This is a genomic window from Mangrovibacterium lignilyticum (genome assembly GCF_010882175.1).
Taxonomy (GTDB): Bacteria; Bacteroidota; Bacteroidia; order Bacteroidales; family Prolixibacteraceae; genus Mangrovibacterium; species Mangrovibacterium lignilyticum.
Genome location: NZ_WKLH01000002.1, coordinates 807,401 through 1,563,785 on the forward strand (window position 1 = coordinate 807,401; position 756,385 = coordinate 1,563,785).

Below are 756,385 nucleotides of genomic sequence, written 5' to 3' on the forward strand. Positions count from 1 at the left end.
ATACCACCACCTGCCCAGGGTTCGTACCAGTGAAAGCCGACTCCCCAAACATATTTGGCTGCTTCCGGGTCATTCAACATGGTCGATGCCCGTTGGTAAACCAAATCGCGATTGTGATCCCATACAATCAATTTCTTATCGCCCATCCCTGCTTTTTCCAAGGCAGGCCCCAAGTAGTTTTTCACAAAATCACGCTCCTCTGTATCCGAGTAAACGCATGATTCCCAAATTTGAACAGCCATCGGCTCGTTTTGAACCGACAAGCCCCAAACAGGAATTCCTTCGGCCACATAAGCGTCTATGAACTTCACGTAGTGATTAGCCCAAGCCTGTTTATACTCGTCGAGTAAATGACCGCCATGCAAACGGTCGTTGTTATCTTTCATCCATGCCGGAGGACTCCAGGGGCTTGCAAACATTTTCAACTCACCTCCTGCAGCATCAATAGCTCTTTTTATAAACGGAATCCGGAATTGTCGGTCATGCTCAATACTAAATGTTTCGAGACTTCCATCATCCTCAGCCACGTAATCATAACTGGCAACCGAGAAATCACAACTGGCAATGTTGGTCCGGGCAAAATTGTAGCCAATTCCCTTTTCCTTGTCGTAATAAGCGGTTAAAAATTCCGCTTGTTTTTCTTCGGGTAACTTTGCAAACACTTCAGCCGAAGCGTCTGTCAGGGCACCACCAATACCAACAAAAGTTTGAAATTTGTGCTTCGGATCAACAAACACGCATGGCTGACGCTCGGTTGGCTGACCAAAATCTGCCATTTGTAGTTCCTGCACCTTCGTAATCTGATCGTCTGTATTTTCAGCCGTTTGAAAGACTTCCACCTTCGTCGGAACTCTTGTTATCGCGATCTCCTCCTTCACTTGCGGCTCCTGTTGTTTCGCCTGGCAAGCCATTAAAGCAAAGGTGATTCCCCAAAAAACATATTTGGTATTACTCATACGTTTTCCTATTAAAAATACAGCCCTGACATCAGTCAGGGCTGTATCAGTTATCAACTATCAATTGCTATACCTAAAACTAATATCCAGGATTTTGATCATCCGCACTCATCGCATTATTGGCAATAATCTCATTCTGAGGAATCGGAAACAATTCATTTTTATTGGCCTGATATCCGAGGTCACCCAGCTCCTGTGAAGCTAAATTCCAGCGAACCAGGTCCCAATAGCGACTACCTTCGAACGCTAACTCCAGTTCACGTTCCTTAACAATTGCCAGAAAAACATCGTCTGATGATGTAATATCATCCAATTGAGCACGTTCACGAACTTTATTCAATTCAGTAAGCGCCATGCCATCCTGACTATTGAAATGATAGGCTTCAGCAGCCATCAACAAAACATCGGCGTAACGAAGAATTCTCCAGTTGGTTGTGTAGTTCAATTCGCCAATTCCCTGATCGCTTGTTTCACCCGAACGAGTGACATATTTCATACGCATGTATCCTTCGTAATCGTGAGCATTGGGATCTCTAATCACGCCGCCGGTGGCCTCAAAATCAGCTGCGGAAATCAAAGTAGCAGCACCACGTACAACATCATTTTCAGCCTCAAATGCGTGACCTATTTTTGCAGAAGGCATATTGAATCCCCAACCATTGATAATTGGCAAAGTTGAATTACTCAAGTCGAATAAATCGCTCCGGGGCCCTTGTAACTGCACTTCGATATTACTTTCATTACCTCCACCCCAGGGGAAATTTCCCCAGTCATAAACTTCTTGTGCGGTGTACGAAATTTCGAAAAGAGACTCGTCGCCGAACTCTGTTTCTTTTGACCAAACATCTGCAAAATCAGGCACCAAATCATACTCGCCACTACTGATTACAGAAGCCAGCTGAGTTGCAGCATCGCTGTATTTTTGTTGATACAGGTATGCTTTTCCAAGGAAAGCCTGTGCTGTGCCTTTAGAGAACCGGAAAATATCAGCCGGATCATACTCGCTTTTCAACGGCAGATCAGGAATTGCTTCGGTAAAATCGGTTTCAATCTGGGCATAAATTTCGGCAGCAGTTGCCCGGGGTTGGTGATAAGCACCCTCATCTGTTGGATTTGTCGTCATTAACGGAACACCACCAAACAAAGTCACTAACTCCAGGTAAGTATAGGCACGAATCGCTTTGGCTTCGGCTATCATGGCCTTTTTCGCATCTGTATCTCCTTCAACCTTGTTTATGAGGGTGTTGGCCGAGTTGATTGTTTTATAAAAATTAGTCCAAATCAGTTCGAGCTTCACATTGTCGGTTTGGATCTTAAAGTCGTCAATGTTCTGATAACCGGTTTGGTCACCTTCACTTGAACCGGCCATACAATCGTCACCGGGAAGGTTTTTAATAAAGAAGACACTTGCCCAACTACCATTTGAAAAGTTGTGCTGCATCGAATTATAGACTCCAATCATGGCCGTTTTAACTTCATCATCTGTTTTCAGATATGATTCGCTGGTTAAGCGCCCCGTCGGTTCAACTTCAAGAAAGCTTTCGCTGCATGAGCTGAAAAGCAGAATTGAAAGACCTGCAATTAATTTATATCGATTTAAAAATTTCATTGTTCAGTAATTTTTGATTAAAAATTGAGCGAGAATCCAAATAAAATCTTGCCTGCAATCGGGTAAATACCACGGTCTACACCCTGACGGTTATCCGTTGAACTTCCGGCTTCAGGATCCAATCCTTGATAATCGGTAAACGTGAAATAGTCATCCAATGAAACAAACAAACGGGCCTTGTCAATTTTCATCGATTCAGTTAATGAAGCTGGCAATGTGTACCCCACTTGTATTTGCTTAATTCGCAAGTAAGAACCATCAGAAATCATCAGGTCGCTCCGATAAACGTAGTCACTGGTATTGTTGGCTGCCGGACGACTGGCATTGGTATGGTTAGCTGTCCAGCGATCTTCAAACATAAAAGCAGGCTTATTCGAGAATGGACGATCTGAACGGAACCAACCCATAAATACATCATTCCCCTGAGTTCCCTGAATAAATACATTCAGATCAATACCTTTATAAGCACAATTCAATGTTGCACCATAAAGCAAATCCGGATGAGGATCTCCAATATAAGTTTGATCTGCTGCCGTGATTTCGCCGTCTTCGTCTGTATCGACAACAATCGGATCACCTGTAGCGGCATCAATTCCTGCTGTTTTATATCCTTTGAAATACCAGATTGGATAGCCTTCTTCGAACCAGGTCAGGTTGTACCCGCGAAGGTTGTCACCTGCAACCGGAGAGTCGACATTCAAACTTGAAACCTCATTATCCAGCGTTGACAGATTGAAGTTAACACTGTACTTGAAATCTCCGATATCGCCGCGATAGCCCAGTTCAAAATCGAACCCTTTATTGACAACGTCACCACCATTCACAAAAGGGTAAGGTTTACCAACTGATAATGGTCCGGTTCCGGTTACAATCAAGTCAGTCGTTTTCTTGTTGTAATAGTCAACCGCGAAATTCAATTTGCTTCCAAAAGCGCGCAAATCAACACCAATATCCACCTGCTTGGTTCTTTCCCAGCGTAAGTCGGTATTGATTAATTTCTCAATTTCAGCACCCGATTGGTAAACATCATCTGCTCCGGGGTACTTAATACCGGAGAACACCCAGAATTCCTGATCTTCGTTACCCGGTAAGTTTGATTTACTACCGTTTTCACCCCAGCTACCTCTCAGCTTCAAATAATCAATGGTTTCCGACGCAAAGAAATCCTCTTGTGAAATTACCCAACCGGCAGAAACAGCAGGAAAATACGCGGCTCTGTTGTTGCTTGGAAAAACACTGGCAGCATCGCGACGAATGGACCCTTCCAATAAATATTTTGACAGGTAGCTATAGGATAAACGTCCGAAGTACGAATTCATCGTCTGGTTCACATACAATCCTCCAACCTGGTCAAACTCGGTTGATGTACGATATCCCTGATAAGCATATTGGTCACCTGGGGCAATCATTGGGCCTGAGTGCATTGTCCAGTCTGGCGCCTGGTATTCCTGTGCCGAATAACCGGCTAATAATGTAATATCGTGGTCAGCCACAGAGACATTGTAAGAGGCGAAGTTTTCCCACAACCAGGTATACCACTTGTTTATCGTATCATCGATCGTAGTCATCGTGTTTTGATTCTCACTGGAGAAGTAGTATTCCGGAGTCCAGCTATGCTGAACCTGGTAAGTTAAATCCAATCCAATGCGTGATGTAATTGAAAGACCTTTCAAGGGTTTGATTGTCGCATAAGCCGATCCAAGGATCTTATCTTGTTCAATGGTGTTGTGGTAAGTTTGAAGCAAAGCCAACGGGTTTGTTGTTTCACCGGTTACATATTTTGCCAAACCATAATATTGACCTTCTTCATTTTGCAAAACACTGTACCCTTGATCCAACAACGATTGCACATTATCAGGCGTTCCGTCGTAAGTAACCGGAGTCAGCGGGTCAATCAACAAAGAGTTGTTCACGACACTGCGATACTCATCATCTTCGCCAATGTAGCGCTGTTTCGAATGAGAGAAGCTCATATTGTTACCAACTTCCAACCACTTATTCATGTTACTTTTTGAATTTACACGAGCTGTGTAGCGTTGATATCTTGCTTTATCGCCACCAACAATACCATCCTGAGAGAAGTATGATCCAGACAACATATAACTGGATTTTTCAGTACCCGAAGAATAGCTCACATGATGCTTTTGCATCGGTGCATCGCCAAATACTTCATCCATCCAGTCGGTATCTGTACCATCAAGTGTTACTTCACCGGCTCCCGATTCAGCCATCCACTGTTTATATTGCGCTGCATTCATCAGTTCCATGTCGCTACGCGCGCTTTGTACTCCATATTGAAAATCGTAAGTAATCTTGGCCCGATTACCTTTTGTACCTGATTTAGTGGTGATAATAATAACCCCATTGGCACCTTCTGTACCGTAGATCGCAGCTGAAGCAGCATCTTTCAATACTTCCATCGATTCAATATCAGCCGGATCGATGTTGTTGATATCACCGGTTTTCATCCCGTCAACAATGAATAAGGGGTTTGAATTTCCGTTGGAGTTTACCCCGCGAATACGAATTTTTGTACTGGCACCGGGAGAACCAGAAGTTGAAAGAACTGAGACCCCAGCGGTACGTCCCTGAATGGCTTGGTCGGCACGGGCAACCGGAACACTTTGTAAATCTTCCGCTTTCACACTGGAAATGGCACCGGTAACCAAACTTTTCTTTTGTACGCCATAACCAACCGCGACCACTTCTTCCAGCCCAATTGTTTCTTCCTGCAAAACAACGTCAATAGCGGTCAATCCATTTACATCAATTTCCTGTAACCGCATTCCAACGAATGAAACTTGAAGCACTGCATCGGCCGGGACATTGGATAGTTGGTAAAATCCATCAAAGTCGGTAATTGTTCCGTTTGATGTTCCTTTTACAACCACTGTCGCGCCAGGAATTGGTTCACCATCGGGTGCTGTGACTTTTCCTTTGACATCACCTTTTTGCTGAACATTTCTGAAATCTTCACCTAAATTCGTCAGGATAATCTGGCGATCTTTAATCACATATTTCACCGTTGTATTTTCAAAAAGGTCATCAAGAATATTGTTTATTTCTTGATTATCAGCAACAATACTTACTCTTCGATTCACATCAATTAAATCTTGATTGTACAAAAAGTAGTATTCCGATAAATTTTCAATTTCATTTAACACATCAGCCAAACGTGTGTTTGTCAAGCTGATTGTCATGCGGGACTGCTGTGAGTATCCCGAAAGAGCGGACACCTGAAAGAATCCGATTAGCAGAAAAAGTGCGGTTAGTCGCATAATCAATAAAGTTTTTTTCAGAGCATACCAGTCCCTGATTTTCTTAGATTTTTTCATAAATTTACGTTTGTAGAGTTGTTAAAATACACTGTAACGATTCTTCAAGCCTGATCAGGGAAGTGATACCAGCACTTTCCTGATTTTTTGCTTCTTGTCATTTCTTTTCAATAATAATTTTCCGTTTTACATATATGCCGTTTTGGTTTGGTTTGCGTTCTTCTATTTGGTATTTCATCGGTGTAGTTAGGGCAATCATCCGCAATATTTCATCCAACTGCTCATCTTTAAAAGTTGCCCTGAAATTGTATTTCTTTAATTGACTGTCATGAATTTCGATATCGACATTGTACCAGCGAGATAATTTTGCCATCACGTCTTCCAACGATTCACCTTTGAACTGCAACAACCCTTCAGTCCACAAAACAAATTCTGTCGCATCCACCTTGCTAATTACAGCTTGGTTTTGTTGTGTATTGTAGTCGAAGCGTTCATCCGGTTTCATCAGGTAAGCTGCCTGATCATTTTTGTCGAATATTTGCACACTTCCTTCCTTCAACACAACGCTTATCTTTTCATTGGCCGAATAGGCAGAAACATCAAACTGGGTTCCTAAAACCTGCACTGTCAATCCGTTTGTCCGGACATGAAATTTGTCGCCATCTTGGTGTTTTACATGGAAAAATGCTTCACCAACCAATTTCACTTCTCGTTCGTGATGGAAATTTATGGGGTAAGTCAATTCCGAGCCGCTATTTAACCAACCGGTAGAACCGTCAGGCAACACAAAGCTGGTGCGGGCACCGAGAGGCGAAACAATCGTAGCCATGGCTTCAGCACGTTGAGGTTCTTTAACAGTAAACCAATGAATTGCAAACAGCAATATGGGTATCATAAGAATAGCGGCAACGCGTTGGTAGTAATTCAACAGGATCTTCACTGTTGAAGGTTTCGCCGGGAATATTCCGTCATGAATTTGATCAATAAATCGTTTGAGTTTTGGCGACTTTGTCTCCCCTTCCGGAATGCTTTGCCAATTATCGTGTAAGAATTCACTCAACTCCTCTTCCGAATCAGCCTCAAACAACTCGTTCACCTGCTTGAAATCTGAACGGGTATACTTCCCCTCTTCAAACCTTTTGAATGCTCCTTTATATTTATCTCGTTTCTCCATTTCGTATCCTCAAGATCATTTCATTTTTCACAGGTTATATCCTGAAAAATTGAAACCCCCTATCCGAAATGAAAAAAATTACACAAAAAGTTTTTAAACGATACTAAATGGCTATCAGTGGTCATAATCCAGAAAAAGCACCAAAAGATTAAGACCTTCGGGCAACTCAGTCCCAAAACGATTTTTGAGGTATTTCATCGCTTCTGTTATTTGATTCTCAATTGTTTTAACGGAGATATCCATTTCCTCAGCGATTTGCTTAACCGGTTTGCCTTCTTTCTTCCGGGCGATGAAGATCTGTCGCCTCCTTTCCGGCATTTCCTCAATAAATAGCTCAAGTTTAGCGATGACCAACTGATATTGGTTTTCAAAATCCTGTACATCGGTTTCCGAATCCAGCTCGTCAACCAGGCTGTGTTTAAAGGCTTGTTCCTTCGATCTTCTTAGGAAAGTTTTTTTTACAGCATTGAACGTTATCGTGAATAAATAGGCCTGAAGTGAGGTATTAACCTTTAAGTTTTGCCTGTTTTTCCAGACTTTCAGAAATACCTCCTGAACGATTTCCTGAGCATCTGTTTCATTTTTCAGATACGAAAAAGCAAAGGCAAAAACCTTCTCACCGTAGTACTGAAAGAATTGTTTGAAGGCTCGTGAATCACCTCGCCGAAGTTGCTCTACGTTAAACGGTTGGTCCAAATCGTTCTCGGTTAATTGTGGTTTTTAGGCTCGCACAAAGTAATAAAATATTGCTAATCAGCTTCAATCTTAGGTTTCAAAACATATTCTGTATTTGTAAATTCCTTTCCCAATTCAACCAGCGACTCAAAAATAGAAGACACATAGGTCTGACTTGCTGAAGTTTAGACGACAAATCCAATTCACATTTTGTAAAATAAATACATTCAGCCTGTTTTTTGCAACAATTGGTGCACAAACAAAAGCACTTAAGAAACGTTTATTTGATAAATTTTTTGACAACTTTGCACGCGAATTAAGCAAGAGTTGAAGAAAGTATTAATCAAAAGTGTATTCATGTACCTTGAGAAATCAGAACTATTGGAATCGACTGAAAATAAAGCACTAGACCAAATCCTTAACGATTATTATCTGGCTTATCTTAGCCGACAACTAAGTGTTTTAGGAAGAAGAGAAGTTCATAACGGCCGCGCTCATTTTGGGATTTTCGGTGATGGTAAAGAGCTAGCGCAAATTGCTTATGCTAAAAACTTTCAAAAGGGAGACTGGCGTTCGGGTTACTACCGCGACCAAACTTTCATGTTGTATTTAGGATTACTTCAACCCGAAGAATTCTTTGCCATGATATACGGCGACACCGACTTCAATTTTAATCCATCGACCGGTGGTCGTAATTTCAACAACCACTTCAGCACGAGAAACATCAACGAAAAAGGCGAGATCAAAGATTTGATGAAGCAATACAATTCAGCTTCTGATGTGTCTTCAACTGCCGGACAGATGCCTCGTTTGCTGGGATTGGCTCAAGCCTCGAAACTGGTTCGGGAAAACCCGGAAATGAAAGAACATTTGAACAACAATGTTCACGGCAATGAGGTTGCTTTTGGTACAATTGGTGATGCCAGTACCTCCGAAGGCATGTTCTTCGAAACAATAAACGCTGCCGGTGTTTTGCAGGTACCAGTGGCAATAGCTGTCTACGACGATGGATTCGGGATTAGTGTTCCTAAAGAATTGCAAACCACTAAAGCTAGTATTTCCGAAGCTTTAAAAGGATTTCAAAAAACAAAAGGAACCAATGGAATTGATATTCTGACCTGTAAAGGTTGGGACTATTCGGACCTGGTATCGACTTTTGAAAAGGGGATTAAAACCTGTCGGGAAAAGCAATCTCCTGTCCTTTTTCATGTACAGGAAGTTACCCAACCACAAGGACATTCAACGTCAGGCTCGCATGAACGATATAAGAGCAAGGAGCGCCTGAAATTTGAAACAGAATATGACTGTCTAAATCAGTTTAAAAAGTGGTTGCTGGAGACAGGCAAGGCTGATGAAGATGCACTGAAGACGATTGAAAAAAGAGCTTCGAAACGGGCACGGGAGGCACGTGATTTAGCATGGAAACATTACACCGGAAGTTATGCCGCTGAAACTGATAGTCTGGAAGAAATTATTGTCCGGATCAAAGAAAACAAGGGCAAGCCAATCGATCATACGGAAGAATTAGAGACAATAAAAAATAAGGTATTCCCTACCCGCCGAGCGCTATTTAGTTTTGCCAAACGACTGAAATTTGAGCTTCACGGAGTTGAGGAATTACAAAACGAACACAAGCAACTTGCCGACTGGCTGGAGAAATTCGATGGTCGAACACGCAACTTTTACAATGGTCAACTTCACCGTGAAGGAGCTGATTCAACTTTAAATGTTGAAGCTGTTCCGGTACAAGTTGCTGAAGATGCTAAAATGGTTAACGGGTGTGAAGTAATCAGCCAAAATTTCGATAAGCTTTTTGAAAAATATCCCAACTTAGTCACTTTTGGTGAAGACACCGGCTTTATGGGCGATGTGAACCAAGGGATGAAAGGGATGCAAGAAAAATATGGTGCACACCGTGTTTCCGATACTGGCATTCGTGAATCAACAATTATCGGACAAGGAATTGGATTGGCATTAAGGGGCTTCCGTCCCATTGCTGAAATTCAATACCTGGATTACCTGATGTACGGACTGGCCAACTTGAGCGACGACTTAGCCTGTATGCAATTCCGTACCATGGGCAAACAAGCGGCTCCATTAATTGTGCGTACCCGCGGTCACCAATTGCAGGGAATATGGCACGCAGGTTCACCCATGCAGCTCATTTTGGGTTCTATGCGTGGAGTTTTCCTTTGTGTTCCGCGAAACATGACCCAAGCTGCCGGTTTTTACAACACCCTGCTCGAAGGGAATGATCCGGCTTTGGTGATCGAGCCACTGAAAGGCTACAATGTAAAAGAACAGCTTCCATCTAATATCGGCGAATACAAAATTCCGCTGGGAGTTCCCGAAATACTGAATGAAGGAACTGATGTGACCTTGGTTACTTATGCCTGGAATGCACATCATGCTGTAAAAGCGGCTCAATTACTGAAAGAACTGAAAAATATTTCGGTAGAAGTAATTGACGTGCAAACACTAATGCCTTTTGATGTCAACCACATGATCGCAGAGTCGGTCAAGAAAACCAACAAAGTAATTTTTGTTGATGAGGATGTGCCGGGTGGCGCCTCAGCTTACATGCTGCAAAAAGTCATGGAAGAGCAAAAAGCATTCAACTACCTTGATACAGCTCCGGTTACTTTACCGGCTGCCGAACACCGTCCGGCATACGGCATTGATGGAGAGTATTTCACCAAACCAACGGTAGAACGGATCTATGAAGCTGTTTATAATATGATGCGCGAAACGGATGTGAAAAAATATCCGCCTCTTTATTAGGCAAATACACTAAAAATCATAAAAAAAAGGTTGAACGGATTAATGTCTGCTCAACCTTTCATTTTTTGCAAAAAACAGGGCGGATGAAGATTATTCGTAAAAATTAAATATTGTCCTCTGAAAATATCTAATAAAAAAACCGCCCCGTTTTATTGTGAATATTTTGGGAATCGTTTAAGATGTGACCAACTGATAATTCGCCATTATTTCGCCAGAGAATAAGACTAAGTAGTCCGCTATGTAAGCCTAGACGTATAAACACGCACTTTTGTTCCACATTCCCCGCTTGATTTCAGAAAAAAAGAAGCCCGAAAGCTTCTTGTAATTCCCAATCAATTCTCAAATTAAATACGTTCAACCCGATACAATTTCCAATTTATAGGACAAAGTCCGTCTGATATTCCGGCATGGCACCATGTCGGGTACATACAAAAGCTGAAAGCTTCACTGCCATTTGATGAGTTTCCTTTAACGATTTACCAGTCAGTAATCCAACCACCATGGCAGCTGTGAACGAATCTCCGGCTCCAACAGTGTCTGCAACTTCAACGGTGGGCGTTTCCAAAAAACTACTTTCTTTCTGAGTAATCAAATAGCTTCCAGCTGTACCACAAGTCAAAGCGACCAGTTTTAAATTGAACTGCTCAATCAATGTCTGGCAGACGGTCTCGTCGGTTCCTGTTAAGCCAAATAAATCAGCTACGATCTTAATCTCATCATCGTTTATTTTCAACACATTGCTCAGCTTAAGCGAGTCTTCAATCAACGCTTTCGAGTAAAATTGCTGACGTAAGTTGATGTCGAATATCTTTAAGGCTGTATCAGGCACCTGGCTGACAAAGCTGCGAATCGTATTATGAGATACTTCTCCCCTTTGAGCCAGTGATCCAAAACAAACTGCTTGGGTTTGTTTGGCAATGGCTTCATATTCCGGTTTCATCCCGATAAAGTCCCATGCCACAGGATAGCAGATCTCGTATTCGGGAATCCCGTTACCACTCAAGGTAACTTTTACAGTCCCTGTTGGATAGTCCACTTGCTGCATATCATATTTCAATTCTACTTCATCCAGTTTTTCAATAATTTCAGCTCCCAACTCATCCTTGCCAATAGCACTGATGGCCAAACTATCCATTCCCAGTTTTGACGCGTGGAATGCAAAATTACATGGCGCACCACCCATTTGTTTGTGATCAGGAAATACATCCCACAACAATTCTCCAAGTCCGATTACTAAAGATTTTTGATTCATGTTTTGATATCTAAATAAGTCCTAATTCTTTTTCAATTTGTTCCAGCGATTTTCCTTTGGTTTCGGGAATCCATATTTTAACAAATACGAAGGCGATTACGGAGAAGATTCCGAAAATACCAAACAGGTAACTTAATCCCAACGTTCCCTGAATGACCGGAGCAAAGTAAACCGTTAGAAAGGTACACAGCCAGCTTACGGCTGTTGAAAACGACATGGCCACACCTTTAATGCGATTGGGGTATATCTCGGAAATAATTACCCACATAACAGGAGCAAACGAAGCGGCAAAGAAGGAAATATAAACCAGCATAGCGGCCAACACTCCCGGGCCGTATTGCACAGGTTTTGCAAACTCCCAGGTCAGATAAGCCAGCGAAACAATCATGCCAACTGCTCCCCACAGCAACAAGGTTTTGCGCCCTTTTTTATCGACCAGCCAAAGAGCGACAATGGTCATTAAAAAGTTTACCAACCCGACGATCATTGACATCATCACCGAATCGGCCTTTGCAGCCCCTGCTGCTTTAAACATTTCGGGCGCAAACATGATCACAGCATTGATCCCCGTGATTTGTTGTAAGGCTGCAATCAGGGTTCCAATCAATACGATCTTCCCGGTCTTTCCCTGAAATAGTTCGGAAATCGCCAGTTGCTTTTTCTTTTTTTCTTCGGCTATCGTTCTTTCGATCTCTGCAAGCTCACTTTTAATCAGTTGCTCACCACCGATTTTACGCATGACTGAAGCAGCATCATTTTTCCTTCCCTGTGCAACCAGCCACCTTGGGCTTTCCGGAAATGAAATCAAGATAAGGATCAGGTATAGCACTCCGAAAAGAGCCGGTACTACGAGCATGTAACGCCAGCTGTTATCTCCAAGTCCGATCAGCAAATAATCGAAGATATAGGCTAAAACAATCCCGATGGTAATGGCAAACTGGTTCATCGACACCAATCGCCCACGGTTATGAGCCGGGGAAATCTCCGAAATATACATCGGACAAACAACAGATGTTGCCCCAACCGCCAAACCGGAAAGAACCCTGAAGATGATTAAAACAGCCGACGATTCGGCCAGGGCACAACCAAGGGCGGAAATAATATACAGCACAGCCGTGGCCAGCATGACTTTTTTACGTCCGTAGTTTTTAGTGAAATTACCTGTAAATAACGCACCGATCAGACAGCCAAAAGTTAACAGGGCTGCGACCGTTCCCAATCCGCTGTCGGTTAGCAAAAATTCACCTTTCAGCATATCCACTGCACCGGAAATACCAGCCATATTCAAGCCGAAAAGCAAACCGCCGTTAATGGCTACGAAGGTGGTCCAATATAAATAGCCCGTGTGAATTTGATTATTTGTTTTCATAAGTTTAGCGTATTAGCTAGTTTTAATCGTTCTTGTTTAGTTTATCTCTTTCAGCAAAAAAACCGCACTATCGTATTGATTCGATATTTTCAATTCAAGGCCAACATTCATCAGGTAGTCACCCGGTAAAGTTTGCCCGTCACCCCAAAACCGGCTGCGGCCGTTTGTATTAATTTCTGTTATTTGATATCTCTTCGCCGGATCTAAACCATTTAGTTTTACCGTTGGAAAAATACCTCTGGTATGAGGCTCTATGCTAAATGCAAATAATACAGCATCTGTTTCGTCCTTGCTGACATACATTTGTGCAGCCCATCCTCCTTCATCATAAGGCGATATCAAACGGAATAAATCACCGTTGGTGATTAATGGCCGAACGGCTTGCTTGTAATTTTGAATGGCCTCCATGGCAAATGTCCGATCTGGCCCTTGAATATTCCTGGGTTGAAGCTCCATTCCCAATCGACCGGTCATGGCCACATCAAAGCGAAATTTCAATGGTGCCATCCGCTGCGTTTGATGATTGGGACTGGTAGAAACATGCGAAGCCGTTCCAACGGGCGGATAAATCAGGTTTGTTCCATACTGAATGAAAATTCTTGAAAGTGGATCAGTGTTATCCGACGTCCAAAATTCGTTGTGGTATTTCAAGGCTCCGTAATCCAACCGCCCACCACCAGAGGCACAATCCTGAATAACAAAATCAGGATATTTTGCACGAATCCGTCCATAAACGGAATACAAACCCTTCGTGTAGTCAACCCAGAAATGGGTTTGTTCCGACGTTGGCAACCAAGTCGATCCGGCCTGTTCAACATGCCGATTCGCATCCCATTTGATGTATTCAATTCCCGGATGAGTTGTCAACAGGCTATCAAATACATTGTAAACAAAATCCTGCACTTTCGGATTGGATAAATCCAGCAACCATTGGTTCCGCCAGGTTATCTTCTCCCGTCCGGGACTTTGGACAACCCACTCCGGATGATTAGCGGCTAATTCACTCTCAGGGTTCACCATTTCTGGCTCAATCCACAAACCGAATTTCAAACCTTTTGAATGTGCGTAATCGATCAGATAATCCAATCCATCAGGCAGCTTTTGCGTATTGGTTTGCCAATCACCCAAACCGGCATCATCGTTATTACGCGGATATTTGTTACCGAACCAGCCATCATCCAACACAAAGGTTTCAATCCCCATTTCTGCCGCATCATCCATCATGCCAGTCAGTGTTGCTTCATTAAAGGTAAAATACGCCCCTTCCCAACTGTTCAATACGATATCGTGCAATTTGGTACCACCCACCATTCCATATTTTCGTCCCCAATCGTGAAAGTTGCGCGAAACCTGCCCTTTCCCCTGACTACTGAACGTATAAATCATTTCAGGCGTTGTTAAGCTCTCGCCGGATTTCAAATGCCAATCCGATAAAAATGGGTTGACACCCGAAACAATGTTCAGTTTTTTCAATTCGTCAACCTGAAAAGTCAATCGGTAATTACCCGACCATGCCAGGGTTCCTCCATAGCAATCACCTTCATTTTCCTGTGCCTGGTGATTCAAGCTTACAATGAAAGATGCGTTTTCAGTCTGGGTAGTACGAACACCTTTTTTACATTCAATAACTTTAATACCATTTTCCAGCTTTTCCTCGACCACACTCATCTCGCCTGCCCATGCGCCATAAAAGTGCGTCAAATAATACTCCGAAGATTTTAACAGAAGAAAAGAGGAGGCAAAATTGGTCATCCGAACAGCTTCAGGTTCGTTATTCCGAATAACCACATGCTGGGTAATCACATCTTCTTCAACAAAAGCTTTTAGGTGTAATTCAACCTCCAATGCATAAATCCGATCTTTCAAGCGAATGATGGTTTCTGAAACACCTTGAAATGTTTCGCCTTTTTCAACCCCATCAAACGCCAGTTCTGTGTTCATGCTTCCATCAGCATGGACGACTGAAAGCGCTGGCTCGTTCACATTTCCCAGTCCAAATGTAGGATAAGCTTCATATGAAAAATCGCGGTTTGTATCCGGCTTAGGATAGGATTTTTGTAGCAAAAAAGCCGCTGGCGACTCGACTGCTTTCCCATAATATTGAAAAACAAGCCGGCCATTGGAATCCACAGCGTATACCAGCGAGGTAGATTTTGTCTGGATCTCGATTACTTTTGCGTTTTGAGCGAAAGACAACAGACAGGAGCTCAAAATCAGGATAAAGGCTCCTATAGTTCTTTTGTATATAGTTTGCATCGTTTTATTGGTTTAGTCGAAGCCCATACTCCAACTTTTTGTTGGTGCCACTTCATGCATAATACAATTACCAAATAGAATTTACGTCAACAAATTCCGACTTTGTCAGTGTTAACGGGCTTCCGTTGGAGAATACGGTCAATTTTGTAAATGGCTTGGTACTGAAAAATATCTCAGTCATCACTAACTCACCATCATCAACAAATATTTCCATCGAAGCTGCATCAACAAAAATCTCCAGTTTAATTTGTGAATATGCTTCATAAGATGCCTTATCAATTCCGGCGAACTTATCTGAAAAACCCATATCACCGGAATGGTTCCGATCAAAGTAAAACTGTTTATCAACCGATGAATAACTGAACTTAACATTCTCACCAAGCTCATTTTCAAAGACTAATCCGAATGACTCCGGTGCATTCTCACTCGTTTCAAATTCCAGCGAGAGGCGACTTTGATTCAGATTAATTCCGTGCAAATCCAGTTCTCGCTCACCCGAAATCTCTAAGGCTTCATTTTGAACGGGCAACTTCCGATCTGTAATCAAGTCCATTTCTTTAACAGGAGTTGATTTCACCACATAATTATCATTCACCTTTGCTAACGAAAGTACTCGAGGCAAAGTCATTGCGCTGCGCCACTTTTCTGTCGGAACAACCTGCGCATAGTCCCAATTGCTCATCCACCCGAGGAAAATCCGGCGTCCGTCTTCTTTCGGAACATCCGACCAGGTGACGCCAGCGTAATTATCCCGTCCGTAGTCAATCCAGCTTGTTTCTTTGGAATCAGCCGTAAATTGGTGCCCGTCAAAGTCACCTATAAAATATTGCGTTCCGGATCCGCCATTTGGTCCTCCCGGATTGATGTTGACTATCAATACCCATTTTGTGTCATCAGTTCCTTCAACTTGTAGAGGAAACAAATCGGGACATTCCCAAACGCCGCCGTGAGCACCGGCATCGGCTCCAAAACTACTTTCATAACTCCACTGTTTCAAATTGTCCGACGAATAAATCTGTACATGATCGTGAGCTGAAAGCACCAGGTTCCATTTCTGAATTTCTTCATTCCAAATCACATTCGGATCACGGAAATCGCGATTCCCATCGTTCGGGATGACCGGATTTGTGTCATACTTAGTCCAGCTTCGGCCTTTGTCCAGGCTGTAAGCAATGCCCTGCGATTCAACATCAACGCCGCCGGCTTCTGCTATTTCCGGATTGTGATAGGTGAAAATGGCAATAAGCGGTGGATTCTCAGCGGTTCCGAAACCACTGGTATTCTTCCAGTCAACCACTGCACTGCCTGAAAAGATATAGCCCAGACTGTCCGGATATAATGCAATTGGCATGTGCTCCCAATGCACCAGGTCGGTACTGATCGCATGTCCCCAATGCATGGGGCCCCAAACTGTTGAGTCAGGATAATATTGATAGAATAAATGGTATTCCCCTTCATAATAAACCATCCCGTTCGGATCGTTCATCCACGCCGAGTCGGGCGTAAAATGATATTGCGGGCGATATTGCTCGATAGAAGCTTTGTCCTGCTCAGCTATCACTTGTTTTTTCGAATTGGAAGAACAAGCCCAGCTAATCAGCAAGAAAAATACTGCGAAGTAGTTCAAATGTTTTAGGTTCATGTATAATCGTTTTACAGGTTTTTCAAATGAATATTACCAAATGTTTTCAAGTTCAATCAGGGTTCCTGATTCCAGCTTGATACTTCCGCTTTCGGCATACAATGAAATCTGATCCAAATTGCCTGAAAAGGGAATTTTTCGTGTGAGTGACACCAATCCATTCATTGCAAACAGCTCAACCGAACTGTGATCAATGATCAATTTCATATCCAAAGTTGGTTCACTCGTTATGTAGGGTGCATAATTAAAACCATCCCAAGTATTAGGAAAATCCCGCTGTATTGACGGATCTGCAATGAAAAAATATCTTCGTTCAGCCTGGTATCCCACCATTAATTGGTCACCTTCTTTATTTTTCAGTTTCAAGCCAAACGATTCAGCCAAGCCGAGGTATAACCTGTCATTTACATCGAAAGTCAGATTAATCTCAACGGGTAGTTGAAAACTCTTTTTGATATCCAAATCACCGGTAATCTTTGTTTCCTGAATTGAATTTTTCTTCTTTTCTATTGTTTCAATGGCCTCTGCAGGTTTCGAAATGAGATAGTAATCGTTGTATCTTTCGCTTAGCGTGAATTGGCGAACCAGCGTAAAAGTGCCCGAAGGTTCAGGGTGAATATTGAATTTTGAATAGATTGAATTATAAATGTCCGCCATAAAGACGGCTGGTTTATCGTTTGTAAAATAATCAGACAGAACAATCCCTGTGCAGACATCACTGCCATGATCGATCCATTTCGGTTTGTTGTGGGTTGACTTATATACAAAACCGTCAAAATCGCCAATGAAATACTGAATGCCACTGCCTTCATTCGGCGAGCCGGCATTAGAACTAATGCACAAAACCCACTTCATTTCGCTTGTCTCATTCACTTCCATCGGAAAAAAATCAAGGCCCGTCCACTCACCGGTTTTCAGGTAGACATCATCACCAAATCGACTTTGATATTCCCAATCGATCAAATTATCTGAGGCGTAAAAACGAACTTCGTAACCGGATAGCGCCAGCATCAGCCACTTTTGCAGATCATCATTCCAAATTATTTTGATGTCTCTGATCGGCTCGTAATAGTTGTCCAACACGATCGAGCTACCAGTATAATCGGTCCAACTGGCTCCGTTATCGTTGCTGTAAGAAAGCTTCAATTCCCCATAAAGATGTTGACCGGAAACTTCGTGCGAAGAGGTTTGATACAGAGCAACCAAGCTCTGAGTTTCCTCATTCAACCCGCTGGTATTATTCCAATCCAGCACAACTGCTCCCATTTCCATAGAAATCGCCGAATCCTGTCCGAGTGACAACGGACCATTTTCCCAATGAATTAAATCCTGACTTTCAACCTGCCCCCACTTTTCTATTTCCCCAGGGGTTATATAGCTGTAGAATAGGTGGTAACTACCATCGTAAAACAATAATTCGACCGGGCTTTGCAGAATGGAATCGTTTAAGCTGAAATGAATTCCGGGATGAAGTTTCGCATCCGTTTGTGATTCCGTGCAAGCTCCAAGAATAATCGCCAACAAAAGTGAAAATAGAATAGCTTTTTTCATTGTTTAAGTTTAAGTCTCAGTCAGGTTGGTATAAGTTAAAGAAGATTCATGGAGGGCATTTATTCTCCACTCCATGAATCACACATCCTTTTAATAACCCACGTTTTGAGTATATAAGCCTTTGGTGAAATCAATTTCACGCTGAGGAATCGGATAATATTCATCCCTCGCGGCTGTGAACATGGCGTTGTTCAAAAAATCTTTCCGTGTTTTTTCTTTGGCCAGGTAAGCATTTAAAGTCTCTTCTGCAATTCCCCAGCGAACCAGGTCAAAAAAGCGTGGACTTTCCAATGCAAACTCCAATCTACGTTCCCAACGCAAAGCCATCCGGGCATTTTCCTGCGTCCAGCTCAAATTTGAACCGTCATATTCGGCAATCATATAATTTGAAGGAGCAGTTCCATCTGCGAAGCGTGTTCTTCCGGTACTTTCTGATGCCCGGTTCCGAACTTCATTGATCAAAGGCATCGCTTTATCCTGTTGTCCCATTTCGATGTAAGCCTCAGCTTGCATCAGCAACACATCGGCATAACGAATGATATCGATGTTTTTGGAAACGCCCATGAACGGACCTTGTTTTTTATAGCAAGAGCAATCGGCCGCCTGCTGTTCTTTCATACTTTGGAAATAACCGTAAACACCGGGGTCGCGAACCCAACTGTTGCTGAAGATATAAGTATCCTCGTTCCGGTACTTGTAAGGGTGACCGTCAATTCCAACAGAGTGATCAATACGCGGATCAACAGTCACACCGGTAGGCGTAATGTCTGCCGCACTCAATTCAACATCATTAAATGTCTGGAATTTAGGCAAACCACTGGCATCTGTTGCAAATGCGTTGACCAGGTTTTGACTAGGCTGGTGGAAACCACAGCATCCGTATTGCGGAGCTCCGTGTGGATAGTTCAACCCATTTTCAAAGTTTAACCGGCCCGAAGTTGTTCCATCGCTAATGGAAAATTGAATTGCAAAAATCGATTCCGGGCCATTGTCGTAGCCGTTCAGGAAGTTCTCAGCAAAATCAGGTTGCAAGCTGTAGTCTCCTGATTCGATAACCATTTGACAAAGATCAACAACCTCTTGCAAACGAGTTTGATTGATATTGGTAACCTGGTTATTCTCATCCTGCTCGTAAGCTTGATACAATCTCAGTTTTGCCAGGTAAGCTGCCGCAGCATATTTGTTGGCACGACCAACTTCAGCCTGGGTTTCCGGAAGATTATCAACTGCAAACTGAAAATCCTCGGCAATCTTGTTCCAAAGTTCGTCATTGGTGTACTCCCTGTTTGACGTTTGTAGAATCTCTTCGTTTGTCAAACTTTCGTCGATATAGGGAACATACTTGAACAAAACTTTCAACATAAAATGAGAGTGTCCTCTTAGGAAACGGGTTTCAGCAATACGGGTTTGGCGCATACTGAAATCTTCATCCGTGAGTTCATTCAGCGTACGTAAAGCCGAATTGGCCCGTGAAATAGCGCGATAGTAGTTTTCCCAGGTGTAAGGTAAGCCAGCCAACCAACTTTGATAAGGCTGGGTTAAATTGTACTGCTCGTAAAAGTTGAAGGGCTCCACATCGGAAACACCACCACCACCTTTGTAAGCATCATCCGAACGGACACTTCCGTACACCCACATACTGGCAATCGGGCCAATCATATCGTCATTTCCAATACCGGCATAGGCTGCAGTAACCAAACCTTCCGCACCTTCAACACTCGGGCTTCCTGCCGTAATAAACCCTTGCGGATCGGTTTCAAGATAACCCTGGCATGAAACAGCTAAAAGGCTAACCAGCACGATTATATATTTTTTGATGTTTTTTATATTCATGATTTCTTAAGTTTAGATTGATTAGAATGAAACATTTACACCAACTGAAAAAGTCCTCGGAATCGGAATGACATTCACATCTGTTCTTTCAGGATCCGGTCCCTGGAATTCTTTACTCTTAATCCAGAATAAGTTTTCAGCCATAACATACAAGCGTAATTTTTCCATACCTAGTTTATCCATTGTCGAAGCAGGCAGGCTGTATCCCATCTGAACATTCCGCAATTTGAAGTACGAAGCATTTACGTTGAGATAGTCTGATGGGCGGGTTTCATTGTTGCTGTCTGATAAGGTCAAAGCAGGAACGTCCGAGTTTGGATTTTGAGCTGTCCATGCTCTGAAAACACCAGGTCCTACGTTGTCGCGGCCACGAATAAAGTCGTTGTAGAATGTGTAAGGATCGTATCCTGTTTTTCCGGCCACACCTGATCCGAAAATTGACAAGTCGAAATTCTTATAATTCAGATCAACCCGAAGGCTATATTCCAGTTTTGGAAGTAATGTTCCCAAAAACTTCTGATCGAGGGAGTTAATTTCTCCGTCATTATTCAAGTCTGCCCAACGGATACGTCCCGGTGCAGCGCCAACCTGGCTGGCATGATCATCAACCTCACCCTGATTTTTAAAGATGCCATCGGCTACGTAACCAAAAATAGAAAGCTCTGAATGTCCGACAACTGTTTGTTCCGAGTTACCTGGGTAAGCTGTTCTAACTTCTTCCGGCAAGTCGGTGATTTTATCGGCAAAGTGACTGGCACTACCTGCAATTTCGTAGTTAAAGTCGCTATTCACTTCTTTTCGATAACTCAATGCAAATTCCCAACCGCTATTTTTCTTGGTTGCACCATTCAAAAACTGCAACTGACCTTCACCTAAGGCCGAAGCAACTGGTGGTTGAATTAAGATATCGGTTGTTTTACGGGTGTACCAGTCGAACGAACCCGCTAATTTGCCATCGAAAAATCCGAAGTCAATACCAAGGTTCAACTCATCGGTTGTTTCCCATCTCAATGCCGGGTTAGCCGCTTGAACCGAAACGAAGCCAGACGGCAAGTTTCCGGTATCCTGACCGCCCAAAGCATAAGCCGAGCCAACATTCCAATAATCATCAAAGAAGTCATTATGGAAAACGCCATCGACCTGACTGGCGACTGCTCCGTAACGAGGCTCAAATAAACCTAAGCTGGCAAAGTCACCAACATCCTGGTTACCTACACGCCCAACACCTGCACGGAATTTCAAATTGGTGAGCTTATCCATGCCTTGAAGAAATGATTCTTCGCTGAGACGCCATCCGAAGGTCGCTGCAGGGAAGAAACCATAACGGTTGTCCTTGCCGAATCGGGATGAACCGTCGCGACGTAAAGTAAACGAAGCCAAGAATCGCTCGTCGTAGTTGTAATCGATCTTACCAAATTGAGAGAAAAGACGGCTACCTGTAGCGGTACCAAAACTGTTCCCGTTGCTGGTACCTGCACTCAATACAAAGAACTCTTCGGTTTGCGAAGAAAAGCCTTCCTTGTATCCGGTGAAATCTTTAAAATCATCGCTTACTGCTTCAATACCCAACAGAAATCCGAATCTGCTCTTTCCTGTTTCCAAACTATAGTGAGCCGTGTTTGACCATGTTATACTGGTAAAGTCACTATTGTAAATCTGAAGGCTATTGACCGATCGGGCGATGAACCCATTCGTAAATGCCGGCTCAATATCTTTGTCCTCAACCATGGAGTAGTCTATACCTAAAGTGGTTCGTAAAACAAGGTTCTTAACCGGTTGCGCTTCGGCATAAACACTTCCAAATAAATAACGGCGATTGGTATTGTCCCAACGATTTATGTATTGCATCATCACCGGGTTATTACGGTCTGAATAACCGGAACCGAGAGGGCCGCCATATTCGCCTGTTTTGGTATACAAAGGAATTGTCGGCGCCAGCGTAATTGCTAATCCCGGAGTAGGAGCGCTACCCAAGTCGGGTGTTTCCAGTGTCTCATTTGAAGAAACGATCTGTGCGTTAATACCAAACTTAACTTTATCATCCAGCATGCTGGTTTGTCCGTTAATACGGGCAGTTACCCGATCGTAGTTGGTATATTTCAGCATACCGGTGTTTTTGATGTACCCCACGTTCATTAACACGGATGACTTTTCGGTGCCTCCGGAAACGGTCAAATCGTTACTGATAACAAAACCGGTTTCATAAGTTGCATCCTGCCAATCAGTATCGCCTGCCGGCACATTCGAATCACCACCAACAAAGGGTTGTGTTGTAACACTGTTCAATACAGGGTTGTTGTAATCGCCATTCCAGTCGAAGTTGTAAATTTCGCCGTATCCACTTGTAGGATCAACACCATCGTTTACTGATGCTTGCCATAAAGCGCGACCACGATCGACTGCGTTTAGCATTTTGAAACGTTGCGGTTTTTCGCTTTGTACCGAAAAGTTTGAGTTGAATTCAACCTTAACTTTTCCCTTCTTTTCTGAACCGTTTCTGGTTGTAACAATCACAACACCGTTCGATGCACGCGCACCATAAATAGAAGAGGCGGAGGCATCCTTCAATACCTGAACCGAAACAATTGATCCGGCGCTTAGCCCCTGAAATACCTCGGGACGTTTGGTTGGAACACCATCTATGATATAAAGCGGATTGTTATCGCCCAGCGTATTTACACCACGAATTAAAATCCGACTGTTTGCTGCGTTTGGCGAACCATTCTTTTCAATATAAAGACCAGGCACGCGTCCTTGTAAAGCCTGCATTGGATTACCAGAGCTCAAACTCACATTCTCAATAGATTGCAACTCAATTACCTCAATTGCACCGGTCAAGTCTGCCTTACGCTGAATTTGGTAACCAACGGCTACAACCTCGGCCAGGCCAATTGTCTCTTCCTGTAAAACGGCATTGATCACCGATTGGCCGGCAACCGCAATTTCCTGCGACTGCATCCCCACAAAAGAGAAAACCAATACATCGTTTTGTCCAATATTTCCTAGAGTATAATTCCCGTCAAAATCGGTGATTGTTCCGTTTGTGGTTCCCTTAACCACCACCGTTACACCGGGAAGCGGCGCCCCCGTATCGTCCGTGACATTACCACTAACCTGACTTTGCTGCATTCCAATTTTCTCGTCAACACCAGCATCAGTTACTGCAATGTAACGGTCAATAATTTTATAGGTATAGCCTGTGTCTTGAAACAAGTCTTGTAAAACTTTCTCAATATCGTCTTCATTGAAGTCGACACTAACGACCTTATCCAAAATTTGTTTATCTGATTTCAGTACAAAGTGGTAGTCAGAGATCTCTTCAATTTGCTCAATAACGTCTTTCAAGCTCGAATTCATTTTTAAAGAAATAGTTCCGGCTTGACCGTAAGAAGCTGCATATAACTGCATACTAAAGATGAATACAAGAAATGTAGTTAGCTTCATAATTCGCAAAATTTGTTTATGCCCCACTTTAGGTGGAACAGATTCCGTTTTTTTCATAAATTTGAAATGTTAAAGTGAATACTGGCCTTTTTCAGAAGGCTTTTATTACTTACTGTATGTGGATGCTTCCAACATCTTCCATACAGTTCAGGCCGGTAATACTAACCCTGTTTCCGGCCTGTTTCTTTGATTAGTCTGTCATGTTAGATCGTTCTTTAATGATTAATAGATAGGTTTGTACGAATTAAATATTGATGTTATTCCCAATAAATCAGGGTCGGTTCTCCGGGGCGGGGTAAAATGCGATATTGAAGAGAAGAAGTCATCCTGAAAACTTCCAGAATCTGGTCTATCGGTTTATTTTTCATGATCGTACCGAAATAAAGCTCATCTGCCAGTTCTTGGTCTTCAATTTTAATTTCGACATTGTACCAACGTTCCATCTTTTTAGCAATGTCTTGTAGCTTTTCGTTTCGAAAGGTAATTAGTCCTTTCTGCCAGGAGGTATATAAATCTGTGTTAACATTTTTCACAACGAGCTCTTTCGAATCGTCATTATATTTAACGTTTTCGCCGGGAACAAGGCGGGTAAATTCTTTCCCGGTTTTACTTAGAACGCCTAAACTCCCCTCAACAAGCGTTGTGTTAACTTCTTTTTCATCTTCGTACGCTTGAATGTTGAATGAAGTTCCGTAAACCTTAAAATCAAGCGATTTTGTCTTTACGGTGAAAGGGTGATTTGCATCCTTGGCAACCTCAAAAAAAGCCTCTCCTTGCAGTTCGACCGTTCGATCACCTGCTGCAAAATTACCAGTGTAGGCAAAATGACTTCCTGAATTCAATTGAACGGTTGTACCGTCGGGTAAAGTCAGATCTGACATTTGCCCCAAAGGCACATCAATGCTCATATTAGAAGCGTAAACCGTCTCGGCACTTTTTCCAAATCTGAGCTGATTTTGAAAAACCATTCCCAACGCGAAAAATAAAACGATAATTGCGGCATACCGCGTGTAAGTGTAGAGACGACGGAGGTTTTCCTTACGATGAATCCGGCGAATCATCACATCATTCCAAACATGTTGCGCATTGTCTGCCGATTTTGAAGTGAGGGCGTAAGCTTTTTTAAGTTTGACAAACTCTTCTTTGTTGTCTGACGAAGACTCGATCCACTGAAAGATCGCTCTTACTTCCTCTTCAGAAGCTTCGCCGGCAATGTATTTTATGATTTGTGCGTATTCCATTTTTGTCGCTTTGTACTTTTAGTACACGCACATTGGGGGACACCCTATATCGAAAAGAAAAAAAATGAAATCTTTTTTACGACATGTAATGCATAATCATTTGAACCAAAACTGCGGGTAGGTATTCGCCTAGCTTAACGCTTAATGTTTTCAAGGCACGCGTGATATTTGCTTCAACCGATTTTACTGAGATTTGAAGCTCATCCGCGATCTCCTTATTCTTTTTGCCTTCGAAGCGACTTGCCATGAAAACCTGTCGACATTTCTCAGGGAGTTCGCTAATTGACCGATAAATTAATTCCTCCATCTCTGAAAATTCGAGCGCATCAAAGTCGAACGAGTCCAATACTTCGCTATTAAGTTTTCCTTCCATCGCCTGCAAATGCCGGTCTTCATATTTACTGACTACCTTTTGATGGCGAATAAAATTCAGACAACTTGATTTGGCAAAGGTGTACAGAAACGACTTGATTCCATTCGGCGACTGAATCTTCGACCGATTCATCCAAAGGTTGATAAAAGCTTCCTGAGCCAAACTAGCCGACTTATCGTGATCGGAAATAAACTGGTTACAAAAGCCAACTATTGGATTATAATGGGCTTTAAACAGCTGTTCAAAAGCAGATTCGTTTCCACTTTTAAATTGAAGAAATAGAAATTCGTCTAAGGCAGAAGGTTCAGTTAACATTTATTGCAAATGCATCAGTTTGTGATACAAATATGTATTTTTTTTTTGATTTGCCTATAATTTCAGCGGCAAGGCTTTTATGGTTCGACGAAGTTTCTGGTTTTCCATTCCAGTTTTTGTTTAAATAAAAAGCCAGGATCATTCATAAAAATAAAATCGATCCTGACTTCTTAATTTGACACGTTCATTATTCAAGTTCAGTGATAATCGCCTGGTAAGGTCGGAGTTTAAACGATCCGTCGGCAATTGCCAAATCATTATAATTATTGATCAATACGCCTCCCAAATTTTCCCCCTTGGGTAAATCCCAAACCTGATTTTCATCCGTAAAATTGAGAACAACCAAAAGTGTCGCACCATTTAGCTCCCGGGTGTAAGCATAAATGTTCGGATTGTCTTTGTCCAGCAAATGATATTTCCCGTAAATCAGAACCGGGTTATCCTTTCGGGTTTTCACCATCTTCCGGAAATAATTCAAACAGGAGTTGGGATCAATCTCTTCTGTTTCAACATTCACCGTCGCGTAATTCGAATTTACTTTAATCCAAGGTGTTCCATCAGTAAACCCGGCATTTTTTGTGTTGTCCCATTGAAACGGGGTGCGACCATTATCGCGTGCTGAGATCTTTTGTGATTCAATAAACTCCGCAATATCGCCGCCCGTATTCTGCAGAAACTTGTAATGAGTCAACGTTTCAATATCCTTGTAATCGCCAATGCTGTCAAACTTGATATTGCTCATCCCCAGCTCATCGCCAAAATAATAGTAAGGCGTTGCCCGCATCGACAATAGGAACGTAGTGAGCATTTTAGATGAAGGTGCCCGGTATTCAGGAGCATCATTTCCCCAACGGCTGACCATTCTCGGTTGATCGTGATTTCCCAGGTAGACGGTTCCCCACCCTTTTTCGGCAAACACGCTGTCCCATTTCGAATACACGTCCTTGAATTCGGTCAACTTGTAGCCGTCCGGGTCCATTACTTTAAATTTCCCTGGCAAATAACCAATGCTCACCCCTTCAAAATGGTAGAACATATTCAGCTCGTGACGATCGGGATCGGTGTATAACAAGGCGTCGTCGAGCACAGTACCTGCCCCCTCGCCAACCGTCATGATATCGTATTTGCTCAATACCTCACGGTTCATTTCCTGCATATAATCGTGAATGTGCGGACCATGACCATAGAAAAAAGCCCAGTCACCATGGTATTTTTCATTTAGTTCTTCCGGAGTGATTTCAGGGAATGTCGTGTCCTTTGAAATAAACGGAATCACATCCATCCGGAAACCGTCAATTCCCTTGTCGAACCAAAAGCGCATCATACTGTATATCTCCTCACGAAGCTTTGGGTTTTCCCAATTCAGATCAGGTTGTTTGCGCGAAAAATAGTGCAAATAATAAGCGTTGGTCGTCGAATCGTAAAGCCACGCATCGTTATTTACATCGAAAAAGCTTACGCGCTTGGCCGGTTTGCCTTTTTCGGCTGGCCACCAATGATAATAATCGCGGTACGCATTATCGCGGGAAGTGCGTGATTCCTGAAACCACCGGTGCTCGTCGCTACTGTGGTTAACCACCAGGTCCATCACCAGCTTAATACCTCGGTCGTGCATTCCCTGCAGCATGACATCAAAATCGGCCATGTTACCAAATTCGGCCATGATATCCTGATAATCGCTGATATCGTAACCATTATCATCATTAGGTGAGCCATAAATCGGGTTTAACCAAACCACATCAATTCCAAGGCTTTTAATGTAATCCAGCTTTTCAATTATTCCCTTCAGGTCACCAACGCCGTCGCCGTCGGTATCTTTGAAGCTTCGCGGGTAAATTTGGTACACGACTGCTTCTTTCCACCATTGACGGCCCGGAATTTCAGAATCTGCACTCTTTTTAGAGCTTGTTGAACACTGACAGAAAACTGCCAACACAAAACTTACGAAAAATAGCTTGCTCATATTCTCGGTTATATGTTAGTTGATTTTAGGTTTTTCAATCTTAAAACAAATTTTTTAGTCCAGCCTGTAGACCGACGCCTGGTATGGTTTTAATGTGATTTGTCCATTGATAAACTCGCCACCAGTCTCCAGGTTACACGAAATCTCTTCTTCAGCCTTCATTCCTTCAGGAAGTTGAAAATCGACAGTATCTTGTGAAAAGTTTAGGACAACCAAAAGCTTTTCGTCGTTTAGTGTTCGGGAATAAGCGTAAACCTGCTTATTTTCAGGATCAATAATTTCATACCGGCCATAAACCAACACCGGACTCTCTTTGCGCAACTTGACCATTTTCCGAAAATAGCTCAGGCAGGAATTCGGATCTCCTTCTTCAACAGCCACATTTACTGTTTTATAATTCGGATTAACCTGAATCCACGGCGTGCCTGTTGTAAATCCGGCATTAGCTGTAGTATCCCACTGGAAGGGAGTACGGCAATTATCGCGCGAAATGAACTTAAGCCGTTCGACCAGGCTATCCAAATTTCCTCCTTGGCGCTGTAGCCTTTGGTATTCATTTAAGGCCGCCACATCCCGGTAATCACCAATACTGTCAAACCCGATGTTGGTCATACCAATTTCATCGCCATTGTAATAGTAGGATGTTCCACGCATGGTCAGGATGAACGTCGTCAGCATTTTCGACGAAACCGCCCTAAACTCAGGACTGTCGTTCCCGAATTTGCTAACCATGCGGGGCACATCGTGATTCGCCAAAAAAATCGACAACCACCCCTTATCAGCAAATGCACTGTCCCAGCGGGTATAAACCTTTTTAAACTCCAGCAAATCTTTATTTTCCGGGTTATTCCAGATATCCATCCCCTCGAAATGATAAGCCATGCTCAACTCTTTTCGGTCAGCATCCACCAGGTTGTGAGCATCCTCGAATGTACTCCCAGCTCCTTCCGAAACAGTTAGCACGTCGTACTTACTCAAAACTGAATCATGCATTTCTTTCAGATAATCGTGAATATGCGGTCCCATGCCGTAATATTTGATCACCTGTTTCTCAAAGCCTTCCGGAAATGCCGGAAATGTTGTGTCTTTCGCGATGAACTGAAAAGCATCCATGCGGAAACCATCAATTCCTTTATCCAACCAGAATTTCATGATGGCATATACTTCCTGCCGCACTTGGGGATTCTCCCAATTCAGGTCGGGTTGCTTCCGCGAAAAATAATGCAGATAATAGGCATTGGTCGTGGAGTCGTACCGCCAGGCGTCGCTATTTTCATCAAAAAAACTCCAGCGGTAGTTGGGTTTGCCTTTTTCGGCCGACCACCAATGGTAATAATCACGGTATGGATTGTCGCGTGAGGAACGAGATTGCCTGAACCACTCATGCTCATCGCTGCTATGGTTGACCACCAAATCCATTACCAATTTGATTCCACGATCGTGCATGCCGGCAAGTAAGCTGTCGAAATCTTCCATAGTACCAAACTCCGCCATAATGTTCCGGTAATCGCTGATATCATAGCCATTGTCATCATTGGGCGAACTGTAAATCGGGTTCAGCCAGATCACGTCAATCCCCAGGCTTTTTATATAATCCAGCTTCTCGATGATTCCTTTCAAATCGCCAACCCCATCGCCATCAGTATCTTTAAAACTGCGCGGATAAATCTGATAAACCACCGCCTCTTTCCACCATTTACGATCAACGGAACGTTCAACATCTGATTTCGGACATTGACAACAGACCGCTGACAGAACTAGTAACAGAATAATGAGCCAGCTTATATTCTTTTTCATCTTATCGTTTGGTTTTAGTTTGATTAATCTGTTTTAAGGAACCAAAGGCAATTCAATCTCACCATCATTGTCCCATTCAGAATATTGAATTCCTGATTCAGTTACCAAGCCAACGCGGTAATAGCGTACTTCTTCCGCCATATCGCCGTCAACTTTTGAACAACTAACAACGAGCTTATTTCCGCCGGTAACATTGGCCTTAAACTGATCAATGCTGTATTGGCCATTTTGGTATTCAAAACCATTCCCGGCGTCGCTGTAAAGTTCTCCTGCAGCCTTTTTGCTCTCATCCAGACAAACTAAAAGTGTCAACGAGTCCGTACTGTAATCTTCGGTAGATTGAATAATTTTACCCAGCGGAATAATGGAGCCTCCACGCAGTTTCAGATCCGGTTGAACCGGATCGTTGGCTGAATCTTCCCCAACAAGAGAAACACTTGTCCAGATTCCTTTTGGCAATGCCGGATTCTCCGCCCATTTAGGCACAATCAGGAGGTCACTTCCCCATAAGAAAGCTTCCTGTTCTTCACGCAACTTCGGGTCAGTCACATCAGCAAAGAATACGGGCCGCAACACCGGAAGTCCGGTCTCTGATGATTCGTGAAACAAAGTGTACAAATAAGGCATCAACCGGTATCGGCGTTCCAATGCAACGCGGGAAATATCCTCAACTTCATCGCCATAGGCATAGGGTTCCTGATCAACTCCATTCACCTCGGTATGATTACGGCTAAAGGGATAAAAAGCGCCAACGGCCATCCAGTTAGCAAGTAAGGTCGTGTCCGGGTCGCCTTTATAACCACCAATATCGGGGCCACTAAACGGTTGTCCGGAAAGCCCGAGATTAAGCACCATTGGAGTTGCCATTTTGAAATGTTCCCAGGTCGAAGCGTTGTCACCGGTCCAGGTTGCAGCGTAGCGTTGCCCTCCCAAATAATTGGAGCGTGACAGGACAAACGGGCGTTTATCCGGATTGGTTTTCAAAATTCCCTCGCGACTGGCTTTCACCATCAACATGCCGTAAACATTGTGGTAGCGTGCATGCACATCGGCAGGAAGCTCCCCTCCTCCCCGGTGCAAATTACTCGCTGGCATCGTATTATCAGGGCCATCAAACACAGCTGGCTCATTCATATCATTCCAAACGCCATCAATTCCGGTTGCCATAAAATCTTTGTACAATCCGCCCCACCAGGCGCTTGTTTCAGGCATAGTGAAATCGGGGAATGAACATGGCCCGGGCCAAACTGAGCCAACAAAAGCGTTGCCGGTACTGTCCTGGACCCAATAATTACCAGCCGTTCCCTGGTCGTACACAAAATAACCTGCTTCTTTTTTGGCACCGGGATCAATCATCCAAACCGACTTAAAATCGATACTATGCAGGTAATCGTTTAGTTCTGCCGGTTTTGGAAAGGTGACCGAGTCGAATGTAAAAATCTTATAGTTCTGCATGTAGTGAATATCCATCCAGATAACATCGCAGGGAATAGCTCGCTTACGAAATTCGCTGGCCACTTCTTTTACGCGGCTATCCGGGAAATAAGAATAACGGCATTGTTGGTAACCCAACGCCCAAAGCGGTGGCATTTCCATTTTTCCGGTCAATTGTCCCAGGGCTTCCAACACGGCTTGCGGTGTTTCTTTCTCAATAATGATGATTCGGGTAGCCGGCCCTTCTGAGGCAATTTCAATCGGGTTTGTGAGCTTGATCTCCTGTTTCCAGGTATTATCGATCAATATACCAAAGGAAGTGCCATCCGTGCGAACGCCTAAAATCCAGGGGTGAGACTGGTATAGACGTTTACCTTCGTCCTTGGCATAAGTATAGTTGTCGGTATTCCACAAAGTCACTTCTTTACCATTGCGGTTCAGATCTCCAACCACCTCGCCGGTTCCATATAGATCTGTACCTTCCTCAACAGCAATCCGGGCACAATTTTTACCCTCCTTTTGGTAAAATTCAGGGGTGACTTTCATTGCCGAAGAAACATTCCCCTCTTCAACAGGCTCTTTCAGCAGAGCCATCGATGGCAACATCCGTTCAGGCACAAAGTTTTCCGGGTAATAAATTGCTATTCCTTCCCCGATTTGCGCCTGTTGCTTTGTTTTACCGCAGGAAACGAGTAAGATAAGACTTAACACAATCAGAAAAGTGAAGCTGAAAGATCGAATTCGATTTGTTCTCATGGTAGTTCTATTTTGTTATTAATTTTCATTCGTATGAAGGTCATTCCACATTCTTAGGAAAACACCGTTTGTCCAACCAAAACCATCCTGCCCCTCATATTCGCCGCCGCCGCCGGGACGATTAGGATCGACCACATCATATTTCTCCTTCATCTTACCGGTTTCAAAATAAACCTTAGCGTTTAGCCGAATCCATCGACGGGCAAGTTCTTTGGACAGTTCGGTGTTGCCATAATTTTTAAATGCGATGTAACCAACCCACTGCAGAGGAGCCCATCCGTTCGGATAATCCCACTGCTGCCCTGAGTTTTCAACCAATGTCGTCACCAGACCGCCGGCTTTAAGAAAATCAGCGTTGATTTTTGATATGACTTTTTCAGCCTGTTCCGGATTGGCAATCTCAACAAACAAAGGGAATAGACCCGCAAGAGTTGGCTGTGGCGAACATGCAGCAGTGGCCAAATTATAATCGGAAAAGAAACCCTGTTCGGCATTCCAACAATATTGAAGAATCGCTTTTTTTCGATTCCCGGCTATCCTGAAAAAGGAAGCGGCCATTTGCTCGTCACCTCTCAATTTATAAGCTTTCGACAAAATCGTTTCCACTTTATATAGCAGACAGTTTAAATCGACCGGAATCAACTGAGTCGTTTGAATCGTCTGTAAGTTTCGTCCGTCCTCGAACCAGCGGGTTGAAAAGTCCCAGCCGGATTCGGCAGCTGATCTGATATCCCTGAAAAGTGATGAATCGCGGCCTGAAGGTTCAAGCATCTCAGCATCGTGTCCATACGATTCGGGCCGTGGCGTGTTTTCTTCATCCCAATATCGGTTCAATTTAACTCCGTTCTCAAGATGCACCACCTTTTCACCTGCCATCCAATAATTGTACTCATCTTCCATCGCGTCCAAATAAACACGGTAAATATTCTCATCATTTGTTGCACTGGCCAGAAATTCAACCATTAAGGCAAAAAAAGGCGGTTGTGAGCGACTGAGATAATAACTGCGATTTCCGTTTGGAATGTGTCCGTAAGTGTCAATCAGGAACGCAAAATTATCGACCATATTCCGGATCATTTCGGTTTTACCGTCAACCTGTAAACCCAGCATGGTGAAATAGCTGTCCCAGTAATAAATTTCTTTGAAACGGCCCCCGGGAATAATATAGGAATTTGGCAGTGGCAGAAGCGTGGAATATTGCTGTTGCTCGTCGGGTTGACGCGTCAGTTCATTCCATAAAAAGTGAAGATGTTGTAGCATCGCCGTCGTGTCACTCTGAAGCGTGTCGAAATAAGTACCAACAAAATCTTTCAAGCTGAAACCAGCTTGTAGTTTTAGCTTCTTGTACAACGACTCCAAACTGTCAGGGGCTATTTTCGGGTTACAATCCACAAAAGTCTTCTGATCTTTGAAAATGTGCTGAAGCTGTACATCGCTAAATAACTGTGGATATTGACGCAGAGGATCAACCTGTGCAGACAAGTTTCCACAAAAGCAAATTATAAAAATCAGGAGACCAATTGTTCTAAGATTGTTAATCATCGTTCATCTGTTTTTTGTTTTCCTCAAATGCGATTCATTCGCCAGTACCGGCAGTCCACAAGGACTGTTCAAGACAAGAAATATTTTCCTGAAGTTGAATAATCTCAAGATCAGGTTGATCCTGAGATTCTCCAAACTTTATCCAAACATACAAAAGGTGGCCGCCGCAATACGACGACCACAATAGTTATAACAGGTTTAGTTACCCAGGCTAGGGTCAAGATTTTCATTCACATCAGCCGCAGAAGTCGGCACCGGGAAAATAGTCCGGGAAGCATTGGTGGCTGGTTTCTCCTGCCATGCATCGGTGAATTTTCCGAAACGGACCAAGTCCTGACGACGAAGCCCTTCCCAATACAATTCGTAGCCCCTCTCCAACAAAATATCATCCAGCGTAACCACTGACAATTGAGGGAGTGTTTTTCCGGAGGCATTTCGTTTTGAGCGGATATAATTTACATCAGCTCTTGCCCCGGGTTCGTCGCCACTGCGCATTTTGGCTTCAGCACGAATGAGGTAAATATCCGAGATACGCATAATCGGTATATCATTTGGTGAACGGAACTGATCGGCAGTATTTGGATTCGGAGCAAACTTAATCACCCGAATTCCGGCATTTTCAGCTGAACTTCCCAAATTGATTTCCGGAACGAAAATCAGCGGATCACCGTTGCGTTGTTCCAATGCTGTACCGTCCAAACCATACTGTTGCCCCACTAAAAAGCCTTGATTAAAACCGGTCACGCTCTTAATACGATCGTCGTAAAAACGTGCATCGTTTTCCATATCCCAGGTATTAAAGAAAGTGGAAGTGGTAGAAGGGCCGTTCCACAAACTGGTGAAACTACCAAAGACCTGGCTATAGTGTAAAGCAAAATTAGTCCATTGTACATCGTCACCATAATCCACATTATCATCCATTGGTACCCTCAAAATAAATTCTGAATGCTCAGCAATGTCATACTGAAACATCGACCAGTAATCGTCAGCAACAGCATAGTCAGTGTCAGCAATCAACAGATCACAATATTGAATGGCTTCTGTCCATTTTGCTTCACCGGTATACGTTTCATAGTTCAGGTACACTTTGGCCAGTAAAGCCTCAGCTGCACCGACAGTCGCACGGGTAGATCCGACTTGGGCTTTGGTTTCCAAGTTCGGCATAATCGCTTTTAACTCACTGATAATCGTATCTGAAGCAGCTTTGCGATTCAACACAACGGGAGAAACCGAGAAATTCTGGTCGCTTGCAGCCCGGTAAGGAACCTGCCCAAACAAGTCGTTAATGAGGTACATATAATAGGCGCGCAGGAAACGAGCTTCATTAATGTATAGATCATTTGTTTCGTTTGAATCAAATTGCGAGATATAATAAATAGCTGTATTCGCCCGGGAATAGCCTTGGGTTAGAAACTCCCAAACTTGTTTAAAACGGATATGGTCTGAGTCCCAGGTTTGCAGGTGCAATTGTCGCCAGGCACCATTGTCGTCCCAGTCTGTTCCGCGGGTAGGAATAATTACTTCATCAGTGGTCACCTCCTGTAGTCCCCAATATTTACTCCACTCAATTGTACGTCTTAGGCTGGCGTAGGGTGAATTGATCAATGATTGTACGTTTGATGGGTCGTTGACCAAATTGGACCCCAACTGTTCGTCCAGAATATTTTCTTCCAGATCAGTACAGGCAACTGTCCCCAGCAAGGCCAATACGGTACTGAATAATATGATTTTGTATGATTTCATTTCAATAATATTTTAAGAATTAAAACTGAAGGTTAACACCGAAAGTAAATGTGGTTGGTTTGGGATAGCTGGTATAATCAATACCCAATGAAGGCACATCATCAACATTAGCGTCCGAATTAATTTCCGGATCATAGCCTGAATAATCAGTAAAGAGTAACAGGTTATTTCCGGTTACATAAACCCTGGCTTTTCCCAACCACTCGATTGATTTGGTGTTTAAGGTATAACCAATCGTCACATTCGAGAGTCTTAGGAATGAACCGTTTTCAATGAAGCGGGATGAGAAAGAATTCGAATTTGAAGGGCTTTCATCTGATGTCAATACATCCCTGGTTACATTACCTCCGCCATTGAGAGAAGCCTTGGTAAAGATTGCATTTGCCGTATTATTATAGACTTTACTCCCCTGCGAACCATACCAAAACATACTGATATCAAAGTCTTTATATTGCCATTTCGAACTCAAACTGTAGGTAAGGTCAGGCAATGCAGTTCCGAGGTATTCTAATGCATCCACACTGTTCCCATCGCTGTCGGTGGTTTGTTTATAGGTGCTAAATCCATTCGCATCAAATCCCTGGAAAACCCGACCATAAAAAGTACCAACCGGTTGTCCGTTCGTAATAATCTGCACGCGTGTATCCGATAATCCCGGGCCAGCAGCAGCACCGGTTTGGATCAACTTCACCGGAAGATTTTTAACTTCATTTTTAATGTAGGCTACATTTATCCCCATATCCCAGGTAAAATCGTTTTTAGTCATCAACACTCCGTTCAATCCCAGCTCAATACCATGATTAACAATCTTCAGATCCGGAACATTTAGCCATTGTGTTGCTGTTGGCGCGGGTGCCTTTGCCGGGATTTCCAGCAAAACATCCTTGGTTGTTTTATTGAAATAGTCAACAGTTCCTGATAGCCGATTTTCGAAAAATCCAAAATCTAATCCAATATTTGTTTGAGTGGTTGTTTCCCATTTGATATCAGGGTTAGGCGTCCTGGTGAAAGTAATCCCCGGAAGAAACGTTCCATCAACAAACCAGTTAGCGCTTGCTTCTGTTCCTACCGACAGTTTCGAAATCTTGTCCGGTATTTCCTGGTTACCGGTTAACCCCCAACCCAATCGGAATTTAAGGTTGCTGATAATCCCTGAATTCTGCATAAAGTCTTCCTGCATAATTCGCCAGGCAAAGGCTGCCGACGGAAAGAAACCGTACTTGTTGTTTTTACCAAACTTGGAAGAACCATCAGCACGACCGGTAAAAGTAAGCAGGTATTTGTCTTTATAGGAATAGTTTATACGTCCGAAGAATGACTGCAACTCGCGCTCGTAAGCAGAAGAACTAACCTCGGCGCTACTGGAATTTCCATAACCTAAGTTATCGGTGTACTTGATGTCTGCCACTTCAAACCCGTCAACATTCATTTCCGAAGTGGTTCCTTTAAATGATTGGTAAGCATGTCCCAACAGGAAATTAAAGGAATGATCCTCACCGATATCTTTGAGGTAGGTGATATAGTTCTCCATCAGCCTGTTCGAGGCAGAAACAGAATTAATATCGGCTTCCCCCTTATTGGGCAGATAGCTCAATTCCTCAAATTGGTTTACCCGTCTTTCGGCAACGGTTCGGTCAACCCCCAGGTTCAGTTTATAATTTAAGTTTTTGGCCAATTTCACGTCAACTGATAAGTTGGCCAAAATGCGATCTGTTTGCGTAACATCATCTACCAGGTTTAGCATAGCCACCGGGTTACGTGTAGAGACGGAATGCTGGTAATAGGTACCATCATCATTCTTAATCGGGAAAGTTGGATTAAGCTTAAGAGCCGACAAAATTAGGTCGCCTTCAAATCCCGATCCTGCAGCTTCAGTAATCGGAGCCCGCGTATCCTCTATATGCGAAGCAACAAGACCAGCGTTAATCTGAACTTTATCGTCGAATGCTTTATGGGTCACTTTCACGCTTCCGTTAATTTTTGACATGTCAGTTGATTTGACAATTCCTTCCTGGTCCAAATAACCGATGGCCGCCTGGTAAGTAAACTTTTCGCTACCACCTCCCATGGAAATATTGTGACTTTGAGTTACAGCTGCCTGGTAGATCTCATCCTGCCAATCATATGAAGCATCTAAATCCAATAATTTCGATCCATCAGGTTTCGTGTACGAACGGAATTCTTTGGCCGTTAACAGATCTAGTTTTTCGCGAATAGAAGAAACTCCCACATAGCCATCATAAGATATTGTTCCTTTTCCGGCTTTACCTTTTTTCGTGGTAATTAACACAACTCCGTTTGCACCACGGGAACCATAAATGGCTGTTGAAGAAGCATCCTTCAAAATATCAATTGTTTCAATGTCATCGGGATTTATAAAACTCAGCGGGTTTTTATTGGAGCCGCCACCGTAACCGGCAGAGCCACCGCCTTCTGGTGTCAGATCCGTGTTATCCAACGGAACACCATCAACAACATACAAAGGTTCCTGACCGGAACGAATGGAGTTTGAACCACGAATACGGACAGACATGCCGCCACCCGGCTCACCACTGTTCTGCGTAATGTTAACACCGGACACACGCCCCTGCATCATTTCAACCGGTGAAGAAGCTGTCGCTTTATTCATATCTTCAGTCGTCAATCGGCTGGATGCTCCTGTCAGGTCGCTTTTCTTTTGAACGCCATATCCAATGGCCACAACCTCTTCCAGGCCAATCGTTTCTTCCATCATTTTTACATCGATAACCGATTGACCGGCAACGGCAATCTCCTGTGCTTTCATTCCGATAAAAGAAAACTGCAACACCGCATTACTGTTTACTTTCAGCGAATATTTTCCCATCCCATCGGTAATGGTACCGTTCGTTGTACCTTTTTCCAGAACTGTCACTCCCGGCAGCTCAAATCCGGTATCATCAGTAACTGTACCGGTAACTGTGACCTCTCCTTGCTGGTTTATCTTCACTTCGGAGGCATCTTTGCCTTGGTGAATGACAACCAATTTGTTACTAATGGTGTAGGTTAGTCCGGTGTCGGCGAGAAGTTCGTCCAGTACCTCATCAATCGTTTGATCTTTAAAATCAATGTTGACATACTTCGACAGGTCAACCTCCTGTGCATTATAAAAGAAAGAGAATTCAGATTGATCTTCAATCTGGCTCATGACTTTTTCGATAGTCATATTTTTACCTGTAATATTCAGCTTTGTATTTTGTGCTAAGGTTGCAGCAGAAACATGCAACATACAGGCCAACATGAACAAAGAAAATAATTTCATAATCCGAAAGATTTTGGGAAAGTTTACCTGTAGGGCATACTCCCTCCCGTTACGATTTTTTTTCATACTTTTGAGACGTTTAGACAATTAATTATTGATTGTTAAGGCGGGATGTTGTGGCGACATACCGCCTTCCTTTTTTACATACTATTTGATTTTAAGTACAGCTTAAATTCTCTGAAATTTATTTTTGTGTAGTCAATGGAAGTAGTCAATTTCAAGGCATCCAGTACTTGCCAGATTGTTTCCTGATTTTTAAAACGGCCGGTATACACCATCGAATCAAACTCCGGGCCTTCATAAACCAGTTTTACATCGTACCAACGCTCTAATCGGCGAATGAGATCGGGAAAAGGAATAGCCTTAAAATTAAATTCACCGTCAACCCAAGCTAAATCTGATTCAACATCTGCTTCGCTTAATACAGCTTTCATCGTTTGCTGGTCGAAAGTTATTTTTTGTCCGGGCTTAAGAGTGATCGTTCTCATATTTTTGGTTTGAAGTGTGATCCTTCCCTCCGCCAATGTTGCACCTATGTTTGTATCTTCGCTATACGAGTTCACATTAAACTTTGTTCCCGTTACAACAATATCAAACTTATGTGTCTGAACTTTAAACGGATTGCTCTTATCCGATTTGACTTCAAAATAAGCTTCTCCCTCTAAACTTACCTTTCGGTTTTTGGCTGAAAAATCAGGTGCCAACTCCAAGTGACTATTTGAGTTCAGGTTCACCTTGGTTCCATCGGCCAAAACAATTTGAGAATGGGAACCTTTGGGAACTTGAAAAGATTCGACCATACTTTTGTTGCCCGTTTGGAGAAATGGAATAAACTGAGCTGCGAACAAGCCAATAAGTAAAATGGCAACCGCGGCGGCAACATTTGTCCATATCGGTAAAACACGCTTAGGGGACGCTTTCCGGGCTTGTGTTTTATAAAAATAAAGTAATTGTTGATTAACATCAGCCGTTACTGGTTTTGTACTATCCCAGGTATCTTTGATGCTGTAGAAAAGTGATTTATTAGAAGGATCAGCCTGAATCCAGTTCATCAGTTCAGCTTCTTCATCACGCGACAATTCGCCGTTTAAGTAGGCGCCAATCATCTGCTCTATTTTATCGGTCATCTTCATGTATCAGGCATTTACACCTAACACAACTAACGGTAAAAAACTACGTCATGAAATTTAAGAAAAAATCAATTATTTCCCTAATTGATAGATATTCAACAAAATACGAATGACTCTTTCAGACAATTTTTTCCGGAGTTCATTGAGAGCACGAAATATTCTGGTTTCAACAGTACGAACCGGAAGTTGCAACCGATCTGCAATTTCTTTGTTTTTGAGTCCTTCAAACCGACTGAGTTCGATGATCTCGCGATTAATGTCTGAAAGGGAATTGACGGCCTCATAAATCTGATCCAGATTTTCCTTTTGAATAAGTGATTTTTCGCCGCTCTCGTAATACCGAATTTCCATTTCGGACTCCAACGACTGATGATGCTGTTGATGCTTACGGACGATTTTCTGATGTTTCAAGTAATTAAGGCTCTGGTTTCGGACGGCGCTAAACAAATAGGCTTTCAGATGCTCATCACCGAGCTGTTGTTTTTCTTTTTCCCAGACAAGCGTAAATACGTCCTGAACAATGTCCAAAGCAACCGATTCGTCAGCAACAAATTTGTGGGCATACAAAAAAAGCGAGTCATGGTATTTTCTGAAAACCTGTTCAAAATTTGGCATAATCTCAGACTTCCGATCAAGTTAGTTTAGTTTTTTATGTCCAGTTTCAAAGCTGTCTTTCCACTGTCGGAATTAAAGATAAGGAAAAGCATTTGAAATCAGAAAATGCCTTGCGGCAATAACATCGCAGATGAAAGACCTCTGGCTTATCGCAAACGTTTGCACAAGAATATCTCGCTCAACTAAAAATTCCTTATTCTGTTAATTTTAAATGCTTTTAGGCCGGAAGGCATTTTTTTGCAAAAAATCTTCATCTAAAACTTAATTCTTTTCACCTCTTACGCTCACAAAGCAACGAAAACAAAAATCCCGGCTAATGACTTAACCGGGATTAACAATATAATGTTGCTATTCTAGTCTTCTATTAATATCGTTTTTCCTTTTAGTTGGAATCGACCGGAAACAGTTCTTGTATCAGCATCGGTGCGTCCGTCACCACTTTCTTGCTCGCCCCCGACAGCAACGGTAAACCAACCCGGTTCAACCACACATACGTCTTTTTTATTAATCATTGAAAACTGACGCGGTGTCAATGAAAAACGCACTGTTTTAGTCTCTCCTTTTTTCAAATGAATGCGTTTAAAACCTTCCAATTGTCGGATAGGACGTGGTGTTGACGCTTTCTCATCGGTCAGGTACAACTGAACAACCTCATCACCATCCATTTCGCCGGTATTAGTTACATCAACCGATATCGTCACGGGTTCATTCATTCGGGTACTATTTGGCATTTGTAAATTGGAGTACGCGAAGCTTGTGTAACTCAACCCAAAACCAAACGGATAAAGCGGCTCCTGCCTGAAATAGCGATAAGTCCGTCCTTCCATGTCATAATCCTCAAACGGTGGCAACTGATCGACCGACTTGTACCAGGTAACGGGCAAACGTCCGGCGGGATTGTAGTCGCCAAACAGCACATCGGCAATCGCGTTTCCTCCTTGCTGTCCGGGATAGCCGGCTGTCAGGATTGCGGGGACATTTTCGTTTGCCCAATTGATTGAAAGCGCACTTCCGTTAATCAAGACCAATGCAACGGGTTTGCCGGTAGCAACGATCGCTTTCATCAGCGCAACTTGCGTTGCAGGTAAATCGAGGCTCGTGCGGTCACCACCTGAGAAACCGTCAATCTGAATCTTCATTTCTTCCCCTTCGAGGCGTTCATTCAAACCCAAAGCCAATACGACAACGTCCGCTTTTTTGGCGGTTTCAACGGCTTGTTGCAACATATCATCCTGCGGAACAGACCACAATAAACGAGCCGTGGCATCACCGTAATAATTTTGATATTTAACTTCAACTTTATACGACTCACCAGCAACCAAATCAATTTTGAGTTCTCTCATCCGTGGATGATGCTCATTATTTCCACCTTTTTCATCATCGCCAAACTCAATGGTCATATACGGTTTTCCCCAATCACTGAAATAGTAAGTCCCTGTTTTAGGTGCGGTTATAAACCCGGTCCAACGAATGCTGTAATTCCCGGGTTCCAATCTTGGATCCGGTGTATCGATGTCCCAAACAAAATCAATCTTGTCGTCAATTTGAGTGAAGAGCGGTTCACCATCCCACTTGGCGTTGCCAAAATATTCGGCTTTTAGTCCTTGCTCGCCATCGGCAGTTTTCAAATAAATTGACGGAATGGCTTTCATGGCCGGGATGCCGTTTGCCAAATCGCACCCTTGTGCATACAACACCTCGGTTTGAGGAACCAGTTTATTCTGAATACCCTTCAACACAGTAACCGGATTGCTGGGAACACCACTGTAATTTCCCCATAACGATTGCACATCATCAGCGTTTGGGCCGATAACCGCGATGGTATTTAAATCCTTTGTAAATGGAAGGGTTTGGTTTTCATTCTTTAGTAAAACAATACTTTCCTGTGCCGCTTTTCGGGCCAGTGTGTTGTGTGCAGCATTATTATTAACTGAATAAGGAATTTGTGCATATGCTACTTTTTCCATCGGATCGAACATTCCCAGCTTAAAACGAGCCGTGAACAGCCGTTTAACCGCAACATCCAATTCTGCTTCTGATAGTAAACTATCTTCAACCGCTTCCGTCAAAGCTTCGTAGGTACTTCCGCAGTTCAGGTCGCATCCCCGGGTGATAGCCAGTGCCGCAGCAGCAGCCGCATCCGGCACGACTTTATGATATTTCCAGATATCGGCAATTGCTCCGCAATCGGATACAAAATAACCATCAAACTTCCATTTGTCTCTCAAAATATCGAACAACTCAGTATTTGCACAGGCCGCTTCACCCCGAAAACGGTTATAAGCTCCCATGACCGAATAAACTCCTCCACCAATGACCAAGGTTCGGAAAGCCGGCAAATAAGTTTCCCGCAGATCACGCTCACTTACTTCGGCATCAAATTCGTGTCGCAGCGGTTCAGGGCCGGAGTGAACAGCATAATGTTTAGCTGTCGCGACCACTTTCAAATATTTGTCGTCGTCACCTTGCAGTCCACGGACAAATTCCATCCCCATTTGTCCGGTTAGGTAAGGATCTTCACCATAAGTCTCGTGTCCCCTTCCCCAACGCGGATCGCGGAAAATATTGATATTGGGCGACCAGAAGGTCAGCCCCTGGTATATTCCGCGTTCACCACGACGCACAAATTCATGATGCTTGGCCCGGGCTTCATCAGAAATAACCGATGCCACATCGAAAATCAAATCTTTATTCCAGGAAGCAGCTATTGAAATAGATTGTGGAAACACAGTGGCATAACCGGCACGGGCAACCCCATGCAAACATTCGTTCCACCAATTATATTTAGGGATTCCCAAACGACCAACTGCCGGAGCTTCAAATAATGTTTGATCAATTTTTTCCTGAAGGGTCAAGCGGGAAACCAAATCATCGACCCGCTTTTCAATGGGTAAATCAGGATTTTGAAAGGGATATTGGTACTGAGCCATCAAATTCAGGCTCATTCCTGCCACAAGGGCAACAAGTAAAAGTAGATTTTTCATAGATAGGTTTTATCTGTTCTGTTCTGGTCTGTGAATTTAATTCATATTGTTGAAATATCTATAATCCAGCATCAAAAATAATTGACTGACATTCAATTTTCAACTGCAGACCTATTGACCAGTACGAAAGATCGTTTTTACTGTTTTGGAATCCAAACTGTTCGAGAAGTTCCGTTTTCCTTTTCAGCGTAAAACGGTTGTAATACCAAGGTGTGATCAATGATGCCACTAAAAGTGAAGGTTGGCATTTTTCCGGGAGGAGAAACAAACTGAAGGTATTTTATCGGATCGGTATCGGCAAAGCCCGACACCAACGTACTGTCTTTGATATAAGTTAAGAACAAGGGGCCGTAAGTGAAAGCAAACTGACCCTGTTCATTTTCAACCACCTCAGGCCGTAATCCAAGGATCACCTCAACTTCATCGCCATTTTTCCATTTCTTGGCAATCTCCGTGTACTGCCCGGGATGAACCGGGTATTTTACACCTTTCACAGTTACAGCCGATATCTTCGACCATTCCGGAATCCGAACATACAAATCCATGTAACGTGTATCTTCTATTTCAACCCGAAACGTAATTCTCCCATCGTTTGGATAACTTGTATCCTGTATCAACCGTATTTTACCGCCGGTTGTATGCTCAAAATCCAGGGTCGAATTGTTGTATATATTCACATAAATGCGATCGTAACGACGCGTGTAAGAAACTGATTTAACGGCGTCTTCAGTCACAACGCCGGGCGACTGGCTGTTAAAGAAGACTTTTTCAAGTTCATCTGCAAAGCAAACCAATCCGGTATACTTCAATAGCGAATCGTTCAGCTCAGTCCATTTCTGCAAATCTGCGTCAGCTAAGTTTTCAAAATTAAGCGCCACATCGCCGCGCATCGTTTCCCATTCTCCCAATAAGCTATCCGAAATTGTGGGGTCTCTTTGTTGAACCATTTGCCCAACCTTTTCCTGCAAATTCAAAATTCCCTCAATCGCTATGGGTTGACGCGCCGAATTTGCAGAGTCAAGAGGCATAAGACCGTTTGTTTTTTCAGCCAACACGCCACCAAGTGAAATCTCCGATTGCGGAATAGTATCTGAACTTCCGGCCTGTTCCGGGGCAGTTCGATATTTGCAGGCGGCCAAAAAAGATAGCAGTAACAATGTAAGTAGGAATTGCTTCGGTTTCATAAGTTGAAGTTGAAAATTTTACACATTCAACAGTCCAGTAGACCAGAGTGTTCAACAAAAATATTATTCTCACCTTTAAACGCCAATTGACGCTAAGAAAAATGGAAAGCCCTTTTCGAAAAACTTTAAAATTGATATTTTTGCCCTTTATGAAACAAACCACTCCCATTCTACTTTGCCTGCTGATTGCTATCGCCATGCTTTACCCACAATCTGTGCGATCGCAATACCGTATTAAAGATGTTGTTCCAACATCAAAAGGTGATTTGGAAATTACCGTCATTGGGCACTGTTTCTACCATTTCAAATTCAACCGCCTCAATATTTATGTTGATCCGATTCCAAATGTTGGTGACATCAGCATGCTTCCAAAAGCGGATCTGATCTTGATCACCCACGACCATCGGGACCACTTAAACTCCAATGTCATTCAGTTTTTGTCGAAATACGACACGAAAGTAATTGCCTCCAAAGCCTGTATCAAAAAGATGGATTTTGGCGAGTTTCTGGAAAACGGACAGCAAACCACTTTCGACGAGATTTATATCAAAGCAGTTCCCGCCTATAACGTTGTGAACGTACGTCCCGATGACGTTCCATACCACCCGAAAGGAGAAGGAAACGGCTATTTTTTGGTGTTTGGCGATAAAACCGTTTACATTGCCGGCGACACTGAATATATCGATGAAATGCGCTTTTTCATGAAACCGGATATCGCGTTCATCCCGATGATGTTGCCCTTCACCATGGACGAAGACATGTTTGTGAAAGTGGTCAAGCGCCTGAAACCGCAGATTGTCTACCCGGTGCATTACAACATTAAACTCGACTCGCTGGTGGAGAAAATGAAAATTGCCCTTCCGAATACTGAAGTCCGTATTCGATAACTTCTGCTCCATTCGGTCTTCTGTGTTTTTTAAAACCGAATTTTCACCGCTCAAGAACTTAGTCCAAAAGTTCTTGTTTTAGTATCAGATTTCGCCTAATCGAAAAGGCATGATCCGGAAGAATGAACCCAATTCTATGAACCTTAAAAACAAAATTTCCATTCAGTCGCTTTGGGCGGATGTAAAAGAAGCTATTGCCGGCAGCGAGCGTGATTTCACAACTACCAGCCTTGGGAAAGCAATTTTCCTGCTGGCTGTTCCCATGATTTTGGAGATGATGATGGAATCCGTTTTTGCTGTGGTCGACATATTTTTTGTATCGCGGCTGGGTTCCGACGCCGTTGCAACGGTCGGCATTACGGAATCCGTTATGACCATTGTTTATGCTGTCGGAATTGGACTGAGCACAGCGACTACAGCCATTGTTTCGCGCAGGGTGGGCGAAAAAGAACCACGCAAAGCAGGGAATGCAGCCTTTCAGGCCATTCTTGTCGGCGCTGTATTCTCCTTTATTGTTGCTATTCCCGGCTTTGTATTTGCCAAAGAATTTTTAATGTTGATGGGTGCCAGCGAAGAAATGGCTGCAGAAGGATTTTACTACCCGATGGTCATGTTTGGCGGCAACCTGGTGATCATGCTGCTGTTCATTATCAATGCTGTTTTCCGAAGTTCGGGCGATGCAGCTATTTCGATGCGGGTGCTGTGGCTCGCTAATATCATTAACCTGATTCTCGACCCGCTGCTTATATTTGGGTGGGGCCCCATTCCGGCTCTTGGTATCAAAGGTGCAGCTATTGCCACTACCACCGGACGAGGCATCGCGGTTTTGTACCAGTTCTACCTGCTATTTAAAGGCAACGGACGCATTCACCTGGATATCCGAAACCTGAGCGTTCGCCTCAAAGTGATGGTGAAATTGCTTCGGCTTTCCATTGGTGGAATATTTCAATACCTCATCGCAACCTCCAGTTGGATTATTTTGGTTCGAATGATTTCGGTGTTTGGCGCCGATGTTCTGGCAGGTTACACCATCGCCATCCGGATTATCATTTTTGCCTTGTTGCCCTCCTGGGGACTTTCCAATGCCGCCGCCACGCTTGTCGGACAAAATTTGGGTGCTGACAAACCCGACAGGGCTGAACGATCGGTATGGATTACCGGCAGTGTTAATGTGGTGATGATGAGTGCTATTTGTGTGATTATTCTGCTCATCCCGGAAAGACTCGTTCTGCTGTTCATTCAGGATCCGGGAGTTGTGCAAAGCGGAGTAACTACGCTACAATGGATGGGAACCGGCTTTATTTTTTATGCCTTGGGGATGGTGGTTGTTCAAGGGTTCAACGGCAGCGGTGATACACTTACACCGACAAAAATCAACCTCGTCTGTTTTTGGATGATTGAAATCCCGTTGGCCTACCTGCTTTCCATTCAGTGGCACTATGATTTGGCGGGTGTTTGCATGGCTATCGTGATCTCGGAATCGTTGCTGACGATCATCGGAGTCGCAATTTTCAAACAAGGGAAATGGAAATTGCGAAAGGTGTAATAATTTTGTCCTTGACTCACGGGCAAAAAAAAGCCGTTCACCGAAAAAGGGGAACAACCGCTATAACAAATTGCCTATTTTCGCTTCAAATCAAAATCTGAAACCATGTCAACATTGGGAAACATTATCTGGGTTGTTTTCGGCGGCTTTTTTATCTTTTTGGAATACCTGATTTCCGGGCTTTTACTTTGCCTGACCATCGTCGGAATCCCTTTCGGACTGCAAGCGATCAAGCTATCATTGTTAGCGCTTTGGCCATTCGGGGCTAAAATTGAATACATGGATTATGCGCCGGGATGTCTCTCAACCATTATGAATATTATTTGGTTGCTCATTGGCGGCATCTGGATTGCCCTGACGCACCTGGTCTTCGGATTGCTGTTTGCCATCACCATCATCGGAATTCCGTTTGCCAAACAACATTTCAAGCTGGTCAGTCTGGCTCTCACTCCCTTTGGAAGACGAGTTGTATAGCTAGTGAACAGTATTCAGTCGCAGTGTCCAGAAGGGTGGATGAGTTAGACTTGGAACTCGAAACGAACAAAAATCAGAACTTCCAAGGGGTATTTTTCATAAAATCCGCGTTAACACCAATGATAATAATATAAATTAGCGCCGAATTTTTAGACAATAACCACCCCAATCTCTATGAAGAACAAGATTATTCTATTGGTAAGCACCATGCTGCTTGCCGTAACCGCTTTTTCTCAAATCGAATTCGAACCCGGCTATCTGATTGACAACAACAATCAACGAATCGAGTGTCTTATTAAAAACAAGGGCTGGAGGTACAATCCGAAAGAGATCCAATATAAGATTTCAGAAAACGACCTTTCTCAAACGGCCACCATTGATGAGATTGCTGAATTTGCTTTCGATAAAGATGCTAAATTTGTTCGGGCGGAAGTTGAAATTGATCGTTCGAGCAATATTCTTAGTAGCCTGTCAAAAGATCGCGAACCGGACTTTTCAAAAGAAACTTTATTTCTGAAAGTACAGGTTGAAGGCAACATCTCGCTTTACGCTTATGAAGACCACACCGTACGCCGCTTCTTTATCAAAGATGCAAACGGCCAAATAGAGCAGTTGATTTACAAACGCTACATGCCCAAAGACAACCAGCTTATGGTTAACAAACGTTATCAACAGCAATTATTGCTTACATTAATGAGCCAGGGTTTAACAGCCTCCCAACTCGAACGAGTAGACTACAACCAATCTGATCTTGTGCGTCTCTTTACCCGCCTTCAGCAAAGTCAAACAGGGCGCGCAACTAACTTCGTTGCGAAGGAAAAACGGGATTCATTTAATTTCCGCATCAAAATAGCTGCAAACAATTCTTCGCTAACCGTGAAAAATGACCTCGATGATGAAACCAATGTCGATTTTGGTTCTAAAATAAATGCATCATTGGGATTTGAAGCAGAGTATGTAATGCCTTTCAAAAAAGGGAAATGGTCTATTTTTTCAGAGCCTGCCTTTTCGCATTTCGATTCCCAAAAGACGATTACGATAACCTCTCCCTCAGAAAGTATCCTTAATGCGGATATTTCCTTCAAATCTATCGATATTCCAATCGGGCTTCGCTATTACTTTCTACTAGACCCCCAGTCCAAAATCTTCGTTAACATTGCTTACGTTGTGGCTTCTATTAATATGGATTCAAAAATGACTTATAGAAGCCAAGATAATGAGCTTGTGACCCGTCGCAATAACAGCCCCGCGCACAACCTTGTTAGTGGTGCGGGATACAGCTACAAACATGTGAGTGTAGAGATAAACTACAGCTCAAGAAATATATCGAACAATTATATTTACTGGCAATCCGACTTAAAAACAATCGGTCTCAAATTAGCTTATCAACTCTTCTAATCCAGAGTCTTAGCCAATCTAAAAAAAAATCGCAGCTACCCAAGAAATTATTTAAGTAGCTGCGATTTCAACTTTAAACTGGAAGAAACTTCCAACTCGAAACTCTTAGTGCTGGTGCAAACCGCACTCTTTTTTCGAGTTGCTCTCCCACCACCAACGTCCTGCGCGGAAATCTTCACCCGGTTGGATCGCACGCGTACAGGGTGCACAACCGATGCTCACAAATCCACGATCGTGTAATACGTTGTAGGGAACGTGGTTGTCGAGCACATATTTTTTACAATCTTCCAATTCCCAATGTAAAAGCGGGTTGTATTTCGTGAGCTTGAAACCACCATCCCAGTTAAAGAATTCCAGCCCTTCGCGGTTTTGTGATTGAGAAGCCCGTAAGCCGGTAATCCAACATTCCATGCCTTTCAATGCTCTTCCAAGCGGTTCAACTTTACGAATATGGCAACACATCTTCCGGTTGTCAACTGACACGTAAAAGCTGTTTGGCCCGTTTTCAGCGACAAATTGCTCCAGTGGCTCGTGCTGTGGATAAAATGGAATGATTTGCTTGTTATATTTCTCAATAGTTCGCGCGTACACTTTATACGTTTCTTCGAACAAACGCCCGGTGTCCAGCGTAACCACTTTAATATCGATGTTGTTTTTGAAAATAAGGTCCGTGATCACTTGATCCTCAATCCCAAAACTGGTCGTGAAAACTACCTTTCCGGCAAAGCGTTCAGCCAATGCCTTCAATGTATCTAGTGTTTCACTTTCTTTAAATTCCGTATTGAGTTGTTTTGCTAATTCCTCGCTCATGATGCTATCTTTTTGAATAAAATGCGGCTCAAAATTACGTATTTTCATTCGAAAATATTTCTTTTTCGCCATTCAACACTCAGTATTAAAACCGACAGACAAAGTAAAAAGTTTTTGGAATGATTGGGATACGTGTTTATACACATTTACAGAGCAGAAAAAGGAAAAATCAACTTGCTCTGAATGAAGCAATAGCGGCCATTGCGAATTCAGATCACAGCGTTCTACCCCACCTGTTTCTTTACCTCCTTTAGCCGAGTGTATTTTTTCTTAAATAATTTGGGTAGCTATTTTGCAGACATCAAAAATTTATTTCCTTTGGCGCTTGTAAAGGTCGATGTTGTAATGTAATTTGCAAGGACGTGTTAAACTCGGCTTTTAGAGAAAACAAAGTTTACACACTTTTTAAAACCTTTTATTTAAACTATTAAATGGGAAAAGTATTAATCATCGGTGCAGGTGGCGTAGGTACAGTAGTTGCTTATAAAATGGCTGCACTTCCGGAAGTTTTTTCCGAAATTATGTTGGCAAGTCGTACCAAATCAAAATGTGACGAGATTGCAAACAAAATTGGTGGTAACCGTATTCAAACTGCTCAGGTTGATGCAGAGAACGTGCCTCAACTGGTCGAGCTGATCCGCACCTTTAAACCGGATTTAGTGGTAAACGTTGCCCTTCCCTACCAGGATCTGCCGATTATGGACGCCTGTTTGGAAACGGAAACCAGTTACCTGGATACAGCAAATTACGAACCCAAGGATGAGGCCAAGTATGAATATAAATGGCAGTGGGCTTATCAAAATCGCTTCAAAGAAGCTGGCATTACAGCTATTTTGGGTTGCGGATTCGACCCGGGGGTAACAAGTGTGTATACAGCTTATGCGGCCAAACATCATTTCGACGAAATCAACTACCTCGATATTGTTGATTGTAACGCCGGCGATCATGGTAAAGCATTCGCGACCAACTTCAACCCGGAAATCAACATCCGCGAGGTCACTCAAAAAGGAAAATACTGGAAAGACGGTAAATGGATTGAAACCGAGCCGCACGAAATTCATAAACCGGTTAACTATCCGGAAATTGGCCCGAAAGAATCGTACCTGATTTACCACGAGGAACTGGAGTCGCTGGTGAAAAACTTCCCAACGATTAAACAAGCCCGTTTCTGGATGACTTTCGGCCAGGAATACCTGACTCACCTCCGTGTGATTCAAAATATTGGCATGGCCGGTATTGAGCCAATCATGTACGAAGGCAAAGAAATTGTGCCAATCCAGTTTCTGAAAGCTGTACTGCCAAACCCAGGCGACTTGGGAGAAAACTACACTGGCTGGACCTCTATTGGTTGTCGGATTAAAGGGTTGAAAGACGGCAAGGAAAAGACGTACTATGTGTACAACAACTGCAGCCACGAAGTTGCCTACAAGGAAACAGGGACACAGGGTGTAAGTTACACAACCGGAGTTCCGGCCATGATTGGTGCGATGATGTACCTGAAAGGCTTGTGGAAAAAACCGGGTGTATTCAATGTCGAAGAGTTCAATCCGGATCCGTTTATGGCCGAACTGAACGTCCACGGGTTACCCTGGAATGAAGTTGAAAATACCGATTTGGAAATGGATTATTAATCCATCCGACATACAACACGAAAGCCCGGCATAATGCCGGGCTTTTTGTTTTTTATAATGGACGTGGGTGTTGCCTATAACCGTTGCGGAGAACAAAAAAAGGCTCCCGAACGGGAGCCTTTTAAAAATCAGTTATATTACTAGAAGTTGGAACCACTACCAGTGTCCCACCATAAACGCGTACTAATTAAATCGCCACCTTTCATTGTTGCTACGGCAGCAGCAACGCCAGAAGCATTACTTGTACGTTCTGCATCAACAAACGGCATCCTTTTAATCCATTCGTCAGCTGGAATTACACCCCAGTCTGAACTACTGTCGTTCTTGTAAACATGTGCCAACTTCGGATATCCGGTTCTACGGAAGTCAGCCCAAGGTTCGTTCGGGTTTGTGAACCCAGCAATCCATTTTTGTGTAATAATCTTTTCCAGTTTCTCTTCATTCGTTGCCGCTTCATCCCATGCCACTGTCACGGTTGAACGAGATACGAAGTCATTAACAGCTCCTTCATAGGCAGCATCATTATAATCGATCGGAGTACTTGTTGCATCGGCCAAATAGCTATCAACACCGCTGGCTCCCCATTCGGAGAATGAAGCACGCACCCCGGCTTCATAGTTTGATCCTGCATCGCCAGCACCGGTCCAACCGCGCAAGGCAGCTTCAGCCAGGTCGAAGTTAACTTCAGCAGCCGACATATATGGTCTTGACTCGATCGTTTCGAAACTTTCAGCAATTTTAGAACAGGTTGTGTGATCACTTTTAGCAACCAACGACGCACCATTGCGAATACCCTTGTATGGATATTCAGGGTGATCAACGAACAACGCTTCGTCGGTTGCCGGTTGGAAATATGAAGCGATACGCGGGTCTTTTAAACCAACCAGAAATGATTCCATACCTGCTGACATTCTTGTATCGTCCCATTGGAAGCAAATGATTGACAGGTAAAGGTCAGAACCGTACAACGAAATATAGAAGTTATCATCATTCGAAGTAATCAAACCAGCTGCATCTGCAATCGCTTTTTCACCTTCGGCTTTTGCCAATTCCGGGGCAACATTGGAGATACGAATTGCTAAACGCAAACGCATCGAGTTTACCAACTTCATCCATTGTTTAACATCGCCACCGTAGCTTGCATCGAAGTTCTTCATCCCCGCGTAATCTTCGTTTGCAGCAAAAACAGTCTGAATTTCATCCAAATTGGCAAAGAATGCATTGTACAAATCTGCTTCACTGTCATAGCTGGCTTCTGCCTGTCCGTAAGTTGAATAAATCACAGGACCATGATAAGTAGTCAAGCGGGATACACCCAAAATTTCTATCAGTTTCGCCCATTCTACGAACACATCGTAACCACCTTCTTCAGCTTTTTTAATTACTTGACTGGCAGGAGACATGAGGTTGTTATAAATCCTGTTCCAGTAAGTGTTCCAACGAATGTAGTAAGTTGTATTATTCACACCGCTTACAAAGGGAGTTGGAGTAGCCATATAGTCGCAGAACGATTCTGCAACCAGGTTTTCTTCAATCTGGTGACCAAAAATATTGCTCAACAAAGTCGGATAGTACGAACCGATGTGGTTGAAATCCTGAGTCGATGACTCATAGGTAATCTCGTAAGGATTAACGTTTGCCTCCTCAAAGCCATCCGTACAAGCGTTGGCGAAGAGTGCGACTACAATTATGAATAGTATTTTTTTCATGATGCTTCAGTATTAGAATGTGATTTTAAGATTGAAACCATAAGTTCTCGTAGCCGGAACATTAAAGTTATCCAATGATTGAGAGTTTAAATCAGTACTCATACTCAACTCCGGATCAAACGGAGCTTTTTTATACAAGAAGAACAGGTTTTGACCTACAACGGAGAATGAAGCAGCTTGCAACGGTAAACCTAATTTTTGCACATCAAAATCGTACGAAAGGGCCAATTGCGTCAAACGAATATTTGTCCGGTCATACACATAAGCTTCGCCGATACCATTACGGCCACCAATTGTTGTATAATACAATTCTGGATCGATCTGTGTTACAGCAGTTGTTCCCTGTACACCATCAATCACAACATATCCCTGATCACGGGCATCTGCCGTACGTTGGCTCACGCCGTAACCATCCAGAATTGACTCAGTCTGGCTGAATGCTTTACCGCCAATTTTGGCGTTTACCAGAAAGTTCAACGAGAATTGTTTGTAGTCAAAGCTGTTGTTCCAACCTAAGCTAAAGTCTGGTTCAAGGTTACCCATATATTCAATTGTTGCTGTTTTAGTTGGCGCCCCTGACGTCTCATCCAAAATAATCTGCCCAGCATCGTTTCTTTTGAATTTATAACCGTACATATCACCAATTGAACCACCAGCGTATACGCGCGAATAGTAACCTTCGGAAGTACCTAAGTCGATATATTTTGTATCATCTCCCGGATACAACTCGACAATGTCGTTGGTGTTTTTTGAAAAGTTCACCGATGTATTCCATTTAAAGTTGGTCGTCTCTACCGGAGTTGCAGTTACCGTTAATTCAACCCCCTTATTTACGATTTCACCGGCATTGAAGTATGCTTGCGTATAACCGTTGGCTTGCTGACTAGCACTTGCTGTTTCCAACAGCGCTTGGTTTGTACTTTTAATGTTATAGTAAGTGAAGTCAAATCCTATTTTACCATTAAATAAACGCCAGTCGGTACCAAATTCCCAAGTTACCAGTTTTTCAGGTTTTGCATCGGTAAATGGAGCAATAGTGTTTTTAGTGATGGCCGGAGTTACCGGATCAATGTTATCATTAACTTCGATCAAACCAAAAGGCACCTCATTGTTAACAGTAGAGTTTGAAGCCCGTACTTTGGCAAATGTAACGAAATCAGGCATATCTACCATTTCAGTTAAAATACCGGACAAACCAACAGATGGATAGAAATAAGATTCGTTACCAGTTAAGGCCAATGTTGAAGACCAGTCATTACGTCCTGATAAATCCAGAAACACTGCATCTTTATAACCGAATTGCAGGTTTCCAAAAATACCTTCTTTGATCACCTTACCTCCATAAATTGATTGGACAGGAACATTGTACGGTAAGTTCTGGAAATAAAATTCGTTTGGATAAACCAACGCTTTAGTACCATTATCAACGCTAAGTCCATCACCGTAAACAGCTTCCTGGTAGCTGGCACCAGCTACAGCATTCAAACTGATATCACCAAAATCATCTTGATAAGTAAAGATTCCATCGGTGTAAACTTGTTTGTCGTAGTACTTTTTGTAGCTCCAACGACCGTTTTTAGAGACATTTGTTAGGTTACCACCGGCATAAAATTTCTGCTCGTATGATTTGTTTGCATAATCGTAGCTTCCGCGAGCCTGGAACTTCAACTTATCGGTAATTTGATAGTCAATTGTCAAACTCGCAATAACGCGTTTGGTCAAGTCCAACTTAGGTTGTTTGTTAAGCAACCAGTAAGGGTTCGATTGCAAGTGGTCAGAAACAAACCAGTTTTGCAGGTCCATGTTGCGCGTATCATCGAAATATTGATAGTTTTCCTTGAAATAAGAAAAAGGTTGTGCACCTAAATCTGAAGCTGCAAGTGAAGTTGCACCACTACGTGGGAAAAGATACAAACCAGTTAACGGGTTCAGGTAGTAACCTGCAGTGTTACGGTTTTTGGTACGTTCCGACGTTAACATGATATTTGATGTCAGAGTCAACTTATCGTCCAGCAATTTAGTCGATTGCTTAAATGTCAGGTTATGCTTTTGATAGCTGTTATTTGGGACTACACCACCTGCGCCTGTATTTCCATACGAAAAATAAGTCGACATTTTTTCGTTACCACTTGTAACAGAAAGCGTGTTCACCAAGTTGTATCCGGTTTCAAAGAAATCATCCACATAGTTGTCAGCATAGTTTCCTTTTGTATTAGACCAGCTTTCGGCTGCACCGCCTTCACTACCGTAAGAGTACTGCAGGTCCGGTGTAGAAATGACATTTTCAAACATGGCGCTGGTATTGAAAGTAACACTTGTTTTACCCTCCTTACCCTTTTTAGTGGTAATAATGATTACACCGTTTGCTCCCTGGCTACCATACAAAATAGCAGCAGTTGCACCTTTCAGTACACTAATGCTTTCAATATCATCGGGGTTAATCTGAGAAAGACCGTCACCGCCATCGGTACCTCCCCACATGCCTGATTGATCGCCTTTATTGTTGATCATCGGGATACCATCAATCACATACAACGGATCACTTACCGAGTTAACTGATTTGCTACCACGCAACACTGTACGCGTAGAACCACCAGCTCCGGAAGTACTCTTACGAATTTCCAAGCCAGCTGTTTTTCCACTCAAGCCGCTCATAAAGTTGATGTCTCTTGCTTTCATCATATCTTCTCCGCTTACTTCCTGAGAAGAGTAAGTCAGCGTTTTCTTGTCACGCTTGATACCCAATGCAGTAACAACAACTTCGTCAACAGCAATGTTGTTGCTTTTCAACACAACATCAATTGACGTTCTTCCGTCAACCGTTACTTCCTGGCTTTCATAGCCCATAAATGAAAACACTAAAACAGCACCATCCGGGTTTTCCAGTTTGAATGTGTAGTTCCCGTCAAAATCGGTAGCTGCACCATGGACAGTACCCTTTTCCAATACAGCCACACCGGGCAGGGGTTCATTGTCTCCCTCTGAGACAACACGTCCGGTAACGGTTTGTGCCATTGCTGACACAGTCCCCATCAGGACGAGTACAAAAAATAATAAGAATAACTTCTTCATAGTTTGTTCGTTTTAATTTGATGAATACATTTTGGATCCATAGAGAGATAATATATAATTGTTCTTGCTTTTATTATGTCGTACTGACACATAGGTGTTACCGCACACACTTTCCGGATATTTATAATTTTTCACGTTCGTCATTGATTTCTCCTTAAATTCTGGTGATTACTATTTGGTCGTCTTGTTGTTGAGCCTGAGCATTGACTATTTCAGCCACAATCGTTAAAATTTCGAAAGCTGAATTACGAAGATCAAGACTCCCTGAGAAGGTTTCATGAACTAATTCGGGATCGTCAAGCTTGATGTTGACGTTATAATAGCGGGATACTTTTTTAAGAATGTCAGGCAATGGCTGTTGACGGAAAACCAGGTAACCATTGCGCCATGAAGTATATAATTCGGTCTCAACCTCTTGTTGTTTCATCCTCTTTGCGGAAACATCATAGCTGGCCATTGTACCGGGCTGCATGAGCTCCTTTGATTTTCCAATTAACGAATGGCCCTCATAACTTAACTCAACAGAACCTTCGACTAAAACAGTACTCGTTAGAGAATCATCGCGGTAAGCGCTCACATTAAAAACAGTACCCAGAACCGTCACATCTACTTCATTTGTCAGAACATGGAAAGGATGGCGCCGATCATGCGTAACTTCGAACATGGCCTCCCCTTCGAGATAAACTTCCCGATCCTGATTTTCGAAACGTGCGGGAAAAACTAATTTTGAACCGGAATTCAGCCAAACCGAGGTTTGATCGCTGAGGGTAATCTTAGTTCTCTTTCCGTAAGGTACAACAACCGTGTTAACCACCATTTCTTTGTGATCGACAGCCTGATTGACCGTTTCGGAAGCGTCAATCTCGATGAGATTACCATTCTCCGAATAGTCAATCACCGATTCCTCCGAATTGATATCAACCGTTTGCTCACCGGAAAGGTATAAGCGGGTTGATCCGTTTGTCGGCAATTCATAATCCTGCGCATACAATTTGATTCCGGACTCGCGATCAGACAGATACAAATAAGAAACACTGATAAAAAGCAAAAACATCGCAGCGGCACTAAAGCGACGGATAAACATTTTTCTTTTATACGATTGGATTGATTGTTGAATTTGATCGCCCAATAGTTGTTTTTGTTTGGGCATCAAAAAATTCCGGCTGTTCAGCAAAGCACGATAAATCCGAACAGCAAGACTGTAATTCGTATCTTCTCCCCTTACGCTTCCCGCCACATCTTCCCGAACCTCCGTCAACCGGAGATCATCTGTAAGGATATCTTCAACTTTATTTTTAATCTTTTCGTTCTTCATTACCGAGCTTGTTCTGTTGCTGCAGAATTAAAATTTCTGCGCATTTACAAACCATAAGCACGATAAGGCAAAAACATAGACAGGAAAAATTAACTTTTTTTATTTCTTTTTTAATCCAAGTCTAAAACAAGGATTCTTAAGTCTGACTATCAGCAACTTAAAAATATAAAATTTTTAACTCTTTTTATATTCTTTTTCGGCAAAATCAGAATTGAAACTTAAGACGCAGACCGACAGAACGCGTAGATGGAACACTAAAACTATCAATTGCCTGATCTTCGATGAGGGTATTCAGTGTAATTTCAGGATCGAAAGGAGCATCGCGGTAAAGAAAAAAGAGGTTTTGCCCAAAGAGGGTGAATTGCATCTTGTTGATGAATTTATTTTCAAACTTGAAGTCGTAAGACAGCATGAACTGAGCGAGCCTGATATTTGTGCGATCGTAAGTGTAAGCTTCTTTAATACCGTCCCTTCCTCCAACATAGGTGTAGTAAAGTTGAGGATCAACCTGATCAACAGGTGTTCCATCAGATAGAACTCCGTTAATTTTCACATAACCTAAATCACGGGCTTCTCCTGTTGCCTTACTTACACCGTAACCATCCAGCATCGCTTCTGTCTGGCTGATTACCTTTCCGCCGAATTTACCATTCAGCAAAACCTCACAGGTGAAATTCTTATACGTGAAGTGATTGTTCCAGCCCAAACTCCAACCAGGACTTGAATGACCGACATATTCTTGATTCTCCGTTTTGGGAATCGTTCCCGATTCATTCACCAGAATACGTCCCTGATCGTCTCTCAGAAACTTGTGCACATAGATATCTCCAAACGAACCGCCTTTCTGAATGATTAACTGGTAACCTTCATTATCAGACAGAACAATCGGATCTTTCAAATCAGGGTGCAGACTGACAATTTTGTTTTTATTGTCCGAGTAGTTCCAAGTTGAAACCCACTCAAAAGTTGAGTTCCGGACCGGCTTGACATATAAACTCAACTCCTTGCCCGAATTCATCAGTTTTCCGGCATTAATATAATAACTCGTATAATCAACTCCCGAAGGTGCGGGCAACTCAATAAACTGGTCGCGACTAATCACCCGATAATAAGTCAAATCGAAACCAACACGATTATCGAATAATTTCCAGTCAGTTCCGATTTCAAAACTTCGAATCGATTCTGGTTTTAAATCATCAAGGGGTTTTACGGTGTTAAATTCAATACCTACTTTCGTAATTTTGTTTTGTGGATTAATCCGATTAAACGGAACTTCATTGGAAACCATAGCGTATGAACCACGAATCTTCCCAAATTCTATAAATGAAGGCATCTCTGCCAATTCACTCACCAAAGCTGTTATTCCGGCGGAGGGGTAAAAATAGGAATCATTGCCTGTGCCGTAAAGACTGGATGCCCAGTCATTTCGCCCGGATAAATCGAGAAATACTTTTTCATCATAGCCAATTTGCACATTCCCAAACACCGCTTCTTTGATCAAACGACTGGCAAGTACCGAATTAACCATAACATTACTTTCAATATTTTGAAAATAAAACTCGTTAGGATAAATCAGACCGTCCGTACCGGTATCTACGCTCTCGCCCAATCCATAGGTGCTCTTTTGATAGCTGGTACCTAAAACTGCATTAAAACGCCATTTCCCAATTTGATCATTGAAAAAGAGAATGGCGTCGCCGTAGATTAATTCATCGGTAACATTCTCATAGACCCAACGTCCGTTTTTATCAACGTTTGTTATATTCGAACCGGCCTTATGCTGCTCTTCATATACTTTTCTTGCAAAATCGTAACTGCCGCGCATTTGTAACCGAAGATTATCGCGCAAATCATAATCAATAAACAAACTACCAATTAAGCGCTTAATTTCATCCGTCCGCTTTTCGTTGTTCACAATCCAATTCGGGTTCGACTGAAAATGGTCCTGAACATACCAATTTTGGAGGTACATATTTCGCTCATCATTGAAAACCTGGTAGTTTTCAGCATAGGCCGCAAAATTTTTTTCACGGGGAAACAAATACAATCCGGTTAGTGGATTCAGATAATAACCGGCCACATACTTATTGCTGACCTTCTCATTCGTCAACAGGATATTTGAACCGATTTTTACTTTGTCATTAAAAATGGTCGACGTTTGCTTAAACGCCAGGTTGAGCTTTTCGTATTTATTGCCAGGAATAACGCCTTCCGAAGCCGTATTGGAAACTGAAAAGTAGCTCACTGTTTTTTCACCGCCGCCACTCAATGCCAACGAATTCACCCAATTGGTACCATGCTGAAAGAAATCCTTGATATAATTATTGGCATAATTTCCTTTGGTGTACGACCAGCTTTCTTTGGCATTTCCAATACTTCCGTAATCATATTGCATTTCCGGAATATTCTGAATGGATTCAACCGTGAAGTATGAATTCAAATCAATTTTCAATTTCCCAGGTTTTCCTCTTTTTGTGTTGATCAGAATGACCCCGTTTGCCCCTTCACTTCCGTAAAGCGCCGCGGCATTCGCTCCTTTCAAAACGGTAATACTCTCAATGTCGTCCGTATTAACTTGGGAAAGTCCATCTCCCTGATCTGCCCCATCGAATAAACCAAGCTGATTTCCTTTGTTATTAGTCATCGGAATACCATCGATGACAAACAAAGGTTCACTGGCAGCACTGAGCGATTTATTGCCTCTTAACAGCACCTTCGAAGAACCACCCGCGCCGGCAGCGCTGTGATTGATCTCCATGCCGGCGACCTTACCTGAAAGTGTCCCGACAAAACTGTATTCACGCCCGTTTATCTCGTTAAAATCAATTGTTTGAGTCGCATAAGTCAATGACTTCTCTTCCCGGCGAATCCCTAAAGCAGAAACAACCACTTCTTCGACTCCAAAATCGTCAGGGATCAACACGACATCGATTCTTGCTTTGCCGTCTATATTGACCTGACTCGACTTCATCCCTACAAATGAAAATGTCAGGAAATCTTCCTGAACAGGAACTTTCAACGAATAATCACCATACACATCCGTGGTGACTCCGTAACTTTTTCCTTGTACAAATACAGAAACACCCAGTAACGAATTGCCGTTTTCATCCGTAACTTTTCCTTCTATTGTTTTCCATTCGTCGGAAAGCACACCATTCTGCTTACCCGAAGAATCGCCTGACTGGTCTTTCAGAATGATAATTTGCCGGTCAAACTTCTTGTAACTCAATCCGGTATTTTTCAAAGCTTGTTGCAAAACCTGGTCAACCGTAGAATCATCAGCCAAAACGGTTACTTTGCGATTCAAATCAACCTGACTGTCATTGTAAAAAACAATGAATTCGCTTTGTTGCTGAATAAGCTCAAAAACCTGCTTCAGGCTTACCTTCTTGAGTTGAGCGGTAAACCTGTTATCCTGGGCTTTCACCAATGAAAAAGCACCAATAAGAAACAGTAGTATAAAAAATACTTTCTTATTCATATTCCTCGTTACAAAACAACCAACATCTCCTGCCGGGATGTCAATCAGCAGGGTAATTAAGTGTTCCTATTCATATGTATAAAGAGACATTTCCGGAATAATGTTTCGCGTCTGTCATCCCTGGCTTCCCTTTCCAGGCATAATCATCTGCGATTTTCCGGCTCGGTGTGAAGTATTTCGTTTAAACCACCACGTTCCTATTCAACGCAATTCTGTTCACCGATCAGATCACTTCCTTCTCAACCCAATTAACACGAAATTCATGATCGTTCTTGCTCTTTTATTCTTATTACAGTCCCATCATCCACCACTTCTGTTCCGGTTATTTCTGATATAATTTCCATCACCTCAATGGCTGAACTTCCCAAATCAAGGTAACCGGAGAATGTTTCTGCTTCCAATTGTTGTTTCTCAAACTCAATTTGCACGTTGTAATACCGTGACAATCTTTTGGCAATATCGCCCAGCGTACTGTTTTCCAATACTAAATAGCCGTCTTTCCACGATGTGAAATTTTTCGGATCGACTTTGATTTGCACAACAGACTTTCTTTCCGAGTCGAATACAGCCAGCATTCCGGGAACCATTTTCTCGCTTGCAGGCATTCCCAACAACTTGTTTTTATACCGCAATTCAACCGATCCACGAACTAATACGGTGTTTACCGTTGAATCATCGTCATAGGCACTGATATTGAAACTGGTTCCCAATACTTTCACGTCCATTTCGGATGTTAAGACATAAAAAGGGCTTTTTTCGTCATGGCTAACGTCAAACATCGCCTCACCCTGCAAATAAACTTCCCGCTTATTCTGCTCAAATTTTGCCGGGTAGGCCAGCTTAGAACCCGAGTTTAGCCAAACAACGGTATTGTCGGGCAATTTCACGCGACTTCTTTTACCATAAGGAACAACAAGCGTATTGTAGGCTGTCGCTTCCTGAGACAAAACCTGCCCTTGCTCATCCGATTCATCAATGTTAATTTCGGTACCATTGGCCGAATAGTCAATTTTTGAATCGGTCGTTTCAATTTTAATTTCCTGGTTATTGGGCAAAAGCAGTCGTGTAAAACCTAAATTGTAAGACTGGTCATTCAAGGTGGCATATTGCTTTAATCCCGACCCGCGTTGAGCATTCAGAAACACCGTTAAGCCCAATGTAAAAACAAGAACTGCCGCGGAACTGAACCAAATCAACCGCCGACTGCGCTTTTCTCGATTGATACTTTGAAGAATTCGCTCTTCCAAAACCTTCTTATCGGAAAAGTTTAACGCTGCTTTTCTGGAACGAGTGGCACTCAATATATTTCGGGCCACTAAAAAGTCGTCATCGCCCCGGTTCAGCCTCTTGGAATCATCGTGCTCCAGCATTTCCCGCAACGAATCATCGGTTAATATATCTTCAGCCTTTTTATGTAAGTCCTTATTATTCATTTCTCTTTTAACAACAATAACCCGCCGGCATTGTCTTTCTTTTCTTCCCTTTTAATGTCCAACACCTAAACACCTGTAATAGAACTCGTTTACCAGGATGCGCTGAACAGTTTAAAACGATAGTATCTTTCGATGACGATAACGGCGGATCTATTTCATTAGCAATTCAATATTATAACATTTTAGGCGAATTCCTCATGAAAATAAATAAAAATAGCAGATCCTTGGTGTCCAATTGCTCGCGAATCGATTTGATTGACCGGTAAACAGATGTCCGCACCGATTCAACTGAAATGTCCATGACCACAGCAATTTCATGATAAGGCATATCCAACTGGAATTTAAGATTCAGAATTTCCTTTTGTTTTCCGGGAAGTTGATCGATTAACCGGTTAATCCGCTTCATTTGCATTTGCTCATCATCAGCATGTTCCTGTTCTGCAACCGAGTCTGAATGAAGCGATTCATTGGACATATTTTCAGAATAAACCAATTTTAAGCTTTTCTTCCCTGATGTTTGAATCTTCCGCTTGAGCGCTTTAAACAGGTAGTTCCGAATATTATCATTATCGGCCAGGTTTTTCCGGTATTTATACAAATCAAAAATCAGGTCGTGGATGCAATCCTTCACCAACTCATGATCTTTGGTGAAAATAGTGCCAAACGAAAAAAGAATATCCGCATACAGCTTGTAGAGTTCCTGAAAAGCCTCAGCATTTCCGGATTTAATTCTTTTCCAAAGAAAATAATCGCTATCGCCCCCTTTTTGCATAAACATCAGTTCCTATTCGTTCAGAAGAAATATGACAACCAACCCATTTCTATCTTCCTAAAAAACTGCCTTTGAATGAAACCGTAAACGGGGTGCAGCTTCAGTCTTTCCCAATCACTCAACTAACAGCCTTTTAACCAACGGTAACACTCAACAATCAAGCGATTGCATTCACAGTAATGTTTCCATTGTGAAATTAGAAGATATAAATCAACTTCCAAACAAACATATAAATTTGTGTCCGCAAACAATTATTACATTGTCACAAAAACACGCATTTAATATTAATTTGTCAATCGAACACAGTGGAAACCCTCAATTTAACAATCGAAGCGGCAAAAAAGATCCGTTTCGAAAAGAAGTCGTGATTGAATAACTAGCTGTTCTCCGCAATATCTCTCAGCACATCAAGCAGGTGAAGCCAAAATTTCCCGGTGGCTTCAATATGAATACGTTCGTCCGGTGAATGCGCGTTCCGGATTGTTGGCCCAAATGAGACCATATCCAGTTCCGGATACTTCTCCAGAAAAAGCCCACACTCCAGGCCGGCATGAATACTTCGAATAACGGGATCTTGCCCAAATAAACGTTTATACGATTGGGCTGCGATTCCCACAACATAACTGTTGGGATTTGGTGTCCAGCCGGGATAACCGTCTGAATGCTTTACCTCGGCTCCAGCCAGTTCAAATACCGACCGCACCATCTGTGCTGCTGCATATTTCCGGCTTTCCAGTTCGCTTCGCTGGCTTGTTGTTACCAAAACCTTAGAATCACTAACAAACTTCACCGACGCCATATTGGTGGACGTCTCGACCATATCTTTCATGCGTGTACTCATTTCGAGCACACCATGCGGACAGGCAACCAACATATTTAGGAATATTTCCTGACTTGCCTGTGTTAATACCTTTGCGGGCAACGTGGTGCTGCTGTGATCAACCACCAAATTAGGTTCGGTCCGTTGGTACTCAAATTCAACATCGGCCGAATAAATATTCAGCTCGGCCACCAACTGCTCTTTTTGAACTGAGGGCACAATAACCGTCGCTTCAGCCTCCCGGGCAATGGCATTACGCAAATTTCCTCCATTAAAATCCGCGATACGGACACCAAAATCGCGAACTGCCTTCCAAAGAAAGCGTGCCAGAATTTTGTTGGCATTTCCCCGTCCCTTGTGAATATCGTCGCCCGAGTGGCCCCCCCAAAGTCCGCGCACCATAATTTTCAGTGCAAATGAGTTGCCCGGAGTTTTTTCCTTCACGACTTCCAGTTCACCGATCGTATCGACTCCGCCGGCACAGCCAATAAAGATTTCGCCATCATCTTCCGAGTCCAGGTTCAGCAATATTTTACCGGTTAGAAAACCGGGTTCCAACGCGAAAGCCCCGCTCAATCCGGTTTCTTCATCGACCGTAATCAAGCATTCCAACGGCCCATGCACGAGAGCGGGGTTAGCCAACACAGCCAACTGAGCAGCAATGCCAATTCCATTGTCTGCGCCCAATGTTGTGCCATCTGCTTTTACCCATCCATCATCAATTACGGGAACAATTGCATCCGTGTCAAAATTGAAATTTTTATCCGAGTTTTTCTCGCAAACCATATCCATATGGGCTTGCAATATAACAGTTGGCGCCGTTTCATGCCCCGGGCTAGCCGGCTTTAAAATAAGCACGTTCCCAATCGTATCGGTTTTACTATCCAAACCATGCTCATTCGCAAAATCGATTAAAAACTGACGAATGCGTTCCTCCTTTTTCGAAGGTCGTGGAACCTGGCAAATGGCCTCAAAATAGTTCCAAAGTGGCTGCGGATTTATGTTTTCCAATTTCTTCATAACAGGATATTCAATTAAAAGTCGGGCACAATAAAGTTCTTCCCGTTGGTAAGCATCAAAGTTAATGGTTAATTACAAAGTACAAATCTGAAAAATAGATTTTCGCAACGAGTAAAACTCAGCGTGTATCGAGCCACCTTTCGATCTTATTTTTCTTTGTTTTCGGGTCTCCTCGTTCCGCCCTATCAACCGACTTAAGGATTTATTAATAAGCATTCATGGTGAAACCCGTCAAAACTGTTACCTTTGCGCCCCTTAATTGATAATGAAAGTTTTACTGCTATGATAACCGTTTCAAATTTAGCCATCCAGTTCGGTAAGAAACCCTTATTTGCCGATGTTAACATGAAATTCACGGCGGGCAACTGCTACGGAGTAATCGGTGCCAACGGCGCTGGAAAATCAACCTTCCTTCGTTTGATATCGAATGAATTAGATCCAACCCGTGGTTCAGTCCTAATGGGACCTGGCGAGCGTTTATCGGTCTTAAAGCAGGATCACCATGCCTTCGATGAATTCCCGGTTTTAGATACCGTTCTAATGGGCCATAAAGAAATGTGGCGTGTGATGAAGGAAAAGGATGCCCTGTATGCCAAAGCTGATTTTTCGGAAGAAGATGGAATGCTGGCTGCCAAACTGGAAGATGAGTTTGCCGGAATGGACGGGTGGAATGCTGAAAGTGATGCCGCAATGTTATTAAGTGGCTTGGGCGTAAAAGAAGATTTTCATTATACCCTGATGGGTGACCTGGATGCCAAAGCTAAGGTCCGTGTGCTGTTGGCACAAGCGCTGTTCGGTAATCCGGACAACCTGTTACTGGATGAGCCAACCAACGACCTTGACCTTGAAACGGTACTTTGGTTGGAAAACTACCTGGCCAATTGCCAGAATACGGTAATTGTCGTTTCCCACGACCGTCACTTTTTGGACAACGTTTGTACCGACATCGTTGATATTGATTTCGGTAAAATCCGCGCCTTCTCCGGAAACTATACGTTCTGGTACGAATCCAGCCAATTGGCTTTACGCCAGCAAGCGAATGCTAACAAGAAAGCTGAAGAGAAACGAAAAGAATTGATGGAGTTCATCAGCCGTTTCAGCGCCAACGTTGCAAAATCGAAACAGACAACCAGCCGTAAAAAGATGCTGGACAAACTGAATATTGAAGAAATTGAACCTTCAACCCGTCGTTATCCCGGAATTATTTTTCAACCTGAACGACAAGCCGGAGACCGTATCCTCCGCGTGGAAGGTTTGACTTACGAAGTGGATGGGGAAGTTTTGTTTAAAGATGCCACATTCACTATCGAGAAAGATGAAAAGGTTGTGTTCCTGGGAAAAGACAACAGGGTCATGAGTGCCTTTTTCGATATCGTCATGGGCGAACTTCAGCCGACAGCCGGAGAATTTGAATGGGGAGTCACCATCAAGAACGCTTATCTACCGATGGACAACACCGAATTCTTCAAGAATAAGGAAACACTTTACGAATGGCTGGGTAAATATTCACACGACACCAGTGAATCCTTCCTAAGAGGCTACCTCGGAAAAATGCTATTCGGAACCGACGATCTCCAAAAGAATGTTCAGGTACTTTCAGGAGGTGAAAAAATGCGCTGTATGATTTCCCGAATGATGTTGGAGCATCCGAACGTGATTGTTCTCGACCACCCAACCAACCACTTGGATATGGAATCGATTCAGTCGTTCAACAACAACATGAAAGTATATCCGGGCCAGGTATTAATGGCTTCGCATGACCACGAATTCATTGAATCGGTCTGTAGCCGGGTGATTGACCTGACACCTGACGGCGTGATCGATAAGTACATGGATTTCGAAGATTACCTGACTGATGAAAAAATAAAAGAGAACAGAAAAGCGAAATACGCTTTATAAGCGTTTTTCAATTCTAAAATACTTGAAGGGTGTTGTCAGATGACAACATCCTTTTTTTATGCCCTGAAATTAACCGGGCTAAACATCTTTTTTCACGGCAAGAACAAATCCCGTTCCCTCCCAACAACAGCACAAAAAATTTTGATCGTTAAAGTAGGGTAAAAACTTTGCCAACTGGATTTGAATCAAGAAAACAATTAAACAGACTTGATTTATGCAAAGCTATTTATCCATTTGCCTGGAAGCCGCCATCAAAGCCGGGCACGAAATCCGTTCGATTTATAACAGCCGCCACCAAAGATTAGAGGTCGAGATAAAGCCCAACCTGAGCCCGTTAACCAATGCTGACAAAAAGAGCCACCGGGTCATTACACAAACCCTTGCAGAAACCGGCTTACCGGTCTTAAGCGAGGAAGGTGAAAGCATCGCCTATGAAATTCGAAAAGATTGGCAGAAATTCTGGCTGATCGATCCGCTGGACGGAACCAAAGAATTTCTGAAACGCAATGGTGAATTCACGGTAAATATTGCATTGATTGAAGACTGTCAAGCCAAACTAGGTGTCATTTATGTGCCCGTAACCGGGGAACTATACTGGGGCGGAGAAAACATTGGAGCCTGGAAAACCACCTGTATTGACCTTCCCACAGACTTTGACGACTTGCAAAAACAAGCAATTCGCTTGCCTTTTCAGCGTAAATCAAAACGCTTACGGGTTGTTGGTAGCCGTTCATTCAAAACCCAAGAAACCCAACAATACGTCCACCAACTCCGGTCTGCCAACCGAAAAGTGGAATATAGCAGCATGGGCAGTTCACTCAAGATATGCCTCATTGCCGAAGGAAAAGCGGACGTTTATCCCCGCCTGGCACCGTCAATGGAATGGGACACCGCAGCCGGTCACGCAATTGCCAACGCTGCCGGCAAGAATCTAACCTTAATGGACCAATTAACCCCGCTCGTCTACAACAAACAAGAATTGACGAATCCATTTTTCATCGTATCATAAACAAGCCAATATGTTTCAGGAAGACATAAAACACATTTACCCGGTATTTGAACGCCTGACAAGTCGGAAGCAGAAAGAAAATAAACTGCGACAACGCTCAAAAGTAATTTGGTTAACAGGTCTCTCCGGCTCAGGAAAAACAACGCTTTCAACCCTGCTTGAGCAGGAATTGGTCAAGCGCGGTTTTCTAACGCAAATTCTCGATGGTGACAACATCCGTTCCGGGATTAACAGCAACCTGGGTTTTCACGCTGAAGATCGAATCGAAAATATCCGGCGAATTGCTGAGATCTCCAAATTGATGCTGCAATGCGGCGTCATAACAATTTGTGCCTGCATCAGTCCAACGGAGCAAATGAGACAAATGGCCTATCAAATTATTGGTCGAGAAGATGTGTTCGAAATTTTTGTCGACACACCACTTTCTGTCTGCGAACAACGCGACACCAAGGGCTTATACACAAAAGCCAGGCTGGGATTGATTAAAAATTTCACCGGAATCCACACTCCCTTCGAAAAGCCAGCAGCACCTGACCAGACTCTTTATACTGCAAACGAAACTGAGCGTCAATCAGTCAATCGAATCTTAACTGAAATACTTCCGACAATAACGTTTTAAATTCACCAACAAGATGTTTGAACAAAGCTCGTGTTTCCCAAAGGAAGCGAACCGAATCAATAAACACCCTTTGATCGTTCTGGGTATGCACCGATCCGGCACTTCGATGCTGGCACAATGGCTCACAAAATGCGGCTTCGATATGGGCAAGGAAATGATTGGCCCTGGCAATGGCAATAGTGACGGGCATTTTGAGGACCGTCAATTTTATCAACTGCATAAAACAATTTTGAAGGCCAACAATCAAACGTACAAGGTAAGCAAACCAATATCACTCAACTATTCACAGGATGTTGCCAGCCAGGCAGCTGCTCTTTATGACGACCGGAAGGATTTAGACTGCTGGGGATGGAAAGACCCCCGAACCTGCCTGACCATGGATTTGTGGCATAAAATCATCCCTTCCTACAATTGCATCATCGTTTACCGGGACTATCATCAGGTGGTCGACTCGCTCTTTCGACGCAAGCATAAGGCCATCCAAAACTTCAAAAACCCAATTGAACAGGGTATTCAGAAAATAAAATATCAACTATTCGAACAGCAAGCGGCCAATCACTTTCTAAACGTTTGGATTGAATACAACAGGCGAATTCTTGAAAATAGAAGACGCTTAAACGCATCAAATTACATCGTGATCAAAGAATCAAGCCTGGTTGACATCGATTGTATGATCTTCAAATACCTGAACCGGCAATGGAACTACCGGAATACGACTTTCATCCCGATTGACAGTATCTACAAACCGCACCTGATGAAGCGGACAACGAAAGAGTACGCCTTTGCTCCCCGACTAATTGAAAAAGCTGAAGCCATTCGTTCAGAGTTGGCCAAATTGGAGCACAAAACCCATTTGAGAATGATCAGGCTATAACCATTAAACCAGCTCCAACAAGTCAAAACTCAATTTAAAGCATCCTAATGTGGGGTCCTCTAAATTGAGTTTTTTATTCCTTTCGGTACAAACCCCACCCTGGTTGCGACTGCTTCAAGCCCGACGTATGACCGATCTTCCGGTATGCCATATCTCAGTCAATTTATCATTGTCGACAATCCCTCAAAAAGTTCATCCTAAATCGAATTAATTCTTTAAATTTGCCGTGCTTTTAAACAAAATAATTACGAAAACAAGAGTCTTTAACTGTACAATGGATTTTTCGGAGAAACAAAACGCCTATTATTTAGCAGTCTTTTCCGGTTCTCTAAAAATTCAGGTATGGATTCAGGTTTAAAACGAAAAATGATAAACATGTTTAGATCCTTTGTGATTGCGTCGCTCCTACTGTTACTTTGCGGAGCCCAAATTACCCTTCAGGCACAAACCAATTTTTCAACCGTCAAGGTTGAAAAACTATCCGATGCACAAATCAAACAAATAGTCGATGAAATCAACGATCGGGGTTTAACACCCAACGAAGCGACTGAATTGGCTCGTGCCCGGGGAGCTTCACAACAACAGATTGATCAGTTAATGGCCCGCATCCAGCAGGTTCAGCTGTCCGGAACAACGGGAAACAGTTCAGTATCGTATCGTGAAGGAGCGACTCCGGCCCCACAGGAAGCAAACTATTCCGACAGTCAGGTCGGTGCTCAAAAAAGTGCTTCAAAATCAACAGCTAAAAATAAACGAATCTTTGGCTACCAGCTTTTCAACCAGGACAATTTGAGTTTCGAGCCTTCAGTCAATATCCCTGTTCCTTCTGACTATGTTGTGGGAATTGGCGACGAACTCTCCATCAATGTCTGGGGAGCAAGCCAACAAACTTACCTGTTACAGGTCGACGGAAACGGTTCCGTCAATATTCCGGATTTGGGCCCGATTAAAGTGGCCGGACAAAATTTCTCAAAAGTTCGTTCCAATCTCTTAAACCGACTTTCGGCGATTTACAACGGTATGACCGGAAGCAACCCGAATACCTTCGCCGAAGTAAGTATCAACAACCTGCGCTCCATTAAAGTCAATGTTGTTGGTGAAGCCATCAACCCGGGAACTTATACGCTTCCGGCAACGGCTTCAGTCTTTAATGCCCTGTACCTGTCTGGTGGTCCGAACGAAAACGGCTCGTTCCGTTCCATTCGGGTGATGCGCGACAATAAGCTGGCCGGGGAAATTGACGTTTACGATTACCTCTTAAACAACAACACAACCAACAATATCGCGCTGCGCGACCAGGATATCCTATTCATACCAACTTATCACAAACGCGTAGAAGCCATCGGGGCTTTCAAGCGGGATGCCATTTTCGAATTGAAAGAAGGCGAAAACATCAACCAACTCCTGAGCTATGCCGGAGGTTTTACCGATAAAGCGTCTCAAGCACGTCTCTTAATTACCCGCTTTACGGAAGATGGTTATAAACTGGAGGATGTGAAACAAGACCAGTTTGCTTCATTTCAGCTGCAAAACGGCGATGTGATCCGGGCCGAAGAAGTAATCAATCTATTCGAAAACCGGGTCAGTATTGATGGTGCGGTATATCGTCCCGGAACCTATGCCTTGGAAGAAAACATGCACCTTTCCGACTTATTTAAAAAGGCCGGCGGATTGGTTCCCAACTATTTTGCCAGCCGGGGATTAATTATTCGTTTGGATTCACAACTCTATCCCAATACCATTCCGTTTGATGTGAATGAAGTGCTGACAGGAACCAATGATCCAATCATCCAAAAAGAAGATCAGGTGATCATCCGCGATATTTACAGCATCGGCGAGCAAAAGACAATCCGGGTTTTAGGTGAAATTATGAAGCCCGGAGAAATCAACTTCTACCGCAACATGACCCTTAAAGACCTCATCTTTATGGCTGGTGGTATGCGGGAAGCAGCGAGTGAATCGTATATTGAAGTTGCCCGGCGCAACAGCTACGAAGAAGCGGCCGACGTCAACAGCAAAATGGTGAGCTTATACACCTTTGCAGTCAGCCGCGATCTCGACTTATCGAGCGAGGACGCCGCCTTCATCCTGCAGCCCTTCGACCAGGTTTATGTGCGCAAAGCACCTTCGTACCAGCCTCAAAAAACAGTGACCATATTGGGCGAGGTGAAGTACCCGGGGCAATACAGCATCAGCAGTAAAGACGAACGCATCTCCGACCTCATTAAACGCGCCGGAGGATTGACACCGTTCGCTTTCGAAGAAGGTGCCCGCATGCGACGCAAAGTGGATGCCCAGCTGAAAGAGCAAATTGAAATTGCCAACCAAATGCGAATGGAAGCGGATACAACTTTGGAAGCCATACAGCACCAACAGTTTAAATCGCTGGAATTACAGCTGGCACAAATCCTCAACAAACCCGGATCAGAGAATGATTATACCCTGAAAGAAGGTGATGAAATCTTCGTCCCCTTGAAATCCGAAGAGATCTGGGTGAACGGTGAAGTTATGAACCCAACCGGTTTATCCTACGAAAAAGGCAAAAAAGCGAGATACTACGTTGATGCCAGCGGTGGTTTCAGCAGCAAAGCCAAAAAAGGAAAAATTTACGTTGTTTATGCCAATGGCACATCGGCTGCAACCAAAGGCTTTATCTTCCGGAATTACCCCAAAGTAGAACCGGGTAGCCAGATCATTGTGCCTCAAAAACCAGAGAAACAAAAAACCGAAGTAACAACCTGGTTAGCGATTGCCAGCACCTTATCGTCCCTAGCCATCGCCATTGCAGCCGTACTACGATAAAACACGATAAGACGAGGACACGAAGGCACGGGGGTACGCCAGCACGAGGGTACGAATATTACGATGGCACGGGAATACGAAAACACGAGTATAGCATATAACGAGCGTTCAATATGGATAAAATAAAATCACATAAAGATTTAAACGTCTATCAGGAAGGATTTAAGGCTGCGATACGTATCCATGAGATTAGCAAATCATTCCCAGCCGAAGAAAAGTATTCTCTAACTGATCAAATCAGAAGAAGCTCTCGCTCTGTTTGTGCCAATTTAGCTGAACTATGGAGAAAAAGAAGATATCCTAAGAACTTTGTTTCGAAATTAACCGATGTTGAGGCAGAAGCCTCAGAGACACAAGTATGGCTCGACTTTGCTCATTCTTTTAATTACATCAGTTACGAGGAGCATCAATTATTATACGACCGTTATGAACACATCATTGCGATGTTAATTAATAGGTGTTCGAATCCGGAACGATGGTCGTTTAAGCAATAAGGACACAATCGTGTCGACGTGTTTGCGTGACAACGTGATTTCGGGATCGCACAAGCTACAACAAAAGACAAAAGATAATTATGACGACAAAAGATAATACAAGTACGACGACAAACACAGACGATGAAATCGATCTGATCGCTTTAGCCAAAACACTCTGGGATGGGCGGAAAACTGTCATTAAATTTACACTCATTGGTATGGCTTTAGGGCTGCTCTTTGCCTTATTGAGCCCGAAAGAATATACAGCCTCAACCACTATGGTGCCGCAAACCGGAGGTAGCATCGCCAGCAAGTTGGGTGGCCTGTCTTCGTTAGCTTCCCTGGCCGGGGTAAGCATGAGCAGCGCTGGTGATAAAGAATCCCTTCTACCGAATATTTATCCGCAAATTGTTCAGTCCATTCCCTTCCAGCTGGAACTCATGAACAGCACCTTCAACTGCCCGAAAGTCGATCATCCGGTTAGTTTATATGACTACTTCGTCAACTATAACAAACCGGGAGTACTTGGAAACGTCAAAAAATACACGCTGGGACTGCCGGGGTTGCTGATTGGTGCGCTAAAAGGAAAACCGGAGCAGGGAGAATTACTGGACACTACACTTTCGGCCAGCATACTGAATCTGACCGAAGATCAGGACAAAATCGTGAAAATACTGCAGGGACAAATCAACCTGGAGATCAATGACAAAGAAGGCTTCTTAACAATAAGCAGTCGTTTCAGTGATCCGCTGTTGGCCGCCCAGGTAACCCGGAAAACGCAAACAATGCTGTTGGACTACGTTTCACGCTACAAGCTCGACAAAGCAAACGAACAACTGAAGTTTATAGAAGCCCGGTATGCAGAAAAAAAAGCGGAATTTGAGCTGATTCAACAGGAATTGGCAGAGTTCCGCGATCGCAACAAATACATTACAACCGCCACCGCCTCGACCCAGCTTGAACAGTTGCAAACACAATACAACCTGGCTTACGCCTTGTATTCCGACTGGGCGAAACAACTGGAACAGGCGCAGGTACAAGTGAAGGAAGACACCCCGATTCTGACGATTATCGAGCCGGTACGGGTACCGTCAGAGAAATCAAAACCCAACCGCCCAATGATTTTGATCATCTGGGTCTTTCTGGGTGGAATCCTGGGAACAGGTTTGGTCTTTGGCCGGGAGTTCTACGGCTCTGTCAAAAAACAGTGGAACACTGCGGGTTAATCAACGAGACGCTACCTGAAGGCCGCACTAGTCGCTTAGCGGTTCAAACCGCTTAGCGACTAGTGCACGAAAAAAGAACAGCCCATCGAACCCAAATCAACAATTCCCGTCAAATCACAAAGGTCGCTCAATACACAAAAGCCGCGGAGCAACGCCAATCCTTCAATCCTTTAATCGTCCCTCCTCGGAATAAAAGACCAATTGATCCATTGTTAATTTTGTTTGAAGCTTTAAAATTAGTGCCTGATTTATTGTGCTCATCATAAAACAGGGTCTTAACTTACAACAGAAATAAACAGGAATAATTATCGAAACGTATATCAATTCGTATAATTCGCTTTAAATATGATACCTTCTAAAATTACCAAAATTGCTTGTATCGGCGCCGGCTATGTCGGCGGACCGACCATGTCTGTGATTGCGCAACAATGTCCGCACATCCAGGTAACAGTTGTTGACTTAAATGAAAAACGGATTGCTGCCTGGAATGATCCGGATCTGACCAAGCTTCCGGTGTACGAACCCGGACTGGATCAGGTTGTTGGTGAAGCCCGCGGGCGTAACCTCTTTTTCTCCACCGATGTGGACCAGGCAATTGCTGATGCACAAATGATTTTCATGGCGGTGAACACCCCCACCAAAACCTTTGGTGTTGGCAAAGGCATGGCTGCCGACCTGAAATACGTCGAGCTCTGTGCCCGTCAAATTGCCCGGGTAGCGAAAGATGATAAGATTGTCGTGGAAAAATCAACCCTCCCCGTTCGCACGGCCGAGTCGATCAAAACGATCTTTGAATCTGAAAGCAATGGCGTTCAGTTTAAGGTACTTTCCAACCCGGAGTTCTTAGCTGAAGGGACCGCCATCGAAGATTTGTACAAATCCGACCGGGTCTTGATTGGTGGTGACGATGATGAGGCCGGGCAAACGGCTATTAACGCCTTAGTCGACATATACGCCAACTGGATCCCGCGCGAAAAGATCATCACAACCCGCTTGTGGTCGTCCGAGTTGTCCAAATTAACCGCTAATGCCTTTTTAGCGCAACGGATCTCCAGCATCAATGCCATTTCTGCCCTCTGCGAACAAACAGGTGCCGATGTCGACGAAGTTGCCCGTGCGATGGGAATGGATAGCCGGATTGGATCGAAATTCCTGAAATCCTCTGTTGGCTTTGGCGGTTCCTGCTTCCAAAAAGATATTCTGAACCTGGTTTACCTGTGTCATCACTTCAATCTGCCGCAGGTGGCCGACTACTGGGAACAGGTCGTGATCCTGAACGATTACCAGAAACACCGCTTTGCCAAGCGCATCATCGATAAGCTGTTCAATACCGTTTCCGGCAAAAAAATCGCCTTCCTCGGATGGGCCTTTAAAAAGGATACCAACGACACCCGCGAATCTGCCGCCATTTATGTCGCAGACGAGCTCTTGCAGGATCGGGCCGAAATTCATGTTTACGATCCTCAGGTTAGTGCCGAACAAGTCTACGCCGACCTGGAATACTTGCAGAAGCACCGTCGAACAAATTCGCATAATTCGGAACAATTCGAATCCCTTCGTGAAGAAGAAATCAAACAGCTGGTGACCATCCATGCCGATCCCTACACAACCATGGAAGCAGCACACGCCATCGCCATCCTCACGGAATGGGATGAATTTAAAAGCTACGATTGGCAAAAAATTTACACCAACATGTTGAAGCCCGCCTTCGTTTTTGATGGAAGGAACATATTGAACAGAGACGAGTTAAAAGCAATTGGATTTAAATTACACTCGATTGGTAAAGGATAAGAGACCAGACAAGAAGATATTAGATATTAGACGATAGACAAAAGAGCTTGCCCCCTAAAGGCAGGCTTTTTTTTGAATGGCAAAGTTTCTTTATGATTCAACTCCCTGAAGGGAGAACCAAACAAGGACTACACCAACACATCTCCGACAAAATGAGTTTTACACTTCATTTTCCGCGCTGGCTATAAATTAGCCGATCCGAACAATGCAATTGCATACTTTAGGCCTAGCTCGAAGCGCTCGACTGCACGCAGCAATAGTGAACGAAAACACGGAAGTGCAACGCGTAGCGTTAAGCATGTCGTGTTGAAAGTGAACGGTGCGCAGCAATTGCCTTGGGCAGTCTGGTCTTTTTCGTCTATTTTGTGACAGGACAAAATGGACAGCCCATCCGGCTGGAGGACAAGAAAAAAGAATATTCCCCCAAAGACAAGACCATCACCATGCGGCGAAGGCAAACCGTCCTTGTTTTACCCACTAACTCCCTGAAGGGAGAACCAAACAAGGACTACACCAACACATCTCCGACAAAATGAGTATTACACTTCATTTTCCGCGCTGGCTATAAATTAGCCGATCCGAACAATGCAATTGCATACTTTAGGCCTTGCTCGAAGTGCTCGACTGCACGCAGCAATAGTGAACGAAAACACGGAAGTGCAACGCGTAGCGTTAAGCATGTCGTGTTGAAAGTGAGCGGTGCGCAGCAATTGCCTTGGGCAGTCTGGTCTTTTTCGTCTATTTTGTGACAGGACAAAATGGACAGCCCGTCCGGCTGGAGGACAAGAAAAAAGATTATTCCCCCAAAGACAAGACCATCACCATGCGGCGAAGGCAAACCGTCCTTGTTTTACCCACTAACTCCCTGAAGGGAGGACCAAACAAGGACTACAACAACACATCTCCGACAAAATGAGTATTACACTTCATTTTCCGCGCTGGCTAAAAATTAGCCGATCCGAACAATGCAATTGCATACTTTAGGCCTTGCTCGAAGCGCTCGACTGCACGCAGCAATAGTGAACGAAAACACGGAAGTGCAACGCGTAGCGTTAAGCATGTCGTGTTGAAAGTGAGCGGTGCGCAGCAATTGCCTTGGGCAGTCTGGTCTTTTTCGTCTATTTTGTGACAGGACAAAATGGACAGCCCGTCCGGCTGGAGGACAAGAAAAAAGAATATTCTCCCAAGAACAGTGGCATCACCATGCGGCGAAGGCAAACCGTCCTTGTTTCACCCGCTAACTCCCTGAAGGGAGAACCAAACAAGGACTACACCAACACATCTCCGACAAATTGAGTATTACACTTCATTTTCCGCGCTGACTAAAAATTAGCCGATCCGAACAATGCAATTGCATACTTTAGGCCTTGCTCGAAGCGCTCGACTGCACGCAGCAATAGTGAACGAAAACACGGAAGTGCAACGCGTAGCGTTAAGCATGTCGTGTTGAAAGTGAGCGGTGCGATGCAATTGCCTTGGGCAGTCTGGTCTTTTTCGTCTATTTTGTGACAGGACAAAATGGACAGCCCGTCCGGCTGGAGGACAAGAAAAAAGAATATTCTTCCAAAGACAGTGGCATCACCATGCACCGTAGGCAAACCGTCCTTGCTTCACCCGCTAACTCCCTTAAGGGAGAACCAAACAAGGACTACACCAACACATCTCCGACAAAATGAGTATTACACTTCATTTTCCGCGCTGGCTATAAATTAGCCGATCCGAACAATGCAATTGCATACTTTAGGCCTAGCTCGAAGCGCTCGACTGCACGCAGCAATAGTGAACGAAAACACGGAAGTGCAACGCGTAGCGTTAAGCATGTCGTGTTGAAAGTGAACGGTGCGCAGCAATTGCCTTGGGCAGTCTGGTCTTTTTCGTCTATTTTGTGACAGGACAAAATGGACAGCCCATCCGGCTGGAGGACAAGAAAAAAGATTATTCCCCCAAAGACAAGACCATCACCATGCGGCGAAGGCAAACCGTCCTTGTTTTACCCACTAACTCCCTGAAGGGAGAACCAAACAAGGACTACACCAACACATCTCCGACAAAATGAGTATTACACTTCATTTTCCGCGCTGGCTATAAATTAGCCGATCCGAACAATGCAATTGCATACTTTAGGCCTTGCTCGAAGCGCTCGACTGCACGCAGCAATAGTGAACGAAAACACGGAAGTGCAACGCGTAGCGTTAAGCATGTCGTGTTGAAAGTGAGCGGTGCGCAGCAATTGCCTTGGGCAGTCTGGTCTTTTTCGTCTGTTTTGTGACAGGACAAAATGGACAGCCCGTCCGGCTGGAGGACAAGAAAAAAGAATATTCTCCCAAAGACAGTGGCATCACCATGCGGCGCATGCAACTGAACCGACCTGAGCAACATTCCCGGTGCGCCTGAAACACCGGACACCACCCGAACCCCGGGTGTCACTTCGTTTTACCCGGGGCTACAAAGCTTTCACCCCTCCGGGGTAACAAACCACGTAGGTCTCTCTGCCCTGCGACCTCGTACTCTCTCCACATCGTGCCGCCGTTGCAACGCATCCAGGTGTCGTCATGCAATCGCCCCATCGTGCAAACGTGCTATCGTTTTTTTCCTACTTTTGCATCGCTATTAGAAAAATCACCAATGAACGAGACAAAACCGGAACAAAAACAATGGTTCGCTATCTATGTCAAAAGCCGAAGCGAGAAAAAAACCTGGCAACGATTAAACGATAAAGGCATTGCCTGCTATCTGCCCCTGCAGAAAAAACTCCGGCAGTGGAGCGACCGTAAAAAGCTGGTCGAGCTACCTTTTATCCCCGGTTACCTCTTTGTGAACATCAGCCGTCGCGAATACGATCTCACCCTGCAAACCGAAAATGTGAGTTGTTTTGTTACCAGCAACGGGAAAGCCGTTCCTATTCGGGAAAAAGAAATCACTGCCATGCAACAAGCGTTAAGCCAGCAGGAAATCAGTGTCGATCTCTGCCCCCGCCTGCTCAAGCCCGGTCAAAAAGTGGAAGTCATCAGTGGCCCACTGGTAGGGCTGCAAGCCACCTTTGTGCAACTAAAAGGCAAGAAAACAGTCGGCATTCGCATTGAGCAACTCCAGTCTACCATCACCCTCTCCGTTCCCCTGGACCAACTGGCAATCCGGGGAAATAGTTAAGAGCTAACAAATGACAACCTCCTCCACCCAAATGACAACAAATGACAATTGAATGCCCATCCGCCTCACTTACTCTCTGCTCTACTCTCCACCCCATACCACCAAACCGCAGAGAACGCAAAGTAGGCGCAAAGTAGGTTCCCTCTCAACAATTCAACCTCTTTCAACAATTCAACCTCTTTCAACGATTCAACAATTCAACGCTTTCAACCTCAGAGTCACACGGAGTCTCCCACTAGGTTCATAAACTGCGACAACGAATGACCATCATTGACAATAAATGACATCTTTCCTCACCGCATTTCTCTCTACCCCATGCACTCCACCCCATGCCACCAAACCGCAGAGAACGCAAAGAAGGCGCAAAGAAGGCGCAAAGTAAATTTCCGCTCAACAATTCAACCGCTTTCAACGATTCAACGATTCAACCGCTGTCAACCTCAGAGTCACACGGAGTCTCCCATTGAGTTCACAGACTGCGGCAACATTCCTCTCATTCCTCACGCCCCATTTTTAAAGATTAGTTTACAATAACAAATTTCCCACCAATCTCCTTTGAGTAGTTTTTTTATTCATTACATTTGCGCCATTAACCGGAATAGGACGATAGTTTAAAAAGCGCATTGTGATGTGCCCTAAAAAGCCCCCTCCAGAAACCGGAAAGCCCGCTCACCCCAATGGGACTGAGAGGGCGAAGCTGTGAAAAAAAGGTCGGAAACCAAACAAACAACTCACAGAAAACAAACAACTTAAACCAACGAATCAACCATTAAACAATTCAACCGTCCCCAACAATTCAACGATTAAACAGTTAAACAATTCAACGGCTTTCAACAATTCAACAACCCACAAGACACCAGGCAGAAATCAATCGCAGTGTTCATTCGCTGCAACCTGGAACTTGAAACTTAAAACCCGGAACTTGAAACCGTTCAGCAAACCGACCATTAAATGACAGGCCACGATGACACCAGATGGAAACAGCGATTTTCCAATTATAAAAAAGCCTTAGCCACTTTAACAAAAGGTATTGAACAATACCACGAAAAAGGGCTCTCCGACCTGGAAAAGCAGGGTTTGATTCAGGGCTTCGAATTCACCCATGAACTAAGCTGGAAAGTCATGCAAGATTTCCTGAAGGATAAAGGAGAAACCGGCATCTATGGTTCAAAAGATGCTACTCGCCTGGCATTTAATCGGGAATTAATCACCAATGGAGAACTGTGGATGAGCATGATTGCCGATCGCAACCTAAGTTCACATACCTATCAGGACGATATTTCAACACAAATCCTGAACCGAATTGTTAATTCCTATTTTGATTTATTCAAAAGCTTCGAAACCAAAATGGATCGACTATGCCGTATGGATTAAGCGATCAAACCTTAGCCAGTCTGCAACAGCTTTTTAGCCAACATCAGGAAATCGATGAAGTAATCCTTTACGGCTCCCGGGCAAAAGGCGACTTCCACGAAGGTTCCGACATCGACTTGAGCCTAAAGGGTACCAAGGTTGACTTTAGCTGTATTCAAAAATTAAGTATCGAAATCGATGATTTGTTACTCCCGTATTTGTTCGACCTTTCAATTTACAGGAACATCAGCAACAGGAAGCTAATCGATCACATTCAACGAAAAGGAATAACGATTTACAAAAAACAACAAATCAACGATTAAACCATTCAACGATTCAACCGTTCTCAACAATTCAACGATTCAACAATTCAACCGTTCTCAACGATTCAACAATTCAACAGTCCTCAACAACACAACAAAAAGTTACCAGTCGCAGTATTCAGCTGCAGAAACCTGGAACTTGGAACTTAAAACCTGAAACTCAAAACTCGCCCCCCCTCCCCATGCTCGAATCCCTAATCACCTCCCAAACCCGCTTAAAGCTCCTGCTCAAATTCTTTTTGAACAGCGACACCACGGCCTATTTACGTGGTTTGGAAGCTGAGTTCAAGGAATCGACTAACGCCATCCGGGTGGAATTGAACCGTTTTGAAGGTGCCGGGCTCCTCACCAGCAATTGGGAGCAAAACAAAAAAGTTTACGCGGCAAATAAACAACACCCCCTGTTTTCCAATATCCATGACATCCTCTTAAAACATGTTGGGATTGACCGGATTATCAAGGATGTGATTTCAAAGTTAGGGAAAGTCGAACGGGCTTGGTTGGTGGGTGAAATGGCAGCAGGAAAAAATAGCAAGGCAATTGAGATTGTTATTGTGGGAAATGAGATTGATGAAGAGTATTTGGAGAAATTGCTTAAGAAAGCTGAAGCATTAATTAATCGAAAGGTCCTTATTTCTACTTTTAAAGTGGAGGACGAGGATAGCCTACTAAAGAAAGCGAATAACAGTTTGCTTCTTTGGAAAACTAACTAAAAAAGACAATTTAAAACGATGAAGATACTAGTCACCGGTGCTGCCGGATTTATTGGGTTTCATCTCGTACAAAGATTATTAAACGAGCAAATTGATGTGGTCGGGCTTGACAACATCAACGACTATTACGATATCAATTTAAAATATGCCCGTTTGGCAGAAACAGGTATTTACGCTCCCAAAGAAAAAGATCATTCCGGAGGTAAAAACCGAACTTACCAAGAGATTGACTTTGGGAAGATGATTTCGTCCGTAACAAACGCCAAATATCGATTTATTCGCTTAAACCTCGAAGACAAACCGGCAATTAAACAACTTTTCGAACAGGTGAAGTTTGATGTTGTTGTTAACTTAGCGGCACAAGCCGGTGTTCGTTATAGCATTATAAACCCGGACACCTACATCCAAAGTAATATTGTTGGATTCATGAATATCTTGGAAGCTTGCCGTCATAATCCGATCAAACAGCTAATTTACGCCTCTTCATCTTCAGTATACGGTGCCAATGCAAAGATCCCATTCTCTGAAGAAGACCAAGTAGACCACCCCGTAAGTTTGTATGCTGCTACTAAAAAAAGTAACGAATTGATGGCACATACATACAGCCACTTATACAAAATCCCAACAACAGGACTTCGCTTTTTCACAGTTTATGGCCCGTGGGGGCGCCCGGATATGGCCCCTATGATTTTTACCAACGCCATATCGAAAGGTGAACCAATTAAAGTGTTTAACAATGGCGAAATGGAGCGGGACTTTACCTACATTAACGATATCGTAGAGGGCATTACCCGCCTAATAAATCAAGACGCTGACGAACCAAACTTATACCGACTATTTAATATCGGCAATGGAAGTCCTGTTAACTTGATGGAGTTTGTTTCGACCATAGAGATTGCATTGGGCAAAAAAGCCGAGAAGATTATGATGCCGATGCAAAATGGAGATGTAAAACACACTTGGGCTGATTTAAAGAAATTAAGGGGGGTAACAGACTACACTCCATCAAATAACATTGTAGAAGGTATTTCTGAATTTTCAAAATGGTATCTAAAATATTTTGCGCTATGAAAACACTTATCCTTGCAGGTGGTTTAGGTTCACGCCTATCCGAGGAAACCGTATTAAAGCCGAAACCAATGGTTGAAATTGGAGGACGTCCAATCCTGTGGCACATTATGAAAATCTACTCTAGTTATGGATACAATGACTTTATCATTCTCTGCGGTTACAAAGGATATATGATCAAAGAGTATTTTGCCAACTATTACCGGCACAGGTCAGATATGACCATTGATCTGGCCACTAACTCCACCACCTACCATAAGAACCATGCGGAACCCTGGAAAGTTACTTTAATTGATACCGGATTGGAAACCATGACCGGAGGACGGATTAAACGGGTACAAGACTACGTTGGTAATGAGCCTTTTATGCTGACTTATGGAGATGGCGTTAGTAATGTGAATATTGCCGAATTAGTGCAGTACCACCAAAAACACGGGAAAGCGATCACCATGACAGCTGTACAACCGGAAGGCCGATTTGGATCCTTGCAAATTGACAGCGACAACCGGGTAAACTCGTTTCAGGAAAAGCCCAAAGGTGACGGTGCCTGGATCAATGCCGGCTTCTTTGTCTGCCGACCCGAGGTGTTCAATTACATTAACGATGGTGATCCAACCATCTTCGAAAGAAAACCACTGGAAAATTTGGCCAAAGATGGACAGCTATACACCTTTAAGCATCAGGGATTTTGGAAACCAATGGATACTCTTCGGGATAAAACCCAGCTGGAGGAAATGATTGATTCCAACACCGCCCCCTGGGTCAAATGGTAAATTTGAAGCTCAACCTATGTCTTATCCTCAATCGAATAGCATGACACTCTTCAATAATATCTATAAAAATCGGAAAGTATTGGTCACCGGACATACCGGGTTTAAAGGTTCATGGCTTTGCCTCCTGTTACACCAGTTGGGTGCTGATGTTTATGGATACGCATTAGAACCACCAACTACACCATCCTTATTCCAGGAAGCACACATTGATGAATTAATGACATCATATATCGGTGATATCCGTAACCTAAAACACCTCCAGGAAGTACTGCTTGAGGTCGAACCCGAAATCGTCATTCATATGGCTGCCCAACCGCTGGTACGTGATTCATATAAAATACCGGTCGAAACATATGCGATCAACGTGATGGGTACGGTAACTTTATTGGAAACCTGCCGCCATACACCCAGCGTTAAAGCAATTGTGAACGTTACAACCGACAAATGCTATGAAAACAAGGAATGGCATTGGGGCTACCGGGAAAATGAACCTATGGGCGGTTACGATCCCTACTCCAACAGCAAGGGTTGTTCGGAATTAGTGACGTCTGCTTACCGGAACTCCTACTTTAACCCCAAAGACTACGCACTGCATGGCGTGGCCGTCGCATCGGCCCGGGCCGGTAATGTTATTGGCGGCGGCGATTGGGCAAACGATCGTTTAATTCCCGATTTCATACGAGCAATTTCTAAGGGTGAAGAGTTACAAATAAGAAGCCCTTATGCTATTCGCCCGTGGCAACACGTACTGGAGCCACTTACCGGCTATCTGACTTTGGCGGCAAAACTCTACACCGATGGAGCGCATTATGCCGAAGGATGGAACTTTGGCCCGGATGATGCTGATGCCCAAAATGTAGAATGGATTACAAAAACGATTTGCGAATTATGGGGAGAGAATGCGAACTACAATATCGATAATAACCCCCAGCCTCATGAGGCCAATTACCTGAAATTGGATTGCTCCAAGGCTAAAGCAGAACTGGACTGGTACCCAAAATGGAATATTCAACAAGCCCTGAGAAGTATCGTTACCTGGAACAAAGCCTGGTTAGCCGGAGAAAATATCCGCAAAGAAACTTACGCACAAATCGAACAATACCTAAATGTTTAGTCTATGTTCATCCCTGCAATCTGTGGTGAATCTTAAATTTTAATTAATCTGTAAAATTAAACAACTCAATATATCATGACTGATTTTAAACAACTCCGAAAAGAAATTCTGGCAAAAACGGTAGAATACTACGAAGCTCGCTTTGCTCAGAAAGAATTCATTCCCGGAAAAACCCGGGTCAACTATGCGGGACGTGTGTTCGATGAAGAAGAACTCTGCAATGCTGTTGATGCTTCTTTGGATTTCTGGCTAACGGAAGGCCGCTATTCGGAGGAATTTTCAGAAAAGATCGCGGAATTTCTGGAAGTTGAACATGTTTTATTGACCAACTCAGGATCTTCTGCAAACCTACTGGCCTTTTCAGCTTTGACATCTGAAAAATTAGGAGACAAAAGGTTAAAACCGGGCGATGAAGTGATTTCAGTAGCAGCAGGCTTCCCGGCAACTGTAACCCCTATCATCCAGTATGGCTTGATCCCGGTTTTTGTTGATGTAGATATTCCTACTTACAACATCGACATCGAGATGATGCGCCAGGCCATCACGCCTAAGACGCGTTGTATTTTCCTGGCCCATACCCTAGGAAACCCATTCAACATTGAAGCAGTCATGCAATTGGCCAACGAACATGACCTTTGGGTCATCGAAGATAACTGCGACGCCTTTGGAAGTGCTTACAAGGGTAAAAAAACAGGTAGCTATGCCCACTTGTCAACCATATCGTTTTATCCGGCCCATCATATTACAACCGGAGAAGGTGGTGCCATCTGCACCAACGATCCACAACTGGCGTTACTGGTTCGCGCCTTCCGCGACTGGGGACGCGATTGCTATTGTGCCGGGGGTGAAAACAACACTTGTGGCAAACGTTTTTCCCAGCTGTTCGGAAACCTCCCCTTCGGCTTTGATCACAAATACGTGTACTCCGAAATTGGTTATAATCTGAAGATGACAGATATTCAGGCAGCGATCGGAGCGGCACAAGTCGACAAGCTTCCGGAATTCTGCGAACGCAGAAAGGCGAACTTCAAGCACTGGACAGCTATTTTTAGTAAATATCCAGATTATTTTGTACTCCCCAAAGCAACAGAACAAGCCGATCCGGCCTGGTTTGCCTTTATTGTAACCCTCAAAGAAGGAACCCCATTTACACGGGACGAACTAACCGGTTATTTAAATAAAAAGCTGATTGAAACCCGTAACCTGTTTGCCGGGAATATGACTAAGCAGCCCGGGTTCATCGGTAAGAACTGGCGAATTGCAGATCACCTGGAGAATACCGACTACATCATGAATAACACCTTCTTCCTCGGAACCTATCCAGGCCTGATCCAGGAAATGTTCGATTATGCGGAAGGTATTCTGGATGAGTTTATAGCAGAGAAGACAAAATAATTTAAAAAGGTTGAGGTTAAGGTAAAGGCTGAGATAGCGATGTACAAAAGTTTTACAGATATGGAAGTTTGGCAGCATGCCAGTAGGCTATCGGTTGAGATTTTTCAACTGACTTCGGCTCTTCCCCGTTCTGAAGATTATGGTTTGACATCGCAAATTCGGAGATCAGCAAACAGCATTGCTGCATATATAGCTGAAGGTTTTGGTCGAAAAACGTCCAAAGACAAATCTAATTTTCATGTTTTTGCTCGCGGATCAGTATTTGAAACACAAAATCATTTGATCTATGGAGTACAAGTTGGTTATTTTGAACGCCTCCAAACTGATGCGACAATTCAAAAGTACAACTCACTCATTCATGATCTGAATAAAATCATCAAAGCCCTTTCTCAACCTCAACCTTAACCTCAATAATATGCTAGCTAAAAAATACAAATCCGAAGTCGTATCCATCGAAAACCCTTTCGAAGGCATTTACACGGTCGAGTTTGTCCCGTTGCGCGGTAAATACAAATTCTTACCCGGCCAATTTCTTCACGTTGCCCTGGATGAAGAATACGACGGTGCCGGTCAATGGCCCGAATCGCGTTGTTTTTCGATGCAGAGCAGCCCGGGAGTGGATTCCATTAAAATAACCTACGCTGTGAAAGGTGATTTTACCCGGCAAATGGAAGAACAATTGCAGGTAGGCTCCGAAGTGTGGTTAAAACTCCCTTATGGCGACCTCTTCCAGCAAGAACATGACAAAACCAACACCGTGTTTATTGCGGGAGGTACGGGAGTCACCCCTTTCCTTTCGCTTTTTACACACGAGTCCTTTGGCGAATACGAGAGCCCGAAGGCCTACTTAGGCTTTCGAACCAACGACTTTAATATCTACCAAAAAGAGTTGGAGGAGGCCAGCAGCCTCAACCTTAACCTTAACCTTAGCCTCATCTATCAGGATACATCCGGGATACTGGATATCAATCAAATATTTGCAGAGAATGGACAAACTGCCAATTACTTTATCTCCGGTCCCCCGATTATGATTAAGGATTTCAAAAATAAGTTGGTTAAAAACGGTGTGCCGCCACACCAGGTATTAACGGATGATTGGGAGTAAGTAAAGCATGAATATTCTGGTAACCGGTGCAACTGGATTCATTGGATCAAATATTGCCAAATACTTGGTGAAGAACAACCACTACGTTATCGCGACGTATCGATCATCGTCTTCATTTCGAAAATGTGAAAGAACTAAAGATAACATCCTTTGGGTTAATACGGAGAATGCGAACTGGAAAGAACTCATCATTAAGATTAGACCGGTGGTTCTAATTCATTCTGCTTGGGGAGGAATTGAAGCAGCTGACCGAAATAATTGGGAATTTCAACTCCGAAATTTCAAGCTGTCGAAAGAATATTTTGATCTGGCCGAAGAAGCTGGAATTAATAAGATAATAGCGCTCGGATCCCAAGCCGAATATGGACGACAAATCCATGTAGCCACAGAAGAATCACAGTTACAGCCAGACGATGCTTATGGAGCAGTAAAAACGCTTACTGCCAACTATTTGAGAGCAAAATTTCACAACTCACCTATTTCATGGTACTGGATTCGTGTTTTCTCATTATTTGGGGAATATGAGAATGACAGTTGGTTGATGCCATCAGTCATCAATAAGTTATTAAAAAATGAGTCGATTGCTTTGACGGCTTGTGAGCAAAAATACAATTACCTATACATCAATGACTTTGTAAAACAACTTAATCTAGTAATTGAAGATCCAGAAAACAAATCAGGGGTCTATAATATTTGTAATAACAAGGCAACTTCCATCAAAGAAATTCTCTACCAGATCGTTGAATTAATGGGCAAACCTAAGGAATTGCTACACGTTGGACAACTACCTTATCGCCAGAATCAAAACATGTTCATTCATGGAAGTAACCAAAAGTTCTGCAAAGTTTTTAATGTTGATCTTTCCTCTGGATTAGGAATAAAAGAAGGATTGAAACACTCAATAGAATTTCATAAAAATCAGCAAAAATGAAAGTAACAACTTACATAGCTAAATTTCTGAAAGAAAAAGGCATTGAATGTGTCTTCGAATTACAGGGAGGTATGATTACACGCATTATTGATGAGATTTACCGTGAAGGTGGAATTAAAATCGTAAGTATGCATCATGAACAAGCAGCGTCATTTGCAGCAGATGCTTATGCTCGTGTTACCAACAAACCTGGCGTTGCAATGGCAACCAGCGGACCAGGAGCAACCAACCTGATCACTGGAATTGGAAGTTGTTACTTTGATTCGGTTCCCGCGATATTTATTACCGGGCAGGTTAACCTGAACGAACAAAAAGGAAATAGAATAACTCGCCAATTGGGTTTTCAGGAAACTGAAATTATTCCAATTGTTAAGCCGATTACCAAAGCAGCTTACGCAATTACTTCTCCTAATGATATTCCACTTGCGTTGCATGAAGCATACAATATTGCAACCACCGGACGCCCCGGACCTGTGCTAATCGATATCCCAATGAACATTCAAAATATGGAGATGTCTGACTTAAGCGATGAATTGGATGGTAAAGCTCATTTATGCGCACTCTCTGAAGATATAGATGGTTTTATAAACTCATTTCTAAAGGAACTAAGAGTAGCAAAAAAACCGCTTATTTTAGCAGGAAGAGGAATTGCAATATCCAAAACCCAGGATTGTTTAGCAAAAACAGCAGAAATATTAGAAGTTCCCATTGTAACATCGTTGTTAGGATTCGATGTTCTCCCATACAATTCTCCTCTTAGAATCGGCTTCATAGGCTCCTATGGAAACCGATGGGCAAACTATGCCTTAGGTGAGTCAGATTTGCTCTTAGTTTTAGGAAGTAGACTAGATTTAAGACAAACAGGAGCTGATGTTGAAACCTTTAAAAAAGGGAAGAAAATATTCCATGTCGATATTGATGCGGCGGAATTAAATAATAGAATTGAAGGTTGTTATACAGTACAAGCTGACTTAAGATCATTTTTTTCTGCCTTTAGCGCCCAAACCTCTACTGGATATAATGCTAAAAATTGGTTGGCTGAAATTAAAGAAAAGTATACTGAGCGCAAGGACACAGATGAACTGCGAAATATCAGAGGAATTAACCCAAATAAATTCATTCACCAATTGTCTCGAGAGTCCAAATTGGCAAAAGCAATCACAACTGATGTAGGCAATAATCAAATGTGGACCTCACAATCATGGGAAAGTGAGCAGGAGCAGCAATTCCTCTCATCTGGAGGTATGGGAGCTATGGGATATTCTTTACCGGCTGCAATTGGAGCTTCATTCGCAAACAATAAATCTCCAGTTGTTTCTATTTCAGGGGATGGTGGTTTCCAAATAAACATTCAAGAACTACAAACGATTAAAAGGAACAAGCTCCCTATTAAAATAGTCATTTTAAACAACCAATGTCTAGGAATGATTCGTCAATTTCAGGATTCCTATTTCGATTCTTGCTACCAGTCAACAGTATGGGGGTATAGTTCACCTGATTTTGCTCAAGTAGCTACGGCTTACGGAATCGACGCTATGACTATTGATTTAGAAGAGCAAATCAATGATGCGATCCAAAAGCTTTGGGAAAATCCAGAACATCCCTTTTTGCTTAATGTAAAAATAGATATCCATACAAATGTGTATCCCAAAATGTTGTTTGGAAATCCGCTAACACAAATGGAATTTGAATCATAGAACCATAATGACACAAAACTACACATCTCAATCTTTGAGTATAATAATCCCAACATATAACCGTAGGGATCAACTTCTTAACCAACTAAATAGCATTATAAGCCAAGACATATCTGCGATTCAAGAAATACTAATTCTTGACAACAATAGCAATTATGATGTTTATGATTTAGTAACAACCTTAAAATGCTCTAAAATACGAGTAATAAAAAACTCATTAAACATAAAAGCTCCAATAAATATAGCAAATGCTTTTTATCACTGCAAGACCCAATGGTTTTGGCTCCTTTCTGATGACGATGAGTCCAAACCAGACTCCTTAACAAATATTATTGATGAAATTTCGCAATGTTCAGAAGATGTCGGGATGATTAAATTCGCCATTGATAGGCCCGAATCTAAACAAAAGGACACAACTGTCAGAACTCTTCAACAATACATTGATTTTTATTACGACAGTAGCCACTTAAGAAGAGGTGATTTAGTGTTTATATCCACTAATGTGTACAACGTATGCAGACTCAAAGATTATATACCTTTTGCATTCGAGTACTCTTATACTTATATTCCACACTTAATCCCAATTTTTAAAGGTCTAGATGAAAAGAAAATTCTTGTAAAATTTTCTTCCATCCCGATTGTAAAATATATCCCACCTAGAGGAGATGGATATTCATTTGCAACTGTTGGAAAAGGTCTTTCGACGCTTTCGCACATACCTCTTAATTTAAATAAGGCATATAGAAAGAAATTTTTAGATATATGTATGTCGATAACTTACACAACACTATTAAAAAAATATGTAAGGAATGATAAAATCGATGATATCGACGATATTCGAATTATCTACGATAACGTTTATAAATATTACCTCTCATTTCACTCAAAAATTAAAATCACTTTGTTTTTGACACTTATGTCGTCCCCATTTTTAAACAAAATCACAATGTACATGATAAAAAATAAGGTCACAAAGTATATTATAAAAGGAATTTTGAAATAGAATGAGGCATATTAATATAATACTCAAAAAACTCAATTCCGGATCAACACGTTCTGTAATAATTAAGAAGAATATTTTAGGATCCATTTTTATAAAGGGTTTGAGTATCCTAACATCCTTATTACTTGTACCTGTAACATTGAATCTTCTTGATAAGGAAAAGTACGGAATTTGGATAACACTTTATACGGTTGTTACTTGGTTCAATATGATGGATATTGGACTTGGAAATGGATTTCGAAATAAATTTGCGGAAGCACTTGCAATGGAGGATAAATCAAGTGCACAAAAATTCATTGAAACAATATATTCATCCACTATTATTATTTCAATTGGTTTTTTCTCAGTCTACTCTCTAATGCATCCTTTTCTTAATTGGAATTCCCTGCTAAATATTCCTAAGGATTTTGACGAAAACTTATCAACAATTGTTTGGGTTGTCTTTGGGCTTTTTTCGCTTCAATTGATTCTAAAAAATATAACAACAATATTGCTGTCAATACAAAAAACAGCATTAAGTAATGCGCTGATATTAATTGGAAATATTTTATCATTAATAGTAATTTGGATCTTCGGAATAACTGAGAAGGCAAATTTACAAACTATATCTTTTGCATTTATGGTTATGCCTTTAATAGTATACACCTTCGCCACAATCATTTTGTTTTCAAAGAAAATTATTCCAGTTGTCCCTAATACAATAAAATTTCATAAAGAATATTTTAGAAGTATGATGTCTTTGGGAATCAAGTTCTTTTTTATTCAGATTACAACCATTGTAATGTTTTCTTCCGGTAACTTTATAATTGCCCAACTATATGGCCCCAGCGATGTAACTCCTTACAATATTTCTTATAGACTTTTTGCTTCTACATTAAGCATATTCACAATATTAATAGCTCCTTTTTGGACAGCGTATACAGAAGCAATAACAAAAAGAGATTTCGAATGGATAAAAAGGGTTCTTAAAAATCTTAATAAAATGTGGATTCTTTTTGCTACGGGAATACTTTTTATACTTCTTCTATCTCCATGGATATTTAGAATTTGGCTTGGCGACAACCTTCAGATACCTTTAAATTTGTCTGCTTCATTTGCGATTTACGCACTTTTATTATCGTGGTCTGGGATGTTTTCCCAATTCTTGAATGGGGTGGGTAAAATCAAAATTCAATTATATATTTCTATTTTTCAATGTTTAACCAATATTCCATTAGCAATTTTACTCGCTAAAAATTTAGGTATTGGTATTTCTGGAGTTATACTAGCCACTAATTTAAATTTATTATTTGCTGCTGTAATTCTTCCAATCCAGGTATATAAAATAACTAATATAAAAGCCTCCGGTATTTGGAATAAGTAATTCAATGAAAAACATGAGAAGTTTATTAAAAACTCCCATAAGAGTGATCCAGCGAGCTATTAATAAATGGAAGCTGGCTGATGATAAAATAAAAGTTGGAAAAGACTGGCAAATTGTTGGTATTTTAAAATTATCAAATCATGGCAGATTAGTAATTGGGAACAATTTTAAAGCAAATTCAGGAAAAAATGCAAATCCAATTGGAGGCGATATAATTTTACGCATGATCGTGGGGAAGGATGCTCAATTAATAATTGGGGATAATGTAGGAATATCTAATTCAACTATAGTCTGCAGTACTTCAATTAAAATCGAAGACAAAGTTTTGATTGGTGGTGGATGCAAATTCTACGATACAGATTTTCATTCTTTGAGTTATGAAAATAGGATAGGTCAGTACACGAAAGGAATAAAAGATCAATACGTTCTTACTGCGCCAATCCATATAAAGGAAGGAGCTTGGATAGGTGGCCATTGTATTGTATTAAAAGGTGTAACTATTGGGAAGAAGTCAATTATTGGAGCTGGTAGCGTAGTTACCAAAAATATTCCCGACAACGAAATATGGGGTGGCAATCCGGCTCAATTCATTAGAAAAGTTTAGAATGAAATCAATTGCAATACTTTTAACTTGTTTTAATAGAAAAGATATAACATTAACATGTCTGGATTATTTAAATGGAGCAAAAGTTCCAGAGTATTTTCAAATTCATGTTTACCTCGTCGATGATTTATCTCCCGACAGAACAGGAGAAGTTGTAAAAAAGAAATATCCTAATGTAAATGTGGTCATTGGAAACGGGAATCTTTATTGGAACAGGGGTATGTATTTAGCATGGAGAACGGCATCCAAGAATTATAATTTTGACTATTATCTTTGGCTAAATGATGATGTAAAGTTGTTTAAAAACAGTATTACTGAGTTAATTCACATATCTGAACTTCAAAATAATCGAGCAATTATTTGTGGAGCAGTAAAATCGCCTAAAACAAATAAATTTACGTATGGAGGGAGAGACAAAAATTCGGATAAAGTTATACCAAACGGGACTTTCCAACAGATTAAATTTCTAAATGGTAATATTGTTCTAATTCCTCGATTTGTCTTTAATAAAATTGGATTTCTTGATCCAATATTTCATCACCATTTTGGAGATCGCGATTATGGGTTACGCTCAATTGCGCAGAATATATACATTGTTAGTTCATATACATTTTTAGGGTTCTGTGACCCTAATTTAATCAACAATAATCGATCTCGCAAAAAAGGAGTTTCTATTTTCAAGAGATTCAGAAATTTATATTCTCCACTGGGTGTTAATCCATATGAGCACTATATTTATTTAAATAGACACTTTGGTTTTATACCGGCAGTAAAAGCTATTACTTATACACATATCATTAATCTTTTGACGGACAAATTATATTTTAGGTTATTTTCTAAATAGTTAAAGCCAAAGAGGGACCATTATATTTGCTAAAAATCACCGAGTTTCAACAAAAACAATCTCACTCTATAGGCAAGAAATGACTTATTGTATTAATATTTAACTAGCAAATTATAAATGATAGTAAATTAAATATTAATACAAATAATCTCAATAGTTTAACACAATAAGAAAATTGAATTATTTGATTTTGTATGATTTACACATCACCCGAAAAGGCATTTGAGCCTGCAAGATTCGAATCACGAGTAAAGATTAATTATACGATTATCATTCCTCACAAAAACACTCCTGATTTATTACAGCGATGTCTTGACTCCATACCTAAAAGAGCTGACATTCAAATCATTGTAGTAGACGACAATAGTGATCCGGGAAAAATTGATTTTAATAACTTCCCAGGAAAAAATGAAAAGAATATTGAAATTATATTTTCGAAAGAAGGGAAAGGCGCTGGGCACGCGCGAAATTTAGGATTAAAACATTGCGAAGGCAAGTGGATTTTATTTGCAGATTCAGATGATTTCTTTACCACAAATTTTTTATTAATACTTGATCGATATAAAGATCTAAATTTTGATATATTATTCTTCAACGTTATAGCTATCATAAACGACACTTTTGAGCCATCAAAAAGAGTATCAAAATTAAATGAATATATAGAAAGGGCTTATGACAATACTTGCGCAGATGCTATAAACGATCTGAAATACAAAGTAAATGCTCCTTGGTATAAAATGTACTCAAGAAAATTCATTTCAGATTTTAACTTAAATTTTGCAGAAGTCATAAAAGGTAATGATATGTTTTTCACCTTCTGCGCTAGTTACTTTTGTCGAAATTATCATATAGAAAAGCTACCTGTATATACTACAGTTGAACGTGAAAATAGTATGACTTATCAAACCTACTCCTATGAAGTTATAGAAGAAATGTTAAGAAATACCATTAAAAGGAATTATTTCTTTAAATTCATCAACCACCCAGAATGGAATTACTCCATATTGAAATTTTTCTTAAAAATATTATTACGAGAGGGACCACTAAATTTCTGTAGAATTATTTGGTATTACTTTTTTAGATTAGAAAAAACAATTAAATACGAATTTGTCAATGAAATACAAAAAAGAATGTACTAGTTTGCAAGAAAAGAATCATGTCACATAGTTATTATATTTTTCAGGATTGGAATGCCAACAAAAGAAATCTAAAAGGTAGGCTAATAATGCTATTATTCCGCATAGCTCATTTAGCAACGATAAATAAATTTGTCAAAATTTTACTTATCCCTTATTTAATTTTTTATCGTATTATCATAGAATGGATTTTAGGTGTTGAACTCCAATTTCAAGTAAAAGCAGACAGGAACCTAAAAATATGGCACGGACAAGGTTTAGTGGTACACAAATCTACAATAATAGGAGCTAACTGTACACTTAGACAAGGAGTGACCATCGGCAATAAGAAAAATCCAGATGGGTCAAAATCCGCCGGAGCCGTTCTTGGAGATAACATTGACGTCGGTGCTAATGTTGTCATCATAGGTAGTATTAAAATAGCCTCTAATTGCATTATAGGCGCTGGAACAATTGTAACCAAAAGTTTCGAGAAACCAGCCATTATTGCAGGAAACCCTGCAAAAGTGTTAAAATATGTCAACTAAGATCTGGGTGAATATAATCCCAAATCCCCCGAACTAAAAAATCTGCAACTATCGAATCTCAGAATGCAAAAAGAAATAATACAATTCGAAGATAGTCATCGCATAAACGAGAAAAAGGTCTACCTCCTATTTGTTTTATTCGTCATTGGCAACCTATATCCAGGAATCGGTGCAATTGCATTAACGCTTTGGCTTGTTGGTTATATTATTAAAAAAAAAGGTAAATTAATCGACTACAAAGTGGTAAAATACACAAAATGGATGTTGATCGCAAGCCTTGCTTTATCATCTGTGACCTTCTTAAAATACCCAATACTATATTTCGAGGAATTGATTAAGCAAATATCATGGGTCGCATTGGCAGTAATCGGGTTAAGATTTAACAAAAATGAGCAAAAGCTCTTTTTCAAATTATTCTTGTTTTCAATCGTTCTATGCTCGCCATTAATCTTCGTCATACCAGTTAGATATAGAGCTTATTTTCCTCATTCAAACCACTTGGCTTATTACACTTTAATTCCATTGCTATTCTACTTACTTTTTACTGAAGGAAAAAAGAAATGGCTTTACGTATTTGCACTTTTTATTATTGTTATTATCACGATTAGTTCTGGTGGGATCGCTGCATTTTTAGGAGTATTACTACTTTATTTTTTACTAATTAGAAAATTTAGTGCAAAAACGTTTGCGTCACTGTTCATTTTAGCAATTTTAATGGGAGCCATCGGGTTAAGTACTGGTGTACTTGAATCACTTTACCACAAAGTCTCCTTAGTTGACTTTGATAATATTGCGAATAAGGCAGACAGGGGTTCAATGGGCTCAGAAAGCAGTTTAGTTTGGCGTATGACCTACTGGACGATGCTAACACGAGAGTTCTTATCGCACAACACTCTTACCTTGCTATTGGGAGAGGGGCTAAAAACAATGACTGCTGGAAACTATATTTACAGTTTTATGGTAAGAGATCCTCATAATGACTATGTGCGACTTATTATAGAGAGAGGATTTATAGGGGCTGCTGTATATTTATTTTGCTTAGTAAAAATGGCTTTATCAACCCCACATAAAATTTTATTCGCTTCTATCCTTTTTGTTCCAATGTTTTCAGGCAACATAATTGTAAGTTTCCCCTTTACATTCTCTTATATAATATTGATATCAATGCTTAGCAAAAAAACACAAACCTATGTCTAAAAAATTATTAAAAAATGTAGCGATCATAACGCCATTAAAGGATGAAAAGGACAACATACCGATTCTCGTTGAAAAAATATCTAAACAAAAGCATCCTATTAAATATTGGGTCATAGTTGAAAACGGAAGTACTGATGGATCTAAAGAGCTACTATCTAAATTCAAGAAGATAGAAAATGTTGAGAATTTTATCGTTCTACACTTTTCATTACCGACCGAAAAATATGAACTTGGTATCAAGTATGCGACGGTAGTCAATCAAGGGTTTCAATATATTAGGAAAAATAATATAATCGATGAGCTTGACTTCATCGGAATATTAGATGCAGATTGCTTTCCTGGCCCAACATATTATCAAGACCTTATCAAGTTTATGGAAAAGGATCCACAATTAGGTATCGCCAGTGGATTAGCATATTCACTTGATGGAGTTTATGATGGGAAAAGCAAAAATTGGGTTCGGGGAAACTGTCGTTTATGGAAGATAGAATGTTTTAGAGAAGCCGGTTACATTATAGGGCCTTCTGCAGATGCTTTGTCAGTTTGCAAAGCTGAATTGAAAGGATGGAAAGCAGAAACATTAAAAGAATTATCATACCAATGCCGAGAAGTTGGAAATAAGGTAAATTATGCATATTATGGCTACTCTGCCTATTTCAGGGGGATTCCCCCGATGTATGCGACAATAAAGATTATTAAGTATTTCGCTATCGGTCAATTTAAAAATGCAAAAGGTTATTGCGATGGATATTTCAGCTCATATTTTCGCAAAAAAGAAAGAATAAATGATCAAGATATTTTGAACTACTTCTCAAAATCATTGAGACGAAAACTTAATTCATAGTGAGTTTTCTTCTAAATAGGATCATATCCTTACTAATTCCTATATAAAAAGAAATGAAGAAAGTTATCGCCATATCATCGCAGGGAGGACATTGGATTCAGTTAAAAAGGATTCTCCCAGCTTTAGAAAAAGAACGACTAATACTAGTATCTACTTTTACATGCAGACCGATACTTCCAAATAATTGCTTCAAATATTACTCAGTGCAGGAAGCCTCCAGGTGGAATAAAATGAGGCTAATCAAACAATTCTGGCAGGTTGGAAAAATCGTATGGAAAGAAAAGCCCAATAAAGTCATCACCACTGGAGCTGCTGTCGGAATAGGAGCCATTATAGTCGGTAGATTAATCGGGGCAAAGACAGTCTGGATCGATAGCATCGCCAATTTTGAGCAGCTATCGCTAAGCGGTAAGATTGCAAAATATTTTGCCCATTACCATTTAACCCAGTGGCCACATTTGGAAAAAGGAAAAACAATTTACAAAGGAGCAGTTATATGATTTTTATTACCGTTGGAACCCAAGCTCCTTTTGACCGACTAATTGAACTTGTTGATCAATGGGCCTGTCATAGTAATATGAAGTGCTTTGCACAAACCAATAAAGGAAAATATATCCCTAAAAACATCGAACATAAAGAGTTCCTGACGGAGCAAGAATTTAATGCCCATTTCAATGAGGCAAAAATCATTATTAGCCATGCTGGCATGGGGACGATAATCTCAAGTCTAAAAAACGGCAAGATTTTACTGACGTTACCTCGACTAGCAGAATTTAAGGAACATCGAAATGATCACCAATACGCAACAACCAAAGCTTTTGCACAAAAAGAATATATCTACCCAATTTATAACGAAAGTGATCTTCTTAAGCATTTAAATAAACTCAGCCAGCTTAAGTGTTTGAAACAGATTGGAGACCATGCTGATGACGATTTACTCGCCTTTATAAAGAATATTTGAATTCAAATGATGACGGGAAAGTTCACCATCTCCTGTTTGCCCGAATTTTCGCCTCCAATTCAGTCAATAAATCTCCAATGGCCAGGCGGGCAACCGCGACAGAATAAAGTTTGGGCGATCAACGAACGTTGTAATAGTCGGAAACTACTCCCGGGGAAGGTCAAACTGGTCTGTGACTGTGAGAAACTGCTCATGGACGGGTCAAAACTACTGGTGAAGCGGTTCAATTCTTTCAGGGGGCGCTCATTTTTCGTTGTGGAGCACTCAAACCACTCAGCCTGCCCCTCGTTTGAGCGAAGCGGTAACGAGGGGTTTATTGTCCTGAGTTTGTAACTCGTTTCACGATGTTGAGTGAACGCGGAGAAAATCTACGCTGTTCAAATCACTCCCGAACACGACAGAATCGTTCACACTAAACAATATAAGTTGTAATTTGATTTTAGGTTCTGTAACTTCGATAGGCCAACGGAAAGCAAATAAAAAGAGGAAGCAGTTAGACCTGCTCCCTCTTCAACCGAAGTCCGTACGTGTTACAGCACGAAGGACTTGGTAACCAGATGGCCGGGGTAATCCGTTACCTCGACTTCCATCAGGTTGCCACTTGCCAGTTGAGCCGGGTCTGCCGGACTGTACAACCAGATCTGCTGGTCGGCTTCCATCACGGCAGGGCCGCTTTCCAGCACTGTACCATCGGGAGTTTGAATACGCAGTGTGACCGATTTGGCTTGCAGCAGAGCAACCACCAACACAGCGATTCGGACTTCCGATGTTGTTTCATCCACTTCCTGGTTAAAGCTTATAATTTCCGGTTCCCGAAAATAATCCGCAATAATAAGGCTGTGAACATTGATGTAGCTGCGGCGAATCATAGCATCCCGGTAGGCCGCCAGCAATTCGGGATTCGCCTTAACCCGGGCAGCATAAAAATTCGCCAGCCGGAATTTCTCCCGCTGTTCCACCTGTTTTTCACTCGGCTCTTTCGAGCTCTTCTCCGGAGCCGATGCCAAAATCGTCTCCTTTCCGAATTTGCGGTAGACCAGCGTTCCGCCAACCATTCCGCTTGCCCCTTTAACGGCGGGGTTACCACTAATCTTTGCCATATTTTCTGATTTTAATGGCTTATAAGAAAGGCCCCTTAAACTGGAAGGCCAACATACCGTGCATCAGGCACGTTTGAAGAGGAAATTTCGGCCGTTTTCACGGGCACGAGGAGCAAAAGGCCTGTTCATAACAGCCTTATTCGTTAGCAACATCCCAACCAGCCTGTGTATCAACACATCAAACACCACTGTTATTAACAATACCCTATTCATATCTTGTTTATATTTTTCTTGCTTAATTCCTTTTAATCAAAAATACAAGCATTATCTTATAATCGGAACACTTTATTTTCGAACAGTCTAAAAAGTTATCAACCGTAAATCGTTAATCACCTAAACAACAACACGATAAATACATCACAACTAAACAAAAGTTTACCAACCAACCGAATACAACAGACAGGAACACAAACCCAAAACACTATATCACAGAATCTTACTGAAAAATAAAGAAAACCAAAGCACCTGCTCCCTTCCGGATGCGAAAACGCTTCAACTATTTAACCAGGCATTACAAAATCATTTTTCAAAAAAGCGCCAAACAACCAGCAATGGCGGGCATTAACGAACGAACCACCCAACCGTCGGATGACAGCTGAAATTCGCCCGCTGTACGACGGCTGTACTGAAGCTGTACTAAGCCTGTACTGAAGCTGTACTAAGCCTGTACTGAAGCTGTACGGGAGCTGTACTGAACCTGTACGGGAGCTGTACGAAAGCTATTGGAACAACAAGGGATAAAAAGCAGCCCAATTCCAGGAATAGCAGCAAACCAAAGCTTTCAGTTGGAGATTGGCAGCAGAGGATCTTTAATTTCATAGCATAGAGCAGCCCTGCATCAAAGCCACCGGATCTTGTTCCCGCCAGCCCTCTGTTCTGCTCCCGGCTCCCGGCTCCCGGCAATGCGGCGCATACATCCAGGTTGCTTTAATCAACCTTCCCGGTGCGCCTGCTTGTCGGATATTCCCTCACCCCGGGTTTCATCCTCCTTCGTCGGATTACACCCGAGGCTATAAACAGTTCACCCCGCCGGGACGAATGCCAAACTTGCTCGAAGCATAGACTGAACGCAGCAATAGCGAGTGAAAACACGGAAGTGCGACGCGTAAGCGTCAGGCATGGAGTGTTGAAAGCGAGCGGTGCGCAGCAATTGCCTCGGGCAGTCTTGATCTTTTGGTTCGTTTTGTATCAAGACAAAATGAACAGCCTGTCCGGCTTGAGGACAAAAAGATTGATTAATTGAAGATTATCATCATGCGGCGCATACATCCAGGTTGCTTTAATCAACCTCCCCGGTGCGCCTGTTTGTCGGTTACTACCTCTCCCGCGGGTTTCATCCGCCTGCGTCGGAATACACCCGCGGCTACAAACAGTTCACCCCGCCGGGACGAATGCCAAACTTGCTCGAAGCATAGACTGAACGCAGCAATAGCGAGTGAAAACACGGAAGTGCGACGCGTAAGCGTCAGGCATGGAGTGTTGAAAGCGAGCGGTGCGCAGCAATTGCCTCGGGCAGTCTTGATCTTTTGGTTCGTTTTGTATCAAGACAAAATGAACAGCCTGTCCGGCTTGAGGACAAAAAGATTGATTAATTGAAGATTATCATCATGCGGCGCATACATCCAGCTTGCTTTAATCAACCTTCCCGGTGCGCCTGTTTGTCGGTTACTACCTCTCCCGCGGGTTTCATCCGCCTGCGTCGGAATACACCCGCGGCTACAAATAATTCACCCCGCCGGGACGAATGCCAAACTTGCTCGAAGCATAGACTGAACGCAGCAATAGCGAGTAAAAACACGGAAGTGCGACGCGTAAGCGTCAGGCATGGAGTGTTGAAAGCGAGCGGTGCGCAGCAATTGCCTCGGGCAGTCTTGATCTTTTGGTTCGATTTGTATCAAGACAAAATGAACAGCCTGTCCGGCTTGAGGACAAAAAGATTGATTAATTGAAGATTATCATCATGCGGCGCATACATCCAGCTTGCTTTAATCAACCTTCCCGGTGCGCCTTTTGTCGGTTACTACCTCTCCCGCGGGTTTCATCCGCCTGCGTCGGATTACACCCGCGGCTACAAATAATTCACCCCGCCGGGACGAATGCCAAACTTGCTCGAAGCATAGACTGAACGCAGCAATAGCGAGTAAAAACACGGAAGTGCGACGCGTAAGCGTCAGGCATGGAGTGTTGAAAGCGAGCGGTGCGCAGCAATTGCCTCGGGCAGTCTTGATCTTTTGGTTCGATTTGTATCAAGACAAAATGAACAGCCTGTCCGGCTTGAGGACAAAAAGATTGATTAATTGAAGATTATCATCATGCGGCGCATACATCCAGGTTGCTTTAATCAACCTTCCCGGTGCGCCTTTTGTCGGATACTATCTTCCCCCCGGGTTTCATCCGCCGGCGTCGGAATACACCCGCGACTACAAATATTTCACCCCGCCGGGACGAATGCCAAACTTGCTCGAAGCATAGACTGCACGCAGCAATAGCGAGTGAAAACACGGAAGTGCGACGCGTAAGCGTCAGGCATGGAGTGTTGAAAGCGAGCGGTGCGCAGCAATTGCCTCGGGCAGTCTTGATCTTTTGGTTCGTTTTGTATCAAGACAAAATGAACAGCCTGTCCGGCTTGAGGACAAAAAGATTGATTAATTGAAGATTATCATCATGCGGCGCATACATCCAGGTTGCTTTAATCAACCTTCCCGGTGCGCCTCTTTGTCGGATACTATCTTCCCCCCGGGTTTCATCCACCTGCGTCGGATTACACCTGCGGCTACAAATATTTCCCCCCGTCGGGGCATTGAGCAAGCTGGAAAAAATGAGCTCGTCATAGCGCTATCGAAATAAATGCCCTACGGGCAAAGTGGATTGCCAGTCATTGTCCAAACCAGATGCGTTCGTCATTCCCCGCTTCACTTTCTAAAACAAAATAATACATGATTCGCACCATCGTATCTTCGTGTCTTCGTGTCTTCGTGCCATCGTGCCTTCGTGTCTTCGTGTCTTCGTGTCTTCGTGCCGTCGTATCTTCCGCCTCTAAACTCCATGCCCTCTGCCTTCCATCAATCCATCATTCCTTCAATCCATCCTTCTAACTTTTCAATTCTAATCTTCTCCCCCTTTGAAAGCAACGCTAAAATCCCGTTATTTGCATTCAGAAAATAAAACAACAAGCATAAATCTCATTAACGACAAATAGATGACGAAACAAAAAGTAGCATTCATTACCGGGATTACGGGACAGGACGGTGCATACCTGACGGAATTTTTACTGAAAAAAGGATACATCGTACACGGATTGAAACGTCGTTCATCCTTGTTTAATACCGACCGCATTGATCACCTGTACCAGGATCCGCATGTCGAAAACCGGAACCTGATTCTGCATTATGGTGACCTGACTGACAGTATGAACCTGACCCGGATCATCCAGGAAGTACAACCCGATGAGATCTACAACCTGGCTGCAATGAGCCATGTGAAAGTTAGTTTTGACACTCCGGAATACACGGCGAATGCCGATGGCATTGGCACCCTGCGTATCCTGGAAGCTGTTCGCCTTTTGGGCTTAACCGAGAAAACACGCATCTACCAGGCGTCAACATCCGAGCTATACGGATTGGTTCAGGCTGTTCCGCAATCGGAAACGACCCCTTTCTATCCCCGCTCGCCCTATGCCGTTGCCAAAATGTACGCCTACTGGATCACGGTGAACTACCGCGAAGCTTATAAAATGCACGCATCAAACGGCATCCTGTTCAACCACGAGAGTCCGATTCGCGGTGAAACCTTTGTCACCCGCAAGGTAACGCGAGCCATGAGCCGGATTGTACTGGGCATGCAGGATAAAGTCTATATGGGAAACCTGTCGAGCAAACGGGACTGGGGCCACGCCAAAGACTACATCAAAGCCATGTACCTGATTTTGCAACAAGACCAGCCGGACGATTATGTGATTGCGACGGGGATTACAACCACAATTCGCGATTTCATTAAACTGGCCGGTGCTGAAGCAGGACTGGAAATCGGCTTCAAAGGCGAGGGAGCTGATGAAAAAGCCTATATCGAAGCGGTTGACGAAAAAGTTTTCAGTGAAAAGGTTGGCGAACAATACCTGGCAAACATCCAGGCTAAAATCAAGACCCAAGCGGAGATCGTAGAGGTTGATCCGCAGTATTTCCGACCGACAGAGGTTGATCTGCTCATCGGTGATCCAACCAAATCGAACACCGTTTTAGGATGGAAACCGGAATACGACCTGAAAGGTCTGGTCAAGGACATGATGCAATCAGATATCAAACTCATGCAAAAAGACGCTTACCTGAAAGCAGGTGGCTACCAGGTGATGAACTATTTCGAATAAAATCGGGATTGCATCCGAATAAAGAATTTAAAGGTCTGGCTATTTTAGCCGGACCTTTCTTTTAACCGCCTGCCTCTCGTTTGAGCGAAGCGGTAACGCTGGGCGGGTTGTCCTGAGTTTGTAACTCATACCACCACCGTCTGCGAATGCGGATCGCATCAACCTCAGTGCCTTGAGCAACGGAGCAGGGAAATAAGGGGTATCGTGATGCTATTGAAATAAATGCCCTACGGGCAAAATAGATTGTCAGGCTTCGTGCAAATTAGATGCATTCGTCTTTTCATGCTTCATTTCCAGAAAAAACAGGCAGGCTTCGTGTTATCGTACCTTCGTTCGATCGTACCATCGTGCCTCACCAAATCCGTATGAGCGAAGCGGTAACAGCCTGTCCTGATGGCTTTCGGGATGGGGCTTGTTGCCTCGAGTTTACAACTCAATTCAAGATATAGTATGAACACGCCCCCGGCCATGCTGCAATGCGGCGCATGCATCCAACTTGCTTTAATTAACCTTCCCGGTGCGCCTGTTTGTCCGTTACTACCTCACCCGCGGGTTTCATCCTCCTGCGTCGGAATACACCCACGGCTATAAACAGTTCACCCCGCCGGGGTGAATGCCAAACTTTCTCGAAGCATAGACTGCACGCAGCAATAGCGAGTGAAAACACGGAAGTGCGACGCGTAAGCGTCAGGCATGGAGTGTTGAAAGTGAGCGGTGCGCAGCAATTGCCTCGGGCAGTCTTGATCTTTTGGTTCGTTTTGTATCAAGACAAAATGAACAGCCTGTCCGGCTTGAGGACAAAAAGATTGATTAATTGAAGATTATCATCATGCGGCGCATACATCCAGGTTGCTTTAATCAACCTTCCCGGTGCGCCTGTTTGTCGGATACTACCCTACCCTCGGGCTTCATCCACCTGCGTCGGATTACACCCGTGGCTACAAATATTTCCCCCCGTCGGGGCATTGAGCAAGCTGGAAAAAATGAGCTCGTCATAGCGCTATCGAAATAAATGCCCTACGGGTAAAGTGGATTGCCAGTCATTGTCCAAACCAGATGCGTTCGTCATTCCCCGCTTCACTTTCTAAAACAAAATAATACATGATTCGCACCATCGTATCATCGTGTCTTCGTGTCTTCGTGCAATCGTGTCTTCGTGTCTTCCTGCTGTCGCGTCTTCGTGTCTTCGTGTCTTCCTGCCGTCGTACCGTCGTGCCATCGTGCTTTCGCGCCATCGTGCCGTCACGTGTTCTGCCCCCCTATCAGATCAATTAAACTTGTTAATAACGATTTACATGACCACTTGGCGGTTTCAGGCGGATTCCGTTTATTTGCAAAAGTTTAAAACAAGTGAAAAATCTGGCTTAACGGAACACAATGGGCTCACGCGAATCTGAACTGAAGATTATATTCTTATTTTTTGACCTTTTAATATTGAATCTGGCTATCAGCTTAGTAGCATGGATGCGATTCGATATTTCCATCGATGATTTGAAACAGACCGGAACCTACGTCCTGCATGCCAATCTTTCCTGGTTGATTACCTTCTCCATTTTTTCGAAGAAAAACCTCTATTTGCGCGACAGTTTTATGAACCGGCTTGAACGGATCACCAAGCGCACCATGATTTTCATCTTGATTGCCAGTGTCCTGGGATTTATATTCATGCCCCGTTATTTCTCCCGGGCATTTTTCCTCGAATATGCGGCCCTTTTCTTTGTCGGAAAAGTTATCTTTTATTATTTCCTGTATAAATACTTAAAATTCAGACGGGAAAAAGGACTCAATACCTTACGGTCACTTATCATCGGTTATAATGATACTTCGTTGCTGCTTCAACGGATGATCGCCAGTAATCCCTTACTGGGATACCAATTTTGTGGCTTCCTCACCTCAAAAACGAATGTTGATGATCATATTCTGGGAACACCGGATGATTTGATTCGTGAAATTGAAAAGCAGGACATTCAACTGGTTTTTATATCCGTGTCGTTAATTGCCGGTGAAAACAACAACAGCAAATACCTGGAAATCTGTAACCGCATGGGGGTTCGCGTTCGCTTTGTGCCGCAAAACCAGCGTTGGTTCAAATCCCGCATGAATATGGAATCAGTTGGAAACCTCGTGGTTATTAATCCGCAGGAAATCCCGCTCGACGATATTGGCGCCCGCGTTTCAAAGCGTGTCTTCGATCTTGTTTTTTCACTCATCATCATCATTGCGATCCTCTCATGGCTCGTACCGATTATCGGCGCTATCATCAAACTAACGTCCAAAGGGCCAGTCTTCTTCATTCAAAAGCGAACCGGACTAAACAACAAGGTCTTTTATTGCCTGAAGTTCCGAAGCATGGCGCCCAACAACCAGGCCGATTCTCATCAAGCGAAAGCAAACGATGGCCGGATTACACCAATTGGCCACTTTTTACGAAAAACGAACCTGGATGAATTCCCCCAGTTTTTCAATGTGCTGATCGGGCAAATGTCAGTTGTTGGTCCGCGCCCGCACATGCTAAAGCATACCGAGGAATATGCCGGTCTGATCGACCAGTACCTGACCCGTCATTACATCAAACCGGGTGTAACCGGATGGGCACAAATAAACGGCTACCGGGGCGAAACCGACGAACTTTGGAAAATGGAAAAACGGGTTAAGTATGACCGGGAATATATCGAAAACTGGACCTTTATTTGGGATTTCAACATCATATGGAAGACGATTTTCAGCTCCAAAGCCCGGGAGAATGCCCGATGAATCGTTCAATAAAAACCTGATTAAGCCGCATCGAATCCGAAAAAAAGTACCATTTTTACCTGCCGAAAACTTAAAACGATCGAATCTATGATAAACACAACTGCAGCGAAAGTGCAGGTGGAAGAACCGGAAGAAGCTTTTCCCTACAAACCACCAACACCGGAAATAAAAGCAAAATACCAGGAGCTTTTTGAACTGAATACCCCCCTGCCGGTGCCCTTTCCCAAATTACTGTTTGACAAATTGCTGGCGCTGTCCATTCTCCTGTGTTGCCTGCCAATCATCTTCTTTTTATTGGTTTTTAATGTACTGGAAGGCCTGTTTATTCCGGAGAACAGAGGCCCCTTATTTTTTTACTACAATGCGGTAAGCCGGGGGAAAGTATTCAAGAAATGGAAAATCCGGCTGATAAAAACCAAATACATTGATCAGGAATTAAAAGCCAAAGGCGACTGGCATGCCTATAAAAATGAATGGATACCGGAAGCCCGAACCAATCTGGGTAAATTCGTTAAGAAATTTTACCTGGATGAAATTCCGCAATTCTTCAACGTGCTGGCAGGCGATATGTCGATTGTTGGTCCCCGCCCCCTGGCGATCCACCACTACGAACGCGATCAGGCACAAGGCAATGTTCCCCGAACATTAATTCGGGGCGGCCTGTTGGGCTATGGCCACATCCGTAAAGGAACAGCCGAGTTTGGCTTACCGATCTACGAATATGAGTACGTATACCGCTACAAGAACTATTCTCCCTGGAAAGTCCTGAAATTAGACTTGTGGATTATTGGCAAAGGAATCCTGGTCATGCTTAAAGGTGGCGGTTATTAACGCCTTAAATGGCAAAAGAAACCGAAGGCAGCTCCTGAACTAAGGTTTTGATTGGGCACTCGATTTACTTACAGGGCCTGCCTGAAAGAAGATCGATTTTCTGCCGCACTAGCGATACCGGACCGGACAAAAGATCGATTCGGTTGAGCTTTTGCATTGTTCGATGTCCGATTCGTACAATTCGCATAATTTCCTGTATATTCGTAATCATTCGTATCAAATTCGTGTAATTCGCATCCAAATGAAAGGAATCATATTAGCCGGAGGATCCGGCACACGACTCTATCCCATCACCAAAGGTATTTCCAAACAGTTGCTGCCCATCTACGATAAACCGATGATCTATTACCCGCTTTCGGTCTTAATGTTGGCAGGTATCCAGCAGATTCTGATTATATCGACCCCGGAAGATTTACCCAACTTCGAGAAGCTCCTGGGAACCGGAGAAGAACTCGGATTGAGTTTCAGCTACCAGGTGCAGCCCAGCCCCGACGGTTTGGCACAAGCGTTTACCTTGGGAGCTGAATTCATTGGACAAGATGACGTGTGCATGGTTTTGGGAGATAACATTTTCTATGGTCAGGGATTCACCCGATTATTGCAGGATGCCCGGAAAAATGTCGAGATCGAACGGAAATCGACCGTATTCGCCTATTACGTGAATGATCCCGAACGCTATGGCGTAGCAACTTTTGACCAAAATGGCAACGTAACATCGATTGAAGAAAAACCGGAGCATCCCGCTTCGAATTACGCTGTTGTAGGTCTTTATTTTTACACGAACGATGTGGTGAAGGTAGCTTCAGAGATTCAGCCATCTGCACGCGGAGAATACGAAATTACAACCGTCAACCAGCACTACCTGGCTGAAAACCGCTTGAAGGTGGAATTAATGGGCCGCGGTTATGCCTGGCTGGACACCGGCACACACAAGTCCTTTCTGGACGCCAGCACCTTTATAGAGACCGTCGAAAGCCGCCAGGGCCTGAAGATTGCCTGTATTGAAGAAATCGCCTACACGATGGGCTATATCAATAAGGAACAACTGCTAAAACTGGCAGAGCCATTAAAAAAGAATGACTATGGCCAGTATCTGATAAAGCTGGTAAAATGATGCTCAACTGTTAATCCCGGCAGCAATCGGGAGTTGAATTGTTGAATTGTTGAATCGTTGAATTGTTTAACTGTTACTATCGATCATGCAGAATCAATATCAATACCCTTTCGAAAAATTGGATGTTTGGCAGTTGTCGATCAAATTAGCTAAAATGGTCTATCAAACTTCTATTCGTTTCCCGGAAACAGAGAAGTTTGGTCTCACGAATCAAATCAGGCGAGCATCGGTTTCCATTTCTTCAAATATTGCAGAGGGATCGGCAAGAACGAGTTCAAAGAATCAAGCCCGTTTCTATGAGATAGCATTCGGCTCTCTAATGGAGGTTACAAGCCAACTGATTTTGGCTGTTGAGCTCGAATATATCTCCAAAGAAACCAATGAGGATTTCAGACCTAAAATTGATGAGATCGCTAACAAATTAAATGCACTCAGAAACAGTTGCTTTCGTTAAACAATTCAACATTCCGAAACACATCAACATCTTCAAACAACTCAACGATTCAACAATTCAACACATCAACGATTCAACACATCAACACATCAACATTTAATCAACATGAACATCATCCCAACAAACATACCCGACGTATTAATCTTCGAGCCGAAAGTATTTGGAGACGCTCGTGGTTATTTTTTTGAATCCTTCCGTCAGGATGTCTTTGAAAAAGCCGTTGGCAAAACGCATTTTATTCAGGATAACCAATCGAAATCATCCTATGGGGTTTTGCGTGGCTTACATTTTCAACGTCCACCTTATGCCCAGTCCAAATTGGTCCGTTGTATTCAAGGAGAAGTATTGGATGTAGCCGTTGATATACGAATCGGATCACCGACTTACGGCAAACATGCTGCCGTTCGCTTGTCGGCGGAAAACCATCGCCAATTATGGGTGCCGCAGGGGTTTGCTCACGGTTTTGTCGTATTAAGCGAAACAGCTGTATTTGCGTACAAATGCGACAACTACTATGCCCCGGAATATGATGCCGGTATGCTGTGGAATGATCCGCTGTTGGAAATTGACTGGCTTATCCCAGTCAAAGACATTCAGTTGTCGGAAAAGGACCGCAAACAACCCGCTTTCGAGTCTGTTCAGGACTACAGCTATGCCGAATACAAAAGAGAATTAAGATACCCTCCGGTAGACTGAAATATGTGAAACAGGGCGGTATAAATTCAATATCTTCTTCTTGTTTTCCAAATCTGTCAGCGGAGCAGCTTACCTGCAAGACCGTCATCCATATAGAGGTTCTCTCTGCCGATTTGAGCTGCTGTTACGTTTCATTTTTCCTATCCCCTAAGCTGATATTTTGTAAAATAATAGCGATATTCGTGGCTCGTTAGACCAGAAACAGGATTCAAAAAAGCCATGAAACGTACAACTGCCTTAGTTTGTATACTTGTATCTACTATTTTTACGGTTTTCTCGCAAAACAGCACCGTAACGGTAGAATCTGTTGCACTCGCCCGAAAAGGAAACCAAATGCCTTTTTGGTTCACCCATAACCAGCTGGGGAAATTTAAACAGCAAGTGGGATATCAGCTCCTAAGCGACGTGAATTTCACCGGGACTTATTCAATTGGACAGGATTTAAACCTGGTAACCGGGACGGAGCTGACAGCAGGCTACGATGTGACCGGCCCGCGCATACAAATCATCCAGGCATACCTGGGGCTATCAAACGAGTGGATGAAATTTACAGTGGGCTCACGAGCGAATGAGCTCTTATTCGAAGGCCTATCCTCTTCCAATGGCGACATTGTCGAGTCGGTAAACTACCGTCCCGTTCCTAAAATTAGTTTGGGAACCAATCGCTTTCAGAGGTTACCGATTTTAAAGAAACTGCTGAAGGATAGACTCTCCTTCAAATTCATTTACGAAGAAGGCTACCTCTATGATGATCGATACATTGAACATGCCATGTTGCACCACGATCATATCTATTTCCGCTACCAGATAAAAACGGACTTTCGTGTAACTGCCGGGATTAACCGCTATGCTTTTTGGGGCGGAACCAACCGCGATGGAACCAAGCTCCCGTCCGATTTCGAAAGTTATCTCCGGACAATTTTATGTAAAAGCGGAGACCAAAAATTCGGCATCGGAGAGCAAATGAATATTGCCGGAAATATTTTGGGAGCATATATTATCAGCTTCGAAAAATCCTTCGCCAATTTGGAAGTGGAATTTCGCATTTCCCACCCTTTTGAAGATCGCTCCGGACTGGAAATGGAAAATTGGAGAGACAACTTAATGACCTTATTTCTTAAACGGAAAGAAACAGGCAAACTAGTAGATGCGTTGCTACTTGAATTTATGTACACCAAACACCAGAGTGGCCGGGTACACAACGTAACAGGACCAAAAGAGGAACGGATGCGCGGGAGAGATAATTACTTTAACCATTACATTTATCGTTCAGGATATACGTTTAACGGATTCAGTATGGGGACTCCCCTGTTTGCACCACTCGAAAATCCGACAGCCCACCGATACGGGTTTGCCAACAACCGGGTTTGTGCCTGGCATATGGGAGCGAAAGGCTACTTGTCTTACCCTCGGCTAAGCTGGAAAGCGCTGCTTACTTATACCCGGAACTTCGGGACCTACGACCGGCCCTATTTAAATCGTCACGATCAATGGTACTCCCTTGGGGAAATAAGCTGGAATATGAGCGAACAAAACTTTGTCATCTCGGGACAGGCCGGTGTGGATTATGGTGACTTAAGTGGAAACGTCCTCGGACTAGGGATGAGCTTGAAAAAGACGTTTTAAGGAATAATAATCCCCTTTCCCAAGCGATATGAGCCCATCAATCTACAAGGATGCCAGAGCCTCCAAAACAAACTTGCCAAGTCAATACCAATTGAATATCTTCTTTGCTATTCCCGGGAACGGACTGGCCTATTTTTATCAAAGCCGGAATCAAACTAAAATCATAGTGCAAACGGGAAGTTCCGTTACCCCGATGGCTATCGGGGGAGGAAATCACCCGTTGAACTCAGATTTTAGGAAGATGCAGGTTGAAGATAAAAATCAGCCTTGACTTTTTTGTTTACTTTTTGTGTTAAGACAAGAAGTAAAATTTGTCTGATAAGACCTTGAGTAATTGAAAATAGTTATAACTCATTCCCGAAAGGACAACATCTAAACCATCTAATTGGAGAAACTTTTAGCGAAAAAAAGACAATCGGCTGCAATTGTTCTGCAGCAGCGATTGTCTTTGTCTATCTTTTTAATCGAGATCCCGGAGGTCTATAAACTAAGACCCGGAGTCTGATTCCTATTTCGCTGTTTCCAACAAGAATTTTTGGAAATCGTCAAAGGAAGTGCTCAGTTCGACGGACAACTTCTCGCCCTTCATAAACTCAGCCAGTTTTTCCGGAAGCGGAACATTTCCTTTACCGATAATTTGCTCCACCGTTTCGGTGAATTTAGCCGGGTGAGCTGTTTCCAGGAACACACCAACTTCGCCTTCGCCTAAGTCTTTCGCCAAAGCTTTGTAAGCACAAGCGCCGTGCGGATCAAGCAGGTAGTTTTTTTCGGTATAAACCTTCAAAAGCACTTCCCGTATTTCCGCATCGGAATAACGGAAGCCTTTCATCACGGAGCAAATAGCCTCGTGTGAGTTGTCGAACAAATCCAGAATTCGGGCAAAGTTGCTTGGATCACCAACATCCATCGCATTGGCAATGGTTGCTACCGACGGGCGTGGTTTGTATTCGCCTGTTTGCAGGTACTGGTATACAATGTCGTTTTCGTTATTGGCTGCAATGAATCGCTTAATTGGCAATCCCATTTTTTGTGCAAACAAACCGGCAGTCAGGTTACCGAAGTTCCCACTGGGCACCGCAACGACCAGCTCGTCCTGCAATCCTTTTTCTTTTAAACGGGCATATGCATTGAAATAATAGAAGGCCTGTGGCAAGAAGCGAGCAACATTGATCGAGTTAGCCGAAGTCAGGGTTAACTTGCTTTTCAGCGTTTCGTCCATGAACGCACTTTTCACCAGGCGCTGACAATCGTCGAACGTACCGTCAATTTCAAGAGATGTAATATTTTGCCCCAGTGTAGTGAACTGCTTCTCCTGAATTTCGCTAACCAAGCCTTTCGGATACAGCACATAAACGTCGATACCCGGTACTCCCAGGAATCCGTTGGCAACCGCACTACCGGTATCACCGGAGGTCGCAACCAACACATTGACGTGCTCTTTGTTGCCTTTCAGAAAATAGCCCAACAAACGCGCCATGAAACGTCCGCCAACATCTTTAAAAGCCAATGTCGGTCCGTGAAACAACTCCAGTGAGTAGATGTTATCGTGAACCGGCACGATTGGACAGTCGAACTGAAGCGTATCAAAAACCAATGCCTTCAGGTCAGCTTCCGGGATATCTTCACCAAAGAAGGCTTTAGCGACTTCGAAAGAGATCTCCTGAAAGGACAACTGCTCAATTGTTTCAAAAAATGAAGCCGGTAATTGGTTGATGCGCTCCGGCATAAATAAACCTTTATCGTCGGCTAAACCCTTGGTAACCGCTAATTTTAACGACACCTCAGGGACAGATTTATTGGTACTATAGTATTGCATAACTGGGTTTCAAGTTCGGGTTAAAAGTTTCAGGTTGAAGACTCCCCCCTTTTATTTATTACGTCAATCTTTAAATTGTAAACTCTATTCTTCCTTCAATAAGGCTTCCATAAATTCGCGTCCATGAATTAAGCCATAGCTTCCTTTGGTTACAGCAAATTCATCGTACACTTCAACCTCATCGGCCACATTGCCTGGTTTGTAAATCAGGAAAGGAACCGGGTCTTTGGTATGTACGGTTGTTGCACATGGTGTTGGGTGATCGGGCAATACAGCAATGGTCACCGGCTCATCCATTTTTGCGGTCTCCTCAAGCAGGTATTTGACCACCCGTTGATCCAGGTACTCGATGGTTTTTGTTTTCAGCTCTACATCACCTTCATGGCCGGCTTCATCACTGGCTTCAATGTGCAGGTAGACCAAATCACAATCCTTTAAAGCTTCAATTGTAGCCTGCGCTTTTCCTTCATAGTTGGTATCGTACAAACCTGTAGCGCCTTCAACCTGAATCACTTTCATTCCGGCGTAAACACCGATTCCCTGAATCAGGTCAACAGCAGAAATAACAGCTGACTTCTCAACCCCGTACATTTCTTTCAAAGTTGGCATCTCCGGCTTGTAGCCCGGCGACCAGGGCCAAATGCTATTGGCCACATCTTTACCGGCAGCTTTGCGCTTTTGGTTCACCGGATGATCGTCCAGTATTTCGATTGATTTTACAATCAATTCATTCAACAGTGCAGTCGTATCCTTTGCTTCATCTGTCTTTGCTTTCGGAAGGTAATCAGCCCAGGGCTTGCCGGGTACATCGTGAGGCGGAGTGCAAGCCATTTGCTTTTTACCACCCTTGATCACCAACAAGTGACGATACGAAACACCTTTGTGAAAAATCACGCGATCGCTTCCCAGCTTCTCATTTAAAAAGTCAATCAGCTCATGGGCTTCTTCGTTTGAAATGTGTCCTGCCGAGTGGTTCTTAATGTTTTCACCAGCCAAACAAATCAGGTTACAACGCAGCGCCAGATCTCCGGGTTCCAAAACCACACCCATACTGGCTGCTTCCAGTGTTCCGCGTCCTTCAAATACTTTGGGTACATCGTAGCCCAAAACCGACATATTGGCAATTTCACTTCCCGGATGCATATCTTCGGGTACAGTTACCAATTGTCCGCTACGGCCCAATTTAGCCAACCGATCAATCTCGGGTATATTGGCCATTTGAAGCGGTGTTTTTCCTCCGTAATTTTCCAATGGCTCATCAGCCATGCCGTCTCCTAAAACGATTATATATTTCATCTTAAAAATTCCAAGTTTCAAATTCCAAATTATATCTCACATCTAAAAGTCTTGAGTCTTGAGAACAGAAATCAAAAAATGTCAACTTCAAATTACTCACTACTCACTACTCAAATCTATATATTCGACACCCGAATAATATCGGCAAAAACCCCGGCAGCTGTTACTGCAGCACCGGCGCCGTACCCCTTAATAATCATCGGGAACTCGTTGTAACGCTCACTGGTAAACATCACCAGGTTATTACTTCCCTGCAGGTCGTGGAAGGGATGCCCGTGGGCTACTTCCTGCAGACCAACTTCGGCGAGCCCGTTTTCGTATTTGGCAACAAAACGCCAGCATTTGCTATCGGCCTCCAACACCTGACGACGCTTTTCGAAATCAGCATCCACTTTTGAGATATTCGCCCAAAAGTCTTCGATGGTGCCTTCAAAATACTCATCGGGAATGAATTTGTTGATTTTCACATCCCCCTGCTCGATTTTATAACCCGACTCCCGAACCAAAATCAATAACTTACGCACCACATCGATACCGCTCAAATCGATACGGGGATCGGGTTCCGAGAATCCCTCTTCTTTCGCCATCTGAATGGTTTTGCTCAAAGGGACGTCAGCAGAAATGGTGTTAAAGATGAAGTTGAGTGTTCCTGAAAGAACAGCTTCAATCTTGATTATTTTATCTCCTGAGTTCACCAGATCATTCAGGGTATTGATGATCGGCAAGCCGGCACCAACATTGGTTTCGAACAGAAACTTCACGCCCTTTTTCTGAGCAATGCTTTTCAGATTTCGATAGTTGTCGTAATCGGAAGATGCCGCCACTTTATTGGCCGTAACAATCGATACGTTCGCATTTAATAAATCGGCATACACAGTTGGTGATTCATTCGACGCGGTACAATCCACAAAAACCGAATTGTAAATATTCATATCGATAATCGCATCCTTGTAGGCTTGCAAACCCGATGCCTGTCCTTCAGTTTCCAAACGCTCTTTAAACCCTTCAATGGTAATTCCATCGCGGTTCAGAAGCATTTTCCGCGAATTGGCGACACCGACTAATTTTATCTTAAGGTGATTTTCCTTTAGCAATTTCGCCTGTTGTTGCTGAATTTGATTCAATAAGTTTCCACCTACCAGTCCAATCCCCAAAAGGAATACATTGACTTCCACGTTTTCGGACAGGAAGAACGATTCGTGAACCACATTCAATGTTTTACGCAAATCGCTGTTTTTAACGACCCACGAAATATTCAACTCTGAAGCACCCTGAGCAATCGCGATAATATTCACCCCGTTTTTACCAATGGTATTGAACAGTTTCCCGGCGATACCGGTAGCGTGTTTCATATTTTCGCCCACGATCGCCACAATGGACAAGTCGCTTTCCACTTCAACCTTGTTAATTCGGCTATTCAGAATCTCCCGTTCAAACTCGGAACGAATCGCCTGCTCAGCAACTCCTGCTTTCGAGGTATCAACCGCAATCGAAATTGAATTTTCTGACGATGCCTGGGATATCAAAATCACGTTGATGTTCTGAAGCGCCAGTGCGCTAAATAGGCGCATGGAAATACCGGTTACCCCAACCATACCCAGTCCCTGCACTGTTATCAGGCTGATATTGGAAATGGATGAAATCCCTTTAATTGGCCGATCTTTGCCGTTTGCCAAGCTGCTAGTAATCAATGAACCGGGCTCCTGCGGGTTTGTTGTATTTTTAATGTATGTTGGAATACCTTTCTTGTAAACCGGCAAAATTGTTGGCGGATAAATAACCTTGGCACCAAAGTGCGACAATTCCATCGCTTCGGCATAGCTCAATGATTTAATCACATAGGCTTTGCTGATCACCCGAGGATCTGCCGTCATGAACCCGTCAACATCGGTCCAGATTTCCAAAACCGAAACATCAAGAGCCGCTGCAAATATTGAGGCGGTATAATCCGACCCACCACGTCCGAGGGTCGTATATTCTCCTTCGGCGTTGCTGGCAACAAATCCCGGTGCAACGCAAACTCCTTTAAGCTCGCCCAAAGCAGCCTTTATCAAGGTATTTGTCAAGCTGAAATTGACTTGTGCTTTACCAAAAGAACTATCTGTTTTAATCAGCTTTGACGAATCAATCCAACTGGCTCCTTCTATAAATTCACTGATAATATAGGATGAAAGACGTTCTCCAAAACCACCGATTTTATCGAGGGTTTTATCGGTCAGTTCACCGATCATTGAAACACCGACGATAATACGCTCCAACTCATCCAGTAAATGGCTGACCTGATCTTTAACTTCTTCTTTGCGAGCTCCTTCAAATAATTGCTCCACAACATCTTCGTGGCGCTCACGAATTTCCGTGAGTTCCGTGCTGAAATAATCGGTTCGAAGAATAGCCATTTTGGCTGCGTTTAAGATTTTGTCGGTGATACCGCCCAAAGCAGACACCACTACAATTACATCTTCGCTCTGACTCTTTACAATCTCCTTTACCTTTCGGATATTCTCGGCACTTCCAACAGAAGTACCGCCAAATTTCAACACTTTCATTTTAGGTATCAATTAAATAGATTTATTCAAAATCCGACTACTATTTTAAGCACTCCCCGCTTTTAGACGTATTTTGAATACAAATTTCATGCGTTTATAAATTTAACTTTGCCGCATGTCATTCGCATGATTGAGAAATATTCATTTCACGACCTCTTCGGGCTATCATGCTAATTTCTTCAGCTCTAAAACCTGACTTTGATCAGGTATCATAACAAGCGGCAAAAATATGCTTATTTATTATTATTTTCTAATTATTACTTACAAAAGTCGCCATTTAAACCATTGCTTAACTTCAATTTGAAAGGGAAAAATCCTGACCGGTAAATGCTCTCAATACGCTTATCGATACGGATCCGAATCTGTTTTCAACGATTGCTTTTAAGCCGGTGATACAACGGTGAAACGAATAACAAATAAAAGAACGTGGTGTTCGGGCAAAAAAAATCCGGATGGAGCAGTACTCCATCCGGATTTTACTGCATAGCAATATCGTTAACTCACGGCCGTCGTTCCCATGGTTACTGCTTCAATAATTTTGCCTTCGATTTCCTGAGCCAATTCATGATTATCCTTCATGATTGTTCGCACAGACTCGCGACCTTGTCCCAATTTGGTTTCGCCGTAGCTAAACCACGAACCGCTCTTTTTAATCACGTTGTAGGCAACTCCCAAATCGATGATTTCACCGGTTTTAGAAATACCTTCACCATACATGATATCGAATTCTGCTTTGCGGAACGGAGGCGCCACTTTGTTTTTTACCACTTTCACACGGGTGTGGTTACCCATTACCTCTTCGCCGTCTTTGATTTGTCCAATTCGACGGATGTCCAACCGAACTGACGCGTAAAATTTCAGGGCATTACCACCGGTGGTTGTTTCCGGGTTACCGAACATCACACCAATTTTCTCGCGCAACTGGTTGATGAAAATGCAACAAGTCTTTGTCTTATTGATATTGGCGGTTAGCTTTCTCAAAGCCTGAGACATCAAACGAGCTTGCAAACCCATTTTCGAATCACCCATATCGCCTTCAATTTCTGCTTTTGGTGTCAATGCGGCAACCGAGTCAATAACTACAATATCGACTGCCCCCGAACGAATCAGGTTATCGGCAATTTCCAATGCCTGCTCTCCGTTGTCCGGTTGTGAAATCAGCAATTCGTTGATATCTACACCTAATTTACCGGCATAGTATGGATCGAACGCATGTTCCGCATCAATGATGGCAGCAATACCGCCGGCCTTTTGCGCCTCAGCGATTGCATGAATAGCCAACGTTGTTTTACCCGACGATTCAGGGCCATAAATTTCAATAATACGACCTTTCGGAAAACCACCTACTCCTAAGGCAATATCTAATCCGATTGATCCGGTTGAAATAGAAGGAACTTCATCAGCGACTCTGTCGCCCATTTTCATGATCGCGCCTTTACCGTAACTTTTTTCAATTTTATCCATGGTCAGCTGAAGGGCTTTCAGCTTTTCCTTGTTCACGTTATTTTGTTCTTCTTTTGCCATAGTTTACTTTAAATCTAAAGCTTTGATTATTTGATCTGTGTGCTCTTTGGTTTGTACTTTCTCAAAAACTTCAGCAATTACTCCGTTTTCGTCAATCACATAAGTGGTCCGCAAAACGCCCATATACTTCTTGCCGTACATGTTTTTCTCACCCCATACGCCATAAGCCTTCAGTATTTCCTGCTCGGTATCGGCAATGAGATTAAACTTGAAACCGTACTTATCCGCAAATTTTTTGTGTGAAGCTACACCATCGGGACTCACGCCAATCACTTCGTAGCCTTGCCCCAGCCAGTAGTCGTAGCTGTCATTTAAATTACAGGATTCTGCGGTGCATCCCGGAGTACTGTCCTTCGGATAAAAGTATAAAATTACCTTCTTTCCATTGAAGTCTTGTAACGAAATTGTCTCACCATTTTGATTTAATCCGCTGAAATCAGGAGCCTGATCTCCTTTGTTTAATAAAGCCATAATCCTTTATTGATTAATTACACAAATATACTTTAATAAATCCGAAATGCGGGGCAACAATAAACAATAAATCAGAATTAACTGGCATTCAAAATGTTTCAATACTACCCTCAAAAACCATTACAGGATCAATAGCTCAAACAACTTTTCAGAGCTTTAGTTTCAACAAAGCGGAAATTACGTCAAGCTTAAATTAATTCCTGAATGAAAGCAATGAACATCCGGGTTTCATGGAACATTTTTTGTAATTTTAGATCGGTAAACAAACATGCTATATGCTATCAAAAATCAAACGCCCTCTGTTTCTTCATCTGTTTTTTTACCTGTTCACCTGTATCTGTTTCATTTCCAATGGGGCTGTTCAAGCTCAATCGGATCCTGAAACCAAGGCCAAGAAGCTTTTTGAGAATGGTCAATACGCCGAAGCCCTTCCTTTATTTACAGATTTTGCTCGGCTATATCCTACCGATCCGAAAATAAACTATTATTACGGAGCCTGCCTGATTGAAACCGGGCAGTTTATCCCTGCAGCACAAAAAGCCTTAATCATCTCCGATCAGGAAAAAGCGAACTGGTACCTGGCGCAGTATTATCATGCCAACAAAGAATGGGCGAATGCCATGGAGTCCTACCAGGAGTTTAAGGACAATGCAGGGGCAAAAGATCTTAAGTCCGTTTCATTGGATGAAATGATGCAATTGTGTGCGCAACAAATCAATCCCTACCAAATAGCCGAAGAAGAAAGCACAATAAGCGAACCGACAGCAAACAAGACCATTGAACCTGAGCCATCTGTTTCAGTAAGTCCGGCTATTTCGGTTTCAGAGCCCAAACCGGATACCGTATTAATGGATTACAGCGATTCGATCATCTCGTTTCCGGTAAATGCTCAGATTACTTACCTAAAGATTGATCAGTTTAAATCGGATGAAGCCCGTCAATCCTATCTGGAAGCACGCCGGCTGGAAAATAAACTCCATAAGGAGTTGGCCAAAAGTAAAGACTTGCGTGAACGCTATGAAAACGCGAATGAATTGGTAAAAATGCAATTGGCAGATTCTATTTTGTTGCTGGAACAAGAAACCTATAAATTGAATCAGGAGATCGCTGTCAACGATCAAAACGCGAATATCAAGGAATCCGCCTATTGGGATCAAGCCAGTTGGGCCGAAGTCAGCCAATTCCAGGAAAGCATCCAGCTGCTCAGGGATAGCCTTGCTGCTGAAAAGCAACAAGCTCAGTTAGAAGCGATGCAACAAGCTCAAATCATCATCGTAGAACAAAACGACTCACTGGCCATAGACACGCTTCAGGCTGAAGTTGAACCTGTTGATGAGATTACATACCGCATACAGGTTGGAGCTTATAAGAACTCGCCCCCGGAATGGGTGCAACGCTTATTCAAAAAATTATCGGTATTGAGGCGTATTGATCAATACACGGATGACCAGGGAGTTACAGTTTACACGGTTGGTGAACTAAAATCGTATGATGATGCACAACAAATGCTAAAACAGATTAAATTAGAAGGTGTAAGTAATGCCACTATAGCAGCATATAAAAACAACGAACGAATACCGGTAGCGGAAGCCAGAAAATTGCAGAGTAATGGACCCAAATAAAAACTTAAAAAACAAGCCTGCCAAGGAAGAAAATGTCAACACAAAAAAGGAGCGTTTTCTGATCCTTCACAACGATGACTATCATTCTTTTGATTATGTCATTGAAGCTTTGATGGTTATCTGTGAGCATGAACAGGAGCAGGCCGTACAATGTACATTATTGACACATTATAACGGAAAATGTGACGTAAAGAAAGGAAGTTTTAGCTACCTTAGGCCTATGAAACAAGCCTTAATCGCTAAAGATTTGAAGGCTACGATCGATTAACCGAAACCACACTATGACCATTCTAATCATCCTGTTTCTCATTTTTTTGGGCATCATTCTGTTGCTGCTCGAATTTGCCGTTGTGCCGGGAATTACAATTGCTGGAATTGGAGGCGTCTTACTGCTTGGCGCCAGTATTTACCTGGCTTTTGACACTTATGGTATTCTTGCCGGGCTCCTTACAACAGCATTCGTTTTAATTGCTTCTCCCCTTCTTGTTTTGAGATTCTTTAAAAGTCGTACCGGAAAAAAAATGGTGCTCGAATCTGAGATTACCGGAAAAGTTGATGAAATAGACACCAACATCATTCATCCGGGCGATGAAGGAATCACCGTTGGCCGATTAGCTCCTACCGGGAAAGTAAGAATCAACAACCAAACGATGGAAGCGAAAGCCATGACTGGCTTTATCGATCAACAAGTTTCAATCCGGGTAGTAGAAGTCCTGAAAACACAAGTTATTGTAGAACCTATAAATTAATCAAAATGGAATATTTTGGAACTTTTGGTCTCATTGTGGGCATCTTTGTCCTCGTCATTATCATCTTATATTTTATTCCGGTAGGCCTTTGGTTTTCTGCCTTGGTTTCCGGAGTGCGCATTTCGCTCATTCAACTCTTTCTGATGCGTTTTCGTAAAGTACCGCCATCAGTTATCGTGCGTGCCTTAATTGAAGGAACGAAAGCAGGTATCAAGTTAGACCGTGACAAACTTGAAGCACACTATTTGGCCGGAGGGAAAATAGACATGGTCGTCCATGCCTTAGTATCGGCCGAGAAAGCCAACATCGATTTGGGCTTTAACATGGCTACAGCCATCGACCTGGCCGGTCGCGATGTTTTTGAGGCAGTACAAATGTCGGTTAACCCGAAAGTAATAGACACGCCCCCGGTTGCGGCTGTGGCTAAAGACGGAATTCAGCTGATTGCCAAAGCCCGTGTTACCGTGCGTGCCAACATCAAACAATTAGTTGGGGGTGCCGGTGAAGACACCATTCTTGCCCGTGTGGGCGAAGGGATTGTTTCAACAATCGGTTCTTCACATACCCACAAGGCTGTCTTGGAAAATCCTGATTCAATTTCAAAAGTCGTATTGGGAAAAGGCTTGGATGCCGGAACTGCCTTCGAGATCTTGTCAATTGATATCGCAGACATCGACATCGGTAAGAACATTGGTGCCGGTCTGCAAATCGACCAGGCTGATGCCGATAAAAATATTGCACAAGCCAAAGCTGAAGAACGTCGCGCAATGGCTGTAGCTTCAGAACAGGAAATGCGGGCAAAAGCTCAAGAAGCCCGGGCCAAAGTGATTGAAGCTGAAGCACAAATCCCACTGGCCATCTCAGAAGCTTTCAGAAGCGGCAACCTGGGAATTATGGACTACATGAAATACAAAAACATCATGGCAGACACCCAGATGCGGGAATCCATTTCCGGAGAGGATCAAAATAAAAACAAAGAATAACTGAATAAATAACAGCCTGTTTCAGACTTAATAAACTGAAGCAAAAAGATATAAAGCCCTACTCTCTTGCAGATAGGGCTTTTTTATGAAAAAGGAAAATCAACAAATATGCTGCACAGCACGTTTTTTAATATTGAGGTAACATTTGTTTGTGTTTTTCAGCATATCTTTGTCGTAGATTTTATTTCATAAGTTTAGGTTTGATTAGTTTTATTGGTTTAGTTAGGTTTGAAAAGGGTAGATAGAGATCTACTCTTTTTTTTTGCCTTTTTTGCCAGAAACAGCGAAACGACTCCCCGGTTTCGCCTCCGCATTTTAACCGTATCCCATTTATCTATTGTTCACGACGTGCGTCGAAAGATCTTTCAGCACAATTTCAGCACAAAGCCGGCAGGCCTAGCAATAAATCTGCAGGATCGAGTTGCTCTATCGCTCCGTTTCGACGGAAGGAGGTCGCATCAAGTCGATGTGCTGCGCCTCGTAGTAACTGTGCCGGACCAAACAGTTGAAGACTTGGACCTTTCAGTAACCATGCTGGACCAAACAGTTGAAGACGCGGGCCTTTTAGTAACCATGCCGGACCAAACAGTTAAAGACCTGGGCCTTTTAGTAACCATGCCGGACCAAACAGTTAAAGATCTGGGCCTTTTAGTAACCATGCCGGACCAAACAGTTGAAGACCTGGACCTTTTAGTAACCATGCCGGACCAAACAGTTGAAGCCCCGGGCATTTTAGTAACCATGCCGGACCAAACAGTTGAAGACCTGGACCTTTCAGTAACCATGCCGGACCAAACAGTTAGGTAATGTTGGTAATGTTCATTAAACTGTGTCAATCGTTTTTGCACCGTTCTCCGAATTTAATGGTAGTGTCTAGAAAACTGTGTAAGTGATAAATTATTAAAAATGAATAACTTTATTACACACACGTTCTGCGAATTTAATAACGAAGCTGCCAACGGGCAAACGAACGGCTTCCTCTTTAATTTTCGGTGGCGCGATCTTCTAGTTGTATAATTTGGCTTCCCAGATGCCGGGCTGTCCTGCAAGGATCTTCACGCGCAAGAAACGAGCTTTGCCAATCGCTTCAACTTTGTGCGGCGAGCGAACAGCCACTTCCTTTTGCTCCTTCACAATTTCCCAGTTTTTACCGTCAATTGATTTCTCGCAGACAAAAGCATGACCAAGCGACGGATGCACAAAGAATAAGTCCAGGTGATCCAGCTTCTCAGTTTTGCCTAAATCGAGCTGCCACCATTTTTCCGTATCCCCGGGAGTCGCCCACCAGCGGGTGAAGTTCGAATGATCGATCGCATCCTGCGGATTAAACTCATGGTGGCGATAGATTGGTTCTTCGGGCAGATTATATTTCAATTGCTTGGGATCTCCCCATTTGCGGGCTTGAACTTCCATCGGCTTTTTAACAGAAGAGGCCGTTGCAACGGCGTTCGACAAATCCATCGGTTGCTCCGTTTTAAGCTTTGCCAAAGCACCAACGCCTTTCCGATTCAGCTGAATTGGTTTTATTGTGCCATCTTCGTTAAACTCCATTTGATTGCAATACACCTGACGAGAGGTACCGCCAATGCCATATTCGAGGTAGACAAAATACCAGTCATCGCTTCCTTCAGGAGAAAACGCAAAACCATGCCCCGGTCCCCAAACTTGTTGATCCAAATCCGACGAAATAATGACATCATTGTCTGGCGTCACGAAAGGTCCAAGCGGCGACTCCTTGCTCATCACGTAGCCGTTTTGGTAATCGGCGTAACCGCCCATGGTATAGAAATAGTAATAAATACCTTTTCGTTTGATCATAAACGGCCCTTCGGAATAGCCATGCCACTGCGTTGGAATGGTGATGGTCTCACCCTCCGGCTTTGTCCAGTCAGCACTGAGCTTTGCGGCCTTTTTGCGCCGCCAGAAAATATAGCCCTGTCCGTCGTCATCAATAAACGGACAACCATCAATATCATCGATCACCATCGACGGCTTTTCATCGCCAGTGTAGTTTTCAGGGCCGTTAATAAAACTGAAAGGACCTTCGGGCGAATCAGCTACTGCCAACTGGGTAACATGATCAACCGTTACGAAGAGGTAATATTTACCGTCGCGTTCCAATACACGCCCGGGCGCCCAGTATTTGTGTTCGTGCCAATCGATACCGGGGAAACAAATCCCTTCGAAGCTCCAGTTGACAAAATCCTTCGATTTCCACACTACCGGACTTCCGGAGAAGGCCAGATCCGTTTCAATATCCCCCACATCACTTGTGGCATAAAGGTAAAAAGTGTCGCCGAACTGAACGATGGTTGGATCGGCCAGGTTGTCCGGAATAAGTGGGTTGTATTCATTTTGCTGGGCCGACACAAGCCTTGTCGCCAAAGCCAACAGTAGCAGGAAGAAAATTCTTTTCATTATAATTTATCGTTTTTTTGAGTAGAACCGCTAAGATAAACAATCACCGCTAAATCACAGATGACAAGTGCTACGGCTATTCACATTACCTAAATATTTAATCGACCGCCACTAAAATCGAGTCGGAAGAATTCAAATTAATATAGAAATGATCGGCCGGTGCACCTTGCATAAAATGGTCCAAAATTCGACCGATGCCTCTTAATTGCTCCACGCGTTCCGCTGCTTCTGTGTTCGGCGTGGCTTGTTCAACAAGGGCAAAGAAGCGCTGATACTGCCCCAATCTCTCTTTTCCGATATCCGGGAAAGCCAATTTATCGGCACTCCTCAAACGGTAAAGATCATAGATCAGGTCCTGTCCCGTCCAATCGCCAGCATTAAAGTCAGTCTCAGTCTCAGTCTCAGTCTCAGCACCTCGGCTATTTTGAACAAGGTAATCCAACATTTCCCGTCCGGTCGAGCCAACAATAAACTTCCGAAGATCAGTGGGCCAGTCAGCCTTCAGAAAACGCAAACGCACCAATTCCTTTAAATGCCAGGCTGTGTAATCGTGATAGTTGGCTGTCGAAAGAATCTCGCGGTTCCATATTGAAGGACTTTTTAGACTATCCAGACAGGCATATTCGCGTTCATACAAAGGAAATAATTCTTTAAAACGAGGCACTGAATCCAACTGAATCGTTTCGATCTCAATCAGACTTGAGTTGTGAATCGTCAGTAATTTATAGGCCGGTATGTAAGCTGCTAATGAAGGAACCTGAACATTCACCAGAAATTTCCCGTCATCGTAAGTTCGAATTCCCGTATCGTTGATGTGCATGTGCCCGCCAAAGTGCAGTTTGATGCCTGCTTCGGCAAACGTTCGTGCCACCTCTTCGGCCGGTACCCGATGAAGCTCCATGCTTTGGTCGCCCAGAAGTTGCCGAATCCCGGGGCTGGCATCGTCGTAAAACTCCACCATCGGATAATGACTGAAAGCGATCAAGGTTTTCCCGCGCTTTTCAGCTTCTCTGCAAACCTTTTTCACCCAATCCAGCAAATGCATTTTGTGGGTCAACACCTGGTTGTAGCCAATGCTGGCTCCCTCGTAATTTTCCGGGTCAGCGCCATCGGCAGCTGCTTTCTCTTTGGGGAGATAAACATTGCCGTCGATAGCCAGCAACCAAAGCCCCTGAACGGGCTCTTCCAAATAACTGACATCCGGCAATAATGAATTGGTGGGCGGAATCGGGTACTGCCGTATTTTCATTTGAGCTTCCTGTTTCGCCTTCTCGAACGAATAATCGTCATAATTATAGGTTGAAAAAGGCGTCTCCCAATAGACATCACCTGGTTTGGGAAAGAAACCGAAATCACCCATTTCACTCATGATTCCGGCATAGCCCATTTTGTGGATATCATTCGTTATCACGACCGGATTCTCCTTCGGATCTTTAGGCGTATACATTCCGGATTTGCTCATCAACACCTGGTTCTTTCCGTCTGCCCCCAGGTAATCTGTTTTTCCGGCATCCGTCGCAAAAGGCCGGACAGGATCGTGATTACCGGTGATGACGACAAACTGCAGACCGTATTTCGATTCATAGTCGTGAAGGATTTCCTGCATTCCCCGAACATTCAAGGGCTGTCCGTCGTCGCTAAAATCGCCGGGTAGCACGACATATTTCACACCCCGGCGAACCACATCGTCCAAGGCCGCCAAAAAGGCAAAATAGTTCTCGTTGAACAGCCGGGTTGAATGCAACTGGGCTTCCATCGTTCGCCCCAACACGTAGCGACCATTACCGGGATTCAACACGCCCTTGAAATCATTGTCGGAAAGTTTCCCGTACAAATTTTGCAAATGCACGTCCGACAGGAATGCTATTTTGATATCCTTCGGCTGCTCAGTCTGCTTGCTTGTACAAGCGCTTATTAAAAGAAACAGCATGACAAGTGCCATGCTGTGTTGGATTGAAAATATTCTTTTCACTGTTTCACTTATTTTTTCCTTGTTTCAGGTGGAAAGGCATAGCTGCTTTTCCATCCACCCAAATCAATTAAAATTTGATCAATCATCACGCCCGGATCAACCATCCATACTTTCAGTTTGTGCTTACCGGGCTCAGCTACCATTTGCTTTGCTGACTTCACTGCTGCATTTTTCAGCACATTTTGCTTCCACTCGTTGCTGCGGCCAACGGTTTTAAAATCGATGATAACCGGTTCAGCATCGTCAACAGCCAGAGCACAGCGAACACTCGCTCCCTCGTAAAACGGATGAGTAGGTACGGCCTGTACCTGAACATCAGCTTCACCGAAGTTGAAGGTATAAAAATCGTATTCCAACATGGGGCTTTGTTCTTTTATCGCAGTAGGCTCAACAACGGGTTTTGCATTATAAGGCAGAGCAACGACCACATTTCCGCTGTATCCTATTCCTCCAAATTGTTTCCAGTCTGCTTCTTTTCCTGCCTTTTTCGATGAGGTGTTTTCGGCGTTAATTGACACGTAGCCATTCCCCTCTACAAAGCCCTCATAATTTTCCAAATCTTTGAATTTAGGGTTGAAAGTTGATACATTAACCGTAACAGTTGTATCATCCGTGCTAAACTCAATAGTTCCATACACCTTATATGCAGGAGGAATCAATTGATAATCTTGTCCCAGTGGCGCTTCTATTGTATTCTCACCCTGTGGAAGCTGATCCCAATCGATACTTACCCATAAGCGCTGTTCTTGCTCTCCCGCAGCAGTTGTCAGTTTCCCATGATCGGCTGACAAGCGAATCCAGGGAGCTTTAGGCTCAGCTTTCCAATCCACTTCCCTTCCTCCTTTCAGGAACACATCAACAAAAGCAGAATCTTTCAGGTAAGCATTCAACAGAGGAAGTACATCGGAATAAGCATTGGGGATACTTTTATTCGCCTCTATATCGTATCCTTCCAGAACTAATCCCCAATCAGCTTCACCATCCTCTGCAGGCAACGCATACGAAGGTTGCGAGAAAACAGGCAAGTTACGCGGTGCCATGCTCATCATGTTTTTCCACTTCCCGTTTACCAATTTATTGTTGAAGTTTTTAGTTTCTGTTTTTATCTGTTCGTAAGCCTCTTTTGACAACTTGGCAAATTCTTGAGCGCTGGCTCTTCCCTGGCTGGCAACCAGTTCATTTTTATAATGGTACAACCATTTCTGATTCATCAAAGAAGCACCTGTAACCGGATAGTAAACCAACTCAAAAAAGGCATCTTTCTGTCCTGCAGGAATGTCATCATCCAATACCTTCACTTCTTGCGCCAGCCTTTCCCAGGCTTGCAGATATTTTGTTAGCTCATCTCCGTAACGAATTTGCGTCAATTCAGTTTCCTGTGGTTTTATTGTTGGCTCAGTTTGACTCCAGGCCATAAACTCGGGACGACGCATAAAACACAGGTGATAATAGTCCATCATGAGCTTTGTCAATTGCGGAGCCTTTTCCTTGCCAAACAGAGAACTCAACCAGCCATTTAAATGTTTCTCAACGCCCTTTGTCCCGGTAAAAGCGTCAATATCCCAAGCCATATCCATGAACATCTCGATATTGTATTCGAGTGGTTTGATGTCGCCGCAGTTCAGAATCCACATATCGTGACAATTGAACTGGTAAGCCTTATACATTTCTTCCCACATCAGCATCGGGTTTGTTGAACTGAGCCAAAGGTAATCGTGCGGACGTCCCCAATACGAAGCATGGTAATAAATACCGCCACCACCAGGGCGCTTTTGCTCTTCTGGCGTACTTAGCTGGCGAATGTATCCGTAATTATCGTCGGTCCACATCAGGGTCACATCCTCGGGAACTTCCAATCCATTTTGATAGTAGTCCAGCACCTCTTTATAAGGAATGAAAGCTTGTGGAAGTGTTTCCGGATCTTTACCGGTTTCCTTTGCCATGATTTCACGCTGATCAGCAATTACTTTTTCCAGCAATTTCATCTGATCCTCTTTGGTCAAATCTTTCGCATTCATTGGTGAATCATGTTCACCACGCATACCAATGGTGTAAATGCTTTCAAAGTTTGAAGTTGCTTTTGTCCGTTTTTCAAACAAATCACGAATTGTTTCAGCATTGTTATCATAGCGCCACTCGCCCATGGTGTTGTGATTCCACTCGGCATTGATATTGCACAACATCGGCTCGCAGTGCGAAGTTCCCACCACAATGGCATAATCATCGGCTGTTTGAGCATTTCCATCGATGGTATAAAAAGCTTTGGTACAACCGTGCATAGCCGGCCAAATGGTATTGGCGCGAAGACGCAGCATCAACTCGAAGATCTTTGCATAGGTTTTAGGACCAATGTCGCCTGTTTCCGGCTCAAAGGTTTTTGCCGCCCAAGGTTGAAGTCCCCAATCTTCGTCATTCAAAAACAAACCACGATACTTGACCGAAGGCGAGCTGTAGGTTTTACTTTCAATATCGAGGGTAATCTCCTTACGCTTTTGTGGCAACACATCAGCCCACCATTCCCAGGTCGAAACACCCATCATGCGCGACAGCTCCAAAATACCGTAGGTCGTTGCCCGTCGGTCGCTCCCAATGATGACCAAGGCTTTCTTTACGCCGGGAAAAGGCTTCTCAATCACCTGCATCGACCAACTTTCCCATTTACCGTCAACGGCAGAAACATCAATTTTCTTTTCAGCAATCAACTGATCGATGATATCATTTTTACCCATTGTTCCGGCAATGATTAACTCGTCTGCCGACTCGGAAAGTTCATTTATTATCTTGGGGTGTTTCTCTGTAATGTTTTCCACGTCGCGGGCAAAAAGATTAGCAGCAATCGAGACCACTTTAGCGTCGTCTTCAGAAATTAAAATAGCTGAGGCCGCTTTCTTTTCTGAAATCGTAAAGGAATTAATTTCTCCGGCCTTTTGCGCATAAACCTGCATCTGAGGAAGGAGACAGATCGCACAGAAAATCGAAATAATGATCTTTTTTTTCATAGTGAATAGTTTCTTGGTTATTTGTATGTAGTAGCTAAAGTCTGAAATTACACAAAGTTTAAGACGTTCTATAATCAATAATACATGGAGTTTGGAATTCTGTCAAATTTTAATGTAAATCTTTCGCCGATGTAGCCACCATCCCAGTGCCCAACACAGCAAAACATAGGCAATGGCGGTCATTAATGAGCCAAAAGCTCCGGGAAAGATTTGTTGAAAGACCTGCTCACTTACCCACTCAAAAGCGTCCTGGCTCGAATTAACGGGGATCATCCGTAATACAACATAAAAGAGTTCGGAGAAGAGATAAATAAACAAGGGATTCTTACCGAATACATCGCAAAAATTAACGCCTACTTTTAGGTTTTTCAGTTCAATCAAATAAATCAGCACTGCCATAATCGAAAGATCCAATCCAACAGTATAAAGCACAAATGGACTTGTCCACAGTTTCTTGGAAATCGGAAAAATCAGATCCCACCAGAGTGCAGTTGAGGTCATCAAAAAACCAACCAGCAATAGCATGGCAATTCCTTCGAACGACTTTCCTTTCTTTTGAATAAAAACACCGGCAAGGTATCCCCATAATACATTGACAATAGCCGGCAAGGTACTCAGGATACCTTCTGGATCGAAAGGAATAGCATCCTTTTTATAAATATGGCCGTAGCCCAGAATTGACAAGTCGAATTTGGTTGCAGCATTGCTGGCCATTTCCAATTGCGCACCCGGCTCGCCAAAGGCATATAAAATTCCCCAGTAGGCCAATAAGATGACCACTGAAATGATGATCGCTACCCGCTCTGATAAGTAGAGAACGATTACTGACGCGAAGAAATAACACAATGCGATCCGCTGCAGAACTCCCATGATACGGGTTTCAGCAATTGGCTTGAGAAGAAAACTTCCGTCGTCACCAATTTTGAAGAAAGGAAACCAATACATCAGGTAACCGAGCAGGAAGATAATCACGGTGCGTTTAATAATTTTGGTCCAAACCTGCCCCGGAGAAGCGGTTTTCATCTTTTTCATCGAGAAACTCATGGCATTCCCAACTGCAAACAAGAAAGAAGGGAAAACCAAGTCGGCCAGTGTAAAGCCGAACCAATGCGCATGGATGAAATAGTCGTATATCCTGGCACCAGTTCCGGGGGTATTTACCACGATCATCAAAGCAATGGTTAATCCCCGGAATACATCGAGCGACAGAAAGCGTTCCGGCTTTTGTTTGATTATTTGTTCCATTATTAGTAGTTGTAATTGATGACAGGTAAAGTTTTCGTCAGCGGCGCTATCCGGTCGCGGTATTTGTGATAAAGTTCTTCGGTTACTCCCGTTGGGCTACCACTCGCTTGAATCGGAAATTCTTTCTGCGATGTCACCCAATTCCATTCCCATTGTTTCATCTGATCGTCGAAAGCCTCCTGATCAAAACTTCCCCAGTTGTTACTTACCTCCGAAAAGAAATGTTCCCAGCGCGGTCTGTAGAAATCACTCAGCAAGCCGCTCCACTGGCGATTACTGTATTCGTGCAACCGATTATCAGCTCCTCCCCAAAGGGTGATCAAATCGCGGGCATTCTGTTCATACAATGCTTTCTCATCCGGCGTTGTTCCCCAACTGCGGGCATCAGCAATCCAGGGTCCCAGAAGGAAATCCTTGCGCGTTGCCAACAGACGATCCAAGTCTGCAATCAACTCCAGAAACTCGCGGCTGTACTGCGCAAATTTATCTTTGTCGTTGCTTTTATAAGCCATGGCAATTTGTTGCTGAACAGGTAAGGCATAATTTGCCAGTATTTGCCGGGTTAGATCGACCAAATCATACTGAAAACCGTCTGATGCACCGAACTCCGGGATAACCTCAACAAATGAGTCCCAGGCCGGCAATAAATCTTCCGGAGCATAATTCAGTTTTGTGCGTGCCCAACGACGATATCCCTCGAAGGTTGGCCGGGAAACAATAATAGACTCCGCACCGTCACGAATAACCTGCCCGTTGTAAACGGTTTGGACCAAAATGTCCCAGGCCTTTTCCATATCGGAACTATTGTTACCATAGCGATTGCGAATGTATTTCTTTAACCACTCCGTCAAGTCGATCGGTGTATCGCGCCAGGTATTGTCGGTCATTAACTCGTAAAGCACCGGCGTTTGCTCAATGGCTTCCATGGTCAGGCCGATTCCTTTTAGTTGTCCCGATGTCGAATCATTCAGTGCCTCTGCCGGATGCTCAGCCACATTCTCAATGCGCCCAAATAAACTGATATTTCCCCCGAAATTATGCAGCATGCACCAGATCCATTCTTTTCCATAGAACGCCTCGGTACGTTTCCAAACTGGCTCAATCTCGGCTGCCAAATCCAGAATAATCATCCGGTCGTTGGGAACGGCGCCCAACAGACCCTGAATTTGCGGCGCCTTCCAGAAATCGCGGTGACTATAGAACAACCACCCTTGCATCACCCAAACTGCTTCGGGGTCGGCCGACTTCATGCCTTCAAAAACTTTGGCACTCAATTCAGAAAGGTATTGCGGATCGTCTGATGGCGGCTCATTCTCGTTGAAGGTATCAGCAGAATACAGATGGTCGGTTCCGTAAATTTCCCGCTGAACTTCCAGAAACTTCATACCAATCTCGGCAAACAGCGGATCATCGGCATCCAGGATGTAAGTATCCTCAAAATCGTTCCCCCAGTTGGTTTGTTTCAACCGGGCATTGGGGAAGTACTTCTTAAATGAAGCGGGAACATGTCCGGTAAAGGCCGGCAAAACAGTTTTCATACCTAGCTCGCGCTCGCGCTGCACAATCTTTTTTTGCAAATCGCGGTGGCTTTCCTTCCAGCTCTTAGGCAGAGGACCGCCCCAGCCATCGAGGTTGCCCATCCAAAACCAACCGAAATAGGCCGGCCCACTGAAAAACGGATCCAGATCTTCGTCGGTAAAACCGTACGACCGGTAAACCTCATCCCAAACAGACTCTTCGCCGGTAATGGCCAGCGGCATATTGATGCCGTGCAACGCCATCCAGTCAATTTCCTTTTCCCAACGATCCCAATCCCACCAGCTCATGGTGTAATTGAAGGTGCAATAATTCAAATAATAGCGATACTCGTACGGACTGTCCTTGCGCACTTTCTCCGGAATCACCGGTAACTCTTCCGGTAAATTCAGATTCGTTCCGTTCCAGGTAATCTGACAATGGCAATATTCTGTCAGGTAATAATACAGGGCAGAAGCGACAGAAACGCCGTTATTTCCGCGCAGAACAATTTTATCAGCCTTCGATTCCAGCTCGAACCAATCGACTGTGTCTGATAGAATAATTTCTACTACAAAATGGTCGGCCCGTTCCGGAATAATTCGCTGGATCAAGTCTACTTCGGGACTGATTATTTGAGTCTCCTGTTTCTGCGTTTTACATCCATAAAATGAAAAGGCAAATATTACGAACAGGAAAGTCAATCTTATTCTTGCACTCATTCTTCGAAATTTTTAGTGTTAAAATCAAAAGTTTACAATGCCGGTGGGCTTAACTTTCAAGATATTGTGATTTGCATCAAAGTTTAGGCTATCGACACATAACTGCCGTAACACATACGCTGAGTCTTGCGGAAAAATGCGGTGATACAAAATGTAATCCTGTCCTCCTTCGTTGAATACCGAATGGTGCCCCGGCCCATAAGTTGTACTGTCCGCAGAAGTTTCCAATATTGGACTATTAATGCCTGTTTCAAAAGGTCCGAGAGGTGAATTCCCAACCGCATAACCCATTTTGTAAGTCGCATCAATCGCCTTTCCTGACGAATACATCAGATAGTATTTTCCGAAACGCTTAATCATGTACGGCGCTTCAAAGTAGTCAGCCGGAGTGACATCAACCGGTTCTCCCTGAAAGGAAATCATATCCGGATTAAGCTTAACCGCCATACAGACGCCATTGATCCAATGAAATCCGGATCCCCAGTACAGGTATGCCTGACCATCGTCGTCGATGAAGCAATCAGCATCAATCGTATGCACATCGGGAAAGTCACTGGAAGCAACCAGTGGTGAATTGTCCTCCTTTGCATTTTGCCAGGGACCTAAGGGCAAATCGCTCACACCAGCCCATATCTCACTTCCAACCGATACATACATGTAATATTTTCCATTGGCAGCTTTCCGGACAGAAGGCGCCCAAACCATCGAATTATTGGAGCCATCACTTGTACAAGCCTTTTTAGTTGGCCAGTTTAAATGATGGCGATCAAAGGTCAAAAAATCTTTGGTTGAAAACACAGCCAGCTCTTCTCCTCCCCAAGGATCAATTGTGGCATAGATATAAAAAGTATCACCGTCCTTGACGATACAGGGATCGGCGAAATAGCCATCAATAATTGGATTAGCAATCAACTTTGCGCTTTGTATATTTTCCTTCTTTGCCAAATTTATACAAGCAGTTAGCAGAATTGGCGTCAACAGAAATAAAACACTTGTTCTTACATTTTTCATTACTAATTCTTTTTACGGGAGAATAACATTACTTTTTTTTATCGCTACAGTTCCTGATCGGATTTTGAAGGAGGAAGGAGCTCCGCTCCCCACTTTGAAGGCGCGGGCCCCATCTCCAGAATTAGTGTTCCTCCCATTACAATATTTTGATGTTCAAGCCAGGCTTTCGGGAAGTCTTTTCCGTTAAGCTCGGCCGATTGTATATACTTATTTTTTGGTGATCGATTTTTCGCCAAAATGACAAAGTCTTTTCCGTTTTCCTGATGAATAACCGTTTTTTCGAAATAAGGAGCATTGATCAGGTAATACGACTGGCCGGCATTCGGATACAATCCGATGAGGTGAAAAGCCAACCAGGATGACATTGCTCCGGAGTCGTCGTTCCCTGGAATGCCGCTGTGACTGCTGTTGTAGTTCTCATCGATTATTTGGTGAATTCGCTCACTACTCAACTCAGGGCGACCGATCCAATGATACAGGTTTGGACTCAGGAACGAAGGCTCGTTAGCCACATTGTAAAGCCCCTTATCATACAAGGTATCGAGGCGTTTTCTGAAGGCTTTTTTCCCTCCTGATTTTTCAACCAGCGTCGCCACATCGTGCGGAACGGAAAGCGAATATTCCCATGAGCTCGCTTCGTAAAAGAAACCGCACCACCAACAAACGCAAATTGGCCAATCCTGCGCAACCGGTGTGTATGGAATGTAAGTGATCCGGCCGTTACTGGCGTCACACTGAATACTGTCGACCCAATTGCCATGCGCATCTTTAGGCATAATGAAGCCGTTCGATCCATGATCGTCAATATCCCGCCACAAGTTTTGCCAGTTATCCGATTGCTTGATAAACCGCCAGTATTCGCCTTTTCGCTTAATGCCCCTGGCAACCGTTGCCAAGCAATAATCGTCGTAAGCATATTCCAGCGTGCGATTGCCTGCCCTGACAAAATCAGTCGAAACATAGCCCAACCGGTTATAATCCGTTAGTCCACCGCGACCTTCTTTTTCCTCGTTGCCACCGGGAGGAACTGTGGCATCTTTCAGCATCGCTTCAAGCGCCAGTTTATAATTAATTCCGTCCAACCCTTTCACAAAGGCATCGGCGATAACCACTTCTGCATTCGATCCGCCCTGCGTACGACCGTTACAATTTCCACTGCGGGCCTCAGGCAGATAGCCATCGCGCTTGTATATCTGAAGCATGGCATTTACAATAGCAATTTGCCGCGATGGTGTCAACAAAGTAATCAGCGGACTCGACGAACGATAAGTATCCCAAATGGCGTAAAAATCATCGTAATACGGACTATTATTTTCCCACTTTGGATTTTCCCCGGTGCGATCAACCGGCATCAGCATGGTATGGTACAAACCGGTGTAAAACATGGTTTTGAGCTCAGAAGAAGCATCTTGATCAACCTCAACCCGTTGGAGAATTCTCTCCCATTTCTCCTGAGTTTCGGTCAATGCCTGTTGAAAATTCCAATGCGGAATTTCTGCATTTATATTTTCATGCGCCTTCAAACTACTGACGAAAGAAATACCAATTTTTAGCTGAAGATCATCACTCGAAGAATCGAAATAAAGCAGGGCACCGGTTTTTCCGCCGTCATCAATTCTGACTTTCCGGCCAGCTTCTATTTGATCATTTTTCCAAGTTGAAAACTGCTTGAAGGGTCGATCAAATACCGCTGTAAAATAAACGGTGTAGGCACTTCCATTATTCCATCCACCGCGAATCCGGGTGTAACCGCGCACTTCGGTTTCTGAGATAATTTCAATTTCGGAACCAACAAACTGCTGTGCCTCACGCGCATCGGGGTTCGGAATATTCGGCTCGCCCAAAAACTTACCCAAGTCAATTTTCACAGCCTGCTTATTTCCCGGTTGATACGAGAAGTGATAAAAGGCAGCCCGATCCGAAGTGGTAATCTCGGTTTGAATCCCCCAATTTTGTAGCATTACACTGTAATAACCCAACTTAACTTGTTCTTCTCCTTTTACCGATTCCTGATCAATGGCCTCCAGATCACCGGAGAAAGGCATCACAGATACATTCCCGTATTTTGGGCCGCCTCCGGTGCCACTTACATGCACTTGACTAAAGCCGTAGATTGGCTTCGCCGGATCAGATGAATAGCCACTGTTCGACGATACATCATTATCCGGTCCAGGTTTAACCATGCCATAAGGGCAGGATGGACCAATAAACACATTGCCCAGTCCTTCGGAACCGATCAACGGATCAACAAACTGGTGCAATTGCGCCTGAGCAACGAATGCAAAACACAGTGTGAAAATTAAAAGTCCGAGCTTGATTTGATTCTGCTTCATCATTTTAGTCGTTTAGTCGTTCGACAGTGAATAAGGTTGATCATCAGGCGCTACGCCCCATGATTTATTGGACTGGTCGCCCATCTCAAAATCGATTGTTCCTCCTTTGACCAAATCGAAATGATTCAGAAAGTTTTGTGTTATTTCCTCGCCGTTCAGCTTCAGTCGCTGAATGAATTTTTTACCGGACGAGGCTCCGTCGGCATTTATAACCAACTGCTTGCCACTTTCCAACTGAATCGTGATTTTATCGAAATGCGGCCCGGAAATAACATACTCGGGCACAGACGGACTAACCGGATAAAATCCGAGCGCAGCAAACACATACCAGGCTGACATTTGGCCCGCATCATCATTACCGCTTAAACCACCGGCATCGGCACCATATTCTGTTTTCATGATCTCAGAGACCAACTGCTGTGTTTTCCACGGCTGGCCTGAATAGTTGTACAAAAACGGAATCTGGTGTCCCGGTTCATTGCCGTGCCAATACTGGCCGGAAGCATGAAAATGATCCAAATTCTTATTAAAACCCTCCTGTCCGCCCATCAAATGCATCAAGCCTTTAATATCCTGCGGAACGTACCAAGTGTACTGATAAGGTGTTCCTTCGGTAATGTAAGGCATGCGGATAAACTTGTTAAACTCAGTGGTAAAACTGCCGTCGACATAGCGTCCGCGAACACACGAGTCGGCGGCACTGTATACATTTTGATAGTTTAAAGCACGTTTTGTTAGCTGATCAGCCCTAACTGTATCACCCCTTTTTTCAGCAATCCGGCTCAAGGCAAAATCATCGAAGGCATATTCCAAGGTCCTCGAAACCTGTTCCTTTTTATGAAAGGATTCCTGTACGCTGTCCTCTAAAGGAATGTAACCGTATTCCAGATACGACTCCAGCGCCCGGCGACCTTTCCCTTCCTGATATTCAGGAAAAGTCTCCGGAGATTGAAAGGCATTTTTGACTAGCAATTCGTATTGAGCGTCACTCAAATCAATGACATCCTTTGAATAGGCATCCGCAACTGCAGCAATCACGTGGTCACCAACCATAGCCGAGGTGTAGCTGTTCCAGCAGGGAAAAATAGGTAACCAACCGCCTTGCTGAGCCTTGTCCAATAAGCTGTACATCATATCAGCATTGGTTTTCGGCACCAACAAATTGAATAACGGATGCGAAGCCCGGTAGGTATCCCACATCGAGAAATCAACAAAGTAATCCCGATCTCCGGAATTCATCTGTTCATTTCCTCCTGCAAAACTTGGATATGAACCGTCGATATCGTTAAATGTCCGGGGCTGCAAAAAGCTGTGATAAAGTGCTGTATAAAATTTGATTTTATCTTCCTCATTCGTTCCTTCAACCTGAACTTTACCAAGCAGTTGCTTCCAAGTCTCTTCCAGTTGTCCCTTTGCCTGATCGAAATCCAAATCTGCGGTTTCGGCATCCAGATTTTTGCGCGCTTCCTCAATGCTCGTAAACGAAGTTCCTATTTCAACATAAACGGGCTCATTTTCCTTCAGCGAGAACGAAGCCCAGCCGCCGAGCTTGCTTTGATTGGCCAGTTCGGTACTCATCGCATTGATGATGCTGTCCTGAAAAACACCATAGCTTTCAAAATCGTGGCTGAACCGCGCGACAAAGTAACCGCTGAAGCCAGCTGGTTCGCCCCATCCCTGATAAATCCGGTGAACCGGATTGTAACCGACTATCTCATTCGTTTCGGGAAGTATATGAATGTATCCTTGTGCCTCGTCGCTATTCGGGTTAATTACAATATGCGACTCGCCTCCTTTTTCGAAAGTGAATTTGAAAAGACCACAACGTTTAGTGGCAGTTATCTCCGCCTGAATCGCGTAGTCGTCCAAGTGAACGCCGTAATAAAAAGGGGTTGAAATTTCGTTGTCATGGGAAAACGATGAACCACGTTCCTCAGGCAGCCATTTCAGTTGCCCTGCAACCGGCATGATAGTCATGCTTCCGTAATCCTGTACACAGGAGCCGCTCAGCCAGTGACTTCCCCGGAATCCCTGGATAACCGAGTCGGTATAATAGTAAGGAGCCACACACTTGGTTTCTGTATCTTTGGTTTGAGCTGTCCAATTGGTCATACCGAAAGGAACAGTGACATAGGGAACCACCTGCGAGTTGTTTTCACTTCCCTCTCCGTGCTTTATTGCACTGATCGTTGTAGACGGCGCCGTACCGATTAGCGGATTCACATAATCGACAACATTTTTTTGTTGAACGGCCTCCTGACAACCGGACAGACACAAACTGAAAATCAGTAATTGTAATAATCTCATTCGTTCAATTTTTTTAAATACAAACCTCATCTCACTTCAACGTTATCACATGTAAAAATGGTGTTCTTCCGGTTAAAAACAGGTGCATTCCTTTTCCTTTGATCGATCCAAAATGGGTCGAATATAGTTCGCCGTCAATCCGGCCTACGTTTTGATGTTCCCTGATTCCGGGTCCAACCTGAATTTTATCGCTTCCAAATTGATAGGTCGCATAACCTTCTTTCAAAAAGAAATCCGATTCATTTTCCGATTTCTGCACAGCCGATAATTGCCCTCCGGATCTGAAACAAAGTTCCAAAGTCACGTCTACTCCTTTGGGACCATCTACGTTAATCACCAGTTCAAATTCGCCCTTATTTTCCCGTATCGTTACGTCTGTTTCCATCGCCTGGACATCACTGACGGACCTGTCCTTAAAATCCATTTTGCTCCAAAAACGACCGTCCGGCGATTCCGTTAATTTATAATCTCCCTCTGGATTTTGTTTGTCCGCAGGAAGAGGTTGGTAGTAATAAGCTTCTTTCCGTTCATGTAGCATGCAGCTGTTTTGCTCTTGCCGCAGCCCCTCACTTCTGAAATACCCGGTATTGAAAAATGAAGTAGATAAACGGGCATATTCCAGAATTGCCTCCCCTTTTCGAAAAGTGAAGAAAGTTGGATTGGTCGAACGACCAGATGAAATTTGCAATGGAAAATCATTTCCCCCAAATACTGTTGCCGTCATTCGGTCGCGCTTCATACGAACCATATTGGTAGCAGACAAGTCGACGTTGAAATCTTCAGGTAGAGCATCTGCCCGCGAAAGTTTTTTCTGCAACAATGGAACATCAAGGAAATGAAGCAAAGCACCAGACAAGACATGCTCGTCAAACGTGTCCATATCTTCAATTTTACGGGCTATTGCAGCAAAAAGAGAATCATTCAACCGAACAGCTATAAAGCGATAACACCAATAATAGTTAGTTGCCTGAATAATCATGTTCTGATCTTGTCTTCTGGAATCTAATGAAACCAAGTCACCATTGTTCTCCATCAGGAAAAAGGTGGTCTCTAGATTTTTTCGCACCGGCTTCAGTAAATCCGGCCGCCCCAGAATTGTTGCCATTGTAATTAGTGCATGGTCTACAACCTTGGAATAAATACGGCTTCGTTCCGGATACTGACCGTCCTCGTCGATATAAATACCTTCCGACAACCACTCCTCAATACGCTCCTTGTATCGGTTGTCTCCATAAATTTGATAGAGATGAGCCAACGCGGAAGAGGTCACCCAACGATGATTAGGCGTATGGATTCCACCGGTTATTAAAGCCTCGCCAGCACTTAGTAAAAAGTCATCCAACCGCTTTTTCAATAGCATCGACTCTTCTGAATTTCGGTTTGCCAACACTTTTGCTGCCGGCCCCAGATTATCAATCAAAAAAGCAGTATCAGGCGGTGATTGTTTGTTACCTCCTGCATCAACGGTTCCATTCGCGCGTTGAGCATCAAGCAGGTACCCCATGATCTTCATGAGCCGTTGAAATACGGCTTCAGAATTGAAATAATCAGCGCCGATGGTACAAAACGACGCTGTTAATATTCCAAACTGAACGCTCAGGCTTCGGGGATTGTCCTTTTGAATGCCTTTATTCAGCAGATTGCTTACCGTTTGGTCGTTTGCCTGAATCAACCGCTGATAGAGTTCGTGGTCGAATTCAGTGTGACTACCAACAAGAGTGTCTCCGACACCCTCTTTTTTAGGAGCCTCTGAATTTGAGCTTCCCCTTGCTGAAGCAAAGAAAAAACAAGAAAAAACAAGAAGCACAATGAATAAACTTCGAATACTTCGTTTCAAATAAACGCGATATAAATACATTGATATTTAGCTAGTAGGATTATTTCAGGAAGAGAATCCGCAGAGAAACTCAACAAAGTATATTTAAAAATATAGGCAGGCAATTGCTCACCTGCCTATATCAATAGCTCAATAAATTTTCAGGTATAAACCTGTATTTTGGATCTTATTAATAACCTGTATTTTGCGTAATAGTTCCGCCACTATTGTCGATCTCTGTCTGAGGAATTGGTCTTAAAAGGTGCTTTGCTTCAAGCGCATTATTTAACGCAGCATGTGGATTATGCGCTAAAGTACGTTCGATCAACTTTCCTGTTCTCTTCAGATCCAGCCAGCGATTTGCCTCTCCGGTTAACTCGCGGGCCCTTTCGTCAAGAATTAAATCAAGCGTAACATCTCCCGCAGCAACAGCTGCTGTTAATCCTGCTCTGGAGCGCAATTCAGTAAGCAACTGAGCAGCTTTGGTGCTATTGGATGATTCCAGGTAAGCTTCTGCTGCAACCAGGTAAGCCTCACCACTTCTCATCACTACCATATCTCTTTCGCCCTGAGATTCTTGATCAGGCTGAGTGAAGGTTACACCAGGGTCATCAAACTTCTTAAACATCGGATAATGAACTGTTGTCACACCATCACTTGTCAAATACTCGTCCGGGTTAATCACTTTATAAGGAACAGCTGATTTTTCGGCATCTGTCCATGCTACTTTAGGAAAATACATGGCAGTGTCTCCAACGGTCATATACCTTGTTTCTCCTCCAACTGTAGCCTCATAATCTTCTGTCGCATAAAGAACTCTGGCAAATGTAGCGTCAGCACGTTCGTCATCGTCGCTAAACAAAGAGTAGTAGAAGGGAGTAGGCATTGGTCCAAGACCTTTTACTGTTCTCGACAGCCCCGGATAATCGAAGAACCGGAATTTATACATCATGTGTTTTGAGTTACCCCAACCTCTGCTAACCGAGTTCGATCCAAACAAATAGGCAAATACAACCTCCGAGTTACGCTGGTTATCAATACTTACCAAGTCTTCGAAAGACCCAACCAAATCGTGATTTGAAATTACTGTTTCAGCCAAAGAAGCTGCTTGGGTAAAATCGGTACTTGCACCAAATGACTTGTAACCTCTGGTCAATAAAACTTTTGACAAAAGATGTCTTACGGCGTCCTTTGAAACGCGTCCGTATGCATCCGGGCTTGATGGCACTGCAGCCAAGGCATCTTCCAGATCCGCAACAATTTGGGTGTACACTTCCTGTTCTGAAGCACGCACATAGTTTGTTTCGGCAGTAGTTACCTGGTTCAAAACCAATGGTACGCCACCAAAATTCTCAACCAAATTGAAGTACGACATCGCTCTGAAGAATTTAGCTTCACCCAGACCTACTGCTTTAACGTCTTCATCCAAATTCAGAATCTCTTCAGCATTGTCTATTGCGACATTGGCCGCAGCAATAATGCCATATTCATTAGTCCAATAAACACTAACATTCCAGTTTTGAGAGTTGAAATTTACATAGTCGTTTATATCACTGGTACCGGAAACCGCGGAGCCGCGGGTAACAATGTCAGTTCCCAGATCTTCCAACGAATAGTACATGTCAGAAGTGTAATGAGTCGTTGTTTCTCTGGAAATTTCATATACATAAGCAACTAACTGGTCAAAGGTTTCAGAATTGCTTTTCGCAGTCTCAATCGTTAACGAAGTATAGTTTTCTTCCTCAAGGTAACTCTCGCAACCGGTAACTAACACACCGGCAGCTAACAGTATTCCTAATATTTTAGAATTAATATATTTCATTTTTAATTTCATTTATTGGTAGTTAAAAGTTTAAACTAATACCTGCCATATATGTGCGTGACATAAATGCAGCTCCCCAAGTATTTCTACCTGCACTCTCAGGATCCCATCCGTCATAAGAAGTAAAGATGAACGGATTCTGCACTGTGGTATAAATTCTTAAACCATCAACATGCATTCTGTTTAAGATGCTGGAAGGCAATTTGTACCCTACAGTAATGTATCCAACCTTTGTGTAAGAGATATCCTTGTATTTGACAGCATTTTGATATGAACCACCATTACCTGGCTGATACCAGCTGTTTATTTGATTTGTTGGAGTCCAGTAATTCACATCATAGGCGTTAAACATTCTTGATGGGTCGCCATCCCATGGGAACGATGCCGAACTATGGAAATTACTCAACATCTTATTTCCATAACTCATAATCAAAGAGAATGAGAAATCGAAATTCTTATATTCCATATTGCTTGAAATACCTCCGGTCCACTTGGGAGTAACCTGACCAATTACTTTCCGGTCTCCGTCAGGAGTAATTGCACCATCATTGTTTAAATCTTTAACTCTTACCTGACCGGGAGTTTGTCCGTATTTGGCAGCCTCGGTCACTTCATCGAGTTGCCAGATACCATCAAATTCGTAGTCATAAACAGAACCAATTGATTCTCCAACTTTGTGGATCAAATTTGTACCGGATACGTTGAAAATGATTTCATCCAAATCACCATATAGTTTATCAATCTTGTTTTTATTGGTTGCAAAATTGAAATTTGTTGTCCATTTGAAATCAGCTCGATCAATATTCACGGTATTTAAACCAATCTCGATCCCTTTATTGGTCGATTCCCCTACGTTATCATATGTTCCACTATAACCGGTTACAGTTGGCAGCGGTGTATAAAAGATAATGCCGGTGGTTTTTCTGTTGTAAACATCAATTGAACCGAACACCCGGTTATTTAAGAATCCATAGTCAATTCCCAGGTTGATCTCAGTCGTTTTCTCCCAAGTCAGATCTTTGTTCGCCAATCCGGTAACATAAGCAGTTGATACAGAAGCGTCACCTAAATTAGTTGCACTACTTCCCAACAATGACTGAGATGCCAGCGGGCCTAATCCTCCTCCTTGTCCATTATTACCAGTTTGTCCGTAACTTAATCTCAACTTGGCATTGGACAAAACATCCTGACTCTTCATGAAATTTTCCTCCATCATTTTCCATGCAAAAGCTACAGATGGAAAGAAAGCCCATTTATTTTCTTTTGAGAGTATTGACGAACCGTCGTAACGACCTGTAGCAGTTAACAGATACCGATCCATCAGGCTATAGCTTAAACGGCCAGTGTACGATTCCAACGTTTGTTTTGAATAATCACTTGAAACGTCATTAATACTTAAGCCGGCTCCTAAATTGTGGAAAAGATAATCGTCAGTAGTGAAGTTTCTCACTTGGGTATAATATCCTTCAGATTGCTCTGAGAATCTTGACACTACCGCTGTAACATCCAAACTATGAACATCTTTTGTAAACTTGTAGTTAAAAATGTTATCCCATGAGTAAGAGAAATAATTAAAGTTATTCACCTGGGCTCTTCTGTTAGAAACATTCCCACTTACCGCTTTCGAATACAGTCCACGGTATTCGCCGTAACGTGTATACTTAATATTTGGAGAGAATTTAGAGGTAAACGTCAAACCTTTTGCAGGGGTTAACTTAATTGCAATATCTCCAAGCCACTGCAAATATTTTGTTTGCTTAGTGATGTTATCAGCTTCAAATAACGGGTTCGTAATTTGAGTTTCTTTTGCCAAAGCATAGTAACGTAATGAACCGTCATCATTGTAAGGGCGACCAATTGGCTTTAACCGATAGGCACTACGAAATGCTTCCCAACTTCCGGTATTTTGAATGCCAATAGTTGTATAGTTACTGATACTAAAGTTGAACCAATCAGCCAGGTCTGAAGACAAACTACCTCTGATATTGTATCGTTTAAAGTCCTCCCCTTCAATTGTTCCGTTATCTTTAGTATAACCTAAACCCGCAGAGTAAAGTGTTTTTTCTGTTCCTCCATTCAAATTAACGGTATGGTTTGTCTGAAAGCCATTAACCAGAATCAGGTCAACCCAGTCGGTATTCACGCCGTTTGCAATATTTTCCAACTCTTCAGCATCAAACACGTCTGACATAACAACATCATCGATTGAGTAATCCAGGTTTCCTGCTGCATACTGGTTTCCAACAACAGCATCCTTAACAATCTGAACATAGCCATTCGCATCCATCATTGGTGGTAAATGGTAAGCCTGTTTTGTTCCTACGTAGCCGTTGTATGTTACTTTCAATGACCCTTCTTTACCCTTTTTCGTTTCTATTAAGATAACACCACTACTACCTCTCGAACCGTAAATAGCTGTCGCAGAAGCATCTTTCAACACATCCATACGTTCAATATCCGCAGGGTTTAGGAATGAAATATCATCAACGAAAATACCATCAACAATGAAAAGTGGGTTTTGTCCCGGGCTGTATCCCCCTTGGTCTGCCGTTTGGTTTGAGTTGATTGTACTCGCACCACGAATACGAATATTAAAGCCTCCCGAACCAGGTTTGTTATCAGTGCGCTGAATAAAAACCCCTGCTGTCTGTCCCTCAAGAGCTGAAATTGCATCAACTTTATTTGCTTTCTCCAATTTCGCATGATCAACAGAAGAAACAGATCCGGTCAAGTCAGCCTTTTTAACAGAACCGTAACCAATTGCTACAACTTCGTCGAGCCCAATTGTACTCGATTTCAACGTAACGTCCAATGTACCTTGTCCGGTATAAGCTACTTCAGTCGGTTCCATTCCTACAAACGAAATAACCAACATTGGATTTTCGCCGCTAACACTAATCGTGAATTTACCATCGAAATCCGTAACTGTTCCCTTCGTTGTTCCTTTCAAAACCACAGTGGCTCCGGGAACAGGGTTACCATCTTCATCTAAAACAGTACCTTTTACTTCTGTGGGTTGTTGAAAGAAATAATTCTTTGCCTCCCCGTTTTCAGTATCAGGGCTCAAAATAATCTGACGATCTTTAATGTCATACTTCACATTAACCCCGCGAAAAACTTCGTCCAATACTTCTGTGATATTACTTTCATTCAGGTTCACATCAACTCGTCTATCAACATCGATGAACTTATTACTGTACAAGAAAAAGTAATCACTGCTTTTTTCAATATGCATCAACACATCTTTCACTGTAGAGTTGCGCATATTGACCGAAATTCGGGTCGTCTGAGAATAAGAATCAATTGCCAACACCTGTCCTGCGAGGAGTAGCAAGCATACAATAGTTAGTTTCATACGTCTCATAAATTTAGCGACCATGGGATAATATAACCCAGGGCCAAACCTTTTACGAATTTTTTCCATAGTTTTGTAATGGTTTGAATTAAACAATTTAAATTCTCAAGTTGTATTTTTTTCAACCTTAAGGGAGGATGTGCCAGCATCTTCCCTTGTTGATTTTTCAACACCTTTTATCTCATTTCATAATCTTGTTTTGAAATTTCATATTTGGTTTTTATCACTGATCCATTTGACTTAATTTCTTCCTGTTTTAATTTTAACCCGGAAGCTTGTGTGATATACTGCAGCACTTGTTCAACCGTTTCTTGCTGAACAGTCATTGTAAACGTGTAATCTTTTAGCTTTTTGTCCGGGTCAGCGATCTTGATATCAGCATTGTACCAACGATTCAATCGGGTCACTATTTCTTCGAGCGGATCATTTCTGAAAATCAATTTCCCGTCTTTCCACGAAGTGAACTTCTCTGCATCAATATTCCTCTTTTCCAGTTGACCGCTTTTTTTGTGTAATACAATTTGTTCCGATGGTTTCAGGCGGATCTCACCAGACGCGCCTTTGGGTGTAAAACTCACCTTTCCTTCTTCCAATACAACCGAATAATTATCGTCTGTGTCATAATTAGAGACGTTGAATCGGGTTCCGGTTACGGTTACCGTTCCTTCAGCTGTTTTAACATGGAATGGATGTGCTTCATCCGATGTTACATGAAAATATGCTTCTCCAACCAGGATTACTTCCCGATTTCTTTCTGAAAAATCAGTTGGATATTTTAAAGTAGTCCCGGCATTCTGCCAGACTTCAGTTCCATCGGGTAAGGTCGTTTTCATCTTCGATCCCATCGGTGTTTCCAGCGTAAGATACCGTTCGCCCAAGATGCTTGAATTGGAAACAACTTGCCACACCGAGAAAATCAACAACGGAATAAATAAGATAGCTGCAGCTTTGTAAGCATATAAATACAACTGCCTAACAAAAGGCCTTTTAGTTGCTCGTTCTATGTTTATTTGGTGATGAATAGAGTCTAGCATCTGTCCCAATTCGTTTTCAGCAATTTCATTCCTAAAAGATGGCGTGTTATTCCAATAATCGGAAAGGAGCGGTTGCAATTTCTTCCGATATTCATCTGACTTAAAAATCTCCGCCACCGTTTCTAGTTCGGTCACTGAACACTGATCATTCAGATATTTTTCGATGAGTAAGCCTATGTTCTCTGATTTATCCATTTAAATACCGTATTAAGAACTTCAGCAAAACATTACTGTTTTTTATCGAAGTTCAAAGGTATTACGGAGAACTAAGACTTAGCCCCCAATGGAAAATGAAAAAAAAACACTTTTTATTGAAAAAAGGATGACAACTAAAAGAAAAGAGCTGAAAATAAAAGCGTTCCGAAATTTCCGTTACTTAATTTTTTTCGTACAGTTTTAAGGGCCAGGTTAATGTGGTTTTCAACCGTCTTGGGTGATATACCCAGTTTCTCCGCAATTTGCGCGTGAGTTAATCCCTCTTCCCGACTCATCCGGAATATTTTTCTACGTTGTTCCGGGAATTCATCAGTAATCTTCTGTAACTCCTCGGTTAAGGCATTAAAATCGGCCAGGCTTTCAACATCTCCCGCGTCTTCCGAAAAGTGAAGCTTCAGGTAATTGAAATACTTCTCATTTTTAAGCCGAAACCGAATCAGGTCAATCGAGATATTGTAAGAGATTTTAAACAGGTAGGCTTTCAGCGATTGATCGCTCTTTAACTTTTCCCTTGTATTCCACAACTTCAGAAAGGTCTCCTGCACAATTTCTTTGGAGTCTTCATGATTTTTCAGAATGGAAAATGCAAAACCATACAACCGTTGGCTATATTGCTTATACACTATATCGAAAGATTGCAGATCACCTTGCTGCAACCGTTTGATCCAAACACTGGATTGATCTCGTGTCGTTTCGCTTCCCATTCCCAATTTCATTGGGCATAAATCTATAAAAATATTCTTAAAACGATAGCTTCTGTCACCAATGTGTGCATTAAACACAAGCATCAATAACGTTTCTTCCACCAATTCTTGAGCCGTTCCAGAATCTTTAGTTCCGACGCATTGTTTTGCGGCACGTAGAAATGCTCTTTCTTAATTTGCTCAGGCAGAAAGTCTTGCTCAGCAAAATTGCCGTCGTAAGCATGCGAATATTTGTATTCCTTACCGTAACCCAATTCTTTCATCAGCTTAGTGGGTGCATTGCGGATAGGCAGGGGAACGGGAAGATCGCCGGTTCGCTGAACCATTTGCATGGCTTTATTGATTGCTTCGTAAGCCGAATTGCTTTTGGGTGAAGTCGCCAGGTAAATTACACATTCCGAAAGAATGATCCGGGCTTCGGGCATCCCGATTTTATGAACGGCATCAAAGGTATTCTGAGCCAGCAGCAAAGCATTGGGATTTGCCAAGCCAACATCTTCGGCCGATAAAATCAACAAGCGCCGGGCAATGAATTTCACATCTTCACCCCCTTCAAGCATTCGTGCCAACCAATAGACAGCCGCATCGGGATCGCTACCCCGAATACTTTTAATAAAGGCCGAAATGATGTCGTAATGCATTTCGCCCTTCTTGTCGTAAGTGGCTAAGTTGTTTTGAAGGCGTTTGGTCACCTTCTCGTTGGTAATTTCAACTTGGTTGTTTTCTTCAGCGTTGATGACCAGCTCCAATACATTTAACAGCTTACGCGCATCACCACCTGAAAACCGAAGCAGCGCTTCATATTCTTTCAAATCAACTTGTTTCTGCTTGAGCTCAACGTCTTTGACAAAGGCATTATCCAGCAAACGCAACAAATCGGCTTTCTCCAAATGTTTCAGGATATAAACCTGGCAACGCGACAGCAACGGAGAGATTACCTCAAAAGACGGATTTTCAGTTGTGGCACCAATCAGAGTTACCAAGCCCTGTTCGACTGCTCCCAGCAGCGAATCTTGCTGTGCTTTGCTAAAACGATGAATTTCGTCGATAAACAGAATTGGATTCTTGCGATTGAAAAATTGCTGCTTTTGTGCTTTTTCAATCACCTCCCGAACATCTTTCACCCCCGAACTAATAGCGCTTAAAATATGGAAAGGCCTGTCAAGAGTGTTGGCAATAATTTTAGCCAGGGTTGTTTTTCCCACCCCTGGAGGTCCCCACAAAATCAGCGATGAGATATTTCCCGACTCAATCATTTTGCGCAAAACGGCTCCCTGTCCGACAAGGTGTTCCTGACCGATATAATCGTCTAATGTTTTCGGACGCAAGCGTTCTGCCAGTGGTTGTTGACTCATTATCCCAGGTGTCTGCGTTGTACTTCGTTATAATGTTTATAAAAGCCGCGGGCAACAAGCAAAAAGGGAACAACGACAACCAGAATAAACAGGAAATGCAATTTATAAATGATGATAATTGCCATACATGCGAAAACGGACATCACGGCAAAGAAAGCTCTTGTTCTGTGTTTGGCCATCTTTTCGAGCAGTTCATGGTTATTCAACGTTTTTGGATCTTTCATGTGTTTTTTAGTTTGTATCTCAGTGGTCCGATGAACCCCGCCAAAGCAATCGTTCTAAAAGGATTATGCTTGTCCTTTGCGGTTCATTTTTCGAAAGAGAGAAATTATATGCGTTAATTACAATAGCGTTTTATAATGTTATAAGCTTCCTCGATACCCAACTCGCCGGCTTTACTCAAATCGATTGCACCACCGTTAACATCATCGAGATAGATGCGCGTCAACCCGCGGTTGAAATAGGCTTCAGCAAAATCGGGCTGCAACTCAATGGCTTTATCCAGGTTCCCCATCGCCTCGTCGTATTTTCCCAATTTACACAAAATATACGCTTTGTTGTAGTAAACGAACGGGAAGGACGATTTTAGCTTGATACAGTTTTCGTAATCGTTCAGAATATCTTTATAATCATTCAGGAACTCCTTTTTAACCGTCTGGTTGTTCGCGTCGTCATTCATCGCAATAGTCATATCCTGCGATAAATCCGGCACAGACTCCAGCAATTCAACCATCTTCACCTTACAATTTGCCCGGCTGAAATAAGCCATCAGACTTTTATTATCCTCCTTCAAACTTTGGTTGAAATCATCCATCGCTTCATTATACCGATTGGTGAGGAACTCGAAAATCCCCCGACTCAGGTAGTTTTCCGACGATGGGTTGGCTTTTATCTTTTCGTTGAAGTAAAGAATGTTATTCCGGAAACTATCGGTAAAATCACTGGTTTCGTGATTTGTAATGGTCATTTGTGGCGTGTAGTTGTTGTATTTATTCAACTCTTCCAAAGCCATATTGTAATATTGAAGTCGTTCGTAGTTCACCGCGTTTTCGCTGAACGAAGCAATGCGGAAAATACTTTGAAGCTCAATGATCACATTTTTATTCTGAATACGTCCGTCATCAACCTCCTCGTCGTAATTCGGGATGTTACGCGTATCGGCCAGTGAAAGTCTGAAACGACGACGTTCGCGTTCGGCTTCTTCATCCTTCGGCTTATTATCCGCTTGCTGACCTTGCGCATTGGCCTGTGCTTGCTGTTGGTTGTTGTTTTGTGCCTGTCCCTGTGTTTGTGTTTGGCCCTGACCTTGATTCTGACTTTGGCCCTGTTGCTGCTGCTGTTTTTGTTGTTGCAGCTGAGCGTAGTATTCTTCTTCGGTCGGACGACGTTTGATATCCAGTTTCGGATCCAGTTTCGCCGCTATGCGGTAATCTTCTTCATAGCCCGGCAAGCCAAGTGCTTCTTTGGCAATCCCCCGGTTGAAATAAGCGTTCGGCATGGTCGGGTCCAACTGCAAGGCCAGGTCGTAATCCATAATGGCTCCCTGGTAATCCTCCAAACGTTGCTTCACAATCCCCCGGTTGTTATACGCATAAGCATTTTGAGCGTCCAGCTTAATGGTCTGGTCAAAATCGCGCAAAGCCGCTGCAAAGTCATCCATTTCGAAACGAGCCAAACCCCGCAACAAATAAGCGCTGGCATAATGAGGCCGGATAACGATCGCCCGGTTTAAGTCGCGGATGGCTTCCTTTAAATCGCCTTTCACAATATTGGCGTTGCTTCGGTTAATGTAACCATTTACAAAGTTGGGATTCTCCTCCAGTGCTTTGTCGTAATCGGCAATGGCTCCGTCAACGTCTTTCATCGAAATTTTCGCAATCCCCCGGTTATTATATATTCCGGCATTGCGTGGCGAAAGCTCCAAGGCACTGTTATAATCGGCGATGGCATCGGCATACTCATGTAGCGACAAGTGAGCCAATCCCCGGTTGATGTAGGCATCGGGGTAATACGGTTTTATTTTCAGGGCTTCATTATAATCAGCAATCGCTCCCCGGAAGTCATCCAGCTGATGCTTCGCCAATCCCCTTAAAAAATAGGGCTCTGGCAATTGCGGCTTAAACTTGATCACAATGTTGAAGTTTTCAATCGCTCCCACATAATTTCCAATCGAAATACGGGTTTGCCCAACCCGGATATAGTGGTTGATGTTCAACTGTGCCGAAGCGACAGTGCTCAGAAGAATGAAAACAACGAATATTTTAAATTTCATAGGGTGGACAATTTACGAAGAGCAAAAATAATATTTTAGCCCGGTATCAGCTGTTTTAAGTATTTTTATCTTGATTTCGAATTTTTAACAATTAGCAGAACATGGAAAATCGATGTGAGTGGTGTTTGAAGGATGACTTGTACCGTGCGTATCACGATCAGGAATGGGGAGTACCGGTTTATGACGATCGGGTGTTGTTTGAATTTTTGATTTTGGAAGGAGTACAGGCCGGACTGAGTTGGCATACGGTTTTGAAGAAACGGGAGAACTACCGGAAGGCCTACGACGATTTCGATCCGGAGAAAGTGGCACGCTACGATGAAAGAAAGTTCGACGAACTAATGCAAAACGCAGGGCTTGTGCGCAATCGTTTGAAAATAGCAGCCAGTATTACCAATGCACAACGGTTTTTGGAGGTTCAAAAAGAATTCGGTTCCTTTTCCAAATACATCTGGGAATTTGTCGGGCATAAACCTGTTGTGAACCATTACACCAGTTTTAAGGAAGTTCCTGCCACAACAGCGATCTCGGATCAAATCAGCAAAAACATGAAAAAGCGAGGCTTCAAGTTCGTGGGGAGCACCATTATTTATGCCCACATGCAAGCGACCGGAATGGTGAATGATCATTTGGTGAGTTGCTTCCGGCATAAAGAAAGTATGAAATAAAGAGTAAGGGTTGAACACCCTCAGGTAACCGTTTTCTCCTCACCCTCGCTTGGGAACGGGGGTGTTTTTGGTTGCTGTTTGCTACCGCCCCGGGGAACTGTCGTGGAAGTCGAATTGCAGCCATAACTTATGCACAATGTCACTCTTAGTACTTTTTGTAATTATCTTTCTTATAGCTCTTCACCATTTTCCCGAAATCCTTGTCTTTCTTTCGTTTCTCAGCAATAGTCGATTCAAAATGTTCTTTTTCCCGTTCCATTTTTAAGTAATTTTCGTAGGACGACTTATCGATTTCACCTCTTTCTACCGCTGCGATAACGGCACAACCTGTCTCTGTTGTATGAGTGCAATCTTTAAATTTACAGCCCTTTGATTGTTCGACGATTGTTGCAAATGTCATTTCTAATCCGCCTGTAGCATCTGCAATTCCGACTTCTCTCATTCCCGGATTATCAATTAAAATCCCGCCATTTTCAAGAACCTGCAATTCCCGATGACTCGTAACATGCCTGCCTCTGTTTGAGCTTTCACTTATTGCATTTGTCCTCATCCAATGCTTGCCCAAAAGATTGTTTAGCAAAGTGGATTTCCCCACACCCGATGAGCCTAACAAACAATACGTTTTGCCCTTTTCGATCATCTCTTGCAGTTGCTCAATCCCTTTTTGAGATTCATTACTTATGGCAAATAGTGGCACCTTCATTATCCTTTCCTGAACACTGCCGATCAAGCTTGTTAATTCGGCCTCATTTACCAAATCGATTTTATTCAGAATGATAATTGGTTTTACTTTCGAAGTATTACAAATGGTCAGGTATCTTTCGATCCGGTTGATGTTAAAATCCCTGTCAACAGCTTGAACAATGAATGCAAAATCAATATTTGTCGCTATAATTTGCTTCTCGCCCTGTTTTCCGACTGCATGACGTTCGATAATTGTTTTCCGTGGAAAGACAGCATGAATTAGCACTTTATTTTCATCATATTCGGAAATGGCGACCCAATCGCCAACAGCTGCAAAATCAGACCTGCTTTGTGCGGTATAGCGTAAATTCCCAAGGATCTCAGCATCATATTCTTTTTCAGCGTTTTTTACAAGGTATCTTTCTTTATGCTCCGATATAACCCGTGCCACTCCAAATGAATCAAGATTCTGATTCTTTCGATAGTTTTCCAACTCCAAATTATATCCTAAATCTTCAAGTGTCATTTCATTTCTCCTGTATTAAACTCAAGGGGCTTGTTTATTATCGTTCTTTGGTTCGAAGTGCTCTCTCCTCGCCATATTGGGTTTAAAAAACACCTGCAAGCCACCATTGTCTATGATGTGTTCAAATTGTTTTTTGTTTTCTTCAATTTACGAAATTTCCCCAAAATATATTCAGAAGAACGATCGCTTATGAATCTGCGAAACAAAGTCATGAAACAATCCGGTGGGCACGTTGGAAGTAAAGAAGAGTGCCAGGTGGCCTTGTTAGGCTATCCGGCGTTTTGCGTTCCACCCAAATGAACAAATCGTCCTTCTTTTTTATTTAATAATACGATCTTGTATGCTCACGGAATTTCAAAATAGTTTGGAACCGACATTTTAAATAATGCCCGCGATAAAAAATTAGTGTTTCCATAAATGATTGACCTGTATTCCTATATCAAAAACAATAAATACTACAAAAAGCTGGTAATAGACGACTTGCTGTTTGTTGAGTACAGGTGTGTGGTTGAAGAAACCAAAGCAGGCATTTGGTCGGATACAAATTATTTTGTCTTTGTGACCAGCGGCAAAAAAATGTGGAAAAGCATTTATAATGAATATGTCGTACAAACGGGAGACTCATTATTTGTAAAAAAAGGCGCCAACCTGGTTCACCAGTATTTCGATGAAGATTATTGTGCCTTGATGGTCTTTATCCCGGACGAATTCATCAAAAACTTTATGACCCGATTTTCAGATGCGATTCATCGGGTCGCCGGAGAAAACGCTGAAATAGATTCCGTAATCCGGATCCAGCTTGATGAATATTTGGAGTCCTATATCAATTCCCTCGCAATTTTTCTGGGAGGCGATTTTGTTCCTGACAAGAATTTGCTGGTCCATAAATTCGAAGAACTGCTATTGAATATTTTCACCCGTCCTTTGCATAAAAATGTAGCCAAATACCTGAATTCGCTCAACATGGATCAGAGTACACAACTGAGACAGGTAATGGAAGAGAATTTTGCCTATAACCTGAAGCTGGAAGAATTTGCAAAACTGTGCAATACAAGTTTAAGCTCGTTTAAACGACTGTTTAAAGCAACTTTTAATTCATCGCCGGGTAAATGGCTAACGCAAAAAAGACTCGATTTTGCGTCACACCTTCTTTTAACTTCAGATAAACCGGTCGGCCAAATTGCATTTGAAAGCGGATTCGAAGAACCCTCAAGTTTTATTCGTGTTTTCAAGCAAAAATTTAACTGTACTCCTCTTCGGTACCGTTCAGTTAAAGCCCAGTCATTCTGAATATCCGTGTTTCTCTAAATCGAAATCCGACACAAATTTCAAGAAAAAGATCATTTGGCCTTTTTTGCATATTTTATGAGCTAAGGTGTCTATCCCCATGGCGTTGGTCGCCTGTATCTTTGCATTGTTACTTGATTTTTAACCTAAAAAATAATTAAAATGGAAACAACAGTAAAGATGATCAACGGCTTCAGTGCAGAAGGAATCATGAACACAGTAACTGCCATTCAGGGCAATCCTGAAATCGCGAAATTCGAACTACGTGCAAAAAACAACTGGATCTCAGGCGGACACAATCGCAGCTATATCCAGGGATTTTATGGCGCTTGCCAGGAAGACACATCACGCGAAACGCCTTTTGTTTACGACAACGATGAACCTCCTGTATTATTGGGTGAAAACAAAGGCGCCAATCCAGGCGAAGTACTGCTGCATGGTTTGCTGGCCTGTATGACAACGGCAATGGTTTTGCTGGCCGCCGGAAAGGGAATTGAAGTATCCGGTGTTTCTTCCAGTATCGAGGGAGATATCGATCTTCAGGGATTTCTTGGAATGGATCCCGGTGTTCAGAAAGAATTCAGCCAGATTCGTGTTAAATTCAACATCGAAGGTGCGAGCGACGAAGAAAAGGAACAATTGCTAAACTTCGCCAAACAGTCTCCGGTATTCAATACCCTGATCAATCCGGTTGACGTGCAGGTTTCGGTTCAGTAAACGGAAGGGAGATTAAACGGTCAATTTGCTTTTTTTTTGAAAGTCCGGAAATTGAAAAGCACCTCAAATGTTGTATCCACATTTGGGGTGTTTTTTAGGCCTCTGAACGCATCAAATGTAACAGGCTGCTTAGTTTCTAAAATCAAAAAGGAGCAGGAATCGTAAATTCCATTTTCGCGCCCGATTGGGGGTGAATGATCCCGATGTATTCAGCATGAAGATATAAACGATCGGCAGCTATGCCGTAAAGTTCGTCGCCCATAATTGGAGTGTTTAAGCCGTTAGGATGGGCAGCATGTACCCGAAGTTGGTGAGTACGCCCAGTAACCGGGTAAAAATGAATGCGTGTTTTCCCGTTCTCCCGACTGATTACTTCCCATTTTGTACGAGCCGATTTGCCATGCTCGTAACAAACCAGTTGTCGGGGACGGTTATCCAGATCAACGCGAATGGGTAAATCAATCACTCCCCGATCTTCTTGTACCAAACCATCCAGGATAGCCACATAACGTTTACGGGTGGTTCGTTTGATGAACTGACTTTGCAGTGCTTTGTGTGTTAGCTGATCTTTGGCAACCAGGAGTATTCCTGATGTTGACATATCGAGCCGATGAACCAGCAAAGGACCTTCAGCTTCGGGCCTCATCTGTTTTATCCGCTGCAATACCGAGTCGGTGATTTCTTTCCCGGGAACAGAAAGAAACTGCTCCGGCTTATTGACTACCATCAACCAATCGTCCTCAAAGATCATCTCCAACTCGCGGGGCTGGTAGATTTCCCCGTGCAACGGATCCGTTTCCATATCGAGGTGTTTGAGCATGTGTTGCATGATGGGCGCACATTTGCTGCGGCAGGGCGGATAAAATTGTTTGTGTTTCCGGATCTCCGACTTTGGCGATGCTCCCCACCAAAACTCAGCCATCGCTATAGGTTTTAACTTTTGCTGAAAAGCAAACTGCAACAGCTTTGGACCGGCACAATCTCCGGCACCTGCCGGCGGAGTGTCTTCTCCCAGTTCCCGAAAGATTTCCGGAACCGTTTTCACCTCCGCCTTGTCATTCAGCAGCCGGAACTGATCAAAGATTTCAAACTGCAGTTGTGCCGACTTCACTTTTCGTTGTTCCTTCAAAGCCTCCAACGGCTCCAGTAAGCTTGTCCATATTTTCTGCGCCAGCTCAACCTCCCTTTTTTGTTCTGCCATTGCTTTCTTATAAGCCATCTTCTCTAACTGGCTCGCACGGTTCAACTCTTCGAAACAATCTTCAAGGGCTTCTCCTTCCAGGCTTTCCGCTGCTTCGTGGCGCTGCCTTTTCCGTTCTTTTTTACCGGCTTTCATTCGGGCTTTCCAATCGGTTTGCAATTGTTCCAATGCTTCTGTTGCAAGGTTTAACTGATTTTTAGCCGTTTGCAAACCGTTGCTGTTCTCTAATTGCTCGATCGCTGCATTGATCTCGTTCAGCTTAATCTCGCCTTGTTTGAAAAAGCCTTTAGGATTCAGCAAATCAAAAACAGGAGGAACAAAACCCGGGTAATTATTACTGCCCGCAATAGCACCCGAAAAGCCTGCCAGGTAGCCAAGGGTGCCTTCTTGTTGTTGCACCACTAAAACACCAAACATCTTCCCGACTCCGCCTTGTTCGCCCTCCAGGCCAAAGCGTTTATTCCATTCGGGGTTTCGACAAATCTTTTCCTGCAATTCATCTGCTGCGATGCGACACAACGGATGCGGTTCGTAGGTGTACAAATAGGGAAATTGTTCCGGAACAACCAAATGGCTGACAGCTGACTTGAAGGCTATAAAAGGCTCTTGATGCACGAGTTTAAATTGTTTATCGACCGCAAATGTAAGAATTTACGAAGGATAACTTTTTCCAAATCTTCCGACAATTCTGTATCGGGTCATAAGACACGCGATGACCTACCGGAACAGATCCTTTTGTAATCCCACTAAATACCACGCGAAAGCTTGCCTGTCGCAAACGGGGATTCGCGCAGTAGCAGGGCAAATATATGCCAACTTTGACGGCTGCTTTGTATAACGATACACCACCAAAAATGAGAAGCATTATTATGCATTCATTATAACATCATTTGGGATCAGTTCAATTGACAAATTTGTCTTCGGAACTCACCTTAACTACAATTCAATTTAATCGCAGTCCAAACAATTCAATAAAACAGCAAAAAAGGGAAGTTCCCGCCTCCCTTTTTTTATTGGTTTTGTTGGTTGAAACCGTAAAAACACATCAACTGCTGTCTGTTCTCCCGAAAATAAATGAATCGTACCCGGTTTAAAGCACGTAACTGTTTACTTCGTCGCTCCAGTTGCGTTGGGAGTTACTCCCCACCGCCAGGACGCGAAAAGCATATTGGTTTCTATCTGCATGGTTGATCCTTTTCTCCGTCCAACCGGACAAATACAGCCAAGTCAGATCCGAATTTTCTTACACGCAAAAAACGCCCCGTAAGTACAGAGCGTTTTTCTCATTAGGCTTATTCAGCTCTATTATTTCAAATTCTCTTCAAAGAATGACTCCAACTTATCGAATGGGATCACATCTACTTTGTCATACAAATCAGTGTGAACAGCTCCCGGGATATTCATCAATTCTTTGGGCTCGTTCGCCGCTTCATAGGCATCTTCGCTAAAATAGCGGGAGTGGGCATTTTCGCCGGCAATAATCAGTATTGGCCGAGGTGAAATTTCATTGATGTATGTCAGTAACGGCATGTTCATGAATGACAAAGGATTGGTTGCTGTCCATGAACCATTTGAGTTGATTGAGCGAGGATGAAAACCTCTTTCGGTTTTGTAATAGTTAACGTAACCTTGCACAAATTCCGGCTCGTTACCTGTTAATTGATCCGCTTCCGGCAAGCCAGCTTGTCCGTAGGCCGGTTTTCCGTTTTCAGCATCTTTCCAGCGTTGTTGTCCCAACTGTTCCAGCATTTCTGAACGTTGTTCTGCTGTCATGCTATCGAAATAACCACGTGCTGTAACGCGCGACATGTCGTACATACTGGCAACAGCAACCGCTTTCACACGCTTATCAACTGCAGCTGCATTTAATCCCATACCGCCAAAACCACAGATCCCCATGATGCCTACTTTTTCACGATCTACAATTTCCTGTGTTCCGAGGAAATCGATAGCAGCGCTGAAATCTTCCGTATTGATATCCGGTGAAGCAACATTGCGAGGTTCTCCACCGCTCTCCCCGGTATATGAAGAGTCGAATGCCACCACGGCAAAACCGCGTTGTGCAAACTGGTTGGCATACAATCCCGATGATTGTTCTTTTACTGCTCCGTAAGGACCACTAATGGCCAGCGCCGGCAATTTTTCGTTGCTGTGGTTTTTGGGAAGATACAAATCACCAGTCAGGGTAATTCCGTAACGATTTGTAAAATGTACTTTTTCGCGAGTAACGTCATCGCTTAATTCAAATGTGTATTGATCTGCTGTTCTTTTCATGTTCTTTGTTTCTTTTGCTTGTGTTGATGCCAGCATTCCGACAGACATCAGCACAACTAATGCGATTTTTCTCATTAAAAATTGTTTTCTATTTTCTGGTTCTTATCCAATTGTTTCAACTACTGCGGAAATTGATTTATTCCCCCAGCTTATTATATTCTTCATCGGTAACAGGGCCTAACCATTCGTTAGTTGAACCTTCAACAGGTACCGAAAGTGCAACGTGCGCAAACCAGCTGTCTTTTGCAGCTCCGTGCCAGTGATTTACTCCGGCGGGAATATTGACCACATCTCCTGGTTTTAAAGCTTGTGCTGGTTTACCTTCTTCCTGGTACCATCCTGTACCGGCAGTACACAACAATATTTGTCCGCCACCATGATGAATGTGCCAGTTGTTGCGACATCCCGGCTCGAAGGTTACGTTAAATGCCGGAACACCTTCAAGTGTTAACACGGCTAAATAACTTTGGCCAATAAAGTATTGGGCATAAGCGTCATTTTTCTGACCTAACGGAAATGGTTGTTTAAACTCACTCATTATTTTATCTCCTCTATTTTTAGTTTATTATTTATTTTCCGGTATCACCTCATTAATACAGCTTAGCGCATTCAGCGTACGTGGGAAACCCATGTAAGGCAAACATTGCGTGACTGCTTCAATTAAGGTGTTCTTGTCATTTCCCACCTTCAGGTTTCCAAACACATGCGATTTAACCTGGCTTTCGCAACCGCCCAAGGCACTTAAAATACATAGGGTTAAAAGCTCACGAACTTTCAGGTCCAGGCATCCGCGGGTATAAATATCACCGAAGCAAAATGCCGAGAGGTAATTCTGAATATGTTTCTGGTTTTCCGGCGCGGTTTGATGCATTTGATCAATCACTTCACCAAAGATGCTTTTCTGCATGTTTAGCCCCTCGTCGAAACGGGATTCTTCGGTTACCGTTTTTTGGCTTTCCACCGAAAGCGAAATACCCAGCATTTTAAAAACTTCGTTGGCCTGTTGAATGGCATTCAATGTTTTTGGAAATCCGAGGTAAGGGACACACTGGTAGATCGCCTCTTTAATTTCGACGGGCGAAGCTCCTACATTAAGGGCTGCAAAAACATGCGCCTTCAGTTGTTCTAATGTTTGATTGGTAGTTAGAACAACCAACGTGATCAACTCCCTTAGTTTATCAGACAAGTTACCCTGGTAGAAAACTTCACCGAAAATAAAGCGGTTAAGCATCTCTTGCATATCCGGGTCAGTTTCGCCAAGCGGACCAGTGTGTTTCCCAAACAATTCTTCGCATTTCTTATCACCTAATTCTACCCTATTCATAACAATTTCTGTTTTAATTCTTTGTTGTTGACATCTACTGAACAGTTTGCATAACCAGTAATCGGCGTTGCCAATCGGGCGGTAAAAATCAACAATACAAAGTTCGGTATTAGGCAATTAAGGAGAATACCAGAATAACGGATTTACTTACCACTTTTACCGAAGCATGTATTTGGAGGGGATAGAAATTCGGGCAACTTTACCTTACTGTCTTTTTCGATGCTTGATACTGAAAATCGCCCGCAGGTTCGCTCACTATTTGAAGTAACCGGGTTGCTTGTTTCTTACTCCATCTTATAACCCGGCGCCTTGTAAAGAATCTCCTTCCGGCCCATAATATCAGTGGGATAAACTTTATTTTTCCATTCTCCGAAGGTAAAATCCTCAATAGTCACAGAGTAAGATTCGTCACCATATCCGATCACGCGTTGAGCTGCTTTCACAACTTCTTCAGCTAGTTTCTGCTTTTGCTCTTCGGTTTTCCCTTCGAGCAACTTTATTTGAAAATGTGGCATATTTTATACGTTAAGAACAGCCTTCCGGACTTGCGGAAGGCTGTTTCGGGATTTCAATTCCTTTTGATTTTAACGACTAGAAAGTAGCTGTATCAATCACGTAACGGTAACGTGCTTTTTTATTGACGACATTCTCCCAGGCTTCGTTAATTTGATCTCCACTGATCATCTGAATTTCCGGTTTCACACCATTATCCGCACAGTAGTGAACAACTTCCTGAGTCTCTGGAATACCACCGATCAACGAAACATTCAGGTTCACCCGGCTGAACATTAAGCTGAAGGTATTAATCGTTAACTGCCCACCAACAGGAACCCCCACTTGCGTATAGTGCCCGTCAGGTTTTACGCAGCTTGCATACGATGAAATGTCGTACGCATAAGGAATTGTTGAAATCATATAATCCAGTTTGCCTCTCATTGGCTGTAGTTTCTTGGGACTATCGACCACAATCACTTCTTTGGCTCCAAACGACTTAATGTCATCCACTTTGTCAGCTGAAGTCGTAAAGGCATACACTTCGGCCCCTTTTGATACGGCCAATTTTACGGCCATGTGTCCCAAACCACCAATTCCGGCAACACCAACTTTGTCTCCAATTTTGAAGTCAGCTTTCATCAGGGGCGAATAGGTTGTGATCCCCGCACAAAGCAATGGCGCAGCTTCCTGCATACTGATATGCTCCGGAATATGCACGGCAAAATGATCGCGAACAACAATGTTCTTTGAATAGCCTCCCTGGGTGATTCCCGTTGGTGATGTTTTATCCGGGTAACCATAGGTGAACAACGTCTGTCCATTCTCGCAGTAGTGTTCATCACCGTGATTACAATTATCGCAGGCCATACAGCTGTCGACCATACAACCAACTCCGGCACGGTCGCCCACTTTAAACTTGGTCACGTTTTTTCCAACGGCTGCTACAATACCAACAATTTCGTGCCCCGGAACTTGGGGGTATTGTTGCGGTCCCCAGTGACCTTTCATTTGGTGAATATCAGAGTGACAAATACTCGCGTACTTGACATCAATTAGAACGTCATTGTCGCCAACCGCACGACGTTCAAACTCCCAGGGTTGAAGCTTTCCGGATGTATCGAAGGCTGCATAACCTTTCGATTTGATATTTTGTTCCATATTTGATGAATTTGAATTATTTGCAAACAAAGTAGCCGGGTTGCTCAATAAAACTGAGGCACCGGCACCAGCCAAAGCCGTTTTCTGAATAAATTCTCTTCGCGAGCTTTTTCTGTTGAACTGATTTTCACTCATACGATCTGGGTTTAGGATTTATGTTTGAGAATATTTAGTCAATACGCTTGATAACCTTTGCCGGGACACCTGCAACAACTGTATTATCCGGAACATCCCGGTTAACCACTGCTCCCGCTGCCACTATCGAATTTTCGCCAACTGTTACACCTGGTAAAATGGTTGCAGCTGCCCCAATCCAGGCATTTCGTTTAATCACGACTGGTTTTACCGACAAAGCTTTACGTTCTGCCGGGTTTACCGGATGTTCTTCTGTCAGGATATTCACTTTCGGGCCAATCAACACATCGTCTTCAATGGTTATTGTTCCCATATCGAGCATCGAGCAGAGATGATTGATGTAGACATTTTTACCAATTCGCGTGAACTGGCCGATGTTCACATACACCGGTATCTGGATCGTCGAACTGGAGTCGAGTGGCTGACCCGTAATCTCGCCCCACTGTTTGCGAACTTCCTCAACATCGGGAGTTGCATTTAACCCGACCAGCAATTGCGTTGTACGTGTCGCAAATTCGCTGATATCGAGGTACTGCGGATCAGTGTATGGGACTGCTTCGCCAGCTTGTAATCGTTCAAAAATGGTTGTGCTCATTTCATTCAATCGTTTACGGTTAAATATTCCTCATCCGTAACCGGCTGCTTCCATTCCACAATGCCTTTTTCAGTATTTGGAACAATGTAGATGTGGCTCATTGCTGAATCTTTCGAAGCTCCGTGCCAATGCAGCACATTGGGTGGACACTTTACCACGTCGCCTTTATGAATGACCTCGATTGGTTCGCCGATTAATTGGTGATAACCAACACCCGAAGTTACAATCAGGATTTGGCCGCTTGGGTGCAAATGCCAGTTGCTGCGAGCGCCTGCTTCAAAATAGACTTCCCCGGCTGCTGTAGTAAAAACCGAATCATTGGAAACCAAACCAGTGACATAAGCATTTCCGGTAAAAAACTGAGCAGGTGCTAATTGCCCTTGCTGAAATACTTGCGACACCTGTTTTACGGGATCTTTCTGCGAACTACAGCCTGCCAGTGAAAAAAGCGCAACGACTGTACACGCAACAAGTAGATTATTCAATAATTTTCTCATATGTATTGTTCTCTTGTGATTAATCTTCATCGTTTATTTACGAAAAGCAGGATACAAAGGTCCGCCAAAACTTCCCCAGCGAATTACCCAAATTACGGAAAGACTTACCCCAATTACTGAACATGCATTACAGCCATAACGTATTTGAATTAAGTTCCTTACTTTTATTGCAGTTAACAAGAACAAGGCTATGAGCGAGATTTTAAAAATCAATTCAGTCGGAGAATACAACAATTTTGTGGGGCAGGAAACCTTGCATCCGCTAGTCAGTGTTATTGACTTTGCGAAGATGGATCCCTTCTGCTTTTTCAAAGCACAAATGAATGTTTACGCGATCTTTCTAAAGGATATCAAATGCGGCAATATCACATACGGGATTAACAATTACGACTATGAAGACGGAACCTTGATTTTTATTGCTCCTGGACAAGTATACGGAGTGGAAAGCAATAACGAGAAGCGACAGGCACAAGGAACTGCTTTAATTTTCCATCCGGATTTGATTCACGGAACTTCACTGGGAAAACACATTAAGGATTATACCTTCTTCTCCTACGAAGTAAACGAAGCGCTTCACCTTTCCGCCCGCGAACGAGCAATGGTAAATCAATGTATAGAAAACATTCAATATGAACTGGAACATGCCATTGACACGCATAGCAAGACGTTAATTGTATCTTACCTTGAACTGTTCCTCAACTATTGCAAACGGTTTTACGAGCGTCAGTTTATTACCCGTGGCCACGTCAACAAAGACCTGCTGATACGTTTTGAAAAAGTTATGGATGATTATTTCGCTGCCGAAATGGCGCTCGAGCACGGTGCCCCTAGTGTTCGCTATTGCGCCGACAAGCTTTTTCTCTCGGCTAATTACCTGGGAGACCTATTAAAAAAGGAAACAGGCAAATCGGCACAGGAACATATCCAGCAAAAAATGATTGACTTTGCTAAAGAACGATTATTCGACGCCAATAAATCAATCAGTGAAATCGCTTACGAGCTGGGCTTTAAACATCCCCAGCACTTCACCCGGATGTTTAAAAAACAGGTCGGCATGTCGCCGGCAGAGTACCGGTCGGTGAATTAAAGCAGCAAGGGAATTTATTTAGAGGTTGATATAAAATTAGGGAAAAACATCTACGAAAAAGTCCCCCAAAAATAAACTCTGAGGACAAATGAAAATTCTATTCAACTTCAGTAGAGTTTACCTTATTAGTAGTTACCAGCAATTTTCTGTTTCTTTTCCCCTGTGATAAAAATGAGTAAACGCCCATAAAGCCACCCATAAAACCACTGATGGCGCCGGTTATGCCGTGTGCAAACGCATGGTCAACGACGGTTTCGGGAACAGGAACAATTAGATAATTCATCAGGAAGCTCATGATAAATCCCATTACTGCGCCAATAATTCCGGCAATTAGTATCTGTTTCATTTTATTCGTTTTTGTTTGATTAATTGATTGCAATCCGCAGTGTCTGTCTGCGGATTACGAAATACAGGACAGTTAAAGAAGCCAGGGCAATTCCCAGCACATAAAAGCTCGTATTCATGCCGACCAGTTTCTGAACCGGCTGAATAATCATCGGTGAGAAAAACATGCCTAAAAAAGTTGCTGTCGTTAACATGCCGATGTATTTACCGCGAACATGAACGGGAACCAGGGAAATGACCCACAAGTTACCATTGGGAATTAAAAGGCCCACTCCCAGTCCGCAAGTCATCACTCCCAAAATAACCTGCCAGTAAAGCACGCTGAAACCAATAATACAAAAGCCGATTGCCATGGGAATAAAACCCAAGATGTAGATGCTAATAAAATCGAGCTTCATTTTTACGCGTTTGTAAAAGAATGAAGCAATGGCTTGTGCAAACGGAAGACTACCAAGTGCCAGCCCAACTTTGTTCCCATTCACCCCTTCCAGCCGTTGCAGAAAGAAAGGCAATTGCACCGGAATGACATAAAAACTCACTGTTGTGATAAACGCGCTGATAAAAGCCAGCCAAACAATCGGAGGAACCGCATCAGAATCTTCAGCGCTGGACACAGATCGCTCCATGTTCGATTTTGGCTCGTGCAAGGCAAGTGGTACCATAACCATTACAATGGCAGAAAATGCATAGATCAAGAAAGCATATCTCCAGTTTATATCGGTCAATACTCCTGCCGTTGTTATAAACAACAATCCACCTAAAGCAACAAATGCTCCCTGCAGTCCCATGAAATGTTCCCGTTTGGCCCCGGTAAAATAATCGCCCACCAAGGTTGTGGATACCGTCATGATACCGGCAACCCCCAGACCGAAAATAAAGCGGCCAACCAGGATTCCCCAAAGATCGCTCAACCAAAAGCCGGAGGTTCCAGCCAAAAGATAGATCAAAAGAGACGCGTTTAACACTTTAATCCGGCCCACTTTGTCGAGTAAGCGGCCTGCCAGCGGAGCAACAATGGCAATCGTCAATGCCGGCAGTGTCAACATCATCTTTGTCAAGATCTCCACATTTCCGATACTTTTGAACGTCTCGCTAATGAGTGGTAAAGATGGCGCGATGATCGCATTTGCTAAAATCGTTAACATGCTCGCTAATAGCAATGTTATCTCCAACAGCTTCGTATTCTTCATCGTATAACTTCGTTTTAACGAGTTTTGTATTCCATCAAAGTACAATCCCAGGAACAAGATGAAATAGATCAACTCAGGACTAGTTTAAGATCGTACTGATAAAAATTCCCCACTGGTGATTCTCAATTTTCATCGGACCATTCCCGTACCAGTCGTAGTTCAGCGCAGCTCCAAACGAAACGGTTTTATAGCTCACTCCCAGGCGACTGTATAAAAAGCTACGATCGTGTTTCCCGGTTTCTGTCAGGTGACTATACAAGCCCTGTGCACGTGTGTATAACGACCAGGCATCCTTTAATTGAGGGCGATATTCGACGATTGCCAATGATTCGAAATTATGAGTTGCTGTTAAATGGAATCCCGAACTCAATACGCCCATAAAAGTGCGACTGTGATAGCCATACTGGGCACCGGCATAAGGTCGGAATCCCCAATTTGAATTGAACAGCGCACCACCGACAACACTTACATTCTTCACCACATCGTACTTTAATACCGCCATGTTTATTGACTCTCTCAAGAAGTCCTCGTTGTCGTAATCTGCTTTCAAAAACGACAATCCGAAAAGGCCAAATTTGTTAATCCCGACAAACTTTTTATCGACAATTAACTGCGATGTAAAACCATCCTTTCCCAGAAATACCTCGAAAGGAATTGGAGCCGAAGGTGCAGCCGGTGCTTCTGCCTCCTGCGCATAAACCGGCTTCGGGGAGAACGCGGCCAAAGCCATCAGTAAAACCACTGCTATTTTAATTTTCTTTTTCATTTTTCTTTGATTTAAATTCATGATTTCAAAATTGGAGCGCAAACAAGTCCTTCTTATTCAGGCAGGAACGATCTCACCCCATCTGGCCATAGCTTCTCAAAAGGTTAATGCAACCTCTTGTGCCTTGCCGACAGCATCAGTCAAGAGTTTTTCAGTGTCTTCTGTGAAAATGTCCAGGCGATCAGCCGCAATGGTTGTATAATCGGTAATGCCCATGAATCCGAAAATGTTACGCAAATACTTATCGGCCATCTCGATCGATTCAACCGGTGCTGAAGAATAGTCGCCCCCGCGTGTAATGATATTGACGGCCTTTTTATTTTGGCATAAGCCCACCGGTCCTTTTTCGGTGTAAGTGAAAGTGATACCACCAACAGCCACATAATCGATGTAAGCTTTCAGAATAGCCGGAATACCGAGGTTCCAGATTGGCTCGGCAACAACATACTTGTCAGCATCCATAAATTCGTAGGCAAATTTCAAGACCGGATGATTTCTGTCCTGGTTTTGCACGGCCTGCCGCAATTCCATCATCTTACCTTTTGGCAGGAATTGTAAACCCGCGTCGTACAAATCAAGCTCTACCACCTCGTCGCCGGGATTGTTTGCCTTGTAGGTTTCGATAAAACTGTCGGATATCCGGAACGTTCTTGACTCCCCTTCTGCTTTTGCATTCGTCTTGATGTACAATACTTTACTCATTTTCTGTTTTTTTTTTCTGTTCTGCACTTGTTTAACTTTCAACTCAGCCCTGAGGCTTTTTACAATCTTGTCCTGCGTGTCTGTATGAATCCGGAGACGGATCCGTCAACGCATAGCAAACCCATTTAAAGCCCGATTTTTTTTTTTTTTTAGCTTTATGGTCATGACGTCATAAAGGCGCCTTTTTATGACAATCGATATAGTTTATTGAAAAAGATTGTGATACAAATGTAGATTCCTGGTTGCGGAATTCTTTTTACAAATGTTAAAAAGTTACTTTTTAGATCTGATCCGGCTGAGAGATACCTGGGAGATCCCCAGAAAAGCGGCTGTATCGCCTAAGCTGATTCGCTGTTGCAGATGTCCGTATTCCCTTAAAAACTTGGTATAGCGCCCAGTGGCATCAAGATAAAGCAGCCCTTTAAGATTGGAGATGGCCGTGTAGGCAACAATAGAGACAAATTTCCGGGCAAAGGTTTCAAACGAATGATGCCGTTGACAAAGCCCTTCGAAATCGTCATACTCCAGGTGAATAATTGTTGTATCCTCCAAGGCCAGGGTGGAATATTCAGCAGGCGAATCATTGAAGAAGCTATCGGTAGCAATGAAAAAATGATCTTCTTCGAAGAAGCGAAAAACATACTGGTTGCCATCATGATAGTAAAAATGTTTGGCCAGACCGGATTCGATGAAAAAAAGATTTTTACAAACCTTCCCTTCCTGGTGGATTAATTCCCCTTTACGGTAAGAAGTTGTGTGGAGGCAATTCACCAATTCTTCAGTTGCTTTATCTGACAAAGCTGAAATATGATTTACTTTTTCGATAAACGCTTGCATTGATTAAATCTTGAATAAATTTCCTCAGAAGACCTTACCGTACTTTGTAAGTAAGAGGACCTCCGAGCCGTTGAATATAGTTAATATCTTCCTTTTGCCGAAAATTGGAAACCATTGCGCGGTGTAAAACACATTTCGATTTCTTGTGGACAGGTTTGTCGTCTTTAATTATCTTAAGGCCTCCAAATAAAATAGTCGATCTCCACCGATGAAAAAATCGGTTTTAAAGACCGTCCATGCAATCAACTGAGTTTTCAAAAGTGAATTAAACACAAGTCCCTAAGCATACCGGAACTGTCAGCTGCAATAGGCTAATTTGATAACAAAAGGTGTTCATTTTCGACAAGACAGGCAATCATGAACTTTTTGCAAAAGGTTTAGCCGTTTTTGTCAAGGAAAAATTCACTCAAAAAACTATTCTTGTATGCGGCATCTTCCAATACCTGCAGTTTCTTATTTTTAGAATCAATAAACAACCAAACTAAACAAAGTATGAAAATATCATCTGTTGTTTTTTGCCTCGCCATATTCCTGTCAATGCAGAGCGTCCTCGCTCAAAGCAATTCGGGGGAACGGCTTATCTCGGTAAATCTGCAAAACGAAAAAGGCCCGATGAACACCATGTTCAAGGAGTGCATTGGTGCCGGCCGCGCCAACGAAGGCTTACGGGCCGATTGGCAGCAACAATTGGAAATAGTCAAACAGGATTGTGATTTCAAATACATTCGTATGCACGGTTTGCTAACCGACGATATGGCTGTTTACAAAGAAGATCGCCAGGGAAACCCCGTATATAATTTTCAATACATCGATGTGTTGTACGATTACATCCTGGAAATTGGGATGAAGCCTTTTGTAGAACTCGGTTTTATGCCGAATGCACTGGCTAGCGGCGACCAAACCATTTTCTGGTGGCGCGGCAACGTGACGCCTCCCAAAGATTACAACAAATGGGAAGCGCTGATCCGCAACCTGGTTCAACACTGGACCGACCGTTACGGCGAAGAAGAAGTTAAAACCTGGTACTTCGAAGTCTGGAACGAGCCAAACCTCTCTCCCGGCTTCTGGACCGGTACACAGGACGAATATTTTAAACTGTATCAATACGCGGCACAAGGTGTTAAGGCCGTCAATCCGGCCTATAAAGTTGGTGGACCAGCAACAGCCGGAGCTGCCTGGGTACCCGAGACCATCGCATTCTGCGAAAAGAACAACGTGCCCATTGATTTTATCAGCACGCACTCCTACGGGGTAGATGTCGGCTTTTTAGATGAATTTGGAGGTACGGGCACACGTCTAAGTGCAAACGACCGGGCAGTCAGCCAGGATGTCATTAACTCCAGAAAACAGATCACGGAATCGACTAAACCGCAACTCGAATTACACTATACAGAGTGGAGTTCTTCGTACACACCGGCCGATCCCATTCACGACAGCTATCACGAAGCGGCCTATATTCTAAACAAGATTAAGCAAATAGGCGATGCAGCTACTTCCATGTCGTACTGGGTATTCACCGATATCTTCGAGGAACCGGGCCCACGCTTTACGCCCTTCCACGGTGGCTTCGGACTAATGAATACGCAAGGCATTAAAAAGCCGGCCTATCAAGCCTACGCGCTCCTGAACAAACTAGGCGATACCGAATTGGCAAATACCGACGATAAATCGTGGGCTTGCAAAAACGAACAGGGTAATTTCCAGCTTTTGCTTTGGGATTACACTTATACCCTGCCCGACGACTCAATTAACAACCAGGATTACTACATTCGGAATTTACCAGCGAAAAGCAAAGGTTCGTGTCGTGTCTCCATTTCCGGTGTTCCGCAAGGAAACTACCAGCTTGAGGTCTACCAGGTTGGTTACATGCACAATGATCCATATAGTCTTTACGACCAATTGGGTAAGCCCAGTCAACTGAGCAAGCAACAGGTTGAATTTCTAAAAGAAAGCAGCAACGGAATGCCTGAAAAATCAGAATTAGTGAAAGTGAAGGCTGACGGCAGCTTCGAGCGGGAAATTCCACTCCATGAAAACGATGTGTATCTGCTTCGCTTTAGAAAGTTGTAATCTAAAACTCAACAATCGTATCTACTTCAAATAAAGTCAAGATCAAAAATATGAAAGCTCTTTTTACCATCCTTTTAGCTTGTTTGGGGCTAATTGCCAACGCACAAAGTACATCAGGGAAAGTCCCGACCAACACCTACTCGAACCCGATTTTCGCCGGCGATTACCCGGACCCGAGTATTCTGCGCGATGGCGATGATTTTTATATCGTCCATTCGTCGTTTGAATACTACCCGGGCTTGCTGATCTGGCATTCGACTGATTTAATCAACTGGACTCCGGTAGCCAATGCTCTAAACACCTATGTTGGTTCCGTTTGGGCTCCCGATTTGGTCAAATATGACGGTAAGTACTACATCTACTTCCCGGCCGATAACACGAACTATGTGATTACGGCCGACAACATTGAAGGTCCGTGGAGCGAACCGGCAGAGCTAAAAGTTACGATGATTGACCCAGGCCATGTGGTTGATGAAAAAGGCAACCGCTACCTGTATTTCAGCAGTGGCAGTTATGTGCCGTTGTCGAAAGACGGGCTTTCAATCGCCGGAGATATTCAACACAGCTACGATGGCTGGGAAATTCCGCGCGACTGGTCGATCGAATGTTTTTGTATGGAAGGACCCAAATTGATGAAGCGGGGGGATTATTACTATCTCACCGTTGCCGAAGGCGGAACAGCCGGACCACCAACTGGTCACATGGTTATTTCGGCCCGCTCTAAATCGCCACTCGGTCCGTGGGAGAACTCCCCTTTCAATCCCATTCTGAGGGCCGAATCGAATAAGGAGCGCTGGTGCTCCGTTGGACACGGAACGGTGTTCGACGATGGCAAAGGAAACTGGTATATGTTGTTCCATGGTTACGAAAACGGCCACTACAACATGGGACGCCAAACCATGTTGGTCCCGGTCGAATGGACAGAAGATGGCTGGTACAAAATTCCGGACGATATTGATATTGCCAAGCCAATTAAACTGTCTGACGGTGAGCAAGTCGTACAAAGTCGCTACCCTCTAAGCGACCAGTTTGACGACAATACCCTAAACCCGCAATGGAAATTCTTTGGCGGATACGATGAAGGCCGCTTCACATTGACCGATAACAGCATCACCATTGAAGGACAGGGCCATGCAATTGCCGACTGTTCCCCTATGCTCTGCATCCCAACCGACCATTCCTATACGGCCGAGGTAGAACTGGAAATTGAAGGTGATGCTATTGGCGGGTTGGCTATGTTCTACAACCGGCAAGCTTCATCGGGCGTTTTAGCCGACAGCAAAAATATCCTGACAAACATCAAAGGATGGCAATTTGTGACCGAAAAAGACGTGATCGACCACCATGTTTTCCTCCGCATTCAGAATGTCGATAACGTCGTGAACATGTATTACAGTCTAGACGGCGAAAACTGGACCCAAACTGAGAACTCTCTTGAAGTATCAGGATTCCATCACAACGTTCTTGGCGGATTCCTAAGTTTACGAATCGGGCTGTGCGCTATTGGCAATGGAAAAGTCACTTTCAAAAACTTTGTCTATAAGCCCATCCGTTAGACATTTTATAAACGAACAAGAACAAATTAAAAAAATATGCCCTATTGACAATTGCCTCGAAGCTGCGTCAATAGGGCAAAATTATCGGAATTTAAACGAACATATTAACTATAGTCCGAGCGTATTCTCGCCTGCTTTTAAGGGATAGCTTTTACCTTCCCAAACAAAGGTTCCACTTACACCATCAGGCAAGTTGATTTCGGCCTCCAGACCTTTTTTTGAGTTGCTATAGGCTACTGAAATAGAGCCGTTCGGATGAGGCATTTCTCCTTCAATTTCTAGATTACTCGCCTATCGATTTTTAATTTTTAAAAGCCCTCCCGGACCTTTCTGTTAACAATGATAAAAAGGGATTACCCTATCTACTTTTTTGATTATTCAAATTGAAACAAAAAAGGAGATGCGAACAGATAAGTTCACATCCCCAATTATTATACTAAACAAAACGTTACTTATTTGTCTCATTTAGGCTATTTCCATACATCACTCTGAGTCATATTTGGATTATTATTCAATTCGTTTTCTGGAATTGGGTAATATTCAAATTTTGAAGTATAGTTCTGATAGCCCAACTGTTGCGCATTTTTAATCGTTGATTCCAATAATCCCCAACGACGTAAATCGTAGAAATGCAATCCTTCGCGAGCAAATTCCAGGTTTCTTTGGCGACGAATCTCCTGCATCATCTCATCCTGTGAATACTGCGTCATTTCGCTTAGCTTATTACTCAAGTTAGCCCGTTCGCGAATACGATGAACCAGCGGAGCTGCTCCAGCAACATCACCGGTCATGGTGTAGGCTTCGGCCAACATTAAAAGCACATCGGCATACCGGATACCATACTCATTTAGCTCCGACTTCCATTCGCCTTCGTTGGCATCCCACCAATTTTGGTTTTTACGAAGCCAAACCTCATCTCCAAAGGTTGCGCCAAAATCCAGCTGATAGTACATACTTCCCGGATAATCCCAAGCAATAGTCGCCAAAGCTCTGGGATCAACTTCGCCGTCCGCTGTAGGCTCGACCAGAAATGAATCGCGTAAAACTTTTGAGGGTTGCATCTCAAACCAACCTCCCACTTCGCCCGGAGCACATTCCTGGGCAATAAAGGTCGTTTGCGGTTTATCAACTTCATTGCCGGCCCAAATACTTGTACCGCCAATGTTACTGTATTGAATTTCAAATACCCCTTCGACGCCATTTTCGTGTTGTCCATCAAACAATTCAGCATAGTTCTGCTGTAATCCGTAACCAAAATCATCCTCATTATCTACGATCTGCTCAAGCATGATAATGGTACTGTCGTAATCAGCCTGGTACAAATATGATCGTCCCAAGTAAGCCAAAGCAGCACCACGAGTAGCACGTCCTTTCTCTGCAGATTCTCTTGTATTCGGCAAATATTCGGCACCTGCCTTGAAATCCTTTATCGTCTGATTCCATACCTGTTCCATACTTGATTTTTCTTTAAAGTAGTCACCTGAGCTCTCTGCGACAGCTGTTGTTACAGGAACTGCGCCGAAATCGGTTACCAAAAAGAAATAATTCAATCCGCGTAGAAAATAGGCCTCTGCCAAAAGTTTATTCTGCTCGTTGGTATCAATTCCTTCAATTGCTCCACCATACTGAATAATTTGGTTTGCCCTGAAAATACCGACGTATGCACCTTTATACAAATTAGCGGCGTAGTCGTTACTAAAGGTATTCTGGAATACTGAAATCTCGTAACGAGCACGAACATCATTTCGCTCAATAAAATTTTCAGTTTTCGACTCCATTAATTGCCAATTAACCGTACCATAATGCCCATTATAGTCATCAGTAATGGCATTATATCCCGTAGCTAAAGCAGATTCAATATCACCTGCGCTCTTCCAAAACTCAGTGGTTGTAATCTGGTTTGGATCTGATTCATCCAGAAAAGAGTCTGAACACGAACTCAAAATGAGGATGAATAAAATGATAGTTGGAAAATATTTAAGTTTCATATTATCTGGTTATTTATGGTCTTAAAAATTCATCTGTAATCCAATATGATAAGATCTATTTAAAGGGTACTGTCTGAAATCGATACCTCTTGCGGAAATAGAACTGTTACCAATATCCGGGTTATACCCTTTATAGTCGGTCCAGGTAACCAGGTTATTTGCTCCAATATAGAAGCGACAATTCTCGAAAGCAATCCGTTTGGTCCAACTGTCAGGTAAGGTAAATCCAATTTGAATTGTTTTGATCCTCAAATAAGATCCATCTTCCAGGAAACGATCACTGTTATCAACTCCATTACCATTTGCATCATTCATGTCTAAACGAGGGATATCTGAAGATGTATCAAACGAGTATGAATTTAACAGATCGGTGGAGTATTCGCAGGTGTAAATCGCAGACTCGGTGTAGGTACGAATACCATTATAAATTTTATTCCCATGTGTTCCCTGCAGGTAAACACTGGCATCGATAAACTTCCAGGCTCCTTCCAGTCTCAATCCGTATTCATATTTAGGGAACGGGCTGCCAGAGTATACACGGTCATTTCCGTCTATTTGTCCATCATCATTCGCATCAACAAAACGGATATCTCCAACCTGTGCATTCGGCTGAATCAGCTCACCATCCTTACTATGCGCCTGAATTTCATCTTCTGATCTAAATAAGCCATCCGTTTTAATCAGGAAAAATGAATAGACCGGATAACCAACTTTGGTATAAGTAACTGCCGATCCGCCATGAGTAGCACCACTCCCCGTTAACACCTGTGAACCAGTCGACAATTCCATCACTTCGTTCTTGATATGAGATAAAGTACCGGTAACCGAGAATTTGAAATCTTTAATATTACCGTTATAGTTTAACATCATCTCGAACCCCTTATTTTTAATTTCTCCGGCATTGCTATACGGGTTTTGATTAGCCCCTGCCGACAATGGAATAGGAACTCTTAATAACAAGTCTGTTGTTTTCTTTTGGAATACGTCTAATGTATAATTTATTTTTCCGTTCAAAAACCCGAGATCTAACCCGGCATTCGTTGTAGTCGTGGTTTCCCATTTGAGATTGGTTGGCACATATTCTGTTTGAATATTACCCACCCAAAGCGTATTCGGATCACCCGAGGCATAGCTAACTCCTGAAGTAATCGCACCTGCATACTGATAATCTCCAATCTCCTGGTTTCCTAGTTTTCCATAACTAGCCCGAACCTTCATCTGAGAAATTGTCCGATTCATGTTTTCAAAGAAACGCTCGTTAGCAACATTCCAGGCCCCTGATATCGATGGGAAATTACCCCATCTCTTTGTGTCACTAAAGCGGGAAGATCCATCCCGGCGAAATGTTCCGGTAAAGATATAGCGGTTGTCGTATGAATAAATCACACGTCCCAAATAAGACAACATGGTATTTGTAGAAGCTGTTCCTCCTGATGTTGGCGAATCAGAGCCTGCGTTCAACGCCCAGATTCCGTCGGCCATTCCCTTTTTGGAAGCAGAGAAAGAATCGTACTTATTCTTATAAGTTGTGTAACCGACAACTGCATTTACCGAATGTTTACCAAACTCATTCGCGTAAGACAAGGTATTTTCAATTTGCCAGTATTTCGTCATTGCACTGCTTCTATAGGCATAGTTTTGTGTGTTTGAGAAAAACGTTCCGACCTGGTAAGCAGCTTCCTTGCTATCGTTTTTGTGTTCGTTCAAGGTTACACCGGTACTCAACCGATACTTAAGACCATCCATTATTTCGATTTCTCCGTAAAGGTTGATCAATGCCTTGTAATAGTCACTTTGACTACTCTTAAGATTTAATGCAGCTACCGGGTTGAAAACATCAAGCACTGCTCCGGAAGCACCTCCGTAACCACCTATGGCGTCTTCGTTTTTAACTGAAAAGCCGGGAATCATCATAACTGTTGCACCAACAACATTTCCTCCCTGTCCGCCAACACCAGGCATATCGTGCACTGTTTCCTGTGTTAAAAGGATAGATTCTCCAACTTTCACTTTCCCTTTTTGGAACTCTGATTTTAATCGCATATTCAGGCGACTATAATCTGTTTTGTCAACAATCCCGTCCTGATCCAGGTAACCGAGCGAAAAATTGTATTTCAGATTATCAGAACCACCGGATGCACCGACGCTATAATTTTGCACCATGGCATTTCGATATACTTCATCTTGCCAATCGACTCCTGTCCCCGGTTCTTCCGGATTCAAAGCAATGTCAGGAACACTGTTTCCAGCAGCTGTTGCAGCTTCTGTTATAATCTTTGTCCATTGTTCAGTAGTAGCCAGATCCAAGGTTTTGCCTACTTCCTGCATGCCGAAATCAACCGAAGCGGTAATCTTTACTGCACCTTTTTTACCGCTCTTAGTTGTAATCAAAACAACACCATTTGCTGCACGCGAACCATAAATAGCTGCAGCGGAGGCATCTTTAAGGACCTGAATCGATTCAATATCGTTCGGATTGATATTGTTCATCGAACTCACCGCAATATCGTCAACCAGAATCAATGGATTATTATTATTAAGCGATCCGGCCCCCCTAATTTGAAGGTTCATTCCGGCACCTGGGGCACCACCGGCTGATTCAACTGAAACACCTGCTATTTTCCCTTGAATTGCAGTTCCCAAATTACTATTGGTTTGCTGATCCAACTGATTGGCTTTAACGACTCCTACAGAACCGGTTAAATCGCTCTTTTTGACAGTACCGTATCCAATTGCTACAACTTCTTCCAAGCCAATTGTTTCATCCTGAAGAACGACATCAATAGTCGACTTTCCAGCAACAGCAATTTCCTGCGAACTCATTCCAACAAATGAAAAAACCAATATGGCATCACCGGGAATGTTATTAATTACATAATTTCCATCGAAATCAGTAATTGTCCCGTGGGATGTTCCTTTTAACACAACGGTTACACCAGGCAACGGATTTCCGGATGAATCGGAAACAGCTCCCTTAACGGACAAGGTTTGTTGCAATCTCGCCTCCTGATCAACCTCCGATTTCGGAAAAATCACAATGTTACGATCGACTACTTTGAATGTTAGTTCTGTTCCTTCTAATAATTCACCGACCAAATCATCAATATCTTCATCGACAACTTCAATTGCCTGATGTCTTACGTCTTTAATTTGTTCATTCTGGTAGAAAAAGCGATATTCAGTCACCTCTTCTATTTCTCCGAGAATTACACTCAAGGAATTATTCTCAAGCTTCATGGTCACTTTTGAATTTTGAGAATACACAGAAGCATTTGCATGAAGCAAACACAGTAACAAGAAACAGGTTGTTAGTTTCATAATTCTAAAAATTTTCAACCACCTTGACCTGAGCAAAGCAGTTGATAGTTCGATTTTTTCCATAATTTAGCTAGGATTTTTTGTTACTAAATCAAATTGACTTCGGGTGGTATTTCGTTGGCGCGGGTACCACCCTTTTTTTATTTTCTGGTTATTATTACTTTGTTTTTTTCGATTTTATATTTCACAGGCATCGTTAAACTCATAAATTCCAACACATTGCGAAGGCTTAAATTATCGAGCTGCCCCGTATAGTGGATATTTTTGAAATCATCCGGGTTATACTCAAAACTCACCCCGTAATATTTCTCCAGTCGCAGTACAATTTCCTGAAATGACTCATTATTAAATAGTAACACGCCATCTACCCAGAGTATATCATCTTTCACTGAGGCTTTCTCTTTTACAATATCCTTAGTCTTCGCATTGAAAGTGATCTTTTCACCAGGGATGATTTCCATATCTGCCTCATGATTCCTGGTCTGAACCGAAATTTTTCCCTCCAAAAGAGACGCTTCTTTCATTTCTGATTCCGGATAATTAGAAACATTAAATTTTGTTCCTAATACCCGGATATTCCAACCTCCCAACTTCACGACAAACGGATGATCTTTTGAATGAGCAACTTCAAAATAAGCCTCACCACTGAGCGTCACGATTCGGTTATTGCGATCCGTAGAATACTCAAGTTCAGTGTCTGAATTAATCCAAACACTCGTACCATCAGGTAACTTAACTTTGCTCTTCTGTCCCGGAAGAGTTGATATAACAAATTGATTGTTTGTCAACGGGTAGTTTCGCTGACCAAGGAAATAGGCTGTTACAGACACAACCGACAAAACAATCAAAAGAACAGCTGCAATTCTTTTGAAATTCAAATTGATTGTTCTAAGCTTATTGAGCGACTTGCCAGTGGAGGTTTCGTTTGTGCGTATTAGCAATCTGCCTTTCGCCGATTCCATTCTTTCTGCTTGTTCCGAATTCTCCGGGCTATCCCAATATTGCTTAAGCAAATTCAAAAATGATTGGTTCTCCGGGGAATTGTCCTCCCATTGTTTCAACAAGCGTCTTTCCTCTTCAGATTCAGCACGCATAAGATATCTTCCTATAATTTCAGCCAACTTTTTCTCCATATCGGGATGCTCATTTATTAATAAGACTAAGCATTGGCTGATATTCCCCAAAAGAATATCCTTTTATTTTCTAAAATTTAGTTCGCGCTAAAAAGAAGAGCCAACAGGCTAATTGATTTTGCCGGGCTACAGAGGTCTATATTCAATCGATCAGCAATTTTACGAACAGCAATAGCAATCTGATTATCAACCGTTTTGACAGAAATACCAAGAATATCTGCCACTTCATTTCGATTTAATCCATCCTCCCTGATCAACTTGAAAATTATTTTACATTTTTCAGGTAAGCTTTTAACAGCCTCATTAAAATCCTGAAACATTTCTTCTTCAATAAGCTCATTTTCTGCTGACAACTGATAGTCTGATAAAGAAACAGACGCGCTATCAAAAATTTCGAAGACAACCTTCTTCTTTGCTCTTATTGCAGTAATTGCACTATTTCGTACAGCAATATACATGTAAGCTTTAATATTTGTAATCCTCGCCAAATCCTCTCTCTTTCCCCATAGTTTCATAAAAACATCCAGGACAATTTCTTCAGCCAGCAATTCTGATTTTACGATTGTCATCGCAAACTGAAAAAGCCTGTTAAAATAATGTTCAAAAAGTTGCGCGAATGAATCCTGATCTTTTCTAACGACAAATTTTTCAAATATATTTTTCCCTATTTCGTCCAATGTCCGGAATTTTAAGTTGAGGTCTCTGTTTATAAGTCACCATTTTCAAAGCCTAAAATTATCCGGCTTTTGAACTATTCTCGTTAAGTACTTTTTCACAATAAAATTATTTCAATTTTCTTATTAACCAAAACAATTCTATAAATCATAAAACGGGCTCATTTTCGTCCAGTAAAAATATTGTTCTCCTTTCAATCAACATAAAACGTGAATATAAAAAATCACACATCCAATAGACAAGACTGCATCATAGACACTTAACCAATGCTATTTCAGAAGAAAGTCTACGAAACAACCTCTATCCTCAGATCGAATTAAAATTAAAAATCAGATCGAATTCACTATCGATCTGATTTCAAACATACATATTGAATTGGTAATGTCTAATTTGTCTCTTTAAGTATAAAAACTGCACTTTCGTATTGACCGCCTACATAAAGTTCCAATCCTGCATTCATCAAATAATCGGCTTTAAATGTTTGACCATCTCCCCAGAAACGGGATCGGCCATTCGGGTTGATTTCCTCGATCTGATAAGTCTTCGTCGTGTCCAATCCATTCAACTTAATGGTGGGGAACACACCGCGCAGATGAGGCTCAAGGCTGAAAACAAACAACACTGCAGAGGCTTTCTCTTTTGAGACATACATCTGAGATGCCCATCCTCCCTCATCGTAAGGTGATTTTAACCGGTACAAGTCACCATTGGTAATCAATGGTCTAACATACTGTTTGTAATTTCTGATAGCATCCGCTGCAAAATCCCGATCTTTCCCTTGGATATCTTTGGGTTGAAGCTCCATTCCCAATCGACCGGTCATGGCCACATCAAAGCGAAATTTCAATGGTGCCATCCGCTGCGTTTGATGATTGGGACTGGTAGAAACATGCGAAGCCGTTCCAACGGGCGGATAAATCAGGTTTGTTCCATACTGAATGAAAATTCTTGAAAGTGGATCAGTGTTATCCGACGTCCAAAATTCGTTGTGGTATTTCAAGGCTCCGTAATCCAACCGCCCACCACCAGAGGCACAATCCTGCATCACAAAATCAGGATATCTTGCACGAATCCGCTCATAAACGGAATATAAACCTTTCGTGTAGTCAACCCAGAAGTGGGTTTGTTCCGACGTTGGCAACCAAGTCGATCCGGCCTGTTCAACATGCCGATTCGCATCCCATTTGATGTATTCGATTCCCGGATGAGTTGTCAACAGGCTATCAAATACATTGTAAACAAAATCCTGCACTTTCGGATTGGATAAATCCAGTAACAATTGGTTTCGCCAGGTTATTTTTTCACGCCCCGGGCTTTGAACAATCCAATCCGGGTGCTTCCCCGCCAGTTCACTTTCAGGGTTCACCATCTCGGGTTCAATCCACAAACCGAATTTCAAACCTTTTGAATGTGCGTAATCGATCAGATAATCCAATCCATCAGGCAGCTTTTGCGTATTGGTTTGCCAATCACCCAAACCGGCATCATCGTTATTACGCGGATATTTGTTCCCAAACCAGCCATCATCCAATACAAAAGTTTCAATGCCCATTTCGGCAGCATCATCCATCATTCCTGTTAAGGTATTCTCGTTAAAGGTGAAATACGCCCCTTCCCAACTGTTCAATACGATATCGTGCAATTTGGTACCACCGACCATTCCATATTTTCGTCCCCAGTCGTGCAAATTTCTGGAAACTTGTCCTCTCCCCTGACTACTGAATGTATAAATCATTTCGGGAGTCGTGAAACGCTCACCAACCTTCAATGTCCAAGATGATAAAAAGGGATTTATCCCTGTAGTTATATTCAACCTTTTCCACTCGTCAACCTGAAAAGCCAAGCGATAATTGCCCGACCAGGCCAAAGCTCCGCCATAACAGTCTCCGGCATTCTCCAAGGCTGGGGTGTTGACACTTAAAATGAACGAAGGATTTTCTGTTTGTGTTGTACGCACTCCCTTTTTGCTTTCGATAACTTTTATGCCGTTCTCAAGCTTTTCTTCTGTCACATTCATCTCACCGGCCCATGAGCCATAAAAGTGTGTCAAATAATAGGTCTCGGCTTTGATCGGCAAAAACGACGAGGCAAACCGCCTAAGATTCACCGGTTGGTTTTCATTGTTTGTAATCACAGCCCACTGCGTAATCACATCTTCTGCCCAATAAGCTTTAAAGTGAAGTTCGACGTTAAACTTACAAATCCGGTCATTTAAGTGAATTACCGTTTCTGACACACCCGGTTGCGGGCTTTTTGTTTCTGTTCCTTCAAAAGCCAGCTCTGTATTCAAACTTCCATCGGCATTAATGACCGCCAAGGCAGGTTCATTAACATTCCCCAAGCCAAAGGTTGGATACGCTTCGTAAGAAAAATCACGATTGGTATCCGGTTTCGGATAGGCTTGCTGTCGGAGAAAACTATCGGGAGCATCGACAGCCTTTCCATAATACTGAAAGACCAGGCGTTTGTTATGATCAACTGCATAAACAAGCGAGGTTGATTTCGTTTTGACTTCGATTACTTTCGTGTTCTGACCGACTGCTGCTGTGCAGAAAAGCAAGGTAATGCCAAGACTATAAAAAATGCATTTCAGATAGGTTTTCATTCGTTCTAAGTTTAGTTGATGCCTCTTACCTAATTAGACGCGGAAACGGTACACATTCCCCAAAATGCCATGCAAAAATGTCCTTTTCCAAACTGTAACCGGGCATTGTTGCGCAAATCCAAAGGCCTGAGCTATCCGACACAAAAAAGCTATCGTATCCTTCCGGTTGGCTTGGCTAATGTGAAGCAGAACACGCTGGCCCAATCGGAACCAATAGAGCTGAACCCGAATATTTATTCTGCTATTTTTTTTGCAATAATTCCGGCCATCACTTTGACGGCCCTTTCATTGGGATGAATACTATCCGGGAAATCGGCCCCTTGATCCTGCATTTGGTGGTAAAGGTCAATCACGGGTAGCTGATTTTCTTTTGCCAGCTTTTCAACGATCGGAACTACACCATTAATCACCGTGGAATCGTTAATCCCCCATTTGGTTTTAAACACAGGAACCGGCAGACATAAATAAATTTGTGGATCCTCCGGAATCGTTCTAAAGGTGTCGATTAAAGCCTGGTAATCTTTTTCGAACCGATCGGCTTGCCAGTTTTGCGGTTTAGTATCGTTGGTTCCTAACTTGATAATGATGATATCGGGGTTGTACACAAAAACATTGGAAAACTCCTTGCAAATCCAATAAGGAAAATTGCCTTCCTTTTGTAAAGTAGTGGAACTTCTGCCGGAATTTAACACGTGGTATCCTGGACCAAGTATACTATCGAGCACCACCGGATATCCCGTCTTACTTTGAACGGCCAGTCCATAGCCTTCAGTAATGCTGTCGCCTACACAAGCCACTCGGGAAATCTTGGTTGTACACGAACTCATGATTCCCAACAGAAGAAAAAAACAGGTATATTTTCGCATCCTCTTAAAGTACAGTCTCATTGCCATGTTCATTATGAGTGTTCCTAATTATTCATTCATCATCCGACCTCGAAAGATAGCGATTAAAAAGCGACCGACACCCGATATTCCGGTACCAGGCTCACCTTATTAACCAAAGCTTTTGTTGCCGCTTCCTGAGCTAGCTCATCATCAAAATAAACACGGGAGTTGGCTGGCATCGGACTAATCTCCAACTTCAGCGGCTGAGCATCCAATGGCAAATGCAGACGATTGAGCCCAATTTCCCACAAATCGCCGTTGTAAAAGTTGTCGGCTACCAACAACTGGTTGAAATACAGTTTCCCTTTATCGCCGGTATAATCAATTTGCAGATACACATTATTCAAACCATCGGCATAATTTTCCGGCAAGCTGAACGTGTAATGCTGATTGGCCAACTGTTCTTCCCCAGCAATCTCTCGACGCCCGACCACCTCAGGTGCCGAAAAGCCGCCATAGCCAGTTAAAAAGCTCGGGTAGATATACGAATCCTTCATCAGCCACGACTGGTTGGTGGCGAACTCTATGCGATTCGAGTTGAAATGTTCTACTTGCAGTTCCGCAGCAAAAGCTTGATCCCCGGCTTCAAACGGAAAATCGATCATCAGCTTATTTTCGCCTTTTTGCGTGTAACCGGTCACATCCAGCATGGTCAGTTCGCCCGGCGTTACCGGTTGGTTTACCCAGCGGTTATTAAGCTGCACTTTGCAATCGGTATCCGCATAGATCAGCAACTGAGCACGCTTCACTTCTGACGGATTATTCAGACTGAATTCCTTCAGGAAGAAACGGTGACGCAGGATGCTCTTGCTATCCAGCACGTCCACTGCCGATGTTTTCAGGAAGGCTGCATTTTGAAGCAGTTCTACTTTTTCGACCGCAACCTGTAGCTGTTTTTCCGGTAGTTGATACGCGTATTTTTCGAAGTTTTGGTCTCCATCCGCGTTTAGTTTCAAAACAGAGATATTCGGCTTGGTATCGAACGCGAAAACGTTCCCTTGGTTAGCATACAAATCTGCATCGGAAATGAAGAATGCTTTTCCTCCATCTTCGGCATCCAGTAGCCAACTGTTCAGCGCTTCGGCTTTCGACAGTACAATAATCTTCCGTTCGCTGCCATCCGCTCCTGTCAGGCTGATTTCGCAATCAACACCTGGCTTGATATCGCTTACCAGATAATTGCCATCCTCTTCTTTCACTTTCCCCGTGCTCGCCGTTACGCTACTTAAACCTTCAGCTTTCAGGCTAAACTCGGGCGAAGCATCGGCATCTTCAATAAAAACCCATTTATTGCCGACATGGCAAAATGGTTGGGCTGTGGCATAGTTCAGACTGATATTTTCCAAGTCAAAGTTCAGCGGCCACATGAAAATGGCACCATCCGAAATTGTTATGGGTTTCGATGGAAAAGTGACCGTTCCACCGGCCAACTTCACTTCAAACTGAACCCCTTTTTGCGTCTCCAGTTGGTGATGACGAAAGTAATTCATGCCGAAAATAAAGGCTGCCTTTCCCGATGAGCGAACCACATATCGGAAGTCGGCATTATCTTCCGGGAACACCGGCACCATGGGCGCCAAACGATCGCCAAATTCGTGCAAAAAGTAATGCAGCTTTTTCACTTCGTGGTAGGGCCCGTTCAATCGTCCCGATTCGTTAATAGCCGCCTGAAAATCGTACGAAATAACCGGGTTGGTATTGTAATAACCGGTTTCCTCCCGATTTTCTTCCAAGGTAGTCAGCTGCCCCAACGGATTGGAACCACCGGCAAACATGTAATAACCAGGCAAGTTGCTACCCGAGCCAATCTTCGCCATAATCAGTCCCAAGCCATCGCGCAAGCCAATTTGCAAACGGCGGTGGTCGGTATTCATAACTCCAACGCCGATTTCGCAGGTGAAGTACGGATAAGCCCCGTAATCGATGTACGCCCCACGATCTTGCTGCACATTGTCGCCAACGGCATCGGTATCCCGGTATTTTTTAAACAAGAAGTCCTTTTTGTCTTCGTTTCGTCGCAGGTTATCCGCCCAGGGAGCGTCGGGATACGCAGCCCACAACGGAATGACCTCCATCGGTGGAACCGATCCATTTTGCCAACCGGTAACGGTGTAGAGCGGTGTGTCGAATCCGTATTTCCGGGCGGTTTCCTTCAACCACATAATATGTGCTTCTCCGCCCTTTCCTCTGCGGTATTCATTTTCCAACTGAACACCGATGATTGGGCCCCCATCTTTATACATCAAACCTTGCAACTGCAGCCCAAGCTGCTTGTACCATTCCTCAGCATACTGCTGATAAACCGGATCGTTCGAGCGGTCTTTCAGATTTGTTTTTGTCAGAATCCAGTCGGGCGTGCCGCCATTACGTACCTCAGCGTGACACCAGGGACCAATGCGCGGATAAAACCATAAACCATGTTTGGCGCAAAGCTTCGCAAACTCACGGATGTCCTTGTTGCCACTCCAATCAAACTGTCCTTCAATCTCTTCGTGATGAATCCACAACGCATACGAAGCGATGATATTTACCCCGCAAGCCTTCATTTTCTGCAATACATCTTCCCACTGTTCCTTGGGGATTCGCGAGTAGTGCACCTCTCCCATCACCGGGATGATGGGTTTTCCGTTCAGCGTCAGGTAATGGTTATTTACTTCCAGCTCTTTCCCTTCGGGGCCGGAATTCCCCATTTTTAGCTGGCCGGAAATTACTACAGGGCCGGGCTTCGACGCATCGATGCATTTTAGGTTTTGCGCCCCGCCGGTTCCAACTCCAATTAGAATCAGTATGATCGTATAGAAGATGTATTTCATGAAAGTCTGGTTGATTCGGTTCAATATTCTTGTTAAAACAACATTCAAATTCTCTTGAAATTTAATTCAATTTCTGATGATTAGTCAGCTCTTTTGCCAAATCAAATGCTCCAACGTGCATTGAATTTAGCTCCAATATGTCTTTGGTTTGTTGTGCAGTGACTTTTTCATCACCGAGGCCTACTTCGGCCAGAGCAATCAAAAACTCAGCGTCGATTGTATTTCGTTTTTGCATATTATCCTCAAATACCAGCATTAACGGCAAAGAGGTTGCGAAATAATCAATCTGCACTTTCTCCTTCAGTTTTGCCTCACCAAATGCTTTTATATTCTTCAGCAAATCTTCCGCTTCAGCAGTTTTGCCCAATTGTTTCAACGAAAGGGCTTTGTAATACGACAATTCCGAATAGACACTGACGGCCATATCAATAAAGTCGCCCTCCTCGTTGGTGCTAGCGGTAAAATGAACATTGGCTTCTTCGGTTTTGCCCAAAGCTTTCAAGGCCATTCCTTTCCAGTAGTTAATATGAGCAACGGCCTGCAATGGATGGTATTTTTCCCCTAGGTTATCCGGTGTATTCATTGATTTTTCGAAATATGCCAAAGCTGCTTCTGCATTGCCTGCCTGCAATGCCAATTGGCCCAGCTTCAAGCACGCGTAGGTAAATTGTCGCAGCACCTGTCCTTCGCCGCCTTCCCAAGGGTGGAAGTGTCTATTCTCCAACAAGTTTAAGGCTTCCTCACATTCACCGTTAAAATTATAGAGCGCAGCCAATTCAACCGAAAAATCATCGCGGGTGGTTATCTGGTTCAGAATTGGCAACAAACTTTCCAATCTTTCCTTTGGGCTATCGTTCAGTTTTTTCCTTAACTGGTCGAACTCATAACGAACACGCATATCATTCGGAACCAATTCAACAGCTTTCAGGAATGCGTGTCTGGCTTTGTCTCCATCCTCAAAAGTGTTCCAATAGGCGATGCCTAAGTTGCGGTACAAAGTTCCATAACGACTATTGGCATCAGCAGCCATTTCCCAAACGTGAATGGCATCTTGGTGTCGTTTCAGGTTGAAGAAATAGTTACCCAATCCAAAGGCTGCAACCGTATTCTTTTGGTCGACTTGCAAAGTCCAATCCAACACGAGCTGCTCGTAGATGCGAGATGGGAACACGTAATCACAAGAAGCTGTCTTCGTCATTTCCAGGATTTCTGCAGCTTTGGTTTGATCACCACTCAATGCATACAACCATGCTAAAGTAAACCCGGTCATGATTGATTTTGCCATTGGATTTGGCACGGCACAGTCCGGAATTTCATTTTGTTGATGCAACTCGATAACGGCAATTGCCTCCTTGTAAAATCCGGCTTCCGCATAATCAAAGGCAATGTCAAGGATCGTCTGAGCATCGTTCCGTGACGATTGAATAAAGTCAGCATAATTACCCGATAAATTGGCCAATTCAAATTTAGCCCATTGATCCAGCGCATCCGCTTTGAAAAGTTCTGCCAACACGCTTTGCGCTGCTTCTTTCTTGCCCTGACGTTTCAATACAACAGCCTTCAAAATCGCGGCTTTGTTATTCTGACGATTGGTATCCAACGAAGCTTCGAGATGTTCCAGTGCAGTTTCGTAGTCCGCTTTCAAACAATCCAAGGTTGCTAATTGGTAGTAGGCAGATGAACGCCATTCGAAGTTCCAGGTTGATTTATAGAATAAAGCATAAGCTTCATCTTTTCGACCTTGAAGCGAGCAGGCTAAACCACAGAAGTAATGCGCCTCGCCCGATGCCGGGTTGGGATGATAAGTGGTCATGATCTCAATAGCGGCCCGTAAGCTTTTCTCGGCTTCGGCAAACTTGCCATTTTTCAATTCCACGCGTCCCAGTGCAATATATGATTTGTAGCTCTTCGGATCTTTCTTGATCGCTTCTCTCCAGTAAGGCTCCGGATAGCGGGTCGGGTGACGGTACAACTCCAGGTGCTCGCCAATTAATTCCAGTTCGTTGGCACTTTCAACCTCTTGCGGTTGCTTCGGTTCGAAAGCCAACTTCCGGTTCCGCTCTTTGCTCACTTCGCGATGGTGATAAGCGATTAATTCATTTCCTTGTTCATCCAATACGATCAGGGAAATTGAATTTTCCTGTCCGGCTTCAATTTGAATGGAATTGTCTTTCCAAGGTTGTTCAGGTGATATGCTTTGTTTGTCGAATACTTTTTTCTCGTTCCCGATAAGCAGGATGAATTGCAGGTTCTCGAATTTCCGGCTGCCGGCAACTCCCAAATCCAGTTTATTGCCTTGCTGAATCTCCAAACGGATTGCCAAATCTTTGTTCGCATTTTGGACCGGTCCCAAATTTTTGTAACTCCACCAGAATTGCGAGAAAGTCTTGGTTTCGTACGGCAACAGGTAGGTGAAATCCGGTTGGTTATCGGTATAAACACCGGCCATCAACTCGAAATACGGTCCACCTTCGTCAGTCAATTCGCGATCCCAGGCACGACCAAAGGCTTCATTACCCCAGGTCCACTGCTTTTTACCGGGAGCGATATGACGATTGGCAACATGGATGAATCCACCATTTTCTTTAAAGTCATATCCTCCGAAGAAATCGTATTTGTTGTCGCAAACCATGTAACTGGTTGGCACCGGAATATTATTGTAGTTACGCAAATCGTTTCTGCCTTGACGCTCGTGATAAGGTATGCCGTAGTAGTCGTTCTCCGCCAAAGGGAAACTACTTTGGGCGCGCACGGCATGATCGGCTACATAATGCACATCAGGCGGGAAAAAGCTCTGGTAATCGCCATGCACCTCAACAGCTACGTTGGCCCACCAAAGGAAAGTCTGAGTGAGCGGTGTGCGGTTAAACAGGCGTCCGCGTAATTCAATTAAGGCGCTATTGGGGCGAATCCGAATTCCGTGCATCCCTTTCAATCGGTACATCGGATCGTATTCCGACATCCAGATTGTTCTGGCACCATCGGCTTCTTCTTCAATGTAAACATCGGTAGGCAGGTAAGTTCCCGGACGGTGGTGCTGCGGCCAGTTAAATTCGACTCCCCCACTGATCCATGGCCCTGCCAAACCAACCAAAGCCGGTTTGATCACCTTTTGCTGATAAAAAAAGTTGTAGTTATTGTTCGCTTTATCCTGAGCTTCGAAGATACGGCCGCCGATTTCGGGTAGCATCACCATTTTTACAAACGCATTCTCCAAAATGGCAGCCTGGTATTCTTTATCGACCTTGTGATCGTAAACCTTGTCGATAAACGGTACCGGATACACTTTACCGGATGAGCCCTGGTAAACCCTTTTTTCGAAAAAAACCGGGTTAATTTCTGATTTCCCCAACTCGTACGTTGGAATGATCAATTTTTCGAGCGATGCTTCGACTATCATAGTATTGAGATTTTAATTAATTCGGAGCAGGCTTCCCTCTATAAAATAAGGAGAAGCAGAGATGTTTTAATTGGACTCTAATCGTTCCAACTGTTCGATCGTTAAACTGTTTTTGGGCGCAAAGGCATCACTCTCCATATACTTTTCCAGACTATACAGCAATTGTTTGGCTGCCGGTCGCTTATCCAGATTTTCACTTAAATCCATTGAGCTGAACAACAGCTTACCTTCGCCAATTTTAGCTTCGAATAGAGTGGTTAGATTTCTGTTTCTAAAGAAATTATCCACAACCCGAATAATTGGTTTAATAGGAAGATCTGCAAACTCGAGTGTCTTCGATGTCTTGCACAAATCCCACCACTGCCAGTTTGTATAATAATCAGTTGGGAAGTAACTGAAAGCCGGATTCTCTGCATCAATCAATAATCCCATCGTTCCTGGCTGATCCGGGAAGTGTACCGGGCTCCAGAATACCGGAACAAATTTGCCTTCGAGACCTTTCATCGCTGCCAATTCCGGATTAAGCAATACCTTTTTGCCTGTCTCCAACGCTTTTTGCGCTTCTGCAAAAGAACGGGTAACAAGGATTTGGTCATCATTCAATTCGACTGTTGTATCCGGATAAACCCACACTGGCCAACTATTCGTGTAAGCTGTTCCGGGTAACGAAAGACGAAGCGTGTATTGAGCAGCTTCTTTGAAATCTGCCAACTTGAACTCGGCAGTTCCCAATTTCGATGTTTCCCCTTTTACAATTTCATCAGTCACCAAGTCTGACTTTTTGACGACATTCCCTTCGGTGTCCAGCAGTTTCAACTCTACCTTTTGTTTTTTCCACGTTTTGAAATGGTTGGCAACACCAAACTCAACAAATATCGATTCGGAATTTCTGTAAACCGCTTTTTCCATCCAAATTAATGGAACAAGCTCCGAGCAAAATGTTTTGAACTCAGTTGAATCAACAATCCCTTTCGAATCCCAAAAAGCATCGAGCAAACCAACCAAAGCGGTTCCCTGTCCAGGGAAGTCATGTAAATCAAGCAGTTGAAAACCAGCAATACCAACCGTTTTCAATGCTCTTTCAATCTCCTCCTTATACAACAGTTTCGCCAGGTTTCCACTAGCCTTCAGGTAATCGTCAGCAAGATGAATAAGGCCTTTCTCTTCCAAATTTTTTCGTACCGCTTTAAAATTTAAAGGCTCCAAAACGCCGGTGTATTTATCAATCTCCTTCAAATTTGGATAAACCGAATACTGGCCAATCTCATGCGTAATCAGCGGCACTGGCAAATCGGTTACAGCTCGCGTATAATCTGTTCTGAAATTGGGATATTCTGCATCAAATACGCCTTGCCCGCGTACCCAACCTTTTTCGGTATATTGCGTGATAAAGTAATCATCGACCGGTTCAGGATACAGACCATGCCCTTTTTGAAAAGTGAATGTTGTGGTGGTATATAAGTGGCGTTTATCTTGTTTCTTTAATTCCACCACAAGATCTGTCAAGCGCTGGAAATCACCTTCTAGCTCATTCCCCATCGACATAAAACAGAATGAAGGATGATTGCCGTAGGCCTGAATTATTCGTTCCGCTTCAGTGCAGATAAAATCAACAGATGCTTTATCCTCCCCGAATTTCGTGTTCCAGTTTGGAGCTTCTACCTGCAAATAAACACCAAGCTTATCAGCAGCACTAAAAGCAGCTTCCGGTGGGCACCACGAATGGAAGCGAATATGATTCAGGCCGTAAGCTTTTGCCGTTTTATAAAGTTTCATCCATTCAGCTTCGCTCACCGGAGGATGCCCGGTTAACGGAAATATGCAGCACTCCAAAGTACCGCGCAGAAACAATGGATCTCCATTTAATTCGAGGCTTTTACCCTTTGACTGCAACTCACGAAAACCAAAAGTTTCGGTTTTTGTTTGGATTGTTTTTCCATTTTCCAAAAGGGTTGCTTCCAGCGTGTAAACCATCGGTGAGAACTCATCCCATCTTTTCACTTGTTCATCCATCTTTATCGCATAATTCCCTGATGAATTGGGTTCAAACCGCCTTGAAGCAGCCGTTTCTCCATTTTCATCTTTAACTGCCAGCCTCAATTGCATGCCGGACGCAAATGATCCTCCAACTTTTACACTAACACTTTGATCGGGAAAATTAGGGAACACCTGGATATCAGTCAACGGTGCTCCTTGATAAAAATGTATTGCAAAATCACCCAAAATCCCGTTCCATTTAATCTGGGTTTCTTCGGTATAAGCATGAGCCATATCCTTGTTATTCAAATCAAATTGCCGACTGTTGTCGATGCAGATCAATAGTTCATGTTCACCGGGAGTGAGTAAATCTGTCAAATCGTATGCATGGGGAACACAAAGGCTGTTGGCCTCACCGGCCGGTTTACCGTCAACATAAACCTGCGATTTCCACATAACGCGCTCCATTTTCAGGATACTTTTGTTGGTGGACGGTTGAAGTTCTGGCACTGTGATAGTTTTCTTATACCAGGCTTTCCCAATATATTCGTGTTTGCGGTATAAGTGAAGCATCACCTCCCGTTCAAGTTCAGGTGCCAGATTGAGCGGTTTTCCAATTCCGGCATCATCCAGTGTTCCCGGAAGTTGCACAGATTGATCAAAACTCAGCTGATCAATTTGCGCCACGTTTGTCGAGTCGAGACACAATTTCCACTCACCGGACAAATCAATGCGGTTTGACTTTGGTGTACATGCAGTAACTACTAGCAGTAATGCGAAGACTATAAACGTTATTTTCATCTGCTTCAGTTTTCTTGTGTAATTCATTTGTTTTAACAAATAAGCTCGCATTCCAATCTAATATCAAAAAAAGCTGAGTAGATCATCTCTGCTGTTTCTTATGGAATAAGCGCTTGTTTTTGAAGCCTATTTCTACTTTTTATTTTTGTTAGTAGGTTTCAGTTCGTCGGGTGTTCCTTTGGTGTACAAATTCACCCCCTGGCGATCTTTCTTTTCAAATAATTCATGGATCACGGCCGGATCCAATTCATCTTTGGGATTGAAGGCTGCGGAATTCATATAGTTCACAAGGCTTTGGCGCAGCTGAGCTGATGCCGGCCCGTTTGTTGGGTTAATATTTAAGGTTGTGACTACGAGTTTCCCTTTACCCACTTTGGCCTCGAACAGCTGAGCTAGACGGCGGCTCAAAAACCAGGTATCGATGGGTTGAACGATCGGGCGGAATGCAGGCGGAAAACTGTCGAGACACATCACCTGCTGGCCGTCCACGATTTCCCACCACTGGTAGTCGCTGTGATACGAAGTTGGGAAGTCTTTCAAAGCCGGGTGATCTTCTTGCACTAAAATTCCGGTGGTGTGCGGCGGCCGCATTTTAAACCAGGAAGTATTCCAGAATACCGGCGTGAAATTGGGCACGATGTCTTTCCCATTTTCAATTTTACCAGAGGCATTCAGCAGCACTGATGCTCCGGCGTCCAGTTTTTTCAAAGCAGCTTGATCCAGCTTATCGGCATAGTAAATATCATCTTTCTCAAGAGTCGGTTGCTTGGCCGGAAATACCCAGAAATCCCAACTGTTAGAGAATCCAGCTACATCGACTTCCAATTTGCATTGAACGGCTTCCTTCAAACTATCCAATGGGAAAATGACTTTACCCAGCTCACTTAGTCCTCCTGTTAGAATATCATAAACTTCAAACTTACCCGTCTCTAAAATTTTGCCAGATTCTGTTGAAATAGTGTAACCGGCTTTGGGCCTCTCCAGATTTTCAGCTCCGTAATGTGAAACTGCCACAGGGAATTTCAGGATTTCGGCATTTGTAAATACGAACTTAGGAAACTCGGCCAAAGGTACAGTTTGATTACAGAAGTGGCTGATCTCTTCTTTGGTGATGTAGCCTTTTTCCTGCCAAAACGCGTTGAGCATACCGATAATCGCACTTCCCTGCCCCGGGAAATCATTCAGTCCCAACAATTGAAAGCCATCCAGAGTCGTTGTCCGGAACTCAGCTTCAATTTCAGCTTTGTAACAAAGTGCCTGCAACTTTCCTGAAGACATCAGGAAATCGTGTGCCTGGTCGCCCATATGATTGTCTTCCAATATCCCTTGGAACATTTCAAAGTTTCTGGCTTTGTAAACTCCTGCATACTTGTCAATCTCTGAAAAATCAGGGAACACGCAATATTGCCCCATCTCGTGAGTCACGTATGGACGCCTCTCGTCAGCAATGCGCTCATCGAAATTGAAGGATGCATTTGGTTGTTGTTTGAATGGTAATCCACGCGGCACTGAGCGCACCAAATATTCGCTTTCGGGGTTAACACTCCAACTGCGGCCAATGGCAGCAGCTGTGTAGATCCGACGCGAATCTTTGCTTTTCCATTTCTGCAAATCTTTATCGAGAAAAGGCACATAGTTGCCGTAAGGTTCGTTGCAATAAGCCCACATCACAAAGGACGGGTGGTTACCGTAAGCTTTGATGATCCGCTCCGTTTCTGCCAAAATATAATCATCGGTTGGTCGGCCATCGCCCAGCGAAGTACCATGATTAGGCCAGCTAGCCGCCTCGGGCTGAACGTAAATACCCAGTTCATCGGCAGCGATAAAAGCTGCTTCGGGTGGGCAATGCGAGTGAAAACGGATATGGTTCAAACCGCTCTCTTTGCACGTTTGCATGATCGCTTTCCACGACTCCACATCCGTTGGTGGGTAGCCGGTCAACGGGAAGGTATTGCATTCCAATGTTCCGCGCATAAACACCGGGCGACCGTTCACCAAAATTTTGCCATCAGCAATTGTAACTTTACGCATCCCGAATGTTTGCTGAAGCTCATCCGTTTCCATTCCGGCGGCCTCAACCGTCGCTGTCATTTCGTACAGATTCGGGCTAAACTCGTCCCACAATTTGACTTCTTCACCCATATCATAGTCTACTTCGACCACTTTTCCATCCCCCGAAAGCTGAACCTTTTGGCTGACCATCGGCAGTGTTTTTGCCTCTCCATTCTTCAATCGGGCCTGCAAATGCGCATCTGCATCAACAGCGGCGCCATCTTCCTTTTTCAGCAGAATGATTGCTTTAACCTTCTTCGTATCGATGTTTGGGAAAAGTTGCATATCAGCAATGTACAAGGGCGATCCGGCCTGCAAATAAAGCTCACCGACCATACCGTTCCAGTTACCCTGTGTGTGATCCGAAACACTGTGTGAATCCGGCCCAACATTAATCGAATCGGTGCGGTTATCAACACAAACGGTAATGAAATTGCTACCAGCTTTTAGTAGCTTAGTCACATCGTATTCGTGCGGGGTCGAAAGACTGTTTTCATATCCTTCTTTTTGGTCGTTCACCCAAACCGTAGTTTGCCAATGCGGTCGTTCCAGGTGCAACACGACACGTTTACCTATCCAGCTTTCGTGTACGGTAACTTCTTTTCGGTACCAAGCCGCACCTTTATAATATTTGTTCGGCGTTAGCCAAAACGGAAATTTCACATCGCCTTCCTGACGATACTTTTCCAGCGCCGGATTGAAATAAAAAGAACTATCGTAAATCGTTCCCGTCCATGGTGTGTGTAAATCGGGAATTTCGCCTTTATCATTTTCAGCCATTGAACCAGGCAACAAAACGGTTTCATATAGTTTTTGTGTATACCATTTTCCACTTTGCCCCAAATCATCCGGGTCGATTGCAAACTGCCACTCTCCTGCTAATTCGATACGATTAGTTTTTTGTGAACATGCTGAAAAAAGCAGCAATAATAGGGAAGCTACAAAAGTTATTTTCATGGTTATGGTTCAATTAGAAGTTTGATTCAATTTCTTCCAGTGATTTACCTTTGGTTTCCGGCAATTTCTTCCAGATAAACAGGAAGCCCGACAGACAAATGAAAGCGTACAGCCAGAAGGTTCCACCCGCTTTTAGCAGGTCATTCAAAATCGGGAAGGTGTAAGTGAGCACAAAACAGGCACTCCACAGCGCTGTTGTTGCGACAGCCATAGCTGCACCCCGCAGACGATTCGGAAAAATCTCTGAAAGTACCACCCAGGTAATCGGGGCCAAAGTCATTGCATAAGTTGCAATGGCCAACAAAACCAGGATCAGCACAATAAAACCTTGAAGCTCGAGTATGTAACTTCCACCTAAAATGAAATAAATTACAGCCAAACCACTTGAACCAAGAATCATCAGTTTCCGTCGCCCCCAACTGTCAACGACTGTCATCGCCAACAAAGTGAAAACCAGGTTAACAGCGCCAGTAATAATAATAATATTGAAAAGCATATCACCAACGGAATAACCAGCTGCAGTAAAAATTTCTTCGGCATAATTGAAAATAACATTGATGCCGCACCATTGCTGAAAAACAGCCAATACAATCCCCAATATCAGGACCGGCTTCATTTTGTGTGAAAATAGCTCTTTGACCTCCACTTTCGCCGGAATAGCTTTTATATTTTGCTCAATATTTTTTTCTTCCTCGGCCGCATAAGCGTCACCACCAATTAGGCTCAGGATTGATTTTGCTTTGGAAAGATTTCCTTTTTTCACCAAGTAACGCGGGCTTTCGGGAATTAAAAAGGCCAGGAAAAAGAACAGCGATGCCGGAACCAACTCTGCCCAGAACATCCAGCGCCAACCCATTTGTCCATTCCACGAGTGCAGAATATCGGCATCGGAAGCACCAGCAGGAATTGCTTCGGCAATGAAGTAGTTGACCGACTGCGCGGCTAAAATCCCGATTACGATTGTCAATTGGTTAACCGAAACCAGACGCCCACGGATAGCTGCCGGCGAAATTTCGGCAATGTACATGGGCGAAATAGCAGAAGCCAAACCAATACCCAAACCTCCAATCAAGCGATAAAATACAAAAGGGGTAAACTGGTCGGCCATTCCGGTACCAAATGCAGAAAGAGTGAATAAGGCCGCAGCAACCAGCAAAGGGATTTTGCGCCCAAAACGCTCTGCTAAATAGCCCGACGATACAGCTCCAAACAGGCAACCGACTAACGCGCTACTCATTGCCCAACCTTGCAGATGCGGCGAACTGGCAATATCGAAAAATCGTTCGTAGAAAGGTTTTGCACCGCCAATAACGACCCAATCGTAACCAAAGAGCAATCCCCCCATGGCGGAAACCAGGGTAATTCCTAAAATAAAAGGCTGATTAAATTTGTAATGGTTCACAAGTAGTTGATTTAGTTTTCCAAAAATAGCTTCCTTCCACGAGTCCGGGAATGAACTATCCTGCAAAAACATGGATTATATTATCATGACTGATTAATTGTCTTCAGATAATAATTCTCCATACAAACCAAACAAATAGCTATATTTAAAGCCATTAAAGTGAGAAACAAATAAAAACGAAACTCGAAAACATTAACAATTCAAATTCGAGACTGACATGATGAAAAAACAAGACGGCTTTCTGGGTCAGCAAAGTTATGTCATTCCGGAGCGCATTGTCGACCAGCTAAAAAAGTCACCGCTTTGCAGTGATATCTACCTGACCGACATCGGATATTACCCACAGGCACGTCATCACTTCAGAGAAAGACCAAACGGCAGTGAACAGACAATTTTAATCTACAATGTAGAAGGAACCGGGAATATCATCGTGGGAAGCCAGAAAATGCGCCTTCCCCCCGATCATTTCTTTATTATTCCGGAAGGAGTGTCACACGCCTACTCTGCCGATGCAAACGATCCCTGGTCAATCTACTGGATTCACTTTGCCGGTCCCAAGGCCAAGCACATAGGGAAGCCGGGTCTTCAGCAAATACCCGTACCTCGCAGCAGCAACTCGCGAGTTAGCGAACGAATTGAGCTTTTCAATGAGCTTTTTTACATCCTCGAGCGTGGCCACAGTTTCGAAAATCTGGAATATATCAGCCAGTCGCTGCCACGCCTGATCGCGTCGTTTACTTACCTCACGCAATTTCGTTCAGTTAACGAACAAATCAGTAAAGATCCGGTGAGTCAAAGTATCAATGTAATGCTCGAGAATATTAATCGGAGATATAAATTGGAAGAATTGGCAAAAACCGTGAAACTTTCAGCTTCCCACTATTCCCGGCTATTTTTAAACAGAACCGGGCATTCGCCCATCGACTATTTTATCCAGCTGAAAATTCAGCGAGCCTGCCGATTGCTTGATACAGACGATCGATCGATTGCCGACATAGCCCGCGAAATCGGCTTTGACGATCAATTCTACTTCTCACGTCAATTTAAAAAGGTGATGGGACTGTCTCCCCGGGAATATCGCAAACGCTAGACCATTCTTATTAGTAATTAATTGCTCGCTTATTGCCAGAATAAAAACCGAATACTGAAATCACTAGACAAAATAGAACTTGCTGACGTTAAGTACAGAATATTTCTAATTAAAGAAATGCACATTGATGATAAGTACCTAGCGATCGGTTTAGAGCAAAAAAAAAGAGTAGATCTCTATCTACCCTTTTCAAACCTAACTAAACCAATAAAACTAATCAAACCTAAACTTATGAAATAAAATCTACGACAAAGATATGCTGAAAAACACAAAGAAATGTTACCCCAATGTTAAAAAATGTGCTGCGTAGCATATTTTTGAATTTTGATGTTTAAAATCGACCTGTTCGAAGTAAAAGTCAAAAAAAGACGATCCGGTGAAATGCTTTTCCGCGGAGACAAGATTCTGAAAAGCGGGCTCGGAAAATCTGCTATCTTTGTCTTCGATCCGAAAAAAACCGTTTTTTTAACCGTTTTCCCCGGCTCCCAAATCGTTAATTGCATCAACCGGTCGCAGACCGTAAAAACTTTGTTCGCGTGGATTTAAAAATAAAAGAAGAGATCATTCGGCTGTACGAGAAATATTTTGAGGAAGAAATGACAGGATTCGAGCTTTTACCCGCTTCGGGCTCGTACCGCGAATATTGCCGCATTAAAAGTGCCAGCCATCAGGCCATTGGCGCACACAATGCCGACGTAAAAGAAAACCAGGCTTTCATTAGTTTCACCAATCATTTTTTTGCCGAAGGCATGCCGGTCCCCAAGGTTTTTGCGGTTAACAGCGAGAAGACTTGTTACATCCAGGAAGACCTTGGCGACCTCACTTTGTTTGATTACCTGAGTAAAACACGCGAACGCGAAGGCTTTTCGAATAAAATCGTGCAGGTTTACAAACGAGTATTGCGCGATTTGCCCAAGTTGCAGATCTCGGCCGGGCAGGGCATCGATTACGAGCGTTGTTATCCGCGGGCTGCCTTCGATAAGCAGTCGATGATGTGGGATTTAAACTATTTCAAGTACTATTTCCTGAAGCTGGCTAAGATCCCCTTTGACGAACAGGCACTGGAAGACGATTTTAAGACTTTCACCAAATACCTGTTGCAGGCAGAAAGCGACTACTTTTTGTATCGCGATTTCCAGTCGCGCAACATTATGCTCCGCGATAACAAGGTTGCCTTTATTGACTACCAGGGTGGACGCAAAGGCCCCCTGCAATACGACCTGGCCTCTTTGCTTTACGATGCTAAAGCCGATATTCCGCAAGCTTTGCGTAACGAGCTGCTCGAGTTTTACCTCGATGAGCTGGAAAAATACAAAACCGTTGACCGCGACCGTTTCAAAGCTTTCTTCTCGGGTTATGTCCTGATCCGAATCATGCAGGCTATGGGCGCTTACGGTTTCCGTGGCTTCTACGAGAAAAAGGAACATTTCCTGAAGAGTATCCCCTTCGCCCTGGACAACCTGGCGTACCTGATCGACAACCATACGATCCCGGTTGAGCTGAAGGAACTTTTTGCCGTTTTGAAATCGGTTGCCGAATCGGACTATTTACGTGAGATTGGAAAACAAGGCGAAGAACTAACCGTTCGTGTCTGCAGTTTTTCCTACAAGAAAGGCCTTCCCAACGATCCGTCGGGCAACGGCGGTGGCTATTTGTTCGACTGTCGCGCCATACATAACCCCGGACGATACGACGAATACAAACAATTAACCGGGAAAGATCCGGAAGTGATTGCTTTCCTGGAAGAACGATCGGAGATGGCCGAATTTCTGAAACATGTTTTTGCGTTGGTCGATCAATCGGTGACCACTTACACCCGCCGGGGATTTACAAACCTGAGCGTTGGTTTTGGATGTACCGGAGGGCAGCATCGCTCGGTGTACGCAGCCGAGCAAATGGCTAAGCATTTGAAAAACAATTTCAAGGTGAATGTTGTTCTTAGTCATCGGGAACAGGATTTCTAACCCTGTTCCGATGAATGAAGGGATTAGCTGTTCGGTGCAAACCGGACGGCGCATTTAAAGTTTTGAATTTACGAAAATGGGAAAAACAGCGTGTAAAAAAGACGACTACAAAGAACCGGAAAACCCCAAATATTATTGCAAAAAGTGTGGAGCAAAGGCAAAAAACGAAGACAAAGTCTGCAAACCAAAAAAACTAAAAGACAAGGCCAAAACAGCCTGATTGTTTGCTGTCTTTTATTGGTTTTAGCACTTACGCCTCCCCTGCTTCAGGCACAGACTACCACGACACACCTTCAAACTGATTCACTTGTTACAATGCCAGGCATCCCGATTGCCGAAATCAGGGTGCAAGCCTTTCGTTATGCCCAAAAGCTACGCGAAACACCGGGAGCGATTGCGCTGATTCCGGCACAACAACTGCGCGAGGTGCCGGCGCAGCAAATCGATTTCCCGTTAAACCAGGTTGCCGGCGTTTTCATGCAAAGTGGCAGTCTGAATACCAACCGACTGATCATTCGCGGCATTGGTGGCCGCTCGCCTTATGCCTCCAATAAAGTACGAGCTTATTTTGAAGACATTCCGCTGACCAATGGAACCGGCGAAACCACGCTCGAAGATCTGGACCTCTCGTTAATCGACCATATTGAAATCATTAAAGGACCGGCAGCAGGCTATTACGGTTCCGGACTGGGTGGGACGCTGCTTTTACAGGCCGATCAGCAGCAGCTAAGTGGATTTTCGCTTGCCGGAGACTTTGGAAGCTATAATAAACAGAACTACCGAGCCAACATTCAGCTAACCACCGACGAGTGGAGCCATGGTTTGTACCTGGACGTACTGAAAGCCGACGGCTACCGCGAGAATAACCGCACCGACCGGACGAATCTGGGCTACATCGGTCATTACCGGGCCGGAAAACACCGGTTCAACCTCATCTTGCTTCAAACCGACATGAGAGCTTATATTCCCAGTTCGCTCGATTGGGATACTTACCAAAATAACCCGCGACAGGCGGCAAGTAACTGGGCCGAAGTGCAGGGCTACGAAGACTACCAGAAGCAAATGGGTGGATTCTCGGTGCAATCCGATTGGGGAAACAACTACACCAGCCGTATCAGCCTGTTTGGCCAGCGTAAAACGTCGGACGAACTGCGGCCATTTAATTTTTTACAGGAAGATAACAGCTACAAAGGCTTCAGGCTGATTGGAGAGAAAAGCTGGTACTTCAGAACCAACCAACTAACGGCCAGCCTGGGCAATGAAAGCTTTTGGGAGAATTACAACTGGGGCACTTTCGATACAAACATCCACAGTATTCCCCTTTCGGACAACAAAGAGAAAAGAAACTATTTCAATGCTTTCGCGCAACTGAATTATACGGCCAACAAAGTGCGGGTTTCAACAGGCGTCAACCTTAATCAAACCAGCTACCATTACCGCGACTTCTATTTCCTGGACGATGACCAATCGGCCGACCACAGCTTTGATCCGATTGTTTCGCCCCGTCTGGCAATCAGCTATTCCTTAAGTCGACAAACAGCCGTCTACGGTACGATCAGCCACGGTTTTTCACCTCCCGGCCTCGAGGAAACCCTGAGGCCCGATGGACAGCGCAATACCAACATCAAACCCGAAACCGGTTGGAACTACGAGATCGGAAGCCGCGGCACACCTGGTCGCCAATTCTTTTACGACCTGTCGTTCTATTATATGGAAATTCAGAACCTGCTCGTAGCACGCCGTACCGCTGAAGATGCGTATATGGGCGTTAATGCGGGGAAAACAAAACATCCGGGAGTAGAACTGGCACTGGACTACCACTGGCTGAATCGGGCTTTAACATCGGCTGTTCGCTTCAGCGGGAATTACAGTCCTTACAGCTTCGATCGTTTTGTTGACGGGGAAAATGATTACAGCGGCAACGATTTAACCGGAAGTCCGAAAGCACGCCTGAATGTGGTGTCGGACACTAATTACCGAAACTTACAGCTGTTACTCCAATACCAATACTCCGGCCAAGTCCCCTTACGTGACGACAACTCGGTTTATACCGATGCTTACCAGTTATTCAACCTGACGCTGAATTATAAAAAACGTTGGGATCGTCTGGAACTGAATGTTACAGCATCCGCCCTCAACTTAACCGACGAGCACTACGCTTCGATGGTCTTGATTAATGCCAGCTCGTTTGGCAACCAGGCTCCGCGTTACTACTATCCCGGTCTACCGCGCAACCTTGCGGGCTCAATCAGCCTCAAATACCTTTTTTGAGTTGAGTCGAAAACGCAACTGTAACGATAGTGCGTCGTGTTGCCGCCAATTACTTAATACCTTCGAAGTTTGCCAAACATAGTAAAGGCTAACCGTAAAGAGAGGATCTCTATAAACACGGCTTCCAGCATACAGACGAGCTTGATGTAAGCCTGTTTCGTTCAACTTATAAAATAACTCGTCCCCGACCGCAGGCTGGATCCATTTTGAAGTTAAAGCGGGAAGGTCGACGAAAAATTTTTGGTAGAGGCGTTGATGATTTTTTCCTATGGAAAACCATCGTTGCTCTAAGCGTAATGTTCCGCGAAACCGAAACAGCCCTTCACCCCAAGAAAAGGAATTAATCAACTGTGGCCGATACTCGTATATATCTCTGCCGGCGACAGGCTGTTGAGCGACCCGAAAAGCCAGTCCGATCCTGTACCATTTCGTTAATCTGTGCAATCCGGCCAGATCTATATAAGTCAGCTCCCGAAATGAGTCAGACGTTCGGTAGTCCGTTCGCTCACTGAAAACGATTTGATTCGACTCAGAAAGTTTTAGATCTATCGCAACTTTGCTCCAGAGGTAAAAATCACGCCCCCTCTGAGCCCTGAGGCTTATGAACGCGAATAAAATGACCGACAAGAACAGAAATTTTCTCATCTTCTTTTAAGTAATTCCAGGGTTTGTTCCGGCTACGAACTACTGAATTTAGAATTAACGATCAGCAACCGAGGGTTGATTGGCTCAAAGTTAAAAATAAAAAAAGGGTAGATTTTAAACCTACCCTTAATATTCTGTTATCATATGCCTAATTACAGCACAGTTTTACAAGCGTCGATCAGTTTCTTAGCATTCGCATTTGTTGCATCTAAAGCAATCGCCTTTTGCAGAACGTCGTAAGCAGCCTGGAATTCTACTTTCGAATCAGCAACAGCTTTCGTATACGCTTCGTCAGTTGTTTTCATTGTTCCGGCCTGAACTTGCGCGTTAGCAGCGTTCAGAATTTTCACACCTTTTTTGTAAGATACGTTTCCCTCTGATACATATACGTTAGCCAAAGCACCGGTAATTTTATCATTACTTGGGAATTTTTCAGCACCGGCAACCAAAGTTGCTTTGTACTCATCATCCTTGTCCAGTTTGCGCAGCGCCATTGCTTTGTAATAAATCGCGTTTTCGCTGTTGTAACCGGCAGCATCAGCAGCAGCAAAGAATTCGGCAGCAGCAGCATACTTTTTCCCTTTATAGGCTACAATCCCGGCATTGTAATTCAAACTACCCGGATCTTCGGCAACTGTGATTGCATCTTTATAAGCAGCAATTGCTTCATCAGTTTTATCCAATTTCGCCAATGCGTTGGCTTTGTATTCCTTTGCAGCTGCCGTGTTTGCATCCGCAGCAATTGCTTTATCAAAATACTTCACTGCATCTTCGTACTTATCAGCCTGAAAAGCTGCAAATCCAATGTTGAAGTTAATGGCATCATCAACCTGCACGTCACCCAAATTTTTCATTGCACTGTCGTACAATTGAAAAGCTTTGGCATACTCCTTCGCCGTCAATGCATCATTTCCCTGATTAATCAATTCGGCTGCATCTTGCGCAAATCCGGTAACAGTTCCCAGCAAGAATACAACTCCCAATAAAATACGTTTCATAAACACCTCGTTTTTAAACATTTAATATTATTTTGTAATTTAATTTTTTACGATTTTTAAGCGCGATTCCCAAAAATAGCAATAATGATTTAAAAACCTACCCTAAAAAATGGACTGAAAGCCATTTTGACAAATAAAAAAAGGAAGATTTCGATCACTCAAAACCTTCCTGCAAAAACTATTTAACGTAAATCAAAAGACTACTCTCTGCTTATTTTTCCTAATCCGTCGATTCTCTGATCGATTTCAGGATCACCGGTATAGCTTATTTTTCCCATTCCCTCCATGTGAGCTTTTAGCAAATCATTCACATGTATGGTGGCTACACCAACCCCTTCAATGTTTATATCGGCAGTATCTGTTTCAAAGGCTGAAGCCTTCAGATAAGCGGCTCCCTGAAGATTCGACTCAAGCCTACGCGACACGCCTTCCAACTCATACACCACTCCTCCTTCTCCGCGCAAACTGACCTTTTGTGCTTTCATTTTTAAATCCAACCGGGCACCACCTTCAACACGAACATCAAGATCATTCAAATCCAAATAGCCGGCTGTTTCTACAGTCGCCGCCCCTTCAATTCTTAGTCTGGATAAGTCGCGGAACCGAATCACCAATTGTGGACTACTTAAGCTAAACTTATCGCGTGATAATTTCAGCCAACCTGAAAGTGTATCACTGGTCACTTCCGTGGTCTCCAGAGTTTCTTTCAAGCCTCTTATAGTCAAGGCGGGCTCGGTGCCCTGCTCTAAAAGAATGGTAAAATTTCCTTTCACATAAATTTTGTCAAACTCAGTTACGGGAATGCTTTTTTCTTCTTCATCGTCCACTCGGGAATAATGACAGGCCGTGAAAGAAACGCTAAAGCTCAACAGCAACAAAAGCATCAATATAGAAGTAGAATGTCTCATACATTTAAATTACAATTCAAAGATAAGTAGTCACACGGGCACACAATTCACCCAATCGATGAATGGCCGATTTTTAGAGGTAAAAGGACAATAGCCCCTGCTTATGGAAAGGCAGGTGAATTAAGACTTAGACAGGTAATTACGAATAAGGACTTTGAAGTACAAGAGCACATAAATCAACACGCCTAATGCTATCGCGAAGACAGTCCAGTCGACTAACCGAAAATCAATCGGAAACCCGTTAGTCAGGTATCTTAAAATCAGCAAAAAACTGAGCAGCAAAAACAATAACCAAACCATTTGATGTCTTTTCCGACGAACAGCAAGAAATGACAATGCCCCCCAAAGAACCGCAGTAAAACCATAGGCAATCGCCAAATTCGGGTAACCGTCGGCAAAACTTAATGCCGCTGTCACCAGGGGAACAAGCGCAACCAAATAAAGCACACGCTGTAAACTTTTAATAACTTTCCGGGCAATATCGGGAGATGAAAAGCCCGGAAACAGTGCAGAAGAACTCTTCGGTGCGTTGATCTCACTTCCCGATAAATCCAATCCCCGATCTTCCGCCACCTCTCGGGCCGCTTCAACAGCATTTTTCTGATAGTCGTTGGGATTTTGCAGAATCTCCATTAATTCTTGATCAGAATACTTTTGGTAACGGTCAATTAATTCTTCTTTTCCGGGAAAACTCATAGCAGTTGTTTTGGGGTAAAATTAACCCTTTAAAACTTATTAACGGAGAGTTTCTGTTTCATTTTATAACTTTGATAGCCTCAACAAGAATTAGAACGAATAATAGAATCACTATGAACAATTTTATTTTTCAGAATCCGGTAAAAATTTTATTTGGAAAAGGACAGATTAACGAGATTGCAAGTGAACTGCCCGCCAAAGGTAAAATTATGCTTACCTATGGTGGGGGAAGTATTTTCAGGAATGGTGTATACGACCAGGTAAAAGAAGCGATCAAAGGGTTGGATGTAATTGAATTTGGCGGCATCGAACCAAACCCCAAATTTGAGACCCTGATGAAAGCTGTGGCAATCTGTCAAACAGAGCAAGTTGACTTCCTGCTTTCTGTTGGCGGCGGATCGGTTTTGGATGGCAGCAAGTTCATCGCTGCTGCTGTTTGTTTTCAGGGTGAAGATCCCTGGGATATTTTAGCCAAACAAGCTGAAGTTACCAACGCATTGCCAATTGGTGCCATCCTGACGCTTCCTGCAACAGGATCGGAAATGAATGGAAACTCAGTTGTTTCGCGGATTGAAACGCAGGAGAAACTGGCTTTCGGTTCTCCGGCAGTCATGCCTAAATTTTCGGTTCTTGATCCCGAAGTGATCTTCTCTCTTCCCGATCGACAGATTTCCAACGGAGTTGTCGATGCGTTTGTCCACGTCATGGAGCAATACCTCACCTATCCCGTCAATTCGCCTCTGCAGGATCGTTTTGCAGAAGGGATTCTGCAAACGTTAGTTGAAGAAGGTCCTAAAGTATTGGCTAACCGGAAAGACTACGAAGCGGCAGCAAATTTTATGTGGAGCGCAACCATGGCCCTAAACGGTTTGATTGCCGTTGGCGTACCGCAGGACTGGGCAACACACATGATCGGGCACGAGCTAACCGCTTACCACGGTATTGATCATGCTCAAACGTTAGCGATTGTTTTACCCGGAATGATGAATCTGAAACGCAAAAACAAGAAAGCCAAACTATTACAATACGGCGAACGCATTTGGGGAATTACTGAAGGGAACAACGATCAGCGAATTGATGCTGCAATCGGGAAAACCATTGAATTCTTCGAAAAAATGGGCATCAAAACAAAACTGCCCGATTACGGTGTCCCTTCTGACACAATCACCAAAATAGCTAATCGTTTTCAACAACGTGGCTTCAAAATTGGCGAACATGCCGACATTGGTCCCGAAGAAGTAGGCGAAATTTTGAGATCCAGATTGTAACTCTGATAGAATAAAAATAAAGCTAAAGCGATGAAGACAAAAGTTTTTATCGCTTTTTAGCTTTCTGCAATCAAGCTATAAAGCTCGAAAAACAGGCAATATGGTTCTAACGTTTCATGCATATAGCCCAAAAACCTTCTTAAAAGGCTGAACACGTCTTCGCAAGGTCAAAAAAACTGGATAGTGTCCAGAAAAGTGTGCAACTAAAAAAGATCAAAAATAACAATTAAAGCTCTACCACCCGGTTATATTTCTCTGTGAGATCGACCAGGAAATCTTTGTGTGCCTTTTTCAGCATACGCCATTCCATGCGCCATTCCCAATTATTAATCACCGTTCCGGGGGTATTCATGCGGTGCTTTCCATCCAGCTCCAGCAGGTCCTGCATGGGCACAATGGCGATCTTGGCGACCGATGCCCAGGCTGCTTCAATCAGGCTGCGGTGCAAGGTTCCCCAACTCGCGCTGTAGTAGCGTTTCAAATTTTTGCGTTCTTCTTTGGTTGCTGTTTTCAGCCAGCCCAAAGTTGTATCGTTATCATGTGTGCCGGTATAAACCGCGAAATTAGTGCCGTAGTTGTGGGGCAAGTTCACATCTTTTTCATTCCCGGCATAAGCAAACTGAAGCACTTTCATACCCGGCAGCTCAAAGGCATCGCGCAAAGCTTCCACTTCCGGAGTAATAATCCCCAGATCCTCGGCAATAACCGGCAAATAGCCTAATTGCGACTTCAAAAGGCTCAGCATTTCGAACCCTTTAGCAGGCCACCATTCCCCGTTAATCGCATTTTCTTCTGTTGACGGAATGGACCAAAAAGATTCCAATCCCCTGAAGTGGTCAATGCGAACCAGGTCGAACATGCGCAGGTTAAAATGAATGCGGGCCGCCCACCAGTCGTAATTTCGCTCAGCTAGCCGGTCCCAGTTAAACACCGGGCAGCCCCAGTACTGACCCGTTTCGCTGAAGTAATCGGGAGGCACGCCACCGACATGGGTCATTGCACAATTCTCGTCCAGCAGGAAAATATCCTGATTCCCCCAAACATCCGAACTATCGAGCGAGACGTAAAGCGGTAAATCGCCGAATATGAGAATGCCTTTGGAGTTGGCATAGTTCTTCAACTGAAACCATTGACGGAAAAAGATAAACTGAACAAAACGATGGTAATTCACTTCCGCATCTTGCTTCAGCAAAGCCACATCCATTTCATGTTCATCGCGATGACGCAACGGCCGCGACCACTCTTTCCAACACAAATCCTCATCATTGCTCTTTAAGGCGCGAAACAAGGCATAGTCTGTCAGCCACCAGGAATGTTCGCCCAGAAACGTGTAATATTCTTCTTTCCAGTCGTCGAAATTAATTTTGAAAGCTCCGAAGGCTTCCCGCAAAAGCGCCGACTTTTCTTTCGAAACCACATCGTATTCAACCGTCTTTTCCGACATTTCGGGCAATTGCAACACATGCGCCTCATCAAGCAGTCCGTCATCAACCAAGCGGTCCAGACTAATGAACAACAAGTTTCCGGCAAACACCGAATACGATTGATAGGGTGAATTACCATAGCCGGTGGGGCCAATAGGCAAGATCTGCCAAAAACGTTGCTTGGTTTCCGCCAGGAAGTCGACAAATTCGTACGCATCTTTTCCGAGTGTACCAATACCATGTTGATTCGGCAGCGAGCTCAAATGCAATAAAACTCCACTACTCCGTTCTAATTCTTTCATCTGATTAATTCCGATTTTTCGTCCCGATAATCCCTTCTCCATCATCGCTGAATGTCATTAACTGTATCACACACATTCAGCTAAAAGCAAAAATAATTTTTTTCTCGTAGCTTGAAGCAAATCAGCGGAAAAACATCAACGCCGACTTCAATTCCATTTTCATATTTAAACTTCGCCGAAAAATGTTGGCCGCGACATCATTTCACTGAAAACATCAATTAGCCTTCTTATGCCAGACAGGTGAAAAAACACAACTGGCAAATTCGGTCGAAAGAACTACCTTTGCGCACAAACAAAAACAGATTTATGGCAGCAATAGGTTTAATGAACGAACTGGAAATATTGAAAACAGTCGATTTTGGTGTTTACCTCGATGGCGGACCGCATGGCGAAATTCTGATGCCGAAGCGCTATGTTCCGGAAACCTGTCAGGTTGGCGACACGATTGAAGTATTTATTTACCTTGACTCGGAAGACCGCCTTGTTGCAGTTACCGATAAGCCATACGCCATGGTAGGCGATTTTGCCATGCTGAAGGTTATTTCGACCACTCCGATTGGTGCGTTCGTTGACTGGGGCTTGCCAAAAGATTTGCTGGTGCCTTTCCGCGAACAACAATTCCCGATGGAAGAAGGGCGAAGCTACCTGTGCTTTGTTTACCTCGACGATGAAAGCCAGCGTATCGTGGGCTCTTCAAAACTGGATAAATTTATCGACAACCTGCCGGTTGATTACGAAGAAGGCGAAGAAGTCGACCTCATTATCGCCGGAAAAACCGACCTGGGATACAAAGCCATCATCGACAATAGTCACTGGGGTTTGCTGTTCAAAAATGAGGTTTTTCAACCGCTGAAAACAGGCGACCGGATGAAAGGCTACATCAAAAAAATTCGGGAAGACGAAAAGATTGACCTGGTGCTGCAAAAGCCCGGTTACGAGAAAATTGACAGCATCGCGCAAGGTGTGCTGGATAAACTGAAAGCAGCGGGAAACTTTTTACCGGCCAACGACAAAACCGACCCTACAGAGATTTCCAAAATATTTGGTATCAGTAAAAAGAACTTTAAAAAAGCGATTGGCGCCTTGTACAAACAACGGATGATAACAATCGAAGAGAACGGCATTCGCCTGGCGGAATAGCATTCAGTCGCAGGCTAAAGTCTAAGGGAGACTACGTTGAATTTTCCACCGAGAATACTGTGAACGAATCGGGTAACATTGCGACAACCCGATACCAGGAACTTGAAACCCGAAACTCAAGAAATGAAACTTTGTATTGCTGAAAAACCGAGTGTTGCCAAGGAAATAGCTCAGATTTTGGGAGCCCGAACCCGCCGTGACGGCTATTTTGAAGGGAATGGCTACCAGGTAAGCTGGACTTTTGGACACTTGTGTACGCTGAAAGAACCACACGATTATACCGACAAATGGAAATACTGGGACATGCGCTATTTGCCCATGATTCCTCCCCGCTTTGGCATTAAGGTGATTGATGACGGCGGGGTAAAAAAGCAATTCAACACATTGGAGAAACTCATTGGCGAGGCCGACGAGATCGTTAATTGCGGTGATGCCGGCCAGGAGGGAGAGCTCATTCAACGCTGGGTGCTCACCAAAGCGGTCAACAAAGCACCGGTGAAACGGCTTTGGATTTCGTCGTTGACAGAAGAGGCTATCCGCGAAGGTTTCGACAAACTGCATCAGGGCGAAGAATTTGACAAGCTCTACGAAGCCGGAAGTGCCCGAGCGATTGGTGACTGGCTGCTTGGCATGAACGCCACCCGTGCTTACACCCTCAAATACGGACAAAACAAACAGGTACTTTCCATTGGCCGGGTTCAAACACCAACGCTGGCCATGATTGTTGAACGGCAGTTGGAGATTGAAAACTTTAAGCCGGTTCCTTATTGGGAAGTCAAAACGACCTACCGGGACACGGTTTTCTCAGCAACCAGCGGCCGTTTTCAAAAACCGGAAGACGCACAGACTGTTTTAGCGGAAATTTCGGGCATCGACCTGTACATTGGAAACATTGAAACCAAAAACAGCAACGAGCACCCTCCGCGGCTGTTCGACCTCACCTCGCTGCAAATTGAATGCAACCGCAAGTTCAGCATGAGTGCCGACGATACCTTGCGAACCATTCAGTCTCTGTACGAAAAAAAGGTGACCACCTACCCCCGTGTTGACACCACGTTCCTGTCGGACGATATTTATAAGAAGGTGCCATCGATCCTGAAAAACATGAAAGGCTACGAAAGCCTTACGCAGCCCATTATCGGTGGTGGAAAGATTCGTAAATCGAAGAAGGTTTTCGACAATAAAAAAATTACCGATCACCACGCCATCATTCCAACCGGACAGAACCGAATTGATTTGAGTGATGCGGAACGCAAGGTCTTTGAATTAGTCTGCAAGCGTTTCATCGCCGTATTTTACCCCGATTGTAAAGTTGCCAACACAAACGTTGAAGCAACAATCGGTCAGCACAACTTTAAAACAACCGGAAAGCAAATTTTAGCACCGGGATGGCGGGTTGTTTTTCAGAATGAAGCAAAGGACGACAACAGCGAGGATCGGATACTCCCCGCTTTCACCACCGGGGAGCACGGACCGCACCAGCCCGATCTGCAGGAAAAGCAAACCCAGCCGCCCCAATATTTCACCGAAGCAACTCTTCTGCGTGCCATGGAAACGGCAGGCAAGAACATGGATGATGAAGAGCTTCGGGAATTGATGAAAGAAAACGGTATTGGGCGCCCGTCAACGCGGGCCAACATCATTGAAACCTTGTTCCGTCGCCGATACATTCAGAAAGAACGCAAACGACTGGTTGCAACACCAACCGGCGTCGAATTGATTGGAAGCATTGAAAATGACTTGCTAAAATCGGCCGAGCTAACCGGACAGTGGGAACGCAAACTGCGACAGATTGAATCGGGAGAACTGGAAATTGCCCTGTTTATGGAGGAGATGAAGACCATGGTTTCGGACGTGATCAACCAGGTAAAAAGCTCGCCACGCAGACAAATCACCATTTTAGAGGATGAAGAAACGCTGAAAGCCAAGGCAAAGGAAGAAGCAAAACTAAAGAAACAAGAGGCTGCTCAAAAAGTCGCCGACGATTTGACTTGCCCCAAGTGCGGAAAAGGTCAACTGCTGAAAGGGAACTCGGCATGGGGCTGTTCGGGATGGAAAGCCGGCTGCCGTTTTACAATTCCGTTTGCCGTTCACGAAAAGAAATTAACCGACAAACAGGTGGCAACATTGTCCACCAAAAGGAAAACCCCATTGATTAAAGGGTTCTCCTTCGATGATCTGAAGATAGACGGTAAACTGATCCTAAATGCAAGCAGTGAGATTGTTCTTCAAACAGAAATCAAGGCCGACAGCTCCTGCCCGAAATGCAACGTTGGTAAAATCATAAAAGGAAAAACGGCATACGGCTGCACCAACTTCAAAGGTGGCTGTAGCTTCAGAGTACCCTTTGAGATTGAATCATAAGATATTTGCAGGGCTGGCTCTTTTTAGGAAGATGCCAGCCCTGCAAACTACACGGCACACAACAGCTTCTTCATCTCTTCCGCCATAATCGCCACACCCTTCTGAATATCATCCGGTTCAGCATTGGTGAAATTCAATCGGATATGGTTGCTCCCTTGACCTTTGGTATAAAAAGAATTTCCAGGCACAAATATTACTCCTCGCTCCATTGTTCGATGAATCAGTTCGTCAGCACGCAAGCCCTCCGGCAAGGTCAACCAAATGAACATACCGCCAGTCGGTTGGGTAATGTGAACTTCATCGGGCAAATAGCGCTTCAACATTTCGACCATACATTCGGCCATCCCGGCATACTTTGTTCGAATTCGCTGTAAATGCTCATCAAGATCATTGTGTACCAGGTAGTGATGCAAGACATACTGTGTCAGGTTATTTGGATGCAGGTCTGTTGCCTGCTTCACTTTATCGAAATGGGGCACCAAAGCCGGCGGCAGAACAACCCAGCCATTGCGCAAACCGGGAGCCACCATCTTCGAAAACGAACCCGTCCATGCCACATGATCGGGTGCGAACTTCTTTACCGGTGCAGGAAATTCACCGTCAAAACAGATCTCGTTATACGGATCATCTTCCAGCAAAAACTGGTTGTACTTACGCAACAGCATCGCCAAATCCTTACGTTTTTCAGCCGAATAGCTAATCCCGGACGGGTTTTGGGCATTGGTCACCGCATACATCAGCTTAATATCTTCATCCAGAAACAGCTCTTCAATCTGAGCAAGATTGGCGCCGTCTTCCTCCAAATCAACCTCCCTGAAATCGGGTAAATAGGCCGACATTGCCTGTATTGCTCCCAAGTAGCTTGGTTTTTCTAAAATCACCCCATCTCCCGGATTAATGAACAACTTCGAAATAACATCAATTGCCTGCTGCGAACCATTCGTAATCAGCACCATTTCGGGCGTAATGCTCATGCCATATTTCGCGCTGTAGCGGTTTGCAATCCATTCGCGCAACGGATAGTAGCCCATCGACCCGGCATATTGCAAAACGGTACCACCATGGGCAGCCATCACCGCCCGGGTGCTTTCAGCCAATTCCCCGACCGGGAACAATGATGGGTTGGGCAAACCACCAGCAAACGAAATCATTTTTTGCTGGCCAATGGCATTTAAAATACTCCGAACAAACGACACCGGAATATTCCGGTATTGTGTTGAAAATTTCTCTTCGGGAAACTGATTTTCCATAAATCTGTATTTAAGTTTTAAGTTGACAAAACAAAAAGCCCTTTACAGGCGACCACACCGGAAAGGGCTTTGCATAAGCAATACAGTCCTATTCCTATGTGGAATGTTCCACAACGACGAGCGCAACGACCGCCACAATTGTATTCGTGAAAATTCGACTCATGTGAAAACAAAAAAAGCCATCCTCCGAAGAGAATGGCTTGTAATTTTAAATTCAATATCTTATCGATCCATACTCTTCCCTATCTAATCACGGAGACCGCGACTGCTACGACGAGAGTAATATGGACATTGGTTGTCATCATTGTATTCGCAAAAGAAGCATTATTTCCCGATCGACAAACATCCGGCATTATATTTTTGATTTTGGAGTGAAAAATTTAAATTGAAGGTGAACTAAGTTAACATTTCCGACACTTTCCATGCCCCGAATAGTAGGTACTCCAGCTCTCTATTTTCCGAAAAGAATCAAAAAAGCCGGAATGGCTATCGCCAATTTTAGAGCCGGGCTAAACTAATCCACACCAACAAAAAAACGCTGGCCTCCCATTTAAATATGGAGCCTGCGTCGTTTATCGAACAAATTCTATGAAAAAAACGGGAAGAAAAAAGTGCTGTTAAATTATTGGAATAACGGATTTATCCGCATATAAGTACTATCAGCAAAAGCGATATGATAGGGTGAATCGAAAAACGTACTGCGCTGGTAATAGTCAGTTGTTATGATTTGCGCACCCGAAGCAGCTGCTTTTTCAAAGCGGCGATAATCGTTCGCACGAGCCTCCACAGTATTGGCATCTGCCCGTGTACGGATCAAATAGCCTTGTTTCACAAGCTCCGGAATTTTCGGATTTTCCGGTTCATTCAAAATCAACGCAGCCGATTCCGCCGTACCGGCTTCGGCATTTACAAACAACACCCGTCCTTTCAACGAAGGGTGTCCCTCCAGGTAAAGATCGCGCTTGAAGCCGGCATCGTCAAGAATAAACAGGAAACGTCCTTCAGCCTCTTTCAACCTTGGCCAATTATCATTCACTACAGCTTCATTCAAGGTTGAAAATCGCCTCGAACCATATCGGGCGTAATGAGTTTGTCTTCCCCCAACCCGGCCAAAAGAGCGCTATCCAGCAAATCGAAAGTTCCTGTTGTCAGAGGCTCCATGCTTGTCAAGCCATCTTCATCTTTGAGTTGATCAGCCTTCCCCTTTGCTTCCAGCGTAATATAGACCGGAGAATGATGAGGATGTGCATCCGACCATTGTCTCAGTTGTTGCAAGGCTATTTTTAGTGTCGGGCACGAACTTCGAAAGTCAACATCAATCATATGAAACACCTTGAAGCCCGGTTCCGGCATCAGACTATCGGGATCATATGGCTGAACCGCCGGAACCAAATCCAAACCTTTCTGGTGAGCATAGCGCCCGCCTTCACTGTCGCCATACACATCAATTTCGAGATTGCGCAAACCAAGGCATAACTGATCGGACAACGGAATGTGCGCATATTGCAAGCCGGTAGCTCTTGGATCGCGTGCAATCATCGAGTCCATCAATGCCGGCTCAATAGCCCGTTTGTAACTATTATGCGATCCAATTACCTGGTACTGGTTAATCGGCAGATTATCAGTTGAAGGGTTGTGAGAACAGGCTGCGCACAAAACAGCGGCACAAGCCAAAAGCATTGAACATTTCATTTCTGAGATTTAGAATTATCGAGCCGCAATGTATCTTGAATAAATTTGAAATAGGTTACACTATGAATACAAATGTATTGAACTTTGCTCCCCCTCATGACAGGGCAAGTCCCATTTCAATCTGTTCAAACTGAAAAGAAAAAAACATAGATACAGGGATCAATTGCAGACCTCAAATTGTTGCCAGTCCATTTATTCCGGGAGATAAAAAGTTCCAATCGACAATTTATTTTCTCCCAACCAAGAGATCCAAACCTCGATCAGTGCATTAAAATCCGACAGGTTCTGTTTTAAAAGAAGGATCTTTTTTCACCACAAGTCTATTCCAGAAAAGCGCAGCCAAAATGGTTACCAGGAGTACGATCAGTTCGACTGGAAAAACAGGCTTTGTGATATTCACCGGTGCGTTGATCAACGCATGGGAACCAATTAAAAACAACAGGTTTTCCGTGCGAATGAAAACGATAGTCAAAATAATGCCGACAACAAATAATTTCAATAATTCAGCAACCAAATTATCGACCTGGTGAATCATCAACCGGCTCGGGATATGAATCAATGCAAAGAACAATTGAGACAACAATACGGCCGAAAAGATTGCTGTTCGGTTCTTCACTTTCACTTTTAAAATCAAATACAACTGCACAAAAAACACCCCTCTGTAAATCAATTCTTCAAACGCTGCATTCCCGAAAAATTGCCCTGTAAATTTCCCAATCGTTACACTAAAATCCTCCGTTAAGGCCAGATCTCCTTTCAGAAAGAACGAGAGTCCAATGGAAATGAGCTGCGACAAAACCCAGAGAATAGAAACAAACAGAATAGCCGGAATCACCTTCTCTTTAGAAACCAAAACCGCTTCCAAATCTAACTTTCCGAAAAGAAAAATGATTGCTGCAAAAGCAACAATGCTGATCGCGTTGGCCACCAAGGTCGGTTGAATTAAATAATTTGTTGCGATACTAAGGGGCTCAAACATGCCCGCTTTCAACAGATAATTCATCAAAACAGCATTAAAAGGAAGAACGACGGCGATTAATACGAGCAGCCAAGGATTTAGTTTTTTGATCATCCCAATTGGTTAATTAGTTCGATTACTTTGATTTACCCGATTCACTTACTAACCATCAAAACCATCCCTACAGAACTGGTGACAGCGGGTAATACAAAGTTGACATTTTATAACTACCGGCATTCATATTGTAAAACAAAAAATGAGTTCTTAACATCCTTTTAATAGTGCTCAAAATCAACAGACGGTATTGCAAAGTGTGCTACAAGCTGTTTGAAAAGGCTGCAGATAGCTCTCAAAGATTCCGTTAACAATACAACCTCCCCTGCCATGTATTTCGTTCAGCCAGCCGTTTTTCGAGTTTGGCAACAAACTCGAAGTTTTTCACCCCCCATTTCGGTGCAATCAACAAATCTTTAGGAGCCTGGCTTACAAATCGTTCAAGAATGATTTGCGGATTCAACAACTCCAGGTAATCAACCACTAATTCGATATAATCTTCAACACTAAACAACTCAAAGTCTTCCGGCTTTTCTGCGTATTCAACAGCCATCCGCGTGCCTTTATGAATTTGAAGCTGATGCAATTTCAGATTTTCAACCGGCAGCTTTGAGATTTCACGGGCTTGATTGAGAAAGTCTCCGCGATTTTCGCCGGGTAAACCTAAAATCAGGTGAGCACAGTTATGGATTCCTCTTCGAGCAGTTTCTTGAATTGCCCACTGTGCTTCTGCAAAATCATGTCCCCGATTAATCCGCTTAAGCGTGTCATCCTTGACGGATTCCACTCCAAACTCAACCATCAGGTAATGCTTACTTGCTAATTCTTCCAAATAATCCAGGACCTCATCTGTCAAACAATCCGGCCGGGTTCCGATTACCAACCCAATTACTTTCGGATTCAACAGCGCCTCATCATAACGCTCTTTCAGTACCGAAACATCGGCATATGTATTCGAATAAGCCTGGAAATAAGCGAGGAACTGCATGGATTTATGCTTCCGAGCAAAAAAGTCAATTCCATGTTTTAATTGATCTGTAATACTTTTTTCGAGTCTGCAGTAATCCGGTTTGAAGGTTTTGTTGTTACAATAGGAACAGCCGTTCAAAGCTTTATTGCCATCACGGTTCGGACAGGTAAAACCGGCATCAACCGAAACCTTCTGGACCCGCTCTTTAAATTTCGATTTAAAATAGCTTGGGAAGTCGTTATATCGCCGATCGTGATTCCAGGAAAATTGCATGTTTAATTCTTAGTGTGTTTTATCGTGCAAAAATAGCAATAAAGTTCAGGACAGAACAGGAATTGACGCATCATAAAAAAAGAACCGATGCGTAGTATTTCAATACTATTCCGAAAACGGTTTATCAACAAATGTTGAAAACTTTCAGGTGGCTCGGGTCCTGCAGCACCTGATTTGTAGCTTCTATTTGATTAACTTTATACTAACTCAAAAACAAAAAACTATGTTTACTGAGAATGACAGCGCAAAAATTCAGGAGAGAGGCAGTAATCCACTAACAGTCAAGAAACAGATTGAGAACTTCATCACGGGTTTTCCATTTCTTCAAGTTATTAAACCGGCTACCGTAGGCGACGGTATCATTCAGCTGAATGAGCATGACACTGCCGAGAGTATCCGCAATTTCGATGAAAAAACAGCAGAAGGCACCTCTTTGCTCAAGTTTGTACCTGCATCGGGAGCTGCCAGTCGAATGTTTAAATCGCTCTACGAAGCCATGGAAAAACTGACAAATGGCGCACCGGAATCTGAAGTAAAAAGCAACAAAGACATTCAATACTTTTTCGATAATCTGAAGAAGTTTGCTTTTTATGCCGATCTGGAAAAAGTAGCCGGTAAGCCTCCCGAAGAGCTCACTGCTCTGGACGTCTTAAGCTTAGTTTTAACTGAAAAAGGACTGGATTACGGTAACCTGCCAAAAGGTTTACTTAAATTTCACAATTACCCGGATGACAACCGGACTTCATTCGAAGAACATTGTGTTGAAGGAGCCTTGTATGCTAAGAAAAGCGACGGCAACATTGCTATTCATTTCACGGTATCACCGGATCATCAACCTAAATTTGAAGCACACCTGTCCGAAATACAGGCGAAATACGAGAAAGAATTTGACGCCAACTATAGTATTACGTTCAGCCAACAAAAACCATCAACCGACACGATTGCGGTGACACCTGAAAACGAGCCTTTCCGAAACGTAGACGGCAGCCTGCTGTTTCGTCCCGGTGGTCACGGTGCATTGTTGGCAAACCTGAATGATTTAGATGCCGATGTAGTATTTATTAAAAATATCGACAATGTCGTTCCCGACTATATGAAGCCGGAAACTGTAACATATAAAAAAGCATTGGGTGGTTTATTGCTGAATCTGCAAAAGAAAATATTCAGCTACCAGGAAATTTTTGACACACGTCATTATTATGCGCTGGACAGCAAGTTTCTTTCCGAGGCAGCCTACTTCCTGGAAAATGTCCTAAACGTTAAACCACCTTCTCCCCAATATTATACTGAAAAAGAAGAAATTTACCACTACCTGAAAAACAAATTTAACCGCCCGATCCGGATCTGTGGTATGGTCCGTAATGAGGGAGAACCAGGCGGAGGGCCGTTCTGGGCAAAAAACAGCGATGATTCGGTTTCGCTACAGGTGGTGGAAAGCTCACAAATAGACTTATCGGACCCGCAACAAAAGGAGCTGGTCGACGGTGCGACCCACTTCAACCCGGTTGATTTGGTGTGTGCCTTCAAAAACTACAAAGGAGAAAAATTTGATCTGTCCAATTTCGTAGACCCGGCAACCGGTTTTATATCTAAGAAATCACAAAATGGAAAAGATTTAAAAGCTCAGGAACTGCCCGGTCTGTGGAACGGAGCCATGGCTGATTGGAACACGCTTTTTGTGGAAGTTCCGATCCAAACCTTCAATCCGGTTAAGACTGTTAACGACCTTTTAAGAAAAGAGCACCAACCGGAGGGATAGGAATTCAAAAGTATTTGTAAATTTGCACCTGCAATTTTCTTTATATGGATGAGGACGCAAGGGATTATTTAGAGAACGAAGATATCGATGAAGTTGTACACCGATTCAAAAAGATGATCAAGGATAAGCGTTTCGAATACTTCGATGTATTTGAATACGAGGGAATTATTGACTACTTTTTGGATGACGGTAAGATTAAGAAAGCAACGACAGCAGTTGAAAGCGGTCTTAAAATTCACCCTTCATCGATCGCTTTAAAAACTAAAAAAGCTCAAATTTTATTAGTCGACGGAAAAGCTGAGGAAAGTCTTGAACTGACCAATTTTATAGAATCAGTGGAAAACACCAACCCTGATATCTATTTGGTGAAAGGTTCAGCTTTAATCTTGCTTGGAATGGTTGATGAAGCTATTGCCGCTTATGAATTAGCTGTGGAAACAAACTACGACGACAATGATGATCTGATGTACAACATTGGAGTAACATTGGGTCAGGCGGGCGAAGTTGACAAGGCTATTTCATTCCTGGAAAGAGCGTTCGAAAACAATCCGGACAACGAACTGGTATTGTACGAACTGGGCTATTACTATGATCGCGTTCAGGATTTTAAAAAGAGTATTGAATTCTACAACAAATACCTGGATATCGATCCGTTCAATGCATCGGTTTGGTACAACTTAGGGATTACCCACAACCGAATCGGAGAACATGACGAAGCAGTCAATGCTTACGATTTTTCGATCGCATTGCATGAAGACTTTGAGCAAGCATATTTCAATAAAGCCAATGCTCTTTCGAACGGAAACCGCTATAAAGAGGCGATTGAATGTTACGAAGAGTATATGGAACGTGACAAAGAGAATGATGATGCACACTGTTATTTAGGTGAGTGTTATTTGAATTTGGAGCAATACGGTGACGCGCTTGTCAATTACCGGAAAGCAATTCGACTAAATAAAAACAATTCGAACGCCTGGTATGGTTCCGGATTGATTATGTGGATGGAGGGAAAACTATCTGAAGCATTGGTATTTTTGAAAAAAGCGCTGAAACTGGATGATGAAAATCCGGATTTTTGGTTGATGTACGGTAAAATCAATCACGAATTGGATGAATTTGATCAAGCAGAATCTGCCTTTAAAAAAGCAACTGTTTTAGACCCTGACAATACCGATGGCTGGATCTCATTTGCCGAGTTGGAGTATGATCGCGGAAAGCTAAGCGGCTCGATTGAAATTTTGAAAAAGGCATCTAAAATTATTGCGGACGACCCGGCTATCAATTATCGGCTAACAGCTTATTTGCTGGAAAATGATGACGAACTGTCAGCGACCGGTTATTTTGAAAAAGCGCTGGAGGTCGATTTTAACAGTTACCGGGTTTTGTTTGATTATTATCCTGAAGCCCTTCAAAATGAATCCATAAAAAGATTGATTAAAAAACACGAATCAACCAAATTATAGAAAATGAATTTTAATTTGCCGTTTGTCCCTGAAAGACCTGCGCAGCCCAGACAGTCGGGTGTGACAATGATGATGGACAAAGGATTATCTCTACGCGAAGCGGAAAACTTCTGTGAGGTTTCTGCTGAATACACAGACATTGTAAAATTGGGATTTGGAACAGGATTACTGACTCCAAAGGTCAAAGAAAAAATAAAAATCTATCAGCAAGCGGGCTTACGCCCCTATTTTGGAGGAACTTTATTCGAGGCTTTTATTGCCCGCGACATGTTCGACGAATACCGTAAATTCATTGCTGATGCCGGTGTTGCACATGCTGAAGTATCCGACGGAGTTTTACCAATCGAACACGGTAAAAAATGCGAATACATTAGCGAGCTGGCCAAAGACTTTGTGGTTTTATCGGAAGTTGGAACAAAACTAAAAGGCAAAGAAATAACCAACGACCAATGGGTTAGCTGGATGCTTTCAGAACTGGACGCGGGAGCATGGAAAGTAATCGCAGAAGCTCGTGAAGCCGGCAATATGGGCATCTATAACGATGACGGGTCCGCCAACTCTGAATTGGTATTGGAGATCCGTAATCACGTCGATCCGGATAAAATTTTATGGGAAGCCCCCTTGAAAAATCAACAGGTTTGGTTTATCAAGCTTCTCGGCCCCAATGTCAACCTTGGCAATATCGCCGAAAATGAAGTAATCCCTCTGGAAACCCTGAGACGTGGGTTGAGAGGTGACACACTCCTTAGTTTTCTTCCTTAGTAATTTCAACAACAAAAATAGATCCCCGTTCACCGGGGATTTTTTTCACCTTTAATTCGGTGGGAAAAAGCATTCTGTCCAAAAAAAACCGAATTCAGGGGAACATATCTTTCTCTGTATTGTTTATTGCTCTGTCAGTTGTGAAATAGGGTCATTCAGGATTATTATCTGAACCTTAATTGACATCTATCAATATTTTACAGCTACGTCAGTACCATAACTTTAACAGGGATTATTAACTTTGCTTCAACTAAAAAGAAAGAGATGTTTTTTGTAGGACTAGCCGGATCGATGATACCTTACATCCTTTTGATGGGCGTAATGCTTGTTTTTACTTTAGGTGCAAACACCGAAGTATTAAAGAAGCTGTCAGCGTCCAAAGAGCCGGTAAAAACGATTGTCCTCGAAACAGCAACATCAACGTCTACCGACAATACATCAATCAGTTTTCATTATTCTGAATACAAGTTCCCGGATAAATTAGCCGAGGAATTAAATTCAGAGGCGTCGATTGCTGATCAAATTGAATTGCCGGATAAGATTGAAATCAGAGGCAACGAATTATATCCGCCTTTACGACCGCATTATCATTCCAATTACTGTACCAGGTACTTCGGGTTATCTCCTCCTGATTTGGCATAATGACCACCAGCTAGTAAAACAACCTGAAGTTTAATTATTATCTCCATTATGATTGGAATTATTGGATTAAGCCACAAATCGGCACCTGTACATATTCGCGAAAAGTTTGCATTCGATAAAACTGAAAGCGCCAGGTTAGCGAAGCTAATTTGCCAGAATAAGTATATCCGGGAAATCGTTATTTTGTCAACCTGTAACCGAACAGAAATTTATTTCAAAGCAGATGAATGCTGCTCTTCCGGTGCCTTCAATATTATTATCAGCTACCTGCATAGACAAGCTGAGGTTGGTGACGAGATGAACAAGCATTTCTATCGTTTGGCAGCTGATAAAGCAATAACCCACCTGTTCCGGGTAATTTCAAGCCTTGAGTCGATGGTTTTGGGCGAATATCAAATTGTTTCCCAAATCAAAGAAGCATTCAAAAATGCCGAAGAAAACGGAACTGTTGGTAAAGTATTGACACGCTTATTCCACAAAGCACTCGAAACAGGAAAACTTGTTCGCTCGAATACGCAAATGAGTACAGGCGCCTTTTCAGTTAGCTATGCCGCTGTTGAGAAATGTAACGATCAGTTCAGAAACCTGAAGGATAAAAACATCCTATTGATAGGAGCTGGAGAAACCGGTGAGCTGGTCATTAAAAACCTGTTCAAAAAAGGCTGTAAAAATATTACTGTTACCAACCGCACCGCTGCCAAAGCTGAAGAGCTGGCCAGACGATATAGCGGGCAAGCACTCCCCTATTCGCAAATGATGGCGGGTGTCCATGACGCTGAAATTATTGTGAGTTCGATTGCAACAAAAGAACCAATCTTCAATGCAACAACAATAAAACCACACCTGAACGGTCATCCGAAAGTTATGATGATTGATTTGGGAGTTCCGCGGAATATTCACCCGGATGTGACCGAATTATCGGGAATTTCGCTGATCAATGTGGATGACCTGGAGGAAGTGGTAGCAGGCAATCAGGAGAAAAAACAAGCATTAGTATCGGTAGCCGAAGATATTATTTCGGAGAAAGTTACCGAGTTCTCCGACTGGTTAAACAGTCGTAATTTATCTCCTGCCATTCAGCAGATTATTTCTTCCATCAGCACTGTTAACTCGAACGAATTGGAGGTTTTCAAAAAATTTCATTCGGAAGAAGATATCCAGCACATGGAGAAATACGGTAAACACATTACAGAGAAACTAATCAATTCAATGATTAAAAATCTGAAAACAATCAGTGACAACGGACGTCAAACCGAATTTATTAAAGTTGTCAACGATCTCTTTTCCCAAACCAATGAGCAATAATACGATCAAAATAGGCACACGGGGCAGCAAACTTGCTCTGTGGCAAGCAACACAAGTAAAAGCAGCTATTTCTGCTGCATTTCCCGATTTAATTGTAGAAACTATTATCATCAAAACCAAAGGCGACATTATACTCGATGTGTCTTTATCGAAGATTGGCGATAAGGGTTTATTTACCAAAGAAATTGAAACAGCGCTTTTAAATGGCGAAATCGATTTGGCCGTTCATAGTTTAAAAGACTTACCCACCGAGTTGCCAGAAGGATTGTGTATCGGAGGGATGCTTCCACGCGGAGAAGTTCGGGATGTATTTATCTCAAAAGATGGCCGAAAGCTGGATGAAATGACGCCAACCGATCGGATTGCAACTTCCAGCCTTCGCCGCAAAGCGCAGCTGTTGGCATACAATCCCAACCTGAATATTGTTGATATCCGCGGGAATGTGGATACCCGTCTGAATAAAATGAACGAAGATCACTGTGATGCATTGTTGATGGCTGGTGCCGGAATTATCCGCTTAGGCTATGACAAGTATATCACCGAATTTTTGGATCCCAAAATCGTTCTACCGGCAGTGAGCCAGGGAGCCGTCGCTATCGAAATCAGAGAAGATGACGAACACATCCAACGAATTATTGATGCCATTTCGGATGAAAACACCTGGAACACAACCATGGCTGAACGTTGGTTGCTTCGCACACTCGAAGGTGGGTGCCAGGTACCTGTCGCTTGTTATTCTGAAGTTGAAAAAGATCAACTCACTTTAACCGGTCTCGTCGCGTCTGTTGATGGCAAGCAAGTTATTCGCAAGGTTGTTACATGCCCGATGGACCAAGGTTCTGAAAAAGCCATTGAACTGGCGGAATCAATAATTGCAGAAGGTGGCAAAGAGATTCTCGATCAGATTCGCGCGGTTTAAAAACAATGGCAGACAGGCAAGACGCAAATAAAATTCATGGCAAAATAATCATCTGTACTTACCCCAAACCCGAACCGGACGATTTTGCAATCCTACTCGAACAATCGGGGGCTACAGTATATTCTATGCCTGCAATTGAAATTCAACCTTGCTCTTATCATCTCGATCAAAACGTTTCAAATTACCAGTGGTTAGTGTTCACCAGCAAAAACGGCGTTCGCTCCTTCGCTGCGGAATTGAAAAAACTTGATTTCAACAAGATTGCTGTTTTGGGTGAAGGAACAGCCTTCGAATTACACAAACTCAATATCGAACCGGATTATATTGGAACCGGCCGATCAGGTAGTGATTTTGCGGAGGAACTCAAACAAGTCTTTAAGCCAAATGAATCGGTTCTACTCCTACTTGGTGAGTTGGCTCCGGACACCATTCAAACTAAATTAAGTGCAACGCATTTGGTGGAACGGATCAATGTTTATCAAACAAAGCGCCCTGAGGTTTGGAGCCGCGAATGTTTAAAATTAATTGAAGAGAATCTCTACGATCTGATGATAATTAGCAGCCCTTCGGCCATAAAAAATTTATACCTTGCACTTCAGCCTAAAAATATCGATTGGCGAATAATCAGCATTGGCAAAACAACGACTGCTGCCTGTCGCGAATTACAAATCGAACCTTTAGCCACTGCTAAAGAAGCGACTTATATTGGACTGGCTGAAACAACAATTGAATTCTTACAACATTAAAAAATATAAGATTATGAGTTATCCTGTTACACGCTTACGGAGACTTCGTAAATCAGCTGTTATACGCAATATGGTTCGCGAAACAGAAGTAAATCGCGACGATCTGATTATGCCTTACTTTGTGTTGCCGGGCGAAAATATATGCAATCCCATCAAATCAATGCCAGGTAATTTCCAACTGTCTGTTGACCTGTTGGTAAAAGAAGTTCAGGATTTGGTTGAAACGACAGGCGTCGACAAAATTCTCCTTTTCGGTATACCAGAGGAAAAAGACGAAACCGGTCATGTAGCCTGTCATCACGACGCTATTGTCCCGAAGGCGATCCGCGCATTAAAAGAGGCAATCCCCAATATCTTAATCGTTGCTGATGTTTGCAATTGCGAATATACAACTCACGGACACTGCGGAACCATCGTTGACGGAGACGTTGACAACGACAGTACGGTTCACACACTGGCAGCACAGTCGGTAACACTGGCCAAAGCTGGTGCCGACATTATTGCTCCAAGCGATATGATGGACGGCCGCGTTGGTGCTATCCGCAAAGCGTTGGATGAGAACGGCTTTCACGCGACTCCAATCATGGCCTATTCTGCCAAGTATGCATCAGGCTTTTACGGGCCTTTCCGCGATGCTGCAGAGAGCGCTCCAAAATTTGGCAACCGCAGCACGTACCAAATGGATCCGGCTAATAGCGATGAAGCACTGCGTGAAGTAGAACAAGACATTATTGAGGGGGCCGATATGGTGATGGTGAAACCGGCTTTAAGTTATATGGACATTATCCACAGGGTAAAAACGACCTTTAATATGCCTGTTGTTGCCTATAATGTGAGTGGCGAATTCTCAATGGTAAAAGCTGCTGCTGCCAACGGTTGGATTGATGAGGAACGACTGATTAAGGAAATCCTTACCTCCCTGAAACGTGCAGGTGCAGAAGTGATCATTACCTATCACGCCAAAGAATTTGTTTTAAGTGAATTGAAAAAAGGAAACCGCGTGTAAGGTTTCGAAAAACTTCAATCGTATGAATTACAGTAAAAGTATATCGGCTTTTGACGAAGCCAAACAATTAATTCCCGGTGGAGTAAACTCCCCCGTTCGTGCCTTCAAAAGTGTACAGGCCGATCCCTTGTTTATTGCAAAAGCAAAAGGTGCCCGTGTTTGGGACATCGATGACAACGAATATATTGATTTTGTCTCCTCTTGGGGACCGCTGATTTTAGGACATGCCAATCCTGCAATTGTTGAAGCAGTGCAAAAAGCGGCCGAATTGGGAACCAGTTATGGTGCGCCAACATTGATTGAAACTGAAATGGCCAAGCTGATCACTGAAATGGTTCCATCGGTTGAAAAAGTTCGGATGGTCAACTCCGGAACTGAAGCGACTATGAGTGCTCTTCGGTTGGCTCGCGGCTACACTAAACGCGACCTGGTCATAAAATTCGCCGGTTGCTACCACGGTCATGCAGACAGCTTTTTGATCAAAGCAGGTTCGGGCGCAATTACTCTGGGGCTGCCGGACAGCCCGGGTGTAACAAAAGCTTCAGCCCAAAATACATTGACAGCCGAATACAACAACCTTGATTCCGTTAAGGAGCTATTTGAAGCTCGTGGTGAAGAAATCGCTGCTGTTATTGTGGAGCCGGTTGCCGGTAACATGGGTTGTGTACTTCCAAATGAAGACTTTTTGAAAGGCCTTCGTGAAATCACCAAACAATATGGGGCTTTACTGATTTTCGATGAGGTTATTACCGGGTTCCGCTTATCTGCCGGAGGTGCGCAGAAACACTTTGGCGTGATGCCAGATTTGACAACTCTTGGTAAAATTATTGGTGGTGGATTGCCGGTTGGCGCTTACGGTGGTTCAAAAGAAATCATGGATATGCTGGCTCCCAACGGACCCGTATACCAAGCCGGAACATTGTCCGGAAACCCCTTAGCAATGGCTGCCGGTTCGGTCATGTTACGAACGCTGAATGATAATCCATCCATTTATAAAGAGCTGGACCGAAAAGGAGCTAAAGTTGAAGCCGGATTGATGGCGAATCTTGAAAAGGCTGGTATTCCGGGTATCATCAACCGCATTGGATCTATGATGACATTGTTCTTCACCGAAGAAAAAGAAGTAAAATCTTTCGATCAGGCTATGAAATCCAATGCTCCCCGCTATGCCAAATTTTTCAAAAAATCTTTAGAAAGCGGCATCTATCTTGGTCCTTCTCAATATGAATGTTTCTTCGTCTCTGACGCACATACCGATGAAGACCTGGAGTATTTGCTTGAAGCCAACGAAAAAGCCTTAAAAAGCCTCTAAACCAATCAACAAACTTATCATGCAAGATTCAATCTTCTTAAAGAAATTAAAAGGGCAACAAACCGATCGTCCACCGGTATGGTTTATGCGCCAGGCGGGAAGGGTACTCCCAAACTATAATAAGCTGAAGGAAAATTATACCTTCCATGAGCTAATGGAAGATCCAAAGCTAGCGGCCGAAGTTACACTGATGCCAATTCACGACCTTGGAGTTGATGCTGCCATCTTGTTCTCCGATATTTTGGTCATCCCCAATGCGATGGGAATGGAACTGGAATTTACGGATCACGGACCGGTTTTCAACAAACCTCTGAAAGGACTGAAAAATCCGGCAGATCATTTGGTACCGGCTCCTGAAAAGCTCGAATATATCTACAACAATATTGAGGAAATCATTCGTCAACGTCCGGCCAATATTCCATTAATTGGTTTTTGCGGTGCTCCGCTAACCACCTTGTGTTATATGGTACAGGGTATTAGCTCGAATCCGAACTTCCCTGATGCCATTAAATTCCTGTTTCAACACAAAAAGGAAGCACAACGCCTGATTGACGCGATTGCAGATTTATCGGCTCATTACGCAAAAAAGCAAATTGAGCATGGTATTGAAGCCTTTCAGTTGTTTGAAACCCATGCCAACCTGATACCGATTGAAATGTATAATGAGATGTTTATGCCGGCCGTGAAGAAGATCAGTGCGGCAGTCCGCGAAACAGGGACACCGTTTATTTTCTTTCCAAAAGGAATCGGCACCGGCTTAAAATGTGTAACACCTGAGCTAGCTGATTTTGTTAGCATCGATTGGCAAATGCCAATTGACCATGCCCGTGAATTAGTTCACCCAGAAGTTGGGTTACAAGGCAACCTGGATCCACGTTACCTTTACGGAACCACCGAAGAACTAAAAGAACGATTGGAACAATACATCCCATTCTTTCAAAAACATCCGAACTGGATCTTCAACCTGGGGCACGGATTCCTACCAGACATCCCTTACGAAAATGCCAAATTTGTAGTCGACTGGATTAAATCGGTTGACTGGAAAAAATAGATCAGCAAATGTTATTGCAAAAAGAAAGAGGAAGTTAAAACTTCCTCTTTCTTTTTTGTTGAACTCTATTAGTTACTTAAATCTTCAAATTCGACATCGGTATAATTCTTTACCATCTCCTCTTCATCAACACCGATTTCTTCATCCAAATCAACGGTATCAGTAATGGCTAATTCTTCCTGGTATTCTTCCTTCTGATCGAAATTATCTTCTTCAGAATACTCCAATGGTTGATTGCCAACAATGAAATCGACAACTTCATTCAAGCCATCAGCGAACTTTTCAAAATCCTCTTTATACAGGAAAATTTTATGTTTCTCAAAATGAAACTTACCATCTTGATCGTATCGTTTCTTACTCTCGGTGATCGTTAAATAATACTCGTCTTTTCTTGTGGATTTAACATCGAAGAAATATGTCCTTTTACCGGCCCGTACAGCTTTTGAATAAATTTCCTGCCTGAATTTACTATCCATTTCTTCGTTCAATTCTTCATTCTTTTCAAAGCCTTCCATCTTATTTGTTTTTGATTAGTCAATCGTTAGTTTATCAAAAGTAAACAAATATTCTGAAAATTATAAAAAACTGCTCATAAACAGATCAGGTCCAAATAAGCCAACAAATGTTCACTTTATTGCCCTTGATAGTATTGTAAAGCTTTCGGCATTAATTTTTCTAAAGCTGCAATTCTGTTCTCATCAACCGGGTGTGTACTTAACCATTCCGGGTTTCCGCTCCCGTTCGAAGACATTCGTTTCCAAAAGGCGACTGCTGAACGCGGATCATATCCCGCAATTGCCATAAAAATCAAGCCCATTTCATCGGCCTCGTATTCGTGTTTTCTGGAAAAAGGCAGCATAAGACCAACTTGGGTACCTGCTCCGTAAGCCGCATTAAAAATCGCCCGTGTTTCTTCGGGTTTTTCCTGTGTGGCCGTTGCTAAGGCAACACCCCCCATCTGGACAAGCATGGCATGGCTCATTCGTTCATTTCCGTGACGAGCAACGGCATGGGCAATTTCGTGCCCCATAACTACTGCCAGTCCGTTTTTGTCTTGTGTGAAAGGCAAAATGCCGGTATAAATAACAACTTTTCCTCCCGGCATGCACCAAGCATTCGGAACATCACTCTCGACCAGATTAAACTCCCAGTTAAAATTCCCGAGATAACTTTCAAACCCATTATCTTTTAAATATTTTTCCACGGCAGCAGAGACACGTGCTCCCACATTTTTAATCAAATCTGTTTGCTTTTTATTCGTTGAAAGTTTGTTCTCTTTCAAAAACTCGTCGTAATTGCTCAAACTCATCGCAACCATATCTGACTCAGGATAGAGGCTCAACTGGCTACGTCCGGTCAACGGCACGGTTTTACATGAATGAAGGACTAACGAGATCGTCAGTAAAATTGCAAACCCTAAAGAGCTCAGGATCATTCGTCTTTTCATAGTATTAAATTTTGATAGTCTAAGATAAACAAATTGAAACGAAAAAAGGTGACTACAAACAGTCACCTTTCTTAATATCTATGAAGTATTTTCTAGCTGTAAATTTCCTTTTTAGCAGCTAACAATGTGTTTTTCAACAAAGACACACGAGTCATTGGTCCTACTCCTCCTGGTACAGGTGTGATGAATGCACATTTCTCAGCAACTTCATCAAATACCACATCCCCCCTCAGTTTCCAACCGGATTTAGTTTCGGTTGATTTGACACGTGTCGTACCAACATCGATCACCACAGCACCCGGTTTCACCATATCAGCGGTAATAAAGCCGGGAGAACCCAATGCTGCAATCAGGATATCGGCGCTTGCACACAATTCTTTCAGGTTTTTTGTGCGACTGTGAGCGACAGTAACAGTAGCATTCATCTCTTTTTGAGACATCAGCACACTCATTGGACGACCAACAATATTACTGCGGCCAACGACTACACAATTTTTACCCGATGTTTCAATTCCGTGACGCTTAATTAGCTCAACGATACCGTCGGGAGTCGCCGAAACAAAACATGGTAACCCGATAACCATACGTCCTACGTTGATTGGATGAAAACCATCTACGTCTTTTTTCGGATCAATGGCTTCAATAATCTTTTGTTCGGAAATATGTTTTGGAAGTGGTAATTGAACAATGAAACCGTCTACATCTTCATCGTTGTTCAATTCTTCAACTTTTGCCAACAACTCAGCTTCGGTAACATCATCTTCATAGCGAATCATACTGGACTTGTACCCAACTTCTTCGCAATCTTTAATTTTGTAAGCGACATAAGTTTCGCTACCTCCATCGTGTCCAACCAAAATAGCTGCCAAATGGGGCGCTTTACCGCCGTCTGCCATAATCTTCTTTACTTCCAGAGCAATTTCTGCTTTGATTGTCTTAGCAGTTTTATTTCCGTCAATTAATTGCATGCGTATTATTTATAATCTGATTAACGTCTTTTCATATTTCCCATCATGCCACGCATGTTTTTCCCGCTCGACACCATACGCATCATTTTACGGGTTTCGTCAAATTGCTTGATCAGGCGATTTACTTCTTGTATATCGGTTCCCGAACCATCAGCAATTCGCTTACGGCGTGTTCCATTCAGCAGAGCCGGATTATCGCGCTCTGTAGGGGTCATCGAATGAATAATGGCTTCAATGTGCTTGAAAGCGTCATCATCAATGTCAATATCCTTCAATGCTTTTCCCATTCCTGGAATCATCGCAGCTAAATCTTTCAGGTTACCCATTTTTTTGATTTGCTGAATTTGAGAAAGGAAATCGTTAAAGCTAAAGGTATTTTTAGCCAGTTTTTTCTGCAACTGACGCGCTTGATCTGCATCAAATTGTTCCTGGGCACGTTCAACCAACGATACGATATCACCCATCCCCAAAATACGGTCGGCCATACGTTCCGGGTGGAACACATCCAGCGCTTCGAGTTTTTCGCCGGTACCAACAAACTTGATTGGCTTATCAACAACCGAACGAATTGAGATCGCTGCACCACCACGGGTGTCACCATCCAATTTGGTTAGAATCACACCATCAAAGTCCAAACGATCGTTGAATTCTTTAGCAGTATTCACAGCATCCTGACCGGTCATAGAGTCAACCACAAACAAAATCTCATGAGGATTAATCGCGTCTTTTACAGCAGCGATCTCATTCATCATTTGCTCATCAATTGCTAAACGACCTGCAGTATCGACAATAACCAGGTTTTGATTATTTTCTTTTGCCGACTTGATGGCAGCCTTCGCAATTTTAACCGGATCCAAATTTCCGGGTTCGCTATATACAGGAACATTGATTTGCTCACCTAAAACTTTCAACTGGTCGATCGCTGCAGGACGGTATACGTCGCAGGCAACCAGCAATGGGTTTTTGCCTTTTTTCGACTTCAGGAACTTTGCCAGTTTCCCGGAGAAAGTGGTTTTACCCGAACCTTGCAAACCGGCCATCAGAATAACAGTAGGATTGCCTTGTAGATTCACTTCGACAGAAGTTCCACCCATTAAGGTAGCTAATTCGTCGTGAACAATCTTTACCATCATCTCACCGGGCTTAACGGCATTTAGCACATTTTGCCCCAGTGCTTCTTCTTTTACTTTTTCGGTAAACGATTTGGCAATTTTAAAGTTGACGTCAGCGTCCAACAAGGCCCTTCTGACTTCTTTTAATGTTTCAGCAACATTGATTTCGGTAATTTTCCCCTGCCCCTTCAGCAGTTTAAATGACCGTTCTAACTTCTCATTAAGATTTTCAAACATAGCAGAAGTACAATTGATTTTTAAAGCTCGTGCAAAAGTACAAAAATAATACGAAGAAGAATTTTTTAAAAATATTTTGTTTTAGGGGGTATCCTTTTTCTGTTTAACGGAATTAAAAGACGAGTGCGCAAGAAACGAAAGAGAAAAATAGAGTGGTATCTATTGACACTTTCCGATTTAAATAATTGAAATGAGTATTTTAATCGACAATATACAGTTATTGCTAATTATAATCTCAAGGAAATTATTCATCGAAACAATTCGTTTCCAAACCCTCAATGAACAAAAGGGTTAATAGCTTAAATAAAAACTATTAATTCAGATTAAAAAAGTCCCTTTTTCACGAATCGCAATTTTCTAGAATTTGGGGGTCAGCGGACCCCCTTTTCTTTTTTCATTTTTTACGATTTGCCGTCTCTCCCACTCTTGAATATTTCACACTAGAACATAAAAAAAGACAATTGTTCCCAACTGTCTTCTTCTATATCTATTTCTAAAAAACTGTGGTTTGAGCTTCCCCTCCACAGCATTATATTTTCACAACATTGATTACATCCGTTCCGGAACCGAAATTCCCATCAATCCCATACCCGACTTAACAATCTTAGCGACGTTTGCCGATAAAACTAATCTGAAGTTCACCACTTGTTCATCTGATTCATTCAAAATAGAATGATCGTGGTAGAATTGATTGTATTCTTTTACCAGGTTATAAACGTAGTTGGCGATTACCGCGGGGCTGTATGCTTCAGCAGCCTCGGCAACCGCTACAGGATACAACGATATTGTTTTGATTAATTCAGTTTCTTTTTCTGAAATCTGTAATGATGCATCAAAACTAATCGATGGATGAATTCCCTTATCCGCGGCTTTTCTTAATACCGACCGAATACGGGCATAGGTATATTGAATAAACGGACCTGTGTTACCGTTAAAATCGATAGATTCTTCCGGATTAAAAAGCATATTTTTCTTCGGATCCACCTTCAAAATGAAGTACTTCAAAGCACCCAAAGCAATTGTCTTATAAGTCTCCATGGCCTCTTCTTCGCTGTAACCCTCCAATTTACCTAATTCCTCAGATGTTTTGCGAGCCACATCAATCATCCCGGCCATCAAATCGTCAGCATCGACAACTGTACCTTCGCGCGACTTCATTTTACCATGCGGTAATTCAACCATTCCGTACGAGAAGTGGTGCAAACCTTTTCCCCAGCTATAGCCTAATTTATCCAGCAAGATCGACAGTACCTGGAAATGGTAATTCTGTTCGTTCCCCACCACATAAACCATTTTATCGATGTCGAAGTCTTTAAAGCGCAGTTTGGCTGTACCAATATCCTGTGTCATATACACAGAAGTACCATCGCTACGCAACAGAATTTTCTGATCCAATCCTTCTTCTACCAGATCGGCCCAAACAGAACTATCGTCGCGCTGTTCAAAAACACCTTCTTCCAAACCTCTCAGCACTTCAGCTTTCCCTTCAAGGTAGGTTTCCGATTCGTAATAAATTTTATCGAAGTCAACGCCCAGTTCTTTATAGGTAACATCAAATCCATCGTAAACCCACTGGTTCATCATCGACCAAAGTTCGATCGTCTCCGGATCTTTGGCTTCCCATTTTAGCAACAATTCGCGGGCAGCAACAATCGACGGAGCTTTTTGCTCAGCCTCTTCTTTTGACAAGCCCTGGCTAATCAACGCTTCAATCTCTTGCTTATAGTGCTTATCGAACAACACATAAAAATTACCGACAAGATGGTCACCCTTGATTCCTGTACTTTCAGGCGTTTGTCCTTCACCCCATTGTTGCCAGGCATACATTGACTTACAAATATGGATCCCCCGGTCGTTCACAATATTGGTCTTTACAACCTTCTTACCATTCGCTTTTAACATTTCGCCTAGGGAAAAACCAAGCAAATTGTTGCGAATATGGCCCAGGTGTAGCGGCTTGTTTGTGTTTGGCGAAGAATACTCAACCATTACCAACGGTGAATCATCCATAGCTTTGGTGAAACCAAATTCACTATCATTAAAAGCTTCAGCCAGCTGATTAATCCAATATGAAGTTGAAATTGTAAAATTCAAAAATCCTTTCACCACCGAAAAAGAAGCCACCTCTTCTACCTGCTCCTGCAGGTATTGTCCCAACTCGCTTGCGGTTAATTCGGGCGACTTTTTAGAGATTCTCAGAAAAGGGAAAACCACAACAGTCAAATCACCTTCAACATCCTTGCGGGTATTCTGAACCTGCACTTTTTGTGAATCAAACTCCTGTCCGTAAAGCTGCTGAACAGCTTCCGCTATTTTCTCTTTAATTATTTGTTCAATAAGCATGTTTGTCATTTTTTAAGGGATGGGCAAAGATAATAGATTCTCCCTTAATCGGTGGTTGACAGGCATAAAAAAAGCCCCACTGACAGTGGAGCTTAAACTATGATTTTGTGTGAATTATTCGGCGACAAAGATCTCGAACTCAACCCGACGGTTTAAGCGCCGGTTTTGTTCCGAAACATTCGGTGCGGCGGGGTTTGCCTCGCCCAGACCATTAGTCGACACGATACGCGACCGGTCGAAGCCCATACTAGTCATAAAGCGCATCACCGACTCAGCCCGCTTTTCCGACAGTTTTTGGTTGTAATCGTCACTGGCCAAATCATCTGTGTAACCCCACAAACGAACCAGGTAAGCCGGATTTTTCAGCAGCATTTCAACCATATTAGCAATTTTATTCTTTGAATAGTCAGTCAGGTTGCTTTGATCGACCACAAAATACACCGGCCGGATTTTAATATCCAACACGCGTGTGTTCCCGCTTTCGATAGCTTCAGCAGCGGTCATTTCCGACGGTTTAATGTCGTCATCTTCTTTCTCAGCCTCCGGATCCGGACAACCGTTAAATTCTTTTTTCCCTTTTACATCCGGACAAGCGTCATCCTTGTCGGCAATTCCATCTCCATCTTCATCCGGACAGCCTTTGGTTGATGCAGGACCAGCTTCGGTCGGGCAATCATCCAGGTGATCAATTACCCCGTCATTATCGGTATCTATCGGGCACCCATGTTCATCGACAAAAACATCGCGCGGTGTCTTCGGACATTTATCTCTCTTATCCGGAACACCATCGCCGTCAGAATCGCGGGAGCCACCGATCGAAATTTCAACGCCAACAGTTGCTTTCCATAAATCATCCCGGTAAGCAGGCACCACATATTCAAATGTCATATTCTCGTCGGAATAGGTTCCACTAAATCCTTTCACATTGGCACCGAAGACATATCCCGCCTGGGCATACAAAGAAATATTACGCTTAATTGGATATTTAACGCCCAGCCCCAGGTTAAAATTGATTCGATTAAGATTGTTATCCGAAATATATGAAGGGCCTCCGTAAACAAACGGTTTCAGCATGCTGCTCTCCGGAAGAATCATTCCGTTGTATAATTTGTACCGAACACCAATCGTACTCAAGGCAACATCAAGATTGCTTTCGATCTTGTTATTTGCTAACCCAAGGTTTTGCAGAAAGAAAACGTCCAAAGACGGACTTAAATAACGGCTAACACTAAGCTCTGGCATGTAGCCCAGACTATTTTCGCCCAAAGCACCGTATACTCCGGATCCAATCCCTACAGCCCACTTACGGTCAGAAGTTTGCGCAGAAACAGATAATATGATCATACTTAGTGCAAAAAGTAGAATTTGTCTTTTCATAGACAGAGATTATTGGTTACTATGTTGAAAACTGAATTTTCGCTAATTTATTTTATTTGATTGATAATTTGTTCAACATCTTTGAAAATATCTGGATTTAAAATTTAAATCCCTAAAAAGTTAAAATTTGATTCCCTATTTTTGCCTGAAATCAGGGAAGCAGTTGTATACAATCATCGACATAGAAACGACAGGACAGAGTTATAAGGACGGCAAAATAACGGAGATCGCGCTTTACCGGCACAACGGTATTCAGGTCGTCGATTCATTCGCCAGCCTCGTCAATCCGGAGTGTCACATCCCCTACTTCATTACCGAACTAACCGGGATTGACAATAATATGGTTGCCGGTGCGCCCAAGTTTTATGAAATCGCTAAAAAGATCGTTGAACTGACTGCCGGATCAATTTTCGTCGCGCACAATGTTTCGTTCGACTACAAATTCATACAGGAGGAATTCAGACGCTTGGGATACGAGTACAAACGGAAAACCATGTGCACCGTTAAACTGAGCCGGAAATATTTGCCGGGCCATACTTCGTACTCCTTAGGAAAGATTTGCGATGATCTGAATATCGGGATCGACGGAAGGCACCGTGCTGCCGGCGATGCGTTGGCAACCGTGCAGCTTTTCGAGATGATCCTGCAAAAACACATCAATGGTTCGGGGAACGGCGAGGCCTTCCAGAAAAAACTATTTTAACAAAAAAGCCATGCTGTTGCATGGCCTTGTCTTATTTTTCTTCGTCGTTGCTTGCTTCAACTTCTGCTTCGACTTCCTCGTCAGCTTCTTCGTCAAAATTCAATAACTCGTTTGTCAAAAGAAGATTATACCACTGAATCACTTTTTTCATATCCGAAGTATACACCCGATCTTCATCGTAATCCGGCAGTACTTCAGCAAAATATGCTTTCAATGCTTTGCCGTCCAGTTTGCCAACTTCAGCGCCGTTTTCTTTTTCCGCAATCGTCTTCAGCACCTCTTTCAAGGCTACCTCGCCGGTTTGGGTAAAAATAGCGATATCTTCCAGCGAACTGATTTTAGCGGTTGAATAAGCCGGTTGACGTTTGCCGGTCAGCAACGATTCGACAATGATACTGTTTTTTGCTTCTGCAACCAGCTTAAATAGACCCGGTTGCCCTGAAATTGATAATATACCTTTCAACATAATCTGTTTTCATTTTTTTAACGGAGGCGAAGATAATAATATTCCGAAAGGATCGGAAAGATGCGATCTGAAAACTACGACTCCCCTGCCGCCTTTTTCCGGGGCTGTGATCACGCCACCGGCCCCCGCATCAGCACAATGGCCTCTTTCAGCACCCTCAACTCCAGTTCCAGTTCTTTGACCCGGCCCGCCAGCTCCTCCATGACACGCTTATCGGCCTCCGAAGTTTCAGCCACAGGTATTTCGGCCGGTTCCTTCCGGTATTCGGGCTCGCTATAGGGTAACTGCTCGGCCAACTCGCGCAAAAAATTGTACTGAAATGCTTCCGACAAGTTTACCAGCCGTTGCAGGCGCACATCGTTCCGTTTTAACAACTGCCAAACGCCTGAGTAAGTCATCCCGGTTTTGCCCGCCACTTTTTGAATACTCCAGCCACTTGCTTTATACCGGCGTTTGAGAACACCAATCCAATCTAATTGTTCCATTTTCGGCTTTTTTCAGCATAAGTTACGACTTCCAAGCTGGGATCACACAACACTCAAGTCACTTAGTTAACAAAACAGACTATATTCCACAGCATAAGACATCGATAATTCACTAGTTTCCTGTTTCACTTATTCCGCCTCCTTTTCTGCTTAGCTATCTTCCAGTTCTGCTAAGTTCAAATCCTGTTCCGCTTATCTTGTTTTTAGTTCCTGTTCATCCGCTTCCTATTACTTTCTTGTAGCATCCTGTTCCGCTTTGCTGGTATCCATTACCGCTTAACTTTCTTTTACTTACACTTAGTTTGCATTTAGTTTATCTTAGTTAGTATCCTCTTCCCCTTATTTTTCTTCCAGTTTCCCAAAATTAAATTGTCTCCTAAAGAAGATTACTTCAGTCCGGATTAAGTGTAACTGTAAGATAATGAAGAGATATTTAAGCAAAAGAAAGGGATGATGGCTGATAAATCAAGGGTAACAAGTCAATAGAAAGCGGAACTTGATGTCAAAGCCGGAAACCAGGCAACCAACAAAACAAAAAAGCGCTGCACCGAAGTTTGAGGCTTCGCGGGCAGCGCTTTCGTGCTTTATTTTTCCGGTAGGTTATTGACTAAAATTGATTTGATAACGGACGCCGGCACTGATCCAGCGACCGGGCTGGGTAACGTTGCCAAGGTCGACGTACGATTGGTCGAAAAGGTTCGACACCGTGCAGTACACCTGCGTCGAACGGTTCTTGTAGTATACTTTCAGGTCGGTCAACCAGAACGGTTTGTACGCCTGCTCGCCCACATAAGCGGTATTCTCGTACTTGCCATAACTGCCGTTACGATCCTGGAAACGGACCTTCCAACCGGCGTAAATATTCCGCCAAATGGCGTGATCGAGGCTGAACACCAGCTTGTGTTTCAGGTTATCGAGCACGTAGTTCGACAGGTAACTGCTCGAACCTTTGTCGAGCGAATTCCAGGCGTAATTCACCCCGATATGTTTGATGAAAAACGACGGCCCCGCGATGGCTCCGAAGTTCAGGTCGGTGCTCAGTTCCAGCCCGTCCGACTTAATTTCGGTGAGGTTGGCGGTTTGCCACTTTTCGGCATCGGTCAGGCGCACCCAGTCGATCATATCCTTCCCGACCCGGTGATACCAGGCCGCTTCGGCTTTCAAGGCGGGCGTGCGGTATTTCAAACCGGCTTCGTAAGTGGTTGAGCGCTCGGGCTTCAATTCCGGGTTTCCCTGGTTGGTCGGCCCCGAGTAGTACAAATCGGTAAACGTGGGCATGCGCAGCGACTTGTTAAACGAGCCAAAAGCCTTGAACTGGTCGGTAAACCGGTAGCTCAGGTCAACGCCCGGGTACACGTTCCATGCGTTGTTCAGGTCCGAGATCCAGTTGGCCATTGCGCCCAGCGAAGCGGTCAGGTTGCCCACATAAAAGGTGTGCTCGGCAAAGTATGAAATAATGGTGCGGGAATGTCCTTTGAAGAAATATTGCCCTGACTCACCAGGAACACTGATTGAATCGCCTAAATCTTCACCTAGAACGTTACTCAAAATATTCTCAGAACGGAACTCCGCTCCAAAGGCCGTTTTTCCTAATGAAGACTGAAACCAACTATTCAGGTTCAAACCAAACACATCGGTCATGTGATAATTATGCCCTGAATACCAACTTGCCGGATTATCACGAAATAGTTCGAATCGATCCTGATGCCGGCGCCAGTATGCCGCAGGTGTAAAATGAAGTTTCTTGCCAGTTTCCATTTTCACCGAAGCAAAGGTTGTCTTGGTGGCCTCGTACTGGTTGGGGTAAGCGGGCGTGTAAAAGCTGTTGGCCCCAAATCCTTTGTCGGTATAACCGGCCTGGAAATCGAGCGTACCCGGTTCGGTCTTCAGCCTTCCCTGGTAGAATATATTATAGGTATCGAAATCGGTATTATTAATATACCCGTTCGATGCCATGTTGCTGGCAGCAATGAAGCTGGTCAGCTTGCCGGTCTGCACATTGGCCGATGCATTTAAATCGCGCAGGCCGTGTTCTCCAAAGGCCACGTCCATGCGAATCGATTCAGCATTGTCGGGCTCGGTTACAATATTTATTGCACCCGAGAAGGCATTTGGACCGTACACACGGGCCGAAGGGCCATTAAGAATTTCGATACGTTTGATGCTTTTTAAACTGACCGGTACATTGAAGTTGTGGTGACCGGTTTGCGGATCGGAAATGTTGATCCCGTTGAGAAGAATTAGCGTTTGGTCGAACGACCCGCCTCTGATGGAAACATCGGCTTGCACTCCGTAAGTGCCGCGCTGCCTGATGTCTACTCCCAAGGCATACTCTAAAAGGTCCTGGATACTGGAGACGGGTGCCGCCTCAATTTGCTCACGCTCAATCACGGAAATAATCCGTGCTGCCTGCGAATACGTCACAGGTGCTCTCTGGGCACTAACCTCGATCTCATCGAGGTTGTAATCCGTACTCAATTTCGTCGAGTCGGTTTGGGCAACAGCTTCGTGCGGCAAGCTTACATACAAATACGCTACGACCAGGGCAGCAATATGTACTTGTTTATTTAAAGCTTGAAACAACGAATAGCTATGTCCATTCCAACGTCTGAAAAAAAGAACTTCAGCCCGATTGTGCTTATTAAATAACTTGTTCATTGATTAATTTTTCTTTACAGAAAGCCCCAAAAGTAAATAAATTAGACGTTCACTGTAGCCATTCTGTCCCAATTCGATAGGATAATTCCCATAATTAACCTAACTTGAATGGAATCAATAGTTGTTTAATAACAGAGAAATCTGATTCAACAAAAACAAAGAAACAACGTAAGTTCTTAAATGATAGATAAGACCATACACCCTATCAATATTTTTTATCGTGAATAAATAAAATCGAACAATAAAAGACTGCAAAATCTTTTATTGTGAGTGAAGGTTATTTATATTTGTTCTAAACAATAACGTTAAATCACGCTGCCATGACACAACTTCAATTTAACAACGCATTGCTTGGACTTCAAGACAAACTCTTGTACTACGCTCTAAGCTTAACATCGGATCAGGAGAAAGCGCAAGATTTATTGCAGGAAACTTTCCTGAAAGCACTGACCTATCGTGACAAATTCACGCAAAATACAAATTTCAAGGCATGGATTTACACGATCATGAAGAACACCTTCATTAATAACTACAGAAGAAACGTTAAAGCAAAAAATACATTTGACGGATCGAATAATGATTTTCACCTGAAATTCTCGAAGGACAAAATCTACCCATCTCCGGATTCATTTTTCAGTTCTAAAGAAATTTTGAAAAACATTAATGCTCTGGAGAATGAATACAAAGTTCCGTTTACCATGTTTCTTGATGGATACAAATACAAAGAAATTGCTGAATATTTGAACTTACCGCTCGGTACAGTGAAAAGCCGCATTTTCTTTACCCGTAAGAAACTTGAAAAATCTCTGAAAGATTACGCAAATTAGTTTTAGACATAGTAACATTTTCAATTCTTAAAATGGCCCGGATTTCGGGCCATTTTTTGTTTTCAGCCGGTTGGTGATTATCTTTAATTTTAAAAACGAAATGCTATGAAAAATATCGCTGTGCATTTGGCAACCGGATTTGAAGAAACCGAAGCAATTACAATCATCGACGTACTGAGAAGAGCTGGATTAAACGTTCAGACGGTATCAATAACAGGCAATCGGTTAGTAAACGGGGCACATAAAGTTCCGGTGGCAGCTGATCTCTTGTTTGAAGAATTAAACTACGATGAAATCGATATGATCATATTGCCGGGAGGAATGCCGGGCGCTAAAAACCTGGATGCACATAAAGGGCTAAAAGAGAAAATTCTAACGTTCCATGAACAGCAAAAACCACTTGGAGCCATTTGCGCTGCCCCGCTTGTTTTTGGGCATCTGAATATCCTCGAAAACAAAGTAGCTGTGTGTTATCCCGGATTTGAAAGTGAACTAAAGGGTGCAAAGATCGAAACTACGCCAACCGCTGTCGATGGTCATATAATTACAGGTCGTGGTGTAGGGGCCGCATTACATTTTGCACTTAAAATTTCGGAACTCCTGATTGGAAAAGAAAAAGCAGATCATTTGGCAAAGGCTATGCTAGTCGAAGATTGGGACTAGCTGTCTTCAAGCGCCAAAGGGACAGTAAAACAGAAGGTACTTCCTTTGCCGGCTTGACTTTCGGCCCAAATTTTACCTTTATTGAGCTGAATAAACTCTTTGCAGAGAATCAGGCCCAGTCCCGAACCATCTTCATTATTGGTTCCTTTCTTCTTGATTTTTGAATCAATCGCGAAAAGCTGTTCCAATTCACTTTCGGTCATACCTATACCCGTATCTTTTACGCAAACCGAGATATCACGCTCATAGCGTTTAAAACTGATTGAAACCGATCCCCCATCCGGTGTGAATTTTACAGCATTGCTCACCAAATTTCGAAGAACGGTTTCAACCATCATTGGTGTAGCATAAACATGAATATTTCCGGGAACCTCATAATTCAGGCTTATATTCTTTTGATCAGAAACAGGCTTCAGCAAATTACAAATCTTCTCCTGGAGCGATGATAGTTCAAAGATCATCGGCTCATATTTCAACCTCCCGGTCTGCGACCGGCTCCAGTCAAGCAAATTCTGCAATAACCGAAAAATGTTATTTGTGGAGTTATAGATATCCCGGGCATATTTCTTTTTATCCTTGTCGCTAAACCGGTCGTATTCGTGATGCAACAAAAAAGAATATCCCAACACGGTATGTAGCGGGTTTTTAAGGTCGTGCGCAATAATGGAAAAAAATCGGTTTTTAGACGCGTTCAGCTGTTCCAGTTCATTGCGCTGTGCCTCAATCTGAATATTCTTCTCTACCAATATTCTATTAATTCGCTTTCGGTTATAGTTCCCAAAAGATACATACGTAATAATAATCAGCAAGATAAGGATTGCAAAAACCCCCAAATTCCGAAAAGCCTTATCCTTTTCCAATTGTATCATCGCCAATTCCTTTTCGGCATTCAGGCGCGAAATTAAAGCCTCACTCTTTGTAAACTCATACTTCTTTTCGATAGCTGTTGCCTGCCACAAACGCTCTTCTTGCCGCATGCTATCCAGATACAATTTGTAGGTCTTATAAGCACTGAAAGCTTGTTCTATCTTTCCTTCGCGTTCATAAACGGTGGCAATATCCTCGTAGTAAAGCTGGGTAATGTAATAGCCGTAATTATTGGCAAGAGCCGTTTTTAAGCCTTCGTTAAAAATCTGCAAGGCCTTTTTCAAATTACCGAGTTCGCTGTAAACACACCCCAAGCCCTCCATTACAAAAACTTTATTACGAAGATCGTTGTGTTTTGAATAAATGTCGTATGCTTTTTGGTAATACGATAGCCCAACCTCAAGGCTGTCCCCTTCATCGGTGTATATATTTCCCAAATTATTGATTACGGCTGCCAACCGCTGCTCATTTCCAACTTCAGTAAAATACTTCTGCGCTTTACGGTAGTAAAACTTGGCCGAATCCAAACGTCCTGCATTATAATTCCCTGTTCCCAATCCGTTGTAACTATTCCCCAAGCGTTCGATATCACCAGTAGTCTCCGCTATTTGTGAGGCTTTACGATAATATTGCACAGCGGAGTTATAATCGCCTAAACGATTATAAACCATCCCCATATTAATATAGATCCGTGTTAAATCTCTCAGGTTAGCGCTTTCTTCAAAATTCTTAACAGCCTCAATCTGGCTAGCCAGCGCCTTTTCAAATTCTCCAAGGTAATAATAGGATAGACCAATCGAGTTGTAAATTTCACCTATCAGCTGAGTGCTATCCAATTCCTGGTACAGATTAATTGTTTGTTCATACAATGGAATGGCATGAAGGTAGTCGTCAATATTAAAAAAGTAATCAGCCTCGGATAAATAAGCTTTAGCTAATAATGCCGGTTTTTCCAGTTGTTTTGAGATTGAGATACTTTCCCGTAGATAAGCCAGTGATTTCGCTGTATCATTACTTCCATCAAGCTGTGAAAGTTGCAGTAGGGCGCCAACCTTTTCCTCCCCCTCAAGCTCAGGAAGAAGATTTTGTAAACTATCTGTTTGACTAACAGCAAACAGATCAATTTGCAAAAATACCATAAGAAGCAACAGTAGTTTTTCCATATAGTTAAAGGCCTATTACAAAGATGTCAATAATTTTCAATTATCAATAATCGAATCGATGTTATTCAGCGCATTACAAGAGAAAAATCTCAACAAAATACCTCAAACCCGAGCAAAAAAAAACCCTCTTCTGAGGGTTTTTAGAATTATGCTTTTTTGTTTTCGACAATCCAATCTCGGGCATTTACAAATGCTTCAATCCAAGGCGCGACTTCATCCTTTTTGCGGTTTGCCGGATAATACGGCCATAACCATGGGCGGAAAGCACGTTCCAGGTGAGGCATCATTGCCAAATGGCGTCCATCTTTTGAACAAATTGCAGCTGCATCAAAGTCGGAGCCGTTCGGGTTACCGGGGTAGAACTTATTGCTGTATTTGAATGGAATATTGTATTCATTTTCGGCATAAGGGAAACTGAACTTTCCTTCACCGTGAGCAACCCAAACGCCCAGTTTCATACCCGCCATTGATTTCAACATCACCGAGTTGTTTTCAGCAATTTCAACCCCCAGGAAGGCTGACTCAAACTTATGGGATTCATTGTGCAACATCTTCGGCATTTTCTCATGCTCCGGATAAATCAAGCCCAACTCAACAGCCAGCTGACATCCGTTACAAACACCCAGACTCAGGGTATCTTCGCGTTGATAGAAGTTCTCCAAAGCAATACGGGCTTTGTCGTTATACTTGAAAGCTCCGGCCCATCCTTTGGCCGATCCCAAAACATCAGAGTTCGAGAATCCACCAACAAACACAATCAGGTTCACATCTTCCAGTGTTTCGCGTCCTGCGATCAAGTCAGTCATGTGAACGTCTTTCACATCGAAACCAGCCAGGTACAACATATAAGCCATCTCACGGTCGCCGTTCACACCTTTCTCACGGATAATCGCAGCTTTCACACCACTTGCACTGCGGCGTTTCAGGTCTATACCATAATCTGCAGCTTTACCTGTAAAGTCTTTGAAATCGTAAACCAGCTCGTTTTTCTTATAGTTTTGGAAACGTTCCAATGCCAGTTTCTCGCCACTCTGTTTGCGATCCATCAAATATGATGTTTTGAACCACAATTCGCGCAACGAGTCAATATCTAAGTTGAAGCTTTCGCTACCGTTTGTTAGGGTAAATTCGCGACCTACAGCAGGAGTACCAATTTTTACAAAGCGAACACCGGCAGCAGACAATTTGCCTTCCAATACAGCAGCATCAGCAGCCTGAATGACAATCGCCGGGTTTTCGTTAAAGAATGCTTTTACGCTATCGGCTTCACCCAATCCTGAAAGATCAAGTTTCAATCCACTTTCATTATCACTAAAACACAGCTCCAGCAAAGTTGTAATCAAACCACCTGAAGCCACATCGTGGCCGGCTACGATCAACTCCTCTTCAATTAAATCCTGAATGGCATTAAATACTGTTACAAAGTATTCGGTATCGGCAACTGTCGGTGCTTCTTGTCCAACTTTGTTGATAATCTGACCGAAAGCACTTCCGCCCAAAGACAATGCTGTTGATGAAAAATCAATATAATATAAGGGTTTGCTGGCATCGTTCACCAATACCGGCTCAACCACTTTTTTCACGTCGGTTACTTCACCCGAAGCTGAAATGATTACTGTACCCGGAGAGTAGACCACATCATCCTTGTACTTTTGTGTCATCGACATCGAGTCTTTACCGGTGGGGATATTCACACCCAAGGCACAGGCAAAGTCGCTAGCTGCTTTCACCGCCTTGTAAATACGGGCATTTTCGCCATCGTTTTTAGCGGGCCACATCCAGTTTGCACTTAAAGAGATGCTACGGATCTTGTCCGGCATGGGTGCCCAGATGATGTTGGTCAATGATTCAGCAATTGAAAGTACCGAGCCTTTTTCGGCATCAACCATGGCAGCTACCGGTGCATGACCGATTGAAGTTGCCAAACCAGCTTTCCCTTGATAATCCAAGGTGATGACACCCAGGTTATTCAGCGGCAAATGTAGTTTTCCGGCACCTTGCTGTTTCGCAATGCGGCCGGTTACCGAGCGGTCAACTTTGTTGGTCAACCAATCTTTACAAGCTACACCTTCCAGTTGCAGTACATCTTCCAGGTAGCTCTCTATTTTGGATGACTCGTAAGCCAGTTCTTCAAATTTCTCAGTCGAAGTAGTGTCGGTCAAAACCGTCTTTGGCGGGTTACCAAACATGTACGACAATTGCCAGTCGATTGGTGTTTCGCCGGTTTTCGAATTCTTAAAGGTGAACTGCATATCGCCGGTTGCCTCACCAATCACATACATTGGTGAACGTTCGCGTTCGGAGATTGTCTTCAGCAAATCCACATCTTTTTCGTGCATCACCAAGCCCATACGCTCCTGCGACTCATTACCAATCAACTCCTTTTGAGAAAGGGTTGGGTCGCCGCAAGGCAATTTATCGGTATCAATCAAACCACCGGTTTCCTCAACCAATTCCGACAAACAGTTTAAGTGGCCACCAGCACCGTGGTCGTGGATGGATACAATCGGGTTTATATCCGATTCAGACAACGCACGAATCGCATTGTAGGCGCGCTTCTGCATTTCAGGGTTGGCACGTTGCACCGCATTTAACTCAATCGCGTTTTTGAACTCGCCTGTCGCAACAGACGATACAGCGCCACCTCCCATACCAATCCGGTAGTTATCGCCACCAAGCAAAACAACCTTATCGCCTTTCTTCGGAGATTCTTTCAAGCTGTCCTGCATACGACCAAATCCGATACCACCGGCCAACATGATCACTTTATCGAAACCATATTTTTTGTGATTCTCGAAATGTTCGAAGGTCAATACCGAACCACAAATCAACGGTTGTCCGAATTTATTACCAAAATCGCTGGCACCGTTCGATGCTTTGATCAGAATTTCTTCCGGTGTCTGGTATAACCATGGACGCTCTTCGGTCGCTTGTTCCCAATTGCGCGAGCTTTCAGTACGTGGGTACGACGCCATATAAACAGCAGTTCCGGCAATTGGCAAACTACCTTTACCACCGGCAATCCGGTCACGAATTTCACCGCCTGTACCGGTTGCTGCACCGTTAAACGGCTCAACCGTAGTCGGGAAGTTGTGTGTTTCCGCCTTCAGCGAAAGTACCGTATCAATATCTTTTACCTCGAAAAAGTCGGGTTTATCTTGTGTTTGTGGGGCAAATTGCTCGACAGTCGGTCCGGCAACAAACGAGCAGTTATCTTTATAAGCCGAAACAATTTTATTGGGGTTGGTTTCCGATGTCTTTTTAATCATCTTGAAAAGCGAACTTTCCATCTCCACCCCGTCAATAATGAAAATTCCGTTGAAAATTTTGTGGCGGCAGTGTTCCGAGTTTACTTGTGAAAAACCAAATACTTCGCTGTCGGTCAACTTGCGGCCTAGTTTCACGGCCACGTCATCCAAATAAGTGATTTCATCTTCACTCAACGCCAAACCTTCCTGCTCGTTGTAGGCAGCAATGTCTTCGATTCCGATAATAGGATCGGGTTGTTTTTTGATGGTGAAAATATCTTGTTTCAAACCATCGTACATGCGTTGCAGCATAGGGTCGTAACCAGCTGAAGCATTCGGAACGGCCAAAAATTCTTCGATACGAATTATGCCGGAAAGACCCATATTCTGGGTAATTTCGACTGCATTGGTACTCCAGGGCGTAATCATTTCTTTGCGCGGGCCTACAAAAAAGCCTTCGAGTGATTCACCTTCAACAAAAGTTGCTTCGCCAAACAACCAGACCAGTTTTTCGACATCCGTGTCAGCAATCGCATTTGTTGATTGAACAGCAATAATGCTGTTTTGAGGAGTTTTAAAAAATGAAATCATGTTAAATCTCTGTTTAAGATAAAGTTGACATGCCCGGGTTGTTAGACCCATTTTATAATTAGCTTGTCCCGGGTTGAAATCGCACCAAATCGGGTTTGGTAGAAGTTCGCCCAAGCCAGGCTGTCTGAAAGACGCTGCAAAGATAAAAATTCCTTAAGAAGATTCAGCCTGAAGACCTTAAAAGAGCCCTTTTGTGAATAATTCCGGCCGGGTTGTTAATAATCGAACTTGCAGCTATTTTCTTTTGACCCTACTCACAAGGCCCCGAACGTTACTATTAGCAACCAGGGTCATTCAGGCGATCTCTGTTGGTTCGCAGGTCACGCTGGAAAACCGATCTGTATGTTTTTCTTACTTTTGTCACAAAATTCTACAGAAATGACTTACAATTTCGAGAAATACCAACTGTTTATTGCGACAGTTAATAAGTTAGCCGACCAACTTTCGAGCCTGCACAAAGGCCACATGCAATGCCGCAAAGGATGCGACCTGTGTTGCATGAACTACCGGATCTTCCCTGTTGAATATTTTGCTATTCAACAGGCATTGCAGCAAAAACCGGTTGAAACGCAGGAGTCAAAAGAAGGTAGCTGCATTTTCCTGAAAGACCACGCTTGCCAGGTTTATGAACATCGGCCCGTGATTTGCCGCACGCATGGTTTACCGCTGCTGTTTATGAACGACGATCAATGGGAGCTGTCGGCCTGCGAATTGAATTTCACCGAATTTGACGATGAGGAATTTTCTGCCGAAAACACCTTCCCCCAGGATCAGTTCAACAGCCGGTTGTTCATGATCAACAAAGAATTTATTGCAGTCAATAAGCTCGATTATTCGGAATTCGATTTACTGGACATGAAAGACTTGCACTCGCGTTAAATCGACTGAAGAAATACTAAAAAATGTTTAAATCTTTCTGTTTGACTTTGAATTCCTTAGCAAGCATGATAACTTGCCCAATCAAACCAAGATTTACTATGAGAAAGCTATTGTTAATACTCTTGATTCTTACCGGAACAAGTTTCCTTTTAAAGGCACAAAACACGACAAAAATGAACGAAAACAATAACAAGCTGGCGGTGATCTGGTCGAGCGGCGACCCGGAAGTGGCTAAAAAGGTTTGCTTCATGTATACCCTGAATGCCAAAAAGCAAGGTTGGTTCGAGGATGTTGTACTCATTGTTTGGGGCCCATCTGCTAAACTTTTATCCGAAGATGAAGACCTTCAGGCCGATGTTCAGAAAATGATGGACGCCGGTGTGGTTGTTGAAGCCTGTATTTCCTGCGCCAAGCTTTATGGTGTCGATCAGGATTTGGAAGACCTGAATATTGATGTTCGACCAATGGGAGTCCCGTTAACCAACTACTTAAAAGAAGGATGGCATACGCTCAATTTTTAATAGCATATGGGTTTAAACAATGGTTAAATCCCCGGACATTCGATTCAAAATATAGGAGGTTTAGCCTGCTTTTCTTACTTTTGTGGCGATATTTTTGAAATCAATAATTTTCTATCCACAAATCAAATAAATCATGAGAAAAAAAGTTGTTGCCGGTAACTGGAAATGCAACACCACCGTTCAGGAAGGTGTTGAATTAGCTAAAGCTGTAAACGAACTGGTTGCCAAAGCAGACGCAAAAGACGTTGTAGTTGTTCTTGGAACTCCTTTTACACATATTACCAAAGTTGTTGAGTCTGTTGATGCTGCTCTTGTTGGCGTTGCTGCTCAAAACTGTGCTGCTGAAGCTTCAGGTGCTTACACCGGCGAAGTTTCTGCCTCAATGGTTAAATCAACCGGAGCCGGATACGTTATTTTAGGTCACTCTGAAAGACGCGAATACTACGGTGAAACAAGTGAAATTCTGAATAAAAAAGTTGCCTTGACTTTAGCAAACGGATTGACTCCGATCTATTGTTGCGGTGAAGCTTTGGATATTCGCGAAGCGGGTACTCAAAAAGCATATGTGATCAACCAATTGGAAGAAACAATCTTCAACCTGAGCGCTGACGACTTCAAGAAAGTGATCATCGCTTACGAACCAATCTGGGCGATCGGTACAGGAAAAACTGCTTCAACTGAGCAAGCTCAGGAAATGCACAAAGACATCCGCGAAGCTATCGCTGCAAAATACAGCGCTGAAGTTGCTGACGAAATTTCAATCCTTTACGGTGGTAGCTGTAAAGCAAGCAACGCACCTGAATTGTTCGCAAGCCCTGATGTTGACGGTGGTTTGATTGGTGGTGCTTCACTGAAAGCTGAAGACTTCATCGGTATTATCACTGCATACTAGTCGATTAATCTCGAAACACCATATAAGTCCCGGTTGGAAATTCCAATCGGGATTTTTTTTGCCTCTTCCCCATCCGGCCATCCGGCCCTTCCCGCTTCGATACCCCACTGCTGTCAAAATATTCATTCCCGGGACCAGCTTCGATCCCAAATATCAGTAGGGCTGTCAACGCGTTTCTTTTTCTGTTTCGGGGTTATGTTTGAAAAAAGTTTCCCAATGCTTTTTATAAAAAGGCAAACATGTTCTAAATTGAAGAGTAAAAACAAATAGTCAGTCTACTAAAATTTGTACGCATGGAAAACAATACCACTGGAAATGCCGGAATCGTGTTGGTATCGGAGGTTTACCCGGATAATATTGTCGTCCTTCCTCTTGAGAACCGCCCTGTTTTCCCCGGTTTGGCACTGCCTCTCAACTTTGTCAACCGCGACATTGTAAAATCAATTCTTTATTCCATCGACAAAAACAATGGGTTCATCGGTGTATCATTTATTGAAGAGACCAATCCCAATGATTTCTTTCAATCGAAGAAATACAAAACCGGGACACTGCTGAAAATCTTAAAAATCATCAATAAAGCCAGCGACAACATTCAGTTTTTCGCACAGGCTGTAACGCGTTTCCACTATAAAAAGGAAATTGCCCGCCATGGTTTTATGCACTGGCAGGTTGAATATGACTACGAAGATAAGCACGCGATTTCGAATGAACTGAAGGCTTACACGCTAGCCATTATCAACTCGGTTAAGCAACTGATTAAGCTGAACCCGATGTTCCAGGAACAAATGAAACTGGCCTTGTCTCAGGTAGGCATGGAAAAACCGGGCCTGCTGATGGATTTAGTCGCTTCGTTCCTGACTGCCGATGGCGACAAACTTCAGCCCCTGCTCGAAGCGATTGACTTGTTCGAACGAAGCGACCTTCTGCTAAAATTATTGAAAGAGGAAATCGAGCTCAATGAGCTGCAACTGGATATTGAAAAACAAATCGAAGAAAAAATCTCGAAACAGCAGCGGGAATTCTTCCTGCGTGAACAGCTAAAGATTATTAAACAAGAACTGGGACTGGAGAAAGATGACAAAACCAGCGAAATTGAGGCGGTTGAAAAGAAAATTCAGAAGTTGGTCTTGAGTGATGAAGTAGCCAAAACTATCGAAGAAGAACTCAACAAACTGCTGACTTTGGAAAGTGGCTCGGCCGAATACCAGGTTTCACGCACTTACCTCAACTGGTTAACGGATTTACCGTGGGGCGTATTTTCTGAAGATAACTATGACCTGCCTAAAGCCCGAAAAATACTCGACGAACAACACTATGGCCTCAACGATGTGAAGCAACGCATTCTCGAGTTTGTAAGCACCATCGTGAAACGCCGCAAAGTATCCGGTTCGATCATTTGCCTGGTTGGCCCTCCCGGAGTTGGGAAAACCTCCATCGGTAAATCGATTGCTGATGCGCTGGGACGCGAATTTTACCGTTTCTCGGTTGGTGGCATGCGCGATGAAGCGGAGATTAAAGGTCACCGCCGGACTTACATTGGTGCCATGCCCGGTAAACTCATTCAAAGCCTGAAGCGAACCGGTGTTTCCAACCCGGTGATCATGCTCGACGAGATTGATAAAATCGGTGCCAGCTACCAGGGCGATCCAGCCTCGGCTTTGCTCGAAGTGCTCGACCCGGAACAAAACCGGGATTTTCTGGATCATTACATTGATGTTCGTTACGACCTCTCCAACATTCTGTTTGTGACAACAGCCAACCAGCTCGACACCATCCCCCGCCCCTTGCTCGACCGTATGGAAATTATCAAGCTATCCGGTTACATCCTGGAAGAAAAGGTTGAAATAGCCAAACGCTTCCTTATTCCCAAACAACGCAAAGAGCACGGGTTGAAAGCCAACGAGGTAAACATCACAGACACAGCTCTGGTGCAGATTGCCGACAGCTATGCCCGGGAAGCGGGTGTCCGTGGCATGGAAAACCAGATCAAAAAAATTATGCGCAAGGCCACGCTTTTGCTAACAGAGAATGGAGATGCGAAAATCAATGTCAGTAAAAACAATCTGGCTGAATTCCTGGGCCAACCGGTATTCACCACCGAAGAGCTATACAAAAAGTCCTTTCCCGGCGTCACCCTCGGGTTGGCCTGGACGGCCATGGGTGGTGCAACACTTTACATCGAAGCCCAAGGCGTAAAAGGCCGCGGCCCCGGTCTGAAACAAACCGGTCAGCTGGGTAGCGTCATGCAGGAGTCGACCGAGATCGCATACTCGTACGTCCAAAGCCTGCTTGAAGACGATAAAAAGGAGTTTTTCAAAAATCACCTGGTTCACCTGCATGTGCCGGCCGGTGCAACACCGAAGGACGGGCCGTCGGCAGGAATCACGATGGCTTTGGCCATGTACTCGCTGGCCATCAACAAGCCGGTAAAAAGGGGATTGGCCATGACCGGGGAATTAACGTTGACCGGGAAAGTATTACCGATTGGCGGCGTTCGTGAGAAAACCATTGCCGCCCGCCGGGTAAAAATTTTTGAACTGATCTTTCCGGCCGAAAACAAAAAAGACTTTGACGAACTGCCCGATTACCTGAAAGAAGGCATCACTGCGCATTTCATCGACTATTTTGACGAAGTACTCAAGATCGCTTTCGACAACAAATAGCCTTTATCGCTTAAAATTTTTTGTCTTCGAAGAACAACGATAGCCCGAATCGATTAAATTCGGACTATCATTTTTGCCTTCTTAGCTCAGCTGGTAGAGCAGCTCATTCGTAATGAGCAGGTCGCGGGTTCGAATCCCGTGGAAGGCTCTGGTTTAACAAGCTTCGAGTGCCGCCTGTAACTGCGTCACCAAGCCGTCCCTTTTTTTACGCGATGGGGTGTACCGCGCCCACAAGCGGGCTTTTTCGTATTTCCGGATATGATCCCAGCGCTGTCCGCTTCGCAGGTAAACTTCCACATCGGTACAGACAATGCAATAGCCGGAAAAAGGGCAAGCCGTTTCTCCCTGGTAATTACAAAAATCGATGTGATTGTCGCCCGACGAAAACTCCAGGTGTTCTTCGCGCCAAAAGCGGATAATAAATTCATAGCGCAGGTGCGGCGGAAAGTTAACCGGGAAATCGAGTACAAAATGATAAACCCGCAACAGTTTTTCGAGTTCGTTGGCCAAAATTGCCAGCTGTTTCTTGTCCAGTGTATCGTTTGCCGGCAGCAGTTCGCAGTCGATTCCGGTGATGGCCGATATGGGCTCCTTTTCACCGTAAAGGTATTGCCAGCCGGTATACGACCAGGCAGCGAATTCACCGCCGGGTTCCAGCGGATGTGGATTTTCCGCGCGTTGGCGAATGGTTTGCACCAGTTGTTCAAAACCATCGCCTCGATTTAACAGTCCTTCGGGATTTGTCATTGTTTTCTGTTTTCTGATTTGACATGTTTAGCTCTCATCCCTGATTCCCAAATAATGCGTTGCGTGTTTTTAACTGCTGATGTGATTTTGCCGGGATCGTTACAGGCCCGCTACTTCGGTGTTTTCTTCGCGGGTTTTCGAAGCTTTGAGTGTCGCCATCGTCTCGCCGATCAACTCGTCAATTTCAGCTACATAAGTCTGCATAGCCACATCTCCGGTTTCTTCGGCGAAGGTTTCCAGGGTCTCCACCAGCTTGATGATCGCAAGACGCAATGGCGTTCGATACTTCGACACGGTTGGTACCTCGATGGCCCCCTTCTGAATACGCTGCTCCTGGATGGCTTCAAACCCGGCCTGCGCCTCCGTGAGCGGCGTAAGCCACATGACCGGCAGGTTGAGCAAAGCGACTTCGGCAGCATAGTAGGCGTTCATTTCTTCAATACACTTGGCAATAGCCGTTGTTTCCTCGTCGTAGCTGTAAGTCTGGGCACTCCAGCCGTATTTCCGAATCAACGCTTCCAGCTTTTCAGCTGCAGCACGAATGCTCCCGTCCGGGCTTTTCAGAAAGGAACTGATATAGGATTTCATCCCGTTGAAGTACTGATCGCGTTTATCGTCGGCAGCCGCAGCTACAGGCGTTAAGGGATCTTTGGGGTCGTATTCCACTCCTTTGCTGAACGACTGGTATATTGTTTCCAGTTTCACAGCGAGCGAGTGAAGAACTCCGTCTGATAGTTTGGTTGAGTCGACAATATTTAACAGGGCGCGAACAAAAGCGTAAAACGCCGCCCCATTGAAGTAGTTGAAATTTAGTCCATTTTTCATTACGATAATTTTATTTCCTTAAGTTTGAATAGATTGATCGGGAGACCGGCCTACCGGCCTCTGCAACAGACCTGCTTAGACAAGACCTGCTTACCGATAGCTGTTTTCGAAAAGATCTCTTTTCGTTAGGTAATCAAACAATTCCGGACACCAACTCGTGTTGTCCCATGGTCAGGCAACTGGCTTCTCCCTGCTGCGAGTTGAAGCTTTTCGCCAGGCAACCAGCTTCTCGTTGCTGCCGATTGAAGCTTTTCGCCAGGCAACTGGCTTCTCCTTGCTGCCAGTTGAAGCTTTCCGCCAGGCAACTGGCTTCCCCATGAGCCGGTTCGAGCTTTTCGCCTGGCAACTGGATTCCCCTTGCTGCCGGTTCGGCCCTGTCAACCGTTGACAAGCTTCCCAGGGGAGCAGTTTTAGCGTTGAAACCGCTTAAAAGTTTAATTGTCCTTGAAAAATCACATCAGCATGTCAAAGAACACGAGAGGTTTAGGACCCTGAAGGTCCTGATTGTATGCGTTTACTAGTTTTTATGGATTTGTTCGTTTAAAGCCTGCTCGTACAGCGGACGAAGATCGTCGTAAATAACCTTTGCACGCAGATCGCCATCAGCTGCTTTTTCCTTCACATGGTAGTAGTAGGCGGTTGCATGGCAGTAGGCCTTCTGGTCGAAAAAATCCCGCAGTTGTGCGATCACCGGTAAAACGTCTTTTAAAACGTCCTGCAATTTCCGGTATCTCTCCTCATCCTCGGGACTCAGCCAGTCCTTTTCTTCGTACTTTTTCATCTGTCCGATGATTACTTTCATGTCTACTGCGATCTTGAGTGCGAGCTCAACCAGCTTAATTTTGCTTTCTTGTTTCATAATCCTGTTTCCTCTTCATAACGGATTTGATATGGCTATGCAAAAAACACACCATCTCCGGGTTTCATAAAGTTTGTACCGATTCGAAATAAGTCTATTATTAGTCCTGTCAACCTGTTACAAATGCGATTCGAGTATTAAATTTACGACATTCTTTTGTTCAATTCCAAATCCATTTTGAGAAAATTGAATATAATTTGCAACATGCTATATGGAACGAAACGAGTCATCATGTACCGCAATCGGTGTCGTCAGGCTCCGGCTACCGGTTTCCCGGCTTTGGCTTCAAACCATCCAGATTGCAAAAACAAAAGAGCCATGGGGAACATGACTCTTTTGGCGGCTAACAGGAAGGAAGGGAAGTGGGAAACCTGCAGCCTTTTTCAACTATATTGCTTTTAGAATTTGCGTTTGTTCTATTTTAAATCCGGCATCTCGTCGCGTGTAATCACGTCACTGTTATTGAATGCATCAATCCACCAGTCAGCATTGGCGTGTTCGTGATCGGTACTGCTGAAATCACTCTCATTAACATCGTTTGTTCGGTTGTAATCGTACCAGGGCATGAAATAAGACCATTTTGCGCCGGCTGACCATTGGCTGGAAATCGTGGCAACACTTCCGCATTCGCTTAAGGTTACCATCTTGGTGTTGTAAGTCTCTTGAATCCCGGTGTAGGCTGCTGCAATTGCCGCAGCATCCGGTTGGTTGTAAATATCCCGTCCAACGATATCCACATAAGCATCACCCGGATAAAAGGCATTGTCTTTGGTTTGCGTTGTCCATACCCAAATGAGGTTATTCAAGCCCTGCGCTTCGAAATAGTCGAACATATAAACCCACAACGCCTTATAAGCGTCGGCACCATCGGCGCCCCACCAAAACCAGGCTGTTCCTCCGTTATATTCATAAATATTGCCGGCTGCTTCGTGCAAAGGCCGCCAGATAACGGGGATATTTTTTGCCTGCAAAAGCTTGAGGTAACCAGCCATTTTCTCCAAATCAGCGTCAATAACGTCCTTTTCCCAACGTCCTGCCACTACCGCATTGGCTGCGCTGAAACTGTTGTTTTCGGTGTAAAACGAAAAGGTTTCCGAGCCTTCCGAAACCGGCACATTCCAATGCCAGCCGGCAGCCACCAACCCATTCTCATTCCACCAATCCTCAACAACAGCCGTATTTGAATAATCGATCCAGTTGGCCGGCGAGCTTTGCAGATGCACATAGTCGAACGTGGCCATCGCCGGATACTTGCCGGTATGCTGATACACCCACTCGGCTTCATTTACATTCCAACTCACATTGGCCATTGCTGCCGACACCGCTTTGCTCCCGTAATTCTCCAACAGGAATTGAAACACATTGACTGCCTCCGGCGACGGATTAGCCGTCACAAGCGTTTGATTCAGGTTAACCGGAATCGATGCTTCGGTTGTAAAGGAAAACTGAACGGACTCGGCCAACAGCACGCCATCCATATTGATTAAAGACCCTTTGGGAATATTAACCACATAGGTTTCACCTTTCACCATGGCCGCAATAATCCGTATTTTAGTGTATGCTTCCTCAACATCCACCGCGTTACCATTCACCGTTATTCCGTGGTTTTCGACCAGGTAAACTACCTCGCTGAAGGTCACTTCAATTTGGGTTGAAGGACTGACATTCTCATCATTATTTGCAGGTACGCTGCTTTTAAATACAGGCGGTTCCTTGACAACTTCTTCCTCGCTGCCCGAGCAGCCCAGTAAGAAAATCAACGCTAAAGCAACTACTATTTTAGTCTTCATGTTTATGTATGCTGAAAAAAAGAAAGACCGTTCAGACAATCAAACGGCCTTTCCCAAAAATTAAAGAAATCTACTTATTTAAGGTCAAGTCTGAAATTATCGAATGAAATGCCGGCTGGAATTGGTCCTCCATAAAGACCATTGGTTCCGCTGGACAAATCCAATGTTCCGGACAATCCCAATGCCGTTGCTGGAACAGATATGGTTATCCATTTTCCGTTTGTTGAAGCCGGTAATAATCCTGAACCATACCAATACCAGCCGTCTCCCAGCACAAATTGCAAGGCCGCATTTTCAGCTCCCGTCACTCCTTCCTCTATCCTGACATCCAGCTTGAACGCATAGTTATCAATGTTCGCGACAACCGGTCCTAACGCGCCGTTAGCCTGGTGGTTACAGTTAATCAACCATGCATCTCCTGAAGCTTCTGAATTAATTCTGAAGAACGTATTACCATTCTCTTCCAGTATTTCTGAAATACCGGACCAACTATTATCCCAATAACCATTGTGATCACCATGTTGCTCGTAATCATTGATCATGATTGTTGTTGGTAAAATCGGGTCCGTTCCCGGTATTTTAAACTCAGGAGAGGTGATTTCTGTCAGATCAAAGGCGATTAACTTTAAGGTAACCGTTCCGGAAGTTGCATTTTCGGGAACATAAACTTCGATCATCGTTTCCGACCGTATTCCATACTGCGTTGCCTTAATGCCATCCTGGAATATGACGGACTCTACAAAATTCAGTTTTGTACCTTCAATAACCATTAGTTGTCCCGGATAAACCTCACTCGTAATTGAGGTGATAACGGGCGTATTCGGAGTGGTAATATCCAACGATTCGGTAGATTCCACCTGATCTCCATTGATTGTAACAAGTTTTATAGTGCCACTTTCGGCCGCTTCGGGAACAGTCACCGTTAGCGAAGTTTCAGAATCGGGAGCGACGTCAACACTTAAATTGCTGTTGAACACCACAGACCTTACCAAATCCAGATCCGTTCCGGTAATGGTAATATCATTGCCGGCAATAAGCGCCATTGGATCTATCGCAGTGATTGTTGGTTTAACCAGGCTCAGCTCAGCACTGACCGCGCTCTTATTCGAAAGCGTTGATACGGTTACCGGTCCTGTCACCGCCTCATCGGGCACAGTGACTTGTATTTCAGTTTCTGATTGGCTTACGATGGTTGCCTCAACGTCTCCACTAAATGTAACCACCGATACAAGATCGAGATCGACTCCCGTAATCGTCAAATCAGCCCCCGTTTTACCCGGATTTGGAGCAATTGCAGTAATCGTTGGTGCCATCATCGTCAACTCATCAACTGATTCAATTTTTAGATTTGAAGCGGTGATCACCGCGATGGTGCCATCCTGCGCATCTACCGGCACAGTCACCTCAATTTCAGTTGCACTCTGCGACACGAAAACGTCTTCGCCAACACTCTTATTCCCGCTAAATACAACTGTTTTAACCAAATCCAAATCGGTACCACTTAGGGTTAATGTTTCCCCGGCTTTGATTTCAGCTGGCGTAAACGATCCGATTTCGGGTAGCGTGACATACAAGGTATCCTCTGTTGCAATGACAATCGGATCGGCCGCACCGTTGGAAATAGCGATTGGACCCGTTTGTGCTTCTGCGGGAACAATCAGCTTCAACTCTTTTCTCGATTGACTGGTAAACAGGGTACTGTCAATGCTTATATTGTCCGAGAAAATAACTTCAGCAATCAAATTCAAATACTCACCGGTGATTGTCAATTCACTTCCGGGTTTTATTGAATCCGGCGTAAAGGCATCAATGGCTATTGGTTCCGAATAGCCCATCTGTGTCTTCGTTACGATATCCCCTTGCGGGGTTTTCAATGTCACGAAGCCCACTTCAGCCGTTTGCGGTACTGTTAAGGTCAACAGGGTTGAAGTAACCGATGTAAATTCAGCTGCCGAAATTTCAATATTATCCGGAAGAATAATTGATGTTACCTGATCCAGGTTTTCGCCAATAAACTTGAGTTCAGCTCCACGGGCAATTGGCATCGGACCGTAACTGAACAGTTCGATTTTGCTACCGCCGTTATCGTCGTCATCATCATTGCATGATACCAGGACCATGCTTGCACCTGCCACAAATAAAATCAGAATGAGCAGGAAATGTTTTATTTTATTATTTAGTCGATTTTTCATTTCTGTCAGTTTCTAATTTTTAATACTTATTGGGCACAATTCTGAAATTGTCAAAACACATGTCACAGTCTAAAGCAGTTCCTCCGAAGATCGTTAACCGGGTATAGTAACCATCAATGGTGACTATCATTTCGGATCCTGCAGCAACATAGGCATCCACCATTTCTTTAAACGATATCGTCACTGTCGCCCAATTCCCTTCGCTATCGTACGGAGGATTCCACGTATATGAGCCGGGGTCATAACCTGTTAACCCCAAAACGAGCCTTACACCACTACCGTTAAACGGTTTTAAGGTATTGACTTCAAATTTCAGGCTGTACAACTCGGGATGCAAGATGGCATCATCAGGTATATTTTTGCTAAGAGCTCCCATGTCAGAGGGTGAGCCGGCAGCAACATCTGTCCAGCCCCAGGCCCCGATTTGCTGCTTGACACGGATATAGTTTCCGTTGATCAGTTCCGGATCTCCAGTCCCCGGATTTGACACCACATAATTTGAACCCGCCCAACCAACGAAAGGATCGCTATTGAGTACGATATTCCGGTCGTCACGGAATTTGAAGGAAGACAAGCCGGTTCCAAAATTTGATCGCACAGCTAGTTGTCCAGGAGACGTTCCCTCAGGCACCATCACTTTGATCGTTTCATCTTCAACCGAAACAACTTCCCCCTCCAAATCTCCGGGGAAAATAACAGTGAGCGGCTCGTAGAAATAATTGCCGTGAATAACTGCGACACCACCATCATTCACATATTCACAATCCATTGAGGTCACACTTGGTTTGTTAATAGCTACTGTAAAATCGTGTGCCAAACTCGTTCCGTCGTCAAAATACAACACCAACTGGTTATTTACTTCTTCCGGAACCTCCGCCGGAACACGAACCAAAACAGACGAATTTGTAATGTACGGGGTTGTGATTTCAGCTGCAATATTGTTGAATTCAATGCGAACAGTACCACCCAGGTTTTCGCCCATAATGGCTATCAGTTGTCCCTGACCGGCGCTTACAATCAACGAATCGGCTGATTCCGGCGCTGTAATCCGGACATAGTCAATTCTCGGGACTCCTGAGGTATCCTCGTCATTACATGCACTGTAAATAGTCCCGAGTGTGATTACGACCAGTGCCAGATATATGTATCGAAATTTTGTTTTCATCTTTATCAATTTAAATTTCAAACTAGTAACTCCAGGATTAGTTACTTGCTGCGTAATAATCAACCGGATCTTCTGTCAAGCTTGGCATAGCTCCTAAATCAGCCGTTGGAATAGGCAGGTAAAAATTTCCTTCGGTCGCCGTAACTGATCGCTCTGTATGCCATGACGTTTTTACGAATTTCCAGGAGTTCGGATTTGGGTAGACATCCGGGTAGATGGCGAATAAGCCCCGATCCTGATTATTCAGGATGCTCAACGCCTTAGCTTTGTCGTAAGAGAAAATATTGCTCAAATCGTACATGAACATACTTTCCATCGCAAATTCGAGGGTTCTCTGTTTGAATACATCATCGAATGTGAAGTACGTTTTATCCCCATCTCCTTCTTCGTTTGGCAGATTACTTAACCCTGCCCGGCGACGAATTATATTGACATATTCCAGTGCCGTTGCATCCGACGATTGCTCATCGTTTCCAAGCGTTGCTTCCGCATATATCAGGTATATCTCAGCCAAACGGAGCATGTAGGTATTGTTCGGATAGTGTTGAGAGGAAGCCTCTCCACCTACGTCTCCAGCCTTACCAACGATGTATTTTTTTGTACAGGCGAAGCTGGCATCGCTGGTGTTATTCGGGTAAATACATTCCCGCTGACCAACAGTTCCATCATCCGCCGTATAATCCTGTGTGATTTCCGGATAATGTGCTCCCGGCAACATGAATGTGTTATACAATCGGGTATCGAGTGTCGCCCCCTGAATCGTATCACCGGTTGTACCAACCTGGTTAATCCCCTCATATTGAGAAATTATATACCAGGATGCACCATAAGCTCCTCCCCATCCATCGCCATTACCAATGTCGGAGCTGTAAGCTAAATAGGCAGGTACTGAATTACTGGGTCCCCACGCAGTGGAGTATACCCATTGCAGTTCAAACAGCGATTCATTGTTATTATCGTAATTATACAGGAACAGCGACCTGTAATCATCCAACAACGACTTACCGCTATTTTGAATCACATCCTGTGCATAATATCGGGCGCTGTCCAGGTACATTTCATTGCGGACTCCACCAGCTGATTCAACACCTGCACGCGACAAATAGAAACGGGCCAGCATCCCTTCGGCGGAGTACTTTGTAATGCGTCCAGTGGCGTACGGTTCTTCAGGCAGATCAGTGATAACTGCCCGCATCTCGCTGGTCAAGAACTCCCAGATACTTGAAATCGTATTTCGTTTAGTATCTGTTGAGTTCATGATCTCAATGTTGTCTGTAATAATTGGAACAGCTCCCCATGCCAAAACCAGGTTGCGATAAGCACAAGCGCGCATAAACCGAGCTTCTGCAATGGCCATTTGTTTTACTTCATCCGAAACATCTGCTGTAGCATAGGTATTGATATTTCGGATCGCCAGGTTCGACTGTTGAATCACTGTAAAAAAGGCATTCCAGGCAGCAATGACTTCTGAATTGTCGCCGTTGGCGTTAAACGCACCAAATTCCCGGCTATTCCACGGAGCCATCAGAATACCGCTTCTTAAGTCTCCAATGCTAAAAGACGCTTTATCGTTGTAATCAAACCACATCCGGCTGTAAAGCGGAGCGGTTGCTGCCATCACTTCTTCGTCAGTTTTATAGAAATCAACGTCGGTCAGTGAATCTTCAGGTGGTCTCACCAAATAATCCTCAGAACAATTGGTAAGAGCAAAAAATCCAATGAGGCTGATTAGCCAGCTATATTTAAATATCTTCATAATTTTTGCTTATCAAAAGTTTACCATCAAATTAAACGTATAGGTTGGAGTCAACGGGTAACGTCCGGTGTCAATTCCTATGGCCTGGTTGGCACTGGAAGCCTGACTTCCGACATAGGAGCCAACCTCAGGATCATAACCTTTGTACTTCGTCATTGTATAGATGTTCTGAGCACTAAATGCGAGTCGGACGCTTTTAACAAAGCCTGTTTTGTTCAATAACGCCGCTGGCACAGTGTACCCCAGCGTTATGTTTTTAATTCTGATAAATGATCCGTCTTCCACCCATCTGCTGGAAAAACGAGTCCAGTTGCTATTAGGCCCATATGAAATCCGGGGTAAATCGGTATCCGGATTGACCAGATACACATCCCCATCTCCGCTGGTCGCTAGCTTTGCGTAGTCTATTGCGTCTGTCATGAGGTTTCTCCCTACATTGATCTGCGACGGGTTCGAATTAACCATGCGCACATAATTGTAAATATCGTTTCCATAATTGAACGTGATCATGACACTTAAGTCCAAACCTTTATAAGTGAAGTTATTGGTTAGACCACCAAAGAACTTTGGCCATGGATTACCGATGTATGTCCGGTCATTAACATCAATAACTCCTTCAGCACCATCCTCTCCGCCAACATTTTTATATTTTACGTCACCAACCCAGACACCATCCTCACTGATTTCTAGTCTATTCCCATTCGCGTCGGTTGGAATTGCACTGTTATAAATTTCGTCAACAGAGTTGAAAATTCCGTCGTATTTATACCCCATAAACATCCACGGCGAGTAACCAACGGCTGTTCGCTGTGTCCAGTTATTCATCCACCACGAAGTACGATCGAAGAATCCCAGTTCACTATTAAGCGTTTCCACTTTTGTTTTAACACCGGAGATATTAAAATCCATATCCCATCTAAAGTTGGTTGTCTGGATGTTCGTTGAATTCAAAGCAAACTCCCAACCTTTATTGCTGATTTTACCGGAGTTTACAGTCGGAGAACTGGCTCCTCCATTACCCGAACCTCCCATGAATCCGGGAAGACTTGCATCAAAAATCAGGTTATTCGTTGTTTTCTTGTAGATATCCGCTTTTATCTGAATGCGATTCCCAAACAAGTGGATATTGATCCCCAAGTCGTTGGTCATGGTTTCTTCCCATTGTAAATCCGGGTTGGAAATTTTACTTGGCGAGAAGCCTGTTCCCCATTCGGTCGCGGTGGTCTGTAAAGGGGAATAGATCCCGGCCCCTCCTCCTGAGTTACCGGTTAACCCGGTTTCGAAACGGAGTTTCAATTCATTCATGAAAGGCATATCAAACCAGCTTTCATTACTGATTCTCCAGGCTGCCGAACCAGCAGGGAACACTCCCCATCGGTTATTAGCACCAAAATTGGAAGAACCATCCCCTCGTATCGAGGCCTGAACAAGATACCGATCGTTGTAATTGTAATTAACGCGTAAAAGATAGGATTCCATGGCCCAGGAACTGCTCCCGCCACTGGCAACAGAAGTACTTTCATCACCAGCATTCAAATCCATGATATCATTGGTCAGAAAGCCCGTGCGGGAACCCGTATTTTGTTTCCAACTTCCTTCTTTGTATTCGTGCAGAGTAGTGGCATCGATGGTGTGCTCTCCAAATTTATTGTTGTACGTTAACTGTTGATCCCAGCTGTAAAAAGTACTAACTCCCATAAAATCGCTAAAGCTGGCCCGATCAACTACATACCAGCCAATCTTCATCTTCGGACTAAAATAGATCGCATTACGGGTATCGTAACTTCCGTTTACTGATGTTCGGAAAACAAGGCCTTTCACGAGATCAGCCTCTAGATTGAAACCGCCATTGAGCTCTCTCCGCACATTTTCATTCGTTCTTAAACTGGCAATAGCGACCGGATTAATCGGCGCATATTGATTGGACCCTTCTTTTGTTTCAAATCCACCCCAGCTGCCATCGATATTCTTAACAGGTACTTGTGACGTGTTTTGCAAAGCATTACTGATAACCCCTTCCTGGGTGGTGGTTAAAATTTCTTTGATCTGTCTGAAGTTGCCGTTTTCCCGTAACCGCAACCACTTTCTGGGCTCCTGTGAGGTATTTATTCGTAAGTTATAGCGTTTAAATCCCGAACCTGTAGCTACGCCCTCTTGATTTAAAAACTCTCCGGAAATATAATAAGTTGACAACTTCCCTGCTCCACTAAAACTAATTTGATGCTTCTGCATGGGAGCATTTTTAAATAATTCCTCTTGCCAATCTGTACCTTCACCCAAAATCGAGGGATCAAGGAATTCTTCCGGCGTAGTCCCTCCTGCAATTGCATGAAATTCTTTGACCATTTGAGCGTATTCCCTCAGGTTCATCACATCCAAATGCTTAGGTGTGGTTTGAACTGAATAAGAGAAATTGTAAGTGATATCGGCCTCTCCTCTTCGCCCCCTTTTAGTTGTAATAATAACAACACCGTTCGTGGCTCTGGACCCATAAATAGCAGTTGCTGATGGCCCTTGAAGGATTTGAACATCCTCAATATCCGAAGGGTTGATACCTGACAAAGCGTTAGATGAACTTGTATTTCCATACTCTACAGAGGAGCCGCCAATCTGAAGACCATCTATCACATACAATGGTTCAGTTGAGCCATTGATGGTACTAACTCCCCTAATTATCATAGACATTCCACCACCGGGTTGACCTGAGTTCTGAGTGACATAAACACCAGCGGCCCTCCCCTGAATCGCTTGCTCCAAGGTCGTATTGACCGTCTTTTCCATTTGTTCGGTGGATACACCGACCTGAGCTGTTGTTAGATTCGTTTTCCGTACAGAACCATAACCTACTGCAACAACTTCCTCCAAGCCGATTGTTTCTTCTTCCATAACCAAGTCAATCACCGATTTCCCGGCAACCGGCACTTCCTGTGATTTCATACCTACGAACGTATAAACAAGAATCGCATTCGACGGAACATCCGGCAAGGAATATTTACCATCGAGGTTTGTAATCGTTCCTGTACTCGTTCCCTTAATAGCAATTGTTACTCCTGGTAAAGGTTCATTCTGCTCATTTAGAATGGTTCCCGAAACAGTAATCGTCTGTTCGACCTGCGTTACTCTCTGATTGGGCGATAGCACAATCTGTCTACCAAGTATGGTATACCTGATCGAACTTTCACCAAACAGTTCATGGAGCACCTCGGCAATATCCGAGTCAGTGGTCGTTAACGTATAAATTTCATTTAAATCCAGTTCGGAGCGGTTATACGCAAATCGATACTTACTTTGACTTTCAATTTGCAGGAGTACCTCTTCGAGTTTAGCTCCTCGCTCGGAGATCGATATTTTTGCTGATTGAGTATATGAATCAAGCGCAAACGACTCGAATACACAAACCAACATGAAAATAAGTGCTATACGCATCATACGAATGATTTTTTTTAAGGCATGATGATCCCACACCTCACACCTGTTCATTTTTTTCATAAATTTGGTTGTTAGTGAAATTTATAAACTCATAGATTTTACAATCGAAGCAGGACGGCATAGCAGTGCTTTCCTGCTTTTTTACATTTCATTCAATCCATTTTCTTTTTTAGTTTTAGTATGATTTTCTTTTTAGTAAAACTGTTATTATCAATCATATTTCGCTCAACGACCTCATATTCCACCGGGAACAAAAGGGCTATTAATGCTAAAGCTTCCTCCAGACTTTCATCTTCAAGCACCAATCGAACTTTCTTGTCCTTTAGCTCTTCCGACTCTAGTACTATATCTGTATTGTAAAACCGACTCAGTTTTACGCAAGTTTCTTCAAGAGACAAATCATGCAAAATGAGTTTTCCATCCTTCCATGCCAGAAAATCGTGCACATTTACAATCGATTTTGAGAGTTTGTTCTCTTTAATATTGAAGACCATTCTCTCATTTGGCTTTAGCTGTCCGACCTCCTTTTCGTGCACATTTAGGCTGACACTTCCCTGTTCCAACACCACCTCGCAGGTGTTTTCATCGGAATAGGAAACGACATTGAACTTTGTTCCCAAAACTTCAATATTCAATTTGGAAGGGGTTGTTACCTGAAAGGGATACTTTTCATCGAGGTGATGAACATCAAAATAAGCCAGTCCATCCAACTCAACAGTTCGTACAGCATCGTTGTCAACATGGTATTTAAGCACCGAATTGTAGCCCAACCAACCGGTTGTACCATCGGGCAATGTAAACTGGCTACGAAAACCATCGTGCGAGTAAAACTGAATTTCCTGTGCGGGTATACCTGCAGTCTTGCTGCGCGTAAAATAAATCGCACCCGCTATTATTAAGCCAGCAACCAATATGGCTGCAATTTGCCTAAACTGGAAAAGCAAGCGATGTTTACCGCCTGTTGTCTCGCCATTCTGTTCAAGCAAAAAATATTGTTTGTGGAAATTATCAACCGGGGCAAGATCGGAATCAGAGTCAGGATCGAAGTTCTCCCATTGCTCCCGAATAGCTTCTTTGACCTGTTTGTTTAAATGCTCATCCGCAAAATACTCATCCAGCTTTTTGTAGTCAGCTAAACTACCTTTTTGAGCAAAAAGGCGCTCTATGCGGTTTCTTTCAATGGTCATTTTGCTGGTTAGTTTTACTGGTTATATCCTGCAACCGGAAAAACGTACCTCTCAAATGATCTTTTTTTCTGATTTTTTTTCTTCGGCTTTAATGAAGGAATAAAAAGAAAAGAAAAAACTCCTGCATTTCCCGGTCACTGGTCATAGCCGAAAACATATATTTTCGGGCGATAGAAAGTTGATTCTTCACAAACTGTTCTGTAAGATCCAGCCTCTGGGCTATTTCCTTATTTTTCAAGTCCTGTCGATACCGCAGCAGAAATATCTCTTTCCTCCGATCCGGCAATTGGGCAGCAAGTTTATCCAGCTTTCGAATGAAAAGATTGTAGTCAAGCTGCTCCTCATCTCCACTAGTTTCCAAAACATATTCAGACGCAAACTTCCGGATATTTTCTTCTTCCTTACTTTTTTTCAGATAGCGCTTTCGAATGTTGTTGTAGGCAATTGTGAATAAATAAGACTGAAAAGAGGTTTCCGTCTTGAGAGAATGTCTGTTTTCCCAAATTTTCAGAAAAACTTCATTCAACACATCTTCTGCATCTTGTTTCTCTCTTAAATATTTCCGGGAAAACAGAAATACCTTCCTATTGTACCTGTCATACAATATTCTGAACGATTGAATACTTCCGTTCCGAACTTGAGAAACAAGCGTATCGTCTCTATTTTGGCCTCTGTTTAGCAAGGTTAGTTTCAGTTATGGGTCGTTGGTTAGAACGAATTTAGAAGAAATTCCCTAATTTTTGTCATATTTCTGAAACGCGTTTTTATGTTTGAAAAGCATTAATTCAGAAAAACTGCCCACATTACAACCAAAACAAGTTATAAAAAAGGCAACCCTTTTGAGTTGCCTTTATCGCTGTTGTGTCTTTTTTTAGTCTTTAACCCGGCTAAACCGTAAGGTCTTAACCATCCAGTCAGGCAAGGACTTTTTGGGATCCCGCCCTTTCAGGTTCATGTACCAGCCTAATTTTTCAATGATTGGTAATTTGTGAGTTTCAACAAATTCAATTGGTGTTCCATCCGGATCAGAGATATAGGAGAAATGCCCGGCAGCAACACCCATGTCGAAACTGTCGGCGCTATTGACGGTGAAGGGGAATCCTTTTTGTTCAGCTTCTTTTTGCAGAAACTCCATCCCCTGAATATCGAAACACAAATGAATGTATCCCAATTCGCCCCAAATCCGTTCGCGGAATATTTTATCCGGTGTGCGTTCCAAAGCCTGCACCAACTCGATTTGAGTAGGTCCCAAAAGTCGACTGAAAGGTCCGGTTCTGTGCTTATGTTTTAACAATACCCGGCGGTACTTTTCGTTTCCTCCAGGTAAAACAGCAAAGTCCTCAAACACGCCCGTTTGATCGTAAATCACCTGGTCGTATTCTAAAATCCCCGAATATACCTTCAGCGCTTCATCAATATCGGATACGCCGATAACCGTACCGGCAACGCCACCTGTTGGCGACTCTTGTTTCATATAAACATGGGAATCGGCAACCACTTCGAAAATATTGTTGTACGGGTCAATCAGATAGTAATGTAAATTTTCCTGTGGATCCCTGATCAGTTCACCCAAAATATTCAAGCCCATCTCGCCGTGCAACTTGTAAGCCTTTTCCACATCACTACATTTCATCTTGATAATGAAAATCCCGCAATCGCCCAATCTTACATCAAACACAGGCGGCTGTGAAACTTGCTGGGTATGCTGCCAAATCTCGAAACCGCCGCCGCCTTCCATGTTCATGGCCAAAGCAGCGTAGCGATCGCATTCCTTACCATTTGTGTAGTGCTTCATAAGCTTTGCTGTCGCTGTATCTTCAAAAACGCAGATATCCATTCCGAAAGCTTTCCGGTACCATTTCCAAGCTTGTTTTGCATTCACTACGCCGATACCTACCTGCTGTATACCGCAAATGTTTTTCTTCATATTCAGGGTGTATATTTTTCAAGAGCTTGCGCCCTAATTTTTAATTTTAGTAACCATTTTAAAGAATAAAGCCGGGAAAAAACGACGAATGTGAACCATCATCAACTCTTTTCGACCGACCAAAATCTCTTTTTTATTTTTCCTGATCGCTTTGACGATCTGTGCAGCACATTGATCAGCCGGCATTCCGTTAGCTTGGCCAGCATCCATTTTATTGTAGGCCTGTCCGGTTTCCGTCATGGCATTTTTCGATACATTCGTATTTATCCGCCCCGGTGAAACAATGGTAACATCAACACCATCACCAACCAGCTCGGCCCTCAATGCCTCAAAAAAGCCTTGCAAAGCATGTTTTGATGCGCTGTAGGCCGTTCGCATCGGGAACCCAAATTTCCCGGTTATACTGCTGACAACGACTAAATGACCACCACCAGTTTTCAGCATTTGTGCCAACACCAGTTTTGATAAGCTAATGACACTGAAGAAATTCAGTTCCATGATCGCACGATCAATTTCAATTGGAGTTTCTTTTGCCCAGGAGCGTTGACTTCGCCCGGCATTATTTACCAGCAAATCAATCCGACCAGCCTCCTTTACAACAGCATCAACCAGTTTCGGGAAACCTTCAATTTTAGAAAGGTCAACCGGCTGCACCCAGCACTTGGATGTATACTCGAGGCACTTCTTTTTAACCACTTCCAGCTTTTGAGCATCGCGTGACGAAAGAACAGGAAATGCCCCCTCACGTGCAAAAGCGTAAGCCAATTCCTCTCCAATCCCGGATGAGGCACCCGTTATCCAAACAACTTTCCCGTTGAGGTCTTTCATTCCTTGATTTTAGCCTGTTTTAGAAACTCATTTCTGTGCGGAAAAAGATACCATTTTTATCTGTAAAATCACTATTCTTATACGCTCCGCCTAACTTTCGGACATACTCAACGCGCAACACTTTAAATATATTCGTAAAGCCAAATCCAATTTCAGCATAGGGCTTATTCTTCTCATTATGATAGTAATCAGGCAGATCAAAAACCCCTTTATACCCGTTAGTCAACTGTCCGTAGTGTACCTTTAACGACACAATTTCCCTCAATTTTAAATTTCGAACCAATGGTATTTTATTTAACACAACACCTCCACCGTTCAAATATGTATGCAAATTTGTGTAGGCATTATGGGCAAACGAAGCATGATGAAGCAGATTGTATCGGAACTTTGCATAGCCCAAAGACATTGATCCAACGGGCAGATCCAATTGATCATAGGGTGCGTCGCCAAACATATAACCACCGTTCAACATGTAGTTGATAAACATTTGACCAAGCACAAACCGTCCCTGGATTGAAGCATGAAAGCGAGCATAGAGCCCAAACTCTTTTTCCATATCAGGTACCGAAACATGCCCCAAATCCAGCCCAATATCAATCACCGGTATCGGATTGACGTAATAAATCCGATCGAAAAAATACATGTCGTAGTGTTGCCCAAATGCAAATCGGGCATCGAAAAGCACACCAACGTTTGTAAAGTTATTGTAGGCAACCCCGTCTTTGGTAAATGAAACAAAAGGTGTACTGTAATTCCAATTCAGATAGGGCGAAGCCTCTAAATGAAAATCGTTCGGACTGTTGTATTCAATTCGTCCTTCAAGGTATCTTTCCTCTTTCAGGTACGGATTTTTCTCTTTGGTGGTAAATACAGCAATGAAATTACCATTCCCTTTGTTGTTCGGATTGTGTTTGATAAATCTCAGGAACCGATCCTGTGAAACCAGGTTGTAGTCATTATAATACCGGAAGCGTAGCAAAAATTTATCCGTCTCTCCCGGTTGGTAATCGAAATTGGCTCCGAACTTAAATTCTTTATTCCGGGTACCGTATCCTAAAAATCCTCCTATCGAAAAACGCTCAAACATTTCATCACTTGTCCGCAAGGGAATCGTAAGCCGATTCCCCTCAATCTCATTCGTCGAATAAATGTCGAAAAGCGGCCCAATATCAATTTTTCCGGCATTGTAAAAACCGGTCAACGCCACTCCCCCAACCTTATCAACACCTTTAACAATACTCTGGTCCTTCAAATTATCGACACTGGAATACGTGTCTTCTCCCAGCTTATCGACTGCAAACTCCGGTTGGCTTTTCCATTCGCGCGCCTTCACATTATCTAGTCTGGGCGAATTTGAGTAGTGCGTCGTCTTGTTGATCAACCAATTCCCACTTGATACATTTTGCAACCTTTGGGAGCTATATGCAGCCGTAGAGTCTTTATTGGTAAATAAAGACAAATTTATATCGACCTTTTTCTCATCGAAAAAGTAATCACCGTCAGGTTTGTTATGGTAAATGGCACTGCCGTGAAAACCATTGATGAAATTTAGGTTCGCTTTCCCCGAAATATAAGCATCGATCTCTTTCAGGGCGTAGGTCTCGGCATCAACCGTGAAGCTTCCGGAAAACAGCGGATTTCGAGGGTTCTTCGGCGCGTAAGTTAAATGGTAATATTTCTGATCCCCGTCGAAAATCGTATCGTTGAAATAAATATTATAAAACGATTGTGCCGATTTGGCAATCGGAGAAATAAACCCGCGATCCATAATCTTAATCTGCTCCTCGTAAAAGTCCATGTCGACGGCAACATTGATCAAAATATAGCTTTCAATGAAGGAGATTGACCGGGGAAAAATCCCGTCTTTCTGTGAATAAACAAAATCAACTGAATCAGCCGAAATATCTCTTGCTTCTTCCAACAAGTAAATAGGTGAAAAACGCAGATCCTGCCCTTCCATCTCAACCGTCACGTCCTCCATATTATCGAAGAAACGACTTACTTTGGCCGTCGTATCAACAGCGATATAAACGGTGGTATTTTCAATCTCTTTGTAGTTCGGAACCTGCTTCAGCCGATCCTGATTCGCTTTCTTATTCCTTTGAATCCGGCTAAAGACAAGCTTGGCAAAAGGAATATCCGATTTGACAGTAACTTCATCGATTTGCTTAACATCCTTTGCCAGCTCAACTGAAAGTTGCGTATCAACTCCTTTTTTCAAATTGAATTCCTGCTGAACGTAGCCAACCGAAGATACAGCCAGTGTATCACCTTTGGGTGCTTTCAACACAAAACGGCCATCAAGATCCGATTGCGTTCCCTGCAAGGTTCCTTTAATCCAGATATTAGCAAAAGGAATAGCTTCTTTGGTACTTGCATCTTGTACAACACCAGAAACCACTTGCGCAAAAACCCCGGAACTTACAACGACCATTAATATGGCGATAGTAAATTTCCTTAACATTTGACTGTAATTATTGTCTGCTTTTTTCGCTTTTTAATACCCAGTAAAGGCCTTTAACTCCAATTCGGATATCATCCAAACGAAGCAAAACAAGAATTTTTTCAACGTAGGCTATCACTCCCCAACCTAAGGCCAGATAGTACATCCAGGTGTAAAACCCGAAGACAAAAAGTATGAAGAAGAAAATACTTTGAACGTATCCGGCCGATACTGCTGAATACAAATGCAATCCGGGAATTTTACCGAAACGATAAAAAGCGATGATGTAGCTGAGTACAAATAGGGTTAGGAACAAATACAAAATCCAGGCATGAGGCTCAATCTCTGTCCATTTAAAGACAAAGAGTCCCAACAAAGCCATCGCATAAGTACAAATGTCGGCCAGGTTGTCCAGTGCTGCGCCAAAGTTGGTTTGCAGCTTGAAAAAACGGGCAATATTACCGTCAAGCACGTCGCTCACCAAACTAATGCATAAGAGAATGACATACCATTTCTCTCCTCCGGTAAGCGCAAAATATAAAATTACAGGAAATGCCAACAGTCGGTATAGACTGATAAAATTTGGCACATTTATTATCTTTTCCCCTTTAACTGTGATAGGTTTCATGTTTCTGTTTTTCTAATTGTTTAACAAGCGACTTTCGCTTTTTTGTCACTTGATTTTCCCAGGAAATACTCCAGCATACGTAAAGCTGCGTCTTCGCTCATCTCGCTCACTTCTTCCGTCAATGCTTCATCCAATTTCCGGGTATCAAACAATAGGTTGGTTCCGGTATAACTACTTGTAAACGACATTCCAATCGAGATGATCCGTTCGTATGAATCCATCTCCGATTTGTCCAAATCCACTTGCGGCACTAAGTTAATGGGCAACAAATCACACAATGCTTTCAGGATAAACCGGTTACTCACGGCTTGCTTCGCAACCATGTTCATGATAACCGGTAAGTTTTGAACCTTCACCGTCTGCATCAAATAAGTGACCACAGTGTCGATCGGAATAAGATTTTGGGTTGACTCCGGATCTACTTTCACTCGAACCGTGCGATTGGGATTGCGGGCTGCCAAACTTTGAATACGGCGGGCAAAGTCAAAAATACCATAATCGGTTACTGTTACACCGGTTCTACTGTTACCAACAACCTGCGACAAGCGAAGAATATGACCTTTCAACCCCTCTTCGTCCATGTGCTTGCGAATCAGGTTCTCGGCATAACGTTTCGATTGTTCGTAATAATTCCTAAACTCTGAGATATCGGCTATATCGTAAAATTTCTCTTCGAACAAGCCGTCGAACTTACCACACGAATAGGCTGTACTGATAAAGAAAAAGCGAGATTCTTTACCGGCAAATTTTGAAAACACCCGAACTGAGTTTTGAACGCCATCCATATTTGTTTGGAAAATCTCATCCTTAGCTTTAAAATCATATTTCAAGCTGGCTGCAAAATGATAATAATCCACTTCCCCATCGAAGAGCTCTTCCAGTGTTTCCTCCGGAATACCAAAATTATCATCAAGCAACGAATAATTGAAAATCTTCAGATTATCCGGTTTAACGAATGAGCCTTCATTGATATCAACCATGGCTTTCTTCATCCGCATTTCCGCCGGTTTTGTCTCATTTCCCCGGACTAATGCAACGACCTCGAAATTTTGCAACAGCAAATCGTTAATGAAATTGGATGCTACATAGCCATTGGCGCCATTTATTATAATTCTCTTCATGAACGTAACTTTTTAATTTCTTCTCTTTTTAACTTGTTTGTTTTCAGGCTATAATAATATAATACTTTCTATCTAAAAATTGAATAAATTGTCTACATAAACAGAATCAGCACCAGTAATACACTTAATGGTATTGTTAGGTTATCTGATCCCCTCCAACTTACCAGTTCTCCCAACGTACTCACAACAGCAACGGTCGAAGCCAGCTCGAACGTTTTCAAACTGAATATGCCCCAATGAAAATAAAGGGCAATTATGCTGATGACAAAGCTGGTAACCAGAAATGCTCCGGATCCCAACCAAGTTTTATTCAATTTACGACCAAAAATTTTAATATGCCCATTGAAGCTCTTAATGTTAATTCCGAGTATCGCAGCCATCGGGTCGCAAATAGCCAAAATCAACATTGGAAGAATGTAAATAAACTTATTCTCCAACAGGCTTGATATCAAAAATGTAATATATATTGAAATTGGCAGCAGGTAGCTTCCAATTGACTTACGCTCAATATCATGAATCGATTTCAGCTGTTTACTGTACTGGGTTATAAACAAGGCTGCAAAAAACAACAGCGCCAGCACTAAAATATACCAATGCGAAGGAAAAATGTAAGGGAAGGGAACCACGGCCAAAGTTGCCACAAAATGAGCAAATTTACGTGTGAATTCACCCTTCAGATTAAGCCTCCGGTAATTCAACTCGTTAAAGGCTAGCAGAAGTACAATTCCGACCAGGTAAACAAATGATAGTACAACGATATTTCCCATTTCTTCTCTAAGTTCCTTTAAAAGTTTAATATGTACATACACAAAGCGACCCACGATCCACCTGCAATTAGGCTGTCAAAGCGATCAAGAAAACCACCATGACCGGGAATCAGCTTGCTGTAATCTTTGACATTATATTTTCGTTTGTAATACGAAGCTGCGATATCGCCGGCAAAAGCAAAAGCCACAACCCCGCTCGCCAATATTACTGATTTGCCCCATGTTCCATCATAAATGCGGTTCAACAACAAAGCACTCGCAATAGCAAATATCGCTCCGCCAACCAATCCACCCAGCGTTTTATTAGGGCTTATTGAGGGCAATATTTTTGTCTTCCCAAACAGCTGACCACTAATCTGGCTGAAAGCGTCAAAAATAGAAAGCACTAAAAATGAAAAAAGGATCAGTTCCTTTTCCAAACGACTGAAAAAGAAAAATCCTGTCGCCAGAGCTAAATAGATTATCAGCGATATTATGAAAAAACCTTTCCGGTTAAACTCTCTTAATCTGAAAAGCTTAATCAATTCGAATATACCAACAACACTGATTACAACAGCCAGAAATCCGAAAATCTCAGGCTTAATCACAATACTGAAAAACAAGATATTAATAATAAAAAAATATGCAATAAACTTCGTGTAGCTTTCTTTAGCAACTTTCGGATCTTTTTTGCGGTTAATCATGTAAAAACCGAATCCACCAAGTGCGAAATAAGCCAGAATTATGATATAAATTGTTTGAATCATCTCTTATATAATTCTTAATTAACCAACCATCATCACCCCCCCCAAGGCCACCATAACGAGGGCATACCAATAACGGGCATTATTTTCAGACCGGTCAATCTTAGTTTTTGACAATAACCGGGGACCCGATATGGCACCCAACGCCGAACCGGCCGTCAGGAAATAAACCAATGTCAGATCTATTTTCCCAACCAGAAAGTGCGCACCAATTGCAAAAAACGTGTTCACTAAAACAATCAGCAACGAAGTTCCAATAACCATCTTAATTGGGATGCGCAATGAAAATAAGCCCGCCAAAACAGGTGCTGTTCCGCTTGTTCCAAACGTTCCGGTAATCAGGCCGGCAAACAAGCCGAAAAACGAACCTTTTAAAACCTTGTGTTTTCTACTTTGATTATGTGTTTTCCCTTCACCTTCCGCCTTCTTCTTTTTATAAGTTCCGTAGGCAATATTCAGCGCCATTAAAATGGAATAGATACCAAAGCTGGTTTTCAATTGCTCCGAGCTGATCCGACTTGTAATTCCAGCCCCAATAAATGCTCCAATTATCCCGACCAAGGCAAACAACATCCCGATCTTGAAATTAATGTGCTGCTTTCGGTAGTGACCAACCGAACCAACCAAGCCAATTGGCAAAGTTGCAACCAACGATGTAATAACCGCTGTTTGCGTTGGAACGTGCAAAAGCAAAGTCAGAATTGGTAAAAAGAAAAATCCTCCACCTCCGCCGAGCATGGTACCAAACAAACCAATTATAAACCCCAATAAGGGCAATAGGAAATAGATAGGTTCTATGGGGGAATGAAAAATCATAACTTTTGATATCCAATCAAGGTGAAATCGCTTTTTACTAAAAAAATTAAGATGCTGAGCTGAGTTTAAAGTCGTTGATATTTAGATTGCCCAGGTAATCAACCTGACGAACTTTTAACAACGAACTTTTCCCGCTTTTTAAATTTTTGACATGAATGTCGCGCGGATACATTTTCGATCCGATGCCTTCAACCTTCATATAATTTGACAAATCCGTCTGTGTAACCAGGTTATCGCGACTATCGAAGGTTTCAATTCGAACCAACCGTTCCTGATCGACAGAAATGTAGGCAACATCGTATTCCTTCTCATCCTCTTTCTGCATTTTAATTTGGTGACACAGCGTTCCGTTGATGCTTTTTTCACCTACTATATTCATGTTTGAATCGGCACCAACAGCGGAGCTAAACTGGTTAATCGGAATTTCGCTACCCAACATTTTCAAGTTTCGCTGATTGGCGCGAATTTTCTGAATTTTACCTGTTGAAGGCATATATATTTCAATAATCCCCTTCTGATCTTTGGAGTCAGTGGTCAAAATCTTGGTTCCGCTAATATTCTCAGGAGCGGTCACTTCAACCATCACCTTTTTCTCTTCGCCAAACTCCGCAAAAGAAACATCCATCGATTTCGTTTTTTCATTGCCTTTCGCATCGAAACTCTGGAGATCGAGCACCAGGTGAACATTTCTCAACGACAACTTCTGCTTCGAATTTTCAAATATTTTCCTGGCTTCAACATTATCGCCCGCAAACAACTTTAATGTTATAACGGCAAAGCCAAAAACGATTAGTAACTTCTTCATATCTCTTGTTTCATTAAGATTCTAAAAACCTTGGTTTGTAAACGATGATTATTGCAGGGATGAGCAACAGAGCACAAATCAAACACGAGAAGATGGATACAACCACCAGTACCCCGAAGAAACGCAGGGGTGCAAAACTCGAGAAAATAAGTACTGAAAAACCCACAATAACCGAAAAAGCATTGAAAACGATTCCTCTTCCGGCTGTTTCCAATGTTCGTGCTACAGCAATATTCCGATCACCGGCCGATGCATATTCAGCTTTGTAACGCCACAAAAAGTGAATGGTATAATCAACACCAACGCCAATCATGATCGACGATAGCATCGCGGTAACAATATCCAGCGGAATATTCAAAAAGCCCATCAAACCGAACAGGAATAACGATGATAACAACAATGGTAAACTACCTTTGGTTCCCGCGGCAAACGATCTAAAAATCAGTGCCAAAAGAATGAAGATAATCGCCAAGGCTAAAATCATCGATGATATTTGTCCATGAATGACCATATCTGCTATTTGTATCTTCGACAAACCGGGGCCCGCAATACACACCACTGCTGGATCCCCCTCTGTAATTTCCTTTAAAGCTTTCAGTACCTTTTTGCCGGTACGATTACTTCCATCTTTGAGGCTTACCAATATCCGGGCATGCTCATAGTTGTAATCAATAAACTGTGAAACCTGCCCGTCATAACCCGTCATCGATAAAAGTTCGAAGTATTGCTCTGCCTCAGCTTCAGTTTTCGGCAACTGACCGTAGCCTGCCTCTTCAGGGGTATTCATCCCTTTGCTGAGTTCGCGCATAAAAATACTCGGCGAAATAATGTGACCGATTTCCTCAACACCTTGTATCTTATGAGTGTACTCGTCCATGCGTCTCAATGTTTCCGGTGCAAGTACGTCACCTTCAAAAAGAATCGATACATATTGTGACCCGCCAAACTTCTCGTTAACTAATTCGATTCCTTTTTTGATATCTGATTTTCCAATGAAATAACTTTCAACATTCGTATCAACCTTTACCAAAAACAGCCCGGCAATACTAATAACTGCAACAAGTGCAAAAGCACATAATACTTTTTGGGGAGATTGAGTAATCCAGTCTGAAAACAAGGTCAGAATCCGGTCGATAAAAGACTTTTTGCCGCTGTGATCGCGTTTCCGGATTCTCGGTTTGGGGTAAAAGCTCAACAAAACAGGTACCAGGTAAAGGCTCATCAACAAAGCCAGTCCGATTCCGAACGACGCCAAAACACCCAACTGCGCAGCTGGAGCCATTTTGTGCGAAAGCAATCCCAACATCCCGCCAATCGTGGTCAGCGCAGTAATTATAATTGGTTTTCGAAGCTCGCGGTTTATAGCGACGGCTATTATTTTGAGGTCGGTTGATTTTCCCTCCTTGTACTTTTCCTGGTATAAATTCACCAAATGAATGCTGTAATCATTCGCAATAGCGATCAGCATAATCGGCAACAGCACTGATATTAGCGAAATTTCCCAGCCCAATAAGCCCATCAATCCAAATGAAAAAATGATAGACAAAATCACAACCACAAAAGGAAGCACAACACCTTTCCATTCCTTAAAAGAAAAATACAGCATTAAGATCATCAGTATTAATGCTGCTGGCAGGAGGGTCACCAAATCGGTTTTTATGTAGGACTTGATGGATTGACGAATGTACGACAGGCCACCAATGTAAACCTGATCCTTTCCGGGATTTTGCAGAAGTACCTCTTGAATTGCGGGAATAATCTGATTATCGGCAACATCATTTGATTTCGAAAGAATGATGGCTGTTGCCGTTAAATCTGCTGACACAAAACGCTTCCCCATCTCATTATTAAGCAAGCGATTTTCCAAATTACGAAGTGCTGTTGAGTCAGCTGGAATTTCGTGAATAATCGGATCGAAGGAGGTAAAACCATCTTCCAGTTTTATTTCCAGAACATCCCTCAACGAAAGACTGCGCTCAACACCATCAACATCTGCTAACTCATCGGTTAAATGTACCAGGTGGCTGTAACTTTCCGGATTAATAATACCGTCATCGTTGGTAATAATCAGCATGATTTTCTCGTTTCCGCCAAAAATGCTGTCCAGTTTCTGCATATAGGCACGATTGCCCACATCAGAGGGAATATAGTCATTGAAGCTTGGATTAATCCGCAGTTTGTCAAATTGCATAAATGACAATGCAGCCAGAACAATAATCCCTGCAAGCAGTAAAAATCTATATTTTTTAATCAGTGTTTCCAACTGTTCCTCTCAATTTTACAAATCGTAATAATTCCTGATAGTCAGTTATTGGCTTCATGAGTGCGAACGACCAAAACTGGCATTTCACAAAACCGGATTAGTCTTCCAGTCGAATAATCCTCAATCGATTATTAAAATTGATGTTTTTATAAAGGAATCACTGCTAATTTCAATGCATCTAAGTCTGGATAAAGAAATAAATAACATAGAATACAATACCATTAAATTATACGGACAAGATATTATTTTTCGATTAAAACCACATTGATGTAACGTTGAAAACTGATTTATAACCCTATAAACAGGTCGAAAAAATACTGTTCCCATCAATCGTAATCTATACCGATCCTTATATTTTTAATTGTTCTCCTAGCTTTTCCTAAAAACACATCGATTTGACCAAAATCCTAACCGACTATTTTAGTTTTCCAGTAGCAAACTTAGACAAATTTTGAATAACGCCATCTTTTCATCAGCAAAAATTAACATTCACCCAAATGGTAAAAACAACAATATACAACGGCGGAAAACAACAAGCACAAGTTTTATACTTTGACCGCAACGGATCATTTGAGGTAATAAGACACCCCATAGAAAAGAACAACTCTTTCGAATTGCTCTTTTCTATGGGGAACTCAACTGGGATTCGAACCTTTTGGAATAGCCAACAGATTATCACTATCACCCAAAGCTCTTTTTTTAAACCGTTCCGGCTTAGCATCAACTAGCAATCAATATATTAAACTTCACACAGATTTAATTATATCCTGGTATGATGTTTTACTCCCTAATTGAAAATACGCTTTGAGATTACGTGACTTAAATTGCGAGCACGGCTCTCGTTAATACAGCTAAAAAAGAAAAGCTGCCCCGAAGGTCAGCTTTCTCATAGTATCGACATCCTTCTTTTAAGGGGGAAAGAAGGAAATTGCTGTTTAATTATTCGCCTGTCGACCGGCAAGATATTTTGAAAAATAATCACGCTTACATTTCTCGAAATAAGCTTTATAGGGTCCTTCGTAATGGTGATTTTGCCCAGGCAAAACCATCATATCAAAACCCTTATTGGCTTTAATTAAGGCATCCACCATCCGATAGGTATTCGACGGATTGACATTGTCATCCGACTCACCGGTAACCAGGAGCAATTTCCCCTTTAAACCGGGAGCCAGCTCCATGGCCGTTTTCACCGAAAAGGAATTGTCCTCGCCAATACCCTGGTAAAATTCGCCCCAATTGCGGTGGTAGATATAGTTATCGTAATTACCTGATGAAGCAACAGTAACCTTGTAAAAATCGGGATAAGTACACATCGCCACAACAGACATCAGCGCACCACCTGAGTGACCAACAATTCCTACTCGGGTTGAATCGATAAAGCTAAAGCGACGTGCCAACTGTTCCAGCCCGTATTTATCATCTTCCAGCGGATAATCTCTCAGATTTCCATGACCGTAAGATGCATATGCTTTGCTACGGACAGGGGAACCTCCCCGATGTCCCATACAAACCACAATAAATCCTCGCTGAGCCAATGCCGTGTTGTTGTATCGATCAAGCACGGTGAAATCCGTCCATACCGTTTCAGTAAATGGCCCCGGATACACCTGTGAGATAATAGGGTACTTTTTATTCGGGTCAAAATCGAATGGCTTCCACATAATGCCATACAAATCCGTTTTACCATCGGCTGCTTTTACAGTAAACTGATCCGGATATTTCCAGCCATAAGCCAGCAACGGTTCTATGTCTGTCGTAATAATTGTATCTAACAGGGCGCCGTCACAGTTTCGGGCTACTGCTTGCGGAGCCAAATCAATTCGTGAATAATTGTCCACGATCAAGTTTGCGTCCGAATGCACAAACACGTTGTGATTTGCATCTTCAGGAGTCAGCAAGCGCATGTTCTTTCCATCCAGATCGACCCGGTACAAGAAACTATAGTTCGGGTTGCGACCTTCTTCGCGACCATAACCATAAAGGTACACTTGTTGTTTTTTCTCATCAACTTTCGCAATACGGCCGGCAGTCCACTTGCCGGTTGTCAGTGGGTTGTTCAACTGACCGTTTTTGTCGTACCGATAATATTGCCCCCAACCAGAGCGGTCTGACCAGAACAAAATATCGTTACCACCATTGATAATTTTACATGAAAACATCAAATCATTGAACAGCGGCTCGCAGACCTCGTGTACCAAACTTTTCAGCTCTCCCTGTTCATTTACCGAACAAAGCTCAATCTCGTTACGCGTCCGTTTTACCCGCAGGAAATAAAATTGATCCTTAACCTCGGCTGAATGTATTGGGATCAGCTGCTGCCCTTTCCAACGCTCTACATCAATTTGCTTGACTGCCGCCTTTCTCACATCTCCAAAGTACACTTCCGTACTTTCGATTACATCATCACCAGGCAATTCAAACTCGTAGTTGCGAGCAATCGGAAAGGGTTGAGCAACTGAATTAATAACTGTCATAGTACGAATACCACGTTTATTCTCGCGATATATAACGAATGTTCCTTTGTCCGATAGCCATTTCAGGTTCGCCAGTTGAAATGAAGCACCGGCGTCACCATCACTTGTTAACTGCTGCTCGGTAGAGTCCTTCAAGTCTCGCAGATACAAATTATCCGACTTTACAAAAACTTCAAATTTTCCATCAGGCGATAAGCCCCAGTTTACCGACTTGTATTGCTTTGGATTGGCCTCATCCAGCGATTTGCGCCCCGGGTTATAGATCAGATTCTTGCCACCGGAATTGAGTCCGGCCACGATACCATCCTCATCAAACGATGGTGAAAAATTAACGTATGAGGTATCCATCCCTTGGGCCAATAGCAGTGAATCGATCTCACGCTTGTCGTAAATAGTATGCGTCCCTTTCCCCGGTTCGTAACTTAAAAAGTGCGACTTCTCCCCCGGACCATGCCATGAAAAATAGCAGATTGGCTTATCTGGATGAAAAAACGGTACAATCGATTTTTGTCCGAATCTACTTTCGAGGTTGGGTACATCGTATTTTTCAACACCTGGATCATTACCGTCCAGCGAAAGTTTCAAAAATTCAACCAAGCTCTCATTCTTACTACTGAGCACAGTATTACGCATAATCTCGTAAACCACATTCGAATTTTTCTGCATGGAAGCAAGGTACACACTCAAAAAATCAAGCAAGACTGTCTGACTTTCACCGTCGAAATCAGAAATATAGTTGGCTAGTAACTCTTCTGCTTTCAACGTATCGTTTAAGCTAACCGCTTTGTCAATATCCATCATTTCCACACAGACGGACTTTCCAGGAAAACCGTTTATTTTATTTATCCGGGCTGTAAAAGCATCAAAATCTGCTGCATTCTTTCCATAAGCAGAAAAATAGCGTCCGTTAAAAACATTTCGGGTAATTTCACGGAAGTTCTCTGTAATCTTAGCATACACCGAAGAATCCGGAACCTGACCTTTAAAATCTGCCCAATGATCGACCAGGTAATTGCTAACCGGGCTATTGGGATAAGCGATGCGATTACTGTACGGACTCCCTCCATACAGGAACCAGTTTTCGGCACTGCTACGTTCGCTACCGGTAAGTTCTTCAAAATATTGATTGGCTAATTCGGTTGCCTCTGCAAATTCACAAAGCTCGAATTTCAGATGAATGTAATCACGCATGAAAGCGTGATCGTAATTTTTGCTGGCAAACTTCCGGGTTGAACTTAAAAAACGATTATTCGGATCGAAACATTCTTGGGCTCTGGCGATAAACTTATCGGCCGCCATGCCTCCTACAAATTTGTTCAACAGCTTCCCGCTCCCATCAATAAAAAGATAAGTCGGATAGGCAAAAGTTCCATAACGTTTTCTCAATTCGGAACCTTCGCTTTTAAACATATTCAGGGTCAGTGACACAAACTTGCTGTTAACAAAATCGGCAACAGTGTCTTCTTTAAAAACGTTCTCGGCCATCATCTTACACGGCTTACAACCGTCGATATAACAGTCTATAAAAATAATTTTATCTTGTGATTCAGCGATTTTCAACGCCTCATCAAAAGAAATAGACAGAAAGTCGACAGCCCGATTTTGGGCGTTCACTTGCCGGACTGACAACAGTCCGACAAGCAAAAGCAAAAGTTGTATTTTTAATAATCCCCTCATTCTATCAACTATTTATTTATACCGTCTTGCCAAAATATTCGCGATTCATTTTTAAGAGCATCAGTTCAAAGTTACTTCGAACTGTCGGTTCCAGCTTTTTGTATTCAAGCAGTTTTTCCAAATGATCACGCACTTGAACCAGATAGACATTTAAAGCCGAAGAAACATCATTTAGTCCTCCGGTAATGTTATTCTGATTGACGGTAGTTAACAAGTTCACCACAAACTCGTACTGAATATTCATCTGAACAGCGTTGAAGGTTGACTTTGGATCGTAATTATTGAAAAACACCCGGTCGAAGTAGCTGAAAAGGTCCGAACAAGTATACGCTTGATCGCCCAACTCTTTTTCGGCTTCCACCAGTGACCAAAGCACTTCTTTACGCATCAGGTTCTGCATAACCGAGTTGGCCATATTCACACCGTTCCCATCAAAGCTGACAGGTAAAACGCGATTTATCTCGTCATTATCAAACCAGGCCGGCAATCCTGAAAACGCACATTTTGCCAATAACTCAAGCGCTTCCTCCTGCTTGTTTTTAGGAACATAACGCACAGGCACTTCATTTTCCCCACGAATCACTTTACGCTTTGAACGACCACCGACGCACATCGCAACCTGGTTGATATAAAACTGATAAACCGAGAAAGCCTGTTTTGCCAGTGCTGCAATCTCTTCGGGTGTATTCTGATAGGCCGGCCAGCCAGCAACGATTACCGGAATTTGCGGATAAACCCGCTCCAGATTTTTCAATCCTAACTTACTCGCTTCAACTAAATCATTCGATAGGAATGTTGACTGAGCATATGGATCAATATTATCACTTCCGGCGTAAAAAGTAGCTTTTAAAGAAGGTGACTCGTTCCTGCTACCATAAGCGTATGCAATAGCTTCAATATCGTAAACAGAAACTTTCGGAAACAACAAAGCGGGATCAATGTGATCTTCTGGTTGCACCAGGTAGTCGGCAGTGGTTGCTCCCACAACAGTAGCTGTAGGGCCATACTTTTGGAGCCAGTTTGCGTCGCGCAATTGTTCGGGCGAAAATGCCGTTACTGCAGGATAATTGGCTTTCATACCCAATAGCTCACCCACCATACCAGCCATCTGCGATGTTAAGATTTGCTGGCGGATCTTCAGCGGCTGTTTGTTCGTTTTAACCCGCGGATCGAAGGAACCAAACCACATCACATAATTGGGCTGCGTATTTTTGGCAACCTCATCCATCAGGTTAACCCGGGCGGCTAAAATCTCGCCGGTCACTTCATCGCATATCAACTTGTTCGTATTATTACTATAGGCATTTCCCCAGTAAAAATCAATCTTTTTGTAGCCTAGCGCTCCGTCGTCTACAAACTGGAAGACGTTTTTCCAGCCTGCTTGCTCAAATGCGTATTCCCATTGCTTTAGAGCCGTTTTCACTGATTCCTGATAAACACCCGGCATTATCGAGTCAATCCACACCTGAATCGGCATTTTCGGTACTACAGCAACACCCTTTTTTTGAAGTTCCCGATCTTTGGCCGATGCAGTCAAACTCCATCGTTTAATCATGTTCACTGTATTCGCACGATAGCTGTCCGTGTCGTATTCAATATGCTGTACGGTTTCAAAACCATAGGCTGGATGATCTTTTTTGATTTCGACCTCGTGATCCGGAACACGCTGAATTAGCATTTCAATCTGGAAAGATGTTGCCTTACCGCCACTGGTTGTACCAGTACTGGATTGGAAATACTGCGTTTGCGAGCGAATGGCAGAAAAAACAACGCCCCCGTCAATCAAACGAAAACCCTGAACCCAGGAACGACTTGGATCTGGACTGTTCAAGTTTCCACTGCCGGTTAAATCAAACAAGCCACTCGGGCTATTCAAATCTGAGGTAATGTCGATGATAACCGATTTTTTATCTTTCCCCCAGGCAGCAACTGTGAAAACCCGTTCCGATGCTACCAGACCCGATTTTTGAATGGCCTTTTCCATCCAATAGTCACTGCTGTCGGCCGAAAATGTATTCGATTTATTTCGAAACATTTCCAGTCCATTATTCCTTCCCTTACGGAACTGAACAACACCTGAACTTGGTGACACAGACGAGTCATATCCCACAACTGTTTGGGTCGTAATCAATATATCTTTACCCAAATCCGCTTCCGGAATCTCCAGGAAATAGCTGTTTCCAGATTGATATATTGTGAAATGTCCATCAGTCTGGGACATCTTTTGCGAATCATAAAATTGATCGAAGGTCTTTGGCTCATAGCCGCCTTGCCCTACCCCCTCCAATGCATTCAGGCAAAGGCTAATTATAAATGAAAATGCTAAAAATATTCTCATGACGTTTTTACGTTATTATTTCAATAGGATTTACGAATAGAATCCTCACTAAAAGTTTTGTTTACCTGTTTTCCAAACCTTTATAAAGTTGATCGCAGACTGATAATGCACGCGGGTCTTCTCGTCGGCAGACAAGGCTCCTTTTTCGGCATAAGCATTAATTGCATCCATTTTCAACTTGAGCTCCTGTAAAATAGTATAGGAGATATTTCCGGTATTTTCGAGATTGATCGTTAGCTGAGTCAGCAAAGCACTTTGTAACATTCGCCTGTAATCCGAAACAACTTCTTTCTCTTTATTTTCAGGAAATAGTGCCTTTACCATGTAGTCCAGGAACTGAGCATATGATGGCGATTCCGGATCAATTGCGCTACTGATCGAATAATCAACGTTTGAAGCCGCTAACTGTCCGATGTGGTTCAAGGCCGGCTCTGCAAACCGCTGGCCATAGTCAAATTCGATTTTATGAATGAAGCTTGGATTCACCAACCACTCAGGTTCCGACAAAAAATATTTATTGAGAAACTCCATTGCACGTTCCTGCTTCTCGGCAGACACCGACTTGTAGTTAAAGCGAACCGTTTCTCCACAACTGCAATCTTCCGCGTAAAACCCACCGATCAGTTGCATAACATGACCGATATAGGCCTCGTACTGATCCAGGATATAGAGGTAGCGGCGGCGAAGCAAGACGTAATCCTCAGTCGTTTGCTCGTTGGTCCAGTCTTCGAGATTCGCCATCAGATATTGAAGGTTCTTCATACCGAGCTCGCTGGCCTGCACCGGATCGTTGGCACAATCTTCAGCCTGAACACGCGGATCGGTTCTAATTGACTCACTAACATAATGGCGTCCGCCTTTTTTCTGTTCTTCACTAATCCAACTTTTCAACCGATCCGATTCTTCGGTTACACTAACAGTATCCGGGAAATAACGATATCCCCATTCTATCGCGAACTCATCGTACACCCCTATTTTAGGCAACAAATTTTCGCTTTCAATGCGATCCTCCGGTTGAGCCACATAGTTAAATCGTTCATAATCCATAATAGACGTTCCCAAGCCGTTACGAATCAGAAAGTCATTGTTGCGCAAGCTATCTGTCGAAAAGTTGGTACTTCCTAAAAAGTTATGCCGAAGCCCCAACGTATGTCCTATTTCGTGTGTCAAAATTCTATTCACCAGCTTGCTAATCATCTCATGCTTCAACGGGTAACTGCGGGCTTCGGGATCAGCTTGACCGCATTGTACGAAATACCACATCTGGGCCAAATCCATAACTGAATGAAACATGGCTACATGGGAACAAATTATTTCCCCCGAACGTGGATCAACAACCATCGGTCCGTATGCATTGGGCACCGGTGAAGCTTTATAAGAGATGTAGGAATGGCGAGCATCCTCTATCGAGAAATCCGGATCTTCTTCCTTTGTTGGTTCAACGCGTGCATAGATCGCATTCTTAAAGCCTACCTTTTCGAAAACCTTTTGCCAGGAACCAACTGCTGCTTTAATACCATCAATAACATAGGGTGGCATGTCCCGGTCGATGTAGAAAATAATTGGTTTGGCCGGCTCAACTAGTTCTCCGCGAACGTATTTTTCTATGTCTTCATCCCTCGGCTCCAAACGCCAACGATTGGCTATATCGAACAATTCGTTATCCGTGTCCCCGTAAACTTGTCCGCGCAGAGTGGTATTAAAATAGCCAACCCGGCTATCCTCCATCCGAATTTTCATCGGCTTCTCCGGCAACAAAAACCAGGAAGAACCAACTTCCCACAATAGTTTAGTGTACGTACTTTTCTCCGGATTTCCGGCGCTGTAACAGCGAACAGAGCGGAAGTTAATGTTCGTAGGGAAACTGTTCACCTTTTCAGAATAAGATTCCTGCGGTATATATCCGCCCAATTCAAGAGGTTGTTGCGCCGCAGCCAGCGAAAACAATTCACTGTCTGCTAAATAAAAATCTGTAATATCGATTAAACTTGAGCTATCGGAACAAGCAACCAAATTAAAAGATTGTATAATCGGATCAATCAGGCTTGAAAAATAAGTCCCATATGCTGCATCTTCAGCTTCGGTGTAATGGATATCCGGCTGAACTAAAACTACTTTATCCCCTTCCTTTTTAAACCGGACCATAGTGCTATTCATCGAATCGCCTCCATATCCAAAGCGTTTTCCATTGTTACGATCATTTTGCTGTGCCCCTTTCAAAATCGTAATAGTCGTCAAAATATCGCGTCCCAAAATCCGGTTCGGAATTTCGAGATAATGTCGTTCCTTAATTTGGTAATAGTTCACAAATCCGCTGTTAGCGACCTGTGCTCCTTCAACAAATTTTTGAATGTTATCTAGTTTTTCGTCTTCTTTTTTATCTGTGCTAGAAGCAAAAGACCCCCCTAACAACATGATAAAGAACAATGTCAGTATTATTCTCATAATTGTTTTAATCCAGTCCCGGCACCAATGTGCCGGGACTATAGTTACTAAGTTCTGTTTCGAAAAATGTCGTTAAGACCTATTGAGCTCCAACCCTATTACCAACCTCCTGCAAATCGAATCCGTAGTTATCGATAAAATAGTTACGCACGATGGTATAGCGTTGTTTGAGTAAACCGTTCGTGTCCTTCAAACTTGTAAAAAGACCTTCCCATGCACCGCTGCCAAAATCATAGTCATTTACATAGCTGACCTCACGATTCAAATAATCTTCAGAGCAGACAATCATCATCCGAACAAAATTCTCCCAATCGTTCGTCGCTGATGCCTCGTAATAGGGTTGAAAAATCCCATAAGCCCATGACGCTGAGTTTGTATATAAACTTTTAGCATTGGTATAGTTAGCCGACGAAATAAATTCATCAGTTGGCTCCAGCTTATCACGATTAATCATACTCGACAAAAAGGCATTGTTAACAGCACTCGCAAATGCCAGGGTATCGGCAGCTGTCATGTTCTCTACGTCAGCATTCGCGTACGATACGCAGATATTTTGATAGTTTGAAATTGCATAGATAGAACTTGCGTCATACGTCCAAGGCCATACCCAGTAATTAATATTGTAATACCTCACATCATCGCAAAGCAAAATTAGCCGGGGCAGAAACTCCTTTAGAAAATTGTCAGGATACAAACTGAACCAGGCCTTGTCTAATAAATCAAGTTGAGGAGCAATATAGTCAAGATCCGGCATTGTAACTTCCATACCTGCCCTTCCATTTTGATCATCCGTTGAAGGATAGCCATTTTTCCAGGCTGTAGGCGTCCAATAGGCATCTTTCTCCGTGAAATCATAAAGCAGGTAGCTCTTGAACCTGTTGAAATAGTTCACAATTGTTGTATCGAAATCGTGGCTTCCCTGGGGTACGGTGTAACCAACAGGAATACCGGAAGGTTCCAACTCCCCTTCTTCTTTGCTACATGCCGATAACAGCATTATTCCCAATGCCATTAGGAAATATATTTGTTTTAATTTCATTCTTTTTTGTTTTAAATGTTCAAACTCGTTAACGTGGATTCTGCTCCAAATTTGTATTTCTGTCAATTACGCTGTTCGGAATTGGCAGTGCATAAAGCGGATCACCCGATTCCAACGTGTAGTCGGTAGACAGCCCGGCAACATCTTCAAACGTATGCGTCACCGACAAATTCAAACGTTTGATATCAAACCAACGGAAACTACATTCCATTGAGAGTTCACGACGTCTTTCCTGTAAACAAAAATCTAATAATTCATCAGCATCTGTAATCGACACTTCCTGGTAGGTTCCTTCTGCGTAACGATTTTCGCGCAGGTAATTCAGATCGGCAATCGCGTTTGTGCAATATTCCGAATTGCCTCCTGCTTTATACAAGCGCGCATAAGCTTCGGCCCGGTTTAAATACATCTCCGCATTTCGTACGCCCCAATCACCATACTTCGTTTGATAAAAGGATGAGACTTTGGCAGTGCCGATAGTTGTTACCTCACCATACATATCCTCTGTAAAGAAATACGAATCGTAGCGCAGGTCATTTTCATCGTATAAACTGAGAAGCTTGGGTGAAATCGTATACGGCGGAACATCTCCCCAATATAGATTCAATTCGTTGATGAAATAATTTTCATCATTGTAACTAGGCAGACCATAACACCAAATTGGTTCCACGCTCACCTCGGTGTCCCAGATTCCTACCTGCAGAAATTGCGAGGAGAAAGAACTAAGAGAAGTCAGTGTCGGTCTTTCGGCCAATACCTTATCGGCATAATCGATAACTTTTTGCCAATCCTCATCACGTCCCAGATACAGGTACAAACGACTTAGCAAGGCATCTGCAGCCAAATAGCTTACCCGAAATACTGAATTATTGCTATAATACTCTTTCAACAAAGCTTCAGCCTCCGTCAAATCGCTCTCAATCTGTGCATAAGTACTCTTCAAAGTTGCACGTACCGGAAGATCATCAGACACGTCCATGGTCAACATAAGAGGTACGCCTAAGGCTACGTTCGGATCAACACCTTCTGCACTATACATCTGGCAGTAAATTAGCGCTAAGCGCAAATAGTAATATCCGCGTAAAAGCAAAGCCTGTCCTTTTACGGCCATCTTATCATCGTCTGAACCGGTCACTTTATCCAGGTAATCCAGCGTAACATTACAGCCCATAATCTTTTCGTAGTAGTTTTTCCACGAATTAGCGTCGTCCACAACCGCATAGCCACCATCAAACATCACCGGATCGAATTTAAAAATCCCCATCCCGTATTTATATTGGTTGGTGTAATGATCGTTTGTTAACCCGTTACTTTTGACATCATCGGTCAATAAATTCAAGTAAACGTCTGTACTTAATTTATAGGGATATGCTTCGGCATACATCGTTGAGGTTAAATCTTCTAACGATGAAGGAATGATTTCATCCTGGCTGGTTTCTTTCAAAAAATCACAGGAACACATCGCTAGCAAGCAAACTAAACCGGATGTCTTTATGATTGTATTTACTAATTTCATTTTCTTTTCAATTAAAAGTTGACATTCAAATTAAGTGAATAAGAACGGGTGCGCGGTTGGTTGCCTGTAGCAACTTCCGGGTCACGACCGTGAAAGTCCTTGCTAACAATCGAAAAAACATTCGATACCCCAAGTCCCAGGCTGACAGCCTTGCAATTCAATTTATTACACAGTTTTTCTGATAAATTATAGCTCAGGCTCAGGTAATTCACTCTCAACGATGAAGCATTTACAACCCGATCAGTGCTGTAAGTATACATATCATATAGAAAAGCGTATTGATCGTTCGTACCTGGTAACTCTACCGCGTTATTGTAAACGTACTGATCAGGCAAACCAGGAAGTGACGCATTTGTGTTTGAAGGTGTCCACCTCTCATTCAACTCAGCCGACAAATTCTCATACTCTGTTGGCATGGTTGAAGACTGGTACGGTGGATTCAAGAATTTCTTTCCTCCTAATTGAAGGTACATACTAGCACTGAGCGAAAGCTGTTTATAACGAAAGCTATTGGAAATGGAACCGTTAAAATCTGCGTCAGCTTTCCCTGCGTATACCATATAAGCCGTTGGGTCTTTATCCGGATCCACACCGTCTTTCACCGAGAGATCAATAATCGGGTAACCGGTTTCCGGATCTACACCATCGTACTTAAATGCCCAGAATGAGCCTGAAGCATATCCTTTTTTGTAGAGTGCTCCTGCTACAGCAGTACGCCAGGTGATAGCGCTTTCAGTACCAACTTTTGTCACCTCATTCTTGTTCTTCGATGTACTGAAGTTCAGACTCCAAACAAAATTCTTCGTACGAACCGGCGAAAATCCAACGGTCAATTCCGTACCGAAGTTATTCATACTCGCCCCGTTAACCGGCATCGTCTCTACGCCATACGCGTAGGGTATGTCCAGATTGGAAATCATATCTTTACCGATTTTCCGATAATAGTTCGCAGATACATACACTCTGTTCTGGAATAAACTCAGATCAACACCTGAGTTCATAGACCAGGTCTGTTCCCAGCGCAAGTCTTTATATGGTAAATTCTTAATGTTCAATAAGAATTCTCCTGTATTCACATCATAAACCTGGTTACTGGCCGATCCTACACCTGTACCCGGAATGGAAACAATTAAACTCGGACTAGAACTAGCAGACATACTCCGTTGGTAGCCGAATGATGTCCGGATACTTAAGTCAGATAGCCAAGCAGAGCTTTCCAACCATTTCTCTCTACTGGCATTCCAACGCAAACCACCTGCCCAAACCGGGTTAAATTTCTCGTTCGGGTACTGCCCAAATCGATTCGACGCATCTCCACGAGCACTAAAATTCACCACATAACGACCATCGTAGGCATAATTCAAGGTTAGGTAATACCCCACATTATTAGTCAACCGATCTCTAATACTGTTCGTATTCGCCTCCAACAAATAATTTGCGTAAGAAAAGCCGTAGGATGTAAGGGTTGTGGGCAAGACTGCAAATGACTTTCCACGATCACGCAGGTAGCCATATACCGTTGACGAATAACCATCATACTTTACACTTTGCATTTCGAAACCAAGCAGGGCTGTCAAAGCGTGCTTTTTCGCAATTAAGCTATTATAAGATAAATTAGTTCTAAAATTCCAACTTGCCGAGCGGTTTGTATCTTCATTTAAAATTCCGCCCACCGGCAAGTGCGACGAAGAATATCCTCCTTCGGTTGCTGTTGATTCCCCATACTCATACCCCCGAAGATCCGTCATGGCATTAGTCCGCTCCGTTGCATAAGACTGACCTTCCGTTGAAGACATGTTATAACTTCCCAGCACATTAATTCTCAAACTTCTGGAAATATTATAATTCACATTCAAGTTGGTATTGACCGTTTGCATGTTATTCGCGTTACCCGACTGGTCACGTTCATTGATGAAGTTATACAAGTAACCGTTGTCTTTTGAATAATAATACAAATCGCCATTGTCGTCGAAAGCCGGAATTGCGCGATTGATTTTTGTCGCATAAGAGTATGGACTGACGTCATAAAAACCATCAGTTTTTGTTTTGCTCCCGCTAATCGTGAATCCAACATTCAATTTATCTGTCACCTGGCTTGTAAGTCGAATCGAACCATTCAGATCCTGAGTGTCATTCCCTATAGCAGTACCATTACGGCCGGCAAAGCCCAAAGACGAATAAACTCGAAGTCGCGAATTTCCTCCGGATACACCAATGGTATGGGATTGACTGAACGGGTTTCGAAACAAGATGTTAAACCAATCCGTATTTGTTGATTCCAGCTTAGCGACTTGAGCATTAAACTCTTCGTAAGTCGTCTTCTTATCGAAATAATCATTTAACGCTCCGGCAAAACCGAGCTTTACATCCGACCAATCTGCAACAAGACCTCGTTCGAAAATCTCGCGTGAAACGCCAACCCGATCCCTGGAATTCATCAATTCCAGTTTATTGTAGGTTACTTTTTCTGCGATATTCATCCCCATCGAGTAGGATACAGTCAAAGGACCAACCTCTCCCTGCTTCGTGCGAACAACAATAACGCCGTTCGCTGCACGAACCCCGTAAATAGCCGTTGCCGACGCATCTTTTAAAACAGTAATATCTTCAATACTATTTGGATTCAACCAGGAAATCGCGTTCCCAACGTAGTTCCGGATATAATCATAGTTATCCTGGTTAATACCGCCTTGAGCGTCGAGTGTCTGAGATGAAAACGGAAGGGGGTCTTCCTGGATAATTCCATCCACGACCCAAATGGGTTCCTGATTACCAATAAAAGTTGAAGTACCGCGAACACGCGTTTTCTGTCTCGTCCCTACTTCTCCGCTAACATTTGTAATTGCTACTCCGGGAAGTTTACCCTGCAGAGCCTGTTCAATCGAATTGATCGTGTTTAGGTTCAAATCTTCTCTTTTTACCTTACTGACAGCACCAGCGACACGACTCTCATCAATCGTCTGATAACCAGTAACCACAACATCTTCAACAAGGTGATTATCACGCTCCATTCGAACTTTCACCGGGTTTATCCCATTGTAAACCACCTTTTTTGTTTTAAGTCCGATAAACGAAAACAACAGCGTAATTGTGTCACGATTACTGGTTAACAGCGAAAAATTTCCCTGGCTATCGGTTGTAACACCAATTCGGGTTTCTTTTACAACTACCGTAGCTCCGGGCAAAGGCGAACGTTCTTCATCCAGTACATTTCCCTTAATTTCAATTTTGCCATACTCATCCCCACTTACTTCCTTCACAACCGGTTTAATCAGAATATAGCTATCCATCACTTCGAAAACTAAACCGGTTCCTTTTAAAACTAAGTTGAGTACACTTCCAACTTCTGCATCTTTTAAATTTACAGTTACTTTCTTCGAAACATCAAGTTTTTCACTGCTATACATGATGATGATTCCGCTCTGACGCTGCACTTCGTTTAAAACTTCCTTTAACGGCTCATCCTTAAAATTCACCGTCACCTTTTTCTGCAGATCTGTCAGCGACAGCGCATTTGCTTGATCAAAACACAGAAGGGTAAGGAAGGTCAGGATAATTAACCTTCCACTCAGCCACCTATCGGGCTGCACATACCTTTTCCATAGAAATTTTTTCATACATTTGAGAATTAAACATTTTAACTAGGGAGCTATCCCTTTTTATTAACTCGAAGCAGACAGGTATTGCAACTACTTGTCTGCTTTTATTTTTTGTCGATAATAATCCGATCGCCTTTAATTGAGAACGATACGTCGTTAACCATTCCAATCAGGCTGAAAATCTTTTGCAAGTCGTCCCCCTTCTTCACGCCGCCTGTAAACAAACGCTCTTTGAGTGCTTGATCTTTAAATTCATAATCGAAATTGTACCAGCGGGTCAGTCGGGTCATCAACTCTTGCAGCGTAATGTCGTCGAAATACATGATGCCCTCTTTCCATGAAGTGTACAAATACGTATCCACCTGTTCCACCCCGCTTTGGCCTTGTTCTCCGGTCTCCCGGTAGAACTGAAATCCCGGCTTCAACCTTACTTTTTCGCTTGCTATGCTAAGCTCAACCGAACCTTCAACCAGGGTAACCGACTGACGCACATCTCCGTCATAAGCTTTGACATTGAATTGGGTCCCCAAAACCTGGGTTCTCATACCGCCCGAATGAACAATGAACGGCTTAGCGGGATTGTGTTCCACATCGAAATAGGCTTCTCCTTCGAGCCAAACCTCCCGCAATGAATCGCTAAAGTGTGTCGGATATGTAATGGACGATTCCGAGTTCAAAGTCACAGTGGTACCATCAACTAAAGTCAGCACATAATGTCCTCCTTTGGGAATAATTAATTCATGAATAACAGAAGCTACCTGGCTTTTTGCATTCAACGAGTCGTGATAGAAAATACCAGACAAATCTTTGTAAACAGATTCGCCATCGACGTCCAAATCACCACGAACGGAATCAGCAAGAGCAAGCTCCTCACCCGAAGGCAAGACCAAACGAACCGACTCAGTCGAAACAGCATGCATGTTCAACTCGGCCCATTGATTATCTGTATTGCCCCGAAATTGCTCCATACCCAAATAGACACCTACCATTATGGCGACCGATGCCGCAACCGAAACGGCAGTTAAAAGCAGTCTACGTTTTTTCCGGGCATTTACCCGAGTCGAAATTTCCGCCCAGGCAGTGGTTGTTCTCTTCCCTGTTTTCAGACCTGCCAAACTTCCGCTCAACCACAACTCCTGCATTTCGCGGTAAACAGTCCTGTTTTCCTCCGATTTGCCGAGCCACTGTCGCAGCTGTTCATTTTCCCCGAAGTCGAGTCCTTCGGTTAATTCTTTCATTAATAAATCGAAAATATGATCGGGAAACTCTGTCATTTTGATTGCCTTTTCTATAAAGACTACCAAAACGACAAAACGGGTAGGTACTTTTTGAAAAAAAATCAAAAAATATTATCTCTGGGTATCTTTTAAGCTTGCCAAACTACTTTTACGCGAATGTAACACGCATGCCATACCGGGGGCGAACGTCTTGATTAAAATGAAGTTGATAATGAATCGACGAAACTGAAATCACTCCTCATCATTGAATGACAGGCGGCTTCGAATTTTCTTCAAGCCTTCTTTCAGTAAAAATTTGACGGTATTGATGGAGATGGACATTTCATCCGCGACTTCCTGGTATTTCTTATGCTCCATCATCACTTTCACTACGACTTCCCTTGTTCGGTCCGAAAGTTTCGAAACTTCCTTGATCACCGTTTCCAACCTGACTTCATCCAGCCGGGGCAACACTTCTTCGGCAATTTGGCCCGACTGTAACTCTTCCGGATTTCGAAGCAGGTCATTTTTACCGAGGTGGGTTAATGTCGTGTTTTTAATACTTCGATACAAATAAAAGCGTAAATCTTTGGGCTCAATCTTTTCGAGATAGTTGTGCGACCAAAGCCTGACAAACAGCTCCTGTACAATATCTTCGCTTACACCTCTGTCTTTCACAAATTGCTCTGCATATACGACCAAAACAAAATAATATTGGTCAAAAAGCATTCGAATCCCTTCATTCTTATTGCTTTTTAATACATCCAATATCACTTCGTCTCTAAACATAGTCATCAAGCTGCATTTTTTCCAAAGCAAGCAAAAATAGCAGGATATTTCATTAATCTTTCAAAATGTGTTCAAAACGAGCCATTCACTACATACTGTTTAGATACATTGTAGCTCATTCTAATTTTCGATACTTTAAAGATACGACTTAATCAGTCTTTCAATGCCTCGGTGTCGCAATACACTATTACACCATTTATCTCCTCAAATAAACCATATCAAAGATTCGCAAGAATGAAAGCTCCGGGAACTGCTTTGAAAAAGGAAACGGAATAAAAAGCACAGTAGCTTCATACCGTATTTTTTTTCAAACCCATAGGGTTGGGGTTTCGGATTGGAAAAAGAAAGCCTCATGGGCAAAAAAGATATTTATACCGAATTTGACACCAATAAAAAACAAAAGCCTCACAAGTTACTTACTTGCAAGGCTTTATCTTTTTTCGGTGTGACTCAGCTGGGGTTCGAACCTATCTCCATTTCCAGCTGATTATCAATATTTTCGCAAACGCCTAAATCTAAAGGTCTCGATATAGTCTCGATTGATAATCAATACATTACAATACAAATATAGGCAAATTTAATTGAAAATAATCAACTGAAGACTTTAATATTTTCCGGTCCGCAACATCTTTATGCACAGAAGACCTATTAATTTCCGATTCTGAACTTCTCTTTTGTCGCTTAAAAGCTATCCGCCAAACAAAAAATTAAGAGGACGATCTACCTCTCACATGTTATTTTACACAAAGTGCCTAGTTTGTAACATTGGTTACAAATTAGTATTCAGAAACGTCATAATTTTAGACTATAAAACAAAAAAATCAACATGATTCAACGCCTTTTACCCCCAAAAATCTGGAAGATCCCGGTAATCCTTTCGATGGGTATTTTGGCAGGCTTGTTTTGCCTGTTGGTGTACCTATCCAAGGCACATTCCTACTTATCGGACGATCCGCAAACCTGTGTCAACTGCCACATTATGGCACCGCAGTACGCTACATGGAACCACAGTTCGCACAGGCAATGGACCAATTGCAACGACTGCCATGTTCCTCACAACAATGTTCTGAACAAGTACTTCTTTAAAGCACAAGACGGCTTGCGCCACGCAACTATTTTTACGCTTCGACAGGAACCCCAGGTGATTTTTATCCACGAGGCAGGTGCTGAAGTTGTCCACCAAAACTGCATTCGATGCCATGAACGCCAGCTGCTCGATGCTCGCCAAAGCGGCTGTCTTGCCAATTACGAAGAAAACCGAACCTCACGTGTGTGTTGGGATTGCCATCGCGAAGTCCCGCACGGCCGGGTAAACAGCCTGTCCAGTACCCCCAATGCACAGGTGCCACTACCAGAAAGCCCGGTACCTGACTGGATTAAAAAACTTAACGACTAACATTCTATTCATTCAAAAAATATCAACAAAATACTGACCAAATGAAATCACTCAAAACTATCGTCGAAAAAAGACCAATTATGGGGTGGCTCCTATTTTTCTCCACTCTACTTGTTGTTTTCCTGCTCGGATTACTTGCCTCTTCAATTATGGAACGCCGTGCAGAAGCTAGCTTTGTAAATGTTCCAAAAGTGAAAATTTCAGAAAATGAACCCCGAAACCAGGTCTGGGGAGAAAACTATCCGCGCGAATTCCAATCCTACTACCAAACTGCCGACACCATTTTCCGCAGTAAATACAATGGCAGTGATAAAATTGACATGCTCGAAGTTGATCCTCGCATGGTCGTACTTTGGGCCGGCTATGCATTTTCAAAAGAATACAATCAAGGCCGCGGCCATTACTATGCTGTAGATGATGTCCGTGATATTTTGCGTACTGGTGGTCCCACCAATGATGAAGACGGGCCAATGCCATCAACCTGCTGGACTTGCAAAAGCCCCGATGTTCCTCGAGTTATGCAGGAAGAAGGCGTCGCCGAATTCTATAAAGGCAAATGGGCACGTTTGGGTTCCGAAATTGTGAACCCGATTGGCTGTGCTGATTGCCACGATCCAAACACGATGAATCTGCGTATTACTCGTCCAGCCTTGGTGGAAGCTTTTGAAAGCATGGGTAAAGATGTTACCAAAGCCAGCCACCAGGAAATGCGTAGCTTGGTTTGCGCCCAGTGCCATGTGGAATATTATTTTGACAAACATAAGGTGGAAGGCGCCAACTACCTTACTTTCCCATGGGAGAAAGGAATGACTGTTGAAGCTGCAGAAGAATACTACGATGAAATGAATTTCAGTGACTGGACACACCAGTTGAGTAAAACACCGATGCTGAAAGCGCAACACCCAGGTTATGAAATCTACCTGCAGGGGATCCACGCACAACGGGGCGTATCCTGCGCCGATTGCCACATGCCATACAAATCAGAAGGCGGTCAAAAATTCACTGACCACCACATTCAGTCACCGCTGAATAACGTGGCCAATTCCTGCCAGGTTTGTCACCGGGAGGAAACCTTAAAATTAGTGCAAAACGTTTACGAGCGTCAGGATAAAATTATTGAGAACCGCGACAAGCTGGAGGAATTGCTTGTTCGTGCCCACCTGGAAGCTAAAAAAGCCTGGGATTTGGGAGCAACCGATGCTGAAATGAACGATATTCTGATGGGAATCCGCCATGCACAATGGCGTTGGGATTATGCAGCAGCAAGTCACGGAGCTTCGTTCCATGCCCCAATTGAAGTTGGGCGCATTATTGCAACCGGTATCACGATTGCCCAGGAAACCCGCATCAGCCTGGCCCGTTTACTGGCTTCGAAAGGCTTTAACGAAGAGCTGCCTTACCCGGATATCAGTACCAAAGCGAAAGCACAGGAGTTTATTGGCCTTGATATGGAAAAGCTGAACGAAGAGAAAAGAGTATTCAAGGAAACCATTGTTCCGCAATGGCTGCAAAAAGCCAAAGAACGAGAAAATGGCTGGAAAGTATCGATAAATTAATTCGGTTCCCCCTACACTTAAAAACATGAAGAAAAAAATTATCCTATCCGTCGTCGCCCTCTTGGCGATGGCGGCTAGCCCAGTGTATGCTCAATTTAGTCTAAACGGCGAGTTTCGCCCGCGTACTGAAGTCAGCCACGGATACAAAACACTGGCAACACCCGACCAGGATGCATCGTGGTACACTTCACAACGCACCCGCCTCAATGCACTGTACAAGTCCGAAAAAGTGATTACGATGATGAGTTTGCAGGATGTTCGCATCTGGGGAAGTCAGGCGCAGCTAACAACTAATGAAGATTATGCAACTTCCATTCATCAGGCTTGGGCTGAAATGTTGCTAACCCCTACCCTTTCGGTAAAAGCCGGGCGCCAGGAAGTTGTATACGACGATCAGCGTATTTTCGGAAACGTCGGCTGGGCACAACAAGCACGCTCACACGACATGCTTATTCTGAAGTACCAAAAAGACATCAATCTGCATTTTGGATTTGCCCACCACGAAAACAGCAATCCGGCTAACAACCTCTACGATGGAGCCGATGCGTATAAAAACCTTCAATTTTTATGGTTCAACAAGACATGGGACAAAGCCAGCCTGAGTTTACTGGCCCTGAACAACGGCCTTGCTGTAACAACCGGCGATAAACAGGAAGTGCGGTACAACCAAACCCTTGGCGGACACGCAAGCTTTGCTATCGGTGCGGTAAACTTTGCGGGCAATGCTTATCTGCAAACCGGCAAAACGGCCGCGAACGCGGAACTGAGCGCTTATAATCTGCTGTTGGAAGCATCAGTCAAACAAGGATTCACTCTCGGGTTCGAACGCCTCTCGGGAAATGCTTACGACGACACCAAAGCAAAATCCTTCACCCCCTTGTATGGTACCAACCACAAGTTCAACGGTTACATGGACTACTTCTACGTTGGCAACCATCTGAATAGTGTTGGGCTTGACGACTTCTATCTGAAATACGGATACAAAAAGGATAAACTCGGTATTGATGCACATATCCACTATTTTGCTGCTGCTGCAGACATCAGCGCCAACGCCCGAAGGAGTTTAGGCACCGAAATAGACTTGCAGGCAGCCTATACAATCAGTGACGAAGCAAGCATTAGTTGCGGCTACTCCATGTTATTCGGCACCGACAGCATGGAATTGCTGAAAGACGGCGATAAATCAACCTCCAACTACTGGGGCTATATCATGCTTACGGTTACACCGAACTTTCTGAAATAAGTGTTCCAATAAATTTGTATTCGGGGGCCCAGTTCATTCCGGACCATGGCTCCCTTTTTTGATCATTTGCTTTCAGACCCGAAAACAATATCTTCCAAACAAACAATACTACTATGAAACGAAAAACCTGGCAAGCTCCCTGGTCCTACCGGGAAGGAATTGTGATTGCATCAGGACTAGTGCTCATTGGTTTTGCCATGCAACTGACGTTGCACGGCCGAGGAATACAAATTCCGGAGTGGCCTGGCAACTTATACCTGGCTTTGTCTTTTTCAGGCATCCTTGCACTCCTTCACCTTTTCTATCGCAACAGCGGCGTTGTCAAATGGTTTCGCTCGGTTCCGGCCGCAGTCACTTCAGTGGCGCTTTACTGCGGTTTGGCAATCTTAATGGGAGTCATCCCGCAAACAAAATCTTCCTCCGGATTTATTAACGCAATCGGATTAAATTCCCTGACAAGTTCCTGGCTCTTTGCCCAGGCCAACCTGTATTTTTTGAGTTGCCTGGGCATGGCAACCCTAAAACGCCTCGTTCCTTTTAAGGTGAAAAACCTCGGGTACATCCTCAATCACCTGGGACTTTGGTTGACCTTGGTCGCAGCGAGCCTTGGCAGCAGTGACCTGCAACGACTGAGCATGGCTTGCTACGAAGGCAAGGTGGAATGGCGAGCCAAAAATGAAAATGGTCGACTTGTGGAACTTCCGCTGGCCATTGAGTTGAAGGATTTCAAACTGGAAGAATACCCCCCGAAAATCACCCTGATTGACCACAACTCCGGGAAAATTGTGCTGCAAAATAAAAGAAGCCAGTATTTCTCATTGGCCGATGCGCCGTGTATGCTCGGCAATTACCGGGTCGAAGTGGAAAAATATCTGCCCGAATCAGGTTATATCGGCGAACGTTTTGAGCCGGTAAACGAAATCGGAGCTCCGCCGGCTGCCTTGCTAAAGGTAACCGATACCACCAATGGTCAAAGCAGTAGTGGATGGATTAGTTCGGGCAGCTTCCTCCAGCAGCCTTTCGCCTTTAAAGTCGGCGATCCTTATTCGCTGGTAATGCTTCCTCCCGAACCCAAAAAATTTCAATCCGACATCCGTGTTTTATTTCCCGATGGCGAACAATACACGACCACACTCGAAGTGAATAAACCCTTCAGCATACACGGATGGAAACTGTACCAGCTGAGTTACGACGTGGAAAAGGGCCGATGGTCGGAGTTGAGTGTGATTGAACTGGTACGCGACCCTTGGTTGCCTGCTGTGTACATCGGCGTGTTTTTATTGTTGGTTGGAACACTGTTCCTCTTGCGCGACGGCGCTGCTATAAAGAAAGGAGTACACCATGACTTGGATTAATTTTGAAGCTTTTACTGCTGTTAGCCTTATTTGCTGGCTGGCAGCTTCAGCCTTTGTTGTGATAAAACCCAAAAGTCGGACCACACAGGTTTGGGCCAGCGTGGCAGCTATTGCGGGCACCCTCGTTTTAGCCATTTTCATCGGTTTACTTTGGCTCCGCATCGACCGGCCGCCCATGAGAACGCTGGGTGAAACCCGTTTATGGTACTCGTTGCTGTTACCGGCCATTGGTATTGCGAGCTTTCGCCGCTGGAAATACAACTGGCTGCTTTTATACAGCCTGTTTATGGGCGCTCTCTTCTTGCTGATAAACCTGTTGAAACCCGAAACGCACGATAAAAGCCTGATGCCGGCCTTACAAAGCATTTGGTTTGTGCCTCACGTCATTGTGTACATGTTTGCCTATGCCTTGCTGGCCGCTTCAAGTTTAGCCGGCTTGAAAGCTATTTACATGGACTACCGAAGAAAAAACTGGTCGGAAGTTCCGGACCTGGCCGACAACTTTGTGTATCTGGGATTCGCTTTCCTGACCATGGGCCTGCTGTTTGGAGCCTTGTGGGCGAAAGAAGCCTGGGGACATTACTGGACTTGGGATCCTAAAGAAACCTGGGCGTTCATTACTTGGACGGCTTACCTCATCTACATTCATTACCGCTACCAGCATAACGATAATCACAAACAAGCCATGTGGATTCTGGTCATCGCCTTTGCCCTGTTGCTTATTTGCTGGTTTGGCGTTAACTATTTGCCAACCGCACAAAACAGCGTACACACATACAGCAGCTAGGTAACTTCATAAAACTGAATTCCCCTAAACTGGGAACAACACTCTCTACGCTATTCCTAAAGATCTATGCCGCTTTGCATAGATCAGCCAAAGAATATATCCTGAATGACACCACAATAGCTTTTACAGGAGATTTTTTTGAATACTACAACTAGAAAAAATGCATTAAAACGGAGTACAGCACCAATACGACGTAGCAAGGTCAGCAGTCTGATCAAGAAAAAAGGGCTCGGCCAAAATAGCTGAACCCTTTTGAGAACTATAATCAGTTAAACCCATCACTTTCTCACAGACCATCCACCTTTCAGTCCGAAAACAAACCAAGCCAAATAAAATGCTCCAATAGCAAATACAGTATCACCGATGGCTCGCAGCCAACGGACTGTTTCCAGCGTTGGTGTTTCCAAAAACTCAGCAGAGCGGGCATACCATAATCCATGTTTAACACTGGCTACAGTTTGAGCCAAACCAACCGGAAGAACACTTAAGACAACCATTAACAGCAAGCCAACATTCATTGCCCAAAATGCCACGTTAATATTCTTCTCTTTCCACACAACACCTAGATCCATATCACGCAGCACAAATAACATTAATCCAATTCCAAGCATACCGTAAACTCCAAACAAGGCTGTATGCCCGTGCACAGGAGTTGTGTTCAGCCCCTGCATATAATACAGAGCAATAGGCGGATTAATCAGGAACCCGAAGATTCCGGCCCCCAGGAAGTTCCAGAAAGCAACCGAAACAAAGAAATAGATCGGCCACTTGTATGCCGCAACCCAGTCCTTAGCCCTGCTTAGACGGATATTATGATATGCCTCGAATCCCATCAATACCAAGGGTACGACTTCCAAGGCACTAAAGGTAGCTCCCAAGGCCAGCACTGCAGTCGGCGTACCGGTGAAATAGAGGTGGTGGAAGGTTCCGATAATCCCGCCCGACAAAAAGATGATTGTCGAAAAAAGCACGCTAGAGGTTGCGATCGACGACTTAATTAGCTGCATTCTCACAAAAAGGAAGGCTATAGCAACGGTCGCGAACACCTCAAAGAAACCTTCAACCCACAGGTGAACCACCCACCAGCGCCAGTATTCAGCAATAGCCAAGTGAGTCTGTCTACCCCACATTAGTCCGGCTGCGTAGAAAGCAGCAATAGCGACCGATGAAATCAAAAACATCGTCAACAGGTGTCGGTTTTTATTTTCTGAAGTAATTGCGGGATAAATCGCCCGCCCCATCAAAAAGAGCCAAAGCACAAGACCAATGAGTAAGAAGATTTGCCAGAATCTACCGAGATCGACATACTCATACCCCTGGTGTCCAAACCAGAAGTTCTCAACCAGCCCGAGCTTCTGCATAACGCCCATCCATTGACCGGCAAGCGAACCAACCACAATAATCAAGAGTGCAATAAATAAGAAGTTGACACCGAAGCGTTGGAATTTTGGTTCTTTCCCGGAAATAGCCGGTGCGATAAACAAGCCTGTCGCCAGCCACGAAGTAGCAATCCAGAAAATTGCAAGTTGAATATGCCAGGTTCTGGAAATGGAGTACGGTAAGAAATCAGCTAAAGGCAAACCATAAAAGCCCAAGCCTTCAACCCCATAGTGTGCCGTGATGACTCCCATGATAATCTGTACCAGGATTAGTGCTGTAACAACCCAGAAGTACTTCAGGGTGGCTTTCATCGAAGGGGTCATCTTTGTTCCCGACAACGGGTTTACCTTCGGAAGCTCATCATGATCCTCTTCCTCCCTGTTTGAGGCATAGTAAGAAGCCAGCAAACCGATTCCCAGCAACAAAACAATCACACTAAATCCTGTCCATAAGAGCAAAGCCCCTGTCGGCTCGTTTCCAACCAGCTTCTCTGCCGGCCAATTATTGGTGTAGGTAATATCATCGCCCGGACGTTCGGTCACGGTAACCCAGGATGCCCAAAAGAAAAAGGCATTCATTTTAGCCATTCGAGCTTCATCTTTAATCGAATTCGCAGGGATACTGTACGCTTCCCTCAAATCTGCAAGCGCAGGATCAGCCATAAACAGCCCGGCATAGTGTTTACTAATTGTCTGAAAGGCTTCGGCCCGTAAATCCGATATGGTAATTGTATTGGTTGCCGAATCAAAAGTGTTCTTCCGAAGTTCATTCTGCAGACGTTTCTGAAGCATAGCTTGCTTTTCATTATCAAGCTGCTGGTAGGATTGGCCGAATTCTTTCTCAGACCAGTGATTCAATATAAACAGGGCTTCACGATGCAACCAGTCGGCTGTCCAGTCCGGTGCCTTATATGCTCCGTGTCCCCAAATGGAACCAACTTCCTGGCCCCCCATCGACTGCCATACGTTCTGACCGTCTTTAATATCACTATCGGTACACACAACTGGACCGCTAGCTGAAATTATATTTTCCGGGATTGGCGGTGCCTGCCGGTAGATTTCACGTCCGTAATAACCTAAAATGCCGAACGAAATAAGCATGACCAGAATAAATCCGATCCAGAGTTTCTTTACATTCATAGTTAGTAGATTTAATAACGATTATTCGACAAATGTAATAAAATTATAAAATGACCCGCTTGTCTTTTTATAAAAATAGATATATTTGCGAAGACAAAATTGAAAAGCTATGCAAATCACAGAGAAATCTAAAATCGGAGAAATCGTTCGGGTTAATTTCCAAACGGCACCATTTTTTGAGCAACATCAAATTGACTTTTGTTGTGGAGGCGGTATCAGTTTGGAGAAAGCCTGTTCTGATCGCAACCTCAACATCACCCAAATACTGGATGAGGTCAACAAAATAGTTAGCAAAGCAGACCCCGACTCTCAATATATTGAGAATATGCCACTTGATGAACTTTGTGGATACATCGAGAAAACCCACCACAGCTACATCTACCAAACTGTACCTTTCCTGCAAGCGAAGTTGCAAAAGCTGTGTGATGTTCACGGAGCTAATCATCCAGAGCTGTTTGAAATCAAACTCCTTTTTGACGGGGCATCAGATGCATTAACTGAACATCTGAAAATGGAAGAATCAATTGTATTCCCAGCGATCCGCAAAATGACACTTATGCAGAGTCTATCGGGAATATCCAGTGATTTTGACAAAACTTTGCAAGTTATGCTGGAAGATCACCAGACTGAAGGCGACCGTTTCGAACGCATCTCCAGACTTTCAGGTTCCTACTCTTGTCCGCCGGACGGATGTAATACATTTCGCGTGACTTACGAAACATTGCAAGCATTTGAGCGCGATTTACACCGGCATATTCACCTGGAAAATAATATCCTTTTTATAAAAGCATTAGCTTTGTTCAAGGAATTAAAGAAAAACAATTGATGATTACCAAAAGTACAGAGTATGCTATTCGTGCGTTAGTCTATGTTCACCTGAGAAATGAGCAGGAAAAACGGCCTGGTGTTGAAGAAATTGCCAAAGAGATCGAGGCGCCGGTAGCCTTCAGCGCCAAGGTTCTGCATACATTGACCCGCCACGAACTCCTCTCATCAATGAAAGGACGTGGCGGTGGATTCTTTTTCAGGGATAATCAGAAATCGGCGACTTTGTATGATGTAATCCGCGTATTGGAAGGCGATGCCTTCTTTCGAAAATGTGGATTTGGGTTGAAGGCCTGCGACAATGACAATCCATGCCCACTGCATGATCAATACAAAACAGTAAGAGATGGTTTTTACCAGATCGTCAAAACCGAAACAATCCAATCACTTTCTGATAAAATAAGGGAAGGAAAAGCTGTTCTGAACAGAGTCATTTAGTTTTCAAAAGTTAAGTCGTCTTGCTGCTTCAAAAGCAAAGCTGGTTTTCTGCCTTCAGCAATCATCTATTCATAAAAAATATATAAACATCCGTTTATCCATGTACCTAAAGAGAATTCGTACGATTATTCCTGTCTATTGGGCCGGATTTGTTTCGGCCATCAGCTTTTTTGAAGCCTGGCTAAAGTTCCGTGCTGAAGGTGTTAGCCTCGATATTGGCTTGAGAATTGGAAAGCTCATCTTTTCCTCGTTGAATAAGGTGGAATTAATTTTCGCTGCATTAAGCTGGCTCCTTGTACTTATCGTCCCTCAAAAGCACAAAACATCCACCCTGAGCTTAAAACTTCTGCTCTCAACAGTCACGCTAGTGCTCTTACTCCAAACCATATGGCTGCTACCCCATCTATCTGCCCGTGCAGATATAATCATAGAAGGTGGGCACCCGACCAGCTCCCCCATCCATCTCCTTTACGGTGTTTTGGAAGTTCTAAAGGTTACATGTCTAATTGTGATGGCGTTTCAACTGACAAACAATGAGCAGAATTAGAAAAAATTACCGGATTGCAAGATACATTGTTTATCGACAGACGATCGTCGCGCCCAAAGATCATATATGGACTTTTATCGGGGCATTTACCGGCATTGGGCTTATCGGGCTGATCCACGAAACATTCAGCACATTTCAGATGAGTGACAAGGTCTTCCTGATTGGATCATTCGGAGCTTCAGCTGTCCTGATCTATGGTGCAACAAACAGTCCGCTGGCTCAACCCCGAAACCTGGTCGGAGGCCACTTGATCAGTGCCTTTATTGGCGTTACGATTTACAAATTGCTCTGTGGGGTGGATTTGCTTTGGCTAAATGCAGCATTGGCTGTTTCGCTATCAATCATAGCCATGCAATGCACCAAAACATTGCACCCTCCGGGAGGAGCCACTGCATTGATCGCCAACCTGGGCACTCCCAAAGTCATTGGATTGGGGTATTGGTACCTGGTTTACCCCGTTTCAACGGGAGTTACCATTTTGCTGACCATTGCACTCATTTCCAACAACATTCCCAAAGACAGGAGCTATCCGAACAACGAGTTGTTCAAAATACCAATAAAAATCAAAGCATATGAAAACTATCGGACTAATAGGAGGCTTGGGTCCCGAAGCAACGGTTGATTATTACAACCAACTAATTGACTCTTTTAAGCAAACCAACAACGGGAAACTGGACTACCCCGAGATGATCATTTACAGTGTCAACATGGATCATTTTATCGGCTTACTTGAAAAGGGTGAATTCGGGCTTGCTGCTGATTACATTGCCGGGAGCCTGAATAAACTATTGGCAGCGGGAGCAGACTTTGGTGCCATCAGTGCTAATACGCCTCACCTGCTATTCGACCAAGTTCAATCTGGAACAACATTGAAACTAATTAGTATTGTTGAAGCCTGCGTCCAAACTGCCGTTCAAATGAAACTGAAACGCTGCTTGCTGCTCGGAACGAAATTCGTCATGAAAAACCAGTTTTATCACGAACTGTTCCGCCGGCACGGGCTCGAAGTTATCAGCCCAAATGAATCTCAGATAAGCCAAATCAATCATCTCCTCTTTTCCGAACTGGAATTGGGAATCATTAAAGATGAATCCCGAAATCTTTTTCTGCATCTAATTGCCGAATTTAAAGCCAGCAATGATATCGACTCGGTTATCCTTGGCTGCACGGAACTTCCGCTGATGTTCCATGAAACAAACTACCTGGATATTCCGTTTCTAAACACCACCAAGATTCATGTTGAAGCCATAATTCAAGAATACTTTGCCCGGGATACCCGGTAATCCGATAGTAGAGAAATTCCCTGTCTAAAAATCGTGCTCAGGAAAAAATGAACCACAATTACTGATTCAGAGTAAAAACAACCAAAATACAATGTTATGAGTGAATTAATCAATAACTCACGCTATCGTAAAGAACGCTTAAAAGCATTGATCTTAAAACTACACAAAGGTGAATCTGCAGAAGAAGTTCGTCGCCAATTAATCGAGTCATTAACAAATATCCCCTACGGCGAAGTGGTTGAAGTGGAACAGGAACTCATGCAGGAGGGACTTCCTCAAGAAGAAGTTCTGAAACTATGCGATGTCCACGGTTCGGTTTTGGAAGGAAATGTTGATTTAAGCGGCGCAAAAGATATTCCGGAAGGTCACCCGATTGATGTGTTCACAAGAGAAAATATCGAATTGAAAAAAGTGGCCGACAAAGCGAAATGGGCATTGGGAGAACTGAATACCGTCAAGGACGAAGAGTTCCCTGCCTACATTTTTGGTTTGCAAGCCTTATTTAACCAACTGATGGACGTAGATAAACACTATCAGCGTAAAGAATACCTGGTCTTTCCCTATCTTGAAAAGAACGATATTACCGGCCCACCCAAAGTGATGTGGGGAAAACATGATGAAATCAGAGAACAGTTAAGGGGCTGCATCGAAGTCCTGCAAACAAAAGAATTAACAAAACCCGATTTGGCAGAATCTCTGGAATTGCTCTTCTTTCCAAGCTTACAGGCATTGACCGATATGATCCAAAAGGAAGAGGAGATTCTTTTCCCGATGAGCATGGACGTATTGACAACCGAAGACTGGTGGCACATTCACAAACAAACACTTGAATTTGGTTTTTGCCTGTACGATCCTGCTGTTGAATGGCTGCCGGAAGGCCTAAGCACAGAAAAAGAGGAAACAGGCGTCTCCACGGACGGCAGTATTCAGTTACCTTCGGGAAGCTTTACCGCGAAAGAGATCATGGCTATTCTGAACTCTGTGCCTTTCGATATGACCTTTGTGGATAAGAATGACAAGGTAAAATACTTTACACAGGGGAAAGAGCGCATTTTTGTCCGCAACCGCTCCATTATCAACCGCGATGTACGACTCTGTCATCCGCCCGGAAGTACACACATTGTTGAGAAAATACTGGATGATTTCAAGACAGGAAAAGCATCGCACGCACCGTTCTGGATTCAGATGAAAGGCAAATTCATCAAGATTGAATACTTCGCCCTGCGTGATGATAACGGGGAATACCTCGGCACACTGGAAGTGTCCCAAGACCTGACAGAAAACAGGGCACTGGAAGGTGAAAGGAGAATTCTGTCTTATTCAGATGAAAAGAAATGAAGCTATGGAAAAATTAATTATAACCCCGAAAACAAAAGTATACGACCTTTTGGAGGCTTATCCCCAATTGGAAGAGACCCTGATTGACATCGCCCCTCCGTTCAAAAAGCTCAAAAACCCGGTACTGCGTAAAACCATTGCCCGGGTAACCACACTGGCCCAGGCGGCCATCGTTGGCGGTGTAAAGGTGGAAGAAATGATCACCAGACTCCGATCTGAAATCGGGCAAACATCCGTGGAAACGATCATTGAGGAGACTGGTAATTACATCACAGAAAAGCCCCAGTGGTTCGACCAGACAGAAATTACCCGGACAATCGATATTCGCGAAATACTGAACGCCGGTGAGCAGCCGGTCCACGAGGTCCTCTCTGTCATAAAAGGATTACAGGGTAACGAAACACTAAAGGTTGTCGCACCCTTTATCCCTGCTCCGTTAATCGATAAATCGCTAAGCCTGAATTACCACCACTGGCTGGACAAAAAAGGAGAAGACGAATATTGGGTCTATTTTAAAAACTAACTGAATGTCAGAATTTACAAATACCAAACAAGGGCGAATTGAAAAGTTAAAAGAGGTTTCGAAACAGATACTTGAAACAGGTAATGCTCATGCATTTGTCGTCGAAAACGAAACCTTCATTCCGACAGTGATTCCAAGCGATTTCATCACTCTTTTTGATGAAATCATTCGGGACGGCTACCCGATGGAAGATATTAAAGTATTGACCAACAAACTGCTTAATATTTTCCACCTCCCCATCCTGAATTTCGAACGGATTACACCGGAACCTGATTCGTTTTTAGGAATTCTGGAGCGAAACAATGGTGAAATGGAGCTTCTGCTGGATCAAATTCGCCCGGTTTTTAAGGCTTTTGTAAAAGATTCCGGAGATAAAAAAATCCAAACAGAACTTATCGGGCTCTTCACCGAGCTTGAAATATTCGCCAAGCATTATACCATTAAGGAAAATGTGCTCTTCCCTGTCATCGAGCAAACCTGGCCCGACTACCGCTGCTTAAAGATTATGTGGTCGTTTCATGACGATATCCGCCAAAATATAAAAACTGTATTAACGCAGTTACGGAACGGAAATATTCAATTAAGATCTTTCAAAAAGTGCGTGGGCGATATCTTCTTTAATATGCATGCTATCAAGTTCCGGGAAGAACGAATTTTGTTTCCATATATTCTTTCAACCATCGGTGAAAATCAACTTAAAAGCATGAACCGCCAAGGCTTTGATATTGGCTATCCCTATATCAAACCGGCTCTCAAACCAAGCGCAAAATCAGAGACCGGATTTGAAGGAGATGTAATCAATCTTGGAACCGGTAAACTGAACGTTGAACAGGTAAGGCTTATTTTTAACCACCTGCCGGTCGACATCACTTATGTAAACGAAAACAACGAGGTTTGCTATTTTTCTACACCGCCAAAGCGAATTTTTCCGCGCACCACAGCCATTATCGGACGTAAGGTGAGCAACTGTCATCCGCCCGAAAGCGTTCATGTTGTAGAACAAATTGTAGAATCCTTTCGGAAAGGAGAAAAAGATCATGCCGACTTTTGGATTAACATGAAAGGCGAATTTATTCTCATTCAATACTTTGCCGTTCGGGATCAGCAGGGAACCTACAAGGGTGTGATTGAGGTATCCCAGGAAATTTCAGGGATTAAGGCATTAGAAGGAGAAAAGAGACTGTTGGACTGGTAAGAGCACGATTGATATGCAGTGGCGCACCGACACGTGTTTTTGTGGCCTACTGTTGTTATTTCTTTATATCTTCTGAGCTGTAGCCTGTCTATTAGATGTTTTATCAGCCTATCAAATCTTACAATTATGCTTTTGAACGATTAATCGCACTTGGCCCAGTTCTAAAAACTTTTTCCAAAACTAAAATGTTGAATAAAATAGAACAAACAGGCAAAACGTTATCGTGCTGTCACTGATTTTTTAGATGGAGTAGTGTAATCTCGCGATGAGCCCAGAGAATCAGGGCGGGCACAATTGACGCGGAAGTCAAAATAAAATGAGAGCCTTCCGATTTCTAACCTACTTTTAATTCATTAAAACTAAATCATCATGTCGAACAACACCGTAATATTACATCGCGTTCTGACGACTTCTCCCGATAAAGTGTTTCGGGCTTTTGCTAATTCAGATGCCTATGCCTCGTGGCTGCCTCCTCATGGCTTCATTTGTAAAATACATCAAATGGAGTTTCGAGAAAAAGGAAGCTACAAAATGTCTTTCACCAATTTTTCGACTGGCAATAGCCATTCCTTCGGAGGCGAATTTCTGGAAATAAAGCCCAATGAATTTATCAAATACACCGATCAGTTTGACGATCCCAATTTACCCGGAAAGATGATCACAACAGTCCGGCTGACAAAGGTTTCATGCGGCACCGACTTGCATATTGTGCAGGAAGGAATCCCGGCTGTTATTCCGGTAGAGATGTGCTACCTGGGATGGCAGGAATCATTAGAAAAATTAAAAAAACTGGTGGAGCCGGAGATTCCGGATGCATGATCGCTAAAGCCTGAAATAGAAATCGGATGAAAAATAACTTATTACGAATGGACAACGTCGGCATTGTCGTAGAATCACTCGATGAGGCCATTTCTTTTTTTACCGAGCTTGGACTGAAACTGGAAGGACGTGCCATGGTCGAAGGCGAATGGGCCGGGCGTGTTACCGGTTTGGGCGACCCAAGCGTTGAGATTGCCATGATGGTCTCCCCCGATGGACATAACAGGCTTGAACTCTCGCGATTTCTTAAACCTTCCGTCGTTGCAGATCACCGGAACGCCCCGGTTAATACGCTCGGTTACCTGCGTGCCATGTTTGCCGTTGAAGATATCGATGATGTGGTAGACAGGCTCGGCAAACACGGAGCTAAACTGGTTGGCGAAGTCGTCCGGTATAAGGACTCGTATCGGCTTTGCTACATCCGCGGTCCTGAAGGGCTGCTTATCGGGCTGGCCGAACCGCTTAGTAATCGTTGAGTGACCAAGGATTAGGAAAATCCATTATCATTCAATCCGCTGTAAAAGAACTCGCCAAGTGATAATTTTAAAAACACCGGTTAAGATGAGAAAATTAATCATGTGGAACATCATCACGCTTGATGGTTATTTTGAAGGAATAGAAAACTGGGACTTATCCTTCCATGATACTATTTGGGGACCCGAACTTGAGCAACTCAGTATTGAACAGCTAAATTCGGCTGACTACCTCGTTTTTGGCCGGGTAACCTACGAAGGTATGGCCGCTTACTGGAAAACGGAAGAAGGAGAAATTGCAGAACTCATGAATAAGATCCCCAAACTCGTTTTTTCGAAAACATTAAAATCTGTTGCATGGAACAACTCAACCCTTATTACAGAAAATGCTTCTGACGAAATTTCCAGATTGAAGCAGGAAGGTAACGGAAACATGTATTTGTTTGGAAGCGCATATCTTGCTGGATCATTTATTAATGCCGATCTTTTTGACGAATATAGAATTGGGATCGCTCCGGTTATTCTGGGCGGTGGTCGACCTTTGTTTAAACAAGGAATACAGCCTAAAAAATTATCTCTTATCTCGACTCAGCAACTTTTGAACGGCGGAGTCCTTTTAAAGTATTCAAAACCGCCTAAAGATACTTGACTATTCGTTCTAATTCTATACTCAAAAAAACAAAAGTATTACTGGTTAATATCACCGCTTATTCACTATCTGTGCAACGATCCCTGTTTCAGCCGATCTAAAAATACAGTGATGCAAATAGGGAATTTCGTCTCTTGTACAACTGCCTTTATATTAACAACTTCAATTCGGAACTAAAAAACTTCAGACTCAACTTGAATTCAGATACAATTTGAACACAACACAAACCGTTTTATTATCGTTTTCCGAGCCAAAAATTCATACAATTACAATGCCCCGAACAGAGAACCTCCATTTCATGGAAAGCCTGGGATTAATGATTATTTCTCATCGCAATTTGCTCAACAAGGAAACTATTGGACGAATAATTACAGAAATTAAAGCGATCCCCTTTATGCGAGAAGATTGTTTTGTCCTGATCGACATTCGAAAGGCAATAATTGAATTGGATTCGGACGAAATCGCAGATCTGAGCAATTTTGTTTATGAACATTTGGGACACACCAGTCTTCGGAAATTCGCGATCCTGTCACCGAATGCACATTTAAGCAAAACCGTTCAGTTTGTTAGAAATTATAAACACTCCTCCAAATACCAGGTTTTTACAACGCTTGAACCGTTGTTAAACTGGCTAAAGATACCCCAATCAAGAAAACGCCAGATTCAAATCAAGCTGGATCATTTTAACCAACTGAACTAAAGACTCAACATTTATAATCCAGGGCTATTTTTCGATGTAAGCAAAAAAGGGGAAATTCGCCTTTCGCTTAGTCTTCCCCTGGCAACATGATAATAATCGCCGGCGAAGGCTCGTCAATGTCGTAGGTCGATACAATAGCCTTCACAGTAACCAACCGGGTTCCCGGCTCCGATTAAAGTTCTTGTTTCTCATTATCCAGCCAACTCATTTCTGCCGGAAGTTGAAACTGCACCTTGAAAAACAATAGTACACCACCCTTTGACTTTCGTGCATGGACGGCGAACATAAACAAGAGATCCCATAACCTGCCATCCAAATCTTGATGATTCATTCCAACAGGAACTTCAACATAGCGATCCCAAACAGTTCGAATCACTAAAACCTGATACACAATACCGGCTTCACTGCTAAAGATAAAATCAACTTTTACTAATACGCCATCTTCAATAGGTTGCTAAGTTGTGTAAGAAGAAATAATTTGAAACTCTTTTGACATATGAAATACCCTTGCCCTAGGGATTTTTGTTGGCATCTGGCTCGCCGGTTTAACTCAAATTTTGAGTTTCTACCATTGAGCTGTCATGGATTAAGGCAAGGGGAACGCGAGAGCGTGATTCAAATGCCCTTGTCTGTTCCGTTGAGCGTAGATAACTTAGCCTGCAATTTTAAATGGAGTGGTTTTATCTTTCAAAATGAAACGAACAAAAAAGGGGCATTGACCTACCCCTCAAAATTCAAACAACAATTGCTGCCCGATTCCCATTGCTGATCTTGGATGATCAACGAACTCAAGCTTCTTTTCCTGTATTCTCAGAACCATAAAACTTTGCGATTCTGTAATCTCCCGGATATACGGTACTCCATGTTCAGGGTGAAGCTCTATTCGCCAACCCGCATAAAAGCGGTTCGCTAGCGTATCCATCCAACAGACCTCACCTAAGAGTCCGTTCAAACAAAGGTTAATCACACTCATCATTGCGCAGGTTCGATCGATATCGGCTCCGAAAAACAAACAGTCGCGCTTTATCTTTGCCGCAGCCAGCAGCATCCGACCGGAACCGCAGCAACAATCGGCAACCCGCTCTCCAAAGCCGGCGGGATTTAACATCCGGGCCATTAATTCACAGACCGGTTCCGGAGTAAAGAATTGCCCGTTGTGTCCGTGACTGATGTATTCCATATAAAAATCACCGAAGCCGTCTTTCAGGCCTGTTCCGTTATTGTCCATTTCCAGGACCAATGCCCCAAAAGCTTCGGCCATCAGGTAGGCATCCGGCTTCTCGTAATTCCGGACAATTTCGTGGTACCGATCTTCTTTTGCACCTAAGGATAAGGCGCAAACTGTCATCTCAAGGAAATCATCAAAAACAGAATTCAAACCGTACTTGTAAGCGATTTGAAGAATATATTGGGAAAAACCTTTTAACTGATTCATAATCGTCGATTTTAAGTTTTCAATTGTGATTAGCTGCAATGAAAAAGCGAAGGCTAACTTGCCTTCGCTATCTGTGGAACTAACCGATTACTACCAGCCGGTCGCGGTTCGGATTGATGTTCCAAAATGTAATCGACAGCTTTCTGAGCCATGGAGGACGCAATCAACAGCATCTTCTTATCTTCCTTAAACTTGCGAATCCAGCTTTTGATGTATGCAGCGCTGTTATCTATCGTAGTGTTTTGGATACCTGCCTGGTAGCATAGAAAGGACGCTCCCATCTCGGCTACAAGTTCTTCTAAGGCGTAACAACCATCTTTAGAATCAAATTTAAAACCGGCAAGTTTTTCATGTCTGCCTGTCCTGTTGATATCCCCTGTACTGTGGCAACATTCGTGGAAAAGTACGCTATGGAACTGTTCATCCTTGAAAAATGTCCTTGGATTGGGCATTCCAATATAATCCCCGGAAGGTGAATAAAAGGCATGTGACTGGTCAAACCTGATCTCCGGACAATCCTTCCAACACTTGATAACCTGTTCAGCCTGTGCAATCGGGTCGAAATCATGGTCATGAGCTTCTGATGACGGAATCTTACCTTCGTCAATACCTTCGGTTTGTTTTAGGTTGAAAACGGTGTAATACCTCAGAAATGGAACTTGGTCAATACTCCCGTCCTTTTCTTCTTTTTCCAATATCTTCCAGAAAACAACAGGGAAGCCCTTCTCCCCTTTCAAAACATGACCTCCAAGTTCTTTGACCTGGTTAAAGGTGAGGAAATACGGTGATCCGAATTTGTCACGCAACAGTCAGTAGTAACCAGAAGTTCAATCCCCGGTAAACCTTCCGGTGAATCATATTCTGCGGTAAACCGTTTTCTACTTTCCACGGCATCTGCCACGGAATAACACCTTTTTCCAAACGTTCAATAATCAGGTTGGTAACCATTTCATAAATATCAAATGAAGATTTCATAGGAATCCGCTGCTGCCCTGCAGACTTATTTCGGCACCCTCTTTAACCAAGGGAATCTCTGGCACGCCATTAAACTTAAATTTTTGGCGTACCTCCATTGAGCTGTCCCGGATTAGGTCAACGGGGGTGTATGTCATTCCGATAATAATCGGAATGAACGCATCCGAAGGAAACGAGCCACGAAAAGCCTGCCCGGCTTGCGCGGTCAGACGGGCGAGTTCCCCTTTACCGTTCCGGGAAGCGTAAATAACTTTGACAGAAATTTGAGTGTAAAAAGCAAAATATAACCCAACAAGAAAAATATCTAAAAAACAGCGTCTTTGACTTTCACAAACTCATAGGAAGAACTGTACGAAACAAACGAGAGCCTGGAGTCGTTGTCTTGAAATTGAAATCAGGCAACTGACACTCAAAGAATCACGATCCAACACGCTATAAAAACGAACAAAAAAAAGGGGAAATTCCCCTTTTGCTCAATCTTCCCCTGGCAGCATGATGAAAATTGCCGGTGAAGAATTATCAATATCATGAGCTGAAACAAAAGCCTTCAATGTAACCAACCGGGTTTCGGATTCCGATTGGAGTTCCCGTTTCTCATTATCCATCCAACTCATATCTGCCGGAAGCTGAAACAATACCTTGAAAAACAAAAGTGCACCACCTTGTGACTTTCGTGCCTGGACAGCAAACATGAACAATAAATCCCACAACCGACCATCCAAATCCGGATGATCCATACCATCGGGTTTCCTGATGTACCTGTTCCATACCGTTCCGGTCATTAGCACCGGGTAAACATTTCCTGCTTCTTCCGAAATCTTGTCATCAACTGCAACCAATACACCATCAGCAAGAGCTTGCTTGGTTGTGTAAGAAGAAATGATTTGAAACTCTTTTGACATATGAAATACCCCTGCCCTGGGGATTTTTGTTGGTATCTGGCTCGCCGGTTAAACTCAAATTTTGAGTTTCTACCATTGAGCTGTCACGGATTAAGGCAAGGGGAACGCGGCAGCGGGATTAATATACCCTTGCCTGTTCCGGGAAGCGATTAATATCTTTCTGAAAAATTGAGTGGAAACCCTAAAAAATACTATTGGTTCCTATGGGATAAGGCTAATAATTCCTCTGCCATTCGAGATAAACTCCAGAAGAACGCCGACTAAACAAATCCCGACCCACACCAACACACCGGAGGTTCGGTATTGAATCCATGAAACTCAGGTCATGTCCGCGACCAAGTACCAACACATCATCGTGCCTTTCCAGATAAATTTCCAGCTCCTGTTCGGTTTGAAATACAGGAATTCTTTTCTGCGCATAAAATACAAAAGCATGGTCAAAGTCCTTATAGGCAACCACCTCCTCATGCGACCGGACAAGTTCTCCATACTTTTGAATCGGCGACTGATCATCAATCACCTGGAACGGCTTCCAGAAAATAATCAATGTTGTCGCCATAAAAGCAATCGCTATTGAAAGCGCTCCGTATTCAACGGATTTTCGTCTTGCCACTAAAGCAGCGATGGCGCCGATAGGCAATAGCAATAGCAACCAGGCATTCCAGCCAATATTCTGCAAAGGCGGCGTACTCTTCAGAAAAAAGAAAATGCCAACCGGCATCAATACCGCAACAAATACAATAATATAAGTTTCGATCCGGGATTTGCGAAATGATTCCCGATCGTTGCTCAGTCCTGCAATGAAACTTCCAATCAGCAAGCTTAAAAAGGGATAAGCCGGTGAAGTATAATTAATCAGTTTTGTTTGGGAGAACGCGTAGAAAATAACCACAACCAAAGCCGACAACGCTCCCATCACCATCAACGAATTACTTTTTCGTTGCTTCCAGACTTCTTTAAATGCTCGTATTGCAAAAACCGAAAACGGAAGCATACCTGCCAACAAGAATACGAAAGGCATTACAAACGGACCACGATGCCCTTTTAGTCCCTCGTCAAAACGATTCAGGTTATGTTCCAAAAAGAAAGCCCGAGTCCATTCACCACCTGTCTTAACATGCACGGCGTAGTACCACGGTACAGCCACAAGTGCGACCAACAGAACTCCCCACCAAGGTTTCAGCTCAACTATCCGTTTCCAACTCAATGTTTTTGTTATTAACATGAAAAGCAAATAGGTTAAACCAGGCAACAGCAGTCCAACCGGCCCTTTAGCTAAAATGCCCAGTCCCAAGAAAACGTACATTAGGGCAAACCATTTCCAACGACGTGAATACCATCCTTCGTAGAAAAAATAAATCGAAAGCGTATGACAAAGAATGAGATACGGATCGGGGGTCGCAAGCCGAAATTGAATAATGACATGCATCGAGGCCAGCAAGGTCAATGCCGACCACAAAGCAGCCTTTTTCCCCAAACGGCGAAGTGCGATCCAAAAAGTAGCCAGCACAACGAACAAGCCACAAATAGCAGAAAAAAGGCGGGCTCCTGCTTCATTAACCCCCAATAACCAATAACCAGCCATCATTCCATAATACTCCAAGGCCGGTTTATCTGTCCGAAGTTCCCCATTGAAAGTTGGAACAACCCACTCGCTGCTTTCCATCATTTCACGGGCACATTCCGCGTTCCGCGCTTCAGCAACCTGAAATACGCTGGTTCCTCCCAAAAACGAAAAAAACAAAAGTCCACTCAACAGCAAAACAAATAAGAAATACCTCATACTTTAAGTCTTACTAAAAAAAGTTCAATTCCATTTTGATAAAAGCTGTCTTTCAGATACACATTCAACCTTGCTGTCCATCAACGAAAAAGTAAATAAGGCCATCGGTATTCCAGTTTCGCTATTTTACCATTCACCTGAACAACCGCTCTCTTTCGTAACTTGTCTATTCTGAGTGGTAGTCATTTTCCGACGCCTTGCTCTAATAGCTCACCCCATTTCGTCAAATTGAGTTCAACTATTAATGAGTCACTTCTCAACTTCACTTCATAACCGGAGAAATCAATGGCGCACATTGCACTTGCTCCGATGATGGAATAATGAGGATAATTCTTATGAACAGCGCACCGAACAGTGATTGGGAGTTCCTCTACCTCAATCTTCGTTTTTATTTTCAACACATTACCCTTTTTATCAAAGCACGCGGTCACAAGCTGTTCTCCCAGATTGAAATCCGCATGCCACACGTTCTTGTATTGTTGCCAATGAATATTCCTGGCATCCACAAATCGCGATTCAAACGAATCCAGGATCTGACAATTGGGCGACTGAAAAACCTGTTCGGCTGTAACAATCGTCAGTGGAATCATAAGCCATACAAGAAGTTTCATGTCATTCAGCTTTTATCCGATCCAAACTTAAGGTTCAATTCTAAAGGAAATCTGAAGCGTACTTTTAGAAGGCTAGTTGGTTCTTTACGAATACCGAATGCGTACTGCTACAAAATTTTAGATGGCGAGCGGAAATTATTCGTGTTTCTCCGTAAGATTTCCCTGCGAGTCAGACAAAACTTCCTTTTTCACGCTCCCTTTTTTCAGGGCAAATTCATAACCGTCAAAGGAAGGGGATTGGATGGCTTCAATCTCTTGAATTTTATAATCGCTGTATTTATTCAACAAAGCTGATTTTACAGAATTTGGCAGGTCATTTAGCTTGAGCTCTCTTTCTGTTTCGAGCCAATTCCCGTCAAGATCAAACGATGCAGACATTTTCTGATCATTCAAAACGAACTCAGCTTCCCATTCAGAGGCATCTTCTTTGCTCCAGCTAATTTTTTTCGCATTTGTAAACTTGTTTTGGAAAGTTTGCAAAACCTTTTGTGGAGGATTTCCGGCAAAAACGATTGAGCAAAACGCCCAAAGAATCATGGTCAGTGAAAGTGTTTCCATATTCTTATTTTATTGATTTACACCTAAACTTAAACTACGATTCTAAAGGAATCCTGAAGCGCAGAAATTAAATTCTGCTCGTGTTACTTCCGATCTAATCTCGCTCAATCAATCCCAGGAAAGTTGGCAAAGCAATCAGCAACACAGGCAAGGCAAATACCAATCCTCCGATAACCGCGATGGCCAGCGACTGGTGCATTTGTGCCCCGGAACCAATACCGAGAGCAAGTGGTAACAAGGCCATGATGGCACTGAGTGCTGTCATTAGTTTCGGGCGCAAACGGATTGAAATCGAATAAACGATCGAATCTCTAACGCTTTCTCCTTTTTGGCGCTCTTCCATGTATTGCAGGTAGGTAAAAATAGAAGCCTCCCCTACGATCCCAATAATCATGATGATTCCCACATAACTACCAACATTCAACGGCACATTCAGGAGATAGAGTAGCAATCCGCTTCCGGCTGGGGCCAGCATCACCAGGAAGATAAGTAGCAGCGCTACCTTTATTCTTCGGAACAAAAAAAGGATGATTGTAAAGACGAGTACGCTGGCCAGAATCAGGATAAGCATCAGCTCTTGAAATGCCTGTTGTTGTTCTTTGTAGGCGCCACCGTATTCTAGATTCATTCCCGGTGGCAGGTTTATTTTCGTGCGTATTTCTTTTTGAATATCAGCCAGGGTACTTCCCAAGTCCCGGTTATTCAGTCGAGCTGTAATGTAATCCACACTTTTCAGGTTTTCGCGATTCATTTCTGCTACGCCTTGTGACAGGCTAACATCAGCAACCCGTTTCATTGGCACCAGTTGCCCGTCGGGCAGGAAAATCTGAGATTCCTTTAGTGCATCAACCGTCGTCCCTAAACGATTGGGATAAATCATTCGCACATCGCACATTTGTAACGACTCCTGAATATTGCCGACCACAATTCCCCCCAATTGAGTTTGCAACTGGTACTGAAAATTATCGGGCGTCAGGTTAAAACGATTCAGTTTGGCCTCGTCCGGTTCTACAACAACCGAAGGACCGGCGATGGTGATCCCGTCAAACACATCGGCAGTGCCGGGTACGTGATCAACAACATCGGCGATCTTTTGGCTGTATTCCTCCAGTTGCTTGGTGTCGTTGCCAAACAGTTTGATTTCAATAGGCTGGGTTGAACTCATCAAGTCGCCAAGCATATCCCCAATCACTTGCCCGAAGTCGACAGTTAAAGCCGGAATCTGAGCCTCGATTCGGGTACGGATGTCGTCAATAACTTCTTCCGTTGTTCGTTGCCGTTTGGTTTTCAACTTGATCAGGTAATCACCGCGGTTCGGTTCTGTAATGAAGAAGCCCATTTGAGTACCGGCCCGACGGGAATAACTTTCCACTTCCGGCATGCTCGTGACGATTTGATCTGCTTTTTGCAGCATCAGGTCTGTTTCGTCCAGCGAGGTTCCTGGTGGACTGTTGAAATCAAGCACAATGGAACCTTCATCCATTTCCGGCAGAAAACCGGACGGTAAAGCCGGGTAAATGACGAAAATTGCCACGATCATGGCAACGACCAACGCAATGGCAATGTATGGCCTTTTGAGGAAAAACAGCACCCAGTTTTGCTTCCGCACTTCTGCTGTTTTCAAGTGCTTTTCGCGTGTGTTACCGAAGAAAATCAGATAGAGCACCGGCAACAGCAACCAGGTAACCAGGAAAGATGCCGTCAGCGTAATAATCATGGTTTGCGTCATGATATTAAAGTAGGCACCGGCAACGCCTGTCATCAGCCCAAAGGGTAAAAAGATGACAATGGTACTCAACGATGATCCCACCATGGCAGGCAACAGGTATTTGATGGCTTTCGGAACCACCGTCCGATAGTTTTCCTCCGGATGTTCTTCGTGCGTTCGGTGAATCTGCTCCACCACCACAACCGCATCATCGATTACCAAGCCGATAGCGGCGGCAATGGCACCAAGCGTCATAATATTCAGGTTGAAACCAAAAGCTTTCATCGCGATAATCGTCAGCAGCAATGAAACCGGCACGGTAATCAGGATGACGATACTGCTTTTGAATGAGCGCAGAAAGAGTATTGTGACAATGATGGCAAGCAGGATCCCCACCCAAAGCACGTCGCGAATACTCTTGATGGTCGTGTCTACAAAATCAGCCTGGTTGTAATAGGGCACCATTTTAACCCCCTTGGGCAATAAATGGCTGTTCAATTCATTCACGCGTTGCTTCAGTTGTGCGTCCATATCCGACAAGTTCGCTTCAGGCTGCTTCATCACCGCGATCAACGGAACATCTTTGCCATTTGCCTTGATCTTCAGGTACTCAATTTGTCCGTCAATTTTTACGTCGGCTACATCCTTCAAAAGAACAGTGCTGTTTCCGGTACTTCTGACGACCGTTCTTTCCAATTGCCCGAGATCTTTAACCGCGGCATCAGTCAGAGAAAGGTAAAGTCGGTGATTGTCGTTCAGGTAGCCGTTGGAGCGGATGAAGTTTGTCTGGCTAAGTGCCGTACCAATTGTTTCAGGTGTTATGCCCAATGCACTCATTTTTTCGGGGTTCAGCACTAACTGATATTCTTTATTTCGGCCACCGGTAACGGCAACTTCCCGAATTCCGTCGATTTGCTCCAGGTAGGGCTTCACCGTATATACAGCGATTTTCTTCAATGCAACCGGACTAAGATCACCTTCCAGCGAATAACCGGCAGCAGCCAAAATCGAGGGGTTCATCTTTTCAATCACCACTTTCAGGTCTGCAGGCAAATCTGTTCGGCTTTCGCTGATCCGGGCATCGATTTGCTGCCGAGCCAGGTCAATATCCGCGTCCCAATTGAAGAACGCTGAAATCTCGCAGGTTCCGCGCGACGTTGTTGATTGAATCATTTGGAGATTTTCACTCTTTTTGATTGCCTCTTCCAGTGGACGCGTAACCGTGATCAGCATTTTGTCAACCGGTTGCTCGCCATTGTCAGCAATGATCTTCACCTTGGGAAACGTAACGTTAGGCAGCAGTTCAACCTTCATTTGGCTATACGAATAAAGCCCCACAGCGATAATGATAAGGAAAATAATTCCCAGCGGACTCTTAAACTTATGATAGAAACTTTCTTTCAATTGCATGATGAATTACAAAAATGTGGTTTGACCAGCGTTCCCGCAGGTTCTCATTCTAATTCTTGATGATTCGCACAATAGCGGTATCCGGCAGACCGTATCCTCCCTCAGATACTAACCGATCCGCATTGGTTATTGGAGAATCCAGAAGTTGAACAAGACTATCGGTCTCCTGCCCCTTCGTTACCGGAATCTTTATGCAAGTGGTATCGTTAACCAGCTTCATTACCCAAAACTCCGTTTGCAGCTCGTTGCCTTGCAAAGCACTTTTCGGAATCCACAAAGCATCCAGCAATTTGCCTGTTTCAAATTGAACCGAAAGACTAATATTTTCAGCCAGGCTAAACGCATTCGTAGGTTTGATAATAAAAGGTTGAGTTTGGTTTTGCACGGTAGCCGAGGGCCACTGTCCAATCACCTTACCTGCAGCCGTCTCCCCATCCGGCAAAAGAATCGTGCAGTTCATGCCTGTTCGAACTTTTCCCAGCTGCTCGGCAGGAACATCAATGACAATACGCATGGAGTTTGTCCGAATGCAGGTAGCCAGCACATCGCCGGCTTGTACAAAGTCCCCTACCTGCACGTTCAGGCTCGACACGGTTCCATTCAGATTTGAAAAGGTAGTGTCCTGAAACGCATTGAAATCTTCGTCGTTAAAGCCTGATTTCTGAAGCGCAGCTGCCTCCATGGGCTGAACGATAAACAGCGGTTGTCCGTCAGAAACAGTTCCGGCGACCTGGCACCCGACACTTTTGAGAATACCACTGACCTGCGCCCGAAACGTGTTGGATTGCAAGTAGCGGGTGGTCCCTTTAAAAGTTGACGTTTGCTCAATCGTAGCAATCACAGGTTGGGTAACATTCACATCACTTTTGACCTCTGTCTCCGCCTCCTGCTCCGAAGTCGCTGATGTACATGCTGTCATCGCGATCACGAGCAGTACCAATCCGTACGAGGCACGCCGAAAGGCGTTAGTGGTTCCAGTAATTGTATTCATTGATCAATTTCTTTAGCGTAATTTCTTTTTGAACGACGGCCTGATTCACATCGCTGTATTTTTTCAGGTAGGCCACAAAATCAATCACACTGATTTGGGCACGCTGCAGTTCGTCGCGGTATAAATTCAGTAAGGCGTCGTATTGCTGTTGTATTTGTTTTTGCTGAGCCAACTCATCCTTCGCTTTTTCGATGGTCTGTAAGTAGGCATTTGCCTGGCTTCGGACTTCTTTTTGTTTCAATTCCTTTTGGGTCGCAGCTTCGTCAATAGCCAGCATCTGCTGCTGCTCATTGATCTTTTTCTGATGCCCGTCAAAAAGCGTGTACGACAAATGCACACCGGCACTCAGTCCCAGATGGCGCTCAATAGACGGGATAGAGGTTGAATTCAAACCAGAATTGGCAAACAGGTTGATTTGAGGTCGATACTGGTCGTTGAAAATATCCGTTTGATTGGCTGCGGCCAGGCTGTCTTGCTCGTAACTTTGGGTAAATAACGAGTTGCCGGTTACCGGAGTACTCATCTCCATCGTCGGGTTTGTCAAAAACCCGGCTTCCGTATTCTGAATGCCACAGGCAGCTTTCAGTTGTCGAACTGCCAGTTCCAGATCATTAACCGAGCTTTTCAGCAGAACAGAATCAGATTGCAGCTCCAACTCCAGTAACTTATAATCCGAAATCCGGTACATTCCTTTGCGGGTCAATAATTTGACAAGCTGAATCTCTTCGTTCAAAAGCGCCGTATTTTTCTCGTTGTTTGCGACTGTCGCTTGGTTGCTCAATGCATCAAAGTAAAGTGTACCTACAGATTGCTGTAATTCAGCCCGAATTGTTTCCAAACGAATAGTCAACTTCTTCTTCGCAAACTCATTCTGTAGCTGACGGTGGTTGACTTCAGCGCCCTTTAACACAGGAATATCAATATTGAACAACGCTGAATACAAGCCACCATTAGTAATCCCAACATCGTAGCCAATAGCCTGATCGGAAGGTGCTATGTCTACCAGTTTACCGTTGTTGTTAAAATAAGGAGCAAACAAAACATCGCTGGTCAAGTACATTTTCGGCGATTGCAATACCGCTGAAATCATCTGATTTTCGAGATCATATTGTCTCAGCTGGGTTTTGATGGAAATGGCTTCCGGATTATTGATCATCGCACTGTCGACAAATGCTGAAAAAGTGCTCTGCGCCTGTGTGTTAATTGACCACAGTAGCAGCGATAAAAAACTAAGCTTGCTTATCGAATCAAATTTATCTTTGAAATACTGTATCATAGTTACTTTTGGGGGCTGAATTGAATTCTAAAACAGTGCATGCCCGCCTCAAATCGATAGTCGACTTGCCAGCCTTGAACCTCACAAATTTTATTGACAATTGCGAGTCCAAGTCCAACCGACTTTGACGAAGAGTTTTCTTTATAAAAGCGGGCAAACAACCGTTCGGAATTACGAATCGGAGCTTCACCGGAATTACATATTTCCAGCTGTTCCTTTAAAATGTTGATTTGAATTTTTCCTTTGGGACTATTGTGATTGACGCTGTTCGAAAATAAATTATTAATCACAATGTCTGCCAGTACCGGGTTGGTTTCCAACATCAACTCTGCCTTTACAAGCGTTTCAGCTTGAATTTCCTTTAGTTCCAACAACTCATGAAAATCCTGAAGTTTTTCTTCAATCAACAAGTTTACACTTAGTATCTTTGAGTCTACAAACTGGTTATTTTCAATCTTAGTGAGTAAAACCAAACCTTGATTTAAACGGGAAAGCCGTCGCACCGAGTTGAATACAGAGCGAATAGTTTCCGTTTGTTGCGTACTTAACTCACTGTCATCGATCAAAGCTTCCAACTTAGCCGTAATAATAGCAAGGGGTGTCTGTATTTCATGTGAGGCGTCTTCTGTAAATTGTTTCAGACTTCTGTAATCATCACTGATCTTTGTCGTTAACAGGGAAAGCACCTCATTAAGCTCATCAAACTCCTGTATATTAGTCTGTTTTAATTGAACAGGGAAATGATCCTTCACCGAAAACTGCTTGATCGTTTTAAGATTTTGATAAAAAGGCGCCCAAATCTTAACCATCACCTTCCGACTTAGGAACACAAGACTTCCGGTAAACAATATCAAAGTCAGAAAGATGACAACCACCAAAGTAATCGCTAAATCTTCCGATTCAATTTTTGATTCGCGAACGGTTATGAGATAATGCTGTCCATTTGCGTGAACGGTCTTGCTAAGTTGTCGATATTCTTCGTATTCGTCTTCGTAGTTATTATAAATCACCGTGTCTGAGTATAAAGGGGGGAGATTTGCAGCTGATATTTTTGAAACCTCAACTAACGACGGCAGATAGTTGATCTCCTCCCCTTGCTTTAGCATTGTTTCGATTTGCAGAGTGCTATTTTTCAGTTTTTCCTCCAATTGAATAGATACGACAATAGAAATGCTGTAATAGATCACTATTCCAGCGATAATTAAGCATAAAAAGGAATAGGCAATGTAATTTCGATTTAGTTTCTTAATGAGCTTCATAGATCAGTAAATTTATAGCCCATACCGTAAATCGTCTTTACATAATCCGTACCTCCTTCTTTCACTATTTTCTTTCGAAGGTTGTTAATATGAGTGTAGATAAAGTCAAAATTATCGGCAGCGTCAATATGATCTCCCCATAAATGCTCCGCGATGACTTCTTTGGTTAGCACCCGATTTTTATTCACCAGGAAGAAAAGCAGCAAATCGTATTCTTTGCGGGTCAAGGAAAGCGTGTTTGTCTTTACAGATGCGGTCTTACTTTCGGTATCTAAAGTGAACTCGTTAAACTGAAGCTTACTTGATCCTTCAAAATGATGACGACGCAGTACCGCCTTAATGCGGGAGTTTAGTTCTGATAGCTGAAAGGGCTTTGTCATATAATCATCCGCCCCCAAATCAAGACCTGTTACCTTGTCGTCAAGTGAATTTTTTGCAGAAAGTATGATAACTCCTGTTTTCGCATGAACCTTTTTAATCGCCTTCATCAACTCTAATCCGTTACCATCTGGCAACCCTATATCCAATAGTAAAAGGTCGTAATTGTATATCGCGACTTTTTCCATGGCCTCTGTCAGATTAGTCACTTGCTCGCAGATATATCCATTTTTCGACAGATAACTGTCAATGACTGCTGACAATTCTGTTTCATCTTCAATGATTAACAATTTCATAGCGGAAATTAACAATTAAAATCTAAAGGAAATCTAAAGATCCTTTTTAATTCGAATCGCAAAGAAACACTACGGGGTGCATGTCATTCCGATAATAATCGGAATGAACACATCTGAAGGAAACGAGCCACGAAAAGCCTGCCCGGCTTGCGCGGTCAGACGGGCGAGTTCCCCTTTACCGTTGCGGGAAGCGTAAATAACTTTGTTAGAAATTTGAGTGTAATAGGTAAAATATAACCAACAAGAAGAATATCTATGAAAACCAGCATCTTTGACGGTCACAAAACCAAAGGAAGAGTTATACTAAAAAACGAGAGCATGGAGTCGAGTCTTTAAATTGAAATCATATGTCTGGCAACTGATACCCCAAGAAATAACAATCCAACCCGCTTTAGAATACGAACAAAAAAAGGGGAAATTCCCCTTTCGTTCAGTCCTCTCCTGGCAGCATGATGAAAATTGCTGGAGCTGGATTATCAATATGATGAGCTGAAACAACAGCCTTCAAAGTAACCAACCGGGTTTCAGGCTCCGATTGGAGTTCCCGTTTCTCATTGTCTAACCAACTCATATCTGCCGGAAGCTGAAACAGCACCTTGAAAAACAATAGCGCACCACCCTTTGACTTTCTAGCCTGGACGGCGAACATAAACAACAAATCCCACAACCGACCATCCAAATCCTGATGCTCCATTCCTTCGGGTTTCTGGATGTACCGGTTCCATACCGTCCCGGTCATGAGCACTGGGTAAACAATCCCTGCTTCTTCCGAAATCTTGCTATCAACTGATACCAATACACCATCAGCAAGAGCTTGCTTGGTTGTGTAAGAAGAAATATTTTGAAACTCTTTTGACATATAAAACACCCTTGCCCTGGGGATTTTTGTTGGCATCTGGCTCGCCGGTTAAACTCAAATTCTGAGTTTCTACCATTGAGCTATCCGGATTAAGGCAAGGGGAACGCGTTAGCGGGATTCATATACCCTTGACTTTTCCGGGAAGCGATCAATAACTTTCGGTAAATTTGAGGAGTAATCATTACAGCTAAAAGGGACAATCTAAGGACCTTTAGAAACTCAATAATCTTAGAATCTCAACTGCAATACTTACCTAACTGAAATTTAATTAATAAGTTATTGCTCCATGCTACTCTCTACTGATAACTTCTTTAATTTTAGCTGTGATTTTATGGTAAAACACAATCTACTAGGCAAACTATCCTATCATCGTAATAAATTACCCAGTTCATTTACGATTGCTACTAAGTTGTGACTATGGCTAAAAAGGATATCGATAAGAATCTATTAATAGATAGAATCAAAAAAGCATACAAATTAAAAGAGATCAAGACCTCGCAAGATTTCTGGGGGTTCCCCTATCTACTTTTTCCTCTTGGAGAAGTAGAAATAATATCAACTTCGACCTGATATATGAAAAATGTGAGAACCTAAACTGGAACTACATAATCTATGGCTACCCTCCCTATTTTCTAGAGCACAGTAAACAGAATGACAATACCGCACCAGAACAAAAAATTGATAACGTCAAATCCGAAACTGAATTACTAAATGCATTGATAAGAAAGAAAGATCAATTGATAGACATTCTGCTAGAAGAGGTACACCGTCTAAAATCCGTACTCTTCGGGAAAGGACATGCTGAATCTAGTGCAAATAAGCAATCTGAGAATAGTTTAAAATGACTATTTGAAAAAACGCTTTTTTGATTCGTCTCCATTTGTCGGCTGAAGAAAGTGATGAATCACTTTGACAAACATTTGAGAACAAGATGAAACTTCAAAAAACTTATAAAAACTTCTAATACAGCAATTCTACATAAACGTCAACAAACGTTCTTGTTCCAGCCCCTTCTTTTGTGTATCGAGGATAACCAGTAGTTTTTCTATTTCAGGGTACTGCTGGCGATTTATATTCTCCAGCAAATGTACTTGTTGATCATATAAGTCAGATAGTCCATATCGACTAATGAGTTGTTCAATATTTGGCGGTATAAAAAAATCACATCGGTGAGCGGGCAAATGCCTCCGGTATTCATGGATGTAGATACTCAAACCAGCCGGATCAAAATCGCCAAAATGCAGATAGTTGTTTGATAGGGTCTGAAGCCACCTGTTTGGACTGTTGCTCATATACCGCAAAACAATCACCAGTTCCTGCTGGGGGAAAAGCTGAGCCAATTTTTCAAATTTCAGAAAACACTCCGGATTCTCAATCCCGACAACTAGTGCTGTCTTTGAAATTTGCAAGTGCTCCGGCTGATGAACAAACAACTCGATGCCTTGGGGCTCCGGTAGAACTATCTTTCCGGAAATCCGCATTTCAGAATTTATTGCCTTGATAAAAAATCCCTGCAAACTTTTACCACGAAATGTCTTGGTGGATTTGGAAGCCCCAAGTGAGCTCACCCCGTCGGAAGCATCATTCTCAAATTCTGCAATATAATTTTCCAACGAAAGAATACCATTCTGTACCCTAAGATAGTTTTGCAATACTTCCGCGTTTATACAAACATAACCAGATCGGCGGTTACCTAGAGCCCTCTTTTGAATGATTCCATCCTCACAAAATCGCTTCAGTAAGTTTTTTGACTTAATCTCACTTGGATTTAGTTGCTCACCATCCTGCAATCGAATCAGACAACGGGCAAATGACAGAGGCAGTGGCTTAGAGCTCATGACTAATCAGTTTGGTAATACCTGTTTTATTTGACTTCGGATTCTTTCGAAACATATAGATATGCCTGTAATCCTGTTCATTGTGCGAATTTGGCGATCCATTAATCAGGTGGATGTTTCGTTCACTCGCAAAAGTAATTAGCCCTGTCACATTACTATCGTGCAGGATCCCTACTTCATCAATCAAACAATGCAAAATCGTATCGATTTTCTGGGTGGAACCATTACTTTTAAAGATATGCAACAAATTAATGTATATCATCGACTTGACCAATACATCAGTTCCGTTTGATCCTACATTTGCCAGACGGCTGACCCAGTTCGTATCGTTCTCGTTTTCGCGAATCCTAAATTCAAGGTCAAAAGCATCTTCCAGTTTCAGAACCTTTGACTTCGCCTGTCCTATTTGCGACAGCAAGCTTTCCAGTAATTTTACCGCTTCATCATTATTGCTGTCCGAACCACCTTGATTGAATAAATTGATTTCCCCGTAGTTTAGATTGTTCTCGGACTGGAATTTCCTTATTTTCCGCAAAAGCTGAATGATCTTATCGGAACTTTCCTGAAGGCGCATTTCAATACTTTTAACAACACCAACAAAATTCGATTTCTTAAAATCGGTATTGATCCGTTTTATCACTTTAGCAACATCTTCTTCCTTCTGCAGCAACTCATTGGTTTCATTGACGATATTTATCAATACCATCGCATACTTCCGCGTCACTTCTGTTTTAAAATCTATAATCTTCTGTTCGCGAACAAACTCTCTCAAATTTTCAGAAAAGGCCCGATATTGCAACCTGCCGGATAAGCTGGTTTCAAATCCAAGACAATTGTGTTCACTGAAATAACCGGAAAACTCCGTAATCCGCTCTGTGAATTGCTTATCATACTTTTCATATTCAAGAGCTAACTCCTGCAACTTGCGAATATTTTGATCACAGTCCCACTTCTCTGCTTTATCGTGGTGTTCAATAAAATTTTGTAGTTCGTCAAACAAATGACTCTTGCTAAAGAGATCAAAAGTGCTTAACTCACGCTTTAGTTCTCCGATTGTTTTAGAAAGCTCTTCTTTTTGATTTTGTAACAATTTCAGTTCTGCTTTCTCCTTATTTATTCTATTGGTGTGGAGTTGCTGCAGATGCTCTAAATCATTTTCCTGCGTTTTTCGATTTTGACGGAATTCGTCCAATCGGTCAATGTATTCTGCCGAATCTTTTTTGTACTCAATTATTGTCGGGTAGTTTTTCGCTATCTCTGATAATTTGCCTTTTACGGTTTTTTGCACATCCTCCAATCGCCGAATTTCTGTTGTATCCACCCCTTTTTCGTTCAAAAGTGAGTTTCGTTGTTCCTGCAGCGTTTGGATCTGGACATTGAATTTTTCTGTAATCTCTTTTTTCCCTGACTTTATTTTATCATCTAGTTCTATCAACTGATTGCTGATCTTTTTCTCTTGTCCTCTTTTAATTGATTCAATTTCATGGATGGACTTTTGAAACTGCTGTTGTAGCTTTTCTAGAAAATCCAGAATTTTCTGTTGTTCGACTTTCAGCTTGTGTTTTTCTTCTTCCTTTTTTACCAATTCCTGGCGTTTCAGGTTTTCAGCTTTCTCCTTTAATTCTTCCAGAGCGATCCCACATTTTTCAAGGTCAATATCAATCTTATCTATCTGATAGGCGCTTTGGGCGATTTCCTGACTAAGCTCTGAAATTTTCTTGTTGTACTTTTTCTGAAGTTTATCTTTCTGATCCTGCGTTTCCTGTTGATGTTGTTCAACGAGTTTGCTTTGTTCTTTCAACTGGTTCTTGAAAGCTTCCAACTTTTCCTCCAGTTTTGATTTTGAGATTTCCAGCGGTTGAAGTTGCTCCAGGGAAAGATCCAGACCATAAATACTATTTCCATCTTTCAGTGAAGGCTTTAAATCACTCTTCAGCAAAACATCCCGAGAAATTACTTTTCCAATTGATTGATGCCAGTCTGGTTTATTTTGGTCCAAAAACTCTAAAAGTGAACCGGATAAAGCCTGCAGCTCTGATTGCAATTGTTCTATCTCTTTTTCCAGTGATTTCTTCTTTTCGGACAAGACCTCATTCTCTTTGTTTTTCTTCAGACTAAAAACCTCGGATTCTTGTTCACCTTCCTTTATCGCGTTTTCTTTCTTTATCCCTGCAACCAATTTTTCCGAAATAAGAGTTTGTCTTTTTCCCGAAAGCTCCTGTTGTTTCTGAACTTGCTTTTCAACCTCTTCCTTCAAAAAAGTAGTCTTCTGTACGCCCTCAATTTGATGGTCAATATCACGCAGCTTCTGGTCAACGATCGTTTTATCTTCTTTTTGTTCGTCCAGCTTACCGTTGTGGTCTTTTGTAGTCTGTTCCTTTTTCTTATAGAATGTATTAAGCAGATCAGCTGAATCCTGCTGGAGTTTTTCTTTCTCTTTGGAAAGAGAACGTTCAAAATCCAGAATGATTTGCTGACATTGTGTTTCCAGCCGCTGCTTGTCAGTCTGATACTGACTCTCAACATCTTTCAAACTTGAAGTCAGCAAAGCCAGTTGTGCTTCTATTTGAGATTTTTCTGTTTCATATGCTGGCTTTTTAGCATGTTCATCCAGAATTTGCTGGATATTTTTAGCAGCATAGGCTTTTGCCAATTGGTTGGCTTTTGCAATATCTCTTTTTATAGGGGATAACTTGTCTTGGATGCGCCGTTGACTCACCAAAAATTCAGCTTCGATCCTTTCAATTCTTTCAGATTGATCTTGTACCTTTTGTCCAATCACGTTCTGATCGTCTTCCAGTTCACGCTCCTTATCTTTTGCCAAATTATATGAAGCACCTATTTGCCACGCCAGCTCCTTCTTTCCATCTTCCATTTGAAGAAGCTTTTCATACTGGGTCACTATGTTCTGCGCCTTTTTCTCATGAAGGAGATACTCTGAAACATCTCGGTAATCATTTCTGGCTGTCTCGATATGGTGCCGGTTGGCATCCAGGTTCAGTTCAAATGGATCATCACTCAACGAGTTTATGATCGTCGTTTTGATAAAGCCCCCATCAAGCGAGGAGTTCAAAAAGATGTTTGAAATCGTTCTGGGGATATTTTGATAGGCAGGATTTTGAAGTACATGAAACCGGTTCATTCCCTTGTTCGCACCGTAAATAATGTCACGGTATTCGGTAAAGTTATGGATCGGTCGGTGCACCTTATATCCCTGTTGATTGGCCTTTTCGATCACCTGTCCTTCTGTTAATGCCTGCTGCTGAGAGATAAAAAGTTCGCGATTGTATGGCCCGTCAATGAATCGAAAACATAAGCGGTTTTGTTTTTTGTACAACCAAACACAAAAGTTACGGCTTTCCTGACTCACCTCGTAAACAATATAGGAATCGGCATACGGAAAATAGTAGTCGCTAAAAGACGATTTCTCTTTCGAAATTCCCAGCTTGCGGGCATCAGCATTGTAGAAAAACAAAATAGCCCGGAGCAATGTACTTTTGCCGGTTCCCTGTGTTCCAATAAAATGAATATTTCCATCCAGTTGAAGTTCGTAAAAATCAACAGTTGCGCTATTAATCAGCACAATGCGGCTTAATTGTTTCATCTCAGTTTAATTCCTCTGGTTGGTTACTAATTTCTTCGTCTTGAATATTCACAGCCATGACTAACTTTTCCATGTAATCCCATGAATCCAGAATCTTCCAGGTTTGATCCATTTCATTTTCAAGATCAATAAAACCTTCCTTTTGCACTTCCCGAATCAGATCATTGAGCATCTCCTGGTAATTTCTGCCGGGATTTATACGTTTTTGTAAATCGGTTAACTGTTCTTTCAACGACAAGTTGATATCGATCTGTTGCAAAATGTCGAAAAGCTTGAAACGCGCCCCTCGGCACAAATCCTTTCTAAAAGTTGTAAAGAATGCCAGTATATCGAGCCAGCGCAAAGCCTTTTCTATCTTGTTCTCCACATTCTGGTTGCTTTCATTTGGTCGTGAGAAATAGTAATAGTTGTTCCCATTTTCCAGTTGATATCCAATTTCTGTGAATTTAGGCTCCAGCTCATAAATATTCTCTTCAATATATTGATACAGGTAACGACGTTGTGCGTTTATCGCATTGGAGCATATAAACTGTCCTTTGCTCAGAATATCAAATATTTCTGCAGTTCTGTTGTTTGAATCTATCATTAGACTGGATCGTTTATCGTGTTAGTAGTTTGGGGATTGGCTGTTGTTAAATTCGACGCCGGATAAATGAGTGCATACTCGAGGTTTTCAAACCGGCCGGTTTCCTCAGAGAACGTAAAATCCGCTTCGAATAGCGAGGCAAGCCGACAGTATAGTTGAATACGTTTGTTGATGGAGATTTCTTCGGCAAACTGATGATGCATGACAAAAGAAAAGAGGTCCTGGTTTTTCCCCATGAAGACTCGTTTCAATGCATGGTAATTGAAAACACTGTCTATCTCATTTTTATCATTGAAAGCTTCATCAGATATGCTGCCGGCGGTATTCTGAGCTAAAAGTCGCTGGTTTTGCTGTTTTTCCCGAACCTTTAAGATCAGCTTCCGTTTTTCTTCCTCATTCAACATATCCTGAATGGATAGTCGGGTACGGAAGCCTTCGGCCTTCCTTAAAGGAAGATCCTGATTGGCTCCGACGATCCAATAAAAATTGGTTCGTTCTTTCAGGTAGTGTTTATCCCGCAGCATCTTCAATCGCAACACTTTCTCAACAACATGAACCCGTTTTTCGATATGGTTTAGGTATTCAATAATCTGTTGCTGAATTTCAATAAGATTATGGATGCTGTCATTCAAGGCCAATCGTAACCGATGGACGATAAGCTGCAACTCCGCATCAGCCGCTGTTTTGAAAAATATATCGTCCTGCAATACGCGTTCAACGGCTTTAATCACTCCCTCCAGTGCATCTCTTTGATTTCTGATGTCCGTTAACTTCTCCTTCTTAATCTCAAAATTTGTTTCTGTTTTATAGGTTTCATCAGTATTATCCCGAAGTGCCTTTATATTTTGTAGGGTGGTTTGGTTAATCCGGTACAAGTGTTTCTTGATTTTGACCAGATATTGATCTCGTTTGCTGGGTTGATTCTCTTTTAAATAATAGGATTGGTTTTTCTTAATCTGATCAAGGTTCTCCTGGATATACAGAACATGAACCGTTTCGTCCACTTCCATAAATTCCTCGAAAAATTCCTGCAATCGAGGTTCAAGGCTAATCAGGCCTTGATTTCGGAATAGAAGGTCAAAAGCGGCCAGCCGTTCCAGCTTCTCCGTATCATGCTCAACCAACGAAACGACCATTTCTTCCTGTATCGGAGACATCCGTTTATCAAACATTCCTGAGAAAAGCTTTCGGTATTTATATAGCTCGCTAAGCAGATCTTCTATCTTTTCAAATTTAGCCATTCTTGTTCTAACTCATTGGTTAAACACTCAATGCAACACACTTGGGTTCAATAAGGAATTGATCATTTCCGTAGTTTACTTTCCAGCGTCTCTTTCAAATCCAATCCCTTGGAGGTTAACCGATATTTTTGATTTTTACTGGTCGATTTCTCCGGCAAAGTCATTTCAATTAAGCCTTCTTTTAAAGCTGGTTCAAGATAATTAATCGCAAAATGCGGTCTGTTTTTTAATTCAAGAATCTCCATCAGCTGAGGCCTGCTCATTTCACCTTTTAAAACCAGCACCAAACGATGGGGCAATTCTACTATCTCCGAGAATAGCTCGGATACATCATGTATGTTGTCATGTTCGGCGTCATGTATGGTATCATGTTCGGCATCATGTATGGCTTCAGCTGAAGGTCGCCAAATCGTCACCTTAAAACCTTCATCAAGAACAATAAGAGGCGGTCTTAATCCTCGTTCTTCTGTTAGTTTAAACATCTCAAGTGTTCCCGTACCATAGCGCTCAATTTCTCCTGTCAAAAACATACAACCTGCAAGTAACGGATTATGAGGATAGGAACTATGAGGTTCTTTCAAATCATTTATGTCCAACTCTGGTGGTAAACTGCCAGGATTAGTTACTTCAATTCGATCCCTGAAAACCGAAACTTGTATACTGCCTTTGCTATAGTAATCACGGTGAGCCACTGCATTAATAATTGCTTCAGAGATAACAGCACGAGGAATTTCGTAAATAGTCTCAACCTGATTACTTTTTTCTCTGGTACCGGTCGATAAGCTTATTTTAGAAAGAACAAAATTTACAGCTTCGTCAGCAACTTCAAAAACAGTTCCACCAAACTCTTTGTAGTCTGGAATCGGCTTTTGCACTTGTATCCCATGAAAATGAGCGCACTTAATAGTTGATGATGGAAAAAACAATTGAGGATCAGGAGCAAAAGCTAGTAAAGCACTGTTTACAAGCTTTCCATTCTTGATCATTCTTAAATGTTTCAATACTTGATCAACTGATGCTGTCTCTTTTAAGGGAAAGCTTCTCTTATTTCTCGCTATAATGACAAACTCTTTAACTTTATCTTCATCCAATGAGAGTATGTCTGCAGAAGGATGTAGCGAATCGTCAAAATCGTGACTTTCAATCTTTCCTGTTTGCTTTAAATACAGAACTGCTGAATTATAAACTTCCTTTTTCAGCAAATCAAGATTGGAAAATTTCTTTCTGGAAACATCTTGCTCAATTTTCCGGATTAAGGCAATTTCTTTGGGATGGCGATCTGCTCCGCCGATGTCCTTTATAAAAATCCATCTGGGTATATGTTCCGCTTTTGCCTGATCATATTCTCTTTCAGTTGGAGAAACCCCCATTTCATCTTCAAAGCCATATAATGTTCCCAATAACCCAATATAAATATCCGATTCCTTTGCTTCGGTCAAGTACACCTTGCCTGGCGAATGAGTATTGGCAGGAACTTCTTCAAAAATAAAGGGTTCAAAAAATGTTCCAAGTAACGGATCTTGCCTTAGATAACTTGCCAGCTCTACCCGCTCATTGGCAAACTCGTTCTGGACACTTGATATAAATACTTTTAGCTTCTTCACAATAACAATTCTTTCACGTTCTAATGGTGATACGCTTTAATATGGTAAATATAGCATTTACGAATTTTAATCTCTAACTAAATCAGAAGCATTCGATCCATCACTTGGGGAAGAAAAAATTAGCTGTTCTAAGGCAACAACAGCGCTGCAGTAAAGTCTGGATATTTCTGTGTAATTGTGCCGCAACTTCGAAAACCAACAATCCAAAGTCACTCCTAAATCTCTCAAAGTTCTCCGAACATTTTAGAGAAACTATCAGAGAATCCAAAACCGTATAGCAGTATACAAAACGGGAGTCGGCAAATGCTTACTCTAATTCAACCAAATAACACTAATCACGGTATTGTTAAAAGTTGGATATATACATTTCTCGTAAAGCTTTACTCCCCGAATATCACTGTAAGAGCTAAACCATTCACTTGCATCAACTGATTCTGTATCTTCACATTTAATACCATGATTAAAGTAGTCACCAGCAACAGTCAATGGTGGTAGTCTTTTGGAGGAATGCTCCAAGAAGTATTTAAAGGGAAAATCTACAGAACTCCAATAGCGTTCGATTGTATTGCTCTTTGAAAAGACAACCATTATAGGATAAGTATTTACCTCTATAAATCGAAGAAGCGTCGCAGAAAGACTTGTTCCAAACTCTTTTGATAAATATTCAATTACAGAAAAATCGAACTTTCTATTTTGTTGAGCGCACTTCTTGAACCTCCCTATTGGCATTAATAAGTTCGAAGCAAAATAATCAGCTTCAGTCTCAACAAGATTTTTTCTCAAAAATCTGTAGTAAGACTTATGTAACGATTTTCCCTTCATTAAAGCGTTCCGGTGATCATCAATAAAGTAATGACCTAACTCATGAGCAAATGAAAATCTGAGGCGGTTATTATCAGAGGACAGGATAGACTGTGTATTCAAGTAAACATGAAAATCTCCTGAATCATGCTCAAGAAGACCATCAAAGCAATCGCCGTATTCACCATAATTATAAGTAATACCAGATTGTTCAGCAATGAACTCAGGAAGAATCTTACCTGTGGGGCAATAATCAGTAGAAATAAATTCAGCCAAATTGGCTAATTCCTTTTTTCTGTATTCATTTATTTCCATCCTGTTTCTTCTTTGCCTCTTCCTTATCTTTCTTCATTTTCTCGAGAACGTCTTCCGGAATATCTTTCCCTTCTCGTGCTGCTAATGCCCAATTTCTGTCTGCTTCAGAATTGTCTTTGATAATATGTTTCTTCTCGAGTTTCATCTTCCCTTTATTGACAAATGCAAAGTCGGGAGATTCAAACTCTTTTGGCAGAGGTATTTCTTCCATATTTTCCTCATAACATGACATTTGCTTATCTGTTGTAGGAAATATATATCCATAAGATTTTAGTGCATTCTCAAGATATTCCTCAAAATCTTCGTTGTATATTTTAATTTTATCTTTCATGTTCATTGACGTTTAGCTTAATAAATTGGAATTTGTTGTTATATAAGCTTTTACCTTATCCAATGCTCTTTTTCTTATCTGTCTGATATTAACAGCGGTCGTATCGTACTTTTGACTTAATTCTAATAAAATTTCATCTGGTATGTGCTTGTGTTCTTCTTTGTACATCAAGCAGGTTAAGAGAATTTCCCGTTCTCTTTCTTTCAGTTGATCTAATGCCTCATTTAATATTTTTTTCTCAGGAGTCTCAGTGTCAATAATCTCATCTTTCTCTGGAACAGTCGCAATTACCTTTTCGTTCAACGAAATATTTCGCTTGCTTTCATTTAGTTTAAACTCACTTATAAGATCTAGAGTTTCATGATATGCTATTTTTGAAATCCAGGTAGATAACTTACTTTTCTTAGCATCATATGTCGGATGTTCATAGATTGTTGTCATCGTATTATAAAAAACACATTTTGCTAATTCTTCAGTATTAGAAACATCTATTTTTCTGCAAACCGAATAACATAGAGACCATAATAATCTGCTATACTTTTCGTAAAATATACCAAAAGCTTGTTGTGCTTCTGCTGCTTCTTCATCTTTTAAAGACATTAAAAAAAACAAGTCTTCGTCTGTATATGAAGTAATAGTCTCCTTCTTACCTCCCTTTACATCCATATTGTGTCATTTAATTTATACCCGTAAGCGTGACAAGCAATTTTGCAATACGCTAGTTTCTCCAAAGTTATAAAAAATGTCACGCTTTGTGGTATAATGACTATGTAAAAGAAAACTGAATGCAATAACAACAGATTAACGTAACCACACAACTTGATTTCGAAATAGCTACAAGCTCTTGTTAAGCTTCTAGATAAATCGAATTTAGAGAAGTGTAAATGGTTCGAGAAAAAATGAGCAAGGTATTGAAGTGAGAACATATGGTTATTATAAAGACGATTTTTTATACACTTTAAATTATATTTTATGATTAGGAATAATGGGGCGCCTGAAACGCAAAAAGAAAGAATTCCCTTGAAATTTATTATCGAAGGGAAAGAGTATGAAACCTTCGATCAGTACAAAACGGGTGCAGAACTGAAACAATTGGCTGGTATTCCGTTAGAAACACAGTTATTTTTGTCTATCAGTAAACCTTATATGGATGAGCTGATCGAAAACGAAAAATCAGTGAATCTGGCAAGGCCCGAGACCGAGTATTTTTTCGTCAAAAAAAAGCTGCATTTTACGATCAACAAAGTGATGTACACCTGGTATAAACAGTATATCAGAGGAATTCAAATCCGGGAGCTCGGTAAAATTCCCGATTCCGATTTGATATTTCTTGATCTTCCCGGTGGATGGAAAGACGATCAAATCACAAATGATGAAGTGGTCGACTTAGCCCGACCAGGTGTAGAACATTTCGTGTCTCGCCATGATACGAACGAGATAGTACTCATCGTAAATGGGTCTCAAAAGCCATTCAATAAGTCAAAGATTTCCTATGAAGAGGTGGTCAAACTGGCCTTTGGCAACTATGATCCGAGTCGCGGTTACAAGGTTAAATATACCGATGGACCTCATCAAAACCCCAAAGGTATGATGTCTCAGGGGACGGAAGTATTTGTTAAAAACAAAATGAATTTCAATGTCGCAAGTACTCATCAATCGTAGTTCGGATCTGCTTAGATTGCAGAACGAAAATTACGAGATAGAAGTATGTGGTGGATATTTAGTTATCCACCATATACCTTATCTTAATCGTTCAAAAGAAATAAAGTCCGGTCTTTTAGTTATGAGTTTAACGACATCAGGAAATATTGTCGGTAAACCAGGAGATCATACTGCATATTTTGTTGGAGAAAGACCTTGTAACATTAATGGTAGCTTTGTCCCATCACTTGTAAATTCACCTCGAAAGCAACTATTGGTTGGCGATATAGTTAGTGATTTCTTTCTTTCGTGTCATCCCGATGGTCGCAAGTATACAGACTATTACGATAAGGTCACGACATATGCCAGTATAATATCCTCTCCTGCATTAAACCTGGACAAAGAAGCATGTGATAAAATCAAAAGGCCAATTGTAGTACATGAGGACGACAGTCCAATGGCCTACATGGATACAAATGCCAGTCGAGCTAATGTTACATTTCTTAACGAGTTATTTCGGCCTCTTAAAATTGCATTGGTCGGAGTTGGTGGTACTGGTTCCTATATCCTTGATTTCATCTCAAAAACACCTGTGAAAGAGATCCATTTGTACGATTTGGATGTTTTTAATACTCACAATGCCTTTCGCGCTCCAGGAGCGGCTTCTGTTGAAGAGCTGGAAGAACAGCTTTCAAAAGTGGAATACTTAGCCCGACGATACAGTAAAATGCACACGCGTATTATCCCTCACAAAGAGCATATCACGCCAGATAACATTGATGTGCTCAAAGAAATGAATTATATTTTCTTAAGCGTTGATAGCGTTTGTGTGAGAAAAGAAATTGGAGGTTATTTGATTGACAAAGGACTATCTTTCATTGATTCAGGACTCGGTGTCAATCTATCAGAAAACAAACTTTCGGGCTTGGTACGAATCACTTCTGGATTTCCAGGGCGTTATGGGCATATCAAGGAAGCTTTTGGTGGCGACGATGCGAAAGATGATGTTTACGCTAGTAACATACAAATAGCGGAACTTAATGCTTTGGCTGCTATCCATGCCATAATAAGATGGAAAAAAATGTTAGGTTTTTACCATGACATAACTTGCGAAGCCAATTCAATGTATTCGATCAATGATAACGATTTACTCAATGAATAAGATGAAAGTTAACGAATTTTCAGTTCAATTTGTCGAATACATGCCTGAAGAAATTCTTCAAGGGGAGTTGTATGTTTCCATGAAGTATTCTGTTGTCATTCATTCCTGTGCCTGTGGGTGTGGCGAAAAAGTTGTGACACCGTTGTCGCCCGATGACTGGCATCTGAGCTACGATGGAGAAACGATCTCGCTCAAGCCATCTATCGGCAATTGGGATTTTCCGTGCCAATCTCATTACTGGATTAGAGAAAATAAAGTAATTAATGCTGAAGCGTGGGACAATCAAGAAGCTTACAAACGGACTCCTTGGGTTTCCAGAAAGAATTCTAAATTATCTAAAAAGAAAAAAGGATGGAAAAGATTTTTTGAGTTCATATTTAGTTGACTTTGGTTTTCACTGATTCTTTATAGCAAGATGCAGCAGGACACAATTCCCGCTGCATCTTACTGAAATCGACAAACAATTTTCGACAAATTTGAGGAGTAACTACAATCCCGTTTTAGCTATACTAATAGTGACATTCGGTTCCAGATTATAAACTCAAACACAAAACCTCATTAATTTTCATTTATAAAAAGACTTTGTCACAAATTGTAAACGTGCCCTTTCTTGGGCTCTCCTTTATCTTTTCGTACAATTGTTGGCTTAATCCAGATTAATTTTGTTTCCGACAAATTCTCTCCAAAAGGTTGCTTTCTCCAATGACCACGTCTCCAGTGTGGTTCGACCTCATTGTCCGACTCCTTTCTGTCAAAATATGCCTTCAATTTATGGCCTACTAAATGCACCTTACTGTATGAAAACTTAGAGAGTTTTTTTTCTAACTTATTCCTTATTTGTGTCTTACTAGCTTTGTATAATTCTTCTAATATTTCGTTTGCTTGTTCGTTAGTCGCAAAGACTTCAATATCCAGTTCATTGGCACTCAAATAGCAAATACAGTTGACTATTAGTTTTAAAGCTTTGTCCATGAGGACATATTCTTTCCACTCTGATTTAAAACATTTTTCGGGTTCATTGGTGAGACGACTAAGCTTACCATATCCAATCTCTCCAAGTTCGGCTTTTTCATCCCAATAATCACAAAAAATTACGGTTGATTCATTAAATGTCGTTTCTTCATCATATTCAGTATGGCTTTCATCTTTATTCCGTTTACCAAAGCTTAATGTAAAGTCGAAAGTCGGAAACCTGTGATCATTTACAACATTTACATTTTTGGTAAAGCTATCATTAGTGTCTTTGAAGCATAATTGAATATCTATGCAGTTCTCGCTTGTCATCGAAATAAATGCACCATCCAAAAGAAATTTCTTCTTTTGATAGTATTCATCCTCATCTTCAATTGTCTCAAAATTGAACGGCTCTGCAACGTAAGCATCAAATTTTTGTTCATAATATTCTACTGGATATTCTAGTGCTTCGAGCGTACCAAAATGAAAATAGATCGTCTTATATGGTAATTTAAAATCTCGAAATCTAATATCTCCAACATCCGTTTTTTCTAGAAGTCTCAGTAAAAATGGTGTGATTTCAAAAATATTACGGCCACATTGACTAAACCGAATGTAGTCTCGAGCAACTATCACCTCCTGTTCTAGTTTTCGATGAACAACTATCATTTCTTCAGCTTTCGTAAGCCAGTTTGACCATTCTTTCCACTCTTGCGATTGCATTTGTATTTTTTGCAGTCCGCTCCACTTCTTATATTCGTCGGCGGTTGGATTTACCGGAAGCTCGTACTGATATTTCTGCATTCTATGCAAAATGTCATCTCGTTCATCCAAAATCTCATCAGGTAAGAAAGAACCTTCATGCCACTCATGAACAGGCTTACGAATAAACTCTCGCAATACGTCTATATCACTTTCATCACCAATTCTTTTGCTAAAATCAGGGTCAAAATCAGCGCCTTTGAACGCGCTAAGCATTTTCTTCGCATAATAACGGTTTGCGGAGTACCTTTCTGGAAAAAATTTCTCTTTGTTACTCATAGCTTAGTTGTTTTACGACTACTTCTTCTTTTGTATTGCTGCTAATGAGCCAGCATCAATAATTATCATCCGTCCTACACTCCTCAACTTTGATATTAAATAGTTCTAAAAGGCGCATTAATACATCGTTAGGCATATCAGGGAAATCTGGGATATTAAATGCGTCAATATATTCCCTTGCCTCTTCTGGATTAATTCCAACCTCTCTTGCAATAACAGTATATACATCTTGCTCGGTACAAATCTTCTCGAGAAAAGTACTTTTGAAGTTCATTTTTATGATCGTCTTAAAAGTGTATTTGTAATCGTCCACATTTTTGACTCCATGAAGCTTTACCAACTTAGCAAAAGAAGAATTAGATTTTTTCGCAAGTGTGTTCACTATGAAGGTTGACCGAGATAGCACTTTTAAGTCAGCGAGAGAAATATTAAAACAATAATTATTAATATTGTCTAACACAAACAAAAAACCCTTATCAATCAGCAATCGATTCAATTGATTATTAGACAAATATCCCATAATCCTAGATTCTAATACGCTTCTTATATATCTAGAATTGCTTTCTTTGTTTGGTAACTTTGTTCGATATATAAAGTATTTGTCAACTAAATCAGAAATTTGATTCAGAGAGGCAATAGACATCTGTGTTTCGTTAGTTTCCATATGTTCTGTTATTTTAACAATTCTGTGATTCTTTTTTTGTTGTTTGTATTTTTCCAGTTGTTTTTTCATTATATCAACCTATTTTTTTATTGCTTAGTGATCGAAATAAGCTAAATAGGACAACGGAAAACCTTAATCAAAACATTTTGTTACAACATCCAAAAGTTCAGAACCATTAAGTTAACTGCAATCTATCTTTCCAAAGCTTCTCATCAATAGCAGGCACTACAATGTTCAAGACTTTCCTAGGCCTTGTCATCGCGACATAGATAGCTCTAATTTCTTCTTGCTTAGATCCAGTGAGCTCCCAATAATCCGTTTTCAGGAAATTTTTATATTTCCCGGAGGTACCTGCATGCTCACTAATTAAAAGCAGTACACCCTCAAACGTACATCCCTTCGCGGAATGAATAGTACCGTGATAATATGGATAGCTGTGAGTATTCACATCACTAAATAAAGATTCTATTGGTACGTTTGATTTCGCCTTCGTTATTCCAATTTCAATCTGCAATTCTTTCAATACATCGTTTGCGTCATTAATCCATTGCGATAGAGTTACATTCTTTGTATCAGGGAGTAACGAAATAAAGTCATATACCATTTTTCGGTATTGCACGAATCCTTCTTTTTCCTCCTCCTTTTTAATATCTGCGCGTCTTGCATGTGCAACCTGTTGAAGCCCTTTGTAAAGCCCTTGCTCAACTAACCTAAAACCATCTTTTAGCAGTCCCTCTTCATACAGGTATTTTCCTTGGACGATGTCTCGGATGTGGTAGAATCCATTTTTCCAAGGTAGTTCACCGGCATTAGGTACTCGCCCAAAATATTTTTGAAAACTTTTCGATCGATAAAGGACAGCGACATTCCTTGTGTTTACATCAATACCATTATCTGCACATTCTTTTAAGAATGGGGTTATTATCTCTACCTGAAAATCCATCCCCTCTTCATACTCTACAGCAATGATTCTGGGAGTGTGTGTAAAATCAAATACTTCACCTTTTTCATTTGGTTTTGAAACGTCCTCTCCAATTAGGGTATTCGTACAACTACAAATATTTGAGGAACTTCTTCTATTTATGTCTAAGTCCAGGGGAGTCCATTCCTTGTATTTATCTAAAAACAATGAAGGCTTAGCTTCATTCCATTCAAAAATAGCTTGATTCGGATCCCCTATTAGCATGACTTCCTTTAGACCATTACTTACCAAAATATTTATGATTTCCATTTGAATATCATTGGTATCCTGAGCCTCATCCACAACCAAATATGGAAAACGATTAACTAGATTCTGAGCAAATAAAGGAAATTCTTTTAGAACCATCATTGAATGAAAGTTGGCATCAGATTGATTACAAAACCCTCTTCGAATTAAATTCATTTTTGCCCAAAACACATTTCCTTTGCCTTCTCTTAGCCTCAAGGGAATTTGACTTCCTTTTCTAATAGCTAAAGAGCCTTTAATGTCAAAAGTTATGTCATCAAAGAAAGAATCAGCATAGAACCGTCCACTCCATTTGGAATGTGGTTCTCCAACGAGATTGGGGCGTTCTTTTGTTCCTAATACTAAATGGCCGAAAGGTAAAAACACATATTTATTCAAGAAGCTATCAATAGTTCCAACAAAATGTGGGTAAGGAAGAGGTGTGCGGATTCCAAAATCATCAGTCAACTTTTCGTTGATTTCTTTCCATGCTGTATTGGAAAAGGAAATAGCAGCGATACCTTGATGGTGAAAGTCTTGTTTCAATAAAGTAGCTATCCTAGCTGCTACGGAGTATGTTTTACCGCTCCCAGGGCAAGCCTTTACTACAACTTTCCCTCTTGCGTCAACAATTTGTTGCTGTAACTCACTTAGACTCATATCGTCTCCCCATTAATAACCCAACTAATTCCTTCTGAAATATATTCCGGAACAACAAAGCGTTTTCGCAGGTGGTGTTGAGATTCCAGCAATACAGACAAGTGATGAGCCAGTTCTGATTTATCTTTATTTGAATAAAGCTTTATGAGAACCTCTTGCGCTTGCTTTTCCAGACTTTCAGTTGACGGGAGCAGTACTATTCGTTGATGCATTTTTGAGTAAACTAATTTTATTAGCCTCAGGTTGAATCTATCTGCAATCATCAACTCGTACTCAAATGTAATCTCTGCTAGTTTCACTTTCAAATTTCCTCTCTCCAGCTCACGAATAATTGCAGCTCTAGGTGATTCTTTTTCCTTTAACGCTTCAAGAATGCTTGTAATTTCATCTATCGGGTATCCTACTAAATCAACATTGGCTAATTCCGTTTCTTGTATTCGATTTAAAGAATCTACAATTTCTGCATTCTTCAGCCTTTCAAATACTATTTTCGCAGATGCTTCATCTATCTGTTCTGAAATAAAACTTCGAATCGAGACTTGACCTCTATCGTCATCAGTCAGGGCAGAGCATCGAGCTAACAATCTCTTAACAGGTTCATCAGAATTAAACAATTTAGCAAAATGATCAAATGCAACCCCTCCCAAGTTGACCAATTCAACACCATTTTTATCAAGATCTTCACCAATAATTTTCGATAGCACTGGCAACAATAATGCTTCGGAAATTCCTTCAACTAAAACGACACCATTTGCAAAGAACAGTTGAGACTTTGTTACATCGAGAAATTTTGCCAAATACTTTTTGTTTTTTTCATCCAACTCTGAGAAATTAACTGAAAAAGCATCAATCCTATTTGCTTGCCGTTGTAAGACAGTTATAAAGTTTAAATCTGACTTTGCGGTTATTGTTGGCGAATGTGAAGTAATAAATATTTGAATTCCAGATTCATTTAAGGAACTTAGATACTGAAAAAAGGTATTTTGCTTTTGTGGATGTAAATGCGCCTCGGGTTCTTCAATAAGTAATGCTTCGAAATACTTGTCTTTCGCTTCACCCGATTCCACTTTTTTTATCAAATCACCAAGGACTGTACCTGCATAGATAAGGTTATTTTCTCCTAGTCCGTTTTGACTAATCTTGAAATATTTTTGGCTGGTAGTTCCGCCTTGAGGATTATCAAAAACAGGCTTCCTCGCTTGAATACTATCAACAATACCTTCGTACGTGTATGGCAAAAAGCTAAACTCAACATTAGGTTCCTTCCCGTTAATAGCTGAGTGTGTGATGTGTTCCAGTACTTTATTATTACCGGTTTTTATCACATTGCTCCATGAGTTTCCGTCAAATGCTCGCTGAATATCCTGTACTAAACGACTTCTGACTTCTTCTGACAGATCGATAGAATTATCTCCGTCCTTATAACTTTTCAAGTTTTTGTAAAGCTCGGCAATTTTATTTCCATAAGTGTGAGGCTTCAACTTTTCAACAGCATCTCTCAAAGCACTGAGGTACGTATGGTCTATTAATTGTAAAGCTTCTACCGGGACTGTTTGCCCTTCATTCTCTCCTCCCCAAACTGACCACCTTAATATTGACTTCTCATTCCTGAACTCCAAAAAGTATCTAAAATGTAGTTCGATAGTTTGGTAACCTGCATTTTGTTGATCTTGCCTAATGAAATCGTGAAATATAGCTCTTTCCTCTTCCGTCTCAATTTCAAATACCAAGTCGAACTTTATTTCATTTGATTGGTTTCCGGGATCGTTGCAATCAATATAAAAATCCTCATCCTTTTTGATGTAGACTTCTCGTGTTTGACTACCGTAGCTTAAACACAATCTTAAAGCATCAATTATTGCTGTCTTTCCGGTATTGTTTTCACCAATAATTATATTTACGCCTTTTTGAAACTTTAAGTGCAACTGATCGATCGACCTAAATTTTGAAATCGAGAATTCTTTAATAAACATGTTGTTGTTAGTCAATATTTAGCTAAATCAACAAGATACAAATGAACTTTAATTAAATCCATCATAATTCCAATCAAGTTTTCAACACTTGCTAACTATTCAACAAAAGACAAAATGTAAATGACTCTTATTGAGTTCCCGCAACAGGGCAAAAAATAAGCATATAAACAGGGGCAAAATTAGAAGGTATAGCTTTTCTTGATCAAGGCCACTATTTAAGTTGCAAATCTGTAAGGACGAAGAAATCGCCCCTTCACTTCAAGATTGTTGTTACCAACAATTTTTTCTTTCATATTTGGAGCCATGACGCTTCCAAATAGTCATTAAAGCCACCTTCCTTTTCTATTTCGACCAATCCTTTTACGTTTTCTTAAGTATCTCGTGGGATCTTTCTCTTCTTTCCGGTATTGATAGACTAATGCTTTCATCAGTTCTCTCTTGAAAGTCTCCGGAAAACGGATCTTCTGATTTACGCCAAACGTGACTTCCTGATTCAAATTCCTCTCAGCATAAAAATTCGGTCGCTGATCAAATTCAGAAAGTCGGATCGGATAGCGAACCGGATTACCCATACCATCGGTTACAAAAGCAGCATAACCTTTTCCGAACGGTCGGATCTCGATGTTAAACATTTTCAGGGCCTCGTCATACATCGCTTTCGAACTGATAAAATCCATTTGGTTGAGCTGCCCAAACAAACTCTCCAGATTTTGCTTCAGATTCTTACTGGAACCGGAAAAGCGATAGTTCAACTTCTGTGGATTTTCGTCTTTGGTAAGCCCATATTTCTGTTCCAGGGATTTGATAAAACGCTGCGTCTTTTCCCGCTCGTAGTTGTCTTTGATCTTCTTACCGGTCTCACAATCGATACGGGTAGAAACGATATGAAAATGTATCCGGTCAATATCGGCATGTTTGTACACCAGGTAAGGCTGGTGCCCGTAGCCCAAGTGTTCCATCAGCTTGCCGATCTCATTTCTGATACCGGTATCCCCTAATTTCACCAAATCACTAACGGTTGGGTTCACCGAAATATGCAGCCCCGGCTTTTTCACCCGGGTGTTGCGCTCTTCAATCTCCTCAAAGATCCGGTACCTGTCATTTTTATCTGCCAGGAAAGGATTCATAACCGGCATATTCTGGCAATGGTAGAAACTCGCTTTCTGCCGTTCCACCTTTCGTTCATTGTAGAACAAAGCATTCTTGGTACTGCAGGCCTGATGGATTTTAATAATCATGCTTGATCCCTTCTGCTAAGATTTATCGGAGGTGTTTTTGCAAAAGAATCAGACAGTCCCGCATCCTGTCAAAGGCCTGTTTCAGCAATTGCCGATCCTGATCACTCACCCGGTAACCGGAAAACGAATTCATACGCTTGGAAAGCTGGTTCAGATTCACCCCGATCTTGTTGAGCTCATAGTCCAGACTTCTTAATTGATTCGTAGTCTCTGCATCCAGGGAAATCTGTTTGCGATCCACTGACCTAAAGACCCGGCTGCGCAGAAAGTCACTCATGCAAGGATATTTCCCCCGTTTGGCCAACGCGCGTAAGCGAAGCTTCTCTTCCCGGGTTAACCGGACAAGCAGCATCTCACTACGGGCATCTTTATCATCTAATTTGGGTCGCATAAGTAACTTTACTGGTGGCTAACGGGCTATTGAAAGAGGGGAATCAGCAGGCTTTTCGGGGATTGGGCGCTGGCCCCGCAGGGCAAGGTGAAAAGGTTTTTGTATATACAAAAACACATCTTGCATTCCCCTCTTTCTATAAAGATTTCTCCTCTGAATTTCTTCTTCGTTTCATCTCCAAACGGCTCAAAAGAAAGGGAAACCTGATTTCAGAATTTCCCTTTCGGATGGAAACGAGACTTAACTATACTAACTCACTTTTTGTTTGGCTCCTTTACTTTTGTCAGCCTTTTGTTCCTGGCTTTGCTCCTGCTTCTCGCTTCTAAAATCTTTAAAGCTGATGTTGCGGCCGGCGGCATCTACCTGGAGTGTGGCAGAGAACTTCTTGTCATTCTTGCCGGTCATACCGTCCACAGTCACTTTTTGGCCGGCTGCCAGCTTGTCTTTCTGTTCGGCAGTTAGGGTTACTCCTTTGATCTTATCCGGAATCTGAATATACCGGGCGCGTAGCGGAATCATTTCATTGGTCTTGGGATCAATGCTCAGGTAATAATTATCCTTCTTCCCGTCCCTACCGGTCAATTCGACTGTTTTACTCAGGTTCTTGTCATTCAGCAACGCACCTTTTTCTTCTTTGGTAAACTTATGTCCCAGGTATTCATCCGGCACATTAAGGCGTTGAATCGGGTGTAGCCGAATGTCTACTGAGCCGTCCTCCTTACTTTGCAGACGGACTTTAGCCGGGATCTTGTAGTCCTGATCTCCGACTTTGGCGTTAACCGTGTAGAGCTTGTCCGAACGGTAGCCATTCAGAAAATCGGTCATTTCCCGTTTTTCCATTTTCTCTATCAGCCCGCGGCTGATTCCTACTTTTTCCAATTTGTCGAAAGGAATCTGGTCCATCGACATGCGTGTGTTTTGTTCCATGATCTTTTGATTTTAGGATTATTAATCAACTTCGTACACATGCTTTAGCCGGCGGTTTCGCTCGACAAAAGCCCGAAGTATCGTGTATGTTTCTTCCGGCTTCCGGATGGCCTGCATCCAAAATTCCGGTGTAGTTTTATCTGAGGTGTATAGGATCAGGTCTCCCCGACCAAACAAGCGGTATAGAAATGGGCGATTAATCTCAAAGTCCTTCACACGATACAGCTCGATGTATTCGTGTTTCCGGTTGAAGATCCCGGAGTGGTATTCCAGCTCCTCAGGGGTAATCTCATAGCGCATGCAGCTGGTCTTTACGATCCGGCAGGCCAAACGGATCAACACTATGACGGTCAGATAGACTGGTAGTCTTTTCAGATGAACGGCAAGATTTTCCGGGATGGGCACTTCCTCCAGAAAACGAGGGATTACTGTTCTCAACAAGAAAAAGACAGCAACCATCACCAAGGTCAACAGGGTGTATTTCAGATTGACCAGTTGTGAAGGGCGGCAAGTGATATAGCTTGTATTTTCGTTCATGGTTTGTTCGTTATTAACTATTGGGGTTGTTCTTTCTCTTCCGGCTCCTGTGTTTGAATGATAATGGAGCGGATATCATTGCGGATGCGAGTCAGGTTGCGTTCCAATACCTCTTTGATATTATCAAAGCTGTAGAAGTCCGGAATGGGCTGGTAGCGGCTTTCCTCACGCTCCAAAGCGGCAACATCGACCTTGATCAGGCCATTGAAGTTCTTTTGGCTAACGGCCTCTCCAAAGTTGTCAGCCACCTGCCCCACCATATAGCCTTGCGGTAAGGTGGCAATCTTCCCTTCCGGTACCAGGTAGTCCAGCTGGGTCGAGAAAGTGGAGGATTGGGTGTTCCGATTGATATTCACGGACTGACGTTCCTGCAGGATCTTACCCATTCGGTTTTGAATAAAGCGGGCGGTCTCACCGGCTGCCTGACCACAAAAGATATTGCCAATATTGCTGGTGATCGCATTGGCCTGTTCTTTCCCGTAGTCGCGGATCAGCTGGTCGATTGTTTGTACGCCCAGCAGCGTTGAAATCCGGTTACTCCGTGCTGTGGCAATCAGCGTATCCAGTCCCCGAAAGTAGATCGTTGGCAGCTCGTCAAAGATCAGGGATGTAGGCCGCTGGTGTTTCTTGTTAATGACCTTCAGCATTCGGGTGATATATAGTGAAAGAACAGCACCGTACATTTCCACGCGAAGTGGGTTATTGGCAAGGCAAATCACTTTGGGATGTTCCGGATTATTGATATCCAGGGAAAAGTCATCACCGGAACAGATCCAGTACACCTGCGGGCTGATGATCTTGGAGATGGCAATCTTCAGGCTTCCCAGCTGCCCTTCCAGCTGCTCACTGGCACCGCGCTTATGCGCATTGATAAAAGGATTGATAATACCGGCTACATCCTTTTCCTGTTCCAGCACAGCAAACAGGTCGTCATAGTCCAGCTGCAGCAGCTCAATAGCATGAGGCAGCGTACAGAATTCCCCGTCGCGGTACTTTTTCAAAAACCAGATAACGGCAGCAAAAAAGGAAACGGCACTTTCGGAGAAGAACTCCCCCTGCTTGCGAATCCATTCCCGGTTCAGGTTATAGAGCACAGTTCGGGAAGACTCAAAGGCATCCACGGGACTTTCCATTGATTCCGGAGCCAGGGGATTACACCGAAAGGATTTCCGGATATCTTCAAAGTTGATCACATAAAATCGGACCGATTCCGGCAAGTCTCCCTGTTTTCGAGCTCTTAAAAAATGATTGTAGGTAACCAGCGACAGGTCAGGAAACTTAAAATCGTAGACACACATCGAAAAGCCTTTGGCCAGGTGTTGACGGATAAAAGGGAGGACCACCGAGAATGATTTCCCGGAACCGGGTGTACCGATAACCATCGTTGCCCGAAACGGGTTAACAATGTTGATCCTCCCATCCTTTTCCCTCCCTTTGTATTTGTAGCTTGTTTCCAAATTCACCGAGTATTCATTTTCCCGCACCAATTCTTCCTGGGGAAAGCTTTCATTTTCGATGTTAAAACGGTCTTTCATCAGGTTCACATTAATCAGCTTGGAGATGTTGTCAAAGCCGATATTCAGCAGAACAAAGCCGAAAAAACTAAGCACCACGTAAGCCGAAGTGTAGCGATTAAACAGCAGCAGGCTTCCCCAGTAGAGGATCAGGCCGGCCAGCACCTGACGAACAATCACGGCCACAGCCAGTTCCCGGTCTTTATGGGCGCGGGTACCCATACAGGTAATGGCCAGAAACACCAGGCAGACAATTTTCGACTGATAGCGATCCGAAAGGAATTCCATACGCTGCAGCTTTTCCACGAGTGGTCCAAACTCCAGAATTACCAGCCCCTGCCGGGTGAAGTAGCCGACACTACCCACATAAAGTGAAAGGATCAGCAGCAGATAGCAGAAGAAGCGAAACCCTTCGTGCAGTTTAACCAGTTCGTGCGGCTCGTGATTCATCGTTGGAAGATTGGAATGTTAGAAGATTCGATAATTAGATTGATAAGAGATCAGAGTTTCCTTGCTTTGAGGATGTCCTTGTTTTTCAGCTCCAGGCTCAGTTTGCGTCCGGTATTGCCCAATGCTTTTTCATTAAGCTGAATGGTTAGTACCCGCTGATCGGGGATGGTCATTTTCGGGAATACAAACAGCTCCCGAACGCATGTTTCCCCGGGGATACTGGTCACGTTGTTACGCTGGTAATCCGGCAGAACCTGGTATTCCTGAACGTTGGTAGCTTTGGTCTGCCGCTTATCGGTAATCCACCAGTAGCAGCTTTCCACGTCAAAGGACAGTTGTGTTGTATTCCAGATTTCAAGCTCGAAGAACAGGGCATCCTCATGCAGGTGGATCGAGTTTAAATGGATTTGGATACCGTCCTTTTTTGCTTTTCGTTTCCGGTAGTTATGCCAATGCTCATCCAGGATTTCATCGGACAGTTCCCGAAGGACATAGTCCGGCATCAGCTTGCCACTGAAGGTGTGGGCCTCCTGTGAGTCGAAGTCTTCTACCGGATAGGTGATTGGTGCATCATTCCCATAGCTGAGTTCTAAGGAATAGATCCGGTCATCGCAGACCACCGTCAGTGAAGCTGTATCGTCAAACGGATGGGTGGCTTTGATGCGCACCAGGTTGGAAAGTTCAGGAACCACTTCTGCCTGTACCAGTGAATAATCCCCAGCCTGGACATAATCCACCTTATCCGGACAAACCAGATGGGTGGTTTTAGTATCCGAAACCTTGAGGATATTGCTTGTGTTTTGTGCGCTCACAGCCAGTTGCAGCTGTGCGCAAAAGATGATAATAATTGTTGCTTTCATGTTTTCTGTTATTTGGATTGATTGATTAACCAGACTTGGGTATTTTTCTTGATGGTGACCCGTTTAATCCGGACCATTCTAAGCAGAGATTGAGCGGTACGGTCTGCGGCCTGCACACCGGCATAGGTCAGCGGGTTTCCGGTGACTCCGAACATTGATGAGGTATTGGTAGAGCTGCCAACTTCTTTCATCACTTTCCGGGAAGCATTATCGGGAACATAAAGGCCTTCCATCCCATCCAGATCATAGACGCTGATATCGACAGGAATAAAGGAATCCCCGACCGGTAGTTGACGAATGGCGATTCGCAGCCGTTCATTAGCCACCTCACAGGTTCCATACAGAAAACTTCCTGCCGGTAGTCGGATACCCGTAATTGTGGCGTCATCCAGTAAGCGTAGTTTCAAGCGGTTCCCGGTCAGTACGGTGGTGGTTTCATACACCTCGGCCTTCAGTTGTGAGCTCCCAACAGTTGATGGTTTGAAAACCGAGGTACCTCCTTTTTGAAGTCTGAAGGACTGCTGGCGTTCTGCTTCCACTTGCTTTTGAAAAGCCTCCGCTTTTTGCAGGTTTAACCGCAGCGAATCATTTTGACGCGAAAGCTGCTTGTTTTGACGAAAGACCCGGTCCAGCTCTTCAATACCGGTTACAGGTAACGTGGTACCGGATTCTTTTTCGGAAGCTTTTGTTGCTTCCCCCACTTGGGAGGGCTTCCTCGAAACTGCTTTACGAAAGGAAGGTTCTGGTTTAGCTGGTGTGTCCTCTCCATCATCCAACTCTGTCCGAATTTGCTTTTCCCGTCGCTGAATATGTTTGAGTAATTCATCGGGATCATTGTTGTTGACTGAAAGTTCTGCTTCAGGAACTTCTTCCGGATCATCATGACCAGTTGAATCAACTTTGCTTCCCCCATCCTCTCCCAGAATATTGTAATCATGCGTTAGCGTAATATCCCCGGAAGACTGATCCAGCTCTGTTTTATCGCGGATCTCAAGCTTATGATCGGCATCCGGAAGTTCATAATTGGCTCCCTGTGGGACTTCTGCTGATTGTTCCGCTGTTTGCTCCGAGGCCGGATTTTCGCCTCCTCCTAGGATATAAAAAATCAGCACAACAAAGGGGATCAGTACCAATGGGAGAAACAATAGGGGCTTATTTCGTTTTAGGTATGTTTGCATTGATATGGCTTTTTAAAAGGTTTTCAAAGGAATCTACCGGCATCTCAAATCCGAGCGACTGCGTTTCTTTCGGTTTTTGACCGATCCCGGAATCCTCCGGGGAAAACATCCCTTCGCTGCCGATCGACTGGTAAGTCAACCGGGGAAAGGGTAACAGGAAGGATAGCAGAAAGAGGACAAAGAGCGTACATAGTACCACCAGCCATTTGCGTTTGCGCTTGACCGGGTCCAAGGCCAGATCCCGGCGATCCAGTTGGTTCACCAGTCGGGTTATCCGGCTGACATCCTCAAAGCGGGGTGCCTGCGGTCGGCGTTGTTCATTTTTCTGATTTTGTGCATTCATCGTTTTGGAATTTTATTGCTTAAAAGGATTTGCGTTTCTGGGTTTCCAGATCCCGGTTATCGGTGATCAACCAGTTTTCAATCAGAAAGCCGTGCGGATTATTTTCCGTCCGGGAGCTGTTGCGCAGCTGGCCGGTGGTCTCCAACCGCCGGATGGTGATATTGGACTGGCGAACGATCCGCTGCCTTCCGTAATAGTGAAACTGGTAGGGATAGGCTGAAAAATCAATCTGCACGGAGTCGGTCTCCAGGGTCATACTGATGTTGGAGGCGATCACCTGGTTATACACATTATTCTCTTTATAGGAGCGGTGCTGGCGCATGGCAGAGCCATCGGCCAGGTAGAGGGCTTCCCGGGTATTGTTTTCAATGTACTGTTTGTCGGGTTCCATGGTAAAGAAAAGCTCATGGAAGCGTTTGATGTGATCCCGGGCTTCGGCCGGACGATTTTCCGAGATGTCCTCCCGCAGGGCCAGCAGCAGGGACTTGCCGTTATCCAGCACATAGATCTTCTCACGGGAGCTTTCCACCAGTCTCAGCGAGCGGGTAAATACCCAACCCGCGAAACCAGTCATCACCATGCTAACAGCCAGCAGCACATAGACGGTAAATCGGAATTTTCGTTGGATGTCAAAAACCTTCTTCATGGTGTGTTCATTCTTGATTATTGGGTATTGAGTTTTGGTTATTGGATATTTGCCTGCTTATTTCATGGCTCCTTTGGTGATGGCCATTACTGCAGCCGTGCGTACCAACCGGCTTCCCCCGGTACTGGTACCTGAAGCATTGACAATCCAGGAGGCGATCTTGGGTACCATCATCAATCCTGCAATGCCGCAAAGTGGTACCACAAGGCTGGAGACGTAGTATAGGGAAGGCATATAGATCAGCGTACTTTTGATTTGGGTAATCTCCGCCTCCAGTACAAAAATCAGCACCTCCTGCACCAGCGAGAGAATAATCAGGGCAATGGGCAAATACAGGTTGACATTGATAAAGCGGGCTATCCAGCCCAGGTAGTTATCCTGAAAACCATCGAAGATGGAGATGGCAAAGACCAGCGGACCAAAGACAACCAGCAGCACACAAAAGACCGTTCGCAGAAAAGCAATCAGGTAGATCAGCCCTTCAAACAGGGCTTCCAGCAGTTGACGAATGACGTCCATCACATAAAAGTTGATCTGATGCTGCAATGCCCGCCCGGAGATTACATTATAAGTGGTTAAAAGCATGTTGATTCCTTTATCCCAGAGTGTGGCTTCTTTCTCCTGGTTCTCCTGGAAAGCCGGGAGATCAGCATACAGGATGGCTTCCTGCTTTTCTTCCAGTCGCTCAGCGACAATATGCTTTTTATCAGCATAGATGGCTTCAGACAGTTTGGTCAGCCCCTTAGTGGGGACCATGAGCAGTTGCACGAAGGGTCCCCAAAAGCTGATCACCAGGACCAGGGCAAAGGGTCGGAGCAGCGGTAGAATAGAAATGGGATTATCGGCAATCAGCTGTTCATAGATTCGCTTGGAGATATAAAAGAAAGCGGCAATGCCCCCAATCGCCCGGGCCATATTCACCAGCAGGCGGGCATTATCCAGGCCGCCCTGGATCAACACCTCGGTAAAGGAGAAAAAATCACTGGTTGTAATTACTTGTAATAACATCGTTTATCATTTTTTTAGATTTCAGGAAACTGCATGTATTGGGCTTGGGACACTACCTGCTTAAGAAAGACCACGATTGCTTTCCTTGCTTTGCGTAGTACTGGTAGTAGTGTACTTTTCTGTAGGTATAGTCTGCATCGCCGGTTTGTTGGTTCAGCTCTTTCCGGATTTCGGCAAAGGCGGCCAACTTCTCCCCGTGATCAGTCTGAAGAAAGTTCACCGAGATAAAGCGGGTCAGGAGACGATCTGCATCTTTTTCCAATGTCTCTTTCAACCAACTGCAGTTATCCAACTGGTCAATCCGTTTAATGCTTTTGTACAGCTTGACAAAGGAGCCGGTGAGATCAAAAATATCCGGTAATTCATCGAAGCGCGAATCCTGGATCAACTGTTCAATTGCCTTTTCAGCCTGCCTGTTATCCCGGATTCCGGTTGTAGCCTGGTGCCGATCCTTCATCCTTCCCCGTTCAATCAACCGCGCAATTAATTTGACCAAATTGATGCGCAACTGGTCGGTGTAACTTCCCGTATCCGACACAGGTAAGGCTCCGACTTCCAGGTAGTAATGCGTTGGCCAGGTTCGCACAAAGTAGTGTGGTCTGGGTATTAACCATCCTTTGAAGGCAACAAAAGACAGGGGATAGCTTCCCTTCATCTCCGGGTAGTACCCGTGCCAGGGTTTAATATCAATCAACTGGGCTGCCACAGGCCTGTTAAACAGGCTAAGGGCTATGAACAGGCCAATCACATAAATTGCTCTTCTCATTTTGAATTTGTTTTTGGTGTGAATCATTTGGGTTGAGATACCCGGATCAGTTATACAGCGAATAGTAGAAGGCAAAGCTTTTCAACTGGCCGGACTCATAGCTTTTCTGATAAGAGGCGTACAACAGTTTGTTGTACAGGTAGCAGATGGTTCCGTAATGTTTGCGGACATCTTCGTAGATTCCGTTAATGGTATCATAGCGCTGCTTGTCATCCATTAAAAAGAGGTTGTCTTTGACAATCGCATTCAGGACCGTTGTCGTTAGCTGGCGACTGTCATCCAGTATCAAATCGAAAGATTGGACAATCGCTGCGGCCTGTTTTGGAGTGAAGTTCCCGTCTTTTACCAGCAGGGGCACTTTATCCGTGTACACCTGGATGATCTTATCCAGCATGTTCTTGGTCTCCTTGATCCGTTTGTAATCCTTGATTAAGGCCGATACACGCTGCAGGCTTTCCAGCATCTGTTGATCAATCCCCAACAGCTCTCCGGTCAATCCTTTGATATCCCCATTCAGCACTTTGATCAGCACATTGTACCAGTTGATATCGGCCAGGATTCCCTTTTCCTGATCCCAGAGAGCTTCACGCTGGATACCGGCACCGACATCGGTGACCGGTGCCTGCGCCCGGGAGTTATTCCAGGGCAGACTGACCAATAGAAGTATCGCAATAAGCGACAGGAACAGTTTACTTGTTTTAGTTCTTGGATTCATATTAGCTGGATTTTAAGGTTTCTAAAAAGGATTGAGATGTGTCCTCTGCAAGCTTTCGGCGGATCAGCTCCTTCTCGCTCTGTTCAGATGTATAGCAGTAATATTCCGGGCGGCTAACCTCCAGTGCATAGACCTGCGAGTGGCTGCCCAGCCCGATAAAGACTTCTTTGAGTTTGCGCCCTGAGGGCAGGTTCTTATTGATCGACAGGATTTGTTCTTTCTGGAATTCTGACAGGCCAAGGGTCTCACTGATCCCGTCAAACTTGTTGCGGAATTTGCTCATGTCGAGCAGAATTCGGGTATCGGCATTGTTGATCACGGCATCGCGGATGACTGGTGAGGAGATGACATCATCCACCTCCTGGGTAACCACCATCGCTTCTCCAAAGAACTTGCGGATCGTTTTGTAGAAATACTTGATATAGGAGGCCATCTGCGGGGTGGCAATGGCTTTCCAGGCTTCTTCGATGCAGATCACTTTTCGTACACCCTTTAATCGCCGCATCTTCTGAATGAAAATATCGATAATGATCAGGGTGGCGACAGGAAAGATGATCGGCGAATCCTTGATATTATCCAGCTCGAAGACCAAAAACGGACAACGGAAAAACTCATCGGTGGCCATCTGCCGGTTTAGCAGGTAGTCGTACTCCCCTCCCCGGTAATACTTGGACAGGATAAAGAAAAACTCATTGGTGTTAAAATCCAGCGACTGCTCCCGAACAAGCCCCGGAATATATTCCCGGCAAAACTCAAAGTAGCTGTTAAAGGATCGTTCCGCGATTAATTCCGTTTCAAAAAAGGCTGTTAGCGAGTGGGCAATCACATCCTTTTCCATCTCAGAAAGGTTTTCCTTGTAGATCGTGTAGATTACAGACAGAATGGTCTGTTTGCGTTCGATATCCAGATCTCCTTCCAGAATAAAGGGATTAAAGGAGACGGGGTTCTCCGTGGTAAACTCGATCATCATCGCCCCGCCCTGGGCTTTTAATCGCTCTGCCAGATAGCCGGTCAGGAGCTCATAGCTTCGTCCGACATCCAGCAGCACGATGTGGCAGTTTTCACTTTCGGCATACTGGCGCAGCAGGTGATTGGTGAAAAAGGATTTGCCGGATCCGGAGCCACCGATAATAATTTTATTGCGGTTATGGATCAGGTGCTTTTCCATCGGCTCATCCGAGATGTCAATCCGTACCGGGCAACCTTCCAGCCGGTCCGACAGCCGGATAAAAAAGTCCGACTGGCTGTTTCGGATGGCTCCTTCAAAGCCGGTTAGGCAACAGGCCTGCGGTACCTGGGTGGTGAAGAGTTCTGTTTCCGGCAGCTGCGTAGAATATGGCAGGCAGGCAAAAAACAGCATGGGCAGATCATGGGTATGCCGGTACGGAAAACAGTTCATCAGCGAAAAGGCGGAAGCTGTTTCGCTTTTATGCTGCTTCAGATCCGAAAGCGATGAATCAAAGAGCATCACATTAAAGTGGGTTTTGACAATCTTCTCCCCCGAGGTTTGCACCTGGTCCAGGAATGATTCAATCAACCCGGCATTGATCTTGTTTTCCGAAGAGAACTTCGAAAGGCTGTAGATCTTCTTGTAACTCCCTTCCAGGTACGCTTTAATCTCCTGCTGTTCGGGAATAAAAATAAACTGGTTGGTGATATGTGAAAACGGCAGGTGATAACTCACCGGATAGACAAACGAGACCGGCTGCCCGGTTTGCGGATGTCCGCTCCAGGGTTGCAGTTCCCCGGGAATATGGGAATAGTCACTTAGGGAAAGGACTTCCACAAACTGATCCATCACCTTTAGCCGGTCTCGAAAATCAATTCCTCCCAGCACGGGGTGATCATCGGTAAAGTTCAGGCTTAAGAAGCGTTCAATCAGTCCCAGTGATTTTTCATCACCGCTGGCTTCAGCGCCACTCAATACTTGGCAACCGATCCCGTTTTGCGTGAGGATCGCAGTCACATTGCCTTTCAGTTCGTCAAGCTGGTCAAAACGCAGTTTGTCAGCCTGTCGTTGCCTCCGGGAAAGGATTAGCGCTGACTCCAGGTAGCTTTTCAAAAGTCCCCGGTTCAAAAGGCTGATATAGAGAAAGCACTCATGGCTTAGTGAATCGCGTCCCTCAAAGTGCTGAAGGTAGCTATTGTTCAGACTGGCTGCAGGTTGGTGTTTGCCTTGAGAAGAATCCTCTTCCGGCGTAAACTCCCGAAGCTGGAAGAGGTCCTGCTTATGCAGCAAGGTCCCCGGGGGGAGCAGGTTAATCATCCGCTGAAAGGTGTCGTGCAGGCTATAAAGTTTCTCACGGCTGCAGGACAGTACTTCCGGAAGCCGGAGGCGAAAACCGATGGTCAGATCCAGGTTATTGGAAACCAGCACATCACCTTTAAAGCCCAGTAATGGTAGAATATTTTCCAGATTTTTAATTTTCATAGCTATTCTCCCTGATGTGTTTGGTTGGAATAATTGATTCGTCGTTTGCAGCTGATAAATTGGGGAAGCTTGCGGGCTGTTTGCTTTTTACCCCAGCCTTCCGGCCCATAGCGTTTCTGGATTTGATTCAGCCGGTAGAGGTAAGCAAACATGGCGGGGATGATCAGTCCGACTGCAGGAAACACACCCAGCAGGATGTAGATCCCCGAGAAGGCGAAAAAGGCCGCGATGATCCCGTACAGGGCCCGGAAAACCAAAGGGCCAGAAAGCCCTTTGATATACAGCCGGGTATCCACTTTTTTGACCGGATAGCTTTCCATTAGCCAAAGAAGGATTTGATAACTACGCCCACCAGGATCAAAAACAGGCAGGCTCCAAACCAGCCCATAATCGCTTTCTGGGTATCCTGGTCTCCACTCTGCCACTTGATGTACACACGGACACCTCCGATCAGCCCGACAACAGCGCCGATGGCAATAATCAGGTTGGAGATGGGATCCACATACGAGTTCACTTCCGAAGTAGCCTGGTCAATACCGGCAGAGGATTGGGCTGCCACATACTGAGCACCGGACAAAAGGATGACAGCCAAAGCTGCCAAACGCTGAAAAATCATTTGCTTGCGTTTTTTCATTACTTGTCAATTTTTAAGGGTTATTGTTGAAACTGGACTTGTTCCAGGATTGTCGGTAAGCTGGGATCACCCTGTCGGGTAAAGCAGTTGATGTCGTAACCTTCATCCAGGCCGGTTTCCTCATAAAAGGAAGTAGGAAGCGGCACATCACTTTCCCAGGGAAACGGCAGGATTTCCGATGGCAGATCTGATGCGCGGACTGCTACCGGATTTAGTTCCTGCGACAGCAATGAGGGTGCTTGCTCTTCTTCAAAGAGGCTGTGCCGATTACGTTGTCTTGCTTTTGAGACAGCATTCAGGATAACAGACAGGTACCAGAACACCAGAGCCAGCAGGATAAAACTGCCAAACACTCCCCAACTGATTTGATCGATTCCAAACATTTTTGCTTCTGTTTAAGGTTTTGCTTATGATGGCGAAAAGCAGGCAGGAACTGGAAAGCTGCTGCCTGATCGCCGGAACAAAGTTTGGAAGTCCGGAGAGACAAAATTGCATAGTTGTTACCCAGGGGGGTGTTTTATATCGTTAAACAGATTTTAACCAGCCACGGCTCTTTCATTCACTTTGGTACCATACCAGCCTGTTTGATATCCGGGATGGAAAGCACCCCACTTCAAATGATTTGTTTTGATTGATTTTGGAGGGGAGAAAAAACTTTAACTCAAAGAAAGAAAAAAGGCAAAAAAAGAAAGAAAGCCGATGGTTCAGCCGGACGGGAACAAAATGCAAGGCTGATTCGTCCGGAAATTCGACTAAAACTCAAAAACCGGATTAATATTCCAGGCATAATCCGGACGGATCACTTGCTATGGCCTTGCAGTTTGAGTGGAAGGCCGGCTAAATTGGCTTTCCGTTTGGTTTTGACTTTTCCAAATACCTTCTCTAAGATCTGGGAAGTGTGAGCGGGCAAAAGGGCAAGTGTAGCCCCGAAATGGAGCAGAGCGAAGTGAAGGGGCTTCTCTTGCCGTGGGGTGCAAAGCGGATTCGGAGTGAAGATGAGCGAAAGAGCAACCGGTTCCGGTGGACGTGGCCAGCGGGAAAAGGAAGCGTCTGAGCGAGACGGAGCGATGGTTCCGCTGCACAAGGGAAACACCTTACAAGATATCGAACAACTTCAAACAACTGGTTAGATTCTGACAAAACAGGAAAGTTGTCGCCGCAGTGAATCCCCTAGGTAGTCAGGCCTCAGCCTGGCTCCGGTGGGTGTAACGGAGGTCGGCATCTTTCTTTTGACACCGAGGCTTATGAGCGCAGCGCGAAGCAAGCGGAGCGATTAGGCCGCAGGATCAACTATCAACGCTACAAAAAACCAATAGCCACAAGATCATCATCTGATTTTGCAGCTATCTGGGGATTGTTTCTATGTCTATAAACGAATCACAGACAAGTTACGTCAATAAACCGCGTAAAACAAAAAAGGAGCCAATATCTTCCATAACTCATTTCAGCTACGCTTGTCTTTGGCTTTTTTATCAAAAGCTACAAGATTGAACATTTCCCGCATCCGGCTTCGGATACGGTTGCCATAGATGGCCTCTAATTCCGAAGCTGACAGATTCGTGGTAACATGGGTCAACATTCCTTTGGTGGTAAACAAGTCATAGCGGGCCAGCAGGATTTCGGCCATCACGTTGCACCCATTCCCAAAATGTTTAGGGGTCTCCTCCAATCCCAGGTCATCAAAACACCAGACTTTGGGAATCGGCATTCCACCGATTTTAAAGTAAGAACCTTTGCTGTAGTGATTGATAACCGAATAACCGTCCTTTTCAAATTCGAAACTGATTTCGCGGGTGGGTTTAACCTGGAACTGCCGTTCCCGGGGACAAAACCAGCTCGTCAGCCGGAGAAGGCTGGTCTTCCCGCATCCTATTGGCCCGGCGACCAGCAGCCCCTTGGCAAGGCTCATTCCGTGTCTTTCCGTATTTTCTTTATCTCCGATGGCATAGACGATTAGCTTGTAAATCAACTCCAAATCTTCGGGTTCAATCCTGAAATGATTTCCGAACAGCATTTTCCCTTTTTCTTCCATCCAGAGTACGCTCCGCTGAAAATCGAAATTGAACACGCCGGATTTAAATTCGGCAACCTGCTCATAAGGGCTCTGAATAATCCTTGTCGGTCGTGACACCGAACCTGCCGGGCCCGATTTGATTGAATGTTCGTTCATGGCTTTTGTTTTTTTGATTGTTTGTCATCCACTTCCGGGCAAGGGCTTGCCAGGAACGGATCGATTGATTATTTCCCGTTTTCCATCCGGCGGACTGATAGCGGGCATAAAACTGGCTGGCTTCACTTTCAGGAAAGCCGCTTTCTCTGAAAAATGAACTGACCTGCGAAAAATCCGGAATTCCATCTTTTTCCTCCACGTCATTTTTCAGATTTTCTTTCCTCTTCTCATCTCCCTTCTTTCCAATTCCTTTCCCGTAGCTTTTCTTCTTTTGATTCTCTTCTTGTTTATTCTTGTTTGTATTGTTTATAAGAGGTGTATCACTTGCTGTGTCAGTTCCGGTATCAGATTTGGTACCGGCAGTACTCTTTTTTCGATCTCCGGTATCACTTGCTGTATCGGTTTTGAGATCACAAGCGGTACCGGTATCACCTGTGGTATCAGTTGCTGTATCACTTTCGATACTGCCGGAAGTACCGGTATCAGTTGCTGTATCATCTCCTGTATCGGGAGCAGTATCATTTTCAGTACTGGTATCACTTGCTGTATTCTTTGAAGTATCATTTTCAGTATTACAGGAAGTACCGGTATCAGCTGTTGTATCGCTTCCTGTATCGGGTGCAGTATCAGTTTTAGTACCGGCAGGAAGACCGGAAAATGCAACTGAAGGATTATCTGAATTTTGATCCGGCTTGCCGGTATCAGATTCGGTACTGGAAACCTTCTCCACTTCCGAATCAAAGCAGACACAACTGACGGTACTACCGCAGTGAAGATTAGAGGAAGGATTGTAGCGGATGTAGCCCCACTGAGCGAGTTCTTTCATACAACGGGCATAGGTATTGGCCGAGCCGATCCGTGCCAGCAGCATCGTTTCTGTTCGGGAAATGACAAACTGCTCCCGAAACCGGCTGGCATTCCATTGACGGAACAAGGCCAGGTACAGGCTGATGTGGTAGGACGACAGACGCTCGTCTTCATCCAGCCGCTCGAAGAATCCGTTCAGGTGCCGAAGGTAATTCATTACCGGCTACCAAATCCGATTTGTGATTGGCTTTTACCTGACTCCAGAATCTTCTGAATATCCTGTGAATCGTAGTAAAGAACTCCGCCCATCTTGGTAAACGGGAGTGTGCCGTTTACCCGCATATTTTGCAATGTGCCCGGTGATATCCCCAGTAGTTTGCGGACTTCACCGGAACGGAGCCATTTTTTCGAAGTTAATCCCTGGTTTTCCTTGAGCAGTCTTTTGAGTTCGGAAAGTAATTCAATTTTGAACTCCCGAAGATCATCGGTGGTTAAAATCTCTGATGGCATAACTTTTAATTTTGAATGATACAATTTGAACTGCTCCAAATTTGCATCGCTTAAAATTGCCTTTTTGCATAGTTGTTACCTGGTGGGGAGTTTTATATTGTTCAGTTTCAGGATAACTTCTCGTCAATCCGCTGTTGGAGGACATCCCTTAAGAAATTTAGGAAAAGGGTTTGGTCTTTCTTCCTGCCCCGTATTTGTTTATAGTAATCGTATATGTCTTTTGTCAGATCTACCCCAAATATATATCCAAAGAGTTGAGTTAGTTCCTGAATGGACATCCTGCCATTATCAATGACTTTTGCTGAATCCAATGCATAAATAATTTCTGCTAAGTAAATCTTTTTCCCCGTCCACTTTCCCTTTTTTAGCCTGAACAGGCTATTCACACCAACTTGTCCAAGCTTCCTTATTTCTGTGAGTAAATAATCTGTCAGCATTTCCCGTGCCCGGATCTCTGCAAAAGTTTGATCACGCCACGTGACAAACTGCCCGTCCTCCAGGTAATTGTTTCCTCTAAGCTCAATTGGAATATCCTCCCTATCACGGATAAAATAAAGTTCATCCAGATAGGTAAAACAACAATTATAATATTGAACACAACGCGACTCTTGCTGCATAAAGATTTGGATTTCCTCCAGCTTACGCTGCATGTACTTTTTCAATCGTTTTGAATGATACTTGGGACGCAAGCTTTCTACATCAAAAACAGCCTGGTAAAATAGCAGGTAGCTTTGTACTGCCGGTTTTATCTCTTTGAAAAAGTGGATCTCTGACTTTGAATCCGGAAAACCATTCTTAATGACCAGTCGCTTCAATTCAACAAGCGTCGATCTGCTTTTTTCGATTCCTTTTTTCGCTATCGTCAACCGGCTTTCGGGAGCCAGTACCAACTGCTCCATGTATTCTTCCAGCTCGCAGACAATACGGGAATAATCGTTTGTAAAATTGTACACCATCAAGTAAAATTAGCTTAGTTCAAATTGTAACACATTGGAGGTATAGGGAATAGCGCCTCAGCCGACTTCACAGAAGCCGGCGACGAAATTCAAAAAGCGTTGCGTGTTTGCACATCAAACACATACGTTAAGAGGGAAAAACGTAGGATGCATCCAGCCACTATTAGGCACGGAGCATTATTCATGAAATATGAATGAATCGAAGAATTGAGTTAAAACAAATCAAAAGTTTGAACAGAAGAAGAAATTGAGATGCAAGCGATCAATAAAAAAAGCCCGATACGACGCAACCATCGACACAGGCCTTCTTTACCATTTGAGACGAACTACAAAGATAAGAAAACCAACTCAATAGCCACAAAAATGGACATTAATCATCATACATCTCACTATTATTAGCAACATAGGTTCTCAAATCCATTATTAAACCCACGAAATTTAACGTTACCTAGAAAAATGATGGAGATTGATTCGATACATGCAACGAATACGGAGGGGTAATCGACTTAGGCAATAAGGAAGATACACTACCTCCTTATCCTGGACAACGGAATATTTTGGTATCACAGCTAATGAAAGACAAAAATCGGGGTCACCGCCCCATGAGCATGCTCCTAAAACTTATTGAAGAAGAATTCGAAACTTCGTAAGCTTGTAACTCAGGGTACATAAAAAGAAGTTCGAGAGAGAAGTTATTGCAATTTACGAACAAGAAAACTGAAAAGAAGCATTACCTGATAAACAGGTATTAGAAATCATTCACTCAAAATCAAAAAAATCCCGAAGGGTTATTCCTAGCATACCGCAGAATTTTTGTATTGTATATATTGTCACTCCTCTAGGGTTGCCGTTGCTCTCCCATCTGTTTAGAATCTGCCTATCAACATCGTATTTTTTCGCAAATTCAGACTGAGACAGTCCAGTTCCTTCCCTCAGAAACTTTATTCTCTCTGCGATTTTGTTTTTTAGTATGGTATCTTCCTTTGTTAGCCTGCCCATACTGCAATTTTGTAATAATCCAATTTTTTATTGTAATCCACTTGGATTACAAAATCTCATTTTCTATATTTGCTTTTGACTATTGAGAGTTGCATTTTTTCAATTAAAAATAGAGACAAGCTTTTTTCCCATAGTCTAGAACCTTAATACTGGCATGCTTATAGACTTCATAATGTTAGATCATTAATGATATTATCATCACCAGGTCATCAAATCGTCAGTACCTCTAACCGCAAGTTGAATAGGAGCATTTAAGTATCGCTAAGTGCTTACTGTTTTAAACGGCCTTTTAACTTGGCTACATCGTATGCATTGAAAACAAATGCAATAGTCGATTATACTTTAATAAATAGAATAGTGTTGCCTATGGCTTAATAAATCCGAAAATCCTGCTAAAACAAAAGCAAAAGCCCGCTACAACTGTTTGGCGACGTGTAGCAGGCCTGATCGTTAACAATTGAGACAATTAAATTAACACCCCAAGTATATGAAAAACTTTTCATTTTTCATGGGGCTGCGACCTGTATGCCCTGCTCTAATAGAGAACACCCGTCAAAACGGTTCGCCCGTTCTCGTACTACGACACGATTGGATATGCGTTAAACATCTGATAAATTGAGAGATCATGCTCCGATTCGATAGCTTAAACTCATATATTTTCGTTCTGCCCCGACAAGGGTTAATCTTACGTTTGGAATATTTCGGGCCTTTTAAATGCTGGGACGTATACTCTCTGCGTCACCGCCGGATCCTGTACGCTAAAAAGATTAAGTCGCCTGAGTGAGTTGGTTGTCTTGCCACTAACGACAGCTGGTAGCAGCTGAAAAATACATTCACTTAATCCGTAACACTTAATTCCATAGTTCTATGAAATTAACCAAATACCTGGCAGGCACAGCCATCTGTGTCCTGTCCCTGCAATTCTATTTCCAAACTCAAGCCCAACAGCTCAAAATCGGCGACCCGGTTCCGGACCTTTTACTCGAGCATGTCGTTAACTACCCAGGAGGTTCGGCCCGGTTCTCCGACTTCGACGGAAAACTTATCATCATCGACTTTTGGGAAACCTGGTGCGTACCTTGCGTTAGAGGTCTACCACATATGCAGCAGCTTCAACAAGAGTTTGAAGGTCAGTTGCAGGTACTGCTGGTCAGTACCCAGAAGGCGACCACAATCGATGCCTTTCTTCAGAAAAAGAACATTTCGCTTCCCTCGGTTACTGAAGGGAGATACCTCATCAAACTGTTCCCGCATAAGTTTGTTCCCTACCAGGTCTGGATTAAAGACCGCAAAGTGTTTGCCCTAACGACCCACGAGGCAGTAACGGCCGAAAACATCAGGGGCGTGCTCTCGGGTAAGCTCAGCTCTCTGGCGGAAAAGAAGTTCGACTTTAATTATAAGTCCGCCAAACCTTTGTTACTGGATGGTAACGGTGGTTCAGCCACCGACCTGCAATATCGCTCGCTGATTACCGGCTACATCGATGGAATCGGCGGCGGCGGAGTTGGCACCGATAGCCTTGGACACTACAAGATTCGAACTCTGAATGGCTCAATTCTGCAGCTATACCTATCGGTTTTCAAACTGGGAGTAACTACCCCGCTGGGACATCCCAACCGCTGCATTGTTGATCCAGAGGTTGCCAAACTGATGCCCCCCGGAGATATCCCTGAATATGCGCCCGAAGTGCGCGATAAGTACTATTGCTACGAGCTGATTGTTCCTGCCGCTCTGAAAGACCAGGCCAACGAACTGATGCTGGAAGACCTGAACCGCTTTTTCGGCGCCCTGTACCATATTAATGCCAAAGTTGAGAAACGGACTATGGAGTGCTGGGCTCTGAAACAAACCGGATCTACCGAAAAACTTCTTTCTCGTAGCGAGAAACCACGGATTGATGCCGATACCCCAGGACAGCTCAGCTTCAGTAAGCAGCCGGTTTCAGAACTCTGCCGCGTTCTTTCCATCTTATTTAAAAAGGAGCACCTTCCCCTGGTCGACCGAACCGGCATTACCGATGACATCGACCTTACTTTCCCAACCGACATGCCAGATATTACCCGGTTCAACGCCTTTCTGCAATCCTATGGTCTGAGTTTGCAACGTGAGCTGTGCGATATTGACATGCTGGTGATCGAACAGACAAATTAAAAACAACGCTAAAAGTTACCCCTGAAATGATACAAAAGAAACTCGTTTACCTCGTACTACTGATGATTACTCTCGGGGTTGCCCCGGGAGCTTCCGCCCAGCTGAGGCACCTGTCGGGCACGGTAAGCACCGCCGACGGCCAAGCACTGGCAGGTGTGTACCTCACAACAACCGACCTAAGATCATCAGCTGTCACCGACAGCCTGGGACACTTCCAGATCACTGTTCCTGAAGAGACAACCGTTTTACAGGTTTCACACATTGGCTTTGCCCGCAAAACAGCTTATATACCGCAGGACGACAGTCCGATGACCATTTACCTGGAGCAGAAATTCGTGTCGATTGGCGAGGTGGTTGTCTCCACCGGCTACCAAACCATCAATCGTGATAAAACACCTGGCTCCTACAGTCAGATCGATAACCGGCTGCTCAACCGCTCGGTGAGTACTGATATTTTAAGCCGCCTGGAGAACATCACACCGGGGTTGCTTTTTGACCGCCGGTTCGAAGGTTCTCCATCTGTCAGCGTCCGGGGCCAAAGCACGATCCAGTCTGACGAGAGCCCGCTGATTGTGGTCGACAACTTTCCTTACGAGGGCGATATTGACAACATCAATCCCAATGATATTGAAAGCGTCACCGTCCTGAAAGATGCTGCCGCAGCTTCCATCTGGGGTGTTCGGGCCGGTAACGGGGTAATTGTAATTACCACTAAACGCGGGCGGCTGCAACAACCAATGACCATACAGGCCAATGCCAATGTGACTATCGGCGAAAAGCCTGACTTAAATTACAATCCGCAGTTTTTGAACTCGTCGGATTTTATCGATGTCGAGCAAAGTCTTTTCGACCAGGATTATTACAGCTGGATGGAAGGTTATTACACCTACCCTGCGATGTCGCCCGTCGTACAACTGCTGATCGCCAAGCGGGATGGGCTGATTAGTTCCACCGACGCCGAAGCGCAGCTTAATGAGTACCGCAGCCGGGATGTTCGTCGCGACTTTGATCGCTACTTCTACCAAACAAGTGTGAACCAGCAATATTCGCTGTCACTCAAAGGTGGAGGACAGGCTGTCAGTTATTACCTCGGTGGCGGCTTCGACAGCAATAAAAGCAACCTGGTTCGAAACGGTCTTGACCGGGTTAGTGTGAACTCAATGCTCACTTATCACCCAACCGATAAGCTTGAGGTTTCCTCTAACATCAGCTATTCATACAGTAAAACAGATCAAAACAACGGTGGCATGGCTTCGGTTAGCAGCGGTGGAACTTATGGGTTGTATCCGTATGCACAGCTGACTGACGATAACGGAAACCCGCTGGCTGTCGTCCGCGATTACAATACCGATTTTGTGAACCAGGCCGAGGCAAACGGGCTCATGGACTGGTCGTACCGCCCCTTGCAGGATCTCCGGGCCAATGACTACACGGTTACCACCGGGGACATCCGGCTTAACACATCCCTGACGTACCGCCTGACCGATTGGTTGAACCTGGAAGGTCGCTACCAGTTTGAGCACCAGAACCAGCATAGTCGGCACCTGCAAAGCACCGATATGTATTATACGCGTAACCTGATCAACAAGTATGCTTATACCGATGATGATGGTTTCGTCCAGTTTCCAATCCCGGAAGGCGGTATCCTGGATAACAGCTATTCGGATCTCTACGCACACTCGGGACGTTTACAAGTAAATTTCGATCGAAGCTGGAACGATGTTCACCACCTGAGCGTTCTCGCAGGTGCTGAAGTTCGCCAGGCACGCAGCAAAGGGCTCTCAAGTCGAATTTACGGTTACAATGACGAACTATTAACCTTCAGCTCAATTGACTATGGAAATGAGTACCTTGTTAGCCCCGATGGTTACACGGATGTGATCCCTGACGGCAACTCGCTCAGTGAACTCACCGATCGCAACCGCTCCTGGTACGGGAACCTGTCGTACACCTACCGCGAACGTTATATGCTCTCGGGTAGCGCACGCAAAGACGAGTCAAATCTGTTTGGTGTTGATGCCAATAACAAGGGCGTTCCCCTGTGGTCAACCGGTCTGGGTTGGCAGCTGAGCTCTGAAGAGTTCTATCCCTTCAAAAGCTGGCTCCCGGTGCTAAAGCTTCGGACAACCTACGGCTACAGCGGTAATGTGAATAAATCGCTGACGGCCTACGCCACCGGCTATTATTACAGTAATCGCTATACCGATCTGCCCTACATCCAGATTCTCACCCCGCCTAATCCCAACCTTCGATGGGAAAAAATCAGGATTATCAACCTGGGACTTGACTTTGCAAGTAAAAACCATGTGCTTTCGGGCAGCGTTGAGTACTACCGTAAAAAGGGATTTGACCTGATAGGACGCTCTCCGCTTGATCCGACCATTGGTTTTTCTGTTGGCGGACGTAATGAGTTTATAGGCAATAACTCCGAATTAAAAGGACAGGGTGTGGATATCCAGCTGAATCTGAATCAAAACTTCGGGCGAATAAACTGGACAGCACAGTTGTTTTACAGCCATTCTACCAACGAAATTACCCGTTATGATTATGAGAGCAGCACGATATCGGCCTACTTCACTTCTGTTCCCGTGCCTGTTCCTGGCAATCCCCGTTACAGCATCTACAGTCTCAGGTGGGCCGGCCTTGACCCGGAGAACGGTGATCCACAGATTTACCTTGGAGGCGAGATTACCAAAGATTACGGCTCCATTCTTTCGAACCTCACCATGGATGATCTGATTTGTGAAGGATCGGCCCTCCCAACGAGCTACGGATCACTTCGACAGAATTTTCGTCTCGGCGATTTTGCAATAGGGTTTAACATCACTTATAAATTTGGTTACTATTTCAGAAGGCCCTCGCTAAGCTACTACGCGCTGTATAACTCATGGACGGGACACGAAGAGTTCGCCGATCGGTGGATGAACCCCGGCGATGAAGCTGTCACACAAGTACCATCAATGCCGGCGGCCGGAACCAGCAGCACACGCGATTTTGTGTACACCTTTGCTGACATCAATGTCGAGAAAGGAGATCACATCCGCTTCCAGGATATCAACTTCTCTTACGACCTGCTTCACTCGAAATATCCCTGGCTGCCTTTTGACAAGGTCTCACTTTACGGGTATATCAACAACATCGGGATCATCTGGCGGGCTAACCATTCGGGACTTGACCCGGATTACAGCTTCCAGCCTTATCCTGCATCGCGTACTTTTTCACTGGGTATTAACCTTACTCTTTAATCAATTATGAAACATTTCACACCATTATTATTCATATGCCTGCTTGTCCTTGTCGCCTCTTGCAGTGAAGACTTCCTGGCCGAAAAGCCGGACAAGCGACTGGTTGTCCCATCTACGATGGAGGACCTGCAGGCTTTAAACGACTACTACGAAGTCCACAACGCTAACCTTCCGGGCATGGGAGAACTATCTTCTGACGACTACTATATTTTGTATGACCGCTGGAATGCCTTATCATCTCCCTATATGAAAAACGGTTACATCTGGGCGAAAGAAATCTGGGAAGGCGTTATATCCATCGACTGGAACAACCGCTACCAGCAGGTATTCTATGCCAATTACGTACTCGAAGGGTTGAACGAACTTGACAGGTCCATAGATCCCGAGTGGTATGATCAACTGAAAGGCACTGCTTTGTTTCACCGGGCGCATGCCTTTTACCAGCTGGCGCAACTGTTTTGTTCCCCGTTTGATGCCTCTTCCTCCAACAATGGCGATGGACTGCCGATTCGCCTGAGCTCTGATTTGAATGTAACGGTCGGTCGGTCAACTATCCAGGAAACTTACGACCGGATTATCGCAGACTTGAAGAAAGCATCCGCGCTACTTCCGGAAAGAGACAGTTACAAAACACGACCGGTAAAAGCGGCGGCCTGCGCCCTGCTATCGCGAACTTACCTGGAGATGCAGGATTACGACAACGCGCTTGTCTATGCTGATTCAGCAATTGGTTTTAATTATGAACTGATTGATTTTAATACCTTAAATACTTCAGCGTCTTACCCTATGGAGCAATATAACAGTGAAGTTATTTTCCATAGTCGCATGACCCGTTACACCCCGCTGGCCAGCTCCCGACTGGTTATGGACTCCACGCTGTACGAATCATATGTGGAAGATGATCTCCGCAAAGAGGCCTGGTTTCGCACAGTAAGTGGCAACTATACTTTTAAAGGCAGCTACGACGGCTCACTACAAATATTTAACGGTCTAGCCATTGACGAATGCTACCTTACCCGGGCCGAATGTCTTGCACGAAAAGGATCTGTACAGGAAGCGCTCAGCACCCTGAATCAACTACTTATCACCCGGTACCGGGAGGGTACGTTCAGCCCGATCGACCTGACTGATCAGCAGCAGGCACTCCAAACGATCTTAGTGGAGCGACGAAAGGAACTTCTGTTCCGCGGTATCCGCTGGGCCGATCTTCGACGTTTAAACCTTGATCCGTCAACAGCGAAAACACTTTACCGAAACCTTGACGGAACCATTTACATGTTGGAGCCAAACAGTCCAAACTATACATTACCTATTGCCGACGATGTCATACAACTCTCAAACCTTCCCCAGAACATCCGGCAGTAGCGTAATAAAAACCCGGGAAGCCTGTTCCCGGGTTTAGTTAAACAGCGATAAAGGTGCTCGTTTCAGGGCACCTTTTTTCTATTCTTTGGAGCGATAGTCAATAAAATTATTGACTTCCGAAGCTTTAACATGACGCACTCCGCCAATAATCTCGGTTTGACTTTCCAGGTACTGGCGAGCACAATCCGGCTCAATGTCCTTATTAGAACAATCCAGATCCACATCGGATGATTGGGTTGTTGTCACTTGAGTTCCGGACGCATCCATCAAAAACCAATAGGTTGCCGGTGGCTGCGAGTTACTCTGATTAGCTACTACAAAAGCACTGGCACTCATCACCAGCACGACTGCTACGAGAATTAATGCATACTTTTTCATACGTTTATTTTTTTTTTTTTAAATCGGGGGTAATATTCTTCCGCTTTGGCGGGAAACACCTGCGGTGGCTATGCTTCTGCAATAGCCACCGCAACATTAAGATAATAGCGGCGGAATCACCGCCGGAAAACAGCTTGCAGCCATACACTCGGGGCAGCTCCATTTATTTCCGGAATACACCCTAAAAGGACCTTGCTAGCCGTCTCGCACCCATCACATCGTAGGATGTATCCTGAATAATTCGAAATGTTTTGTCCCCTTTCCATATTTACAGATTTGATTATTTGTAAAATTATGGAAGAGGACCTCCCTGGCTATTGTCCTGAATTCAGAACGACCTAATCCTAAATAGCAAAATAACTTAACTTAGGATAAGTATTTAATAATCATCAGACAACTCAAAGCAAGGCTTGCTGTTTTATGGATGTCCATTTTGCCGAATCATACGGCTAAGTGATTGTGGCGTGATATTCAGATAAGAAGCAATGATTTCTTTGGTCAGCTTTAATTCAATCCCCGGATGAGTCTTCAACAAGTGCCGGTACCTTTCCCAGGCTGTCCAATCTGCTAATTGTCGGGTTCGTTGGGTAAAATAGTAGACGTATTGCAGCGATATACATCGCGAAAAAATCTCTGTTTCCGGAAAATCCAGAAAAATCTCCCGCAATTGCCTGTAAGAAATCGACAACAAACGGGTGCCGGGCATCACTTCAATATTCATATCGGATGCTTTGAGATGAAAAAAGCTGACCGGGTCGCAAACGATTCCCCCCTCCTCCCAAATAACTGAAGTAACTTCCTTGCCCGTACTTTCTCCAAAATAAAAACAACGAACAGTTCCCCGCTCGACAAAATACATGTAATCGGCTACGTGACCACTATTCAGAAGTAAATAACGGTGTCGATGTTCCGTCACTGTCAGACGCTCATTGACCGCGGCAACAAGCTGATCAGCATAGCTCGCTTCTGTTAGTTTTTCGGGCAGAGGCTTTAATCGAAAAATGACATCAAATAATTTTCTATTTTCCAAAACTCAATCTTATAAAGATTTACAAATCAGGATCTGTCTTTTCAAGTGCGGAAGCATCAATATCAATAAAAGCAGTCTGGTTGATCGCTTTCAATACGATTCCGAATCTCGATTTGCCATTCTTCCGGACTAAGATTCCGTCATAACCGGCTAACGGTCCTGTGGAGATTCGTACATACTCCCCTTCACAAAACTTTGCTTCCACTGTAATTTTCTTCTCAAGACCTATCATCCGCCTGATCCCCTCTATTTCTCGTTCTGAAATCACAGAGGGTTTACCTTCTGACGCGATATAGGTCACGATCCTGGGAAGACATTTAATCGTGTACAGTTCGTGTTGATAGGTGCGAACAAACAGGTAGTTCGGAAAGAGCGGAAGCTCGATCACCTTTTTCTGTCGATTCCTCCAAACCCGCTGCGCACGGTATGTCGGATAAAAAACTTCGTACCCCCGCTTTCTTAGCTCATTAAAAACGGACTTTTCGGCCTTAGGCCAAAGGTAAAACAAGTACCATTGCTTTGAAGGTGACCCCTCCGGCTCACGCTTCCTCTCCGCTTTTTTCACCGGAGATACTTTCTTTCTTCCATTCATACGCTGAATTGTTTGATTCAATTCAGGTCCGGGTAAAACACTCCCTTCTCAAACAGTACCACGCTGTTTGAAAATTCGAAAAAATAGAAAATGAATAATAATTTTATGCAGATACCTGTTTTAACCGGGCCGGGAAACTTCCCCTTTTTCTCGGGCTCAGTGCGTAGACTAACATCGGTGCTTTTTTTACGTTAATGCACACCAAAGGCACGTCAGTTAGCAATTTCAACCCAACATACCACACAGTATGTATTTCAAAAATACGGCCCTTTTATTTAAATTGCAACAATATTTATTATTTTTAAATCAATTTAAAACCAAAGAAGCCACTATAGTGAACTATTGTTAATTTAAAATGCATTCCGCCATCAATCACAAAAACAAACCTTCCCAAATAAGCTTGCATTAACTTCTTATCTAATCAGCAATTAAGTTGCGGGAAATTCACCAGCAATCATTTTTCGAGAAAAAGAGACTCCAAAAACTATAACTTCTTTAAAAACCAGACATTTTAACTAAGTTTGTAAGAGAAGAATCAACCATCACAAAATGAGTACAAAAGATCAAATTGTCCTGGAAGCTTTCAAACTTTTCCTCCGTAACAACTATGAAAAAGTCAGTATCAGCGACCTTGAACATGCCGTGGGAAAAACAAGAGGAGCTATCTTCTATTTCTTTGAGAACAAGGAAGAAATATTCAACCAAGTCATTGACACCTTTATCATTAAGACTCAGAATCCCTATCTGAAATTTAAGTATGCTGATGATATCTCCCTGGAACAGTTCATCTATCGCTACGTCAACGGGATCAATGATACGATGTCGAAGATGCTGTCACTATCGGTCATCAATATTTACAAGAACTATTTTTCTCTATACCTCCAGGCAGCTCGTATTTATCCCAACTTTTCGGAGATCATGACTCAAAATTCCATACAGGAACTGGGTATCTGGAAGAAAGTGATTAGCAATGCTATCCAGACCAAAGAAATAAAAAAAATAGAGCCGGAAAGGTACGCTGTTTTATTTCGGAGCTGCTTCCTCGGCTTAGCCTTTGACCGTTGCCTTTCTCACGGGCTTAACACAGAAGAATTGCTTCGATTATACCTGGACATTTATAGCCAAATCAAATTTTAATTATCAATTAGCTGGCACATGCTAACTAAAACTTCGTATATTTACATACCAATCAGTATTTTTTATTGTTATGTATCCAGCTGTTTTTATTACCTCAGTCAGTAAATTTCTGCCAAACTCACCTGTCTTGAATGAAGACATGGAACGTTACCTTGGCCTTATCAACGGAAACCCCTCGCGCGTTCGCCGAATTGTGCTCAAACAAAACGGGATCAAATGCAGGTACTATGCCCTGGATGAAAACCAGCAGATAACGCATACAAATGCGGAATTGGCCTTGGAATCCATTAAAAGGCTTTTCCCGGACGGAAACATTCCAAACGATATTGATGTACTGGCCTGTGCAACCGGAAACCCGGATCAGTTGTTGCCCTCGCATGCTTCCATGGTTCACGGACTAATGAAGAACAGGCCTATGGAAATCTACAGTAGTGCGGGAGTCTGCTTAACGTGTCTACAAGCTCTGAAGGTGGCTTACATGAGTATTTTGTCCGGACAAACTCACAAAGCCATTTGTTCTACTTCGGAACTGGCATCTCCTACGCTCCTGTCAAAGAACTACCAGGAAGAGTATGAGCACTGCAGTAAAGTAGGAGAAGATCCTTACATGGCTTTTGAAAAAGACTTTCTGCGTTTTATGCTCAGTGATGGTGCCAGTGCTGTTTTACTCTCGGATCAAAAGAATAAGAACAGTCTTTCTTTGAAAGTAGAATGGATTGAAATGACTTCTTATGCCAATGAACTACCGACCTGCATGTTTATGGGGGCAGAATTACGAGAGGATGGAGAACTAAAAAGCTGGAAAGAATTTAGCAGTCAGGAGCTGATTAACCGATCAGTACTTGCTGTCAAACAAGACATTCGTCTTCTAAAACCGAACATCATCCGATACTGGGTAGACCACTTGCAGGATTGCCTGCAAAAACACAACACAGAAGCCTCTGAAATCAATTACGTAATCCCGCATGTATCCTCTATGTTCTTTTACGGAAAGCTGGCTGATGAAATCGCCACTCGTGGAATAGATCTGGGAACAGAGAAGTGGTTCACCAATCTCGCTGAAATCGGAAACATTGCTTCCGCCTCAATCTTTGCTGCTTTGGATGATTTACTGCAATCCGGACGACTGAAGATCAACGATAAAATTTTGCTTTTGGTGCCGGAGAGTGGGCGGTTTTCCTACGGAACAGTCCTTTTAACCGTTGTATAAGACCCAGAAATACTATCCCTATAAATTATCCAATTGAACCGGAGAACTGAAACACAACCAAATTCAACTACTTACGATTTAAGCTTAGAAGTAGCCTTTTAAGATAAATTGGAAACCAAGTGAGATCTATATCATTATATAAACCAAAACTCTTGATGCTAAGTCAAAAAAGAGGCTTTGACAGTTTTATGAAATTTCAGAATATTTTGTATGATCTCGCCATTTCAAGAGAACAGCAATTGCTAACCAACATCTCCTTTTCGCAGAAGGATAATTTCCTGAACAGCGAAAAGATCAAGAAGGTCTACAACTACGTTCAGGCCATCTACAATAAAAAAATAAAGCTCGAAGAGGTGGCTGGCCTGGTTGATTTGTCGGTCGTTTCGTTTGGCCGCCTGATCAAACATCGGACCGGGAAGACCTTTGTCGATTTCCTGAACGAGCTGCGATTAGGTTATGCAACTCGCCTACTCATTGAGTCGAATAAAACGGTTACCGAAATATGTTACGAATGCGGTTTTAACAACATCTCAAACTTTAACCGGACTGTCAGAAAAAGCCAGGGATGCACGCCTTCCGAGTTTCGTGAAAGCTACTATGGGCTGAAGAAGGTAATCTGATGCTCCCAAAATTCAATTTACTTTCAATCTAACCTTACATCGATCGATACAATTACCTCCCGTTCACAAATCCAGCCATGCAGAATACTCCTAATAGCAAAACTATTATCTAAATTTTAATACGAACCGCAGCGAGCCTGCCTAAATTTAACCTCGCAACGATATTTCAAACCTAAAAAAACACAATAATGAAGAACCTGGCATTGCTTGGGCTATCTCTTTTTTTCAACCTAATTGGATATTCACAGGCGTTTACAATTCGTGATTTAAGCAGCTTATCGGATCACCTGACCTACAAGAGAAATAACGAAAACACCTATACGAACATCGAAGGTTCTCCATTTCTTGACGAGAATTTCGTAATCGGAAAAGTTATCATCAATGACAGCATTTTGATTGAGAATGTACCTTTGAGATACAACATCTATTCCGACAAAATCGAATTTAAAAATGCCAATGGCCAAATTCTGGAAATTAGCAATTCGGGACACGTTTATCAATTCAAGCTTGGTTCCCACACCTTTTTAGAGACGGGGTATCGGACAAAAAATGAGACCGAACAAGGGGTCCTGGAACTGTTGGTTAACGGAAACATCAAGCTTTATAAAAAATACCGCATTGAATTGAAAGAAGCCACGAAAGCCATTGGGTTTCAAGATGCACAACCCAATCGCTTTACTCCCCTGGACGACGAATACTTAATCGCTGAGGGTGATGCAATCCCTCAAGTAGTCAAGAACTCGAAAATACTGCTGGAGGAGTTAAAATCGTATCAACCGGACATCGAAAAGTATATCCAAAAAGAGAAAGTCAGGGTTAAAACTGAAAGCGGCCTGATCCGGTTAATTCGCCACTGCAATCAATAACCGAAAGCCGTACAGGTGAAATCAGAATAGCATTTGTAGCACCTTGTCCTCAATACGAACAGAGGGTGTCGGAATAAGCCGGCACCCTCTCTCGTTGATATCATTGCCCAACAAGGGCCCTGTTAGTTACCGATTCCTTCAATCGTTTTTATGGTACCATCTTCATGGTATTCCAGTTCCACAACTTTCAGGCTTCGCAGCCAGGTTTTGCCGCCCGAAGGCACGCAGTCGTGATGGAACAGGTACCATTTTTCGTTGAATTCAACAATACAGTGGTGGGTTGTCCATCCCACTACTGGCGTTAAAATCACGCCTTGGTAGGTGAATGGTCCGTAAGGGTTGTCGCCCACGGCATAGCACAATTTATGGGTGTCGCCGGTTGAGTAGGAGAAGTAATATTTCCCCTGGTACTTGTGCATCCACGAAGCCTCGAAAAAACGACGATCGTGATCGCCGGCCGTGATAAGCTGACCATTTTCATCCACGATAAGCAGTTCCTTCGGTTCTTCCCCAAACTCCAGCATGTCGTCGCTCAATTTCACCACGCGCGATGGCAGCGCCGGTTCATCATCCTTGGGCTCCTGTCCGCATTCCATGGCTTTGTTGTTGCGGTAGCGCTGCAGCTGCCCGCCCCACAAACCGCCAAAATACATGTAGTGCGCCCCATCTTCATCTTCGAAAACACACGGGTCGATGGAATAGCTTCCTTTCATGGGCGCTTCCTGCGGTATGAAGGGGCCTTCGGGCTTGTCGCTGATGGCCACACCAATACGGAAAATATCGGTTTGATCCTTCAGCGGAAAATACAGGTAATATTGGCCATTCTTGCAGGCCACATCACAATCCCACAACTGACGTCCTGCCCAGGGAATGTCTTTCACCGCCAGACCAACGCCGTGATCGGTCACTTCACCTTGGATGTCATCCATCGAGAAGATGTGGTAATCACGCATGTCGAAGTGGTCCCCATTGTCGTTTTCCGGAATACCCGACTCCACATCGTGCGACGGGTAAATGTACAACTTGCCATTAAATACATGCACCGCCGGATCGGCCGTGTACAGGTGCGGAACTAAATATCTTGCCTTTTTCATAAATCAATTCTTTACTCTTTCGTTAATTCAATAATTTTTGCCACTACCGGCTTGGGTTGATAATCGCTGTCGAACAACAGCGGATAATCCGTGCGTCCGCGAACCGGGAAATCATTTTTCCACGAACCACGATCCGAAACGCCCCAAAGCGTTACCCGGCTGATGGCATCGGCATGTTTCAGAAACAACTTGAAGAAATCCACCATGCGGGCATCCCATTCGTCTTGCTTTTCCTGCGGAACAAGTCCGTCTGCATAAGGGTTGATTTCCTTCCGGTATTCGAAGTTTGTAGCAATGTCGGCGCTTAAATCACCTGGTTTTGAACTCGGCAAAATCGATAGATCCAGCTCGGTAATCAGCACGTTTACACCTGCGCTGGCATAGGCTGTTATGGCTGCTTCGTAGTCGTCCAACGAGGGGCCATCCAAACCAATATGCCCTTGCATACCGACAGCGTCAATCCGAATGCCCTCAGCTTTCAAATTTTTAACCATTTGCACGATCGCATCTCGTTTGCCCGGATACCACTCGTTATAGTCGTTGTAGTACAACTCGGCGTCGGGATCGGCTTCGTGGGCAAACTGAAAAGCCAGCTTGATGAAATCTTCACCAATAATCTGGTAAAACTTGCTGTTCCGGAACGAGCCGTCTTCCATAATCGCTTCATTCACCACATCCCAGCCTTTTATCCGTCCTTTGTAGCGCCCAACCACGGTTTCAATATGCGTCTTCATCCGCTGGATCAACAGCTCGCGCGAAACGTCGTTACCCAGGCTATCGGTGAAAAACCAGCGTGGGGCCTGCGAATGCCAGATCAGGCAATGCCCGGTCGTGAACAGGTTGTTTTTTTCGCCAAAGTCAACAAACGGGTCGGCCAGCGAAAAATCGAACTTGCCCTCTTCCGGTTGTATCTCGCCGCTTTTCATACAGTTTTCAGCGACAATGGCGTTGAACTGCTCTTTTACAACTTTAACTGCTGCAGTGTCCTTCCCGGTAATTTGCCATTCATTAAGCGCTGTGCCAATGTAGAATTGACCGGGAAAAGCATCCTTCAGCGTCTCGTGCTGCTTTTCCTTTGCGCCATCACACCCGCCGGAAAGCAACACCACCAGGGCGAAAAGGAAGGAACTATATTTCATTTTTTTCATATCAATGATATTCAATTATTGTTTCAATTTTCATTACGCCTTGCCATTAATTCGTTTTGAAGCTGCGTTTCCATCTTCTTGTTAATGACATAAAAAAAGAGCAAAACTGCAGCCAGCAAAAATGGAATGGACGGGAAAACACTAACCAACATTTTCGCGCCTGCAGCCACCGATTCAGGTTGAATAATTTCCTGGCCGGCTACCATGGTCGCGTCTTTGTGGATGTAGCCGTAAAGGCCCAAAATCCAGGTCACCAACGCGCCGCCAATGGAGAGGCCGGCCTTCAGCCCTACCATCATTGCCGAAAAAATGATCGCTGTTGCGCGACGGGTGGTTTTCCATTCCGAGTAGTCGGCCACATCGGCAATCATGGCCCAAAGAATCGGGATCGTGATGCCGTAGAAGAAACCGTGAAAAATTTGAGAAGTAAACATCAGCCCCACGCTCTTTGCCGGGAAAAAGAAGAAAATGAAAATGAAGATGGTGGAAACAAGCAAGCCGCTGATGTACACGTCGCGCTTCCCGTATTTGTCGGCCAATTTTTTCGAAAACGAAATGCCGACAATCATAAAAATGATTCCTCCTGCGTTAAACAAGCCAAAGCCGGCCGAAACCGGATCGGAACCAAAAAAGTTAAGGCCGATAGCCGACAAAGCGCCTAAGATCGGACTAATAAAATTCGCAAGCGTTTCAGCATCCACATAGTTATTGAAATAATACACGTACGAACCACCTTTCATCGCCAATGTCACAAAAATCATGATTGTCACCGTGAGCATAATCAACCAGGGACGGTTTTTCACCAGATCGGAAAGGTCTTCGGTCACACTCGATTTTTGTTCCGGTTTGGGAATAATCCGCTCGCGGGTTGTCAAAAAGGTAATCAGCAACATGACAGTCCCGATAATCGCCAGCCAGGTCATCACGGTTTCCATCCCGGCGGCTTTATTTCCCCCGCCGGCGTATTCGATAATGGGCAGCATGAAAACCTGCACAAAAAACTGGGCAAACATGACGGCCACAAACCGATACGACGAGATGCTGTTGCGCTCGCCCATGTCGCCGGTAATCACGCCACTTAAGGCCGAGTAAGGCAGATTGTTAGCCGCATACAACACCAGCAAAAGCGAATAGGTCACGGCGGCGTAAATCAGCTTTCCTTTATACGAAAAGTCAGGTGTGCTGAACGCCAGCAAGGCCATCACGCCAAGTGGAATGGCCGTATACAAAATCCACGGGCGGAATTTCCCCCAGCGCGAATCCGTGCGGTCTGCCAGTGCGCCTACAACCGGGTTAAACAGGAAAGCGGCAACCAGCCCCACCGACAACATGATGATGGAAGCATGGTTGTTTTCCAGTCCGTAAATGTCGGTGTAAAAATAGGCCAGGTAAGTAATCAGGGTTTGAAAAACCAAGTTGGCTGCCAGGTCGCCAAGACTGTAGCCAATTTTCTCCAATACAGAAATCTTCTGCGTCATTATTTTCATTTTAGTTAGTTGTGTTCGGTTGTAAAAGGTGAAGCCGGAAGCCCTTTTTTGTTTCTCAGGTTTGCATCAGCCGGATTATCTTCCCACGCATAACGCACTGCCCGGGGATTAGAAACACTTCTGCTCCAAACCTTCACGGTGTTTTTACTCAGCACCACCGCATTGGCCCAAACAAAGCGACCGTCCTCACCGGCAACCTGAAAACCGTTCAGCAGGCTATTTGAATACAAACCGGCACCAACCGATTTAAATTGAAGAACGATACTTCCGTCCTCCACCTTCATCGATTCGTACAACGGGCCGGAGCTGACCACCGGGCTATCACTGTACGCAACCCGTTCGGCCTCCAGAAATAAGCGTCTGCCTACTTCTTTTTTATTTAAAGGGTGAATGTCATTCCACTCGCCAATATCGAAAGTTACAGCCATGCCGGTATTAGGCAGCTCCAGGCTGCGACGCTGGGCATCGCGAACTTCGGCCCAACCACTTTCAACGGGTCGTTTTTGCGGCAATCCCAGGTTAGCCAGCTGCGCAAACAGAAATGGCAACTCAGGCTGAGCAAAATGTACCCGCCAATCCTGGATCATCGTTTTAAACAGCTGCTCGTATTCCTTTCCACGTCCGGTGTTCGATTCGCCCTGAAACCAGATCACGCCTTTAAGGCCGAAGTTCAAGGCCGGTGCGACCAGGCTGTTGTACAAGCCGCCGGGCATAAATCCCGGAGCGCCGGGAACAACGGGCGGGTTAAGACTCGCCCCGACATGGTAATTCCAATCACCGGTGAGGTCAATAACCTGCGAGCCCACCCGCAATTCGTACGGCTTTTCCTCCACAAAACCACCACGCCATCCCTGGCTGAAAACACGCACCATCAGCTTGTTTTTGCCGGCTTTCAGCACCCCTTGCGGTACCGCGTAAATGCGCGGCGGATACTGATAGGTGATGTTGCCAACAAAAACACCGTTCACAAAAGCCGAGTCGGCATCGATAATTCGCCCTAAACGCAAAACGGCTTCCTGCGCCGCCAACGAATCGGCCAGCTCAAATTCTTTGCAAAACCAGATGGAGCCATTGCGCAACTCCACGCCTTTATCGGACCAATATCCGGGAAGCGAAATTTGCGGCCAACCGGAAACATCAACATCCGCTTTGGACCATTTTCCGGCGCCGGGATCATTTTTATTCACTTCAACATTCCAGTTATAGGCCAGCTTCTCCGGTTCTTCAGCCTTCATTTTTGCCCGGATGGAATCGCTGTGTGCTTTGTCCGCTTTCCAGGCATCCAGGTACGCTTCAACATTATCCTGACTCAGCCACGCCTCGGCGGGCGACCCGCCGATCGCTGTGCTGATGATGCCGATGGGCACCTGGTATTTTTGATACAAGTCGTTGGCAAAAAACCACGACACTGCCGAAAACTCGCCGATATTTGGCTGCGTCGCCGGCAACCACGCGCCATCGGGGTAATCGTTCTGTGGCATTTCCGGTTCTTTTCGGCTTGAAGAACGAAACAAGCGAATGTTGTCGTTATCGACCCGCTTAATTTCATCGGCATACGAATCCATCACCCGGCGAACCGGTAGTTCCATGTTCGATTGCCCCGACGAAAGCCACACATCGCCAACCAGAATATCGGTCAGCTCCAGCTCATTTACGTTCATGGTGTAGGGTCCACCCGCCGGGATAGGCGGTAGCGCCACCGTCCAGTTCCCCTCCCGATCAGCTTTTGTCGCATAGCTTTGACCTAAAAATTCCACCTTCACTTTTTCGGATGGATCGGCCCAACCCCAGATTTTCAAAGGCACATCGCGCTGAAGCACCATGCCCTTGCTCACCAGCCGGGGCAGTTTTACAGCAGCTTTGGCCGAATACGAAAGGCTCGTGAACAGCAGTAAAAGAAACAGCCCGAAAGTCAGTTCATATCTTTTCATCTCTTAAAATTTGATTGGCTTACTCTGAGGCGCACCCAAATAGCTGGGCTTCAAACCTCCGGTATCGATTAGTATTTTTTGCAGTACAATTCCCGGTTCCAGCACGCGGATGCGCAAACGGTGCAAACCGGCCTGCGGAATCTCGTGCTGCGTTGTTGTTCCAATGATCCGTTCGGCCTGCCATTGTCCCAATTCGCCGCGATACATCCCGTTGAAGTTGACGATTTGCTCGGCGCCTCCATCAATCGAAATGGCGTAACGCAATCCTTTATTAGCGTTGAAATTCAGCGTTGGCGAAACCAGCACCTGCACATCAAACCGACCGGTCGATTTAAAATCAATGGCATATTCCAGGTAAACCGAATCGCTCTTTGCCGGATAAGCGTATTGCGGAAAAGTCGTCACTGCGGAGCCGGTTTTGCCCAAATCGGGAATCACCTCCCAATGAATTTTATCCGAGCCATTCGCTTTCTGATAATTCGCCGCCCCGATGGAAACATAGCCATCAGCTTCCTCGAACGCGAGCTCCGAATTCGGAACTTCCGGCACTTCAACCTGTATCACCTCGGGGCGAATATTCGTTTTCGGATCCGCCCAATTTGTATAGCCAATGCGCGTCTGGTCCATCAAGTGGTTCCATTTCCCGCCGGCTATTTGCTGGTTATAATGAATGGTTAACAGCGAATCGCGAACAAAACAGGCTTCCACCACATCGGCCCAGTCGTTGGCTTCCGGCTTGTTCTCGGCTGCCAACTGGTGGTTTTTTGCCACCGAATAGTACATTTCATACAGGTTCGAAGTTGCATTGGTGGGAAAAAGCACCAACTGGTCGAAAGCATCTTTATACGCGTTTGGTAAGAAGTTATAAATCCGCAGCGCATCCAGCGTCAGGTCGCGATAATCGTTGCGCACACTTTCAAACTCCGTGTAATTTTCGAGGCTGAATGTTTTCTCATCCAGTAACTCAGGCGTCACCCGGTGATTGTATTTGGTGTACAAGTTGAGAATCCGGGCAGCATCGGCTGCATATTGCTCTCCAAACTGCTCCGAACACCACTCTTCGGTATATTGAAACAGGTTTTGGGCATCGAAGGCTGTAGGATCCCAGGCCATGTCCAGGAAAAAACTAATCGGGAACTCCATGGGTTTCAGGTCGCCCACATTCAGCACCCATATACGGTCCACCCCGTGACTGTAGGTCAGGTTCATTTGTTCCCAGATCCGCTGAATCTGGCTCACATTAATCCACTTATAACTTCGCGGGCCTCCAACATAATCAACATGGTAATACATGCCGTAACCACCTTTGCGGACCGGTGCATTTACATCGGGCAGCTTGCGAACATTGCCCCAGTTGTCGTCGCACAGCAGCAGGGTCACATCGTCGGGAACGCGCATGCCTTTGTCGTAATAGTCCTGCACTTCCTTGTAAAGCGCCCAAACCTGCGGCGTTTCTTCGGCCTTTTTGCCGGTTACTTTGCTGATGATTTTACGCTGATCTTTCACGATTTTCTCCAGCAAGGCAATGTTGGTCCCTTCCTCCATCGCCTCATCGCCATCGCCGCGCATACCGACGGTTACTATCGTTTCCCAGTTTTTGTTGCGTTCCATTCCTTTCTGCCAGAAGTCGGAAAGCACTTCGGCATTTTTGTTGTAATCCCAGGGGCCCGAACCGTAGCGGTGCCACTCGGCCTGCGCACGTCCCATCGGCTCGTGGTGCGAGGTACTCATCACAATACCCAATTTATCGGCCAGCACACCGTTTTCGGGATCATCATCGAAAAAGGCTTTTCCCCACATGGCCGGCCACAGAAAGTTCCCGCGCAAGCGAAGAGTCAGCTCAAACAGATGGCTGTAAAATTTAGAGTTGAAACCGCCAAACTTCTCACGCACCCAGCTTCCCAGCGCCGGTTCCTCATCATTCAGGAACAGGCCACGATATTTCACTTTGGGGCTTTCGGTAACAGAGCGGCCGGCTTTCACATACACCGATTCGTGTTTTTCAACCGGCACATCGGCCCACCAATACCAGGGAGAAACGCCCATGGCACGTGACAAATTCAGCATGGCGTAAATGGTTCCGCGCTTATCGCTACCAGCCAGCACCAACGCTTTTTCGACTCCCGGAAACGGATTCTCGACCACCTGCGTGAGGCTCCGTTCCCACTGGCCTTTTAAGTCCGAAACATCAATTTTACCGTCCGTTATTAGCTGGTCAATCCACTGGTTTTTACCAATGGTACCAATCAGGATTAACTGTTTCTCAGCAGGTAATTCGGATTGACAATAGTCTGGCTTTTGACCGGAAACCATTTCAATATCGCGACAGAACCAACCGGCGACGATTTTCACTCCGGGAAAATCGCTTTCACCAGTAACCACTGGCGTAGCCTTGCCATTTTCAGCAACCGAGATGCTTCCGTTCAACTTCAAAAACGTAATGCTGTCGGATTGGCGCTGCGCCGTTGCCAGCAGCGGAAAAAACACGACGAGCCACAAAATAGTCCTCCTCATCGTTCTGGTTAAAATTAAATTGTAAATTTTTTCAATCATTGTTTTTGGCTTGATTTTCTATCATTTATTAGGCGAAGGAACATCGATGATTAACACAACAGAAGCTCTTCCTTTTTTAATTGTTCAATATCATTTCTCGTACCGTATTGGGAATTTGCATGCTCACCAACCATTGAACGAAGGACTGTACACCGTAGAACACGGCGACTAAAATGATCGCCACGCCTATCCATTTCCCCCACTTAACAAGATTACCAGAAGTCCAGTCTCCACCACAATTTATTGCATAATTATTCAACAAATTAGGTACTAGTGATTCAAATAGTGCTTTAACCAGAACACCAATAAACAAGAGCAATAAGGCCTTGGAAATCGATAGTAGGAAAACGAAAAAAAGTGTCAATTTCATTATTTCCATATTTTTTAGTTATATCGGTTTTAGTAAATCAATTTTCAGTCAAGCTAAGATTCAGATGACAATTCTCCGGCGTTTTATTTTCCTCGGATTTGAATCCGGGCTGTTTGCAAACCTTCGGATTCGGCTGTAAGAATGATGGTTCCCGGTTCACCTATCTTTGCCCGAACAATCACCAATACCAGCCCATTGAAAGCCTCCCGTTCGGAAAGAGTAAATGATTTCATGTTGGTTGGATCTCCATTGTCGGTCGCTACAATTTCGCCCGAACCTTCTATCTTAAACTGAATTAAATTCGATGCATCCGGCACCGTCAGACCACCTTTATCAGCTACTTTCACAGTTATAAATGCAAGGTCGTCGCCATCGGCAATTAGTTCGCTACGATCTGTTTTGGCCAATAACTGACTTGCGCTGCCAGTTGTGCGAACAACTTCTTCAGCCCATTTTTGACCATCTTTGTAGGCTATTGCTTTCAACTCGCCCTGTTCATATAGCACATCGTCCCAACGCAGGCGGTACTCGTATGCTGCTTTTTTCTTTTTACCCAGCGATTTTCCATTCAGGAACAATTCGACTTCGTCGCCTGAGGTAAATACATGCACCGGGGTAATTTGTCCGAGCCGGTCCGGCCAGTTCCAGTGCGGCAGAATGTGCACCATCGGATAATCGGGGCGCCAGCGCGACTGATACAGGTAAAAACGGTCTTTGGGGAAGCCAGCCAGATCGATGATTCCGGAATAGGAACTACGCGACTGATAGTAAGGTGTCTGTTCACCCAGGTAGTCGAAACCATTCCATACAAATTCGCCGGCCACAAACGGATGGGCATCCTGGGCAGCAAACACTTTATCGGCACTGGAGCCAAAATCAACAGCGTACAGTTCGTACGAACTGACCTGTGCCAATTTTGAATCGCCGCCCATCCCGTCGCGAACCGGCGAGCTAACCGCATCGGTTACGGGGAAAAGGTACACGCCACGACTACTAAAAGCCGAAGCTGTCTCGGTGCTTATAATCATTTTATCCGGGAATTTCGCGTGAAATGCCTCGTATTGCGGTGCTGTACGAATCCGGTCGGTTCCTTCAAACATCTTGTCCTGCCGGATTCCTTCGCCCTGGTAGTTCAGGCCGATCATATCGGCAACTGCGGGCAATTCCATAAAAGGCTTGGCAAAGTTCATTGCCGTGATGGTCGGACGCGCCGGGTCTTCCTGTTTCACAAAATCAACCATTCGCTGAGCCACTGCTGCGCCGGCAGCACCATTATATTGTTCGCCCACTTCGTTCCCGAAGCTCCAGGCTATTACCGAGGGATGATTCCGGTCGCGACGGATGAATGCCCGTGTATCCGGTTCCGACCAATCCGGGAAAATCAAATGAAAATCGTACGGCGTTTTCTTTCGCTCCCACGAGTCAAAGATTTCGTCGATTACCAGGAATCCCATGCGATCCGTTAGTTCGAGCAACTCCGGCGCCGGTGGATTGTGAGCCAGTCGAATGGCGTTGCAGCCCATTTCAGCCAGTATTTCCAACTGCCGTTCAGCAGCCCGTTTATTGAATGCGGCGCCCAATGCACCTAAGTCATGGTGTTGGGTTACCCCTTGAATTCTAATTTTTTCACCATTTACAACTAGCCCGCTATCAGGGTCAAATTGAATGTCGCGGATGCCAAAACGTGTTTCGTAAGTGTCAATCGTTTCGCCATTTTTCAAAACCTTGGTTACTGCCACATACAAATTCGGTTTTTGCGATGGAGACGGCCCCCAGAGCAGCGGGTTTTCGACCAAAACAGAATCCTTCAGCCGAACGCTTTCCCCTGCGGGTACCATCGCATCCATCGACGAAGATGAGGCAACAGCTGTCGCTGTCCGGTTTCCGTCAGCATCCAAGGTATAAATTTTGCTTTCAAGCTGAACTGAAGCATCTGTCGGGGAATCATTATCAATTTTCAAGTCTAAAAGAACCGTTGCCGACTCTTTTGAACTATTTTTTGAACTGATGTAAGTGCCCCATTGCCCCACATGAACCGGATTGGTTTTGACAAGCCAGACATTCCGGTACAGCCCGCCGCCCAGATACCAGCGTGCCGAATAGTTTGGGTTATCCAGGCGAATCGCCAACTGGTTGTCTCGCCCATAAACCAAATAAGGCGTTAAATCGAGCCGGAAAGACGCATAACCATAGGGCCAACCACCAACCAAGTGCCCGTTACACCAAACCATGGCGTATGACATGGCACCATCGATATCCAGGAAAATGGATTTGCCTTTGTCGGAGGCCGGAACAGCAATCTTTTTACGGTACCAGGCGACCCCGTTTGAAGGCAAACGGCCCATGCCGCCTCCCACTTCCGAATCCCAGCCTTCCTGAAACGGGCCTTTGATGGCCCAATCATGGGGTAGCCTGACCGTTTCCCATTCGTGGTCGTCGAAATCAAGCTGCACAAAAGGGAAATCGCCACCGGGGTTCCCTTCGGGGCGCAGGTGCCGTGGGTTTGCTTCGGCGATAAACTTATTGGCCGAAGGTAATATCCAGGGCTTTAAAACATCGGCTTTCAACTCAATCCCGACACTTTCAGTCGGTTTCGAGTCGGCGTCTTTCACCAGGTTCCCCTCGTCGGTTTGCGGACGAACATCATACATCAACTTATCAGCAAGTGAGCCTGAAGGGTATTTGTAAAAGTGCCAATCGTTGTTAATCCGAATTCGTTGGCGCCCGCCGATCACCTGATTTACCTGCGCGTTACAGCTCATCAATCCGCATAATGTACAGAAAAACAGCAGCCACCTCAATTTACTTGTAAAAAAAAACATATTCCTGAATTGCTTTTTGTTTCTTATTTTTCGGTCCTAATTCGTGATTACAATCGTTATAATACTCTTTGCGGGTATGTTTAACCCGACTTCCGAATCATTCGCAACAAGCATCTCCTTCTTGCGATTTACAAACTCAGAGGTCCTGTATGTAGTGGCCAAAGATGCGGAACCGGGTAATGCGATGGTCACCTCCGGAATTTCGGAATCAGAGGGATTGACAGCAACAATTACCAACTTATCATCGCCCTGATAAGCCGTCAAACTCAATGCTGTTGTTGTGTTATCAAGTTCTGCTTTAATTCGAACGGATCCCGGACGGATAAACTTGGAGAACTGAGACATCGCATAACCTCGTTTCAGAATCTGGCCGCGAGTTGTTCCTCGCTCACCATCTCCCAGAAACGAATAATACCGACGGATATACCACCAGATATAAGCATTCCAGTTATAACTCAAACAGGTCTGAATTTCCGTCACCATTTCCATGGTTTCGTTCCAAACACGACCAACAGGGGTATCTGCTGTCCAATTATCCGGATTATTACCGCTGTCGAGATTTAGCAGGTGTTCTGTCATCCATATTTCTTTCCCTTTTTGCGCTGCAAGAGGATATCTTGCCAGTCCCGAGCCATATAAATGTCCGCCAATAATATCGAGATTCGCTGCGGCGTTCGGATCATTCAAAATGTCGTCCGTATAAGCATGATTCGAATTTAGAGACTCAGCAGCCAGAACTTTGGCTCCGGAAATGGAACCGGCATTGTTCTTCATAAAATTTAACAGTTGAGCGATGGTATACTCACAACCTTCGTAACCGGCTAGCCAATCGGGTTCGTTTTGAATTGAAACCACATCAACCGTGGCACCCTGTGAATCCATATATTGGATAAACTCATTAATATAGTTCGCAAAATCAGCATAGTGCTCTTCCTGCAAATGTCCGCCTCCGTCGGTGCTGCTATTGCTTTTCCATTCTGCCGGCGGAGACCAGGGACTGGCCAGTACCTTTACTTTACGCTCATTCGCCAGCTTAATGGTATTTACCAATCCAGCCCAGTCATTTTTATCCGAGGACAAACGTACCCGCAATATTGAGAGTCCTAAATCATCATCCCCGGTACCAAAAGCTAAGTTCATTTCACTTTCGCTTAAATAATCCGTACCCCAGATCATATTGGCGCCACCAAATCCGGAAATTGTCTGATAGCTGGTATTGGGGTCTAAAGAAATATTAATCTTGGGAGTTGGTTTAGCGGCTTGCTTCAGAATAATTGTGTCAGCTTGCCCACCACTATACGAACGCAGGATAATTTTCTGCTGGTTGGCGCTCATCGTCTGGTTTGCAGAAAAGGAAACTGTGACAGTCGTTTGGGAGTCACCTTTGTCGGCATCCCCTCCTGAACCGGGTGTAATTTGACTAATAAATTTTTCGCCGCTTACAACATCTCCTGCCTTAACCGTCCAATTCGTATTAGCCCAATTCACGTCCAGAACAACATCGCCACCATCAGCAGGAAGATCTTCAGATGGAAGAGAACTTTCATCGAAAGCTAGAGAAACGGATACTTCAATTTCGTCATTCGTATCCGTTGAACATCCCGACAAAAGCAGGAAAGATATCCCCAAAAGGGATAGCAGCAATTGGTTTGGTCTAGTCATTGAATTGGTTTGATAAATTTGGTTTTAAACGAATCTGTATTTTCGCTCAGCGAAACAGCCAATAAGCTATTCCGTACTTTCAAAAATAAACCACCTCTCTGAAGCTGATTTCTAATTTCGAATATTTCATTTCTAATTTTATACACAAAGTCATTTCAAGAGAGCTGTAGCGCCTGTATCAATCCAAGGAAGTCGTCTTATTTACCCAATATTGCATCTCCGGTTTGTAATCCGAAGCCGGCATAAATAAAACAAAAGGAGACTGTCCCAAAAAGACAATCTCCCTTCCAATGATAGAACAGTATATACTTCTTAGTTACTCTCAAATCCATCAGCGAATCCGCCATAAGCAGGCTTTCTGGAATACCCCTCGGCCCATAAACCAATGGGCTCTCCTGCTCTCCACGATGAGCTCGCCGGACTATCAAGCGGACTCCAAGCCGTAATTCCATATCGTTGCGCTGCGGGAATCAGTTCAAAATATTTTTGAACAACATATTTGTACATCTCTGCTTGCGCTTGGTAATCTTCATCAGTCGCTTCTGATGTTTTTGTGCCGTCGATACCGATATCCAATTCCGAAATTTTAATCAATTTACCGGTTGCAGCGAGCAGTTCGAACATTTGGCTAATCTTATCCTTATCCGAACTGACGTTAATGTGCATTTGGGTTCCGATGCCATCAACCCGGGCACCTTTACTCTCGATATACGCCACGTAAGCGATCAAGCCTTTACATTTATCCAGATTGTACTCCAGGTTATAATCGTTGATGAACAACTTATCGTCACTGTTTCCATACTGAGCAGCCAGGTTGAAAGCCATAACAGCATAATCTTTGCCCAGGTAATCCTGCCAGTAGAACTCATCGGCTGCCAGGTCTGTTTTACCGATGCCCGATTTCAGGTCGTAAGGGCTGCCGTCATCCATTGGTTCGTTGACCACATCCCAGGCTTTGACGTAATCTTTGGTATTTGTGACCATTTTAGAGATCCAATCAGTCAAGGCTGCGTCAACCAATTCTTTTTTGGCCTCATCGCTTTTTTCGACAACAAATCCTTCTTCCGAAGAACCGCCAGAGGCTTTCGCAAGCACAAAATTATCCATGTAGACTGTTCCCGCCATTGAGCCGTAACTGATAATCAAATTAATACGCTCACCAGAAGTTGGAGTAACCGGTAATTCCACTTTAGTCCAGTCGTTATTTAGGTAAACGGTTCCAAAACCGTCTGCACCATCCTGCCACGAACTGCTTTGTAACTCTGGTCTGATGTCTCCATTCGGATTGTCATGTCTGATATAAAAACTCAACACATATTCTTCTCCTTCTTCCAAAGGAGCATCAAACGTGTAAGCAGATTGCACTTCCCAGAAATTAACCGCCGACGGGTTATAAACTTTAATGCAGTAACCAGATCCGCCATATCCTTCGCCATCAGCAGACAAGGTTCGCGTAGAGGAATTTCCCCAGCCTCCCCAGCCGTTAATATTTCCGGCTTCAAAATCGCCATTGTTAATCAGGTTAACAAAAGAAGCTTCTCCCTGGGTGTCGATAACAAAGAAGTTATCGACATCAACATAGTAAGTAACGCCAGGTTGATAGCCTAAGTCCAGATTAACTTTAAATGTACCGGCTTCAAAATCGTTTACCTGGCATTCTACCTTTTTCCAGTATTTTTGTGTTACAAAGGTTTCGGTAGCTGCCCCCGTCCCCATCCAGTCTTTTGATGGGGTGTTGTTTGACAAGCCTTGGAAGGAAAGACGTCCTTCGCCGACTTGATCTGACTTAATGTAAAGAATAATTTTATAGGCATGCCCTTCAACGAGGGTAACATCCGGAGTTGTCAGCTGAAGTTCCGTTGCCTCTGATGAAGCTGACGAGGCAACCAGCTTTATGGCATCGGTGCCGGCAGCCATTCCTCCACCGGTTTCGATGGTAATACCATCTCCGCTATTATCCGTTCCCCAGCCATTAAACGAGCCATCTTCCAGCCCACTCCGATCCAACGAGTTGGCAATAACCTGAGGTTCGACGGCTAAGGGTGCAATTACGCCATTCAGGTAAGTTGCATTTTGATTGGCATGCCAGCACAGGGTGTGTCCAAAAATGCTCAGGCCACCCTCTTGGGCTGTAGCTGCAAATTTCTCTATACTCGTAAGATCCAAACTTCCGTCGCTCTGTACGACAGCACCGTGTTTCATTTCCCAGCCGGCCGTAATTTCATCAAAATTGCTGACGATTTGGCTGTATGCCAATCCTTGTTTGTTGAAATCGCCAACCGATACGCCAGCCCCCAACTTAAAGTCGGGGTCCGTGCTGCGATCGACATAAGATTTCAGCACATCGTAATCGTTCAAATACTCCAGCTTGGCAATACTTTCCGGTTTCTCCACCTTGTAGTCAAGCAAACTATCGTCGACGCAAGATACCATTACCGAAAGAGTAACCGCACCAAGCAATATTTTATTTAAATATTTCATATTCATCTTGATTTAAGCGATTAATTTTCGTTATATGATGGAGAGTATGTTTCCAAAACAACACCTCGGTTACGGGCAACAAGCGTATCTTTTGTCGCGTAGGTTTTACCGTCCATGTCAATGGTATAATCGAGATAGATTGCACTACGGTCCGTATTTCCCCAACTGTTCTTTTCACCATCAACAACATAAGAGCCACTACCCGAAGCCGTGAAACCCTCATCGTTTGTTGAAACGGTACATCCATTCCCATTGAAGGTCAGGAGCAATGTACATGTTTCGGCCACATTACTGGTATTTACAACGCTTACCGGATATTCAACGGTTGTTAATGAAGCGGTTGTCATTTCACAAACCTCATCGTCTTCCACATAAGTTTCGTGTCTGACATTGGTCGTGCTTGAAGCTCCTTCTGTAATCTGGTCAACACCACGGCGCAGGTAATACCCGTGCCATGGGTTAATAAACTTGACGCAATAAAGCACATAGTCCTTGGGAAGCACGTCCCAATCCGCCGGGTTCACACTATTGGCAGTGGCTGACTTTGGTTGCCCTGAAAGAATTGAATCAGCATTGGCCACACTGGTCATCCGCAATGGGATCACATAGGTATTGGTCAATGCGTTCGGATCGGCAAAAAAGGCATCTGTCAATTGGATTTCCACACCATCAGTCAGTGTATTGTCCAGCACAATCTGATCAGCTGCCATTGAAAAATAGTTCGATGGCATTGCTGTAACGGGAGAAGCAAAGTCCTCGTCGAAGTATAAATTATTGCACAACGAATTATCAACAGCAATGTCAATTGCAATCGAATTATCATTGGAATACACACCACCCATTGTTGCATAGATTTTACATTTATACTCGTTATCCAGGGTATTGTCGGCCGTTCTGTCTTCACCCAAAACAATCGTCCTCACCGGATATTGGTAGGCAAAATAAACGGAAGAATAATCATAGTCAGGGAAATCAAACTCCTGGTTCTGACAAGAAGTTACCAGTAAGGAAAATAATCCGACAGATAAGATCAATATTAATTTAAACTGTTTCATATTTTACAATCTTTATCATGTTATTAATCGGTGAATTACCAGCCTGCATTTTGTTGCAGGTTACTCCACTTTTGTACTTCACCATAAGGTATCGGGCCATAATACATATAGTCCTTGTATGTTCTCAATTCAACATTGACAGGGGTATAGCTTAAGGTGCCGTTTGTTTGATCAATTTGCACTCCGGCAGCTGTTTCGTTCAGGTCGCCCAGCGTCACTTTCCACCGGCGCAAATCCCAGAACCGTTTGTTCTCGAAGCACAGCTCCAGGCGTCTTTCATTCCGGATCAGCGCTCTCATTTGCTCCTTGTCGCCTTTAACCGATTCCAGGTAAGCATCGTTGTTCGCCGTGCCGACTCCGGCTCTTTCGCGAATTGCTTTAATCACATCATAAGCTGAATAGGCATGCCCTCCGTTTCCGGTTGGCCCCCAGGCTTCGTTGGCAGCTTCGGCATAATTCAGGAAAATTTCGGTATAACGAATGCGAGCTGTATAATGCTTTTGCTGGGTATCGTAATTCGGATTCGGGTTACAATCGTAGCGTAACAACTTGCGCAGGTAGTAACCAGTGCGGGTTGAGTATCCACTCTCGCGGTTAATTGCATCGTTATTGGTACCATAGGTTCCAGTTGTAATTACGTCGCTATTCGGGCCTTGGGTACTTCCGTTAACCACAATGTAATCCGACAAACGCGGGTCGCGGTTCGCATACGGGTTATTCTCGTCATAGCCGCTATTGGCGTCGTCGATGGGATAACCGTTTAACATCGGGAAAGCATCCACCAGGTTTTGTGTTGGGTTTACACGCCCGTCGCCATACTGTGAAGGAGGAAAGTTATCAGCCTCCAGCGTATTGCTTTGACTAACATCGCTTCTCCAGATAATCTCAGCAGGATTTGCCCCGGCAGCAAGGCTTGCAATTTCGGAAGTATTGACATACCAAGTATTTCCGTTTGCGGCCAAACCACTAACGCCACCGATACGGTCCAGAACAGTCGCGGCGTAGTTGGCAGCATCCTCCCAACTTACCGTAGTTCCTGCACTGTAAGCAGGGCTGGCGGCTAAAAGTGCAGCCTGGGCACGCACCGCCTCAACAATACGACCGGTAAGACGGCCACGCATCAGGTTTCCAAAAACACGGTTGTAGTCGCTCGAATTTGTTACTCCCAGGGACACGTATTTTGCAGGGATCTCGGAACTGGAAATATCACCAAAATCAAGTGGAAGCAGATCGATAGCTTCATCGGCATCCGACATGATTTGGTCGATACATTCCTGGAAGGTGTTTCTCGGCACGTTAAAATCTGAAGACGTGTTTTCAGAGGCTGTCAGGTTTGGCACACCCAACAATTCGCCACCACTGGTCCATCCGCCGTGAGCCAATAAAAGATAGTATAACTGAATGGCACGCAAGCCGTAAGCTTCACCTTTCAGCTTATCATTATACATCGAACTAATGACTTCGTCCTTACTCAAGACAACCTGATCCACATTTTCGAGAAACAGGTTAATGTACTGAATTGCGTTTCGGCGCCCCTGCCATTGCGACACCGGATTAGTCTCCGAGGTCCACGAACCGGTCGCCATTGCTAGATAACTATTGCTGTTATCGTTAGAAACTGCATCGTCGGTTGCCAGGTCACTGTTCGGCGTGCCCGAGTACGGCAGAAGAATATAGGCATTGGCTAAAATACCTTGTGCATAAGATGGTTCCTCATACATAGCCTCCAGTCCCCTGTTGTTCTCAATTGCGGGTTCAAGCAAATCGTCGCAAGCAGCAACCGGCAACAGAACGACCAGTATTAAAAGTTTGAATATATTTTTCATAATCGAATTACTTTTTTATTACTTATCCGTTAGAACGTGGCTTTTATACCGACATTATAGAATCGTGTTTGCGGAGCGCTACCTACGCTTAATTCCAAGGTTTCGCGTTCTTTCGAAATCGTTAACAGGTTTGATCCGCTGACATAAGCAGAGAGCCCTTTAATGATCGAATTACCCAACTTCTGTTCCGGTATGTCGTAGGTTACCTGAACTTTAGCCAGATTGAAACGGTTGGTTTTATACAACCAATAATCAGAACTCCGGAAATTATTACTTCCGCTTTCGGTGGTTAACCTGGGGTAAGTGGCGGTTGCTGCCGTCGCTTCAGTCCATCTATCGCGAACAAGCTCCGAATATTTGCCATCGCCATAAACCCAGTAATACGAATTGTTTTTCATACCATAAGCGCCAAAACTTCCGGTTCCCAAAGCGAAGAATGTAAGGCCTTTCCATTTGGCTGTCAGGTTAACGCCCAAGGTGAGGGGAGCTCCGTACCAGCCGCCTTTTTCCAGAAATACATTGTCTTTATCATCAATAACTCCATCGTCGTTCTGGTCAACATATTTGATGTCGCCGGGTTTAACGGTGCCACCAAAAGTTTGCTCCGCAGATGCGTCGATCTCCTCCTGATTTTGGAACAAACCGGCACTTTCCAATCCCCAGATACCATCAATTGCTTTTCCAACCCGGTTTTGGTAGTCGTACTCGTAATTTTCATCGCGCCGGGTAGCTTTTGTCGTATTATAAGTACCCGACACGCCTAATGAAAAGTCAACTTCTCCAACCTTCTTGTTATAATTGACACTGAAATCAACCCCGGTGCGTTTGTTGTTGTCGTAATTGACATACGGAATGAACGAAGCGTCGGGATAGTAGGTAAAGAAATAGTTGGGGAAAAGCGTTGATGGCCGGATAATCAATCCTTCCATCGAATTCATGAAGAAAGACGTATTCACCGTAATCAACCTGTTCCATAGAGAAGCATTTACATTCGTCGAGAATTCTTTTCTTTTAATAAAGGTGAGATCCTCGTTGGCGCCTCTAACCGAGTTGGTCGAGTGTTCCGATGCCCCGTCGTACCAGCCCCACCAGGCTCCGTCGGCCTGGGTATAAGTTCCTTCGTACAAGTAGTACTCGTCGTCGCCGTATTTCACATCCAAATCGGTATTCAAAATACTTCCGGAAACACTCCATACAAGTTCGTCGATTACGGACGAATTGCCCAGAAAATCTTCGTTGTGCAATTTCCAGCCCAAGGTCAATGAGGGAGAAAGCGCTTCGCGGTGACCTTCGGCTAATTTTGCAGAGTGTACCAAAGCGGTGCTAAAATCGGCGAAATACTTGTCCTTGTAATCATAGCACAGCTGAAATCCGAGGTTTGCGTTGCTGGTCCTGTGATAAACTGTTGTTTGTGTTTTCTGAAAAGCTGAAGCTAACAGCATGGCAGAAAAGTTATGCACATCATTTACCGATTTTTTGTAGGTAAAATACCCCGAGAAAGCAACCGTTTGGTTACTTGTACTTCCGCTGATGTTTTGCACACCCGATTTTTCGTCTTTATTGTACTTGGTTAAACCGCCAATAACATCGGCACCGTTGTAATTGTACCAGCTTGGTGCGTAAACAGCGTAAGAGTTATTGTAGGAGGTAGAATACGAGGTGGCATAATCAACAGCAAACAAGGTGTGGAACGCAAGTCCGTCCAGCAATCCTTTCAAATCGAAATCAAGACCGGTATCGAATTGAAACTGGCGGCTGGTCCAGGTGCTGTGTCCGGCTGCATAGTAGTCGGCAAATACGTTGCTTTGATCAACCTGTGTTCCGCCAAGAAAATACTGACCGCCAATAATATTGTTACTCCCGTTAATTAGCTCATGAGAAGCCAAATCGTTCGGATCAATATAACTCAGCGGAATTAACGGAGCAACACGGTTCGGACGCAAGCTTGCTGCCGAACTCCAGTAACTACCATTGTTACTGTTGGCACTTCTCGAATTATAAAAAGTGACATTGGCATCAATATAAGCCGTGATAAAATCGTTCAGTTTCAGGTCTACATTACCGCGAACATTTAAACGATTGGTATTATTCTTTTTGGCTTCGCCAAAATTCAGCAGATCGTCAGCGTAATTAAACCCAACATTGGTATAAAAACGTGCACGCTCACCTCCGCCTGAGATCTCCGTGCTTACATCGGTTCGGTTGTAGGCACTTTTTAAGAATTCCGACGAATAAAAATCGACATTCGGATAACGATATGGATTTGCTCCTGAACCGTAGTTGTAGATCTCTTCATCGCTGTATAAAGCACTTAAACCATCGTTTGCGCGGGCTTCGTTATACAGCGTCATATATTCTGCCGAGCCAAGGTATTTCGGATAACTTTTGGGAACGGACATGCCGGTATTGGCACGCACATCAATTTTCAGTTTTCCTTCCTGCCCTCTCTTGGTTGTTATGTAGATGACACCCTTAGCTGCCCGGCTACCGTATAACACCACTGCCGATGCGCCTTTCAGAAAAGTAACCTGTGCAACTTCCGTTGGTGAAACGTTATTTGCGTCGCGCGGAACCCCGTCGACCAAAACCAGGTATTCATCCATTCCCCACAACGAATTACCATTCCAGCCACCGATGTAGCCCTGCAGGTTATCGAGCGTATAGGTATTATAGTTTTTCTTTGTCAACTCTTCGTAATTGACTACAGAAACTCCTCCCAGAAGGTCGTTTTGTGCTACCTTCCGGTAGGCGACCTGAACCAACTGATCTTCATCGTTCTTAAGCGAATCGGATCCGGTTAGCGCAACTGTTTGTGCCTCCGACAAATAGGGAAGTAATGCAAACATTGCATATAAAATGAATCGTCTTTGTATATATTTCATTTTTTAATTCCTTTAATATTACATGCTACTTTAACTCAGTAAGATTACCACCCGGGGTTTTGGTAGAACTCCGGATACATGGATACATCTTCAATTTTTAAAGGAAACCAATAGTGTTTCGTTCCGAAATCGCGAGTTAAAATAAGTTCTTGCCTAAAGTTGGACACTTTAGCATCTTTGGGGTCATTGTCCGTAAAGAAGCTATTGTCTTCAACCCGGTCGAACTCCTGAGAAGTTTTAATATTATACGGGTATTCGGTGAGCAGCAACCAGCGCTGCAGGTCGTTAAACCGAAACCCTTCGAACGACAGTTCAACAGCACGTTCCCTTCTCACTTCATCGATAAAAGCATCCCGACTACCCGTGTAAGAAGCGCCCACATGGCCGGCTCCTACTCGGTCGCGCAAGGTATTAATGGCATCTTCGGCCGTTTTCGAGAAATTGGATGCTTTTGCGCTGGCGCCACCAACAGCAGCACAAGCTTCGGCATACATGGTATAAATATCGCCCAAACGCATGTAAGGCAGGTACACGTGGAGGTTACCGCTCCAGTTGTACAACCCGTCGTATTTGTTGGCCGTGTGCGGGGTTAATTTCTGAATGAAATAACCGGTACGGCTACCGTTTGTAACCGATCTCATGGTTCCGTTAGTCGCAAGCCCGCAATAACGCAGATACTCCATGTCGTTTGTCATGGTACCGTTCACGTACTTGAAGCCGTCGAATACAATGTCGTGGTAAAAACGCGGGTCGCGGTTTTTGAATGGGTATTCCGGATCGAAGCCTGAATTTGGATCGTCCAAAGGCAAGCCATTTTCCATTCCATATAAATTGACATAATTGGCAGCCGGGGTACGAATTTCTCCCCCTTCAACCAGGTTATTAATCGTTGGCCCCCACGTTTTGGTGGCTCCCCAGTTACTACCGTTATAATCGTTTGACGGCCCCCTGAAGATCGCTTCCGTACTACCCGGCATCAACCAGCTTTGGCCCGAGGTATAAAATATGTCGCTATAGCAACTCGTAGCACCACTTGCCCTTTCATGATTGTAGACATCGGAATAGTTGAACTCAGCCAATTCGTATTGGGTTTCACCACCTTCAACTAAAGCTAACAATTCGCCAAAGGCTTCGGCTGCTTTTTGAGCATAACTCTCATCGTAGTTATAGGTATTTCCGCCACCGGTTTGTGCGCCGTTTTTCATTAAAGGACTGGCGGCCCACAGATAGTTTTTCCCCAGATAACCCAAGGCCATAATTTTGTTGACACGCAACTGGTTTTTACCCAGGGTATTTTTCCCAACAGTGGTATTGTCCCAGTCGATGGGCAGCAGGTCGGCTGCTTTTCTCAGATCCGCACCGGCTTTATCGGCACACTCCTGGTACGATTCCCGTGGCAGGGTCAGTGCTTCGCCGGCAGGCAATACCTGATCAACATAAGGTAATCCGCCCAGGTATTCCATCATCTCGAAATGCCACCAAGCTCTGAAAAAATACAACTGACCTTCGATAAGATCACGTTCTTCATCCGTTGCCGAGACCAGCTTATCCAGGTTGGCAAGGCCCATATTGGCTTTCCGGATACAATACCACGCATGTGAATAAAGTCCATGATCAAACCGTGAGCTGGAAGTAGGATTGGCAGATGCGTCGTCAAACCAACAACCATCCTGTCCTAATTTACCCACCTGCCAGGCCCAAAAGTTACCCAGATCAATCTGATGAGTAACATGCCAGTTACCTGACGGGTTGAAAATTACGTCGTCGCCCCAGTTAAATGAAGTTGTCCAATACTTCTTTTCTTTATCCGGGATGCAGTTATACATTTCTTCGATAAAGCCCTGGAAATTTGTAAAATTCTCAAAAGCTGTTTCTTCTGATACAACTGAGTCGGGCGATTTCTCCAAATAACTTTCACAGGAGAATAAGCCGAATGTTAGAAATGACAGTAGACTGCCCCATAGCAGAATTTTGTATTTATGCTGTTTCATCGTCTCTAATTTTATAATGTAAATCTGACACCAAAACTGTAGCGTTTCATGGTGGGATAAGCTCCGGTATTGCTCGATCCGGCAAAGTTGGATTCGCGGTCATCAGGCATTTTCGACCACACCCAGAGGTTGTTTCCACTCAAATAGAGTTTCAGGCTACTCATTCCTAACCGCTTAACAAATCCATTGGTTAATGTATAAGCAACTTCAGCATTTTTCAGACGAACGTAAGACCCGTCGTACAAGTACTGGGTACCCCGACTGTAACCGCTTGTGCTTGACACGTAACGAGGAACCGTAACATCGGCATTCAGATCGTCAACCGACCACCAACTTCCCTGGTCGTATACGGTATTCAGCATACTGCCAAAGCTGGTAAGCGAAACACCACGTGTTACATTGTTTACACCATAAAACTGAGCGAATGCGCTAAAGCCTTTCCATTCAAAACCGATCGTAGCGTTATAGGTATTTTGCGGAGAACTTGAATATCCATACGGCACCTGGTCTTCACTGTCCACAACACCGTCGGCATTGAAGTCAATAATGTAATAGTCACCGGTTAATTTATTCGCATCGTTTGCATCGTAAGCCGGGCTACCGTAAAGGGCATCATAAGAGTTCAGATAACCGGCATCAACATACGATCTGGTCTGCCCGATACTGTATCCGGCCTGCTTTTGGTAATCGGCATACAACTGCGGGTCATCCCTGTTAATAATCTCGTTTACAGCATGGGTCATGCTTAAATCGGCCCAAAGACGCAGTGAATTTGATAACCGCTTATTGATGCGAACTTGCAACTCATAGCCACGTGTGTGTACCTCTCCAAGGTTTGCAGTAGCCGGGGTTGTTCCGAAGTATGAAGGGACAGAACGATCTCCACCGGCAATTAAAATGTCGGTACGTACATCGCGGAAATACTCGGCGCTACCTGCCAGTAAGCCATCGAAGAAAGCATAATCGGCGCCCACATTGAGCTTACTTACCTTTTCCCAGCGTACATCGGGGTTACCGACTGATGTTTCGGTGTACCATTTATAGGGACTTTGCGTCGCATTCAGGTCCATGTAACTTGCTCCTGCACCATTGGCATAAGCCCATTGGGTCAAATACAACCAGCGACTGCCGCTGTCGTCACCAATTTCACCATACGATGCCCGTAGTTTCAGCATATCCAGGAAGCCGATGTTTTGCATGAAATTTTCTTCAGAAATCATCCAGCCAATAGCCCCGGAATTAAAAAATCCGAACCGGTATTTGGTATCAAATTTTTCGGAACCGTTGTAAGCGCCATTGTACTCCAGGAAGTATTTTGAAGCATAGTTGTAGGTAGTACGGAATGCCCAGTCTTCGCGATATGAAGGGATAACACTACCTGTTGCCCGCTCTTTACGGCTACCTAATCCCATGGCCGAAATGTCGTGCTTGCCAAACTGACGTGACCAGTTTAATTGCACCTGATAATCCAGGTTACGCTGGGTTGCCCAGTTTTGCATGGTTCCTCCTTCAATCGTCCAGAGAACCCCTTGCATAAAATCGAACTTATTATTATTGTCGAAATCATTTGCATAATATTCCGTTCCTGTTTCAGGATCGATCCATTTGTACTGGGCATCGTTGTACAGGTCGTTGACACCGCGGTTGTATTCAACAAATACGTTATCCCAGGACACCGTTCCTCTAATACTCAAACCTTTGGTGATAAAATCCAGTTTTTGATCAAGAATAAAGTCGGTGTTGATCCGGGTAGTTGTGGTGCTCATAACCCCTGATAAAGACAGGTTGGCTGCCGAGTTCGTAACATTCACGATGTTGGGATAGTACCCCCAGGAACCATCGGAATAAACGGGCAAGAAAACATCGGGTGCAATATTGTAAGCACCGGCCCATTGCTGAGCAACGGCCCAATCCGACGAGTTTGTCTGGTTCCACGGACTTTTTTTGGCTCCGTTGGAACCGGCCAGGTTTACTTTAAGGGTTGTGGTTTTTGTTAATTGAAAATCGAGGTTACTGCGTACGTTAAGCCTGTTGTAACCGTATCCCGACTGATAACCTCTGCCGTTGTCATAAATATCGAAAAGGTCGCCTTCGTGCACAAAATCGGCAGCAGCAAAATACTTCACGACTTTGGTTCCCCCCGAAACGTTGACACTCGCGTTATACGACATGGCAAAGTTCTTGAACAAAGCATCCTGCCAATCCACGTTTGGATAGCGTTCTGCTTCTTCCAGGTTAGCGGGGTAGCGGTATTTTTCAATAATGTCCTGTGGCGTAATGTAAGCCCACGATTCCGGAGTCAGATCAAGCTCATGTTCGATTGCATAATTCCGGGCCATCAGGGCATCGTACGAGTCCAGTTTATTGGGCAGTTTTGAAGGCACTTTCATGGTAGCGCTCATCGCCACATCAATTTTGGCAGAACCTTCGCGACCGCGTTTGGTCGTAATCAGAATTACCCCGTTTGCACCTTTTACCCCGAAAACGGCGGTGGCTGACGCATCCTTTAACACCGAAACGGACTCAACAGATCCGATATCCACAGCACCTAGCGGACGTTCAACGCCATCAACTAGTACAAGCGGCTCGCTGTTGTTCCACGAGCTGGCTGAACGAATCAAAATCTGAGGATCTTCTTCCCCAGGCATCCCGGTACTTGAGATAGTGACAACCCCCGGAAGGTTACCGGTTAATGCCTGTCCGACATTGGAAATACCAGCCGATCGCTCCAGCACATCTCCCGTTGTTTGCGCAATGGCGCCCACAATACTTTCCTTCTTCTGTTGTCCGTAACCAACCACAACCGTTTCTCCTAATTCGGTCGTCTGGTCGTTTAACGAAATTTTAAAACTTGTTTTGTTTTTAAGCTCAACTTCCTTCGGTTCCATCCCAATGAATGAAACAAGAAGTACTCTGGTGTCCTCGGGAACATTTAAGGTAAATTTCCCGTCTACATCTGTTGCTGTTCCGATCGTAGTGCCTTTTACCATGACAGTAGCACCAATTACCGGATTCGCCTGGCTATCCGTAACAACCCCACTGATTTGCTTGCTATTTTGAGCAAAAACAGAAACCGAAAACAGAGCAAAAATCAGAACCAGAAGGCAGTTTGACAGTCCAATCCTCAGGCTGTTTGGCAAGGATTCTTTTTGAGATAATAGTTCATTTGTTTTTTTCATTACATTCTCAAATTAAATTGACATAAGAGTTCATCGTTTCAAATGGAAATTTGTCCCTGATGGTCATGGACAATCCTGAACCGTTCATGCCAATTTCGTTTCAGAACCCGAAAGAAAAGGCAGCTTTGCAGCGATTTCTCACTCAGATAGTTTTTAATCATAAATTCTTAGTTTTGGTTATTAATCGATTTATTTGGAACCATCGCCAATCATAGACAATGTGATTGACGATTTTTAACTCAATAGTTTTTATTGGAAGCATAGAGACCTATATTAGTCCCAGTAAACCCATATGACTGCGCTGTTGACAGATAGAATGCATCGACATTAGAGGCTAAAACATTCCAGTGTCCTCCATCAAGCATATATGAGAAATTGAACTCCTTTCCGGTCGATGAAACTTTTAAGTCAACGGGGCCAAAAGTTGCAGATACATCCTGAGAAGCAATCACTTCAACGCCATCTCGTCCTACTTTCTTCAAATTGACTTGCCAGCTATCTCCATCCTTTGTAAGAGACATGGTATACTGATGGCCTTCGTCTTTATATAGCAGTAGTCCCGCCGATTCAGAATTTGATTTCGGATTGAAATACAGGCGAGTTTTACATTCAAACTTGTGATGTTGTAAACGGCGGCTCAGATAAGCAGGAGTCTTCAGCTCATTCGAAGAAACGTCTGCGCATTTCAAGGTCAAATAGCCTGGATTTTCGGTTAAAGAATACAATCCACGAGCCGGACCTCGTAAGCTCATCCACTCCATTCCAAGCTCATCAGAATCGAAATCATCTATTTTTTCAAAGTTGCCAATAGTAACGGTGCTATCTCTTTTTACACCCTCCATTTGAACGATTCGGGGAACAAGTTCATCACCTTTGGTCATAAACGGGAAACCATCTTTGCTCCAGTGAACCGGCATAAGATAAGTTTCGCGCCCCAAATTCTCGAATTCGTTATCAATAGGTCGACACGCGAGGAAAACGGACCACCACTGACCATTATCTTTTTTTATTAGATCTGCATGTCCCGCGCAAGTGATCGGAAGCTCCCTCTCTGGATCCAGATGCTTCTGGGTAAGAATTGGATTTCTAGTCCAAGGTTCAAATTTTCCGGTGGGTGAATCGCCTCTAAAAATAACTTCCCGATGATTTACAGATGTTCCACCTTCGGCGCACATCAAAAAATAATTTCCATTGATTTTATACAAATGAGGGCCTTCAATCCAAATAGGCTTTTCGGTCAGGTCTACACCACCGTTAACCAGCATTATACTCGGACCAAGAGTCTTCTCCGTTTCCACATCAAATTGCAGGACACGGATAGCCCGATGTCCTTCGTAAGTTGAACCACCGTCGGGCACGTCATTATTCACAATGTATGCTTTACCATCTTCATCGAAGAAAAAAGAAGGATCGATACCGTGTACATCAGGTAACCAAACCGGATCTGACCAAGGACCAAACGGATCTTGAGTTTTCACAAAGAAGTTTCCTCTGCGTATGTTCGTTGTGATCATGTACCATGTTTTGTTGTGCGGATTGTAACTAATCGCTGGTGCAAAAATCCCTTCACTTGTTCTTTGTCCCTCCAGTGGTAATTGTTCCGGCCTATCAAGGACATGACCAACCTGTTTCCAATTCATCAAATCGGTACTGTGAAAAAGAGGCACACCCGGGAAAAAGGAAAAGGTTGACGTGACCATGAAGTAATCCTGACCATTGGAACAGATGCTTGGATCGGAATACCAGCCCGGAAGTATGGGGTTATAATAATAGTCGTCGCCGGGTAGCGGATTCTCCTTGTAAAAATCATCCTCACCCTTATAGGTGAAATAGTCGAAATGTGCCACCAGGCTATCCGACGCAAACTGCACTTTATTTGCTTTAATCGAAGAATTACAGGAAATCAAACCGGCTGAAACACCGAGCAAAAGCACAACTCCACGAAGAATAGAAATGGAGATAATTTTCTTCATTTTATTTATCATTTAGGTTAATAGCGAGTAATTGTTTAGTTAGCTATCGAGCTGCATTCGATGTTCCGTTCAGACTCCGACACCTACTGAAATCAAAAGTAGATCGGACTGTTTCAGGACGCTTTCAATTTTGAATATTTGATTTTCAATTTCGGATACGGCACAACAACAAGCTCACAAACACCTATACTACTGCTTTTTAGAGAATAGATTATTTAAAAGCCAGGCAAAAATGAATGCCAGGTTTCTTTGGCGGGCACAGTCGGGAACGCGTATTGAGCGAATCAGCGGAAAAGCAATGCTGAGGAAAACAGCAACAGAGATCCCAAAGTCCCGGGAATCAGCCCACGCGATGAAAGAATCAGGAGCTCCCGGGCGATCGTTTAGCCCCGGGAGCCAATAAACGACAACATTGCAGTCGGCCAAGCTAGCATTCACCCACTTCCTGAAAAGCAAAAGCCGGAATCCTGAAAAACAGAATCCCGGCTTTTGCCCTGGCAAACAGCGCAGACTCATACCACTTGAGTTGGCGATTTGCCATAGTGTTTCCGGAATACGGTACTGAAGTAGCCCACCGAAGAAAAGCCACATAACTCGCTGACTTCGGTCACGGTATAGTTATGCGATTGAATCAAATCCACGGCATGATCCAAGCGGATGGATTTGATAAAATCGGTTGGCGACTGGTTGGTCAGCGATTTAATCTTTTTATACAGCAATGAAGGGCTCACGTTCATCGCTGCTGCAAAATCGTCCTTCGTAAACTCCGAGTTGGCGATATTTTCGCGCACCACTTCTCCCATCCGCTTCAAAAACTTATCGTTTAGCTCATTATCCAGAATAGCTTCATCGTTCTCAGTCTGCTTGATGATTTTCAGCGCCTTGTCCCTAATCAATTCGCGATTCTGAATAATCGTTTTAATCCGTTGCTGAAGCAAGGTCACATCAAATGGCTTGGTCAAATAGTCGTCGGCGCCAAGTCCAAGTCCTTTCAGGTGTTGCGATTTGTTCGACAAGGCCGTTAACAAAATGATCGGAATATGTGAAGTTTCGTAATTCGACTTCAATTTTTCGCACAACTCATAACCATCCATTCGCGGCATCATGATATCTGAAACGACCAGGTCGGGCGTATTTTTCTGAATCATTTCCCAGGCCTGCTCTCCGTCTTCAGCCAATTCAATTTGAAATTCCTCCTCCATGGTCGATCTCAGGAACTCGCGCAAAGAATCGTGATCTTCCACGATCAGAACTTTCATTTTATTCCTGGACAGTGACTGCATTTCACTCATCAGTACTGTATTTCGGACAACCTTCGCTGCGACATGACCGTTCGGTACAGTATCGTTCTGCTTATTTTCAGGCTCGTGTGCGTCCATGGTTTTCATCACCGGGACTGAAATACTGAAACTGGAACCCACGCTTTGCTGGCTGTAACAGCTCACCTTCCCTCCGTGCAGACTCACGTAATTCTTCACCAACAACAAGCCAATACCCGATCCAACAATTTTCGCGTTCACCGCATTTTCGCCGCGGTAATATTCGTTGAACAACTGCCGCTGCGCTTTTTTACTGATTCCCATGCCAATGTCCTGCACATCGAGCACCCATTTGTTGCCCGACACCTGAAAGTTAATATGAACCGAAACATCGGCATAGGAATATTTGATGGCATTGGACAGCAGATTATCAATCACTTTCTCGATCATCACTTCATCAACAGCAGTGACAAATTCGGGGAACTCGGATTTAAATTTCAGTTCGATTTTTTTGGTTTTTGCATACGACTCAAACATCATGATCCGGTTACCGATCAGCTTAACCAAATCCACCATCGTCAGCGTTAAACGTTCTTTTCCGATATCAACTTTCTGAAAATCCATCAGCTGGGTAACCACCTTGGACAAGCGTCGGCTTTGCTCGGTCGCAATATGTAAGTACTGCAATGCTTTAGCCGACAAGCCTTCTTCCTTATTGAGTTCTTCAATCGGGCCTTTTATCAATGTTAACGAGGTGCGCATATCATGTGCCGTATTGGCAAAAAAACGAATTTTCTCGTCCGAATGCTGCTTTTTCAGCCGGCCAATATAAAATGCAAACAGAAATATTCCCATTCCAGCTAGCAAAACAAATACAGAAATCCGAAATAACCAGGTTTCCCAAAATGGTGGAACGATATTGAGTTTCACTGATCGTTCTGCTAGAATATCAGTCAATGAACTGTCGAACATTCGAATCCGCAGCGTATAGTCTCCGCTCGGAATGTTCGAATAGGATAGAATGCGGTTATTTCCTGGCTTACTCCACTGTCTATCCAAGTCATCAAGTTTCCACGAAAACTTCGAACCTGGCGATATCACACCAATAGGAATTAACTCCAGACTTACGGTATTTTGATAATACTTGAGCGAGATATCTAATAGGCTATCAAGCGGTTTGTTTAACTCAATAGCAGCAATATCTCTGATAGACCGTCCGGATATTGCTAAATCCTGGAAAAATATCTTTCCATGATCCTTTGTTGGCACAACAACTTTAGGATCAAAAATAACGGCTCCCTTATTTGTGCCCCAAGCAATTTTCCCATTCGAGAGGATTGTATGGGCATTTTGATTAAACGAAACGTTGCTTAGCGCAATATTCGAACCGAAGGTAAGTACCTCGCTATCTTCTTCTCTCAGTCGACATAACCCCTGTTCTGTTCCAATCCAGAAATATCCACTAGCATAGACAATACTTTTGACATAATTGGAAGGGAGACCAGTGTCAGTTGTTATAACCTCGGCTTTTTTCGTCTCGAGATTATACTTAACAACTCCATTTCCACTGGTACACAACCATATAATATTATCTTTCACATACAGGTCGTATACCAAATAACCATCGACCAAGGTCTCGGTTGTTCCTTTTTCTTTGTCAAATATCTGTAATCCAAAGGTTGTACCAATCAACAATTTGTCTTCGCCATAATTAGCAAGAACATTAACTGTAAAATTTTCAAATGATTGGAATCGTTTGCTTGTGGGGGAATAGCGGATTAAGTCGCCGCGCACGCCACCAATCCAAATATTCCCTTGAACATCTTTAACGATGTCGAACACAAAATCACCGTTAAACGTTCCGGATGATTCCTCAAAAGAATAATGATGCAGTTCATTTCCTGTTCTCCGATCCAGCACATAAAGTCCTGACGAATAAGTGCCGGCCCAAATCCGTCCCAGATCATCTTCACAAAGATCGTGAAACACCTGAGCATGCTCCTCATTATTATAATAAAAGGAGGCCCATCGATTGGCTTTCACATCCCACCGGCTAATTCCGTTATTTGTTGCAAACCAGATATTACCGTCCGAATCCTCAAGGACACTATTCACTTCATCATTAATTAGTGAATTATGATTATTCACCAAATGCCCGATTTTGGTCACAATTGGGTTCTCCTGATCGAAAAAGGAGACTCCACCGCTGTAGGTGCAGACCCATACCCGGTTGTTGGGGTCGCAATAAATATCGTACACCCCATTTCCTTTCAAGGAGTTTGGGCGATCCGCATCCTCTTTATATACCGAAACCACACGGCGGTTTGTCTTGTCGAACTCCCAAACGCCCTGTCCGTCGATGCCCAGTAACAAAATTGCATCTGAGATTGGTTCTATCGCCAGGATTGGTTGATTCGGTATCTGATTGAAATTAATAAACTGAAGACTATCCGGCGTTCCAGTCAACAGGCAAAGCCCTTCGCCCAAGGTGCCCAACCAAAGTTCGTTTTGTGCTTTATCGAACCACATACTCGAGACAGCACAAGTTAGCTTATCGGGCAATTTATAATAACAAGCTGACGTATACCGAATCGTATTAAACAACTTCACCTCTCCGTCGAGGAAGTAAAAAAAATGGGTTTCGTCGTACCAGCCCAGGTAATGTATCGTCTCGTTCTGCTCCAGCGACTTTAATCCGCTCGAAGCATCGTAACAATACAGGCCAAAAGAGGAAGCAGCCCATATCCGCTTTTGACTGTCAATCAGGATTGAATTGATTGAGACGTACGGATTATTTAAGCTCTCAGCGATATTCACCAGCAAAATGAAACGGTCGCGAATAGCATCATATAGAAAAATCTGCCCGTTGTTGGTATATGCATACAGTTCTTCATACTCGTACAGCAGTTTTACCGTAATCACATCCTCCGTCTCATAGGGAAGCTGATAAGTACGGATATCATTCTGCGAAAAACGCACAATTCCCATCTTCGAGGAAATCCAGATGAAGCCGTTCAGGTCGCTGCAAACACTATTGGTTTCGCGTATGGAGACTCCATATTCCTCGTTGATATTGTAAAATTGGGTATTCGCAGAAACCGCCAAAGGAATCAACTGTGCAATAAGCAAAAAAAAGACGGAGACTATCTGTATTTGAATTCTTAACTTCATACCCGCGATTTCTAAGTCGAATCATTCATCCCGACCGACAAATTTCATATTCTTCCCTATTGTTTAAACAGAGCTAAAACAATTTTTTCTACTGGATCGCAGTGATTGATGCAAATCACCCAACAGAAAACTGTTTAAGATGTCTAAAATAGTATTTTCCAATTAACCTCTTTCAAGAAAACTTAATCCTAACAGCAGTAAAAGCGAAAACCAGCTGTAAACAACTGATCCTCCCTTCACTACTACTAGCTCTAATCTAACTACTTTAAGTTGTCATATTTTAAAACAAAATAAATTCGTTCAATTCTCATCATAAACCGAACATCTTGCAGAGGCTTTACCAGATCCGCGTTTCAACCACTTTTTCGCCACCAACAATATAAACACCAACAGGGAGGCCTTTTGTCGCGTTTCGCCGGATGACGCCGGAGCGGATTTTCACCCCCAGCATGGAATAAACATCCACGATGGCATTTTCGTCATAGTCGTCCTGCAAGGGGATATCATCGGTAGCAGTCGGTATGTAATCATCCGTATTCGACAGATAAACATCCTGAATCTCAATCGTGCAGGCCCCGGTCGACCAAAACCCGACAATGTAGAGGTGAGAAGGATCCACAGCTGCTCCGTCGCCATTGGTCATCGATGCCAGAGTCACCACCTGCATGGTTTTACCAGTAAGATCGTAGGCTGCCGGCGAACTCCAGTAATTATTGCTGTCGAACAGCCGGAACGATGCGCCACAAGCTCCGGCACTGGCCAGTTTCACAACCAGGTACTTGTAGTCGGAAATGTCGATACCAGCAGCGTATTGCCAACCGCCAAAGCCATACTGCCCGGTGATCAGGCTGCCGGTGGTTTCGTCGAAGGAACCGGTTTCCCATATTGAAGGGTCAAAAAGCTCATCGGACAACGGAAATGTGGATGAACTCACCGTAAAGTAGCTTGTCACCGGGTCGCCCAGTTCCCCCTTGTAGCTCACCGCAATGGTTGCTTCGCCATCGGCATTGGCCACGATGTTCCCGTTCACAATTTCGATGATACCCGGATTTGAGTTTTCGTAAGTTGCGCTGAGAGTGACGTCTTTGGTGCGGCCACTGGCGTATACGGCGGTAACCGTAAAAGTAGACATCCCGCCGGTTAACAGTTGAATATCGCCACCCTCAACAAGCAAATCCGAAAGGGTCAGCTCCTCCTCGCTGTACCCCACAAACGAATCATCGTAATAGCTGTCTTCGGTGAAAACAGGTTCGGTTGTAAACCAATCAAAATCAACGTAGCCTCCGGTTTGTTGAGTGGCAAAGTTGAACAGGCAGAACTTATTGCCGGTAAATACCGACAAATCAAATTTCATATACAGATCGCTGCCGAACTCGGTGTAAGTTTCGTTATCCAGACTATAATAGAAGCTCGCTTTGCTGGTGGTGTAATTGGCAATGGCCCGCAGGTACAGCTCGGTCCCTGTAAATTTCTCGCCAGTGGTGGCCACGCTGTTGTTCACCTGGTACAACCACTTTTGGCCATTCTCCATCTTCACACCGATGTAAGCATAGGGGTCCTGAAATACTGCAAGCCCGGCCACATCACCCTCCTGCATATTTTCAACATCCATTTTGACAGTTCCATAGGAATGCGTAAGGTCGTCAGGATATCCGAAAATGCGCTGGGTGAGGGTGTTTGGGGCATGTTTCAGATCCTCAACAACCTTCACTGTCTCCAAACGGAGATATCCCGGACGGTCTGTCAATGACCACTTCGAGTCGTCGGCATTATGATTCCAGCCCCACTGCATTCCCAACTGGTAGTTACGAAAATTATCGGTTATGGGCAGAAAGGTTTTTGGATATTCGCGTCCGACATTCGGCTTCGTGTAAGTGGTGACCCCTTTGCCATCAACACCGATTACCGGCCAGTTGTCCTCCCAACTAACGGGTTGCAAGTTCGGCAAACGGCCGAAAGCGCCTTTATCGTAGAATAAAATTGTCCACCACTCGCCGGTTTGGGTTTCAATGAGCGCTCCCTGGTGAATGTTATCATCGTTCAGAAGCAGTTTCTCTTCGTAAGGCCCGTAAATGCTGGTCGCCCGCAAAGCAACCTGATAGGCTGGCCAGCCGCCGTAGGTACCGTAAATGTAATAGTAACCGTTGATTTTATAGAGGTGACTTCCTTCCAACCCTTCCTTCACGGTCCAGCTGTAAACCTCCTTTTCAGAGTTGGGAACAACTTCAAAATCATCGTCCAGCTCTGCTATTTTCAGGGTATTTATTCCGAATATGACGTAAGTTTTGCCATCATTGTCGAAAAACAAACCAGGATCGTAAAACGAACCGGACAGTTTCGTCTTCTGCCAGGGACCTTCCGGATTGCTGGCAGTCAGTAAATAACTGCCCTCTTCCAGGGTTGTAAAAAGCAGGTAGTAGGTACCGTCGTTATATTTTAAACTTGTTGCCCATTGCCCGTGACCATAGCGGAAAAGGTCCTCTTCGCGGTCGCAGGCGGCATCCATATTGTAACAAGGCGTCGATTCAATTTTATCGAGCGGGTTGCTGCAATACTCCCAGTTCACCAGATCGTGCGATTTCAAGATTGTAGCTCCGGGGAAAATATGCATGGTGGTTGAAACCATATAATAGGTATCCTCCACGCGAATCACATCCGGGTCGGGGAAATCGGCAAATATCAAGGGGTTGGTATAGGTACCGTCGCCATTGTCGGCCGTTGGGCGGCGGCTAAAATCCGGTCGGGGGTACTGGCTTTCAGCATAATTCTGAAACCAATGATAAACCGGCCAGGGGCAAGCCTCGGGGTCATTCAGAAACGTATAGGGCTCGCCCTCTGCGGGCGCCACGTCGGTAAACTTTGCGAGCAGATCAGCATTGGTGAAAACCAGCCAGCTGGCATTGCCTGCATCATCGGCAATTTTCTTGAAGTTAGCACCAAAGCCATCACCTCCGGCAGTACCGGTATAACCTTTCCCCCAAGATGAATCGTATTTTTCGTCCGCCCAGTCCATTTCGGTAATCATGATTGGTGCAAAATCCGAAACCGGCTTGACGTTTTTATCCCACTCGCGCTGAAAAACCTCATAGCCATCGGCGCTGCCAAACCATCCGGGATAGATATGCACGGCATAGCCAATATTTTCGCCTTCAACCGGATTAATAGCGTAGCCTTTGTACTGCGCCTGATACGCCGATCCGGGAATCCAGACCACATTGTGAAATCCATTTTCGCGAATCCGGTCCACAACCGGTTGAAAGATTGCTTTCAGCACATCAAAGTGAGCCTGGCTATTATTGCCAACCGAACCATCGGCCAGTTTTACCTTCACCGGTTCATTGGCCAGCTCAAACATGATGGCATCGTTATTTTTTATTTTCGGGTGGGATGAAACAATATCCCAAACAGTCATCAGGTATTGGGCATAGTTATAGTCGTCTTCCAGCCCAATCACTTCGGGACAGACCCCCGGAGGCCTCATCACTACATACAATCCCTTGGAGATGGCATATTCGGCCATCGGTATAAAAACCTCATCGAGGTATTTGCGAAACCGCGCTTCATCAAAACAATTTGGCAGCTCGTGGCCATCGGGCGTACAGCCGGGGGTGTTGCTCCAATACGGATCCATGTGTAAACGCAGGAAATTAACTTTCCATCCGGCATTCAAAACACCATCAATAATTCCCTGGTTGTATTCCAAACAGCCATCAACATCGTAATTCGTCCAATATTGCCCCCGCTCGTTGAACCAAGGACTGTAGGTTTGTGCAAAACCATGCAGGTTGACTGTGTTTCCGTGCGGATCTTTTAAATATCGGCCTTCGACATGAAGTTGGGGAGTTGGCATTCCTTGCCAGGCACTGGCTGTGAGGGAGCAAAAAGTAAATAGAAGCCCAATGACCATTTTTGTCACTCGTGTCATCATAAGTTAGGTTTAAAATCAGGTTTCGTCAAAAAATTCAACCCAACAATGATAAGTGGTGAAATCAAAACTGCTATTAAATATTAGATAAATCAATTTTAAAATTAGATATGGCCGTTTCCTGAGCCCCCCGGAGCCATTAAAGCCACCAGACAGCAAAAACCTTGACCGCTATTGTCCTAATGCGGTCAAGGTTCAGATGGGCTAAACCGTTGCTCTCGTCCGCCAACTGCATTCTAAGTGCGATACTGGCAGGCCCGGCTCTACATTGGATTGTATGGCCGTCTGTCGCCGGCTTATAATTTTTCCAGCTCCACGGTTTGTCCTGCCTCTGTTACAACATCATATTCGTAAACCGGTTTCAGCTCGGGTTTAGCGATTGCTTTTTCAGAATGATTCAACGGTTGCTTGATTTGCGCCACCGAATAAAACGGGTTGGAATTTGCGCATGAAGCTTCTGTCAATCCTTTTCCCTTTAACGGAACGTACGAACGAATCCGGCAATTTCCGCCCATCCTGGATTGAATTGAGGCTGAAGCCAGTTCTCCATTTTTCCATTCAATGGCCACTTCAAAGCCGCCCCTCGCTTTCAACCCGCTTACCTGACCATTTTTCCAAACCGAAGGCAGCGCCGGAAGCAGCTGGATGGCTCCGTCCTGGCTTTGCAGCAACATCTCGGCAATACCCGAAGTGCATCCAAAGTTTCCGTCAATCTGGAATGGCGGGTGGGCATCGAACAAATTAGGAAAAGTGCCGCCTTTTTGCGAACCATCGGGCTGAATGGATGGGCTCAGTTGGTCAGTAATCAACTTGTAGGCGTGATCGCCGTCCAACAGGCGGGCCCATAGGTTTACTTTCCAGCCCATCGACCAGCCGGTTGATTCGTCACCACGAGCTATGAGCGAGGTTTTTGCGGCCGAGAACAATTCGGGATTGCGATAGGGGGAAATTTGGTTCGAAGGAAACATGCCCCACAGATGCGACACGTGCCGGTGCTTATCGTCGGGATTATCCCAGTCGTACAGCCATTCCTGCAACTGCCCCCATTGGCCAATTTGCATGGGTGGCAACTGACTCAGAGCAGCTTTCACCTGATTCGCAAATTCGGGGTCCGTATCCAGAATCCGAGCTGCTTTTACTGCTGTACTGAATAAATCGAAAACCAGCTGGTTATCCATGGTCGTTCCGGCTGCAATATTCGAAGGATGCCCGGCCGGCGTATTTTCAGGAGAAACCGAGGGGCTAACCACTAACCAATGATGATCGGGTTCTTCAACCAGAAAATCAAGGAAAAACTGAGCCGCACCTTTCATTGCCGGGTAAACAGATTCCAGGTAGTCCTTATTTCCATTAAACGCATATTTATCAAATAAATGCTGCGAAAACCAGGCACCTGCCATTGCCCACATTCCCCATTGTGAGCCATCTATCGGACCATTTATGCGCCAAATATCAGTATTGTGGTGCAGTACCCAGCCGCGCGCTCCATACATATCCTGCGCGGTTTTTTGCCCGGTTACCGAAAGCTCTTTTATCATTTGCACCAGCGGCTCGTTCATCTCTGTAAGATTCGTCAGCTCCGACGGCCAGTAGTTCATCTCAGTATTGATGTTCACGGTGTATTTACTGTCCCATGGTGGCATCAATCCATCGGCCCAAATACCTTGTAAATTGGCAGGCTGTCCGCCTGGTCGGGATGAAGAAATGAGCAAATAACGGCCAAACTGAAAATACAATGCTACAAGCTGCGGATCGTTTCCCGAGGCAAATTCTGCCACACGAACATCAGTTGGATTTTTCACTGCATCAGTTAAGTCTAAATCGAGGCTTACACGCTTAAAGTATTTCTGATAATCGGCAATATGGTCGTTCAAAACCTGTTTATAATCCTTTTTAAGCGCTTTTTGCAAATACGCTGCTGCTTTGGCATCGGCATTGCCGCTAATATCGTTGTAATTATTAAAGTTAGTAGCAATTGAGATGTAGATAGTTGCAGTTGTCGCATTGTTCACGCTCAATTCGGAAACTGAAGATGCAGAAACAGTTCCGCCTTCTGTCAGAATTCTTACTTTCACAACAAATTGAACGGCGCCTTTTACGCCTTCATGGTCACTCGTCATTCCCGACATTTCCAACTCGTTGTTGTTAGTAGTTTTTAGGGTAACTTCTGAGGGCCGGTCCATGGTTGCAGAAAAATTCAGGGCGCCCGCTTTATCCGCAGAAACTCGGGTGACCATTATCTGGTCGGGAAACGAAGAAAACATTTTGGTTTTATATTTCACCCCGCCCGATTCATAGCGCGACGAAACTACCGCCTTTTCAATATCCAGTTCGCGATAGTAATTGGTGAAATCTTTGTGTTCAGGGAAACTAAGCTTAAGATTACCTGCAGTTTGGTAAGGCATTCCGTGCGATTTTTCACTAATAAAATCACGATTAACAAGATCTTGCGCTTCCTTATACTTGCCGTCAAAAATTAATCTTCTGACTTCATCCAGCGATGCTTTTGCATTGGGATTATCATTGCGGTTGGGCTGTCCGGCCCAAATCGTGCTCTCGTTTAACTGAATGATTTCGTTTTGCGGATTGCCAAAAACCATCGCTCCCAACCGGCCATTTCCCACAGGAAGTGCTTCCACCCATTTCTCGGCTGGTTTGTTGTACCATAGTTTTAAGTTCTCGTCGTTTTGTGCCTCCGCCCAAAACGAATATGATAAAAAACACAAAACAATCAACAGGCGAAATTTTAGCTTATTTAAATTCATCGTTACTACTTTAATTTCAATTTGCCTTCAATAATTGGAAAATCACTACGCGATTCTCACCAATCCTGTTAGTAAACAGAAGAACAAAAAGAGTTTCTTTTGTTTAAAAACCAGGTCGCAGAGATAAGCGAAACATCGTTTCACGTATTATTTGAAAAGCAATTGTGCATATTGATACAAATCCCTGCGCCAGGTTTGCCATTCGTGGGCAGTTCCGGGCGATTCGTAATACACATAATCAATGCCTTGTTTTTCGAGCATGTTGCGGAAAGCACCAACCGAGCCGGGAAAAGGTTTGGGTTCTTTGGTTCCCAACCCCAGCCAGAAAACTTTTATCTGGTCATTTACAGACTTTCCGTTTTTAAAGGCTCCGTTTAAGAACGTTTCCACATTAATTTCGTCGGAACTGGGGTAGTTTGAAGTACCGCTAAAACCGCCGTAATAAGCAAACTTATCAAGGTTGTTCATACAAATCCGCATGGTTTGGTTGGCGCCCATCGACAAACCGGCAATAGCCCGGTGTTCGCGATCAGCAATTGTTCGGAAACGTTTATCGATCATCGGAATGATTTCGTTCATCATAACTTCTTCAAAAACCATTGCCGGACGACCGCCCCCTGAACTTTGTAGTTTATAAGCATAGCCGTTGTCCATAACAATAATCATGGACACCGCCTTATTCGCGGCAATCAGATTATCCAAAATACGGTTGGCATGTCCTTGTCCGGACCAGCCGGTTTCGTCTTCAAAACTTCCGTGTTGCAGGTAAAGCACCGGATAACGCTTTTCTGGATTAGCGTTGTACTCGGCAGGCGTATAAACAAAACAACGACGAAATGATTGTGTAATTTCGGAGAAGTAATTTTGCTCGCTAACCAAACCATGCGGCACATCTTTCAATGCATAAATATCCATGTCGTCGGCAGGAATTTCAATACCACTTCCCCAACGGCCGGCGCCATAAAAATATTTGGTTCCGGGATCGGGAACTGATGCGCCATCCACATTTAACTGGTAGTAGTGAAAACCAAAATCCTGCGGTTCCGATTCGCCGGTCCACACGCCGTTTTCGTCTTTTACCATTTCATATTTTACACCGCCAATATCGAGCCTCACATTGTTCGCTTCGGGAGCCGATATCTGCGCGCGAACCCGGCCCTCAGAATTTACCTGAGGAAATTGTTTGCCGGGCTGGTTTACCGATGACGGCTTAAAATCTTCTACCAAATCCTGAGCAGTACAAATTCCGCTGATGAATAAAGCTGTAATTACCAAGAATATATTCTTCATAACTTATTCTTTAAACAGTAGCGGAGCCAATTGATACAAACTTCTACGCCAGGTTTGAAACTCGTGTGCGGTGCCTTCCGAAACATACGAAACCGCGTTGTATCCGGCATCTTTTAAAGCCACTACGGCATTTTTCACTCCATCCGGACGTTCTTTGCTTCCGCAGCTGATAAATACCAGTTTCAAGTTCGAATGATCCATAAGATCTTCAGGGGCATAAACGCCACCGCTTAATAAAGCATAATGGGAGAAAACATCCGGCCGGTTCAGAGTAACCATCCGGGTTTCCATACCACCCATTGAAAGCCCGGCCATAGCGCGGTTCGGTTGGTCGGCCAAGGTTTGGAAATTGGCATCGATGTATGGGATCAATTCATCAACTAAAACAGTTTGGAACGGAGTAATATCGAAATTACGCAGGCCTCCAAATTTTATTTCATTCGTCATCCCGTAAGTCATTACAATAATGAAAGGTTCGATTTTTCCTTCAGCAATCAGGTTATCCATTATCAGGTTGGCATGTCCCTGGTTGCTCCAGGCCGTTTCGTCCTCGCCCCAGCCATGTTGCAAATACAGCACAGGGTAGCGTTTGGCTTTATCCTGCCCGTAACCCGGAGGGGTGTAAACAAAGGCACGGCGCGAAGTCCCGGTACTTTTAGAGGGGAACAACACCTGCTGGACATTGCCGTGCGGAACGTCTTTCAGTGCATAAAAGTCCTGATCGTGCGCCGGAATTTCAATGCCGCTCTCCCAACGTACCGAACCGTAATAATTCAACGCTCCCGGATCATTAAAAACACCGCCATCGATGGTCACATGGTAATAATGAAAGCCTTCGTCCATCGGGCCTGAAGTTGTACCCATCCACACACCATCCTCGTTTTTTGCAAGCGGAGTACCGCCTTTTGTTCCTCCTAAACCAAGGCTCACCACAACACTTTGTGCTTCGGGGGCTTCAATACGAAAACGCGCATACCCCTGTGAGTTTACCATGGGATATTCTTTCCCTGGTTGGTTTAAAACTGAAGGTTTAAAATCTTCTTTAACCGGTTCTCCGGACTGGGAAAAACACAGTGAACCCGATAAAATAAGGACTAAGATTAAGCTTATCGAAAATAGTTTCATTTGTATTCTGTTTTTAGTTTTTGAAAATAAGCGGGGCAAACTCGTGCAAACCACGCCGCCAGCTTTGCCACTCGTGAGCCGTTAAGGGTGAAACATAGAAATGGGTGTTCATCCCTGCCTCTTTCAACGCTTCGGTATTTGCTTTCGGGTCACCACCAAAACCAGTCCGCCCGTTTTCAATCTCGCGGCTTCCGTAGCTAACAAAAACCAGTTTGATATTTTTACTGAAGTCCGGAGAGTCTTTCAGATCGTCGGTCGTAATACTTCCACCACTAAACATACCGACGTACGAAAATTTTTCAGGGTGAGCCAGGGTAATTACCCGTGTTTGCATACCGCCCATTGAAAGACCAGCCATAGCACGGTGTTCAGGGTCGGCTATTGTTAGATAATTGGCGTCAACCATCGGAATAATATCATTGAGCAAGGTATTCATAAAGCCATCCGCCCAACCTTTCGGCGGCCAGTTTCCGGCTGCAGGGCGCTCCCCTCTCGGCATGGTCCAGGCACCGTTGTCCATTACAATTATAAAAGGAACTGCTTTCCCTTCGGCAATCAGATTGTCCATAATCAGGTTGGCATGTCCTTGATTTGACCATCCTGTTTCGTTTTCGCCGCCGCCATGTTGCAGGTAAAGTACCGGGTAACGTTTTGAGGCATCCTTACCGTAACCGGGAGGTGTGTAGATGAAACAGCGACGCATGCCATTCGTGGTTTTCGAAAAATAGATCTGCTCGCGAACTTGGCCGTGCGGGACATCCTTCACAGCATAAAAGTCTTGATCTCCTGCAGGAATTTCAATACCACTTCCCCAACGACCGGCACCGTAAAAGTAAAGGCTTCCGGGATCGGGCACCGAAGCGCCGTCAATATTCAACTGGTAATAATGGAAACCTTCGTCCTGCTGAGCCGATTCGCCTGTCCAGAGGCCATTGTCGTCTTTCTTCAAGTCGTACTTCACCCCGCCAATATCGAGCTGGACATATTTGGCATCAGGAGCTTCAACCTGGACGCGAACCCGACCTTCCGAATTCACCTGAGGGTATTCTCTACCGGCTTGGTTGACCGACGAAGGCTTAAAATCTTCGACAACTTCAGTCGGAGATTGTGCATGCGTATTTCCTGCAATAAATACAGATACGAACAATGCGGTTAATAAACGGATTTTCATAAGATGTTCTTTTGTTTTTGTTTGTTCTATTTCGGGAATGAATAGTTTACAGAATCATTGAATTAGTAACCCCAGCCAACACCTGAAAGCACACTGACTTCAGTCTCTCGGGGAGCTGTTGTCTTATTTATTCAGTTTCAATTTTATCTGGGTGAATGAGTGAGCCGGAAATGAATAGCTAACTCCATCTTTTCTTGTATTTACACTCTTTGTCACTGGAACATATTTCACCTGATTATCAAAGGTGAATGGTTCGTTCAGGTCAGCACCGGCGATTAAAGTCGCTTCCGCCACACCTGACAGTTCGCCTGTTGTTGGAATAATATCCGCCGCAATCGCCTCATTCTTGTTGCGATTGACGACATTGATGTAAACGATTTTATCGTCAGGAGAATAGACCGTTGTGACATCGAGGTACGGAATGCCTTTGTACTTTTCGCCGTCAAAGGTGTTGCATTGCACCCAGGTATCGACCGAATTTCCGAGGCAGTTATTGGAATAAGCTTTGAAAATATAGAACAACGGGCTTTTAAAAGTCCCTTTCTCCCGGTCGTTGTTGAGCAGTGAGGTCAACATGGTAAAATTGGCCATTTTAACCACATCGGCGTGGCGAATAAACGAATTGAAACACTGGGCAATTGGCAGTACCGACAGCAAGTTGCGCGACATGATACCCCACTCGTCCACCGAAAGATAAATGGGATTGGTATAGCCTTTTATGGCTTTAGCCGTCACAATTTCGCTGGCTGCCACATTGATTTTTTCTTCAAAATCCATGGCACTCTCGCCCATGTACGAATAGTAATCATCCGACTTCTCCCAGTAGCGGTGAATGGAAAGGTAATGAATCATATCGCCCATGCCGAGCAATACTTTGCGGTTCCAGTCAACCCACTGCCCGGTACTTTCATAATACGACGAGCCCGAAGCTACCAGGTCTATCGAACTGTCAACCGACTTTAAAGCTTTAGCTGCTTCGCGGCCAATTTTTACGTAATCGTCGGCTGTTTTATGTCCCAACTCCCATGGAGCTCCGTCAACTTCGTTTCCCAAATCCCATATTTTTACGCCGTAAGGTTCGGGGTGTCCGTTTTTTGCCCGCAGGTCGGAGTAATAAGTCCCTTTGGGATAATTGCAATACTCCAGCCAGTAACAGGCATCCAAAATATTGCCAAGCCCTAAATTAACACAGACCACGTTTTCGCTGCCAATCGCTTTGTTCAGGGCAAACCATTCATCAGTGCCAACATGGTTGTTATCAACTCCGCCCCAAGCCAGGTTGATTCGCGCCGGACGCTGCTCTTTGGGGCCAATACCATCCTGCCAGCTGTAGCCCATCAAAAAGTTACCGCCGGGCCAGCGCATATTGGTAACTTTCAATTCCTTCATGGCATCAATGTAATCCTTCCTGAAGCCATTATTATCAGCCAGCGGCGACGAAGGGTCGTACAAAGTCCCATATAGCGTATTAAACTCAACCGTATCGGGCAGTCCCATGCGGGCACCGTTAAAGTGAATCGGTTCCATGAAGACACCATATATTTTCGGGTCGATTTTACTCACTGTCCGGTCAACATCAAAACGGATTGTTGCTTTTTGCGCATTCAGCATGACCGGCAACGCAAAAGCCAGTGAGAGTAAGATTTTTTTCATAACTGTTTTTGTTTGGTTTATTCTATGGCTTAAATTGAATCCAATCTATTTCAACCGGATTTTCACCAACAAGGCATATCACCAGGTTGTGAACCCCGGCAAGCGCAGGAAGACCCGAAACATCAATCAGTTGCCACCCGGATTTAGCGGGGATTTGCTGACGGACCAGCTCCTTTCCATTAAGATTATCCAGGCAGATTTTCAACATGGTTTTGTTTTGACTTTGCACCCTTAGTTGAAGGGCTTTTAACTTTCCGTCACCAAAATCAACCGCATTGTACTGTACCCAGTCCCCCTCGTTCGGAAGAACCGTCTTCCACCCGGCAAAGGTGTTGGCTGTGTCCAGAAAAGCGATGGACACGTCTTCGCTTTTCGCACTGTAACGGTCGGGCTGTATCTGGGATGAGGCGGATGTCAATCCTACTCCGCGCCTGGACGGGATTACTTTACAAATTGAGCCATCAGGATTGAAGGACAAGCTATCCATACAAACCGAACGGTTTTTATCGAATTTCGGCGAATATTCATTCTGATGGTAAAACAAGTACCATTGTTCCTGAAAGTTAATTACAGATTGGTGAACCGTCCAGCAATTCATCGGCAATTCGTCCATAATAACTCCTTTCATAGTAAACGGCCCCATCGGATTGTCGGCCGTTGCATATTCAAGCCGCTCAATGGTGTTTTCAACGTGCGGGAAGGTGAGGTAATAAATTCCGTTACGCTCAAACAGGTAAGGCCCTTCCTTTAATCCTTTTTCCGGCAGATTGGCAATTGCCATTGGTTCAGAATCCAGCTCCAGCATATTTTCCTTCAGCTTGGCCACAAAAATTCGGCCCATCGACCAGTACAAATACGCTTGCCCATCCTTGTCGATAAATACGTTGGGGTCGATACCATGTACCCCTTCAATCGGCGTGGATTGCGGCAGGTAAGGCCCTTCAGGTTTATCGGCAACAGCTACGCCAATTCCAAAACCTTTGCGTCCGTTAGCATCAACAACTTTGGTGTTTGCGGGAAAATAGAAGTAGTACTTTCCGTTGCGTTCAATGCAATCGGGCGCCCACATGCTGTACGAGGTCGAATCGACCCAAGGCACATTTTCCTGGCTGACAATCACTCCGTGGTCAGTCCAATCGGTCAGGTTTTCCGACGAAAACACGTGATAGTCCTCCATACAAAACCAATCCTTTCGACCTGGTTTTTCAGACGGTGTCGGAATATCGTGCGACGGAAAAACATACACCTTCCCATTGAAGACACGAGCAGAAGGGTCGGCCGAAAATTGGTTACGAATAATCGGGTTTTGCGCTGACACATTACCAATCGCCAAGCCTGAAAATACGACCATCGCCGCCAGTTTCGCTCTGAGTTCACCTTTTGTTTTCATTGTTATCATGCTCTTATTTTACTATATAAAAATCATTATACTACTCCGAAACCAGATGTTGCACGGCGTTTGACAGGAAAATATATTCGGCAGAACCGCCTATGGTGACTTCATTTTCGCCCCACAGAAATGGCCAGTCGTCTTTATTTTCGAGGAAGTCGGGTTTCAGTAACAACAACCCGGGAACAATACCCCCTGCAATGGTGGTAAAATCGGCCCGGTTATTCCCGTAGGCCACTTTTTTTGAACGTGTTCCAACAGCATTCACAAACGAAATATTGGAATACGGGTGGCAACCAAAAATGAAATTCAAGCCATTAAATACTTCATCCTTGCTGATAATATCCGGAAAAGCCTCGTGCGCATAATAACTTGTAATAGCTACATTCACAATCATTCCGCTACCGCCCCAACCGCTGCGCGATATGGGCAGACCGTACGGGTTGCTTTTCTCCATTTCGACTATCGATTCATTGTATTTCACGATGTAGCCTTTCAATTTTTCTTTGTAGGCGTCACCCAAATAAGGAATGGCTTTAAGGGCAGGAACCAGGCTACGGCCTGCAAAAAACATTTGCCCAAAATCGCGGTTGCCGGCAGGTTGCTCAAGGGCATCCCATATTTTCGCTTCAAACCGATCCAGGTGTTTCTTTTCTTTTGTTGTAATGTACAGTTGAAGTACCGTATTCAAATCGGCGCCGCGAGCCATCATCCGCATCCACGGTTCATCGCTACTATCTGCGGCATTTTTCAATGCTTCGTCAGCCTCCTCAAGCAAGCGCGTAGCGCTGGCAAGGCTCCTTGCAGCGAGATCGTCATTGTAACCTTTCAGCGCGCGGGCTGCTGCTGCCAGGCTTGCCGCAGTCTGGTATTCCAGGAATGAGCTCCGGTTGGTAAAAGCCCAACGGTCGTCCAAAGTGCCACTCGACACGCCATCGGTTTCGTAAGGTTTCAGATTTGGGTTGTAGGGCAAATTGTCCGTCTCAGTAGAAGCGTCGCCCAAATGATGGTATTGGTGCAGATTGGGCACGATGATACCCCGTACCGGATGGCCAATATTTTCGCATTGTGCCACCAGGTTTAAAGTACCGTGCTCAATTTGTTGCAAAATATCGGGCTTGCCGTCGGGACGATGAATATCCACATAACGGGTCTTTTGATCAATATAAGTTTCGTCGCGGTCAACTTTAAACTCTTCCCACAGGTCCACAAAGTTTGAAATGACACTGTTATGTGAGCCCGTTTGGATATCGAAATCACCGGCATCGAACCAGCCGCCAACGGCCATTCCCGGAATACGTTCCAACGGCTTGTATTTTGTTTCGGTTGTCGGCCCCTGCCTGTATCCGTCAAAATGTTCGTGATTTACCGGAGCCTGAAGGCAATCGTCCTTATAAGGTTCGCCGTGCCAGGTTCGGTAGGCTTCGTTCACCTGCATGTGGTCCATCTGTACCGGGAACCAAACATCGAGTGTCGGGTGCCAGACGTCCTGATAAATGCCGGGATCAATCGGGAAAGTATTGGTTTGCTGATCGCCGTACCGGATGCAGTAAATTCCGGGATCTTTCACTTCGCTGAAATCAAATTTCGCATAATTGTAGCGCAGGTATTGTCCCCAGAGAGTCACTTTTCCATCAAGCACCTTTTGGTATTTGCCATCTTCAGTCACCCTGTAAATTGAAGCTGATTCCAAGGCGCTATCATTTGTATCCAGTTCAATAACTGCTACTTTTTGCTGTTCCGGCACATAACCTACCTGCGAAAATCCGACAACGGGCTTGCGAACCCACCCGGCTATCGCATTAGGCTCAAGGTACCAGCTCAACACCTTGCCTGTTTTGTTTGCAGGAAGCAAACTACGGACAATAAACCATCCGTTTTGCGCCAGGTTGCGCCCGTCGAAAAGGCTGATTGGCGTATCGGATTGAATTTTCACATAATTGGCCGGATCTTCCGGTGCCAGCACAACGGTTTTCCCGGAAGTCAAGGGAAACGGTACAATAAATTCGTCCCTTCCACGATCTTCGAAGGTGGTGTGTCCGGCAAACTGGGGAATTTTTTCCGACTTAGGTTCTATCTTGGTTTGGCCTGCCGGATAACGAGGGAAAATACCGGGGTTACCGTCTACAAAATAGTTCTTCTCAAAATAGGAAGCCGGTAAAAACTCCAGATTGAAACCGGCGGCACCTTCCAACTTTTCAGGAAGCGGCTTATCTAAAAAGACAGCAATCTCAACTCCCCGATCTTTAGCCGTGACTCTAATTTTTGAATTGAAATCAAACTCTTCATACCTCAATTCCACATTGATAATATTATTTTCCCGATCAACAGTTCGGCTCACTAGTTCCGGTACCAAGTCCCATTGTTCGGGAGTATTTTGAAGCCTAACAGCTCCTCCGGTTGCTGTTCTAACGCCATGATGAATCAATTCAATTCCGGCAGTTTTTTCGTCGAAAAACATACCGTTGTAGTTGTTGCTGAACACAAGGACATTAATCCCCTGTTTTTCAAAATATCCCTGATCATTTATTTTTAGAGGTTGGCTAAAAAGCCTCGTTGAACAGGAAAAAAATAATATCGCTAAAAATGCGATCATTTCTAACTTTCTGTCCATAAGTTTATTTTTTGGTTTGGTTAGATTTTCTGTTACATTGATTTAAAGAGCTGAGAGTTTCCCCCAGGATCACCTACTTTTTCCCAAATATTTTGGAATTCTTTCATCCACCGTATCCTCGTTCACTCACAACAAAGCACTATTCCACCCGGAACCAGTCGAAATCGACGTAGCCGCCCAATTCTTTGGTTGCATAGTTGAACAGGCAAAATTTGTTGCCGGTAAACATTTTCAGGCTGAAGGCCATGGTCAGTTCATTGCCTAATTGGTCGAACGACTGGTTGTCGTAACTGTATTCGAAGGTTGCTAGCTTGGTTTTGTTTGAAGCTATTGTTCGCAAATAAACGGTCGACGCCTCGTTCAGCGGAACGGAAGCAATCGTTTCGCCTTTATTCACCATGACGAGCTGTTTCTCACCTGCCACTTGTTTCACGGCAATAAAGGCATAAGCTTCCTGGAAAATACCAAGACCTGCCACATCGCCTTCTTTCATATTTGCCACTTCAATTTTAGTCGTTGCGACGGAAGGAATGGATTGATCGTAATGCGTGAACGGACGTTGAGTTAAGTTGTTGCGGGCTTCCAGCAAGCCGGTAACAACTTTCGCCGTTTTCAACCGAAGAACTCCCGGATGCTCAGTCAAAGACCATTGGGTTGAATCCGGATTATGGTTCCAGCCCCATTGCATGCCGAGCGTGTTCTCATCAAACTCATCCGAGCGTGGAAAATCCTTCACGGGATATTCATTACCAACCTTCGGTTTACGGTAAGTAACAACAGCCTTTCCGTCAAGCCCAACCATCGGCCAGCCGTCAACCCAGCTCACCGGCTGCAGGTTTGGCATGCGCCCAAACGGGCCGTTATCAACAAAAAGCATGGTCCACCACTCGCCGCTTTGCGTTTCGATGAGCGCTCCCTGATGAACGCCAAAGTTCACGCCTGGTGTTCGTTCTTCCAACACCACTTTTTGCTCGTAGGGGCCATAAATATTTTTCGACCGCAGGGCCACCTGAATCCCGTCAACGCCGCCGTAGGTTCCGTACAGATAATAAAAATCGTTGATTTTGTAAACGTGCATGCCTTCGAGCCCACCCCGAATATCGCCGGTAAAGACGAGCGAATCCGGGCCAATGGCTGTAAACTCGTGATTCAATTCCGTTATGCGGATCGTTCCGTAGCCATGTGCCACATAAACGCGGTCATCATCATCAAAAAACAAGCCTGGATCATAAAAGCCTTTAGGCAGCATCTTAATCTCCCAAGGCCCTTCCGCCTTGTCGGCCGAGCAAATAAAGCCACCTTCGTCAAGCGTGATGAAAAGCAGGTAAAATTTACCATTGTTGTACTTGATACTAGTTGCCCATTGCCCGTGTCCATAACGGTTACAACCATCAAGATTATAACAAGGGCTGAAGTCGAACCGGGGCACTGCATTTGAACAGTATTCCCAATTCACCAGGTCTTTTGACTGCAGCACGGTTACTCCGGGAAACACCCACATGGTGGTGCTGACCATGTAGTAGGTATCATCAACCCGAATGACATCGGGATCGGGAAAATCGGCCGGAATTACCGGATTGGTGTAGGTACCGTCGCCATTGTCGCTATGCAGTTTTTGAGCGACTAATAACTGAGAGCCGATGAGAAATAGGAATAAGAATAGTCCGAATCGTAAGCTTAGGAATTTCATTTTATTTGGTTTAATGTAGGATTTAGAGAGTTGAGCCAAATGTTCCTTAAAATTACCTTCTGCCTCTCATTTCGAATTTCAAATGCAGCCAAAGAATTTCTGATCTTAGATAATTTCGGCGGGATTGACTTGTTGTCGAGTCCGTAAACAAACACAGATACCGAAAAGGGCTTAGCTCTCAGTGAAATTCCTGCAAACCGGAATAAGGTCTGCAGGAATTTAAGGTGATTCTAATTAACAGATAACAATCACCTGTCTTTAATCGATGTTTGTATTTGCAGTTGTCTCTTCATTTGGATAAACCAAATAAGCTTTACTCGGATCTGATACGATATAATCAATCGGATCTGGATTGAGCGTGGAGAATTTGTTGTTTTTCCGCCATCTTGCCAGTTCCAGTTCTCTCAGCTTTTCATCCGAAAACTCGACATAGGATTCGTGCATTATAGCCCGCATTACCTGATCGTAACTATCGCAAGGATAGTTTGCAGTAGGGTAAGCTGGCATATCGACACTCGCTCTGGCTCGGATTTCATTCAAATAGTCTATCGCTTTGGCTTGGGTCCCAATTTCGTTTTCGCACTCTGCGAGTTTAATCAAAACCTCCGCATAGCGCATATTCCTGTAATTAATGTTGGAGGTGTAATAGCCACCTGGGTCCAACTTGTACATGGGGGAATATTTTTTCCAACTAGCCTTTACAGTTGTACCATTAAACTGAGATGAGTTGCCGTTTTGCATTTCATCGGTAAGTACAATTGGACTTTCAGCGGGTCCGAAAGTATCACCCGAAAAATAAACCGTTTCGTGCAAACGTGGATCTTCCTTTGCATCTCCTTTATAAGGCCGTTCAAAATCATCCATCAACTTATCGGAGGGAATACAATTTCGCCAAGCTACCGGGCTATAATCCTGGAACATAACATTTGATCGGGCATTGGATGAATTTCCATCCTCACTCCAGGTAAAGCCAGTTCCGGCAAAGCCGATTTCGAAAATAGATTCGTCATTATATTCTGTTTCTTCCATGAAGTTATCAGAATAGTTAGCTACCAGGCTATATGGACCATTCTGATAAATATCCTCCAACACATCGCGGGCATCAGAATATTTCCCTTGGTGCATATAGACACGAGCCAGCAATAACTTCGCAGCTCCTTTGCTCGCACGTCCAGCATCACTTCCGGTATAATTCCAAGCCAAATCACTTTGAATAGTTGTCAAATCTGTCTCCAACAACTGATATACCACTGACTCTTCAGAAAGAGGTTGTGCATCGCCCGGAGACTGAGCAATTTCAGTGTAAACCGGAATCTTCCCCCAATTCACCACCAAATAGAAGTAGGCCCAGGACCGAAGAAATTTCGCTTCCGCAATCCGTTGCTTTTGTACCGCGGCATCTATTTCTTCAATTTGAGGTCCAAACTGAATGACTGCATTTGCCCGGTGGATGATTCGGTAGAGTCCTCTCCAAACCACACTAATCGTGTAGTTTCCATTGTCATAAGTTCCCTCCAGTAACTGACGGTTATGCGTCTCCAATTGACCTCCGCCCGGAACATGCTCATCGGCTCGTCCGTCGCAGAAATACTGCATCATCCTTCCCCAAAGCGCTGCTCCATAAAACTCAGAATAGATTCCGTTCGTTGCAGCCGTGAGCTGGTCGGCATCTTTGTAATACTGATCCACTGTAAATTGATTTGGATTTGTCTGATCCAAAATGCTTTCATCGCAGGACACTGCTAAAAATAAGGTCAACAAGAAAGCTGTTTTATATGCTATTTTAATTTTCATACTTTTTGAATTTAAGGGTTTAACCGACATTAAAATGACACGTTAATTCCAAATATGAATGTTCTTGGCTGCGGATAAAATCCAAAATCTACACCTTGAAGCAAGGTTGCATTCGTTCCAGAATAAGTTGACGATGCTCCAATCTCAGGGTCGTAACCATTGTACTTTGTAAAAGTGAGTAGATTCTGAGCTGTGAAGTAGAGACGAAGTGACGAAACTGCCCCTTTCGATATCGAGGACATCATGTTCGGAGAGAATGTGTAACCAAGCGTCAGATTCTTCACTCGCAAATAAGATCCGTCTTCCACGAAACGATCCGAAGTTCGAGCATTGTGGTTAGGGTCACCATTAACGGCTCTCGGTATATCCGTATTGGTATTTTCAGGAGTCCAAGCATTTAGCACCGCTTTATCCATGTTGAATAGGCGCATCATGCCTTGCGTCAATACTTTTGTTCCGTTGTAAATTTCATTGCCTTGTACTCCCTGCAACGCAACTGAAATATCAAATCCTTTGTAAGAAGCTAAAATATTGACACCGTATGAAAAATCAGGCAAGTAACTCCCGATATACGTTCGGTCATCATCTGTAATTTTACCATCAGGTTTCCCGGTGAGCTCTCCGTTGGCATCGCGTCCGTTAATATCTTTAAACTTGATATCCCCCGGAGCTGTGCTCTCAGACTGATAAAATCCGCCGGAATCTGCATTTAACGCGTCGATTTCAGGTTGAGATTGGAAAATATCATCAACCACCCAACCGTAAAAACCTTGTATCGGGTAACCTTCTTGCGTCCTGGTAATCGTATAACCACCATAGTCTGAAGTTACACCTCCCATATCGATATTAGGTTGTCCAGTACTCAGTTTCAAAACTTTATTATCAACAAAGCTGATATTTCCGTCTACTGATAAATTGAGTTCTCCGAAGCTTTTATGATATCCTGCATTGAATTCATATCCCCAGTTTTTCATAGAACCAATGTTTGTCGCAGGATTAACGGCATACCCCATTGAAGTCGGCAACGGGTTATTTACGATCAGGTTGTCTGTTTTACGCTCAAAATACTCAGCAGAAAAAGATACCGATCCCTCGAGCAGTTCCAGATCAAAACCAAAGTTTGTCATTTTGGTGATCTCCCATTCCAAGTCCTTGTTGGGCAATTTATCGAAATAGGCACCAGGATTATTCTCGTAGTTGTTGTTGAATACTGCGGTTGTATTGGAAGAAATGGAAGACTGCCATGGATAGGCTCCCACTGCGTTAAAACCTAAGGTTCCGTAACTCGCTTTTAGTTTAAGGTTAGAAATGACATTTACGTTGTCCATAAAACCTTCTTCACTTATAACCCAACCAACAGAGACTCCCGGAAAATAACCCCATTTCTTGCCAGGAGCAAATACTGACGACCCGTCACGACGGATTGAAAAATTAAATAAATACTTGTTGGCAAACGAATAGTTCAATCGGCCGGCGTAAGAAATCAATGCTGTTTCCTCTTTGTAACCATCTACTGTTTGGGCAGTAGAACCGGTTAACTCAGTAAGATCGTTCGTCGCCTGTTTGCCGTAGCCGTTAAGAACAGTTCTCTTGGTTTTCTGCTGTTCAGAAACAAGAACTGCATTGATCAAATGATTACCAAAAGCGTGATTGAAGGTTAGCTGATTCGTAAAAATCGGCGAGAAGTAGGTGAAGCGGTTATCTGTTAACTCATTATCAACCCGCTGATTATATCCCTCGTTGTAAATTGGTAATTTGATGACATTTCGGTCTGAAGTATATTCCATACCAACACTGGAACGAAATTTCAACCAGTCTGTCAGTCTTACCTCCGCAAACACGTTACCCAGCAAATTCACAACATCTGTTTTATCCGATTCAAAAGTCGCAATTCGCAAAGGATTAGCTGCATCACTTCCGTCAACAGTTTCAGGTCCGCCAAAGCCGCCTGTTTTCGTTGGATCATATGCGGGGATATAAGGCACCTGATTGACCATATGCTTTACTATTGTACGCCCACCATCGGTTCTTTGATTGCTTCTTTCACTGTAAGTTGCCTTCACATTCTCTCCCACAGTTATGCGGTCACTAACCTTGCTTTCTGTATTAACTCTGAAGCTGTGTCGGTTATAGTCAGTACCAAGCATAATCCCTTTCTGCGAAAATCTTCCGTATGACGTATACAAACGAATTTTATCATTACCACCTGATATATTGACATTTAGTTGAGAGATCGGAGCTGTGCGAAACATTTCATCCTGCCAGTCGGTTTCTGTTTGGGCAAATGTTTGTGTAGTCCCTTCATATATCGGTTCATTCATCTGGGAGAAACGAGGAGGAGCTGCATCGCCGGCATTAGTTAAGAGTTCTGTTCCAAATTGAAGATATTCATCCCGATTTAAAAGGTCCAGCATATTCCAGGCTTTCTGAATCCCAGTAGAAGCATCCACTGAAACAGTCATTTTATTGTTACGAGCTCCTTGTTTGGTCGTGATAATAATGACTCCATTCGCAGCTCTTGAGCCGTAAATTGCAGCAGACGCCGCATCCTTCAGAACTGTGACAGACTCCATATCTTTAATATCAAAGTTGTTCAAATTACCTACGGGTAAGCCATCAACAACATATAGCGGATCGGCATTAAAGTTAACAGAGCCAATTCCCCTTATACGAACTGTCGGAGAAACTCCAGGACCTCCGTTATTCACAACAGACACACCAGCAACCTCTCCCTGCAAAGCTGATTCAATGGTACTTACCTGCTTTTTTTCGAGTATTTCGTTAGACACTTTTGCAATAGAGCCGGTTAGATTCTGCCGACTTTGTGTTCCGTATCCAATTGCAACAACTTCATCCAAGCCGATTGCTTCTTCTGCCATTACAACGTTGATAACAGTGCGTCCCTGAACACTTACATCCTGAGGTTTCATTCCAACAAAGGAAAAATGAAGTATACCATTACCGTCTACTTGCGGAATATTATAATTTCCTTCCGCATCTGTAATTGTACCATTAGTACTACCTTTTACTACAACAGTTACCCCTGGCAGCGGTACACCGTCATCCCCTGTAACTTTCCCGGACACGCCAATTGTTTGAGAAGCGTTTTGCGGGATCGAAGTGGAAGACAGAGCAATAGTCCGATCATTGATTTTATAAATCACGTCGGTCTGACTAAACAGCTGATCCAACACAGCAACAATCGACTGATCTTCAGCAGAGATATTTGTCTTTCGTTCTACATCAACCACCGAGGCATCGTAAATAAAATAATATTGCGACTGCTCTTCAATTTGTTGAAGTACCGTTTTGGTCGTGACATTTCGCAAGTTTAAACTAAACCGCACAGCTTGAGAATGGGCTTTTTCCGCAAAAGCGGAAACCATCCCCACAATTAACAAGAAACACATGATTCTCATAATTCTGAATAGTTTTGATTTCCAAAGCGAACACGCTAAAGAAATCATTCGACAATTCGTTTTTTTCATAAATTTGTCATGATTTGGATTTATAATTCAAGTTTAGTTACCGGCTGTTTTGGACGACTACCGGCAGCGACACAATGGAAAGGAGATGTTGACGCATCTCCTTTTTTATTTTCTGTTTGTTAGGTCATAAGCTGTTATTTTATTTTGAGTTTGATTTACGACTATTTCGACTGAAGAATAATTGTAGAAGTGTTTGAAACAGAGTCTTTCTGTATTGAATAATTAATTTGGCAAGAAAACCGGATGTACTCCATAATTTCCTTTAAGCCTTCAGTCCTGAAATTACCGGTTAGTACAGATCGGTAAACCCCCGGATCTTTAACAACAAAGGCTACGTCGAACCTACGTTCCAATCTTTTAATAACATTGGACATTGGAGCATCCTTAAAGAGAAGTTCTCCTTCCTTCCACGACATATATGTATTAGGCTGAACGTCTTCAATTGCAAGTCTATGGTTCAAGATATCGTATTTGGCCATTTGACCGGGCTTAAGCATGTCAAGTACGCTCCGGTCTTCGCTTCTCAACAGCTCAACCTTCCCCGACTCAAGAACAACCTGAATGTCATCTTCTTCCGGATATGCGCAGACATCAAATTTGGTTCCCAATACCTTTACATCTATCTGTCCGGTTGATACTACAAGAGGCAAGTCTTCATTGCGTTTCACGGCAAGGTAGGCTTGACCATAGATTGTCAAACGCCTGTTATCGAGAGCAAAATGATTGTCGTATTTCAACGTTGTACCCGAGTTCAACCACACAACGGTACTATCCGGGAGTATAACTTTCGAGATTTCTCCTTTCGGAGCAATAACTGAATTCACGACTAACGTTTCATCCCAGGACTTACTATATCGTCCCCAATAGAACATGACAACAGATAACCCGATGAGTAAAGCAATTGAAGCTGCATACTTTAAACGGACTAAACTTATCAGTCGGGGTGCTCTGTTTCTTGACAACTGAACTCTTACCTGTTTATAGGAGGTTTCAACCTTAGCGTCCGACATCTGCCGCTCAGAGGCAATTAACGCCCAAGTCGTTTTTAATCGGGAATATAATTTCTTTTTATCCGGCTCTCTTTCAATTTCCGCGATCAGCTTCTCTTTTTCGGGCGAATCCAGATTCGTGGTAATTAAATCAATCAGGTCCTCAAGCTTATTCATGCATTTCGTTTAACATTAGAATGCACGAAAGCCGCTCCTCCCCCCCCCTCTCTCTCTATTTTTTTTACAACGTAAATAAATAACCGATAAGCGGCAAATAATCTTTCAATGCCTTTCGAAAAACCTTAAGCCCTTTTGTGACATGCTTTTCGACTACTTTTACCGATATATTCAGCTCATCGGCAATTTCCTTGTTCTTTTTAGCATTAATCCGAAGCAGAAATACATTTTTGCATTGTGCCGGCAGCTGGTCTAAGGTTTCTTCAATAATTCGTTCAATCTCCCGAAAAGCATAGACAGAGGTGTCAACTGTAGATAAAATACTGGCATTCAATTCCAGTTCCATGCTATCTGCCGAACCTTCTACAAATAATTTTTTCCTGTACTTTTCGCTACGTAAACGATACAAACAATTATTTCGGGCAACTGTAAACAAGTAGGCTGAGAAATTGGTGTCATCATCCAAGTCATAACGTTTATTCCATAAGGTTAAAAATGTATCCTGAATCACATTTTCAACAAGATCATCGTACGGAATAAATTCGAAAATAAAATAATAAAGACGTGAATAATACCTTTTGAAAATGATTTTATAAGCATTTTCATCATTATTTTTAAGACCATCCAACAGATCAGATTCACGCTCTAACATTTCACTTCTTTTTTTCAAACATACGTACAAGAACTAGTTACAGTAATAAGTTCTCCCCAATGACGCTGGATTCCCTCATCGGTTAGATTAAGTCAGTTTACAATGATCGTCCCGCCATTACAAGGAATTCTTAATTCTACTTCCTTATTTTTATTCAATTTGACGACAGAAACATCACCTTGCAGGTTCATATCATCAGCGTATAAAGTCAACGCCTCTTCTGGCTCCAGCATCGGAAGCTTTACCTTTAGTCTCAGTGTTTCTGCCTGAGCGTTAACGCCCGCAATGTACCATTTGTTACCATGCCGACGCGCCAGCACCACATATTTACCGGGATAACCGTCAATATACTTCACTTCATCCCAGGTCGTAGGAACTTGTTTCATAAAATCGATCGCCCAGGCCGGAGCATCAGTCAAATTGTTTGGCGCCAATGCAAAATGTTGCACCGCACTCTGAAATAACACAGCCGTTGCCAGCGCATACACATCAGACGTTACCCGGTGACTTCCTTTATTTGGCGTATTGTCAGCATTGTAAAACTCATTAAGGGCGCTTCCACCAAAATCCATACTACCAACAGTATTACGAATAAACGGATGAATACAGGCATTGAACGCTTCGTGGTCGCAGCTTCCCTGACCGAAGTGAAGGTTCTCACTAGCCAACACTGCTTCGCTCGACGCATAGTTCGGGTACATCCGCTCCCATCCACGGGGCAATGTGCAACCGTGGAAAATAACCATGATCCCAAAGTCGTTCGCGTCAGTCAAAATATCTTCATACAGTTTCATAGTTTCCTGCTTATCGCCGCCAAAGAAGTCGACCTTAATCCCCTTAATGCCTATACTTTTCATCCAGGCCATTTCCTGGCGACGGACGTTAGTTCTATTCATTAGTCCTCTCGGTCCCTGTGGAGCATCATTCCAGTATCCGTTGGAGTTGTACCAGAGATACAAACCGACCCCCTTGCTGTCACCGTATCGAGCCAGTTCAGCTACTTTGTTGCGGCCTATCTGTGTATCCCAAAGTGCATCAATCAAGATTGTATTCCACCCCATGGCTGCACTAAAGTCGATGTATTCTTTTTGCACAGGGAAGGTCGTGTTATTATCCATTTTGATAATCCAGCTCCACACACCTTTTGTGTATTGATATTGTTGAGATGCCATATATTTCAGATGCACAACATCGAAAGGGATCGTTGTTTCAACAATCGGAGCCAAGGTTTCGCCAAGGGTAATTGTCCGCCAAGGCGTTTCACCCGGAAGCATAATACCTGGCTCCGCTGTTCCGTTGCCGTTGTTCTCGCCTTGTTGCGGAAAGCCAATGCTATACAATCCGCCTTCATGTCCAATCAAACGGCTTGCACAATAGCGACTGTCAACACCTGTTTCTGAAATTAATACCCAACCTTTTTCATTCACTTTAAACAAACAGGGAAAGGTGTAGCCATTTCCCCAGCCGTTTTTACCCATTGCATCATCAACAGTATAGGATGTTTCGTAACTGGGCGATGTGCGTGCATACCCTCCCATTGGTGCGGCTTGCGGGCAAAGAAAAGTTGTGGTCCCTTCGGGAAATGCAAAACCTGTTGCTTCTTCATTAACAACGCATGCTAGTCTATCTTTCTGCGGATAAATCCGGTATTTAAATGCAATGTCATTGTTGCTGACCCGGAATGTAACATCAAAAGCGATGTTACCGTCTTTGTGAAATGAGAAAACAGCCTCATTAGTTCTGAAATTAACAGTGCTTGTTTTGATATTGTGTAGTTCATAGGCTCCGCTAATTTCACTACGCTTGACATCATCAAGCAAAGTCATTTGGGTTGAAAAATCGCCTACGTTGGTTTTCATTCCGAGCGGAGACGATTCTAAAAAACTTTGTCCGTTTAGTAAAACGCTATAAGCAGGCGTACCATCGTCACAGAAGACATGCACAACCAAATTACCATCAGGGCTCTTAACTTCCTGTTTTTCGGCTTTGACACCAATCGTCAGAAAAACTGTAAAAAAGAGTATTAAGCGAAGATTTTTCGTTTTCATTTTGATCGTATTTTATCATGAATTATTCAGCCCAATCGGCACCTTCCGTAGTTCTGCGCCAGCTGAAATAACTATCCAGAACTTGTAATGACTCCGAACTTGGAACCGGCCCCACATGTGGCTTCGGCCCGAGGTACATAACCTGCGGGTCTTCGGCACTGAAAGACGGCCACTCGGGGACTCCTTCACCGTTAGGATCTCCGTATTTGGCAAAGTTTGTCCAGTAGGTCCCCATGGCCTCCGAGATTTCCAAATAAGACTCAGAAGTTTGCGGGTTCGAAGCATCGAGATGCTGGCAAACGTAAACCACATCCTGCCCGTTAGGAGAACCGTGACCAAACATCGGCGAATCTTCAGGGTAATCGGGATGCTGATCGAAATAGTAATAAAAAACCTTCGACCTTCCGGTTTCTGATTGAAGACGCGCCAAGCTCCATGTCTGCCAACCGAAAGCAGCATCCCGCATCAGATCGTGCGCAGTTTTCGGCACTGAGCTTTCTCCTGCCGGATAAGCTTCATCGATTTTTGTACGAACAGGTTTGGAAACGATTTTTGCACCATCCCCCAAGTCAAGGCCATCAACAACAATACCTAAGGGTGACGTCTCCAATACTTGGATGCCGTTTGACTTAGCGTTATATGAAAGCCTTCCTTCCGGAGTAACAGAGACCCAAACTTCAATTTTTTTGTCAGGACTAGCTTTTTTTACGCCGTCGCTCGCCCAAACGGTACCCACCCCGATGCTCAACAAAAGGAATAAAACAAATACTCTAATCAATACTTTCATTATAACTGATTTATATATTTTATGCTGAGAATAGAATTTACATTTCATTCACAGGGGTAAATTTATAAAGAAGCACCCCGTGTACCGGAACTTTGAGTGTAAGCGAATCGCTTTGGGTGTCAATGCCGGCAATGTCCTTTTGCCGCCATAAATCGCGCACCGTTTGGCGACCTGAGATTCCGAGTTTTTCAAAATCTTTGTACGAAATATCCACGATATCGAGTCCAAAGTTGCAGAAGCCTACGGCATAACTTCCATCCTCCAGGTCTTTCACATAAATACGTAAATCACCGATTGTTTGAAGGCAGGTCGCTTGTTTACCCAACGGGTCCTGATTTACGGCAATTACTTCATCGTTAGCTAGCAGGTTAAGGGTGAAATCGTCCAGTTTTTCCATATCGCAGCCAATAAGCAGTGGCGCTGAAAAAAGGCTCCACAAACTCATGTGCATGTATTGCTCGTCAGGTTTCAGCATACTTGGATGCGGATTTCCCCAGCCCACAGTGCCAATCACCAGCATATCCGGATCGTTCCAGTTGCCCGGTTTCGCATACGGTGCAGCTTTATCCTGCGACAAAGCTATACCGCTCATACTCGACCAGGTGTCTGTAATATCATTGGTTGTTCGCCAGCAGTTGCCCTGAACAGAACCGCCCCACTTCCAGACATCGGACATCCCGTACTGGCACAAGCTGTAAACAATATCACGCGGCTGCTCAGCCAGGTAATCACCCATAATTTCGAATGGTTTTTTAGCGGTTTCCAAATCCTCTCCCCCTTGATAGGATAAAGAAGACACTTTATACGGATCATTATCCGGCATACCGTCAATTACGCCTCCGTAACTGCACCAATCGTACTTCAGATAGTCGAAGCCCCATTTGGCGTAGATCTCGGCATCCTGTTGTTCGTAGCCGTAGCTACCGGCACAACCACCACACGACCAAGGGCCTGGACTGGAATAAAGCCCGATTTTCAAGCCTAATCTGTGTACATAATCGGCTAGCGCTTTCATGTCGCCAAACCGGGCATTTGGTACAATATTCCCGTCTTTGTCGCGTAAATCGCCCCGCAATGACGGGTCTTTGGAGTCGCGGTTATTTTGCCAGAAGTCGTCGATATTGATATAAGTCCAGCCATGATTGACCAGTCCGCTTTTGACCATCGCGTCGGCCGCACGTTCTATTTTTTCAGCCGAAACTTCGCCGGCAAAACAGTTCCAGCTATTCCAGCCCATTGGCGGGGTCAGTGCAATCTTATTGCCACACTCAATCCGCAGTTTTTTCACATCCTTGCCCTTGGCATTCTCTGCGCCGAGTGTAACTTCAAAAGTTCCGGGCTCACACAACTTACCGGTAATAACGCCGCTTTTCGGATCAATTTCCAGTCCGGCAGGTAATCCGGTTGCTGAAAAAATCATCGGGCGGTCGCCGGTTGCCGGCACACGAAACTCAAAAGGCGAGTTCGGACGGACACCAAACACTCGGGCTCCATTGATTCTTGGTTCGGCCGGGGCAGGAGGCGTCAAAATATACGGCTCGCTTGACACAGGATTATATGTTTTAAAGGTGCTTACGCCATCTGTTTTAAACTTGGCATCTGCCCAATCGGCGTGGTCGTAGTAATTGCCATTTCCGCCGTCGGTTACCACCAGTTCCACCTTCTTTACGCCGATAAGTGGAACAGAACAGGCCCTGGCTTCATCGCCCAAACGCATTACCCCACTCGACCATAGTTTCTTACCATCGCCGTAAACCACAAATTCAGAGGCAGGTTGATGTCCGGCGACTTCATCATCCATACCAACTTTTGCGGTAAACTCAATGGCTTTTCCTTCCAATAAAATGGTCAACGAACTTTCGGCGTGTGTCCCGAAACCCCGGTCATAAGTTTTACCGGCAATCGTAAAAACCTTCCCATCAACTGTTTTATTCGAAGCGGGAACCCCGTATCCTTGGGTCGCAGAGCTCAAATCCAGCTCGTCGAGCCATACAGTTTGAGCCAGTACCGAGCTGATTGTGATTATGTAACAAGTAAAAAATAACGCTATCGCTTTATACATCTTATAGTTATTTCCCATGTGTATTTTGTTGTTTTTTATTTTAATTCCCTAGTTTACAAACTTCCACCAGTCGAAGTTGAGCAGGTCGCCTTCGTCGCCTTTAAATACGAAGTAAACATCGTGCGCCCCTTCTGTTTGTTTCACCTTGATGGATTGGGTTATCCAACCGCTTTCGTCACCCTTTACATCGAGTGTTCCCAACAGTTCTCCGTCTTTTTCGTCAACACGGATTTCAATGCTGCCGCCGGCCAAAGCTGCAACACCAGCTTCAAACTTTTTGGCCCTTTTTCCAAAATCGACATTGCGTACCCGAATGTAATCCCCATTATTAATTTCAGTTACATAAACACCGCCTAAAATAGTGTCGTTGATTGTTTTCACGCCCTCTGTCCAGTTAATGGTTTCGGCTTCTGTCCGTTTAAAAGGGTTGAGGGTACCAACCGGTTCAATCCCTTTTTTCTGCCACCAAGGCAGTTCCGGGATAGTTCCGTCGGGGTTATATGTGAACTCATCCACACAGATTGAACGCCGTTCGTGGTGTTTATCGGTGAGCAGAAAGTTCAGTTCGTAATTGAAGCCAAAGACATAAGACTTCCCTTTATATTCGATAATACCCGGATGGTTTCCCGAAGACTTTTCATTAGGGCGCATAATGTAACCTTTGAATTCCCATGGGCCGGTGGGACTATCGCTCATGGAGTAACCAATCCCTTCGGGGCAACAAGTTGAAGCATAAGCCAGGTAATAATGCCCATCCCGTTTGTAAATCCAAGGGCCCTCCTGATAATGATACGGGTCTTTCTCCCCTTCTACCTTGACAAACTCAGGACTGGTTTCAACCTTACCGGAATAAGAAATCATGTCCTCGTTGAGTTTTACATACCACACCTGTGGGTTTCCCCAGTACAGGTAGGCCTGTCCGTCATCGTCGATAAAAACACTGGGGTCAATATCCTGCCAAATATGATCAGATTCAATTAAGCGTTTTCCCAGCGGATCCTTAAACGGGCCATAAGGACTGTCGGCCACCAATACACCGATTCCGCTTCCCTGCACCGGGCAATACAGGTAGAATTTTCCGTTCCGTTCAATACATTGCGGCGCCCAGGCTCCATTGTCCTGTCGTCCCCAAGTGAAGTCTTTCAGTGTGGCAATTACCCCGTGATCCGTCCAGTTTACCATGTCGGTTGAGGTGTAGCAACGCCAGTCTTTCATTCTAAATCCGCCCATGCCTTCGGGCGTAGAATCTTCGTCGTGCGAGGTGTAAAGATAAACCGTGTCGTTATAGACCATGGGGGCCGGATCGGCCGTAAATACGGTCTGAATTACCGGGTTTTGGGCAAAACTGACAGAACTCACTACCATCCCACCCAACATTGTAACTATCTTTAATGGATTTTTCATTCTTGGTTTTTGTTTCGATCTTTGATGCTAGAGTTTTACAATTGTCTTCTCACCATTATAAGTAATGGTTTTATCATACTTTTCGACAGCTACATCCCCTGCACCTTTGTTTTCCGAGACTTTTACAATATTGAACGTTTGTTCAGCCAGCATTCCCGGGTATGAGCCTTTCCTATCTTCGATTGTCAAGGTTTTGTCGGTATCATTCCACCTAAAAGTAATCGCAGAATACACACCTTTTTCGTAATCATAACCATCGTTTTCATCTTCATATAACGTAAATTCGCCGTTAGCACCTTCATAGATGCGGACTTCCAGGTTGTCGCCGTTTTGTTCGCTAGCGTATTGCACTTTGGACCCTATTGGTAATATTGAACCAGCTTTTACATAGAGCGGAATAATGTCCAGTGGGGTTTCTTTTATCACCGTTTGTCCGCCCTTCAGCTTTTCGCCTGTCCAGAAATCGTACCAGCCAGACGCTTTAGGCAGGTAAACCGTCTTTTCGCGAGTCATCGGCTCTGTAACCGGGGCTACGAGAATCGATTTTCCAAATAAGTACTCAAAGGTTTGGGCAATAGCTACCGAATCGTCTCGAAAATCCATGACCAGCGGGCGCATTAATGTGGAACCGTTTTCGGTTACTTGCCAAGCCTCAGAATAAATATAGGGTAGCATTTGATAGCGCAGATTCAACATTTTACGCATGTCGTCCTCCACCACTTGTCCGTACTTCCACGGTTCGGTTTCGCTCATGTAACCGTGAATGCGAAAGACGGGGTTGAACGCTCCCCACTGGAACCAGCGGATGAGTAACTCGTGGTATTTTTCATCGGAATATTGCGATGGGCCCGGGCGGAAGAAACCACCAATATCGGTTGTCCAGTACGGAAAGCCGGTAATGGTGTAGTTCAGCCCAGCTACAATCTGCCGACGGTAGCTGTCCCAATTGCCGCCAATATCGCCCGACCAGTTGATGACACCGTAACGTTGCTGCCCCAGGAATGCCGAACGGGTGAGAATGCAGACCCGTTTGTCGGAAGTAGCTTCGCGCTGCCCTTCGTAAACGGCCTTGCTCACCATTAACGGGTAAGTCAAGCGGTAAAAATCGCCCAATCCGGCATAGGTTGTTTCGCCTTTCAACGCATCGTTTTCCGGTTCAACGGCATCCATCCACCACGAATCCACACCGTTGTCGAACATGTTATTTTTTAAGGTATTCCAATAGGCTTTTCGGGTTTCCGGGTTGAAATAGTCCAGCCATTTGGTATTCGGGATAAAGCGTTTTTCAGCCACGTAAGCCTTCCCTATTTCCGAATTCTGGTCGGGGTTCGACCAAATAGAAATATTGAAATGAGCATTTAAATCATGCAACTGCTTTATGAAACCAGAAGGGTTTGGGTAATTCGATTCGTCGAACTGCGGCACGCCCCAGCCATTTTTACCCCAATACTGCCAATCCTGAACGATAACATCCATCGGAAGTTTTCGGTTTCGGAACTCCTGTACCGTTTCAATTAACTGGTTAGATGACGAATATCGCTCGCGGCATTGCCAGAAACCATAGGCCCATTTAGGTAACATGGGGGCACTGCCTGATAAATTCCGATAAGTGGAAATCACCTTGTCTGCCGACGGGCCGTAAAACACCACGTAGTCGAGCTTTTTGGTAACCGGCGACCGGAATGTGGTGGTATTATCCACCAGTTTCCATGACAGTTTTGGTTGATTATCGGCTTTGCAAATCAATTGCACCTGGTGTTCACCTGCAGACAGCTCAACCAATGTTCCGGCAGTTGGCGGCAACCACATATTACTTTCATCCAAACAGGGCTTTCCGTCAATGGTCACAAAATGGCGGTTGCCCATATTGCCTAAGTCGAGAAAAACAGAATACTCCCCGTCCTTTTCTACCCGAAATGTTCCGGTATAAAACGATTGGTTTTGCGAAACTTTTTGCGTACCAGAAGTTGTGGTCACCTCGACCAGCTGGTTTTCTTCTCCCGCTTTTTGTTGTTTGGTCAATTCAACAAAATTTTCTGTTGGGTTGAAGTCCGTTAAACCGTATTCGTGCCAAAGTAAGCCATAGCCTTTGCTGGAGTAGATGAACGGCAAGGCAATCTGCGTATTCACCTGTGTCAGGCTCCGGGTGATGCCCTTCAAATTAAAATTGCCATCCTGAAACTGGCCCAGACCAAAAATTGACTCATCGTCGGGTGACTCAAAACTTTGCTCCGCTACATAACAGGCTTGCCCCGCAATACTAGAGGCATCAAGCTTCCGCTGGCCGCCCACCTCGTTGAGGAACACGCTTCCCGACAAATCGGCATAGGATAATTTTCCGTTGCTTTTTTCAACAATTACCTGCATGTTTTTCAGAATCACCTTTAAGGTTGAAGCGCTCTCTTCCACCTTAAAAGCAGGAACAGGCTGTTCGCGAACAAAAATCAGTTCGGGCAAGACGGCCAGTGTATCTTTGGTAAAAGTCACCCTAACCGCGTTATCTGCAACCGGATAAATGGCCAGCGTGCCGTTCGACACCTGAAACGTAACGCCATCTTTCCCTTTATGAAATCCTCTTGCACCTGCTGCTTCCCGACTGCTCACCAGAAAAAGACTGAAGATGAGCAGAGAAATGCTCACAAATGCTATTCTGTTCTTATTCATTTACAATTCCTCTTGTATTACATTAGTTTATATACACTAATCACCACATAGGGCTCTTCATTGGATTCCAGCTTTGGAATATCCAGTGTTCCTATAAATAGGGCATGATTCAAATAGTCATATGAACTTGCAGAAGGAGCTTCGAGGTCAATCACCGATTTCACATAAAAGCCGCCTTCTTCACCTTTTGCCGGAGTGTGCATTAGCGCCTTGTTTGCAACCCGAATAAGAATGCCGTCATCGGTTTTCAGCAGGTAACGTGCATTGAGTTCGGTATCGCCGTCAGGGCGCACTAGTTGCCAGTCTTCGCCATAAGGCAACACTTCGCCCTTTATTTTTGGCCCGCTAAACGTGCCACCGGTAATCGGAATCATACGCCGCGTACCCCGTTTGCTCTCCCCAACAGTCAACATAGTGCCGATTTTTACCTTTGCTTCCCACATCAGTTCGGTTTTGAAATCCAGGTAAATACTATCGCCATTTTCCGGGCTGGCACTCTGTGCAAAACCACTCCATGAAATGAACAGCAATAACAGGATTACCGCTGTTCCAAAACTATTCCGTTGAAATGCAAAGTTCATACGGTTCTTTTTCTCTGGTAATACTTTATAGTTTAACCACAACCTCATCGCCCGAATACGTCAGCGCTTTATCCGGCTGGCTCACAATTTCATTTCCTTTTGCTTTGTCTTTCGAAGCAAGCACTATGTTGAAAGTCCGTTCGGTCAACATTCCAGGAAATTCGCCATTGCGTTTGCCAATCGTCAGAGTTTTGTTAGCGTCGATCCATTTAAATGTAATGGTTGAATACACCCCTTTTTCGTAGTTGTAATTATCGTTTTCGTCTTCGTACAGGGTGAATTCGCCATCAGCACCTTCGTAAATACGGATCTCCAGATTATCCCATTTTTTCTCAGTAGCGTATTGCACTTTGGGTCCGATAGGCAGAATAGCTCCGGCTTTAACATACACGGGCGTTGTATTGATGGTTGTTTCTTTGGCAATTTCCTGTCCGCCATCGAACTTTTCGTTGGTCCAGAAATCATACCAGGCCGTACCTTCCGGCAAATAAACGGGCGACGATTTTACTTCGGTGAAATCAACCGCCGGGAAGCCTTCTTTCGTTTTGGCGTTCCCTTTGTTCCAGCCGCTTGCTTCGTCAACTTTCACTACTTTTTCGGGGGTGTATTGCGCGTTCATGACCGGCGCTACAAGCAACGACTGGCCAAACATATACTCGCTGTTCATATCCCACACTTTTTGGTCGGCCGGAAAATCCATCACCAAGGCGCGCATAAAGCTGGAATTATTGCTGGTAACATCCCACGAAGTGGTATAAATGTACGGCAGCAGAGAGTAGCGCAAATTGATGGCATTCGCAATGGCATCGTAAACCGGCTCGCCTTGTTTGCCAAAGTAGTAGATTTCACGTTTCATATCTGTTCCGTGTGAACGCATCATCGGGGTAAATACGCCGTATTGCAACCAGCGCACATATAATTCCTGGAACAGCGGATTTTTGGCTGCTGTTCCATCGCTCCACGACTTGTTGTAAGCCCCGGCAAAGAACCCGCCGATATCGGAATTGAAGTTCGGATTTCCGATTAAGGTGAAGTTCAAACCGGCAGGAATTTGGTTGCGGAATGAGTCCCAGGATGAACCCAGGTCGCCCGACCAAACATTACAACCATAGCGTTGTTGACCGGCAAAACCGGAACGGGTTAAAATGAATACGCGCTTATCGGAAGATACTTGTCTCTGATGGTCGTATACGCCTCCAACGGTTTCCAACGGAAAGGCGTTGCGCATTTTGCGGAAAGACCCCAGATAGGTTTTGTTATCAAAATCCTTTGGTTTGAAATCGAGGTGGTCAGGTTCTGTGGAGTCCATCCACCAACCATCAATACCTAACGAGAAAAGCCCTTTGTCTAGGTATTCCCAGTAAATGTCCCGTGCTTCCGGATTAAAAGCATCATACACCTGAACGCCCGAAGGATAATTCATGTCAGGCGGCCAGATATCTTTCCCGGATTGCGGCCAGGTTTGAAAATCCATCAGCATGTTCTTTTCTTTCAATTCTTTGTATTGTGGTGTTTCCGGTCCAAAAGATGCCCAGATTGAAATAATCAGGTGTGCATTCAGATTATGAACTTCGTCAACAAATTTTTGCGGTTCCGGAAAGCCCGGGTTCAGAAACGACATGCCGTTCCAGTGGTAGTTGTCGCCCCAGTATTGCCAGTCCTGAATAATACCATCCAATGGAACACCCAGCTCGCGGTATTTTTCAACCACACCCACGGTTTCGTCCTGTGTTTTGTAACGTTCGCGGCTTTGCCAGAAACCATAGGTCCAGAGCGGGAACATAGGCACTTTGCCGGTCAGGTCGCGCATTTCGGCAACCACGCCATCGGCATTTTTACCATACATGAAATAATAATCGATGCAATCGCCAACTTCCGAAGCAAATTCGGTACCGGCTTCATTATCGGTAAAATCGGTAGGTGAATAGTTGTCCCAGAACAGTCCGTAGCCTTTTACCGATTGGAAGAAAGTTGAAAAGTCCCAGGTGTTATTCTGAACCATGTGAACTTTCTGGTTGCGTTGCGACATTTTCCCGTTTTGCAGGATTCCCAACCCATAAATTGCTTCATTGGGGTCGAGGGTGAAGGATTGCTTAACCGAATAAGTCTCGTTTCCGGCATCGTTAAACCGGGTGAAAGCTGTGCTTCCAGCCTTTTCTGTCAGCAAGGCATCACCGTTTGCCGACAAGTACGACACCTCACCTGTTTTGGTATTGACCTTCACCGTCAACACATTGCTAAGCAGCGATATCGTGCTATCCGATTCAGTTACGTTAAGCGGGACAGCTTCGGCTTCTTTCACCACCGAAAGGCTCTTTTTTTCAACGGTTTCTCCCGGAAGCGATTTGATTACCCGAACAATTCCGGGTGTATAAAATTGGACTTCCACAACCGTGGAATCGATGGTTATTTTTATCCCTGAGGCCGTTTTTTCGTACGACTGCGATTTGCAGCTTACGCCCAGAATAAACACAAAAGCCAGCGAATAACAGATTAATTTCATTAGTATAGGATTTGATTTATTTTCCAGTGACCGTCGAATTTAGTCATTTTGGGGCGGAACACTCACCCCTTCCTGTTTCTTAAATTATTTCAACAAGCAGCTATTTCTACTCAAATTTCCACCAATCGAAGTTGAATAATTCACGACCGGCAGTGATGTTATGCCCGTTAAAACACAGGTAAACATCATGTTTCCCGGTCACCGGAGAAGTGAGTTCAGACCTAAAAAGCTGAAACTTCTCCCATCCTCCGGTGCGGGGAAGGTCGATGGATGCCACAAGCGGGCCTGCTACACTATCGAGGCGGACTTCCAGGATACCTCCGTCAACCCCTGTCGCCAATGAGGCAGAAAAAGACTTGGCTTGTTTAGTCCCAAAATTAACCTCTCTTACTTTCAGGTATCCCTTCAAGCGGGCATCCGAAACATAAACGCCAACTTGGTCATTCTGGGCAATAGCACATTTCTCCGACCAAGCCATGGTTTCCGCTTCAACACGCTGATAAGGGTTGAGCTCCCCCACCGGCTGCGGGCCTTCCGATGACATATTCACCGAAGGAATGGTACCATCAGCATTGTAAGTAAATTGCTCCACGCATGCTGCCCTTCCGTAACTTCCGCCTCCCGGAAGCAGCCCGGTATGATAGAAGATATAGGAATTGCCCTTGTAATCGATAATCCCTCCATGATTGGTAAAACTGTTTGTTTTCTGGTTTTCCATAATCTTGCCCTGGTATTTCCAGGGGCCAACCGGGCTTTCGCTCATCGAATATGAAAGGCTCTCGCCCCCTTTACCCATGCCGGCATACATCATGTAATAGTTATTGTTTCGCTTATAAAACCAGGGCCCTTCAACATACATGTCTTTATTTTCAATGCCCAACTTGCGGTTTTCCCTGTTACCTCCAAACGTTTCCACTGTAGTTGGAACAGATTCGATATCGCCCGAGTACGAAACCATGTCTTCATTTAGCTTGACATAGAACAAACCGCCATTTCCCCAATAAAGGTAAGCCTGTCCGTCGTCGTCAATCCAAACCGTCGGGTCAATATTTGACCAACTACCATTGCTAATCAAAGGCTTTCTAAGCGCATCTTTAAATGGTCCGGTTGGCGAATCAGACACCGCAACGCCAACAGCCATGTTGTTTTCAACAGTTTGGGCGCAGATGTACCAGTAAAACTTTCCGTTGCGCTCGATACACTGAGCTGCCCAGGCCCGGTCACGCGCCCACTCAAATGACTCCAATGTTATCGGAACACCGTGATCCGTCCAGTTAACCATATCAGTTGATGACAGCACCCGCCACTTGGTCATGTAATAAAAGTCGAAGCCGGGAATGTCGTCCCCGGTGTACACGTACATGGTATCATGGTAAACCATCGGCGCCGGGTCGGGCGCAAAATGAGCCTGCACAATCGGATTTTGAGCTTGGATACTACTGCCGAAAAAGGCGGCAATTCCAAAAGTCAAAATCAATTTCGGAGAATCAACCAACTTTGTAAAAAAGCAGTCTATTTTATTTATTGTTTGTTTTTTCATCGTCATTTTCGTGTTTTATAGTTCGGTTAAGTTTGCTGTTTTAGCTCATTTTTTCATTTTCCACCAATCGAAGTTGATGCTGCCTTTGAATACGAAATACACATCATGCACCCCTTTCGCTTTTTTGATTGAACATGACTGTGTTTCCCAATTTTGCTTGCCGCCGGTATTTTTCACATCCAATGTTCCCAACAGCTCACCGTCTTTCGCGTCAATACGGATTTCGATTTTTGCTCCCGGAGTCGCTGCGGCAACACTTGCTTCAAACTTCGTTGCACCCTCTTTAAAATCGACACTACGCACTTTGATGTAGTCGCCGTTGTCAATTTTAGTCACATAAACCCCGACCTCATCGGAACTGAGTGTTTTCAGCCCTTCAGACCAACCAATGGTTTCGGCCTCTACCCTTTCGTAAGGGTTTAAGTTTGAAGCGCTCTCCGTTACACCTTCTTTGGTTGGTGTAATCAACGGGATGGAACCATCGGCATTAAACTCAAAAGGCTCAATACAGACCGAGCGTCTGAACCCGGTACCATCGGGTAATCCGGCGTTGTGGTAGAACAGATAAGATTTTCCTTTAAAATCGATATATCCGGGGTGATTGGTAAAGGCGCCCTTATTTTGAATGACGTGCATGATGGTATCGCCGTAAACCCACGGACCGGTTGGTCCGTTGCTTGTTGAATAGGCCAAATGCTCGGGCACGCCTCCTGCCGGATAAAGCATGTAATATTTGCTGTTACGTTTGAAAAACCACGGGCCTTCTTCGTATGCAGCAGTGCGGTTTTGAATTTTCTTTGAGCGATAACCAAAGGTTTCGTCATTGAGAGGTTCCTGTACAATGCCGACTTCTTTGTCGTAAGAAACCATGTCCTCGTTCAGTTTTACATACCAAAGGTTCGGGTTTCCCCAGTACAAGTAAGCTTGTCCATCATCGTCGATGAACACAGTCGGGTCAATATATCCGTAACCAATCAGCAAGGGTTCTCCGATGGCATCTTTAAACGGGCCGGTTGGACTGTCCGATACCGCCACGCCAATCGCATTTCCACCTCCCTTTTGATTTACCGGGACATAGAAATAATACTTCCCGTTACGGTAAACACATTGACCGGCCCAGGCATCGCCCCTGGACCAGCTAAAGTCTTTGTAATGTAAAATTGCACCATGATCCGTCCAGTTTACCATGTCTGTTGACGAATAGCAGCGCCAATCGTTCATGGTGAAAAAGTTGTTTACCGTCGAATCTTCGTCGTGTGTGGTATAAAGATAAACCGTGCCGTCGTGAACCATCGGCGCCGGGTCGGCTGTGTGATAAGTTTGAATGATTGGGTTCTGGGCATATCCCAGAACCCGTATCATCACCGACAAAGAGATAACCAGTATTAGCTTTGTTTTCGTTTTCTGCATTGTTGAATCGTTTGGAATTAGTTTGTTTCAGGTCTCATCCCCGACATTACTTGGCCCAGGCTTGTCCTTCGGGGGTACGCCGCCATTCGAAATAGGTATCAAGCACTTTCAATGACTGCTCACTTGGAACCGGCCCAATATGCGGTGTTGGGCCCAGGTACATTACCTTCGGGTTTTGATCGCTGAAAGCCGGCCATTCGGGTACCCCTTCACCGTTCGGGTTTCCGTATTTAGCAAAGTTTGTCCAGTAAGTTCCCATTGCTTCCGATATTTCCTTGTCCGAAGCCGAAGTATTCGGGTCTGCGTTGTTCAGATGCTGGAACACATAGGCAACTTCTTGCCCATGGGGAGAACCGAATCCATACATAGGCGAACCTTCCTGAAAATCCGGGTGTTGGTCAAAATAATAGTAATAGACCTTCGATTTCCCGGTTTCGGATTGAAGGCGTGCCCACGCCCAGGTTTGCCATCCAAAAGCGGCATCGCGCATTAAATCACGCGCTGTTTTGGGTACTGAATTCTCGCCCGCCGGATAGGCAGCGATCAATGTATCAGCAAACTGACCGTAACGCGCTTTTACGCCTTCGATATATTGTTCCGGCGTTTTTTCCCTTGAAAAGCTTGCCCCTTCGTCGGAATTGTAGCCAATAAGCACCGGAATATCGTTATAGTTGCCGTTCTGATACATGATGTGCTGGTCTCCCGGGATGACGTAACCGTCAACGATGGGCCATCCGCCGGGCATTGTCCATCCCGCCGGGATAAATTTTTCGGCATCCATCTGACGCAATTCCGCAATCGACGAAGCACCAAATTGCTTTGCATATTCAATACCATCTGCTTCAGCCTGTTCCAGGGTTTTCATATTTTCTCCCGGGTACGTGGTCGGACGGGTTGGCCCAAATGAACCGCCGCTTTCGGAAATTGCCCCTTGGAACAAACCTTTTGCCAGCGGCGAGGCGCACAGCATGCTTACAGAAATTCCACCGGCTGATTCACCGAAAATAGTTACTTTGTCGGGGTCGCCGCCAAATTGGGCAATATTCTGCTTAATCCACTTCAAGCCTGCGATCTGATCAAGCAAACCGTAGTTACCGGATACATGATCGGGACTCTCAGCAGTCAAATCCGGATGAGCAAGAAAACCCAACTGACCAACGCGGTAGGCAATGCTAACCAGTACCACCCCTTTTGAAGTCAGTTTGGCACCGTCGTACATGGGATCGCAGGTTGAGCCAAAACTAAAGCCTCCACCGTAAATCCAAACTAAAACCGGGATTTTGTCTTTCGTCGATTTTGCGGGGGTCCAAACATTCAGGTACAGACAGTCTTCGCTTTTGCCCGACTGAGGATTTCCACCCTGCATAGGAGCTGGTGCATAATCGATAGTTTGCTTCACCCCTTCCCATTGTTGAACCGGCTGAGGGGCTTTCCAGCGCAATTCCCCAACCGGAGGGGCGGCAAAAGGGATTCCTTTGAAGATGGTCATACTATCGGTAACGGTACCCTGTATCCAGCCACCTTCAACTTTTATCTGCCCGGGTTGAGCATTTGAACAAGCGCTGAAAACAACTATCATCGCTGCTACTATGAAAAAAGCTATATTCTTCATGTCTGTTTATTGAATTGTAAGTTTCATGGTTTTCAAATCATTTACATCAGAACTGGTTCCGTACAGAATTTCGTATTCGCCGGAGGTAACAGCCATCTCTCTGCTGTTCCAGTCGTAAAATTCAAAGGAAGATGAAGGCAGGTCAATCACCGCTTTCACGGTTTTTCCTTTCCCTACTTCAACCCGTTTAAAACCTTTTAAGGTTTTCAAAGGACCTTCCAGGTCATTCACCTTCCGAACGTAAACCTGCACGATTTCAATCCCGTCGCGTTGGCCTGAATTGGTAACAGGTACCGTTAGTTGAACTGAATTGTCCGTTCCGATAGTTGTTTTACTCAAAGTTGCATCACCAATCTTAAATGCGGTGTAACTCAGTCCAAAACCAAAAGGAAACAAATAATCGGTCGTGTAACGGTAGGTGCGGCCTTTCATGGAATAATCTTCGAAATCGCCCAGCTTATCCGAGTTCTTATAAAAGGTGACGGGCAGTTTCCCGGCCGGATTATAGTCGCCAAATAACACATCGGCAACAGCTTGTCCGCCCGACTCGCCGCCATACCACGCTTGCAGAATAGCATCGCAGCTTTGGGTTTCGGGAGACAGAGCAATGGCCGAACCCGAACAATTCACAAAAATGACGGTTTTACCGGCTTCTTTCAGTGCTTTTAAGCAGTTACGCTGAACCGACGGCAACTCGATATTGGTACGGTCGCCCCCTTTAAAGCCGGGGTAATTGACCGGCATTTCCTCGCCTTCGAGCTTACCGGAAAGCCCGCCAACAAACACCACCACATCTGTACCTTTCAGTTTGCTGATTAGATTGGTATAGTCAACGTCTACTTCCTTTCCAAAGTCGAATTCAATATTCGCCTGCCAATCATTTTTCTGGGCGTAGCGGATTTGAATTTTATAGTTCTTTCCGGCTTCAACCTGGCAAGGAATTCTCGCAGGAAGTGTTCTCCAGTTGTTGTATTTAGCAAGCGTGTCCCCATTTACCACCAGTTCGAAATAGCCTGTGGCACCGCCTTTAAACACAATTTCTTCGGTCACTTTAGGCACAAATTCAGTTTCGTAAAGCGCAGAAAAACCTTCAAGCTTAACGCCCGATGCAAATTCGTGCTGACCGGCTGTGGTCATTTTTATCGGGTCGGTAATTTGCTGTGTGGCAACAATATCGCCTTCCCAGTCGGGGGTGTTCCAAAAGGAGGCTTTCACCCCTGCTTTGCCATCAAATGAAAACTGTCCAAAATAACTGTCTGTCACTTTATCTTCGACCAAATCGCAACCTTTATCATAAACGATTTTCTTTTCCGAAATTTTCGTTTTGATGCCGTCCAGGATGGAAATGGTACGGACCGGCGTTCCGTTGTAGTTTCCCCACAACATTGGCTTATCGTTGGCATTAGGCCCAATTATGGCAATCCGCTTTTCATTTTTGGACAAGGGTAATACGTTATTTTTATTTTGAAGAAGTGTCATAGTTTCATGGGCCATATTGAGTGCCAGTTGCTGATGTTCCTTATTATTTAAAACCGATGCCGGAATTTGTGCCCATGGAACAATGGAATCAGGGTCGAAGTCGCCCAAATCGAAACGGCCGACAAGTAAGCGCATCACACTTTTGTCGATATCCTCTTCTTTTATCAAACCACGCTCAACAGCTTCAGGAAGCTGCATGAAGGGGTAGTTTTGCCAGACACATTCCACATCGGTACCAGCCAGAACAGCCTTGGAAGCCGCATGGACAGCATCGGACGAAACTTTGTGACTGGTAAAAAAGTCGGTAATGGCGCCGCAATCGGACACCACCATGTATTTGTAGCCCCAATCGTCGCGAAGGATACGCTGCAGCAAACGCGTGTTACCGCAGCAGGGCTCGTCGTCCAGGCGCTGGTAGGCGCACATCACCTGCCGTACATCGGCATCCTGCACCAAGGCTTTAAAAGCAGGGAGGTAAGTTTCGTTCAACTCGCGCGGGTCAACATTGTTCAGGTTCAGCTCGTGGCGGCTCCACTCCGGCCCCGAATGCACGGCGTAGTGTTTGGCGCAGGCCAGCAACTTACGGTATTTGGCATCTTCGGGTCCCTGCAAGCCTTTTACCACCTGAATACCCATGCGGGAAGTCAGGTAGGGGTCTTCGCCATAGGTTTCCTGACCGCGTCCCCAGCGCGGATCACGGAAAATATTCACATTCGGCGTCCAAACCGAAAGGCTCAAAAAACGCTTGTTCTCGTTGCCCGATTGTATCCATTGGTTGTATTTGGCACGGGCTTCATCTGAAACGGCATTGTAAATTTGGTATAATAGTGCATCGTCAAACGAGGCCGCCATGCCGATTGGCTCGGGGAAAACGGTTACGTTGTTATTATTGGCATATCCGTGAAGTGCTTCGCTCCACCAATTAAATTTTTTAATTCCCAAACGTGGTATTGCGTCCGATTGGTCGCACATCAGGGTGGCCTTTTCTTCAATGGTCAGTCTCGATATTAAATCTTTTGCCCGCTCCTCGGAACTCAGCTCAGGGTTTTGATAGGGGTATCGCTGGGCGCGCAAAGTGCCCATAAAACATAGAAACAGTGCCATAAGCAAAGCACTTCTATAATTCCAATATTTAACTATATTCATAAACATTCAGTAAAAGTTAGTTAATCGGTTTTAAACTAGCTGCAAATCCTCCCCTACGGAGCATTTTCACTACTATTTCAGAATTGTTGTCGACAACCAAGTAGCGTGTCGAAAACTCTGTATCGTATTCTCCATCGGCAATCAACGTAAGCCGATATTTTTCCCCTTTGGGTAGAAAATTGAATTTCAACAGCTTGTTTTCATCCCTGCGTATTTCAGAATTGATGCCTCCCACATACCAAATGGCTCCTTTGCGGCGGGCCAAAATGACGTCTTTTCCCGGAAACCCATCCAAAAATTTGGTGTCGTCCCAGGCATTGGGAACTTCACGCAGGAAATTTTTAGCGGCATCAGGCAGATTGTAATACCCCTTGGGGCGATCGGCCAAATGCTGTATGCCTGACTCAAACAACACGCTCAAGGCCAACTCATGACCGTATGATGTGATGTGCGGGTACTGCGAGTTGGTGAAGGTCACAGGAGTGTAGTCCATGGCGCCCACCACGTTGCGGGTAAAAGGCAGGATGGAGTTGTGCCCGGGCGCTGTGGTCGTAAGCTCAGGACCGTTATTGTACCATTCGGCACCACGTACGCCTTCGTAGGTCATCAGGTGCGGATAGGTGCGCGCCCAGCCACGTGGCACCAGGCAGCCGTGGAAGTAAACCATGATTTCGAATTTGGCAGCATCTTCTAAAATGTCGATGTAATAGTTAATCATGTCCTGTTTTTCGCTTTCGAAGAAGTCAACTTTCACTCCATAGATTCCCATTTCTTTCAATTTGGCAAACTCTTCCATTCGGTTTTGATGGGTGAGCATGCGGTCTTTGGGCGTAGCGTTCACCCAGGTGTGGTCGCCACCCGAGTTGTACCAAATCAAAGGTTTCACGCCGATGGAATAGATGTATTTTAAAGCATCGTCGAGATTACCGCCATCGGCCATAGCATCCCACTCCCAGTCGAGCAAGGTATAAGGCCACGCCATAGATGCTGCCAAATCGGCGAAGGCACAAACGGTTTTGTAACTGCGGGTTCCGTGATTGTCGGACCAATAGTTCCAGGACGCCTTTCCGGGTTGAATCCAATCGGTGTTCGCCATGGTCGGTGGTGTCGAAACGTCGTCAACCAGCGTCGATTCAACAATATCGGCAAGTGTTCCAATAATGATCACGCGCCAGGGCGATTTCCATGGAAGTGTTATGGCTGGCTGTGTATCGCCTTTCTCGCGAGCGTTCCACTTGTCTGGGAAAGTAAGTTTATAGTTGTTTTTTTCGCCGTAATTGGTGAGTTTTGTGCCGCAATAAGTGCGGTCCAAATCGGCTTCGTGAATCAGGTACCAACAAGCTTTGTCGGGCGTATTGAAAAGCGCGGGGTAGCCCCAGTCTTCCTGCTCATTGCCATCTGGTTGGGTACTGTAAAGCCCTTCGTTGGCCGGGTTGAATTTGGTGAGCCAGCGCATAGTACTATCGGGAATGGAATAAGCCGTGAATTCGTCTTTCACCACAAAAGCTCCTTCCTTTTCAGGAAATTCGTAGCGAAAAGTTATTCCGTCGTTATATGCCCTGAGAATGAGGTTCATTTTTGCTTTCGAAGGATTTTCGAACGACACCACCACTTCATTGGCCTGATTGCTACACTGGCTACGCTTGCCATGAATGGCGGTATATTGTTCGTTTACCAATCTTGGCTTTCCGACTTTCAAAAATTTCAATTCACTCGAAAAATCCTGATCGCTGCGCGAAAGCCCCAGCGTAATCTTCGGAATGACAAGGACTGTGCGACCACTGTCCATGTAATTAACCCGGAGAATCCATCCCCCTAATTCTTCCTGCTCGTGCAACTCAACCTGAATGCAGTTGTTCGGAGAAGAAACTCTCACCGGTCGGGCCGCTACCGAAAAGAAACCGGAAGTACACGTAAAAAAAAGCAGAAACAGCAGAGTATTACGAAGTTTCCGTCGCACTATAAGTCTCCCAAAAAACTTGCCTTGCTCACAAATTATTTGCTTGGTCTCGGTTGCATCAGTCATCATCCACCTCCGGTTAATGATTGACGACAACCGGGCGTATCAGTTCAAGCATTTTCTCAGCATAGCGGCGTCCAAGCTCCCGATAAGCAGCTGCTGTAAAATGAAGTTTATCTGGAATTACAGCCAGGCCTTTCGACGAGACCACATAAGCATTTGGAATAACTGAGGGCAAGTTGTCAATAATTTCATTCATGCTCGCACAGGCTCCTCCCTGGTCGGCATTAACGGTTTCACCAGCCAGCAATGGTACTGCATCGTAACTGAGGCCCAAGTCAGCACAAAGGTTTTCATATACTTTCTTCACCTTAACAGGCCATTGATGGTCGCCCGTATTTGATTCTCCCTGGTGAAGCAAAATTCCTTTAATAACACCTGCTTTTTGTGCCTCCTTTGCCATTTCAACCAACCGCCCGTAAGGATTATCATCATATTGCTTAATCCATGGAACCATCCACGAAGGGGCCGTTGCGATATACTCAGCACAACTATCCTTATCGAACAATTCGATTTTACATCCCCCTACTGCAACGTTTATCACGCCGATGCGAATGTCTTCGGGCAAACTGTCGACTAACATGCGGCCAAAGTAGTCAGCCGGAGTCAGGCCAGTATTACATCGGCATAACGGAGGGACAGCGGTATACCATTGACCTTTTTCTCTATTCAGCTCCGGACAATCCAAAGTGGCCATTAGCCGAAACCGCTCACTCACATGGATGGTGTCCTGTGCTTCAATCCGAGCATTTCCTTCCATATTGGACTGACCAAAACAAAGGAAAATATAGAAATTAGGGTCGGGCATCTGCTGCGAACCCAGCATTCCATCCGATTTAAAAAGTAATTGAGAAAACTGCCAGAGATTGTCTTTCCATACTTTGAAGTCATGGTAACCACCAGGAATTACCTGATAAATATGCGGAACCTCATTTGCCTCTAAGTAATCGTGTGTACGTTTGCTAAAGTTGATCAGGCCGTCCTGATCTCCACACGAGATCCAAAGTAATTTCAGTTGCTGTTTCGCTTTTCCCGGATCAGGAACAAGCAACTCGGGGGTTTTCGTGTTTGGAGCCGATGAAAATCCACCCACCCAGGCAAATTTATCGAGGTTCCCCAGCCCAAAGTTCAGCGATTGACCACCTCCCATCGATAATCCAGCAATGGCACGATCATCACGATCCGCCAATACAGGGTAATTCTTTTCAACAAAAGGGATCAGATCGTTCAATAAATCTTTTTCGAAGGCAGCAAAAGCAGCCACTTTGTCCGGGGCCATAATATTCCCGATTGCACGGTCATCTTTCATCGCTCTCCCATTGGGAAGCACCACAATCATCGGTGCTAACTTGCCTTCAGCATAAAGGTTATCGAGGATAACTTGCGGAGCTCCCTGATTGTACCATTCTTTTTCGTCGCCACCGATACCGTGCAACAGGTATAAAACCGGATATTTTGTATCATCAGAATATCCCGGAGGTGTGTAGATTAAAGCTCGTCGATTGGTGCCTACTGTTTCCGAGTGATAAACAAGTGTATCAATTTTCCCATGTGGAATATTCGATCGGGACACATCAAATCCAAAAGGCGTAGACTCCGTGTACTTCTGTGCATTCACAATAAGAGAAAAGACCATGAATGCCACAAAAAAAGTTTGTTTCATTTGCTATCAGTTTAGTTTAGAAACGGCAAATTACACCAATTGCCCACGAGGCACTTTCAGTTTTGAATATTTAATTTGCGATTACAGATACCACTCAGCAAGTTTAGAACTGCTCCGCAATTTATTTGTTAGGGGTGTTCCATTTGTATGTTTTGCTACATTCAATATTCAAGGTTTGATTACCGCTTTGCATACGAAAACCTCCTTGTTCCAGTGTCCAATTACCATCTGCACCAACAAATGCTAAGTCACTGCCTTTAATGGACAAGGTAACAGTTTGGGTTTCGCCAGGCTGCAGTTCTACTTTTTTAAATGCTCTTAATCTACGGCTCTCCGGTGTAAGCGACGCCACCAAATCACGGCTGAAAAGCATAACTGCTTCTTTTCCTGATTTCGGACCGCTATTGGTTATATCTACAGAAAAATGTAATTCGTCCTCAGCTGTAAATGAGGTCATGTTCGTTTTGAAATTACTGTATTCGAATGTAGTGTAGCTAAGTCCGTAGCCAAAAGGCCATTGTACAGAGATAACTGCATCATAGTCATACGCTCCCTCCATTTTGTCTATTTCTTCGCTTACCCTGTAATCATAGGTGGTAAGTTCGACTTGATTGCGCGGGTATGTGTATGGCATTTTGGCACTCGGATTGACACTGCCGTCCAAAATATTGGCCAACGCATCGCCACCAAAATTACCTGGCAACAAAATGTTTATGATACCACTTGCCAGCGGCACAATATCGTTGATAATACGAGGCCTACCTTCATTGAGTATTAGCACAATTGGTTTTCCTGTAGTGGCCAAGGCTTTTATAAGTTTACGTTGATTTGGAGAAATGGCGAGATCGTTGAGGTTACCGGGCGTTTCGCAATAAGAGTTTTCACCAATACAAGCAATGATGATATCTACATTGCGTGCTGCGGCAACAGCTTTATCAATCTCCGGCTCATTTTCTTCCGTATAACTACCTTCCGGTTTATAGGTTACTCCTTGTTCCAAGCGTACATTGTCCGCACCAAATTTGTTGCATATCGCCTCGTAGATGGTATTATACTCACCGGCAAACCTATCGGTAAGATGTCCTTGCCATGAATAGCTCCATCCACCGTTCAGACAGCGCATCGAATTGGCATTTGGGCCAGTGACAAGGAGTTTTTTTCCTTTTGTTAGAGGTAATATGTTATTCTCATTTTTAAGCAGAATCATCGACTCTTCAGCAGCATGGAGTGCTAATTGCTTGTGTTCATTACTACCAAAAAGCGGATAATCTTCAGTCAATGTATTAGGGCAATTGAAGAGATTCAAGCGGAGTTTTAATCTGAGAATCCGGCATACAGCATCATCAATGCGGCTCATGGGTACCTTATTTTCTTCCACCAATTCTTTCAGCAGTGTACAGAAATGAAGATCGTAAGGCTCCATCGCCATGTCGATCCCTGCATTAATAGCTATTTGGATAGCCTCTTTCTTATTGGCTGCGATGTGTTCCCGTGTGTAAAGATTGTCAATATCTGCCCAATCAGTTAACAACATTCCATCCCATTTTAAGTCTTCTTTCAACCATTTGGTCAGCAAGTCATAGTTGGCATGAACCGGCACTCCGTTAATAGATCCGCTATTGACCATGATGGTTAATGCTCCGGCTTCAACACATGCTTTAAAAGGTGCAAAACATTTCTCACGCAGGTCGGCATCGGATATGTAAGCTGGAGTTCGATCTTTACCAGTACGCGACATGCTGTACCCCATATAGTGTTTTACTGAAGTCGCGATACGATCTGCTGGGATATGATTAGGATCGTCGCCCTGGAAGCCACGAACGGCAGTACTCCCCATGATTGAGTTAACCAGACAATCTTCGCCGTAATTCTCCCAAACACGTGGCCATCTCGGGTCGCGTGCCATGTCCACAGTCGGGGAATAAGTCCACGGACAGTTGGCTGCACGGGTTTCATAAGCAGTAACCTGGGCCGATTTGTATGCCAATTCGGTATTGAACGAAGCCCCAATATTAATATTTTGCGGGAATAAAGTACCCCCCAATGTGTAGGTGGTGCCATGATTCTGATCTAATCCATAGATACAGGGAATACCGATTTCTTTCATCGATACATCCTGTATTTTACCGATAATCTCTTGCCATTTCTCACGACTTTGTGCAACAGGACCAGGGGCATTTAAAAAAGAACCAACTTTGAATTCAGCAATGGCCTTGTGAAGTTTGGCATCATCAAGTTTGAATTCATCATTAACGAATTCACCTAATACGTCAATGCTAAGTTCAGTCATTTGACCTATTTTTTCATCAAGAGTCATTTTTTTAATGATGTCATTCACCTGCTGCTCTATCTTAGTATCTTCCGCAATTGCTGAAGGAGGGGTTACCTGCGTAGTGCAGGCAACCATAATAGTTGATGAAAAAATTAGTAATACTTTTTTCAGTGTCATAAGCCAATGATTAATTTTTTGTTCATATTACTGTACGGTTACCATATCTACATAGTAGCCATGTCCTACGCAAAGAAATCCGCTTTCAGCCTGAATTTTATCCAGAACCTCTTGTGTTAACTGTACTTCCTTCACTCCGTCTGTTGAGAACTCGATTACAGAAGTGCCCGGTAGATCATTCCACCAGCCGGTCGTGGTGCGTAGCTGATGATATGCAGCTTCAGCGGCTACAGAATAGTGAATACTCAGGACAGCACCGGCTTTTAACGAGGCAAATACATCACTGCCAATCAGGTTGAAGGTTTTGTTCGGACTGTCGTCAGGAAGATCCCACGACACGTAATGGTGTCCTTGCCAGAGTACAGTGGTTGAAGAAACAGTGACTGTTTGTTCGGTAACGACATTCTTATCAACATAGAATTGTAAGCCTGCACCGCTTTGGATAACACCTGTCAGTTGGTATTCCCCGTCATCCAATTGAGGACAGGTAATTGCGATTTCTGTGGAAGATTGCCGGGTGAACCCGGTGATCGTCTGTCCTGCGAAGGTCAGTGAAGCAATCTGGTCGAGATTGATACCGGTCATTACCCATTCTCTGTTCGCATTGGTACGGTCGGCCCCTGAAGTGATAAGTGCCGTGTAGGTGACTTTGACGGTGTTGCCACCATACTCGTTGTTTTCATTGTCTACCAGTACCACGCGATGCTCACCTTCGGCCAGGTCGGCCGGAACTTCATATTCGATATAGGGATTGTCTTCTGAAGCGACGTAAACGATATTATTGATGGTTATTCCATCAATAATAATGCTCGTTACGTTGTCGAGATTGTTGCCATAAAGGCGGGCGCTTATACCCGGCGCGATGATACGCTCAAAGCCGACTTCTGTTGTCCAGGGGTCGTCCGCCAAGGGATTTACCTGTACAATACCCTCGCGATAGGTCGACTTACCGGCTTCGGTTGAAACGATTACCTTAAAATTGTATGTCCCTGCTTTGAGGTTGATATCGAGTGACGTTCCGGTTTGTACTTCAACTCCGTCGATCTGCCATGAAATGGTGGTATAGTCAGCCGGAGTGACGGTCAGTTCCATTTGAAGGTTGGTATTCCGGCTAATGTTGGCGACAACAGGCAGTTCGCCGTTTACGCGATCCGGGAAAATGGGATCGAGTATCCGCGGGTCGTCACTGGCAGTAGCTGTAGAGAACGGATCTTCGTTGTTGCACGCTGTGAATGTAAAATTCATCGCAAGCACGGCAACCAGTATAAAATATATTGTTTTCATATTTCTTCTATTTACATCTTTATCGTTATTCCGTAATTATTTTGTTCCACCATACAGGTGTGTTCCAGCTGTTAGCGCCCCCCATCCGGTTCAACGCTTCGTCATAACTTGCTTTGTTGTATGACGATTCGAGTACCGGGTAGCAGAGACGTACCGGAATTTCTGAACCTCCGGTTAGGAACTGGCCGAAGCCGTAATCTGCCGGAGATTTAAGTGCGGGATAACCTGAGCGGCGCAGGTTGGCCCAGCATTCGGCCGGGTTGGTGAGATGAAGAATCCATGCTTGTGTATTAATCGCTTTCTTTTTTTGCTCGTCGGTGTAGCCTATGTTTATATTCGGGATGAACGCGTCAAAATCATCGTCGGACACTGCCTCACAATTATAGTTATCGGTCAAAAAATCCATAGATGCCCGCACGCCTTGGATATACAAGTCATTAACAGAGCTAGCTCCAACATTCCATCCTTTTAATTTGGCTTCTGCTAACAGGAATTTCACTTCTGCCGAAGTTATCACAACCCCCGGACTACTGCCTTTGAGAAAATTATTAGCCAGTTTTGGCTCGGTCTCGCGGGCTACACTCGGATTGACTGAAGGATTGGTCTTGGCCAGCTCTTTCAAAATATCGCTGTCGTAGCCTGTAGGCCACGGTTCCCATGAGAAAGCTCCCGGATCGCGGGGGTTCGTTTGGATGCCTTTGGCGATTATCTCGTCAGTTAAATCAACACGGTTGGCCGGACTTGTGGCACTCATAAGCCCGTCGTAATAGAAGCGGGCGATTCTGAAAGTACGGGGATCGCCAGTGTTGTAAAGTTGATTGTATAAGGTAGAACAAAGATAGCTGGGATTATTGGCAGGGTCGTTACCGAAAAGCAACTGAGACAGAGCATTACCCCGATAATCGGAATAGGCTTCCTGCCCAAAGCTAAACGAAATATCCATGTATTTGATAAGTGCGTCGTCGCTGGCAGTCTCCAGAATGCCGCCATCGGTTTGCAGCGCTTTTTCAAATTCTTCCTGAGCCTTTTCCGGTGCTACATCGGAGATTCGCATGGCAAAGCGCAGACGAAGTGAGTTGCCCAGCTTTTTCCATTTTACAATGTCTCCGTTGTAAATAACGTCGCCCGTAATTCTGTCTTTGGCGGCGTCAAGGTTTTCAACAGCGCTATTCAACTCCAGGAAGAAATCATTGTATATTTCTTCCTGCGTGTCATAACGGGGGTTGAACTTTCCTTCGAGAAAACCCTTGCCAGCTTCGCTGTAAGGTACATCACCATAAATGTCTGTGATAACAGACATGAGATAGACTCTGTATATACGCAAGACTGAATTAATATTAACCTTTAGGCTGTCGTTGGCAGTATGGTATTCAGCGTCCGTGATGTTTTTGATGGCTGTTGGATAAAACGATGTCCAGATGCGGCTCATCTCACTGTTGTCTTGCGTGTGACGTCCTCCATAATTTGTGGTATTCCAACATCCCATGAGCTGTTGATTGAAAGCGTAGAGATAGTTGCGGTAAATTTCAACCATTCCCAGGTCTCCATAAGTTTGTAGCTGTGCCGTAGTGAGCTGGGCGTTGGGGTCAACAGAGGCAGCCTTCGAGGGGTCGGTGTTCATATTTTCCATGTACTGATCAGTGCAGCCGGCAAAGAACAGGACAGAGGTCACCAATATTATTGCTATATAGGATAGATTGTATTTCATTGTATTATATTCTTTGTGAATGAATTAAACTTGAAATTCGTTTAGAATTTAATGTTGACGTTGAACCCGTAGCTTCTGCGCGACGGTAATGAGCCATATTCCATACCCATACCAGTCGTGTTATTGTAATTGGAATCCGGATCGATGTTCGGAATGTTTTTCCAGATGATAAATGGGTTGCGTGCAACAAACGAGAGGTTGAGACCTTCTACAACATTTTTCAACAGGGATTTCGGAACATTGTAGCTCAGCGTTAGTTCGCGTAGTTTCACATACGAGTTGTCAAAGACAAACATTGACGGTGCATTGCGGCTTACACTCATCCAGTAATCCTCTGGGTTGATGTAAATGTCGTTGGGACGATAAGTGCCATCGCCATTGTCAATTACCCCGGGAGCGACAAATCCTCCGGTGGGGTTCCAGCTGGTAGACCCTTTGGCGATGCCGGCAGCTTGACGTTGTTCTTCAGAGCGGTACCATCCCTCTCGTCCGGCAAGTGTTTCTTTGCTCTTGCCCGATTCATAGGCTGCACGGGCAGACATGGAGTAGAGGTCGGCTCCCACTTTTACGTCGAAGATTGCTGAAAGCGACAGTCTTTTGTAAGTCAAGGTTGTAGTTGCACCTCCGGTCCAGTCCCAGGAAGCATTACCCAGCACGTGATTGCTCTTGTCATATTGGGGCAAACCTGTCTGCGGGTCGATGAGTACTTCTCCATTATCATTGTACTTAAAATCAGGTCCTACAATCGAACCAAAATTCTCGCCGACCTTGGCTGCCACCTGAACATCGAGCCAGGCAGCTTTTTCCAATTCGAACATATCCATATCGTCGACAAGCTTTTTTACTTTGTTGCTGTTTTTCGAGAAGTTCAGATTTACATCCCAGGAGAAGTCTTTGGTTTCAACGGGACGTGTATTGAGTGCTATTTCGATACCTTTATTCTCAATTTCGCCGGCATTAATCAGGCGGTAGTTGTAGCCCGATGTCCAGGAACCGGCCATGCCCATAATCTGGTTTTTACTGGTCTGCGTATAGTAGGTAAAATCAACGCCAACCCGGTTTTTTAGAAATTTTGTATCTAAACCGATCTCAAAAGAGTTGGTCTTTGTCGGTTTCAAGTCCTTGTTTGGAATGGTGTTGTTGTCGATATAGCCGATGGTGTAGCCGGGATAAGTAAATTTGGATTTGGTGTACACCAGCCCTAACTGGTAGGGGTTCGTATCGCTGCCTACCTGGGCCCACGACATGCGGAGCTTTCCGTAAGGCATGAATTTTTTTACCTGAGCCAGTTCGGAGAACACAAAGCTACCCGAAAAAGAAGGATAGACATAGATGTTGTTGCTGGTAGGAAGCGTCGACGACTGGTCGCCGCGCAGCGTGGCGTCGAAATAGAGCATGTGTTTCCAACCCAGATTGACAGCACCATAGACCGAGTTGATTTGCTTGCGGTAACTGTTCAGTTCGATGCTGGTTTCGTTGAAGCTCATCAAGGCCACTACGTCGCGAATTTGCATATCCTGAGCTGTGATAACCGTGGTTTGGTTGTTCACTTTGTACACGTTCCCGCCGAGGGTCGCATTAAGGTCGAAATTTCCCCAGCTTTTGTTGTAAAGGGCGAGCAGCTCAAAATTGTACATGCGATTTTGGAACGAACTGCTTTGAAGGCGTCCTGCTTCAAAACCGGGAGTGGTGGGGGCTTTAAAGTCTTCGAAAGTAAACCAGTTGAGTTCGGCTCCCGCTGTTCCCTGCAACTTCAAATGTTTATTGATATTCCAAATAGCCTTTCCGCTGAAGCGGAATTGATCTTTCTTCGAGTCGTTGCTATTTTTATAGACATCCCAATAAGGATTCACGTTGTAGGGATCCATGCCATTCCAGTTGGCGTACTCGCCATTCTCATCCTGGTAGGTTTTTAACCACCGTTGGTCGTAGGTGGTAGCCAGCGTCATCAGGTTTTTCCCAATATTCGACTTGCTGTCGCCCAGCGCGGGACGATTTTTTACGGCCTCACGCGTATAGTTAGCATTGAAATCAAAATCCACCTTGTCCAGCGAAGTATTGGCACGCAGGTTAAAGATGTCACGGCTCATATGGGTTTCCGGAACAATATCTTTGTTCCGCATGTCGGTGTAAGTGAAGCGTACGCCGGTGTTGCCGTTGTTTGTGCTGATGATGGCCGTATTGCTGGCTGTAAGACCTGTGCGGAAAAAGCCCGAGGTATTGTCGGGTATGATGAGATATGGCCGCTCTGCGCCGTCGAAATATTTCAGGGAATTGGTTCCGTCAGCTTTCGCACCCCAGCTTTTATTGGTATTGGATACGGCATCGATGCTGTAGGTTCCGTTGCTGCCCATCCCATAAGTCTGTTGTATGTCGTTCCATTTGACAAGTTGTGTGTCGAAGGTCACCGTTCCGTTGTATTCCACGTCGAAACTGTCTTTGCCGTTGGCTTTTTTCGTCGTGATGAGGATGACACCATGGCTGGCGCGGCTACCGTAAAGAGCGGATGCGGCCGGACCTTTTAGCACCGATATATTTTCGATATCATCGGGGTTGATGCCCGAAATACCATCGCCAAGGTCGAAACCACCGGATGTGCCGGCACTACCGTAATTGGTGTTGTCGAGTGGAATACCATCAATAACATACAGGGGCTGATTATTTCCGGTCATCTCGGTATTTCCGCGCAAGAGTACACGGGTAGAACCCGATGGCCCGCCAGCAGTTTGACTGACCACCAACCCGGGTACACGACCGGCCATTGAATTGATGACATTGGTTTCCTTGGCCTTTGTCAGGGCGTCGCCTTTTACTTCGGCCACATTATAACCCAGCGCTTTGCGTTCTCTTTTGATTCCAAGTGCAGTAACGACTACATCGCTAACCATTTTGTTGTCTTCTTCCAGAACAATGTCCAGCGGAAGCTGACCAACCGCTACTTCCTGGGTTTTATAACCGATGTAACTGATAACAAGAATGGCCCCGGGACGGACATTCAGGCTGAATTTGCCTTCTTCATTGGTTATAGTCCCGTTGCGGAGATCTCCTTTTTCTACAACAGTTGCTCCAATGATGGTGCCAGAGGCATCCCTCACCGTTCCTGTAATTTTAAGTTCTTGTTGTTCTGCTGCGGGATCATTTAAACCGGCCGCTTTCATCTGAAACACGCTTCCGAAAAGGCAGGTAGATAATAGTCCGCAAAACAAAATGTATTTGTAAGCTTTTATTTTCATCGAATTTATAGTTAAGATTAATAGATTTTCACCCAGTCAATATACATGTTCACTTTTTCACCGTCTTCTAAAGCAGTGATTTCGTTTATGTTGGTGATACCAGTGAAAGAACCACCTACAGCAAGGTCAAACAGAATGAAGAAGTTGTCGTGGAAATATGCAGAGCGTCCGCTGGTTGCGCTAATGTCGAACGAATGAAATTCGATGTTGTCAACCGATACGGTCAAACTATTTTCGCTCCAGTCCAAGGTGTAGACATGGTATTGGCCGTCCTGTAAACTGTGGGGGAAGTTTGAAGCCCGGAATTCTTGCTGATGTCCTGTTCCGGTATCGGTTCCGTAGTGGATGGCTGTGTTCAGGAATGTTTCGGTGGTAGCTCCGGCAATTCCATTACGTTCGCCCATCTCCATAATATCAATTTCTCCGCATTGCGGCCAAGACTTTCCGTTGTCTCCCATCATCCAGAACGCGGGCCAAAGGCCGTTGCCGGTTTTGGGAAGCTTAATGCTTGCCTCTATCTTTCGGTATTTGAAGTTCTTTTTTCCTTCGGTATTTACACGTCCGGAGTAGATTTTATTGCCTTTGCGTTCGGCTGTTAAAATCAGCACCGATTTACCGTCGTCGGTACCCACCGAAACATGCGCTGCATCGTAGGCTTGCAGTTCCTGGTTTACCCAGCCTGCTTCGTGCACTTCTTTCGTCCATATGTTTCCGTTAAAAGTTTCAAAATCGTCTTTGAAATAAAAACGCTCTTGTTTTCCTGCAACCACCTCATCGTTTGACGAGCAGGATTGTTGCATCAAACACATTAGTAGTAGAAAGACTGTTGTTTTTTTCATATTAAAATGTTTAGGTTAAACTTGTTTTCCCGGCTGTTTTGAGGACGGCCGCAAACAAACATCCTCCGAGAGTCGAACTCGGAAGAACGTCTATTCTTTTGGTCGGCCTTTTTACTCAAAAGAGCGGCGTGAAAATGCAAAATGCAGGTAAAACCGATGGGCTGATAGCTGACAAATAGGGTTTGATTTCAGACAATTTTTCTATTAAGCCCTTTCCACGGGGCTTTCAGAGACCTTTGTAACTGTGTTTGGGGATATTAAATTTCCGGCGTTGTGATAAGTAAAAAGCGCCAACAAGATCAGTTATCGTCCGTTTGAAAGAAAAGGCTCCGGTCTAAAATCAGTTATGAAGCAGAATCGGATTGATTGTATTTGCTGGGTTGTACACCAAATTGTTTCTTGAACAACGAACTAAAATATTTTGTATTGACAAATCCGGTGTCGGTAGCAACTTCGGTCACGTTTCTGCCTTCCTTCAATAGTTCTGCTGCTTTCTGAAGGCGGATGATGCGTATAAACTCTTGTGGGCCTTTTCCGGTCAGCGATTTAAGGCGGCTGTAAAAGAGCGTCCGGCTCATGGCCATCTCCTGGCACAGCGTGTTAATATTGAAATCAACGTTACTCATGTTCCCGATGACAAGTTGAGTCGCTTGTATAATAAATTGACGATCGCTTTCCGGCAGCATATCCGAAGCCGGTTCATCTGTTTGATTGTCGTTGGTTTTTGCTGATAAGTCCGGGTTGTCGTTATTGTTCAGGCTTCCTTTTTCTGCTTCAACTTGTAAAAGAGCTTGCCGCATGAAAAAATCCCGTTGCCTGTTTCGGTTGACTATCAGACTCTGTACCTTCAGTTTCAGAATCTCGGTACTGAAAGGCTTGGGAATATAGTCGTCTGCACCTTTCTTCAGTCCTTCAACAGTGGCATCATGATTAACTTTCGCGGTAAGCAAAATGAAAGGTATGCCCGCGGTGTCCGGATTTTCTTTGACCAGCCTGCAAAGATCATCCCCTTGTATGCCCGGCATCATGACGTCGGATAGGATTAGATCAGGGTATTCGTTTGAGAGATATGTGAGAGCCTCCTGAGCATCAGAAACGTCAACCACCCGGTAGTCGTACTCGAAAGTTTTACGCAGGTAGTAGCGCAGCGCTTCGTGATCTTCGACGATAAGCAGCGTATCTTTTCCTGTTTGCCGGTTGATGTTCCTGTTCTTGCTCACTTCTTGTTTGGCAATGTCGGCGGTTCCGGAGAACAAAACTTCCCGTGGAGTAACAGTCTGCTTTGATACAGCTTTGGGGACGGCATAGGTTCTTGGCAGCGTTACCGTAAAGGTGCTGCCTTTGTCTTCCTCGGACTGAAAGCTGATCTTTCCGTGCAGTATTTTTATTATCCGGCGTGCCTGTAAGAGGCCGAAGCCCGTTCCGCCTTCGTTCGATTTTCGCGTATTCTCTGCTCTGTAGACATCGGTAAACAAGTGTTTTTTTGCCTTTTTCGGAATGCCAATACCGCTGTCTTTGATTTCTATAATGGCTTTTCGTTTCGTGTAATTTAAACTTATGCGGACATCACCCTGCGGCATCGTGTACTTGCAGGCATTGGAAACCAAATTGTCCAGCAGTATTTCGACGATATGCATGTCTGCCATAACATAAACGTTTTCATCGGGCAAAGAGAGACTTAAGTTCAATTGTTTCTTGTCGCACAACGGCTGGAAACCGGCAATCTCTTCGGCAAGGACGTCGTTGAGGTTCAACGGGCTTAATACAGGCTGTTGCTTGTGGGTATCTACCTTTTCAAATTCGAGTAGCTGCGTGATGAGCGTATAGAGCTTGTTCGTGTTGCTGTGCGCCAGTTCCAGGAGGAAAAGGGCTTTGTCCGAGAGTCCCTTTTCCTTATAAAGGTCGTCCAAAGGCGCCATAACAAGTGTTACAGGTGTCCTGATATCATGTGCCGTATCGATGAAGAACCTTATTTTGTCTTCATCGTACCTTTTCTGAAGCTGATTGCTCTTGTAGCGCCAGATAAAGGAAATGACGATACCCGCGACGGCAATGTAAACTGCCCATGCCCACCACGAATTCCACCAGGGTTGAGCGACTTTTATTACAATTGTTCGTTCGGATATAATCTTCCCGTTATTCCGTCGTAAGCTGCGTACTTTGAGGAGATAAGAGCCCGGAGATACATTGGTGTACCTCACCACTCCATTGGACGATAAGTTACTCCATGATTTCTCGTATCCTTCCAGAATATACTGGTAGGCAATGTCTCGCTGAAAACGATAATTGATCGACTCAAAGGTGACTGAGAATGAGTTGTGTTTGTAGTCAAGTTCAATCATGCCTTTAGCCAGCATGTCATAGATAGCAGGACGTAAACGCTTTTCTTCCTCAGCGGGGAGGTAGTCTATGGTCAAGCCGGTAAATCTCAATTGGGCTTGATAGTTTGTCATGCTTATCGCGTCGGGCGTAACCAAGACAACACCGTTCGTGCTGCCATAGGCAAATTTCCCGTCTGTCAGCCGGGCAAAAGAGGATTTGTTATATTCTTTGTCGATATCGCCCACATAATTGAGGTTCGATACCTGGAAGTTTTCGATTAGCGCAAGTCCTTTCCCCGTACTTACCCACAAACGTCCTCTGGCATCTCGTTGCAGGCTATATACGTCGTTGGATGGTAGCCCTTCCTGCGTGGTGAATATTCTTGACTCTCGGCTTCGCATATCATACAGGTTTAGCCCACCCCCTTCTGTTCCCAGCCATACAGTACTGTCGGCATTAAAAAGCATGGATATAATATAGGCGCTGACATTTTGTTCGTGATATTCTTGGGAGCTTGCGTAGCGTTGGATTTCTCCGGTACGTTTATTCACCAGGCAGAACCCATTCACTGTGGCGGCGGCTATTTGGTCATTGTTTACCTCCTCTATGGAATGAATCCACTTAATATCGTATGTTCTTTCGGGGCGTCCCTGATTATCCATCATCAGCAGTTGTCCGTCCAGACCACCCACCCATAGGTTCCCGTCTGTATCTTGTTTGAGCGAAAAAACATAATTTGTTGTAAGTCCTCCCTGCTGTTTGGTAAGATGGCGGACGACCTGTTTCCGGCTGTTCAGAAGGTAGATGCCGTCTCCGTAAGTTCCTGCCCACACTGAGCCATTTTCCCCTTTGCACAAAGCAACAACTACGCCCCCGTTTAACTCATGACTCCACCGATGCGAAGATTTATCGCGGATGCTGATTCCGAAGTCGGTGGCAAACCATAGGTTTCCATTGGTATCTTCTTCGATATCATTGACATTGTTATTTGCCAGTGATTGCGGATTTCCTCTTTGGTGGCTTAATATCGTAATCGGGTATTTCAACAGAATGGCAACAGATACGCCCCCGGTGTAACTTCCTATCCAGATGTTTCCCTGGTTGTCCTTGGTGACAGCATAAATCCCGTTGCCCGGTAAGAAAATGTCGGTACTGTCCTCTGTACTCATCAGCAGATGGTACTTTTTTGAGTCTCGGTCGACTGCATACACACCTCCTCCATCTATTCCTACCAACAAGGTATTCTCATCATAGCTCGTAATTGTTCTTATCGGGTATAGAAAACCGGAACTTTGTTCTTTCAGAGGGAGCAGGGCCGAAGTTTTCAAATCCATCACCCACAGACCATTATTGAAAGTGCCTATCCAGAGTTCATTGTCGGTTAGGTTGTGAAAGAGCGTCTGTGCATCCTTTCCTTTTATCAGCCAATGTGCTTGGTCTAAATGCGCGTACGAAAGTTTTAACACCCCGGTGGATGTACCAACAAAAAGCGATTCGCCTGTAGATATGATGTCATTTACATATTGTCCGCTTAGGACCGGAGTGATCGGTTTATCAGCTTCTTTCTTATACAGCCCTTTGCTAAGTCCCAACCATAATGTTCCGTTCTGATCCAGGCACAACTTGTTTAAAATGATTTCTTCGTTGATAAACTCGGACAAATACATGTACTGTTCAAAATTGTCATCCAGAATCGAATAACGATAGATTCTCCCGGTGTTGTCGTATGCCCATAATCCGTAATGTTTATCATACAGCAAACGAAGTGTACGCCCGCCCATATCACCGTAGTAAAAGTTGCCCGATAACGTATAGCTTTTTATGGTATTGCCGTTATAGCGATCGATTCCTGCTTTTGTGGCAATCCACATTGCGCTGTTCTGATCTTCAACAATTGAAAATACGCGTTGACTGCTGAGCCCCTCCGAATAGCCAATATGCTTGATGTCGAATATATTGTTGGTTAATTCGGCCTTGACGACAACGACCGCCATCGACAATAATATTATTATTGTTAGTTTCAACAGTTTTGTCATAATTACGTTTCACAAATGCATGATAATGGGAAACTGTTTAATATTAGATAAACAGGCACAAATAATTGACTATCAAATTGGCAAATGAAATAAAAATCCATATCCCACATATAGTCAAACACATAAAACACCAAAAGAATGTATTTTACCGACCTAACCGATACCCAATATGATGTAATATTAGCCATTTTAAAGGATAAAGGAAAACGGAACTATTCTTTGATAGAAATATTTAACGGCATCTTCTATGTGCTTAAAACCAGTTGTCAATGGAGGATGGTTCCGAAGTGTTTCCCAAAATGGGAACTCATATATTGCGCCCCATGTACTTTGAGACAAATGTCCGATCGTTGGCTATTCTCCCAGACCTTCACAAAAACCTCATGAACCAAATCTTCAGCATCTGATTCCGATTTTATGATAGAACAAACAAATTTGTTCAATTTTGCCTAAAAGAAAAAGTATACTTCGTCAAAAGCACGCATATCTCCATTGACAAGATCTTCGATGCATCGTTTCTCGATTTTTCCCTTTCCTACATGATTCAAAGTTGATTGAATTCTAAAGATGTTTCAAAAATGTAAAAGATTCCCTTCTTGTCAATTCTAACAAAGAAAGAACTCTCAACATCACATTAAAAGGGCAACAAATAAAAAATCAAAGAATAGCATCGTTGCACTTAACTAGCCGTAAAGTATTTTTATTGCATATCCACTTCTTTAAGAAATATACGGATATGACACGACTGAATATAGAAAAATCAGATCTAAATGCTTAACTTTCGAATTTCGAACGCATATAAGAACCAATATTTATTTGCATCCAGAAATTATTGTAACTAAATTAGACAAATTTTGAAGCGTTCTTTAAATGTGAACAATACGGTGAACTAAAGAATTCACAAGACTATAAATATCTGATATATAAATACATTACGAATCAAGTTCAAATCTTGTCATACCTACCCTATTTCTGTCATACCCATTCTCATCGCTAATCCCTTCATATCTGCCGATATTTTCGAATCGACAATTCGCGCATAAATTTGAGTAGTCTTTATAGAGGTATGCCCTAACATCTTTGAAACAGTTTCCAATGGAACGCCATTCGACAACGTCACCGATGTAGCAAATGTATGTCGAGCCACGTGCATTGATAGGTTCTTGTTTATTCCACAGATCGTCGCTAACTCTTTCAAGTACTCATTCATTTTCTGATTCGAATGTATGGGAAGTAATCTTCTCTTGTTTTCGCTCTGAGGGAAGTCTTTATACTTGTTTAGCACTGCTTTGGCTTTTGGCAATAGCGGAACTCGACACCGAATATCTGTTTTAGTTCGATCAATGATGATCCATTCTTCACCATCATTTCCAATATGAATGTGATCATCACTTAGCTTCTGAAGCTCTGCATAAGCCAATCCGGTATAACAAGCAAAAACAAAGACATCACGAATGATTTCCATTCTTAGCGTGAAGAATTTCTTTCTCTCCAAGTGATAAAGTTCTTGAAGCGTCAGATAATCCCGATGAGTTTCGTTACGCTTCACTTTGAAAGAATTGTATGGATTTACTGATAACAAATTCATAGCTATAGCTGTATTCAATACTTTTTTTAAATGTTTGTGATACGTAAGCGCAGTATTCGGTTTTAACCAAAGGTCTGTTTTAAGATAGAGATCGAACGAATTCAGAAAATTGTAATCAACCATTGATAATAGGAGATCGGTTCTACCAAATCTGATCTTGATGAATTCGGATAATCTAGAATATGTCGTTTTATAATGCTTAAGTGTTCCTTCCGAGTAGTCATTGCCAATTCGTCCTTCTATTCCATTAATAATACCGTCAAGAATTTCAAGCACACCCTTTTCTCCGCTCAGTCCCCGTAGTTTATTTTTCAAATGCATTGCGGAGAACGGCTCCCCTTTCGCCGCTAATTGATTGTAGATGTCTTGAACACGAAAAGCAGTTTTATCTAAGCGACTATTCAGAATTTTGACTTCTTCGGTTCTCCCTTTTACCTGCTGCTTTTCTTCAATCCAGATTACAGGATCAATAAAAATACCGGTCGACAATTCAAAGCGTTGACCATGCATGGTACATCTCAGATAAATCGGGCATTTGTCATCGGTGCGTGATTTTGATTTCTTCAAGGAAAAGTTTACTGTAATTCTCATAACTCAACTCATTTTTATGTTTTAAAAATGGTCTCGTTTCCATACATAAAGTTAAGCTAAGAGGTTCATAAACCCAAGTATCAAAACGAAACAAATTAATTAAATATGAATTGATTATCAAAAACCTACATCGATTGTCGAGACCAATTGAAGTTTATCTATGAACAGGTCTCGATATGGTCTCGTTTGCTTTGCGAATTGGTGCATATTTTGGTGTCTGCCGCAAAATAGAAAAGCACTTAAACCTAAGATTTAAGTGCTTTTAAGTCTTTTTGACTTCTTAATTGGTGACTCAGCTGGGGTTCGAACCCAGGACCCCATCCTTAAAAGGGATGTGCTCTACCAGCTGAGCTACTGAGTCATCCTCATTGTGTAGTGCCCTTTTGTTTAAAGGCGCTGCAAAGGTAAAAACTCAATTTTTATCTGCAAACTTTAGCTTACATTTTTTGAAAAAAAGCTACTCGCAGTTATCAACAGCCCATTGTTAAATGTGACTTCGGGACACAACTAAAAAAAGTTTACATTTGTGCTTTGCTTTTATAAACAATGGAAAACAAAGTTGTCATTATAACCGGTGCATCATCCGGAATCGGTAAAGCTTTAGCCTGTGAGTTTGCCTCAAAAGGAGCAAAACTTGTCTTAGCAGCACGACGCACTGAGTTGCTCGAACAGTTGAAACAGGAACTAAACAACACAGAAGTAATAACACACAAAACAGACGTAAGCAAAGAGGAGGATTGTCGCGAACTCATTGAAATTGCAATCTCCAAGTTTGGAAAAATTGATATCCTTATCAATAACGCCGGAATTTCTATGCGGGCCAATTTTGAGGACGTCGACTTAAGCGTTCTTCAAAAACTAATGGATGTTAATTTTTGGGGAACCGTTTATTGCTCTAAATATGCCCTTCCCCACTTACTAAAAGCCAAAGGGTCGCTTGTCGGAATCATATCTATTGCAGGCTTTGTTGGGCTTCCCGGAAGAACGGGCTATGCAGCATCCAAATTTGCAATACGAGGCTTTTTAGACACTGTGCGCATTGAAAACATAAAGAACGGATTACACGTACTGGTTGCAGCCCCCGGGTTCACATCCTCTGAAGTGCGCAAATCTGCTCTAACAGCCACAGGTGGGAATCAGGGAGAGACTCCGCGAAATGAAGCAAAAATGATGTCGGCTGAGGTTTGTGCCAAATATATCGTAAAAGCCATCGAAAAGCGAAAAAGACAGCTTATCCTGACCTTCCTTGAAGGAAAGATGACTGTTTTCCTTGGAAAATTCTGGCCGGCACTACTCGATAAGTTAACTTTCACACACATGGCGAAAGAGCCGGATTCACCTTTCAAATAACTAACATGCTGGTTCACGAAACGAAAATCCGTGTTTATTATGACGATACGGATAAAATGGGTGTTGTCTACTATGGTAACTATCCGCGCTACTACGAAATCGGACGTAGCGAATTAATCCGAAGCTTAGGAATATCTTACAAAGAAATGGAAGAATCGGGGATCATGCTTCCCGCAAGCAGTCTGAAGATAAACTACATTAAATCGTCTTACTACGATGATCTGCTAACCGTGCGAACGATCATTGAAAAAGTTCCCCAGGTTAAATTCCCGATTAAAACAGAGATATACAACGAAAAGGGTGAGCTAATCAACGAAGGGGAAACCATCTTGGCATTCTTCGACGAAAAAACAGGAAAACCGTGCCGTGCACCCAAGTATTTTACCGATAAGGTAGCAGAAATGATCTAGATGCTGTAGTGCTCAACAAGGGTAAAAACAAAAGTCATCAGCACTATGATGACAATAATAACACCGGCTATTTTATTAAACCACCACAAAACCCGTAGGTTAAATTTATGCCGAAACAAGCTCACCAAACCCGTTAATACCAGCCACCAGCTATTGGCCCCAACAAAAACACCACCAACCATTGATATGGCTTGTGTTGGATTATCCATCTGAAAAACGACGCCGGAACTGGCAAAAACAGCCAAAAAGATAAAAACCACCATCGGATTCGGGAAGGTGATTAGAAAAGTAGACAGGAAATCCTGGAAGTAAGAACTTCCCTTTCTCCGGTATTTTCTCAAATCGGTAACCGGATCTTTGAAGAAGATATGGATTCCCAAAAAAAGCACCATCGCCGCTCCCACAACTTGAAAAGCCAACTGATGAATCCGTATGAAATCGATAATGTAGGTCAAACTGAACCCTGCAACAACTGCATAAATAGCATCAGACACTGATGCTCCCATCCCGGATAAGAATCCACTGATACGATTTTTATTCACCGTCCGCTGAATAATCAATATTCCGATAGGCCCCAACGGCACCGAAACCGCCAACCCAATTATGATCCCCTTTAGAAATAACGACAAAAACATGGTACAAAAATAACATAAAAGCATTTTATCAAAAGTAGAAGAACCGATTTCCTACATTTTTTAACAAATCGCCTCCGTCAGAAAATTTAGTTTGTAATTTTAGGCCTCTTAACAAAAACTACTCTGTCATCAACTAAAATCAACACCATGAGAAAACTGACATTTTTGACACTTTTGACTTTCATTTTAACCCAAACAATGGCACAAGATTTCCAATTGAAGCTTTGGCCCGACGGAGCTCCGAATAAGAACACGCCTCCGGGCGATGAGCAATACTACGAACAGGGTGGCACCTATCGCTACAGCAATATTTCCGAGGCCGAGTTATTTGTCTATTTGCCCGATGAATCTGTAAATACCGGAGCGGCAGTCGTTATATGCCCTGGCGGTGGCTATTGGGTTGAAGCCATTGATCATGAAGGCTTTCAAATCGCTGAATACCTGAAAGAACATGGAATCGCAGCTATTGTCTTAAAATATCGTCTCCCCTATGGCAATTCGGAAATCCCGCTGACTGATGCACTTCAAGCTATGCGCTACGTTCGGTCGAAAGCATCGGAATGGAAAATCGATCCGGGAAAAGTGGGAATTGCCGGAGCTTCAGCCGGTGGACATTTAGCCTCGACAGCAGGAACACATTTTACCATGGGTGATCCTGAAGCAGCTGATCCGTTGATGCAGATCAATAGCCGTCCGGATTTTATGCTTCTACTGTACCCTGTCATCAGTTTTGACGAGAAAATCACCCATACCGGCTCCAGAATCAACCTGATTGGCCAAACCAATGATTGGGAGGTAGCTTCAAAATTCTCGAATGAATTGCATGTTTCCGACGACACGCCACCAACCTTTTTCGTTCTGGCTGATGACGACCACGGCGTGGTACCTGAAAATTCCATCCGGTTCTACATGGCCCTAAAAGAACACAATATCCCGGCTGAATTACACATTTTTGCCAAAGGAGGACATGGCTTTGGAATGAAAAAAATGGACCTGCCGACGGAGAAATGGCCGGACATGTTCGTCGATTGGATGAAAACAATGAAATTTATTTTATAATAAAAATCAATCCTTAGCCTCGGCAAGATTTCCCAAGGCTACGAAAACATTGACTCCAGAGTGATTTCCACCTTGATTCAAACACCAACACAAAGTGTTAAAGGAACAGGAAAATCATTTGGGCTCAATGTTTTCTTTTTATAGAATAAACCACCACAATGACAATCTAAAACTCCGGTCGCCGACTAATATAAAAAAACAGAACACAGTTTAAAACATTAAGACATTTAAAAACTTCAAACAATTTACATCGGCATGCTTTAAGCAATTAGAAATAAAGAGTATCTTCCCACCATGAAAAAGATAGTCAAATACTTTTCCAACCTGTACCATAAATTCGGCATTGGTCTCTACGAATGCTGGATGAATTAGTCGAGTTATTGCTCCCCCTGAATTCTATTCACCCCTTTATAATATCATTTATCAAGAACGCTTTTGTCAGGAATACATCCGCTCGGTCCTGAAAATCCGGTTACAACGAAATTCAGTCAATCAGGTTCATCCGTGTTTTACTGACAACAAGCCAAAACACAAAATCGTAATACATGAAACGTCGTAAACAATTAACAACTGCATTGTTTTTAGTGCTATGCTTTTCGTCGTCCTTTGCCCAGGACATGTTAAGCCGCTACGAGAAAGCGGAAAGCTTTCTTCCGAAGAACATTTATAAACTGGCTAAAAACATCGATCTCCGCCCACATTGGATTGGACAAAGCTCCGATTTTTGGTATGCAGAGCAAACAAAAACGGGTAGTCGATACATGCTTTTCGATTCCCGAAAAACGAAAAGCCAACCAGCCTTTGACCAGGAAGCTTTGGCCAGATTGATCAGCGAAGAAAGTGGCAAAAGTGTATCACCCGACTCTCTCAATCTAATGGATTTGGAGTTTTCTTCCGATAAAAAATCAATCAACTTCAAATTGAAAGACCAGCGTATTTTTGTCAAACTCTCTGACTATACCATTTCCAAAACAGAGGAAAAGCCGGAAGCAACACCAAAATATGAGTCTGTCTCACCAGACAAAAAATGGGTTGTTTCATTGAAACAATACAACCTCTACCTAAAAAACGTGGAGACAGGAGAAGAAACCACACTAACAACCGATGGTGTTGAAAAAAATGAATATGCCAATCCGGCCAACAACTGGGAGAAACTGATTGATATTTCGAAAGGTGACCAATACGATCCCAACATCGACATTCAATGGTCGGAAGATTCCAAAAAGTTTGTCACCTACAAAATCGACCGCTCAAAAATTGGCTTGATGTACCTGTATCAAAGCACTCCGGACAGCGGTTACAGAGCCAAAGTATTGGCCTACGAACGCTCCATCCCGGGCGAACCAACAATTATGCAGCAGTACTATGTTTTCGATGTTGTGACTAAAAAGCAAACGAAACTTGACATCCCGACAATTCCGGATATCTGTATGAGTTTTGGCCCACAATGGATGGATGGTTCAAACAAAATCATGATCGGCGCTTACAAACGTGGCTACCAATCGCAGGATATCTACATGGCCAATTCCAGTAACGGCGACGCAAAAGTCATCCTGCACGAGCAGGCTAAAACAATGATCGAAACACAGCTAACAACTTGCCGCTGGATCAAAAATGACGAAGAGTTTTTGTACACATCTGAACGTAGCGGCTGGAATCATATTTATCGCTACAACAAGGATGGAGCACTGATCAACCAAGTAACAACCGGCGATTTTGTGGTAACCGGCATCAAGGCAATCGATGAAAAAAACAACAAGATCTATTTCACCGCTTGCGGCAAAGACCCGTCAATCGATCCGTACTACTTACAACTCTACAGTGTTCTGATGAATGGAAAAGAATTGAAACTCTTAACGCCAGAGAATGCTTATCACAACGTAACACTTTCGCCCGACTACAAAACATTTGTTGACAATTATTCGCGAATCGACACAAAACCTGTTTCAGTGGTCCGATCGGCAAAAGACGGCAAAATCCTAAGCCAACCGATTACCGCCAACATAGACGTTTTGCTCGCTACCGGATGGCATTTCCCACAACCGTTTAAAACAAAGGCTCGCGATGGCAAGACCGATATCTATGGTGCAATTTATTATCCGTCGGACTTTGACTCAACCAAAACATATCCGGTGATCGACGGAACTTATTCAGGTCCTCAGGCTGTTCGCACGCCAAAAACCTTTAACAGTGCTTTCCGCTCATACGATGTTTCGTTTGCTGAGCTGGGTTTCATCGTTGTTACTGTTGACGGACTGGGAACCGCCATGCGCTCCAAGAAATTCCATGATTTCTCGTACGAAAATCTGGGTGATATTGGTGCTGAAGACCATATTAAAGCCATTAAAAGTCTCGCGAAAAATCATACATCCTTCGATACAACACGCGTTGGGATTTACGGACACTCAGCTGGCGGGTACGACGCTTGTCATGCGTTGCTGACACATCCCGAATTTTATAAAGTTGGCATCTCTTCTGCAGGAAACCATGATCACCGCATTGCCAAAGCCTGGTGGCCAGAACAATACATGGGACCGATTGGCACTCATTACGACGAGCAGTCGAATTTCAACCTGGCGGATAAATTGGAAGGCAAACTATTACTTGTTCACGGAGACTTGGACAACAATGTGAACCCGGCCTCAACCCTGCGCATGGCTGGCGAATTCATCAAGCACAACAAAGATTTTGATATGCTGATTATTCCGAATAAAAATCACGGTAGTGTGTTCGAAGTTCCCTTCTTCCTGCGCAAACGCTGGGATTATTTTGTCGAAAACCTGATGGGTGCTAAGCCTCCTCATAACTACGAGATCAAATCGTACGAATAAATAACGCTAACTGACCTAAAGTTAGTGATCAAAGAAATTCAGCCTGATAACGTTACACACATTATCAGGCTGAATCAATTAAAGCCGAACTTGTAGTCCGAAAACTTGAGATCTTTTCACAAAAAAAAGCGAAACAAAGTTTGCCCTCTCTGTTCCGCTTTAGAAATCGTAATACAATAATAACTTTTAATAGTACAAATCTAGTGAAAAGAATTCGTAACCGTCAACTTTTTTAACGACGAAATTGTCTGAAAATGATCTGACTTAAGGGAATAGCCCAAATTACTGACCTTTGCAAGAAACTGAATCGATTCGTACTCACAAATTTTGGCGACTCCACCATTACAAAATAACTGCCAGAATTGAACCTTCAGAGCTCATCAAGCTGAAAAGTATGTTATTTCGAAAGTGCTCTTCCTACAAATACAAATTCTCCCCGTTCCAATCCGAAACGCTGAAAATATGATGTTCTCCTCCGGTGACAAACAGACCAGCGTTGCTAAATGAGAAACAATTTCCCCCCGATGCTCACCTTTATGGCATTTTAGATATGAAGGCAATACGCAGAACACGCTGCCGCTGCGAGCAAAACTCCGACAAGTCTATTTTTTGAATCTATGAGAAAACGGCACAAAAGATACTGGTATTACCCCAACCTGAATTTGATCGTTCATTTCTACACCTGAACTTATTCAGGGAAATATTTATAGAAATTCTAAGGCAATCTCCTGCTTTACGAACCACTAAATTTTCAAGCATTTTCATCAAATTTTTTATAATTCATTATCGAATTACCACATTTTTTTTCATTTCGTAAGCCACACTTAAACATTAAAACCAATAAAAACATCAGAACAAACAACACGCAACGCCCTATATATATGACAATTACCAAATTTCAACCGATCGACAGATCACAAAACATGCAATCTTTGACTACACATTCGTATCACTTTTTTACACAATTGTTAAAGTTTGTAAAATCGCGAACGACTACTTTGCCGAAAGAGCATTCAGGGAAAGTTGACGTCAGACAAGCCGACCAAAACTTCCTCCTATTTGGCAATAAAATTCTCAGTGTATAATCAGTAAAAATTTAATGAATGAAAAAACTTTGGAACTATGGCGATCAAATTCGATTGTCAAACAAACTTCTCCAATTGATGAGGTTTACGGTTGTTCTTGTTTTATCAGCAATGATCACGAATGCCGCTTATGCGGTTGACACCGATCTTGCGCAAGAAAAAACCATAACAGGACAAGTAAAATCAAAACAAGGCGATCCTATTCCCGGGGCATCGATTCTGATCAAAGGAACCATGAAAGGAACCATTTCTGATATTGATGGTAAGTTCAGCCTCCAGGCTTCATCAGGCGATGTTTTAGTATTTTCCTTTATTGGTTATAAAGATCTTGAGGTTCCCGTCGGACAACAATCTTTCCTGGACATCGCCATGGAGGAAGAGTCCATCGGCATTGGTGAAGTGGTAGCTATTGGTTACGGAACTCAGAAACGCGGTGATGTTACCAGTGCCATCACAACCATTAAATCTGAGGATTTCTCGGTTGGTAAAATCGGCGATGCTGCCGAGTTGGTAAAAGGTAAAATTGCCGGTTTGAGCATTACGAAATCATCAGGTGACCCAAATGCCACATCAACCATTATGCTTCGCGGTATTACAACAATCATGGGTAGTGTTGAACCATTGGTGCTGGTCGACGGTATCGAAGGATCTTTAACAACTGTAGCTCCCGAAAACATTGCATCGATCGATGTACTGAAAGATGCTTCGGCAGCCGCTATTTATGGTACACGGGGTGCAAACGGTGTTATCATTATCACCACCAAATCAGGCACCCGCAATACTGAAACCCGGACTTCTTATTCCAGCTATGTTTCGGTATCAGAATGGTACAAAGAAGCTGACTTCATGGATACACACGATGTAATCTACGGTCGTACAAATTTCAATTACGAAGGATACGATACAGATTGGTTGGCTGCTGTAACCCGCAAGGGAGGATTCACACAAAACCATTCTTTGAGTCTGGAAGGCGGATCGGATAAATCGGCCTACTCAGCAAACGTGACTTATTCTGACGAAGAAGGAATTATGCGTAAGAGTGACAGCAACGACATAAAAACTCAGCTCGACTTCAGTCAGTATGCACTGAATGACATCTTAAAATTCAACGTGAATTTACTGTATTCAACCCATAAGAATACAAACAACAACAATAGCTATGTCTACCGCCAGGCTTTGATCCACAACCCCTCTTCGCCGGTTTACAACGAAGACGGATCATACTACGAAGATTTCAACCTTTTCCAGTATTACAACCCGGTTGCCATTCAAAATGAATTGATCGGCGATACCCGTTCAAAATATGCCCGTATCGTTGGTAATATCACTTTAGAACCGATTAAAGGCTGGAAAACAAACCTGATGGTTTCTAGAAAAGAAACAGAATCAACTTCAGAAAATTACTATACCAGCGAATATTATTCTCAGGCAACAGCCGGTATTCGCGGTACGGCAACAAAATCCTCAGCCAACGGAAAAAGCGATAACCTGGAGTTGACCTCTCGGTACGACTTCACGCTCAACAAAAGCCGCGTAACTGCTCTTGTTGGCTACAGCTACTTGTACAATGTTTATGATGGATTCAGTGCCGGAAACTCAAATTTCCCATCCGAGTCGTATCTCTACAACAATTTATCACAGGGTACTTATCTAACGGATGACGATCATACTCCGAGCATGGGATCGTACAAAAACGATAATACTTTAATTGGTTTCTTCGGACGGGCCACTTACGGCTACGACAACCGATTTAATGCCATGGTGAGTATTCGTCGTGAAGGTTCATCTAAATTTGGTGAAAACAACAAGTGGGGTACCTTCCCTTCCGTTTCACTTGGATGGACCCTAAGCAACGAAGGCTTTATGCAAAGTGCTTCCTGGTTGAATAATTTAAAACTTCGTACCGGCTACGGTGTGACCGGAGTTATTCCCGGCAGTTCTTATTTGTCTCTGACAACTTTCGACTACGACGCCTATGGCCAGCATTTAAGTGCAGGTGGTGATTGGACCCCATCTCTGAAGGTAGCTCAAAACCCGAACCCTGACCTGAAATGGGAAACAACAAGAGAATATAATATTGGAGTTGACTGGTCGATGCTGGATGCACGACTGAGTGGTACAATCGATGTGTATTCGAAAAAAACGGTAGACTTGCTGTATGACTATGCCGTTCCTGTACCTCCAAACATGTACGACTATACAACTGCGAACGTTGGAGAGATGCAAAACCGCGGTATTGAGGTCATGCTGACAGGCGTTCCGGTTAGCAAAAAAGACTTTCAGTGGAATACGACAATAACTCTTTCGCACAATGCGAACAAGCTATTAAGCTTATCCAACGATTTGTATGAAACGGACAACTTTCAGGAAGTTGGAGGCGTAAGCGATCCAATCTCAGTTGCGACACACGCCATGGAAGTCGGACATCGTTTGGGTGATTTCTGGGGATTAAAATCAGTCGGTGTCAGCAAAGACGGTTTTGTTTTAATTGAAGTAAAAGACGCCGACGGAAACTGGACCGTGAAAGAGTTCGACACCAAATACAATGAAGAAGCAAATCGCCAGCGTTTGGGCAACGGTCTCCCACAAATTTATGCCGGTTGGAACAACACCTTCCGCTACAAAAACTTCGATCTGAACTTGCAGTTTACCGGTCAATTCGGCTTCAAGATTCTGAACGTTCAACGTAGTTTCTACGAAAACAATTCAATTGCCTACAACCGCTTAAAATCAGCAGCCGATCTTCATCCTGCAACCGATGTGTACGGCGAGGCTGTTATGGGTGACGATGGCAATCAATTAATGGTCGCATTGTCCAGTTCAATGTCTCAAGGTGTTTGGAGCGATCAAATTGAAGATGGTGATTTTGTCAAGCTAACGAATGCGACACTCGGCTATAATCTGCCAATTACAGGATCATTGAGTAAATACATTCAAAAATTGCGCTTGTATGTGTCAGGTCAAAACCTTTTCACAATTACAGGTTATTCGGGCCTCGATCCTGAAGTGTCTAACTACTTCCTTGCTCCGGGCATCGACGACCGTGATAAGTATCCAACCGTTCGTTCTTACACGTTTGGACTTTCTGTTAACTTTTAAAAACTTGTAAATTATGAAACTCATAAAATATTCAATTTATAGCCTTGTAGTTGGTACTTTAATGCTTGTCGGCTCTTGTACCAACCTGGACGAAACTGTTTACGACCAACTTACTGACGAAACAATTGATGTGAACGATCCCGAGATTGTAGGCTACATGATGGGTGAAGTGTTTGCTCAATTTCGTTTTCTATATTGGGGCTGGAATGGCTACTTCGACGTGATGGAAGAATGTAGCGACACCTACATGACACCCAAACGTATTGGTGTCGGCTGGGGTGACTTATACATCAACATGCACAAACATAGCTGGAATGCAAGTCAGGGACATATTGAAGCTTTGTGGCATTATGCCTATGTCGGCATTGGATATGCAAACACAACACTTGACGTGTTGCCTGAGACAGGTTCAGACCAGGCACAAATGCGTTTTATGCGTGCTCTTAACTACTACGTATTGCTGGATGCCTTCCGCAGCGTTCCGTTGGAAACAACCCAGGACGTTGAAGCCGGCTATTTACCGGAACAAGCTACACCACAGGATATCTTCAACTTCTGTGTAGCGGAATTAGACGCTATCAAAGACGATCTGGGAACAGATAAAACCTTTGGTTATCCAAACAGATATGCAGCTTGCATGGTATTGGCCAAACTTTACCTGAACTACAACACTTATTTTGGAACGAGCGATGATACCTATTATCAAAAAGCATTAGCTGAAGTGGAAGAAATCATCACTGAAGGAGGTTATTCTCTTGCTGCCGATTATTTAGATAATTTCAAACAAGATATCTCTTCTTCACCTGAAGTAATTTTCGCGCTTCCGCTCGATAAAAAGAATGCTTCTCACAACTATTTGGTTAATAAATGTTTGGTTGGTGCCGGTGCTGCGGCCTATGGCTACAATGGCTCACCATGGAACGGTAGCTGTGCTGTACCTCAGTTCATTGAAAGCTACGACGATGCAGACAATCGCCTGGGTTACACATGGGCAGGAGGTGTACAATACATGGCAACTGAAGATTCTAATGGCAACACCGTTCCCCAATCGGGCGATCCAATTGCATTCTCTTCTGATGACTGGGCCGGTGAAGGCCTGTTAAATTACTCCGTTAAAGTTCACTCCATTGACAATCCCGGTGCCTATCAACAAGAAGGCTACCGCTTTGTAAAAAGTGAGATTGTAGCCGGCGACGACGGAACGTATGCTAATGACGTAGCTTTCTTCCGCCTGGCAGATGCCATGTTCATCAAAGCAGAATGTTTGTTGCGTCTTGGACAAGATGAGCAAACAGCAGCCGATCTGATTACTGAAATTCGCAATCGTTCATTCGATTCAGCTGCAAAAGCTGTTCGTACCGTGGCTGACCTTAAAGGCGGAAGTGCTTACGACTACGGACACCGTGAATACACCAGTGAAGGTTATGCCAACTACGATCCTGCATCATACGTGGTTACCAACGAAGGTGGAGATGATATCGAATTGGGTGGTTTATTGGATGACCTGGCCTGGGAATTTGTAGGTGAACATCACCGTCGTCAAGACCTGATTCGTTTCAAAATGGCAGACGGAAGAAATGTGTTTAACGGTAAATCATGGTTCTGTAAAGATGCAACTACTGAAACTCACTGGGATTATTTCCCAATTCCGAAAGCGGCAATCGATGCCAATATTTCACTCGTTCAAAACGATGGATATTCAGGCGCGAATTAATAATTATCAGGCAACTTAAAATTGACAACAATGAACAAGATATATCTATATATTATTCTTTGCATTCTCACTGCCGGGTTTATCAGCTGTGAGGACAATGCAGATTTCAGCAGTCTACACGAACTGACTGCTGACGAGATCGCTGAAATCGCTCGTCAAGATTCGATTGAAGAAGCTGCTAAAAATAAAATCAACGCCAATTTAGTACTCGAGTATTCGGTTGATATCACAACAAGTGGTACGCTTTACGATGGAGTAAGTCTTCCGATTGATATTGACCAAATTGCCGAGCTTTTTGGACTGACTGAAGAAGAAGTTTTGGCCGGTATTGCTGAAGAAAGCGGTGCCCCGGAAATTAAAGGTTTTGCGATGGAAGGTGAAACTCACTCCGATGTCGCTTCAGCAACCAATACCAACTCGACCTGGGGCCACTGGTGGGATGCCGACAATAAAATAACGACTTGGGGTGAAACCGCCATGGTTTTTGCCGAATTCGATTATGAAACCGGTGAATTTGCCATTGGTCAATACCCGGGACATTTGGAAGATGGCCAGACCCTGGAAATCATTGAGGCATTGAAATACAACGAACTGCGCGTAGCCGTAGTTGTTACCATCAATGCTAAAGCTCCGGGACAGGTTTCTGCTGAAGTTGTTAGCACACAAAATATCAGTGTCGATGTTTACCCTCGTTTAGGATATGATGCCGACTCTATTGAGTTTGATTTGGATCAGGCCTTAACTGACCTTGGCGTAAGCTCTATCGATGAAGTTAGTTTCATTGGTGTAAACGAAGATGGATCGTACAACCAAGAACCCGTTATCGACGGAGTAGGTTTTTGGTATGATTTAAACGGATATGTTGGAAGCTGGGGTGAAAACGCAAGTTTCTACACCTACTACGGTGAATTCTCCGATAACGAAATCAGCATCGGACAGTTCCCGGGTAACATTACAGAAGAGCAGACTTACGACATAAAATACGGCATATTTGCCAACAACAAAATCGTAATGCTGGACTTTGCAATTACTGTTGTTCCGTACACGAATCCGGAAACCGCACCGACCGGTGATCCACAGGCCCTGTCATCAGACATTACGCTGAGCAAAGCGTACGGTGATGACTATGCAAGTGTTCAAGCTGATATCAAAGAAACGCTTCGCGATGCCTTTAAAATGACGACCTACGAAATCAGTCGGGCTATTATGACTGGCGAATTGAAATTGTACCAGGGAGCAATCACTGAAACTGATCCTGAATATACCTCTGATGTACCTGGTTACTGGTTAACAGCCGAAGGAACTGCAGGCGGATGGGGAGAAAGCCTGGTTTGGTGCAGCATCGGATATACCGAAACTGAACTGTACCTGTATGGTGGTAATCACCCGGCGAATGCTGTAGCTGGCAATTCCGTAAGCACAACCTATATTGCAACCTTAAATGGCGGTTCAGTTACATTCAACATTACCTTCAACATAGACTAAGGAACGAATGAAAATATCAAAAACAGATATTCAAATGCATAAACCGGGAAAGCCCGGTTTATGCAAATCCATTTTGCTAATCACATTTCTGGCCTTTTCATCTTTTTATTTTGTCGCCTGCGGTAGCGGAGACGATCCCATACACTGGGCACAAAAGGATGAGGCGGAACCGGATCCGGAACCTGTAGATACAACAACTACTCCTTCGGTGACTATCCTTGAAGAATCTGAGGTTCCCGATTTAGACAAATACTACAAACCGGCTGAATTCGCAAGTATGGACATGCTTCGCAGCGACAGCAAATGGTCATTTGTCCGCAGCAAGCAATCGGACCATTTTGTGGTATTTTGGGAAGAAGGTTTTGGTCTTGATCCTAATGCCGACACTATTCCTGCAACCATGAAAGTTGACATCGATGATCTCCTAGTAAAAGCGGAATCATTTTTCGATAAGAATATCAACACGCTTGGATTTGCTGAGTTGGGCGTGGGTAAATCAAATCTGGACACCTACAAAATGGAGATTTACCTGCTTTACCAATCAGAATGGCTAGCGGTCGGAAGTGGATACGATGATATGATCGGTGCTCTTTGGGTAAACCCCAGTACCTGTCAACCAGTAGGATCGACAATTGCACACGAAATTGGGCATAGCTTTCAATACCAGGTGTACGCTGACTTGATCGCTTACGGAGGTATTTCGAACGACTATACGCGTGGTTACCGCTATGGCTTTGGCGGTAATGGCGGAAACGCATTTTGGGAACAGTGTGCACAATGGCAGTCTTTTCAATCTTATCCCGTTGAAGCATTTGCGTCGTACAACTTTTCTGTTTACATGGAAAATTACCACCGAAGTGTTTTTCATGAATGGCAACGTTACGCCAGTTACTGGATGCACTATTACTGGGCTGATAAACACGGGATTGACGAGATTGGCAAACTGTGGCGCGAAGCTGAAAGCCCCGAGGATCCAATCGAAACCTATATGCGGTTAAACTCGCTGAGCATTGAAGAAATGAATGCTGAGCTATATGATGCTGCAGCACATTTTGTCACCTGGGATTTAGATGCCATTCGTGACAACGGAACAAATTACATCGGCAAGCACACCTACAAATTATTTCAACTTGAAGATGGTAGCTACCAGGTAGCCTACAGTCGCTGCCCGGGAACTTCCGGCTATAATGTTATTCCGCTGAACGTTCCTGAAGCGGGAACAGTGGTCACGACAACCTTTACAGGCCTGCTACCAGGTTCTGCTTTGGCTGCTAACGACCCGGGCGAATATTCAGAAAACGGAACAACCATGACCACCACAACCTACAACAACAGCTCGACTACGAGAGCAGGATGGCGTTACGGCTATGTTGCCTTGCTTGAAAGTGGGGAACGCATTTACGGCGAAATGAACAGTGCAACATCAACAGCTGCGGAGATCACGGTGCCTGAAGGTTGTGCAAAACTATGGTTTGTTGTTTTAGGAGCACCAAGTTCATACGAAAGCCACGCCTGGGATGAACTGGAAAGCAACGACGATCAGTGGCCTTACAAAGTAAAATTCAGCAACACCGACATACTGGGCAATGTGACTTTTGAGGGAAATGAAACTCCATCTGACGCAACCTTGACCTTCAATAAAACATTCGCCGTTAACGCTGATGCTTATACGGGCACGTCGGTAACTGTTGATGCAACAGAACTGGCCAATGCCTTTGTACTGCAAAGCTCAGAAATTTCAGAAAAAATGGGCAACGCAGTTACTTTCTATGGTGTTGAATCCGATGGAACACTAAACGCTACAACAACAGCAAACGGATACGGACATTGGTTCGATGCCGATGGCAATGTCTGTAGTTGGGGAGAAGAAGCCAAATTATTCTCTGAATATGATGCTTCAACTTTCACCTTTTCAATCGGTCAATATCCCGGACATTGTGTTTCCGGTGATCAATTTACGATTAAACAAGCATTGGTATATGAATACGAATCAGGCAAGTCCGTTCAGGTTACCTTCGTGTTCAATATCACTTTAGAATAACCAAATCGTCTCGATGATTTTAAATACTGACTTACGGGTAAAAACAATGTTTTTACCCGTAATATTTTTCATATCGACCCTGCTGTTCCCTGGCTGTTCCAACGATGAACCTGCCGAAGATTATAACGGAGAAGAAGTTGCCTCAGAGGCTATTTATCAAGTGGCCCAATTGAATATCTCAACTGAAAATGCCGTAGCGATAACTTCAAAGGATGATTACGTGAATTGCATCATATCCATCAATTCAGAAAATGAAGATTGGTCCTATTCAGGCACCGGTAGGGTTAGAGGTCGAGGCAACTCAACCTGGCTTTGGTATCCGAAAAAACCCTACCGGATAAAACTGGACGATAAAGCTGAGATTCTGGGACTGGCGGCAGACAAGGACTGGGTACTGTTGGCCGATTATCGGGACCCGACTCACCTAATGAACACTTTTGTTTTCACCGTTGGACAAGGGCTGGGACTTCCTTACACCAACCATTCGCGCTACGTTGAAGTAATATTGAACGAAGATTACGTTGGTCTGTATATGCTGACAGAGCAGGTCGAAGAGGGATCAAATCGTGTTGCAATTGATGAGGTTGAAGGACTATTGTTATCCCTCGATGCCGACGACGGACCGGAACTAGCACCCGAAGAAACCGATAATTTTTGGTCGTCGGTTTACCACATGCCGGTTCGTGTAAAAGTTCCGGACATAATAGACGAAAGCCATTTAGCCTCCATTCAAGCTGAATTTGCAAAATTAGAAGCTGCCATTAAAAGTGCTGACTACACAACGGTTGAGCAATTAATGGACATCTCGTCATTTATCAATTTCATGATCATTCAGGAACTGGTTTACAATGTTGAAGTGGCAGCTCCGCGTAGTATTAATCTGTATAGAGACAAAGGCGGAAAGTGGACGATGGGCCCACTTTGGGATTTCGATGCCGGATTCGATTTTGATTGGGCAACGATGTACACAGGCCATGACTACTTTTATAGCTACCGGGAACTGGTTTTGGGAACTAATCCGGTTAACCATACGGGAGGTTACATCGTTCCTGCCTTCTTCACGGACCTCTTCAAAAGTGAACGATTTGTTGATGAATACAAGGCAAATTGGCTCGTGGTGAAAGATCAAATTATGGCGGAATATTGGGAGACAACCCAAACTTTTGCGAATGGTTTTGCAGAGGCGATGGGCAGAGATGCCATTCGTTGGCCGATTGGCAAGAATAATGAGACTGAAACTCAGCGGATGCAACAATGGTTAACGAACCGGGTAAATTACCTGACGAATGTGATCGATAACTACCCTGCAGGAACGAAATAATCCGGGATTGTGATCAACTCCGTCCCTGTTGTACTGTTCGCAGAGAAGCGCAAAAAGCTATAAAAAACAAAAATGTTATTCGTTTTCAATTTTGATTAACAATTTTAGTTGACCAACCGACTTCTGACATTAAAACCGCTCATTTACAACTAATTTAATATTCGATCCGTTCAATCTAAATATTTGCCGTTCTAACAAATTTAGACATGTGGACATTTGTACTATTCTTTTGAACAAACAAAATAGCTGAAACAGTGATTTTATCGGTTCTTTATATTCAGATCGTTCAGACAGAAAATTAAAATAGAAATACAATAATGACTACTATGAAGAATTTTTTATCCCTTATCCTGGTTGTACTTTGTCTGTCTGCAAATGCACAAGACAAACAAACAGCAGGATATCCGATTTCGCCGGTACCATTCACGGCAGTAAAAGTCACTGATTCGTTTTGGGGGCAACGCCTGAAAGCAAGCCGCGAAACAACCATACCTCTCGCCTTTAGCAAATGCGAAGAAACCGGCCGATATGAGAATTTCGTCCATGCAGCCCACCCGAGTGATACGATTAAAGTCACCGGCTTTTCATTTGACGATACCGATGTATATAAAACCATTGAAGGAGCCAGTTACTCCATGCAAACTTACCCCGATCCAAAACTAGACAAATACATCGACAGCGTGTTGACGATTGTCGCCGCAGCGCAAGAACCTGATGGTTATCTCTACACTTCGCGTACGATGAATCCAGCTCACCCACACGAATGGGCCGGAGAACATCGCTGGGAAAAAGAAGAGGATCTCAGCCACGAACTTTACGACCTCGGTCATATGATTGAAGGAGCCATTGCGCACTACCAGGCAACCGGCAAAAGAAATTTCCTGGATATTTCGGAAAAATTTGCTGACTGCGCAGTCCGCGAAGTTGGTCCAAATCCGGGACAGGCAACTGTTGTTCCAGGCCACCAAATTGCTGAAATGGCAATGGCTAAATTGTACGTTTTAACAGGTAAAAAGGAATATCTCGATTTTGCCAAATACCTACTCGACGAGCGTGGTCATACCACTATCAAATCAGAATACAGCCAGTCGCATAGGCCGGTTTTGGAACAGGATGAAGCTGTTGGGCATGCTGTGCGCGCTGCTTACATGTACACCGGCATGGCTGACGTAGCCGCCCTTACCGGCGACACCGCATACATTCACGCCATCGATCGCATTTGGGACAACATCGTTGGCAAGAAACTATACATCACTGGTGGTATCGGAGCAACCGGACATGGTGAAGCGTTCGGAGAAAACTACGAACTACCCAATATGTCAGCTTATTGCGAGACCTGTGCTGCCATCGGGAATGTTTACATGAACTACCGTCTGTTTCTGCTTCATGGTGAATCCAAATACTTCGACGTTTTGGAGCGCACGCTGTACAACGGCCTGATCAGCGGCATCTCGCTCGACGGAGACGGGTTCTTCTACCCTAACCCGCTCGAATCAATCGGCCAGCACCAACGCCAGGCATGGTTTGGATGCGCCTGTTGCCCGTCAAATGTTTGTCGTTTCATTCCTTCATTGCCCGGATACATTTACGCGGTGCACGATAACGATTTATACGTGAACCTTTTCATGTCAAACACTTCTGAAATTGAGGTTGATAAGAAGCTGGTTAGTTTAACGCAATCAACCAAATACCCCTGGAACGGTGACATTGAATTGGAAGTGGCACCGAAGAAAAAACAAAATTTCAACCTAAAAATTCGTATTCCGGGTTGGGTTTTGGGTGAAGTTGTTCCAAGCGATTTATATGCATTCACCGATAAAAAGAAATTAAGCTATTCTGTAAAAGTGAACGACGAAACTGTTGAAAGCGAATTGAAAGATGGCTATTTCACCATCGGTCGAAGCTGGAAAAAGGGCGATAAAGTTTCTATTCACTTCGACATGGAACCACGCACTGTGAAAGCCCACCCGTTGGTTGAAGCTGACCAGGGAAAAATTTCTATTGAACGTGGACCAGTCGTTTATTGTGCCGAGTGGCCCGACAATGATTTCAGTGTGTTGAACGCCATCGTTCCTCAGAAACCGAAATTCAAGGTCGAAAGCAAACCGGACCTGCTTTACGGCTTAAATATGATCTCTACAGATGTCCAACTTTTGTCGTACAACGAAGCCGGTAAAATTGAAGTAAAGGATGCCGAACTGCATATGATTCCTTACTATGCCTGGGCTCACCGCGGCAGTGGCGAAATGGCCGTCTGGCTGGCTAACGAAATCAGCGCAAGCCGCCCGGTACAGCAACCAACCATTGCATCTGAGAGCAAAATTGACGCCTCCCATCTGGTGAAAGCGATCAGCTCCATCAACGACGGGTTGGTGCCGAAAGACGAAAACGACCGCACAGTACCATACTACCACTGGTGGCCGAAAGAAGGGACAACCGAATGGATTTCATACGAATTCGAAGAAGAAAAAACAGTTAGCAGCTCAACAGTTTACTGGTACGACGATGCGCCCTGGGGTGGATGTCGCATTCCTGAATGGTATAAAGTTTATTACAAGGATACAACAGGCGAATGGGTTGCAGTTGAGAATACTTCTGACTACATCGTAAAAAAAGGAATAGCCAACGAGCTTTCGTTTAAGCCTGTAAAAACCACAGCAATTAAGCTCGAAATAAAACTACCGGAAAAGTACGCTACCGGAATTTTTGAATGGTCGTTGGATTAAGTAGTAGAAGGATTAATAAAGATTGGAAGATTATGACACTTAAAAATATTAGCTATTTATTTTTTGCCGGGTTGCTGGCCTTCTCATGTGGCACAAAAAAAGCAGAAATTAATGAGCCGCTCACCCCGGTTCCATTTACAGCGGTGCACCTGACAGATGCTTTTTGGGCACCTAAAATTGAAACAAACAGGACGGTATCGATCCCTTCAGCATTTGGGAAATGTGAAGAAACAGGTCGGTTTGACAATTTCGCCTTAGCCGCTGGTTTAATTGAAGGCGAACACCAAGGAGATTTCCCTTTCGACGACACCGACGTCTACAAGGTATTGGAAGGTGCTTCTTACACGCTGGCTGCAGAATACGATCCGGAACTGGACAGTTTCCTCGACAGCGTAATCACGTTGATTGCTGCAGGACAAGAAGAAGATGGCTACCTAACGACTTGCGTTACCAATAAAGCAGAGCGTCTAAAAGGCTGGTGGGGAAATGGCCGTTGGGACCGTTTAAACAGTCACGAACTATACAACAGCGGTCATCTTTACGAGGCAGCAGTAGCCCATTACCAGGCAACAGGGAAACGCAGTTTACTCAATGTTGCCCTCAAAAATGCCGACTTAGTAAATGAGGTGTTCGGGCCGAACGAAGGACAAAAACATGTGCCTTCCGGTCACCCGATTATTGAAATGGCCTTGGTGAAACTGTACCGCGTAACCAACGATGAAAAATATCTGAAACTGGCGCGCTATTTCATCGATGAAACAGGGAAAGGGACCGACGGGCATAAGCTTAGTGAATATAGCCAGGACCACATGCCGATTGTCGACCAGGCTGAGGCTGTTGGCCACGCTGTTCGTTTAGGCTATTTGTACTCAGGCGTTACCGACGTTGCCTCGTTGCAACACGACCAAGCTTTGCAGGAAGCAACCAAACGTGTTTGGGAAAATGTGGTTTCAAAGAAACTCTACATTACAGGTGGAATCGGACAACTTGCACAAGGCGAAGGCTTTGGAGCAAACTATGACCAGCCCAATATGACAGCTTACTGTGAAACTTGTGCTGCCATCTCGAACGTGTACTGGAACTACCGTCTGTTTTTGAACGAACACGATGCCAAATATTACGACGTGCTGGAACGTTCTTTGTACAATGGCGTTATTTCAGGAGTGTCATTAAGTGGTAACAAATTTTTCTACGACAACCCCTTGGAATCTGCCCACAATCACGATCGGGCACCATGGTTTGGCTGCGCTTGCTGCCCGGGAAACATCACCCGGTTTATGGCATCGGTACCCGGTTACATTTACACCACCGATTCGCATTCGCTTTACGTAAACTTATTCGCTGAAGGCAATGCCAACGTTCCATTAGGAGCCGATACTGTTGCAATCAGCCAACAAACAAAATATCCGTGGGATGGCAAAGTTGAAGTTAAAATCAACAACGCTCCTTCCGGAAAATTCAAGCTAAAAATTCGCATTCCGGGATGGGCGCAAAACACGCCGGTACCATCCGACCTTTACCAATTTGCAACGACAAATAACGAAATTTTCACCCTAACAGTTAATGGTGAAGAAGAATCGGCCGATGTTGAAAAAGGTTACATCAGTCTCTCGAGAAGCTGGAAAGCCGGCGATGTCGTAACACTGGACTTCCCGATGCCTGTCCGAAAGGTACTGGCCAATGAAAACGTAAAGAACGATCAGGGCAAACTCGCCTACCAGCGCGGCCCTATTGTTTTCTGCTTTGAAGACAAAGACAATAACGACGGATTCATGTTTGACAATTTCGCCACTTCCGAAGAAAAAGTTGATGCCGAATTCGACGGCAACTTATTAGGTGGTGTTGTAAAATTGAAGCTAAACGGTAGCCAAGTCAGCATTGAGAACAATGAAAAAATGATTACACCAACGAGCCTGACAGCTATTCCGTACTACGCCTGGAACAACCGCGGAACATCGAACATGCTGGTTTGGTTACCCAACGAAGAAGCAACAACTGTTGTGAAACCGGAGCCCCTGCCATCTATCGAAGCTAAAGCTGTAGCTTCTACCGATTGGGCTCCGGGCTTAAACGATGGTTTCGACCCAAAAAGCTCAGACGATACGGATAAATCTTATTTCTACTGGTGGTTAAAAAAAGGATCTGAAGAATGGGTTGATTACGAATTTGAACAACCAACGATCGTGTCAAAGTCGCAAGTTTACTGGTTAAACATGGACCATTACGATGGAAACTACCGTGTTCCGGAAAACTGGACATTGCAATATAAGGACAGTAAAGGCAATTGGCATCCTGTTGAAACAAGTGATGAATACGGAGTCGCTTTAGACCAGTACAATACTATCAACTTTAAACCCGTAAAAACGAAAGCTATCCGTCTTCAGGCTCAGTTACAAAAAGACGAATCGGCAGGAATATTAGAGTGGAAAGTCAACTAGTACTGGCTATTTATGCAAGACAACAATTAAAATTGAAAATACAATGGAATTAAAAAGATTAACGCTACTGCTTATTGCCAGCTTTTGCCTGGTTCAATTTTCATCAGCAAAAGATAAAAAAGATGACTGTAGTTCTGAAACGGAATATATAATCACTGCTCCCCCTGCTTCACTAAATCTGGATTCTTTCTACAAAAAATATTCAGATGTCAATGGCATTGACATTATGAGCTCATGGCGTGTCCCCGACTCTGCCTTTGTTCAGGCATGTCGCATCATTGATTTCATGACCAAAGATTTGCCAAAAGAGGTGCTGAATCAGATGGTGAAAATGAATGCCCGTTTAGGAATCATGGCTCGTTACGAGGGCACAACAGATATTCCGGAGCATGCCGATCTGGCGAACGACACAACCCTGAATTGGGACTTACGCGCCCGCGGTCTGGGAGGAGATATGAATTTGCCGTTAACAACATGTGCGGAAGAAAACCTCCTGTGTTACCAAATCGACAAGTACCACGCTGAAGATATCACGATCCACGAGTTCTCCCATGCCATTCACCTGATCGGCATTGCGCCCCTGGATTCAACCTTCAACGATTTACTGCAAACAACACTTGACGCCGCCGTTGCTGCCGGCAAGTATGAAAAAACCTACGCGAAAACCGATATTTACGAGTATTGGGCGGAAGGCGTTCAAGACTGGTTTAATGTAAACGCTGAAGTTCTAACCCCCGATGGGAAACATAACTGGGTTAATACGCGCGAAGATCTGAAAAAGTACGATCCTGCCTTATATGAAATTATCAGTAAGTATTTTTCAGCGTTTGAAACAAGCCCTTCGTGCCACAGTGCAGGAAACTTGTACACCGAATAAAGCAACACGTTACATATGAAAATAAAACTCCTCATTCATAGTCTGACAGCACTAACAATCGCTTGTTCGATGAGTCGTTGCCAACCGAAAAACGACCCTCATATTCGTGCAAACGGGCGTGAGGTTGTCGAATTCAAGGTGCTGACCTTCCCTCTGGAGGATGTAAAATTGCTTGATGGCCCTTTTAAGAAGGCGACTGAACTCAATGTTGAATCACTGCTGAACTACGAGCCGGATTGCTTGCTGGCAAAATTCCGCACCGAAGCCGGCTTGGAGCCCAAAGCAGAGCATTACCACGGCTGGGAAGACAATACCATTGCTGGGCACAGCCTGGGGCACTACCTGTCAGCCATCTGCATGATGTACAAAACCACCGGTGATGAACAGTTTTTAAAACGGGTAAAATACATCGTTGATGAGTTGGAAGAATGTCAAAAAGCTGATGGCGACGGATACATCGGTGCTTTCCCTGATGGGAAACGCATTCTGGAAGAAGAAGTCGCCAAGGGTGACATTCGTTCTCAAGGCTTCGATCTGAATGGTATTTGGGTGCCTTTTTATACCCAGCACAAAGTCATGATGGGTTTGATGGATGCCTACAAGCTCTGTGGCATTCAAAAGGCGTTGACGATCGAAATGCAGTTTGCCGATTGGCTGGACACCGTTGTTAGAGATCTGAATGATGATCAAATTCAGGAAATGCTGAACTGCGAACATGGCGGCATTAATGAGGCTTTAGCTGAATTGTTCGAAGCGACAGGCAAAGCCAAATATATGGGAATGACAAATTCATTCTATCACAAAGTTATTTTGGATTCGCTCGCACACGAAAAGGATATTCTTCCAGGGAAACATGCAAACACTCAGATTCCAAAGCTGGTTGGTCTGGCCCGGATTTATGAGTTAACCGGCAATGAAGACGACAGAACAGCTGCCGAATTCTTTTGGGATCGTGTGGTACGCCACCATTCTTACGTAACCGGCGGACACTGCGATCATGAATATTTTGGCCCACCCGATACGCTTCGTAACCGGTTGAGCGACGGCACGACCGAAACCTGCAACGTGTATAACATGCTGAAGCTTTCGAATCACCTCTTTGAATGGGACGCCAATCCCGAAGTTGCTGACTTTTACGAACGTGCTTTGTTCAATCACATTTTGTCGTCTCAAAATCCGCACGACGGTCGCGTGATTTACAACCTGTCGCTCGAAATGGGTGGCCACAAAGTATACCAGGATCCGCTGTGGTTCACCTGTTGTGTAGGAACCGGCATGGAAAACCACTCAAAATACGGACGGAATATTTATTACCACAACAACGAAGAATTATACGTCAGTCAGTTTATCGCTTCTGAGTTGACTTGGCAGAACAAAGGATTAAGGCTTACACAAGAGACCGGATATCCGGACGAACAGGCTACGAAACTAATCGTCAATACTGACAAACCGCTTGAGCTAACTTTGCAATTGCGCTATCCCTATTGGGCAAACCAAGGTTTCGAAATCAGTGTAAACGGAGAAAAGCAAAACATCGAAACTGAACCCGGGAGTTTTGTGGCTTTAAAACGCAAATGGCAGGACGGTGATATTGTCGAAATGAAGATGCCATTCAGCCTGCGTTTGGAAAGTATGCCCGACGATTCGAGCCGGGCAGCTGTGATGTACGGCCCGTTGGTATTGGCCGGCGATTTGGGCCCTGAGAATGATCCTAAAGCAGGCGAACTGATGTATGTTCCAGTATTGATGGCCGAGTCCCGGAATCCGGCCGATTGGATGGAAGCCGTGCCGGGAGAACCCAATACGTTTAAAACAAAGAATATTGGCCGTCCGCGCGACGTTGTTTTCAAGCCCTTTTATGAAACACATGAAAGACGTTACTCGGTCTATTTCGATTTTTTCAACGAACAGAATTGGAATGAAAAGCAGGCTGAATACCGGGCGAAACAAGAGCAGCAAAAGAAAATTGAACGCATGACGATTGACTATTTTCAGATGGGAGAAATGCAACCGGAACGCGACCATAACTTCGCAGCTGAAAACGCGTTCAACGACCAGTTCAAACAAAAACGTTACCGACAAGCCGACCGAGGCGGATGGTTCTCATTCGATATGGGCGTGTATTCGGGACAACCAATGGCCTTGGCGTTTGAATACTGGGGAGGTTTCCCCGGATCATTAACATTCGATATTTTGGTTGAAGGAACCAAGATTGCGACAGAAAACCTGTCGAATGCCAAACCGGGTGAGTTCTTCTACAAAATTTACGAACTTCCGGACAGTCTGACTGTCAACGGAGGAAAAATAAAGGTGAAATTGGCTCCTCACAAAGGTCATCGCGCCGGACCGGTTTTTAGCGTGCGAACAATGAAAAGATAAGTCAATCTATATCCCAAATTCGAAATTCCTGAAGTTCAAACTTGGGAATTAATCAAGAAAATTAAAGTCAAAGATTCCTATCTTTGACTTTAATCTTTTTAGCGGTTCATTTGTGAAGCCAATCACTACTCTCGTAATTCATACCAAATTCAAACAACATGGATTCAAAAATTCACCCCGTAAACGTCTTTAAATTTTGCCCTTGTTGCGGCTCTTCAAATTATATCACTTCAGGTCCCCGCTCCAAACATTGTGAGGACTGCTCATTCGATTATTTTTTCAACGCTTCGGCAGCTGCCAGCGCACTTATTTTTGACGAAAAAGGGCGTCTGATGTTAACCCGCAGGGCAATTAATCCACACAAGGGAAAGCTGGACTTGCCGGGAGGCTTTGTCGAACATGACGAGACAGCTGAACAGGCGATTATTCGTGAGCTAAATGAAGAATTGGGAGCAGAAGTGGAGGAAATGAGTTTCTTCGGAACATTTCCCAATCAGTATGAATTTTCGGGTATGATTGTTTTTACACTCGATTCAACTTTTATCATCAAACTCAAATCCTTGGAAAATCTGAAGCCTCAGGATGATATCACTGCTGTCGAGTATCATCACCTCCACGATATCGATCTGGATGAACTGCCTTTTTTGTCCATGCGCAACACGATTGAACAATTACAGAAAACCAGAAAATAGTCTTAATTAAGATGGAAAACAGTATCAAAGAACGCCTTGCAAGTTTAAGGCTCGAAATGAAAAAATTAGGTTTGGACGCCTGGTATTTGTCAGGAACAGATCCACACCTGAGTGAATATCTGCCTGATTATTGGAAAATCAGAACATTTATTAGCGGATTTAACGGATCCTTCGGATTCCTCGTGGTTACGTTAAACGATGCGGCCTTATGGACTGACTCAAGGTATTTCCTGCAAGCGGCAGAACAGTTGAAAGATACCGGTATCCAATTGATGAAACTTCGGATGGAGGGAACTCCAACTCCGGCTAAATGGTTGGGCCAAGTTTTAAAGGAAGATGGTGTTGTTGGAACGGATGCAGCTTGTATGTCAACAGCGTCGTACAAAAGTATGCGCACCGGTTTGGCTGCTGAAAGTTTACAATTGAAAGATTGTGGCGACCTGATGGAAACAGTCTGGATTAACCGACCAATCCTTCCTCCCGACCCGATCTTTGAACACGATGTAAAATATGCCGGACAATCTCGATTGGAGAAGATCGCTGTTATCAGAAAAGAGCTCAAAGCATCGAAAGCACAAGCAATTCTGCTTACGGCATTGGATGATATTGCCTGGACTTTCAATCTGCGTGGCACCGATATTACTTACAACCCGGTTTTCGTTTCGTTTGCGTTAATTACTGAAAATGATATTCAACTTTACCTGAATTTGGACAAAGTTTCGGCCGACCTACAAAAGAAATTAGGCGAAGAAGGAATTCTACTAAAAGAATACGCAGAAGTTTACACTGACCTGATAACGATCGCCGGAAAAATACTCGTCGATCCGGATCGAACAAACCAAGCACTGGTTGAAGCAATTTCGCCCGAAGCTGGCATTCAGTTCCAACTCTCAACAGCGGCTATTTTAAAGGCGATAAAATCGGAACATGAGTTGAAAATGTTTGAAATAGCCATGCAAAAAGACGGAGTTGCGATGGTGAAATTCCTCTACTGGCTCAACAGTACGGTTGGTAAGAAAGCCTTTAACGAATACGATGTTTTACTCAAGTTGGAAGAATTCCGCTCACAGCAAGAAGGATTCAAGGGAAGCAGCTTCTATGCTATTGTTGGTTACAATGAAAATGGTGCAGTTGTACACCGATCGGTTACTCCCGAGACTGCTGCATCGATTGAAGCTAACGGAATTCTGTTGTTCGACTCAGGTGGTCAATATTTGGAAGGCTCAACCGACATTACCCGCACTGTTAGTTTGAGCGAGCCAAACGAATTGGCGAAGGAAGACTATACGCTGGCACTAAAAGGAACAATTGGCTTGGCTGAACTGAAATTTCCGGCGAACACGGCCGGATGCAACCTCGATTTAGCTGCACGACATGCGCTTTGGCAAACCGGCAGAAACTACGGACATGGCACAGGGCATGGCATTGGATTTTTCCTGAATGTTCATGAAGGACCGATGAGTATTCGCCAGGAATACAACGATCGGGTTATTGAGCCGGGCATGGTTCTTTCTGACGAACCTGCTTTTTACCGGGAAGGTTTATACGGAATTCGAATCGAGAATGTAATTGCCTGTAAAGATTGGAAAACCAACGAATACGGCCGCTTTCTGAAGTTTGACACGTTAACACTTTGTCCGATTGACACCCGGTTAATCGAGAAGAAACTGTTGACCGAGGCTGAAGTAAACTGGCTAAACAGCTATCACGAACGTTGCAACCTGGAACTTTCGCCTTCGTTGAACGAAGAAGAAAAAAACTTCCTAAAAGAAATTACACAAGCAATTTAAACATAAAAAAAACGCCGGCTAAGAGACCGGCGTTTTTCATATATCTTTCAAAATATCTTATTCGTTCATCGAAATCAGGAATTCTTCAATCGATCCTGCTCTCATAATCCGGGTTTTAATGAACTCCATTGCTTCCAACGAATTCATATCAGCCAGATAATTACGTAAAATCCAGATCTTATCCATAATTGGTTTCGGCATCAACATATCTTCACGACGCGTGCTTGACGAAACAATATCCACAGCAGGGAACATACGTTTGTTCGACAATTTACGATCCAACTGCAATTCCATGTTACCGGTACCTTTGAATTCTTCGAAGATCACATCGTCCATTTTAGAGCCAGTCTCAGTCAACGCAGTTGCCAGGATTGTTAATGAGCCACCTTCTTCAATATTCCGGGCAGCACCAAAGAAACGTTTAGGTTTGTGCAATGCATTGGCATCAACCCCACCCGACAATACTTTACCTGAAGCTGGTGCAACGGTGTTGTAAGCACGGGCCAAACGAGTAATAGAGTCCAGCAGAATAACGACGTCGTGACCACACTCGGTCAAACGTTTTGCCTTTTCCAGCACCATTCCTGCAACACGTACGTGGCGGTCAGCCGGCTCGTCGAAAGTTGACGAAATAACCTCAGCATTCACGCTTCTAGCCATATCTGTCACCTCTTCCGGACGTTCATCAATCAGCAAAACAATCATATATACTTCTGGGTGGTTTGCCGCAATTGCATTGGCAATCTCCTTCAGCAACATGGTCTTACCTGTTTTAGGCTGTGCTACGATCAATCCACGCTGTCCTTTTCCGATTGGCGCAAACAAATCAACAACGCGTGTCGAAAGGTTATCGTGACCATTACCGGTCAAATTGAATTTTTCAGTCGGGAAAAGTGGAGTCAAGTGATCAAATGGTACACGATCGCGGATATAATCCGGTGTACGACCATTGATTGACAGCACTTTGATCAGAGGGAAATACTTTTCGCCTTCTTTCGGAGGACGAATGGTTCCTTCCACAGTATCACCTGTTTTCAGTCCAAACAATTTAATCTGAGACTGTGAAACATAAATATCATCAGGTGAGTTTAAATAATTATAATCACTTGAACGCAAAAAGCCATAACCATCAGGCATTATTTCCAATACACCTGCATTGGTAATAATACCTTCAAACTCGTAAGGTTTTTCGCCTCCGCCTTGTCTTTTGGGACCTTGCTGGTTATCCCACTTTTGCACGGGTTTATTTTTGGGGCGCTGATCTTTGTAATCTTTTTGCTGATCACGTGTAAATTCTTTCTTCGGCTCTTGTGGAGCTGCTTGCGTCGCGGGAGCATCTTTTTCCTTTGGTTTATCTTGCTCCGAGCGGTCTTCCACCTTGATCACTCTTGGTGATCTTTGTTCTTGAACAGGTACATCCTCTTTTTTATCCTCAGACCGAACCTCATCAACTTCAGGCTCTTTCAGCTTTTGTTTCTTCGCAAAATCGAAAGCTGAAGCGGCTTTAATTACCACCGCAGTACGACGACGTTTTTTAGGTTGTTCTTCCTTGGAATCCTGGTTTTTATCAGCTACAGGTTTACTTTCCTCATTTTTGTTTTCCTGTTTAACATTCTTTGCCGGAGTGGCTTTTATTCTGGGGCTATTATCCTTGGAGGTTTCGGATTTCTTTTCAGAGGCAAGAATAGCCTGGGTATCAAGTATTTTATAAATCAAATCCTGTTTCTTATAGGATTCTACTTTTTTGATTTTAAGCTCTTTTGCTATTTCCCGCAAGTCAGGAAGTAACTTTCTGCTTAATTCAATAATATCGTACATATTTTGAAAATTAATTTACAACCCAAAAGTTATCTGGAGAAGTATGTGATGATAAAAGGATTAAGAATTTGGATTTAATAGATTCTCGCGAATTATTCTGCAATTATAACCAATAACTAAATAAAACCAAAAAAAAAACAGTTTTTTTAATCATCGTCACAGCTCACATTCGGTGCACTTTACACAAATCCAAACAAACCTTTAAAATAAATGTTCGTTCATGAGGCGAAACAGCCAGTTCACCACTCAAAACCACTCTTTCGTAAAAATCACGATTAGTTTTTCTTAAATCACCCCTTTAATGATTAATTTCGACCAATAAACAATAACCAATTATATTGGTTTAAGTATATGACCAAACTCTAAAGTACTAACATAACTCGGTAACCACATGAGGCAGCTAAAGATAACCAAGCAAGTTACAAATAGGGAAACTTTATCTCTTGATAAGTACCTTCATGAGATCGGCAAAGTAGAGCTATTGAGTGCTGATAAAGAAGTGGAGTTAGCCAAACGAATTAGAAAAGGCGACCGCCAAGCGTTGGAAGAGTTAATTAAAGCTAACCTGCGTTTTGTCGTTTCCGTCTCCAAGCAATACCAAAACCAAGGCTTAAGCCTACCCGACCTGATTAATGAAGGTAATTTGGGCTTAATTAAAGCCGCTCAACGTTTTGATGAGACCCGTGGATTTAAGTTCATTTCATATGCCGTTTGGTGGATTCGTCAGTCGATTCTGCAAGCCCTTGCTGAACAAGCACGAATTGTTCGTCTCCCATTAAATAAGATCGGATCAATTAACAAAATTAATCGTACGTTTTCGAAACTGGAACAAGAGTTCCAGCGCGAGCCAACCCCTGAAGAAGTCGCTACCATTTTGGAAACATCATCCGATATGGTTGAAGAAGCAATCAAGGTTTCAAACCATCATGTATCGATGGATGCTCCGCTTCGGGATGAAGACGACAACAGCCTGTACGATGTAATGCTGAATGACGAATCGCCCAGCCCCGACAGTGGCTTAATCACAAATTCACTTCGCAAAGAAATTGAACGGACCCTTTCAACTTTGGGAGAACGTGAATCTGAAATCCTGAAACACTATTTTGGGTTGAATGGCTATCGTCAACATACCCTGGAAGAGATCGGCGATGTCTTTAACTTAACCCGCGAACGTGTGCGTCAGATAAAAGAGAAATCAATAAAGAAACTGAAAAATAACTATCGAAACCGACTGCTGAAAGCATACCTCGGACAATAATCCTTTTTTTTCAGTTAACTTATTTTCCTAAATGATCTAAAAACTTACTTTTGGGTCAAATTCATGTTTATGTCGAAAAGATTAGTTGCTCCCTCGATCCTATCAGCCGATTTCAACCGGTTGGGCCAGGATATTGAAATGATCAATAACAGTGAAGCTGATTACATTCACTGTGATGTGATGGATGGTGTATTTGTCCCGAATATTTCGTTTGGAATACCGATTATTCAGCATGTCTATAAAATTGCCAGCAAACCGCTTGACGTTCACCTCATGATCGTCAATCCGGATCAATATGTTGAAACCTTCAAAGAAGCGGGAGCCTCAATCTTAACAGTACATTACGAAGCTTGCACACACCTTCATCGCACAATCAGTAAGATTAAAAGCACCGGAATGAAAGCAAGTGTATGCCTAAATCCACATACGCCTGTTCATTCGTTGGAGGACATTATCGGCGATTTAGATATGGTATTGCTGATGTCGGTGAATCCCGGCTTTGGTGGGCAAAAATTTATTGAGAATACCTACGACAAAGTTCGCAAAGTGCGCCAATTGATTGATGCGAAAAACCCTCAATGCCTGATTGAAATTGATGGCGGTGTAAATTACGACACCGGTAAAAAGTTGATCGAAGCAGGAGCTGATGTACTGGTTGCAGGAAGTTTTGTTTTCGGATCAAGCTCCCCAACAGAAACAATTAGTAAGTTGAAATTAGTGTAGCGGTACACATTGATTTTTGCCGACTGTATCGCAATTCTTAGCCGCCAACAATTCCCGTGCGCTGCATTCGGTTGTACATCCGCTACATTTTCCGCCAGTCTGCGATTTTTTCGATTGTGAAGTTATTCGCTCAATAACTTTAAAAAAGCGGAATCCGCTAGCACCAGCGGCTATTGCCAAAATTAGATATGTTATTATTTCCTGAATCATTTCAACTACTAAATACCATTTGGAGCAAGATTGTTCAAACTAACTCAAAAGCCAGGAACTGACAATCAGCGTTAAATAGGCCATTAACCAAGCAAGCGCAGTTGTATATACCATGGTAAATACAGCCCAAAACACTTTACCCGATTCATTTCGAATGGCTGCTATAACCCCAATACAAGGGAAGTAAATCAAAATAAAAATCAGGAAAGCTAAAGCAACTGGCATCGAAATAACGGCTTCTCCCATTTTGTCCCCGGTTTCATAGCGCTCCAGTCTTAACTTCTCAGCCAGCGAAAGTGAATTATCGGCTTCAACCTGGTAAAGGACTCCCAGCGTACTGACGACGATCTCTTTAGCCGGTAAACCAGCTACCAGCCCGATACTCATTTTCCAGTCGAAGCCCAATGGACGCATGACCGGCTCAATTAGCTGACCAACTTGTCCTAAATATGAATTTCGCAAACGAACCGACTCTTGCTCTACCTGAAGATGTTGAATTTGCTCGTTCCGATCGGGAGTATTACTTGTTTCCAACTGTGCAATTTGAGTTCCAATTGCTTCCGATTCAACATTCTGTCGTGGAAAATATCCCAGCGCCCAAACGATTACAACGCCAACTAAAATAACGCCGGCAATTTTACGAAGGTACTGGTAGCTTTTATCCCACATGTGCACCAAAATATTTCGGAAGGTCGGAACCCTGTAAGGAGGCAACTCCAATACAAAAGGTGTCTCTTTATTTCGGAAAATCGTTTTATTAAATAATTGAGCGATCAAAAAAGCGATCAAAATCCCGGCAAAATAGATTCCCCCTAAAACCAAAGCCGGTGAGTTTGGGAAAAAAGCAGAAATAAACAAAACATAAACCGGTAACCGTGCGCTACACGACATGAACGGAATAATCAGCATGGTCAGTAATCGATCGCCCGGATTACGGAGAGTACGTGTTGCCATAATTGCAGGAACATTACATCCAAAGCCCATAATCATTGGAATAAACGAGCGCCCATGCAAACCAAAAAAGTGCATGACCTTGTCCATAATAAAAGCCGCACGAGCCATATAGCCGGAGTCCTCCATCAAAGAGATGAAGAAAAATAAAATGAGAATATTGGGTAAAAAAACCAACACACTGCCGGTTCCGTCAATAATTCCATTTGTCAGCAAATCCCGTAGCATGCCCGCGCCCATTAGATTGTGCACGGTATCGCCCAATAAGGCAACAAATGCTTCAATCCATCCCATTGGATATGCGCCCAGTGTAAATGTGGCATAAAACGTTCCGAATATGAGCAGAATAAAAATCGGCATCCCGAAAAGCGGATGCGTTAAAATTTTATCAATTCTCTCGGAGCGCGAATCTTTTGCCCTTAATTTTTGCTTAAAAGTTTCCTTTAGCGCGCCGGCGATAAAGCCATATTTTGCATCTGTAATGATCGTTTCGCTATCCTCGTTAAACAGGGTTTCAATACGCGTACACTCTTCTTTTGTGACAGATTTAATCTCATCAAAGTTGGTGTATTTCGAGAGGTTGAATAGCGTTTCGTTATCTTTTTCAAGCAGCTTCAACGCCAAAAAACGCGAGGAAATTTTATCGGTAATCGGTCTGTTTTGTTTTACTTTTTCGCGAATTCGTTTGATGGATTTTTCAATTTCCATCCCGTAATTGATATGAATGTGCCGGACTATAGGATCCCGATCTTCGTACACATCAATTGCCTTTTGCAGCAATTCATCAATCCCCTTCCCCTTTGAACTAACCGTTGGTATGAATGGAATTCCGGTTAGCTTAGCCAGCTTTTCGTAGTTAAAAACACTTTTATTACGAATCAATTCATCGTACATATTCAAGGCACAAACCACCTTAATATCCATATCGATGAGCTGGGTTGTTAAAAAGAGATTTCGTTCCAGATTTGAAGAATCCACAACATTTAGTACGATATCCGGAGTCTCTTTCCAAATAAACTTCCGAACGTAAATTTCTTCCGGAGAATAAGCTGTTAGCGAGTACGTTCCGGGCAGATCAATCAAATTAAATTTGTAGCCAAATTTCTTGAATGAAGCCTTCTTTGCATCAACGGTTACACCACTGTAGTTCCCGACGTGTTCTTTCGATCCGGACAAGAAATTAAACAAGGTTGTTTTTCCGCAATTAGGGTTTCCGACTAAGGCAATATTAATGACTTTCCCTTTCTCTGTAGCCGACCGTTTCAGAATCTCCCGGTCGATTACACCTTCATAATCCGGTGTTGGAGTCAGCTTGGCTTCGTCCAACGAAACAACCTCAATCAAATTAGCTTCAGAACGTCGTAAGGTAATGTTGTAATCCATTATCTTAAACTCGATGGGGCCTTTAAAAGGCGTGTTTTTAACCACCTTCACTTCTTTTCCTTTAACAAATCCCATTTCGGTGATCCGCTTACGGAAAGAACCATGCCCAAGCACCTTCGTTATGATAACTGATTCGCTATTTTTTATTTCTGAAAGTCTCACCCGATGTTATCCTTACCCTAATTTGATTTAAATAAAAATAGACTTGCAAAGATAATCTAGTTTTTAAAATAACTTTAAAAAAATACGAATAGCCCACCAAGCTCTACCCTTTCGTTTATCTTTGTAGGCTTACACATTTGACTATGGAAGAAAATAATAATCTGAAAAAGATCCAGGAGGCCATCGAATCTCTGCCTGATAACTTCAGTATTCTGGAGGAACAAATTGATGTGGAGCTTCAGATGCAATATTTTGAATTCACCAAAGACAAAACCAACAACCAGGGAATTGAAGACTTTGAAGCTGCCGAAGCGCAACTATATGACCCGGAAATCAGTGAAACAGACAAAAAGAAATTATTGGTTCGATTAGCTGGGCACGACAAAGTAGAGTCTTTTAGAATTATTGAACGTTTTAGAACGCAAGCTGAAGGTCCGATGCGCAATTGGGCTATCCTGGCGATACAAGAAGCCCGAATGATTTTGCAAAGTTCGTTGCTGGATGAACAGCAGGTATACATATCCACCGGATTAGGAGGAAAAGGGCAGAATATTCGTTATTTCATCACTTTGCTGAACCAAGATATTGAAGAAGATTTCACCCCTACGCAGAAAAAGCTCATCGAGACAGAATTTCAGTATTTTCTGAATAAGAGCGAAGGAGAATTGGAAGAGATGAATTTCGACAAAGGTTTCGCACTTGGTCTTTTTCTGTTCCCGCTAAAAAAGAACCTGCAGGATATCTTCAAGTCCTTTATTGAGGAATGCAATCAATACGGGAATTTCCTGCGTGAAGATGTAATCATCACCAATGTGAAACAATTATCGATCGACGAAATAAGAACCTTCCTGAACCAGGAAGAAAATATAGATGAAGAAGAAAATGACACATAAGAAAATTAACCTGGCTCTACAGGTGCTACCTCAAGCTGAAGGAAAAAACAGTTACGATTTAGTTGATGATGCCATTGCCGAAATTGAAGCATCGGGATTGAAGTATAAAGTGTGCCCTTTTGAAACCGTTATTGAAGGTTATTATGACGAAGTAATGGATTTGGTGAAGCGTGTTCATATCGCTTTGGAAAAAAGTGGGACAAAAAAACTAATGACTTACATCAAAATACAAACTGTGTTTCAAGAAGATGTAACGATTGAAGACAAAATACACAAATACGAATAGAAAAAACTCGCTGTAATATTTGCGGATTAAATCTTAAAAACACTATATTTGCAGCGCTTTTAGCAAATGGCTTCGTAGCTTAATGGATAGAGCATCTGACTACGGATCAGAAGGTTGCAGGTTCGAGTCTTGCCGAGGTCACTAAAAAGGGTTATCAATTTTTGATGACCCTTTTTCATTTTTCAAGAGCAGCGATGAGAATTCATAAAAGACTTGATCGAACAAGTAAAACTTTTTGAAAAAATTTGCTGGTTTCAAACGAAAAATACTATATTTGCACCGCATTTAAGAAATGGCTCCGTAGCTTAATGGATAGAGCATCTGACTACGGATCAGAAGGTTGCAGGTTCGAGTCTTGCCGGGGTCACGAAAAAGGTTGTCTATTTTTGACAACCTTTTTTCGTTTATTGCAATCCCACACCAAATTAGGCTCCTCTCGCTGTCCCCATTGAATTAAAACAACTACTTTACAGATTAAGACATTGCGCCACATTTAACTCACAAAAGCCCTACAATCAAGTTACATTCTAACTTCAACCATAACTCCAAAAAATCGCAACAAATACTCCTCAATAAAAGTATAAGAACAAATTAGTTGTCACTTTTTTCATTAACCATATAACCTTTCAAATCATGGAAAAAAGATTCAACATCTACAGCCAGGGGTTACTCATCCTAAAAGATGACACATTAATGAAGTTCAAAAAAAGTCTTCGAAAAAGAGGCATCCGAAAAGAATTAGACAGACTTAAATCCAGCGAATTTTACGTCTACTTAGATCCTGAAACCGGAAGACAGTGGGAGTATGAAAGGGTGATGTAATCGTTAACTCATCGGTGAAAAGATTCGCGAAATTCACCATCATATTAAAACACAAAAAAGAGCAATTCTTCCGAATTGCTCTTTTTAATTGGTGACTCAGCTGGGATTTGAACCTATCTCTATTTCCAGCTGATTATCAATATTTTCGCAAACGCCTAAATCTAAAGGTCTCGATATAGTCTCGATTGATAATCAATACATTACAATACAAATATAGGCAAATTTAATTGAATGATCCAATTAAAAACTTGTAACATCAGTACTGTTACCGTATCATTCTAACACGTCAATATAAAAAACCAAAGAGCCAGATCGGAACTTTATTCCCATTTCCAATCTCAATATCGTCCGCAGCAATCAAATAATTATCCAGGTGCTTCACCTGGGAAGCATTCTTATTTTTACCACCAACTTCAATCGTTAATCCATTTATTGCAAAATCTCCTTCCGACGGTGAACTGGCTTGCATCCCGGTATTCAATAACTGGTTTAAAACAAATGTCTCCCTGATATTTCCCATATCCGGCTTTTCTTTTAACGCAAAGGCGAGATTTGTGTTTTCCAAAAATATCTTATCCGGCTTTTGTAGGGTAGATACTCCCTTGCCTTCTGAACTCAACGTATTCAGCAACCTAGCATCTTTCAATTGGTAAATGTATTGGTACACGCTATCCCTGCTCAGATCCAGCTTACGGGATAACGCTGCAATATTCGGTTTGAATGGCACCGACTCTGAAATAACACCCAACAGTTTCTTAATTTTTGTTGCCGTTCCTGTGTTATACCCCGCAATATAAGCCAGATCCGTATCAACAATCGTATTGATAACCTGGTTTAATTTCAGCAAATAGGAATCCTCTCCTTCTACAATTATAGGCAAGTACCCTACTTGTAGATATTTCTGAAAGGCAGGCAATGGCCGGAAGCCATCCGTTATCATCCGGCTCAGTTTTCGGTGATCACTAATTATATCATCGATACTTACTGCATCAAAGCTTATCTCACTGGTAAATAACAAGTACTCCCGAAAAGAGAGGCCTGCAAGCAGATAACTAACGACCCTCCTACTTAAATCTGCTTCACCACGATAGATGTCCAGAGCAGAAGAAGCAGAAAAAATAACCTTCATATCTGGCAAGCCGTCATAGATGTTTTTCAATTCGACGGACCAGTTAGCGTATTTATGAACTTCATCAATAAACAGGATCTTTCCGCCTTGCTTATACCAATCATTGGCTGTTTCCAATAAGGTATGATTGTAAAACCAGGTATGATCCGCAGTAATATAAAGCGCATTAGATGGTAAGCCGAGATCATATTTCAAATGCTGCAACATCAGTGTTGTTTTACCTGCTCCACGAGGCCCCTTGATACCAACCATCCGTTGGCCCCAATTAATTTGTTTATGCAAATATCTTCGAAAATCATTGGTTACCGGACGCAACAGGTTTTCCTGAAATTCAAATAGTACATCCATAATTCTGTCGATTTAATACGACAAAAATAATATAAAAATGTCGATTCAAATCGACATTTTTATATTGACACCATTATTTCTTGCTACAAATCAATTAATTTGGGTGAGCATACAAGTTCTTGAATAAGTCAAACGACCAAAAAATAGAACTTAATCTGGTTTTCAACCTCTTTGATTTTCTCATCCAAGGTGGATTTGATTTCGTCCATCACGGCTGAGACAACCGGGGTATTCGAAGTTTTGAACTCCTTCCCCGAAGCATCCCGAAGGAAGACGGTAGCTCCCATCCCGTCGGCACCTAACGAAAAGGTCTGAAGGTTCCGATTTGTATCGGTCAGCTTTCGCCACTTTTCAATGAGCATGCTCAAGTCTTCCACTTTCTGAATTCGCTTTTCAAGCGATGGAATTTCAGCGATTGCCTTTTCTTCCTTTTTAACTACTTCCATCGAAGTTTTCACTTGTTCTTTACTCTCAACTTTCTTAGCTGTATTAGTCATACCTTTTACTCCTGCCCTGGAGATTTATCTTGGCATCTGGCACGCCGGTTAAAATTTCGGCGTCCCCGGCATTGAGCTGCAACGGATTAGGGCAAGCGTCGAACGCGAGTGAGATTTACATGCTCTTGCCCGTTCCGTTGAGCGTAAATAACTTTGCCTGCAATTTTAGATGGAGTGTTTTATCTACCAAAATGTAACGAACAAAAAAGGGGGCACATTTTGCCCCTCTAAAATTCAAACAACAATTGCTGCCCGGCTCCCATTGCTGGTCTTGGATTGTCAACTAGCTCAAGCTTCTTTTCTGGTAATCTCAACACCATATAGCTTTCCGTTTCAGTGATCTCGCGGATATAGGGTACTCCGTGCTCCGGGTGAAGTTCAATCCGCCAACCCGTATAAAACCGGTTGGCCAGCGTATCCATCCAGCAAACTTCACCTAAAAGTCCGTTCAGGCATAGGTTAATCAAGCACATCATCGTGCAGGTGCGGTCGATATCGGCTCCGAAAAACAGACAGTCCCGCTCTATTTTTGCAGCAGCCAGCAGCATCCGACCGGAACCGCAGCAACAATCGGCAACCCGCTCTCCAAATCCTACAGGATTAGTCATTCGGACCATTAATTCACATACCGGTTCCGGGGTAAAGAATTGCCCGTTGTGACCATGACTGATATATTCCATGTAAAAGTCACCGAAACCATCTTTCAGGCCTGCTCCATTATTGTCCATTTCCAGGACCAATACCCCAAAAGCTTCGGCCATCAGGTAGGCGTCCGGCTTCTCGTAATTCCGGACAATTTCGTGGTACCGATCTTCTTTTGCACCTACGGATAAGGCGCAAACTGTCATCTCAAGAAAATCATCAAAAACAGAATTCAAACCGTACTTGTAAGCGATCTGAAGAATATACTGGGAAAAACCATTTAACTGATTCATAATCGTTGATTTTAAGTGTTCAATTGTAATTATCTACAATGAAAGAGCGAAGGCTAACTTGCCTTCGCTATCTGTGGAACTAACTGGTTCTTGCTAGCCGGTCGCGGTTCGGATTGATGTTCCAAAATGTAATCGACAGCTTTCTGAGCCATGGAGGACGCAATCAACAGCATCTTCTTATCTTCCTTGAACTTGCGAATCCAGCTTTTGATGTATGCAGCGCTGTTATCTATCGTAGCATTTTGGATACCTGTCAGGTAACATAGAAAGGACGCTCCCATCTCGGCTACAAGTTCTTCGAAACTGTAGTCCCTGGAATTGAATCGATGATCAGGGAGTTTTTCATGTCTTCCTGTCCGGTTGATATGCCCCGTTGCGTGGGTTGCTTCATGGTAGAGAACCGCGTAAAACTGTTCATCCTTATAAAAGGTTCGCGGATTAGGCATTCCAATATAATCCCCGGAAGGTGAATAGAAGGCATGTGATTGGTCATACCTGATTTGGGGACAATCCGTCCAACACTCTATAACCTGTTCTGCCTGTGCAATCGGGTCAAAATCATGGTCATGAGCTTCTGATGACGGAATCTTACTTTCGTCAATACCTTCGGTTTGTTTCAGGTTGAAAACGGTGTAATACCTCAAAAACGGAACTTGGTCAATACTCCCGTCCTTTTCTTCTTTCTCCAATATCTTCCAGAAAACAACAGGGAAGCCCTTCTCCCCTTTCAAAACATGACCTCCAAGTTCTTTAACCTGGTTAAAGGTGAGAAAATACGGTGATCCGAATTTATCAGCAACAGTCAATAATAACCAGAAATTGAATCCCCTGTAAACTTTACGGTGAATCATATTCTGCGGTAAACCGTTTTCTACTTTCCACGGCATCTGCCACGGAATAACACCTTTTTCCAAACGTTCAATAATCAGGTTCGTAACCATTTAATAAATATCAAATGAAGATTTCATAGGAATTTGCTGCTGCCCTACAGACTTATTTTGGCACCCTCTTGAACCAAGGGAATCTCTGGCACGCCATTAAACTTAAATTTTTGGCGTACCTCCATTGAGCTATCCCGGATTAGGTCAACGGGGTGCATGTCATTCCGATAATAATCGGAATGAACGCATCCGAAGGAAACGAGCCACGAAAAGCGAGTTCCCCTTTACCGTTCCGGGAAGCGTAAATAACTTTGACAGAAATTTGAGTGTAATAGGTAAAATAACCTATAAGAAGAATATCCATGAAAACCAGCGTATTTGACTTTCACTAACCAATGGAAGAACTAAACGAAAAACAAGAGCATGGAGTGGTTGTCTTTAAATTGAAATGATATCTAAGGCAACTGACGCCCAAAAAGTCACGATCCAACATGCTTTAAAATACGAACAAAAAAGGGGAAATTCCCCTTTCGCTCAGTCGTCTTCTGGCAGCATGATGAAAATTGCTGGAGCTGGATTATCAATATCATGGGCTGAAACAACAGCCTTTAAGGTAACCAACCGGGTTTCGGGCTCCGATTGGAGTTCCCGTTTCTCATTATCCAGCCAACTCATATCTACTGGAAGCTGGAACAGCACTTTGAAAAACAATAGCGCACCACCCTTTGACTTTCTAGCCTGAACGGCGAACATAAACAACAAATCCCACAATCGACCATCCAAATCCTGATGCTCCATACCATCAGGTTTCCGGATGTACCGGTTCCATACCGTTCCGGTCATTAACACCGGGTAAACAATTCCTGCTTCTTCCGAAATCTTGCTATCAACTGGGACCAACACGCCATCTTCGACAGCTTGCTTGGTTGTGTAAGAAGAAATGATTTGAAACTCTTTTGACATGTAAAACACCCATGCCCTTGGGATTTTTGTTGGCATCTGGCTCGCCGGTTAAACTCAAATTTTGAGTTTCTACCATTGAGCTATCACGCATTAAGGCAAGGGGAACGCGAGAGCGGGATTCATATACCCTTGCCTATTCCGGGAAGCGATCAATAACTTTCGGCAAATTTGAGGAGTAACAACACTCTAAATCTACCATCACTCCGATCAACCGAGGAGTCTTCTGTAATAGAAGAATTGTGAAGTTCACCAAGTTCTTGTATATTTCTAAAATGCACTCCAGAAACATCATTCAATACAACTCAAACTCGGGTTGCTGATCTACCTTGGAAAGTGGCCTTTAATCAAATATTCTATTCTTTCCCAACATATCATTAATCGTATTAATGTGCTGAATCTGGATCTCAGGATTCTCGCCTACTTTAACGGCATACCTGAGGAAGTCTATAATTTCCCACTTACCGGTATAAAGCGCAGGCCTACCTATTTTCGTTAAAATGTCGAGCACTTCGTCTACCCGCTCCGATTTTACCAGGTAAGTGCCCTGCGGGATATAACTGACAGCTTTTAGCTCACAATTACCATAAAACACCACAACCGAATAAATAGGTATGTCTTCAGATCCGGTAAGTTTATTTTTCAATGCTCTTATATGGTTGTTATTCTGAAGAATTGGATTATATATGCGATATTTTTCCCGGCCATACCCCAAAACCTGAGTCCACTGACGCTGATTTCCGGTTCCAAATAACCAACCGCTGTATTCCTTCACCTCAAAAACAATAATTCCGATCTCAGTCATCACAACGACATCAATTTGTGAGAAATCTCCGCTTGGCTTCTCAACATACAGATCGTGAAATATTTCGTCGGCAGATATTCCTCGCTTCCTCAGTCTTAAGACCAGGTCACGCTCACTTCTTGTACCTCTTTTAAATGTTGTAACCGATTTGATCAAGTTGTGATCTCTTATTAAGCAGTATATGCGAATAAAGCCTACAAGAAAAACGATAGCAAAAACCAGCCATAGCACAGCGGTACTATATTCCTCAAGAAATACCTGGCCCCAAGCAACCATCTGCTCAATATTGATTTTGCCTTCTTGCATTATTTAACAACAAACTATCTTAGTCATATTTGTCCATGAACCACGCGATTTCGGCGCGCGGGGGCGCCTTCCTTACTCAAGGTTTATTTTAATATTTTCAACAACAAGAGAAACATCTTTGCGAATCTCTTGTCCTGTATATCTTAATACTTTGAACCCTAGTTTTTGAAGTTCTCTGTCAATATTTCGATCTCGCAGTGCTTGCTTTTCAGTCCTCTCATGATAAGTGTGACCATCAGCGTAGACACACAGTTTCGCACCTTCTTTTTCTACATAAAAATCTGGGATCGTTAAGATGTGGTCAAAATCAATTTCTTTGGGGAACTCGTAATAACTTCCATCCTTATTAATCCTTCGTTGTATAACAGGCTTAATCTCTTGCGCCCTCAATTCCAAAAGCAAATTTCGCTCTAAAGGACTGTCACATTTTATAATACAATCGAAGCACTCATGCCACTTAAATTTACATTTATTACAAAGTGTCCAATTGCTTCGTAAATCCCAAAATTCTCTAATCCTTTTTGCATCTTCACCTGAACAATTGAATGTTTCAGAAATTTTGGTCAATCCAGTCACATTGTTTATTTCCTCTAATAGCCCCTTTAATGCATTTTCTGTTATTTCTCGGGACATCTCCCAGTTGTCCAATTTAATTGAAAGTTTGTATGTACCTTTTTTAATTAATTGAATAGAAACCGGATTCCTATTATCAGCCATTGTTTTATTTTTTATTTAAGAATTACACTCCTTAATCACTCACTAAACAAACCACTTCAGTTATCCCCACAAGTAACCCTAATCAGTTTTTTTAACCTTTGCTAAAGATTCGGGACATTTCTTTACATCATACTCTTTTAGAACATTTTTAAGCGATTTATTAATCACAAGCAGCTTTGACTGAATACCTTCCATACCATATTTTTTCTCGAGTAACTCTTGCGTGATATATGCTCTTCCATTATATAGACCCAATTCCTTTTCCCCAGCACTAATCACCTCGCCATCTTTTTCTCGCACAGATAATTCCGTGGAAGAATATACTATTGAAGGAGCTTGGCCATCTTCGATTAAACCGCTACCAGATAGCAAATCAACAGTAATTAATTTGTCTTCCTCATCTTTTAATATAAGATCAACCGGAGCAAAAAACGGTTCATAATCTCGAAGTCCGTCACTATTAACAGAAACTTTAGCTTTATAAACCCGATATCCATTCTTTTTCAAATATCGGTCAATAGCATGTACCCTTTCATCTAGTATTACCTTTCGCTTACTCTTGATGTAGAAATAGATAAGTGATTCCAAACTTTTCCCAACCGCACTATTAGCCGGGACATAGTTGTGTTCTCCCCCATTCAAATATAACATTAGCTTTCTAGTTCCAAACTTCCTTGCCGAATTCTTGGCATCTGGTTCCATTGTTTTCCACTTTTTCTGAATTACATCAGGAGTAAGTTTAAAAAACTCAATAGGCAACCATTCCTCACTGTATTTCCCTTTGGCAACATTAAACCATTGCACTTTGACCTTAATTGATGCAATTTTCTTTTCCAAATAGTCTTGCTTCTCGTTTTGCCACTCAGATTGACTTTCTCTTTTGGAATCCTTTATGATAAAAGAAGACGATACAAACCGATCATTTTCTCTTGCTTGATTTTTAACCTCCTTATAGCGTTCAATAATTGTAGTTCGAAGAAACACTTGTGTTGGTATTGAAATATCGGCGGGAAGATCATCCTTTTTTACTGATTCAATTTCACCAGGGAATTTTAGTAACGCTTCTTCTTTAAACCAAGCTTCCTGGAAACTACCTAGTTTTGAATCATACCAAACACACACATACTTTGTTTTCAGTTTTGAGATTTCTTTAACTTCTCCTGTTTCTATATCAAGCTCTTTCTTCTGCTCAATACTTTGAGTGTACTCCTTCACCATCATCAACGGATAGTTATCCGACGAACAGGAAATGGTACTCCCAACGTATTTATAATCTTCTTCAGATTTATTCTCCTCAAAATTTCGAAAATAGGGATGATTGTATATGCCAACTAACTGGCCAATCTCGAAAGGTTTACTCATGGGGTTGATCTTTTGTCTACTAAATTAAATATTATTTTTTAAATTTGGTAAGTTTCTGAAACCATGAGCCGGGAGCCTGTTACTGTTAGTACCATTGTGTTCTAAATTAATTTTTAGAATCAACTATCATTTTTAGAGATGGTAGGATCGAGTAGTTAATGCAATTTTCTTAAAGATTGAATCTTCCATCGTTAAGAAATTTGCCGTGTCTGCCAGCCTGTTGAGCATATGCACAACAAGCTGACAGCATAGGGATACTGCTAGTTCATTGAAGAAATCGTTCATGTGTATGTCATTTATTTGCGTTATCATGGAGCCAATGGCTACAACTGTCAAAGTATAATGTAAAGAGAACTCGGGAACCCGGGTTGCGGTACAACTGAAAAGTGTAAACAAGCTTCGTTAACGATATCTCTGTATGGTTTCAGGAACTTTTTACTATGAAACAAAAGGATTGGTTTAAACCACGAGGCTATCGCCACATTGACAATAAAATTACCCTTGCGGAGAAGTCCGTAATTTTAAAAAAAGTATCGAATGAACGATACGTGGCTAAACATGCCTTCCTTCCACTGCTTTACAAAACAATTTCGGAACGGAAATACAAGAAGCTTGAATACAGCGACGGTGTTTTTTACCGGTCTCACTCGGATCGTAAAACAGGTGAATCAACAAAAAAGGTAAGACCAATTCATTACGCTGCTCACATTGATGCTCACATCTACGCCTATTACAATCACAAAAAATTGACTCCTGCGTACGAAGACCTTTTAAGGCGAACACCGGGCTTATCTGATTGTATTTCGGCTTACCGACAGATTCCGGCTCCCGAAGGATTTCGTAATAAATCGAATATACACTTTGCCAAAGATGCGTTTGATGAAATAAAACGACGTGGTGAATGCATGGCGATTGCTATCGATGTTAAAAGCTTCTTTTCAACTCTCAACCATAAAATTTTATTGGAGCGCTGGAAAGAGGTATTAAACGTAAAACGTCTGCCTGACGACCATTTCAATGTTTATAAATCCATCACTCAGTTTCGTTATATCAATTTAAATGATTTGCGAACGGTAAAAGGTGGTTTTGATGAACGAGAGATTGCCAAATACCAGAAAAATGGAATCGACGCTTTCTTTAGTTCGATGGATGACTTCAGGAAGCGATTAAAAGCAAAAGATTTTATTGTTCGGAGGAATCAATTTCACAAGCAGGAAGATGGGAAACGCTATCTTGTAGGTATACCACAAGGGTTACCCGTCAGCGCCCTTTTGGCCAACATTTATATGTATCAATTCGATCAGGCCGTGTATAATGAATTATACCTGAAACACAAGGTATTTTACCGCCGGTATTCGGATGACATTGTTTTGGTTTGTAATATTGATCAACAAAAGTTCGTTGAGGAATTTATCCGCAATACGATTTCAGGAGACCTCACCAAGCTGAAACTCTCTGAAAACAAAACAGAACGTACTCTCTTTCGCTATGACCAAATCGGATCTACAAAAAGATTGCAATGCTATGCCATTGATCCCAATGGAGAACAAAAAGTAAATGTTCCTTTTAACTATTTAGGCTTCCAATTCTATGGCTATCAAACCCTGGTAAAAAACAATCGCATATCTAATTTTTACCGCCGTATGAAAAGGGTTGTAAGGCGGCAACATCTAAAAGCAGAAAAAGCTAAAGAAAAGAACTTAACTGATATCAAGGTTATTTATAAATCTCGTCTCTACCGCCTTTTCTCTTACAAAGGAATCAAGAAAAGAGAACTCCCAAATCAAAAACGTTACATATTAACCTGTAATAATCTAGGCTATTGGAATAGAGAATTGCTTGAATTGGAAAACAAACATCGTGGCAACGCGATTAAATATGCATACAAAGCCGCAGAAATCATGGAAGCCCCCGAAATAAAAAAGCAGTATCGGAATCATTTTAAAATTCTTCAAAAAACAATCGCGAAGCATGGTTTTGATAATCAATAGTAGATTTCTTGCACATGCGTGTAGAACGGATCACATCAGCCAATCTAAAATTGTTGATTCAAATTCTAATTACCTGCTCAAATGAAAGCAATGATCTGCTGTAGAAAAACCTGTTCACTTTTCATAATACAATGAATCCAAAAAAGCTGCTCTTGAATTACTCACTTGCTTTTCTCTGTTGTTTTGAGGTTTGGGATTCAACCACCATTCTGCTTTATAAACCTGCAAAATGATATCCTCCCAGTAGCTTTCATAGGTCAGGCTTGATTGTTTGATACCAAAAGCCCCACAAAGAGCCGGCTTATTCTTACTATCCAGACACACAAAAACATCAGGACGCTTCATTGCCAATAATCTTGTTGCGGTCCCAATATTGTATATCTTCAACTGAATTGGGACAATTTGTCTTCGAAATTAATGAGTGCTTAATTCATTAACTTTAAAGAAATAAATTGTTATGAGCGATCAAAAAAGGGCTCTATCAGCCGAACAAACAATCAGAGAAATTAAGCGTCGTACCCGGAAACTTTATTCAGCGGAAGAAAAGATCCGTATTGTATTGGAAGGCTTGCGAGGAGAAGACACCATAGCTGAGCTATGCCGACGAGAAGGCATCAACAGCAACCTTTACTATACCTGGAGTAAGGATTTCCTGGAAGCCGGTAAAAAACGCTTATCCGGCGATTTCAAGAGAGAAGCAAACAGTAGTGAAGTTGCAGATCTGCGCCAACAGAACCGGGATTTAAAACAGCTTTTAGCGGAACAGGCACTCGAGCTTTGGATGGCAAAAAAAAATCTGACTGGATTAGAATAAACAAGGCCTATATGAGACGAAGTGCACATGAAAAGAAGACCATCATTGACCTGGTGGAACGTTCCGAAATTGGCGTGAAACGGACTCTGCAGGAACTTGGAATACCGCGCAGTAACTTTTATCGTTGGTATGCTGCCTACAAAGAATACGGCTACGATGGGTTACTCCCGCAAAAGAGTACCAGGAACCAGTACTGGAACAGAATACCGGAAACAGAAAGACAAGAGATCCTGGAGTATTCCCTGGATTACGAAGATCTTTCACCACGGGAATTAGCCTTCAAGTATACTGATGAAAAGAAACGCTACATCAGTGAAAGCAGCGTTTACAGAATACTTAAAAGCCATGGATTGATTACGAGTCCAGCCTGGATTGTTATGCAGGCTTCGGATGAGTACAAGCATAAAACAAGTCGGCCAAATCAAATGTGGCAAACTGATTTTACCTATTTAAAAGTACAAGGCTGGGGCTGGGATTACTTGGCAACAATACTGGATGATTATTCCCGGTATGTTGTTCATTGGGAGCTGTGTAAGACGATGCAGAAAGATGACGTGGAACGAGTCGTTCAGCACGCGCTTCAAAAAGAAGGAATCAGCAAGCAGAACGCTCCCAAGTTGCTTTCAGATAATGGTCCTTGCTATATCGCCAATGGGTTGGATGAATACTTATCGAATCTAGGTGTTGACCATATTCGAGGGAAACCATTGCATCCACAAACACAGGGGAAGATCGAACGTTGGCACAGATCCATGAAGAACGTGATTAAGTTGCAACATTACTATTTACCGTCAGCATTGCAGCACGAAATCGACGGTTTTGTAGATTATTACAACAATGACCGGTATCATGAATCATTATCGAATCTAACGCCGGAATCAGTGTATCGCAACTACGGTTCACAGATTTTAAAAGAGCGAAAGCGAATAAAAATTAGTACTCTAAATCACAGAAGACGACTAAACAAAAAAGTCTCTTAAATTCAATTTGATTATTAAAAAGTACTCATTAAATTGTGATGGAGATATGTCCCGATTGGTTTGACGTTAAACATTCCCTGAATCGTTTGCATATGTGCAAATTTAAAAATATTACGATCCTTCAAACAATAATATTTTACTAATAGAGAAACTGCCTTTTTACTCTCCTTTATTTTTCAAGAGCTTTACCAGTTATTAATTTGCGCCAAAGTCTTTCAAGACTATCGGATAACCGGAAGCAACACATTATGTGATATCTTTTGTGCTTTCTCAAGTTTTCAAAATACTGACTTATTTTGATCTCAAATAAGGAGCTGAGCGCTCAACTCAAAATACAACTTACTTGTAAACAATATCTTACAGACCTTCTATTTTCTGTTCACTCAGAAGAAAAGGTACTACTTGAATCTCAAGCCAATCAAGATACACAATGAACAGTATTCAATATTTAGCAAACAATTTTAACACATCAATAGTAAATTAAAATCTTAAATTGCGATTTTTTCTGTTGTTTTCGAATCTTGCGAAGTATATGAATGTATTAATCATACTAGGACATCCAGACACTAAAAGCTTTAACCATGCCGTTGCACAAACCTGTATTTCACAACTTGAGGCAAATGTCCACTCAGTTTTCTTTCATGATTTACATGCAGAGAACTTCAATCCTGTGAGTCATGTTAATAGTAAAAACTCTGAAATTAAATTAGATCCACAAATACAACTTCACTGCGACGACTTAATAAATAGCGATGGAATTATTATAATTCATCCCATTTGGTGGGGACAACCTCCTGCAATCATTAAAGGTTGGTTAGACAGAGTTCTTTTACCTGGAATTGCCTACAAATTTATTACAAATGAGGTGGAAAAGCATATTCCAAAGGGTTTGTTAAAGGCCCATAACGCCATAGTTTTAAATACTTCAAATTCGCCTTATCACAAAAAGGATAGCCCCCAGGAATCTATATGGAAAAACAACATTTTCAACTTTTGTGGAGTTAAAGAAATTGAGTACAGGAACTTCTGCCTAGTTAAAGAAAGTGATGACGCTCGGAGAAATCAATGGCTCAAAAAAATTGAGGATTTAATAAATACCACCTTTCCTAAACAATAGTAATATGCAATTAAGCCTTGATGAACATATAAATAGATTTGTCCCCTTAAGCGAAAGCGAAAAACAAATACTGAGCTCGTTTACTAAATCACAGGTTGTTAAACGCAGGGGAATTTTGCTTTCAAATGGAGAAGTTAGCAGGTCGTTATATTTTGTTGAAAAAGGGTGCCTGCGAATGTATTTCATTAATGATAAATCGGCAGAACAAATTACTCAGTTCGCCTTAGAAGGTTGGTGGCTTACGGACTTCTTTAGTTTTATGGACAACACTCCTTCAGACTATTTTATTCAGACGATTGAGGCCTCGAAATTGGTTTCGATTGATCGACTGGCTTTCGATGAATTACTAAAAGCCGTTCCTAAACTAGAGCGGTATTTTAGAATAATCATGCAGAAAAATCTTGCTGCATCTCAACTACGAACCAAGTATTTGTATGAAATGTCAAAAGAAGAATTTTATTATCATTTCAGTAGTAATTTCCCGGAATTTATGCAACGCGTCCCCCAATATATGGTTGCATCTTATCTTGGACTTACTCCGGAGTATGTCAGCGAATTGAGAAAAAGGAATTCTTAGTTCGTTCTTAAACCAGCTTAATTTATTCGATACATCCTTCATCTACTTTTGTATTGTCGTTCGGTTGCTATTGACAAGATTTCAATAGCAACTGTTAAAGTTGGCAGAATGAATAATAGCATTACATTACCGGAGCATATAAAAAAGTTCATTGGACTTAATCCTGATGAAGAAAAGGTAATTCAGAAGGTTACAAAAACTTTCCATCTGCGTCAATCCGACTTTCTATTAAGAAAGAACCAGACTTGTCTCTCCCATTATTATGTAAATTCTGGTTGTTTGCGAATGTATTTTTTAGATGAACATTCAATAGAACATATCCTTCAATTTGCCATTGAAGGATGGTGGATAACTGATTACAACAGTCTTATTCGTCGACATTCATCGGAGTACTATATTCAAGCGACTGAACAGTCTGTAGTTATTGAATTAGATAAGGATAGTTATGGGCGATTGATTAAGAAAATTCCCAAACTTGGAATTTACTTTAATAACATTATGCAGATAAATTTGGCTGCAGTGCAAACGAAAACCAAATTTCTGCGAACCATGTCAAATGAGGAGTTATATCTTCACTTTAGTAACTCATTTCCCGCTTTTGTTGACCGTGTCCCCAAAGAAATGGTTGAATCTTACCTTGGAATCTTCGCATAAAAATAGAAGTAAATATAGTTTTCTTAAACCAGCTTAATTTTTTCAATATCGCGGTGAAGTACGTTTGTAATGTCATTTAGTGAGAATATAAAATGAAAGATTATGGAAGCAAAAGAAAAAGTATTAGAAGTAATGAAAAACGATGGTTCACCTTTAAATGCTGGTAAAATTACAGAGCTATCTGGTCTCGACCGTAAAGTTGTAGACAAGGCAATGGCTGAATTAAAAAAAGAAGGAACTATTATTTCCCCAAAACGATGCTATTGGCAGGCAAAGTAATGCATGTCAAGAAATTAATCACAATCAGAAACAAAATTTCATATAAATTTAAATATTACAACAATGTCAAAAACTATTTTCTTAGCAGGAGCTACCGGAGCAATCGGTCAGGTTCTTTCACCGTTACTTATTAAAAATGGGTGGAAAGTATATGGAACAACTCGCTCGAAACAGAAAGTTTCTTTACTCAATGAAATGGGTGTGGAACCAGTAGTTGTAGATGTTTATGAAGCGCAGAAATTAAAAGATATTCTTGCTGATATTAAGCCAGAAGTCGTAATTCACCAGCTTACAGATCTACCATATGCTTTAAATGCCGATGAAATGGAAGCTGCATTGGTAAGTAATGCGCGTTTACGGACAGAAGGTACAAAAAACCTGATTGATGCAGCTGTCAATGCCGGCTGCAAACGCATTATTGCTCAAAGCATTTCGTTTGTTTACGATGAAGGTAGGATACCTCATTTAGAGGAAGATCCATTGTTACCACTTTCACACCCGGTTTATGGAGAAACAGCAGAAGGTGTTCGGAATTTAGAGCGTCAAGTAACGGAATCTGGCGTTGAGGGTATTGTACTTCGCTATGGTCTTCTTTATGGGCCGAAGACTGGATTTGATACTCCCATTGCTCCTGCCTCTGTGCACGTCGAAGCAGCGGCAAAAGCAGCCGAAATTGCTGTTACAAAAGGACAGCCAGGAATATATAATGTTGCTGAAGCTGACGAATCACTTTCCTGTGAAAAAGCAATTGGGGCATTTGACTGGAATCCTGATTGGAGAGTGAGCTAACGAACTTCTTCACTAAAAATGAAAAGGCGACAAATTCATTATTAATTTGTTGCCTTTTTTTAACAGCTATAATGAACCAGCTTAGCACACACTCTAGCAGTTTTCTGAAGGAGTTTGACCATGCCAGGCAAACTTAAGGGATCTTATTCTCGAAGTTGAAAACTATTTCTGTCACATCTTCAACTTAATTGAGACAAGTTGTCTTGAAAATTAAAGCATGCCCGATAGGTTAACTAAAAAGGAATAATTTGTTAGACTCACCTCAATCCTCATCTTTTGAAAAGTCACACATTTGCCTTTTACCATGAATAGCAAAGCAGCTTTCCACGAGCTTTTATGTCTCTCAACAGGCTGTTTACCATTGATCCGATACAAACTTGGAATAAAGCTTTATAGCTATCAAAATGATCTACAATGATCTAACTTTTGTATATTTGTATAGAAATACCAAGACGTTCTTTAAATGTGAACAAAACGGTGAACCATCGAATTCACAAGACCATAAATATTTGATATATAGACCATTTACGAGTCGGGTTCAAATCTTGTCATACCTACCCTATTTTCATAGCTAATCCTTTCATATCTTCCGATATTTTCGAATCGACAATTCGCGCATAGATCTGAGTAGTCTTTATAGAGGTATGTCCTAACATCTTTGAAACAGTTTCCAATGGAACACCATTCGCCAAAGTCACCGATGTTGCAAATGTATGTCGAGCCACGTGCATCGATAGGTTCTTGTTTATTCCACAGATCGTAGCTAACTCTTTCAAGTACTCATTCATTTTCTGATTCGAATGTATGGGAAGTAATCTTCTCTTGTTTTCACTCAGAGGAAAGTTTTTGTATTTATGTAACACCGCTTTGGCTTTTGGCAGCACTGGAATTCGACACCGGATATCTGTTTTTGTCCGATCTATGATGATCCATTCTTCTCCGTCGTTTCCAATATAAATGTGTTCATCACTTAGCTTCTGAAGCTCAGCATAGGCCAATCCGGTATAACAAGCAAAAACAAAGACATCACGAATAATTTCCATTCTAACCGTTGAGAATTTCTTTCTCTCCAAGTGATACAGTTCTTGAAGCGTTAGATAATCCCGATGAGTTTCGTTACGCTTCACTTTGAAAGAATTGTATGGATTAACGGATAGTAAATTCATTGCTATCGCTGTATTCAAAACTTTCTTTAAGTGCTTGTGATATGTAAGCGCAGTATTCGGTTTTAACCAAAGGTCTGTTTTAAGATAGAGATCGAACGAATTCAAAAAATTGAAATCAATCATTGATAATAAGAGATCTGTTCTACCAAATCTGATCTTGATGAATTCGGACAACCGAAAATAAGTTGTTTTATAATGTTTAAGCGTCCCTTCAGAATAGTCGTTGCCAATTCGCCCTTCTATTCCTTTAATAATGACGTCAAGAATTTCGAGCACACCTTTTTCTCCGCTCACTCCCAGTAGCTTATTTTTTACTTGCAACGCTGAGAACGGCTCCCCTTTCGACTCCAGTTGATTGTAGATATCCTGAACACGAGAGACAGTTTTATCTAAGCGGCTATTCAGAATTTTGACTTCTTCAGTTCTCCCTTTTACCTGTTGCTTTTCTTCATTCCAAGTTACTGGATCAATAAAAATACCGGTCGACAATTCAAAGCGTTGACCGTGCATAGTACATCTCAAATAAATCGGGCATTTGTCATCGGTGCGTGATTTTGATTTTTTCAAGGAAAAGTTTACTGTAATTCTCATAACTCAACTCATTTTTAGATTAAAAAATGGTCTCGTTTCCATGCTTAAAGTTAAGCTATGAGGTTCACAAACCCAAGCATCAAAACGAAACAAATTAATTCAACATGAATTGATTATCAGAAATCTACATCGATTATCGAGACCTCTTAAGTGTTTTCAGAGAACAGGTCTCGATATGGTCTCGTTTGTTTTGCGATTTGGTGCATATTTTGATGTCTGCCGCAAAATAAAAAAGCACTTAAACCTATGATTTAAGTGCTTTTAAGTCTTTTTGACTTCTTAATTGGTGACTCAGCTGGGGTTCGAACCCAGGACCCCATCCTTAAAAGGGATGTGCTCTACCAGCTGAGCTACTGAGTCATCCTCATTGTGTAGCGCCTTTTTGTTTAAAAGCGGTTGCAAAACTAGAGAATAAATTGAATAGTCCAAAACAAAATCCAACGTTTTTTCAGAAAAACTTCACCCGCAAAAGCCTACTTTCAGATTATCAGAAATTTAAGCACAAATATTTTTTTCACATCTCTTTCCTATCCGCAAATAAGTATTTAATCCCATTTGTACATAATCAATAAAAACTACCTTTGAGGCAAAATCAACTTTCAGATGACATTTGAGGGCTATTTCGTTTTAGGTGTGATTATCCTTATGATTATTGCACTTATTTATGACTTGATGAGACCAGGGTTACTCCTGTTTTCGGCATTAATGATCTTAATGGCAACTGGAGTAATTAACACTGAAGAAAGCTTGGCCGGCTTTTCAAATAAAGGCATGCTAACCGTGGCTGTTCTTTTTCTGGTTAGCGAAGGTGTTCGGCAAACCGGCGCACTGAATATTATGGGGCGAGCATTTCTTCCGCGAAGAAGAGGCAAATTACCGTTCACACTTCCTCGGATTCTGTTACCTGTCTCGGTATTATCAGCGTTTTTAAACAACACCCCTGTGGTTATCATTTTTGCCCCCATGATTAAAAACTGGGCTGAAAAAATGAATCTTTCACCTCAAAAATTCCTCATTCCTCTTTCCTATGCGACAATCCTGGGCGGAATATGTACGTTGATTGGTACTTCCACAAACCTCGTTGTTCACGGGTTGATGCTCGAAAATGGCCTGCCCGGGTTAAACATGTTCGAATTGGGAAAAGTAGGAATATGGATCGCAATAGCCGGCTTTCTTTACCTCTCACTAATTGGGCACAAGCTTCTGCCGGGTGAGAAAAATAATCTTCGCAGAAGCCGATATGACTATAAAGAATATTTTCTGGATGCGACTTTTCCCGATAACAGCTCATTAATCGGAGAAGAAATAAACAACGGCCGCACACATGCGCTAAAAAATATCATCATCCATTCCATTGAGCGGGATAACAAGTTAATTGACTGCAGAAAGGGAAAATTCACGCTGGAGCAGAACGACAAACTTGTTATTGCGGTGAAATCCGACTCGCTAATTCCACTAATCACACACAAAAAGCTGGAATTAAAAGCGATGAAGGGCTTTGGCAAATTCTACAAAAGCACCGACATCAAGCAGATTGAAGTTGTGCTTGCGCCGCGATTTCCGGGAATTAACCAGACAATTGATCAGTTTGATTTTTTAAACCACTACCAGGCTGAAGTCCTGGCCGTATATCGAAACGGTGAGACGATCTCGACCAATGTGGGCTCTGTTCGCATGAAAGACGGCGACAGCCTTGTTTTGCTGACCAACGAAAACTTCATCAAAAACTGGCGCGAATCTAAAATATTTTACCTGACATCTTTTATCGGAGAAATCCCTCCCCCACGCTACAAGGGCCAACGACTTATCGCATTGTTATTGGTTTTATTAATGATTGTTGGAGCTACCATTGGCAAATACCTGCCCGAGATAAACGGCGCCAAACCGGACATGTTTTATTTCGCAGCCTTGGTCGCTTGTGTCATGACCTGGATCAACATCATGCCTAACCGGAAATACACCAAGGTTATATCGTGGGACGTGCTGATTACCATTGCCTGTGCATTTGGACTCAGCAAAGCCCTGCAAAATTCCGGAGCTGCCGACAGCATAGCGATGACAGCGATCAACTTTTCTAAATCGTGGGGGCCAATTGGAGTCCTGATTACCATTTATTTGCTAACGACAGTTTTTACCGAAGTTATTACAAACAATGCGGCGGCAGCCTTGGTTTTCCCGATTGCCTTCTCGGCAGCCGAGCAATTACATGTCGATCCGAAACCCTTTTTCATCACCATCTGTATCGCTGCATCTGCCAGCTTTGCAACGCCAATTGGTTACCAAACCAATCTTTTAGTACAAGGTCTCGGGAATTATAAATTTATCGACTACACAAAAATAGGACTACCTCTAAACATCATCGCGTTCATCATTTCGATTACACTCATTCCATTGATTTGGCCATTTTAATTTCAAACTTACTATTGGAAAATTTCGATCTTTTTACCGTGTTAATTGTTTGAGGATATTACCAATCAATAAATACGAATTAATACCCATCGATCCTTTGGTAAAATCGATTAGTTTTGCATGCGACTTAATTTACCCTTGACGATACAAGGAAAATTCAAAATAAAGTTATTATGAAGAAATATAATCTGACGCATTTGCGGGAGCTTGAAGCAGAAGCTATTCATATCATCCGCGAAGTAGCTGCCGAGTTCGAAAATCCGGTGATGTTATACTCCATCGGCAAAGACTCCGCAGTCATGGTCAGGCTGGCTGAAAAAGCCTTTTATCCGGGCAAAGTTCCTTTTCCACTGATGCACATCGACTCCAAATGGAAGTTTAAGGAAATGATTGAATTCCGCGATAATTATGCGAAAGAAAATGGCTGGGATTTGATCGTACACTACAACAAACAAGGATACGAAGCCGGCGTTGGTCCTTTCACTCATGGAAGTAAAGTACACACTGATACCATGAAAACAAAGGCACTGCTCGAAGGATTGAGTAAATATAAGTTCGACGCCGCTTTTGGTGGTGCCCGTCGTGATGAAGAAAAATCTCGGGCCAAAGAGCGTATTTTCTCATTCCGCGATAAATTTCACCAGTGGGATCCAAAAAACCAACGTCCTGAGTTGTGGGATATCTACAACGCACGCGTTCACAAAGGTGAATCGATTCGCGTTTTCCCTATTTCCAACTGGACTGAATTAGATGTTTGGCAATACATTCGTCTCGAAAACATTCCAATCGTACCTCTTTATTACGCAAAAGAACGCCCTGTTGTCAATATCGATGGCAACCTGATTATGGCTGACGATGATCGGATGCCGAAAGAATTAGCTGAAAAGGCTGAAATGAAGAAAATCCGCTTTCGTACCTTAGGCTGCTACCCGCTCACCGGTGCTGTTGAATCGAACGCCGAAACAATCGAAGAAATCGTTGAAGAAATGATGACGGTCACTGTTTCAGAGCGCACAACACGTGTAATCGACTTCGACCAGGAAGGTAGTATGGAGCAAAAGAAACGGGAAGGATATTTCTAAAAACGGGTTACTCGTTACCTCGAAACACAAAAACAGTAACACGAATTCAACTTTAGCAAAATGACAACAGAAACAAAATTAAACATACAAGACTTCCTAAATCAGGATGAGAAAAAAGACTTACTACGCATTCTGACTGCAGGTTCAGTTGATGATGGTAAATCAACCCTGATTGGCCGATTGATGTTTGACAGCAAAATGATTTATGAAGATCAGCTGGCAGCATTGGAACGCGACAGTAAGCGAATTGGACATGCAGGCGAAGATATCGACTACGCTTTGCTTTTAGATGGCTTGAAAGCCGAACGCGAACAAGGAATTACCATTGATGTAGCTTACCGCTACTTCTCGACCAACAAGCGAAAATTCATTATTGCCGATACTCCGGGACACGAACAATACACGCGCAACATGGTAACCGGTGCGTCAACGGCAAACCTGGCAATCATTTTGATTGATGCCACCAAAGGAGTGATTACGCAAACCCGTCGTCATACTTTCCTGGTGTCATTGCTCGGAATTAAGCACGTCGTGCTGGCTGTCAACAAAATGGACCTGGTTGATTTTGACCAAAAAGTTTTCGACCAAATTTGCGAAGACTATAAAAACTTCGTCGCTCAATTAGACATTCCGGATGTAACTTTCATCCCACTATCGGCATTGAAAGGCGACAATGTGGTTGAACCTTCAAAAAAGATGCCTTGGTATAATGGCAAGTGTATGTTGAACTTCCTGGAAAATGTTCACGTTAGCTCTGACCGTAACTTCGAAGACATGCGCTACCCGGTACAATATGTACTGAAACCCGACAATAATTTCCGTGGATTCTCGGCACGAGTTGCTTCAGGTATCGTACGCAAAGGCGAAACCGTAATGGTGCTGCCGTCAAAGAAAACCTCTAAAATTAAGAGCATTACCACATACGATGGCGAAAAGGACGAAGCTTTCCCACCCGAATCGGTGACTGTTACTCTGGAAGATGAAATTGACATCTCTCGTGGTGACATGTTGGTTTACCCGGACAGTTTACCACGTGTTGAACGTCACTTTGAATCGATGTTGGTGTGGATGGACGAAAAACCAATGGATCCGACCACTCACTTCTTTATCAAACATGCCAATAACAATACGAAAGCACGGATTGACAAAATTCAATATAAGGTTGATGTTAATACTATGGAGCGATCGTCGATCGATTTCTTTAGTCTGAATGAAATCGGCCGTGTGGTACTGACAACCAACAAACCGCTATTCTTCGACCCATACAAAAAGAACAAGAGTACTGGTGCATTTGTGTTGATCGACCCGATGACAAACAATACCGTCGCCGTGGGTATGATCATCGACAAACTAAGCTCGGACAATTTGCCTTCGAGAATTACTGAAGACGAACGCCTGCAAATCCGCCGGGGAGAAGGCTTGATTGTCAATGAGCAATATGAAAAACGCTACAACCAAAAAGGCGCTACCCTTTGGGTAACCGGCTTACACGGTTCCGGCAAAAACGAAATGGCTTTCAGCCTCGAGAAACAACTCTTTGAAATGGGGGCAACAGTTGTTCTGCTCGACGGTAGTTCTGTCCGCTCAGGATTGTCCAAAGAACTGGATTATTCACCGTCAGATCGCGCCGAACACTTACGCCGTGTTGCAGAAGTTTGCCGCCTCTTGAATGACCAGGGAATTATCACCATTTGCTCATTCATTTCGCCTGACAAAGAGATCCGCAAACAAGTCGCCAAAATCGTTGGCGAAGACCGTTTCCATTTGTTCCACATGAAAGCTGACTTAGATTTCTGCAAGAAAAATAAGCCGGAATTCTATAACCAGGAAAATCTGGAATATGTACCTGGAATTGATATTACGTTCGATGAACCGGAAAACGCATCATTGGAACTTTCGGCGACCGACAACGGAAAGAACCCGGAAAAAATTATCGAATTCTGCCGCGAAAACGGAATATTCCCGCTACAATAAAAAGAAAATCTCACAATGATATCGAAGGTGAAGTTGAAAAGACTTCACCTTTTTTTTATTGCTTTTCACGAAAGCCAGTGACACATATCAACATTTACATACATCTGTAATCAAACTTCTACGATCAAAATGTAAGCACCCTGCCAACAGACAGTGGACGCGCTTTTATTGGAAACTACCGGAAACTTGGATTATCAACAGGTGATGATTTAGCTGTTCCGGGCGATTGAAAACAACTTTCGTTTTATCGTTGGAACAAGCAAAACAGCAACCTGACACCGGAAAACGAGGTACCTGATGAGGTCCGTGAAATCATCGCAACATACCAAACAAATGACTATCTGTACCATCATCGTCAAATGAAAAAAGCAGCCCAATGAGCTGCTTCCGTTTCTATGAGGTCAAAAATATCTTTAGCGAAGTCGATCCAATGATCTGATCAATGCTTCATCTTTACCGATACTACGAATAGCCAAATAATCCAGAATTATAGCTACTATTGGAAAAGCTACCGGCATCTTGAAACCGATTTCAGCATCGTCAAAACTGTAGTAAGTGAAAAAATAAAACATCCCGAATAAGCCGATACTCAAGAGAACAGAAAGCACTAAAAACCGAATTTGCAAAATGCGTTTTTTATAGAGAAAGACGGCCGCTACATGCAATATCAGAATGATACCAATCAGACCAGCAATAGCCATTCCGTTTTCAGTTACCGTATCCTGGTGAACAATGCCACGAATGTCAAAAAGATACAATTGTCCCTCATGAGCTATTTCGGCAAAAGGAAGTGCAAACAACAATCCAATTAGGATCGCTGAGATAAGCATATAAACTGTTTGAATACGTTGAATCATATGAATTAATTTTTGCACAAAAATACAGATTTGCGTAGAAGAGGCAAACATAAAACGCAAGCTTCGCATTAAAAGAATCCGTTCTTACCATTATCCCGGCCACAATAAACGGAAGTTGTCCTTACTTAAGCCCTTTAAAATAGAAAAGGCCTGCTAACGCAAGCCTTTCATTATAGAATTTGTGTATTGGATTTCTGGTTGTTCTATTTCATATGTTCCAATAAATAATTGGTAATTAAAGTATATAAATGCCGACTGGTATTTTGTCCCTCATAAATCCCATGCGACCGGTTGGGATAGGCCATCAAACTAAACTGCTTGTTCTGACGAATAAGTTCGTTAATTAACATCTCGGTATTCTGGTAATGCACATTATCATCGCCAGTACCATGAATCACCAGCAAGTTTCCTTCCAGGCCCGAAACATGACTAATTGGTGAGCCATTCACAAAGTCTTCCAGATTCTCTTGAGGTAAACCCATGTACCGTTCCTGGTAAATGTTGTCATAAGTCAACTGGTTAGCCACAGCCGCTACCGCTACTCCCGTCTGAAAAACATCGGGATACTGAAACATCAGGTTCAAGGTGGATGATCCACCACCACTCCATCCCCATACAGCTACTTTCTCACAATCCAGATACGGGAATTTCAAAATTTCCCGGGCAGCCTGTCCCATGTCCTTGATGTTGATCCGGCCCAAGTTACGATAGATTGACTTTCGCCACGCGCTACCTCTCAAACTTGGTGTTCCACGCCCGTCAATATCAATCACGATGAAGCCTTTCTGCGCCATCATCACATTCCACAAACCAATGTAACTATCCAAAGCTACCTGCCCCCATGGTTCTCCATATACATGAAAAAGGACCGGGTATTTTTTCGTCGCAACAAAATCAGCTGGTTTGATCATACGACCATCAACCGTTAAACCATCTTCAGTTTCTACCTGAAAAAAATCAACCACTGGTAGTTCCAGTGTTTTCAACTTTTCAGTCAATCGCTCATTACTTACCATTGTTTTGATGAGTTTATGATCAGGCAAACTCACCAATTCGATCTGAGTTGGTTGCAATGCGCTTGTAAAGGTATGAACCGCATATTTGCCATTTGGCGAAATGTTGTAGTTATTCACCCCTGAATAGGTATCCGGGGTTAACCGGTGTGCCTTTTGCTTCCCGCCCAGATCCACTGCGTACAAATAACGCTGGCTCATTTCCTCAGGCGACGCCATATAGTAAAGGTCTTTCTCACTCACACCCGATACCGTTGCAACATCGTAGTCCGCAGGTGATATCAAATGCTTCGCTCCGGTCTCAATATTGACTTTGTAAATCTTCCGCCAGTCATCTTCAGTCATTCGTAAAAACGACTTTGCCCGGTCTACCAAAATCAGGTCGTTACTAGCCCAATGATTTGATGAAACGTCCGGATACAGAAGGTCGATCCAACTATTATTTTTCTCCTCGTAAACCAAACGCTTTTGCTTCGTGCTTAAATCGTAGGCCCATACTTTAAGATCATTTTGCTTCCTGTTTATTTGCTGAATCAACAACAAATGCTCACTCACCCATTGAATACCGGGAATGTAATTCTGAACAGGATCGCCATCCAATGCAATCCATTCCGTCTTGCCATTTATCGGATCTACCAACCCGATCTTAGCGGACGACGGATTCTGCCCCGCTTTGGGATATTGAACAGGGATCACTTCCGGATAAATTGAATCGGTGTTATTGATCATGTAAAAGGTGCCAATATGCGAGGCATCCAGTTGCCAATAGGCAATGGTCTTTCCGTCCGGACACCAGCGGAACCCATCGCGGCAGCCAAACTCCTCTTCATACACCCAGTCGAATGTTCCGTTAATAATATCACCGTTGCCATCAGTCGTAATCTTCGTCGTTTTCCCAGAAGTGAAATCTTCAACATAAAGGTTGAAATCGACCACATAAGCCACTGATCGGTTATCTTCAGAGAACTTGGCAAACATCAACGATGAAGCTGGAAAACCTGCGCCTAGCTGCTTGAGCTTTCTTGTGGTCAGATCAAATACCCAGTAATCGCCTTTGGTATTACTTCGCCAAACACGCTTGGTATTTGTAAAAATCAGAATTTTACTTTCATCATCCGACATGGAGAAGTTACTCATCCCAATGGGATAAGTTGCTCCCTCAGGAGTTAAATCCGCGGCCGACAATAGCACCGACTTCTTTCCCGATGCAGTTTCGTACTTCACCAACTCGGACTGATGCTTGCCATTCATCTCGGTAATGACATAGGCATTGCCATTGGCAACCCAATTAATCGTTGGCTGAAAATCAGCACGAAATTCACCGGAGGCATAAATCCGGTGGAGGGTCAAAAGCGAGGAATCGGACTGAACCTGCGCATTTGCCCAAAAGCTTGCAACGAGCAAAAGCAAGCCTAAAAACAATTTGTTCATCATGATTTGTTGTAGTTATTATTCGTATTACTGTATGACAAAAGGAATGACGAATTTCCCCCAAAATCCCATCATCTGCACCCAAATCTAATCAGTCAAACTTAGAAAAAGGACTAATGCGTCCTAAAAAATGGCAAAAATTAATGTTTATTGATCGAATGATTCCTCTTTGATCGGAAAGCACAGGCAAGAGATGACAAATGTCAGCTATACTGATTTGAAGCCATAAAAAAAGCCCGCCGAAGCGAGCTTTTGTATTATCATTTCCAATGGAATTATTTCGCGTAGTTTACGGCGCGTAATTCGCGAATAACCGTAATCTTGATTTGTCCCGGATAAGTCATCTCATCCTGGATGTGCTTGGCGATATCGTATGACAGCTGTTCGGTATCTTTATCCGAAATCTTATCGCTACCAACAATTACACGCAACTCACGACCAGCCTGGATCGCATAAGTCTTTAAAACACCCGGGTAAGAAAGAGCTAAATCTTCCAACGCTTTCAAACGCTTGATATACGACTCAACCACCTCGCGGCGTGCACCCGGACGGGCACCTGAAATCGCATCACAAACCTGAACGATCGGAGCCAGCAAGGATTGCATTTCCACTTCGTCGTGGTGAGCACCAATCGCATTACATATTTCCGGCTTTTCTTTAAACTTCTCGGCCAGCTTCATACCCAATACTGCGTGTGGCAACTCCGGCTCATCATCCGGCACTTTACCGATATCATGCAGCAGACCGGCACGTTTCGCCCATTTGGTATTCAAACCTAATTCTGATGCCATGATAGCACACAGATTCGCAACTTCGCGAGAGTGCTGCAACAAGTTTTGTCCGTAAGACGAGCGGTATTTCATTTTACCGATCATGCGAATCAACTCAGGATGTAAACCGTGAATTCCTAAGTCGATCGCTGTGCGCTTACCGGTTTCAATAATCTCTTCTTCAATTTGTTTTTTCACCTTACCGACTACTTCTTCAATGCGGGCAGGGTGAATACGTCCGTCTGTTACCAGCTGGTGTAAAGCCAAACGGGCAATTTCGCGACGTACCGGATCGAAACCGGAAAGAACAATTGCCTCAGGGGTATCATCAACAATAATTTCGACACCTGTTGCGGCTTCCAAAGCACGAATATTTCGTCCTTCACGACCGATAATACGACCTTTGATCTCATCACTTTCGATGTGGAAAATCGTCACTGCATTTTCAATCGCGGTCTCTGTAGCTACTCGCTGAATTGATTTTACAACGACCTTTTTGGCTTCCTTATTCGCTGTCAGTTTAGCCTCTTCCATTATTTCATTGATATATGACATGGCTTCGGTTTTTGCCTCGTTTTTCAACGATTCAACCAACTGAGCTTTGGCTTCTTCTGCCGACAAACCGGAGATCGTTTCCAATTGCTCCACCTTTTGACGGTGCAATTTTTCCAGTTCGTCTTCCTTTTGCTGAACCAAATTAATCTGCGCTGTCAGGTTCTCACGGATCGATTCAACCTGTCGTTTTTCAGATTCAAACTCTTTAACGGTACGTTGGAACTCGTTTTTGCTTTGCATAAACGAAGATTCCTTTTGTTTCATCTTATTTTCGAGAGCACCAATTTTGTTGTTCTTCTCGCCAATATACTTTTCATGCTCTGCTTTTAACTGCAGAAATTTTTCTTTTGCCTGGAGGATTTTATCCTTTTTGATTACCTCTCCTTCAGCTTCAGCCTCGCTGATTATCTTACTCTTCTTGCTACGCATTGCCTTATCCCACAAGAAGTAGGACAAGACCCCTCCGCCCAAAAAGCCAGAAATTACATATAATATTTCCATTTGTTTAAATTATTACTGATAATTAAAATGAAAGCCCACTACTTATTTCGTCATCAACCTGATCGGGTTAACAAGGAAACAAAAGCGGGCTTTCGATATATTGTATTTTATTCGTTCAATGACAAAAATTCGCTTAGTTGTTCATCCAATAAGCGTATTTCTTCTATAATCGGCGATTCATCGGTCTGCTCTTCCATTTCAAGATTTTTCAATACAAACTGAAATGCTGTCATTGCCAGGAAATCCTGTGCATCCTGGTTGACGTACTTCTTTTTGTATTCCAGAACAATATCATTGATCATCTTCGCAGCTTTCCGAATCCTCTCCTCTTCCTTTCGGTCGATTTTCAACGGATAAATTCGCCCGTTGATATTAATATTTATTGAAAGCTTATCTGCCATTTTTCACTGTATTTGCTACACGTTAAGCTGAGCAATACATTTATCAATTTCCCGCACTATTTTGTTGATGCGCTGTTTTACCTGTTTCTTATCTTCGTCGACAACAGCCAAAACTTTTGCAACCTTTAAGTCTTCATACTTTTTTACCAGCTCTTCATTTTCTCTTCTCAAATCGGCAATTGTACTTTCCATTTCAGCCATTTTCTCCAGCAACTCTGCCTTTTCGCTCTTCAGCGTTGTGTGGCGTTTTATGAGTATCCGAAGTTTTGCCTTAAAATCATCGAGTAAAAGTTGATCTTCCCCGGTCATTTTTGTATGCTTTCCCGGACAAAAATAATATTTTTGCCCAATTCATTATACGAAGATAGGTTTATTTGTTGAATAGCATACTGCTGGTTGAGAATCTTATCAACAGCCCTTGTGAGTAGCGCCTTCTGTTAAGATCTGATTTGAAGAGGGAAAGCCTGATAACAAATAATTTAAATGAAGTTATTTCGACAAATAGCAGACTAAATTTTACTTTTATGAAGTATGTACTTTTGAGCATTTTATTGTTTCTCCTTAAAACTCCTTATAATCCATCTATCGAAGCCAATTACTTTGCACCGCCGTTAAAAGTTCCGATGTACCTGGCCGGAAACTTTGGCGAATTGCGCACCAATCATTTTCACTCGGGCATCGACATTAAAACGCAAGGGAAAACAGGCTTACCGGTTTATGCTGCCGCCGAAGGCACCATTGTCCGAATCAATATTTCAGCGGTGGGCTTTGGTACTGCTTTGTATATTGAGCATCCCGACGGATATACGACCGTATACGGGCACCTGAGTGGTTTGCGCGACGATCTCGCCGAATACGCCAGGAACGTCCAATATGACAAAGAATCATTCTCTGTTGATATCAATGTTCCTAAAGGCAAGTTCAAGGTGTCGAAAGGCGAGCTGGTAGCTTACAGCGGAAACAGCGGCAGCTCCGGAGGACCGCACCTACATTTCGAGATTCGCGATACAGAGTCACAGCATCCGATCAACCCCTTGCTTTTCAATTTTAAAATCAAAGATGACATGCCCCCCAAATTAATGTCGCTAATGCTCTACCCGCTCTCCGACGGTGCACAAATTGACGGCCAATCCAAGCAAAAGCCTTTCGCCCTGGTGTACTACGATGGTGCTTATCACCTAAAGGGAAACCCGGCAATTACTGCGGGCGGCGAAATTGGCTTTGGCTTGCAAGCACTCGATTATTTGGATGGAAGTTGGGCCAAATGCGGCGTCTATGAGATTAATTTGACGGTAAATGAAAAGCTGATCTATTCGTTCAAAATGAATGAACTGAGTTTTGATGAAAGTCGCTACCTGAACAGCCATATCGATTATTCCTACCTGTTTAATCACCACAGCCGTTACCACAAAAACTGGCTGGAAGACGGGAATGAACTGAACAACTACCCGATTCAGGAGAACAAAGGCAAAGTTGAAATTAAGGAAGGACAAGCTTACACGGTTAGCTACCTCGTCAAAGATGTTTATGGAAATGTAAGCCGACTGATTTTCAATCTTCAGGGAAAATCGCCCATGAAGAGCTCCCTTCAGGAAGCGGGCATCCCGGTGCATTACAATCAGGAACTTGCGATAAAAAAAGAGCATGTTCAAGCTAAGTTTGAAGCCGGAAGTTTTTATTCCAACTTCAAACTGGACTACCAGGAATTACCATCTGAAGCCGGCTTATACTCCGAACGTATTCAATTACACCAATCCGATATTCCGGTTCACCAATCCTATAAACTTCGAATTAAAGCGGAAAACCTTCCGAGCGAACTGGAGCCCAAAGCTATCATCGTTGCAATTGCTCCAAAAAACGGCAAACAATATGCAGTTGGTGGTAACTACCAGAGCGACGGCTGGGTTGAAACAATGGTTCGCCAGCTGGGAACCTTTGCCATTGCCACCGACACCGAGGCTCCGGATATCACGCCGGTCAATATTAAAAACCATTCGAGCTTGACCAACCGCGATAAAGTGAGTTTCAAACTAAGTGACGACCTGTCGGGAATAGACAGCTACCGCGGCGAGATTGACGGACACTGGGTATTGTTTGAATACGACGCCAAAAACAGGCTGCTCGAATACAATTTCGACGAAAAGAGATTACAACTTGGCAAGTCGCACAACCTGCAACTGGTCGTAAAAGACGGCGTGGGCAACGAAAGCATTTACGAAGCGAAGTTTTATCGGTAAGAACGAGGTTGATTACCAATTTCGGCTGGCGTGATAAAAGGATCCGACCTATCAAAATAGATCGGATCCTTTTTTTTATCGAGTGCAGATATGTTATATCGCACGTTTAACACAGATTATGCAACCAAAGGGAATTCATTCTGAAATAATTTGAGAAATTTATTGAACAGCGTTCTTACCCAAGAAAGGAATCGACAGTAACCTTTAAAATTTGAGCTATGAATCCATCTTCGATCAAAGAATTTGTTTATTCGTATCAAAAGAGCAGAATTTTATTATCCGGTTTTGAGCTCGACCTTTTTACAAACATTGAAGAGTCGGGCATAACAAGCAAGCAGCTTGCCCGCAAGCTGCAATTGAACGAACATGCTTGCGATCGCTTGCTGAATGCCTTGGCATCTCTGGGCTTCCTTTCCAAGCAAAAGCAGCTCTTTTTTAATACCGCAGACAGTTTCAATTTCTTATCGAGAAAAAGTCCCGATTACCAGGGAGGACTGATGCATTCGAACCACTTGTGGAATACCTGGAGCCATTTGACCGAGGTTGTAAAAACCGGAGCATCGGCCCATCCCTCCGAAATTAATGGCAGAGGAGAAGAATGGCTTTCCGCTTTTATTACCGCTATGCACGATAGGGCAATCAAACAAGCACCGCAACAGTTGGCGGGTCTCGATCTGACAGGCATCAAGTCAATATTGGATGTTGGTGGAGGCTCCGGGGCTTATTCCATGGAATTTATAAACCGAACGCCGGAGATTGAAGCAACTGTTTTCGATTTGCCCAACGTTGTGCCGATTACGAAAAAATTTATTGAGAAGGCAGGTTTCGCGAACAAAATCAAAACATATACCGGCGACTATACAAAAGATGAGCTGCCTGAAGGCTTCGACTTGGTTTTTCTGTCAGCTATCATTCACAGTAATCCACTGCGCACGAATCAACAGTTAATACAGAAATGTTTCAAAGCCCTAAATCCCAATGGTCTGATTATCATTCAGGATTGGATTATGAACAATGACCGCACAGAACCGACATCGGGAGCAATTTTTGCCATCAACATGCTGGTAGGCACCGATGGAGGCGATTGTTTTACCGAGCAGGAGGTAAGCGAAATGCTAGCTACTGCCGGGTTTAAACAGATCCGCAGAAAAGAGCTGGATTCAGGGCTTAGCCAGATGATTGCGAAAAAGATTTAAAGCCCGTTCACCCTAAGGAAAAGGAATCCGATCCTTGAAAAAGATCGGATCCCTTAAATAAAACAACCAACAAGTAACCACCTTAGGTTTTATTCTATTATAACATATTCACTATCCAGGTTCACCCCGTTAAGTCCGTACCAGCCGAAATAAGTTCCCAACCGACCGTTAAATTTAACGAGCATCCCCAACGATGAGCCTTCTGTGCTGTAAAGTCCCAATGTGGTACGCGCCGATCCGGAGCTATCAAATTGCACGAACAACATTTTATTGACATCCGTTTCGCCGGACTGATCAGCTATCGCAATATTTGTATCGCCTGCTTCTTCCCAATTGGTCGTTACACTCGTCGAACTTCTTATATTCCCGACAATATATCCCTGTACCCATGCTGTTGTAATATCATCCTGGATGGTTTGAGCTTGTGCTACCGAATAAGGGTTTTCTAAGGTTCCGTCCCCCTCGGCTGGCGTTGCAGGATCGTCGGAAGAACCGCCGATTTCAATGTTCCAGTTCTCTGTTTGAGAAGTTGTTGCAGTGGAAACGGTTATCGTTATGGCTCCGTTACCGTTAAGAACAAGATCACCTGTGGCATCAAAAGACAATGTCCAGTCATCGCCTGCAGCCACAGCCTGGCTGGTTTCGAAGCTGCGGGTCTTTTCTTCGCCATTATCCAAATAAGTCAACTCAACCTGCAACTTGCTTCCGGCTTCGAAAAACGCGATAGCTGTATTTGACTCGTCGAACACAATACCCGATACGTTTGCCGAATAAGTCGGAAAGGCCTGTTTAAATTTGTCGGAAAACTGAACAGTGACGGAAGCGACAGCCTGGGTTGCGACCACTTCCGCTTGTGTCGTCTCCTCTGCAACAATCTCAACGGTAGTTTCACCCGAATAATAAAGTCCTTTTGTTGCATCACGGTTTGGTAAAACAACATTTTCCGGCAACATGCTCAAAGCAAGTATGGTGTAGGTACCAACTTTCAGTTCAATCTCGGGTGCAAGGTTCCCATACTGCATTGGATAATTGTCCTGAAGAATATCGTTACAGTACAGAAAAATCCAAAATTCGTCAACAGGGGTGGTAATTGTTGCCGCTTTTAAATCAGAGCCCATTTCAACAACCTGACTGTTCATACTGGTTTCAAGGATCAGCCTTCCGGTTTCGGAAAGGCTTTCGTCGTGGCGGCAAGCGCAAAAAACAATTACGCATGCCAAACAAATACATGTCAATTTGAATGTTTTCACAATACGGATTTTTGGAGTTTTTATTCACTGAGCTTAGTCAGCGTGATAATTAGCAACAAAGCTACCGCATTAAAGAGGTGAAAGTCAACACATGGGCAATACTTATCAAACATATAAAAAAAATGCAGCGATTTGTCATAGGGCAAATTCCCGCTTCTTATTTTTTCGTATAGGGGGAAGACCATTTAAAGTGAACCAGCTCTTCGAAATTAAATCTCCTTCCCTTCAACCAAGCCATGTTTTTAAAAGCTGACAAAAAATATGCTAACGATCTTTCGCATAGGTATCCCACAAGTTACCGGCAAAAAATTTCCCGAACTTGGTTAATGAGCGCAGGCCTTCACCGGTATTACGTTCATTTATTCCCTGCATCGTCGTTATTTGCTTCGCGAAATCGGTAGGCTTTATTTTCAACTTTCCTTTTCCGATGATTTTGTCCGACTTTTCAGGACCATTATAAACAGTGATGTACAAAACAGTGGTATCGTGCCACATATCAAATCCTTCATCTTGTTTTATTTCCTTAAAGCCTTCTAAATAAAACTGTTTGCCTTCGACACTGTTCATCACCATGTAATAGCGCATTTCCTTTCGTTTCGGAATTGCAGGATCGGGTATAAAAAGATTAAACATTCCCCCGGAAACACTTAGCGGTGCGGCTGACAGCGCGGGAGCTTCTACTGTTCCAAACATTCCCGCGGTGTGTGCCGGGTCGTCGATAAACAGATCGGTATTCTCCGAGCGGATGGTCAGTATAAACCGAAATTCGGAATTGTCGACCACACCCTTTTCGTAGGCCCGATCATAATCATCAGTCACCTTATTGGAGAAATAACCGGTCATCGCTTCGGTAAACTGAACTCCGATGGTTCTTGGTTCTTCTAACAAGGGCTTTACTTTCGGAAAATCGTAGGACACCGTTTTCTGATCTTCCCCAAGAATGATTTTAGCATTCCGTTCAGCCAATCCGCTAATGGTCAACAACGGGTTGGTTCCCACCGAACGGGGTAATATCGCACCATCCATCACATAAAGTCCTTTATGACGTTTCATTCCGGAAGAACCTGCAAATACCTGTCCCTTGTGATCGACTACCCCGCTGGCCGCATTGTCACCCATCACACAACCACCCAACGGATGAACTGTCACCAAATCATAATCCAGCAATTTTGTCCACGAAGGATTATTAACGAACCACCCTCCCAACGCCTTGGTTGCGGTTTCAAGTTTTTCATTCACTTTTTCAAATATTTTCTGCTTGCCAACGCCTTTCCACGAAATGGAAACAGCATGCTTCGACAATTTCATTTCTCCTTCACCATCATCGTGTGTCATCACCAAATACACCTGCGTATGATCCATTGCCCCGCGAAAAGAACCACCGAAGAAACTCAGTACTTCCCGCCAACGTTCACGGATAAAGTCTCCAAAGCCGGAATCGGTATCTTTGCCAATCAGGCGGGACAGCGGAATAAATGCCGGAATCAAAATGGAACGTAGCGGAGCCGGGATCGTTCCTTCCTCCAAGGTCATGCCATCTTCTAATTTATCCTTGTGTCGCATGTCTACCACGCTGGTGATACAAGGTCCAACGTTGGCGATCTCATCCTCTTTCGATTTATCGCCAAGCCCAATTCCATGAATCGGCTCGTCATTATTATAACCAAAGCCCAACACATCGCCATTCCCGGTGAAGTGTTTGCCCAACATGGGAGACAGCTCCAATCCTTCTTTGGCTGATCGCATCAGAATTTCAGTGCTGCCCAACGAGCCGGCACTCACGATCACTTTGGCGCCTTTGACAAATAATGGTGGCGCATCAAACCGTTGCCGTCCGGTATCAAAAACATTGAAATAAACCAACCAGCCACCAGTTGTTTTGGCGATGTGATGAACACCGGCTTCACAAAAAATATCCGCACCGTGATTGCAAGCATCCGGCAGGTAATTCATATGGGTGGTATTTTTTGCGGTATGGTTACAACCGGTCACACAATCACCGCAATTATTGCACCGACGCTGTTCAACACCAACCTGGTTTATCTTATTCTCAAAGTTCACATTGATATCCAGGAGCCGATAAGCTTCGCCCAAAGCCTCGGCTGACTTTCGCATTCCCAAAGACTTTTTCAACACCGGGTAGCCATTTTTCCCTTCCGGATATGGGTTTGGCTGAAGCATTTCACGTGCTTTTTCGATCCCCTGTTTCACACCATCCATATCCTTTCGCAGTTCTTTCGGCCAAACCGGATCGTCGAAGACCCGCTCTTCGGCTTCAATAGAAACATTGGCATTGACCAAGGAGGTTCCCCCCAGTCCGCAGCCCTTAAATACACTAATCTCCTTCCCGGCCACAAACTCGTACAAACCATTCTCAGCGCCGATTTGAAGGTTGTCCTTCTTGACTTGAATTTCCTTTCGCGCTTCCAACAAGCTCGACGGAAACTCGCCCGGCAAAAACTCTTTTCCTTTTTCCAACAAACAAACTGAATAGCCAGCCCGGGCCATTCGAGAGGCCGCAATACTTCCTCCATATCCTGAACCGATAACAACAACATCATATTCAGGCTTCAACTGCGTCAGGGGTCTTGATAATTTTTTCATGATTTCATTTCAATTTTTATCGGTTTTCCAATCAACTTTATCTTCGGTTCAGTCCCCTTAAATTGAGGATTTTCATCTGTACCAACTTTTTTCCAGTCGCTGGTAACGTTCCTGATTCCAATCGGGTAAATGGTCAGCTGTTCTTTCGTCAGATGTAAACGGAGGAAATTCTTATACCCCGCATATCTGAATGAAGAGAAGGATTCGTCCGGATGCGATTTCAAAATCAAGGAGCTGATGAGCAAATAAATACCAAACACAAGACCACTTAATAAGGCGCCCAATAGAAATAAGCACAGCGCGAATCCGAAGATCATCCAACACAGACTCTGAGACTCCTCCGCATTACCAAAAAATAATTTAGCAACAAGCCAGGTGCTCAGATACAAGACTTCAATATGTGCAGCGCCATGTAGTATTCCGGCCAAATAATTCCATTTTTTCAGTCCGTTTTCGGTATCGGCAAACAGTACTAGCCCGAGAAAAAGGACGAGGTGTAAAATCAAGGCTGCAGGAAATCGGAATAAGCCGGGGAGTATGTCGCCATACAAAGCGGAATAAAACTCAGCGAAAGACAATTGTCCGATCCAATATGTAAATGGCAGCATCATCGTATTTTGATAATGAGTTTCCAACAGCCAAACAATCAATAAAAAGTAAAGCCCAAAAAACGCTGACATTCTCCAATTCAGATATGGAAAGAGTAGGTTGTGCCAAGCCAGTCTGGCCGAGTCTCGTTTCTCCGGAAATACGCTTTTCAACTGTGCGTCTACCTGATGGTGTGTTTTCAGTTCCTCCTTCAACAAATGAGTTGGATGCAGGAATGCTCCACCACCGCCGGCTGTAATAAAGTGAGTTTTGTCCTTTCCGATTCCAGCCGCAGTCTCGTAATGAGAAAAATGATGAAAATCGCCGGTTAAAAAGACTTGAACCTCCACTCCACGGCATTGCTCCAACAGTTGCTTTTCGAAAAAGGCCAAGCGCTTGAATGATTCATTTTTTTCATTCAACGAAGCATAAACCCATGCCGGTTCGGCCGTGCACAAAACAACCCGATCCCCCTCCTGAAAATCCTCTTTGGCCAGTTTCCCAAAATATTGCAACTGCGGATAATCAATATCTGAAGAAAGCTGAATATCAATTCCCAGTAACCAAACGTGGTGCGGCAGCTTAATAGCCCAATAGCTTCTTTTTTGTGCCGTTTTCCAATTGCCTAGCGATCGTTCCTGGCAAAATAACTTGATGAAATTGGACAGTCCGTCATACCAGTCGTGATTGCCGGGGATCGCAAATAACGACGGGCGATTGTCCGACTCTTCATCTTTCGGGAAAGCTGCAGAATAGGGACCACGAAGCCGATTGTCGTACTCTTCCATTTCCGGCGTTGGGTAAACCTGATCGCCTCCCATCACCAGAAATTCTCCACGAGGTAGCCTTTCATCTTCAAGCTCCAGCGATTCCTTTGCCAACAAATGCGCTAGGGTATAGGTCGAATCAAAACCGTCGCCCAAGTCTGAAACATAGTCGAACCAAATTTCATCGTGATTGGATTTATCATGGTAGTTCTTTCCGGTTTTACCAGTGCGCATATCCAAGGCGGCCTGCATTTCGCGCTTGTCGGCAAAATTTCCGAACAAGCCTGAAACAACCGACTTCAAACCGGTAGCTGCCAGCTGTGTTACACTGAACCACCTAACCATTTTTTTTTGCTTAAAACTCATACCGATACAGTTTGGTTAAAGATTTATACCGCTGAACGATATTTCCACAACTTCCATCTTGCTTCCTGAAATTCCGGCTTACGACAGATGCGAGCCGATCATTGAACTCATTAAACAGCATTCCCTCAGCCAGTAGCTTTGTATTTCTTTGAAGGGAAATTTTCAGGCGTTTAAATGCAATTCCCAAAAACCAATCAATCGAATTAGTCAATACAAGTTCCGCCTGCAAGTGATGCTGTTCCCCTTCAAGCATACACGACATTTCCGCCAACAGAATCCGTTGTTTTTCCTTGTTCACAAATCGAATCCGGTTATTGAAAGTCGATATTTCGTTGTCATCATCGTTAATCTTCAAGGAGGAAACAAACGACAACTCAGTCTTTGAATCTTTCTCTCGCCAACAAAATGACGGATACCAATGAAAGCTCGTTGTGCGACTTTTATAAACCAACGAACCTTTAAACACATATCTGAAATTCAGTCGACTACCTGGATTTTTCATTTTCGTGGCTTCAATAGAAAACGGAACTCCACTGGGAGGAATGGACTGCAAATACCGTTTTCCATCGGCATAGCCCATATTGATCAATGTTCGCGCATCCACTTTATTCAGGTACAAATCAGTATCTAGTGGCAACGGAATATCAGGCTTTATGACATGCAGTTTTAAGCCGGGAATGTAATCGCTGTCCGGATTCGGCTGTTGCTTCATTAGCTTGATCCGGGCGTATTCTTCCAGCAAACCGCCGTTGGCGCTCATCTCAATCATGTGCACATATTGGTTCAACGCTCCCGGCAAGTACTCACTAAAGTTGCCGATTGCCCAAATGAGCCAAAGCTCCTCCGCTCCCCGTTTTACTCCCTCAACCAGGTTGGTATCTTTGATCCACACGGAATCGGAATACCACACGCCGTCAATTTGAATAGCCGGCATCACAATCGGCAAGGAAACTCCGGCAATCAGGTGATCTTCACTGACCTGATGACCGGAAATGCTTTCAACTGTTTTATCAGCGAAATTGCAAACATTGAACGTCGTCTGAATCCCATCATTGGCATTGATCTTCCGCCAATCAATCCCCAAGGTCGGAAATACGTTGTTCCGTATCCCGTCAGCATCAGCATAACCTTTCATGTTCAGAGGTTTAAAATATGATTTGAGCGGGCTTGGTGAACTGAAATGCTTGATGGAAACTTTTCGCCAGTTGCGGGTAATCTCGCAAACAGTCAGTCCCGACGCCAACATCCCGGCATTGAAAATGCCTCCAGAAGTACCATCGACATGACTAAACTGAAGCCCCTGTTCCTGTAATGCCATCATGACACCGGCCTGGTACGCCACACGAATTCCTCCGCCGGCTAACATCAACGAGCGACGAGGAGAAGCATCAGTTTTGGGTGATATGAGAACTGAATTAACCGGCATAAAGCTGCATTGTTTTTCGTGAATAAAGAAAGATGAACAGTACTCCTAACAGTTCCCAGATAAGAAACAGGTAAAACAGAGCGCTTGGCTGCCCTTCAGCATACAAGGAGAAGACGCGGGCTAAAACCCCCATGGCCATAATGGACAAGAACAAACGATTAAACTTTAGCTCGCTGAAAATTTCTTTGATAAACAACAGTGAGAAGATTCCGAATCCCAACTCAATGGCTCGCAAAAAACGGTATTGGCTTAACAAGTTGATTCGGATTGATTCCGGCAAGGAGAAAACGTCGAGCTTGAACAATAACTGAAAATCAAATACCGGGTTGACAAACGCTCCCCAGAAACCGGCTACGGTTACCAATCCAACGTAGGTGAAAAAGAAAAAGTAGCTAATCGATTTCATCGGCCTTCGCTATTTTAAAATACCAAAACAGAATAATCCCCGACAACAAATCAAAGAGAGCTACGCCTAGTGCCAGAACTCCGAATACTTCGTTAACCACACCAATACCAACAGCAGCCGAAGCTCCTATTTTTTGCATGGCACACCAGAAAACAGCAACCCGATTCGAATGGGCACTGTAAATGACATGGAGCATGAGCAGGCCAAACAAAAGCATAAACATGCCAACGATTGAAAAAAAATGAGAACTTGTTGGCGTAATCTCTGAGCCAATAAGTCCCAATACAATTCCGGGTTTGACTAACTGCAGCAGGCCGGAAACAACCGTCGCAATTGAAATCAATATGACAATCAAGTTCAGGTACTTTTTCATTCTACTTTCGTTTTAGCGGGCGATTAATTGTTAATTCGTCTTCATTCTCGCTTTTGCAAGGAAGAAATACATGGTAACGGCCCACATAAAGGCCAGGATCACAAAACGAACATCATTCAAAAACATCCATTCCTTCAACAGACTTTGCAAAGTCGCCATATCAGTAACTCCGGCTTTAAAGGCATCATTAATGTCTTCAATGAAAATTTGCTGAACGATGACCGGAGCAAACAAGCCGGGAATCCATAAAATTGGCACCCATTTTAGTTTGCTTTTCCATTCGGTAATCAGCATAATGACGATGGCCACAGCCATAATCGGAATCGTGATGAAGAAATACTTAGTGGCACTAGTCGTTTGCGGAATTATCGCATTGTAATAGTTATCGAGCGTCAACGTGCTCGGATAATGAGGGAACCAAAAAAAGTGAAGCGACAAAAACATGCCCAGATAGACAGAAGAACAAAAGAAGATATAGGCATTGTTAATATCAATCAACGTTTGTTTCAGATTTTTCATAGCAGAAGTTTTATCGTTGTTAGTTAAGTGGTTGTTCGAGTTAGGGATAGGCTAAATTTTATACTTCTGATAGTCAGTAACCGAAGGAGGGCTGAGCCATTCTTCGCTTAGCCCCAAATGATAGACGCTCTCCAACCCCTGCGGCATCTCAGCCGGTGGCGAGTCGTAAGTCATAAACCAACTTTCAAAATGATCGTCCAGAATACCATTGGCACTTTCCATAAACATGGTAAAAAACGGATCAGGATTAAGCTCAATATCGCGTAAATACGCAACATTCGGATGGTCGCCTATGAATAACCTCCCCTTAGCCTTTCCCAACAAATTAACACCAACTTTACTCTGAAAGTAGATGTACGAAAGCATCAACATATTCCGGAAGCGGCAATAGTTTTTCGTCCCAATCTTCATTTTCAAGCTGGGCGACTTAGGCTTATCAATCTCAATGCGAAAGGCAAACTGTCCGTCTTTTTCATATTGACTTGAGACCGTTTCGTTCCCGATTTTAAAATCCAAATTGGCTTGGTGCTTCGGCATACCCCAGATTCCCTTCCCGCCTTTCACTGATATCTCGCTACTTACCGGCAAGTCCAAAATATACTGCCCGGTCCCATAAGTGTTCATCATTACAGCCGAAAGGATTTTGGGAGCCGGCTTTCGACCATGAGTACAGGCAATCGCAATACTGTACTCGATGTATTTTCCGATACTTGTGTCGATGTAATTAATGACCGTGACCAGCAAAGCAGCCTTTCCGTTTGGCAATCGCAGCGCATGCACTTCTTCGCCCGGAAGCAAAGCATTCGCTTTTTCCCAATTACAGGAAAAACCGGCCATCAATGCCGGCGAATCTTTAGCATTAATCGGCATCTCGTAGGGAATGGTATCAACCAATGCATACTTGCCTGTGTACCTTTTAATTCGTTTTGGAATACTCATACGTTTAGGTATTTAATTCTTTCAACATCAATGGGAATATATCTTCGTGCGCATTTTTACCCAAGAAGATATCGAGATGACTATATCCTTTTATAAGATAAAATTTATGACGTCCCGGGGTGATTTGATTAAAATAATTGAAACTGTTGGCCTGACTTTGAGGCTTGAAACAGAGATTATACTCTCCTCCGAAAAATATAAACCGGGCATCGGTTTTTGGTTCCTCGTCGGCATAAGTCTTTCCTGAAGCTGAATCTGCCGGTACTAAAACGCCCCGATGAACACACTTCCTAATCTGATCGAAGAATTTCGTCGGCACTGAGGCAAATTCGTATTGAATCCAATCCATCGTTTTGCGATCCAGGTTTTCTAACCGCCAAAGTGCCGGAAAACCCGCACCATAAGTAAAGCTGACGAATTTCCCCACAAAGGTGTCTTTTTCCCAATGTGTTAACCGGACGAGCAGCCGAAACAACCGTGACTTTAGATCGATGGCCTTTAATCCCCAGGCCGGATTAAGATCGTCAGTAATCAACTTAACCACGGGTAAAATGACGTTGAGCTTAAAGACAGAAAAGTTGGGGACGACCGGATGAAGTGATACCGCGTTACTAATAATTGTTTTTACCTGAGGAACCAGCCCCAAAACTGCGGAAATCATGAAACTGGTACTTCCCTGGCAGTGGATAATGGCTTTCATTTCCTGGCAACCGGTTAGTTCAACAATCTTCCGAACTGCCGCCGGATGATCGTTTAGGGCAGCTTCATCCAAATTCCAGGGACGAGGTTTCAAATCAATGCTTGCCCGCCAATTTTCCAGCCATACATCATAACCATCCTCAGCCAAAACTTCGATGATATTCTTTTGAGTAGGCGCATTGAATATATTTGCCCGCACCCCTGCCCCATGCACCAACAAAACCGGTCCTTTGGGCGAAGAACCTTTTTGAATCAAATGCTTCAGGTTGCATGTAATCCCGTCGGCGGTAATGAAATCTATGGTTTCAAAATTCAACGACATTGATTTGGAAATAAGAGATTAGTCAGTTCATGAGTGGCCTTTCTGAGGAACTATGAAACGTCTTTCCATTGAATTCCATCACAGAAAGCTCACGCAAAACATATTTAGCTTAGCCTTAGTAAATCCTTAATTTCAATAACAATCAATTAAGATGAGAGGACTCGAATCGCAATTACCGGTTTTTGTAAAAACCTTACTCAAGATACAAAATCTTACGAACTAAATGAATATGAAGTATTAATATTCTTTTGACTGAAATACAAAAAGGAGCCCCAGCTATGCTGAAACTCCTTTGAATTTATTGAATAATTTGTTTGAAATCGACTACAACGACTCGAAGAAGTCGTTTCCTTTATCATCGACGATGATAAACGCCGGGAAGTTTTCGATGCGGATTTTACGAACCGCTTCCATTCCCAGTTCTTCAAAATCGACCACTTCGACCGACTTGATGCTTTCCTTCGCTAAGATCGCAGCTGGCCCACCGATTGATCCGAGGTAGAAACCGCCATTCTTTTTACAAGCCTCGGTTACTACTTTCGAGCGGTTACCTTTCGCCACCATTACCATTGATCCGCCCATGCTTTGGAACTGATCTACGTATGGATCCATACGTCCGGCAGTTGTCGGTCCGAAACTACCTGAGGCCATTCCTTTGGGTGTTTTCGCCGGACCGGCATAGTATACAGGATATTTTTTGAAGTATTCCGGCATCGGCTTGCCTGAATCAACTATTTTCTTGATTTGAGCGTGCGCGATATCGCGGGCTACGATCAGTGTACCGCTCAGGTTCAGGCGGGTTTTAATTGGATATTTTGTCAGTTCAGCTAACACTTCTTCCATCGGCTTATCCAGATCAATGTTTACAGGAGGAGCCATTTCCGGTGCACTCTCCGGTAAAAAGCGACGAGGATTTTTCTCCAGTTGCTCCAGAAAAATACCATCTTCGGTGATTTTACCTTTTACATTACGGTCGGCACTACAGCTAACACCCAAACCTACCGGGCAAGATGCAGCGTGACGAGGCATACGGATGACACGAACGTCGTGTACAAAATATTTACCCCCAAACTGGGCGCCAATACCGCTTTCGCGACAAATCTTCAATACTTTTTCTTCCCATTCCAAATCGCGGAAGGCTTGACCGCCATCGTTTCCTTCAGTTGGCAAGTGATCAAAATAACCGGTTGAAGCTTTCTTCACCGCAGCTAATGTTGCTTCGGCCGATGTACCGCCAATAACCAACGCCAGGTGATAAGGAGGACAAGCAGAGGTACCAAGATCTTTGATCTTTTCTTTGACAAATTTAGTCAGCGCTTCTTCTGTCAACAAAGCCTTTGTTTGTTGGTACAAGTAAGTTTTGTTACCTGAGCCACCACCTTTAACGACGAATAAAAATTCGTACTTGCTACCTTCTTCAGCGTAAATGTCAATTTGCGCAGGCAGGTTACTTCCGGTATTTTTCTCTTCGAGCATCGTCAACGGCACAACCTGAGAATAACGCAGGTTACGATCTTTATAAGTATCGTAAACGCCCCTTGACAAGTACAAAGCATCGTTTGCACCCGTGTACACATTTTCACCTTTTTTACCCATCACAATAGCTGTTCCGGTATCCTGGCAAGTTGGCAATTCGCCTTCAGCAGCAATAACCTGGTTAGCCAGCATCGTGTGAGCCACAAATTTGTCATTGTCGGTCGCTTCCGGATCATCCAGAATTAAACGAAGTTTTTCGAGGTGAGCTGAACGTAAATAAAAAGAGACATCAGCAATCGCTTCTTTGGCAAGCAACTCCAGACCTTCAGGAGCCACTTTTAAAATTTTACGCCCGTCGAATTCAACGGTAGAAACATGGTCTTTAGTCAGCAACCGGTACTCGGTTGTATCTTTTTTAATCGGGAAAGGTTTTTGATAGATAAATTCAGCCATAATAGTATGAATTCAGTTGATTTTGTAATTCGTTTTTTTGATTATTTCGCATTTTTCAACGAATGCCTACAAATATAGCCATTACAGCCCAAACAAGTCTTGTACGTCAGCTATTTTTAGACTTTGAAACAAATTTCTTCACAAAAAAGCTACGGCGTTTTTCGTTCCTCTACATAAGCCAAAATCATCTGATCAAACTCATGCATGAGTTGTCTCATTGAGGGATGATTGACTTGATAGGCTATCGACTGAACTGATGCGATTGGCAATATTTTGGGCGATGTGCCACTGATAAAAGCCGCTTCAAACGAATCAAGCTCATCTTCCTTAATATCCAGTTCAAAACAATGCATTCCAAGTGTGTTGATACATTCCATGATTTTCTTTCGGGTAATTCCGCTCAACACCTTATTTCCCGGCGAAGTATAAAAAGCACCTTCGCGAACAAAAAAAACATTGGAACGGCTCCCTTCCGTGATGCACGAATCGTGATCAACCAATAAAACTTCGAACCACTTATTTTCGAGCATAGCCTGACTTGCCCGATCACGAACCGATTGCTGCACAAGCTTTACTTTCGGATTTTCGCGAACAGCACGCAAAAGACCAACCTTAACGCCCATCTGATACTGATGCGAAGTTGGGTACTGATGCGGGAAAACAAACATTCGTACGTGCTGTTCTCCGGAAGCACCCGTATTTAATTCAACCCGAATATTACCTTCCGCAAGCTGATTGAGGCTGATCAATGCAGCAATCTGCTCGCTGAACTTCTTGGCTGATACAAACGTTGAAACATGCAATATTGAACAAGAATTAAAGTACCGGGCAAAATGATCCTCTTCAAACAAGGCGATTCCATCAATCACCCGCAACACCTCGTAGATTTGAAGGGCAGGTTTCTCCATTAATTCCGGCAATGGTAAAATCTTTGGATTTCCATTTTCAAGGTAATATTTGATATTTGTGCTCGAATCAGGCATAATGCAAACAGGTATTCCTTAAATTTAGGTACAAACTTAGTCAATCCGATTTCAGATACTTAATGAGAAGCGCATCAAAAATAACATTGATCTATTTTACAATCAGCTTTTTCTGGATTTTATTTTCAGATAAGTTCATTGCGACACTGAGCGACGACAGTTACCTGATCACAAAAATGCAGACCTACAAAGGTTGGTTCTTTGTTGTCAGCACATCTGTATTTTTGTACATCCTGATCAGTCGTGAAATAAAGAAGCAGTCTAAATTGATGGCCGAGTTAAAAAGAGCAAAGGAAAAAGCGGAAGAATCGGATCGTTTAAAATCTGCGTTTTTGTCGAATGTTTCGCACGAAATAAGAACACCCTTAAACGGCATTGTCGGGTTCAGCCAGCTATTGTTTGAAAACGACGATGATGACACAACGCGTCAAATGTATATCGATCAGGTCAACCGGAATAGTGATATGCTCCTGAAAATCATCAACAATGTGCTGGAAATTTCCAAGATCCAGGAAAAAATGATTGAACCTTCGTTTCGGGACGTCCCTGTTGCCGATTTTTTGGAAAACATCAATCAAATCTATCAATCGAAAAAGTCGAATCTCAAGCAAAAGGGACTGAACTTCCAATTAGAAAGACAGCCATCCTGCGAAAAACTAACTATAAAAACGGATCCTGATTGCTTGAACCAGATTCTATATAACCTGCTGGACAACGCGGTGAAATATACGCCCAAAGGAGAAATAAAACTTAGCTGTTCGATGGATGAGAAATTCCTGCATATATCGGTATCAGATACCGGGATTGGAATCCCGGAACGAAATATTAACGGAATTTTTGAACGCTTTAACCGCTCGCCTGAAATAGAAATGTCTTCTGAAGGCTTTGGACTCGGGCTTTCGATCAGCAAAGGACTTGCTCAAGCCCTGGATGCGAAGATCGAAGTAACGTCCACCCCCGGAAAAGGAAGTTGCTTTTCGGTTTTAATACCGCTAAACCCGGTCAAAAAATAAAAGGAGCACCTGGCTCCTTTTTAGTTGTTCGGAAACTTGATTCCCGTAAATTATTTAACAGCAACAGTCTCAATTTCGACCAAAACGCCCAAAGGCAATTCTTTTACCGCGAAAGCAGCTCTTGCCGGAGGATTTTCAGCATAACACTTCCCGTAAATCTCATTCATGGCTTTAAAATTTGCCATATCACTCAACAAGCAAGTTGATTTCACAACATCTGCAAACGAATAACCCGCTTCATGCAGAATTGCTTCAATGTTTTTCATCACCTGGGTTGTTTGCTCGGTAATTCCACCTTCAACCACTTTCGCCGTAGCAGGATCAATGGGCACCTGTCCCGAGATGTAAAGTGTTCCGTTTACTTCAACAGCCTGGCTGTAAGGGCCGATAGCAGCCGGTGCGTTTGTTGTAGAAATAATGTGTTTCATGCTAGTCTTTTTATCCTTTAATTAATAGCTATCTGTCGTCTTCAAAGTCGAAGTTTCCCGCAAAGAAACAAAATCCCAATCATCAAAAACAATGAAATTGTCACATAAAAGTGAAAAACAAACTTTTTTGTCTGTTTCTAAACATTACACAACGCAGGTTTCCTTTTCCTGAAATTCAGAATATACCTAATATACAGATGCGAATATGCGATTTCGATCAATGCTCTTTGAAACATAAACAATAATCAAAACCTGCTGTTCTATTTCAGTAATAAACAGGCGACCTTTATCTCTTAACACTATCGATATACCCGAGGTAGATACGTGACTTTGTGATCACACATAACTCAAAGAATCAAAAAGTTTAGGAAGAATGGTAGTAGGTAGTAATTCAAACACGCAGTTGAATAACCCGAATGCGGAGTATTCCCTTTTAGATCTTTTTTTCAAGAAGTACAATTCCGGTCAAATGAGCTCCGACCTCATTTACGATGTTAATCAGGACAAAATCCTGCATGTGAGCCTCGATTTTAAAAAACTGGCCGGTCATCAATGCAAAGAAACCTTTGACCAATGCATCCTTTTCATCAAATCATTAATCCATCCGGCCGATTACAACGAGTTTTTGGTTGAGATGATTGAGTTTGTAAAAGGTGAAGGCAGTCGGACACCGGAAAATCCGTACGAATCCATGCATTCCTTCTGCTTCCGCATGAAAGGAACCAGTGGTGAATGGATGAAAATTAGCTTTCATGCCTTGTTGTTGCATTCCAATAAATTAGTTGGAGTCATTCAGAAAAACCATTGGAGTAAATCGGAAGATCTTGAAACGGGAGGCCATATTTCGGCCCGGGAAAAGGAAATTCTGAATCTGATTGCTGACGGAGATTCTGCAAAAATTATTGGCGACAAGTTGAATATCAGCCCCAACACCGTGATTACACACCGCAATAACCTGAAAAAGAAATTCAACGCTAAGAATACGGCGGAACTAATCAAAGAAGCGGTGAAATCGCAGGTGATTTAGAAAAATCCCTTTTTAGCCCCCCAGTTCTTTTCTCAATTTCAAGCTTAGTAAATGAAGGACCAACTTCCCCATGGCGCTCCTGGTGTAATGGGCAATCAATCCGACTGCACCGGTAATGATAAAGTCTCTCAAATAATTGCCATCGAAATAAAGCGACACTGCTAACGAAAATAACGGTGCAATGACGGCCCAGATTTTCCCGATCAATCGCCAGGGTAACTGCAGATCTGCGACCAATTGCTCAAGTTTCCCGTAATGCAGGTCCACGATCTCCGGATGTTCCAAAATCTTTTCGGGCCAAACATAGGAAACGACATCCGCGTCGAGGTATAAAATTGAGACCATCTCCGCATTGTCTTTCGAAGGACTGTAAACTGCCAGACGTCCCGTTCGTAACACTTCTTTCAACTCACCACTTATTCTGAGCAGGTTACTTCTCATTATCTTTCCATTTCGTCACTAAGTTCACGACAACATCAACCAGGCTGTTCCAATACTTCATGGAAAGATTCGTATGCTTGTCGTGCAAATCGACCAAAAGCGGCAGGGGTTTTTTAGCGAATTCTTCTTCAATCCGGCCAATAATATCTCCATCAATCCCGATGCGGGTTTGCATGACCACCTTTTCGCAGCCCAGATCATGAAAGCGCTTCAACTTCGCCAGGTCGCGGGTTGAAATATTACCTGCCTGCGTGTTGTTCACCAGGGTCTTCATCCCCACGGAATACAAATCCAGGTTTGCATACTTTTTGGGCTTAATAAACTCGCAAAACGAATAAATCCGCTGCAAAATAATGAAATCGGAATCTTCAATCCGAACGGAATTCCGATCGAAATAGGCCTGCATATCATCCAACAACTGAAAGAGTTGTTCAAAAGACTGGCATTCCTTCGGGTTGAACTTAAAATCCACATCATTGTGCCGGATAATGATCGCGATCCGGCAAACATACTCGTTGTGCAGACTCTTGAGCAAGTCTTCAACCCGTTCGGGCGGATCGACTGCAATCATCCCCGATTTGATAATCGTATCAACCTGCAAATGCGTCAAGTCCTCCAGAATCGAACTGATCATACTTTGTTTCGAAGGCATAATCAGCTATTTTTTTCTTTGAACTTGAACAGGGTTTCCACGATTGTCTTCAAGGTGAGAATGTTGTTTTCGATAATCTCACTTCCCTTGGCTTCGCGCGATTGATGAAACTGCACCAACTCGGGGTATTTTTGGTAAAATTCCTCCGACATCTCCGTGTTGATATCACCATCCAGCAAATTAATGGAACTGGTCATTCCCTTCACTTCCTGGTTCGACTTGATATGAATGTCGCCATTGGCATCGGACTCCATTTTCCCCATGACTGTTTTGATATTCAGGGTATACAAATCGCCGATATTGTCAAAAATCTTCTCGATTACTTCGTCAATTTTAGCCATAATTGCTGTTTTTAATAGGTTTTATAGTATTTGAAATTTGCACTGACTTGCCGGAATCCCTTCACGATCGTGAAAAGCAAAAAAGGCCAGCTTATCAAGCTTAATGATTGCATGATTGTTTTTAAGATCATCCCCACAACGGTCAGCGAGAAGTTCATTTCGCCGAGTGTGTTCCGGGTTTCATCCAGGTGAAGCCTGACCGTTTCAGAACTTGCCTGAAAAGCGATGCTGCTGACATCGCCGTCGAGCTGAAACTTGCTAATCAAGCTTTCGCGACCACTGCTTGTCGCAATAATCTTCCGTCCCAATAAAAAACGAACGCCATTGACAAACATACTGAGTCCTTGCGCCAGGTTCTCGAAAAAATCAGCAAACAGCTTCTTCAGAAACGACCACATTTGCGCTACTTTGTCGATAACCCAGCGGTAAATCTTTCGGACAAAACGCAGGGCTTTCTTCAACAACTTCTTCACACCGTAATAAATCCGGGCAAGCAAGCCCCGGCGTTCTTCCGGCTGTTTGTTATGACTGATTTCCCGCTGAAGTTGATCCAAACGCTGAGAAAACACGCTTTGACTGTCGTCGTCGGCCTTGCCAACCTGAGTTGCCAACTGCGTCCAGACATCCTCCTGCCCGGCCGGTTCGTGTTCTACCATGTACTCCTTCAGAAAAAACAAGGCATTGAACATGAAATAGTCCTGCCCCAGGTAAGTGAGAAAACGTTTGATCTTCACATCCTTCTCATCGGCCAGGTTATAGGCCTTAATGGCATCAACAAAGCTTTTCAGACTCAAATCACCCAGATCCGAATCGAGCAAACCGTTGTAAAAACCTTCCTGCCATTGGTGCACCTGGATGAGCCGAACCAGAAACCGGTTAAAGTCAGACTTCGAGACCCGCGCCAGGTAACTGTAGTCAATCGTTTCTTCCCGACGGTTGAAAATGTTTTGCTGCAAAAACTTCAGGAAATCCGTTCGTTCGCCAAAATCCTGTTTCAACTGCCGGCCGAAACTATTTCGGTGCGCCAGTTTGGAACGGCTGTCGTCCGAGCTTCGAACAGATTGAAAGGTGACAATAAAACTCTCTTCCGGATAGCTTGCCAACAGGCGGACCGTGAACTGTTCGATGTCGGCCAACTGATTAATCGCTTCAAATGGTGTGCATTTGCCAAAGTCAGCCAAACGTTCGAGGCCTACTACCGACGATGTGCCGAAGGACGAATTGACAGGCATTTCCCATAGCCCCATCAAATCAAGCCGATAGTGTACCAGGCGGGTTGCCAGGTTGATTTCGCCCCGGCTTGGCAAGCCTGGAAGCACAATCCCTTCGTCGATGTCGGTCAGCCGGCGGAGATAATGTTGCAGAAAACGGTTCTTCCCCATTCTGCGCATCATTCGTAACTCCTCAACAGGAAACAGGTCCGAGTTTCCTAAATCCGCTTCAAATTCATCACGGGCTTTTTGCATCAACCGCCCCTCCGGAAACGACAACGCATGAGCCGGCGCATACCCGAGTTCAACCAAATGCTGGTTAATTTCGGGAGCAGGTTCGGGAAAGCTTTCCAATTCACTTTCACATTTTGATAGTATCCATTCCAGGGAATCAGGCATCTTTATTTTGCAGGACTAATCAGATCTGTAACTAATTTGATGAAGGCTTGACGCGATTCTTTGGCCGAGGTGATCATGTCTTTGTGCAATTTCAGCAATTCCTCGTCGGCTTGCGACAGATCCTTTTTAACGATCGTCGATACATCCGAATCAATCTTCACACTGGTAAACGCGACGAGTTCCAGTTTCGAATCATTCTGAACCGTCAGGTTTTTCAAGACATTCTCAATCTGAACTTTATCGACGCCGTTTTTAACAACGTCGGACACCTTGTATTCGAAGCTCCCGGTAAAGGTTGTAACTTCCAGCGAAGCGGCATCTTCGATGCCCTGACCGATTTTTTGAAAAAGCTTACCCAGTCCGCTTTTCAATTTTTCTTTCCCTTCATTATTAACTTCTGTAGCCATAATCTGATTGAATTAACTTTGAAAAATACTTTCGAACTTATTTTTTGTGCTCTGGTCATAGATACCATTGGCATCTTTTAATCCGGACTTTTTCTGAAAGGCCATTAAGCGCTCTTCCGTTTTCGGACCAAAGATGCCATCGACCGAACCACAATCGAATCCCAGATCATTCAGGATCCGTTGCAATTTCATCACTTCCTGTCCCGAACTTTTCACTTTTAATGTTCCCATCGGAATCTCCAGCCCTTCAACAACCGCCAACCTGCGGAAACCCAGAATTTTTCCGGCATCAAAAGCCTGAATGGAGACACTGTTGCGCTGATTACCGCCTAAGATGAACACCCGGCTTCGGTCTTTTGAAAAACCAAAAAACAAACCGACATGTCCCAGCCACGAGTCGGGGCTTTCGCGCCATAAAATGATCACATCGCCCGGAATAGGATCATCAACGGGTGTTCCTACCGACAACCAACTTCGCGCGTTGGCTTTGTGTGTTCGTTGCAAGCCGGCTTCCAGGCTGCACCAATTCATGAAAATACTGCACCAGGGAGTCTCGTCGTCGGTAATATTATTGAAACCCGCTTCTTTGGCGTATTTCACGATTACCGGGTTGTGCTCGGCACCCGAAAATTCTTTGACCCCAAGCTCTGCTGCCGCTATTTGAAGAATGTTTTTCATAGTCTGAAAATTTTTGTTTCAAAAGGCCTCCAACTCCACTCCCTTGCACCGTGTCTGAAAAATAAAGCCCAAGTTAAAACATTGAGCTTAACATGACATAATATTTCTCACTTTAAATTTTATTGTTCGCTTTAAGGTTTCAACTTGCCAAGGCCGCATGTCCTTCGTCAGTCCGCTTAAAACCTGCAAACTGCAAGACATTTCTACTTGTCGAAAGCTGATTCATACCCGACTCGCAGTTTCTCAACAGCTACTAAAGGTTAACGATTTTTGTTTTTGGTCATTTTCAACGATCCTGTAGCTTCTAATGTATCGAACCGCTCTTAACAATTCAATCCTCATTTCTGATGGTTTTTAAATTGATTCCGATTGTCCCTTTAAGAAATGTCATTTTGGGCTTTTCGATCCAAAAACAGCCGAAAAAGGGTGTTTATTGAACAATATACCCCTTTTCACGATCGTGAAAATGATTTTATCAATCGTGAAAACGACTTTATCAATCATGAAAATGATTTTATTAATCATGATTACCACACTATTAATTGTTAAAACGAATATATTAATCGTGATTGCCCCACTATTAATCATGAAAATGAAAATATCAATCATGATTATCAGATTATCAATCGTGATTACGAACTTAACAATCGTGAATGGCCCATTATCAATCGTTATTCCGTCCGTATAGGTTGAAAGCGCGTCGAAGTAGGTCGTCTATCCCGCGTTATTCGTTGTGAAAAACATTTTTTCGATCGGTAAATCGGTGATCCTTGAAATAGAAACTAAAAACGGCTGCATTGTTCGTATCGCTCCTACGGAGCTGAATATGTTGTGATTTGAGCGGGAGTTTTATTTGAATGGTACGATTAAAGTAAAGACGAACGGGAGGTGCCTCCCGCATCGATTAAAAACTGCGCCAACGAAGAAAGTCACTGCAACTAAAAGCAAGAGGATTCCAATGGCGATAGCTTGTTCAATAAGTAACTCAAACAACAATTTGTAAGCTTATTCTTTCCGGATTTTATTGGTAACACGAACATCTTTAACCCCTTTAACCTGGCGAATTTTTCCCTGATCAAGTGCTTCTTTGTCCTGCAGGTCTTTGGGAATCACAACATTTCCCTGCTTAATTTGAATCTGCTCCAGTCCTTCAACTGTCCTGCCCTTGTTTTCATTTTGAATGTCTTCGTAGACTTTTCCGGCAACAAATAAATCGGGATTGACTTTGACCTGCCCCTGAAAACTGCCCGAATTGAGTTGCCAACTTCGGGATTGTTCTTTGGGATCCGCTGACTTGTCAAGTTGTTCCAGTTGAATCCGTCCATCCGGTTCCAGGTTTTGTTGAAACTTTTCTTCAATCTGATTCAGGCGATTAATATCCTGAAAATTCCCAAGCGCCTTTTCCTGGCTGATGTAATCCAGCGCTTTAATCTCGAAATAGGGATAGTGATAATCCGGATTTTGCTCCGAACATTTAGTGCCCAGGTCTGATAAAATCTTGAATTTTTGTCGGTTGAGAAAAGATTGCTCATTTTTCGTCGCCTCCATTTGGAAAAGCGCACTGCTGTTAATGGTTCCTTCCAAAGCAGCAACATCCTTATCCTTAAAATCGTAATTGCCTTTTCGGATATTGAATCGCATATCGGTAATTAAAACCAACTCGTTCAACTTTTCCCTGACATCCAGTGATTGTTCGGAAGCCTTTCCGGCAGCCCTGATCAAAGAATCGGCCATCGTTAAATTATCCAAATCGAGGTAACCAGCAGCCGCCTCAACGAGGTTTTTGGCAACCAATTCCTGCTGATTTGTTTTTTGATATCCTTTGGCCAACAACTGGTAAACCGACGGAATCGGCTTATACTTTCCCGGATTACCGGCTTCAATTTGTTTCTGAAACTGAATGGCATGCTCCAATTGAAAAATGGCGTTGCCCGCATACCAGTTCGATTCCCACACTCCCCTGTCGGCAAAAATTAACCCGAGCGTAGTATGTGATTTCTGAATAGCTTCCGGATCATTCTGCAAATAGTGGGCACTTTTCTCGTTAAAAAGCTGTTGAATCAGCCGATCATACTTTGTCTTGTCCAAATCCAATTGCGGATACCTATTGTACAAACGCGACAGTTCGATGGCAATGTCCATCTTAACCGGGTAGTAGTTCTTCAGCTTTGGATCATCATAGACATAAAACTCGGGGGCAACCCTCAAGGCTGATTCCAACATTTGCACCGCTTTTTCAATGTCTCCCCTCATCAATTCGGCAGATTCCATCTTCAACAAAATTGTCGCGATAATATGCCGGCGATATTCGTTCATTGTCCACCAACCCAACTGCTCGATGTTTCCATACTTATTCGTCAGCAACAGCTGAATCTCCTCATTGCAAGTCGAATTCCAGCTTTTCAAATCAGGCAGTTCCCCGGCATAAAGCTCATTCAACTGATTTTTTGTTGCAAGAACTTCGGCCCAACGAATACAGGCACCCGTCGCTTTCTCATAGCCTTCGAAAGCAAGTGCATTGCCGATTGCATTCAGGAAGCCTGCTCGCGCAAGATCATAATGTCCGGCGTCAAACAGTTGGCCGGAAAACTTAAAAACCGCCTCATAGGCTTCTTCCTGGTTGGGCAAGCGGTTGTATGCACTAAATATTTTCCAGACCAGCGCCTCATTCTTTGGATCGGCAAAATAGGCGCGTTTGTAATAGCCAATAGCTGATTTCAAATCCTCCCGGGCATAAACGATCTCCCCTTTGTTTGTCAAATATTTCGCCCGATTCCCCGGATCCAACTCAAGAGCCCGATCCAGCAAATGCAGCGCTGCCTCTGAATTACCAAACAGCTTATTCACCATGATCAAATTATTCAAAACAGCCAGGTTCTTCGGATCAGTTTCGTGCGCCTTTTGATAATATCCCAGCGATTTTCCCAAAATGGCTTGCGCACTCCCCCCTGACTTTGATGAAGCCAACTGGTACAAGTAACCGGCCGTAAAATTCATTTTCAACCGGCAGGCTGATTCGTCGGAAGAATTCTGACAATTATCCAGATTGCTTTCCAACAGGGCTATTCCTTCCTCCAAAGGTAATTTCTGAGCTTGCGCACAAATCTCATCAACATTAAACCGGCTGCGGCTTTGAGCTTTTAGATTCTGAAAAAGACCTGAGCCCAAAAGCAGGAAAAAGATGAATATGGTTGTTTTCATGTGTTTTATAATTTGGTTGTAATTGCCACCTGTAACTCGCCGTGATAAGCATGCCCCTTTGTTTGAGCGTTGACCTTCACGACTCGTTTCATGTTAGTCTGCATTGACACTGCCGAGCAAATTCTCCGGGCTGATAATCTCGAGTTCCGATTCGGGTAAGGGAACATGTTTCAGGATAAAAATTTTCTTTTCAACCGGGCTTGTTCCCGATGACTCTTCGGGTAGTTCAATCAGACCATTCTTCAACTTTTTCAACGCCAAACTACCAACCGGATAGTTTGACGGAAGGTGAAACCGCTGCACAGCTTCCTGCATATTTTCGATCGCTGCGAAAACCTGCGTGGTATCGTACGATTCGACCGTACCAAAAACCAGATCAGGCACGGACGTAATAATCAGGAAAAGGCTGAAATTGGCGATATTGTTTTCCTTCTCCGCCAAAGGTAAAATGAACATTTTCTGCTCCTTGATGAAGTAGAAATCGTCGGCCACCTCAACCTGACTCAAAATATCTTTCACCAACTCTTCCTTACTATTGAGTGCGCCAAGTTTAAATGTCTGAATGATCTCATCGACAAACTCCTCCCTGACGTCAGGCAATTGTTCGATGTAACGTTCAACAGGCCGAAATACCCAATACGCAGATTGACTATCACCGGGCTTTACCTGTGGTTTAATGGTCAGTTTGAACCCAACTTCCTTCAAAGCGGAATGCGATCCCGAATTTTGCTCGGCATCAGCTAACTCAATTTGAAGGACCGACTCCCCTGCTCCGGCCTGAAAATGAAAAAAGCCGAAGGTGCTGTTCAGAAACTCAATCATTAACAACGAACATTGTTGTTCAATCGCTTTGATCTCCGCCTCGTAGAAATTCTTGTATTGCGGTTCGGTAATGATGAATTTTACCTGAATTGGCTTTTTCTCTTCGGCAAAAACCTGCCCCGCAAACAGCACCATCGAAACGATGAAGACAAACGTATATTTCATTCTTTCACTGTTTTAAATTGAAGTTCTTTAAATTTTTCCGTGCCCGGAATTCCCTCGCAAACGGCAAATATTTTTCCGGAAGAGGATGTCAGTTCAAGTCGAAGGCTATCATACACCTGAAAATCCATGGGGATTATCAAAGGCTCTTGTATCGTCCATTTGTTCAAGCCGGAGTATATCACAACATTCTCTTCATACAAAGCCCGAAGTTCAACTTGCCATCGATCAAAAAAGCGCTCGGGAATTTCCGAAAGCTGTCCCAGAATAATAGTGGCGTGGTTGTTCAGTTCGTAAGTCGTCGCCAATTGTTTGTTGTGTTCCACATTTATTTTTGCCCGCGATAATTGCGGGAAGTACTCAATGGGCACCCGAACAATTATTGTTGGCGAGACAGCCAAATCATGCTCCAGGTTAATGCGCTTTCCAAGCCATGGGAAAACCGGGAACTCTGCCTGCTGATAACCTTTGGTATCAATGGTGAAGATTCGGCCAAATGGCGTTGTCACTACTGTTTTTTGCGCCGAGGGGCGTTTACCCGAAAGTTCGAGACCAATTGGCTGTCCACCCGAGCGACCACCGGGATGCAATGAAACCATCGCCGATGACTGTACTTTATTGGTTGAAATATGGACCGACGAAACGAAACAGCCGACCATAAACAGTAAAATGTACAAACCGCCAATCACCTGAAAATTCATGAAGCGACTCAGCCACCGACCGTAAACCTGTTTGATGTGTTCCTCTTCCTCTTTTTGTAGGTATTGAACCAGAAAGCTGACAAAACCACAAAACACAAACACACCACCAACAAGATACTTCTGAATAAAGTCATTGCCGATGTGATAAGTCAACCAGGCATTCGCTATTAGCAGGAAAAATGCTAGCAACAATACCTTCAAAAACATATATTTTTTAACGACCTCCATTAATCTAAATTCATTCAAGAATTAATACCGTTGTTTGAATTGCAGATCCCCGTTCAATTCGTTCGTAATAAAAGAAAGTGCTGTGCGTAACATGTGACTGCGATTAACCTGACTCGTTATTTTTTCGTCAAAGCACTAAATCCGGACGTTGCAATATAACAGGCATCTGATTGGACCGACTTACCCGGATCACCTCCGTTTTCAGATCAGTGTACAATGATTATTAATGAAGTGGTAAGTGCATTCAAGCATCCGAAAAGCCCACCCCCATTACATTAGTCCAAATTCAACGCAACGCCTGCAACTAAAAATAGCATCATCCCTTGCCGAATTCAATCCTCATTTTTGATGATTTAAGCTGTCATTTCACAATTTATACACGTTATAATCTGCCTGTTATACAAGCCAAAAGAAAACGATTTGATTGTAATCCGATAAAAAATGAACCGCTATAAAGAAGAGCAGTCGTATGTGCCATCTGAAGGGTTTTTGTATTTTAGGGCAAATTTTGATCAGCAATGAATTCAGACACGGCAAAAGAAAAAATTGAGGCGTTGCGCCACGAATTGGAAGAGTATAGCTACCAATATTATGTGGCGTCAAATCCCACCATCAGTGATTATGAGTTTGATATGAAGTTGAAAGAACTGGAAAAGCTGGAAGCAGAATTTCCGCAGTTCTTTGATCCAAATTCGCCAAGCCAACGCGTGGGAAGCGACATCAACCAGGAATTTGTTCAGGTAAAACATCAATACCCGATGTTGTCGCTTTCAAACAGCTATTCTGAAGACGAACTGTCTGATTTCGATCAGCGCATCAAAAAATTGACTGAAGAAAGCTACGAATATGTTTGCGAGTTGAAGTTTGATGGCACTTCGGTGAGCCTGATCTATGAAGATGGAAGCTTAGCCCGTGCTGTTACCCGCGGCGACGGAGAAAAGGGCGACGATGTAACTGGCAACGTTCGCACGATCAGAAGCATTCCTTTAAAATTGAAAGGAACAGATTACCCGGGCAATATTGAAATGCGGGGTGAAATTTTGTTGCCTTTTGCTGTTTTTACAAACTTGAATCAAGCACGTGAGGAAGCGGGCGAAATGCCTTTTGCCAATCCGAGAAATGCTGCTTCAGGAACATTGAAAATGCAAAATGCATCGGAGGTTGCCAAGCGTAAACTTGATGCTTATTTCTACTATCTACTCGGTGAGAATTTGCCGGACGATGGCCATTTTGAGAGTTTACAACATGCCAAAAAGTGGGGATTCAAAATATCGGAGCACACCCGGAAGTGTGCCAACATTAATGAAGTCATCGACTTTATCCGGTATTGGGATACCGAACGCTTTAACTTGCCGGTAGCGACCGATGGAATTGTTATCAAGGTAAACTCACGCCGTTTACAAAACAACCTGGGATTTACGGCAAAATCGCCTCGCTGGGCTATTGCCTACAAGTTTAAAGCCGAGCAGGTAAGTACAACGCTGGAGTCTGTCAGCTTCCAGGTTGGACGTACCGGAGCAGTTACTCCCGTGGCCAATCTCACCCCAGTCTTGCTCGCCGGAACAATCGTGAAACGCGCCTCATTGCACAATGCCGACATCATCGCAAAATTGGATTTGCACCTGGAAGACTCCGTTTATGTTGAAAAAGGCGGTGAAATTATTCCGAAAATAGTCGATGTAAACGACAGTCTCCGGAAACCGGACGCGCAGCAAGTCGAATTCATCAAAAATTGCCCGGAGTGCAACACCGAACTGATTCGCAGAGAAGGTGAAGCGGCTCACTACTGCCCTAACGAAACTGGCTGTCCGCCTCAAATTAAAGGAAAAATTGAGCATTTCATTAGCCGACGTGCCATGGATATTGATGGGTTAGGACAGGAAACCATTGAACTCCTTTACCAGCAAGATTTGATACATAACGCTGCTGATTTGTATGAATTGAAAGCAGAACAACTCATCCCTCTGGAGCGTATGGGGGAAAAATCGGCCGAACGTATTCTGAAAAGTCTCGATGAATCGAAAAAAGTCCCCTTCGAGCGGGTCTTGTTTGCCTTGGGGATTCGATTTGTGGGCGAAACAGTAGCCAAAAAGCTAGCCCAGAAACTGATCAACATTGAGCAACTCAAAGCAGCAAGTCTGGAGCAATTAATCGACATTGATGAAATTGGTGGCCGAATTGCGGAGAGTGTGATGGCCTATTTTCAGGACGAGAAAAATGCCACGCTGGTCGAGCGACTGAAAGCGCAGGGACTTCAATTTGAATTGGATCAATCTATTTTGAACGAACGCAGTCAAAAACTGGAAGGACTCAGCATCGTTATTTCCGGAACATTTGAAAAACACTCGCGCGACGAGCTAAAGGCAATGATTGAGAAAAATGGCGGGAAAAGTGTCGGTTCGATTTCCAAGAAAACTTCCTACCTGTTGGGCGGAAGTAACATTGGACCGTCTAAACTCGAAAAGGTGGAAAAACTAGGGATCCCCATGCTCAGCGAAGAAGAATTTCTGAAAATGATCGAATAGACTAAGCCGGCATCCGGCATTACGAATTATCAAGGCAAAGCCACTGAATGCTTTCGATTTATCAAGACAAAAAGATTTTACCGATTACTTTTTAAAAGATCAGGTTTTAATCACAAACAAATTCTTATTTTTGCGCACGTTATATGGGACTAAAAAGCAGATTAGTTTACTGGCAGCTTGGACGTTTGGAAAAATCCAGAAAACGCACCAGGAAATTCATCAATCTAAACCATGCGCAAAGCGTGGGAATTATATGGAGCGAGAATGACCGGGCTGCTTTTGAAATGCTGAAGAAATACTTGGACGAACGAAAAATTAAAAGTATCGATCTTTGTTATTCGGACGAAGACAGAGCCATTACTTTTAGCAATAAAGATTTTTCGTACATGGCTAAGACTAAAAATCAGGCAGTCAATGATTTTATCAATGAACGCTTCGATCTGCTTTTCGATATCAGTCTCTCAGACAGTCTTGCGGTACAAATTGTCCGGGCGCTTTCGCTCGCATCGTTTAAAACCGGTTGGAGTTTAGCCACTCCCAACTATTTCGATTTCAGCATTGATATCAGCCAACGCAGGGATGCCTACTTTTTGGCAGAACAGCTGATTCATTATTTAAATGAAATAAAATAAACAAAATAAAGCATGACACACCTTTTTAAAGGCGCAGGGGTTGCCTTGGTCACCCCGTTCAAAGAAGATTACTCGGTTGATTTTAATTCCCTTGAAGATTTGGTTGAAGAGCAAATTAAAGGTGGCAGCGACTACCTTGTTGCTTTGGGTACCACTGCTGAAACTCCAACACTAACCGCTGATGAGCAAAAAGAAGTGGTTAACTGCATCAAATCGAAGGTAAATAAACGGGTACCTGTTATGCTTGGTCTCGGAGGAAATGATCCTCAAAAAGTAATAAAGACTATCAACGAAACAGACTTTGACGGCATTGCCGGAATCCTTTCTGTAACACCTTATTACAATCGCCCCGCTCAAGCAGGACTGATTGAACATTATAAATTGATCGCCAAGTCATGCCCTGTTCCGGTCGTACTGTACAACGTACCATCACGAACCGGAATCAACATGGAGTCAGCAACTTCAGTTGCCATTGCCAAAGCATGTCCCAATGTAATTGCTGTAAAAGAAGCATCGGGCGAATCTTCGCAAGTGGCTAAAATGGTCAAACACGGACCCGATCATTTTGCCGTGATCTCGGGTGATGATGTGTTGGCCTTACCGGTAATTGCAGTAGGTGGAATTGGTGTTATTTCGGTAATTGCCAATGCGATGCCTAAGCAATTGGCCGATTTGGTTCATTTTGCCAACGATGGAAAATTTGCTGAAGCACGTGAGTTACATCTGAAACTGGTCGATATGTTGAAACTTATTTTCCGCGAAGGAAACCCTGCCGGAATCAAAGCCCTGATGGAAATTATGGGCAAATCAACCAGTGTCGTACGCTTGCCGCTTTACCCGGCCAGTCCGGAACTTCGGAAGGATTTGGAAGACGAATTGAGACGGATGCTTTAAATCCCGAACAACGCTGAAAAGAAGTAGAGGCCATTGGAAGCAGTTGGGATTTTTCAACTGTATTCAATGGCCTTTTATTTTTTAATCTTTATTATTGCTTAATTTGGAAAACCGATTTCCACAATAAAAACGTTTTTAATATGAAAGTTGAATTCCCGGAAATTCCCTCACCATGCTTTGTTTTAGAGGAAAACCTGTTGCGCAAAAACCTGCAGTTAATTCAGTCCGTTTCTCAACGAGCCGGAGTTGAAATTATATTAGCGTTCAAAGGTTTTGCCATGTGGAGTGCTTTTCCCATTGTGCGGGAATATATTTCGGGAGCAACAGCCAGTTCGTTGCACGAAGCTAAATTGTGTTTCGAAGAAATGAAAACCGAAGCGCATACCTACGCGCCAGTTTATGATCCGGAAACCTTTCCGGAGATCATTCAACTTTCCAGCCACATCACCTTCAACTCGCTTAGCCAATACGAGCGTTTTTATCCCTTGATTCAGGAATCGGGGAAAGACATTTCGGTGGCTCTGCGCATCAACCCAGAGTTTTCTGAAGTTGAAACCGAGCTTTACAATCCCTGTGCTCCCGGCTCGCGGCTCGGCGTGATTGCTGAACAAATTGGCGACGAACTTCCTGCTGGAATTGATGGTCTGCACTTTCATACATTGTGTGAATCCTACTCTACCGACCTCGAGAAAACCTTGGCTTCAGTCGAGCAGAAATTCGGCAAATTCCTGAAACAAGTCAAATGGCTAAATATGGGAGGTGGCCACCTGATGACCCGAAAAGGCTACAATATTGATCATTTGACAGAGTTGCTGAAGGGATTGAAAAACCGTTACCCGAACCTGCACATCATCATGGAACCGGGAAGCGCTTTTGCCTGGGAAACCGGATTCTTGAAAGCCAGTGTTTTGGATTTGGTTGAAAATAAAGGCATCAAAACTGCCATGCTCAATGTATCGTTTGCGGCCCATATGCCCGACTGTTTGGAAATGCCTTACCAACCACGCATTCGTAATGCCGAGTTTGGTCCTGTAAGCGAAAAACCAACCTATCGGATGGGAGGAAATACTTGCCTAAGCGGCGACTATTACGGATACTGGTCGTTTGGTGAAGAGTTGGAGATCGGCGACAATCTGATTCTCGAAGATATGATTCATTACACCATGGTGAAAACTACTTTTTTCAATGGCGTGGAGCATCCTTCAATCGGGATGATCAAATCTGACGGAACATTTCAACTGATTCGGAAATTTGGGTATGAAGATTATAAAGGAAAATTAAGCTGATCGGCCAGACACCCGGGATAAAGCCTTTTTCCTTATTCTCTCATCAAAATAATAGTCCATCAATAGGTCTACTTGTTGTGTGTGTCTCATCAAATTCAGGAAATAAATCAACGTTAAAGCAATAACCATCAATCCGGCATAAAACAGGAATATAAGTTCCCAGGTCATATATTGTTTTAACTGCCCCATAAGCCAGGCCCCAAACGAAAGTCCGAGGTTCGAAATAGCCATATAAATCGTAAACTGTGTGGCAGCAACGCGTTTCCAGCAAAGCTGCATGGCGATGGCGAAAATGGCGATGGTGACAAAAGTATCGAGGGTGTAAAACAGGATGAAAAATCCGCTTACGAAGCTTGAATTCGTCCAGTAAAAAGAGAATACCGCCATTGATCCAACTATTAGCAGTAGGGTGAAAACGAAAATTGTAAACATCCTTTTCTTCCCAAAAAAATCAATCATTACACCGGCAACTCCCATTGCCAGAAGTCCCGATATCATTGTCGTTGTTGAAAATACGCTGGAATAATGCACATCGGACCATCCCAACTCCTGAACGGTGAAAACAGGTAAAACCGCATCAATCAAACCGCGACCAATCGCAAATACAAATGCTGTCAAACCCATCAGGATGCTGGCTGGAAGGAAAGTTACCTGCAACACACTTTTTACAACTGAGTTCCAATCTTTCGTATTTAAATAAAGTGCCTCGGGTGAAACCTTTCCCGGCGACCACGGGAACCGTTTTTCGCACGATCGCTCCTTCAATACCAAAGGCACAAGCATAACCAGGCTAACAACACCAGCCAATGTAAAAATTGTCCAGAAATACCCCCTGTTTACGATCATAAAACCGGTTGCGGCGACTGTTGCGGAAATTCCAATGGCCTTGGCTCCCCACATTAATCCGTTAGCCCGAGCCTGTTGTTTTTGTGGAAGTAAATCAACTGCCATCCCATCGATCGCTATATCCTGGAAGATGCTGAAACAGCTCAGGGCAAACCCAATAACCATCAATAAGGATAAATTTTGGAGCGGTTCATTGACTAAAGACAAAATAATCAATCCGACCACCAGACCGGCCTGCCCGAACAACAACCATGGCTTTCGTCTCCCCATACACAAATATGAAAACCGATCGATAAACGGAGCGACAAAAATTTTAAGGCTCCAGGGAAGCCCTATAACTGCGATGAAACTTCCGATTTGCATCGGAGTTTTGCCGTTCATCGCAAACCATGCGGGAAGGGAATACCATAATAATCCTTGTGAAATACCCTGTGCAAAATAGAGTGCTGTAAAAGAGAAATATCTCAAAAGCGCATTTTCGGAAAGTGAGGGTATCGATACTTTCCGGGAATAACTTCCTACCATTGACACCATGCCTGTTTAGTTGAAGGTCAAAAGAATTCATCCACCGTATTATGTCAAAACCATATAAGAGAATAATCCGAATTCCATTGATCTCGAATTATTTTAAGCGCTGCAATTTCAGACATAAAGGTACGATATTGTATTGTAAAAATGCAAGTACATTAATTTTTATTAACAATATATTTATAATTTGATCGCTCAAAATCGACTAAACATCAATAAAAAAGGGCAGATCAGGCTCACTGCCTTCTGCCCTCTTTTCTGATTATTTTAGTAAAATTCATTTTGATGGACGTAATACGCGAACCGGATCTGCCGGTTGCGGTTTCAGTTTCACTCCCTTTGTTTTGAGTAAGTCCAAAGCGACCTCAACTGCTTTTTCCAACTGCGGATCGTGCCCGCCAATAACTTCTTTTTCTGTTTGTTCCATCGTTACATCGGGCGCCACACCTTTGTTTTCCACATCCCACTCGCCATCGTTGTTGTAGAAGCCTCCGCGAGGCGCTGTGATCATACCATTATCAATCAGGTTTGGCACATCCCAAATACCAACTAATCCGCCCCATGTTGTCGTACCGACAAGCGGCCCAATTTTCCGGTATTTAAACATGTAAGGCATCATGTCTCCCCCCGATCCGGCCATTTCGTTAATGATCATAACCTTCGGCCCCCAAATTCCCGCATTTGGCGCTGTGAAAGGCTGACGATCGCCAATCGGGTTATTGAAATAGCCCAGCAAATCGCGGGCAAGCAGGTCGACAATATAGTCTGCAATAGAACCGCCTTGATTGAACCGTTCATCGAGAACTGCACCTTTTTTATCTTTCTGTGCGAAGTAATAGCGATTAAAATTATCGTACCCGGCGTTTGACGTATTTGGCAACCAGACATAAGCTAATTTCCCGTTTGATAATGAGTCTACCATTCGACGGTTTCCTTCGACCCAATCCAGTTGGCGCAATTTACCCTCGCTTGAAACCGGGACAACGGTAACTTCGGTCGCACCATCCATCTTGGGTTGATCATTCACGGACAGAAAAATTTGCTTGTCGGCAGTTTGGTCAAAATGAGCGTAGAAATTTATAGAAGCATCGATCGGCTGCCCGTTAACTGCGACAATGTACTGCCCTTCTTTGACATTTAAGCCCGGTTGGCTCAATGGCGCTTTTACATCGGGATTCCAGCTTTCACCATCGTATATCTTCTCAATTTTGAAATGATTGTCGGCCACTTCGAGATCGGCCCCCAGTAACCCAACCGGCACACGGTCAACCTCAGGGAAGTCACCACCTCGAACGAAAGAGTGCCCAATGGAGGTTTCACCGCCAAGAATATCGAGGATGTAATTCAAATCGGAGCGATGACGGACAAAATCAACCCATGGCGAATAGGTATCGTAAGCCCACTGCATATCCAGTCCATGAACATTGTCGACATAGAAATAGTCGCGTTGAAAACGCCAGGCTTCCCGGAAAATTTGCTTCCACTCCAATTCCGGATCGACTTTCACTTTTATACCTTTCATACTAACAGTTTCATCCTCCGGCTTTGGCTTTCCTGATGTGGACGAAACGACCAGTTGGTTGTCGGTAGTCTGGTATAAAAATTTGCTTTTATCCGCCGATACCTCAAACCCCCTAATTCCATCTACGACTACTTCGTCCTTTTCGTCTTCGAGTTTGAACCGATTCAAAGTCAATCCTTTCTGTTCCGGTTTCCGTTCCGAATACAGAATAACCCCCTCCTCGGCTGCCTGTAACTCTTGATAATCTTTCACGGAGACAGGTAATGCCAGAATACGCTTTCCGATCCCGTCGAAATCAATCTTAACGGTCACTTCTTCCTCTTCACCATCCTCATCTTCATCATCCTCTTTCTCTCCCTTGCTCTTCCCTTTCTTATCCTTTTTCGTTTCTGAAACTGTTGTTTCCTCGTCCTCCTTTTTTATCTCTTCGTCATCACTTTCCGGTGCTAAAGGCGACTTTTCATCCTTCGATAAAACAACCAGGTAAATACCCCGATTAACAGGATGGTCGAAAGATGACATGTCTAACCACCCAACATTCATTCCATAATCAGTACTTGCCGAAAAATAAAGGTATTTGCCGCCGGCATCCCAAGTTGGCATCCTGCAATCCGACATGCCGTCAGTCAATTGAAACGATTTATTTTGTTCCAATGAATAGACAAAAATAGCTCCGTACTCATTCGTCAATCGTTTGGCATACGCAATCCATTTCGAATCGGGCGACCATTCCGGGTATATAATGTGCTCCGGATGCGCAAATCCTTCGTTGTCAATTTCCGCGATCTCCCCAGTTTCAACATTCAACAGCAACAGCGAACGGTTTTCGTTGTAAAAACTAATGTATTTTGAATCGGGAGACCAAACCGGATGATAAAAGAAAGTTGGTTCGTCGACGGTGACTGTTCGCTGGTTGTTTCCAAACTGATCGGCAATCACCAACTGGTATTCACCGGAAGCATCCGAGAACCAGCTAATGTGTTCCCCATCGGGCGACCAGGCTACAGCACGTTCAGCTGAAGCCGGCAGATTCGTCAAATACCGTGGACTTCCCTTATCAACCGGAACCGTTAGTATTTCGCCACGAGCGCTTAGGGCAACTCGCTTACCGGAAGGCGACAAACATATACTTTCAACAAATTTATCAGCGTCGACCCAATGCGGACGGGCCCAGGGAAAATCACCGGTTACGGTAATATGCAATTGTTGTGGTTCTCCGTCTCCAGGCACCCAGGTGTACAAATAACCACCATTTTCGAAAATCATCCGTTGATCGTCCCCTTTCAGATTCTTGCAATCAAATTCGTTGAAGAAAGTCTCTTGTTTGAGCGCTTTCGACTCCGTATCGTACGACCAAATATTCATGCCATAATCACGATCCGACAAAAAATAGATTATCTTCCCCATCCACACCGGGTTGATATCGCGGGTGTCTGTCCATGGTAACTTTTCAACCTCATAGGTTTTCATATCAAATATTCGAAGCGGCGTATTTTGCCCTCCCCGATAATTGCGAAACTCATCTTCCCAAGGAAAGTTCTTTTCAAAAACAAAAGAATGACCATCTGGCGAAAAAACCCCATTGATGGCCTGAGGAAGTATGAAACGCTCGGGAGTGGTTCCACTTTCAGACACTTTCCACAATTGGTTCGGGAGTTGAATAGGCATTTGGACACGTGATGATGCAAACAACACTGAATCGCCCCCCGGAGTCCAGCAAACAGCTCCGTCGTAACCGGGATGCCAGGTCAGCCGCTGCGGCGTGCCACCTGTGACAGGGATGATATACACATCTGTATTCCCATCGTATTGCGCAGTAAACGCGATCTTTTGACCATCAGGCGAAAAAACAGGATCTGTTTCCACTCCCTCAAAAACCGTCAAACGAAACGATTTGCTGCCATCCAAGGACGACAGCCATAAATCGCCACCATACTCAAAACATACTTTATTACCACTAATTGCGGGACTTCTTAACAAACGAGTGTCCTCCGAATAGCCTTTAAAACTGAACAACACAAAAGCCAAAAGCATTCCGGGAAAAAATCTAGTTGAAAATTGTCTCATAGGATTTTCGTTTTATGTAGTTTATTTTTATTTGATACTGATAAATTCGGCAAGAACCGATGTCCGACAAAAAAACAAAGCTTGCTGTTAACTAATAGAACAACAATAGAATCCCCAAGTTACAACTAATTGAACAAATCTATGCTTCACTTTATATATGAAAACCAATGTCTTTCATTCGAAAACAGATGAATCAACTCCTTCTGGTTCTTTCTGTCCAGATTAAAATATCTTTGTGCCCGGGTCTAAAACGTTACCGTAGTCGGAAGAAATAATTTGAACAATGCCTAAATAGCGAATTTCTCCGGCCTTGAACCCAAAACCGGTTAAACTAATTCAGCCCTGATCTGTTTTGTGGGGTGAACTAGTCAAATTAGATAGAACAGCATTAATCGCAACATGGAAAACACGAAACAACGGAAAAAGATTTCAATGGCCGCACTGCGGAAAACACTTCGACTGTATAAGTTTATGAAACCATACAGAGTCGAGTTTTTCACCGGCCTTTTCTTCCTGTTTATAACCAGCTTAGCCACCTTAGCTTTTCCAAAACTTTTAGGAATACTGGTCGACTTAGGGACAACCGGACAATCACAACACGAAATCAACCATGTTGTATTGATGCTGGCAGGAGTATTAACATTACAGGCCATTTCCAGTTTCATCCGAACCAACATGTTTGTGCGGGTGACTTCGAAAACGCTTGCTGCAATTCGGCAGCACACCTACAGCCACCTGATTCGCTTGCCGATGAGTTTCTTTTTGAAACGCCGGGTTGGCGAACTCAACAGCCGTATTTCATCCGACATTTCGCTGCTTGAAGATACGCTAACGTCAACGGTCGCCGATTTCTTACGAACTGTCTTGATCATCATCGGGGGCGTCACATTCCTGTTTTTCATTTCTGCCCATCTGACGCTCTTTATGCTTATGGTGTTGCCGGTCATTGTGATTATTGCCATTATTTTCGGGCGATTCATCAAAAGTTTTTCAAAAAAGGTTCAACAAGGCGTTGCAGACTCAAACACCATTGTCGAGGAAACCCTCCAAGGAGTTCAGAATGTGAAAGCTTATGCCAACGAATTTTTCGAGATTGGTCGTTACACAGAGAAAACAAACCAGGTCGCGTTGACAGGCATTCAAGGCGGATGGTATCGGTCGTGGTTTTCGGCCTTTATGATTGCCGGAATGTTTGGAGCCATGCTGGCTGTAATTTGGAGAGGTACCAGCATGATCGCAACCGGACAAATCGACGCCGGGCAGCTGTTTTCATTTGTGTTGTATACAGCCTTTATTGCCGGAATGATGGGCGGACTGGCTGATGTTTATGCCCGCCTACAAAAAGCGATCGGTGCCACAGAAAACCTGTTGGAAATTCTGGATGAACCAATTGAAAAGGTTGAGCCACAAACACCCATAGCCCCGGAAAACCAACTGGAGGGTAATATTGAATTCAAGCAGGTTTCATTTCGTTACCCCAGTCGGCAGGATGTTGATGTCCTTCAAAATATTTCGGTTAAAATTGAAGCCAACCAACAAATCGCACTTGTAGGCCCCAGTGGAGCGGGAAAATCAACCATTGTGAATTTGTTGATGAATTTCTATGAAGCCTCTGCCGGAGAGATTCTTTTTGATGGCAAAGACATTCGCACAATCCCGTTAACTGCACTACGTCAGCAAATTGCCGTAGTGCCTCAGGATGTTTTTCTATTTGGCGGCACCATTCGTGAAAACATCGCCTATGGATGCCACAAGGCCAGCGACGAAGAAATTATTGAAGCAGCTAAAAATGCCAATGCGTGGTCGTTCATTCAGGAGTCGGCTAATGGGTTGGAGAGCATTGTTGGAGAGCGGGGCATTCAACTCTCAGGCGGTCAACGTCAACGGGTTGCAATTGCCCGGGCAATGCTAAAAAACCCTCGGATCCTCATTTTGGATGAAGCCACTTCGGCCTTGGACTCTGAATCGGAACGCCAGGTACAGGAAGCTTTGGAGAAACTGATGAAGGGACGCACATCCATCGTGATTGCACACCGTTTATCAACGATCCGGTCAGCCGATCAGATTTTAGTGCTCGATTTTGGGCAAATCATTCAGCAGGGTACTCACCAGGAATTGGTTGAAGATATTTCAGGTCTTTACTACACCTTGAGCGAACTGCAGTTTACCAGCTAAGAACACGTCGAAACGAGAAGAGAATAAAGTCTACTTTGATCCTGTAATTTTTAGCAACTTTTCCCATTGTGCAAACAGTTGTACTCAAACTGAAGTGTCACGTGGGTAATGAAAAAATCGTGATGTAATATTTCATTCATTTCCGCATCAATCGATTTTGTTTCCGAGAGTTGCAGATCCGAATCCAACTCAACATGTGCTTCAAAATGAATGGAATGATCAGTCAATCGCCAAATATGGATGTGATAAACCTGTTTCACACCGTCCATCGTTTCAAGTGTACTTTTCACTTCTTCCGGGTCAATCGAAGCCGGAGTAAACTGCATCAATATTTCAGTTGACTCTTTCAGCAATTTGAAAGTATGCACCAGCAAATAAATACTAATCAACAAGGTGACTAACGGGTCAATCCAAGTCCATCCCCAAGCCCAGATAAAAACTGCCCCCACAATAACAGCCAGCGAAGTCAGCGCATCGCCCAGCATATGCAAATAAGCCGCTTTGATATTCAGGTTATGATGATGATCATCGTGCAACAGAAAAACGGAGAATCCATTGGCAAAAAAACCAAGAATCCCCAGTCCAAGCATCCATTTATAATCAACAACCTGTGGGTTTGCAAACCGGTCAACAGCTTCAATCATCAGGTAAAAAGATATCGCGATCAACACCAGCGCGTTGATGAAGGCGGCTAGAATCTCGGCTCGTTTGTAGCCAAATGAATGCTTAGCTGTTTTTTCGCGATGCCCCAAACGATCAGCGATATAAGCCAGCAAAACCGCCACGCCATCGCTCAGGTTATGAATCGCATCCGAAATCAAAGCCAAACTGCCACTAATAAGCCCTCCAATGATTTGAGCTACAGTTATGACAATATTCAACAAAAAGGTTATCCCTAATCGGTTATGCGAATGATGGTGATGATGTGCGTGATCGTGTCCCATAATAAATCTTAGTTTGCCGTCTCTTTAGATTTGAAAGTACTTAAATAAACCAGCCGGATTCGTTTTTAAACTTCCCGCCGGGCCAAAGTTCAGAATTTATTTATAATACGTATAAATAACAGGCCAAAATCGACTCACATTTTCGCTGCTTTTTGGGCGGTATCACATTTCTGTTTCCAGACTACGTTCGGGCAACTATATTTGTAACTCAATATGAACTCAATGAAAATAAGTTTTATTCTGGTTGAACCGGCTGTACCGGAAAATGTCGGAGCTGCGGCACGAGCCATGAAAACCATGGGATTTTCGGACATGCGCCTGGTCAATCCCTGCGATCACCTGAGTGATCCGGCTCGGTGGCTGGCACACGCTTCGAATGACATTCTCGAAAACGCAACCATTTTCCCGTCGTTTGAAGACGCCGTCAAGGATATCGATTTTATTATCGGGACATCAGCCAAACAACGATTGGTGAAAGAAGACTATTACTCGACCCGAGATTTAGTACCGATCATTGAGGGCAAAGGAGACACTGTTCAACACATTGCCATTGTTTTTGGCCGCGAGGACAGCGGTTTGCGAAACGAAGAATTGCGCCGCTGCGACTTGGTCAGCACAGTGCCGCTGCAAATCACCTACCCAAGCCTCAACCTCGCACAAGCTGTCATGCTGTATGCCTACGAACTTAGCCAACTGCAACAAAAAGAACCGGAAACGAACAAAGCTGAGATCAACGCTGAAGGTTTTAGAGCTTTAAAACAAAAAAGCAGCGAAATCCTGTTAGCACTTGATTTCAAAGAAGATTCAGCCATTTACCCCCGAATACTGGAACGTTTAAACCTGTTGGGAGAAAGCGATATTCACCTGCTCCACTCCGTTTGTAATAAATATTTTGCGAAAATGGACAAAGACTGATGCAACATTCGGCAAAGGCAGATCGTCTTTCAATCAGAATAAGCGGATAAACCTTGGAAACACAGTATAAAAACATACATCAGGACATTATCGACCAATGTCGGTTGGGAAGCCGCGAAGCACAGTTTCAGCTGTATAAATTGTACTACAAATCAATGTACAACACCAGTCTGAGAATTGTTGGCAACTCGGCCGACGCCGAAGATATTATGCAGGAATCGTTTTTAAGTGTCTTCAATAAGTTGGACAGTTACCAGGGAAAAGTTAGTTTCGGCGCCTGGCTAAAAAAAATTGTGGTGAACCGTTCTTTGGATTATTTAAAAAAACGCAAGGTGGTTTTCGAGGAGATCAACGAGCGGATAATGGAAGAAAAGCCGGATCCCCGGATGGAGATTCGCGAAATCGACCTAAACAAACTGAAGAAAGCAGTGATGCAATTACCGGAAGGCTACCGGGTCGTGCTGAGTCTTTACCTGCTGGAAGGCTATGATCACGACGAAATTGCGGAAATTCTGAATATTACCAATGTTTCGTCACGAACACAACTGCTACGGGCCAAGAGAAAATTGCGGGATATTTTAGTACAGGACGAACTGTTTTCCTTCAATTAAGTGGAATGTAAAAACAAAGTTATGAATGATTTAAACGACATACTGGAAAAAACCATTCGCGAGAACAAAGCGATCTTTGAGGAAGATGCACCGGAAGGTCACTTCGAACGTTTTGAGCAACGGTTGAACCAACTGAAAATTCGCCCGCTGAAAAACCGCAGGAAATTGTATCTGCAGATCGCTGCAGCAGTAGCTTTTGCACTACTACTGGGCAACCAGGTTCACATGTACCTGCAGGTTCCGGAGGTGCAGCCAGTAACCCTGGCCAGCGTTTCGCCCGAATACGGAGAAGCTGAATTCTATTATACATCAGCCATTGATCAGGGAATGCGCCATTGGGAAAAATTGACAGCAGACGGTGTTATCACTCCGGACGAACAGGAAATGATGCAACAGGAAATAACCGAATTCGATGCCACATACAAACGACTGCAGAAAGAGTTGGCTGCCAATCCCGAAGACGAACGGGTGATCAACGCCATGCTCGAATTGTATCAAACACGGTTGAGCATCATCAACCTGATTATTGACAAGTTGGAAGAAATAAAAAAACAAAAAACAAATAGTTATGAAAGCGAAATTTAAAATCCTCATCGTTCTTTTAGCGCTGCTTCCGTTTAGCTTAAAAGCGGAAGAGTTTACCAGGAACGTACACAAGGGCTATTTAAACTCTCAGATTACAGCTCTTGATGTTAGCAATAAGTTCGGAGCCATTGAAATCAACGATTTTGGCGGCGACTCGGTAACAGTTGATGTAATCATCACCGTTGAAACAAACAGTGAAGACCGGGCAGAGAAGCTGATGGACCTGATTCAAATTAACATCAACCGGAGTGGTGGTGTGCTGAATGCTCAAACAGTGATTAACGACGATTTCAAATCGAAACAGAACTTCTCGATCGATTATAAAATCAACATCCCCAAAGACCGCAACCTGACTGTGGCCAATAAATTCGGAAATGTAGCCGTGCAAAGCCTGGAGGCAGCCGGAAATTTCGACATTGCATACGGCAATATGACTGCCGGAACACTGAATGCACCCGGTGGTGATGGCATCCTGATGGAACTGTCGTACGGAAAAGCCGATCTTGAATCGGTGAATAAAATGACTGGTGAAATCAAATACTCGAAGGTCTTTATCGGGCAAGCTGGAGATTTAAACCTGGAAACTAAATATTCCGGATTAAATGTCGACGAACTGAATTCACTGAACCTGGAATCGAAATATGACGGGGTGAAACTGGGACGGGTCGGAACCGTTATCGCTGAATCGAAATACACCAATTACACGCTGGATGAACTGAGTAAGGAACTCTCTATTGATACAGAATATGGTTCGGTTCGCGTCGGCCGTGTCCTGCCCGATTTCAGCCAGATACAGATTACCAACAGCTACGGTGGCATTTCGCTGGGTATGGACGACCTGTCGTACCAATTGGATGCCAGCTGCGACTACTGCGATGTGAAATATCCGGTAGATGATTTTCAAGGCAACCGGGCCAAAGATAATGCGAGCCTGAAAGTTCAGGGAAATGTAGGGACTCCAACCGGAGCCCAAAAGGTAATTATCAAAAGTCGCTACGGCGGAATCAAGCTAAATTAGCAAGTTCTACCCTAAAACATAAAACCGCAAGTACCGCACTTGCGGTTTTTTCGTATTTTAGTCATCGAGTGGTATGACTAAAAAGCTTCACATTATAAGTTTTAATATCCCCAGTCCGCCCAATTACGGCGGAGTGATTGATGTTTATTACAAGCTTGAATCCTTGCATCGGGCCGGTATCGAAATATATTTGCATTGTTTCGAATACAACCGCCCTCGGGATCCTGAGCTGGAAAAGCTGTGTCACAAAATTTTCTACTACCCGCGGCAAACCGATTTCAAAGCACAACTCAGTGTACTTCCCTTTATTGTAAAAGGACGAAATCATCCTGAACTGCTCCAAAATTTGCTTTCGGTTACCGCGCCCATTCTATTCGAGGGTTTGCACGCTTGCTATTTCCTGGTGCATCCGTTGCTGGGAGCCTACAAAAAAATCGTCCGGACACATAACATCGAACACCAATACTATTTCAATTTATACAATTCGGAAACAACCTTTTACAAACGGTGCTATTATGCCATTGAGAGTCTTCGCTTAAAACTATTCGAGAGCAAATTGAAGCACGCGCAACACATCCTGGCTATTTCCGAAACCGATACCACCTATTTTCAGGATCAATTTGAAACGGCCACCTTCATTCCTCCTTTTCACCCGTTCAGGGAACTAAGCTGCGAAAAGGGTTATGGCGATTATGTGCTGTTTCATGGCGATTTAAGCGTGACCGAAAACCAAAAGGCCGTGAAATATCTCATTCGGAAAATATTCTCGGAAATCACGCTAAGTTTTATTATTGCCGGCAAAAATCCGCCCGAGTGGCTGGTAAAGATGGTAAAGGATATTCCGCACATTTCACTGGTTGAAAATCCTTCGCGCCAAAAAATGGATCAACTGATTCACGATGCACAGATTTGCCTGATTCCGGCCTTCCAATCATCCGGCATGAAGCTGAAATTGCTGGCTTCGCTCTTTGGCGGCAAACATTGCGTAACAAATTCAATCATGGTTCAGGGAACAGATTTGAAAAATCTTTGCCATATTGCAGACACGCCGCAGGAAATGATTCAGACAATCCAAAAGTTGATTGAGCTTAAATTTGATAAAGAGGACATCCACCGGCGAAAACTAAAATTAGAAACATTTTACTCCAATGATGTTAACGCCCAAAAGATTATTGAGCATTTGTAGCCTTCTTCTACTCTATTTACTACCTGCAAACAGTCAGGCCCAAGCATACAAAATCGACGTCAATATACCTGCCTGCCGCGATAGCCAGTTAATCGTTGCCGGTTACTATTTTGGTGGTCTGTTTGTGAAAGACAGCTTGCAACTCGATGCGAACGGTCGGGCTGTTTTTAAAGGCGACAAGCCATTGGACCAGGGAATCTACCAGCTGTACATCAACAAAAATACCCAGTTCGATTTTCTGGTGGGCAAAGATCAGCAATTCAGCATTACTGTTCCACCCGGTTCTCAATCAGCACAGGTGAAAGCTGCGCCCGAAAGCGAAAATTTTCAGGCTTACATCGACTACCTGGGCAAGCAAAAGAAACGATTTGCTGCACTCTCGTCCCAACAGGGAAGGCTGAAAGATCAGCCTGATTCGTTGGATTTGGTGAAAAATAAAATTAAAAAGCTGGATGAATCGGTGAAGAAATACCGTTTCGAGGAAGGACAAAAGAATAGCGCATTTTTCTTCGGGAAGGTGTTGCTGGCCAACCACCAGGTTGAACCGGACGAATCACAGATCCCCGCCAAATACACAGCAAGCGATTCACTCAAATGGGTGTACGAATATAATTTTCGCAAAACGCACTACTGGGATTATTTCGATTTAGGCGACCTGCGCCTGTGGCATACTCCGTTTGTGAAAGACCGGCTGAACGAATATTTCAACCGGGTGCTGCTGCAAAATCCTGACAGTGTTTTGCCCGAAGCCATAGCCACCATCGAAAAGTACCGCGATACGCCCGAGTTGTACCAAAACCTGACTTCCTTTTTGGTGAACAACAGTATCCAGTCGAAAGTAATGGGCATCGAAAATGTATTTGTAGCCCTGGCCGAGCGCTACTACCTGAGCGGTCAGGCCACCTGGGCTGATGCCAAAACGCTGGAGAACATTCAGCGCGAAGTAGCCCTGCGCAAACACAACCTGGTGGGCAACGAAGCACCCGAACTGCTGCTCGAAGATGCCGATGGCGAGTTTCACAGCCTGAAACAAAGTCCGACACCATATACCTTGCTGGCTTTTTGGGAACCCGGATGCAGCCATTGCAAAAAGGAAATCCCCAAGCTGTACGACGAGCTGTTTCTGGCAGCCAGACCGTCGCAACTCTCCGTTTATGCGGTTTATACCATGACCGACAAACAGGAATGGACCGACTTTATTACCGAACACGAATTGAACGGTTGGGAAAACCTCTGGGACCCCAAGCAAATTTCGGACATGAAACTGCTGTACGGCGTACGCACAACCCCGTCGCTCTTCCTGCTCGACGAGCACAAAAAAATCATTGCCAAACAACTGGATGTCCCCGCCATGAAACACCTATTGAAAGTACTGGGAGCCATGCAGTAGCATTACGATTAGCCCTGGTATTTCGGTTTCGGACGATGCGAATTCGGGAGAACAGAACGAACGCCTGTTACAAACAAACCAAAGTATTTAGCTGTTAAAAATGAAAAGTCGAAGCTATTTTGACCAGTAATCAGGATTGGAATTTCAGTACTGGCAACAAATCGAAGTAGAAATTAACGCACAGAAAGAAGTGGAAAAGTATGCCTATGAAAACAGATAAATTTACAAGCTTACGATACCGGCTCATGGAAACGGAGACATGGCCGTTGGAATACATGTTTAAATTCATCACCCCAAACAACGAAGGAAAGGTTGATGAAATAAAATCGCTGCTACCCGCAAACGGACGGTTTTCGTTTAAACATACCGCAAACCTCAAGCATGTTTCAATAACCTGCGTTGCAGAAATGGAAAGTGCGGATCAAATCATTGAGATCACCGAAAAAGTGGACCAGATTGACGGGGTGCTGATTTTGTAGCCCGTCAAAAGCTTATTCCTTATTCCGGGCCTTCTTTTCGTAATGGGACGCGATTAGTAAAAACATCACAACTAAGCCGGCCGCTACCGACATGATTTGCATGACTGACATATGCTATTGGTTTAAGGTTTAAATCGATTGCCGCACTTCCGTCAAGTGCTTTCGCAAAATAAGGAACAGCTTTCAATATCCGTTTTCCAGTGATATGCTTTGCGGCAGCTCTCTGTTAAATGGCTATCAAAAGCGGTGGAGACTTCAACCGAAATGAGAATACGCCATCCAACTCCCTGGAGCACTCATCCGGAATCGGATGAAGGGGCTTCAGATCTCAAGGGAACATTCCTACTTCAAAAATATGTTCCCCAACACAAAAATTAAACAAAAGTTCTATTGAATTTAACAATAGATGGTGATAACTTGCATAAGACAAAAAGAATTTTGTCGCGTTAAATAGGTGAAGCTTCCAAACTGTTTATGACAAAATTGTGACATTAGGTACCGGCGTTAAAACAACAGCACACGTACGTCGAATAAAAAAAAATTACAAGTGGGCGAATAGATATCGCCGCGTTTTTCATTTGATAAGTTGTTGAATTTCGGTTTTTTTGACGGGCTGCGATAGTAAGCAGCCCGTTTTTTGTGTTTCAAAACGGAGGCAATGCCTTGCTTACAATTCCCAACAGCCCTGTTAATCGCCGGAGCAGTGTCCAAATTTGGGGTTTCGAAGTTGCGGCTACTTCTTCATCAAACCGTAATAGTAAAAATATTTTTGGGGAACTTCAGATGTTTCGTACGAAACCATCAAGCCGGTTGGCAGCGGCGAAATCATCAGGGTCAAACTAAACTCACCTTGTTTGACAAATTGAATGGAGTAAGGCGACTGGGTACTGAAACCAGTCACTTTATAAAAACATTTTTGGCTCCGTCCGCCATAAAAAAACAGGGTCGCCAACTCGTCGGCTTCAAATTCAATTTTATAAATGCTATTCTTTCGAATCACCTCGTCGCTCAGAAAAGGATTGAAACTGATGATGCCCGACTGGAAGGGATCGCCGGAAATTTGAACCGGATTGAGAAACAGATCCCAGCTGCCCTGCAACTCGTCCTCCGATTGCGGGAATGAAGCGTTGCTTAACGCCGAAACCAGAATACCGGCATACACCTCTTCACGAATTTGCATCGCGTTGATTTCATGTTGCAAACCGGCAATCGAGTCCAGCAGCATTCCGTTGGTTTTCGGAAAACCGGCCTTATTGGTTGCCTGCTTCGCAATAACCCGATCCAGTTCGGCCTGAACTTCCATCAGCGGTGTCCCCGAATCAATCCCGTGAAGCATCAGCTGCCGGACGTGTTCTTCAAATTGAATGTATTTCCCGATTTCGTTCTGCAGACTGTCATTAACCAGCATCAGACTGTCAACAGCATTCAGAATCTCTCTCCTGGTCTGGGCGAACGTGGCCGCGAAAGCCAACACCAGGATTACAAGGATCAAAATTGATTTGAAAGACTTCATAACCTTTTGATGACACGGTGAAAAATCGACTTAAACCAGTGAATCTCTTCCCTGAATAATCAAGCCATTTATTTTTACTGATGATCAAAGGCCGGGGTTGCCTAAAAAAAGTTAAAAGCAGAATGATCTTTTAGCCGACTTAGCTTCCGCCCAAATAAAGCACCTTTTGGGTGTACACTTTCCCGGTCACCTGGCTGGTTAGCCGAACAAAGTAGATGCCCGGCAGAAAGCGGTCGAAGTTCAGGGCAATCCGGTCGAGACCGGTCACCGTGGAATTGACAGTATAGGTATGTCCCAGCAAATCGAACACCTGTGGATTAACCGGCTGCACCTGTTCTTCAAAGCGAACAACCAGTTCCTGCCCGTATCGGAAGGGATTCGGGTAAGCCACAAGATCGACGTCTTCGGCTTCAAACGGATTGTAATCCTGAACGTCGTCGTGGTAGCACACCAAAGCTTCCATCACGGCCGCTGCCCCGTTGGTCGAGTTGCTTTTCCCGGGATAGGTGTACCAGTCGCCACCATCGCGAATAAAAAAGGAGTTGGCACTGTCGTTGGTGCGTTCAGCCAGGTATACCGCAAATACATCATTCGCCGCCAGGTTTTCGACCGACCAGGCCAGGTAGAATGATCCGTCCGTACTGATTTCCTGATCAAAGGCGAAATAATTCATCACGCCTTCGTCCACTGTCCCCAGGTCAAAATCCTGGCTGTAGATCAGGCTCCCGGGAACATCGCCCCCGACATAAACAGCAAGCGTCAATGTCGCGTTGTTCGAGCTGATTGCCTTTTCAGCAACGCCCAGGCTAAGGCCCTGGATCTTGCAATCGGTCTCAAATTGAAAAGCCTCCGCAAACTCCGTAAAACCGTAACTATTTGTTCCGCCGTAGTATCCATCGCTTTCCTGCCCGGCATTGATCAATCCATCAGTGTGCGTATCACTGTCCTTTAAGTTGGTGACCATTGTACATTTTTCGACATCGGCATACGGGTTGTAACCCGAAATCGCACTCGACCCACTACTATTCGGATCGAGCCAGGCTTTCAATTGCTTTGTGCTTTCAGTATAATGATCCCAGGCAAAGCGAAACTGCGAGAAATAGTCATCGATCGGATAGGCGCAGGTAGCCTCTCCGCCCACCAATGAGCCGCGCACCCGCATATTCGGATCGATTAAAGCAGCGCCCGACGATCCGGCTTCAGTCGTACCTTCCTCCCACTCGCCAATTTTCCAAAAAGCACCCGCAACATAGTCGGAGGTGTAGGAAGCAACAGTTGGTGAATTGGTATCAATCGCCACTTTTTTAATGTCGCCCAGCGGATGGTGAATTGAAACTGTTGACGCCGGAGGGGTTGATGAATGATCCCAGCCTAAATAATACGGCTGAAAACTTTTGGGCGGCGCAACACTCAGTTCTACGAGCGAAAAATCCAGGTCATCAGAGCTCGCTTTCAAACTACTCCCACTCAACGAATTTTCCACGTCCCCATCAATGCTTTCGCAATAGGGGGATTCGTAATTAAATAAAAATACGCTGGTCGACGCGTCCGCCGCAGTCGTGATACAATGATTGGCGGTCAACAGGTATGGAGTGCCATCCTGCGCGGCGTTATTCAGCAGGGTTCCGGTGCACAGCTCGGTGCCTCCAACTAAAATGCGGCAAACAGCATCTGCCGCCTCCCGATATGTAGTCAGATAATCACAGTTGACATTCACATTACAGCTCCCCGATTCCCCCAACGGACGGCGACCGCCACTATAAGCTTTCAAGCCAATGAAATCGTGATTCACCGACTGCAATTTCAACTCACCACTATAATTGGCATCCATCGGTTCTTCGTATTGCAGAATTATTTTATCGCCCGCCACTGGCATCGTTGCCAGCATGCCGTCCTGCTTGTTATTTTCCGAGGTAAAGGCTCCCAACAGATCGCTGCCATCTTCTGAGAACAAAAACAAACGAGCCCCATCGGGTAGATTATAACGACCAAAAATAACATTCAGCGAGCGCGCTCCGGGAGAATATAGTTTCAGCTGCCAAACGCGGTAGTTTCCGGCATCAATCCAATTTCCAGAATTTTGCGGCGTGCAATCCAGCGGAATAGCATAAGCGAACCGAAAAGCCTTGGTTCTTTTATGCTCCGCCTGCCGCTTTTTCACCAATTCTATTTCGCTCCGCGGAATGGTCAGCTCAACAAACTGATTATCGCGGGCAACTTTTAATTGCTGAATGGCAATCGGCTTTCCTCCTTGCGACAACTGAGCCACCGCAGGCATAACTGCCAAACAAAATAAAAGCAGGAAACAGGACTTTAAGTGCATAAGTTTATTTACTATTCAATCAAATTTAGAAAAATAACGGTTATCTGAACCGGAATATGATACAAAGCAAAAGTTTTATGTTGCCGAATGTGCTGATTATGCCTGCTCAACAAACGGCGAACCTGTCAACTTTTCGTTATTTTTGAAGGATGAAGGTACTTGTTATGTATGTCAACCGCTTTGGTTACAAAACAGCGGAGAAAAACCTGGAGAGTGTTGAAGAGCTGGACGAGAGCCGGGAATTTACCGACTCGGTTTTGGCTTTTATTCAGGTGGAAGAAAAAGATGAAGAAAAGGGTGTTGGTAGCCGCGAAAAAAAACTGGTCAACCACTTGAAGTGGACGGCCCGAAAGAATAATGCAAACCGGATAATCCTGCATTCGTTCGCCCATTTATCCGAATCGAAAGCTTCGGTTCCATACACACATGAGCTTTTTAACCTGGCCGAAAAAAGGCTGCAGAACGCCGGATACGAAACAGCCCAAACACCTTTCGGCTTTTTTTTGGATCTGCAAATCGATGCCCCCGGCTTTTCGCTCGCCCGCATTTGGGCAGAGCTTTAATGGCTGAGGACGAAAGTCACTAACATTGAAAATTTGAAACTCGTCAACCTACATACACATTTCAACTTACCAGCCGGACAGATTGGTCTGGTCAATCATTCGGTGCTGTTGCCTTTTCAACCGACGGAGGGGCAATTGTATTCGGCAGGGCTACATCCCTGGGATTTAGATGAAGCAAACGGGTCCGATTGGCTGCAGCAACTGGAAGAAGTGTCGAAGCATCCGCAGGTTTTGGCCATCGGCGAATGCGGCATCGACCGAACCTTGGAGACTTCCGTTGAACGACAAATTGATTTTTTTCTGCCTCAACTAAAACTGGCGGAGAAACAGAACAAACCACTGATTCTTCACGCCGTACGCAGCTACTCGGATTTGTTGCAACTAAAAAAGCAACACACAAGCAACATTCCGTGGATTTTGCATGGCTACCAGGGAAATATTGAAACCACCAAACAGCTGGCTCGCTTAGGGTTCTTCTTTTCAATGGGCACAATTCTTTTGAACGATCGTGAAAAACTCAATCAATCGCTTCTGGAAATCCCACTGTCTCAACTCTTGTTTGAAACTGATGAAAACACGGAAAATATTGAAAGTATTTATATTTTTGCCGCCGAAAAACTAGAAATAGCTGTTGAAGAACTCAAACAGCAGCTGTTTCGGAATTATCAGCAAATTACAGGAAAATGAAGAATTGGCAGGAACGAACCCTCTTGATGCTGGGTGAAGAAGGATTGGAAAAATTAACGAATGCACATGTATTGGTTGTTGGGCTAGGTGGAGTTGGCGCATATGCTGCCGAGCAAATTTGCCGGGCCGGAGTTGGCAAAATGACCATCGTTGACGGCGATGTGGTTGAAGCCACCAACCGTAATCGCCAGTTGCCCGCGCTCATTAGCAACGACGGAAAACCCAAAGCTGAAATCATGGGAGCCCGTTTCCGCGATATCAACCGAAAAATCGAGGTCAATGTCATCAACGAATACCTGAAAGATGAGCGGATGATTGAGATTTTGGAAGCCGACAACTACGACTACGTAGTTGATGCGATTGACACCCTTGCTCCCAAAACATTTCTGATCTATCACAGCCTACAGCGCAACATTCCGATTGTTAGCTCTATGGGGGCCGGCGGTAAATTTGATCCGTCGCTCATTCAAAGCTGCGATATCTCCAAATCGTACAACTGTAAATTAGCACGTGTTCTTCGGAAACGTCTGACCAAATTGGGCGTAAAAAAGGGAGTGCAGGTTGTGTTCTCGCCAGAGGAAGTTGAGAAAGCAAGAGTTCGGGAGGAAGAAGGACGAAACAAGAAATCAGCTGTTGGCACCATTTCATATATGCCACCCTTGTTTGGTTGCCACATCGCTTCAGTAGTCCTTCGGAATTTACTGGCTAAAACCGACTAATTGGTACAATACTTGAAGGATTGTCAAAAAACGCTGAAACCATGAAATCAAAAGTCACCCTACCCTTTTTGCTCATTGCCGGTGTTTTACTTTTTCAATCCTGCACCGGTCCCGGTAAAATTACCAAACTCATCCCGGAAAAGGAACCGGACAAGTGGCTCTACGGGCAAGCACTTCTGACTGATTCGATCTACGGAATAAGCTACGAAATTGGCTTTGACCGCTACCAGGATGGAGCTTATTGGTTCGATTTCCATATCATCAACCATTCAAATATGTCGTTGCTTGTCGATCCTGTTCAATATACCTGCCAGGCTTTCGACGAATTAATGAATCCCAAAACAACACAACCAGTCAATGCCATTGACCCTGAGGGAAAAATTCTGCAGTTCGACAAAGGTATTGCACAAAACGAGGCAGTGGCCAAAAATGAGCTAGGAATAGTTATTATGGGAATTGGTGCCAGTATCGCTGCCAATGCTATTATCGGAACTGGCAATCCGCGAAACGATAACATTCGCTATGCTGTGACCGACGGGATTATGGCAACCTCATACGCCATTGGTGATGAAGCCCGATTTGAAGCGCAAAATTTAAATGAACTAAAAGACGCCTGGGAACACGGGACCATCCGGAAAACAACATTGGAAAGCAATTTCGCGATGTTTGGGAAAGTCTTCTTCCCCGCCAGCCCCGATGCTACTTACCTGAAAATCGTCATACCAGTAGATGACAAAAACCTGGAATTCGATTATAAGCAAGTTCTTTTCCCTGTGAATTAAGAAAAAATCCCAGCTTCAGTATTTTTAAAACAAAAGCCAACACCTCTCCATACATCCTATTTTTATTTTTTCTAAATAAGGCTTTGTTATTTTTAAACTATTTCCTACGTTTGTGCTACTTATCACACAAAACGGATGATTAACAGCAATACATATACTTCTACTGCAAGCACCACTTCCATGATGCTTACTGCTGTTTTCATGCCATCCATGTCTATGTGCATGCGATAGCCTTCATTCGGTATTCCCCGCGAATATGGTTTGAAGGCATGAAAGATTCCGAGTTTAAGATTTCCAAAATTTATTTCAAAAAATATTAGGCTATGCCCGAATGTATTGTCCGGTTTAGCGGTAACAACCTGAAAGAACCGCTTGTAATCACCAGTTTGGTCAAACTACTTGCCCAAGCCAACTCAAAACACATTTTAATTGTCTCGGCTCCGAAAGAAATCCAGAACCTGCTATCCAATGGGATTAAAACCCTGAGCAGCCCAAAAGGGAATCCTGAGTTGCTGATCAAACAGATCTATGCTGAAGTTGACAAAATTAGAAATGCCCAACAGCTTGATGCTTTTACAACTCTTCAAGATCTTTACGAAAAGCTTGAAATTTTACTGAAGGGAATTCATTATACCGGCGACTTCTCCCCGGCCCTGCAGGATCAAGTACTCTCGTTTGCTGAAAAAATAGCTACCGTTTTGGTGGCCGATATTTTACGGAGCAATCAAATTGAGTCGCAGATTGTTTTCCCTGAAGACCTGGGCTTAATTGTCAGTGATGAGTTTGGCAATGCTTCGGTCAAGATTGAAGAATCAACGAATCAAATAAAAACGTTCAATTTCGGAGCGATCACATTAGTGCCTGGCTCATACGGAGTTACCAAAGGCGGAAAAATAGCCCGCATCGGGAACCGTGCTGCCGACTATACTGCAGCCACTTTGGCTTCAATTTTCAATACCGATCGTCTGGAGCTTTGGCAAATCGGCACCCCGTTTAAAACTGCCGACGAAAATTTCGTATCGAACCCAACTTATATCGAAAGTCTCACTTACGCTGAGGCCTCCGAGCTTTCATACTTCAACTACTCCGGTATTCACCCGCGCATCGTGGAGCCGCTCATCGAAAAGCACATCCCGATTCACGTTTATGAGCTTAAAGACGGGGAGAAAATTCTCAGGACCCGAATTAACTCGAAAAGCATCATCGCTTCACAGGTGGTAAAAAGCGTTGCCCACACCGACGACATTGCCATTCTAAGGCTGAATGGTCCGGGTGTGGGATTCAAACCGGGTATTTTGGCTAAGGTAACGGGAGCATTTAATAAAAACCATATCAACATCCGGTCTGTTATTACTGCACAAACCAGCATCAATATCATGATTGACAAAACTTCGGCTGAACGGGTAAGGAAACTGGCTCTGGAATTAGACCTGCCTTCGGTTAGTCAGGTTGAAGTCGAAGAAAAAGTTTCGCTAATCGCGATCGTAGGCCACGGAATGCAGCAAAATCATGGTATTTCAGCGGCACTTTTCTCAGCCGTTGCCAACAACAAAATCAATGTGCTGATTAGCGGTTCAGGGGCCTCCGACCTGGTTAGCTACCTGATCGTCGATGAAAAGGACAAGACCAAAGCAATTCAGGAAATTCACAAAATATTTTTCGGGAATAACTAAAACAAATGCTATTTCAAAATCCTAAATAACAAAAACAATGACAAGTAAAAATCTTAAATTCGAGACGCTGCAATTGCATGCAGGACAAGAAGTCGATCCCGCAACCGGATCACGAGCAGTACCAATTTACCAAACCAGCTCGTATGTATTCAAAGATTCTGATCACGCCGCGAACCTATTTGGCCTAAAGGAATTCGGGAATATCTACACTCGGTTAATGAATCCAACTTCCGACGTATTTGAAAAACGTGTTGCGGCTCTTGAAGGAGGTGCTGCAGCTTTGTCGGTGGCTTCTGGCCACGCAGCACAATTTCTGGTTTGCAGCACATTGCTAACATCAGGTGACAACATTGTGAGCTCTCCCTATCTGTATGGTGGTACATACAACCAATTCAAAGTAACTTTCAAAAACTTTGGATGGGAGTCCCGTATGACAAAAGATCTGAATGCAGAATCGTTTGAAGAACTGATTGACGAAAAGACAAAAATCATCTACCTGGAGACAATCGGCAACCCGGGATTTGTCATACCTGACTTCGATGCGATAGCTGCAGTTGCAAAAAAATACGACATCCCTTTGGTTGTCGACAATACATTTGCCGGCGCAGGCTATTTGTTCCGCCCGATTGAGCACGGTGCTAATATTGTAGTCGAATCGGCCACTAAATGGATCGGCGGGCACGGAACCAGCCTTGGGGGGGTTATTGTTGATGCTGGAAACTACAACTGGGGAAATGGTAAATTCCCAAGTTTCACGGAGCCATCTGAAGGATATCATGGTCTAAAGTTCTGGGATATTTTTAACTTTGACGGCCCATTCGGGAACATTGCCTTTATTATTAAAGCACGTGTTGAAGGTTTGCGGGATTTCGGCCCTGCTCCAAGTCCATTCAACTCATTCTTATTACTGCAAGGTTTGGAAACACTGTCGTTAAGAATGGAACGCCACGTTGAGAATGCTGAAAAACTGGCCGATTGGTTGGAAAACCACCCGAAAGTAGAAAGCGTGAATTATCCCGGACTGAAAAGCAGTCCTTCGTACGAACTGGCGAAGAAGTATTTGACAAAAGGCGCCGGAAGTATGTTGTCGTTCACAGTAAAAGGTGGAGTTGAAGAGGCTAAAAAAATAGTAGAAAGCCTCGAACTGGTGAGCCATTTGGCCAATGTTGGTGATGCCAAAACACTGATTATTCAACCGGCGGCAACAACGCACCAGCAATTATCTGCCGAAGCGCAATTGGCTGCAGGTGTTTACCCAGCCCAGTTGCGTGTTTCAGTCGGACTGGAACATATTGATGATATTATTGCCGATTTCGATCAGGCATTAAGCAAGATTTAAACAGTAAATCATATAGCCCGGAGTTCATTGCTCCGGGCACTTTAAAAGGAATTTGTTATGCCATTAAATATACCGGATAAATTACCAGCAATTGAATTGTTGCTTCAGGAAAACATTTTTGTGATCGACCAAACGCGGGCATCCCACCAGGATATCCGTCCGCTGAAAATTGTGATCCTAAACCTGATGCCACTAAAAATTACCACTGAGACTGATTTACTTCGGGTTCTGTCAAACTCACCATTGCAGATTGAAATCGAGTTTCTGAAAATAAAAGATCATGAGCACAAACACACTTCTGCTGAGCACATGACTGCGTTTTATAAAACGTTTGAACAGATAAAGAAACACAAATTCGATGGTATGATTATTACCGGAGCACCGGTTGAACATCTTCCTTTTGAAGAGGTCACCTACTGGGATGAAATGAAAGAAATCATGGACTGGTCGGTAACCAACGTCACCTCATCGCTATTCATCTGCTGGGCGTCGCAAGCTGCGTTATTCCATTTCTATGGAATTCCGAAATACCCGCTAGAAAAGAAAATGTTCGGCGTTTTCGAGCACCGGGTGTCAGATAAAAAAATCCCCATCTTCCGGGGCTTCGACGACACGCATTATGTGCCTCATTCGCGACACACCGAAATACGTGCTGAAGACATCAAAAAAGTTGAAGAATTGGAAATCGTTTCTGAATCTGATATTTCAGGGGTTAATATGGTTATTGCCCGAAATGGCCGCCAAATATTCGTCACCGGACATGCCGAGTACTCGCGCATGACGTTGGACAGCGAGTATAAAAGAGACGTTTCCAGAAATCTTCCAATTGAAGTGCCTCTCAACTATTACCCTAATGACAATCCGGACGGAACCCCCATTTTGCGATGGCGATCGGCTGCAAACTTGCTATTCACCAACTGGTTGAACTACTACGTCTACCAGCAAACGCCTTACGATCTGGAAGATATCAAATAGAAACAGCGTTGAAAAATACGTCATTCTGATGAAAATACAAATCATCAAAAAAAAAGCCTCAGATGCTGGATTCGCAGCTCTGAGGCTTTTTTCTTCTAGTGGAATTTAGCTACTTTTAAGCATTCAAAAATTGAAGAGTCATGACAATTCAAAAGAAATTAGCCGTTGTGCTTTCCGGTTGCGGTGTTTATGATGGAGCTGAAATTCATGAAGCAACACTTACAATGCTTGCCATTGCCAAAGCCGGAGCATCCTATACGCTTTTTGCGCCCAACATTACCCAACATCACGTCATTAATCATCTCACCGGCGAAGAAATGAACGAAAGCCGCAATGTACTAGTTGAATCAGCCAGAATAGCCAGAGGTGAAATTCAGGATCTGAAAGAGTACAAAGCAGCTGATTTTGATGCGCTCGTTTTCCCTGGTGGCTTCGGTGCGGCAAAAAATCTAAGCACATTTGCGTTCGAAGGTCCTGAGTGTTCGGTAAACGAAGATGTTGAATTAGCTGTAAAATCAACTGTTCAAGCAGGTAAACCAATCGGAGCACTCTGCATTACCCCCGCCGTAATTACCAAAATTCTGGGTAAGGTCGACGTCACTATTGGGAACGACTCGGGCACAGCAGGTGCAATTGAAGCAATGGGCGGAAAACATGTCCAGACTACACATGGTGAAATTGTTATCGACCGGAACTACAGAGTTGTGTCAACCCCGTGTTACATGTTGGATGCCACAATTGATCAAATTGAAATAGGCGCCCGAAATGTGATCAAGACAATCCTCACAATGAGCTAGCCCTTATTACAAACATAAGATCACAATACTCACGTCTTATCCCGCGAAGATCAAATCATAATTCAAGCTAAACTATTCAATTTATATTTCAGACTTAAACATCCTTATTTCCTAATAATCAATACTTAACAAATATACAGCGACTTTCTTAACATTAATTTCAGAAATACCATGGCTTTCATTAAAACGGTTCAAAATAAGGTGCCTTTTCAAGCCCCACCGCTCTAATTTTTTATCTTTACGGTCACAATTTTTCAGAGCAATTTATACTATTTCCACATTATGAAACAAATCAAATACGTTACGCCCGAAGAGGCAGTAAAAGTTATAAAATCCGGAGATCGTGTTCACCTCAGTAGTGTGGCTGTTACGCCACATACGCTGATAAAACCAATGGTTGAAAGAGGACGCAACGGAGAAATTTACGATGTTAAAATTCAGCATATCCATGTTGAAGGAAAATTGGACTACGCAGACCCTGAACTTGAAGGCGTTTTTGTTACTGAGCAATTTTTCGTTGGCGGAAACCTACGTAAACAAACACAAGCCGGTTATGCCGACTACATTCCTGTATTCCTGAGCGAAACTCAAAAACTGATTCGCGAAGGCTATTTAAAAGTTAATGTTGCCATGGTCATGTGTTCTGTACCTGACAAACATGGCTATGTATCACTTGGTACATCGGTCGATTCAACCCTGGCTGCAATCGAAACTGCCGATGTGGTAATTGCTGCTGTGAACCCAAAAGTTCCTCGTGCATTCGGAGACGCGATGATTCATATCGACGAAATCGACATTTTCGTTGAAGACGACATCGACCTGTATGCTCACGATATGGCTCCCCTTACAGAGATTGAAACTCAAATTGGTAAAAACGTTGCCGAGTTGGTTGAAGACGGTGCCTGTCTGCAAATGGGTATTGGCGGTATCCCAAATGCTGTTTTGGCTCAGCTAGGAAACCACAAAGACCTTGGTGTTCATACTGAGATGTTTGCTGACGGTATCCTTCCTTTGGTTGAAAACGGTGTTGTTACCGGTAAACACAAAAAACTGGATAAAGGTAAAATGGTTGCTTCGTTCCTAATGGGAACAAAAGCACTTTATGACTTCATCGATGATAACCCACGAGTAGCGATGATGGACGTTGGTTACACCAACAGTGTTAGTGTAATCCGCCAGTTAGACAAATTAACTGCTATAAACTCAGCACTTGCCATTGACCTTACCGGCCAGGTTTGTGCCGACTCAATTGGTATCAAACACTATTCAGGCGTTGGAGGTCAAATCGATTTTATCCGTGGTGCCGGTTATTCTCAAGGTGGTAAACCAATTATTGCAATACCATCAGTAACTGCCAAAGGTGTTTCCAAAATCAGCCCTATTTTGATCCCGGGATCAGGTGTTGTAAGTACCCGTTCAAACATGCACTGGGTTGTAACTGAATATGGAGCAGTTAACCTGTATGGCAAAACACTTCAGGAGCGTGCTAAATTGTTGATTTCTGTTGCTCACCCTGACCACAGAGCTTCTCTTGATCAGGCTGCTTTTGAGCGTTTCGGATCTCACTTCCATTTTGTAAAAAAATCATACTAATATACCTCAGCAAGCATATTCTCAATTGGGAATGTGCTTGCTCCACAACTTAACCTTTAAACAACCAACCCTTTGTAATTAGTAGTGAACTAAATACAAAGGATTAATCGCATCCCTACTTTTGATCTTTTGAGCATCGGCTTAAAATTTGAATTGAAGACGTTTTTATAAGCAATATATATCTATTTAATCATTACATAAATTATTCATTAAAATGAAAATATCTCACATTGAACACATTGGAATCGCTGTAAAAAGCCTGGACGAAGCTATCCCTTATTACGAAGGTGTATTGGGAATGAAATGTTATTCTGTTGAGGAAGTAGCAGATCAAAAAGTTAAAACAGCTTTCTTCAAAGTTGGCGATACCAAAATCGAATTACTCGAATCAACTGATCCTGAAGGACCAATTGGAAAATTCATCGAAAAGAAAGGACAAGGAATTCATCACCTGGCCTTTGCTGTAGACAATGTTGACGCAGCTCTGGAAGAAGTTGCAGAGAAAGGCGTAACTCTTATCGACAAAACTTCACGCAAAGGTGCTGAAGGATTGAATATCGGTTTTCTGCACCCCAAAGCAACTTTGGGCGTTCTAACAGAACTTTGCGCAGAATAATTTATTTGGCTACCAACTTTTGAATGAATTACAATGAACAACAAGGATAAAATAAAACAACTCATAGAGCTGAGAGCTGAAGCTAAACTCGGTGGTGGTGAAAAAAGAATTGAAGCACAACATGCAAAAGGTAAATTAACTGCCCGCGAACGAGTCGACTTGATGTTGGACGAAGGCAGTTTCGAAGAGTTTGACATGTTTGTAAAACACCGTTGTACAAACTTCGGTATCGACAAAAATAAGTTTTTAGGTGATGGTGTTGTAACCGGACAGGGAACAATCGATGGCCGCCTGGTCTATGTTTTCTCGCAAGACTTTACTGTTTTTGGAGGATCTCTTTCTGAAACTTTTGCACAAAAAATTTGCAAAGTAATGGATATGGCCCTAAAAATGGGAGCTCCGTTGATTGGTATTAATGACTCGGGAGGTGCCCGTATTCAGGAAGGTGTAACTGCTTTGGCTGGTTATACCGAGATTTTCCAGCGCAACATCATGGCATCCGGGGTTATTCCTCAAATTTCAGCTATTTTCGGACCTTGTGCCGGTGGTGCTGTTTACTCACCTGCACTTACCGACTTCATCATGATGACTAAAGAACAGTCATACATGTTCGTAACCGGACCGAAAGTGGTAAAAACAGTAACCGGCGAAATTGTTACCGACGCGCAATTAGGTGGTGCTTCTGTACACGGATCAAAATCGGGGGTATCTCACTTCATCGCTGACACGGAACAAGAAGGTATTTCATTGATTCGCAAATTGCTAAGCTACCTTCCTCAAAATAACCTGGAAGACGCTCCGCTGGCGGAATGTGACGATCCAATCGATCGTCTGGATGATTCGTTGAACGAAGTTATTCCTGACAATCCAAACAAACCCTACGATGTAAAAGATGTCATCCATACAATTGTCGATTATGGCGAATTCCTGGAAGTACACCGTAACTACGCACAAAACATTGTCGTTGGTTTTGCTCGTTTCAATGGTATCTCAGTGGGGATTGTTGCCAACCAACCTAACTATCTGGCTGGTGTGCTCGACATTAACGCCTCTCGTAAAGCTGCTCGTTTCGTACGTTTCTGCGACGCTTTCAATATTCCATTGGTGACCTTGGTTGACGTTCCCGGATTCTTGCCCGGTACAACTCAGGAATACGGTGGTATCATCATACACGGTGCGAAATTGCTGTTTGCTTATGGCGAAGCAACTGTACCTAAAGTAACTATCATTCTTCGCAAATCGTACGGTGGGGCCTACTGTGTAATGAGTTCGAAACACCTTCGCGGTGACATTAACTACTCATGGCCAACCGGAGAAATTGCCGTTATGGGACCTAAAGGTGCTATTGAAGTTCTTCAAAGCAAAAAAATCCGCGCCATTGAAGATGATCAGGAAAGAGTGAAATTCGTTGCTGATGCAGAAGAAGAATACAAAGATAAATTTGCGAATCCATATAACGCAGCACAATATGGTTATATCGATGATGTAATCGAGCCTCGTAACACACGTTTCCGGATTATTCGCGCGTTACAGTCTCTAGCAACGAAAAAAGATGTAATGCCTCCGAAAAAACACACCAATATCCCACTATAATTCATGATCATGCAAAGAAAATTCAAACATTTATTTGCCGGGGTCATCGTTTTACTGCTGGTTGTTGCCGGGAAATCGCTTTTAGCGCAAGGGGCATCCGACCTGAAATTTAATGAGATTCTGGTACACAATGAATCCAACTTCATTGACGAATATGGTCAACGCAGCGGATGGATCGAGATTGTGAATTCTTCGTATAGTAAGGTGAATATCGGTGGATGTTTTCTCACCGATGACAAAAACAACCCAAAGAAATATTGGATTGCCACCAATTCACCTGAAACCTTAATTCAGCCACGTGGATTTGTCTTGTTTTTTGCCGACAACCAACCATCTCGTGGGGTCTTTCATATGAATTTCGAGTTGACGGAAGGAAAAACGATTTACCTTTTTGATGCCAACGGAAAGTCAGTTCTCGATGAACTACAAATTCCTACCGGACAAAAACCAAACGTTTCCTACGCCCGTATTTCAATCGATTCTAACGAATGGGCTCTTCACGAGCAAACGACTCCACGTTCTGACAACGACCATAGTCGTCACGCAACAGCTGGAGAAAAGTTTGTTCAGCACGATCCAGCTGGCGTGGGAATGGTAGTTGTAGCCATGTCAGTTGTGTTTTTGGCTCTGGCAATTCTGTTCTTAGTCTATTTGGCGATCGGCAAGCTTTTCACCAAGAAAAAGAAAACCGTACCAAGTAGCGAAGCAAAAGAAGAAGACGAGGGGATGCAACTATCTGGCGAGATCAATGCTGCCATTACTATGGCTTTGCACCTTCATCTGGAAGAACAACATGACTATGAGGACACTGTTTTGACAATCAAAAAAGTCGCTCGCAGCTATTCTCCATGGAGCTCGAAAATTTATACGTTAAGAAAAAATCCACGCATTTAAACCGCTAAAATGAAAAAATATAAATTTACCATAAACGGCAATAAATATGATGCTGAGATCCTGAATATCGAGGATAATATTGCCGAAATTGAGATCAACGGAACATCGTATACTGTTGAGCTTGACAAAGAAATTAAATCTTCAAAAACTCCTAAACTTGTTCGCCAAAGAGCTGTGCCATCGACTGACGCACACCCATCAGTTGCGAAAACAAGCAGTCCTTCTGCTCCCAAAGGTGGTGGAAATATTAAATCTCCACTTCCCGGAACCATTCTCGAAATCTACGTGAAAGAAGGTGACGAGGTAAAACGCGGCGATAAAGTATTGATGTTGGAAGCTATGAAAATGGAAAATAACATTGAAGCCGACAAGGATGGTAAGATTATTACGATCCACAAACAAAAAGGTGATTCGGTCATGGAAGGCGACATTTTAATTACCATCGGTTAATAAAAAGGGAGATCAAACATGGATACATCTTTTTTCGATTTTATTATAGAACACCTGGGGCAATTTCTTTCATTTACTGCATTTGCAAACCTTACTGTAGGTCACATTATCATGATCTGCGTTGGCTTGCTTTTCATTTACCTTGCAATTGCGAAAGAATTTGAGCCCATGCTGCTAATACCAATTGGCTTTGGTATTCTTGTCGGCAATATTGCATTTTCTCCCGGTTTTAAGATTGGTATCTACGAAACCGGAAGTGTACTGAACTACCTCTATTTCGGGGTTGCCCAAGGGGTTTATCCACCTCTTATATTCCTCGGAATTGGAGCAATGACCGACTTCTCTGCATTGATATCGAATCCGAAATTGATCCTGATTGGAGCGGCAGCCCAGTTCGGTATCTTCGGTGCTTATTGTATTGCATTAGCCCTTGGTTTCAGTCCGACTGAAGCTGGTGCGATTGGCATCATCGGTGGTGCTGATGGTCCGACTGCAATCTTTATTTCTTCGAAACTTGCACCGGATTTGATGGGTGCGATTGCAATCTCTGCCTATTCATACATGGCCCTGGTACCGGTAATTCAACCTCCGATCATGCGCCTGTTGACATCTAAAAGAGAACGGGTAATCAGAATGAAACCACCACGTGCTGTTTCGAAGAATGAAAAACTGATATTCGCTATTTCCGGGATGTTGCTTACAACCTTTATTGTTCCGAGTGGTTTGCCGCTACTTGGTATGCTATTCTTCGGAAACCTGCTGAAGGAAAGTGGTGTGACCAGACGTTTAGCTGATACTGCAAAAGGACCTCTGATTGACATTGTAACCATCCTCCTAGGATTAACTGTAGGTGCTTCGACACAAGCAACAACTTTCTTAACCTGGAAATCCATCGGAATATTCTTTTTGGGAGCGTTGTCCTTCGTTATTGCAACAACAGTAGGTGTGTTATTTGTAAAATTCATCAACTTGTTCCTGAAAGAAGGTAACAAAATCAACCCATTAATTGGTAACGCCGGCGTATCGGCAGTTCCCGACAGTGCGCGTGTTTCTCAAGTTATCGGTTTGGAATACGATAAAACAAACTACTTGTTGATGCACGCAATGGGCCCCAACGTAGCTGGTGTTATCGGTTCTGCAATTGCTGCCGGTATCCTGTTAAGCTTCCTGATGTAATCTGACATACACATTACACGATAAAAAAGAAAAGCTTCCGAATTCGGAAGCTTTTCTTTTTTCTATTTTACCAGCTTAAGGTGTGGCCCCGCGGCCTCCAGTTTTTTGCCTTCCGGGGTATCGGTGTAATCTTTAAAGTTTTCGATGAATAGTTCTGCGAGGTGCAAAGCTTTCTCCTCCCAGACTGATTCGCTTTGATAGGTATCTCTCGGATCCAGAATAGCCGGATTACAATCGTGAAGCGACAATGGTACCTCCAAATCAAAAATTGGAATAACCTTGGTTTCTGCTTCTTCAATCGAGCCATCTAAAATGGCATCGATAATAGCACGTGTATCTTTAATCGAAATACGTTTCCCACTGCCATTCCATCCGGTATTCACCAAATAGGCCTTCGCATTGTTTTGTTCCATTCGCTTAACCAATTCTTCACCATACTTCGTTGGATGGAGGCTTAAAAATGCCGATCCAAAACAAGCAGAGAAAGTCGGTAGTGGTTCATCTATTCCACGCTCAGTTCCAGCGAGCTTTGCCGTAAAACCAGATAAAAAATGGTATTTGGTTTGTTCCGGTGTTAGCTTCGAAACCGGGGGTAAAACACCAAAAGCATCAGCTGACAGAAAAATAACTTTATGTGCAGGCCCTGCTTTCGAAACCGGGCGAACAATGTTCTCTATATGGTAGATTGGGTACGAAACACGTGTATTTTGAGTAACTGAGCAATCATTAAAATCAATTTTTCCATTTTCGTCAACTGTCACATTTTCCAGCAAAGCATTCCGTTTGATCGCATGATAAATATCCGGTTCAGAGTCTTTATCAAGTTTAATTGTCTTTGCATAGCAGCCACCTTCAAAATTGAAAACGCCATCATCATCCCAACCATGCTCATCATCTCCGACCAATTGTCGGTGTGGGTCGGTTGACAAAGTAGTTTTACCAGTGCCTGAAAGTCCAAAAAAGATCGCCGTATCACCATCGGCACCGACATTGGCAGAACAGTGCATTGACGCGATTCCTTTTAAGGGCAAATAATAATTCATCATTGAGAAAATTCCCTTTTTCATTTCGCCACCATACCAGGTACCACCAATCACCTGCATTTTTTCTGTTAAGTTGAAAACGGTGAAATTCTCAGAGTGCAAGCCTTGCTCTTTCCAATTCGGGTTACTGGTTTTAGATCCGGTAAGTACAACAAAGTCGGGTTCTCCATAACTTTCCAGCTCTTCTTCGGTTGGCCGAATAAACATGTTCTTTACAAAATGAGCTTGCCAGGCAACTTCAACAACAAACCGAACTTTCATCCGAGTGTCCAGATTCGCGCCACAAAAAGTGTCAACAACATATAGTTTTTTGCCTGAAAGCTGCTTCGCGACCAAAGCTTTCAGGTGTGACCAAACTTCAGGCGAAGTTGGTTTATTATCGTTTTCTACTTTATCGGACGTCCACCAAATCGTGTCCTTAGTCGTGTCATCATACACGATGTATTTGTCTTTTGGCGAACGTCCGGTAAAAATACCGGTCATAACGTTTACTGCTCCCAACTCTGTGATCTGTCCTCTCTCGAAGCCCGTCAGTTCAGGCTTAATCTCCTCTTCAAATAATAGGTCGTAAGAAGGGTTATAAACAACTTCATTGACATTCTCAATGCCGTAAAGTGATAAATCAAGATCTCTCATAAGTAAAACAGTTAAAGAAATTTATAATCCCAGCACAAGTGGTGCTGAATGCTATCGATAATAAAACTACGGCGTACACAATTAACCAACCGAGCGTCATTATCAAACACATACTGCAAGCTATAAAAAAAATAAGACAGCATTTTCAAGAAATGCTGTCTTACAAAACATAAATTCGGGTGATACTTTTATTTGTATTCTTTCAAAATAACACTGAAGAACACCAAATGGCGTTATGAACGCGGATGGAAGTGTGTCAGTGTATTTTTCAGATAATCACGGTCCAAATGGGTATAAATTTCTGTCGTTAAAATTGACTCATGCCCTAACATTTCCTGAACAGCACGTAAATCTGCTCCACCTGAAATTAAATGTGTTGCAAACGAGTGACGGAATGTGTGCGGACTAATCTTCTTATTCAATCCAACTTTTTCGGCCAGGTTTTTAATGATTGTAAAAATCATAACACGGCTTAATTTCTTTCCTCTTCTGTTCAAAAACAAAACATTCTCACTCTCAGGACTAATTTTAAGCGTTTTACGATATCCCTGTGTGTATTTTGTAATTTCCTCAACAGCTTTAGAACTTACAGGTACCAAACGTTCTTTTTCTGACTTCCCTTCAACTTTAATAAAGCCCTGATCGAAAAATAAGTTTGTTACTTTCAGATTGACAAGCTCTGAAACACGCAACCCGCAGCTGTAAAGAGTTTCCAACATTGCTTTGTTTCGCTGCCCTTCCGCTTTGGTTAAATCCACACCATCAATAATCAGGTCAATTTCTTCCATCGTAAGTACGTCCGGAAGCTTCCGACCAATTTTAGGTGATTCCAATAGAGTTGTAGGATCGCTGTTAATTTTGCCTTCCATTAACAGATACTTAAAAAAAGACTTAATTCCCGAGATTGTTCGGGCTTGAGTACGAGGACTAACACCACGATCGTTAATATATTCGATAAAACTACGCAAGTGATTAATTCTCACCTTTTCCGGAGTTAAGCGTTTGAAACTCTCATCCAGAAAAGCCATCAACTTATTGATGTCATTAATGTACGCAGCAATCGAATTCTGAGAAAGTGATTTCTCCAGTCTCAAAAAAGTCTCAAAACCTTTTTTACTATCTTCCCATTTCATAATAAAAAAATTAATTTTTTTCTAAGAACAATTTAAATAATTTTGACTCCCTATGGAGTTTAATAATTCCGACAAACGTCTGAAAAATAGTTTCTTCCCCAAGATTACATAATTTTCAATACGATGCTGGAATCATAAAGTTACTAGAATTTTCAAAAAAATAAAATAAAAATGAAAATATTGTTAATCAATGGACCTAATTTAAATCTGTTAGGCAAAAGGGAGAAAGGCATTTACGGTGAAACTAGTTTTGAAACATATTACAATGGATTGGTTACTAAATACTCTGGGATCGATTTAGCATATTACCAATCTAATGTTGAAGGGGAGTTGATTAACAAAATTCATGAGGTCGGATTTTCTTATGATGGGATTGTTATAAACGCCGGAGCATACACGCACACTTCGGTTGCGCTCCGTGATGCAATCGCAGCAGTAAATACCCCCGTTGTTGAAGTTCACATTTCAAATATTCTGACGAGAGAAAGCTTTCGCCACGAATCGATCATAGGACCGGCCTGTAAGGGCAGTATTATGGGATTTGGACTCGATTCATACCGATTGGGGATCGAAAGTTTTCTTGAAAATTAACGTTTGAGTTAATTCTTTCGTACCAATTAAAATGTTTTACTCCGCTTCAATAAAAATATCTAATTTTGAGGCCCCATAATTTATATCGTTCGAAATGAAACACACAAAAATCGTAGCTACAATCTCAGATCTAAGATGTGATCCTGAGTTCCTAAAAACCCTGTTTGATGCCGGAATGAATGTTGTTCGTATGAACACCGCTCACATGACACCGGATACAGCAATCCCTGTAATTAACAACATTCGTTCAGTTTCTGACAAGATTGCCATTTTGGTTGATACCAAAGGTCCTGAAATCAGAACTCTTGGAATTGATGAACCGTTGGTTGTTGCAGAAGGCGAAATGGTTGAAGTGTCGGGTATTCTTCGTGAAGAAAGCGAAGCTGGTCGTCAAAAATTCAGCGTTTCTTATGACAAAATTCACCTGGAGATTCCAATCGGCGGAACAATTCTGATCGATGATGGAGAAACTGAGATGACTGTCGTTGAAAGAGAAGCAGACTTTGTACTTTGCCGCATTGAAAATAAAGGTAAAATCAAAAACAAGAAAAGTGTGAATACACCAGGATTCACTGTTGATTTGCCTTCAATTTCAGCTAAAGATGAATCATTCATCAAGTTTTCAGCAGAATTGGGAGTTGACTTTATCGCTCACTCATTTGTTCGTAATGCACAGGATGTAATTGACGTTCAAAAAATTCTTGATCAATACAACAGCCCGATCAAAATCATTGCTAAAATCGAAAACCTCGACGGTGTGAACAACATCGATGAGATTTTAGATCATGCCTATGGTGTTATGGTTGCTCGTGGTGACTTGGGTATTGAGATCCCAGCACAAAAGATTCCAGGAATCCAGCGTCATTTGATCAAAAAATGTGTTGAACGTAAAAAACCAGTTATCGTGGCAACGCAAATGTTGCATACTATGATTGATAACCCACGTCCAACCCGTGCTGAAGTTAGTGATGTTGCCAACGCAATTTTCTCTCGTGCTGATGCAATTATGCTTAGTGGTGAAACTGCTTATGGTAACTACCCTGTTGAAGCGGTGAAAATCATGAACAAAATTGCGAACGAAGTTGAACATAGCAAAGACAAACGTAACGACATTACAATTCCTTTGGTAGAAAACGAAATTCCTGCATTCTTAGCTGAAGCTGCGATTCAGGCATCAAACGAGCTACCAACCAAAGCTATCGTTACCAACACCAAGACTGGTAGAACAGCGCGTTATTTAGCAGCATTCCGCGGAACTAAAACAGTTTACGCTCAATGCTACGAACCACACGTTGCTCGTATTCTTTCTCTTTCATATGGTGTTTACGCTGATGTTATTGAACCCAAGAAAGACAAATTCAAAATGGTTCGTAACTCGCTAAAAGCATTAACAGGAAAAGGTACGCTTGAAGAAGCAGATCAAATTGTTTATGTTGGCGGAAGTTTCGGTATCGGTGGAGGTTCTACCTTCATGGAAATTTCAACTGTTGAGAAATTGACTCAGAAAGAAAACATTTAGGGATAGCATTATTCCAAACCAAATAAAAAAAGGAGCTTTAAAGCTCCTTTTTTTATTTCTGAATATCTGGTTCTTAGCGTAAATCAACAACATCAACTCCCGGATGTTTTGCTTTATCAAAATCAAAGATAGAATCGGGAGCATCAACATCCGTTTTAAGGTCATTCACATCAACGATATAGACGTTCCCTTCCTGGCCAAACATTTCTGCTTTGCTGATCAACATGCTTTGCTTGTCAATCTGGATTCGAATTTTAGTATATTCAATGTCATCTGTCTCAGGGAACAAATCAATAATATACAAACTTTTACCTCCAACAACTTTCTCCTCTACAAACTTATAGGAAAAACCTTCTTCATAGATGGTAAACAATTTCGAAGGGTTCATCATATCGCCCGTTTCAGCGTCGATAGGAGAAACTGTCACTTCATTGGCATCTTTCATAAAGGTTGAAACATCGGTGCCATTGCAATAAAGTTCAAGCCCAAGATCTGACAGTTTCAACAAGTATTTGTCGCCTTTCATAATGATATTCCCCTTATTCTCTTCGTGAATATCCATTTCCTTATTCTCCATTATATAGTCAAAATTGGCTTGTATGGAGGAATAAGACTGTGTTGTCTTGGTTACGTTTTCTAAAATTGATTTTGCTTTTTGGTCAACTTGTGCTGACACGGAAAAAACAAGTAGGACAAGCCCAACTAAGGACAGTAATTTTTTCATTTTAAAATCTTTTTACAAACTATTCAATAATTGTTCCAAACTATATTCATCCTGAACCTGCACCTGACGGGCTTTACTACCTTCACTTGGTCCAACAATACCTGCTGCCTCAAGTTGATCCATAATACGTCCGGCCCGATTATATCCAATCGAGAACTTCCGTTGAATCATCGACGTCGATCCCATTTGATTCATCACCACTACACGAGCAGCATCGTCAAATAACTCGTCGCGGTTATTTAAATCTGTAGCCAAGGGATTTCCATCTCCTTCGCCAGCATATTCCGGTAACAGAAATGCTGTTGGATAGCCTTGTTGATTTGCAATGTGTTCACAAATACGCTCCACTTCCGGTGTATCAACAAACGCACATTGCAAGCGTGTCATACTGCTTCCCATGGCAATCAACATATCGCCTTTACCAATCAACTGATTGGCCCCCGGCGTATCTAAAATGGTACGCGAATCGATCATCGAGGCTACCTTAAAAGCAATACGCGTTGGAAAGTTTGCCTTAATTACACCAGTAATAATGTTGGTCGAAGGACGCTGCGTAGCAATGATCATGTGAATGCCGACGGCACGTGCTAACTGTGCAATACGGGCAATCGGTAATTCAATTTCTTTACCGGCTGTCATAATCAAGTCGGCGAACTCATCAATAATTACAACAATATAAGGAAGGAACCGATGTCCTTTTTCCGGATTAAGTTTCCGATCAACAAACTTGGCATTGTACTCTTTTATATTACGGGCATGCGCTTTTTTTAGCAGGTCGTAGCGATTATCCATTTCGATATTCAGTGAGTTCAAACTGTTCTTCACCTTCTGAATATCAGTAATAATCGGCTCTTCATCATCCGGCAACTTAGCCAGAAAATGTTTTTCGATTGTCGAATACAAACTCAACTCAACCTTTTTGGGGTCAATCATAACCAACTTCAGCTGCGATGGATGCTTCTTATAAAGTAGCGAAGAAATAATGGCATTCAAACCAACTGATTTCCCCTGACCTGTAGCACCCGCCACCAGAATATGGGGCATTTTGGCCAAATCGATCAGGAACGTTTCGTTTGAAATAGTTTTACCCAATACAACAGGTAACTCGGCCGTGCTTTCCTGAAATTTCTTCGATGATACAATCGAGCGCATCGAAACAACTTCCGGTTGCTGATTAGGAACTTCGATACCTATTGTTCCACGACCGGGAATTGGTGCGATGATACGAATTCCCAATGCTGCCAAGCTTAAGGCAATATCATCTTCCAAATTCTTAATTTTTGAAATTCGTACACCAGGAGCCGGAACAATTTCATACAACGTAATGGTCGGTCCGATTGTAGCCCGAATTTTTACGATTTCAATTTTATAATGACGGAGAGTCTCGACAATCTTGTTCTTGTTCGAGATTAATTCCTCGTTGCTGACCTCATTGCTTCCCGAAGGATGATCATCGAGTAAATCGACGGATGGAAATTTATAATTCGACAAATCCAATGTCGGATCATAAGGATCACCCCCGATAGATGGTTCATAATCCTCATCTGTTTCTTCTTCGATCTTCTCAACAGTCATTTCCAAATCATCTTCCGCATCCTCATTCTCGGAATCGCTCATCTGACTTTTTACATGTTCCTCGATATCGGAAACATCTATTTTATCATCAATCTCAAGTTCATCCGTATCCGGATCAAAAATGGTCTCTACAGTATCGTTTTCGGTTACAACTTTCGAAATGCTGTCATCCTGTTCAACCATTTCACCGATTCTTACATCTTCATCTCTCAACACGGGTTCTTTTTTCTCCGCTTTCGGTTTTCTCGCAAACATTTTCTGTAACCATGGAATAAACTTATCGGTTCCAAAAAGAATGATCAGGAACAAACCACACATCAACAAAAAGAACGTTCCGATTGAGCCAAACATCGAATTGAACCAATTGGCCATGAATAGACCGTTCTTCCCTCCCAGGTAAAGGAAACTTCTTGAATCAAACCCGGAAAGTATCAATCCCATGAAAATCGAGATCCAGAAAATCAGGACAAAACTATACAGTACCGACCGACCGTATTTCACGAGTGATCTTCCGAAAATCTGGAAAGATGAAATAATCAACAGGTAAACGAACAGAAAAGATGAAAGTCCAAAACCTCGGTTGATAATCAATTCACTTAACCAAGCACCGGTTTTACCTGCCTTATTCTGCACTTTTATGTCGGCATTTTTAATCAGCGCCCGCCACGAAATATCCAATTTACTTTGATCAGCTGAACCGTAAATTAAAAATGAAATGAAAGCTACCAACAAATAAACACCCAAAACAAAAAGCAACACCCCGACTGTGTATCGGAATTTATCGCTTTTAAAGAAGCCTTTCATTTTAGGAATTAGACCAGTTCCGGATTTTTTAGTTTTTGTCTTACTCTTTTTTGCCATGAGATTTTGTAAAATTGCTTGCAAAGTTAACGAATTTTAGACCGATTATCTTGTTTGGGCTGTCAACTAAAAAAGATTAAAACGGGAAGTTTTATTAACATCAATGTCTTGAAAATAAATTCATGTTATAAAACGGTCGTTAAAATCATCAGATCAAATAATCGCCGGGAAAGTTGCTCTTTATAACGGCCCACAGCCTCCGTGACCTGTACAAATCTGTTTTAGAGCAGTAGATTTGACACAAAAACAGCAACAAAAGGCAGTTTTTTGAAAATATACAATCCGTAAGTTTGTTTATAAACTCCCCGAATTACAACGAAGGTTGAGTTTATTAACTGAGTAAGCTCCCTATTTGCCTATGAAAAAGCTAGCCGTTATTGCACTTGGAGGAAATGCGCTTCTTCGGAACGATGAAACCGGAACAATTGAAGAGCAGGAAGCAAACACTACTGAAACCCTTGAAAATGTAGTGTATCTCCTGAACGAAGGGTACAACCTGGTCATCACACATGGCAATGGTCCCCAGGTCGGCAACATTTTGATGCGTAACGATGCTGGTGAAATATTATACCAGATTGCACCAATGCCGCTGGATATTTGCGTGGCAGATTCCCAGGGAGGAATTGGCTATATGATTGAGCGCATATTGCGAAATGTTTTGAACCGCCACCAGATTTCCAGACACATTATCTCAATGATCGGAATGGTTACAGTCGATCCTTTGGATGAAGCACTGAAAAACCCGACCAAACGAATCGGCAAAATTTATAGCCAAGACGAAGCAGAAAGGTTACAGACTGAAAAAAACTGGCAGTTCAAACCTACCGGAAAAAACAAAGGTGGTTGGCGTCGAGTAGTTCCCTCTCCTTCCCCAATAGATATTTTGAATAAAGATGTGATTGAATTGCTCGCGAAAGCAGGGAACATCGTTATTACAGGAGGAGGAGGAGGGATACCGGTTTACTACGATAAAAAGGGATATTTGAGAACTGTCGATGCGGTTATCGATAAAGACATGACTTCGTCGCTGTTAGCAGCAGAAATTGGCGCTGATGAATTCTATATTTTGACTGACGTACCCTACGTATTTAAAGATTTTGGGCTTTCAACACAGGAAAAACTTGAATTTTTAAATTATGCAGATACTACAACGCATCTTGAAAAGGGTACCTTTGAAGAAGGAAGTATGGCTCCTAAAATCAAAGCTTGCTTAAACTTTTTGGAAAGAGGCGGTCAAAAAAGCATTATTACGGAGGCCCGGAAACTGGCAGATAAGTCCTTCGGATCAAAAATAACCATGGAATACGAATCATAAACACACCCGCAGAAAATGACAATTAATTTAACGAACAGACACTTTTTAAAGTTGTTAGACTTCACCCCACAAGAAATTGAATACTTGATTCAACTGGCTGGCAAATTGAAAGGGCAAAAGCAAAAAGGCGTTGAGCAACAGGAACTAAAAGGGAAAAACATTGCTTTAATATTTGAAAAAACATCAACCCGGACCCGCTGTGCATTTGAAGTAGCTGCCTTTGATCAAGGGGCACATGTAACCTATTTAGGACCTACGGGCACACAAATCGGGCACAAGGAGTCGATGAAAGATACCGCCCGCGTTTTAGGTCGAATGTATGACGGAATTGAATATCGTGGATTTGGTCAGGAAATTGTCGAAGAACTTGCAAAATACGCCGGAGTACCCGTTTGGAACGGCTTAACAAACGAATATCATCCCACACAGGTGTTAGCCGATTTTTTAACGATGAAGGAGCATTCCATCAAGTCTCTCTCTGAAATGAAACTTTGTTATTTGGGCGATGCCCGATACAATATGGGCAATTCTCTGATGGTTGGTTCCGCCAAAATGGGAATCGACTTTCGTATTGCAGCCCCGGCCAGCTGCCAACCGAACCCGGAATTGGTAAAAACATGCCAGGAAATTGCTCAACATACCGGTGCCAAAATTTCTGTTACGGATGATCTTTCAGAGGCGGTTCTTGGTTGTGATTTTCTCTATACCGATGTTTGGGTCTCAATGGGCGAGCCGGAAAATGTTTGGGAAGAGCGAATCAAGCTACTGAAGCCATACCAGGTTAACAAACAAGTATTAAAACTAACGGGAAATCCGAATGTGAAATTTCTGCATTGCCTCCCGGCATTTCATAACAAGGCAACAAAAGTCGGGGAAGAAATCTTCTTCAAATACGGTATCTCTGCGCTAGAAGTGACCGATGATGTATTCGAAAGTGAGGCCTCCATTGTTTTTGATGAAGCCGAAAATAGGATGCATACCATTAAAGCAGTCATGGTCGCTACCTTGGCTACCAGTCCAGAATAAAAATCGGATGGCTGGTAAGATATCGACATTGAACCTCAACATTAGCGAAAGTTGGAACATGTTTGTCCAATAGTCGATTTAACAACCAAAATTAGGATTGAATTCAGCAATCAATAGCCATCAAAGAAAGCATAGGACGAAAAATAATCTATCTTTGTGCGCTGAAAAAAATCTTAAACATTTCATTATGAAAGCATTTGTATTCCCCGGTCAGGGGGCACAATTCCCCGGAATGGGAAAAGACCTTTACGAAAACTCTCCTCTGGCCAAAGAATTATTTGATAAAGCCAACGAAATTCTTGGTTTCAATATCACTGAAATCATGTTCGAAGGAACCGTTGACGATTTAAAACAAACAAAAGTAACCCAGCCGGCTATTTTCCTGCATTCAGTTATTTTAGCGAAAACATTGAAGGAATTTCAACCTGAAATGGTTGCCGGTCACTCACTGGGAGAATTCTCGGCCTTGGTAGCCAATGGCGCGTTAACTTTCGAAGATGGATTGAAATTGGTTTATCAACGTGCAATGGCAATGCAAAAAGCCTGCGAATCGCAACCTTCAACGATGGCTGCAATTGTTGGTTTGGACGATGCCACTGTAGAAGAAGTTTGTTCTTCAGTTGATGCCGTTGTTGTTCCGGCAAACTATAACTGCCCCGGACAATTAGTAATTTCAGGAAGCGTTGAAGGTATTGACAAAGCTTGCGAACTACTGACTGAAAAAGGTGCGAAACGAGCATTGAAACTTGTTGTTGGTGGTGCTTTCCACTCACCCTTGATGGAGCCGGCCCGCGAAGAATTGGCTGCTGCTATCGAGGCAACTACAATCAACACTCCTATTTGTCCAGTGTTCCAAAACGTGAATGCCCAACCAGTTTCTGATCCTGCAGTGATTAAAGAAAACCTGATCGCTCAGTTAACGGCTCCGGTAAAATGGACTCAAACTGTTGAAAACATGTTAAAAGACGGTGCTACTTCATTTACCGAAATTGGCCCCGGTAAAGTATTACAAGGATTGATCAAAAAAGTTGACCGCCAAGCTGTAACAAGCGGTGTAGACAGCTACGTTGCAGAATAAGCTCAACTTTTCAAATTATACGAAAATGGAATTGCACCGCATGCAGTTCCATTTTTTTTGGTGGTATTACTACTCATCAAGACTTAATCAACAACTGTGAAACCTGACTGACCTGAATTTCGGTCACATCAAAGTCTGCTAATTCATATTCCAGAAACGGATCTTCTTCCAGTATTCCCATTAACACGTCGTGATTCTCGACGTCTGCCAAAATAATCCCTCCCGTCCGAGGTACTTTCTTTCCGGTAAGCAAAAACTTCCGGTCATCATAATAGCGTTTTACAAACTGAATGTGTGATGCTAAATGGGGTTCAACTTCTTCAAAAGGAACTTTATATTCGATCGATATTAGAAACATTATTTGTAGAATTTTAAATGTTGTAAAAATACAGATGAAATATTTTACCTTGGAGGATTATCCAAGACTTTTTTAAAGTTCACAAAAGGAACGTCATACAAAACAAGGCATTTCATATCTAATTCCAGACAAAAGTGAACAATGATTCACATTCAACCAGTAACTTTTAAGTCTAAAATGAAATAATAAGCATTCATCTTATGGCTGAATATTCTAGTTAGTAGATGCCCTGCAAAATTCGCTCGTAGTCTCAGAAGCATCAAAAACCCCTCAAAACTGCTCGTTCATCAAATAAATGTAATTATTAATATTGTGTTAAACTATCCGTTAACTTAATCATTTATATTTGAACAAAAACTAACTATCCTGATGAATATTACCATTGTACTAAACCTCCTCACTAGCTTCTTATTGGCCTATGTGGCCATCCCTTCTATTGTGCAAATTTCACATGCAAAGCATTTGTTTGATGTACCTGACCACCGAAAGTTAAATAAGGTGGTTGTACCAACACTTGGAGGTGTCGGTATCTTTCTTGGGCTGGTTTTAAGCTCACTGATTTTTATGCAGGGTGATGCCGGCTTTGGATTTCGCTATTTGTTTGCAGCTCTTATCATGATGTTCTTCATTGGAATAAAAGATGACATCCTAATTCTGTCAGCGAAGAAAAAATTAATGGTTCAAATACTTGCGGCCTTAATTCTGGTTGTTTTAGGAAATTACAAAATCTCAAATTTTTATGGTTTAGCTGGGCTTATTCAAGTTAGCGACTGGATCAGTATACCAGTTTCTGTATTGTTTATCCTATTCATTATGAATGCTGTCAACTTAATTGACGGTATTGATGGATTAGCAGCTGGCATATCGTTGATGTTATCTTTTTGCTTTGGAATCTGGTTCTACTTTACCGGCCACGCTGATTACGGCACTGCCTGTTTTGCTCTGAGCGGAAGCCTGTTGGCTTTTCTAAGATTCAACCTTTGGGGTGGTGACAATAAAGTGTTTATGGGCGATACCGGCTCTTTGATTTTAGGTACATTTCTGGCAACCATCGCGATCAAGTTCAACGAGCTTAACTATGTAACCTACAACGAATTCTATATCAACTACGCACCTCTTTTTATCTTAGGATTATTCATTGTACCAATCACCGATACCTTAAGGGTCTTTACCATTCGGATCAAAAATAAACGGTCGCCATTTGCACCGGACATGAACCACCTGCACCATTTGCTAATTAAATCCGGATTAACACACATTCAGGCTAGTGGATTCTTTATTGCTTACACCGTAATGTTTACGTTAATGGCTTTAACAGTTCAAAAATATACCAACATCACAATTGGTTTTTCACTCCTGTTAGGGCTCAGCTTCGCTTGTGTTGGCGGCATCTATTTTCGCATGAAACGAATTGAAGAACGCATTGCCATTGAAGAAGCAAGCTCAACTTCCAGAACTATTAAGATTAACTTCTGGGGTAATCTGAAAGAAGAACCTTCAACTATTAAGGCTCGAAAAAGCGGTACTAACCGATAGCAAATTTTATTTATCTCATTATAAATATAGAGCTCCGTATTCCGGGGCTTTTTTAATTCATCAAACTAGCTGAAACTGCTCTAATGCAAGCTTGCAAAAATCAGATCTGTTTAAATTAACTTTAAATCGAAGATTACTGCTTTTATGGCGTACCAAATCCGATCTTTTTAGATTATTTTTGGTGAAAATTTTTCAGAAAAAAGTAATTCTTTCCTAAAATTCAAAACAAATGACCATTAGCGCATTACAAAAAGCTAGGGCTCAATATCAGCCTAAACTTCCTAAATCTTTAAAAGGTGCTGTAAAGATCGTCGACGGTGCCGCAACTGAATCAGTTGCCGATCAGGCAGAAATCAAACAACTATTCCCAAATACTTACGGTATGCCTCTCCTTTCTTTGGAAGGAGCAAGTGAAGCTGCTAATTTTCCGGCTGTCAATGTTGGTGTAATTCTTTCCGGTGGCCAAGCTCCCGGTGGGCACAATGTTATTTCAGGGATATTTGATGGAATTAAAAAATTGAATCCTGAAAGCAAATTGTATGGTTTCCTTGGTGGTCCCGGAGGATTGGTTGATCACAAATACATGGAAATTACCGCTGATTACCTGGAAGGATTCCGTAACACCGGTGGTTTCGATATCATTGGATCGGGCCGTACGAAACTGGAAGAAGAAGCACAATTCGACAAAGGGTTGGAAATTCTGAAAGAATTGGACATTAAAGCGCTTGTGATCATTGGTGGAGACGACAGTAACACCAACGCTTGTGTTTTAGCTGAATATTATGCCGCAAAAAATGCAGGTGTTCAAGTTGTTGGTTGCCCGAAAACAATTGATGGTGACCTTAAAAACGAAATGATCGAAACTTCCTTCGGGTTCGACACAGCTGTTAAAGTTTATTCAGAGTTGATAGGAAACATCCAACGCGATGCGAATTCTGCCAAAAAATACTGGCACTTTATCAAACTGATGGGACGTTCTGCGTCACACATTGGTTTAGAAGCTGCCTTGCAAACACAGCCAAACATCACCTTGATTTCGGAAGAAGTTGCTGAGAAGAAGCAAACTTTGGGTGAAATTGTTGATTACATGGCTGCAATCATCGCCAAACGTGCTGCCAATGGCGAAAACTTTGGTGTTGCCCTGATCCCTGAAGGCTTGGTTGAATTCGTTCCGGAAATGAAAGCCCTGATTGCCGAGTTAAACGACTTGTTGGCTGAAGGTTCTGAAACTGAAGCAAAATTCAAATCCTTTGCAGACAAAGCTGAAGGCCGTGCTTTCGTTGCCGGAATCCTTTCTGCTGAATCTGCAAAAGTATACCAATCACTACCTGCTGTTATTGCTGACCAGTTGACATTGGATCGTGACCCACACGGAAACGTTCAGGTATCACTGATCGAAACTGAAAAGCTATTGGGTGAAATGGTTAAAACCCGTTTAACAGAAATGAAAGCTGCCGGCGAATTCAAAGGTAAGTTCGGAACTCAATACCACTTCTTCGGGTACGAAGGTCGTTGTGCTGCTCCATCAAACTTTGATGCCGACTATTGCTATTCATTAGGTTTTACAGCTTCAGTACTGATTGGAGCAGGTAAAACAGGTTACATGTCAAGTGTACGTAATACAACAGCACCTGCTGACGAATGGATCGCCGGTGGTGTTCCTGTAACCATGATGATGAACATGGAAAAACGTCACGGACACATGAAACCAGTAATCCAAAAGGCACTGGTTGAATTGGATGGCGCTCCTTTCAAATTTTTGGTTTCAAACCGCGAAAAATGGGCTATTGAAACCAGCTATTTATATCCTGGCCCAATCCAGTACTGGGGACCAACTGAAGTTTGTGACCGTCCAACTGTTACACTTCAATTGGAACAAACGAAATAATACGTTCGAACAAGTATAAGTCAGAAAACCTTCCTTTCCGGGAAGGTTTTTTTTTTGTCCTGTCGTCCGGGCAGCCGTCCTGTTAAAAATTTTTTGGCCCTGTCGGTTGAATTAGTCGCCCTGTTGGGTTGAAAGCCGTCCCTGTTAAAAAATGAGCCGTCCTGTTACCCGGTCAGGGTTCCCTGTTAAAGGTGAAGAGCTCCCTGTTACTTCTAAAGCCGCCCTGTTGAACAGGGAGGGCTGCCGTACTAACAGGATTAGTAAAAAGATAACAGGGCGAGTCATCCTGCTAACAGGGTTAGCAAAAAAGTAACAGGGACGCCTTTTTTCCTACAGGACTGGCTCATCAGGCTACAGGGCGAAATTTGCAGCAACAGAACACCGAAAATCGCAACAGGGAAGCTTCGCACAAGGGCTGCATCCATTTCGCCGCTACAAAACGACAGCGAAGGTTTCCACTCCAAAATTTATCCTTCAGCCTTAATGGAATAAGCCCCCAGGTAATTTCCGTGCCGAACGTACAACACGCCATCGCGGATAACCGGGTGCGCAAAATGTTCTTTTGTTCCTTTTTTCAATTTGAAGGAACTCACCTTTTTCAACTGGCTTTCGCTGGCATCGATCAAGGACAATTCGCCTTTGTCGGCATAAAAATAGATCATACCGTCAGCCAAAATTGTGATACCACGTCCGGTCTTCAGGCTGTCGGTCACTTCCCCGTTCGAGCAATCAATCGCCAGTAACTGTTGCTTGCGGTGCCCGGCGCCGTAGAGCCGGTTGTTGGCCACGACAAAACCGGTCATATAACTATCGAAAGCGGGGTTTTGCCACTTTTCCGATATCGATTTACCATCAGCCGACAGCTGCAAATCAACGCCGCCATTGCCGTCGCCGGCACTGTAGTATAGCTGACCGTTGGCAAACACAGGCGAGTTACCGTGCGTATCGCCATTTCCTTGCTCCCGTTCTTCAGGCTTTGTATTCGTTTGCTCGTGCGACCACAATAATTCACCGGTCTTCCAATCGATACCCAATAAATGGTACGCCGTAAAAACACTCACCAGTTGCTCGTCTCCGGTTTGAATGAACTCGGCCGAATTGTAGGCAGGCCACTCGCCAAATGCCTTACACGACCAAATCAACTCACCGGTATGACGGTTCAAAGCAACAACATTGTGCTCAGGCCCACCCGGAACGATAACCAGTTGGTCGTCGTTAACCAGCGGGCTTTGTGAGTACCCGAAACGAGGAATAACTCCCCCGAATTCGGTTTGCAGATCTTTGCTCCACCGTTTTTCTCCGCTTTTGGTATCGAAACAAAATAACTCCCCCATTCCGGAACAGAGGTACAGATTCTGCCCGTAAACGACCGGTGTACCGCGCGGTCCGGGAAAATTTTTGGTCCATTCTTTTCCGTAAGCAACTTTCCACAGCTCACGTCCTTCCAGATCGTACTTAAACAAGTAGCCGGTACTGTCGGCTTCGCCGGTGGTGTAAACAAACTGGTTGCTCACGGCAGGACTGCTGTAACCGTTTCCGATACTATCTGCTTCCCAGATCAATTGGGGACCGTCCTCCGGCCAGCTTTTTAATAAATTACTTTCGGAATATTCTCCATTGCGCGAGTCTCCGCGCCAATCAGAATGTTGTGCTTTGGGTTGACAAGCAGACAGCATAAGGACTGCCGCTCCAAGAATCAGGTAAGTTTTCATCGGTTTAATTTTTGGTTTTGAATGTTGTTTTATTTGAAAAATCCACCTCGTCGCATCGATTCCAGGAAGTCTTCGATATCATTCAGAATCTCCTGCCGGTTCTTTTCGGGCGCGCTCTCCGATGCGATTCCCGCTGTAGCCGGCTGCGTATAAACAAAAGTTTCGATCCATTTGCCATCCGGCGTTCTCACCGTCATCAATTCCCTTTGGTAAAGCGGAACGTCCTCCCAGTAATCTATCAACTCCAATTCGCTCCAACTCAGCTCGAACAGCTGTCCTTTTACGCTTTTGCCCTTTTCCGGCTTTACAAACAGGTAGCCGTTCGCCGGATGCGTGTACAAGCCATAGCCCTCCAATTCAGCAACGCGGTAACCCGGCAATCGCCGAAGAAGCAATTGAATATATTCCGGATCGGAAAGGGTACCATACGAAAACAATAACGGATTCGCCATTTAATCAATGCTTTGTTTAAAAATAAGTATTTAATTTTCTTATCTGTTACAGGAAAACAAATAAAAAAGCCTTGTCCGTAAAGAACAAGGCTTATCGTATCATTTATCCGAACGCTATTCGGTCACACCTTTCCAGTTGTCTGTACGAAACGGAACGGCCGGAAGACCTTCCTTGTTGTACAGATTCAGGTCGTCCGGGTTATTTCCCCAGGCAAAACGAACTGCCACGGGCTTTTCAACATCAGCCGAAGATACAACGACTGTCGTCTGATCAACAAGCTCGCCCTTGGCCCAATGAAACTGTTGATCGTCGCCGGCCACAGCAAACGCATTCACATAACCATATTTGTCCTTCACCTGCAAACCACTTCCGGTTTCCTTAAAATGCAGATAAACCTTATTGCCTTTCACTTCCATCGACTCATACATCGGTCCCGAATTCACGACATCCTTTTCGTAAGCTATCTTCAGCGCATTCAACGCCAAACGTTTTCCCACATCCTGTTTATTCGTAGGGTGAATATCGCCGGCTTCGCCAATGTCGATTGCTAAAGCCTGACCAGTCTTGGGCAATTCCAAAGCCATTGCTTGAGATTCACGTAATTCTGCCCAGGCACTTTCCGATGGCTGTTCATCGGCTGCCATAAAGTTTGCCAATTGTACCCAGCAAAATGGGAATTCACCCAAATCCCACTGACTACGCCAATCGGTAATCAGGTCTTTAAACAGCTTTCTGTATTGAAAAGCACGATCGGCGTTCGACTCTCCCTGGTACCAAATGGCTCCTTTTATGCCGTATGGAATGATGGGGTTAAGCATTCCATTGTATAGCAGCGTCGGGTAATCATTCGGCCCAAGCGTTGTTGCACTCGTACTAACTTCCGATATTTTGAACTTCCACGCACCACTCAAATCAACTTTTTCGTCACCAAGAAGCAGAAACATTTCGCCTTCATTTCCGAAAATTCCACCACCACCTCCGGTGTCGACTACCCGAATGGCTATTGTATTTCGACCTTCTTTCAGTACATCAGCCGGTATTTGATACACCCGATGAGCATCATATTGGTTCGTTCCGCCAACAAGTACACCGTTGATCCAGGTTTGGTCATTGTCGTCAATCTGTGCTAATGAAATACTGCCCTTTGCCGAAGCTTGCTCCTTGGTCAGTTCGATTGTTTTACGATACCAGGCAATTCCATCAATATTAGCATATCCTTGCCCTTCCCAAAGCTCAGGCGCTTGGATTGTATTCCACGAAGAGTCATCGAAATCAACAGCTGCAAAAATAGCCTTCCCATCTACCAGCCCATTATCCTTTTGAGTTAAAGGACTGCCCAACACTTCCTCCATCTGCTTTCTTCTCATCTCCTCAAAATTCGACATATCAAACTTTTTCAGCTCCGACAAAAGATCTTTGAAATCAGGTTCCTTTTTCATCATCTCCAGGCTCATCCAGGTTTCTGCAACGGTTCCTCCCCACGAGGTATGAATCACACCAATGGGAACATCCAAATCCTGAAACAAACTACGGGCAAAGAAATAGCCAACCGCTGAGAAATGAGGAACAGTCTCAGGTGAACAGACTTCCCACGTTCCGCGATCCAGATCAGACTGTGGCTCAGTAGCTACCTTTTGGGGCACTGTGAACATGCGGATTTTGGGGTAATTAGCTTCTGCAATTTCCTTTTCAGCGTTTATTGCCCGATCAACTGTAAACTCCATGTTTGACTGGCCACTGCAAACCCAAACTTCACCAATTTGTATATTCGTCAATCGGAGCGTATTTGATCCTTCGACAATGAGCGTGTAAGGACCACCATAATCCATTGGTGGAAGCTTAACGCTCCAATTCCCATTGCGTGAAGCCTTCGTTTCAATTACGGCGCCGGCAAACAAGACGGTAATTTTTTCGTTCTTATCAGCCCTTCCCCAAACAGGATTCTCCAGGCCTTTTTGCAACACCATATTGGAGCTAAAAATACGGGCTAGTTTAACCTCAGCCTTTACGGCCAAAAATGACAAAAGTACGCCCAGCAGGATGACTAGTTTTTTCATAGTTTGATATTTGGTTTTCTTATTGTACAAATGAGTAATGTAATGTATTCTACTCAATCATAATTCAGTTGTTGTCGGACATGCAATTTAACTAATCGGTTTTTAATTGAATCGAATGTCGACTATTTTCTCCAGTAGAACCATCCAATCTTCGACAATTTCGGTGCCATCACTCTCTAATAATTCGCAGATTAGTTACCTTTAAGCTTTATTAATTTAATTCCCCCGCCGAAATCCTTCCTTTCACCTTACATCCGGCGGGGGATTTTTTGGCATAAAAAAACCGGCTTCGTCAAAAACCGGTTCCTTCATCTATCATCGTAACAAACTTATTCGACTCCAAGAAGTTTAAAATAGGCCAATTGACGTTCAAATTCATCCACTGTTGGAATATCGTTGAAATGCCATTTATCCATAATGGTACCCTTTTTCAGCAAGATTAGTCCGGGATTGGATCGAATCATCGTTTTTAGAGTAATTTCGTCCGTATTAAAGAACTCAAAAGGAAGCTCTTTTTCTTCGGCGACCTCATTAGCCTGATCCAAAGTTGCAGCCGTCAAGCCTATAAAGTGGATCCCATGACCTTCAGCATACTCGCTCAAAAGCTTCACCCGCTCTTCAGACGACCAGTCGGCTTCATCCAAATCGGTTGAAACAAAGACAAAAGTATAGGTGTCGTCGTACAGAAAAAAATCCTTAATATCCTCTCCATCCTGTGTTTCGATGGTAAAATTATGAATCGGCTGTTCATAGCCTTTACTGATCAGTTCAGTGTCCATGGAAACAAATTTCCAGTTCAGCGTATCCTGCCAGGGATAATTCTTCTCAGTGAACTCTATTTGTTTCCCCGACTTCAAGTTTTCATAAACAAAAACATTCGCGTATTCGTCCTTTGCAGCCCCTGCCGGCATAAGCATTCCTTCCGGAATGTTTACTCCGATCTTGTAAGGTCGAAAATCAATAATCGGCAGATGTTTGTATGAGTAATCAATTAAATAGGCAAAAACAAAAACCGTAGCACCAGACATAACCGCCGAAATAAGAGACACGTACTGCGGACCATATTTCTTTCGGTACACGACAATGACAATTGCCAATGCTAAGAGAAAAATGTTTTTATAAAAGGTTTGCCAATTGGTCAATTTCAACGCGTCGCCAAAACAACCGCAATCAGTCACGGGATTATTGAACGCAACAACGAGTGTTATTACCGTGAAGAAACTCATAAAAGCCAATGAAAGCCATCCGAATAGTATGCTAAAGACATTTGTCACCAGCGCAATACCAATAACAAACTCGGTTACAGATAACAGTATCCCCATCGGAAGCGACATGCCAACGAAGGAATCCATTCCCCATGCCTGAAAGTAATCGGTAAATTTGTAAGCTGAACCAAGCGGATCGATTCCCTTTACGAATCCTGAAAAGATGAAAACCAATCCCAAAAGAACCCTCGAAACATGCCAGATATACTTCATTTTTGACTTATGAATTTTTAAAATTTAGTTGCCTGTTGTTTATGAACTTCTCTACGATGGAAACTCCAGCTTTATTAACGCAAAAACAGCATAATTGATCATGTCCAGATAATTCGCATCAATCCCTTCTGAAATGATTGTTCTCCCGGCATTGTCTTCAATCTGCTTTGTCCGCTTTATTTTCATCAAAATCAAATCTGTAATTGAGCTGATTCGCATAAAACGCCAGGCTTCATCGTAATCGTGATTTTTATTCAACATCAGGTCGCGAGCCTGAATAAAATAGGTTTTATAAAGATTCAATGTTTCCTCAGGAGTCAAATCATCTTGTTCCGAGATTCCTTTTTCCAACTGAATTAAAGCCATGATACAGTAGTTAATGATACCGATATATTCAGAACGGGCACCTTCATCCACCTTCATCTCCCCTTTCATTTCGATACTTCGGATTCGCTGCGCTTTAATAAAAATCTGATCGGTTAGTGAACTCGGCCTTAAAATACGCCAGGCAGTTCCGTAATCTTTCATTTTTTTTGTGAAGATATCCTCACAAATGCCAATGACATGGCTATACTCCTGAATTGTTTTCTCCATTATACTTATTCAACAAGAATTTATTTACTATCGATTGAACGATTGAAATTCGAATGGGTAATGATGTTTTCCGATTGAATTCCAAAGTAACCAGTTGTTAAGCCCATTCTTTTTCAGCCGCTGCAAAGCCATAAAAATAGGAATTAAATGCGTATTTTGACGGCATATTTTTACATTTGTATGACGCATTGTATAACTTCTCAAATCGAAATGATTTATGTTGATTACTAGTTCTGCCAGCAAGTTTTTTAAACGCAAAAGTTCCATCACGCTGAATGGCAAACTATTGGACTTAACGAATCCTGTAGTAATGGGTATCTTGAATGTTAGCCCTGACTCTTTTTTCGATGGCGGCAAATATACATCGACAGATGCTGTTATTGCCCGAGCGGAACAAATGGTGGAAGAAGGTGCGGACATTATTGACGTCGGTGCGGTATCTACACGTCCGGGAGCTGAAAATATTTCAACAAAAGAAGAATTGACCCGTTTGCTACCTGCTGTTACCGAAATAAGAAAAAGATTCCCTGAAATCCCAATGTCAATTGACACCTATCGTTCCTGGGTTGCGCTGCGTGTAATTGATGAAATTGGCGAGTGTATTGTGAATGACATTTCAGGTGGTTCATTCGACGAGCACATGTTCGACACGATTGCCAAGCTGGGAGTTCCGTATATTTTAATGCATATTCACGGTAACCAGACGAATATGCATGAGACACCACATTACGACGATATAATCAAAGACATTTCGAAATACTTTTCGGACAAGGTTCGGAAACTGACGAAGGCCGGTGTGAAAGATGTAATTCTGGATCCCGGTTTCGGATTTGGGAAAAACATTGACGACAATTATGATTTACTGAACCGCCTGGATGCTTTCAAAGTATTCCAATTACCGGTTTTAGTTGGTGTAAGTCGAAAATCGATGCTTCACAAAATGTTGGAGATTACCCCCGAAGATAGTCTTCCGGCAACCATTGCTGCAAACACGATGGCTTTATTGGGTGGTGCTGACATTTTACGCGTACACGACGTAAAAGAAGCTGTTCATTCCGTTAAGCTTTTCAAAAAACTTAAAGAAGTGGCCAAATAAATGAATCTTTTCATTACCATCCGTTTTCTAGATATTCTCGACATTTTGTTGGTCGCATTTCTCTTGTACCAACTCTACTTGCTCATCAAGGGAACGGTTGCGTTCAATATTTTCATCGGACTTTTTGTTGTTTACCTGTTCTGGTTACTGATTCGCGCCCTGAACATGGAGCTTTTGGACACTTTGATGGGACAATTTTTAGGTGTCGGTGTATTAGCGCTTATCGTTGTCTTCCAGCAGGAAATCAGACGCTTTTTGTTGCTCATTGGGAGCAACAACCAGGTAAACAAGCTGTTTGGAATGGAAAAGCTCTTCGCCTCCGATAAAATAAGATCGGCATCCAACCAACAACTAAAAATGTTGGTGAAAGCCTGTGAAAACATGGCACGCACCAAAACCGGAGCATTAATTGTGATTGCTCAAAAATCGGAGTTACGCGAATATGTGCGAACCGGTGAAAAGATCAATGCTCGCATTTCCGACGCTTTACTCGAAACTATATTTTTCAAAAACACCCCGCTTCACGATGGTGCTGTTATTATTATTGGCAACCGTGTTGTTGCCGCCCGGTGTATTTTGCCGGTTACTTCAAAAAGGGATATTGATCCCAATCTGGGATTACGACACCGGGCTGCTGTAGGTATCACAGAAGAAACAGATGCTGTGGCCATTATTGTTTCCGAAGAAAAAGGAAAGATCTCTGTTGCCCGAGCCGGTCATATTCATGTGAATATTTCATTGGCGGAGCTTTCAAAAATATTAGAACAGGTCATTCACCCGCATAACGACGATTTTGATTAAACATGAAAGAATTGATCGTTTTTCATACCGATGGTCTTGAAATCAACTTATTTCAGTTGGTTGTGGTTACCTCCATTTTGATTTCAGCGGCAATTATTACAATCTTCCTGACCCGCTTTGTACGAAGATTCGGTGAAAAGCACTCGTTCCCCAAAAAATTTATCAGACTCGTCAAACAAGGCATAAGAGTTTTGTTCTACCTCAGTTCATTAGCTGCTATTCTCGATGTTCTGAAAATCAACTACCACCAATTATTTGGTCATGTCATCTATGCCAATGAAAACTATTCAATTCGGGTACTGAATATCCTGATTGCACTGATAATTATTTATCTCACGAGGATATTTACATTCGGTGCCGAATATTGGATGAACAGTAGAATTGACAACCACAAAATGGATCGGGGAAGAGGAAAATCGCTCATTCAAATTCTCAAATACCTTATCTGGATTCTGGGCTTTTCCATTATTGCGAGTTCGCTTGGGCTGAACATGACCTTCGTGATCGCCAGTATTTCAGCCCTGTTAATTGGTGTAGGATTCGGTCTGCAGCATATTTTCAATGATTTCTTTTCCGGTATTATTATTCTTTTCGATGGGTCGATTAAAGTGGATGACATTGTTGAAGTTGAAGGCACCATCGGAAGAGTACTAACCATCGGCCTTCGTTTTTCAAAGGTTTTGACTCGCGACAATGTGATCTTCATCGTCCCAAACTCTCGCTTCACCACTGAAAAGGTAATCAATTGGACACACAATAAAGAAGCCACTCGTTTTCACGTAAATGTCGGTGTTGCCTATGGCTCAGATGTAAGATTGGTTGAAAAAATCTTACTTGAAACAGCTTCGAAACATGACCAAATAGTTAAGATCCCCAAGCCATTTGTCCGCTTTAACGATTTTGGGGAATCATCACTCGACTTTCAATTGTACTTTTGGACCGTTAACGACTTTCTGGTTGAAAATATTAAAAGTGACTTGCGGTTTGAGATTGATAATGGATTCAGGAAAAATAAAGTAGAAATTCCATTCCCGCAGCGTGATCTGCACTTGAGATCCAAAGATTTCGAATAGCTACAACACCTTTTAGAGGCCAACCGGTAATACTATTTCAGATTAATAACAGCTCAAATTATGTCTTCAAAAAACAAAATAACTGAATTATTTCAGATTAAATACCCGATTATTCAAGGTGGTATGGTTTGGTGTAGCGGTTGGAAACTAGCTTCAGCAGTCAGCAACAATGGCGGTCTGGGGCTATTGGGTACCGGCTCAATGCACCCTGAAACCCTGCAGGAACATATTCAGAAAACAAAAAACGCAACCGATAAACCGTTTGGTGTGAATGTTCCGCTTTTTTATCCGGAACTGGAATGCGTTATGGAAATAATTGCAGCCGAGAAAGTTCCGGTTGTATTTACATCGGCTGGCAGTCCAAAAGCATGGACAAAGTGGTTGCAGCAGCGCGGTATAACAGTCGTACATGTGATTGCCAGCTCTTACTTTTCAAAAAAATGTGAGGATGCAGGAGTCGATGCGATAGTCGCTGAAGGATTTGAAGCCGGAGGCCACAATGGCCGGGACGAAACTACGACGATGACATTGATCCCTTCGGTACGAAAAAGCACTGATCTCCCATTAATGGCGGCCGGTGGCATTGGAAGCGGTCAGGCAATGATGGCGGCAATGGCGTTAGGTGCTGACGGGGTTCAAATCGGGTCCCGTTTTGCTATCTCACAGGAATCTTCAGCCCACGAAAACTTCAAAAAAATCGTTACCGGTTTAGGCGAAGGCGACACAAAACTGGCACTAAAAAAGCTGGCACCCGTTCGACTAATTAAAAACGCCTTTTTCAAGCAGGTAAACGAAGCTGAATTACGTGGTGCTTCAGAAGAAGAACTTCGCACTCTTCTGGGACGCGGACGATCTAAAAAAGGCATATTTGAAGGAGATTTAGATGAAGGAGAATTGGAAATCGGACAAATTGCGTCTTGCATTGACGATATTCCAACGGTTGAAGAAATCATGAAAAAATTAATCGCAGAATACAGTCAAACACGTCAGTTAATTGTTGAAGACTCCAAATTTGCATTTTAAACGATATGATTGAATTTTCACGCCACCGTTTAGAAAACGGCCTTGACATTATTCTCTACCCGGATTATTCCACGCCAATGGTAGCCATGGACATTTGTTACCACGTTGGTGCCAAACATGAGAACCCAAATCGTACCGGTTTTGCACACTTATTCGAGCACTTAATGTTTGGTGGATCGAAAAATATTCCGGACTACGATATTCCGCTGCAGTTGGCAGGTGGTGAGAATAATGCTTACACCACAAATGATCTGACGAACTACTATCTGACTTTACCCAAGGACAACCTGGAAACTGGCTTTTGGCTCGAGTCTGACCGGATGCTCGAACTCGACTTCTCTGAAAAGAGTTTAAACGTGCAGAAAAACGTGGTTATTGAAGAGTTTAAACAGCGCAACCTCAATCAGCCATACGGAGACACCTGGGCCTTATTGAGAGGCTTAGCCTATAAAGAACACCCCTACCAATGGACAACCATCGGTAAAGAAATCAGCCACATCGCCGACGCCAGCTTAACCGAGGTCAAAGAGTTCTTTTACCAATATTACGCGCCCAACAATGCAGTCCTTGTTCTAAGTGGAAACATCGACAAAGATCATTGCCTCAATTTGGCCGACAAATGGTTCGGAAGCATTCCCAAACGGGAAATCAGGAAACAAAAGCTTCCGGTTGAACCTGAACAAATTGAATTTAGAGAGCTCACAGTAGAGCGGCCTGTGCCTGATAGTGTCCTTTATTTAGCCTTTCACATGGGAGACAGGCTGATTCGTGAATACTATGTCTGTGACCTTATTTCGGATATCCTTTCCGGTGGAAATTCATCGCGGCTCTACCTCAAATTAGTTAAAGAGCAGCAACTCTTTGTCGAGCTAGACGCCTATATTTCCGGCGACCATGATCCAGGTTTATTCATTGTTTCCGGCAAATTGGCAAAAGATTGCAGCATCGAAAAAGCAAAGAACGCGATTTGGGCTGAACTGGAGAAAATGAAGCTTGAGCCGGTAAATGCGCTGGAACTGGAAAAGGTGAAAAATAAATTGGAAGCCAACCATATATATGCGAAAATGGGCTACATGAATATGGCCCAGGAACTGGCAACCTATGAAAACATTGGCAAGGCCGAAATAATGAACGATCAGCTGAATTGGTATCGGAGTATTTCGCCTCTGGAACTTCAGCAAACCGCTCAAAAAATCTTCAGAATTGAAAAATGTTCCCAATTAAATTACCTGGCCCAATGACTATCAACAGAAAAATAGCGCCCAAGCTTTACCCAATATCAAAACCGGATTTAATTCGACCTCAAATATCCAAATTAACCAACGGAATACCGGTGTTTGCGCTACGGGCAGGAAAACAGGAAGTGTGTAAAATTGACTTTGTTTTCAAGGCAGGAATATGGCAGCAGGACAAGCAACTCTTGGCTTCTCTGTCCAATGCAATGCTTCAGGAAGGTTCCTTGAATTATTCCGCTGCTCAAATCGCAGAAACTTTCGACTTTCATGGTGCATATTTTCAGCTCACTGCAGATTATCATTATGGTACCGCAAGCATCATCACCCTTGAAAAACATCTTAGCAAACTTCTTCCGGTTATTGAAGACTTGATTAAGAATTCATGTTTCCCTGAAGCTGAATTCAAAAACTTGATTAACCGGCGAAAACAACGGTTCCTCCTTGAAATTGAGAAAGTCAAAATTGTTTGCCAGAAAAAGTTCTCTGAAGTCCTTTTTGGGAAAGGGCATCCATACACCCTAGGTCTGACGTCCAATGATTTTGATACCGTTCAGCTTAGCGACTTTATTGATTTTTACCACGCGCACTATCATGCGCAAAATTGCGAGATACACTTATCCGGACAATTTTCAACAGAAATTATTGAAAGCCTAAACACTCATTTTGGAGGGTCCGACTGGCAAGGCCCAGCCATAAAGCCAATACTGTATACTCCGGAATGTAGCACAGAGCAACTAACCAGAATTAACAAAGCAGATTCAATTCAATCAGCTATTCGTGTTGGGAAATTACTGGTTCCAAAAGATCACCCAGATTATTTTGGGCTTCAGATTCTCACGACCATTTTGGGAGGCTACTTTAGCTCCAGGCTGATGATGAACATCCGGGAGGACAAAGGATACACCTATGGCATCGGTTCGCATTTTATAAGCCTAAATAAGGCTGGTTATATAATCATTGCGACTGAAGTCGATAAAAAATATGAGCAGGCTACTCTTTCCGAAATTGAGCGGGAAATATTGCAACTCCAAAGAGAAGCTGTTTCGAATGAGGAATTAGATCGGGTAAAACAATACCTCATTGGCGAATTTCTAAGAGATTTTGATGGGCCTTTTTCTTTGTCTCAAGCTTTTCGCAACCTCCATGATTTTGGCTTGGAATATTCGTTCTACGATAGCTATTATACGACAATTAGAAACATCAGTCCGGAAGTAATTCAAAGTTTGGCTCAACGCTATTTCGACCCGCACACGATGCACTCAGTCATTGCCGGACAATAAAGTCTAAATACAACAGACTGACCGTCTCCTGCTGTTTTTTGGAACACCAACCCCCATTTCACTCCATAAAAAAAGCCTTGGTAATACCAAGGCTTTTCAATATTATATAGCTTATTAAATTACTTAACAATGAAAGTAGCTCTTCTAGCTAATTGACGAGCTTGAGTTGAACTCTTGTCAACACTTGTGTCTTTACCGTTACCAACAGCACTTAAACGAGCACCGTCGATTCCAGCTTCAGTCAACAATTTAACAACTGCATCAGCACGTTTTTGAGATAACTTTTGGTTGTAGTCATCAGAACCTAATTCGTCAGCATAACCTTGAACTTCTACTTTAGCACTTGTATTTTTCGACAAGTAAGCTTTCATGAAGTTAACAGAGTTAGCAGAAGCACCTTGTACTTTTGTGCTATTAAAGTCGAAATAAACGCTGATGTAACCATCGTTAACCAATTTCTTAACAAAGTCATCATAGTTATCAGGAGCAGGAGCATTTTTCAATGCATCAACATCCTTACTCAACTGATCAACATCGCCTTGAGTTTTATCTAAGTCTGATTTCGCAGCTGAAGTATCTTCCAATGTTTTCACACGTTGATCCAATGCTGCAATTTTAGAATCCAAAACTTGATATTTTGCATCATCTCTCAAGTACCAGTCAGCATGTGAACTGTTTTTACCAAGATAGATTGAAAGACCTACAGTTCCGTTGAAAACAATACCTGTATTATAGCTGTTACCAGGTCCACCATCGAAACCAGCTTGTTGACGAACATTTGCCATTGCTGTTCCATCAAAGTTCAGTGCAATACGGTCTGAAAGTTTTACCTGAGCAGTCACACCACCCATAACATTACCAACATAGTCATCTGACCATCCGGTACGCTTGTAATCTAACATGCCTACACCAACACCACCGTGTGCGAGTAACCCAAGTGTGTTAGTCCACGTTTCAAAATTCATCAGACGTCCCAAATTAAGAACTCCTTCTAAATCCAAACGGTAGTAATTGCTTTTGAAATCCATGCTTTCATCAGCTTCTTGAAATTGGTTATAACCAAATCCAAGTTTCATACCGAACGTTTCACTCATCATGTAACGAGCGCCAATTTCAGTAGCTAAAAATCCTGGAGTTGGAGACCAATACCCTGGAGTGAAATTACGGTATGGTTTTGTTAAACCTACACCCGCGTCAATTGACCATTTATTAAACTTTGCTTCAAAGTCAGAGCTATCTTGACTATAAGCCCAAGTACTTGCGAAAGCAATTATCGCAACTAGTAAAAACTTCTTTTTCATAAACTAATTTTTAGATATTAATTCGATTTTGATTTTTCAACATAAGAATTAAATGGAGTTTTTTATTCCTCCTGTTTATTTTATTTTAATTCTCGTTATACAAACTTAAAAATTGTTGTTCCAAAAATCTCAAAATTTAGATATGTTTTAGGTTCAACATTTTTTGCTTAAACATATAATTTTCGCTGCAAAAGTATAAAAATGTTTCAAATGCCAAGCAAATAAAACACTTCTCTGTCTTAATTCATCTAATTTTTTTAACGATTAAATCTATACTTTACAAAAGTAAAAATACATAATCTTTTATGAAGAATTAACTTCCCGAGAGTACGAATTTCATAATAATTCATAACGAATAAGATAGAGGAAACACTAAATATTTTGTTTACAAACTATTACAAACAATTAAAGCTAAGAAAAAATGTCCATTTTTTTACCGAAAAATAAAAAAAATGTTCAATAGTCTATCTATTATTATTTTTATCTTAATAATAGAATCAATATCGTTTTTTAGCAGACTCGTTTTGCCGAAAAAACACATCCTGTTTAATAAAATACTAAAAAACAGGATGTTGAAAATATCAGCGATCTTTCTTAATTACTCTAATTTTTACTCTTCAAGATTTATCACTTTCTCAGCTTGACCATATTTCTTCTCTGAAATAGCGGCAAATACTCCAAGTACTAGAATAACGGCAACGGCAATATAAATACCAGATGGCACCGGTGGTGGATCCCCTTGCGCATACGAGTGCATACCCGACAGATAATAGTTCACGCCAAAGAAAGTCATCAGTACAGAACTAAAACCAACTAGGGCCAGAAAACTCAAAACATAGTGACTATACAGTCCGGGAACTTTACGCAGGTGGATAATAAAACTATAAACAAGTATGGTAACTAAGGCCCAGGTTTCTTTGGGATCCCATCCCCAGTAGCGTCCCCAAGATTCATTTGCCCATACTCCACCGATAAAGGCGCCAATAGTAAGCAGAACCAATCCCACAATCAATGCCAACTCGATCACAATAGCTATCTCAACAATTGTAAATGATATTTTCATCCGATTCTTATTCGTTCTAAAAGTCATAAAAATCAGATTGAGCATCCCTAATAAAGCAGCGATTCCCAGAAATCCGTAACTAGCGGTAATGACTGCAACGTGAATGATCAACCAATATGATTTAAGCACAGGAACGAGGTTGGTAATTTCAGGGTTCAACCAGCTCATACCGGCAACCATTAATATTAACGCAGTTAATATTGACGTAACAGCCAGCGTAATTTGTGACTTTTTCAAAAATACAAAGCCTGATAATAACGTTGCCCAACCAATATAAAGCAAAGTCTCATATGAATTACTCCAGGGTGCATGACCCGAAATATACCAGCGAATGGCTAATCCGGAGGAATACAATACAAAAACCAGTACGACTAGCCAGTTTCCGATAACCAAAATGCCCTTCAAATTCAATTTGGGACTAAAAACAGCCAGCAAATGCACGATGAGCAAACCCAATCCCAACAGAGCACAGACCTTTGATAGCCATCCAAAGATATTGAGGTTATTGTACAAGATTTCCAATTTCACTTTGCTGGTTGGCAAGATCAGTTCAGAACCATGTTCATGTTGAAAATCGACTATTTTCTGAAGCGATTTAGTTGCTTCGGTAAAATCTCCGGACAGCATCCCAACCTGAAGGTTCCCTAAATAAGAGGTCATCAGAAGATCTTCTGCTGCTGGGTTCGCCCGTGCCCCTTTATAATAGTCTGTTTCAGTGAGCCAGGTCTGATTCGTGTCATCCCGATCGGGAAAAACCCGAAGAAAGCCTCCATTATATATCTGGAAACAAATGTTGACACGTTCATCAACATTAATAACTTCTTTGTCAAATTTGTTCCTGCTATTGGGTTGCTTTTGGTAAGCCTCATCAACTAACGCTCGAAGCTTATAACTTCCCTGTCTCAAATCGACCAGTTGGTTGAAACTGGCAAAAGGCCCTTTTACACCCAATTTTGATGCAAGCTCTGAATTTGAAACCTTAATTAGAGGTTCATTTTTCCATGCATTAGGCATGGCACTCATCCCCATAAAAACTTCAGTGGCAGAAAGGCCACTGTAGGAGTTCTTCCGTGTCAGTTTCCTTAATACCTCCGAGGCCAGCGTATTTACTGGTTCAATCCGCCCTTTACGGTCCTGAACCAATAATTTATCAAATGCTGAAACATGTTTCTGATCGATTTTAACATCTGCTGCTTGCGCTCCCACAAAAACAGGGAACGACAGAAATAATAGCAGTAAAAGTGTGAGATGTTTTCGCTTCAATTCCTTCACTCTCGAAGCACTTCTCAATAAGAACTGGAAACGACTTTTCTTATTGAAGAACGAAAAGACCATCCCAATAGCCATCAACAAGTACCCCAAATAAGTCACCATTGTCCCCAAACGGTCGAAACTAACCGATAGCACTGTTCCCTTTTCGTCGGTGTCATACGAGGATTGAAAAAAGCGATAACCACCGTAGTCCAAAATATTATTCATGTAGATACGAAATGGTTTTTCAAGGTCATTCGAACGATCGACTAATGTAACTTCGCTGGCAAATGATGAAGGGCTCATTGATCCGGGGTACCTCTCCAGCTGAAATTCATTCAACCTAAGAGCGAAAGGAAGCTCAATAATTTTAGCTCCGTATTGAATTTTATACTGAATCCCGTTTATTGAACCAATAACTGGATCACTCTCCGTTCCCTTTTTCCCGAAGACCACAACCTGATGACTTTGCTCACCCATTTTCACATTCATCAGTACGCCATCCAACATTGAACCGCCATTATTTCCTTCGGCACTTGTCAATACTTTGCGCCCTCTTGCCTGATACGAACGCAAGACAAACATATCCTCCCCCACTTGAAACATATTCTGGGTCGTCAAAGCATATTCTTTTCCAGGTAGAAAAGGCTCAACATACTCGCCGGTCATTTTAATAACCTTCAAGGTATCTGATGGGATAATCACTAATTCGGGGCCTGACCTTTTGATCAAAATGGACGTTCCAGGAACTTCGTCTTCAAACGAAACCGTGAAATTGTCGAAATAAGCTGATTCGCTTTGAGACAACGTTACATTCTTGCGGACTCCTTTATCAAGCACAATGAATTCGATAGTGGGCAAACCGGTTTCGTCGGCTACAACAGATTGAACACCATTAGGAACAAAATCAACTATCTCTAATTCCAATTCCTGATCACCAACGTCAACTGATTTTTCAAAACCCGCATAGGTATATGGAGACAACGATACGGGCCAGTCTTCATTTACAGACTCTCCGGTACTTGATTTAGCTTCCAGCTGGATATAGGATTGAGTCGTCACTACTTGATTACTGGATTCTCCTTCACGAATATGCATATTTCCTTCGTAGCTATAAAAACGTGTAATTCCCGCACCGACAAGCATAATAATGAACGCAAGGTGAAACAAAACCATGCTCCATCTTTTCAACTTAAAAGCTTTGTAGTAGAACATCCCCCCAATCAGGTTTATTCCGGTTAAGCCCAGCAGGACTTCAAACCAAGTGGCACCGTAGATTAATATTTGAGCCGTTTGTGTTCCATAATCGTTCTCAATAAATGTGGCATAGGCAATTGCAATTGCAAAAACAACCAGCAAACAAGAAGTGGTAATCATGGAAAATAAAACAGCAGATAATTTCTTCATCATAGTTCTGTTGATATTTATAACCTCTAAATATTCGAATTTAAAATTTCAGAGCTGTATACTCAATAAAAAAAACTCCCTTGTTTATTGAAAACAAAGGAATTTTTAAAGTTTTGGTTTATGATTACGATTTTTATCTCTTATTTGACCTGTGGATCTGGGTGAGCAATTTTCTTAGAGTACTCCTCATAATTAAATCCTTTATAGTTCGGACTCTCCTCATTATGACACTTCTTGCAGACATCGGCTGTAGGTAAAGTCATACCTTTTGATAATGCTAACTTTTGATTCTTCATAATCCCGGCTGACTTGTATATGCTACCCGGGCCGTGACATGATTCACAAGACACACCCTCTTCTACCGTAATGGTAGCAACCAAACTCTGGTCTACACTTGCAGCTGTTGAGTGACATTTCAAGCATTTTGGATCCTCTTTTTCAGCCCCTTTCAAACTTTCCATTGCTTTAGCATGAGGACCTGCCTCCCATTTGGCATATTGTTCGCCGGTTGCAGGTTTGTTGTGACACATTTTACACTTAGAGGCACCGATATATTTAAAACTCTGTGCTGAAGCAAAAGAACCGATAAACAATATCAGTCCAAATAAAAGCATCAATTTTTTGTAATTCATAGTTTCCATTTTAGTTGATTCATATCTCATTTTAATTCTATCATATTCCATGCCATCTATTTCATTTCTATGCCCTTTTGAGCTCTTCTAAATTTAAAACTTTAAAACTAATCGCCAAAACTTTTTGCTGTATCACACAACAGCAAGCAGTTTTAGTAAAGCGCTGAATGGCAGGTAGAACAATTCTCTGTTCTCCACTCCTCATCAATATCGACCGGATGTTTAAAATCAAGCGATTCAAACGATGCGGAATACTGAATACTATCAGGAGTTCCCTGCGCTAAAATATCATGACACAAGTTGCAATCTTTGGAAATAACTTTTCCCGATTCAGTCGCGTGGCGATCGTTGTGGCACCGAAAACATCCGTCGGTTTCCATATGCCCGATATTATTCGGATAATATTTCCAACTTGCATTCATTTCCGGAAAAATATTATTCGCATAATCTTGCTGTATTGTCGCAATTGCCTGATCTACCTCGGCTCTTCTGTTTTCCAAGATATCAGGATCAGTCATCTCATAATATTCATCCACCTGAGTTTTGATTGCATAAAATGCACTGTCCTTGGTCGGATAGTCCTGGTTAAGCGCCAGCATAGCCAGCAGCTTAATACTTGGCAATGTTTTCGAAAATTGCCCTTCAGCCATCGATTGATCGATAAAGTTTTGAGGTGCTTTATAATCATGAGACGGCCTGTTATGACAGTCCAAACAATCCATAACACGAGTATCGAGCGAATCCAATTCTTCGGCGGTGAGTATATTTTCACTATCGGTATAAATTTCGGTCACGCCTGTTTTGGTATTCGTATATTTCACCCAAGGAATTACCTGACGGTTTTCTACCGAAGTTTTATACTCAATTTTCACGTCGGGACTGATGTGCTGGTGAATCCCTTTCTCCATCCCGTGAACCGTATTTTTTGAACTGGTCTTGATTTGTAAATGAATAATATTTTCCGTGTTCTCATCATCTGCCAGAAAGCTATGCTCAACCCGTAGTTTACGATCATAAAACTTTTCGGGCCAGTGACATTCTTCGCAGGTTTCGCGCGCAGGACGAAGGTTATGAATTGGTGTTGGGATTGGTGTTGGATACTTGTTGGCCAAAACAGAGTAAACCTGGTACAAACCAGACATTTTACTTTTCACATACCAACTTGCACCGGAACCTACGTGACACTCTACGCAGGCCACACGTTCGTGAGCCGAACCATGATAAGTGGTGTATTCCGGTTCCATAACCTGATGACATAATTTACCGCAAAACTCAACGGACTCGGTATAATGGAAAGCTTCGTAACTACCAATGGAGGAAATAATCAGCAAAAAAACCGTTCCAACAATAAATATGATTGAGGCATTACGAACAGCAATATTATTAAAATCGACTATTGGCCAGCTTAACGTTTTCCCTTCAGCTTCAGCTATTCGTGCACGTTTTCGATAAATCCTCATTCCAATCGGAATCATAAAAAGACCAACAAACATGAAGATTGGAAGCACGATGTAAATGAACAACCCAATGTAAGAACCTCCAAATCCGAAAACGGCGTTCAGTACCATTAAAGACAAAATGGAAGCCAGATTAAAAACGGCCAAAAGTGTTCCGGTAATGGAGATCCAATTCTTAATTGATGCTGGAAGTTTCATAATTTTTAAAATTCAAAGTTTAGATTCACTAGGCCTATACAATGTTGAAGAAAATAAGCAAATAATTCAAGCTAACTGCCTAATTTATACAGCGTCTACATAAGACACAATAATGAAATTATGCTTACAATTTAAATAAATAAACCCAGATAAAAAACGTTTATAAAACATTCATTAGAGACTATTAAATAGCACATTAGACACAACAAAATCGCTATCTACAGCAAGTCTTCGACATAGCAAATTCTGCCCATCTCATTAATGAAAGAACATTGAAAAAGTGATTAATATCACTAACACAATTCCGGTGAACAAGGCTGTGAATCCAAAAATCCGTATCCATTTCATTTTATGAGCCGAAAATTCCTTTTCGACCATGTATTCCTCCAGTTTACCTGAACTTTTCAGTTCTTCAAATTCCCGGGGACGCACTGCTTTAAATTCCTTTAAAGAAACATGTCCGGTAAAGATCACGGTATCCATTGGGAAAGATTCAGGTCGAAGGTGCGTGTTGAAAAAATGAATAGTAAAAATGAATCCCACAGCGAGCAGCGCTTCGTCACTGTGAATAATTTGAGCCACATTGATGAGCCACCCCGGGAATATTTGAGTGAAAAATTCGGGGAACCAGAGCATTAAGCCGGTCGAACCGATTACGACAACGCCCCAAAAAACAGCAAAGTAGTCGAACTTCTCCCAATACGTCCAACGTCCGTAAGAAGGCTTCGGACCAATTCCGGTAAACCACTTTATCGATGCCCAAAAATCCTTAACATCCTGCTTGTTAAACATCAATGAATCCGGGTTGAAAATAAAGGATCGAAAGCTTTGCCCCTTTTCCTTCTTCGTTTGAATAAGCGAAACCAGATGGTATATAAAATACCCAAAGGTTGCAATGGCCGCGAAACGATGAATAATTCCGGCGACAAATGCACCGCCAATCAACCGAGCCAGAAATTTAGCCCATTCCATATAAGCAAACTTCAGCATCATTCCTGTTAAAGCCAACAGAATAAAAGTAATAATGACGCAAATATGGGTTATCCGTTGGCTTTGAGTGAATCGGCGAACGTACACTTGTTTGCCCTCAATTTTTGCATGCTTCCGGTTTTTAAGCATGACCCCAACCGATCGGGGCAACCACAATAGCGTATGCAGCCCAAAAAATGCGAAAACACTGAGTAACAATGAGGTCATCACCCAAAATGTATAATACAACCAAGGGAATTTACTTCTGTTATAATGAGTGGCATGTGTCAGATAACCGGTAAACTTCATGTTTGCATCAACATGGCATTTTCGACAAGTCTGAACAATGTTCCGCGGACCAATCATGGAATTCGGATTATCCATGCGCAGAATATTATGAGCGCCGTGACAATCGGAACAACGAGCGGCTTGCAAGTATCCTAACTGATAAACTTTACCATGATAGGTTTCCAGGTAAGTTTCGGCAAGTTGCTCATGACACTTTCCACACTGCGCGGTGATCTCTGCCATAAATTTATCCTGATGAACTTCTGAAATATGATGAGCCGTGTGGCACGTTTCGCAAGTCGGAAACTCCATTTTGTCTTTCGTTTCGTGATAGGCATGATCGCTTTCCCGATATTCATCGTAAATACCTTTATGACAACGTCCACAGGTGGCCGCTAAATTCGCAGGATAAACTGACGATCGAGGATCAGATTCCTTTAACTCGGCATGAGCGGTATGACAATCGATGCACACAGCGACAGACAGCAGACCTTTTTCCTGCAAACTCTTCCCATGAACACTGGTTGAATAATCAGCCAATGCATTCGACTCTTTAAGTGCAATCCCACCGTTTGCTGCCCTTCCGTCCTTTCTATGGCAATTACCACAGAGCTCGGGAATAGACGACCGGAAAACAAGCGAACTTTCATCCGCCTTGTATTTGACCAAATGCGTTCCATGGCAATCGGTACAATACGGAGCATTTTCATCCTTTGCAAAATAAGCCTGACCATGACCACTGGAGAAATAAATGTCAGCCTCTTCGGCATGGCAGTTCGAACAATCTACCTTCCCGGCGCTTTCGCATGGTCGCTTCAGGTTGGCAGTCACATCAGAGTGACACTTCACACATGTAATATTATTGTGTGAGGAACTGGCCAATTCATTCACATCAACCATTAACGAAACCATTGAGTCCCCCACGGTTTTATGAACGTCTTCCTGTTCATGGCAATTTAAGCAGGTTTTATCGGAGATGGTTTCTAATATATTCTTTAACTCCACTTTGTGCGGGGGATGACAATCGGTACAGGCTGGAATGGCACCGGGCTTTTTCTCCCACAGTTCTTTATTGATGATCTTTAAGTGAACATCTTCAATCCGGACATGACACTGCATACAGGTTTTAGCGATATTCCGGGGAGAGGTTGTGGAATTCAAATTCGTGTGTGGTAATATCAGGTGATTTCCATGACAGTTGTTACAGGTTGCGGTTACCATCAGACCACTCTTAAACAATCCTTTGCCATGAATCCCCTGGCTGTAATTCTCAATAATATTGTGTTCTGAAATGTTATAATTATTGGCAACAGGTGCTCCTTCCTGGTGACACCGCCCACACAACAGCGGAATGTTCATTTTATACGTTTTGGAACGAGGATCAGCAGACCTCAATATCTGGTGAGTACCATGACAATCTTTACAGGTCGGAGAATTCTTATCGTTCCGTTTAAACGCGATCCCGTGAATTCCTTTATTAAATTCGACCATCGCTTCGTCGTGACACATCCCACAATCAACCGGACTTAAATTCTCGGGATGCGGGTAATCTTCAACAGCAGCGTCGAAATGGCACGAGGCACATTCAATCTGTTCGTGTACTGAATTCTTCAGTGCATCCGGACGGATATACCGGGACACTTTCCGCCCTGCTTTCTCGGCATCGAGTTCCGGATCATCGTGACATATAAAGCAATCTTCGTCCGATTGTCCGTGGACAGAACTCAAGCCTCCCAAAAGAACAAAAAGTAACACCTGAACTATTTTCATAATTCCGATATTACTTTTCGCTGGCAGCCGTTTAAAATCGTTACAATATGCTCCCATAATCGGTGTAAATTATTTTTCCCTACACCTCAATCTCTCTCCTCAAGTTATATTCTACATTCAGTTACTTGTTATTGAAAATCAACCTGATGCTATTTTGTCCCGTTAGATCCATTGTTTCCCGTTACGTGGTGCCAACCTGTTACAATACTTTTGAAATTATCGAGCGGATTTTTACCAATAGACGCAATATACAGATGAATAATCAAGAAAATCGAGATGAAAAATCCTAAGGCTGAATGAAAGACGGCAGTCATAAATATCCCGCTCACGTTATAAACCTTTTCGATAATCAGTTCCGGAAACAAAAGTGCAAACCCGGTGATGATCACACAAGGAACAGCCAGATACATGGTTAATATGTATGTATACTTTTGCAAAGGGTTGAATTTTCTTTTTTCAGATAAAGGATATGGAGCTTTCATTCCGTGAAACATTCCCCAAGCATAATAATAGGCTTGCTTAATCGGTCGTTTCAGAAATGCTTTCGGCTTTACAATGTAGAACTTCCCATTCTTTGTAAACATGTTTCCAAAGAAATATAAGAGATAATTTAAAGTCACTGTAACACCGGCAGCATTATGAATATCAATCGCTTTATCAAAAGGAACGACAAACCAGGACTCAACTCCTGACTGCAAACTAATTCCTGTAATTATTAGGAGAATAATGCCAATAGCATTGATCGCATGCCAAATTCTTAGCCAAAGTGGATAATAGTATATCTTATCGGTTGCCATTTCTTCTATTTTTTTAGAATTCTGAAAATTACATGAACTAAAACTCCTCCAAGTACACAAATCAATATCACCACACTCAGCCACTGCAAGAAAGGCACCTGGTGTGTACCAATCACATAGGAATCATTGGATATGATATTTCCCAGGACCCCTTCACTACGCTTCTGAAGGTTTTCATATTTGTAAAGAGATGCCTTTAACTTGGAATTGCCCGAGTGGCATTCAATACAATTCCGCACAGCCTGTGTCTTAGGTCGAATATTGTGAGAAACCATTAAACTATCAGTGACATCAGTATGACACTCAATGCAGCGAACATTTTCAAAGTGCAGTTGCTGATTGGGCAACCAGCGGTGAACCTGAACCAACTCTGGCTTTTCACGCCCTGCAACCATTTCGTAACGCTGCATATTGGCATGACAAGTCAAACACATCTTATTGCTGTAGTCGACAATTTCCTTAACATTCTCGGCAGTACGGGCAATTGGTCTATAGGTGTGTTGGTCGTGACATTTAGAACAGTTAAAACTCTCTCCATAGGCGTCGAAGTGTACACTTTTCTGTACTTCCTCATCAATGCGTTCAAATTGATACGAAGCAAACGTCTCATCACCTCCGTGGCAGTCTAAACATGTTGCCAAGGGCTCCAATTTTAGATTCGCTTGATGGGGATATGTCGAATACTCATAGGAATGACAATCCGTACAATCAAATACCTGGTGAACACCAGTTCGCATAGCGACAGTGTCCAACACATAATAGGGGTTCATCATTCGCTTCTCTTCGCGATCCATCAACTCGTTATGGAACGAATATGAAGTGTTCGAGTGACATTTTAAACACTGATGCTCTTTCGGATCATCGTAGTATTGCGCTTTCGCCTGCGTTAGCGATCCAAGGCAAGTAGCTAATAATATTATCAATAAAATCCTCATTGATGCTTCGTTTATTTAATTGGTTTCAGCTTGTAATATCTTTTTATTTTCTTTTGTCTCTTTTTCTGAACTGCCTTTCAGCTAAAAATGGTAATACCTCACTAGTAGATATTACCATTTTCAAATAATAAACTCAACTAGCTTACCACATCCACAAACGGGTAATAGTGAATCCAATAGCAAAATTATCTTTCGAAATCGACCTGCTATTATTAATCATTGTGTTCTGCTGCAAAATACTACCGGAGTTACCCGCATAGATTGAGAAAATGTGGGTATAAGTAGATATTTCATAACCGAATGCCAAAGTTGGTTTTGGCTTATATTGCGGGTTATACGAAGCCTGCTCTGAAATCTTATCAATACTCAAAGGAGCATCATAAGTACAAAGAATTGCTCCTTGCGGAGTTACTTTAATTCGCCCGTTAATATGCAATCCAACGCGGTCATGATCATAGTATTCGTTTACCAGGTTTGCATGTGAGAAGCTCACTGCTCCTTGCAAAGAAAGCCAATCAGTAAATTTACGTCCAACGATAAGTTGGCTGAAATAACTGAAACGCTCATTAAACTCAATTCCTCCATTTACGGCGTCCTTGTTTCTACCGTCAATACCCATATTACCATATAGTGTGACAAACACCGGAATTTTATTGCTTGCGGTTTGTGAAAGAACATTCCATTTCAAGTTAAAATCCGGAGTCATCCGATACCTTGAAATACCTGCGCCAATCTGTACATTCTCCACAGGCACATAATTTAATGCCAAGCGAATGTCAGAAGCAGAGCTGTAGACACCCCACAAATCCGAATGACCATTCTCAATCGTACCAAATTTGTGTTGAATTGCAAATTCCAAGGTTTTGGCTGACGGAATATAGGAAGTCTGATTATCAATAATCATAGAACCGGCAAAAACATCGGTAACAGGACTATCACTCTCTTCTTCCTGAGCCCACAAATTAGTGCAAATCAACAGACTCAATAGAATGAATAATATTTTATATTTCATAGTTTGATTTCTTTTAATTTCCACTAATTATTTTCAGCTCCCTGTTCAACCCAAACCCTAATGTATTCCACGTCAGCGGCTGAAAGATGTCGTTGAGTGTGACTATTCGAATCTGGACCTACGTGAGTTATGATATAACTCTGCTCAGGATTGGCTTCATCAATATATTTCGATCCTTTAAGGCTTTGATATGCATTTGCCTCCGTCAAATCAGGAGCCTGACTTCCGGGCTTATGACATTGTATACACTGTGGCGAGCCAGACGAAAAGATAGGAAGAATGTCCGTTCCAAAACTAACTGGTTCGTCAGTTGGAATATCCGGTATCTCGTCTGCAGGTATAAACTCGTACTCGCAAGCAGTAAACATCATCCCCAAAAGAGCAGCAAAAAGATATAATTTATATTTTTTCATATTCGAAACTTTTGCTTTTTAAATAGTTAAAAAAAAGCTTCTGTTTTGCAAGAAGCTTTTTTTATATATCAACCTTCTCTTATTGGAGAGCTTCAATCGTATTCTTTAGGATGGCAATCACATAATCTGGGTTATGTGCTCCCTCACTCTTATCTTCTTCAACAGCGATATAGTTATAGAAGCCACGAGCAACATTGACAGGATATGTGCCGGTAATAACGTGTCCATCATCACCAAGTACTCCTTCAGTTACGAGAATGGCAGCAAGCTCATCCATAAGGCCTTCAATTTCAGTTTGCTTTCCGTTGATATCAAAATCATCAACTTCTCCGTGGCATTGGGCACAAGCATCTAAATAAGGCTCAGCAAATGTGTGTGCTCCCTCGTACATGTGACAAGTAGTACATCCGGCAGTTGCGTGTGTAGCAGCACCAACACCCGGAACAGTTGCTGTTCCGTCAAACTTGTACAAACCAATCCCCATTAAAAGGGTTCCCTGAGGACCATGGTGTGGACCATAGTGAGAACTTGTAATTTCAAAATTACCATCACCATCAGGCGTTGGAGCGGCGGTTCTAGGTTGGTGACAATTTGCACACAAATTAGATGCATTTCCATAGTCGATCGTAATTGTTGGATCAATAATCAACTCAACAGGATCTGTAGTCCGAACAAATACGGCGTTGCCGTCCTCATCCTGGAAGGTCGGCATATCTCCATGCGAGTGACAAGCATTACAAGTTATAGAATTTGAACTGGTAGTTGTGTCCGCAGCAGAGGTTTCAATAAAGGTTATGAAGCCTTCATTGGAGTGGCAACGAGAGCAAGATTCTCTCCCTCCCGCATATGCAAACGAAGTACCGGTAGCGTGAAGCGAAGATGCAAGTTCTGATTTGATTGGATCAACGACTGTCGTACTATGGCACTCCATACAAAATGCAGTTCCATCGGCACCATCAGCACCATCGACACCATCAGCACCAGCTGTACCATCTTGTCCATCCAGCCCTGCCGGACCTTCTTTCACACATGAGGGGATAACAAACAGCAACAATGCTGCAATTGTCAACAAGCGAATTATTGTTCTGATTTTCATAGTATAAGGTTTTAACACTTCAATTAATTCAAACTCTATAATCAGGTTAGATTACAGGGTTTAAAGTTATAATTGAAAATAATTCCGTTACTATGAGAACAGGTGATATAAGGAGCAGTAAAAATTGACATATGTCAATCAGCCATTTTTACTTATAATCAGGAGGTCATCTTCTTTTAAGATTTCAATTTCGCGCCTCGTGTGGCGCACAATTCCGGACAACTCCAGTTCCTTTAAACTTCGGATAAAACTCTCCTTTGTCATACCCGACATTTCGGCCAATTCCTGCTTATTCAGGTTACAATTGAAAGGGTTGGTTTGATAGATCTGATTTTTCAAATAAAGCAACGTATCCGCAACCCGGCCTGGCATATATTTCTGCGTTAAACCAACCAGGCTTTCCAGCATTTGAATATTTTGTCGGTTGTTATATTTCAACAATTCATAGGCGAAACGACTGTTGCGTTCCAGCAGTGTATGCAAGCGGTCCGAATCAATAAAACAACACTCAACCCGGGTAATGGCAGTAACAGTAAAATGGCGAACATCATCACTAACAACTCCTCCGGCCGTAATCAGACTGTGATTAGCCAAAATTCGCAAGATGACATTCTTACCTCTGTCACTTTCAGCAACCATCTTGGCCATTCCTTCTTTTAAACAAACAAAATGAGTCGTTGATGTTTTTTGCTTTATAATCGTCTCACCGGGGTTAAAAACAATATTTTGCTTACACTGCATGAGATATTCCAACTCATCAGCCGATAACATTTTGAAAATAACTGCCTCATTGTCAGGGAAACAATTTACACAGCAGCTCTTTCTGCACGTTATACAATCCTTCTTTTGTGAATCATCAAACATTGGCTATCAATACTTATGTATAAGACTACATTTTTGCATAAATACATATTAAAAGTATAAGAATTTATGAGAAAATAATCTTTTTAAAAGTAGAATAATTCAATGTTTCAAATTAGCATTATAATCCTATCTGAAAGCTAACAACTTAACAAAAACGAAAATCCCACCTATGCTATATAACACAATGCAGAAATTATGACTCCGCTAAGTAGATATCAGTTACCCAGGAAATCAAAAACGTTAGCAATTTTGCCACTTTTCTTACCCTTATAAAGCTCAGTATAGCCACAGTTTGAGCAGCTAACACTGGTATAAATCCGATTTTGGATGTTAAAAAATCGCGTAAATCCGGTGCCTGTCATTCCAATTTGATCTATTTCAGCTTTCTTATTTCCGCATTTAATGCATTGATATGCTTTTTTCATAATTTCTGATTTTTAGAATCTGAAGATTTATTTCGATCCGGGCTTTCCCGTTTTCGGCCAGCCTCTTTCAATGCTTTATTAAAGATCCATTCCAATTGCCCGTTTACGCTCCGAAATTCGTCGGCTGCCCATTTCTCCAGAGCAGCGTAATCTCTGGGATCAATGCGTAAAACGAATGATTTCTTTCCTGCCATATGCCTCCTCCTGCTATTGCATGCCCATTCTAAAATTAAATCCGGTCATGCAAAATTCAACCAACAACATGTTCTTAATAAATACTACCCGTATTCACAACTGGCGTTGCTTCTTTATCACCACACAACACGACCATTAAGTTACTCACCATCGTCGCCTTCTTCTCTTCATCCAATTCAACAATTTTCTTCTTGCTCAATTCGTCCAAAGCCATCTCAACCATACTTACAGCGCCTTCAACGATCTTAAACCTGGCCGCAACAATCGCAGTCGCTTGTTGCCTCTTTAACATAGCCTGGGCAATTTCCTGCGCATAAGCCAGATAGTTTATGCGCGCTTCCATCACCTCAACTCCAGCAATTTTCAACCGATCGGTTACTTCCCGTTCCAACTCTTCATTCACTTCTTCACCGCCGCTACGCAGAGTAATCTCAGCATCTTCATCTTCAAAGTTATCATATGGATATAGTCCGGCCAATTTCCGTATCGCCGCCTCCGTTTGAATAGTTACAAAATGCTCATAATCGTTGACATCAAAAGCAGCTTTAAAAGTCTCCTGAACCCGCCAAACCAACACAACGCCAATCATGACAGGATTGCCAATTTTATCATTCACTTTGATCGGTTCGCTATCCAAATTCCGCGCACGCAACGAAATTTTCCTCTTAGCAAAAAAAGGATTTGTCCAAAAAAATCCGTTTTTACGAATAGTCCCCTTGTAATCGCCGAACAAAGTCAGAACAGAACTCTCATTGGGATTTACGACAACAAAACCAGGAACAAACAAAAAAAACAGAAATATAAGTAAGCCCGCAGGTAATGCGAGCCCGCGGGTGAACCCGAGAACAACAAGCAAAACAATCACTAATTCAACAGCAACGATAACATAGCCCGAAATTGCAGAATAAGTTTTTTCCATGACTTCAAATTTTAATTCATATTAATATCATTTTGATATCACTAAATTAAAATAAAAAAGCATCTTTTTCAAGATGCTTTTCAATATGATTTTCTGAAAATCAATTCAAATTAAACTCTACAAAACCAATTGATTTTGTTTCAACGGTATCGTAGGTTTCTGCAAATTTCCGGATATTATCTAAAACCTTACTTGCAGGACCTTCAATCTTATCAGATGAATGTATTTGTTCAGCATTAACCAATTCACCTACTGATTCAGAAAGATCATCTTCAGACATAACTAAAAATTCAAACCAGGTAAATGTTCTATCCATAAGCATTAATATTAATGATTAACTCATACAACCTTAACGCTTATGCAACAACAATATTGTTCCTGAGTTCTAAATCTTTGTTAAAAGTAAATTATTCTTTTCGATGATTTTCCGCAGGTTAATCAAGGCATAGCGCATACGCCCCAACGCCGTGTTAATGCTAACATCTGTACGATCTGCGATTTCCTTAAAGCTTAATCCAAGATAATGTCGCATAATAATTACTTGTCGTTGGTCATCCGGCAATTCATCAATCAACCGACGAATATCAGCTGTAATTTGCTCAAATACCAACTTCTCTTCAATATTTTCATCTGAAAACTTTGAAGAGTTAAACAAGTCATACTCTGAATCTTCGTTTGAAAACGTATTCAGAAGCCGTTCCTTGCGGAAATGATCGATTATCAGGTTGTGTGAAATCCGCAACACCCAGGAAATAAATTTCCCGTTCTCGGTGTATTTACCAGTTTTCAACGATCGGATAACTTTGATAAAGGTATCCTGAAAAATGTCTTCAGCCAACGCCTGATTTTTTACAATCAGAAAGATGTACGTGTAAACACGACTCTTGTGTCTCTGAATAAGTGTCTCAATTGCGGATTGGTCACCTCCAATGAAGTTTAGAACGAGCGTATTGTCGTTCTCTACAGTAGTGCTGAACATTACTTTCTATTTAATACTTAGTTAATACAAAGTAAAATCAGTCAATAGGCAACCAGTTTAAAAGGTGAGTAAAAGTATTTCTTAAATTTGCACTTTGTAAAATTCTTGGATTTTTGTTAAAAAAGCAAATTTTTTGTAAATAAATTTTAAATTATACGGATGACAGTCAACCAAAAGGGACAATATATACACATAAAAGGTGCTCGTGTTCACAATCTTAAGAACGTTGAATTACAAATTCCCAGAAATAAATTCCTCGTCATTACGGGGCTTTCCGGCTCAGGAAAGTCTTCTTTAGCCTTCGACACACTATACGCCGAAGGCCAGCGACGTTATGTTGAAAGTTTATCATCCTATGCCCGACAGTTTTTGGGTAGAATTAATAAACCTGAAGTTGATTTTATTAAAGGAATTCCGCCCGCAATCGCGATCGAACAGAAAGTAAACTCCCGGAATCCGCGTTCTACAGTCGGAACATCGACCGAAATATATGATTATCTGAAATTACTTTATGCCCGCATCGGCAAAACCATTTCACCGGTTTCGGGAACAGAAGTTAAACGACACCAGGTTGGCGATGTCGTTGATTTTATGTGTTCATTTCCGGAAGAAACACGCATGCTGATTTGCGCCCCTCTCCGGTCGAAGAACGGACGTTCCATTGAAGAAGAAGCAGAATTGCTCCTGCAACAAGGGTTCTCCAGAATTGAAACCCCGAATGGTATTGAACGAATTGACGAGTTGTTGCAAAAGGAAGAAAGTCCACTTAGTAACGGGCAATGCAACCTTGTCGTCGACCGGTTGCAAGCTCATCGCGACGATGATAATATGAGCCGAATGGCAGATTCAACTCAAACAGCCTTTTACGAAGGACATGGAGAGTGTATCGTAAAAGTTTATGCTGAAGATGGCCTGAAAGAAGAACATTTCTCGAGTCTGTTTGAAGCTGACGGGATCGAATTTGATGAACCGACAGAACACATGTTCAGCTTTAACAATCCGGTTGGAGCCTGTCCTTCGTGCGAAGGATACGGCAAAGTGATCGGTATTGATGAAGATTTGGTCATTCCCAATAAAGCACTTTCAATTTACCAGGATGCTGTTGCCTGTTGGAAGGGCGAAACCATGAAAGCCTATAAAGAAGAGTTGATTAAGTCGGCATCCAAATTCGATTTTCCGATTCACAAGCCCTACTACGAATTGAGTCAGGAACAAAAAGATCTGTTATGGACCGGCAATGCATATTTTGAAGGTATCAACGCCTTTTTCAAAATGCTGGAAAGTAACAGCTACAAGATTCAATACCGGGTTATGCTGGCTCGCTACCGCGGCAAAACAGCCTGTCCCGACTGTCGAGGCACCCGTTTGAAAAAAACAGCTGGTTATGTGAAAGTTTCAGGAACTCCGATTCAGGATTTGGTGTTATTGCCCGTGAATGAACTGCGTGACTTTTTCAAATCGATAAAATTGAGCGAACACGAACAAAAAATAGCCAAACGGATATTGATTGAGATTACCAGTCGCCTGAACTTCCTGTGTGATGTTGGCCTGGGATATCTCAGCCTCAACCGACTATCATCAACATTATCCGGAGGAGAATCTCAACGAATAAACCTGGCAACCTCATTGGGGTCCAGCTTAGTCGGTTCTATTTATATTTTGGATGAACCCAGTATTGGCCTTCACCCCAAAGACACTGAGCGCTTAATCAACGTGTTGCGAAAACTACAAAAAATAGGAAATACTGTTTTAGTGGTGGAACACGATGAAGAAATAATCCGTGCAGCGGATCAAATTATCGACATTGGGCCAATGGCTGGTACTCACGGTGGCGAATTGGTCTTCCAGGGGGATCACGAGGAATTGCTGAAAGCCAAAAACAGCTTGACCGCTGATTACTTAACCGGTCGAAAAAACATTGAGACACCAAAAATACGTCGCAAATGGACCGATTTTATCGAAGTAATTGGAGCGCGCGAAAACAACCTTCAAAATGTGACCGTCAAGTTTCCACTAAACACGATTACTGCTGTTACCGGAGTTAGTGGATCCGGGAAATCAACTTTAGTAAGTAAAATTCTATACCCGGGCTTATCCAAAATATTTGGCACATTTACAGAGAAAACCGGACAGCATGATGCCATCAAAGGGGATTTCAAACGCCTCACCGGAATTGAGTTTGTTGACCAAAATCCGATTGGAAAATCATCGCGTTCAAACCCGGTGACTTACCTGAAAGCCTACGACGAAATCAGAAAACTCTACGCTGAATTACCGGCTTCAAAATACCAGGGATTTAAACCCGCGCACTTCTCGTTCAATGTCGATGGTGGCCGCTGCGAAGAATGCCAGGGTGAAGGTGAAATCAATGTTGAAATGCAGTTTATGGCCGATGTTCACTTGCTGTGTGAAAGCTGTAACGGAAAACGTTTCAAGGATGATATTTTGGAAGTTGAATACCGCGGCAAAAGTATCTTCGACATCCTTGAAATGACAGTAAACCAAGCCATTGATTTCTTCAGCGAGGGGAATGGCACAACGGAAAAGAAAATCGCCCATAAACTTCAGCCCCTGCAAGATGTCGGATTAGGCTATGTCAAACTTGGACAAAGCTCTTCGACCCTATCAGGCGGAGAAAGCCAGCGCGTAAAACTGGCGGCCTTCCTGTCCAAGGAAAAAGACAGCCCTACCCTATTCATCTTTGACGAACCAACGACCGGCCTTCATTTTCACGATATCAATATTTTGCTGGTTTCATTTAACGCCCTCATTTCGCGTGGACACAGCATTGTTATCATTGAACACAACCTCGATGTCATCAAATCAGCTGATTGGATTATTGACCTGGGGCCAGAAGGTGGAAAAAACGGTGGAGAAATAGTTTTCGAAGGAACACCCGAAGAACTGGTAAAAGCCGAAAAATCGTTCACCGGACTAGCTCTGCGGGAAAAGCTTTAAACACAAATGGCTAATTTGTTAAATACACGGAGGCTCTGGCTTTTAAATTAACTTTTTTAGGCTTGAGTTTCTTTCAATTTAGACCCATTAAAGTCTAGGTTCCTCAAAAAATCAATATCTTTGCCTCCAATTGAGTTGATATGGGATTAGAACATGAAGCGTCGCTTCATTGTGCTGTATCCGCTTGGTTCTAAAATTGAAAAGAATGAATTTGAAAGCACACTCTTTCCACATTCCAGTCATGGGACTGGGTTACACTGTTGACACACCGGTAAAAGTGGCCCATTTGGGAATCTCTTCGGTGGTTTCTATCGTCGATGACTTCCTGATTGAAAAAATGCGGGAATTTTACAGTAAAAAATTCGACCTTCCGTTTAACGAAATTTCTACCAAAGCTGAAGACTTTCGGGCAAAGCGCATTACGGCTTACCTGAACCTGGTTGACAAACTGGTTAGCGATAAATTTGATGAGCTGGTGAATAACTTCCAGCAAAAAAGCAACGAGCTGGAAAAATACTTCGACTTATTACCTGATACAAAAAGCATTAAGGAGAAGTTCAACCATGCGATGCAAAATAAGAGCATGCCTGATGTAAAAGCCTGGTTACGCAAAAACCTGACCAAAGGGAACATCGATGTTAACATCATGACCAAGCTGGACAAGGTGAACTACAAAGACGGCGAGGCTTTACCATCGGAATTCAACGATGCGCACGCCGCCTTACGGGGTTTTGCAAACAGCACGCTTAGCTCATCGCTGGTTTTGTCGGCAGGAATGAATCCTCGTCTGTACAGCTATATCGAAAACTTCGAGGATTTTTATCCAACTGCTGAAGGTCAGTTCAAAAAGAAAGTGACCTTAAAAGTAAGTGATTACCGTTCGGCCCTGATACAGGGACGTTTTCTGGCTAAAAAAGGAATTTGGGTTTCTGAATATCGTATTGAGTCGGGCTTAAACTGCGGTGGTCATGCCTTCGCAACCCAAGGGTATTTACTTGGACCGATTTTGGAAGAATTCCGCACCAAACGTAAAGAATTGGAAGAAGCGGTCTTTGCAGTCCTTCAAAAAGGCTTGGAAGACAAAGGCAAAAGCTCAATGGAAAGCATTCCGGAGGTAAAAATAACGGCACAAGGTGGTGTTGGTACTAACGAAGAGCACAACTTTCTGTTGGAAGAATATGAACTGGACAGCATTGGCTGGGGAAGCCCTTTTATGTTGGTTCCTGAAGCTTGTCACATCGACAAATACAGCTTGGAGCTGCTACGTAATTCGGGTGAAAATGACTTCTACCTGAGCGACGCCTCTCCTCTGGGGGTTCATTTCAACAACGTTCGCGGAACAAGCCAGCAAAAAGCCATTGAGCACACCCGCAAAGAAGGCAAAGCAGGATTCCCTTGTACCAAACGCTACCTGGTTTTCAATACGGAATATACGGATCAACCTATTTGTACTGCATCGCGTCGTTACCAAACATTGAAAATCGCTGAAATAGAAGCACAAGAGACCAATGCTGAGTGCAAGAAATTACAGATTGATAAGCTGGCCGAAAAAGAATGTTTGTGCGAAGGCTTGAGCAATTCAACTTATCTGGCTAACGAAATTACGCCTGACAGTCCGAGACAAGGAGTAAGTATCTGCCCCGGACCGAACCTGGCTTATTTCAACAAGATTGCCAGTTTGAAAGAAATGGTTGACCACATTTACGGAAAGATCAACTTGCTGCAAAACACAAATCGTCCTAATCTGTTTGTGAAAGAGCTGCACATGTACGTTGATTATCTGGAAAACAAATTGGAAGAATTGCGCCATGCCAAAGATGAGAAGCAAGCTTCTTATTACCGGACCTTCCGCAAAAACATGCAGGAAGGCATCAGCTACTACAAAGAGCTTTTCACGAAGTATGATCACAAACTTCAGGAAATGAAGAAGGATGTGATGACTGAGTTGGAAAATATCAGCAACAAAATTGAAGCTTTCCAAATTTAACGAAAGCCTTTAAAATATTTTGAGAGCAGGTCACCCAGAGTGATCTGCTCTTTTTTATTAAAACACCGCCCTACATGTTTCATCACTAATGTTGCGCCTGAAAATTTAGGGCGGCTTCAATAATCTGGCGTTAACCTTCATCCTCTTTTTTATTACCACGACAAATCTTATGTCGACCATCTGATTGTATATTAAAAACAAGCTCGTAACTTGTAGGTAATCCCATTCAAATAGACAAAAGTCATTTGGGGAAATGCGGCAACAGTTACGATCACTCCCTTCAGGCTGATTAAGACTTTTGCGCTAAAAAACGTAAAAAGCACCCTTAAATAGTTTTCAGATGCAAAAATACACCCTCCCTCTTTTATTGCTTTTTTGTTCATCATTGGTTTTTGCCCAGGAACAAGCAACAGACAGCATTGGAAGTTCATCACTAAAACCTGAAAAGAATATCGATTTCAGTGTCATGCCTTTTTTAAGCTACAACCGAAATCTCGATTTCATGTTTGGAGCTATCCCCATGATGATGTACAGACTGGATCCGAACGATGTTGTCTCCCCAAAATCGCTCTCCGGAGTTTCAGCTGTGTACACAACCAATGGCTCCTATTTCATCGGGTTCTTCAATAAATTGCATTTTGCTGAAGATAAATGGCGAGCAAAACTGTTTGCTGTCACCGGCGATCACTATTCCCAGTTTTTCATGAACGATACGGATATACCCGGCTTTTATGAATACGGCACAAATACAATCTATATCAGCGTTGGGATTCAACGAAAAATTACCAAAGGGCTATACGGTGGTATCGGATACAACTACGCCCATCACAAAACCAACTACGAAGATGATATTCAAGCTCCGTCTACAACAAAAAACAACGGCATCGAATATAGTGTGCACTATGATACCCGAAATGCCGTTTATTACCCAACGACCGGGAATAATGTGAAGCTGAAATGGACTTCCTTCCCGAAATGGTTCGGTAATGAAGTCGAGGCTAATAAAATCTCAACAGAGTACAATCACTATTTCCCGATGCGCAGTGGCACCGATGTCCTTGCTACCCGTCTTTCCGGCACTTTCGGACTGGGCGATATTTCCTTTGAGCAACAGGTAACAATTGGCGGTAAAGATATTCGGGGATACTCCGAGGGGAAATACCGTGGTGACGGCTTGATGGCAATTCAGGGTGAATACCGGTACAATTTCAATGGAAAGATGGGATTGGTCGGATTTGCCGGTCTGGCAACGATCTACGGATCCGACAACAAAAGTTTCAATGGAAGTCTCTACCCGGGAGCAGGTGTCGGTTACCGCTACCAAGCTTTTAAAGCAGTGAAATTCAATATTGGATTGGATGCTGCTGTTGGTAAAGACGACTGGGGAATCTATTTCAGAATCGGCGAAGCATTTTAACTTTCCATTTCCGTTCTAAAAAAACTTCTCTTCTGTCAAGCTTCAGCAACTGCAACAGACAATTTGGCCCATTCCCGTCGAAGGAAGAAGATAACAATCAGGGCCGAGCAGGCATCGGAAATGGGCATCGATATCCAGATACCATCCAATTCGAAGAAGCTAGGCAAAACAAACAACAAGGGAATCAATACAATGACCTGCCGCAACAAGGTCAACAGCGTCGCAATTTTTGCTTTGCCAATGGATTGAAAAAAGTTTCCGGCCACAACCTGAAAACCAACAATTGGTAAGGCCAGTAGTCCCAGCCTCAACCCTTGCCGACCGATACTGAGCAACGCCGGATCCTCGGCATTGAAAAAACGAACGATTAAATCGGGGAAAACCTGAACCATAATAAACGCCAGAATCGATATTACGGAAGATGAAATAATCGCCAACCGCAAGGCTTCTCTCACCCTGTGATTTTGACACGCTCCGTAATTGAACCCAATGATGGGTTGCGTCGACATATTAATCGCCACAACTGACATGATGATGAGCGTTGCCACCGAGTTAACAATTCCCATCGCCCCGACAGCCAAATCTCCTCCGAACCGAATGAGCTTTGTATTGATCAAACCCTGAACAACAGAATTAGCAATCTGCATGAAAAAAGGCGCCATTCCGATGATCAAAATTTCGTTGATTATCTCCGGCTCTATTTTAAAATATTCCGGCCTTATTTTGACGATTGATCGACTACTTCGGAAATGCAACAATACCCAGACTGCCAGTACCATCATGGAAATAACGGTCGCGTAGGCAGCCCCTTTAACCCCCATTCCCAAACCGAATATAAAGATTGGATCGAGTACAATGTTTGTTCCGGCACTAATCAACATGGAATACATGGCTATTCGGGCATTTCCTTCTGAGCGAATGACATTATTCAATGAAAAACCAACGACCTGAAAGATCACTCCAACCAGGATAATATTGAGGTAATCGTTGGCGTACTCCATCGTTTCGGCGGTAGCACCAAACATTTTTAGCATGGGCCCTTTAATCAAAAACCCGATAAGAGTGATTAAAACAGAAGCGATAATCATCAGCGCAAAACTGTTTCCCAGTACGCGTTCTGCCCGAGCCATATCGTTCCGCCCCATATTAATGGAAACAAGCACACTGGCTCCGATACCGATCAGCATTCCAAAAGCGATCATCACCAGCATCACCGGGAAAATAACAGAAACGCCGCTGAGCGCAACGGCACCAACTCCCTGACCAATGAAAATACGGTCGACAATGTTATACAGCGCATTAACAAACACCCCAATGAAAGCCGGAATAAAGTATTTCAACATTAACCGACCGACATGTGCTTCTGCTAACTCCCTGGTTTTCTCCTGCATTATTGGAAATCTGATTTAACGACTAAACTGCCTGGAGACCATTGTGTGCGATGCTAAATGGCCCCTAAAAACGAATTGAAAACTTTAAAAGTTTGCCGCAAAAGTAAACATTCAGTCCAACAAATCCTGATTTTCAAAGTTCTTATTCTAAATTTGCAGGAAATACGAATTCGTTTAAAGCCTGCATCAATGTCTACAGAACAGTCCAAAAAAATCGACAATAAAACTATTACTAATTTAAAATCCGGGAACACGGACCTGGTCAGCGAAACCATCGAACAACTGAGCGAATCAGGTAATTCTGCCTACTTGCCGTTTTTGATTGAATTGTTGCACTCGACCTCAAACAATGAAATTAAAAAACGTATTGCACGTCTGTTGGCCGAACTGAAACACAGCGATGCAATTCCGTTGATTATTGATGCAATTAAAAATCAGGACTATGCAACTGAATTACAATACCTTGTTTCCGCTTGTTGGGAAAACGGAATGGATTACAGTGATCACCTGTCCTTATTCATCGACTTGATGATTGATCAGGATTTCATGGTTGCCTTTGAAGCCCACACAGTGATCACCAACATGACCGGTAAAATTTCGACTGCGATTCGCGAACAGGAAAGCCGCAAAATCCAAAATGCCTTGCCTGAACTAAGCGAAGACAAACAAGGTTTGCTACACGAGATTGAAGAATTTCTCCCATTGTTGGAAGCCGGAATCGAACCGCAAAGCTTTTAGAGGGATAAAAATCGCGCAAAAGGTTAGGAATTAATCCAATATCAGTTAAATTTAGGCTCTTCATTATCCATGAGCCCGCAAACATTTAACTGAATTACGTGAAAAAGGCATTGTTATTCCTGAGTCTGGTTTTACCCTTTTGTGCAATCTACGCTCAGGATGCCGAGTACTCGCAGTTTTATGCCAATCCAATTTATTTGAATCCCGGATTTACCGGTACGACCGAACAGGGACGCGTCGCTGTGAATTACCGCAATCAGTGGCCACAGCAAGGATCGACCTACGTAAACTATTCGGTTTCTTTCGATAGCTACCTCGACAAGCTCAAAGGTGGTATCGGTGCCCAAATTCACAATAGCAGGGAGCTGAACGGGATTGTTGAAAAGACCGACCTCAGCCTGTTTTATTCGCACCATGTTAAAGTCACCCCCAGGTTCTTTGTCGATTTAGGCTTACAGGCTGGCATGACCTATAAGAAGCTGGATTATCAAAAACTGGTATTTCCCGATATGATCAACCAGCTGACAGGCGATCGTTATTTTGGAAGCGAAGAAATCCCGGAGAATGCAGACCTGGTTTATCCGGACTTTGGCGTTGGTGTAATGGGACAATATGACTCGTTTTACGGCGGAATCAGTATCCATCATCTCAATCAACCGGAAGAATCGGTCTTCATCGGCGACAACCGCGGAAAGTTGCCAATGAAATTTACGGCACATTTTGGCGCCAAAAGTTACCGCTGGCACCGGGGTTTATTATCCCGGCGTTTTACCTTATCGCCGAATGTTATCTACCAACGGCAAGGTAATTTCAGCCAACTAAATCTGGGCTTATACTTGTTGGAAAAATCAATAGCCGGAGGTGTCTGGTATCGGCAAACATCGGGCCTTCAACCCGAATCATTCATCTTCATGGTTGGAGTTATGCGTCCTAAATTCAAATTTGGATACAGTTATGACATGGGCCTTTCAAAACTGACCAACTATTCAAGTTCCGCTCATGAAATTTCCCTGATCTTTTACACGGGTGAAAAGCGCCGTAACCGCGATGCATTGCTTATTCCTTCGTTATAAGTTGAAGGCCGGTTAGAAGACAAGTGTGACTGTTCCTTTTTGCTGGTGTGGTTCATCCAAAACATCGCGGTAAGTTAAGACCCAGACATAGGTTCCAGCCGGTGCAAAATCACCATTTTCCATTTTACCATCCCATCCAATTGTTTTATCATTCGACTCAAAAACCGGATCTCCCCAGCGATTAAAAATGCGCATATCATAGCCCTCTGTTTTCACAGCATCAGTTGCCAAAAGGAACACGTGATTCTCCTCATTGCTACTGTTTGGGTTGATGGCATTTGGTGGGAACAAATCTTCGGGAGCAACCAGCACGCGATGGCTCACTGTATCGATACAGGCAAATTCACTTTCGGCCAGCAAATGAACCGTAAACCAGCCAACTTCTTCATAGCGATTTTGGGGATTAGTCTGCGTAGAAAATTTTCCATCGTCAAAATCCCATTCAAAACTAGTGGCACCGCTACTTAAATTGGTAAACTCAAAAAGAGCATCCGAAATCAATTTCTGATAGCTGTCGGCTTCGAATTCGGCAACCGGATCTTCCTGAACTTTCACCACTGGATCGAGCACTATAGTGTCAGCGCAACCGGTTAATGCTGAAATAGCAATGGCCGATACCGGATATTCAGCCCCCGGCTCTGTGTATTCCTCCGAGACTGTTTCGCCTGCCAATCCATCGCGAACTCCCGTATTCCAAACATAGCTCAGCTGATCGACCGGGTCGAAGGCTACAGCACTCAAAATAACCTGAAGCGGTGCACAGCCGGGCTCATAATCGGCAGTCAGCTCAAATCGCGGTTGACGCTTAAAACTGAAAGTCTTGGTTTCGCTCATACAACCTTTGCCGGAAACAACCTGTAAACCAATAGTAGCTTCCGGTTTATACAACAAATTAATGGTCAATGGCCCCATAGCCGTTCCTGGGTCATTAATAATCTCGTCTGAAGCAAGTTCTGATAAATCCCAGTTATAAACGTCCTGATCATTCCCGCTGCCTGTATAGTTCACATCAAATTGATGCGGGTAACAGCGACTTGGATCAATGTCTGTGTAAACTGTTTTTAGGGGATTAACGGTGATAAAATCGTCCAGCGTCCCTGTGTTCGAGCAACCATCAGCGGAGGTCACTGTCAAGGTGACATCGTAGGTTGATGCATAATCGTATGTGTGTGTGATCGTCGGATCCATTGTACTAAAATCCAAGCCATCACCAAACTCCCAGGTATAAGTTTCAATTTCTTCAGTTGTTTGGGCTTTAAAATTCACGGTCAACGGCATACAGCCTTCGGTTATATCAGCTGTCACATCCAGGTTGGGAGTCACCCGGATGGGTGTCCAGTCGATCTCGCTTTGGCAACCCGACTCACTGATCTGCAGACCCAATTGTCGTTGATTAGTCTGCTGAAATCCCAGCTGAAGATCCAATTCCTTAATTCCCTGCCCTTCGAGATACAAAAGATCAGGGTAGTACCAACTAAAAACCGCATCGTCAGAAGCATCGCCAACATAGTCAATCTCCAGCGAATAACCGGAACAGGTTGTTGAATCGATACTAATATCTGTTGTGGGTGTGTCGTAGAAACGCAGCGACACCGTATCCCGGCTCACACAGTTGTATGCATCGGCAACCTCAATATAAGCTTGGTAATATCCGCTATCCAAAGCCTGCACTTCGGTATCAGCAACCGTAGGATCAGTAAAAGTTAACCCATTGGTTGACGCCCAGTTGACGGAACCTTTATCGACAGTCGTCTGCATATTTACCGTTCTGATGTCGCAATACAGCGGATTCTTATCGGCGATAGCAATAGCCGGATAGTCGTGCACCGTAACCACGATAGTATCGCTGGCTAAACATTGATATTGGTTTTCAACCAAAGCAATATACTCTCCTGTCCGTCTGACTTTAACTTGTTGCGTATTGGCTCCTGTATTCCAGCGGTAAGTCGATGTAGCAGCATCATTCACGGGAATTGCATCCAGGATCGTGCTGTCTCCGGCACAGAGATTCTGATCGATGCCTAAATTGAAGTTGGGAACCGGATTTACATTCACTGTAAATTCAGCAGTATCCAAACAACCATCATAATCTGCTATTAATAAGTAAACTGTCGAGTCGAGCGCCGATGACCAGGGATCCGGAACAGCTGCATCGCTCAAGCCTGATGAAGGTGTCCAGTAATAACTACCATTAAAATCCTGATTGAGCCTGACGGAATCTCCCCGGCAAATAGTTTGATCAAGCTTGGAACTGAAAATCACCTTCCGGATTTGAATATCGAAGGAGGCAGACAACTGAAGGTCGAGGTCTTCCATTCCTCCGTATTCGATCACATAGCCCTTGGGGCGAAAATATTGAGAATCGGGGCCATCACCCTCGTCACGCAAATCATTCCATGATTTCAACGGTTGATCGGGCACTTGGGTAATGTGCGCATAATCTTCCCCTATTCCCCCATTATACTCTCCATTGACGTTGTTTGGTTCTCCATTCCCCCAAAACGAATAAGCACCATTTATCGCTTGTCCATTCAGATAAGTTCCCCTCCAGAAAAGGGTTCCTGCTTCGGGGCCTGTCATCCATTTCCAATCTCCTTCAACTTCAGAATCAGAAGCACCAATCCAACCGACCCCGCTTATTTTGGTCCAGATAAAATCGTTCTCAACTTTCGAAGTAATGGTAGCCAGATATCCTTGCATACCATAAAGCGTTTTCGCCGCGGCAGCGACTTTGGCTGCGGTCCATTTAACGTCCCATTCTTGCACAAACTGATAAAAATGGCCAGTGGCCGGGAGGAAATCAGCATCATTCAAACTAATGGCAATATGCCGGGGTGTTGTGTCGGGAATGGGGGTCAGATTGTAATACCAGGTGTTATCAATAGCTGCTTCAAACTCTTCGACAGTAGCATTACCTTTCATCTCCAATGTTCCGGTATTGTTATTCCAGCTTGTGGTGATTGATGAACCGGAAGATTTGCAGGCGAGGCTTTCCGCTCCTTTTTTGTAGTTGGCAATGGAGACTTTTAATCCACCATTCACCGGGCCGCCGGTAATGGCAACCATCTGCGCCAGTTGAACCGAATCTTTACAAAAAGTAATCGACGAATTTCCCTTCAGTTCAATCTTCAGCGTTCCGGTTTGGGCATAAGAAAAGCCGGATGTTAGCAGTACCAAAAGAAAGATTAACACCCGGCTTCTCATATGTTGCAAAAATTAGTTATCCTTTGTTTGAAAAATATTTCATGAATTGCGCTCGCTCGTACATTTGCGGATCTTCAATCTTCGCATACGACAAACGACCACGGAAATCATCGATGGTTTTAAAGTTCCATTTTTGCATGAACATTTCCAAATCTTTTAGCATTCCGGCAATCACTTGTGCGCCGTTAATGTAGATCGACGAACAAACCTGGGTTACCTGAGCGCCCGCCAGCAGTTGTTTAATCACCGCGTCACCATCGTGAATACCGGTTGATGCCGCGATCTCCAATTTCGGAAGCGCTGCACTTACCAGGCCAACCCAACGCAACGAACGACGGATATCGGACGGAGAGCTGAATACTTCGGAAGCACTCAATGTCAGCTTTTCAATGTTGATGTCGGGTTCGTAAAAACGGTTGAACATCGTCACGGCCTTGGCACCGTTCGCCATTAAACGTTCGGCAAAGGCAATCAGGTTGGTGAAATAGAAACCTATTTTCACCGAAACCGGGATTGACACTTCAGCTTTCACTTTATTGAGCACATCGATGTACAACTGTTCAATGTCTTCCGGTTTCTCGTTGCGACTGGTTGGTACGTAGAAAATATTCAATTCCAGCGCATCGGCACCGGCTTGTTCAAAGTCTTTCGCGAAACCGGTCCACTCGTTGGCTGTTACCGCATTGATGCTGGCAATAATGGGGATTGACACTTCTCGCTTCACCTGACGAAGCAATTCCAAATGTGCCGTTACGGTATTCAAACGGGTGTAGTTGTGAATGTAATCTTCCGCTTCAGGGTAAGTATTTTGCGGATCTTTCGAAATGAGGTTACTCACCTCGCTGTTAATCTGTTCTTCAAACAGCGATTTCAACACCACTGCTCCGGCTCCGGCTTCTTCCAAAGCCTTAATTTTTTCAACACTGTTCGTTAGGCCCGAACTGGCCACAACAATCGGGTTCTTCAATTTCAAGCCCAAATATGTCGTATCTAACTTTCTCATATAGCGTCTTCGTTAATTATTCTTCTTGGTTTTTTTCGGTCTTCGACCCTCTTATTTTACGTTCAAATAAACTCGTTTCTGCTGCCTTCCGGGCTTAATGGTAGTTCCGTTCTCCAAAAATAAAACTACCCACCCGAACCATCGTGCTACCCTCTGCAACAGCCAGTTGGTAGTCGCCCGACATGCCCATCGAAATTTCAGAAAAAGAATCCTTGTCTCCAAAGAATTCGGCTTTCAATTGGTCAAATATGTTTTTAAGCTGATGGAATTCGCGCCTGACCTGTGTCTCATCGTCGGTGTAGGTGGCCATGCCCATTACCCCGCAAATTTCGACCGCATCCATCTCGGCATATTCTGCCGAGCTCAGCAGTTCCCGGGCTTCCTCCAGGTCCAGACCAAATTTGGTTTCCTCCTCCGCAATGTGAAACTGCAGCAACACCCGGATCGTCCGGTTATTCTTCTGGGCTTCCTTATCAACGGTCTTCAGTAATTTCAACGAATCGATCCCATGCAACAGCCCTACAAAAGGGGCAATGTACTTCACCTTGTTGGTTTGCAGGTGACCAATAAAATGCCACTCAATATCTTTGGGTAATTCGTCGTACTTGCGGCTCAACTCCTGCACCTTGTTTTCGCCAAACACACGCTGACCGACTTGGTAAGCCGCCAAAATGGCTTCGTTGGACTTGGTTTTCGAAACAGCCACCAGGCAAACCCCGGGTTCGAGTTCGTTTTTCAGTTTAGATATATTCTCGGCAATACTCATAATTTCGTTTAACTGCGCTACAAAACTACAAAAGCAAGCGAAAAAGAATGCTGATTTTTGGTGTTTTTTAGGGGGATAAACTGACAGTGAAGCCTGAAAATGAGTCGGCGCATTGCTTCAGACCGCAGCAACCGCCAAACAAGGAAACCGATGAAGCACCGGCAACAGCACAACCTGCGGAGGCCTCCGGATACTCCAAAGCCTTTATTCATACAGGTTACAGGCATTTCTCGATCGGCTTGCTGCCTTGACGAAGATCCCCGCACTGCTGCACAACTAACAGAACGGTTTAAACTCCTCCCCTGCAATGATTCGTATTTCAAAAGCAACACCCAGGCTAATGCTATTAAGCCCTTCTGGCTTGCATGAGGCATCCCTACTACTTTTCTACAAAATACCGGAGCTGGTCGAGCATGATGGGGACATCATCCTTGTCGATTCCCTGTTCCAGAAGCAGGGGTAAATCGTCGTCGAATATGGCCATAAATTCAGTTTCCGAGAAGCCGGTTTTTGAAATGGATTTCATGTAATAATCCAGCGCTGCTTTCCGGTTTCCCAGGCTCCATTGCACGTGCCCCATGTTCATCAGGTCGTGCTGATTGGGCTCATCGTCTACCAACTTGAGGAAATAGTTTTCGGCCTGCTCTTTTTTACCGGTCAGGAACGAACACCAGCCAATCGGTCGCCAAACTTTCTTGTTGCCGGGCTTCAGGTATTCCACTTTAAAATAGTACTTCAGCGCGTCATCAAACAGATCCAACTCAAGCAAACAATGCCCAATATTCAAGTGGTTGGTCAAATCATCAGCATCCAGCGCTTCGGCCGCCCGGTAATACTCCAACGCTTTTGCCGGTTGCTTCAGGTTTCGGTAGCACAGGGCAATCTTCCTGAGGTTCCACAACCTGTTCAGATCATATAATTCAGCTTTCCGGTAAGCCTCTAGTGCCTTCTCAAAATGGCCCAGTTTCTGGTAACAAAAAGCTATCTTCTGGTAAAGCTCGCCTTCCTTTTCAATGGCCAACAAATATTCGAAAACGCCAATTGCTTCTTCAAAGTAATTTTTCGAGAAATAGTATTCGGCAATATTTCGCACAACAACATGATCTTCTTTCAGAATAGCGCCTAAAGTTGTTTTGTTTTGAAAATCGAACCGCCATTGAAACAAGTCTTCAAAATCAGTTCTTCGGGGATGCAGCTTGTAAAAACGATATAAATCCTGGATATATTGATTGGAAATAAACCCGGCCTTTTTACCCGGATCAGTTAATTCCTCGTCCTGCTCAATTTCCTGAAACTGGTCCATCTCGGCCTGCAGTCCCTGCAACATAAACTTCCGGTTTTCCTTCGGAATGTTTTGCATGCTCAGGCAAAACGAATACTTATCTGAATTGCACAAAACCGGTGCAAGGCCTATGGTTTCAACGAAGCTTTTTGTCAGTTCATCGGAAAGATCGAGATTTTTATTCAACTCCGGATTTTGGGTGAAGAACGGGATAAACCAGTTGGCTATCTCACCGAAAAACGGGAACGACTTTAACATGGCAAACGAGCCCATGAACACATCGGCGCCTTCCATTTGCAATTCAGAAAACTCCTGCATTTTATCCATCAGCCCGGGCGAATCTTTGAAAATGTCCTGCCACTCCGGATTTTTATCTTCCGAAAGCCCTTCTTCCATTAAACTGTCCAGGTTGATTTTGTCTTTCAGGTTTGGACTAATCTTGATCATTTCAGGCAACAATTCCTCGCGAATCCGTTGCTGAAGTTTCTCGGTTTCCTTACTCCGGATCAGCTGAATAATGACCCGCTCCAGGTTACGTTTAAACTCCGGATCCTCATTCATAATTTTCAGCCTTCCGGTAATCTCCGCATAATAGGGCATCCGTGAGTCGTACTGGTAAAGCGTCAACAACAAGCTTACCAATGCCCGCTGGCTAACGGCCACATCATCCATTTCGTAGGCATCAAAAAGTAAGCTGAATTTCTTGTCATCGAAGTAACGCTGCAGACTCAGGGTTAAGGCGGTCACAATAAACGATTTGTAGGAACCCAATAGCGACGGACTGGCAAAAAACTTCCCGAGAAACTGAGTTTCCTTTGCAGTCAACCGGTCCTGAAACCAGAGATGGTAAAACAGCCGAAGCATTTGTTGATGGTGCTTTTGCTCATCGGCAGACTGTTCCTTATTCGCTGCAGGGTCGCTGGCCGCCTCGTCCTTTAGTTCATCGATGAGATAGAAGGATTCGAGCTCTGACAGGAAAGAATCAAAATTATTGACAAGCTGCCCTTTGAACACCCGCTTCTTTTCATATTCGATCGACGAAGCATATTTAATCCGAACAGCTTCGTTGACTTTGTCGGCCAATTCATAAGAAGAATCGATGAGCTTGCGATAGACTTTTTGTCGCTCCGGATCCTGAATACCCTCCACGGTATATTGCAGCATAAAGTGGTATGTCTGATCCAGCTCCCGCCATTCATCATAGAAAAGTCCCAGACCGTTTTCAGTAATTATTTTCTCCAGCAGGTCGAAAGCCGGCTTCAGTCTGCGATCTGCCAAGTGATTGCAAATCTCAATATATTGGTTATTTCGTTCCTTGTTCGTCATAGTCTTCATTGATAATTATAAGATACAAAAAATGAAAGTATCAAAAAACACTCCATTCGCGCTAAGACTGCCAGATGGGCAGAAAGAACCAAAATCTCTTCAGCCCGTTTCGATTCCAACACATTCCCCCCGGGTGGTTCCCAGGCAGTGGGATAAAATCCATCCGCCCCGCTTAGTATTTCCAGTGCTCTCTCATACGTATGAACTACAAAACATTTTTATACCTTACAGCAGTCTAACAAAAACAAGAAACAATGAAACACACAGGATCCTGTCTTTGCGGAGCGGTTACATTTGAGATTGAAGGCGATTTTCAAAGCCTCTTTTTGTGCCATTGCAGTCGTTGCCGAAAAGACACCGGCTCGGCACATGCCGCTAATTTGTTCTCTACCACGGCCAGCATCCAATGGTTGTCGGGAGAGGATAAGGTGAAAACCTATCGGCTACCGGAAAGCCGGCACGCCAAAGCCTTCTGTACCGAATGCGGATCGGCACTCCCCAAGACTCAAGGCGGAAGTAAACTGCTGGTGGTTCCCGCTGGTTGCCTCAACTCCGATGTGCCAATCAAACCACTCGCCCACATCTTTCTGGACAGCAAAGCCAATTGGGATTCGGAGCTGGAAAAGGTTCCAACGTTTGATCAACTACCAGAATAGGGATCAGGAAAGCGCAAGCCCTTCCCGTTAAAGTCTGTCTTTAATAACGGGCCGATAGAGACATACAGCTCGAAACACTGAATCGTCAAGACTCTGCCGAGCTAAAAACAAGCGATACTCCGCTGCCCTATGTGTATCGATTTTCTATCTTTGTGCACCTCATGCATAGCATCGAAAAAGATATTGTTTTAAAGATGAACGAACTGGGAAAACGAAAGCAGCCTTTTGTTTTCCTGTTCGATTTTGAATGCCAGCGTGCAAAAGTGTTGGAGTGGGATGAATGTGCTCCAAAATTGCTTTGGCGAACACCGCAACATGCTAACTTCAGCCGGGAAAAACTGCCGCATCATCCGGTAAGCTGGCACGTTGAGCCGGTTAAACACGAGCGCTATCAACAAGCTTTTGAGCTGGTGCAACAACACATTCATGGCGGCGACAGCTATCTGCTGAACCTGACCATGCCCAGTCGGGTCGATACAAACCTGACTTTAGAGGAAATCGCTCACAAAAGCAATTCACCTTACCTGGTTTATTTGAAAGATGAATTTGTCTGTTTTTCGCCCGAAATTTTTGTGCGGATTGAAAATGGCCGAATTTCGTCGTACCCGATGAAGGGAACAATTGATGCCAGCTTGCCCAATGCCGAAACACTGCTAAAAACCAACCGTAAAGAAAGAGCAGAACACCACACCATTGTTGACCTAATTCGCAATGACCTGAGTCGCGTGGCCGAGCAGGTTGAAGTAAAACGCTTTTGCTATATGGATGAGATTAACTCGAACCGGGGAAAACTCTTGCAAATGAGCTCTGAAATTACCGGGAAACTTCCGGCTGATTATAACGACCATTTGGGCGACTTGTTTGCGGGCCTGCTTCCGGCAGGTTCCATCAGCGGAGCACCCAAAAAGAAAACCGTTGAAATTATTGAAGCTGCCGAGCAATATGAACGTGGCTGGTATACCGGTATCTTTGGCGTTTTCGATGGCGAAAATGTGGATAGTTGTGTACTGATCCGCTACCTGGAACAAAACGGCGGCCACTTCACCTTTAAAAGTGGCGGCGGTATTACCCACCTGAGTCAGTGTGAGGAGGAATACGAAGAACTGATCAATAAAGTATATGTGCCAATTACTTGAAACCATTAAACTGGAAAATGGCCGGCTTTTCAACCTGAAATATCATAACCGGCGAATGAATGAAGCCCGGCAAGAACTCTTCGTCGGATGCACTCCCGTTGAGCTGGAAAATGAAATTCAAGTGCCTGAAGATTGTTTAAATGGCCTTTATCGTTGCCGGGTGCTGTATGCCGAACGAATTGAAAAGATTGAATTTATTCCGCAACATGTCCGGTCATTTTCGAGCTTAAAACTGGTCACACACGATACCATTGACTACCATTTTAAATATGCCGAACGAAGTACGCTGAACGAATTATTCGCTCAACGCGGAAATGCCGATGAAATTATCATTGTCAAAAACGGAGAAATAACCGATTGCACAATTGGGAATCTGGTCTTTTTTGATGGCCAAAAATGGCTTACTCCCACTCATCCGCTACTGAACGGAACTCAACGGCAAAAACTGCTCGAAACCGACGAGATACAAGAGAAAACGATCCATCCCACCGACCTTTCAAGCTATCAAAAAGCAGGTATTATTAATGCCTTTTTCGACTTGGGAAACATGCCAATTATTGAAATTGAGAAAATTTCCTAAACATTAAAATTAATGTAACCAACTAGTCATCAAATCGGTAAACTGCAAACAATAGCACAGGACGGACAATATTCCGATAAATTTCTTCAGAATGTTTTTCAAGCTATTTTTTTATTACTTCATTTTTGTATTTTTCGACCAGAATAAATTCATAAAAAACGAATAACTAACGCCTTTACGGCCAACAGTATAAGGAGGAAAAAATATGGCACCGATTAGTAAACCAAGAGTTATAAAGGATTACGAAAAGTTAGAAGAAGCGATCAAAGAACAAATCAAATTGGAATACCCGAATGGGTTTAGTCAAAACCTGATCAGCTTTACCAATAAAGACGGCATGTTGGTTAGTGCACTTCCTTTTGAAACGGAAGACAAGTACTACTTGGTTCGTATGACCACGCAGGAAGCTATCGACATTATTAGTGATGACGATGATTACGATGATGAAGGCATGTTGAAAGATGAATCTCGTGAAGCATATGAAGACAAGCACTCAGAAGAAATGGACATTCCTGATGAGGATGAAGACGAAGACGATTCGTATGATGAGGACGAAGATGATGACGATGACGATGATGATGATGACGATTTATAAGCAAGCATAAATAGCAAAGCCCGGTTTATTTGCCGGGCTTTTTTGTATCTGTACTTATGGTTTCGTTTAATCCAGTTTATGGATGACTAATCCGGAACGCAATTTGGGCTCAAACCAGGTAGTCTTAGGTGGCATGATTTTTCCGGAATCGGCAATCGCAATCAGTTGTTGCATGGAAACTGGATAAAGTGCAAAAGCCACTTTCATTTCGCCGCTGTCGACCCGTTTTTGCAATTCGCCCAGTCCACGGATTCCGCCGACAAAATCAATCCGCTTAGACGTGCGCAAGTCCTGAATATTCAGGATCGGCTCCAACGCCTGCTTCGATAAAATAGTCACATCTAAAACGCTGATGGGATCCTCGTTGTCGTAAGTATGACCTTTGGCGGTTAATTTATACCAATCGCCAGTCAGGTACATACTAAATTCGTGCAGTTGACTCGGTTTGCATATATCCTTGCCCACTTTTTCAACCGTAAATCCTGCTTGTATTTTTTGGAGCAAGTCAGCTTCACTTAATCCGTTCAGATCTTTCACCAGCCGGTTGTAATCAATAATCTGAAGTTGATTGTCGGGGAAATGGACAGCCATGAAATAATTGTAGGATTCCGCCCCCGTGTGATTCGGATTTTGTGCCTGACGCTCCAAGCCAATCCTTGCGGCGGCGGCTGTTCGGTGATGCCCGTCGGCCACATAAGTTGCCGGTACTTTTGTTTCAAACAACCATTCAATCCGCTTATTTAATGCCTGATCGCGGATTACCCAAAAATGGTGACCAAAGCCATCTTCAGCTACAAAATCATAATCTGCTTCGGTTTGACCAACGATTGAAGAAACAATTTCGTCGATTTCGGGAACAGCTTTGTATGAAAAGAAAACCGGCTCTATATTCGCATTTAAATAACGTGTCAACACCATGCGGTCTTCTTCCTTATCCGGGCGTGTCAGCTCGTGCTTTTTAATGATGCCGTTGTGGTAATCGTCGCAGGATGCAGCACCAACAATACCGTACTGGGTGCGACCATTCATGGTTTGCGCATAAATATAAAATCGAGCTTCTTCATCTTGCACCAACCAGCCTTTTTTCTGAAAAGACTTGAAATTCTCAACTGCTTTCGAATAAACTTCTTCGGTATGAAGACCAGTGCCGGGTAGGCAATCAATTTCAGCACGAGTAATATGGAGTAGCGAATTATCTTTGCCTTCAGCCATTCTGGCGGCTTCTTCCGAATTCATAACATCGTAAGGCAAACAAGCTAAATCGGTAACAATTTTTTGGGGAGGACGCAGCCCTTTAAACGCTTTTACAATAGCCATAACGCGTAATTTTAGTTTAGTTCGTTCCTAAAATTATAAATTCCACAGAAAATCCGGGTATAATTATCTATTTACCCGAAAGGTTTCATCTCCGTTTTCGAAGAAACCGGCAATTTGCTCAGCAGCAGCAACTCCCGCATTGGTATTCGCTTCCTGTGTTTGAGCTCCGATTTTCTTGGGTGTGAAATAACAGCGGCCGGTAAATTTATCAGCAAAAGCATCTGCGCCGTCCGGTGCAATATCCGAAAGGTATTTCACATCGGTTCGTTGTTCCATAAAAGCACACAGATCGTCCTCATTGATCACCTCATTTCGTGCGGTGTTTACCAGGATGGCATCTTCTTTTAAGTGCTTCAAAATATCCATACTCACCGACTTCAGGTGCTCACCTTTGGCCGGAACATGAATGGACACCACATCCGACAAAGCATACAATTCCTCCAGAGATCCGGTCACTTCCAAACCTTCGGAAGTAGCTTGTGCTTTGCTGTAACGTGTGTACACAATAACCTTCATACCGAAACCGCGGGCAATGCGATGCACATTACGAGCCACATAACCGTAGCCGTGCAAGCCCAATGTTCGCCCGCGCAGCTCACCGCCTGATTTTCCGCTGAAGAATTCACGGATACCGTAAATGGCTAAACCAATAGCCAATTCGGCTACAGCATTTGAATTTTGTCCGGGAGTGTTCATTACCACCACTGCCTTTTCTTTGGCGTAAGTGGTGTCAACATTGTCGTAACCGGCACCGGCACGAACAACAATTTTCAAGTTTTCAGCGGCGTCCAGAACGTCACGGTCAACCTTATCGCTGCGAACAATCAACGCATCGGTTGTTTTCACAGCGTCCAGTAATTCAGCTTTTGATTGATACTTTTCAAGCAAGTTGACTTCGTAACCGGCTTGTTTTATAACCTCAGAAATTTTGCTCAATGCAGAAGGAGCAAATGGTTTTTCAGTTGCAATTAATACCCTTTTCATACCTTAAAATCTTTTAATACCAGAAAGAAAAAGCAGGACCCCCATCCTGCTTTTTCTTTATTTGAATTTAATTCTTTGCTTCGAATTCTTTCATCACGTCGATCAGCGCTTTAACACTGTCAACTGGCATCGCATTGTAGATTGATGCACGGAAACCACCAACCGAGCGGTGTCCTTTCAAACCGATCATTCCTTTTGAAGTTGCGAATTCGTTGAATTCTTTTTCCAGTGCTTCAAAACCTTCAGCCATCACGAAAGTCACGTTCATGCGTGAACGATCTTCAACTGCAGGTACAGTAGGAACGAACAATTTGTTGCGATCCAATTCAGCGTAAAGCAAATCAGATTTTTCAATATTTACTTTCTCAATCGCCTCAACACCACCTTGTTCTTTCAACCAAACCAATGTTTGCAAACATGCATACACTGCAATTGTTGAAGGCGTGTTGAACATTGATTCACCTTTGATGTGTGTTTGGAAATCCAACATCGTTGGGATTGTACGGCCTGTTTTGTCCAACACATCGTTTTTTACGATAACCAATGTAGCACCTGAAGGTCCCAGATTTTTCTGAGCACCAGCGTAAATCAGGTCATATTTTGCAATATCAATCGGACGACTGAAAATATCAGAAGACATATCAGCTACCAATTGCACAGGAACATCTAAATCAGTTTTGATTTCTGTACCGAAGATGGTGTTGTTTGAAGTGATGTGCAGATAATCAACATCAGCAGGCACGTCAAATGCTTTAGGGATATAATTGAAGTTTTTATCTTTTGAAGAAGCTACCTCAACAACTTCACCGAAATATTTCGCTTCTTTCATCGCTTTGGATGCCCAAGAACCTGTTGTCAGGTAAGCGGCTTTGGATTTCATCAGGTTGTAAGGAGCCATCAAAAACTGAAGGCTGGCACCACCTTGCAAGAACAACACCGAGTAACCTTCAGGAACTTTCAGCAATTCCTTAACTAAGGCAACAGCTTCGTCCATCACAGCAATAAACTCTTTGCTTCGGTGCGAAACTTCCATCACAGATAGTCCGGTACCGGCGAAGTCAATTGCTGCTTCAGCTACTTTTTGTTTGGTGTATTCGGGTAAGATTGAGGGTCCCGCATAAAAATTATGCTTCTTCATGGTATGTTATTTTAGGGTTAAAAATTATTTATTAGTAATGTTTTTTATTAATGCCTTTTCAAATTAACGGAATCAGTCGACCAATTCATCTGAGAAATATCAGAAACGGTCGTTTTTGAAGTAGTTTTACAACATGGCTACAAAACAGGTATTCAGACTAATAAGTATCATTTAAGAGGTTTTTATTTTTTAGCAAAGTTAGTTAACCGGAATCAAATCTCCACCGCTGAATACGGGAATAACAGATGTGAAATCAGGCTGATGGCAGAATTCAATGCAATCGTCTAATCCCTTGGCTGCCAAGCGACCTTTTTGGGCTGCTTTCTGGATGTATCCATTCAGATCGGAACTGGCAAGCGACCACAAATCGAGCGAGGCGGTAACAGCGTCACAAATCGTTTCAAATTTTCCTGAAGTCAACAATTTTTCAGCCAGTGCACCGGCAAAAACGGTATCTTCCAAACTAAAACGGTCTTTCCATGAGGCACAGAAAATCAACACCGGCGAATCCTGTGCGATTAACCATTCCGACAAAGCTGTCAAGTTCAAAAAGGAACCAACAACAACAGCTTTCGAATGGGCCGCCATATGAATACAGCGGGTTCCGTTTGTTGTGGAATACACAATCTCCTTGCCTCTCACCTTATCGGCCGTGAAATTGAACGGTGAATTTCCGAAATCGGCAAAATCGAGCACGAAGCCATCACGCTCCGAAGCCACAATAAAACCTTGGTCTTTTTTAGCTTTAGCTTCCTCAACGGTCGACACGGGAATAATCCGTTTAACACCATTATGCAAAGCCGTACAAATTGTAGAAGTAGCGCGGAGAATATCAACAACAACGACAATATTGTCATCGTTGGCGTGCTTGGAATACATCGCAGGAGACAAACAGGTTTCTAACCTGAGTTTAGCTTTTTTCATCTTCAGCTTCAACGTTATTAGGAGCGCAAAGATAATTGAAGTCGAGAGATAAAAAAACCCGTCAATCTAAATTGACGGGAGAAGGTTAACTATAGTTGTAAGTCTGCCCTTTCCGACTAATTCAGAAAAGGAACCTTTACAATTTTCGCTTTCAGTAATTTGTTTCGGACACCCAGGTAAACTTCTGTTCCGATTGCTGAATATTCGGTAGCAATATATCCCATCCCAATCCCCTTATTCAACAATGGAGACTGTGTTCCTGAGGTCACTTCACCTACTCTGTTCCCGCCTTCGTCAAACAGCTCATAGCCATGACGAGGGATACCGCGATCAATCATTTCGAAGCCTCTCAATTTTCGGCTCACGCCTTCCGTTTTTTGAACTTCAAACAAATCTTTATTGATGAATTTATTGCGTTCGTTGAATTTTGTAATCCACCCCAAACCAGCTTCGATCGGCGATGTGCTATCATCAATATCATTTCCGTACAGACAATACCCCATCTCGAGACGCAACGTATCGCGAGCACCCAATCCAATGGGCTGAATGCCAAATTCGGCACCGGCCTCAAAAATGGCCTTATAAATCGTCTCGGCATGTTCGTTATAGAAGTATAACTCATATCCCCCTGCACCGGTATAACCGGTTGCTGAAATGATCACATCCGGAACGCCGGCAAACTCCGCTGTCGAGAACGTATAATATTTCAAATCGTCCAATTTTACAGCTGTCAACTTTTGCAGAACAGCAGTTGCATTGGGTCCCTGAATTGCCAATTGGCTAATCGCGTCGGAAGCATTTTCAAGTTCTGCTCCAAACTTGTTTTGCGAAACGACCCAGTTCCAATCTTTTTCGATATTGGCCGCATTAACAACAAGCAGATATTTTTCGGGTTCGTAATAATAAACCAACAAATCGTCGACAATACCACCTTTGCCGTTGGGGAAACATGAATATTGCGCCTGTCCGGTTTTTAAAACGCTTACATCGTTTGTGGTAATATGCTGAACCAAATCAGCAGCTTTCGGACCTTTCACCCAAAACTCGCCCATGTGCGATACATCAAAAACGCCAACATTGTTGCGTACTGCCAAATGCTCCGTTTTAATTCCGGCAAATTCAACAGGCATTTCATAGCCTGCAAATTCAACCATTTTACCTCCTGCGTCTTTGTGAATTTGGTTAAATGCTGTTCTTTTCATATGCAATTTTTTGGGTTGGTAAATCTAGATGTTACAAACTCACTAATTTATGAAATATATCAGTAATCGATTCACAAAGAAATTTAATTCGCAGGCCGGGAAGATGCTTTTAAATAAAAAATTTTTTACTATCATTGTTCTGCAGAATGCCAATTAACTATACGCGATGAATGATCAAAAGGTGACCAGTTTAGCCTATCTGGATGAGGTGACTGGTGGTGATCCGGAAATTACAAAAGAATTCATTGAGATGTTTTTCGAACAAATCATCGAATTCAAAACCGGTCTAAGGGACTATTTTGCTGCAAAGCAATACAAAGAGTTGGGTGAGCTCGCTCACAAAGCTAAATCGTCAGTCATGACCTTTGGGATGAATGATCTGGGGATTCATTTGAAACAGCTGCAGCTAAAAACGCAGAAGCTGGAAGAAATTGAAACTTACGAAGATCATATCGTCGAGTTCGAGACCTTAATTGATCAGGCACAAATCGAATTGACCAACATTTTAAACGAAATAGAAAAAGAGACATCTTAGATGTCTCTTTCTTTTTTGCAAATCATTCTGCTCTTTTATCATTGTCCCAGCCCCTGCGTTAATTAACGACTACGATGCATCTTTACAGGGCTTTAAAAGTTAAGTCGTCGCCTTCCAAGTCAATTAAAATGGACTGATCTGTTGTAATCTTTCCGGTCAAAATTTCTTTCGACAATTCATTTAATACATACTTCTGCAATAACCGATTCACAGGTCGCGCTCCAAACTGCGGATCGTAACCAACAGTTGCCAGCCACTGCACTGCAGCATCAGAAATGCTGATATGAATATTTTGATTGCCTAATCGCTTTGTGATGCGGCTAAATTGAATCCGGACAATTCCTTTCATATCTTCTCGTCCAAGCGGAGTAAACATGATCGTTTCATCAATCCGGTTCAAAAACTCAGGCCGAATTGTTTTACGCAACAAATTAAGCACCGCTGATCGCGTTTGCTCAAATACTTCATCCCGGTTGCGATCATTCAGCCGTTCGAAACCTTCCTGAATCAAATGCGATCCCAGGTTTGAAGTCATGATAATGATGGTATTCTTAAAATTGACCAGCCGCCCCTTATTGTCTGTCAAACGGCCATCATCCAACACCTGCAGTAACACGTTAAATATATCCGGGTGTGCTTTTTCAATTTCATCGAACAAGACAACCGAATACGGTTTTCGACGCACCGCTTCACTTAATTGTCCGCCTTCATCGTATCCTACATACCCCGGAGGCGAACCAATCAGCCGGGTTACCGAGAATTTTTCCTGGTATTCCGACATATCAATGCGGGTCATCATATTTTCATCGTCAAACAAGTATTCTGCCAAAGCTTTCGCCAACTCGGTTTTTCCCACACCCGTTGTTCCCAGAAAAATAAAGGAGCCAATAGGTCTTTTTTCATCCTGCAAACCGGCACGGCTCCGACGAACTGCATCAGCTACTGCCTGAATTGCTTCATCTTGCCCAACGACTCTTTTATGGAGTTCCTCTTCCAGGTGAAGCAATTTGTCGCGTTCGCTTTTCAACATTTTACTCACCGGTATTCCGGTCCATCGAGCAACAACGTCTGCAATATCTTCCGAGTCAACTTCCTCCTTTATTAGCGAGTCGCCCTGAATTTCCCGCAATTCCTTTTGTAAACGCTCAATTGCCGCTTCGGCCTCCTTCATCTTACCGTAGCGGATTTCAGCAACTTTCCCGTAATCGCCGGAACGTTCGGCCTGCTCGGCTTCGAACTTCAAACTTTCGATGTTCGTTTTATTCTGCTGAATTCCGTCAATCACCGACTTTTCCATTTCCCACTGAGCACGGTATCGGAATTGATCTTCTTTCAGGTTGGCAATCTCTTCATTCAACGATCCCAATTTAGTCTCGTCCTTCTCCCGTTTAATCGCTTCACGCTCAATCTCCAGCTGCTTGATTTTGCGTTCAATCTCATCCAGTTCCTCGGGAACCGAGTCCATTTCCAAACGTAGCTTTGCAGCAGCCTCATCCATCAGGTCAATGGCCTTATCCGGTAGAAACCGATCGGAAATGTAACGTTGCGACAATTCAACAGCTGCAATAATCGCATTATCCTTTATCCGCACTTTATGGTGTGACTCGTAGCGTTCTTTTAGTCCTCTCAAAATTGAAATGGCACTCAATGTATCGGGTTCATTCACCATGACAACTTGGAAACGGCGTTCAAGTGCTTTATCCTTTTCAAAATATTTTTGGTATTCATCCAACGTGGTTGCACCAATAGCACGCAATTCTCCACGAGCTAAAGCAGGTTTCAATATATTGGCTGCATCCATTGCTCCTTCGCTCTTTCCTGCTCCAACCAGCGTATGAATCTCGTCAATAAAGAGAATCACTTCTCCATCTGACTTAATTACTTCATTGACGACTGCTTTCAGGCGTTCCTCGAACTCACCTTTATACTTAGCGCCGGCAATTAATGCTCCCATGTCCAGCGAAAAAAGCTGCTTCGATTTCAGATTTTCAGGTACATCACCCCGAACAATCCGATGGGCCAAACCTTCGGCAATAGCCGTTTTACCGGTTCCGGGTTCTCCGATCAAAACCGGATTATTTTTCGTCCTGCGGGACAAAATCTGCAATATGCGGCGGATTTCATCATCACGACCAATAACCGGATCTAGTTTGCCACTGCGCGCACGTTCATTCAAATTAATGGCAAAACGGCTCAACGAATTAAATTGATCTTCGGCAGTTTGACTTTCAACCTTAGCCCCTTTGCGCAATTCTTGTATCGCTGCATCCAACTCTTTTCTATTGATCCCGCTATCTTTCATTAAGCTGGCAATCGTATCGCCACCATCCATCAAGCCTAATAGAATATGTTCAACCGAAACGAATTGGTCGCCCATCTTTCTTGAATAATCCAGCGACTTTTGCAACACTTTATTGGTAGGCGAAGACAAATATTGTTCTCCCCCACTTACCTTGGGATAGGCTTCAACGATACGATCTAAAGTTTGCTGAAAAACCGAGACGTTAACACCCAGTTTCTTCAATAAAAAACCAGTCACATTCTCTGCTGCATGTAATAACCCTTTTAAAATATGCCCTGTTTCGACAGCCTGCTGATGGTTGGCCTGAGCAACCTCGAAAGCATGCTGCAACGCTTCCTGCGACTTAATTGTAAAATTATTAAAATTCATCATTTTCTCCTTTCTTCTGTAAAATCAAACTGATCAGATTTCTTTATACCATTAAATCTCACTGGATCACTAAGTCAAAAGAAAAGCCAAATGAGAAAATAAAGTTATGATAAGACAAATTGTCTTATTTGAAGAGGAAGATCCTGAAATATAGTCGGAAAACAGCAAACGACCAGCGAACTTTTGTCAGCTATGAGCCTAAAAAAAAAGGATGGCTCTCCATCCTTTTCTAACTTTAACCAAACCTATCTCTATGAAAAAAAACTAATTATTCTGCTTATTATCTGATACAAAGATACGGGCACTTTCGGTTAACAGATGACAAGCAACGTTAACAAAAGTTATTCATGAAATACAAGATCGAATGATAAAGAACCGGAGAGTGAGTAGAAGCTTTTTCATAGGGCACAAAAAAAAAAGGATGGTGATCCATCCTTTTCTAACTTAACCAAACCTATCTCTATGAAAAAATTATGCTTATTACTTTGCTTCAACGTCTGACACAAAGATACAGCAGCTTTCAGTTAACAGATGACAAGCAACGTTAATAAAAGTTATTTGTGAACTAACAGGTCGACTGATTGGTATCCGAGGTCTGAATGAGGGCTTTTCAATAGGGCACAAAAAAAGGATGGTGATCCATCCTTTTCTAACTTAACCAAACTTATCTCTATGAAAAAATCTTACTTACTACTTTGCCTTAATGTCTGATACAAAGATACGGTCACTTTCGGTTAACAGATGACAAGCAACGTTAACAAAAGTTATTTGTGAACTACCAGGTTGACTGATTGGTATCTGGGGGATGAATGAGAACTTTTCCATAGGGCACAAAAAAAAGGATGGTGATCCATCCTTTTTCTAACTTAACCAAACCTATCTCTATGAAAAAATTATGCTTATTACTTTGCTTTAATGTCTGATACGAAGATACGGAAGCTTTCAGTTAACAGATGACAAGCAACGTTAACAAAAGTTAATAACCTGACTTCAACCGAAATAAGCCTGCCACACACCTGGGGGAAACTTGGAACGTCAGTATTGATCTGAACATCCTCTTAACCGATGAGATTCCAGATCATAATTCGATCGGATTTTCAAGCTGCGGTCACTAATAAAAAAAGAAGGATGCTGCTCACCCTTCTTTCAAATTAATCCTACATCTTATGAAAAAATAACTCTTACTTGTGTCTCTTATTACTGATACAAATATACCGCAGCTTACTGTTAATAAGCACCAAGCAAGGTTAACAAAGCTTAAATATCAGATTCAATTACAAATCCGTGTGGCTTACGATAACACAACTTCGTTACCGGCGATCGAATAACATATTTCAGGAAAACAGTTCTGGGAAGAATAAACAACGATAAGCTGACAATCTTTTCTTGTTAACAAGGAACAATCCCCGGGAATAGAAACCTGCTTACGATTTTCAACATACCAACCGAAAAGTAAAGATATAAAAAGGTTCTCAAGTTGTAAACATATTAAAAAACATATATTATAACCACTTCAAAATCAATAGCTGTAAAACACCTTTTGAGTGGTCGCTGATCCTTCAAATTTTAAAAAATTACGGTTACATTAGTGACTCAAAAAAATAACTTTACTTAATAATCCAATCAACCAAAAACTAAAATTATGGCAAAATACGTTTATACATTTGGAAACGGAAAAGCCGAAGGAAAGGCAGACATGAAAAATCTGCTTGGAGGTAAAGGCGCGAATCTCGCGGAAATGAATTTAATCGGTGTCCCGGTTCCTCCGGGTTTTACAATCACGACAGAAGTTTGTACCATCTACAACGAACAAGGCAAAGATGCTGCAGTCGCGGCCATTAAGCCAGAAGTGGAAAAAGCAGTGGCTCTTGTTGAAGAATTGACAGGAACTAAGTTTGGCGATAAAACCAACCCATGTTTGGTATCTGTGCGTTCGGGTGCCCGTGTTTCAATGCCGGGTATGATGGATACGGTTTTAAACCTTGGCCTCAATGATTTGGCTGTTGAAGGAATTTCCCTCAAATCAGGGAACGAACGCTTTGCGTGGGATTCGTACCGTCGCTTTGTACAAATGTATGGCGATGTTGTTTTGGGCATGAAACCAGAAAGCAAAGAAGATATTGATCCTTTTGAAGCCATCATGGAAAGTTTGAAGGAAGAAAATGGAATTGAATTAGATACTGATTTTTCAACCGACGATCTAAAAAAGCTGGTTGTTCAGTTTAAAGAAGCGGTTTTAAAAGTGACCGGAAAAAGCTTCCCCGATGATCCTTGGGAACAATTATGGGGAGCCGTTTGTGCAGTTTTTGACAGCTGGATGAACGACCGGGCCATCTATTACCGCAAAATAAACGGCATTCCTGCTGAATGGGGAACGGCTGTCAACGTTCAGGCTATGGTTTTTGGCAATATGGGTGAAACCTCGGCAACGGGCGTCGCCTTTTCACGCGATGCAGGAACCGGAGAAGATATTTTCAATGGAGAATACCTGATTAATGCACAGGGAGAAGATGTTGTGGCCGGTATCCGTACCCCGCAACAAATAACACTGGAAGGCAGTAAGCGCTGGGCCGAGTTGGCAGGAGTAGATGAAGATCTGCGAAAATCACACTTCCCCTCACTGGAAGAAACCATGCCCAAAATTTATGCTGAATTGAATTCAGTTCAGGAAAAACTCGAAGACCACTATAAAGACATGCAAGATCTGGAGTTCACCATTCAGGATGGTAAACTTTGGTTACTCCAAACCCGAAACGGGAAAAGAACCGGGGCTGCGATGGTCAAAATCGCTGTTGACATGTTGGAGCAAGGAATCATTGATAAAAAAACAGCTCTTTTACGAATTGAGCCCAATAAGCTGGATGAACTTCTTCACCCGGTATTCGACTTGGAAGCTATGAAAAGAGCAGTTGTTTTGGCTAAAGGTTTGCCGGCATCACCAGGTGCCGCAACCGGGCAAATTGTATTTTTTGCCGATGAAGCCGACAAATTTAAATCCTCCGTTCTCGTACGTATCGAAACATCTCCTGAAGATTTGGAAGGGATGAATATTGCTCGTGGCATTCTGACCGCACGTGGTGGAATGACTTCTCACGCGGCTGTTGTTGCCAGGGGAATGGGGAAATGTTGTGTTTCCGGTGCCGGAACTGTCCGCATTGACTACCGCGCCCGTACCATGACTGTAGCAGGAAAAGTACTACAAGAAGGTGACTGGATTTCATTAAACGGGTCGACAGGAGAAGTATGTGAAGGTAAAGTAGACACGAAAAATCCCGATATCGGAGGTGATTTCGCAAAAATAATGGACTTAGCCGACGAGTTTACCCGGATGAGCGTTCGCACCAATGCCGACACACCCCACGATGCCCAGGTCGCTCGTGGGTTCGGTGCCAAAGGTATCGGACTCTGCCGCACCGAGCACATGTTCTTCGAAGGAGAACGGATCAAAGCGATGCGCGAGATGATTTTGGCCGAAACAATTGAGGAACGTGAAAAATCATTGGCTAAGTTGCTGCCTTATCAGCGAAGTGACTTTGAAGGCATTTTTGAGGCAATGGCTGGATACGGAGTTACCGTTCGATTACTTGACCCGCCTTTGCACGAATTTGTTCCTCATAATAAGTCGGCCCAGGAAGAATTGGCCAACGATATGGGTATAACGATGGATGCCATTCTTTCCAAAATTGAAGATTTAGCCGAGTTCAACCCTATGCTGGGCCATCGTGGATGCCGTTTGGGAATCACTTATCCGGAAATTACTGCCATGCAGGCACGGGCTATAATTGAAGCTGCATTGAATTTGAAAGCAAAAGGCATTGACGCTCGTCCTGAAATTATGATTCCACTGGTAGGAACCATCGCGGAATTGAAAAATCAGGCTACTGTAATTCGGGATACAGCCGAAGAAGTATTCTCGGAAAAAGGTGACCGTATTGACTTCTTGCTGGGAACAATGATTGAAATTCCGAGAGCCGCATTAACAGCCGATCTAATAGCGGAAGAAGCAGACTTCTTCTCCTTCGGAACGAATGACCTAACCCAGATGACATTTGGTTATTCCCGCGACGATGCCGGTAAATTTTTACCCATCTATTTAGACAAAGGTATTTTGAAAAACGATCCGTTCCAGGTACTGGATCAAACCGGAGTTGGTCAGCTTGTTAAAATGGGCGTTGAAAAAGGCCGTTCAAACAAACCAAAATTAAAAGTTGGTATTTGTGGAGAACACGGTGGCGAACCAAGTTCAGTCATGTTCTGCGATAGTGTTGGTCTGGACTATGTAAGTTGTTCACCATACCGGGTACCGATTGCACGGGTAGCTGCTGCTCTGGCAAATCTTACGAAAAGTTAGTTGATATTTTAATAGTAAATTTCAAAAGCCGCTCCGGATTTCCGAAGCGGCTTTTCTTATGCAAAATATTTTTACCGTGTAATGAAAGATAAAATTAGCAATGCGCTTTAAACCAATTTTGCTTCCATTGTAATTTCTATCGCAGCGAGTGCCTGTGAAACCGGGCATCCTGCTTTTGCTCCTTCCGCCAATTCCTGAAATTTTTCCGCTGAGATATTAGGGACAATAGCTTCTACGATTAAGTGACTACCGGTTATTTTAAATCCTCCACCAACTAAATCGAGCTTAACTTTCGCTACTGTTTCCACCTTTTCGGGCACAAATCCAGCTTCACTCAACATATTCGAGAAAGCCATCGAAAAACATCCGGCATGTGCAGCACCAATTAACATTTCCGGGTTAGCTCCTTCTCCGTCTGCAAATCGAGATGTAAAACTAAATGGGAAAGTCGTCGAACTTTTTTCAAATCCCATTTCTCCCTTTCCGTCTTTCAAATTTCCATTCCAAATAGCTTGTGCTTGATTAATCTTCATGACATTTATTTTTTTAATATTTGTCACTAAAGGTACAAGCTGAATAGCAAGAATCAAAGCAGTTACCCCCAAAACGCTATAATAATTACAGATTAATTTCTAACAAAAATAATTTCGTTTTTGACAACGCGGAACAGGTGTCGTCCTTCAACCTCGTAATTCGATTACATCTGCTAATTTGTATCGCAGTCGGAAATATGTATTAAAAAAAACCGGCAAGTGAATAAATCAACTTACCGGTGCATATATTCAATCCTTAACTAACGACACTACAAGTGGACAGAAAAGTTAAAGCTTACTTGTGGCGCAATTCGATACCCTGCTGAACAACTTTCAAAGAAAACATCGCCAACCCTGAAGTATACATTTCCTCCGTAGTGAACCCGCTCGTAACGTCCGGGCAATGTTGCAAAAACATATCCTCCCGGCTCTTCAACACGAACATAGCCCACGCTTGGATAATACCGGTAATAGTGTCCTGAATGACAATAGAAAGTTCCCTGGGCATGACTCAACTTTGTGGGAGATGAATAAAAGTTTTTATAAACGTGTCCATATTGAGGATGATTATAGGCATACCGCTCATTATTGTTATATCTTGGAGATGAGTATTCTTTTGCCGGTTTATGCTTATGGTTATTCTGATAGGCATAGTCATGCTCTTGCGTTCTACGCTGACTGTGACTATTCCCATGCACCGTTGCCTGACGACTGTTGTTGAATTTCTTTTGGTTGTATTTGTACTCTTTTTTATTTTCCTTTTTTTTTGACTCTCCTCGCTGAGCAGACGCACTTAAATTGACAAGCAAGAATCCCAAAAGAAGAGCAGTTGCTACGTGGTATTTAATATTTGCTTTCATGACTTCCAATTTTTAGTTAAACAATAATTGTTTGTTTTTCTTTTACAGGCACCAGTTGCAGAAAACTAATCAAAGTATATGCCAAAAATAAAATCAACTAAATATCAACCAGTTAAACACCCGCTTATTTGCCATATTTTTCCGATTCTACTTCGATTATGCAAATAGAATATTATTTTTGCAGCAAAATTGAAACTAGTGGGACGTATTTTAGCGATTGATTACGGGAAGAAGCGTGTTGGGTTAGCAGTAACTGATCCATTACAGTTAATAGCCAGCAAGCTGACAACTGTCCGAAGCCACGACATTTTTGAGTATTTGAAAGAATACTTTCAAAAAGAAACAGTGGAAAAGGTGATTATTGGTTACCCCCTTCAAATGAACAATGAAGCATCGGAAGCCGTTTTGTATATCAATCCGTTTTTAAAACGTTTTCAGAAGTTATACCCTGAAATGCCCATTGAGCAGGTTGACGAACGTTTCACCTCCAGAATGGCTTTTCAAACCATGATTGATGCAGGCTTAAAAAAGAAGGACAGACAAAATAAGGCAACGATTGATGCGGTTAGCGCGACCATTATTCTTCAATCGTATTTAGAACAAAAAAAATTCAGATAATGATTTACCCGATTACTGTTTACGGCGAACCTTTATTGAGAAAGGTTGCCAAACCTATTGAAAAAGATTATCCCAAACTGGACCAATTAGTAAAAGATATGTTCGAAACAATGTATCATTCTGATGGTGTTGGACTAGCCGCACCTCAAATCGGGTTATCTGTCCGGATGTTTGTGATCGATGCCTCAGCGGCAGCGGAAGAAGAACCGGAATTGGATGGCTTTAAAAAGGCATTTATAAACCCGGAGATTCTTGAGCTAAAAGGCGACGAATGGGTCATGAACGAAGGATGCCTGAGCTTACCTGAAATCAGAGAAGATGTAGCACGGCCCGAATTCGTAAAAATTAAATATCTCGATGAAAACCTTGACGAGCAAATTGAAGAATACGGTGGTTTCGCTGCTCGCGTTATCCAACACGAATACGATCACCTGGAAGGAAAATTATTAATCGATTATTTAAGCCCGCTCAAAAAGCGAATGCTGAAAAGCAGGCTGACAAACATTAGCAAGGGCAAAGTGAAAACAAGCTACCGGATCATCATTCCCGGAACTAAAAAATAGTCCTTCGTGATAAATACCTGAGGGTTCGCCACGAGAATAGGGCCCTTCATGAAAAAGGTTTGCAATCCATTGGATTGCAAACCTTTTTAGCTGTAAATTACATTCTATTTATATTTTTCACAGTGGCATTTTTCTCGAATAACCCTTTTGTCAAAATATTGGGATTCTGGATTGCAGGTTTACTGCTCGCCAAATATTGTCCCCTATTTTTACTCGCTTTCGTCATCTGGATGATTGCCGGCCTAATTTGGCATCGCAAATTATACCGCAACAAAAGGTATCCTTTCGATCTGGTTTCCTCATCCTTGCTGGTTACCGTTGTTCTACTGCTGTCTGCAATAAATTACAAGATTCAGCATCCGCTAATCCCCCTTCCACCAATAAAGGAAACACGATTTCTTGCCACTCTGATGGAAAAACCAGCAGAGAAAACAAATAGCTATCAATTGCAATTGCTTATAAATGCAGAAGAAAGCAATAAATTAAATGGCCAGTCCATACTTTGCTGGGCCCCAAAAACCGAAGAAATCAGCCAAATGAATACTGGCGATCAGTTGCTCTGCCAGGCTAAAATCAATCGTATCGAAAACAGAGGGAATCCGTTTGAATTTGACTACAAATCATTCCTGGCACAACAGGGCATTTACTTTAGCTGCTACCTCAATGCTCAAAAGATAAAACCAGTTGCTAAAAGTTCTTTTAGGTTGAAATTGTGGGCCGAGCAATTTAGGGAAAAGCTTCTTAATCCGCTTCGTACGAAACTAAAAAGACCGGAGAACTTTCAGGTTATCTCTGCCTTGTGCCTTGGATACCGAAAAGAACTTCAACCTGAGACCAGGGATTATTTCAGTCGAACCGGAGCTATGCATGTCTTGGCAGTAAGCGGTCTGCACGTCGGGTTAATTTTTCTTTTTCTTCTTCGTATCTTTTCATTTCTAAACCGAAGAAAAAAGGGGAAATGGCTGAGATTTATCCTGATTGCCGCCGCACTTTGGTTTTATGCGTTGTTAACCGGTTTATCACCATCTGTACAACGAGCCACGATCATGTTTACATTTCTCCTTCTGGCTGAAACAAAGAATCGAACAAACTCAATTTACAATTCCATTGCTGCTTCTGCTTTCGCATTGCTACTTATACATCCGGATATCCTTTTTGCGGTGGGCTTTCAATTGTCATACGCTGCTGTTCTGAGTATTGTCTATTTCTATCCATTGCTGGAAAAGGTGATCCCGATTAAAAACAAATGGCTAAAAAAGCCGTGGCAATTGCTGTGCGTTTCCATTGCAGCCCAAATCGGGACATTTCCGCTCAGCATTTACTATTTCCATCAGTTTCCGGTCTATTTCTGGCTCAGCAATTTTGTAGTCATTCCTGCTGCTTTCCTGATACTGGCAGGTACTTTCTTGTTTTTCGCATCCACGCCCGTCAGCCCGGTTCAGGAGTTTCTTGCATCTTTGCTCGATACATTAAATTCATTGGTACTTTTACTTCTAAAACGAATTAGTGAACTACCGGGGGCCGTCATCGCTAACATTCCGATTTCAGGCTGGCAACTACTTTTTTTGTTTGGAATGATCCTCTTTACAATATTGTTTATCATCTTCCGGAGAGCCCGGTATTTGCAATACAGTCTGATCTGCTTGTTGTTTTTTCAGCTCCTCGGTATAACTGAGAAATGGAATCTATTAAATCAACAACGCATTATTTCTTATAATGGGCAGCCTAAAACATACCATTTCATCAACGGAAGAGACAATTACATACTTTGTGCTGACACCAGTAAATTGTCTCCCTTTGTTTATTCTAACGTTGTGATGAAACTTCAACTAAAACAGCCTAAAACTTACCTTCTCGAAAGTCATTTGAAAATTCATGAAAGATCGTTCCTTTTCGATCGTGACATATGTCAATTCGGCAACCAGGCTTACCTCTTAACCGGCCTTAACAAAAACTTAAAATCTTCATCATTGATCCCAATATCTGATCGACTGCCAAACCTAAATGAGTTGAAACCAGCTTATTTCCACAACCAGAACGCCAGCCAACACTGATAAGTCATTCCAATTTGATCTAGCGTCCCCATCAACTACGCATAAGATAATACCTAAAATCAATTCGCAAACAGAGCGAAACGGCAACTGCAGATCTCCAAAAACTATTCAGCATGCATGGATATTGTGGATTTTATATGTTACTTTGCTTGGCTATAATTAACGAAGTACTCAAAATTACTCAATGAAAGTTGTTATCGTTGGAGCGGGAGAAGTAGGGACTCATCTTGCCAAGATGTTGAGCCGGGAAGATCATGACATCGTATTGATGGATGATGATACCGAAAAGCTAAATAAATTATCGAGCCAGGTTGACCTGCTCACGATCACCGGATATGCCAATTCGTTTAAAGATCTTAAAGACGCTGGTGTCGCAAAATCTGATTTGCTGATTGCAGTAACACCATACGAAGAACGCAATATTATGGCTTGTGTAATGGCCAAAGATATGGGCGTTGCCAGAACAGTTGCCCGCATCAATAATGGCGAATACCTGGAAGAAAAATATAAAGAGAAACTTCGCAATCTTGGTGTTGACGAATTAATTTACCCTGAAAGCCTGGCCGGGAAAGAAATTGCTTCATCTGTAAAACAGGTGGGTACACGCCAGCTCATTGAGTTCTCCGGAGGCAAGCTGATTTTGATGGGTATTAAAATCCGCGAGAACGCGCCCGTCTTGAATAAATCATTCGAAGAGCTTTCATATATAGAATCAGAGATACGGGCTGTTGCTATTAATCGGGAGAACAAAACAATTATCCCTCACGGCCGCGATTATGTACGTAGCGGAGATATCATTTTCTTCATCACAACACGGGCATACATGAACAAGGTGTTTGAACTTACCGGTAAGGAAATTTTCCCGGTTCGTAACATCATGATCCTCGGAGGTAGCCGTATCGCACAAAAAACAGTTGAACGCCTTGGCGATCATTACAATATCAAAATCATCGAATCCGATCGGGTACGTAGCCAGCAAGTAGCTGACCGCTTTGAAAACGTACTCGTTATTAACGGGGATGGTCGAAACCTGGACCTTCTGAAAGAAGAACGAATTGAACGGATGGATGCTTTCATTGCTGTTACCGGTAATTCGGAGACCAATATATTATCCTGCCACATGGCTAAAAAGCTAGGTATTAAACGTACCGTAGCCGAAGTTGAAAACATTGACTTCATGGGAATTGCTGAGAGCATGGACATTGGTAGTTTGATCAACAAAAAATTGATTGCTGCTAGCTACATATACAAATACACGCTAGGTGCCCAGGTTGCTCAGGCTAAATGCCTCACTGCATCGGACGCTGAAGTTTTCGAGTTAATCGCTTCCGAAGGTTCCAAGATTACGCAAACACCTATTAAAGATATTGGTTTCCCTGAAGATGCCACATTAGGAGGTATTGTTCGCGGACAAATGGCTTTTGTTGCTAAAGGAGAGACAATCGTTCAAGCTGGCGATAAAGTAGTGGTTTTTGCATTGCCATCTGCCATCCGGAAACTCGACAAATTCTTCAAATAATCACCTCAAAGGATTTCTGCATATGCTAAACTTCAGAGCAATTATAAAGATTCTAGGGTTTTTATTGATAGTTGAAGGTGTCTTTATGTTGATTTCCATGCTGGTCGCTCTGCTATACAGTGGCCCGGATGTAAAGCCTCTATTGCACGCATCACTAATTACAATAGGAACAGGCGGAATCACTGTTGCGACCATGTTTAATGCAGAAAAGAAAATCAATAGAAACGACGGATTCATTATTGTTAGCCTCGTTTGGATTGTTTTTTCCTTTTTCGGAAGTCTTCCCTATTTACTCAGCCATTCTATTCCAAACTTAACGGATGCCTTTTTCGAAACCATGTCCGGTTTCACAACAACCGGATCATCGATTTTGAATGATATTGAAGCTTTACCGCATGGTATCTTATTTTGGCGAAGCCTGACCCAGTGGTTAGGTGGTATGGGAATCATCGTTCTGTCGCTCGCTATTTTACCTGTATTCGGAATTGGGGGAATGCAGCTCTTTGCAGCTGAAGTTCCCGGGCCTGTTCCCGATAAACTGAATCCTCGGATTCAACAAACAGCCAAAAACCTTTGGGCTATTTATGTGGCCTTCACTTTGGTTGAGGCGCTTTTGCTTTGGGGTGGTGGCATGACTTTTTTTGATGCAGTAAACCATTCGTTTACAACCATGGCGACAGGCGGATATTCAACTAAGCAAGCTTCAATTGCCTATTGGAATTCACCCTTTATCCAGTATGTGATTATATTCTTCATGTTCATCGCCGGTACAAACTTCACACTGACCTACAGTGCATTAACCGGTAAGTTTGATAAGATGTATAAAAATGAAGAATTCAAATATTACTTCCTTTTTGTAGTCATTTTTACCGCGATCATCTTTTCCGGACTTTTGTTGACAACCCAATTAGGATACGAGCAAGCTTTTCGCGACACGCTGTTTCAGGTCGTTTCAATTATTACAACAACCGGCTTTGCAACAGCCGACTACCTGACCTGGACACCATTTTTGATGGTCCTGATTTTCACCTTATTTTTCTTTGGTGGTAGTGCCGGTTCGACCGGTGGCGGAATTAAGATCATGCGTATCGTGCTGTTATTGAAAAACAGCTACTACGAGCTTCGTCGCCTCTTGCACCCCAATGCCATCATCCCCGTGCGATTCAACAAACGATCTGTATCGGAACAAATCATTACCAACGTACTGGCGTTCTTTATGATCTACCTGATGATCTTTTTTGTGAGCACAGTCTTGTTTACCTTGATTGAACCCGATCTGAATTCATCAATGGGAGCAGTAGCAACATGTTTGGGAAATATCGGCCCCGGATTAGGAAATTACGGTCCTGCAGAAAATTTCTACCAGGTTCAACCTGCCGGTAAGTGGTTTCTTTCTTTTCTGATGTTATTGGGACGTCTGGAACTTTTCACCGTATTGGTTTTGTTCTCGCCCGCTTTTTGGAAGAAATAATTGAAGCCCTAATCAAATACTAAATTTCAACCTGACCTTTTCCCTGGCGGGTTATTTCCGGATAATCATCGGTGCAATCAACAACCGTTGATGGAATATTTCCGCCGTATCCGCCATCAATCACCAAATCAACCAAGTCACCAAATTTCTCGTGAATCAGTTCCGGGTCAGTTGTATATTCAATAATTTCATCATCATCCTTTACCGAAGCCGAAAGGATCGGATTACCAAGTTCCTTCACGATTTCGAGAATAATTGAATTGTCGGGAACACGTATCCCTATTGTCTTTTTCTTTCCTTTAAAATATTTGGGAACATTGTTATTGGCATCCAAAATAAATGTAAAAGGCCCGGGCAAACAGCGTTTAATCAACTTAAAAATGTGGTTTGGAAGAGGTTTGGCGTAAGTAGAAAGATGTCCCAAATCGCTGCAGATAAATGAAAAGTTAGACTTCTCAACTTCCACATTTTTGATCCTTGCCACTCTTTCTACTGCTTTCGCCTGTGTTATGTCGCAGCCAACGCCATAAATCGTATCAGTTGGATAAATTATGACGCCTCCTCCCCGGAGGATCTCGACCACTTTAAGAATCTCTCTTTCATTCGGATTCTCTTCATATATTTTGACAAGCATGACAAGCAGATTTTAATGTTTAAATGTAACATAAATTTGTGGAGCCCTCAAATAAAATCACGAAATTCGCGGCTCTATCAATAGTTATGGAACGAAAGATAATTTTAACATCCGACGGCTCTCATACTTTGTTTGTCCCGGAACTGGAAGAGCATTTTCACTCTGTTCACGGGGCAATCCAGGAATCGATGCACGTCTTCATCACAAACGGTTTGCTGAACACAAGCAAGCCCGATATTTGCATCTTCGAAGTTGGATTCGGAACGGGCTTGAACGCATTACTAACATTAGCCAACAAAGGAGCAAAATCGGTTCGGTACTTTAGTATCGAGAAATACCCGTTGCTGCCATCAGAATTTGAACAGCTGAACTTTGCCAAATTGTTATCCGGTGAACTGCAGGGACAGTTTCAACTCATGCATCAATGCGAGTGGAATAGCCCACATATCATCACTCCCGGATTTGAGTTGACCAAGCTTGAAGCAGATTTAACAAATTTTAGCTTTCAGGATTTTCCGGACTTCGACTTAATCTATTTTGATGCTTTTGCTCCCAATAAACAGGGGGATATGTGGGCCGAAGACATATTCCGGAACCTCTCAGACCATACGAATCCACGGGGGATTTTCGTAACCTACTGTGCACAAGGGGAGGTCAGAAGAAAACTAATACGCAGTGGTTTCGAGATGCAGCGAATTCCCGGACCACCCGGAAAAAAACAAATGTTATACGGAGAGAAAGCATGAACGATTGAGTCAATTTCAAAATTTCCTCTATCTTCGTAACTCATAAAAAATTAGGATATGTCAGATCAAAAAGGAAACAATCGTTTGGAAGATTTTAGTTATGCACTTGGATTGAGCATCGCCGGAAATCTGATCCAATCGGGTGTAAAAACAGTTGATCCGGTAAATTTCATGAGTGCCATTGAAGATGCTTTTACCGGAAAACAACCGAAATTAAGTGTAGACCAGGCCAATAAAATTCTACAGGAATTTATGGCAGATCAACAAAGTGGTGATGGTGCCACCAACCTGGAAGAAGGCGTAAAATTTTTAGCCGAAAACCTGAAAGACCCCAAAGTAGTAGAAACAGCCAGTGGCTTACAATATACAGTTTTGGTTGAAGGAGATGGTGAAAAACCGTCACCAACTGACGAAGTTCGCTGCCACTATCACGGCACATTGATTGACGGTTCTGTATTCGACAGCTCTGTACAACGTGGCGAGCCTGCAACATTCCCGGTTAACGGAGTAATCCAGGGATGGGTTGAAGCGCTTCAAATGATGTCTGTTGGTTCAAAATGGAGATTGTTCATTCCCTCAGACCTGGCTTATGGAGAACGCGGAGCAGGTGGTTCAATCGGACCAAACACAACACTTATTTTTGATGTGGAATTATTGGAAATTGTCTAATATAATTTAATCGAGAAAAATGAATATTAAACCTGTTCTTGTAGCAGTAGCAGCTGTAACTGTATTTGCAGCGTGCCAACCAAGTGGTCGTTCTACTGCCAAATTAACGAATGCAACTGACTCAACCAGCTATGCATTGGGTGTTTTGATCGGAGATAATCAAAAGCAAAACATTGATCAAACTCCGGGAGCAAAAGACCTGAATATGGATATTCTGGTAGCTGCTTTCGAAAAGCAAATTAAAGGTGAGGAGCCTTCAATTTCATCAGAAGACGCCCGCAAAATTGTTCAGGAATACTTCCAGGGAATGGCAGCTCGCGAAGCTGACGAAAACACTAAAAAAGGTGAAGAATTCCTGGCAGCTAATAAAGAAAAATCAGGTGTTGTAACGACTGAAAGTGGTCTTCAATACGAGATTTTGACTGAAGGAACAGGCCCAAAACCAACTGCTGATCAAAAAGTGAAATGCCACTATACCGGTACACTGCTTGACGGAAAAGTTTTCGACAGTTCTGTTGAACGTGGTGAGCCAGCTGAGTTCCCTGTTAGCGGTGTGATCCCCGGTTGGGTTGAAGCATTGCAACTGATGCCTGTTGGGTCAAAATGGAAATTGTACATCCCAGGTCAATTAGCTTATGGACAACGCGGTGCAGGTGCTGATATCGGCCCGAATGAAACTTTGATTTTTGAAGTTGAGTTACTCGAAATCGTCGATTAATTCAAACTCTTAATAACTTTTTAAAATCCCCCGAAAATTAATTTTCGGGGGTATTTTTTTATCCGTACTTTTGACTTTCAATCGACAATTTTGAACAAGACATATGGAAATTAAAGGAAAAATCAACCAGCTTTTACCTGTTGCTTCAGGGGTTAGTAAAGCGGGAAACGAATGGAAGAAACAAGAATTCGTTATAGAAACTCAGGATCAATATCCGAAACAAATTTGCTTCACCGTTTTCGGTGATAAATTAAGCCTGATTGAAGGCCTTCAGCCCGGAATGGATGTCAACGTATTTTTTGATGTAGAAAGCCGGGAATTCAATGGTCGCTGGTACCACAACATAAACGCCTGGAAAGTGGAAACAGCCAGTGCCGATAACGGATCTGCTCCTCCACCCTTCACTCCCGGTGATATTCCACCAGAACCTGCTGAAGGTGATGATTTACCATTTTAAAGAAAATATACGATTTATAAAAAGAGCGGAACCTTTTGGGATTCCGCTCTTCTTTTATGCTTTTGCTGTTTTTCGCTGATTTTGAATAAATCGATCCAGAACCAATAAGAGGACGATTGCTAAAAGCGCAAAAATAAAGATCGACGGAATTTGATCAAGCCAACCTACAAGGCTCCGGCTCACATGATCCAGCAAGCCAGAGTCAGCTTGGGAAACTTTGGAAAACCATTGAGCGACCGGATTGCTGCCACTACTTCCGCTTCCGGCGTTAAGCGAAGCATACAATATAAACCCGCCAAACAAAGCGCCAAAAATCGTCAGGAACCATCTCCCAAAAATGGGTTTATACTCCGCTACAATCTCCGTTTGATGAATTTCATCCATCACCCGTTTGGTAAAATCTATCGGCGCACGTTGTGGCCGGTAATTTTGCATTAATTCTCTGAATTGTTGGTCATTTGTATCCATGATCTTTCCTTTTTAAACTGTACTAAAAATCCCCTCCTGCCAAGTTTGGTACAATAGCTCGTACATCTTTTTTCGTGCGCGATGAATCTTTACTTTAACATTGCTTTCACTCAAACCGGTAATCTGGCTGATTTCTTCCACCTTTTGATCTTCATAATAATACAAGGTGATTAAGATCTGTTCCAACTCCGGAAGCTTAGCTATCGCTTCATTTAGCTTCTTTTCAACAAAGACTTTATCCATCTCTGCCAATTGGTTGTTCAGCCAAATCTCATCCCGATCGCTTAGCTGCTGCTCGTCCATCGACCTGACTTCCAGTTTTCGCCTACGCAGCAAACTGATACACCCATTATAAGTAATGCTGTAGAGCCAGGTTGAGAATTTCGCTTTCTTTTTATACGAGTTCAAAGAACGATAGGCCTTTACAAAGCTATCCTGAGCCATTTCCTCAGCATCCTCTTCATTACGAAGCATTTTCAGTGCCAGGCCATAAACCATATCCTGGTAGTGTTCCACCAGGTATGAGAAAGATGCCGTATCTCCCTCCAACACTTTAGCAATGTAATAATGATCATCCATTTTGCTCATACATGCAATATGACGTCCGTATCCCGGCTTGGTTACAAAAAAGAATAAAAAATAATTTCGCAAATGCAGAACAAATTTTCACCCCTACTGCTGCACATTCAAAATCTCGTTCACCATTGGTAAACGAGAGACTCGAATATTAAAATGAAGGAACCAACACAAAAAATATCACAAATGTTGTAACCAGCGAAAGGAAGCTGCGTCATAAGATCGAATTTGAAAAATAAAGTAACAATTAAAAATAAAAAGTCATGTTAGCAGGTATTCTAATTCCATTAAGCTTTTTCGCACTGGTTTTCGGTTTGTTGTATATGTATTGGACTACTCGTCACAAAGAACGATTAACCATGCTTGAAAAAGGAGCCGACCCTCGTTTATTCCGCACAAAAATGCCGAATACAACGTTTTTCACCATGAAACTTGGTCTCTTATTCATTGGAGTAGCAATAGGTGTCTTGTTAGGAAGCATTTTACAAAGTACGACTAACTTAGATGAAGGAGCAGCCTACGTTTCGATGATCTTCCTATTTGGAGGTATCGGCCTCGTGGCTGGCTACATTATTCAATCCAAGAAGATAGAAAAGAAAGAAGTTTAAAGCCCTTTTTTAGTCAGTTAAATAGAAAGAGCAGTGTCAAATGACACTGCTCTTTCTATTTAATCCAAAAGGGAAGCTACTTTGTAACCAAGTCATTTCCAACAAATATTTTATAGTCTTTTATTCTTCCGGGACCATTTTCGTCCATACGCGGAACATAGGTAAACCCTGATATATCTTCCTCTCCTCCCAAATCGATTACCAGACAGTGAGGAAAATTGGGTTTCTCCGAACTCCATGATGTATGCCAATAGTTAAAAGTTTGGCCATCAATCGCGTTTTCAGCTATTCCATTTTCTCCGATTGATTCTTCACTGCTCACATAGGCAATGGTCCACTTTTGATGACTAATCGCCTCGCCTTGTGCATCGAGAATATCCAATTCAGCAATTGCTGCAAAAGGTTGTCCATTTTGCGAGCTGGTTGGTTCAATGCAAAAGAAGCGTCCTTTTACATTTTTGGGAAGCATAACCGTTTGCGATTCTCCTCCCGGCTTGAAGGCTGAAACCAAATTAGCTTTTTTGTTCTCAATGTTTAGATTTACCTTCGGACGTTTGGTTCCTGAGAAATCTTTATCCGGCCGAAGTTGATCCAATACCGGTTCTTTTACACCGGAAATAACCATCTTTTCCGGTCCAACAATATCCAGCACCATAATTTCGTTTTCGCTTTTCTTTAACCATGGTGACGGCAAATACATTGTTTGCGTAGGCCCGATGTTCCAGTAACGTCCCAAACAATGGCCATTCACCCAAACAACACCCTTTCCCCAGGTCGAAACATCAAGATAAGTATCACCAACAGTGTCAATATCGAATGTTCCTTTCCAGATTCCCGGCTTTGTATTTGGAGTTTCCGATGCCGAAAATTTCAATCCTGAAAGCCACTGATCGTTGTAGTCGATATTGAATACTTCCCATTTAGAAGTTGAAATTGTTTTGCCGTCGGCTTTAAACAGAATAGGGTCATTCAAGCCTTTGCGGTCGTGTACCTCTTTTCCGAAGTTGATACGCCCCATTGCATGCACAAAAATGTCGATTGTAGCTTCTTTTGAACGAGCAGGGATAGTTACCTGATAGTTTCGTTTACGGCGATCCATAATACCGACCTGTTCCCCGTCGACATAAACCCAGGCAAAGTCATTAGCTGCTCCAACACTCAACTTACATTCAGGGCCAGCAGAAAGTTTTGTGCGGTATATAATACTCCCCTGTGCCTGATCATAGTATTCCATTGATTTGGGTTCGCTTGTTTCAACTGCTCTGGGAAGGTTATCAAACACAGGAGCAAAACTGGTTAAAGTAACTTCCGGAAAAGCAACCATCTCCGCAGCAGCCGGAGGCTCAGATAGTGCCTCTTCATTCGGCATCAAGTATTTTGAGATAAGCTCACGCGTTTCAAAGAATTTAGGCGTAGTGTGGCCTGCTTCACTAATTGGCGCCCCGTAGTCGTAACTGGAACAATCGGGTTTAAACGGACGATCGGCGCCACCCCAAAAGCCAAAGGACGTGCCTCCGTGCGCCATGTAAATTGAAAAGGAGGCTCCTTCTTTCAACATATATTCCAAATCGCGCAAATAGGGTTCCGTGTTGCCGAAGGTATGTGGTGTTCCCCAGGTATCAAACCAACCGGAATAAAATTCGCCACACATTAGAGGACCTTCAGGCTGCACTTCCCGCAACTTTTTAAAACCATCTTCCGGATCGGCACCAAAGTTCACCACCTGAAACAGATCCTCGCGATAACCCTTTTTAAGGGTGTGTTTCGGGTTGCAGGCAAACAAAGGAACGTCGAACCCGGCGTCCAACACAGCTTGACGCATAATGCCCATATATTCTGCATCGTCAGCATAAAATCCGTACTCATTTTCAACCTGAACCATCAAAATAGGACCACCTTGCGTTATTTGAAGCGGTGTCAGAACACGACCAACTTCTTTTAGATAACGCTGACACGCGTCAACATAACGTGGATCTTTTGATCGTAATGCAATATCATCGTTCTTCAATAACCACCAGGGCAAACCTCCCATCGTCCATTCGGCACAGGTATACGGCCCTGGACGAAGGATCACCCAAAGACCTTCCTCCTGTGCCATTTTACAGAACTCGGCAACATCGGCTTGTCCTTCCCAAGTAAACTCACTGGGGGTACGCTCATGATAATTCCAAAATAAGTAAGCACAAACCGTATTCATCCCTAAAGCTTTGGTCATTTGAAGCCGTTGACGCCAATATTCTTTCGGTACGCGGGCAAAATGGAGTTCGCCACAACGAATCTGGAAAGCTTGATTATCCAGCAAAAAATCATTTTTGCCGATTTCAAACGTGTGCTTGGGAGTTTGTTCCTCCTGGCAAGAGCTTAGAGCCATTAAGCCCAAAAAACACATCGTAAAGAATACTGTACTAAGGAAGTTTATTTTACGCATAATGATCAAATAGAATTTGTAATTAGTCTTTTTCGATAAAGGAGTACAAACAAATGTATCATTTTTAGCATATCGAACCGACTCAAACAAATACTTAACAGGTTGTTTGTCGAATACGTGCTATTTTTTGTGAAAAATATATCAAGAGAAGGAATAAAACGGGAACAAATAGCGCCTGTGATTACTGCGAAAAACTGAAACTATTAATCTGTGAAGCGACAAAACCAGTTTAATTTTTCCGTGAGATCGGCCAATTAAACGGCGTCTAAAAAAAACGCTATTTCACTAGAATTTCACCTTTTGTCAACTATCTGAAAATAATCACACTAATATGAAATGAAATCAAACAAATTCTGACCAAACTATTTTTTCATTAAACATATCACGATGTTTGGCGTTACACCCTCTAATAATCGAGAAAATTATTTTATGAAAAAGAATTCAATCAATCTAATTGCGCTACTGCTTATTTCAAGCTTTATTTATTCCTGCTCTGACGATAGCGATGACTCTGTCACTTCAACAACCGACCTGGGCATAGCGGCAAGTGCCGATGCAGACATGGGAAGTTCTAACTCGTATTCAAACCAGGTAGACATCCAGGTTTACTATTGGAACATGCCGGGTGATGCTTCAACCTATGGAAGTTTAAGAGATGCCATTGCGTATCTCGATGCCAATCATGATGGCTTAACCGACGTTTTTATGGCTACCGGGGAGTACTTGCTCGACGGAGAAGTGGACTGTATCCTGGCTTTAAACGACGGCAATGGCGGTTTCTACAATTCCCGCTCAGAGTTTAACGACGACATGCCTCCGGCAACGCACGCCCGCAAAACCATTGCCGGAGATTTTAACAACGATGGACTGACCGACCTTTTCGTGTTTGACCACGGTTACGATGCCAATCCCTATCCGGGCAGCTATTGTAAATTAATCATTCAAGATTCGGCTGGCTCGTTCAGTTGGAGCCGTATGAGCGAAAAAGGCTTCTTCCATGGAGGTGCTGCGGCCGATATTGATAACGACGGAGACCTTGATATTTTTGTGGGGGGACATGATCCATTTTTCTACATAAACGATGGAAACGCCAATTTCACTGCTACTACCGATCGTTTCGACAACAGCATCGATAAAGTGTTTACCGCGGAGCTAATCGATGTTGACGAAGATGGCTACATTGATTTATTGGTCGGCGCGCACGAGCAAGATGGAGACGGTACCTCAATCTACTGGGGTAGAAGTACCGGGTCATACACTAAGGCCGATCGAACTATTTTAACCGCTTACACCTCTTATGGCACGGTGTTGGATTTCGATGCAGCCGACTTTGATAACGATGGCGATCGTGACCTGGTCGTCAACCGCACTGGCGGAGGCAGCAGCAACTTCTACGTTGGTAGTATAATTCAATTACTGGAAAATGAAGGAAACCGCGCTTTTACTGACGCAACAAGTCAAATAGATGTTCCCGGCGGATCAGAAATAGCCTGGTTTCCTTGGTTGAGAGTGCAGGATATCGATGATGATGGCGACATTGACATTTTCCCCGACGACTTGGGAGATAACTTCAAACTAGTGAACGACGGATCAGGCAACTTTACGAAAGAAGCGATTTACAACTACTAAGATATTGATCAAAATGACCGACACAAAAAAGATGGAATTTTAACATTGAAATTCCATCTTTTTTGTGTCGTATTTGTATAAAATAAAAACGAGGACCACTCTGATGAGCAATCCTCGTTAAGCGGTGCGGACGGGATTCGAACCCGCGACCCCCGGCGTGACAGGCCGATATTCTAACCAGCTGAACTACCGCACCTAAAAGTACTTTTATTCATCGAAAATGCGGTGCGGACGGGATTCGAACCCGCGACCCCCGGCGTGACAGGCCGATATTCTAACCAGCTGAACTACCGCACCAAATTGAATGGTTTTTCGTCGATTTTAAAAGTACTTTTTCTTAGAACGAACCTCCTGAAATCCGTTTCTCAAAAGGCTTTGCAAATATAGAGTTTCTTTTTTTCTCTGCAATAGGAATGAAAAAAAAATAGCTAAAAATATTCGCTTCTTTTTTCACTCTAAAAATAACAGACTAAGTATCAGTCAGAATGAATAGCAAGTTAACTAATCAAATTTTTTTCATCCAGTAGTTTTTCGCCATTCCACCGGTAAGCTGTCAATTTCCCACACCGACTAACACATGAATCTAAACAGCAAACATTTGATTTAATGATACTTGCAGCATCTCTCATGCAGTAGTGCCCAAAAAACACAATCGGATCATCTACCGGATACGGATTGCGATGATTTACAATCTCTTGTGGAATATGATAATCCGGTAACTCAAATCGGCTTTCAAAGGACAGAGATTGAAAGGTTTTTCCCTCCGGGTTTTCCCACCAACGAGATCGAAACGAACGGTGAGCACGTCCCTCTTTATCAAAAATCAACAAATCGTGGGGTAACTGGAAGTCGATTCCTTTGCAGGTTTCCCAAAAAGCCTTCGATAAAGGGTGATTATTTTTAGCAATCAACTTAAGTGATTTCTTCTTCAATTTGGGCTCATCCAGGTTTTCCTTTAGAAGAGCAATATTATCGTCCTGCCAACAAGCGTGAACCAAACGGATACCTTCAAACTCCAAGTACATTGGAAGTGTTCTCATCCACGCAATGTGATCTTTCCACTTGCCACGTTCGCTTGCAAATTCAGCCAGGGTTGGATTCAAATCTAAGCGCAATCGCGACCACTTTTTACTGATATGCTTTCCTTCTTTATCCAGTAAGCTGTAAAAAAGCGCGTTCACTTCGTGATTTCCAAGAATGGCATAAGCTGCACCATTCTCAACCATATCACGAATAATTTGGATGGTTTCTTTTATTCTGGGTCCGCGATTGATAAAGTCGCCCAGAAAAATTGCCTTACGCTCGGGGTGACTGTACAATTTGCCATTCGATGTATACCCCATCTGTTTTAGCAAATCTTTCAGCATTCCGGCCTGGCCATGTACGTCTCCGATTATATCATACATAGGAACAAAAAAGCCCGGTTTTAGCCGGGCAATTTATTACTTTTTTCATGAAATGCAATCTTATAACGGATTACAATTATAAAGATTTAACGTGTCAGATTTTGTTCTATAAACTGACCTAGTGCCTGATACTTTTCATAAATGACCTGGTATTTGACAGCATTTTCAGGAATTGGGTGATATTCGGATTCAAATCCTCCACCCATTTTTTCCTGAGCCTCGTCGGTTGTTGCATAAATACCGGCAACAACGGCAGCAGCCATCGCTGAACCTAAAGCACAGGCTTGCTCTGAGCGGGCAACTTTAATTGGCATATTCAGCACGTCACAAACAATCTGCATCACCAACTTCGATTTTTTAGCAACACCACCTAAGGCAATTACACCTTTAATTGGTACACCTTGCTCGATGAAACGATCAACAATGGCTTTCGAACCGAAAGCAGTCGCTTCAACCAAAGACCGGAATATACGCGGTGCGTCTGTTCCCAGACTTAAACCGGCCAATGCTCCTTTTAGGTTTTGGTTGGCATCGGGTGTACGACGACCATTCATCCAGTCAATCGCCAATACGCCTTTTTCATCGATTGGTAATTCTTCCGCAGCCTTACTAAGCTCCAAAATCATTTTGTCAGAAAGCTCCTCCAACACTTTTTCACGAGTAGCCTCATCAAGCAATTCAGTCTGACCAATAACCTGCGCTGCAGGCCACATCAAAACCTTTTTAAACCACGCGTAAATATCGCCAAAAGCAGATTGGCCGGCTTCCATTCCGAGCATACCCGGCACAACCGATCCGTCAACCTGTCCGCAAATACCGGCAATCAGTTTATCACCCACTTCTTCGGTTGGGGCAACCAACATATCACAAGTTGAAGTTCCCATTACTTTACTCAGATAATAAGGTTCAATTTGTGCACCAACAGCTCCAAGGTGTGCATCGAAAGCGCCTACACCAACTACAACATCAGTTGATAAGCCAAGCTTTTCGGCCCATTCAGGAGTCAAGTTGCCTACAGCGACATCACAGGTATATGTTTCTTTAAACAAGCGATCGCGCAATCCGCTTAAAATCGGATCAAGAGCCACTAAGAACTCTTCGGTAGGTAAACCACCAAAAGCCTCATGCCACATCGCTTTATGGCCAGCCGCACAACGGCTACGCTTCATTGTCTTTGGACGTGTTTTACCGGTTAAAACAGCCGGAATCCAGTCGCAATGTTCCACCCATGAGTTGGCAGCACGCAAGACACCTGCATCAGCACGTGACACATGCAAAATTTTTGACCAGAACCATTCAGAAGAATAAATTCCACCTTCGTACATGGTGAAGTCAATCTTCCAGTTTTTAGCCAAAGCATTGATCTCATCTGCTTCTTTTACGGCTGTATGGTCTTTCCAAAGCACAAACATGGCATTTGGATTTTCTTCAAAACCAGCAGTCAGAGCCAATGGGGTTCCTTTTTCGTCAACAGCTACCGGAGTCGAACCTGTTGTGTCGATTGAAATACCAACGATATTTTCAGCCACTCCGGCCGGAGCTTGTTTCAGGGCTTCAATAACCGTGTATTCCAATCCTTCCAGGTAATCCAACGGGTGCTGGCGAAACTGGTTTTCATGAGGAACGCAATACATCCCTTTCGCCCAACGTGGGTAAGGAAATACAACGCTGGCAATTTCTTCTCCGGTTGCCACGTCTACAATTAATGAACGTACCGAGTCAGATCCATAATCTAAGCCGATCGTATATTTAGTTTGGGTCATCGCAAATTAGTTTTTAATTTTTTATTGAATTCAGGAATGCCGCCGCTTTCAGTTCTTCCAAAGAACCAACAAACAGCGAAGGTCTGATACCTTATTTTTGACCGTAATAAGCATTAGCGCCGTGTTTGCGCAAAAAGTGCTTATCCAGCAATGTTTGAGACATTTCAGTATTTGGGTTAAGCTGGAAAGAGCGGAAAGTCATTTTCGCAACTTCTTCCATGACTACAGCATTATGAACTGCATCATGCGCATCCTTACCCCATGAAAACGGAGCATGGTTATTCACCAAAACACCTGGAACATAATCCGGATTTAAACCTTTGAAACATTCAACGATTACATTTCCGGTTTCGAGTTCATAAGCGCCCTTAATTTCTTCGTCAGTCATTTTACGGGTACAAGGAATTTCGCCGTAAAAGTAATCAGCCTGGGTGGTTCCAATATTCGGAATTGCTTTTCCGGCTTGCGCCCAGCTTGTAGCCCATTCGGAGTGCGTATGGACAATACCACCAATATTTTCAAAATTTTTATATAAAACCAAGTGTGTCGCCGTATCTGATGATGGCTTATATTTTCCTTCCACAACGTTTCCATCCAAGTCGAGAACAACCATATCATCCGGACTCATGCCGTCATAGGCAACACCGCTGGGTTTAATCACAACCAACCCTTTTTCACGGTCAATCCCGCTCACATTTCCCCAGGTAAAAATAACCAGCCCGTGTGCGACCAAGTCTAAATTTGCCTGACAAACCTCTTCTTTCAATTTTTCTAACATCTTTTCTTCTTTTTAAATTGAATCGGAACTCCTTCCATTGATTTAAAAACACAGCAGGACAATTGCACCACCTGCCGGAATAAAAGAGAAAGGAACCGGCCACCTTTGAAGTGTACCGGGTTCCAATCTGTTATTGTTATATGCTACTCATGATTCAATATTCCGAGCGTTATTACCAAAAGTAAATGTAGAAGGCTACAGTAATACCAATGATAACAACAGAATGGACGACATCCCACTTATTCCAACTGCGGCGAGTTGCTTCTTTGTCTTCGCTGGATGCAGATGAGAATGTTAAACCTTTCAATTGTTCTGGTGAAGCAGGCTTTGTAAACTTACTAACCACCATTACAACAATAATACTGAAGACTAACATACCACCACTGAAGAACAACCAGTTGATGTCGTAGAACAAGGTATAAAAGAAGTTATTCACTCCTTTTTCAGCAGCCCAAAGCTTTACATCAGTATAACCGGCATGTCCGGCCAAGGTCGAATATAATACTTTAGCACCTAAACGCGTTACACCGACAATAAATCCGGCGATCATCCCCCACATACCACCTTTGGGTGTTGGTTTCGATGACAGGATACCCAATAGGAAGGCCGCCGCAATACCCGGTGCCAATACCGATTGAACGTCCTGCAGGTAAGTATATAATACATCACCGATGCTACGCATAATCGGGATCCAAAGGATACCCAAAATAACAATCACGACTGTTGCCATACGACCTACCCGAAGTAATTTCGATTCGCTTGTATCGGGTTTATATTTTTTATAGAAGTCGATGGTAAACAACATCGCCGACGAGTTAAAAAGAGACGCTAATGAACTCATCAAGGCAGCCAGAATACCGCAAACAACCAATCCTTTAACACCGGCGGGCAAAAGTTTCGCTACCAGAGTTGGGAATGCAGCATCGGCATTTGGAGCACCTCCGTCCATCAAAGGCAGGAAGCTACCTGTTTTTTGATGTATCGCAAAGGCAATCATACCAGGAATCATGAAAAGGAACACCGGAGTTAATTTCAGGTAAGCGCCGAAGATGGTACCGCGACGAGCTTCCCGTTCGTTTTTCCCTGACAAAACCCGTTGTACGATAAACTGGTCGGTACACCAATACCAGAAACCAATTACTGCAGATCCCATGAATACACCTAACCACGGGAACTGAGAATCCCGGTTACTCCGAATTAGGTTGGCCATGCTATCGCCATAATCGTTAACAGGAACAGCTCGGGTGATGCGCATCATTTCGCCCCATCCACCTACTTCTTTCAAGCCTAGATATACAATGATAATAGAACCCAACAACAAGATAGGAGTCTGAAGAACAGAAGTGTACAACACGGATTTCATCCCGCCGATTACGGTATAAACAGCTGTCAATAAAACCAAGCCAATCGCTGAGATCCAGAAGAAGTCGATTCCCCACATGGTTTCAATTCCGAAAACCTGTTGGAAAACCAATCCACCGGCATAAACAGTAACAGCAACTTTGGTTAATACATAGCTAATTAAGGAGATCAGGGAAAGAATTGTCCTTGATTCTTTGTTATACCGTCGTTCGAGGAACTCAGGCATAGTTGACACCATACTGCGTGAATAGAAAGGTACAAAAACCCATCCGAGGATAAGAATCATCCACCCTTGAATCTCCCAGTGTGCCATTGCCATCCCACTGGAGGCACCGGCACCAGCCAATCCGATTAAGTGTTCTGATCCGATGTTCGACGCAAAGATTGATGCACCGATTGCGATCCAGGAAGCATCGCGACCCGCCAGGAAGTAGTCACCTGAAGTTTCTTCTTTTTGGAGGAAAACCCAAGTAATAATTCCGATTAAGGCTAGCGCGAAGATCCCAATAACGATCCAGTCTAATAAAGCCATTTAGTTATAGTTTTAGATTATTTATAGTTGATTAAATTCCTTTAGCCAGGTGATAATACAAGTCATTCCACTTCAATTCTTTCTTGAATTCCGGAATTGTAGTGTCCTTATCGATAACGATAGCCTCAATGCCTGCCATTTCTGCAAAATCCTGCAAATCTTCAACGGTTAAGTCGTATGAGAAACTTGTATGGTGTGTTCCGCCTGCTAAGATCCACGCAGCTGCACCAACTTCAAAGTTTGGTTGCGGAATCCAAAGTGCACTAGCTACAGGAAGCTTAGGAAGCTCTTTTGATTCGATACAATCAACAGCGTTAATAATCATACGAAAACGGCTACCCATATCGACAACAGTTGCTGCAACGCCAGGACCGGTTTTGCTGGTAAATACCAAACGAGCAGGATCATTTTTACCGCCAATACCCAATGGGTGAACTTCTAATTTTGGTTTGTGGTCAGCAATTAAAGGACAAACTTCCAACATGTGTGCTTGTAAAATTGCACTGTTTTCGCCATCAAAGTTCAAGGTGTAATCTTCCAGGAAAGAACATCCTTTGTAATTAGGCATCCCTTGGCTCATAAACCACATCTGACGACACAAAGCAGCTGTTTTCCAGTCACCTTCGGCACCAAAGCCATATCCGTCAGCCATCAAACGCTGAGAAGCCAACCCTGGCAATTGATCTACACCCTCTAAATCGTCGAAGTTCGTCGTGAAAGCTTTTGCACCTTTTTTCTCCAGGTAACGACGCAAACCAATTTCGATACGCGCTGCTTTTACCACTTGTTCGCGGTCTTTACCACCTTCTTTACAGTTGTCAGCCAACTCGTAATCTTGCTCATATATTTTAACCAATGCAGCTACGTCTTCGTCGCTTACGTTATCCTGAACAGATACGAAGTCTGCAATCGGGCTATAGTCAACATGGTAACCGAAAACTCTCTCAGCTTCAACTTTGTCACCGTCTGTTACAGCAACGTTGTTCATTTGGTCGCCGAAACGAATGATCAACATGTCTTGAGAATCAGCCCATGCAGCAGCGACGCGTGACCAGCCAGCTACTTTTGCAACAACTTTAGGATCTTGCCAGTGACCGACAACAATTTTGCGTTCCATACGCATACGAGACATGATGTGGCCAAACTCTCTATCACCGTGTGCACTTTGGTTCAGGTTCATGAAATCCATGTCGATATCGTTCCATGGAATTTCTTTGTTGTATTGTGTATGTAAGTGAAGAATTGGTTTACGTAATTCCTGAAGTCCGTGAATCCACATTTTCGCAGGCGAGAACGTGTGCATCCAGGTAATTACACCGATGCAGTTTTCTGCACTATTTGCTTGTTTACAAATTGTATGAATTTCTTTTGATCCTACTCCGGTAGGTTTAACAACTACTTTTACCGGGATATCTGAAGATTGGTCGAATGCAGCAGCAATTTCTTTTGAATGTTCTGCAACTTGTTCCAACGTTTTTGGACCGTACAAGTGTTGACTACCTGTTACAAACCAAACTTCTAATTTATTCAAATCCTGTGTTGACATTGTGATAAAATTTAAGCGTTATTTTATTGATTTATTTCTCTTTATACTTTTATAATTCTTCCAATTTCCTTATCCGGCATTTCTGCATTTTCATCGTAGCTGTAATAAAATGCACCCTTTTTCGATTCGGTTGAATCTTTCTTGTTGTGACGTTTCAAGACTCCCAGAGACAAAACCTTTTTTCTGAAATTTCCTGGATCCATACTGCGGAGAAAGATTGCTTCGTACAAGCCACGCAATTGTGTGAGGGTAAACATTTCGGGCAATAATTCAGGCCCTATAAGCTGATAACCGGCTTTTTGCTGCAATTTAGCCAAGGCTTTACTTACAATTTCGTCGTGGTCAAAAATCAAATCCGGTTTGTCTTTAATCGAAAACCAGTCAGCACCATACTGATGAACAATTTCTTCATCGTGATCGTCCAAACGAATCAAAGCGTAATAGGCTATACTGATTACCCGGGCCGCTGTCTCACGATCGGGTTTCGAGAAGGCTGCCACCTGATCCATGTAAATTTCATCAAGGCCGGTTGTTCTTTTCAATATTCGTTCGGCCGCTTGGTCTGATGATTCATCCTTCTGAATAAACCCTCCCAGCAATGACCAATTTCCCTTTGAAGGTTCAAAACTCCTCGGGTATAATAAGAGTTTCAAATCGCCATCCTTGTATCCAAAAATTACACAGTCGACAGCGACATAATGCTGGGGGTGCTCCCCATACAATTCATTTAGCAGAGTTTGATTATTCAGTTCCATCGGCATCAAAATTATAAAAGTACAACTTACTTTTATTGTCTTTTTCAGTTTTTTTTCGCTATAATGTTTTACAACATAAAAGGCCCATCAAACAATCCGAAGACAGTCTCATGAGCCTTATATATTATCAAGCTAAGCAACCCTGTTGGATCGCTTAGCAGTATGTATTACTATTTATAACACAGGAATATCTTTATTCACATTTTTACTACCAATCAGTGAATAATAAAATAGGTAAGCCAGTCCAAGGAATGGAACCCAGTAGGAAACCATATACCCCATATTGTCAGCCACCGCATTTTGGACTAGTGGTAAAATACCACCTCCAACGACCATCGTCATAAAAATACCGGAAGCAGATGCTGTAAATTTCCCCAAGCCTTCAACTGCCAAATTAAAGATTCCACCCCACATTACAGAAGTGCAAAGTCCAATCAAAACAAGGAACATGGCATTAATAGGTACATTTGCCAATCCCAATGAGATACCATTGGCTGTACTTTGAAATACAGGAATTGAAACAGTGGTTGTAATCGGTAAAACAATTGCCATAAGAGCCAAAATCATACCAATACCTGAGGCTGTAATCAACATCGTCTTACTCGAAACCTTTCCTCCAATAGACGCACCGACAAAACGCCCAACAAGCATCAAAAGCCAATAAGTTGCAACAACGGTACCTGCTGTTGCAGCGTCCAGGCCTCCGGCGTTAGCATCTGCCAGAAAGAAGAACATAGTTCCGGGAACACCAACTTCTACTCCAACATAAATACCAATTCCAACGGCTCCCATCACAAAGTGGCGGAATGACCAGGCACTATATTTTGACTTTTCTTTTACTTCTTCTCCGGTTGACAAGTGTGGTTCAGGAATACTTACAAAAGAAAGTACGATACCTACTAACGCAAAAATCCCCATTGCCGTGAACATGACAGGGTTTACATCTTTAATTGATGTATTAGAGGTTACGACACCGACTAACATCCCAACTAACAAAGGAACCGAAGTACCCATCAATGAGTTAAAAGTAGCACCTACCTGAAGAAGTTGGTTTCCTTTTTTTCCGCCGCCACCAAGCGTATTCAACATCGGATTCACAACGACATTTAAAATACACATTGAGAAACCGGCAATGAAAGCACCTAGCAAGTAAACCAAGAAACTTTCAGCTATTCCGGACATATACTGCACGCCAACTCCAACAAAACCAACAACAATACCAAGCAATGCTGTTTTCTTGTAACCAATTTTCTCTAACAGTTTACCGGCAGGGATTCCCATAAATAAGTATGCCAGGAAGTTCGCAAAGTTCCCCAACATGCCTAAGAAATTCGAAGCCTGAAATTGAGACTTCACAACAACGCCCATTGGCGCAGCCAGATTCGTTACAAACGAGATCATACCAAAAAGTAAGATCATCATTAAAATCGGCAATCCATAACTTTTCTTTTGAGTCATAATAAATTAAGGTTTAGTGGTTGATTTAAAACCATTAATAATTTTAAAATTGTATTGCTTTAGGTTAAATAAAACGCTCTCTTATGTCATGAAAACACACTGCTCAACTGCTATATGTATTTTTGACATTTTAAATGCGAACCAAAAGTAAAGTATTTTTTAATCCCTCAAAACTATTTCAACCCAATTTTGGAGGACGAATGAAGCCGAAAAATCAAGACTAATTTGTCTTTTAACTCAGGAACAATACTCGAGTGCTCCAAAGATTCCCGTTGTCAGATTTCCTTTCAAAAGACAAAAACACAACAAGCATAAAAATGGAGATCATCTTGTCTCGGCAAGGCTTATCATTCCCTAAAAACATAAAAGAGGCGGTCAAACTTGGTTTGCCGCCTCTTATCTGACTATATGGTATGTCTTTAACTTCTGATTTTTGATCCTTTAGTTGCAAAGAACACCAGGTAAAGGTAATACACAAACAAACAACAAACAGCAGCAATCACTGTTCCTGTTGCCGTTTGAATAGCCCCCATGATTGGCATTAAAATAGCTGCACCAATTACTGAAGTTGCGATAATTCCGGAAGCCACATCTGCATGAGGTCCCAGGTCTTCCAAAGCCAAACTGTAGATCACTGGCCACATAATTGAGTGGAATAATCCAGTTCCCAGGAACAACCACATGCTAACATTACCGGTTAACAAAATTGCACCAGTCAACATTGCTGCACCACCGATCGCACAAATCGAAAGGATCAATGATGGCTTGGCTTTCTGAAGAACAAAAATACCAATCAAACGACCAACCATTAAACCACCCCAATAAAATTTCAGCATATCAGTGGTTGAAGTTGTAATCACAGCACCCGTCTTATTCGCAAAATCGGCAAAGAAACTTGGAATCCCAATTTCAATTCCCATGTATACGAAGATGGCCAATGAGCCCAACCACACGTGTGTGTATTTAAACGCACTTGACTTATGTTTTTCGTCACTTGCCTTTTCAGCCGCTTTTTGCTCGCTTTTAATATCAGGCAGTTTCAGGAAAAACATGATCACAAGAATAACCGTCGTTGCAATACCGATACCAATGAACGGATTTTTCACAATATCCTTGATCGCTGAATTTTCCAATACCTGGCCAGGTGCAAGCTCAGGAGTCACCAGCAAAATCGAAACAAAGATCGGAGCGATTACTGTTGCAACTGAATTCAAAGCATTGGTCAAAGTCAACCGACTTGCTGAACTTTCTTTAGGTCCTAATGCAACCACGTAAGGAGCAGCGGCAACCTGAAGAATAACAACACCAATGGCGAAAATTGAAACAGCACTCAAAAAGCCGTAGTATCCCAAAGCAACGCCGGGAATACAAGCGAAGAATCCGAGTGCAATCATCCCCAAACCGGAAAATATTGAAAAACGATAGCCAATTCTCTTAATTAAAAATCCAACTGGCACCGAAAGCACGTAGGCTCCGTAAAAAAAGGTATTCGGCAATTGTTTTTGAACGTCGTCCAGACCGAACGCGTTTTTCAGAAACTCAATTGTTGAGTTATTCATCGTTGTAATAAAGCCGAATAAAAAGAACAGCGAGGCCATTACAATCAACGGGAACAAATACTTGTTTTTGCTCATTTCTTTTAGTTTTTTGGTCTAAGTTTATAGTTGTTACAGGTCTAATTTGATCGAACCATTTGAGCGGATAAACAATTTATGACATTTGCCTTCACCATAAACGTGTTCCAAAGTAGAAACATATTTATCCAGTAAATCCTGCGGTACAAAAGCTTGAATGGTTCCGCCGAATCCACCGCCATGAACACGCCATGCGCCTTTTCCTTTCAGAACCATTTCACTCAATGCAAGTCCCAAAGAAACCACCTGTTCGTCTTTGTGCACCACATCGTAAATATTCTGATTGTACATGTATGAGCTGTAACCAGACTCAACCACCATTTTCAAGAAGCCTTCAAAATCGTTGTTTTCCAAAGCAGCGACCTGATCAACCACACGTTGATTATCTCCCTGGAAGTGATAAGCGCGCAAAATTGCACGGTCACCTGTTTTTTCACGAATTGCAGGAATCTTGTCTACAATTTGTTCCAAAGTTACTTCACGCAAAACACTGGCACCTAACTCAGCGGCAACCGATTTCATTTCAGTTGGTAATGATGCGTATTCAGCTTGAGATGCCGGATCGTCGTGGCCACCACCAACATCAGTAATAACCAATGCAAAACCGGTAGAAACAAAGTCAAAATCAACTTCTTTCACAATCGGATTAGCCGGATCTTTAAAATCGATAGTAATCAAACCACCAACAGAACAAGCTGTTTGGTCCATCAAACCACAAGGTTTTCCGAAGTAGTTGTTTTCTGCCCACTGACCAATAATGGCATTTTCAACAGCACTCATTTTTCCATCGTTGAACAGACTATTTACAATAGCACCAATCAACACTTCAAACGAAGCAGAAGAACTCAAACCGGAACCTTTCGGCACACGACCTTCAATGCAAGCATCGAAGCCACCAATTTGGTAGCCCAGCTCTTTCATGCGAGCGCAAATACCTTTCACCAAACTTGTGGATGTGTAGAACAAACTTTCGTCGATTGACAAATCGCTCAAGTCAACCTGAAATTCAGGATATCCGGCTGAAGTAATGCGAATAACGTTTGTTCCGTTGGCCGAAGCCACAGCAATATTGTCAAGGTTTACGGCTCCTGCCAAAACGCGGCCGAAATTGTGATCGGTGTGATTACCACCAATTTCTGTACGCCCCGGTGACGTAAACAAACTTACATCGTCTGTTCCGTAAATTTTCTCAAAATCAGTCATCAAAGCAGCATAACGATCTGCTTGCGTTTTTAATACAGGTGCTTCTGTTCCATAAAGTTCCTGAAACAATGGATTTTGTCCTCCATTGATCTTTTCTACTAAAGAACTAATTTTAGTCATAATCTATTTAATTGTTTTATTGGTGTTTATAATGTACGCTAGGTAATTCTCTTAATCGACGGGCTGCTTGCTCAGCTGTAATATCACGTTGGGGAGTCGCCAACATTTCGTAACCGACCATAAATTTTTTTACGGTAGCCGAACGCAACAATGGTGGATAAAAATGCATGTGTAAATGCCACTCGGGATAGTCCTTCCCATCGGTTGGCGCTTGATGCAAACCAGCAGAATAGGCAAATGATGTCTCAAACAGGTTGTCATATTTCACAGTCAACTGCTTGTAAATATCAGCCAAGGCAGTCCGTTCGTCATCGGTCAACTGCAAAATGTTCTGCACCGGACGCTTACTGATGATCATTGTTTCGAATGGCCAAACAGCCCAATAGGGTACTAAGGCAACAAAATGCTCATTCTCGGCCAGCAGTCGCTCTTTCTTCTCGAGCTCAGACGCCAAATAATCGCCCAACAGTGTGCGGCCATTCTTTTCGAAATATGTTTTTTGAGTAACTGATTCTTTTTCGGGTTCAACAGGAACCGAAGATGACGACCAAATTTGCCCGTGCGGGTGCGGATTTGAGCAGCCCATGATGGAACCTTTATTTTCAAAAATCTGTACGTAGTTGATCATTTCGTTGCTGCCGAGCTCTTCAAACTCGCGGCACCAAACATCAACAACTTTCCGAATATCTTCAACTTCCATTTCCGGAATGGTCAAACTGTGGTTATCGCTAAAGCAAATTACTTTACAAATGCCACTTTCACTTTTCGACTGAAACAAGCTTTCGCTGGTTCCGCCATCCGGCGTATCAGTCAGTAACGCACTAAAATCGTTTGTAAATACAAAAGTTCCTTTGTAATCCGGATTTTTGTGTCCCCCTACCCTTTCGTTTCCGGCACATAAATAGCAATCCGGATCGTAAGCAGGACGTTCTTCAACTACGGTCTTTTCAACTTGTCCCTGCCAAGGGCGTTTTGAGCGATGAGGAGAAACTAAAATCCAGTCGTTTGTTAACGGATTAAATCGTCTGTGAGGGTGATCTTCAATATTGAATTGTGTCATAAAATTTAAGTTTTTACCACTGGTAGGTACTGGTGGGTAAAATTAGAAATTTAAGCCAAGTCCGTTTCGGTTAAGTTTATGTTGTAGAGCATATGCTCTCTTTGTCATAAAGATTTCCTGCGAATTAATGCTGCGGGATTTGGTATTTGAGTCTGGCTCTTCTCTGTAATCATCTTTGCAAGCGTTTCTCCCATCTGTGAAAAGTCGGTTGAAATCGTAGTAATTCCGCCAGCTACAACCTCTTTCAGCATAGTATCATTAAAAGATACAATCCCAAGATCAACACCAAGCTCAAAGTCCTGTTCAGCTGCCATTTTCACCAATCGAACAAGGTTCCGATCAGAAGGAACGAAGTATGCTTCGCCTTTTTTAATGGTACGATTCAGGAGACTTCGGATAACTTCAAACCGGATGGAACGCTCTTCACAAAACTTCCGAAAGCCATTCATTCGTCCTTCCGGTTCCTTACCGCCGGGAAAAATCATAACCAGCTTTTCGTACTTCCGAAGCAAAGCCTCTCCATCAACCAACGCATCGTAAATATCCGTTTCAAAATCCTGATAAACGACAGGATATGGTTTCAAGTCTGCTTTCAACCGATCCAAAATATAAACCTTGTCGTCAGGTAAAGCAGCAAGAATATCAGAAGTGTAATCGAAAGTCGCCGGCATAATCACATACGAAGTATATTTACCAACACTGGCTGCAATCAGGTCTTTAAACAGTTGGTAATTGAAGTGATGGAAATAAATATCGACAGTCGTGCGATCGTCAAGTGAATTCAAAAATGAGGTGTACAAATCTTCCTTAAAAGCGTTTAATTCGTCGAACAGCACAAAAATGCGCTCAGTCACGGTAACATCAACACTATTAATATAGTATCCTTTCCCGGGGATTGAGCTAATAACACCTTTGGCTTTTAGTTCGTTAAAAGCAACCATCACGGTATCACGCGACAAATCGAATTCAGCACATATTTGATTTAATGAAGGTATCTTATCGCCGACCTTAAGTTCGCCTGTAGAGATGGCCTGATAAATGGAGTTTATAATTTGACGATACTTGGGAATGCCGAGTGAATCATCAATTTGTATATTTTTCACAATCGTTAAATTAGCATACGTTTAGTACTCAAAAATATAAAAATTTTCAAAGAAGATAGCAACCAGTACCTACCAGTATGAAATAATATTAGCTATATTTGTCATTGAACTTAGAAAAAAATCCATAAAATCTCTTGCTGCCGAGGTTTGCAAACAACCTAAAGGCGCAGCGTTGAAAACAACATTATACTATGAAAATAACCAGTAAAACATTCGGAAAAACCAAAGATGGCCAGGAAGTCAGCATCTTTACCCTGGAAAATGAAAAACAAGTTTCCATCAATATCAGCAATTACGGAGCGTTGATAACTTCGATTTATGCTCCCGACAAAACCGGGAAAATAGAAAATATTGTATGCGGGTTCGAGAAGCTTGATGATTACCTAAGTGAAGCCTACTTGGGTAGCTACCCCTATTTCGGATGCCTAATCGGCCGTTTCGGAAACCGTATTGCCAATGGCAAATATACGATTGATGGTGTTCAGTACACTGGCGCGATCAACAACGGCCCGAACCATTTGCACGGTGGATTAATCGGATTTGATCGCAAAATATGGTCGACTGAAACGTTTGAAATGGAAGGCAAAGTAGGCTTAAAACTGAGCTATTTAAGTCCTGACGGAGAAGAAGGCTATCCGGGCAACCTGAAAGTTAGCTGCACCTACACGCTGGATCAAGACAGCAAATTGGAAATCAGTTATGAAGCTGAAACGGATAAAACAACGATTGTCAACCTGACCAACCACAGCTATTTCAACCTTACGGGCGGAAAAGAAAATATTCTGAATCACGATCTTGAATTGAACGCGAAAAAATACACAGAAGCTGTTGAAATGATCCCTACGGGTAAGATTGTTTCGGTCGAAAACACCGTTTTCGATTTTACGTCAACAAAAAAGTTAGGACGCGACATTGCTGGTTTGGCCGATGGTTACGATCTCAACTTTGTATTGGACAATGACGAAGGCCGATTGGTTTACGCCGGATGCCTTTCTGAAGAAAAAAGCGGACGCCAGGTCAAAGTATACACCACCCAACCGGGTATTCAACTTTACACGGGGTACTGGATTCCGGAACTGACGATTGACGGCAAGAGTAAATTTGGCAGCTATGCTGGTGTTGCCTTGGAAACACAGCATTACCCGGACTCTCCAAACCACGATAATTTTCCGACAACAGAGCTAAAGCCCGGTGAAAAGTATAGTGAAAGTACCATCTACCAGTTTGGAACGTTATAGATCACCAGGCTCGTTCGTCATCTTACAAACCACTTTTACCGATGGTTTTTAAGCACAATACATACGAAAGCTATTGTTTTAACACTCATATTCGAAAGAGGCCGTTGGCCTCTTTTTTTGTGCTTCGTAACAGGCTTAGTTGGTACAAGCTTAATTTCCCTATTTTTGCCTTCTAGTTTTTTCAAATTTCACCAACGAATAATGAAAACGATCATCGAACTATTTGAAACCAGCGTAACCAAATTCCCGAACAATGTGTACCTGTGGGAGAAGAAAAAGGGCAAATTTGCTGGTTTGACTTATAAAGAAACACACCAGAAAGTACTCCAGTTTGCAGCAGGCCTGATCGACATGGGTGTCAAGAAAGGTGACCGTATCGGGCTAATATCCGAAGGCCGAAACCAATGGATCATCAGCGAATTGGGCATTTTATACGCCGGAGCAATCAATGTTCCTTTGTCAGTGAAGCTTGATGCTCAAACCGAAATCAAGTTCAGGCTTGAGCATTCCGGGTGTCGTTTCGTAGTTGTATCAGCAGGACAAGCGCCAAAAATTGAAGAGATCCGGAACGATTTACCGCAGCTGGAAGCTGTCATTCACCTGGACGAGAAAGAAGAACCCCTTGAAAACGATATTTATTATTGCGATGTAATGCAACAAGGCAAAACCCTGCTGCACAGCGACCGACAAGCTGTCGTGCAATCCTATCAATCAATCGCGCCAAATGATTTGGCCAATATCTCTTACACCTCGGGAACAACAGCCGACCCGAAAGGTATTATGCTTTCGCACCTGAACTACACAGCGAATGTAATTCAGTCGAGTACACTGATGGACATCACACCCGACTGGAAAACACTGGCATTTCTTCCGTGGGATCACGCGTTTGCACATACCGCCTGTCTTTACTGTTTTATGTATTTCGGTGCCAGCGTTGCATCGCTTGAGGTCGGCTCAACTCCAATGGAAACGTTGAAGAACATCCCCAAAAACATAAATGAAATTAAGCCGCGAGTACTAATGAGCGTTCCGGCCATCGCCAAAAACTTTCGAAAAGGCATTGAGTCGAACATTCGAAAAAAAGGCCCTAAAGCAGAAAAGCTCTTCAATCACGCGTTAAAAGTAGCTTATAAATACAACGGCAATGGATTCAACCGCGGTCAAGGAATGCGATTCATCTACAAGCCACTGGTCGCTTTGTACGATAAAATTCTGTTCTCGAAAATCCGGGAGGGATTTGGTGGCGAGTTGAAGTTATTTATCGGGGGCGGTGCCCTGCTCGACATCGAATTACAACGTTTTTTCTATGCCATCGGCATTCCGATGTGCCAGGGCTACGGTCTTTCAGAAGCTGCCCCGGTCATCTCGTCCAACGCCCTGCATGCCATCAAAATGGGTTCATCCGGACAGCTGGTCAAATACATGGAGCTGAAAATCGTTGATGCTGACGGTAACGAGATGCCGACCGGGGAGAAGGGTGAGATCATTGTGAAAGGCGACAACGTGATGCTTGGATACTGGCAAAACCCAAGCGCAACAGCCGAAACCCTTCGCGATGGATGGCTGCATACCGGCGATATGGGCTATATGGATAAGGATGGCTTTTTGTATGTATTGGGGCGTTTTAAAAGCTTGTTGATTAGCCACGACGGAGAAAAATACAGCCCCGAAGGTATCGAAGAAGCAATCGTTGAACAATCACCAATTATAGAACAGTGCATGTTGCACAATAATCAGGATCCTTATACAACGGGGATGGTTGTTCCGAATATCACAGCGATAACCCGCGAACTAAATCATAAAGGAGTTAAACCCGGGACCGATGAAGCCGTTGAAGAAAGCCTGCGCCTAATTCAGGCTGAAATTGATAAATACAAACGAGTTGGCGAATTTGCCAATTCCTTTCCTGAACGATGGCTTCCGACAACAATTGCCGTTTTGCCTGAAGCTTTTACCGAGCAAAATCATTTACTGAATTCAACGATGAAAATGGTGAGGGGAAAAATCAATGAGCGCTTTGCCGACGAACTCGTCTTCCTTTATACGGCTGAGGCAAAAAACATTGTAAACGAAAAGAATAAAAAGGCGATGCAACAATGGTTCGACTAATAAATCGATAAGTATGTAGAAGTCTGAAAAAGGTAGGAAGCGTTATTGTTTTTCTGCCTTTTTTGTTTTCTGAAGAGGAAACTTTCAGGCAAAAAAAATGACTCCTAAAGAGTCTGTTACTGTTGTGTTTATCCGGGTTCGCCACCCGCTTAATTTGAAACAATAAGCGAAGGTGCTTTTGTTTCAAATTTCCTACTGAATACTAACACGCTTCATTCTGCGACAAGTTCGGTGTTATCGATTTAACCAAATAGGGTTTCATCAATTCTTTAGTCAACCCACCTGTTACAAGTACAGACTCAATTCCAATCGACCGAACATCTTCAATGTTCCGGTATTCATCGTCAAAAAATACAATATCACCCTTCGACACATTCAGTTCTTTCATGATCCTCTTGAAATGCGTCAATTTTGACCCTGGATAAATTTCACGGGCATCAAAGAAATGATCAATCTCAAACATGTGCAATAATTGCTTGGCAATAGTAGGCGCATTGGTTCTTGATGCTACAGCAATCGAATGCCCTTGCGCTTTCAGCTCAGATAAAATCTCTTTTACCTCCGGATACAGGAATATCCATCGATCTTCCTGATCTTTTAATTTACCATCTTTCCATGCAAAGGGTGGATGAGTGCTATCACACCAAGTGCCACCTGCATTCCAGATCGTAAAATCTAAATCAAATACAAATAGTTTCATAATTATCTAATTTTAATTGTAATCCAATGTAATCTCTCATTCGGCAAAATCACCTCTTTCATCGGTCTTACAATACGAATAAAGCATTTTTATCGACATTGTTCACAATACAATTTGTCAGAATATCTGATTTAGCTATTACTTCATATTTACTTAAACAAATAGCAACATTTCGCTGGAATTTCGGCAGATAAATTAACAAAAGAAAGCGGGACAATCTCCAGAAGAGATTAATCCCGCTTAATTCATTATCAACTATTCTTCAATATGTCAATAGCCTTATTTAGGCTAATAAATCATTGACTAGACCAAATCCGTAATGGCTTTGTATTTTGGAACCAAAGTTTTCATTACTACCCATCCGATCAGATATGCGACAGCACACACACAGAAGATAATAAAGTAACCGGCTTCGATACCTTTGTACCCCAAGAAGTTCATGTTCGATTCGCGTGCGTAGTCGAACAAAACACCTGAGCCTTTATTAATAACAACCGATCCTAAACCACCGGCCAAACCACCAATACCAGTAACTGTTGCTACTGCAGCTTTGGGGAACATGTCACTCACGGTAGTGAAAATGTTTGCCGACCAAGCCTGGTGAGCAGCACCGGCGATACCAATAATAATTACCGGGAACCAGTAAGTCACGTGCCCTAACGGTTGAGCAACGACAGCCAATAATGGGAAGAAGGCAAAAATTAACATCGCTTTCATACGGCCGGCATATGGATGCATTCCTTTACTGTCGACAAAGTAAGTTGGTAACCAACCACCAATAATTGACAACAAGGTAATCGCATACAAAATAAACAAGGCCAACTGAGCTGCGGGATCTGAAGATTCCATACCATATACAGAACTCAAATAAGCTGGAGTCCAGAAGAGGTAGAACCACCAAACACCATCAGTCATGAATTTACCAAAGGCAAATGCCCAGGTTTGTTTGTACTTAAACAGCTGTGCGAAACTAATCTTTTTACCAGCCTCGCCATTTCCTGACCCACCATTCTCATCGTCCTGATCGATATATTCCAGTTCCGCTTTATTTACTCTAGCGTGCAAATGCGGTTTTTTGTACCCAATTTGCCACCATCCCATCCAAAGGAAACCAAGTCCACCAATTACAATAAAGGCCGCTTCCCATCCGAAATGCTTAGCCAATACCGGAATCGTAACCGGAGCAGCCAAGGCTCCAACGGTAGCACCTGCATTGAAAATACTGGTTGCATAGGCACGGTCCTTTTTGGGGAAGTACTCAGCAGTAGTTTTAATGGCGGCAGGGAAGTTACCTGCTTCACCAATAGCCAATACCAAGCGTGCAAAAACAAATAGTACAACACTCACATTAAGCACTCGCGCAACATCTTCAACTTGTGCGATATAATGACGAGCCTGCTCAAAACCTACGAACCAATGTCCTGTAAGGACTCCTGATGTCGCAATACCACAAAATGCATGTAATACGGCACCAATCGACCAAATTGCAATAGCCCACAGATACCCTTTCTTAGTATCTAACCAGTCAACTAAACGACCGGCAAAAAGAAGGCTGACAGCATAAAAGGCCGAGAACAATGCAGTAATCGTACCATAATCACTGTCTGTCCAGTGAAATTCGGGGGCGATAAAGTCTTTCCAGGTCAACGAAAGCACCTGGCGGTCTAAGTAGTTTACGGTCGTCGCCATAAACAACATAGCCACTATCGTCCATCTATATTTGGACATCTTTTCAGTAACTTGATTTATACTCATAATAAAATTAAATTAATAGGTTTAATTGTTTAGTTGGAGTAAATCTAACGTAGCTTGGCCGCAATAGCTAATGCTTCACTACATTTATTTGTAATGAAAGCCCAATCTTTTTTCGCCAATACATCTGCAGGGAACAATTGAGATCCCATACCAACGCAATGTACGCCTGCTTTAAACCATCCGCTCATGTTAGCTTCATCCGGAGAAACACCACCGGTAGGCATAATGCTTGCATAAGGCATTGGGCCTTTTACTGCTTTCACGAAGTCAGGTCCGCCAACTGATGAACCAGGGAATACTTTCACAACTTCGCAACCCAACTCGTGTGCACGAACCACTTCGGTAACTGAACCGCAACCAGGGCTCCAAGCCACTTTGCGTTTGTTACAAATTCGAGCCATTTCTTCGTCAACGATTGGTGCAACGATGAAGTCAGCACCTAACTGGAGGTACAAGGCAGTTGTTGGTCCATCGATGATTGAGCCAACACCCAAAATCATTTCAGGGCATTCAACAGCAGACCACTTCACCAAAGCAGTGAATACTTCGTGTGCAAAATCGCCGCGGTTGGTGAATTCGAAAACACGAATACCGCCATCGTAACAGGCTTTCACTACTGATTTACAAACCTCAATATCTTTGTTATAGAATACCGGAACGACACCGGTTTCTTTCATCTTAATTGCTACTTCAATTCTTGAAAAACGAGCCATAATAAATGTGATCTAAATAATTAAAAAACGATATGTATAAAAACTCAAAAGACCCCCTCCTTCCGAAGGGGGTCTTGAAATTTATCGAGATACACGCCCGGAAGCGTCTCCACCCATCAATTTTTCCACTTCTGCCACAGTAACACGGTTGTAGTCACCGTAGATTGTGTGTTTCAAACATGAAGCGGCAACAGCAAAGTTCAATGCTTTTTGATCATCTTCGGTGTAAGTTAATAAACCGTAGATCAAACCACCCATGAAAGAGTCACCACCACCTACGCGGTCAACAATATGTGTAATTTGGTATTGTGGAGATTCATATAGTTTTTTACCATCGAAAAGAACACCAGCCCAGCTGTTGTGGTTAGCGTTAATTGAACCACGTAAAGTCGTAATTACTTTCTTTACTCGTGGAAATTTAGTCATAATCTTTTTAGATACTGATTCATAAGCAGCACCTTCAACATGACCACCAGTTACATCAACACCATCAGGATGAATATCCAATGCCATTGCTGCATCTTCTTCGTTACCTAAAACAACATCTGTTCCGGCAACTAAAGCTGGCATCACCTCTCCACAGGCTTTACCATATTTCCACAAGTTCTTACGGTAGTTCAAGTCACATGAAACTGTAACTCCCATTTCGTTTGCTACCTGAATAGCTTCCAAACAAGCATCGGCAGCACCTTGCGAAATTGCAGGAGTAATACCGGTCCAGTGGAACCATTCAACACCTTCGAAAACTTTTTTCCAATCGACCATACCTGGCTTGATTTCAGCGATAGCTGAATGAGCACGGTCGTAAACAACTTTCGAAGCACGGCTAACAGCACCGGTTTCAAGGAAATAGATACCTACACGGTCTCCACCCCACACGATATTGTCAGTACCTACGCCATATTTTCTCAAGTCCATACGGGCAGCTTCACCGATGTCGTTTTTAGGCAAACGAGTTACAAATTCTACATCAACACCGTAGTTCGCCAATGAAACGGCAACATTCGCTTCACCGCCACCATAAGTCGCAGTAAACGTATCAGTTTGTGCAAAACGTAAATAACCAGGAGTTGCTAAACGCAACATGATTTCTCCAAATGTAACAACTTTCTTATTCATCTTATTTCAACATTAAATTTTCTTGTGCAATCGATTGCAAAGATACAACTCTTTTTTAATCCTCCAAGAGGTGTGCAATCGATTTCAGCTTATTCGGAATGACTAAAAATTAAAGTATTCCTTCGCGTTGTTGAAACAAATATTCTCAACCATACTTCCCAACAAGTCCATGTCGTAAGGAATTTCTCCATTTTCAACATCGTCACCCAAAAGGTTACACAATGTACGACGGAAATATTCGTGACGGGTATATGAAAGGAAACTACGAGAGTCGGTTAACATACCAACGAAACGACTTAGCAAACCTAAGCTCGAAAGTGCGTTCATCTGCTTTGTCATCCCGTCTTTTTGATCCAGGAACCACCATCCTGATCCATATTGGATTTTTCCCGGAACTGATCCATCCTGGAAGTTACCCAACATGGTAGCATACAATTCATTGTCGCGTGGGTTCAGGTTATACAGAATAGTTTTTGTCAATTTGTTTTCCATATCCAAACGATCCAACAATTTAGCTAATGGTGCAGCGACAGGAACGTCACCAATTGAATCAAAACCGGTATCCGGTCCAAGTTTGTTGAACAAACGGGTATTATTATTACGTTGAGCACCGATGTGGAATTGTTGTGTCCATCCGCGTGAATGATCCATCACTCCGAATTCGTACAACATACAAGACTGGAATTTCAGAATCTCTGTGTCATCCAGTTTGCCTCCGCCACGGATTTTATCAAAAATCGCATTGATTTCAGAGTTGTTATAATCAGCTGCAAAAGCGGTATCCAAACCGTGGTCAGACAAGCGACAACCATTATCGTGGAAAAATTGGTGACGATTATCCAAAGCGTCGATCAAATCGCTGAAGGTTTTAATGTCCATTCCGGCAGCCTTCTCCAATTGCGCCATATAGTCATTAAAGAAATCGGGATCAGCAACCATCATGGCTTTATCAGGACGCCAAGCCGGTAAAACAGCAACTTCAAATCCTGATTCTTTGATTTGTCTGTGGTACTCCAACGAATCCACCGGATCATCAGTTGTGCAAATAGTATTTACGTTCGCTTTGCGAATCAAACCACGACAGCTGTACTCCGGAGTGCTCAATTTTGCGTTACACTCGTCATAGACCTCTTTTGCAGTTGCAGGGCTCAACAATTTTTCGATTCCGAAGAATTTTTTCAATTCCAGGTGTGTCCAATGGTACAATGGGTTTCTCAAGGTGTGAGGCACTGTTTCAGCCCACTTCTCAAATTTCTCCCAATCACTGGCATCACCCGTACAAAAGCGTTCGTCAACGCCATTTGTACGCATCGCTCTCCATTTGTAGTGATCGCCATACAACCAAACTTCGGTAACTGTGTTAAACCGACGGTCTTCTGCGATATCTCTTGGATTGATATGACAGTGATAGTCGAAAATCGGCATCTTAGCCGCATGTTCGTGATACAATTTCTGAGCTGTTTCTGTTTGCAACAGAAAATTCTCATCCATAAACTTTTTCATCTTTATCTACTTCTGATTTTTGGTTTTTATAAATCAAACAACCGTTTTAGATGACGGTCGTAAATATTTTCTTCTACACAAGATCCGACGATGTCGCTGTATTTTTCCAGCAGGTTGATATAAGTATCACCCAACTCGGCAGCAACTTTGTAACCTACGTGGATCAACTGACGGAAATTCGGGTTGTAATCAACATGTCCCGGGATATGACGCAATGCATTGGCAAATTTTTCACCGCTCCAACCGCCTACTTCTTCTACTGTTGGCAATTTACTGTCATCAATATCAATTACATCGGCATAAGGTGCACATAATTCTTCTTTTCGGCCTAAAGCATTCGCATAAACCTCTTTTGCTACGGCCAGGGCATCGTCGCCGGCAATAGCCAAACCAATAACTTCTTCTAACCAGGTTGTACCGGCTGTTTTAATATGTAAGCCTTTGTCGTGCTTTTTCAGGATTTCCGCCATGATCGGATAAATAGTGAACTTATCACTACCGGAGTGAACACTTAATTTCAGGTTTTCAGGTAGTCCGAAATTTTTCACTGCGTAATCGATAACCATCAGGTCGGCTTCAAACTCTTTCGTAAACTGAACCGTGTCGCCAACATAATCAACACCTTTATTAAAACGACCTGTGAATTTTGGCGCAAAAGTTTGAGCAGGAATACCCTGATCAGCAATCATTTTTAAAATAAAGAACATATCAACCGGAGTTTGAGGTGAATCAACCTCATCCATTGATACTTCTGTGATAAAATTATCTTTTCCCTTAACGGACTCAATATGACGATAAATTTTTCCGGCTTCTTTTACAGCAGCCAGAAATTTGCCGGCAACATCTTTCAGCAAATCTTCTTTAATAACAATCGGCTCATCAACACCTTCAACCTTCACAACATCACCCAAAGCTTTACACGACTGGATAAATGCTGCTACTTCCTCATCTGATGAAGGATTGCCAATATAAACAGCCACATCTAAAGTAAAGAAGTCCGCAATGTCAATAAAGCGGTCAACATTTGTCAGGTTGATATGGTCGGCGTCAACACGATATTCTCCACTCCACCCCAAAGCCTTGACAGCTGCATCAGCTTCCTGCCGCGTCTCAACAGGCTCAGAATGAATGGTATTGTGTTCGCGGTTCGATTTATTCCAAACCGGAATAACTTCAATTCCCTGAGCATTGGCTTTCATTAAACCTCTTAACTGGGCTTCACCTTGATGACTGAAGCGATCTCCTACTCCGAAACTGTATTTTCCTAATTTCATAACCTAAATTGATTTAGTAATTGACAATCTAATTAATAAGGCTGGGAAGAATGTCTTCCGTGTTCGCACACGAAAATAAGCCATATAATTAAATTGAGCAATTATTATCACTTAAATTCTCCTAAAGATGTTTTAAAATATATTTTCCGTGTACGAACACGATGAATTGAATTTTTGTGTAGCTTTGTTTACAATGAAACTGATTTTTTAACCTCTTAAAGTTATCTGTCATTAAACCTACCAAAAGAATACGTATAAAGGACATCGCAGAAAAGGCTAACGTTTCAATCGGAACCGTAGACCGTGTGATTCACAATCGTGGAGAAGTCAACCCGGAAACGCGTGACAAAATATTAAAAATTCTCGAAGAGCTCGATTATCGTCCGAACATTCTGGCCAGCACCCTGGCATCGAAAAAAACACATCGCTTTGCAGTACTAATCCCGGATGTGCCTTATCCTGATGCATATTGGAGCAAACCACTATTGGGAATTTCCGAAGCTGCTGCAGAATTACAGCAATACGGAGTAACTATTGACGTACACCAATTTTCACAAAATGATCCTTCGTCTTTTGACAAAAAAGCGAAAGTCATACTCAATAATAAACCGGAGGGGGTCGTGTTAGCCCCATTCTTTTTCAGGGAATCGAATGAGTTTGTTGCAAAACTGAACGAGCACAAAATTCCGTTCGTCTTTATTGACTCCAATATTCAGGATTCAAAAAAGCTGTGTTTTATCGGACAGAATTCGTTTCAAAGTGGCATGTTGGCTGCAAAGCTATTTGATTTGTCTCTTCCTAAAGATGCTACAATCCTGATTATTCACTTCGGTAAGGGGTTGGAAAATCAAAACCATCCCAAACAACGTGAGAAAGGCTTTTATAACTACTTCAACTCAAAGACTGAAGAAAGTCAGGAGAAGCTTCACACGATAGAGATTTCCTCCTCCGATGATCAGAACTACTACAGCATTATCGATGCCGAAATAAAAAAAATTGGTCAGGTTGACGGAATTTTCGTAACCAATTCGCAAGTGTATCGAATTGCTGAATACCTGATTCTGAGAAATATTCAGCATGTCAGGTTGATCGGACATGACTTGATTCGTCAGAATGCAGAATCTCTAAAAAACGGAACGGTTGACTTTCTGATTTGTCAACGCCCGGAAGAGCAGGGACATCAGGCTGTTCAAACATTGTTTGACCACATCATATTGAAGAAACCGGTGCGAACCGACAACTACACTTCAATCGATATCGTAACCAAAGAAAACCTGGACTATTATAAAGAATTTAATCAAAGTAATTATGGAACCAATTAGTTTTAGTGATCTCTCAGGAAAAGTTTGTGTTGTAACAGGTGGATATGGAGTACTTGGATTGGAAATGGTCAAGGCATTGGCATCAGTCAAAGCAAAAATTGCCATTTTAGGTCGTAACAAGGAAGCCGGCGAAATAGCTGCGGCGGAGATGATTGCAACCTATGGAGCTACGGTGATCGGTGTTCAGGCCGATGTTTTAAACCAAGAGTCATTGGAAAATGCCAAGGCAATCATCAACGAACAACTCGGTGATATTGATATCCTGATTAATGGAGCCGGTGGTAACAGTCCTTCTGCAACAACCAAAGTCGAAGAATTAAACGAAAGTAATATTGACAAACTGGAAGACTCTTTCTTTGGACTGAAGATGGATGGTTTCGACCATGTCTTCGATCTGAATTTCAAAGGTACTTTACTGCCAACCATGATCTTTGCAAAAGACATGATCAAAAACCGCAAAGGTGCGATTCTAAACATCACTTCGATGAACTCGTACAAACCATTGACAAAGATTCCGGCTTACTCGGCAGCAAAAGCGGCCATTAACAATTTCACGGAATGGTTGGCTGTTCATTTTGCCAAAACCGGGATTCGGGTGAATGCGATTGCACCTGGCTTTTTCATTACCGATCAGAATCGCTTTCTGGTGATGGATGAAAAAACAGGAAATTTCTCAGCTCGCGGGCAAAAGATCGTCAACGGAACACCAATGGGTAAATTCGGCGAACCAGATGATATGCAGGGAGCAACACTATTCCTGCTGTCTGACTTGTCTAAATTCATTACCGGCATCGTGATTCCGGTTGATGGCGGATTCAATGCATACAGCGGCGTTTAATTTAGTCGGGCTATTAAAGAAATAATTGATTTTACAACAATAACATTCAGACATTATGAACCTTCAGTTAAAAGAAAATTTCAAATATTCGTTGTTGGTACCAACCAGCATGGGTGTGCGCATCACTCCGGTAAACGGGCAACCGGTTTATAGCACTAATTTATTCCAAATGCAGGCTACCAGTGCGGAGACAAACGTAGCCAGCGTATCATCGTATTTGGGTTTACCTGTGAAAGTGTTGACCACCTTTGTGAAGGACAGCCCTGTGGCCAAATTTATCAAAAGTGACTTGAAAGCACGCCATATGGATTACGAAGGACCTGAAGTAGAGCAAGGCGATCCCTGGGGATACCGTCACCAATTTAATATTGCAGACAGCGGCTTTGGCTCTCGCGGACCTCGTGTTCAAAACGACCGTGCCGGAGAAGTTGGTCGCACCCTCAATGTGAAAGATTTTGACCTGGAGCGCATTTTCGGGGAAGAAGGTGTTCAAATCGTTCACTTGTCCGGTTTGATTGCTGCACTCTCACCCGAAACAAGTGAATTCTGTTTGGAAATTGCACGTGCTGCTAAAAAATATGGCACCCTCATTTCTTTCGACTTGAACTATCGCGCTTCGTTTTGGAAAGGCCGAGAAGAAGAGCTTCATAAAAACTTTACTGAAATTGCATCTGTTTCTGATATCCTGATTGGTAACGAAGAAGATTTTCAATTATGCTTTGACATTAAAGGTCCTGAAGCTGGTGGAAAAGGTATCAAAGATGAAATTGATGAATTTAAAGGATTAATCAACAACGTGAAAGCTGCTTTCCCTAACGCAAAGGTATTCGCAACAACCCTGCGTCAGGTAATAAGTACCAACGAACACCTATGGGGAGCTGTATTACGTGCCGGCGATGACTGGCAAGTTGTGGAGCCTCGTAAAATTAATGTACTTGATCGTATTGGCGGTGGCGATGGTTTTGTTGGTGGCATGTTGTATGCGATTCTGAAAGGCTGGGACAGTGAAAAATGGCCTCAATTTGGTTGGGCTACCGGTGCTCTGGCTACCACTTTTCTAACCGACTACGGCCAGCCAGCCGACGAAGATATGGTGTGGAGTATCTGGGCAGGAAACGCCCGCGTAAAACGCTAACAGGCAATAGCCTTAGGATAACTTTGTGACGATTGTGTGTTTTTGAAATCAACCTCAGTCGTCACTTTGGTCACAATAAATTGAAATCATTAAATAAAAGACAATGATTTATTACGAAATTGGCTCAACAAGCCACGAGTTAACCAAAGAGGACCTCAAGAAAGGGTTATTTGCGGCACTCGATCAAATAAAAGGAATCAACAAAGTACTGGCCATTCCGCCTGACTATACGCGACTGCCGAGTCGGTCAGGCGATCTGACTGAGCTTACCTGGGAATACTACGGCGATAAGCTGACAGACGTACTTCCGGCATTGGGTACACACACACCAATGACCGCGGAACAAATTCACCACATGTTCGGGAAATTGCCGGATTCGCTCATTCGGGATCACGACTGGCGCAACGATGTGGTAACCGTTGGTACTGTTCCTGCAAAATTTGTCAAAGAAGTTTCGGAAGGAGCTGTTGAATTCCCTTGGCCAGCACAGGTCAACAAATTGTTGCTCGAAGGAAATTTCGATCTGATTTTATCCATTGGCCAGGTGGTTCCCCACGAAGTGGTTGGGATGGCCAACTACAATAAAAATGTATTTGTTGGGACAGGTGGTTCCGAAGGAATCAATAAAAGTCACTTCATCGGTGCTGCTTACGGTATGGAGCGAATGATGGGACATGCCGACACTCCTGTACGTAAGGTTTTCAATTATGCATCTGATAACTTCACGCAAGACCTGCCGATTTTGTATGTTCAAACGGTCGTAGGTCTGGATAAAACAGATGGTAGAATTAAGTGTCGCGGACTGTTTATCGGAGATGATTTTGAAGTGTTCGACAAAGCTGCCAAACTTTCGCTACAGGTGAATTTTGAAATGCTGGACCGACCTCTTAAGAAAGTTGTTGTTTACCTTGACCCAACTGAATTCAAATCGACGTGGTTGGGCAACAAGTCGGTCTACCGCACACGCATGGCCATTGACGACGACGGCGAATTGATCGTATTGGCACCGGCATTAAAAGAATTTGGTGAGGACAAAGAAATTGATCGTCTGATTCGTAAATATGGTTACTATGGAACACCTGAAACCTTGAAGGCTGTTGATGAAAACAAGGAGCTGCAGGATAACCTGGGCGCCGCCGCTCACCTAATCCATGGTTCTTCTGAAGGACGATTTTCAATTACTTATTGCCCAGGGAAAAAGCCCGGTAACCTGACTCAAGAGGAAATCGAAAGTGTTGGGTTTATTTACGGTGATTTTGATGAAGTGACTGCCAAATACAACCCCGAAAAACTGAAAGACGGTTTCAACACGATGCCCGACGGCGAAGAAATATTTTACATTTCCAACCCGGCAATCGGCCTTTGGGCTTTCAAAGATCGGTTTAATTACTAGAAATTAGAATACAGACAAAAGACTCATAATTTTGAATTCGAAACGAGAAACCCTTAAATGGGGAATTATTGGTTGTGGTGATGTGACCGAAGTTAAAAGTGGTCCGGCCTTTCAAAAAACAGAACATTCTGAACTGGTTGCTGTCATGCGACGTAGTGCTGAAAAAGCAGAGAACTATGCGAAACGTCATCATGTTCCGAAGTGGTATTCCGATGCTGACAAACTGATCAACGACCCGGAAATTAATGCCATTTATGTGGCTACACCTCCTGGAACACATGCTGAATACGCCATAAAAGCAATGCAAGCCGGAAAACCGGTTTATGTTGAAAAACCAATGGCGACCAATTTTGCTGAGTGCCAGAAGATGCTAAAAGTATCAAAAGAAACAGGCATGCCGCTCAACGTGGCCTATTACCGTCGTACGCTCCCTGCTTATTTAAAGGTCAAAGAGCTTATCGAAGCAGGTACACTCGGCGATATTCTAACCGTTTCAATTACCCTACACAAAGCGGCTGAAGAGAGTGACAAAAATCCGGAAACCAATCAAAATTGGCGGGTTGATCCGAAAATTGCCGGTGGTGGCTTGTTCTACGATTTAGCCTCGCATCAGCTTGACTACCTCGACTTCCTTTTTGGACCGGTGACGAACACAACAGGGTTGGCCTGCAACCAAGCCGGCTTTTATCCTGCAGAGGACACCGTTTCTGCGATCTTCACATTTAAAAATGGAGTTATCGGAACCGGCAACTGGTGCTTCGTCGTCGACAAATCGGCCGAACAGGATAAAATCGAAATCACAGGAACAAAAGGTAAAGTGAGCCTTCCGTGTTTCATTCCTGGTGATGTTGAGCTGACCACCGTAAAAGGGACAGAACATTTCAGCTTTGAAAACCCGGAAAACATATCACACAACTTGGTGAAAAATGTGGTCCAGTCGCTGCGTGGGGAAGTAGAATGCGTCAGTACCGGAGAGTCGGCCGCCCGCACCAACAAGGTTTTGGAAGAAATTGTGAAAAACTATTACAAGTAGAAACCACATTACCAGATAAAACACAATTGTTTTCTCAGATGTGGTTATAGCGAAGACAAATATGAAATTCATTATCGACGATAAAATACCCTACATCAAAGGTGCCCTGGAGCCCTTTGGCGAGGTCGTTTATTTATCGGGTGCGAAAACAACGGCAGAAATCGTTCGCGATGCCGATGCACTCGTTACCCGTACGCGAACAAAATGCAATGAAAGCGTACTCAAAGGTTCTACGGTGAAATTCATCGCTACAGCAACAATTGGCTTCGATCATATCGACACCAATTACTGTGCTGAAACCGGTATTCAATGGACCAACGCACCGGGTTGCAACAGCAAATCGGTAGAACAATACATCGCCTCAACGCTCTTTGTTTTGGCCGAAAAACACAACTTCGAGTTAAACGGGAAAACGATTGGCGTAGTTGGTGTCGGTCAGGTTGGATCGAAAGTAGCCCGATTTTGCGAAATTATCGGCATGAAAGTCTTGCTTAACGACCCTCCCCGCGCCCGTATTGAAGGACCGGAGAAATTTGTCAATTTAAAAGAAATTCAGGAACAGTCTGATTTTATTACGATTCATGTTCCTCTGAATATGGAAGGTGAAGATGCCACATTTCACCTGGCTGATAAGAATTTCTTTGCAAACCTTCCCAAAAAGCCTTTTGTAATCAACTCGTGCCGCGGTGAAATTATCGATAGTACTGCAGCTAAATCAGCCTTGGCAAATCAATCAATCAACGGTTTAATTCTGGATTGTTGGGAAAACGAACCGGACATTGATCTTGAATTATTGGCTGCTTGCGACATTGCCACGCCACACATTGCCGGCTACTCGAAAGATGGCAAGGCAAACGGCACCAGTATGAGCATTCAGGCTATTAGCAAATTTTTCGGTTTGGGCATCGATAACTGGACTGCACCAAATATTGAGCTACCAGAGCAAACAAAAATTCGCCTTGATGGTTTCAAGTGTACCGAAGAGCAAATTCTTGCCCAAGCCATTCTTTCAACCTACGACATTCGTCACGACGATGCCGCATTAAGGGCAAATACAAAAGATTTTGAAAAGCTTCGTGGAGACTATCCGGTTCGGCGTGAATTTCCGGTTTTCACCATCGAAACAGAGAATGTGCCCCAAAGTACCATTGAAAAGCTGACGCAAATTGGCTTTCAAATAAATACGAAATAGAACAAATTAAAACAAGAATAATAAATTCATAGTCAAATGAAAAAATTAGCAGATATCGGCTTAATCGGGCTCGCAGTTATGGGCGAAAACCTGGTTTTGAACATGGAAAGCAAAGGCTTTACGGTTGCTGTTTACAATCGTACCGTTGAAAAAGTTGATAAATTCGTTAACGGTCGTGGTGCCGGTAAAAATTTCATTGGCGCCCACTCAATTGAAGAGTTGGTCGCTTCGTTGGAAAAACCCCGCAAAGTAATGATGTTGGTAAAAGCCGGAAAACCGGTCGACGACTTCATCGAATTATTGATCCCTCATCTGGAACCCGGAGATATCATTATTGACGGTGGTAACTCGCATTTCCCGGATTCAATCCGCCGCACAAAATACGTTGAAAGCAAAGGCTTGTTGTTCGTCGGATCAGGTGTTTCCGGTGGTGAAGAAGGTGCGCTGAAAGGCCCGTCTATGATGCCCGGAGGAAGCCCTGCTGCATGGCCTGCTGTAAAAGACATTTTCCAATCGATTGCTGCGAAGGTTGAAGACGGTTCACCTTGTTGCGACTGGGTTGGTGAAGACGGCGCCGGTCACTTTGTGAAAATGGTTCACAATGGTATTGAATACGGTGATATGCAAATCATCAACGAAGCTTACCACGTGATGAAAGATCTGTTGGGAATGAGCGCCGATGAAATGCATGAAGTATTCAAAGTATGGAATACAGAGGAATTGGACTCTTACCTGACTGAAATTACCCGCGATATCCTGGCCTTCAAAGACGAAGATGGTGAGCCGCTGGTTGAAAAAATTCTGGATACTGCCGGTCAAAAAGGTACCGGTAAATGGACTGGAGTTACAGCTCTGGACTTGGGTATTCCATTAACATTGATCGGTGAATCCGTATTCTCCCGTTGCTTATCTGCTCAAAAAGATTTGCGCGTACAAGCTTCAAAAGTGATCAGCGGACCTACTCCGTCATTCACCGGCGACAAAGTGCAGCTGATTGAAGATTTGAAAATGGCGCTGTTCGGTGCAAAAATCATTTCGTATGCACAAGGCTACAACCTGATGATGGAAGCAGCCAAAGAATACAAATGGAACCTGAACTACGGTGGCATTGCGCTAATGTGGCGTGGTGGATGTATCATCCGTTCTGCATTCTTAGCTGACATTAAAGTTGCCTTCGATAATAATCCAAGCCTGGAAAACCTACTGCTTGATCCATTCTTCAAAGGAAAAGTAGAATCTGCTCAAGCCGGATGGCGTCGGGTATGTGCTGCTGCTTTGACCAATGGTATTCCTGTACCGGCCTTGACTTCAGCCTTGTGCTACTTCGATGGTTTCCGCAGCGAACGTTTGCCGGCAAACTTGTTGCAGGCACAACGCGACTACTTCGGAGCACACACTTACGAACGCATTGACAAACCACGTGGCGAATTCTTCCACACCAACTGGACCGGCCGTGGCGGAGACACATCATCGTCAACATACGACGTTTAAACAAGCGTTTCGTTTTAACAGATATAAATTTGAAAGCCGCTTCCCAATTTGGGGAGGCGGCTTTTTTTCATGTCACGATCATCAATAATTACTTCAGCTATTGTTTGGATGAATATTTTGCACTACTTTGCAATTCAAAGTACTTTTTAAATACTAAGATGAAAACTACAGATCATTACCTGGATGAGATCACAGAGATCAAAAAAATGATGGCACAATCAAGCCGTTTCCTGTCGTTAAGCGGACTATCGGGCGTACTGGTTGGCATCTATGCGCTTATCGGCTCATTTATTGCCTACAAAATGATATATGTACAGGGCTCTTCCATCTACCGAAAAGTATATCCCAGCGAGATCGTGACTGAGCTGATCGTTCTTGCAGGAGCTTTGCTTATTATCGCATTAGGCACTGTAATCTGGCTGACTTCGTCGAATATAAAGAAAGCCGAGCAGAAATTTTGGTCAGTGGGATCGCGTCTTCTGCTAACAAATCTGGCCATTCCATTAATCACAGGTGGAATCTTAATACTGATCTTTTCGTTCCGCGGAATATACAGTGTTGTTGCTCCATTTTGTTTGGTATTTTATGGCCTTGCGCTGGTTAACGCTTCAAAATATACCCGCCAAGAGATCTTTTACATGGGTCTTCTGCAAATTGGACTCGGTTTATGTTCGGCCATACTTCCCGGAATGGGGCTCCTTTTCTGGGCGATCGGTTTTGGCATCGTTCATATCATTTACGGGCTGGTTATGTATTTTCGGTATGAAAGAAAAACCCAAAAGGCGTGAAAAATCTTTTTCAAAATCTGGACAAAGCATTTGAGAACAAGATGAGATTAGGCATCATGTCGGTTCTCTATGTCAATGCCTCGGTGTCTTACAACTCCTTAAAAGAAACACTGGAGGCAACCGACGGCAATCTGGCCAGCCATTTGAAGCACCTGGAAAAACTGGCTTACATTTCCGTTTCAAAAAGCTTTATCGACCGCAAACCAAATACAGAATATGCCATTACCGAATCAGGAAAATCGGCGTTCGAAAAACATTTGAACGCACTTGAGGACATCATTAAGAACCTATAATTTTTTTTACCTAATCACTTTGCAATTCAAAGTACTTTTAAACCTATAACTATCAGCACATGAAAACACAGGAATTAATCACAGAAAAAGTCAAGAGCCAAAGCTTTCGCTTGAGCATCAAGCTAATCACAATTGGTCTTATCATCCTGATTTTGCTGATTCCCAAGATGATGATCACCGGACTGATCAATGAGCGCCAATTCACGTCCGAGTCAGCCCAAATGGAAGTCGCCGAATCATGGTCCAATCCGCAAATTATCCGGGGGCCGATTCTCACTATTCCTTATGTTGAAAAAATATTGGATAAAGACGGAAAACTCGTGAAGGAGGAGATCCACCAATTTCACATGCTCCCGAAATCATTAAATATCCAAGGCGAACTTTTCCCGAAAGAACTCAACCGAAGCATTTACCGCAGTATTGTTTACGAAAGCACCTTGCAAATTGACGGTCAATTTGAGCCAGTTGATCCGGAAAGCCAACAAATAAAGTCGGAAAATATCCTTTGGGACAAAGCCAGTTTATCGATAGCTATCGGCGATTTACGCGGTATCAGTTCAGCAGTGGAACTGGAATGGAACAAGCAAACCATCCCCTTTCAGCCGGGAATGACCGACCGGGTTCTCGGAACAAATGGGATCTCACTGCATCTGCCGCGCACGGTGCTCCAGGATTCGACAGTCAATTTTAACATCGCCCTCAAACTTAAAGGCTCCACCAGCATGTCGTTTGCACCGGTTGGAGAAACAACAAGCGTTCACCTAAAATCGAGTTGGAACGATCCCGGCTTCCAGGGCTTGTTTCTGCCGGAGAATCGGGAGATCTCAAAAGACGGTTTTATTGCCGACTGGAAAGTACTGAACTACAACTGCGACTTTCCGCAAAGTTTTAGCGACAACTCATACGACCTCAAATCGAGTGACTTTGGAGTAACCTTGGTCGACATGGCCGATCATTACCAAAAAAACGAGCGAAGCGCGAAATACGGAATCATGATTATTGTACTGGTCTTCCTTTCGTTTTTCCTGAACGAGATCATTTACAAACAGCGTGTTCATCCGTTTCAGTACGTGCTTGTCGGCTTCGCCATTTTAATTTTCTACCTGTTGCTGCTTTCTTTTTCTGAACATGTCGGGTTCAATCCGGCCTATCTCATCGCAGCCGTTTCGGTTATTTTGATGGTACTTATTTACTCCCGGTCCTTTCTGTCAAGCTGGCTGAATTCGATTGCCTTAACATCCATTTTGTCGATTGCTTTTCTATTCATTTTCATTTTATTACAACTGGAATCGTTTGCACTGTTAGTCGGAAGTATCGGATTGTTTGTCATTTTAGGAATAACCATGTACTTCACCCGAAAAATTAACTGGTACGAATAACCTCAACTCCAAACAAGCACACATGGCAGTAAAAAGCCGTTTCCCAATTTGGGGAGGCGGCTTTTTATCAGACTGCTATTCCGAAAGTAGTCAGCGATTCGAACAGCATTTATCGAAAGGTTACAATCAGGATGATGACACTGCCCGCCGAGCACCTCAAAATGACCCGTCTACAGCAATTCGCAGCAACCAAAATACCGCCGATTTTGACGATCACAAAAAACCACGTGTGGTTCCATCCAAAACAACGTGTGGTTTTACCCAAAACAACGTGTGGTTTCAACACAAACAACGCGTGGTTTTTGAAAAAAGCAGCTGTGCCTCTCATTGACGCCCGAAACAGGACCTTTTCGGCCTAACAATTCCTTTACAAAACAAACATTCCGGACAGGCAGGAACAATGGGAAAAGCATTTTCCATACATTCGCGGCAAAAACCACCGATCATGATCATCAAAGAACGAAAAAACTGGGCCCGGATGCTCATTATCTGGCAAGGATCTGTATTGCCGAAGATCGCACCCCGCCTGTTGTTGCTGACGGTATTTTCGATGTTGATTTATCTTTTCCATGGTTCCTTTTTCAGCTACAAAATCACCCTCAACCCGTCTCCCTTCACCTTAATCGGGGTTGCACTGGCTATTTTCCTGGGCTTTTGCAATACCGCTGCTTACGATCGTTACTGGGAAGGCCGCAAGCTTTGGGGTGCATTGGTAATTGACACCCGCAGCTTTGTAAGGCAAATACTGACTTTTGTAGAGGCAAACCCGCAACGGGGCATTGAACCCAAAACAGCAGTCTTTCAAACAATTGCCTACACGTACGCTCTAAAACACCAACTTCGCGATACCGATGCGATGCCCGATTTGGAGCGATTGCTTTCGGCTGAGGAATGCAGCCAAATCCAAAACCTCAGTTTCAAGCCGGTTATGATTCTGAAAATGATGGCCTCCTTCCTTGACAATGCCCAACGAAGCGGGCAAATTGATACCATCACGAAAATGGGAATCGATCAGAATATCGATAAACTATCGGGTATTATCGGGGGATGCGAACGGATTGCCAACACGCCAATTCCCTTCCCTTATCATATCCTGCTTCATCGTACGGTTTATATTTATTGTCTTTTGCTGCCCTTTGGCTTGGTTGATACAATTGGCTGGATGACCCCAATCATGGTCACATTTATCGGTTATACCTTCATGGCACTCGATGCAATTGTGGACGAAATTGCCGATCCGTTTGGTACCGAGCCCAACGATCTTGCACTCAACAGCCTTTGTGCAACCGTTGAACATTCAATTTTGGAGATGGCCGAACTACCTGTTCCGGAGAAAATTAAATCCGGCAACAACTATTGTATCGATTAACACCCGGTATCAGAACCAATCATCTTTAGCACAGAAATCGAAGTTGAAACCAGGGCTGCTAACAATTCCTTTACACAGCATCAATATTTCAGCCGACCTGTGACTCCGAATCTAAAATTCATCTATTTTCGCCCCATATCTGTAAACCTGACAACAAGTGCCTGTAAAACGGATTGTTTTATCATTGACACATGAATTTCACCCGAAAGATTGCCCGTTTACTGCTACTGAATCGCCACTACTTTCCGGTAGCCCAATTGTTTCTGAGCCTCAGCCTGATGTTTGGAACCTGGATTGTCTATTTGCCGTCGATTACCGAAAAACTCGGGATGGACGAAGGACAGTTGGGAGTTGCGTTGTTAAGTGCCGCAATCGGCTCGCTAATTTCGACCTGGATTGGCAACAAACTTTCCAAAAAAATTGGTGAGGGAAAACTCGCGCTACTAGGTGTGTTGGGAATGACCTTGTTTATTTTCAGCTATTTCCTGGCAACCAGCTTTCTGCAACTGAGCCTGCTCATGTTCCTGTTTGGCCTGACAAGCGGCATCATGCAGATTGGGCTGAATACTGTCGTGACAACCATCGAACAACGGGACAATATTGCCATCATGTCTTCGTGCCATGCATGGTTTAGCCTTGGCGGCATGCTTTCAGCCGGTTTTGGTACCGTGCTGATGATCATGTTGAATAACCCGCTCCTGCACATTGGCATAGCTGCTGCAATCGTTTTGCTAATGCAGTTGCTTTCGTACCCCAAATTCCTTTCTCTTAATCAGTCAATTGAACTTGAACGTGAAATGAAGACGGCACCCAGGATAAAAAATCCACGCCTGTGGGCTCTGGCTGTTGTTGCGGTTACTGCCATGGTCTCCGAAGGGGCAATTGCCGATTGGAGCGGACTATACTTGCGCGACGTAACGATGGCACCAGCGGCTCAATTAGGCCTTGGCTATGCCGGCTTTTCAATGATGATGACGCTGGGCCGCTTTTGTGGCGACTATTTCAGTACCCGCCTGGGTCCCTGGCAAATTTTGCTGAATGGGTTTCTGGTCAGTCTGATTGGTTTACTCTTTGTCTTTACCGGAAGTACCTGGGCCGCCCTTAGTGGGTTTGCATTGGTCGGCGCCGGATTTTCCATTTTAGTTCCCGAAGCTTACCGGCTCTCGACAAAGATCGCAGGCGTTTCGCCATCGAGTGGTATCGCATTCATGGCAGGTGCCGGCTACATTGGATTCCTTGGTGGCCCCGTGCTAATTGGCACCATTGCCAATCATGCAGACTTAAGAGCCGGGTTTCTGTTTGTCCTTTTTCTGATCCTGATTGGCTTAGTGGCAGCTTTCATCTTAAAGTTGCGCCACATCAATTCCCCTTGGTTGAATGTCATCCTGCTTCGAATCAAAAAATCAGTTTAATCTCCAGCCAACTTTAAGTACTCAATCGCATAAAACAGTGGCTATTTAGTCGATAAAAAGCGATTTAATGATTTTAGACAGCCACAGATTCTGCTAAAAGTCTAAATTTGCAAATTCTATTCCGCGCAATCCAAAAATAAATAGTAGTTTTGCGCAATTTTTTAACTCAAAAAGCTGGCATATCATGGCAAAATACTCGAATGAAGTTTCTAGAACCTATAGTGAATACCTGCTTATACCTGGTCTGACCGATAAAAACTGCAACCCGTCAAACGTCTCGTTAAAAGCGCCGTTAGTAGCCTTTAAAAAAGGACAAAAGCCTGCATTGGAATTAAATATTCCTTTTGTATCGGCGATTATGCAGTCTGTTTCGGATCACAATATGGCTGCAGCATTGGCTCGCAACGGTGGACTTTCATTCATTTTCGGCTCTCAGGCTATCGACACACAAGCCGAAATGGTGCGAAAAGTGAAAAAATTCAAAGCCGGGTTTGTTGAAAGCGATTCAAACCTGACCCCCAAACAAACATTGAAAGATGTGTTGGAGTTGAAAGCAAGCACCGGACATGGTAATATTGCCATTACTGAAGACGGCAGCTCTCATGGAAAACTGATGGGCATTGTTACCAGCCGTGATTACCGCGCCAGCCGCGATGCACTGGACAAAAAGATTGAAGATTTCATGACTCCGTTCAACAAGCTGATTACCGGTAAACTGGGGATCAGCCTGAACGAAGCAAACGATATTATCTGGGACAACAAGCTAAACAGCTTGCCGATTGTTGACGAAGATCAAAACTTCCACTGCTTTGTATTCCGCAAGGATTACGACAGCCACAAAGAACACCCGAACGAGTTACACGATTCAAACAAGAAATTATTGGTTGGCGCCGGTATCAACAGCCGCGACTATAAAGAACGTGTTCCTGCATTGATTGAAGCCGGTGCTGATGTTTTATGTGTTGACTCATCTGACGGTTACTCTGCCTGGCAACGTGAAACCGTAGAGTATGTGAAAAAACAATACGAAGGAAAAGTATTTATTGGAGCCGGAAATGTTGTTGACAGAGACGGTTTCCTTTACCTGGCCGAAGCCGGAGCCGACTTTATTAAAGTAGGTATCGGTGGCGGATCGATTTGTATTACCCGCGAACAAAAAGGTATTGGCCGCGGACAGGCAACTTCGGTCATTGAAGTGGCGGCTGCCCGTGACGAGTATTACGAGAAAACCGGTATCTACATCCCGATCTGTTCAGATGGCGGTATTGTACAGGACTACCACATGGTATTGGCCCTGGCAATGGGTGCCGACTTCTTGATGATGGGACGCTACTTTGCCCGTTTCGACGAAAGCCCGACTCGTAAACTAATGGTGAACAACCGTTATGTGAAAGAGTACTGGGGTGAAGGATCGAACCGTGCCCGCAACTGGCAACGTTACGATATGGGTGGTAGCGAAAACCTGAAGTTTGAAGAAGGTGTTGACAGCTATGTTCCTTATGCCGGTAAGTTGAAAGATAACCTGGATATTACACTGGGGAAAATTAAATCGACCATGTGTAGCTGCGGAACAATCAGCATTCCCGATTTGAAAGAAAACGCTAAAATCACCTTGGTTTCAGCAACCAGCATCGTTGAAGGTGGTGCTCACGATGTTATTCTGAAAGACGCAAATATGTAGCATTAGATATACTCATAAGGAAATCCCGGTCTCTTCTGAGGTCGGGATTTTTATTTATACACCGGATTTATAAGGGAATAAGGATTGAAATACTTAAATTTAATAGCAGATTTTGATCAAAACCTTAATCTATCCTGTTTATGGCTAGTCCGGCAACGACACTCAAGATAAACTATCCGATCATCATCGTTGGACTTGCAGTTTTTATTTCAATCTTGCTTTTTGTTGATCTAAAACCAGACGCTCCTCAGGTAACCTATACGGCAGCCATCGCTTTTCTGATTGCCTTGTGGTGGGTAACCGAAGCGCTCCCCATTGGTGTAACATCGCTCCTGCCAATTCTGCTTTTCCCACTACTGGGTGTTCTTGACGGGAAAACCATCTCTAATGCCTATATCAACTATATTATTTTCTTGTTTATCGGTGGATTTATTGTTGCTCTTGCCATCGAAAAATGGAACCTGCACAAACGCATTGCATTGAAAATTTTGTCTTTAGTGGGAAGTAAGCCTATCATGATTCTATTTGGATTCATGTTTGCCTCAGCCTTTCTATCCATGTGGATGTCAAATACAGCCACTGCGCTCATGATGCTCCCCATTGCCAGCTCTGTCATTAGTTCTCTGACCGAAGTGACAGGTGAAAAAAATATCCGGAAATTTCGCACCGGCTTGTTGCTCAGCATTGCCTATGCATGTTCCATCGGAGGAATCAGTACCTTAGTCGGGACTCCTCCCAACCTGTCATTCATCCGGATTTACGAGATTATTTATCCGCAGGGCCCCGAGATATCATTCAGCCAATGGTCTATTTTCGCCCTTCCGATTACGATCATCATGTTCTTTTTCGTCCTGTTTTATCTCTACTTGATGTTCCGCCCAGCGGCACAATTGACTGCCCTCAAAAAGGACTTTTTTGCTCAAAAATACCGGGACCTCGGACCTGTAACCACTCCGGAAAAAAAAGTTTTAGTCCTCTTTTTCCTCTTGATCTTTCTGTGGTTCTTCAGAAAAAATCTCGAATTTGGTAACTTCTCCATTCCTGGCTGGAGTAATCTGTTTGCTCATCCTCAATATATCAACGACGGAACAATTGCAGTTTTTGTCGCTGTGTTGCTTTTTATCATTCCATCAGGTAAAAAAGAAGAGGGGCTTGTTACCTGGGAAATCACGAAAAAGATTCCGTGGCACATCGTATTGCTTTTCGGAGGTGGCTTTGCTCTGGCAAGAGCGTTTATCGACTCGGGTTTATCGGCTTACATTGGCAACCTGCTAACAAAAGCCGGAAGCCTTTCAAATACCAGTCTGGTAGGTCTCGTTACAGCCATTATGACCTTCTTGACAGAATTGACTTCGAACACAGCAACCACAGAAATGATGCTCCCCATTATTTCAGGAATGGCAAACCAAATTCAAGTGAACCCGCTTTTACTCATGATTCCGGTTACCCTGGCCTCATCCATGGCTTTTATGTTTCCGGTAGCCACACCGCCCAATGCAATTGTATATAGTTCCGGCCAGTTTCGAATGATGGAAATGATGAAGGCAGGCATTATTATTAACTGCATTGCTATAGTGATAATTACCCTGGTGACTTTGGTCTGGGGAACGTTTGTGCTCCCAACTAACTTTTCAGTTTTTCCGGATTGGGCTATAGTCGGACAATAAATACCGACGCATTTATAAAAAAACAAAAGCTGTCATCCCAAAATGAGACAACAGCTTTCTACAAACCCAAACTTTATATCTATTTCCCTAATGAAACATACTTCAAAAATTCGTCCCGCTTTTCGGTTTCTTTAAAAACGCCACCGTATTCAGCGGTAACCGTCGAGCTACTCTCATCCTCAATCCCTCGTGACGACACGCACATGTGCTTGGCATCAATCACGACAGCAACATCTTCAGTATTCAATATTTGCTTTAATTCATTGGCAACCTGAACAGTCAAACGCTCCTGAACCTGGGGCCTGCGGGCAAAATAATCTACAATCCGGTTAATTTTCGACAAACCAATCACTTGACCTTTTGCAATATAAGCCACATGTGCTTTCCCAACAATAGGCAGGAAATGGTGTTCACAGGTCGAGTTTAAATTAATGTTCCGCTCTACCAACATTTCTCCATAGTTGAACTTATTCTCAAAAACTGATATTTTAGGTTTATTCGCGGGATCTAAACCATTGAAGATTTCCTGCACATACATTTTGGCAACACGATGCGGCGTACCGTTTAAACTGTCATCAGTCAAATCAAGTCCCAGCGTTTCCATGATATCACGGAATTTACTTTCAATGATCGCCATTTTCTCTTCATCAGTTTTTTCGAAGGCATCTTCACGCATGGGCGTCTCCAGCGATGTCCCAATATGATTGTCTCCAATTAAATCGACTTCTGTTCCGTTACTAACAAGAGGTATATTATTTTTCCCGTTTACATGTACCGGGCTAGCTTTTACAAATCCGTTTACTTTCATGGTCTCTCCTCCTTATTGTTTTCAGAATTATACAAACAGAAAAGTGGCTTCTTTGTTTAAATCAACCCCAAAAAGTTTAAACAACACTGCAAAACATGAAACAAAACTGTAATCGTTAGCTGCCAAAAAAATCTCCCCTATAATTTTTCAATACCTCCCGAAACTAATTAACTTTCGATACTAACTACTTAGGCTTAAAATCGAATGAGATGACTCAAGAAAAATCCAATCCTGATCAGTCCCTAAACAGGAGAAATTTTATCAAAACCAGTGCTATTGTCTCAAGCGGGTTGCTACTGTCCGGCTCTTCCGTTTTCGCTGGAAATCCGACGAAGCAAGAAAGCATTGTACAAACCAAATACGGCAAAGTGAGAGGAAGTTTTTCCGGTGGCATTCACACATTTAAAGGTATCCGCTACGGCGCAGATACTTCCAACCGACGATTTCAACCACCACTGCCGCCCGACAACTGGAACGGAATTGCCGATGCAACCGAATACGGAGCCAACGCTCCCCAGGGAAATGGTGAGAACACAAGCGAAGACTGCCTGTTTCTGAATGTTTGGACACCGGCCCTTGACGATGCAAAAAAGCGCCCGGTATTGTTCTACATTCATGGTGGTGCTTTCAGTAATGGCTCAGGTTCCGATCCGTTAACGGATGGTACCAATTTGTGTCAAAAAGGTGATGTGGTGGTTGTATCGATCAATCACCGGCTAAATGCTTTTGGTTACTTATACCTTGGCATGATGGGTGATGAAAAATACGCATCGTCTGGCAATGTCGGTCAGCTGGATATCATTTTAGCGTTGAAATGGGTTCAGGATCATGCTGAAGCGTTTGGCGGCGATCCGGGAAATGTCACCGTATTCGGGCAATCAGGAGGAGGCGCCAAAATTGCCACCTTGATGGCAATGCCGTCAGCCAAAGGTTTATTTCACCGGGCATGGACCATGAGTGGCCAACAAGTTGTAGCAGCGGGACCGAGAGCCGCAACACAACGCGCCGGACTTCTTCTTGAAACTCTTGGCCTAAAACCTAACGAATTGGAAAACCTGCAAAATGCACCGATGAACGATATTTTGGCCGCAACCAAAGTCCGTGATTTTTCGAGAGTCGAAAATAAAAGCCTTCATTTTTGCCCGGTACTAGATCACACCGCTCTTCCTTGCCACCCGTTTTACCCGGTGGCCGCGACTCAATCGGCAGAAATCCCAATGGTTATTGGCAACACCAAAGATGAAACCCGCGCTTTTTTAGGACGGATACCCGGCGTACACGAGCTGAGCTGGGAACAACTTCCACAACTCATTCTTGAGAATCAATTTGTCGATATCCGACCCGACGTTGTCATTGAAGGCTATCGAAAAATGTATCCCGAATACACGGCTACAGAGGTTTTCTTTGCCGCAACCACTGCGGGCCGATCCTGGCGAGGTGCAGTCATTGAGGCTGAAGAACGCTCCAAACAAAACGGAGCCGCAACATGGGTGTACCAACTAAACTGGCAATCCCCTGTCAATGGCGGAAAACTGGGTGCTTGCCATGCCATGGATATTCCACTGGTGTTCAACAACACCGCTGTCGAAGTATCGCCCAGCGGAAACGGACAATCAGCTCAAAATATGGCCAATGTTATGAGTGAAACATTACTGGCTTTTGCCAGAACCGGAAATCCGGGTCATAATAAACTGACAGCATGGCCTCCATTTAGTCTTCCGACACGAGAAACCATGTTATTTGATGAGGTTTCGCGCATGGACAATGACCCAAGAGGCGGGGAACGAAAACTTTACGGACAGGTTCCATTTCTTCAACGAGGTACTTATTAAATGTTAACTGAAATGAATTCGTGAGCTGCAATTGAACTGTTTAAATTTTTTCATTGTAAATTTGTGGCCGAAAACAGAGAACTGATTAATCAATTCTTTTGAATGATTGTTTCTATAATCTGAAAATTGCTGTTAGACAATGTATATTTTAATCGGAATTTTAGTCGCTTTTGTTGCTGTAGTCGCTTTGATAACCTGGATAACTGATATTTTATCGAGTAAGAAGCAAGGTTTACCTCAAGAGGAAAAAGAGGTCGAAATCCCGATGGATTGTTGCGGTGCACATGAAGTTTGCGAATTTGAAGAGATGCTTCAAAACCCGAACGAAATTGTTTATTTCGAAGACGAAGAACTGGATCGCTTTCGCGGCGTGCAATCCGAACAATACAACGATAATCAAATTGATGAATTTCGCGACGTTTTGTACACGTTGAAAGGTGACGAGGTCCGCATGTGGCTGCTCAGTATCGAACGCCGTCAACTCCAGCTACCAAACATTCTACGTCAGGAAGCCTTGATGTTAATTGCTGATGCTTGAGTTACCGTCAAAAAAGAGCTCTTCTTTAATTTTTTCAATCCGACTTAGGGCATAATCAATATTTCTCCCTTCTTCGCCAACTGCTTTAGCATATTCGCGGTAATAATGCAGGGCAACCATTTTATTCGCATTGAACTCCTCGTAGGTAGAGGCTATTTCATACAACAACTCTTTTTTAGTGGGATCAATTTTCATGGCGTTCTGATAAGCTTCAATGGATTCTTCAAACCGACGTTGCATGCCGTAAACCTGGCCCAGATGATGATACATCTCCGCCAGATAATCAGGCGTTGCCGTTTCAATAGCCAACTCCAGAAAGCCTGAACTTTCATCAAATTGCTTCAACTTTTTATAACATACCCCCATGTAAAAATTGACTATCGGATCATTGACTGTAGCCAGATAACATGGTTCCAGCATGGCCAGCGCTTTTTCCTCCTGCTTATCGAAATACAGGCAAATACCATAATTTTTCAGCACCGGAAGGATTGAATCAGTAGTCGCCAGGTAGTCTTCATAAGCCAACCGAGCCTTTCCATATTCCTTAAATACAAAGTAGCTGTCTGCTTTTTTCAACAGCAACGAAGGATTTTGAGGAAACAGATCGAGTCCACGCTCACAAGTCACAATCGAATTGTTAATCTTTTCCTGCTGGTTGTATATGGTTGCCAGGTTCAGGAAGGTATTCAAATCGCGAGAGCCTACTGCAGCCAGTTGCTCATAAAGTTTCACAGCCAAATCGCTCTTTCCGGTGCGATAAGCTGCATAAGCATAGTAACGGTTGTAAAATGCGTTTGTCGAATCAACTTTCCAAATTTCCTCGTAACTACGAAATGCATCCGGATAGGCCTTTAGGTTAATGTAACATTGCGCCAACTTACCTTTTAAATGAATATCGGTTGTATCAATCTGAATGGCTTGCTGGAAATAAGCAATAGCATTCAGGTAATTTCCCAGTGCGGAATGTGCATCCGCTAATTCTTCCCAATAAGCCGTGTTTTCCGGTTCCATCTCGCAGGCACTACCGAAAGACAGGATGGCAGCTTCGTAATCGGTAAGTTTTTCCTGAATCAATCCTCTTTTAAACAACAGTCCGGCATTCGCATCAAGCTGCAATTGTTCTTCAATTGTTTGCAAAGCCTCGGTATATTGCCGGTTTAAGATTAGCAAATCAATGGCATTCTGTGCTTTCGCCGTCAAAGCGATCGCAAATAACAAAAAGAGCGAAAAGATTAGTTTCATGGTTTTGAGATTTCGACTAAAAATTTAATCTAATGAAAAAAGAATGGGGATCGTATACGCCACATTAACCGGCACTCCTTCTTTTCGACCGGGTTCCCACTTAGGAAGCAACCTGACAATACGCAAAGCTTCCTGATCGAGTACCGGATGCACTGATCTAACAATCCGGGCATTCCCCACTTGTCCATCTTTGTCAACCACAAAGCTTACAAAAACCTCTCCTGACAAGCCTGCTTCTTTTGCTTCGTCCGGATAATTAAGATTCTCCACAATGAAATTATGCAACTCTCCAACTCCTCCCTGGAAAACCGGAAACTCATCAACAACGTAATGCACCGAATCAGCTTGATAACGCGAATTCTCATCGATTTGCTCTGACTTGGCTTCTCTCCAATTCTCCCCGTTCTGTCGAAGCTCAATTTCGCCGGTTGTTAGATTGCGAACTCGGCGAAAGCAGCCTGATTCAGCCAAAATGGTTTTGACCTTCTCTACTGCCGCAGGATCACCGATAATTTTGACGAGCTCTCCATCCACTGTTAGTCGGGCTATTGCTGTTGGTTTTATAGATTTCGATTGTTGAGCTTGTGCTTGATCCAAGCCAAAGCTTCCAAAAAAGAAGAGAGCGGTAACAATTAAACCGGGAACTGATTTGAAGAAATTCATACGCGATAGGTTTTGATTTACAATTGAATTTGAAGTCAAACCCTATCAATCGAGCCTGATTTCCAATTTGAAATCAAGGGACAAATTGTGTGCCAGCGAACTGACACACGCTTATTTTTTTCAATGTACATTTTTTAGTATAAGGCTTGTACTGATTTTTACTGCAAAACAAAATTGATTGGCACTGTAAAGGATACAGCCACAGCGTGACCACGTTGTTTGCCCGGAGTCCAGTCAGGCATTGCTGACACGACACGCACCGCTTCAGCGTCGAGACTATTTGCAACACCCCTTACAACTCTCGGCAGACGAACCTTTCCGTTTTTGTCGATCACAAAACTCACATAAACTTTTCCCTGAATCCCCTGATCACGTGCAGCTGCAGGATAAGTTACATTCTCTGCAATGAATTTACGAAGCTCCAGCTCACCTCCCGGATATTCAGGCATCTCCTCTACTACAAAAAAGATTGGTTCACCATCAATGGATTTAAGCTCTTCAGTCTTATTTTCTGTTGATTTGTTGTAAGCCACAACTGTAACGTCCTTTTCATCAGAACCGCCATTTTTATGGAGTTCAAGATCTCCAGTGGCCATATTACGAACGACCCGATAATCGCCTGAGGCTGCAATAAATTCCTTTAACTTTTCAATACCGGCTGAGTCGCCGCTCATCGTAATCGAATGGCCGGCAAAATCGACCGTAGCGACATTTTCACCTGGACTCGAATCCACCTTCGTGGATTGTTCCTGTTCGCATGCAAATACGACGATTAACGAGGCTGCTAACAGTAAGCCTCCGACTAATTTAATGCGTGCTAATTTTGATGATTTTATTTGTGACATCATTTGAATTCTTTTTTTGATTAGAGAATAATTGAAATTGTTGGCCATCTCTATTTGTGGCCCGATAAACTGCTGTAAAAGCAGCTTTTTGTAATAACCCGGACTAATTTCATGTTCCAAAACAGCCCGATCGGCCAGGTACTCATGATTTTCCCGCAACAAACGCTTCATCAGCCAAAAGAAAGGATTGAACCATTGCAAAACAGTAATCACTTCCAGAATCAGAATATCGAAGGAGTGCCCTTGTTTCACGTGTTCGAACTCGTGAAACAGCATTTTATCCGCCCCCTTTTGCGTTTTCAAATTCCTTCCTGCAAAAACATACGACAAGAACGAGAAGGGCGTCACATCCCGATCCAGCAGAACCAACTTCATTCCGTTTTCCCGGATCACTTCATTTCGCTTGATTAATAATGAAATCTGAATGAGACGTAAAATCAATCGGAAAGCAAAAAAGGCAATACCTAACAAGTAAATTGAAATCAGATAAGTGCTGGTTGAGATGCTGTGAACAATGGTCGAGGAAAGCTCGTTGCCATAAACCGAAACAGTTTCGAGCAAATTTCGATAAGGCGTAACGGTAATCTCGCTAAGCATAACAGGCTTTGGTTCGAGAATCCGTAAATGCAGCAAGGGCAACAAAGCCGAAAACGCTAAGGCGAACAACAGGAACATCCGATTGGTACGAAAAAATGTTTCGCGTTTTAGGAATAGGAAATACAACAAAGTAAACATTCCCAGGCTGATTCCCGACTCGTAAATATAATTGACGAAATCAATCATGGCTTTCCGGTTTGTCGTTATCCAGGTCTTTCCCCACTTCGTTCATCAAATCTTCCAGATCGGCAAGGCTCATTTTATCTTCTTTGGCAAAGAAGGAAACCATTTCCTGAAACGAGTTTCCAAAGTAGTTGCTGAGGAAGTTTTTCATGTAAGCTTTGGTATAATCGCGCTTAGTGATGAGCGGAAAATACCGGTGGGTCTTTCCAAACGCTTCATGATCAACAAAGCCTTTTTTCTCCAATATACGGATGATGGTTGATACCGTATTGTACGCTGGTTTTGGATCGGGAGTTTTGTCGAGAATGTCGTTGACAAAAGCCTTTTCCAGTTTCCATAAAATCTGCATCACCTGTTCCTCTGCTTTGGTTAATTCTTTGATCATGATTGCTATTTCTTTAACGAATGAATTGTTCATTCAAAGTTAACTAAATCCTACGTTTTAAAACTAATGATTTAGTTGTTTCGCGTAAAAAAATTTTAAGGGCCGTAACGAATGTTGATGAATTGTTTCATGTGCTTTGATTTTTAAGGTTAAACTCGATAAATCAAAACTACAACTAATATTTTAGTTTTCAAACTAAATAGATAGTTTTTAAACTAATTTATTAGTTATATAGAATAAAAAAGGAGGCCTACCCTCTGGCAGACCCCCACGTTAGACTAAACGAAAGTGCTTACGCAGCAACTCTAAATTTTACTCGGTCTGATCTTTTTTAGTGACTTTAGACTTCATGATTTCGAACACTGTTCTCCGGTTCTCCTGGTGTTTTTCTTCGGAGCAATCTACTCCGTCACCACATTCATTCACCAGTTGGCTTTCACCCAAGCCTACAGCCTCGATCCGGCTCTTATCTATACCTTTACGAACAAGGTATTCCAAAGTTGCTTTGGCCCTCCGCTCAGACAATTTTTGATTGTATTCATCCGTACCTCGACAGTCGGTATGTCCTTCAAGTTTAATTTCAATATCCGGATATTTCGCCAGTGCTTCGGCTATACGATCGAGCACGCGAGCAGCATCAGGTCGAATATTAAACTTGTCGTAGTCGTAGTAAATATTGTTGATACCGATTCTTGTTCCGGCATCCAATGGGTACAATTGGAAGTAGTAGAATAATTCACCCGGTTCCATTCCATCAGTTGAAAACTCGATATCGGTTCCAAGGAAATTTTCAGCATCTGCACTAACCAGGTATTGGCGATCCGGTTGAATATCGGCTTTAAAATAACCGTCAGCATCTGTCAATGCATTATCGACGATCACTCCGTCGCGTTTAATTGAAATCATCGCTCCTTCAATCGGATCGTCACCCATAATATTTACCACCTGTCCTTTCAAACGGTGCGATGGATCCATATAAAGCACTTCTTCCTGATTGGCAAATTGTCCTTCGGGTGACAGGTTAATTTCCTGTTGTTTGTCGTAATAGCCCAATTTTGTTGCCAATAAATTGAAGCGTTCTCCCATTTCCAATTTCAAGGTTGTACGTCCAGCAGTATCAGTCATGTACTCTTCAACAACTTTCCCTTTTTCATTTTGAACCTCGATTTTAGCATCAGGAACAGGCTTCTCGGTGAAGGTTGAAAGGACCAGCAGGTCAATTTTATATTGTTCCGGCAACACGATGTAAACGTCGTCGCCACCTTGACCGCCATTTCTATTGGAACCAAAGTAGGCATATCTTTCATCCGGTCCCGGAACAAATCCAAAATCATCGCCGGCAGAGTTAATATCATTGTCGAAAGTCAACACTTCACCGGTTTTTCCGTTTTTAAACTCGGTGTAAAAGATGTCTAAGCCACCTTTTCCTCCACGACCACCTGATGCAAAGAAAAGCGTACCATCGGCCTGTAAGTTCGGAAACATTTCCATGCCTGCGGTATTAATGGCATCGCCCATATTAACAGGCTCTTGCCACTCTCCCCCTTTACGGACTGTATAGTACAAATCTGTACCACCTAAGCCACCGGGCATGTCACTCACAAAAATGAGGGTGTCGCCGGATTGACTTACCGTTGGATGAGCCATTGAATATTCTTTCGAAGCAAATGGAAACTGACCAATTTCGGTCCAACCACCATTAGCTCTTTTGAACATGGTTATTCCTAAACGAACATTCTCTTTTTTGAAAACGATATTCTCCACATCAGTTTCTTCTTCATAAGACTGGGTCAGATACATTTCGCCAGTCGCCTGACAAATGGTCATCGGGCCTTCCTGAATTTTGGTAGTAATAACAGGGTTCCATTCTCCACGTTTCGGTAAGGTTCCATCAGGTTGAATTTGCGTAGAAAAAACATCATACAACAAGTAAGTTTCTTTCTTTTTCCCTCCTTCAACTTTAACTTCCGAATTATAGATCAACTTCCCATTATCGGTAGTCGAAGCAAAATCGCTGTTCGGTGTATTTACTGTAGCATTTTTAACGCTAATTTCTACGTCATCAAATACCTTTTTGGTCTGCGCATTCGCACCGAGCACAAAAAGTATTAAGACTAAACCGGTTAATATTTTAACGTTCATAGGTCAAAGTTTTCAGGTTAGAAATATCTGGGTGAAGTAAATGACTTAACAAGAGACCGCAGTTCGTATGAAATCATAATCTCATGCGATCCGTTTCCATAAGAACCGATGTCACCCATATCGAGGTCGTAGGCGTAGCCCAAACGTAATTTTTCACTGATTATAAATTGGACATTTCCACCGATTGCACTACCGGCTCCATTCCAACTGGTTGAGCGGAACATACCTCCTATCCAGAATTTTTCTGCAAACAGGAAGCTGGCATTTAAGTCGTACACAAAAGGCTGCGATTCAGAATGACGAAACATGACCGAAGGTTTAAACTTCACTGATGATCCCATATCGAAAACGTAACCGGCAATCAGATTCATGTTTCTGAACTCGTAGTCTGTTTTGTAATTTTCAGCTCCGTATTCAAAATCGTTCTTTAGCAATTTCGGAATCGACACGCCAAAATAATAGCGAGGTGCTGACAAGAACGCACCAACTCCGATATTGGGCATGAAGCTTTCTCTAATTTCCCCCTGAAAGGAAGGGTCGTTTGTCTCGATTGGTGAGTAATCTGACAAGATATTCCGGTAATTGGTAAAACCGGCTTTAAAACCTAGTCGCAAACTAGCTTCATATCCCACTTTCAATTTATAAGAGTAGTCCGTGAAAACTGCAAAGCGTTTTTCTTTACCGATCACATCGTTAATCACTGAGAGACCTAAACCAATCCGTTCGTTGCGCAAAGGTGCTTGAACAGTAAAGGTATGTGTTTCGGGAGCTCCATCGAATCCGACCCACTGATAACGGCCAAGAACCATAAAACCTACACATTCCCAGGATCCCACATAAGCAGGGTTGAATGCTTGAATGTTAAACATGTATTGGCTGTACATCGGGTCGTCTTGCTGACCAAATGAGCTTAATGCTGTGCTGGCGAGTAAGACTACACTGACAGCTAGTTTGGCTAAATATTTCATCACTTTCATCGTTCTTGAGTTTACCGGTTAATAAATACTGTCCCTTTGTGCACGGAATCATCCAAGATTAGGATCACGAAATAGGTACCTTCAGGCACAATATCTCCGCTTCCTCCAACATTCGGTCGACCATCCCACCAAGCATCGGTAGTTCCCAGCAACTGTTCATTTCCGTAGTTATCTTTTTCGTAGAGTTTCGCACCCCAGCGGTTATATACTTCCATATGTGCATTCGGGTACAGGTGGATTCCCGGAACTTCGAAATAATCATTTATACCATCACCATTTGGTGAGAATGCATCCGGTACAACTAAAACATCAATTTGTGGATCATGCCGTAGTGTAACAAAGGCCTGATCGCAAAGCGGCGTTCCCGTATCATCACAGATTTCGTACTCAAACGAGTCATCGTCATAGTAGAACGGATCGGGCGTGTAAACGAATGTTCCATCCGGATTCAACGTCAACGTTCCGTGTTCCGGTTCAACCGTCACACTGGTAACTGCAATTTGGTCACCATCGGGATCACTGTCATTGTCTAAGACACTAACATTCGTTTCGTTCATGATGAAGTCGTCATCAACTGCTACAGGAGGCAAATTCGTTTCATCAACAGTAATATAAACTGTTGCATTTCGGCAAAGTGAACTTCCCGGTAAACAGATGCTGTATGTGAAATTATCAGGCCCGATATAATCAGCGTCCGGTGTGTAAGTAAATTCACCTGTAGCATCTATGGACGCAATACCATGTGAAGGTTGTAAAACTTCAGAGATCGTTACGCTTGAACTTGACAAGTTGATATCGTTGTTTTTCACATTCCCACTTACAGTAACGTTTTTACCGGTAAAGTATGCATCATCAACACCATAAACCTGATCTTCCTGCCCTGCCGGGAAATACACGATCATAGCTTCAGCCTGAACCGTTACTGTCGGATCATTCTCAAGATATACTTCGTAAGTGAAGCTGACTACTCCTTCGTAATTTTCAGGAGCGTAGTAATTAAATGCACCATCAGCCCACATCTCCAAATTACCTACCGTAGGAGCAACAACGGGTGTTGTGTTCATTAATAATGTTCCACCTTCCACATCGAAGTCGTTCTCTAACAAGTTGCCAGCAGTCGGCAATGCCGGATTATTAAAACCTTGAACAACGTCAACGTTAGCTACCGGAGGACGACCGCTAAACCGGTCGGTAGAGATAATTCTCAGGTAAACAGTCGAAGGAGCTGAAACACCCGATACTGGATCGTCAATGACATAAATAAATTCATCATTACCGCTATAATCGGCATCCGGTGTATAAACGTATGTTCCATCGTCATTGAAAGCCACTGTTCCGTGAGAAGGGTCAGCTAATTTAATCGCCTTCTGGTCTGTACTTAATTTTTCTCCGGTTGTACTTGAAGTCAAATTAGACAATCTGGATACTGGGTTCCCTTTCTCGCCCACCAAAGAAGGACCGGAAACAACTCCTGATTCGTAGTACAAATCGTTGGTAAACACATTACCTGTAGATGCCATCCCCGAGAAGGTGTTGTTAATATCTCCCATGGAGATTGGCGGATCGTAAACCGAAAGCACCTGGATGCTAACAGTTGCATCAGAACAATAACCATCCTCATCACAAATTTCATAGGTGAAGTAATCTGTTCCGAAGTAATTCAGACCCGGCAAATAGGTGATCGTTCCATCTGCATTTACGGTTGTTGTACCTTTTGCTGGATTACTGATCACTTTCAATGTGCTAACATCGATGTTGTCATCGCAATCCAAATCGTTCGCTAAAACGTCGATGATCTCAGCTTCATCTTCTTCGATTATCACACCATCTCCAATTGCCTGAGGCATGGATTTGACTGTGATTTGTTGCTCACAAGTGGACGTATTTCCATGAATATCGGTCGCTGTCCACGTAACGACGGTTGTTCCTACCGGATAGTCTCCTGAAGCATTATCTGTACCATTAAAATCATTCAAAACAGACTCAACATCGCAATTATCGCTTGAACTTGGGGAAGGTACAGTAACCATCAGGTTACAGTTTGAAGAAGAAGTAAATTCCTCTGAGATATCTCCGGAACAGATAATTTCCGGATTTTGATCATCAACAACTATTATTGTCATACTACACTGTGCCGAGTTTCCATACTGGTCAAAAGCAGTCCAGATAACAACGGTAGACCCAACAGGATAAAAACCTGAAGCATCATCGGTACCATTAAAATCATTCTCAATCGATGCAATTTTCGTGTTATCTTCGATTGAAGGAACAGGTAACGACACATACGCACCGCACTGGTCTGCATCAACAGTTTGAGTAATAGCACCTATCGTACATCCCATTCTTGGGCTTTGTTTGTCGTGCACATTAATAGTTGACTCACAGAACGAAGTGTTTCCGGCTGCATCAGTTGCCGTCCATGTAATCAGGTTTGCTCCAACAGGCAGCATAGCACCCTCCAAGGTTTCCGAACCGTTGAAGTCATTGACGATGGATGCCCCTTCTGCATTGTCACTGAAAGTTGCATCGAATTCAGTTCCTTGCACAGTGTACGTGTCAAGATCTTCGTCCGCGTTACGATCAAAAGGAGAACCTGCAACACAACTAATTTCCGGATCTTCATCATCGGTCACTGTAACAACTGTGGTACAGGTCACACTATTTCCGGCTGCGTCGGTCACTGTCCAGATGATTGTTGTCTCGCCTACCTGAAGGGCTTCACCACCCAGACTGGCTGTTCCGTTATAATCGTTGCTGATACTTGCTCCAGCTACATTATCGCTGAAGCTGGCATCGAATTCGGCTCCTTGTACGGTGTAAGTATCAACACCATCATCAGTCATGCGGCCGAATGGTGATCCAACCATACAAGTAATTTCAGGATCTTCATCATCACTGACTGTTACAACTGTTGTACAGCTTGCACTATTACCGGCGGCATCTGCTACTGTCCAGATGATTGTTGTCTCACCTACCGGAAGTGCTTCACCACCCAGGCTTGCTGTTCCGTTATAATCGTTGCTGATACTTGCTCCGGCTACATTATCGCTGAAGCTGGCATCGAACTCAGCTCCTTGTACGGTGTAGGTATCAACACCATCGTCGGTCATGCGGCTAAATGGTGATCCGGCCATACAAGTAATTTCAGGATCTTCGTCATCAGTTACGGTTACAACTGTTGTACAGCTTGCGCTGTTACCGGCTGCATCTATTACTATCCACTCGATAGTGGTTGTGCCTACAGGAAAGGCTGATCCGGCAAGGCTTGCTGTTCCATTATAATCGTTGCTAATGCTTGCTCCGACAACATTGTCGCTAAAGCTGGCATCAAACTCGGTTCCTTGTACAGTGTAGGTGTCAACACCATCGTCGGTCATGCGGCTAAATGGTGATCCGGCCATACAAGTGATTTCAGGATCTTCATCATCGCTCACAGTTACAACTGTTGTACAGTTGACACTATTACCAGCTGCGTCTGTTACTGTCCAGATGATTGTTGTCTCACCTACCGGAAGTGCTTCACCACCCAGGCTTGCAGTTCCGTTATAATCGTTGCTGATACTTGCTCCGGCTACATTATCGCTGAAGCTGGCATCGAACTCAGCTCCTTGTACGGTGTAGGTATCAACACCATCGTCGGTCATGCGGCTAAATGGTGATCCGGCCATACAGTTGATTTCAGGATCTTCATCATCAGTTACAGTAATATCAAAACTACATGTTGAATTATTGTTATGAATATCTGTGACCATCACATCTACTGTAGTCATTCCAACCGAGAAGTTGTAGGGGAAACTAATTTCTTCTCCCATAACACTATATTTAGTATTTGCAACCTCACAATTATCAGTTGGTGTAGCTGCGAATGTCAACGAAGCATAGTCCGCATTTACATCTGCAGTATAAGATTCTGCAGTTACCGGACAATTTGGCACCGGTGCTTCATCGTCAGTAACTGTTATCGTTTGGATCACTTCTACTGCTGAATTTCCATGAATATCACTTACTGTCCAGGTAATTGTTGTCGTTCCTACCGGGTAAAGATCAGTTAATGCTAATTCATCATCTCTAACACCAACAGGTGAACCTTGAACCTCGCAATTATCGGTTGCAGTTGCAGCAATAATTTCAATAGATGCACCACAAACTCCTGAATCTGCAGTTTGAGTGATATCTGCATTGGCTGTTATTACAGGAGCTTCATCATCGCTTACAATTATAGTTTGAATTACTTCTTCCGCATCATTACCGTGAATATCTGCTACATTCCACGCTATTGTTGTTGTTCCTACCGGATATGAATCTGCTAATGATAATCCGTCACTACGAACTCCAACGGGATCACCAACACCGCAATTATCAGTAGCAGTTGCTGGATTGATTATTATTTCTGCACCACAAACACCAGCGTCTGCTGTTTGGTCAATATCTGCAGACGCTGTTATCAACGGTAATTCACTATCTGTAACGATTACCAGTTGTGCACAAGTGCTGTATTTACCTGACATGTCTGTAACTGTCCAAGTCACAATCGATTCCCCAACAGGGAATGTAGCTGGTGCGTCATTTTGCACATCCAAAGCTTCTACCGGAGTACAGTTGTCTGAAACTTCAGGAGTTCCTAAATCAACATTGGATGCAAAACAACTTCCGCCGTCGGCTGTAATCGTAACAACTGCTGGACAAGTAATCAAAGGATCACTTGTATCATGCACTGTAATATTTTGAGTACATGTATTCACATTGCCACAGTCGTCTGTTGCAGACCATGTGCGCTCGATGATATAATCGTTGTCTGTGCTACCGGCAACAATCTCATCAGTATAATCGATAGTAACTGTTGCTGAACAATTATCAGTTCCAGTTGCATAACCTGTAGATTCAGGACTAGCAGGCTCACTACATTCCACGGCCAGGTCTGCAGGACATGTGATTTGAGGTGCAATTATGTCTTGCACGGTAATAATCTGGTCAAGTGAAGCTGCGTTACCACAGTCGTCCGTTGCTGTCCAGGTACGGGTAATCACATAGTTTCCTGCACAGTTGCCCGCTGCGGTTGCATCACTGAATGCTACTGTTG

General features: G+C 43.3%; 560 protein-coding genes, 7 tRNA genes and 1 pseudogene (1 of these 568 only partly in view). 224 read left to right on the forward strand and 344 right to left on the reverse strand.

The genetic code is table 11. The features are described 5' to 3' along the window. From GJV22_RS10540 to GJV22_RS10560, 5 genes are all read right to left on the reverse strand, one after another. Positions 1-956, reverse strand: the 5' portion of a protein-coding gene (locus GJV22_RS10540; RefSeq protein WP_205461834.1) for a glycoside hydrolase family 30 protein. Its footprint begins 514 nt before the window's first position; 956 of the gene's 1,470 nt are visible here — the first part of the coding sequence; it begins with the start codon at positions 954-956; the stop codon falls past the left edge of the window. Between the two features lie 79 nt (positions 957-1,035). Further along, positions 1,036-2,565 carry a RagB/SusD family nutrient uptake outer membrane protein gene (locus GJV22_RS10545; RefSeq protein WP_163712727.1) on the reverse strand — a complete coding sequence of 510 codons (1,530 nt, stop codon included), beginning with the start codon at positions 2,563-2,565 and terminating at the stop codon, positions 1,036-1,038. Between the two features lie 17 nt (positions 2,566-2,582). Continuing rightward, positions 2,583-5,900 carry a SusC/RagA family TonB-linked outer membrane protein gene (locus GJV22_RS10550; protein WP_163712730.1) on the reverse strand — a complete coding sequence of 1,106 codons (3,318 nt, stop codon included), beginning with the start codon at positions 5,898-5,900 and terminating at the stop codon, positions 2,583-2,585. A 97-nt stretch (positions 5,901-5,997) separates the two neighbouring features. Further along, positions 5,998-7,014, reverse strand: coding sequence for a FecR family protein (locus tag GJV22_RS10555; RefSeq protein ID WP_163712733.1), 1,017 nt, complete (start codon positions 7,012-7,014; stop codon positions 5,998-6,000). A gap of 114 nt (positions 7,015-7,128) precedes the next feature. Next, positions 7,129-7,710: an RNA polymerase sigma factor gene (locus tag GJV22_RS10560; protein ID WP_163712736.1), complete on the reverse strand. Its 582-nt coding sequence runs from the start codon at positions 7,708-7,710 to the stop codon at positions 7,129-7,131. Between the two features lie 336 nt (positions 7,711-8,046). On the opposite strand from GJV22_RS10560, the gene GJV22_RS10565 reads away from it, so the two are divergent. Continuing rightward, on the forward strand, positions 8,047-10,470 hold the full coding sequence (locus GJV22_RS10565) for an alpha-ketoacid dehydrogenase subunit alpha/beta (RefSeq protein WP_163712739.1): 2,424 nt from the start codon (positions 8,047-8,049) through the stop codon (positions 10,468-10,470). Between the two features lie 376 nt (positions 10,471-10,846). Here GJV22_RS10565 and GJV22_RS10570 read toward each other — a convergent pair whose 3' ends face one another. The 19 genes from GJV22_RS10570 to GJV22_RS10660 form a co-directional block, all read right to left on the reverse strand. Beyond that, positions 10,847-11,722, reverse strand: coding sequence for a carbohydrate kinase family protein (locus GJV22_RS10570; protein WP_163712742.1), 876 nt, complete (start codon positions 11,720-11,722; stop codon positions 10,847-10,849). 10 nt (positions 11,723-11,732) lie between these two features. Next, positions 11,733-13,091 carry a sugar porter family MFS transporter gene (locus GJV22_RS10575; RefSeq protein ID WP_163712745.1) on the reverse strand — a complete coding sequence of 453 codons (1,359 nt, stop codon included), beginning with the start codon at positions 13,089-13,091 and terminating at the stop codon, positions 11,733-11,735. A 36-nt stretch (positions 13,092-13,127) separates the two neighbouring features. Further along, positions 13,128-15,347, reverse strand: coding sequence for an alpha-galactosidase (locus GJV22_RS10580; RefSeq protein WP_163712748.1), 2,220 nt, complete (start codon positions 15,345-15,347; stop codon positions 13,128-13,130). Positions 15,348-15,414: 67 nt separating this feature from the next. Continuing rightward, complete coding sequence (locus GJV22_RS10585) at positions 15,415-16,989, reverse strand: glycoside hydrolase family 32 protein (RefSeq protein WP_163712752.1); 1,575 nt, start codon at positions 16,987-16,989, stop codon at positions 15,415-15,417. A gap of 33 nt (positions 16,990-17,022) precedes the next feature. Beyond that, positions 17,023-18,540, reverse strand: a complete 1,518-nt coding sequence (locus GJV22_RS10590; protein WP_163712755.1) for a glycoside hydrolase family 32 protein — start codon at positions 18,538-18,540, stop codon at positions 17,023-17,025. A 90-nt stretch (positions 18,541-18,630) separates the two neighbouring features. Beyond that, positions 18,631-20,373, reverse strand: coding sequence for a RagB/SusD family nutrient uptake outer membrane protein (locus GJV22_RS10595; RefSeq protein WP_163712758.1), 1,743 nt, complete (start codon positions 20,371-20,373; stop codon positions 18,631-18,633). 21 nt (positions 20,374-20,394) lie between these two features. Next, complete coding sequence (locus GJV22_RS10600; protein WP_205461835.1) at positions 20,395-23,817, reverse strand: SusC/RagA family TonB-linked outer membrane protein; 3,423 nt, start codon at positions 23,815-23,817, stop codon at positions 20,395-20,397. Positions 23,818-24,074: 257 nt separating this feature from the next. After that, the gene (locus tag GJV22_RS10605; RefSeq protein ID WP_163712761.1) at positions 24,075-25,058 is read right to left on the reverse strand and encodes a FecR family protein; all 984 of its coding nucleotides are present in this window, start codon (positions 25,056-25,058) and stop codon (positions 24,075-24,077) included. Between the two features lie 76 nt (positions 25,059-25,134). After that, positions 25,135-25,746, reverse strand: coding sequence for an RNA polymerase sigma-70 factor (locus tag GJV22_RS10610; RefSeq protein WP_163712764.1), 612 nt, complete (start codon positions 25,744-25,746; stop codon positions 25,135-25,137). A gap of 187 nt (positions 25,747-25,933) precedes the next feature. Continuing rightward, positions 25,934-27,709 (reverse strand): glycoside hydrolase family 13 protein, encoded by a 1,776-nt coding sequence (locus tag GJV22_RS10615; RefSeq protein ID WP_163712767.1) that lies wholly within the window; start codon positions 27,707-27,709, stop codon positions 25,934-25,936. A gap of 54 nt (positions 27,710-27,763) precedes the next feature. Continuing rightward, positions 27,764-29,506 (reverse strand): glycoside hydrolase family 13 protein, encoded by a 1,743-nt coding sequence (locus GJV22_RS10620; RefSeq protein WP_163712770.1) that lies wholly within the window; start codon positions 29,504-29,506, stop codon positions 27,764-27,766. 33 nt (positions 29,507-29,539) lie between these two features. Then, positions 29,540-31,696 carry a TIM-barrel domain-containing protein gene (locus tag GJV22_RS10625; protein ID WP_163712773.1) on the reverse strand — a complete coding sequence of 719 codons (2,157 nt, stop codon included), beginning with the start codon at positions 31,694-31,696 and terminating at the stop codon, positions 29,540-29,542. A gap of 18 nt (positions 31,697-31,714) precedes the next feature. Further along, positions 31,715-33,238, reverse strand: a complete 1,524-nt coding sequence (gene treF / locus GJV22_RS10630) for an alpha,alpha-trehalase TreF (protein WP_163712776.1) — start codon at positions 33,236-33,238, stop codon at positions 31,715-31,717. 198 nt (positions 33,239-33,436) lie between these two features. Continuing rightward, positions 33,437-34,981 (reverse strand): RagB/SusD family nutrient uptake outer membrane protein, encoded by a 1,545-nt coding sequence (locus tag GJV22_RS10635; RefSeq protein WP_163712779.1) that lies wholly within the window; start codon positions 34,979-34,981, stop codon positions 33,437-33,439. A 19-nt stretch (positions 34,982-35,000) separates the two neighbouring features. Then, a complete protein-coding gene (locus tag GJV22_RS10640) occupies positions 35,001-38,261 on the reverse strand; it encodes a TonB-dependent receptor (RefSeq protein ID WP_238480312.1) in 3,261 nt (1,086 codons plus the stop codon). A 140-nt stretch (positions 38,262-38,401) separates the two neighbouring features. Continuing rightward, positions 38,402-39,394, reverse strand: coding sequence for a FecR domain-containing protein (locus tag GJV22_RS10645; protein WP_163712786.1), 993 nt, complete (start codon positions 39,392-39,394; stop codon positions 38,402-38,404). A 69-nt stretch (positions 39,395-39,463) separates the two neighbouring features. Further along, on the reverse strand, positions 39,464-40,006 hold the full coding sequence (locus tag GJV22_RS10650) for an RNA polymerase sigma-70 factor (protein ID WP_163712789.1): 543 nt from the start codon (positions 40,004-40,006) through the stop codon (positions 39,464-39,466). 353 nt (positions 40,007-40,359) lie between these two features. Beyond that, complete coding sequence (locus GJV22_RS10655; RefSeq protein WP_163712792.1) at positions 40,360-42,990, reverse strand: glycoside hydrolase family 3 C-terminal domain-containing protein; 2,631 nt, start codon at positions 42,988-42,990, stop codon at positions 40,360-40,362. A gap of 137 nt (positions 42,991-43,127) precedes the next feature. Then, positions 43,128-44,174, reverse strand: a complete 1,047-nt coding sequence (locus tag GJV22_RS10660; protein ID WP_163712795.1) for a glycoside hydrolase family protein — start codon at positions 44,172-44,174, stop codon at positions 43,128-43,130. A 149-nt stretch (positions 44,175-44,323) separates the two neighbouring features. On the opposite strand from GJV22_RS10660, the gene GJV22_RS10665 reads away from it, so the two are divergent. The 4 genes from GJV22_RS10665 to GJV22_RS10680 all read left to right on the forward strand — a co-directional run bounded on the left by GJV22_RS10665 (position 44,324) and on the right by GJV22_RS10680 (position 48,479). Beyond that, positions 44,324-45,061, forward strand: coding sequence for an MBL fold metallo-hydrolase (locus GJV22_RS10665; protein WP_163712798.1), 738 nt, complete (start codon positions 44,324-44,326; stop codon positions 45,059-45,061). 136 nt (positions 45,062-45,197) lie between these two features. After that, positions 45,198-46,607 (forward strand): MATE family efflux transporter, encoded by a 1,410-nt coding sequence (locus GJV22_RS10670; protein ID WP_163712801.1) that lies wholly within the window; start codon positions 45,198-45,200, stop codon positions 46,605-46,607. A gap of 105 nt (positions 46,608-46,712) precedes the next feature. Next, positions 46,713-47,081, forward strand: coding sequence for a YccF domain-containing protein (locus GJV22_RS10675; protein ID WP_163712804.1), 369 nt, complete (start codon positions 46,713-46,715; stop codon positions 47,079-47,081). A gap of 174 nt (positions 47,082-47,255) precedes the next feature. Beyond that, positions 47,256-48,479: an outer membrane beta-barrel protein gene (locus GJV22_RS10680; RefSeq protein ID WP_163712806.1), complete on the forward strand. Its 1,224-nt coding sequence runs from the start codon at positions 47,256-47,258 to the stop codon at positions 48,477-48,479. A 105-nt stretch (positions 48,480-48,584) separates the two neighbouring features. Here the strand turns inward: GJV22_RS10680 and GJV22_RS10685 are convergent, their stop codons facing one another. Then, positions 48,585-49,289: a phosphoadenylyl-sulfate reductase gene (locus GJV22_RS10685; RefSeq protein ID WP_163712809.1), complete on the reverse strand. Its 705-nt coding sequence runs from the start codon at positions 49,287-49,289 to the stop codon at positions 48,585-48,587. A gap of 431 nt (positions 49,290-49,720) precedes the next feature. Here GJV22_RS10685 and GJV22_RS10690 point away from each other — a divergent pair, with 431 nt between their 5' ends. Further along, positions 49,721-50,920 carry a saccharopine dehydrogenase family protein gene (locus GJV22_RS10690; protein WP_163712812.1) on the forward strand — a complete coding sequence of 400 codons (1,200 nt, stop codon included), beginning with the start codon at positions 49,721-49,723 and terminating at the stop codon, positions 50,918-50,920. A gap of 140 nt (positions 50,921-51,060) precedes the next feature. On the opposite strand, the gene GJV22_RS10695 is transcribed toward GJV22_RS10690, so the two are convergent. The 7 genes from GJV22_RS10695 to GJV22_RS10725 form a co-directional block, all read right to left on the reverse strand. Continuing rightward, complete coding sequence (locus GJV22_RS10695; protein ID WP_163712815.1) at positions 51,061-52,629, reverse strand: SusD/RagB family nutrient-binding outer membrane lipoprotein; 1,569 nt, start codon at positions 52,627-52,629, stop codon at positions 51,061-51,063. A 12-nt stretch (positions 52,630-52,641) separates the two neighbouring features. Beyond that, positions 52,642-55,701 carry a SusC/RagA family TonB-linked outer membrane protein gene (locus GJV22_RS10700; RefSeq protein ID WP_163712818.1) on the reverse strand — a complete coding sequence of 1,020 codons (3,060 nt, stop codon included), beginning with the start codon at positions 55,699-55,701 and terminating at the stop codon, positions 52,642-52,644. Positions 55,702-55,855: 154 nt separating this feature from the next. Next, the gene (locus tag GJV22_RS10705) at positions 55,856-57,016 is read right to left on the reverse strand and encodes a FecR family protein (RefSeq protein WP_163712821.1); all 1,161 of its coding nucleotides are present in this window, start codon (positions 57,014-57,016) and stop codon (positions 55,856-55,858) included. 205 nt (positions 57,017-57,221) lie between these two features. Continuing rightward, the gene (locus tag GJV22_RS10710) at positions 57,222-60,497 is read right to left on the reverse strand and encodes a SusC/RagA family TonB-linked outer membrane protein (RefSeq protein WP_163712824.1); all 3,276 of its coding nucleotides are present in this window, start codon (positions 60,495-60,497) and stop codon (positions 57,222-57,224) included. 260 nt (positions 60,498-60,757) lie between these two features. After that, positions 60,758-61,930 carry a FecR family protein gene (locus GJV22_RS10715; RefSeq protein WP_163712827.1) on the reverse strand — a complete coding sequence of 391 codons (1,173 nt, stop codon included), beginning with the start codon at positions 61,928-61,930 and terminating at the stop codon, positions 60,758-60,760. A gap of 172 nt (positions 61,931-62,102) precedes the next feature. After that, positions 62,103-62,708 carry an RNA polymerase sigma factor gene (locus GJV22_RS10720; RefSeq protein WP_163712829.1) on the reverse strand — a complete coding sequence of 202 codons (606 nt, stop codon included), beginning with the start codon at positions 62,706-62,708 and terminating at the stop codon, positions 62,103-62,105. Positions 62,709-63,078: 370 nt separating this feature from the next. Beyond that, positions 63,079-64,542, reverse strand: coding sequence for an aminoacyl-histidine dipeptidase (locus GJV22_RS10725; protein ID WP_163712833.1), 1,464 nt, complete (start codon positions 64,540-64,542; stop codon positions 63,079-63,081). Between the two features lie 282 nt (positions 64,543-64,824). Here GJV22_RS10725 and GJV22_RS10730 point away from each other — a divergent pair, with 282 nt between their 5' ends. The 30 genes from GJV22_RS10730 (at position 64,825) to GJV22_RS10875 (ending at position 97,339) form a co-directional block, all read left to right on the forward strand. Further along, positions 64,825-66,441: an ABC-F family ATP-binding cassette domain-containing protein gene (locus GJV22_RS10730; protein WP_163712837.1), complete on the forward strand. Its 1,617-nt coding sequence runs from the start codon at positions 64,825-64,827 to the stop codon at positions 66,439-66,441. Positions 66,442-66,655: 214 nt separating this feature from the next. Further along, positions 66,656-67,450: a 3'(2'),5'-bisphosphate nucleotidase CysQ gene (gene cysQ, locus GJV22_RS10735; protein WP_163712840.1), complete on the forward strand. Its 795-nt coding sequence runs from the start codon at positions 66,656-66,658 to the stop codon at positions 67,448-67,450. A 10-nt stretch (positions 67,451-67,460) separates the two neighbouring features. After that, entirely contained in the window at positions 67,461-68,069 is a 609-nt protein-coding gene (gene cysC / locus GJV22_RS10740; RefSeq protein ID WP_163712843.1) for an adenylyl-sulfate kinase, read from the forward strand. 13 nt (positions 68,070-68,082) lie between these two features. Next, complete coding sequence (locus tag GJV22_RS10745) at positions 68,083-68,943, forward strand: sulfotransferase (RefSeq protein ID WP_163712847.1); 861 nt, start codon at positions 68,083-68,085, stop codon at positions 68,941-68,943. A gap of 375 nt (positions 68,944-69,318) precedes the next feature. Then, positions 69,319-71,745, forward strand: a complete 2,427-nt coding sequence (locus tag GJV22_RS10750) for an SLBB domain-containing protein (RefSeq protein WP_163712849.1) — start codon at positions 69,319-69,321, stop codon at positions 71,743-71,745. Positions 71,746-71,858: 113 nt separating this feature from the next. Then, entirely contained in the window at positions 71,859-72,239 is a 381-nt protein-coding gene (locus GJV22_RS10755) for a four helix bundle protein (protein WP_163712852.1), read from the forward strand. An 80-nt stretch (positions 72,240-72,319) separates the two neighbouring features. Next, positions 72,320-73,447, forward strand: a complete 1,128-nt coding sequence (locus tag GJV22_RS10760) for a Wzz/FepE/Etk N-terminal domain-containing protein (protein ID WP_163712855.1) — start codon at positions 72,320-72,322, stop codon at positions 73,445-73,447. Positions 73,448-73,792: 345 nt separating this feature from the next. Continuing rightward, positions 73,793-75,238, forward strand: coding sequence for a UDP-glucose 6-dehydrogenase (locus GJV22_RS10765; protein ID WP_163712858.1), 1,446 nt, complete (start codon positions 73,793-73,795; stop codon positions 75,236-75,238). A gap of 2,625 nt (positions 75,239-77,863) precedes the next feature. Beyond that, positions 77,864-78,388, forward strand: coding sequence for a UpxY family transcription antiterminator (locus GJV22_RS10770; RefSeq protein WP_163712861.1), 525 nt, complete (start codon positions 77,864-77,866; stop codon positions 78,386-78,388). A gap of 951 nt (positions 78,389-79,339) precedes the next feature. Beyond that, a complete protein-coding gene (locus tag GJV22_RS10775) occupies positions 79,340-79,762 on the forward strand; it encodes a nucleotidyltransferase substrate binding protein (protein WP_163712864.1) in 423 nt (140 codons plus the stop codon). After that, positions 79,747-80,064, forward strand: a complete 318-nt coding sequence (locus tag GJV22_RS10780; RefSeq protein ID WP_163712867.1) for a nucleotidyltransferase domain-containing protein — start codon at positions 79,747-79,749, stop codon at positions 80,062-80,064. Before GJV22_RS10775 ends, GJV22_RS10780 begins: the two co-directional genes overlap by 16 nt. Positions 80,065-80,246: 182 nt before the next feature. Further along, positions 80,247-80,777, forward strand: coding sequence for an ArsR family transcriptional regulator (locus GJV22_RS10785; protein WP_163712870.1), 531 nt, complete (start codon positions 80,247-80,249; stop codon positions 80,775-80,777). Between the two features lie 18 nt (positions 80,778-80,795). Beyond that, a complete protein-coding gene (locus GJV22_RS10790; protein WP_163712872.1) occupies positions 80,796-81,848 on the forward strand; it encodes an NAD-dependent epimerase/dehydratase family protein in 1,053 nt (350 codons plus the stop codon). Then, positions 81,845-82,618 carry a glucose-1-phosphate cytidylyltransferase gene (rfbF, locus tag GJV22_RS10795; protein ID WP_163712875.1) on the forward strand — a complete coding sequence of 258 codons (774 nt, stop codon included), beginning with the start codon at positions 81,845-81,847 and terminating at the stop codon, positions 82,616-82,618. Before GJV22_RS10790 ends, rfbF begins: the two co-directional genes overlap by 4 nt. Before the next feature lie 40 nt (positions 82,619-82,658). After that, the gene (rfbG, locus tag GJV22_RS10800) at positions 82,659-83,732 is read left to right on the forward strand and encodes a CDP-glucose 4,6-dehydratase (protein ID WP_205461836.1); all 1,074 of its coding nucleotides are present in this window, start codon (positions 82,659-82,661) and stop codon (positions 83,730-83,732) included. 75 nt (positions 83,733-83,807) lie between these two features. Then, positions 83,808-85,127: a lipopolysaccharide biosynthesis protein RfbH gene (rfbH, locus tag GJV22_RS10805; RefSeq protein ID WP_163712880.1), complete on the forward strand. Its 1,320-nt coding sequence runs from the start codon at positions 83,808-83,810 to the stop codon at positions 85,125-85,127. Positions 85,128-85,187: 60 nt separating this feature from the next. Further along, entirely contained in the window at positions 85,188-85,532 is a 345-nt protein-coding gene (locus GJV22_RS10810) for a four helix bundle protein (RefSeq protein ID WP_238480313.1), read from the forward strand. A 10-nt stretch (positions 85,533-85,542) separates the two neighbouring features. Then, positions 85,543-86,232: a ferredoxin--NADP reductase gene (locus GJV22_RS10815; RefSeq protein ID WP_163712886.1), complete on the forward strand. Its 690-nt coding sequence runs from the start codon at positions 85,543-85,545 to the stop codon at positions 86,230-86,232. A 7-nt stretch (positions 86,233-86,239) separates the two neighbouring features. Beyond that, positions 86,240-87,163 carry an NAD-dependent epimerase/dehydratase family protein gene (locus GJV22_RS10820; protein ID WP_163712889.1) on the forward strand — a complete coding sequence of 308 codons (924 nt, stop codon included), beginning with the start codon at positions 86,240-86,242 and terminating at the stop codon, positions 87,161-87,163. Beyond that, a complete protein-coding gene (locus GJV22_RS10825; protein WP_163712892.1) occupies positions 87,160-88,860 on the forward strand; it encodes a thiamine pyrophosphate-binding protein in 1,701 nt (566 codons plus the stop codon). The genes GJV22_RS10820 and GJV22_RS10825 overlap by 4 nt, the downstream gene beginning before the upstream one ends. A gap of 7 nt (positions 88,861-88,867) precedes the next feature. Continuing rightward, entirely contained in the window at positions 88,868-89,863 is a 996-nt protein-coding gene (locus GJV22_RS10830; protein ID WP_163712895.1) for a glycosyltransferase family 2 protein, read from the forward strand. 1 nt (position 89,864) lies between these two features. After that, entirely contained in the window at positions 89,865-91,226 is a 1,362-nt protein-coding gene (locus GJV22_RS10835; RefSeq protein ID WP_163712897.1) for a lipopolysaccharide biosynthesis protein, read from the forward strand. A 4-nt stretch (positions 91,227-91,230) separates the two neighbouring features. Continuing rightward, a complete protein-coding gene (locus GJV22_RS10840) occupies positions 91,231-91,830 on the forward strand; it encodes an acyltransferase (protein ID WP_163712906.1) in 600 nt (199 codons plus the stop codon). Position 91,831: 1 nt separating this feature from the next. After that, positions 91,832-92,674, forward strand: a complete 843-nt coding sequence (locus tag GJV22_RS10845) for a glycosyltransferase family 2 protein (RefSeq protein ID WP_163712908.1) — start codon at positions 91,832-91,834, stop codon at positions 92,672-92,674. Between the two features lie 194 nt (positions 92,675-92,868). Beyond that, entirely contained in the window at positions 92,869-93,813 is a 945-nt protein-coding gene (locus GJV22_RS10850; protein WP_163712910.1) for a glycosyltransferase family 2 protein, read from the forward strand. 17 nt (positions 93,814-93,830) lie between these two features. Next, complete coding sequence (locus tag GJV22_RS10855) at positions 93,831-94,337, forward strand: LbetaH domain-containing protein (RefSeq protein ID WP_163712912.1); 507 nt, start codon at positions 93,831-93,833, stop codon at positions 94,335-94,337. 63 nt (positions 94,338-94,400) lie between these two features. Further along, the gene (locus GJV22_RS10860) at positions 94,401-95,534 is read left to right on the forward strand and encodes an O-antigen ligase family protein (RefSeq protein WP_163712914.1); all 1,134 of its coding nucleotides are present in this window, start codon (positions 94,401-94,403) and stop codon (positions 95,532-95,534) included. Next, the gene (locus GJV22_RS10865) at positions 95,527-96,378 is read left to right on the forward strand and encodes a glycosyltransferase (protein ID WP_163712916.1); all 852 of its coding nucleotides are present in this window, start codon (positions 95,527-95,529) and stop codon (positions 96,376-96,378) included. Before GJV22_RS10860 ends, GJV22_RS10865 begins: the two co-directional genes overlap by 8 nt. Positions 96,379-96,431: 53 nt before the next feature. After that, positions 96,432-96,878 (forward strand): glycosyltransferase family protein, encoded by a 447-nt coding sequence (locus GJV22_RS10870; protein WP_205461837.1) that lies wholly within the window; start codon positions 96,432-96,434, stop codon positions 96,876-96,878. Further along, positions 96,875-97,339 (forward strand): glycosyltransferase, encoded by a 465-nt coding sequence (locus tag GJV22_RS10875; RefSeq protein WP_163712917.1) that lies wholly within the window; start codon positions 96,875-96,877, stop codon positions 97,337-97,339. The genes GJV22_RS10870 and GJV22_RS10875 overlap by 4 nt, the downstream gene beginning before the upstream one ends. 530 nt (positions 97,340-97,869) lie before the next feature. Here GJV22_RS10875 and GJV22_RS10880 read toward each other — a convergent pair. Next, a complete protein-coding gene (locus GJV22_RS10880; protein WP_163712919.1) occupies positions 97,870-98,439 on the reverse strand; it encodes a hypothetical protein in 570 nt (189 codons plus the stop codon). A 3,199-nt stretch (positions 98,440-101,638) separates the two neighbouring features. Between GJV22_RS10880 and gmd the strand changes: the two genes are divergently transcribed. From gmd to GJV22_RS10915, 7 genes are all read left to right on the forward strand, one after another. Continuing rightward, entirely contained in the window at positions 101,639-102,802 is a 1,164-nt protein-coding gene (gmd, locus tag GJV22_RS10885; RefSeq protein WP_163712922.1) for a GDP-mannose 4,6-dehydratase, read from the forward strand. Positions 102,803-104,179: 1,377 nt separating this feature from the next. Continuing rightward, complete coding sequence (locus GJV22_RS10890; protein WP_163712925.1) at positions 104,180-105,556, forward strand: undecaprenyl-phosphate glucose phosphotransferase; 1,377 nt, start codon at positions 104,180-104,182, stop codon at positions 105,554-105,556. A gap of 87 nt (positions 105,557-105,643) precedes the next feature. Further along, positions 105,644-106,387 carry a sugar transferase gene (locus GJV22_RS10895; protein WP_163712928.1) on the forward strand — a complete coding sequence of 248 codons (744 nt, stop codon included), beginning with the start codon at positions 105,644-105,646 and terminating at the stop codon, positions 106,385-106,387. 241 nt (positions 106,388-106,628) lie between these two features. Continuing rightward, positions 106,629-107,501, forward strand: a complete 873-nt coding sequence (gene rfbA, locus GJV22_RS10900; RefSeq protein ID WP_163712931.1) for a glucose-1-phosphate thymidylyltransferase RfbA — start codon at positions 106,629-106,631, stop codon at positions 107,499-107,501. Between the two features lie 85 nt (positions 107,502-107,586). Continuing rightward, positions 107,587-107,955, forward strand: a complete 369-nt coding sequence (locus GJV22_RS10905; RefSeq protein ID WP_163712934.1) for a four helix bundle protein — start codon at positions 107,587-107,589, stop codon at positions 107,953-107,955. A gap of 105 nt (positions 107,956-108,060) precedes the next feature. Continuing rightward, a complete protein-coding gene (gene rfbC / locus GJV22_RS10910; RefSeq protein ID WP_163712937.1) occupies positions 108,061-108,651 on the forward strand; it encodes a dTDP-4-dehydrorhamnose 3,5-epimerase in 591 nt (196 codons plus the stop codon). Between the two features lie 219 nt (positions 108,652-108,870). Next, positions 108,871-110,277: a capsule assembly Wzi family protein gene (locus GJV22_RS10915; RefSeq protein WP_163712940.1), complete on the forward strand. Its 1,407-nt coding sequence runs from the start codon at positions 108,871-108,873 to the stop codon at positions 110,275-110,277. 508 nt (positions 110,278-110,785) lie between these two features. Here the strand turns inward: GJV22_RS10915 and thrC are convergent. The 5 genes from thrC to bcp all read right to left on the reverse strand — a co-directional run bounded on the left by thrC (position 110,786) and on the right by bcp (position 117,930). Then, entirely contained in the window at positions 110,786-112,093 is a 1,308-nt protein-coding gene (thrC, locus tag GJV22_RS10920) for a threonine synthase (protein WP_163712942.1), read from the reverse strand. Between the two features lie 84 nt (positions 112,094-112,177). Continuing rightward, complete coding sequence (locus GJV22_RS10925) at positions 112,178-113,389, reverse strand: cofactor-independent phosphoglycerate mutase (RefSeq protein WP_163712946.1); 1,212 nt, start codon at positions 113,387-113,389, stop codon at positions 112,178-112,180. 116 nt (positions 113,390-113,505) lie between these two features. Further along, a complete protein-coding gene (thrA, locus tag GJV22_RS10930) occupies positions 113,506-115,935 on the reverse strand; it encodes a bifunctional aspartate kinase/homoserine dehydrogenase I (protein WP_163712949.1) in 2,430 nt (809 codons plus the stop codon). A 495-nt stretch (positions 115,936-116,430) separates the two neighbouring features. Next, complete coding sequence (recA, locus tag GJV22_RS10935; protein ID WP_163712952.1) at positions 116,431-117,459, reverse strand: recombinase RecA; 1,029 nt, start codon at positions 117,457-117,459, stop codon at positions 116,431-116,433. Positions 117,460-117,462: 3 nt separating this feature from the next. Beyond that, positions 117,463-117,930: a thioredoxin-dependent thiol peroxidase gene (bcp, locus tag GJV22_RS10940; protein WP_163712955.1), complete on the reverse strand. Its 468-nt coding sequence runs from the start codon at positions 117,928-117,930 to the stop codon at positions 117,463-117,465. 275 nt (positions 117,931-118,205) lie between these two features. Here bcp and GJV22_RS10945 point away from each other — a divergent pair, with 275 nt between their 5' ends. From GJV22_RS10945 to GJV22_RS10965, 5 genes are all read left to right on the forward strand, one after another. Then, entirely contained in the window at positions 118,206-119,552 is a 1,347-nt protein-coding gene (locus GJV22_RS10945) for a tetratricopeptide repeat protein (RefSeq protein WP_163712957.1), read from the forward strand. Beyond that, positions 119,539-119,820 carry an ATP-dependent Clp protease adaptor ClpS gene (locus GJV22_RS10950; protein WP_163712962.1) on the forward strand — a complete coding sequence of 94 codons (282 nt, stop codon included), beginning with the start codon at positions 119,539-119,541 and terminating at the stop codon, positions 119,818-119,820. The genes GJV22_RS10945 and GJV22_RS10950 overlap by 14 nt, the downstream gene beginning before the upstream one ends. A gap of 13 nt (positions 119,821-119,833) precedes the next feature. Next, positions 119,834-120,301: an NfeD family protein gene (locus tag GJV22_RS10955; RefSeq protein ID WP_163712963.1), complete on the forward strand. Its 468-nt coding sequence runs from the start codon at positions 119,834-119,836 to the stop codon at positions 120,299-120,301. A gap of 5 nt (positions 120,302-120,306) precedes the next feature. Further along, positions 120,307-121,284, forward strand: a complete 978-nt coding sequence (gene floA, locus GJV22_RS10960) for a flotillin-like protein FloA (protein ID WP_163712966.1) — start codon at positions 120,307-120,309, stop codon at positions 121,282-121,284. A 513-nt stretch (positions 121,285-121,797) separates the two neighbouring features. Then, entirely contained in the window at positions 121,798-122,091 is a 294-nt protein-coding gene (locus GJV22_RS10965) for a hypothetical protein (RefSeq protein ID WP_163712968.1), read from the forward strand. 198 nt (positions 122,092-122,289) lie between these two features. Here the strand turns inward: GJV22_RS10965 and GJV22_RS10970 are convergent, their stop codons facing one another. From GJV22_RS10970 to GJV22_RS11050, 16 genes are all read right to left on the reverse strand, one after another. After that, positions 122,290-123,702: a family 43 glycosylhydrolase gene (locus tag GJV22_RS10970; RefSeq protein ID WP_163712971.1), complete on the reverse strand. Its 1,413-nt coding sequence runs from the start codon at positions 123,700-123,702 to the stop codon at positions 122,290-122,292. 97 nt (positions 123,703-123,799) lie between these two features. Continuing rightward, complete coding sequence (locus GJV22_RS10975) at positions 123,800-125,674, reverse strand: metallophosphoesterase (protein WP_205461838.1); 1,875 nt, start codon at positions 125,672-125,674, stop codon at positions 123,800-123,802. 8 nt (positions 125,675-125,682) lie between these two features. Continuing rightward, the gene (locus tag GJV22_RS10980; protein ID WP_163712974.1) at positions 125,683-128,673 is read right to left on the reverse strand and encodes a glycosyl hydrolase 115 family protein; all 2,991 of its coding nucleotides are present in this window, start codon (positions 128,671-128,673) and stop codon (positions 125,683-125,685) included. Positions 128,674-128,775: 102 nt separating this feature from the next. Next, positions 128,776-129,918: an acyltransferase family protein gene (locus tag GJV22_RS10985; protein WP_163712978.1), complete on the reverse strand. Its 1,143-nt coding sequence runs from the start codon at positions 129,916-129,918 to the stop codon at positions 128,776-128,778. A 2-nt stretch (positions 129,919-129,920) separates the two neighbouring features. Further along, positions 129,921-132,155, reverse strand: coding sequence for an alpha-N-acetylglucosaminidase (locus GJV22_RS10990; RefSeq protein WP_163712981.1), 2,235 nt, complete (start codon positions 132,153-132,155; stop codon positions 129,921-129,923). 24 nt (positions 132,156-132,179) lie between these two features. Continuing rightward, on the reverse strand, positions 132,180-133,166 hold the full coding sequence (locus GJV22_RS10995; protein WP_163712984.1) for a family 43 glycosylhydrolase: 987 nt from the start codon (positions 133,164-133,166) through the stop codon (positions 132,180-132,182). Positions 133,167-133,210: 44 nt separating this feature from the next. Next, positions 133,211-135,502 (reverse strand): GH92 family glycosyl hydrolase, encoded by a 2,292-nt coding sequence (locus GJV22_RS11000; protein ID WP_163712987.1) that lies wholly within the window; start codon positions 135,500-135,502, stop codon positions 133,211-133,213. 9 nt (positions 135,503-135,511) lie between these two features. Next, on the reverse strand, positions 135,512-137,806 hold the full coding sequence (locus tag GJV22_RS11005) for a GH92 family glycosyl hydrolase (RefSeq protein ID WP_163712990.1): 2,295 nt from the start codon (positions 137,804-137,806) through the stop codon (positions 135,512-135,514). A 31-nt stretch (positions 137,807-137,837) separates the two neighbouring features. Beyond that, on the reverse strand, positions 137,838-139,643 hold the full coding sequence (locus tag GJV22_RS11010; protein ID WP_163712994.1) for a hypothetical protein: 1,806 nt from the start codon (positions 139,641-139,643) through the stop codon (positions 137,838-137,840). Between the two features lie 169 nt (positions 139,644-139,812). Beyond that, the gene (locus GJV22_RS11015) at positions 139,813-141,444 is read right to left on the reverse strand and encodes a RagB/SusD family nutrient uptake outer membrane protein (RefSeq protein ID WP_163712997.1); all 1,632 of its coding nucleotides are present in this window, start codon (positions 141,442-141,444) and stop codon (positions 139,813-139,815) included. Positions 141,445-141,466: 22 nt separating this feature from the next. Continuing rightward, positions 141,467-144,799: a TonB-dependent receptor gene (locus GJV22_RS11020; protein ID WP_205461839.1), complete on the reverse strand. Its 3,333-nt coding sequence runs from the start codon at positions 144,797-144,799 to the stop codon at positions 141,467-141,469. Positions 144,800-144,975: 176 nt separating this feature from the next. Then, positions 144,976-146,028, reverse strand: a complete 1,053-nt coding sequence (locus GJV22_RS11030) for a FecR family protein (RefSeq protein WP_163713003.1) — start codon at positions 146,026-146,028, stop codon at positions 144,976-144,978. A gap of 134 nt (positions 146,029-146,162) precedes the next feature. Next, positions 146,163-146,765 (reverse strand): RNA polymerase sigma factor, encoded by a 603-nt coding sequence (locus GJV22_RS11035; protein ID WP_163713004.1) that lies wholly within the window; start codon positions 146,763-146,765, stop codon positions 146,163-146,165. Between the two features lie 71 nt (positions 146,766-146,836). Next, the gene (locus GJV22_RS11040) at positions 146,837-148,108 is read right to left on the reverse strand and encodes a replication-associated recombination protein A (RefSeq protein WP_163713007.1); all 1,272 of its coding nucleotides are present in this window, start codon (positions 148,106-148,108) and stop codon (positions 146,837-146,839) included. After that, a complete protein-coding gene (locus tag GJV22_RS11045) occupies positions 148,108-148,332 on the reverse strand; it encodes a hypothetical protein (RefSeq protein WP_163713010.1) in 225 nt (74 codons plus the stop codon). The genes GJV22_RS11040 and GJV22_RS11045 overlap by 1 nt, the downstream gene beginning before the upstream one ends. 113 nt (positions 148,333-148,445) lie before the next feature. Next, the gene (locus GJV22_RS11050; protein ID WP_163713013.1) at positions 148,446-150,380 is read right to left on the reverse strand and encodes a tetratricopeptide repeat protein; all 1,935 of its coding nucleotides are present in this window, start codon (positions 150,378-150,380) and stop codon (positions 148,446-148,448) included. Positions 150,381-150,481: 101 nt separating this feature from the next. Between GJV22_RS11050 and GJV22_RS11055 the strand changes: the two genes are divergently transcribed. Then, complete coding sequence (locus GJV22_RS11055; RefSeq protein ID WP_163713016.1) at positions 150,482-151,048, forward strand: DNA-3-methyladenine glycosylase I; 567 nt, start codon at positions 150,482-150,484, stop codon at positions 151,046-151,048. Between the two features lie 145 nt (positions 151,049-151,193). On the opposite strand, the gene rsgA is transcribed toward GJV22_RS11055, so the two are convergent. Further along, positions 151,194-152,258 (reverse strand): ribosome small subunit-dependent GTPase A, encoded by a 1,065-nt coding sequence (rsgA, locus tag GJV22_RS11060; RefSeq protein ID WP_163713019.1) that lies wholly within the window; start codon positions 152,256-152,258, stop codon positions 151,194-151,196. A gap of 417 nt (positions 152,259-152,675) precedes the next feature. Between rsgA and GJV22_RS11065 the strand changes: the two genes are divergently transcribed. Together GJV22_RS11065 and GJV22_RS11070 are read left to right on the forward strand one after the other, a co-directional pair. Then, positions 152,676-153,548 (forward strand): helix-turn-helix domain-containing protein, encoded by an 873-nt coding sequence (locus GJV22_RS11065; protein WP_163713023.1) that lies wholly within the window; start codon positions 152,676-152,678, stop codon positions 153,546-153,548. A 159-nt stretch (positions 153,549-153,707) separates the two neighbouring features. Further along, positions 153,708-154,262, forward strand: coding sequence for an OsmC family protein (locus GJV22_RS11070; RefSeq protein ID WP_163713027.1), 555 nt, complete (start codon positions 153,708-153,710; stop codon positions 154,260-154,262). 142 nt (positions 154,263-154,404) lie between these two features. Here GJV22_RS11070 and GJV22_RS11075 read toward each other — a convergent pair whose 3' ends face one another. The 8 genes from GJV22_RS11075 to GJV22_RS11110 all read right to left on the reverse strand — a co-directional run bounded on the left by GJV22_RS11075 (position 154,405) and on the right by GJV22_RS11110 (position 161,941). Continuing rightward, positions 154,405-156,078 (reverse strand): RluA family pseudouridine synthase, encoded by a 1,674-nt coding sequence (locus tag GJV22_RS11075; protein WP_163713030.1) that lies wholly within the window; start codon positions 156,076-156,078, stop codon positions 154,405-154,407. A 690-nt stretch (positions 156,079-156,768) separates the two neighbouring features. Continuing rightward, positions 156,769-157,812, reverse strand: coding sequence for an alpha/beta hydrolase (locus GJV22_RS11080; protein ID WP_163713033.1), 1,044 nt, complete (start codon positions 157,810-157,812; stop codon positions 156,769-156,771). A 61-nt stretch (positions 157,813-157,873) separates the two neighbouring features. Next, positions 157,874-158,275, reverse strand: a complete 402-nt coding sequence (locus GJV22_RS11085; RefSeq protein WP_163713036.1) for a cupin domain-containing protein — start codon at positions 158,273-158,275, stop codon at positions 157,874-157,876. 27 nt (positions 158,276-158,302) lie between these two features. Continuing rightward, positions 158,303-159,061, reverse strand: coding sequence for a carboxymuconolactone decarboxylase family protein (locus GJV22_RS11090; RefSeq protein WP_163713039.1), 759 nt, complete (start codon positions 159,059-159,061; stop codon positions 158,303-158,305). Between the two features lie 284 nt (positions 159,062-159,345). Continuing rightward, positions 159,346-159,576 (reverse strand): tautomerase family protein, encoded by a 231-nt coding sequence (locus GJV22_RS11095; protein WP_163713041.1) that lies wholly within the window; start codon positions 159,574-159,576, stop codon positions 159,346-159,348. Between the two features lie 76 nt (positions 159,577-159,652). Continuing rightward, complete coding sequence (locus GJV22_RS11100) at positions 159,653-160,849, reverse strand: NAD(P)-dependent alcohol dehydrogenase (protein WP_163713045.1); 1,197 nt, start codon at positions 160,847-160,849, stop codon at positions 159,653-159,655. 34 nt (positions 160,850-160,883) lie between these two features. Further along, positions 160,884-161,444: a DapH/DapD/GlmU-related protein gene (locus GJV22_RS11105; RefSeq protein WP_163713047.1), complete on the reverse strand. Its 561-nt coding sequence runs from the start codon at positions 161,442-161,444 to the stop codon at positions 160,884-160,886. Between the two features lie 5 nt (positions 161,445-161,449). After that, positions 161,450-161,941 carry a cupin domain-containing protein gene (locus GJV22_RS11110; RefSeq protein ID WP_163713050.1) on the reverse strand — a complete coding sequence of 164 codons (492 nt, stop codon included), beginning with the start codon at positions 161,939-161,941 and terminating at the stop codon, positions 161,450-161,452. A 190-nt stretch (positions 161,942-162,131) separates the two neighbouring features. Between GJV22_RS11110 and GJV22_RS11115 the strand changes: the two genes are divergently transcribed. After that, on the forward strand, positions 162,132-163,028 hold the full coding sequence (locus GJV22_RS11115) for a helix-turn-helix domain-containing protein (protein WP_163713054.1): 897 nt from the start codon (positions 162,132-162,134) through the stop codon (positions 163,026-163,028). 97 nt (positions 163,029-163,125) lie between these two features. Here the strand turns inward: GJV22_RS11115 and GJV22_RS11120 are convergent, their stop codons facing one another. The 5 genes from GJV22_RS11120 to GJV22_RS11140 form a co-directional block, all read right to left on the reverse strand. After that, positions 163,126-163,374, reverse strand: coding sequence for a hypothetical protein (locus GJV22_RS11120; RefSeq protein WP_163713057.1), 249 nt, complete (start codon positions 163,372-163,374; stop codon positions 163,126-163,128). A 19-nt stretch (positions 163,375-163,393) separates the two neighbouring features. After that, positions 163,394-164,563: an MFS transporter gene (locus GJV22_RS11125; RefSeq protein WP_163713060.1), complete on the reverse strand. Its 1,170-nt coding sequence runs from the start codon at positions 164,561-164,563 to the stop codon at positions 163,394-163,396. Positions 164,564-164,642: 79 nt separating this feature from the next. Beyond that, positions 164,643-165,329, reverse strand: coding sequence for a hypothetical protein (locus tag GJV22_RS11130; RefSeq protein WP_163713063.1), 687 nt, complete (start codon positions 165,327-165,329; stop codon positions 164,643-164,645). Positions 165,330-165,425: 96 nt separating this feature from the next. Continuing rightward, positions 165,426-166,031: an FMN-dependent NADH-azoreductase gene (locus GJV22_RS11135; protein WP_163713066.1), complete on the reverse strand. Its 606-nt coding sequence runs from the start codon at positions 166,029-166,031 to the stop codon at positions 165,426-165,428. Between the two features lie 273 nt (positions 166,032-166,304). Then, positions 166,305-166,868 (reverse strand): Crp/Fnr family transcriptional regulator, encoded by a 564-nt coding sequence (locus GJV22_RS11140; protein WP_163713069.1) that lies wholly within the window; start codon positions 166,866-166,868, stop codon positions 166,305-166,307. Between the two features lie 492 nt (positions 166,869-167,360). On the opposite strand from GJV22_RS11140, the gene GJV22_RS11145 reads away from it, so the two are divergent. Further along, positions 167,361-168,938, forward strand: coding sequence for a GH39 family glycosyl hydrolase (locus GJV22_RS11145; RefSeq protein WP_163713072.1), 1,578 nt, complete (start codon positions 167,361-167,363; stop codon positions 168,936-168,938). Positions 168,939-168,988: 50 nt separating this feature from the next. Next, on the forward strand, positions 168,989-170,494 hold the full coding sequence (locus GJV22_RS11150; protein ID WP_163713074.1) for a family 43 glycosylhydrolase: 1,506 nt from the start codon (positions 168,989-168,991) through the stop codon (positions 170,492-170,494). A 108-nt stretch (positions 170,495-170,602) separates the two neighbouring features. On the opposite strand, the gene GJV22_RS11155 is transcribed toward GJV22_RS11150, so the two are convergent. From GJV22_RS11155 to GJV22_RS11210, 12 genes are all read right to left on the reverse strand, one after another. After that, the gene (locus tag GJV22_RS11155; RefSeq protein WP_163713077.1) at positions 170,603-170,758 is read right to left on the reverse strand and encodes a hypothetical protein; all 156 of its coding nucleotides are present in this window, start codon (positions 170,756-170,758) and stop codon (positions 170,603-170,605) included. 206 nt (positions 170,759-170,964) lie between these two features. Next, on the reverse strand, positions 170,965-172,482 hold the full coding sequence (locus GJV22_RS11160; RefSeq protein WP_163713078.1) for a RagB/SusD family nutrient uptake outer membrane protein: 1,518 nt from the start codon (positions 172,480-172,482) through the stop codon (positions 170,965-170,967). Between the two features lie 21 nt (positions 172,483-172,503). Then, complete coding sequence (locus GJV22_RS11165; RefSeq protein ID WP_238480314.1) at positions 172,504-175,800, reverse strand: TonB-dependent receptor; 3,297 nt, start codon at positions 175,798-175,800, stop codon at positions 172,504-172,506. A gap of 140 nt (positions 175,801-175,940) precedes the next feature. After that, on the reverse strand, positions 175,941-176,933 hold the full coding sequence (locus tag GJV22_RS11170) for a FecR family protein (RefSeq protein WP_163713084.1): 993 nt from the start codon (positions 176,931-176,933) through the stop codon (positions 175,941-175,943). A 77-nt stretch (positions 176,934-177,010) separates the two neighbouring features. Beyond that, on the reverse strand, positions 177,011-177,610 hold the full coding sequence (locus tag GJV22_RS11175; RefSeq protein WP_163713088.1) for an RNA polymerase sigma-70 factor: 600 nt from the start codon (positions 177,608-177,610) through the stop codon (positions 177,011-177,013). A gap of 383 nt (positions 177,611-177,993) precedes the next feature. Continuing rightward, complete coding sequence (locus tag GJV22_RS11180; RefSeq protein ID WP_163713092.1) at positions 177,994-180,213, reverse strand: alpha-galactosidase; 2,220 nt, start codon at positions 180,211-180,213, stop codon at positions 177,994-177,996. Positions 180,214-180,446: 233 nt separating this feature from the next. Continuing rightward, a complete protein-coding gene (locus GJV22_RS11185) occupies positions 180,447-181,040 on the reverse strand; it encodes a DUF459 domain-containing protein (RefSeq protein WP_163713095.1) in 594 nt (197 codons plus the stop codon). A 122-nt stretch (positions 181,041-181,162) separates the two neighbouring features. Beyond that, positions 181,163-183,913 carry a beta-galactosidase gene (locus GJV22_RS11190; RefSeq protein ID WP_163713098.1) on the reverse strand — a complete coding sequence of 917 codons (2,751 nt, stop codon included), beginning with the start codon at positions 183,911-183,913 and terminating at the stop codon, positions 181,163-181,165. 61 nt (positions 183,914-183,974) lie between these two features. After that, positions 183,975-187,313: a DUF5107 domain-containing protein gene (locus GJV22_RS11195; protein ID WP_163713101.1), complete on the reverse strand. Its 3,339-nt coding sequence runs from the start codon at positions 187,311-187,313 to the stop codon at positions 183,975-183,977. Positions 187,314-187,379: 66 nt separating this feature from the next. After that, complete coding sequence (locus tag GJV22_RS11200) at positions 187,380-190,118, reverse strand: sugar-binding domain-containing protein (protein WP_205461840.1); 2,739 nt, start codon at positions 190,116-190,118, stop codon at positions 187,380-187,382. 105 nt (positions 190,119-190,223) lie between these two features. Continuing rightward, positions 190,224-193,100 (reverse strand): sugar-binding domain-containing protein, encoded by a 2,877-nt coding sequence (locus GJV22_RS11205; protein ID WP_163713104.1) that lies wholly within the window; start codon positions 193,098-193,100, stop codon positions 190,224-190,226. Between the two features lie 13 nt (positions 193,101-193,113). Further along, complete coding sequence (locus GJV22_RS11210) at positions 193,114-194,574, reverse strand: sugar porter family MFS transporter (protein ID WP_163713108.1); 1,461 nt, start codon at positions 194,572-194,574, stop codon at positions 193,114-193,116. 145 nt (positions 194,575-194,719) lie between these two features. Between GJV22_RS11210 and GJV22_RS11215 the strand changes: the two genes are divergently transcribed. The 3 genes from GJV22_RS11215 to GJV22_RS11225 all read left to right on the forward strand — a co-directional run bounded on the left by GJV22_RS11215 (position 194,720) and on the right by GJV22_RS11225 (position 199,827). Continuing rightward, complete coding sequence (locus tag GJV22_RS11215; protein WP_163713111.1) at positions 194,720-195,592, forward strand: AraC family transcriptional regulator; 873 nt, start codon at positions 194,720-194,722, stop codon at positions 195,590-195,592. A 536-nt stretch (positions 195,593-196,128) separates the two neighbouring features. After that, positions 196,129-197,556 carry a RapZ C-terminal domain-containing protein gene (locus GJV22_RS11220; RefSeq protein WP_238480315.1) on the forward strand — a complete coding sequence of 476 codons (1,428 nt, stop codon included), beginning with the start codon at positions 196,129-196,131 and terminating at the stop codon, positions 197,554-197,556. A 315-nt stretch (positions 197,557-197,871) separates the two neighbouring features. Beyond that, positions 197,872-199,827 (forward strand): TonB-dependent receptor, encoded by a 1,956-nt coding sequence (locus tag GJV22_RS11225; protein WP_163713113.1) that lies wholly within the window; start codon positions 197,872-197,874, stop codon positions 199,825-199,827. On the opposite strand, the gene GJV22_RS22415 is transcribed toward GJV22_RS11225, so the two are convergent. The 4 genes from GJV22_RS22415 to GJV22_RS11245 all read right to left on the reverse strand — a co-directional run bounded on the left by GJV22_RS22415 (position 199,801) and on the right by GJV22_RS11245 (position 203,074). Continuing rightward, positions 199,801-200,472, reverse strand: a complete 672-nt coding sequence (locus tag GJV22_RS22415; RefSeq protein ID WP_163713121.1) for a DUF2490 domain-containing protein — start codon at positions 200,470-200,472, stop codon at positions 199,801-199,803. The two genes, GJV22_RS11225 and GJV22_RS22415, sit on opposite strands and share 27 nt — an antisense overlap. A gap of 152 nt (positions 200,473-200,624) precedes the next feature. Continuing rightward, positions 200,625-201,470: a tetratricopeptide repeat protein gene (locus GJV22_RS11235; protein WP_163713122.1), complete on the reverse strand. Its 846-nt coding sequence runs from the start codon at positions 201,468-201,470 to the stop codon at positions 200,625-200,627. Positions 201,471-201,670: 200 nt separating this feature from the next. Continuing rightward, entirely contained in the window at positions 201,671-202,378 is a 708-nt protein-coding gene (locus tag GJV22_RS11240; RefSeq protein WP_163713124.1) for a GIN domain-containing protein, read from the reverse strand. A 120-nt stretch (positions 202,379-202,498) separates the two neighbouring features. Beyond that, positions 202,499-203,074, reverse strand: a complete 576-nt coding sequence (locus GJV22_RS11245; protein ID WP_163713126.1) for a hypothetical protein — start codon at positions 203,072-203,074, stop codon at positions 202,499-202,501. A gap of 113 nt (positions 203,075-203,187) precedes the next feature. Between GJV22_RS11245 and GJV22_RS11250 the strand changes: the two genes are divergently transcribed. Further along, positions 203,188-204,342, forward strand: a complete 1,155-nt coding sequence (locus tag GJV22_RS11250) for an iron-containing alcohol dehydrogenase (RefSeq protein ID WP_163713128.1) — start codon at positions 203,188-203,190, stop codon at positions 204,340-204,342. A 226-nt stretch (positions 204,343-204,568) separates the two neighbouring features. On the opposite strand, the gene malQ is transcribed toward GJV22_RS11250, so the two are convergent. Continuing rightward, positions 204,569-206,068, reverse strand: coding sequence for a 4-alpha-glucanotransferase (gene malQ / locus GJV22_RS11255; protein WP_163713130.1), 1,500 nt, complete (start codon positions 206,066-206,068; stop codon positions 204,569-204,571). Between the two features lie 306 nt (positions 206,069-206,374). On the opposite strand from malQ, the gene GJV22_RS11260 reads away from it, so the two are divergent. Both GJV22_RS11260 and GJV22_RS11265 read left to right on the forward strand, forming a co-directional pair. Beyond that, complete coding sequence (locus tag GJV22_RS11260; RefSeq protein WP_163713132.1) at positions 206,375-207,208, forward strand: CvfB family protein; 834 nt, start codon at positions 206,375-206,377, stop codon at positions 207,206-207,208. A 123-nt stretch (positions 207,209-207,331) separates the two neighbouring features. Continuing rightward, the gene (locus tag GJV22_RS11265; protein ID WP_163713134.1) at positions 207,332-209,572 is read left to right on the forward strand and encodes a type IA DNA topoisomerase; all 2,241 of its coding nucleotides are present in this window, start codon (positions 207,332-207,334) and stop codon (positions 209,570-209,572) included. Positions 209,573-209,619: 47 nt separating this feature from the next. Here the strand turns inward: GJV22_RS11265 and GJV22_RS11270 are convergent, their stop codons facing one another. The 4 genes and pseudogenes from GJV22_RS11270 to GJV22_RS11285 all read right to left on the reverse strand — a co-directional run bounded on the left by GJV22_RS11270 (position 209,620) and on the right by GJV22_RS11285 (position 214,769). Further along, positions 209,620-210,822, reverse strand: coding sequence for an aminotransferase-like domain-containing protein (locus GJV22_RS11270; protein ID WP_163713137.1), 1,203 nt, complete (start codon positions 210,820-210,822; stop codon positions 209,620-209,622). Between the two features lie 622 nt (positions 210,823-211,444). Continuing rightward, positions 211,445-212,514: pseudogene (locus GJV22_RS22420) on the reverse strand (phosphatidylinositol-specific phospholipase C1-like protein). A 268-nt stretch (positions 212,515-212,782) separates the two neighbouring features. Then, positions 212,783-213,586 (reverse strand): CPBP family intramembrane glutamic endopeptidase, encoded by an 804-nt coding sequence (locus tag GJV22_RS11280; protein WP_163713140.1) that lies wholly within the window; start codon positions 213,584-213,586, stop codon positions 212,783-212,785. A gap of 247 nt (positions 213,587-213,833) precedes the next feature. Then, entirely contained in the window at positions 213,834-214,769 is a 936-nt protein-coding gene (locus tag GJV22_RS11285; protein ID WP_163713142.1) for a TIGR01212 family radical SAM protein, read from the reverse strand. Positions 214,770-214,992: 223 nt separating this feature from the next. Here GJV22_RS11285 and GJV22_RS11290 point away from each other — a divergent pair, with 223 nt between their 5' ends. The 10 genes from GJV22_RS11290 (at position 214,993) to hemE (ending at position 225,734) form a co-directional block, all read left to right on the forward strand. Beyond that, on the forward strand, positions 214,993-216,528 hold the full coding sequence (locus GJV22_RS11290) for a DUF4301 family protein (protein ID WP_163713145.1): 1,536 nt from the start codon (positions 214,993-214,995) through the stop codon (positions 216,526-216,528). Positions 216,529-216,572: 44 nt separating this feature from the next. Beyond that, positions 216,573-217,991 (forward strand): tetratricopeptide repeat protein, encoded by a 1,419-nt coding sequence (locus GJV22_RS11295; protein ID WP_163713149.1) that lies wholly within the window; start codon positions 216,573-216,575, stop codon positions 217,989-217,991. Positions 217,992-217,994: 3 nt separating this feature from the next. Further along, positions 217,995-218,753, forward strand: coding sequence for a phosphosulfolactate synthase (locus GJV22_RS11300; protein ID WP_163713152.1), 759 nt, complete (start codon positions 217,995-217,997; stop codon positions 218,751-218,753). Between the two features lie 264 nt (positions 218,754-219,017). Continuing rightward, a complete protein-coding gene (locus tag GJV22_RS11305) occupies positions 219,018-219,395 on the forward strand; it encodes a hypothetical protein (protein ID WP_163713155.1) in 378 nt (125 codons plus the stop codon). 48 nt (positions 219,396-219,443) lie between these two features. Then, a complete protein-coding gene (hemA, locus tag GJV22_RS11310) occupies positions 219,444-220,700 on the forward strand; it encodes a glutamyl-tRNA reductase (RefSeq protein WP_163713158.1) in 1,257 nt (418 codons plus the stop codon). Next, positions 220,690-221,619, forward strand: coding sequence for a hydroxymethylbilane synthase (hemC, locus tag GJV22_RS11315; RefSeq protein WP_163713161.1), 930 nt, complete (start codon positions 220,690-220,692; stop codon positions 221,617-221,619). Before hemA ends, hemC begins: the two co-directional genes overlap by 11 nt. A gap of 5 nt (positions 221,620-221,624) precedes the next feature. Further along, the gene (locus GJV22_RS11320) at positions 221,625-222,365 is read left to right on the forward strand and encodes a uroporphyrinogen-III synthase (RefSeq protein WP_163713164.1); all 741 of its coding nucleotides are present in this window, start codon (positions 221,625-221,627) and stop codon (positions 222,363-222,365) included. A 13-nt stretch (positions 222,366-222,378) separates the two neighbouring features. Then, a complete protein-coding gene (gene hemB, locus GJV22_RS11325) occupies positions 222,379-223,371 on the forward strand; it encodes a porphobilinogen synthase (RefSeq protein ID WP_163713167.1) in 993 nt (330 codons plus the stop codon). 22 nt (positions 223,372-223,393) lie between these two features. Further along, positions 223,394-224,683 carry a glutamate-1-semialdehyde 2,1-aminomutase gene (gene hemL / locus GJV22_RS11330; protein ID WP_163713170.1) on the forward strand — a complete coding sequence of 430 codons (1,290 nt, stop codon included), beginning with the start codon at positions 223,394-223,396 and terminating at the stop codon, positions 224,681-224,683. 19 nt (positions 224,684-224,702) lie between these two features. Beyond that, a complete protein-coding gene (hemE, locus tag GJV22_RS11335) occupies positions 224,703-225,734 on the forward strand; it encodes a uroporphyrinogen decarboxylase (protein WP_163713174.1) in 1,032 nt (343 codons plus the stop codon). A gap of 68 nt (positions 225,735-225,802) precedes the next feature. Here hemE and GJV22_RS11340 read toward each other — a convergent pair whose 3' ends face one another. From GJV22_RS11340 to GJV22_RS11365, 6 genes are all read right to left on the reverse strand, one after another. After that, the gene (locus tag GJV22_RS11340; RefSeq protein ID WP_163713177.1) at positions 225,803-226,249 is read right to left on the reverse strand and encodes a DUF3276 family protein; all 447 of its coding nucleotides are present in this window, start codon (positions 226,247-226,249) and stop codon (positions 225,803-225,805) included. Positions 226,250-226,365: 116 nt separating this feature from the next. Next, on the reverse strand, positions 226,366-227,181 hold the full coding sequence (locus GJV22_RS11345; RefSeq protein ID WP_163713180.1) for a M48 family metallopeptidase: 816 nt from the start codon (positions 227,179-227,181) through the stop codon (positions 226,366-226,368). Positions 227,182-227,273: 92 nt separating this feature from the next. After that, complete coding sequence (gene folD, locus GJV22_RS11350; protein ID WP_163713183.1) at positions 227,274-228,149, reverse strand: bifunctional methylenetetrahydrofolate dehydrogenase/methenyltetrahydrofolate cyclohydrolase FolD; 876 nt, start codon at positions 228,147-228,149, stop codon at positions 227,274-227,276. A gap of 20 nt (positions 228,150-228,169) precedes the next feature. Continuing rightward, complete coding sequence (gene ffh / locus GJV22_RS11355; RefSeq protein WP_163713186.1) at positions 228,170-229,498, reverse strand: signal recognition particle protein; 1,329 nt, start codon at positions 229,496-229,498, stop codon at positions 228,170-228,172. A gap of 549 nt (positions 229,499-230,047) precedes the next feature. Further along, a complete protein-coding gene (gene argS, locus GJV22_RS11360; protein WP_238480316.1) occupies positions 230,048-231,850 on the reverse strand; it encodes an arginine--tRNA ligase in 1,803 nt (600 codons plus the stop codon). A 105-nt stretch (positions 231,851-231,955) separates the two neighbouring features. Continuing rightward, positions 231,956-233,218, reverse strand: a complete 1,263-nt coding sequence (locus tag GJV22_RS11365) for an OmpA family protein (protein ID WP_163713187.1) — start codon at positions 233,216-233,218, stop codon at positions 231,956-231,958. 127 nt (positions 233,219-233,345) lie between these two features. On the opposite strand from GJV22_RS11365, the gene GJV22_RS11370 reads away from it, so the two are divergent. Beyond that, entirely contained in the window at positions 233,346-233,921 is a 576-nt protein-coding gene (locus tag GJV22_RS11370; RefSeq protein ID WP_238480317.1) for a 3'-5' exonuclease, read from the forward strand. A 31-nt stretch (positions 233,922-233,952) separates the two neighbouring features. On the opposite strand, the gene GJV22_RS11375 is transcribed toward GJV22_RS11370, so the two are convergent. The 3 genes from GJV22_RS11375 to GJV22_RS11385 all read right to left on the reverse strand — a co-directional run bounded on the left by GJV22_RS11375 (position 233,953) and on the right by GJV22_RS11385 (position 237,530). Further along, positions 233,953-234,387, reverse strand: coding sequence for a DUF5606 family protein (locus tag GJV22_RS11375; protein WP_163713190.1), 435 nt, complete (start codon positions 234,385-234,387; stop codon positions 233,953-233,955). Between the two features lie 110 nt (positions 234,388-234,497). After that, positions 234,498-234,872, reverse strand: a complete 375-nt coding sequence (locus GJV22_RS11380; protein ID WP_163713192.1) for a hypothetical protein — start codon at positions 234,870-234,872, stop codon at positions 234,498-234,500. A 600-nt stretch (positions 234,873-235,472) separates the two neighbouring features. Next, the gene (locus GJV22_RS11385) at positions 235,473-237,530 is read right to left on the reverse strand and encodes a TonB-dependent receptor (RefSeq protein ID WP_163713195.1); all 2,058 of its coding nucleotides are present in this window, start codon (positions 237,528-237,530) and stop codon (positions 235,473-235,475) included. Positions 237,531-237,850: 320 nt separating this feature from the next. Here GJV22_RS11385 and GJV22_RS11390 point away from each other — a divergent pair, with 320 nt between their 5' ends. Further along, a complete protein-coding gene (locus GJV22_RS11390; protein WP_163713198.1) occupies positions 237,851-238,357 on the forward strand; it encodes an RNA polymerase sigma factor in 507 nt (168 codons plus the stop codon). A gap of 105 nt (positions 238,358-238,462) precedes the next feature. Then, a complete protein-coding gene (locus GJV22_RS11395) occupies positions 238,463-239,020 on the forward strand; it encodes a DJ-1 family glyoxalase III (protein ID WP_163713201.1) in 558 nt (185 codons plus the stop codon). Here the strand turns inward: GJV22_RS11395 and GJV22_RS11400 are convergent. Together GJV22_RS11400 and purL are read right to left on the reverse strand one after the other, a co-directional pair. After that, the gene (locus GJV22_RS11400; RefSeq protein WP_163713204.1) at positions 239,017-241,050 is read right to left on the reverse strand and encodes an ATP-binding protein; all 2,034 of its coding nucleotides are present in this window, start codon (positions 241,048-241,050) and stop codon (positions 239,017-239,019) included. The genes GJV22_RS11395 and GJV22_RS11400 overlap by 4 nt on opposite strands. 146 nt (positions 241,051-241,196) lie before the next feature. Continuing rightward, on the reverse strand, positions 241,197-244,889 hold the full coding sequence (purL, locus tag GJV22_RS11405) for a phosphoribosylformylglycinamidine synthase (protein WP_163713207.1): 3,693 nt from the start codon (positions 244,887-244,889) through the stop codon (positions 241,197-241,199). A gap of 378 nt (positions 244,890-245,267) precedes the next feature. On the opposite strand from purL, the gene GJV22_RS11410 reads away from it, so the two are divergent. From GJV22_RS11410 to GJV22_RS11430, 5 genes are all read left to right on the forward strand, one after another. Continuing rightward, positions 245,268-245,768: a YkgJ family cysteine cluster protein gene (locus GJV22_RS11410; RefSeq protein ID WP_163713210.1), complete on the forward strand. Its 501-nt coding sequence runs from the start codon at positions 245,268-245,270 to the stop codon at positions 245,766-245,768. A gap of 98 nt (positions 245,769-245,866) precedes the next feature. Continuing rightward, the gene (locus GJV22_RS11415) at positions 245,867-246,289 is read left to right on the forward strand and encodes a DsrE family protein (RefSeq protein ID WP_238480318.1); all 423 of its coding nucleotides are present in this window, start codon (positions 245,867-245,869) and stop codon (positions 246,287-246,289) included. A 133-nt stretch (positions 246,290-246,422) separates the two neighbouring features. Further along, positions 246,423-247,181, forward strand: a complete 759-nt coding sequence (gene tpiA, locus GJV22_RS11420) for a triose-phosphate isomerase (protein ID WP_163713213.1) — start codon at positions 246,423-246,425, stop codon at positions 247,179-247,181. Positions 247,182-247,474: 293 nt separating this feature from the next. Then, positions 247,475-249,844: an endopeptidase La gene (lon, locus tag GJV22_RS11425; RefSeq protein ID WP_163713215.1), complete on the forward strand. Its 2,370-nt coding sequence runs from the start codon at positions 247,475-247,477 to the stop codon at positions 249,842-249,844. Positions 249,845-249,919: 75 nt separating this feature from the next. Continuing rightward, positions 249,920-249,992: transfer RNA gene (locus GJV22_RS11430), tRNA-Thr, on the forward strand. 5 nt (positions 249,993-249,997) lie between these two features. Here GJV22_RS11430 and GJV22_RS11435 read toward each other — a convergent pair. The 29 genes from GJV22_RS11435 to GJV22_RS11575 all read right to left on the reverse strand — a co-directional run bounded on the left by GJV22_RS11435 (position 249,998) and on the right by GJV22_RS11575 (position 293,235). After that, the gene (locus tag GJV22_RS11435) at positions 249,998-250,591 is read right to left on the reverse strand and encodes a hypothetical protein (RefSeq protein WP_163713218.1); all 594 of its coding nucleotides are present in this window, start codon (positions 250,589-250,591) and stop codon (positions 249,998-250,000) included. A gap of 99 nt (positions 250,592-250,690) precedes the next feature. Next, positions 250,691-251,416 (reverse strand): DUF6261 family protein, encoded by a 726-nt coding sequence (locus tag GJV22_RS11440; protein ID WP_163713221.1) that lies wholly within the window; start codon positions 251,414-251,416, stop codon positions 250,691-250,693. A gap of 133 nt (positions 251,417-251,549) precedes the next feature. After that, positions 251,550-251,807 (reverse strand): hypothetical protein, encoded by a 258-nt coding sequence (locus GJV22_RS11445; RefSeq protein WP_163713224.1) that lies wholly within the window; start codon positions 251,805-251,807, stop codon positions 251,550-251,552. 126 nt (positions 251,808-251,933) lie between these two features. Continuing rightward, the gene (locus GJV22_RS11450; protein WP_163713228.1) at positions 251,934-252,275 is read right to left on the reverse strand and encodes a hypothetical protein; all 342 of its coding nucleotides are present in this window, start codon (positions 252,273-252,275) and stop codon (positions 251,934-251,936) included. A gap of 416 nt (positions 252,276-252,691) precedes the next feature. Then, positions 252,692-254,065, reverse strand: a complete 1,374-nt coding sequence (locus GJV22_RS11455) for a glycosyl hydrolase (RefSeq protein WP_163713231.1) — start codon at positions 254,063-254,065, stop codon at positions 252,692-252,694. 74 nt (positions 254,066-254,139) lie between these two features. Continuing rightward, entirely contained in the window at positions 254,140-256,257 is a 2,118-nt protein-coding gene (locus GJV22_RS11460; RefSeq protein ID WP_163713232.1) for a glycan-binding surface protein, read from the reverse strand. A 19-nt stretch (positions 256,258-256,276) separates the two neighbouring features. Next, positions 256,277-257,422 carry a glycan-binding surface protein gene (locus tag GJV22_RS11465; RefSeq protein ID WP_163713235.1) on the reverse strand — a complete coding sequence of 382 codons (1,146 nt, stop codon included), beginning with the start codon at positions 257,420-257,422 and terminating at the stop codon, positions 256,277-256,279. 37 nt (positions 257,423-257,459) lie between these two features. Further along, positions 257,460-259,178 carry a RagB/SusD family nutrient uptake outer membrane protein gene (locus tag GJV22_RS11470; RefSeq protein ID WP_163713238.1) on the reverse strand — a complete coding sequence of 573 codons (1,719 nt, stop codon included), beginning with the start codon at positions 259,176-259,178 and terminating at the stop codon, positions 257,460-257,462. A gap of 12 nt (positions 259,179-259,190) precedes the next feature. Then, positions 259,191-262,667 carry a SusC/RagA family TonB-linked outer membrane protein gene (locus GJV22_RS11475; RefSeq protein ID WP_163713241.1) on the reverse strand — a complete coding sequence of 1,159 codons (3,477 nt, stop codon included), beginning with the start codon at positions 262,665-262,667 and terminating at the stop codon, positions 259,191-259,193. A 92-nt stretch (positions 262,668-262,759) separates the two neighbouring features. Beyond that, positions 262,760-263,794, reverse strand: coding sequence for a FecR family protein (locus GJV22_RS11480; protein ID WP_163713244.1), 1,035 nt, complete (start codon positions 263,792-263,794; stop codon positions 262,760-262,762). A gap of 88 nt (positions 263,795-263,882) precedes the next feature. Beyond that, positions 263,883-264,476: an RNA polymerase sigma factor gene (locus GJV22_RS11485; RefSeq protein ID WP_163713247.1), complete on the reverse strand. Its 594-nt coding sequence runs from the start codon at positions 264,474-264,476 to the stop codon at positions 263,883-263,885. A 189-nt stretch (positions 264,477-264,665) separates the two neighbouring features. Beyond that, the gene (locus tag GJV22_RS11490; RefSeq protein ID WP_163713250.1) at positions 264,666-265,721 is read right to left on the reverse strand and encodes a VOC family protein; all 1,056 of its coding nucleotides are present in this window, start codon (positions 265,719-265,721) and stop codon (positions 264,666-264,668) included. Positions 265,722-265,754: 33 nt separating this feature from the next. Next, positions 265,755-266,549: an SDR family oxidoreductase gene (locus GJV22_RS11495; protein ID WP_163713252.1), complete on the reverse strand. Its 795-nt coding sequence runs from the start codon at positions 266,547-266,549 to the stop codon at positions 265,755-265,757. 19 nt (positions 266,550-266,568) lie between these two features. Then, complete coding sequence (locus GJV22_RS11500) at positions 266,569-269,013, reverse strand: DUF5686 and carboxypeptidase-like regulatory domain-containing protein (RefSeq protein WP_163713255.1); 2,445 nt, start codon at positions 269,011-269,013, stop codon at positions 266,569-266,571. A 10-nt stretch (positions 269,014-269,023) separates the two neighbouring features. Then, entirely contained in the window at positions 269,024-269,620 is a 597-nt protein-coding gene (locus tag GJV22_RS11505) for a CDP-alcohol phosphatidyltransferase family protein (RefSeq protein WP_163713258.1), read from the reverse strand. A gap of 20 nt (positions 269,621-269,640) precedes the next feature. After that, positions 269,641-270,741 (reverse strand): SDR family oxidoreductase, encoded by a 1,101-nt coding sequence (locus GJV22_RS11510; RefSeq protein WP_163713261.1) that lies wholly within the window; start codon positions 270,739-270,741, stop codon positions 269,641-269,643. A 92-nt stretch (positions 270,742-270,833) separates the two neighbouring features. Further along, positions 270,834-271,508: a phosphatidate cytidylyltransferase gene (locus GJV22_RS11515; protein WP_163713266.1), complete on the reverse strand. Its 675-nt coding sequence runs from the start codon at positions 271,506-271,508 to the stop codon at positions 270,834-270,836. A 17-nt stretch (positions 271,509-271,525) separates the two neighbouring features. Next, complete coding sequence (locus GJV22_RS11520; RefSeq protein WP_163713269.1) at positions 271,526-272,254, reverse strand: phosphatidate cytidylyltransferase; 729 nt, start codon at positions 272,252-272,254, stop codon at positions 271,526-271,528. An 18-nt stretch (positions 272,255-272,272) separates the two neighbouring features. Continuing rightward, positions 272,273-273,067 carry a sulfite exporter TauE/SafE family protein gene (locus GJV22_RS11525; protein ID WP_163713272.1) on the reverse strand — a complete coding sequence of 265 codons (795 nt, stop codon included), beginning with the start codon at positions 273,065-273,067 and terminating at the stop codon, positions 272,273-272,275. A gap of 46 nt (positions 273,068-273,113) precedes the next feature. After that, entirely contained in the window at positions 273,114-273,872 is a 759-nt protein-coding gene (locus GJV22_RS11530; RefSeq protein ID WP_163713275.1) for an outer membrane lipoprotein-sorting protein, read from the reverse strand. A 13-nt stretch (positions 273,873-273,885) separates the two neighbouring features. Next, complete coding sequence (locus GJV22_RS11535) at positions 273,886-276,135, reverse strand: efflux RND transporter permease subunit (RefSeq protein ID WP_238480319.1); 2,250 nt, start codon at positions 276,133-276,135, stop codon at positions 273,886-273,888. Positions 276,136-277,070: 935 nt separating this feature from the next. Then, on the reverse strand, positions 277,071-280,286 hold the full coding sequence (locus GJV22_RS11540; RefSeq protein ID WP_163713278.1) for a prolyl oligopeptidase family serine peptidase: 3,216 nt from the start codon (positions 280,284-280,286) through the stop codon (positions 277,071-277,073). A gap of 16 nt (positions 280,287-280,302) precedes the next feature. Beyond that, a complete protein-coding gene (locus GJV22_RS11545; protein ID WP_163713281.1) occupies positions 280,303-282,624 on the reverse strand; it encodes a zinc-dependent metalloprotease in 2,322 nt (773 codons plus the stop codon). Between the two features lie 48 nt (positions 282,625-282,672). Further along, positions 282,673-285,069 carry a zinc-dependent metalloprotease gene (locus GJV22_RS11550; RefSeq protein WP_163713283.1) on the reverse strand — a complete coding sequence of 799 codons (2,397 nt, stop codon included), beginning with the start codon at positions 285,067-285,069 and terminating at the stop codon, positions 282,673-282,675. Positions 285,070-285,148: 79 nt separating this feature from the next. Further along, entirely contained in the window at positions 285,149-286,108 is a 960-nt protein-coding gene (locus GJV22_RS11555; protein ID WP_163713286.1) for a putative zinc-binding metallopeptidase, read from the reverse strand. Between the two features lie 28 nt (positions 286,109-286,136). Beyond that, positions 286,137-287,624 carry a RagB/SusD family nutrient uptake outer membrane protein gene (locus GJV22_RS11560; protein ID WP_163713290.1) on the reverse strand — a complete coding sequence of 496 codons (1,488 nt, stop codon included), beginning with the start codon at positions 287,622-287,624 and terminating at the stop codon, positions 286,137-286,139. An 11-nt stretch (positions 287,625-287,635) separates the two neighbouring features. Then, positions 287,636-291,241, reverse strand: coding sequence for a SusC/RagA family TonB-linked outer membrane protein (locus GJV22_RS11565; protein WP_163713293.1), 3,606 nt, complete (start codon positions 291,239-291,241; stop codon positions 287,636-287,638). Positions 291,242-291,327: 86 nt separating this feature from the next. After that, complete coding sequence (locus tag GJV22_RS11570; protein ID WP_163713295.1) at positions 291,328-292,497, reverse strand: FecR family protein; 1,170 nt, start codon at positions 292,495-292,497, stop codon at positions 291,328-291,330. A 195-nt stretch (positions 292,498-292,692) separates the two neighbouring features. Beyond that, positions 292,693-293,235, reverse strand: a complete 543-nt coding sequence (locus tag GJV22_RS11575; protein WP_163713298.1) for a sigma-70 family RNA polymerase sigma factor — start codon at positions 293,233-293,235, stop codon at positions 292,693-292,695. 820 nt (positions 293,236-294,055) lie between these two features. Here GJV22_RS11575 and nrfH point away from each other — a divergent pair. The 5 genes from nrfH (at position 294,056) to ccsA (GJV22_RS11600) (ending at position 299,566) form a co-directional block, all read left to right on the forward strand. Beyond that, positions 294,056-294,625, forward strand: a complete 570-nt coding sequence (nrfH, locus tag GJV22_RS11580; protein ID WP_163713302.1) for a cytochrome c nitrite reductase small subunit — start codon at positions 294,056-294,058, stop codon at positions 294,623-294,625. Positions 294,626-294,666: 41 nt separating this feature from the next. Continuing rightward, positions 294,667-296,181 carry an ammonia-forming cytochrome c nitrite reductase gene (nrfA, locus tag GJV22_RS11585; protein WP_163713306.1) on the forward strand — a complete coding sequence of 505 codons (1,515 nt, stop codon included), beginning with the start codon at positions 294,667-294,669 and terminating at the stop codon, positions 296,179-296,181. Positions 296,182-296,206: 25 nt separating this feature from the next. Then, a complete protein-coding gene (locus GJV22_RS11590; protein ID WP_163713309.1) occupies positions 296,207-297,424 on the forward strand; it encodes an alginate export family protein in 1,218 nt (405 codons plus the stop codon). A 113-nt stretch (positions 297,425-297,537) separates the two neighbouring features. Next, positions 297,538-298,779 (forward strand): cytochrome c biogenesis protein ResB, encoded by a 1,242-nt coding sequence (locus tag GJV22_RS11595; protein ID WP_163713312.1) that lies wholly within the window; start codon positions 297,538-297,540, stop codon positions 298,777-298,779. After that, a complete protein-coding gene (gene ccsA / locus GJV22_RS11600; RefSeq protein ID WP_163713329.1) occupies positions 298,766-299,566 on the forward strand; it encodes a cytochrome c biogenesis protein CcsA in 801 nt (266 codons plus the stop codon). The genes GJV22_RS11595 and ccsA (GJV22_RS11600) overlap by 14 nt, the downstream gene beginning before the upstream one ends. A gap of 278 nt (positions 299,567-299,844) precedes the next feature. Here ccsA (GJV22_RS11600) and GJV22_RS11605 read toward each other — a convergent pair whose 3' ends face one another. Then, on the reverse strand, positions 299,845-302,085 hold the full coding sequence (locus GJV22_RS11605; RefSeq protein ID WP_163713332.1) for a nitric-oxide reductase large subunit: 2,241 nt from the start codon (positions 302,083-302,085) through the stop codon (positions 299,845-299,847). A 109-nt stretch (positions 302,086-302,194) separates the two neighbouring features. Here GJV22_RS11605 and ric point away from each other — a divergent pair, with 109 nt between their 5' ends. The 12 genes from ric (at position 302,195) to GJV22_RS11665 (ending at position 310,875) form a co-directional block, all read left to right on the forward strand. Beyond that, on the forward strand, positions 302,195-302,911 hold the full coding sequence (gene ric, locus GJV22_RS11610; RefSeq protein ID WP_163713335.1) for an iron-sulfur cluster repair di-iron protein: 717 nt from the start codon (positions 302,195-302,197) through the stop codon (positions 302,909-302,911). Beyond that, entirely contained in the window at positions 302,911-303,348 is a 438-nt protein-coding gene (locus GJV22_RS11615) for an RrF2 family transcriptional regulator (protein WP_163713339.1), read from the forward strand. The genes ric and GJV22_RS11615 overlap by 1 nt, the downstream gene beginning before the upstream one ends. A gap of 100 nt (positions 303,349-303,448) precedes the next feature. Next, positions 303,449-303,895 (forward strand): hypothetical protein, encoded by a 447-nt coding sequence (locus GJV22_RS11620; protein WP_163713341.1) that lies wholly within the window; start codon positions 303,449-303,451, stop codon positions 303,893-303,895. Beyond that, entirely contained in the window at positions 303,882-304,517 is a 636-nt protein-coding gene (locus GJV22_RS11625) for an HPP family protein (RefSeq protein WP_163713344.1), read from the forward strand. Before GJV22_RS11620 ends, GJV22_RS11625 begins: the two co-directional genes overlap by 14 nt. After that, positions 304,468-305,178 (forward strand): aspartate/glutamate racemase family protein, encoded by a 711-nt coding sequence (locus GJV22_RS11630; RefSeq protein ID WP_163713347.1) that lies wholly within the window; start codon positions 304,468-304,470, stop codon positions 305,176-305,178. The genes GJV22_RS11625 and GJV22_RS11630 overlap by 50 nt, the downstream gene beginning before the upstream one ends. 96 nt (positions 305,179-305,274) lie before the next feature. Further along, positions 305,275-306,516 carry a DUF438 domain-containing protein gene (locus GJV22_RS11635; protein ID WP_163713349.1) on the forward strand — a complete coding sequence of 414 codons (1,242 nt, stop codon included), beginning with the start codon at positions 305,275-305,277 and terminating at the stop codon, positions 306,514-306,516. Between the two features lie 4 nt (positions 306,517-306,520). Then, positions 306,521-307,039: a DUF1858 domain-containing protein gene (locus GJV22_RS11640; protein ID WP_163713352.1), complete on the forward strand. Its 519-nt coding sequence runs from the start codon at positions 306,521-306,523 to the stop codon at positions 307,037-307,039. A 4-nt stretch (positions 307,040-307,043) separates the two neighbouring features. Continuing rightward, positions 307,044-308,234: a DUF438 domain-containing protein gene (locus tag GJV22_RS11645; protein ID WP_163713355.1), complete on the forward strand. Its 1,191-nt coding sequence runs from the start codon at positions 307,044-307,046 to the stop codon at positions 308,232-308,234. Between the two features lie 369 nt (positions 308,235-308,603). Further along, positions 308,604-309,053 (forward strand): SRPBCC family protein, encoded by a 450-nt coding sequence (locus GJV22_RS11650; protein WP_163713358.1) that lies wholly within the window; start codon positions 308,604-308,606, stop codon positions 309,051-309,053. A 47-nt stretch (positions 309,054-309,100) separates the two neighbouring features. Beyond that, positions 309,101-309,529, forward strand: coding sequence for a VOC family protein (locus tag GJV22_RS11655; RefSeq protein ID WP_238480320.1), 429 nt, complete (start codon positions 309,101-309,103; stop codon positions 309,527-309,529). A gap of 85 nt (positions 309,530-309,614) precedes the next feature. Continuing rightward, positions 309,615-310,175, forward strand: a complete 561-nt coding sequence (locus GJV22_RS11660) for a dihydrofolate reductase family protein (protein WP_163713364.1) — start codon at positions 309,615-309,617, stop codon at positions 310,173-310,175. A 271-nt stretch (positions 310,176-310,446) separates the two neighbouring features. Then, the gene (locus tag GJV22_RS11665) at positions 310,447-310,875 is read left to right on the forward strand and encodes a hypothetical protein (RefSeq protein ID WP_163713367.1); all 429 of its coding nucleotides are present in this window, start codon (positions 310,447-310,449) and stop codon (positions 310,873-310,875) included. 727 nt (positions 310,876-311,602) lie between these two features. Here GJV22_RS11665 and GJV22_RS11670 read toward each other — a convergent pair. From GJV22_RS11670 to GJV22_RS11730, 13 genes are all read right to left on the reverse strand, one after another. Next, positions 311,603-312,310: an N-6 DNA methylase gene (locus GJV22_RS11670; RefSeq protein WP_163713370.1), complete on the reverse strand. Its 708-nt coding sequence runs from the start codon at positions 312,308-312,310 to the stop codon at positions 311,603-311,605. 53 nt (positions 312,311-312,363) lie between these two features. After that, positions 312,364-313,116, reverse strand: coding sequence for an ArdC family protein (locus GJV22_RS22320; RefSeq protein ID WP_163713373.1), 753 nt, complete (start codon positions 313,114-313,116; stop codon positions 312,364-312,366). Then, positions 313,109-313,285, reverse strand: a complete 177-nt coding sequence (locus tag GJV22_RS22325; RefSeq protein WP_163713376.1) for an ArdC-like ssDNA-binding domain-containing protein — start codon at positions 313,283-313,285, stop codon at positions 313,109-313,111. Before GJV22_RS22325 ends, GJV22_RS22320 begins: the two co-directional genes overlap by 8 nt. Positions 313,286-313,758: 473 nt before the next feature. Beyond that, on the reverse strand, positions 313,759-314,187 hold the full coding sequence (locus GJV22_RS11685; RefSeq protein ID WP_163713380.1) for a DUF6573 family protein: 429 nt from the start codon (positions 314,185-314,187) through the stop codon (positions 313,759-313,761). A 214-nt stretch (positions 314,188-314,401) separates the two neighbouring features. Next, the gene (locus GJV22_RS11690; RefSeq protein WP_163713383.1) at positions 314,402-315,970 is read right to left on the reverse strand and encodes an ArnT family glycosyltransferase; all 1,569 of its coding nucleotides are present in this window, start codon (positions 315,968-315,970) and stop codon (positions 314,402-314,404) included. Between the two features lie 182 nt (positions 315,971-316,152). Continuing rightward, the gene (locus GJV22_RS11695) at positions 316,153-316,581 is read right to left on the reverse strand and encodes a hypothetical protein (RefSeq protein WP_163713387.1); all 429 of its coding nucleotides are present in this window, start codon (positions 316,579-316,581) and stop codon (positions 316,153-316,155) included. Positions 316,582-316,716: 135 nt separating this feature from the next. Further along, the gene (locus GJV22_RS11700; RefSeq protein WP_163713390.1) at positions 316,717-317,139 is read right to left on the reverse strand and encodes a PepSY-like domain-containing protein; all 423 of its coding nucleotides are present in this window, start codon (positions 317,137-317,139) and stop codon (positions 316,717-316,719) included. 94 nt (positions 317,140-317,233) lie between these two features. Next, positions 317,234-320,257, reverse strand: coding sequence for an efflux RND transporter permease subunit (locus GJV22_RS11705; protein ID WP_163713393.1), 3,024 nt, complete (start codon positions 320,255-320,257; stop codon positions 317,234-317,236). A 49-nt stretch (positions 320,258-320,306) separates the two neighbouring features. Continuing rightward, positions 320,307-321,248, reverse strand: a complete 942-nt coding sequence (locus tag GJV22_RS11710; protein ID WP_163713396.1) for an efflux RND transporter periplasmic adaptor subunit — start codon at positions 321,246-321,248, stop codon at positions 320,307-320,309. Continuing rightward, on the reverse strand, positions 321,223-322,524 hold the full coding sequence (locus tag GJV22_RS11715; RefSeq protein ID WP_163713399.1) for a TolC family protein: 1,302 nt from the start codon (positions 322,522-322,524) through the stop codon (positions 321,223-321,225). Before GJV22_RS11715 ends, GJV22_RS11710 begins: the two co-directional genes overlap by 26 nt. A gap of 2 nt (positions 322,525-322,526) precedes the next feature. Continuing rightward, positions 322,527-323,783: a sensor histidine kinase gene (locus GJV22_RS11720; RefSeq protein ID WP_163713402.1), complete on the reverse strand. Its 1,257-nt coding sequence runs from the start codon at positions 323,781-323,783 to the stop codon at positions 322,527-322,529. Beyond that, the gene (locus tag GJV22_RS11725; protein ID WP_163713405.1) at positions 323,780-324,457 is read right to left on the reverse strand and encodes a response regulator transcription factor; all 678 of its coding nucleotides are present in this window, start codon (positions 324,455-324,457) and stop codon (positions 323,780-323,782) included. Before GJV22_RS11725 ends, GJV22_RS11720 begins: the two co-directional genes overlap by 4 nt. Positions 324,458-324,887: 430 nt before the next feature. Further along, positions 324,888-325,352, reverse strand: a complete 465-nt coding sequence (locus GJV22_RS11730; protein ID WP_163713407.1) for a DUF6573 family protein — start codon at positions 325,350-325,352, stop codon at positions 324,888-324,890. Between the two features lie 440 nt (positions 325,353-325,792). Here GJV22_RS11730 and GJV22_RS22425 point away from each other — a divergent pair, with 440 nt between their 5' ends. Next, complete coding sequence (locus GJV22_RS22425) at positions 325,793-326,161, forward strand: helix-turn-helix domain-containing protein (protein WP_394367551.1); 369 nt, start codon at positions 325,793-325,795, stop codon at positions 326,159-326,161. A gap of 129 nt (positions 326,162-326,290) precedes the next feature. Here GJV22_RS22425 and GJV22_RS11740 read toward each other — a convergent pair whose 3' ends face one another. The 8 genes from GJV22_RS11740 to GJV22_RS11775 form a co-directional block, all read right to left on the reverse strand. Then, positions 326,291-326,929 (reverse strand): DUF7281 domain-containing protein, encoded by a 639-nt coding sequence (locus GJV22_RS11740; protein WP_163713410.1) that lies wholly within the window; start codon positions 326,927-326,929, stop codon positions 326,291-326,293. 214 nt (positions 326,930-327,143) lie between these two features. Continuing rightward, positions 327,144-330,758 carry an ATP-binding protein gene (locus GJV22_RS11745; RefSeq protein WP_163713413.1) on the reverse strand — a complete coding sequence of 1,205 codons (3,615 nt, stop codon included), beginning with the start codon at positions 330,756-330,758 and terminating at the stop codon, positions 327,144-327,146. A 1-nt stretch (position 330,759) separates the two neighbouring features. Beyond that, on the reverse strand, positions 330,760-331,344 hold the full coding sequence (locus GJV22_RS11750; RefSeq protein ID WP_163713415.1) for a condensin complex protein MksE: 585 nt from the start codon (positions 331,342-331,344) through the stop codon (positions 330,760-330,762). Then, positions 331,344-332,585 carry a hypothetical protein gene (locus tag GJV22_RS11755; RefSeq protein WP_163713418.1) on the reverse strand — a complete coding sequence of 414 codons (1,242 nt, stop codon included), beginning with the start codon at positions 332,583-332,585 and terminating at the stop codon, positions 331,344-331,346. The genes GJV22_RS11750 and GJV22_RS11755 overlap by 1 nt, the downstream gene beginning before the upstream one ends. Positions 332,586-332,647: 62 nt before the next feature. Continuing rightward, the gene (locus tag GJV22_RS11760) at positions 332,648-334,189 is read right to left on the reverse strand and encodes a Fic family protein (RefSeq protein WP_163713421.1); all 1,542 of its coding nucleotides are present in this window, start codon (positions 334,187-334,189) and stop codon (positions 332,648-332,650) included. A 312-nt stretch (positions 334,190-334,501) separates the two neighbouring features. Next, complete coding sequence (locus GJV22_RS11765; protein ID WP_163713423.1) at positions 334,502-335,305, reverse strand: ImmA/IrrE family metallo-endopeptidase; 804 nt, start codon at positions 335,303-335,305, stop codon at positions 334,502-334,504. Continuing rightward, a complete protein-coding gene (locus tag GJV22_RS11770; protein ID WP_163713427.1) occupies positions 335,292-335,636 on the reverse strand; it encodes a hypothetical protein in 345 nt (114 codons plus the stop codon). Before GJV22_RS11770 ends, GJV22_RS11765 begins: the two co-directional genes overlap by 14 nt. A gap of 12 nt (positions 335,637-335,648) precedes the next feature. Then, complete coding sequence (locus GJV22_RS11775) at positions 335,649-336,302, reverse strand: RNA polymerase sigma factor (protein WP_163713430.1); 654 nt, start codon at positions 336,300-336,302, stop codon at positions 335,649-335,651. A 306-nt stretch (positions 336,303-336,608) separates the two neighbouring features. Between GJV22_RS11775 and GJV22_RS11780 the strand changes: the two genes are divergently transcribed. The 3 genes from GJV22_RS11780 to GJV22_RS11790 are packed head-to-tail and all read left to right on the forward strand — an operon-like array spanning position 336,609 to position 338,824. Continuing rightward, positions 336,609-337,298, forward strand: a complete 690-nt coding sequence (locus GJV22_RS11780; RefSeq protein ID WP_163713433.1) for a multiubiquitin domain-containing protein — start codon at positions 336,609-336,611, stop codon at positions 337,296-337,298. Next, a complete protein-coding gene (locus tag GJV22_RS11785) occupies positions 337,273-338,439 on the forward strand; it encodes a ThiF family adenylyltransferase (protein ID WP_163713437.1) in 1,167 nt (388 codons plus the stop codon). The genes GJV22_RS11780 and GJV22_RS11785 overlap by 26 nt, the downstream gene beginning before the upstream one ends. Then, entirely contained in the window at positions 338,432-338,824 is a 393-nt protein-coding gene (locus GJV22_RS11790; protein WP_205461843.1) for a DUF6527 family protein, read from the forward strand. Before GJV22_RS11785 ends, GJV22_RS11790 begins: the two co-directional genes overlap by 8 nt. Positions 338,825-339,024: 200 nt before the next feature. Here the strand turns inward: GJV22_RS11790 and GJV22_RS11795 are convergent, their stop codons facing one another. The 20 genes from GJV22_RS11795 to GJV22_RS11890 form a co-directional block, all read right to left on the reverse strand. After that, complete coding sequence (locus GJV22_RS11795) at positions 339,025-340,434, reverse strand: hypothetical protein (protein ID WP_163713440.1); 1,410 nt, start codon at positions 340,432-340,434, stop codon at positions 339,025-339,027. 55 nt (positions 340,435-340,489) lie between these two features. After that, on the reverse strand, positions 340,490-341,167 hold the full coding sequence (locus GJV22_RS11800) for a hypothetical protein (protein WP_163713443.1): 678 nt from the start codon (positions 341,165-341,167) through the stop codon (positions 340,490-340,492). 106 nt (positions 341,168-341,273) lie between these two features. Then, positions 341,274-342,965 carry an ATP-dependent helicase gene (locus GJV22_RS11805; protein ID WP_163713445.1) on the reverse strand — a complete coding sequence of 564 codons (1,692 nt, stop codon included), beginning with the start codon at positions 342,963-342,965 and terminating at the stop codon, positions 341,274-341,276. Then, on the reverse strand, positions 342,962-344,938 hold the full coding sequence (locus tag GJV22_RS11810; RefSeq protein WP_163713449.1) for an ATP-dependent nuclease: 1,977 nt from the start codon (positions 344,936-344,938) through the stop codon (positions 342,962-342,964). Before GJV22_RS11810 ends, GJV22_RS11805 begins: the two co-directional genes overlap by 4 nt. Before the next feature lie 323 nt (positions 344,939-345,261). Continuing rightward, on the reverse strand, positions 345,262-346,176 hold the full coding sequence (locus GJV22_RS11815) for a relaxase/mobilization nuclease domain-containing protein (protein ID WP_163713451.1): 915 nt from the start codon (positions 346,174-346,176) through the stop codon (positions 345,262-345,264). A gap of 22 nt (positions 346,177-346,198) precedes the next feature. Next, positions 346,199-346,567: a plasmid mobilization protein gene (locus GJV22_RS11820; RefSeq protein WP_163713454.1), complete on the reverse strand. Its 369-nt coding sequence runs from the start codon at positions 346,565-346,567 to the stop codon at positions 346,199-346,201. A gap of 249 nt (positions 346,568-346,816) precedes the next feature. After that, positions 346,817-347,494, reverse strand: coding sequence for a DUF3945 domain-containing protein (locus tag GJV22_RS11825; RefSeq protein WP_163713459.1), 678 nt, complete (start codon positions 347,492-347,494; stop codon positions 346,817-346,819). 21 nt (positions 347,495-347,515) lie between these two features. After that, positions 347,516-348,031 carry a PH domain-containing protein gene (locus GJV22_RS11830; protein ID WP_163713462.1) on the reverse strand — a complete coding sequence of 172 codons (516 nt, stop codon included), beginning with the start codon at positions 348,029-348,031 and terminating at the stop codon, positions 347,516-347,518. A gap of 17 nt (positions 348,032-348,048) precedes the next feature. Continuing rightward, complete coding sequence (locus tag GJV22_RS11835) at positions 348,049-349,995, reverse strand: type IV secretory system conjugative DNA transfer family protein (protein ID WP_163713466.1); 1,947 nt, start codon at positions 349,993-349,995, stop codon at positions 348,049-348,051. Between the two features lie 50 nt (positions 349,996-350,045). Further along, complete coding sequence (locus GJV22_RS11840; protein ID WP_163713468.1) at positions 350,046-350,855, reverse strand: DUF4138 domain-containing protein; 810 nt, start codon at positions 350,853-350,855, stop codon at positions 350,046-350,048. A gap of 8 nt (positions 350,856-350,863) precedes the next feature. After that, positions 350,864-352,033 (reverse strand): conjugative transposon protein TraM, encoded by a 1,170-nt coding sequence (traM, locus tag GJV22_RS11845; protein WP_163713471.1) that lies wholly within the window; start codon positions 352,031-352,033, stop codon positions 350,864-350,866. Beyond that, positions 352,008-352,376, reverse strand: coding sequence for a hypothetical protein (locus tag GJV22_RS11850; RefSeq protein ID WP_163713474.1), 369 nt, complete (start codon positions 352,374-352,376; stop codon positions 352,008-352,010). Before GJV22_RS11850 ends, traM begins: the two co-directional genes overlap by 26 nt. Positions 352,377-352,395: 19 nt before the next feature. Further along, positions 352,396-353,022 carry a conjugative transposon protein TraK gene (gene traK / locus GJV22_RS11855; RefSeq protein WP_163713477.1) on the reverse strand — a complete coding sequence of 209 codons (627 nt, stop codon included), beginning with the start codon at positions 353,020-353,022 and terminating at the stop codon, positions 352,396-352,398. A gap of 57 nt (positions 353,023-353,079) precedes the next feature. Continuing rightward, on the reverse strand, positions 353,080-354,030 hold the full coding sequence (locus tag GJV22_RS11860) for a hypothetical protein (RefSeq protein ID WP_163713480.1): 951 nt from the start codon (positions 354,028-354,030) through the stop codon (positions 353,080-353,082). 52 nt (positions 354,031-354,082) lie between these two features. Then, positions 354,083-354,796: a hypothetical protein gene (locus tag GJV22_RS11865; RefSeq protein WP_163713482.1), complete on the reverse strand. Its 714-nt coding sequence runs from the start codon at positions 354,794-354,796 to the stop codon at positions 354,083-354,085. A 46-nt stretch (positions 354,797-354,842) separates the two neighbouring features. Further along, positions 354,843-355,511: a hypothetical protein gene (locus tag GJV22_RS11870; protein WP_163713485.1), complete on the reverse strand. Its 669-nt coding sequence runs from the start codon at positions 355,509-355,511 to the stop codon at positions 354,843-354,845. Position 355,512: 1 nt separating this feature from the next. Beyond that, positions 355,513-357,942: a TraG family conjugative transposon ATPase gene (locus GJV22_RS11875; RefSeq protein ID WP_163713487.1), complete on the reverse strand. Its 2,430-nt coding sequence runs from the start codon at positions 357,940-357,942 to the stop codon at positions 355,513-355,515. A gap of 2 nt (positions 357,943-357,944) precedes the next feature. Continuing rightward, on the reverse strand, positions 357,945-358,262 hold the full coding sequence (locus GJV22_RS11880; RefSeq protein WP_163713490.1) for a DUF4133 domain-containing protein: 318 nt from the start codon (positions 358,260-358,262) through the stop codon (positions 357,945-357,947). Further along, positions 358,262-358,576, reverse strand: coding sequence for a DUF4134 domain-containing protein (locus GJV22_RS11885; protein ID WP_163713493.1), 315 nt, complete (start codon positions 358,574-358,576; stop codon positions 358,262-358,264). Before GJV22_RS11885 ends, GJV22_RS11880 begins: the two co-directional genes overlap by 1 nt. 20 nt (positions 358,577-358,596) lie before the next feature. Further along, on the reverse strand, positions 358,597-358,959 hold the full coding sequence (locus GJV22_RS11890; protein ID WP_163713496.1) for a hypothetical protein: 363 nt from the start codon (positions 358,957-358,959) through the stop codon (positions 358,597-358,599). Positions 358,960-359,571: 612 nt separating this feature from the next. On the opposite strand from GJV22_RS11890, the gene GJV22_RS22330 reads away from it, so the two are divergent. Next, a complete protein-coding gene (locus tag GJV22_RS22330) occupies positions 359,572-359,706 on the forward strand; it encodes a hypothetical protein (protein ID WP_262888218.1) in 135 nt (44 codons plus the stop codon). A gap of 314 nt (positions 359,707-360,020) precedes the next feature. On the opposite strand, the gene GJV22_RS11895 is transcribed toward GJV22_RS22330, so the two are convergent. The 5 genes from GJV22_RS11895 to GJV22_RS11915 all read right to left on the reverse strand — a co-directional run bounded on the left by GJV22_RS11895 (position 360,021) and on the right by GJV22_RS11915 (position 364,018). Beyond that, positions 360,021-360,746 (reverse strand): P-loop NTPase family protein, encoded by a 726-nt coding sequence (locus tag GJV22_RS11895; RefSeq protein WP_205461844.1) that lies wholly within the window; start codon positions 360,744-360,746, stop codon positions 360,021-360,023. Next, positions 360,670-361,770: a hypothetical protein gene (locus tag GJV22_RS11900; protein WP_163713499.1), complete on the reverse strand. Its 1,101-nt coding sequence runs from the start codon at positions 361,768-361,770 to the stop codon at positions 360,670-360,672. The genes GJV22_RS11895 and GJV22_RS11900 overlap by 77 nt, the downstream gene beginning before the upstream one ends. Beyond that, positions 361,770-362,063, reverse strand: coding sequence for a helix-turn-helix domain-containing protein (locus tag GJV22_RS11905; RefSeq protein ID WP_163713502.1), 294 nt, complete (start codon positions 362,061-362,063; stop codon positions 361,770-361,772). The genes GJV22_RS11900 and GJV22_RS11905 overlap by 1 nt, the downstream gene beginning before the upstream one ends. A gap of 107 nt (positions 362,064-362,170) precedes the next feature. Next, positions 362,171-363,019 carry an RteC domain-containing protein gene (locus GJV22_RS11910; RefSeq protein ID WP_163713505.1) on the reverse strand — a complete coding sequence of 283 codons (849 nt, stop codon included), beginning with the start codon at positions 363,017-363,019 and terminating at the stop codon, positions 362,171-362,173. Positions 363,020-363,778: 759 nt separating this feature from the next. Further along, positions 363,779-364,018, reverse strand: coding sequence for a helix-turn-helix domain-containing protein (locus GJV22_RS11915; RefSeq protein WP_163713508.1), 240 nt, complete (start codon positions 364,016-364,018; stop codon positions 363,779-363,781). Positions 364,019-364,885: 867 nt separating this feature from the next. Here GJV22_RS11915 and GJV22_RS11920 point away from each other — a divergent pair. From GJV22_RS11920 to GJV22_RS11930, 3 genes are read left to right on the forward strand one after another with little or no spacing between them, the layout of a single operon-like run. After that, positions 364,886-366,169, forward strand: a complete 1,284-nt coding sequence (locus GJV22_RS11920; RefSeq protein ID WP_163713511.1) for a redoxin domain-containing protein — start codon at positions 364,886-364,888, stop codon at positions 366,167-366,169. A 26-nt stretch (positions 366,170-366,195) separates the two neighbouring features. Beyond that, complete coding sequence (locus tag GJV22_RS11925) at positions 366,196-369,414, forward strand: SusC/RagA family TonB-linked outer membrane protein (protein ID WP_163713514.1); 3,219 nt, start codon at positions 366,196-366,198, stop codon at positions 369,412-369,414. Positions 369,415-369,420: 6 nt separating this feature from the next. Next, positions 369,421-370,779, forward strand: a complete 1,359-nt coding sequence (locus GJV22_RS11930) for a RagB/SusD family nutrient uptake outer membrane protein (RefSeq protein ID WP_163713518.1) — start codon at positions 369,421-369,423, stop codon at positions 370,777-370,779. Positions 370,780-370,857: 78 nt separating this feature from the next. Here GJV22_RS11930 and GJV22_RS11935 read toward each other — a convergent pair whose 3' ends face one another. From GJV22_RS11935 to GJV22_RS11945, 3 genes are all read right to left on the reverse strand, one after another. Then, on the reverse strand, positions 370,858-371,157 hold the full coding sequence (locus GJV22_RS11935; protein ID WP_163713521.1) for a hypothetical protein: 300 nt from the start codon (positions 371,155-371,157) through the stop codon (positions 370,858-370,860). Positions 371,158-371,575: 418 nt separating this feature from the next. Next, a complete protein-coding gene (locus GJV22_RS11940; RefSeq protein ID WP_163713524.1) occupies positions 371,576-372,187 on the reverse strand; it encodes a Crp/Fnr family transcriptional regulator in 612 nt (203 codons plus the stop codon). 19 nt (positions 372,188-372,206) lie between these two features. Beyond that, positions 372,207-372,779: a UpxY family transcription antiterminator gene (locus GJV22_RS11945; RefSeq protein WP_163713527.1), complete on the reverse strand. Its 573-nt coding sequence runs from the start codon at positions 372,777-372,779 to the stop codon at positions 372,207-372,209. Between the two features lie 549 nt (positions 372,780-373,328). On the opposite strand from GJV22_RS11945, the gene GJV22_RS11950 reads away from it, so the two are divergent. The 4 genes from GJV22_RS11950 (at position 373,329) to GJV22_RS11965 (ending at position 376,612) form a co-directional block, all read left to right on the forward strand. Continuing rightward, a complete protein-coding gene (locus GJV22_RS11950; RefSeq protein WP_163713530.1) occupies positions 373,329-373,916 on the forward strand; it encodes a TetR/AcrR family transcriptional regulator in 588 nt (195 codons plus the stop codon). 70 nt (positions 373,917-373,986) lie between these two features. Then, a complete protein-coding gene (locus GJV22_RS11955; RefSeq protein ID WP_163713533.1) occupies positions 373,987-375,126 on the forward strand; it encodes a beta-ketoacyl-ACP synthase III in 1,140 nt (379 codons plus the stop codon). Between the two features lie 155 nt (positions 375,127-375,281). After that, complete coding sequence (locus tag GJV22_RS11960; protein WP_163713536.1) at positions 375,282-375,746, forward strand: helix-turn-helix domain-containing protein; 465 nt, start codon at positions 375,282-375,284, stop codon at positions 375,744-375,746. 188 nt (positions 375,747-375,934) lie between these two features. Beyond that, positions 375,935-376,612, forward strand: coding sequence for a hypothetical protein (locus GJV22_RS11965; protein WP_163713539.1), 678 nt, complete (start codon positions 375,935-375,937; stop codon positions 376,610-376,612). A 122-nt stretch (positions 376,613-376,734) separates the two neighbouring features. Here the strand turns inward: GJV22_RS11965 and GJV22_RS11970 are convergent, their stop codons facing one another. The 15 genes from GJV22_RS11970 to GJV22_RS12040 all read right to left on the reverse strand — a co-directional run bounded on the left by GJV22_RS11970 (position 376,735) and on the right by GJV22_RS12040 (position 405,066). Continuing rightward, positions 376,735-377,706, reverse strand: coding sequence for a glycoside hydrolase family 43 protein (locus tag GJV22_RS11970; protein ID WP_163713542.1), 972 nt, complete (start codon positions 377,704-377,706; stop codon positions 376,735-376,737). A gap of 11 nt (positions 377,707-377,717) precedes the next feature. Beyond that, positions 377,718-378,854 carry an endo-1,4-beta-xylanase gene (locus tag GJV22_RS11975; RefSeq protein WP_163713545.1) on the reverse strand — a complete coding sequence of 379 codons (1,137 nt, stop codon included), beginning with the start codon at positions 378,852-378,854 and terminating at the stop codon, positions 377,718-377,720. Between the two features lie 23 nt (positions 378,855-378,877). Next, positions 378,878-380,332: an MFS transporter gene (locus tag GJV22_RS11980; protein WP_205461845.1), complete on the reverse strand. Its 1,455-nt coding sequence runs from the start codon at positions 380,330-380,332 to the stop codon at positions 378,878-378,880. A gap of 14 nt (positions 380,333-380,346) precedes the next feature. Then, complete coding sequence (locus GJV22_RS11985; RefSeq protein ID WP_163713551.1) at positions 380,347-382,272, reverse strand: sialate O-acetylesterase; 1,926 nt, start codon at positions 382,270-382,272, stop codon at positions 380,347-380,349. A gap of 3 nt (positions 382,273-382,275) precedes the next feature. Next, entirely contained in the window at positions 382,276-384,786 is a 2,511-nt protein-coding gene (locus GJV22_RS11990) for a glycosyl hydrolase 115 family protein (protein ID WP_163713553.1), read from the reverse strand. A 115-nt stretch (positions 384,787-384,901) separates the two neighbouring features. Then, positions 384,902-385,195: a hypothetical protein gene (locus tag GJV22_RS11995; RefSeq protein ID WP_163713557.1), complete on the reverse strand. Its 294-nt coding sequence runs from the start codon at positions 385,193-385,195 to the stop codon at positions 384,902-384,904. A gap of 83 nt (positions 385,196-385,278) precedes the next feature. Then, positions 385,279-387,957: a beta-galactosidase GalB gene (galB, locus tag GJV22_RS12000; protein ID WP_163713562.1), complete on the reverse strand. Its 2,679-nt coding sequence runs from the start codon at positions 387,955-387,957 to the stop codon at positions 385,279-385,281. Between the two features lie 96 nt (positions 387,958-388,053). Next, positions 388,054-389,679, reverse strand: coding sequence for a glycoside hydrolase (locus tag GJV22_RS12005; protein WP_238480322.1), 1,626 nt, complete (start codon positions 389,677-389,679; stop codon positions 388,054-388,056). Positions 389,680-389,991: 312 nt separating this feature from the next. Beyond that, entirely contained in the window at positions 389,992-392,160 is a 2,169-nt protein-coding gene (locus GJV22_RS12010; RefSeq protein ID WP_205461847.1) for an endo-1,4-beta-xylanase, read from the reverse strand. Positions 392,161-392,180: 20 nt separating this feature from the next. Beyond that, positions 392,181-393,215, reverse strand: coding sequence for a DUF5627 domain-containing protein (locus GJV22_RS12015; RefSeq protein ID WP_163713568.1), 1,035 nt, complete (start codon positions 393,213-393,215; stop codon positions 392,181-392,183). Positions 393,216-393,250: 35 nt separating this feature from the next. Then, positions 393,251-395,041, reverse strand: coding sequence for a RagB/SusD family nutrient uptake outer membrane protein (locus GJV22_RS12020; RefSeq protein WP_163713571.1), 1,791 nt, complete (start codon positions 395,039-395,041; stop codon positions 393,251-393,253). Positions 395,042-395,070: 29 nt separating this feature from the next. After that, positions 395,071-397,923, reverse strand: a complete 2,853-nt coding sequence (locus GJV22_RS12025; protein ID WP_163713574.1) for a SusC/RagA family TonB-linked outer membrane protein — start codon at positions 397,921-397,923, stop codon at positions 395,071-395,073. A gap of 44 nt (positions 397,924-397,967) precedes the next feature. Next, positions 397,968-399,914: a RagB/SusD family nutrient uptake outer membrane protein gene (locus tag GJV22_RS12030; RefSeq protein ID WP_163713579.1), complete on the reverse strand. Its 1,947-nt coding sequence runs from the start codon at positions 399,912-399,914 to the stop codon at positions 397,968-397,970. 11 nt (positions 399,915-399,925) lie between these two features. After that, complete coding sequence (locus GJV22_RS12035) at positions 399,926-403,093, reverse strand: SusC/RagA family TonB-linked outer membrane protein (protein ID WP_163713581.1); 3,168 nt, start codon at positions 403,091-403,093, stop codon at positions 399,926-399,928. A gap of 239 nt (positions 403,094-403,332) precedes the next feature. Continuing rightward, positions 403,333-405,066, reverse strand: coding sequence for a glycoside hydrolase family 43 protein (locus tag GJV22_RS12040; RefSeq protein ID WP_238480323.1), 1,734 nt, complete (start codon positions 405,064-405,066; stop codon positions 403,333-403,335). Between the two features lie 232 nt (positions 405,067-405,298). Between GJV22_RS12040 and GJV22_RS12045 the strand changes: the two genes are divergently transcribed. Beyond that, entirely contained in the window at positions 405,299-405,469 is a 171-nt protein-coding gene (locus tag GJV22_RS12045; RefSeq protein WP_163713587.1) for a hypothetical protein, read from the forward strand. Between the two features lie 109 nt (positions 405,470-405,578). On the opposite strand, the gene GJV22_RS12050 is transcribed toward GJV22_RS12045, so the two are convergent. From GJV22_RS12050 to GJV22_RS12215, 33 genes are all read right to left on the reverse strand, one after another. Then, positions 405,579-409,496, reverse strand: a complete 3,918-nt coding sequence (locus GJV22_RS12050) for a hybrid sensor histidine kinase/response regulator transcription factor (RefSeq protein WP_163713591.1) — start codon at positions 409,494-409,496, stop codon at positions 405,579-405,581. 337 nt (positions 409,497-409,833) lie between these two features. Then, a complete protein-coding gene (locus GJV22_RS12055) occupies positions 409,834-413,424 on the reverse strand; it encodes a family 43 glycosylhydrolase (protein ID WP_238480324.1) in 3,591 nt (1,196 codons plus the stop codon). Positions 413,425-413,717: 293 nt separating this feature from the next. Then, positions 413,718-416,186, reverse strand: a complete 2,469-nt coding sequence (locus GJV22_RS12060) for a glycoside hydrolase family 95 protein (protein ID WP_163713597.1) — start codon at positions 416,184-416,186, stop codon at positions 413,718-413,720. 147 nt (positions 416,187-416,333) lie between these two features. After that, entirely contained in the window at positions 416,334-417,476 is a 1,143-nt protein-coding gene (locus GJV22_RS12065) for an alpha/beta hydrolase-fold protein (RefSeq protein ID WP_163713600.1), read from the reverse strand. 3 nt (positions 417,477-417,479) lie between these two features. Further along, positions 417,480-418,601, reverse strand: a complete 1,122-nt coding sequence (locus GJV22_RS12070; protein ID WP_163713603.1) for an alpha/beta hydrolase-fold protein — start codon at positions 418,599-418,601, stop codon at positions 417,480-417,482. Between the two features lie 13 nt (positions 418,602-418,614). After that, positions 418,615-419,772, reverse strand: a complete 1,158-nt coding sequence (locus GJV22_RS12075) for an alpha/beta hydrolase-fold protein (RefSeq protein WP_163713606.1) — start codon at positions 419,770-419,772, stop codon at positions 418,615-418,617. A 123-nt stretch (positions 419,773-419,895) separates the two neighbouring features. Next, entirely contained in the window at positions 419,896-421,425 is a 1,530-nt protein-coding gene (locus tag GJV22_RS12080) for an alpha-L-arabinofuranosidase C-terminal domain-containing protein (RefSeq protein WP_163713609.1), read from the reverse strand. A gap of 22 nt (positions 421,426-421,447) precedes the next feature. Further along, positions 421,448-422,824: a family 43 glycosylhydrolase gene (locus tag GJV22_RS12085; protein WP_205461848.1), complete on the reverse strand. Its 1,377-nt coding sequence runs from the start codon at positions 422,822-422,824 to the stop codon at positions 421,448-421,450. Between the two features lie 31 nt (positions 422,825-422,855). Next, a complete protein-coding gene (locus GJV22_RS12090) occupies positions 422,856-425,429 on the reverse strand; it encodes a glycoside hydrolase family 9 protein (RefSeq protein ID WP_205461849.1) in 2,574 nt (857 codons plus the stop codon). A 139-nt stretch (positions 425,430-425,568) separates the two neighbouring features. Beyond that, on the reverse strand, positions 425,569-427,119 hold the full coding sequence (locus GJV22_RS12095) for a glycoside hydrolase family 43 protein (protein ID WP_163713612.1): 1,551 nt from the start codon (positions 427,117-427,119) through the stop codon (positions 425,569-425,571). Between the two features lie 258 nt (positions 427,120-427,377). Beyond that, positions 427,378-428,913, reverse strand: a complete 1,536-nt coding sequence (locus GJV22_RS12100; RefSeq protein ID WP_163713615.1) for a RagB/SusD family nutrient uptake outer membrane protein — start codon at positions 428,911-428,913, stop codon at positions 427,378-427,380. A gap of 29 nt (positions 428,914-428,942) precedes the next feature. After that, complete coding sequence (locus GJV22_RS12105) at positions 428,943-432,332, reverse strand: TonB-dependent receptor (protein WP_163713618.1); 3,390 nt, start codon at positions 432,330-432,332, stop codon at positions 428,943-428,945. 230 nt (positions 432,333-432,562) lie between these two features. Beyond that, a complete protein-coding gene (locus GJV22_RS12110; RefSeq protein ID WP_107823787.1) occupies positions 432,563-433,567 on the reverse strand; it encodes a FecR family protein in 1,005 nt (334 codons plus the stop codon). A gap of 64 nt (positions 433,568-433,631) precedes the next feature. Beyond that, positions 433,632-434,219 carry an RNA polymerase sigma-70 factor gene (locus GJV22_RS12115; protein ID WP_163713621.1) on the reverse strand — a complete coding sequence of 196 codons (588 nt, stop codon included), beginning with the start codon at positions 434,217-434,219 and terminating at the stop codon, positions 433,632-433,634. Positions 434,220-434,311: 92 nt separating this feature from the next. Continuing rightward, positions 434,312-436,267 carry a glycoside hydrolase family 97 protein gene (locus tag GJV22_RS12120; protein ID WP_163713624.1) on the reverse strand — a complete coding sequence of 652 codons (1,956 nt, stop codon included), beginning with the start codon at positions 436,265-436,267 and terminating at the stop codon, positions 434,312-434,314. A 22-nt stretch (positions 436,268-436,289) separates the two neighbouring features. Continuing rightward, positions 436,290-437,054, reverse strand: a complete 765-nt coding sequence (locus GJV22_RS12125; RefSeq protein WP_163713628.1) for a carboxylesterase family protein — start codon at positions 437,052-437,054, stop codon at positions 436,290-436,292. A gap of 37 nt (positions 437,055-437,091) precedes the next feature. Next, a complete protein-coding gene (locus GJV22_RS12130) occupies positions 437,092-439,134 on the reverse strand; it encodes an NPCBM/NEW2 domain-containing protein (RefSeq protein ID WP_163713632.1) in 2,043 nt (680 codons plus the stop codon). A gap of 30 nt (positions 439,135-439,164) precedes the next feature. Then, on the reverse strand, positions 439,165-440,520 hold the full coding sequence (locus GJV22_RS12135; RefSeq protein ID WP_163713635.1) for a glycoside hydrolase family 43 protein: 1,356 nt from the start codon (positions 440,518-440,520) through the stop codon (positions 439,165-439,167). A 27-nt stretch (positions 440,521-440,547) separates the two neighbouring features. After that, entirely contained in the window at positions 440,548-443,184 is a 2,637-nt protein-coding gene (locus tag GJV22_RS12140) for a glycoside hydrolase family 31 protein (protein WP_163713638.1), read from the reverse strand. Positions 443,185-443,201: 17 nt separating this feature from the next. Next, a complete protein-coding gene (locus tag GJV22_RS12145) occupies positions 443,202-443,765 on the reverse strand; it encodes a DUF3237 family protein (protein ID WP_205461851.1) in 564 nt (187 codons plus the stop codon). A 25-nt stretch (positions 443,766-443,790) separates the two neighbouring features. Further along, positions 443,791-446,268 carry a glycoside hydrolase family 31 protein gene (locus GJV22_RS12150; protein ID WP_163713641.1) on the reverse strand — a complete coding sequence of 826 codons (2,478 nt, stop codon included), beginning with the start codon at positions 446,266-446,268 and terminating at the stop codon, positions 443,791-443,793. A 106-nt stretch (positions 446,269-446,374) separates the two neighbouring features. Next, positions 446,375-447,808 (reverse strand): glycoside hydrolase family 43 protein, encoded by a 1,434-nt coding sequence (locus GJV22_RS12155; protein WP_163713644.1) that lies wholly within the window; start codon positions 447,806-447,808, stop codon positions 446,375-446,377. A 45-nt stretch (positions 447,809-447,853) separates the two neighbouring features. Continuing rightward, positions 447,854-449,218: a glycoside hydrolase family 43 protein gene (locus tag GJV22_RS12160; RefSeq protein WP_163713647.1), complete on the reverse strand. Its 1,365-nt coding sequence runs from the start codon at positions 449,216-449,218 to the stop codon at positions 447,854-447,856. Between the two features lie 46 nt (positions 449,219-449,264). Beyond that, positions 449,265-450,830: a carboxylesterase/lipase family protein gene (locus GJV22_RS12165; RefSeq protein WP_163713650.1), complete on the reverse strand. Its 1,566-nt coding sequence runs from the start codon at positions 450,828-450,830 to the stop codon at positions 449,265-449,267. A 6-nt stretch (positions 450,831-450,836) separates the two neighbouring features. After that, a complete protein-coding gene (xyl3A, locus tag GJV22_RS12170) occupies positions 450,837-453,413 on the reverse strand; it encodes a xylan 1,4-beta-xylosidase (RefSeq protein WP_238480325.1) in 2,577 nt (858 codons plus the stop codon). Positions 453,414-453,471: 58 nt separating this feature from the next. Further along, complete coding sequence (locus GJV22_RS12175; protein WP_238480326.1) at positions 453,472-455,331, reverse strand: glycoside hydrolase family 97 protein; 1,860 nt, start codon at positions 455,329-455,331, stop codon at positions 453,472-453,474. 163 nt (positions 455,332-455,494) lie between these two features. Continuing rightward, the gene (locus tag GJV22_RS22245; RefSeq protein ID WP_238480327.1) at positions 455,495-457,138 is read right to left on the reverse strand and encodes a sialate O-acetylesterase; all 1,644 of its coding nucleotides are present in this window, start codon (positions 457,136-457,138) and stop codon (positions 455,495-455,497) included. Positions 457,139-457,259: 121 nt separating this feature from the next. After that, positions 457,260-459,587, reverse strand: coding sequence for a glycoside hydrolase family 3 N-terminal domain-containing protein (locus tag GJV22_RS12190; RefSeq protein WP_163713657.1), 2,328 nt, complete (start codon positions 459,585-459,587; stop codon positions 457,260-457,262). A gap of 27 nt (positions 459,588-459,614) precedes the next feature. After that, positions 459,615-460,871: a hypothetical protein gene (locus GJV22_RS12195; protein WP_163713659.1), complete on the reverse strand. Its 1,257-nt coding sequence runs from the start codon at positions 460,869-460,871 to the stop codon at positions 459,615-459,617. Between the two features lie 25 nt (positions 460,872-460,896). Continuing rightward, positions 460,897-462,579: a SusD/RagB family nutrient-binding outer membrane lipoprotein gene (locus GJV22_RS12200; RefSeq protein WP_163713662.1), complete on the reverse strand. Its 1,683-nt coding sequence runs from the start codon at positions 462,577-462,579 to the stop codon at positions 460,897-460,899. Positions 462,580-462,620: 41 nt separating this feature from the next. Then, positions 462,621-465,812, reverse strand: coding sequence for a SusC/RagA family TonB-linked outer membrane protein (locus GJV22_RS12205; protein WP_163713665.1), 3,192 nt, complete (start codon positions 465,810-465,812; stop codon positions 462,621-462,623). 17 nt (positions 465,813-465,829) lie between these two features. Beyond that, the gene (locus tag GJV22_RS12210) at positions 465,830-466,651 is read right to left on the reverse strand and encodes a glycoside hydrolase family 16 protein (RefSeq protein ID WP_163713668.1); all 822 of its coding nucleotides are present in this window, start codon (positions 466,649-466,651) and stop codon (positions 465,830-465,832) included. A gap of 344 nt (positions 466,652-466,995) precedes the next feature. Continuing rightward, complete coding sequence (locus GJV22_RS12215; RefSeq protein WP_163713672.1) at positions 466,996-471,009, reverse strand: hybrid sensor histidine kinase/response regulator transcription factor; 4,014 nt, start codon at positions 471,007-471,009, stop codon at positions 466,996-466,998. 138 nt (positions 471,010-471,147) lie between these two features. On the opposite strand from GJV22_RS12215, the gene GJV22_RS22430 reads away from it, so the two are divergent. Continuing rightward, the gene (locus tag GJV22_RS22430; protein WP_107823769.1) at positions 471,148-471,396 is read left to right on the forward strand and encodes a transposase; all 249 of its coding nucleotides are present in this window, start codon (positions 471,148-471,150) and stop codon (positions 471,394-471,396) included. A gap of 574 nt (positions 471,397-471,970) precedes the next feature. Here the strand turns inward: GJV22_RS22430 and GJV22_RS12230 are convergent. Then, entirely contained in the window at positions 471,971-473,188 is a 1,218-nt protein-coding gene (locus GJV22_RS12230) for a site-specific integrase (protein ID WP_163713678.1), read from the reverse strand. Positions 473,189-473,473: 285 nt separating this feature from the next. Next, positions 473,474-473,549 (reverse strand) — tRNA-Lys (locus GJV22_RS12235). A gap of 185 nt (positions 473,550-473,734) precedes the next feature. Here GJV22_RS12235 and GJV22_RS12240 point away from each other — a divergent pair. Beyond that, on the forward strand, positions 473,735-474,538 hold the full coding sequence (locus GJV22_RS12240; RefSeq protein WP_163713680.1) for an SDR family oxidoreductase: 804 nt from the start codon (positions 473,735-473,737) through the stop codon (positions 474,536-474,538). A gap of 5 nt (positions 474,539-474,543) precedes the next feature. After that, positions 474,544-474,948 carry an acyl-CoA thioesterase gene (locus tag GJV22_RS12245; protein WP_163713683.1) on the forward strand — a complete coding sequence of 135 codons (405 nt, stop codon included), beginning with the start codon at positions 474,544-474,546 and terminating at the stop codon, positions 474,946-474,948. Here the strand turns inward: GJV22_RS12245 and GJV22_RS12250 are convergent. After that, positions 474,945-475,607, reverse strand: a complete 663-nt coding sequence (locus GJV22_RS12250) for a LysE family translocator (RefSeq protein ID WP_317168692.1) — start codon at positions 475,605-475,607, stop codon at positions 474,945-474,947. The genes GJV22_RS12245 and GJV22_RS12250 overlap by 4 nt on opposite strands. A gap of 123 nt (positions 475,608-475,730) precedes the next feature. On the opposite strand from GJV22_RS12250, the gene GJV22_RS12255 reads away from it, so the two are divergent. The 13 genes from GJV22_RS12255 (at position 475,731) to GJV22_RS12315 (ending at position 501,120) form a co-directional block, all read left to right on the forward strand. Then, positions 475,731-476,642, forward strand: a complete 912-nt coding sequence (locus GJV22_RS12255) for an alpha/beta hydrolase (RefSeq protein WP_163713689.1) — start codon at positions 475,731-475,733, stop codon at positions 476,640-476,642. Between the two features lie 545 nt (positions 476,643-477,187). Continuing rightward, positions 477,188-479,473, forward strand: a complete 2,286-nt coding sequence (locus tag GJV22_RS12260) for a S9 family peptidase (RefSeq protein WP_163713692.1) — start codon at positions 477,188-477,190, stop codon at positions 479,471-479,473. 1,103 nt (positions 479,474-480,576) lie between these two features. Then, positions 480,577-483,657, forward strand: a complete 3,081-nt coding sequence (locus GJV22_RS12265; RefSeq protein WP_205461852.1) for a SusC/RagA family TonB-linked outer membrane protein — start codon at positions 480,577-480,579, stop codon at positions 483,655-483,657. Between the two features lie 13 nt (positions 483,658-483,670). Beyond that, the gene (locus tag GJV22_RS12270) at positions 483,671-485,371 is read left to right on the forward strand and encodes a RagB/SusD family nutrient uptake outer membrane protein (RefSeq protein ID WP_163713695.1); all 1,701 of its coding nucleotides are present in this window, start codon (positions 483,671-483,673) and stop codon (positions 485,369-485,371) included. 30 nt (positions 485,372-485,401) lie between these two features. Beyond that, positions 485,402-486,856 carry a DUF4859 domain-containing protein gene (locus GJV22_RS12275; protein WP_163713698.1) on the forward strand — a complete coding sequence of 485 codons (1,455 nt, stop codon included), beginning with the start codon at positions 485,402-485,404 and terminating at the stop codon, positions 486,854-486,856. Between the two features lie 7 nt (positions 486,857-486,863). Next, positions 486,864-488,897 carry a DUF4859 domain-containing protein gene (locus GJV22_RS12280; RefSeq protein ID WP_163713701.1) on the forward strand — a complete coding sequence of 678 codons (2,034 nt, stop codon included), beginning with the start codon at positions 486,864-486,866 and terminating at the stop codon, positions 488,895-488,897. A gap of 13 nt (positions 488,898-488,910) precedes the next feature. Beyond that, entirely contained in the window at positions 488,911-490,218 is a 1,308-nt protein-coding gene (locus GJV22_RS12285) for a CotH kinase family protein (protein ID WP_163713704.1), read from the forward strand. Positions 490,219-490,544: 326 nt separating this feature from the next. Next, positions 490,545-492,944 (forward strand): glycoside hydrolase family 127 protein, encoded by a 2,400-nt coding sequence (locus tag GJV22_RS12290; protein WP_163713708.1) that lies wholly within the window; start codon positions 490,545-490,547, stop codon positions 492,942-492,944. A 32-nt stretch (positions 492,945-492,976) separates the two neighbouring features. Continuing rightward, positions 492,977-495,382, forward strand: coding sequence for a glycoside hydrolase family 127 protein (locus GJV22_RS12295; protein ID WP_163713711.1), 2,406 nt, complete (start codon positions 492,977-492,979; stop codon positions 495,380-495,382). 43 nt (positions 495,383-495,425) lie between these two features. After that, complete coding sequence (locus GJV22_RS12300) at positions 495,426-496,259, forward strand: hypothetical protein (protein WP_205461853.1); 834 nt, start codon at positions 495,426-495,428, stop codon at positions 496,257-496,259. 15 nt (positions 496,260-496,274) lie between these two features. Beyond that, entirely contained in the window at positions 496,275-498,638 is a 2,364-nt protein-coding gene (locus GJV22_RS12305; RefSeq protein WP_163713714.1) for a glycoside hydrolase family 127 protein, read from the forward strand. A gap of 158 nt (positions 498,639-498,796) precedes the next feature. Next, the gene (locus GJV22_RS12310) at positions 498,797-499,330 is read left to right on the forward strand and encodes an NUDIX hydrolase (RefSeq protein WP_163713717.1); all 534 of its coding nucleotides are present in this window, start codon (positions 498,797-498,799) and stop codon (positions 499,328-499,330) included. Between the two features lie 11 nt (positions 499,331-499,341). Further along, a complete protein-coding gene (locus GJV22_RS12315; RefSeq protein ID WP_163713719.1) occupies positions 499,342-501,120 on the forward strand; it encodes an aminopeptidase P family protein in 1,779 nt (592 codons plus the stop codon). 57 nt (positions 501,121-501,177) lie between these two features. On the opposite strand, the gene rho is transcribed toward GJV22_RS12315, so the two are convergent. After that, entirely contained in the window at positions 501,178-502,938 is a 1,761-nt protein-coding gene (gene rho / locus GJV22_RS12320) for a transcription termination factor Rho (protein WP_163713722.1), read from the reverse strand. Positions 502,939-503,329: 391 nt separating this feature from the next. On the opposite strand from rho, the gene GJV22_RS12325 reads away from it, so the two are divergent. Together GJV22_RS12325 and rpe are read left to right on the forward strand one after the other, a co-directional pair. Then, positions 503,330-504,196, forward strand: a complete 867-nt coding sequence (locus tag GJV22_RS12325) for a sigma-70 family RNA polymerase sigma factor (RefSeq protein ID WP_163713725.1) — start codon at positions 503,330-503,332, stop codon at positions 504,194-504,196. A 69-nt stretch (positions 504,197-504,265) separates the two neighbouring features. Beyond that, positions 504,266-504,919: a ribulose-phosphate 3-epimerase gene (gene rpe / locus GJV22_RS12330; RefSeq protein WP_163713728.1), complete on the forward strand. Its 654-nt coding sequence runs from the start codon at positions 504,266-504,268 to the stop codon at positions 504,917-504,919. Between the two features lie 249 nt (positions 504,920-505,168). On the opposite strand, the gene feoB is transcribed toward rpe, so the two are convergent. Next, entirely contained in the window at positions 505,169-507,625 is a 2,457-nt protein-coding gene (feoB, locus tag GJV22_RS12335) for a ferrous iron transport protein B (protein WP_163713731.1), read from the reverse strand. 143 nt (positions 507,626-507,768) lie between these two features. Here feoB and GJV22_RS12340 point away from each other — a divergent pair, with 143 nt between their 5' ends. The 4 genes from GJV22_RS12340 (at position 507,769) to GJV22_RS12355 (ending at position 509,171) form a co-directional block, all read left to right on the forward strand. After that, the gene (locus tag GJV22_RS12340) at positions 507,769-508,518 is read left to right on the forward strand and encodes a hypothetical protein (RefSeq protein WP_163713735.1); all 750 of its coding nucleotides are present in this window, start codon (positions 507,769-507,771) and stop codon (positions 508,516-508,518) included. Continuing rightward, complete coding sequence (locus GJV22_RS12345) at positions 508,508-508,804, forward strand: thiamine-binding protein (protein ID WP_163713738.1); 297 nt, start codon at positions 508,508-508,510, stop codon at positions 508,802-508,804. Before GJV22_RS12340 ends, GJV22_RS12345 begins: the two co-directional genes overlap by 11 nt. A 68-nt stretch (positions 508,805-508,872) precedes the next feature. Continuing rightward, positions 508,873-508,945: transfer RNA gene (locus GJV22_RS12350), tRNA-Arg, on the forward strand. A 153-nt stretch (positions 508,946-509,098) separates the two neighbouring features. Next, a tRNA-Arg gene (locus GJV22_RS12355) sits at positions 509,099-509,171 on the forward strand. A 741-nt stretch (positions 509,172-509,912) separates the two neighbouring features. On the opposite strand, the gene GJV22_RS12360 is transcribed toward GJV22_RS12355, so the two are convergent. The 8 genes from GJV22_RS12360 to GJV22_RS12395 form a co-directional block, all read right to left on the reverse strand. Beyond that, positions 509,913-511,103 (reverse strand): ATP-binding protein, encoded by a 1,191-nt coding sequence (locus GJV22_RS12360; protein ID WP_163713741.1) that lies wholly within the window; start codon positions 511,101-511,103, stop codon positions 509,913-509,915. Positions 511,104-511,231: 128 nt separating this feature from the next. Continuing rightward, on the reverse strand, positions 511,232-511,600 hold the full coding sequence (locus GJV22_RS12365; protein WP_163713744.1) for a hypothetical protein: 369 nt from the start codon (positions 511,598-511,600) through the stop codon (positions 511,232-511,234). Positions 511,601-511,827: 227 nt separating this feature from the next. Further along, positions 511,828-512,535 (reverse strand): N-6 DNA methylase, encoded by a 708-nt coding sequence (locus GJV22_RS12370; RefSeq protein ID WP_163713747.1) that lies wholly within the window; start codon positions 512,533-512,535, stop codon positions 511,828-511,830. Positions 512,536-512,588: 53 nt separating this feature from the next. Next, positions 512,589-513,476 (reverse strand): ArdC family protein, encoded by an 888-nt coding sequence (locus tag GJV22_RS12375; protein ID WP_163713750.1) that lies wholly within the window; start codon positions 513,474-513,476, stop codon positions 512,589-512,591. 474 nt (positions 513,477-513,950) lie between these two features. Further along, on the reverse strand, positions 513,951-514,415 hold the full coding sequence (locus GJV22_RS12380) for a DUF6573 family protein (protein ID WP_163713753.1): 465 nt from the start codon (positions 514,413-514,415) through the stop codon (positions 513,951-513,953). Between the two features lie 304 nt (positions 514,416-514,719). Beyond that, positions 514,720-515,487, reverse strand: a complete 768-nt coding sequence (locus tag GJV22_RS12385; RefSeq protein WP_163713755.1) for a nuclease-related domain-containing protein — start codon at positions 515,485-515,487, stop codon at positions 514,720-514,722. Between the two features lie 72 nt (positions 515,488-515,559). Continuing rightward, positions 515,560-516,204, reverse strand: coding sequence for a DUF559 domain-containing protein (locus GJV22_RS12390; RefSeq protein WP_163713758.1), 645 nt, complete (start codon positions 516,202-516,204; stop codon positions 515,560-515,562). A 78-nt stretch (positions 516,205-516,282) separates the two neighbouring features. Further along, the gene (locus GJV22_RS12395) at positions 516,283-517,566 is read right to left on the reverse strand and encodes a hypothetical protein (RefSeq protein ID WP_163713760.1); all 1,284 of its coding nucleotides are present in this window, start codon (positions 517,564-517,566) and stop codon (positions 516,283-516,285) included. A gap of 440 nt (positions 517,567-518,006) precedes the next feature. On the opposite strand from GJV22_RS12395, the gene GJV22_RS12400 reads away from it, so the two are divergent. Next, positions 518,007-519,557: a reverse transcriptase domain-containing protein gene (locus GJV22_RS12400; RefSeq protein ID WP_205461854.1), complete on the forward strand. Its 1,551-nt coding sequence runs from the start codon at positions 518,007-518,009 to the stop codon at positions 519,555-519,557. 114 nt (positions 519,558-519,671) lie between these two features. Here GJV22_RS12400 and GJV22_RS12405 read toward each other — a convergent pair whose 3' ends face one another. After that, entirely contained in the window at positions 519,672-519,902 is a 231-nt protein-coding gene (locus tag GJV22_RS12405; RefSeq protein WP_163713766.1) for a hypothetical protein, read from the reverse strand. Positions 519,903-520,014: 112 nt separating this feature from the next. Between GJV22_RS12405 and GJV22_RS12410 the strand changes: the two genes are divergently transcribed. The 6 genes from GJV22_RS12410 to GJV22_RS12435 all read left to right on the forward strand — a co-directional run bounded on the left by GJV22_RS12410 (position 520,015) and on the right by GJV22_RS12435 (position 524,767). Beyond that, a protein-coding gene (locus tag GJV22_RS12410; protein ID WP_163713769.1) for an IS3 family transposase occupies positions 520,015-521,351 on the forward strand; the annotation gives its coding sequence in 2 pieces (ribosomal slippage) (positions 520,015-520,342 and positions 520,342-521,351; 1,338 coding nt in all). Between the two features lie 532 nt (positions 521,352-521,883). Then, on the forward strand, positions 521,884-522,468 hold the full coding sequence (locus GJV22_RS12415) for an NAD(P)H-dependent oxidoreductase (protein WP_163713772.1): 585 nt from the start codon (positions 521,884-521,886) through the stop codon (positions 522,466-522,468). Between the two features lie 4 nt (positions 522,469-522,472). Next, positions 522,473-523,045, forward strand: coding sequence for a Crp/Fnr family transcriptional regulator (locus GJV22_RS12420; RefSeq protein WP_163713775.1), 573 nt, complete (start codon positions 522,473-522,475; stop codon positions 523,043-523,045). A gap of 108 nt (positions 523,046-523,153) precedes the next feature. Continuing rightward, positions 523,154-523,699: a Crp/Fnr family transcriptional regulator gene (locus GJV22_RS12425; RefSeq protein WP_163713777.1), complete on the forward strand. Its 546-nt coding sequence runs from the start codon at positions 523,154-523,156 to the stop codon at positions 523,697-523,699. A gap of 102 nt (positions 523,700-523,801) precedes the next feature. After that, positions 523,802-523,978: a MarR family transcriptional regulator gene (locus tag GJV22_RS12430; RefSeq protein ID WP_163713780.1), complete on the forward strand. Its 177-nt coding sequence runs from the start codon at positions 523,802-523,804 to the stop codon at positions 523,976-523,978. 63 nt (positions 523,979-524,041) lie between these two features. Continuing rightward, positions 524,042-524,767 carry an NAD-dependent epimerase/dehydratase family protein gene (locus tag GJV22_RS12435; RefSeq protein ID WP_163713782.1) on the forward strand — a complete coding sequence of 242 codons (726 nt, stop codon included), beginning with the start codon at positions 524,042-524,044 and terminating at the stop codon, positions 524,765-524,767. 554 nt (positions 524,768-525,321) lie between these two features. Here GJV22_RS12435 and GJV22_RS12440 read toward each other — a convergent pair. Both GJV22_RS12440 and GJV22_RS12445 read right to left on the reverse strand, forming a co-directional pair. Then, entirely contained in the window at positions 525,322-526,524 is a 1,203-nt protein-coding gene (locus GJV22_RS12440) for a site-specific integrase (protein ID WP_163713784.1), read from the reverse strand. A 284-nt stretch (positions 526,525-526,808) separates the two neighbouring features. Further along, positions 526,809-526,884, reverse strand: a tRNA-Lys gene (locus GJV22_RS12445). A 243-nt stretch (positions 526,885-527,127) separates the two neighbouring features. On the opposite strand from GJV22_RS12445, the gene GJV22_RS12450 reads away from it, so the two are divergent. The 3 genes from GJV22_RS12450 (at position 527,128) to cysN (ending at position 531,989) form a co-directional block, all read left to right on the forward strand. Further along, entirely contained in the window at positions 527,128-528,933 is a 1,806-nt protein-coding gene (locus tag GJV22_RS12450; protein ID WP_163713787.1) for an SLC13 family permease, read from the forward strand. Positions 528,934-529,106: 173 nt separating this feature from the next. Then, a complete protein-coding gene (cysD, locus tag GJV22_RS12455; protein WP_163713790.1) occupies positions 529,107-530,015 on the forward strand; it encodes a sulfate adenylyltransferase subunit CysD in 909 nt (302 codons plus the stop codon). Positions 530,016-530,075: 60 nt separating this feature from the next. Further along, positions 530,076-531,989, forward strand: coding sequence for a sulfate adenylyltransferase subunit CysN (cysN, locus tag GJV22_RS12460; protein ID WP_163713793.1), 1,914 nt, complete (start codon positions 530,076-530,078; stop codon positions 531,987-531,989). A gap of 413 nt (positions 531,990-532,402) precedes the next feature. On the opposite strand, the gene GJV22_RS12465 is transcribed toward cysN, so the two are convergent. From GJV22_RS12465 to GJV22_RS22250, 5 genes are all read right to left on the reverse strand, one after another. Then, the gene (locus GJV22_RS12465) at positions 532,403-532,846 is read right to left on the reverse strand and encodes a DUF4293 domain-containing protein (RefSeq protein WP_163713796.1); all 444 of its coding nucleotides are present in this window, start codon (positions 532,844-532,846) and stop codon (positions 532,403-532,405) included. A gap of 203 nt (positions 532,847-533,049) precedes the next feature. Beyond that, positions 533,050-535,293, reverse strand: a complete 2,244-nt coding sequence (locus GJV22_RS12470) for a S9 family peptidase (protein ID WP_205461855.1) — start codon at positions 535,291-535,293, stop codon at positions 533,050-533,052. 272 nt (positions 535,294-535,565) lie between these two features. After that, on the reverse strand, positions 535,566-537,116 hold the full coding sequence (gene rny / locus GJV22_RS12475; RefSeq protein WP_163713799.1) for a ribonuclease Y: 1,551 nt from the start codon (positions 537,114-537,116) through the stop codon (positions 535,566-535,568). Positions 537,117-537,223: 107 nt separating this feature from the next. Continuing rightward, positions 537,224-537,517: a cell division protein ZapA gene (locus GJV22_RS12480; protein ID WP_163713802.1), complete on the reverse strand. Its 294-nt coding sequence runs from the start codon at positions 537,515-537,517 to the stop codon at positions 537,224-537,226. A 15-nt stretch (positions 537,518-537,532) separates the two neighbouring features. Next, positions 537,533-537,826, reverse strand: coding sequence for a hypothetical protein (locus GJV22_RS22250; protein ID WP_163713805.1), 294 nt, complete (start codon positions 537,824-537,826; stop codon positions 537,533-537,535). Between the two features lie 215 nt (positions 537,827-538,041). On the opposite strand from GJV22_RS22250, the gene GJV22_RS12490 reads away from it, so the two are divergent. Next, positions 538,042-539,754 (forward strand): M23 family metallopeptidase, encoded by a 1,713-nt coding sequence (locus GJV22_RS12490; protein WP_163713807.1) that lies wholly within the window; start codon positions 538,042-538,044, stop codon positions 539,752-539,754. Positions 539,755-539,972: 218 nt separating this feature from the next. Beyond that, complete coding sequence (locus GJV22_RS12495) at positions 539,973-540,950, forward strand: methyltransferase (protein WP_163713812.1); 978 nt, start codon at positions 539,973-539,975, stop codon at positions 540,948-540,950. 89 nt (positions 540,951-541,039) lie between these two features. Here GJV22_RS12495 and GJV22_RS12500 read toward each other — a convergent pair whose 3' ends face one another. The 11 genes from GJV22_RS12500 to GJV22_RS12550 all read right to left on the reverse strand — a co-directional run bounded on the left by GJV22_RS12500 (position 541,040) and on the right by GJV22_RS12550 (position 554,121). After that, on the reverse strand, positions 541,040-542,200 hold the full coding sequence (locus GJV22_RS12500; RefSeq protein WP_163713815.1) for a DUF4493 domain-containing protein: 1,161 nt from the start codon (positions 542,198-542,200) through the stop codon (positions 541,040-541,042). A 264-nt stretch (positions 542,201-542,464) separates the two neighbouring features. Beyond that, the gene (locus GJV22_RS12505) at positions 542,465-544,804 is read right to left on the reverse strand and encodes a GMC family oxidoreductase N-terminal domain-containing protein (RefSeq protein ID WP_163713818.1); all 2,340 of its coding nucleotides are present in this window, start codon (positions 544,802-544,804) and stop codon (positions 542,465-542,467) included. Then, positions 544,801-546,525 carry a metallophosphoesterase gene (locus tag GJV22_RS12510; protein ID WP_163713819.1) on the reverse strand — a complete coding sequence of 575 codons (1,725 nt, stop codon included), beginning with the start codon at positions 546,523-546,525 and terminating at the stop codon, positions 544,801-544,803. Before GJV22_RS12510 ends, GJV22_RS12505 begins: the two co-directional genes overlap by 4 nt. After that, a complete protein-coding gene (locus GJV22_RS12515) occupies positions 546,515-547,951 on the reverse strand; it encodes a patatin-like phospholipase family protein (RefSeq protein WP_163713822.1) in 1,437 nt (478 codons plus the stop codon). The genes GJV22_RS12510 and GJV22_RS12515 overlap by 11 nt, the downstream gene beginning before the upstream one ends. Beyond that, the gene (locus GJV22_RS12520; RefSeq protein WP_163713825.1) at positions 547,941-548,357 is read right to left on the reverse strand and encodes a DUF4345 family protein; all 417 of its coding nucleotides are present in this window, start codon (positions 548,355-548,357) and stop codon (positions 547,941-547,943) included. The genes GJV22_RS12515 and GJV22_RS12520 overlap by 11 nt, the downstream gene beginning before the upstream one ends. Then, positions 548,344-548,730, reverse strand: coding sequence for a patatin (locus GJV22_RS12525; protein WP_163713828.1), 387 nt, complete (start codon positions 548,728-548,730; stop codon positions 548,344-548,346). Before GJV22_RS12525 ends, GJV22_RS12520 begins: the two co-directional genes overlap by 14 nt. A gap of 30 nt (positions 548,731-548,760) precedes the next feature. Then, positions 548,761-549,249, reverse strand: a complete 489-nt coding sequence (locus GJV22_RS12530; protein ID WP_163713832.1) for a hypothetical protein — start codon at positions 549,247-549,249, stop codon at positions 548,761-548,763. A gap of 51 nt (positions 549,250-549,300) precedes the next feature. After that, positions 549,301-550,188, reverse strand: coding sequence for an acetoacetate decarboxylase family protein (locus GJV22_RS12535; protein ID WP_163713835.1), 888 nt, complete (start codon positions 550,186-550,188; stop codon positions 549,301-549,303). Between the two features lie 4 nt (positions 550,189-550,192). Next, complete coding sequence (locus GJV22_RS12540; protein WP_163713838.1) at positions 550,193-551,209, reverse strand: alpha/beta hydrolase; 1,017 nt, start codon at positions 551,207-551,209, stop codon at positions 550,193-550,195. Between the two features lie 324 nt (positions 551,210-551,533). Then, positions 551,534-553,138: a fumarate hydratase gene (locus GJV22_RS12545; RefSeq protein ID WP_163713841.1), complete on the reverse strand. Its 1,605-nt coding sequence runs from the start codon at positions 553,136-553,138 to the stop codon at positions 551,534-551,536. Positions 553,139-553,287: 149 nt separating this feature from the next. Beyond that, entirely contained in the window at positions 553,288-554,121 is an 834-nt protein-coding gene (locus GJV22_RS12550) for an aminotransferase class IV (protein WP_163713844.1), read from the reverse strand. Positions 554,122-554,183: 62 nt separating this feature from the next. On the opposite strand from GJV22_RS12550, the gene GJV22_RS12555 reads away from it, so the two are divergent. After that, positions 554,184-555,134 carry a sensor histidine kinase gene (locus GJV22_RS12555; protein WP_163713847.1) on the forward strand — a complete coding sequence of 317 codons (951 nt, stop codon included), beginning with the start codon at positions 554,184-554,186 and terminating at the stop codon, positions 555,132-555,134. 50 nt (positions 555,135-555,184) lie between these two features. On the opposite strand, the gene GJV22_RS12560 is transcribed toward GJV22_RS12555, so the two are convergent. Then, positions 555,185-555,562, reverse strand: coding sequence for a RidA family protein (locus GJV22_RS12560; protein WP_163713850.1), 378 nt, complete (start codon positions 555,560-555,562; stop codon positions 555,185-555,187). Positions 555,563-555,935: 373 nt separating this feature from the next. Between GJV22_RS12560 and GJV22_RS12565 the strand changes: the two genes are divergently transcribed. Next, entirely contained in the window at positions 555,936-556,589 is a 654-nt protein-coding gene (locus tag GJV22_RS12565; protein ID WP_205461856.1) for a response regulator transcription factor, read from the forward strand. A 12-nt stretch (positions 556,590-556,601) separates the two neighbouring features. On the opposite strand, the gene GJV22_RS12570 is transcribed toward GJV22_RS12565, so the two are convergent. The 9 genes from GJV22_RS12570 to GJV22_RS12610 form a co-directional block, all read right to left on the reverse strand. Then, the gene (locus GJV22_RS12570; RefSeq protein WP_163713853.1) at positions 556,602-557,030 is read right to left on the reverse strand and encodes a hypothetical protein; all 429 of its coding nucleotides are present in this window, start codon (positions 557,028-557,030) and stop codon (positions 556,602-556,604) included. Further along, a complete protein-coding gene (locus tag GJV22_RS12575) occupies positions 557,020-557,682 on the reverse strand; it encodes a hypothetical protein (RefSeq protein WP_163713856.1) in 663 nt (220 codons plus the stop codon). The genes GJV22_RS12570 and GJV22_RS12575 overlap by 11 nt, the downstream gene beginning before the upstream one ends. Before the next feature lie 2 nt (positions 557,683-557,684). Further along, complete coding sequence (locus GJV22_RS12580) at positions 557,685-558,023, reverse strand: hypothetical protein (RefSeq protein ID WP_163713859.1); 339 nt, start codon at positions 558,021-558,023, stop codon at positions 557,685-557,687. 11 nt (positions 558,024-558,034) lie between these two features. After that, entirely contained in the window at positions 558,035-559,633 is a 1,599-nt protein-coding gene (locus tag GJV22_RS12585) for a hypothetical protein (protein ID WP_205461857.1), read from the reverse strand. Between the two features lie 2 nt (positions 559,634-559,635). Next, entirely contained in the window at positions 559,636-560,040 is a 405-nt protein-coding gene (locus GJV22_RS12590; protein WP_163713864.1) for a hypothetical protein, read from the reverse strand. A 12-nt stretch (positions 560,041-560,052) separates the two neighbouring features. Then, complete coding sequence (locus tag GJV22_RS12595) at positions 560,053-560,718, reverse strand: C40 family peptidase (RefSeq protein ID WP_163713867.1); 666 nt, start codon at positions 560,716-560,718, stop codon at positions 560,053-560,055. A 1,005-nt stretch (positions 560,719-561,723) separates the two neighbouring features. Next, on the reverse strand, positions 561,724-563,919 hold the full coding sequence (locus tag GJV22_RS12600; RefSeq protein ID WP_163713870.1) for a tetratricopeptide repeat protein: 2,196 nt from the start codon (positions 563,917-563,919) through the stop codon (positions 561,724-561,726). Between the two features lie 93 nt (positions 563,920-564,012). After that, a complete protein-coding gene (locus GJV22_RS12605; RefSeq protein WP_163713873.1) occupies positions 564,013-564,906 on the reverse strand; it encodes a hypothetical protein in 894 nt (297 codons plus the stop codon). Next, on the reverse strand, positions 564,903-565,850 hold the full coding sequence (locus tag GJV22_RS12610; RefSeq protein WP_163713876.1) for a hypothetical protein: 948 nt from the start codon (positions 565,848-565,850) through the stop codon (positions 564,903-564,905). The genes GJV22_RS12605 and GJV22_RS12610 overlap by 4 nt, the downstream gene beginning before the upstream one ends. 500 nt (positions 565,851-566,350) lie before the next feature. Here GJV22_RS12610 and ligA point away from each other — a divergent pair, with 500 nt between their 5' ends. From ligA to nspC, 4 genes are all read left to right on the forward strand, one after another. Continuing rightward, positions 566,351-568,357 carry an NAD-dependent DNA ligase LigA gene (gene ligA / locus GJV22_RS12615; protein ID WP_163713879.1) on the forward strand — a complete coding sequence of 669 codons (2,007 nt, stop codon included), beginning with the start codon at positions 566,351-566,353 and terminating at the stop codon, positions 568,355-568,357. Between the two features lie 143 nt (positions 568,358-568,500). Then, complete coding sequence (locus GJV22_RS12620) at positions 568,501-568,989, forward strand: DUF6913 domain-containing protein (protein WP_163713882.1); 489 nt, start codon at positions 568,501-568,503, stop codon at positions 568,987-568,989. 12 nt (positions 568,990-569,001) lie between these two features. Next, positions 569,002-569,883, forward strand: a complete 882-nt coding sequence (gene dapA, locus GJV22_RS12625) for a 4-hydroxy-tetrahydrodipicolinate synthase (RefSeq protein ID WP_163713885.1) — start codon at positions 569,002-569,004, stop codon at positions 569,881-569,883. 140 nt (positions 569,884-570,023) lie between these two features. Beyond that, on the forward strand, positions 570,024-571,169 hold the full coding sequence (gene nspC / locus GJV22_RS12630; RefSeq protein WP_163713888.1) for a carboxynorspermidine decarboxylase: 1,146 nt from the start codon (positions 570,024-570,026) through the stop codon (positions 571,167-571,169). Here nspC and GJV22_RS12635 read toward each other — a convergent pair. Further along, positions 571,161-572,549, reverse strand: coding sequence for an MFS transporter (locus tag GJV22_RS12635; RefSeq protein WP_163713890.1), 1,389 nt, complete (start codon positions 572,547-572,549; stop codon positions 571,161-571,163). The two genes, nspC and GJV22_RS12635, sit on opposite strands and share 9 nt — an antisense overlap. Before the next feature lie 271 nt (positions 572,550-572,820). Then, complete coding sequence (locus GJV22_RS12640) at positions 572,821-576,132, reverse strand: S41 family peptidase (RefSeq protein ID WP_238480329.1); 3,312 nt, start codon at positions 576,130-576,132, stop codon at positions 572,821-572,823. 471 nt (positions 576,133-576,603) lie between these two features. Here GJV22_RS12640 and GJV22_RS12645 point away from each other — a divergent pair, with 471 nt between their 5' ends. Beyond that, complete coding sequence (locus GJV22_RS12645) at positions 576,604-578,307, forward strand: ABC transporter ATP-binding protein (RefSeq protein WP_205461858.1); 1,704 nt, start codon at positions 576,604-576,606, stop codon at positions 578,305-578,307. Between the two features lie 50 nt (positions 578,308-578,357). Here GJV22_RS12645 and GJV22_RS12650 read toward each other — a convergent pair whose 3' ends face one another. Then, positions 578,358-579,251, reverse strand: a complete 894-nt coding sequence (locus GJV22_RS12650) for a cation diffusion facilitator family transporter (RefSeq protein WP_163713898.1) — start codon at positions 579,249-579,251, stop codon at positions 578,358-578,360. 222 nt (positions 579,252-579,473) lie between these two features. Between GJV22_RS12650 and GJV22_RS12655 the strand changes: the two genes are divergently transcribed. The 7 genes from GJV22_RS12655 (at position 579,474) to GJV22_RS12685 (ending at position 585,435) form a co-directional block, all read left to right on the forward strand. Next, positions 579,474-580,166, forward strand: a complete 693-nt coding sequence (locus GJV22_RS12655) for a tRNA/rRNA methyltransferase (protein ID WP_163713900.1) — start codon at positions 579,474-579,476, stop codon at positions 580,164-580,166. 53 nt (positions 580,167-580,219) lie between these two features. After that, entirely contained in the window at positions 580,220-580,777 is a 558-nt protein-coding gene (locus GJV22_RS12660) for an RNA polymerase sigma factor (RefSeq protein ID WP_163713906.1), read from the forward strand. 21 nt (positions 580,778-580,798) lie between these two features. After that, a complete protein-coding gene (locus GJV22_RS12665; RefSeq protein ID WP_163713909.1) occupies positions 580,799-581,362 on the forward strand; it encodes a hypothetical protein in 564 nt (187 codons plus the stop codon). Further along, positions 581,346-582,380, forward strand: coding sequence for a hypothetical protein (locus GJV22_RS12670; RefSeq protein ID WP_163713913.1), 1,035 nt, complete (start codon positions 581,346-581,348; stop codon positions 582,378-582,380). Before GJV22_RS12665 ends, GJV22_RS12670 begins: the two co-directional genes overlap by 17 nt. A 73-nt stretch (positions 582,381-582,453) precedes the next feature. Further along, on the forward strand, positions 582,454-583,566 hold the full coding sequence (locus GJV22_RS12675) for a glycosyltransferase (RefSeq protein WP_163713916.1): 1,113 nt from the start codon (positions 582,454-582,456) through the stop codon (positions 583,564-583,566). Beyond that, on the forward strand, positions 583,529-584,956 hold the full coding sequence (locus GJV22_RS12680) for a TlpA disulfide reductase family protein (RefSeq protein ID WP_163713919.1): 1,428 nt from the start codon (positions 583,529-583,531) through the stop codon (positions 584,954-584,956). Before GJV22_RS12675 ends, GJV22_RS12680 begins: the two co-directional genes overlap by 38 nt. Positions 584,957-585,162: 206 nt before the next feature. Next, positions 585,163-585,435, forward strand: a complete 273-nt coding sequence (locus tag GJV22_RS12685; protein ID WP_163713922.1) for a DUF493 family protein — start codon at positions 585,163-585,165, stop codon at positions 585,433-585,435. Between the two features lie 733 nt (positions 585,436-586,168). Here GJV22_RS12685 and GJV22_RS12690 read toward each other — a convergent pair. Both GJV22_RS12690 and GJV22_RS12695 read right to left on the reverse strand, forming a co-directional pair. Then, positions 586,169-586,948 (reverse strand): hypothetical protein, encoded by a 780-nt coding sequence (locus GJV22_RS12690; RefSeq protein WP_163713923.1) that lies wholly within the window; start codon positions 586,946-586,948, stop codon positions 586,169-586,171. A 139-nt stretch (positions 586,949-587,087) separates the two neighbouring features. Next, positions 587,088-589,271 carry a T9SS type A sorting domain-containing protein gene (locus tag GJV22_RS12695; protein ID WP_163713926.1) on the reverse strand — a complete coding sequence of 728 codons (2,184 nt, stop codon included), beginning with the start codon at positions 589,269-589,271 and terminating at the stop codon, positions 587,088-587,090. 149 nt (positions 589,272-589,420) lie between these two features. Between GJV22_RS12695 and GJV22_RS12700 the strand changes: the two genes are divergently transcribed. The 14 genes from GJV22_RS12700 (at position 589,421) to GJV22_RS12765 (ending at position 603,128) form a co-directional block, all read left to right on the forward strand. Next, the gene (locus GJV22_RS12700; RefSeq protein WP_163713929.1) at positions 589,421-589,834 is read left to right on the forward strand and encodes a threonyl-tRNA synthetase editing domain-containing protein; all 414 of its coding nucleotides are present in this window, start codon (positions 589,421-589,423) and stop codon (positions 589,832-589,834) included. Between the two features lie 33 nt (positions 589,835-589,867). Beyond that, positions 589,868-590,521, forward strand: coding sequence for a TatD family hydrolase (locus GJV22_RS12705; RefSeq protein WP_163713932.1), 654 nt, complete (start codon positions 589,868-589,870; stop codon positions 590,519-590,521). Further along, entirely contained in the window at positions 590,518-591,240 is a 723-nt protein-coding gene (locus GJV22_RS12710; RefSeq protein WP_163713936.1) for a tRNA threonylcarbamoyladenosine dehydratase, read from the forward strand. Before GJV22_RS12705 ends, GJV22_RS12710 begins: the two co-directional genes overlap by 4 nt. A gap of 41 nt (positions 591,241-591,281) precedes the next feature. Next, complete coding sequence (locus tag GJV22_RS12715) at positions 591,282-592,022, forward strand: hypothetical protein (protein WP_163713939.1); 741 nt, start codon at positions 591,282-591,284, stop codon at positions 592,020-592,022. 323 nt (positions 592,023-592,345) lie between these two features. Beyond that, the gene (locus tag GJV22_RS12720; RefSeq protein WP_163713941.1) at positions 592,346-593,695 is read left to right on the forward strand and encodes an ACT domain-containing protein; all 1,350 of its coding nucleotides are present in this window, start codon (positions 592,346-592,348) and stop codon (positions 593,693-593,695) included. A gap of 37 nt (positions 593,696-593,732) precedes the next feature. After that, positions 593,733-595,034, forward strand: coding sequence for an O-acetylhomoserine aminocarboxypropyltransferase/cysteine synthase family protein (locus tag GJV22_RS12725; protein WP_163713944.1), 1,302 nt, complete (start codon positions 593,733-593,735; stop codon positions 595,032-595,034). 57 nt (positions 595,035-595,091) lie between these two features. Continuing rightward, positions 595,092-596,009, forward strand: a complete 918-nt coding sequence (metA, locus tag GJV22_RS12730; protein ID WP_163713947.1) for a homoserine O-acetyltransferase MetA — start codon at positions 595,092-595,094, stop codon at positions 596,007-596,009. 140 nt (positions 596,010-596,149) lie between these two features. Then, entirely contained in the window at positions 596,150-596,806 is a 657-nt protein-coding gene (gene elbB / locus GJV22_RS12735; protein ID WP_163713949.1) for an isoprenoid biosynthesis glyoxalase ElbB, read from the forward strand. Positions 596,807-597,088: 282 nt separating this feature from the next. Continuing rightward, complete coding sequence (locus tag GJV22_RS12740) at positions 597,089-598,399, forward strand: acetyl-CoA hydrolase/transferase family protein (protein ID WP_163713952.1); 1,311 nt, start codon at positions 597,089-597,091, stop codon at positions 598,397-598,399. Positions 598,400-598,613: 214 nt separating this feature from the next. Then, the gene (gene mce, locus GJV22_RS12745) at positions 598,614-599,015 is read left to right on the forward strand and encodes a methylmalonyl-CoA epimerase (protein WP_163713953.1); all 402 of its coding nucleotides are present in this window, start codon (positions 598,614-598,616) and stop codon (positions 599,013-599,015) included. Positions 599,016-599,048: 33 nt separating this feature from the next. Next, complete coding sequence (locus tag GJV22_RS12750) at positions 599,049-600,608, forward strand: acyl-CoA carboxylase subunit beta (RefSeq protein WP_163713957.1); 1,560 nt, start codon at positions 599,049-599,051, stop codon at positions 600,606-600,608. Positions 600,609-600,617: 9 nt separating this feature from the next. Continuing rightward, positions 600,618-601,502 (forward strand): OadG family transporter subunit, encoded by an 885-nt coding sequence (locus GJV22_RS12755; protein WP_163713960.1) that lies wholly within the window; start codon positions 600,618-600,620, stop codon positions 601,500-601,502. 9 nt (positions 601,503-601,511) lie between these two features. Continuing rightward, on the forward strand, positions 601,512-601,952 hold the full coding sequence (locus GJV22_RS12760) for an acetyl-CoA carboxylase biotin carboxyl carrier protein (RefSeq protein ID WP_163713963.1): 441 nt from the start codon (positions 601,512-601,514) through the stop codon (positions 601,950-601,952). Between the two features lie 18 nt (positions 601,953-601,970). Continuing rightward, a complete protein-coding gene (locus GJV22_RS12765) occupies positions 601,971-603,128 on the forward strand; it encodes a sodium ion-translocating decarboxylase subunit beta (RefSeq protein ID WP_163713965.1) in 1,158 nt (385 codons plus the stop codon). Between the two features lie 62 nt (positions 603,129-603,190). On the opposite strand, the gene pckA is transcribed toward GJV22_RS12765, so the two are convergent. Both pckA and xerD read right to left on the reverse strand, forming a co-directional pair. Beyond that, complete coding sequence (pckA, locus tag GJV22_RS12770) at positions 603,191-604,807, reverse strand: phosphoenolpyruvate carboxykinase (ATP) (protein WP_163713968.1); 1,617 nt, start codon at positions 604,805-604,807, stop codon at positions 603,191-603,193. A gap of 233 nt (positions 604,808-605,040) precedes the next feature. Next, entirely contained in the window at positions 605,041-605,940 is a 900-nt protein-coding gene (gene xerD, locus GJV22_RS12775; protein ID WP_163713971.1) for a site-specific tyrosine recombinase XerD, read from the reverse strand. Positions 605,941-606,111: 171 nt separating this feature from the next. Here xerD and aroQ point away from each other — a divergent pair, with 171 nt between their 5' ends. Together aroQ and pyk are read left to right on the forward strand one after the other, a co-directional pair. Beyond that, entirely contained in the window at positions 606,112-606,531 is a 420-nt protein-coding gene (gene aroQ / locus GJV22_RS12780; protein ID WP_163713974.1) for a type II 3-dehydroquinate dehydratase, read from the forward strand. A gap of 94 nt (positions 606,532-606,625) precedes the next feature. Further along, a complete protein-coding gene (pyk, locus tag GJV22_RS12785) occupies positions 606,626-608,050 on the forward strand; it encodes a pyruvate kinase (protein WP_163713977.1) in 1,425 nt (474 codons plus the stop codon). Positions 608,051-608,123: 73 nt separating this feature from the next. Here pyk and GJV22_RS12790 read toward each other — a convergent pair whose 3' ends face one another. Both GJV22_RS12790 and GJV22_RS12795 read right to left on the reverse strand, forming a co-directional pair. Next, positions 608,124-608,774, reverse strand: a complete 651-nt coding sequence (locus tag GJV22_RS12790) for a LolA family protein (RefSeq protein WP_163713979.1) — start codon at positions 608,772-608,774, stop codon at positions 608,124-608,126. A gap of 12 nt (positions 608,775-608,786) precedes the next feature. Continuing rightward, a complete protein-coding gene (locus GJV22_RS12795; RefSeq protein WP_238480330.1) occupies positions 608,787-611,153 on the reverse strand; it encodes an FtsK/SpoIIIE family DNA translocase in 2,367 nt (788 codons plus the stop codon). A gap of 415 nt (positions 611,154-611,568) precedes the next feature. On the opposite strand from GJV22_RS12795, the gene GJV22_RS12800 reads away from it, so the two are divergent. The 3 genes from GJV22_RS12800 to fabD all read left to right on the forward strand — a co-directional run bounded on the left by GJV22_RS12800 (position 611,569) and on the right by fabD (position 614,629). Beyond that, complete coding sequence (locus tag GJV22_RS12800; protein ID WP_163713984.1) at positions 611,569-612,525, forward strand: carbamate kinase; 957 nt, start codon at positions 611,569-611,571, stop codon at positions 612,523-612,525. A gap of 15 nt (positions 612,526-612,540) precedes the next feature. Further along, complete coding sequence (gene argF, locus GJV22_RS12805; protein ID WP_163713987.1) at positions 612,541-613,551, forward strand: ornithine carbamoyltransferase; 1,011 nt, start codon at positions 612,541-612,543, stop codon at positions 613,549-613,551. Between the two features lie 187 nt (positions 613,552-613,738). After that, positions 613,739-614,629: an ACP S-malonyltransferase gene (gene fabD, locus GJV22_RS12810; protein ID WP_163713991.1), complete on the forward strand. Its 891-nt coding sequence runs from the start codon at positions 613,739-613,741 to the stop codon at positions 614,627-614,629. A 76-nt stretch (positions 614,630-614,705) separates the two neighbouring features. Here fabD and GJV22_RS12815 read toward each other — a convergent pair whose 3' ends face one another. Beyond that, on the reverse strand, positions 614,706-614,987 hold the full coding sequence (locus GJV22_RS12815) for a YciI family protein (RefSeq protein WP_163713994.1): 282 nt from the start codon (positions 614,985-614,987) through the stop codon (positions 614,706-614,708). Between the two features lie 369 nt (positions 614,988-615,356). Between GJV22_RS12815 and GJV22_RS12820 the strand changes: the two genes are divergently transcribed. Both GJV22_RS12820 and GJV22_RS12825 read left to right on the forward strand, forming a co-directional pair. After that, positions 615,357-616,523 (forward strand): glycosyltransferase family 4 protein, encoded by a 1,167-nt coding sequence (locus tag GJV22_RS12820; protein ID WP_163713996.1) that lies wholly within the window; start codon positions 615,357-615,359, stop codon positions 616,521-616,523. A 229-nt stretch (positions 616,524-616,752) separates the two neighbouring features. Next, positions 616,753-618,411: a diphosphate--fructose-6-phosphate 1-phosphotransferase gene (locus GJV22_RS12825; RefSeq protein WP_163714000.1), complete on the forward strand. Its 1,659-nt coding sequence runs from the start codon at positions 616,753-616,755 to the stop codon at positions 618,409-618,411. A 467-nt stretch (positions 618,412-618,878) separates the two neighbouring features. Here the strand turns inward: GJV22_RS12825 and GJV22_RS12830 are convergent, their stop codons facing one another. The 5 genes from GJV22_RS12830 to GJV22_RS12850 all read right to left on the reverse strand — a co-directional run bounded on the left by GJV22_RS12830 (position 618,879) and on the right by GJV22_RS12850 (position 624,705). Continuing rightward, on the reverse strand, positions 618,879-620,123 hold the full coding sequence (locus tag GJV22_RS12830; protein WP_163714003.1) for a PQQ-binding-like beta-propeller repeat protein: 1,245 nt from the start codon (positions 620,121-620,123) through the stop codon (positions 618,879-618,881). Positions 620,124-620,152: 29 nt separating this feature from the next. After that, positions 620,153-620,575 carry a gamma-glutamylcyclotransferase family protein gene (locus tag GJV22_RS12835; RefSeq protein WP_163714006.1) on the reverse strand — a complete coding sequence of 141 codons (423 nt, stop codon included), beginning with the start codon at positions 620,573-620,575 and terminating at the stop codon, positions 620,153-620,155. A 114-nt stretch (positions 620,576-620,689) separates the two neighbouring features. Then, on the reverse strand, positions 620,690-622,633 hold the full coding sequence (locus tag GJV22_RS12840; protein ID WP_163714009.1) for a sialate O-acetylesterase: 1,944 nt from the start codon (positions 622,631-622,633) through the stop codon (positions 620,690-620,692). A 329-nt stretch (positions 622,634-622,962) separates the two neighbouring features. Then, on the reverse strand, positions 622,963-624,111 hold the full coding sequence (locus GJV22_RS12845) for a BT_3928 family protein (RefSeq protein ID WP_163714011.1): 1,149 nt from the start codon (positions 624,109-624,111) through the stop codon (positions 622,963-622,965). Positions 624,112-624,162: 51 nt separating this feature from the next. After that, positions 624,163-624,705: a DUF1599 domain-containing protein gene (locus GJV22_RS12850; RefSeq protein ID WP_163714014.1), complete on the reverse strand. Its 543-nt coding sequence runs from the start codon at positions 624,703-624,705 to the stop codon at positions 624,163-624,165. 217 nt (positions 624,706-624,922) lie between these two features. Here GJV22_RS12850 and folP point away from each other — a divergent pair, with 217 nt between their 5' ends. From folP to GJV22_RS12880, 6 genes are read left to right on the forward strand one after another with little or no spacing between them, the layout of a single operon-like run. Next, a complete protein-coding gene (gene folP / locus GJV22_RS12855; protein WP_163714017.1) occupies positions 624,923-625,801 on the forward strand; it encodes a dihydropteroate synthase in 879 nt (292 codons plus the stop codon). Further along, a complete protein-coding gene (gene cdaA / locus GJV22_RS12860) occupies positions 625,802-626,602 on the forward strand; it encodes a diadenylate cyclase CdaA (protein ID WP_163714019.1) in 801 nt (266 codons plus the stop codon). 2 nt (positions 626,603-626,604) lie between these two features. Beyond that, positions 626,605-627,675 carry a mechanosensitive ion channel family protein gene (locus GJV22_RS12865; protein ID WP_163714024.1) on the forward strand — a complete coding sequence of 357 codons (1,071 nt, stop codon included), beginning with the start codon at positions 626,605-626,607 and terminating at the stop codon, positions 627,673-627,675. A gap of 60 nt (positions 627,676-627,735) precedes the next feature. Continuing rightward, complete coding sequence (locus GJV22_RS12870; RefSeq protein ID WP_163714027.1) at positions 627,736-628,698, forward strand: NAD(P)H-dependent flavin oxidoreductase; 963 nt, start codon at positions 627,736-627,738, stop codon at positions 628,696-628,698. A gap of 5 nt (positions 628,699-628,703) precedes the next feature. After that, complete coding sequence (locus GJV22_RS12875) at positions 628,704-629,939, forward strand: M16 family metallopeptidase (protein WP_163714030.1); 1,236 nt, start codon at positions 628,704-628,706, stop codon at positions 629,937-629,939. Next, on the forward strand, positions 629,936-631,213 hold the full coding sequence (locus GJV22_RS12880; RefSeq protein ID WP_163714032.1) for a M16 family metallopeptidase: 1,278 nt from the start codon (positions 629,936-629,938) through the stop codon (positions 631,211-631,213). The genes GJV22_RS12875 and GJV22_RS12880 overlap by 4 nt, the downstream gene beginning before the upstream one ends. Positions 631,214-631,332: 119 nt before the next feature. On the opposite strand, the gene GJV22_RS12885 is transcribed toward GJV22_RS12880, so the two are convergent. The 16 genes from GJV22_RS12885 to GJV22_RS12960 all read right to left on the reverse strand — a co-directional run bounded on the left by GJV22_RS12885 (position 631,333) and on the right by GJV22_RS12960 (position 649,184). Then, positions 631,333-632,514 (reverse strand): OmpA family protein, encoded by a 1,182-nt coding sequence (locus GJV22_RS12885; RefSeq protein WP_163714034.1) that lies wholly within the window; start codon positions 632,512-632,514, stop codon positions 631,333-631,335. A 610-nt stretch (positions 632,515-633,124) separates the two neighbouring features. Then, positions 633,125-636,238 (reverse strand): cytochrome c biogenesis protein CcsA, encoded by a 3,114-nt coding sequence (ccsA, locus tag GJV22_RS12890; RefSeq protein WP_205461859.1) that lies wholly within the window; start codon positions 636,236-636,238, stop codon positions 633,125-633,127. Between the two features lie 137 nt (positions 636,239-636,375). Next, entirely contained in the window at positions 636,376-636,867 is a 492-nt protein-coding gene (locus GJV22_RS12895; RefSeq protein WP_163714053.1) for a cytochrome c family protein, read from the reverse strand. Positions 636,868-637,019: 152 nt separating this feature from the next. Beyond that, entirely contained in the window at positions 637,020-638,522 is a 1,503-nt protein-coding gene (locus GJV22_RS12900) for a NapC/NirT family cytochrome c (RefSeq protein WP_163714057.1), read from the reverse strand. Between the two features lie 258 nt (positions 638,523-638,780). After that, positions 638,781-641,549, reverse strand: coding sequence for a cytochrome c3 family protein (locus GJV22_RS12905; RefSeq protein ID WP_163714059.1), 2,769 nt, complete (start codon positions 641,547-641,549; stop codon positions 638,781-638,783). Positions 641,550-641,698: 149 nt separating this feature from the next. Further along, complete coding sequence (locus GJV22_RS12910) at positions 641,699-642,346, reverse strand: cytochrome b/b6 domain-containing protein (RefSeq protein WP_163714062.1); 648 nt, start codon at positions 642,344-642,346, stop codon at positions 641,699-641,701. A 5-nt stretch (positions 642,347-642,351) separates the two neighbouring features. After that, positions 642,352-643,281 (reverse strand): cytochrome c3 family protein, encoded by a 930-nt coding sequence (locus GJV22_RS12915; RefSeq protein WP_163714065.1) that lies wholly within the window; start codon positions 643,279-643,281, stop codon positions 642,352-642,354. A 142-nt stretch (positions 643,282-643,423) separates the two neighbouring features. After that, on the reverse strand, positions 643,424-644,293 hold the full coding sequence (locus GJV22_RS12920) for a DUF5777 family beta-barrel protein (protein ID WP_163714068.1): 870 nt from the start codon (positions 644,291-644,293) through the stop codon (positions 643,424-643,426). Between the two features lie 23 nt (positions 644,294-644,316). Next, entirely contained in the window at positions 644,317-644,706 is a 390-nt protein-coding gene (locus GJV22_RS12925) for a hypothetical protein (protein ID WP_163714070.1), read from the reverse strand. A 79-nt stretch (positions 644,707-644,785) separates the two neighbouring features. Next, complete coding sequence (locus tag GJV22_RS12930; RefSeq protein WP_163714072.1) at positions 644,786-645,802, reverse strand: hypothetical protein; 1,017 nt, start codon at positions 645,800-645,802, stop codon at positions 644,786-644,788. Positions 645,803-645,940: 138 nt separating this feature from the next. Further along, complete coding sequence (locus tag GJV22_RS12935) at positions 645,941-646,666, reverse strand: Crp/Fnr family transcriptional regulator (protein ID WP_317168697.1); 726 nt, start codon at positions 646,664-646,666, stop codon at positions 645,941-645,943. Positions 646,667-646,881: 215 nt separating this feature from the next. Continuing rightward, entirely contained in the window at positions 646,882-647,091 is a 210-nt protein-coding gene (locus tag GJV22_RS12940; protein ID WP_163714076.1) for a zinc ribbon domain-containing protein, read from the reverse strand. Beyond that, entirely contained in the window at positions 647,088-647,285 is a 198-nt protein-coding gene (locus GJV22_RS12945) for a hypothetical protein (protein ID WP_163714078.1), read from the reverse strand. The genes GJV22_RS12940 and GJV22_RS12945 overlap by 4 nt, the downstream gene beginning before the upstream one ends. A gap of 74 nt (positions 647,286-647,359) precedes the next feature. Beyond that, positions 647,360-648,205 carry an SPFH domain-containing protein gene (locus GJV22_RS12950; protein WP_163714080.1) on the reverse strand — a complete coding sequence of 282 codons (846 nt, stop codon included), beginning with the start codon at positions 648,203-648,205 and terminating at the stop codon, positions 647,360-647,362. 100 nt (positions 648,206-648,305) lie between these two features. Next, on the reverse strand, positions 648,306-648,521 hold the full coding sequence (locus GJV22_RS12955; protein ID WP_163714082.1) for a hypothetical protein: 216 nt from the start codon (positions 648,519-648,521) through the stop codon (positions 648,306-648,308). A 69-nt stretch (positions 648,522-648,590) separates the two neighbouring features. Then, positions 648,591-649,184, reverse strand: a complete 594-nt coding sequence (locus GJV22_RS12960; RefSeq protein WP_163714084.1) for an RNA polymerase sigma factor — start codon at positions 649,182-649,184, stop codon at positions 648,591-648,593. 159 nt (positions 649,185-649,343) lie between these two features. Between GJV22_RS12960 and uvrA the strand changes: the two genes are divergently transcribed. From uvrA to GJV22_RS12975, 3 genes are all read left to right on the forward strand, one after another. After that, on the forward strand, positions 649,344-652,142 hold the full coding sequence (uvrA, locus tag GJV22_RS12965) for an excinuclease ABC subunit UvrA (protein ID WP_163714086.1): 2,799 nt from the start codon (positions 649,344-649,346) through the stop codon (positions 652,140-652,142). 205 nt (positions 652,143-652,347) lie between these two features. Then, positions 652,348-654,129, forward strand: a complete 1,782-nt coding sequence (locus GJV22_RS12970; protein ID WP_163714088.1) for a hypothetical protein — start codon at positions 652,348-652,350, stop codon at positions 654,127-654,129. Positions 654,130-654,469: 340 nt separating this feature from the next. Further along, complete coding sequence (locus GJV22_RS12975; RefSeq protein WP_163714090.1) at positions 654,470-655,546, forward strand: BamA/TamA family outer membrane protein; 1,077 nt, start codon at positions 654,470-654,472, stop codon at positions 655,544-655,546. 35 nt (positions 655,547-655,581) lie between these two features. On the opposite strand, the gene GJV22_RS12980 is transcribed toward GJV22_RS12975, so the two are convergent. Then, positions 655,582-656,937, reverse strand: a complete 1,356-nt coding sequence (locus GJV22_RS12980) for an MATE family efflux transporter (protein WP_163714092.1) — start codon at positions 656,935-656,937, stop codon at positions 655,582-655,584. A gap of 189 nt (positions 656,938-657,126) precedes the next feature. On the opposite strand from GJV22_RS12980, the gene GJV22_RS12985 reads away from it, so the two are divergent. Together GJV22_RS12985 and GJV22_RS12990 are read left to right on the forward strand one after the other, a co-directional pair. Next, positions 657,127-657,675 (forward strand): HEAT repeat domain-containing protein, encoded by a 549-nt coding sequence (locus GJV22_RS12985; RefSeq protein ID WP_163714094.1) that lies wholly within the window; start codon positions 657,127-657,129, stop codon positions 657,673-657,675. 98 nt (positions 657,676-657,773) lie between these two features. Next, a complete protein-coding gene (locus tag GJV22_RS12990; RefSeq protein WP_163714096.1) occupies positions 657,774-658,748 on the forward strand; it encodes a PorP/SprF family type IX secretion system membrane protein in 975 nt (324 codons plus the stop codon). A gap of 12 nt (positions 658,749-658,760) precedes the next feature. On the opposite strand, the gene GJV22_RS12995 is transcribed toward GJV22_RS12990, so the two are convergent. The 4 genes from GJV22_RS12995 to GJV22_RS13010 all read right to left on the reverse strand — a co-directional run bounded on the left by GJV22_RS12995 (position 658,761) and on the right by GJV22_RS13010 (position 666,338). Further along, a complete protein-coding gene (locus GJV22_RS12995; RefSeq protein WP_163714098.1) occupies positions 658,761-661,952 on the reverse strand; it encodes a PKD domain-containing protein in 3,192 nt (1,063 codons plus the stop codon). A 16-nt stretch (positions 661,953-661,968) separates the two neighbouring features. Then, the gene (locus GJV22_RS13000; RefSeq protein ID WP_163714100.1) at positions 661,969-662,955 is read right to left on the reverse strand and encodes a dihydroorotate dehydrogenase-like protein; all 987 of its coding nucleotides are present in this window, start codon (positions 662,953-662,955) and stop codon (positions 661,969-661,971) included. A gap of 94 nt (positions 662,956-663,049) precedes the next feature. Next, on the reverse strand, positions 663,050-663,721 hold the full coding sequence (locus tag GJV22_RS13005) for a YggS family pyridoxal phosphate-dependent enzyme (protein WP_163714102.1): 672 nt from the start codon (positions 663,719-663,721) through the stop codon (positions 663,050-663,052). Between the two features lie 379 nt (positions 663,722-664,100). Further along, complete coding sequence (locus GJV22_RS13010; protein ID WP_163714106.1) at positions 664,101-666,338, reverse strand: tetratricopeptide repeat protein; 2,238 nt, start codon at positions 666,336-666,338, stop codon at positions 664,101-664,103. A 245-nt stretch (positions 666,339-666,583) separates the two neighbouring features. Between GJV22_RS13010 and GJV22_RS13015 the strand changes: the two genes are divergently transcribed. The 4 genes from GJV22_RS13015 to GJV22_RS13030 all read left to right on the forward strand — a co-directional run bounded on the left by GJV22_RS13015 (position 666,584) and on the right by GJV22_RS13030 (position 669,296). Next, entirely contained in the window at positions 666,584-666,985 is a 402-nt protein-coding gene (locus GJV22_RS13015; RefSeq protein ID WP_163714110.1) for a GFA family protein, read from the forward strand. Between the two features lie 194 nt (positions 666,986-667,179). Continuing rightward, positions 667,180-668,121 carry an aminodeoxychorismate synthase component I gene (locus GJV22_RS13020; RefSeq protein ID WP_205461860.1) on the forward strand — a complete coding sequence of 314 codons (942 nt, stop codon included), beginning with the start codon at positions 667,180-667,182 and terminating at the stop codon, positions 668,119-668,121. Then, a complete protein-coding gene (locus GJV22_RS13025) occupies positions 668,105-668,701 on the forward strand; it encodes an aminotransferase class IV family protein (RefSeq protein ID WP_163714115.1) in 597 nt (198 codons plus the stop codon). Before GJV22_RS13020 ends, GJV22_RS13025 begins: the two co-directional genes overlap by 17 nt. Positions 668,702-668,906: 205 nt before the next feature. Beyond that, entirely contained in the window at positions 668,907-669,296 is a 390-nt protein-coding gene (locus GJV22_RS13030) for a hypothetical protein (protein WP_205461861.1), read from the forward strand. Positions 669,297-669,362: 66 nt separating this feature from the next. Here the strand turns inward: GJV22_RS13030 and GJV22_RS13035 are convergent, their stop codons facing one another. From GJV22_RS13035 to gcvT, 5 genes are all read right to left on the reverse strand, one after another. Further along, a complete protein-coding gene (locus GJV22_RS13035; RefSeq protein ID WP_163714118.1) occupies positions 669,363-670,613 on the reverse strand; it encodes a DUF1015 domain-containing protein in 1,251 nt (416 codons plus the stop codon). Between the two features lie 63 nt (positions 670,614-670,676). Next, positions 670,677-671,597 (reverse strand): NAD(P)-dependent oxidoreductase, encoded by a 921-nt coding sequence (locus GJV22_RS13040; RefSeq protein WP_163714121.1) that lies wholly within the window; start codon positions 671,595-671,597, stop codon positions 670,677-670,679. A gap of 67 nt (positions 671,598-671,664) precedes the next feature. After that, positions 671,665-672,735: a 3-phosphoserine/phosphohydroxythreonine transaminase gene (gene serC, locus GJV22_RS13045; RefSeq protein ID WP_163714124.1), complete on the reverse strand. Its 1,071-nt coding sequence runs from the start codon at positions 672,733-672,735 to the stop codon at positions 671,665-671,667. 198 nt (positions 672,736-672,933) lie between these two features. Then, entirely contained in the window at positions 672,934-673,659 is a 726-nt protein-coding gene (locus tag GJV22_RS13050) for a 2-phosphosulfolactate phosphatase (RefSeq protein WP_163714128.1), read from the reverse strand. 116 nt (positions 673,660-673,775) lie between these two features. Continuing rightward, positions 673,776-674,861 carry a glycine cleavage system aminomethyltransferase GcvT gene (gene gcvT / locus GJV22_RS13055; RefSeq protein WP_163714130.1) on the reverse strand — a complete coding sequence of 362 codons (1,086 nt, stop codon included), beginning with the start codon at positions 674,859-674,861 and terminating at the stop codon, positions 673,776-673,778. Positions 674,862-675,027: 166 nt separating this feature from the next. Between gcvT and GJV22_RS13060 the strand changes: the two genes are divergently transcribed. Then, on the forward strand, positions 675,028-675,396 hold the full coding sequence (locus tag GJV22_RS13060; RefSeq protein ID WP_163714134.1) for an Hpt domain-containing protein: 369 nt from the start codon (positions 675,028-675,030) through the stop codon (positions 675,394-675,396). A gap of 82 nt (positions 675,397-675,478) precedes the next feature. Here the strand turns inward: GJV22_RS13060 and clpB are convergent, their stop codons facing one another. Beyond that, positions 675,479-678,070, reverse strand: coding sequence for an ATP-dependent chaperone ClpB (gene clpB / locus GJV22_RS13065; RefSeq protein WP_317168702.1), 2,592 nt, complete (start codon positions 678,068-678,070; stop codon positions 675,479-675,481). 1,639 nt (positions 678,071-679,709) lie between these two features. On the opposite strand from clpB, the gene ppdK reads away from it, so the two are divergent. After that, entirely contained in the window at positions 679,710-682,418 is a 2,709-nt protein-coding gene (gene ppdK / locus GJV22_RS13070) for a pyruvate, phosphate dikinase (protein WP_205461862.1), read from the forward strand. Between the two features lie 107 nt (positions 682,419-682,525). On the opposite strand, the gene GJV22_RS13075 is transcribed toward ppdK, so the two are convergent. Both GJV22_RS13075 and GJV22_RS13080 read right to left on the reverse strand, forming a co-directional pair. Then, entirely contained in the window at positions 682,526-682,951 is a 426-nt protein-coding gene (locus tag GJV22_RS13075; RefSeq protein ID WP_163714138.1) for an OsmC family protein, read from the reverse strand. A gap of 269 nt (positions 682,952-683,220) precedes the next feature. Continuing rightward, entirely contained in the window at positions 683,221-683,811 is a 591-nt protein-coding gene (locus GJV22_RS13080; protein WP_163714141.1) for a hypothetical protein, read from the reverse strand. A gap of 198 nt (positions 683,812-684,009) precedes the next feature. Between GJV22_RS13080 and ruvX the strand changes: the two genes are divergently transcribed. From ruvX to GJV22_RS13105, 5 genes are all read left to right on the forward strand, one after another. Then, positions 684,010-684,429, forward strand: coding sequence for a Holliday junction resolvase RuvX (ruvX, locus tag GJV22_RS13085; RefSeq protein WP_163714143.1), 420 nt, complete (start codon positions 684,010-684,012; stop codon positions 684,427-684,429). Further along, positions 684,429-684,992 (forward strand): peptide deformylase, encoded by a 564-nt coding sequence (gene def, locus GJV22_RS13090; RefSeq protein WP_163714146.1) that lies wholly within the window; start codon positions 684,429-684,431, stop codon positions 684,990-684,992. Before ruvX ends, def begins: the two co-directional genes overlap by 1 nt. Before the next feature lie 122 nt (positions 684,993-685,114). Then, positions 685,115-687,046: a ComEC/Rec2 family competence protein gene (locus GJV22_RS13095; RefSeq protein ID WP_163714149.1), complete on the forward strand. Its 1,932-nt coding sequence runs from the start codon at positions 685,115-685,117 to the stop codon at positions 687,044-687,046. Positions 687,047-687,230: 184 nt separating this feature from the next. Then, positions 687,231-688,565, forward strand: a complete 1,335-nt coding sequence (gene trkA / locus GJV22_RS13100; protein WP_163714152.1) for a Trk system potassium transporter TrkA — start codon at positions 687,231-687,233, stop codon at positions 688,563-688,565. 85 nt (positions 688,566-688,650) lie between these two features. Beyond that, a complete protein-coding gene (locus GJV22_RS13105; RefSeq protein ID WP_238480331.1) occupies positions 688,651-690,036 on the forward strand; it encodes a TrkH family potassium uptake protein in 1,386 nt (461 codons plus the stop codon). A 19-nt stretch (positions 690,037-690,055) separates the two neighbouring features. Here GJV22_RS13105 and GJV22_RS13110 read toward each other — a convergent pair whose 3' ends face one another. Next, complete coding sequence (locus tag GJV22_RS13110) at positions 690,056-690,670, reverse strand: L-threonylcarbamoyladenylate synthase (protein ID WP_163714157.1); 615 nt, start codon at positions 690,668-690,670, stop codon at positions 690,056-690,058. A gap of 86 nt (positions 690,671-690,756) precedes the next feature. Here GJV22_RS13110 and mnmD point away from each other — a divergent pair, with 86 nt between their 5' ends. The 4 genes from mnmD to GJV22_RS13130 all read left to right on the forward strand — a co-directional run bounded on the left by mnmD (position 690,757) and on the right by GJV22_RS13130 (position 693,260). Continuing rightward, positions 690,757-691,416, forward strand: a complete 660-nt coding sequence (mnmD, locus tag GJV22_RS13115) for a tRNA (5-methylaminomethyl-2-thiouridine)(34)-methyltransferase MnmD (protein WP_205461863.1) — start codon at positions 690,757-690,759, stop codon at positions 691,414-691,416. A 57-nt stretch (positions 691,417-691,473) separates the two neighbouring features. Beyond that, entirely contained in the window at positions 691,474-692,085 is a 612-nt protein-coding gene (locus GJV22_RS13120; RefSeq protein WP_205461864.1) for an FKBP-type peptidyl-prolyl cis-trans isomerase, read from the forward strand. Positions 692,086-692,104: 19 nt separating this feature from the next. Next, positions 692,105-692,803, forward strand: a complete 699-nt coding sequence (locus GJV22_RS13125; RefSeq protein ID WP_163714160.1) for an FKBP-type peptidyl-prolyl cis-trans isomerase — start codon at positions 692,105-692,107, stop codon at positions 692,801-692,803. A gap of 103 nt (positions 692,804-692,906) precedes the next feature. Beyond that, a complete protein-coding gene (locus GJV22_RS13130; RefSeq protein ID WP_163714163.1) occupies positions 692,907-693,260 on the forward strand; it encodes a DUF3127 domain-containing protein in 354 nt (117 codons plus the stop codon). A gap of 54 nt (positions 693,261-693,314) precedes the next feature. Here GJV22_RS13130 and GJV22_RS13135 read toward each other — a convergent pair whose 3' ends face one another. Both GJV22_RS13135 and GJV22_RS13140 read right to left on the reverse strand, forming a co-directional pair. Continuing rightward, positions 693,315-693,728 carry a hypothetical protein gene (locus GJV22_RS13135; RefSeq protein WP_163714165.1) on the reverse strand — a complete coding sequence of 138 codons (414 nt, stop codon included), beginning with the start codon at positions 693,726-693,728 and terminating at the stop codon, positions 693,315-693,317. Between the two features lie 12 nt (positions 693,729-693,740). Continuing rightward, on the reverse strand, positions 693,741-694,316 hold the full coding sequence (locus tag GJV22_RS13140; RefSeq protein WP_205461865.1) for an RNA polymerase sigma factor: 576 nt from the start codon (positions 694,314-694,316) through the stop codon (positions 693,741-693,743). Between the two features lie 251 nt (positions 694,317-694,567). Between GJV22_RS13140 and GJV22_RS13145 the strand changes: the two genes are divergently transcribed. Next, positions 694,568-694,912 (forward strand): DUF6249 domain-containing protein, encoded by a 345-nt coding sequence (locus GJV22_RS13145; RefSeq protein WP_163714170.1) that lies wholly within the window; start codon positions 694,568-694,570, stop codon positions 694,910-694,912. Positions 694,913-694,988: 76 nt separating this feature from the next. Here GJV22_RS13145 and GJV22_RS13150 read toward each other — a convergent pair whose 3' ends face one another. Then, positions 694,989-697,340, reverse strand: coding sequence for a beta-galactosidase (locus tag GJV22_RS13150; RefSeq protein ID WP_205461866.1), 2,352 nt, complete (start codon positions 697,338-697,340; stop codon positions 694,989-694,991). A 429-nt stretch (positions 697,341-697,769) separates the two neighbouring features. Here GJV22_RS13150 and GJV22_RS13155 point away from each other — a divergent pair, with 429 nt between their 5' ends. Then, the gene (locus GJV22_RS13155; protein ID WP_163714172.1) at positions 697,770-698,969 is read left to right on the forward strand and encodes an FG-GAP repeat domain-containing protein; all 1,200 of its coding nucleotides are present in this window, start codon (positions 697,770-697,772) and stop codon (positions 698,967-698,969) included. A gap of 122 nt (positions 698,970-699,091) precedes the next feature. Here GJV22_RS13155 and GJV22_RS13160 read toward each other — a convergent pair. From GJV22_RS13160 to GJV22_RS13220, 13 genes are all read right to left on the reverse strand, one after another. Beyond that, positions 699,092-699,165: transfer RNA gene (locus GJV22_RS13160), tRNA-Asp, on the reverse strand. A gap of 27 nt (positions 699,166-699,192) precedes the next feature. After that, a tRNA-Asp gene (locus tag GJV22_RS13165) sits at positions 699,193-699,266 on the reverse strand. 200 nt (positions 699,267-699,466) lie between these two features. Further along, positions 699,467-700,375 carry a metallophosphoesterase gene (locus GJV22_RS13170; protein WP_163714174.1) on the reverse strand — a complete coding sequence of 303 codons (909 nt, stop codon included), beginning with the start codon at positions 700,373-700,375 and terminating at the stop codon, positions 699,467-699,469. A gap of 86 nt (positions 700,376-700,461) precedes the next feature. Then, positions 700,462-702,138 carry a ribulokinase gene (locus tag GJV22_RS13175; protein WP_163714176.1) on the reverse strand — a complete coding sequence of 559 codons (1,677 nt, stop codon included), beginning with the start codon at positions 702,136-702,138 and terminating at the stop codon, positions 700,462-700,464. Positions 702,139-702,229: 91 nt separating this feature from the next. Next, complete coding sequence (araD, locus tag GJV22_RS13180; RefSeq protein ID WP_163714179.1) at positions 702,230-702,916, reverse strand: L-ribulose-5-phosphate 4-epimerase; 687 nt, start codon at positions 702,914-702,916, stop codon at positions 702,230-702,232. Between the two features lie 172 nt (positions 702,917-703,088). Beyond that, on the reverse strand, positions 703,089-704,810 hold the full coding sequence (locus GJV22_RS13185) for a sodium:solute symporter (RefSeq protein ID WP_163714182.1): 1,722 nt from the start codon (positions 704,808-704,810) through the stop codon (positions 703,089-703,091). 31 nt (positions 704,811-704,841) lie between these two features. Next, on the reverse strand, positions 704,842-706,356 hold the full coding sequence (gene araA / locus GJV22_RS13190) for an L-arabinose isomerase (RefSeq protein WP_163714185.1): 1,515 nt from the start codon (positions 706,354-706,356) through the stop codon (positions 704,842-704,844). Between the two features lie 41 nt (positions 706,357-706,397). After that, complete coding sequence (locus GJV22_RS13195) at positions 706,398-707,111, reverse strand: NUDIX hydrolase (protein WP_163714188.1); 714 nt, start codon at positions 707,109-707,111, stop codon at positions 706,398-706,400. Between the two features lie 174 nt (positions 707,112-707,285). Continuing rightward, positions 707,286-708,569: an MFS transporter gene (locus GJV22_RS13200; RefSeq protein WP_238480332.1), complete on the reverse strand. Its 1,284-nt coding sequence runs from the start codon at positions 708,567-708,569 to the stop codon at positions 707,286-707,288. A gap of 419 nt (positions 708,570-708,988) precedes the next feature. Further along, entirely contained in the window at positions 708,989-710,203 is a 1,215-nt protein-coding gene (gene gluP / locus GJV22_RS13205) for a glucose/galactose MFS transporter (protein WP_163714191.1), read from the reverse strand. Positions 710,204-710,236: 33 nt separating this feature from the next. Further along, positions 710,237-711,526: a galactokinase gene (locus GJV22_RS13210; protein ID WP_163714194.1), complete on the reverse strand. Its 1,290-nt coding sequence runs from the start codon at positions 711,524-711,526 to the stop codon at positions 710,237-710,239. Between the two features lie 16 nt (positions 711,527-711,542). Beyond that, a complete protein-coding gene (locus GJV22_RS13215) occupies positions 711,543-712,586 on the reverse strand; it encodes a UDP-glucose--hexose-1-phosphate uridylyltransferase (protein WP_163714198.1) in 1,044 nt (347 codons plus the stop codon). Between the two features lie 104 nt (positions 712,587-712,690). Beyond that, the gene (locus GJV22_RS13220; protein ID WP_163714201.1) at positions 712,691-713,689 is read right to left on the reverse strand and encodes a GntR family transcriptional regulator; all 999 of its coding nucleotides are present in this window, start codon (positions 713,687-713,689) and stop codon (positions 712,691-712,693) included. A gap of 191 nt (positions 713,690-713,880) precedes the next feature. Between GJV22_RS13220 and GJV22_RS13225 the strand changes: the two genes are divergently transcribed. Both GJV22_RS13225 and GJV22_RS13230 read left to right on the forward strand, forming a co-directional pair. Further along, the gene (locus GJV22_RS13225) at positions 713,881-714,927 is read left to right on the forward strand and encodes an aldose epimerase family protein (RefSeq protein ID WP_163714204.1); all 1,047 of its coding nucleotides are present in this window, start codon (positions 713,881-713,883) and stop codon (positions 714,925-714,927) included. A 201-nt stretch (positions 714,928-715,128) separates the two neighbouring features. Beyond that, a complete protein-coding gene (locus tag GJV22_RS13230; protein ID WP_205461867.1) occupies positions 715,129-717,036 on the forward strand; it encodes an AMP-dependent synthetase/ligase in 1,908 nt (635 codons plus the stop codon). Positions 717,037-717,238: 202 nt separating this feature from the next. Here GJV22_RS13230 and GJV22_RS13235 read toward each other — a convergent pair whose 3' ends face one another. From GJV22_RS13235 to GJV22_RS13260, 6 genes are all read right to left on the reverse strand, one after another. Beyond that, positions 717,239-717,736: a magnesium-dependent phosphatase-1 gene (locus tag GJV22_RS13235; RefSeq protein WP_163714207.1), complete on the reverse strand. Its 498-nt coding sequence runs from the start codon at positions 717,734-717,736 to the stop codon at positions 717,239-717,241. Between the two features lie 303 nt (positions 717,737-718,039). Beyond that, positions 718,040-719,491 carry an MFS transporter gene (locus tag GJV22_RS13240; RefSeq protein WP_163714210.1) on the reverse strand — a complete coding sequence of 484 codons (1,452 nt, stop codon included), beginning with the start codon at positions 719,489-719,491 and terminating at the stop codon, positions 718,040-718,042. Positions 719,492-719,535: 44 nt separating this feature from the next. After that, positions 719,536-720,204, reverse strand: a complete 669-nt coding sequence (locus GJV22_RS13245; RefSeq protein WP_163714213.1) for a bifunctional 4-hydroxy-2-oxoglutarate aldolase/2-dehydro-3-deoxy-phosphogluconate aldolase — start codon at positions 720,202-720,204, stop codon at positions 719,536-719,538. Between the two features lie 81 nt (positions 720,205-720,285). Next, positions 720,286-721,323, reverse strand: coding sequence for a sugar kinase (locus tag GJV22_RS13250; RefSeq protein ID WP_163714216.1), 1,038 nt, complete (start codon positions 721,321-721,323; stop codon positions 720,286-720,288). A 102-nt stretch (positions 721,324-721,425) separates the two neighbouring features. Then, entirely contained in the window at positions 721,426-722,826 is a 1,401-nt protein-coding gene (uxaC, locus tag GJV22_RS13255; protein ID WP_163714220.1) for a glucuronate isomerase, read from the reverse strand. 26 nt (positions 722,827-722,852) lie between these two features. After that, the gene (locus GJV22_RS13260) at positions 722,853-724,100 is read right to left on the reverse strand and encodes a tagaturonate epimerase family protein (RefSeq protein WP_163714224.1); all 1,248 of its coding nucleotides are present in this window, start codon (positions 724,098-724,100) and stop codon (positions 722,853-722,855) included. A 263-nt stretch (positions 724,101-724,363) separates the two neighbouring features. Here GJV22_RS13260 and GJV22_RS13265 point away from each other — a divergent pair, with 263 nt between their 5' ends. The 15 genes from GJV22_RS13265 to GJV22_RS13335 all read left to right on the forward strand — a co-directional run bounded on the left by GJV22_RS13265 (position 724,364) and on the right by GJV22_RS13335 (position 741,093). After that, positions 724,364-725,422, forward strand: a complete 1,059-nt coding sequence (locus GJV22_RS13265) for a LacI family DNA-binding transcriptional regulator (RefSeq protein WP_262888219.1) — start codon at positions 724,364-724,366, stop codon at positions 725,420-725,422. Next, positions 725,409-726,260 (forward strand): SDR family oxidoreductase, encoded by an 852-nt coding sequence (locus tag GJV22_RS13270; RefSeq protein WP_163714232.1) that lies wholly within the window; start codon positions 725,409-725,411, stop codon positions 726,258-726,260. The genes GJV22_RS13265 and GJV22_RS13270 overlap by 14 nt, the downstream gene beginning before the upstream one ends. A 55-nt stretch (positions 726,261-726,315) precedes the next feature. Next, a complete protein-coding gene (locus tag GJV22_RS13275) occupies positions 726,316-727,395 on the forward strand; it encodes a sugar kinase (RefSeq protein WP_163714235.1) in 1,080 nt (359 codons plus the stop codon). Positions 727,396-727,498: 103 nt separating this feature from the next. Then, positions 727,499-728,788 carry a lactate racemase domain-containing protein gene (locus GJV22_RS13280; protein WP_163714238.1) on the forward strand — a complete coding sequence of 430 codons (1,290 nt, stop codon included), beginning with the start codon at positions 727,499-727,501 and terminating at the stop codon, positions 728,786-728,788. Positions 728,789-728,819: 31 nt separating this feature from the next. Further along, positions 728,820-729,821 carry a Gfo/Idh/MocA family protein gene (locus tag GJV22_RS13285; protein WP_163714241.1) on the forward strand — a complete coding sequence of 334 codons (1,002 nt, stop codon included), beginning with the start codon at positions 728,820-728,822 and terminating at the stop codon, positions 729,819-729,821. Positions 729,822-729,882: 61 nt separating this feature from the next. Then, complete coding sequence (gene pdxB / locus GJV22_RS13290) at positions 729,883-731,013, forward strand: 4-phosphoerythronate dehydrogenase PdxB (RefSeq protein ID WP_163714244.1); 1,131 nt, start codon at positions 729,883-729,885, stop codon at positions 731,011-731,013. A gap of 36 nt (positions 731,014-731,049) precedes the next feature. Then, positions 731,050-732,504 (forward strand): decarboxylating NADP(+)-dependent phosphogluconate dehydrogenase, encoded by a 1,455-nt coding sequence (gnd, locus tag GJV22_RS13295; RefSeq protein ID WP_163714247.1) that lies wholly within the window; start codon positions 731,050-731,052, stop codon positions 732,502-732,504. Positions 732,505-732,662: 158 nt separating this feature from the next. Continuing rightward, on the forward strand, positions 732,663-733,292 hold the full coding sequence (locus GJV22_RS13300) for a hypothetical protein (protein WP_163714250.1): 630 nt from the start codon (positions 732,663-732,665) through the stop codon (positions 733,290-733,292). Beyond that, the gene (locus GJV22_RS13305) at positions 733,289-733,585 is read left to right on the forward strand and encodes a winged helix-turn-helix domain-containing protein (protein WP_163714252.1); all 297 of its coding nucleotides are present in this window, start codon (positions 733,289-733,291) and stop codon (positions 733,583-733,585) included. Before GJV22_RS13300 ends, GJV22_RS13305 begins: the two co-directional genes overlap by 4 nt. A gap of 59 nt (positions 733,586-733,644) precedes the next feature. Then, positions 733,645-734,964, forward strand: a complete 1,320-nt coding sequence (creD, locus tag GJV22_RS13310) for a cell envelope integrity protein CreD (protein ID WP_163714255.1) — start codon at positions 733,645-733,647, stop codon at positions 734,962-734,964. 22 nt (positions 734,965-734,986) lie between these two features. Then, positions 734,987-735,295 carry a hypothetical protein gene (locus GJV22_RS13315; protein ID WP_163714258.1) on the forward strand — a complete coding sequence of 103 codons (309 nt, stop codon included), beginning with the start codon at positions 734,987-734,989 and terminating at the stop codon, positions 735,293-735,295. A 114-nt stretch (positions 735,296-735,409) separates the two neighbouring features. Continuing rightward, complete coding sequence (locus GJV22_RS13320) at positions 735,410-736,333, forward strand: bestrophin family protein (protein ID WP_163714261.1); 924 nt, start codon at positions 735,410-735,412, stop codon at positions 736,331-736,333. 191 nt (positions 736,334-736,524) lie between these two features. Next, on the forward strand, positions 736,525-737,745 hold the full coding sequence (locus GJV22_RS13325) for an MFS transporter (RefSeq protein WP_163714263.1): 1,221 nt from the start codon (positions 736,525-736,527) through the stop codon (positions 737,743-737,745). 184 nt (positions 737,746-737,929) lie between these two features. Further along, positions 737,930-739,426, forward strand: coding sequence for an IMP dehydrogenase (locus tag GJV22_RS13330; RefSeq protein ID WP_163714267.1), 1,497 nt, complete (start codon positions 737,930-737,932; stop codon positions 739,424-739,426). 140 nt (positions 739,427-739,566) lie between these two features. Then, the gene (locus GJV22_RS13335; protein WP_163714270.1) at positions 739,567-741,093 is read left to right on the forward strand and encodes an SLC13 family permease; all 1,527 of its coding nucleotides are present in this window, start codon (positions 739,567-739,569) and stop codon (positions 741,091-741,093) included. 79 nt (positions 741,094-741,172) lie between these two features. On the opposite strand, the gene folE is transcribed toward GJV22_RS13335, so the two are convergent. Beyond that, positions 741,173-741,901 (reverse strand): GTP cyclohydrolase I FolE, encoded by a 729-nt coding sequence (gene folE / locus GJV22_RS13340; RefSeq protein WP_163714273.1) that lies wholly within the window; start codon positions 741,899-741,901, stop codon positions 741,173-741,175. 209 nt (positions 741,902-742,110) lie between these two features. Between folE and GJV22_RS13345 the strand changes: the two genes are divergently transcribed. Further along, on the forward strand, positions 742,111-743,733 hold the full coding sequence (locus GJV22_RS13345; RefSeq protein ID WP_163714275.1) for a carboxylesterase/lipase family protein: 1,623 nt from the start codon (positions 742,111-742,113) through the stop codon (positions 743,731-743,733). A gap of 139 nt (positions 743,734-743,872) precedes the next feature. After that, on the forward strand, positions 743,873-744,271 hold the full coding sequence (locus GJV22_RS13350) for a hypothetical protein (RefSeq protein ID WP_163714278.1): 399 nt from the start codon (positions 743,873-743,875) through the stop codon (positions 744,269-744,271). On the opposite strand, the gene GJV22_RS13355 is transcribed toward GJV22_RS13350, so the two are convergent. The 7 genes from GJV22_RS13355 to GJV22_RS13385 form a co-directional block, all read right to left on the reverse strand. After that, on the reverse strand, positions 744,254-745,513 hold the full coding sequence (locus GJV22_RS13355; RefSeq protein ID WP_163714281.1) for a tetratricopeptide repeat protein: 1,260 nt from the start codon (positions 745,511-745,513) through the stop codon (positions 744,254-744,256). The two genes, GJV22_RS13350 and GJV22_RS13355, sit on opposite strands and share 18 nt — an antisense overlap. Positions 745,514-745,537: 24 nt before the next feature. Then, on the reverse strand, positions 745,538-746,176 hold the full coding sequence (locus GJV22_RS13360) for an energy transducer TonB (protein WP_163714284.1): 639 nt from the start codon (positions 746,174-746,176) through the stop codon (positions 745,538-745,540). Positions 746,177-746,334: 158 nt separating this feature from the next. Further along, a complete protein-coding gene (locus GJV22_RS13365) occupies positions 746,335-747,804 on the reverse strand; it encodes a M56 family metallopeptidase (protein ID WP_163714288.1) in 1,470 nt (489 codons plus the stop codon). Then, positions 747,797-748,186, reverse strand: a complete 390-nt coding sequence (locus tag GJV22_RS13370) for a BlaI/MecI/CopY family transcriptional regulator (protein ID WP_205461868.1) — start codon at positions 748,184-748,186, stop codon at positions 747,797-747,799. The genes GJV22_RS13365 and GJV22_RS13370 overlap by 8 nt, the downstream gene beginning before the upstream one ends. A gap of 312 nt (positions 748,187-748,498) precedes the next feature. Next, the gene (locus tag GJV22_RS13375) at positions 748,499-750,328 is read right to left on the reverse strand and encodes an OmpA family protein (protein WP_163714289.1); all 1,830 of its coding nucleotides are present in this window, start codon (positions 750,326-750,328) and stop codon (positions 748,499-748,501) included. Positions 750,329-750,345: 17 nt separating this feature from the next. Continuing rightward, positions 750,346-751,305, reverse strand: coding sequence for a PorP/SprF family type IX secretion system membrane protein (locus GJV22_RS13380; RefSeq protein WP_163714293.1), 960 nt, complete (start codon positions 751,303-751,305; stop codon positions 750,346-750,348). 11 nt (positions 751,306-751,316) lie between these two features. Next, positions 751,317-756,385: HYR domain-containing protein (locus GJV22_RS13385; protein WP_163714296.1), on the reverse strand; the 5,069-nt coding region annotated here is incomplete at its 5' end.

Excerpts from the sequence above, each read along its gene's own strand:
- GJV22_RS12535 (WP_163713835.1), bottom strand. The coding sequence starts at position 550,188 with ATGAGTATTCCAAAACGAATTAAAAGGTACACAGGCAAGTATGCATTG.
- GJV22_RS13075 (WP_163714138.1), bottom strand. The coding sequence starts at position 682,951 with ATGAAGATTAATCAAGCACAAGCTATTTGGAATGGAAATTTGAAAGAC.
- GJV22_RS12370 (WP_163713747.1), bottom strand. The coding sequence starts at position 512,535 with ATGAATCAGTTAAATGGTTTTTCCCAGTATATTCTTCAGATCGCTTAC.
- GJV22_RS12830 (WP_163714003.1), bottom strand. The coding sequence starts at position 620,123 with ATGAAAACTTACCTGATTCTTGGAGCGGCAGTCCTTATGCTGTCTGCT.
- GJV22_RS12680 (WP_163713919.1), top strand. The coding sequence starts at position 583,529 with ATGATGTTAACGCCCAAAAGATTATTGAGCATTTGTAGCCTTCTTCTA.
- GJV22_RS11240 (WP_163713124.1), bottom strand. The coding sequence starts at position 202,378 with ATGAGACATTCTACTTCTATATTGATGCTTTTGTTGCTGTTGAGCTTT.
- GJV22_RS11650 (WP_163713358.1), top strand. The coding sequence starts at position 308,604 with ATGTCGAACAACACCGTAATATTACATCGCGTTCTGACGACTTCTCCC.
- gmd (WP_163712922.1), top strand. The coding sequence starts at position 101,639 with ATGACGAAACAAAAAGTAGCATTCATTACCGGGATTACGGGACAGGAC.
- GJV22_RS11380 (WP_163713192.1), bottom strand. The coding sequence starts at position 234,872 with ATGGAACAATTAGATTGGATTGGTGTTCTCAAACGCCGGTATAAAGCA.
- GJV22_RS12015 (WP_163713568.1), bottom strand. The coding sequence starts at position 393,215 with ATGAAACAGTTTAAATTAATATTGATCTTATCTGTCGGATTATTTTCC.
- GJV22_RS13300 (WP_163714250.1), top strand. The coding sequence starts at position 732,663 with ATGAAAACTACAGATCATTACCTGGATGAGATCACAGAGATCAAAAAA.
- GJV22_RS11530 (WP_163713275.1), bottom strand. The coding sequence starts at position 273,872 with ATGAAGAAGTTACTAATCGTTTTTGGCTTTGCCGTTATAACATTAAAG.
- GJV22_RS12720 (WP_163713941.1), top strand. The coding sequence starts at position 592,346 with ATGCCCGAATGTATTGTCCGGTTTAGCGGTAACAACCTGAAAGAACCG.
- GJV22_RS13010 (WP_163714106.1), bottom strand. The coding sequence starts at position 666,338 with ATGAAGACTATGACGAACAAGGAACGAAATAACCAATATATTGAGATT.
- GJV22_RS11385 (WP_163713195.1), bottom strand. The coding sequence starts at position 237,530 with ATGAACAAGTTATTTAATAAGCACAATCGGGCTGAAGTTCTTTTTTTC.
- GJV22_RS11150 (WP_163713074.1), top strand. The coding sequence starts at position 168,989 with ATGAAAGCTCTTTTTACCATCCTTTTAGCTTGTTTGGGGCTAATTGCC.
- rho (WP_163713722.1), bottom strand. The coding sequence starts at position 502,938 with ATGTACGATATTATTGAATTAAGCAGAAAGTTACTTCCTGACTTGCGG.
- GJV22_RS10880 (WP_163712919.1), bottom strand. The coding sequence starts at position 98,439 with ATGGCAAAGATTAGTGGTAACCCCGCCGTTAAAGGGGCAAGCGGAATG.
- GJV22_RS12390 (WP_163713758.1), bottom strand. The coding sequence starts at position 516,204 with ATGGCTGATAATAGGAATCCGGTTTCTATTCAATTAATTAAAAAAGGT.
- metA (WP_163713947.1), top strand. The coding sequence starts at position 595,092 with ATGCCATTAAATATACCGGATAAATTACCAGCAATTGAATTGTTGCTT.
- GJV22_RS12200 (WP_163713662.1), bottom strand. The coding sequence starts at position 462,579 with ATGAAATACAATCTATCCTATATAGCAATAATATTGGTGACCTCTGTC.
- GJV22_RS10545 (WP_163712727.1), bottom strand. The coding sequence starts at position 2,565 with ATGAAATTTTTAAATCGATATAAATTAATTGCAGGTCTTTCAATTCTG.
- GJV22_RS12055 (WP_238480324.1), bottom strand. The coding sequence starts at position 413,424 with ATGATGACACGAGTGACAAAAATGGTCATTGGGCTTCTATTTACTTTT.
- GJV22_RS11410 (WP_163713210.1), top strand. The coding sequence starts at position 245,268 with ATGACTTACAATTTCGAGAAATACCAACTGTTTATTGCGACAGTTAAT.
- GJV22_RS10780 (WP_163712867.1), top strand. The coding sequence starts at position 79,747 with ATGCCGTATGGATTAAGCGATCAAACCTTAGCCAGTCTGCAACAGCTT.
- GJV22_RS11160 (WP_163713078.1), bottom strand. The coding sequence starts at position 172,482 with ATGAAACTTAAATATTTTCCAACTATCATTTTATTCATCCTCATTTTG.
- GJV22_RS11695 (WP_163713387.1), bottom strand. The coding sequence starts at position 316,581 with ATGAAACTTCTTGTATGGCTTATGATTCCACTGACGATTGTTACAGCC.
- GJV22_RS12650 (WP_163713898.1), bottom strand. The coding sequence starts at position 579,251 with ATGGGACACGATCACGCACATCATCACCATCATTCGCATAACCGATTA.
- GJV22_RS13015 (WP_163714110.1), top strand. The coding sequence starts at position 666,584 with ATGAAACACACAGGATCCTGTCTTTGCGGAGCGGTTACATTTGAGATT.
- cdaA (WP_163714019.1), top strand. The coding sequence starts at position 625,802 with ATGAATCTTTTCATTACCATCCGTTTTCTAGATATTCTCGACATTTTG.
- GJV22_RS12715 (WP_163713939.1), top strand. The coding sequence starts at position 591,282 with ATGAAATCAAAAGTCACCCTACCCTTTTTGCTCATTGCCGGTGTTTTA.
- GJV22_RS13110 (WP_163714157.1), bottom strand. The coding sequence starts at position 690,670 with ATGCTTGTCAAAATATATGAAGAGAATCCGAATGAAAGAGAGATTCTT.
- GJV22_RS11640 (WP_163713352.1), top strand. The coding sequence starts at position 306,521 with ATGGAAAAATTAATTATAACCCCGAAAACAAAAGTATACGACCTTTTG.
- GJV22_RS12885 (WP_163714034.1), bottom strand. The coding sequence starts at position 632,514 with ATGAAAAAGAAGTTTTTACTAGTTGCGATAATTGCTTTCGCAAGTACT.
- GJV22_RS11245 (WP_163713126.1), bottom strand. The coding sequence starts at position 203,074 with ATGAGTTTTCCCGGAAAAGAAGAATTAATTGACCGTTACCAAAAGTAT.
- GJV22_RS10865 (WP_163712916.1), top strand. The coding sequence starts at position 95,527 with ATGTCTAAAAAATTATTAAAAAATGTAGCGATCATAACGCCATTAAAG.
- xyl3A (WP_238480325.1), bottom strand. The coding sequence starts at position 453,413 with ATGGCACTGTTTCTATGTTTTATGGGCACTTTGCGCGCCCAGCGATAC.
- GJV22_RS12655 (WP_163713900.1), top strand. The coding sequence starts at position 579,474 with ATGAAAATAAGTTTTATTCTGGTTGAACCGGCTGTACCGGAAAATGTC.
- GJV22_RS10755 (WP_163712852.1), top strand. The coding sequence starts at position 71,859 with ATGGATAAAATAAAATCACATAAAGATTTAAACGTCTATCAGGAAGGA.
- GJV22_RS11285 (WP_163713142.1), bottom strand. The coding sequence starts at position 214,769 with ATGCAATTTTCCTGGAATCACGATCGGCGATATAACGACTTCCCAAGC.
- GJV22_RS11510 (WP_163713261.1), bottom strand. The coding sequence starts at position 270,741 with ATGAAGAGAATTATAATAAATGGCGCCAATGGCTATGTAGCATCCAAT.
- GJV22_RS13020 (WP_205461860.1), top strand. The coding sequence starts at position 667,180 with ATGAACGAACTGGGAAAACGAAAGCAGCCTTTTGTTTTCCTGTTCGAT.
- GJV22_RS11170 (WP_163713084.1), bottom strand. The coding sequence starts at position 176,933 with ATGGAGAAAAAGTTGGCTGAAATTATAGGAAGATATCTTATGCGTGCT.
- GJV22_RS12110 (WP_107823787.1), bottom strand. The coding sequence starts at position 433,567 with ATGAATAAGCTTGAGGACCTGATTGATTTAATTACCACGAATCTGGAT.
- GJV22_RS12305 (WP_163713714.1), top strand. The coding sequence starts at position 496,275 with ATGAAAATAAAACTCCTCATTCATAGTCTGACAGCACTAACAATCGCT.
- GJV22_RS11365 (WP_163713187.1), bottom strand. The coding sequence starts at position 233,218 with ATGAAAAGACAAATTCTACTTTTTGCACTAAGTATGATCATATTATCT.
- GJV22_RS11095 (WP_163713041.1), bottom strand. The coding sequence starts at position 159,576 with ATGCCACATTTTCAAATAAAGTTGCTCGAAGGGAAAACCGAAGAGCAA.
- treF (WP_163712776.1), bottom strand. The coding sequence starts at position 33,238 with ATGATTAACAATCTTAGAACAATTGGTCTCCTGATTTTTATAATTTGC.
- GJV22_RS11340 (WP_163713177.1), bottom strand. The coding sequence starts at position 226,249 with ATGGAAGGCTTTGAAAAGAATGAAGAATTGAACGAAGAAATGGATAGT.
- rny (WP_163713799.1), bottom strand. The coding sequence starts at position 537,116 with ATGGAAATATTATATGTAATTTCTGGCTTTTTGGGCGGAGGGGTCTTG.
- pdxB (WP_163714244.1), top strand. The coding sequence starts at position 729,883 with ATGAAATTCATTATCGACGATAAAATACCCTACATCAAAGGTGCCCTG.
- GJV22_RS13080 (WP_163714141.1), bottom strand. The coding sequence starts at position 683,811 with ATGAAAGCAAATATTAAATACCACGTAGCAACTGCTCTTCTTTTGGGA.
- GJV22_RS11810 (WP_163713449.1), bottom strand. The coding sequence starts at position 344,938 with ATGTTTATTAAAGAATTCTCGATTTCAAAATTTAGGTCGATCGATCAG.
- GJV22_RS11835 (WP_163713466.1), bottom strand. The coding sequence starts at position 349,995 with ATGAATCACGAGCCGCACGAACTGGTTAAACTGCACGAAGGGTTTCGC.
- GJV22_RS12570 (WP_163713853.1), bottom strand. The coding sequence starts at position 557,030 with ATGAGAAGTAACCTGCTCAGAATAAGTGGTGAGTTGAAAGAAGTGTTA.
- GJV22_RS13040 (WP_163714121.1), bottom strand. The coding sequence starts at position 671,597 with ATGAAAAGGGTATTAATTGCAACTGAAAAACCATTTGCTCCTTCTGCA.
- GJV22_RS11295 (WP_163713149.1), top strand. The coding sequence starts at position 216,573 with ATGGATGAGGACGCAAGGGATTATTTAGAGAACGAAGATATCGATGAA.
- GJV22_RS13335 (WP_163714270.1), top strand. The coding sequence starts at position 739,567 with ATGGCTAGTCCGGCAACGACACTCAAGATAAACTATCCGATCATCATC.
- GJV22_RS10605 (WP_163712761.1), bottom strand. The coding sequence starts at position 25,058 with ATGGAATACGCACAAATCATAAAATACATTGCCGGCGAAGCTTCTGAA.
- GJV22_RS12380 (WP_163713753.1), bottom strand. The coding sequence starts at position 514,415 with ATGCCAACAAAAATCCCAAGGGCATGGGTGTTTTACATGTCAAAAGAG.
- GJV22_RS11890 (WP_163713496.1), bottom strand. The coding sequence starts at position 358,959 with ATGTTTGGAATCGATCAAATCAGTTGGGGAGTGTTTGGCAGTTTTATC.
- fabD (WP_163713991.1), top strand. The coding sequence starts at position 613,739 with ATGAAAGCATTTGTATTCCCCGGTCAGGGGGCACAATTCCCCGGAATG.
- GJV22_RS12325 (WP_163713725.1), top strand. The coding sequence starts at position 503,330 with ATGAGGCAGCTAAAGATAACCAAGCAAGTTACAAATAGGGAAACTTTA.
- GJV22_RS10750 (WP_163712849.1), top strand. The coding sequence starts at position 69,319 with ATGTTTAGATCCTTTGTGATTGCGTCGCTCCTACTGTTACTTTGCGGA.
- GJV22_RS11210 (WP_163713108.1), bottom strand. The coding sequence starts at position 194,574 with ATGTTTTTGCAGGATAGTTCATTCCCGGACTCGTGGAAGGAAGCTATT.
- cysQ (WP_163712840.1), top strand. The coding sequence starts at position 66,656 with ATGCAAAGCTATTTATCCATTTGCCTGGAAGCCGCCATCAAAGCCGGG.
- GJV22_RS12905 (WP_163714059.1), bottom strand. The coding sequence starts at position 641,549 with ATGAAAATAGTTCAGGTGTTACTTTTTGTTCTTTTGGGAGGCTTGAGT.
- GJV22_RS11140 (WP_163713069.1), bottom strand. The coding sequence starts at position 166,868 with ATGCAAGCGTTTATCGAAAAAGTAAATCATATTTCAGCTTTGTCAGAT.
- GJV22_RS11840 (WP_163713468.1), bottom strand. The coding sequence starts at position 350,855 with ATGAAAGCAACAATTATTATCATCTTTTGCGCACAGCTGCAACTGGCT.
- GJV22_RS10615 (WP_163712767.1), bottom strand. The coding sequence starts at position 27,709 with ATGAGCAAGCTATTTTTCGTAAGTTTTGTGTTGGCAGTTTTCTGTCAG.
- GJV22_RS12405 (WP_163713766.1), bottom strand. The coding sequence starts at position 519,902 with ATGAAGCGTCCTGATGTTTTTGTGTGTCTGGATAGTAAGAATAAGCCG.
- GJV22_RS10690 (WP_163712812.1), top strand. The coding sequence starts at position 49,721 with ATGGGAAAAGTATTAATCATCGGTGCAGGTGGCGTAGGTACAGTAGTT.
- GJV22_RS12165 (WP_163713650.1), bottom strand. The coding sequence starts at position 450,830 with ATGAAGAATATAGCTTTTTTCATAGTAGCAGCGATGATAGTTGTTTTC.
- rsgA (WP_163713019.1), bottom strand. The coding sequence starts at position 152,258 with ATGACACTTGAAGATTTAGGATATAATTTGGAGTTGGAAAACTATCGA.
- GJV22_RS12935 (WP_317168697.1), bottom strand. The coding sequence starts at position 646,666 with ATGTTTGATGATTCACAAAAGAAGGATTGTATAACGTGCAGAAAGAGC.
- GJV22_RS11455 (WP_163713231.1), bottom strand. The coding sequence starts at position 254,065 with ATGAAGACTAAAATAGTAGTTGCTTTAGCGTTGATTTTCTTACTGGGC.
- GJV22_RS12470 (WP_205461855.1), bottom strand. The coding sequence starts at position 535,293 with ATGATGAACAAATTGTTTTTAGGCTTGCTTTTGCTCGTTGCAAGCTTT.
- GJV22_RS12265 (WP_205461852.1), top strand. The coding sequence starts at position 480,577 with ATGAAAAAACTTTGGAACTATGGCGATCAAATTCGATTGTCAAACAAA.
- hemB (WP_163713167.1), top strand. The coding sequence starts at position 222,379 with ATGAGTTATCCTGTTACACGCTTACGGAGACTTCGTAAATCAGCTGTT.
- ric (WP_163713335.1), top strand. The coding sequence starts at position 302,195 with ATGCAAATCACAGAGAAATCTAAAATCGGAGAAATCGTTCGGGTTAAT.
- GJV22_RS11685 (WP_163713380.1), bottom strand. The coding sequence starts at position 314,187 with ATGTCAAAAGAGTTTCAAATCATTTCTTCTTACACAACCAAGCAAGCT.
- GJV22_RS11570 (WP_163713295.1), bottom strand. The coding sequence starts at position 292,497 with ATGACAGAGTTTCCCGATCATATTTTCGATTTATTAATGAAAGAATTA.
- GJV22_RS12835 (WP_163714006.1), bottom strand. The coding sequence starts at position 620,575 with ATGGCGAATCCGTTATTGTTTTCGTATGGTACCCTTTCCGATCCGGAA.
- GJV22_RS12760 (WP_163713963.1), top strand. The coding sequence starts at position 601,512 with ATGAAAAAATATAAATTTACCATAAACGGCAATAAATATGATGCTGAG.
- GJV22_RS12295 (WP_163713711.1), top strand. The coding sequence starts at position 492,977 with ATGACACTTAAAAATATTAGCTATTTATTTTTTGCCGGGTTGCTGGCC.
- GJV22_RS11615 (WP_163713339.1), top strand. The coding sequence starts at position 302,911 with ATGATTACCAAAAGTACAGAGTATGCTATTCGTGCGTTAGTCTATGTT.
- GJV22_RS13375 (WP_163714289.1), bottom strand. The coding sequence starts at position 750,328 with ATGAACGTTAAAATATTAACCGGTTTAGTCTTAATACTTTTTGTGCTC.
- araD (WP_163714179.1), bottom strand. The coding sequence starts at position 702,916 with ATGTTAGAAAAATTGAAAGAAGAGGTTTGTCAGGCAAATTTAGACTTG.
- GJV22_RS10635 (WP_163712779.1), bottom strand. The coding sequence starts at position 34,981 with ATGAAATCATACAAAATCATATTATTCAGTACCGTATTGGCCTTGCTG.
- rfbA (WP_163712931.1), top strand. The coding sequence starts at position 106,629 with ATGAAAGGAATCATATTAGCCGGAGGATCCGGCACACGACTCTATCCC.
- GJV22_RS11875 (WP_163713487.1), bottom strand. The coding sequence starts at position 357,942 with ATGAAAATTAAAAATCTGGAAAATATTCTACCATTACTGGGCTTTAAA.
- xerD (WP_163713971.1), bottom strand. The coding sequence starts at position 605,940 with ATGAAATGGGAAGATAGTAAAAAAGGTTTTGAGACTTTTTTGAGACTG.
- GJV22_RS11495 (WP_163713252.1), bottom strand. The coding sequence starts at position 266,549 with ATGAAAGACCTCAACGGGAAAGTTGTTTGGATAACGGGTGCCTCATCC.
- GJV22_RS12360 (WP_163713741.1), bottom strand. The coding sequence starts at position 511,103 with ATGGATGTACTATTTGAATTTCAGGAAAACCTGTTGCGTCCGGTAACC.
- GJV22_RS12375 (WP_163713750.1), bottom strand. The coding sequence starts at position 513,476 with ATGGTTACGAACCTGATTATTGAACGTTTGGAAAAAGGTGTTATTCCG.
- lon (WP_163713215.1), top strand. The coding sequence starts at position 247,475 with ATGGAAAACAATACCACTGGAAATGCCGGAATCGTGTTGGTATCGGAG.
- GJV22_RS12020 (WP_163713571.1), bottom strand. The coding sequence starts at position 395,041 with ATGAAAAATATATTCAAACTTTTAATACTGGTCGTTCTGTTGCCGGTT.
- GJV22_RS11225 (WP_163713113.1), top strand. The coding sequence starts at position 197,872 with ATGCCAGGCATCCCGATTGCCGAAATCAGGGTGCAAGCCTTTCGTTAT.
- GJV22_RS12315 (WP_163713719.1), top strand. The coding sequence starts at position 499,342 with ATGGAAAACAGTATCAAAGAACGCCTTGCAAGTTTAAGGCTCGAAATG.
- GJV22_RS12150 (WP_163713641.1), bottom strand. The coding sequence starts at position 446,268 with ATGAAATTAATCTGTTATTCGCTGGCTTTTGTGTTTATTCTGGGCGTA.
- GJV22_RS13345 (WP_163714275.1), top strand. The coding sequence starts at position 742,111 with ATGACTCAAGAAAAATCCAATCCTGATCAGTCCCTAAACAGGAGAAAT.
- GJV22_RS11475 (WP_163713241.1), bottom strand. The coding sequence starts at position 262,667 with ATGAAAAAAATGAACAGGTGTGAGGTGTGGGATCATCATGCCTTAAAA.
- GJV22_RS11195 (WP_163713101.1), bottom strand. The coding sequence starts at position 187,313 with ATGATAGTCGAAGCATCGCTCGAAAAATTGATCATTCCAACGTACGAG.
- GJV22_RS11630 (WP_163713347.1), top strand. The coding sequence starts at position 304,468 with ATGAAAACTATCGGACTAATAGGAGGCTTGGGTCCCGAAGCAACGGTT.
- GJV22_RS22415 (WP_163713121.1), bottom strand. The coding sequence starts at position 200,472 with ATGAGAAAATTTCTGTTCTTGTCGGTCATTTTATTCGCGTTCATAAGC.
- GJV22_RS12740 (WP_163713952.1), top strand. The coding sequence starts at position 597,089 with ATGAAACAAATCAAATACGTTACGCCCGAAGAGGCAGTAAAAGTTATA.
- GJV22_RS12280 (WP_163713701.1), top strand. The coding sequence starts at position 486,864 with ATGAAAATATCAAAAACAGATATTCAAATGCATAAACCGGGAAAGCCC.
- elbB (WP_163713949.1), top strand. The coding sequence starts at position 596,150 with ATGACAATTCAAAAGAAATTAGCCGTTGTGCTTTCCGGTTGCGGTGTT.
- GJV22_RS10680 (WP_163712806.1), top strand. The coding sequence starts at position 47,256 with ATGAAGAACAAGATTATTCTATTGGTAAGCACCATGCTGCTTGCCGTA.
- GJV22_RS10610 (WP_163712764.1), bottom strand. The coding sequence starts at position 25,746 with ATGTTAACTGAACCTTCTGCCTTAGACGAATTTCTATTTCTTCAATTT.
- GJV22_RS11800 (WP_163713443.1), bottom strand. The coding sequence starts at position 341,167 with ATGAAAAAACAACTGGAAAAATACAAACAACAAAAAAAGAATCACAGA.
- GJV22_RS11435 (WP_163713218.1), bottom strand. The coding sequence starts at position 250,591 with ATGACAAATCCCGAAGGACTGTTAAATCGAGGCGATGGTTTTGAACAA.
- GJV22_RS11110 (WP_163713050.1), bottom strand. The coding sequence starts at position 161,941 with ATGAGAAAATTATTGAATAATCTACTTGTTGCGTGTACAGTCGTTGCG.
- GJV22_RS13230 (WP_205461867.1), top strand. The coding sequence starts at position 715,129 with ATGAAAACGATCATCGAACTATTTGAAACCAGCGTAACCAAATTCCCG.
- GJV22_RS10925 (WP_163712946.1), bottom strand. The coding sequence starts at position 113,389 with ATGAAATATATAATCGTTTTAGGAGACGGCATGGCTGATGAGCCATTG.
- GJV22_RS13360 (WP_163714284.1), bottom strand. The coding sequence starts at position 746,176 with ATGAATTTCTTCAAATCAGTTCCCGGTTTAATTGTTACCGCTCTCTTC.
- argF (WP_163713987.1), top strand. The coding sequence starts at position 612,541 with ATGACAATTAATTTAACGAACAGACACTTTTTAAAGTTGTTAGACTTC.
- GJV22_RS12920 (WP_163714068.1), bottom strand. The coding sequence starts at position 644,293 with ATGAAATATAAAATATTATTCATTCTATTGAGTCTGTTGATTTGCACT.
- GJV22_RS12365 (WP_163713744.1), bottom strand. The coding sequence starts at position 511,600 with ATGACTAATACAGCTAAGAAAGTTGAGAGTAAAGAACAAGTGAAAACT.
- GJV22_RS12255 (WP_163713689.1), top strand. The coding sequence starts at position 475,731 with ATGAGAAAACTGACATTTTTGACACTTTTGACTTTCATTTTAACCCAA.
- GJV22_RS12910 (WP_163714062.1), bottom strand. The coding sequence starts at position 642,346 with ATGGCAACCGATAAGATATACTATTATCCACTTTGGCTAAGAATTTGG.
- GJV22_RS10785 (WP_163712870.1), top strand. The coding sequence starts at position 80,247 with ATGCTCGAATCCCTAATCACCTCCCAAACCCGCTTAAAGCTCCTGCTC.
- GJV22_RS11770 (WP_163713427.1), bottom strand. The coding sequence starts at position 335,636 with ATGAAAGATAAAATTAAAATATACAACGAAGATTTTGAGGAATATCTT.
- GJV22_RS12530 (WP_163713832.1), bottom strand. The coding sequence starts at position 549,249 with ATGAAAAATCTGAAACAAACGTTGATTGATATTAACAATGCCTATATC.
- GJV22_RS12980 (WP_163714092.1), bottom strand. The coding sequence starts at position 656,937 with ATGCAGGAGAAAACCAGGGAGTTAGCAGAAGCACATGTCGGTCGGTTA.
- GJV22_RS11645 (WP_163713355.1), top strand. The coding sequence starts at position 307,044 with ATGTCAGAATTTACAAATACCAAACAAGGGCGAATTGAAAAGTTAAAA.
- GJV22_RS13250 (WP_163714216.1), bottom strand. The coding sequence starts at position 721,323 with ATGAATAAGAAAGTTGTTACATTTGGAGAAATCATGTTGCGTTTAGCA.
- GJV22_RS12985 (WP_163714094.1), top strand. The coding sequence starts at position 657,127 with ATGTCTACAGAACAGTCCAAAAAAATCGACAATAAAACTATTACTAAT.
- GJV22_RS12585 (WP_205461857.1), bottom strand. The coding sequence starts at position 559,633 with ATGCCTGATTCCCTGGAATGGATACTATCAAAATGTGAAAGTGAATTG.
- GJV22_RS12030 (WP_163713579.1), bottom strand. The coding sequence starts at position 399,914 with ATGAAACAGCATAAATACAAAATTCTGCTATGGGGCAGTCTACTGTCA.
- GJV22_RS13035 (WP_163714118.1), bottom strand. The coding sequence starts at position 670,613 with ATGGCTATTGTAAAAGCGTTTAAAGGGCTGCGTCCTCCCCAAAAAATT.
- aroQ (WP_163713974.1), top strand. The coding sequence starts at position 606,112 with ATGAAAATATTGTTAATCAATGGACCTAATTTAAATCTGTTAGGCAAA.
- GJV22_RS13155 (WP_163714172.1), top strand. The coding sequence starts at position 697,770 with ATGAAAAAGAATTCAATCAATCTAATTGCGCTACTGCTTATTTCAAGC.
- GJV22_RS13365 (WP_163714288.1), bottom strand. The coding sequence starts at position 747,804 with ATGATTGATTTCGTCAATTATATTTACGAGTCGGGAATCAGCCTGGGA.
- ccsA (WP_205461859.1), bottom strand. The coding sequence starts at position 636,238 with ATGATGAAGAAATTATCTGCTGTTTTATTTTCCATGATTACCACTTCT.
- GJV22_RS12495 (WP_163713812.1), top strand. The coding sequence starts at position 539,973 with ATGAATCCATCTTCGATCAAAGAATTTGTTTATTCGTATCAAAAGAGC.
- GJV22_RS12670 (WP_163713913.1), top strand. The coding sequence starts at position 581,346 with ATGAAAGCGAAATTTAAAATCCTCATCGTTCTTTTAGCGCTGCTTCCG.
- GJV22_RS11460 (WP_163713232.1), bottom strand. The coding sequence starts at position 256,257 with ATGAAAAATCGACTAAATAATAAAATAAAACATTTCCTGCTCATTCTG.
- GJV22_RS11005 (WP_163712990.1), bottom strand. The coding sequence starts at position 137,806 with ATGAGATTATTACAATTACTGATTTTCAGTTTGTGTCTGTCCGGTTGT.
- GJV22_RS10985 (WP_163712978.1), bottom strand. The coding sequence starts at position 129,918 with ATGGAACAAATAATCAAACAAAAGCCGGAACGCTTTCTGTCGCTCGAT.
- clpB (WP_317168702.1), bottom strand. The coding sequence starts at position 678,070 with ATGATGAATTTTAATAATTTTACAATTAAGTCGCAGGAAGCGTTGCAG.
- GJV22_RS11390 (WP_163713198.1), top strand. The coding sequence starts at position 237,851 with ATGACACAACTTCAATTTAACAACGCATTGCTTGGACTTCAAGACAAA.
- GJV22_RS12285 (WP_163713704.1), top strand. The coding sequence starts at position 488,911 with ATGATTTTAAATACTGACTTACGGGTAAAAACAATGTTTTTACCCGTA.
- gnd (WP_163714247.1), top strand. The coding sequence starts at position 731,050 with ATGAAAAAATTAGCAGATATCGGCTTAATCGGGCTCGCAGTTATGGGC.
- GJV22_RS11880 (WP_163713490.1), bottom strand. The coding sequence starts at position 358,262 with ATGGAAAGCTATCCGGTCAAAAAAGTGGATACCCGGCTGTATATCAAA.
- def (WP_163714146.1), top strand. The coding sequence starts at position 684,429 with ATGATTTACCCGATTACTGTTTACGGCGAACCTTTATTGAGAAAGGTT.
- GJV22_RS13320 (WP_163714261.1), top strand. The coding sequence starts at position 735,410 with ATGATCATCAAAGAACGAAAAAACTGGGCCCGGATGCTCATTATCTGG.
- GJV22_RS11870 (WP_163713485.1), bottom strand. The coding sequence starts at position 355,511 with ATGAATCCAAGAACTAAAACAAGTAAACTGTTCCTGTCGCTTATTGCG.
- GJV22_RS22245 (WP_238480327.1), bottom strand. The coding sequence starts at position 457,138 with ATGAAACAAACTTTTTTTGTGGCATTCATGGTCTTTTCTCTTATTGTG.
- GJV22_RS12635 (WP_163713890.1), bottom strand. The coding sequence starts at position 572,549 with ATGGTGTCAATGGTAGGAAGTTATTCCCGGAAAGTATCGATACCCTCA.
- GJV22_RS11850 (WP_163713474.1), bottom strand. The coding sequence starts at position 352,376 with ATGAATGCACAAAATCAGAAAAATGAACAACGCCGACCGCAGGCACCC.
- GJV22_RS11925 (WP_163713514.1), top strand. The coding sequence starts at position 366,196 with ATGATACAAAAGAAACTCGTTTACCTCGTACTACTGATGATTACTCTC.
- GJV22_RS12840 (WP_163714009.1), bottom strand. The coding sequence starts at position 622,633 with ATGAAAAAACTAGTCATCCTGCTGGGCGTACTTTTGTCATTTTTGGCC.
- GJV22_RS10555 (WP_163712733.1), bottom strand. The coding sequence starts at position 7,014 with ATGGAGAAACGAGATAAATATAAAGGAGCATTCAAAAGGTTTGAAGAG.
- GJV22_RS13210 (WP_163714194.1), bottom strand. The coding sequence starts at position 711,526 with ATGACTAAAATTAGTTCTTTAGTAGAAAAGATCAATGGAGGACAAAAT.
- GJV22_RS11505 (WP_163713258.1), bottom strand. The coding sequence starts at position 269,620 with ATGAAACCTATCACAGTTAAAGGGGAAAAGATAATAAATGTGCCAAAT.
- GJV22_RS11030 (WP_163713003.1), bottom strand. The coding sequence starts at position 146,028 with ATGGATAAATCAGAGAACATAGGCTTACTCATCGAAAAATATCTGAAT.
- GJV22_RS12515 (WP_163713822.1), bottom strand. The coding sequence starts at position 547,951 with ATGCCGGTTAATTCAGTTCTCATATCACCCAAAACTGATGCTTCTCCT.
- cysN (WP_163713793.1), top strand. The coding sequence starts at position 530,076 with ATGACAACAGAAACAAAATTAAACATACAAGACTTCCTAAATCAGGAT.
- GJV22_RS12580 (WP_163713859.1), bottom strand. The coding sequence starts at position 558,023 with ATGGCTAAAATTGACGAAGTAATCGAGAAGATTTTTGACAATATCGGC.
- pckA (WP_163713968.1), bottom strand. The coding sequence starts at position 604,807 with ATGAGAGATCTTGATTTATCACTTTACGGCATTGAGAATGTCAATGAA.
- GJV22_RS11145 (WP_163713072.1), top strand. The coding sequence starts at position 167,361 with ATGAAAATATCATCTGTTGTTTTTTGCCTCGCCATATTCCTGTCAATG.
- rfbF (WP_163712875.1), top strand. The coding sequence starts at position 81,845 with ATGAAAACACTTATCCTTGCAGGTGGTTTAGGTTCACGCCTATCCGAG.
- GJV22_RS12850 (WP_163714014.1), bottom strand. The coding sequence starts at position 624,705 with ATGGAGAAAACAATTCAGGAGTATAGCCATGTCATTGGCATTTGTGAG.
- GJV22_RS11920 (WP_163713511.1), top strand. The coding sequence starts at position 364,886 with ATGAAATTAACCAAATACCTGGCAGGCACAGCCATCTGTGTCCTGTCC.
- GJV22_RS11105 (WP_163713047.1), bottom strand. The coding sequence starts at position 161,444 with ATGAGCACAACCATTTTTGAACGATTACAAGCTGGCGAAGCAGTCCCA.
- GJV22_RS11930 (WP_163713518.1), top strand. The coding sequence starts at position 369,421 with ATGAAACATTTCACACCATTATTATTCATATGCCTGCTTGTCCTTGTC.
- GJV22_RS12415 (WP_163713772.1), top strand. The coding sequence starts at position 521,884 with ATGAATGTATTAATCATACTAGGACATCCAGACACTAAAAGCTTTAAC.
- GJV22_RS12940 (WP_163714076.1), bottom strand. The coding sequence starts at position 647,091 with ATGAAAAAAGCATATCAATGCATTAAATGCGGAAATAAGAAAGCTGAA.
- GJV22_RS10720 (WP_163712829.1), bottom strand. The coding sequence starts at position 62,708 with ATGTTTATGCAAAAAGGGGGCGATAGCGATTATTTTCTTTGGAAAAGA.
- GJV22_RS12205 (WP_163713665.1), bottom strand. The coding sequence starts at position 465,812 with ATGAAAATAAAAGCTTACAAATACATTTTGTTTTGCGGACTATTATCT.
- GJV22_RS11705 (WP_163713393.1), bottom strand. The coding sequence starts at position 320,257 with ATGCAATTGAAAGAAAGTTTCTATCATAAGTTTAAGAGTCCGCTGGGA.
- uxaC (WP_163714220.1), bottom strand. The coding sequence starts at position 722,826 with ATGAAAAAGTTTATGGATGAGAATTTTCTGTTGCAAACAGAAACAGCT.
- GJV22_RS12080 (WP_163713609.1), bottom strand. The coding sequence starts at position 421,425 with ATGAAAAAAATCTTACTCTCACTGGCTTTTGCGTTGCCGGTCATGCTG.
- pyk (WP_163713977.1), top strand. The coding sequence starts at position 606,626 with ATGAAACACACAAAAATCGTAGCTACAATCTCAGATCTAAGATGTGAT.
- GJV22_RS10990 (WP_163712981.1), bottom strand. The coding sequence starts at position 132,155 with ATGAGTGCAAGAATAAGATTGACTTTCCTGTTCGTAATATTTGCCTTT.
- GJV22_RS13350 (WP_163714278.1), top strand. The coding sequence starts at position 743,873 with ATGTATATTTTAATCGGAATTTTAGTCGCTTTTGTTGCTGTAGTCGCT.
- GJV22_RS11900 (WP_163713499.1), bottom strand. The coding sequence starts at position 361,770 with ATGAATTACCTTCGGCACCTGAACGGATTCTTCGAGCGGCTGGATGAA.
- ppdK (WP_205461862.1), top strand. The coding sequence starts at position 679,710 with ATGGCAAAATACGTTTATACATTTGGAAACGGAAAAGCCGAAGGAAAG.
- GJV22_RS12865 (WP_163714024.1), top strand. The coding sequence starts at position 626,605 with ATGAAAGAATTGATCGTTTTTCATACCGATGGTCTTGAAATCAACTTA.
- GJV22_RS12275 (WP_163713698.1), top strand. The coding sequence starts at position 485,402 with ATGAACAAGATATATCTATATATTATTCTTTGCATTCTCACTGCCGGG.
- GJV22_RS12135 (WP_163713635.1), bottom strand. The coding sequence starts at position 440,520 with ATGAAAAATCCATTAAAGATAGTTACAATGTTGGGTGGGATGGTAGTG.
- GJV22_RS12070 (WP_163713603.1), bottom strand. The coding sequence starts at position 418,601 with ATGAAACTATTTTCGATAAGCTTAATCTTAGTCCTTATTTTATCGGGT.
- GJV22_RS12160 (WP_163713647.1), bottom strand. The coding sequence starts at position 449,218 with ATGCAGAAAACGAAAACAAAGCTAATACTGGTTATCTCTTTGTCGGTG.
- GJV22_RS13200 (WP_238480332.1), bottom strand. The coding sequence starts at position 708,569 with ATGACTCAAAAGAAAAGTTATGGATTGCCGATTTTAATGATGATCTTA.
- GJV22_RS12900 (WP_163714057.1), bottom strand. The coding sequence starts at position 638,522 with ATGAAACTTCCAGCATCAATTAAGAATTGGATCTCCATTACCGGAACA.
- GJV22_RS10860 (WP_163712914.1), top strand. The coding sequence starts at position 94,401 with ATGCAAAAAGAAATAATACAATTCGAAGATAGTCATCGCATAAACGAG.
- GJV22_RS12575 (WP_163713856.1), bottom strand. The coding sequence starts at position 557,682 with ATGCCTTCGAAACAAAGTATGATCAGTTCGATTCTGGAGGACTTGACG.
- GJV22_RS11100 (WP_163713045.1), bottom strand. The coding sequence starts at position 160,849 with ATGAGTGAAAATCAGTTCAACAGAAAAAGCTCGCGAAGAGAATTTATT.
- gcvT (WP_163714130.1), bottom strand. The coding sequence starts at position 674,861 with ATGAAAAGAACAGCATTTAACCAAATTCACAAAGACGCAGGAGGTAAA.
- GJV22_RS10810 (WP_238480313.1), top strand. The coding sequence starts at position 85,188 with ATGGAAGTTTGGCAGCATGCCAGTAGGCTATCGGTTGAGATTTTTCAA.
- GJV22_RS13105 (WP_238480331.1), top strand. The coding sequence starts at position 688,651 with ATGTTGATTTCCATGCTGGTCGCTCTGCTATACAGTGGCCCGGATGTA.
- GJV22_RS11270 (WP_163713137.1), bottom strand. The coding sequence starts at position 210,822 with ATGGAAAATCAGTTTCCCGAAGAGAAATTTTCAACACAATACCGGAAT.
- GJV22_RS10950 (WP_163712962.1), top strand. The coding sequence starts at position 119,539 with ATGGACCCAAATAAAAACTTAAAAAACAAGCCTGCCAAGGAAGAAAAT.
- GJV22_RS11540 (WP_163713278.1), bottom strand. The coding sequence starts at position 280,286 with ATGAGGGGATTATTAAAAATACAACTTTTGCTTTTGCTTGTCGGACTG.
- GJV22_RS12420 (WP_163713775.1), top strand. The coding sequence starts at position 522,473 with ATGCAATTAAGCCTTGATGAACATATAAATAGATTTGTCCCCTTAAGC.
- GJV22_RS12050 (WP_163713591.1), bottom strand. The coding sequence starts at position 409,496 with ATGAAGTTAAGAATTCAAATACAGATAGTCTCCGTCTTTTTTTTGCTT.
- GJV22_RS11040 (WP_163713007.1), bottom strand. The coding sequence starts at position 148,108 with ATGAGTCAACAACCACTGGCAGAACGCTTGCGTCCGAAAACATTAGAC.
- GJV22_RS10590 (WP_163712755.1), bottom strand. The coding sequence starts at position 18,540 with ATGAAAAAAGCTATTCTATTTTCACTTTTGTTGGCGATTATTCTTGGA.
- GJV22_RS11565 (WP_163713293.1), bottom strand. The coding sequence starts at position 291,241 with ATGAAAAAATTTCTATGGAAAAGGTATGTGCAGCCCGATAGGTGGCTG.
- GJV22_RS13145 (WP_163714170.1), top strand. The coding sequence starts at position 694,568 with ATGTTAGCAGGTATTCTAATTCCATTAAGCTTTTTCGCACTGGTTTTC.
- GJV22_RS12560 (WP_163713850.1), bottom strand. The coding sequence starts at position 555,562 with ATGAAACACATTATTTCTACAACAAACGCACCGGCTGCTATCGGCCCT.
- GJV22_RS10675 (WP_163712804.1), top strand. The coding sequence starts at position 46,713 with ATGTCAACATTGGGAAACATTATCTGGGTTGTTTTCGGCGGCTTTTTT.
- GJV22_RS12395 (WP_163713760.1), bottom strand. The coding sequence starts at position 517,566 with ATGAGTAAACCTTTCGAGATTGGCCAGTTAGTTGGCATATACAATCAT.
- GJV22_RS11915 (WP_163713508.1), bottom strand. The coding sequence starts at position 364,018 with ATGGGCAGGCTAACAAAGGAAGATACCATACTAAAAAACAAAATCGCA.
- GJV22_RS11085 (WP_163713036.1), bottom strand. The coding sequence starts at position 158,275 with ATGAGTGAGTTTAAACAACCATTTCCGTTAGGTCAGAAAAATGACGCT.
- GJV22_RS13370 (WP_205461868.1), bottom strand. The coding sequence starts at position 748,186 with ATGATCAAAGAATTAACCAAAGCAGAGGAACAGGTGATGCAGATTTTA.
- GJV22_RS11525 (WP_163713272.1), bottom strand. The coding sequence starts at position 273,067 with ATGATTTTTCATTCCCCCATAGAACCTATCTATTTCCTATTGCCCTTA.
- GJV22_RS11725 (WP_163713405.1), bottom strand. The coding sequence starts at position 324,457 with ATGAAATTGTTAATCATTGAAGATGAAACAGAATTGTCAGCAGTCATT.
- GJV22_RS11710 (WP_163713396.1), bottom strand. The coding sequence starts at position 321,248 with ATGAATACAATTACTGGAACCACTAACGCCTTTCGGCGTGCCTCGTAC.
- GJV22_RS12825 (WP_163714000.1), top strand. The coding sequence starts at position 616,753 with ATGACCATTAGCGCATTACAAAAAGCTAGGGCTCAATATCAGCCTAAA.
- GJV22_RS11605 (WP_163713332.1), bottom strand. The coding sequence starts at position 302,085 with ATGAATGTAAAGAAACTCTGGATCGGATTTATTCTGGTCATGCTTATT.
- GJV22_RS10650 (WP_163712789.1), bottom strand. The coding sequence starts at position 40,006 with ATGCCAAATTTTGAACAGGTTTTCAGAAAATACCATGACTCGCTTTTT.
- GJV22_RS11395 (WP_163713201.1), top strand. The coding sequence starts at position 238,463 with ATGAAAAATATCGCTGTGCATTTGGCAACCGGATTTGAAGAAACCGAA.
- GJV22_RS10705 (WP_163712821.1), bottom strand. The coding sequence starts at position 57,016 with ATGAAGAACGAAAAGATTAAAAATAAAGTTGAAGATATCCTTACAGAT.
- GJV22_RS13120 (WP_205461864.1), top strand. The coding sequence starts at position 691,474 with ATGTCAGATCAAAAAGGAAACAATCGTTTGGAAGATTTTAGTTATGCA.
- traM (WP_163713471.1), bottom strand. The coding sequence starts at position 352,033 with ATGCAAACATACCTAAAACGAAATAAGCCCCTATTGTTTCTCCCATTG.
- GJV22_RS12880 (WP_163714032.1), top strand. The coding sequence starts at position 629,936 with ATGACTATCAACAGAAAAATAGCGCCCAAGCTTTACCCAATATCAAAA.
- GJV22_RS10765 (WP_163712858.1), top strand. The coding sequence starts at position 73,793 with ATGATACCTTCTAAAATTACCAAAATTGCTTGTATCGGCGCCGGCTAT.
- GJV22_RS11155 (WP_163713077.1), bottom strand. The coding sequence starts at position 170,758 with ATGCCTCATCCGAACGGCTCTATTTCAGTAGCCTATAGCAACTCAAAA.
- GJV22_RS10715 (WP_163712827.1), bottom strand. The coding sequence starts at position 61,930 with ATGAATAATAAGGACTTACATAAAAAGGCTGAAGATATATTAACCGAT.
- GJV22_RS11825 (WP_163713459.1), bottom strand. The coding sequence starts at position 347,494 with ATGGAACAAAACACACGCATGTCGATGGACCAGATTCCTTTCGACAAA.
- GJV22_RS12685 (WP_163713922.1), top strand. The coding sequence starts at position 585,163 with ATGAAAACAGATAAATTTACAAGCTTACGATACCGGCTCATGGAAACG.
- GJV22_RS12815 (WP_163713994.1), bottom strand. The coding sequence starts at position 614,987 with ATGTTTCTAATATCGATCGAATATAAAGTTCCTTTTGAAGAAGTTGAA.
- GJV22_RS12435 (WP_163713782.1), top strand. The coding sequence starts at position 524,042 with ATGTCAAAAACTATTTTCTTAGCAGGAGCTACCGGAGCAATCGGTCAG.
- GJV22_RS11080 (WP_163713033.1), bottom strand. The coding sequence starts at position 157,812 with ATGAGAAAAATCGCATTAGTTGTGCTGATGTCTGTCGGAATGCTGGCA.
- gluP (WP_163714191.1), bottom strand. The coding sequence starts at position 710,203 with ATGAGCAAAAACAAGTATTTGTTCCCGTTGATTGTAATGGCCTCGCTG.
- GJV22_RS10915 (WP_163712940.1), top strand. The coding sequence starts at position 108,871 with ATGAAACGTACAACTGCCTTAGTTTGTATACTTGTATCTACTATTTTT.
- GJV22_RS13315 (WP_163714258.1), top strand. The coding sequence starts at position 734,987 with ATGGCAGTAAAAAGCCGTTTCCCAATTTGGGGAGGCGGCTTTTTATCA.
- GJV22_RS12090 (WP_205461849.1), bottom strand. The coding sequence starts at position 425,429 with ATGGACAGAAAGTTAGAAATGATCGCATTTTTAGCGATATTATTTTTT.
- GJV22_RS12960 (WP_163714084.1), bottom strand. The coding sequence starts at position 649,184 with ATGTTCAGCACTACTGTAGAGAACGACAATACGCTCGTTCTAAACTTC.
- GJV22_RS13380 (WP_163714293.1), bottom strand. The coding sequence starts at position 751,305 with ATGAAAGTGATGAAATATTTAGCCAAACTAGCTGTCAGTGTAGTCTTA.
- GJV22_RS10760 (WP_163712855.1), top strand. The coding sequence starts at position 72,320 with ATGACGACAAAAGATAATACAAGTACGACGACAAACACAGACGATGAA.
- GJV22_RS11990 (WP_163713553.1), bottom strand. The coding sequence starts at position 384,786 with ATGAGGAGGACTATTTTGTGGCTCGTCGTGTTTTTTCCGCTGCTGGCA.
- hemL (WP_163713170.1), top strand. The coding sequence starts at position 223,394 with ATGAATTACAGTAAAAGTATATCGGCTTTTGACGAAGCCAAACAATTA.
- GJV22_RS10565 (WP_163712739.1), top strand. The coding sequence starts at position 8,047 with ATGTACCTTGAGAAATCAGAACTATTGGAATCGACTGAAAATAAAGCA.
- GJV22_RS13280 (WP_163714238.1), top strand. The coding sequence starts at position 727,499 with ATGATTTATTACGAAATTGGCTCAACAAGCCACGAGTTAACCAAAGAG.
- GJV22_RS11805 (WP_163713445.1), bottom strand. The coding sequence starts at position 342,965 with ATGAGTCTAAGTGAGTTACAGCAACAAATTGTTGACGCAAGAGGGAAA.
- GJV22_RS10700 (WP_163712818.1), bottom strand. The coding sequence starts at position 55,701 with ATGAAGAAGTTATTCTTATTATTTTTTGTACTCGTCCTGATGGGGACT.
- GJV22_RS22430 (WP_107823769.1), top strand. The coding sequence starts at position 471,148 with ATGTATTTTACCGACCTAACCGATACCCAATATGATGTAATATTAGCC.
- GJV22_RS12545 (WP_163713841.1), bottom strand. The coding sequence starts at position 553,138 with ATGGCTGAATTTATCTATCAAAAACCTTTCCCGATTAAAAAAGATACA.
- GJV22_RS10620 (WP_163712770.1), bottom strand. The coding sequence starts at position 29,506 with ATGAAAAAGAATATAAGCTGGCTCATTATTCTGTTACTAGTTCTGTCA.
- GJV22_RS10820 (WP_163712889.1), top strand. The coding sequence starts at position 86,240 with ATGAATATTCTGGTAACCGGTGCAACTGGATTCATTGGATCAAATATT.
- GJV22_RS12555 (WP_163713847.1), top strand. The coding sequence starts at position 554,184 with ATGAGAAGCGCATCAAAAATAACATTGATCTATTTTACAATCAGCTTT.
- GJV22_RS11910 (WP_163713505.1), bottom strand. The coding sequence starts at position 363,019 with ATGGTGTACAATTTTACAAACGATTATTCCCGTATTGTCTGCGAGCTG.
- GJV22_RS12605 (WP_163713873.1), bottom strand. The coding sequence starts at position 564,906 with ATGAAATATACGTTTGTCTTCATCGTTTCGATGGTGCTGTTTGCGGGG.
- GJV22_RS12270 (WP_163713695.1), top strand. The coding sequence starts at position 483,671 with ATGAAACTCATAAAATATTCAATTTATAGCCTTGTAGTTGGTACTTTA.
- rfbG (WP_205461836.1), top strand. The coding sequence starts at position 82,659 with ATGACACTCTTCAATAATATCTATAAAAATCGGAAAGTATTGGTCACC.
- GJV22_RS10655 (WP_163712792.1), bottom strand. The coding sequence starts at position 42,990 with ATGAAAAATCTACTTTTACTTGTTGCCCTTGTGGCAGGAATGAGCCTG.
- GJV22_RS11995 (WP_163713557.1), bottom strand. The coding sequence starts at position 385,195 with ATGAAATTGACACTTTTTTTCGTTTTCCTACTATCGATTTCCAAGGCC.
- GJV22_RS13150 (WP_205461866.1), bottom strand. The coding sequence starts at position 697,340 with ATGCGTAAAATAAACTTCCTTAGTACAGTATTCTTTACGATGTGTTTT.
- GJV22_RS13355 (WP_163714281.1), bottom strand. The coding sequence starts at position 745,513 with ATGAAACTAATCTTTTCGCTCTTTTTGTTATTTGCGATCGCTTTGACG.
- GJV22_RS13245 (WP_163714213.1), bottom strand. The coding sequence starts at position 720,204 with ATGGCTCGTTTTTCAAGAATTGAAGTAGCAATTAAGATGAAAGAAACC.
- GJV22_RS11045 (WP_163713010.1), bottom strand. The coding sequence starts at position 148,332 with ATGAAAGATCCAAAAACGTTGAATAACCATGAACTGCTCGAAAAGATG.
- GJV22_RS11250 (WP_163713128.1), top strand. The coding sequence starts at position 203,188 with ATGAACAATTTTATTTTTCAGAATCCGGTAAAAATTTTATTTGGAAAA.
- GJV22_RS11795 (WP_163713440.1), bottom strand. The coding sequence starts at position 340,434 with ATGAGTAACAAAGAGAAATTTTTTCCAGAAAGGTACTCCGCAAACCGT.
- GJV22_RS11375 (WP_163713190.1), bottom strand. The coding sequence starts at position 234,387 with ATGTTGAAAGGTATATTATCAATTTCAGGGCAACCGGGTCTATTTAAG.
- GJV22_RS11730 (WP_163713407.1), bottom strand. The coding sequence starts at position 325,352 with ATGCCAACAAAAATCCCCAGGGCAAGGGTGTTTTATATGTCAAAAGAG.
- ffh (WP_163713186.1), bottom strand. The coding sequence starts at position 229,498 with ATGTTTGAAAATCTTAATGAGAAGTTAGAACGGTCATTTAAACTGCTG.
- GJV22_RS11865 (WP_163713482.1), bottom strand. The coding sequence starts at position 354,796 with ATGAGAAGAGCAATTTATGTGATTGGCCTGTTCATAGCCCTTAGCCTG.
- mnmD (WP_205461863.1), top strand. The coding sequence starts at position 690,757 with ATGGAACGAAAGATAATTTTAACATCCGACGGCTCTCATACTTTGTTT.
- GJV22_RS12215 (WP_163713672.1), bottom strand. The coding sequence starts at position 471,009 with ATGACAAAACTGTTGAAACTAACAATAATAATATTATTGTCGATGGCG.
- GJV22_RS22325 (WP_163713376.1), bottom strand. The coding sequence starts at position 313,285 with ATGAAATCTTCATTTGATATTTATGAAATGGTTACCAACCTGATTATT.
- GJV22_RS12525 (WP_163713828.1), bottom strand. The coding sequence starts at position 548,730 with ATGAAAAAGTACCTGAACTTGATTGTCATATTGATTTCAATTGCGACG.
- GJV22_RS11020 (WP_205461839.1), bottom strand. The coding sequence starts at position 144,799 with ATGAAACTAACTATTGTATGCTTGCTACTCCTCGCAGGACAGGTGTTG.
- ccsA (WP_163713329.1), top strand. The coding sequence starts at position 298,766 with ATGACTTGGATTAATTTTGAAGCTTTTACTGCTGTTAGCCTTATTTGC.
- GJV22_RS11515 (WP_163713266.1), bottom strand. The coding sequence starts at position 271,508 with ATGGGAAATATCGTTGTACTATCATTTGTTTACCTGGTCGGAATTGTA.
- creD (WP_163714255.1), top strand. The coding sequence starts at position 733,645 with ATGAAAACACAGGAATTAATCACAGAAAAAGTCAAGAGCCAAAGCTTT.
- GJV22_RS12820 (WP_163713996.1), top strand. The coding sequence starts at position 615,357 with ATGAATATTACCATTGTACTAAACCTCCTCACTAGCTTCTTATTGGCC.
- GJV22_RS12300 (WP_205461853.1), top strand. The coding sequence starts at position 495,426 with ATGGAATTAAAAAGATTAACGCTACTGCTTATTGCCAGCTTTTGCCTG.
- GJV22_RS10645 (WP_163712786.1), bottom strand. The coding sequence starts at position 39,394 with ATGAAGATGACCGATAAAATAGAGCAGATGATTGGCGCCTACTTAAAC.
- hemA (WP_163713158.1), top strand. The coding sequence starts at position 219,444 with ATGATTGGAATTATTGGATTAAGCCACAAATCGGCACCTGTACATATT.
- GJV22_RS10660 (WP_163712795.1), bottom strand. The coding sequence starts at position 44,174 with ATGAAACCGAAGCAATTCCTACTTACATTGTTACTGCTATCTTTTTTG.
- GJV22_RS11015 (WP_163712997.1), bottom strand. The coding sequence starts at position 141,444 with ATGAAATATATTAATTCTAAAATATTAGGAATACTGTTAGCTGCCGGT.
- GJV22_RS11125 (WP_163713060.1), bottom strand. The coding sequence starts at position 164,563 with ATGAAGAATACGAAGCTGTTGGAGATAACATTGCTATTAGCGAGCATG.
- GJV22_RS11070 (WP_163713027.1), top strand. The coding sequence starts at position 153,708 with ATGGAAACAACAGTAAAGATGATCAACGGCTTCAGTGCAGAAGGAATC.
- GJV22_RS11560 (WP_163713290.1), bottom strand. The coding sequence starts at position 287,624 with ATGAAATTAGTAAATACAATCATAAAGACATCCGGTTTAGTTTGCTTG.
- GJV22_RS12245 (WP_163713683.1), top strand. The coding sequence starts at position 474,544 with ATGCTGGTTCACGAAACGAAAATCCGTGTTTATTATGACGATACGGAT.
- GJV22_RS13240 (WP_163714210.1), bottom strand. The coding sequence starts at position 719,491 with ATGAGTATAAATCAAGTTACTGAAAAGATGTCCAAATATAGATGGACG.
- GJV22_RS11715 (WP_163713399.1), bottom strand. The coding sequence starts at position 322,524 with ATGATACAGTATTTCAAAGATAAATTTGATTCGATAAGCAAGCTTAGT.
- GJV22_RS12400 (WP_205461854.1), top strand. The coding sequence starts at position 518,007 with ATGAAACAAAAGGATTGGTTTAAACCACGAGGCTATCGCCACATTGAC.
- GJV22_RS11660 (WP_163713364.1), top strand. The coding sequence starts at position 309,615 with ATGAGAAAATTAATCATGTGGAACATCATCACGCTTGATGGTTATTTT.
- traK (WP_163713477.1), bottom strand. The coding sequence starts at position 353,022 with ATGAAGAAGGTTTTTGACATCCAACGAAAATTCCGATTTACCGTCTAT.
- GJV22_RS10905 (WP_163712934.1), top strand. The coding sequence starts at position 107,587 with ATGCAGAATCAATATCAATACCCTTTCGAAAAATTGGATGTTTGGCAG.
- GJV22_RS11545 (WP_163713281.1), bottom strand. The coding sequence starts at position 282,624 with ATGAGAATATTTTTAGCATTTTCATTTATAATTAGCCTTTGCCTGAAT.
- GJV22_RS11820 (WP_163713454.1), bottom strand. The coding sequence starts at position 346,567 with ATGCGACCCAAATTAGATGATAAAGATGCCCGTAGTGAGATGCTGCTT.
- GJV22_RS12310 (WP_163713717.1), top strand. The coding sequence starts at position 498,797 with ATGGATTCAAAAATTCACCCCGTAAACGTCTTTAAATTTTGCCCTTGT.
- GJV22_RS12790 (WP_163713979.1), bottom strand. The coding sequence starts at position 608,774 with ATGAAAAAATTACTGTCCTTAGTTGGGCTTGTCCTACTTGTTTTTTCC.
- GJV22_RS10845 (WP_163712908.1), top strand. The coding sequence starts at position 91,832 with ATGAAATCAATTGCAATACTTTTAACTTGTTTTAATAGAAAAGATATA.
- GJV22_RS12210 (WP_163713668.1), bottom strand. The coding sequence starts at position 466,651 with ATGAAAAAAACAACAGTCTTTCTACTACTAATGTGTTTGATGCAACAA.
- GJV22_RS11555 (WP_163713286.1), bottom strand. The coding sequence starts at position 286,108 with ATGAAATTAAAACAAATATATTTCCTAATGGCATTGGGAATAATGCTG.
- GJV22_RS11935 (WP_163713521.1), bottom strand. The coding sequence starts at position 371,157 with ATGAAAAAGTATGCATTAATTCTCGTAGCAGTCGTGCTGGTGATGAGT.
- GJV22_RS11985 (WP_163713551.1), bottom strand. The coding sequence starts at position 382,272 with ATGAAAAGATATGAACTGACTTTCGGGCTGTTTCTTTTACTGCTGTTC.
- galB (WP_163713562.1), bottom strand. The coding sequence starts at position 387,957 with ATGAGCTGTAACGCGCAGGTAAATCAGGTGATCGGCGGGCGCCAACGA.
- GJV22_RS11305 (WP_163713155.1), top strand. The coding sequence starts at position 219,018 with ATGTTTTTTGTAGGACTAGCCGGATCGATGATACCTTACATCCTTTTG.
- GJV22_RS11415 (WP_238480318.1), top strand. The coding sequence starts at position 245,867 with ATGAGAAAGCTATTGTTAATACTCTTGATTCTTACCGGAACAAGTTTC.
- GJV22_RS12970 (WP_163714088.1), top strand. The coding sequence starts at position 652,348 with ATGAATTTGAAAGCACACTCTTTCCACATTCCAGTCATGGGACTGGGT.
- GJV22_RS13225 (WP_163714204.1), top strand. The coding sequence starts at position 713,881 with ATGAAAATAACCAGTAAAACATTCGGAAAAACCAAAGATGGCCAGGAA.
- GJV22_RS12975 (WP_163714090.1), top strand. The coding sequence starts at position 654,470 with ATGCAAAAATACACCCTCCCTCTTTTATTGCTTTTTTGTTCATCATTG.
- GJV22_RS10625 (WP_163712773.1), bottom strand. The coding sequence starts at position 31,696 with ATGAGAACAAATCGAATTCGATCTTTCAGCTTCACTTTTCTGATTGTG.
- GJV22_RS10570 (WP_163712742.1), bottom strand. The coding sequence starts at position 11,722 with ATGAATCAAAAATCTTTAGTAATCGGACTTGGAGAATTGTTGTGGGAT.
- GJV22_RS12540 (WP_163713838.1), bottom strand. The coding sequence starts at position 551,209 with ATGTCGTTGAATTTTGAAACCATAGATTTCATTACCGCCGACGGGATT.
- GJV22_RS12875 (WP_163714030.1), top strand. The coding sequence starts at position 628,704 with ATGATTGAATTTTCACGCCACCGTTTAGAAAACGGCCTTGACATTATT.
- GJV22_RS10640 (WP_238480312.1), bottom strand. The coding sequence starts at position 38,261 with ATGAAATTATTTTCTTTGTTCATGTTGGCCTGTATGTTGCATGTTTCT.
- GJV22_RS12795 (WP_238480330.1), bottom strand. The coding sequence starts at position 611,153 with ATGAAAGGCTTCTTTAAAAGCGATAAATTCCGATACACAGTCGGGGTG.
- GJV22_RS12040 (WP_238480323.1), bottom strand. The coding sequence starts at position 405,066 with ATGAAGAAAATTATCTCCATTTCTATTCTTCGTGGAGTTGTGCTTTTG.
- GJV22_RS13270 (WP_163714232.1), top strand. The coding sequence starts at position 725,409 with ATGGAACCAATTAGTTTTAGTGATCTCTCAGGAAAAGTTTGTGTTGTA.
- GJV22_RS11290 (WP_163713145.1), top strand. The coding sequence starts at position 214,993 with ATGTTTACTGAGAATGACAGCGCAAAAATTCAGGAGAGAGGCAGTAAT.
- GJV22_RS12075 (WP_163713606.1), bottom strand. The coding sequence starts at position 419,772 with ATGAAAATCCGTTTATTAACCGCATTGTTCGTATCTGTATTTATTGCA.
- GJV22_RS13185 (WP_163714182.1), bottom strand. The coding sequence starts at position 704,810 with ATGGCTTTATTAGACTGGATCGTTATTGGGATCTTCGCGCTAGCCTTA.
- GJV22_RS12490 (WP_163713807.1), top strand. The coding sequence starts at position 538,042 with ATGAAGTATGTACTTTTGAGCATTTTATTGTTTCTCCTTAAAACTCCT.
- GJV22_RS10970 (WP_163712971.1), bottom strand. The coding sequence starts at position 123,702 with ATGAAAAGAATTTTCTTCCTGCTACTGTTGGCTTTGGCGACAAGGCTT.
- GJV22_RS11625 (WP_163713344.1), top strand. The coding sequence starts at position 303,882 with ATGAGCAGAATTAGAAAAAATTACCGGATTGCAAGATACATTGTTTAT.
- GJV22_RS11050 (WP_163713013.1), bottom strand. The coding sequence starts at position 150,380 with ATGAAATTTAAAATATTCGTTGTTTTCATTCTTCTGAGCACTGTCGCT.
- GJV22_RS11065 (WP_163713023.1), top strand. The coding sequence starts at position 152,676 with ATGATTGACCTGTATTCCTATATCAAAAACAATAAATACTACAAAAAG.
- GJV22_RS11860 (WP_163713480.1), bottom strand. The coding sequence starts at position 354,030 with ATGTTATTACAAGTAATTACAACCAGTGATTTTTTCTCCTTTACCGAG.
- GJV22_RS11200 (WP_205461840.1), bottom strand. The coding sequence starts at position 190,118 with ATGAATTACACAAGAAAACTGAAGCAGATGAAAATAACGTTTATAGTC.
- GJV22_RS12345 (WP_163713738.1), top strand. The coding sequence starts at position 508,508 with ATGACACATAAGAAAATTAACCTGGCTCTACAGGTGCTACCTCAAGCT.
- GJV22_RS10855 (WP_163712912.1), top strand. The coding sequence starts at position 93,831 with ATGTCACATAGTTATTATATTTTTCAGGATTGGAATGCCAACAAAAGA.
- GJV22_RS12700 (WP_163713929.1), top strand. The coding sequence starts at position 589,421 with ATGAAGGTACTTGTTATGTATGTCAACCGCTTTGGTTACAAAACAGCG.
- GJV22_RS12765 (WP_163713965.1), top strand. The coding sequence starts at position 601,971 with ATGGATACATCTTTTTTCGATTTTATTATAGAACACCTGGGGCAATTT.
- GJV22_RS12590 (WP_163713864.1), bottom strand. The coding sequence starts at position 560,040 with ATGGCTACAGAAGTTAATAATGAAGGGAAAGAAAAATTGAAAAGCGGA.
- GJV22_RS10830 (WP_163712895.1), top strand. The coding sequence starts at position 88,868 with ATGACACAAAACTACACATCTCAATCTTTGAGTATAATAATCCCAACA.
- GJV22_RS11000 (WP_163712987.1), bottom strand. The coding sequence starts at position 135,502 with ATGATGAAGCAGAATCAAATCAAGCTCGGACTTTTAATTTTCACACTG.
- GJV22_RS11470 (WP_163713238.1), bottom strand. The coding sequence starts at position 259,178 with ATGAAGATATTTAAATATAGCTGGCTAATCAGCCTCATTGGATTTTTT.
- GJV22_RS11215 (WP_163713111.1), top strand. The coding sequence starts at position 194,720 with ATGATGAAAAAACAAGACGGCTTTCTGGGTCAGCAAAGTTATGTCATT.
- GJV22_RS12870 (WP_163714027.1), top strand. The coding sequence starts at position 627,736 with ATGTCTTCAAAAAACAAAATAACTGAATTATTTCAGATTAAATACCCG.
- GJV22_RS13195 (WP_163714188.1), bottom strand. The coding sequence starts at position 707,111 with ATGGAACTGAATAATCAAACTCTGCTAAATGAATTGTATGGGGAGCAC.
- GJV22_RS13325 (WP_163714263.1), top strand. The coding sequence starts at position 736,525 with ATGAATTTCACCCGAAAGATTGCCCGTTTACTGCTACTGAATCGCCAC.
- GJV22_RS11280 (WP_163713140.1), bottom strand. The coding sequence starts at position 213,586 with ATGATCAAAAAACTAAATCCTTGGCTGCTCGTATTAATCGCCGTCGTT.
- GJV22_RS12550 (WP_163713844.1), bottom strand. The coding sequence starts at position 554,121 with ATGCCTGATTCGAGCACAAATATCAAATATTACCTTGAAAATGGAAAT.
- GJV22_RS11750 (WP_163713415.1), bottom strand. The coding sequence starts at position 331,344 with ATGATAGATTCAAACAACAGAACTGCAGAAATATTTGATATTCTGAGC.
- ligA (WP_163713879.1), top strand. The coding sequence starts at position 566,351 with ATGAATTCAGACACGGCAAAAGAAAAAATTGAGGCGTTGCGCCACGAA.
- GJV22_RS12440 (WP_163713784.1), bottom strand. The coding sequence starts at position 526,524 with ATGAGAATTACAGTAAACTTTTCCTTGAAAAAATCAAAATCACGCACC.
- GJV22_RS13330 (WP_163714267.1), top strand. The coding sequence starts at position 737,930 with ATGGCAAAATACTCGAATGAAGTTTCTAGAACCTATAGTGAATACCTG.
- GJV22_RS11300 (WP_163713152.1), top strand. The coding sequence starts at position 217,995 with ATGAATTTTAATTTGCCGTTTGTCCCTGAAAGACCTGCGCAGCCCAGA.
- GJV22_RS10575 (WP_163712745.1), bottom strand. The coding sequence starts at position 13,091 with ATGAAAACAAATAATCAAATTCACACGGGCTATTTATATTGGACCACC.
- GJV22_RS13260 (WP_163714224.1), bottom strand. The coding sequence starts at position 724,100 with ATGAAATTAGGAAAATACAGTTTCGGAGTAGGAGATCGCTTCAGTCAT.
- GJV22_RS11895 (WP_205461844.1), bottom strand. The coding sequence starts at position 360,746 with ATGAACGAACATTCAATCAAATCGGGCCCGGCAGGTTCGGTGTCACGA.
- GJV22_RS11655 (WP_238480320.1), top strand. The coding sequence starts at position 309,101 with ATGGACAACGTCGGCATTGTCGTAGAATCACTCGATGAGGCCATTTCT.
- GJV22_RS13170 (WP_163714174.1), bottom strand. The coding sequence starts at position 700,375 with ATGTATGATATAATCGGAGACGTACATGGCCAGGCCGGAATGCTGAAA.
- GJV22_RS10945 (WP_163712957.1), top strand. The coding sequence starts at position 118,206 with ATGCTATCAAAAATCAAACGCCCTCTGTTTCTTCATCTGTTTTTTTAC.
- GJV22_RS11130 (WP_163713063.1), bottom strand. The coding sequence starts at position 165,329 with ATGAAAAAGAAAATTAAAATAGCAGTGGTTTTACTGATGGCTTTGGCC.
- GJV22_RS12115 (WP_163713621.1), bottom strand. The coding sequence starts at position 434,219 with ATGTTAGAGCGTGAATCTGATCTGTTGGATGGTCTTAAAAATAATGAT.
- GJV22_RS11980 (WP_205461845.1), bottom strand. The coding sequence starts at position 380,332 with ATGACGCAGAAGATTTCTGTATTGGAGAAAATTGGCTACAGTCTTGGC.
- GJV22_RS10710 (WP_163712824.1), bottom strand. The coding sequence starts at position 60,497 with ATGAATAAGAAAGTATTTTTTATACTACTGTTTCTTATTGGTGCTTTT.
- GJV22_RS11780 (WP_163713433.1), top strand. The coding sequence starts at position 336,609 with ATGATTAGGAATAATGGGGCGCCTGAAACGCAAAAAGAAAGAATTCCC.
- GJV22_RS11755 (WP_163713418.1), bottom strand. The coding sequence starts at position 332,585 with ATGGCTAAATTTGAAAAGATAGAAGATCTGCTTAGCGAGCTATATAAA.
- GJV22_RS11520 (WP_163713269.1), bottom strand. The coding sequence starts at position 272,254 with ATGATTCAAACAATTTATATCATAATTCTGGCTTATTTCGCACTTGGT.
- GJV22_RS11260 (WP_163713132.1), top strand. The coding sequence starts at position 206,375 with ATGGCAGCAATAGGTTTAATGAACGAACTGGAAATATTGAAAACAGTC.
- GJV22_RS12100 (WP_163713615.1), bottom strand. The coding sequence starts at position 428,913 with ATGAAAATTAAAATAGCATATAAAACAGCTTTCTTGTTGACCTTATTT.
- GJV22_RS12915 (WP_163714065.1), bottom strand. The coding sequence starts at position 643,281 with ATGAGGATTTTATTGATAATATTATTAGCTACTTGCCTTGGATCGCTA.
- GJV22_RS11950 (WP_163713530.1), top strand. The coding sequence starts at position 373,329 with ATGAGTACAAAAGATCAAATTGTCCTGGAAGCTTTCAAACTTTTCCTC.
- GJV22_RS13000 (WP_163714100.1), bottom strand. The coding sequence starts at position 662,955 with ATGAGAAAGTTAGATACGACATATTTGGGCTTGAAATTGAAGAACCCG.
- GJV22_RS13030 (WP_205461861.1), top strand. The coding sequence starts at position 668,907 with ATGGCACCGATTAGTAAACCAAGAGTTATAAAGGATTACGAAAAGTTA.
- GJV22_RS12620 (WP_163713882.1), top strand. The coding sequence starts at position 568,501 with ATGGGACTAAAAAGCAGATTAGTTTACTGGCAGCTTGGACGTTTGGAA.
- GJV22_RS11185 (WP_163713095.1), bottom strand. The coding sequence starts at position 181,040 with ATGAGTTCGTGTACAACCAAGATTTCCCGAGTGGCTTGTGTAGGCGAC.
- GJV22_RS10695 (WP_163712815.1), bottom strand. The coding sequence starts at position 52,629 with ATGAAAAAAATACTATTCATAATTGTAGTCGCACTCTTCGCCAACGCT.
- GJV22_RS11885 (WP_163713493.1), bottom strand. The coding sequence starts at position 358,576 with ATGAAAAAACGCAAGCAAATGATTTTTCAGCGTTTGGCAGCTTTGGCT.
- folP (WP_163714017.1), top strand. The coding sequence starts at position 624,923 with ATGTTGATTACTAGTTCTGCCAGCAAGTTTTTTAAACGCAAAAGTTCC.
- GJV22_RS11590 (WP_163713309.1), top strand. The coding sequence starts at position 296,207 with ATGAAGAAAAAAATTATCCTATCCGTCGTCGCCCTCTTGGCGATGGCG.
- GJV22_RS12675 (WP_163713916.1), top strand. The coding sequence starts at position 582,454 with ATGACTAAAAAGCTTCACATTATAAGTTTTAATATCCCCAGTCCGCCC.
- dapA (WP_163713885.1), top strand. The coding sequence starts at position 569,002 with ATGACACACCTTTTTAAAGGCGCAGGGGTTGCCTTGGTCACCCCGTTC.
- GJV22_RS11135 (WP_163713066.1), bottom strand. The coding sequence starts at position 166,031 with ATGAGTAAAGTATTGTACATCAAGACGAATGCAAAAGCAGAAGGGGAG.
- GJV22_RS10685 (WP_163712809.1), bottom strand. The coding sequence starts at position 49,289 with ATGAGCGAGGAATTAGCAAAACAACTCAATACGGAATTTAAAGAAAGT.
- GJV22_RS12130 (WP_163713632.1), bottom strand. The coding sequence starts at position 439,134 with ATGGGAAATAACTATAAGATGTATAAAGCGATAGCGTTATTTTTTACT.
- GJV22_RS12260 (WP_163713692.1), top strand. The coding sequence starts at position 477,188 with ATGAAACGTCGTAAACAATTAACAACTGCATTGTTTTTAGTGCTATGC.
- GJV22_RS11465 (WP_163713235.1), bottom strand. The coding sequence starts at position 257,422 with ATGAAAACAAAATTTCGATACATATATCTGGCACTGGTCGTAATCACA.
- GJV22_RS12035 (WP_163713581.1), bottom strand. The coding sequence starts at position 403,093 with ATGAAAAAAACAAATGAACTATTATCTCAAAAAGAATCCTTGCCAAAC.
- GJV22_RS10995 (WP_163712984.1), bottom strand. The coding sequence starts at position 133,166 with ATGAAAAATGTAAGAACAAGTGTTTTATTTCTGTTGACGCCAATTCTG.
- GJV22_RS10725 (WP_163712833.1), bottom strand. The coding sequence starts at position 64,542 with ATGAAGAAATTGGAAAACATAAATCCGCAGCCACTTTGGAACTATTTT.
- GJV22_RS11440 (WP_163713221.1), bottom strand. The coding sequence starts at position 251,416 with ATGAAAAATGGACTAAATTTCAACTACTTCAATGGGGCGGCGTTTTAC.
- GJV22_RS12120 (WP_163713624.1), bottom strand. The coding sequence starts at position 436,267 with ATGAAAACGAAAAATCTTCGCTTAATACTCTTTTTTACAGTTTTTCTG.
- GJV22_RS12085 (WP_205461848.1), bottom strand. The coding sequence starts at position 422,824 with ATGATAACAATGAAAACAAAAGGTGAACTCAGAGCGAAACTGGCGGCG.
- GJV22_RS10875 (WP_163712917.1), top strand. The coding sequence starts at position 96,875 with ATGATTTTTATTACCGTTGGAACCCAAGCTCCTTTTGACCGACTAATT.
- GJV22_RS11550 (WP_163713283.1), bottom strand. The coding sequence starts at position 285,069 with ATGAGAATAATACTGACATTGTTCTTTATCATGTTGTTAGGGGGGTCT.
- GJV22_RS12250 (WP_317168692.1), bottom strand. The coding sequence starts at position 475,607 with ATGCTTTTATGTTATTTTTGTACCATGTTTTTGTCGTTATTTCTAAAG.
- GJV22_RS11765 (WP_163713423.1), bottom strand. The coding sequence starts at position 335,305 with ATGGAAATAAATGAATACAGAAAAAAGGAATTAGCCAATTTGGCTGAA.
- GJV22_RS13235 (WP_163714207.1), bottom strand. The coding sequence starts at position 717,736 with ATGAAACTATTTGTATTTGATTTAGATTTTACGATCTGGAATGCAGGT.
- GJV22_RS10730 (WP_163712837.1), top strand. The coding sequence starts at position 64,825 with ATGATAACCGTTTCAAATTTAGCCATCCAGTTCGGTAAGAAACCCTTA.
- GJV22_RS13025 (WP_163714115.1), top strand. The coding sequence starts at position 668,105 with ATGTGCCAATTACTTGAAACCATTAAACTGGAAAATGGCCGGCTTTTC.
- GJV22_RS13175 (WP_163714176.1), bottom strand. The coding sequence starts at position 702,138 with ATGACCCAAACTAAATATACGATCGGCTTAGATTATGGATCTGACTCG.
- GJV22_RS12155 (WP_163713644.1), bottom strand. The coding sequence starts at position 447,808 with ATGAAAAAACAAACAATAAATAAAATAGACTGCTTTTTTACAAAGTTG.
- GJV22_RS11970 (WP_163713542.1), bottom strand. The coding sequence starts at position 377,706 with ATGAAAAAGGCAAGATATTTAGTTCCGCACCTGTACACGGCCGATCCG.
- GJV22_RS11620 (WP_163713341.1), top strand. The coding sequence starts at position 303,449 with ATGTACCTAAAGAGAATTCGTACGATTATTCCTGTCTATTGGGCCGGA.
- GJV22_RS10790 (WP_163712872.1), top strand. The coding sequence starts at position 80,796 with ATGAAGATACTAGTCACCGGTGCTGCCGGATTTATTGGGTTTCATCTC.
- GJV22_RS12565 (WP_205461856.1), top strand. The coding sequence starts at position 555,936 with ATGGTAGTAGGTAGTAATTCAAACACGCAGTTGAATAACCCGAATGCG.
- nrfH (WP_163713302.1), top strand. The coding sequence starts at position 294,056 with ATGATTCAACGCCTTTTACCCCCAAAAATCTGGAAGATCCCGGTAATC.
- GJV22_RS10585 (WP_163712752.1), bottom strand. The coding sequence starts at position 16,989 with ATGAACCTAAAACATTTGAACTACTTCGCAGTATTTTTCTTGCTGATT.
- GJV22_RS22250 (WP_163713805.1), bottom strand. The coding sequence starts at position 537,826 with ATGACCGGGGAAGATCAACTTTTACTCGATGATTTTAAGGCAAAACTT.
- GJV22_RS11205 (WP_163713104.1), bottom strand. The coding sequence starts at position 193,100 with ATGAAAATAACTTTTGTAGCTTCCCTATTATTGCTGCTTTTTTCAGCA.
- GJV22_RS12995 (WP_163714098.1), bottom strand. The coding sequence starts at position 661,952 with ATGAGAAGCCGGGTGTTAATCTTTCTTTTGGTACTGCTAACATCCGGC.
- GJV22_RS10775 (WP_163712864.1), top strand. The coding sequence starts at position 79,340 with ATGACAGGCCACGATGACACCAGATGGAAACAGCGATTTTCCAATTAT.
- GJV22_RS12755 (WP_163713960.1), top strand. The coding sequence starts at position 600,618 with ATGCAAAGAAAATTCAAACATTTATTTGCCGGGGTCATCGTTTTACTG.
- GJV22_RS10745 (WP_163712847.1), top strand. The coding sequence starts at position 68,083 with ATGTTTGAACAAAGCTCGTGTTTCCCAAAGGAAGCGAACCGAATCAAT.
- serC (WP_163714124.1), bottom strand. The coding sequence starts at position 672,735 with ATGAAGAAGCATAATTTTTATGCGGGACCCTCAATCTTACCCGAATAC.
- GJV22_RS12510 (WP_163713819.1), bottom strand. The coding sequence starts at position 546,525 with ATGAGTTTTAAGCAAAAAAAAATGGTTAGGTGGTTCAGTGTAACACAG.
- GJV22_RS12750 (WP_163713957.1), top strand. The coding sequence starts at position 599,049 with ATGAACAACAAGGATAAAATAAAACAACTCATAGAGCTGAGAGCTGAA.
- GJV22_RS11165 (WP_238480314.1), bottom strand. The coding sequence starts at position 175,800 with ATGAAACTAACAACCTGTTTCTTGTTACTGTGTTTGCTTCATGCAAAT.
- GJV22_RS11960 (WP_163713536.1), top strand. The coding sequence starts at position 375,282 with ATGCTAAGTCAAAAAAGAGGCTTTGACAGTTTTATGAAATTTCAGAAT.
- cysD (WP_163713790.1), top strand. The coding sequence starts at position 529,107 with ATGAAGAAATATAATCTGACGCATTTGCGGGAGCTTGAAGCAGAAGCT.
- hemC (WP_163713161.1), top strand. The coding sequence starts at position 220,690 with ATGAGCAATAATACGATCAAAATAGGCACACGGGGCAGCAAACTTGCT.
- GJV22_RS10550 (WP_163712730.1), bottom strand. The coding sequence starts at position 5,900 with ATGAAAAAATCTAAGAAAATCAGGGACTGGTATGCTCTGAAAAAAACT.
- GJV22_RS12290 (WP_163713708.1), top strand. The coding sequence starts at position 490,545 with ATGAAGAATTTTTTATCCCTTATCCTGGTTGTACTTTGTCTGTCTGCA.
- GJV22_RS12945 (WP_163714078.1), bottom strand. The coding sequence starts at position 647,285 with ATGGCAGGAAAGAAATCATTCGTTTTACGCATTGATCCCAGAGATTAC.
- GJV22_RS12710 (WP_163713936.1), top strand. The coding sequence starts at position 590,518 with ATGAAGAATTGGCAGGAACGAACCCTCTTGATGCTGGGTGAAGAAGGA.
- GJV22_RS11035 (WP_163713004.1), bottom strand. The coding sequence starts at position 146,765 with ATGAAATTGGGAATGGGAAGCGAAACGACACGAGATCAATCCAGTGTT.
- GJV22_RS11120 (WP_163713057.1), bottom strand. The coding sequence starts at position 163,374 with ATGAAACAGATACTAATTGCCGGAATTATTGGCGCAGTAATGGGATTT.
- tpiA (WP_163713213.1), top strand. The coding sequence starts at position 246,423 with ATGAGAAAAAAAGTTGTTGCCGGTAACTGGAAATGCAACACCACCGTT.
- GJV22_RS10890 (WP_163712925.1), top strand. The coding sequence starts at position 104,180 with ATGGGCTCACGCGAATCTGAACTGAAGATTATATTCTTATTTTTTGAC.
- rfbH (WP_163712880.1), top strand. The coding sequence starts at position 83,808 with ATGACTGATTTTAAACAACTCCGAAAAGAAATTCTGGCAAAAACGGTA.
- GJV22_RS12930 (WP_163714072.1), bottom strand. The coding sequence starts at position 645,802 with ATGAAAATCAGAACAATAATTCGCTTGTTGACAATTGCAGCATTGTTG.
- GJV22_RS12480 (WP_163713802.1), bottom strand. The coding sequence starts at position 537,517 with ATGGCAGATAAGCTTTCAATAAATATTAATATCAACGGGCGAATTTAT.
- GJV22_RS11180 (WP_163713092.1), bottom strand. The coding sequence starts at position 180,213 with ATGAAAACCTATCTGAAATGCATTTTTTATAGTCTTGGCATTACCTTG.
- GJV22_RS10825 (WP_163712892.1), top strand. The coding sequence starts at position 87,160 with ATGAAAGTAACAACTTACATAGCTAAATTTCTGAAAGAAAAAGGCATT.
- GJV22_RS12065 (WP_163713600.1), bottom strand. The coding sequence starts at position 417,476 with ATGAAGAATATATTCTTGGTAATTACAGCTTTATTCATCAGCGGAATT.
- GJV22_RS12690 (WP_163713923.1), bottom strand. The coding sequence starts at position 586,948 with ATGAAGTCTTTCAAATCAATTTTGATCCTTGTAATCCTGGTGTTGGCT.
- GJV22_RS10600 (WP_205461835.1), bottom strand. The coding sequence starts at position 23,817 with ATGAAGCTAACTACATTTCTTGTATTCATCTTTAGTATGCAGTTATAT.
- GJV22_RS12240 (WP_163713680.1), top strand. The coding sequence starts at position 473,735 with ATGGAAAACAAAGTTGTCATTATAACCGGTGCATCATCCGGAATCGGT.
- GJV22_RS12190 (WP_163713657.1), bottom strand. The coding sequence starts at position 459,587 with ATGACACTGAAAAAAGTATTACTAATTTTTTCATCAACTATTATGGTT.
- GJV22_RS10835 (WP_163712897.1), top strand. The coding sequence starts at position 89,865 with ATGAGGCATATTAATATAATACTCAAAAAACTCAATTCCGGATCAACA.
- GJV22_RS12520 (WP_163713825.1), bottom strand. The coding sequence starts at position 548,357 with ATGAAATCGATTAGCTACTTTTTCTTTTTCACCTACGTTGGATTGGTA.
- araA (WP_163714185.1), bottom strand. The coding sequence starts at position 706,356 with ATGTCAACACAGGATTTGAATAAATTAGAAGTTTGGTTTGTAACAGGT.
- GJV22_RS11500 (WP_163713255.1), bottom strand. The coding sequence starts at position 269,013 with ATGTTAAGGAAATTTACTATCGCCATATTAATGGTCGTTGTAAGTTCC.
- GJV22_RS12595 (WP_163713867.1), bottom strand. The coding sequence starts at position 560,718 with ATGAAAAACATTCTTCAAATAGCGGCAGCAGAGCTTGGGGTCAAAGAA.
- GJV22_RS12950 (WP_163714080.1), bottom strand. The coding sequence starts at position 648,205 with ATGGAAAAAACTTATTCTGCAATTTCGGGCTATGTTATCGTTGCTGTT.
- GJV22_RS12640 (WP_238480329.1), bottom strand. The coding sequence starts at position 576,132 with ATGAGACAATTTTCAACTAGATTTTTTCCCGGAATGCTTTTGGCTTTT.
- GJV22_RS12125 (WP_163713628.1), bottom strand. The coding sequence starts at position 437,054 with ATGAAAGTATTGATTAGAGTATTTGTTTTATTCCTTTTGTTGAGCATC.
- GJV22_RS11670 (WP_163713370.1), bottom strand. The coding sequence starts at position 312,310 with ATGAATCAGTTAAAAGGTTTTTCCCAATATATTCTTCAAATCGCTTAC.
- GJV22_RS12800 (WP_163713984.1), top strand. The coding sequence starts at position 611,569 with ATGAAAAAGCTAGCCGTTATTGCACTTGGAGGAAATGCGCTTCTTCGG.
- GJV22_RS10955 (WP_163712963.1), top strand. The coding sequence starts at position 119,834 with ATGACCATTCTAATCATCCTGTTTCTCATTTTTTTGGGCATCATTCTG.
- GJV22_RS13005 (WP_163714102.1), bottom strand. The coding sequence starts at position 663,721 with ATGAGTATTGCCGAGAATATATCTAAACTGAAAAACGAACTCGAACCC.
- GJV22_RS12695 (WP_163713926.1), bottom strand. The coding sequence starts at position 589,271 with ATGCACTTAAAGTCCTGTTTCCTGCTTTTATTTTGTTTGGCAGTTATG.
- folE (WP_163714273.1), bottom strand. The coding sequence starts at position 741,901 with ATGAAAGTAAACGGATTTGTAAAAGCTAGCCCGGTACATGTAAACGGG.
- thrA (WP_163712949.1), bottom strand. The coding sequence starts at position 115,935 with ATGAAAGTGTTGAAATTTGGCGGTACTTCTGTTGGAAGTGCCGAGAAT.
- malQ (WP_163713130.1), bottom strand. The coding sequence starts at position 206,068 with ATGAAAGAATTAGAACGGAGTAGTGGAGTTTTATTGCATTTGAGCTCG.
- GJV22_RS10665 (WP_163712798.1), top strand. The coding sequence starts at position 44,324 with ATGAAACAAACCACTCCCATTCTACTTTGCCTGCTGATTGCTATCGCC.
- cysC (WP_163712843.1), top strand. The coding sequence starts at position 67,461 with ATGTTTCAGGAAGACATAAAACACATTTACCCGGTATTTGAACGCCTG.
- GJV22_RS13135 (WP_163714165.1), bottom strand. The coding sequence starts at position 693,728 with ATGGATACAAATGACCAACAATTCAGAGAATTAATGCAAAATTACCGG.
- GJV22_RS10980 (WP_163712974.1), bottom strand. The coding sequence starts at position 128,673 with ATGAAAAAAAAGATCATTATTTCGATTTTCTGTGCGATCTGTCTCCTT.
- GJV22_RS11955 (WP_163713533.1), top strand. The coding sequence starts at position 373,987 with ATGTATCCAGCTGTTTTTATTACCTCAGTCAGTAAATTTCTGCCAAAC.
- GJV22_RS12505 (WP_163713818.1), bottom strand. The coding sequence starts at position 544,804 with ATGAAAAAATTATCAAGACCCCTGACGCAGTTGAAGCCTGAATATGAT.
- nspC (WP_163713888.1), top strand. The coding sequence starts at position 570,024 with ATGAAAGTTGAATTCCCGGAAATTCCCTCACCATGCTTTGTTTTAGAG.
- GJV22_RS12105 (WP_163713618.1), bottom strand. The coding sequence starts at position 432,332 with ATGAGAATCATGTGTTTCTTGTTAATTGTGGGGATGGTTTCCGCTTTT.
- GJV22_RS11575 (WP_163713298.1), bottom strand. The coding sequence starts at position 293,235 with ATGACTATGTTTAGAGACGAAGTGATATTGGATGTATTAAAAAGCAAT.
- GJV22_RS11975 (WP_163713545.1), bottom strand. The coding sequence starts at position 378,854 with ATGAAAAAAATGAAATATAGTTCCTTCCTTTTCGCCCTGGTGGTGTTG.
- GJV22_RS12005 (WP_238480322.1), bottom strand. The coding sequence starts at position 389,679 with ATGACTAGACCAAACCAATTGCTGCTATCCCTTTTGGGGATATCTTTC.
- GJV22_RS13140 (WP_205461865.1), bottom strand. The coding sequence starts at position 694,316 with ATGAGCAAAATGGATGATCATTATTACATTGCTAAAGTGTTGGAGGGA.
- GJV22_RS12725 (WP_163713944.1), top strand. The coding sequence starts at position 593,733 with ATGACAAGTAAAAATCTTAAATTCGAGACGCTGCAATTGCATGCAGGA.
- GJV22_RS13130 (WP_163714163.1), top strand. The coding sequence starts at position 692,907 with ATGGAAATTAAAGGAAAAATCAACCAGCTTTTACCTGTTGCTTCAGGG.
- recA (WP_163712952.1), bottom strand. The coding sequence starts at position 117,459 with ATGGCAAAAGAAGAACAAAATAACGTGAACAAGGAAAAGCTGAAAGCC.
- uvrA (WP_163714086.1), top strand. The coding sequence starts at position 649,344 with ATGACAGTCAACCAAAAGGGACAATATATACACATAAAAGGTGCTCGT.
- GJV22_RS11235 (WP_163713122.1), bottom strand. The coding sequence starts at position 201,470 with ATGAAACGTATTTTATTGGGAGTTGTATTCTTGCTGGGAACTGTTACC.
- GJV22_RS10850 (WP_163712910.1), top strand. The coding sequence starts at position 92,869 with ATGATTTACACATCACCCGAAAAGGCATTTGAGCCTGCAAGATTCGAA.
- GJV22_RS11320 (WP_163713164.1), top strand. The coding sequence starts at position 221,625 with ATGGCAGACAGGCAAGACGCAAATAAAATTCATGGCAAAATAATCATC.
- GJV22_RS10815 (WP_163712886.1), top strand. The coding sequence starts at position 85,543 with ATGCTAGCTAAAAAATACAAATCCGAAGTCGTATCCATCGAAAACCCT.
- bcp (WP_163712955.1), bottom strand. The coding sequence starts at position 117,930 with ATGGCTTTATTAAACAAAGGAGATCAGGCTCCTGATTTCAGCGGATTA.
- GJV22_RS12925 (WP_163714070.1), bottom strand. The coding sequence starts at position 644,706 with ATGAAAAAATATAAATTATATCTTTTTGCTGCTCTTTTGGGGATGATG.
- GJV22_RS12010 (WP_205461847.1), bottom strand. The coding sequence starts at position 392,160 with ATGAAATATTTAAATAAAATATTGCTTGGTGCGGTTACTCTTTCGGTA.
- GJV22_RS12600 (WP_163713870.1), bottom strand. The coding sequence starts at position 563,919 with ATGAAAACAACCATATTCATCTTTTTCCTGCTTTTGGGCTCAGGTCTT.
- floA (WP_163712966.1), top strand. The coding sequence starts at position 120,307 with ATGGAATATTTTGGAACTTTTGGTCTCATTGTGGGCATCTTTGTCCTC.
- GJV22_RS11450 (WP_163713228.1), bottom strand. The coding sequence starts at position 252,275 with ATGAAACAAGAAAGCAAAATTAAGCTGGTTGAGCTCGCACTCAAGATC.
- GJV22_RS10580 (WP_163712748.1), bottom strand. The coding sequence starts at position 15,347 with ATGCAAACTATATACAAAAGAACTATAGGAGCCTTTATCCTGATTTTG.
- nrfA (WP_163713306.1), top strand. The coding sequence starts at position 294,667 with ATGAAATCACTCAAAACTATCGTCGAAAAAAGACCAATTATGGGGTGG.
- GJV22_RS11815 (WP_163713451.1), bottom strand. The coding sequence starts at position 346,176 with ATGATTATTAAAATCCATCAGGCCTGCAGTACCAAGAATGCTTTGTTC.
- mce (WP_163713953.1), top strand. The coding sequence starts at position 598,614 with ATGAAAATATCTCACATTGAACACATTGGAATCGCTGTAAAAAGCCTG.
- GJV22_RS10870 (WP_205461837.1), top strand. The coding sequence starts at position 96,432 with ATGAAGAAAGTTATCGCCATATCATCGCAGGGAGGACATTGGATTCAG.
- GJV22_RS12385 (WP_163713755.1), bottom strand. The coding sequence starts at position 515,487 with ATGCAAGAAGGCAAAATCAATATTGAGCAGATGGTTGCTTGGGGCCAG.
- GJV22_RS22330 (WP_262888218.1), top strand. The coding sequence starts at position 359,572 with ATGAGCGAAAGAGCAACCGGTTCCGGTGGACGTGGCCAGCGGGAAAAG.
- purL (WP_163713207.1), bottom strand. The coding sequence starts at position 244,889 with ATGATTTCATTTTTTAAAACTCCTCAAAACAGCATTATTGCTGTTCAA.
- GJV22_RS12140 (WP_163713638.1), bottom strand. The coding sequence starts at position 443,184 with ATGAATAAGAACAGAATAGCATTTGTGAGCATTTCTCTGCTCATCTTC.
- rpe (WP_163713728.1), top strand. The coding sequence starts at position 504,266 with ATGTCGAAAAGATTAGTTGCTCCCTCGATCCTATCAGCCGATTTCAAC.
- GJV22_RS10840 (WP_163712906.1), top strand. The coding sequence starts at position 91,231 with ATGAAAAACATGAGAAGTTTATTAAAAACTCCCATAAGAGTGATCCAG.
- folD (WP_163713183.1), bottom strand. The coding sequence starts at position 228,149 with ATGCAATTAATTGACGGAAATAAAACTGCTAAGACAATCAAAGCAGAA.
- GJV22_RS12845 (WP_163714011.1), bottom strand. The coding sequence starts at position 624,111 with ATGAAGTATATCTGGCATGTTTCGAGGGTTCTTTTGGGATTGGTTTTC.
- GJV22_RS11190 (WP_163713098.1), bottom strand. The coding sequence starts at position 183,913 with ATGAAATACATCTTCTATACGATCATACTGATTCTAATTGGAGTTGGA.
- GJV22_RS10895 (WP_163712928.1), top strand. The coding sequence starts at position 105,644 with ATGATAAACACAACTGCAGCGAAAGTGCAGGTGGAAGAACCGGAAGAA.
- GJV22_RS11775 (WP_163713430.1), bottom strand. The coding sequence starts at position 336,302 with ATGGATGTAAAGGGAGGTAAGAAGGAGACTATTACTTCATATACAGAC.
- GJV22_RS12340 (WP_163713735.1), top strand. The coding sequence starts at position 507,769 with ATGGAAGAAAATAATAATCTGAAAAAGATCCAGGAGGCCATCGAATCT.
- GJV22_RS12465 (WP_163713796.1), bottom strand. The coding sequence starts at position 532,846 with ATGATTCAACGTATTCAAACAGTTTATATGCTTATCTCAGCGATCCTA.
- GJV22_RS11830 (WP_163713462.1), bottom strand. The coding sequence starts at position 348,031 with ATGAACGAAAATACAAGCTATATCACTTGCCGCCCTTCACAACTGGTC.
- GJV22_RS12895 (WP_163714053.1), bottom strand. The coding sequence starts at position 636,867 with ATGAATTACAAAAAATTGATGCTTTTATTTGGACTGATATTGTTTATC.
- GJV22_RS12230 (WP_163713678.1), bottom strand. The coding sequence starts at position 473,188 with ATGAGAATTACAGTAAACTTTTCCTTGAAGAAATCAAAATCACGCACC.
- GJV22_RS12430 (WP_163713780.1), top strand. The coding sequence starts at position 523,802 with ATGGAAGCAAAAGAAAAAGTATTAGAAGTAATGAAAAACGATGGTTCA.
- thrC (WP_163712942.1), bottom strand. The coding sequence starts at position 112,093 with ATGCAATACTATAGTACCAATAAATCTGTCCCTGAGGTGTCGTTAAAA.
- GJV22_RS11115 (WP_163713054.1), top strand. The coding sequence starts at position 162,132 with ATGAGCGAGATTTTAAAAATCAATTCAGTCGGAGAATACAACAATTTT.
- GJV22_RS11400 (WP_163713204.1), bottom strand. The coding sequence starts at position 241,050 with ATGGAAAAACTACTGTTGCTTCTTATGGTATTTTTGCAAATTGATCTG.
- GJV22_RS12060 (WP_163713597.1), bottom strand. The coding sequence starts at position 416,186 with ATGAATTTAAATAAGCTAAAATTTCGCCTGTTGATTGTTTTGTGTTTT.
- GJV22_RS11345 (WP_163713180.1), bottom strand. The coding sequence starts at position 227,181 with ATGAAAAGACGAATGATCCTGAGCTCTTTAGGGTTTGCAATTTTACTG.
- GJV22_RS11595 (WP_163713312.1), top strand. The coding sequence starts at position 297,538 with ATGAAACGAAAAACCTGGCAAGCTCCCTGGTCCTACCGGGAAGGAATT.
- GJV22_RS11055 (WP_163713016.1), top strand. The coding sequence starts at position 150,482 with ATGGAAAATCGATGTGAGTGGTGTTTGAAGGATGACTTGTACCGTGCG.
- GJV22_RS11745 (WP_163713413.1), bottom strand. The coding sequence starts at position 330,758 with ATGAAACAATTAAGCCGCATTGTGCTGATTAATAGCGCAACTGTTGAT.
- GJV22_RS12045 (WP_163713587.1), top strand. The coding sequence starts at position 405,299 with ATGAATGCCAGGTTTCTTTGGCGGGCACAGTCGGGAACGCGTATTGAG.
- GJV22_RS11945 (WP_163713527.1), bottom strand. The coding sequence starts at position 372,779 with ATGAATGGAAGAAAGAAAGTATCTCCGGTGAAAAAAGCGGAGAGGAAG.
- GJV22_RS11720 (WP_163713402.1), bottom strand. The coding sequence starts at position 323,783 with ATGAAGCTCATTAAGAAACTAAATCGAAATTACATTGCCTATTCCTTT.
- GJV22_RS12025 (WP_163713574.1), bottom strand. The coding sequence starts at position 397,923 with ATGAAATATATACAAAGACGATTCATTTTATATGCAATGTTTGCATTA.
- GJV22_RS13060 (WP_163714134.1), top strand. The coding sequence starts at position 675,028 with ATGAATGATCAAAAGGTGACCAGTTTAGCCTATCTGGATGAGGTGACT.
- GJV22_RS11965 (WP_163713539.1), top strand. The coding sequence starts at position 375,935 with ATGAAGAACCTGGCATTGCTTGGGCTATCTCTTTTTTTCAACCTAATT.
- GJV22_RS13275 (WP_163714235.1), top strand. The coding sequence starts at position 726,316 with ATGAACCTTCAGTTAAAAGAAAATTTCAAATATTCGTTGTTGGTACCA.
- GJV22_RS11480 (WP_163713244.1), bottom strand. The coding sequence starts at position 263,794 with ATGACCATTGAAAGAAACCGCATAGAGCGCCTTTTTGCTCAAAAAGGT.
- trkA (WP_163714152.1), top strand. The coding sequence starts at position 687,231 with ATGAAAGTTGTTATCGTTGGAGCGGGAGAAGTAGGGACTCATCTTGCC.
- GJV22_RS11090 (WP_163713039.1), bottom strand. The coding sequence starts at position 159,061 with ATGAATAGGGTAGAATTAGGTGATAAGAAATGCGAAGAATTGTTTGGG.
- GJV22_RS11635 (WP_163713349.1), top strand. The coding sequence starts at position 305,275 with ATGAGTGAATTAATCAATAACTCACGCTATCGTAAAGAACGCTTAAAA.
- GJV22_RS13125 (WP_163714160.1), top strand. The coding sequence starts at position 692,105 with ATGAATATTAAACCTGTTCTTGTAGCAGTAGCAGCTGTAACTGTATTT.
- GJV22_RS12665 (WP_163713909.1), top strand. The coding sequence starts at position 580,799 with ATGAATGATTTAAACGACATACTGGAAAAAACCATTCGCGAGAACAAA.
- GJV22_RS11700 (WP_163713390.1), bottom strand. The coding sequence starts at position 317,139 with ATGGAAACACTTTCACTGACCATGATTCTTTGGGCGTTTTGCTCAATC.
- GJV22_RS12645 (WP_205461858.1), top strand. The coding sequence starts at position 576,604 with ATGAAACCATACAGAGTCGAGTTTTTCACCGGCCTTTTCTTCCTGTTT.
- GJV22_RS11690 (WP_163713383.1), bottom strand. The coding sequence starts at position 315,970 with ATGAGGTATTTCTTATTTGTTTTGCTGTTGAGTGGACTTTTGTTTTTT.
- GJV22_RS13215 (WP_163714198.1), bottom strand. The coding sequence starts at position 712,586 with ATGACACAATTCAATATTGAAGATCACCCTCACAGACGATTTAATCCG.
- GJV22_RS12195 (WP_163713659.1), bottom strand. The coding sequence starts at position 460,871 with ATGAAAACAATATATTTTATACTGGTTGCCGTGCTTGCGATGAATTTT.
- rfbC (WP_163712937.1), top strand. The coding sequence starts at position 108,061 with ATGAACATCATCCCAACAAACATACCCGACGTATTAATCTTCGAGCCG.
- GJV22_RS11490 (WP_163713250.1), bottom strand. The coding sequence starts at position 265,721 with ATGAAGAAAAACATTTGCGGTATACAGCAGGTAGGTATCGGCGTAGTG.
- GJV22_RS12145 (WP_205461851.1), bottom strand. The coding sequence starts at position 443,765 with ATGAACTTTGCATTTCAACGGAATAGTTTTGGAACAGCGGTAATCCTG.
- GJV22_RS10670 (WP_163712801.1), top strand. The coding sequence starts at position 45,198 with ATGAACCTTAAAAACAAAATTTCCATTCAGTCGCTTTGGGCGGATGTA.
- GJV22_RS11905 (WP_163713502.1), bottom strand. The coding sequence starts at position 362,063 with ATGCCATCAGAGATTTTAACCACCGATGATCTTCGGGAGTTCAAAATT.
- GJV22_RS12425 (WP_163713777.1), top strand. The coding sequence starts at position 523,154 with ATGAATAATAGCATTACATTACCGGAGCATATAAAAAAGTTCATTGGA.
- GJV22_RS11265 (WP_163713134.1), top strand. The coding sequence starts at position 207,332 with ATGAAACTTTGTATTGCTGAAAAACCGAGTGTTGCCAAGGAAATAGCT.
- GJV22_RS12955 (WP_163714082.1), bottom strand. The coding sequence starts at position 648,521 with ATGGATAGAACATTTACCTGGTTTGAATTTTTAGTTATGTCTGAAGAT.
- GJV22_RS11665 (WP_163713367.1), top strand. The coding sequence starts at position 310,447 with ATGCCCCGAACAGAGAACCTCCATTTCATGGAAAGCCTGGGATTAATG.
- hemE (WP_163713174.1), top strand. The coding sequence starts at position 224,703 with ATGCAAGATTCAATCTTCTTAAAGAAATTAAAAGGGCAACAAACCGAT.
- GJV22_RS12095 (WP_163713612.1), bottom strand. The coding sequence starts at position 427,119 with ATGAAATTCCTAAGCTTACGATTCGGACTATTCTTATTCCTATTTCTC.
- GJV22_RS11790 (WP_205461843.1), top strand. The coding sequence starts at position 338,432 with ATGAATAAGATGAAAGTTAACGAATTTTCAGTTCAATTTGTCGAATAC.
- argS (WP_238480316.1), bottom strand. The coding sequence starts at position 231,850 with ATGACAAACATGCTTATTGAACAAATAATTAAAGAGAAAATAGCGGAA.
- GJV22_RS10770 (WP_163712861.1), top strand. The coding sequence starts at position 77,864 with ATGAACGAGACAAAACCGGAACAAAAACAATGGTTCGCTATCTATGTC.
- GJV22_RS11785 (WP_163713437.1), top strand. The coding sequence starts at position 337,273 with ATGTCGCAAGTACTCATCAATCGTAGTTCGGATCTGCTTAGATTGCAG.
- GJV22_RS13050 (WP_163714128.1), bottom strand. The coding sequence starts at position 673,659 with ATGAAAAAAGCTAAACTCAGGTTAGAAACCTGTTTGTCTCCTGCGATG.
- GJV22_RS12450 (WP_163713787.1), top strand. The coding sequence starts at position 527,128 with ATGACATTTGAGGGCTATTTCGTTTTAGGTGTGATTATCCTTATGATT.
- GJV22_RS10595 (WP_163712758.1), bottom strand. The coding sequence starts at position 20,373 with ATGAATATAAAAAACATCAAAAAATATATAATCGTGCTGGTTAGCCTT.